This is a genomic window from Corynebacterium amycolatum, assembly GCF_016889425.1.
Taxonomy (GTDB): Bacteria; Actinomycetota; Actinomycetes; order Mycobacteriales; family Mycobacteriaceae; genus Corynebacterium; species Corynebacterium amycolatum.
Window position 1 is genome coordinate 748552 of the sequence record NZ_CP069513.1, and the last position, 922746, is coordinate 1671297.

Annotated in this window: 771 protein-coding genes, 15 tRNA genes, 6 rRNA genes, 2 other RNA genes, 19 pseudogenes and 6 riboswitches (2 of these 819 cut by a window edge); of the genes and pseudogenes, 459 read left to right on the forward strand and 354 right to left on the reverse strand. The window is 58.9% G+C overall.

Annotated elements, in window-relative coordinates:
- Both I6J19_RS03315 and I6J19_RS03320 read left to right on the forward strand, forming a co-directional pair.
- Window positions 1-597, forward strand: partial view of a hypothetical protein gene (locus tag I6J19_RS03315; protein WP_038627017.1) — the 3' portion only. It extends 282 nt beyond the left edge of the window; the window shows 597 of its 879 coding nt (coding positions 283-879); its start codon lies beyond the left edge, outside the window; its stop codon occupies window positions 595-597.
- Between the two features lie 48 nt (window positions 598-645).
- Window positions 646-1563, forward strand: a complete 918-nt coding sequence (locus tag I6J19_RS03320) for a DUF5926 family protein (RefSeq protein WP_038627014.1) — start codon at window positions 646-648, stop codon at window positions 1561-1563.
- A gap of 103 nt (window positions 1564-1666) precedes the next feature.
- Here I6J19_RS03320 and I6J19_RS03325 read toward each other — a convergent pair whose 3' ends face one another.
- On the reverse strand, window positions 1667-3070 hold the full coding sequence (locus tag I6J19_RS03325; protein WP_224792260.1) for an LCP family protein: 1404 nt from the start codon (window positions 3068-3070) through the stop codon (window positions 1667-1669).
- Window positions 3071-3201: 131 nt separating this feature from the next.
- Here I6J19_RS03325 and I6J19_RS03330 point away from each other — a divergent pair, with 131 nt between their 5' ends.
- Complete coding sequence (locus I6J19_RS03330) at window positions 3202-4011, forward strand: fructosamine kinase family protein (protein WP_038627012.1); 810 nt, start codon at window positions 3202-3204, stop codon at window positions 4009-4011.
- On the opposite strand, the gene I6J19_RS03335 is transcribed toward I6J19_RS03330, so the two are convergent.
- Window positions 4008-5396, reverse strand: coding sequence for an amidase (locus I6J19_RS03335; RefSeq protein WP_038627010.1), 1389 nt, complete (start codon window positions 5394-5396; stop codon window positions 4008-4010). The genes I6J19_RS03330 and I6J19_RS03335 overlap by 4 nt on opposite strands.
- Before the next feature lie 33 nt (window positions 5397-5429).
- Between I6J19_RS03335 and pheA the strand changes: the two genes are divergently transcribed.
- Together pheA and I6J19_RS03345 are read left to right on the forward strand one after the other, a co-directional pair.
- Complete coding sequence (pheA, locus tag I6J19_RS03340) at window positions 5430-6365, forward strand: prephenate dehydratase (protein ID WP_038627007.1); 936 nt, start codon at window positions 5430-5432, stop codon at window positions 6363-6365.
- A gap of 3 nt (window positions 6366-6368) precedes the next feature.
- Complete coding sequence (locus I6J19_RS03345; RefSeq protein ID WP_038627004.1) at window positions 6369-7160, forward strand: histidine phosphatase family protein; 792 nt, start codon at window positions 6369-6371, stop codon at window positions 7158-7160.
- Window positions 7161-7194: 34 nt separating this feature from the next.
- On the opposite strand, the gene I6J19_RS03350 is transcribed toward I6J19_RS03345, so the two are convergent.
- The 3 genes from I6J19_RS03350 to I6J19_RS03360 all read right to left on the reverse strand — a co-directional run bounded on the left by I6J19_RS03350 (window position 7195) and on the right by I6J19_RS03360 (window position 9461).
- A complete protein-coding gene (locus I6J19_RS03350) occupies window positions 7195-7740 on the reverse strand; it encodes a DUF1707 SHOCT-like domain-containing protein (RefSeq protein ID WP_038627001.1) in 546 nt (181 codons plus the stop codon).
- A 78-nt stretch (window positions 7741-7818) separates the two neighbouring features.
- Window positions 7819-8163, reverse strand: coding sequence for a metallopeptidase family protein (locus I6J19_RS03355; protein WP_038626990.1), 345 nt, complete (start codon window positions 8161-8163; stop codon window positions 7819-7821).
- 47 nt (window positions 8164-8210) lie between these two features.
- Window positions 8211-9461 carry a septum formation family protein gene (locus I6J19_RS03360; protein WP_222867040.1) on the reverse strand — a complete coding sequence of 417 codons (1251 nt, stop codon included), beginning with the start codon at window positions 9459-9461 and terminating at the stop codon, window positions 8211-8213.
- A 194-nt stretch (window positions 9462-9655) separates the two neighbouring features.
- Here I6J19_RS03360 and I6J19_RS03365 point away from each other — a divergent pair, with 194 nt between their 5' ends.
- Together I6J19_RS03365 and serS are read left to right on the forward strand one after the other, a co-directional pair.
- Window positions 9656-10306: a LysE family translocator gene (locus I6J19_RS03365; RefSeq protein WP_038626986.1), complete on the forward strand. Its 651-nt coding sequence runs from the start codon at window positions 9656-9658 to the stop codon at window positions 10304-10306.
- A 47-nt stretch (window positions 10307-10353) separates the two neighbouring features.
- Window positions 10354-11616: a serine--tRNA ligase gene (gene serS, locus I6J19_RS03370; RefSeq protein ID WP_038626983.1), complete on the forward strand. Its 1263-nt coding sequence runs from the start codon at window positions 10354-10356 to the stop codon at window positions 11614-11616.
- Window positions 11617-11824: 208 nt separating this feature from the next.
- On the opposite strand, the pseudogene I6J19_RS03375 reads toward serS, so the two are convergent.
- A pseudogene (locus I6J19_RS03375) lies at window positions 11825-11970 on the reverse strand (transposase); the annotation flags it as partial.
- 176 nt (window positions 11971-12146) lie between these two features.
- Between I6J19_RS03375 and I6J19_RS03380 the strand changes: the two are divergent.
- Entirely contained in the window at window positions 12147-12770 is a 624-nt protein-coding gene (locus I6J19_RS03380; RefSeq protein WP_038626981.1) for an ABC transporter ATP-binding protein, read from the forward strand.
- Complete coding sequence (locus I6J19_RS03385) at window positions 12767-13660, forward strand: hypothetical protein (RefSeq protein WP_038626978.1); 894 nt, start codon at window positions 12767-12769, stop codon at window positions 13658-13660. Before I6J19_RS03380 ends, I6J19_RS03385 begins: the two co-directional genes overlap by 4 nt.
- Window positions 13661-13865: 205 nt before the next feature.
- Here I6J19_RS03385 and I6J19_RS03390 read toward each other — a convergent pair whose 3' ends face one another.
- The 6 genes from I6J19_RS03390 to I6J19_RS03415 all read right to left on the reverse strand — a co-directional run bounded on the left by I6J19_RS03390 (window position 13866) and on the right by I6J19_RS03415 (window position 20988).
- On the reverse strand, window positions 13866-14708 hold the full coding sequence (locus I6J19_RS03390) for a DUF5808 domain-containing protein (RefSeq protein WP_038626975.1): 843 nt from the start codon (window positions 14706-14708) through the stop codon (window positions 13866-13868).
- Window positions 14705-15040 (reverse strand): PadR family transcriptional regulator, encoded by a 336-nt coding sequence (locus I6J19_RS03395; protein ID WP_038626974.1) that lies wholly within the window; start codon window positions 15038-15040, stop codon window positions 14705-14707. Before I6J19_RS03395 ends, I6J19_RS03390 begins: the two co-directional genes overlap by 4 nt.
- 257 nt (window positions 15041-15297) lie before the next feature.
- Complete coding sequence (locus tag I6J19_RS03400) at window positions 15298-16470, reverse strand: alpha/beta hydrolase (RefSeq protein WP_038626972.1); 1173 nt, start codon at window positions 16468-16470, stop codon at window positions 15298-15300.
- Between the two features lie 142 nt (window positions 16471-16612).
- The gene (gene glpK / locus I6J19_RS03405; protein ID WP_038626970.1) at window positions 16613-18169 is read right to left on the reverse strand and encodes a glycerol kinase GlpK; all 1557 of its coding nucleotides are present in this window, start codon (window positions 18167-18169) and stop codon (window positions 16613-16615) included.
- Window positions 18170-18253: 84 nt separating this feature from the next.
- Window positions 18254-19003, reverse strand: coding sequence for an MIP/aquaporin family protein (locus tag I6J19_RS03410; RefSeq protein ID WP_187401111.1), 750 nt, complete (start codon window positions 19001-19003; stop codon window positions 18254-18256).
- A 248-nt stretch (window positions 19004-19251) separates the two neighbouring features.
- Window positions 19252-20988 (reverse strand): glycerol-3-phosphate dehydrogenase/oxidase, encoded by a 1737-nt coding sequence (locus tag I6J19_RS03415; RefSeq protein WP_049181848.1) that lies wholly within the window; start codon window positions 20986-20988, stop codon window positions 19252-19254.
- A gap of 442 nt (window positions 20989-21430) precedes the next feature.
- Between I6J19_RS03415 and I6J19_RS03420 the strand changes: the two genes are divergently transcribed.
- A complete protein-coding gene (locus I6J19_RS03420) occupies window positions 21431-23080 on the forward strand; it encodes a 1-acyl-sn-glycerol-3-phosphate acyltransferase (protein ID WP_038626967.1) in 1650 nt (549 codons plus the stop codon).
- Window positions 23081-23086: 6 nt separating this feature from the next.
- Window positions 23087-23920, forward strand: coding sequence for a Cof-type HAD-IIB family hydrolase (locus tag I6J19_RS03425; protein WP_038626965.1), 834 nt, complete (start codon window positions 23087-23089; stop codon window positions 23918-23920).
- A 74-nt stretch (window positions 23921-23994) separates the two neighbouring features.
- On the opposite strand, the gene I6J19_RS03430 is transcribed toward I6J19_RS03425, so the two are convergent.
- Window positions 23995-26430, reverse strand: a complete 2436-nt coding sequence (locus I6J19_RS03430) for an N-acetylmuramoyl-L-alanine amidase (protein WP_038626963.1) — start codon at window positions 26428-26430, stop codon at window positions 23995-23997.
- Window positions 26431-26515: 85 nt separating this feature from the next.
- On the reverse strand, window positions 26516-28021 hold the full coding sequence (locus I6J19_RS03435; protein WP_038626961.1) for an N-acetylmuramoyl-L-alanine amidase: 1506 nt from the start codon (window positions 28019-28021) through the stop codon (window positions 26516-26518).
- Window positions 28022-28351: 330 nt separating this feature from the next.
- Between I6J19_RS03435 and glf the strand changes: the two genes are divergently transcribed.
- The 11 genes from glf (at window position 28352) to I6J19_RS03490 (ending at window position 41902) form a co-directional block, all read left to right on the forward strand.
- A complete protein-coding gene (gene glf, locus I6J19_RS03440) occupies window positions 28352-29548 on the forward strand; it encodes a UDP-galactopyranose mutase (protein WP_038629234.1) in 1197 nt (398 codons plus the stop codon).
- Window positions 29549-29584: 36 nt separating this feature from the next.
- Window positions 29585-30505: an EamA family transporter gene (locus tag I6J19_RS03445; RefSeq protein WP_235191278.1), complete on the forward strand. Its 921-nt coding sequence runs from the start codon at window positions 29585-29587 to the stop codon at window positions 30503-30505.
- 183 nt (window positions 30506-30688) lie between these two features.
- Complete coding sequence (locus I6J19_RS03450) at window positions 30689-31702, forward strand: alpha/beta hydrolase (protein WP_038626958.1); 1014 nt, start codon at window positions 30689-30691, stop codon at window positions 31700-31702.
- Between the two features lie 202 nt (window positions 31703-31904).
- Window positions 31905-33965 (forward strand): glycosyltransferase, encoded by a 2061-nt coding sequence (locus I6J19_RS03455; RefSeq protein WP_038626955.1) that lies wholly within the window; start codon window positions 31905-31907, stop codon window positions 33963-33965.
- On the forward strand, window positions 33949-34539 hold the full coding sequence (locus I6J19_RS03460; protein WP_038626952.1) for a phosphatase PAP2 family protein: 591 nt from the start codon (window positions 33949-33951) through the stop codon (window positions 34537-34539). The genes I6J19_RS03455 and I6J19_RS03460 overlap by 17 nt, the downstream gene beginning before the upstream one ends.
- 29 nt (window positions 34540-34568) lie before the next feature.
- Window positions 34569-35588, forward strand: coding sequence for a decaprenyl-phosphate phosphoribosyltransferase (locus I6J19_RS03465; protein ID WP_038629229.1), 1020 nt, complete (start codon window positions 34569-34571; stop codon window positions 35586-35588).
- 472 nt (window positions 35589-36060) lie between these two features.
- Window positions 36061-37104 carry an alpha/beta hydrolase gene (locus tag I6J19_RS03470; RefSeq protein ID WP_038626950.1) on the forward strand — a complete coding sequence of 348 codons (1044 nt, stop codon included), beginning with the start codon at window positions 36061-36063 and terminating at the stop codon, window positions 37102-37104.
- A gap of 451 nt (window positions 37105-37555) precedes the next feature.
- On the forward strand, window positions 37556-39667 hold the full coding sequence (locus I6J19_RS03475; RefSeq protein WP_038626948.1) for an alpha/beta hydrolase-fold protein: 2112 nt from the start codon (window positions 37556-37558) through the stop codon (window positions 39665-39667).
- Window positions 39668-39710: 43 nt separating this feature from the next.
- The gene (locus I6J19_RS03480; protein WP_239122802.1) at window positions 39711-40193 is read left to right on the forward strand and encodes a DUF732 domain-containing protein; all 483 of its coding nucleotides are present in this window, start codon (window positions 39711-39713) and stop codon (window positions 40191-40193) included.
- A 5-nt stretch (window positions 40194-40198) separates the two neighbouring features.
- Window positions 40199-41125: a cutinase family protein gene (locus tag I6J19_RS03485; protein WP_038626944.1), complete on the forward strand. Its 927-nt coding sequence runs from the start codon at window positions 40199-40201 to the stop codon at window positions 41123-41125.
- A gap of 219 nt (window positions 41126-41344) precedes the next feature.
- Window positions 41345-41902 (forward strand): TM2 domain-containing protein, encoded by a 558-nt coding sequence (locus I6J19_RS03490; RefSeq protein WP_038626941.1) that lies wholly within the window; start codon window positions 41345-41347, stop codon window positions 41900-41902.
- Window positions 41903-41920: 18 nt separating this feature from the next.
- On the opposite strand, the gene I6J19_RS03495 is transcribed toward I6J19_RS03490, so the two are convergent.
- From I6J19_RS03495 to trmB, 7 genes are all read right to left on the reverse strand, one after another.
- The gene (locus I6J19_RS03495) at window positions 41921-43285 is read right to left on the reverse strand and encodes a PFL family protein (RefSeq protein WP_038626938.1); all 1365 of its coding nucleotides are present in this window, start codon (window positions 43283-43285) and stop codon (window positions 41921-41923) included.
- 14 nt (window positions 43286-43299) lie between these two features.
- Window positions 43300-43569: an ACT domain-containing protein gene (locus tag I6J19_RS03500; protein ID WP_016421638.1), complete on the reverse strand. Its 270-nt coding sequence runs from the start codon at window positions 43567-43569 to the stop codon at window positions 43300-43302.
- A gap of 234 nt (window positions 43570-43803) precedes the next feature.
- On the reverse strand, window positions 43804-45330 hold the full coding sequence (locus I6J19_RS03505) for a peptide MFS transporter (protein ID WP_038626935.1): 1527 nt from the start codon (window positions 45328-45330) through the stop codon (window positions 43804-43806).
- Between the two features lie 87 nt (window positions 45331-45417).
- A complete protein-coding gene (locus tag I6J19_RS03510; protein WP_038626933.1) occupies window positions 45418-45789 on the reverse strand; it encodes a DUF3054 domain-containing protein in 372 nt (123 codons plus the stop codon).
- 62 nt (window positions 45790-45851) lie between these two features.
- Window positions 45852-46895, reverse strand: coding sequence for a lysylphosphatidylglycerol synthase transmembrane domain-containing protein (locus I6J19_RS03515; protein ID WP_222867039.1), 1044 nt, complete (start codon window positions 46893-46895; stop codon window positions 45852-45854).
- A gap of 47 nt (window positions 46896-46942) precedes the next feature.
- A complete protein-coding gene (locus I6J19_RS03520; RefSeq protein WP_038626928.1) occupies window positions 46943-47626 on the reverse strand; it encodes an NYN domain-containing protein in 684 nt (227 codons plus the stop codon).
- 5 nt (window positions 47627-47631) lie between these two features.
- Entirely contained in the window at window positions 47632-48480 is an 849-nt protein-coding gene (trmB, locus tag I6J19_RS03525; protein ID WP_235191277.1) for a tRNA (guanosine(46)-N7)-methyltransferase TrmB, read from the reverse strand.
- Window positions 48481-48806: 326 nt separating this feature from the next.
- Here trmB and I6J19_RS03530 point away from each other — a divergent pair, with 326 nt between their 5' ends.
- From I6J19_RS03530 to I6J19_RS03555, 6 genes are all read left to right on the forward strand, one after another.
- The gene (locus tag I6J19_RS03530; RefSeq protein ID WP_038626924.1) at window positions 48807-49349 is read left to right on the forward strand and encodes a hypothetical protein; all 543 of its coding nucleotides are present in this window, start codon (window positions 48807-48809) and stop codon (window positions 49347-49349) included.
- Window positions 49331-50359, forward strand: a complete 1029-nt coding sequence (locus tag I6J19_RS03535) for a hypothetical protein (RefSeq protein ID WP_038626922.1) — start codon at window positions 49331-49333, stop codon at window positions 50357-50359. The genes I6J19_RS03530 and I6J19_RS03535 overlap by 19 nt, the downstream gene beginning before the upstream one ends.
- Before the next feature lie 34 nt (window positions 50360-50393).
- The gene (locus I6J19_RS03540) at window positions 50394-50819 is read left to right on the forward strand and encodes a DUF6802 family protein (RefSeq protein ID WP_038626919.1); all 426 of its coding nucleotides are present in this window, start codon (window positions 50394-50396) and stop codon (window positions 50817-50819) included.
- A gap of 298 nt (window positions 50820-51117) precedes the next feature.
- Window positions 51118-52953 carry a phosphoenolpyruvate carboxykinase (GTP) gene (locus I6J19_RS03545; RefSeq protein WP_187402517.1) on the forward strand — a complete coding sequence of 612 codons (1836 nt, stop codon included), beginning with the start codon at window positions 51118-51120 and terminating at the stop codon, window positions 52951-52953.
- A gap of 112 nt (window positions 52954-53065) precedes the next feature.
- Window positions 53066-53539, forward strand: coding sequence for an RrF2 family transcriptional regulator (locus tag I6J19_RS03550; RefSeq protein WP_038626915.1), 474 nt, complete (start codon window positions 53066-53068; stop codon window positions 53537-53539).
- Between the two features lie 191 nt (window positions 53540-53730).
- Complete coding sequence (locus I6J19_RS03555) at window positions 53731-54927, forward strand: globin domain-containing protein (protein WP_038626913.1); 1197 nt, start codon at window positions 53731-53733, stop codon at window positions 54925-54927.
- Window positions 54928-55042: 115 nt separating this feature from the next.
- Here the strand turns inward: I6J19_RS03555 and I6J19_RS03560 are convergent, their stop codons facing one another.
- A complete protein-coding gene (locus I6J19_RS03560; RefSeq protein WP_052155552.1) occupies window positions 55043-56149 on the reverse strand; it encodes an NAD(P)H-dependent flavin oxidoreductase in 1107 nt (368 codons plus the stop codon).
- 109 nt (window positions 56150-56258) lie between these two features.
- Window positions 56259-57998 (reverse strand): choline dehydrogenase, encoded by a 1740-nt coding sequence (betA, locus tag I6J19_RS03565; RefSeq protein WP_038626911.1) that lies wholly within the window; start codon window positions 57996-57998, stop codon window positions 56259-56261.
- Window positions 57999-58396: 398 nt separating this feature from the next.
- Here betA and betT point away from each other — a divergent pair, with 398 nt between their 5' ends.
- From betT to I6J19_RS03580, 3 genes are all read left to right on the forward strand, one after another.
- Complete coding sequence (gene betT / locus I6J19_RS03570; protein WP_371199686.1) at window positions 58397-60517, forward strand: choline BCCT transporter BetT; 2121 nt, start codon at window positions 58397-58399, stop codon at window positions 60515-60517.
- A complete protein-coding gene (locus tag I6J19_RS03575; RefSeq protein WP_038626905.1) occupies window positions 60518-62086 on the forward strand; it encodes an aldehyde dehydrogenase family protein in 1569 nt (522 codons plus the stop codon).
- 142 nt (window positions 62087-62228) lie between these two features.
- Window positions 62229-63056, forward strand: a complete 828-nt coding sequence (locus tag I6J19_RS03580) for a CDP-alcohol phosphatidyltransferase family protein (RefSeq protein ID WP_081913972.1) — start codon at window positions 62229-62231, stop codon at window positions 63054-63056.
- On the opposite strand, the gene I6J19_RS03585 is transcribed toward I6J19_RS03580, so the two are convergent.
- Window positions 63053-64063, reverse strand: a complete 1011-nt coding sequence (locus I6J19_RS03585) for a hypothetical protein (protein WP_038626902.1) — start codon at window positions 64061-64063, stop codon at window positions 63053-63055. The two genes, I6J19_RS03580 and I6J19_RS03585, sit on opposite strands and share 4 nt — an antisense overlap.
- 204 nt (window positions 64064-64267) lie before the next feature.
- Between I6J19_RS03585 and I6J19_RS03590 the strand changes: the two genes are divergently transcribed.
- The 8 genes from I6J19_RS03590 to I6J19_RS03625 all read left to right on the forward strand — a co-directional run bounded on the left by I6J19_RS03590 (window position 64268) and on the right by I6J19_RS03625 (window position 75095).
- Window positions 64268-65752 (forward strand): YeeE/YedE thiosulfate transporter family protein, encoded by a 1485-nt coding sequence (locus tag I6J19_RS03590; protein ID WP_038626900.1) that lies wholly within the window; start codon window positions 64268-64270, stop codon window positions 65750-65752.
- 76 nt (window positions 65753-65828) lie between these two features.
- The gene (locus I6J19_RS03595; protein ID WP_080972903.1) at window positions 65829-66500 is read left to right on the forward strand and encodes a YdhK family protein; all 672 of its coding nucleotides are present in this window, start codon (window positions 65829-65831) and stop codon (window positions 66498-66500) included.
- 676 nt (window positions 66501-67176) lie between these two features.
- On the forward strand, window positions 67177-67269 hold the full coding sequence (locus I6J19_RS03600; protein WP_016421618.1) for a potassium-transporting ATPase subunit F: 93 nt from the start codon (window positions 67177-67179) through the stop codon (window positions 67267-67269).
- Complete coding sequence (gene kdpA / locus I6J19_RS03605; protein WP_038626898.1) at window positions 67266-68918, forward strand: potassium-transporting ATPase subunit KdpA; 1653 nt, start codon at window positions 67266-67268, stop codon at window positions 68916-68918. The genes I6J19_RS03600 and kdpA overlap by 4 nt, the downstream gene beginning before the upstream one ends.
- Window positions 68915-71023, forward strand: a complete 2109-nt coding sequence (gene kdpB, locus I6J19_RS03610) for a potassium-transporting ATPase subunit KdpB (protein ID WP_038626896.1) — start codon at window positions 68915-68917, stop codon at window positions 71021-71023. Before kdpA ends, kdpB begins: the two co-directional genes overlap by 4 nt.
- 81 nt (window positions 71024-71104) lie before the next feature.
- Window positions 71105-71695: a K(+)-transporting ATPase subunit C gene (kdpC, locus tag I6J19_RS03615; RefSeq protein WP_038626894.1), complete on the forward strand. Its 591-nt coding sequence runs from the start codon at window positions 71105-71107 to the stop codon at window positions 71693-71695.
- Between the two features lie 46 nt (window positions 71696-71741).
- Entirely contained in the window at window positions 71742-74345 is a 2604-nt protein-coding gene (locus I6J19_RS03620) for a sensor histidine kinase (protein WP_038626891.1), read from the forward strand.
- Between the two features lie 6 nt (window positions 74346-74351).
- Window positions 74352-75095: a response regulator transcription factor gene (locus tag I6J19_RS03625; protein ID WP_052155551.1), complete on the forward strand. Its 744-nt coding sequence runs from the start codon at window positions 74352-74354 to the stop codon at window positions 75093-75095.
- A 209-nt stretch (window positions 75096-75304) separates the two neighbouring features.
- Here I6J19_RS03625 and I6J19_RS03630 read toward each other — a convergent pair whose 3' ends face one another.
- The 9 genes from I6J19_RS03630 to I6J19_RS03670 form a co-directional block, all read right to left on the reverse strand.
- A complete protein-coding gene (locus I6J19_RS03630; RefSeq protein WP_038626866.1) occupies window positions 75305-76987 on the reverse strand; it encodes a dipeptide ABC transporter ATP-binding protein in 1683 nt (560 codons plus the stop codon).
- On the reverse strand, window positions 76984-77964 hold the full coding sequence (locus I6J19_RS03635; protein ID WP_038626864.1) for an ABC transporter permease: 981 nt from the start codon (window positions 77962-77964) through the stop codon (window positions 76984-76986). The genes I6J19_RS03630 and I6J19_RS03635 overlap by 4 nt, the downstream gene beginning before the upstream one ends.
- The gene (locus tag I6J19_RS03640; protein WP_038626862.1) at window positions 77957-78883 is read right to left on the reverse strand and encodes an ABC transporter permease; all 927 of its coding nucleotides are present in this window, start codon (window positions 78881-78883) and stop codon (window positions 77957-77959) included. The genes I6J19_RS03635 and I6J19_RS03640 overlap by 8 nt, the downstream gene beginning before the upstream one ends.
- A gap of 4 nt (window positions 78884-78887) precedes the next feature.
- Window positions 78888-80633 carry a peptide ABC transporter substrate-binding protein gene (locus I6J19_RS03645; protein WP_038626860.1) on the reverse strand — a complete coding sequence of 582 codons (1746 nt, stop codon included), beginning with the start codon at window positions 80631-80633 and terminating at the stop codon, window positions 78888-78890.
- 527 nt (window positions 80634-81160) lie between these two features.
- A complete protein-coding gene (locus tag I6J19_RS03650; protein WP_187402516.1) occupies window positions 81161-82777 on the reverse strand; it encodes a protein adenylyltransferase SelO family protein in 1617 nt (538 codons plus the stop codon).
- Between the two features lie 48 nt (window positions 82778-82825).
- Window positions 82826-83584, reverse strand: a complete 759-nt coding sequence (locus I6J19_RS03655; protein ID WP_235191276.1) for an MOSC domain-containing protein — start codon at window positions 83582-83584, stop codon at window positions 82826-82828.
- Window positions 83585-83615: 31 nt separating this feature from the next.
- A complete protein-coding gene (locus I6J19_RS03660; RefSeq protein ID WP_187402515.1) occupies window positions 83616-84902 on the reverse strand; it encodes a PDDEXK family nuclease in 1287 nt (428 codons plus the stop codon).
- A 434-nt stretch (window positions 84903-85336) separates the two neighbouring features.
- Window positions 85337-87568 (reverse strand): 3-hydroxyacyl-CoA dehydrogenase NAD-binding domain-containing protein, encoded by a 2232-nt coding sequence (locus I6J19_RS03665; protein ID WP_038626854.1) that lies wholly within the window; start codon window positions 87566-87568, stop codon window positions 85337-85339.
- 74 nt (window positions 87569-87642) lie between these two features.
- Window positions 87643-88878, reverse strand: coding sequence for an acetyl-CoA C-acetyltransferase (locus tag I6J19_RS03670; RefSeq protein WP_038626853.1), 1236 nt, complete (start codon window positions 88876-88878; stop codon window positions 87643-87645).
- A 333-nt stretch (window positions 88879-89211) separates the two neighbouring features.
- On the opposite strand from I6J19_RS03670, the gene I6J19_RS03675 reads away from it, so the two are divergent.
- Window positions 89212-89631 (forward strand): organic hydroperoxide resistance protein, encoded by a 420-nt coding sequence (locus I6J19_RS03675; RefSeq protein WP_038626851.1) that lies wholly within the window; start codon window positions 89212-89214, stop codon window positions 89629-89631.
- 274 nt (window positions 89632-89905) lie between these two features.
- Here the strand turns inward: I6J19_RS03675 and I6J19_RS03680 are convergent, their stop codons facing one another.
- The 6 genes from I6J19_RS03680 to I6J19_RS03705 all read right to left on the reverse strand — a co-directional run bounded on the left by I6J19_RS03680 (window position 89906) and on the right by I6J19_RS03705 (window position 96016).
- A complete protein-coding gene (locus I6J19_RS03680; protein ID WP_038626849.1) occupies window positions 89906-90895 on the reverse strand; it encodes a siderophore-interacting protein in 990 nt (329 codons plus the stop codon).
- Window positions 90896-90935: 40 nt separating this feature from the next.
- Window positions 90936-91742, reverse strand: a complete 807-nt coding sequence (locus I6J19_RS03685; protein WP_038626847.1) for an ABC transporter ATP-binding protein — start codon at window positions 91740-91742, stop codon at window positions 90936-90938.
- 36 nt (window positions 91743-91778) lie between these two features.
- Window positions 91779-92834, reverse strand: coding sequence for a FecCD family ABC transporter permease (locus tag I6J19_RS03690; protein ID WP_038626846.1), 1056 nt, complete (start codon window positions 92832-92834; stop codon window positions 91779-91781).
- Entirely contained in the window at window positions 92831-93751 is a 921-nt protein-coding gene (locus I6J19_RS03695; protein ID WP_038626844.1) for a FecCD family ABC transporter permease, read from the reverse strand. The genes I6J19_RS03690 and I6J19_RS03695 overlap by 4 nt, the downstream gene beginning before the upstream one ends.
- A gap of 122 nt (window positions 93752-93873) precedes the next feature.
- On the reverse strand, window positions 93874-94944 hold the full coding sequence (locus I6J19_RS03700) for an iron-siderophore ABC transporter substrate-binding protein (RefSeq protein WP_038626842.1): 1071 nt from the start codon (window positions 94942-94944) through the stop codon (window positions 93874-93876).
- Between the two features lie 181 nt (window positions 94945-95125).
- Complete coding sequence (locus tag I6J19_RS03705) at window positions 95126-96016, reverse strand: class I SAM-dependent methyltransferase (protein WP_224792278.1); 891 nt, start codon at window positions 96014-96016, stop codon at window positions 95126-95128.
- Window positions 96017-96109: 93 nt separating this feature from the next.
- Here I6J19_RS03705 and I6J19_RS03710 point away from each other — a divergent pair, with 93 nt between their 5' ends.
- Window positions 96110-97288 (forward strand): glycosyltransferase family 4 protein, encoded by a 1179-nt coding sequence (locus tag I6J19_RS03710; RefSeq protein WP_187402514.1) that lies wholly within the window; start codon window positions 96110-96112, stop codon window positions 97286-97288.
- On the opposite strand, the gene I6J19_RS03715 is transcribed toward I6J19_RS03710, so the two are convergent.
- Both I6J19_RS03715 and pgfA read right to left on the reverse strand, forming a co-directional pair.
- Entirely contained in the window at window positions 97268-99100 is a 1833-nt protein-coding gene (locus I6J19_RS03715; RefSeq protein ID WP_038626838.1) for an MmpA family trehalose lipid delivery protein, read from the reverse strand. The genes I6J19_RS03710 and I6J19_RS03715 overlap by 21 nt on opposite strands.
- Window positions 99101-99192: 92 nt before the next feature.
- Complete coding sequence (gene pgfA / locus I6J19_RS03720) at window positions 99193-100353, reverse strand: cell envelope lipid trafficking protein PgfA (RefSeq protein WP_187402513.1); 1161 nt, start codon at window positions 100351-100353, stop codon at window positions 99193-99195.
- A gap of 256 nt (window positions 100354-100609) precedes the next feature.
- Here pgfA and I6J19_RS03725 point away from each other — a divergent pair, with 256 nt between their 5' ends.
- On the forward strand, window positions 100610-101806 hold the full coding sequence (locus I6J19_RS03725; RefSeq protein ID WP_224792279.1) for an acyltransferase family protein: 1197 nt from the start codon (window positions 100610-100612) through the stop codon (window positions 101804-101806).
- A 6-nt stretch (window positions 101807-101812) separates the two neighbouring features.
- Here the strand turns inward: I6J19_RS03725 and I6J19_RS03730 are convergent, their stop codons facing one another.
- The 3 genes from I6J19_RS03730 to I6J19_RS03740 form a co-directional block, all read right to left on the reverse strand.
- Window positions 101813-105424 carry a DUF3367 domain-containing protein gene (locus tag I6J19_RS03730; protein ID WP_038626834.1) on the reverse strand — a complete coding sequence of 1204 codons (3612 nt, stop codon included), beginning with the start codon at window positions 105422-105424 and terminating at the stop codon, window positions 101813-101815.
- Window positions 105425-105453: 29 nt separating this feature from the next.
- Window positions 105454-105648: a DUF2613 domain-containing protein gene (locus I6J19_RS03735; RefSeq protein WP_005510537.1), complete on the reverse strand. Its 195-nt coding sequence runs from the start codon at window positions 105646-105648 to the stop codon at window positions 105454-105456.
- Window positions 105649-105844: 196 nt separating this feature from the next.
- The gene (locus tag I6J19_RS03740; protein ID WP_005510532.1) at window positions 105845-106324 is read right to left on the reverse strand and encodes a universal stress protein; all 480 of its coding nucleotides are present in this window, start codon (window positions 106322-106324) and stop codon (window positions 105845-105847) included.
- Between the two features lie 185 nt (window positions 106325-106509).
- Here I6J19_RS03740 and I6J19_RS03745 point away from each other — a divergent pair, with 185 nt between their 5' ends.
- From I6J19_RS03745 to I6J19_RS03755, 3 genes are read left to right on the forward strand one after another with little or no spacing between them, the layout of a single operon-like run.
- Entirely contained in the window at window positions 106510-107841 is a 1332-nt protein-coding gene (locus I6J19_RS03745) for an MFS transporter (protein ID WP_049181775.1), read from the forward strand.
- 56 nt (window positions 107842-107897) lie between these two features.
- Complete coding sequence (locus tag I6J19_RS03750) at window positions 107898-109067, forward strand: sensor histidine kinase (protein ID WP_038626830.1); 1170 nt, start codon at window positions 107898-107900, stop codon at window positions 109065-109067.
- Window positions 109064-109705, forward strand: a complete 642-nt coding sequence (locus tag I6J19_RS03755; protein WP_038626828.1) for a response regulator transcription factor — start codon at window positions 109064-109066, stop codon at window positions 109703-109705. Before I6J19_RS03750 ends, I6J19_RS03755 begins: the two co-directional genes overlap by 4 nt.
- Before the next feature lie 209 nt (window positions 109706-109914).
- Here I6J19_RS03755 and I6J19_RS03760 read toward each other — a convergent pair.
- Window positions 109915-109985 (reverse strand) — tRNA-Gly (locus I6J19_RS03760).
- A gap of 207 nt (window positions 109986-110192) precedes the next feature.
- On the opposite strand from I6J19_RS03760, the gene dcd reads away from it, so the two are divergent.
- Together dcd and I6J19_RS03770 are read left to right on the forward strand one after the other, a co-directional pair.
- On the forward strand, window positions 110193-110774 hold the full coding sequence (gene dcd / locus I6J19_RS03765) for a dCTP deaminase (RefSeq protein ID WP_038626826.1): 582 nt from the start codon (window positions 110193-110195) through the stop codon (window positions 110772-110774).
- A gap of 201 nt (window positions 110775-110975) precedes the next feature.
- Complete coding sequence (locus I6J19_RS03770) at window positions 110976-112358, forward strand: UDP-glucose dehydrogenase family protein (RefSeq protein ID WP_038626824.1); 1383 nt, start codon at window positions 110976-110978, stop codon at window positions 112356-112358.
- On the opposite strand, the gene I6J19_RS03775 is transcribed toward I6J19_RS03770, so the two are convergent.
- From I6J19_RS03775 to I6J19_RS03785, 3 genes are all read right to left on the reverse strand, one after another.
- Window positions 112355-113803, reverse strand: a complete 1449-nt coding sequence (locus I6J19_RS03775; protein WP_038626822.1) for a YibE/F family protein — start codon at window positions 113801-113803, stop codon at window positions 112355-112357. The two genes, I6J19_RS03770 and I6J19_RS03775, sit on opposite strands and share 4 nt — an antisense overlap.
- A 600-nt stretch (window positions 113804-114403) precedes the next feature.
- A complete protein-coding gene (locus I6J19_RS03780) occupies window positions 114404-115774 on the reverse strand; it encodes a pyridoxal phosphate-dependent aminotransferase (protein ID WP_275452450.1) in 1371 nt (456 codons plus the stop codon).
- 147 nt (window positions 115775-115921) lie between these two features.
- On the reverse strand, window positions 115922-116458 hold the full coding sequence (locus I6J19_RS03785; protein ID WP_038626820.1) for a YceI family protein: 537 nt from the start codon (window positions 116456-116458) through the stop codon (window positions 115922-115924).
- Between the two features lie 138 nt (window positions 116459-116596).
- On the opposite strand from I6J19_RS03785, the gene I6J19_RS03790 reads away from it, so the two are divergent.
- Together I6J19_RS03790 and I6J19_RS03795 are read left to right on the forward strand one after the other, a co-directional pair.
- Entirely contained in the window at window positions 116597-117721 is a 1125-nt protein-coding gene (locus I6J19_RS03790) for a CE1758 family FMN-dependent luciferase-like monooxygenase (RefSeq protein WP_038626818.1), read from the forward strand.
- A pseudogene (locus tag I6J19_RS03795) lies at window positions 117718-118472 on the forward strand (CE1759 family FMN reductase). The gene I6J19_RS03790 and the pseudogene I6J19_RS03795 overlap by 4 nt, the downstream one beginning before the upstream one ends.
- Before the next feature lie 47 nt (window positions 118473-118519).
- On the opposite strand, the gene I6J19_RS03800 reads toward I6J19_RS03795, so the two are convergent.
- Window positions 118520-118711, reverse strand: coding sequence for a hypothetical protein (locus I6J19_RS03800; RefSeq protein ID WP_038626815.1), 192 nt, complete (start codon window positions 118709-118711; stop codon window positions 118520-118522).
- 518 nt (window positions 118712-119229) lie between these two features.
- Between I6J19_RS03800 and I6J19_RS03805 the strand changes: the two genes are divergently transcribed.
- The 3 genes from I6J19_RS03805 to I6J19_RS03815 are packed head-to-tail and all read left to right on the forward strand — an operon-like array spanning window position 119230 to window position 121153.
- Window positions 119230-119823 (forward strand): hypothetical protein, encoded by a 594-nt coding sequence (locus I6J19_RS03805; RefSeq protein ID WP_016421574.1) that lies wholly within the window; start codon window positions 119230-119232, stop codon window positions 119821-119823.
- 47 nt (window positions 119824-119870) lie between these two features.
- Window positions 119871-120545, forward strand: a complete 675-nt coding sequence (locus I6J19_RS03810; protein ID WP_016421573.1) for a hypothetical protein — start codon at window positions 119871-119873, stop codon at window positions 120543-120545.
- An 8-nt stretch (window positions 120546-120553) separates the two neighbouring features.
- A complete protein-coding gene (locus I6J19_RS03815; protein ID WP_038626812.1) occupies window positions 120554-121153 on the forward strand; it encodes a hypothetical protein in 600 nt (199 codons plus the stop codon).
- Window positions 121154-121308: 155 nt separating this feature from the next.
- Here the strand turns inward: I6J19_RS03815 and I6J19_RS03820 are convergent, their stop codons facing one another.
- The 3 genes from I6J19_RS03820 to I6J19_RS03830 all read right to left on the reverse strand — a co-directional run bounded on the left by I6J19_RS03820 (window position 121309) and on the right by I6J19_RS03830 (window position 126844).
- The gene (locus I6J19_RS03820; protein ID WP_038626810.1) at window positions 121309-121962 is read right to left on the reverse strand and encodes a response regulator transcription factor; all 654 of its coding nucleotides are present in this window, start codon (window positions 121960-121962) and stop codon (window positions 121309-121311) included.
- Window positions 121963-122098: 136 nt separating this feature from the next.
- Window positions 122099-123202, reverse strand: a complete 1104-nt coding sequence (locus I6J19_RS03825) for a histidine kinase (RefSeq protein WP_222867072.1) — start codon at window positions 123200-123202, stop codon at window positions 122099-122101.
- Window positions 123203-123451: 249 nt separating this feature from the next.
- On the reverse strand, window positions 123452-126844 hold the full coding sequence (locus I6J19_RS03830) for a (Fe-S)-binding protein (RefSeq protein ID WP_187402512.1): 3393 nt from the start codon (window positions 126842-126844) through the stop codon (window positions 123452-123454).
- Between the two features lie 373 nt (window positions 126845-127217).
- Here I6J19_RS03830 and adhP point away from each other — a divergent pair, with 373 nt between their 5' ends.
- Window positions 127218-128279 carry an alcohol dehydrogenase AdhP gene (gene adhP / locus I6J19_RS03835; protein WP_038626805.1) on the forward strand — a complete coding sequence of 354 codons (1062 nt, stop codon included), beginning with the start codon at window positions 127218-127220 and terminating at the stop codon, window positions 128277-128279.
- A 22-nt stretch (window positions 128280-128301) separates the two neighbouring features.
- On the opposite strand, the gene I6J19_RS03840 is transcribed toward adhP, so the two are convergent.
- Complete coding sequence (locus I6J19_RS03840) at window positions 128302-129171, reverse strand: NADPH-dependent F420 reductase (protein WP_187402521.1); 870 nt, start codon at window positions 129169-129171, stop codon at window positions 128302-128304.
- A 156-nt stretch (window positions 129172-129327) separates the two neighbouring features.
- Between I6J19_RS03840 and I6J19_RS03845 the strand changes: the two are divergent.
- Window positions 129328-131060 (forward strand): annotated as a pseudogene (locus I6J19_RS03845) (AMP-binding protein).
- Window positions 131061-131319: 259 nt separating this feature from the next.
- Here the strand turns inward: I6J19_RS03845 and I6J19_RS03850 are convergent.
- The gene (locus I6J19_RS03850) at window positions 131320-132096 is read right to left on the reverse strand and encodes an enoyl-CoA hydratase (protein ID WP_038626800.1); all 777 of its coding nucleotides are present in this window, start codon (window positions 132094-132096) and stop codon (window positions 131320-131322) included.
- A 247-nt stretch (window positions 132097-132343) separates the two neighbouring features.
- On the opposite strand from I6J19_RS03850, the gene I6J19_RS10865 reads away from it, so the two are divergent.
- Window positions 132344-132550 (forward strand): cyclase family protein, encoded by a 207-nt coding sequence (locus I6J19_RS10865; protein WP_235191275.1) that lies wholly within the window; start codon window positions 132344-132346, stop codon window positions 132548-132550.
- Between the two features lie 21 nt (window positions 132551-132571).
- Window positions 132572-133108 carry a cyclase family protein gene (locus I6J19_RS03855; RefSeq protein ID WP_235191274.1) on the forward strand — a complete coding sequence of 179 codons (537 nt, stop codon included), beginning with the start codon at window positions 132572-132574 and terminating at the stop codon, window positions 133106-133108.
- 387 nt (window positions 133109-133495) lie between these two features.
- On the opposite strand, the gene I6J19_RS03860 is transcribed toward I6J19_RS03855, so the two are convergent.
- Entirely contained in the window at window positions 133496-134227 is a 732-nt protein-coding gene (locus I6J19_RS03860; protein ID WP_038626799.1) for a YcnI family protein, read from the reverse strand.
- Between the two features lie 516 nt (window positions 134228-134743).
- Here I6J19_RS03860 and dnaK point away from each other — a divergent pair.
- The 4 genes from dnaK to I6J19_RS03880 are packed head-to-tail and all read left to right on the forward strand — an operon-like array spanning window position 134744 to window position 138853.
- Window positions 134744-136585 carry a molecular chaperone DnaK gene (gene dnaK / locus I6J19_RS03865; protein WP_038626797.1) on the forward strand — a complete coding sequence of 614 codons (1842 nt, stop codon included), beginning with the start codon at window positions 134744-134746 and terminating at the stop codon, window positions 136583-136585.
- A 2-nt stretch (window positions 136586-136587) separates the two neighbouring features.
- Window positions 136588-137175, forward strand: coding sequence for a nucleotide exchange factor GrpE (grpE, locus tag I6J19_RS03870; RefSeq protein ID WP_187402511.1), 588 nt, complete (start codon window positions 136588-136590; stop codon window positions 137173-137175).
- Window positions 137176-137234: 59 nt separating this feature from the next.
- Window positions 137235-138431, forward strand: a complete 1197-nt coding sequence (dnaJ, locus tag I6J19_RS03875) for a molecular chaperone DnaJ (protein ID WP_038626794.1) — start codon at window positions 137235-137237, stop codon at window positions 138429-138431.
- Window positions 138431-138853 (forward strand): heat shock protein transcriptional repressor HspR, encoded by a 423-nt coding sequence (locus I6J19_RS03880; protein WP_038626791.1) that lies wholly within the window; start codon window positions 138431-138433, stop codon window positions 138851-138853. The genes dnaJ (I6J19_RS03875) and I6J19_RS03880 overlap by 1 nt, the downstream gene beginning before the upstream one ends.
- Before the next feature lie 94 nt (window positions 138854-138947).
- On the opposite strand, the gene I6J19_RS03885 is transcribed toward I6J19_RS03880, so the two are convergent.
- Complete coding sequence (locus tag I6J19_RS03885) at window positions 138948-140510, reverse strand: alpha/beta hydrolase (RefSeq protein WP_187402510.1); 1563 nt, start codon at window positions 140508-140510, stop codon at window positions 138948-138950.
- Entirely contained in the window at window positions 140498-140815 is a 318-nt protein-coding gene (locus I6J19_RS03890) for a hypothetical protein (protein WP_038626786.1), read from the reverse strand. Before I6J19_RS03890 ends, I6J19_RS03885 begins: the two co-directional genes overlap by 13 nt.
- Window positions 140816-140958: 143 nt before the next feature.
- On the opposite strand from I6J19_RS03890, the gene I6J19_RS03895 reads away from it, so the two are divergent.
- Both I6J19_RS03895 and I6J19_RS03900 read left to right on the forward strand, forming a co-directional pair.
- Window positions 140959-141807 carry a nitrilase-related carbon-nitrogen hydrolase gene (locus tag I6J19_RS03895; protein WP_038626785.1) on the forward strand — a complete coding sequence of 283 codons (849 nt, stop codon included), beginning with the start codon at window positions 140959-140961 and terminating at the stop codon, window positions 141805-141807.
- A gap of 115 nt (window positions 141808-141922) precedes the next feature.
- Complete coding sequence (locus I6J19_RS03900; RefSeq protein WP_038626783.1) at window positions 141923-142540, forward strand: trimeric intracellular cation channel family protein; 618 nt, start codon at window positions 141923-141925, stop codon at window positions 142538-142540.
- A gap of 114 nt (window positions 142541-142654) precedes the next feature.
- On the opposite strand, the gene I6J19_RS03905 is transcribed toward I6J19_RS03900, so the two are convergent.
- On the reverse strand, window positions 142655-143542 hold the full coding sequence (locus tag I6J19_RS03905) for a fructose bisphosphate aldolase (RefSeq protein ID WP_038626781.1): 888 nt from the start codon (window positions 143540-143542) through the stop codon (window positions 142655-142657).
- Between the two features lie 359 nt (window positions 143543-143901).
- Between I6J19_RS03905 and clpB the strand changes: the two genes are divergently transcribed.
- The 3 genes from clpB to I6J19_RS03920 all read left to right on the forward strand — a co-directional run bounded on the left by clpB (window position 143902) and on the right by I6J19_RS03920 (window position 149090).
- Entirely contained in the window at window positions 143902-146481 is a 2580-nt protein-coding gene (clpB, locus tag I6J19_RS03910) for an ATP-dependent chaperone ClpB (protein WP_038626778.1), read from the forward strand.
- Window positions 146482-146667: 186 nt separating this feature from the next.
- Window positions 146668-147315 (forward strand): GNAT family N-acetyltransferase, encoded by a 648-nt coding sequence (locus I6J19_RS03915; protein ID WP_038626776.1) that lies wholly within the window; start codon window positions 146668-146670, stop codon window positions 147313-147315.
- A gap of 227 nt (window positions 147316-147542) precedes the next feature.
- Complete coding sequence (locus I6J19_RS03920) at window positions 147543-149090, forward strand: HNH endonuclease signature motif containing protein (protein ID WP_235191273.1); 1548 nt, start codon at window positions 147543-147545, stop codon at window positions 149088-149090.
- Between the two features lie 16 nt (window positions 149091-149106).
- On the opposite strand, the gene I6J19_RS03925 is transcribed toward I6J19_RS03920, so the two are convergent.
- Window positions 149107-149400, reverse strand: a complete 294-nt coding sequence (locus I6J19_RS03925) for an SDR family oxidoreductase (protein WP_187402509.1) — start codon at window positions 149398-149400, stop codon at window positions 149107-149109.
- Between the two features lie 131 nt (window positions 149401-149531).
- On the opposite strand from I6J19_RS03925, the gene I6J19_RS03930 reads away from it, so the two are divergent.
- From I6J19_RS03930 to I6J19_RS03965, 8 genes are all read left to right on the forward strand, one after another.
- Window positions 149532-150362, forward strand: coding sequence for a sulfurtransferase (locus I6J19_RS03930; RefSeq protein ID WP_070432065.1), 831 nt, complete (start codon window positions 149532-149534; stop codon window positions 150360-150362).
- Between the two features lie 205 nt (window positions 150363-150567).
- Window positions 150568-152607: a type III secretion system chaperone family protein gene (locus tag I6J19_RS03935; RefSeq protein WP_038626771.1), complete on the forward strand. Its 2040-nt coding sequence runs from the start codon at window positions 150568-150570 to the stop codon at window positions 152605-152607.
- Between the two features lie 51 nt (window positions 152608-152658).
- Window positions 152659-153219 (forward strand): orotate phosphoribosyltransferase, encoded by a 561-nt coding sequence (gene pyrE / locus I6J19_RS03940; RefSeq protein WP_038626769.1) that lies wholly within the window; start codon window positions 152659-152661, stop codon window positions 153217-153219.
- Window positions 153220-153318: 99 nt separating this feature from the next.
- Window positions 153319-154164, forward strand: a complete 846-nt coding sequence (locus I6J19_RS03945; protein WP_038626767.1) for a lysoplasmalogenase family protein — start codon at window positions 153319-153321, stop codon at window positions 154162-154164.
- On the forward strand, window positions 154151-154822 hold the full coding sequence (locus tag I6J19_RS03950) for a TrmH family RNA methyltransferase (RefSeq protein ID WP_038626765.1): 672 nt from the start codon (window positions 154151-154153) through the stop codon (window positions 154820-154822). The genes I6J19_RS03945 and I6J19_RS03950 overlap by 14 nt, the downstream gene beginning before the upstream one ends.
- Before the next feature lie 70 nt (window positions 154823-154892).
- Window positions 154893-156110, forward strand: a complete 1218-nt coding sequence (locus I6J19_RS03955; RefSeq protein WP_005510131.1) for a glycoside hydrolase family 76 protein — start codon at window positions 154893-154895, stop codon at window positions 156108-156110.
- A gap of 134 nt (window positions 156111-156244) precedes the next feature.
- Window positions 156245-156655: a DUF3151 domain-containing protein gene (locus I6J19_RS03960; RefSeq protein WP_038626757.1), complete on the forward strand. Its 411-nt coding sequence runs from the start codon at window positions 156245-156247 to the stop codon at window positions 156653-156655.
- Between the two features lie 97 nt (window positions 156656-156752).
- The gene (locus I6J19_RS03965) at window positions 156753-158156 is read left to right on the forward strand and encodes an FUSC family protein (RefSeq protein WP_038629203.1); all 1404 of its coding nucleotides are present in this window, start codon (window positions 156753-156755) and stop codon (window positions 158154-158156) included.
- 87 nt (window positions 158157-158243) lie between these two features.
- Here the strand turns inward: I6J19_RS03965 and I6J19_RS03970 are convergent, their stop codons facing one another.
- On the reverse strand, window positions 158244-158936 hold the full coding sequence (locus tag I6J19_RS03970; protein ID WP_038626755.1) for a DUF1707 SHOCT-like domain-containing protein: 693 nt from the start codon (window positions 158934-158936) through the stop codon (window positions 158244-158246).
- Between the two features lie 128 nt (window positions 158937-159064).
- On the reverse strand, window positions 159065-160009 hold the full coding sequence (locus tag I6J19_RS03975; RefSeq protein ID WP_235191272.1) for a hypothetical protein: 945 nt from the start codon (window positions 160007-160009) through the stop codon (window positions 159065-159067).
- Window positions 160010-160060: 51 nt separating this feature from the next.
- Here I6J19_RS03975 and I6J19_RS03980 point away from each other — a divergent pair, with 51 nt between their 5' ends.
- The 6 genes from I6J19_RS03980 (at window position 160061) to purT (ending at window position 166927) form a co-directional block, all read left to right on the forward strand.
- Window positions 160061-161350, forward strand: coding sequence for an adenylosuccinate synthase (locus tag I6J19_RS03980; protein WP_038626752.1), 1290 nt, complete (start codon window positions 160061-160063; stop codon window positions 161348-161350).
- A 257-nt stretch (window positions 161351-161607) separates the two neighbouring features.
- Window positions 161608-162198, forward strand: coding sequence for an LppP/LprE family lipoprotein (locus I6J19_RS03985; RefSeq protein ID WP_038626750.1), 591 nt, complete (start codon window positions 161608-161610; stop codon window positions 162196-162198).
- 163 nt (window positions 162199-162361) lie between these two features.
- On the forward strand, window positions 162362-163000 hold the full coding sequence (locus I6J19_RS03990; RefSeq protein ID WP_038626748.1) for an LppP/LprE family lipoprotein: 639 nt from the start codon (window positions 162362-162364) through the stop codon (window positions 162998-163000).
- 205 nt (window positions 163001-163205) lie between these two features.
- The gene (locus tag I6J19_RS03995) at window positions 163206-164462 is read left to right on the forward strand and encodes a glycerophosphodiester phosphodiesterase family protein (RefSeq protein WP_038626746.1); all 1257 of its coding nucleotides are present in this window, start codon (window positions 163206-163208) and stop codon (window positions 164460-164462) included.
- 96 nt (window positions 164463-164558) lie between these two features.
- Entirely contained in the window at window positions 164559-165590 is a 1032-nt protein-coding gene (locus I6J19_RS04000; RefSeq protein WP_038626744.1) for a nucleoside hydrolase, read from the forward strand.
- A 116-nt stretch (window positions 165591-165706) separates the two neighbouring features.
- Complete coding sequence (gene purT / locus I6J19_RS04005; protein ID WP_049181106.1) at window positions 165707-166927, forward strand: formate-dependent phosphoribosylglycinamide formyltransferase; 1221 nt, start codon at window positions 165707-165709, stop codon at window positions 166925-166927.
- A gap of 90 nt (window positions 166928-167017) precedes the next feature.
- On the opposite strand, the gene I6J19_RS04010 is transcribed toward purT, so the two are convergent.
- On the reverse strand, window positions 167018-167521 hold the full coding sequence (locus I6J19_RS04010) for a phosphoribosyltransferase (protein WP_038626740.1): 504 nt from the start codon (window positions 167519-167521) through the stop codon (window positions 167018-167020).
- Between the two features lie 64 nt (window positions 167522-167585).
- On the reverse strand, window positions 167586-169091 hold the full coding sequence (locus I6J19_RS04015; protein WP_038626737.1) for an FAD-dependent oxidoreductase: 1506 nt from the start codon (window positions 169089-169091) through the stop codon (window positions 167586-167588).
- A 252-nt stretch (window positions 169092-169343) separates the two neighbouring features.
- Here I6J19_RS04015 and I6J19_RS04020 point away from each other — a divergent pair, with 252 nt between their 5' ends.
- From I6J19_RS04020 to I6J19_RS04045, 6 genes are all read left to right on the forward strand, one after another.
- Window positions 169344-170369, forward strand: coding sequence for a sulfite exporter TauE/SafE family protein (locus I6J19_RS04020; RefSeq protein WP_038626735.1), 1026 nt, complete (start codon window positions 169344-169346; stop codon window positions 170367-170369).
- A gap of 173 nt (window positions 170370-170542) precedes the next feature.
- Window positions 170543-172249, forward strand: coding sequence for a nitrite/sulfite reductase (locus tag I6J19_RS04025; protein ID WP_038626734.1), 1707 nt, complete (start codon window positions 170543-170545; stop codon window positions 172247-172249).
- A 250-nt stretch (window positions 172250-172499) separates the two neighbouring features.
- A complete protein-coding gene (locus tag I6J19_RS04030; protein ID WP_038626732.1) occupies window positions 172500-173264 on the forward strand; it encodes a phosphoadenylyl-sulfate reductase in 765 nt (254 codons plus the stop codon).
- A 152-nt stretch (window positions 173265-173416) separates the two neighbouring features.
- Entirely contained in the window at window positions 173417-174343 is a 927-nt protein-coding gene (gene cysD, locus I6J19_RS04035; protein ID WP_038626730.1) for a sulfate adenylyltransferase subunit CysD, read from the forward strand.
- A complete protein-coding gene (locus tag I6J19_RS04040; protein WP_038626728.1) occupies window positions 174343-175644 on the forward strand; it encodes a sulfate adenylyltransferase subunit 1 in 1302 nt (433 codons plus the stop codon). The genes cysD and I6J19_RS04040 overlap by 1 nt, the downstream gene beginning before the upstream one ends.
- Window positions 175645-175699: 55 nt before the next feature.
- Window positions 175700-176470 carry a sirohydrochlorin chelatase gene (locus I6J19_RS04045; RefSeq protein WP_038626726.1) on the forward strand — a complete coding sequence of 257 codons (771 nt, stop codon included), beginning with the start codon at window positions 175700-175702 and terminating at the stop codon, window positions 176468-176470.
- A 33-nt stretch (window positions 176471-176503) separates the two neighbouring features.
- Here the strand turns inward: I6J19_RS04045 and I6J19_RS04050 are convergent, their stop codons facing one another.
- On the reverse strand, window positions 176504-177892 hold the full coding sequence (locus tag I6J19_RS04050) for an FAD-dependent oxidoreductase (protein WP_038626724.1): 1389 nt from the start codon (window positions 177890-177892) through the stop codon (window positions 176504-176506).
- 715 nt (window positions 177893-178607) lie between these two features.
- Here I6J19_RS04050 and pta point away from each other — a divergent pair.
- Window positions 178608-179933, forward strand: coding sequence for a phosphate acetyltransferase (pta, locus tag I6J19_RS04055; RefSeq protein WP_235191282.1), 1326 nt, complete (start codon window positions 178608-178610; stop codon window positions 179931-179933).
- A gap of 5 nt (window positions 179934-179938) precedes the next feature.
- Window positions 179939-181135: an acetate kinase gene (locus I6J19_RS04060; protein WP_038626720.1), complete on the forward strand. Its 1197-nt coding sequence runs from the start codon at window positions 179939-179941 to the stop codon at window positions 181133-181135.
- A 240-nt stretch (window positions 181136-181375) separates the two neighbouring features.
- Here I6J19_RS04060 and I6J19_RS04065 read toward each other — a convergent pair whose 3' ends face one another.
- The 4 genes from I6J19_RS04065 to I6J19_RS04080 all read right to left on the reverse strand — a co-directional run bounded on the left by I6J19_RS04065 (window position 181376) and on the right by I6J19_RS04080 (window position 187536).
- Window positions 181376-182227, reverse strand: a complete 852-nt coding sequence (locus tag I6J19_RS04065; RefSeq protein ID WP_038626718.1) for a L,D-transpeptidase — start codon at window positions 182225-182227, stop codon at window positions 181376-181378.
- A 112-nt stretch (window positions 182228-182339) separates the two neighbouring features.
- Window positions 182340-184805 carry a serine/threonine protein kinase gene (locus I6J19_RS04070; protein WP_038626716.1) on the reverse strand — a complete coding sequence of 822 codons (2466 nt, stop codon included), beginning with the start codon at window positions 184803-184805 and terminating at the stop codon, window positions 182340-182342.
- A complete protein-coding gene (locus I6J19_RS04075) occupies window positions 184802-185881 on the reverse strand; it encodes a glutamate ABC transporter substrate-binding protein (RefSeq protein ID WP_038626714.1) in 1080 nt (359 codons plus the stop codon). The genes I6J19_RS04070 and I6J19_RS04075 overlap by 4 nt, the downstream gene beginning before the upstream one ends.
- Window positions 185878-187536, reverse strand: coding sequence for a hypothetical protein (locus I6J19_RS04080; protein WP_187402508.1), 1659 nt, complete (start codon window positions 187534-187536; stop codon window positions 185878-185880). The genes I6J19_RS04075 and I6J19_RS04080 overlap by 4 nt, the downstream gene beginning before the upstream one ends.
- Window positions 187537-187671: 135 nt before the next feature.
- On the opposite strand from I6J19_RS04080, the gene I6J19_RS04085 reads away from it, so the two are divergent.
- A complete protein-coding gene (locus I6J19_RS04085) occupies window positions 187672-188175 on the forward strand; it encodes an NUDIX domain-containing protein (protein ID WP_038626710.1) in 504 nt (167 codons plus the stop codon).
- A 37-nt stretch (window positions 188176-188212) separates the two neighbouring features.
- Here I6J19_RS04085 and I6J19_RS04090 read toward each other — a convergent pair whose 3' ends face one another.
- The 3 genes from I6J19_RS04090 to I6J19_RS04100 form a co-directional block, all read right to left on the reverse strand.
- On the reverse strand, window positions 188213-188530 hold the full coding sequence (locus tag I6J19_RS04090; RefSeq protein WP_172954624.1) for a hypothetical protein: 318 nt from the start codon (window positions 188528-188530) through the stop codon (window positions 188213-188215).
- Between the two features lie 42 nt (window positions 188531-188572).
- Window positions 188573-189136, reverse strand: a complete 564-nt coding sequence (locus I6J19_RS04095) for a MarR family winged helix-turn-helix transcriptional regulator (protein WP_016421518.1) — start codon at window positions 189134-189136, stop codon at window positions 188573-188575.
- Between the two features lie 242 nt (window positions 189137-189378).
- A complete protein-coding gene (locus I6J19_RS04100) occupies window positions 189379-190176 on the reverse strand; it encodes an exodeoxyribonuclease III (protein ID WP_187402507.1) in 798 nt (265 codons plus the stop codon).
- Window positions 190177-190297: 121 nt separating this feature from the next.
- On the opposite strand from I6J19_RS04100, the gene I6J19_RS04105 reads away from it, so the two are divergent.
- A complete protein-coding gene (locus I6J19_RS04105; RefSeq protein WP_222867038.1) occupies window positions 190298-191125 on the forward strand; it encodes an RDD family protein in 828 nt (275 codons plus the stop codon).
- Between the two features lie 46 nt (window positions 191126-191171).
- Here the strand turns inward: I6J19_RS04105 and I6J19_RS04110 are convergent, their stop codons facing one another.
- Together I6J19_RS04110 and I6J19_RS04115 are read right to left on the reverse strand one after the other, a co-directional pair.
- Complete coding sequence (locus I6J19_RS04110) at window positions 191172-192344, reverse strand: N-acetylglutamate synthase, CG3035 family (RefSeq protein ID WP_052155547.1); 1173 nt, start codon at window positions 192342-192344, stop codon at window positions 191172-191174.
- 3 nt (window positions 192345-192347) lie between these two features.
- On the reverse strand, window positions 192348-192929 hold the full coding sequence (locus I6J19_RS04115) for a peptide deformylase (RefSeq protein ID WP_038626702.1): 582 nt from the start codon (window positions 192927-192929) through the stop codon (window positions 192348-192350).
- Between the two features lie 195 nt (window positions 192930-193124).
- Here I6J19_RS04115 and I6J19_RS04120 point away from each other — a divergent pair, with 195 nt between their 5' ends.
- From I6J19_RS04120 to I6J19_RS04135, 4 genes are all read left to right on the forward strand, one after another.
- Window positions 193125-193472: a DUF3263 domain-containing protein gene (locus I6J19_RS04120; protein ID WP_038626695.1), complete on the forward strand. Its 348-nt coding sequence runs from the start codon at window positions 193125-193127 to the stop codon at window positions 193470-193472.
- Window positions 193473-193514: 42 nt separating this feature from the next.
- Window positions 193515-194459, forward strand: a complete 945-nt coding sequence (locus I6J19_RS04125; RefSeq protein WP_222867037.1) for a LytR C-terminal domain-containing protein — start codon at window positions 193515-193517, stop codon at window positions 194457-194459.
- A 224-nt stretch (window positions 194460-194683) separates the two neighbouring features.
- A complete protein-coding gene (locus I6J19_RS04130; RefSeq protein WP_038626693.1) occupies window positions 194684-195241 on the forward strand; it encodes a hypothetical protein in 558 nt (185 codons plus the stop codon).
- Between the two features lie 17 nt (window positions 195242-195258).
- Complete coding sequence (locus tag I6J19_RS04135) at window positions 195259-196482, forward strand: glutamate--cysteine ligase (RefSeq protein ID WP_038626690.1); 1224 nt, start codon at window positions 195259-195261, stop codon at window positions 196480-196482.
- A gap of 173 nt (window positions 196483-196655) precedes the next feature.
- Here I6J19_RS04135 and I6J19_RS04140 read toward each other — a convergent pair whose 3' ends face one another.
- The 8 genes from I6J19_RS04140 to I6J19_RS04175 form a co-directional block, all read right to left on the reverse strand.
- On the reverse strand, window positions 196656-197006 hold the full coding sequence (locus I6J19_RS04140) for a monovalent cation/H(+) antiporter subunit G (RefSeq protein ID WP_038626688.1): 351 nt from the start codon (window positions 197004-197006) through the stop codon (window positions 196656-196658).
- Complete coding sequence (locus I6J19_RS04145) at window positions 197003-197413, reverse strand: monovalent cation/H+ antiporter complex subunit F (RefSeq protein WP_038626686.1); 411 nt, start codon at window positions 197411-197413, stop codon at window positions 197003-197005. The genes I6J19_RS04140 and I6J19_RS04145 overlap by 4 nt, the downstream gene beginning before the upstream one ends.
- A complete protein-coding gene (locus I6J19_RS04150) occupies window positions 197394-198047 on the reverse strand; it encodes a Na+/H+ antiporter subunit E (protein WP_052155546.1) in 654 nt (217 codons plus the stop codon). Before I6J19_RS04150 ends, I6J19_RS04145 begins: the two co-directional genes overlap by 20 nt.
- A complete protein-coding gene (locus tag I6J19_RS04155) occupies window positions 198047-199750 on the reverse strand; it encodes a Na+/H+ antiporter subunit D (RefSeq protein ID WP_038626684.1) in 1704 nt (567 codons plus the stop codon). The genes I6J19_RS04150 and I6J19_RS04155 overlap by 1 nt, the downstream gene beginning before the upstream one ends.
- Window positions 199740-200255 carry a Na(+)/H(+) antiporter subunit C gene (locus I6J19_RS04160; protein WP_038626682.1) on the reverse strand — a complete coding sequence of 172 codons (516 nt, stop codon included), beginning with the start codon at window positions 200253-200255 and terminating at the stop codon, window positions 199740-199742. Before I6J19_RS04160 ends, I6J19_RS04155 begins: the two co-directional genes overlap by 11 nt.
- Window positions 200252-203389 carry a Na+/H+ antiporter subunit A gene (locus I6J19_RS04165; RefSeq protein WP_038629192.1) on the reverse strand — a complete coding sequence of 1046 codons (3138 nt, stop codon included), beginning with the start codon at window positions 203387-203389 and terminating at the stop codon, window positions 200252-200254. The genes I6J19_RS04160 and I6J19_RS04165 overlap by 4 nt, the downstream gene beginning before the upstream one ends.
- Before the next feature lie 219 nt (window positions 203390-203608).
- Window positions 203609-204163, reverse strand: a complete 555-nt coding sequence (locus I6J19_RS04170; protein ID WP_038626681.1) for a 2-isopropylmalate synthase — start codon at window positions 204161-204163, stop codon at window positions 203609-203611.
- 225 nt (window positions 204164-204388) lie between these two features.
- Entirely contained in the window at window positions 204389-205774 is a 1386-nt protein-coding gene (locus tag I6J19_RS04175) for a dipeptidase (protein ID WP_038626679.1), read from the reverse strand.
- 366 nt (window positions 205775-206140) lie between these two features.
- On the opposite strand from I6J19_RS04175, the gene groL reads away from it, so the two are divergent.
- Entirely contained in the window at window positions 206141-207766 is a 1626-nt protein-coding gene (gene groL, locus I6J19_RS04180; protein ID WP_038626677.1) for a chaperonin GroEL, read from the forward strand.
- A 456-nt stretch (window positions 207767-208222) separates the two neighbouring features.
- On the opposite strand, the gene I6J19_RS04185 is transcribed toward groL, so the two are convergent.
- Entirely contained in the window at window positions 208223-208699 is a 477-nt protein-coding gene (locus I6J19_RS04185) for a DIP1984 family protein (protein ID WP_038626675.1), read from the reverse strand.
- 153 nt (window positions 208700-208852) lie between these two features.
- On the opposite strand from I6J19_RS04185, the gene ppk2 (I6J19_RS04190) reads away from it, so the two are divergent.
- Entirely contained in the window at window positions 208853-209752 is a 900-nt protein-coding gene (gene ppk2, locus I6J19_RS04190; RefSeq protein WP_005510168.1) for a polyphosphate kinase 2, read from the forward strand.
- Between the two features lie 239 nt (window positions 209753-209991).
- Here ppk2 (I6J19_RS04190) and I6J19_RS04195 read toward each other — a convergent pair whose 3' ends face one another.
- Complete coding sequence (locus I6J19_RS04195) at window positions 209992-211113, reverse strand: Dyp-type peroxidase (protein WP_038626673.1); 1122 nt, start codon at window positions 211111-211113, stop codon at window positions 209992-209994.
- 214 nt (window positions 211114-211327) lie between these two features.
- A riboswitch (cobalamin riboswitch) is annotated at window positions 211328-211499 on the forward strand.
- Window positions 211500-211538: 39 nt separating this feature from the next.
- Here I6J19_RS04195 and metE point away from each other — a divergent pair.
- Window positions 211539-213848 carry a 5-methyltetrahydropteroyltriglutamate--homocysteine S-methyltransferase gene (gene metE / locus I6J19_RS04200; protein ID WP_038626671.1) on the forward strand — a complete coding sequence of 770 codons (2310 nt, stop codon included), beginning with the start codon at window positions 211539-211541 and terminating at the stop codon, window positions 213846-213848.
- A 306-nt stretch (window positions 213849-214154) separates the two neighbouring features.
- Here metE and I6J19_RS04205 read toward each other — a convergent pair whose 3' ends face one another.
- From I6J19_RS04205 to I6J19_RS04220, 4 genes are all read right to left on the reverse strand, one after another.
- Window positions 214155-218204, reverse strand: coding sequence for a Pls/PosA family non-ribosomal peptide synthetase (locus I6J19_RS04205; protein ID WP_038626669.1), 4050 nt, complete (start codon window positions 218202-218204; stop codon window positions 214155-214157).
- Window positions 218201-219055, reverse strand: a complete 855-nt coding sequence (locus tag I6J19_RS04210; RefSeq protein WP_038626667.1) for a MarR family winged helix-turn-helix transcriptional regulator — start codon at window positions 219053-219055, stop codon at window positions 218201-218203. The genes I6J19_RS04205 and I6J19_RS04210 overlap by 4 nt, the downstream gene beginning before the upstream one ends.
- A gap of 157 nt (window positions 219056-219212) precedes the next feature.
- Window positions 219213-219509 (reverse strand): rhodanese-like domain-containing protein, encoded by a 297-nt coding sequence (locus I6J19_RS04215; protein ID WP_038626665.1) that lies wholly within the window; start codon window positions 219507-219509, stop codon window positions 219213-219215.
- Window positions 219510-219669: 160 nt separating this feature from the next.
- Window positions 219670-220143 carry an inorganic diphosphatase gene (locus I6J19_RS04220; protein ID WP_005510088.1) on the reverse strand — a complete coding sequence of 158 codons (474 nt, stop codon included), beginning with the start codon at window positions 220141-220143 and terminating at the stop codon, window positions 219670-219672.
- A 124-nt stretch (window positions 220144-220267) separates the two neighbouring features.
- Here I6J19_RS04220 and dacB point away from each other — a divergent pair, with 124 nt between their 5' ends.
- The 26 genes and pseudogenes from dacB (at window position 220268) to I6J19_RS04350 (ending at window position 249821) form a co-directional block, all read left to right on the forward strand.
- Complete coding sequence (gene dacB / locus I6J19_RS04225; RefSeq protein WP_235191271.1) at window positions 220268-221746, forward strand: D-alanyl-D-alanine carboxypeptidase/D-alanyl-D-alanine endopeptidase; 1479 nt, start codon at window positions 220268-220270, stop codon at window positions 221744-221746.
- A 48-nt stretch (window positions 221747-221794) separates the two neighbouring features.
- Window positions 221795-223075, forward strand: a complete 1281-nt coding sequence (locus I6J19_RS04230) for an amidase family protein (RefSeq protein ID WP_052155545.1) — start codon at window positions 221795-221797, stop codon at window positions 223073-223075.
- A complete protein-coding gene (tilS, locus tag I6J19_RS04235; protein WP_224786628.1) occupies window positions 223068-224141 on the forward strand; it encodes a tRNA lysidine(34) synthetase TilS in 1074 nt (357 codons plus the stop codon). The genes I6J19_RS04230 and tilS overlap by 8 nt, the downstream gene beginning before the upstream one ends.
- A 122-nt stretch (window positions 224142-224263) precedes the next feature.
- Complete coding sequence (hpt, locus tag I6J19_RS04240) at window positions 224264-224848, forward strand: hypoxanthine phosphoribosyltransferase (protein WP_038626661.1); 585 nt, start codon at window positions 224264-224266, stop codon at window positions 224846-224848.
- A 269-nt stretch (window positions 224849-225117) separates the two neighbouring features.
- Entirely contained in the window at window positions 225118-227790 is a 2673-nt protein-coding gene (gene ftsH, locus I6J19_RS04245; RefSeq protein ID WP_038626660.1) for an ATP-dependent zinc metalloprotease FtsH, read from the forward strand.
- A gap of 9 nt (window positions 227791-227799) precedes the next feature.
- Window positions 227800-228375, forward strand: coding sequence for a GTP cyclohydrolase I FolE (gene folE, locus I6J19_RS04250; RefSeq protein ID WP_038626658.1), 576 nt, complete (start codon window positions 227800-227802; stop codon window positions 228373-228375).
- A gap of 86 nt (window positions 228376-228461) precedes the next feature.
- Complete coding sequence (gene folP, locus I6J19_RS04255; protein WP_038629186.1) at window positions 228462-229403, forward strand: dihydropteroate synthase; 942 nt, start codon at window positions 228462-228464, stop codon at window positions 229401-229403.
- A 5-nt stretch (window positions 229404-229408) separates the two neighbouring features.
- A complete protein-coding gene (gene folB, locus I6J19_RS04260; RefSeq protein WP_005510214.1) occupies window positions 229409-229813 on the forward strand; it encodes a dihydroneopterin aldolase in 405 nt (134 codons plus the stop codon).
- Window positions 229810-230322, forward strand: coding sequence for a 2-amino-4-hydroxy-6-hydroxymethyldihydropteridine diphosphokinase (folK, locus tag I6J19_RS04265; protein ID WP_038626655.1), 513 nt, complete (start codon window positions 229810-229812; stop codon window positions 230320-230322). Before folB ends, folK begins: the two co-directional genes overlap by 4 nt.
- Before the next feature lie 2 nt (window positions 230323-230324).
- Window positions 230325-230831: a DUF3180 domain-containing protein gene (locus I6J19_RS04270; RefSeq protein ID WP_038626653.1), complete on the forward strand. Its 507-nt coding sequence runs from the start codon at window positions 230325-230327 to the stop codon at window positions 230829-230831.
- Window positions 230828-232078, forward strand: a complete 1251-nt coding sequence (locus tag I6J19_RS04275) for a DUF6779 domain-containing protein (RefSeq protein WP_038626651.1) — start codon at window positions 230828-230830, stop codon at window positions 232076-232078. Before I6J19_RS04270 ends, I6J19_RS04275 begins: the two co-directional genes overlap by 4 nt.
- 64 nt (window positions 232079-232142) lie before the next feature.
- Window positions 232143-233063, forward strand: a complete 921-nt coding sequence (locus I6J19_RS04280) for a Rossmann-like and DUF2520 domain-containing protein (RefSeq protein WP_038626649.1) — start codon at window positions 232143-232145, stop codon at window positions 233061-233063.
- Window positions 233064-233160: 97 nt separating this feature from the next.
- Window positions 233161-234102: pseudogene (gene panC, locus I6J19_RS04285) on the forward strand (pantoate--beta-alanine ligase); the annotation flags it as partial.
- 314 nt (window positions 234103-234416) lie between these two features.
- Window positions 234417-234839, forward strand: a complete 423-nt coding sequence (gene panD / locus I6J19_RS04290) for an aspartate 1-decarboxylase (protein WP_038626645.1) — start codon at window positions 234417-234419, stop codon at window positions 234837-234839.
- Between the two features lie 246 nt (window positions 234840-235085).
- Entirely contained in the window at window positions 235086-237281 is a 2196-nt protein-coding gene (locus tag I6J19_RS04295) for a PhoX family protein (RefSeq protein WP_038626643.1), read from the forward strand.
- A 170-nt stretch (window positions 237282-237451) separates the two neighbouring features.
- A complete protein-coding gene (locus I6J19_RS04300; protein ID WP_049181134.1) occupies window positions 237452-238066 on the forward strand; it encodes a DUF4178 domain-containing protein in 615 nt (204 codons plus the stop codon).
- A gap of 11 nt (window positions 238067-238077) precedes the next feature.
- Window positions 238078-238617 (forward strand): DUF2617 family protein, encoded by a 540-nt coding sequence (locus tag I6J19_RS04305; protein ID WP_144242502.1) that lies wholly within the window; start codon window positions 238078-238080, stop codon window positions 238615-238617.
- A 4-nt stretch (window positions 238618-238621) separates the two neighbouring features.
- Window positions 238622-239086, forward strand: a complete 465-nt coding sequence (locus I6J19_RS04310) for a DUF4247 domain-containing protein (protein ID WP_049181136.1) — start codon at window positions 238622-238624, stop codon at window positions 239084-239086.
- 2 nt (window positions 239087-239088) lie between these two features.
- Window positions 239089-239598 carry a DUF350 domain-containing protein gene (locus I6J19_RS04315; RefSeq protein WP_080972847.1) on the forward strand — a complete coding sequence of 170 codons (510 nt, stop codon included), beginning with the start codon at window positions 239089-239091 and terminating at the stop codon, window positions 239596-239598.
- Entirely contained in the window at window positions 239599-241161 is a 1563-nt protein-coding gene (locus tag I6J19_RS04320; RefSeq protein ID WP_038626639.1) for a polyamine aminopropyltransferase, read from the forward strand. It abuts the gene before it with no gap.
- A gap of 70 nt (window positions 241162-241231) precedes the next feature.
- Window positions 241232-242764: a lysine--tRNA ligase gene (gene lysS / locus I6J19_RS04325; RefSeq protein ID WP_038626637.1), complete on the forward strand. Its 1533-nt coding sequence runs from the start codon at window positions 241232-241234 to the stop codon at window positions 242762-242764.
- 131 nt (window positions 242765-242895) lie between these two features.
- On the forward strand, window positions 242896-244383 hold the full coding sequence (locus tag I6J19_RS04330; RefSeq protein ID WP_187402505.1) for a metallophosphoesterase family protein: 1488 nt from the start codon (window positions 242896-242898) through the stop codon (window positions 244381-244383).
- A gap of 122 nt (window positions 244384-244505) precedes the next feature.
- Window positions 244506-245912, forward strand: coding sequence for an acyl-CoA dehydrogenase family protein (locus I6J19_RS04335; protein ID WP_038626632.1), 1407 nt, complete (start codon window positions 244506-244508; stop codon window positions 245910-245912).
- A gap of 42 nt (window positions 245913-245954) precedes the next feature.
- On the forward strand, window positions 245955-247166 hold the full coding sequence (locus tag I6J19_RS04340) for an acyl-CoA dehydrogenase family protein (RefSeq protein ID WP_038626631.1): 1212 nt from the start codon (window positions 245955-245957) through the stop codon (window positions 247164-247166).
- Between the two features lie 220 nt (window positions 247167-247386).
- On the forward strand, window positions 247387-248844 hold the full coding sequence (locus tag I6J19_RS04345) for a purple acid phosphatase family protein (RefSeq protein WP_038626628.1): 1458 nt from the start codon (window positions 247387-247389) through the stop codon (window positions 248842-248844).
- Window positions 248845-248993: 149 nt separating this feature from the next.
- A complete protein-coding gene (locus I6J19_RS04350; RefSeq protein WP_038626626.1) occupies window positions 248994-249821 on the forward strand; it encodes a hypothetical protein in 828 nt (275 codons plus the stop codon).
- Between the two features lie 112 nt (window positions 249822-249933).
- Here I6J19_RS04350 and I6J19_RS04355 read toward each other — a convergent pair whose 3' ends face one another.
- Window positions 249934-251652 (reverse strand): AMP-binding protein, encoded by a 1719-nt coding sequence (locus I6J19_RS04355; RefSeq protein WP_038626623.1) that lies wholly within the window; start codon window positions 251650-251652, stop codon window positions 249934-249936.
- A 194-nt stretch (window positions 251653-251846) separates the two neighbouring features.
- On the opposite strand from I6J19_RS04355, the gene I6J19_RS04360 reads away from it, so the two are divergent.
- Window positions 251847-252113, forward strand: coding sequence for a hypothetical protein (locus I6J19_RS04360; RefSeq protein ID WP_016421471.1), 267 nt, complete (start codon window positions 251847-251849; stop codon window positions 252111-252113).
- Between the two features lie 108 nt (window positions 252114-252221).
- On the opposite strand, the gene I6J19_RS04365 is transcribed toward I6J19_RS04360, so the two are convergent.
- Both I6J19_RS04365 and I6J19_RS04370 read right to left on the reverse strand, forming a co-directional pair.
- Window positions 252222-252929: a hypothetical protein gene (locus tag I6J19_RS04365; protein WP_187402504.1), complete on the reverse strand. Its 708-nt coding sequence runs from the start codon at window positions 252927-252929 to the stop codon at window positions 252222-252224.
- A gap of 2 nt (window positions 252930-252931) precedes the next feature.
- Window positions 252932-253729, reverse strand: coding sequence for a hypothetical protein (locus tag I6J19_RS04370; RefSeq protein ID WP_235191270.1), 798 nt, complete (start codon window positions 253727-253729; stop codon window positions 252932-252934).
- A gap of 336 nt (window positions 253730-254065) precedes the next feature.
- On the opposite strand from I6J19_RS04370, the gene I6J19_RS04375 reads away from it, so the two are divergent.
- The 7 genes from I6J19_RS04375 (at window position 254066) to I6J19_RS04405 (ending at window position 261583) form a co-directional block, all read left to right on the forward strand.
- Window positions 254066-254632: a hypothetical protein gene (locus I6J19_RS04375; RefSeq protein WP_224433512.1), complete on the forward strand. Its 567-nt coding sequence runs from the start codon at window positions 254066-254068 to the stop codon at window positions 254630-254632.
- Window positions 254629-255930, forward strand: a complete 1302-nt coding sequence (locus I6J19_RS04380; protein ID WP_016421467.1) for a hypothetical protein — start codon at window positions 254629-254631, stop codon at window positions 255928-255930. The genes I6J19_RS04375 and I6J19_RS04380 overlap by 4 nt, the downstream gene beginning before the upstream one ends.
- The gene (locus I6J19_RS04385; RefSeq protein ID WP_016421466.1) at window positions 255917-256816 is read left to right on the forward strand and encodes a hypothetical protein; all 900 of its coding nucleotides are present in this window, start codon (window positions 255917-255919) and stop codon (window positions 256814-256816) included. Before I6J19_RS04380 ends, I6J19_RS04385 begins: the two co-directional genes overlap by 14 nt.
- 115 nt (window positions 256817-256931) lie before the next feature.
- Window positions 256932-258551 (forward strand): Hsp70 family protein, encoded by a 1620-nt coding sequence (locus tag I6J19_RS04390; protein ID WP_016421465.1) that lies wholly within the window; start codon window positions 256932-256934, stop codon window positions 258549-258551.
- Window positions 258551-259144, forward strand: coding sequence for a hypothetical protein (locus tag I6J19_RS04395; protein WP_016421464.1), 594 nt, complete (start codon window positions 258551-258553; stop codon window positions 259142-259144). Before I6J19_RS04390 ends, I6J19_RS04395 begins: the two co-directional genes overlap by 1 nt.
- Window positions 259141-260736 carry a serine/threonine-protein kinase gene (locus tag I6J19_RS04400; RefSeq protein ID WP_016421463.1) on the forward strand — a complete coding sequence of 532 codons (1596 nt, stop codon included), beginning with the start codon at window positions 259141-259143 and terminating at the stop codon, window positions 260734-260736. Before I6J19_RS04395 ends, I6J19_RS04400 begins: the two co-directional genes overlap by 4 nt.
- A 46-nt stretch (window positions 260737-260782) precedes the next feature.
- Window positions 260783-261583, forward strand: coding sequence for a hypothetical protein (locus I6J19_RS04405; RefSeq protein ID WP_235191269.1), 801 nt, complete (start codon window positions 260783-260785; stop codon window positions 261581-261583).
- Here I6J19_RS04405 and I6J19_RS04410 read toward each other — a convergent pair.
- Window positions 261580-261774 carry a DUF4236 domain-containing protein gene (locus tag I6J19_RS04410; protein ID WP_016421461.1) on the reverse strand — a complete coding sequence of 65 codons (195 nt, stop codon included), beginning with the start codon at window positions 261772-261774 and terminating at the stop codon, window positions 261580-261582. The genes I6J19_RS04405 and I6J19_RS04410 overlap by 4 nt on opposite strands.
- A 231-nt stretch (window positions 261775-262005) precedes the next feature.
- Between I6J19_RS04410 and I6J19_RS04415 the strand changes: the two genes are divergently transcribed.
- Both I6J19_RS04415 and I6J19_RS04420 read left to right on the forward strand, forming a co-directional pair.
- On the forward strand, window positions 262006-262464 hold the full coding sequence (locus I6J19_RS04415) for a hypothetical protein (protein WP_038626607.1): 459 nt from the start codon (window positions 262006-262008) through the stop codon (window positions 262462-262464).
- 254 nt (window positions 262465-262718) lie between these two features.
- Window positions 262719-265451: an ATP-dependent Clp protease ATP-binding subunit gene (locus I6J19_RS04420; RefSeq protein WP_038626605.1), complete on the forward strand. Its 2733-nt coding sequence runs from the start codon at window positions 262719-262721 to the stop codon at window positions 265449-265451.
- A 126-nt stretch (window positions 265452-265577) separates the two neighbouring features.
- Here the strand turns inward: I6J19_RS04420 and I6J19_RS04425 are convergent, their stop codons facing one another.
- Together I6J19_RS04425 and I6J19_RS04430 are read right to left on the reverse strand one after the other, a co-directional pair.
- Window positions 265578-266423 (reverse strand): hypothetical protein, encoded by an 846-nt coding sequence (locus I6J19_RS04425; RefSeq protein ID WP_038626603.1) that lies wholly within the window; start codon window positions 266421-266423, stop codon window positions 265578-265580.
- Complete coding sequence (locus I6J19_RS04430; protein ID WP_038626601.1) at window positions 266423-266983, reverse strand: hypothetical protein; 561 nt, start codon at window positions 266981-266983, stop codon at window positions 266423-266425. Before I6J19_RS04430 ends, I6J19_RS04425 begins: the two co-directional genes overlap by 1 nt.
- Window positions 266984-267113: 130 nt before the next feature.
- Here I6J19_RS04430 and I6J19_RS04435 point away from each other — a divergent pair, with 130 nt between their 5' ends.
- On the forward strand, window positions 267114-267947 hold the full coding sequence (locus tag I6J19_RS04435; protein ID WP_038626599.1) for a DUF1266 domain-containing protein: 834 nt from the start codon (window positions 267114-267116) through the stop codon (window positions 267945-267947).
- A gap of 334 nt (window positions 267948-268281) precedes the next feature.
- Window positions 268282-268458 (forward strand): hypothetical protein, encoded by a 177-nt coding sequence (locus I6J19_RS04440; protein WP_005510144.1) that lies wholly within the window; start codon window positions 268282-268284, stop codon window positions 268456-268458.
- A 39-nt stretch (window positions 268459-268497) separates the two neighbouring features.
- Here I6J19_RS04440 and I6J19_RS04445 read toward each other — a convergent pair whose 3' ends face one another.
- Together I6J19_RS04445 and I6J19_RS04450 are read right to left on the reverse strand one after the other, a co-directional pair.
- The gene (locus tag I6J19_RS04445; protein WP_224786627.1) at window positions 268498-269760 is read right to left on the reverse strand and encodes a lipase family protein; all 1263 of its coding nucleotides are present in this window, start codon (window positions 269758-269760) and stop codon (window positions 268498-268500) included.
- A gap of 62 nt (window positions 269761-269822) precedes the next feature.
- Window positions 269823-270755, reverse strand: coding sequence for an HhH-GPD family protein (locus I6J19_RS04450; RefSeq protein WP_052155543.1), 933 nt, complete (start codon window positions 270753-270755; stop codon window positions 269823-269825).
- Between the two features lie 29 nt (window positions 270756-270784).
- On the opposite strand from I6J19_RS04450, the gene I6J19_RS04455 reads away from it, so the two are divergent.
- Window positions 270785-271417 carry a carbonic anhydrase gene (locus I6J19_RS04455; protein ID WP_038626595.1) on the forward strand — a complete coding sequence of 211 codons (633 nt, stop codon included), beginning with the start codon at window positions 270785-270787 and terminating at the stop codon, window positions 271415-271417.
- Between the two features lie 4 nt (window positions 271418-271421).
- Window positions 271422-272132: a hypothetical protein gene (locus I6J19_RS04460; protein WP_038626593.1), complete on the forward strand. Its 711-nt coding sequence runs from the start codon at window positions 271422-271424 to the stop codon at window positions 272130-272132.
- Here I6J19_RS04460 and radA read toward each other — a convergent pair.
- Together radA and I6J19_RS04470 are read right to left on the reverse strand one after the other, a co-directional pair.
- Window positions 272129-273688 (reverse strand): DNA repair protein RadA, encoded by a 1560-nt coding sequence (gene radA / locus I6J19_RS04465; protein WP_049180934.1) that lies wholly within the window; start codon window positions 273686-273688, stop codon window positions 272129-272131. The genes I6J19_RS04460 and radA overlap by 4 nt on opposite strands.
- 289 nt (window positions 273689-273977) lie before the next feature.
- Entirely contained in the window at window positions 273978-274664 is a 687-nt protein-coding gene (locus I6J19_RS04470; protein ID WP_038626588.1) for a hypothetical protein, read from the reverse strand.
- Between the two features lie 154 nt (window positions 274665-274818).
- On the opposite strand from I6J19_RS04470, the gene I6J19_RS04475 reads away from it, so the two are divergent.
- The 3 genes from I6J19_RS04475 (at window position 274819) to rlmB (ending at window position 277939) form a co-directional block, all read left to right on the forward strand.
- Window positions 274819-275394, forward strand: a complete 576-nt coding sequence (locus I6J19_RS04475) for a CarD family transcriptional regulator (RefSeq protein WP_038626586.1) — start codon at window positions 274819-274821, stop codon at window positions 275392-275394.
- Between the two features lie 139 nt (window positions 275395-275533).
- Entirely contained in the window at window positions 275534-276937 is a 1404-nt protein-coding gene (cysS, locus tag I6J19_RS04480; protein ID WP_038629169.1) for a cysteine--tRNA ligase, read from the forward strand.
- 57 nt (window positions 276938-276994) lie between these two features.
- Complete coding sequence (rlmB, locus tag I6J19_RS04485) at window positions 276995-277939, forward strand: 23S rRNA (guanosine(2251)-2'-O)-methyltransferase RlmB (protein ID WP_038626584.1); 945 nt, start codon at window positions 276995-276997, stop codon at window positions 277937-277939.
- 556 nt (window positions 277940-278495) lie between these two features.
- Here rlmB and I6J19_RS04490 read toward each other — a convergent pair.
- From I6J19_RS04490 to I6J19_RS04500, 3 genes are read right to left on the reverse strand one after another with little or no spacing between them, the layout of a single operon-like run.
- Complete coding sequence (locus I6J19_RS04490) at window positions 278496-279368, reverse strand: metal ABC transporter permease (protein ID WP_038626582.1); 873 nt, start codon at window positions 279366-279368, stop codon at window positions 278496-278498.
- Window positions 279368-280048 (reverse strand): metal ABC transporter ATP-binding protein, encoded by a 681-nt coding sequence (locus I6J19_RS04495; RefSeq protein ID WP_049180933.1) that lies wholly within the window; start codon window positions 280046-280048, stop codon window positions 279368-279370. The genes I6J19_RS04490 and I6J19_RS04495 overlap by 1 nt, the downstream gene beginning before the upstream one ends.
- Window positions 280049-280050: 2 nt before the next feature.
- Window positions 280051-281067 (reverse strand): metal ABC transporter solute-binding protein, Zn/Mn family, encoded by a 1017-nt coding sequence (locus tag I6J19_RS04500; RefSeq protein ID WP_038626580.1) that lies wholly within the window; start codon window positions 281065-281067, stop codon window positions 280051-280053.
- Window positions 281068-281384: 317 nt separating this feature from the next.
- On the opposite strand from I6J19_RS04500, the gene I6J19_RS04505 reads away from it, so the two are divergent.
- Together I6J19_RS04505 and I6J19_RS04510 are read left to right on the forward strand one after the other, a co-directional pair.
- The gene (locus I6J19_RS04505; RefSeq protein WP_038626578.1) at window positions 281385-282491 is read left to right on the forward strand and encodes a LacI family DNA-binding transcriptional regulator; all 1107 of its coding nucleotides are present in this window, start codon (window positions 281385-281387) and stop codon (window positions 282489-282491) included.
- Between the two features lie 101 nt (window positions 282492-282592).
- Entirely contained in the window at window positions 282593-283216 is a 624-nt protein-coding gene (locus tag I6J19_RS04510) for a flavin reductase family protein (protein WP_038626576.1), read from the forward strand.
- Here I6J19_RS04510 and I6J19_RS04515 read toward each other — a convergent pair.
- The 3 genes from I6J19_RS04515 to thrE all read right to left on the reverse strand — a co-directional run bounded on the left by I6J19_RS04515 (window position 283198) and on the right by thrE (window position 285940).
- Window positions 283198-283674, reverse strand: coding sequence for an META domain-containing protein (locus I6J19_RS04515; RefSeq protein ID WP_038626574.1), 477 nt, complete (start codon window positions 283672-283674; stop codon window positions 283198-283200). The two genes, I6J19_RS04510 and I6J19_RS04515, sit on opposite strands and share 19 nt — an antisense overlap.
- 14 nt (window positions 283675-283688) lie before the next feature.
- Window positions 283689-284066 carry a hypothetical protein gene (locus I6J19_RS04520; RefSeq protein ID WP_038626573.1) on the reverse strand — a complete coding sequence of 126 codons (378 nt, stop codon included), beginning with the start codon at window positions 284064-284066 and terminating at the stop codon, window positions 283689-283691.
- 221 nt (window positions 284067-284287) lie between these two features.
- Window positions 284288-285940, reverse strand: coding sequence for a threonine/serine exporter ThrE (gene thrE / locus I6J19_RS04525; RefSeq protein ID WP_038626570.1), 1653 nt, complete (start codon window positions 285938-285940; stop codon window positions 284288-284290).
- A 360-nt stretch (window positions 285941-286300) separates the two neighbouring features.
- Here thrE and I6J19_RS04530 point away from each other — a divergent pair.
- Window positions 286301-286376: transfer RNA gene (locus I6J19_RS04530), tRNA-Thr, on the forward strand.
- Between the two features lie 129 nt (window positions 286377-286505).
- Here the strand turns inward: I6J19_RS04530 and I6J19_RS04535 are convergent.
- Complete coding sequence (locus tag I6J19_RS04535; RefSeq protein ID WP_038626562.1) at window positions 286506-288008, reverse strand: hypothetical protein; 1503 nt, start codon at window positions 288006-288008, stop codon at window positions 286506-286508.
- A gap of 546 nt (window positions 288009-288554) precedes the next feature.
- On the opposite strand from I6J19_RS04535, the gene I6J19_RS04540 reads away from it, so the two are divergent.
- Together I6J19_RS04540 and I6J19_RS04545 are read left to right on the forward strand one after the other, a co-directional pair.
- Window positions 288555-288929: a hypothetical protein gene (locus I6J19_RS04540; protein WP_141737486.1), complete on the forward strand. Its 375-nt coding sequence runs from the start codon at window positions 288555-288557 to the stop codon at window positions 288927-288929.
- Between the two features lie 126 nt (window positions 288930-289055).
- Window positions 289056-289898 (forward strand): PaaI family thioesterase, encoded by an 843-nt coding sequence (locus tag I6J19_RS04545; protein WP_038626554.1) that lies wholly within the window; start codon window positions 289056-289058, stop codon window positions 289896-289898.
- Window positions 289899-289907: 9 nt separating this feature from the next.
- Here I6J19_RS04545 and I6J19_RS04550 read toward each other — a convergent pair whose 3' ends face one another.
- From I6J19_RS04550 to I6J19_RS04560, 3 genes are all read right to left on the reverse strand, one after another.
- Entirely contained in the window at window positions 289908-290681 is a 774-nt protein-coding gene (locus tag I6J19_RS04550) for an esterase/lipase family protein (RefSeq protein WP_049180884.1), read from the reverse strand.
- Window positions 290671-291390, reverse strand: coding sequence for an esterase/lipase family protein (locus I6J19_RS04555; RefSeq protein WP_038626550.1), 720 nt, complete (start codon window positions 291388-291390; stop codon window positions 290671-290673). The genes I6J19_RS04550 and I6J19_RS04555 overlap by 11 nt, the downstream gene beginning before the upstream one ends.
- 167 nt (window positions 291391-291557) lie before the next feature.
- The gene (locus I6J19_RS04560) at window positions 291558-291980 is read right to left on the reverse strand and encodes an HIT family protein (RefSeq protein ID WP_038626548.1); all 423 of its coding nucleotides are present in this window, start codon (window positions 291978-291980) and stop codon (window positions 291558-291560) included.
- 80 nt (window positions 291981-292060) lie between these two features.
- On the opposite strand from I6J19_RS04560, the gene purD reads away from it, so the two are divergent.
- From purD to I6J19_RS04575, 3 genes are all read left to right on the forward strand, one after another.
- On the forward strand, window positions 292061-293335 hold the full coding sequence (gene purD, locus I6J19_RS04565; RefSeq protein WP_038629163.1) for a phosphoribosylamine--glycine ligase: 1275 nt from the start codon (window positions 292061-292063) through the stop codon (window positions 293333-293335).
- A gap of 247 nt (window positions 293336-293582) precedes the next feature.
- The gene (locus I6J19_RS04570) at window positions 293583-294710 is read left to right on the forward strand and encodes a pyridoxal phosphate-dependent aminotransferase (RefSeq protein WP_038626546.1); all 1128 of its coding nucleotides are present in this window, start codon (window positions 293583-293585) and stop codon (window positions 294708-294710) included.
- Window positions 294711-295526: 816 nt separating this feature from the next.
- Window positions 295527-295682: a hypothetical protein gene (locus I6J19_RS04575; protein WP_162837147.1), complete on the forward strand. Its 156-nt coding sequence runs from the start codon at window positions 295527-295529 to the stop codon at window positions 295680-295682.
- 66 nt (window positions 295683-295748) lie between these two features.
- On the opposite strand, the gene trpB (I6J19_RS04580) is transcribed toward I6J19_RS04575, so the two are convergent.
- The gene (gene trpB / locus I6J19_RS04580) at window positions 295749-297074 is read right to left on the reverse strand and encodes a tryptophan synthase subunit beta (RefSeq protein ID WP_052155542.1); all 1326 of its coding nucleotides are present in this window, start codon (window positions 297072-297074) and stop codon (window positions 295749-295751) included.
- Window positions 297075-297496: 422 nt separating this feature from the next.
- On the opposite strand from trpB (I6J19_RS04580), the gene I6J19_RS04585 reads away from it, so the two are divergent.
- Together I6J19_RS04585 and I6J19_RS04590 are read left to right on the forward strand one after the other, a co-directional pair.
- On the forward strand, window positions 297497-298927 hold the full coding sequence (locus I6J19_RS04585; protein ID WP_038626542.1) for a TrkH family potassium uptake protein: 1431 nt from the start codon (window positions 297497-297499) through the stop codon (window positions 298925-298927).
- A complete protein-coding gene (locus I6J19_RS04590; RefSeq protein WP_038626539.1) occupies window positions 298920-299621 on the forward strand; it encodes a potassium channel family protein in 702 nt (233 codons plus the stop codon). The genes I6J19_RS04585 and I6J19_RS04590 overlap by 8 nt, the downstream gene beginning before the upstream one ends.
- Before the next feature lie 288 nt (window positions 299622-299909).
- On the opposite strand, the gene I6J19_RS04595 is transcribed toward I6J19_RS04590, so the two are convergent.
- Entirely contained in the window at window positions 299910-300668 is a 759-nt protein-coding gene (locus I6J19_RS04595) for a thiamine phosphate synthase (RefSeq protein WP_038626537.1), read from the reverse strand.
- A gap of 70 nt (window positions 300669-300738) precedes the next feature.
- Window positions 300739-300861, forward strand: a riboswitch (TPP riboswitch).
- Between I6J19_RS04595 and thiO the strand changes: the two genes are divergently transcribed.
- The 4 genes from thiO (at window position 300848) to I6J19_RS04615 (ending at window position 304356) form a co-directional block, all read left to right on the forward strand.
- On the forward strand, window positions 300848-302032 hold the full coding sequence (gene thiO / locus I6J19_RS04600) for a glycine oxidase ThiO (protein WP_455709006.1): 1185 nt from the start codon (window positions 300848-300850) through the stop codon (window positions 302030-302032). Its footprint overlaps the riboswitch before it by 14 nt.
- 13 nt (window positions 302033-302045) lie before the next feature.
- Entirely contained in the window at window positions 302046-302279 is a 234-nt protein-coding gene (thiS, locus tag I6J19_RS04605) for a sulfur carrier protein ThiS (protein WP_038626535.1), read from the forward strand.
- A 29-nt stretch (window positions 302280-302308) separates the two neighbouring features.
- Entirely contained in the window at window positions 302309-303154 is an 846-nt protein-coding gene (locus tag I6J19_RS04610) for a thiazole synthase (protein ID WP_049180896.1), read from the forward strand.
- The gene (locus I6J19_RS04615; protein ID WP_038626531.1) at window positions 303154-304356 is read left to right on the forward strand and encodes a ThiF family adenylyltransferase; all 1203 of its coding nucleotides are present in this window, start codon (window positions 303154-303156) and stop codon (window positions 304354-304356) included. The genes I6J19_RS04610 and I6J19_RS04615 overlap by 1 nt, the downstream gene beginning before the upstream one ends.
- A gap of 36 nt (window positions 304357-304392) precedes the next feature.
- Here I6J19_RS04615 and I6J19_RS04620 read toward each other — a convergent pair whose 3' ends face one another.
- Window positions 304393-305979 carry an alkaline phosphatase D family protein gene (locus I6J19_RS04620; RefSeq protein WP_038626528.1) on the reverse strand — a complete coding sequence of 529 codons (1587 nt, stop codon included), beginning with the start codon at window positions 305977-305979 and terminating at the stop codon, window positions 304393-304395.
- 208 nt (window positions 305980-306187) lie between these two features.
- Between I6J19_RS04620 and I6J19_RS04625 the strand changes: the two genes are divergently transcribed.
- A complete protein-coding gene (locus I6J19_RS04625) occupies window positions 306188-307999 on the forward strand; it encodes a BCCT family transporter (protein WP_049180880.1) in 1812 nt (603 codons plus the stop codon).
- A 215-nt stretch (window positions 308000-308214) separates the two neighbouring features.
- Here I6J19_RS04625 and I6J19_RS04630 read toward each other — a convergent pair whose 3' ends face one another.
- From I6J19_RS04630 to I6J19_RS04650, 5 genes are all read right to left on the reverse strand, one after another.
- Window positions 308215-309153, reverse strand: a complete 939-nt coding sequence (locus I6J19_RS04630) for an amino acid ABC transporter permease (RefSeq protein WP_038629155.1) — start codon at window positions 309151-309153, stop codon at window positions 308215-308217.
- Window positions 309153-309839: an amino acid ABC transporter permease gene (locus I6J19_RS04635; RefSeq protein ID WP_038626526.1), complete on the reverse strand. Its 687-nt coding sequence runs from the start codon at window positions 309837-309839 to the stop codon at window positions 309153-309155. Before I6J19_RS04635 ends, I6J19_RS04630 begins: the two co-directional genes overlap by 1 nt.
- 19 nt (window positions 309840-309858) lie before the next feature.
- Window positions 309859-310800, reverse strand: coding sequence for a glutamate ABC transporter substrate-binding protein (locus I6J19_RS04640; protein ID WP_038626524.1), 942 nt, complete (start codon window positions 310798-310800; stop codon window positions 309859-309861).
- Between the two features lie 15 nt (window positions 310801-310815).
- Entirely contained in the window at window positions 310816-311544 is a 729-nt protein-coding gene (locus I6J19_RS04645) for an amino acid ABC transporter ATP-binding protein (protein ID WP_038626522.1), read from the reverse strand.
- Window positions 311545-311679: 135 nt separating this feature from the next.
- On the reverse strand, window positions 311680-312966 hold the full coding sequence (locus I6J19_RS04650; RefSeq protein WP_038626521.1) for an MFS transporter: 1287 nt from the start codon (window positions 312964-312966) through the stop codon (window positions 311680-311682).
- A 259-nt stretch (window positions 312967-313225) separates the two neighbouring features.
- On the opposite strand from I6J19_RS04650, the gene I6J19_RS04655 reads away from it, so the two are divergent.
- From I6J19_RS04655 to I6J19_RS04670, 4 genes are all read left to right on the forward strand, one after another.
- Complete coding sequence (locus I6J19_RS04655; protein WP_038626519.1) at window positions 313226-313675, forward strand: MarR family winged helix-turn-helix transcriptional regulator; 450 nt, start codon at window positions 313226-313228, stop codon at window positions 313673-313675.
- Between the two features lie 34 nt (window positions 313676-313709).
- Entirely contained in the window at window positions 313710-315140 is a 1431-nt protein-coding gene (purB, locus tag I6J19_RS04660) for an adenylosuccinate lyase (protein ID WP_038626517.1), read from the forward strand.
- 197 nt (window positions 315141-315337) lie between these two features.
- Entirely contained in the window at window positions 315338-316267 is a 930-nt protein-coding gene (locus I6J19_RS04665) for an alpha/beta fold hydrolase (protein WP_038626515.1), read from the forward strand.
- A gap of 462 nt (window positions 316268-316729) precedes the next feature.
- On the forward strand, window positions 316730-318709 hold the full coding sequence (locus I6J19_RS04670) for a vWA domain-containing protein (protein WP_187402503.1): 1980 nt from the start codon (window positions 316730-316732) through the stop codon (window positions 318707-318709).
- 2 nt (window positions 318710-318711) lie between these two features.
- Here I6J19_RS04670 and I6J19_RS04675 read toward each other — a convergent pair whose 3' ends face one another.
- From I6J19_RS04675 to I6J19_RS04705, 7 genes are all read right to left on the reverse strand, one after another.
- The gene (locus I6J19_RS04675; protein ID WP_038626511.1) at window positions 318712-319407 is read right to left on the reverse strand and encodes a VOC family protein; all 696 of its coding nucleotides are present in this window, start codon (window positions 319405-319407) and stop codon (window positions 318712-318714) included.
- Window positions 319408-319527: 120 nt separating this feature from the next.
- Complete coding sequence (locus tag I6J19_RS04680) at window positions 319528-320103, reverse strand: NADPH-dependent FMN reductase (RefSeq protein ID WP_016421405.1); 576 nt, start codon at window positions 320101-320103, stop codon at window positions 319528-319530.
- Between the two features lie 42 nt (window positions 320104-320145).
- Window positions 320146-321150 carry a class 1b ribonucleoside-diphosphate reductase subunit beta gene (gene nrdF, locus I6J19_RS04685; protein ID WP_080971523.1) on the reverse strand — a complete coding sequence of 335 codons (1005 nt, stop codon included), beginning with the start codon at window positions 321148-321150 and terminating at the stop codon, window positions 320146-320148.
- A complete protein-coding gene (gene nrdI, locus I6J19_RS04690) occupies window positions 321147-321611 on the reverse strand; it encodes a class Ib ribonucleoside-diphosphate reductase assembly flavoprotein NrdI (protein WP_080971522.1) in 465 nt (154 codons plus the stop codon). The genes nrdF and nrdI overlap by 4 nt, the downstream gene beginning before the upstream one ends.
- Window positions 321612-321966: 355 nt before the next feature.
- On the reverse strand, window positions 321967-322929 hold the full coding sequence (locus I6J19_RS04695; RefSeq protein WP_038626508.1) for a MaoC/PaaZ C-terminal domain-containing protein: 963 nt from the start codon (window positions 322927-322929) through the stop codon (window positions 321967-321969).
- 53 nt (window positions 322930-322982) lie between these two features.
- Window positions 322983-324341, reverse strand: a complete 1359-nt coding sequence (locus tag I6J19_RS04700; RefSeq protein WP_038626500.1) for a 3-oxoacyl-ACP reductase — start codon at window positions 324339-324341, stop codon at window positions 322983-322985.
- 47 nt (window positions 324342-324388) lie between these two features.
- Window positions 324389-325711, reverse strand: coding sequence for an acetyl-CoA C-acetyltransferase (locus I6J19_RS04705; protein WP_038626498.1), 1323 nt, complete (start codon window positions 325709-325711; stop codon window positions 324389-324391).
- A 296-nt stretch (window positions 325712-326007) separates the two neighbouring features.
- Between I6J19_RS04705 and I6J19_RS04710 the strand changes: the two genes are divergently transcribed.
- From I6J19_RS04710 to I6J19_RS04730, 5 genes are all read left to right on the forward strand, one after another.
- A complete protein-coding gene (locus I6J19_RS04710) occupies window positions 326008-326901 on the forward strand; it encodes a phosphoribosylaminoimidazolesuccinocarboxamide synthase (RefSeq protein WP_038626496.1) in 894 nt (297 codons plus the stop codon).
- A gap of 5 nt (window positions 326902-326906) precedes the next feature.
- Entirely contained in the window at window positions 326907-329126 is a 2220-nt protein-coding gene (locus I6J19_RS04715) for a S9 family peptidase (protein WP_371199685.1), read from the forward strand.
- A 4-nt stretch (window positions 329127-329130) separates the two neighbouring features.
- Complete coding sequence (bluB, locus tag I6J19_RS04720; protein WP_038626494.1) at window positions 329131-329802, forward strand: 5,6-dimethylbenzimidazole synthase; 672 nt, start codon at window positions 329131-329133, stop codon at window positions 329800-329802.
- A gap of 92 nt (window positions 329803-329894) precedes the next feature.
- Complete coding sequence (locus tag I6J19_RS04725) at window positions 329895-330704, forward strand: polysaccharide deacetylase family protein (RefSeq protein WP_222866949.1); 810 nt, start codon at window positions 329895-329897, stop codon at window positions 330702-330704.
- Between the two features lie 46 nt (window positions 330705-330750).
- Window positions 330751-331242 (forward strand): glutathione peroxidase, encoded by a 492-nt coding sequence (locus I6J19_RS04730; RefSeq protein ID WP_038626492.1) that lies wholly within the window; start codon window positions 330751-330753, stop codon window positions 331240-331242.
- 6 nt (window positions 331243-331248) lie between these two features.
- On the opposite strand, the gene I6J19_RS04735 is transcribed toward I6J19_RS04730, so the two are convergent.
- Window positions 331249-332262: a hypothetical protein gene (locus I6J19_RS04735; protein WP_038626490.1), complete on the reverse strand. Its 1014-nt coding sequence runs from the start codon at window positions 332260-332262 to the stop codon at window positions 331249-331251.
- Window positions 332263-332381: 119 nt separating this feature from the next.
- On the opposite strand from I6J19_RS04735, the gene I6J19_RS04740 reads away from it, so the two are divergent.
- Window positions 332382-333089, forward strand: coding sequence for a hypothetical protein (locus I6J19_RS04740; RefSeq protein WP_016421393.1), 708 nt, complete (start codon window positions 332382-332384; stop codon window positions 333087-333089).
- Here the strand turns inward: I6J19_RS04740 and I6J19_RS04745 are convergent.
- The gene (locus I6J19_RS04745) at window positions 333086-334093 is read right to left on the reverse strand and encodes an acyl-CoA thioesterase (RefSeq protein ID WP_038626488.1); all 1008 of its coding nucleotides are present in this window, start codon (window positions 334091-334093) and stop codon (window positions 333086-333088) included. The two genes, I6J19_RS04740 and I6J19_RS04745, sit on opposite strands and share 4 nt — an antisense overlap.
- 29 nt (window positions 334094-334122) lie before the next feature.
- On the opposite strand from I6J19_RS04745, the gene I6J19_RS04750 reads away from it, so the two are divergent.
- The 3 genes from I6J19_RS04750 (at window position 334123) to purM (ending at window position 337408) form a co-directional block, all read left to right on the forward strand.
- Entirely contained in the window at window positions 334123-334563 is a 441-nt protein-coding gene (locus tag I6J19_RS04750) for a sterol carrier family protein (protein ID WP_038626486.1), read from the forward strand.
- Between the two features lie 53 nt (window positions 334564-334616).
- Entirely contained in the window at window positions 334617-336185 is a 1569-nt protein-coding gene (purF, locus tag I6J19_RS04755) for an amidophosphoribosyltransferase (RefSeq protein ID WP_038626484.1), read from the forward strand.
- Between the two features lie 158 nt (window positions 336186-336343).
- Window positions 336344-337408: a phosphoribosylformylglycinamidine cyclo-ligase gene (gene purM / locus I6J19_RS04760; protein ID WP_038626481.1), complete on the forward strand. Its 1065-nt coding sequence runs from the start codon at window positions 336344-336346 to the stop codon at window positions 337406-337408.
- A 343-nt stretch (window positions 337409-337751) separates the two neighbouring features.
- Here purM and I6J19_RS04765 read toward each other — a convergent pair whose 3' ends face one another.
- Together I6J19_RS04765 and ygfZ are read right to left on the reverse strand one after the other, a co-directional pair.
- Window positions 337752-337934, reverse strand: coding sequence for a DUF3073 domain-containing protein (locus I6J19_RS04765; RefSeq protein WP_005511943.1), 183 nt, complete (start codon window positions 337932-337934; stop codon window positions 337752-337754).
- Between the two features lie 259 nt (window positions 337935-338193).
- Window positions 338194-339348 (reverse strand): CAF17-like 4Fe-4S cluster assembly/insertion protein YgfZ, encoded by a 1155-nt coding sequence (gene ygfZ / locus I6J19_RS04770; RefSeq protein ID WP_081913965.1) that lies wholly within the window; start codon window positions 339346-339348, stop codon window positions 338194-338196.
- Window positions 339349-339428: 80 nt separating this feature from the next.
- Between ygfZ and I6J19_RS04775 the strand changes: the two genes are divergently transcribed.
- On the forward strand, window positions 339429-340316 hold the full coding sequence (locus I6J19_RS04775) for an aminodeoxychorismate lyase (RefSeq protein WP_038626480.1): 888 nt from the start codon (window positions 339429-339431) through the stop codon (window positions 340314-340316).
- A gap of 94 nt (window positions 340317-340410) precedes the next feature.
- On the opposite strand, the gene I6J19_RS04780 is transcribed toward I6J19_RS04775, so the two are convergent.
- Both I6J19_RS04780 and I6J19_RS04785 read right to left on the reverse strand, forming a co-directional pair.
- Window positions 340411-341091, reverse strand: a complete 681-nt coding sequence (locus I6J19_RS04780) for a heme-binding beta-barrel domain-containing protein (protein ID WP_038626478.1) — start codon at window positions 341089-341091, stop codon at window positions 340411-340413.
- A 101-nt stretch (window positions 341092-341192) separates the two neighbouring features.
- The gene (locus I6J19_RS04785; protein ID WP_038626476.1) at window positions 341193-342050 is read right to left on the reverse strand and encodes an LmeA family phospholipid-binding protein; all 858 of its coding nucleotides are present in this window, start codon (window positions 342048-342050) and stop codon (window positions 341193-341195) included.
- Window positions 342051-342131: 81 nt separating this feature from the next.
- Here I6J19_RS04785 and mshD point away from each other — a divergent pair, with 81 nt between their 5' ends.
- The 5 genes from mshD to pstB all read left to right on the forward strand — a co-directional run bounded on the left by mshD (window position 342132) and on the right by pstB (window position 347562).
- Complete coding sequence (gene mshD / locus I6J19_RS04790) at window positions 342132-343040, forward strand: mycothiol synthase (RefSeq protein WP_038626474.1); 909 nt, start codon at window positions 342132-342134, stop codon at window positions 343038-343040.
- A 348-nt stretch (window positions 343041-343388) separates the two neighbouring features.
- The gene (pstS, locus tag I6J19_RS04795; protein ID WP_038626472.1) at window positions 343389-344486 is read left to right on the forward strand and encodes a phosphate ABC transporter substrate-binding protein PstS; all 1098 of its coding nucleotides are present in this window, start codon (window positions 343389-343391) and stop codon (window positions 344484-344486) included.
- Window positions 344487-344722: 236 nt separating this feature from the next.
- The gene (pstC, locus tag I6J19_RS04800; protein WP_016421382.1) at window positions 344723-345766 is read left to right on the forward strand and encodes a phosphate ABC transporter permease subunit PstC; all 1044 of its coding nucleotides are present in this window, start codon (window positions 344723-344725) and stop codon (window positions 345764-345766) included.
- Between the two features lie 77 nt (window positions 345767-345843).
- Window positions 345844-346737, forward strand: coding sequence for a phosphate ABC transporter permease PstA (gene pstA / locus I6J19_RS04805; protein WP_049181148.1), 894 nt, complete (start codon window positions 345844-345846; stop codon window positions 346735-346737).
- 48 nt (window positions 346738-346785) lie between these two features.
- Window positions 346786-347562 (forward strand): phosphate ABC transporter ATP-binding protein PstB, encoded by a 777-nt coding sequence (pstB, locus tag I6J19_RS04810; protein WP_016421380.1) that lies wholly within the window; start codon window positions 346786-346788, stop codon window positions 347560-347562.
- 442 nt (window positions 347563-348004) lie between these two features.
- Here the strand turns inward: pstB and phoU are convergent, their stop codons facing one another.
- Together phoU and dusB are read right to left on the reverse strand one after the other, a co-directional pair.
- A complete protein-coding gene (gene phoU, locus I6J19_RS04815) occupies window positions 348005-348742 on the reverse strand; it encodes a phosphate signaling complex protein PhoU (RefSeq protein WP_081913963.1) in 738 nt (245 codons plus the stop codon).
- Between the two features lie 90 nt (window positions 348743-348832).
- The gene (gene dusB, locus I6J19_RS04820; RefSeq protein WP_038629139.1) at window positions 348833-349990 is read right to left on the reverse strand and encodes a tRNA dihydrouridine synthase DusB; all 1158 of its coding nucleotides are present in this window, start codon (window positions 349988-349990) and stop codon (window positions 348833-348835) included.
- Window positions 349991-350227: 237 nt separating this feature from the next.
- Between dusB and I6J19_RS04825 the strand changes: the two genes are divergently transcribed.
- Window positions 350228-350300 (forward strand) — tRNA-Lys (locus tag I6J19_RS04825).
- A 75-nt stretch (window positions 350301-350375) separates the two neighbouring features.
- On the opposite strand, the gene I6J19_RS04830 is transcribed toward I6J19_RS04825, so the two are convergent.
- A complete protein-coding gene (locus I6J19_RS04830) occupies window positions 350376-350906 on the reverse strand; it encodes an NUDIX hydrolase (RefSeq protein WP_038626468.1) in 531 nt (176 codons plus the stop codon).
- Between the two features lie 200 nt (window positions 350907-351106).
- On the opposite strand from I6J19_RS04830, the gene I6J19_RS04835 reads away from it, so the two are divergent.
- From I6J19_RS04835 to I6J19_RS04860, 6 genes are all read left to right on the forward strand, one after another.
- Window positions 351107-351182 (forward strand) — tRNA-Glu (locus I6J19_RS04835).
- A gap of 14 nt (window positions 351183-351196) precedes the next feature.
- Window positions 351197-351270 (forward strand) — tRNA-Asp (locus I6J19_RS04840).
- 537 nt (window positions 351271-351807) lie between these two features.
- Window positions 351808-351884: transfer RNA gene (locus tag I6J19_RS04845), tRNA-Asp, on the forward strand.
- Between the two features lie 19 nt (window positions 351885-351903).
- A tRNA-Phe gene (locus tag I6J19_RS04850) sits at window positions 351904-351976 on the forward strand.
- A gap of 158 nt (window positions 351977-352134) precedes the next feature.
- Window positions 352135-352590 (forward strand): hypothetical protein, encoded by a 456-nt coding sequence (locus I6J19_RS04855; protein ID WP_038626465.1) that lies wholly within the window; start codon window positions 352135-352137, stop codon window positions 352588-352590.
- A 107-nt stretch (window positions 352591-352697) separates the two neighbouring features.
- Window positions 352698-352979 (forward strand): GNAT family N-acetyltransferase, encoded by a 282-nt coding sequence (locus tag I6J19_RS04860; RefSeq protein ID WP_038626463.1) that lies wholly within the window; start codon window positions 352698-352700, stop codon window positions 352977-352979.
- A 102-nt stretch (window positions 352980-353081) separates the two neighbouring features.
- On the opposite strand, the gene epsC is transcribed toward I6J19_RS04860, so the two are convergent.
- Together epsC and cysK are read right to left on the reverse strand one after the other, a co-directional pair.
- Window positions 353082-353675 (reverse strand): serine O-acetyltransferase EpsC, encoded by a 594-nt coding sequence (gene epsC, locus I6J19_RS04865; protein WP_016421365.1) that lies wholly within the window; start codon window positions 353673-353675, stop codon window positions 353082-353084.
- A 114-nt stretch (window positions 353676-353789) separates the two neighbouring features.
- Complete coding sequence (gene cysK / locus I6J19_RS04870) at window positions 353790-354722, reverse strand: cysteine synthase A (protein WP_038626459.1); 933 nt, start codon at window positions 354720-354722, stop codon at window positions 353790-353792.
- Between the two features lie 301 nt (window positions 354723-355023).
- A riboswitch (cobalamin riboswitch) is annotated at window positions 355024-355291 on the forward strand.
- A gap of 67 nt (window positions 355292-355358) precedes the next feature.
- Between cysK and I6J19_RS04875 the strand changes: the two genes are divergently transcribed.
- The 5 genes from I6J19_RS04875 (at window position 355359) to ramA (ending at window position 359881) form a co-directional block, all read left to right on the forward strand.
- Entirely contained in the window at window positions 355359-356141 is a 783-nt protein-coding gene (locus tag I6J19_RS04875; RefSeq protein ID WP_038626457.1) for an energy-coupling factor ABC transporter permease, read from the forward strand.
- A 38-nt stretch (window positions 356142-356179) separates the two neighbouring features.
- Window positions 356180-356557 (forward strand): energy-coupling factor ABC transporter substrate-binding protein, encoded by a 378-nt coding sequence (locus I6J19_RS04880; RefSeq protein WP_038626455.1) that lies wholly within the window; start codon window positions 356180-356182, stop codon window positions 356555-356557.
- Entirely contained in the window at window positions 356554-357291 is a 738-nt protein-coding gene (cbiQ, locus tag I6J19_RS04885; protein WP_038626453.1) for a cobalt ECF transporter T component CbiQ, read from the forward strand. The genes I6J19_RS04880 and cbiQ overlap by 4 nt, the downstream gene beginning before the upstream one ends.
- A gap of 2 nt (window positions 357292-357293) precedes the next feature.
- The gene (locus I6J19_RS04890) at window positions 357294-358118 is read left to right on the forward strand and encodes an energy-coupling factor ABC transporter ATP-binding protein (protein WP_038626451.1); all 825 of its coding nucleotides are present in this window, start codon (window positions 357294-357296) and stop codon (window positions 358116-358118) included.
- A gap of 195 nt (window positions 358119-358313) precedes the next feature.
- Window positions 358314-358584: riboswitch (cobalamin riboswitch) on the reverse strand.
- A 460-nt stretch (window positions 358585-359044) separates the two neighbouring features.
- Window positions 359045-359881 (forward strand): acetate metabolism transcriptional regulator RamA, encoded by an 837-nt coding sequence (ramA, locus tag I6J19_RS04895; RefSeq protein ID WP_005511953.1) that lies wholly within the window; start codon window positions 359045-359047, stop codon window positions 359879-359881.
- A gap of 40 nt (window positions 359882-359921) precedes the next feature.
- Here ramA and I6J19_RS04900 read toward each other — a convergent pair whose 3' ends face one another.
- Window positions 359922-360542, reverse strand: coding sequence for a cob(I)yrinic acid a,c-diamide adenosyltransferase (locus tag I6J19_RS04900; protein WP_038626450.1), 621 nt, complete (start codon window positions 360540-360542; stop codon window positions 359922-359924).
- Window positions 360543-360589: 47 nt separating this feature from the next.
- On the opposite strand from I6J19_RS04900, the gene murA reads away from it, so the two are divergent.
- From murA to rrf (I6J19_RS04920), 4 genes are all read left to right on the forward strand, one after another.
- Window positions 360590-361852, forward strand: coding sequence for a UDP-N-acetylglucosamine 1-carboxyvinyltransferase (gene murA / locus I6J19_RS04905; RefSeq protein WP_235191268.1), 1263 nt, complete (start codon window positions 360590-360592; stop codon window positions 361850-361852).
- 751 nt (window positions 361853-362603) lie between these two features.
- Window positions 362604-364123, forward strand: a 16S ribosomal RNA gene (locus tag I6J19_RS04910).
- A gap of 386 nt (window positions 364124-364509) precedes the next feature.
- Window positions 364510-367601 (forward strand): 23S ribosomal RNA (locus I6J19_RS04915).
- Between the two features lie 107 nt (window positions 367602-367708).
- Window positions 367709-367825 (forward strand): 5S ribosomal RNA (rrf, locus tag I6J19_RS04920).
- A gap of 251 nt (window positions 367826-368076) precedes the next feature.
- Here rrf (I6J19_RS04920) and I6J19_RS11035 read toward each other — a convergent pair.
- Window positions 368077-368277: pseudogene (locus I6J19_RS11035) on the reverse strand (ClbS/DfsB family four-helix bundle protein); the annotation flags it as partial.
- Window positions 368278-369501: 1224 nt separating this feature from the next.
- Here I6J19_RS11035 and I6J19_RS04930 point away from each other — a divergent pair.
- The 4 genes from I6J19_RS04930 (at window position 369502) to I6J19_RS04945 (ending at window position 376099) form a co-directional block, all read left to right on the forward strand.
- Window positions 369502-371021 (forward strand): 16S ribosomal RNA (locus I6J19_RS04930).
- A gap of 386 nt (window positions 371022-371407) precedes the next feature.
- Window positions 371408-374497: ribosomal RNA gene (locus I6J19_RS04935) — 23S ribosomal RNA — on the forward strand.
- Window positions 374498-374604: 107 nt separating this feature from the next.
- Window positions 374605-374721: ribosomal RNA gene (gene rrf, locus I6J19_RS04940) — 5S ribosomal RNA — on the forward strand.
- The 16S, 23S and 5S rRNA genes sit together here, the layout of an rRNA operon.
- A gap of 235 nt (window positions 374722-374956) precedes the next feature.
- Window positions 374957-376099, forward strand: coding sequence for an alpha/beta hydrolase (locus I6J19_RS04945; RefSeq protein WP_070585953.1), 1143 nt, complete (start codon window positions 374957-374959; stop codon window positions 376097-376099).
- A gap of 131 nt (window positions 376100-376230) precedes the next feature.
- Here I6J19_RS04945 and I6J19_RS04950 read toward each other — a convergent pair whose 3' ends face one another.
- The 3 genes from I6J19_RS04950 to I6J19_RS04960 all read right to left on the reverse strand — a co-directional run bounded on the left by I6J19_RS04950 (window position 376231) and on the right by I6J19_RS04960 (window position 381266).
- Complete coding sequence (locus tag I6J19_RS04950) at window positions 376231-376872, reverse strand: DUF3239 domain-containing protein (protein ID WP_038626431.1); 642 nt, start codon at window positions 376870-376872, stop codon at window positions 376231-376233.
- 25 nt (window positions 376873-376897) lie between these two features.
- Window positions 376898-378601, reverse strand: a complete 1704-nt coding sequence (locus I6J19_RS04955; RefSeq protein WP_038626430.1) for a DNA repair helicase XPB — start codon at window positions 378599-378601, stop codon at window positions 376898-376900.
- 148 nt (window positions 378602-378749) lie between these two features.
- Window positions 378750-381266, reverse strand: coding sequence for a helicase-associated domain-containing protein (locus tag I6J19_RS04960; RefSeq protein ID WP_187402491.1), 2517 nt, complete (start codon window positions 381264-381266; stop codon window positions 378750-378752).
- Between the two features lie 74 nt (window positions 381267-381340).
- Here I6J19_RS04960 and I6J19_RS04965 point away from each other — a divergent pair, with 74 nt between their 5' ends.
- The gene (locus I6J19_RS04965; RefSeq protein WP_187402490.1) at window positions 381341-381529 is read left to right on the forward strand and encodes a hypothetical protein; all 189 of its coding nucleotides are present in this window, start codon (window positions 381341-381343) and stop codon (window positions 381527-381529) included.
- Window positions 381530-381845: 316 nt separating this feature from the next.
- On the opposite strand, the gene I6J19_RS04970 is transcribed toward I6J19_RS04965, so the two are convergent.
- Complete coding sequence (locus tag I6J19_RS04970) at window positions 381846-382466, reverse strand: transglycosylase family protein (RefSeq protein WP_187402489.1); 621 nt, start codon at window positions 382464-382466, stop codon at window positions 381846-381848.
- A gap of 870 nt (window positions 382467-383336) precedes the next feature.
- Here I6J19_RS04970 and I6J19_RS04975 point away from each other — a divergent pair.
- Entirely contained in the window at window positions 383337-383768 is a 432-nt protein-coding gene (locus I6J19_RS04975; protein WP_038626424.1) for a cold-shock protein, read from the forward strand.
- A 71-nt stretch (window positions 383769-383839) separates the two neighbouring features.
- On the opposite strand, the gene I6J19_RS04980 is transcribed toward I6J19_RS04975, so the two are convergent.
- Both I6J19_RS04980 and I6J19_RS04985 read right to left on the reverse strand, forming a co-directional pair.
- On the reverse strand, window positions 383840-384379 hold the full coding sequence (locus tag I6J19_RS04980) for a DUF2771 family protein (RefSeq protein WP_222866997.1): 540 nt from the start codon (window positions 384377-384379) through the stop codon (window positions 383840-383842).
- Window positions 384380-384456: 77 nt separating this feature from the next.
- On the reverse strand, window positions 384457-385617 hold the full coding sequence (locus tag I6J19_RS04985; RefSeq protein ID WP_038626421.1) for a glutaminyl-peptide cyclotransferase: 1161 nt from the start codon (window positions 385615-385617) through the stop codon (window positions 384457-384459).
- Window positions 385618-385640: 23 nt separating this feature from the next.
- On the opposite strand from I6J19_RS04985, the gene I6J19_RS04990 reads away from it, so the two are divergent.
- The 3 genes from I6J19_RS04990 to I6J19_RS05000 all read left to right on the forward strand — a co-directional run bounded on the left by I6J19_RS04990 (window position 385641) and on the right by I6J19_RS05000 (window position 388886).
- A complete protein-coding gene (locus tag I6J19_RS04990; protein WP_224792227.1) occupies window positions 385641-386333 on the forward strand; it encodes a DUF3027 domain-containing protein in 693 nt (230 codons plus the stop codon).
- Window positions 386334-386489: 156 nt separating this feature from the next.
- Entirely contained in the window at window positions 386490-388004 is a 1515-nt protein-coding gene (locus I6J19_RS04995) for an NCS2 family permease (RefSeq protein ID WP_038626417.1), read from the forward strand.
- A gap of 9 nt (window positions 388005-388013) precedes the next feature.
- Complete coding sequence (locus I6J19_RS05000; RefSeq protein ID WP_038626414.1) at window positions 388014-388886, forward strand: TrmH family RNA methyltransferase; 873 nt, start codon at window positions 388014-388016, stop codon at window positions 388884-388886.
- Window positions 388887-388889: 3 nt separating this feature from the next.
- Here I6J19_RS05000 and I6J19_RS05005 read toward each other — a convergent pair whose 3' ends face one another.
- The 3 genes from I6J19_RS05005 to serC all read right to left on the reverse strand — a co-directional run bounded on the left by I6J19_RS05005 (window position 388890) and on the right by serC (window position 392295).
- Window positions 388890-389795: a DUF6928 family protein gene (locus I6J19_RS05005; protein ID WP_038626412.1), complete on the reverse strand. Its 906-nt coding sequence runs from the start codon at window positions 389793-389795 to the stop codon at window positions 388890-388892.
- Window positions 389796-389810: 15 nt separating this feature from the next.
- Window positions 389811-390935, reverse strand: coding sequence for a septation protein SepH (sepH, locus tag I6J19_RS05010; RefSeq protein ID WP_038626410.1), 1125 nt, complete (start codon window positions 390933-390935; stop codon window positions 389811-389813).
- Between the two features lie 223 nt (window positions 390936-391158).
- Window positions 391159-392295, reverse strand: coding sequence for a phosphoserine transaminase (serC, locus tag I6J19_RS05015; RefSeq protein ID WP_070431880.1), 1137 nt, complete (start codon window positions 392293-392295; stop codon window positions 391159-391161).
- Between the two features lie 724 nt (window positions 392296-393019).
- Here serC and I6J19_RS05020 point away from each other — a divergent pair.
- On the forward strand, window positions 393020-394315 hold the full coding sequence (locus tag I6J19_RS05020; RefSeq protein ID WP_187402488.1) for a citrate synthase: 1296 nt from the start codon (window positions 393020-393022) through the stop codon (window positions 394313-394315).
- Window positions 394316-394530: 215 nt separating this feature from the next.
- Window positions 394531-394890 (forward strand): FKBP-type peptidyl-prolyl cis-trans isomerase, encoded by a 360-nt coding sequence (locus I6J19_RS05025; RefSeq protein ID WP_005511805.1) that lies wholly within the window; start codon window positions 394531-394533, stop codon window positions 394888-394890.
- Window positions 394891-395063: 173 nt separating this feature from the next.
- Here I6J19_RS05025 and I6J19_RS05030 read toward each other — a convergent pair whose 3' ends face one another.
- Window positions 395064-396545: a carboxyl transferase domain-containing protein gene (locus I6J19_RS05030; RefSeq protein WP_038626403.1), complete on the reverse strand. Its 1482-nt coding sequence runs from the start codon at window positions 396543-396545 to the stop codon at window positions 395064-395066.
- A 108-nt stretch (window positions 396546-396653) separates the two neighbouring features.
- Here I6J19_RS05030 and I6J19_RS05035 point away from each other — a divergent pair, with 108 nt between their 5' ends.
- The gene (locus tag I6J19_RS05035; protein WP_038626400.1) at window positions 396654-397640 is read left to right on the forward strand and encodes a ribokinase; all 987 of its coding nucleotides are present in this window, start codon (window positions 396654-396656) and stop codon (window positions 397638-397640) included.
- A 92-nt stretch (window positions 397641-397732) separates the two neighbouring features.
- On the opposite strand, the gene I6J19_RS05040 is transcribed toward I6J19_RS05035, so the two are convergent.
- The 4 genes from I6J19_RS05040 to I6J19_RS05055 all read right to left on the reverse strand — a co-directional run bounded on the left by I6J19_RS05040 (window position 397733) and on the right by I6J19_RS05055 (window position 400801).
- Entirely contained in the window at window positions 397733-398998 is a 1266-nt protein-coding gene (locus tag I6J19_RS05040) for an ABC transporter permease (protein WP_038626399.1), read from the reverse strand.
- On the reverse strand, window positions 398995-399900 hold the full coding sequence (locus I6J19_RS05045) for an ABC transporter ATP-binding protein (RefSeq protein WP_038626397.1): 906 nt from the start codon (window positions 399898-399900) through the stop codon (window positions 398995-398997). Before I6J19_RS05045 ends, I6J19_RS05040 begins: the two co-directional genes overlap by 4 nt.
- Window positions 399901-399965: 65 nt before the next feature.
- Window positions 399966-400535: a hypothetical protein gene (locus I6J19_RS05050; protein WP_038626395.1), complete on the reverse strand. Its 570-nt coding sequence runs from the start codon at window positions 400533-400535 to the stop codon at window positions 399966-399968.
- A gap of 2 nt (window positions 400536-400537) precedes the next feature.
- Complete coding sequence (locus I6J19_RS05055) at window positions 400538-400801, reverse strand: helix-turn-helix transcriptional regulator (RefSeq protein ID WP_038626393.1); 264 nt, start codon at window positions 400799-400801, stop codon at window positions 400538-400540.
- A gap of 143 nt (window positions 400802-400944) precedes the next feature.
- Between I6J19_RS05055 and I6J19_RS05060 the strand changes: the two genes are divergently transcribed.
- The 6 genes from I6J19_RS05060 (at window position 400945) to gcvT (ending at window position 408834) form a co-directional block, all read left to right on the forward strand.
- On the forward strand, window positions 400945-401811 hold the full coding sequence (locus I6J19_RS05060; protein ID WP_038626391.1) for an aldo/keto reductase: 867 nt from the start codon (window positions 400945-400947) through the stop codon (window positions 401809-401811).
- A gap of 61 nt (window positions 401812-401872) precedes the next feature.
- On the forward strand, window positions 401873-402625 hold the full coding sequence (locus tag I6J19_RS05065; RefSeq protein ID WP_038626390.1) for an enoyl-CoA hydratase: 753 nt from the start codon (window positions 401873-401875) through the stop codon (window positions 402623-402625).
- A gap of 41 nt (window positions 402626-402666) precedes the next feature.
- Window positions 402667-405120, forward strand: a complete 2454-nt coding sequence (locus I6J19_RS05070; RefSeq protein WP_038626388.1) for an HAD-IC family P-type ATPase — start codon at window positions 402667-402669, stop codon at window positions 405118-405120.
- 229 nt (window positions 405121-405349) lie between these two features.
- Window positions 405350-405727, forward strand: coding sequence for a DUF485 domain-containing protein (locus tag I6J19_RS05075; RefSeq protein ID WP_038626386.1), 378 nt, complete (start codon window positions 405350-405352; stop codon window positions 405725-405727).
- A 2-nt stretch (window positions 405728-405729) separates the two neighbouring features.
- Window positions 405730-407382: a solute symporter family protein gene (locus I6J19_RS05080; protein ID WP_038626384.1), complete on the forward strand. Its 1653-nt coding sequence runs from the start codon at window positions 405730-405732 to the stop codon at window positions 407380-407382.
- A 279-nt stretch (window positions 407383-407661) separates the two neighbouring features.
- The gene (gene gcvT, locus I6J19_RS05085) at window positions 407662-408834 is read left to right on the forward strand and encodes a glycine cleavage system aminomethyltransferase GcvT (protein ID WP_070431881.1); all 1173 of its coding nucleotides are present in this window, start codon (window positions 407662-407664) and stop codon (window positions 408832-408834) included.
- Between the two features lie 188 nt (window positions 408835-409022).
- Here the strand turns inward: gcvT and I6J19_RS05090 are convergent, their stop codons facing one another.
- Window positions 409023-409652, reverse strand: coding sequence for a hypothetical protein (locus I6J19_RS05090; protein ID WP_235191267.1), 630 nt, complete (start codon window positions 409650-409652; stop codon window positions 409023-409025).
- A gap of 288 nt (window positions 409653-409940) precedes the next feature.
- Between I6J19_RS05090 and I6J19_RS05095 the strand changes: the two genes are divergently transcribed.
- Entirely contained in the window at window positions 409941-410519 is a 579-nt protein-coding gene (locus tag I6J19_RS05095; RefSeq protein ID WP_038626380.1) for an RDD family protein, read from the forward strand.
- A 14-nt stretch (window positions 410520-410533) separates the two neighbouring features.
- Here I6J19_RS05095 and I6J19_RS05100 read toward each other — a convergent pair whose 3' ends face one another.
- Window positions 410534-411391, reverse strand: coding sequence for a siderophore-interacting protein (locus I6J19_RS05100; RefSeq protein WP_038626378.1), 858 nt, complete (start codon window positions 411389-411391; stop codon window positions 410534-410536).
- A gap of 394 nt (window positions 411392-411785) precedes the next feature.
- On the opposite strand from I6J19_RS05100, the gene I6J19_RS05105 reads away from it, so the two are divergent.
- Window positions 411786-413003 (forward strand): IS481 family transposase, encoded by a 1218-nt coding sequence (locus I6J19_RS05105; protein ID WP_187402487.1) that lies wholly within the window; start codon window positions 411786-411788, stop codon window positions 413001-413003.
- A gap of 29 nt (window positions 413004-413032) precedes the next feature.
- Here the strand turns inward: I6J19_RS05105 and I6J19_RS05110 are convergent.
- Window positions 413033-413105: transfer RNA gene (locus I6J19_RS05110), tRNA-Arg, on the reverse strand.
- A gap of 275 nt (window positions 413106-413380) precedes the next feature.
- Between I6J19_RS05110 and I6J19_RS05115 the strand changes: the two genes are divergently transcribed.
- Together I6J19_RS05115 and cobF are read left to right on the forward strand one after the other, a co-directional pair.
- The gene (locus I6J19_RS05115) at window positions 413381-413662 is read left to right on the forward strand and encodes a cg0963 family protein (protein ID WP_016423292.1); all 282 of its coding nucleotides are present in this window, start codon (window positions 413381-413383) and stop codon (window positions 413660-413662) included.
- The gene (cobF, locus tag I6J19_RS05120) at window positions 413613-414461 is read left to right on the forward strand and encodes a precorrin-6A synthase (deacetylating) (RefSeq protein ID WP_038626374.1); all 849 of its coding nucleotides are present in this window, start codon (window positions 413613-413615) and stop codon (window positions 414459-414461) included. The genes I6J19_RS05115 and cobF overlap by 50 nt, the downstream gene beginning before the upstream one ends.
- Before the next feature lie 30 nt (window positions 414462-414491).
- Here cobF and I6J19_RS05125 read toward each other — a convergent pair whose 3' ends face one another.
- The 3 genes from I6J19_RS05125 to I6J19_RS05135 all read right to left on the reverse strand — a co-directional run bounded on the left by I6J19_RS05125 (window position 414492) and on the right by I6J19_RS05135 (window position 418101).
- Window positions 414492-414893, reverse strand: a complete 402-nt coding sequence (locus tag I6J19_RS05125) for a hypothetical protein (protein WP_038626372.1) — start codon at window positions 414891-414893, stop codon at window positions 414492-414494.
- A gap of 115 nt (window positions 414894-415008) precedes the next feature.
- Entirely contained in the window at window positions 415009-416796 is a 1788-nt protein-coding gene (locus I6J19_RS05130; protein WP_038626370.1) for an acetyl/propionyl/methylcrotonyl-CoA carboxylase subunit alpha, read from the reverse strand.
- Between the two features lie 420 nt (window positions 416797-417216).
- Window positions 417217-418101 carry a sulfurtransferase gene (locus tag I6J19_RS05135; protein WP_038626368.1) on the reverse strand — a complete coding sequence of 295 codons (885 nt, stop codon included), beginning with the start codon at window positions 418099-418101 and terminating at the stop codon, window positions 417217-417219.
- A 364-nt stretch (window positions 418102-418465) separates the two neighbouring features.
- Between I6J19_RS05135 and I6J19_RS05140 the strand changes: the two genes are divergently transcribed.
- The gene (locus tag I6J19_RS05140) at window positions 418466-419524 is read left to right on the forward strand and encodes a Cj0069 family protein (protein ID WP_038626366.1); all 1059 of its coding nucleotides are present in this window, start codon (window positions 418466-418468) and stop codon (window positions 419522-419524) included.
- Between the two features lie 66 nt (window positions 419525-419590).
- Here I6J19_RS05140 and I6J19_RS05145 read toward each other — a convergent pair whose 3' ends face one another.
- Window positions 419591-420193, reverse strand: coding sequence for a Maf family protein (locus I6J19_RS05145; RefSeq protein ID WP_187402486.1), 603 nt, complete (start codon window positions 420191-420193; stop codon window positions 419591-419593).
- A gap of 157 nt (window positions 420194-420350) precedes the next feature.
- On the opposite strand from I6J19_RS05145, the gene I6J19_RS05150 reads away from it, so the two are divergent.
- Together I6J19_RS05150 and I6J19_RS05155 are read left to right on the forward strand one after the other, a co-directional pair.
- Window positions 420351-420563: a helix-turn-helix transcriptional regulator gene (locus tag I6J19_RS05150; protein ID WP_038626363.1), complete on the forward strand. Its 213-nt coding sequence runs from the start codon at window positions 420351-420353 to the stop codon at window positions 420561-420563.
- 2 nt (window positions 420564-420565) lie between these two features.
- On the forward strand, window positions 420566-421102 hold the full coding sequence (locus I6J19_RS05155) for a hypothetical protein (RefSeq protein WP_038626361.1): 537 nt from the start codon (window positions 420566-420568) through the stop codon (window positions 421100-421102).
- Between the two features lie 142 nt (window positions 421103-421244).
- On the opposite strand, the gene I6J19_RS05160 is transcribed toward I6J19_RS05155, so the two are convergent.
- The 3 genes from I6J19_RS05160 to I6J19_RS05170 all read right to left on the reverse strand — a co-directional run bounded on the left by I6J19_RS05160 (window position 421245) and on the right by I6J19_RS05170 (window position 424876).
- Window positions 421245-421505: an acyl-CoA carboxylase epsilon subunit gene (locus tag I6J19_RS05160; RefSeq protein WP_038626359.1), complete on the reverse strand. Its 261-nt coding sequence runs from the start codon at window positions 421503-421505 to the stop codon at window positions 421245-421247.
- The gene (locus I6J19_RS05165; protein WP_038626357.1) at window positions 421502-423130 is read right to left on the reverse strand and encodes an acyl-CoA carboxylase subunit beta; all 1629 of its coding nucleotides are present in this window, start codon (window positions 423128-423130) and stop codon (window positions 421502-421504) included. Before I6J19_RS05165 ends, I6J19_RS05160 begins: the two co-directional genes overlap by 4 nt.
- A gap of 105 nt (window positions 423131-423235) precedes the next feature.
- Window positions 423236-424876 (reverse strand): acyl-CoA carboxylase subunit beta, encoded by a 1641-nt coding sequence (locus I6J19_RS05170; RefSeq protein WP_038626355.1) that lies wholly within the window; start codon window positions 424874-424876, stop codon window positions 423236-423238.
- A gap of 126 nt (window positions 424877-425002) precedes the next feature.
- Between I6J19_RS05170 and I6J19_RS05175 the strand changes: the two genes are divergently transcribed.
- The 4 genes from I6J19_RS05175 to purE all read left to right on the forward strand — a co-directional run bounded on the left by I6J19_RS05175 (window position 425003) and on the right by purE (window position 428255).
- A complete protein-coding gene (locus tag I6J19_RS05175) occupies window positions 425003-425860 on the forward strand; it encodes a biotin--[acetyl-CoA-carboxylase] ligase (protein ID WP_080972820.1) in 858 nt (285 codons plus the stop codon).
- A gap of 6 nt (window positions 425861-425866) precedes the next feature.
- Entirely contained in the window at window positions 425867-426328 is a 462-nt protein-coding gene (locus tag I6J19_RS05180) for a YdbT family protein (RefSeq protein WP_038626353.1), read from the forward strand.
- Between the two features lie 126 nt (window positions 426329-426454).
- Window positions 426455-427648 carry a 5-(carboxyamino)imidazole ribonucleotide synthase gene (locus I6J19_RS05185; protein WP_052155619.1) on the forward strand — a complete coding sequence of 398 codons (1194 nt, stop codon included), beginning with the start codon at window positions 426455-426457 and terminating at the stop codon, window positions 427646-427648.
- A 130-nt stretch (window positions 427649-427778) separates the two neighbouring features.
- A complete protein-coding gene (gene purE / locus I6J19_RS05190) occupies window positions 427779-428255 on the forward strand; it encodes a 5-(carboxyamino)imidazole ribonucleotide mutase (RefSeq protein WP_038629135.1) in 477 nt (158 codons plus the stop codon).
- A gap of 27 nt (window positions 428256-428282) precedes the next feature.
- On the opposite strand, the gene I6J19_RS05195 is transcribed toward purE, so the two are convergent.
- From I6J19_RS05195 to rpmB, 7 genes are all read right to left on the reverse strand, one after another.
- Window positions 428283-429893, reverse strand: coding sequence for an FMN-binding glutamate synthase family protein (locus I6J19_RS05195; protein ID WP_038626348.1), 1611 nt, complete (start codon window positions 429891-429893; stop codon window positions 428283-428285).
- A gap of 53 nt (window positions 429894-429946) precedes the next feature.
- Window positions 429947-430672: a TIGR03089 family protein gene (locus I6J19_RS05200; RefSeq protein WP_038626346.1), complete on the reverse strand. Its 726-nt coding sequence runs from the start codon at window positions 430670-430672 to the stop codon at window positions 429947-429949.
- Window positions 430673-430726: 54 nt separating this feature from the next.
- On the reverse strand, window positions 430727-431662 hold the full coding sequence (locus I6J19_RS05205) for an AEC family transporter (protein ID WP_038626344.1): 936 nt from the start codon (window positions 431660-431662) through the stop codon (window positions 430727-430729).
- A 165-nt stretch (window positions 431663-431827) separates the two neighbouring features.
- Window positions 431828-432079 (reverse strand): 30S ribosomal protein S18, encoded by a 252-nt coding sequence (gene rpsR, locus I6J19_RS05210; RefSeq protein WP_005511410.1) that lies wholly within the window; start codon window positions 432077-432079, stop codon window positions 431828-431830.
- A gap of 14 nt (window positions 432080-432093) precedes the next feature.
- Entirely contained in the window at window positions 432094-432399 is a 306-nt protein-coding gene (gene rpsN, locus I6J19_RS05215; RefSeq protein WP_005511414.1) for a 30S ribosomal protein S14, read from the reverse strand.
- A gap of 3 nt (window positions 432400-432402) precedes the next feature.
- The gene (gene rpmG, locus I6J19_RS05220; RefSeq protein ID WP_005511413.1) at window positions 432403-432567 is read right to left on the reverse strand and encodes a 50S ribosomal protein L33; all 165 of its coding nucleotides are present in this window, start codon (window positions 432565-432567) and stop codon (window positions 432403-432405) included.
- Window positions 432568-432569: 2 nt separating this feature from the next.
- On the reverse strand, window positions 432570-432806 hold the full coding sequence (gene rpmB, locus I6J19_RS05225) for a 50S ribosomal protein L28 (protein WP_016423274.1): 237 nt from the start codon (window positions 432804-432806) through the stop codon (window positions 432570-432572).
- A 475-nt stretch (window positions 432807-433281) separates the two neighbouring features.
- Here rpmB and I6J19_RS05230 point away from each other — a divergent pair, with 475 nt between their 5' ends.
- The 7 genes from I6J19_RS05230 to I6J19_RS05260 all read left to right on the forward strand — a co-directional run bounded on the left by I6J19_RS05230 (window position 433282) and on the right by I6J19_RS05260 (window position 438570).
- On the forward strand, window positions 433282-433548 hold the full coding sequence (locus I6J19_RS05230; protein WP_005511390.1) for a type B 50S ribosomal protein L31: 267 nt from the start codon (window positions 433282-433284) through the stop codon (window positions 433546-433548).
- A gap of 21 nt (window positions 433549-433569) precedes the next feature.
- Window positions 433570-433743, forward strand: coding sequence for a 50S ribosomal protein L32 (gene rpmF, locus I6J19_RS05235; protein ID WP_005511439.1), 174 nt, complete (start codon window positions 433570-433572; stop codon window positions 433741-433743).
- A 239-nt stretch (window positions 433744-433982) separates the two neighbouring features.
- Entirely contained in the window at window positions 433983-434675 is a 693-nt protein-coding gene (locus tag I6J19_RS05240; RefSeq protein ID WP_005511429.1) for a response regulator transcription factor, read from the forward strand.
- Window positions 434675-436231 (forward strand): HAMP domain-containing sensor histidine kinase, encoded by a 1557-nt coding sequence (locus I6J19_RS05245; protein WP_038626342.1) that lies wholly within the window; start codon window positions 434675-434677, stop codon window positions 436229-436231. Before I6J19_RS05240 ends, I6J19_RS05245 begins: the two co-directional genes overlap by 1 nt.
- Window positions 436232-436389: 158 nt before the next feature.
- A complete protein-coding gene (locus I6J19_RS05250) occupies window positions 436390-437709 on the forward strand; it encodes a S1C family serine protease (RefSeq protein WP_038626339.1) in 1320 nt (439 codons plus the stop codon).
- A gap of 142 nt (window positions 437710-437851) precedes the next feature.
- Window positions 437852-438349, forward strand: a complete 498-nt coding sequence (locus I6J19_RS05255; RefSeq protein ID WP_224786613.1) for a MogA/MoaB family molybdenum cofactor biosynthesis protein — start codon at window positions 437852-437854, stop codon at window positions 438347-438349.
- A gap of 2 nt (window positions 438350-438351) precedes the next feature.
- On the forward strand, window positions 438352-438570 hold the full coding sequence (locus tag I6J19_RS05260) for a hypothetical protein (protein WP_080972822.1): 219 nt from the start codon (window positions 438352-438354) through the stop codon (window positions 438568-438570).
- Window positions 438571-438629: 59 nt separating this feature from the next.
- Here the strand turns inward: I6J19_RS05260 and mscL are convergent, their stop codons facing one another.
- The 3 genes from mscL to I6J19_RS05275 all read right to left on the reverse strand — a co-directional run bounded on the left by mscL (window position 438630) and on the right by I6J19_RS05275 (window position 440623).
- Window positions 438630-439046, reverse strand: coding sequence for a large-conductance mechanosensitive channel protein MscL (mscL, locus tag I6J19_RS05265; RefSeq protein WP_038626335.1), 417 nt, complete (start codon window positions 439044-439046; stop codon window positions 438630-438632).
- A gap of 251 nt (window positions 439047-439297) precedes the next feature.
- Window positions 439298-439759 (reverse strand): SAF domain-containing protein, encoded by a 462-nt coding sequence (locus I6J19_RS05270; RefSeq protein WP_224786612.1) that lies wholly within the window; start codon window positions 439757-439759, stop codon window positions 439298-439300.
- Window positions 439760-439948: 189 nt separating this feature from the next.
- On the reverse strand, window positions 439949-440623 hold the full coding sequence (locus tag I6J19_RS05275) for a 5-formyltetrahydrofolate cyclo-ligase (protein WP_038626331.1): 675 nt from the start codon (window positions 440621-440623) through the stop codon (window positions 439949-439951).
- Between the two features lie 133 nt (window positions 440624-440756).
- Here I6J19_RS05275 and I6J19_RS05280 point away from each other — a divergent pair, with 133 nt between their 5' ends.
- The 6 genes from I6J19_RS05280 (at window position 440757) to I6J19_RS05305 (ending at window position 446682) form a co-directional block, all read left to right on the forward strand.
- Window positions 440757-441731, forward strand: a complete 975-nt coding sequence (locus I6J19_RS05280; protein WP_038626329.1) for a UTP--glucose-1-phosphate uridylyltransferase — start codon at window positions 440757-440759, stop codon at window positions 441729-441731.
- A 96-nt stretch (window positions 441732-441827) separates the two neighbouring features.
- Window positions 441828-443099, forward strand: coding sequence for a molybdotransferase-like divisome protein Glp (gene glp / locus I6J19_RS05285; RefSeq protein ID WP_005511382.1), 1272 nt, complete (start codon window positions 441828-441830; stop codon window positions 443097-443099).
- 30 nt (window positions 443100-443129) lie between these two features.
- Window positions 443130-443762, forward strand: coding sequence for a GNAT family N-acetyltransferase (locus I6J19_RS05290; RefSeq protein ID WP_038626327.1), 633 nt, complete (start codon window positions 443130-443132; stop codon window positions 443760-443762).
- A gap of 173 nt (window positions 443763-443935) precedes the next feature.
- Window positions 443936-445207, forward strand: coding sequence for a divisome protein SepX/GlpR (sepX, locus tag I6J19_RS05295; protein WP_038626325.1), 1272 nt, complete (start codon window positions 443936-443938; stop codon window positions 445205-445207).
- A 236-nt stretch (window positions 445208-445443) separates the two neighbouring features.
- Entirely contained in the window at window positions 445444-445848 is a 405-nt protein-coding gene (locus tag I6J19_RS05300) for a DoxX family protein (RefSeq protein WP_038629133.1), read from the forward strand.
- 51 nt (window positions 445849-445899) lie between these two features.
- Window positions 445900-446682 (forward strand): zf-HC2 domain-containing protein, encoded by a 783-nt coding sequence (locus I6J19_RS05305; protein ID WP_038626324.1) that lies wholly within the window; start codon window positions 445900-445902, stop codon window positions 446680-446682.
- On the opposite strand, the gene I6J19_RS05310 is transcribed toward I6J19_RS05305, so the two are convergent.
- Complete coding sequence (locus I6J19_RS05310; RefSeq protein WP_038626322.1) at window positions 446679-448235, reverse strand: dolichyl-phosphate-mannose--protein mannosyltransferase; 1557 nt, start codon at window positions 448233-448235, stop codon at window positions 446679-446681. The genes I6J19_RS05305 and I6J19_RS05310 overlap by 4 nt on opposite strands.
- A gap of 82 nt (window positions 448236-448317) precedes the next feature.
- On the opposite strand from I6J19_RS05310, the gene rsmI reads away from it, so the two are divergent.
- Window positions 448318-449172, forward strand: coding sequence for a 16S rRNA (cytidine(1402)-2'-O)-methyltransferase (rsmI, locus tag I6J19_RS05315; protein WP_187401012.1), 855 nt, complete (start codon window positions 448318-448320; stop codon window positions 449170-449172).
- 160 nt (window positions 449173-449332) lie between these two features.
- Complete coding sequence (locus I6J19_RS05320; protein ID WP_038626318.1) at window positions 449333-451009, forward strand: BCCT family transporter; 1677 nt, start codon at window positions 449333-449335, stop codon at window positions 451007-451009.
- Here the strand turns inward: I6J19_RS05320 and I6J19_RS05325 are convergent.
- Entirely contained in the window at window positions 451006-452247 is a 1242-nt protein-coding gene (locus I6J19_RS05325) for an aminodeoxychorismate synthase component I (RefSeq protein ID WP_038626316.1), read from the reverse strand. The two genes, I6J19_RS05320 and I6J19_RS05325, sit on opposite strands and share 4 nt — an antisense overlap.
- 126 nt (window positions 452248-452373) lie before the next feature.
- Between I6J19_RS05325 and metG the strand changes: the two genes are divergently transcribed.
- From metG to I6J19_RS05355, 6 genes are all read left to right on the forward strand, one after another.
- On the forward strand, window positions 452374-454200 hold the full coding sequence (gene metG, locus I6J19_RS05330; RefSeq protein WP_187402485.1) for a methionine--tRNA ligase: 1827 nt from the start codon (window positions 452374-452376) through the stop codon (window positions 454198-454200).
- 15 nt (window positions 454201-454215) lie between these two features.
- Window positions 454216-455040, forward strand: a complete 825-nt coding sequence (locus I6J19_RS05335; RefSeq protein WP_038626313.1) for a TatD family hydrolase — start codon at window positions 454216-454218, stop codon at window positions 455038-455040.
- Between the two features lie 177 nt (window positions 455041-455217).
- Window positions 455218-456357 (forward strand): resuscitation-promoting factor, encoded by a 1140-nt coding sequence (locus I6J19_RS10950; RefSeq protein ID WP_038626312.1) that lies wholly within the window; start codon window positions 455218-455220, stop codon window positions 456355-456357.
- A 64-nt stretch (window positions 456358-456421) separates the two neighbouring features.
- Complete coding sequence (rsmA, locus tag I6J19_RS05345; protein WP_038626310.1) at window positions 456422-457327, forward strand: 16S rRNA (adenine(1518)-N(6)/adenine(1519)-N(6))-dimethyltransferase RsmA; 906 nt, start codon at window positions 456422-456424, stop codon at window positions 457325-457327.
- Window positions 457328-457359: 32 nt separating this feature from the next.
- Complete coding sequence (locus I6J19_RS05350) at window positions 457360-457875, forward strand: NUDIX hydrolase (protein WP_038626308.1); 516 nt, start codon at window positions 457360-457362, stop codon at window positions 457873-457875.
- A complete protein-coding gene (locus I6J19_RS05355; protein WP_038626306.1) occupies window positions 457859-459688 on the forward strand; it encodes an ABC-F family ATP-binding cassette domain-containing protein in 1830 nt (609 codons plus the stop codon). The genes I6J19_RS05350 and I6J19_RS05355 overlap by 17 nt, the downstream gene beginning before the upstream one ends.
- A gap of 29 nt (window positions 459689-459717) precedes the next feature.
- On the opposite strand, the gene I6J19_RS05360 is transcribed toward I6J19_RS05355, so the two are convergent.
- The 3 genes from I6J19_RS05360 to I6J19_RS05370 form a co-directional block, all read right to left on the reverse strand.
- Window positions 459718-460680 (reverse strand): cation diffusion facilitator family transporter, encoded by a 963-nt coding sequence (locus I6J19_RS05360; RefSeq protein WP_038626304.1) that lies wholly within the window; start codon window positions 460678-460680, stop codon window positions 459718-459720.
- Between the two features lie 20 nt (window positions 460681-460700).
- Complete coding sequence (locus tag I6J19_RS05365; RefSeq protein WP_038626302.1) at window positions 460701-461468, reverse strand: alpha/beta hydrolase family protein; 768 nt, start codon at window positions 461466-461468, stop codon at window positions 460701-460703.
- A gap of 163 nt (window positions 461469-461631) precedes the next feature.
- Entirely contained in the window at window positions 461632-463275 is a 1644-nt protein-coding gene (locus I6J19_RS05370; protein ID WP_080972824.1) for an AbgT family transporter, read from the reverse strand.
- 180 nt (window positions 463276-463455) lie between these two features.
- Between I6J19_RS05370 and smpB the strand changes: the two genes are divergently transcribed.
- Together smpB and ssrA are read left to right on the forward strand one after the other, a co-directional pair.
- Window positions 463456-463959, forward strand: coding sequence for an SsrA-binding protein SmpB (gene smpB / locus I6J19_RS05375; protein WP_038626299.1), 504 nt, complete (start codon window positions 463456-463458; stop codon window positions 463957-463959).
- Window positions 463960-464060: 101 nt separating this feature from the next.
- Window positions 464061-464445, forward strand: a transfer-messenger RNA (tmRNA) gene (ssrA, locus tag I6J19_RS05380).
- Window positions 464446-464818: 373 nt separating this feature from the next.
- On the opposite strand, the gene I6J19_RS05385 is transcribed toward ssrA, so the two are convergent.
- Together I6J19_RS05385 and I6J19_RS05390 are read right to left on the reverse strand one after the other, a co-directional pair.
- Window positions 464819-465658 carry a GDSL-type esterase/lipase family protein gene (locus I6J19_RS05385; RefSeq protein WP_038626297.1) on the reverse strand — a complete coding sequence of 280 codons (840 nt, stop codon included), beginning with the start codon at window positions 465656-465658 and terminating at the stop codon, window positions 464819-464821.
- Window positions 465659-465925: 267 nt separating this feature from the next.
- Window positions 465926-466507: a PPA1309 family protein gene (locus I6J19_RS05390; protein WP_038626295.1), complete on the reverse strand. Its 582-nt coding sequence runs from the start codon at window positions 466505-466507 to the stop codon at window positions 465926-465928.
- A 151-nt stretch (window positions 466508-466658) separates the two neighbouring features.
- On the opposite strand from I6J19_RS05390, the gene I6J19_RS05395 reads away from it, so the two are divergent.
- Together I6J19_RS05395 and I6J19_RS05400 are read left to right on the forward strand one after the other, a co-directional pair.
- Window positions 466659-469646: a UPF0182 family protein gene (locus I6J19_RS05395; protein WP_038626293.1), complete on the forward strand. Its 2988-nt coding sequence runs from the start codon at window positions 466659-466661 to the stop codon at window positions 469644-469646.
- A 200-nt stretch (window positions 469647-469846) separates the two neighbouring features.
- A tRNA-Met gene (locus tag I6J19_RS05400) sits at window positions 469847-469923 on the forward strand.
- Window positions 469924-470256: 333 nt separating this feature from the next.
- Here the strand turns inward: I6J19_RS05400 and I6J19_RS05405 are convergent.
- Window positions 470257-470661 carry a MerR family transcriptional regulator gene (locus tag I6J19_RS05405; protein ID WP_005293770.1) on the reverse strand — a complete coding sequence of 135 codons (405 nt, stop codon included), beginning with the start codon at window positions 470659-470661 and terminating at the stop codon, window positions 470257-470259.
- A gap of 169 nt (window positions 470662-470830) precedes the next feature.
- On the opposite strand from I6J19_RS05405, the gene I6J19_RS05410 reads away from it, so the two are divergent.
- Window positions 470831-472390 (forward strand): SulP family inorganic anion transporter, encoded by a 1560-nt coding sequence (locus I6J19_RS05410; protein WP_187402484.1) that lies wholly within the window; start codon window positions 470831-470833, stop codon window positions 472388-472390.
- Window positions 472391-472559: 169 nt separating this feature from the next.
- Here I6J19_RS05410 and I6J19_RS05415 read toward each other — a convergent pair whose 3' ends face one another.
- The 7 genes from I6J19_RS05415 to I6J19_RS05450 all read right to left on the reverse strand — a co-directional run bounded on the left by I6J19_RS05415 (window position 472560) and on the right by I6J19_RS05450 (window position 480294).
- Window positions 472560-473096: a hypothetical protein gene (locus I6J19_RS05415; RefSeq protein WP_224783739.1), complete on the reverse strand. Its 537-nt coding sequence runs from the start codon at window positions 473094-473096 to the stop codon at window positions 472560-472562.
- The gene (locus I6J19_RS05420) at window positions 473074-474684 is read right to left on the reverse strand and encodes a relaxase/mobilization nuclease domain-containing protein (RefSeq protein WP_005322338.1); all 1611 of its coding nucleotides are present in this window, start codon (window positions 474682-474684) and stop codon (window positions 473074-473076) included. The genes I6J19_RS05415 and I6J19_RS05420 overlap by 23 nt, the downstream gene beginning before the upstream one ends.
- Window positions 474665-475027, reverse strand: a complete 363-nt coding sequence (locus tag I6J19_RS05425; protein ID WP_005293765.1) for a MobC family plasmid mobilization relaxosome protein — start codon at window positions 475025-475027, stop codon at window positions 474665-474667. The genes I6J19_RS05420 and I6J19_RS05425 overlap by 20 nt, the downstream gene beginning before the upstream one ends.
- A 275-nt stretch (window positions 475028-475302) precedes the next feature.
- The gene (locus tag I6J19_RS05430) at window positions 475303-475680 is read right to left on the reverse strand and encodes a hypothetical protein (protein WP_038626288.1); all 378 of its coding nucleotides are present in this window, start codon (window positions 475678-475680) and stop codon (window positions 475303-475305) included.
- Window positions 475677-476069: a hypothetical protein gene (locus tag I6J19_RS05435; RefSeq protein WP_005322336.1), complete on the reverse strand. Its 393-nt coding sequence runs from the start codon at window positions 476067-476069 to the stop codon at window positions 475677-475679. The genes I6J19_RS05430 and I6J19_RS05435 overlap by 4 nt, the downstream gene beginning before the upstream one ends.
- Before the next feature lie 263 nt (window positions 476070-476332).
- On the reverse strand, window positions 476333-479443 hold the full coding sequence (locus I6J19_RS10880; RefSeq protein WP_235191266.1) for a hypothetical protein: 3111 nt from the start codon (window positions 479441-479443) through the stop codon (window positions 476333-476335).
- Window positions 479444-479808: 365 nt separating this feature from the next.
- Entirely contained in the window at window positions 479809-480294 is a 486-nt protein-coding gene (locus tag I6J19_RS05450) for a hypothetical protein (protein WP_141759381.1), read from the reverse strand.
- A gap of 56 nt (window positions 480295-480350) precedes the next feature.
- On the opposite strand from I6J19_RS05450, the gene I6J19_RS10885 reads away from it, so the two are divergent.
- Window positions 480351-481583: a tyrosine-type recombinase/integrase gene (locus I6J19_RS10885; RefSeq protein ID WP_239122803.1), complete on the forward strand. Its 1233-nt coding sequence runs from the start codon at window positions 480351-480353 to the stop codon at window positions 481581-481583.
- An 874-nt stretch (window positions 481584-482457) separates the two neighbouring features.
- On the opposite strand, the gene I6J19_RS05460 is transcribed toward I6J19_RS10885, so the two are convergent.
- Window positions 482458-483531 (reverse strand): trypsin-like serine protease, encoded by a 1074-nt coding sequence (locus I6J19_RS05460; RefSeq protein ID WP_038626283.1) that lies wholly within the window; start codon window positions 483529-483531, stop codon window positions 482458-482460.
- A 2-nt stretch (window positions 483532-483533) separates the two neighbouring features.
- Window positions 483534-484490: a DUF418 domain-containing protein gene (locus tag I6J19_RS05465; protein ID WP_038626281.1), complete on the reverse strand. Its 957-nt coding sequence runs from the start codon at window positions 484488-484490 to the stop codon at window positions 483534-483536.
- 210 nt (window positions 484491-484700) lie between these two features.
- Here I6J19_RS05465 and I6J19_RS05470 point away from each other — a divergent pair, with 210 nt between their 5' ends.
- Window positions 484701-485207: a hypothetical protein gene (locus I6J19_RS05470; RefSeq protein ID WP_038626279.1), complete on the forward strand. Its 507-nt coding sequence runs from the start codon at window positions 484701-484703 to the stop codon at window positions 485205-485207.
- Here I6J19_RS05470 and I6J19_RS05475 read toward each other — a convergent pair.
- Window positions 485204-485632, reverse strand: coding sequence for an arsenate-mycothiol transferase ArsC (locus I6J19_RS05475; RefSeq protein WP_187402483.1), 429 nt, complete (start codon window positions 485630-485632; stop codon window positions 485204-485206). The genes I6J19_RS05470 and I6J19_RS05475 overlap by 4 nt on opposite strands.
- A 15-nt stretch (window positions 485633-485647) precedes the next feature.
- Complete coding sequence (arsB, locus tag I6J19_RS05480) at window positions 485648-486715, reverse strand: ACR3 family arsenite efflux transporter (RefSeq protein WP_038626275.1); 1068 nt, start codon at window positions 486713-486715, stop codon at window positions 485648-485650.
- 72 nt (window positions 486716-486787) lie between these two features.
- Here arsB and I6J19_RS05485 point away from each other — a divergent pair, with 72 nt between their 5' ends.
- Window positions 486788-487126, forward strand: a complete 339-nt coding sequence (locus tag I6J19_RS05485; protein ID WP_016423238.1) for an ArsR/SmtB family transcription factor — start codon at window positions 486788-486790, stop codon at window positions 487124-487126.
- A 42-nt stretch (window positions 487127-487168) separates the two neighbouring features.
- Here the strand turns inward: I6J19_RS05485 and hisN are convergent, their stop codons facing one another.
- Together hisN and I6J19_RS05495 are read right to left on the reverse strand one after the other, a co-directional pair.
- Window positions 487169-487969, reverse strand: a complete 801-nt coding sequence (hisN, locus tag I6J19_RS05490; protein WP_038626273.1) for a histidinol-phosphatase — start codon at window positions 487967-487969, stop codon at window positions 487169-487171.
- 10 nt (window positions 487970-487979) lie between these two features.
- The gene (locus tag I6J19_RS05495) at window positions 487980-488840 is read right to left on the reverse strand and encodes an inositol monophosphatase family protein (protein WP_038626271.1); all 861 of its coding nucleotides are present in this window, start codon (window positions 488838-488840) and stop codon (window positions 487980-487982) included.
- A 47-nt stretch (window positions 488841-488887) separates the two neighbouring features.
- Between I6J19_RS05495 and prfB the strand changes: the two genes are divergently transcribed.
- The gene (gene prfB / locus I6J19_RS05500) at window positions 488888-490000 is read left to right on the forward strand and encodes a peptide chain release factor 2 (protein ID WP_038626269.1); all 1113 of its coding nucleotides are present in this window, start codon (window positions 488888-488890) and stop codon (window positions 489998-490000) included.
- A 2-nt stretch (window positions 490001-490002) separates the two neighbouring features.
- Here the strand turns inward: prfB and I6J19_RS05505 are convergent, their stop codons facing one another.
- Window positions 490003-491376, reverse strand: a complete 1374-nt coding sequence (locus I6J19_RS05505) for an HNH endonuclease signature motif containing protein (protein ID WP_038626267.1) — start codon at window positions 491374-491376, stop codon at window positions 490003-490005.
- Between the two features lie 420 nt (window positions 491377-491796).
- Between I6J19_RS05505 and ftsE the strand changes: the two genes are divergently transcribed.
- The 4 genes from ftsE to I6J19_RS05525 all read left to right on the forward strand — a co-directional run bounded on the left by ftsE (window position 491797) and on the right by I6J19_RS05525 (window position 495644).
- On the forward strand, window positions 491797-492486 hold the full coding sequence (ftsE, locus tag I6J19_RS05510) for a cell division ATP-binding protein FtsE (protein ID WP_038626265.1): 690 nt from the start codon (window positions 491797-491799) through the stop codon (window positions 492484-492486).
- A 48-nt stretch (window positions 492487-492534) separates the two neighbouring features.
- The gene (ftsX, locus tag I6J19_RS05515; RefSeq protein WP_038626263.1) at window positions 492535-493437 is read left to right on the forward strand and encodes a permease-like cell division protein FtsX; all 903 of its coding nucleotides are present in this window, start codon (window positions 492535-492537) and stop codon (window positions 493435-493437) included.
- An 83-nt stretch (window positions 493438-493520) separates the two neighbouring features.
- The gene (ppk2, locus tag I6J19_RS05520; protein WP_038626261.1) at window positions 493521-494426 is read left to right on the forward strand and encodes a polyphosphate kinase 2; all 906 of its coding nucleotides are present in this window, start codon (window positions 493521-493523) and stop codon (window positions 494424-494426) included.
- Window positions 494427-494516: 90 nt separating this feature from the next.
- Window positions 494517-495644: an enoyl-CoA hydratase/isomerase family protein gene (locus I6J19_RS05525; RefSeq protein WP_038626259.1), complete on the forward strand. Its 1128-nt coding sequence runs from the start codon at window positions 494517-494519 to the stop codon at window positions 495642-495644.
- Window positions 495645-495680: 36 nt separating this feature from the next.
- On the opposite strand, the gene I6J19_RS05530 is transcribed toward I6J19_RS05525, so the two are convergent.
- Window positions 495681-496637, reverse strand: coding sequence for a MinD/ParA family ATP-binding protein (locus tag I6J19_RS05530; protein WP_187402482.1), 957 nt, complete (start codon window positions 496635-496637; stop codon window positions 495681-495683).
- A gap of 51 nt (window positions 496638-496688) precedes the next feature.
- On the reverse strand, window positions 496689-497483 hold the full coding sequence (locus I6J19_RS05535) for a YwiC-like family protein (protein WP_070431890.1): 795 nt from the start codon (window positions 497481-497483) through the stop codon (window positions 496689-496691).
- 96 nt (window positions 497484-497579) lie between these two features.
- Window positions 497580-497749, forward strand: a riboswitch (FMN riboswitch).
- A 10-nt stretch (window positions 497750-497759) separates the two neighbouring features.
- Between I6J19_RS05535 and pnuC the strand changes: the two genes are divergently transcribed.
- Window positions 497760-498479, forward strand: a complete 720-nt coding sequence (gene pnuC, locus I6J19_RS05540) for a nicotinamide riboside transporter PnuC (RefSeq protein ID WP_038626253.1) — start codon at window positions 497760-497762, stop codon at window positions 498477-498479.
- 10 nt (window positions 498480-498489) lie between these two features.
- Window positions 498490-499149, forward strand: a complete 660-nt coding sequence (locus tag I6J19_RS05545) for a hypothetical protein (protein WP_016423226.1) — start codon at window positions 498490-498492, stop codon at window positions 499147-499149.
- On the opposite strand, the gene I6J19_RS05550 is transcribed toward I6J19_RS05545, so the two are convergent.
- From I6J19_RS05550 to I6J19_RS05560, 3 genes are all read right to left on the reverse strand, one after another.
- The gene (locus tag I6J19_RS05550) at window positions 499146-500846 is read right to left on the reverse strand and encodes an FUSC family protein (RefSeq protein WP_038626251.1); all 1701 of its coding nucleotides are present in this window, start codon (window positions 500844-500846) and stop codon (window positions 499146-499148) included. The two genes, I6J19_RS05545 and I6J19_RS05550, sit on opposite strands and share 4 nt — an antisense overlap.
- A 67-nt stretch (window positions 500847-500913) precedes the next feature.
- Window positions 500914-502560 (reverse strand): peptide chain release factor 3, encoded by a 1647-nt coding sequence (locus tag I6J19_RS05555; protein ID WP_038626248.1) that lies wholly within the window; start codon window positions 502558-502560, stop codon window positions 500914-500916.
- 108 nt (window positions 502561-502668) lie between these two features.
- Window positions 502669-503562: a Cof-type HAD-IIB family hydrolase gene (locus I6J19_RS05560; RefSeq protein WP_038626246.1), complete on the reverse strand. Its 894-nt coding sequence runs from the start codon at window positions 503560-503562 to the stop codon at window positions 502669-502671.
- A gap of 183 nt (window positions 503563-503745) precedes the next feature.
- On the opposite strand from I6J19_RS05560, the gene I6J19_RS05565 reads away from it, so the two are divergent.
- Window positions 503746-505197: a glyceraldehyde-3-phosphate dehydrogenase gene (locus I6J19_RS05565; RefSeq protein WP_038626244.1), complete on the forward strand. Its 1452-nt coding sequence runs from the start codon at window positions 503746-503748 to the stop codon at window positions 505195-505197.
- 183 nt (window positions 505198-505380) lie between these two features.
- On the opposite strand, the pseudogene I6J19_RS05570 reads toward I6J19_RS05565, so the two are convergent.
- Window positions 505381-506485: pseudogene (locus I6J19_RS05570) on the reverse strand (IS110 family RNA-guided transposase); the annotation flags it as partial.
- Between the two features lie 462 nt (window positions 506486-506947).
- Here I6J19_RS05570 and I6J19_RS05575 point away from each other — a divergent pair.
- The 11 genes from I6J19_RS05575 (at window position 506948) to I6J19_RS05625 (ending at window position 526094) form a co-directional block, all read left to right on the forward strand.
- On the forward strand, window positions 506948-507529 hold the full coding sequence (locus tag I6J19_RS05575) for an ECF transporter S component (RefSeq protein ID WP_235191264.1): 582 nt from the start codon (window positions 506948-506950) through the stop codon (window positions 507527-507529).
- A gap of 74 nt (window positions 507530-507603) precedes the next feature.
- Window positions 507604-509838, forward strand: coding sequence for an ATP-binding cassette domain-containing protein (locus I6J19_RS05580; RefSeq protein WP_235191263.1), 2235 nt, complete (start codon window positions 507604-507606; stop codon window positions 509836-509838).
- 174 nt (window positions 509839-510012) lie between these two features.
- Entirely contained in the window at window positions 510013-511785 is a 1773-nt protein-coding gene (locus I6J19_RS05585; RefSeq protein WP_038626238.1) for an AMP-binding protein, read from the forward strand.
- 10 nt (window positions 511786-511795) lie between these two features.
- Window positions 511796-518128 (forward strand): non-ribosomal peptide synthetase, encoded by a 6333-nt coding sequence (locus I6J19_RS05590; RefSeq protein WP_038629124.1) that lies wholly within the window; start codon window positions 511796-511798, stop codon window positions 518126-518128.
- Window positions 518121-519299, forward strand: a complete 1179-nt coding sequence (locus tag I6J19_RS05595) for a saccharopine dehydrogenase family protein (protein WP_038626236.1) — start codon at window positions 518121-518123, stop codon at window positions 519297-519299. Before I6J19_RS05590 ends, I6J19_RS05595 begins: the two co-directional genes overlap by 8 nt.
- Window positions 519296-520315, forward strand: a complete 1020-nt coding sequence (locus tag I6J19_RS05600; protein WP_038626234.1) for an ABC transporter ATP-binding protein — start codon at window positions 519296-519298, stop codon at window positions 520313-520315. The genes I6J19_RS05595 and I6J19_RS05600 overlap by 4 nt, the downstream gene beginning before the upstream one ends.
- Entirely contained in the window at window positions 520312-521064 is a 753-nt protein-coding gene (locus I6J19_RS05605) for an ABC transporter permease (protein ID WP_038626232.1), read from the forward strand. Before I6J19_RS05600 ends, I6J19_RS05605 begins: the two co-directional genes overlap by 4 nt.
- Window positions 521061-521798, forward strand: coding sequence for an ABC transporter permease (locus I6J19_RS05610; RefSeq protein ID WP_038626230.1), 738 nt, complete (start codon window positions 521061-521063; stop codon window positions 521796-521798). Before I6J19_RS05605 ends, I6J19_RS05610 begins: the two co-directional genes overlap by 4 nt.
- Window positions 521799-521905: 107 nt before the next feature.
- A complete protein-coding gene (locus tag I6J19_RS05615; RefSeq protein ID WP_038629122.1) occupies window positions 521906-522589 on the forward strand; it encodes an SAM-dependent methyltransferase in 684 nt (227 codons plus the stop codon).
- On the forward strand, window positions 522586-524364 hold the full coding sequence (locus I6J19_RS05620) for an ABC transporter ATP-binding protein (protein ID WP_038626228.1): 1779 nt from the start codon (window positions 522586-522588) through the stop codon (window positions 524362-524364). The genes I6J19_RS05615 and I6J19_RS05620 overlap by 4 nt, the downstream gene beginning before the upstream one ends.
- On the forward strand, window positions 524361-526094 hold the full coding sequence (locus I6J19_RS05625; protein WP_038626225.1) for an ABC transporter ATP-binding protein: 1734 nt from the start codon (window positions 524361-524363) through the stop codon (window positions 526092-526094). The genes I6J19_RS05620 and I6J19_RS05625 overlap by 4 nt, the downstream gene beginning before the upstream one ends.
- A gap of 230 nt (window positions 526095-526324) precedes the next feature.
- Here I6J19_RS05625 and pth read toward each other — a convergent pair whose 3' ends face one another.
- The 5 genes from pth to I6J19_RS05650 all read right to left on the reverse strand — a co-directional run bounded on the left by pth (window position 526325) and on the right by I6J19_RS05650 (window position 530604).
- Window positions 526325-526933 (reverse strand): aminoacyl-tRNA hydrolase, encoded by a 609-nt coding sequence (gene pth, locus I6J19_RS05630; RefSeq protein WP_038626223.1) that lies wholly within the window; start codon window positions 526931-526933, stop codon window positions 526325-526327.
- 144 nt (window positions 526934-527077) lie between these two features.
- Window positions 527078-527719, reverse strand: a complete 642-nt coding sequence (locus I6J19_RS05635) for a 50S ribosomal protein L25/general stress protein Ctc (protein WP_038626221.1) — start codon at window positions 527717-527719, stop codon at window positions 527078-527080.
- A 251-nt stretch (window positions 527720-527970) separates the two neighbouring features.
- Entirely contained in the window at window positions 527971-528948 is a 978-nt protein-coding gene (locus I6J19_RS05640; RefSeq protein WP_016423206.1) for a ribose-phosphate diphosphokinase, read from the reverse strand.
- 7 nt (window positions 528949-528955) lie between these two features.
- A complete protein-coding gene (gene glmU, locus I6J19_RS05645) occupies window positions 528956-530446 on the reverse strand; it encodes a bifunctional UDP-N-acetylglucosamine diphosphorylase/glucosamine-1-phosphate N-acetyltransferase GlmU (RefSeq protein ID WP_038626219.1) in 1491 nt (496 codons plus the stop codon).
- 87 nt (window positions 530447-530533) lie between these two features.
- Window positions 530534-530604 (reverse strand) — tRNA-Gln (locus I6J19_RS05650).
- 100 nt (window positions 530605-530704) lie between these two features.
- On the opposite strand from I6J19_RS05650, the gene I6J19_RS05655 reads away from it, so the two are divergent.
- The 9 genes from I6J19_RS05655 to I6J19_RS05695 all read left to right on the forward strand — a co-directional run bounded on the left by I6J19_RS05655 (window position 530705) and on the right by I6J19_RS05695 (window position 540782).
- The gene (locus I6J19_RS05655; protein ID WP_141737464.1) at window positions 530705-531397 is read left to right on the forward strand and encodes a TetR/AcrR family transcriptional regulator; all 693 of its coding nucleotides are present in this window, start codon (window positions 530705-530707) and stop codon (window positions 531395-531397) included.
- Window positions 531398-531441: 44 nt separating this feature from the next.
- Window positions 531442-535068, forward strand: coding sequence for a transcription-repair coupling factor (gene mfd / locus I6J19_RS05660; RefSeq protein ID WP_038626215.1), 3627 nt, complete (start codon window positions 531442-531444; stop codon window positions 535066-535068).
- Between the two features lie 7 nt (window positions 535069-535075).
- Entirely contained in the window at window positions 535076-536101 is a 1026-nt protein-coding gene (locus I6J19_RS05665) for a MazG nucleotide pyrophosphohydrolase domain-containing protein (RefSeq protein ID WP_187402481.1), read from the forward strand.
- 71 nt (window positions 536102-536172) lie between these two features.
- Window positions 536173-537033 carry a lytic transglycosylase domain-containing protein gene (locus I6J19_RS05670; protein ID WP_038626204.1) on the forward strand — a complete coding sequence of 287 codons (861 nt, stop codon included), beginning with the start codon at window positions 536173-536175 and terminating at the stop codon, window positions 537031-537033.
- An 85-nt stretch (window positions 537034-537118) separates the two neighbouring features.
- A complete protein-coding gene (eno, locus tag I6J19_RS05675) occupies window positions 537119-538393 on the forward strand; it encodes a phosphopyruvate hydratase (protein WP_038626202.1) in 1275 nt (424 codons plus the stop codon).
- A gap of 112 nt (window positions 538394-538505) precedes the next feature.
- Complete coding sequence (locus I6J19_RS05680; protein ID WP_038626200.1) at window positions 538506-539042, forward strand: septum formation initiator family protein; 537 nt, start codon at window positions 538506-538508, stop codon at window positions 539040-539042.
- A 127-nt stretch (window positions 539043-539169) separates the two neighbouring features.
- Complete coding sequence (locus I6J19_RS05685) at window positions 539170-539706, forward strand: DUF501 domain-containing protein (RefSeq protein ID WP_016423198.1); 537 nt, start codon at window positions 539170-539172, stop codon at window positions 539704-539706.
- Complete coding sequence (locus I6J19_RS05690) at window positions 539707-540696, forward strand: Ppx/GppA phosphatase family protein (RefSeq protein WP_038626198.1); 990 nt, start codon at window positions 539707-539709, stop codon at window positions 540694-540696.
- 12 nt (window positions 540697-540708) lie between these two features.
- Window positions 540709-540782, forward strand: a tRNA-Leu gene (locus tag I6J19_RS05695).
- Between the two features lie 65 nt (window positions 540783-540847).
- On the opposite strand, the gene I6J19_RS05700 is transcribed toward I6J19_RS05695, so the two are convergent.
- Complete coding sequence (locus I6J19_RS05700; protein WP_038626196.1) at window positions 540848-542431, reverse strand: succinic semialdehyde dehydrogenase; 1584 nt, start codon at window positions 542429-542431, stop codon at window positions 540848-540850.
- Window positions 542432-542502: 71 nt separating this feature from the next.
- A complete protein-coding gene (locus I6J19_RS05705; protein ID WP_038626194.1) occupies window positions 542503-542835 on the reverse strand; it encodes a hypothetical protein in 333 nt (110 codons plus the stop codon).
- A gap of 237 nt (window positions 542836-543072) precedes the next feature.
- Between I6J19_RS05705 and I6J19_RS05710 the strand changes: the two genes are divergently transcribed.
- Complete coding sequence (locus I6J19_RS05710) at window positions 543073-543900, forward strand: Bax inhibitor-1/YccA family protein (protein ID WP_038626192.1); 828 nt, start codon at window positions 543073-543075, stop codon at window positions 543898-543900.
- Window positions 543901-544227: 327 nt separating this feature from the next.
- Here I6J19_RS05710 and greA read toward each other — a convergent pair whose 3' ends face one another.
- Both greA and I6J19_RS05720 read right to left on the reverse strand, forming a co-directional pair.
- Window positions 544228-544740 (reverse strand): transcription elongation factor GreA, encoded by a 513-nt coding sequence (gene greA, locus I6J19_RS05715; protein ID WP_038626190.1) that lies wholly within the window; start codon window positions 544738-544740, stop codon window positions 544228-544230.
- Between the two features lie 173 nt (window positions 544741-544913).
- Window positions 544914-545381, reverse strand: coding sequence for a DUF4307 domain-containing protein (locus tag I6J19_RS05720; RefSeq protein WP_038626188.1), 468 nt, complete (start codon window positions 545379-545381; stop codon window positions 544914-544916).
- 261 nt (window positions 545382-545642) lie between these two features.
- On the opposite strand from I6J19_RS05720, the gene mca reads away from it, so the two are divergent.
- From mca to I6J19_RS05740, 4 genes are all read left to right on the forward strand, one after another.
- Window positions 545643-546497 (forward strand): mycothiol conjugate amidase Mca, encoded by an 855-nt coding sequence (gene mca / locus I6J19_RS05725; RefSeq protein WP_038626186.1) that lies wholly within the window; start codon window positions 545643-545645, stop codon window positions 546495-546497.
- Between the two features lie 27 nt (window positions 546498-546524).
- Window positions 546525-546809: a hypothetical protein gene (locus tag I6J19_RS05730; protein ID WP_038626184.1), complete on the forward strand. Its 285-nt coding sequence runs from the start codon at window positions 546525-546527 to the stop codon at window positions 546807-546809.
- A gap of 320 nt (window positions 546810-547129) precedes the next feature.
- Window positions 547130-548221, forward strand: coding sequence for a 3-deoxy-7-phosphoheptulonate synthase (locus I6J19_RS05735; RefSeq protein WP_038626182.1), 1092 nt, complete (start codon window positions 547130-547132; stop codon window positions 548219-548221).
- A gap of 38 nt (window positions 548222-548259) precedes the next feature.
- The gene (locus tag I6J19_RS05740; RefSeq protein ID WP_038626180.1) at window positions 548260-549045 is read left to right on the forward strand and encodes an isoprenyl transferase; all 786 of its coding nucleotides are present in this window, start codon (window positions 548260-548262) and stop codon (window positions 549043-549045) included.
- A gap of 30 nt (window positions 549046-549075) precedes the next feature.
- Here the strand turns inward: I6J19_RS05740 and coaA are convergent, their stop codons facing one another.
- The gene (gene coaA, locus I6J19_RS05745; protein WP_187402480.1) at window positions 549076-550011 is read right to left on the reverse strand and encodes a type I pantothenate kinase; all 936 of its coding nucleotides are present in this window, start codon (window positions 550009-550011) and stop codon (window positions 549076-549078) included.
- A 149-nt stretch (window positions 550012-550160) separates the two neighbouring features.
- Between coaA and glyA the strand changes: the two genes are divergently transcribed.
- Window positions 550161-551462: a serine hydroxymethyltransferase gene (gene glyA / locus I6J19_RS05750; protein ID WP_038626166.1), complete on the forward strand. Its 1302-nt coding sequence runs from the start codon at window positions 550161-550163 to the stop codon at window positions 551460-551462.
- 71 nt (window positions 551463-551533) lie between these two features.
- Here the strand turns inward: glyA and I6J19_RS05755 are convergent, their stop codons facing one another.
- Both I6J19_RS05755 and I6J19_RS05760 read right to left on the reverse strand, forming a co-directional pair.
- Entirely contained in the window at window positions 551534-552751 is a 1218-nt protein-coding gene (locus I6J19_RS05755) for an HNH endonuclease signature motif containing protein (protein WP_235191262.1), read from the reverse strand.
- 171 nt (window positions 552752-552922) lie between these two features.
- A complete protein-coding gene (locus tag I6J19_RS05760; RefSeq protein WP_038626164.1) occupies window positions 552923-553480 on the reverse strand; it encodes a GNAT family N-acetyltransferase in 558 nt (185 codons plus the stop codon).
- Between the two features lie 80 nt (window positions 553481-553560).
- Here I6J19_RS05760 and I6J19_RS05765 point away from each other — a divergent pair, with 80 nt between their 5' ends.
- The gene (locus tag I6J19_RS05765) at window positions 553561-554319 is read left to right on the forward strand and encodes an enoyl-CoA hydratase-related protein (RefSeq protein WP_038626162.1); all 759 of its coding nucleotides are present in this window, start codon (window positions 553561-553563) and stop codon (window positions 554317-554319) included.
- Window positions 554320-554361: 42 nt separating this feature from the next.
- Here I6J19_RS05765 and metS read toward each other — a convergent pair whose 3' ends face one another.
- The 5 genes from metS to I6J19_RS05790 form a co-directional block, all read right to left on the reverse strand.
- Window positions 554362-554529: a methionine/alanine import NSS transporter subunit MetS gene (gene metS, locus I6J19_RS05770; RefSeq protein ID WP_038626160.1), complete on the reverse strand. Its 168-nt coding sequence runs from the start codon at window positions 554527-554529 to the stop codon at window positions 554362-554364.
- Window positions 554530-554534: 5 nt separating this feature from the next.
- The gene (locus I6J19_RS05775) at window positions 554535-556145 is read right to left on the reverse strand and encodes a sodium-dependent transporter (RefSeq protein WP_038626158.1); all 1611 of its coding nucleotides are present in this window, start codon (window positions 556143-556145) and stop codon (window positions 554535-554537) included.
- Between the two features lie 296 nt (window positions 556146-556441).
- Entirely contained in the window at window positions 556442-557614 is a 1173-nt protein-coding gene (locus I6J19_RS05780) for an acyl-CoA dehydrogenase family protein (RefSeq protein ID WP_038626156.1), read from the reverse strand.
- 636 nt (window positions 557615-558250) lie between these two features.
- Complete coding sequence (locus I6J19_RS05785) at window positions 558251-559024, reverse strand: alpha/beta fold hydrolase (protein WP_038626154.1); 774 nt, start codon at window positions 559022-559024, stop codon at window positions 558251-558253.
- 42 nt (window positions 559025-559066) lie between these two features.
- A complete protein-coding gene (locus tag I6J19_RS05790; protein ID WP_052155618.1) occupies window positions 559067-559459 on the reverse strand; it encodes a DUF5997 family protein in 393 nt (130 codons plus the stop codon).
- A 40-nt stretch (window positions 559460-559499) separates the two neighbouring features.
- Here I6J19_RS05790 and I6J19_RS05795 point away from each other — a divergent pair, with 40 nt between their 5' ends.
- Together I6J19_RS05795 and I6J19_RS05800 are read left to right on the forward strand one after the other, a co-directional pair.
- Entirely contained in the window at window positions 559500-560252 is a 753-nt protein-coding gene (locus tag I6J19_RS05795) for a type 2 periplasmic-binding domain-containing protein (RefSeq protein ID WP_038626152.1), read from the forward strand.
- A gap of 64 nt (window positions 560253-560316) precedes the next feature.
- Window positions 560317-560949: a GNAT family N-acetyltransferase gene (locus I6J19_RS05800; RefSeq protein WP_038626150.1), complete on the forward strand. Its 633-nt coding sequence runs from the start codon at window positions 560317-560319 to the stop codon at window positions 560947-560949.
- Window positions 560950-560979: 30 nt separating this feature from the next.
- Here the strand turns inward: I6J19_RS05800 and I6J19_RS05805 are convergent, their stop codons facing one another.
- From I6J19_RS05805 to glpX, 4 genes are all read right to left on the reverse strand, one after another.
- Window positions 560980-562578, reverse strand: a complete 1599-nt coding sequence (locus tag I6J19_RS05805) for an MDR family MFS transporter (RefSeq protein WP_070431894.1) — start codon at window positions 562576-562578, stop codon at window positions 560980-560982.
- Complete coding sequence (locus I6J19_RS05810; protein WP_239122772.1) at window positions 562568-563167, reverse strand: TetR/AcrR family transcriptional regulator; 600 nt, start codon at window positions 563165-563167, stop codon at window positions 562568-562570. Before I6J19_RS05810 ends, I6J19_RS05805 begins: the two co-directional genes overlap by 11 nt.
- A 330-nt stretch (window positions 563168-563497) precedes the next feature.
- Window positions 563498-564898, reverse strand: coding sequence for a class II fumarate hydratase (locus tag I6J19_RS05815; protein WP_038626144.1), 1401 nt, complete (start codon window positions 564896-564898; stop codon window positions 563498-563500).
- Between the two features lie 160 nt (window positions 564899-565058).
- The gene (gene glpX / locus I6J19_RS05820) at window positions 565059-566084 is read right to left on the reverse strand and encodes a class II fructose-bisphosphatase (RefSeq protein ID WP_038626141.1); all 1026 of its coding nucleotides are present in this window, start codon (window positions 566082-566084) and stop codon (window positions 565059-565061) included.
- Between the two features lie 370 nt (window positions 566085-566454).
- Between glpX and I6J19_RS05825 the strand changes: the two genes are divergently transcribed.
- On the forward strand, window positions 566455-567084 hold the full coding sequence (locus I6J19_RS05825; protein ID WP_081913958.1) for a DUF4245 domain-containing protein: 630 nt from the start codon (window positions 566455-566457) through the stop codon (window positions 567082-567084).
- 118 nt (window positions 567085-567202) lie between these two features.
- Here I6J19_RS05825 and I6J19_RS05830 read toward each other — a convergent pair whose 3' ends face one another.
- The 4 genes from I6J19_RS05830 to I6J19_RS05845 form a co-directional block, all read right to left on the reverse strand.
- Window positions 567203-567493 carry an exodeoxyribonuclease VII small subunit gene (locus I6J19_RS05830; protein WP_038626137.1) on the reverse strand — a complete coding sequence of 97 codons (291 nt, stop codon included), beginning with the start codon at window positions 567491-567493 and terminating at the stop codon, window positions 567203-567205.
- Window positions 567494-567554: 61 nt separating this feature from the next.
- On the reverse strand, window positions 567555-568790 hold the full coding sequence (xseA, locus tag I6J19_RS05835; RefSeq protein WP_038626135.1) for an exodeoxyribonuclease VII large subunit: 1236 nt from the start codon (window positions 568788-568790) through the stop codon (window positions 567555-567557).
- Window positions 568791-568897: 107 nt separating this feature from the next.
- Window positions 568898-570052 (reverse strand): DUF6542 domain-containing protein, encoded by a 1155-nt coding sequence (locus tag I6J19_RS05840; RefSeq protein ID WP_070431896.1) that lies wholly within the window; start codon window positions 570050-570052, stop codon window positions 568898-568900.
- 79 nt (window positions 570053-570131) lie between these two features.
- The gene (locus I6J19_RS05845) at window positions 570132-571682 is read right to left on the reverse strand and encodes an AI-2E family transporter (protein WP_038626131.1); all 1551 of its coding nucleotides are present in this window, start codon (window positions 571680-571682) and stop codon (window positions 570132-570134) included.
- Window positions 571683-571776: 94 nt separating this feature from the next.
- Here I6J19_RS05845 and ychF point away from each other — a divergent pair, with 94 nt between their 5' ends.
- Entirely contained in the window at window positions 571777-572856 is a 1080-nt protein-coding gene (gene ychF, locus I6J19_RS05850) for a redox-regulated ATPase YchF (protein ID WP_038629114.1), read from the forward strand.
- A 3-nt stretch (window positions 572857-572859) separates the two neighbouring features.
- On the opposite strand, the gene I6J19_RS05855 is transcribed toward ychF, so the two are convergent.
- The 3 genes from I6J19_RS05855 to merA all read right to left on the reverse strand — a co-directional run bounded on the left by I6J19_RS05855 (window position 572860) and on the right by merA (window position 575213).
- Window positions 572860-573249, reverse strand: a complete 390-nt coding sequence (locus I6J19_RS05855; protein WP_038626129.1) for a peptide chain release factor I — start codon at window positions 573247-573249, stop codon at window positions 572860-572862.
- Window positions 573250-573441: 192 nt separating this feature from the next.
- Entirely contained in the window at window positions 573442-573792 is a 351-nt protein-coding gene (locus I6J19_RS05860; RefSeq protein WP_038629112.1) for a hypothetical protein, read from the reverse strand.
- Window positions 573789-575213, reverse strand: coding sequence for a mercury(II) reductase (gene merA / locus I6J19_RS05865; protein WP_038626127.1), 1425 nt, complete (start codon window positions 575211-575213; stop codon window positions 573789-573791). Before merA ends, I6J19_RS05860 begins: the two co-directional genes overlap by 4 nt.
- Before the next feature lie 98 nt (window positions 575214-575311).
- Between merA and I6J19_RS05870 the strand changes: the two genes are divergently transcribed.
- Window positions 575312-575701: a heavy metal-responsive transcriptional regulator gene (locus I6J19_RS05870; protein WP_005290994.1), complete on the forward strand. Its 390-nt coding sequence runs from the start codon at window positions 575312-575314 to the stop codon at window positions 575699-575701.
- Between the two features lie 46 nt (window positions 575702-575747).
- Here the strand turns inward: I6J19_RS05870 and I6J19_RS10890 are convergent.
- Window positions 575748-575993: pseudogene (locus tag I6J19_RS10890) on the reverse strand (LLM class flavin-dependent oxidoreductase); the annotation flags it as partial.
- A gap of 120 nt (window positions 575994-576113) precedes the next feature.
- On the opposite strand from I6J19_RS10890, the gene I6J19_RS05880 reads away from it, so the two are divergent.
- Window positions 576114-576395 (forward strand): putative quinol monooxygenase, encoded by a 282-nt coding sequence (locus tag I6J19_RS05880; RefSeq protein WP_224786632.1) that lies wholly within the window; start codon window positions 576114-576116, stop codon window positions 576393-576395.
- Window positions 576396-576828: 433 nt separating this feature from the next.
- On the opposite strand, the pseudogene I6J19_RS05885 reads toward I6J19_RS05880, so the two are convergent.
- The 4 genes and pseudogenes from I6J19_RS05885 to I6J19_RS05900 form a co-directional block, all read right to left on the reverse strand.
- Window positions 576829-577130: pseudogene (locus tag I6J19_RS05885) on the reverse strand (cytochrome c biogenesis protein CcdA); the annotation flags it as partial.
- Window positions 577127-577742, reverse strand: a pseudogene (locus tag I6J19_RS05890) (TlpA family protein disulfide reductase). The pseudogenes I6J19_RS05885 and I6J19_RS05890, both read right to left, overlap by 4 nt.
- Window positions 577743-577892: 150 nt before the next feature.
- Window positions 577893-579374, reverse strand: coding sequence for a multicopper oxidase family protein (locus tag I6J19_RS05895; RefSeq protein ID WP_038626120.1), 1482 nt, complete (start codon window positions 579372-579374; stop codon window positions 577893-577895).
- Between the two features lie 70 nt (window positions 579375-579444).
- Entirely contained in the window at window positions 579445-580020 is a 576-nt protein-coding gene (locus I6J19_RS05900; protein WP_038626118.1) for a CueP family metal-binding protein, read from the reverse strand.
- A gap of 404 nt (window positions 580021-580424) precedes the next feature.
- On the opposite strand from I6J19_RS05900, the gene I6J19_RS05905 reads away from it, so the two are divergent.
- The 6 genes and pseudogenes from I6J19_RS05905 to I6J19_RS10990 form a co-directional block, all read left to right on the forward strand.
- The gene (locus I6J19_RS05905) at window positions 580425-581147 is read left to right on the forward strand and encodes a response regulator transcription factor (protein WP_038626116.1); all 723 of its coding nucleotides are present in this window, start codon (window positions 580425-580427) and stop codon (window positions 581145-581147) included.
- A pseudogene (locus I6J19_RS05910) lies at window positions 581144-582272 on the forward strand (sensor histidine kinase). The gene I6J19_RS05905 and the pseudogene I6J19_RS05910 overlap by 4 nt, the downstream one beginning before the upstream one ends.
- A gap of 114 nt (window positions 582273-582386) precedes the next feature.
- Window positions 582387-582713: a heavy-metal-associated domain-containing protein gene (locus I6J19_RS05915; RefSeq protein WP_038626111.1), complete on the forward strand. Its 327-nt coding sequence runs from the start codon at window positions 582387-582389 to the stop codon at window positions 582711-582713.
- Window positions 582714-582765: 52 nt separating this feature from the next.
- Window positions 582766-584962: pseudogene (locus I6J19_RS05920) on the forward strand (copper-translocating P-type ATPase).
- 78 nt (window positions 584963-585040) lie between these two features.
- Window positions 585041-585729: pseudogene (locus I6J19_RS10985) on the forward strand (DUF305 domain-containing protein).
- 493 nt (window positions 585730-586222) lie between these two features.
- Window positions 586223-586561: pseudogene (locus tag I6J19_RS10990) on the forward strand (pyridine nucleotide-disulfide oxidoreductase); the annotation flags it as partial.
- Window positions 586562-586639: 78 nt separating this feature from the next.
- Here I6J19_RS10990 and I6J19_RS05935 read toward each other — a convergent pair.
- The 8 genes and pseudogenes from I6J19_RS05935 to I6J19_RS05965 all read right to left on the reverse strand — a co-directional run bounded on the left by I6J19_RS05935 (window position 586640) and on the right by I6J19_RS05965 (window position 593403).
- Window positions 586640-588532, reverse strand: coding sequence for a heavy metal translocating P-type ATPase (locus I6J19_RS05935; protein WP_038626109.1), 1893 nt, complete (start codon window positions 588530-588532; stop codon window positions 586640-586642).
- Window positions 588529-588888, reverse strand: a complete 360-nt coding sequence (cmtR, locus tag I6J19_RS05940) for a Cd(II)/Pb(II)-sensing metalloregulatory transcriptional regulator CmtR (RefSeq protein ID WP_005510636.1) — start codon at window positions 588886-588888, stop codon at window positions 588529-588531. The genes I6J19_RS05935 and cmtR overlap by 4 nt, the downstream gene beginning before the upstream one ends.
- A gap of 82 nt (window positions 588889-588970) precedes the next feature.
- Window positions 588971-589117 carry a hypothetical protein gene (locus tag I6J19_RS05945; RefSeq protein WP_038626104.1) on the reverse strand — a complete coding sequence of 49 codons (147 nt, stop codon included), beginning with the start codon at window positions 589115-589117 and terminating at the stop codon, window positions 588971-588973.
- Window positions 589118-589494: 377 nt separating this feature from the next.
- Window positions 589495-590025: a DUF488 domain-containing protein gene (locus tag I6J19_RS05950; protein ID WP_038626102.1), complete on the reverse strand. Its 531-nt coding sequence runs from the start codon at window positions 590023-590025 to the stop codon at window positions 589495-589497.
- A gap of 494 nt (window positions 590026-590519) precedes the next feature.
- Window positions 590520-591143: an STAS domain-containing protein gene (locus I6J19_RS10995; RefSeq protein ID WP_338078363.1), complete on the reverse strand. Its 624-nt coding sequence runs from the start codon at window positions 591141-591143 to the stop codon at window positions 590520-590522.
- Window positions 591132-592241, reverse strand: a pseudogene (locus I6J19_RS11000) (SulP family inorganic anion transporter); the annotation flags it as partial. The pseudogene I6J19_RS11000 and the gene I6J19_RS10995, both read right to left, overlap by 12 nt.
- Window positions 592242-592527: 286 nt before the next feature.
- Window positions 592528-592836: a hypothetical protein gene (locus I6J19_RS05960; RefSeq protein WP_038626100.1), complete on the reverse strand. Its 309-nt coding sequence runs from the start codon at window positions 592834-592836 to the stop codon at window positions 592528-592530.
- Window positions 592837-593127: 291 nt separating this feature from the next.
- Window positions 593128-593403 (reverse strand): amphi-Trp domain-containing protein, encoded by a 276-nt coding sequence (locus I6J19_RS05965; protein ID WP_038626098.1) that lies wholly within the window; start codon window positions 593401-593403, stop codon window positions 593128-593130.
- A 371-nt stretch (window positions 593404-593774) separates the two neighbouring features.
- On the opposite strand from I6J19_RS05965, the gene I6J19_RS05970 reads away from it, so the two are divergent.
- A complete protein-coding gene (locus I6J19_RS05970) occupies window positions 593775-594269 on the forward strand; it encodes a 2'-5' RNA ligase (protein WP_038626096.1) in 495 nt (164 codons plus the stop codon).
- 98 nt (window positions 594270-594367) lie between these two features.
- On the opposite strand, the gene I6J19_RS05975 is transcribed toward I6J19_RS05970, so the two are convergent.
- The 5 genes from I6J19_RS05975 to I6J19_RS05995 form a co-directional block, all read right to left on the reverse strand.
- Complete coding sequence (locus I6J19_RS05975) at window positions 594368-595252, reverse strand: hypothetical protein (RefSeq protein WP_038626094.1); 885 nt, start codon at window positions 595250-595252, stop codon at window positions 594368-594370.
- A 146-nt stretch (window positions 595253-595398) separates the two neighbouring features.
- Window positions 595399-596571 (reverse strand): MFS transporter, encoded by a 1173-nt coding sequence (locus I6J19_RS05980; protein WP_052155537.1) that lies wholly within the window; start codon window positions 596569-596571, stop codon window positions 595399-595401.
- Between the two features lie 125 nt (window positions 596572-596696).
- A complete protein-coding gene (locus tag I6J19_RS05985; protein ID WP_049181300.1) occupies window positions 596697-597221 on the reverse strand; it encodes a CBS domain-containing protein in 525 nt (174 codons plus the stop codon).
- A gap of 296 nt (window positions 597222-597517) precedes the next feature.
- Window positions 597518-598390 (reverse strand): patatin-like phospholipase family protein, encoded by an 873-nt coding sequence (locus tag I6J19_RS05990; protein WP_187402478.1) that lies wholly within the window; start codon window positions 598388-598390, stop codon window positions 597518-597520.
- A gap of 96 nt (window positions 598391-598486) precedes the next feature.
- The gene (locus tag I6J19_RS05995) at window positions 598487-599737 is read right to left on the reverse strand and encodes a glutaminase (RefSeq protein ID WP_038626081.1); all 1251 of its coding nucleotides are present in this window, start codon (window positions 599735-599737) and stop codon (window positions 598487-598489) included.
- A 152-nt stretch (window positions 599738-599889) separates the two neighbouring features.
- On the opposite strand from I6J19_RS05995, the gene I6J19_RS06000 reads away from it, so the two are divergent.
- Entirely contained in the window at window positions 599890-601323 is a 1434-nt protein-coding gene (locus tag I6J19_RS06000) for a GuaB1 family IMP dehydrogenase-related protein (RefSeq protein WP_038629110.1), read from the forward strand.
- Between the two features lie 80 nt (window positions 601324-601403).
- Complete coding sequence (locus I6J19_RS06005) at window positions 601404-601940, forward strand: YchJ family protein (protein WP_311199638.1); 537 nt, start codon at window positions 601404-601406, stop codon at window positions 601938-601940.
- 3 nt (window positions 601941-601943) lie between these two features.
- Here I6J19_RS06005 and I6J19_RS06010 read toward each other — a convergent pair whose 3' ends face one another.
- The gene (locus I6J19_RS06010; RefSeq protein WP_038626080.1) at window positions 601944-602930 is read right to left on the reverse strand and encodes a DUF808 domain-containing protein; all 987 of its coding nucleotides are present in this window, start codon (window positions 602928-602930) and stop codon (window positions 601944-601946) included.
- A gap of 171 nt (window positions 602931-603101) precedes the next feature.
- Here I6J19_RS06010 and I6J19_RS06015 point away from each other — a divergent pair, with 171 nt between their 5' ends.
- Complete coding sequence (locus I6J19_RS06015) at window positions 603102-603809, forward strand: isochorismatase family protein (RefSeq protein ID WP_081913956.1); 708 nt, start codon at window positions 603102-603104, stop codon at window positions 603807-603809.
- 62 nt (window positions 603810-603871) lie between these two features.
- Here I6J19_RS06015 and I6J19_RS06020 read toward each other — a convergent pair whose 3' ends face one another.
- Window positions 603872-604426, reverse strand: a complete 555-nt coding sequence (locus tag I6J19_RS06020; RefSeq protein ID WP_038626077.1) for a gamma carbonic anhydrase family protein — start codon at window positions 604424-604426, stop codon at window positions 603872-603874.
- Window positions 604427-604532: 106 nt separating this feature from the next.
- On the opposite strand from I6J19_RS06020, the gene I6J19_RS06025 reads away from it, so the two are divergent.
- The 4 genes from I6J19_RS06025 (at window position 604533) to I6J19_RS06040 (ending at window position 608165) form a co-directional block, all read left to right on the forward strand.
- Window positions 604533-604856, forward strand: a complete 324-nt coding sequence (locus tag I6J19_RS06025) for a putative quinol monooxygenase (RefSeq protein ID WP_038629105.1) — start codon at window positions 604533-604535, stop codon at window positions 604854-604856.
- The gene (locus tag I6J19_RS06030) at window positions 604856-605473 is read left to right on the forward strand and encodes a hypothetical protein (RefSeq protein ID WP_038626076.1); all 618 of its coding nucleotides are present in this window, start codon (window positions 604856-604858) and stop codon (window positions 605471-605473) included. The genes I6J19_RS06025 and I6J19_RS06030 overlap by 1 nt, the downstream gene beginning before the upstream one ends.
- A 186-nt stretch (window positions 605474-605659) precedes the next feature.
- Entirely contained in the window at window positions 605660-606526 is an 867-nt protein-coding gene (locus tag I6J19_RS06035; RefSeq protein ID WP_005510660.1) for a 3-hydroxybutyryl-CoA dehydrogenase, read from the forward strand.
- 280 nt (window positions 606527-606806) lie between these two features.
- Window positions 606807-608165, forward strand: a complete 1359-nt coding sequence (locus I6J19_RS06040; RefSeq protein WP_038626072.1) for an acid phosphatase — start codon at window positions 606807-606809, stop codon at window positions 608163-608165.
- Between the two features lie 8 nt (window positions 608166-608173).
- On the opposite strand, the gene I6J19_RS06045 is transcribed toward I6J19_RS06040, so the two are convergent.
- The 3 genes from I6J19_RS06045 to I6J19_RS06055 form a co-directional block, all read right to left on the reverse strand.
- A complete protein-coding gene (locus I6J19_RS06045; RefSeq protein ID WP_038626070.1) occupies window positions 608174-609325 on the reverse strand; it encodes a MalY/PatB family protein in 1152 nt (383 codons plus the stop codon).
- 97 nt (window positions 609326-609422) lie between these two features.
- A complete protein-coding gene (locus tag I6J19_RS06050; RefSeq protein WP_038626068.1) occupies window positions 609423-611006 on the reverse strand; it encodes a glycerol-3-phosphate dehydrogenase/oxidase in 1584 nt (527 codons plus the stop codon).
- Between the two features lie 685 nt (window positions 611007-611691).
- Window positions 611692-613386 carry an FAD-binding oxidoreductase gene (locus tag I6J19_RS06055; RefSeq protein WP_049181307.1) on the reverse strand — a complete coding sequence of 565 codons (1695 nt, stop codon included), beginning with the start codon at window positions 613384-613386 and terminating at the stop codon, window positions 611692-611694.
- A gap of 225 nt (window positions 613387-613611) precedes the next feature.
- Here I6J19_RS06055 and I6J19_RS06060 point away from each other — a divergent pair, with 225 nt between their 5' ends.
- A complete protein-coding gene (locus I6J19_RS06060; RefSeq protein ID WP_187402477.1) occupies window positions 613612-614571 on the forward strand; it encodes a diacylglycerol kinase in 960 nt (319 codons plus the stop codon).
- A 57-nt stretch (window positions 614572-614628) separates the two neighbouring features.
- Here the strand turns inward: I6J19_RS06060 and I6J19_RS06065 are convergent, their stop codons facing one another.
- The 6 genes from I6J19_RS06065 to I6J19_RS06090 all read right to left on the reverse strand — a co-directional run bounded on the left by I6J19_RS06065 (window position 614629) and on the right by I6J19_RS06090 (window position 623277).
- Window positions 614629-616545 (reverse strand): ABC transporter ATP-binding protein, encoded by a 1917-nt coding sequence (locus tag I6J19_RS06065; RefSeq protein ID WP_038626064.1) that lies wholly within the window; start codon window positions 616543-616545, stop codon window positions 614629-614631.
- 60 nt (window positions 616546-616605) lie between these two features.
- Entirely contained in the window at window positions 616606-617958 is a 1353-nt protein-coding gene (locus tag I6J19_RS06070; RefSeq protein ID WP_038626062.1) for a maltokinase N-terminal cap-like domain-containing protein, read from the reverse strand.
- A gap of 32 nt (window positions 617959-617990) precedes the next feature.
- Window positions 617991-619802, reverse strand: coding sequence for a maltose alpha-D-glucosyltransferase (treS, locus tag I6J19_RS06075; RefSeq protein ID WP_038626060.1), 1812 nt, complete (start codon window positions 619800-619802; stop codon window positions 617991-617993).
- A gap of 107 nt (window positions 619803-619909) precedes the next feature.
- Window positions 619910-621289, reverse strand: a complete 1380-nt coding sequence (locus I6J19_RS06080) for a PH domain-containing protein (protein ID WP_070431914.1) — start codon at window positions 621287-621289, stop codon at window positions 619910-619912.
- On the reverse strand, window positions 621290-621778 hold the full coding sequence (locus I6J19_RS06085) for a PH domain-containing protein (RefSeq protein ID WP_038626055.1): 489 nt from the start codon (window positions 621776-621778) through the stop codon (window positions 621290-621292).
- Window positions 621779-622002: 224 nt separating this feature from the next.
- Window positions 622003-623277: a carboxylesterase family protein gene (locus tag I6J19_RS06090; RefSeq protein ID WP_038626053.1), complete on the reverse strand. Its 1275-nt coding sequence runs from the start codon at window positions 623275-623277 to the stop codon at window positions 622003-622005.
- A gap of 100 nt (window positions 623278-623377) precedes the next feature.
- On the opposite strand from I6J19_RS06090, the gene I6J19_RS06095 reads away from it, so the two are divergent.
- Both I6J19_RS06095 and I6J19_RS06100 read left to right on the forward strand, forming a co-directional pair.
- Window positions 623378-625432, forward strand: coding sequence for a M3 family metallopeptidase (locus I6J19_RS06095; RefSeq protein WP_038629101.1), 2055 nt, complete (start codon window positions 623378-623380; stop codon window positions 625430-625432).
- A 75-nt stretch (window positions 625433-625507) separates the two neighbouring features.
- Window positions 625508-625723 (forward strand): hypothetical protein, encoded by a 216-nt coding sequence (locus I6J19_RS06100; protein ID WP_038626051.1) that lies wholly within the window; start codon window positions 625508-625510, stop codon window positions 625721-625723.
- Window positions 625724-626081: 358 nt separating this feature from the next.
- Here I6J19_RS06100 and malQ read toward each other — a convergent pair whose 3' ends face one another.
- A complete protein-coding gene (malQ, locus tag I6J19_RS06105; protein WP_038626049.1) occupies window positions 626082-628301 on the reverse strand; it encodes a 4-alpha-glucanotransferase in 2220 nt (739 codons plus the stop codon).
- A gap of 154 nt (window positions 628302-628455) precedes the next feature.
- Here malQ and I6J19_RS06110 point away from each other — a divergent pair, with 154 nt between their 5' ends.
- The 12 genes from I6J19_RS06110 to I6J19_RS06165 all read left to right on the forward strand — a co-directional run bounded on the left by I6J19_RS06110 (window position 628456) and on the right by I6J19_RS06165 (window position 640730).
- A complete protein-coding gene (locus I6J19_RS06110) occupies window positions 628456-630288 on the forward strand; it encodes an AMP-dependent synthetase/ligase (protein WP_038626047.1) in 1833 nt (610 codons plus the stop codon).
- Between the two features lie 224 nt (window positions 630289-630512).
- A complete protein-coding gene (locus I6J19_RS06115) occupies window positions 630513-631199 on the forward strand; it encodes a hypothetical protein (RefSeq protein ID WP_016423121.1) in 687 nt (228 codons plus the stop codon).
- Window positions 631196-632359: a radical SAM family heme chaperone HemW gene (hemW, locus tag I6J19_RS06120; RefSeq protein WP_038626044.1), complete on the forward strand. Its 1164-nt coding sequence runs from the start codon at window positions 631196-631198 to the stop codon at window positions 632357-632359. Before I6J19_RS06115 ends, hemW begins: the two co-directional genes overlap by 4 nt.
- Window positions 632360-632368: 9 nt before the next feature.
- Window positions 632369-633406, forward strand: a complete 1038-nt coding sequence (gene hrcA, locus I6J19_RS06125; RefSeq protein WP_038626042.1) for a heat-inducible transcriptional repressor HrcA — start codon at window positions 632369-632371, stop codon at window positions 633404-633406.
- Between the two features lie 2 nt (window positions 633407-633408).
- Entirely contained in the window at window positions 633409-634539 is a 1131-nt protein-coding gene (dnaJ, locus tag I6J19_RS06130) for a molecular chaperone DnaJ (RefSeq protein ID WP_038626040.1), read from the forward strand.
- Window positions 634540-634583: 44 nt separating this feature from the next.
- Window positions 634584-635363, forward strand: coding sequence for a 16S rRNA (uracil(1498)-N(3))-methyltransferase (locus tag I6J19_RS06135; RefSeq protein WP_038626038.1), 780 nt, complete (start codon window positions 634584-634586; stop codon window positions 635361-635363).
- Window positions 635364-635375: 12 nt separating this feature from the next.
- Window positions 635376-636404: a PhoH family protein gene (locus tag I6J19_RS06140; protein ID WP_038626036.1), complete on the forward strand. Its 1029-nt coding sequence runs from the start codon at window positions 635376-635378 to the stop codon at window positions 636402-636404.
- A 16-nt stretch (window positions 636405-636420) separates the two neighbouring features.
- The gene (ybeY, locus tag I6J19_RS06145) at window positions 636421-636954 is read left to right on the forward strand and encodes an rRNA maturation RNase YbeY (RefSeq protein WP_005511056.1); all 534 of its coding nucleotides are present in this window, start codon (window positions 636421-636423) and stop codon (window positions 636952-636954) included.
- Window positions 636951-638279 carry a hemolysin family protein gene (locus tag I6J19_RS06150; protein ID WP_038626034.1) on the forward strand — a complete coding sequence of 443 codons (1329 nt, stop codon included), beginning with the start codon at window positions 636951-636953 and terminating at the stop codon, window positions 638277-638279. Before ybeY ends, I6J19_RS06150 begins: the two co-directional genes overlap by 4 nt.
- 4 nt (window positions 638280-638283) lie before the next feature.
- Window positions 638284-639225, forward strand: coding sequence for a GTPase Era (era, locus tag I6J19_RS06155; RefSeq protein ID WP_052155617.1), 942 nt, complete (start codon window positions 638284-638286; stop codon window positions 639223-639225).
- A gap of 4 nt (window positions 639226-639229) precedes the next feature.
- Complete coding sequence (gene recO / locus I6J19_RS06160) at window positions 639230-639979, forward strand: DNA repair protein RecO (RefSeq protein WP_038626030.1); 750 nt, start codon at window positions 639230-639232, stop codon at window positions 639977-639979.
- A gap of 82 nt (window positions 639980-640061) precedes the next feature.
- On the forward strand, window positions 640062-640730 hold the full coding sequence (locus I6J19_RS06165; RefSeq protein WP_235191281.1) for an isoprenyl transferase: 669 nt from the start codon (window positions 640062-640064) through the stop codon (window positions 640728-640730).
- Window positions 640731-640760: 30 nt separating this feature from the next.
- Here the strand turns inward: I6J19_RS06165 and I6J19_RS06170 are convergent, their stop codons facing one another.
- Complete coding sequence (locus I6J19_RS06170; protein WP_038626026.1) at window positions 640761-641255, reverse strand: Fur family transcriptional regulator; 495 nt, start codon at window positions 641253-641255, stop codon at window positions 640761-640763.
- Between the two features lie 190 nt (window positions 641256-641445).
- On the opposite strand from I6J19_RS06170, the gene I6J19_RS06175 reads away from it, so the two are divergent.
- Genes I6J19_RS06175 through I6J19_RS06185 form a run of 3 tightly spaced genes read left to right on the forward strand, consistent with a single transcriptional unit; the run spans window position 641446 to window position 643804 of the window.
- Complete coding sequence (locus I6J19_RS06175) at window positions 641446-642831, forward strand: glycine--tRNA ligase (RefSeq protein WP_038626024.1); 1386 nt, start codon at window positions 641446-641448, stop codon at window positions 642829-642831.
- Window positions 642831-643400 carry a hypothetical protein gene (locus I6J19_RS06180; protein ID WP_038626022.1) on the forward strand — a complete coding sequence of 190 codons (570 nt, stop codon included), beginning with the start codon at window positions 642831-642833 and terminating at the stop codon, window positions 643398-643400. The genes I6J19_RS06175 and I6J19_RS06180 overlap by 1 nt, the downstream gene beginning before the upstream one ends.
- Window positions 643388-643804, forward strand: a complete 417-nt coding sequence (locus I6J19_RS06185; RefSeq protein ID WP_141737466.1) for a hypothetical protein — start codon at window positions 643388-643390, stop codon at window positions 643802-643804. Before I6J19_RS06180 ends, I6J19_RS06185 begins: the two co-directional genes overlap by 13 nt.
- Window positions 643805-643812: 8 nt before the next feature.
- Here I6J19_RS06185 and I6J19_RS06190 read toward each other — a convergent pair whose 3' ends face one another.
- Window positions 643813-645846, reverse strand: coding sequence for a TPM domain-containing protein (locus I6J19_RS06190; protein WP_222866992.1), 2034 nt, complete (start codon window positions 645844-645846; stop codon window positions 643813-643815).
- Window positions 645847-645874: 28 nt separating this feature from the next.
- Between I6J19_RS06190 and I6J19_RS06195 the strand changes: the two genes are divergently transcribed.
- Complete coding sequence (locus I6J19_RS06195) at window positions 645875-647167, forward strand: deoxyguanosinetriphosphate triphosphohydrolase (protein WP_038626016.1); 1293 nt, start codon at window positions 645875-645877, stop codon at window positions 647165-647167.
- Between the two features lie 4 nt (window positions 647168-647171).
- On the opposite strand, the gene I6J19_RS06200 is transcribed toward I6J19_RS06195, so the two are convergent.
- Window positions 647172-647690 (reverse strand): guanyl-specific ribonuclease, encoded by a 519-nt coding sequence (locus tag I6J19_RS06200; RefSeq protein WP_038626014.1) that lies wholly within the window; start codon window positions 647688-647690, stop codon window positions 647172-647174.
- 120 nt (window positions 647691-647810) lie between these two features.
- Here I6J19_RS06200 and dnaG point away from each other — a divergent pair, with 120 nt between their 5' ends.
- Window positions 647811-649742 carry a DNA primase gene (gene dnaG, locus I6J19_RS06205; protein ID WP_081913953.1) on the forward strand — a complete coding sequence of 644 codons (1932 nt, stop codon included), beginning with the start codon at window positions 647811-647813 and terminating at the stop codon, window positions 649740-649742.
- Window positions 649743-649791: 49 nt separating this feature from the next.
- On the opposite strand, the gene I6J19_RS06210 is transcribed toward dnaG, so the two are convergent.
- Window positions 649792-650424 carry an MBL fold metallo-hydrolase gene (locus I6J19_RS06210; protein WP_016423101.1) on the reverse strand — a complete coding sequence of 211 codons (633 nt, stop codon included), beginning with the start codon at window positions 650422-650424 and terminating at the stop codon, window positions 649792-649794.
- Window positions 650421-651578: an S-(hydroxymethyl)mycothiol dehydrogenase gene (locus I6J19_RS06215; protein WP_052155616.1), complete on the reverse strand. Its 1158-nt coding sequence runs from the start codon at window positions 651576-651578 to the stop codon at window positions 650421-650423. The genes I6J19_RS06210 and I6J19_RS06215 overlap by 4 nt, the downstream gene beginning before the upstream one ends.
- 284 nt (window positions 651579-651862) lie before the next feature.
- Between I6J19_RS06215 and I6J19_RS06220 the strand changes: the two genes are divergently transcribed.
- Window positions 651863-651934, forward strand: a tRNA-Asn gene (locus I6J19_RS06220).
- 747 nt (window positions 651935-652681) lie between these two features.
- Here the strand turns inward: I6J19_RS06220 and I6J19_RS06225 are convergent.
- Complete coding sequence (locus tag I6J19_RS06225; RefSeq protein ID WP_049181661.1) at window positions 652682-653155, reverse strand: hypothetical protein; 474 nt, start codon at window positions 653153-653155, stop codon at window positions 652682-652684.
- A 295-nt stretch (window positions 653156-653450) separates the two neighbouring features.
- On the opposite strand from I6J19_RS06225, the gene I6J19_RS06230 reads away from it, so the two are divergent.
- Window positions 653451-653888 carry a hypothetical protein gene (locus I6J19_RS06230; protein ID WP_038626008.1) on the forward strand — a complete coding sequence of 146 codons (438 nt, stop codon included), beginning with the start codon at window positions 653451-653453 and terminating at the stop codon, window positions 653886-653888.
- A gap of 185 nt (window positions 653889-654073) precedes the next feature.
- Here I6J19_RS06230 and exaC read toward each other — a convergent pair whose 3' ends face one another.
- From exaC to I6J19_RS06245, 3 genes are all read right to left on the reverse strand, one after another.
- Window positions 654074-655594, reverse strand: coding sequence for an acetaldehyde dehydrogenase ExaC (gene exaC, locus I6J19_RS06235; RefSeq protein WP_038626005.1), 1521 nt, complete (start codon window positions 655592-655594; stop codon window positions 654074-654076).
- Window positions 655595-655715: 121 nt separating this feature from the next.
- Window positions 655716-656441: a LuxR C-terminal-related transcriptional regulator gene (locus tag I6J19_RS06240; RefSeq protein WP_038626003.1), complete on the reverse strand. Its 726-nt coding sequence runs from the start codon at window positions 656439-656441 to the stop codon at window positions 655716-655718.
- Complete coding sequence (locus I6J19_RS06245; RefSeq protein WP_038626001.1) at window positions 656438-657232, reverse strand: sensor histidine kinase; 795 nt, start codon at window positions 657230-657232, stop codon at window positions 656438-656440. Before I6J19_RS06245 ends, I6J19_RS06240 begins: the two co-directional genes overlap by 4 nt.
- A 126-nt stretch (window positions 657233-657358) precedes the next feature.
- Here I6J19_RS06245 and I6J19_RS06250 point away from each other — a divergent pair, with 126 nt between their 5' ends.
- The 9 genes from I6J19_RS06250 (at window position 657359) to I6J19_RS06290 (ending at window position 667981) form a co-directional block, all read left to right on the forward strand.
- Window positions 657359-658075: an ABC transporter ATP-binding protein gene (locus I6J19_RS06250; RefSeq protein ID WP_038625999.1), complete on the forward strand. Its 717-nt coding sequence runs from the start codon at window positions 657359-657361 to the stop codon at window positions 658073-658075.
- Complete coding sequence (locus I6J19_RS06255) at window positions 658072-659508, forward strand: FtsX-like permease family protein (protein ID WP_038625997.1); 1437 nt, start codon at window positions 658072-658074, stop codon at window positions 659506-659508. Before I6J19_RS06250 ends, I6J19_RS06255 begins: the two co-directional genes overlap by 4 nt.
- 181 nt (window positions 659509-659689) lie before the next feature.
- A complete protein-coding gene (locus I6J19_RS06260; protein WP_038625995.1) occupies window positions 659690-660964 on the forward strand; it encodes a PhoH family protein in 1275 nt (424 codons plus the stop codon).
- A 97-nt stretch (window positions 660965-661061) separates the two neighbouring features.
- On the forward strand, window positions 661062-662198 hold the full coding sequence (locus I6J19_RS06265; protein WP_038625994.1) for an ABC transporter ATP-binding protein: 1137 nt from the start codon (window positions 661062-661064) through the stop codon (window positions 662196-662198).
- A 61-nt stretch (window positions 662199-662259) separates the two neighbouring features.
- Window positions 662260-663483, forward strand: coding sequence for a DUF4032 domain-containing protein (locus I6J19_RS06270; protein WP_038625992.1), 1224 nt, complete (start codon window positions 662260-662262; stop codon window positions 663481-663483).
- A 526-nt stretch (window positions 663484-664009) separates the two neighbouring features.
- On the forward strand, window positions 664010-665293 hold the full coding sequence (locus I6J19_RS06275) for an ABC transporter substrate-binding protein (protein ID WP_222867013.1): 1284 nt from the start codon (window positions 664010-664012) through the stop codon (window positions 665291-665293).
- Between the two features lie 179 nt (window positions 665294-665472).
- Complete coding sequence (locus I6J19_RS06280) at window positions 665473-666318, forward strand: carbohydrate ABC transporter permease (protein ID WP_038625990.1); 846 nt, start codon at window positions 665473-665475, stop codon at window positions 666316-666318.
- An 18-nt stretch (window positions 666319-666336) separates the two neighbouring features.
- A complete protein-coding gene (locus tag I6J19_RS06285) occupies window positions 666337-667233 on the forward strand; it encodes a carbohydrate ABC transporter permease (protein ID WP_038629092.1) in 897 nt (298 codons plus the stop codon).
- Between the two features lie 115 nt (window positions 667234-667348).
- Window positions 667349-667981: a MusI family membrane protein gene (locus tag I6J19_RS06290; RefSeq protein ID WP_038625988.1), complete on the forward strand. Its 633-nt coding sequence runs from the start codon at window positions 667349-667351 to the stop codon at window positions 667979-667981.
- A 69-nt stretch (window positions 667982-668050) separates the two neighbouring features.
- Here I6J19_RS06290 and I6J19_RS06295 read toward each other — a convergent pair whose 3' ends face one another.
- The gene (locus I6J19_RS06295; protein WP_038625986.1) at window positions 668051-669055 is read right to left on the reverse strand and encodes a PfkB family carbohydrate kinase; all 1005 of its coding nucleotides are present in this window, start codon (window positions 669053-669055) and stop codon (window positions 668051-668053) included.
- 94 nt (window positions 669056-669149) lie between these two features.
- Between I6J19_RS06295 and I6J19_RS06300 the strand changes: the two genes are divergently transcribed.
- Window positions 669150-669716, forward strand: coding sequence for a thymidine kinase (locus I6J19_RS06300; RefSeq protein WP_038625984.1), 567 nt, complete (start codon window positions 669150-669152; stop codon window positions 669714-669716).
- Window positions 669717-669965: 249 nt separating this feature from the next.
- On the opposite strand, the gene I6J19_RS06305 is transcribed toward I6J19_RS06300, so the two are convergent.
- Complete coding sequence (locus tag I6J19_RS06305; RefSeq protein ID WP_141764740.1) at window positions 669966-670223, reverse strand: hypothetical protein; 258 nt, start codon at window positions 670221-670223, stop codon at window positions 669966-669968.
- Window positions 670224-670367: 144 nt separating this feature from the next.
- Here I6J19_RS06305 and I6J19_RS06310 point away from each other — a divergent pair, with 144 nt between their 5' ends.
- Entirely contained in the window at window positions 670368-671717 is a 1350-nt protein-coding gene (locus I6J19_RS06310; RefSeq protein WP_187402476.1) for a rolling circle replication-associated protein, read from the forward strand.
- Here the strand turns inward: I6J19_RS06310 and I6J19_RS06315 are convergent.
- Complete coding sequence (locus I6J19_RS06315; protein WP_070841104.1) at window positions 671688-672107, reverse strand: hypothetical protein; 420 nt, start codon at window positions 672105-672107, stop codon at window positions 671688-671690. The genes I6J19_RS06310 and I6J19_RS06315 overlap by 30 nt on opposite strands.
- Before the next feature lie 180 nt (window positions 672108-672287).
- Here I6J19_RS06315 and I6J19_RS06320 point away from each other — a divergent pair, with 180 nt between their 5' ends.
- From I6J19_RS06320 to I6J19_RS11045, 7 genes are all read left to right on the forward strand, one after another.
- The gene (locus tag I6J19_RS06320; RefSeq protein WP_070841103.1) at window positions 672288-672662 is read left to right on the forward strand and encodes a hypothetical protein; all 375 of its coding nucleotides are present in this window, start codon (window positions 672288-672290) and stop codon (window positions 672660-672662) included.
- Window positions 672663-672768: 106 nt separating this feature from the next.
- Window positions 672769-673038, forward strand: coding sequence for a hypothetical protein (locus I6J19_RS06325; RefSeq protein ID WP_141764738.1), 270 nt, complete (start codon window positions 672769-672771; stop codon window positions 673036-673038).
- Window positions 673031-673555, forward strand: coding sequence for a hypothetical protein (locus I6J19_RS06330; RefSeq protein ID WP_070841101.1), 525 nt, complete (start codon window positions 673031-673033; stop codon window positions 673553-673555). The genes I6J19_RS06325 and I6J19_RS06330 overlap by 8 nt, the downstream gene beginning before the upstream one ends.
- On the forward strand, window positions 673548-674357 hold the full coding sequence (locus I6J19_RS06335) for an FtsK/SpoIIIE domain-containing protein (RefSeq protein ID WP_168168146.1): 810 nt from the start codon (window positions 673548-673550) through the stop codon (window positions 674355-674357). The genes I6J19_RS06330 and I6J19_RS06335 overlap by 8 nt, the downstream gene beginning before the upstream one ends.
- Window positions 674350-674796: a hypothetical protein gene (locus I6J19_RS06340; protein WP_187402475.1), complete on the forward strand. Its 447-nt coding sequence runs from the start codon at window positions 674350-674352 to the stop codon at window positions 674794-674796. Before I6J19_RS06335 ends, I6J19_RS06340 begins: the two co-directional genes overlap by 8 nt.
- A 266-nt stretch (window positions 674797-675062) precedes the next feature.
- Window positions 675063-675176 (forward strand): hypothetical protein, encoded by a 114-nt coding sequence (locus tag I6J19_RS11040; RefSeq protein WP_420839099.1) that lies wholly within the window; start codon window positions 675063-675065, stop codon window positions 675174-675176.
- 50 nt (window positions 675177-675226) lie between these two features.
- Complete coding sequence (locus tag I6J19_RS11045; RefSeq protein ID WP_420839100.1) at window positions 675227-676108, forward strand: tyrosine-type recombinase/integrase; 882 nt, start codon at window positions 675227-675229, stop codon at window positions 676106-676108.
- Here I6J19_RS11045 and I6J19_RS06360 read toward each other — a convergent pair.
- Window positions 676068-676141 (reverse strand) — tRNA-Ile (locus I6J19_RS06360). The two genes, I6J19_RS11045 and I6J19_RS06360, sit on opposite strands and share 41 nt — an antisense overlap.
- 278 nt (window positions 676142-676419) lie before the next feature.
- Here I6J19_RS06360 and I6J19_RS06365 point away from each other — a divergent pair.
- The 4 genes from I6J19_RS06365 (at window position 676420) to I6J19_RS06380 (ending at window position 681517) form a co-directional block, all read left to right on the forward strand.
- Window positions 676420-678063: a DHA2 family efflux MFS transporter permease subunit gene (locus I6J19_RS06365; protein ID WP_141737467.1), complete on the forward strand. Its 1644-nt coding sequence runs from the start codon at window positions 676420-676422 to the stop codon at window positions 678061-678063.
- 320 nt (window positions 678064-678383) lie between these two features.
- Window positions 678384-679760 (forward strand): dicarboxylate/amino acid:cation symporter, encoded by a 1377-nt coding sequence (locus tag I6J19_RS06370; protein WP_187402474.1) that lies wholly within the window; start codon window positions 678384-678386, stop codon window positions 679758-679760.
- Window positions 679761-679770: 10 nt separating this feature from the next.
- The gene (locus I6J19_RS06375; RefSeq protein ID WP_038625980.1) at window positions 679771-680625 is read left to right on the forward strand and encodes a serine hydrolase domain-containing protein; all 855 of its coding nucleotides are present in this window, start codon (window positions 679771-679773) and stop codon (window positions 680623-680625) included.
- Window positions 680626-680893: 268 nt separating this feature from the next.
- Window positions 680894-681517, forward strand: coding sequence for a DUF3145 family protein (locus I6J19_RS06380; protein WP_038625978.1), 624 nt, complete (start codon window positions 680894-680896; stop codon window positions 681515-681517).
- On the opposite strand, the gene I6J19_RS06385 is transcribed toward I6J19_RS06380, so the two are convergent.
- Window positions 681493-681852: an acyl carrier protein gene (locus tag I6J19_RS06385; protein WP_049181616.1), complete on the reverse strand. Its 360-nt coding sequence runs from the start codon at window positions 681850-681852 to the stop codon at window positions 681493-681495. The two genes, I6J19_RS06380 and I6J19_RS06385, sit on opposite strands and share 25 nt — an antisense overlap.
- Entirely contained in the window at window positions 681852-684608 is a 2757-nt protein-coding gene (gene aceE / locus I6J19_RS06390) for a pyruvate dehydrogenase (acetyl-transferring), homodimeric type (RefSeq protein WP_038625976.1), read from the reverse strand. The genes I6J19_RS06385 and aceE overlap by 1 nt, the downstream gene beginning before the upstream one ends.
- 276 nt (window positions 684609-684884) lie before the next feature.
- Between aceE and I6J19_RS06395 the strand changes: the two genes are divergently transcribed.
- The 4 genes from I6J19_RS06395 to I6J19_RS06410 all read left to right on the forward strand — a co-directional run bounded on the left by I6J19_RS06395 (window position 684885) and on the right by I6J19_RS06410 (window position 687128).
- Window positions 684885-685295 (forward strand): DUF3052 domain-containing protein, encoded by a 411-nt coding sequence (locus tag I6J19_RS06395; protein WP_005511050.1) that lies wholly within the window; start codon window positions 684885-684887, stop codon window positions 685293-685295.
- Between the two features lie 123 nt (window positions 685296-685418).
- Window positions 685419-685490 (forward strand) — tRNA-Val (locus tag I6J19_RS06400).
- Window positions 685491-685561: 71 nt separating this feature from the next.
- Window positions 685562-686167 carry a zinc metalloprotease gene (locus I6J19_RS06405; RefSeq protein WP_038625973.1) on the forward strand — a complete coding sequence of 202 codons (606 nt, stop codon included), beginning with the start codon at window positions 685562-685564 and terminating at the stop codon, window positions 686165-686167.
- 55 nt (window positions 686168-686222) lie between these two features.
- Window positions 686223-687128, forward strand: coding sequence for a cobalamin biosynthesis protein (locus I6J19_RS06410; protein ID WP_038625971.1), 906 nt, complete (start codon window positions 686223-686225; stop codon window positions 687126-687128).
- Here the strand turns inward: I6J19_RS06410 and I6J19_RS06415 are convergent.
- Window positions 687125-688111 carry an SURF1 family cytochrome oxidase biogenesis protein gene (locus I6J19_RS06415; RefSeq protein ID WP_038625969.1) on the reverse strand — a complete coding sequence of 329 codons (987 nt, stop codon included), beginning with the start codon at window positions 688109-688111 and terminating at the stop codon, window positions 687125-687127. The genes I6J19_RS06410 and I6J19_RS06415 overlap by 4 nt on opposite strands.
- 275 nt (window positions 688112-688386) lie before the next feature.
- Between I6J19_RS06415 and I6J19_RS06420 the strand changes: the two genes are divergently transcribed.
- Window positions 688387-688968 carry a GtrA family protein gene (locus I6J19_RS06420; RefSeq protein WP_038625967.1) on the forward strand — a complete coding sequence of 194 codons (582 nt, stop codon included), beginning with the start codon at window positions 688387-688389 and terminating at the stop codon, window positions 688966-688968.
- On the opposite strand, the gene I6J19_RS06425 is transcribed toward I6J19_RS06420, so the two are convergent.
- Entirely contained in the window at window positions 688965-689468 is a 504-nt protein-coding gene (locus I6J19_RS06425; protein WP_370547223.1) for a low molecular weight protein-tyrosine-phosphatase, read from the reverse strand. The two genes, I6J19_RS06420 and I6J19_RS06425, sit on opposite strands and share 4 nt — an antisense overlap.
- 68 nt (window positions 689469-689536) lie before the next feature.
- Window positions 689537-690217, reverse strand: coding sequence for an HAD hydrolase-like protein (locus I6J19_RS06430; protein ID WP_038625963.1), 681 nt, complete (start codon window positions 690215-690217; stop codon window positions 689537-689539).
- A 35-nt stretch (window positions 690218-690252) separates the two neighbouring features.
- On the opposite strand from I6J19_RS06430, the gene cobC reads away from it, so the two are divergent.
- The 5 genes and pseudogenes from cobC to rnpB all read left to right on the forward strand — a co-directional run bounded on the left by cobC (window position 690253) and on the right by rnpB (window position 694606).
- On the forward strand, window positions 690253-691386 hold the full coding sequence (gene cobC, locus I6J19_RS06435) for an aminotransferase class I/II-fold pyridoxal phosphate-dependent enzyme (protein ID WP_038625961.1): 1134 nt from the start codon (window positions 690253-690255) through the stop codon (window positions 691384-691386).
- A 69-nt stretch (window positions 691387-691455) separates the two neighbouring features.
- Window positions 691456-692643: a Nif3-like dinuclear metal center hexameric protein gene (locus I6J19_RS06440; RefSeq protein ID WP_038625959.1), complete on the forward strand. Its 1188-nt coding sequence runs from the start codon at window positions 691456-691458 to the stop codon at window positions 692641-692643.
- 5 nt (window positions 692644-692648) lie between these two features.
- The gene (locus I6J19_RS06445; RefSeq protein WP_038625957.1) at window positions 692649-693392 is read left to right on the forward strand and encodes a zinc ribbon domain-containing protein; all 744 of its coding nucleotides are present in this window, start codon (window positions 692649-692651) and stop codon (window positions 693390-693392) included.
- A 24-nt stretch (window positions 693393-693416) separates the two neighbouring features.
- Window positions 693417-694082 (forward strand): annotated as a pseudogene (locus tag I6J19_RS06450) (histidine phosphatase family protein); the annotation flags it as partial.
- A 59-nt stretch (window positions 694083-694141) separates the two neighbouring features.
- Window positions 694142-694606, forward strand: an RNA gene (gene rnpB, locus I6J19_RS06455) — RNase P RNA component class A.
- 11 nt (window positions 694607-694617) lie between these two features.
- On the opposite strand, the gene I6J19_RS06460 is transcribed toward rnpB, so the two are convergent.
- Window positions 694618-695781: a galactokinase family protein gene (locus tag I6J19_RS06460; RefSeq protein ID WP_038625952.1), complete on the reverse strand. Its 1164-nt coding sequence runs from the start codon at window positions 695779-695781 to the stop codon at window positions 694618-694620.
- A gap of 276 nt (window positions 695782-696057) precedes the next feature.
- Here I6J19_RS06460 and I6J19_RS06465 point away from each other — a divergent pair, with 276 nt between their 5' ends.
- A complete protein-coding gene (locus I6J19_RS06465) occupies window positions 696058-696261 on the forward strand; it encodes an SPOR domain-containing protein (protein ID WP_016423068.1) in 204 nt (67 codons plus the stop codon).
- Window positions 696262-696273: 12 nt separating this feature from the next.
- Here I6J19_RS06465 and I6J19_RS06470 read toward each other — a convergent pair whose 3' ends face one another.
- Both I6J19_RS06470 and panB read right to left on the reverse strand, forming a co-directional pair.
- Window positions 696274-698100 (reverse strand): CYTH and CHAD domain-containing protein, encoded by a 1827-nt coding sequence (locus I6J19_RS06470; protein ID WP_038625950.1) that lies wholly within the window; start codon window positions 698098-698100, stop codon window positions 696274-696276.
- Between the two features lie 162 nt (window positions 698101-698262).
- Complete coding sequence (gene panB, locus I6J19_RS06475; RefSeq protein WP_224786587.1) at window positions 698263-699072, reverse strand: 3-methyl-2-oxobutanoate hydroxymethyltransferase; 810 nt, start codon at window positions 699070-699072, stop codon at window positions 698263-698265.
- Window positions 699073-699212: 140 nt separating this feature from the next.
- On the opposite strand from panB, the gene I6J19_RS06480 reads away from it, so the two are divergent.
- From I6J19_RS06480 to I6J19_RS06490, 3 genes are all read left to right on the forward strand, one after another.
- Window positions 699213-700553 (forward strand): glutamine synthetase family protein, encoded by a 1341-nt coding sequence (locus I6J19_RS06480; protein WP_038625946.1) that lies wholly within the window; start codon window positions 699213-699215, stop codon window positions 700551-700553.
- Window positions 700554-700609: 56 nt separating this feature from the next.
- Complete coding sequence (locus tag I6J19_RS06485; RefSeq protein WP_049181605.1) at window positions 700610-703792, forward strand: bifunctional [glutamine synthetase] adenylyltransferase/[glutamine synthetase]-adenylyl-L-tyrosine phosphorylase; 3183 nt, start codon at window positions 700610-700612, stop codon at window positions 703790-703792.
- A gap of 98 nt (window positions 703793-703890) precedes the next feature.
- A complete protein-coding gene (locus I6J19_RS06490; protein WP_038625944.1) occupies window positions 703891-706113 on the forward strand; it encodes a hypothetical protein in 2223 nt (740 codons plus the stop codon).
- A gap of 29 nt (window positions 706114-706142) precedes the next feature.
- Here the strand turns inward: I6J19_RS06490 and I6J19_RS06495 are convergent, their stop codons facing one another.
- From I6J19_RS06495 to I6J19_RS06530, 9 genes and pseudogenes are all read right to left on the reverse strand, one after another.
- Window positions 706143-707570, reverse strand: coding sequence for an MFS transporter (locus I6J19_RS06495; RefSeq protein WP_052155536.1), 1428 nt, complete (start codon window positions 707568-707570; stop codon window positions 706143-706145).
- A gap of 77 nt (window positions 707571-707647) precedes the next feature.
- Window positions 707648-709432 (reverse strand): thiamine pyrophosphate-binding protein, encoded by a 1785-nt coding sequence (locus tag I6J19_RS06500; RefSeq protein WP_224786586.1) that lies wholly within the window; start codon window positions 709430-709432, stop codon window positions 707648-707650.
- 133 nt (window positions 709433-709565) lie between these two features.
- Window positions 709566-711014 (reverse strand): threonine synthase, encoded by a 1449-nt coding sequence (gene thrC, locus I6J19_RS06505; protein WP_038625932.1) that lies wholly within the window; start codon window positions 711012-711014, stop codon window positions 709566-709568.
- A 123-nt stretch (window positions 711015-711137) separates the two neighbouring features.
- Window positions 711138-712382, reverse strand: a complete 1245-nt coding sequence (locus I6J19_RS06510; protein WP_038625930.1) for a dicarboxylate/amino acid:cation symporter — start codon at window positions 712380-712382, stop codon at window positions 711138-711140.
- Between the two features lie 80 nt (window positions 712383-712462).
- Complete coding sequence (gene brnQ / locus I6J19_RS06515; RefSeq protein WP_038625928.1) at window positions 712463-713866, reverse strand: branched-chain amino acid transport system II carrier protein; 1404 nt, start codon at window positions 713864-713866, stop codon at window positions 712463-712465.
- A 465-nt stretch (window positions 713867-714331) separates the two neighbouring features.
- The gene (ptsP, locus tag I6J19_RS06520) at window positions 714332-716023 is read right to left on the reverse strand and encodes a phosphoenolpyruvate--protein phosphotransferase (RefSeq protein ID WP_038625926.1); all 1692 of its coding nucleotides are present in this window, start codon (window positions 716021-716023) and stop codon (window positions 714332-714334) included.
- 88 nt (window positions 716024-716111) lie between these two features.
- Window positions 716112-716378, reverse strand: a complete 267-nt coding sequence (locus tag I6J19_RS10905; RefSeq protein WP_224433282.1) for an HPr family phosphocarrier protein — start codon at window positions 716376-716378, stop codon at window positions 716112-716114.
- A 225-nt stretch (window positions 716379-716603) separates the two neighbouring features.
- Window positions 716604-717395, reverse strand: a pseudogene (locus tag I6J19_RS10910) (PRD domain-containing protein); the annotation flags it as partial.
- Window positions 717396-717436: 41 nt separating this feature from the next.
- On the reverse strand, window positions 717437-719557 hold the full coding sequence (locus tag I6J19_RS06530) for a glucose PTS transporter subunit IIA (RefSeq protein ID WP_038625924.1): 2121 nt from the start codon (window positions 719555-719557) through the stop codon (window positions 717437-717439).
- A gap of 292 nt (window positions 719558-719849) precedes the next feature.
- On the opposite strand from I6J19_RS06530, the gene I6J19_RS06535 reads away from it, so the two are divergent.
- Entirely contained in the window at window positions 719850-720737 is an 888-nt protein-coding gene (locus I6J19_RS06535) for a 2-dehydropantoate 2-reductase (protein WP_371199677.1), read from the forward strand.
- A gap of 52 nt (window positions 720738-720789) precedes the next feature.
- Window positions 720790-721407 carry a DNA-3-methyladenine glycosylase I gene (locus I6J19_RS06540; protein ID WP_038625920.1) on the forward strand — a complete coding sequence of 206 codons (618 nt, stop codon included), beginning with the start codon at window positions 720790-720792 and terminating at the stop codon, window positions 721405-721407.
- Between the two features lie 97 nt (window positions 721408-721504).
- On the opposite strand, the gene I6J19_RS06545 is transcribed toward I6J19_RS06540, so the two are convergent.
- From I6J19_RS06545 to glnA (I6J19_RS06570), 6 genes and pseudogenes are all read right to left on the reverse strand, one after another.
- Window positions 721505-722131 (reverse strand): hypothetical protein, encoded by a 627-nt coding sequence (locus I6J19_RS06545; RefSeq protein ID WP_038625917.1) that lies wholly within the window; start codon window positions 722129-722131, stop codon window positions 721505-721507.
- Window positions 722132-722440: 309 nt separating this feature from the next.
- Entirely contained in the window at window positions 722441-722731 is a 291-nt protein-coding gene (locus I6J19_RS06550; RefSeq protein ID WP_187402473.1) for a PspC domain-containing protein, read from the reverse strand.
- A 51-nt stretch (window positions 722732-722782) separates the two neighbouring features.
- Window positions 722783-722977, reverse strand: a complete 195-nt coding sequence (locus tag I6J19_RS06555; protein ID WP_038625912.1) for a PspC domain-containing protein — start codon at window positions 722975-722977, stop codon at window positions 722783-722785.
- Between the two features lie 172 nt (window positions 722978-723149).
- Complete coding sequence (glnA, locus tag I6J19_RS06560; RefSeq protein WP_038625910.1) at window positions 723150-724607, reverse strand: type I glutamate--ammonia ligase; 1458 nt, start codon at window positions 724605-724607, stop codon at window positions 723150-723152.
- 161 nt (window positions 724608-724768) lie between these two features.
- Window positions 724769-725662 (reverse strand): annotated as a pseudogene (locus I6J19_RS06565) (tyramine oxidase subunit B); the annotation flags it as partial.
- Between the two features lie 521 nt (window positions 725663-726183).
- Window positions 726184-727620 carry a type I glutamate--ammonia ligase gene (glnA, locus tag I6J19_RS06570; RefSeq protein ID WP_038625898.1) on the reverse strand — a complete coding sequence of 479 codons (1437 nt, stop codon included), beginning with the start codon at window positions 727618-727620 and terminating at the stop codon, window positions 726184-726186.
- Window positions 727621-728024: 404 nt separating this feature from the next.
- Here glnA (I6J19_RS06570) and I6J19_RS06575 point away from each other — a divergent pair, with 404 nt between their 5' ends.
- Window positions 728025-728543, forward strand: a complete 519-nt coding sequence (locus I6J19_RS06575) for an RDD family protein (protein ID WP_187402472.1) — start codon at window positions 728025-728027, stop codon at window positions 728541-728543.
- Window positions 728544-728560: 17 nt separating this feature from the next.
- Here the strand turns inward: I6J19_RS06575 and I6J19_RS06580 are convergent, their stop codons facing one another.
- From I6J19_RS06580 to I6J19_RS06610, 7 genes are all read right to left on the reverse strand, one after another.
- Window positions 728561-730180 carry an aspartate:alanine exchanger family transporter gene (locus tag I6J19_RS06580; RefSeq protein ID WP_187402496.1) on the reverse strand — a complete coding sequence of 540 codons (1620 nt, stop codon included), beginning with the start codon at window positions 730178-730180 and terminating at the stop codon, window positions 728561-728563.
- A gap of 264 nt (window positions 730181-730444) precedes the next feature.
- On the reverse strand, window positions 730445-731224 hold the full coding sequence (locus I6J19_RS06585; protein ID WP_005511046.1) for a DUF4191 domain-containing protein: 780 nt from the start codon (window positions 731222-731224) through the stop codon (window positions 730445-730447).
- 94 nt (window positions 731225-731318) lie between these two features.
- Window positions 731319-732377, reverse strand: a complete 1059-nt coding sequence (gene lipA, locus I6J19_RS06590; protein ID WP_038625894.1) for a lipoyl synthase — start codon at window positions 732375-732377, stop codon at window positions 731319-731321.
- A gap of 9 nt (window positions 732378-732386) precedes the next feature.
- Window positions 732387-733190, reverse strand: a complete 804-nt coding sequence (lipB, locus tag I6J19_RS06595) for a lipoyl(octanoyl) transferase LipB (protein ID WP_038625892.1) — start codon at window positions 733188-733190, stop codon at window positions 732387-732389.
- Window positions 733191-733323: 133 nt separating this feature from the next.
- Window positions 733324-734949 (reverse strand): inorganic phosphate transporter, encoded by a 1626-nt coding sequence (locus I6J19_RS06600; RefSeq protein WP_049181585.1) that lies wholly within the window; start codon window positions 734947-734949, stop codon window positions 733324-733326.
- Window positions 734950-735514: 565 nt separating this feature from the next.
- Window positions 735515-737557, reverse strand: a complete 2043-nt coding sequence (gene sucB, locus I6J19_RS06605; protein WP_187402471.1) for a 2-oxoglutarate dehydrogenase, E2 component, dihydrolipoamide succinyltransferase — start codon at window positions 737555-737557, stop codon at window positions 735515-735517.
- 173 nt (window positions 737558-737730) lie between these two features.
- Window positions 737731-739269 carry a leucyl aminopeptidase gene (locus I6J19_RS06610; protein WP_081913949.1) on the reverse strand — a complete coding sequence of 513 codons (1539 nt, stop codon included), beginning with the start codon at window positions 739267-739269 and terminating at the stop codon, window positions 737731-737733.
- A gap of 221 nt (window positions 739270-739490) precedes the next feature.
- Here I6J19_RS06610 and I6J19_RS06615 point away from each other — a divergent pair, with 221 nt between their 5' ends.
- Window positions 739491-740606: a branched-chain amino acid aminotransferase gene (locus tag I6J19_RS06615; RefSeq protein WP_038625886.1), complete on the forward strand. Its 1116-nt coding sequence runs from the start codon at window positions 739491-739493 to the stop codon at window positions 740604-740606.
- 489 nt (window positions 740607-741095) lie between these two features.
- A complete protein-coding gene (locus I6J19_RS06620) occupies window positions 741096-742970 on the forward strand; it encodes a vWA domain-containing protein (protein WP_052155534.1) in 1875 nt (624 codons plus the stop codon).
- A gap of 578 nt (window positions 742971-743548) precedes the next feature.
- On the opposite strand, the gene I6J19_RS06625 is transcribed toward I6J19_RS06620, so the two are convergent.
- From I6J19_RS06625 to I6J19_RS06640, 4 genes are all read right to left on the reverse strand, one after another.
- Window positions 743549-744421 (reverse strand): adenosylcobinamide-GDP ribazoletransferase, encoded by an 873-nt coding sequence (locus tag I6J19_RS06625; protein ID WP_038625884.1) that lies wholly within the window; start codon window positions 744419-744421, stop codon window positions 743549-743551.
- Window positions 744422-744426: 5 nt separating this feature from the next.
- Entirely contained in the window at window positions 744427-745464 is a 1038-nt protein-coding gene (gene cobT, locus I6J19_RS06630) for a nicotinate-nucleotide--dimethylbenzimidazole phosphoribosyltransferase (RefSeq protein ID WP_038625882.1), read from the reverse strand.
- Between the two features lie 102 nt (window positions 745465-745566).
- Window positions 745567-746160: a bifunctional adenosylcobinamide kinase/adenosylcobinamide-phosphate guanylyltransferase gene (locus I6J19_RS06635; protein WP_038625880.1), complete on the reverse strand. Its 594-nt coding sequence runs from the start codon at window positions 746158-746160 to the stop codon at window positions 745567-745569.
- A gap of 12 nt (window positions 746161-746172) precedes the next feature.
- Window positions 746173-746937: a DUF3043 domain-containing protein gene (locus tag I6J19_RS06640; protein WP_038625877.1), complete on the reverse strand. Its 765-nt coding sequence runs from the start codon at window positions 746935-746937 to the stop codon at window positions 746173-746175.
- Window positions 746938-747251: 314 nt separating this feature from the next.
- Between I6J19_RS06640 and I6J19_RS06645 the strand changes: the two genes are divergently transcribed.
- Window positions 747252-747593 carry a HesB/IscA family protein gene (locus tag I6J19_RS06645; RefSeq protein WP_005512007.1) on the forward strand — a complete coding sequence of 114 codons (342 nt, stop codon included), beginning with the start codon at window positions 747252-747254 and terminating at the stop codon, window positions 747591-747593.
- Window positions 747594-747774: 181 nt separating this feature from the next.
- On the opposite strand, the gene asnB is transcribed toward I6J19_RS06645, so the two are convergent.
- Window positions 747775-749700 carry an asparagine synthase (glutamine-hydrolyzing) gene (gene asnB / locus I6J19_RS06650; protein ID WP_038625875.1) on the reverse strand — a complete coding sequence of 642 codons (1926 nt, stop codon included), beginning with the start codon at window positions 749698-749700 and terminating at the stop codon, window positions 747775-747777.
- Between the two features lie 500 nt (window positions 749701-750200).
- Between asnB and ctaC the strand changes: the two genes are divergently transcribed.
- Window positions 750201-751376 carry an aa3-type cytochrome oxidase subunit II gene (ctaC, locus tag I6J19_RS06655; RefSeq protein ID WP_038625873.1) on the forward strand — a complete coding sequence of 392 codons (1176 nt, stop codon included), beginning with the start codon at window positions 750201-750203 and terminating at the stop codon, window positions 751374-751376.
- A 35-nt stretch (window positions 751377-751411) separates the two neighbouring features.
- Complete coding sequence (gene ctaF, locus I6J19_RS06660; RefSeq protein WP_038625871.1) at window positions 751412-751858, forward strand: aa3-type cytochrome oxidase subunit IV; 447 nt, start codon at window positions 751412-751414, stop codon at window positions 751856-751858.
- A gap of 102 nt (window positions 751859-751960) precedes the next feature.
- Here ctaF and I6J19_RS06665 read toward each other — a convergent pair whose 3' ends face one another.
- From I6J19_RS06665 to ctaE, 5 genes are all read right to left on the reverse strand, one after another.
- Window positions 751961-753688: an ABC-F family ATP-binding cassette domain-containing protein gene (locus I6J19_RS06665; RefSeq protein ID WP_038625869.1), complete on the reverse strand. Its 1728-nt coding sequence runs from the start codon at window positions 753686-753688 to the stop codon at window positions 751961-751963.
- 168 nt (window positions 753689-753856) lie between these two features.
- Window positions 753857-755485, reverse strand: a complete 1629-nt coding sequence (gene qcrB / locus I6J19_RS06670) for a cytochrome bc1 complex cytochrome b subunit (RefSeq protein ID WP_038625867.1) — start codon at window positions 755483-755485, stop codon at window positions 753857-753859.
- Window positions 755482-756693, reverse strand: coding sequence for a cytochrome bc1 complex Rieske iron-sulfur subunit (qcrA, locus tag I6J19_RS06675; RefSeq protein ID WP_038625865.1), 1212 nt, complete (start codon window positions 756691-756693; stop codon window positions 755482-755484). Before qcrA ends, qcrB begins: the two co-directional genes overlap by 4 nt.
- On the reverse strand, window positions 756690-757580 hold the full coding sequence (qcrC, locus tag I6J19_RS06680) for a cytochrome bc1 complex diheme cytochrome c subunit (protein ID WP_038625863.1): 891 nt from the start codon (window positions 757578-757580) through the stop codon (window positions 756690-756692). Before qcrC ends, qcrA begins: the two co-directional genes overlap by 4 nt.
- Before the next feature lie 75 nt (window positions 757581-757655).
- Window positions 757656-758270: an aa3-type cytochrome oxidase subunit III gene (gene ctaE, locus I6J19_RS06685; protein WP_141737489.1), complete on the reverse strand. Its 615-nt coding sequence runs from the start codon at window positions 758268-758270 to the stop codon at window positions 757656-757658.
- A 537-nt stretch (window positions 758271-758807) separates the two neighbouring features.
- On the opposite strand from ctaE, the gene trpD reads away from it, so the two are divergent.
- A complete protein-coding gene (gene trpD, locus I6J19_RS06690; protein ID WP_052155533.1) occupies window positions 758808-759875 on the forward strand; it encodes an anthranilate phosphoribosyltransferase in 1068 nt (355 codons plus the stop codon).
- On the opposite strand, the gene I6J19_RS06695 is transcribed toward trpD, so the two are convergent.
- Entirely contained in the window at window positions 759872-761461 is a 1590-nt protein-coding gene (locus tag I6J19_RS06695) for a DEDD exonuclease domain-containing protein (protein ID WP_187402470.1), read from the reverse strand. The genes trpD and I6J19_RS06695 overlap by 4 nt on opposite strands.
- A gap of 413 nt (window positions 761462-761874) precedes the next feature.
- Window positions 761875-762017: riboswitch (cyclic di-AMP (ydaO/yuaA leader) on the forward strand.
- 14 nt (window positions 762018-762031) lie between these two features.
- Between I6J19_RS06695 and I6J19_RS06700 the strand changes: the two genes are divergently transcribed.
- The 7 genes from I6J19_RS06700 to I6J19_RS06730 all read left to right on the forward strand — a co-directional run bounded on the left by I6J19_RS06700 (window position 762032) and on the right by I6J19_RS06730 (window position 769248).
- The gene (locus tag I6J19_RS06700; protein WP_016423023.1) at window positions 762032-762610 is read left to right on the forward strand and encodes a C40 family peptidase; all 579 of its coding nucleotides are present in this window, start codon (window positions 762032-762034) and stop codon (window positions 762608-762610) included.
- Window positions 762611-762956: 346 nt separating this feature from the next.
- On the forward strand, window positions 762957-764027 hold the full coding sequence (locus I6J19_RS06705; RefSeq protein WP_236658588.1) for an NlpC/P60 family protein: 1071 nt from the start codon (window positions 762957-762959) through the stop codon (window positions 764025-764027).
- 53 nt (window positions 764028-764080) lie between these two features.
- Window positions 764081-765235: a glycosyltransferase family 4 protein gene (locus tag I6J19_RS06710; RefSeq protein WP_038625853.1), complete on the forward strand. Its 1155-nt coding sequence runs from the start codon at window positions 764081-764083 to the stop codon at window positions 765233-765235.
- Window positions 765236-765244: 9 nt separating this feature from the next.
- Complete coding sequence (locus I6J19_RS06715) at window positions 765245-766258, forward strand: ROK family glucokinase (RefSeq protein ID WP_038625851.1); 1014 nt, start codon at window positions 765245-765247, stop codon at window positions 766256-766258.
- Window positions 766259-766359: 101 nt separating this feature from the next.
- Window positions 766360-767151, forward strand: a complete 792-nt coding sequence (locus tag I6J19_RS06720; protein WP_038625849.1) for a lysophospholipid acyltransferase family protein — start codon at window positions 766360-766362, stop codon at window positions 767149-767151.
- 151 nt (window positions 767152-767302) lie between these two features.
- Entirely contained in the window at window positions 767303-767794 is a 492-nt protein-coding gene (locus I6J19_RS06725; protein ID WP_016423018.1) for a polyadenylate-specific 3'-exoribonuclease AS, read from the forward strand.
- 68 nt (window positions 767795-767862) lie between these two features.
- Window positions 767863-769248 carry a class II 3-deoxy-7-phosphoheptulonate synthase gene (locus tag I6J19_RS06730; RefSeq protein ID WP_038625846.1) on the forward strand — a complete coding sequence of 462 codons (1386 nt, stop codon included), beginning with the start codon at window positions 767863-767865 and terminating at the stop codon, window positions 769246-769248.
- A gap of 72 nt (window positions 769249-769320) precedes the next feature.
- Here the strand turns inward: I6J19_RS06730 and I6J19_RS06735 are convergent, their stop codons facing one another.
- Window positions 769321-771693 (reverse strand): Stk1 family PASTA domain-containing Ser/Thr kinase, encoded by a 2373-nt coding sequence (locus tag I6J19_RS06735; RefSeq protein ID WP_038625844.1) that lies wholly within the window; start codon window positions 771691-771693, stop codon window positions 769321-769323.
- Window positions 771694-771772: 79 nt separating this feature from the next.
- Between I6J19_RS06735 and I6J19_RS06740 the strand changes: the two genes are divergently transcribed.
- Window positions 771773-772147, forward strand: coding sequence for an Rv2175c family DNA-binding protein (locus tag I6J19_RS06740; protein WP_038625842.1), 375 nt, complete (start codon window positions 771773-771775; stop codon window positions 772145-772147).
- Window positions 772148-772175: 28 nt separating this feature from the next.
- Here I6J19_RS06740 and I6J19_RS06745 read toward each other — a convergent pair whose 3' ends face one another.
- The 4 genes from I6J19_RS06745 to I6J19_RS06760 all read right to left on the reverse strand — a co-directional run bounded on the left by I6J19_RS06745 (window position 772176) and on the right by I6J19_RS06760 (window position 777697).
- Window positions 772176-773156, reverse strand: a complete 981-nt coding sequence (locus tag I6J19_RS06745) for a phytoene/squalene synthase family protein (protein WP_038625840.1) — start codon at window positions 773154-773156, stop codon at window positions 772176-772178.
- Window positions 773157-773162: 6 nt separating this feature from the next.
- Window positions 773163-774779 (reverse strand): alpha-(1->6)-mannopyranosyltransferase A, encoded by a 1617-nt coding sequence (locus I6J19_RS06750; protein ID WP_038625838.1) that lies wholly within the window; start codon window positions 774777-774779, stop codon window positions 773163-773165.
- Between the two features lie 86 nt (window positions 774780-774865).
- Window positions 774866-776566, reverse strand: coding sequence for a phytoene desaturase family protein (crtI, locus tag I6J19_RS06755; protein ID WP_052155532.1), 1701 nt, complete (start codon window positions 776564-776566; stop codon window positions 774866-774868).
- A gap of 18 nt (window positions 776567-776584) precedes the next feature.
- Window positions 776585-777697, reverse strand: a complete 1113-nt coding sequence (locus I6J19_RS06760) for a polyprenyl synthetase family protein (protein ID WP_038625836.1) — start codon at window positions 777695-777697, stop codon at window positions 776585-776587.
- Window positions 777698-777763: 66 nt separating this feature from the next.
- Between I6J19_RS06760 and metF the strand changes: the two genes are divergently transcribed.
- The gene (gene metF / locus I6J19_RS06765) at window positions 777764-778750 is read left to right on the forward strand and encodes a methylenetetrahydrofolate reductase [NAD(P)H] (protein WP_038625834.1); all 987 of its coding nucleotides are present in this window, start codon (window positions 777764-777766) and stop codon (window positions 778748-778750) included.
- 3 nt (window positions 778751-778753) lie between these two features.
- Here the strand turns inward: metF and I6J19_RS06770 are convergent, their stop codons facing one another.
- On the reverse strand, window positions 778754-779428 hold the full coding sequence (locus tag I6J19_RS06770; RefSeq protein ID WP_038625832.1) for an LppM family (lipo)protein: 675 nt from the start codon (window positions 779426-779428) through the stop codon (window positions 778754-778756).
- Window positions 779409-780020, reverse strand: a complete 612-nt coding sequence (locus I6J19_RS06775) for a GNAT family N-acetyltransferase (RefSeq protein ID WP_038625830.1) — start codon at window positions 780018-780020, stop codon at window positions 779409-779411. Before I6J19_RS06775 ends, I6J19_RS06770 begins: the two co-directional genes overlap by 20 nt.
- Window positions 780021-780205: 185 nt before the next feature.
- Here I6J19_RS06775 and I6J19_RS06780 point away from each other — a divergent pair, with 185 nt between their 5' ends.
- The 22 genes from I6J19_RS06780 (at window position 780206) to I6J19_RS06885 (ending at window position 808783) form a co-directional block, all read left to right on the forward strand.
- A complete protein-coding gene (locus I6J19_RS06780; RefSeq protein WP_235191258.1) occupies window positions 780206-780694 on the forward strand; it encodes an SAV_6107 family HEPN domain-containing protein in 489 nt (162 codons plus the stop codon).
- Window positions 780695-780924: 230 nt separating this feature from the next.
- Entirely contained in the window at window positions 780925-781368 is a 444-nt protein-coding gene (locus tag I6J19_RS06785) for a DUF3040 domain-containing protein (RefSeq protein WP_038625827.1), read from the forward strand.
- Window positions 781369-782077: 709 nt separating this feature from the next.
- The gene (gene mraZ / locus I6J19_RS06790) at window positions 782078-782509 is read left to right on the forward strand and encodes a division/cell wall cluster transcriptional repressor MraZ (protein WP_005510286.1); all 432 of its coding nucleotides are present in this window, start codon (window positions 782078-782080) and stop codon (window positions 782507-782509) included.
- 259 nt (window positions 782510-782768) lie between these two features.
- Window positions 782769-783809, forward strand: a complete 1041-nt coding sequence (rsmH, locus tag I6J19_RS06795; protein ID WP_038625825.1) for a 16S rRNA (cytosine(1402)-N(4))-methyltransferase RsmH — start codon at window positions 782769-782771, stop codon at window positions 783807-783809.
- A gap of 65 nt (window positions 783810-783874) precedes the next feature.
- A complete protein-coding gene (ftsL, locus tag I6J19_RS06800) occupies window positions 783875-784669 on the forward strand; it encodes a cell division protein FtsL (protein WP_038625823.1) in 795 nt (264 codons plus the stop codon).
- A gap of 170 nt (window positions 784670-784839) precedes the next feature.
- Window positions 784840-786921 (forward strand): peptidoglycan D,D-transpeptidase FtsI family protein, encoded by a 2082-nt coding sequence (locus I6J19_RS06805; RefSeq protein ID WP_081913945.1) that lies wholly within the window; start codon window positions 784840-784842, stop codon window positions 786919-786921.
- A 138-nt stretch (window positions 786922-787059) separates the two neighbouring features.
- Entirely contained in the window at window positions 787060-788634 is a 1575-nt protein-coding gene (locus I6J19_RS06810) for a UDP-N-acetylmuramoyl-L-alanyl-D-glutamate--2,6-diaminopimelate ligase (protein ID WP_038625819.1), read from the forward strand.
- A 132-nt stretch (window positions 788635-788766) separates the two neighbouring features.
- The gene (locus I6J19_RS06815) at window positions 788767-790293 is read left to right on the forward strand and encodes a UDP-N-acetylmuramoyl-tripeptide--D-alanyl-D-alanine ligase (protein ID WP_038625817.1); all 1527 of its coding nucleotides are present in this window, start codon (window positions 788767-788769) and stop codon (window positions 790291-790293) included.
- Entirely contained in the window at window positions 790294-791400 is a 1107-nt protein-coding gene (mraY, locus tag I6J19_RS06820) for a phospho-N-acetylmuramoyl-pentapeptide-transferase (protein ID WP_070600864.1), read from the forward strand.
- Window positions 791397-792875 (forward strand): UDP-N-acetylmuramoyl-L-alanine--D-glutamate ligase, encoded by a 1479-nt coding sequence (murD, locus tag I6J19_RS06825; RefSeq protein WP_038625807.1) that lies wholly within the window; start codon window positions 791397-791399, stop codon window positions 792873-792875. The genes mraY and murD overlap by 4 nt, the downstream gene beginning before the upstream one ends.
- Window positions 792868-794676, forward strand: coding sequence for a putative lipid II flippase FtsW (ftsW, locus tag I6J19_RS06830; RefSeq protein WP_038625805.1), 1809 nt, complete (start codon window positions 792868-792870; stop codon window positions 794674-794676). The genes murD and ftsW overlap by 8 nt, the downstream gene beginning before the upstream one ends.
- A gap of 4 nt (window positions 794677-794680) precedes the next feature.
- Entirely contained in the window at window positions 794681-795853 is a 1173-nt protein-coding gene (gene murG / locus I6J19_RS06835; protein WP_038625802.1) for an undecaprenyldiphospho-muramoylpentapeptide beta-N-acetylglucosaminyltransferase, read from the forward strand.
- Window positions 795854-795866: 13 nt separating this feature from the next.
- Window positions 795867-797360: a UDP-N-acetylmuramate--L-alanine ligase gene (gene murC / locus I6J19_RS06840; RefSeq protein WP_038625800.1), complete on the forward strand. Its 1494-nt coding sequence runs from the start codon at window positions 795867-795869 to the stop codon at window positions 797358-797360.
- 4 nt (window positions 797361-797364) lie between these two features.
- Entirely contained in the window at window positions 797365-798141 is a 777-nt protein-coding gene (locus I6J19_RS06845; RefSeq protein ID WP_038625798.1) for a cell division protein FtsQ/DivIB, read from the forward strand.
- 269 nt (window positions 798142-798410) lie between these two features.
- Window positions 798411-799730, forward strand: coding sequence for a cell division protein FtsZ (ftsZ, locus tag I6J19_RS06850; protein WP_038625796.1), 1320 nt, complete (start codon window positions 798411-798413; stop codon window positions 799728-799730).
- A 6-nt stretch (window positions 799731-799736) separates the two neighbouring features.
- A complete protein-coding gene (pgeF, locus tag I6J19_RS06855; protein WP_038625794.1) occupies window positions 799737-800459 on the forward strand; it encodes a peptidoglycan editing factor PgeF in 723 nt (240 codons plus the stop codon).
- A 122-nt stretch (window positions 800460-800581) separates the two neighbouring features.
- The gene (gene sepF, locus I6J19_RS06860; RefSeq protein ID WP_038625792.1) at window positions 800582-801103 is read left to right on the forward strand and encodes a cell division protein SepF; all 522 of its coding nucleotides are present in this window, start codon (window positions 800582-800584) and stop codon (window positions 801101-801103) included.
- A 63-nt stretch (window positions 801104-801166) separates the two neighbouring features.
- On the forward strand, window positions 801167-801466 hold the full coding sequence (locus I6J19_RS06865) for a YggT family protein (RefSeq protein WP_038625790.1): 300 nt from the start codon (window positions 801167-801169) through the stop codon (window positions 801464-801466).
- A 398-nt stretch (window positions 801467-801864) separates the two neighbouring features.
- Window positions 801865-802878, forward strand: a complete 1014-nt coding sequence (locus I6J19_RS06870) for a DivIVA domain-containing protein (RefSeq protein ID WP_038625788.1) — start codon at window positions 801865-801867, stop codon at window positions 802876-802878.
- 420 nt (window positions 802879-803298) lie between these two features.
- Window positions 803299-806559: an isoleucine--tRNA ligase gene (gene ileS, locus I6J19_RS06875; RefSeq protein ID WP_038625786.1), complete on the forward strand. Its 3261-nt coding sequence runs from the start codon at window positions 803299-803301 to the stop codon at window positions 806557-806559.
- A gap of 15 nt (window positions 806560-806574) precedes the next feature.
- A complete protein-coding gene (locus tag I6J19_RS06880) occupies window positions 806575-808041 on the forward strand; it encodes a DNA polymerase IV (RefSeq protein ID WP_038625783.1) in 1467 nt (488 codons plus the stop codon).
- Between the two features lie 79 nt (window positions 808042-808120).
- Complete coding sequence (locus I6J19_RS06885) at window positions 808121-808783, forward strand: sugar O-acetyltransferase (protein ID WP_081913943.1); 663 nt, start codon at window positions 808121-808123, stop codon at window positions 808781-808783.
- Window position 808784: 1 nt separating this feature from the next.
- Here the strand turns inward: I6J19_RS06885 and I6J19_RS06890 are convergent, their stop codons facing one another.
- Window positions 808785-809786 (reverse strand): asparaginase, encoded by a 1002-nt coding sequence (locus tag I6J19_RS06890; protein ID WP_038625781.1) that lies wholly within the window; start codon window positions 809784-809786, stop codon window positions 808785-808787.
- Between the two features lie 91 nt (window positions 809787-809877).
- Here I6J19_RS06890 and I6J19_RS06895 point away from each other — a divergent pair, with 91 nt between their 5' ends.
- Window positions 809878-810657 carry a WKL family lipoprotein gene (locus I6J19_RS06895; protein WP_038625779.1) on the forward strand — a complete coding sequence of 260 codons (780 nt, stop codon included), beginning with the start codon at window positions 809878-809880 and terminating at the stop codon, window positions 810655-810657.
- Between the two features lie 168 nt (window positions 810658-810825).
- Here I6J19_RS06895 and I6J19_RS06900 read toward each other — a convergent pair whose 3' ends face one another.
- Window positions 810826-811854, reverse strand: a complete 1029-nt coding sequence (locus tag I6J19_RS06900; protein WP_224786584.1) for a hypothetical protein — start codon at window positions 811852-811854, stop codon at window positions 810826-810828.
- Between the two features lie 90 nt (window positions 811855-811944).
- Here I6J19_RS06900 and lspA point away from each other — a divergent pair, with 90 nt between their 5' ends.
- From lspA to rarD, 4 genes are all read left to right on the forward strand, one after another.
- Window positions 811945-812514, forward strand: a complete 570-nt coding sequence (gene lspA / locus I6J19_RS06905) for a signal peptidase II (protein ID WP_038625775.1) — start codon at window positions 811945-811947, stop codon at window positions 812512-812514.
- A gap of 68 nt (window positions 812515-812582) precedes the next feature.
- Window positions 812583-813494, forward strand: a complete 912-nt coding sequence (locus I6J19_RS06910) for an RluA family pseudouridine synthase (protein ID WP_038629067.1) — start codon at window positions 812583-812585, stop codon at window positions 813492-813494.
- Window positions 813491-814216: a hypothetical protein gene (locus I6J19_RS06915; protein ID WP_038625766.1), complete on the forward strand. Its 726-nt coding sequence runs from the start codon at window positions 813491-813493 to the stop codon at window positions 814214-814216. Before I6J19_RS06910 ends, I6J19_RS06915 begins: the two co-directional genes overlap by 4 nt.
- Window positions 814217-814336: 120 nt before the next feature.
- Window positions 814337-815305 (forward strand): EamA family transporter RarD, encoded by a 969-nt coding sequence (rarD, locus tag I6J19_RS06920; protein WP_038625764.1) that lies wholly within the window; start codon window positions 814337-814339, stop codon window positions 815303-815305.
- Here rarD and I6J19_RS06925 read toward each other — a convergent pair.
- The 3 genes from I6J19_RS06925 to I6J19_RS06935 form a co-directional block, all read right to left on the reverse strand.
- Window positions 815302-816729 (reverse strand): D-arabinono-1,4-lactone oxidase, encoded by a 1428-nt coding sequence (locus I6J19_RS06925; protein ID WP_038625763.1) that lies wholly within the window; start codon window positions 816727-816729, stop codon window positions 815302-815304. The two genes, rarD and I6J19_RS06925, sit on opposite strands and share 4 nt — an antisense overlap.
- Window positions 816726-818015: an alanine racemase gene (locus I6J19_RS06930; RefSeq protein WP_038625762.1), complete on the reverse strand. Its 1290-nt coding sequence runs from the start codon at window positions 818013-818015 to the stop codon at window positions 816726-816728. Before I6J19_RS06930 ends, I6J19_RS06925 begins: the two co-directional genes overlap by 4 nt.
- Before the next feature lie 79 nt (window positions 818016-818094).
- Entirely contained in the window at window positions 818095-818259 is a 165-nt protein-coding gene (locus tag I6J19_RS06935) for a hypothetical protein (RefSeq protein ID WP_016422979.1), read from the reverse strand.
- Window positions 818260-818504: 245 nt separating this feature from the next.
- Between I6J19_RS06935 and dnaE the strand changes: the two genes are divergently transcribed.
- From dnaE to I6J19_RS06950, 3 genes are all read left to right on the forward strand, one after another.
- Complete coding sequence (dnaE, locus tag I6J19_RS06940) at window positions 818505-822062, forward strand: DNA polymerase III subunit alpha (protein WP_038625760.1); 3558 nt, start codon at window positions 818505-818507, stop codon at window positions 822060-822062.
- A gap of 56 nt (window positions 822063-822118) precedes the next feature.
- Window positions 822119-823414 (forward strand): threonine ammonia-lyase IlvA, encoded by a 1296-nt coding sequence (gene ilvA, locus I6J19_RS06945; RefSeq protein ID WP_038625758.1) that lies wholly within the window; start codon window positions 822119-822121, stop codon window positions 823412-823414.
- A gap of 106 nt (window positions 823415-823520) precedes the next feature.
- On the forward strand, window positions 823521-827234 hold the full coding sequence (locus I6J19_RS06950) for a hypothetical protein (RefSeq protein WP_049182117.1): 3714 nt from the start codon (window positions 823521-823523) through the stop codon (window positions 827232-827234).
- 9 nt (window positions 827235-827243) lie between these two features.
- Here I6J19_RS06950 and treZ read toward each other — a convergent pair whose 3' ends face one another.
- On the reverse strand, window positions 827244-829160 hold the full coding sequence (gene treZ / locus I6J19_RS06955) for a malto-oligosyltrehalose trehalohydrolase (protein WP_038625756.1): 1917 nt from the start codon (window positions 829158-829160) through the stop codon (window positions 827244-827246).
- Window positions 829161-829288: 128 nt separating this feature from the next.
- On the opposite strand from treZ, the gene I6J19_RS06960 reads away from it, so the two are divergent.
- The gene (locus I6J19_RS06960) at window positions 829289-829990 is read left to right on the forward strand and encodes a YigZ family protein (RefSeq protein WP_187402469.1); all 702 of its coding nucleotides are present in this window, start codon (window positions 829289-829291) and stop codon (window positions 829988-829990) included.
- Between the two features lie 6 nt (window positions 829991-829996).
- Here the strand turns inward: I6J19_RS06960 and I6J19_RS06965 are convergent, their stop codons facing one another.
- Window positions 829997-830743 (reverse strand): helix-turn-helix domain-containing protein, encoded by a 747-nt coding sequence (locus I6J19_RS06965; protein ID WP_038625754.1) that lies wholly within the window; start codon window positions 830741-830743, stop codon window positions 829997-829999.
- A gap of 152 nt (window positions 830744-830895) precedes the next feature.
- Between I6J19_RS06965 and I6J19_RS06970 the strand changes: the two genes are divergently transcribed.
- A complete protein-coding gene (locus I6J19_RS06970) occupies window positions 830896-831141 on the forward strand; it encodes a hypothetical protein (protein ID WP_038625752.1) in 246 nt (81 codons plus the stop codon).
- Entirely contained in the window at window positions 831142-831534 is a 393-nt protein-coding gene (locus I6J19_RS06975) for an RNA-binding S4 domain-containing protein (protein ID WP_081913941.1), read from the forward strand.
- Here I6J19_RS06975 and I6J19_RS06980 read toward each other — a convergent pair.
- From I6J19_RS06980 to I6J19_RS06990, 3 genes are all read right to left on the reverse strand, one after another.
- Window positions 831482-832648, reverse strand: a complete 1167-nt coding sequence (locus I6J19_RS06980; protein WP_065422999.1) for a GTP pyrophosphokinase — start codon at window positions 832646-832648, stop codon at window positions 831482-831484. The two genes, I6J19_RS06975 and I6J19_RS06980, sit on opposite strands and share 53 nt — an antisense overlap.
- On the reverse strand, window positions 832638-835100 hold the full coding sequence (gene treY, locus I6J19_RS06985; RefSeq protein ID WP_038625750.1) for a malto-oligosyltrehalose synthase: 2463 nt from the start codon (window positions 835098-835100) through the stop codon (window positions 832638-832640). The genes I6J19_RS06980 and treY overlap by 11 nt, the downstream gene beginning before the upstream one ends.
- Window positions 835101-835213: 113 nt before the next feature.
- Window positions 835214-836857, reverse strand: a complete 1644-nt coding sequence (locus I6J19_RS06990) for an exonuclease domain-containing protein (RefSeq protein ID WP_038625748.1) — start codon at window positions 836855-836857, stop codon at window positions 835214-835216.
- A gap of 323 nt (window positions 836858-837180) precedes the next feature.
- Between I6J19_RS06990 and I6J19_RS06995 the strand changes: the two genes are divergently transcribed.
- On the forward strand, window positions 837181-837423 hold the full coding sequence (locus I6J19_RS06995; RefSeq protein ID WP_005510305.1) for a HigA family addiction module antitoxin: 243 nt from the start codon (window positions 837181-837183) through the stop codon (window positions 837421-837423).
- Between the two features lie 296 nt (window positions 837424-837719).
- Here the strand turns inward: I6J19_RS06995 and glgX are convergent, their stop codons facing one another.
- Window positions 837720-839861, reverse strand: a complete 2142-nt coding sequence (glgX, locus tag I6J19_RS07000) for a glycogen debranching protein GlgX (protein WP_038625746.1) — start codon at window positions 839859-839861, stop codon at window positions 837720-837722.
- Window positions 839862-840135: 274 nt separating this feature from the next.
- Between glgX and I6J19_RS07005 the strand changes: the two genes are divergently transcribed.
- The 5 genes from I6J19_RS07005 (at window position 840136) to I6J19_RS07025 (ending at window position 845459) form a co-directional block, all read left to right on the forward strand.
- Window positions 840136-841632 (forward strand): methylmalonyl-CoA carboxytransferase subunit 5S, encoded by a 1497-nt coding sequence (locus I6J19_RS07005; RefSeq protein ID WP_038625744.1) that lies wholly within the window; start codon window positions 840136-840138, stop codon window positions 841630-841632.
- Between the two features lie 23 nt (window positions 841633-841655).
- Entirely contained in the window at window positions 841656-843269 is a 1614-nt protein-coding gene (locus I6J19_RS07010) for an acyl-CoA carboxylase subunit beta (protein WP_049182114.1), read from the forward strand.
- Window positions 843269-843574, forward strand: coding sequence for a hypothetical protein (locus tag I6J19_RS07015; protein WP_049182113.1), 306 nt, complete (start codon window positions 843269-843271; stop codon window positions 843572-843574). Before I6J19_RS07010 ends, I6J19_RS07015 begins: the two co-directional genes overlap by 1 nt.
- 71 nt (window positions 843575-843645) lie before the next feature.
- Window positions 843646-844005: a biotin/lipoyl-containing protein gene (locus tag I6J19_RS07020; RefSeq protein ID WP_038625742.1), complete on the forward strand. Its 360-nt coding sequence runs from the start codon at window positions 843646-843648 to the stop codon at window positions 844003-844005.
- Between the two features lie 89 nt (window positions 844006-844094).
- A complete protein-coding gene (locus I6J19_RS07025; protein ID WP_038625739.1) occupies window positions 844095-845459 on the forward strand; it encodes a Na+/H+ antiporter family protein in 1365 nt (454 codons plus the stop codon).
- Window positions 845460-845499: 40 nt separating this feature from the next.
- Here I6J19_RS07025 and I6J19_RS07030 read toward each other — a convergent pair whose 3' ends face one another.
- Window positions 845500-846168, reverse strand: coding sequence for a TetR family transcriptional regulator (locus tag I6J19_RS07030; protein WP_038629043.1), 669 nt, complete (start codon window positions 846166-846168; stop codon window positions 845500-845502).
- A gap of 191 nt (window positions 846169-846359) precedes the next feature.
- On the opposite strand from I6J19_RS07030, the gene bioB reads away from it, so the two are divergent.
- From bioB to nadC, 6 genes are all read left to right on the forward strand, one after another.
- Window positions 846360-847367: a biotin synthase BioB gene (bioB, locus tag I6J19_RS07035; RefSeq protein WP_038625737.1), complete on the forward strand. Its 1008-nt coding sequence runs from the start codon at window positions 846360-846362 to the stop codon at window positions 847365-847367.
- Window positions 847354-847656, forward strand: a complete 303-nt coding sequence (gene bsaP, locus I6J19_RS07040) for a biotin synthase auxiliary protein BsaP (RefSeq protein WP_038625735.1) — start codon at window positions 847354-847356, stop codon at window positions 847654-847656. The genes bioB and bsaP overlap by 14 nt, the downstream gene beginning before the upstream one ends.
- 75 nt (window positions 847657-847731) lie before the next feature.
- Entirely contained in the window at window positions 847732-848310 is a 579-nt protein-coding gene (locus tag I6J19_RS07045; RefSeq protein WP_038625733.1) for a hypothetical protein, read from the forward strand.
- 292 nt (window positions 848311-848602) lie between these two features.
- Window positions 848603-849679 (forward strand): quinolinate synthase NadA, encoded by a 1077-nt coding sequence (gene nadA, locus I6J19_RS07050; protein WP_187402468.1) that lies wholly within the window; start codon window positions 848603-848605, stop codon window positions 849677-849679.
- Window positions 849680-849737: 58 nt separating this feature from the next.
- Window positions 849738-851249, forward strand: coding sequence for an L-aspartate oxidase (locus tag I6J19_RS07055; RefSeq protein ID WP_239122805.1), 1512 nt, complete (start codon window positions 849738-849740; stop codon window positions 851247-851249).
- Between the two features lie 6 nt (window positions 851250-851255).
- Window positions 851256-852137: a carboxylating nicotinate-nucleotide diphosphorylase gene (nadC, locus tag I6J19_RS07060; protein WP_038625728.1), complete on the forward strand. Its 882-nt coding sequence runs from the start codon at window positions 851256-851258 to the stop codon at window positions 852135-852137.
- Between the two features lie 34 nt (window positions 852138-852171).
- Here the strand turns inward: nadC and I6J19_RS07065 are convergent, their stop codons facing one another.
- The 3 genes from I6J19_RS07065 to I6J19_RS07075 are packed head-to-tail and all read right to left on the reverse strand — an operon-like array spanning window position 852172 to window position 856371.
- Complete coding sequence (locus tag I6J19_RS07065; protein ID WP_038625726.1) at window positions 852172-852747, reverse strand: hypothetical protein; 576 nt, start codon at window positions 852745-852747, stop codon at window positions 852172-852174.
- 50 nt (window positions 852748-852797) lie between these two features.
- The gene (locus I6J19_RS07070; protein ID WP_224786580.1) at window positions 852798-854624 is read right to left on the reverse strand and encodes a hypothetical protein; all 1827 of its coding nucleotides are present in this window, start codon (window positions 854622-854624) and stop codon (window positions 852798-852800) included.
- 40 nt (window positions 854625-854664) lie between these two features.
- The gene (locus tag I6J19_RS07075; protein WP_187402467.1) at window positions 854665-856371 is read right to left on the reverse strand and encodes a hypothetical protein; all 1707 of its coding nucleotides are present in this window, start codon (window positions 856369-856371) and stop codon (window positions 854665-854667) included.
- Between the two features lie 296 nt (window positions 856372-856667).
- On the opposite strand from I6J19_RS07075, the gene hisD reads away from it, so the two are divergent.
- From hisD to hisB, 3 genes are read left to right on the forward strand one after another with little or no spacing between them, the layout of a single operon-like run.
- Entirely contained in the window at window positions 856668-858020 is a 1353-nt protein-coding gene (gene hisD / locus I6J19_RS07080; protein ID WP_038625723.1) for a histidinol dehydrogenase, read from the forward strand.
- Window positions 858020-859162, forward strand: coding sequence for a histidinol-phosphate transaminase (locus I6J19_RS07085; RefSeq protein ID WP_038625721.1), 1143 nt, complete (start codon window positions 858020-858022; stop codon window positions 859160-859162). The genes hisD and I6J19_RS07085 overlap by 1 nt, the downstream gene beginning before the upstream one ends.
- 45 nt (window positions 859163-859207) lie before the next feature.
- Complete coding sequence (hisB, locus tag I6J19_RS07090) at window positions 859208-859846, forward strand: imidazoleglycerol-phosphate dehydratase HisB (RefSeq protein WP_052155531.1); 639 nt, start codon at window positions 859208-859210, stop codon at window positions 859844-859846.
- 10 nt (window positions 859847-859856) lie between these two features.
- Here the strand turns inward: hisB and I6J19_RS07095 are convergent, their stop codons facing one another.
- Entirely contained in the window at window positions 859857-860522 is a 666-nt protein-coding gene (locus I6J19_RS07095; RefSeq protein WP_224786579.1) for a pyridoxamine 5'-phosphate oxidase family protein, read from the reverse strand.
- A 201-nt stretch (window positions 860523-860723) separates the two neighbouring features.
- Window positions 860724-861937: pseudogene (locus tag I6J19_RS07100) on the reverse strand (IS110 family RNA-guided transposase).
- Between the two features lie 584 nt (window positions 861938-862521).
- Between I6J19_RS07100 and I6J19_RS07105 the strand changes: the two are divergent.
- On the forward strand, window positions 862522-863943 hold the full coding sequence (locus tag I6J19_RS07105) for an MFS transporter (protein WP_070432103.1): 1422 nt from the start codon (window positions 862522-862524) through the stop codon (window positions 863941-863943).
- 107 nt (window positions 863944-864050) lie between these two features.
- Here the strand turns inward: I6J19_RS07105 and I6J19_RS07110 are convergent, their stop codons facing one another.
- Entirely contained in the window at window positions 864051-864674 is a 624-nt protein-coding gene (locus tag I6J19_RS07110; protein ID WP_038625718.1) for an arsenate-mycothiol transferase ArsC, read from the reverse strand.
- 188 nt (window positions 864675-864862) lie between these two features.
- Between I6J19_RS07110 and hisH the strand changes: the two genes are divergently transcribed.
- The 12 genes from hisH to pyk all read left to right on the forward strand — a co-directional run bounded on the left by hisH (window position 864863) and on the right by pyk (window position 876335).
- A complete protein-coding gene (hisH, locus tag I6J19_RS07115) occupies window positions 864863-865561 on the forward strand; it encodes an imidazole glycerol phosphate synthase subunit HisH (RefSeq protein ID WP_038625717.1) in 699 nt (232 codons plus the stop codon).
- A 148-nt stretch (window positions 865562-865709) separates the two neighbouring features.
- Window positions 865710-866444 carry a bifunctional 1-(5-phosphoribosyl)-5-((5-phosphoribosylamino)methylideneamino)imidazole-4-carboxamide isomerase/phosphoribosylanthranilate isomerase PriA gene (priA, locus tag I6J19_RS07120; protein ID WP_016422946.1) on the forward strand — a complete coding sequence of 245 codons (735 nt, stop codon included), beginning with the start codon at window positions 865710-865712 and terminating at the stop codon, window positions 866442-866444.
- A 102-nt stretch (window positions 866445-866546) separates the two neighbouring features.
- On the forward strand, window positions 866547-867359 hold the full coding sequence (locus I6J19_RS07125; protein ID WP_038625716.1) for an inositol monophosphatase family protein: 813 nt from the start codon (window positions 866547-866549) through the stop codon (window positions 867357-867359).
- A gap of 83 nt (window positions 867360-867442) precedes the next feature.
- Window positions 867443-868219 (forward strand): imidazole glycerol phosphate synthase subunit HisF, encoded by a 777-nt coding sequence (gene hisF / locus I6J19_RS07130; protein WP_038625715.1) that lies wholly within the window; start codon window positions 867443-867445, stop codon window positions 868217-868219.
- Window positions 868216-868614, forward strand: a complete 399-nt coding sequence (gene hisI, locus I6J19_RS07135; RefSeq protein ID WP_038625714.1) for a phosphoribosyl-AMP cyclohydrolase — start codon at window positions 868216-868218, stop codon at window positions 868612-868614. The genes hisF and hisI overlap by 4 nt, the downstream gene beginning before the upstream one ends.
- Window positions 868615-868724: 110 nt before the next feature.
- Window positions 868725-870269 carry an anthranilate synthase component I gene (locus tag I6J19_RS07140; protein ID WP_038625713.1) on the forward strand — a complete coding sequence of 515 codons (1545 nt, stop codon included), beginning with the start codon at window positions 868725-868727 and terminating at the stop codon, window positions 870267-870269.
- A gap of 7 nt (window positions 870270-870276) precedes the next feature.
- Window positions 870277-870927 carry a TIGR02234 family membrane protein gene (locus I6J19_RS07145; RefSeq protein ID WP_038625711.1) on the forward strand — a complete coding sequence of 217 codons (651 nt, stop codon included), beginning with the start codon at window positions 870277-870279 and terminating at the stop codon, window positions 870925-870927.
- Between the two features lie 4 nt (window positions 870928-870931).
- On the forward strand, window positions 870932-871738 hold the full coding sequence (gene trpC, locus I6J19_RS07150; RefSeq protein ID WP_038625709.1) for an indole-3-glycerol phosphate synthase TrpC: 807 nt from the start codon (window positions 870932-870934) through the stop codon (window positions 871736-871738).
- 147 nt (window positions 871739-871885) lie between these two features.
- Window positions 871886-873175: a tryptophan synthase subunit beta gene (gene trpB, locus I6J19_RS07155; RefSeq protein ID WP_005510336.1), complete on the forward strand. Its 1290-nt coding sequence runs from the start codon at window positions 871886-871888 to the stop codon at window positions 873173-873175.
- The gene (trpA, locus tag I6J19_RS07160; RefSeq protein WP_038625708.1) at window positions 873176-873955 is read left to right on the forward strand and encodes a tryptophan synthase subunit alpha; all 780 of its coding nucleotides are present in this window, start codon (window positions 873176-873178) and stop codon (window positions 873953-873955) included.
- Window positions 873956-873962: 7 nt separating this feature from the next.
- Window positions 873963-874886, forward strand: a complete 924-nt coding sequence (gene lgt / locus I6J19_RS07165; protein ID WP_187402466.1) for a prolipoprotein diacylglyceryl transferase — start codon at window positions 873963-873965, stop codon at window positions 874884-874886.
- A gap of 33 nt (window positions 874887-874919) precedes the next feature.
- Window positions 874920-876335, forward strand: coding sequence for a pyruvate kinase (gene pyk, locus I6J19_RS07170; protein ID WP_038625706.1), 1416 nt, complete (start codon window positions 874920-874922; stop codon window positions 876333-876335).
- A gap of 123 nt (window positions 876336-876458) precedes the next feature.
- Here the strand turns inward: pyk and I6J19_RS07175 are convergent, their stop codons facing one another.
- Window positions 876459-877736 carry an amidohydrolase gene (locus I6J19_RS07175; protein WP_038625705.1) on the reverse strand — a complete coding sequence of 426 codons (1278 nt, stop codon included), beginning with the start codon at window positions 877734-877736 and terminating at the stop codon, window positions 876459-876461.
- A 46-nt stretch (window positions 877737-877782) separates the two neighbouring features.
- On the reverse strand, window positions 877783-879132 hold the full coding sequence (locus tag I6J19_RS07180) for a DUF4921 family protein (RefSeq protein WP_187402465.1): 1350 nt from the start codon (window positions 879130-879132) through the stop codon (window positions 877783-877785).
- Between the two features lie 111 nt (window positions 879133-879243).
- Here I6J19_RS07180 and I6J19_RS07185 point away from each other — a divergent pair, with 111 nt between their 5' ends.
- The 3 genes from I6J19_RS07185 to I6J19_RS07195 all read left to right on the forward strand — a co-directional run bounded on the left by I6J19_RS07185 (window position 879244) and on the right by I6J19_RS07195 (window position 882084).
- A complete protein-coding gene (locus I6J19_RS07185) occupies window positions 879244-879627 on the forward strand; it encodes a hypothetical protein (RefSeq protein ID WP_038625702.1) in 384 nt (127 codons plus the stop codon).
- A gap of 255 nt (window positions 879628-879882) precedes the next feature.
- Window positions 879883-881226 carry an NADP-specific glutamate dehydrogenase gene (gene gdhA / locus I6J19_RS07190; RefSeq protein WP_038625701.1) on the forward strand — a complete coding sequence of 448 codons (1344 nt, stop codon included), beginning with the start codon at window positions 879883-879885 and terminating at the stop codon, window positions 881224-881226.
- A 96-nt stretch (window positions 881227-881322) separates the two neighbouring features.
- Window positions 881323-882084 carry a sulfite exporter TauE/SafE family protein gene (locus tag I6J19_RS07195; RefSeq protein WP_038625700.1) on the forward strand — a complete coding sequence of 254 codons (762 nt, stop codon included), beginning with the start codon at window positions 881323-881325 and terminating at the stop codon, window positions 882082-882084.
- 49 nt (window positions 882085-882133) lie between these two features.
- On the opposite strand, the gene I6J19_RS07200 is transcribed toward I6J19_RS07195, so the two are convergent.
- The 4 genes from I6J19_RS07200 to I6J19_RS07215 form a co-directional block, all read right to left on the reverse strand.
- Entirely contained in the window at window positions 882134-882907 is a 774-nt protein-coding gene (locus I6J19_RS07200; protein ID WP_038625699.1) for an amino acid ABC transporter ATP-binding protein, read from the reverse strand.
- Window positions 882908-883825, reverse strand: coding sequence for an amino acid ABC transporter permease (locus tag I6J19_RS07205; RefSeq protein ID WP_370547264.1), 918 nt, complete (start codon window positions 883823-883825; stop codon window positions 882908-882910).
- A 63-nt stretch (window positions 883826-883888) separates the two neighbouring features.
- Window positions 883889-884782, reverse strand: a complete 894-nt coding sequence (locus tag I6J19_RS07210; protein ID WP_038625697.1) for an ABC transporter substrate-binding protein — start codon at window positions 884780-884782, stop codon at window positions 883889-883891.
- 219 nt (window positions 884783-885001) lie between these two features.
- Window positions 885002-886321 (reverse strand): NAD(P)-dependent malic enzyme, encoded by a 1320-nt coding sequence (locus tag I6J19_RS07215; protein ID WP_038625696.1) that lies wholly within the window; start codon window positions 886319-886321, stop codon window positions 885002-885004.
- Between the two features lie 308 nt (window positions 886322-886629).
- On the opposite strand from I6J19_RS07215, the gene I6J19_RS07220 reads away from it, so the two are divergent.
- From I6J19_RS07220 to I6J19_RS07255, 8 genes and pseudogenes are all read left to right on the forward strand, one after another.
- A complete protein-coding gene (locus I6J19_RS07220; RefSeq protein WP_038625695.1) occupies window positions 886630-887901 on the forward strand; it encodes an O-acetylhomoserine aminocarboxypropyltransferase/cysteine synthase family protein in 1272 nt (423 codons plus the stop codon).
- A gap of 202 nt (window positions 887902-888103) precedes the next feature.
- Complete coding sequence (locus I6J19_RS07225; RefSeq protein WP_187402464.1) at window positions 888104-888256, forward strand: hypothetical protein; 153 nt, start codon at window positions 888104-888106, stop codon at window positions 888254-888256.
- A gap of 15 nt (window positions 888257-888271) precedes the next feature.
- The gene (locus I6J19_RS07230; protein ID WP_052155529.1) at window positions 888272-888862 is read left to right on the forward strand and encodes an Ltp family lipoprotein; all 591 of its coding nucleotides are present in this window, start codon (window positions 888272-888274) and stop codon (window positions 888860-888862) included.
- A 471-nt stretch (window positions 888863-889333) separates the two neighbouring features.
- Complete coding sequence (locus I6J19_RS07235; RefSeq protein ID WP_141737469.1) at window positions 889334-889519, forward strand: hypothetical protein; 186 nt, start codon at window positions 889334-889336, stop codon at window positions 889517-889519.
- A 112-nt stretch (window positions 889520-889631) separates the two neighbouring features.
- Window positions 889632-890282, forward strand: a complete 651-nt coding sequence (locus I6J19_RS07240) for a hypothetical protein (protein ID WP_141737468.1) — start codon at window positions 889632-889634, stop codon at window positions 890280-890282.
- 1 nt (window position 890283) lies between these two features.
- A complete protein-coding gene (locus I6J19_RS07245; RefSeq protein ID WP_038625690.1) occupies window positions 890284-890613 on the forward strand; it encodes a hypothetical protein in 330 nt (109 codons plus the stop codon).
- 329 nt (window positions 890614-890942) lie between these two features.
- Window positions 890943-891242: a hypothetical protein gene (locus I6J19_RS07250; protein ID WP_052155528.1), complete on the forward strand. Its 300-nt coding sequence runs from the start codon at window positions 890943-890945 to the stop codon at window positions 891240-891242.
- Window positions 891243-891736: 494 nt separating this feature from the next.
- Window positions 891737-892356: pseudogene (locus I6J19_RS07255) on the forward strand (IS3 family transposase); the annotation flags it as partial.
- Window positions 892357-892799: 443 nt separating this feature from the next.
- Here I6J19_RS07255 and I6J19_RS07260 read toward each other — a convergent pair.
- The 3 genes from I6J19_RS07260 to I6J19_RS07270 all read right to left on the reverse strand — a co-directional run bounded on the left by I6J19_RS07260 (window position 892800) and on the right by I6J19_RS07270 (window position 894689).
- Window positions 892800-892873: transfer RNA gene (locus I6J19_RS07260), tRNA-Leu, on the reverse strand.
- A gap of 50 nt (window positions 892874-892923) precedes the next feature.
- Window positions 892924-893901, reverse strand: coding sequence for a DUF368 domain-containing protein (locus I6J19_RS07265; RefSeq protein WP_038625686.1), 978 nt, complete (start codon window positions 893899-893901; stop codon window positions 892924-892926).
- Window positions 893902-894098: 197 nt separating this feature from the next.
- A complete protein-coding gene (locus tag I6J19_RS07270; RefSeq protein ID WP_038625684.1) occupies window positions 894099-894689 on the reverse strand; it encodes a TetR/AcrR family transcriptional regulator in 591 nt (196 codons plus the stop codon).
- A 459-nt stretch (window positions 894690-895148) separates the two neighbouring features.
- On the opposite strand from I6J19_RS07270, the gene polA reads away from it, so the two are divergent.
- The 4 genes from polA to coaE all read left to right on the forward strand — a co-directional run bounded on the left by polA (window position 895149) and on the right by coaE (window position 901649).
- Window positions 895149-897779: a DNA polymerase I gene (gene polA / locus I6J19_RS07275; protein WP_038625682.1), complete on the forward strand. Its 2631-nt coding sequence runs from the start codon at window positions 895149-895151 to the stop codon at window positions 897777-897779.
- A gap of 283 nt (window positions 897780-898062) precedes the next feature.
- Window positions 898063-899526, forward strand: coding sequence for a 30S ribosomal protein S1 (rpsA, locus tag I6J19_RS07280; protein ID WP_005510285.1), 1464 nt, complete (start codon window positions 898063-898065; stop codon window positions 899524-899526).
- Window positions 899527-899903: 377 nt separating this feature from the next.
- Complete coding sequence (locus tag I6J19_RS07285; RefSeq protein WP_224786630.1) at window positions 899904-900995, forward strand: glutathione S-transferase family protein; 1092 nt, start codon at window positions 899904-899906, stop codon at window positions 900993-900995.
- A 33-nt stretch (window positions 900996-901028) separates the two neighbouring features.
- Complete coding sequence (gene coaE / locus I6J19_RS07290) at window positions 901029-901649, forward strand: dephospho-CoA kinase (RefSeq protein ID WP_038625675.1); 621 nt, start codon at window positions 901029-901031, stop codon at window positions 901647-901649.
- A gap of 51 nt (window positions 901650-901700) precedes the next feature.
- Here coaE and I6J19_RS07295 read toward each other — a convergent pair whose 3' ends face one another.
- Entirely contained in the window at window positions 901701-902891 is a 1191-nt protein-coding gene (locus I6J19_RS07295; RefSeq protein ID WP_038625674.1) for an aminotransferase class I/II-fold pyridoxal phosphate-dependent enzyme, read from the reverse strand.
- A gap of 193 nt (window positions 902892-903084) precedes the next feature.
- On the opposite strand from I6J19_RS07295, the gene I6J19_RS07300 reads away from it, so the two are divergent.
- Window positions 903085-904470 (forward strand): alpha/beta hydrolase, encoded by a 1386-nt coding sequence (locus I6J19_RS07300; protein ID WP_038625672.1) that lies wholly within the window; start codon window positions 903085-903087, stop codon window positions 904468-904470.
- 94 nt (window positions 904471-904564) lie between these two features.
- Entirely contained in the window at window positions 904565-907150 is a 2586-nt protein-coding gene (mprF, locus tag I6J19_RS07305; RefSeq protein WP_187402463.1) for a bifunctional lysylphosphatidylglycerol flippase/synthetase MprF, read from the forward strand.
- Here mprF and I6J19_RS07310 read toward each other — a convergent pair.
- The 6 genes from I6J19_RS07310 to I6J19_RS07335 form a co-directional block, all read right to left on the reverse strand.
- A complete protein-coding gene (locus tag I6J19_RS07310; RefSeq protein WP_038625670.1) occupies window positions 907143-907850 on the reverse strand; it encodes a hypothetical protein in 708 nt (235 codons plus the stop codon). The genes mprF and I6J19_RS07310 overlap by 8 nt on opposite strands.
- 80 nt (window positions 907851-907930) lie before the next feature.
- Window positions 907931-908527, reverse strand: a complete 597-nt coding sequence (locus I6J19_RS07315; protein WP_016422917.1) for a response regulator transcription factor — start codon at window positions 908525-908527, stop codon at window positions 907931-907933.
- The gene (locus I6J19_RS07320) at window positions 908524-909768 is read right to left on the reverse strand and encodes a sensor histidine kinase (RefSeq protein ID WP_016422916.1); all 1245 of its coding nucleotides are present in this window, start codon (window positions 909766-909768) and stop codon (window positions 908524-908526) included. The genes I6J19_RS07315 and I6J19_RS07320 overlap by 4 nt, the downstream gene beginning before the upstream one ends.
- Window positions 909769-909885: 117 nt before the next feature.
- The gene (locus I6J19_RS07325) at window positions 909886-910734 is read right to left on the reverse strand and encodes an ABC transporter permease (RefSeq protein WP_005511993.1); all 849 of its coding nucleotides are present in this window, start codon (window positions 910732-910734) and stop codon (window positions 909886-909888) included.
- 24 nt (window positions 910735-910758) lie between these two features.
- Complete coding sequence (locus I6J19_RS07330) at window positions 910759-911727, reverse strand: ABC transporter ATP-binding protein (protein ID WP_038625667.1); 969 nt, start codon at window positions 911725-911727, stop codon at window positions 910759-910761.
- Window positions 911728-911796: 69 nt separating this feature from the next.
- Window positions 911797-912678 (reverse strand): type IV toxin-antitoxin system AbiEi family antitoxin domain-containing protein, encoded by an 882-nt coding sequence (locus tag I6J19_RS07335; RefSeq protein WP_038625665.1) that lies wholly within the window; start codon window positions 912676-912678, stop codon window positions 911797-911799.
- A 336-nt stretch (window positions 912679-913014) separates the two neighbouring features.
- Here I6J19_RS07335 and uvrB point away from each other — a divergent pair, with 336 nt between their 5' ends.
- Together uvrB and I6J19_RS07345 are read left to right on the forward strand one after the other, a co-directional pair.
- Window positions 913015-915147, forward strand: coding sequence for an excinuclease ABC subunit UvrB (gene uvrB, locus I6J19_RS07340; RefSeq protein ID WP_038625661.1), 2133 nt, complete (start codon window positions 913015-913017; stop codon window positions 915145-915147).
- A 132-nt stretch (window positions 915148-915279) separates the two neighbouring features.
- Entirely contained in the window at window positions 915280-915720 is a 441-nt protein-coding gene (locus I6J19_RS07345; protein ID WP_005511992.1) for a universal stress protein, read from the forward strand.
- 84 nt (window positions 915721-915804) lie between these two features.
- Here I6J19_RS07345 and I6J19_RS07350 read toward each other — a convergent pair whose 3' ends face one another.
- The 4 genes from I6J19_RS07350 to I6J19_RS07365 all read right to left on the reverse strand — a co-directional run bounded on the left by I6J19_RS07350 (window position 915805) and on the right by I6J19_RS07365 (window position 921328).
- Window positions 915805-916899: a DNA glycosylase AlkZ-like family protein gene (locus I6J19_RS07350; RefSeq protein WP_038625658.1), complete on the reverse strand. Its 1095-nt coding sequence runs from the start codon at window positions 916897-916899 to the stop codon at window positions 915805-915807.
- Between the two features lie 34 nt (window positions 916900-916933).
- Window positions 916934-919450: a HelD family protein gene (locus I6J19_RS07355; protein ID WP_038625656.1), complete on the reverse strand. Its 2517-nt coding sequence runs from the start codon at window positions 919448-919450 to the stop codon at window positions 916934-916936.
- A 134-nt stretch (window positions 919451-919584) separates the two neighbouring features.
- Window positions 919585-920454 carry a DoxX family protein gene (locus tag I6J19_RS07360; RefSeq protein ID WP_038625654.1) on the reverse strand — a complete coding sequence of 290 codons (870 nt, stop codon included), beginning with the start codon at window positions 920452-920454 and terminating at the stop codon, window positions 919585-919587.
- A gap of 166 nt (window positions 920455-920620) precedes the next feature.
- Window positions 920621-921328, reverse strand: coding sequence for an MBL fold metallo-hydrolase (locus tag I6J19_RS07365; protein ID WP_187402462.1), 708 nt, complete (start codon window positions 921326-921328; stop codon window positions 920621-920623).
- Between the two features lie 139 nt (window positions 921329-921467).
- On the opposite strand from I6J19_RS07365, the gene uvrA reads away from it, so the two are divergent.
- A protein-coding gene (gene uvrA / locus I6J19_RS07370) for an excinuclease ABC subunit UvrA (protein ID WP_038625652.1) crosses the window boundary here: on the forward strand, window positions 921468-922746 show its beginning. Its footprint extends 1574 nt past the window's final position; the window shows 1279 of its 2853 coding nt (coding positions 1-1279); its start codon is at window positions 921468-921470; the stop codon falls past the right edge of the window.

A 922746-nucleotide genomic window follows, 5' to 3' on the forward strand; every position in this document is an offset into this window, starting at 1 on the left:
TTGGTGGTTTCCCTCCTCGGCGAATTGGGAGCATGGGCTTTCGGTCTCTGCGGAATGGTTTCCCTCATTGGTCTGGGTTTTTCGGTCTACAAGACTCTCCAGGTGCTGCGTGACCGCGCAACGTATGCCCGCCCACTGCTGTCGCGCACGGCAACGGATGTGCGCACGATGCACATGTGGCCAGTGCGCAACATCACGGGGCCCGTGGTCGCGTTGGCTGAAACAGGAGTCACTGCCGTAATGAGGCCAGGTCGCTTTATCTGGTATCTGGCCTGCGTTTTGTGGCCCCTTGCAACGGGTTGGTTTATCGCTGCCGACGTGTCCAGGACATACTTCCAGGCCGGAATCATCACTGTTTTAGCTTGTGTGACAACTGCCCTTACGGCGCGGCTACTCCGCTACGTGTTGGCTCCCGAGGAAGTGCATCGCAACATTCCCGTTGGGGCAGGTCGCGAGTGCACCCAGCCCGGTTTTTGGTCCAAGGGCTTCATCCCCAGCGAAGCTACCGATGAACAAGGGGAGGCGGGCGCGTTGGCCGTCGACAAGCAGCTTTTCGAAGGAACGGCGAGCGAATTCGTCGACGATTTTTATAAGTAGCCCAGGCAGTCGCGAATTACGGACTGCGAATAGGTATTCTGTGGCCTTGTGGGAAAGAAATCTCGTAAGAAGAATAATCAGGCCCCGGAGGGCATGAGCCGCCGTCAGGCGAAGCTGGCAGCCCGCGCTGCTGAGCGTGCAGCGTTGCTGGGCAATCCGCGTCCGTTCAAAGACTTCGACGAAGAGGCTGACATCGTGGCTGTCCGCGAGTTCGCTCCGGCTGTGGTCATTCCGGTCACGGTCGCTGACGCTGAGCGTGACATCAAGCTCTGCACCGTGCTGCCGGGTGGCGTAGCCGCACTGACGCGTGCCGCTGACCAGGGCAATGAGGCTTTCGTCGCGCTGCAGACGCAGGCTCGCACCAATGACGGCGCTGCGGATCTCTCCCGTGCGCTGGCATGGGCTCGCGATGCAGAGCCGGGTCAGCAGCTCTCGGCCGCTACTGACGGCGAGGCTGCACCGCTTACCGACGTCCTGACCGCCGTGGATCTCGACAACATGGAGGTCCACCAGGACTTCGAGTGGTGGATTCCCAAGGGCATTGAACGCACCCCGATGATCGAGCAGAACCTGGCCGTGGCTAACGACGCGATTCTCCCGTCATACCGCCTGGATGCGAAGGCCGCTGGTGCTGTGTGGTGGATTGATCCGGGCGAGCGCGCCCACATCCGCTGGGTGCGTCGTGAAGATGAGAAGCCGCTGCTGGATGCCTTGGCACGCGTGCACGCTGCGGACAACCTCTCGCTGGGCGAGGGCACGAAGTTCGCCGGTGTCTTCCGTACCGATGGCGTGCTGGTGCCGGTCTGGGACCTGGATAACACCAAGCCGCACGACCACTGGATTGCTGCCGTGGAAGAGGCCGACAAGCGTATCGCTGAGGCGCTGGCCAGCGAAGAGCCGCTGACCGCCGAGGAGCGTAAGTCCCGTGAGACCATCGTGTCCCGTCAGGTGACCATTCGGAACTAGGCGGAACTGGTTTAAGAACTAACGCGTGTGGCTCAGCGAAAAGCTGAGCCACACGCGTTAGTTGTCTCTAAGTTATCTGAAGCAGTTTTAGCTACTCTCTTGGCTATCTCAGCTCCGCAAAAAGTGTTGGCGCTTCGATTTCGTCCCAGAGCAGCACATTGCCCGCATAACCGGTATCCATGGCGCCTGAGGTGGGCACGGTAAGAGAATCGGAACCGAACAGCATGCGCAACATCAGCCAGGTCAGATTCCAGACATGGTCACCATCGCCGACGAGCACGGCCTTAGTGCCAGCATTGGCCAGGCGAATCCAGCGGTAGGGGTTGAGCCATACCGCAGGTGACTTCAGCCGTCCCATCAGCGCACTCATGAATTCACGCTGCCGCTCTACGCGGTCCAAGTCTCCCTGGGCGGTAGCACGCGTGCGCACGTAACCCAGGGCACTCGCGCCATCGAATTTCTGGCAACCGGCCTGAATATTCAGGCCTGCCAGCGGGTCGTCGATGGCTTCTTCAGGGCACATTTCGATGCCACCGACAGCGTCGACGACACCGGCGAAACCGCCAAAGCCAATTTCGGCGTAGTGGTCGATGTGAATCCCAGTGTTTTTCTCTACGGTGTCGATGAGCAACTGGGGGCCACCAAATGCGAATGCCGCATTGATCTTGTTTTTGTCATTGCCCGGGATATCCACGAAGGAGTCACGCGGGATACTGACCAACTTCGGCTTACCGAACACCGGAATGTGGGCAATCATGATGGTGTCTGTGCGCTGGCCGAAATCACCACTGCCCGTCGACAGCTTGGCGGCATCTTCCTCTGACAAGCCCGTACGAGAGTCCGAACCGACGAGCAACCAGTTGGAGGACATCGTATTGGCAGGGCGATTTGTCAGACCTGAGAACGCGTCGACCCTGGTCAGGCGGATGTCGACAAGTGCCATCGTGGCGACAAGGAAGATGACGACAACCAGGATGATGGATTTAAAGCGCAAGCGTGGCAGCCGCATGCGTCGCGTGTGGAAGCTCGACCTGGCACCGGCTCCGCCACGACTGCTGCGGCGTCCACCACGGCCAGAACTCGCTGCTTGTGGGGCACTGTAGTAGTCCTGCGACGAACCCTGCGAGGAAGATTGGAAATCCGCATCCGGGTTATAGCCGGGTGGAGGAAACCGCGGATCGCTGCCAGCGCGTCCGCTACCGGTCCGGTTCATCGGTGGACGGGACTCAATGCGCGTTTCGTTCAGTGGCGCCTGCCGACGTTCTGGTTGCGGCCTAGACCTGCGTGGAGGCATAGGCGCTGGGCGGGCTGCCCCTGCCCGAGAACGGCGGTCAGGGCGGGGAGGGATGGGGCGTCGTGAAGCGCCACGCGAATCGGCCTCACGGGGGCGAGCATGCTTCGGCGACGCCTCGTCCACACGGCGGTAGATGGGGCGACCATAGCGATCTTTGAGCGGTCTGCCGTATCGGTCGCGGGCAATGCGCGAGTCGTCGAAGTTGCCTTCCATACCAATTAAGAATAGGCAACGACAGTGCACTAAGAGAACCGACACAGCAATACAAGTAGTGGTAGCGCTGGCGTTACCCTGCATGCGACGTGCTGAAAGGGTTTGGGACCGAAGAAGAATATGCTGGAAATATGTCCGCAATGAACCAGAACTACGAATGCGCAGTCAACGAGTCGGATGTTTATGTCAAGAGCCGACATGGTGTCCCTCGAGGGTTCTTCGCCTGTGAGGCGGCGGGGCTGGACTGGCTGCGCGAGGGCGAATCTGACGGTGGTGCGCGCGTCGTGGATGTGCTGGGCGTGAGCGGGCATGCGCTGAAATTGCGTCGAATTGAGTCGATGGCGCCGAATCCACAGGCAGCGTACGAGTTTGGAAAATCGTTGGCTATTACCCACAATCTGGGCGCCGCTGGCTGGGGTGCCGGCCCCGATGAGTGGGAGGGGCACGGCTACTTCGGTCCGCTGGATCAGCCACTACAGATGGACCTGACTCCACGGGAGAGCTTCGGTGAATACTGGGCGAAAGGACGTCTTCTGCCTGCGCTGGGAAAGTTGGAAAACTCCTACAATAACCGTCAGCTAGATATCTTTGACCAGCTCATTGATCGGCTCTTGGCTGGAGATTTCGACAACGAGCCAGACGCCGCGCGTGTCCACGGTGACCTGTGGTGGGGAAACCTCATGTGGGATGCAGACGGCGCGATCTTGATTGACCCCGCGGCACACGGCGGAGCCCGCGAGGAAGATCTGGCACTGCTGGCGCTATTCGGGGCAACGCACTTCGATGAGATCTTGCGTGGCTACGAATCTGTACATCCCCTGCCGGATTTCGCCGAGAGCTGCGAACTCCACCAGCTCTACGCGGTGCTCATGCACGCGGTGCTATTTGGTGGCGGATACGCCGGACAGGCAGCGGCAATGGCAGCGAAGTACGTGCGTTAGCTGGCGTTAGCAGCCTCCAGCACGCTAGCGATCTCCAGTAGCTCTGCCTCACCGCAGTGCACCGCACCGATGTTGACGCTGGTGGCGGGGAGCTTCGCATTGGGTGTGCTGCCGCTTGTGCCCGGCACAGCAATTGGCATGGACACGCTTGCCCACCCAGTCAGATTCCACAGCGACAACCACGGTGTCCACCGGGTTTGCTCGTCAAAGTCCTCCCACGGCGCCAACGCAGAGAAATGCCCAATACGTGGCGGATCAAACGCCAGCGTTGGCGTAATCACCGCATCGACTTCCCAACGCGATCGAATCGCGCCGGGCAGAGCCATCCGCTGCTGATGTGTCGCCGCCGCCTCAGTTGCGGAAATCTCCTGGCCACAGGCGCGAATCCACTGCACGATCTCGGAGTAGTCCGCGCGCGGTAATTTCGTGGACATTCGCGTGATGGTCCGTCGAAAGATCTCGAACACGTCCGGACCTGCCGGGTCATAGGGGCTGGGCACTTCCACCACCTCATACCCGGCGTCGGCAAGACGGTCAGCCGCCGCCCACGCACCGTTTGCCCAGCGCTTATCGACGTCCACCTCAGCATGAAAAGGGCTGATAGTGACACCGATGCGAAGGGGGCGCTGGGACCGTCGGAAAACATGCGAGGTTGCGGGAAAGGGCACCCCGGCCAGTAGCGCTGCGTCATCGACTGTGCGAGTGAGAAAGGCAGGCGTGGAGAGATTTCCACCCGCAATATCGTGTGCTGGCTTCAACCCAACGAGGCCACAGCAGGCGGCAGGCACGCGGATGGAACCGCCACCGTCAGAGCCCAGAGCTGCGGGAACGACACCAGTTGCGACAGCCACCGCGCTGCCACCCGAGGAACCACCGGGAGTGCGTGGCGTGGTATCCGGTTGATTGGACAGCTGATCGGGCACGGCGAAATAGGGGTTTTCCGGAGCCGGGTAGCCAATCGGCTCGGTGTAGGCCGTCATCCCAACCTCGGAGGTGTGTGTAGTCGACGTGAGGATGGCGCCGCGAGCCAGAAGTTTCGCCACGGGTTCCGAGGTTTCGGTGGCGGTGAAAGCCAAGTTGGCGGAGCCCATCGTGCATTTGACACCGGCGATGGTGAATAGGTCTTTGATCGCCACTGGCAGTCCCAGGAGGTCACGCGGGAGGCCGTGGCTAGCGCGCCGGGCGGCCTCTGATTGGGCAGTGAGGCTGCGTGCGCGGTCGACAGCGTGCTCGGCCAAGGACGTGGCAATACCGAAACGGGCGGGATTGGCCGCGGCGTCGTCGGCAAGCGTGGCGAATTCCGAAACGATCTCCGATACCGAGATTGCGCCACTGCGCACGGCTTCAGTGAGGGCGCGGGCGGGCATCTCGGAAGAAAAGGTCATGCAATAAGTGTAGAAGCCCTCTAATCTGAGCTTATGACGACGGTTACTTATTTGGGTCCAGCGGGCACATTCACCGAGCAGGCGCTGTGGGACATGGCGCGTGCTGGCGAGATTGATCCTGCAGGGGAATCCGCGGTCAATGCCGTGCCGGTGGATAGTCCCGCGGCCGCGCTTGGAGCCGTGCGCCGAGGGGAAGCGGACTTCGCCTGCGTGGCTATCGAAAGCAGCGTGGACGGTCCCGTCACACCAACTTTTGATGCCCTCGCTGCTGGGCCGGAGCTGCAGGTTTTCCGTGAAACCGAGGTCGGGGTGGTCTTCTCTATCCTGGTCCGTCCCGGTACGACGGCGGAACAGGTGCGTACTTTTACGACACATCCTGTGGCGTATCCGCAGGTCAAACAGTGGGTGGATGCCAACCTTCCGGGCGTGGAAGTTCATCAGGCCAGCTCCAATGCGGCGGCGGCTCACCAGGTCGCCGAGGGTACCCACGACGCTTGCGCTGCCCCGGCCCGCGCGGGTGAGCTGCTCGGACTTGAGGCGCTGGCCACTGAGGTCGCCGACGTGCGCGGTGCCCGAACCCGTTTCCTGCTGGTGGGGCGCCCTGGTGTGCCGACGCCGCGCACCGGCGCCGACCGCACCTCGGTCTCCTTCACGCTGCCGAACCAGCCCGGCACACTGATGCGCGCCATGAATGAGTTCGCAGTGCGACAGGTCAACCTCACCCGCATCGAGTCGCGGCCGACACGCGAGCTCTTCGGCCTCTACCGCTTCTACATCGACTGCAACGGCCACGTTTATGATGCACAGGTTGCGGCGGCTCTCGCGGCACTGCACGAATACGCCGAAGACCTGCGGTATCTGGGATCTTGGCCGGTTGCTGAGGGCGGTCGCCGCAGCATTATGACCCCGCCGCCGGATATCTCCCAGTCAATTGAATGGGTCGACGCGCTCAAGGAAGGACGAAGGTAAAACATGACACCCACCGCGCCCGAAAATCCAGTTGGACAGCTGCCTTTCCTCGATGACCGCCCAGACCGCCCTGAATCTGTCATGCCGGTTGATTCCCAGCGCATCATTTTCATCCGCCACGGGCAGACCACCGGCAACATCAACCGCCGCCTGGATACCGCATTGCCGGGCGCACCGCTCACCGACCTCGGTGTGAGGCAGGCGCGCAGTCTGGGACGTCTTTTGCTTCCCGACGTCCACAGAATCGGTGACATTGTCACATCCCATGCCCTGCGTGCACGCCAAACTGGTGCAGGCGCGGTCGCGAGTCTGCACCACCTGGGAGAGACTTCCGTTCGCATCCGCCATGAGGGTGGTCTCCACGAGATTCAGGCCGGCGATCTTGAGGGGCGCAATGATCGCGATGCGCACATGGAGTACATGCGCGCCTTCTATCAGTGGCTCAATGGAGAGCTGGAGTACCGCCTTCCCGGCGGTGAATCCGGTGCTGACGTGCTGAATCGGTACCTGCCGACGCTACAGCAGCTGCTGGAGCAGGCAGGAGCGACAGGTGGTGAATCCAAGGAGTCCAGGGAGGCCAGCAGCAAGGATGTCGTCATTGTCAGCCACGGCGCGGCTATTCGTCTGATTGGGCAGTATCTGACCGGGGTGGATCCGGAATACGCACTGCGACACCGCATTGCCAATACCGAGCGAATTGAGCTGGTTCCGAACGCAGTGGCCGTCGGCAAGCGTGCTGGCATTGAACCGGGCGCGTGGGATGTGCGTCGCTGGGGCGACAGCGAGTTGCCCTAGAAGGGAGCGAAACGGCGACCGTTACTGCTGACCGTTACTGCTGGCCCTCCTGAATCTCGCGGCGCTTCTGAGCTGCCAGGCGTAGGCGTTCTGTGCGACGCTTGGATTCCTCTTCGTTGATTTCGTTGAGGAGCTCTTCTTCGTCATCATTGATGTTCAAGGCGGCGCGCCCGATAAGGGCAACGGCCGCAGCGACGATGAAGCCGAGCCACGCGTTATCGATATTGGTGAAAAACATCAGAACGATAGTGACACATACGATAACGCCTGCAGCAGAATCAACAATGTTGAGCTGGCGGCCCTTTTTCATCAGGTTTTGCAGCTCTTGATCGACACTTTGATGCTGCGGATTAGCCGGGGTGCCCTGTGAACTCTCGGGGGAGACCTCAGCGGGCAGGTCCGCGAAGAGAGTTTGCAGTTCTGCCCGAGTTTTAGCGGAAGCAGCACTTTCGGCGCGTTTGGAGAACTCATCGACATCCAAGTAGCCATCAGCGAAATGATTGCCGAGACGCTCCATGGCAGCGTTGCGCTCCCTGTCGCCGACCCTGATTTCTGGCTTCTCGCTCGAGTTGTCGCTCATGGTTATTAAGGTTACAGGGAAGAAGAGGGGAGGGGACAGCATCGCGAGAGGAACGAGACCGTGCACGGCGGGACAAAATTACCCGTAGCCGAGTCGGTCCAAATCCTCCTCCTCGAGGCCGAAATAATGCCCGATTTCATGCAGGAGAGTGACCCGAATCTGCTCCACCAGCTCCTCTTCGGTGCGGCTGATGCGGCAGAGCATGTCGCGATACAGGCTGATTTGGTCAGGTGGACCCCAGTGGTTGTTAGAACGCTCGGTCAGAGGTATCCCCTCGTAGAGGCCCAGCAGTGTGGGCTCGTCGAGGTTATACGGGTGGACCTGGATGATGACCTGATCGAGCTGGTCGAGAAACTGCGTGGGGATGCGGTCGATGGCCTCATCGACAAGTGCATCGAACCGCTCCGGGCTAACGTCAACCATTTATGGTGCTGCCTCGCAATGTCCTCTTGTTTTACTGGCCGATTGTTCTACTGTCCGGCGGGAGCGACTGCGTTATCCGCAGCGCCTGCTCCTGCGCCAGTACCGTCGGCACCGACCTCACCGACGTCACCTGTGCCAGCGCCAGCGCCAGCGTCACCCTGCTCCTCCCGCAGCGGATTGCGCGGTGGCGGAGCCACGGGCGGCTGGCCGTCGATAGTGAAGGACTCGTTAGCGTGGCCATTGAGAGTGGCGAACCCGCCCTGGCCATTGTCCTTAATCAACCAGCAGTTCACACTGCGCGAGCCAGCATTGAGCGACTCCTGCGACAGTGACGTCCAAAATGGCAGCAGCGTTGAGTTGTACAGCGGGTCGTCGCCACCGAGGTAATTCTGCGCCAGAGTCACACACTGCTCTGCGAGCACATCATTTTGCTCCTGGTCAGTGGGGACATTGTCACCGAAGTGGTCGCGGAGATTGACAATTCCCGTCGACTCCATCAGGTGATCTTCCACGCACGGCACCTGGCGGATGGCGCCGTTTTCGTCCAATGTCACGCAGCGGCCGCCCTCGAACACGCGGGACTGGTCCTGCCCGGCCGCAGGACCGGACATGTGCGCCGTGTTGCCGTCTTCATCGACGACCTGGATACCGCACAGGAAGGTTCGGTCACCCTTTTCCCACTGGCTAGGCGAAGGAATGATCGGTGCCGTGATAAATCGACCGTCTGGATCGTACTGGCCGCCCAGGTATTCAGTCACAGTGTTGCGACACACGCCATTTTGCAGAGCCACCAAATTGTCTGCTGTCGGGTAGTTGGCAGTTTTGGCGTATTGCCCCGGATGTTCCTCGTAATCGGCGAGATTCAGTTTCTTGGCCACCTCATAAGCGTGCGGCTGCTCACAGGGCACGACGCGGAAGTCAGAAACATTCAAATCTTCTGCCAGGTTCCAGTCCAGACAGTTGCCCGCGGTTGCACTGGTGAACGCCGTCGTCTCCTTGTCGACGATGGTCGTTGTCGACGATGACGCGCTTGCCGACGAACCCTTGCCCCCAAGTGGCCCACTCGGTGGCTCGATGACTCCCGCTTGCAGCGCGAATGCCATCCCCGCGGCGCCGACCAGCATTGCCGTCGACAAAGCGCGCATTCCCCAGCTTCCACGCGAGTTATTCGAAGCGTTGGCATCGTTGCTGGCTACGGAGGATGCACCAGCGCTGGCATCTGCGCCAGTACCTGCACCGGAGTCAGTGTCTGTGGCGGCAGCGTGCTCGCGATCCTGGTTCATATTGTCATCAGCCATAGTGACCCCATTGTGCACCGCCAATGAGCCTGTGGACAAGGTAACGCTAAAAGCGACAACGTCCCCATGAGCGTCGATGTCGTGGCAAGGAGCTCTGCCATTGACGCTCTGTCCGAGTTTGCGGTCCGAGTTTGCTCAAGAGTTTTAAGCACTACAATAGTCCGGTATTTGTTCGCTACCCGAGGACACGAGTCTTGACCTGGACTGCACTACTTAGCCTGCTGGGCGTCCACATTATTGGTATGGCCTCACCAGGGCCTGACGTCTTCTTAGTCCTGCGCCTTGCCACCAAATCCCGAAGGCACGCCATCGCGGCAGTCGCGGGTATCAGTACTGGCGCCACAATCTGGATGACCCTCACAGTTTTTGGGTTCGCAGCCGTCATTACCGCCAATCCTTTGCTGATGGGCGTAATTCAACTTGTCGGTGGCTGTTATCTCATTTACATGGGCATCAGTATGGCCAAGGCAGGCATCAATACCCTCCGCGAACTGCGCGCCGGTGCCGCACCAGCCCTGGGAAGCGAGGCGCTCCGGTCGCCGAAGGCGACGTTCCGCCAGGGCTTTTTCACCAACATGTCGAACCCGAAGATTGTTCTCTTCCTCACCGCAGTGCTTTCACAGTTCATTCCCGCGGGCGCATCTGTGGGGACGCTCGTGCTTTGTACACTGGTGCTAATCGTCTCCCAAATCGCTTTCTTCCTATTTATCGCAATCGTGGTGTCGACGGATGCCGTCGTCAAGCGAATGGTGCTGGCAGGGCCGTGGATTGACACTGTCGCCGGTGTAATCTTCCTCGTCCTCGGCGCGCTGCTGGTCGCCTCAGGAGCGGAAGCGGCGCTCTAACATGCCTTGTGCCTGCTTGCCGACGTAAACCAGGTACTCTAGGGGACGTGATTGATCTCAAATTTCTCCGCGAAAACCCTGAAGTAGCCCGCGAGTCCCAGCGCACCCGTGGTGAGGACCCGGCATTGGTCGATCAGCTGCTGGAAGCTGACGCTAAGCGCCGTGAGGTTATTGCCTCCACCGACGCGCTGCGTTCGGAGCAGAAGGGCTTCGGTAAGAAGATTGGTCAGGCGTCGAAGGAAGAGCGTCCGACCATGTTGGAGAAGGCCAAGGAGCTTTCCGACGCCGTGAAGGCAGCCGAAGCGAAGCAGAAGGAAGCCGAGGCTGAGGTCGAGCGTCTGCAGTATCTGATTGGCAACATCGTTACGGGTGCGCCCGCCGGTGGCGAAGATGACTTTGTCGTGCTGGAGGAAATCGGCGAGATTCCACAGTTCGATTTTGAGCCCAAGGACCACCTGGACCTCGGTGAGTCGCTGGGACTTATTGATATGGAGCGTGGCGTCAAGGTCTCCGGTTCCCGCTTCTACTTCCTGACCGGCTACGGTGCCATGTTGCAGCTGGCCATGATGAACCTGGCTGCTCAGAAGGCAACTCAGAATGGTTTCCAGCTGATGGTGCCGCCGGTGCTGGTTCGTCCGGAGACCATGTCGGGTACCGGTTTCCTCGGTGCGCACTCCGATGAGATTTACTACCTGCAGGAAGATGACCTCTACCTGGTCGGTACCTCGGAAGTCGCGCTGGCCGGCTACCACTCCAACGAGATTATTGACCTGTCGGAGGGGCCGCGTCGCTACGCTGGTTGGTCTTCTTGTTTCCGTCGTGAAGCGGGCTCTTACGGCAAGGACACCCGCGGAATCCTGCGCGTGCACCAGTTCGACAAGCTGGAGATGTTCTCCTACTGTCCGCCGGAGCAGGCGGAGGCAGAACACCAGAAGCTGCTAAACATGGAGCGCGAGATGCTGGCCGCGGTCGATGTTCCGTACCGCATCATCGATGTTGCTGGTGGTGACCTGGGTGCATCGGCTGCCCGCAAGTTCGATACCGAGGCGTGGGTGCCGACGCAGAACACTTACCGCGAGTTGACCTCGACTTCGAACTGCACGACTTTCCAGGCTCGTCGTTTGAAGACCCGCTACCGCGATGCCGATGGCAAGTCCCAGTACTGCGCCACCCTAAATGGCACGCTGGCTACGACGCGTTGGCTGGTCGCCATTTTGGAAAACCACCAGCAGGCCGATGGTTCTGTGGTGATTCCGGAGGCCCTGCGTCCGTTCATGATGGGCAAGGAAGTTCTCGAGCCGGTTAAGTAGGTGTGGCCCCGACACAGCCACACACTCACTTCACGACACCTATGGCACCTCATGCCACCTCCACAGCTGGCATGAGGTGCCATAGGTGTCGTGAAGTGCCCTAGGGGGCGTCCCTATGTTTTTGTCAAGCCTAAATCGGAGTTTTTAAGTGAAACTCTTGGGGGTAGGTTTAGGCATGGTTATTGTGCCCATCAACTGGTGTTGGTGGGCCTGATTTTCGTGTCACAGGAGCAATTCCTGCATAGGCGGCCAGGTGGCCAGAGGATGCGAAGTCGGATCCATCACCGATGGAAAGCAAGATTTGTGCTGCGGTCTTGATACCGATTTCCGGCATACTCGATCCAAGGCCTCGGAGGCAGGGAAGTCCTCCAGCATGCCGTCGACCTGGCCGGCGATAGGTTCGCGTCGGCTCGCTGGGTTCGCGTGGGCTGGGCCAATTTTCAATTCCCAAGACGTGGGTGGGGTGACTGCGCTAAGAAGTAGGTGGGGGATTGAGTCAATAATTTGGCAAGAGGATCGATAGCAGCGGCATGATTGAACCAGGAAAAACTTCGCTCGAAGTTGACTGCGTATATGGACACAGCAGCATTCTTGGTGAGATTAGCGCGGAGATCCGTAAGGGGGAATTTGTCAGTATCACCGGCCCGAATGGGGTGGGAAAATCCACGTTGATTAGCACCATTGCTGGTGAGATAGAGCCAATCGAAGGTACTGTGCGGGTTGCTTGCGAGGGCGAAGAAACTTTCGTTGATCCGTCAAGCCCGCAAGGCGCTGGCTGCGTGACCAGCATTTCTGATCCAGCATTTCTACCGGACTTAACTCTCGGCGAGCATATTAACCTGGTTTCCCTGCGCACAGGTGTGGGAATGGACACGCTGCTGAGTCGGTTGGAGCCATGGCGCGTTGCTGAGTTGCCCAACACTTTGCCCAGTCGGCTTTCGAGCGGTCAGAAGCAGCGGGCAAACTTGGGAATCCAATTGGCGGTTGCGGCTCCGGTTGTTGTGTTGGATGAACCCGAGCGCCATCTCGATGCGGATTGGACTCGGCTGCTGTGCGCGCAACTTCGCCAAATGGCACAGTCTGGATTCACAGTGATTGTGGCATCGCATTCGCCAAGTCTCATCGATGAGGCAGACTGGGAGATTCGACTGTGAACCTTGAAGGCTTGAGTTTTCCTCTCAACGTATTTCAAGTAGTTGGCTTAGTAGGGATTATCTTCCTGCTGGTCATCATTGCGGAACGAATGGCTCCGCTGAGGTCCGTTGACCGCGACCGATGGGAATGGGAGTATCGCCCCGCACGTCGATTTCCCGGCATTGACCGCGACGGCTGGCTCCAAGTGCTGGTGTTCACCGTATTTGGGTTCGGCATTGGCGGGGTTTTTCGATATGTCCTTGGGGTTGCACGACCACGTCGTTTAGCGACGGTGCTTTCTAATGGCGTGACACAATCGATGACTCGTGTGACCGTGATGTTCTTTAATGCGGAGCTGGCATCGAATATTTACGCTGCTTCCTGGCTGCGGAGTGCCAAGGTCAAGGAGCGGCCGTTCGCGCAAACTTCCTTGCCGGTGTTGATGCTGCGCAGGCTGGTGCGGCGTGGGTATATCCCGTTGCTATTTGTTGCGGTGGCGCTGGCGGAGTTTTCTGTTGCACCGCTGATTGGAAAAGGCGGGCGCACGCTGGTTTTGCTCTGCTGGGCGGTGCTTGCCTCTGCAGTATGGCGGGCGACTAGGCTCGAAGCGCCAGGTCAGCTGCCGTGGCGAGTGGCGATACTGAGCGTTGTGACCGTCCTGGGAATGGCCGTCCAATTCCTTCCGGGGATGCCGCTAAATCCCATGTATTCCATGCTATGGGCTGCCGTGGCAATTGTCTATTGTGCACTTGTTCGAGGAAAACCACGGGAAACTAATGATTTTTCCTCGATTGAGATTGGTTTGGGCGCACCATTAGAAATGGGCAAGCTGCAGTATTGGTTTTCCGGCGGTCTTGCGATTATTCCGGCTATTGCATCGGAATTGATGGCGATTGCGCCGATTATGTAGGAGCTGCGGCCACAATGCTCCGACTAAGCGGTCGGGCTGCGCCGGCGGGAAAAGGGGAATCCTAGGCGGAGAGGCAACGTCTTCTACTAGGAGCTGTTGGCCTACAGCTCCTAGCTGTGAAGTACTTCGATTGCAATAGCGAGCAGGCCGGTGCTGACGGGCTGCGGAGTAACGCTTTGACCTGCCCAAATTACATCGGCATGATCTAGGCCACCCCAGCTTTCTTCCAGGTAGCCTTCAGTCCGGCTCGGAGGGGAAAGACAAGGCATGCGGCCGAAGCTGCGACCGATGCCGTGGCAACACCGGCTTGGACTAATGCTGGATTGATCTTGGAGTTTTCTTCCGTGAGAACGCCGATCAGCTGAGCTGGAGCAATGGCGCAAGTGAGAGTACCTAGGGACGCGACGCGCAGAGTATCTTCGCGGTCATCTGCCTTGAGCAGCGAAGCAGCTGAGAATCCAGCTCCGACCGTAGAAACCACGAAGGGAAGAAGCAGAGTTTCCTTCGGTGCTGTCTTTTGAACTGCCTCGCCGTTTAGCTTCCATTTTGTGTGGACTTCTGAAGGCAACTGCTTCCAGCACCTGGCCAGTGCGACTCCGTGCGCAACCGTCACAGCCGCGGGGAGAAAAGCGGTCGCCTGCAGTGCGCGAGCCGGAATTTCAGAGATAACCTCACCGTCAATATCGTCCGGGCGGACAATCCCGAGCTTGGTGGCTACTGCAGCCCAATTGATAGACCAGCCAAAACCCAACAGGTGAGGTTGGAGAATCCGCGGGTCGTTCATATTCCACAGGGAAGCGCGACCGCGCTTGGAAAATGCTCGAAGTGGGTTGCTGAGGTAGCGTCGCAAAGCGCTCGGTTCACCAACTTGCTCGGCGACTCGCTCGGCGTATTCGGTCGCCGTTCCCAGCTCTTCGGCCAGGTCCGCGTGGACGTCGTTAAGCTCTTGCAGAAGACTCTCCTGCTCGGCAATGATCGCCTTGCGTTGTGCGGGCGATGTTCCGATTTCGCGCAGTTTGTGGTCGATGGCGGTGAGGTAGGTGTTCATTGGGGATCCTCGGAAAATAGTGCGGTCATGTCGGCGGATAGATCGATGAAGTCCTGATGTAGCTGCGTGAGTGTTTGCTGTCCTTTGTCTGTTAGTGAGTAGTACTTGCGGGGCGGCCCCTTGGGGGATTCCTCCCAGCGATTGCTAATCAAGCCGTTGGTGGTCAGCCGCGAGAGTAGGGGGTAGACGGTTCCTGCGGGCGCGCTGAGGTGGGGGTAGGCGTTGAGCTTTGCGACGAGTGCCGCGCCATAGAGTTCTTCGCGAGAAATCAGCTTGAGAATGGCGAGCTCGAGTACTCCCTTCTTCAGTTGTGTTTGTGGGCGTTTGGGCATGGCGTTGTGCTTTCTTTCCGGCGGTAGAAGGAAGTTGTTTGAGCAGAATCCTTTTCATACCTAGTACCTTGTAATGCCAACTATACCCCCAGTAGTTTGTATTGCCAAGTACTGCACGCCTATACCGCACAGAGAGAACAGAACAAAGAAAAATGAGGGGCAATTGTCAAAAGACAATCGCCCCTCATCCCACCGGGTTGGCTCTATGAAGAACTTGTAACAGCTAGGAACCGGTTCGGTTCCTATTTAGCGTTCAATTAAATGCGCTCATCGAGCCAGGCAATAGCCGTCGCAATGGCCTGGTGCTGTGCCGGTTCATTGAATACCTCGTGGAACTGGCCTTCGAACTCGATCAGCTGCTTGTCGGTGGACGAGATGCCGTTGTACCAGTCACGCGAGAAGAACGGTGGCACAATCTCATCCTGGCCACCCATCATGACCAGGGTCGGCTCAACGAAGTCGACGGAGTTGGTGCCGTTGTAGGTGGCGGCAAACGCCATTTGTTGAGCCATGCCGAGCGAAAGCTTGGAGTTGTTGTACGGATCAGTGCCGTATTCATCACGCACTGCCTGGGAAGAAGAAGTTTTCGCACCCAGCGGGTTGCCAACCTGAATCAGGTCAGTGCCCGGCAGCGATGGGACGCGCATCTCGGTACGGTTCGGTACTTCCTTGAGCATGCGCGTGTTGAAAGTAGTCATGTCCTGGAACGGCAGACGCTGGTAAATCGTCGGCTGGGCTTCGCGCTCGACATCGGTCATGGCTTCTGGAGTGATGGTTTCGCCCTTGTCCGTGCCGCCGTAGGGGTTGAACAGAGCGCCACCGCCGTTGGCGACGATGCCATCGACACTGCCCGGGTACTTGATGCCGTGGAAGTCCACAGCAAGACCGCCCATGGAGTGGCCGAGCAGGAAGGTCTTCGTGCTCGGGTTCTCCGCCTTGGCCTTCTCTACAAGCATGTGTAGGTCATCGACAAGCGAGTGGAAATCATCGATGTGACCACGAGCAACTGGAGTGCCTTCAACCTGGCCCGTGTGGCCGTGACCGCGGTGGTCGAGGCGGTAGACGTTGTAGCCGGCGTTCAGAAGCTTGCCAGTTACCCACTCGTAGCGACCCAGGTGCTCTGCAGCACCATGCACGACGACGACAGTGGCCTTGGCGTTCGGAATGGTGTTGGACTTCCAGTAGATTTGAGTGCCCTTGCCATCCTCCGACGTCATATAGCCGTCGGTCACCGTAACGTGGCGACCGTCAACTGTAGTGGTCGGCGCCGGGGTAGTTGGCAGTTCGACCATCGCAGTGGACTGCGGGTCAGGGGTTGGCTCCAGCGGGTTTTTAATGAAATCCGTTGGGGTTGCTGATGCTGCCGGAGTGGCCAGTGCCAGCGTCAGGGCGGTGGTCACACTCGCAGTGAAAATCGATGCACGACGCATGATTGCTCTTTTCTATTTTCAATCGAGGAGCGGATGGTAGTGATAATAATTTTATTATAACAAACAAGCCCTGAATTTATAATAAAAATGGCTCGGAAAACCGAATCGGTTTTCCGAGCCATTCTTAGGCTCTTACGAGGGCTTATTCAGGCTTCGGTGCCTCCTCAGCATCGGTATCCTCGACCCAGCCGTAGGTGCGTTCAACGGCACGGTTCCACTGGTGGAACAGGCGATCGCGCTCTTCGGCCTCCATCTTCGGACGCCACTTCTTGTCAATCGTGATGTGAGCCTTGACCTCATCCAAGCTCGACCAGAAGCCAACGCCCAGACCTGCACCATATGCAGCGCCGAGAGCAGTGGTTTCAATGTTGTTCGGGCGCGTGACAGTGACATCTAGGATGTCGGACTGGAACTGCATGAGGAACTCGTTCATGGTCATGCCGCCATCAACGCTCAGCGTCGTGATGTCCGTGCCGGATTCTGCCACCATGGCATCGAGAACCTCACGAGTCTGGTACGCAGCAGCCTCCAGCACAGCGCGGGAGATGTGGTTGCGGTTAACGAAGCGAGTCAGGCCGACGATGACGCCACGGGCGTCCGGCTGCCAACGAGGAGCGAAGAGACCGGAGAATGCCGGCACGATGTACACGCCACCGTTGTCCTTGACACTCTTTGCTTTGTTCTCGATGGAAGCGGCATTTGGAATCATTTGCAGCTCGTCACGCAGCCACTGAACAAGTGCGCCGCCCATGGAGACAGAACCCTCGAGAGCGTAGACCGGCTTCTCACCCTCGACCTGGTAGCAGACGGTGGAGATGAGGCCGTGCTCGGACCACTTCGGGTTCTCGCCGGTATTCATCAGCATGAACAGGCCAGTGCCGTAGGTGTTCTTGGTGTCGCCCTCGCCGAAGCAACCCTGGCCGAACATGGCGGCCTGCTGGTCGCCGAGAATACCTGTAATGGGAAGGCCGGACAGAGCATCGCGGGCGCGAACGCGACCGAAGTTGCCTACTGACGGGCGGATGTCCGGCAGCATCGACATTGGAATGCCAATTTCACGGCAAATGTCCTCGTCCCACTCGAGGGTCTTGAGGTCCATCAGGAGAGTACGGGATGCGTTGGTGACGTCCGTTGCGTGGACTGCAGATTCGCCGTTGTCACCCTCTGCGCCGCCGGTGAGGTTCCACAGCAGCCAGGTGTCGATGGTGCCGAAGAGCAGGTCGCCAGCCTCGGCCTTTTCGCGAGCGCCCTCGACGTTGTCGAGGATCCAGCGCACCTTCGGGCCTGCCGGGTAGGAGTTGATACGCAGGCCCGTGGTCTCACGCCAACGGTCCGCGCCTTCATCCCCCATGAGCTCCTTACAGATGGTGTTCGTGCGGGTGTCCTGCCAGACGATGGCGTTGTAGACCGGTTCACCAGTGTTCTTGTCCCAGACGACAGTGGTTTCGCGCTGGTTGGTGATACCGATTGCCTCAATGTCCTGGGAGGAGATGTCGCCATCAGCGAGAGCTTCACTGACTACGCGACGAGTGTTGGTCCAAATCTCCTGGGCATCGTGCTCGACCCAGCCCTCTTCCGGGAAGATCTGCTTGTGCTCCATCTGGGCGACAGTGACGATCTCTGCGTCATGGTTGAAGATGATGCAGCGGGTGGAAGTAGTTCCCTGGTCAATGGCGAGGACATATTTGCTGTGCATCATGGGGGATACTCCTAGCGAAATTGTGTGTAAATGTGAGTTTTCGGACTTGCGCTATTTTATTGTGCGTTCACTCTCATATTCCCGTTATCCGATGGCAAAGGCAAGAGCGCCTGCAGCCACAGCTGCCAGCATCGGTGCGACAATCGGGACCCATGCATATGCCCAGTTCGCATCGCCCTTGCCCTTAATCGGGAGCACGAAAGCGTAGGCCAAACGGGGGCCGAGGTCACGAACAGGGTTGATAGCGTATCCAGTCGGGGAACCAAGGGAAAGACCAATCGACACAATGATGAACGAGACACCGAAGTAGGTCAGCGGGCCAAGCTCGCCGCCGGCTGGGCCGAACAGGATGAATGCGAGCAGAACGAAGGTCGCAATGAACTCGGTGACGGCATTCCAGAAGTTATTTGGATGAATCGGTACGGTGAAGAAGTTGCCGCCGGTCTCGGCATTTGCATTGGTCGGATTGCCGTTGTCGTCAACGCCATTGGCATCGAACAGCTGCTTAAACGCGGCCCATGCCAGGATTGCACCTACGAATGCGCCCAACAGCTGACCTGCGGCATAGTAGGGGACAAGGCTCCAAGCCAGGCTGCCTTTGACTGCCAGGGCAACGGTTACCGCTGGGTTCAAGTGCCCGCCGGATACGTCGGCAATAGATGCGCCAGCGAAAACGGCCATACCCCAACCGAAGGCAATGCCCATCCAACCAGCATTTGCTGCGCGGGTAGTCCGGAGGTTGATAGAGGCGCAGACTCCGTTACCGAGCAGAATCAGAATGGCGGTTCCGAAAAACTCCCAGAGGAATGCCTGGGATCCTGTGATTGTCTCCATGAGATGTAGAAACTCTCTGTGAGTCGTGACCGGGCAAGGTCACGATGAATCTTGCAACGTAGAATTCTTTAGGTATAAGAAATGCCGGCGAGAAACTATTTTTCGCCGGCACTTTTATTTCGACCCCATCAGCCCTTTGAAGTGCGAAGCCGTTTTCCCGAGAAGGAAGCTATTTCGTTGTGGCTACAGCGCTGGTGGCCATTCAAGAGCTAACTCGTATGGCTACCTAGGGGAGGGTGGGAAATGAACTAGCGGTCGAGGCTGACGTCGACGTCCGCGCGAGTTTCCACTGCATGAGCAGCAATCTCGTTAGCGGCCTTGTCAGTCAGCTCACGTTCAGCTGCCAGGGTTGCTTCGACACGCTCGATGAAGACCTTGATCTCCTTCTCCATCGTATCCTTGTCCCAACCCAGAGCTGGGGCAACCAGTTCAGCGGTGGCCCGAGCGCTGTCGACACCGCGGTGTGCGTACTCCATGGAGACGCGCAGGCGGCGCTCCAGGATGTCGTCGAGGTGCTTTGCGCCTTCGTGGGTCACTGCATAGAGAACCTCAGCGCGCATGTACTGCTCAGCGGCCTCCAGCGGCTCGAGCAGGGACTTGTCCTCGGCTGCCGGAGCCAGAACCTCGTAGATGAGGGAGCCGTAGCGGTTGAGCAGGTGCTCGACCTGCTTTTCGGTGATACCGAACTGCTTGGCCAGCTCTGCCTTCTGGTTGTTCAGTGCGTGGTAACCATCAGCACCGAGTAGCGGGACATCAGCGGTGACGGACTCCGGTACCTTACGTGGGACATCCTGGACTGCAGCGTCAATGGTATCGGCACCGATGACGCGGTAGGTGGTGTACTTACCGCCTGCGACGGAGACCATGCCCGGAGCAACGTGGGCAACAGCGTGGTTGCGGGAGAGGTTGGTGGTGGAGTCAGAGTCGCCTTCCACCAGTGGGCGCAGACCCGAGTAGACACCGACGATGTCGTCGTAAGTAATCGGGCGGCGAACCTTGGCGTTGACGTGATCGAGGATGTAGTCGATGTCAGCGCGGGTAGCTGCCGGGTTTGCCAGGTTCATGGTCCAGTCGGTGTCGGTGGTACCGATAATCCAGTACTCACCCCACGGAATCACGAACAGGACGGACTTCTCAGTCACGAAGGTCATTGCCACCGAGCCCTCAAGAGCGGACTTCGGAATAACAATGTGGACACCCTTGGAGGTGTGGACGCGGAACTTGCCGGTGACGCCAGCCAGCTTCTCAATCTCATCGGACCAAATGCCGGTGGCGTTGACGAAAACGCTGCCGCGGATAGTGGTGGTCGCGCCAGTGTCGGTGTCAAGGAGCTTCGCGCCGACGATGCGCTCGCCTTCCTTCACGAAGTCGACAACCTGGGTGGAGGTGCGGACGTCAGCGCCGAAGTGAGCAGCGGTGCGCAGGACAGTCATGGTGTGACGGGCATCGTCAACCAGAGTGTCGTAGTAGCGAACGCCGCCGACCACGGCATCTTCCTTCAGACCCGGAGCCTGCTTCAAGGTTCCCTTGCGGGAGTAGTGCTTCTGCATCGGAACCTGCTTGGCACCACCCATGACGTCGTAAAGGAAGAAGCCCGATGCCATGAACGGACGCTCCCATACGCGGTGAGTCAGAGGGAAGACGAAGCGCAGTGGCTTAACCAGGTGCGGTGCCAGATGCGACATGGACAGTTCGCGCTCGCGCAGGGATTCAGCTACCAGGCGGAAGTCCAACATCTGCAGGTAGCGCAGACCGCCGTGGAACATCTTTGAGGAGCGGCTAGAGGTACCGCCTGCGAAGTCACGAGTTTCAATGACCGCAGTCTTCAAACCACGGGTTGCGGCATCGAGCGCAGCGCCAGCGCCTACAGAACCGCCGCCGATAATGACGACGTCGTATTGCTCGGTACCGAATTTCTCCCAAGTCTTTTCATGCTGTTCCTTGTTCAGAACTGCAGATGGGGCGAGAGATGAAGAGGACGACATTTTCCAATCCTTCCCGGTGGGGGGCGTTGATTTTTCGTCGAAGAGAATTTCTCGGCTCACGGCTCAGGTTACCAAAACTCGGCTTACTTGTAAGCGCCAACCTACGGTTACGTAGATATAAATAATGGGGCAAAAAGTCACGAAAATCGCGCCAGTAATGTTGTTCGATTTTCCGCAGGTAGATGGCTATGTTAATAGAGATTTACTACTTTTAGACTGAAAGTCAGTTGGCAATAGAATCCCCCATAATGGGGGCGCCAAAGAGGGCTGATGGGTGGGCAATGGGTGCACGGCGGGCGTGTGGCGTATTTGAGGGGCGATGACTGGAGCTGCGCTCGGATTTACACATGAATATGAGCCTGTAACGACATTTATCCGCGAGTCTCAGATACCAGTGCATATTGCCCCGCTAAGGGGTGCGAAAGATTGTAGAGTAAAAGCCATGTTCAAGGATCCTGTGTACTTAACGATTATCGGATTGGCGCGCACCGTCTTCTTTGCCCAAGGTTTGAAGTTCACCGTTAAGGGCTGGGAAAACGTGCCAAAAGACTCTGGCGCCGTTCTCGTTACTAACCACACCGGATACATGGACTTCACCTATGTCGGTATTCCATTCCGCAAGCACCGCCGTTTTGTCCGTTTTATGGCGAAGAAAGAAGTTTTCGACCACTCGGTCGCAGGACCAATCATGCGTGCTTGTAGGCACATTCCGGTCGACCGCACTGACGGCTCCAAGTCCTTCGAAGAGGCCTGCCAGAAGCTGGAAAACGACGAGTTGGTAGGCATCTTTCCGGAGTCGACGATCTCGCGCAGTTTTGAAGTCAAGAATCTGAAGTCCGGTGCGGTGCGTATGGCGCAGCGCACCGGCAAGCCCATCATCCCAGTGCTGATTGTGGGATCCCAGCGCGTGTGGACGAAGGGGCACCCTAAGCATCTCGGTCGCAGCAATACTCCGATTCATATTACGGTTTTGCCACCGTGGACCCCAGAGGGCGATCCGGCGGAAGCCACTGAAAAGCTACACGAAATCATGGATCAGGGCGTCCGTCAGCTCTGGGACGAGTACGCCGCTGAAGAGGGGCCCCTGCCGAAGGGCGCCTACTGGGTACCGGCTCGCCTTGGCGGTGGTGCACCGACTTTCGAAGAGGCCCAGGCAGAGGACCTGAAAGTCGAAGAAGAGCGTCAGCGTATCCGTCATTTGCGCGGTGACCTGGCCGCATTCAAGGAAAAGCTAGCCGAGTCGGCACGTGAATTCGGCGATAGCGCTCGTGAGTTCGGCGATCAGACCAGGCAACAGTTCCTCGATGCGTCGCAAACGATGAGCGCGGAGTCTGCTCGCCGAAGGGAACAGACGACCGCCTTGTTGGCGCAGTTCCGTCAGTCTGTGGAACAGATGGCTGATGATGTCGTCGCCGGTGCCAAGGAGAGCAAGGAGTCCGTGCGTACTGCCACGGATTCGATGCGCGTGACGTTCCGCGAAGCGTACGTGCAGCTAGAGAAGGCCTCCGCCTCCGGTGTCGAGCAGACGCAGCAGACCGTTTACCGTCTTATCGGCCAGTCGATGATGATCCGCGACAAGCTTCCGCAGCGCTTGAACAGGCTCATCACCGCTCAGCCGGAAACGTTTATCTTCGATTACCCCGCATCGCTTGCCGACGATGCGGGCAACATCAGCGAAGAAACTATCAAGGCCTTGCAGCAGCTCGGTAATGACGGAGCCACAATCGTTGTCCTGCACGAATCGGGAGAAAAGCCGAATCTATCGGCCTTGGAGTCGGTTGACCTGCAGGTTGTGGAGCTTCCGGAGGGCGCGAGCAAGCTGGAAGTCACAAATACGGTGGTAAGCACACTGCGCAAGCAGGCTCGCAAGGAAGAAACCGCGATTCTTTTTGCCGGTCGCTCGAACTTTGAGGAAGCCACACAGCGTGTCGGCATGCCGGTAGTTATGGCCGATGCGGACTGGCCCTTGCTGAAGAACGCGGACTGGGTAATCGACACTGTCGAGCATGGGGGAGTAGCCGCAACGTTGCAGTTGTTGCACGACCGGTTCTGCGATGACGGTGAAGATGACAGCAGTGAGGACGGCAAGTAGTTCGAAGTGACCGAGAGACTACATCCACTACTCGTAGCTTCGGATATTGACGGGACGTTCATTGACTCGCGGGAGCGGGTAACTCCCCGCCTGCGGCAGGCCGTCACGCGAATGCTACGCCGCGGAACACCGTTGGTGCTGGCCACGGGAAGGCCGGCTCGGTGGTTGCAACCAGTGCTTGAGCAGCTGCCGGTGCAGCCGTTGTGCGTGTGCGCCAATGGCGCCGTCATTTACGACTCCGGCCGTGACGAAGTGGTTGCCGCCAACACATTGAAGCCGGAGACGCTGCGATACGTCGTCAAGCATGCGCGCGAAGCGACGCGATCCATCGGTGGAATCGGCATTGCGGCAGAGCGCGCTGGGACATCGGCGAATGACGCCATCGATGAGCTTTTTGTGGTGGCGCCGTCCTATGACCATGCGTGGGAATCGGATGAGCATGGTGAGCTTGCTGAAGAGGCCGTGTTGTCAGAACCCGCGACGAAACTCTTGCTGCGAAACTCAGATGTGAACAGTGCCCAGCTATATGAGCTGGTAGCCCCTGCAATTGACGCGAGCTTGGCGCACGTGACCTACTCCATGCCAGACGGGCTATTGGAGGTGTCCGCGCCGGGCGTGACTAAGCGCGCCGGGCTGGAATACGTGTCTGAACTGGTTGGAGCGACCGCGAAAGATGTGGTCTGCTTCGGTGACATGCCGAACGATATCGAGATGCTGTCGTGGGCGGGCACGGGTGTGGCCATGGGCAATGCGGCTGACACTGTCAAGGAGATTGCAGACGAAATCACCGCCACCAATGATGATGACGGTGTTGCTCGTGTGCTGGAGCGCTGGTTCTAGCTAACCTCGCGGTTTTCCCGCGCCAGGTAGCCCACCAGCGCTCGACAGCGGCTGCTTCGGGTTTACTGCAGCGTTTACTTCAGCTCGGTCTTGACTTCGCCGGTGGTGCGGTCGAAGGTGATTGAACCGTTCTGGAACTCAGCGCGCTCGATGTTTCCATCGACCACCTGGGTCTTCGTCGGAGCGCCCAGCTTGCCGACCTCGAAGCCCTGGCGGGCCCACTCATCAGCAATCTTGCCCCAGATAGCGTGAGCGCCGGTGGTGTCGGAGTCGGTGATTACGCCGTTGGAAAACTTCACGTAGCGCAGGGCATCGGCCTGGCCAGCATTGTTCGCCACGGTAGAACCGCTCTGGATACCGGACATCGCGTAGCCGAGAACCGAGCCCATTTCCTCGGAAACTTGGCGCCATTCGGCAGCCAGGTCGTTCTGCTCATTGATAGTGATGATCTGGTCAATCAGAACCGGCAGGTCAGCAATCGACGGTCCGTTTTCAATCGAGCGTCCAACCGCACCCAGAATGGCATCGGCGGTCTGCCCCAGACCCGGTGCGCCGAGCATGCCCAGCGCCGAGGCCAGCATCGAACGTGCACCCGAGACTGTCTCCAGAGCCTGTGCCTTCTGCTGCTCGTCGGATGCGCTCGGCGAGGAGGAGTTGCTCTGCTCGCTTGCCGACGGTGCGGAGGAGTCAGCCGTAGCAGTGTCACTGGTGTTCGTGGCGTCGGTTGGCTCCGAGGTATTCGAAGTGCCCGAGGTGGTCGAGTCGGAGCTCGACGTTGTCGACGAAGTGGTGCTCGATGCGCTCGAGGACTTCTCGGAGGACGAGGTCGTGGACGTGCCCGTGGATGCCGAGGTGGTCGAAGTGGTCGAGCTCGACTCGGTTGACTCGGTCGATTCGGTCGACTGCGAATCTGCGTCTTCGGCGGTCTTATCGCCCTTTTCATCCTGCGGAACGAGGAGGTCAATCAAGCCGTCGGGGCCCTCATTGTCAATCTTTCCGCTGGTCAGACTGTTGTACTTCTTTTCGGCAATCGAGCGGATCTTGCCCATCTGGGCGTAGCCAGCATCACCTGGGCAGGTGGTGTTACCAACATCGCGGTGCGCGAAGATGGTCGGCAGAGTGACCTGCTTGCCGTATCCATACTTGGAGTAGCTGGTGCCACCCGAAGTCATCTGGATCTGGCCGGTCGGCTTGACGCCGGCGACCTTCAGACGCCAACCAATCATGTTGCCCACCGAGTTCAGTGCAGCCTCACTGGGAGCAACCGAAGTGTAGTTACCCATCATGGAGATGCCGAAAGTACCGGTGTTGAAGCCACCTGCGTGAGCGCCCTGGACATTCTTATCCAGGCCACCGTAGCGGCCCTCGAAGATGTTGCCGTACTTGTCGACCAGGGCGTTGTATCCGATGTCGCACCAGCCCAGAGTCTGTGCGTGGTACTGGTAAATGCCGCGGACGATACCAGCGGACTGGCTCTCGGTGTAGTTGTTTGAACCAGCGGTGTGGTGCACGGTGGCACCGACCAGCTTGTTGTCGTAGTCCGCGCCCTTACAGCGGTTATTTTCGTTGGCGCCCCAGCCGGCACGGGTAATGACCTTCGGCATGCCCGTGACATTCTTGGCATCCACAATTGGGTCGATACCGGATGCAGCAGCCTGGCCGTCAATAAGCACTGCGTCGACCTGGTCGATTGGCAGTTCATCGGCGACCGGCTCGATGTCCGTCCACTTCACTGGGAGATTCGGCGAGTCCAGATCTGCAGCGTCGTTAGCGCTCGGAGCAGTCGGGTCATCGAGTGCGTCCCCAGGAGCTGCATCCGGAGTCTGCTGGTAGTCGGAAGCGGCATCGTCAACGGCCTTGGCGACATCCTTGGCTGCATCCGTAGCGGATTCCTTTGCATCCTCCACGGCCTTCTTGGCGCCCTCAGCATTAATCTCGTCGAGGTTGAGCTTGGACAAATCCAACTTCTCAGCGCCCTTGATGTCCTTCAGGTCCACGCCGGACCCCGGACCGAAGATGTTAAGTCCGTGGGTGGAAACCTGAACACGCTTGGTTGGCTCGATGTAGATGAGCTCCGTTCCGTTCAGGCCGTTGCCATTGCCTTCAGCGGGGTAGTCCGGGTCAACGCTGTACCAGTCGGACCAGGAGCCGTCGGCGCGCTCGGCGCGGACGAAGCTGGCGATATCAGGGTCACCGGCCCACGTCAGCGCAAACTGGGAAAACTCAGTATCGGAGGTAATTTCCTTGACGACACCACGGTTGGGATGAGCCTCGTCGGCAAGCGACTGCGTTGCGATTGCTGCGTCTTCGACGAGAACGGAGACGCTGTCTGCAAGCGACTTGCTCTGGACAATCGGGTCGATGGGGCTGGCACCGTTTTCCTCGATGAGGTCATAAGCGGCACCTGCGCCGACAACGGCAACGGGTGTCAGGGCAAGGGTCGCCACGGCAGCGAGTACCAAGGATTGCTTGGCACCTGCGCGGCGATTGATGCGGCGGCGACTAAACACGGTAATAACTCCTGGGTGATTACGAAGATCTGGTGCTACACCACAAATGTGATGTGGTTATGCCTGGATTGGATAAGCGGGGGACTTAGTTCTGAGGTGCGAACCAGGCCTGCGTAGCTTCGGCAGGGTTGGTTGGCAGGGATTCAGTTAGAAACTCACCAACAACCTCGCCTGGCGTGGGCGTTTCCACGTTTCCGAGGGAACCGCCGTTGTCGCCCGACTCGCCGGCGCCCGGAATCGGCGGAATGCTGGCGGCCTCTCCGTCCTGGTTGTTCGGACCCGTCGAGCGGCCGGCGATACCCGCTCCACCGGCACCATCAAACTTGGCTTTGGCTGCAGCGCGGATGGCATCCATCTGCTGATAGCCGAAGGTGCCCGGGCATGAGGTGTAGCCGGTGTCGCGGTGGCCGAAGATGGCTGGGAGGTTCACGGTCTGGCCGGAGCTGTAGCGTGCCTTCGAGTAGCCGGCGCTGGTCAGTGCGGCGGTGGACATCGGATCGACGCCACCGACCTTCATGCGCCAGCCGACCATCTCGCCGAGTGCAGTGACGGCCGCATCCGGAATCTCCAGCTGGTCGTGATTGCCCATCACCGAAATACCGAAGGTGCCGTTGTTGAAGCCACCTGCGTGCGCGCCCTCGATGTTCTTGTCCAGGCCACCGTAGCGGCCCTCGTAGATGTTGCCGTACTTATCGACCAACGCGTTGTAGCCAACATCGCCCCAGCCCAGCGTCTTTGCGTGGTAGGCGTAAATGCCGCGGACAATGGCTGGTCCCTGCGACTCTGAGTAGTTATTGGAACCCGCGGTGTGGTGGATGCACGTGCCCTTGAAGGTGCTGTAGGAGCTCGAACCGCTGCGGATGGACTCATCTGCACCCCACGCTGCACGGCTGATTACATTTGGCGCGCCAGCAATCGACGACTCGTACGCAACTGGCTGAATAACCTCGCCGACCTGCTCTACGCCGTCGATGAAAACTGCCTGGACAGCGTTGAGGGACAGCGCGGCCGTAGCACTGACGAGTTCCTGCAGGCCACCGCCGATAGTGGCTGGGTCAAGGTTGTCGATACCAATGATGTTGCGTGGATCTAGGCCCTCGAGGAGGTTCAGTCCGACGGTCGACACCTGCACGCGCCTGGTGGGCTCAACGAACAGCAGCTCGGTGCCGGACTGTCCGGAGTTATTCATCGGGCCGTGAGAATCAGCGTGGAACCACGGGCCAAAGCTGCCATCTTCGCGTTCGGCGCGAACGTAGAGCTGCAGGTTGTCATCGCCCGGCCAGGTCAGGGCGAACTGGGAGAACGGTTCGTCGCGGGTGATGTCCTTCACGAATCCGCGAAGCGGGTGCAGGGCATCGGTAATGGCATGCGTGCCGACGGCTGCGTCGTCAATCATCATCGTGACAGCGTCAACCAGCGGCGATGTCGAGATCTTGGCCGCGATGGGGCTTACGCCTGGGCTTTCAACCAGGGTAGGGGCCTGGCGAATACCCCATGTTGCTAGTGGAGCTGCGGCAGTAGTAGCTGCCAGTCCATAGAGGAAGGTGCGGCGGCCCATCGACGGGGCATTGATGCGACGGCGAGTTGGCACGGTAAAAGCTCCAAAAAAATGGGGTACAGGGTTGTCGACCCGAGGCCTACCCCGGGGTCGAAGGGAAGGAAAGTTGCAAAGCAACAGAAAATTCTGAGGAGGATGTTACCAGTGTGACTAAAAAAATCTAGTGAGGCATCTGTGTTCCCCCGTTAATTTTGGGAAAATTATCAAATAATGTGACCAAACGAACGTTGGGTTGGGCTCACGTGGACGTCGTAAAGCCCGCGTGTACACCCGCAAATCGGGCGGAAATGCAATAGGTTTTAAGGCGTGAGTAGCGAAAAGAACACCACCGCCAATGAATTTGCTCCGAAGTCCCTACAGGACATCAAGGACAACACCTACGACCTCATCGTGGTCGGCTCGGGTTTCTTCGGTTTGACCGTTGCTGAGCGGACCGCCAATGAGCTGGGTAAGCGCGTGCTCGTCGTCGAGCGCCGCAACCACATTGGCGGCAATGCCTACTCGGAAGCAGAGCCGGAAACCGGCATTGAGGTGCACAAGTACGGTGCGCACCTGTTCCATACCTCTAATAAGAGGGTGTGGGACTACGTCAACCAGTTCACCGACTTCACCGACTACCAGCACCGCGTGTTCGCTATGTACAAGGGCACCGCGTACCAGTTCCCGATGGGGCTGGGGCTGATCAACCAGTTCTTCGGCAAGTACTACAGCCCGGACGAGGCTCGCCAGCTGATTAAGGACCAGACCGATGGCCTGGATCCGCGCGACGCGAAGAACCTTGAGGAAAAGGCCATCTCCCTCATCGGCCGCCCGCTCTACGAAGCCTTTGTCAAGCACTACACCGCCAAGCAGTGGCAGACGGATCCGAAGAACCTGCCGGCCGGAAACATCACCCGCCTGCCTGTTCGCTACACCTTTAATAACCGCTACTTCAACGACACCTACGAAGGCCTGCCTGTCGACGGCTACACCGCCTGGCTGGAAAACATGGTGACCTCCGACAAGATTGACGTCGTTGTCGATGCCGACTGGTTCGAGGTGCGCGACGAACTGCGCGCTGCCTCCCCGGACGCCCCGGTTGTCTACACCGGCCCGCTGGACCGCTACTTCGATTACGCAGAAGGCAAGCTGGGTTGGCGCACGCTGGACTTCGAGATGGAGGTTGTCAACACCGGCGACTTCCAGGGCACCCCAGTGATGAACTACAACGACGCGGACGTGCCGTATACCCGTATCCACGAGTTCCGCCACTTCCACCCGGAGCGCGATTACGTCAAGGACAAGACGGTAATTGTTAAGGAATACTCCCGCTTCGCCGACGATGGCGACGAGGTGTATTACCCAATCAACACTCCGGAAGACCGCGAGATGCTCGAGGCCTACCGCAAGCTCGCTGCAGCAGAAGCGCAGGAGAACAAGGTCCTCTTCGGCGGCCGCCTGGGCACCTACCAGTACCTGGACATGCACATGGCCATCGGCTCTGCACTGTCGATGTTCGACAACAAGATTGCACCGTTCTTCAACGACGGCGAAGCAATCGAGCAGGAGCGCGGGCACTAGTTTGCCGCTTGCGGCTCCTGCGCTAGTATTGCGCGAGTGTCGCGTGAGAAAAGCCAAACCGAAGTTCCCCAGCAGGGGCCATTGCTGCAGCGTGTGAACAAGTTTCTCACCCTGCCAGTGGCTCCCGTAATTCTGGTTCTCATCGGCTCTCTTGGCACCCAGGCCGCAGCCGTGCTGGTCACTGGTATGCTTTCCACGGTCGGCGCGCCGGGCATATCGGGCTTGCGCATGACTGCCGCCGCCATCATCATGGTGGTTCTGTTCCGGCCAAAGTTATCCGAGATGACCCGCGCTCGCGCCATCAACATCGTGGTCTACGGCATCGCTATGGGCATGATGAGCATGATGATTTACGCCGCTATCGCCCGCCTCCCGCAGGGCGTTGCCGTCACCATCGACTTCCTCGGTCCCTGCGTCGTGTCTTTCCTGGGACTGAAAATGTGGCGATCCCGCCTGTGGGCCATCGTCGCTTTCATCGGCGTCGCCCTAATCGCCCAGCCCTCCAATGACCTGGACCTTATCGGCATTGGTTACGCCGCAATCGGCGCGATCTTCTTCGGCGCCTACACGCTCTTCTCCGCCCGAATGGGCAGCACCGAGGGCGGCGGCATGCCTGACCTGGCGCTGTCAGTGGTCGTCGCAGCAATCGTGCTCGCGCCGTTTTCCGTATCCGCCGCACCGCTTGTCGACGGTTCGATGTGGGCCACCATCGTTATTTCTGGGTTCATTGGCGCTGTTATTCCCTACGTGATGGACACCATCGCTGCGGGGATTGTCTCAGCGGCGGTCGTCGGCACGCTCTTTGCACTGGATCCGGTTATCGGTGCAATCCTGGGTTGGGCGTTTTCCGGTGACCGAGTGACCTGGTCTATGGCGCTGGGCATCGTGCTGATTGCGGCGGCTGGCGCGATTATTACCTGGCGCGGGGCGCGGGAGTCGCGTGAGCTTGCGCAGTAGAAACGCGAGTACCGGAACCCGCCCAAAAGGAGTAGTTTCGACGTGTTCTGCTGGAAAACAACAGTGAATGCGGGTAGATTTGTCGAAGATTTATTGTTTTTTAAGGTAATTCCCTGAAGAGGAAACACGCCTGATAGCTCCCACTGGTCGTGGGGAGTCGCACATTGTGAGGAGAATGCACACGTGAAAATCACCTCTACTTTCCGTGGTTGGCGCCGAAAGGTTGCAGCAGTTGCGTCCGCAGTAGCTGTGGCTGCGTCTGCATTGACCATGGCGCCGGCCGCGAGCGCGGCGGGCGACCGAGGTTCGCTGCGCCCGGGTTGTGAATGGGATTCGTACCAGTACTTCACCCAGAAGTGCCAGGTTTATTCGCCGGCCATGGATCGTGATATTCCGGTCCAGATTGTGGCCTCTGCCAATGGCGGTAACAAGGCTCTCTACCTGCTAGATGGCCTGCGTAGCCCGGCTGATGCCTCAGACTGGGTGGAGTACGGTAACGCTCCACGTACTTTTGAGGGATCCAACGTCAACCTTGTTATCCCCGGTGGCGGTGGCGGTAGCTTCTACACTGACTGGAAGCGTCCGTCAGTTAGCCTGCACGGTCCGTTCGTAAACATGTGGGAGACCTTCCTAACCCAGGAATTGCCTGTATACCTTGAGCGCGAGTTCGGCATTTCCCGTACTGGCAACTCCATTGCAGGTCTGTCCATGGGCGCATCTGCGGCGCTGTCGCTGGCATACAACCACCGAGACCAGTTCGGTCAGGCTCTTGCCTTCTCCGGTTACCTGCACACCACTGCGCCGGGTATGACCACTGCAATTGAGGCTGCTCAGTTGTCGGCTGGCTACAGCTCCTTCGACATGTGGGGTGCGCCTATGTCAGCGGAGCGTGTCCGCAACGATCCGTACCTGAACGTCGAGAAGATGAAGGGGCTGGATCTGGTTATTACCTCGGCAAATGGTGTTCCGGATGAGGTTCGTGACCCGAAGAACCTCTACCGTGTTGTTCCGAAGGCCGGTGGCGTTGCGCTGGAGTCGCTGTCCCGCTTGTCAACCCGCGAGTTTGAGTTGCGTGCTCGTACCTCCGGTTTGGATGCCACCTTTGAATACGAGCCGACCGGTATCCACGATTGGCCGACCTGGGATCGCAACCTCCAGAACTCCAAGGCCCGCATCGAAGGTTTCCTCGGAGCTTAAAACTAGAACCTGAACGAAAAGTCCCTATGCACAGCAGATAGTCCGCAGCGCGTAGGGGCTTTCACATTCTGGCCTGTCGCTAGCGTGGCAACAAGAGGCAATCCGCCACGGGCACTAGGATGCTATGAGATAGAAACGTCGGTAACTTATCGGCGGCTACACCCCCCCCGGTAGACCTTTCGGAAAGTGGTTGATACGTCTCATGGCATCACAGCCTGAACAAAAGCGGACACATACCCCGACAACGTCGTCAAGCCTTGCCGTTGAACGCCTGCAGCGGATTCTGCTGCCAAAATTGGGTGAGCCGCGTGATGTCCGCTCGCTCTACTTGGTTGAGCCGGAGACTAATGCCGGTCGTGTGCAAGCGCATTCGCGCACGTCAGCCACCATTCCGGCGGGTGATGAAGTTAGTTTTGAAACCTATTTCAATGCGTTTCCGGCCAGCTACTGGCGCCGGTGGACGAATCTGGACAATGTTGTCCTGCGCCTGGAGCTGTCCGGTACCGCGCGCGTGGACATCTACCGTTCGAAGATTGACGGTGCGCGTATCGCCGTGACCGGCGAAATTGTCGGTGACCTGGGCGCTGCTGCTGAAGGCGCAGAAGCCAAGGTGGACGGCAAGGATGTGCATGTTTGCGAAATCCCAGTACCGCTGACGCAATTTGAAGACGGCGGCTGGATTTGGTTCGACCTCACCTGTGAGACGGACGTGGTAATCCACTCCGCAGGTTGGTACTCCGATATCGAGGCGCCGAGCCAGACGTACCCGGACGGCACGGAGCACCCGGCGCCGGAGGGACGCGTCACTATCGGTATCCCGACGTTCAATCGCCCGACCGATGCAGTTGCTGCTCTCGAGGCGCTGTCCTCGGATCCGGAAGTCGATGCCATCATCGATGCTGTTTTGATGCCTGACCAGGGCACTAAGCACCCGGCGGACGAGCCGGGCTTCGATACTGTAGCCGAGCACTTCGGTGACCGCCTGCGTATCTTCCCGCAGGGAAATCTCGGTGGTTCTGGCGGGTACTCCCGCATTATGTACGAGGCCCTGGGTGGTCCGGATTCGGATTCGAAGCGTGCTACCGACAGCCCGTTCATTCTGTACATGGATGACGACATCGCCATCGAGCCGGATTCCATCCTGCGCGCGGTCGCTGTCGGCCGGTTCGCGAAATCCCCGATGCTCGTTGGTGGTCAGATGCTGAATCTGCAGGAGCGCAGCCACTTGCACTCGATGGGTGAAGTCATCGGTCGGCATGACTTCATGTGGACCTCGGCTCCGCACGTCCACTATGACCACGACTTTTATGCTCACCCACTGCGTGATCGCGGGGAGCACGGCACTAACGCCACCGGTGAAGTCGTCGATTCGAAGGATCTTCACCGCCGCATCGATGTTGAGTTCAACGGCTGGTGGATGTGCCTGATTCCGCGCGTCGCTGCTGAGACGATTGGTCAGCCGCTGCCACTGTTTATTAAGTGGGACGATGCCGAATACGGTTTGCGCGCAGGCAAGGCAGGCTTTCCGACGGCCACGTGGCCGGGCGTTGCAATTTGGCATATGGCCTGGTCGGACAAGGACGATGCGATTGATTGGCAGGCGTACTTCCACCTGCGCAACCGCTTGATTGTCGCGGCTCTTCAGCACGAGGGCGATGCTGCCGGCATCGTGCGTTCCATGCGCAAGGCCACGTTCAAGCACCTCCTGTGCCTGGAGTACTCCACTGTTGCCATCCAAAACGAAGCCATGAAGGACTTCCTGGCAGGCCCGGAGCATCTGTTCGACATTCTCGAATCTTCGCTGCCGCGCATCAATGCCCTGCGCAAGAGCTTCCCCGACGCGGTTGTGCTGCCGAGTGCAGGTGATCTGCCAAAGCCCTCCGGTATTCCGGGGGTTCCGACAAAGGATGTCGGTGGTCGTCTGGGCAAGCTGAAGAAGGTCGGTTGGCTGGCCAAGGGGCTGCTGCACAGCGTGCGCCCGGAAAACTCCGAGCACCACGATGTGCCGCAGGCGAACCTGGCGCCGCTGGAGGCTCGTTGGTTCTCCCTGTCTCGCTTGGACGGTGCCACCGTTACTACCGCTGACGGCCGTGGCGTGGTGTATCGCCAGCGTGACCGCGACAAGGCCAAGGCTCTGCTGGAAGAATCCTGGGAGCTGCAAAAGCAGGTTGAGGAGCGTTTTGAGCAAATGAAGGCACGCTACCGCGCAGCCTATGACCATCTGACCAGTAGGAAGGCCTGGGCGAATGTCTTCGAAAATTAAAGGCGATCCGTTCGGCGAGTCCGACGTTCTCGTTAATATTCAGCACACGCTTAACGACGTCCCGGGGGTGCTGCCCACCGCACGTGCCATGAGCTATTTCGGTGAGCACGCCCTTGGATGGATGGGGCTCGCTGCTCTCGGGGCGGCGGTGGATAAGGAGCGACGCATTGGCTGGGCAAAGGTCGGTGTGGCCGCCTTTACCTCGCATGCGGCATCGGTGGTGCTTAAGCGCATTGTCCGTCGCCCGCGTCCCCATGACCGTCGTATAGCAATCGGCGTTGGTACACCGAGCAAGCTGAGTTTCCCGTCCTCGCACGCGACGTCGACGACGGCGGCGCTGGTGGGGATTGCCAAGTTGGGTTACCCGGCAGCACCGGCCGTGGGGGTGCCGGCGATTATGCTCTCTCGCCTGGTGTTGGGAGTGCATTACCCGACGGATGTTGCTCTCGGAGCGGCGCTGGGTACAGCCACTGCTCTTGCGGTGGACAAGATAGGTGATAAGGTCATCGAGCCGAAAAACGCGCAGCATAACCAGGGTGGACAGCCCTCCATTGCGGAAAGGAATGCACAGTGACACAGGCGGAGAACGACAACTTGGCCAATGTGTCGGCCAACCAGCGGCAAGCTTCTCAATCAAGGATTGGGTCTGAGCCGCACACTTCCGGTATCGATGAGCCTGCGCACCCGCAGGGGCATCCGCCGAAGAATCTGCTGGACGGCATGATCAAGGCGCTTCGCCCGAAGCAGTGGGTGAAGAATGTCCTGGTCATTGCGGCTCCACTGGCAGCCGGCAACGAGATCATGGACTCGGGACGTTCGATCGGCACGCTGTCCGTCGACAGCCTGGTGGCGTTCGTGGCCTTCTGTTTGGCAGCATCGTCGATTTACCTGATTAATGATGCCCGCGATGTCGAGGCTGACCGTGCGCACCCAACCAAGCGCTTCCGCCCAATTGCCGCTGGCGTACTGCCGGTGAGCATGGCGTACATTATGGCGGTCGCACTGATTATTGGTTCGATTGCGGTGTCCTGGTTTGCCTCTGAGGGGCCGGGGCTAGCAATTGTTGTGGCTGTATACATTGCGCTGCAGCTCGGTTACTGCTTTGGTCTGAAGCATCAGCCGGTGATTGATATTGCGCTGGTGTCCTCGGGTTTCATGCTGCGTGCAATGGCCGGCGGTGTTGCTGCCAACATCAACCTGTCCCAGTGGTTCTTGCTGGTTGCCGCCTTTGGTTCGCTGTTCATGGCAGCCGGTAAGCGTTACGCTGAGCTGCTGTTGGCGGAGCGTACAGGTAAGAAGATTCGTAAGTCGTTGCAGGGTTACACCGCGACTTACCTGCGCTTTGTGTGGACCCTCGCTGCGACCGCCGTGGTACTGAGCTACGCGCTGTGGGGCTTCGAGATGGGCCGCGCACCGGGCACTTCGTCCACTTCGGCTATTTGGTACGAGATTTCGATGGTTCCATTCACTGTGGCCATCCTGCGCTTCGCAGCCGACGTTGACCGTGGTGATGCGGGAAGCCCGGATGAGATTGCGCTCAAGGACCGTCCGCTGCAGGCACTGGCCGTCCTGTGGCTGCTGTCCATTGCCATCGCTGTCTACGCTGTTCCAGCTCTGGGGTAGTTCCTTGTTCTTTTCCCATTAAGCGAACTGCGGTTTCTCGTCGGTTTCTCGTCGGTTTCTCGTCGGGTTCGGTTGGTAGCTGAAAGCCCATGCATCGAGGGGTGCATGGGCTTTTCTGTACCTCGTTAGTACTTAGGATGTGTTTGGGGTTCTTGTAGGCGTGTTTTAGATGTCTCAGTCAGTCCTACGGGGCGGTCGGGGGCAGAATTACAATTCTGTAATTCCTCGCTGGTAAACAGTGTTTCTCCTTGTGGTAGATAGTTTTGCCGGGAAATGTGAGAAATATTACGGAATGGTTACGATTTTAACTTGGTTGTAGGGAAACGATTGAGTATCGTTACATACTCGAGATTCTTTTGTGGAGTCTCCAGTTGTCGCGTCACAACTGGAAGCAGAAAAGCGAAAGCTCGCGCAAGCGACTGCCTCCGAGAAGTCTGGCGCGGAGGTAAATCCGAAAGTAAAGAGGAGAACGATGAGCTTTACTGCAGTGAGTCGTAACTTCACGGTGAAGGTCGTAGCTGCCCTCGTGGCGGTTGCAATGGTCTTTGGCGGCATCATGCTCGCATCCGCGAAGGATGCGAGTGCTGATCCAAACCGTGATCGACTGCGCCCAGGCTGTGAGTGGGATCCCTACAACTGGTGGGTTCAGTACTGCCAGGTTTTCTCGCCGGCTATGAACCGCAATATTCCGGTTCAGATTAAGGCGGCTACTGGTGGCGGCGATGCCTCCCTGTATATGCTCGACGGTCTGTGGGGCTTTAATAAGGGTGCGTCCGGTTGGATTTGGTCGGGTCATATTGCTCAGACTTTTGCCAATGACAACATCACTCTGGTTGCGCCGGCTGCTGGCGATGGCTCCTTCTATACTGACTGGAACGTTCCGGCAGTGACTTCCGAAGGGGTCAAGAACCAGAAGTGGGAAACCTTCCTGACTCAGGAACTGCCGGTTTATTTGCAGCGTGAGTTCGGCGTCAATCCAAACCGCAACGCGATTGCTGGTTTGTCTATGGGTGCAGCCGCAGCAGTGGCGCTGGCGGCTCGTCACCGTGACCAGTTCAAGCAGGTCACTTCGCTGTCCGGTTACTACCAGATGTCCAACCCGATAGTTGCTACGGGTACCACTGCAATGGTGGCCGGCACTGGTGTTGTGAATCCCACTGGTATGTGGGGTCTTCCGGTTCCGGCTTCGGCGGAACGCCAGGCCCATGACCCTTCGATGCTGCTCGATCAGCTCCAGGGGCTGCCGATGTATGTGTCCTCCGCCCAGGGTGTTCAGAGCCTGTGGAGTGACCCGGAGGTTTTGAGCCGTCCGGTGCCGCAGCTCCCTGACACTGTCTGGCGTGCCGTAATGGAGTCCGTCTCCCGTGCTTCGACGCAGCGATTCGAGCGGGACGCTCGCGCTGCCGGTCTCAATGCGCAGTTTGTCTACAGTCCGAACGGTATCCACTCGTGGGAGCTGTGGGGACGTGACGCGGCACTGGCTCGCCCATATATTCTCGGAGCACTTGGGGTTTAAGCTGTCTTGTGAGATTTCCTCACAGTGAGCCCCTCGGTAGGCGCCAGTTATGAGAAAAGACCAATCCCGTACTCGGGGTTGGTCTTTTTTTGTACGGCAGAAATTTCATGCTGCTATAACGTGAATTCAGTTCCTTTTGCGTGTGTCTCCACGGTTTTTACCCGTAAGAGGGTAAACATGAGAGTCGAACCTTAAAGTAAAGGGTGAAGCTATTCAGGTAGCTATACCGTTTGTTTCGCAGAACGTGTGTGAGATTCTTCTTGCAGCGGCACGCCGGAGGAGGGGAACCTTCGGATACGTTGCTGGTCACTATGTAATTCTGCGAAGCCGAACGGTAAACGCATAGCTCTAGCGCCGCGTGATGCTATCTGCAGGTGCCTAATCGGCGCCGGTGCAACACTCAATGTCTCAAATAATTTCAACCAGCGACTTTGTAAAGGGAAGCCCTCTTATGCGCGTAACCGCTAGATTCCTCCGTGGTGGCCTCGGCAACAGCCGGAAGTCATCGCGGGCGTTGACCGCACTTTTGGCACTACCGTTGACTCTCGCTCTCGGTGCCCCTGCTGCAGTGGCGGCTCCCGAGCCAGCTCAGCCAGGTCTGCCTAGCTACGAGGAACTTCAGGCCGTTCAGGGGCAGTTGGCTCAATCTGGAGACCTGGGAGACCTTGCTAAGGCCGCTGAAGCAGCGCAAGCTGCTGGTGCGCAGCTACCTGGCCTGGGTATGCCGAAGCCGATGCCAGGGCCGGAGCGTACGCCATTTAAAGTCGATACTCCCGCAGTGGCGAACCTGCCCAGCGGAGTCAGCGTAGACAAAGTCGAGTGGTACACAGATCACCACGTCATTGCGCACATTCGCTCGGCTGCCATGCCGGAGAAGCCAATTCAGGTTGAGATTTTGCTGCCGCGCGATTGGTACCGCGACAAGGAGCGCACATTCCCGAGCGTCTACCACCTTGACGGTATGGCATCGTTTGATGACTACTCCGGTTGGATCCGCGCTACTAATATCGAGCGCTTCTACGAGGACAAGAATGTCCTGGTGGTTATGCCCGCCGGCGGTACATCGTCCTTCTACTCTGACTGGGATCAGCCGGATAACGGTCAGAACTACAAGTGGGAGAGCTTCATTACTAAGGAGCTCGTGCCGGTTATCACCAACGGCTTCCGCGGCAACGATGAACGCGGCATTATCGGTATCTCCATGGGAGCTACCGGTGCTTACAACGTCGCAGCACACTCGCCGGAGCTGTGGAAGTTTGCCGGTAGCCTCTCAGGTTACCTAGACATGACTTCGCCGGGCATGCCGCAGGCAATCGCTCTGGCGATGAAGAACACCGGTGGCTATGACGCGACGAAGATGTGGGGCCCGCTCGGTTCGCAGCGTTGGAAGGACAATGATCCGAAGCTGAACATCGACAAGCTCAAGGGCATGTCGCTGTACATCTCGGCGGGTAACGGCAACACCGGTGAGTGGGACGTGCCGTCGCAGATTGATCCGACGAAGCCGGACAATCCGACCGGTTACGCATTGGAAGTGCTTTCCCGCATGACCAGTGAGACCTTCATCCGGAATGCTCGTGAAAAGGGCGTCGAGCCGGTTGTGAACTTCCGGAGCTCGGGTACTCACACCTGGCCGTACTGGCAATTCGAGGTCAGTCAGGCCTGGCCAACGCTGGCCGATGCACTCCAGTTGCCGGAGTCCGATCGTGGCGCGGTCTGCCGTGTAGGCGGCGAGATTGAAAAGGCCGTCGCATCGCTGCCGGGAATCGGCACCTGCCTGTCGGATGAGTATGGTGTCGCCAAGAATGGCGTGGCTCAGGACTTCACCGGCGGTACTGCCTACTGGCACCCGGATTCCGGGGCACATGTGGTCTGGGGGCGCATCGGTTCGCGTTACAACGAGCTCGGCGGTCCCTCCTCGCCGCTCGGCTACCCAGTGACCAACGAATTGGCTACGCCGGATGGCTCGGGACGGTTCGTCCACTTCGAAAAGGGCTCGATTTACTGGACTCCGGAAGGCGGAGCCCACGAAGTCACCGGCGACATTATGAACGCCTGGGGCAAGGCCGGCTTCGAGACCGGTCCGCTGGGCTACCCAGTCGCCAACCACCGCGATATTCCGGGCGGTGTCGCCCAGGACTTCCAGGGTGGCACCATCGTCAAGATCGGCGGCGAAGAACCTCGCATCGTGCGTGGTGAAATCGGCCGTGTCTACAAGGAGCTCGGTGGCGCCGAGTCCGATTTGGGTCTGCCTATCGACGGCGACGAGGTCAAGCTCGCTCGCGGCGCTTTCCAGCGCTTTGAGCACGGTGCCATTTACTGGACTCCGGAAACTGGTGCGCAGCCGGTGCGCTCCAACGACATCACTGACCACTGGGGCAGCACTGGCTACGAAAATGGCCCGTTCGGTTACCCGGTCGGCCCACTGCAGCCAGTCAAGGCCGGCGGTCTTGAACAGCAGTTCGAGGGTGGCTGGATTCGCCAGCTCAACGGCAAGATTGTTGAAGAGCGCAATAAGCCAGAAGCGCCAGCCCCAGCCGCCGACAACGGTGATGACAAGTAAGCTAACCAAAGCAGGGCACTGAATAAGGGATAGACAAATGTCCATGAACAAGTCCTTCCGGACACTGGCTACAACCACAGCTGTTGCGCTGCTGACCTTCGGAGTGGCCGCCTGTGGCAGTTCCACAGTGGAGTCTTCGGAGGTCACCTCGTCGACGACTACGAAGACCTCCACGACGTCGTCAAGCATGAAGACTTCTGCGCCGAAGTCGAGCGAAAAGTCTGCGCCGGAGATCACAGATCCCCAAGCTAAGCGCGTGGACGAAGCGCCCGATGGACAGATGAAGCTCAGCGAGGCGGACGATTCATACCTCGAAGCGCTGGAAAAAGCGGGAATCGATGTCGGTGGGGTGGAGGATCAGCTCATCGGCACAGGTCGCGCGGCATGCGCAGACGCACCGGAGGAGGAGCGTCAGGTCATCGCGCTGGCGATTGCCGGACAGCTGGTCGCACAGGGGCGCTCGCAGGAAAGCGCTGAAGAAGTGGCGAAGACTATTGCAAGCTCCGCTAAAAAGGCGTATTGCTAGCACTCATGCGTAAAGTGCTGACAATTCTGGCGGTCATTGTGCTGGTGGCCGCTATTAGCTTCGGCGTAGTGCAATGGCTTAACGACGACCAAGGCGGTCAAACCCCACCGACCCCCGGCGACGATGGTGGGATTCTGGCCGAACAGCCCGAGTGGTGCCCGGCGGTAGAAGTTATTGCGGTGCCCGGAACTGCGGAATCGCGTGCTGACGATGACCCAATGGCCCCGACCGCGAACCCACATTCGCTGCTGCTTGGCCTGACGAACTCGATTTCGCAGTCCTACTCGGAGGGTGATGTCAAGGTCTGGACTACGCCGTACCCGGCACAGATTAAGACGCATCAGCTGCCCGACCAACTCACTTACGATGATTCGCAGGCAGTCGGGCGCGATGTCACCGCTAAGGAAATGGCTGACTTACACGGGCAGTGCCCGCTGACAGACTTCGTCCTGATGGGCTTCTCCCAGGGTGCGGCTATTGCAGGTGATTTGGCCTCTGACATCGGCAATGGTCGCGGTGTCGTTCCGGCCGAGCGCATCGCGGGCGTGGCCCTGTTGGGCGACCCGCGGCGTGACCCCAATCAGGGCGTGAACCAAGGCGTTCCGCTGGCTGGTGTGGGTGTCGAGCTGTCATTGCAGCCGCTTGGCGGCATTGTGCAGGCTGTGGTTCCGGGCGCAACGATGCGCGGTCCACGAGACGGCTTTGGGCCTCTTAATGACAAGGTCCAGAATGTCTGCGTGCCATCGGATTCCTTCTGTGATGTTCCTCCGGCAGTGGCTGATGCGATTGCGCGAGCGCAGGAGATGATTGCCGGTGCGGGTGCGCATGCGACCTACGCCACGAATGATGTGGCAATTCCGGGGACGACTCCGCTGGCCTGGACTGAGGGCTGGACTCGCGAACTGATTGAACAATCGCTGGCGCGACGGTAGAGGTAGCTCAAAAATGTGCGAGACGCGCCCGACCTCGACGGGTACTTGCTGTTAGAATCTTGCTCAAGAACTGGTGTTTAACGTTTCAAAACAACAGGTTCGCTAAAGTGTCGAAAGAAATTGACAAAAATTGCAGGAAGCAGTCTGACAGAACCGGTTATTATCGCCCAAGGAACTGCTGTTCATGACCGGATAATCTAGTCGAAAAGGTAGGGTGCAATGACGAATCCGACAAACCCATATGGAGATTTCGACGAAGACGGTATGCCGAGGTCCCGGGGAAAGTTCGCTGACAGCTCGGGTGCTTACAGCTCCGGTATGCCGTACTCGGATCCGTACCCACAGCAGCAGCCGAACATGGGGCAGGGCTATGAGGACCCGAGCCAGCACAATTTCCACAACGGGTACTCGAACCCGTATCAGAGTGGTTACCCAAACCAGCAGGCGCCGGCGTATTCCGCTGGCTTCGGTGGCCCAAACCCGCACCAGGGCTACGGGGGCGCAGGTGCTCCTGTCTCGGATAAGTCCAAGATTGCAGCGGCTCTGCTTGCCTTCTTCCTGGGTACCCTCGGTGTTCACAACTTCTACCTGGGGCACAACTCGCGTGGCGCTATTCAACTAGCACTGACGGTATTCGGCTGGATTACGGCTATCCTTCTGGTCGGATTCTTCCTAATCATTGGCGTCAGCATTTGGGCATTTATCGAGTTCATTTTGATTCTCGTCGGTAGTGGCTCCTACGCCTATGACGCTAATGGGCGCCGCCTGCAATCGTAGGAGCCTCGTCCGAAGCCGCTAGTTCCTGAACCCGTGCACCGGGGCGGGGATGTAGCCGCCACGGGCAATGAACTCGGCATTGCCCTTGGCATTGACATCAATGACCGGCGCATATCCGAGCAGACCACCGAAGTTCACCTCATCGCCCGGCTTGGTACCCGGCACCGGAATGAGGCGGGCGGCGGTGGTTTTGTGGTTCATCACACCGATGGCGGCCTCGTCGGCAATCATGCCGGAAATCGTGGTCGCAGGCGTGTCACCAGGAATCGCGATCATGTCGAAGCCCACCGAACAAATAGAGGTCATCGCCTCCAGCTTGTCCATACTGATCGACCCCGCACGGACAGCATCAATCATGCCCTTGTCCTCAGAGACCGGGATGAACGACCCGGACAGTCCGCCGACGCGTGAACAAGCCATCAGGCCGCCTTTCTTGACGGCGTCGTTAAGCAGCGCCAGCGCGGCAGTGGTGCCGTGCGTGCCGACCTGCTCCAACCCCATGTGCTCGAGGATGTGAGCGACGGAGTCACCCATCTCAGCGGTCGGCGCGAGCGAGAGATCCACGATGCCAAAGGGCACGCCCAGGCGCTCCGATGCCATCGTGCCGACCAGCTGACCCGTGCGGGTAATCTTGAACGCCGCCTTCTTGATCTCCTCGGCGACTTCGTTGAAGCTGGCGCCCTCCAGATCGCCGAGGGCGCGATCGACCACACCCGGACCCGAAACGCCGACGGACACGACGCAATCCGGCTCCCCGACGCCGTGGAACGCGCCGGCCATGAACGGATTGTCGCCCACCGCATTGGCGAAAACCACCAGCTTGGCGCAGGCAATCGAGCTGCGGTCAGCGGTTTGCGCCGCGGCTTCCTTCACCACCTCGCCCATGCGACGCACTGCATCCATGTTGATGCCCGCGCGTGACGACGCTACGTTGACCGAGCTGCACACCAATTCGGTCTCGCTCAGAGCGTGGGGAATGGAGTCGATGAGCCGCTTCTCGCTGGTCGTCGCACCCTTTTCGACGAGCGCCGAGTAGCCGCCGAGGAAGTTCACGCCCGAATCGCGGGCGGCGCGGTCGAGCGCCTTGGCCACCACGGTGGGGTCGCCTTCGCAACCGGCCGTGATGAGGGAAACTGGTGTGACGGAGATGCGCTTATTGACAATCGGAATGCCCAGCTCCGCCTCGATCCCCTCGCAGACCTCCACGAGGCGAGCGGCCTGCCTGGTTACGCGGTCATACACCGCCTGTGCGGTGGCTTCCATTTCAGAGCGAGAGCACTTGAGCAGGGAAATTCCCATGGTGACCGTCCGGATATCCAGACGGTACTTCTCGATCATGTCAATGGTGTCGAGAAACTTAGATTGCGCGAAGTTGAAATCCATCCTGGTCGCGCCCTTTAAATCTCGTTGACGGCGTTGAACAGCGCCTCAGACTGGATTCGAATCACAAGCCCCTCCCGCTTGCCGACGGAATCCATATAACCCTGCAGCGTGCTGATGGGAGTGGCCTTCTCGTTGAACTCCACCCGCAGGATCATGGTGAACCATTTATCCATGAGGGTCTGGGAAACATCGACGATGTTGACGTCCTGCTCCGCCAGAGCAGTGGTGACGGCGGCGATGATGCCGGTGTGATCCTCGCCGGTGACGGTAATGATGGCAAACATGGCCTCAATTTTAGCCGGTGGGGAGGTGGCGAAAATCTGTGGATGGCGGTCGTGCTGGTGGCAAGTTTGTGGCGAAGCATGTTCGGGGACCGCTGAAGACACTTCACGACACCCGTGGCACCTTGTGCCAGCTGTGGAGGTGGCATGAGGTGACATAGGTGTCGTGAAGTGGGGGGGGAGAGAGGGGAGAGCGTGGGCGTGGGCTGTGTCAGAGCGAGGGCCAGCCTTACAGCCCTATCGGACGTCGACGAACTCCTTGACAATCCACTTGCGCAGTGCGAGCAGAATCAGGCCCAGGACAACAGAGGCGATGCCCAGGGTGATGAAGAAGGTGTTCTCAGCAGCGGCGTCTTCGTAGTTGTAGAAGCCGGCCAGGGTGCCTGCCAGCGAAGTACCCATAGCGATTGCCATCAGCCAGACGGCCATCATGCGCGACGGGAATGCTGCCGGAGCGACCTTGGTAGCAAGGGCGTTGCCGACCGGGCTCAGCATGAGCTCGCCCATGGTGAACAGGAAGAGAATCCAGATAATCGCATACAGCGGAGTGGAGTTTTCACCGCCACCAGAGAATGGAATGAAGAAGAACAGCGAGATACCGATGATGATGTTGGCGACGCCGAACTTGACTGGGGTGGACCACTGACGGTCACCAAGCTTGGACCAGGCGGCTGCAAAGACCATCGAGAAGGCGATGATGAAGATTGGGTTGATCGAGTTAATCCAGGCTGGAGACATTTCCCAACCGAAGATCTCGCGGTCGAGGCGGATATCTGAGTAGATGGCCAGCACCGTGAACTGCTGCTGGAAGATACCGAAGAACAGCACGCCTGAGACGAACATCGGGATGAAGCCGACCAGACGAGTCTTCTCCGATTTCGTCGTAAGTGGCGAGGAGTACATCTGCCACCACAGCACCACAGCGGCGATCAGTGCAATCACTGTGACCACAGTGGAAAGAGAAGTGACCGGAACAATTCCGGTGGAAACCAGCGTAACCGAGACAACAGTGATGATTACTGCAATGCCAATCCATACCGGGTACTGCTTCTTCGGCAGCGGGTTCGGAATCTCATGGCCAGCCTCGGCGATGGTGGACTTGCGCATCAGGATGTACTGAACCAGGCCGGCAGCCATACCGATAGCGGCAAGGCCGAAGCCCCAGTGGAAGCCCTTCATGCCCCAAATCCAGCCGGTGAGCAGTGGGCCGAACAGGGCGCCGATATTGACGCCCATGTAAAAGATGGAGAAGCCGGCATCACGACGCGGGTCGTCCTTGGCGTAGAGCTGACCCAGCACGACCTGTGCGTTGGTCTTCACGCCGCCAGAGCCGATTGCGATGGAGACAAGGCCAATAGCCAGGCCAATCACGCCGGGGATGAATGCCAAGGAGATGTGGCCAATCATGACCAGGATGGCGGAGTAGAACAGTGTCCGCTCCGAGCCAAGGATACGGTCGGCAACCAGAGAGGCAACGAGTGCGGCCATGTAGACAAGACCGCCGTAAGCACCGACGATGGAGGTAGCAGCACCCTTGTCCAGGCCGAGACCGCCCTGAGTGGTCTCGTGGTACATGTAGAAAGCCAGGATGGCCTGCATGCCGTAGAAGCTGAAGCGCTCCCACATTTCGATGCCGAAGAGGTTGGCGAGACCCCACGGTTGGCCCATGAACGTGCGTTCTTCGCTGGACCCTGCGGGCTTATGATTTCGTTGGGTCTCAGCAGTTGGTTGATTGCCGAGAGCCTCGTCAGAAGATTTGTCCATTCTTCAATTATCGAGGCGCAGCGCAAAAATTAAAAACCAGATTTAGTCAGTGAACTAAACCGAAGGGTTAGGAACGGGTCCGAAGGCTTAGTCCAGAGACTTACGAGCAACCGCATTCGACGCTGCTCGCCAACCCAGCAGCAGCAAGGCGCTCATGACTGAGGCGACCAGAATGAAGGACCAGTGCGGGACTGCCGAATTGCGGGTGGCCCACACAGCGAGGCCGACGACGACAGTACCGAGCCACACAATTGCGCCTGAACTCACTGCACGCGGGTTCGGCTCATTCTTAATCAGCGCGGTTCCCAGGAGGACACCGATTGCGAACGGCCACCAGGTATCGAGGATATTGATGAAGGTAAAAGGATCCTCGGGAGTGTTGTGAGCCAGGCGCGCTAACACGGCGAAAATAAAGATGGCGAGGATGTCAATCAAGAACGTCGATACGCGTGTGTTCATGCTTCTTAGTCTAGCGACCCCGCAGATCGGTGGGTGACCAGCGACCAGCGGCGAGGAAGCCATCAGCGGTCAGCGACAGGCTGATGCTCGGACTGATCCTTGTGGTCGAAGCCGAGGGCGTAGATAATCCAGCCCACAATTGCCACCAGGACGAAGGAAACGATGCGGTAGACCAGCACCGCTGCAAAAGCCTCGGCGCCGGTGGTGCCGCCTGCGATGAGAGCCGCAGTCAAAGCGGCCTCGACAGTGCCGATGCCGCCCGGTGTGGCCTGGATGAAACCCGCGAGCTTGCCGGTTACGAAGGCCAGCAGCACCTTCGTAGCGGAGATGTCATCGACACCAACGGCCCGGATGGCGGCGTAGAGACAGACAATTTCCGCGACCCAGTTGATAAAGGACCAGGTGAAGGAAAGAGCTAAAGTTTGCACGGGCAACTTCACGCTGGTCAGCTGTTTGATGGACTCTTCAAGTCGGTCGACATCGGTGTCTGCGGGCTTCTTTCGAATCTTGTTAAAGACACGTAGACACCATGCACCCGCCTTGTTGAGGAAAGCTGGGTTCTGCGAAATCCGCCACAGCAAAATGGTGGCTAGTAACACCACAATTGCCATAGCGATGAGCACTGCGGTCGTGCCGCCCTGCCCTACGAAGAAGAGGCTGCCAAGCCCCAGAAATGCCAGACCTAAAAACGACAACGCACCCGAAAAAAGCACAAACCAGCTGACAAGGACCGCGGATGCGCCCCACTGCATCATGCGCTTAATCTGCAGCGCCGTGGAAAATGCAGCACCACCGGGAACGGTGACCGCCCACGCGTTGGATGCGAGGGTTAACGCATTGGTGCTGCGGCGAGTGGCTGCTTTTACGCCTCCAGCTCGCAACAGCAGACGCATCACTTCCGCCATCGCGTAGAGCGAAAAAGCCACGGAAAAAATGGAGATGAACAGCCACTTAGCGTCAACATCTGCAAGAATGTGCAGCCCTTGGACGACACTGTCCCAGTTTCTTACCGTCAGGACGATACCGGCAATCACGAGGGGTACGAGGATTATCGATCGTAGCCAGCTCGAATTGCCGGTTTTGAGGACATTTTTAAGTCGTGACATAAAAAAGAAGCCTGTTCGTCTTCCTGTTCGTCGCGGCGGTGGTCTCCCTAGTCGTCGTTCTTACCGTCGCGCTCTTTGAGCAACGACGTGAGCGGACGGAACGGCTGCAGCCACGCACCGCCATCCGGTAGGCGGTCGAGGTCGATACGGGGTAGCGGCTCACGGAAGACGCCCTTGATTTCCTCCAGGTCAACGAAGCGAATCGCATCGGAGGCCAGCGCCCAGGAAGCATGCTCGTGAAAACCGATGACGGTTACCGGAATCCCCTCGGAGGCGAGCTTTTCCAGCAGCTCTTGGAAGTTCTGGCCATCGGCGGACGCAACGACGACACTGCGCAACACGCCTTCGTCGTAACGCCGTTGGATGTGCGCAATCATGTCCGGGTCAACGTCGGTGTCCTCTTCAATCTTCGGCTTTGCGAAGACCGCGAAACCGACATTGCGCAGCGCCTCGACCCAGGGGCGGACAATCTCCGCAGAGCCCGGGTTAACGTTGGTGAATACCGTGGCCTCGGGGAGGACATCGGAACCGATTTTCTTGGATACGCGTTCGGCTTCGTCGATAAGCCATTTACCCACGGCGTCGAAGCGCGGGCGGTGCGCGGCGGTCGGGCGGGAACCCAGGATGGCGCCGAGCCCCATGTCCAAGTTCGGGGCATCCCACACAAGCAGTGCGGTGGGATGCGTTTCAGCAGTGTTGTAGCTGGCAGAGGTGTTCTGTGTGGTGCTCATGGTTCCTATGCCTCTTTCTTGCGCCAGATGAACTCGTGGATGTCGTGGTCGAGGTTCAGGCCGCGGGCTTCGAACTTGGTCGTCGGTCGGTCGAGAAGCATGGGAGATTCCGGCCATGGCCAGGCGATGGGCTCCAGCGTCGGCTCGACATCGCGAAGTTCTTCGATCCACTCGGCGTAGTCCGCATGGTCAGTGGCGGCGTGGAATATGCCGCCAGGCTTCAGACGCGAAGAAATCAGGCGCAACGTGCCGGACTGCACAATGCGGCGCTTGTGATGGCGTGCCTTCGGCCACGGGTCCGGGAAGAACAGGCGCACGCCGGCCAGCGACTCCGGCTCGATCATGCGCTGCAAAACCTCGACGCCGTCGCCGCGGACCATGCGGATGTTCGACACCTCATTGCGCACGGTGGCAGAGAGCAGTTTCGCCAGGCCAGGGCGGTAAAGCTCAACTGCGATGATGTTGTGGTCCGGTTCTTGCGGAGCCATAGCCACGGTGGACGTGCCGGTGCCGCAGCCAATCTCGACGATGGTCGGGCCCTTGCGGCCAAACCATTCCTCCACGTCAATGACTTCGTCGGAGAGGACCTTGCCGTAAGTGTCCCAGTTGTCTTCCCAGATTCTTTCCTGGTTGGGGGTCAAAGTGCCGCGGCGGAAGGACAGATTGCCGATGCGCGGGTAGTCAAGACCGTCGTCGAATTGGGTCTTTTCCGGACGACCTGCAGGCAATTCGCCCTTCTTCGGCTGGCGCTCATGCGGCTGTTCCGCCTGCTCGTCTCCGTGAGTTGGCAATGGTTCAGATTCCTGCGAAACCGCAGGCTGTTCGATATTTTCAGAAAAATCAGAAGTAGTCACGTTCCCTATTGTCCACGACATCGGCCAACTATCCAATCATTGCCCCTAGGATTTTTGTTGTTGTCCTGGCGGTTTCACTTCGGTTGACGATGCCGCGTCGTCCCGAACTGGCGGCACGGCGAGGCAAGTTGTTTTGTCGACTTGCCGAATCCGCGGTCCGCTGTAGGCTGAACGCGAAGCCGCGCTTATTCGTTGGTTGAAGCGGTGCTTGGGGTCTGCCTAACGCAGTGTTTCAGGGCGCGGATTCTGGCCCACAGGCCGTATGGGGGTTACGCAGGTTTTTTAACTAAACCACGCAGGGGATTTATGGGAGGGGACTAGGCCGAATGGACCTTATTTCCGCAAGTGACGTCACGGAAACAACACAGCCGTCAACAGGATCTACATCGTCGTCGTTGCGCGCCGCTGTGGTGGACTGGCTGTCAGCACGGCAGGTCGCGCACTCGGACACCACACACACGAGCGGTGCGGAGGTGTGCGTCGCCAAGGCGCTTGAGCGCGAGAAACGGCCATCGATAATCTGCGCGCGATTGCGCAGGGGCGTGCGCGAAACCGCTGTGCGCGAGGCGTTTTCGCAATGTCACGAGGAGCTGGCCGACAAGCTGTCCGCCCCTGTCGCGCTGGTCATCGAGCAACAACCGATTCGCCATTCGCTTGCCGACGAGTATTGCGACATCGCCACAAACGAGACAGCTGAACACACCTTTTTGTTCAGCTCCGCGTTGCGGAAGATTGCTGAACGCCGCGGTGTGAAAGGCGGATCACGCAATGATGACGGGCTACTCGCAGTGCAGTTGACTGAGATTGCGGCGGCCTTTCCCGCTGCTAGAGACAGCCTGGAGGAGCTGTTATGGCAGCACCGGACGTAGTTGAGCCACGCCCGGTCTCAGCCGAGGGGCCGGAGCAGCCACCGCTACTTGTCACCAAAGCCGGGGACGCAGCGGACCGCGCGGACTTCTCGCAGATTGTTGATACTGCGACTCCGCCACGTCGCCTGGAGTTTGTGGATAAACGCAGCGCCGTGGTGCTCTATATTGCAGACAGCGAGGTGCAGCCCACGCGGGAGTGCGTCAGCACGGTTGCAGCCATTAGCCAAGCCACCGGCCGTGTTGCAGTTGGCCTGATTGGCAATGGTGAGTATGCCGAGGCCTGGCGTCAGGAAATCGACAGCACAATCCCGATGGGAGCGCTGGACGGGAGGATGGCCAGAACCCTGGTTCTGCTGGCAGAAGGCCCGCCCAGAAACCCGGGGGAAACACTGAGTGCGCGCCGGGCTCGAAATGTGCGAGCTCAGCTGGCACAGGAGCGATCGCGCGGAGCCGGGGCGGCGGCGCGATTGCAGCGGAAGATGCAGTTGGCAGCTGAGAGTGCAGTGCGGGATGCACTCCAGGAGGTGGCTGACGGCCCCGCAGGTGATCAGGCGGAACTTCAGGGTCGTGCCGAGGTCGCAGCGACGCGGCTGCAACAGCGGTGTGGCGACGAATTGGGCCTTCGTGTGGAAGTCTCAGTGCCCGCTCCAGCAAGCCCGGCTCGCCCCAGTTATGCCATGGACGCTCTGGTGGCGGTGGCATCGCTTGGCGTGGCGGTCGGTGCAGTGCGGATCGTCCACGGATTGCTGATGTGGATTGGGGTGCCGACGCTTGCGGCGCAGCTGGTCGCACTTGCAATAGGCCTCGGTGTTGCGGTGGTGGCGGTGGGCGCAACGATTCGTCGTAACGCACGCCAACGCACCGCGCAGTGGCGGGCAAATTACCTTGCCCATCTGCGACGAAGATGGACACAGTCCGTGGAGATGACGGTGCGTGAGGCCCTTGGTGCGCGGGGTCCGGGATGGCGAATAGAGCAGCTGGCGGAGTACACCGGAACGCCTGCACGATAGCTGTGACAGCGAAGAGAAATAGGGGGATATCACGATGGATGAGTTTTCTTTACTGCAGTACTTTTCCGATCAACCCGCGTCCGATGGCGGGGTGGAGGCGCGTTCGCTCGCTACTCCGTGTGGTTTGGAGGCGGCGACACCGATTGATGGGCAGTCGGCGGACGTTGGTGGCGCCGGGCTGGTTGTGGAGGTCGATGGGCAGCTCTACGACCTCGGCGACGACGAGGGGTCAATCACGCTTGCCGACGATTCCGGGTTGTCAATCTATTCAGATCTGGACGGTGACGGCACGGTGGATCACGTTACGACGGTCCGTTTTGACGGCACTTGGGAGTCTTGGAGCAGTGATGATGTGAGGGCTGCTGACGCGATGGGCGGAGCAGCGGTGGAACCGGCATCAGTCGCGGGGAAGTGGGATGCGTACTCATGGGAGCAATCCGCTCGGGGCAGCTGGGACTAACGACTTTGGAACCACTGCGCGCGGGGGTACCCGTGTCTCGGTTGCTTACAAATGGGGGTAACTGCCCCCAAGGGGTTAATGGTTGTCAATTTATGTGGTGAGGCTGGCCTTATTCACTGGTTATGGCCGTAAATGAACAGGTCGCAAGAATGGGGCGAGGAAAATTAATTGTTGTAAAGCTGTGATGTAACGGCTTGCAAATGCGGGAACGAGCAGATTGTCGATGTGGGGCCCGGCAACTTTCGGTATCCCCCGGTAGCCTTAAATTAAGACGCGAATCAATGAGTCAGGAGAACTGATGTCCGCACCTTCTATTCCTGGTCTCGAGGGCCAGGCCCCGACCGAGAACGCCGAACTGCTGCGCTGGATTGCTGAGGTCGTAGAACTGACCCAGCCAGACAAGGTTGTCTTTGCTGATGGCTCGGAAGAAGAGTGGAACCGCCTTACCCAGGATCTGGTTGATAAGGGAACTCTTATCAAGCTGAATGAGGAAAAGCGCCCGAACTCTTTCCTTGCCCGCTCTAACCCGAAGGACGTTGCTCGTGTGGAGTCCCGCACGTTCATCGCTTCTGAAAAGGAAGAGGACGCTGGCCCGACCAACAACTGGGCGGATCCGGTCGAGCTGAAGAAGGAAATGACCGAGCACTACCGCGGTTCCATGAAGGGCCGCACCATGTTCGTCGTTCCGTTCTGCATGGGTCCGATCACCGACCCGGAGCCGAAGCTGGGTGTTCAGCTGACCGACTCGGAGTACGTGGTTCTCTCTATGCGAATCATGACCCGCATGGGTCAGGATGCCCTGGACAAGATTGGCCCGGACGGAGACTTCGTCCACGCTCTGCACTCCGTTGGCGCTCCGCTGGAGGAGGGCCAGGAGGACGTTGCATGGCCGTGCAACGATGAGAAGTACATCACCCAGTTCCCGGAGACCAAGGAGATTTGGTCCTACGGTTCCGGCTACGGCGGAAACGCCATCCTGGCCAAGAAGTGCTACGCACTGCGTATCGCTTCGGTCATGGCCAAGGAAGAGGGCTGGATGGCTGAGCACATGCTCATCCTGAAGCTCACCAATCCGGAGGGCAAGGCCTACCACATCGCCGCTGCATTCCCGTCTGCATGTGGTAAGACCAACCTGGCTATGCTGACTCCGACCATCGAGGGCTGGAAGGCCGAGGTCGTCGGCGACGACATTGCATGGCTGAAGTTTGGTGAGGACGGTCGCCTGTACGCTGTTAACCCGGAGAACGGCTTCTTCGGTGTTGCGCCGGGCACCAACTACTCCTCCAACCCGAACGCCATGAAGACCATGGAGGCCGGTAACACCCTGTTCACCAACGTCGCACTGACCGACGATGGTGACGTCTGGTGGGAAGGCATGGAAGGCAAGCCGGATCACCTCATTGACTGGAAGGGCAATGACTGGACTCCGGATTCCGACGAGCTGTCCTCGCACCCGAACTCCCGTTACTGCACCCCGATTTCGCAGTGCCCGGTCGCCGCACCGGAGTACGACGACCCGCAGGGTGTCCCGATCGACGCCATCCTGTTCGGTGGCCTCCGCCCGGACACTGTGCCGCTGGTGACCCAGGCACTGTCCTGGAACCACGCAACCTTCATCGGTGCAACCCTGGCTTCCGGCCAGACCGCTGCTTCCGCTGAGGCTAAGGTCGGCTCCCTGCGCCACGACCCGATGGCAATGCTGCCGTTCATTGGCTACAACGTCGGTGACTACCTGCAGCACTGGATCGACATGGGCGCCAAGGGCGGCGACAAGATGCCAGAGGTCTTCCTGGTTAACTGGTTCCGCCGTGGCGAAGACGGCCGCTTCCTGTGGCCGGGCTTCGGTGACAACTCTCGCGTTCTCAAGTGGATCATCGACCGCATTGAGGGCCGTGTTGGCGCCAAGGAGACCGTTGTTGGTCACACCGCTAAGGCAGAGGACCTGGACCTGACTGGCCTGGACATCGACTTCGCCGATGTCAAGGAAGCCCTGAAGGCACCGGCTGCTAAGTGGCAGGGTGACCTGCCGGACAACGAGGAGTGGCTGAAGTTCCTCGGCGACCGCGTTCCGCAGGAAGTCTGGGACGAGTTCGAGGCTCTGAAGGCTCGTATCGAGAAGAGTCTGCAGGACTAAGATCTTGCTAGCTAGCCTTGCGAAAAGCTAGAACATAGAACCACCCCCTTGTTGCCCGAAGCGGCTGGCAAGGGGGTGGTTTGTGCAGTACAACGATGAAGGGTGACACGCAATGCAATTAACGCTTTTCTCTGATTTGAGCCTGCGTGTCATCACTTTGATGGCGATGGGGGAGCCGGGGCGCAAATACACCGCTGCCGAGGTGGCGGAGTCTCTCAATGCGTCTCGCGCGCATGTTTCCAAGGTTGTCTCGCGACTTGTGGAGCTCGGCTTCTTGGAGGCGGTCAAGGGGCGCAATGGTGGCATCTATCTGCGCGAGTCGGCTACGGAAAAATCCGTCGGCAAGCTGCTGCGCACTCTGGAAAACAATGAGGTCGTCGATTGTGTCGGCACTGACTGCCCATTACTGCCGACGTGCCTGTTGCGTGGCAAGTTAGCGGCTGCGCAGGAGGCGTTCTTCGCCGCACTGGATCCAGTGTTGATTGCTGATCTCATTCCGCACAAATCGGCTAATGGTGTGGATGCCAATCGCCCCGAGGGAGGCGGTTCGCAGGGGAGTACCCAGCTCAATATTCGTCCGGTTTAGGTGCAGAGCTGAAGGTCTAACCGCAGGTTGAAAAAGCTAAAAACGGTGCTGTCGAAGTTTTCTGGTGAAATTTTCGGCATCGCCATTTGTGCAGTTCAAGGCGGGTAAAACTCAACCGCAAAGAGTAGTTAGGGACATCATTGGGCAATAATACGCAAACGGAATACGCAATATAGTGTTATTGTGAAGTCATGCCAAACCTGAATGTCAACAAGAACGGCCTGACTCCAGAGCAGGCTGAAATCGTCACTCAAACCCTGCCCGTTGTCGGTGCCAACATCGAGAAAATCACGCCGAACTTCTATAACCGGATGTTCGCTGCTCACCCGGAGCTCATTGCCGATACCTTCAACCGCGGCAACCAGAAGCAGGGTGCTCAGCAGAAGGCGCTGGCGGCATCCGTCGCTACCTTCGCAGCTACCCTGGTCGACCCAGATGCTCCCGCCCCGGAAGAACTGCTTTCCCGCATCGGCCACAAGCACATCTCCGTTGGCATCAAGCCGGAGCAGTACCCAATCGTACACAAGCACCTCTTCGATGCCATCGAGGAAATCCTCACCCCAGAGGTCTTTCAGGGAGCTGTCCGCGACGCGTGGGATGCCGTCTACCTGGAGATGGAGCGTGTTCTCATCAACTTCGAGAAGGGGCTCTATGACGACCTCGGTGTCGAAGCAGGCGATGTCTTCCGCGCCGCTCATGTCGTCTCTCGTGAAGAGCGCGGTGATGACGTCGCAGTGTTCTCCGTCAAGCTTGACGACGAATCCCCCGTTTCCTACCTCCCGGGACAGTACATCTCTGTACGTCAGACCATGCCGGACGGCGCCGGCCAGCTACGGCAATACTCTCTGGTCGGCGGCGAGGAAGGTGTTCTGACCTTCGCGGTTCGTCGTGTCGATGCCTCCGAGGACCTACCGGCTGGCGAAGTTTCCACACAGCTGTGGGAAAAGGTGCAGCCGGGCGATGCGATCGAAATTTCTCTGCCTGCAGGTGACCTGGTGTTGGATACAAAGTCCGATGACCCGGTAGTGCTCATTTCCGCAGGTATTGGCGCCACCCCCATGATTGGCATGCTGGATGCCCTGGTGGCAGCCGACTCCAAGCGTGATGTCGTCGTCCTCCACGCGGACCGCGCAGAAGCCGCAGATGCCCTGCGCGCAGAACGCAATAACGCAGTCTCTGCACTGGCCAATGCCCACCAGCAGGTGTGGTACGAGCCGGATTTGATGAATCTGGCTGATACGGAGCTGCCGGAGGGCGCTCAGTTCTACCTCTGTGGTGGCAATGGTTTCCTGCAGGCCATTCGCCAGCAGCTCGCCGATCGCGGCGTTGCTCGCGAAAACGTTCACTTCGAGCTGTTCAGCCCGAACGATTGGCTGCTAGACGCTTAGCGTCACAACTGCGCCGTCGGCATAAAAGCCATCGTCACAAATAAAGCACAATGACCAGCCGCGATGTATGCCCGTGGCTGGTCATTGTGCTGTTTATAGCTTCGGTGGTTTCGTATTACTCGGCGGAGCCGGAAAGCTCCGCAACGACATCGCCCGCATATTGATCCTCGCACTGAGAAAAAGCAATACCCGCCCATAAGTTGAGATATTCAGGATCGCTGGTCTTATTCGCTGCGCCGCGAATCGGCGTGGTCAAGTAGTGCAATTGCGGGTAAAGCTCCGGCGCGACCCTAGAAAACTCCCGGGTAAACGTGTTCTCAATTGCCCGCGCGGGCTTGCCGGAAAAGGCGTGGGTCAAAACGGTGTCGCGCTCCGTGAGCTCACGCAATGCCCGTAGGTGCGTCTCCTTCGTACCCGCCTCTGCGGTGGTGAGGAACCGTGTGCCAACTTGTACAGCCGTCGCACCAGCATCCAAAAGCTTGACGACGTCCTCTCGGTGGCCCACCCCACCAGCGGCGATGATGGGTGCATCGGTAACTGCACTCGCCTCGGTGACCGCTTGGGCGAGCTCTTCTACAGAGGCCCCAATGTTGTCGGACGAGTCTTTACCCCTCACGAATGCACGATGGCCACCCGCGGCTAGTCCTTGCAGAACAATGCGATCAGCGCCAGCTACAGCCGCCGCCCGCACCCCCTCGATCGAGGTCGCATTCAGCACCACTTTGCGGCCAGATTCCTTTACCCGAGCAACGACTTCTTTATCTGGATAGCCAAAGGTGAAGGAGACGAACTCCAGCGCATCGGGGTTGGGCAGAAAATCATCAGCGAGAATTGCCTCGATTTTCGCCGAGAAGTAGTCATCTGACCAGGTCGGAGTGTCAGGCAAGTCGATGTCGAAGTGGTCTGCCGCCGACACTAAGCGGTCGCGAAACGTGGTCCACTGCGCAAGCTCCTCCTCGGAGGTTCCGCCACCGGCGTCAGCCGTGTTGAGGCAGAAGAGGTTGATGCCGAAACCTTTGCCCTCGTCAAGCAGCGCGCACGTCTGCCGTGCCTGCTCAGTGAGCTTTTCAACAGTGAGATATCCAGCGGCAAGCGTGCCGACCCCACCAGCATTGGAAACTGCAGCGACGAGTTCGGGCGTGGATGGACCACCGGCCATCGGTGCCAAGATGATTGATGAGCGTCGTAGGTTTTCGGGTGATTGCGAGGTTGTGCTGCTCATAGGGCGAGAGTAACACTAAGGCCGGATTCCCCCATGTGGGAGAACCCGACCAATGCCGACGAACGGCGTTGCGCAATAGACTCCGCGCTACCCGCTACCGCCTCAAGAACTACTTATTGTTCTCCGGCGGATCCAGCGGCATACCCTGGCCGGCGCGGTAGAACGGAATGTCCTGCGGTGCCAGCGGAGTCTTGCCGGCGATGAGGTCAGCGGCCTTTTCGGCAATCATCATGGTCGGTGCGTAGATATTGCCGTTGGTGATGCCCGGCATGACCGAAGCGTCAACCACGTAGAGGCCCTCGGTGCCGTGAACCTGCATGGTTTCCGGATCGACCACGGCCATCTCGTCGGAGGCCGGACCCATCTTGCAGGTGCAGGATGGGTGCAGTGCGGTCTCGGCATCCTTGCGGACCCACTCGAGAATTTCCTCGTCGGTCTGCACATCTGCACCCGGGGAAATCTCGCCGTCGGTGTACTCCTTCATTGCCGGGGTGTCCAGCAGCTTACGGGAGACCTTGACAGCCTCGACCCATTCACGGCGGTCCTGATCAGTGGACAGGTAGTTGAACAGAATCGACGGCTTGACCTTGATGTCAGAGGACGTGATGTGGACATGGCCACGGGCGTCCGAGTACATCGGACCAACGTGGAACTGGAAACCGTGCGGGCTATCGATCTTCGTGCCGTCGTAACGCATGGCCAGCGGCAGGAAGTGGAACATCAGGTTCGGGTAGGGCTCGTTGTCGTTGGAGCGTGCGAAACCGCCGCCTTCGAAGTGCGACGTTGCCACTGGACCCTTGTGGGTGAGCAGCCACCACAGGCCGATGAACGGCCAACGCCACTTCTCCAGGTACGGCTGTGAAGACACAGGCTGGGTGGCGTTGTACTGAATGTAGACCTCCAGGTGGTCCTGCAGGTTCTCGCCGACACCAGGCAGGTGCTTGACGACGTTCACTCCGGCGGCATTCAGAATCTTCTCATCGCCAACGCCGGAGACCTCGAGCAGCTGCGGAGAGTTGAAAGCGCCACCACAGAGGATGACCTTGTCTGCTCGCACCTGGTGAGTGCGACCCTTCCAGGTGTACTCAATGCCGACGGCCTTGGTGCCCTCGAAGAGGACGCGGGTGGCTTCTGCGCGGGTGCGGAGTTCCAGATTCGGACGCTGCAGGGCCGGGTGCAGGTATGCACGAGCTGCGGAGAGACGGCGGCCCTTGTCGATGTTTGCGTCGAAGGGACCGAAGCCCTCCTGGCGGTAGCCGTTGACGTCCGGAGTGTAGTTGTAACCAGCCTGCTGGACCGACTTAAAGAAGGCCTTGAACAGCGGAGAATCGGCCGGACCGCGCTTCATACGCAGCGGGCCGTCGTGGCCGCGGCGTGGGTCGTCCTTGTCGGAGCCCAGCGCATTTTCCATGCGCTTGAAGTACGGCAGAACATGGTTCCAACCCCAGTTCTCCAGCCCCTTGGTGTCGCCCCACTTGTCGTAGTCCATCGGGTTACCGCGCTGGTAGATCTGGCCGTTGATGGAGGAGGAGCCGCCGACGACCTTGCCGCGGGCATGGTAGATGCGGCGACCGTTCATCTCCGGTTCCGGCTCGGATTCGTACTTCCAGTCGTAGTACTTGTTGCCGATTGGGAAGGAGAATGCCGAAGGCATGTGAATGTAGAGGTCCCAGAGGGAGTCCATACGGCCGGCCTCGAGTACGAGCACGTGCTGAGTGTGGTCTGCGGACAGCCGGTTGGCCAGCACAGAGCCGGCAGAGCCCGCGCCAACGATGACGACGTCGCGGTGTTCGACTGTGGTGTTGCCATTCTTTTTACCGAAGTTGAAGACAGCCGGGAAAGCTCCCATGTTCTGGTGTACCTCCGTAGGTTGTTTGCCGATGTATATCGGAATGGGTTTCAAGGAGTGCGATAAGCCTCAAGTAATATTTAAAGGCGGGCCCTATATATTGATATTGGAATAAGTGGCCGGAGACGTATCTCAAATCCCCTTCACCTATATAGAATGGCACACAATTGGTATTCAATTCCAGTTCGGATGATTTTAGACGCCTTGAAAACTGGGTAAATATGCAGGTGAAGGTGTTGATGTTGGAATTGGAGAATTCTTCTGAATCGATTCTCAGACTTGAGGGATTATTCAAACTAGGTATGCTGGGTTAGTTCCCGAATCTGAAGGATTTTCCTATGTCTGATACTCCGCCAACTGAGAAGGTAACGGAGGAAAAATCTGAATCGTCGCAAGAAATGCAGCGATCGCAGTCGGTCCCTCCACAACAAGCGCAAGCGAGTGCGACCTCTGAGCCTGAGGTCAACTGGCCTGTATTTATTATTTCAGGCGTTGGTATTCTCGCCATTGCCCTGTGGGCTATTTTTGCTCCGGACAATGCAGCGGGCACCCTAGCGGGCATTGTCGCCTGGGTATCGAAGAACTTCGGCTGGTTCTATATTGTGACCGCGACGGTGGCAGTGCTCTTCATGCTCTACGTCGCTATCTCGCGAACAGGGCAGATTAAGCTCGGCCCCGATCACGCCAAGCCTCAGTTTGGTCTGTTTTCCTGGGCTTCCATGCTCTTTGCCGCGGGTATCGGCATTGACCTGCTCTTCTTCTCGGTAGCAGAGCCGGTGGCACAGTACTATGGCCCGCCGACTGGAGACGCAGAGACCATCGAAGCTGCACGTCAGGCAGTGGTGTTCACGCTTTTCCACTATGGCGTGACCGGTTGGGCACTCTACGCCCTGATGGGTATGGCATTCGGCTACTTCGCCTATCGCCTCAATATGCCGCTGACCATTCGTTCGGCGCTCTATCCGATTATCGGCAAGCGCATCCATGGCCCCGCTGGTGAAGCAGTCGAAATCGCGGCGATGCTGGGTACCATTTTCGGTGTCGCAACCTCGCTCGGTATCGGCGTCGTCCAGCTGAATTACGGCCTGCGCGTGCTGTTCGGGGTGGATGAGAGTACGTCCTGGCAGATCGCTCTGATCGTCGTGGCTGTATCGGTGGCTATCGCCTCCGCAGTTTCCGGTGTTGATAAGGGAATTCGTCGTCTCTCGGAGCTCAACGTTGGCCTGGCCATCTGCTTGATGCTCTACATCCTGATTACCGGCCGCACTGCGTTCCTGTTTGACGCACTGGTGATGAACGTCGGTGAGTACGTCTCGAAGTTCCCGTCCATGACTATGGATACTTACGCGTTCTCCGGTGCACAGGAATGGTTGAACTCCTGGACCCTGTTCTTCTGGGCTTGGTGGGTGGCCTGGGCACCGTTCGTCGGTTTGTTCCTGGCCCGTATTTCCCGTGGCCGTAGCCTGCGCCAGTTTGTCGTCGGCACGCTGACCATTCCATTCCTCTTCGTCCTGATGTGGGTGTCGGTATTCGGTAACTCGGCGCTGGACCTGGTCATCAATGGCGATTCGGAGTTTGGCCAGACTGCACTGGATTACCCGGAGCGTGCCTTCTACCTGCTGCTGGAGCAGTACCCGGCGCCGATGATGGTGGCTGCAGTCGCATCTCTGATTGGCCTGTTGCTCTACATCACCTCGGCGGACTCGGCGGCACTGGTGATGAGTAACTTCACTTCGAAGATCACCGACACACAGCAGGACGGTAAGAAGTGGACCCGTATTTTCTGGGCTGTCGTGGTCGGTGTGCTGACCATCTCCATGCTCTATGTCGGTGGTATTCCGACGCTGCAGTCGGCAACGATTGTGATGGGTCTGCCGTTTGCCTTTGTCATCTATCTGGTGATGTATGGCCTGTTTAAGTCGCTGCGACTGGAGCTGTTGCAACAGGATTCGACACGTCGAGCCCTCCACGGGGCGATGTCGGGCCGCGCCGTAGATGGCCGACAGGGCGACTGGCGCAATCGACTTGCCCGCTCCATGTCCTTCCCGGGCAAGAAGCCAGTCATGCGCTACCTCGACCGAGTGGTGCAGCCCGCACTTGAACAGGTGGCAGATGCTATCAGGGAACGTGGCGGTGAAGTGACGCTGCACCGTGAACCAGCAGAAGAAGTCGGCATCGACCAGATTGACCTGCAGGTCGGATTCGGCGAGGAGATGAGCTTCCGATACCAGGTCTATCCGGTTGAACACTTGACGCCGTCCTTTGCCGGCCTGGTACACCTGGACAGTGATGCCGACATTTACTACTACCGCCTCGAGGTATTCACACTGACCGGCTCTCTTGGCTACGACGTTTACGGCTACACCCAAGAGCAGCTGATTTCCGATGTCCTCGATCTCTACGAACGGCACCTGGAGTTCCTGCATATGCAGGCTGATCTCCCGGGCACCTCAGATCTGTCCGATAATGCCGAACCTGTCCGCGAATGGTCTGACGACTACGCCAAGGAGGATTCCTAAATGACCTTTGAGCCTTCCACTACTGATAAGGCCCTCGCACCCGAGACCGCCAAATCCCACGAAGGCGCGGCCACGCTGTTCATCAACGGCGCCTGGTCCGCTGCAGCCGCTGGCAACACTCGCACTATCGAGTGCCCGGCCGATGGCTCTTTCATCGCCGAAGTTGCGGAAGCAGACGCGACCGACACCGAGCGCGCCATCGCCGCCGCCGACGCTGCTTTCCGACGTACCGGAGAAGGTTCCTGGGCATCCTGGAGCACAGCTGAGCGCAGCAGGTTGGTACTCGACATCGGTGCTGCCATCAGGCAGCGTAAGGATGAATTTGCCTGGGCAGAGGCTATGGATACCGGCAAGCGCCTGCCTGAGGCGGCAGCCGATATGGATGACATCATCGCCTGCTTCGAGTACTTCGGTAAGCTCGCGGGCAATGATGCCGGTCGTCTCGTGGATGCGGATGACCCGTCCGTCGTCGCGCGTATTGTGCGTGAACCTGTCGGTGTCTGTGGCCTGATCACGCCGTGGAACTACCCACTGCTGCAGACCGCATGGAAGGTCGCACCGTGCCTGGCCACGGGCAATACCTTTGTGCTCAAGCCGGCGGAGCTGACTCCGCACACAGCAATTCTGCTCATGCACGTCATCGATGATCTGGGTGTTCCGGCAGGTGTTGCCAACCTCATTACCGGCGCTGGCGCCGAAGCGGGCGCACCGTTGTCCTCGCATCCGAAGGTGGACATGGTCTCCTTCACTGGCGGTCTTGTCACTGGCAAGATTATTGCTGGTGAAGCAGCCAAGTCCGTGAAGAAGGTTGCACTTGAGCTCGGCGGCAAGAACCCGAACATCATCTTCGCCGACGCTGACTACGAAGCTGCTTTGGACAATGCCCTCAATGCTGCGTTCCTGCACTCCGGTCAGGTCTGCTCGGCGGGCGCTCGCTTGATTGTGGAGGAGTCCATCGCCGAGAAGTTTGTCGACGATTTGGTCGAGCGCGCCGGACACATCCAGCTCGGTGGTCCGCTCGACGAGAAGGCCGAGACCGGTGCGCTGATTTCGAAGCAGCATCTGGATAAGGTCGCGGCATACGTTGATCGGGCGCGTGAGCAGGGCGCTCGCGTGCGCGTGGGCGGCGAGATTGCCACCGGCGCCACCGCTGACGGTTCCGCCTCGCTTGCCGACGGCTACTTCTACCTCCCAACCGTGATTGACCAGGTCACTCGCGAGATGGACTGCGTTCACGACGAAGCCTTTGGCCCGGTGGTGACGGTGGAGACCTTCACCACGGTTGATGAGGCCATCGAGATTGGCAACGACACCGAATACGGCCTGGCCGGTGCGGTGTGGACATCCAACCGTGAGGTGTCTGAGCGCGTCTCCCGCGGGCTGCGCCACGGCACCGTCTGGATTAACGACTTTGGTCCCTACCTGCCACAGGCCGAATGGGGTGGCTTCGGCCAGTCCGGTATTGGCCGCGAGCTGGGCCCGACCGGCCTGGAAGAGTACACCGAAGCCAAGCTGGTCTACGAGAACACAGCGCCGGCTGTTACCGGTTGGTTCGAGGATCGTCGTTAAATAACTCGGCACAAGCCCGAGCAAAAATACGGGAAAACGACCCATCGGCCGTTATACTCACCGATTGAAAAAATCGACTCTGCGCACAACTGCGATAAAGGTTTGCAGTTGTGCGCATTTTGTTCTCTAAAGGACATCTGCCGTGAACGCTACTATCCGCTCCGACAATGCCAGTTCCGCTGTTGCCGATAATTCCGCTGCTGTCTCGACTGCCAACACCGATGCTGCCATCACCGCTGCGACCTTCACCCGCTTCACCCGGCGTCAGCATGTCATCGCTTGGGCGGTGCATGCCTTCACACTGACAGGTTTGGTGTGGGCGACGCTGGCTGTGGTCGCACTGCTGGAGAGTCGCCCACATTGGATGTGGCTCTGGTTGGGCATTGCCCTTGTCGTCGATGGTGTCGACGGCAATATGGCGCGTAAACATCACATCAAGGAAGTCGTCCCGTGGTTTAACGGCGCAGTGGTGGACAACATCGTCGACTATCTCACCTGGACCGCCATTCCCGCAGCTTTCATGGTCATGTACCTGCCGCTGGGGCCACGTCCATTGGCAATTTCCCTGATAATCCTGGTGCTGGTGTCATCGATGTTCTGCTATGCCAACGAAGCCGCCAAGTCCGGCGACTACTACTTCGTTGGTTTCCCCGCCGCGTGGAACATCGTGGCGGTTTTGCTGTGGGTATGGAACGCGCCCATGGCGGTGTGCATCGCTGCAATCTTTATCTTCAGCGCAATGACGCTGGTGCCGCTGCACTACACGCATCCATTCCGCGTGGAACGCGGCAGGATTGCCAACATTGCCGCAACGTTCATCTGGATTATCTCGACCGGTACTCTCATCGCAGGTGAGACGACGGCAGCGTCGTTAAGCAGTACAGCAGTTCACGGGCTTGTGGCTGTGAACGTTGCCGCCGGTGCCTGGCTGATTATTGGGGGAGTGCGGCGCTCGCTCAGCGGTCGCTAGCCGCCGCTGGTGGGTGGTTTTCGCAGGATTTCATAGATGACTCGGTCGCGCAGCCAGCGAACGTATTCAACGGCGCACGCCGCGACAATCAGCGCGATGACAAAGATGGTGACCCACACCGGATAATCGCGCCCGTTGGCCCAGAAGTAGACGTAGGGCGAGACGAAAGTCACTAGAGTGATCAGGAGCCCCAGCATTCTTCGGCCGAATGAGCGGCCGGTGATCATCTCGACAATTCCCCAGGTGTAGGGGATAGCGGTAATGATGTCGATGCTCCACAGCACCCAGACATTGCCGTGGAATCCGGGGACAAAAACCACAGGTAGCGCGCGGAGCGAAGAGTAAACCATCACCACCAGATACGCGAGCACTTTCGGGTTATAGAGCAGGCGCCACACGGGGTTGCGCTCTATGAGTTTGGTTCCGACTTTGCGTAGTGCATGCAGGTTCTTGTGCTGCATGACCAGCGTATTCGTACCCTCCATCAGGTACGTCAGCAGTTTTTGCTGCTCGCGCGTACCGTGGGCCCAGGTCTGCACCAGCTCGGTCGGCGAAATGGCGATGGGCACCAGTGGTTCTCCGCGTTGCTTCATGGCATCGGGAAGCTCCAGGACATCGTCATCGAGCTTATCGACGGCCAGTGCCTCGCCCACCACATGAACGATGTCGCCGCCGAGGATGTTTCGTACCCTCTCCACGTCGCTGTGGGACAGTGAGCTTAACCAGAGTAGCTGTCGGGAGGAAATCGCCATTCGCAAGGCGGTACCTAGAGCTTCTGCCGCGTCATCGATGGCATAAAAGTCCTGCACGTTGGTGTGGGCGAGTGAACGCAAGCTGTCGACTATTGCGACATTTTTGGCGTTGAGCTCGCTGAGACGGGCGACGCCGGAGATGTCAATGACCAGTTGTGGGGCAAGGGTGAAAGCGTGTGCAAAGGGCAGGTCGAGTATCGAGCGCATCGCAAGGAGCCGCTGGTGCCCAGCCAGGGCTGAATTCTGTGCGCTCATAGTGTTTAGCTTGCCACAACTTGCGTTTATCACCAGCAACTATACGGTTCGGTCTGTCTATTGATAAGTGCTCTGCTCTGCGAAAACGCCGTTAAGTTGGACTTTCTTCGGTGATTGAAGTAGTTTCTAACCCACGAATAGACAGGTCTGTTCATAAAGGTTTAAATGGCGGGCTTGTCCACAAAACTTAGGAGAACTACTTTCATGCTCATCTCAGGACTAGCGCTGGGCGCCGTGCTCGGCTTTGTTATGCAGCGAGGACGCTTCTGCGTCACCGGCTTCCTGCGCGATATCTTTACTCAGCGCAGCTGGCGCGGCTTCGTCGCGCTACTGATTGTTATTTCCTTCCACGCCATCGGCCTGGCCGCACTGACCAGCGCCGGCGTGATTACTCCCGAATACAACGAACTGGCACCGGTGGCCGTTATCGTCGGTGGTGTTATCTTCGGGCTGGGTATCGTCCTGGCCGGTGGCTGTGCCTCGGGTACCTGGTACCGCTCGGGTGAGGGCCTGATCGGCTCTTGGATCGCACTGGTCTTTTACGCCCTATCCGCTGCTGCTATGAAGACTGGCTTCCTCAATGGCCTGCAGAATTCCCTGAAGGACCGCACCGTCGGCCTGACCAGCATTCATGCCTCTCTCGGCATTAGCATTTGGCCACTGGTCATCGCGCTGAGCGCCGTCACGGCATACTTCGCCGTCCGCTTCCTGCGCGAAGAATTCTCCGGCCCGCGCCCGGTAACTCTGGCACCGCGTAAGTCCGGTCTCGCGCACATCCTGGCTGAGAAGCCCTGGCACGTGTACGCCACCGCCGCCATCGTCGGTGTACTGGGCGTGATTGCATGGCCGCTGTCCGCCGCCACCGGCCGCAACGATGGCCTCGGCATCACCACTCCGTCCTCCAACCTCGCTAACTACGTTGTCACTGGTGACACCGAGCGTTTCGACTGGGGCGTCCTCCTCGTCCTCGGCATCCTCGTCGGTTCCTTCATCGCCGCCAAGGCATCCGGCGAATTCCGTCTCCGCGTCCCGGACGCTACGCAGGGCGCTCGCTCCGTCGTCGGCGGCATCTTCATGGGTGTTGGCGCTGCGTGGGCCGGCGGCTGCACCGTCGGCAACGGCATGGTTCAGACCTCGCTGTTCAGCTACCAGGGTTGGCTTGCGCTGGCGTCCATCGCCGCAGGTGTCGCTATCGCCGCCAAGCTTTGGCTGAAGCCGTCCGCACCTTCGCTTAACGACGTCCCGAGCACCTCTTCCACCACCAACGACACGGCGGTATCGGCAGCGGCTCCGGTCGCTTCGGCTGCTACTTCTCCTGTGTCCCTGCCGAGCAGCGACGGTGTCGGTGCCGCTGGCGCCGAGGCCTCCCCGCTGGCGGGTGCCTTTGCTGTCGCTCCGGTGGCGTTGCTCGACCGGAGCGTCGTCAAGCAGGAAGACGGCAAGCTAAAGCCGCTGGGCGATGGGCGATACGAGCTCGACACCGTCGGCGCGGTGTGCCCATTCCCGTTGATCGAGGCCAAGGATGCAATCAACAAGATTGAGGTCGGCGAGGAGCTGGTGATTCCATTCGACTGCACCCAGGCCACGGATGCGATTCCGCGCTGGGCTGCGAAGGATGGCCACGAGGTCACCAACTTCGAGCAGACCGGCGAGGCTGGTTGGACGATTTCCGTCCGCCGAGGGCGATAAGTCCTGGTGGCGTTAGAGAAGCGTCGGTAGGGTGAGGGCATAGATTGATTGACATCAACAACAAAGGAGCTTGACCATGGCAAAGAATATCCGACCACTTAATGCGCTTGTAGCCGCAGGTGCCGCCAGCGTGCTTGCGCTGGCCGGTTGCTCCTCCGACGATTCGACTAATACCGAAGCAAGCAGCACTGTTAGCGAGACCAGCTCGTCGGCAACGGCAACCAGCTCTGAGGACACGGGCGACATGGATGACATGGACGATGCCGATGGCCACGGTGAGCACGGCGACCATGATGACGATGCAATGGCTGGCCATGATCACCCGGCCGATGGCGGTCCGGCTCCCGAGGGAATGGCTCCGGCTGACAACGCGAAGTTTCCGGTCGGCAGTGAAGTGAAGGTTCTGGCTGATCATATGCCGGGCATGAAGGGTGCAGAAGGCAAGGTTGTTGGTGTTTTCAACACCACCACGTACTCCGTGTCCTACACTCCGACCGATGGCAGTGAACCGGTGAAGGATCACCGTTGGGTTGTTCATGAGGAGCTGGAGAACCCAGGTGAGGCTCCGCTTGCCGACGGCTCCGAGATCACCATCAATGCCGAGCACATGGCGGGCATGAAGGGCGCCAAGGGCACTGTTGATTACTCCACCCAGGAGCCGGTCTACATGGTTGATATCGACGAAGACGGCATGACCATGAAGAACCACAAGTGGGTTACCGAAAGCGAGCTCGCACCGGAGGACTAACTAGTCAGGCTTAGTCAGCCACTTCTAGGTTGGTTGCTTCGGGCCGGTTGCTTCGGCCTAACTCAATCCATTAAAACCGGGTATCACGCAGGAAGTGTGGTGCCCGGTTTTTTTTATGCTTCGCGCCTATGCTCCGTGTCCAAAAACCTTCGGGTAGCGCGTGGTCCGGCTGGGGCGGAGACGGCGGGGACGGGGCCGGCGAGGGCAGGGGCGGCGAGGGGCAGGGGCGGTCGGCCACTTGTCGATGAGCTATTCACCTGTCGATGCGCTATAGCGTGGCCATCAGTGAATAACGCATCGACAAGTGCTCAGGTAGACCCCACAACGTGCGCATAAGTGGCGGAAAACCATCGATAAGACAAGGGAAGTCATCGACAGGTCACGGAAAACCATCGATAAGTCGGCAACACCAGTGCGCCTGCTCAGTCCACTCAGCCCCGAAGCTGGTATTAATTCGCCGCGTACCTGCATTGGCACTTTCTTAATCAGAAGTGCATTCGCGCATCTCTAAGCGCATAACCCCAGTTCAGTCGGGTGTTAAAAAAGCGTTAATAGGTGCCCGCCGCAGTAGGTATGGGTGTTTTATAACTGTCATGTTCGTAGACATTTTGCTTCTTCTACTCACCATTGCGGCCTTCCTGCTACTGCAGGGCTGCGCAAAGGCGGTGAAGAAACTATGACGTGGGAATTGATCGTCGGCGCCATTTTAGGTTTGGCGGCATTGGGCTATGTCCTGGTCGCCCTGATTGATCCGGAGCGATTCTCGTGAGCAACGTCATTATGGGATTTGTCCCGGTAATCATCGTGATGGCCGCACTGGCCATCCTTTACATCCCGCTCGGCAATTACATGGGGCGGGTATTCACCACTGATAAACACTTGGGTGTTGAGCGCGGTTTCTACCGCGCCATCGGTGTGCGCCCAGAGGCCAACCAGCACTGGACAAAGTACACCGCCAGTGTGTTGAGCTTCTCCGCTGTCAGCGTCATCTTCGTCTACCTGCTGCAGCGAGTGCAGCAGTGGCTACCGCTCAACCACGGCAAGGGCCCAGTTTCTCCGGACCAGGCGTGGAACACCGCGGTGTCGTTTACCACCAACACCAACTGGCAGTCCTACTCCGGTGAAGAAGCCATGACAGTGCTAACCCAGATGGCTGGCCTGGCAGTTCAGAACTTCGTCTCCGCCGCAGTCGGTATTGCAGTGGCGGTGGCGCTGGTCCGAGGCCTGGCCAACCGTCACGGTGACGGCAACATCGGCAACTTCTGGGTAGATCTGACTCGTACCGTCCTGCGAGTGCTGCTGCCCATCGCCGCTATTGGTGCAATTCTGCTGATTTCGCAGGGTGCCATCCAGAATTTCTCGGCCCCACAGACTATCCAGACTGTCACCGGCGGCAGCCAGACTATCCCGAGCGGTGCCGTGGCATCGCAGGAGGTCATCAAGGAATTGGGCACCAACGGCGGTGGCTACTTCAACGCCAACTCCGCGCATCCATTTGAAAACCCGAATGCGTGGACCAACATGCTGGAAATCTTCCTTATCCTGTTGATTCCGGTCTCGTTGACCAGGGCATTCGGTGTCATCATCGGTGACAAGCGCCAGGGCTGGGCAATTCTGTCCACCATGGCGGTGCTCTACTTCATCTCTCTGGCTGTCGTTATGTCCAGCGAGACTGCGCTGCAGACCTTCCAAGGTGGCGGCATGGAGGGCAAGGAAATGCGCTTTGGCGTGCTGCCGAGTTCCTTCTTTGCGGTGACCACCACCATGACGTCGACAGGCGCGGTGGACAGCTTCCACTCCAGCTACTCACCACTGGCAGGCGGCATGCTCATGCTGAACATGCTGCTGGGCGAGATCAGCCCTGGTGGTGTGGGCTCCGGTCTCTACGGCATGCTCATCATCGCCATCCTGACCGTATTCATCGCCGGCCTGATGGTCGGCCGTACCCCGGAATACCTGGGCAAGCGCATTGGTGTTTCGGAAATCACCAAGGTTTGCCTTTACGTCCTGGTCATGCCAGTGCTGGTGCTGGCAGGTGTCGGTATCTCCACCATGCTGCCGTCGACGCTGGACTCCGTGTCCGCTGACGGACCGCACGGTTTCTCCGACCTGATCTACGCCTTCACCAGTGCGTCCAACAACAATGGTTCGGCATTCGCGGGCTTCGGTGCCGATACCCCGTGGTTCAACATGAGCCTCGGTTTCGCCATGCTGTTTGGTCGCTTTCTTCCAATTGCCATGGTGCTGGGTCTGGCTGGTGACTTCGCCAAGCAGCGACCAGCCGCCGAGACCGCTGGCACCCTGCCAACTCACCGACCGCAGTTTGTCGGCCTGACCGTTGCCATCGCAATCATCGTCAGCGCCCTGACCTTCCTACCAACCCTCGTCCTAGGTCCGCTGACGGAGGCCCTGTCATGAGCAAGAATTCCAACGCATCTTCCGCATTTTCTCCCAGCGCACTGAAAGCGGCTCTGCCGCTGGCGCTGAGCAAGATGAACCCGCGCCAGCTCATCGCCACCCCGGTGATGTTCCTGGTCGAAGTCGGTGCCGCATTTACGCTGGTCCTGGCCATTGCGCACCCGTCGCTGTTCAGTATTTCCATCACGGTGTGGCTGTGGTTGACGGTACTTTTTGCAACGCTGGCGGAAGCCGTCGCTGAGGGCCGCGGCAAGGCACAGGCGGAATCGCTGCGCGCTTCGCGCACCACCTCTGATGCCTTCAAGCTCAACAACAGCGCCAACGCCGCTGCAGCACTGGAGAACCCAGCCGCGCAGACCACCAAGGTCGCGGCCACGGACCTGGTTCCGGGTGACATCGTCATCGTCTCCGCCGGCGAGCCGATTCCCGCCGATGGCGACGTGATCGTCGGCGCTGCCAGTGTCGATGAGTCCGCCATTACCGGTGAGTCCGCGCCGGTCATCCGCGAGGCCGGCGGTGATCGCTGCGCGGTCACCGGTGGTACACGCGTGCTTTCCGACGCCATCGCCATCGAGGTCACCACCATGCCCGGTGAGAGCTTCATGGATCGCATGATTGGTCTGGTCGAAGGCGCACAGCGCAAGAAGACTCCGAACGAGCTGGCACTTGGTTCCCTGCTGCACGTGTTGACCCTGATCTTCCTCATGGTCGTCATCGCCTTGGCACCAATGGCTGTCTTCAACGGCGCTGAGCAGGACCCATTGGTACTGGTCGCACTGCTGATCTGCCTGATCCCGACCACTATCGGCGCGCTGCTGTCCGCTATTGGTATCGCCGGTATGGACCGCCTGGTTCAGCACAACGTGTTGGCCATGTCGGGCCGTGCGGTTGAGGCCGCTGGTGACGTCGCCACGCTGCTGCTAGACAAGACCGGCACCATCACCTTCGGTAACCGTCAGGCTGCGGAGTTCTCCGAGGTCGGCGACACCACGCACGCTGAATTGGTACACGCCTGCCAGCTTTCTTCGCTTGCCGACGAAACCCCCGAGGGCCGCTCCATTGTCGAGCTCGCGGAAACCGAATCGAATGAACGCATCGACGAATCCGTCTATGCCAATGCGACCTTCATTCCCTTTACCGCTCAGACTCGTATGAGTGGTATCGAGTTCCCCGCTACCGGCGGCGAGAAGAAACGCAAGGTAGTCAAGGGTGCCGCAATGGAGATTGTGAAGCTGATGAAGTGCATCGGTGCCACCGTGCCGCCCGAGGTCGATGGCATTGTCCAGCGCATTTCGGAAGCGGGCGGTACCGCGCTGGTGGTCGCCGAGGTATTTGGCGGCGACGAAGTAACCAGCGGTGAGTCCGGACGAGTGCTGGGTGTTATTTATCTCAAGGACGTCGTTAAGCCTGGCATGCGCGAGCGTTTCGATCAGCTGCGTGAAATGGGCATTCGTACCGTCATGATCACGGGCGACAATGCGGTGACGGCGCATGCGATTGCGAAGGAGGCCGGCGTCGACGATGTGCTCGCTGAGGCCACCCCGGAGCAGAAGCTAGAGTTGATCCGCAAGGAGCAGTCGAAGGGACGCCTGGTCGCCATGACCGGTGACGGCACCAACGATGCACCGGCATTGGCGCAGGCAGATGTGGGCGTGGCAATGAACACTGGTACGTCGGCGGCGAAGGAAGCGGCCAATATGGTGGACCTGGATTCGGACCCGACCAAGCTCATTGACGTGGTGGGAATCGGCAAGCAGTTGCTGATTACCCGCGGTGCGCTGACCACCTTCTCCATTGCCAATGACGTGGCGAAGTACTTCGCCATCATTCCAGCCATGTTCGTCACGGCGCTGCCTGGCCTGGACAAGCTCAACATCATGAACCTGCACTCACCGGAAAGCGCCATCCTGTCTGCGGTGATCTTCAACGCGCTCGTGATTGTCGCCTTGATTCCGCTGGCTCTCAAGGGCGTGAAGTACCGCGCCGGGTCGGCTGCCTCACTGCTGAGCCGCAACCTGCTCATCTTCGGTGTCGGTGGCATCATCGCACCGTTTGTCGGCATCAAAATTATTGACCTCCTGCTCTCCGGAGTGTTCGGGATGTAAGTGCCTTGGCCTCGCGCCAAACGGCGCAGCCAGCGCACAGCACTTGGCATCTCGCAACATGTGAAAAGAATCGAGAAGGACATGAACAAGAACTTTCGGTTGGTATCCACCACAATCAAGGCATATTTGCTGCTCACCGTGGTTATCGGCCTGCTGTACCCAGCCGCAATCTGGGTAGCGGGGCGAATCTGGTCCGATAACGCTGATGGCTCGATGATGTATGACTCCGCAGGCAAGGCCCAGGGCTCGGAGCTCATTGCCCAAGAAGTGACAAAGCCGGGATTTTTCTACCCGCGCCCGTCTGCTGCGGGGGATAATGGCTACGACGCGATGTCGTCTTCGGCATCGAACGTGTCGCCGTATAGCAAGGAGTTCCAGGCTGAAATCGAACAGCGCCGCACCGATGTCGCTGCCCGCGAGGGCATCGACCCGGCTCAGGTACCGGTGGAGGCAGTCACCGCCTCCGGTTCCGGTCTGGATCCGCATATCTCCGAGAAGTACGCACAGCTGCAAGCACCGCGCGTGGCCAAGGAGCGCAACCTGCCACAGGCAGAGGTTGAGCGGTTGATCTCGGAAAATAGTGAAAAAGCAATTACGGAACAGGGCTCGCAGGATGGTGGGCGACTGGTCAACGTCGTAAAGCTGAACGCCGCTCTGACAGGCGGACAGTAAGCATCCTGCGATTGGGCAAGGTATGGCAAGTAAAGGTCTGTAAGAAATGGCCAAGCGAGGAAAACTGAAGGTCTACCTGGGGTTCGCCCCGGGCGTGGGTAAGACGTGCGCCATGTTGAGCGAGGGGCACGATCTGTACTCCCGTGGGCACGAGGTAGTCATTGGTCTGGTGGAACACCACGGTCGCGAGCGGACGAAGAAGCTCATCGAAGGCCTGCCAGTGTTGGATTGTCGAAAGGTGTCCTACCGCGGCAACACCTATCGTGAGCTGGATGTTGATGCGATTATCGAGATGCGTCCCGAGGTCGCCCTCGTCGATGAGCTCGCGCACACCGTCGTTACCGATGAGCCGGACAACGAGTTCGTTCAGCAACGCAAGCGCTGGCACGATGTCTACCAGCTTCTCGACGCAGGCATCGACGTCATCTCGACGATGAACATCCAGCACTTGGAATCGCTTAACGACGTCGTTGCGGCCGTCACCGGCGTGCGCCAGATGGAGACGGTACCCGACCGTGTCCTCCGCGATGCGGACGAGATTGAGCTCATCGACTTGAGCCCGGACGCCCTGCGCATCCGCCTGTCTCGCGGCGAAATCTACCGCAAGGAGCAAGCGGAACTAGCGCTGCGCAAGTACTTCCGCCCGGGCAACCTCAGCGCCCTGCGTGAGCTGGCACTTTTGTGGCTGGCTGACAAGGTCGAGGAGGTGCTCGATGCCTACCGCGAAGACGAGGAGATCGACGACCACTGGACCACGCGTGAGCGCGTCGTGGTGGCCGTGCGCGATGATGAGAACGCGGAGTCCATGATTCGCCGCGGTGCTCGTATGACCGGTCGCGTGGCCGGCCGCGAGATGATTGTCGTGCACATTACCGGCGAGGACGACGGCCTTGACCGCGGGTATCTGCGTCGGCTGCGCAAGCTGCAGGATCTCACCGAGTCGCTGGGTGGGCAGTGGCGCACCATCGTGGGCGATGATGTGCCGGGAATTCTGCTGGAGTTCTCCCGCACGGTCAATGCATCGCAGCTGGTCATTGGCTCGGAGCGAGGACTGCGGCGCTACGTGGGCTTAAGTACCTCGCAGCGCATCATCGACCAGGCTGGGCCCATCGATGTGCACATCATCTCCTCAAGCTCAGAGAAGAAAGCCAAGCGGCGCAAGAAACTGCGCTCTCGCTTTTCCAAGGAGCGACGTATCACCGGTTGGCTGCTGGCACTGGTGGGGCCAGTGCTACTGACGTTGCTGCTCTACCAGCTGGACACCGGCCCGGAGTTCCTGGGCGTACTGCTGCTGACCTATCTGATGCCGATAGTCTTCGCCGCTATGGCGGCAGGGTTGGTGCCAGCGCTGGCGGCAGTGGTGGTCTCCTCAATTCTGGCAAACTGGTACTTCACCGCTCCGGTGAACACCCTGACTATCACCGAGCCGGCCAGCTTGGCTCAAATCCTGCTCTTCGGTGTGATTGCGGCGGCTGTGGCGACGGTGGTGGAGCGTTCCGAGCGCCGCCGCGAGATGGCGGACAGGAGTCTGCATCAGGCAGTCGTAATGTCCGAGTTGGCACACGGTGTCGTCCACGATGGCGACAACATGTCCAACCTGGTCCACAGCTTGGCGGATACGTTCTCGATGGAGCGCGTGGACGTGCAGCGTTACTCCTCAGAGCGCAAGAAGTGGTTGACCATTGTCACCACCGCCGAACACGGCTTGTCCGAACCGTGGCCGACAGAGCTGCCGATGACTAAGGTCAGCTCCGGCGATGACCTGCGCTTTGTGCTCAGTGGCCGTGAACTCACCGCCGCTGAGACTGCCATGATTGCGGCTCACGGTTCCCGCATCCGGGCGCTCATGGACATGGAGGAAATCGCCGCGATGCGCCGCGCCACCGCTGCCCTCGAGGCGGGCAACCGCGTGGGCAGCGCGGTGCTGACCGCCGTTTCACATGACCTGCGCACACCGCTGGCCAGCATCAAGGCTGCGATCTCCAGCATGAACATGGAGGACGTCGAGCTTGACGACGAAACGCGTCTCATCCTCATGGAGACAATCGAGAGTTCCGCTGACCGCCTAGAGGTGGTCATTGGCAACCTACTCGATGCCAGCCGCATCGACTCCAGCACCAAGCGGGTGGAAAGTGTGCCGGTTAGCGTCTCCGATGTTGTGGACGCGGTATGTGCGGAGCTGCCGGAAGCCGCAGGTCACATTGACCGCGATATTGACCATGACGCCTGCATGGTGGAAGGCGATCCTGGGCTGATCCAGCGCATTGTTTCCAACATCGTCATCAACGGCCGTCAGTACGCACCGGAGTCGAGCCTGACCATTCGTACGCGGCCCAGCGAGCGCGGTGTGCGCGGTCCCGCCGACATGCCGGTTATGGGCTCGCTGGGTGCTATCGCTGCGAGCGCATGCATAGACATTTTGATCATTGACCACGGTAAGGGCATCCCGGAGGATAAGTTGGAGGAGATTTTTCAACCGTTCCAACGCCTTGGCGACTACTCGGCACAATCTCAGGGCCTTGGTCTGGGACTTGCCGCCGCCTCGCGTTTTGCCGACGCCATGGGAGGCGCCATCCGCGCCGAACAGACACCCGGCGGCGGTGCTACCTTCGTGCTGACGTTGCCGCGTGCAATGGGCGAGAGAAAGTAGGATTCCATGAATCTCAGTTCAGGACAACCCGCTGGTCAGGCTGGCAACAAACCCGGGCGAAAGATACTCATCGTCGAGGATGATGTCGCCATGGCCCGCACTGTGCTTGTCAGTTTAAAAGCCCGCGGTTACGAGCCACGTGTCGCGCAAACGGCCACGCGGGCGTTAGCCGCGGACAGCGAGTGGAAGCCCGACGCCGTTCTCCTGGATCTGGGCTTGCCCGATGTCAGTGGCCTGGAAGTTCTGCGTTCTTTGCGCAGGTGGAGCGATATTCCAGTGCTGATTGTCTCCGCACGTCACGACGAGGCGGGGAAAGTCAACGCCCTCAATGAAGGGGCCGATGACTACGTCACCAAGCCTTTCTCGATGGGGGAGTTGTTGGCTCGGCTGCGTTCAACCATGCGGCGTGCTAGCAAAGTAGTGGTCGAAGAGGTGCCGAAGGTGACCTCCGCAGATGGTCATCTAATGGTTGACCTGGCCAAACGGCAAGTTCTCGTGGCGGACGAGCTCGTGCATCTGACCCCGCGCGAGTGGGACATCCTGGTCTACCTGGTGCAGCATCGTGGCGAACTGGTGACCAAACTGGAGCTTCTCAAGGCCGTCTGGGGTGACCAGTACGAAAAAGAGACCAACTACCTGCGCGTTTACATCTCCCAGCTGCGCCACAAGATTGAGCCTCAGCAGGCTCACAACAAGTACTTGCGCACTGAGGTGGGGGTCGGTTATCGCATGGTGCTGGACGAGGAGTAGCAGCCGGCTGCTTGCCCGTTCTTGCTTGCCCGCCTGCACGTTCCCGCCTTCCCGCTCGCCTGCCTGCCTCTCCTCGCGACTTCACGACACCTATGTCACCTCATGCCACCTCCACAGCTGGCACGAGGTGACATAGGTGTCGTGAAGTGCGATCTGCCCCAGCCCAGAGGGTGGAGTGAAGTGCTGTGGGGGGGGGCGGCACCGCCTAGCTACAGATCCAAATCCAGCGAAGCGCCCGGAATAGCGTCCAGCAGCCGCTGGGTGTATTCCTTCTCCGGGTGGTCGAAGAGATCGTCGGTAGGACGGTGTTCAACCATCTTGCCGTGCTCCATCACGATGACCTCATCAGCCACCTGCCGCACCACAGCGAGGTCATGCGTAATAAAGAGGTAGGCCAAATCCATCTCTTCCTGCAGCTCAGCAAGCAGTTCGAGCACCTGAGCCTGAACCACCACGTCGAGGGCTGACACCGCCTCGTCACAGACCACAACCTCAGGGTTCAGGGCCAGTGCACGCGCAATCGCAACACGTTGACGCTGGCCACCCGACAGCTCACCGGGGAAGCGGCGACCCATCTCCGCGGGCAGCGCGACGCGGTCGAGAAGCGCGAATACGCGCTGCTCACGCTCCTGCTTGGTGCCAATCTTGTGAATCCGCAGCGGCTCCTCGATGGAGGAATGCACCGTGCGCATCGGGTCCAGCGTCGCATACGGGTTCTGGAAAATCGGCTGAATGCGACGCCGCAGCTCGAGCTCCTCTTTACGATTCCGGCCCTGGACGCGGTTACCGTCGAAAAGCACTTCGCCCTCTGTCGGATCGAGCAGCCCCAGCGCCATATTTGCGACAGTGGACTTACCCGAACCGGACTCGCCCACGATTCCGATGGTGCGACCGCGGCGCAGCGTAAAGCTGATGTCATCGACGGCGCGAAAGGAATCCTTGCGCCACGGACGGTCGCCGGGGATGGCAAAGTCGCGCACCAAGTTCTTCGCGACCAGAATCTCCTTCTGATCCGCATCCGATGTCGTCGGCGCCGCCACCACGCGATCACCGCGGCGGGCAGCCAGCGACGGAGCCGCCGCGATCAGCTGCTTGGTGTATGGATGCTGCGGGCGAGTGAGGACTTCCAGGGCAGGGCCGGTCTCCACGACACGTCCTGCTTGCATAACGACGAGTCGGTCAGCGCGCTCGGCAGCCAAACCGAGGTCATGAGTAATAAGCACCACGGACGTGCCGAGTTCGCTAGTGAGCTTGTCGAGGTGGTCAAGGATCTTCTTCGCCACGGTCACGTCGAGCGCGGAAGTGGGCTCATCGGCAATCAGTAGCTTTGGGTGCGCGGCCAAGCCCATCGCGATAAGTGCGCGCTGGCGCATACCACCGGAGAACTCGTGCGGGTATTGGTCGATGCGCTTTTTAGCATTCGGCAGGCCGGCCTGTTCCAGCAGCTCAATCGCCTTTTTGTGGGCTTCAGAGCCAGTGGCGATGTTATTGGCGCGCAGCGCCTCCTTAATCTGGGAACCGATAGTCCACACCGGATTGAGGTTGGTCATCGGATCCTGGGGGACCAGGCCAATACCGTTGCCGCGGATGCTAACAAACTCGCGGTCCGTCAAGTGTGTGATGTCACGGCCATCGAAGGTGATGGTGCCACCGGTGACTTCACCATCACCGGGCAACAGCCCCAGTGCGGCGTGGACAGTGGTGGACTTACCCGAGCCGGACTCGCCGACAATGGCGACTGTCTCACCGGGGAAAACCTCCAGGTCGACGTTGTGCACCACATCGGTCAACGATTTACTGCGGCGGCCGGACGCTGTGGTCGTCGGAAAGCCAATGCAGACATTCTTCAAGGTGAGAATGGGCGCTGAGGAAGTATTGGTGTCGGTGCTCATCGACGACGCTCCTTCGGGTCGAGAGAATCCTTCAAAGCGTCACCCATGAGGATGAAGCCGAGAACGGTAATCGCCAGGGCGAGTGCTGGCCAGAACAGGTTGGACGGGGCCTGGCGGAGCACCTGCTGTGCGACAGAGATGTCGTTGCCCCAGGAAACGGTGGTCGTCGGCAAGCCAATGCCCAGGTAGGACAGCGTGGCTTCGGCGACGATGTAAATACCCAGTGAGGTCGTGGCCATAACGATGACAGGGGCGAGGCAGTTCGGCAGCACATGGCGGAAGAGAATGCCAGTGTTGGACAGACCGAGCGCCTTGGAAGCGGTGACGTATTCCTCGTTCTTCACCGAAATCACCGAGGAGCGCACTACGCGCGCCATCTGCGGCCAGCCGAAAGCAGCGAGCACGAAGACCACGGACCAGATGGTGCGTTCGGTAAACAGTTGCATCAGCACGATGCCGGCCAGAATCAGTGGAATGGCAAAGAACATGTCCGTGATGCGAGAGAGCACCGCATCGACCCATCCTCCCAGATAGCCAGCGATGGCGCCGAGGATGATGCCGACGATGGTCACGGCCAGGGTGACGCCGATACCGACGATGACCGAGGCGCGGGCACCGTAGATGACGCGGGCGTAGACGTCGTAGCCCTGCTGCGTGAAGCCCATGGGGTGGCCGTCGCGGGCCGGTGCCAGGGAGTCGCGCAGGTTAGCTGCCGACGGATCCACCGAGGTAAACAGCGACGGGAACGCGGCCACTGCGATGGAGAGCAAAATGATGAATGCGGAAACCCAGAACAGTGGGCGGTAACGCAGGTTCTGCCAGGCTGAACCCCACAGACCAAGTGGTGGGTTGTCGGGCAGCTGCTTGTGGTCGGGGTTCGTCGCCGGATTTGGTGCCTGCGCGGTGTTGGCCTGTGCGGTGTTGGCCTGCTTTTCTGGCTGAGTCGAATCTAACTGCGTCGAATCTGGCTTAGGCATAACGAATCCTCGGATCCAGGACTGCGTAGAGCAAGTCGATGAGCAAGTTGGCGAACATGTAAATAACCACCAGGATGGTCACGATGCTGACCACGGTGGGAGCTTCACCAATCTGGACGGCGTGGAAGATCAGGCCACCGATACCGGGCACGTTGAAGATGCCCTCGGTGACGATTGCGCCACCCATCAGAGCGGCGAGATCAGCGCCGATGAAGGTCACAACGGGAATCAGCGAGTTACGCAAGATGTGGCGGCGGGTGACTTCAGAGGTTGGCAAGCCCTTGGCGCGGGCGGTGCGCACGAAGTCAGCATGGCGTGCCGACGAAACCTCCGAGCGCGTCAGTCGCAGAACATAAGCAACCGAGACGAGACCCAGCACGAATGCCGGAAGTAGCAGGGAAGTAAAGGACGCATCGCTACCGACAGTGGGGGAGACAATGTGCCAGCGCACACCGAAGAGGTAGCGGGCAACGAAGCCGAGCACGAAGGTCGGAGTTGCAATGACTAGCAGGGACAGAACCAGGACGGTGGAGTCGAAGAAGCCGCCCTTGCGCATGCCTGCGATGACGCCAAGGCCGATGCCGAAGATTGCCTCAATGGCAACGGCCATCAGTGCCAGGCGAATAGTAATGGGGAAGGCCAGAGCAATTTCCTCGCCGACTGAGCGGCCGGAGAAAGTCTCGCCCATATCCAGTGTGAACAGGCCCTTTAAGTATTCCCAGTACTGGACGAAGAAGGGTTCATCCAGGTGGTAGTGCGCGCGCAGCGCAGCGACCTGCTCCGGCGGCAACTGCTTGTCGCCGGCCAATGCGGCGATGGGGTCACCGGGCATGGCGAAGACCATCGCATAAATCAGCAGCGTGGCACCGAAGAAGACCGGCACCATCTGCAGGAGTCTCTTTCCGATATACCAACCCATGGCGCTAGTCCTTTTCAATCATTGGGTAGTCCAAAATGCCATCCCACATCACCACGGCATTACGCAGCTTCGGGTTCCACGCCACCGAAGCATTCGGGTACCACAGAGGGATTGCAGGCAGGTCTTCCATCAGCACAGACTGAGCCTTGACGTAAATCGGCTTGGCCTCCTCTGCGCTCTTTGCCGAGGACGCTTCCTGAATGAGCTTGTCGAACTTCGGATTCGAGTAGTGGTTGTCATTCGCGGAACCACCGGTGGCGAATTGCGGAATCATGTAGTTGGCAACCGATGGGTAGTCCGCTGACCAGCCGGTACGGTAGCCGCTGGTCAGGGTCTCATTAGTGATCTCATCGCGCAGCTGCTTGAAGGTCGGGTAGGCCTTGCCGTGAGATTCAATTCCGAGGGTTTCACCAATCATGTTGGTCACCGCTTCAACCCACTGCTGGTGCCCGCCGTCGGCGTTGTAGGCAATATCGAACGAGCCCGTAAACGGCGCAATTTTGTTGGCCTCGGCCCACAGTTTGCGAGCCTTGTCCGGGTTGTACTTCAACACATCCTGCCCAGGCACATTCGGATCCAAGTCACCGAGCGTCAGTGAGCTGAATTCGCGCGCCGGGGTGCGCGTGCCGAAGAAAATCTTGTCAGTGATGAGCTGGCGGTCAAACGCCATGGAAATTGCTTGACGACGGAGCTTGCCCTCTTCACCCGAAAAGCCTGGCAGATTTCGCGGAATTGCGAAGTATTGCGCTGAGGAAGTTGGGACGTTTGCGCTGGAGTCAGGGAAGTCGGTTTCAAAGCTGGCCATCGCCGTCGGTGGAATGGTGCGCGGCAGCGTGTCCAGGCGGCCTGCCTGGAGATCCGCGTACGCGGTGTCCATGTCCGAGTAGAAGCGGTAGACCAGACCGTTGTTGCGAGCCTTGTGCTCACCGGCGAAGTTATCATTTTTGACCAAGGTCAGCTGGTTATTATGCAGCCACGCACGACCTTCGGCCATCTTGTAGGGACCATTGCCGATGGGGTGTTCACCGAAAGCCTTCTTGTCTTCGAACGCTGCCTTCGGCAGTGGCATAAACGCGACATAGCCGAGGCTGAGCGGGAAGGAGGAATCTGGGGTGGTCAGATCTACGGTGAACTTCAGATCGTCGACCTTTTTCAGACCGGAGAGTGTTTTCTCCGTGGCCTTTTCTCCCGAGACAGCATCAAAGCCCTGCACGTTGGCGAAGAAGGACTGCTGCTTCTGCAGGTTCGGGCCGTAGGCAGCGTAATTCCAGGCATCGATGTAGCTCTGCGCGGTGACGGGTTCGCCGTTGTGGAAGGTCCAGCCCGGTTTCAGCGTGATGTCGAAATGAGTCGAGTCCTCGTTGGGCTTAATTTCTGCCGCATGGTCCAGGATCATCGAGCCGTCGGTGTCGTAGCGCACCAGACCTGAGTAGAGCATGCGGAGGATATCGCCACCACCGGTTTCATTGGTGTCAGTGGTGTACAGCGGCGACTGCGGTTCGGAGTTCTGGACCACAATGAACCCGGCGCCGACCTGTTGCTGGTCAGTGCTGCAGGCAGCAAGTGCAGCGCCCGGTAGGACAATTGCCAGCAAAGCCACCAGGATTTGGCGGACATGCAGCGTGAACTTTCCTTTTTCGCTGAGCGCTGTTGCGTGCAGTTTTGTGGCACGGAACTTCTCTCGCTGTCGGAGCTTCCGCCGGAGTTCCTGCCGGGTGTGGAAGGGGCCGGAGGCAACGGGTCTATGCATCGCGAGCCTTTCTAGATTCTGCCAGCTAGGCGATATGAATTTGGTGATCGGCTCACTCCAAACGACTCAGCTACCCACCTCCCAGCTGCTTAGCAATGGTGGTGGTGAAACCTTTGGTTGTGACGGATTCTAAGGTTTGGATACGACCGTTCAATACAGTCTCTAACCTTACAAGTCCAAAAAACATATGAGTATTGATCAGGCGAACCATCCCTTATTTGACGGTGTCTTTTACCCTCGATTGGGGAGTTAATTCTGTGCAGCGGTGAAAGTCTGTGACACCCTGGCACCCCCGCAGGGGTTGTCCTCTGGTGCTCCGCGACGTTGGCGCTCAGCCAGGCTCCGTCCGCGTTGGGCTTATTCGCGTTGGTCCCATCCTCGGGCCCCGTCCGCGGGCCCCATCCGCGACTTCACGACAGCTATGTCACCTCATGCCACCTCCACAGCTGACACGAGGTGACACCCGTGTCGTGAAGTGGGCTTTGGGGCTTGGTAGAGGGGCGCCGGAGCGCCGCCAAGCCAGCGCATTAAGTCCCGCAGTACGAGTGGAAAGCCCCCAACTCCCGCGGTGCCGGCTCAGTGAACCCCGCTGGGACGTCTTGCAACTCAAAGGGGTTGGTTACCGCCTCCAGCAGGTGCCGGTAGGCGGCCAAATCTCCCGCCCCTGCTTCTCCCGTCGCCCCTGCCTTCGCTAACGCTTCCGTGACCAGGTAGTTTCGCGGAATATACAGTGGGTTTGTTTCCTCCATAAGTGCCAGGGCCGTCGTCTGGTCGATTCCCAGCTCCTCCCGCGTCCACTGCCACAACTGCCCCCACTCAGTCGCGGCAGCGGGGAGCGCAGAATCATCAGACAGCCTGGTCAGCGCGGTCAGCGCAGTGAAATCCTGCCCATCACCATCGGCCAGAGCCTCAATCAGCGCCCGATGAGCATTCGTATGGTCGAGCCCAAACTTCGCCAGCAACGCCTGCCACTGCTGTACCAAGGGGATGGCCAGCGGGTCGTCGTAAAGCGAGGGGAGAATCCCCAACTTGGGCAGCCACCTGCGGCTGAGCGCATCGGTGAACTCGTCGGCGAATTCTCCCAGGATGTCGCGGGCGCGTGCGAGGGCATCCTCCGGGGCGCCTGCGAAATGCGGTAGCAAAGTCTCCGCGAGCTTCGACATGTTCCACCCCGCGATTGTTGGCTGCGCGCCGTACGCGTATCGACCGCCGCGATCAATACTGCTAAACACTGCCCGCGGATCGTGCGCATCCAGAAACGCACACGGCCCAAAGTCGATGGTCTCGCCCGCGATGCTGGCATTGTCGGTGTTCATCACGCCGTGGACAAAACCGCAGGCCAGCCACGCCGCAACGAGATTGGCTTGCCGCTTAACGACGTTTCGGAGAACCGACTCCGCCGAACCCTCGTAGCCATGCCGCTGCGCGGCGAAGTCGATGAGCCGGTCCATGATTCCGGTGTCCGCTCCGGAGCGTGCGACCAGCTCGAACGTGCCAACTCGCAGGTGGCCGGATGCTACGCGCACGACAATGCCGCCCGGTTGAAGTTCGGTGGTGGGATCGGTGTTGTCGAATGGGGTTTGCGAGCCGCGGTAAATCTCTTCGCCAGTTTTGACGACCGCCAGCGCGCGGGTGGTGGGGATGCCGAGCGCATACATGGCTTCGCTGATGAGGTACTCCCGCAGGGCGGAGGTCAGCGTGACTTTGCCGTCACCGCCACGGGAAAAGGGCGTGGGGCCGGTGCCTTTCGCCTGAATCTCGTAGGCCTGGGTGTTGTCGCTGTGGGGTGTCTCTTTGGGGTAATCCGGCAGCCCAGTCAGCCCCGGTTCAGCCTCAACTGTGGCAAGCAAGAGCGCGCGACCATCACCGAGTAGGCCTGCGAAGTTACCGAACTGGTGGCCGGCGTAGGCCGTGGCCATCGGGGTTGTGTATGCGCCGGGTGGGGTATCGGTTTCCTTGCCGACTCCGCGGCCAGTGAGGAACTTCAGGCCAGCGTCTGACCGGAGCCACTGTGGGGAGAGACCGAGCTGGCTCGCGAGTTCGTCGTTAAGCATGACGAGCTGCGGTGATGGGGCGTCAAACCCCTCCTGGTCGATAGCGAGTTCAGGAAGTGCAGTGGGTAGATCAGCGACGTTTCTAGCCATGTGCGCAGTTTAACGGGTAGGCCGGATTGAGAATATGCGCTTTTATGTTCAGGGCTTGCTGAGGCGAGCGGTGTCGTCTTCAAACTCGCCGTTCAAGCGGCGATAGAGCGTTGCTCGCCACCGCTCCGGAAGCTCAGGGGCGGCGAGGAGACGGTGGATGCCCTCGATGTCCTGGCGGTCGATGTTCATGACGCGATTGGTCTCTGCAACAGAGACAGCGCTTGGAAGACGTTTGGCCAGCCGCATGGTGTCACCTTCAGCGATGGTGCCGGGATGAAGGACCCGCAGGTAGTAGCCGGAACGGGACTTCGACTGCATGAGCCTGGGCAGTCGGCGATCACTCCAACGTGCCGAGACCGTGGCACACGGACGACGCGGTTGCGTGACCTGGACTGTCAGATCGTTCAGTTCGAAGATGTCACCCAGACAAACCACCTGGTCAGGAAGGCCTTCTAGCGTGAGATTTTCGAAGAAAGCGCCCTCCGGCAAATCGAATCCATCAGCCGCCCACTGAGCCATGAACTCGAATGGGTAGCAGCACATCGCTTTGTTTGGTCCGCCATGGACCTTCAAGTTGCCCTGGGCGTCGCCGTCAAGGCCGTTTTCTGCGACTATTACGCGGCCCGTGCGTGGTGATTTGGCGGCGCCGGTGCTGATTTCACGGCCGCTCCACTTTTGCGTCACTACCGGCCCGGTGCGGACACGGCGCACTCGGCCGATGAGTTCTGGGAGTTGGTGGCTCGGCTGTGGGCGGCTTGGTTGTTCCTGGCTTGGTCGTTGGTGGCCTGGCTGGGTCTGCGGGCTCATGTCTTGAGTCTGCCATGTGACTGGAAGCGTTTTAGCCAGAAAAGGAGAATTTATATGCGCCTCTTGGAAGTGCGGTAATGGCATCAAACCAGCGTCCGCGCGGTGTCGTTGAGGCTGCCAATGCCTTACGAATCATGCCCGCCGCCGAGCCGTCAAAGATCGCATCCCACGTCAGGTGGATGATGGCGTAGCCGAGGTTGGTGAGTTGGTAGTCGCGACGCCGGTCATGCCAGATGTTGGCGGTGCCCGCGTGGTGTTGGCCGGCGCCAGCGCGCGTTTCTGATTGCACTGTTGATTGCATTCTCGATTGCGCGGGCTCGTACTTCATTCGCCCGTCGCACTCGATGATGATTCCGTGAGCCGGAAGCAGGAAATCCACACGCGCAACGAACACCCCGGCCTCATCTACTATTCGTGGTTGCTGCACAAATGACAGTTTTAGCTCCACGAGCAACGCTTTTGTCACCGACTCAAATGCACTTTCCGACCACGGCGATGCCACCATCAGCACCTCCAGCATGCGGGGTCCACGCACTCGACCCCGTTGGTCGTGCACGTGGGGTAAGAAATCAGTACTGGAAATGGCCACGTGCCGCGGCGCTGCGAGCTGCGGAAACTCCTGTTCAATGTCCCAATTTGGTGGCTCAAAGCGCAGTGGCGCCTCCGGCCACGGCAGGGCTTGCTGAGGCTGCATTCCCGTCGAGCCAAGTGTTCCGACCGAGCCACGCAGGGCGCCGTCGGCAAGCGCGATAGCTTCGACAAAGCGTCGAAAGACCTCGGGTTTGCGGCGCGTGGCATCGTCGACGCGCGGCTGAGCAGCAGCGATATCAACCACGGTTCGCGCCAGAGTAGTGACCCGCACGCCATCGATGGTGGTCGTGGCACTTGGGGGCAATGCTAAGTAATTCTGGTGAAATTGCAGGCCATGGTGTGTTTTAAGTGTCGACGACCCACTTTTTACACTGGAACTGAGCGTCAGCGTTTGCGGAATATCGAGCAGTGGCAGGCTATGTATCAGCGCTGCTGCGATTCCGGTTAATACGCGATCTGGGTGTGCCTGCGAAATGGCAATGCATTGAATCCGTGCCCGGATGAGTTCCGCCTTAATGGCAAGAATTCCTCGTGGAAAATCGCTGTTAGATGGCCATATTCGTGCATCCGCGTAAGTGCCCCGAAACAACTGAACAAGTTCACCGCGCTCGACCGCCCGGCTGAGAATCCCTCGTGCTGTATTTCGGCTGATATGAGTCTGTTCTCGCAGGTGCACAATTCCGGAGGAATTGAAAATGAGCTCGCTCGTTTTCCGCATGGCGGACATTCTCATCGATGGTGCGGAAGCCCGCTGGCCAAAGACCGTTGTAAATCAACTTTCTGTGGATAGTTTTCGGACTGTGGATAACACATCAATTGAGCCAGACTGCAGATCCAAAAGTAACTGTTAAAGGCGTTTACAAGGGTCAAAATTACCTAGACTCGCATGTTTGGTGCCTTTTTTGCCCAAATCCAGGGAGCTGACCTGGGAGTTTCTAATTTGAAGCCCACCAAACATGCGAGTCTGCGTCAAAACACCCCTGTTAAATGGCGATAACCGTTGTTTTCGCTTTACGACGGATCCAAGTCCACCAACCTTCCCGCGAAAAGCCGAAACCCCGACCCGCAGTTTGTTAAAAACTGCCGGTCGGGGCTGGTTGGTGTGCTGTATGGCCGAAGCCGTATGAACTAGTGAACTAGCTAGCCGAGGTGAAAAGAGCCCTACTTCTTCAGGGACTCCGGAGCGTTGAAGCGCTCGCCGTGCTTAGCGGCCAGCTCTTCGGCGCGCTCGACGAAGCCTGCGACACCGCGGCGCTCCGGGCGAGCTGCAGCCGGGTCGACGACAGTGGCGCCGTCGTAGTTCTTGATGAACTGGCGAGTACCACCGGTCCAGGCCGGGTAGCCGATACCGAAGATGGAGCCGATGTTGCCGTCGGCGTCGTGAAGCAGAACGCCCTCGTCGACGCACTTCTGAGTCTCGATGGCCTCGATGAAGAGCATGCGGTCGACCAGCTCCTGCAGGTCGGTGTCTTCCGGAGCGATCGGGGTGATGTTCAGCTCCTCGCGCAGCTCGTTGAACAGGCCCGGCCAGAGACCGGAGCGCTTGCCGTCGACGTACTCGTAGAAGCCCTTGCCCTCGAGCTTGCCCGGGCGTTCGAACTTGTGCAGCATGGCCTCGACCAGAGCCGGCACGCCGCCCTCGTCCAGGGACTGACCTGCAGCCTCGGCGGCAGCGCGGGTCTCGCCAGCGATCTTCTCCATGAGCTTGAGGTTCAGCTCGTCGGCAAGCTGGAGCTGCGGTGCCGGGTAACCAGCCTGGCGGCCAGCGGCCTCGATGATGGCCGGGTCATAGCCCTCGGCAACCATGCGCAGAGCCTCGTTGATGACGGTGCCGATGACGCGGGAGGTGTAGAAACCGCGGGAGTCGGTAACGACAATCGGAATCTTGCGAATTGCAACAGCGAAGTCCAGCGAAGCGGCGAGGATTGCCGGGTCGGTGTTGTCGCCGGAGATGATCTCAATCAGCTGCATCTTGTCCACCGGGGAGAAGAAGTGCAGACCGATGAAGTCCTTCTCACGCTTGACGTGGGAAGCCAGCTCGGTGATTGGCAGGGTGGAGGTGTTGGAACCCAGGATGCAGGTCTCCGGAACCGCGGCCTCGATTTCGGCGTGAACCTTGTGCTTGAGGTCGGTGTTCTCGAAGACGGCCTCGATGACCAGATCGACGTCGGACAGGTCGTCGTAGGACTCGGTCGGCTTGATGCGGTTCAGCAGTGCTGCGGACTTCTCCTCAGTGGTGCGACCGCGCTTGAGAGCCTTCGCCTCCAGCCCCTCAGAGTAGGCCTTGCCACGCTCGGCGTTCTCCAGGGAAATGTCCTTCAGGACAACTTCCATGCCAGCCTTTGCACACACGTATGCAATACCTGCGCCCATCATGCCGGCACCAACGACGGCAACCTTCTTGAACTCGCGCTTCGGGTACGGGGTGCCGTCAGCCTGCAGCGGACGGGAGCCGCCGCCCTGAGCGTGATTGAGGTCGAAGAAGAACGCCTGCATCATGTTCTTCGACTGAGTTCCGGTGACCAGCTCGGTGAAGTAGCGGGACTCGACACGCAGTGCGGTGTCGATGTCGACCTGAGAGCCCTCGATGGCAGCCTGCATCGCAAGGCGCGGAGCCTTCATCGGGGAGCCCTTGAGCTGCTTGGTCAGGTTTGCCGGGAAGGACGGCAGGTTCATTGCGAACTTAGGAGTCTTCGGGTCGCCGCCCGGAATCTTGAAGCCCTTCTCGTCCCACGGCTGTGCGGCCTTTGCATCTTCGCTGGTCAGCCATGCTCGGGCAGTGTCAATGAGCTGCTCCGGAGCAACAACCTCGTCAACGAGGCCAGCTGCGAGAGCCTTGCCTGGGTTCATCTGCGCGCCGGTCAGAATGACCTTCATCAGCGCGTCCTGAATACCCAGCATGCGAACGACGCGGGAGACACCGCCGCCACCCGGCAGGAGACCGAGGGTGACCTCTGGCAGGCCAATCTTGGAACCGCGGGCATCAGCCGCAACGCGGTGGTTAGCAGCCAGCGCGACCTCGAGGCCGCCGCCCAGTGCTGCGCCGTTGATGGCGGCAACAATCGGCACTGGGAGCTTCTCCAGGCGACGCAGGGAGGCCTTCATGTCCTCGACCATGTTGAACATGTCAGCTGCATCGTCCTCAGTGGCCTTGGACATCTGCTTGATGTCGCCACCTGCGAAGAAGGTCTTCTTCGCAGAGGTGATGACGATGCCCTTGATGGAGGTCTCAGAGCCGTCGCCAATTTCGTTTTCCAGGCGCTCCACGGTGGCGCGGATGTCGTCCTGGAAAGTCTTGTTCATGGTGTTGACCGGCGCATTCGGGTCATCCATGGTGAGGGTGACGATTCCGGCGTCGTCCTGATCCCACCGGAACATGTTATCTGTGCTCATAAATCAGTCAGTCCTTTGTGGTTATCGCGGTGTGGCCGCGGTAATTGTCGCTGTGAGTTTCGTTCCGGTTTGCTTTAGACGCGCTCGATGATGGTTGCAACACCCATGCCGCCAGCCACGCAGAGCGAAATGAGGGCGTAGCGGCCACCGGTGCGGTGCAGCTCATCGATTGCGGCGCCGGTGATCATGGCACCGGTTGCCCCCAGCGGGTGACCCATGGCCATCGCGCCGCCGTTGATGTTGAGCTTCTCGTAGTCGATGCCCAGGTTCTGCTGAGCATGCTTGACGACGGCGGCAAACGCCTCGTTGATTTCCCACACGTCGATATCGTCGACCGTCAGGTTGGCCTTGGCCAGAGCCTCGCGGACGGCTGGCTCGATACCGGTGAGCATGATGGTCGGTTCGACACCATTGACGGCGGTGGCGACAACGCGTGCGCGCGGGGTCAGCCCCATGTCTGCGCCAGCCTTCTCAGAACCAACCAGGGTCAGTGCAGCGCCATCGACGATGCCGGAGGAGTTACCTGCGTGGTGGACGTGGTTGATGCGCTCGAGCTGCGGGTACTTCTTCAGTGCAACTGCGTCGAAGCCACCCTGCTCACCCATCATGGTGAAGGCTGCGCGCAGGCCGGCCAGGGACTCTGCGGAGACGCCCTCGCGGATGGTCTCATCGCGGTCGAGGATGGTCAGGCCGTTAGCGTCCTTGACCGGGACGACGGAGCGGTCGAAGCGACCCTCAGACCAAGCCTTTGCGGCACGGGCGTGGGAGAGTGCTGCCATTTCGTCGAGGGACTCGCGGTCAAAGCCGTCAAGCGATGCAATTAGGTCAGCGGAGATACCCTGCGGGACGAAGTCAGTTGCGAACGAGACCTGTGCATCCATTGCCATTGCGCCGCCGTCGGACATCATTGGCACGCGGGACATGGACTCGACGCCACCGGCGAGGACGAGCTCGTCCATGCCGGAGCGGACCTTCTGAGCAGCCAAGTTGATGGCGGAGAGGCCTGAAGCGCAGAAGCGGTTGATCTGGACACCGCCGGTGCGGTACGGCAGACCTGCGGTGAGTGCTGCGGTGCGGGCAATGTCCGCACCCTGGTCGCCGACCGGGCTGACGCAGCCAACGATGAGGTCGCTGATGCGTTCTTCATCCAGCTCCGGGAAGCGGTTGCGAATTTCGTCGATGAGGCCGACGAGAAGTGATACCGGGCGTACCTCGTGGAGGGAGCCGTCCTTCTTGCCCTTGCCGCGCGGGGTGCGAATTGCCTCGTAGATGAAGGCTTCGCCGCCCGGCTGAATGGTGGCGGAAGTCATGTGTTTTTACCTCACAGATTCGTCGTAAAGTGTCGTGCGTCACTATATATGCTCGGGCGGATTCGTGGGTGGAAATCCTCCAAAAATCGGGGGTATTTACATAAGTAATTTCAGCGCGGTTGCAAGTGCTGCTGAGTAGGGGCTGGGGTGTGTGCCTTCACCGGTCGATATGGAGTTAATCACAATAAAGTAAGCGTCAATTCGGGCATGGTCGGGAATAAACCTCGAATGGCGCACTGTTGAACCAGCACGCGAGCATGATGAAAAGCAGTTCGCTGCGACTGATTACGCAACTGATTAGCCGTAACTCAATTCGTTAGGAGTTCTGTTTCAATGGACGCTTTGTACACCACCGAAGCACTGGCAACTGGCGCAGGCCGCGACGGCCGAGTTGTCGTTCCGAATGGCAATCTGGAATTCGATCTGGCAATCCCGAAGGAAATGGGCGGTTCCGGCGAGGGCAACAACCCTGAGCAGCTCTTCGCAGCTGGCTACGCTGCCTGCTACCACTCTGCACTGCAGATGGTTGCTCGTATGAAGAAGGCCGACCTGGGTGAGTCCAGCGTTGGCGCAAAGGTCTCCATTGGCAAGGAAGGCGAGGGCTTCGGCCTGGCAGTCGCTCTTGAGGTTGTTATCCCGAACCTGCAGCACGATGAGGCTCAGGCTCTGGCTGACGCAGCTCACCAGGTCTGCCCGTACTCCAACGCAACCCGCGGCGACATTGAGGTCACCGTCGAGGTCGTCGAGGACTAATTTCGACTTTTCATCTGCATAACCGCGCCTAGCCCGTCGATGGGCGGGCGCGGTTTTTAATCTTTTCCCGCGGATTGACGGGGGTGATTTGAGGGGTGCTGGGGAGAAAATTGACTCGTCGTAGTCTCCCACCTGCGGTTATGTGAAAAACCGGGGGTAATTACATAAGTAGTTTGAGGGCAATCAGCCGTCCAGTCAGCCGTCCAGTCAGCCGTCCAATCAGGCGCCAATCCGGCTGAGCCTCAGCCAGTTGGCAGCGCAAGAGATTTAAAAACTATCCCTTCGCGGCGTAACCCCGCTTCCAATACCCCATGAACGACACCTGCTTCCTCGGAACTTGGCATTCCTTCACCAGCAGCCTCCGCATCCGAATCACCGCTGAAGACTCACCTGCAATCCAAAAGTAAGTCCCGGTTAGCGTCGGATTCGGAGATTCGGTGTTGGCCTTGTCGTCGCCGCTGGAATTGGAAATATCTTCACCCAATTGGGAATAGCTTGGAGTCTCCCACACCAGAAAGTTGGGGTCATCCTCACTTGTCGCCGCCGTATTCCCCTCGAGAACGCTTGACAGTGATTCTCGCGCGACCGGGCTTAGCGCGTTGCTGACAAGCTTCACCAGATTGGAGTACAGCAGCTCGCCCGAAGTGTCGTGCTCATCTTCCGCTCGCGCCAGCCACTTCACCGAGACCCCAGACGGCACCTCTAGCTTCTGGGCATCGCTTGTACATGGAATCTCAATAAACACCTCTCCCTGCACTCTCGCTGGCCATTCCTCCAGAGTCTTCGCAATTGCAGGCAAGGCAGTTTCATCTCCAAGCATCACGATGCGACTACTAGCCCCAGGGGCGAATTCGATGCCGCTGCCGGATTCATCATCTCGTGTCGGTGCGATGATGAGCAGCTCATCGTCGACCTGTGCCTTTGAAGCCCATGCAGACGCTGGCCCAGCGGCATCGGGGTGCAACACGAAATCGATGTCGAGTTCATCGGGAGCTTCGTCGGGCAAGTTGCGTCGAAAAGCGCGGATGGAATACGTGCGGACATAGCCGCGAGTCTCGGGGTCAAGGGTTTTCCAGGTAGCGAACCAATCCCCCTCCGGCAGCTCTGGAAGTTGACCAGCGGCTGGGATAATGACCTTGATACGGAGGTCCCGAATCGTGTCCTTCGGGCCGACATTCTCCACGCCGTGAAGTGTTATGCGCTGAAAGTGTGGGGAAATCTGTCGCGTGCGGGCAACGCGGACGCGGTGTGGCTGGTATCCCATAGGAATCCTTAAATCTGATGAGTTGCTTACATCTACTGAGCTAGTACTGGGCTAGTTTTGAGTGGTGGCGCCCGATGGGCGTAACCGTGGGTAGCCCTGAGACCGGATCGGTGATAACCAGCGATTCGAGGTCGAACGCCTCACGGGTTAGCTCTTGTGTGAGCACGTCGACAGGCGCTCCTGCCGAATGCAGTCGGCCGTCGCGCATAGCGACGAGGACATCCGAATACCGAGCAGCCAGATTGAGGTCGTGCAGCACCATGATGATGGTGGTGCCTCGGCGATGATTGAGATCAGTTAGTAAATCCAGGACTTCTAGTTGATGTTTTAGATCAAGGTAGGTTGTAGGTTCGTCGAGAAGCAGCACATCGGTTTGTTGTGCGAGTGCCATTGCAATCCACACACGCTGACGCTGGCCACCGGAGAGCTCTTCGACGCACCGCCCCGCGAGGTCTGCGACTCGGGTAGCTTCCATAGCTTCGGCGACGATGTCGTAGTCGGCTGAACTCCAGCGACCCAGAATTCCCTGGTAAGGGGTTCGACCACGGCCGACTAAGTCTGCGACAGTGATGCCGTCAGGAGCGATGGGGGTCTGCGGAAGCAGCCCGAGCCGCTTTGCCAATTCGCGGGAAGAATAGGAACCTAGCTCCTTGCCGTCCAGCTCGACGGATCCAGCTGATGGTCGAATCAGACGAGCTAGTGTCCGGAGAAACGTTGATTTGCCACAACCATTAGGTCCGACAATCGAAGTAATCTTGCCTGCTTCGAATGACAAAGTCAGGTCTTTCACAATGGGTTTTTCCCCATATCCAGAAGCAAGGGACTGAGCATTCAGTTGTGCGGACACGGTGAGAGACTCCTTGGTTTGATGAACAAAGCGCAGCTATCGAGATGTTCTGACGAGCAGATAAATCAGAAAGGGCGCCCCGAGTGCGCCGGTAATTACGCCGACGGGGTAACGCGTGCCGAAGAGGTATTGGCCGGCTAAATCCGCGGCAAGCACCAAGAATGCTCCGACCAATCCTGATGGCACTATGAGGTTCGCGCCGGGCCTAAAGATTCGCGTCGCTATCGGGCCTGCCATGAATGCGACAAATGAGATTGGTCCGGTTGCGGATGTCGCCACTGCGATGAGCATGACGGCCCCGACAATAAGGGCCCCGCGAAGCAGGTTCACGCGCAGTCCGAGTGAGGTGGCGATATCGTCGCCAAGCTCCAAGATTGATAGCCTATGCGCGCCAATCAAGAGCAGCGGAGTCACGACAAGAACGGTAATAACCAACGGTAATCCGCGCTCCCACGACATGTTATTCAACGATCCAGTCAACCAACGTGTGGCCGTCGGCAGGTCCCACGCGGAAGCCTTCGATAGTACGTAGGTGGTCCATGACTGCAGCATCGCGGCAATGCCAATTCCTGTCAGAATCAGGCGGGTGCCAGTAAATCCCGATTTGAACGCCAGCAGGTAGGTCAGTGCGGCCACGCTTAACGACGCCATCAGCGCCACCGTTGACACCGCGGTCTGAGAAGCGTGAAACAGCACAATCATGGTCGAACCGGCAGCGGCCGCACCAGCGGAAATACCGATAATGTCCGGTGAGGCTAACTGGTTTCGCAGCATCGTCTGGAAGATTATTCCCGATACGCCAAACGCAAAGCCGGCGATAATTGCAATAGTGGCGCGTGGTAGGCGTAGTTCGCCCACTGTGAAAGATGCCCCGGGGACGGTGTCACCGCGAATGACGCTGAGGACATCGGCAAGGGAATAGAAGGAATCTCCAATCATGAGACTCAGCAGCCACAGTGTGGTCGTAATCGCTGCTAGAACCAATAATGTGAGCGTAAAACGAGTTCGGGCGTGACCGCGTTGTTCTTGGATAGCGTTCGCTAGGTCGCTGGCCCTATTCTGCGGGCGCGTTTCGGGGGCGAGTTTTGTCATAGTTCCCGCATCCTTGTCTGTCGCACAATCCAAATAAACAATGGGGCTCCGAGGAAGGGCATGATGATGCCGACTGCAATCTCGGATTGGTCACCGACGAGGCGTCCGACGGTGTCAGCAAGCGTGAGCAATACTGCTCCTGCCAGGGCGCTTGCTGGGATGAGAACGCGGTGGTCGGTCCCGAGAACCATCCGGAGAACGTGGGGAACGATGAGACCGACGAAGGCGATCGGACCGGTGACGGCAGTGGTGGTTCCGCAGAGCAGCACCGCGCCGAGTGTTGCCAGGACTCGCGTGCGGGTTAAGTTGATGCCGAGGCTGGTGGCGACATCATCGCCAAGAGAGAGTGCGTTGAGGCCGCTGCTGGTTAAAAAGACGATGACGAACCCGAGACCAAGTAACGGGAAAGCGACCGTCAGTGATTCCCACTGCGCGCCGCTGACGGAGCCGATTTGCCAGTTGCGGAACTCGTCCATGACATCGGCGCGCGGCAACAAAATGGCGCTGGTCAAGCTGGATAGAGCGGCGGCCGTGGCAGCTCCGGCAAGAGCCAGTTTGAGGGGAGTGGCGCCGCCGTGACCAATTGATCCCACGCAGTAGACAAACACTGCAGCTGCGAAGGCACCCATTGATGCAAGCAGCATCGTCGGCAGTGTGCGACTGATGTTGAAAAAGGTGATACCGATAACAACTGTTAGAGAAGCGCCAGCAAGAACCCCGAATATTCCGGGGTCTGCGAGCGGGTTTCGAGTAACAGCTTGAAAGGCTACGCCCGAGGTGGCGAGCGCTGCACCCGCGCACAGTGCCAGCACGGTACGCGGAATGCGTGTCCACGCTGCAGCTTCTCCCGCGGTGTCGGTGGCTCCGCCTAAGGCGGAAAGCGCCTCGGTGGGTGTAATGCTGCGTATGCCGAACATCACCGACAGGACTACCGATACCAATCCAAGTATCAGCAAGAGAACAAATACAGCTGACTTGGTGGTAGTCGAAGGCGGGGGAGTGGACTTTGTTGAAGCAGTATGGACTGAGGTCGGCACTATTACTTCTTCAATCCTTCGTTAAGCGCTGCGAAGTAACGGTCGATGCCCCATGGGATGGAGAGCGGAGAGGGGTTCGAGGCGGCTCCTAGCGGGCCATCTTCGAGGAAGGCGATGTTGCCGTTCTTCACCGCTGGAATCTTGGAAAGCAGTGGATCCGTCTGCATATCCTTGACGTTCTTTTCATCCTCGGCTTTATCGCCCGAGGAGTAGGAGATGATGACATCGACGTCATCGAATTGCTCCGGGTTCTCAGTGGAGACTTCAACCCAGAACTTATCGGCAGTCTTGGACTGTTCCTCGACAATCTTCGGTGCTGTAAGACCGTGGTTCACAAGGAATCCCATGCGTGGATCTTCCGTGGAGTAGAAACCAAGCTTGGATGGGTCGGAGCTGCCGCCGAAGGAGGTAAAGAGTGCCTTCTTACCCTTGAGGTTCGGGTATTTCTCAAGAGCGTCGGCAATAGTGACGTCTAAGTTCTCGGACAGCTTCTTGCCCTCATCGGCCTTGCCGATAGCCTTGGAGCTAATCAGGATCATGTCTTCCAATGAAGTACCCCATGCCATGTCTGGGTAGGCAATGACGGGCGCGATCTTGGAGAGTGTGTCGTAGTCCTCCTGCGAAATTCCGGAGTAAGTAGCAAGAATAATGTCAGGTTTTGTGTCTGCGACTTTTTCAAACGGGATGCCGTCGGTTTCATCGAAGAGCACCGGCTTCTTCTCGCCGGAGTCTGCGCCGAGTTCCTTCAGCTTCTCTTCAACCCACGGGAGGATGCCATCGCCGTCATCGTCACCGTAGGTGGCCTTGCTCATGCCAACAGGTACCTGGCCCAGAGCAAGCGGGACTTCATGGTTCGCCCAGCCGACAGTCGCGATTCGCTGTGGGGCCTCCTTGATAGTGGTCTCTCCGAACGCGTGCTTAATGGTCACAGGAAACTGAGTGTTGGTGTCCGAGGCGCTGACACTACTGGCGTTGTTTTCACTGTTCGTGTCGCCGCTGCCGCAGGCTGCCATGGTGAATGCGATGGCTCCGCTGGCCACCGCGATTGCCAGGGTCCTGAAGGTTTTGTTCATGTAGGTCCTTTGTTGTGTGCGAAGAATCTCGTTGAGTACTTCTGAACCCAGCAGTTTACCGAATGTCGACAACAGCAACAAAGGGCAGGCTACCCTAAAGGCAAGGGTGGTGTTGGGGTTGTGGCGTTGGGGTTAAAGTGTCGGTGTGCGTTGAGAGCCCTAAAGGCTTCCTCTATGCCCCCTACCGCTTCCGCAGCACCAGCACCAGGTTCGACACCGCGAACTCGCGCAGCCCTGGCACGTGCACCATCCACCAGGCCCACCACGGGTGGTAACGCGGAAACGCGGCTAGCAGTTCACAGTCGCCAGCCTCCGCCGCAGCGCGCGCCCACTTCAAACCTTCACCGCAACCGACCTTGAACAGGGACTCGCCAAAGTAGTTCTTCGGCCGCTTGCCGTGCTTCTTCTCATACATGCGCCGCGCGCGGTCGCCACCCAGGTAGTGCGTCATCCCCATCTCGTGGCCGCCGAACGGGCCGTACCAAATGGTGTACGAGTAAACGACCAGCCCGCCCGGCTTGGTTACACGCAGCATTTCCTCACCCATCGTCCATGGATCGGGCACGTGCTCGGCAACGTTCGATGAGTATGTCAGGTCAAAAGCATCATCGCGAAACGGCAGTTCCAGCCCCGATCCGCGTACCGATGACTCCAGCTTGATACCCGCCGCCGCCATCTCGCCCACATCTGGTTCACAGGTGTAATATTCCACCCCACGCTGGGCAAATGCTCGGCCAAAGTACCCAGGGCCGCCGCCGACATCAAGGATGCGTTTGCCGCGCAGTGCGGTATTCGTCGTAACGCTTGACGACGTGCCCCCTGCGCCCGGCGACTCCGCCGTACCAGCGGTGCCCGTCGCATCCACCGCGCCCACTGAACCATCCGCGCCAGCCGCGATGCCTTCTAGGAGGCCGATGGTGTCCTCGGCAAGGTGCCCGTAGAAAATATCGGGATCGGTTTGCTCGTATTTGAAGTCGTTGAGCAGCCCAAATGAGCGCGACAGTGTAGCAAAGCTGCGCAGCTCTTTCAGAGCGGGCGGGACGATAAAAGCGGGAAAGCGAAAGCTGGTCACGTCAAACAATCTAATGGACTGGTTGGGTTTGGGAGTATGGATTTGAGCTAAAGCGGCAACGAAAGCCGCGCCGAGCGTTAGGCTCATATTGTTATGAAAATCTTATTGTTGTGTTGGCGCGACACTGGGCACCCCGAAGGTGGAGGCAGTGAGCGCTATTTGGAACGCGTCGCGGGTTACCTTGCCGGTCAAGGTCACACCGTGGTGTTCCGCACGGCCAGCTACCCAGGCGCACCGACGCTGTCGCGTCGTGACGGCGTGACTTTCTCCCGCGCTGGTGGAAACTTCTCCGTCTACGTGCGCTCCTGGACCGCGATGCTGGGGGCTAGATTTGGCGTGGGGCCACTTGCCAAGGCGCTCGGCGGCAAGCCGGATGTCGTGGTCGATACCCAAAACGGTGTCCCCTTTTTCGCGCGGATTTTCTCCGGCGCACCGACGGTGCTGCTGACACATCACTGCCACCGCGAGCAGTGGCCAGTGGCAGGGCCGATTATTAGCCAGCTGGGGTGGTTCATCGAGTCGCGTCTATCGCCGATGATTCACCGCCGCAGCCGCTACATCACCGTTTCCGAACCAAGTGCCGCTGAACTGGTAGAACTCGGAGTGTCGCCCGGGCGTATTGCGGTGATTCGCAATGGTGTGGACCCGATTCCGGAGGAATTGCAGTCGACCGAAATCATGGCAGACCTATCCGAGTGTGACGGTCCGGCACCGCATCTGGTGACGCTGTCGCGGTTGGTCCCGCATAAGCAAATTGAGCACGCCATCGATGTGCTCGCAGATCTCGTGCAGGACCGTCCAGGTGCGATTCTCGATGTTATTGGCTCGGGGTGGTGGCATGACAATCTCGTAGAATATGCCCGTGACAAGGGGGTTTCGGATCACGTGGTCTTCCACGGGCAGGCCACAGAGGCAGATAAACACCGCATCCTCTCCAAGGCGTGTCTGCATCTGATGCCTTCCCGCAAGGAGGGCTGGGGGCTCGCCGTCATCGAATCGGCGCAGCACGGCGTGCCGACGGTCGGTTACCGTTCCTCGGCGGGATTGCGCGACTCGGTCAACGACGGTGAAACTGGCCTACTGGCCAGCGATGAAGCTGACCTAATTACCAAGACACGACAGATTCTCGATAACGGCGAACTGCATCGCGCCATGTCCAAGGCCTGCGTCGCCCGTGCCGCAGAATTTGGCTGGGACAAAACCGGCGAGGCAGTTCTGAATGTCTTGGAAAACCCAACTCTGGACAATCTGCTACCTGCGGCGGGGCAGTAGCGCTTCCTTTACTCCAGCCAATAGTCCCGCCAGTAGCCCAGCGAGCAGGCAAAGAGTCCAGATTCCAAAGGCTATCCACGCAGCTGCATAGGCTCCCTGGCTTGGTTCTGTGGTCGGATCGATAACGCCGGGAACATGGTATAGCTGCAGGTCAGGCGTTTCATAGACGGGATCTAGCGCTGCCACAATGTCAGCTGAATCGCCGAAGTTGCCGGGCGAATTCTCCACTAGGACCCAGCCAACGCCCTGGTCCCGAAGGCTCTGGAGCGCAGACGCAAGCTCCTCCTTCCTCTTTGCACCGCCGAGCAGCGTACGCTCAACGGTTGTGGCTCCCTCGCCAGACACCGACTGCCCAGACACGATCAATTCGCCGGAGCTCACCACCGGAGCGGGCAAAATCTTCGTAGCCGGGTCGAGGACAGGGCGCCCATTAATGATGCGGTAAGAACCGGCAGGTAGAACCGCAACGCGATCGTCGTCAAGCGCGACGACACCGGAAACCGCCGACCAGCCCTCCCATGACGGAATGGGGCGGAGTGGAGCGACATCGGCGGGCAGCGTGGGGACAGCGGCAATGATGATGAGCGCGCTGACGCCAGTAGCCAACCACTGGCCGATATTGACGGTGGCGCTGCGAGCGCGGCGTGCCAGGTACTCCGCACCGCTGGCGGCGAGGATGACATAGGCAGGGACAGCGAGCGCGATCCACTTCTGTGCATCGCGAAGCAGACCCGCCCCCGGGATGTGCTCGAGCGCCCAACCCATCATCAAAATGCCCGGCGTTGTTGCGGCGAGAGCGACGAGCACAATGCTCACGGCGCCGGTGATAATCAGCCCCCGCCAGCGCTCTTGCGAATGCCAGACACGACGGAATCCCAGGCCCATGAGTACCAAGAGCACCAGCACCATGATCGCCGAAAAACCAGCCTCGCGAGTTAGCGGCACAGCCTGCTTATTCCAGATACCGCCCAGCCCCAACAGGCTGCCGAGCGTGCCGACGTGTGCCTCTGCTCTGGCCGCAAATGCGGCAGCGCCAGCAACATCGGAGGACCTAGCTGCACTCGGGTTCAGCAAAGATGCCACCAGCCATGGTGAACTGACCGCCACTGTTGTGGCCGCAACCCAAGCGCGGTCGCGGTTATTGCGGGCGGCAACAATGCCGGTGATACCAGCTAAAAGGGCACCGGTCGGTGTGAGGCCCGCAGCGGCAATGGCGCTGGTGCGCCACAAAGCACTACCCATCTGTGTTGCCAGAACTACTGCCGGAAGTAACAATACGGCGATGACCAGTGACCACTGTCCCTGGAGTAAACGCTCGACCACGAACGGGTTCCAGAGCAGCATCGTCGGTGCGATCAGCTGACTGGCCAAGCTCGGAGTCATGGGGATAAGGCCGGCACTGGATGCGCTACTGGTGCCAGAGCCGTGACGAGTGAACCTGCGGGCGAGCTCAGCAGCTGCAAGACCACCAATCAAACAGGCGCCCACCATGGCGAAGCGCACCCAATGGCTGGCATCCACAAAGTATCCCAGTGCCCACAGTGCGGTGTCCTGAGGGACAGCTCGTGCCGCAGCGGGGCCGAGTCCCAGGGCCGCGTCGGTAAGCGGTGGGTGATTGGGGATGACCATGTCGCGCAGCAGGAATATCGGCGCCCTAAAGCGACCATCAGCCGGGGCCTTGAGGGGCGCAAAGAGAGGCCAGCACACGGCAGCGGTCAGTAAGAGAATCCACGACAACACAAAAACCCAGGCGACTCGCTCCGAATGAGAGCGAGCCGACTGGGTCAGAGTAGTGTGGAAACGTTGTGTCACGTGCCCTATATTAAATTATTTTTCGCTTTCCTCAGTGAAACTTAGGGTAAGCGAGAGCATGAGGCATCTTAAGGGCCTCGTGGCTTGGTCTCTTAGGCAGACTTGCTGCGAATGCGGAAGCCAATCACGATGAGAACCAGGCCGAGGATACCGAGGATCCACGGTGCGACAGTGCCACCGATAGTCAGCGACTTACGTGCTTCCTTAGCGCGGTCCATCTGACGGCCCTTGGAGCCTTCGTCCCACTGAGCGGTGTACTTCATCGCGGTACGGTTCTGCTCCTTGGCTTCCTTCTCACGGCCAGCCTTGGAAGCAATTTCTTCCGCTTCCTTGTCGTCCTTGGCGTAGAACATGAACATCTCTTCAGTACCGTTGACGATCACGCCAGAGGTTGGCTCGACGCGAACAGTACGGACGTTGGTGTAGTAACGATCCAACTCGACGTCGTCGTCACCCTCCAGGCCCCACTTGTGAGCCGGGAAGCTCAGGCGCATGGAAGCCAGCGAGGACTTGTCAGCCTCGGTGAGCTTGCGGCCGTCGCGAGTGAAGTGCTCGGTCAGGGACTCGTAGAGGTTCTGCGGCGGAATGGTCATGGAGTACTTGTAGACCTTGACGCCATCCTGAGTTTCCTCACCGACGAAGTCGATCTCGAAGTTACGCATCGCCTGGACGTCATAGTACGGGTAGGACTTCTTCTGAGCACCAAACGGGAACTGGTACTGGATGCCCGGGCGGGTGAACGTCGGCGGCTTGGTGTCCGAACCACCCTGGGGTGCGTTAATGGCAACGCTGGAGATCGGGTCATCTACCGGGTACGCAGTACTGCGATCAACAGTGATGCGGTCGAGGATCGCATTGATGAGGTTCTTCGGCTCTTTGCGGTCATCGCGCAGCAGGGTGGTACCGACCTGGAGAGTTGCGATCTTCTCGTCAGCCGGCTCCTCGATCTCAACGTGGCGCTTCGACTGCATCGGAGTCTTGTCGTTGATGAAGCAGTGGACCGGGAGGTCGCGCTTCTCTTCGTCCGTCTCTGCCTTGCAACGCGGGTCATTCTTGCGGTTTGGCGTTGGCTCATTCTTGCCCAGCTGGCTGGAGTCCAACAGGGTGCCGTCGCGCACCTCCGTGATGGTGTCGCTCACAGTGTCAAGTGGGATGACCCGGAGGCGAGGCACCAGGAAGGTTGGCAGAAGGACGGCAATGACAATCAATGCAGCACCGATGATAATCAGTGCATGTCCGAGAGTTCTCTTCATCAGCGGATAGTCCTTTAACTGTACGTAACTTTCTGCTGCAAAACCTAGCAGGAAGTTAGGAGTTATGTGGTGTGTTTTTAAAAAATAACTTGTCGGGAAAACAAAAGAGTTTTGGAAAAACAGGTCTGAACAGGATTTATTTCATAATAGAATACAAGTGATTTTACTCATTCCAGTATCCGTGTAAGAAAGTACTATGACGTCCAAGGCATTTGCGGCAGCTCCAAGCGTTAGGCAAGACACAGCGTCGAGCGCTATGCCGAACCCTACGCCGAGCGCTATGCCGAACTCTGCCACCACATTCCGCCCAGGCTTCCTGCCCTCGCTGGAGGGGCTGCGCGCTGTGGCTTCGATGGGCATCATCGGTACGCACGTCGCATTCCAGACCGGGCATGATGTGGGAGCCCTGTGGGAACGCGTCCTCGGCCGCTTCGACTTCTTCGTGGCTGTTTTCTTCGTGCTGTCCGGATTCCTGTTGTGGCGTTCTCACCGCTCGGGTTATGGCGGAATCCCCCGTCGTAAAGCATTGGCCGATGCCGACGGCGGACGGAAGAAGAGCTGGGCGAAGTATTACAAGAAGCGCGTCGCGCGCATTATGCCTGCGTACTGGGTGCTGGTGCTTATTGTGCTCATCGCACTGCCGGTGGGGCGTGGCGCGGATCTCAAGATTTGGCTGACAAACCTGACGCTGACACAGGTGTATTTCTCCGGCTCTCTGCACGGTGGGTTGACGCACCTGTGGTCATTGTCGGTGGAGGTCGCGTTCTACATCGCGCTGCCGCTGTTTGCCATCGGGCTTAGCCGGTTGGACCCACATCGCCAGCAGGGGCGCCGCATAGTGGCAATTTCCCTGCTCGCAATCTTGAGCTTCGGTTGGCCCTACCTACCGCTGCCGTACCCGGAAGGCGTTAACCCGCATATTCAGCCGATCGCATACTTTTCCTGGTTCGCAGCTGGCATGATTCTCGCCGAGCTGGAATCGCTCCAGGGTGTCGATACCGATGCTGCCCGCGCGAGGGTGGGAACCATGCAGCGCTGGGCGCGCCGCCGTTCGCTGTGGCTGGCTATCGCCGTGGGCGCGCTGGTGCTGGCTTCCTACCTGGGGCCCGAAGGACTAGTCGAGCTAACCAACTGGGAATTCACTCGCCGCCTGCTGTGTGGGCTGGTCTTCGGTGCCGCCATCATCGGCCCCTGGACGATGGCGCCGGAATCGCGCTTCCTCGAACACCCCATCATGCAGGCGCTGGGGCGCTGGTCTTACGGCATCTTCCTCTGGCACGTGGCGATGCTCTCCATCGCATTCCCGCTGCTTGGTGTGAAGCTATTTACCGGCCATCTGCTCAGTGTCACCATTGTTACGGTCGCACTGTCGATTCCCGTGGCCGCCGCCTCCTACGCGCTCGTCGAGGAACCTGCCCGCCGCTTCTTCGCACGCGTCTGGGTCAACCGCTAACGGCTCTTAATCAGCGGCGTTGTCGGTGTTGTCGACGTCGCTGTCGGTGTCGTCATCAGCACCGCCATCGGAAAGCATCGAGCAGCACGCCACGATCGTCAGCGCCGCCGTCACCAGTAACTGAAGCGGCCAGTCGGCACCGGCGTAGTCATCCTTCGGCCACGGGTTCGCCGCCAGCACCAAGCCCGCAATCGACATCGTCGCAGCAAGTGTCACAATAAGGGCGTTTCGCACGTTCAGCCATGGCTTGACGACGTCCCCACGCTTCCGTGCCCAGAAAACCGCACCAAGGGTAGCGGCAACCACCACGAGGGCAACGACCACGCCAGGCCAGCTGGATACCAGTGTCACTGTCGCGGCAGCCGCAATGCCAATAGCCGCCCGCGGCAAGTCATTGCTCAGCGAAGACGCGGGAATCGGGGTGGTGAGAGCGAAGCGTCGCCAAGCGAAAGCCAGCCCCACAGTGACCAGTGCGTACACGGTTGCGAGTGCGCCGCCTGCCAGGATGCCAGTACGCCAGGTCTGCTGCGGTGGGTAGGTCAGCTCGACCGCACCACCAATACCGGCCGGAATCGTCCAACCCTGCTGCCAACCAGAGACCGTTACCGGCTTCATGGCGGCGCCTCCGACACGGAGCTCATGGCCAGCATTGACAGAGATTGGCAACCACACGATGCGATCGTGGTCGGCAGAGTCAATGGGATTGTTCAGATCGATTGGCGTCACTTTCTGCTGCTCAGCTGACGGCGCGAAGTAGTCAGTCGAGGTGAGCGACACCCAATCGGACTTGGCATCGATGCGCCATGGCCCCGGTGAGAGCTCAATCTCTTCACCACAGGTCAGCTCGCGGTGATCAGAGCCGTCACCGCGCTGGAGGCTGGCCCACGGGGCTCCGATGCTGCTGCGGCAGGTATCAGCATCGACCTTTACCTTTACCGGCTTCGGAACGGTGAACAGGCGCACCAGCGTGCCCTCATGAATCTCCTGGCCGAAGACCCAACGCTGAGCCAGCGAAGAGGAATTCGGCACCACCGGGACACGAACCGGCGTGAGGTCCTCCGCTATATCCTCGGTGGAAAGTTCCGCCTCTTCATCGGAATCGGGACTGCTGGATTCGAATGCGTCGAAGCCAGTGTCTCGCTGTGGAATCACCAGGCCTAGCTCGGAGATAGCGAAGCCTACAGGAGCAATCTTTGCTGTGATGAGCACAGATGTGGTCTTGCCGCCGGGCAGCGGAATACGAGTCGTCTCACCCGGGACCAACTGTACGGAGCTCGAAGCCGTATCAGTCTGGATGCGCAGTTGCACCGGAACGCGAGCACCGGTCAGGCTGAGCACTGCGTTATCGGTCGGTTCCTTCCACGACAGTTTGACCCACTCAGCCTGGCTCTTGCCCGCCAAGGGTTCCCACCAGGTGGAGGTGTCGCCGTCGAGCATTGCGGTGACCGAGTGGTCAGCCGATGCACCACCGACGTTGTATGGCTCAGAGGCCGACGACGAAACCTCAATTGTGGCGCGACCCGTTGCTGTCTGCGTCAGTGGCAGTCCCACGACGGGGTAGTCCGGAACGAGGTTGCGGACATATGAGTCCTCGTCTTCGGCCAGGATTGCTGACTCCGCGCCGACGACTTCACCATAGTTGCGGCCGCGGCGGGCGGGCGTGTCGGTGACAGTGCCGGCATTCTTGCCAGACAGGATGCGCACCGGAGCATCGGAATCGACTTCGTCAAGCCGCGGGAGCACTTCGGGGCCGCCGGCGACCAGCGGTATCTGGGTAGTGTCTACCAACCGCGGTGAAAGTGCGTGATTGCGCAGCTCCTTCGGGCCCGCACCCCAAATCTGGATAGCGGTATGGCCGTCCTCGTCCGCGAACTCCGCCACCTTTTCCATGGTCGGGGAGTCCTGCAGCGTGGAAGTGATGGCGCGCAGCGAATCGCCCCTCGAGGTAACTCTCAAGTCGTGGCGGACCAGCACGTAGCCGATACCGTTGTTGCGCAGGGTGGCATCCAGTGCCGGTACCTCACGGCCCCGAGTCAGTGAATTGCGCAGACCATCGAGGCCGCGAATCGCCTCTGGAGGCACTAGTGGCACGGTATCGCGGACGGCCCAGGGCACGTCGGCGAGCGGCTGGAGCGGTTCGTCGCGAGTATTGCCCCATGTCTGATCAGCAAACGGCGATGACGGCACCACCAGCGTGCGGGTGTCCTCGCCCTGCTCATTCAGCCAGTCGGCCGCTTCGTGCCAGTAGCCCGGAACCTCGGAAAAACCACCTGTCGGAGCGAGGCGTGCGCTCCACGCAGGGGCGGTGGCGCTGGCGATAACCACCAGAACCAGCATCGATGCGATAGCGCGCGGGTGCTTCTCCGGGTGTAGCCACTGCTGCCAGCCAGTGGTCGCTGAATCGCTCGCCGTCTCGTTCGTGTGCTCGTTCGCCGGCTCTCGCCACGGCCATGGCAGCTGGGCTGTCGCATGAGCGAAGCCGATGACAAGTGGCAGACGCACAATAGTGTCGAATTTGTGCAGGTTGCGCACTGCTGCGAGCGTGGAATCGAGCACCTCTCGAGCCGATTCCCACGCCAGCCCGAACGGCTCCGTCCAGGCCGCCATGATGACAAGCCCGATGAGCAGCATCATCAGCCACATTCGACGCAGCGGAAGTGAGCGCATGACCAAGCCAAGTAGGCCAATCGCCGCTACAGCCAGGGTGGCGTAAATGAGAATGGGCTCCGCGACCAGCGCATTTCCGCCGACTCGCTCGAAAGAGACAAACGGTGTCCACGAGGTGGAACCGCGGAGCGTCTCGCCGAGACTCAACCAACGAGTGGTCACACCGGAGGACTCAATGTAGTCCGTAAACGGTGGTGAGTACTTGCCCAGCAGGAGCAGCGGCACAATCCACCACATGCTGACCGCTGCACACGCAGCCAGCCAACCGCCGAGCATCGCCCACGCACGCCCGCGACGAGGCCCCGTAAAAGCGAAGAAGAGCAGCATCAGACCTGCGGGGATGCAAGCTGCCGCTGTACTGACCGCATTGACCGCGCCAGTGCACAGTACCGCTAGGCCGGACAGCAATACGGCACGGGCAGTCGCACGCCAGGGCAGTTCCTCGCGCCGGGCTGCGACCCGCAGGAGCGGAAGCAGAATCCACGGTGCCAGTGCGACCGGCCAGGTCTCGGACGAAATCGCGCCCAACGTCGTAATCACGCGCGGCGACAACGCGTACAACAATGCCGCCAATACGCGAGAGGTATGCGTGCCGACGTTTATAGCTTCGGCCACGCGATATGCGCCGGTAAAAGCCACGCAGAGAGTAAGGCTCCACCACAGCGTCTGAATCAGCCAGCCGGGCGCTAGGACATCGGGCAGCAAACTAAACAGCGCGAAGAATGCGCCCTGTGGAAAGAGATAGCCATATGCCTGGTTTTGGAGCTGTCCCAGCGGCATGGTGTCTGACCACATGTTGAGCGAGGCGGACAAAAACCCGATGGGGTCTTCTGTCAGGTCGTGCTTTGTGTCAGCGACAGTCTTGCCGGGGGACTGGATGAATGCCAGCAGGCACAGCAAAGCCCACCAAGGTACAAGCACGCGCTTACGCGCTCGAACAAAGGTGGGCATAGCTTTAAAGGAGGGTTAGCGTTAAAAACTCAACGCTGACCGTACTCGACACCGCCAAGCAGAGCGTCATCGGTGGAAACAGCCTGTGCTTCCGGAATTCGGTCTTCGGTCAGAGCCTGGCCGATGCCGAAGATAGCGGCACCACCGAGAAGGGCGCCAATGAGCGCCGAGGCCAGGGCAGGGCCAACGCTACGACGCTGCTCGGAATCAGTTTCGTATGCCATGTTGAGGACTCCTCGTGTGCATTAAGTCAATACTGTTTATAAAACTACACTCTGTGACTTCTGTAAACCAGTGGAACAGCTGGGATTCTCTCCCCGCCTTGAATTTTGAGCGGTTTCAGCGGTCATTGAGTTTTCTTAGTTGAGAGATTAACCCATTTTCTATCAGCTAAGTAAGTTTTTAAAAATTTTCTGGAAATTATTCCTTTTCCCCCGGAACGACGAGGACCGGGCGGCCAGCATTCTTCAGCAACGCGTCAGAGGTCGAGGCGGTGAACAGACCACGCAAACCAGTAACACCGCGAGTGCCGGAGATAATCACGCCCGCATCGAGGTCGTGAGCTGCATCGACGATGGCCGACCAGATAGTAGTTTCAGTCTCTACCAAGTAGGGCTCCGCGACGAAGCCAGCCTCAGCGGCAATCTGTACACCCTCACGGCAAATACGGACGGCCTCGTCGTGAGCCGGATCGCCGTCTTCAGTCGTGGCATCCCAGTCGGGCTGCATCATGCCAGAGGCGCCAGCAGTGCGAGCTGCAGCGCGCTGCAGGGGTTCCCAGGCAGTCAGAATGTAGGCCTTCTTAACGCGCAGCAGTTTTCCGGCATAGGCCAGCGCCCGCTTGGCTTCGTCGGAGCCGTCGTAGGCAATGAGCATGGAATCAGAAATCGGTTCAACCATTTTTGAGTTCAATCCTTACGTCAGAGATAGCCGAAAGACTGTCAATAGATAAAGAAAAAGAGATGTCCTTGTAGTCCAGGATAGGACAACAGCGACATTCAGTACGCTAGTTTTTAAGCTTCCTCGAACGAGCCGGCTTGGGTCGGCGAGAGAGTCATTAGCAGGAAGCGGTAACGTCCATTGTTATGGCGATAGAAGAAAAACCAGGGCAACAACAGCCAAAGGCCGCTGGGTCCTCGAAGAATGCCATCGCGCTCAGCGTTCCCGTTCTCGTTATCGCCGTAATCGTCGCGGCGCTGAATTTGCGCCCGAGTATTGCGTCAATCGGTCCGGTGATTGATCAGCTCCTATCCGACCTTGGCGCTTCCTCCGCCTTTGGTGGTTTGATTACAGCGATTCCGGGGCTCGCATTTTTCGCGATTGGGTTGTCCGCGGTTTCCGTCGGCAAGCGAATGGGCTTAAGCGGTGCACTCACACTGTCTGCGACGTTGCTATTCGTCGGCCTTGCGGTGCGCCCGTGGGTGAGCAGCATCTGGCTATTCCTTCTGTTTACGGCGTTGTCGGTTGCGGGTATTGCGCTGGGAAATGTACTGCTACCTGCGTGGATCAAGGTGCATGGCGGCCGTCATGCCGTCGTGCTGATGATGTTGTACTCCAGCATGCTCGCCCTCGGGGGCGGACTGGGGCCGGCGACGGCGTTTTTGATTAGCGATTCACCCGAAGCGTCCACAGGCGGCGTCGATATGTGGCGCTGGGCGATTGCCGTATGGGCGATAACCGCCTTTGTTCAGCTCGTTGTGTGGTTGCCGCTGCGTGCGCGCATCGGATTCGACTATCCGAAGGCCTCGGTCAGCTCCTCGGTAAACACGCCAATCTGGAAGTCGCCGACGGCCATTGCGCTGGCAGTTTTCTTCGGCGTGCAGTCGATGAACGCCTACGTGCTCATGGGCTGGATGCCGAAAATGCTTATCGACGCAGGCATCAGCGTCAGCGTAGCTACCGCGGCATCCATGATTGTTCAAGGGCTGGGCATCATCGGCGGGCTGCTGATGCCACCGCTGATTGCACGGCTCCGCACCATGTCCTACGTAGCCTTTGGTCTCGGCTGCCTTTTCTTCCTCGGGTATGCGTTGATGATTCTGATCGACCAGTGGGGAGCGGCGGAAACTGGTGTTGGATACGCGATTGGGGCTGCGTTCCTGCTGGGCGTGGGTGGTTTTTGTTTCCCCATGGCTATCGCGCTGATTCCGGGCCGCACGCGCAGCCATGAGCTGACCGCGCGGCTGTCCGGCTTCGTGCAGCCAATCGGCTACATTTTCTCCGCAGTCGGGCCATTCCTGGTGGGTGTGGCCGCTGGAACGACGGAAACGTGGACACCTATTCTGGTCGTGCTGCTTGGTACTACGGTCGTGCTTGCAGTGCTTGGGCTGGCTGTCGGTCGGCCAACGTACATTGATGACGAACTGGCCGACCGAGGTATCGGTGAAAAGAAGCCGGGACGTATTCAGCTCGACTGAATTTAGGGGAGTTAGCTCCACTGTATTTGAACCCGGGCCAACTTAGCTTTGAACCTATGACAAAGAAAAAGAATTTAATCGCGCTGGCCTGGAGTTTTATTCTCGGCCTGCTGTTCATTCCGGGTTTGATTGCCTCTGTTGTGCTTCTGCCGTGGATTCCGCTCATCGGCCGAGGTGCCGACTGGCTCTCTCGCTGGGTGGCATCGTGGTCCGGCACCCCGATTGCCAACCGCGTGACCAATCGTTGGTTCGACATCCGCAACTTCGTCAACCTGCTCGTCCAACTGGTCATTGGGTTCGTCACCTTTACAGCGTGGGTCGGCGGTGGTTTTACTGTCGGAGTGCTCTTCGCTGCACCTTTCCTGGTTGATGAAGTGCAGTTTTTCAGCTGGACTCTGACGGACCCAACACAGAAAATCTCTGTTGCCTGGGTTTTCGCAATCCTCTTTTTGGTGCTGACCATCGCCATCAACCTCGGTGCCGGCCTGCTGTCCATTTGGCTCTCCCGCGTCATCCTCGCACCATCCAGCGAAGAAGTTACCCAATCCCGCGACGTGCTCATTGACTCCTTCTCAGGCGAGCGCCATCGCATTGAGCGCGAGCTTCACGACGGTCCGCAGCAACACCTGACCGCCTTGAAACTCAACATTGCCGCTGCTCGCATGGGTAAGACTGAAGAAGATGTAGCCGAGGCGCTCTCCGCCGCCGACCGTAATGCAACGCAGGCTCTTGCACAGCTGCGCTCCGTGGTGCTTGGCATTGCCCCGCCGGTACTGTTTGAAAACGGACTGGTCGCTGCCGTGAGGGAGCTGGCAGCGCACTCCGGAATGCAGGTATCCGTTGGTGAAAATGGTGTTTCCGACTTCGGCCCGATTGACGAAACCACAGCGTTACTCGCTTACCACAGCGCAGCGGAGGGGCTGACCAACGCCACCAAGCATGGCCATGCCAATCGAGCTGATATCACTCTCGCGGTTCAGACTCCGAAGAGGGCGCTCGTGTCTCATCCGGGTACGCTTACGGTCACTGTGCGCGACAACGGTGAAGGTCTGATGGAACCATCGGGGGCGGACGCTGTAGACGTCGTAAAACATGGCACGGGAACCGGCATTGCGGGCCTGCGCGAACGGGCGGCAGCGCTCGGCGGAACCGTGACGCTCACCAACGCCGACGGTGGTGCTGAATTGCGGCTGGAACTGCCTGTTCGCCAAGGAAGGACGCGATGAAAGTACTGCTGGCCGAGGACTCCGTACTCCTGCGCGAGGGGCTGACCGGCCTGCTGCGGGCGCTGGGATACGAGGTTGTCGCCGTCGGTGATGCGGATCAGCTGCTCGACACTGCCGAAGGGCAGACGTTCGATGTCATCGTCAGCGATGTCCGGATGCCACCGAACATGCGTGACGACGGATTGCTCGCTGTCACCAAACTTCGCCAGAGCAACCCTGACCAGCCGGTTGTCGTGCTCAGCCAATACGTGGCGGCCAGTTACTTAGATCGCCTGCTGCAGCATGGTGGCTTTGGGTACTTGTTGAAAGAACGCGTCTCTGATGTCGAGCACTTCGTTGCGGCGCTGGAAGAGGTACGCGGTGGCGGTACCGTGGTCGACCCTGAAGTGGTTGCGACGCTACTGGCCGCAAAGCAGGACGGCATCGCCGCGCTGACTCCACGTGAGCGCGAAGTGCTCGACCTAATGGCGCAGGGGCTCAGTAATAAGGAAATAGAAAAACGCCTGGTACTAACCGCAGGCGCTGTGAGTAAGCATGTGGCGAATGTGTTCTTGAAGCTCGGCTTTCAGCCGGAAGATAACAACCGTCGTGTCAAAGCAGTGCTGCGGTGGCTGAGATATACCGCGCCATCGAGTTAGGCTTTGCCGTTGTCTATGGTTTAAACCGCGCCCTACGCAAAAGCCTCGCGCCGACTCCTGCGAAACTGGAGTCGATGCGGGGCTTATGGCTAATTGGTGTTACTCGGATGTGCTACTCGGAGTAGTTTTGGCTGTTTTGGTGCCGCGGGGGTAGCTGAAAAGTAGCGGAAACAACAATGAGGCTCAGCTTGACGCTGAGCCTCTTAGAGAGCCGATGACGGGAATCGAACCCGCGCCGCCTGCTTGGGAAGCAGGAGTTCTACCATTGAACTACATCGGCACACAGTAGGCGGAATGATTAAAAGCACGCCACGGGATTGGCACAGTAGGTGTGGCATGCAGGAAATCAGTCGCCCTCTGTAACTTCAATGTAGCACTCTCGATTCGCGTCGAAAAAATTGGTTGGCAGCAGCTCCGCTGAATTTATCGCGGGCATATCCTGCAACCCGCACACGCTGTGCATTACAGAGCGGTTAAGCTGGTCTATGTGTTGCTCTCAGATCGTGATATTCGTGCCGCTATCGATGCCGAAGGCTCCGGCCATCTCGGCATTGATCCTTTTGACCCGAAGATGATTCAGCCTTCGTCCATCGACGTGCGTCTGGACAAGTTCTTCCGAGTTTTTAACAACTCGCAGTACACGCACATCGATCCGAAGTTGCCGCAGGAAGAACTGACGTCCCCGCACGAGGTTCCAGAAGGGCAGCCCTTCATTCTTCACCCGGGCGAGTTCGTCCTGGCATCGACCCTGGAGTACTTCACTATTCCTCCGAACTTGGCAGGCCGCCTGGAAGGTAAGTCTTCGTTGGGGCGTCTGGGCCTGGCAACGCACTCGACCGCCGGCTTTATTGACCCAGGGTTTTCAGGTCACATCACGCTGGAGCTATCCAATGTGGCGAACTTGCCTATCGCACTGTGGCCAAATATGAAGGTCGGCCAGCTGGCACTGTTCAAGATGTCCTCGCCGGCAGAGGTACCTTACGGTTCCGGCAAGCTCGGTTCGAAGTATCAGGGGCAGCGCGGCCCGACGCCGTCGCGTGCGTACCTGAACTTCCGTGATGAGGAATAAGGCACCTGAAACTCGGGATATGAACTCGGAATATAAATGAATTGCGAATAGCCCCGAGTGAATTCTCGGTGAAGAAATGGAAACAATTTTTCAATAAAGAGTTTCCGCAGGTGAAAAGCCTAAATATGGCCCTTTAGTTCACACCATTTAAGGGTTAAATCGGCTTGAGGGCCTTTTATCTTTCGATAAATAATAGCCCTTATGCGTATTACGGTTATTGGTACGGGTTACCTTGGCGCCACTCATGCCGCGGCGATGGCGGAGTTAGGCCACGAGGTTCTCGGCGTAGATGTTGATCCTGCCAAGATTGAGGCATTGTCCGCAGGCCAAGTTCCTTTCTTTGAGCCCGGCTTGCCCGAACTGCTAAAGAAGCACGTTGAGTCGGGGCGACTACGTTTCACCACTAACTACGACGAGGCTGTTGAATTTGCGAACGTCCACTTCGTAGGTGTCGGAACTCCGCAGGTCAAGGGCTCGTACGCAGCCGATGTTCGCTATGTGGACGCAGCTATTACCGAATTGGCCAAGCGCGTCGTCGGCAAGCATTTAGTGTTTGGTAAGTCCACTGTGCCCGTCGGTACCGCACCGCGCTTGCAGGAGCTGGCTGCGGAGATGATTAGTGAGCGCGCCGCATCCGGCGATGATGAGTTGAAGAACACCAGTCTCGAGATTGCCTGGAACCCGGAGTTCCTGCGCGAGGGCTTCGCGGTAAAGGACACTCTCGAGCCGGACCGTGTGGTGCTGGGCACCCAGAAGCCGGGGATGATCCTCAATGGTGCAGGTCAGGAAGTCGAATCGATCGCTGAGGGAAGCCTGCGCGAGTGCTTCGGCCCTATCTTTGAGCGTGAGACGCCGTTTATCGTCGCGGACACCGCCACCGCAGAGCTGGTAAAGGTGTCGGCGAACGCATTCCTCGCCACCAAGATTTCCTTCATCAACGCGGTCTCTGAAATCTGTGAGGTCACAGGTGCAGATATCACTACGCTTGCCGACGCCATCGGTATGGACGCCCGAATTGGCCGCCGCTTCCTCAATGCGGGGCTGGGCTTCGGCGGCGGTTGCCTGCCGAAGGATATCCGCGCATTCATGGCCCGCGCTGGTGAGCTGGGCGTTGACCAGGCGCTGACTTTCCTGCGCGAGGTCGATGCAATCAACATGCGTCGCCGTGAAAAGACCGTTGACCTGGTACGCGGCAGCTTCGGTGGCTCGTTGCTCGGTCACACCGTGACTGTGCTGGGTGCGGCGTTCAAACCGAACTCTGACGATGTGCGTGACTCCCCGGCGCTGTCGATTGCCGGTTCGCTGTCGTTGGCAGGCGCTTCGGTGAGCGTTTACGACCCACAGGCCATGGAGAACGCCAAGAAGAATTTCCCGACCTTGGAGTACGCACCGAGCATCGAAGCAGCTCTGGAAGGCTCGGAGATGGTTGTCGTCGCCACCGAGTGGCAGCAGTTCCGCGACATCGACCCGGTGGCTGCGAAGAAACTGGTCAAGCGTGCAGCGGTGCTTGACGGCCGCAACTGCCTGCCAACCGATCAGTGGCGTGCCGCAGGCTGGGATGTCACCTGCCTCGGCCGCGGCTAAATGCTAGCTGCTCTCGAGCGCTTCGGAAACTTCATACCCTCCGGAGCCACGGTATAGGCGGCGATGAGGGTGGTAATCGGCACCGCGAGTACCAAAGCGACCGCACCGATGGTGGAACGCAGCAGTTCTGTGGCCACTACATCGGAGGTCAACGACTGCATCAGCGGCCGGTCGGAGACGCTTAACAAAATCGATAGCGGCAGTGCGGTGCCGAGGTACGCCAGTACCAGTGTGTAGACCATCGACGCGATGTGGTCGCGACCGACGCGCATTGCCGAGCGGAAGACCTCCATAGGCCGCGACCGCGGAGCTGCTTCGTAGAGCTCCTGGACGGTAGAGGCCTGGGCGATGGTGACGTCGTTAAGCACCCCCAACGCGCCGATGATGAATCCCGCCAGAAGCAGACCTGTGACGGAGACGTCAGGCAGGTAAAGCTGAATAAGTAGGTTGTCCTCGTTGCCGAGACCACGTAGCTGCGACGTGGAGATTGCGAGGTTGGCCAGGCCCGCCGCCAGCACCATCGTGGTGAGTGTTCCCGCCAGTGCGGAAGCTGACTTCCAGTTGATGCCATGAACGAGGAAGAGCACTGGGAAGAGAATCGCCGCGCCCGCCGTGATGGCTAAGGCCACAGGATCGCCGCCGCGTAGCAGTGCCGGAACCAGAAATCCCATCACTGCGGCCAGCGTGATGCCAAGACCAATGAGGCTCAAGACCCCGCGAGTCATGCCGACGAGGATGATGAGAAGTACTGCCGCGCCGAGCCACAACCAGATCGTCGTGGTGCGATCCATGTCCAGGAAGGTGTAGGTGTTCCCGATGCTAGCGGTGTCGACAACCTGATGAGGTGCGACGTCGACGACGTTAGTGTCGGCGGCAGGAGCCGCGGGGACAGGCGGTGCGGGTGGAGCAGGAGTAGCAGGAGCTTCTGCCCCGGATTCAGGTGCTGGTTCCTGCTCCGGAGCCGGTGCCGGTGCCGGAGCCTCAGCATCAGGAGCAGACTCCCCCTCTGCGCCCTCAGGGGCAGGCGCGGGAACAACGCCAGGAGCTGGTGTCATCAACCCCGGATTCGGCACGGCACCATTGTCGACAGCTCCGGTACCGGCAGCGTTTGGACGGTGAATTGCCAGGACGACCTTGTCGCCCTCCGCCAGCTCCATCTCACCGGGCAGACCGGATGCCTCCAGAAGAGTCTTCTTGCCCTCGTCTGGGCCCGAGGTCAGTTCAATGACCGAGAGCTGGCACTTCGGCGCCGCGGGGTCGTTGAGCGAAGCTGTCAGCCCTGGCCGCGGCTGGTCGTCGAAGACACGTCCGTTGTCAGGCGAATTGCACGCGCCGACGCTGTGCTTTACGACGGTTCCCTTGACCGTCTCCGCAGCTGATGTCTGTGACTGCAGGAATCCCGGCCCCGGACTCGGAGCTTCACCCGATGGCCAGAGTCCAATCACAGCGAGGAAAGTGGCAATGCCAGCAACTGTAAGAACTGTGGCCAGTAAGCGACGTGCTCTTGTGGGGTTGTGCCGCGGTTTTGTCGGTTTTGGTTTGGCTTGTGCAGGTTCGGTTTGCCGCGCCGGTGCTGGTTTTGAATGTGCGGCAGGTTCTGCATGTCGTGCTGGGGCAGCCGAGGTTTCAGAGTTGGGTTGATTCGCGGCGTTGACAGCCCGGCACCGGCCGGTAGGGGAGCCGCTGTTCGAGTTCTTCAGTACGTCGAGATGCGCACCTATGTCGGAACCCGGAGCAACGCGAAAAGGTTGCTGATTACTAGAGTTCATTGAATCTTTTGAATGCCTGCCCACCCTTAATAACCTAATCGCTGTACCAGCTCCGGAAGGCGTACCGCCATTCCGGCGCGCCGAGCCCTGGTCATCAACACTGTGCCCACTTTTCGAAGCAATACTCACTTATCGATGCGCTCCAGCGTGTCTATAAGTGAATAGCGCATCGATATGTGAAAGGGGTAGAACCCGCAGCAACGCGAAAAGCCTGCTGATTCCCGGAATCCACTGAACCTTTTGAGCACCTGCCCACCGTTAACAGCCTAATCCCTGTTACTGCTTGTAGCTGACCAGGAAGTTGCCCAGGCGCTCGATGGCTTCCTTCAGGTCGCGCGCCCACGGCAGGGTGACAATTCGGAAGTGATCCGGCGTCGGGTAGTTGAAGCCAGAGCCGCCGACCATCAGAATCTTCTCTTCACGCAAAATGTCGAGCATCAGCTTTTCGTCATCGTGAATTTCGTAGACGTTCGGATCCAGCTTCGGGAATGCGTACATTGCTCCCATCGGCTTCACGCAGCTCACGCCCGGAATTGAGGTCAGCCCCTCGTAGGCGACATTGCGCTGCTCCAGGAGGCGACCGCCTGGCAAGATTAGGTCCTCGATGGACTGGTAACCGCCAAGTGCCACCTGAATGCCGTGTTGAGCAGGGACATTCGGGCACAGACGGGTGCTGGCCAGCAGGTTGATACCCTCGATAAAGCCCTCTGCGTGGCGCTTCGGGCCAGTCAGCACCATCCAGCCCGCGCGGTAGCCGGCCACGCGGTAGGTCTTGGACAGGCCGTTGAAGGTGATACAGAGCAAATCCGGGGCCAAGGAGGCAGTGGAAATGTGCTCTGCATCGTCGTAGAGGATGCGGTCGTAGATTTCGTCGGAAAGCAGCAGGAGTGAGTGCTCACGAGCGATATCGACGATGGCTTCGAGTGTCTGGCGTGTGTAGACCGCGCCGGTCGGATTGTTCGGGTTGATGATGACAATCGCCTTCGTGCGATCCGTCACCTTCGAGCGAATGTCTTCGACATCCGGAGCCCAGTTATTCTCCTCATCACATGTGTAGTGGACGGCCTTACCGCCGGCGAGGGTGGTTGCTGCCGTCCAGAGCGGGTAATCCGGAGCTGGAATGAGGACCTCATCGCCCTCGTTGAGCAGCGCCTGTGTGGTGATGGAAATCAGCTCGGAGACGCCGTTGCCCAGCCAGACGTCGTTGACGTCGAAACGGGGGAAATCCGGGTCCATCTCATAGCGCGTGACGACGGCACGGCGTGCGGAGTAAATACCCTTGGACTCGGAGTAGCCCTGTGCGTGGGGGAGGGCCCGGACCATGTCCTGCACGATGGTGTCAGGTGCATCAAAGCCGAACTTTGCCGGATTGCCGGTGTTGAGCATCATGATGCGGTGGCCGTCGGCTTCCATCTGCTCGGCGAGAGTAGTCACCGGACCGCGAATGTCATAGAGGACGTTCTGCAGCTTGGAGGATTGATCCAGTGTCTTCAGCGGAGTGCGGCGAGGTGCCCTGATGTTTCCACGACGGGCGGCAACGCGGGCGGCACGGGACTGCTCGGCCTGAGTGGCCTGTGCAGTCTGAGCGTCCTGCGTTGTCTCGTTGGTGGTTTCGGTGCCCTGGGAAGTGTCTTTGCTGGAACTCACCTGTCTAAGCATGCCACTTTTTTGCTCCCGCACCATGCTTTTCTCATAGTGGGGGCAGATTAATTGCACATTGATTGCGCAAAAGCGTCCTGCATGAGGATGCAGGACGCTTTTCTGGGGTTCTGGCTGCTGGGTTCCGGCTGCTAGTTACTGCTTGACTGCGGAGCCGTCGATCTGCAGGGAAATCTCATTGCCAAGGAGCAGGCCGCCAGTCTTAATAGGAGCGTTGTAATCGATGCCGAAATCGGTGCGGTCAATCTTGGTGGCTGCCTCGAAACCAACGCGAGTCTGCCCCCATGGGTCTTCAGCGGAGCCGAAAATGTCGACATCCAGGGTGACCGGCTTGGTAATGCCGTTGATGGTCAGGTCGCCGGTAACGGTGGCCTTTTCTTCGCTCTGGAGCTCGATAGCGGTGGAAACGAACTCGAAGGTCGGGTTTTCGTCGGTGCCGAAGAAGTCCTTCGAGCGCAGGTGGTTGTCGCGCTCTTCATTGTTGGTGTTGATGGAGTTCGCCTGAATGGTCGCCTTTGCCGTGGAATTCTCCGGCTTGTCGACATCAAAATTAATAACGGACTCAAACTCAGTGAACTGACCGTGGACCTTAGTGATCATAGCGTGACGAACGGTGAATCCAACGGTGGAGTGCTGTGCATCAAGAACGTAGTTACCAGACTGAAGAGCCATAGTGAATCTCCTAAAAGTTAAAAGTATCTCGAATGTTTCGAAGTATTTTTGTCCGCCGGAACCAACCCCCGGTGTTGACGTGTCAACTATAGGTCAGTGAGAGATGACGTGTCAACAAAAAGATCTTAATATGGAGCCATGCAATTCGGAATTTTTACAATTGGCGACGTCACAAAAGATCCCACGACCGGACAAATCCCTACTGAACATGAGCGAATTAAGGCAACTGTCGCGCTAGCGAAGAAGGCTGAAGAGGTTGGCCTCGATGTATTTGCTACCGGCCAGCACCACAATCCACCGTTTGTGGCCCCGGCGAACCCGCCGATTCTGCTAGCAAACCTCGCAGCGCAGACCGAAAATCTGATTCTGTCGACCTCGACAACGCTGATTACCACCACCGACCCCGTGCGCATCGCTGAGGATTACGCCTACCTCCAGCACCTTTCCGAAGGCCGCATGGATCTCATGATGGGCCGCGGCAACACCGGGCCGGTTTATCCGTGGTTTGGCAAGGATATCCGCAAGGGGATTCCGCTGGCCATTGAGAATTACCACCTATTGCGCACCCTTTGGCGTGAGGAAAATGTGGATTGGCAAGGTCAATTCCGCACGCCGCTGCAGTCCTTTACGTCCACTCCGCGTCCGCTCGACGGGGTAGCGCCTTTCGTGTGGCATGGCTCAATCCGGTCCACCGAGATTGCTGAGCAGGCCGCCTTCTATGGGGACGGTTTCTTCCATAACCACATTTTCTGGAATATCGAGCACACCACAGCCATGGTCAATCTCTACCGCCAGCGCTTTGAGCACTACGGTCATGGTGCTGCTGATCAGGCAATTGTCGGACTTGGTGGGCAGGTCTTCGCCGCTGAGACGGAAAAGAAAGCCAAGGAAATTTTCCGCCCCTACTTCGACAATGCCCCGGTCTATGGACATGGGCCATCGTTGGAAGAATTCGAGAACATCACTCCACTGACCGTCGGCACGCCTGAGCAAATCATCGAACGTTACCTGGGCTATGCAGATGCCGTTGGTGACTACCAGCGCCAGCTTTTCCTCATCGATCACGCCGGCCTGCCGCTGGAGATCGCGTTGGAGCAGGTTGAGATCCTGGGAACCGAAATCGTTCCGGTCCTGCGTGAAGAGTTCGAGCGCCGCCGTCCGGCACACGTGCCCTTCGACCCGCCGACGCACGCCTCGCTCGTCGCCGAAGGCGCAGATTCCCCGCACCTGCTGGTCCGCCCGGCGGAAAGGAATCAGCAGTGAAAAACCTCGTCGTCGTAAGCGCTGGCGTTTCCGACCCATCGACCACGCGCATCCTCGCCAATCGCATCGCGGAAGCTGTTGACGTGCAGGTCTCCAAGCGCGGCGAAGGCCTCGAGATCGAGTACGTCGAGCTGCGCGAACTCGCTGTCAGCCTCGGCACGGCGATGTCCACAGGGCTTTACGACGAAAAATTGCGCGCCGCCCTCGATACTGTCAGCGGTGCTGATGGATTGATTGCCGCGACCCCGGTGTTCGCAGCGTCCTACTCGGGGCTGTTCAAGATGTTTTTCGACGCCCTGGATAAGGATGCGCTGACCTCCATGCCGGTCATTATTGCTGCGCGGCTGGCACAGCGCGGCATTCATTGGTGCTGGAGTATGCGATGCGTCCGCTGTTTAGCTACCGTCGCGGCACCGTTATGCCGACTGCTGTATTTGCAGCCACTGAGGACTTTGGCGCTGGCGATGGTGCCGGCGGAGTATCCGGCGCGGAGATGAGCAATCGCGTCGTGCGTGCAGCTCGTGAGCTTGCCGAGTACCTTGTCGGTGTTCGCTCGGCCGTAGTCGGTTTTGGTCCAGATTTTGGGAACGAAGCTGAAGAAAAGGGTGCAGCACATTCAGCAGACGGGGTCAGTGAGGGCAATCAAGGTGTTGGTGCGCCGAACCATCGGCGCAGTACGAACACGCAGGTGGATGCTAACGTCACGGATTTTGCCACACTGCTAGAGGGGCTCGACGGCACCGCGAAGTAGCCGCGCTCTCGCGTGAAGGGGAGGGCAGGGGAGAGACCGGCGCTCTATTAGCGGCACCACGGAAGGTTGTAGTAGTCGCAAGAGAAGGTATCGGAAAGAGCGTATTCCTTAACCTGTAGGTCGTCGCTGCCGGTTGTAGCTGTCGGTGCTGCGGCAGCGGCCGGGGTGCCGGTCAGCGCGCCTAGGGAAAGTGCTGCGGATGCAATGGTGGTAGCAAGAACAGAAGTGCGTCGAAACATTAGGTAGTACTCCGAAAGATATCTGCCTCGGCAAAGTGTCAGGGCTTTGTGGACTGCCGGACTTCGCCAGTGATTAATAAAGAAATCATAACTATTTAATCAAGAGTGTGAAGCGTGAGGGACCCTTCGTCTGCCCGCGGCTGGGGGTGGCCACTCGGCTACTCTCTGGTGTCTTTATGTAGGTAGGTTAGTGGCCGAAATGTTGATTGCCTAATATCAAGTGGCTGACCAAGGCATTTTTGAATTGGTTCAAAAGGCGTAGTTCTAATGCGATTAAATTAATCGCTGAAATTTTATTGTGGCGCTCATAATCGCTGGTCACACGCTGTAATATACCGTATTTTCGCAAGGCAGAAATCTGTGAGATTCCATTTTTACTATGTGGATAATCGCTGTGGCCGTCGTAAAGAGAGTCGAAAATTTTCCATTACAAAAGGCTGAATTTCGACTTACCTTAGCAGGTGTTAGTTCAAGTATTTCCTTACGAGTTGTTCGTCACGCCCTGAAAGGATTTCGCCGTGAAGAAGACCCTGCTCTCCGGCTCCATTGCAGCCCTGGTTACCATGTCCTCGCTGGCTGTCGCCCCGATGGCCGAAGCTGCCCCAGCCCCCACCCCGGGCACCGTCGGTGGCACCTGCTCCGTTGAAGGCCAGTCCGGCCAGTCCCTGAAGATCACCGGCTCGAAGTTCGAGGTCGAAGGTACCGCCACCGTCGCTAACTACGGCGATACCGACCTGCCGCTGACCCAGACCCTCAAGGAGGGCAAGACCAAGTCCTGGAACGTCGGCGGTTCGGTCGACTTCGACCTGCTCAAGCTCTTCCATGTCACCTTCAGCGCCGGCTACCAGTCCACTCAGACCTGGGAAGTTGGCCAGACCCTCGGCCCGTACCCGGTCAAGCCTGGCTACACCGGTGTTCTGGAGTATGGCTTCCTGAACCAGTCCTTCGAAGGTACTCACCTGACCTGCAAGGGCGGAAAGTGGATTGACGCAGGTCGTCCGTACTGGGGCACCATCCCGAAGGAGCGCCACATTCGCGTTTCCATGCGCGCCAACGAAGCTGATCGCTCCGTGGACGGTGCTGCTCCGCAGGTCAAGGAGTACGCCGTCTAAGACGGGCTGAGCCTCTTTAAGACCTCGAAGTAGAAGGAAGTTTCTCCATGTTGAGCCTGAAAAAGAAGGCCCTGGCCTGCGCGGTGATGGGTGCAAGTCTTCTTGCACCAGGCATCGTCGGACAGGTCGCTGCGACCCCGCTGACCCAGACCCCCGACCAAGATGAGCACCACACCGGTTTCACCAATACGGATAAATGTGACCCGGTCAAGGATGCCAAGCGTCACCCCTGGGAACAGTGGATTACCGACGAATGGGATCGCTACAACGGCACTAACTCATTCACCAACCGCACTGACCGCCCGATTCAGTACACCCTCGAGGTGACAGAGGGGGTCAACGAGTCCGTGAAGGCCATGAGCTCCGGAAATATGTGGGACGTGTTCCTCCACGGGGTGAAGAACAAGTACGGCATCGTCGAGGTCAGTCAGTGGTCTGTTGGCGACAAGCTGGGCCCGGTGACCGTCAACCCTGGTGAGACCGTTCGCGCAGACTACGGCGTGCACATGAAGTCCTTTATTGGCCGTGTCCGCACCTGCGATCAGAAGACCGGCCTGTGGCGCGGTGAGCCCTACTTCGGTGAGTACAACGGCAAGGGGCCGTCGACTCGCTTCGTGGTCTGGCACAAGACCACCAAGGAGGGCGAGCACCGTCAGCAGTGGGCGCCTGTCAGCGGTAACTCCGGTGACGGCGGCCCGGCATCCGCCACGATTAACGACTAGGAGTAGTTATGAAAAAGCGTGTTGTCGCCATGTGCTTGACGACGGTCTTTGCGCTCGGACTCGGCGCTCCGACAGCAGTGGCCGCCCCGAATCCAGGAGCTGGTGAACCGTTCGCGCCGGAGGAGTGGGTACCAGTGCCCAAGCCAGCGGCAGTTGACCGCGGTCCGGCACCGGGAACCACTTGTGAAGCTCCGGGTTCGGTGGCCGAGTTCGTGGAAATCACCGGTTCTCGCTACGACGTTGAGGGCGTTGTTTCTACGAAGAATGACATTGGTGATGAGCCGATTCCGCTGACGCAGACCATTAAGGAGTCCAAGACCAAGAAGTGGTGGACCAATATCTCTGTCAGCGTGAAGGTCAGCAAGGAGCTCAACCGCAAGTACTCCTGGGAGTACTCCCGAGAGATGGTTTGGAGCCTCGGGCAGAAGATCGGACCATACGAAGTACGCAAGGGTGAAACTGGTCGTCTGAGCTGGGGATTCCTGGTTGACGAGTTCGCTGGACAGACAGTCCGCTGCAACGCCAACTCGAAGACGTGGCAGCCGATTGGGCGCAGCTACTTTGGCGTGGCTCCGCGTGAGCGACATGTCGAGGTGACCATTCAGTAGTTACACAGTTCTCTCTCCACACTCAGCACGGGTAAAAGGGGGCCTATTCACGAAAGTGAATAGGCCCCCTTTTTGCTACTCCGGTGTTTTGCTATCCCGCTGTTTTGCTACTCCGGTGTTTTGCTATCCCGCTGTTTTGCTACTCCGTCTTTTTGCTATTGCGCGGCAGCGGATGCCGGAGGCTGGAAGCCTGCGTCTATTGCTTTCAGAGCCAAGTCCAGGCGTGAGGTAGCCCCGAACTTATTGAACATGCTGGAGAGGTGCTTCTTGATGGTGCCCGGCGACTTGCCGAGTTCCTTGGCGATGTCGTGGTTCGACTTACCGCGACAAATCAGGCCGAGAACCTCTCGCTCGGCATGAGTGATCTTGTACGAGGAAATGTTGCGGGACGGCAGCGTTTTAATCAGCCGAGTCGCAGAAATCGGGGAGATGACGGTGCCGCCCTGGAAGACATCTTCAATGGTGCCAATGACGGATTCGGGGCGGGCGGTTTTGAGAATGTAGCCGTTTCCGCCGAGGCTCAAGATTTTCAGCATTGTTTCATCGGTATCGAATGAGGTGATAGCGATGAATTTCGGTGGATTCTCCACCTTCTTAATGCGCTCGAGCAGCTCAACGCCGTCCATGTTGGGCATATGAATATCGGTCAAAACTACGTCAATGCCACCGCGGGCAATGATATTGAGGGCCTCGTGGCCATCGCTGGCTTCATCGACCACGGTAATGTGCGGTGCCTTCTTGAAGTAAGTTCGCAGCGTCGAGAGTACGAGTGGGTCGTCATCGACAATGAGAACCTTGATGTCAGACATCCGCGAACCTTTCATAGAATTTATAAAAACCGAACAATATCTGTCATTGTGCGATATTACTACGCTAACCAGGACGTTTCGAGAGTCATATTCGCCACAATGAGCTTTTATATCTATCCTACGTTAGCGTAACCTACTAATTGGTAGGTGGCATGTGGAGTTTGGTATTCCACACATTTCCTTCTCGTTCCGACGTGATGGAACCGTCCCACGGTCGCACTCGCCGATGCAGTGAGGAAAGCCCCAAACCGCTCGATAGCATCGCCCGCGGCAGAAAATTCGGTAGCGCCTTCGATATCTGATTGCTGATGTCGAGCGTGAAGCCATCCTCCTCATTGCCCAGCGCCAGAATGTGGACGTTCGTTTGCGGCTCGCCGTACTTCTGAATGTTCGTGCAGAACTCCGACAGCGCCGGCGAGATAACTTCTGAAATCTGCGTCAAAGAGGGCTCGGTTTCAATCCTCGTGGCCAGCGAAACGTTAAACCCAGCTTCCTGCAGTTCATCCTTGGCCTGCTGGAGCACCCTGTTCATGCTAGGAACTCGCTCATCTTGGCCAATAGCCGAGGTCAAAGAGCTTTCTTCGTCAGCGGATTTCAGCAGTGAAAGCAACTGGCGAAGCTGTAGCAGACCTTCTCGGGAGGTTTCTGCGATGTCCTCTAGGGACTCTTCAAGCTTTTCATCTGTCCCTTCTCGCTCGATGGCGAGCGCCTGCGCCAGCATGGTTACGCGAGTAAAGGACTTGGCGGTGGAGTCGTGCAGTACGGTCGCCAACTCAAGGCGTTGTTCTTCCAGGGCGCGGTTAGATTCAATCGTTGCCTGCCGGCGTTGCTCTTTGTAGCGACTGCGCATCATGCCGATGGCGTAGGCAATTACAAAAAGTAGCGTTGTCACAAAGGTCGCGACGTGGTCGCGCGCGAAAGTACTTGTGTTTACGTCGTAGTTTGAAATCACCAACAAGAGCAACGCAGTGATTCTCGCCGGCATCTTGTTGTTGTTAGCACGCATCACTTCCACAATGAGAAGCGCGCAGAAAATCTGCATTGGAGCCTGCTCTGTAGGAAGGAAAGTCAATGCCAAGAAATTCGCTGGGACAACCACCATGGCAAAGAGCGGCAAATACGTCGCCACTGCAACAAGAATGACCTGAAGGCCACCGATAATGGTTGGCAACAAAAGATCAGAGTTGCTCTCGCGGAAAATTAGCGCATCGAGAGCAGTGAGGATCAGCGCAATGACCATCTCCACTGACCCCGGAGTCCTCAGAAAGTCTCTTATCTGTGACAGCGATTTCTTAATCACTACGCCAAGACCTCTTTCCACACCACAACGCGGTCATCTCTAACGGGATGCAGTAATCAATATATTGTCAGTGCGGTTGAGAGTGCCATTTGCATGATTAATGCCGTGGCGCAGGGGTCGTCGTAAAGCACAAAAAATCCGCCCGGGAAGAATAACCTCTCGGGCGGATTCTCGCTTATTTAGGGAGCGTTACTTACGTCGCGCCGATCCTGGCAGCGGAACTCCGTGCTGGTTGCGCGGAAGGTTCTTAGCGCTTGCCGACGGTGCCTGCGTCTCCTCGGCAGGAGCATCAGCAGCCTGCTCGGTGGAGGTGGCTTCTTCCGTCGCCTGCTCTTCGGTAACCTCTGGCTGTTCCGGAGCCTGCTCCGCCTCTGGCTGGGCAGATGCTTCCTGAGTCTCGGTTTCCTCGACTGCCGGGGCAGGGGCGCTAGCGACTGGCTTGGCCTTGCGTGCGCCACCCGGAATCGGAGCACCCTTACGTGCGCCGCCCGGAACCGGAACACCGGATGCGGTCTTCGGCTGCTCAGCTGCTGGCTGCTTGGACTCGGTGGCCGCTACCTCGGCAGCGGTGTCCTCGGCAGGAGTAGCTTCCTCGGCCTTCGGCTTGGCGGCTGGAGCTGCCTTCTTAGCGCCACCTGGGACAGGGGCGCCCTTGCGTGCGCCACCCGGAATCGGTGCGCCCTTGGTTGCCTTCGGGGTCTCAGCCGGAGCTTCGGTTTCCGCAGCTGCTGGCTCTGCCTGCGTGGCCGGCTTAGCAGCCTTGGCGCCGCCCGGAACCGGAGCACCCTTCTTCGCGCCACCTGGGGTCGGGGCACCGGACTTGGCGCCACCTGGGGTCGGGGCACCCTTCTTGGCGCCGCCCGGAGTTGGGGCACCGGACTTGGCGCCACCTGGGGTCGGGGCACCCTTCTTGGCGCCGCCCGGAGTTGGGGCACCGGACTTGGCGCCACCTGGGGGCGGGGCACCCTTCTTGGCGCTGCCCGGAGTTGGAGCACCGGCCTTAGCGCCGCCAGGCTTTGGAGCTCCACCTGGAGATGGAGCGCCCTTCTTGGCACCACCCGGGGTCGGTGCTCCGCCCTTTGCTCCGCCTGGCTTCGGTGCTCCACCTGGAGATGGAGCGCCCTTCTTGGCACCACCCGGAGTCGGAGCGCCGCCCTTGGTGGCAGCGCCTGCAGCAGCACCAGCAGCTGCGGCACCAGCGCCGGCAGCAGCCTTCTCTGCCTTCTTCTTCTCGGCAGCCTCAGCCTTCTTGCGCTTAGCGTCCTCTTCCTCGAGGCGCAGGCGCTCTTCCTCTTCAGCCTTCTTCGGATCGACCCAGCCACGCTCTGGCTGCTCAATCCACTCCGGTTCGCGTGCCTGCGGCAGCTCGCCGTCGACCTTCACGGAGTCACGGAGCATCTGGGCGATGTCCAGGACCTCCGGCTTCTTCTCGTCGTCCTCGATGACGTTGTTGACGCCATCGTTCATCATCGTCTTACAGAACGGGCAGCCGATGGCAATTGCCTCAGCACCGGTTCCGACAGCCTCTTCGGTGCGGTTCACGTTGATGCGCTGACCGATGGTCTCTTCCATCCACATACGCGCGCCACCAGCACCACAGCAGAAGCCGGTGTTCTTATTACGAGGCATTTCGACGAGGTTAGCGCCGGACGCGCCAATCAGCTCACGCGGAGCCTCGAATACCTTGTTGTGGCGGCCCAGGAAGCATGGGTCGTGGTAGGTGACCTGGCGGCCCTGGCCGGAAGCAACCGGCTGCAGACGGTTAGCGCGAACCAGCTTATTTAGCAGCTGGGTGTGGTGGACAACTTCGTACTGCCCGCCCAGCTCTGGGTACTCGTTCTTGAAGGTGTTGAAGCAGTGCGCACAGGTGACGACAATCTTGCGCTGCTTCGGTGGGACACCGTCGAAGACCTCATCGAGCTGTTCGATGTTCTGCTCAGCCAGCATCTGGAAGAGGAACTCGTTACCAGCGCGGCGAGCGGAATCACCAGTACAACCCTCAGCCTGGGAGAGCACAGCGTACTTCACACCGGCGGTGTAAAGCATCTCCGCAACAGCCTTGGTGGTCTTCTTCGCATTGTCGTCGTAAGCACCGGCACAACCGACCCAGAACAGGTACTCGGTGTCGTCGAAGCTCTCGACATCCTCGCCCCAAATCGGGACGACGACGCCTTCCTTGCGGACCTCGTTGATCCAGTCGGCACGAGTGGAAGCGTTCTGGCCCCACGGGTTGCCCTTGGTCTCGAGGTTCTTGAACAGGCCAGCCAGCTCGGTCGGGAAGTCCGACTCAACCAGAACCTGGTAGCGGCGCATATCAACGATGTGGTCGATGTGCTCAATGTCAACCGGGCACTGCTCGACACAGGCACCACAGTTGGTACAGGACCACAGGACATCCTGGTCGATGATGCCCTCGTCGCCGTCGCCAACCAGCGGCTTGGTCAGCAGTGCGGCGCCAGCGCCTTCGCCCTCGCGAGCGGTTTCGATGGTCTCGCCAGCCAGCAGGTACGGGGCGGAAGCGTAAGCGTGGTCACGCAGCTGGTTAACCAGCAGCTTCGGGGACAGTGGCTTGGAAGTGTTCCATGCCGGGCACTGCTCCTGGCAGCGACCACACTCAGTACAAGAGGTGAAGTCCAGCAGAGCCTTCCAGGAGTGGTCGGTGACCACACCGGTACCCATGGAGTCAACTTCTGGGTCAGCTTCTTCCAGGTTCAAAATCTCGCCGTTAGAGGTCATCGGCTTAGCGCCAGCGAGGGCGTTGTAGCCATCAGCGTTGCGCTTGAGCAGGATGTTGGCGAATGCCAGGAAGCGGTGCCATGCGACACCCCAAGTCAGGTTGCGGCCAACAACGAAGAGCCAGACCATACCGGACAGCAGCTTAATCAGCGCGAAGATGGACACCATGACTTCGGAGGCCGGCAGAATCTGTGCGATACCACCGGTGACGAAGTTCGCCCAGTTCCAGACCTCGGCGCCAGTGTGACCGTGGTCGCCGTAGGTAGCCAGCTTGGCAGCCTTGACGAACATCATGCCCAGGCCCTCGATGAGGACGACAGCCTCTACGAAGTAGGCAGCCTTGGCGTTGGAGCCGTAGAAGCGGCTCAGGCGCTCCTTGCCCAGGTTGGTCTGGCGGACGAGGATCAGTGTCAGGATGCCCAGGGTCGTACCGACACCCAGGATTTCATCGACGAAATGCCACAGCGTCAGATCCTTCAGGATTGGCCAGCCGCCGGCAGGCCAGAAGGTCTGGATGTATGCCTCGAACCAGACCAGTGATCCGAGGAGGAATCCGACCATGACGAACCAGTGGGCCACGGCTACGCCCGGCTTCTTGCTCATCTTGGTGTGGCCAACGATCTCGCGGATCGTGGTCCAGATTCGTGATCCCCAGTCACCGGTGTGACCGTAGGTCTTCTGGCCCACCATGATGGTCTTCACCATATGGGTGAAGCCCTTGATGAAGACGAACCAGCAGGGCAGGGACAAGAGGACGCCAATGACGCCGACCGCGATGGTGAAACCGGTAGATTCCGGAATCATTGCCGTCTCAGTCGCCGCCTCGGCGAGGTTGAGCACGCTCATGATGTTCCTTCTGGGCTGGCTCAGCCAGGGTGATGGCTGAGTGAAAATAGTTCTCTTGTGAGTTGTATCACGAGCCATGGACGTGTACATAACTAACGCCGTAATTAGTGCTGAAATCATGGCTATGCGGTGTAACCTGCGCGTTTTCGGCGATTTTCGCAACGAATGGGTTTCTTAATTCCGTCCGCTGATCATGCTCTAAATATGTTCCATTAGAAAAATAAGGGTGTACAGCGTGGCGTGCGTCACTGTATGCTGACTTTTGCGCCCCATAGTTTTACAAACGAAACGAAATATTCTAATGCAAACCGTTTTCAAAAAGCGTGGGGTTGCACGTCAGTTGTTTTCCGACCAGTCAAGGAGTTGATTGATTATGACCTCCGTGCAGCCAGACCGTGTCCGTTCTGGGCAGTCCTCCCAGTTCACTGCCGCAGTTGTTGATGAATTCGGGTCAAACCTCAATGTTCGCGACGTCGATCTGCCAAAGCCGGGGCTGAATCAGGCGCTCGTGAAATTGATTGCCTCCGGCGTCTGCCACACTGACTTGCATGCGACAGAGGGGGACTGGCCGGTGAAGCCGGAGCCGCCCTTCATTCCGGGGCATGAGGGAATCGGTGAGGTGATCGAGCTCGGTCCTGGAAAGCATTCGGTCAGCGTGGGTGACATTGTCGGCAATGCATGGCTGTGGTCCGCGTGTGGTGACTGTGAGTACTGCCGGACCGGTCGTGAGACTCAGTGCAACGACGCCGAGTATGGCGGCTATACCCAGGACGGTTCCTTTGGCGAGTACATGCTGGTCGACACGCGGTATGCCGCTCGCATACCGGAGGGCGTGGACTACCTGGAGGCTGCGCCGATTCTCTGCGCCGGCGTGACTGTATATAAGGGCCTCAAGGTTTCCGAGACGAAGCCGGGTCAGTTTATGGTGGTCTCCGGCGTCGGTGGATTGGGGCATTTGGCGATCCAGTACGCCAAGGCGATGGGTATGCGTGTAATCGCCGTGGATATCGCGGAAGACAAACTCGACCATGCAAAGGAGTGGGGTGCCGAGTTCGTGGTAAACGCCAAGGATGAGGATCCGGTCCAGGCGGTTCAGGCCTATACTGATGGTGGAGCTCACGGCATTCTGGTCACTGCTGTCCATAGGGATGCGTTCGGCCAGGCTCTTGGTATGGCGCGCCGCGATGGAACCATTGTCTTCAATGGCCTTCCGCCGGGGGAGTTCCCGGCGAGTGTGTTCGACATTGTCTTCCGCAATCTCACTATTCGTGGTTCACTTGTCGGCACGCGCCAGGATATGGCCGAGGCTCTCGACTTCTACGCCCGCGGGCTGGTCAAGCCGACCGTTAAGGAGTGCTCGCTGCATGAGATTAATGATGTCTTCGAGCTGATGCGCCAGGGCAAGATCGATGGTCGCATGGCCATTCGCTACTAGCCCCAGGAGTTAGTTGGCGCTTCTATTCCTCGACCGCCTGCCTCATCTGATCTGCAGATAGACACGCTCCGAAAAGGTTGCCGTCGGGCCTAAATCGCTTGCCGACGCTCACGTCAACGGGCACGGGTTCAAATCCGAAGGCTTCGACTGTTGCTCGTGCGGCCTCGAGGGCCGCCGGGTCAGTCGACATGACCGCGATTGCTCGGCGCGGTGCGCCCTCGGCGATCTCTTCCGGGGTTCGGTAGTCGCTAATCAGTTCTTCATAGGAGACGTGGTTTAGCGTCTTGGCGATGTGGGCCCCTGGGGATCGCTTGGCGAGGTCCGCCGTTGTTACGGACTCTGCGGAGTTGGTTCCGGTGGCCTCCCAGGGGTTGGTGGCGTCGATAATTGTTCCGCGCACTTTGGAGAGGTCGAAGTTTGCCACCTCTGTATTCGGGACCGCGAAGATGACGACATCGGCAAGCGAAGCTAGCTCTTCATAGTCGACGACGGTGGTGGTGGGCAGCACGGTGGAGATGATTGCCTCGCGCATGGGGCCTGGGCGGGAGGTGGCGAGAATTTTGAAGCCGGCCGCGGCGGCGACCTGGCCGAGCGCGGAGCCCAGCTTGCCGACGCCTACGATGCCGATGGTCTGAATGTCCGGTGGGGTGGTTTCGGCCTGGCTTCGGGGCGGTATTGCCTCCCCGGGGCACGTAGCGGCGACCTGTGTGTGCCTTTTTCTCCCCCCCCATTTGTTTACCCCCCCAAAAATGAAAATTCGAGGGCTCTTCGGGGTGTCGGCGGTGGCGACGTGCGTTGGTGGCCGAGTGTACGTTTTAGCACGTAATCGTACAGTTGCCCCTTTGGTCGCCTGGCGGCCGAGATGTTGGGGGCGTCGACAAGCGGGGGAAATTGCGGTCGATAGATGGTTTTGGCGAAGAAATGAACGGCTAGCATGAAAATGAGAGCTGGGTCATATTTGGCTAGTTCTTGGTGTCGCGATGAGGCGTGGCGCCGCCGGATACGGCCCTGGAAATCACCTGTCGCACCACAGTTAAGGAATCCCAGGATGACAACGGTAACCGAGCAATTCCGCGCCGCCCGAGACCTGCTAGTTAAGCACCGGGAGGACTACGAAAGCGCCCGAGCAAACTTCGAGTGGCCCCGCTTTAGCCACTTCAACTTCGCGCTTGACTGGTTCGACCATCTCGGCGCCGACCCCGCGACTGCGGACAAGGAAGCGTTGGTTATCACCGAAATCGACGGCGGTGCTACTCGGCGCACCTTCGCGGAACTGTCACGGCGCTCCGACCAGCTGGCGAACTGGCTGCTCGGGCTCGGCGCCCGCCGTGGCGACTGCGTCATGTTGATGCTGAACAACCAGGTCGAACTCTGGGAATCAATGCTCGCCTGCATCAAGGCGGGGCTGGTGCTCAACCCTGCGACCGCAATGCTCGGCACAGCGGACCTGCAAGATCGCGTGGAGCGCGCCGAGGTGCGCTGGGTGGTGGTCAACCCGGACGATGCCACGAAGTTCGACGGCGTCGACGCAGACATCACCGTCATTCAGGTCGGCTCGGAAGCGAAGCCGGCGCAAGGCGCGCACCCGACCGTCTTCTACCGTGAATCGCACACCGCACCGGAGGGCTTCACCTCGCAGCAGGAGACCGCGGCCGACGATACGCTGCTGCTGTACTTCACCTCCGGCACGACATCCAAGGCGAAGCTTGTCGAACACGCGCACACCTCCTACTCAGTGGGGCACCTGTCCACCATGTACTGGATTGGCCTGGAGCCCGGCGATGTGCACCTCAACGTAGCCGCGCCCGGCTGGGCGAAGCACGCCTGGTCGAACTTCTTCGCGCCGTGGATTGCGGGGGCGACAATCTTCCTGTACAACTACACGCGTTTCGACGCCGCCGCGCTCATGGACAAGATGGCCGAGGAGGGCGTCACCAGCTTCTGCGCCCCGCCGACCGTGTGGCGAATGCTGGTACAGGCGGACCTGACCCGGCTCAAGACCCCGCCGAAGAAGCTCGTTGCTGCAGGTGAGCCGCTGAATCCTGAGCTCATCAACATTGTGGAGCAGGCGTGGAAGACCTCCATTCGCGATGGTTTCGGGCAGACGGAATCCAGCGTTCAGATTGCCAACACGCCGGGCCAGAAGGTCAAGCCGGGGTCGATGGGTCGCCCGCTGCCAGGCATGGATGTGGTTCTGATTGACCCCGCGACCGGCGAAATCGGAGACACCGGCGAGATCTGCCTGAACCTCGCCCCCGGCCCGTGGGCCTCACGCCGGGTTACTACGGAGCGCCGGAGAAGAATGACGAAGTCTTCGCCGATGGCTACTACCACTCGGGCGATATCGCCGAGCGCGACGCCGACGGGTACATCTCCTACATTGGGCGTGCCGACGACGTCTTCAAGGCGTCGGACTATCGATTGTCGCCGTTTGAGCTCGAATCCGTGGTGATCGAGCATCCCTTGGTGGCGGAGGTGGCGGTAGTGCCGTCGCCGGACCCGATTCGTCTGGCAGTGCCTAAGGCATATGTTGCGTTGGTGGCGTCCGCCGAGCCGTCCGCTGAGGTGGCGGAGTCGATCCTCAAGTACTGCCACGACAATCTGGCGCCGTACAAGAGGATTCGCCGCCTTGAGTTCTACGAACTGCCGAAGACGGTGTCCGGCAAAATTCGCGGTGTTGACCTGCGTAAACGCGAAGGTGAGATCCGCGCCAGTGGTGGCGGCGAGTCCAAGGCCTCGACCGAGTACGCGGACACTGACTTCCCCGGTCTGAAGGGGTAGGGCGGTAGGCGGGAGGTCGGCGGTCAGCGTCGGCCCCTCCCTGGGCGGTCTTGGCCCCGGTGCGGCCTTGCCTCCCCCCCCCTTGAAATGTTTTGCCAGCTTTTTGCAGGAAGTAACCGCGAATTCGGCGCTACTTCCTACAAAAAGCTGGCAAAAACGTGCGTGTGGTGCGCTGGTGGGCGTTCGCGCCGACATTTACCGCGCACACGCCCCGCACCCCGCACCTCCTGCACGCACACGCCTGCGCCCCCGCGCACTCTTAGGAATTAGTGAAGTTTGCCTCACGCTTTTCGGTGAAAGCGGCCATGCCTTCCTTCTGGTCATTGGAGGAGAATAGGGAGTGGAAGGTGCGACGCTCAAAGAGCAGTCCCTGCGACAGCGTCATTTCGTAGGCCTGGTTAATCTGTTCCTTAATCTGGGTAGTGGCAACCAGCGACTTCGACGCAATGGTGTCGGCGACCTTCAGGGCCTCGTCGAGAAGCGCCTCCGGCTCGACGACGCGGGCGACCAGACCTGCGCACTCAGCTTCTTCGGCACCCATCATACGGCCGGTGAGACACATCTCCATTGCCTTAGCCTTGCCAATTGCGCGGGTGAGGCGCTGCGAGCCGCCCATACCCGGAGAGATGCCGAGGTTAACCTCAGGCTGACCGAACTTGGCTTTAGCGCCAGCGATGATGAAGTCCGCCATCATGGCGACCTCGCAGCCACCGCCCAGGGCGTAGCCGTTAACGGCGGCGATAACTGGAGTGCGGACGGAAGTCAGAACATCCCAACGTGCGAACCAATCGGAGATGTACATCTCGGTTCCGGACTTGTCCGCCATCTCCTTAATGTCCGCACCTGCGGCAAACGCCTTCTCGGAGCCGGTGATGATAATCGCGCCAATGCCTGCATCGCTGTCGAAAGCGGTGGCTGCTGCGCCGATCTCTTCCATGGTCTTGTGATTGAGGGCGTTCAGCGCCTTCGGGCGGTTCAGGGTAATAATGCCGACGCGACCGCGGGTTTCGGTAAGGATGTTTTCGTAGGTGGTCATCAAATGCTCCTTCGTGATGGCTTAATTTTTGGTGAAAGCCGGATGCGTAGCCCAGCACTTCATAATCTGAAGAATTTGGCTGCGGATTGAAAAGTCTTTCCTGTGTGCGAGGGTACCTGGGGTGGCGGGTGTCGTCAGGCTGTTTGGGCTGATGGATGCCGTGTGGGGCGAGTTGGTGTCTTTTGGTGCTCGATGTGTCGGTAGTTATGTTGGCCAACTAGACAGCTTTGTCTATATACTTTGCCTTATGTCAAACGAGAACATCGCAAATACGCACGAACTATGGAACATTGCTCGCAAGCTTCGGGAAAACCACACCTATGTTGATTTGACGCACGCGTTTCACGCCGGTCAGCCGAAATTCCCGGCGCTTCCCGACGAACAGCGAACACGGCTTTTCACCGTTGCTGAGCATGGATTTGAAATCGACCAATACCAATTTGTTGGCCAGTGAGGTACGCATGTGGATCCGCCTGTGCATTTCGTCCAAGAGACGAGAACTCTTGACAATATTGGCGTCGAGCAGATGATTCTGCCTTTGGTCGTCCTAGATTTCACTACTGAAGTCGCTCGGGATAATGATTTCTCTCCTTCGATTGCTGATGTGGAAGCGTGGGAGGAGCGCAATGGCTCTATCCCGGACGGTGCGTTCGTCGCATTTCGCAGTGATTGGTCAAAGCGATGGCCTGACGCTGAGGCAATGGCCAATGCGGATGAAGAGGGTGTGACCCATTATCCAGGATGGAACGTTGAGGTTGTCGAATGGTTGATAGACAACCGTGGCATTGTGGCGATTGGGCATGAGACCACTGATACGGACCCTGGCATCGTGGCTCACGGTGGAAGCTTGCCGACGGAGCTCTATCTATTAGGGCGTGACCGCTGGCAGATTGAGCTGCTGGCAGGACTCGACCAGGTGCCAGAAACAGGGGCTCTCGTCGTTGCATCCTGGCCGAAGCCAAAGGATGGGACAGGCTTCCCTGCTCGAGTTTTTGCAGTTTTGCCGGCATAATCTCCCACTGCCTTGAGGTATCACTTTTTTTGGGGGGGGGGCTGTTCCAGCCTTATCGGCATCCAGTTTTCTACGTTCATCTGAAGTGCTAGTTCGGCTTTTATATTTATGTGTGCGGGGGCGCTTTCGAGCGGTTATCGAAACGCCATAAAGCATCGCCTAACTCAATCCGAGCCTAGACGCGTGATTCAGCCGTCATTGCAGAGGGCTTTGCTTTGTCCGTTCACTACGTTGACCGAAATGACGAGCCGACAGTACGGATTATCCTCCGGCGTGCATGGTCAAGATCGGCTGGCTCTATGTGCTCGCATGGGGTAAGCTCTGTGAAGGCATGGACGGCAGCGCCGCGGTGAAGGCGGATTCCCGAGTGGCAATCCGCCTGTGGTCTTAACCTCGCTTGCGCAGTGAAATCACCAATGCGGCAATGCCGGTGAGCGCGCCCACAAGGCCGAGTCCCAGGCCCCAGCCGCCAAGCGTGTTGCTCGAATCTTCGCTGGTGGCAGCTGCGGAATGCTCTACGTCGTCCGAGTGGTTATCGCCGTGGTCTGTTTCGCTGGTGCCATGGTTGTGGCTGTGGTCGTGACCGTGGCTATGTTCATCGTCTGCAGACTTCTCAATCAGCTCCACGGTTGGAACTGGGTAATCGCTATCGTGATCCTTTTCGGCCCAGTTCATCGACCCCTTTTCACAGGTCTGCAGCGTTGGCACCTCAACCGTCGACGGCTTCGCGTCATCAGCCACCTTCACGCTGAGTGTCAGTGAATCCTTCAGGTCGGACGGCAGTGGCGTCTTTGCGGTGTAGATGACCTTCTGCACCTTTTCATTTTCATCGGAACCAGTCGACTCCTTCGTGACATCCCAGTTCGCGTTCATGTTCGGCGTGACCTTTTCGAACTCCTCCGGGATGGTGAACTCGACCTTCGTCGTCGGCGAACCGTCGCAGCCATGACCGACCCCGAAAGCTAGATCCGTGTAGCCGCCAATCGGGGCAGACGACGGGGTTGCATGCACGTGTGCGGATGCAATGGCGGGGAAGGTGAGGGTTAGTGCGGCGCTTGCCGACGCTACTGCGAGCCCACGGGAAAAGGGGAAATGGTGTCGCTGTGCATTCTGAGGCACGAAAAACTCCTGAATAAGTGGGATGAATTCTTGGCTCAATCGCCCCGTAGGTGGGGAGAAGTTGGACATGTATTAGTGGAGCCGCCAGAGCTGATTCGGTGTCAGGCCATGGGGTTAACAACGACATGGCCTGTTGATGAGCCGGTGGCCGCAAAACACGTCAGGGGATTAGTCGGTTCGCTTTGCAGGAAAGTTCCCAGGGCTAGTGCTAAGGAATTCCCCCCCCTGGAGGCCAGAGGTGGGATTTTGCATGGAAAATTTTTGCTGTCAGACACCGTGGATGATTTTCGGACATGGTTTGAAAAAATTTTTTATCGCGCTGACCTGCATTAATGCGAATTATTCTAGGAAAGTTGAGTCGGGTGGGAATAACTTTGCCCCATAGTCCGTTGCATAGCATGACAAACATTGAGTCGGACACACTCAAGTTTGCTTGACAGATTTTCTACGGCAATGCAGACTTGAGCGCGTAAGACTTAAGGGCAATTCTTTTACTCTTCTAGAAAGGTGTTCATCATGGGACGCGCTGTTGGTATTGACTTGGGTACGACGAACTCCTGTGTCTCCGTCCTCGAGGGCGGCGAGGCTCAGGTGATTGCGAACGCTGAGGGTTCGCGCACCACTCCGTCGGTGGTTGCATTTGCAAAGAATGGTGAGGTCCTGGTTGGCCAGTCCGCTAAGAACCAGGCTGTCACCAACGTTGATCGCACTATTCGTTCGGTCAAGCGCCATATGGGTACTGACTGGAACATCGAGATTGATGACAAGAAGTACACTCCGCAGGAGATTTCCGCTCGTACGCTGATGAAGCTGAAGCGCGACGCTGAGTCTTACCTGGGTGATGACGTCACTGATGCGGTTATTACCGTTCCGGCTTACTTCAACGACGCTGAGCGTCAGGCAACCAAGGAAGCAGGTCAGATTGCTGGCCTGAACGTCCTGCGCATTGTTAATGAGCCGACTGCTGCTGCACTCGCTTACGGTCTGGAGAAGTCCGACAAGGAGCAGACCATTCTGGTCTTCGACCTCGGTGGCGGTACCTTCGACGTCTCCCTGCTGGAGATTGGCGATGGTGTTGTTGAGGTTCGCGCAACTGCTGGTGACAACAAGCTCGGTGGCGATGACTGGGATCAGCGCATCGTTGACTGGTTGGTTGAGAAGTTCCAGTCCAGCAACGGCATTGACCTGACCAAGGACAAGATGGCTCTGCAGCGTCTGCGCGAGGCTGCTGAGAAGGCCAAGATTGAGCTGTCCTCCTCGCAGCAGGCATCTATCAACCTGCCGTACATCACCGTTGATGCTGACAAGAACCCGCTGTTCCTGGACGAGACCCTGTCCCGTACTGAGTTCCAGCGCATCACCTCCGATTTGCTTGACCGCACTCGTAAGCCGTTCCAGCAGGTCATTGCTGATGCTGATGTTGCGGTTTCCGACATTGACCACGTTGTGCTGGTCGGTGGCTCCACCCGTATGCCGGCAGTCTCTGAGCTGGTCAAGGAACTGACCGGTGGTCGTGAGCCGAACAAGGGCGTTAACCCGGACGAGGTTGTCGCAGTTGGTGCTGCTCTGCAGGCCGGCGTTCTGCGCGGTGAGGTCAAGGACGTGCTGCTGCTCGACGTTACCCCGCTGTCGCTGGGTATTGAGACCAAGGGCGGTGTCATGACCAAGCTGATCGAGCGCAACACCACTATCCCGACCAAGCGTTCGGAGACCTTCACCACTGCTGAAGACAACCAGCCGAGCGTTCAGATTCAGGTCTTCCAGGGTGAGCGTGAGATGGCTGCTGCCAACAAGCTGCTGGGCTCTTTCGAGCTGGGCGGAATCGCTCCGGCACCGCGTGGTGTCCCGCAGATTGAGGTCACCTTCGACATCGACGCCAACGGCATTGTCCACGTCACCGCTAAGGACAAGGGCACTGGTAAGGAAAACACGATTACCATCCAGGACGGCTCCGGCCTCTCCAAGGAGGAGATCGACCAGATGATCAAGGACGCTGAGAAGCACGCTGACGAGGACAAGAAGCGCCGCGAGGAGCAGGAAGTCCGCAACTCGGCTGAGTCCATGGCTTACCAGACCCGCAAGTTCGCATCGGAGAACGAGGACAAGGTCTCCCAGGACATCCGCGACCGCGTTGAAGAGGCTGCCAAGGAAGTCGACGAGGCTCTGAAGGGCTCCGACATCGAGGCCATCAAGTCCGCCGTCGAGAAGCTGTCCACTGAGAGCCAGGAGATGGGTAAGGCTATCTACGAGGCTCAGGCAGCTGAGGGTGCAACCGCAGCCGAGGGTGCTGAGGCCGCTGACGCTGACGACAACGTCGTTGACGCTGAGGTCGTCGACGAGGATGAGAAGGACAAGTAAGAATGACTGACCAGGATCAGGGAAACCAGCCCACCCCGGAGGAGCCGGCCAACCTGGCCGATCAGGTCAACGAGGTCTTCGAGCAGGCCAAGCTTGACGACGACGTGGAGCCGGCGACCGAAAATGCCGCCAGCGACACCGCCGCGGAGGAAGCTGCAGACCCAGTCGCAGCCATCCAGCGTGAGTTGGATGAGCGTACGGAGGACCTGCAGCGCCTGTCGGCGGAGTTCGCAAACTACCGTCGTCGAGTTGACCGAGACCGTGAGGCCGAGCGCGTACAGGCAAAGGCAAAGCTGGCTGGAGAACTGCTGGTTTTGGCTGATGACCTCGACCGGGCTGAAGAGCACGGCGACTTGGCAGACGGCACCCCGCTGAAGGCTTTCGCGGATAAGTTCCGCGGCGTGCTGACCGCACAGGGTGTTGAGGAGTTTGGTGCTGCAGGAGAGGAATTCGACCCGGACATCCACGAGGCTGTCCAGGATCTCTCCGAGGGGGATGACAAGGTTCTAGCCAATGTGCTGCGCAAGGGCTACCGCATTAATGACCGTGTCATCCGTACGGCGATGGTAATCATCGGCGATCCGCAGTAGCGGAGACACAAGTGACGCAGATTTCTTTGAATTAGTTTTTTGAAAGGAGGAGATGCACCATGACTCAACGGGAATGGGCAGATAAGGACTATTACGCTGACTTGGGCGTCTCTAAGTCTGCGTCACTCGACGAGATTAAAAAGGCCTACCGCAAGTTAGCCCGGGAGAACCACCCGGATAAGAACCCGGGCAACAAGGCTGCTGAAGATAAGTTCAAGCGAATCTCCGAGGCATACTCGGTGGTCGGTGACGAGGACAAGCGCCGCGAATACGATGAGCTGCGTGCAGCGCTCGCAGGTGGTTTCCGATTCCCCGGTGCCGCAGGTGCCGGCGGAGCCGGTGCTGCCGGTGGACGTGGATTCGACTTCGACGTGTCGGATCTCTTCGGCGGAGGTGCCGGATTCGGTGGCAATGCTGGTGGTGCAGGTGGCCTAGGTGATTTCCTGGGCGGCTTCGTAAACCGCAATGGTGGCGCTGGTGCTGCCGGGCGGCAGAAGGCCCGCCGTGGTGCGGATGTGGAGACAGAGATTACGCTCGATTTCCGCGAGGCCGCCCAAGGTGTCACCATCCCGCTGCAGCTCACCAACCCGTCGCCATGCACGAACTGCAATGGTTCGGGTGCAGCGCCGGGAACCTCGCCGGTGACGTGTACGACCTGTCACGGTTCGGGGTATGTCAAGGAGCAAAAGGGGGCCTTCGGCTTCTCCAGTCCGTGTGCGGACTGTGGTGGCCAGGGCACTCGCATTGAGAATCCCTGCTCGCAGTGTAACGGCACCGGTGTGACCACCCGCCGTCGTACCATCACCGTTCGCGTCCCCGCAGGGGTGGTGGACGGCCAGAAGGTTCGTCTTGCTGGCCAAGGTGAAGCGGGACTGCGAGGGCGTCCGGCCGGTGACCTCTTTGTCACCGTTCATGTTCGCCCGGATGAAGTCTTCACCCGCAGCGGCAATGACCTTGAGGTCACGGTGCCGGTGAGCTTCGGCGAACTCGCACTCGGCGGCACCATTACTGTGCCGACGTTGGGTGACAAGATTCGCGTGCGTGTGCCGGCTGGCACAGCCGATGGCCGAACACTGCGTGTGCGCGGTCGGGGTATCCCAAAGCGCAATGGCACTCCGGGTGATCTGCTAGTGACCGTGCGCGTGAAGGTACCGACCAATTTGGATGACAATGCCACTTCGACATTGCGCTCCTACGTCGAAGCGGAGCGTGCTAGCGGGTTCAATCCTCGTGAGGGTTGGGCAGGTGCGAAGTAATGTCCGACAACACTGAGGTCTATGTCATTTCCGTAGCTGCGAATCTCGCCGGCATGCATGCGCAAACGCTGCGTAATTATGACCGACTCGGGTTAGTAACTCCGCAGCGCACCTCCGGCGGAGGTCGGCGCTACACTAAACGCGATGTGGCGCTGCTGCGTGAGATTCAGCGTCTGAGTCAGGAAGACGGCGTCAACCTGGCCGGTATTAAGGCCATCATCGACCTGACTGAGAGGGTGGATTCGCTTGAGCAGGAAAATGCAGAACTGAGAGAGCAGCTCTACCAGGCAAAGGCACAGGCTCGCCGCTCGCGTGGCGAACTGGTTCACGTCCCACGCTCTACGGCCGTGGTGATGTGGGAGCCGCGCACGCGGCGCGGGCGCAGAGGTGATCGTGTTGGGGAGGATAACCCACACGGGTGATTGAACGGACTAAGCAGCGTCGGCTGCTTAGTCCGTTTTCTCTTGGCTTGTTAATTTGGGCCGCGGATAAGCAACTGTTGATCTGAGATGCCGGTCAGCTATCAGTTAGCCACCGGTTGGTCTCGCGGGTGAAAACTTCATCGTCAAAGTAGTGTTCGATGTGTGGGTTGCCCTGAACGTGCCGATACTTTTGAGGAATATCCTGCACGGGAGTGACCATGAATTCGGCCAAGTCTCGCATGGACAGGCCACGCTCACTCAGGTTGAGTGTGTATGCGCCGAAGTCTTTATCCGCCGGGTTTTTCCCATGAATCCCCAGTTCGGCAGGAATACGAATGGGGTCCATCGGGGACGTCGCCACCGCCACACGGTGGCTATTTTCATATTCGGGTCGGGCTGTACCGTCCGGCTTGAGCAGTTTCATGTCGTTTGCACGCTCCAGTCCAGGGCCAACACCTGGCGGAGCTATGAGCAGCACCCTATCCGCGTAGAGGCCACTACCAAGAGAGGCCTGCGAGACCACCGTCGCCCCATAGCTATAGCCGGCGACAACGTGCCGCTGAGTAGGAGACTGGGCATGGGCGGTAGTGCCACCGGCAATTGCAGTGTCACCGCTATCGACACCACCGGAACGCTCAATCAAACCGGCTTGCAAGTGCTGCAGCCGCTCTGCAGCAAAATTGTGATACTCGGTGCGTATGGCCTCACGGAGGTTGGGTGGCGCGTCATAGGAAAACAACACCACCGCCACATCCTCCGGATCTCCACCGGCGGCGTGGAAGGTCGCGGCTACACGCTCGAACTGCCTGCTAGCGTCCTCCGCGCTAGAGCTGGTACCGGGGACGAGAGTGATCACAGTCGATGCTCGCTCAACGTCACCGAACGCAATCGCAGAATGTCCAGGCGAGGACTCCAATAGTTGTCCAGGAGGCAGCCCCAAAGCCCGGGCGCGAGTGGACATGGCGGCATCTATCTCTGATAGCGGGCTACTCGAATACGCCCCAGCCAATCCGCTCCCAACTTCCAAGTCCCAACCACCGTCAATCCCTTTGTCGCTAGTGATGCCAGTACCACTACCAGCCTGCGATCGCTGCAATCTACCCGAGCCACTAGCTCCGCTTGCCACCAGTGGTGAAAGAGCTGAGATTGCGTCCGCCGCCTTCTCATCGAGTCGGTTGAGTTCAGCCAAGGCCGACTGAATCCGAAGCTGCGAGGTTGCACGCCATTCGGCCATGGTGAAAGGCCCGGAAGGAATTTTGGGATGAACGAGGCTGCGCGCAATCGTAGACAGCATGCCCTCCGGCGGAGTCACCGCACCAGAAACCAGATTCACCTGAAACCCCAGGTTGGTTGCCTGGTTTACCGCGTCGGTAAGTTCGCGGATGACGTCGTTAAGCATGGCGGCGGTATCGCTGCAGCAGGCGGCGAGACGTTCGAGCGCTACGCTGCTCCGGCGCAGACGCGTGGAGCTGCGGGTGACAGAAGCCTCGGCGGCGCTGCGGTTGTCGCCGGCGAAGTCATCCTCTGAAAGCGCGTTGAGTGCGCCCTGGGAACTGTCGGCGGAATCGGTGAGGGCGCGCGCCCCGGAACGCAGCGCCCGGGCGAGGACCTCCAGCGAATCCACACGCCACAGCAGCGCTTCGCCTACCGTGACCATGACGGTTTTTCCAAGGCGGCGGACTGGTCATGCTCGTGCGCGAGAGCGCTGACCGCGAGGGCATCGGCAGCCTGCGCAATAACGTCGATGTTTGTGCACGCGGCAAGCAATGATTCCGACCACTTCCCACAAGTAGTGGAGGCAGCGGGGACAATCCGTGAGCCGGGCAAGGCAGAGGTGAGGTCGGCACTTCCCGGGGCAGCTGCGACGATGGTGGAAAGACCATCAATACGAGTGGAAATCTGCTGGTAAGAGCGGCTTAAGGCGGATAGTTGAGCTGGATTGACTGTGATGTGTTCGGCCATGTTTTTGATTCTGCTGGGTGGCGAAAGGCAGCGGAAGAGCATCTTCAGCGAACTGTGGATAACTCTGAGCGATAGCAACGCACGGCGACGTCCTGTGGATAACTTCAGGACAGTCAATCCGGGGTAGTCGGTAGCATTTAGGCATGCGTATTGCACTGGCTCAGTTAGAATTGTCAGCATCGGTTGAAGAAAATCTAGACGCAGTGAAGGAGACCATCGCGCGGGCGGTACAGGAAAATGCCGATTTGGTAGTCTTCCCCGAGGCCACGATGAAGGCGTTCAATTCCGGTCGTCTTGACGTGGTGGCGGAGTCCAGCAGCGATAAGTTCGTAGCGGAGATCTCGCAGGCCGCTCACGTTGCTGGAATCAGCGTGGTGGTCGGCATGTTCCGCCCGGCAGATGAGGTGGAGCGCGACGGTAAGACGATGCACCGCGTCTTCAATTCGCTGCTCCTGGCTTGGCGTGATGAGGACGGCCCCGGTGTCGAGTTCTACGACAAGCTCCACCTCTTCGACGCTTTCGAGTTTCGCGAATCCGATACCGTCGCGCCGGGCAACGCGCACGTGGTGTGTGATGTCCCGCTTGCCGACGGATCGTCGGTCGCCCTCGGCCTTGCGACATGCTTTGACATCAGGTTTCCGGAGCAATTCATTCAACTGGCCAACCTGGGTGCGGAGGTCATCGCGCTGCCTGCATCGTGGAATGATGGTCCGGGCAAGGTGACGCAGTGGCAGACCCTGGTTTCGGCACGTGCCTTGGACAGCACTTGCGTGATCGCGGCCGTTGATGCGGCACGGCCTGGTGGAGCGAAGGCTGCAGGCAAGGATGAGGGGCCGACCGGCGCGGGGCACTCTATGCTGGTCAATGCGGACGGTGGGGTTATTGCTTCGGCGGGCTACAGCCCGCAGTTGCTTGTCGCCGATGTTGATATAGCGGAGGTGGAACGGATTCGCCGCTCGATTCCGGTGCTGGAAATTCGCGATCAGGGCTAGCTGGGAAGCAATGAAGAGGGGCGAGCCGAGCTGAAAGCAGGAGTGGGGAGCGAAGATTGCGGGATATTAGCCTATAGTTCTACCGATTCGGGCGAAGTCCTTTATATTTCTAATCATGCTGCTCCACATCCTCTGGGTCATTGGAATTACGGCCGAAGGCGTCACCGGCGCACTAGCGGCCGGTCGAATGCGCATGGATCTCTTTGGGGTTTCAACAATTGCGTGCATGACTGCTATCGGCGGTGGTACCCTGCGCGATGTCATTCTCGGCCACTATCCGTTGGTGTGGGTTGCAAGCCCACAATATTTGCTGGTTATCGTCGGTGCAGCACTGATCACGGTGCTGTTGGCTGACTTCCTGATGAAGCACTTCCGAGTCGTGTTCTTGGTCGCTGACGCGATCGGTTTGTCGGCGTTTTCCATCATTGGTGCCCGCGTGGCCATGGAGATGGGGCACGGTGTCATCATCGCTATTGTCGGCGCCGTTCTTACCGGTGCGTTTGGAGGTGTGCTCCGCGACCTGATGTGTGACCGCGTCCCGCTGGTGTTCCAAAAGGAGCTCTATGCCTCCATCGCAGTCGTCGCGGCGACGCTTTACTACGTGCTCGACATGGTTGGCCTGCACGAGAGCATCAACATTATCTGCGCTGTACTGTCGGCGCTGTTCATTCGACTAGCGGCGCTGTGGCGTGGCTGGTCGCTGCCGGTATTTGACTACCAGGGGCGCGATTAAAAAACTCCCGCACCAAGAAAACCTGGTGCGGGAGTTTTTTTAGTTGCGCTAGCGGCTACCTAGAGGCACCCACAGGCACAGATGCACAGCGAAGCGCAGATGCAAAGCAGACGATTAGGAAATCGAAGCCTCGTAGATGCCCTTGACGGACTCAGCCATGGTTGCGTTGAACTCTTCATCGGACTGCTGAGCGGACAGGCCCTCAGACAGTGCACGGGAGAAGGAAGCAATCATGCCGTGGTTGCGGGACAGGCGCTCGTTGGCGTCCTCGCGCTCGTAGCCACCGGACAGGGCAACGACGCGCATGACCTTAGGGTGCTCAATCAGCGGCTTGTAAAGGTCATCCTTGGTGGGGATGGAAACCTTGATCATGACCTTCTGGTCATCAGCCAGGTCATCCAGGCCGGCGAGCAACTCGCGCAGGACAATGTCCTCAGCCTCTGCCTTGTCAGCAGCGTTGATGTCGACCTCCGGCTCCAGAATCGGAACCAGACCGTGGGACAGAACCTGCTTGCCGAACTCGAACTGCTGAGCAATGTTGGCCTTGATGCCCTCTTCGTTTGCCTCAGCAATGAAGGAACGCATCTTGGTGCCGAAGATGCCCTTAGCGACAGCGCGCTCCAGCAGCTCATCCAGGCCCGGGCACGGCTTCATAAGCTGAACGCCGTTTTCCTTGTCTGCCAGGCCCTTGTCGGTCTTCAGGAACGGGACGATGCCCTTCTTTTCCCACAGGTACTGAGCGGTCGGGATTCCCTCAATGTCGCGATCCATGGTCTGCTCGAAGAGAATCGCGCCAATAATCTGCTCAGAGTTGAAGGACGGGGAAGTGATGATGCGGGTACGCATCTCGTGAACCAGGTCGAACATTTCATCTTCGTTCGAGTACTGATCCTCGTTGATGCCGTACAGGCGCAGAGCCTTCGGGGTAGATCCACCGGACTGGTCGAGAGCGGCGATGAAGCCCTTGCCCTCAGTCATCTGACGTGCCTGCTCGATGTTCATTCGAGTCCTTTCGTGAGAATGAAGGAATGTCATCTACCAGGGTAACCAAAACAGTATGAGTGCGCTGCCCGCCCATCACTCACATGGGGGAAGTCGAATCAGGCTGGAGTGCGCTGGTGAGGGCGTTGGGCGGTGTGTCGGAGTGTGTCCGCACGTGGTTTCTGGAGCTCTCCAATGTTTTCTAGTGCTTTCCGGTGCGCTACTGCGCTTAACGACGCTGCCGAGCGCAATCCTTTTCGCTGTGGATGTGGCGTGAATCACAGTATGAAATTGTAAAATTTGAAGTTGAGTGGAACAGACTCAAGGCTGAATGCGTTATGGGTAGTGAATGACAAAGTTGAGTCAAAGGGGCGCAAGTTATGAGTTTTACACCAACAACTAAGACTGGAGAAGTTCTCCAGGAAGCTATGAAGGCCGCTACCAGCGCAGGTAATCCGGATATCCGGCCTGGGCACATTCTGGTAGCGCTACTGGAGCAAAAGGAGGGTATTGCGGCTCCGCTGCTTGAGGCAGCGGGTGTTAATCCTTCCGGGGTTTTGACCCGCGCTAAGGAGCTGGTCGCTGGGTACCCGTCGGCAAGCGGGGCGAATATGGCGAACCCGCAGTTTAATAGGGATGCTGTTAATGCGTTGAACGCTGCGGAGGAGCTGGCGGGTGAGCTTGGAGACGAGTATGTCTCCACGGAAATTCTGCTTATCGGTGTAGCAACTGGCCAGTCGGAGGCGGCAACTGTGCTGCAGTCGGCGGGCGCTACTGCCGAGGCATTAAAGGGCGCGCTGACTAGCGTGCGTGGATCGAGGAAGGTTACAACGGAAAATCCAGAAGAGCAGTACCAGGCTCTGGAAAAGTATGCGACGGATTTAACCGCGCGGGCACGTGAGGGCAAGATTGACCCAGTTATTGGCCGCGATGCGGAGATTCGTCGCGTGGTTCAGGTCCTAAGTCGTCGCACCAAGAACAACCCTGTGCTCATTGGTGAGCCGGGCGTTGGTAAGACGGCCATTGTAGAAGGGCTCGCACGCCGCATTGTTGCAGGTGACGTGCCGGAATCCCTGAAGGGCAAGACGCTGATGAGCCTGGATCTAGGTTCCATGGTCGCCGGTGCGAAGTACCGCGGTGAGTTCGAGGAGCGCCTGAAGGCGGTTCTGGACGAGATTAAGGAATCCGACGGTCAGATTATTACCTTCATCGACGAGATTCACACCATCGTTGGCGCTGGTGCCACAGGTGATGGCTCGATGGATGCGGGCAATATGATTAAGCCGATGCTGGCTCGTGGTGAGTTGCGCCTGGTCGGTGCGACGACTCTGGATGAGTACCGCAAGTACATCGAGAAGGATGCTGCGCTGGAGCGTCGTTTCCAGCAGGTCTTTGTCGGTGAGCCGAGCGTTGAGGACGCCATTGGCATTCTGCGTGGCCTGAAGGAACGCTACGAGGTCCACCACGGTGTTCGTATCCAGGACTCCGCGCTAGTCGCGGCAGCAACGCTGTCGGATCGCTACATCACATCCCGCTTCCTGCCGGATAAGGCTATCGACCTGGTGGATGAGGCCGCATCGCGTTTGCGTATGGAGATTGACTCCTCGCCGGAGGAAATCGACTCCGCGGAACGTATTGTGCGCCGCCTCGAAATCGAGGAAATGGCCCTGGAGAAGGAAACTGACATCGCGTCGAAGGAGCGTCTGGACAAGCTCCGTGAGGAACTTGCAGATGAGCGTGAGAAGCTCAACGCTCTGAAGACTCGCTGGCAGAACGAGAAGTCCTCGATTGATGATGTTCGCTCCGTTCGCGAAGAGCTCGATGCCCTGCGCACTGAGTCCGAAAAGGCTGAGCGCGAAGGTGACTACGGGCGCGTCGCAGAGCTGCGTTACGGGCGCATTCCTGAGTTGGAGAAGAAGCTGGAGACCGCCGAGGAATCGGTCGCTGACGCAGAGGAAAACTCCATGCTCAAGGAGGAGGTCACGCCTCAGGAAGTCGCTGAGGTTGTCTCCGCCTGGACGGGTATCCCGGCTGGCAAGATGATGCAGGGCGAAACCGAGAAGCTACTGGAAATGGAGCGCAACCTCGGCCGTCGCGTCGTTGGTCAGAATGCCGCTGTGGAGGCTGTCTCCGATGCTGTCCGCCGTTCGCGTGCGGGTGTTGCCGATCCGAACCGTCCGACTGGTTCCTTCCTGTTCCTCGGTCCAACTGGCGTTGGTAAGACGGAGCTGGCCAAGGCGCTGGCGGAGTTCCTCTTCGACGATGAGCGTGCGATGGTTCGCATCGATATGTCCGAGTACGGCGAGAAGCACTCTGTCGCTCGTCTGATTGGTGCCCCTCCCGGATACGTCGGCTACGACGCTGGCGGTCAGCTCACCGAGGCTGTTCGTCGCCGTCCGTACACCGTCGTGCTTTTCGACGAGGTTGAGAAGGCTCACCCGGACGTGTTCGATGTGCTCCTGCAGGTGCTCGATGAGGGGCGCCTGACTGATGGTCAGGGGCGAACCGTGGACTTCCGAAACACGATTCTGATTCTCACCTCCAACCTCGGTGCTGGTGGTACGCATGAACAGATCATGGATGCGGTCAAGATGGCCTTCAAGCCGGAGTTCATCAACCGTCTCGACGATGTAGTGATCTTCGATCCGCTGACCTCCGAGCAGCTGCGCGGCATTGTGGACATTCAGGTTCGCAACCTGGCGGAGCGTTTGGCTGCACGTCGTCTGGTGCTGGATGTCTCGGATGGGGCACTGGATTGGCTGTCGGAGCGCGGCTACGACCCGGCCTATGGTGCCCGTCCGCTGCGTCGCCTGGTGCAGAAGGCAATCGGCGATGAGCTGGCACGTCGACTGCTCGCGGGCGATGTTCGCGATGGTGACCGAGTAGAGGTTACGGTTGCTGACGATGGTGAGTCGCTGAAGGTTGTCGGCTATGGTGAGGATGGCGTAGCCCGGGGCTAGGGCTCCCAATCCTCAGGGCGATGCCTGTTCAGCAGGCTGTCCGTTTGTTGGGGCGGTTTGGGAGAGTTTTCTCCTGAACCGCCCCTTTTTTGTGCTTTTGTTGTCCGGGTTTATGTCCCCTGCGGCCGATCGTGTGGGCTTGTTGCATTCCGGTCGGTCTGGAGTGTGCCGGTATAGTGCGCAAGTATGACTAACTTTCAGTGGCGACCAGCGACAGACTCCGACCGCCCCTTCATTGCCTGGATGGACGAACTAACGGAAACGTTCGGAGATGAAAGTCAGCCACTGCCGGAAGATTATGTAGTCACGAGGCGCCAATACGTCGACCAATGGGATGCGAGTCAGGGCGGGGTTATCCTTTTCGCCACTTCGCTTGACGACGCTGACCTCGAGTCGCTCAGTAGCGACATGACCCGCACTGACCCATTTGAGCCGAGAGTTTCTCGCGAGGTCGCCTACAGCGCGGCCGCCATTAAGGCGGAATGGTTGGAGCGCGGGGATTCGTCGTCAAGCGAAGAATGCGAGGGCTATGAAGTGCCGGTGGGGGCGGCCTGGCTGCGTACGTTTACGAAGGACGATCCGGGGTACGGTTTTGTGGAAAATGGGATTCCTGAAGTAGCGATTGCGCTGCGTCCGGGTGTGGTCGGACGCAGGCTGTCGCAGCCGATGATTGCGGGGCTTCTTGAGTATGCGCGTGAGCTGGGGTACCCGGGGGTTAGTCTGGCTGTCCATGATGCCAACCCGCGGGCGGCGAAAGCTTATGTGAAGGCGGGGTTTGAGCTAGTGGGGCGCTCGAGCTTCCCGGACCACGATGTGATGGTGGTGCGGTTTTAGGCTTTCGGGTGCAGTTCTTTTTTTGGGGGGCGGGTTGGTCGGGTTTTTAGGGCGGATGGTGGGGTATTCAAGCTCTGGAAGCGCGGCAGTGTTTCGGAAAAAGATTCGAAAAAGTTGGCTGAGGGGTTGTGGGGCGCCGAATGGGTGTGCGATAATGTGGGGGAGGGAAATTAGTTAGTCCATTTGGGGATTCGGATTGCTAGCGTTTTAAAAAGGGGGTGGGGGAAATGTCTACACCATCGGTGCCAAATGGCAGTGGACCGCTTTCGACATCTCAGGTTTTAGATGCGGTTGCGCAGTTTGAAGCTCTGTCGACAGTCATCGTAGAGAACTTCGAAGTACTTGCGCCGGATCATGCGCACGATGCATATAAGTCGATTGAGAAAGCGCGAAAACGACTCGCAGTAATTGATGCGACTTATGTGGAGACCATGAAGGGGCGGATGCCCAGCGCGGAGCATCGACAGATTGCGTGGCTAGCGCAGGAGATGCGAATCTCGCGAGCAGAAGCGAGGCAGCGTATCAACGTCGTAGGGCGCCTGAGTAGGAATGTTGATCCGTTTGCTCCGGCGAATGAGGATGTGCGAATGCCGAACCTTCGTCAGAAAGTTGAGGAAGGTGTTGTCGGTGCGGATGCTGTTTCGAAGATTGACAAAGCCGTTCGTGAGCTGCCGGCAACGGAGCATGCACAGCTGTCTAGGCTGCTGGACAAGCACATTGCAGATTTAGTGGACAAAATCCGTGTTGATGATCTCAATAAATTGCCGAACCGCCTGCGGGCGATGTTGGGGGTTGATGACCCGTATACGGATGAGGACCGCGCTCGGAAACGAAGCCTAAAAATCGGTGCTCAGGGGCCGGACGGCATGAGCCGGTTGAGCGGTGTGGTTACGCCTTCGTTTGCAGCGGTGCTCAAAAGGCTGCAGGCGGATCATGCGCGCCCTGGCGGGTTACTCGAAGAAGGTGCCGATGACCAGCGGAATCCGGAGCAGCGTTTTCATGATGCCGTGGAAGCGGCGGTGAATGGGGGCTTTCAACCAGGCGGTGACCTTCAGCCGGCGCGGGGGACGACATCGGTGGTCACCGTCGCGCATATCGCAGATGTGGCAGCGCTAGCTGGAGTCTCCTTGCCTGATGGGAAAGATTTTGTACTTCCTGGATCGGGCAAAGCGGTCTCTGATGCGGGAGTGCGAATTTCCATTAGTCAGGCCGTGCAACAGATGGTTGATAGAAATTCGTTCCTCCAAGTCTTGGGGAATGAGGGACAGACCTTGTACTTTGGTCGGTCCCGCAGGCTGGGGACTTTGCCACAGTATCTGGCCCTTCTTGGAGAGGAAGGAGGCTCCTCCGCGCCGGGCGTGGGCACTCCGGGAGCTATGTGTGATGTTCACCATGTGCAGTCGTGGTCTTCCGGTGGTGGCACTGATCTGGATAATCTCACGTTGGTTGATCCGGGTACGCATCGAAAGATCGATGATGCTCGATGTGATGAAAATGCTTGGTGGACGCTTCGGCCGGATGAGGTGCCGGCGATTCTAGGAACTGACGAAGGGGACGGGGGTAGTGGGGAGTGCGAGCCGGCCTCTACTAATCGTGTGGTCTGGGTGGCCCCGAAAGGCAAGGAAGGAAACCGAAAAGCGGAATCCAATGAGGACCCCGATACGTTCGATAGTCCGGGGCGCTGGTTGCGTCGTAAAGCGCGAGAGAAACGGGCGGGGGGACACAGCGGATGGCAATGGCGAGACGGGACAGGATCCCGGTGGGTAGTCGGGTAGGGAGCGGGGTCCTGGCTTAGAGGCTGATCTTCCGTTTCGTAGTCAGCTTTGCATTAATGAAGCGGTTGAGGAAAGGGGCACCGACGCTGGCGGCATAGTGCAGCAGTTTTGTCGGCAGGCTGACGGGGAAGTCAGCCTTAGTAATCGTGCCCTGTTTCTGGTTGATGCAGTCGACGATTGCGTTGGCGACATCAGCTGGTGTGATGCGAATACCCATGCGCTTGGTGCCGTCAGTGCTGACATTTTCGAGCAGAGACGTCAACAACTCCGACGGTTTAGCCGCAGGAAAGCAGTTTTTCTGCGGTGGCACGGCCGATTCCATGGCCTGCGTTTGAGATGAAAACGGCCAGGTGGGCAGCATCTTCAGACATCTTCCCGAGCTCCTAGTTTTAATAACGTACATATCGCGCTACCAAGTCAATCGATTTAGAATCCAGGATTATGACAACATCCATCTCGGTACAAGAGCTTCGTGACAAGATTGCCGGTGGCGGTCGCATCGTCGTCGTTGACGCACGCTGGTCGCGCGCTAAAAAACCATATGACTCCTACGCTACGGCTCACATCCCTCTGGCCGTGTTTTGTGATCCCGAGTTGGATCTAGCGGGTGTTCCCAGCCGAGAAGCTGGTCGCAACCCGCTGCCGGATATCGAGCGTGTGCGCGATGCCGTCCGTCGTTGGGGAGTCCGCTCGGAGCATCTGGTGATCGTCTACGACGCGGGCGATGGGCTGTTCGCGTCACGTGCTTGGTGGATTCTGCGCTGGGCGGGTCTGGAGAATGTGCGTGTCCTCACCGGCGGGTTAGCTGCTTGGGAAGCAGATGGAAACGAGACTGCCTTCGGTCCCGGCAATCTGCCGCAGCCTGGAACGATTGCGGTGAGCGAGGGCAATATGCCTGTTGCCAGCCTCGACGACGTACGCACCTGGTCTGAACGTGGAATTTTGGTGGATGCGCGTGAGCCCAGCCGCTTTGAAGGCCGCAGTGAGCGCGTCGATCTGCAGGCAGGTCACATCCCGGGTGCCGTGAACCTGGCGGCTCGCAGTCTGCAAAATGCCGACGGCTCCTTCCTGCCTGTTGAGCAGCTCCGTGAGCGCTTTGTCTCCGTCGGTATCGAAGCCGGTCGTAATGTAGCGGTCTACTCCGGTTCCGGTCTTCATTCCTCACTGTTCATTCAGGCCATGGAAGAAGCGGGCATTACTGACGCCTCGCTGTATGTCGGAGGCTGGTCCCAGTGGGCTGGCAATCCGAGCCTGCCTATCGTCCGTTTCTAAGCGGCGCCGGACTCGCATGTGTCCGGGGCAGGGCGACCCCCCCAGGGAACCCCTGATGTGTCGTCCATGTGGATATTTCCCCTCGCCCTTACGGTTCTAGAGAGTCCTGTACGCTCTCGCCTCGGGCATTGGCATTGCGCCAGACGGGGGACGGCATATTGTCGCTGACCAAATAGAACGGCTTCTGGCTTAAGCTAGGAGATTAATGATTCCCCTAGTATTCACCCTCGCAGCGATCCTCATCATCGCCGCAGTCGCGCTGTTCGTTGTCGACCGCCGCCGTCGCAGCACAAGTGAGACTGCTGTGGCGTCTCCTTCGTCGCCATCGCTTTACGACGAGCCCTCGGACTTCGCCGGCGAAGTAACCGGTGTGGCGGCAGAAGATGTTGTGCCCGAACAGCCGGATTCTTCAGAGCAGGGCAGCTCTGAGACAGCTTCTGTGGTGAGACCGAATGTCGCAGCTGGCGCTGACTCTGAGGTTGTCGCTGAGACTGATGGTGCCGCTGAAGTTGACCCTGAAACTGAGTTTTCGACGATAGAACTGGGTACTTCAGCTGGGCAAATGATGCCGGCGGAGCCTGAATCTGTCTCGGGAATCGAATCGGCGGCCCCTGCTGAAATGTCCGAAGCAACAGAAAACTCGGGGGCTTCCGAAACATCGGGAACAGCAGCTGACCTGAATGCGGGAACGGACGGGTCTCTCCGAAGTGACGCGGAGTCCGGCACGGAGTTTGGCACAGGGTCTGGCGCGGAATCAGCCGAGTCAGTGACTGCCGAAGATACTGATACCGTGGATGAGCCCGAGACAGGTTTAGTGGGCGACACCAGTGCCACAGAGGCCAACAGCACCACCGCTGCTGACGCTCGCACTGGAACTGTTGACGGTACAGAATTCCAGGCTGCGTCGGTCGAAAATACCGAGACCGGCGAAGTGCCGCAATCATCCGATTTTGCGGCGCACGCCCAGGCCACTCAGGTCACCCAACCCGCCCAGCCCACAGAGCCCACCCAGCGCGCGCAACCGCAGCGCGCCCAGCAGAAGTCAGTGGCTCCTGTCCGTCGACGTATCAGCGGTCGCCGGGTGCGTCACTTGCGGAAGGCCTGGGCGCAGGAACGTAATTCTGTCTACAACCGTGTGGACCATGAGCTGCCGTCGTACTGGCAGCGCACGCCAGACGGCGATGCCAAGGCCGTGGTCTCCGGTTTCGCCTTTGGCCGGGAAATGCACCTCGCCGATGTCGGTGGCATCACCACCATCGCCATCCGCCGCTCTGTATCCAGCGATGAGGTTTTCGAGCTGCGCCGCAGCGGCGGCACGACGCTGCCTCACGTAGCCACCGAAGCCGGCCTGGTAGTCGCAGCTACCGACCCAGAGCTCATTCATCGCATCTTCGACGACCGTGCAACCCGCATACTTGCCGACGTGCACCCGGCCATTACCCGCATGTGGTCCGAAAACTCCTGGTCCTTGGCTCAGCTGATTGATAATTCAGTGCCAGAGGACTGGGACGGTGCACTGGCATCGCTGTCGGACTTCTCCGACATTGCGCGCAGGTTGCCACCGGCGGAAGGCGAAACTGTCGCTCCGGACACAAATCAGTGGGATCCCACTCGTTTGCAGCTCACCGAGCAGTCCGTTGACTCTGGTTCCTTGATTTCGGATGGAACCGGGCGTGGGCACTTGCACGCGGTACCAGACCAGCGTCGCAACGGTTCTGCTAACCACGAATCGCAGGATCTCAGCTCACAGAACGGGCATGCCCAGAGTCACAGCGCGCAGAATAGCAAGGGCGAAGAGCCGCTGGACGTTGAGGAAATTGTTTACGCAGATTCTCCTTCGTCCTCGTCTGCTGCCACCGTGGATGCAACCACGGATGATTCGCAGTGGTCGTCGCAAAGCAATGCACAACCCACGGTGGTGCAGGCGATTGACGGCTCGTCGTGGCGCCCTACGCGGGATATACCGCTTGATCCGACGGCGCTGCCTTCGCGGTCAACGGCACGAAAGATGGGGGCAAACGTTGGTGAGTCGGAGGACATTGGGGATTCTGGCCAGCAGATTCCTGCGCTTGGTGAGGATCCCGAACATAGCCGAATGCGCTCGAGCCGGGGACGTGTAGTGCGATCAAATGTGAAGCCCGCCAGTATTTTTACCGACGCCGCCCCAGACCTCGACAGCAGCGACAACCCCACCGAATCTGTATCCGAGGACAAAGGCGCAACCCCTGATTCCGCGGACGAGTAGAACCAGACATATCCTTGAGCACACAGTCGTTTATTTAGGAGACAACCTCAGATGAGCACCCACACGAGCAATGTCAATCAGGAGAAGCTGCAGCGTTTGGCCGAGCTGGTCAAGGAGCTGGCGGTTGTCCATGGCAAGGTCACGCTGTCGTCTGGACGTGAGGCTGACTACTACGTTGACCTGCGCCGCGCCACCCTACATCATGAGGCCTCGCGCCTGATTGGTTCCCTGCTACGGGAGCTCACTGCCGACTGGGACTACGCGCACGTCGGTGGTCTGACGCTTGGCGCGGATCCGGTGGCCACCTCTGTCATGCACGCCGAAGGACGTCCGATTGATGCCTTCGTAGTACGCAAGGAAGCCAAGAAGCACGGCATGCAGCGCCGCATTGAGGGGCCGGACATTGTGGGCAAGAAGGTCCTGGTTGTTGAGGACACCACCACGACGGGCAACTCGCCGCTGACCGCCGTAGCTGCCCTACGCGAGGCCGGCGCCGAGGTTGTCGGTGTAGCCACTGTGGTTGACCGCGCGACGGGCGCCGACGAGGTCATCAAGGGTGAAGGCCTGGAGTACCGTTACCTGCTCGGTTTGGATGACTTGGGCCTGGCCTAAGAATCTGAGCGCTAGAGCTTTTACCGAGCCTCACTCAACTCACTGAGCCTCACCCAGCTCATCCGCCCCAACGCAGTCCCACGAAAGAGGAACATCCCCATGACTACCAAGCGTGCAGGACTCTTGTCCAAGCTCACTACGACCAAACTCCCCGGCACCAAGGAAACCGTCGCTGACATGTTTGTGCGTCGCACGGGCGAGGGCCTCGGCGCACTCGTCGGTATCGCCAGCGCAAGCTCCGACACCCGCCGTGCCCCGGAACGCGCCGGCTACATTGCCGCCAGTGCGGTCAACGTTGTCTCCAGCGCCTTCGGCTGGGAGACTCCACGTCGAGTTTCCAAGACTGTCCTCATGCCACTGTTAGCGGCCAATGTTTGGCGCCGTCGCCACGAGACGTCTCGCTTCACGACGACCACCCTGCTCATCGGCCTCGCCGGCGGTTGGTTGGGCGACTTGATTCTCATGCCGAACAAGCCGAACCTGAACCGCGGTTCTGTGCCGTTCGCAGTTAACCAGGTTGCCTACCACGTGCTGCTGTGGCGTGCCGGAGCTCGCATTAGCGCGCTGCGTGCTGCCATTCGCTTCCCACTGTGGGCTGGTTCGGTACCGCTGGTCGGTGCTGTAAAGCCAGAGGCGCTGCCCGCTGCAGTTGGATACGGTCCGCTGCTGGCCGTGACTTCTGCACTGGCCGATGACCCGGTACTGCTGGAGGGGGCCGGTGCTGTCGGAACTGATGAGCAGACCGGCCTGCCGATTGCCGATGCCACCTACGGCCTAGGTCACGGTGGCAACCTGTTCCTCATCTCCGACACGCTACTGATGGCTCGAAAGATGTTTGCGGAGGAGGGCGTCGTCGGCAAGCTTCTGAATGCTGCAGTGATGGACACCTACACCATGGCGCAGTTGTTCCTGGTCGAGGGGCTGTTGACTCTTGACCGCGCCTGAGCCCGGGAAGGGGCCGACGGAGTGGTTTGAGGCTCGTGTCGGGGTGGGGCCGTGGGAGCAGGAGCACCCGAACGAACCTCGGCCGACCGGCCCAGAATACGATGAGCAGCTTTTGGATGAGGGCGACCGACGCAATGTCGTCGATGCTTACCGCTACTGGACGATGGAGGCTATCGTCGCGGAGCTGGATAAGCGTCGTCATCCGTTGCACATCGCCATCGAGAATTTTGAGAATGACTCCAACATCGGCACCGTGGTACGCACCGCAAATGCCTTCCTGGTGGAGGCCGTGCACATCGTGGGGCGCAAGCGTTGGAATCGTCGCGGCGCGATGGTGACTGACCGCTACCAGCACTTGCTGCACCACGAGACGGTGTCGGAGGTCATTAGCTGGGCGCGCGAGCATGACCTGGCTGTGGTGGCCGTGGACAACGTGCCGGGCTCCGTACCCATCGAAACCGTTGAGTTGCCCGAGCGTTGTCTTTTGCTCTTCGGCCAGGAGGGGCCGGGAGTGACTGAAGAAGCACAGCAGGCGGCGGACCTGACGGTGTCGATTGCCCAATTTGGATCGACGCGTTCGATAAATGCGGGGGTAGCGGCGGGTATTGCCATGCACTCTTGGATTCGTACTCATGCAGACATCACCGCGGCCTGGTAATTGTCTGCTTAGGTGTTTTATTTCGAAAGGCTGTTTTAGAGCTGTTTCACAGCCGTTTTAAGGAGAGCCAGTGGTTCTAAAAATGTCGCGTCCGGAGGCCGAAACGTGGGCCTATCGCGCGGACGTGGCTGAGCAGGCGATTCGCAACCGTCATGCGGCGAAGCTGTGGGGTCTTCCGGGCACGAATCTGGCAATGGCTTCCTGGCCCGCGCCGCTGCGACATAAGGTCTTCATCAACTGGCATTACTGGTGGCAGGCGCAGTATCTCGACTGTCTGGTAGACGCAGCCAAGCGCGTGCCCTCTAAGGAGAAGTACCGCGCTATCCGCCAGACCACTCGGGGTATCCGCATTCGCAACCTCACGCTGCTGACCAAGAACAAGTACTATGACGATCGCGCGTGGATGGCGTTGGCGCTCGGGCGTGCCGACGCTGTCCTCGGCGCATCGGTGCCCAAGAAGACGACAGCGCGGCTGATTTCATGCTTGGGCGATGGTCGGCAGGAGTCCACGGGTGTGCTGCCGTGGCGTGAGCAGGACCTCTTTTTCAACGTCCCCTCGAACGGTCCTGCAGCCATCGCTCTGGCCCGGGCTGGTCGTATCAAGGAGGCAGAGGAACTTATCGACTGGGTTTACGCCAACCTTTTGGCGGACTCAGGTCTGCTCTACGACGGCATTCGCTTGTCCATGGCAGGTGCCGTGGTGCAGAAGGGCATGTTTACGTACAACCAGGGTGTCATGATTGGCGCTTGCCTTGAAGTGGGACTTGCGCTTCGGGCGCACGGCCAGCGGGAACAGGCGACGAAGTATTTCACGCGCGTGCAAAACCTCATCCACGCGGTGGCAAAGGATTTGGCGACCACCGACAATGTCATCGCCGGTGCCGGTGGCGGCGATGGTGGTCTGTTCAACGGCATCCTCGTGCGATACCTCGCCGATGCGGCGGTGCGTTTGCCTGGAGACAATCGCATGAATCGCGCGGCAGCCCGCATTGCTCGCCGACTGGTTCTGGCGTCGGGGGAAAAGTGCTGGTACCACCGCCTCGAGGTCGATGGCCTGCCGCTTTTCCCCGCAGATTGGAACGACAATGCTCAGTTCCCACAGGGCGGTTCGGTTGCGCAATCAGTCGGTGGCGCGGTTCGCGGTTCGGCGATTAAGGAGCGTGACCTCTCTGTCCAGCTGTCGGGTTGGATGCTGATGGAAGCATGTGCCCGAGTGGCCGATTTTGTTGCGACCAAGCTGGAAAATGGTGAGTCGTTGGATTCGACGAAGCCGAGCTGCCCGGAGTAGTCGGGGAACGCTAGTTCGTCGTCATCTGGCGCTTGCCGACGCCCGCGCCACCACGCTGTGCCCGCCCCTTACCAACAGAGAGTCGCATGCCTAGATCCTGCCATCGGCACGTCATGCCTGGCACAATAGGACGCATGAAACTCAATGACATGATGGCTCCTGCTCCCGTGAAGCTCCCCGTTCTTGACGAGGCCGTTGCTGCCCGCAACGGTGGCGCAAGCCCGGAGGCCGTGGTTCGCGCATGCCCGCGCGATTCCCAGGCGTGGGCAGACTTGGCTGAAAGTGCCTTGTCCGAAGGTCAGGAGATTCAGGCCTATGCCTTCGCCCGCACTGGTTACCACCGCGGTCTGGACCTGCTGCGCGGAAACGGCTGGAAGGGGTTCGGAGCGATTCCATGGGAGCACGAGCCCAATCGTGGTGTGCTCCGCGCCTTCGCGGCGTTGGCTAAGGCTGCTAAGGCTATCGGCGAGGATGATGAATTCGGTCGCATGATGGCGTTGCTGCGTGACAGTGATGAATCCGCGCTGCCAGAGTTGGGTCTTTAATCGTGCACAGAGATTCAGCGAGCGCATAAAAGTGCACAACAGCACATCGGGTACATAAAAAGTGCACAGTTTTTCATATGAGGATGGTGACTTCGGCATGGCTGGCATCGCTGGTGGGGAAGATAAGGATGCCGCAGCTGCCAGGGATCTTGAGGACATTGCTCCCGCGCATGTCGGCGATCTCGTCGAAGCTAAGGAAACGCAATTCGTCGAGGATAATCCGCGCCCGGATTTCCAAGATTTTCGCAATACGTACCTACATCCGGCCTCCCGCGCAGCAAACAAGCTGCGTCAGAAAGTGAGGCCCCGCACGCGTTTCCTCCATGCCGTTGCCCGTGTGCGCTCCCGCTGGATGCTTATTGTCCAGGCGACGCTAGCCGCCGGGTTGGCCTACTGGTTCGCGCTTGAGGTACTGGGGCACCCCAACCCGTTCTTCGCGCCGATGGCCGCTTTCATCAGCCTCAATGTGATGACCGCAGGTCCTCGCCTGAAGCACTCTGTTGAGTTGGTGCTCGGTGCCTCGCTGGGAGTCGGCATTGGTGATGTGATTATCTCCATCCTCGGCTCGGGTATTTGGCAGCTGACCGTCGGTGTGTTTGTCGCCATGATCATCGGCGTGTTTGTCGGTCGAGGCCCGCTTGTGGTGAACCAAGCGGCATCTTCAGCCGTGCTCATCGCCACCATTATTCCGCCGGGCACCGCTGGTTCTTATTACCGAATGATCGATGCTCTCGTCGGTGGTGTGGTGGGCATTATTGTGCTCATGGTATTGCCGCGAAGCCCGCTGGCGGGTGCTCGCCGCAAGGTGGCCAAGGTCCTCGACATGGGTGCAGACGTACTTTATGACATCGGCATCGGCATGAAAGAGGGCGACACCGATCGCATCCGCACCGCACTGAGCGTGGTTCGCTCCATGCAGGCGCAGGTCTCGCTGATGGACCGCACCGTTGCCGACGCGGGCGAGCAGGTCCGCATCTCCCCGTTGCTCTGGCGCTCCCGGGATCGAATCCACTCGCTGTCACGCATGGTTCATCCTGTCGACAACGCCATGCGCAACATCCGTGTGCTCGCGCGTCGCGCTATCACAGCCCGGGAGGACCACATCGACTTCTCGCCCGAACTGTGTGGGCTTGTTCTCGGCGTATCTGAAGGCACGCGCCTGGTCAGTCATGTGCTTGACGACGAAGCCGCCGTGCGCCGAATCCCAGAGTGGGGCGAGTTGCCTTTCGAATCCGGCGACATCGCTATCGTCCAGCTTTCCGAGGGATCCGGAGAGGTCAAGCTTGAAGATGTGGTTCGGTACTTGCGTCGTCTAGCAGCGAAAATGCACCCGCGCGTCATCGAGGACGCAACGCTATCGGAGCAGGTCGTGTTTGCGCAGTCCCGCTCATTGGTGGTGGACCTGTTGCAGGTGTGTGGCCTGTCCAGACGTTCAGCCGTGGCAACGCTGCCGCCGACGACGCCGTTCCCAGCAATGCCGCCGGAGGTATGGGACGAGTAGCCGGTGAGGAGTGGGCGAGTAGCGGCTCGCTAGGCGTCAGTCGGTTACTGCGGTACGCTCTACTGCCCCGTGCTACTGCAACCTGCTCTACTGCGGTACGCGCTTGACCTCGACGCCACCGAAAGCGACAAAGCCGCGCACAATAATTTTCGGAGCCTGTCCGGCGCCAGGAGCGGGTAGGTTGCGTCCCGGTTTTCCAGTAACATCCGTGCCGCCAAAGATGGGGAGCACGTCGACATCAACCTGGTAGTGGTCGGGGACAATGACGTCGACTCCACCGAAGGCGCAGCCAATGTTGACGACAGTGGTTTCCGCGGTCAGGATGGCCTCGCGGAAATCCAAGCCAGTCCCGCCGAAGGCCGCCACCGTGGTGTGCGTGGGAGCGCACGTCCAAGGGCCTCTCTTGTCGGTGCCGCCGAAGATGCCGATGGAGAGCTTCGAACCGGTTGCCGCGGCGGAGCTATCAATCCGAGCTGGCTGATGATCGTTGGCTGCATTCGGTGCCACTGAATGGTGCTCGTCCGGGACGCTGTGCAGGTTCGGGCGCAGGTTAGGGGTTGGGTGCGCATGTGGAGTCGGCTCGGCCAGGTTCGCGGGCAGCGACAAGTCCTGTGTCAATGCGGGCAACTCATCAATGTACGTTGCCTTTTGGGCTTTCTCGGTGCGCTCCTGCAGTTCCGCAAAGTCAATCTGGCCATCGCGGAATGCCCATTCCAAGCGTTCCAGCGCAGTGTGGCGGGCTTGGTCGCCAGCGCGTAACCGTGGGGTGTTGTCAGTCATGATGCTGTCCTATCGAGGCAGTGGCTTTAACATTCAAATGTTATCTGTACTCGAACTATCGCGCAGGCCACTTTCATGCAGGCCACTTTCTCGCAGACAGACCGTGGCTATTGCCCCCCCCGACGCAGTTAGTGCACAATCTGCAAGTCGCGGAGGTGTCGGTACAGAGTTGTTTTCTCGCGCGGCTTTCGCGACTCTACGCCATCGCGTACGTAACGGAAGCTCAGGCCACCAACCTGAACTGCCCGACCCGTCATCGGGCGGTGCAGCTCGCGGGACGGGGCTTCTTTCGCTTTACGACGGCCACCGCGACCCAATCCGAGTCGGCTCAGCAGGCCTTTGTTGCCTCCATCCTCGTTACCGACTTCCGCGTCCGGCGCCGGAACTTCGGCCGCAACGATGCCCGGGGCGTCGGGGGTAGGGCGAATCTGCAGGCCGGTGGATGTGCCGGAGAACATCTGATGCTCGTCGACATAGACCTCGCCAGTAAACCCGTTTTCCGAGGACACTCCGGTAATTCCTGGCTCTGTCAGTAGGACGTAACCAACAATTGCGTGCCCGGTGTCATCGCGGATCAGTGGCACTGGCATCGTCGGGCGTGTGAGCGCGGCCGTCGCATCGAGTCCTTCTCCTCCTTCGATGCCCCAGTTTTTGGCCGCGGTCGAGGGGGCGGTGGGGACATGTGCCAGTTCAATCCACAGGAGGTTCTTGCGCATCAGGTAGGTTGCCACGGCAGCCAGTGCCGCGTCGGTGCCAACGACCACAATTCGCAACGGCTCGCTCGGCTTTTGCGGAGCGGGTTGCGGAGCGCCTAAGTGGTCGACCTTTTTCTGCTTGGAGATTTCCTCCGGCGTCGGTGCTGTATCGATAGGCAGTACGTCCTTGGCCAGGTCGTCGATGAAAGCCAGCTCCTTGCGGGCGGGGATCATCGCGACGTCGTGAAGCGCATAGGCGGGTAGTGCCGGAGTAGCTGGTGCTGATGGTGCGGACGGTGCTGATATAGACCATGATTGGCGGAGCAATTGGGAAAACGCGGGTACATCGGGGCCACACTGCAGCACAACAATACGCATAGGACTACACTCTAATGCGTCGTCTGCAATCCCAGGAGTTGAAGTAGGACTATGGCCGCAATCATTATCGTCGGTGCCCAGTGGGGCGACGAGGGCAAGGGCAAGGCAACCGATATTCTCGGTGGCCGCGTTGACTACGTCGTCAAGCCCAACGGTGGCAATAACGCCGGCCACACCGTTGTCGTCGGCGGTGAGAAGTACGAGCTGAAGCTGCTTCCGGCGGGTGTGCTGTCGGAAAACGCTGTGCCGATTATCGGTAATGGCTGTGTGGTCAACCTCGAGGCGCTTTTCGACGAGATTGATGGCCTTGAAGCTCGCGGTGCAAAGGCCTCCCGCCTGCGCGTTTCCGGCAATGCCCACATGGTTGCTCCGTACCACCAGACGCTGGACCGGGTGACCGAGCGTTTCCTGGGTAAGCGCGCTATCGGCACCACTGGCCGCGGTATTGGCCCGACGTACGCCGACAAGGTCGGCCGTACGGGCTTGCGTGTCCAGGACATTCTGGATGAGTCGATTCTGCGCCAGAAGATTGAGTCTTCGCTGGCTCAGAAGAACCAGATTCTGGTCAAGCTGTACAACCGTCGCGCCATCGATCCGGATGAGGTCTTTGATTACTTCATGGGCTTCGCCGACCGCCTGCGTCCGATGATTATCGACTCGGAGTTTGAGCTCAATCAGGCTTTGGATGCCGGCAAGCACGTCCTCATGGAGGGCGGCCAGGCCACCATGCTCGACGTCGACCACGGCACCTACCCGTTCGTGACCTCCTCGAACCCAACCGCTGGTGGTGCCTGCGTGGGCACCGGTATCGGCCCGACGAAGATCACTTCGGTGCTGGGCATCATGAAGGCCTACACCACCCGCGTCGGTGCTGGCCCGTTCCCGACGGAGCTGTTCGACAAGTGGGGCGAGTACCTGCAGACCACCGGCGGTGAGGTCGGGGTCAACACCGGCCGTAAGCGCCGCTGTGGTTGGTACGACTCGGTGCTGGCTCGCTACGCCGCGCGCGTCAGCGGTTTCACGGATCTGTTCATCACCAAGCTGGACGTCCTGACCGGTATCGGCGAGATTCCGATTTGTGTCGCTTACGACGTTGATGGCGTGCGCCACGACGAAATGCCACTCACCCAGTCGGAGTTCCACCACGCTGTCCCGATTTACGAGACCATGCCTGCGTGGGACGAAGACATCACTGGCTGCCGCACCTTCGATGAGCTGCCGGACAAGGCCAAGGATTACCTGAACCGCCTGGAGGAGCTCTCCGGCGCTCGCATTTCTTACATCGGTGTTGGCCCGGGTCGTGACCAGACCATCGTTGTTCACGACGTGCTGGACAACTAGCGCTGGACACTTAATCTGGAGGCAGTGGCGAACTAACCGGAAAATAGTCCCGCTTTCGACCCGGCTTTATCGAACTGTTAGATAAAAAATCTTCGGTGCCGAAACTGCTGGCTGCTGTAAAAAAGAACATTTGCTAACCACGAGAAGGCTCTGGGAATTGTCAGTTGACCCTGGCATCTCAGAGTCATTTTTGTATCGTAGGCCTCACCGCGTGGTCCAACGACAGAAGTCCAAACGACAGAAGGCGTGTGGTTTTCATGCAAAACACAGGACACCGAGTACAACGACTGGCAAGTTCCGCCGTGCTTTCCGGCGCGATGGTTTTCTCCGCAGTAGGTGGAGCAGTTGCAGCTCCTGCGGCTCAGGCGAAACCGGCTCCGGCACCAGCACCGGCTCCAGCTCCGGCGCAGGCGGATAGCTGTACCCCGAACCCGGCTGCACCTGAAATCCAGGCGGCCCTGGATAAGGTCAACAGGGAGCGTCCGAACAACCATGATGGGTGGAAGTACACTGGCACCTCCAACTTCAGCCCGTGTAGCGATTTGAGCTTTGCTCTCGCAGATCAGGCCAAGCAGGGCAACGCTCAGTCCTCCACTGTGTTGTTGATGTTCCACAAGGGTGAGTTCATTGGTACGGACTCTGACCGGCCTCAGCACATCAACAAGGTGACGCCGACCCCTGATGGTAAGAACATTTCAGTCATCTACCACGACTGGGAGGCCCAGGAGGCCGCAGGTGCGCCGAACGCTGATGCGGCGGAGTTCACCTCTAATGTTCACTTCTTCTGGAACGGCGATCACGTCGTCCACGAGGGGAAGATTCCCGGCGGCGCGAAGCCCGCTTCCTAACGGCTCCCGAGAACTCTCGAGAGCTTTCGAGAATTCTTGGGCACTCTCGGGGACTCTTGAATTTTTCCAAGTAAACTCAATTCAGAGTCGGACATGAGAAAAGTAATGCTCCGCCGTAGCTAGGTGCTTGAGAAAACTTGAGAGAACAGAAGAGGTTCCAGCCATGAGTGGTCGTTCAGTTCGTCGCGGGTCGATGCTGGTTAGCGCGGCGGTCGCAGGTGTAGTGGCTTTGTCCGGTTGCTCCACTGATGAGACTGCAGCACCGACCTCTGCTCCTCAGGTAGATGAAGAAACGACCACCATCACTACGACCACCACTGTCGAGGATGACAGTGAAAGTGCAGATACCCCCAATCCGGATGTCGATGATAACGACACCGATGGGGGTTCTTCTGCGCCAATCCAGGAAGAGTCTTTCGAAGAAGCGGTTGCCGACCTGAACTCAATGGAAGGTGGCAATGGCAGCGGTTGGACAGTCACGGACAATACGAACTGGGATACCACCAGCGAGTTGACCTTTGCCTCAGCAGTACAGAATGAAATTACCCACTCAACTACCTCTGGTGCAGTGCTGCTGTTTCATAAGGGCGAGTACGTGGGTACCGCCGGTGGTCCGCGGACAATCAACTCGGTCGAAGGCGATGGCAAAACTGTGACCGTCAATTTCTTCGATGTCAATAAAATGATTGAAGACGGCGGTGCCTTCGCCTTTAAAGACCAGTACAACGCTCCCGTTACGTACTCCTGGGATGGGGTAGAAGTTGCTCAAGAAGGTGAGATTCCAAAGGCAGAGGGAAATTAATCTCTAACCCGTGCTCTCTCCAGATGCGAGTGCTGGCAAGCCGTTTTAAAGTAGTGGCGCAACACACAGATTTCACGTAGATTTCTGTGTTCCGTAAAATCTCCGACGGTAGTTTGTCGACACTTTGTTGTCGGTACTATGCCGTCGCTATGAAGTCGCTAACATAAGTCGCTAATACTAAGCCCAAAGAGGAAAATCACCGGCCATGTCTTCTCACAACTCATCTGACTCCATCCTTGACGAACGGACCGAGCAGAGAGAGCAGCCACAGAACTCACGTGCTCACGGCACACGCCGCGCAATTGCGGCCATTGCTATGGGTGCGTTTGCTATTTCTCCTATTGCAGCCTGCAGCAATGATGCGGACAACGACGCGGTGTCGTCGTCAAGCAGTACAAGCGCGGTTAGCACTACGGCGAGCGAAGAGAAGACCTTTGAAAAGCAGCAGGTCGCTGAGCTGAATGCGTCCGCGAATGTGCGGCCGGCTGCGATGGCTAAGTTGCCGGAGGGTTTTGATCTGCAGTCGCACCGTGGTGGTCGTGGTGAGTGGACGGAGGAGTCCAAGCAGGCGATGGCCAACTCGCTGGAGCTGGGCGTTACAACGTTGGAGCTGGACATCGTTCTGACGAAGGATGGCGTGCCTATGGTCTGGCACGATCCGGAGATCCAAGACGATAAGTGCTCGGACACCGAGCCAGTGACGGAGGGGGATCCGCAGTACCCGTACGTCGGCAAGCTCGTGCATGACCTCACCTATGAGCAGGTACAAACCCTGGTCTGCGACAAGAAGCTCGAGGACTTCCCGGATGCGGAGCCAATCAAGGGCAACAGGATGATGACCCTGCCGGAGCTGTTCGAGCTAACTAAGGACAACCAGGACATCCACTTCAACATTGAGACCAAGATTGAGGGCGAAAAGCGCGCTGACTCGGCAGAACCACAGGAGTTCGTCGATGTGATTCTCGACGAGATTGACCGCGCGGGTGTGGCTGATCGAGTGATGATTCAGTCCTTCGATTGGCGCTCGCTGCCGCTGGTCGCGGAACGGAACCCGGAGATTCCACTGGTCATGCTGTGGGACGAGACCACCTGGAAGAAGGATTCTCCTTGGATCGGCGATGTCAATTACGACGAGGTCGATGGCGACATTATCGAGGCCGCCAAGCAGCTCGGCGTGCAGGTGCTCTCACCGACGCACAGCATTCCTTACGGCAAGACACCGTCGGATTCTGACTACCACCCGGTCGCCACGCCGGAGCTGATTTCCCGCGCACACGAGGCTGGCATGAAGGTGGTGCCGTGGACGGTGAATGAAAAGGAGACCATGCGCGAGCAGATTGCCGCTGGTGTCGATGGCATCATTACCGACTACCCGACGCGTCTGCGCGAGGTCTTGACCGAGCTGGCTATGCCGCTGCCGGAGTCCGCTCCGGTGGGTGATGCAGGGATGGCGACGAACTAGTAAATCCGGCTAGCACCCGCGAAAACTTGTCTGTATTCCTGTTTTGCCCGGGTTTAGCTCTGCGAGCCGAGCGTGTTTCGTGTCACACTTGACCTTATGACGCGTTTGAAAGTGCTTGCCGACGTTGACACGGGTATCGATGACAGTCTTGCTCTCGTCTACCTCGCGGGGTTGCATACCGCAGGCGAGATTGAGCTGGTGGGTGTGACCTGCGCAGGTGGTAACACCACTGCGGCATGGTCCGCTCGCAACACAAAATACATGTTGAATCTCTGCGGTTGTCCGGAGGTCCCGGTTGTCAGCGGTTTCGAGGGGCCCGCTGACCGTGAGCTGACTACCACGCCTGAGACTCATGGCCCGTACGGGCTGGGCTACAACCTGGCGCCACCGGCCGTCATCTACGAGCCGGGGCGCGGAGGAGCGACGGATCCGCTGGCGCTGTGGCGCCAGGTCATCGAGCAGGCGCGGTCGACGGGGGAGAAGGTGCACCTGCTGGTCACTGGCCCTATGACTACCTACGTGGCCGCTTTGAAGAAGTACCCAGAACTCATGCGGGAGCTCGACGGCGTAACCATTATGGGCGGTGCTGTGGAGTACCACGGTAACGTTACCGAGTTTGCGGAATGGAACTTCTGGGTCGACCCCACCGCGGTCACCGAGGTCTTCGGCACCGCGGGCGCTGTGGCAGTCGAGCGCCCGGAGGATGCCGTGCGCAGTATCGCCACCGCCGCAGGTGCGCCGGTGCCGACGTTGATTCCACTCAATGTCACCGAGACCATCACTATCAGCGATGTTGAAATTGAGTTCTGGCGCGATGCCGGTATGAACCCGGAGCTGCTGCGTGTTCTGCGCCGTTCGCTGAAGTTCTACTTTGAGTTCCACCAGGGTGTGGGGGTCGGTTACAAGGCGCAGGTCCATGACCTCTTTGCTGCGATGGTGGCCGTCGGTGCGGTGACAGGGGAAGTGGAGAAGATGCGTCTCGTGGGCGTCGATAAGCGAACCTTTGCAGATGAGCCAGGACGCCGCGGTCAAGTGGTGGCAGACTCTGCCGGTGCTGAGGCGAACGTTGTCTTGGCTGCTGACCGGAGTGCGGCGCTGGTCGAGTTTGAGCGGGTGTTCCCGCGCTAGGTTCCCGCCCGTGCCCGCCGCGGTGAATACGCTCGCTGTCGTATGCTGGAGACAATCAATTTCACAGCTGCTGGTTGTGCAGCGTACGTGCCGTAGACGAAAGCGAGTTTATCTCGATGTTCACCCCTGAAGTCACCGGAACCCCGTACCAGCCGGGAGCGACGCGAGTTCTGCTGCTCGGCTCTGGCGAGCTCGGCAAGGAGGTGACCATTGCTTTCCAACGTCTTGGCGTTGAGGTGCACGCTGCCGATCGCTACGAGCATGCACCGGCACACCAGGTAGCTCACCACGCCTACGTCTTGAATATGTCGGACCCCAGTGCACTGCGGGACCTGATTCTCGAGGTCAAGCCCCACTTCATCGTCCCCGAGATCGAGGCCCTGGCAACCGAGGTGCTGGAAGAGGTTGAGGAAGACGAGACGCTGGACGTCACCGTTATTCCAACCGCACGGGCGACTCAGCTGACCATGAACCGAGAGGGTATTCGCCGTCTGGCTGCGGAAGAGGTTGGGCTGCCGACTTCCCGCTATCACTTCGCCTCCAGCTTTGATGAGTTCACCGCAGCTGTTGATGAGATTGGCTTCCCGTGTGTGGTCAAGCCGGTCATGAGTTCCTCGGGCAAGGGGCAGTCCACGCTGCGTTCGCCGGAGGATGTCCAGGCCGCGTGGGATTACGCCATGAGTGGCGGCCGCGTCGAGTCCGGCCGCGTCATCGTGGAGGGCTTCGTCGATTTCGACTACGAGATCACGCTGCTGACCGTGCGCTCCGTTGATCCGGAGACCGGCGAGGGGGCAACGTGGTTCTGTGAGCCCATTGGGCACCGTCAGCAGGACGGCGACTACGTTGAGTCATGGCAGCCGGCTGCCATGAGTGAAAACGCCCTGGACAATGCGCGCTCTGTCGCCGCGCGCATCACCAACGCGCTGGGCGGTCGCGGTATCTTCGGCGTCGAGCTGTTTGTTCGCGGCGATGAGGTGTGGTTCTCCGAGGTCAGCCCGCGTCCGCACGACACCGGCATGGTCACCATGGGCACCCAGCGTTTCTCTGAGTTCGAGCTGCACGCGCGTGCAGTGTTGGGTCTGCCTATCGACGTCACGCTGGTGTCCCCGGGAGCCTCCGCTGTGGTCTACGGCGGTGCTGACATCGAGCAGCCGGGCTACACCGGGCTGACGGAGGCCATGGCTATTCCGGAGACTGATATTCGTATCTTTGGTAAGCCGGTCGCTGGCCCGCGTCGCCGCATGGGCGTTGCTGTTTCAACCGCGGATTCTGTCGATGCTGCCCGTGAGCGTGCATCGGAGGCGGCATCAAAGATTAAGGTCGTCGAACTGGGCTAGTTCGACGACGTAGTGTGCGCTGCGGTACGGCCATAACCGGCCCCGCAGCGCACTTTTTGTTTGCCCGCTATGGTGCGTAAGCTACTTGATCTACTTGGACTTCTGTACCGGTGGCTCGGCCGACCAGGGGAAGACGATCCAGTCATCGGTGTGCTTCCAGACATAGTCCGGTGCAATCTCCGAGCGGGACTTGCCGTAGAGCACAGCGGAGCGTACTTCCGCACCGTGGGTCTTAAGCAAATCGAGCACCAGGTGCAGCGTGCGACCGGAGTCTGCGACATCGTCAACGACCAGCAGACGGCGCTCAGAAATCGATTCGATGTCCAGCAGCGGCTCCAGCAGAACCGGATCCGGCAGGGTCTCCGCCACGTCGGTGTAGAACTCGACGTTAATGGCGTCAGAGAGCTTGACGCCCATGGTGTAGCTGAGTGCACCTGCAGGTAGAAGACCACCGCGGGCCACGGCGATAATAATCTCCGGCTCGTAGCCCGAATCGACAATCTGCTGTGCCAGTTCACGGGAGGCGACGCCGAAGCCTTCCCAGGTCAGAACTTCCTTGACGTCCAGGTTGGATGAGTCTGCATGATAAGCCATGTATTAACTCTAATCCGAAGACCGACTGACGTGCACAATCAACTGCCCGGTTAGACCCGACACGCTAGCTGGCGACAGTCTCCACAACCGCTTCGTGTACAGCTTCGGCCACGTCATCGGCATCTGGCTGCTTTGCGACGACCGTGGAGGCCGCAACCATGTCGGCCCACTCGACCAGCTTCTTGCGCTCGCGGCCTTCGGCTTCGCCCGCTGCACGTTCGGCGGCGTCGAGTGCGTGCCAGCCCTCCCAGGTGGTGACCTGGAGGCCCTTGTTGGCCAGGAACTCGTCGATGTCGTTATGCGTGGGTTTTGCAGGTGCGACCAGGCGGCCTGCCTCCCAGTCGGCGATGAGGTTGCCGACGGTTTCGTTGGCGTCGCCCTTGGTGTTACCGATTAGGCCGACCGGGCCACGGCGAATCCAGCCGGTGGTGTACAGACCCTGGATGTGGTTGCCGTCGACGTCGTCAAGCACGCGTCCGCCGGCATCTGGGATGGTGTGGGTGCCGGTGTCGAACGGTACGCCGGTGACTGCGTCGGAGCGGTAGCCGACTGCACGGTAGACCGCACCGATCGGCCATTCGGTGAACGTGCCGGTGCCACGGACGCCACCCTCGCCGTCGAGTTCAGTGCGTTCGGTGCGGATAGCGCTGACGTGCTGTACTCCATCCTCGCCGGTCTCGCCGATGATTTCGACCGGGGACTCGAAGAAGTGGATGAAGAGCTTGTGCGGGGCGCCCTTTGGCTCGCGGATGGCGTAGTTTTCCAGAATCGTACAGACCTGATCGGTGATCTTGGACTCACGACGGGACGTTTCGGAGGCGGCATCGTACTGGATGTCCTCCGGATTCACGACAACCTCAATGGTGTCGGAGTGGTCCAATTCCTTCAGCTCCAGTGGAGTGAATTTTGCCTGGGCCGGGCCGCGGCGGCCGAAGACGTGAATTTCGTGGGCGGCATTCTTTGCCAGGCCAGCGTAGACGTTGTCGGCGATTTCGGTGACGTGCAGCTCATCGGCAGTCTTGGCGAGAATGCGGGCGACGTCGAGGCCCACGTTGCCGACACCGACCACGGCCACGGACTCAGCGGAGAGTTCCCAATCGCGGGCGAACTCCGGGTGGGAGTCGTAGAAACCTACGAACTCACCCGCGCCGTAGTGCTCCGGCAGGTCGGCGCCCGGGATATTCAGATCGCGGTCGCCGGTCGCGCCAGTGGCGAAGATGATGGCGTCGTAGAACTGGCGCAGTTCATCGACGCTGACCTGCTTACCGACGTCCACGTTGCCCAGAAGTCGGACCTGCGGCTTGTCCAGCACTCGGTGGAGGGACTTAATGATGCCCTTGATTCGCGGGTGGTCTGGCGCAACGCCGTAGCGGATGAGACCGAACGGCACTGGAAGGCGCTCGTAGAGGTCGATGGCGACGTCGCGGCCGGACTTCATCAGTGCGTCGGAGGCGTAGATACCGGCCGGGCCCGAGCCGACCACGGCTACACGCAGTGGCGTGGTGGAGTTGGCGAGATTGGGCAGTGAGGAAGCGGCCGCGTTCTGGGCTGCAGTCTGGTCGTTGGTCATTGAGTGGAATCCTTTTTCTACGTTTTCTTTGTCGCGATTGCTTATCGTAGACCAATCGGTCTATGCTTGCTGAAACAGAATATAGACAAACTGGTCTACAAAAAGCAAACACAAAACACCGCAAGAATCACTGCTTTGGCTTGAGAGGGTTTTGCTGCGTATTGCTTCTGCTGAACGAGGTCTAAAAGAGCTTGTCGTGCGGACGTCGTGGCAACGGCAGGCTCTGGTTGGGTAAGCGGGGAAGGGCTTGTCATGGAAAAACTCATAGTCTTCGTGCTAATCGGTCTTGGCGCGCAATTAGTCGATGGCACTCTGGGGATGGCATTCGGTGTCACTGCCACTTCACTTTTTATTGTTGCTGGTAGTAGTGCTGCCACTGCGTCGGCGGTAGTTCACGTAGCGGAGGTGGGCACGACGCTGGCCTCTGGTATTTCGCACTGGCGATTCGGCAATGTCGACTGGCGGCGCGCACTGAGCCTTGGTGTGCCGGGCGCTATCGGTGCCTTTGTTGGTGCGACCTTTTTGTCCAATCTGGATAGTGATGCCGCGACGCCTGTGACCTCGACAATTTTGCTTTTTCTCGGCCTGTGGGTGATTATCCGCTTCGCCTTCCTGGCTAATGTTAAGCGCAAGAAAAAGACCTGGGGAGCGAAGAAGCTCGCTCCGCTGGGGCTCTTTGGTGGTCTGCTCGATTCCACTGGTGGCGGCGGTTGGGGGCCTGTTACCACCTCTACTTTGTTGGGTGCTGAGGCTGATCAGCCGCGCAAGATTATCGGTACTGTCTCGGCGGCGGAATTTCTTGTCGCTCTAGCTTCTGTGCTGGGCTTTTTGCCAAAGCTGCGGGAGGAGTTTACTCAGCATGCCGCGCCGGTAATTGGTTTGCTGTGCGGTGGTGTGATTGCTGCACCTTTGGCTGCATACCTGGTGGGGCGTATTAATCCGCGCCTGCTTGGAATTGTGATCGGCGGCGTGTTGGTCGGGCTGAATATTCGAACACTGTTTTCGCCGCTGGTTTCTGGCGGCGTGTTGGCAACAGTGCTGCTTGTCTGGGCTTTTGGCGTTGTCGCACTGGTGCTGTGGGCGCGGTCGCATGACACTCTTCCGCGTCTGCGTCAGCGGGTCCAACTTGAGTCGACTTCTCAGTCTTCCTCGGCTGATGTGTCTAGTTCTGGATCTCCATCACCGGCTTCGGTTGATGGCGGGGCTGGGGATGCTTCTGGAGGTGTCAAAGTGGGCGCAGAAAACGGTGTCCACGTGGGCGAAGCGGGGGTTCGCTAGGTATCCGAGCATACCCCGGCTTGCACTAGCCAGACTGGTCGGTCTAATGTTGCCTGCAATACTGCATAGACCGTCCGGTCTATAAAAATTAGCAACTAATTCGTTCAGGGCTGATTCAAGCAACTCTGATTCGGTCAACGAGAACAAAAACGAAAGTGATTCGGTAGATTCCCATGAGCTCTCCTACGAAAACCGCCGAGCGTCCGGCTTCCGCAGCGGCTACCCGACGTAAGAAGCGTGCACCGAAGCCGCAGGGACAGTGGCTTATCGACGGCCGCGAGCCACTTAACGACGACGAACGCATCAAGAAAGAAGATGCTGGCTTTGCCGTTAAGCAGCGTGTTATCGACATCTACTCCAAGCAGGGGTTTGACTCTATCCCTGCGGAAGACCTAGCTCCGCGCTTTAAGTGGATTGGCCTCTACACCCAGCGCAAGCAGGGGCTTAGCGGTGAGCACACCGGTGTGAAGACTAACGCCGAGTTGCAGGACAAGTACTTTATGCTCCGCGTTCGTCTCGATGGTGGCCAGACCACCACCGAGGGTATTCGCACCATCGGGGAGATTTCCCGCGACTTCGCTCGTGACACCGCGGACTTCTCCGACCGTCAGAACGTCCAGCTGCACTGGATCCGCGTCGAGGACATGCCGGAGATTTGGGACCGCCTTGAGCGGGTTGGTCTCGACACCAACTTTGGCTGCGGCGACGTTCCCCGCGTTATCCTAGGTAGCCCGGTTGCCGGCGTTGCTGCCGATGAAATCGTCGACGGCACCAATGCTATTCGCCGCATCAAGGACGAGTACCTCTCCGGCGACGAGTTCTCCAACCTACCGCGCAAGTTTAAGTCCGCAGTTTCCGGTTCCCCGCGTCTCGATGTCACCCACGAGGTCCAGGACGTCGCCTTTGTCGGTGTCAATCACCCAGAGCACGGCCCCGGTTTCGACGTTTGGGTCGGCGGCGGTCTCTCCACCAACCCAATGCTCGCGCAGCGTCTCGGCGCCTGGATCCCAGAGGACGAGGTTCCCGAGGTATGGGCGGGCGTGTGCCGCATCTTCCGTGACTACGGCTACCGTCGCCTGCGCAATCGCGCGCGTCTGAAGTTCCTCGTTGCCGAGTGGGGTGCGGAGAAGTTCCGCCAGGTACTCGAAGACGACTACCTCAACCGCAAGCTTATCGACGGCCCCGCGCCCGAGCCTTTCGAGGGCGACCGTGACCACATCGGTGTGCACAAGCAGGCCGACGGTCTCAACTACGTCGGTGTGAAGCCCGCTGTTGGCCGTGTTCCGGGCTCTGACCTGGTCAAGCTCGCCGACATCGCCGAGCGCCACGGTGTTTCCCGCGTCCGTACCACTGTCATGAAGGAGCTCATTCTCCTCGACGTCGCCGACGACCAGGTCGACTCCCTGCTCGCTGAGCTCGACGAAATTGGCCTGTCTGCCAAGCCTTCCGCATTCCGGCGGGGCATCCTAGCCTGCACTGGCCTGGAGTTCTGCAAACTCGCACTTGTCACCACGCGCCAGCGCGCAATCGATCTGGTGGGCGACTTGGAGGAACGTCTCGGCGACCTCGATGTCCCAATCACCATTGCGCTCAACGGCTGCCCGAATGCCTGTGCCCGCACACAGATTGCCGATATTGGACTCAAGGGTCAGATTGTCACCGACGATGAGGGTAACCGTGTCGAGGGTTTCCAGGTTCACCTCGGTGGTTCGCTGGGGCTCGATGCCAACTTCGGCCGCAAGGTTCGCGGACACAAGGTCACCTCGGCAGAACTGGGTGACTACATCGAGCGCGTCGTCAATCATTTCAAGGAGCAGCGCCACGAGGGTGAACAGTTCCACGAGTGGATTGTCCGCGCTGATGAGGAGGACCTGAAGTGAGTGAATCTTCCAACGAGGTTCGGTCGCAGGGGCCGTCGGCAAGCGAAAAAGACGAGGCGCCAGCGCGACTGGGGATCGGTGGCCGAAGCGCACACCCCAATCCGAACCGGGGTGCGGTGATGCATTGCCCTTACTGCGGCGGTGATGATCTGTGGCCCGATGTGGAAACCGACTACGCCTGGCAATGCCGCGAATGTTGCCGGGTATTCACAGTGAAACTGCATGGTCATATTGATAGGAAGGTGGCGTCATGAGCACGGGACTGAAAACCGCTGAAGTCATTAAGACTCAGGAGGCGCTCGCGCGTGAGGATGTGCTGGACAATCCGGAAACTGCTCGCCGTCTGATTGAGCTTGCACTGGAGTGGGGCTCCAAGCTGGAGACTGCCACTGCCGGGGAAGTACTGGAATGGGGTGCGGAGCACCTGCACACGCCACTGGCTGTGACCCTGTCGATGCAGGACACGGTATTGGCGGAGCTGGCTGCTCGGCACGCGCCGGAAGCCGACCTGGTTTTCCTGGATACGGGTTACCACTTCCCGGAGACCCTCGACGTGGCAGAACAGGTCGCACAGCGCTACGACAACCGACTGCTGTCGATTGAGCCGAAGCGCACCCGCGCCGAGCAGGATGCTGAAGAGGGCGTAGATCTGTACAAGACCGACCCGACGCGATGCTGCGCACTGCGGAAGGTCGAGCCGCTGTCAGCTGTGAAGCGCCCCTACGAGGGTTGGGTCACAGGTCTGAAGCGCGTCGACGCGCCGACCCGCGCACACACGCCGGTACTGGAAATCGATAAGACCGGTCGCATCAAGCTCAACCCGCTGGCCACCTGGACGGATGAGGACATTGCCCAGTACATCGAGGATAACGACCTCATTGTGCATCCGCTGACACAACAGGGGTTCCCGTCGATTGGCTGCGCGACATGCACCGCGCGAGTGGCAGAGGGTGCGGATCCGCGCTCGGGCCGCTGGGCGGGCAGCGAGAAGACAGAGTGCGGATTGCACCTCTAGTTTGAGCGGCTGGCTGCTAGACGATACCGACAGCCACTAGCTACTAGCCAATTGCCGCTCATGGCTAGCTGCGACCCGCAGCTTATACAGACAGTTTTTTAAAACAGCCGACAAGCTAACACAGCTAACACAGCCACAACAGAAAGAACCCCATGACAAGCTCAACCACCGTTTCCGTACAAAACCGCCTCGACCCGCGGCTTGCCGAACTGGAAGCCGAGGCCATCGACATTATCCGCCAAACCGCCGGCCAGTTTGACCGTCCGGCACTGCTTTTCTCCGGCGGAAAGGACTCCGTCGTCGTGCTCGAGTTGGCCAAGCGCGCCTTCGCACCGGCGGGTATCCCGCTGGAGCTGCTCCACGTCGACACCGGCCACAACTTCCCCGAAGTTATTGAATTCCGCGACAAGATTGCCGCTCAGCCGGGCATTAAGCTGCACGTAGCCAAGGTCCAAGACTGGATTGATAGCGGTGTGCTCACCGAGCGTGCTGACGGCACCCGCAACCCCTTGCAGACCGTGCCACTGGTGGAGACCATTGCCAACCGTGGTTACGACGCCGTCCTCGGTGGCGCCCGCCGCGATGAGGAGAAGGCCCGCGCCAAGGAGCGCGTGTTCTCCGTCCGCGACTCCTTCGGCGGTTGGGATCCACGCCGTCAGCGGCCGGAGCTGTGGGGGCTCTACAACGGTCGCCACGCCGCTGGAGAGAACGTTCGCGTTTTCCCAATCTCGAACTGGACCGAGGCCGACGTCTGGGCCTACATCGAAGCCCGTGACATCGAGCTGCCACCCATCTACTTTGCCCATGAGCGTGAGGTGTTCAACCGCGGCGGCATGTGGTTGGCACCGGGCGAGTGGGGTGGACCCCGCGACGGTGAGACCCTAGAGGTTCGCACTGTCCGCTATCGCACTGTCGGTGACATGAGCTGTACCGGCGCTGTCGAATCGACTGCCACCACTATTGCGGAGGTCATGGAGGAACTTCGCACATCCAAGCTCACCGAGCGCGGCGCTACCCGCGCAGATGACAAGTTGTCCGAATCCTCCATGGAAGACCGCAAGAAGGAAGGTTACTTCTGATGAGCCAGCCAAATTCCCCAGCTACCCTGATTACCGCCGACCGCGCCACTCGCGCTCGTCGCACTCTTCGCCTGTGCACCGCTGGCTCCGTCGACGACGGTAAGTCGACCTTTGTCGGGCGTTTGCTGCACGACACGAAGAACATCCTCGCTGACCAGTACGAGGCCGTCGTCGCCTCCTCGCAGGCGCGCGGTCAGGAAAATCCTGACCTCTCGTTGCTGGTTGATGGTCTGCGGGCCGAGCGTGAGCAGGGCATCACGATCGACGTTGCCTACCGCTACTTCGCCACCGACGTCCGCTCGTTCATCTTGGCCGACTGCCCTGGTCACGAGCAGTACACCCGAAACACCATCACTGGTATGTCCACCGCTGAGGCCGTCGTTTTGCTTATCGACGCACGTAACGGCGTCGTGACGCAGACCAAGCGACACGCAACTGTGGCCGGTCTGCTGGGTGTTCGCCACGTAATCTTTGCCGTCAACAAGATCGACCTGCTGGACTACAGCGAAGAAGCCTTCCGCAAGATTGAGTCGGATGTAGCAGTGCTGGCAGAGCGCTTGGGTCTGCAGAACACCTTCGTTGTTCCAGTGTCGGCTTTGGTCGGCGACAACATTGTCGATCCTTCTGAGCATACCCCGTGGTACGAGGGGCCGACTGTGTTGGAGCTGCTGGAAAACCTCAACATCGGTGCCGACCTGGAAACCGATGCCGAGGCCGACCTACGCCTGCCCATCGACTACGTCATTCGTGATCACGCCACTGAATACCGTGGTTACGCCGGCCGTATCGCCGCAGGTAGCGTGCGCGTGGGCGATGTTGTCTCCGTAGACGCCAACCGTCAGGCTACTGTCACGAAGATCACCGTGGCAGCCGAGGATGTCACTGAGGCCGTGGCCGGTCAGTCGGTTGCCATCAGCTTGGATGCCGAGTTCGACCTCGCCCGTGGTGATCTCATCAGTGGCACCCGTCCGGAGGACGTCCGCCGTTTCTCCGCCGTGGCTGTCCACCTTGCGGACAAGCCGCTGGCAGTCGGTCGTGTCGTTGAGGTGCGCTACGGTGCCGCGCTGGTGCGTGGGCGTATCGCTTCCGTCGATGCCCTTATCGACATCGAGACCGGTGAGCCCACCGGCGTTGCCGACCAGCTCGCGGTCAATGATGTCGCTGAGGTGACCATCGAGGTCGCGCAGCCGCTCCCGGTCGATGCCTACCGCGTCGGTGGTCGTGTCGGTGCCTTCCTGCTTATTGAGCCGGGCACCGGTGACACTCTCACCGCTGGCCTCGTGCGTGGCGCTGCCCAGTAGAGCTGCCAGGTAGAAAAACCAGAAAGCACAGCTAGCGAGCCTGAGGAGACCATTGATGACCGCACTGATTCTGCTTGCGCACGGTTCCCGGCACCCAGAGACCAAACCGGTGCTCGAAGAGGTGGTCGCACTCGTGCGCGAGAAGATGCCGCTCACCCGTCTGGACGCTCCCTCTCAGATTCGCCTCGCCTGGCTGGACCTCGACGAGCCCTCGCTAGATGCCGTCTGTGCCGACCTCGCCGCTGCCGGCGAGACTCGCGCACTGGCCGTACCGCTGCTGTTCACTGATGCGTTCCACTCGCGAGTCGATGTTCCCGAGCAGGTTCGACTCTGCAATCGGCATGGTGTTGACATCACAGTGGCTGAAGGACTCGGGCTTGGCGACGGCACGAAGCGCGCCGTCGTGAAGCGAATCATTGAAGCGGCGGAGAATGCATCTTTTTCCTGGCCGGTCGATGCGCTGGTGATGGGGGTCGGCTCCTCTGATGAGGAGGCCAATGCGGCGGTGCACCAATTTGCGGCAAATCTTGGCGGGATGCTGCCGGGACATGTGAGTGCAGCATTCGTGGTCGGTCCTGAGAAGATTAAGGGATCCGATGCTGTGGCCGTGGCACAGGAGCGCGCGGCCAAGCGCGGTCGCGGACTCGTAGTGGTGCCGCTGTTTACCGCGCCGGGCCTACTGTGGGATCGAGTCCTCGATGCGGGCGCTGCCGCCGGTGCTGGCCAGGTGGCTTTCGGTGAGCCATTGGCCGAGCTGTTGGCGCCGATCGTGTGCTGCCGCTGGGACTCGCGCGCTGCGTACACGGATGTGCAGGTAGTGGCGTAGCCGGCGCTTTCTATCCGCCCTCGTTACTCGCCGTTACTCGCCCTTGGAGTGGGTGACCATCTCATCCCATTCGACATACTTCTTGCGTTCGCGGCCCTCGGCCTCGCCGGCGGTGCGTTCGGCAGCATCGAGCTTGTGCCAGCCCTCCCAGTCCAGGTAGTCGATGCCCTTTGACTCCAGCAGCTCGTTGACAGCGGACAACTCCGGCTTCGACGGGGTGAATTTCTTGCCCTCTGCGGCATCGGCCAGCAGATTGGCCACGGCCTCGTTGGCATCGCCTTTGGTATTACCAATCAGACCGACCGGCCCGCGGCGAACCCAACCGGTGGTGTAGAGGCCAGTGATGGCCTCGGCTGCTTCATCCTCGGTGTTGTCGGATTCGATGACTCGACCACCGACGTTGGAAATGACATTCTTCACGTTGTCGAACGGGATACCCGGCAGTGCATCAGAGCGGTAGCCCACGGCGGAGTAGACAGCGCCGACCTTCCAGTCGGTAGTCTCGCCGGTCGGCCGCAGTCCGCCAGCACCGTCGTATTCCATGCGCTGAGTGCGCAAGCCGACCACATGCTGCTGGCCGTCGGCACCCTCCTCGCTGAGGATTTCCACTGGCGACTCGAAGAAGTGAATGTAGAGCTTGTGCGGTGCGTTCTTCGGTTCACGGATGGCGTAGTTCTCCAAGATGGTGCAGACCTGGTCAGTAATCTTGGAGTTGCGACGCATAATCTCGGATGCGGAGTCGTAGTCAATGTCGCGCGGATCGACAACGACCTCGACGTTCGGTGAGTAGTCGAGTTCCTTGAGCTCCAGCGGAGTGAACTTTGCCTGTGCCGGGCCACGGCGGCCGAAGACGTGGACTTCCTTGGCCTTATTTGTCTTCAGAACTTCGTAAACATTGTCCGGGATCTCTGTGACGTGCAGTTCCTCACCGGTCTTCGCCAGGATTCGAGAGACATCCAGCGCGACGTTGCCTACGCCAACGACGGCCACGGACTCCGCCGAGAGATCCCAGGTGCGCTCAAAGAGCGGATTGCCGTCGTAGAAGCCCACGAATTCACCTGCGCCGAAGTGCTCCGGCAGGTCTGCTCCCGGAGTCGGCAGTGCGCGGTCGCCGACGGCACCGGTGGCGAAGATGACGGCGTCGTAATGCTCCTTTAATTCGTCGAGCGTGATGTCCTTGCCGAACTCAACGTTGGAAAACAGGCGCAGCTCCGGCTTTTCCATCACACGGTGTAAGGCCATAATGATGCCCTTGATACGTGGGTGGTCGGGGGCGACACCGTAGCGGATTAGACCAAATGGAGCCGGCATCTTTTCAAACAGATCGACTTCCACGTCAGTACTGGATTTCATCAGTGCATCGGAAGCATAAACACCGGCCGGGCCAGAGCCAATTACGGCAACGCGGAGCGGGCGATTCATGAAGCGTGTCCTTCTTTCTCTAATGCTTTACGACGGCCACGAGGCCGCGGCGTAAGTAGCTGCCAGCGGTGACCTCGTGGGGAAAGGAGTTATTGGTTTATTCGACATTCCCAATGGTAGCGCCCCCAATCGTAGCGATAACTTACGAAAAATCGAGAGGCGAGCATCACATCATCGGCGAGATGCTTTTGAAGGCAGACAAAACTAAATGTGACCTTAGTCACGCCCAATGTGGGAATTTGGGCTAGTTCACTAGAAAAACCGCATAAAAGCCGCGATTATGCGGGAAAACTGTTGGAATCTGTGGGGAAAAGTGTGGCTACCAGGGGTAACCAAAGAGGTTTGAGTCCGTCGTGAGATGTAAGGTGACTCACAATAAGATGAAAATAATGATTTGGGACTCAGCGGGATTGGAAGCTCAGCATGATCTTGAGCCTCCGGCAGTCCAATGGCTCGAGCCAAGTCAACGTTCAAATAAGTCAACGATTAAGCGCAGTGCGAGAAAGGAACGTCGGTGAGCGATAAGAACGCCCAAGCGTCCACCAACAACTCCGCAGTCCTGATTACTTCAGTGGACCGCGCGGACGATCTACAGGATGTCATTACGGCATTGTCTGAGGCACTGGGTGGGGCACGTTGCCTCCACACTGTCGGTGGGGCTCACGGCGCCACTGTGGATCAGGTTGTTGTGGATCCGGAATCCGCGCTTGACACCATCGTCAGTGCTGTTGAGGCTGACCGCGCTGCTAACGAGGGGGCGGCTGTTCTGACCGGCTCCGGCAACCTCGATTTTGACTTCCGCATTGCCACCGTCGCCGGTGCCGGTGTCATCGTTGTCGCTGGTGGCGAGGGCTGCCACACAGAGGCCGCGAAGGCTCGCGTTCGTTTGGCGCTCAGCAGTGCAGCTCAGCGTCACAGCGAGGTACTCGCTGTTGTTCTCACAGGGGAGGAAGCAGCCGAGGCTGCTAAGACTTTCGAGCTCGACGTTCCCGTTGTTGCCGTTGACGATGCTGAGGGGCTTCGCAAGGTCGTAAGCCGCGAGGTCACCGCAGTGATGACTCCACAGCGTTTCCAGTGGTGGCTGTTGCAGCGCGCCAAGGCTGATAAGCGCCACATTGTGCTGCCAGAGGGGGACGATGACCGCATTCTTGAGGCCGCTGATTACCTCCTGCGCGAGGACATCTGTGAGCTCACTATCCTCGGTGACCCGGATCCTATGAAGGCGCGCGCCGCCGAACTGGGTTTTGACATCGACGCCGCCCATCTCTGGAACCCACAGACCTCCGAATATGTTGAGCAGTTCGCGGAACAGTTCGCAGAGATGCGCAAAGCCAAGGGGGTCACGCTGGAGCAGGCCCGTGAGACGATGCAGGACATCTCCTACTTTGCGACGATGATGATTCACAACGGGCTTGTCGACGGCATGGTGTCCGGTGCAGCCCACACAACTGCGCACACCATTCGTCCGTCCTTGCAAATCATTAAGACCAAGCCGTCGGCTTCCACGGTGTCGTCGCTGTTTCTCATGGTTATGGACAACTCGCTGTGGGGTTTTGCGGACTGTGCGGTGCTGCCGAAGCCGGCTCCGGAACAGCTGGGTGAAATCGCGGTAGTATCCGCCGAGACTGCAGCTTCCTTCGGTATCGACGCCCGCGTTGCCATGCTGAGCTACTCCACTGGAGCATCCGGCACAGGTGAGGATGTTGACCGTGTGAAGGCGGGCCTGGCCAAGGCCAAGGAGCTGGCTCCGGACCTCGCCGTCGATGGTCCGCTGCAGTTCGATGCTGCTATTGACCCGTCTGTGGCTGCGAAGAAGATGCCGGATTCCTCCGTTGCGGGTAAGGCAACTGTTTTCGTGTTCCCGGATCTGGACGCCGGTAACATCGGGTACAAGATTGCCCAGCGCTGTGGTGGTGCATTGGCAATCGGCCCGATTCTGCAGGGCTTGAACAAGCCGGTCAACGACCTTTCCCGTGGTGCCACGGTGCCGGACATCATCAACACGGTTGCAATTACCGCTATTCAGGCTGGAGGAAACTAATTATTATGTCCCGTCACGTACTTGTTTTGAACTCCGGTTCCTCCTCTATCAAGTTTCAGCTGGTAGATCCGGAGAAGGACTCAACGCAGCCGCCGTATGTCTCCGGTCTGGTGGAGCGCATTGGTGAAGAAGACGGCATTATTAATCTGAAGTTCTCCGGACAGAAGATTGAAATCACTGAGCCTATCGCTGACCACGCCAGTGGCCTTGACCGCGCGTTCGAGCTGATGGATGAGCACGGTGTTGGTCCGGAGTCGGTGGATATTGCCGCCGTCGGTCACCGTGTCGTTCACGGTGGTCGCCTGTTCTCTGGACCGGAGCTGATTACCGACGAGATCGTCGGCATGATCCGCGATCTTATTCCGCTGGCGCCGCTGCACAACCCGGCCAATATCGTAGGCATCGAAGAGTCTCGCAAGCTGCTTCCCGACGTGCCGCACGTCGCCGTCTTCGACACTGGTTTCTTCCACACCATGCCACCAGCTGCTGCTCTGTACCCGCTAAATGCAGAGGTCGCATCGAAGTTTGATATCCGTCGTTACGGCTTCCACGGCACCTCGCATGAGTTTGTTTCCAAGCAGGTGCCGGACCTTCTGAATAAGCCGGCAGGGGAAATCAACCAGATTACGCTGCACCTGGGTAACGGTGCGTCGTGTGCGGCTATCCGAGGTGGCCAGGCGGTGGATACCTCGATGGGGCTGACCCCGCTGGCTGGTCTGATGATGGGCACTCGTACCGGTGACATTGACCCGGGCGTCATCTTCCACCTTTACCGCAACGGCATGAGCATCGATGAGATCGACAATCTGTGCAACCGCCAGTCCGGTTTGAAGGGTGTCTCTGGTGTCAATGACTTCCGAGTCCTGCAGGAGCGCATGGATGACCACGACCCGGATGCTTGGGCTGCATACCAGATGTACGTTCACCAGCTGCGCCGCTACATCGGCTCGTACATGCTGATTCTCGGTCGCCTCGACGCTATCACCTTCACTGCCGGTGTCGGCGAGAATCACGTCGGTATCCGCCGTGACTCGATGGCTGAGCTCGAGAACTTTGGCATCAAGATCGACGACGAGCGCAACTCCCAGCCGAATGATGGCCCGCGTCTGATCTCTGCGGATGACTCGAAGGTCAAGGTCTTCGTGGTACCGACCAATGAGGAACTGGCCATTGCCCGCTACGCAATGAGCTTCGTGGACTAGTTCCTTGGACTGGAACCCTGACGAGTAGGCAGGGTTTCGGTAACCCGTAATCGACGGCCGCCGTGTACCTCACCTGTTGAATCCGCGACTGTAACTCAACAAAAAATGAGCTCGCCCCACTGTCTTCCAAACTGGAAGAATCTAGTGGGGCGAGCTCATTCTTCACCGCCAGGGAAACTGCGCCTATGCCTCAATAGGCTCAGTCACCTGGTCATTATTTCAACGCATCAGCGCAGGTAACTACCAGATGTAGACGCCGTCGCCGACCTGCAGAGTGTTGAAGTACATCACGGCATCATCGTGATTCAGATGGATGCAGCCGTGGGACATCTGATTGACCGAACCCTCGTGGAAAGCCTCACCGTCGTTGGTGAAGTACACAGAGAACGGCATCGGACCGTTGTAAGGAACCGACCACTCATCGCGGACCTTGCGGGTAACGCTCAAGTGTCCACGGGTGGTTTCGTAACCTGGCATACCGGAGGACATGGGCACCGGGCCGTAGGTGATGTTGCCGTTTTCCTGCAGCCAGGTCTTCTGGTTAGCCAGGTCAACGCATGCGCGGGCGCTCGGCGGGCACGGGTTGTTTGGCTCTGGGCGTGGTTCAGGGCGTGGTTTCTGCTCTGGCTGTGGAGCGGGGGCAGGCGCCGGCTCAGGCTGCGAAGGCTTGTCTTGGCCCTCCAGCAAACCGAAAATCTCGTTGACGACGCGGGTGGCTTCGGCCTTCTGCGCAGCTGGCAGCGGCAGGCTGTCGATGGCGTTCAGCAGCTGAGTTTTGACCTTGTCCGCCACCTGCTTGTTGTTTTCAGCGAACTTGAAGTTTTCATTGATTAGGGTGACGACCGAATCCGGCAGCTTCACCGAAGAGGAATCCAGAACCTCAGAGAGCTCAGGAGCAAGGTCGCCCGGGTTCAGAGTCGAGATCTCCGGCAGCTTGAGGTCCCGAACACTCTGGCTGAGCGACTGCAGGTCTGGGGAAACTGGCAGGGCAACGGCAGTGCCGGCCCCAATACCAAAGGCGGTGGTGAGAGCTGCAGCGCTGATGATGACACGCTTGGCGCTGCGGAAAGAGGATTTCGAGGAGGCAAACATAGAGGACATCTTAAACCACGAACGGCAATTCTCTCTTTATTCACCAATTCTGGGGTGGCGTTCACCCCACGACCGCATGTTTGACCAGGTTCAGTAAAGAGTTGGTACAGAGCTAACGCCAAGTTCGTGGCCGAATGAGATTTGCGATATCCACCAAGTTGTAGCGGTGTCGCGGAAACTGTGAAGAGCGCGCCAGCATCCGTAAGTCTTTTTCCAGTCCTTCACGCAGGCCAGCCACGGTAAAGGGCGCATCGAAAAGACCATTGGAGCTAGCTGCATGGTCGAGGTTCGAGCTGCGCAACCAGTTCAGCGCGGACGCCATCACGGCGATGCGCAGCTGCGGCATGCGCGGTTCATTTGTTGGTAGCTCCACCAGGCGACGCGCAGCACGGCGAATTCTCGATTCGGTCAACTCGGAGGGCATCCCGGAGGTGAGCATCAGAATCGTCGTCAAACGTGCCATGCGATGGTGGCGGGAGTTACCGGGAACGCGGTCAAGCTGGGAGATAGCCATTTCGTGTTGGCGCTCAGAGGCCAGCTGACGAGCTAGCCCGAAGGCGGAGGATACCGTCGTCGGGTTGGCCGCCCACACGACGGCGTAGAGACGCAGGGTGTTGAAACGAATTGTCTGAGGCGACAGGGACTCGCTGGCCCAGGCGGGGGAGAAGATTTCGGGCGTATCGGCAGCGACATTATCCAGCGCGCTGCTCAAGTTCGCGGCGGCGCGGGCGACAGAGGGCTCGAGGAGAGATGCGTTGGCGATGCCCAAGCGCTGTTGAATCAACTCGAGAGTCGCTGCCAGCGCCAACTTCGGGGCGGGCTCACCGGGAAGCATTGTCAGCACGTGGTGGAACGAGGTGAGGGCATCGTTGAATTGGTCGAGAAGCAGATAAGTCACGCCCTCGTACCAGTGGTAACGCCAATCGCGCTGCAAGCGTTCAGAGACATCGCAGAGGCTGTCGCGGGCCTCATCAATTAATCCGAGGTCCAGTTTCGCACGCACGATGCCCAGCGGAATTTCCACCGAAGAACCATACTCGGGTTCGGACAGTGCGTTGGTCAGTGTTTCGATTAGTTCGTTGGGTTCCGTAAACGACGAGGCGCTCAGGATGCGCGCACCCGGATCTGTCGGGTTAATCAGTGGCACAGGCAGCGCGAAGGTCACTTCTTGCGGAGTGATTTCCACGCCGCGGGTGATGCCGTCGACAAGCTGGTCGGTGCGGAACACCAGGTGCTTGGTGCCGTACGTGGAACGCTGCGGCGAGAAATTCGACACCGCCTGTGGGAATTGCACGCCGTCGCGCACCGCCAGAATCTCGCGCAATACGCCGATGAGCTGCACACTCATCTCTTCGGCAGAACCGAAGCGAGCCTCCGGATCTTCGTGGCAAGCGCGCAGTAGAAAGCGGTAGAGCGAGTAAAAACGGCGGAACAGAGGCTCTTCGACAGGTGAGGGCAGTCCCGGATCGTAGACGCCGTTGGTCGCCGGCAACTTCAGAATCAGCGAGGCCAGCGTGCGGCCGACAGTGTAGATATCACTGGCAATCGTCGGTCCCGTCGTAGCAATCTCCGGCGCCTGGAATCCGGGCGTGCCGTAGATATGGCCGTAGGCGCCGATGCCGGTGACCGCGCCAACGTCGATAAGCGTGACATGGTCTTCGCTGAGCAGCACGTTGTCCGGCTTCAAATCGTTATAGACAACGCCGCGCGAGTGCAGGTAATCCAGCGCGGGTAGTAGCTCCAGGATGTAGCCAATCGCCAGGTCACAGGGCATGACGCCGTCAGGGTAGCTCCGTCGCTGTTTGCGTAACGACGGGCCGCCGACGTACTCCATCACAATGAAGCCGGTGGCGCTGTTGGCGTCCGTCTCATCGATGAAGTTGATGATCTTCACAATTCCCGGATGCGAGATTTCCGCGAGGAACTCGCGTTCTGCCTGGACTACGGCGAAATCCTTCTCGTTTTTCGCTGCCATCATGCCCTTGAGCACGACCCAGCGATCCGAGACATTGTGGTCAATCGCCAGATAAATCCAGCCGAGACCGCCGTGGGCAATCGGGCCCACAATTTCGTACTGATCCGCCACGATATCGCCGGGTTTCAGGCTCGGCGTCGGCTTATTCGTCGCGCGAATCTTCTCATCACTCATTACTGCATCGCGCGGATCCTGCGTTGTGATGTACGGCAGGTGCACCATGCCGTCGGCGACGGTGCGTCCACGGTGCGCAGTCGATCGCTTCCGGCGAAAGTCCTCCAACGCTTTCCGGTGCGAGGCCATCGACGGATCTGGTGTCTGGGTGCCGGGTTCGGTCGTCACGCTTGACGACGAGCCCCCGCGCCCCAACAATTCGGCGATATCGAACTCTTCGTCATCGTCATCATCGTCCGCAAAAGGGTCGAAGGCGACAGCGGCAGTGCCGGGCGCTTGTTCGTCGTCTTCATCGGCGAATGGGTCGAAGGCGACGGCCTGAGTGGCAGCTGCCTCTGCCTCTGCGTGAGCATCCTCCTGGGGCGCTGGCGTGTATTGCGGATGCTGGGCTTGCTGGGCTTGCTCGGAGTACTGGTTTTCATCGCTCATCGGTTATCCACCTCGCCTTCTGGAGCAGTTTCCGGTGTGGGGGAGATTCCAAGTATGTCTTCGTCGTCGCCGTACTGTGGCGATGGCTGTGTACCGCTTGGCAGGAAGGGGCCGAACCAGGTGTCGTAGAGGGACTGCCAGGTGCCATCGGTTGCCATACGCTCCAGGGTCGCGTTGATTTGGCGAACTAGGCCTGGGTTCCCCTGGGATACACCGGCCGCGTAGCTTTCCTCGTTCAAGCCCCGCTGGACAATCGCGGTGGCCGGATCTTGGTCGTTGATACCAGCGAGGATGGTGTCATCGGCAACGACAATCTCTGCCTGGCTGTTTTGAAGTGAAATGAGGCAATCCGACCAGTTGCCGACCAACAGCAGCGTATTGTTCGGCGAGAGCCGTCGAATCAAATCCTCGGTAGTAGATCCCCGGGAGACGCAGATGCGACCGTCCTTGACGTCCTCGGGGGAAGCATCGCCACCCGGTGAAGAGACGAGAACTCCAGCTCGTGCTGTCAAATACGGTGCGGAGAACAGCACCTTTTCGCGCCGGGCATCGGTGACCGTCATAGTGCGCAAAACGACATCGACGGTGCCGTCTTCGAGTGCGGCGGTGCGTTCGTTGCTGTCGACGAACCGAAACTCGACAGCATCGGGATTGTCAAAGATGTCCCGGGCAATCTCCTGTGCCAGGGATACCTCAAACCCCGAAAGCTCTCCGGTGCTGAAGTCGCGGAAGCTGAGCAGGTTCAATGATTGGTCAACACCAACGATGATGCGACCGCGCTGGTAAATCTCCGGGATTCGCTCTTCCGGCGTTTGGTCATCGGGGGCGAGTGTGGACAGATCTGGCGTGTTGGCTTCTGTCGCAGGCTTCCTCGAGGAGGCTTTGTCGTAGAACGCGCCCGGTGGCAGGGGAAAGTCACCGGTGGCCTCCAGGATTGTGCGCGAGTAGGGATCGTCGGCAAGCGAATCGGTCGCGCAGGCACAGACGGTGAGGCCCGCGACGGCGAGTGCGCCAAGGACGGCTCTGCGCCGCCAGCCGGCGAGACCGCGGAGTGATGGGGAGAACGGAACGATCATAGGTACTCCAGAAGCCGGTGTCGGAAGCCGAAAACAACCAGAACTGCCGCGATGACGGTCAGTGTAACCGTGGCGAGGGACAGTGCCGCGATAGCGCGACGGGATCGGTCGAGGTTCTCACGGGCGGTCAAGCGGGACTCGGCGATGGAATTCTGTAGCGACTCATCGACCTGGTTGAACGCAGCCGCCGACGAGCTGGCATTATCCACATCGGTCGCGATGCGAACCGCACCGGCGTAGTCGCCTGAACTCAAGTGCTCCATCATCAGGTTGTGACCGGACTCCCAGCTGTAGATACCGTGGATGGCGGCTCTGACATCGTCGTCCGGCGCATTGGCGTCCACTCTTTCCAGCTCGTCGACCAGGGTGCGCACCGACTGCGAGAAGGACTCCGCATCCGCGGGCTGACGGCGCACTAAGCCGAGGGTTTCGCTGGCGCGTAGCTGCTGGGCATCAATGCGCACTTCGGTTAGGGCATGAACATCCGGGCGCTGCTCTCCGAAGAGAGAGTTGGACTGCCACGGCTGAGTGGTGGCAATTCCCACACCGACAAGCGCGATGGCCATCAGCATGGTTGCACCAAACAGGCCGACGTTGAATAGTCGACCGGTGCGGCGAGTCAGCCACCACTGCGTGATTAGCAGCATCAAAATTGCCGCTGCCAGGCCTGACATCGGAAAAAGAGGCGGCTTTGATAGTTGGCGCTGCTCATCATTAGTGGTGGTACTGGTGCGTTCGTAGAGCGATTTTGCAGCTGGCAGAATCTGGACCTGCATCAAGTTTGAGGCAGAGGCGAGGTACGCGACACTGACGGGATTGCCCTGGCGCGCATTCGCGCGAGCTGTCTCGACCATGCCGGTGTAGACCGGCAACAGCCGCTGTACAGTCGCGATATTCTTCATCTCTGGGGCATCGACGTTTTCAATGCCCGTAGCTGCGCGGGTAGCGGACATGGACGCTTGTGCGATGACATCGTCGAAGTTGCTGACCAAGTCCTGGCTGCTGTTGAGTGTGCCGCGGGAAAAGGCGGTGTTGGCCGACGCATCGGCAATCGTCAGCGAGGCATAGAGATTCTGCGAGGCATTGGCCATCGGCTCGCTCAGCTGCGAAATTCGGGTGAGCTGCTGCTGGCGTTGCGAGGTTGTTTGCCACATGGATAGGCCGGCGGCCAGAATAGCGACGATGAGGATGAGGGCGACTGTGGTCAATCGGCCCGGCGACGTCATCAAAAATGACGCTGACCGGCGCACATACGTGGCCGACGGGCCGAGCTTGTCATAGAGACGCTCACCGAGAAAACGTGTCAATCTCCGGTTGCGCGGGCCAATTTCCAGGGCATCCACGCGCAGGTCGGTATCACGCGGAGAGTCTGCTAGGGCTGTTGGGGCTGCGGCCGTTGCTGGGGCATTAGCCGAGGACTCTGTAGTTTCCAGAGCAGTTGATGGTGCCGCACTCTCGGTAGCCGGGGTGGTGTCGGGAGTATCTTTCGATTCCTTTGCCGCCTGAGCTGCAGTGTGTGTGTCTAAGCTTTCGCCACCGGGAGTGGTGCGACCGCTGAAACGAGTTCGGCGTGGAGCACGATTCTTGCGGTGGAATGGGTTTCGGTTTTTGTCGTGGGCACGGGAATGAGGCGCACTTGAAGTGGTTTCACCCATGTGCACGTGTCCTTCCGACGTGACCGAAGTCGCCTGCGACAATCTCTCCGCTCAGAGCAACGTTAGTTCCTTGCAAATCTTAGTCGCTCGGGCTTGTGACGGAAAACACAAGGGTATCTGGCGTAGGGTGGAGACATGCTTCAGGATGGAAATGGTTGGGCAGCCGGCCCCAGCGGTACGCGCTGCTGGGGACGCTTCGGAGCTGCAGGGCTGCTGATTGTGAGCCCTCAGCGCACTGTGCTTATGCAGCATCGAGCTGACTGGACATCGTTCCCCCTAACGTGGGGTGTTCCTGGTGGGGCTTGTGATTCTCATGAGACTCCTGAGGCGACCGCGCTGCGTGAAACGGCTGAGGAAACTGGGCTGCTGGAGCATCAGCTTCGCATCCTCGACACGCAGGTCACCACCGGTCCCTTCCCGGCCGATCCGGATCGCCCCGAGCTCGCCGGCGGCTGGAAATACCACACGGTCTACGCACTAGCTGCCGAAGAGCTGGAGACGAATCCGAACGAGGAGTCCCTAGAGTTGCGCTGGGTTCCGCTTGACGACGTCGACAGCCTCGATCTGCTGCCGCCTTTTGTGGAATCGTGGCCCCGGGTGCGCGCGCACCTCGAGAAACTGCTGGAGGCCCTTGACTAGGTGTCGGCTTCGCACCTACCGGCGCTCCCTGCGTCGACTACTTGGAGTCGGCAACTGCTGCCGCGCCAGCGGCCAGCGCGGTGACGGTTAGGACGGACGGCCATGCGCCAATCTTCTTAGCCAGCGGGTGTGAGAGGCCGAAAGCGCCGAGGTAGGCGGCCACTAGGCCAGCGGCTCCCAGGGCGCCGGTCTTTGCGTTCCAGGTGCGTGCTGCGTATGCGCCGGCGGCACCCAAGATGACGCCACCGAGCGGACGAATGCCTGTTTCGCGAGCGGTGAGCCAGCCGCCGATGAGGCCAGTGGCCACGAGCGGAGCGGTCTTTACGTCTTTTGCCTTCTTCAAAGTAATAGCCATAAGCATCATCGTACCTAGTAAGAAGGGCTTGGCGGCGCGCTTTTAGAACGGCTCCTGGCGGCGCTGGTGCTCCTCAACATAGCTTTCCGAGTGCTCCGCCAGCTTCAGTAGCGAAGGCAGTGCCTTAATTAGCGCACGAACGTCCTTTTGCGACATTGTCCGCACAATTTCGTACACCAGCGCACCCCAGTGGTCGATAAGTTGCTCCAGCAGCGTCTCGCCATCGCTGGAGACATAGAGGTTCTGCGCACGGCGATCCTTTGCATTGTTCTCGCGTTCAATCAGTCCGTTGTCGAGTAGACGGCGAACTGTTGCCGAAACGTTGGATGGGCGTAGGAAACGCAGGCGTGCAATGTCGGATACGCCGCAGCCCGGGTGGGTTGAAATAAAGTGCAGTACTTCCATTTCCGACTGGGAAATGTCCATCCTGGCATTCGGGCGCTCACCGAGGCGGCGAGTCGACGCAAGGAAGTCATACAGGCCGATGGAAATCTTCTGCACGCTTTCGCGCAGGGATTCATCGGACTCAGTCGAGTCATCCGCGGTGGGGAAGCCGCTCGCTGGCTCCGGGGTAGTGGTGCGCTGAGGGGAGCGTGCAGAAGTCATGATCTTCCTTCCCGACGTAATGAATTGATGTTCTGATTAAACACCTTATATCGTCGAAATAACTTTCTGTGGTGAAAATTTGTAGATTGAACAAAAAGTTAGGCTCATAAGTGTTGTGCGGGTGCTTTATCGCCCATTTCTGCCCCTGATTTTAGGGGCTGGCAGCAAAGACTCCGCTTTACGACGGCCCCAGCGACACCCCCTAGCAGGAACTAGGCCTACGCGCTTTTCTGCCCGTTTATCTACACTTCGTAATCCACAATCACCGGAGCATGGTCGGATGCGCCTTTGCCCTGACGCTCTTCGATGTCGATGAATCCGGCGGACGCCTTTGCCGCGAGGTCGGGGGAGGCGAGCTGGAAGTCGATGCGCATGCCCTCATCCTTGAAAAAGCGGCCAGCCTTGTAATCCCAGTAGGTCCACTGGTTTGGGGTGAATTGGCGAGTCACTTCCTTCATGCCCGCCTGCTCCAGCGCATAGAAAGCTGCGCGTTCAGGCGGTGTGACATGTGTTTTCCCTGCGAAGGCTGCCATTGACCAGACATCGCCGTCGGTCGGGGCAATGTTGAAGTCGCCGCCCATCATGAAGGTGGCCTCCGGGGCGTCGTCAAGCGTGGCGATGATGTGCTGACGGAGCCGCTCCAGAAATTCGAGCTTGTACTCGAAGTGCGGGTCGGTGATGTCGCGGCCGTTCGGGATGTAGAGGCTATGGACGCGCACACCACCGCAGGTAGCGGCGATATGGCGGGCCTCCAATGCGGGAGTTGCGTCGGGGTCCTTGTTGAAACCGGGCTGACCGGGGAACTCTGCCTGGATGTCCTCAAGGCCGACGCGGGAGATGATGGCAACGCCATTCCACTGATTCAGGCCGTGGTGGGCGACTTGGTATCCCAGCTCTTCAAAAGCAGCGGTGGGGAATTGGTCGTCCTTGCACTTGGTTTCCTGGACGGCCAGGACATCAATGTCATTCCGGCGCAGCATTTCCACCATTCGGTCGAGGCGAGTTCGAGCCGAATTGACGTTCCAGACACAGATTCGCATATCAACGATTGTAAAAGGGGAACGAAACGGCGGCCTTATGCGTTGAACAAAGCAGTGACAAAATAAGCGGACAAAAGCGAACAAGGTGGGCGGAAGCCCGGTAGGAAAGGGAGTTTCGAGGTTGGCTAACTGGGACGATCGCCGTTACGGCGGCGAGTACAGTCCGACGGATTACCTGGGTAGTAGTGGCAGGAACGTTTATCGGGAACACGACGCATATGCGGCGTACGATGCGGCAATGCCGTATCAGGAAGTGCCATATCCGGTAGCAAACATTCCGGTCGGCTATGAAAGCGGGTACCCCGCTAGCTATGGGGCGTCTTCCTTCGGTGCGCTCAGTGCTAATCCCAAAGTCGCGCCGCTGACCGCTCAAATGGCGGTACACCTCGGCTTTGACCCCAATCTGGCCAATGGCTCAGTGGCACGTCGTGGTGGTGCGCTGTTGGTGGATTCTGTCATCTACACTGCATTGATCGCCTCCATTGCAGTTCTCACTAGCATCGTGGGGGCATCGGACAGCGGCGTAATGGTGATGCTGATCAGCCTCTTCCTCGGTCCCGGTGGTTTTTACCTCTACCGCGTGGCGGGGGACTCCATCTTCGACGGGTCGCCGGGTAAACACGCCATGGGCATGAAAATCGAAGGTGCACACGGGATGCCAGTCTCAGCCCGCGATGGTTTTGTGCGCAATGCCTGGATTCTGCCGTCGATGATTCCGGTCGCCGGTTGGTTTGTCTCTGCGGGCCTGGCCGGCTGGATTGCAATGGCTGCCTCACGTGATCCACTGGGGAGAGGTCGCCATGAGCTTTCGGTCCACACCCGTGTGGTGGAAAAGCCGGAGACGCGCGAGCTGCAGCGCGGGCAGCGCCGCATGGACTATCGCATGGGCAGCAAAGAGCAGCAGGGCAAGCAGCTGAAGCGGATTAAAGGGGTTAAGCGCGGGAAGTAGGGCGATTAGGGCGAGCAGGGCAGGGCCGAAACGTGAGCCCCGAAACCTAAGCCTCTGTCAGCTCCGCATAGCGGTGCCGGTGGTGTTCGGTAAAACCGAGTGTCCGGTATAGCGCAATGCCAGCCTCATTTGAGCCCAATACCTGTAGATATGCCGAATCTGCCCCGTGTTGTGCGCCCCAGTGCATCATGTGAATGCCAAGCAGCGTGCCTAGTCCTCGGCGGCGCATATCGGCTGCGACTTCCACAGCGGAGAACCCGAGCCATACACGGCCGTCGTCCGATTCGGTCAGCGTGCCGCGCGTAATGGCTACCGTGCGTATGCCTTCAGGCGCATTGTTGTCAGGCACTTGCAGGCGTCCGAAGCACATGCGGCCATCAATTTCATTGCGCAGGAACTGCAGCGCATGCTCAGGCAGCGTAGTACCACGGAAATGGTAGAGCCCCAGCCAGTCGTCGTCAGGTTGATCAGCGATATCCACCTGCACGTCTGCAAGCTCGACGCTGTGCTCATCAAGCACCTGTTCGGCGCTGTGCTCATCAAGCACCTGTGCTGCGCCGTCCGATTCAGCTGCCAATTCAGCAGGCGGCAAATCCCCATCGAGTGCGCGCGTCATAACCGTAATGTCCGGCCCGACCGTCCACTCCGGCCCCGCGACCAGTGCCTGTGCCGGTTTGGCGATTCTATCCGGAATCGCAATCCGCACCGGCAAATCGTGGGAATCGTAAAACGACTTAATCTTCTCCAACGGCACCGGCTGAGTGCTGGTTCCGGGTTCGAGCGGCAGCGCAGAGTTGGAACGCTCCGTAATGCCATCGCCGGCTCGCAGCAGCCAGCCCGACTCCACCACATGCGCGATACCCGGGAAGGCCTTCGCTGTCGCAGTTTCCACGGCGCGAATATCCGAATTGCGCACCGGATGATCCGGCAGGGCCTTCACAATCAAAATGTGCTTATCGCTAAAGTCCACCGCTGCCACGGATTCGTCGGCACGCACGCCAGCACGAACCTGCGGACGCACGACGAACGGATCCATGCTGAGCACATGCCCAATGACGTCCGTAGTCTTCTTGCCGCTGGTCAGCGCCTCTTCATCGGTCAGCGCGCGCCGCACAATGACACGACGTCCCACCGCCACTTCACCGACGCCCCAGCGGGAAATCGGTAGCTTCTGTGCTGCACTTTCGCTTGCCGACGACTCCAATTGCCTATCCGCCACGATCTAATCCTCGTGGCCGAACGGGTCTGGATCCACGCCCGGCATCCAGGTCAGGCTGCCCTCGGTCCAACCGGCGCGCTTGATTTCCTTCTTGGCCATGCGCTTCCAGCGGCCCGTGAGACAGTCGGTGTAAAGGAACCCATCCAGATGGCCGACCTCGTGCTGCATGCAGCGAGCGAGGAAACCGGTGGCCTCGATGCGGACCTCTTCGCCGTTTTCATCCAGGCCGGTGACGACAGCCTTCTCCGCGCGGTTGGTGGGGAAGGACAGGCCGGGTACAGAGAGGCAGCCTTCGTCATCGGAACCGTCGTCGTTAGGCATGGTCTTCGGGATTTCACTGGTGGTCAGCACCGGATTGATGACGCAGCCGCGGTGCCAGACGTCGTCATCATCGGGGCAGTTGTAGACGAATAGACGCTTGCCGACGCCCACCTGGTTGGCAGCCAGCCCCACACCGTGGGCGCGGTCCATGGTTTCGTACATGTCCTCGATGAGCTCACGCAGCTCGGAGATGTCCTCGGTTACCGGCTGGGTAGGAGTGTGGAGAACGGGGTCTCCGGCAATCACAATGGGACGGATAGTCATGTCGATGATTCTACTCGGCGTCCATCTTTTCTAAATCGCCTGGTGATGTCTGAGTTGTGCCAGGGAGTTGTAGGTGGGGCATAGGTGAGGCTGAGTGGCTGGGCCATACTATGTATCTTCACTAAGTATCTGCATAAGTAGTGTCGTGCGGAATAGAAAATCAGGGCGAGTGAGAAGGAAAGCGGGGTGCGGAAAATGGTGAGCAAGAAACCCATAGGCGGCAGCCACGAACCTGAGACCGAGCTGCGGCCTGACTCATCCGAGCATCTCGGACTCGCGGGCGATACCAGCGGCATTGAACCCGTTTTGGCGCAGAAAATGCTGGATTTTGAGAAAGAATGGCTGAAAGTTGCCCGCCGTGGGCCGCGTATGGCCGGTGCGCGGCAGGAGGCAATTCGGCGTCGCTTTGCCGAGGACTTTGGAAACAACACAATCCGCTACCACCAGGTACTTTCTCGACTTCTCGACTCTCCGGCAGCCGAAGCAGCCGAACCCGTGTTGGTTCATCGGCTGCGTGCCGTGCGGGATAACCAAGACGCATAAGGTTCAAGTTTCACTTCACGGTTCGGCGGCAGAACATATAGGATGTGGGATGTGTCTGACCAACTAAACCCTCAGAATTCGCCGCGTCCGGGCCGTCATCGACTCGATGACGACTTCGACGACTTTGATGAGTACAGCGATTACGCGGAGGCTCCCGCTGCTGGCGGCGCTCATGCGTACTCCGAGCCGTCGGATGCTCAACACACAGCGCCAAAATCTGCGGCTCCCGCCGCTGGCGCAGCCGCTGCTGGTGCCACCGCTGCTGGTGCCACCGCTGCCGCCACTACCGGTGCTGGCTCTCGGGCTGCTGCTAGCAATTCCGCAGCTGCTGATGGTGTTGATGACGGCGACATCGGCGACGGTGCCGGTGATGGCCGCTACATGCGCGTTCTCGCTATCGTGCTGCTCGCTATCGGCGTGTGCCTGGTCGCCTACGGTGCCTACGCACTCAGCACACGTGGCGACGATGCCGAGAACACCGGCCAGAATGACACCTCGGCATCCGCTCCGGCTGACTCTGGTGCGCCTGCTGACTCGGCCAACGGCAGTGATCCGGCAAAGGATGGTGCTGCTGGAGACGGTGACGGCGAGGTTCCGCCGCCGCCACCGGCAAATGAGCCAGGCAAGCCGGTTCCTCCCTCAGAGAATCCACCGGCACAGGACGAGGCCAACGAAGCGCCACAGATTGACCGCAAGACTGTCAAGGTCAGTGTCCTGAATAACTCTGAGGTCGTGGGCCTCGCCGATGACCTGTCCAAGCAGATGGGCGAGCAGGGCTGGGGCGCCGGTGAGACCGGTAACGCTCCTGAAGAGGAGATGGGTGTGTGGGAGAAGACTACCGTCTACTTCGACCCGAGGAACGAAGAGGAAAAGGCCGCCGCTGAGCAGATTGCGCACGACAACGGTTGGGAAGCCGCACCTCGCGATGACCGCCTCCGGGACGCTCCGGCGGGAATCGTCGTGGTCGCAACTGATCCGGCTCACTAGACTCCCGGCCCACCGGACTTCGGTTTCTCACTAAGGTTTGCGGCCTAAGCGTCAAGACCTGCCGCCGTGGTACGAAGCCTCCCCATAGCTTTCCAAGCCCCGCGTAAGCCATACATTTCATGGCTTACGCGGGGCTTTTGCATATTTTGCAGTCTCAAACAGATCACGGTTGAAAAAGGGGTACTAGTATTCTGCTAGTAGCCAGTGAGATCTGTGAGGTTTTTATGTTCGCCGTAAAGCGTCGTCGCGTTGCTGTCGCCACCGCGTTGGGTTGTGCTGCAACACTGTTGGTTTCCTGCTCGGGGGTTGAATCCAGCAGTGACAAGGACGGGAACGCGGACGCGTCGACAAGCACTGCGCCAGTGAGCGTAGATCCGGCTGCACCGAAGCTGACCGAGCGCGTCAGCGCCTATAACTTCATCCGCACAAACGACGACGGATCAATGAAAATGCTGGCAACTGTACAGGTCATGAGCGCCAAGGGATGGATGGGCCTTTCCGACGAAAAAGGTCAGTTCACTACCTTGGATAAGGGCAAGTACACAGTGCAGGCACGCGGTGCATCTGGCTGCAGTGGCATCGGCAGCCCCGCAACCGAAGGGTTGGGTGTCATCGGCGAAGTGCACGTCGATGACAAACGGAATGCAGATGTCTGGAACGTTCCGTCCAAGGTGGATGAAGACAGTTTCACCACAGTTGCGCTTGTCGATTCCAACGGTGACCTTGCCTCCTGCGCAAAAACCGTCACCTGGACGGAGCCAACTGAGGAAAACGACTCCTAGTGTGAAAAAATAGCGGTATGACTGAGCAATTTTCCGGATCGGCGCAGCCATCTCTGGGAGTGGAATGGGAAGTGGCGTTCGTTGACCGACGAACGCGCGACACCGCCCCCGCTGCTGCCGAGGTGCTCGACATCATCGATGCGGAGCATCCCGGACATGGGCTCCAGCGCGAGTTCCTCGCCAACACAGTGGAGCTCGTCACCGGTGTGCACATGAACGTGCCCGATGCCGTAGCGGAGCTCCAAAGCCAGCTGGACAAGGTTCTCGATGCCGCTGACCGCGTTGGGGTGGATGTGTGGTCATCGGGCTCGCATCCGTTCGCCCGCGGTACTGCTCAGCAGGTCAGCGCTAAGGGGCACTACTCCGAAATCATCAACCGCACTCAGTGGTGGGGCAATCAGATGATCATCTGGGGAGTCCACGTCCACGTTGGCATTAAGGACTCCGAACGCGTTTGGCCGATCATTCAGGCCCTGGCAACGAAGCTGCCGCACATGTTGGCGCTGTCTGCCTCCTCACCGGCCTGGAACGGCGAGGACATGGGTTACGCTTCCAACCGAAGCCTGCTCTACCAGCAGCTTCCCACTGCTGGTCAGCCGCCGGCGATTTACTCGTGGCCCGAGTGGGAGTCCTACATGCACGACCAGTCCCGCTCCGGCGTCATCAACCACACCGGCTCGATGCACTTGGACATTCGCCCAGCATCAAAGTACGGCACCATTGAGATTCGTGTCGCTGACGCTACCTCTAACCTGCAGGAACTCGCCGCTATCGTGGCATTGACGCACTGTTTGACGGTTTACTACGACCGCATGTGGGAGGCTGGCGAGGAACTACCGTCGCTACAGTCCTGGCACATCGCCGAAAACAAGTGGCGCGCCGCCCGCTACGGCATGGACGCGTTGGTCATCGTCAATCGTGATACCGACGAGCGGTGGGTTCGCGATGAACTCCGTGAGCTTGTGGTTCAACTCGCCCCGCTTGCCGACGAACTGGGCTGCCGAGCCGAACTGGAATTCGTCAACAACATCGTGGAAATGGGCGCGGCATACGAGCGTCAGCGCACTGTGGCGGATGCGGCCGGGGCGCTGCCTTCCATGGCTACCGAGGACGACGTACGGGCGAACGAAGAGCGCATTGGCCACACCCCGTGGCGAGCCGCCGTGGATCTTGCGGTGCAGGAACTGCGCGCCGGGCATCCGATAGCGCCTGCAGATTTCCACGAGCAGATAGACGACTAGCCGTCGTTAAGCGGTGTGTGCCCAGACAAAAATTAGTGACTAGGCCTATAGCACTTTTGGGGTGCATAAACCTAGCCACTAACTGAAGAAAGGCGCCCCCCCCCTGGGCGGCCCCGGTCGAACCCGGTTCCGCTCCAGGTCGGGGTCCAATCTTGACGGGGAGTGTCCTCTCGTTATTCCCGGCTGTCATCGCGGGCGAGGCTGTCCTCGTCGACGAGCCTCTCCTTGAACGCCTCGTGGCCAACGCGGTTACTAACAATTGGCGATGTACCCAGAGCAAACAGGATAATCAGGGTCAACAGAGCCAAGTCACTACTAGTAGTTGTGTGAGCTGACGCGTGCGTGGCGACGTGTAAAAGCGAACCCGACAGCGTCAGAATTAGCCCCAGCGTTTGTGGCTTGGAGGATGCGTGCATGCGACTGATGGTGTCGCGGAAGCGTATTAATCCCACGGACGCTGCAACGCACAGTAGCATTCCGGTGATAATGAGTGCGATGGCGATAATGTCTGCCACGAGAATCATTTGGGCTCTCCCTTCACTGTTTTCGGAGCTGCTGTCGGTGTTGCCTTAGGCGCTGCTTTCTGTGCGGTTTTCTTTGTGGCGGCCTTTCCGGCTGCTTTCGCCACACCCTTTCGGGAGCCCTTCGCGGGCTGCTTTCCGTCATCCGGAACACGGAACTTGGCGACCGCCAGCGAAGACAGGAAACCGAGCAGCGCAATGATGAGCATTGGGTAGACCACCGAAGTGTCCAAGCTCCAGGCCATGAACGCAGCGAGCATGCCCTGCAACATTGCAGTCATGGACTCCAGGGCCACCAGGCGGTCCAGCGAGTTTGGTCCTGCGATCATGTGCCCGAGGGTAATCATCACCGCAATGAAATAGCCTGCAGCAGCTACGCCGAGCAGAATGTTAAAAACTTCCGGGTTCATCGACTGCTCCTTTCTCCCCTTTTTCGCTGCTCGTTTCGCCTTGCTCGCGGCTTTTCGCACTGCTCGGCTGCTCTTCGCCAGAGCCTGGCTTAGTCGGTTGCTCATGTACATCGCGGTTCTCAAACGCGCGAATCACCCGTCGCTCGATTCGGGTCAGCTGGTTGATTTGTTCAGCTACCTTGCCTGTCGACGAAGCGTCGAGAAGATGCATGGTCAGCGTTTTTTTTCGCTTATCGATGTCCACGATGATGCCGCCCGGCTGCAGATTAATTAGTGCCATTGCAGTCGTGAGCGAAATATCGTCATTGGTCCGCATGGGGACCTTGATAATGGCAGTCGGTGGCGGATCATCTCGTCGGATGGCCAGCCAGGCGACACTGATAGAGGCCTTCACGAAGTCGATTGTCCAAGAACCGAACAGTCGCACCATGCCACCGAAGTTGATGTCCAGTGCGCTGCTTGGCGGGATAGGCATGGCGAGGTTCAGCAACGTGGCTACAAGGATTCCCGAGAGCACATTGGCAAATGTCACCTCGCCCCACAGCATGACCCAAATAATCACTGTGAATAAGAAGAGCAGGATTGAAATACGTGGTGGTCGCTTTGCAGCCACCTTGGCGCGCGCTTTACTCATCAGCTTTCACCTGCTCCTTCCAGCGTGCTGGTGGCACGTTCGGTCGCTGAATCCGACTTCCATGGGCTCTTGGTGCGGCCTGGGTTTTCCAGCTGCTCCAGGCCCTTGTCATCGGCCGAGTCGATACCGAGGACCGCTGCGCGGTACTCATCAACATTCGCGACGTTGCTTGCCGCTTCGGTAGCCACATTGGACAGTGGCCCGGCCAGAACGGTAACCCCCACAGAGGCAATCACCAGCAGGGCCGTCGGCATCACCATGCCGAGTGGCATCTTGCCGACGTCGTCACGCTCTGCGATAGCAACCATCTGAGTCCTTTCCCGGAGCGCGGCTGGCTGCGCAAGCACGGTGTCGCCCTCGGGGGCGTCGGAACGGTCGCGCCAGAAGGCCTTCGACCAGACAAGAATCATGGTGTAGAGGGTCAGCAGGCTGGTGATGATAGATCCCGCAACCAGAATCCATGCGGTGGCGGATCCGTTCTGTGCGCCGGCCTCAATGAGCATGACCTTGCCCAGGAAGCCTGAGAACGGCGGGATACCACCGAGGTTGAGCGCGGGCACGAGGTATAGCAACGCCAGCAGCGGCGACGTCTTGGCCAGACTACCGAGGCTGCGCAGGGAGGACGAGCCCGCCTGGCGCTCGATAAGCCCGACCACCAGGAACAATGCCGTCTGCACCAGAATGTGGTGGACGATGTAGAAAATCGCGCCGCCGAGTCCCAGCGTATTGCCGACGGCAATACCGAAGATCATGTATCCGATGTGGGATACCAGCGTAAAAGACAAGAGACGTTTGATGTCATTTTGGGCCATGGCACCGAGAATGCCCATGAGCATTGTCGCTAGGCCGGCCCACATCAGGACGTCGTCAAGCCTGCCGTCTGGGAAAACGACACTGCGCGTGCGGATGATCGCGTAGACACCCACCTTCGTCAGCAGCCCTGCGAAGACCGCGGTAACCATCGACGGTGCGGTGGGGTAGGAGTCTGGCAACCACGCCGACAGCGGGAACACTGCTGCCTTCACTGCGAAGGCAACGAGCAGCACTGCGAAAATCGCGGTGCGGGTGCCATCGGGGATGTCCTCCATACGCAGAGAAATATGCGCGAAGTTCACCGTGCCCACCGCTTGATAAACCAGGCCAATCGCCAGCAGGAACACCATCGAGGACAGCATGTTGACCATCACATACGACACGCCTGCGCGCGTGCGTGACGACGATGCCCCCAGCGTGAGCAGCACGTAGGAGGCTACGAGCAGAACTTCGAAACCGACATACATATTGAACAGGTCGCCAGCCAAGAAGGCCATTGAGACGCCCATGTTGAGCAGCATGTACGTCGGAACGAAGACGGAGATCGGCTCATCTTCGTCACCATCGCTAATACCCTGGCCGATGCCGAACCACATCACGGCAAAGAGGACCAGCTGAGAGACGGTAATCATCAACACTGCGAGGTTGTCGGCTACGAGCGTGATGCCGATTGGTGCGTCCCAGCCACCCACCTGGACAGTGTGGACGCCGTGCGCGTAGATGAGATACACCAAGGCGCTGGCGACTCCCAGCAGACTGCCGAGCGAAAACAGCGCGATCGCCTGCTGTGCTTTGGGGAAACGCGCCAGCAGCAGAGCAATTGCGGCGGTGGCGGCGGGGACGATGATAGGCAGCGGAATTAGTGCGAGAATTAGTTGCTCAGTCGTCATCGTCGTCACCTCCTGGGGAGTTTGATGGCGGGGTCACGGGCTTTTCGAAACTGGCCGGACCGAAGCTATCGCCGGCCTCTGTGGGTCGACCGGTGGTGGGGTCGTCGGATTTGTCGTGATCCGGAGCAGCTGATGGGTCGCTGGCCCGACGCATTGCCAGGCTGCGGTCCTCGTGGTCATCTTGCACGTGATCGCCGATGCGGTAGCGGTGCTGGCGATAGAGCAGAGCCAACAGGAATGCGGTCATGCCCATGGAAATAACAATCGCGGTGAGGATGAAGGCCTGAGGCAGCGAGTCGGCCTGGGCATCGCTGACTAGCGATTCTCTATCCCAAATCGGTGGCTGCCCCGGGGAACCGGAACCAAGCAGGATGAGCAGGTTGATACCGTTGCCCATCAGCAACAGTCCCATGAGCATCCTTGTCAACGAACGATCGAGGAACAGGTACACCCCTGTAGCGATCAGTGTGCCGACAGTAGCTAGCAGAACAAAATTGAGAATCACTGGTGAGTGTCCTTTCCTTCGGTCCTAGCTGGGGCTGTCGTTTCTGAGGCCTCTGAGGTGGCTGTGTTGGCAGAGCCTGCGGGTTTAGTGCCGGCAGGTTTAACGCTTGCGGGGTTAGCGCCTGCGGACTTAACACCTGCGGGCTTAGCCGCCGCCAACTTGCTGCGCAGCTGGCGGGACTGGCCGAGTGCGGCTCGATTCACACGACGTGAACGATCGCGCTCAGCGCGAAGGTTTATCTGAGCATCGATGCCACCGCCCAAACTGCGCAGGATGTAGACAATCGTGCTAACCACAATCATGTACACACCCAGATCAAAGAGCATGGGGGAGACAACAGTGACATCGCCGAGCAGCGGAATTTCCCGCGAGCCATACGTAGAAGTTAGCGGTGCCCACCCCACAAACAGTGGCCACAACGCGCTGAGTGCCGACACCAGCAGACCGCCGCCGAGAAGTATCTCGTTAGGAATCGGCAGAGTTGCCGCCAACTCACGACGACCACCGATGAGATAACGCATGGTCAGTGCCAGCGCAGCCACGAGACCACCGGCGAAGCCACCGCCGACATCGTTATGGCCGGCAAAAAAGAGATAGAAGGAAACCACCATCATGGCGGGGAAGAGCACGCGCGATGCCACCAGCACCATGATCGGGTAGCGCAACCGCTCGGCTTCACCGGACTCATCGAGAGTGTTCAACCAACGGTTGGTGCGGCGAGCTCGATTCCGCTGCGGCTTAATCTTTGAACGCATATGCATGGTATGCGTGCGGAAGACCAGTGAGGTAATCCCCAGAGCCACCATCACCAGCACGGTGATTTCACCGAAGGTGTCCCAGGCGCGGATGTCGACAAGCAGTACGTTGACTGCATTCTGGCCGTGTCCAATATCGTGCGCCAGCGGCGGAATGTCACCCGAGATTGGCTCAGTACGACGGGAGCCCATGGCGTAGGCGGCCAACACGGGAACCGTGACACCGACTGCAATGGCCAACCAAGCACGGTGTCGTGTCCACCTCGGGTTCGATGCCGGTGCCCGCGGGGAGAGCGTACGCAACACCAACACGAAAATAATCATTGAGACCGTCTCAACCAGCAGCTGCGTCAGAGCTAAGTCAGGTGCGCCGAACATGGCGAAGATAATGGCCAAGCCGTAGCCGGTCACGCCTACCAGGATGACTCCGGAAAGCCTGTTCTTCTGCCGGGTAGCGGCCAGCGCCGCGATAATCATGATGAGCGCAACTGCACCCTGCGGAGCTGAGTCCCACAGTTCCATTCGCAGCTCATCGCGCTCGCCGAGCAACAACGCACCGATGGACAGCACGATGAGGGTCAGCAAAATGACCGCTTCATTTAACGGGAGGGAACCACGCTGGGTCGCAGCAGTGACACGGAGAGAAAGACGGCGGGCCAAGTCCAGGATTCCGTCGTAAAGCGCATCGGCACTACCGAGAGCCGGTTGATCAAACTGCAGCTGACGCACCAGATTACGCTGCCAATGCATGATGGCACCCGCGAGCAGAATTGTGGCCGTCAGCGCCAGCGGAAGGGTGAATCCGTGCCAGAGAGCCAGGTGCGATTCTGCTTCCGTATTCGGGAATGCGCTGGTGAGGTAAGGCGAGATAATCGAGTCGAGGACGCGCGGAACCAGGCCGAAAACCAAACCTGCCAGCGCGAGCAGCCATGCCGGGCCAATCTGATCCCAGGTCGGGGAATCCATCTCGGCGACGGCAGGAGAAGTGCCACCACCGCTGGCGTGCGTGCTGGACTTGGTCGCAAAAGCGGCACGCAGTAGGTACAGAGAGTACGCCACGGTCAGAATCGATCCCACGACCAGGCCAATGGTGGTGAACACCGACGGCATTCCGTGCAGCGGCTCGGCATTGAGCGTGGCCTCCAGCGCCGCTTCCTTCGCGACAAAGCCGAAGAACGGCGGCACACCCATCATCGAGGCGGCAGCGAGAATCGAAATCACCAGCAGCTGTGGCGACTTTTTGCCCAGCCCGGAGAGCTTACGGATATCGCGCGTACCAGTCAGCCTGTCAATCGTTCCCGCGATCATAAACAGCGTGGCCTTGAACATGGCGTGGCCGAGAGTCAGCGCCAGGGCGGCCAGTAGCGTCGCGCGGGTGCCTATCGACGCTACCGTGATGATGAATCCCAACTGGCTGACAGTGCCATACGCCATGATCAGCTTGAGATCCTTCTGGCGCAGAGCCATCCAGCCGCCCATGATCATGGTCAAAAGGCCGAGCGGGATGATGATTGGTTGCCACGCGCTGGTGGCGTTGAAAGTTGGCGCGAGGCGGGCGACCAGGAACACACCGGCTTTGACCATCGCTGCCGAGTGCAGGAAGGAAGAAACCGGGGTAGGGGCAGCCATTGCGCCGGGCAGCCAGAAGTGGAAGGGCGCGATAGCGGACTTAGAAAGTGCGCCGATGACCAGCAGGATTGCTGCTGTGGAGACCGCCGTGGAGTTTAGCTGCGACGTGGTCAGCGCGCCAGGTGCTGTGAGGTCGGAGAAGTTCCAGAACCCGGTGGTCACTCCCATCAGGACGATACCGACCAGCATGATTAGCCCGCCAAGTGTCGTGACCAGGAGCGCCTGCCCTGCTGCGCGACGGGAGGAAGCTCGCTCGGCATAGTAGCCCACCAGGAGGAAGGAAAGAACCGAGGTAATTTCCCAGAAGACAAACATCAGCATGATGCTGTCGCTGATGACCAGGCCGTACATAGCCGCGGCGAAGGCAACCATCTGGGCTGCGAAGGAGCCTATGCGACGGCGTTTTCCGGGCGGCGGATTGACGAAGTATCCGGAGCAATACACCAGTACGAGAAAGCCGATGGTCAAAACCAGTGTGCCGAAGAGCGATTCAATAGGGCCTAATCGCAGGTTTACATCCAAGTGGATAATGGGCATCCACGAAAAATGCGTGACGGCGGGTTGCGTGATTGCGGAAGTTTCCCCGTTTGCATTCGCTAGAGCTAAGCGAACCAGATGGGCACCGGTGTAGATAGCGCCACCTGCCAGAGGGAGGCTGAGAACGAGGAACCCGCGGGTTCCGAGCCACTTAATCGTCCATGGTGCAATCGCTGCCGTAAGGAACAGGATGCACAGGAGGGAAGTCACCATTCCATAATGAATGGAACCCACCGGTTCATGCAACCCCGTTTTAGGGATTTAAGTATCCAAAACGGGGTTAACCGAGTGTGAGAAAATGGGAAATTTTTTCCGGTGTGGTGAAAATTCGGGGGTGAGGATTTGGGTATTTTTTGGGGCTTGGCAATCGACTGCCAAGCCCCAAAATCGGTGCACTTCTTACTCGTGCGCTACTCGAATGTCACCTGCGCATTAGCCATGCAGGCGGTTAGCAGCACAGACCAAAGCGGAGAGCACAGAAGCCTCCGGAGTCTGGCCAAAGCCCATGGTCCACACATGGTCATTGTTGTGGCCTGCGTAGACAAAGGTAGCCGTAGCTTCGAAAATCTCGAACTGGTGGAATTCCACGATTTCAACGCGGTAACCTGCATCAGCCAGCAAGTTGGTGCAAGCCGACACCGGCCCCATAGCGGTGATTTCCTGGGTGAAAGTGCGAGTGTGGCCGTCCTTGTCGGTCAGCGACAAATCAGCGTTGAAGTTCCAGCGGCCCAGGGTGCCACGGGTTGCCTCGAAATTCTTGATTTGGACTGGGCCGTTAGTGGGGGAGTAAGTGTCCTTGAACTTCTGCCAGTTCATGCCACGGGCTTCCTGCCTCAAGCCACGAGGCAGGCGATGTCCGAAGCGAGCCCTAAACGGATCGTCGGAATAAGTTCGCACATTGCCATTGTCCTGGTGCTCCAACGAAGGGCGCTTGCCCGTGAAGGTCGTCGAAGTGGACATATTCTTCTGGGTGCGAGTGGAAAACATTCTTTTCTGGTCCTTTGCTTAATTGCTTTGCTGTGAGTGGCGGACCAACCAAGTGCTTCGAGAAGTTGCGGCCAGAGACCCCGCGTGGAGGGGTCAGTCCTGTCGGCCTCCACCGGGGTTCGTAGCCTTCGCTACTCGAATAAGAATGTTCTGCTGCATGGGTCGAACCTTACTACAGAAAAAAGATGTGACACAAGTCATTCAGCCAATATTTTTGGCTTTGACTTAAATTCCGTTGACGGAAGCCAAGAAAACTGCCTCGCCAATAGCGATGTCGCGAATCTCGTTCGGGTCCACCGACTCGTCGGCCGAGTGAATGCGGGCCTGTGGCTCTTCCACGCCGTAGAGCGCGATGTCAGCACCTGGTACGGCCTCCAACAAAGTGGCGCACAGAGGGATCGAGGCGCCCTCGCCCATGCTTGCGGTTTCCTTGCCGTAGGCGGCCGACAGGCTGTCGGCAACCAGTTGCACAACTTTGCCCTCAACATTGGCCCGGAATGGGTTCGCCAACTCGTCGCGCTCAACCGTCACCTTCACGCCCCACGGAGCATGTGCGCGCAGGTGATTCTCCAGTGCGTCCTGTGCTTCGGCCGGGTCGACGCCGCCTGGGATGCGGAAGTTGATGTGCGCCATAGCGGTCGATGAGATTGCATTGACAGCATTGGTCGCTGGTGGACAATCGATTCCGGTCACAATCACAGACGGACGAGCCCAGGTCAGGTCGGAGACGGAAGTGTCCTCGTTGCTAATCAGGTCTACGCCGTCAAGCACACCCGCATCGGCACGGAAAGTTTCTGGCGCGTAATCCAGGCCCTCCCAGTGCTGCGAGCAGTCCAAGCCGTCAATAGAGGTAAAGCCATTTTCATCGCGCAGGCTGTCGAGCATACGAATCAGCGCCGCGAGTGCATCCGGAGCCGCGCCGCCGAACATGCCCGAGTGAACAGGCTGTTCAAGCGCATCGACGCGAACTTCCACATCGGCGGTGCCGCGCAGAGTGGTTACGAGTGTCGGTTGGCCAACCTCGGCATTGCCGACATCCGCAATGAGGATAACGTCGGCGTCGAAAAGCTCCGGCTGCGTGGCGATGAGGTTGTTCAGGCCCGCCGATCCGCGCTCCTCGGAACCTTCCACGATGAGCTTGATGTTTGGCATGTCGACGCGGCCTGCAAGCGCGTCGTCACGCAGCGCGCGCAGCGCAGCTAGATGCATGACCACGTTGCCCTTGCAGTCGGCAGTACCGCGGCCGTACCAGCGACCGTCGCGCTCGTCGAGCGTCCACGGATCTGCGGTCCAAGCGGACTCGTCGCCCGCCGGCTGGACGTCGTAATGGGAGTAGAGCAGTACGGTCTTCGCGCTTTCCGACGACCCGGGGACGAAACCCGACAGTGCAATCGAGCCGTCGACGGTGTGGTGCGCCTTCAGTTCGATGCCCAGCTCTGCGTACATCTCGGTAACCGTCTGAGCTGCGTCAATGCAAGCCTGTTTGGTTTCTTCGGTGCCGTGTACGGAGGGGAAAGCCACCAGCTCGGTCAGCTGGGTGCGGATGGTCTCGCGTTGGCTGGAGATGTGGTCTCGCAGGGCGTCCGTGAGTTCCTTATTAATAATGCTCATGTGCGACAGTGTAGGCGCACAACCATGATGACGTTGGCAGTGGCATCGACGTTGAGAGTTACGGCGCTTAACCTTGCACTCTAGGGGGTTGAGTGCTAAAAAAGTGAATTAGCACTTGCTCCAATTGAGTGCTAATAAAAACAACTTCACACCTTGTGTATGTGTGTGTTGTATGCGAGTTGCAGCAAACTGCAGCACATACTGCAGCGCACGCTGAAACAAGTGTTGGAAAGTCGTTAAAAAGTACAGTGTTGACTCCGGTGATGGAGAGGGCGGCGCTTCCCTCGAATCACATGCCGTCGCGGGCGCCTGGGTCAACTTCCAATGTAAGTGCCACATAAATAGACGGAGGATTCTTCAAACCTCATGGCTAAGATGATTGCATTTGACGAGGAGGCCCGCCGCGGTCTCGAAACGGGTCTGAACACCCTGGCAGACGCTGTCAAGGTTACGCTGGGCCCGAAGGGTCGCAACGTAGTCCTCGAGCGCAAGTGGGGCGCACCGCTGATCACCAACGACGGTGTCTCCATTGCACGTGAAATCGAACTTGAGGATCCTTACGAGAAGATCGGCGCTGAGCTGGTCAAGGAAGTTGCCAAGAAGACCGACGATGTCGCTGGTGACGGTACCACTACCGCTACCGTTCTGGCTCAGGCTTTGGTTTCCGAGGGTCTGCGCAATGTTGCTGCTGGCTCCAACCCGATGGGCATCAAGCGCGGCATCGAGAAGGCTGTCACGGCTGTTACCGAGAAGCTCCTGGAGTCCGCTAAGGACATCGAGACCAAGGAGCAGATTGCTGCTACCGCTGGTATCTCCGCTGCTGACCCGGCTATCGGTGAGCTGATTGCCACCGCCATGGACAAGGTCGGCAAGGAAGGTGTCATTACCGTGGAAGAGGCCAACACCTTTGGTCTCGACCTGGAGCTGACCGAGGGTATGCGCTTCGACAAGGGCTACATCTCCGGTTACTTCGCCACCGACATGGAGCGCCAGGAGGCCGTTCTGGAGGATCCGTACATCCTCCTGGTTTCCGGCAAGATTTCCAACATCAAGGATCTGCTGCCGCTGCTGGAGAAGGTCATGCAGTCCGGCAAGCCGCTGCTGATCATTGCTGAGGATGTCGAGGGCGAGGCTCTGTCCACCCTGGTCGTCAACAAGATCCGCGGCACCTTCAAGTCTGTCGCTGTCAAGGCTCCGGGCTTCGGTGACCGTCGTAAGGCAATGCTGCAGGACATGGCTATCCTGACTGATGGCCAGGTCATCTCTGAGGAGGTCGGCCTGTCGCTCGAGACCGCTGACCTGCCGCTGCTGGGTCGCGCTCGCAAGGTTGTCGTCACCAAGGACGAGACCACTATCGTCGAGGGCGCTGGCGAGCAGTCCGCTATCGAGGGCCGCGTCAATCAGATCCGCGCTGAGATCGAGAACTCCGACTCCGACTACGACAAGGAGAAGCTGCAGGAGCGCCTGGCTAAGCTCGCCGGCGGTGTTGCAGTCATCAAGGCTGGTGCCGCAACTGAGGTCGAGCTCAAGGAGCGCAAGCACCGCATTGAGGATGCCGTCCGCAACGCAAAGGCTGCTGTGGAAGAGGGCATCGTCGCTGGTGGCGGTTCCGCACTGCTGCAGGTCTCGCACGTGCTTGACGACGAGCTGGGTCTGACCGGCGACGAGGCAACCGGTGTCCGCATCGTGCGTGCGGCCCTCGCAGCACCGCTGCGCCAGATTGCTTTGAACGCTGGTTTCGAGGCGGGCGTCGTTACCGAGAAGGTTGCTTCCCTGCCGCAGGGTGAGGGCCTGAACGCTGCTACCGGCGAGTACATCGACCTGATGGAAGCTGGTATCAACGACCCGGTGAAGGTTACCCGCTCCGCACTGCAGAATGCCGCTTCCATTGCGGCTCTGTTCCTGACCACCGAGGCTGTTGTTGCTGACAAGCCGGAACCGGCTATGCCGGCAATGCCGGGTGGCGACGAGATGGGTGGCATGGGCTTCTAAACGAAGGCCATGGGCTTAAGGCATGGCTGTAGCTGGTAGCTGCAGCCGAGCCTGAACTTTTCAGCTGGCACCCAGGTTCTAACTGCTTGAGTTAGCCTAAAAAGCGCCGCTGAGGGTTGTCCCTCAGCGGCGCTTTTTCTGTGTAATTTGACGAAAGTTTTAAGTCCCCGAACCCACCCTCGTTGCATCAGACGCCTCAGCGCTTGGTAGTGAAAAATAACCGATGATCTGTACCCATGTACGCAATGCCGAGGACTGTCTGTTATTCATCCTGTTGCCTCAGTACAGAGGTGAGATCCTTGGTGCCTCTTTAAGGCCAGAGACGGGCCGTCGCGCTCGCCGACAATCTGGATGCAACTACCGACTTTTTAGATTCTACAAATCCCGCTAACGAGTCTTACTGGTTATTCCGCAATTTCCGCTCTGCCAGTTTCACTAACGGCCCTTGCTGCTTAGCTACTCGGCCGGCTTATTCTCGGCCTCTATAAGCTCCGTCGACCAGTTCGCCTGCTGAATACGGGTATCCAAGTCCCGGTATTCCTTCGCTGCCTTGTCGGCTTTCTGGCGCAGCGACCGGATATCCACGGTGGCGACATAGCGAATCTCCGAAGCTGAGTATCGATCCCGCCGCCCAGAGCCCTGATCGGCTGCGGAGGTGTAGAACCGCCGCCGTGTTAGCAGGTGGTCGCGCTTCGCAAGTGCGTCGCTAAGCGTTCCGTCCTCGAAGGCAGTAGCGGAATTCGTTGCGTTAATCGAGCGCACCAGCCATTCGAAGCGTGTCATCAGACGCTCGGCTTCGGCGATAAGTGCTTGCGGATCTTCATCAGGCGTATCGCCTTCCTGCACCTGAGCAACCAGCGAGAGACGGCGATTAATTTCAGCGAGACGGTCAGAGACCTCGGATCGTGCGGCAAGAGCCTCGGATAACAACATGGCATTTATTGTACGCGCAGTGCTTATCGACGGTCGCTGCGTGCAGTCCCACCCCTCAGTTTCGGTAAGACGGAACGTTAACTGCTGGGAAATTGCAGGTAAGGGCACCCGCATGGGGGACGTGTGGCAGAGAAATTCAGTAGGATAAAGGGTATGGCTGACAAGAATGAAGAGGAATTCCACATCGTCGATTTGGCGAAGACCGAAGGTTACGTCGTCGATGATTCTGATGAGGACGATCCGGTACTGGTCACTCCAGACGGTGAGCGGGTTGATACCTGGCGCGATGGCTACCCGTACGAGGAGCGCATGACGCGCAAGGAATACGAGTCTATTAAGAGGAAGCTGCAGATTGAGCTTCTGAAGTGGCAGAACTGGACCAAGGAAACTGGTCAGAAGCACATCATCCTCTTCGAAGGCCGTGACGCCGCTGGTAAGGGCGGTACCATTAAGCGCTTTAACGAGCACCTGAATCCGCGTGGTGCTCGTACCGTGGCTCTGGAAAAGCCGTCGCCGCGTGAGTCCACCTCGTGGTACTTCCAGCGCTACATTGAGCACTTTCCGTGCGCTGGCGAGATCGTCTTCTTCGACCGTTCTTGGTACAACCGTTCGGGCGTTGAGCGCGTGATGGGTTTCTGTACTGAGTCGCAGCACGCAGAGTTCCTGCGTGAGGTTCCGATGCTGGAGAACATGATTTTGGGCTCCGGTATTTCGCTGACCAAGCTGTGGTTCTCGGTGACCCAGAAAGAGCAGCGCACTCGCTTCGCTATTCGCCAGGTCGACCCGGTACGTCAGTGGAAGCTCTCTCCGATGGACCTCGCATCGCTGGATCGTTGGGGTGACTACACCCGCGCGAAGGAAGAGCAGTTCCGTTACACGGATACCGATGAGTCCCCGTGGATCACCATTAAGTCCAACGACAAGAAGCGTGCCCGCATCAACGCAATGCGTTACGTGCTGAGCAAGTTTGAGTACACGGAGAAGGACCACGAGCTGGTCGGTACTCCGGATCCGAAGATTGTTAAGCGTGGCCGCGACCAGATTGGTGACTAGTTCGGTGGCTCGTGACTGACAGAGTTCTTGTCTAGTAGTAACGCCCGCAGGAGTGCTCAGGCACTCGGCGGGCGTTTTCTTATGGCTGGCAGCGCCGGGGCGATGCGAGTTAGTGCCTGAGTTTATGACAAAAACGGCCAGAAATTTTGCCCGAAAGTGTCATAAACTCGCACAGTTTCACATTTGCAGCCCGTAAGCTTTTTAGTCCGCCAGACTGTAGCCCGCCAGACCGCAGCCCTCTACCCCTCAATCAGCTCCTGGCCCCAGTAGGAATCTGGGGTGGTGCCAGGGGCGATCCAGTACACAGCGGAGCCGATGTGGCGGTTCCACTCATTGAGCAGATCGCCGCGATCCAAGCGGGCCTGGATTGCGCTGAACTGGTTGTCCGGGTTCTTCTGGAATGCAACCCAGACCAGGCCGACGTTCGGTCCTTGGAACGGGAAGGCCGGCTCACCGGGCTGGTCTTCGTATGCATAGGCGCGGCGACGCAGGGCGTCGTCAGGCTGGCCGTCCTGCTCACGGGACAGTGCCAAGTGAGACTGGCGGTGGATGAGGTACTCTCCCTTGTCATCGATGGCGTCCATGTCCTCTTCATCGAACTCGCTTTCGCCGCCGGAAAGAGGAGCGCCGGTGTGGAAGTCACGGCCGATAACGATGGAGCGTTCGTCGGTGCTGAGTTCATCCCAGTTGTTCAGGTCGAGTGCGATGCGGCGAACAACCATGACACAGGAATTGTTGATTGCCTTGTCCTTTGAGTCAATCCACACCTGCTCGGACCATTCTTCTGGAGTCGAAGGGTTGACGGTGCCGTCGAGCTGGCCCAGCGGGTTGCGTGGGGTGGCGCCGTAAGGTTGCGAACCCCAGGCGTAGGAGAAGCCCTTCTGGAACCACTTCACGGTAGCCCATGTAGCCGCTTTCTTTTCCAGCAATCTGGCCGCCGCGGTAACGGTGACGAGGTCATCGCCGCACAGCTGCAACACAAAGTCCGACTGGCTCCATTCCGGGCGAAGCATGTCGTGTTGGAAAGCAGGGATATCGTGCAGGCCAGCGGGCTTGCGCTCTGGTTTGCCCAGGATGTCGAAGATACGCTCACCGAAACCCGCGGTAATGGTCAGGTTTGCGGTGGCTGCGACCATTTCCGGTTCCAGATACCCCTCGATGTCCTGGCCTTGGGTGAGGCGGCGGGCAACGTCGGTAAGCGAGGAGAACAGTTCCTTCAGATCTGCTGCGTCGATGCCGTCCTTCAAATCGAATGCGACAAGGCGAAGATGCGCTTGGCCGGGCTGTTCAATGCCTGACTGGACCGAACCATCGAACGGAATCTTGGCGCCCCTCAGGGAAGTTTCGGAAGCCTGTGTCACTCGAGGTCACTCCTTGAAAAGGTGGGATAAATAGCCTTTATGACTACGAGCTTAATCACTTTGGCCCCAGCAGGAGAGCTCAAAGCAAAGGCTTGGGGAGGGGCTAAGTGAATGAGATATTTGTATATTGCGATATACTTCACATCCACAGCCGCCTCGAAGGAGTTCATAAAGGAAAGTGCTGCATATCGCACGTTTTCCGCGCAAGGTGTGTTTTTAGCCTAGCGCAATAGGCCCTCGAGTTATGCAGGGGAATCCCGGTGCAAGTCCGGAACTGTCCCGCAACGGTAAGCATCACCGCCAGAACTTTGGTTTATCCGACGCGTTGATAACCAATCTTTTCAGTGATGACAAGTCCGAATGCCTGCCGGTTGTGCAATTTCATATCCGATGCTGATCACGACTGACGAGGAAATCACGAGATCATGGCAATTCACGCAACCCTCGCGGGCATTCCGCGGATAGGGCGTAATCGTGAGCTCAAAAGAGCTCTGGAAAACTACTGGCGCGACCCGGCGACCGGCGGCTTGCTGGCCGCGACGGCGCGCAATACTGTCAATAGCTACATCGGCGCGGCGCTGAAGGCGGGAATCGACTCGGTTCCGACAATTGGGCGCTCGTTCTACGACTCCATGCTGGATACATCGGCGCTGCTTGGAGTGCTTCCAGCCCGCTTCCAGGATGCCCCGAAAACGGACGGTTCCAATCTGCCAGAATGGATTAACCACTACTTCGCCACCGCTCGCGGTACAAAGACGCAGCCGGCATCCGCAATGACCAAGTGGTTCGACACTAATTACCACTACATCGTTCCGGAACTGTCGGCCAATACGGAATTCACCATCGACCTCACTGACTGGTTGGACGATTCCTGCAGCTTGAACAATGGCGCCACAACCATGTTGCGTCCACATTTGATTGGTCCAGTGACCTACTTGAGCCTGTCGCGTACCGACGATGGTTCTAACCCACTTGGCCTTTTGGAAAAGTTGACCGATGCGTACGCTGACGTCATTGCTCAACTGGGAGAGAAAGGCTTTGAGTGGATTCAGCTCGATGAGCCGGTATTGGTCACTGACCTCGACGAAGTGACACTTGCTAGGACTCGCCAGGTCTACGAGAAATTGGCTGGCGTGTCGGAGTCTGCAAATGCCAAATTGTGGGTGCAGACCTACTTTGGTGATGGTGGTCAGGCACTGAAAACCCTTTCTGGCACAGGCGTGCAGGCCATTGGTTGCGACCTGGTAGCTGGTAGCTCCGAGCTGCCGCATTGGACTGGCAAGGAACTGCTGGTCGCGGGAATCGTCGATGGTCGTAATGTGTGGCGCACCGACTTGGATGCAGCCCTGGCGACGCTGGAGAAGCTGGCAGCTCGAGGCCCCATCGCGGTGTCGACTAGCTGTTCGCTGCTACATGTCCCGTACTCCCTGGCCTCGGAAAACCCGAGCGAAGAAGAAGCCGAGGTGCTGCAGTGGCTGGCCTTCGGCGATGAGAAAATCGCCGAGGTGACACTCTTGGCGAGGGCGCTTGATGCTAAGTTGAATGACCGCCAACTCGATGCCGCGGATTTGAAGGTGTTGAGGGAGTCCCGGGCAGCACTGGCATCGAGGGCAGAATCGAAGCGGATTGTTAAGCCTGAAGTTCGTGAAGCTTTGGCGGCAATCGAGGATAGCGACCGTAACCGTTCCCCGTTTGCAGCTCGCCAGGCGGCTCAGGCTGAGACCCTTAACCTGCCTCCGCTGCCGACCACCACAATCGGTTCCTTCCCGCAGACCAATAGCATTCGACGTGCACGTGCACAGCTGCGCTCGGGAGAGCTCACCCCAGCTGACTACGAGTCGTCAATGCTCGCTGAAATTCGATCTGCCATTGAACAGCAGGAAGAACTGGGGCTCGATGTGCTGGTTCACGGTGAACCTGAGCGCAACGACATGGTCCAGTACTTCTCGGAGCAGCTGGACGGCTACCTCGCGACCGCCAATGGCTGGGTCCAAAGCTATGGTTCCCGCTGCGTGCGGCCGCCGATCCTCTACGGTGATATCACCAGGCCAGAGCCAATGACGGTGCAGTGGTACAAGGCAGCGGCAAACATGACTGACCTTCCCGTCAAGGGAATGCTCACTGGGCCAGTGACCATGTTGGCATGGTCGTTTGTCCGTGATGACCAGCCAATCGGTGACACTGCGGATAATGTTGCGCTGGTTTTGCGCGATGAGATTGCAGATCTCGTGGCCGCTGGAGCGCAGATTGTGCAGGTCGATGAGCCAGCCATTCGCGAGTTGTTGCCCCTGAATGAAGCGGACCAGTCCGCCTACCTGAAGTGGGCTGTGGGGTCCTTCCGCCTGGCTACCTCTGGCGTGGCTGACGAGATTCAGATTCACACGCATATGTGCTACTCGGACTTCAATGAGCTCATTGACACCGTCGATGAACTCAACGCCGATGTCACGTCCATCGAAGCAGCTCGCAACGGCATGCAGGTGCTCGCAGCGCTGAAGGATGAGGGATACGTTCGTGGGATTGGTCCAGGCGTCTGGGACATCCACTCGCCTCGCGTGCCGACGGACGGAGAAGTCAGCCAGCTCGTGGAAGATGCGCTCGAAAGTGTTGACCCCAGCTTGCTGTGGATCAATCCGGACTGCGGTCTGAAGACCCGAGGTTGGGAAGAGGTTACGGCTTCACTGAAAGTATTGGTAGCCGCAGCGAAGCAGGCTCGTTTGCAGCTAGCAGAGTAAGCCGGAACCAAAAAGCCGAAAAATAAATAGCGGGTTAAGTAGCAAAAGTGTGTCCGCTCGGCGTGTCGCCGGGTGGGCACCTTTTGCTACTTAGCCCTACTTAGCCCCAATGCGAGTAACTGACTGCGTTTATGGCTGGCGGCAGCGGGCCAATGTGAGTTACTGACTGCGTTTATAGCAAAAATTGCCCGAAAAATGGCTTGAAAGTGCTATAAGCTTGCACAGTTTCACATTTGCAGCCCGTTGTGCCAACAAGGCCCCAACAAGGCCCCAACAAAGCTCCTACAAAGCCCTACACAAGCCGGGCTACTTCTTCTTTGCCACTACCGGCTCAATCGGGTTACCTCGCCAGGAGGTATGCGCAGGAACGTGGTCACCGCGCATAACGAGAGAACCGGGTTCGACGCGGCAGCCGTCGTCAAGCACAGATGCCGGCAGTGCGACTGAGTGCGGTCCCAGGACGGAGCCGTGTCCGATGTGGACGGTGTCGAGCGTCATCACGCGGTCGGTGAACAGGTGCGTCTGAACGACACAACCGCGGCCGACAGAAGCACCTCGCTCGATCGTGATCAGGTCGGTCTCGGGCAGCCAGTACGTCTCCAGCCACACGCCGTGGCCAACGTTCGCGCCGAGCAGCCGCATCGCGCGTGCGATACCGCCGGTGGCCATCGCCGGGTTCAGATACCACGGCGCGGCGACCATTTCGACGAACGTATCCTGCAGCTCATTGAGCCAGACGAACTTACTCCACAGCGGGTGGTCACCGGGCTTGTGCTTGCCGACGCACACCCACTTGGCCACGACCGTGATGAGCAGCCCCAGCGCACCAATAATCAGTAGCACGGCAGGGGAGAGCAGCCACGCGACCACCAGGCCGAGCAGGGCAGCGCCAACGCCACCTGCAGTGACCAGCTCCGCGGTGAACATACCAATTCCCTGCAGGCTAAACAGCGTGATCGTCGCCAGCATGAGAGAGACCATCGGCGCCAGGACACGCAGCGTCTCCACAATGCTGCGGGCGACCTTCAACCCCGTAGTCGGACGGTAGGTCTGCGCCGACTCATCACTGGAGACGGTTCCCACACGGCGCATGCGCTCTGGTGGCGAACCCCACCAGTTGGAACCGGACTTGGTCTTCTTCGGAGTAGAGGACAGCACGGCCACCAGCGAGTTCTTCGCCAGCTTGCGTTCCGGAAGCGTGATGCCGGAGTTGCCCAGGAAGGCGCGCTTGCCGATGCGGGAGTCGCCTACCAGCAGCCAACCGCCGCCGAGCTCGTAGCTGCCGACCATGGTGTCGTCAGCCAAGAAGGACTCGTCCTTGACGTGCAAGAACTTCGGAATACCAATCGCGGTGGAGACCTCGCTGTCGTGACCAATCTGGGCGCCCAGTGCACGCAGCCACAGTGGAGTCAGCATGGAGGCGTAGATGAAGAACAGGTCGTGACGAGCAGCATCCATCAGGCGAATTGTCGCCCAGGACTGCCAACCCACGCGCGAACGCACCGGGAACACTCCCGGCTTCAGGCCGATGCTGAACAGGCGCACGAGAATCAGCGTCAGCAGGGCATACACCGCAACACCGACGAAGGTGGCGGGAATAGCCCACAGCACGGCGCTGCCCAGCGTTGGCCAGAGATTCGAGGTGGTTAGCTCGGTGGTGCCGTCGATAAGTCCCGTGCCCCAACCGATGACAGCAGCCATCGCGACCGCAGCGGACAGCGGCACCAGCGTCAGCAAGACAGCGGTAAGACCGTAGATAGCCACCCAGTGGCGACGCGCCGGCGGGACTTCCTCCGGGAAGCGGTGCTTGGACCGGCCGACCTTGCGAGCCGGGGAACCCGACCAGCGCGCACCAGCCTTGACCTTTTTTTCACCGGTGACGGTGGAACCCGCCTCGATGTGAGCGTCATTGCCGATACGCGCGCCGGGCAGCAGCGTTGAACGGGCACCGATGCGGGCGTGCTTGCCAATAGTGACCTCGCCGACGTGGACGACATCACCATCGACCCAGTATCCGGACAGGTCTACCTCCGGCTCGATCGAGCAGTAATCATCCAGTTTGACCAGACCCGTCACCGGCGGCAGCGCGTGCAGATTCACGCCCTTACCAATGCGGGCACCCAGCATGCGGGCATACCACAGCACGAACGGAGCGCCCGCCACTGAGTGGGCGCCGGAGCTCTCTGCCAGGCGTTCAGCCGCCCATAGGCACAGATGCACCGAGCCGCCACGCGGGTAATCACCCGGGGCGATGTTGCGCGTGAGCAGGCGTGTCGTCGCCGCGTTGATGGGCATAACCCCCAGCGGGGTCAGGAACAACACGGCCAGTACAGCCACCAACCAGCCTGGTAGTGCCAGCGGCCCGCCGATAACCCAGTTGATAATCGCAAGCCACGTTACCCAGCGCATACCACGTGCCCACTGCAGCGGCACCATGAGGCCGACCTGCGCCCAACGGGTCTTGCGGGAGACAGGCGTCGGCTCGGGCACCTTTTCCAGGTGGGCGGTGGGGTCGCTGGCGTCGTCGGCAAGCATGTCGTCGCTGATGAAACCGCGAGCGACCAGTTCCTCGGCGAGGTTTCCCAGGCGTGGGTGGTCGTAGAGATCGCGCACGGCGACCTGTGGGGCGCGCTGACGAATACGCGCGATGACGCTCGCCGCCGCCAGCGACGTGCCGCCCAGGGCGAAGAAGTCCGAGGCCGCGCCGGGCGCAGGTACGGACAGCACGTCCGCCCAGATATCGGACAGCCATTTCTCCACAGGGTTCAGCTTGTCGACGTCGCCCTCCCCCGCACGCGCAGGCAGTGGCCACGGCAACGCCGCCTTGTCGACCTTGCCGGAGGTGCGTACCGGCAGCTCATCCATGATGTGCAGGCGTGGCACCATCGCGGCTGGCATGGCATCGCGGAGAGTGTCCATGCACTTGTCGTAGTCCATGGCTGCGGCGTCGCCACCGGCGCCGACGTAGCCGACCAGGATGGAGTCGCCAGCACCGGTCTTCTGCACCACGACAGTCGCCTGAGTAGCGCCGGGGAGGGCAGCCAGGTGCGCCTCGACCTCGCCGAGCTCAATACGGCGCCCGCCGATTTTCACCTGATCGTCGACGCGGCCGGTGAAGTACAGTCCGTCCTCATCCATGATGACGTGGTCGCCGGTGCGGTACGCGCGCTCCCAGCCCAGGGCTGGCAGCGGCGCGTACTTCTCGGCGTCCTTCTCCGGATCCAGGTATCGTGCGAGTCCCACACCGCCAATGACCAGCTCGCCCTTGGTGCCCGGTAGGACGGGGTTGCCCTCCTCGTCGATAACGGTGAGGTCCCAGCCGTCCAGAGGAAAACCAATGGTCACGGGCTTGCCAGGCTTCAGCTCGATGCCGGAGGCCACGACGGTGGCCTCAGTGGGGCCGTAGGTGTTCCACATTTCGCGTTCTGGGGTGGACAGTCGCTCGACCAGCTCTTGCGGGCAGGCCTCGCCGCCGACGATGAGCAGGCGCACGCTGTCGAGTGCCTCGGCGGGCCACAGGCCGGCCAGTGTCGGCACCGTGGAAACAGCGGTGATGTGGCGGGAAATCAGCCATGGGCCCAGGTCCACACCGGAGCGCACCAGCGAACGCGGGGCCGGCACCAGGCAGGCACCATTTCGCCAGGCCAGCCACATTTCCTCACAGGAGGCGTCGAAGGCGACGGACAGGCCGGCGAGAACGCGGTCGTCCGGGCCGAGCGGCCCTTCCGGGTGGTTGGCCAAGAACCATCGGGCCTCCGCATCGACAAAAGCGGCGGCGCTGCGGTGGGTGACCGCCACGCCCTTGGGCTTACCGGTGGAGCCAGAGGTGAAAATAATCCAGCAGTCATCGTCAGGAGTGGGCTCCTGCGAGATAATCTCGCGTGCGCTTGGCGGCGTCGGTTCCGTCTCTTCCTCGTCGGAGTCGGCGTCGGAGTCCAGCGGGCGGGGGCGATTACGTGCCGTGGAGCCAGCCAAATGTAGGCCTTCAGCATCGAAGTAACCGGCGATACCGGCCTCGCCGAAGACCATTTCGGCACGCTCGTCGGGGTCGTCCGCATCCACCGGAACGTAGGCGGCACCGGCAGCCATAATGGACAAAATTGCCAGGTAGAGCTCGCGGCTTCCCGACGGCATCCGCACACCAATGCGGTCGCCGCGACGGATGCCCTGTTCGTAGAGCCACGTAGCTGTGGAATCAATCTCGTTGATCAATTCCGCATACGTGACGACAACCTCGCCGTCATCGATGGCCTCAGCCTCAGGGAACCTTCGCGCGGTCGCCCGGACAATGTCAATGAGTGTGCGCTCAAGCGGCTGTTCCGTAGTGCGTAGGAACTTCGCTTCAGTGGTTGTCACTTGAGAGCCCCCTTCTTATTCTTCTTGCGCTTTTTCTTCTTCTTCGACTTCTTCCGTTTAGGACGCTGGGCATCGCTTGACGACGTCGCCTGCGTCTTATTCTCCGCCATGCCCTTGGTGTCTGTCTCAGTGGCCGTGGCCTCTGGGGTAGCGGTCTCAGGATTCTTCGCGCCGGCATTGTCAGAAAGCGGAGTACCGGTGTCATTTTCGTGGCTTGCAGCGGAGTCGTCGGCAAGCGATGCAAGCAGTGCGCGTACCTCGGGTGCACATTCGGAGACGGCGGCGCGCTCGGCTCTGCGGAGTGAGCGTCGCAGAGATGCGCGGGTGGTGTTGCCCGTTTCTGTCAGCGCGATGAGCTGGCGGCGACGATCTTTGGAGTCCCGGGTGCGCTCGACTAGATTTGCCGACTCCAGAGAGTCGATTAGGCGAACCATGTCAGAGCGATCCATGCCGAGCAGTGCGCTCAGCTCGGTTTGAGCCATGTCGCCGCCATCGGCGATGGCCTCCAGAACCCAATACCCGCGGATGGAAATCGACTCAATCTGAGTGCGGCCAAGAGCCGCGTTGACACTGGTACGGACAGCCGCGTCGAGCTTTGCCAGACACCAGGACGCGGATTTGCGCAGGGCCGCCGGTGCGACGGCGGGTTCGCTTGCGGAGCCGGGCTTGCACTTGGACTTAGTTCTGGCCTTAGCACTGGCCTTGTTTTTGGCTTTCGCCCCCTTGCGAGCCTTCTTCGCCTTGGTGCCGCTCTGTGCGTCGACAGCAGGCACCTTCGCGCCTACGTCGGCTGCCACACCACCGCTGGCGTCGGCGGAGTCTGCCGAGGAAAGTACGGATGAATCAGACATACTTCCCATACTAGACAATCTGGGGAACCATCAATAATGGGACATGGCCAACTAATAATGCCCCTGTTTGCCTGCGGATTGTTAGAAGGTCGGTGCTTTGGGGTGGGTAAATAAATGAAAAACTGCCCTGCAGGTAGGCAGGGCAGTTGTAGTTGATTTAGTTGGCCTTCTCCATCGGGCGGCCGAAGTGCTCCCAGTCGATCATGCCACCGGTGATGACGATGGTGTCGATACCGTTCTTCTCCAACCAGGAAGAAACCTGAGCGGCACGTCCACCGGAGCGGCACATCAGGTAAATGTCGGAATCCAGATCCAGCTCGCCGTAGCGGGACGGAATCTCTTCCATGGGGATGTGAATGGCGCCGGTGGCATGGCCGTCATTCCACTCCATCTGTGAGCGGACATCAATGATCTGTGCGTCTTCGGGTACTTCAGATACGTTTACGGTTTCCATAGTGCGCACTATACGCAATCTGGCCTTATCGCCGGAAGCGCAAAGGCCGCCGGAGGAAAACTCCGACGGCCGTAGCGCTGAATCACAGGAACTGCGTCAAAGGGGTGAACCCCAGGAAGGGGGGGGGGGGGGTGGTCAGCGCAATTCTTAACTGTGGCTCTTACTTGTGGCGTTCGATAGCCTCAGCCAGGATGCGCTCAGCCTCGGCCTTGTCGCCCCAGCCCGAACCGGAAACTTCCTTGCCCGGCTCCAGGTCCTTGTAGTGGACGAAGAAGTGCTCAATCTCGTCCTTGGTGAACTGGGAGACATCGTCGATGTCCTGGTAGTGGTCAAAGCGGACGTCATCCAGGACGCACAGCAGCTTGTCGTCGCCGCCGGCCTCGTCGGTCATCTTGAAAACGCCGAGCGGACGAGCCTTGACAATAACGCCCGGGAAAACCGGCTCCGGCAGGATTACGAGAGCGTCCAACGGGTCGCCATCCTCGCCGAGGGTTTCATCGATGAAGCCGTAGTCGGCCGGGTAGGCCATTGGGGTGAACAGGTAACGGTCGAGGTAGACCTTGCCGGTCTCATGGTCGACTTCGTACTTGTTGCGCTGACCCTTCGGGATCTCAATAGTGACCTCAACGCTCACGGCGATGACTCCTTATAATCGGTGTACACTTCTCTGACGGCTATCTTATGCGAAACCCGCTCAAAACCGTTTATTTGTGCACCTTAAGTGAGGTTTTGTTTCCAGGAAGAAGGTGTTTGTGACCGTGGGGAGTACCGACTCTGACAGCTCCAAAACCGCCGCTAAGGGCACGCCAAAATCGCCCAGTTCCGTAAAATCCGGCAAATCCAAGAAGTCGCGCGGACTGAAAATCGGCGGTGCCATCGCCGGTGTTCTCGTTATTGCAGCGGGCAGCGGCGTAGCGGTTGTCGTCAATAACAATCGTCAGACTGTGGTCGATGCGCCGCCCGCCGTCAGTCATGTTTCCGCTCCTGTGACGGCTGCGCAGTCTTCGCTTGACGACGGCACTCTGGCCCAAAAAGTCAGCGCCATCATGGACGCTGCTGCGGCTGATCCAGCTTTCGGTGAGCTGCATGGAATTGTCAGCGATGCTTCGACCGGCCAGAAACTGTGGGGGATCAATGACACCGCGGTGGCCTTGCCGGCGTCCAGCATGAAGATTCTCACCGCGTCTGCCGCACTGTTGGACTTAGGTGAAGATCATCGGGTTTCCACTCGCGTCTACCGGGTTACGGGGACTAATGACATCGTTTTGCACGGCGGGGGCGACCCCACCTTAAGCAAGGACGGGGAAGGGTTCTTCCAGGATTCGGCTTCAATCGCTGAGTTGGCGAAAAAGATTTCCGTGGTCATTCCGGAGGGGGTCGGCAAGGTCTATCTCGACAACTCTCTATTCACCGAGAGTTTCCACGAGACCTGGGAGCGTGCGGGGCTGGAGGACGGCTACATCGCACCGGTGGAGTCGGTGATGATGGACGCCGGTCGTATCGATCCGACGAATGAAGAATCGCAGCGCAGCGCCACGCCGGCTGTGGATGCCGCTGATGCACTGGCCGAGGCGCTTGGTGCGGAAAACGGAGGCAGTCTGAGGGATGCGGCCAAGGATGGTCAGTCACTGCCTCTGGATCCAAACCTCATCGCGCTCGTGCAGTCAGCCCCGCTGGTTACCCGTGTGCACGAGATGATGAACTACAGCGACAACGTGCTCGCCGAGTCCATTGCCCGTGAGGTGGCTATCTCTCGCGGTCTGCCGCCGACCTTTGATGGGGCCGCACGTGCCGTGCGTGACACTCTCGCGGAGCACGGTTTTCCTCTCGATGGTGCGGTGCTGTCGGACTCCAGCGGCCTGAGCACGGATAACCGTATTTCTCCGCAGCATCTCTCCGAGGTGCTCAATTCCGCCGCGGGTCCGGTGGAATCGGCCGAGCAGGGGGGACTGGGGGAGTCACAGGAGTCGTCGGAAAGCACGTCGTTGCGCCCACTGTTGGATAGCCTGCCGGTGGCGGCGGTGTCCGGCACTCTGGCGACGCGCTTTGCCGGCCAGTCCGGGGCGGGCATCGTCCGTGCGAAGACAGGCACGCTGAATAAAGCCTCGGCGTTGGCGGGGTATGTGGTGACGAAGTCGGGACAGGTGCTGACGTTCGCACTGATTTCCAACGAGGCGAGCCTGTTGCCGGCAAGAGCTGCGTCCGATAAGGCAGCGAGCGCCCTGGCAGATATCTAAACTGAGATTCATTTACCACTGAAAATAATTTGAGGAGATGAATCCGCAATGGCCTCTCACACTTCCGCGATTAGGAACTTGCCCACCGTCCACGAGATTGCCGCGCAGGTTCGCGAGGGAAAGCTAAGCCCGGTCGACAGCGTGCAGCGCAGTCTCGACGCTATCGCCAGACTGGATGGAGGGATTCATGCCTTCCGTGAAGTGTGGGCGGATAGGGCTCTGCAGGTTGCGCGGGAACTCGAGCACAGCGAGAACCTCTCGGAGTTGCCGCTCGCAGGTGTGCCATTCGCGCTGAAGGAAAACACTGCTCTAGAGAACCCGTTTGTCCAGCAGTTGACTAGCGCCGGTGCAATCGCGGTGGGAACTACGGTGAATCCGCAGTTCTGTACGTGGGGGACGACGACGCTGCCGGGGCTGGCCGTCGATAATCCGATTCTGCCGGGGCACACTCCGGGTGGGTCCTCCGGCGGATCCGCAGCGGCTGTCGCCGCTGGGATGGTTCCGTTTGCGCAGGGCAACGACGGCATGGGGTCGCTGCGTATCCCTGCAGCGTGCTGCGGGCTTTCGACCCTGAAGGCGACCCCGGGAACAATGCCGGGGCGCGTGGGCGGCAATGACTGGTACGGAATGTCTGTCCAAGGGGTGCTCACAGTCAACAACGAGGACTTGCGCCTGATTACCAAGATCCTCACAAATGGCATGGTGGATGCGGAGGATCCGGCGAAGACCCTGCCTGAAAACTTCGCCGTCAGCGTGGACACCACTGCGCCCGTATTCGGGTTAAAGGCTGCACCGGAGTACGTCGATGCGGCGCAACAGGCGGCGAGAGTATTCGCGGACAAGGGCTTTGCCGTCACGGAAAAGAACATGCCGTACTCGCTGAACCCGCTGCCGATGCTCGCGCGCTGGACTGCGGGGGTGGCAGATCAGCTTCGTGACGAGCCGTGCCCGGATCACCTGGAGTGGCGCAACCGAGTCCACGCTGGCATTGGGCGCTTGCTGCGTTTCACAATCAATGGCCGCCAAGTGGCACGCGATGGCGCCCGCATCGAGCGTGAGCTGCCGGGTGACACCATCTTGATTACTCCGGCTCTGGCCAAGAATCCACCGCGGATCCGCGCATGGCATCGCATGCCCTGGATTGTGAACCTGTTGTCCAATCTGCGCTTCACCCCTTACGTTTCGACGTGGAATTACCTGGGATTCCCGGCCGGCATCGTTGTGGAGCCGACTTCTGGATTGCCGGTGCAGCTAATCGCGCGCCCGACTCAGGAGCGAATTCTGCTTACAGCGATGGAAACCATCGCAAGTGGTGGGCGCGTTGGCTAGACCTTTTTGGCCGGACCGCAGCCCTCATTTCCTCATCATTCGGCAAGCTGTTCGCGCGATAGTGCCGCAGGTGGGGCAGGAGTTGGGCAGCGGTATCGTCATTGGGCTTTCCGGCGGTGCGGATTCGCTCGCCCTGACCGCCGGGGCCTGTGCGGAAGCTTTCGGGTCCAAGGGGGCACTGGCCGGCCGCAACGTTCACGCCGTCGTCGTTGATCATCAGCTTCAGCAGGGCTCTGCAGAAGTCGCCGAGCGTGCCGCCACCATGGCTCGGGGGATGGGGGCTACGGCCGAGGTTATCGCGGTCGATATCAATAACGATTCCGACCGCGGTCCCGAATACGAGGCGCGTTTGGCTCGACACCGAGTCCTACGGCAGATTGCCCAATCTCGAGGTGCGGCACTGATGCTCGCCCACACGTTGGACGACCAGGCGGAAACAGTTTTGCTGCGGCTGGCCAGAGGGGGCGGCCCGCAGGCGCTGTCCGCTATCAGAGACAATCTCACGTGGTCGGACGGGACTCGGATTCTGCGTCCGCTGCTCGGTGTGCGACGCACCGACACTCAGCGCTGCTGTGAAGAGCTGGGCCTAAAAGTCTGGCACGACCCACACAATCAGGACGACCATTACGCCCGTGTCCGGGTTCGAAAGACGATTTTGCCGCTGCTGGAGCAGGAGCTGGGTCCGGGAGTTGCGGAAAATCTCGCTAAGACTGCGGGGATTGCAGCAGTCGACAATGACTTTTTGGACGCTCACGCCGAGTCGGCTCTGGATGCGCTGCTGGGGGAGGAAGTGACGTCGGCAAGCGGGAGCCTGTCTGTGCGAGGGGTCGCTGAGCTTGACGACGCCATCGCGGTGCGCGTCCTCGCTCGTTGGTTGAGGCAAGCGGGTGCCGAGCCCAGCAGTAAACAGATCGACATGGTTATGGCGCTCGTGCACCGCTATCACGGCCAGGGGGAAGTGCCGGTGACCCGCGGGCGCGATGGTGCTGACAGAAATGCCAGGTTGGTCGTTGAGCGAAAAGATGGCACTCTACAATTGGTAATGAATCGTCCTGCGGTGTCTTAAGAAAAGGTGCCGCAATCCAACTTCCGGCGGCTGAGAACTATCGGTTGCCTTAACCCTGAACTTGCACTGGGGCAGTTACGCTCCATCGACACGCCGCCATAGAAGTGCGGAAAGGAAATGCGATGCATGATGTGAAGGATTTCAACGTCCCCGCAAACCCCTACGGCGATGAGGTAGAGGCAGTTCTCATTGGCGAAGAGGAGCTGCATGCTCGCATTGCCGAGATGGCGCATCGTGTGAATGAGAAGTACAAAGATGCCGACAGCGATCTGATTCTGGTCGCAGTGCTCAAGGGCGCGGTGTTCTTCCTGACTGACTTCGCCCGTCAGCTCAGCATTCCCAGCCAGATGGAGTTTATGGCGGTTTCCAGTTACGGAAACTCCAGCTCGTCGTCAGGCGTGGTGCGTATTTTGAAGGATCTGGATCGCGATATTGAGGGACGCGATGTCGTGATCGTTGAGGACATCATTGACTCTGGTCTGACCCTGTCCTGGTTGATGAAGAACCTGCGCAACCGTAATCCGCGCTCCCTGGAGGTCATTACGCTGCTGCGTAAGCCGGAGGCTGTGCGCACCAAACTGGACGTTGCGGATGTTGGCTTCGATATTCCGAACGAGTTCGTCATCGGTTACGGCCTGGATTACGCCGAGCGCTACCGCGACCTGCCGTACGTCGGCACGCTGCACCCGCGCGTTTATCAGAACTAGGTCAATCTTCGGCACTTACTGCACAGTGCCGATGCTTTACGACGGGCATTGCGCGCGCACCCTCACGCTGTTCTAGCTGTGTTCTAGCTATGAATAGTAGGAGTTGGAAACTTTTTTCGGTTGCGATGCGTTATGCCTACTGTGGGGTCAGGTGCCATGAGCCCTGGCCCCATGTTGTGTCATTGATGTGTCTTCGAGAAGAACTCGTTGATGCGTACAATTAATAAAAGCAACTAATAGATGTAGAGAGCGAAAAGCGAACCCACTGTATGGACAAGAAAAAGGTGTTCCGGTTTGCCACCGTTGCCGGCATCATCCTGATTATCCTCTTTGTTATTACTCAGCTGGCGGATGATTCCCGGGAATACCGCGAGGTGGATACGTCCGTTGCCCTGACCCAATTGGATAAGAGCAATGTCACGGAAGCTCAGATTGACGATCGCGAACAGCGAATTCGCCTCACCCTGAAGAAGGGCGTGGAGGTCGACGGTACTGAGGACGTCACGAAGGTGATGACCAAGTATCCAGCGCGTGCGACCGACCAGGTCTTTGACAAGGTCGCTGCCGCCAAGGGCATGGAGAAGTTCAATACCAAGGTCACGCAGGATTCCTTCCTGATGTCCACCTTGGGCTTCCTGCTGCCGATGGTGATCTTCTTCTTCGTCATCATGTACTTCTTCAGCCGCATGCAAGGCGGCAAGAACGGCATGTTCGGCTTTGGTGGCAACCGCGCCAAGCTGCTGAACAAGGAGACCCCGACCAATACGTTCGAGGATGTTGCTGGTGCCGATGAGGCCGTCCAGGAGCTCGACGAGATTAGGGATTTCCTGCAGCACCCAGCTCGCTATGAGGAGCTCGGCGCCAAGATTCCGCGTGGTGTCCTGCTCTACGGGCCTCCCGGTACCGGTAAGACCTTGCTCGCTCGCGCCGTCGCTGGTGAGGCAGGAGTGCCTTTCTACACCATCTCGGGTTCGGACTTCGTCGAAATGTTCGTCGGTGTCGGTGCCTCTCGTGTCCGTGACTTGTTTAATCAGGCCAAGGAAAACAGCCCGTGCATTATCTTCATCGACGAGATTGACGCCGTCGGTCGCCAGCGTGGTGCCGGTATGGGCGGCGGCCATGATGAGCGTGAGCAAACCCTGAACCAGCTGCTGGTGGAAATGGATGGTTTTGGTGATCGTCAAGGTGTGATCATCATGGCTGCGACCAACCGTCCGGATATTCTCGACCCGGCGCTGCTGCGCCCGGGCCGTTTTGACCGACAGATTCCGGTGGGTGCACCAGACCTGAAGGGCCGCGAGGCAATTCTGAAGGTCCACGCTCGGAACAAGCCGCTGGGGCCGGACGCGGATCTGACGTCGCTGGCCAAGCGCACCGCCGGTATGAGCGGTGCTGATCTGCAGAACGTGCTGAATGAAGCTGCGCTGCTGACCGCTCGCGTCAACGGCAATATCATTACTGCGGATGCGCTGGAAGAAGCAGTCGACCGAGTTATCGGTGGTCCGCGCCGTACCTCCAAGGTAATCTCCGAGCAGGAGAAGAAGGTCACCGCCTACCACGAGGGTGGTCACACCCTGGCTGCGTGGGCGCTGAAGGACATCGAGCGTGTTTACAAGGTCACCATCTTGGCTCGCGGTCGCACTGGTGGCCATGCGTTGACCGTCCCCGAGGACGACAAGGGCATGTATAACCTGCCAGAGCTTTTTGCTCGTCTGGTCTTCGCCATGGGTGGTCGCGCTGCCGAGGAGCTGGTCTTCGGGCTGCCGACTACCGGTGCTTCTGCCGATATTGAGCAGGCCACCAAGATTGCTCGCGCGATGGTGACCGAGTACGGAATGTCGCCGGAGCTCGGCCCGGTGAAATACGGGGAGGAGCAGGGCGACCCGTTCGTCGGCCGCGGTGGCAGCGGCTCTCTGGACTACTCCCCGGAGGTGGCAGCAACCATTGATCAGCAGGTTCGTTTGCTGATCAATAAGGCTCATGACGAGGCCTACGCCATCTTGAAGGAAAACCGCGACACTCTCGATGTTCTGGCTGAGAAACTGCTGGAGAAGGAGACCCTACGTCGTCCGGATCTGGAAGTCATCTTCACCGATGTCGTTCCGCGTGAGCGTCTGAACTTCTTCGATAGGGACACCAAACACCCGGCCGATGGCCGCGAACCGGTGAAGACACCGGTGGAGTTGGCAATCGAGCGCGGTGAGGAACCGCCGAAGCGTGTCAACATCTTCGCGCCGGTGCGTCGCCGCGAACCGGAGAACCAGGACGCGGGCAACAACGGCAATGGTCAGGGGGCGGCAGGCTCCGCTGGTGCCGGTAATGCTAGTGCTCCGGGTCTGCCAGGCACTCAGCAGGACCGACCAAATGTTCCGGTTTACGGTGGCACCCCACCGCCGGCTGGTTGGACCGCACCAGGTTGGCCGCCGAAGGATACCGGCAGCACGCACGGTTCGGCTGCCGCACCGGCACCGGCACCGGCTCCTCGCCCGGAGGGGCAGAGCCAGCCGGGTTCGCAGGATGGCCAGGGCAACGCGCGTGGCCAGCACCCGGGCACTGCTAACTACCCGGCAGGCTCCCCGGACTTCGGCTCGAAGGCAACCGGTATTGGTAGCGACGGTGGCAACGGCCCCGCGAATATCCCTGCCCCTCCGAAGATGCCGTGGGACAGGCAGGGTGGACGTCACCACCAGGAAAACTCTGGTAGCGATGCCACCCCGACTACGGTGATGCCGTCGGCGGGACAGCAGCAGGAACTGCGCGGATTCCGCCTGCCGGATAACGAGCAGCCGGAACACACAGAACGTTCGGAAAACGCGAAGAACGCCGACAACTCCGATGACAAGGGTGCACAGATGCACGATTCGGATAAAGACAGCGTCGTCAAGCGAAACGAAGACAACAGCGCCTGGCAGGACAAGCCGGACACCAACGAGGAGCGATAAGTACACATCATGGAGCGCGAATTCGATCAGGAGCGAGCCGAGGCTGCGGTTCGTGAACTGTTGATTGCCGTCGGTGAGGATCCCGACAGGGAAGGCCTGAAGGAGACACCGGCGCGAGTGGCGCGAGCCTACCGCGAGGTTTTCGCGGGCCTGTTTGAAGATCCGTCTGGGGTGCTGGCGAAGACCTTCAACGAGGATCACCAGGAACTCGTTTTGGTCAAGGACATCCCGATTTACTCCACCTGTGAGCATCACTTGGTGCCGTTCTTTGGCGTTGCCCACATTGGTTACATTCCGGGCAAGGACGGTCGTGTGACGGGTCTGTCCAAGCTCGCTCGTCTGGTCGATGGCTATGCGAAGCGCCCGCAGGTGCAGGAGCGGCTGACCAGTCAGGTTGCGGATGCCTTGGTGGAGCGGCTGGATCCGGCCTCGGCGATTGTCGTTATTGAAGCGGAGCATCTCTGCATGGCCATGCGCGGTATCCGCAAGCCGGGTGCGCGCACGGTGACATCAGCCGTCCGCGGTGGCTTCAAGACGGATGCCCGTTCGCGCGCAGAGGCAATGGCGCTGATCCGCAAGAGCTAACGCAACAGTTAAATGGTCGATTGGAAAGGCTGGACAACAAGGTGACTGAATCCCCCTTGCAAGCGCAGGCAGGACAGCAGGCGGAGATGGGTGTCGAGAATCAGCTCTGCAAGGTGATGGGCATTGTCAACGTCACCGAGGACAGCTTTTCCGATGGCGGCCTGTACAAGACCTTCGACGCGGCGATTGCCCATGCGCACGAGCTCCTCGCTGAAGGCGCACATATTCTCGACATCGGTGGCGAGTCCACTCGCCCTGGCGCACACCGCGTTTCCGAGGATGAGGAAATTGCCCGGGTCGTGCCGGTGGTCCGCGAGCTCGCGGCAGACGGGCACCTGATCAGCGTCGATACAATGCGCGCAAGTGTCGCAGAGGCAGCAATCGCCGAGGGTGCGGTATTCATCAACGATGTCTCCGGCGGTCTCGCAGACCCCAACATGTACGCAGTCTGCGCCGATGCCGATGTGCCCATCTGTCTGATGCACTGGAAGACCGATCGCTTCGGCTCCGCTTCTGGGCGCGCCGAAACTCACCCGGACGGCATTGTCGCCGATGTCCGTGAGCACCTGCTTCAGCTTGTCGACGGTGCCATGGGCGCCGGAATCGTCGAGGAAAATATTGTCCTCGACCCAGGCCTGGGCTTTGCCAAAAATGCCGATGACAATTGGGCGCTCCTCCACGACCTGCCGGAGCTTATTGACCTCGGTTTCCCCGTGTTGGTCGGTGCTTCCCGCAAGCGTTTCGTCGCCGCCGTTGGCAGTGAGGTACGCGCACCAAAGCAGGCTGATGCCGCGACTACCGCAATTTCCGCGCTGTCCGCAGCGGCGGGCGCATGGGCGGTTCGAGTTCACAATGTGGCCGACAACCTCGACGCAGTGCGTGTGGCGCAGGCATGGAACCTTGGACGTTCACTGACCGGTTACACAGCGGCCGGCGACTATCCGGAAGGTGGGTCTAACCGCGCTGCGCAGCACGACGAGTCGGCTGCGGAATCACCAGCCGAGTCGACTCTGGAAGGAGACGCGTAAACACAGTGGCTGATCGTATTGAACTCAAAGGTCTGAAAGCCCACGGCTACCACGGTTGTCTCGACTTCGAGCGCCGGGATGGCCAGGACTTCATCTGTGATGTCACCCTGTGGCTGGATTTCTCCGGTGCTGCTGCGAGCGATGAGCTGGACGACACCGTCAACTACGCCGACATTGCAGCCACAGCGCACGGGATTTTGACCGGCACTCCTCGCAACCTCATTGAAACAGTCGCGACCGAGATCGCCGAAGCAGTGCTTGCCGACGACGACGCCCGCGCCGAACGCGGATTGTCCCCACTGTTGCATGCGGTGGAAGTGACCATTCACAAACCACATGCGCCCATTCCGCTCGACTTCGATGACGCTGCGGTGACAGCCCGCCGTTCGCGGAAGAAGCGGTTGGCATGATTCGCGCAGTTCTTTCTATCGGCGCGAACATGGATCGCGCGCGAGAAAACCTAACAGGTGTGCAGGACTTCTTCGCCGATGAATTGGTCGCAGCCTCAAAAATTTATGCCACCCCGCCTTGGGGTGGGGTAGAGCAGGGTGACTTCCTCAACGCCGTACTCATTGTTGACACGCGCCGGACACCAATGGAGCTACTGAAAGCTGGTTGGAAACTGGAAAATGACGCTGGTCGAGTGCGTGAAATTCACTGGGGGCCGCGGGCGCTCGACGTGGACATTGTGCAGGTCATCGACAAGGAATCCGGCGAGGAGATTATTTCTGACGATTCGACTCTGACCCTGCCGCACCCGTGGGCAACCGAGCGTGCCTTTGTGCTGGTGCCATGGCTCGATGCCGACCCGGATGCCGAATTGGAGGGAGTTCGGGTCGCGGAACTCGTCGATAAGCTGGCACTTGAAGACGTAAACGCGGTGCGCCTAGCAGACAGCGCGGATGGAGAAGGGGCCTAGAGATGAAACCGACCTCACCAATTACGTTGGCAGCATCTGCGCTGGTTCTCGCGCTGGCGTCATGGATGATTCTGGCACAGTTTTTCGGTGCGCTCGGGCCGCGAAGTTGGTGGGACCTGGGGTTTCCCTGGTTGCTCACAGCAGTCTGTGTGGCGGCAGCGCGGTGGATTAAGTCGGTACTGAAAGAGGCGAAGGTCGGGCAGGATCGCAGTCAGGTGCAGCCGTTAACGTTGTCGCGATGGCTGGTGGTCGGTACGGCATCCGCGTGGTTGGGTGCGATTCTCGGAGGACTGTACGCCGGTGGCGTGCTGTGGGCCTTGCCGAAGTGGACGGAACTTGCGGCCGCACAGGCCGATGGACCGATCATGATTGTCGGCACAGTATCTGGCATTTTGCTCGCTGCGGCGGGGTTGTGGCTGGAAAAAGTTTGCCAATTGCCAACTGATGGCGAAAATTCTTCGCCTCCTAGCGGGGAAATGGGAACTAACTCGGTAGGGTGGGAGTTATGACTGACCTCTCCAACGCCGGTAATGACCCGAAGCGCTCGGGTGATGCCGCATATTTTCAGAGCGACGCGGCAGCTACTTCGTCGGATATGGCTGAGTCTCCGTCCCCGTCGCCTTCTTCAGCCTTCGAAAGCTACTCCGCTGGAGCTAATTCCGGGGCTGATGCGGCATATGCAGATGAGCAGAGCAATGATGTGACGAAATTTAGTTCTACCGATGGTATGACGGAGAAAACCGCCGTCATTCTCATGGTTGTGCTGCTGGTGCTCGCGGTGATTGCCAGTATCGTCATGCTCTTTGCCAGCTCTGCCGGCTGGATGAAGGTTGCCGTGCTGCTGGCGTTGTGGTCGGCAGTTATCGGGGCTGTGCTGGTGACTCGATACCGCAAGACTATTGCGCTGGAGCGCAAGCGGTTGGAGACAATCGAGGAGCTGCACAAGGTGGAGCTTGACCGCGAGCTGGCCACTCACCGTGAGCAGGAACTGATTCTCGAGCAGAACTACTTGGATTCGCTTGAGGGCAACAACGATGACAACATTGCGGCGCTGCGCGCTGAGGTCTTTGCACTGCGCGCCCAGCTTGCTGAGTTCATGGGTGAGGATTTCGACGACGAGCAGGTTGCTCTTCGCGCTCAGGCCGAGCGTCTGCGTGAGCTTGACTCGCCGCAGCAGGCTTCGCCAATGAAGAACCCGACAGGCCACGACCGGCCGACACCACGCGCGACTTCCCACCGTGCTGAAATGACCGCCAACGGCACTGTCGGTGCTCATACCCAGCACGGTGGCACTGGCTCCGCTTCGCCGGTTGAAGATGCCGAGGCCACCGACATGCGCCGTACATTCTCGCCGTCTGGTCAGCCGGTTGACGTCCCCGAAGTCGCCGACTCCAAGGATGACGAAACCGTTTCCAAGGAGAAGTTCTCCACTAACTCTTTCCGCGCCATCAACTGGCAGGAAACCCCGGCCGAGGACGCCGCAGAGGAAGATTCTCAGGGCGGTGCGCACGAGGCACACGGTGCACGGCACCCATTCGCTGCGCCGGAATCGGACGCCGCCTCGGACTCTCCGACTCGCCAGCTGCAGACCATTCGCGATGAGGACCTCGCAAAAGAGCCAGCTCAGGCTCCTGAACAGGAGCCTGCAAGCCACGGTCGGCGCCGTGCTGAGGACAACAAGGGCAGCCTGACGGTTGCCGAGCTGATGGCGCAGATGCGCAAGAAGAGGGAGCAGCGCGAGGACGAAGAAGCCTAGTCGCTTACCGAGTGTGCGCGACCTACTCACCGCACATAGCTGGTTTGGTCTAACCTAGTCAGTCATGACGCAAAGCCAGCATGATTCCCATCCCCATCGGACAACCGCTCCGCGGTTGACGGTGGGGATTATTTCTGCCGGAAAAGTCGGGGTTGCGCTCGGCCAGGCGTTAGAGCGCTGTGGACATCGTGTCACTCACGTGGTCGCGCGCTCACCAGAATCTGTCACACGAGCGCATCTACGTCTCCCGAACGCACAGGTCAGCAGCATTGCCGACACAGCTTCCACCTGCGAGCTCATCGTCATCGCTGTGCCGGATCGCGCCATCGCAGAGGTCGCCGAGGAAGTCGCCCGCCACGTTGGTCCCGGGCGCATCGTCATGCATACTTCTGGTTCCCTCGGGCGTGCCGTGCTCGATCCGGTCGCGCTCACCGGCGCGCTGACCATCGCCGCCCATCCCGCAATGACATTCGCAGGGCTTGACGACGACTCCGAGCTCCTGACCGGTTGCCCATGGGGTATCACGGTCGGGGATGAGCTCGCGAAAACAGTCAGTGAACTGCTCATTGGTGAACTCGGCGGTCGTCCGGTGTTCATCAACGAACGGCACCGCGGCCTCTATCACGCGGCCATGGCACACGGCTCAAACGGTCTGGGCGCAGTTGTGGTCGATGCAGTAGAAATGCTGGCAACCACTATCGGCGGAGATGCAGCAGCCGAAGACACCGACATAGCTGAGCTGCGTCGAGGCCAAGCCGCCGAGCTGCTCCGCCCACTGCTGGAAGCTTCATTGGACAATGCCTTGAGGTGGGGTTCCCGGGGGCTGACTGGCCCGGTGACGCGGGACGACTTGGGGACCGTCGTCAAGCACGAACGTGAAATTGAAGCGGTGGCGCCGGAAATGGGAACCGCCTACCTGGCCCTCGCCGAGCGCATCGCCGAGCTGCGCGGCGCCAACGAGGTTTTGCGGTACCTACGCCGATGACCTGAGCGGACTGGCTGTTCTGGTCATCCGGGATGTGGCGTAAGGTATTGCCGTCGGACGAAAAGCTTGGTCCGGTAGATCTGAACGCGGAGGAAACATGACGGGTTATACCGCCGGAGAGACAACTGTTCACAAGACTATTGCGGGAATCGCGCAGGTCACCCGTGCGTTGCGGAAGACCGGGCGGCCGGTGGTGCTTGTACCTACGATGGGTGCGCTGCACCAGGGGCACCTTGAACTAGTACAGGCCGCGAAGACGCTGCCGCGCGCGGTTGTGGTGGTGTCGATTTTTGTCAATCCGCTGCAGTTCGGTGAGGGGGAGGACTTTGACGCCTACCCGCGCACTCTGGAGGAAGACGTGGAGAAGCTCCGCGCTGTAGGTGCTGAGCTGGTCTTTGCTCCGAACGCGAAGGAGATGTACCCCAACGGTTTCCGTACGACCGTGCAGCCGGGTCCGCTGGCGTCGGAGCTTGAAGGCGCTACTCGCCCGGGGCATTTCGCCGGCGCGTTGACAGTGGTTAACAAGCTTTTCAACATCACCAACTGCACTGATGCTGTTTTTGGTGAGAAGGACTACCAGCAGCTGTGCCTGATGCAGCAGATGGTCACTGACCTGAATATGCCGGTGCAGCTGCACGGTGTGCCAGTGATCCGCGAGGCCGATGGGCTGGCTATGAGCTCCCGCAACCGCTACCTCTCCGAGGAGCAGCGCAATCTCGCAGTAACCCTGTCCGCTGCGCTGACTGCCGGTGCTTTTGTCGCGGACCGTGGTGCGGATGCTGTGCTGGAAACCGCGCGTGGTGTGCTCGCCAGCCAGCCTGAGGTCGAGTTGGATTACTTGGAGCTGCGTGACGCTGCGCTCGCCCCGCTTTCCGACGAGGCGTTGCGCGGCGACGGCCAGGAGACTGAAGCTCGCCTACTGGTTGCTGCGAAGGTCGGCACTACTCGTCTCATTGATAATGTTGGCTTGATTCTGGGTGCGCCGCGCCCGGATTCGGCAAACGGTTTCGGTCAGCTCGGGCAGAAGGACGCCGAAATTGCGTCAGCGGCCCTGTCGGCTGCGGGTCTGGACGGCGAGCTGACTGAGCAAGAGGCCGCTGAGTTGGCTGAGCTGCAGGAAAAGGTCCGCGCTGCTCGAGATGCCCGCCTGAAAGATGAGTCCAGCAAAGAAAACCTGAAGAACGCCGGCTTTGGCGTTGAGCAGGACAGCGAGTAGGACGGCTTTTCGAAGTAGTTTTTCGTGGCTGGGAAGTTGTCGTATTATAGTGTGCCGACTAACAACCTGCCACGCTAAGGGGTGCCGCGGTAGGCAAGCATCCAGGGGACGAATCCAGGAAGGGACCTACCTTTTTCATGTTTCGCACTATGTTGAAGTCCAAGATTCACCGTGCCACGGTGACTCAGGCTGATCTTCACTACGTTGGATCGTGCACGATTGACGCTGATTTGATGGAAGCGGCCGACCTGCTTGAAGGCGAGGCCGTCGACATTGTCGATATCAATAATGGCAACCGGCTTACCACTTACTGCATTACCGGAGAGCGCGGCTCGGGCATCATTTCCATCAATGGTGCCGCCGCTCGTCTGATTTCGCCGGGTGACCTGGTTATTATCATCGGCTACGGCATGATGGATGACGCTGAGGCGCGTACGTACAAGCCGAATGTCATTTTCGTCGATGAGAATAACAGGATTCTAGAAAGCGGCACTGACCCGGCGGATGTGCCGGAAGGCTCTGATTTGAAGAATCCGCGTAGTCCTGAGAACCAGGGCTAGTCCACGCAGCCCGCAGAGCTGGGTCTCGACTGCGTAGTTGGAGGGAAAGCCGAGCGGGAAAACCACACACCAGGGTGTTTACTTTGCGTTAAATTGTAAGCCATTAGACCGTCAGCTAAAGCTCATTGGCGAGTTGATCTTTAGAAACCGAAAGGTAACGCAACGTCCTTAGCTTCTTAGAGGATCTAAAAGTTTTAGTTTTCCATTTCCTCATCTAGTCGAAGCTATACAAAGGCGGTGTCCCCCGTGGTTCGTATTGGCAAGAATCTGCTGACAAATCCGTTTGCTACCTCTCGCAGCTCCCTGACCTGCACTTACAAGTGTGGTAATGCTTGTGCTGACGATGCTCCGAATGAGTTCTCTGACAACCAGTACTTCGGTGATGTTGCGAAGCAGGCATTCTCCCAGCGCGCATTCTCCCGTCGTGCTGCACTGAAGGTCACTGGTGCTAGTGCTCTTGCGGTCGGCGGTGGCGCCGTGCTGGCCGCTTGCTCCTCTGATGATTCGGGCAGTGCCGCAGGTGGCTCCGATGCCTCCGGTACCACTGCTGCCGGTGACGGTAGCAAGGGCGAATCGCCGGAGGGTATGCGTTTCGACGCCGTTAAGCCGAACACGGAAGACGCAGTCGTTATCCCGGACGGCTACGAGCAGAATGTTCTGATTCGCTGGGGCGACCCAATCCACGAAGGTGGCCCGGAGTTCGACTTTGACAAGCAGACTCCGGAAAACCAGCTGAAGCAGTTCGGCTTCAACAATGACTTCGCTGGCCTGATTAAGGCTGAAGACGGCACACTGCTGTACGTCTGCTCGCACGAGTACACCACTGAGCCGATGATGTTCCGTGCCTACAAGAAGGAAGATGCCACTAAGGAGCAGGTCGACATCGGACTGGCTGCCCACGGGCAGACCATCCTTGCTGTGGAAGAGGATGACAAGGGATTCCTGAAGCCGATCCTGAGCGACAAGCGTAACCGTCGTATCACTGGCTTCACCGAGTTCACAGTTGACGGTCCGGCTGCTGGTCACGATCTGCTGAAGACCAAGGCTGACCCGAGCGGTATGAAGGTCGAGGGAACTTTGAACAACTGCTCCGGTGGTGTTACTCCGTGGGGTACCTACCTGTCCGGCGAGGAGAACGTCGACCAGTACTTCGGCAACGTTGGCAAGCTCAAGGACGAGGACACAGTTAAGAAGCTCAAGCGCTACTCGGTCAAGAATGAAGAGCTGTCCGATCGCGCGTGGGAGAAGTACTACGACCGCTTCGATGTCTCCAAGGAGCCGAATGAGCCGAACCGCTTCTTCTGGCTGGTGGAGATTGACCCATCTGACCCGAACTCCACCCCGGTCAAGCACACCGCACTGGGTCGTTTCAAGCATGAAGCCGGTCAGATTTACGTCACCGACGACGGCACGGTTGTGTGCTACTCCGGCGACGACGAGCGTTTCGAGTACATCTACAAGTTCGTCTCTTCCCGCAAGGTTAAGGAAGGCGACCTCAAGCACAACATGGGCATTCTGTCCGAGGGCACGCTCTACGTCGGTAAGTTCAACGGTAATTCCGAGTCCGAGATTGACGGCTCCGGTGAGCTGCCGAAGGACGGCCGTTTCGACGGTGACATTGAGTGGCTTCCGCTGATGACCGCCAAGGCAGACGGCAAGCACGAGTCCCACGTTGATGGCATGACCGCCGAAGAGGTCTGCATCTACACCCGCATCGCCGGTGACAAGGTCGGTGCGACTCGCATGGATCGCCCGGAGGATATCGAGCCGTCCCCGAAGACCGGTAAGGTCTACGTGGCGCTGACCAACAACAAGTACCGCGGTAAGGCGAGCCCGGATAGCTCTGGCAAGACCCAGGACAACAAGGCCGCCAAGAAGACTGATGGCGCAGGGCGCCCCTATGAGGGTGCGACTGAGGTTGCACCAATCACCGAGAACAAGAATGGCCTTGTTCTGGAGATGGAAGATGACCACGCTGGTACCAAGGGCAAGTGGAACCTTCTGCTGGTCTGCGGTGACCCGAACGAGGCTTACACCTACTTCGGTGGCTTCGACAAGGAATCGGTCTCGCCAATTTCCTGCCCGGACAACGTCACCTTCGACGAGTACGGTAACCTGTGGGTTTCCACCGACGGTAACGCCCTGGACTCCAACGACGGCCTGTTCGCCGTTGCTGTCGAAGGCGAGCGTCGTGGTGAGACCAAGTGCTTCCTGACTGTTCCGGTTGCTGCTGAGACCTGTGGTCCGCAAATCTTCTCCAACCGCGTGATGGTCAACGTCCAGCACCCGGGCGAGATTGAAACGGATCAGGGCCACCCGGTCGGCGACAACCCGGACCCGACCACCAACCCGACCTCGCACTGGCCGGACGGTGGCAAGGAGCAGCCACGCCCGGCAGTCGTTCAGGTTGTACGCACTGATGGCAAGAAGATTGGTGTGTAGGTTGCCCTTGGCAAGGAGCTAAGCAAAAACGCGCGGATTAGCGCGTAGACCTATCGCGGCGCGTCTCGAACGAAAATAATGTTCGACGACGCGCCGCGACTGTATTCGGTAGAAAGTTAGTAATCGGGCGTTTTCTCAGCGCCACCACACTATCGATGGGATTAATCCTAGTGAACAGCATTGTCATAATCGGCATCATCCTCGTTGTCATCGGGGTCATCGTCGTTGTTGTAGCGCGTCGGAATACTCAGGTTCCGGGGTCTGATCGGGAGCGCTTCGTCGATCCACTGATGACTGATGAGTACCGCAAGTACGGCCCAACCTCTGTCGCACCGGGCGCAATCCTGAACTACGGTGGTGCCTCTCATGTTGTGCGCGGATCACTTGAGCTCTCTCAGGGACCGTTCCGCTGGTGGGAACATCTCGTCGACGGTGGGGCAGATGGTTCTTGGTTCGGCGTTGAGGAAGATGAGGGTGAAGTCATCCTCACCTGGTGGCGCAAGCTTCCAGGTAGCTTCAAACCAGCTAATCCCATCGTTGTCGACGGTGTGGAGTACTGGGAGGAAGAGCGGGGGACCGCCCGCTACACCGCGATTGGCACCACTGGGCTGCCGCCCGAGGGGGCTACGGACTTCGTCGACTACAAGTCCGGTGACGGTCGCTTGCTCGGACTGGAACGCTACGGTGACTCGATGTGGGAGGCATCCACCGGTATTAGGATTCTTCCCGGTGAGATTGATGTTATGGCAGCGCCGGACCATAATCCGGACACGGACAATCGCTAGTGACGGTCACTATGTCGCTGGCAATTCTAGATGTGCCGTTCAAAGACACCGCTGCGGAGCAACTCCGCGTTGCTTTTGACGGCCAAGTCCCGGACACCCTCTGCGAGGCGGTTATCTCACACCCCGACGGCAAAACACCGTCGCTGACGCTCGGTGTCCTCGGAGCGTCGCATGTGGTTTTCGTCGGTAAGCGGGAGAACCCGTGCTTTACCGAGGAGATTTCCTGTACTGCGACACACGGTGTGCCTCTGAGCGGGGCGGGCGTGATGGTGAAAGCTCGTGTGGAGAACCTCTCGCCAGAAGCCTTCGCTCAGCGCGCAAATGCTTTACGGCGTGAGTTCGGAGCGGGACATCCCCATTCGGTCGTCGCAGAGTTTCCCGGTTCTCCCGGCGCGCTGACTGTGTTGTCTGCGGAGCCGATTGAGCAGGGGTATCGCTGGGATACGTGGCACGGCTACCCGCCGGGGCAGCTCGTGTGGACGTCGAATACTTGGACTGCCGTTGCTGGTAACCATGGGGCTGAGGCAGACCGCGTAAAGGGAGGTGCCTGAGTCTATGGGACGCGGAAGTATTGGTTACGCACTGATCGTTGTCGGCATTATGGTCACGCTGGCTGGTTTCTTCGTCGGCGGGAAATCTGCGGAAGAGAGGATTAGCGAGCGCTATCAGTCCGCGCCCGGCGCAGCATCTGCGACGCAGGTCAGCAGCGGAATTGATCGACGTTGGACCTGTGGCGATCGCGACCCCATTGAGGTGGGGCGTGAGCTGAAAGAAGAGATCAAGCCACAGGCCTACAACGAAGATGGCGGGGCGGCGTACCTGAGGACGAAGAAGCACCTGTTCATCGTTTCGCGTCAGACCCCTGAGGCAGGGTCGAAGGACACGTGCCTGATAACCAGAGAATCACTTAGTGGCCGCTATTCGGGTGGGCACTTCATCTATCTCGGCCCCGGTTTCGGTCCCTCCGCCCCCTCCGGCGGTTCGGGTGGATCGGCCGGATCATTCGGAGGAGCGAAATAAACATGGGACCAGTAACGTACATGGCCACCACCGGGACGGCTATCCTCACGGCGCAGTCGGAGACATCAGAGACAGCGCAGTCAACAGTGGGCGAGCATCTGGCCGTCGGAGTACCGGCCACCATCGGTTACTTCCTTGCGGGTGCCCTAGTGCTTGTAGTCGGATTCATTGTCCTTGATCTGATTACCCCTGGGAAACTGCGCGACCTGGTGTTTCTCGAAAACCGTGCGGGCGCCGCGATGATAGCGGGCTCACAGCAGATTGCGCTGGCCTGCATTGTCGTTTCGGTAATCCGCGCATCCGACGACGCCCTGATGATTGGCCTGGGGGAGACCCTCGTCTACGGTGCCCTCGGCATTGTGCTGCAGGCAGCATCGCTGCTGGTGCTGGAAGCCCTGATTCCGGGGCGCTTCCGTGATGTCGTGATGGACGCGAAAGTACGCCCCCGAGCGGCGTTGGCTGCGACCGCCTTCATCGTTATCGGTGTGATTAACGCGGTGGCGCTGTCATAGATGGAGACCACCACGACTTCCCGGCGTTGGCGGGCTCTCCTGCTGGGCTCTGTGGCGGCCTGCGCTGCCTGCGGCCTGGTCTATGAGCTGGCGCTACTGGCGCTGTCGGCTTCTCTTGGCCGCGGTGACGTCGTTGCGAATTCCCTGATTGTGGCCGGTTATGTCGCAGCGCTGGGTTTTGGCGCCGTCGTGGCGAAACCGTTTGTGCGCCGTGCCGCGGTGTCTTTCCTCGGTATCGAGTGTGCTTTGGGTTTGCTCGGCGGTGTGTCCGCAACCGCCCTGTACTGGGTATTTTCGGTTACAGGTGAGAGCCTAGGAGCATTGGTCGCTGCCACTTTCATAATCGGAACGCTGGTTGGCGCCGAGGTGCCGTTACTCATGACACTTCTGCAGACCGGTCGGACGTCCTCCGCAGAGGACACCGGTCGCGTGCTGGCGAATCTCAACGCCGCGGACTACTTCGGAGCCTTGGTCGGCGGTTTAATCTGGCCGTTTGTGCTCCTGCCTACAGTGGGAATGCTGAAGGCCACTGCCATCGCCGGACTGATCAACGTCACCGCGGCATTGGTAATTGCCGCGCTGCTACTGAAGCAGATGTTGTCCCGCCGGGCACTTGTCACAGCTGTCGCCGCCCTCGTCGCGGCGCTGGTTGGGTTGGTTGCGTTGCTGGCCGGAATCCGGGACATCGAGGCGACCGCCCGGCAGTCGCTCTACGCCCAACCCATTGTTTTTGCCAAGCACTCGAAGTACCAGGACATCGTCGTCACCCGATTTGGCGGGGACCGGCGGCTTTATCTCGACGGGGGACTGCAGTACTCCAGTCGTGACGAGTACCGCTACACCGAGTCGCTGGTCTACCCGGCGGTGGATAAAGACACGAAGTCGGCATTGATTCTCGGCGGGGGAGATGGGCTGGCTGCCCGGGAGCTGCTGCGGATGCCCAACATCGAGCGCATTGTTCAGGTCGATCTGGATCCGGACGTCATCGAGGTCGCCCGCACTGTGCTGCGGGAAGATAACGGCGGCAGCCTGGACAATCCCCGAGTGGAGAAGGTTACTGCGGATGCTTTCGCATGGCTCCACGATCAGGCACGTGGCAAGACCCAGACGCAAAAATTCGACGCCATCTACGCAGATCTTCCCGATCCCGACAACGCAGTGTTAGCCAAGCTTTACTCTCAGGAGTTTTACGGGTTAATCCGTACGGTGGCCGCGCCGGGCGCGAAGCTGGTGGTGCAGTCGGGTTCGCCATTTTCGACGCCGCAGGCCTTCTGGCGCACCGACAGCTCGATTCGTGCCGCAGGCTGGTCGACCACTCCGTACCATGTGCATGTTCCCACCTTCGGGGACTGGGGGTTTGTACTCGCGCAGGCCGAGCCTGAGCCTCCTACGCTCGAGCTTTACGACGGCGCCCCGCCGCTGAAATTCCTCACTCCTGACGTGGCTCGGGCTGCGGCTGTGTTCGGTGCTGATAACGGTCCGCAACAATTGGAACCGTCGACACTGGCTCATCCTCGAATTGTGGAGGATATTCGTCGAGGTTGGCGGCAGGCGGGGGAGTAGTGCGCTGAGTATTTCGCAAAGAGCCGGGCGAGTAGCAGGTCGGCGGTGTAGTCGGCTAACCTTTATAGCCGTGACTGACGCGAAGAAGACCCCTGAAAACACCGCCACCGTTCCTGAGCAGCTGCGCATTCGACGCGAGAAGCGTGACCGCCTGCTCGAGGCTGGAATTCAGCCGTACCCGGTCGAGGTTCCCCGTACGCACTCTCTCAAGGATGTCCGCGAAGAGTGGGGCCACCTCGAGGCCGGCGAGGAGACTCAGGATGTCGTGACCGTCATTGGTCGTGTCATGTTTATCCGTAATACCGGCAAGCTCTGCTTTGCCGCTCTGCAGGAGGGCGACGGCACGACCCTGCAGGCCATGCTTTCCAAGGCTGAGGTCGGCGAGGACGCCCTGGCTGCTTGGAAGTCGGACGTAGATATGGGCGACTTCGTCCTCATTACTGGCCGCGTAATTTCTTCGCGCCGCGGCGAGTTGTCCGTAATGGCTACCAAGTGGCAGATGGCCTCGAAGGCTCTGCGTCCATTGCCGGTGTCGTTCGCTGATCTGTCCGAGGACAGCCGTGTGCGTCACCGTTACACGGACCTGATTATGCGTGAGCAGGCTCGTACTAACGCACTGACTCGCATCAAGGTCATCCGCGAGCTGCGCCACGCCCTTGAACGTCGCGGTTTCCTCGAGGTCGAAACCCCGATGTTGCAGACTCTGCACGGCGGTGCAGCTGCACGTCCATTCGTGACTCATTCCAACGCTTTGGACATTGATCTCTACCTGCGTATCGCGCCGGAGCTTTTCCTCAAGCGCTGCGTCGTCGGCGGTATGGAGCGAGTCTTTGAGATTAACCGTAACTTCCGTAACGAGGGCATCGACTCCTCGCACAGCCCGGAGTTCGCGATGCTGGAGTACTACGAGGCCTTCGGCACCTACGATGACTCCGCCCGCACCGTCCGCGAGGTCATTCAGGAAATCTGCGTCGCGGTCTTCGGTTCGACGACCGTTACGCTTGCCGACGGCACGGAGTTCGACTTCGGCGGCGAGTGGAAGCAGATTGAGATGTACCCGTCGCTGAACGAGGCACTTGCTCGCAAGTTCCCTGGTCAGCCGGAAGTCACCATCGACTCGACCGTCGAGGAGCTAAAAGCAATCGCCGACGTGATTGGACTTGAGGTTCCGGAGAAGGGCGGCTGGGGCCACGGCAAGCTGGTCGAGGAAATCTGGGAGCTGCTCTGTGAAGATCAGCTCGACGGTCCTATTTTCGTCCGCGACTTCCCGGTCGAGACCTCTCCGCTGACTCGTCAGCACCGCTCCAAGCCGGGCGTGACCGAGAAGTGGGATCTTTACGTCCGTGGCTTCGAGCTGGCTACCGGCTACTCCGAGCTGGTTGACCCGGTTGTCCAGCGTGAGCGCTTCGAGGACCAGGCGCGACTGGCCGCCGGTGGCGACGACGAGGCCATGGTTCTAGACGAGGACTTCCTGCACGCAATGGAACAGGGCATGCCGCCGACGACCGGTGTGGGTATGGGCATTGACCGCCTGCTGATGGCCTTGACCGGTCTCGGTATTCGCGAAACCGTGCTGTTCCCGATTGTGAAGCCGGAAGCGTAAGCGACGCTTCTTTTTAGCATGAAGTTATTCAAGTAGTGGTCAGCCGGAAAATTACGGCTGGTCGGCGAATTCATGTGTAGTTATCCCGGTGTTATCACCGGGATTATCTTTATCCCGTAATTTCTTCACCCATGACTTCGGTAAATGGGAATAAGAAAATTAATCGGCGATCCGTATTGCGCTTGGGAGCAGCAGCGGGAGCGGTAGCGGTGGCCGTCAATAGCGTCGGGACGCGAGCAGTTGCATCGGCGGCTCCGAACCAGGCGCCGTTTCCATTAACAGGTTTGACCAGTGGCCTCGTGGTGACGGATCTGGAAGTCGTGACCGTGACCGATACGTCAGTGACATTTTCGTGGGCGACGTATGCAGGCCCACATCCAGCGTGGGGGAAGCTGGCTCCACTGGCACCGGCCGATACTGAAGTTGCGCTAGTGCCAGTCGACGCTGATGAGGGCGGCGAGCTGCCCGTGGTGTATAAGGACGAGGCGCAGGTTGGCTACCACTTTGTGACCGTCGATAAGCTGCGGCCTGGAACCACGTACCGTTTCGAATGTCGATCGAATGGGCTGGTCGCCGAGCCGGGATTAATTACCCGAAACCTCCCCGATACGCCTGAACAAACTGGACGGTTCACGACGTTGGTCGCTCCGGAGGGGGAGTATCTGACCACGATTGCCATCCTCAACGACACGCATATCGGCGAAAACGGGCACGGTATTGTTGTCGGCAATTTGCCTGCACCTATTTTCCCTGAAGCCGGTGCCGCACCGTACCCCGAGGTCATGTTGACGGCTGCCCTCGCTGAGCTTCGGGGGATGGGTATTGAAAGGGTTTTCATCAACGGTGATGCCACGTCGGAGGCACGTCCGGTGGAGGTACGTCGATTTGCCGAGATTATGAATACTTTTGGCGCTCAGGGGCAGCAGTGGTTTGTCACCCGCGGAAATCACGATCGTCCGCATAAGCCAGATGCCGATCCGTCTGCTGGCTACGACGAATTCCCGGTTTTGGAGGGCACCGAAGATCATCGCGATCCCTTCGGAGTCCTACTGGGGCGTCCGCGACAAGAACTGTGGGTCACTCAGCAGGGGCCGGTCCGCGTCATCGGTCTGGATTCGTCGAAATTGGATCAGTCCGGTGGCGAGATTAGCCCGGGACAGTTCGATGCACTAGAGCAAGAACTACAGCGCGACCCCAACAAGCCGACGGTTGTGCTGGCTCATCACCCAATTACTTCTGAGGCTGGCTGGACAAATGCTGCCGGCCCCATATTCATTCTCAATAGCGCTGATGCACGACGTTTGCAGCAGCTGCTTAACGACGCTTCGGGTGTATTCTTCGCGGGAGCAGGTCACACCCACCGTGCAAAGCGTACTCGCGGTGATTTTGGTGCCGGCGTTGATTATTTGGAGACCGGCGCGTGCAAGGCATACCCCGGTGGCTACACGCTGCTGCATGTCTATTCCGGTGGTTACCAGGTTAATTTCCATCGTTTGAGCAGTGAAGATGCGCTTGCGTGGACTGCGCGTGCCCGTTGGGCGATGTACGGCTTCGAGCCCGAGGCGCTGCTTGGTGAGCTCGCTGATCGCAACTACGTTGTTAACCTTGTTATCGCCTGACAAGTTAGAAACCTGAAAGTTTTCTGTTACTTGGCAATGTTTTTTCAATTCCTGTGACAACGGTCACGTGATTCATTTATTGTTATGCCAGTAATAGTTCTGACTCGAAAGGCCATGATCACATGAGCGAGAAGAAGAACCGCGAAGATTCGACTGTCGGCCGCAATAACCCTGGTCGCGACGCTATCGGAGCGGCAATGCGGTTCATCACGTCGATTACTGGTTCGGACTTCGCCCAGAAGTACGACCTTCAGCCAAAGATCGACCGCGTGGTGTACCAGTCCACCAAGTCCGGTTTTAAGACCCTTGGTGCCGCGAATCGTCAGTTTAAGAAGATTTCCGGTTCCGGTAAGCCGGAGCGTCCGGCTGAGGAAGCCCAGGCTGCACAGGAGGCCGCAGCCGAGGAGAAGGCAAAGAAGCTCTTCGACCTCACCCCGACCGAGGATCAGCAGATGATCGTCGAGACGGTGAAGGAGTTCGCTGAGTCTCGTCTGCGCGAGGCTGCTTACAAGTCCGACCACGAGGCAACTCCGCCGGAGAACCTCGTCTCTGAGGCTTCTGAGCTGGGCGTCACCATGATCAACGTTCCGGAGGCTTTCGAGGGCATCGCTACAGGTGAGGACGTCACCACCAACGCGCTGGTCGCAGAGGCTCTGTCTTACGGAGACATGGGTCTGGCTCTGGCTGTGCTGGCTCCGGCCGGTGTCGCTGCCACCCTGACCGCTCACGGCTCCGACTCGCAGCAGAAGACCTACCTGCCGGCATTCGCTGGCGAGAACGTCCCGGCTGCCGCTGTTGTTCTCGCAGAGCCGCGTCCGCTTTTCGACGCGCGCAAGCCTGAAACCACCGCGAAGCGCGAGGGCGATTCGCTGGTACTCAACGGTGTTAAGTCCTTCGTTCCGAACGCCGGCGCAGCTGAGCTGTTCATCATCGGTGTTGAGCTCGAGGGTAAGCCAGCTCTGGTTATCGTTGAGTCCGACACTGAGGGCCTCCACGTTGAGGCTGACCCGTCCATGGGTCTGCGCGGTGCCGCAATGGGCCGTGTCATCCTGAAGGATGTCAAGGTTCCGGCTGAGAACATTCTCGGCGGTGCTAGCACCTCTGCTGAGGATCGTGAAGAGGCATACCTCGACATTCTGCGTCGTTCCCGCCTCGGCTGGGCTGCGCTTGCAATGGGTACTTCTCAGGCAGTTCTCGACTACGTCATTCCTTACGTCAACGAGCGTCAGGCATTCGGCGAGCCGATTTCCCACCGCCAGGCAGTGGCCTTCATGGTCGCCGATATCAAGATTGAGCTCGATGGTCTCCGTATGATCACCCTCCGCGGTGCTTCCCGCGCTGACCAGGGCCGCGGCTTCGCTCGCGAGGCAGCTCTGGCTAAGACCTTCGCCACGGAAAAGGGTATGAAGATTGGTTCCGACGGTGTGCAGCTGCTCGGTGGACACGGCTTCACCAAGGAGCACCCGGTTGAGCGTTGGTACCGTGACCTCCGCGCAATTGGTGTCGCCGAAGGCATCGTCGTTCTGTAAACCGCTAGATACTTCAGCCGAAAAGAATTAAGAGGAAAGAAAATGATTAACCTCGAACTGCCGAAGTTCCTCAAGGCGGGCGCGTCCCAGTCGCATCAGGCCGCCGCTGAGATCTTCCGACCGATTTCCCGTAAGTACGATCTCGCTGAGCACGAGTACCCGAAGGAACTCGACACCCTTGCCTCCATGATGGACGGCATGGCAGATGGTGGCCGTGGCTTCTCCGGTGCTTCCGGTGGACGTGGCGATGACAAGAAAAAGAAGCGTACCGGTGTGAAAAACGGTGGCAACATGGCTTCGCTGCTCAACGTTATTGAGACTTGCTGGGGTGACGTGGGTCTGACCCTGTCCCTGCCGTACCAGGGTCTGGGTAACGCAGCTATCGCAGCTGTTGCTACTGATGAGCAGCTGGAGGCTTTCGGTAAGACCTGGGCTTCCATGGCAATTACCGAGCCGTCCTTCGGTTCTGACTCCTCCGCTGTTTCCACCACTGCCAAGCTCGATGGTGACGAGTACGTCATCAACGGTGAGAAGATCTTCGTTACTGCTGGTGAGCGTTCCGATTCCGTCGTTGTGTGGGCGACCCTGGACAAGTCCAAGGGCCGCGCTGCCATCAAGTCCTTCCTGGTGAAGAAGGGCACCCCGGGCTTCACCGTGGAGCGCCTGGAAGAGAAGCTGGGTATTCGTTCCTCGGATACTGCAGTGCTCCGCCTGGACAACGTCCGCGTCCCGAAGGAGAATCTGCTGGGTTCCCCGGACATTGACGTTAAGAAGTCCTTCGCCGGCGCAATGGCGACCTTCGACAACACTCGTCCGCTGGTTGCCGGTATGGCCATCGGTGTCTCCCGTGCTTCGCTGGAAGAGCTGCGTCGCATTCTGGAAGAGGCTGGCATCGAGATTGACTACGATGCACCGGCACACACCCAGAGCGCTGCTGCAGCTGAGTACCTGAAGCTGGAGTCCGATTGGGAGGCTGCGTACCTCCTGGCTCTGCGCGCTGCGTGGATGGCTGACAACAAGCAGCCGAACACCCTGGAGGCTTCTGAGTGTAAGGCCAAGGCCGGCCGCGCAGGCACTGAGATCTGCTTGCGTGCCGTTCAGCTGGCAGGCACCTTCGGTTACTCCGAGCGTAACCTGCTGGAGAAGTGGTCCCGCGACGTCAAGATCCTGGATATCTTCGAGGGAACCCAGCAGATTCAGCAGCTGGTTGTTGCTCGCCGCACCCTGGGGCTGTCCTCCAAGGAACTGAAGTAATTACAGCTTCAGAGCAATCTACATACTGGTGAGCCGGTAAAAGTTCACTTGAGATGCTCAAGCCCCATTTCTTAAAACACCGTCCTTCCATGACCTGGTAGGGCGGTGTTTTATTTTGCGCTGTTGTAGTCGTGTGTCTTTTGTTGTTGTGCTCCTATTTTTCTGAGATTAGAGGAAGAGTTCATCTATTTTTCATCTTTAGGTTCTAGGCTTATTGGCCATGAGCATTTCCCGCCGGGCCTACCTCTCTGTTGCAACTCTTGCTGCAAGTTCAATGGCCGTCGCGAAAACCTCGGGAGCGTACGGCCTGGAGTACGTCACGTCGGGGCTGGGGCTTACCCAGTCGGATTCCAAGTCGTGGCAGGTACTGGCTAGCGACTTGGAGGTCATTACTGTTACAGATACGTCAGTGGCATTTACATGGGCAACATATGCTCCGGGAGTGCAGACAGCGTATGGCTTTATTAAACCGACCGTTCCTTCGGATGAGCGGGTGCTGCTTGCTCCAGCGGATTCAACGCAGCTAGAGCTCGTGCACGAGGGGTACTCAGAGTCGGGCTACCACCATGTGGTCATTGACGGGTTGGAGCCGGGACGGGAGTACCGCTTTGAGTGCTGGTCCCACAACTGCCGCGCGGTCCCATCGCTGAATATCACCATAAGCAAGACGGCGCCGGAGAAGACAGGCGTCGTAAGTACTCTGCCAGCGTTGGCGGGTGCACATTTGGCGACGTTCGCGCTGACGAATGACACACACATTGGTAAGCCCAATCACGACGGCATTCGCATTGGCAACCTCGGTCTTTCCTCTGATCCAGGAGAGCAGCCTTTCGCCTCTATGCAATTGCAGGGACTGGTGGACACGGTAAAGGCTGCCGGGTTAGACACTCTCGTCGTCAATGGCGATTGCACGGATAGCAACCGCCCTGAGGAGTATGACGAGCTCATCAGGGTTTTGGATACTTTCGGTGAGTTTGGGAAAAACTGGTTTGTCACCCGTGGTAATCACGATGTGCACCCGCCCGGACTGCCCAATATCAATGGTTTCCGGGGACGCGGAATCCGCAAGGGCAAGACCGCGGTTCCGGATTACTTCAGCCAGCGTCTTGTGCCGACGCAGCAGCACTGGTCGACTCGCGTCGGCGAAGTGCGTCTCATCGGTGTTGATACCGCCGAGTTTGGTTATGCAGGTGGGCGTATTAATGAGCGCCAGATGCGTGCATTGCGTGCTGAACTTGCAGAGGATCCAGAGCGTCCGACAATTTTGTTTGCGCACCACCCGTTTACTCAGGATGCGGTGCGTTCGCATTTCGGTGGTGAGGCATTCATGGTCGAGGCTCAACAGGCCAAGATTTTCCAGGAGATCCTGGCTGCCACGCCGGGCGCCAAAGGTGTGTTCGCTGGTCATACGCACCGTAGCCGTCGTGGTATTGCTGACTATGGGGATACGGACTTCTGTGAGCGGGGTGCTGCACTTGGCTATCCGGGTGGATACACGCAGATTCGAGTGCACACTGACGGTTACCAGATCAGCTACCACCGCACCACAACACCGCAGTCGCTGGCCTGGTCAACGAAGACTCGTTGGTCGATGTTCGGGTTGGAGCCAGAGTTTATGCTGGGAAAGATCTCCGATCGGAACTACGTCAATTTCTTCAAGAACAAAGTGCCACTCTGAGCTAGTGCTAGCTTCTAGCAGGGTACGCTGGGCAACGCATAGTGTTAATGGAAAATACGTAGTGGCAAGTTCCGCTGTGGGCGAAGTCGCAAGCCACCACGTTATTGGCCGAGCACAAGTGTGGCTCTGAAGTAATAAGGAATTTAGCGATGACCGACCAGTACAACCCGCGTTCGTCCTCCCCGCAGGATTGGGAGCAGGACGGTTATGCAACATCTGCCTGGGAGCAGCCGCAGGGTGGGGCTCAAGACGAGTACCAGCCTCAGTACCAGTACCAGTCGCAGGGGCCGAACCAGGGAGGTTCACCCCAGCAGTATCCGGCTTATCAGCAGGCTCCGGTACCTGAGCAGAAGAGCAACAACGGTCTGTACGTGGTTTTGGGCATCGTCGGTGTCGCACTTGCAGCGGTCGCCGGTATCGGTGGCGCGTACTACCTGAATAATTCCTCCGATAATTCCCCGCAGTCTCCCGATACGGTTGCGGCAGGGGACTCGTCGTCAAGCACTGCGTCCCCGGCGCCGGTGGAGACGTACACGGAAACCTATACCCAGACCGTCGAGCCGGAAACGACGAAGCAGCCGGAGAGCAGCGCTCCTACCACTACGCAGCGGGGAAATTTTGGTCTTCGCGCGTTCGGTATGAATCGCGATGATATCGATGCCAAAGGTTGGGTTGGCAGTACCGCTCGCTGCTCGGGTGGGTATTACGCGCGTGTGTTGGCGGAGACTTCTTCGGGTAAGGCCGTGATTTGTGAGAACTCCAATAACCGCCAGCAGCGCCATTACATTGGTGACTTCGGTGAGATTTCGGATACCCCGGATGCGTACACAGTAGATAGTTTCTCCGGGAACCGTGCTGTCGCGAAAAATGGTGGCTACACGTATACCGTCACTCCGAATGCGGTAACCGTGACCCAGGACGGCGAAGAGATTTTCCGTGAGCCCGTCACGGACTACGGTGTTTTGAACGCTGGCTAATCAGCTCTAGTTCTTCCTAGGACACGCAAAAAGGACGCGGTAAATTCCATAACGGAAGTTTTTACCGCGTCCTTTTCGTGTCTGCCGTTCGCTTTACGACGGTCCCTGCGCCCTAAGCCACCTTCTCCTCGGTGACATTCTCCCACGGCTTCGGCAGGTGGCGAGGAACCACCTTGCCGACTGCGTTGCGTGGCAGTTCATCGAGGAACACGGTCTCGCGCGGAACGGCGAATCGGCTGAGGCGCTGCTTGACGTATGTGCGAATCTGCTCATTGGTCAGGGCGCGGCCCTCAGGGGAGTCGTCGCGGACAACCCAGGCGACCAGGGCCTGACCGAAGCGCTCATCCGGGACACCTGCGACTGCGCACTCGCGGATACCCTCGAGCTGGCTGAGTGCATCTTCGGTCTGGCGTGGGAAGACGTTCTCGCCACCGGAGACAATCATGTCGTCCTCGCGACCGGAGATGTAGAGCAAGCCGTTTTCCATGCGACCCAGGTCACCGGTACAGACCATGCCGTCAATGACCTGCTTGTCCGCGCCCGGGCGGGTGTAGCCCTCGTACAACATGTTGTTGCCGACGAAGATTCGACCGGTCTCGCCGTCGGCGACGCGGTTGCCGTCTTCGTCGAGAATCTGGACACGAGTGCCCAGCGGTGCGCGACCAGCTGTGGTTGGGTTTGCCTTGAGCTCATCCGGGTTAGCAATGGTTGCCCAGCTGACCTCCGTGGAACCGTACTGGTTGTAGAGAACCGGCCCGAAGCGCTCGAGGGTCTTGGTGACAATTCCCTCTGGAATAGCCGAACCGCAGGATGCGATGACCTTTAGCGATGTCGCGCCGATGTCGTAGTTGTCCGGGAGAATCTCAATCATGCGCTGCAGCATGGTCGGCACCAGGAAGATGGTGTGCGGAGAGTGCTGCTCGATAATGCGCAGGCTGTCGGCTGGATCGAACTTGCGGCGCATAATCATGGTGGAACGCAGTGCGATGCACAGCTGCGCAGTCGCGAATCCCCAGGTGTGGAACAGCGGAGCCGCAAGGTAAGCCGGGCGACGCTGACGCAGAGGAATTCGGCTCATGATGGAAGATGCCGGCATCCAGCTGCGCGGCTCCGGACGCTTGGCACCCTTTGGAGTGCCGGTGGTTCCGGAAGTCAGAATAATAACGCGGCCACGGCGCGGGCGGGTTGGCAGCTCGGCGGTCGGCCACTTTGCCGGCGGTGCTGTCTTCAGCATCTCCTGCATGGAGGTCCAGCCCTCGCGAACGCAGGAGGTGTCACCGTAGTTTTCAAACCACGACACGGCGACCGGGCACTCATCGAAGTCCTCCGGCAGCATGTGAGTGAATTCCTCATCAATGAACAGGAAGTCAATCTTCTGTTCACGAATTACGGCCAGAGTCTGCTCGGCGGAGGCGCCGGTATTGAGCAGCACCAGGTCGGTGCCGAGACGACCGTGGGCACACAGAGCCATAATGAAACCGCGGTGGTTGCGAGCCAGCACACCGATGCGGTCGCGCTGCTGAATATCGCCGTGACGGAGTGCTCGCGCCAGGGCAGTGGAGCGCTCGTGCAGCTCCTCGTAGGTCAGCGAGCCGCCATCATCAATAATCGCAGTGTGGTGCGGATCGCGGCCGGCTGCAATGCCGAGGAGACCAGCTGGCAGGAAGTCCCAGCGGTAGATGGAACTTAATGCCTTACCAGCCGCGCCGGGCCCCATCGAGCCGAGGACGCCAGCCTGAGTCACCGGTGCGAGTCCGAGAACGAGGTCCGAGGTAGCTCGCGAAGCTTTGCGCACCTTATTGAGAATCGAGGTCTGTGGATTAGATGTCATAGTCACTCATCTTCCGTGGTTCATGTCCTGTGGTCTTCGGAGAGGCCTAATCAGGCGAAACCTCATCGGTAGGACTGCCGATTTAGTTTCTTTTACAGTAAGAATAAGTGTCCTAGGTCACTTTTGTGCGCCTTTTTGCAAAATTTTTTATCAGAAACGAATAGTTGTGAAGATATGAGGCGTGACCAGTGAAGATGGTCAAGTATCAGTTCTCTTTCGCAGCTCAATGGGTGCTGACCTTAGCCGGGGAGGGTTCTGGTTTGGAGCTGATTCTTTTGGGGAAAGCTCCTGAAACGTGTTCTAATCCAGCTGCGCCCTCGACTCGGTGGCGAAGGGCGAACCTATCCGATACGACTCCAGTCCAGACCACTACGGTGACGTCGACTGAGGAGCTGGACGATGATCGCGATGACGTTGATGACACGGATGATGATCGTGACGATGACCGTGTGAACAATTAGTCTTCTAATCGGCGCCGTAGATTTTGTGAATTATCGGCCCCACGTAACCCATGAACCCCAGCTCACTAGTGAGCTGGGGTTCATGGGCGTTTATGGCAGGGACGCTATTTATTGTTCTTCAGTGTCCGGTTTCTTATTGAGCTCAGCGGCATTACTGACCTTTTCGGCAATATCTGTGGCCTTTTCCTCTGCGTCGGCCCATGGCCCAGAGTCAGAGACCCACACATTGAGCCGAAGATAATCATCATTGTGGATGATTGATTTTAAGTAGCCGTCGGTTAATTTCCCTGTCTTGTCGTCACTACTTTCTCCGCTAACTAGAATGATGATCTCCCCGTCGGGATTTTCGAACTCGTACGAGCAGCCAACGCCTAGGGAGCCCCAACTAGTCTGTTGCGCCCCTGTTTCTGCGGGCATGTAGTCGCGAGCATCGCAGACGTTCAGCCAGTCGAGCGCCTTTTTGTAGTTATAAGCGGCTGCGGCAGCTTGGTCGGACTTGAGGCTCTCGCGATGAGTTTTCGAGTTCTTGTCCTCCAGCTCATCAATCTTTGTTTGCAGCTCGCTTTCCCGCTCCTCTGCCTGCTGTTGCAACGAGTAAATCTCTTCATTCGCGCTTGCAAGTTCGGACTCAGCATTCTTACCGCCCATGGCAAAACCTGCCGCGCCGGCAACAATCACTCCGACTGCGCCAAGGATGAGCGGCAACGTCAATGGCTTACTCTTTCCGGACTTAGTGCCGAAAGCTCTCTCCGACACTTTCTCGGAAGTGCCCGACTGGTTGCTATTCCACGGATCGATGGGTTCGTGAGTGCTCATTTTTATCCGACTACCTTTACTTTCTGTGCAATTGTGATGGGTTCGAATCCCGGTTGCTGGGCTGTCACAGCAACGATGTATTCACCGGGTCCTGTAAACGTTGCGTAGGCCTTCTCCCCAAACCGGCGAACGATTTGGCAAGGAGTATGTTGTCCAGTCACACCTGCGCTGGCACTTGCAGTCGGCTTGCCTTCGGCATCGTAGACCTCCACCTTGTTTTCGCAGGTTTCAGTTCCTCCGGTCTGGCTGAAATTCCACAGCAACCTGACGTTTGCTTCGCCATCAACCAGGGGATAGGTCAACAGGCTATTGGCCCCCTCGAAAGGAAACGTGATCCGAGCAGTGTCGAAGCCGCCCAATTCTTTTTGGTGAGCAGTTGCGTCAATCTTGACGTTTTGGCGCTTGGCGCTGCCAGGCTCCATGCCGCCAATTTTGGTCAGCTCCATCGAGCTGTTCAGCGTTACTACACCAGAGTCATCGTCCGAATCCGAAAGTTCGCTGTTGGGAGAATTCTTATCCTGCGAACTGTTGGCATATTCCTGTTCTGGATCTTCCGACTCGGTCGAACTCTCAGTCGAGCTAGGGGTCTCGGATTGTGCATCAGAAGCAGGGGACGTTTCTGTAACTGTCACCACTGCGGGGGACTCCGGGGCAGCGTTGTTAGTGGGCATACCTGAGCAGCCAATCAGGGTCAGGGCAGTCGCGGCGGCTGCCGCAGCCAAAACGTGCTTTGAATGAAACTGGGATGACATGGGCGTTAAAAACCTCCGAGTTAAGCGCCGAATAAGCGTTTTCTTCATCTGCTTGACGACGCTATAGCGGAGGCCTCAGAAGCGGTACGGGAGTTCTCCCGGTGACTTTCACTACCCGTGCAGGTTTAACTAAATCCTGTCGGGTTCAGCGAATTAATCGTTGGACAAAGGATTGAGGGAAAGAACCGTTTAATGAACCTCCAACAGCTGAAAGATGTGGCCAAAAGCTACTTCTCAAAAACCACAGATATTGTGAAGGGTGTTCCAGATCGTACTAAAGGTTGGCGCGGTGATTTGGAGGATCAAGGAATTATTCCAAACCGTGTTGGTGTAGATCAAGAAGGTCGTATCATTCCGCCATTTTTTGTTTGGTGGGCACCCTGGATGTTTCGAGTCGTACTCATTATCGCCGGATTCATAATTGGCGGAATTTTGGAATCCATCAATAGTGGACCATATCCAGATACGGCGATGTTGATTCCATTCGCCATGGGGTTTGCGATGTGGTTCTTGCGAAATCAGACTAGTTGGATTCCCGGCCTCATTATCACGGTGCTGGCAGTCACCGCAGCATCGCTTATGTCTAAAAGCGTCCTTATTTCGCTCGAAGCATTAATCCTTTTCGCTCTCGTAGTCCTAGTGGAATACATCTACGCTCGCGCCGCATTCGACTACAACACTGCCGCGGCGTTTGAAGAGATGAAGCAGGCGCTTTCCACGTACGGCACTGCCTATGAGCTTGAAGAACGAGAGGACACCAACGTCAACGGAGAGACTCTGACAACTGTCTCCGCGCTTGATTCGGGACGCCCTGCTCGGGCAATGATTCGACTGTTGCCGGAGCATGTAGACCCCGGATGGCTTATCGCAGTAGATCCCGCCAGGCGGTTTATGACAGGCCTATCTCCAGAACAGCGTGTTCGCATCAGTGAGATTCAGGAGCAGATGTGAGTCTGAATCCCGCAGTTCGAGACAACCTAGCTGAAAACTTATTTTCACCAGGCGCAGTGCCAACGGGCGCCAAGTTAGCTCAGCTGATTGCTGACATTCCCATGGGCGGAGATGCCTCTTCCTCGGATTTTTGGGAAGCGCGTGTCCGTTTAATTCGAGACCTGTTGTTCTTCGGTAAGCAGTCCCAGCGCGCACTGGACATTATCGATGAGCTGCACACCGAAGATTTTGTCGACGCAGTGCGAAAGAAGTTCGGTGTTTCTTTTCGACTTGTTCTCAAACGAGTACAGCGTCCTCAGTACTTCTTCACTGATGTGCAGATGAAGGCAGTTAAAGAGGGGTTCTTGAAGCCGTATGCAAAGGGCAGCGGAAAAGCGATTACCGAGCACGGGCTTGAAGAGTTCTTCGATCGGATATTGGTTCCAACGTCTAACCGCATGGAGCTCCGTGAATACGTCGACGTTGAAGATAGCCAGGAAATTGAGACTGATCCGACGAACAACGCGGAGAAACGAGTCTGGGCGGCCTTTGATGAGGCCAGTAGTGCAAATACCGACATTCGGTCGATTGCAGACGTCATTGCGAGCGGTTTTCGTGAACAGTCCGAAGGCTTTATTGACGGCAAGCCAATCGATAGCGACATGCTGAAGAGTGCAACTAAATCCATCGGTGCGAACTTTCGTACCGGTTCGCCAGAGGCTGAAACCCGCACCGGTTTTATTCGAAGGTTGCAAGCAGTCGATGATCCAGCGGATTTAGTGACTCGACATACTTTCGGTCTGCTTAACGACGGAACGTCGCTGGACCCAATGAGACTTCGTAAAGAATTGCAAATTGCTGAGGGAGCCTACTGTTCTAGTTCCGATTCAACAATTGAGAATCGCGTTCTTCAAAACGTCAATCCTGACGATGTCCTGAAGGCTGATACCGGAAGGGGAAAATCGGATTTTAAGACGCCCCATGCCGGTGAAGGGGATGCGATTGCCAAGGAGTTATTACGATTTCTTTCTCCATTTGTTGTGCTCGGTTTAATAGTGCAGTTCATGCAGGAGGGTAATGGATTTATTGCTGTACCGGTGCTGGCTATTTTTGTCGGTATCTTGTGGGCGTTGGTAAAGAAGCGAGTGGCAAAACGATGGATTGCTGTTTTTGGAATCGTATATTTCATTGCCATGGGGGTTATAAATGATAATTTCTATGAATTAGGATGGGTTCTATTTTCTATATTTATCATTACATTTGTGTCGATTGCCTATCTATTCGCTAAGGGGAAGGAATATAAAAATGGGGTTCTTTAATAACAAAAAGGATGAAAACAAAAGGTCGGTTAAACATTCAGACGGTCGTGCTGATGAGTATCAGGAACGAGATCCTAAGTATCCGGAGGTTGACTTCGGTGGAGCGCATAATTTCGCCCCGCTGCCGAATTTTGATGAGTCCTTCGGCCCCCGGGGCACGGTCGACAATGGTGATACCACAGGTCAGGAGCCGGTCGAGTATTCCGGAGATCCAAAACTAGACACCGACGAAGCTGCATGGTCCAAGGTTGAGAACGTCGAATTTGACGGTGTTGAATTTGGTGGTGCCGAGTTTGGCCATGATGAAGACACCGCGGAAGGAGTTCCAGCCCAGCAGGATTTTCCTCCCGCGACAGTGGAAGAGCTCCCAGAAACGGATGCTGAAAGTACCGCAGGTGTTGCGGCCGGGAACGTCGTAAAGCAGTTGGATTTGATTCAAACACGGCTGGACACAATGAACGCAGTATTGCGCTCTCAAAGTGAAGAGTTGGAAGCGCTGACTGATCGTCGTTGGTACGCCCAGTTGATGCCGCTGGCGGAAAAGTTGGCGGCCATCCATGACGGGATTTGCGCTGACCTTTCGCGGCTCGAAGAAACTACCGAAACTGATGGCAGTGACCTGTATTCGACCCTGGATTTCCTGCAGGACTCGATCGCAGATGCGCTTCAGTCCATGGGAGTGGCAATTACAGAGGCGAAGGTGGGCGATGCCTTTGATTCTTCAATTCACCGTCGTACCAAATTCGCGGATTCGGATAACCCCGCGCTGCACCGCACGCTGGCGCCATCACGACGAATCTCGCACTACTACACCTTCACCAGTTCTACCAGTCCAATTGTGGTGGCCAAGGCGCCGGTCACGGTGTACCGGCACAGCGGCAACTAGGCCAAAACTCGAGTCTGAACAGAGCACAGCTCGAGTCCGGCCAGCACACAACTAGAGCGCTGACACGGCAAAAGAAGTCAAGAATCCAACAGATTTCAGAATAAGGAGAAAAATCATGGCTGAACGTATTTACGGCATCGATCTGGGCACATCCAATAGCGCAATTTCCTACGTGGACTCACTGGGTGTTCCTGTCATTCAAGAAAACCTCGACGGAGATCTGTCGACACCAAGTGTGGTGTGGTTTGAATCGAAGGCCAATACCGTTGTCGGAAAGCTGGCACGTGAAGAGAAGCTCTTCAGCCCCAATGACGTCATCGAGCTGGTGAAGCGGAGCATCGGCACCGATAAGAAATGGAATTTCAGCGGGAAGGCGTATACCCCGGAGGAGATTTCTTCATTGATTTTGCGCTCGTTGGTTCCAGACGAAGCAGCTGACGACGAGATTTCGGCAGTTATTACTGTGCCGGCATATTTTGGTGCGAAGGAGCGCGAGGCAACTCGCAACGCAGGGCAGATTGCTAATTTCAATGTGTTGGAGCTGGTAGCAGAACCGGTTGCTGCGGCCCTCTACTACGACTCCAAGCAGCCTCTAAAGGACAAGACCTTGCTGGTGTATGACCTCGGAGGCGGTACATTCGATGCCACGATTGTGCAGGGGATTGACAACACCTTCCGGGTTATTGCCACCGACGGTGATGCTCGACTGGGCGGTGCTGACTGGGATAAGGCGCTTGGTGAATTTATCCTGGATAAATTCATTGAGCAGACTGGTGACGAGGAGGCGGAAAACGATGAGACCTTCGTCGCTAAGTTGCATGAGCAGACGGTGAACTGTAAAGAGGCGCTGAGTAATGCGGAAAGCGCCACTGTGCGACTTGCCAGTGACTCTGGTTCCCGCGCCAAGATTGCCGTTACCCGCGAAGACTTGGAGCGTGTCACGGCGCCATTGCTCGAGCAGACGGAGATTCCTTTGACCCGTGTATTGGAGACGGCAAAGGAAAAGGAGCCGGGACTGACAATTGATGAGGTCATCCTGGTGGGTGGATCTTCGCGAATGACCGCCGTAACCAAACTGGTGGAGCGTCTGACGGGTAAGAAGCCACTGTTGGTTGAGCCTGATCTAGCCGTTGCTAAGGGTGCTGCCCTTGCTGCGATGATCAGCAAGCTCGGGGGAGTGGTTAATGCTGAGTCCAGCCCTGCTGTCCAACAGCAGTCAATTGCGCAGATCGCGGCTGAGACAGGGATTGACGCCGGGCAGCTAGCCGCGCTGTCGGAGAAGAAGGTGGCAAATGTATTGCCAAAGTCGATTGGCATTCGAGTTGTCGATCATCTGAACAACCCGTACATCGACTATCTGGTCAACCAGAATGACATGATTCCCCTGTCTGAGCCGGTGGTCCGGGAGTATTCGACCGTAGCTGATGGCCAAGAGGAAGTAGATTTGACGCTGTATCAGCAGGCCAGTGACGTTCCATCCGAAGATGTCGCTCTCAATGACATCATTAGTGGATCGGAATCTATGCTGACAGGTATCCCGCCGTTGCCCAAGGGTCAGCCAATTCAGGTTAAGTTCTTTGTAGCAGCAGACGGCATGATTACCGTGGAAGGCACTCACGTTCCATCGGGTCGCTCAATCGAATCCCACGTGCGCATTGGTGTGATGAATGAGGAAGAGATTTCGGCTGCTCGCACGACGATGATGAAGGTTTCTGTCAGCCAAGGAGATAACTGATGACCGACGATCGCACTCTAATCCCGGGCGTCGATGACATTGACAGCGGTGCAAATTCCGATACTGATGGTCGAAATCGGAAGATTCTGCTGTTCGTGCTCGCCATTCTGGTTGTCGTCATCCTGGCAATGGTGGTCTGGATCCTAAATTTCCGCTCTAACCAGCAGGATAACGCCGACGGGTTGTTTGAAACCACTGAAAGCACCGAAGTGGAAGTCTCGCCGTCCTACTATGTGGGCGATGATCAGGAACCAACCTCGACTACAATCGCACCGCCTGCCGACGATCGGTTCGTAGACCCAGAGGTCTTAGCGTCGACCGTTGATCCGACGTGCCCGATGCTGCAGAGTGCCTGGTCAAACCAGGGCTCCGATATGGACTGTGAAGCATATTACGAGGTAGTGCGGGCGCTCAGTAAACAGCGGCAAGAGCAAGGAACACTGCCAAAGCAGACGACAATCGAGATTGAGTATGACGGTCAGCCACTGACGATGGAATGCCAAGAAGTTTCGCCTAATTATGATTGCCGCTCTGAGTCTGGGATTCAGATTATGGTGGGTAATCTCGATGGGTCTGGGCAACGGAACCGATGACTAATCTTCCCCAGGTAGGCGATATTTTTGAGGGCTACGAGGTTGAAGCTCTCATCGGTGCCGGCAATATGGGGACTGTTTTTCGAGTACGAAATCCCAAGCTGGGCCGAAACGAAGCACTGAAAATCGTCCCACTGCCGGAAGAGGCCAGTGCTTCTAAGCGAATGGAGGCACTGTTCCAGAACGAGGTTTCTATCGCAGCCACTGTTCACGTTCCCAACGTTGTGACCGTGTTCGATGGCGGGCGAGCCGGGAACCTGCTTTGGTTCACCATGACTCTTATTAGCGGTAATTCGTTGGGCGCTGAACTGGCCGAATATCCGCCGCGCACTTTCGATAAGAGCGAGGTCATGTCGATTGGTGTGGAGATTGCTACCGCGCTAGATCGGCTAGCAAAGCACGAACCAGCGGTGATTCATGGTGATGTAAAACCATCAAATATCGTCGTAGAGCGAGATTCGTCGGGGCTTGTGTTAAGCGCGACGCTTGTGGATTTCGGTGTATCAACCGCCACTGAAATCGACAGTGTTGGCGTGACCAATCGTGTTGCCGGCTCATTGCCCTACATGGCGCCAGAGATCTTCACTAAGGGTTGCATTAGTGCAGCTAGTGACGAGTATGCGTTTGCGTGCACGATATTCGAGCTGTTGCAGGGATATAAGGCATTTCCAGCTACTGACGCGGCCAGTGCGCGGCAATTGCACTGCGGTAAGCGACCGGTTACCAACCTCGGTGCGGTAGTTGATTCGGTCTTCGCCAAGGCGTTGGCGGTTGACGCCGATGAACGCTACGAATCCTGCAATGCGTTTATTAGCGATCTCATTGCTGCGCTAAATGGTGGTGCCGTCGAGGTTCGCAATCCGAAGAACCGGAAGAAAGCCCTTGCAGCGTTCTCCGTAGTGGCATGTCTAGGCCTTATTGGTGGTGGCATTGTTGTTGCCGAACGTAGCGGCATTGGAGATGGCGGTCTCTTTAGTGCCAAGCACTTGGCACAGCCAGTAGCTATCGGAGGTTCTGCGGAACCGATGCGACTTCGCGCTCCCGATTTGGCGAAGGGGCCTCGGATTCCGGTGGGTGACCGATGGACCCTTACGTCGTTAAGCGACGTCCCCATCGGTGAGAAGAGCTGGCAGGGGATTCAGCGGATGGGAACATTCAACGGTGCTGCATATCACGCGACGCAGTTTGCTTCGGCAGATGAATTCTTGCTGCCATTTCGCCACGGTATTGATGAGAAGAAGCCGATTGCAGAGGCTGAAAATGACAAATGGCGGGGTGAAATTCTGGATGCCGTGAGCAAGAACCGGTCAGTGGCTGAACCAGCTGGCTCTGAAGTGGTGAAACTGCGAATGGAGCCCGATGGTCGCCGGCTGGATGTCCTACAAACGTCAGGCTCATTTCAAGCTGTGAACAGCGAAGGTTCCGAGGCAACACGGCCGATTAATTACTGCTTGGTTCAGCCGGCGGAAAGTTCTGCGCCATCCAGTCCCGAAGTGCTTCGTCCGGTATTTGTCGTTTTGAGTGAAGGCGATCCTTGTCCTGCTGCCTATGACACGGTGGCGGCGTGGGCAATGCAAACCACGACGAATTAAGCGATAACGCCGAGAATATTTGTTATATTTCGGATAACTATCATGAATGCCAGTCACTTCAGCCGTCGTTGGGCGATTCCCCCAGGAGCGTTGGGTAGGGTTCCTGATTCGCGGTTGGTGGCTGGTGGTGCGAGAGAAAGGCCTGGTCAACGTGACATCGCTCCCAACACTTGTGGTTGATAATTTGTGTGGGGATGCGATTGTTGCCAATCCGAGTGAGGGATTGACCATCGGGCGTGACGCCGACCTCAAAGTGGGCGAAGATAACCGCTACATGCACCGCATAGCAATGTATGTGTATGCGGAATCCGGAATGTGGTTTCTGCTCAATAACTGCGAGCACGTGACTGCAATGGTGCACATTCCGGAGGTGTCGCGGTCATTCCGGCTGGCTCCGCAACAGCGTTTTGATTTGAGCTACCCGGAGTATTTCATCCGCTTTTCCGTCAAGGATGACCAGTACGAAATTCAGATTAAACAGGATATTGAGCACGCCGATGCGAAGGTCGTGCTGCCAACTGACGGGACTGAAACCATCTCGGTTGGGGAGCTGCCGGAGCGCCAGCGTGCTCTGATCGCTGCATATGCGGAGGATTATCTGCGCGGCCGAATCGACACCATTATGGTTTCATGCACCGATGCCGAGGCCGGCCGAAAGCTGGGAGGCAAGACCGCAAAGGCAGTCGAGCATTACCGCACCGCACTTTTTGAATCCGCTTTGAGCAAGGGGCTGGTCTCAAGCAAGGAGCGGCAACGGGTTAATCAAAAGAGCCGTCTGCAGCTGGTAGTTGTCGCTGCAATCGAAGCACGATTGGTCACTGCAGACGACTTGAAACTGCTCGCTTAACGACGGTACTTGCGATAAGTCAATCCTTTAATTGGCGTGTTCACAGTAGTGGTTCGGCCGCCACGGGCATTCTTCGTCCACCGAACGGGCCCCATGCGATAGGAATATCCGAGGCCAGAACGCGATAGCGTAACCCGGGAGTTGCGGGTGGGGCGGAAGGTCTTTCGGAAGCTGAATAGTTTGAAAGCCATTGATATAAATCCATTCTCGGTGCGTCACAGACTGCCATGCGCTCTGACCGTGCTGCTTTGGACAGCATCGCTCTCTGACTGCATTGTGCCGGTGACATAAGCGGATAAATCGTGGTGCGTTTGATGGCACCACTGTCCAGATTTGGGCAGTCCAGCATGGTTTAGCTAGGGGAGAACTCCCCGGGGAGAACTCCCGTTTCTTTTGTGTCCGAGAGTTTTTAATCTGAGATCATGTTCACCAAGAAGATTTCCGCTGTAGCCGCCGCAATCACTGCCGCCACTGCGCTTGCTGTTGTCAATCCGTCCGTCGCCGATGCAGCTACGAACTACCCCAAGATCAACCGTGACTATGTCAGCTATTCCACAGACGGAGAAACCGTAGTCTGTGGTGGGTCGGTAAATCAGGACATGTTCCGCTGCCAGACCACAGCTAAGTGGGGTAACAAGAAGAACGCCCACAATCTGGTCACCTTTGATCTCGAGGATGCATCTGGAAGTTGGGAAGCCGGAATGAGCGGTGGAAATTGGGATGCCTCGCGCCCGCCATTCCGACTGAAGGAAGGGAAGAAGTACAGCTTCCACGGGATCGTGGTCCTGAATAAGAATGGCACCCTGTACTTCAGTTCTCCGTACCACGAGGTGCGCGGTGAAGTGACTCCGTATGAGTGGGAGATTATGGAGACTGACTGATATCCCGTGCAAATACTCCTTCTTGTCTGGCGTTTGGCTTAACGCGCAGGAGTAATTCATTCCAACATTCGTTTCCTCCCGGTGGCATTGCCGCCGGGAGCTTTTGCTGCCGTACGAGCAGTGATACCTCTCTCGACCAGGCTGTTCGCTACTGGCGTACGGCTATAGGGATTAATCTGTGTCGCGTCGCGTTTAAGCTAGGTGAAACAACCTTTATTGAATTACGGCAAAAATAGACACTTGAAAGGGCAGTGATGTTCGAGAGGTTTACGGACCGAGCACGTCGCGTTGTCGTCCTGGCACAGGATGAGGCACGCGAGCTCAATCACAATTACATCGGCACGGAGCACATCCTGCTCGGCCTGATTAGTGAAGGCGACGGTGTAGCTGCCAAGGCGCTGGAGTCCATGGGTATTTCCCTGGATGCTGTGCGCTCTGAGGTAGTCGACATTATTGGTCGTGGCTCCCAGCCGCCGAGCGGTCACGTGCCGTTTACCCCGCGTGCAAAGAAGGTGCTGGAGTACTCTCTGCGCGAGGCTCTGCAGCTGGGTCACAAGTACATCGGTACTGAGCACCTGCTGCTCGGCCTGATTCGTGAGGGCGAAGGTGTTGCTGCTCAGGTCCTGGTTAAGCTCGGCGCTGACCTGCCGCGCGTACGTCAGCAGGTTATTCAGCTGCTCAGCGGTTTCCAGGGCGATGAGTCCGATGGTTCTCCGGAGCAGCGTCCGGTCGGTGCTACTTCCGGCGCTCGTGTGCAGGAGGGTAACCACCAGTCGGGTTCGCTGGTGCTTGATCAGTTCGGTCGTAACCTGACCGTTGCTGCACGTGAGGGCAAGCTGGATCCGGTTATTGGCCGCGAGAAAGAAATCGAGCGCATTATGCAGGTTCTTTCTCGTCGCACCAAGAACAACCCTGTGCTGATTGGTGAGCCTGGTGTTGGTAAGACCGCCGTCGTGGAGGGGCTTGCACTGGACATTGTCAACGGTCGTGTGCCGGAGACGCTGAAGGATAAGCAGCTTTACTCTCTCGACCTGGGCTCGCTGGTTGCGGGTTCCCGTTACCGCGGTGACTTCGAGGAGCGTCTGAAGAAGGTGCTCAAGGAGATTAACCAGCGCGGTGACATCATCCTGTTTATTGACGAGATTCACACGCTGGTTGGTGCCGGTGCCGCCGAGGGCGCAATTGATGCAGCCTCGATTCTGAAGCCGAAGCTGGCTCGCGGTGAGCTGCAGACCATCGGTGCTACCACTTTGGATGAGTACCGTAAGCACATTGAGAAGGACGCCGCTCTTGAGCGTCGTTTCCAGCCGGTGAACGTGCCGGAGCCGAGTGTGGATCTCACTATCGAGATTCTGCGCGGTGTCCGCGATAAGTACGAGGCTCACCACCGCGTATCCATCTCGGACAAGGCTCTGGTTGCCGCAGCTACGCTCTCCGACCGCTACATCAACGACCGCTTCCTGCCGGATAAGGCCGTTGACCTGATCGATGAGGCCGGTGCTCGCATGCGCATCAAGCGCATGACTGCCCCGGCTGACCTGCAGGAGATTGACTCCAAGATCGCCGATGTGCGCCGCCAGAAGGAAGCCGCCATCGACGAGCAGGACTTTGAGAAGGCAGCTGGTCTGCGCGACAAGGAGCGCAAGCTGGGCGAAGAGCGCCGCGAGCGCGAGAAGAAGTGGCGTGCGGGCGAGTCCGACACCATCGCTGAGATTGGTGAGGAGCAGATTGCGGAGGTCCTGGCTTCCTGGACTGGCATTCCGGTGTTCAAGCTCACCGAGGAAGAGTCCTCGCGTCTGCTGCGCATGGAGGATGAGCTGCACAAGCGCATTATCGGTCAGGAAGAGGCCGTCAGTGCTGTCTCCCGCGCTATTCGTCGTACCCGCGCTGGTCTGAAGGACCCGAAGCGTCCGTCCGGTTCGTTTATCTTCGCCGGCCCGTCCGGTGTTGGTAAGACCGAGCTGTCGAAGGCCCTGGCGGAGTTCCTCTTCGGTGAGGAAGACGCCCTCATTCAGATTGATATGGGTGAGTTCCACGACCGCTTCACCGCTTCGCGCCTCTTCGGTGCTCCTCCCGGATACGTCGGCTACGAAGAGGGCGGCCAGCTCACTGAGAAGGTGCGCCGTAAGCCGTTCTCCGTCGTGCTTTTCGACGAGATTGAGAAGGCCCACAAGGAGATTTACAACACCTTGCTGCAGGTCCTGGAAGACGGTCGTCTGACTGACTCTCAGGGGCGAGTGGTGGACTTCAAGAACACGGTTCTGATCTTCACCTCGAACCTGGGTACCAGCGACATTTCCAAGGCTGTTGGTATGGGCTTCTCGGGCGTCGGCGAGGCCGATGAAGACGGCAAGTACGAGCGGATGAAGGACAAGGTCCACGACGAGCTGAAGAAGCACTTCCGTCCGGAGTTCCTGAACCGTATCGACGAGATTGTGGTCTTCAAGCAGCTGAGCCAGGCCGAGATTGTTCAGATGGTCGACCTCATGCTGGCCCGCGTCAGCGACCAGCTCGGTGAGAAGCGCATCACCATGGAGATTTCCGACCGCGCCAAGAACCTGCTGGCCAAGCGTGGCTTTGATCCGGTGCTCGGTGCCCGTCCGCTGCGTCGCACCATCCAGCGCGAGATTGAGGATCAGCTCTCCGAGAAGATTCTCTACGGTGAGGTTGGTCTCGGCGAGACCGTCTTCATCGATGTCGAAGGCTGGGATGGCGAGTCCAAGGACGTCGACAAGGCGAAGTTCACCTTCACCAACAAGGGCAAGGCCGGGAACGTTGATGCCGACGGCGGTGCTCTGGGGGAGTCTGAGGAAGACAAGGACGTTCTCGGCAGCGCTGGTACCAGCGAGTCCGATATCATCACCCCGGATGTACCGGGTGACGGCGGTTCCACCGCCGCTGGAACCGACCTAGAGTCCGGTTCGGACTCCGATGACGACGGCCACAACCCGCCACCGGCTGGTGCGGGTGCTGGCCAGCCGCTCTAAGAGGTTTAGCCGCTAGCAGTACCAACGAACACTGCCGCCCCAGTTCCGACTCCATTATGGGAGGAGGAACTGGGGCGGCAGTGTGTCTATATGCGGTCTTTCCTAAAAGCGCGGAGAGTTGTAGTTCTACTTGGCCACGCCGAGGTCGACCAATGCTTTCTTTGCTACTTCAGGGTCATCATTTTTGATCATGTACTCAACGATTCCCTGGTCCTCTGGGAGGATTTCCGCAACTGTGATGAGGGACTCCACTCGCTGCGCCTTGAATGTGGAACCGCGCGTTGATTCTGCCGGAATCTCAACGGCATCCAAGACGGGCTTGCCGTCACGAACGGCGGCGGTGGCGGCAGGGTCATCGGTGAAGACTACGTAACCAACGTCGGGTGCCTTCGTAGTATCCACGGAACAGTTGGTACCCATTGCCTGTGGGGCGGGGGCACTATCCGCACCATAGTAGCTAAACACCACTTCATAGTCTGTGCAGGCCCGCACGAAACTAGCAATCGGTTCGGGTGCGTGGTCGGCAGGGGTGAGGCCGCCAGCGGTATCCCCACCAGTGGCACCGGTAGCTCCACCGTTGGAAGCGCCGGGATTGGCAGGTGCTTCAGCGGCGGACTGTGCGGGAGCAGCGGACTCGTCTGACTTGTCACTAAAGAGCGCGTCTTTAGCTGCAACGTAGGCAATCGCTAGCACCACGATGCCCGCTATCACTAAGGGGAGGAGTAATAGCTGCTTCTTTACACTGAGACCTTTCGATGCGCCGCTGGTCTGAGCACCTGTCGTGCCCGCGCTGGAGTTTGACCTGGAGGTAGCAGTCGTATTTGCCGGAGATGCTCCAGTTTCTAGTAATGAGCCATGCTTGATGTAATGGCGATAGCCATTTTCCGCAATAGCCAGGTTTTGCTCGATGTGTGATGTGTCTTCTGCCCCATTAAAGCGGTCGGGCGAACCCGGGTATGCAAGTCGAATCATTATTCAGTCCACCACCGTGAATCAATGTCGGAATACAGGGAGCGCATCGCCCCTGCAAGCTCTTCCAAACTATTGCGATTGAGACGGTGCTTGTTTTCTTTCCATCGCTCAAAAAGCTCCGTCGACGACACTGCACGCGAGGCCTCCGTTCGTGCCTCTCGGCCTGCGGTCAGGGCCCACTGGGCAGCAAATTGCACACGTTTCGCAGCTTTTTCTGTGAAACCGCTCCACACTTTATATGTGTTGTAGAGCTGGGCCACGACGGCCCAGCCACCCTTGTAAGGCAGAACGATTACATTGGCGAGGTTGTCGAGTTCAAGGAACTCGAATTGAGACGGATCTTTCTTGTTGGCGGTCACGAGAATTCTTCGGTTGGTGACGAACGCTGCGCCATCGACTCCACTGGTTTTTGTAGCGGCGGCCTCGAGCACAATCTCGTCGACACCAAGACCTTCTACAACAGCGACGGCGGCAGTGCGCACAATCCCGGAATTACCGGCACGTTCAAGTGCGGCACCGAGATCTGGCCGGTCGGTCAATGCAATCTGGGATCCTGTCATGCACACGAGACTAGCAACACAATAAAAACCGCGCCTGACGTTCAGTACTATGACATAACTCACCCCAGGTGTGGGGTGGTGCGTGAAGTAACACTGACTCAACCCCGAAACCTCGGTACTTTGTGAGGATATGAGCCCTACATTCACCCCAGCAAAGTTTGATGATTCTTCGCTTTACAGGTTTGCCAAGTTCCCGTGGCCGGAACCGGCGCCGAGCAAAGATGAAGTGCGCCGCCACTCGTGGGGAATGACGTACAAGCACAATAAGGCGTTTGCGACCCCGCTAGGGGTTGAGAACATCAACGCAAGGGCGGTCAAGTACTACAAAGCATCTCTCGAGCAAAACTGGGGGGTCACCGGTGCCCAGGAAGCGCATCAGGTTATTGATGCCCTGCTTGAGGGCAACCAGCATGTGGAAAATGACCTGCTTTTACCGCTCGCATATGCAGTGAAGGACATCTCTGAGAACGAGCTCGAGGCAGAGATGGAGGAGCGGATCGAGTTTCTGAAAGACTTCTTTGTTGTCCAAGGCGTGGATCCGCGTGGTGCAGAACATAAGTTCCGCTACCTCGTACGGATGTTGCGCTCCGAAAACTTTGCCAAAGCAGCAGCCCCGGCATTGCCCGCCACTACTCGCGCATGGGACATAATCCGAATTCACAGCGTTGGTGGTGCGGCAACGGAGCTGGGATGGATCTCTCCAGAAGAGTTCCTTCAGATTTCCGATAAGGCCGTGGCGGCGTTGCAGCGCTACTTCGTGTCGTGGGCTGACGTAGCCGCAAGCTTCTGGTGGGGACGAATGATCTGGGCGAGTGATGGTGAGCCCGACGTTGCCGCTGCGATGAAAGACCAATCGCAACGGCTCACCGAGTTGCTCGCACACAGTGATTCACCTTGGGTTCGCGTGCCCTTGCATGACATCGTGGCCGAGGAACCATTCTCATCCTTAGACGGTCTGCACTAACTAGCTGTCGTCATTGTTCGGGATGCCGTGGCAGCGGCCGGTTTCATGAGCTCATTAGAATCGGTCACAAATAACGGATTGAGGCATCTATGGCGCAGGAACGGCGAGTTCAAGGGGCATCTGCAAGGCGAAGTTACCTTCACCAATATGGGGCAAGGTCGGTAACGTTGATGCCGATGGGCGGTGCCTTGGCCGATTCTGAGGAAGATGACGGGCGTTCTCGGCAGTGCTGACGGTATCCTGAGCGTTTGGATCTGGCGACATCAAAGCTACTGTCGATCAGGCCACTGCCGAGGCAGAGACCGAATCTGATAACTCCGAGGGAGAGAACTAAATGGGGATCCAATTTCGCAAGAAGCAGAACCTGGACAAGGACACGTGGCTGAACTACTCGGGTTCGGGAGTCTCTGGTTCGAAGCGTATCGGTCCGGTGACCATTAACAGCCGTGGCGGTTACACCGTCCGACTGGGCAAGGGCTTGACCTTCCGTGGTCGCTGGAAGAAAAAGTAGCTGTACTTGCTAGATGGAGGAAAGCGGCGGTTGTCGCCGCTAGTACCCCATTTTCTGATTCACCCACGCAAGCATCTCTTCGTGGGTGAGCACGTAGGCAAGGCCGTGCGTCCCATCACCGAGGTCAGTATCGACCTCCACGTAGGTGATGTCGGAGCCGGCCTTTTGCCATTTCTGCACAAGTTCGCGTGCCGACGTCACGGGTAGCACATCATCCAATGCGTTATGGGTAACGAATACGGGCATACTGGGAGTCTTTGTCCCCAGAGCTTGTTCTTCCACGTGGCGCCGAACGACGGGGGAGAGCTCCGGCGAGCGCAGATTTTCCGCTATTCCTAAGTCGTTGGCCGTGAATGCCTTGGTGTCATTGCGGGGCCAACGTTCGACAGTGGCGCCAATGCATTCATCGGCCGTGAGCTTCAGGAAATCCTGCCCCAGCGGGCTCAGCATGCGCTCGATCGGTTCTTTTGTCTCTGGGTACTCTGCAATCAAGCCGTTCATGAAGTAACCGACGAGCCCCGCCAGCGCCGAGCCGCGAATATGCAGTGCAGTGTCGGTGAGATCGGCCGGAATAGCCCCGGCGTAAACAGCGCGGATGTTCAGCTCCGAGGCGTACGCATCGGCTAGCTCGGCGGCTGCAGCGGTGGCGCCTCCGCCCTGTGAGTAGCCGAACAGCGCAATGGGAGTATCTGCAGGTAGTTGTAAAGTCTCAATAGCCGCTCGCGCCATATCGAGCGTGTTATTCCCGGCAATCTCACGGTTGAGATACGGATGTACCCCAGGCGTGCCGAGCCCCTGGTAGTCCACAATGGCAACATTCCATCCCTGTGCCAGCAGCTGAGGTGCCGGAGGCGTCGGAGGCGCTTCGTAACGCAGGGCGACCGAACTGGCACAGTTATCAGCCATGCCGAGAGTTCCAGGTGCAATTACTGCCAGTGGGCGCGGGGATTTCTCTGACCATCGGGCGTAGGGCTGCAAAATCGTGCCGGACACGGCTGTCTGGCGGTGGTCGCGTGCACCTGTGGAGGAAAACACGACCCGCTGTGCGCGTGCGGGCGTATTGACCGGAAATGGCGTCTTCGTAATTACCTGCCCCGGAGGCAATCGCTTCACCGTAGAAGAGTCAGAATCCGAAGAACCGAAGCCAGTCGCTCCTAGACCATCCACCGCCGAGCAACCACCGAGCGTTCCCACGCTAGAGCCCAGAAGAGCAACTCCAAGCACTGTGCTCAGCGCAATTCTGCGCTTACTAGCCCCAAAGAGACAGCGCTGGCGCTGAGGTCGATGGGGCGTGGCATTCATGTGTCTAATTCTAGGCAACGCACTTGTTCGAATCTGGTCTTTACCGGAGCATTGCCTCGGCTTTAACGGGGCAACTGGAAGCGGCCATCGGAGGTTTGCTCCGCAAGTCCGTCGTCAAGCAGGGAAAACAGTGCGCGGGAACGCTGATGCGCATCATCCCAGACCGCATCCAGAGTGGCCTGTTCGACGGGGGAGTCGGCGGCGCGGAGCACGTCGAGAAGCAAGCCCCGGACTTGACGGTCGGTGCCTTCGAACTTCTGCACACGCCGTTTAGCAGCGGCGATTTCGTGGTCTTCGGGTTCGGGGCGACCGGCGGCAATCCATGCGCAACTGGTGGCGATGGGGCAGACCTCGCACTCGGGTGTCGTTCGACAGACGGTAGCGCCGAGTTCCATGAGTGCGACGGAAGTCTCGGCCGCAGTCGTGGGGTCGAGTGGTAGGAACTCTTCGACGAGCGTCATGTCGGCGCGTTTGGCGATGCCGGGTAGGTACGTGCCCTGACGGTGTCGCCGGAGTACGCGGCGCACGTTGATGTCCACCACCGGCGTACGCACGCCAAAGGCAAACGCCGCTACTGCCCGAGCGGTGTAGTCTCCTACCCCCGGAAGGGCTAACAGTGTGTTCACGTCGCTTGGTACTTCGCCGTCGTGCTTTTCGACGATCTTTTCTGCGCATTCACGCAGCCGGAGTGCACGTCGGGGGTAGCCGAGTTTTCCCCACATACGTAGGACTTCATCCTTGGGCGCGACTGCCAAATCGGCTGGGGTGGGCCATTTTTCCAGCCAGGCGCGCCAGGAGGGGATGACGCGGGCGACGGGAGTCTGTTGACTCATCACTTCGCTGACGAGCACAGCCCATGGTGAAGTGCCTTCTTCGCGCCAGGGAAGTGGCCGCATGTTGGTGCGATACCAATCACGTAAGGCGGCATCGACGTGTTCGTCGAAGTCGTCGGATTGGTTAATTGCAGAGGTCAATCTACATTCTCGCTTTCCCATAAACAGCAGAGTCGTTGCACAATATAGCTATGAGCAATTCTGAGAGGACTCCTGAGAGTGTATGGCAATCGATGGTGCGCGGAAACCTCCGCTTCTGCGAGAGCAAGACTGCGCATCCTCGCCAGGACTTGGTTCGTCGTAAGCAGCTGACGCAGGGGCAGAAGCCGAAGGCCGTTGTGCTGGCTTGCTCGGATTCCCGCGCTCCGGTGGAGATTATTTTCGATCAGGGCTTGGGCGATGTATTTGTAATCCGTACTGCCGGTGAGATTACTGACCTGTCGGTGCTGGCTTCGCTGGAATTCGCAGTTGATGGTCTTGGAGTTCCGCTGGTGATTGTTCTCGGTCACGAGTCCTGCGGCGCTGTGGCTGCGGCGAAGAATGCACTGGATGGTGGCGAACTGCCGGGTGGTTTCCAGCGTGTGCTGATTGAAAAGGTCACCCCGTCGCTGCTGGCGGCTCGCAAGGATGGCGAGACTGAAATCGACGAATTTGAGCGTCGCCACGTGCGCGAGATTGTTAATCACATTATTGATCGCTCTCCGGAGATTTCGTCGCGACTGGAGACCGGCGAGGTAGGCGTTGTCGGTATGCGGTACCGCTTGGAGGACGGACGCGCTGAGACCGTCGTTACCCATGGAGTCAGCGAGAACCCGCTAACCTAAATGTGTGACCAATAAGCTGCCTCCAGAAATCTACCGGCGTCGGCGTATCGCCGCGGCGGTGTTGCTCGTTATCATCCTCGTTCTCCTGGGCTGGGGTATTTCCGCACTGGTAAACCGGGACAGCGAGGATTCTGAACCGGTGAATGTCACCAGGGATGACGGGAAAGAGGTGACTCCTCCGGAACAGCCCAAGGAACCTTACGCGCCTAAGTCTGACAAGGACTCGGAGAACGACAAGTCTGACAAGGACGCCAAGAAGGGCGACAAGGAAGGCGAAGACTCCGCGAAGGATGACGCTCAGGCGGCGCTTGCGAGCAAAAAGGACTGTACCCTTGCAGATCTGCAGGTGACGGCCACCTCGGATCAGCCGAACTACGGCGATGAGCAGCCGACTCTGGCGATTACCGTCCACAATCCCACCGGCGGTGAATGCCGCGTGAACCTTGATGAGCAGCAGTTGCGCTTCGAGGTGTACGACCTGGCAACGTATGAGCGAGTCTGGTCGGATGTGGATTGCAATGACTCCGAAGGCCACGGTGAACTGGTATTGGCACCGGGCGAGGAAGTCAACTATGCCGCCACCTGGTCGCGTCTGACCTCGGCGCCGAACAAGTGCTCCGAAGAAGACCGGGTCCCAGTTCCCTCCGGGTCGTACATCTTCTACGGCGTGATTGGTGACAACAACTCTGACGCCTACACGTTCAACATGCGCTAGCGCTTAGCTCCTAACCCAAGCTCAATGGCCTCGGCAACGGTGGCTGCTTCCAGCAGCTGCATCCCTGCCGGGCCTTTTGCGCCTCTGGGCACAATTGCCGTGTCGAAGCCCATTCGATGAGCTTCCTTAAGGCGCCACTCCAAATCGGTCACTCGCCGCACTTCGCCGGCCAACCCCAGTTCGCCGAGTGCAATGGTTTTGTCCTGGAAGGTCCGCTTAGTCATGGATGAGGCCAGTGCCAGCGCAATCGCCAGGTCCGCGGCAGGCTCCGACAGCGTCATTCCGCCGACGGTGGACACGTACATCTCCATGCGGGCCAACTGCTTGAAGTTACCGTGTTCAGTCAGCACGGCCGCGACCATCGGCACGCGCCTCGGGTCGAGACCAGAGACATTGCGTCGTGGATTATGTGCCTCGGTGTTGATTACCAGGCCCTGCACCTCCGCCAGCAGCGGTCTGCGGCCATCCATGGCCACGGTAATTGCAGTTCCCGAGGTCGGTGTTCGGTGATGCAAAAACAGCCCCGAGGGATCCTCAACTTCCGCAATACCGCCCGCGGTCTGCTCGAAGCAGCCCACCTCATCGGTGCTGCCGAAGCGGTTTTTCAGACCCCGCAAGAAGCGTAGCCCCGAGTGTCTATCGCCTTCGAAGTTGAGTACCACATCAACGAGGTGTTCCATCGTGCGCGGGCCGGCCACATTGCCGTCCTTGGTCACGTGCCCTACCAAGAAAATCGCAGTCCCGGTCTCCTTTGCCAACGCCGCCAGGGCAGAGGTTACGGCGCGGGCCTGAGCAACGCCACCGCGAGCACCTTCGACGTCGGCACGCATCGTCTGCACGGAGTCCACAATGAGCAGACCGGGGGAGAGCTCTAGCGTCAGATCGATGACGTCCTCGATATTCGACACCGCCGACAGGTACAGCGAGTCCGACAGCGCGCCAGTGCGCTCGGCACGCAGTCGCACCTGACCGACCGACTCCTCACCTGTGACGTAAAGTGTCGGCCCCAAATCGCCGTCCGCGCAGCGATAGGCCACTTCAAGCAGCAACGTCGACTTACCAACCCCCGGCTCGCCGGCCAAGAGCACCAACGAACCCGGCACAATACCCGAACCGAGCACCCGATCCAGCTCACCGATGCCCGTGCGCACCGCGTGCGCAGCTTTGGCGGAAATCCCGGTAATGGCCGTCAGCTCAGAAGAAGAAGTGGGGATTCGATCTGTTGCGGATGTCTCGGCGAGGAAACGTTCCTCCGCATCGTCGTCAAGCGCGCGCTGTGCTAAACGCTGGCTCTCAGCCGCGACGGAAGTGGAAGATGCTTTACGACGGTCACCTCGCGTGCCGGGCTCCGTTGTGGCAGCACTCCGGCGACGTTGCTTGGCTGCCCGGGTGGCGATTTTGTCCTCAAGGGTGGAGCCGGACTTCCCTCTGCTGGAGCGGATAGTGACCTTCTCCAGTGTGCCCCACTCTTTGCAGTTGGGACATTGACCAACCCATTTCGACACCTGCCAACCGCATGCCGAGCATTCGTAGGCTTCGTCTTTGGTCTTGGCCACGGTGCAACCGCCTTTGCTTCAAACGAGGGGGCGACAGACCCGACAACGTTTGGTGCGGGATGTGCGGGAAATGTCGCTAAAAAATTGCCCCAGATACGCGAGAACGGGCCAGGGCAGAGTCAATGACATGTGTCAAGGACTGACTGTACCGCCGTGGCCCGTATCAAGCGACCAATCGCCCATGCCCGCTCGATGAAGCTCCTCGCGTTATTTGCGGGACAGGACTGCGCTGTACCAGCGCTAATAGTGCGCTGCGCGTGAACAGCGCAGGAACCGCGCCGTGCTGCGCTTACTTGGATTCAATCATGCCGTCAGCACCGCGGTTCGGTGCGCCAGCTTCCAGAATGTCAGCGGAGATGGTGATGTCCAGGTCGTAGGTGTTGGTCTGGCCCTGTGGGTCAGTGAACTCGAAGGTGGCCTCGCGGTTCTGGCCGGCAGCGCTGCTCTTGTCGCCAACCAGGGTGCTCGGGTCCAGCTCATTGGTGTAGTACGCGATGCAGCCGGTGTTGTCCTTAGCGGTCTTAGCCAGCGGATCGATGACGGACTTCGGGCCGGCAACGATCTGGCACTCACGCGGTAGGGAGTTCTCGCCCTTGGCAGCCTTAGCGAAGGAAGGAGTCTCAGCGACCTTCTTCAGCTCAACCTCGCCGATACCTTCAACGGTGACGGACTTCAGCGTGTAGACTGACTCGGCAGCGCGCTGCTGGTTGCTGGCGGAGAACTTCAGACCAGCGGTACCAGCCTCCGGGTCAACCAGGATGTGAGCGTCGCGGATGTTGACGAAGCCAAGAGCCGAGTTGGTGTTCTCAGCACCCTTGCCGGCAGCATCTTCGCCGCCGTTCATCGCACCGTCGACAGCCGGGTGCTGATTTGCGGTCTGCGAAATCTGACCGGCGCCACAAGCAGCAAGTGCAACTGCAGATGCTGCGGAGACGGTGACGAGGGCGCTGCGGCGAAGTACGGACTTGAAGGCCATGACTAGATTTCCTCCAGTAGCTTGAGGATGGGCGATAGGATTTTCAGTATTTAAAGAACACCTTAGTGTCTTCCTAAGATGTTCTCATACTACCCGTAAAATCATGGGGGGACATGATAGGGTGGAAGGCCGTTGGAAAGGGCGTGTGCATTACATGGAATTCAGCATTGGCGATACCGTAGTTTATCCGCACCACGGAGCTGCGAAAATCGAAAACATCATTGAACGAGAGCTTAACGGTGAGACCGTTCAGTACCTCGTACTGCAAATTCTGCAGAGTGATCTGAATATCCAGGTTCCCGCCAAGAATGCCGAGTTGGTTGGCGTCCGCGACGTTGTCGGTGAAGAGGGGCTGCTAAAGGTCTTCTCCGTTCTGCGTGAGACCGATGTGGAAGAGGCCGGCAACTGGTCCCGCCGCTACAAGGCCAACCAGGAACGACTGGGTTCGGGCGATATTAACAAGGTCGCTGAGGTAGTCCGTGACCTGTGGCGCCGCGATCAGGACCGCGGTCTGTCCGCCGGTGAAAAGCGTATGTTGAGCAAGGCTCGCCAGGTTCTCGTCGGTGAGCTCGCGCTTGCCGACGGCGTTGATGAGGCCAAGGTCGAGGAAGTCTTTGCCCGCGTCGATGCCACTATCGAACGTCACCGCACACTGGCACAGGAAGGTGCCGCTGGTGAGAAGAAGGATGAAGCCGACGATAAGCCGGTGGACCTGGACGCAGACGCATAAGTCGTTTCCCTTCCCCGGTTCCTTCCAGTAGGGATTTTCTGCACTTTTCCGGTTAACGGCTAGCGCACACACATTGCCCGTGTGCGCTAGCCGTTTTCTCTTTTTCACCCGTATCTATTTCCCCGCTATGCTCGGGGCTGTGACTTTTCAAATCTTCGATACCGCAACCCGCCAACTGAAGGATTTTGAGCCTCTCCGCGAGGGGCATGCCTCCATTTACCTGTGCGGTGCGACCCCGCAGGCTCAGCCGCACATTGGCCATGTTCGTTCCGGCGTGGCCTTTGATATCTTGCGCCGTTGGTTGATTGCCAAGGGGTATGACGTCGCGTTTGTGCGTAACGTCACCGATATCGATGACAAGATCTTGAATAAGGCCGCCGAGCACGGCCGCCCTTGGTGGGAGTGGGTCTCCCGCTTTGAGCGCGAATTTACCTGGGCCTACAACCAGCTCGGCGTTCTTCCGCCGAGCGTTGAGCCGCGCGCTACCGGACATGTCACTCAGATGGTGGAGTACATGCAGCGTCTGATGGATAACGGCTTCGCCTACGCTGTCGATGGCAGCGTCTATTTCGACGTGGACGCCTGGTCCAAGGCTGAAGGCAGCGACTACGGTAGCCTGTCCGGCAACCGCGTTGAGGAGATGGAGCAGGGCGAGACCAATACTCCGGGCAAGCGTGGCGCGCACGATTTTGCGCTGTGGAAGGCCGCCAAGCCGGGCGAGCCCTCCTGGCCGACGCCGTGGGGCAATGGGCGTCCGGGCTGGCACCTGGAGTGCTCGGCCATGGCCACCTACTACTTGGGTTCGGAGTTCGACATCCACTGTGGCGGTCTCGACCTGCAGTTCCCGCATCATGAAAACGAGATTGCGCAGTCGCACGCAGCTGGCGACGGCTTTGCCCGCTACTGGATGCACAATCACTGGGTCACCATGTCCGGTGAAAAGATGTCGAAGTCGCTCGGCAACGTTTTGTCTGTGCCGCACATTTTGACCATGGTTCGTCCGGTTGAGCTGCGTTACTACCTCGGCAGTGCGCACTACCGCTCCGTGCTGGAGTACTCCGAGGAGGCTCTGCAGGAAGCGGCAGCGGGCTACCGTCGTATCGAGGCGTTTATGCACCGTGCCGTCGATAAGCTCGGCGATATCGAAATCGGTGAGTGGACGCCGGCGTTCGAAGCAGCGCTCGACGACGACCTCGCTGTCCCGCGCGCGCTCGCAGAAATCCACAACGCTGTTCGTGGAGGCAATCAGGCGCTTGCCGACGGCGACGAGACCAAGGCCAAGGAGATTGCCGGTGCTGTCCGCGCTATGGCCGCAGTCCTTGGATTCGATCCGCTGAATGAGCAGTGGGCAACCTCCGATTCCGGTTCTGATGCAGCAATGCATGCGCTCGGTGTGCTGGTTGAGCACCAGTTGGAGGAACGCACCCGGGCTCGTGCAGAGAAGGACTGGGCTACGGCTGATGCTGTGCGCGACCGCCTGAAGGAAGCGGGTATCGAGGTAACTGATACCGCGGATGGTCCAGCATGGTCTGTCGCTGACTAGGGCTGAAAAGCTGGCTTTAGGCTAAAGAAAACTATTAACAACAGGAAGCAGGTAGCTATGGCAGGCAACGGTCGTCGTGGTGCAGTGCGCAAGGCAAGCAAGAAGAACGTTGGCGGCTCCGGTGGCCAAAAGCGTGGCTTGCGTGGCAAGGGGCCGACCCCGAAAGCAGAGGACCGCGTTTATCACGCAGCTCATAAGCGGGCGAAAGAGAAGCGCCGCCGTGACTCGGGGCGTCATGAGCGCAAGGGGGATGGCACCGAGCTGGTAGTTGGCCGTAACCCGGTCGTGGAGTGCCTGCATGCAAAGGTGCCAGCGGCCGCGCTGATTGTGGCGCTGGGTACCGACAATGACGAGCGCCTGCAGGAGTCAGTGCGTATTGCTAACTCCCGTGGTATCCCGATTCGCGAGGTACCCCGCCACGAGTTGGACACCATGACCGGCAACACCATGCACCAGGGTATCGGCCTGCAGATTCCGCCGTACAAGTACGCATCTGTCGAAGATCTGATTGATTCTGTGGCCAAGACCGGTGAGCCGGGCCTTATCGTCTGCCTGGATAACATCACTGATCCGCGTAACCTGGGTGCGGTCATTCGCTCGGTGGCGGCCTTTGGTGGTCACGGTGTGGTGATTCCGGAGCGTCGCTCGGCTGCCATTACGGGCGTCGCCTGGCGTACCTCTGCTGGTACTGCTGCGCGTCTGCCGGTTGCGCGGGCGACCAACATGGTGCGCTCGCTCAAGCAGTTCCAGAAGGCTGGTTACCAGGTCGTTGGACTGGATGCCGGTGGCGATCACACTCTGGACACTTACGACGGCACCACCCCGGTGGTTGTGGTCGTCGGCTCCGAGGGCAAGGGACTTTCGCGCCTGGTGCGCGATACCTGTGACACCATCATGTCCATTCCGATGACCGGTTGGGTTGAGTCGCTCAACGCTTCCGTTGCTGCCGGCGTGACTCTGAGTGAGTTTGCCCGCCAGCGCCGGGCAAAGAGTAGCCAGTAGCGCATTTGATACCCCCGTAGGCACCATTACCAATTCGTCATAGTAATGGCGTTTACGTGGGGTATTTTGCGTTCTAAATGGCGGCCGGTACTTATGGCTACCCCCAGTAGTTCAGCGCTTTAAAGATAATTCTATTTCCGGCGTGCGCTGCAGAAATGACGGCGTTATTATCACTTCCAACAGAAAATTATCCGTAGTTTCCTGAAGGGGAGGGCGGGCAAATCATGCTCCTAGAAATGGGGGCGTAATTGGCCGTAATTTAGGGATGCTCACGGACCTAGCGGTGGCTTGTACAGCTAGCTTTTGGGTCACTGAGATGTCAGACCACGACATCCTCAGCGTTAGTTTTTCTGTCTGCCGGGTCACCCCATTTCGGCAGCCTCGCAGTCTTAAAAAGAGCGGGGGTATTGGAGTCTGCTTTTAGAGAATCCAGTAAAAATACGGGCAGCCCCTCGGTGGCGAGAGGGGAGGTGGACGCACCTTCTCCGCAATCGTCACTCGAGGAGCTGCCCGATGTTTTTGTTGTTTTAAAAGCCACTCCGAAAAGCGTATGTGTCTATTTGCTCCACTTGGCAGCCTGAACGTCGTCACGCGTTGCCTTACGCGACTGCACCGTTCCGATGGCGTAGCAGGTCAGGTAGATGACGAACGCGATTGTTGTCACTAGAACGCTGACCGGGATGCCCGGTGCGAGCGAGAGGACGATGCCGCCGACAGCCGCGACCTCGGCGAAGATGGTCGACAGGATGATGGCCTTCACCGGCGAGGCAGTGACGAATGCGGCCGCGGCACCCGGGGTGATAATCAGGGCGATGACGAGCAGGGAGCCGACAATTTGCACGCCCTGGGCGGCGACGAGACCGGTGAGAATCGCGAAGTAGATCGATAGCGCCTTGACGTTGACACCACAGGCGGCGGCCATGATGGGGTCAGCGGAGGCGAATAGCAGCGGCCGCCATTTCCAGGCAACGCCGCCGACGACGATGACCGCGACGATGGCCATCGTCCATAGAGAAGTGTCAGTCAGACCAATGATCTGGCCGGTGAGAAGTGAAAACGCGGTACTTGTCCGGCCAGGGTAGAGGTGGATAAACAGCACCGATAAGCCCATGCCGAAGCTCAAAACCACGCCCACAACCGCATCTTGGCGCCCTCGAAGCGACAGTGCTGCCAGGACTATTGCGATGAGCACCGAGCCGATAATGGCGCCGCTGCTGACACTGACACCCAGTAATAGAGCCGCGGATGCGCCCATGAGTGCCAGCTCACTGGTGCCGTGGACCGTGAAGCTCATCTGCCGCATGACAATCAGGGGCGAGATGATGCCGGAAATTAGCCCAAGCAGTGCTGCTGCAATGAGGGCATTGTGGACGAATCCGACCTGGAGTAGGGCGGCGGTGTCGGAGAAATACTGAGCCAGTAGGGTCATTAGGCGATAACCAACTTTCCCTCGACACGGGCAACCACAATTTTGGTTTGGTAGAGCTCCGAGAGCGTCTCTGAGGTGATAATTTCCTCGACCGATCCGACCGCATGTCCATGCGGCGTCAGGTAGAGCACCCGGTCACAGACGCCCAGGATGGGGTTGATGTCGTGGGTGACAAAGACGACTGCCGTGTCATTTTCCCGGCGATGCCGGTCCAGGCGCTTGACCGTGGTTCGTTGTGCCGCAGGGTCGAGGGAGAGCAGAGGCTCGTCGCAAAGCAAAAAATCCGGCGCCGAAACGAGCGCCTGTGCCTGACGGACAAGCTGCTGCTGACCGCCAGAGAGCGTGCCGACACGACGGTCCGCAATACCCGTTGCGCCGACAAACTCCAGCATCTGGTCGGTGGCGGAGCGGTTCTTGCCGGCCGCCAGCTCGACGAGGTCGCGAACCCGAATGGGCAGCGAGGGCTCGAACATCCGCTGCTGCGGAATGTAGCCCAGGTTTCCGTCGACTTTTACTGAACCGTGAGTCAGCCGTCGCATGCCAAGGGCGGTGGTCAGCAGCGTGGATTTGCCGACGCCGTTCGGACCCAGGATGGCCAAGAACTCGCCGGGCTCGATATCCAAATTCAGACCGGACCACAGCGGTTCGACGGCTGCGTCAGTAAAAGTCAGTGAGGGCAAAGTTATGCGGACTCCATATCGGAAAGGGTTTGCTTGTAGAGGTCAAAGAACGACTGGTCAGTGCTGGGTGACTCAAAAACATCGACGATTTTAACGCCCTTTGCTTTGGCTGCCTCGACGAGTCGCTGCGAGACCTGGTCGTGGGTCTGTGGCGAGTCGATGAGGTAGTCCAGCTCGCCGGACTCGATCAGCTTGAGCATTTCATTGACATCGCTTGCCGACGGCTCGGACTCATTCAGCGTGGACTGACGGTAGCCCTTCGGGGTGATGTCCTTGATCTTCGTGTCCTTCAGGATGTCATCGGCCAGCGGGTGAACCTGAGCAACCTTAGCGGCCTTGAGCTTGCTCTTGGCCTCTTCGATGTCCTTGATTTCCTTGTCGACAGCCTTGGTGTCGGCCTTGGCGCCCATCTTGGTCAGAGCTTCGGCGAGCTGCTCTGCAGTTTCTTCAACCGCATCGGTGTCGTACCAGACGTGCTCGTTGGCCTCGCCATCGTGGTGGTGCTCGTGGCCTTCGTGGTCGCCATGGTCGTGGTCGTGGCCGTCGTGGTCATGGCCTTCGTGGTCGTGATCGTGGCCCTCGTGATCATGGTCATGTTCATGGTCATGGCCCTCGTGATCGTGATCGTGATTGTGGCCCTCTTCCTGCGGCAGCGCAGAGATGATGACCTTATCCTTTGCGTCACGCAGAGAGGAGGTCAGCCATGCGTCGTAATGCCCGCCACCTGCGACGAGAATATCGGCGTCCTCTACCTTTGCCATGTCGGTTGCGGCCGGTTCGTAGGAGTGAGGATCGATGTCGTTGGACGCGATAATCGGGTCGATGGCGACCTTCTCGTCGTCGGTGACTGCGTCGGCGACGTCCGCCCAGACCTTGGTGGAGGTGACCACCTTAATGGTGTCTTCGGACTTGTCCGCGGACGTAGCGCTGTCATCATTGCTGGAGCATGCGCCGAGACCTGCGACGAGGCCGGCGCTGGCGACTAGCGCCGCGATGCGCGTGGAAAAGCGTGCCTTCATATATGTATCCAATCCTGTTGCGGGCTGAATTATTTCCTCTATTCAGCTCCTGAGTATTAACCGCTATTGAAAACAGTTGTCTTTTAGTTCAAAGAATATAGTAGGGGCTGCGGAGACCCAGTCACAAGGCGGATCGCTGCCGGAGTGGCAGAAATGACAGTCGCGCACATTCGTTGGGTAAAGTTGTCCGCGATTAGATGCGTGTAATGCTCGTTGCAGTTCTTTTCCATAAAACTGAGGTTTTCTACCTGAGGTAGATGAGTGAAGATAGCTGAGCGCGCAGTCACTGTTGGTTTTTCAAGAAGGGTCGGTATTCCGTGCAAAGTCGGCGTCGTCGTGGCACCTTGGCTTCCATCGCAGCAGAACTTGGGGTCTCGCGCACGACTGTGTCCAATGCTTACAACCGCCCTGACCAGCTCTCAGAGAAGTTGCGCGAGCACATCCTGGAAACGGCGGAGAGGCTTGGTTATCCGGGGCCGGACCCAATGGCTCGGGGTCTGCGCATGCGCCGGGTTGGCGCCATCGGCGTGCTGTTCACCGAGCACCTCCCATTCGCTTTTGAAGACCCTGCGTCGGTGGATTTTCTCGCCGGCCTTGCAGAAGAGCTCGGCGAAATGGGCGACTCCATGTTGGTCATCCCAGCTTCCTCCGAGGAGGGCGGGGACGTAGATCTCAATCTGATTCGGCAGGCGGTGGTCGACGGCTTCGTGGTCTACTCCGTCGCGGACAACGATCCGTTCCTCGCTGCGGTGCGCGCTCGCGGCTTGCCGACGGTCGTGTGCGACCAGCCTGCAGATGCGGCGGCTCTACCGTTTGTGGGCATCGACGACCGTGAGGCCATCAAGCCCGCGGTGCGGCACCTGACTGAGTTGGGGCATAGGAAGGTGGGAATCCTTTCGGTGCGCTTGTCGCGTACCCCGAACTCGGGATATGTTACGGAGAAGCGACTGGCAGAAGCTCATCACCAGGTGCAGAAGAATCGTGTCGAAGGTGCGCTGGAAGCGCTTGCCGAGGCCGGTATTCAGCAGGCAGATGTGCCCATCATCGAGCGTCACCTCAATGACCGCGAGAACAACCGCGATGCGGCTCGCCAGCTGCTGACCGACAACCCAGATCTCACGGCGGTGGTCTGCACTACCGATACTCAGGCAATTGCGGTCTTGGAATATGCCAAGGAGAACGGAATTCGTGTTCCGGAGGATCTGTCCATCACCGGCTTTGACGGAATTGAGCGCGCCCTCTTCCACAACCTGACCACCGTGATTCAGCCGAATAGGCAGAAGGGCATTGCCGTCGGCCGCGCGCTGGCCGAGGAGCTTGAGGCCGCACACGAGGACAGCGGTCGCGCTCCGCGCGTCTTGCTAGAGACTGAGTTTGTCGTTGGAGCGACAACTGCAGCGCCGTCGGTACCGTCAGCCGGGTAGCGGGCACGAGGGTAACAACATCGTGGCGCTATCGGAGGTTCCTGGGGTGGTAAACCCCACCTCGTCTTTACTGTGTTCGGATTCAGATTAAGGTCTATTACATGACAGATTCAACAAATTCGAGCACCGACCGATCAGCTGCGGCTCTCAATAGTCCGGAAGCTACCCGCGACGACCATGTCGAACTTGGTGGCCCCGTCGAATTGGATGAAATGTCTATCCGTGGCGCGATGAGTGAGTTCACCACTGGCGTGACCATTATCGCCACCGAGGATGAAGGCGAGGCGTACGGTTTTGCCTGCCAGTCTTTTTCCTCTCTCAGCCTCACTCCACCGATGGTTCTGTTTACTGTCATGAAGACCTCGCGGTCGTGGCCGCACATACGGAACGCTGGACGTTTCTCCGTCAACGTGTTGGCTGAGGATCAGGAGGATATCTCGGCAGCCTTCGGTCGCAGTAATGGAGAAAAGTTCAAGACGGGGAAGTGGACCCGCTCTGAGCTGGGCAACCCTTTACTGCACGGCTGCTCCGTGTGGATTGATTGCACCGTCGTCGATGTTTACGAAGGCGGCGATCACTGGATTGTGACGGCGGATATTGTGGCTATCGGCAAGCGTGAAGAAATCAATCCGCTCATTTACCACCGCGGTTCTTACGCACGGGTTTCTCACCCCGGCATCGATGCGCCTGTTGATCAAAAGTGGCGTCAGCGCCCCTCGGTGTAACCCGAGGTTGTCGCAGTCCAGCCACGGCGATCCTCGCCTGGCTTGGTGTCTTTCATCTCTCGCATGCGCAGACCGTTGTTGTCCTGCTTGTAGGTGAATTCGCCCGCAACAATTTTGTGGAAGCGCTCCGAATAGGTCTGCGCCTGGTCTGAGCAGTCCAAACTGCGAGTCTGCTCCGGGGCGCCGAATTCGACCGCCTCGCCCTTCCACTGCAGCGAACCAGAGCCGTTGCCACAGGAATCAGCGAAAGTATATGTTGTCTGCCCCAGCGTAATAGTCGGTGCCTGCGTTCCGTCCGGCACACCGTGGGGCAGGTTTGGGTCATCAAAAATCGCGGTTATCTGCCACTGCTTGCCGACGATCTCCGCTGCCGGCTTTGCCTGGCATGCGGTAGCCGTCATGGACACCGCCGCAACGACAGCTACTGTGGCAACCGCCTTTTTCCCGCTCCGCCCCATGCTGCGTGACCCCGTTAGTTAGCTGCCTTCTTGGTGCTCTTCTTAGCAGCCTTCTTCGTCGTCTTCTTGGCGGCCTTCTTTGTAGCCTTCTTCGCCGTCTTACGAGTGGTCTTCTTTGCTGCCTTCTTGGCCGACTTCTTTGCAGTCTTCTTAGTGGACTTGCGTGTGCGCTTTGCGGTCTTCGGAGCGTTTTCCTTCTCGTACTCCTCGTGAACCTTCTTGAAGCTCAGGCCTTCCTTCTCCACTCCGAGCATGCACATCAGAGTGACGGCATCGTAAAAGTCCTCGGCGAAGGTAGCCACAATTCGCCGTGCGCCAGCAGCGGTCTTTTCTTCGACCTTGTGAAGAGCCTCGTTCTGAGCAGTGCGAGTGTCTGTGACCTTCGGTGGCACGAATCCTCCTGGCAAGCATGGCCTTAATTGCGCCCAATACACCTACTTCTGCCAGCCATCTCGCCATATGCTCCCGTCACTGAGCTCAACCGAGTTCAGCGGAGAAGGAATGGGATTGTGATGACGCAGTTTCGGCTTTAAGCGCTACTTACAATTCAAAAACCTAATTCTACCACGTTGTTGATAGGTCGCGCGGTGTGGACAATGCTCCCACGGTACGGCTAGTCCACGCGCGGGTTCATACCGCCCTTGAAGCGGTAGTTGCGTGGACGGCGAGGCTTGTTCCGCGGATTCACAGGACGGATGCGACGCATACCGGCCCGGATTGGACGGGTCAGGCCACTGTCTTCGCGCAGTGCGCGAGGGCGACGGAGCCTGCGCGCCATCCATTCACCGAGGACAATGCCCGCAGCTAGTGCCGTCGCAATGCCCAGCGCTGAGGCCAGCGCCGTAAACCCCTTGGTCGGGTGGTCGTGCAGCAGTGCGTGCATACCGCGGTAGATTGTCATACCCGGAAGCAGTGGGGTTACGCCTGCCACTGCCGTAATTAGCGGCGGGATGGACCAACGTCGTGCCAGCAGGCCACCGATGAGACCAATCAGTGTTGCTGCCGCGCCTGCGCTGGTCACCGGATGAACTCCCAGCGGAGTCAACACGTAGTAGTAGGTCATTGACCCCAACAGGGCGACCGTTCCGGACACTGCCAACGCAGTGAACCCAGCATTCGAGGCCAACGCAAATGCGATTGAGGCGGTAGTTCCCGCTATCACCCGCACTGTCGCCTGGGCCAGGTTGAGGTCGGAGCCCGCGATGACGTCGGGAAGCGGAATGCCCAGCATTCCAGAAAACTCGATGCCCATCGCGATGCCAGCGACGATGCCGCCGGTCAACAGCATGGTGTCGAAGAAGCGCGCTGAGCCAGTCACTGGCGCGCCGGTGATGCCGTCTTGCAGTGCTTGCACGAGGGTTAGGCCGGCGAGCATCACGATGATTCCCGAGGCAATTAGCCTGGATGGCTGCATTTCAAAGGGAAGGTATGCCTGTGCTGCATTGAGTACAGCAGCGGAGAGTGTGGCGATGAGACCGCCGACTGCGTTTTGGAAGAATGTGGGCAACTCGCGGGCGGCAAGCTCGCCAATCACAATGACAATGGCCAGTGTGACGGCAGCCGCGATGAGAGCGACCTCGAAACCAGAGCCGAGTAGCACTGTCACAGATGAGGCCAGCAACGCCCAGCCAGCGTAGATGACGCGGAGGCGGTATTTTGCGGGCTCACGCTCGACCTTGTCGATAGCCTCAATAGCCTCCTCCAGGCTCAGATGGCCCGCGCGAATTCGGCGGATGACACGGTCCGTGTGGCGCAAGCGCTCGAAGTCGGGCACTGGTGCGGTGACTACGCGCATAGCCGTAATTGGTGTGCGGCGGGCACCGATGAGGTGGTAGACCGTCACCGAGGTCAACGTGATGTCAACCTGGATCTGGGTGAGGCCATAGGCTGAGGTCACGGTCTTAATCTGCAGCTCGGTGTCGCGGTTGCCCGAGCCACATGCCAGCAGCAGTCCTCCGATGCGAGCAGCGAGATCGAGTACGGCCGTAACCTGGCTGGGGTCGGAATAATCAATCGGTGCCAGCGGCAGTGGGGTAGTGGTCGAGTGCACTAGGTCGACAGTTGCCGTTGGGCCGGAAACGAAATCAATCACGCGCTGCTTGAAGGCGGACTGATTGTCGATTGCAGGAAACTGGGTCTGCGGAGTGTCGTCGTAAGAGACAGTGGGGTCAGCGGGGTAAGCGACAGCGGCTTCGGCATCGTAGGCATCGTCCTTCGCAGCGGAGTTTTCTTCGGCGTTGGATTTGTTGCCACCATCGAATGGCATGTCGGCACTTCCTTTCCCCGATACTGCCTGGGGTGCGTTGCAGCGCTATTGCAAAGACGAGTTCTAGAGGCGTTGCAGCAACATAGCCCCAGTGATTTAGCGATAGTCACACTACCCCGTCGGTGACGGAGAATCTCAATTCGTTTTCGGTGGGGTGAATTTACCTATCTGAGCGGGGCTTTTAGTGTGCAGAAAAGTGTTCAAGAAGTGCGGTTGCAGTATTCCTGTGGTGTCGTTTTTAACTTCTGCTTGCCAACCTGTACAATCGCCTGTCAGCGGCACAGCTGAGTTCGATTCTCAGGTTGACTCTGATTCTTTCGAGCCAGCGACGGCTAACGCCAAAAGGGTCGCTTTAAAGTTGCCGGGATGGCGCAATTGGTAGCGCAACTGATTTGTAATCAGTAGGTTACGGGTTCGAGTCCCGTTTCCGGCTCCAAAACCCCAGGCCAGGAAGTTTTCCGGCCTGGGGTTCTTTGGTTTAAAGGAGAAAAGTAGGGGGTTAAGTAGCGTGAGGGGTGAAATCGTCTAACAGAACGTCCGCATCCCTTCTGCCCCGTAAGCCGGCTTAGAAGCTGGAAGAACCACCTGAACCGGAAAACCCCGAGCTAAACCCGCTGTTGACGCCGCCGCTACTAGAAGAGCTGTCGCGGGCAGTGGTGGCATCGCTATCCCAGGTGCTCACGACATAGAAGGGCACGTAGCCGTGGTAGCCGGAGCCAGCGAAGAAATTAGAGTCGTAGATGCGCGTGCGCTCGGGGCGCTCGTCGGCCTCATTGCGCTTCTGCAGTTGGGACTGCACGTGCTCCGACAAGAGCGCGGAGCGATCCAAGAGTTCTAGGTAGCGCTCCATGAACTGCGGATGGTGTGGTTCCTTGGATAATTCAGTGGCGGCATCTTCCAACTCCTTCGCGTGGCGCTCAAGCGTCGAGTCGATGCTTGCGGCCAAGTAGCCTGCCTGTGCCAGATCCTTCCCCAGCTCGTAGAGTTCATAGCGGCGAGCATCCGCATCAGCGTTCTCAATGCGGTGCAGCTTTTCAATATTGACCTCAGCGGTTTCCACGCGCTCGCACAGTTGGCGCGCATTGGCGATGAGCTCAGAGCGTGAGCGGAATTGCTCATCTGGCGCATCCGCCGGAATCGACATGAGGGAACCAACCTGGCTATCGATCGCTAGGAAGTCATCGCGCAAACCCTCCCAGTCCTGGCGCAGGCGCTCATCCACCAGTCCTGATTGGAGCGAGTGCGCTCGAATATCAATCTCCCTTAGCCGTTGCGCCACATCGGTGTAGGTCTGCGACACGTAGTCCCAGTCCTCGCGTGCCTGCTGTGCCTGCTTCTGTCGGCTGCGGCGTATACCGCCGGCGAGGCCGACACCAGCGCCGCCAACGCTCAGGCCCGCCACCCCGAGGCCAACGGCCGCCCCCATCCGATCCTCTTTTGCGCCCTCGTACTGAGTATCCGCAGCACGGTCTACGTCGATTGCAGCCGCTGCGCCAGCAAAGAGGCCAGCAGGAATGTTGCCATCCCGCACGCCCGGCTTAATTGCTTCGATGGACTGTTTCAGATGGCTGTCATTCTTGCGTAGCTTCATTTGAGCAGCCACGTCCTCACCCGCGAAGACGAAGGCTTGGCGCGGATCAAGGCCCACGCCGACGAAGACCTGGCCATCAGCAAACTTATCCTTGCCGATGAGCTCCTGGTGGTTATCGCGCAGGTACTCCTCTACGGAGTCATTAACGTTTTCCTTGTTCTCGGCAAAGACCATGTAGTGCAGCTCTTGGACCACGTCAGGGGCGGCGATCAGGGAGACATCGCGAAGCATGCGCTCTTCTTCCTCTGGGGTGAGCACATCGTCCGGGTCCATGATGTCAGCCTGTACCTCACGCTGCGCAGTCTTCATGACGTAGTCGGAGCGCTCGGGCACATCGAGAATTGCCAAGCAGGTGCCCGCACCGACACCTCCGAGAAGTAGGCCGCTCACTGCTGCTGCGCCGATGATGGAGCCGATGGAGGTCACTTTGGAGCTGCGGTTGGCTGCAAAAGGTTTAATATCGCGAGAGTCGGTCACGGTGATTCTCCTATTCGCGAGCGATTGGCCCCGCCAATTTTATCCGGTCTAAGGGGGCCGGGGCGGGGAGCAAAGGATTCTTTTGAAGGCAGATTAAAGGGCAAATGCCTGTCGGGGGCTGGGGCGGGGGAATTTTCTGTCACTTATGCGCACGTTGTCGGAAGTCCCGGTCGACATATGGATGAGCTTTCCACTTATGGCCACGCTGCTGCGTATCGATAGGTGAATATTGCATCGATAGGACAGCGCAACACCGACAGCCGGACAGCGCAACACCGACAGCCGGAAAATCACAGGCCACGGAGCGTTCACATCTGCAACTCTAGCCCCATGCTTCACAGGGGTTGCATGCGCATGTAAAGTGGACTTTGTTTTTAAGTCATAAGCGCCGATAGGGCTGGTCTCGGGGAAGGGCCTGCGCTATGGGCGCTTTTGGCATTTTTCTGCAAAACCTTCCAGAAAACCCCACAAGCTGGGGTGATTTCTCTGAGAAAAATATTCTACGATAGAGCCATGTCAGAGGTGCTCTTTGTCAGTAGTTCAAACATGGGACTCTCACGCGTACTCGAAGGGCTGCTGCGGCAAGCTGCCCCAGGCTTGACAGTTTTGTCAGCAGGTATCAGCATCGATGATGATGACCGCGGTCTGGATGAAGACGCGCGGCGTGCGCTCTGTGAGGTGGGGGCACGGTGCGATGGCGATCCTCATCAACTCACGCCGTCTCTCGCAGACAGTGCGGATGTGGTCATTGTTGTGGGGAAAATCGACGTTTCGGACTACATCGCGCCAGATGTAGAGACTGAGCGCTGGGAATATGATGACCCAGCTGACCGCGGGATTTATGGTTATTCCCGCTACGCGGAATTGCGGGATTTCTTCACTCTGCGCGTCAATACGCTGGCGAAACGGTTTGCTGCCTAAATAGTCGCTGTCTTAATAAAAGGTGGGGCGCGGGAACCGTCGTAAAGCATGCGCTGAAGCTGACACACTTTTGTTTTCTGACAATAATGCCCGCGTTCGCCCGGTCAACACCTAATGTAAGTAGTTATGTCTATTGGTCCATCGCTGCGACGCACCCTGTACAAACTTGCTGAGAAAGAGATGTCCCCGGCTAAGGCAAAGTTCTTGCTGAACATTTGGCCGCCGCTGTTTGGCACCGGCATCCGTATCACCGAGATTGCGGATGACTGGTCTGAGGGACGATTGGAGCTGCGCCTAAACGCTCTGACTGCGAATATGCATGGCGCGGCATTTGGCGGTGCACTGTTTTCGATGACGGATGTGCTGTTTGGCACGCTGGTTATGCAGCGCCTGGATGTCAAGAAGTACGAGGCGTGGACGCGAACTGGGTCGTTTGAATTTATCCGGCCGGGTAAGAATGGTGCGTACCTCGAGGTAGAGGTGCCGGATGAGATGGTCGAAAAGCTTAAGGCCGAAACCGAAGGTGGCTATTCGACGGTCGTTCCATACACCTCTGTAATCCGAAACCGCGATGGTTCCCTGGTCGGTATTGGTCAGCAGGAGCTCTACGTGCGCCGTCGTGGTCGTAAGAAGCCGCCGGCCAATCCGAATCAGCAGGATCGTGTTGCCGGTGAGAACCTCATCTCTGCTGCTCGCACTCTTGCGCGGCTGGGGATGCGCGGGGTGGAAAACCGTGATGTGCTCGTCCAGCAGGAACGCACCGCACGACGCTGCATTTCGCCAGAGTCGCGTGCAGTCGCATGGCTCCACGGGGTCCTCGAGTACGGCGATGTCACTGTCGACGACTACCGCGCCGCAGGGCTTCCCGACGTCGTCATCGAGGCCCTCACCTCCGATAACCCCTCGCCAGCCGCGCAGCAGCTGCTTGCGGATGTCGTCACCGCGCGCGAGTCGCTGACCAAGTTCTAGGTCGAAGCCCTACGCCAATAGCCGAGTGATTAGGTCGATCACCTCGGAGTCTGTTTGCTGCTTCCAATGCGCAACAGACCTGCCCTCCAGCTCGGTTTCGAGCAAAACAGTTTGGCTGTCTGGCAGGAAGCTCTGCGCGGTATCGGACCACGGAATGACCAGGTTGTCATGGTGGCTGATGACATTAATCCAGTCAGGTGCGGCTGCCTTGCGCCCTCGGAGGTGCGGGGCAGTGTTGGCTGCAGGAAGTTCATATTTTCCTGCAGCTACCGCAATCTGATCGGCTAAAGCCTGTCCCATTAGCCAGCGGGCAGGAGCCCCATTCCACCAGCCCAAAATGCGGGAGATCTCAGTCAGATTTACACCGCCGACAGATCCCGACACACTGATGACACGTCGAAACGAAAAACGCTCGCATTCATGGTTTGCAAGACGCGTAAACAGCAGGAAAGCCAGTAGCCCACCCTGCGAGTGAGCCACAATATCGACCGTGTCCGAGTTCGTTTCAGTGCAGACTCCGTTGATATAGGACTCGACCTCGGCGACAGAATCTACAAGGGCAGCAGTGCCACGGTCTCCGTAGGCCGGTACATAGACTCGGCGGCCGAGGGTACGGAGACCGTCGGCAAGCGGTGCCCACGCGCCGGGACTATCGAGCGTGCCATGAAGTGCGATAACCGGAACGGGGTCTCTGAGGTCCCCCGACGCTGGACTCGGATTTGGTGAGGACGGATGTGCGGCTGTCGGTGGGAAAATCCGCGTTAGGAGCGGTCTATTCCGCATGCTCGATTGGGTCAAAATCCTCGCCTACCAGCTTGAATAGTGCCTCGCGAGTAAGTGCGCGGGGACGCCAATCGTGCGCCATCTGCTCATGCAAAATTATTGCTTGAGGGAACGTGTCCTGCACATAGAGATTGGTGACCATGCCTGTGTCACCATCATCCAAGAAACAGGACTGTGGCGGGGAAATGAGCTGGTCATACTTGGTGGCAATGCAGGTGTAAGTAACACCGGGACCGAGGATATCGTGGGAATTGGAGTTCAAAACCATCTTTGAACCCGTGAGCTGTTCCAAACCGGAAACGCCCCAGTAACTCTGAACGAAGTTGCTCATCAGCGACTTTGTGCCGGGGATCTTAGTGATACTGGAAGCGATGCCGCCCAGATTGGTGCCGTGATTGGGCGCGGCAAGGCAGACAACATGCTTGATGTACTTGGAAATGCGCAGAGAAAGCAGAGTGGCAATTAAGCCGCCTTGCGAGTGCCCCACGATAACGGCGTGCTTTGCGTCAGTGGCGTGCAGGACAGCCTTGATGTAAGGCACGAGCATGTCGATGGACTGATTGATGGGGTCTGTTGCACGGTGTCCAAAATCTGGCGCGAAGACAGCCCAGCCATCCTCCCGTAACTGACCGCCGAGGGTCTCCCAAATACCCTTGACCTGGCCTGTTCCATGCAGGAGGATGACCGGCCACGGCCGGGATTTGGACACTTTGGCTCCCCAGTTATCTTCGAAAACACCGCGCAGCGGACGGAAGATGGCATAGGGGAGCGATGCTGATCCTTCAGCTGCAGCCGGTTTTTGCGCCTCCGGTTCCTGCGCTTCAGGGGCAGGAACCGGAAGTTGTTCTTCCCGAAAATCCTCGTTTGAAGCGGCGATTAGCGCACCAACTTTCCGTCTTCATCAGTCCCGAGGACCTTCCGTAGCTTAGCGGCGGCCTCATCCATGGACTCTGCGGAAGGATTGCGATCGACCGACTGGAGGTTGTAGCCGGACATGTCGTGGGCAGGGAAGATATGGATGTGGGTGTGCGGAACCTCGAAGCCGGCGATGAGGTAGCCAGCACGTGGAGCGTCAAAAGCGGAGACAACAGCCTGACCAACCTTGTGGGCAACCTCATTGAGGTGAGCCCACAGCTCAGGCGAGGCATCCGTCCACTTGTCCACCTCTTCAATAGGGACAACCAGAGTGTGACCAGGTGCGATTGGCTCGATGGTCAAAAATGCGACGACCTTGTCATCGCGGTAGACAAAACGACCGGGGAGTTCACCGTTGATGATCTTGGTAAATACTGTGCTCATGTGCCAAGGGTAACCCGAATAGCGGATTGAGGGGTTGGGCGCGATGAGAGTTATCCGGGCTGATTAGTAAGATGATTGCTATGCGCATCCTCGTAATTGGCTCCGGTGCCCGTGAGCACGCCCTGTTGTACGCAATGAGTAAGGACCCGCAGGCTACTGATCTTCACGTAGCCCCTGGTAATGCGGGTATGAGTGAAATTGCCACCATGCATCCACTGGTCGTGGATGACCCCGCTGGCGCTGTTGCGCTGGCCAAGGAAATTGGGGCCGATTTGGTTGTTATTGGCCCGGAGGTTCCGCTGGTCGCGGGTGTGGCAGACGCGCTGCGCGACGCTGGCTTTGCAGTTTTTGGCCCGAACGCGGACGCGGCTCGGATTGAGGGGTCTAAGGCTTTCGCTAAGGACGTCATGAAGGCGGCTGGAGTAAAGACCGCCTCGGCAGAGGCCATTCAGCCGGAGGCTTCCGATGAAGACATCGAGGCCGCCATTGACCGCTTTGGTCCGAACTGGGTCGTGAAGGATGACGGTCTGGCTGCTGGCAAGGGCGTTGTGGTCACTAAGGACCGCGCTGAAGCTCTTGAACACGCAAAGGCGGTGCTGGCAGCCGGTAACCCGGTGCTGCTGGAGTCCTTCCTGGATGGCCCGGAGGTTTCCCTGTTCTGCCTGGTCGACGGCGAAACCGTCGTCCCGCTGTTGCCGGCTCAGGACCACAAGCGCGTCGGTAATAACGACGAGGGGCCGAACACCGGTGGCATGGGCGCTTACAGCCCGCTGTCCTGGCTGCCGGAAGGCGCAACTGAGCGCATCGTCACCGAGGTCTGCGAGCCGGTCGCTCGTGAAATGGCCGCTCGCGGCTGCCCGTTCCAGGGTCTGCTGTACGCGGGTCTGGCCTGGGGCGAGGACGGCCCGGCTGTCATTGAGTTCAACTGCCGTTTCGGTGACCCGGAGACCCAGGCCGTGCTGGCGCTGCTGGAGTCCCCGGTGGCGCAGCTGCTCAACGCCGCTGCTACCGGCACATTGGCGGACTTCAGTCCGCTGTCTTGGCGTGATGGGTACGCTCTGACTGTTGTGCTGGCAGCTGAAGGCTACCCGGTGTCGACGCGCACGGGCGATGTCATTGAAGGTGCAGAGCCTGGTCGTGAGGCAGATGGCATTCTCCACGCAGGTACTGCCCGCAATGCTGCAGGTGAGCTGGTCTCCGCTGGTGGCCGTGTGCTCAACGTCATCGGCGTTGGTGACACGCTGGAAGAGGCTCGCGACAAGGCGTACGAGACCATCAAGACCATTAAGCTCGAGGGCTCGCACTACCGCACCGACATTGCACTACCTGCAGTTGAGGGCCGCATTTCCATTTAAATAATGCTCGAGGCGGTCAGGCTGCACTCGAATACCTCACTGGTGCACCCACCCGGGCTGAATTGGATTTCCCGGGGGCCTCGGTGGCTGCAAAGATGAAGGTATGCACGCCGAATCTCCGCAGTCGCCAAAGTCGTTGCAGTCACCGCAATCACCGCAGCCGTTAAACTTCTCGGGGCCTCCGCAGGCATCCCAGCCCGAGCGCGATCTAGCATCCCGCCGCAGTGAGGTCGCACCTTTCCATGTGATGGATGTTCTCGCGCTCGCACAGGAGCGTCAGCGTACTCACGGTGACGCTCTGTTCCTCTGTGTGGGGCAGCCCGCGACTGCGGCCCCGGCTGCCGCGATTGCCCGTGCTCGTGCCGATTTGGAAAATCAGGTTCTGGGCTACACTGCGGCCGTCGGCACGCCTGAGCTGCGCGAAACCATCGCCGCCTGGCATCGTGAAAACTACGGCACGGCCACGGAAGCTGCCGATGTTGTCATCACCACCGGTTCTTCCGGCGGTTTCGTGGCACTTTTCCTCGCAGCGCTCGACGTCGGCGACGATATTGTGCTCGCGCGCCCGGGCTATCCCGCATACCGCAATACTCTGCAGGCGCTCGGCGCCAACATTGTCGAGATTGACTGTGGTCCCGAGACCCGCTTTCAGCTCACTGTCCAACACCTGCAGGAACTTCCGCGCGTGCCCAAGGCCGTGATCGTCACCAGTCCGGACAATCCCACTGGCACCATTATCGATGCCGACGAGCTGCGTGCCATTGCGAAGTGGTGCGAGCAGCACGATTGCCTGCTCATCTCCGATGAGATTTATCACGGCATTACCTATGGTCGAAAGTGCGCGTCAGCACGCGAGTTTTCTGATGCGGCGGTCGTAGTCGGCAGTGTCAGTAAGTACTTCTCGATGACCGGCTGGCGCGTCGGCTGGCTCATCGTTCCAGAGTGGCTGCGTGCGCCCCTGGATCGACTCGAAGCCAACCTCACTGTCTGCCCACCGGCAATTTCGCAGGAAGCGGCGGTAGAGGCGTTCAGCGCCGAGTCCATTGCCGAGCTCAATTCGCACGTGAGGCGTTACGCGCGCAACCGCGACGTTTTGCTCGAGGGGCTGCCCCGCGTCGGTCTCGGTAATATCGCCCCGCCCGACGGCGGTTTCTATATCTATGCCAATATCGCAGGGCTTTACGACGACCCGAACTCCGTCGACTCCATGACATGGGCTCGGGAACTGTTGGCTGCAACGGGCGTGGCCGTTGCCCCTGGAATCGACTTCGACACAGAGAACGGCCATGAGTGGGTTCGCCTCTGCTTCGCCGGTGAGACTTCCGAGATGGAAGAGGCTATTCGGCGTATTGGGGCGTTCACTGGTCGTGGTTAAGCGGCCGTTAGCGACGTTTGCGATGTGATTTACCTCACCCTTTCAGGGGTGTTTTTGAGGTCGGTTGAGATAGGGGCTCGGTGGACGAATCGCTGCTTTAAATCCTGTGCCGGTAACCGCTTGCTGGGCTGATGTTGGGGCAGTTTTGGGAGGGAGGCGTTGGGGCTCTGTTTTCCTGACTGCTCGTTCGCCGTAAAGGCGGAAAAACTGCCTCAGATTGAAGGCTTCGTGGCTGCGGCCACATCCAGCGAGGCTAGGGTTGAGTTGATAGAGGGGTGGGATGGCCTTCACGGTAGTGGTTTCGGCGGTCGGCAGCTCTGTTGGTGGGCTATTTATGCTGGCAGTGGGTTCTTTTTCTTTAACTGGCGCTGGGGTGGACCCCTGGGAAGCTGGTGGCTATTCGTGCGCGGGGTGACGATTGAGTGTGGTGTGTAATCCACATTCAACGATGGTTACAAGCGCTTTCAGTGGGGATAGTTTATGTTCGGCCAAAAGAGACTTTCGCGCCTGGCTTTCGGCTGTGTAAAAGAGCGTGATTTTGAAGCGGTTATCAAGGGCAGTAAAGCGAGGTATGGGGCGGCGTTGAGGGGCACTGTTTGTGGCTCAGTGTCTGAGCTAAAAAGTGTCCAAAAGTTAACAAACGGTTAACTAAAAATAAAGTTTAGTGCTTGCCAGGTCTTGTGTTGTCGTCTACGGTTGCAAGTCATAAGTTCCAAACGGTTCGATGAAACATTGTTTCAACTGCTGAATCGCAAAGAATCGGTTGGAGAAGTCCAACAATAAAGATCAAAGAGATCTTAAGAGAGGTGACCTCTGATGAACGCATTCAACGAGATTATGGATACTGTGTCCCCGATTTTCCAGGACGGCAAGGAATCCAAGCAGGATGCGCTGGCATCGCTGCTTGCCGAAGCCATCGTGGAGGCGAACCCGAAGCAGGGCATCGCCGCTGACGATCGCCGTGCTGCCTAACAAGAATTAGCTTTGGTCCGATTCCTGCTAGGCAGCTAGTGGGGAAGCAATCCCTACTGGTTATTCCTACTGGTTCAGGAACTCCCGGACCTGCTCCATATCCTTATCACCGCGACCCGACAGGTTCACGAGCAACAGCAAAGGCTCATCGCCTTCGTGAACCGGCAGCCCGAACTCGCTACCAGCGGCAGGGTAGGTTTCACGGAGTCGCGTAATTTTAATGGCCTGCGCCAGCGCATGCGAGGATTCCATCGCCGGAATAATGCCCTCCATGCGGCTGAGCAGCTGGAACGCTTCCAGCGCCTCCTCGTCGGTAATTCCGACATAGCTGGCGCGGCCATTCTCCTTCAGCATGCCGTGCTCCGGGCCAACGGACGGGTAATCCAAGCCCGCCGAGATGGAGTGCGATGGCAACACCTCGCCGTCGTCGGAAAGCATGACAAATGAGCGCATGCCGTGAAGGACACCAGTCTTGCCCCCATTGATGGGCGCCCCGTGACGATCGGTGTCGAGTCCCTCACCTGCAGGCTCGACGCCAATGAGGGCGACATCGGAGTCGTCGATGTAGTTAGCAAATGCGCCAATGGCGTTGGAGCCGCCACCGACGGCTGCGATGACAGCGTCGGGAAGCTTGCCGTAACGCTCGACCATCTGACTGCGTGACTCCTCCGAGATGACCTGCTGGAATTCACGCACGATAGTGGGGAATGGGTGCGGCCCGGCGGCTGTGCCCAGCAGGTAGAAAGTGGAGTCGAGAGTCTTGCTCCACTCGACCAGTGCCTCGTCAATAGCATCCTTCAAACCGGCCTCGCCGGTGGTGACGGGAACGACCTTCGCGCCCATGAGCTCCATGCGCTCGACATTGGGGTGCTGGCGGGCGACATCGTGCGCGCCCATGTAAATCTCGCACTCAAGTCCCAGCAGCGCTGCGGCCATCGCGGTGGCCGTGCCGTGCTGGCCTGCACCCGTCTCAGCAATGAGACGGGTTTTTCCCATGCGCTTTGCCAGCAGCGCCTGGCCGACCACGTTGTTGCCCTTGTGCGCGCCGCCGTGGTTCAAGTCCTCGCGCTTGAGCACAATCGTCGTGTTCGGCGTGGATAGACGTCGGCATTCGAACAGCGGGGTTGCGCGGCCGAGGAAATCGCGACGCAGTTCTTCCAGCTCGCGCTGGAACTCCGGATCGCTCATCGCCTCGATGTAAGCCGCTTCCAGCTCATCGAGTGCTGGCAGCAGGAACTCCGGCACTTCCTGTCCACCGAAGCGACCGAAAAATGCAGGCAAGAGGGTTTCGCGCACCTCGCCCGCGCCGTTAACGCTTGCCGACGGCACCCTGGTTGCAGTCGGTGCTGAAGCCTTGGCGATGGCATCCGCGCTGGGGTTGTAATCAGTCATTGAAGAGAGCCTTTCGTTGCTGTTGTTTATTTCAGCGGGCCCTGGTTCTCTTCGCCGAACCGATAAAAGAAAAGAGCCCGCCAGATTTATCTTCTTGCGAGCTCGTACTTGACGGGTTTGCCGTCGACATTAATGAGATGACGTGACGTTGCTCGCGGACTTAGGCGAGCCACCACCACTGTGCGCCGCACGGCGCGAGTGTGTTCATCAGGGGTGTCATCATGAATCTGACCATAACTCAAGGTTTCCGTAGTAGCCAAAGCGGGGTGGGGTGTGGGGGCGGGGATGGGGCGCGAAATGTGTACGGGATATCGCAACGGTGTCTGGGGGCGTAAAGCAGCTCCCCGCTAAGTCCCGGCATATGCAGAGACGGAATATCAGCATTCCCCTCGACATCGCTGGCCACGAGGACTAACGTTCCGATGGTGATTACGCTGTCGCGGCAGGCCACTAAAACACGTCGGGGAGTTCGTCCCACGACGTTGGTGGTGTGGTGTTATGTCGCCTTGATAACCGCTGGCACGGTTTTGTTAATGCTGCCGATTTCGGCGGTCAATAGCCATCCTACGGGGCAGTGCGCCCCGAGCCCTGGGGATATGTGTTTGCCCACGGCGCTGTCTGATGCGCTGTTCACAGCCACCTCGGCAACAAGCCTGACCGGCCTGATCACCGTAGATACGGCCACCCATTGGTCAACCTTCGGCAAGGTCGTCATCATGTTGTTGATTCAGCTGGGTGGTCTCGGGTTCATGACCTTGGCTTCACTTTTCGGCCTCTTCGTAGCAGGAAGGCTCGGCCTGAACCGCCGTGCCGGTGCCCGCGTTGAAGGCCGCGGTATGGATATGGGCGAGATTTCGTGGGTTGTCCGTGCTGCCGTTAGCTTCACTCTGTTGGTGGAGTTTGTGGTGGCAGTGGCACTTACGCTGCGGTTCCACTCCGGATACGGGTATGGCTGGGGAAAGGCTGCATGGGAAGGCTTGTTCCATGCCATCTCAAGCTTCAACAACGCCGGTTTCGCTCTGTATACCGACAATGTCATCGGGTTCTATAGCGATGCCTGGGTGCTTTTGCCACTGGCCTTCGCCCTCATCGTGGGTGGTCTGGGTTTTCCTGTTTTGCTCGAGGCCTGGCGGCACGGCAAAGCGTGGCTTAGTGTCTGCACTCGAGGACAGCTGCCTAAACGCTGGTCGCTGACTACTCGCTTCACCATTAAAGGCACGATTCTGCTGATTGCTTTGGGTACGCTCATGGTGGCTTTTGGGGAGTGGTCCAATGCCATGTCTGGATTCACCGCGGGGGAGAAGATACTCAACTCATTCTTCGCTGGTGTGAGCCCGCGTACCGCGGGGTTCAACGCGCTCGATTACGCGGAGTTCCACCCATCGACACTGCTGGGCACTGACTTCCTCATGTTCATTGGTGGTGGCACCGGCGGTACTGCAGGTGGCGTGAAAATCACGACGTCGGCAGTCATTCTCGCCGCTGTTCTCGCGGAGATTCGCGGTGACACCTCCGTGTCCGTGGCTAGGCGGCGCCTCAACCCAAAGGTGCTGCGCCAGGCTCTCGTTGTCCTTGCCTTCGGTATCGGCCAGGTATTCCTGGCAGTAATCGCCGTCAGTTTCCTAGCACCACAGTTTTCTACTGACCAAATTCTTTTTGAAGTAATCAGTGCTTTCGCCACGGTAGGCCTTTCCACAGGTATTACCGCCGACCTGCCGGTGGCAGCACAGGCAATCTTCATCGTGCTGATGTTCACCGGACGTGTTGGCCCAATCGCCTTGGCGACGGCCTTGGCCGCCCGCCCACGCCAGCGCGTCTACGAATATCCAGAAGAAAGGCCCTTCATTGGCTAACTCGAAATTCAACCCGTTTGCTGGTTTTGCAGATCATTTCTCCAACCAAGCCAGCTCTTCGCCTGTTGTCATCCTCGGTATGGGGCGTTTCGGACAGGCACTCGGCGAGGAGCTGGTCGCTGGCGGTATCGAGGTTCTCTGCGTAGACCATCGCGAAAAGGTGGTTCAGGAGCTGTCCTCGACCTTCGACCACGTGGTCACCGCCGACACCACCATGCCGGAGGTACTGAAGCAGCTCGGTGTCGATGAAGCCGAACGTGTTGTTATCGCCATCGGCAGTGACATTGAGGCTTCATTGCTGACCGCGTCTGCGCTGGTGGATATGGGGGCGCCCATGATTTGGGCAAAGGCCGATAACCAGGCCCACGCCAAAATCCTGGGCCAGATTGGTGTGCACCACGTCATTCGCCCGGAGGCCGACACCGGTCGTCGTATTGCGCACCTCATCGGCGGCAAGGTCCAGGACTTCCTGGAGTTCGACCGCGATTACGCAGTAGGCAAGGTCGCGCCGCCAATCCACTGCCTGGATAAGACGGTGGCGGAGATTAACCAGAGCGCACCGATTACGGTTGTCGCCGTACAAAAGCGCGGTCAGCGATTCCGCCCTGCGCTTGCCGACGACCGCATTTCCGCAGGTGATCTCCTGATTGTCTCCGGCGCTATTCGGCAGTTGGAGACATTCGCCGGAGAGTAACAGGAAGCGACGGAGTCCGTGCACGCGGGGCTCCGTCGCGATGGAAATCAACGACCAACAGTGTGGAAAGGCGGGGTCCACGCCCAGCTCAACGGGCTGCAAATGTGAAACTGTGCGAGTTTATGACGCTTTCAGGCCATTTTTGGGCCAATTTTGTCATAAACGCAGTCACTAACTCGCATTGGGGCAAAGTAGGGCTAGATAGCACATGGTGCCCACCCAGCGACACGCCGAGCGGACACACTTTTTGCCTATTAACCCACACTTTTGCTACTTAACCCACGAAACTCAGCGACCGTTCGTAACCGCAGCGCGCAGGGCACGAGCTGCCTCTTCCGGATTTTCTGCCTCGGTCAGTGCGCGAACCACCACAATGCGCTCCGCACCAGCGGCGATAACCGCATTGGCGGTCTCGGCGTTGATACCGCCAATTGCCCACCATGGCTTGACGGGGTCACTTGCGCCGCGGTCGTGTGGGCGCACAATATCGGCCACGGAATCCTGGTGGGACTCCGCTGATCCCTGTGCCCGCACTCTCCGCACCAGTGCCGCAGCTTCATGAACCATCTCGACTCCGACGGGCTGACGGTCGGGCTTCGTCGGGGTGGCATACACCGGGCCGATTACCGCGTAATCGATGCCATCGTCGGCAAGTGAGGCGGCGAACATGTCCAGATTTCGGTTGGATCGGCCGATGAGAACCTCGGGGCCAACGATCTGGCGGGCCTGCTCGGTCGTGAGGTCTTCCTGGCCCACATGCAGAATGTCTGCGCCGGTCAGCGCGGCAATGTCGGCGCGGTCATTGACGGCGAAGAGCTTGCCGTGTTCAGCGGCGACCTCGGCGAGGATCTCCACGGCGGCAATCTCGTCGCGAGTGTCGACTTTCTTGTCGCGCAGCTGGATGATGTCGGTGCCGCCTTCGTAACAGGCGTGCAGAAATTCGCGCAGATCACCGCGGGATGCACGCGAGTCGGTGCAGAGGTACAGACGGGCATCGGCAAGCAGGGCGCGTCGTGTTGTGCGAGTGGCAGCTGATGAGGCGTTCATGTCCCCATGTTAGGCGAGGTCGAGGATGCGGTGTAGTGGCGGCCATCGGGAAGTCATATGATGGGGGAGTACTACGTTCCGCGGGAGCCGTACTCGGCATCGATGAGATGCCGCTGGCTGAGAGGGCGAATAACGCCGACCGCTTTTACCTGATGCGGGTTATGCCGCCGGAGGGAGGAATGGCAGTGAATGCTGCCGCTATGGGTGCTGCCTCGATAGGTGAGGGTGGCACAGGGGATACGTCGTCAAGCGTTGTTATCGCAGGTGCGGGCATTATTGGCTTGGCGACGGCATGGAGACTACTTCGCCGGGGATTCGATGTGACCGTCCTCGATGCCGAGCCCGTTTCCGGCGCAACTTTCGCCGCAGCTGGCATGCTGGCGCCGGTGGCCGAAGTCGTGTGGGATCAGCCGACGCTGTATCCGCTGATGGTTGAGTCGGGCAAGCTCTACCGCGACTTTGCCCAGGCCATCGCTGAGGAATCAGGCCACGATGTCGGCTACATCGAGAATTCCACGTTTGTTTGTGCGGGTGATGCCGCCGACCGGCAGACCCTTAGCGAGCTCGTTGAGTTGCAGCATGACATGGGTATGGAGATCAACCGCATTACCGCCACCGAAGCGCGCCGGGCCGAGCCGGCACTGGGGCCGGGTTGTGTTGGTGCGGTGGATATTCCAGGAGATCACCAGGTCAATCCGCGTCTGCTCGCCGACGCACTGCTGACCATCCTGGGAGACCGTGTCATCCGCACCCGCGCGCAAGAGGTTATCTACGCTTCCGACCGCGCCATCGGTCTGGGCGGTGCGGACGGAAATGATTACCTCGCCGATGAGGTCGTTCTGGCTGCGGGGTTGAACACTGCCGATATCACCGGGCTGCCGGAGAATCTGAATCTGCCACTGCGCCCGGTCTATGGGGATGTGCTGCGTCTGCGTGTACCGGAGCGCCTGCGGCCGCTGGTCACCCGCACTATTCGCGGTGTGGTTCAGGGGCGTCCGGTTTATATCGTCCCGCGTGCTGACGGCACCGTCGTGCTCGGCGCTACCTCGCGTGAAGATGACCTGACCGGTGTCTCCGCCGAAGGAGTCCACCAGCTACTCCGCGACGCATACCGCCTGGTGCCCGGCATTCTCGACTGCGAAATCTACGAGATGACCGCCCGCGCCCGGCCGGGTTCCCCGGACGATGTCCCCATGATTGGCCGCGTGGCTCCAGGACTGACCGTGTCCACCGGCTACTTCCGCCACGGCATTCTGCTTACGGCTATCGGTTCCAAGCTCACCGCCGATGTCGTCGCCGGTCGAGAAAATGATAACGACCCGGCGCTTCTTTCCGCCGTCGATCCATTCCGCTTCAGCGACTAGAGGAGGCTCGCTTATGTCCACCACAACACTCAATGGCGAAGGCTACACACCGGCTGCGGGGGAGATGGTCGCAGATCTCGTCGCAAAGCACACAGGGCACGCGCTTAACGACGACGGCACCGCCGCGGACGGTACCCGCCTGGGGATTGCAGTAGCCGTGGATGGTGCGGTGATTCCGCGTGCCAAGTGGGCGACCACGCCCGTGGCAGGTGCAATCGACATCGTGACAGCAGTTCAGGGAGGCTAGAGATGACTGAGAAGTCCGCACAGGCAAATATGTCCGCACAGGAAAACGAAGCCGGGTCGACGAGCGAACTTACACGGGAACCGCTGCGCATTGGCGGGCTGGAATTGAACTCCCGTCTGATTATGGGAACTGGCGGTGCGACCAGTATGGATACGCTGGAGCGCGCGCTGGTGGCTTCGGGCACCGAGCTGACTACGGTGGCGATGCGCCGCTTTACGCCCGGCACGAAGCAGAACGTTTTTGAGATTTTGCAGCGCAACAATATCGCGGCGCTGCCGAATACCGCGGGGTGCTATACCGCTCGTGACGCGGTGTTGACTGCGCAGTTGGCCCGCGAGGCGCTGGAGACCAACCTGCTGAAGCTCGAGGTCATCGCCGACGAGGACACTCTGCTGCCGGATCCAGTTGAACTAGTTGCGGCAGCGGAGCAGCTGGTGGCTGACGACTTCGTGGTTTTCGCTTACACCAATGACGATCCGGCGCTGGCCAAGCGCCTGGAGGATCTGGGCTGTGCGGCGGTCATGCCGGCGGGCTCTCCGATTGGCACTGGCCTGGGAATTCTCAACCCACACAACATCGAGCTGATTGTTGACCGCGCGAATGTGCCCATCATCCTGGACGCGGGCATCGGCACCGCCTCCGAGGCAGCGCAGGCAATGGAGCTGGGCTGCGATGCGGTGCTGCTGGCATCCGCCGTGACACGTGCGCATGATCCGGTGGGAATGGCCACGGCGATGCGCTTCGGCGTTGAGGCGGGTCTGACTGCTCGCGAGTCCGGTCGCATTCCACGCCGCCGACTGGCTCAGGCGAGCTCGTCGTTTGAGGGAATCATCACCGAGCGCGTCAGCGGCGCACGCGAGCAGGATTCGCTGTAATGGCTGAGCAGGGGGTCAATCTATCGGATCGTGACCTGCGTCGGTACGCGCGGCATCTAACACTGCCGGGCTTTGGCGCCGAGGGGCAGCGAACTTTGCGAGCTTCCCGCGTCCTCGTTATCGGCGCTGGTGGCCTGGGATCGCCCGCGTTGTTGTACCTGGCCGGTGCAGGGGTCGGACACATCACCATTATTGACGATGACGTAGTCGACGAGTCCAACTTGCAGCGCCAGGTCATTCACCGCGAGTCTGACATTGGTCGCCCGAAGGCCGAATCCGCCGCCGATGCCGTGCGGCGCCTCGACTCCGAGGCATCGGTGACCGCAATTGTCGGCAGGTTGAGCGTCGACAATGCCGAGGAGCTCTTTGCCACTCACGATGTAGTGCTCGACGGCGCGGACAATTTCGCCACGCGCTACCTGTCCTCCGATGCTGCGGAGCTGACCGGAACACCGCTGGTCTGGGCCACGATTCTGCAGTTCGCCGGGCAGCTGTCCGTCTTCTGGCCAGGCCACGGTCCCATGCTTCGCGATCTCTACCCCGACATTCCCGACCCCGGCTCCGTACCGTCGTGCGCCGCAGGTGGTGTCCTCGGCGCAATGGTCGGACAGATTGGCTCGATGATGGTCGTCGAAGCAATCAAGGTGCTCACTGGTGTTGGCAAGGTCGGCGTTGGCAAGCTCGTGCTTATCGACGCCCTGGAGGCAACCACCCGCACACTGTCCTTTGCAGCCGACCCGGAGCGCGAACCCGTTTCCGACCTGACCGAAATTGCGCAGGTGTGCGCAGCATCGTGGTCCGAGGATGAAGAGGACCCGGCGCAGAGCGTGCGCAGCATCGGTCCCAACATGGCGCACGAGCTTCTTGCCAGGGGAGTGCCTCTCATCGATGTACGCGAACCCGATGAGCACGCGGAGGTCGCCATTGCCGGATCTGTGCTTGTGCCACTCGGTGACATTCGCAGCCGTGGGTGGGCTGCTGTGAATGAGGCACTTGCGCAGGCTGACGGTGTCGCAACTGGGGCAGAGGGAGTTCTCATTCACTGCCACTCGGGGGCCCGCTCGCAACAGGCGATTGAGCTGCTGGCCAGCGATACCGAGGCTGATGGTGTCACGCCGGAGCTCATTAACCTGGACGGGGGCATTGTGGCCTGGCAGGCGGCGGGGCAGGAGACCGTCGTGAAGCGTGGCGGAACGCACTAATTAGTAGCTGCCACCACGCTCTGTTGAACAGCTTGCCTACGCCTGCGGCTGCAGCGTTGTCGACCACAATTCGGTGCCCCGGGTGGTGAGCAGACGGACAGTCATCTCGCGTGAGTCGCCGTCGATATCGACTTCGCCGAAGTGTTGGAAATCCTGTGTGGGGTCGGCGTTGGCATTGTCCTTACCCGGTGCGTGGACGTACTCCACCTTCGGCCCGAAGGTCGGATCCATTTCGTTGGGGCCGAAAGCGCCCGCGTGGAGAGGACCGGAGACGAATTCCCAGAAGGGTGCGAAGTCAGTGAACTGTGCGCGCTCCGGGCTGTAGTGGTGAGCCGCGGTGTAGTGCACATCGGCGGTGAGCCAAACGATATTTGAAACATCCTTAATGGCGCTGAGCAGACGGGCGATTTCACGTTCACGTCCTGCAGGCGCACCGGTGGCACCATTGGATACGCTTTCTTGGTCACCATCGTCGCCGTCGGGGACGATGATTCCAAGCGGTAGGTCATTGGCAACAATCTTCCACGTTGCGCGGGAGTCCTTGAGGGAGTCGATTAACCAGTTTGTCTGCTTTTCGCCAAGGATTGGTTCTTCGGTTGTCGAGCGCGGATTATTGGAAGTGTTTTCTCCCTTGTAGCTGCGCATATCCAGGATGAAGATGTCTAGCAAAGGGCCGTAGGAAACCTTGCGGTATACGCGCCCATCAACAGCCATTTGCTGATCAAGTGGCTGCCACTCATGGAAAGCCTGGTAGGCGCGCTTGGCCAGGGTGTTGACATCGCGCTCGGTATAGCGATCATCGTCTAGGACTTCGTTGGGGTACCAGTTGTTGACTGTTTCGTGGTCATCCCACTGGACCAGCTGCGGAACCTGCGCATTGAAGGCCAAGTAGTTCTTGTCCATGAGGTTGTAGGAGTACTGGCCGCGATAATCCTCGAGGGTTTCAGCAACTTTGGATTTGGCCGGAGTGACATGGTTGTGCCACACAGTGCCGTCGGAAAGCGTGACGGATTCCTCCAGCGGACCGTCGGCGTAGCAGGTGTCGCCTGAGTGAATGAATAGGTCTGGATTGCGCTCCAGCATGGTGGAAAAGCCGGTGTAGCCACCGATCTCGTCGTTAATTCCCCAACCCTGTCCTGCGACATCGCCGGACCAGTGCAGGCGGATGTTGGATGCGCGGTTGGGGGCAGTACGGAAGGTGCCGATAACGGGATCAGAGCAGATTCCAGTATCTGCCTCTTCGAGCGTGACGCGGTAAAAGATTTCCTGTCCCGGCTCGAGACCGACGACACGTAGACGTCCGGTGCCGTCCGTGTCCGGAGTTAACAGAGAGTTGCTGCGGAATACCTTGGCATTCTGGAAGCTCTCTGTCGCGGCAGTTTCAACAACCATGTGGGCGGGGCGGTCTGAGCGAGCCCAAATTAATGCGCCGTCGCCGCGGATATCGCCACTTGCAACGCCGTGAGTGAGCTGTGGCCGAGAACGCAATAGCCCTGGGGAGGCCAGTGACGGCGAACCCGGTGTAACTGAAGCGGCAGCTCCAGAGGCATGAGCGAGCGTGACTGAAGTAGCAAGTGCGGTGGATGCGCCTAAACGTAGAGCGCTACGACGGGAAAGCTGCATGGAGTCGAACTTTAGGTTTTCCACTTTGATGTTCGGTTAAACCGGCGTGAACTCGAAGGGAAAAGTCGCAATTGCAGTACAAAGACCCGGTTATTGAGAATGGCTCCGCTTCTTTTTGTAACGTAGATAACTGACTTGGGAGGAATGTGTCTTCCGAGCTGTCTTTTAAAGACAGACAATCTAGAAGTGAAAGGCGCCGACCCCGACAATGGGATCTACAACAACGCCACAAGTAAACAAGCAAGAAAAGAAGTCGGGCGGTTTTCTTAAGAACCTGCCGACCGACCCGTTGATCTTCACGACAGCGATAGGTTTCATTGTCCTCTTTGTGGCAGTGACCGTTGTGCTGGGGGACACAGCTCGGGGTGCCTACTCGGCCGCTTCCGAATGGGTTACATCTAACCTGGGCTGGCTGTTCATCGGTGGTGTTTCTGCGAGCTTTATCTTCCTCATCGGCTTGTTCGTGTCCCGCTACGGACGCATTCAGCTTGGCGATGACGACGAAGAGCCCGAATACAGCATCGCTGAGTGGTTCGGCATGCTCTTCGCCGGTGGTACTGGCTCCATGCTGATGTTCTGGGGTGTGGCTGAACCACTCAACCACGCCTACAACCCGCCGTTCGGTCAAGAGCCGATGACCCGCGAAGCTCAGAACACTGCGATGGCATTTACCATCTACCACCTGGGTATTCACATGTGGGTCATCATGGCGCTTCCGGGGCTCGCACTGGGATACTTCATTTACAAGCGCCATCTGCCGCCACGCGTCTCCTCGATTTTCGCGCCGCTGCTCGGTGCCCGCATCTACTCATGGCCGGGCAAGCTTATCGACGCCGTTGCCATCATCGGTACGGTCGTCGGTATCGCGGTATCGGTTGGCATGGGTGCGCTGCAGATTAACTCCGGTGCTGCTCGTGTAATCGGTACCCCGGAAAACTCGATGGTGCAGCTCATTCTGATTGCCATCATTATTGTGATTGCCTCGATCTCTGTGGCACGTGGTTTGGACAAGGGCATCAAGTTGCTGTCCAATGCCAATATTTGGGCCGCCATGGGGTTGATGGTCTTCGTGCTGCTGATGGGCCCGACTTTGACGTTGCTGCGCCAGACTGTCGACACGACAGGTGTCTACTTGGATGCGTTGCCACGCGTCATGTTCTGGACTGACTCCTACGACGTCAACCCGAATTGGAAGCAGGGTGCCTGGACGGTCTTCTACTGGGCCTGGACAATCTGCTGGTCGCCATTTGTGGGCATGTTCGTCGCCCGTATTTCTCGTGGCCGTACAGTACGTCAGTTCATCGCCGGTGTGATTGCACTGCCGACAATCGTGTCAATTATGTGGTTCTCCATCTTCGGGCGTGCAGGCTTTGAATTGGAAAATGAGAATCCGGGTATTCTGACCAAACCAGTTGTCGAAGGCGGAGATCCCTCGCCGGCACTCTTTATCCTCCTGGAGCAGTACCCGCTGGCAACGCTTGTCAGCGTATTTGCGCTCTTTGTGATCATGATCTTCTTCGTCACCTCCATCGACTCCGCTGCGATGGTAATGGACATGATGTCCACCGGTGAAGAAAACAAGGCCCCGACCTTTTACCGCGTGCTGTGGGGCATCATGATCGGTGCTGTGGCAGCTTCTCTGCTGCTGATTTCTGGTGAAACTGCACTGGAAGCGCTGCAATCCGCGGTGATTGTCATTGGTGTGCCGTTCTTCTTCCTCCACTTCATCATGATGTACTCCCTGGTCAAGGGCATGAGTGATGACCACATGGCCGTGCGCAAGCCAGTCACGCGACAGTGGAGCAAGACCGACACTCCAGAGAAGTTGGAGAAGCACGAAGCCGCACCCGCACCGGGCTACGACGAAGAGGGCAATGAGCTACCACGCTTTGAGTACACCCACGATGACGAGGGACGCCTGGTTATTCAGTCCGATGTGGTCGTTGAAGGTGAGTTTGAGTCTGGCGAAAAGTCGGAATCGGAGGAGCCAGAGGAGTCGGGGACCAAGTCTGAGTCGTAGTAGAGCACGGTCGCAGTAGTGCCCGGCACTTGTGGCCACGCTATTCACCTATAGATGCACCGGAGCCTGTCCATCAGTGAGTAGCTCATCGATAGGAGCGAAGGCGAGGCCAACTACGAAAACGCCGCCCGACGGAAACCAAAAGTAGTTTCCATGGGCGGCGTCGCTGTGTTCGTCGTAAAGCGAATGTGGGTGCGTGGGTAATGCGGCGAGCTTTACTCGTGAGTGCCACGCAGATCTCGGTGGCCTTCGGCGTGCCAGTCGACATTGGTTTCATCCTTAGTGGTGACACCCACGTCGCGTTGATGCGGGACCTTCGCAATGATGTTGCGTCGAGCGCGGCCGGCGCGGAGCTGGCTTTCGATGCGCTCGGCAAGGTTGGCCAGGCCGAAGTTGATGGCGATGAGAATGATTGCCACGACGACCAGCGATGGAATCATGGCGCCGTAGTACTCGCCAAGCTGGCGACCAGAGCGGACAACCTCGACGTAGCCAATCATGTAACCCAGCGCGGAGTCCTTCAGCGCAATGACCATCTGCGAGATAATCGCCGGCAGCATTGCGGCGACTGCCTGCGGCAGCAAAATGGTGACCATCGTCTGGCGGTGGGAGAGACCCAGCGCAATCGCGGCTTCTCGCTGGCCCTTCGGCAGCGACTCGATGCCGGAGCGCAGGGTCTCGCCAATCACAGATCCGTTGTACATGGTCAGACCAAACACAACAGCGGCAAAGCCGAGGTAATTCGACGGGAACAGCTGCCAGATGGCGAACACCGAGTAGGCAAACAGCATGAGCACCAGCACCGGGATGGCGCGGAAAAACTCGACAATCACCGAGCACAGCCAGCGCACGGGTGCGATTGGGCTCAGCCTGCCGACGCCCAGGAGAGCGCCAATCACCAGCGACAGAATAATAGAGACGACAGCCGCGACAATGGTGCTGACCAGGCCGGGCAGTATGTATGTGGTCCAGGTTGTGGATTCGAGGAAGAACGACCACTTATTGGCCTCGAACTGGCCCTTGTCGGCCAGTTTCATTCCCACCCAGGCGAGGATCGCAACGGTGATTGCGGCCACGATCCAGGTGAGAATTCGGTTGAAGCGCTGAGCCTTGGGGCCTGGCGCGTCGTAAAGAACTGTTGCGCGAGTAGCCATTAGCGCTTCACCGCCCATCGCTTGCCAGCCCAGCCGAAGAACAGACCGGTCGGCAGAGTCAGAATAATAAAGCCGACAGCGATGATGCCGAAGATAATCAGGATATCGCTGGCGTAGTTTTCGGTCATGGTCTTCATCAGCAGCGACGCTTCAGCCACACCGATGACCGAAGCAATCGTGGTGTTCTTCGTCAGTGCAATCAGGGTATTGCCGAGCGGCACGATAGCGCCGCGGAATGCCTGCGGGAAGATGATGTGGCGGAAGCTCTGGCCGAAGCTTAGCCCCAGGGAGCGGGCGGCTTCGGCCTGCCCGAATGGCACAGTATTAATACCGGCACGCAGGGACTCCGCGACAAAGCACGAGGTGTAGGCAACAAAAGCCAGCACCGCCAGGCGGAAGTTCTGCTTGACAATAAAGGAGTCATTCTCCGCAGCCAGCAGCAGGCCCAAGTTGTAGTAGAGGCCCATCGAGGCCAGCAGGACAATCAACGTCAGCGGCGTATTGCGGACGATGTTGATGTACCAGGTCGACAGGGTACGCAGGATTCCCACGGGGCTCACACGCATGGCGGTGAGAAGCGTGCCAAAGATCAGGGAACCAATTGCCGAGGCAATCGTCAGTTTGATGGTCACCCAGAAAGCCGGCAGCAGTTCCGGCCCCATTTCACTCCATAGTTCTGGATTCATTGTTTGCTCGCACCCCTTCCTACTTCTTCTCTACGAACGACAAATCGCCGATTGCTGGCTTTTCGTCGAGCTCGAACTTGTCGCCCAAGTGCTTCTTTACAATCTTCTGAAGTTCACCGGTGTCGTACAGCGACTCCAGCGCCTCGTTGATGGCCTCACGGCTGGCATCATCGCCCTTGGGTAGGCCGATGCCGTAGTACTCGTTGGTCCAGTAGGAGCCATCGGGGTTACGCAGCTCAACCACGCGGAAGTCATCGCCGAAGCGTTTCTTGTAGCGCTGGGCGAAGCCCGCGAGAATGGTCGCATCGGTGGTCAGGGCATCGACGACACCCTGCTTCACACCTTCGGCGCATGCGGCGTAGGTATCGAACTCCTGCAGCTGCACCTCCGGCAGAGCGTCCTTGACCTTCTGTGCTGGGGTGGAACCGGAAACAGAACACAGGCGAGTGCCCGGGGCGACGTCGTCAAGCCCCTGGATGCCCTCGGAACCGCGCACCAACAGTGCCTGGTGCGTGACCAGGTACGGGCCGGCGAAGTCGACGGCAGCCAGGCGGCCAGCGTTGATGGAGTAGGTGGCGGCAATCATGTTGACCTCGCCGTTGTTAATTAGCGTCTCGCGCTGAGCGGACGGGGTCTCGCGCCACTCCATCTCGGGCACATTCCAACCGTTCTTGTTGGCGATGTACTCGATGACGTAGCGGGAGACATCTGTGTCGACGCCCGCGAAATCGCGATCCGGGGTGCGCTCACCGAGACCCGGCTGGTCAAACTTCGTGCCCAACGTCACGTGCCCGGCCTCGATATCGGCCAGCAGGTTTCGGGGCCCGCCGCTACCGCAAGCCACGAGGCTCATTGTCGTGGCAACAGCTACGACAGCCGCTGCAACTCGCTTGCCGACGACGCCTCGGCGGCTCTGGTTGCGACTGAGTCCCCGGCCTCCTCGTAATAGTGAAAGCTTCATGGTGACCAGCCCCGCCTAGTGCCCGACGATCTTGGCCAAGAAGTCCTTGGCGCGATCGCTCTGCGGGTTGGTGAAGAAGGTCTCCGGGTCGGTGTCTTCGACAATGGACCCCTCGGCCATGAACAGGATGCGGTCGGCCACGCGGCGGGCGAAGCTCATCTCGTGGGTGACGCAGACCATGGTCATGCCGCCCTTGGCCAGGTCGGTCATGACATCGAGGACCTCGTTAATCATTTCTGGGTCGAGCGCGGAGGTGGGCTCGTCGAAAAGCATGACCTTCGGGTCCATGGCCAGGGCGCGGGCGATGGCGACGCGCTGCTGCTGGCCGCCGGAGAGCTGTGCCGGGTACTTGTCGGCCTGTTCCGCAATGCCGACACGGGCGAGCAGCTTGTCCGCACGCTCGCGGGCCTCGGCTTTGGAGATCTTGCGGACCTTCAGCGGGGCCAGCGTGACGTTGTCCCGAATGGTCATGTGGCTGAAGAGGTTGAACTGCTGGAAGACCATGCCAACCTCAGCGCGCAGGCGGGTGAGTTCCTTGCCCTCTTCGGGAAGAAGCTTGCCGTTGATGCGAATTTCGCCACTGTCGATGGTTTCCAGGCGGTTGATGGTTCGACACAGGGTGGACTTACCGGAGCCGGAGGGGCCGAGGATGACTACGACCTGACCAGCTGGGATTTCTAGGTTGATATCACGCAAAGCGTGGTAGTCGCCGTAGTACTTGTTCACCCCGGCAATCGAAATCATGCTCTGTGGTGTGGATGATTCAGTCATGGGGGAAAGTATAGGTGATGCACCACACATAACAGTTACCGGTGTTCCTTGTCCGATATTCACCTGTGAAAAGTGACTGCACGCCAATTAATAGTGACTGCACACCAGTTAGTTCTGAATATTTACGTGATGGCGCTGCGCAACAGGCTTGCGGCCATGTACGAACCAGTAGAAAACGGCCGCGAGAACCACCACAGCCGCCAGGCCTGCGTACATCTTGTCGAAGCCAATCGTGGCAGCTACCGAGCCCAACACGATTGGGCCGAGGCCGATGCCTGCGTCGACAAGTAAGAGCAGCGTCGAGATACCCGTGCCCAACTTGTGCGCCGGCGCCAGGTGCACGGAGATGGTCTGGCACGCCGGCATCAGCGTGCCGTAGCCCAGGCCGCAGAGCGCGCCAGCGGCGATGACGTGCCAGTCAGCGGTTGCGAAAGCCAGAACAAGCAGTGAGATGGTGAAGCACACCAGGCCGATGGCAATTACCGGGTTGTCGCCGCGGCGATCCTGTAGGCGTCCCAGCGAGAAGCGTGCTGCCATCATCGCCACCGCATAGGCGATGAAGAAGAAGCTGGCGCCCCTAGTCAGGCCGCCCAGCTGCGAGTATCGGTTCAAAAACGTAATCACGCCCGCATACGCCAGGCCGATGAGCAGCATGAACAGGCCAATCGGCACCACTCTCGGCGTCATGATGTCATCGAAGGAAAATGTGCGCTTCGTCTCGCTTGCCGACGAATCCTCGGTGGCCTCGGCCTTGGTTTCCGCAGTGGCGGGCCCGTTGTGTTGTGGCAGAACGAGTGCCAGCACCAGTCCGACAATGGACAGGCCGAGGGCTGTGGCAAAGAGGACGCTGTAGCCGACCGAGCCAATAAGGGCTAGGCCGAGAGCTGGGCCAATCGCGGTGGCCAGGGTGGTGCCGAGCGAGATGTAGCCAGTTCCCTCTGCGCGGCGCGAAGCCGGAATAGCGGTCTGGGCGGCGGCCATCACGGCGGTGGAAGCTAATGCGTAGGTCAGGCCGTGGATGATGCGGATTGCAATCAGGACCGGCAGGGATGCGGCCCAAATGTAGGCGGCACAGGCTGCCACGATGACAGCGAGCGAGCCAAGCATGATTCTGCGACCACCGAAGGTGTCCACCAAGTAGCCGGAAAAGAGACGCGCGATGGTGGCGCCGACCACGAAAGAACTGGCAGCGAAGCCACCGGCGGCATCTGAGGCGGAGAAGCGCTGGACGGCGTAGAGCGCCATGACTGTGATTGAAAGGTAGAACACCAGGTACATGCTGAAGTTAATCAGCCAGCTGATGATGAACGCGGGGGAGAAGAGCTTGTCTTGCCCGTGCTGCTCGTCCTGCTCGTTCTGTCTGCGCCTGTTCTGCGTGGTCGTATGCGTTGTCATGCTGAAAATACGGTCTCTTTTCCCGTTTGAAAACGATCGTGGAATTAGTGCTGTGGCAAAACTGCTTCCCGGCATTTGTATCGTGCAAAAATGCAGTTAGGGGTCGAATTATAACAATTGGTTTGTATGATGCAAACGCGCTTTTTCGGTCTTAACCCCATCCGCGGCGCGCTAGAATAGGAGCTGTTCAGCAAACAGATACATCTCACAGGCCCATTAAAGGACCGACATATAGGCGACAAGAGGATTGACTGCCATCGTGCGAAACGACGACCTAGCCGCGCTCGTTTACGAGAACATGCTGCTATCCCGGGTTAGCTCCAGTGGCTACCGACCACATCGCAAGGACATCCTGTTGGATCGCTCCGCCGCAGCACTACTGGCACGACTGGAAGCGCAGCCGGATATGACAGTCGCCGAGCTTTCCGATGCGCTGGGGCTGGACATTTCTACGGTGCACCGCCAGCTGGCCGCCGCCATGCGGCAGGGGTATATCGCGAAGAGACCCGCGCCGTCGTCAAGCGCGAAGGTGCATAGCGCGACCGACAAGGGGCTAGAGCTGCTGCACCGGGAAATCGAGGCGCGTAAGAAAACCGTCGATGACATTACGCACGATTGGGAGGACTCGGAGCTCGTGGAGTTCGTGCGATTGATGCGCAAATTCAACGAAGGCGTGGAAGAAATGCGTGGTCATCCATGGCCTAGATAACCGCGGATGCCGGGGTCATGGAATACTTGAGGGCGTGGCTGAGAAAAAGAAGATTGCAAACGTCCTTGCTAACCGATACGCCTCTGCGACTCTGGCGGAGTTGTGGAGCCCTGAGTACAAGATCATCCTCGAGCGCAAGCTCTGGATTGCAGTTTTGAAGGCCCAGGTCGCCCGCGGAATTGAGGTTCCGGAGGGCACTATCGAGGCGTATGAGAAGGTTATCGACCAGGTTGACCTCGACTCCATTGCCGCCCGTGAGCGTATTACTCGCCACGATGTGAAGGCCCGCATTGAAGAGTTCTGTGAACTGGCTGGCACCGAGCACATTCACAAGGGAATGACCTCGCGTGACCTGACTGAAAACGTCGAGCAGCTGCAGGTACTGGAGTCGTTGAAGGTTGTGCGTGACAAGGCTGTCGCTGTTGCTGCTCGCACCGCCGAGAAGGCCGCGGAGTACCAGTCGCTGGTCATGGCGGGTCGTTCCCACAACGTCGCCGCGCAGGCAACTACTCTGGGCAAGCGCTTCGCCTCCGCTGCGGACGAGATGCTGCTGGGTATCGAGCGCGTAGAAGACCTGATCTCCCGCTACCCGCTGCGCGGCATCAAGGGCCCGATGGGCACCGCCCAGGACATGCTGGATCTGCTTGACGGTGACGAGTCCGCACTGGCCTCCCTGGAAAACGAAATCGCTGCAGGCCTCGGCTTCGACCGCGTCTTTGACTCCGTCGGACAGGTTTACCCGCGCACCCTCGACTTCGACGCTCTGTCCGCGCTGGTCGAGCTCGGTGCAGGGCCGGCATCGCTGGCCACCACCATCCGCCTGATGGCCGGCAATGAGACCGTCACCGAGGGCTTCAAGGAAGGCCAGGTCGGCTCATCCGCCATGCCGCATAAGATGAATGCCCGCTCCTGTGAGCGCGTCCACGGTTTCCAGGTCATTCTGCGTGGCTACATGACCATGCTCTCCGAATACGCCGGTACTCAGTGGAACGAAGGCGACGTTTCCTGCTCCGTGGTCCGCCGCGTTGCGCTGCCGGATGCCTTCTTCGCCATGGACGGCATGTTTGAAACCTTCCTCACCGTCCTGTCCGAGTTCGGTGCATTCCCGGCCATGATTGACCGTGAGCTGGAGCGCTACCTACCGTTCCTCGCCTCCACCAAGATCCTCATGGCAGCTGTCCGCGCTGGTATGGGCCGCGAGGAAGCTCACGAGATTATCAAGGAGCACGCCGTCGCCACCGCATTGGATATGCGCGAAAAGGGCGCCGAGCAGAATCTCACCGAACGTCTCGCTGCAGATGAGCGCTTCCCGCTGGATGCCGCAGGGCTTGCCGACGCTCTGGCAGACCGCCACGCGTTCATCGGTGCCGCAGAATCTCAGGTTGACCGCGTAGTTGCGCGTGTGCAGACCGTCGTGGACAAGTACCCAGAGGCCGCGGCTTACAAGCCGGGCGAGATTCTGTAGCTTCACGTGCGTCACGCGCGAATCGCGAAACGTGAAACGTGAAACGCGAAACGCGCAAACGTAAGTACCTTTGAAAAACTCTGTCACGTTGATGGCAGAGTTTTTCTTCGTTTGTTGGCGAAACCACCAGTGAGCAGCCAAGTTCCTCGGTACGATGAGCGATAAGTATCGAAACCTCTACGCGAAAGGTGCCCGACGTGACATCGGCTGTTAGGACTTCGCTTTCTCGCCCGGGTGCCACATTGAATGTGCTGCGCTGGGTCCCAGAAAATGACAAGGGCGCGCCCATTACTCCTAAGGGAGTGGTGCAGATTGTCCACGGCATGGTCGAGTACGCCAACCGCTACGCTAAATTCGCCGAATACCTCGTATCCCAGGGCTATGCCGTCGTCGCGCACGACCATCGCGGCCACGGTATGACCAAGACGGATGCTGGCATCCCGGGCTACTTCGCTGACTATGGTGGCTGGAATCTAATTCTCGAAGACCTCCACGCAGTGCGCCAGTACGTTGATGCAGAATTCCCAGGCAGCAAGCACTATATTCTCGGCCACTCTATGGGGTCACTTCTGACTCGTAACTACATCGCCAAGTACGGCGAGGGGCTTACCGGCGTCATTATCATGGGCACCGTGTCGTGGCCAGGAGCTAAGGGCGATGCGGGAATGAAGGTTGCAAACCTGCTGGCTAAGATTCGTCCTACCGCGCCGGGCAAGCTGCTCAACACCCTCACCTTTGCTGATTACAACAAGGGCTTTGAGCGCCGCACTAAGTTTGATTGGCTCACCCGCGACCACAAGATTGTCGATGCTTATATTGCGGACGACAAGTGTGGTTTCGTTCCCACCAATGCCTTTTTCCGTGACCTTCTCGTCGGCACGCACTACGCGAATTCGTCTGAAGCCTATGAGAAAGCGCCTGATGATCTGCCACTTTTCGTGGTTTCCGGTGCCGTTGATCCGGCGGGTGGCGCTGCCTGTGTGACTGAGGTCGTGGGCAAATACCTGAACGCGGGGAAGAAGGACGTGCGCTTTAAGGTCTACCCGGATGGTCGCCATGAGATTCTCAACGAGTTGAATAAGGAAGAGGTCTACGCCGACATTTTGGCGTGGTTGAAGTCCCGCTAAGGGGAGCTGGTTAATAGGCGAAAAGTGTGCCCGCTCGGCGTGTCGACCGGCGCGTCGGCGGGTGGGGGGCCTTCGATACTTACCTCAATGCGAGTTACTGACTGCGTTTATGTCAGCGACGGCGGGGGATCTGAGTTACTGACTGCGTTTATGTCAGAAATGGCCCGAAAAATGGTCTGAAAGTGTCATAAACTCGCACAGTTTTACATTTGCAGCCCGTATTCACGTGTGGAGTCCGTAATTTTTGGTGTCTGCCCAGTCATTATCTTGAGAATCAGACACACCTTTTGTCTATTAACCCAGAGGTGCTGGAAGAACGTGTGCGCTAGCTCGGGGTTCGCGCCACTAGTGGAGCGCCTGTGTGAGCCCTAGAAAGCCACCGCACTTCTAATAAGTTTCCATTGCGCGGATGCTTTTGTCGGGTAACGTTCTTTTCACGCTGGAAGAAAAGGAACCGACCACATGATCAGAACAAGACAACTCTCGGCGGTCGTGCTCACCATTTCCATGTTGCTGGTGCTCGTAGGCTCTTTTGCGGGAATCACAGCAGGGCGTGCACAGGCGCAAGAGACTGCGAGTACTATCTCGCCAACCATGGTGATCCTGGATGCTTCAGGGTCAATGCTTGCCGACGATGCGGGTGGCCAAACCCGAATGGAGGCAGCGAAGGACGCGACGAGTAAGTTCGCGGGATCTGTGTCAGAGGACTCCGAAATTGGGTTCATGGTCTACGGCACGGAAGTCGGCAATTCGCCGGAGGAGCGGGAAGCTGGCTGTCAGGACATCACCACGCTGCTGCCCGTGCAGGCTGGCAACTCGGCGAAGATTCCTGCTGAAGTAGGAAAGATCCAAGCCTCCGGCCACACCCCGATGGGGCCTGCGCTGCGTCAGGCTGCCGATGAGTTGCCGAAAGAAGGGCAACGTTCGATTGTGTTGGTCTCCGATGGTGAGGACACCTGTGCTCCGCCACCGGTGTGCGAGGTAGCCAAAGAACTCAAGCAGCAGGGCATTGATCTGGTCATCAACACAGTTGGTTTCCTCGTTGATGCGGGCGCACGTGCTGAACTTGAGTGCATTGCTGAGGCCACAGGCGGCGAGTACCTAGACGCCCAGGACTCCGATTCGCTGGCTGAGTCCATGAAGACGCTGGCGACCCGCACCGCACGCACCGCGCAGTCCAGCGCGCAAGAGATACAGGGCGGCGACGCTCCTACGAGCGCTACCCAGGTGCCTGCCGACGTGGAAACGTTCTCGACCAAGCTGCGGGAAAAGACTCCTGAGTCCGAGCGCAGCATCAGTAATCAGGAAGGCGACGGTGCTGAGTACTTCTCCGTCCCGGTCGCTGAGGGAGAGCGGCTTGCAATTAGTGCGGCCACGTTGCCGGGAGCGTCGTCAGGCGCGACTTTGATGGACCTAGATATCCGCAACTTCGCGCTCACTATGCATTTGGACGACAGCAGTTGCTTCCTTGCCAATGATTTCGGCAATGGCATCATCGACTCCAATGGCCCCTTTTTCGCATCGATAACAACCAAGCAGCCCGGAGGAGCGGAGGGGGACTGTAAGTCGGGCAATATGGTGTTCTCCGTGGCCCGAAAAGGAGGCCCCTTCGAAGGTCAGGACATTCCTGCAGAAGTGATCATCAAGCGTTTCGCCAACGAAAACCTGACTGATGTGCCGGAGGCGTTCCCGTCCGACAAGGAGAGCTTGAACCCTCCGCCCGCGACGCCGGAAGCAGATCAGGCTAAGAAGGTCACCCCAGGTTCGTGGTTCGATGACGCCACGGAACTTACTGCCGACAACATCAGCAGCGTCACGGCCGACATTGTTCCTGGTGAGACGCACGTGTACAAGATCAAGTCCGAGTATGGGCAGCAGCTCCGCGGCGCCGTCAAACTCATTGACGCCCCAGAAGCGGACAAGCTTGCACAAATCTCCGGCCTGGATATCAAGACGCTGAATTCGGCACGCCAGCTCGCCGGTAGCGAGGAAAGCCGTCCGGTAAATGAACACCAGATTGGCGAAGAGACAACATTTGGTAACTCGGCCCGGATTAACTACCGCAATCGGATCGGCGAAGATGGCGAAAAGTCGGGCGATTACGAGGCTGAAAGAGCGTGGCTGGATGGTGACCAGTACATCGTTGTCTTCTTCAACAACAGTTGGGGCGCCGGTAAATCCCACGATGTCGCGGATGTTCAAAACGTCCCGGTGACTTACCAGCTGACCACGGAGTTGGTCGGCGAGAAGATCCCGGGCCCAGCTTTTGAACAGGTCGCGCACAAGTCGCCAAGTAGCGAAACCCCGACTAGTAGCCAGCAGAATCCGAAGACCACCGAAGAAAACGAGGATGACGGCTCCTCGAAGATGATGTGGTTCTCTATGGGGACAGTGCTTCTAGTCTTGGTCATCGGCGCGACAATCGCGTTGACCCGTAAGTAACGCTAGAGCGTCCAGTACACGCCGAATCGGTCAGGCTTGACGACGGCTTCCGTGCCCTCGGCAACCTCAGCGCCTGTAAGGCCAAGCGCTTGGCAGGCGCTTTCGACCTCTTCGGCAGAATCGCTGGAGAGACGCATCGCCACACCGTCGCCGAAGGTGAAATTGTGCATGCCCGGCGAGTCGAGCGTCATGAAATTCTCTGACCCGAAAAGTTGGTTGTATACCTCGGTGGCGGCGGCAGCCTGTGGTTCGTCGCCTGTCCACATGAAGTAGGGAATAACGGCGGGATTCGCTGTCTTTGCGGCAGAGTCCGTGCTTGCAGCCCCGCTGGTTAAGGAATTAATCATCAGTTGCCAGTTGACCCCATTGCCGTCGACCAACCAGCCAAAGAGCGGCGAGAAATCGTAGCTGGTCAGGGGCATGAGTGCAGCACCACCGCTGATGGTTTCATCACCCGCCATCAGATGCTCCCACAGGCTGCGTAGCTGGTTTTCCTGACCAGGGGCAAATCGCACCATAAAAGACACAGCGGGGGTTAATCGGCGGTTCCCGTTCTCAATGAGTTCGAAGTCCATCCCGCCGATGGTGAGCGTGGTGGAGTTGGGCTTGATGTTGGAGTGAAAACCTTCGGCGTAAAACCGCGCAGCGGCGCGGGGGTCGTCGTTAAGCGCGATCACGGCCGAGATAGAAACAGTCATGAAAATGAGCCTAACGACGAGCGCTTAGCCGTGCAGAGAACGCAGCGTTTGATCCTAGTCAGTGAAGAATCTTCATACGGCGATATCCCCAGTAACGCTGCGCTGATTAGGGGATTTCAGTTAGTGGCGTGGGCTCTGCTCTCGAACTAGGTCTGCAAATCTGTTGATGTAGTCGCGAACAAAGTCCTCAGTGCTTGACGACGTGAATTCTCCTTGTTCGTCAATGAGTGTTGGCGATTGTCCCAGGAAGACCTCTGGCTGACCGAGCATCGGCATGTCGAAGTACGACAGCGCGAGTCGCAAGTTCTTCTGAGAGCTATAACCTCCCATACGGCCGACGGAGTGGCTGATAATTCCCGCGGGCAGGTTCTTCCATGCCACATCACCGTTGGGCTTAGATCCGATGTCAACGGCATTCTTCAGAGCTGCAGGAATTGTGCGGTTGTTTTCTGGGGTGACAAATAGGATGCCATCGCTGGCTTTAATGGTTTCCCGGAAACTGGTGTATTCCGCGGGAGTCGCAATATCGGACACTGCGGGGTCGTCGTAGTCGAAGTTGTAGAGAGGGAGGTCACGAATCTCGACGATGTCGACTTTGAAGTCATCGGGGAAGTACGTGGCTGCCTTGAGTGCAATCTTTCGTGCATAGGAGGCTCGACGCAAGCTTCCTACCAGGATAGAAATCTGTGCAGTCATGCGAATGTTCCTTTCTTAGGATGTATGGGGAAAGACGTGGATTTAGAAATCCCAGTCTTCATCTGCGGTGTCTTCGGCTTTTCCGATGACATATGCGGAGCCGGAACCGGAGAAAAAGTCGTGGTTTTCATCTGACCCCGGGGTGAGGGCGGCGAGAATTTCGGGCTTGAAGGCGGTCTCTTCATGGTTAAACCGCTGCGGGTATCCCAAGTTCATGAGCGCTTTGTTGGCGTTGTATCGAATGAAGTTGGCAACGTCGTCGTAGAGCCCGAGTGGTTGGTATAGGGCTTCGGAGTACCTCAGTTCGAGCTGGTATAGATCATCGAGAAGTTCGAAGACGAAAGCCTTCATCTGCGTTTGCGTGGCGGTGTCGTAGGTTTCTACGCCTCGCTGGAATTTGTAGCCGGAGTAATAGCCGTGAACAGCTTTGTCACGCAGAATCAGGCGCACCATGTCGGCGGTATTGGTCAGGATGCCACGTGATGCGAAGTGCAGCGGGAGGTAGAAGCCGGCGTAGAGCGAGAAGGACGAAAGAAGCGTTGCTGCCGCCTTTCGCTTGAGTGGAACGTCGCCGTAATAGTGTTTGAGCACAGCTTTTGACCGAGCCTGCAGGATGTCATTGGCGACTGCCCATTGGTAGGCAGCGTCGATGTCAGGGGTATTGGATAGCGTAGAAAATACTGAAGAATAAGACTTTGCATGCACTGCTTGCATGAAAGCGATATTCGTGTAGACGGCCTCTTCATGTTCGGTGCGGGCATCTTGAATTTGGGAAATCTCCCCGACAGACGCCTGGACTGTGTCGAGCATGGTCAGTCCGGTGAAGACCTTCATGGTCAGCTCGCGTTCTAGATCGGTGAGACGTCGCCAGTCTGCAAGGTCATTGGACAGCGGAACTTTTTCGGGCAGCCAAAAATTTGCTGTTAGGCGATTCCACACTTCGAGATCTTTGTCATCTTGCACTCGGTTCCAGTTGATCGGCCGAAGGCGGGCAGCTGGGTCCTTTCGAAAAGACGGTGGCGTAGTTGAATAGCTGTAGATGTTCAAGAAGTAGCGCTCCTCCAGAATTTTTCCAGGCCCTCTTTGACGTTTTCCACATCGTGGTCTGTCCCCAGTAGCTCGTAGTGGTATAGCTCCGGAACCTGGCATTTTGCAGAAATGATGGCTCCGGCTATGCAAAAGTCGGTGCCGAAATTTGTGTTGCCCGAGGTGATGACACCGCGGATGAAACTCCTGTTGGTTTCGTCGTTGAGAAAAGCGATGACTTGCTTAGGTACCGCGCGGCGCCGACATCCGCCACCATAAGTCGGTGTGATCAGGACAAATGGGCTGCAAACGCGAATCATTCCGTCTTTTCGCGGATGTAACGGGATGCGTGCTGCTGGTTGAGCCAGCTTTTGGACGAACCGGTGAGTGTTTTCAGAAGCACTGGAGAAGTACACGATTCGGGGTGACTCCTCCGGTGGGAGTTCCGTGAAAGTCAGCGGCGTCTTCGATGATGAAGACACTCGATTACCTCCTATGTTCAATGGATTGAACATAAAATAGAGGAGTGAATGGGGTGTCAACAAGGCGTTGCCTACATGCGGTTGAAAAGTGCTTAGTCACGCAATTGCGAAGTAAAGCCGCGACTCTGCATTAACGGCGGAAAAACCCAGCAGCTGATCTTCAAGGCGGGAAAGTGGCGGGGTTGCCGGCCGGGGGGGGGAGAGAGGGAGGAGGCGGTGTCTCTCGGAGGGGGCTCCAGTCGTGCCCTGGGCAAAAGCACAACAGGGAAACAAAACCGCCGCGCTTTGGAAAGGCCCAGTCGATGAGGAGACTGGTTTTCCAAAGCGCGGCGGTTTTTCAGCGCTTTCGCATCAACTACTTCAGCGGACGAACACTTCCGGTGAAGTGCGGACGCTTCTTCTTGCGATCCCACGCGACAATGTTGACTGCACGGCCGATGTTGGAGCTGCCCTCAGTCAGGTTGTGAGCAGCACCTGCACCGTCACCGGTGTGGGTGAGTGCGACATTGATGGTGGTCGGCAGAACGACCGGCGCACCGAAGGAAATCTGGAACTCGTACGACTGACCCGGCAGAACCTGTGCCTCAGCCAGCGCGCGGGAGGCGGTGTACATGCCGTGTGCAATCGCTGCTGGCATGCCCAGAGCCTTCGCGGAGACAGAGGTGATGTGAATCGGGTTCCAGTCACCGGAAACCTTGGCCCACTTGCGGCCGGTGTTGCCAGCCAGCTTCCACTGAGCGGTGGGGAAGGGGACCTTAAACTGCTCACGCTTGATGGTCTCGGCGCCGGACTTGATGGCCTCACGCTGTGCCTGGACCTCTTCGAAGCCCTCGGCGTCCTTCAGGCGAACGCCCTTGGCCAGGTACACCGATTGCTCCTCGACCAAGGTGGCGCCGGATGTGGACGATGCAACAGTCGACTCCAGAACAACCTCAGTGCCCGAGCGGTGAGCGCGGAATGCGGCAACCTTCACCGCGATATCAACCTTGCCGCCGAGTGTGACAGGCGAGATTTCGCGGTAGGTGTTCTCGGTGTGGACCAGGCCCATCATCGGCAGCGGGAAATCGTCCCCAGCCATCAGCTCCATCTGAATGGGCATGATTAGGGCGTGGATGTGGCCGAAGAACGCTTGCTCAGACTTCGGGGCGCCAACGACGTCGCGGAAGTCCTGGTCGCGGTCGGCATCGACAGTGACACCCTTGACCACTAGTTCATCGACCTTGATTTCGGTGGAGTTCGGGCGCTTCTTTGCCGAACCAGCAGCTGCCTTGGCGTAGAGCGGAACCAGATTGGGAATGGCGTCCAGGGTCTTAGCCATAAGTTTTCCTCTTTCCTCCTTATCGGGAGCCTATGCGGAAGTCACGACTTCGCTTAGGCGCCGACGATGTTCTGACCACAGACGCGCAGGACGTGGCCATTGACACCGAGCGCGCGGTCGGAGACCAGGAAGGCGATTGCCTGGGCGACATCGCCCGGCTGGCCGCCCTGCTGCAGCGAGTTCACGCGTCGAGCAACCTGGCGGTTGACGAACGGAATAGCAGCGGTCATGTCGGTCTCGATGAAGCCCGGAGCAACAGCGTTGATGTTGCCGCCGCGCTTAGCGAACTCCTCAGCGTAAGCCTCGACCATTGCGATAACACCGGCCTTGGAGGTGGCGTAGTTGGTCTGACCGCGGTTACCTGCGATACCGGAGGTGGAAGCCATGGTGGCAATACGCGGAGCCTTCTCGAAGGCCTTGTGGTTCAGCAGCTGCTCGTTCATCTTCAGCTGAGCCTCGATGTTGACGGCGATGACCGAGCCCCACTTGGCGTCGTCCATGTTGGCGAACATCTTGTCGCGGGTGATACCTGCGTTGTGGATGACGATGTCCAGGCGGCCGTAGCGGGCCACAGCAGCATCGGCAATGGCGTTGCCGGCGTCGTCGGCAGTGATGTCCTGCTGCAGAGCCAGGCCACCGAGCTCGTTGGCAACCTTGGACAGCGCCTCGCCAGCCTGCGGAACGTCGATGACGATGACCTCTGCGCCGTCAGCCTTGAGCTGACGAGCGATAGCGGCACCGATACCACGGGCGGAACCGGTGACAGCGGCAACCTTGCCAGCCAGCGGCTTATCCCAGTCAGCTGGGATCTCACCAGCGTCGGAGGAGACGCGGAGGAACTGGCCGTCGATGAAGGCCGAGCGGCCGGAGAGGAAGAAGTGCAGGGAGGAAATCACGGACGGGGCGGTGACCGAGACACCCGGAGCAACGAGGATGCCGTTAGCGGTGGAGCCGCCACGAACCTCGTGGCCGAGGGAGCGAATCAGGCCCTCGATACCACCGGCGACAGCGTTCTCAGCAATCTCGGCCGGAGTTGCGTTGTGGTGAGCATCCTTGGCGCGGGAGACGGTGACGATGCGGCCACCCTTGTCCAGCTTGCGCATGTGCTTTGCAGCAGCGAGCACTGGGCCCTGCAGCTCTGACGGGCGCTTAGCCTCGGTGGCGACGAGGACAATGGCACCAATCTTGTCGTCAGCGGCGTTGCCACGACGAACTTGCAGGCCCCACTCTGTCAGCTGAGCTGCAACTGCGTCTGCATCTGCACCCTCGCCGGTGACGAGCACCTTGTCGTTGTTCAGCAGCGGACCGCCCGGCTTGTGGCGGCGCAGGAACGGTGGCTGTGGCAGGCCAGCTGCTTTAGCCAGTCCAGTGAGCGGACCACCGTTGACGAGTTCCTGGTACTTATCGGTCATGGAAAATTCTCCTTGAAAGTAAAAGTGTCTTTATCGGTGGTGCGCTTTTAGACGCGAGCCTCGAGAACTGCGACAACACCCTGGCCGCCCGCGGCACAGACGGAGATCAGGCCGCGAGTGGTCTTGCCGGTCTCGTCTGCCTTCTGGCGCAGCATCTTGGCGAGGGCTGCCACAATGCGGCCGCCGGTAGCGGCGAATGGGTGGCCGGCTGCCAGGGAAGAGCCCTTGACGTTGAGCTTCTCGCGCGGGATGGAGCCCAGCGGGCCTTCCAGTCCAAGCTTGGTGCGGCAGAACTCCTCGTCCTCCCATGCCTTCATGGTGGACAGGACGGTGCCGGCGAAAGCCTCGTGGATCTCGAAGAAGTCGAAGTCGTCGAAGGTCCAGCCGTTGCGGGCCAGCAGGCGCGGGGTGGCGTAAGCCGGAGCCATCAGCAGACCCTCGTCGCCGTGGACAAAGTCAACTGCGGCTGCCTCGGAATCGACGACGTCGGCAAGCACCGGCAGACCGCGCTCAGCGGCCCACTCCGGGGTGGAGACGAGGACGGCAGAGGCGCCGTCGGTAAGCGGAGTGGAGTTACCGGCGGTCATGGTCGGCTCTGCTTCCAGGCCGCGGCCGAAGACCGGCTTGAGCTTGGCCAGCTTCTCCGGGGTGGAGTCCGGGCGCATGTTGGTGTCACGGGAAACGCCCTTGTACGGGGTGACGAGGTCAGTGAAGAAGCCCTCGTCGTAAGCGTTTGCCATGTTTTGGTGGGAAGCGGCGGCGAGCTCATCCTGCTCAGCTCGGGTAACGCCCCACTTGGCGGTGGTGATGGCCTGGTGTTCACCCATGGACAGGCCAGTGCGGGGCTCGCCGGTCGACGGAGTATCCGGAGCCAGGTCGGACGGACGGGTCTTCAGGAAGACCTTTGCCATGTCCAGAGTGGACTTCTGGCGGCTGGCCTCCAGCAGGATCTTGCGCAGACGGTCGTTGACAGCAATCGGAGCGTCGGAGGTGGTGTCCACACCGCCGGCGATAGCGGAGTCAATCTGGCCCAGCTTAATCATGTTGGAGACAGAGTTGAGGGCCTCCATGCCGGTGGCACATGCCATCTGAATGTCGAAAGCCGGGGTGTCCGGCGCCAGTGCGGAGCCGAGGACACACTCACGGGTGAGGTTAAAGTCACGGGAGTGCTTCAGCACAGCGCCGGCGGAGACTGCACCGAGGCGTTCGCCGCCGATACCGAAGCGGGCGACGAGACCGTCGATTGCAGCGGTCAGCATGTCCTGGTTCGACTCGTTAGCGTATTCCTTATTAGAACGAGCGAACGGAATGCGGTTACCGCCGACGACGACCGCGCGGCGCAGAGAGTTATTGTTGGCCTGAGCTGCCATGTGATTGTTCCCTTCAAAATCCTTGAAGTGTGACGTGAATTACTAAATTTAGACAATACTGGTATCGGTGTTTTCTGTCACGTTTTTAGAAATATTTTTGCCCGGTCATCTACCGAGCGGGGGAGGTGAGGGGTAAACACCGTCGTCCACCTGTGAAAAATTCGATGGGCAGCAGTCCGGAATCTCAAAATTTTTCCCGCTTGACGACGGTAATTGCGTCAATCCCCACTAGTTGGGGTGGCGGCCGGAGGTATCAATAGAGTGCAAAGGCGTATAGGGGTTTAGACTTTATCGCCATGCGACCTGAACTTTCCTCGTATAACCATCTTTCCGCGGGCAAGGTCCGGGAAATCTACGAGATTGACCCTGAGACTCTGCTGCTTGTGGTCAGTGACCGTATTTCTGCCTTCGACCACATTCTGGAGACCCCGATTCCTGACAAGGGTCGAGTGCTCACCGCGATGAGCGTGTTCTTCTTCGACGAGATCGACTTTCCGAACCATATGGCTGGCCCGGCTGACGATGAGCGCATTCCGGAAGAGTGCCTCGGCCGTGCGCTGGTGTGCAAGAAGCTGGACATGCTGCCATTCGAGTGTGTCGCACGTGGCTACCTGACCGGCTCGGGTCTCGTCGAGTACAAGGAAAACGGCACTGTCTGTGGCATTGAGCTGCCAGAGGGCCTCGTCGAGGGCTCCAAGCTGCCAGAACCGATTTTCACCCCGGCCACCAAGGCCGAACTGGGCGAGCACGACGAGAATGTCTCCTTCGACGCCGTTGTGGAGTCCCTGGGGCAGAAGCGTGCCGAAGAACTGCGCGATGCCACCCTGCGTATCTACACCCAGGCTGCTGAGCTGGCTGCTAAGCGCGGCATCATCCTGGCCGACACCAAGTTCGAGTTCGGTCTCGACTCCGACGGCAACCTGGTGCTGGCCGACGAGGTTCTCACCCCGGACTCCTCCCGCTACTGGCCAGCCGACTCCTACCAGGAGGGTTCGGTTAACCCGAGCTTCGACAAGCAGTACGTCCGAAACTGGCTGACCTGCTCCAAGTCCGGCTGGAAGAAGGACGAGGGCACTCCGCCGCCGGCGCTGCCAGGTAGTGTTGTGGAAGCAACTCGCGAGCGGTACGTCGAGGCCTACGAACGACTGTCAGGCCGCCGCTTCTCGGACTGGATTGGAGAACCTGCGTGAGCGAAGTGACCTTGGACTCGGCATCCGTCGGCAGGCCTGCAAAAAAGGATTTGCCCGCACCCCGTGCACAACGGAAGCCGGTGACTCGGTCCTTCCACGGAAGGGACTTCACCGATAACTTCGAGTGGCTCCGCGATAAGGAAAACCCCGAGGTTATCGAATACCTAGAGGCTGAAAATGCCTATACGGAGGCTTTTACCTCCGATCTTGATGGCACCGCGGACGCGATTTTTAAGGAAATCAAGTCGCGCGTGCAGGAGACCGACATGTCGGTCCCAACTCGCCTTAATGGCTGGTGGTACTACTCACGCACGCAGGAGGGCAAGTCTTACGGGATGAGCTGTCGCGTGCGTGCGGAGGCCGGTGACGGTCTTGCCGCGTGGACTCCGCCGACCATTGCGGACGACTCTCCGGCGCCAGGAGAACAGGTCATCCTGGATGCCAACGAGCTGGCCGAAGGCCACGACTTCTTCGCCCTCGGCGCAGCGAGCGTCTCCGCGGACGGCAATCTGCTGGCCTACTCCACCGACGTCACAGGCGACGAGCGCTACACGCTGCGCGTAAAGGATTTGCGCACGGGCGAACTGCTTGACGACGAAATTGCGGGCATCGCCGCAGGTGCTACCTGGGTTGGCTCGGAATGGATCTTCTATCAGAAGGTCGACGAAGCCTGGCGGCCGGATTCCGTGTGGCGTCACCGCGTAGGCACCTCTACCGAGGACGACGTCTGTGTCTTCCATGAGCCCGATGAGGCCTACTGGGTCGGAGTCGGTACGGTACGCAGCGAAAAGTACCTGATTATTGAGAGCTCCTCGAAGATTACCTCTGAGGTCTGGTACCTGGACGCCAGTGACCCGGCCAGTGAGTTCACCTGCGTGCGCCCGCGCGAGTCCGGTGTTGAATACGACATCGATCACGCCGTCATTAGCGGCCAGGATATGTGGCTGATTACACACAATATAACTGGCTCGAACTTCGCACTGGCCATGGTGCCGGTGGGGTCTTTCGACAGTATTTTGGATCTCACTGAGCTGGTTGCTCACCGCGATGACGTCCGTGTTGAGGGCGTTGACTGCTTCGCTGGGCACATCGCGTTTGGGTACCGTCGCGGCGGTATTGGTCGTGTGGCGCTGGCGGTATTGGCGCAGGACGAGGATGGTGCTGGCTCCGCTGAGACGGGCGATGCTGCCGACCCAGTGCCAGCGTCCGCTGTGAACTTCGTCGAGCTCGAATTCGACGAAGAGCTCTACTCCGCAGGCACTACCGGCAACGCTGAATGGGACACCCCGGTGTTGCGCTACGCCTACGGCTCCTTCACCACGCCGTCGCAGCTCTGGCAGATTGATATTGCCTCGGGCAAGCGGGTGCTGCTCAAGGAGCAGAAGATTCGCGGGGAGTTTAATCGCGGTGATTACGTCGCCAAGCGTGAATGGGTGAGTGCAAGCGATGGTGCCCAGATTCCGGTGTCGATTATTCACCGCGCGGATTTGGATTTGGATGCGCCGAATCCGATGCTGCTCTACGGCTACGGTTCCTACGAATCCTCGATGGATCCGGGCTTTTCCATCGCCCGGCTGTCGCTGCTGGATCGTGGGATGATCTTTGTCATTGCACACGTCCGCGGTGGCGGCGAGATGGGTCGTGGCTGGTGGGAGAACGGTCGCGCAACCACGAAGAAGAACACATTCACTGACTTCGTCGCCGTCGCTGACTACCTGCTGGATTCTGGTTGGACCACGCGCCAGCAGTTGGCAGCGCTCGGCGGTTCAGCGGGCGGCATGCTGATGGGTGTGGTCGCAAACATTGCTGGCGATAGGTTCGCGGGCATTCAGGCCGTGGTCCCGTTTGTCGACTGCCTGACGTCCATGCTGATGCCAGAGCTGCCGCTGACCGTGGTGGAGTGGGATGAGTGGGGCGATCCGTACCACGACCCGGAGGTCTACGACTACATGGCCTCCTACGCGCCGTACGAGAACATCTCGGCCGATGTGAAGTACCCGAAGATTCTCGCGATTACTAGTTTGAACGACACTCGCGTGCTCTACGTGGAGCCGGCAAAGTGGATCGCCAAGCTGCGCGAAGTTGTCGGCGGCGAGCCGGGCCAGTTCCTGCTCAAGACCGAGATGTCCGCTGGTCACGGTGGTGTTTCCGGCCGTTACGAACGCTGGCGTCAGACTGCCTTCGAGTATGCCTGGATTGTCCACACTGCTGGTGCGGTGGAGTAACGGCATGGATATGCGCACGCTGCTGTCCGCGCAGGGTTTTGACACCGATTCGCTTTCCGACGATCAGTTGGCCGTCTACCACACGCTTTTTCGGCGGCGGGATGTCCGCCGCGAATTCGCCGGAGAAAAGTTGGACAGGGAGCGATTGATGCGCGTGTTGGCGGCCGCTCACGCCGCTCCTTCGGTGGGGCTGTCCCAACCATGGGACTTTCACATCATTCAGGATTCGGCTCGCCTGCAGCAGTTTGCCGACCATGTAGCCGGACGCCGCGCTGAATTCGCAGCCAAACTCGAAGGCGAGCGGCGCGAGACTTTCAATCCGATTCAGATTGAAGGAATTGTGGACTCGAGAACGGGCATCGTCGTCACTTATGACCCGACCCGTGGCGGCAAGAACATTCTCGGCCGCGACACCGTCGATGACACCGGGTTAATGTCAGTCGCGCTGGCTATTCAGAATCTGTGGCTGGCTGCTACGGCAGAGGGGCTCGGCGTCGGTTGGGTCAGTTTCTACCATGAGGATTTCCTGGCCAACTTTGTCGGTGTCGAGGCGCCCGTGCGGCCGGTGGCCTGGCTGTGCATTGGTCCGGTAACGCACCTGGCCGCGGAGCGTGACTTGGAGAAGTTTGGTTGGCGCAAGGGTTTGGCGCTCGATGAGGTTGTGCACTGGGGATAATCTGAACTCTTACTTGAAAGGCCTCTGAGTATTCTCCAAGCTTTGTCCTCTCCGTTACCAAAAATTTACATACGCCTGTTTTTGTTGAATCCATGGCAGGCAGTGGGGTGCAAGAACAGATTCGGACGACAGACCAGGTCGTTCGTCCAGCGGGCAAAGAGCTCGTAACTGTTGACGGTGGTGTGGTCGGTTCGCCGCTTTTGGTGTCGGTGTCGGGTTTGCGCGACGGCACATTGCTCGATGTCGCTCGTTTCGTGGCAGCGATGGAACAGCGCGGCATTACGCCGTCTCTGCTGGTAGCGCCGCATGCGGGTAAGAACTGGTCGTTGCGGGAAGCTCCGGCGGTGCTGGATTGGCTCCGCCGTCGTAGCGATGACGGCATCGAGATTGTTCTCGCGGGGTTCGATCAGTCGGTTCGAGGCCGAGGCGCGGAATTTGCGTCGTTGAGCGAACATGAAGCGCGCTTGCGCCTGATTGCCGCAACGCGCCAGATGCGTGCGATGGGTTTTGAGACGGATGTCTTTGCACCGCCGAAGTGGACCATGTCGCCAGAGACCATGAACGTGTTGCCGGAGCTGGGCTTCCGTGTTGCAGCGGACCGAAATGGGGTCCGCGACCTGATCACTGGTGCTGTTGATCCAACTCGCGTGCTGGCTATCGGCGAGGGCTTCGGCGGCGCCGGTTGGTGGCGCCGCGCGGTGCGCTCCTCAGTGCAGCGCTCGCTGGAGAAGGGCCGCGCGGTGCGTATCTCCGTTAACGCTTCGAAACTGCGGGAGCACAAGCTGCGCCAGGATGTTGTCGGCATCATTGACCAGGCGGTCGATGGGGGTGCGCAGCCGGTCAACCACTCTTCGGTGCCGCTGGGCCGCGAGTTCTTTGAAGGCATGGAGCAGGTCGGCTAGTCGTCACCTCTGACGGCTATCGTGGGACTGCCCTAGTGTGGGGTTTATGAGCAATCTCTTCGACATCCCAGTGACCACCATCGACGGCAACGAAGTAACGATGAGCGACTGGGCAGGCCACGTTCTGCTTATCGTCAACACTGCCTCGGAGTGCGGTTTCACGGATCAGTACGACGATCTGCAAGGACTTTTCGACGAACTCGCACCCCGAGGCTTCTTCGTCCTCGGCTTCCCCTGCAACCAGTTCGGCGGGCAAGAGCCCGGCAGTGCCGAGGAAATCAAGCAGTTCTGCCAGCGCGAATTCGGCGTTACCTTCCCGCTCTTCCAAAAGACGGAGGTCAACGGCGACAGCGCTCACCCACTCTACAAGCTGCTGAAGGAAACCCCGGACGCCGACGGCGAGGCTGGGGACGTGAAGTGGAACTTCGAAAAGTTTGTTATCTCGCCCGAGGGGGAGGTCATCGGCCGTTTCCGGTCCAAGGTTTCGCCTGACGACGACGCTCTGCGCGACCTCATCGAGGAAAATCTTCCTATTTAAACTTGGCTATTTGCTGGCGTCCAGCGGTGCTTGCTCGAAGTAGCCCGTGGCGCCGTAGCCCACGATGCCACCTCGGTTTCGCAAGGTCATGCTAGCTAGACCGACCTTGCCAAGCTCATCGCCACCGATGGTGACCCAGTCACCCTGAACCGCGACAACCATGTTGGCGTGCACCCCAAGGCCTGCGGGGTAGCGGTAGAAAATGATGTCACCCACCTGAGGAGAGAAGTCCTTGTCGGTGACGAAAGCATCATGTGCCTTGTAGGCATCCATGAGCTGTTCGACATCCGCAACCAGCCATGGGTTCTCGGTTGTGGCAGTGCTGTTCTGCGCTGTTCTGTTCTGCGCAGTGTTGTACTGCTCTGTGCTGTTGTTGTCGGTGGCACTATTGGCAGCCGAATTCTCGGGCGTATCAAAGACCGGAACACCCGCGGATGCGAGCAGGAATGACAAGAATGGCGCAGTCCAGGAACCGGAGCAGTCGACCGTGTCTCCGAATGCGTCAAGGTTTGGATTCAGCTTCGATGTCTGGTTCGTAGCCGCAGGTGCAGAACCCGGCCTGGTGGCAGCAGCGGCGGCGACGGCATCTTCATCAGCGGTTGGGTCTGCGTCTGAATTCGGGTGCTCGCCGACCTTGGGGATAACGCTGCGGATGTCGGCATCAGTAGCGCCACACGCCAGGCCGAAGTAAACCTCAGGGGATGGCTGCTCCTCGTACTGATAGCGCGCAACATCCTTCAGAGCCTGCTGATAGTAGGGGCGGTCTGCCTCGGTGCGGGGGAACGTGCCACCACGCCAAGCCAGAACATTGATAGGCCCGAAGAGCGTGAACCACCCGGCGAAGAGGAATACCGCCGTCAGTACCAGGATGGACACAGGCGGGATAGCGGCGCGAACACGTTGCAGCATGCTCGGTGAGGATGCGTTCTCCTGGCCGTCGTCAAGCGATGGTGAGGAAGACTCAGACCGTGGTGCGTGAGGCTGCTGTGCGGGCACAGGCGCGGGTGAATCGGTGGTCATATCTTCCCAGGATAGTAGGCGGCACTGCGGTCGTCCTTGGCGAGTGCGTCTGAGCCGTACGTAATGGCATAGTCTGCGGCTCCTGCTGCGGAAGGAGTCGTGCAGTTAGACTGTGGTTCATGACTTCACCCGACATGCGTAACGAGGCCGAGCACGACCCTCGTGAGGATCTGCCGAGCTTCCTGCGTGAGCCGGACAAAATAGACAAGCTTCTCTATGCATCGCTGATGCTGGTTGCCGTGTACGGCTTTGCAATTATCCCGTTCCGCGCGGTTTTGCTGCTCAAGTATACCTTTTTACATACGTGGCTGACGGGCTCGAATCTCTCGGTGCTGATTCTCGCGTCGGAAAACGAGGATAGGCCGCTCTTCCTCTTCGCTGTTGTGGTGATTGCGGCGCTGTCGACAATTAAGTTCATGCCGTTCTTCTACTGGATGGGCAAGAAGTGGGGCACGGAATTCATCACGATGAGTTTCGGCGGCCATCCACCGCGATGGTTTAAGAAGATGGAGAACTTCATCTATGAACGCATCGGGCTGAGTGTGCTGGCATCGTTTGTGCCATTCTCGCCGATTCCGGCCACGATCGTCGTGGCCATCGGTGGTATTGCGAAGGTGCGCGGCTGGGTAGTAGGTGTGTACCTCTTCCTCTGTGCCGCAATGCTCAAGTGCTTCTACCTGTACTTGGGCCTGAAGTTTGGCCCAAGTATCCAGGGCTCCCTGCAGACGATTGACCGGTACGTCACCTACATCACCTTCGCGCTGATTGGCTGGATGTTCCTATCCATCTGGTGGAAAAACAGGAAGCCGGGCGGCCAGGCGGCTTAATCCTGTTCGCGCTCAATCAGCGGTAGCGGGCTGTACTTGTCACGCAGCGCCTTCAGCGACAGATCGTGAGCGTGCAGGCGCTTGTCCTCATCCGTCGTCGGCTGGAAGTGCGGTACCGGCTGTGGGTTGAAATCGTCGTCAATTGCGACATAAGTCATGGTCGAGTGCAGAGCCTTGCGCAGCCCGCCGACACCCTTGCGGGGCTCACAGCAGTAGACCTGCACCGACAGGTGCATCGAGGTCGTGCCGGTGCGCAGGATGCGTGCGCGCACCTCAACTAGGTCGCCAATGTGGATTGGGTTGTAGAAGCGAATACCACCTGCGTACACGGAAATAGTCTGGCGTCCCGCCCAGTTGGTGGTAACTGCCGTCGCAGCCTCATCAATCCACTCCATGGCGGTACCGCCGTGGACGTTTCCGCCCCAGTTAACATCGGTCGGCTTTGCCAGGAAACGTGTGGTCAGCTCGGGTGCAGAGGAATCCGCGGAGTACGTTTGCGCGCGCATGCTGGCTTCGATGTCGCGGCGGAGCTCAAAACGGGAAAGAGCGGCCTTTTCAACACGCTCTTCTTCCTCCGTTTGCGGCACCCACTTCGGAACCGGTGTCGACTTACCATTTTCATCCATGGCCACGAAGATCACTAGGCAGTCAGCTGCGCGGGTGAACTTGCCCTCGCGCGGATCAGCTGAGAGCACCTCGTTGACGATGTGCATAGAACTGCGACCGGTATGCGCAATCTTGGAGCGCACCTCAACAATGTGGCCGCTGGGAATCGGGCGAGTGAAGTGAATGTGACCGAAGTACGCAGTCACGCAGTAGCGTCCCGACCAGCCGGTCGCACAGGCGTAAGCGGCCTTGTCAATCCACTGCAACACACGGCCGCCGTGGACGGAATTGGTTCCGGCCATAATGACATCGGTCGGCGACGCCATAAAACGGAGTACAAGAGATGGTGACGCTGGAGCGTGCACCTGTTCAGCTTTTTCAGTTGACTGCGTATCCATATATGAAAGCATAACTCTAGGATGAGGTTATGGTATCCAAAATCTCGCCTTTCGACGTTCGCAGCGCTCTTTCCACCGCCGCACCCTGGGCGGCGCAACGTCTTCTCGGCCGCGAATTGCTATCTGACCAAAAGGCTGCCTCCTTCGCCGGGGCAGATGGGGCGCAGGGGCCGTCGTTAAGCCGTGCGAGCCTCGCCAAAGCGGTGCGTCTGTCCGTGCGGATGCTCGCCCAAGAGGCGCCGGGGCATAGCGTCGAGGTGCGCGTGCCGCCCTTCGTCGCGGTCCAGTGCATTGAGGGGCCCAGGCACACACGCGGTACGCCGCCCAATGTCGTGGAGATGTCGCCGGAGATTTGGCTGGGACTCGCGTGCGGAATGATCACGTTAGAGCAGGTGCAGGCGCACATCGATATGTCGGGCACGCGTGCGGCGGAAATCGGGAATCATCTGCCGGTGGCGCGCATTTCTTAAAACCCGTTGGGGGGGGATGCTGAATTGGTGCCCGGGCGGGTGGGGCTATTAGTGTGAATGTCGTGGCCGATACCAACATTTCAGGTGCACCAAAGACCAAACTTTTGCCAATTTCGCCTTACGACGATCTGGGGGAGACATCCCCGCGTGAAGAATGTGGCGTCTTTGGCGTTTGGGCACCTGGCGAAGACGTGTCCAAACTCACCTACTATGGCTTGTTTGCCCTGCAACATCGCGGCCAGGAAGCCGCCGGTATCGCAGTCGGCGACGGCGACCAAATTCTCGTATTCAAGGATCTCGGGCTTGTTTCCCAGGTTTTTGATGAGCAGACGCTCGACGCTCTGAAGGGGCACGTAGCCGTAGGGCACACGCGCTACACCACCGCTGGAGCTCCTGCGTGGGAGAATGCACAGCCGATGTTCCAGATGGCTTCCGACGGCACGGACATCGCGCTGGGGCACAACGGCAACCTGACCAACCACCTCACGCTGTTCCGTGAGGCAGTGGATAAGGGGCTGATGCGCGATCAGGGAGAGCTGCCTAGCGACTCCGCAATTATGACCGCACTGCTTGCCGACGAAACCGGCAAGGTTGATCACCCAGAAGACCACGGCTGTAGCACCAACGTGGAAGCGGCTGCGCTGACGCTTCTGCCGCGCCTGAAGGGGGCCTTCTGCCTTACTTTCACCGATGGCGAAACGCTGTACGCTGCGCGTGACCCACACGGTGTGCGTCCGTTGTGCTTGGGCCGCCTGTCCGGTGGCTGGGTAGTTGCGTCTGAGACCTGTGCGCTGGATATCGTCGGTGCATCATTCGTCCGCGAGATCGAGCCGGGCGAGATGGTGGCCATTGATGCCTCCGGTGTCCGTTCGCAGCGTTTCGCCGAAACTACCCACGCAGGATGCATTTTCGAGTACGTCTACCTGGCGCGCCCGGACTCCAACATCCGTGGTCGCTCTGTCAATGCCGTGCGCCTTGAGCTAGGTCGCCAGTTGGCGCGTGAGTTCCCGGCTGACGGTGACCTAGTAATGCCGGTGCCGGAATCCGGAACCCCGGCGGCGGTTGGCTATGCCCAGGAATCGGGCATTCCGTTTGGTCAGGGGCTGACCAAAAACGGTTACGTGGGCCGTACCTTCATTCAGCCTTCGCAGACGATTCGTCAGCTGGGCATCCGACTGAAGCTGAACCCGCTGAAGGAAGTTATCGCCGGTAAGCGCTTGGTCGTGGTCGATGACTCCATCGTCCGCGGCAACACTCAGCGTGCCCTGATTCGCATGCTGCGTGAGGCCGGTGCGAAGGAAGTGCACGTGCGCATCGCCGCGCCGCCGGTGAAATGGCCGTGCTTCTACGGCATTGACTTCGCCTCTCCGGGCGAGCTGTTGGCCAACGGCGTGGATGAAAATGACATTGTCGCCGGTATCGCAACCGCGATTGGTGCCGACAGCCTGGGATTTGTCTCCATCGATGGCATGGTCGCCGCTTCCGAGCAGGCAAAGACCGAAGTCTGTTGTGCCTGCTTCGATGGCAAGTACCCGCTGGGTCTGCCGGAGGGCAATCCGAATGCGGCAGCTGTGGAGAGGATGCAGGCAGCCCAGGCTGCCAAAGCCGCAACGAGCAATTAGCCTCGAAACCTCCTTAGAATGAACTACGAGAACTGAACCGAGAACAAGGCGTAAGCGGTGCTGTGGATTGCAGCCGTTGCTTTGTTCCCGGTCCGCCAATACTCCCGGATACGGCAGTAACGCCGCCCGGGGGAGAAAGTTTAAAGCGAGAGCCTCTAATGACCGAGAACGTTTCTGGTGCTTCCTACGCTGCAGCCGGCGTCGACATCGAAGCCGGCGACCGCGCCGTTGAACTATTCGCCCCGATTGCCAAGAAGGCCACTCGCCCAGAGGTCCGTGGCGGGCTCGGCGGTTTTGCCGGCCTGTTTGCACTGGGCAACTACGAAAAGCCGCTGCTGGCCGCATCCTCCGATGGTGTGGGGACCAAGTTGGCCGTGGCGCAGGCCGTCGGCAAGCACGACACCATCGGCCTGGACCTGGTCGCCATGGTCGTCGATGACCTGGTCGTGTGCGGCGCCGAGCCGCTGTTCCTGCAGGACTACATCGCAATTGGCAAGGTCGTGCCGGAGCACGTCGCCGAGATCGTTTCCGGCATCGCCGAGGGATGCGTCCAGGCGGGTTGCGCCCTCCTGGGCGGCGAGACTGCAGAGCACCCGGGTGTGATGGAACCAGGCGAGTACGATGTCTCCGCTACCGGCGTCGGTGTCGTGGAAGGGGACAAGCTTCTCGGCCCGGACCGCGTGCGTGAGGGCGATGTCATTATCGCCATGGAGTCCTCTGGACTTCACTCCAATGGCTACTCGCTGGCTCGCTACGTTCTCCTGGAGAAGGCCGGTCTGGAGCTCGACGGTTACGTCGAAGACTTCGGACGTACCCTCGGTGAGGAGCTGCTGGAGCCAACCAAGATCTATGCGAAGGACTGCCTGGCTCTCATGAACGAGGCAGAGGTCCGCACTTTCTGCCACGTCACCGGTGGCGGATTGGCTGGCAACATGGTTCGCATCATGCCGGAAGGCCTGACCGCTGACATGAGCCGCGCAACATGGACCCCGGGCCCGATCTTCAAGACCATTGCTGAGCTCGGCAACGTCTCCCGCGAGGAGATGGAGAAGACCTTCAACATGGGTGTTGGTATGGTTGCGATTGTTTCTGCAGAGGATCGCGATCGTGCACTGGCTCTGCTGACTGCCCGCCACATCAACGCTTGGGAGCTGGGTACTGTCCGCAAGAGCGAGGCCGGCGAGGATAGGGCTGTTTTACGCGGCAGCCACCCGCGCTTCTAAGCTTTGGCCTTCGGCTGGTCGGGACTGGGGCGGCTGGTCTACTGTGGAGGGTGGCCGACTGCTGAGCCGCCTACATCCGGGTTGAGTAGCTGAGATCCCCAAAACCACGGGCTGCATATGTGAAACTGTGCGAGTTTATGGCACTTCCGAGCCGTTTTTCGGGCTATTTTTGTCATAAACGCAGTCAGTAACTCGGATCGATCCGCCACGGCCGAGCATAATCGGCCGAGCATAAACGCGGTCACTAAGCAAAAACAAGCACCCACCAACGGAATCGTTGGCGGGTGCTTGTTTTATTGAAATAGAAACGCTTTGCGGAAAATACGACAGCGGTTAGCTTACGCTAGCTGTCGCGACCAGCGCCTGAGGCCCATTCCTCCCAGTCAGAGTAATAGTCGTCTCGATCGGACTCGTTCGACTTGCCGACGAGTTCCCGCTGCAGACGCTCCAAGTCCATTTCTGGTGAATCGTACTTGAGCTGACGGGCAACCTTCGCCTGCTTTGCTTTCGCACGGCCGCGACCCATGGCCTGACCCCCTTGTGTAATCCGTGGGACGGCACGGGGATACGGCCGACCCACTTATGTCTTATTGCGTTAATTCCTGTAAGACACCATAGCTGATTTTTAGACGAAGGGGTTACGCGGGGAGGCCCATAGTGGGTTGTGTCCTCGCGCTCAGGCAACTCAATATGTACTGTGAACTGGGGGAATAACCTTTCTGAAAAAAATGGAAAAAGTTATTTTTTCACCACTCTGTCTGGTGGCTTTACCTATTTCCCGTTACTTATTTCCCACGCAGGCGGTTGATGGCCACACGACCCGGTGGCAGCTGCTCGACGCGGTCGATGGAGGAAGGGTCGACGGCCACGGCGCAGTCACCCACCACAAGGCCCTCGCGTTCCTGCGCCGAGCGCTTAAGCAGAGCCAATGCAATCGGGCCGTAATCGGCATGTTGCACGACGGTGCCTACGCGGCCCACGGCGCGCTTGCCCATCATCACTGGATCGCCGGTTTCCGGCAGAGTAGCTGAGCCGTCGAGCTGCAGCATCACCAAAACTCGTGGGGAGCGACCAACATTGTGGACTCGAGACACAGTCTCTTGGCCGCGATAGCAGCCCTTGTCCAAGTGCACGGCAGCCGTGTCGAATTCAGAGGCAATCCAGCGCGGAGCCTCATGCGGAATCATCTTCTCATCTACATCGATTCCCAGCTCCGGCCGCAAGGAGACTACGCGTTCGGCCTCCCATCCCATCAGTCCAACTGGGGAGGCGCCAGCGGCCATCAGCGCGTCCCAAGCACCGACTAAATCCTGTCGGCGCACGAGCACATCCACACGTCCGCCGCGTGGCCAAGGCAGGTGTCGGACATAGGAATGCCCCACCGTCGTAGCCTTGCCCACCTGCGGGAATGCGAGGCCGGCGGACACCAGTACCTCAGGGGCATCCGGCCCCATGACGGAAATAACCGCCCGTTCTATCTCAGCAATTTCCACCTTGGACCAGAACACCATCATGTTCAGGTACTTCAGCAGGGAGTCGAAGCCAACAGGGGGCACGTCGATAAGCACAGAATCGTCCAAAACAGTCAGCGTCATGTGGTGGAGAACGTGACCGTTGGCATCCAGGTTCAGGGCTTCAGTGACAGTGCCGGGGGTGGCATCGTCGACCTTCTGTGAAAAAAGTGTGTTGAGGTAGGTCAGGCGATCCTCGCCAGTAACCTCAATAACGCGGTAGTACGAGCGATCTACTACTCCGCAGTCCTCTTGTAGATGACGTTGCTCTACCAGTGGACGGCCGTAGTGCCATGCCACGCTAGCTTGCCCTGTGGTTTGCTCGACGTTTTTCGCTGAGGTTCCGTCTGGGGCGTTCTCTGAGGCCTTCTCTAAACCTACCGTCTGTCCGCCCAATTCGAGGGCAGCGGCACCAGCCACGTGAGACATCAAAGGACTTACATACTCAACACTCACTCCCTCATGTTAACCAGAAATCCCCAAATTAAGCATGGATTAAGCTTGTGTGTATGACGGATTCGCTTTCTTCTCTAGTGCTTATCGACGTCTTCGCAGACGGTGGCCCGATTGCTGTCGAGGCAGGACAGCCGTTCCTCTACGCGGACGATCTCGGAGCTATTCGCGGCGACGGAGTTTTTGAAACACTACTGGTCAGGGGTGGTCATACCTGCAATACTGACCGGCACGAGAAGCGGTTCGCATCGTCAGCGCTAATGCTGGATTTGCCAACCCCGGACCTGGAGCAATGGCGGGCGGCTACCGAGGTTGCACTACGGGAGTTGCGCGATAGGTCAATTGAGGGGGATGCGACGTTGCGGTGGGTTTACTCGCGTGGTCGCGAGTCCACTGGAAGGCCGACTGGCTACGTTTTGGCAAGCTCCGCGAAAAAGGTGGCGGAAAATCGCCTGAAGCCGGTATCAGTCATGCTTGCAGAGCGTGGTTTCTCGCTCGACCTTGGCTCCCGTGCACCGTGGGCGCTCATCGGCGCGAAAACGTTGTCATACGCGGCTAATATGGCCGCATTACGCTATGCCAAGTCCAAGGGTTTTGACGATGTCATCTTCACCTCCGCAGAGGGAAAGCTCCTGGAAGGCCCGACATCGACCATCATCGTCCAGCGCGGCAATGAGCTGCTGACCCCCAACCCCGGTGAAGGAGTGCTGCCGGGCACGACTCAGGCAGCGCTGTTTGAAACAGCTGCCAACTGCGGCTGGAAAGTCACTCCGACGGTTCTGGTACCAAGGGACCTATTCACCGCTGATGCGGTGTGGCTAGTGTCCTCGGTGCGCATCGCGGTCGTGGTTAAGTCCATCGATGGTGAGCCCATTCCGCAGCCGGATGTAGCTGCGGAAAAGGAATTCCGTGACCTGTGTGACGAGGCGCTGGCGACGCAGTAGGGCTTGTCGCAGTAGGGTGCCAAAGCCGTAGTGCGCAAAGTAATAGGGCCCCGCAGCCAGGCCACACAGCGCCCGTCGTAAAGCGGGGGAGAACCTAGCCTGCGTAACGCTTGAGCTGCGCGGACATACGGGGAGTGAATTCCTCATCCCGCAGGCGTTCGTCCACCCAGCCGAGATCGTTGTTCGGCATCAGGCCGTAGAGGCGCTTGCCCGGGCCAAGTGATGCTGGACCGGTAGCAGTGACCATTGTGGAGGCTGCCTGCAGCTCCCATGCGCGCTCGGAGACCGGCTTGCCGTAGTAAATCTCAGTGACGCCGGTGGAGTGGACGCAGATGAACTCAATCTCGTCATCGTTGTTGATGCGCCAAAATCCCGTTTCGCGCTGGTCAGGGCCGGTTGGTTTGCCTTCTTCATCCAGCTTCCAGATGCGCGACTCATACTTCAGGTAGTTCTCGCCATCGTGGCTGAAGATAACCTGCTGGCCGAAGTTGTACTCACCGTCGACGACGGTGTTTGCCTGCCCCTCACCGCGCCACACGCCGACCAGCGGCAGTAGTGCCAGCAGGCCGTCGTGAATATTCGGGCCGAAGCGCAGGTTAGCGGTCTCGTCAGGGATCGGGAGCCCCTCAAGCTCAGTGATGTTGCGCGTAGCGGTGCTCTTGGCCTGCTCGGCCGCGCGGTTAATGGCCTCGTTGCCGTCGAGGCGAGGGGCTGCCGCAGCTGCAGGCTCCTGTGCAGCGGCGTCTGTCTGGTTGCTGCCATTGTTCTCGGTCATGCTTCACACTCTACCGCTGAAGCTCTTGTGGCCATGTATGGGCTGTTGGCGCATGGTGCCAACGCTGCAACGACGTTTAACGGCGATGCTTGACGACGGCCTTAGCGACGCACCCGACAGTTCTTCTCCGGCAGCTTCTCCGTGGATTGTGCTGACGCCTCGGCATCCTGTTGTGATGTCGGCGGCATGAAGTTCGTTGGCGACACGGTGCACAGAATCTGTTCGCCTTCGATGGTGATAGAACCGCCCGACACGTATACGCGAGTCGCCGGCATGCCCATCGGTATATCCGAATCTCGCAGTGTCAGAGCGAAGGTGTTCATGATGTGCTGCGTATCAGCCTCAGACAGCTCAGGTTTGACGTGGCTCTTAGAATCCGTTGGGGACGAGGGCGCAGAAATAATCTCCATCGGCGTAATGACCACGTCGCGGCTGACAATGCGCAACTTCGCCGTGACCTGAGTTTTTCCCTGCCATCCGGCTGGTGTGGCCTCGAAAATTGCCTCGGTCTCCCAGCCGCCGGTGGGGGAGGAGTCCTTCAGACTCTGGATGCTCAAGTCCGTCAGCCCCAGCTTGTTGCCCAGAGAGACGCCGTCGAGCGAGAGCTTGGTGAAGTACTGCTTCGTCGGCGACTCTGGGAAATCTCCGCTGAGCACTGCCGATGCTGGGACCTTAACGTTGGACGCTCCGTACTCCAGAGATACCAAGCCGAAGTCGGGTACCTCCACATCGCGGATGCGCGAAGTTACGGAGCTCCACTTACCCGTAACAAAAGAGGACAAGTAGGCCTTGCCACCGATGGCGACGTATGGGGTCATCTCCAGTTGTGCAGTCTCTTGAATATGCTCGGAGAGCTTGTACTCCGCATGGCTGGCGAAGCCCATGTCGGTGGCGATCACCAGCGCGGCAACGGCGAGGATGGAGCCACCGATTTTCTTCTGTCGTCGGGAAATGGACACACTCTATTAGTACCCCATCGCTTTTGGCCCAGCGGACATCGGGGAAGTGTTGAATCCGCGGCTGTGTATAGGGTGGGGCGTATGAACGTAACCGAACTGCTTGACGTAGACACCACCGCCGCCAGTACGCTACTGCAGCGCGCCCACTCCACCGACGGCGTGGAGGCGTTCGGCGAGGCTTTCGTCCGAGGGCTTGACGACGACTCTTTCGGGCATCGACACTTTGCGATTATCGAGAACGACCGTTATTTGGGCCTGGCAGCCGTTGCGCCAGATGCTATGGAGATGGTTGTTGATCCGGAGTTTCGCAGGCAAGGCGTGGGAGCGAAGCTGCTTGCGCACATCGATGCTGAAGTCGGTGAGCGTCTGCCTATCTGGGCTCACGGTGATGTCGCCGGTGCCAGCCGCTTGGCAGAGTTGACGGGACGCAAGGTTGTCCGCGAGCTGTTGCAGATGTCCGTTTCGGGCTCAGCGTTGGAGAAGGCGGCGGGGGACGTCGATAAGCGTGATGATGTTGAAGCCTTGACCCTGACTGCGGCACGTGCGAAGTGGGGCGCGGCAGCGGTAGATCGAGCGTGGTTGGCAGTGAATAACGAGGCGTTTGATTGGCATCCGGAGCAGGGGGGTTGGTCACAGCCACAACTCGATCGCGCTCGGGATGTGCAGTGGTTCGACCCGGAGGGCGTGTTCTTTGCTGCGGATGTGGCCGGGGCGCGCGACAGTGCGGAGGAGATTTGTGGTTTCCACTGGACGAAGTGGCACGCTGAGGAGTCTGTGCCAACTGGTGAGGTCTATGTGATTGGACTGAGCTCGAAGGCGCGCGGACGCGGTCTGGGGCGATGGTTGACCAATGTTGGGCTTTCCCATCTCCGGAGCCGGGGAGCGGAAAAGGTAATTCTCTATGTCGAAGGCGACAATGCTCCGGCAGTGCGCACTTACCGTGCGGTCGGCTTTGAAGTGGCTCGCCGTGATGTGATGTACGGCGCGTAAATGTGACGGTTCGGTTTATTGGAGGCGAGTTGTTGGGGAAGGGCTGAGTTATTGGAGAGGGCGAGCTTAGGTTTGTCTCAGTTTTAGGTGGTTTTCCTCTGTGGCGGGGGCAATGATACTTGTGATTTTGGGGAGATGTTGTCCAATCCTCAGTGTTTCAGGGGCGCATTTTAGGGCTTCTTACAGGGAAAATGAGGATAAATAAAGAATTACTTGCGCCGTTCACCGATTGTTAATGTTTTGAACAGGTTCCGGTTACTATCGGTAGATAGGTTCAGCGCAGTGGACCGGAGTGTGGCGGTTCCACGAGAACTGTTTCACTCATTGTGTAAACCCGGAGGATTTACTGTGCTGAAGAAGAATCGTGCGGCATCCGTCATTGGTCTGGCCGCTATTGCAAGTCTCACCCTGGCCGCTTGCTCTGAAGAGGGCGGCGAAGGCGCTTCTAACGTTGAGGGTTTGGCTGACGTCACTGGTGAGCTGCAGGGTGAGGGCGCTACCTCGCAGCAGCGCGCTATGGACCTATTTGCCACCAAGTTTGAAGAGACCGGCTCGACTCTGTCGTACAACGCATCTGGCTCTGGTTCCGGTCAGACTCAGTTCATTGCTGGCACCGTTGCTTTCGCTGGCTCCGACTCTCCGCTGAAGGAGAAGGACGGCAAGGACCAGGTTGCAGAGGCTAAGAAGCGCTGCGATGGTAACGATGCATGGCACCTGCCGATGGTTATCGGTCCGGTTGCCGTTGCCTACAACCTCGAGGGCGTTGATGTCACTCTGACCCCGGCACTGGTTGCTGAAATCTTCGACGGCAAGATCACCAAGTGGAACGACCCGAAGATTGCTGAGGTCAACAAGGACGCGAAGCTGCCGGAGAAGGACATCAAGGTTGTCTACCGCTCTGAGGAGTCCGGTACTACTGATAACTTCATGAAGTTCCTGAGCGCTGCTGCTCCGGAGCAGTGGAAGCACGAGGCTTCCAAGTCCTTCCCTACTGCTACTGGTCAGGGCGCTAACGGCTCGGCTGGTGTTGTCAACGAGGTTTCCAATATCGACGGTGCTATCACCTACGTTGAGTCTGGCTTCGCGGAGGACAAGGGTCTGGGCATCGCCAAGATGGACTTCGGCCATGGCCCGGTTGAGCTGAACAACGACACCGTCGGTAAGGCTCTGGATTCCGTCACGTTCAAGACTGAGGGTCACGACATGGTTGTTGACACCGACGCTCTGTTCGCAATGGATGAGGAAGGCGCTTACCCGCTGGTTCTGACCACCTACGAAATCGTCTGCTCCGCTGGTTACGACGAGGAGACTCGTGACTTGGTTAAGAACTTCCTGAAGGTTGTTCTGGAAGAGGGCCAGGGCCCAGAGCTCGAAGAGCTGGGTTACATCCCGGTTCAGGGTGAGTTCAAGGACAAGTTGTCCGCAGCGGTTGACGCTATCAAGTAATTCGTTGCGCGCAACGCGGGTGAAAGCAGAGTTGGCTCTGTTGTTACCCGGTTGGCGCGAGGATTACTTCAGCCGGCCACGCAGATTTGAGCTGTAGGCCGAAAACCTGACGTAGACCGGTTGGCTTTATACATCGACACCTCAGTTGATTGGGTACCGCTCGTAGAGGGGTATTGAGGCCAATCGGTCTTCATGTGCGTTGAAGCACAAATCACTTCTACTTAGGAAATGAGATCATGAGTTCCTCGACTCCCATTGAAGGGAAGCAGGAGGCTGTAGACAGCAGTCTGTTGCAGTCCTCAGCACCGCAGGTGGATTCCTCCGGCGACGAGAGCTCGGAAGAGCAAGCCATTCAGTCCGGCGTTGTTCGTCCTGGTGACCGAATCTTCAAGATTCTGGCGGTAGGATCTTCCGCATTGGTGACTGCTGCCATCATCGCAATTGCAGTGTTCCTACTCCTGCGCGCAGTTCCGGCAATGTCCCGTAACGAAGCGAACTTTTTCACCTACACCGAACGATGGAACCTGGCGGATACCTCCGCCATGTACTTCGGTATTCCGAACATGTTTCTGGTGACCGTCGCGGTTTCCATCCTGGCGCTGATTCTGGCGATGCCGGTTGCGCTGGGTATTGCCATCTTCCTGACTGCCTATGCTCCAAAGAAGATGGTTAAGCCGCTGGGATACCTCGTGGATTTGCTGGCCGCAGTGCCGTCGATTGTTTACGGTCTGTGGGGCTTTATGGCTCTCGGTCCGGCATTGGCTGGTCTGTACGGGTGGTTGGCTAAGACACTGGGCTTTATCCCGATGTTTGCCCTGTACCCAAACTCACCGGCCTTCGAGACCGGTCGAAACCTCTTCACCGGTGGCATTGTGCTAGCAATTATGATTCTGCCGGTTATCGCGGCTACCACCCGTGAGGTCTTTGTTCAGACCCCGCGTGGTCACATTGAGGCATCGCTGGCTCTCGGTGCGACCCGTTGGGAGATGGTCAAGCTGGCCATTCTGCCATTCGGTCGTTCTGGCTTTATCTCCGGCTCGATGCTGGGTCTGGGACGCGCCCTCGGTGAGACGATGGCTCTGTACCTCGTAATCTCCCCGTCCTCGGCATTCCGTGGCTCGCTTTTCGACGGTGGTACCACCTTCGCAACCGCAATTGCTAATGCGGCACCGGAGTTCAATGACAACCTCAAGGCCGGCGCTTACATGTCCGCAGGTTTGGTGCTGTTCTTGCTGACCTTCGTGGTCAACTCCGCAGCCCGAATGATTGCGAAGAAGTAGCAAGGTCGTAGGAAAAGAAACGAGAAGTAACAATGACTAGTTCAACTACTGATTCTTCGCCTCACGGCCCCGCAGACATGGTCCCCACCACGGAGTCGGCATTCACCCAGATTAAGGGTTCCCGCAAGGTAGCGGACAACGTCTCCACGGTCCTCATTTACTGCTGCATGGCTCTTGCCCTAATCCCGCTGGTGTGGGTTCTCTTTGAGCTTGTCGTCCGAGGTACCCCGTCACTGCTGAGTGGTGAGTGGTGGACTGCTTCCCAGCGCGGTGTCACCGTTGGTGCGTCTGCCGGCGGTGTTGCTCACGCAATCGTCGGTACCTTGGTTCAGGCTCTGGTCACAACTCTCATGACCGTGCCGTTCGGTATCTTCGTCGCCATCTACTTGGTCGAGTACGCAGGTAACTCCCGCTTGGGCAAGGTCACCACCTTCATGGTCGACATCCTCTCCGGTGTGCCGTCGATCGTTGCGTCGCTGTTCATCTACTCGATGTGGGTGGTCATGTTCGGCATGAGCCGCTCCGGCTTCGCCGTGTCGCTGGCACTGGTTCTGCTGATGCTGCCGATCGTGGTCCGCAACACCGAGGAAATGTTGCGCATCGTTCCGCACGAGTTGCGTGAAGCCTCTTACGCTCTGGGTGTTCCGAAGTGGAAGACCATTTTGAAGATTGTGCTCCCGACCGCACTGTCGGGCATCGTCACCGGCATCATGCTGGCCGTCGCCCGCGTTATGGGTGAGTCCGCACCGATGCTGATTCTGGTTGCAACCTCGCGAATCATTACCTACAACCCGTTCGGCCAGTCGCAGTCCTCGCTGCCACTGTTCATGCTGGACATGTACAAGGCCGGTAATACCGGTGCGGCATTCGACAAGATGTGGGGCGCAGCGCTCACGCTGGTTCTCATCATTGCCCTCATCAATATCCTGGCGCGCGTCGTATCCGCCAAGTTCTCCGTCAAGAGCAGTTAATGCTGGGCGCCTAACGTCCGCTATTTCAAGGAAGGTTTTTGAAAGACCATGGCTAAGCGCCTAGACCTTAACGATGTCAACATCTACTACGGCGATTTCCACGCTGTGCAGAACGTCGACCTGCACGTCCCGCCGCGTTCCGTTACCGCATTCATTGGCCCGTCCGGCTGTGGTAAGTCCACCGTGCTCCGTTCGCTGAACCGTATGCACGAGGTCATCCCGGGTGCCTACGTCACTGGCGAGGTGCTTCTCGACGGCGAAAACATCTATGGCCCGAAGATCGACCCGGTCTCCGTTCGTAACACCATCGGTATGGTGTTCCAGCGTCCGAACCCGTTCCCGACCATGTCCATCGAGGACAATGTCGTGGCTGGTCTGAAGTTGGCCGGTGTTAAGAACAAGGCTCATCTCCAGGAGGTTGCCGAGAAGTCCCTGCGCGGCGCCAACCTCTGGGATGAGGTCAAGGACCGCCTGGACAAGCCGGGCGGCGGCCTCTCCGGTGGTCAGCAGCAGCGTCTGTGCATCGCACGCGCAATTGCAGTTGAGCCGGAAGTTCTGCTGATGGACGAGCCGTGTTCCGCACTGGACCCGATTTCCACCCTGGCAATCGAGGACCTGATTCACGAGCTGAAGGAAGAATTCACCATCGTCATCGTGACCCACAACATGCAGCAGGCAGCTCGTGTGTCCGATCAGACCGCATTCTTCTCCCTCGAGGCAACCGGTAAGCCGGGTCGCCTGGTCGAGGTTGGCCCGACCAAGAAGATCTTCGAGAATCCGGACAAGAAGGAAACCGAGGACTACATCTCCGGTCGCTTCGGCTAAACGCTTTGCGTATGCCTTAATAGCCAAAATAATCAAAAAGCAAGAGCCCCGTACCTCGCGTGCACACGCGTGAGGTACGGGGCTCTTTTTGTTGTTGCGGTTTATGAGATTGCTATGTCGAGCACATGTTTTGCCACCCGATTGTCTAACCGCGGAGGTGTTTTGTGCCGGGGCACACAGTTTTTGTGGCGGGATCAAACAGTTACTGACTAGGTTTATGTCAGATGAATAACGTTTACTCGCAGTAAAGTGTCATAAACCTAGTCACTTTCTCGGGGTGGGGCGGTGTTTGGCTGGGGCGGTGTTTAGCCTGGTGTGACTTAAAAACGGCTCCACTCCGGCCTGAAACCCGCCGAGCAGTCCAACACCCAGCTCAGCAGCACAACACCCAGCCCTCCTGAGCAACCCAACACTCACCCCAGCAGCCTGCAACTTCACGAACCTACATCCGCAGGTGACGCTCCAAGGCCTGCAGGCGTTGGTTAAAGCTGCGCTGGTCGCGCTCGTCCTCAAGCTTGTCCAGGTAGACATCGCGCTTGTAACCGGTGGCCAGGTAAACAATCCGGGCCGCAACCTCGACGGCGTGATCCGCGTAGCGCTCGTAGAAGCGACTCAGCAGGGTGACATCCACCGTCTGCGCGGGGGTGTGTGGCCAATTATCGTCGTTGGTCAGCGTAAACAGGTGCTGATGGATGTCGTCGATGCTGTCATCGGTCTTATCTAAGGCCAATGCCTGGTCAACGTTGTAGTCGATGAGTACCTGACGGGTTTCGTGCGTCATCTGCTCAGATACCGCGGCCATCTCGCGGAAGAATCCCTCCACGGGCTCCGGCAGTGCCTTGTTCGGGTGGCGACGCCGGGCAACGTTGGCAATATGCACACTCAACGCGCCCATGCGGGAGATGTCTTCGACAATGTAGAGACCACTGACAATCTGCCGGAGGTCACCAGCTACAGGAGCTTCGCGTGCCAACAGTTCAAAGGCTCGCTGCTCCGCATCCTGGCGCAGGTCCTCGAGAGAATCAATCTGGGAAAGAACGGTTTCAGCCGAGACTAAATCAGCCTCAAAGAGGGCCTTGTTCGCAAGCTTGTGCATGGATCCAACTCGGTCACACATCACAATCAGACTGTGGGCCAAGTTGTCCATTTGTTCTCGGTAGACAGTGCGCATGCGTTCCATAGTAGGCAATCCTCAACAAGGTCGCGCGTTAGTGGGGAGCCCCCAATTACCCCTCGTAAAGTTATGTAAACACTCGCTCAGAACCGAAGCTTAGCCACCGGAGTGCATAATCTCCGCGCCTTCAGGCACGGTGTCGTCCTCCGGGTCGTCCAGCCAGCCCTCCGGCAAGACCACCTTTGCAGGGGATCCCTGTCGGCCGCGGGCGCCGTCGGCGTCCTCCGGGCGGGCGTGGGCGCTGGGGCCGTCGTAAAGCGGCGTGAGAATCTCGTCGAGCGTTGCCAGCGAATCGACGCGTGCGAGAGACTTGCGCACCTCGCCGCCTGCCGGGTATCCCCGCAGGTACCAGGCGATGTGCTTGCGCAGGTCGCGGCAACCCTTACGCTCGCCCTCGTGCTCCACGAGTAGTTCCGCGTGACGACGGATAATCCCCGCGACCTCACCAAATGTTGGTGCCGGCGGCACTTCTTTGCCACGCAGCTCGGCGGACAACTGCGCGAATAGCCACGGGCGACCAAGGCAGCCACGACCGACGACGACACCGTCGCAGCCGGTCTCGTCGAGCATTTTGCGGGCATCGGTAGAGGCGAAGATGTCGCCGTTGCCAAGCACCGGGATATTGCTGAAGCCGGAGTCGACCATGTGCTCCTTCAATCGCTCGATTTGCGACCAGTCGGCGTGACCGGAGTAGCGCTGCGCCGCGGTGCGGGCGTGCAGAGCCACAGCCTGGGCACCCATCTCGGCGGCGATGCGGCCGGCATCGAGATGCGTGTGGTGCTCGTCGTCGATACCGACGCGGAATTTCACGGTCACCGGAATGTCGGTGCCCTCCGTGGCCCTGACAGCAGCGGCGACGATGTTGCCGAAGAGGCGGCGCTTATACGGCAGTGCTGAACCGCCGCCCTTGCGGGTAACCTTAGGTACCGGGCAGCCGAAGTTCATATCGATGTGGTCGGCGAGGTTTTCGTCGACGATCATCTTCGCGGCCTCGTAGGTCCACTTTGGGTCAGTGGTGTAGAGCTGCAGGCTGCGCGGGTTTTCGTTGGGCGCGAAGGTGGTCATGTGCATGGTCTTCTCGTTGCGCTCGACCAGTGCTCGCGCGGTGACCATCTCGCAGACATAGAGGCCGGAGACCGTGCCTGTACGCTGCAGCTCCTGCTCGCGGCACAGCGTGCGGAATGCCACGTTGGTGACACCGGCCATCGGAGCGAGTACCACGGGGGAGGCGAGCTCAAAGGGGCCGATGTGCATGTGCGCGGACGTGGCATCGGCGGGCTTGGCGGCGCTGAGTGGACTCGTGGAGGTATCTAACACGTACAGTATTGTGTCACGCTGAACTGCCGTTTTCGAATCTGTTTTGGTCGGCCGGTTGGATTGGTCGTGCGTTTGACTGCGCTCATTTATCCCACGAGTGTTTCAGTAGTTCCATCGCAAGTGTGGGGTGATTATTAAAAGTTGGCGCGCAATTGCTAGGCTATTTTCTTGCGCGGGCCTTTAGCTCAGTTGGTAGAGCTACGGACTTTTAATCCGCAGGTCGCGGGTTCGAGCCCCGCAGGGCCCACAAGCACGCAAAACCCCAGGTCATTAGTAACCTGGGGTTTTGTCGTATCTTGCCTGTTTTGCCCTTTCGCGGCAGCTACTTCTCCCGCTTGTGGTAACCCATTCGCGGCTTGAAGCCCGCGGGGTGCTTGAGCTGCGCGACAGCATCGGCGACTATTAGACGGAAGCGTGGCTTCATAGGTGGCATCTGTGAGATCTGAAACCATCCGACTTCGGTCGATTCGTCGTCAGCGACATGGGGGACGTCGTCGCCAACAACACTGCAGCGCATGGCGATATCCACGTAAGAGGTGACATCGCCATTGGGGTATTCGACAGGGCCGACGGCGCCGGTGCCGAGCAGGGCCTCGACTGTGACATCGAGTCCAGTTTCTTCCTTTACCTCCCGCACGGCGGCGTCGTGAGGCTGCTCGTTTGGGTCGATGATTCCGGTAACTGGAGTCCATTCCCCATTATCGGAGCGGCGAACCAGCAATACCTCAGGCAGGGCGTACATCGGTGCATTCGGCGGAACATCGCGAATGACGACAGCTGTGACACCGGGGAGCCATAGCGGAGCGTGGCCTATTTTTTCGCGGAGCTGAACAATGAAATCCGGAGTTGCCATAGTGACGAGCTTATCGGAGCGCTAATAGTGCTTTCGTAAATAGTAAGAAATTCCAGTTCAGCTGTGGATTTTGGGAAAAGGGTACTTATCCTCTATAGTTCTTTACGTTGCCAAGAGCGCGCGCAAATACAGTGTTCATGCACTGCAGAAGTACGCGGAATGTGTCATTGAGTGGCCAGCTCTTTGCAGCGTCAAGTCGGGCTCCCATCGTCTAGAGGCCTAGGACTCCGCCCTTTCACGGCGGCAACACGGGTTCGAATCCCGTTGGGAGTACCACTAAAAATCATGATGGCCCTGTGGCGCAGTTGGTTAGCGCGCCGCCCTGTCACGGCGGAGGTCGCGGGTTCAAGTCCCGTCAGGGTCGCAATTCTAAACACCAGTTCCGGTTGGAGCTGGTGTTTTTTGCTTTTGGTTAGTGGTGCGCTGGGCGTCGGTATGTGTGGGGGGGCAAAAAGTGTGTTTGATTCTCAAGATAGTGACTGCCCCCCCAACTGCGGCAGCTCCACAACCCGGGGTCAAGTAGCAAAACTGACAGTCCGAAAGATTGCGGGCTGCACAAGCGAATGTGGGCTGCAAATGTGAAACTGTGCGAGTTTATGACACTTCCAGGCCATTTTTCGGGCCATTTTTGACATAAACGCAGTCAGTAACTCGCATTAAGAGCTAAGTGGCAAAAAGCGTCCACCCGGCGACATACTGAGCGGACATACTTTTGTCTGTTAACCCGTCGCTGCCACCGGGGTGCCACAGTCTAGGTTGCCCCGAGCCCCGGGGCCAGATGTCAGTTTTCAACTTAAAATATCTGCTATGAACTGGCGATTTGCTTATGTTTAGCGCTGTTCTGTAGAGTAACAACTCGTGCGCAGCGCTGGTAATCCAGAAAGATGAGCACAGCATTTAAGGCCCTGTGGCGCAGTTGGTTAGCGCGCCGCCCTGTCACGGCGGAGGTCGCGGGTTCAAGTCCCGTCAGGGTCGCCACTTGATTAATTTCAAGTCTGGCCAGATAGCTCAGTCGGTAGAGCGTCCGCCTGAAAAGTGGAAGGTCAGCGGTTCGATCCCGCTTCTGGCCACAATTAATCCCCAGTCCGGAAACGGACCGGGGATTCTTTGTTTTTACCAGGTGTTTGTCGCGGGAATCGTCGTAAAGCAAAGTGCATTGCGCCGTGCGAAAACCTTAAAGTGGGGGAAATTAAACCGCGTGCACACCCTAGCGGATAGGATGTTGTGCATGAGTAAGGAATTCGCCTCAGCAGGAACGCTGTCCCACGATAAGACGCTGCCGTGGGTCGTGCGCATCTTCGTCTACACGGATGCTGAGGGCAGCCAATCGGCTGCTGAGAAGGTTCGTGGGGTGCTCGCGGAACTGATTCCGGATCAGGAAGTCAACGTCTACGAGGATGTCATGCCCGATGTGGGGCGCACCTCTTCGCTCGCTGATTTGTGGGCGGAGGCCAACCCAGGCATGGATCCGGGGGATCGGAAGCGTTATCGCATCAGTGTGGTGGCTCCGGGGCTTTCTCACTGCGAAATGGCGGATTTGGCAGGCCCGCTCGCTGAGGCCGTCAGCCCGGGGTGGGCAGAAGGTGAGGCTGCGGCTAAGGTCGCGAAGGGCGATGTCCCGTGCCGTGTCGCTGTCGGGCGTGCCGACGAGCACCCGGGCGAACCCCCGCTAGTGCAGAATTAGCCAGGATTCGGAATTAATCCGAAGCGAGAGCTGTTATCTGGGTTACATCCTAAGAGTCGTTTGCAATGACGACGCTTCACAACCACGAGAGGGAAGTGATTCCGAAAATGGCACACACTATTTCGCATGATGAGGCCGGTCAGCGCTACGTTCTCACCGTAGAGGGAGAAGAGGCCGGTTTTGCCGCTTACACCCCGGTGGAAGGTGCCCTGGATTTTGACCACACGGTAGTAGATGGCAAATTCCGTGGACAAGGCCTGTCCAAGCCGCTTATCGCAGGTGCGCTGGATGATGTTCGGAAGAACAACCGCAAGATTCGCACCAGCTGCTCCGCTGTTGCCAACTTCGTCGAGAAAAACCCGGAATACCAGGATCTACTGGTTGACTAGTCGCTGAAGGGCAAAGAACGCATAAAGAAACCGACCGGCTGCTCACGATAGCAAGAGCAGCCGGTCGGCTTATTTATGCGTAGAGATAGCTTTAGGGCAGGGCTAGATGAAGTCCCCGTCACCCTGGACGTACACCGCCGGATCGCACAACGGCTTGTGTTCGCCGGGCTTGGCAGGGCGTACGCGGCCCGGAATCCCTATCACGATGGAATCGGGTGGGCAGCTGTGGGTGACCACGGAGTTGGCGCCAATCGATGAACCCGCACCAATTGTGATCGGGCCAAGGACTTTCGCACCTGCCCCGACGGTGACGTTGTCCTCCAGAGTTGGGTGGCGTTTTACCTTCTCCAGTGAGCGGCCGCCGAGTGTCACACCGTGGTAGAGCATGCAGCCGTCACCGATCTCTGCGGTTTCACCAATGACGATGCCCATGCCGTGGTCGATGAAGAACCTTCGGCCAATTTGAGCGCCCGGGTGAATCTCAATACCAGTCAGCCAACGGGAAAACTGTGCGAGTACTCGTGCAATGCCCTTGAAAATCCCGCCTCGTTTCCAGAGGCGGTGCGAGAATCGGTGAATCCAGATTGCGTGTAGGCCGGAGTAGACAATGGCATTTTCTACATCACTGCGCGCAGCTGGGTCATGCGCACGGGCATTGTCCAGATCCTCTTTGAGGATTCGGAAAAAGTCACTCATGGGCGTCAATTCTATCTGGTCGGAAGTGTGGGCAATGCAAAACCCGCTTGCCGACGGAAAGTGCCAGCTAGCGGGCTCTGCAGAGAAGGTTACGGGCGCTTATAGCGCTTGGTTTTAGTCGCGCAGGTCCTCGTACAGGATGGAGGAGACGTAGCGCTCGCCGAAGTCAGGGACAATCACGACGATGTTCTTGCCCTCAGCCTCCGGGCGGGCTGCAATCTCGAGAGCAGCCTTGATGTTTGCACCGGCGGAAATGCCGCCGAGGATGCCCTCGGCTGCAGCAACCTTGCGGGAGACCTCAATAGCGTCCTCGTTGGTAACCGCAATAATCTCGTCGAGAAGCTCCTGGTCGAGAACCTCTGGGATAAAGTTTGCGCCCAGGCCCTGAATCTTGTGCGGGCCGGCGGTGCCCTCGGTCAGCAGTGGGGAGGCCTTCGGCTCAACGGCCACCAGCTTGATGTCCGAGTTGTGCTTCTTCAGCGTGCGACCAGCACCGGTAATGGTGCCGCCGGTGCCGACTCCAGCCACGAAGTAATCAACCTTGCCGTCGGTAGCTTCCCAGATTTCTTCACCAGTGGTTGCCTCGTGGATAGCCGGGTTGGCCGGGTTGGCGAACTGGGAAGCCAGGATTGCATTGTCGGTGTTAGCCACGATTTCGTTGGCCTTATCGACAGCACCGCGCATGCCATCTGCGCCCGGGGTGAGTACAAGCTCAGCGCCGAATGCGCGCAGAACGACGCGGCGCTCCTGGCTCATGGTGTCCGGCATAGTGAGAATGACCTTGTAACCGCGGGCTGCGCCGACCATTGCCAGCGCGATACCGGTGTTGCCCGAGGTACCCTCGACGATGGTTCCGCCCGGATTGAGCTCGCCAGAGCGCTCGGCGGCATCGATAATTGCGTTGCCGATGCGGTCCTTGACCGAGTTGGCAGGGTTGTAAAACTCCAGCTTGGCAATCACGTTGCCCGGCAGGCCCTCGGTAACACGGTTGAGCTTAACCAGCGGGGTGTTGCCGATCAGTTCAGTGACATCGTTATAAATAGTCATTAATCTTATCCATTCCGGAAATCACAGAGGACTTCCTAATGAGTTTTCGCGTGTAGCCGTAGTGTACGCCTGATGCTGCAATTAGTACAGACCAGTTCGTCTATTTTGGGAATTGCGTGGGGAAGGGGGCTGTTAATTCCGGTGTTACCACCGTCACAGCCGCCGCGGCCGGCACCGTCGCAGTCACACCGCTGATTTCGCAATGCTCCTGCTCTTACCACGTTAACGCTATGTGATTGCCCTGCTCGTCTTTACCTCCATTGTGAGGGTAAAGAGCCGTAAAGTTCCTTAGAATCCACTATTCTGAGACGTGATTTACGGTGCACGGGAATGCCTTGTAAATAGGCAGCGGCCCTCGCCACTGTGATTGGGCGCGATTGCGGCCGTTATCTGCACAGCGGTTATATGCGATAACCGAAAACGCAGGCAATGGATCCGATGATTGCGGTGCTTCGTCGAAGCCACTCAGGGGGACTCAAACCTTTGGGGAAGGAGGCGAGGCATTAATAGAAGTGTGAAGCTTTCCTCAGCCCATTAGCCAGGAGACCGACTGTAAATCATCCAATTCGCGTCCGCGGATTGGCGGTCGAGCGGTGCTGTCGAGGTGAATAGCGCCGCAGAAAGAAGATTTACATCATGCATATTGCTGAGGGATTTCTCCCAGTTACTCATTGCATTGGGTGGGGTGTAGCTGCCGCTCCCTTTGTCATTCACGGCGCAGTTCAAGCCAAGCGCACTATGAAACAGCATCCCGGTAGCGGCATGCTGCTCGGTGCTGCCGGTGCGTTTACTTTCGTGCTCTCCGCAATCAAGATTCCATCCGTGACGGGTTCCACTTCGCACCCGACAGGTACGGGTTTTGGTGCTGTAATCTTCAAACCTCCGGTGATGGCGCTGCTTGGCTCCATCGTGTTGCTCTTCCAAGCAATCTTGCTCGCTCACGGCGGCATTACGACGCTCGGTGCGAACATCTTCTCCATGGCAATCGTCGGCCCGTGGGTCGGCTACGCCTTCTACGTATTGACTCGAAAGCTCGGTGGAGGCCTGCTGCCAGGTGTGTTTATGGCAGCGTTCTTCGCTGACCTCTCCACCTACGTCGTGACCTCCATGCAGCTCGCTCTTGCGCACCCGGCAAACCCGGGCGGTGTTGGCGGCGCGCTGGCTACATTCCTCGGCCTGTTCGCTATCACGCAGATTCCGCTGGCAATCATCGAGGCTCTCGTCACCGTCATTCTCATGCGCACCCTGCTGGCAGTGGCACACACTGAGCTCCTCGATCTCGGCTTCCTGTCCCGCTTCGGCGATGCGCCAGCACCGGCGCTGGAGGCGAAAGCTGCAGACACCACAACCAACGCTGTTGCAGGGTCTGCCACTTCGCAGAATGCTTCAGCTGCATCCGTATCCGGCCAGAAGCAGTAGCCGTCGTCAAGCGAAAAGAAGCGAAAGAGAGCACGATTATGAATGCAAAAAACAACGCGCAGATTGTCGACGCACAGGCAGCTAGCCGGCCGAAGAAGAACTCCGTGTGGGGCAGCGTCGGTCTTATTGTCCTGGTAGTCGTAATTGCCATGTTCCCGCTGTTCTTCAACTACGGCGACGACGACGCAGAGGAGCCGTTCGCCGGCACTGATGCCACCGCTACGGAGACAATTCAGGAAATGGACCCGAACTACGAGCCGTGGTTCGAGCCACTCGTCGGCGAACTGCCGGGTGAGGTCGAGTCGGGTCTGTTCGCGCTCCAGGCCGTTATCGGTGCTGGCGTCCTGTTCTACGTTATTGGCTTCTACCGAGGGAAGGCTGCTGCGCGTTCAGACAAGCGCGAGAAAGAGCAGTGAATGCGCTAGAAGCCGCAGCGGCGCGCAGCGCTTGGGCGCGCCGTAACGTGGGCGAAAAGATCCTGCTGCTCGGTGGGCTGTTGATTCTGGCGGTTGCGCTTCCGCCAATTCCCTTTGCGCCGGTCATTGCGGTCATTGCTTGGTTTATTGCGTACATAGCCCGGGTGCCCCGCAAGCTGTATGTGGCAATGGTGCTGGCACCGGCGGTTTTTGTGCTCGTCGGCGCGTTTCCGATTTTGGTAGCGCTTACTCCCGACGGTCTCGCGTGGTCGCCGGATGGCCCGCAGCGAATGGCGCAGGTTGTGATGCGTTCGTTTGCGGGTATCAGCTGCACGATGGTCTTTGCGCTGACCACTCCGATTTCGGAGCTCATTGCGTGGCTCGACAAACGTGGCATGCCTCGGTACCTGACGTACCTTGCTGAAGTGATTTATCGGATGACTGGCGTGCTGATTCACTCCGCGCACTCAATGACAGAAGCCCAAGCGCGACGTCTTGGGCACTCCACGCGCCGGGCGATGATTCGTGATGTCGCGGCGCAGTCCGCCAGCCTCTTTGTCATCGCTTTTGCTCGAGCCCGCAAGATGCAAGAAGGAATTGAGCTGCGTGCCGATCCGAGCGCAATGAAAGTACTGGTTATTTCGCGGCCGAGCCAGCCGAAGTTCCTCGCGATATCCAGTGCATTACTTTTGTCGTTGATTGCGGCCTGGGCGCTGCTGAAATGGGGTGTATAGGGATGTCGATCAGTAGGAAAAATAGCGCTGATCGCGTGGATGGTGCCAGCGGCGCCATTGTGGAAGCGGCCGCAGTTACATTCGCTTATGACGAAACCCACGTCCTGAAAGGCGTGGAGCTGGCAATTTCGGGTGGCGAGCGCCTAGCACTATTGGGCGCAAACGGTTCTGGCAAATCCACGCTGTTGCGTATGCTCGCGGGAGCGTCTAAGCCCGATGGCGGTGAGGTTCGCCTTGATGGCACCGCCTATAAGTACTCCCGGCACGGCCGCAATACGGTTCGCCGCTCAGTACAGATGGTCACGCAGGATCCGGATGAGCAAATCTTCGCGGCTAGCGTGTTTGCAGATGTCTCTTTCGGTCCCGTCAACCTGGGGCTGGAGAACGAGGAAGTCGAGCGGCGCGTCCGAGAGGCTCTAGGCACCGCCGAAATCACCGATCTCGCCGAACGCGTCCCGCACCAGCTCTCCTATGGTCAGCGCAAGCGCGTCGCTCTCGCAGGCGCACTGGCGATGCACCCACGCGTCCTGCTTCTCGACGAGCCCTCCGCCGGCCTCGATCCGCAGGCGACCCGAAAGCTTGCACACACGCTCGATCAATTGCGCGATCAGGGCACAGCCGTCGTCGTCGCCACGCACGATATCGACTTCGCGTGGAATTTCGCCGATCGGGCAGCAGTGCTTGCCGACGGCAAACTGCGAGTTGGCTCCAAAGAGGAAATTTTGGCGGATCGACGGTTGGTCGAACATGCTCGATTGGCTTTGCCTTGGGCGCCCGTAGTCTCCAAGGCGATTGGGCGAGATGTGCTCCATCCAGAAGATGTTTAGGCGAGCGGTTTGGTTGGTGAATAGCTCATCGATATGTGCAGCTAAACCACGCTAAAAATGAGAGAAACGCCCGCGGGTAGGGCGCAATGCCTATAAAGATAGGCCTAGAAATATAGGCGAAGCTGTCGCATTTCTTCGCTTCCATTTCACGTCACACCTGTCCGCGGGCGATCTCCGTGGCCGTGGCACTTTGCAGTGTCTTCGGCGCATCAGGCAGGTATTCGGACTTCCTGGCGTGACCGACAATAAGGGGATGACGACTGCCGCTTGCTTCGATGCTTACGTGCAGAACCTTATTATCAATTTTCCTACTTTTCGCCGCTTCCCAAGGTTGAAATAACCTCAGTGCCGTTGGCGAATTTTGTTCCAGATTACCGCTGCGGGACAGTTCCGGAATTGCACCGGATTCCCTCTTGCGTTTGCTGTGCACCACCTTCGGACAACCACGTGGAGGACGTAGCATTGAAAGTGGAACTCAACAAAACCTGTTGCATGAATGACAATAGCGCACCAAAGTAAATCAGCGACAGTGTTTTTCGAAAATGTCCGCATTGGGGGTAAAACGCCGTTCATTACCCTCTGTTATCAACATTCACGCAGTTTATTAGCGGAAAAATAGCTACCCCTGCCTTGTATCCATTCGGCCGAGGCGGGGCTAATGACAGGATTTATCCTGGTATTTTCTTTACGTACTTGTAGAGAAACCTAGTTGTTTCCTAAGATTGTGTGACGGATGCCTTAATGCAGGTGTACCCGTTCGGAGGGTACTATCTACTTTGTACGGTTTACAGCCCCCGAAAGGGTCCGTAGCCGCTGAGCGGTAGTTGGCCATTTCGTAGGAGTGTAAGTCGGCGCGAAGTCACAGGCTGATGGTGCCTCTGTGGGTGCCAGTGAAGTAATTTGCCCGTTACGCAGGAGGACGCGAGATGGATCCCCACCGCATTCTGGACGACAATGAGGTTATTAAGTCGTCCTTGGTCGCCCTAAAGAATGCGACTGGTATTCCGGTCACAATGTATGCGGAAGTCACCGATAACTCTAAGATGCAGATCAACAACTGGGTTGGCCTGCGTACCCCGGCTCTGCAGAATCTGACTGTGGAATCGGGTGCGGGTGTCGGTGGTCGCGTGTTGGCCACGCGCCGCCCGGTGGGTGTCAGTGACTACCTGCGCGCCAAGGTTATTACCCACGAGTATGACGACAAGATTCGTGACGAAGGCCTGCACTCGCTGGTCGCCGTGCCGGTGATTGTTTCGCGTCTTGTTCGTGGCGTGCTCTACGGTGGCGTGCACTCCTCGGTGCGCCTGGGGGACAAGGTTCTTGAAGAGGTCACAATGACCGCCCGTTGCCTGGAGCAGGACCTCGCTGTCGTCGACGCCTGTCGCAATATGGATCGCTCCGGTAACGGTAAGGGCGGTCGCATCATGAATGGCGCTGAATGGGAGCAGGTTCGCTCCACGCACTCCAAGCTGCGCATGCTCGCTAACCGCGTGGATGATGAGAAGCTGCGCCAGGAGCTCGAGGTGCTCTGCGACCAGATGGTCACCCCAGTTCGCGTTAAGCAGACCACCAAGTTGTCTGCTCGTGAGCTCGATGTTCTCGCCTGCGTCGCCCTCGGTCACACCAACGTCGAGGCCGCAGAGGAAATGGGCATCGGTGCCGAGACCGTTAAGTCCTACCTCCGCTCCGTAATGCGCAAGCTGGGTGCCCACACTCGCTACGAGGCTGTCAACGCAGCCCGTCGTATCGGCGCACTGCCGTAAACCGCTTGACGACGGGGCGCCGCGTTCTTAGCAAACTTGGCTAGTGAACGCGGCGCTCTTTCGCATCTACGGCCGTTTGGCGCTCATCTTCGCGCTCTCCACCGGGAATCCATTTAACGTCGTTGCCGTCGTTGGCCACTCTCGAAAGAATAAACAACAGGTCAGACAGGCGATTGAGATACTTCGCCGGTAGGACTGAAGTAGTTTCGGGAAACTCGCGGCAGGCAGCCCATGCCGCACGCTCGGCCCGACGAGTAATCACCCGAGCTGTGTGCAGCAGTGCCGCGGCTGGTGTGCCTCCAGGGAGGATGAAGGAATCCAGTTTTGGTAGTTGCTCATTGAACTGGTCACACCAGTGCTCGAGTCGCTCGATGTAATCCGGCTCGATACGCAATGGCGGGTACTTCGGGTTTTCTTCAATAGGTGTTGCCAGGTCGGCTCCGGCATCAAAGAGATCATTCTGCACGTAGCGGATGACAGCCGACACCTCGTCGTCAAGCGCGCCGAAACTGCGCGCCTGACCGAGTGCGGCGTTGGCCTCCTCGCACGTGGCGTAGGCGATAAGGCGAGAATCATCCTTGGGAACGCGGCTGAAATCGGATAATCCAGTGGTGCCGTCGTCGCCGGTGCGAGTGTAAATGCGAGTTAGATGAACGCTCATAGTTTCAAGCCTAAGCGCGATATTGCGAAATGTGGTTGGCTGGGGGAGTGGGAAATGAGCGATTTCTGGTTAAAGGCGGAGCGACGCTAAACGGTCAGGTTCAGATTTCCGGGGCGAAGAACTCGGTTCTGAAACTGATGGGTGCGGCGCTTCTGGCCGAGGGCACGACAGTACTGACGAACTGCCCTGAAATTGACGACGTGCCATTGATGCAGAAGGTCCTCGAAGGGCTCGGCTGCTCCGTGATGCGCGAGGGTGACCGGATTGAAATCACGGTGCCCGAAGAACTCTCGCATCACGCTGACTTCGACGCCGTGCGCCAGTTCCGTGCTTCGGTCTGTGTGCTCGGGCCGCTGACGGCGCGTACCCGTAATGCGATTGTCGCACTGCCCGGTGGTGACGCAATTGGTTCCCGCCCACTGGACATGCATCAGGCTGGTCTGGAGAAATTGGGCGCACGCACCTATATTCACCACGGTTGCGTGGTGGCTGAGGCGGGGCGGCTCGAAGGTGCGAACATCAAGCTGGACTTCCCGTCCGTCGGCGCGACCGAGAATATTCTGACCGCGGCCGTACTCGCTGAAGGTACGACTGTGCTGGATAACGCCGCTCGTGAGCCCGAAATTGTCGACCTGTGCGAGATGCTCGTGGAGATGGGAGCCAGGATCTCGGGTGCGGGGTCGAACACCATCATGGTTGAGGGCGTCGAGAAGCTGCACCCGACTGAGCACAAGGTCGTCGGCGACCGAATTATCGCAGGGACCTGGGCCTATGCTGCGGCAATGACCGGCGGCGATATTACGGTCGTTGGTATCAACCCTAAGTACCTGCATCTTCCTCTGGAAAAACTGAAGAATGCAGGCGCTCAGGTCGAGACCTATCCGCAGGGCTTCCGCGTGCGTATGGACGGGCGTCCGCAGGGTGTGAACTATCAAACGCTTCCATACCCAGGCTTTCCGACGGACATGCAGCCCATGGCCATTGCTCTGTCTGCGGTGTCTGAAGGAACGTCAGTGCTTACCGAGAACGTTTTTGAATCGCGCTTCCGGTTTGTCGACGAGATGATTCGCCTCGGTACTGACGCGACTATCGATGGCCACCACGTGATGATTCGCGGAAAGGAAACGCTGAGTTCGGCACCTGTGTGGTCTTCGGACATTCGCGCTGGTGCGGGTCTGGTGCTGGCTGGTCTGTGTACTGAAGAGGGGGATGTCACCGAGGTGCACGATGTCTATCACATTGATCGCGGTTACCCGGGTTTCGTAGAGACGCTAAATGCTCTCGGCGCTTCTGTTGAACGGGTTAGCTAGTGGTCGTTGGCTTCCGGCTGATGGCTAATAGCTAAGCGCACGGTGCTTGTTAAACGCATGGCGCGGAAAACCATCGCAAGTCTTCGGTTCTGGATGCTTTAGAACCGTTAGGAGAGATTCTCCAGTGGGGCTTGTGGTGGTTTTCGCTCTCTTACCTGGGGTTTTGTGTCTTTAGGTGGGGTGTGTGTAATGTATTCGGAGGTCAGCGCGGCCAGGCAGTTTATGTGTTTGGTTGGCTGATGTGGGGGAAATGTTTTCGTGCGGTTAGCCGCTGGGAGTCGTTGGTTTGACTTTCTGGTTAATTGTTTGTTAATGTTTTCTCTCGCTGCTCGCGGGGTGGCTGCTGCTTGGTTGTGGTGGTTGTTTTGTGGGTGTGTGTTGTGTGAGAACTCAATAGTGTGCCGATGTACTAACTAATACTTTTTTGGGAAAGTGCTTGTTTGGTTGTCGTTTGCGTGTGTGTTGCTGGTGGGTGCCGGGGGCCTTTGTTTGTTTTGGGTCCTTTTGTGCTTGCGGGTGATGGATTGCGTGGCGGCGCCTTGTTTGGGTGCTTTTCGCGTGGTTTTTTCATTTGTGGGAAAGATCATGGTTTTGTTCCTTTTTCTTTTGGCCTCGTCGGTTCGGGAGAGGGAACGTTTTTTGGATAACGGCCAGGCCGCGCACTGTTGTGGTGTGTGGTGGTTGTTTGTTTTGTTTTTGTCAGGTTTTTGGGCCTTTCATTGTTTTGTGATTCTTCTGATTTGAAGGGTTTTTGATGGAGGGTTTGATCCTGGCTCAGGACGAACGCTGGCGGCGTGCTTAACACATGCAAGTCGAACGGTAAGGCTCCAGCTTGCTGGGGTACACGAGTGGCGAACGGGTGAGTAACACGTGGGTGACCTGCCCTGCACTTCGGGATAAGCCTGGGAAACTGGGTCTAATACCGGATAGGACCATGGTGTGGATGCTGTGGTGGAAAGTTTTTTCGGTGTGGGATGGGCCCGCGGCCTATCAGCTTGTTGGTGGGGTAATGGCCTACCAAGGCGGCGACGGGTAGCCGGCCTGAGAGGGTGGACGGCCACATTGGGACTGAGACACGGCCCAGACTCCTACGGGAGGCAGCAGTGGGGAATATTGCACAATGGGCGGAAGCCTGATGCAGCGACGCCGCGTGGGGGATGACGGCCTTCGGGTTGTAAACTCCTTTCACCATCGACGAAGGGTTTCTGACGGTAGATGGAGAAGAAGCACCGGCTAACTACGTGCCAGCAGCCGCGGTAATACGTAGGGTGCGAGCGTTGTCCGGAATTACTGGGCGTAAAGAGCTCGTAGGTGGTTTGTCGCGTCGTCTGTGAAATTCCGGGGCTTAACTCCGGGCGTGCAGGCGATACGGGCATAACTTGAGTACTGTAGGGGAGACTGGAATTCCTGGTGTAGCGGTGAAATGCGCAGATATCAGGAGGAACACCGGTGGCGAAGGCGGGTCTCTGGGCAGTAACTGACGCTGAGGAGCGAAAGCATGGGGAGCGAACAGGATTAGATACCCTGGTAGTCCATGCCGTAAACGGTGGGCGCTAGGTGTGGGTTTCCTTCCACGGGATCCGTGCCGTAGCTAACGCATTAAGCGCCCCGCCTGGGGAGTACGGCCGCAAGGCTAAAACTCAAAGGAATTGACGGGGGCCCGCACAAGCGGCGGAGCATGTGGATTAATTCGATGCAACGCGAAGAACCTTACCTGGGCTTGACATATACAGGATCGCGCCAGAGATGGTGTTTCCCTTGTGGCTTGTATACAGGTGGTGCATGGTTGTCGTCAGCTCGTGTCGTGAGATGTTGGGTTAAGTCCCGCAACGAGCGCAACCCTTGTCTTATGTTGCCAGCACGTTGTGGTGGGGACTCGTAAGAAACTGCCGGGGTTAACTCGGAGGAAGGTGGGGATGACGTCAAATCATCATGCCCCTTATGTCCAGGGCTTCACACATGCTACAATGGTCGGTACAGTGGGTTGCCAGTCCGTGAGGGCGAGCTAATCCCGTAAAGCCGGTCTCAGTTCGGATCGGGGTCTGCAACTCGACCCCGTGAAGTCGGAGTCGCTAGTAATCGCAGATCAGCAACGCTGCGGTGAATACGTTCCCGGGCCTTGTACACACCGCCCGTCACGTCATGAAAGTCGGTAACACCCGAAGCCAGTGGCCTAAACTCGTTAGGGAGCTGTCGAAGGTGGGATTGGCGATTGGGACGAAGTCGTAACAAGGTAGCCGTACCGGAAGGTGCGGCTGGATCACCTCCTTTCTAAGGAGATTATTTTTTCTTTGTGTCATGTGTCATCGTGTTGGTGGCGTGTGGCTTTTTTGTTTTTTGGGTGGAACACCTGCTGGTCAGGCTGCTGAAGTGATGGTGGTCTGCGCGTGTGTAAGTGATGATTAAACGTTTAAGGTGCTTTCCTTTTTTGTGTTGGTTGGTTGTTGGTGCGCTGTTGGGTGTCTGGGATGACACACGTGTTGTTGTTCCTGTTGTACAGGTTGCTGCGTGCTGCAGGCGGGCTGCTGTGTGGTGGTTTGTTCTGTGGTGTGTGGGTGTTGTGTGAGAACTGGATAGTGGACGCGAGCATCTTGTTTTTCTGTAAGTTCGATTTTGTCAAGCAGTTTTTCTGTTTGTGATTGTTCTTGAGTATTTGTGTGTTGTGTTGTAAGGGCGCATGGTGGATGCCTTGGCATAGTAGGCCGATGAAGGACGTGAGAGGCTGCGATAGGCCTCGGGGAGCTGCCAACTAAGCGTTGATCCGAGGGTGTCCGAATGGGGAAACCTGGCCGTCGTTGTGGGCGGTCGCCGTTAGATGAATTCATAGTCTAATTGGTGGTTACGCGGGGAAGTGAAACATCTCAGTACCCGTAGGAGTAGAAAACAATTGTGATTCCGTTAGTAGTGGCGAACGAACGTGGATGAGGCTAAACCGCGTGCGTGTGATACCTGGCAGGGTTTGCGTGCGTGGGGTTGTGGGGATGCATTGTTGCAGGGTCTGCTAGTCCTGCGTTGCGTGTGTGTGGGTGTAGCGGAAGTGGATTGGAATGTCCTGCCGTAGACGGTGAGAGTCCGGTACGTGAAACACTCGCATCTGCAATTGGTGTGTTGCCCGAGTAGCAGCGGGCTCGTGGAATCTGCTGTGAATCTGCCGGGACCACCCGGTAAGCCTAAATACCTGCTTATGACCGATAGCGGATTAGTACCGTGAGGGAATGGTGAAAAGTACCCCGGGAGGGGAGTGAAATAGTACCTGAAACCATGTGCTTACAATCCGTCAGAGCCTCCGTGTGGGGTGATGGCGTGCCTTTTGAAGAATGAGCCTGCGAGTCAGCGGCATGTCGCGAGGTTAACCCGTTTGGTGGGGTAGTCGTAGCGAAAGCGAATACTAACTAGTGTGTTTTTAGTGGCATGTCCTGGACCCGAAGCGGGGTGATCTACCCATGGCCAGTGTGAAGCAGAGGTAAGACTCTGTGGAGGCGCGAACCCACTTAGGTTGAAAACTGAGGGGATGAGTTGTGGGTAGGGGTGAAAGGCCAATCAAACTCCGTGATAGCTGGTTCTCCCCGAAATGCATTTAGGTGCAGCGTCGTGTGTTTCCTCCTGGAGGTAGAGCTACTGGTTGGTTTAGCGGGACTATCATCTTAGCGACATCAGCCAAACTCCGAATGCCAGGTCAGGTGAGAGCACGGCAGTGAGACTGCGGGGGATAAGCTTCGTAGTCGAGAGGGAAACAGCCCAGATCGCCGGCTAAGGCCCCTAAGGGTGTGCTAAGTGGAAAAGGATGTGGGATCGCGAAGACAACCAGGAGGTTGGCTTAGAAGCAGCCATCCTTGAAAGAGTGCGTAATAGCTCACTGGTCGAGTGGTTCTGCGCCGACAATGTAGTGGGGCTCAAGTACACCGCCGAAGCCGCGGCAATCATCTTTTGTGGTGGTTGGGTAGGGGAGCGTCGCGTGACTGCTGTAAAGCGCTGGGGTAACCCTAGTGTGGAGTGTGCGCGAGTGAGAATGCAGGCATGAGTAGCGAATGAGGAGTGGAAAACTCCTCCGCCGAATGACTAAGGGTTCCTGGGCCAGGTTAATCCTCCCAGGGTGAGTCGGGGCCTAAGGCGAGGCCGACAGGCGTAGTCGATGGATAACGGGTTGATATTCCCGTACCCGTGTGTCCGCGCCCATGGTGAATCAGGGATACTAACCCACCTGAACATGCGCCGTTTACTAGCCTTTTGGGTTGGTTGGTGTGTGTGATGCTGGGGACCTGAACTGGTAGTAGCCAAGTGATGGGGTGACGCAGGAAGGTAGCCGTGCCACGTGATGGATATCGTGGTGTAAGCGTGTGGCCCGTGTTCTAGGTAAATCCGGAGCACAGTGGGTGAGGCGTGATGCGTACCCGTATTTGGGGAAGTTGGTGATCCTATGCTGCCGAGAAAAGCCTCTAGCGATGTGGATATACGGCCCGTACCCGAAACCGACACAGGTAGTCAGGTAGAGAATACTAAGGCGATCGGGAGAACTGTGGTTAAGGAACTCGGCAAAATGCCCCCGTAACTTCGGGAGAAGGGGGGCCATGACTGGTGACCGACGTGGTTGAGCTGGTTGTGGCCGCAGAGAATAGAGGGAAGCGACTGTTTACTAAAAACACAGGTCCGTGCGAAGACGTTTAAGTCGATGTATACGGACTGACGCCTGCCCGGTGCTGGAAGGTTAAGAGGACCTGTTAGATTCCTTGTGGGGTCGAAGCGGAGAATTTAAGCCCCAGTAAACGGCGGTGGTAACTATAACCATCCTAAGGTAGCGAAATTCCTTGTCGGGTAAGTTCCGACCTGCACGAATGGCGTAACGACTTCCCTGCTGTCTCAACCACAGACCCGGCGAAATTGCAGTACGAGTAAAGATGCTCGTTACGCGCGGCAGGACGAAAAGACCCCGGGACCTTCACTATAGCTTGGTATTGGTGTTCGGTTCGGTTTGTGTAGGATAGGTGGGAGACTGTGATGCCTCAACGCCAGTTGGGGTGGAGTCGTTGTTGAAATACCACTCTGATCGTATTGGACATCTCAACCTCGGCCCGTGATCCGGGTTAGGGACAGTGCCTGGTGGGTAGTTTAACTGGGGCGGTTGCCTCCCAAAGAGTAACGGAGGCGCCCAAAGGTTCCCTCAGCCTGGTTGGCAATCAGGTGTTGAGTGTAAGTGCACAAGGGAGCTTGACTGTGAGACTGACAGGTCGAGCAGGTAGGAAACTAGGGACTAGTGATCCGGCACCGGCTTGTGGAAGCGGTGTCGCTCAACGGATAAAAGGTACCCCGGGGATAACAGGCTGATCTTCCCCAAGAGTCCATATCGACGGGATGGTTTGGCACCTCGATGTCGGCTCGTCGCATCCTGGGGCTGGAGTAGGTCCCAAGGGTTGGGCTGTTCGCCCATTAAAGCGGCACGCGAGCTGGGTTTAGAACGTCGTGAGACAGTTCGGTCTCTATCCGCCGCGCGCGTAGAAACTTGAGGAAGGCTGTCCCTAGTACGAGAGGACCGGGATGGACGTACCTCTGGTGTGCCAGTTGTCCCGCCTGGGGCATGGCTGGTTGGCTACGTACGGAAGGGATAACCGCTGAAAGCATCTAAGCGGGAAGCCTGTTCCAAGATTAGGTTTCTTTTGAGGTCCCCTATAGATGATGGGGTTGATAGGCCGGATCTGGAAGCATCGTAAGGTGTGGAGGTGACCGGTACTAATAGACCAAACATTCAACACACAAGAGAGTGTGAAAAATTAGGGTTTTTGCTCGCGTCTACTGTTCAGTGTCTGGCATGACACCACCCACCCGAAGTTTTGTGGTGGGGTTGGTTGTTGCCTGGTTTTTGTCGGTGGTGTTAGCGGTGGGGTCACGCCCGGTCCCATTCCGAACCCGGAAGCTAAGTCCACCAGCGCCGATGGTACTGCACTCGGGAGGGTGTGGGAGAGTAGGTCGCCGCCGGCATGAATATTTTTTGTTTGTGGGTCGTGGTTGCTCCCCTTTGTTGTTGTGGGGTGGTGGCTGCGGCCCGCTTTTGTTTTACCCACAAGTAAACAACATTAAACAAAATAAACAGCATAAGCTAACCTTCTAGTGCTGATGCTCTCTTTCGGCTTAGGGGGCTATCAGGTCGGTCTTGTCGTGGTTGATATGAGGGCCCCTAGTCGACCGGCAGTAGACCCACGGGCAAATCAAAACCAAATACGTCCGTCGTGTCACAATCGCTGCCTTGACTCAAACAGCTGCGACCCGGTCAGGCAAGCTACCAGTTGGGTTGCCTCGTCGAGCAGAATGTCGTACCTATTGATCAGATTTTGTGGCGGCGTCAGCTCGCAATGTTGGTAGAACGGCTCGGACAAACCACCTAGCTGACTCCATTTGAAATCAGGGTCTGGAGCCACCACCTCCTTGCCAGTTTGCTCTTCTCGTTCCTAGCTAAGCAGTAGTTTGATCCAGCCCAGCTATTACGCGATAATCTGCCGGGGCGTGCGGTTAATCCTCTCAACCAGCATTTTCCAACCATTATCGGGAATATCCTCGAGCTCGCAGCTGAGTAGGCTTCCGCGCTTAGCGATGTCTGCTCCAAGTTCGCTTCCGCATTCATGAGACTTCACCAGACATCTTCTGTCAAGGACTCTTTATCCGATGTATTCATGCGTATGTTTAAGCGTCCTGGGCTTAGTTCCGCTTTTACGAGCCTGAGTTGACGGGATGGACGAGATGGTTCTACGTTGTGCTTCCCGTGGTGTGGTCAGTCCAGCACTTTGTGAATGTGCATATTGCTTTAGCAATGTATCCTCCGTAAAGTCGCAAACCCACCTTCTCCGAACTATGCCCACGCGTCTTGAGCATTAATCAGTTTTGCCTTGTAGGGACTGTCGGCTCCCTTAGTTAGAGCGCTGTAATAGCAACCGTCGAATGTGATCACGCTCGGTCGAGTTTCAGGGCTGTAGTAGGAACTAAATCCAGTACGCTTCACCTGCTGCCTCGCACATGTTGTAGTTAGATCGCTTATAGCTGTTCATATGCTGATGCGCGTTATAAAAATGCTCCGTGGCCTGCGGGTTCGCTTTATGTGTGAAGTGTGTGTAATGTATCCGGGGTCAGCGCGACAGGGCGATGTGATCGCTTGTTGTGGTGATGCGGGGGAGAGTTTACTTTGTATTCACGGTCGGTTTGACTTGTGTTTGTAGTGAAGGTAAAGTCTTCTTTTGCTGCTCGCGGGGTGGCTGCTGCTTGGTTGTGGTGGTTGTTTTGTGGGTGTGTGTTGTGTGAGAACTCAATAGTGTGCCGATGTACTAACTAATACTTTTTTGGGAAAGTGCTTGTTTGGTTGTCGTTTGCGTGTGTGTTGCTGGTGGGTGCCGGGGGCCTTTGTTTGTTTTGGGTCCTTTTGTGCTTGCGGGTGATGGATTGCGTGGCGGCGCCTTGTTTGGGTGCTTTTCGCGTGGTTTTTTCATTTGTGGGAAAGATCATGGTTTTGTTCCTTTTTCTTTTGGCCTCGTCGGTTCGGGAGAGGGAACGTTTTTTGGATAACGGCCAGGCCGCGCACTGTTGTGGTGTGTGGTGGTTGTTTGTTTTGTTTTTGTCAGGTTTTTGGGCCTTTCATTGTTTTGTGATTCTTCTGATTTGAAGGGTTTTTGATGGAGGGTTTGATCCTGGCTCAGGACGAACGCTGGCGGCGTGCTTAACACATGCAAGTCGAACGGTAAGGCTCCAGCTTGCTGGGGTACACGAGTGGCGAACGGGTGAGTAACACGTGGGTGACCTGCCCTGCACTTCGGGATAAGCCTGGGAAACTGGGTCTAATACCGGATAGGACCATGGTGTGGATGCTGTGGTGGAAAGTTTTTTCGGTGTGGGATGGGCCCGCGGCCTATCAGCTTGTTGGTGGGGTAATGGCCTACCAAGGCGGCGACGGGTAGCCGGCCTGAGAGGGTGGACGGCCACATTGGGACTGAGACACGGCCCAGACTCCTACGGGAGGCAGCAGTGGGGAATATTGCACAATGGGCGGAAGCCTGATGCAGCGACGCCGCGTGGGGGATGACGGCCTTCGGGTTGTAAACTCCTTTCACCATCGACGAAGGGTTTCTGACGGTAGATGGAGAAGAAGCACCGGCTAACTACGTGCCAGCAGCCGCGGTAATACGTAGGGTGCGAGCGTTGTCCGGAATTACTGGGCGTAAAGAGCTCGTAGGTGGTTTGTCGCGTCGTCTGTGAAATTCCGGGGCTTAACTCCGGGCGTGCAGGCGATACGGGCATAACTTGAGTACTGTAGGGGAGACTGGAATTCCTGGTGTAGCGGTGAAATGCGCAGATATCAGGAGGAACACCGGTGGCGAAGGCGGGTCTCTGGGCAGTAACTGACGCTGAGGAGCGAAAGCATGGGGAGCGAACAGGATTAGATACCCTGGTAGTCCATGCCGTAAACGGTGGGCGCTAGGTGTGGGTTTCCTTCCACGGGATCCGTGCCGTAGCTAACGCATTAAGCGCCCCGCCTGGGGAGTACGGCCGCAAGGCTAAAACTCAAAGGAATTGACGGGGGCCCGCACAAGCGGCGGAGCATGTGGATTAATTCGATGCAACGCGAAGAACCTTACCTGGGCTTGACATATACAGGATCGCGCCAGAGATGGTGTTTCCCTTGTGGCTTGTATACAGGTGGTGCATGGTTGTCGTCAGCTCGTGTCGTGAGATGTTGGGTTAAGTCCCGCAACGAGCGCAACCCTTGTCTTATGTTGCCAGCACGTTGTGGTGGGGACTCGTAAGAAACTGCCGGGGTTAACTCGGAGGAAGGTGGGGATGACGTCAAATCATCATGCCCCTTATGTCCAGGGCTTCACACATGCTACAATGGTCGGTACAGTGGGTTGCCAGTCCGTGAGGGCGAGCTAATCCCGTAAAGCCGGTCTCAGTTCGGATCGGGGTCTGCAACTCGACCCCGTGAAGTCGGAGTCGCTAGTAATCGCAGATCAGCAACGCTGCGGTGAATACGTTCCCGGGCCTTGTACACACCGCCCGTCACGTCATGAAAGTCGGTAACACCCGAAGCCAGTGGCCTAAACTCGTTAGGGAGCTGTCGAAGGTGGGATTGGCGATTGGGACGAAGTCGTAACAAGGTAGCCGTACCGGAAGGTGCGGCTGGATCACCTCCTTTCTAAGGAGATTATTTTTTCTTTGTGTCATGTGTCATCGTGTTGGTGGCGTGTGGCTTTTTTGTTTTTTGGGTGGAACACCTGCTGGTCAGGCTGCTGAAGTGATGGTGGTCTGCGCGTGTGTAAGTGATGATTAAACGTTTAAGGTGCTTTCCTTTTTTGTGTTGGTTGGTTGTTGGTGCGCTGTTGGGTGTCTGGGATGACACACGTGTTGTTGTTCCTGTTGTACAGGTTGCTGCGTGCTGCAGGCGGGCTGCTGTGTGGTGGTTTGTTCTGTGGTGTGTGGGTGTTGTGTGAGAACTGGATAGTGGACGCGAGCATCTTGTTTTTCTGTAAGTTCGATTTTGTCAAGCAGTTTTTCTGTTTGTGATTGTTCTTGAGTATTTGTGTGTTGTGTTGTAAGGGCGCATGGTGGATGCCTTGGCATAGTAGGCCGATGAAGGACGTGAGAGGCTGCGATAGGCCTCGGGGAGCTGCCAACTAAGCGTTGATCCGAGGGTGTCCGAATGGGGAAACCTGGCCGTCGTTGTGGGCGGTCGCCGTTAGATGAATTCATAGTCTAATTGGTGGTTACGCGGGGAAGTGAAACATCTCAGTACCCGTAGGAGTAGAAAACAATTGTGATTCCGTTAGTAGTGGCGAACGAACGTGGATGAGGCTAAACCGCGTGCGTGTGATACCTGGCAGGGTTTGCGTGCGTGGGGTTGTGGGGATGCATTGTTGCAGGGTCTGCTAGTCCTGCGTTGCGTGTGTGTGGGTGTAGCGGAAGTGGATTGGAATGTCCTGCCGTAGACGGTGAGAGTCCGGTACGTGAAACACTCGCATCTGCAATTGGTGTGTTGCCCGAGTAGCAGCGGGCTCGTGGAATCTGCTGTGAATCTGCCGGGACCACCCGGTAAGCCTAAATACCTGCTTATGACCGATAGCGGATTAGTACCGTGAGGGAATGGTGAAAAGTACCCCGGGAGGGGAGTGAAATAGTACCTGAAACCATGTGCTTACAATCCGTCAGAGCCTCCGTGTGGGGTGATGGCGTGCCTTTTGAAGAATGAGCCTGCGAGTCAGCGGCATGTCGCGAGGTTAACCCGTTTGGTGGGGTAGTCGTAGCGAAAGCGAATACTAACTAGTGTGTTTTTAGTGGCATGTCCTGGACCCGAAGCGGGGTGATCTACCCATGGCCAGTGTGAAGCAGAGGTAAGACTCTGTGGAGGCGCGAACCCACTTAGGTTGAAAACTGAGGGGATGAGTTGTGGGTAGGGGTGAAAGGCCAATCAAACTCCGTGATAGCTGGTTCTCCCCGAAATGCATTTAGGTGCAGCGTCGTGTGTTTCCTCCTGGAGGTAGAGCTACTGGTTGGTTTAGCGGGACTATCATCTTAGCGACATCAGCCAAACTCCGAATGCCAGGTCAGGTGAGAGCACGGCAGTGAGACTGCGGGGGATAAGCTTCGTAGTCGAGAGGGAAACAGCCCAGATCGCCGGCTAAGGCCCCTAAGGGTGTGCTAAGTGGAAAAGGATGTGGGATCGCGAAGACAACCAGGAGGTTGGCTTAGAAGCAGCCATCCTTGAAAGAGTGCGTAATAGCTCACTGGTCGAGTGGTTCTGCGCCGACAATGTAGTGGGGCTCAAGTACACCGCCGAAGCCGCGGCAATCATCTTTTGTGGTGGTTGGGTAGGGGAGCGTCGCGTGACTGCTGTAAAGCGCTGGGGTAACCCTAGTGTGGAGTGTGCGCGAGTGAGAATGCAGGCATGAGTAGCGAATGAGGAGTGGAAAACTCCTCCGCCGAATGACTAAGGGTTCCTGGGCCAGGTTAATCCTCCCAGGGTGAGTCGGGGCCTAAGGCGAGGCCGACAGGCGTAGTCGATGGATAACGGGTTGATATTCCCGTACCCGTGTGTCCGCGCCCATGGTGAATCAGGGATACTAACCCACCTGAACATGCGCCGTTTACTAGCCTTTTGGGTTGGTTGGTGTGTGTGATGCTGGGGACCTGAACTGGTAGTAGCCAAGTGATGGGGTGACGCAGGAAGGTAGCCGTGCCACGTGATGGATATCGTGGTGTAAGCGTGTGGCCCGTGTTCTAGGTAAATCCGGAGCACAGTGGGTGAGGCGTGATGCGTACCCGTATTTGGGGAAGTTGGTGATCCTATGCTGCCGAGAAAAGCCTCTAGCGATGTGGATATACGGCCCGTACCCGAAACCGACACAGGTAGTCAGGTAGAGAATACTAAGGCGATCGGGAGAACTGTGGTTAAGGAACTCGGCAAAATGCCCCCGTAACTTCGGGAGAAGGGGGGCCATGACTGGTGACCGACGTGGTTGAGCTGGTTGTGGCCGCAGAGAATAGAGGGAAGCGACTGTTTACTAAAAACACAGGTCCGTGCGAAGACGTTTAAGTCGATGTATACGGACTGACGCCTGCCCGGTGCTGGAAGGTTAAGAGGACCTGTTAGATCATTTGTGGTCGAAGCGGAGAATTTAAGCCCCAGTAAACGGCGGTGGTAACTATAACCATCCTAAGGTAGCGAAATTCCTTGTCGGGTAAGTTCCGACCTGCACGAATGGCGTAACGACTTCCCTGCTGTCTCAACCACAGACCCGGCGAAATTGCAGTACGAGTAAAGATGCTCGTTACGCGCGGCAGGACGAAAAGACCCCGGGACCTTCACTATAGCTTGGTATTGGTGTTCGGTTCGGTTTGTGTAGGATAGGTGGGAGACTGTGATGCCTCAACGCCAGTTGGGGTGGAGTCGTTGTTGAAATACCACTCTGATCGTATTGGACATCTCAACCTCGGCCCGTGATCCGGGTTAGGGACAGTGCCTGGTGGGTAGTTTAACTGGGGCGGTTGCCTCCCAAAGAGTAACGGAGGCGCCCAAAGGTTCCCTCAGCCTGGTTGGCAATCAGGTGTTGAGTGTAAGTGCACAAGGGAGCTTGACTGTGAGACTGACAGGTCGAGCAGGTAGGAAACTAGGGACTAGTGATCCGGCACCGGCTTGTGGAAGCGGTGTCGCTCAACGGATAAAAGGTACCCCGGGGATAACAGGCTGATCTTCCCCAAGAGTCCATATCGACGGGATGGTTTGGCACCTCGATGTCGGCTCGTCGCATCCTGGGGCTGGAGTAGGTCCCAAGGGTTGGGCTGTTCGCCCATTAAAGCGGCACGCGAGCTGGGTTTAGAACGTCGTGAGACAGTTCGGTCTCTATCCGCCGCGCGCGTAGAAACTTGAGGAAGGCTGTCCCTAGTACGAGAGGACCGGGATGGACGTACCTCTGGTGTGCCAGTTGTCCCGCCTGGGGCATGGCTGGTTGGCTACGTACGGAAGGGATAACCGCTGAAAGCATCTAAGCGGGAAGCCTGTTCCAAGATTAGGTTTCTTTTGAGGTCCCCTATAGATGATGGGGTTGATAGGCCGGATCTGGAAGCATCGTAAGGTGTGGAGGTGACCGGTACTAATAGACCAAACATTCAACACACAAGAGAGTGTGAAAAATTAGGGTTTTTGCTCGCGTCTACTGTTCAGTGTCTGGCATGACACCACCCACCCGAAGTTTTGTGGTGGGGTTGGTTGTTGCCTGGTTTTTGTCGGTGGTGTTAGCGGTGGGGTCACGCCCGGTCCCATTCCGAACCCGGAAGCTAAGTCCACCAGCGCCGATGGTACTGCACTCGGGAGGGTGTGGGAGAGTAGGTCGCCGCCGGCATGAATATTTTTTGTTTGTGGGTCGTGGTTGCTCCCCTTTGTTGTTGTGGGGTGGTGGCTGCGGCCCGCTTTTGTTTTACCCACAAGTAAACAACATTAAACAAAATAAACAGCGCAAAATACTATTCTTTTTCCCATCCAATATTCTGTTGATTTTCAGTTAGCAAACGATCGATTAAATTCCCGGTTTCCTATTTCGATGAATTCTCGTGGGTTCTCTGTGGCAGACTGTCTCTATGACTAATCAGACACCTAACTCCGATGTGGTTAACCTGGCTTCTTCTGAGGGCGAGGCTCAAGACAACTTCACTCCCGTAACGACCGAAGAGGGTAAGCTGCAACAGCTTATTGAATGGCTCGAAGAACACGTCTCGGCCTATTCCTACTTGAGCGAGGTTGTCCCGTTGGGTGCCTCTGAAGAAGACATCAGGAAGGCTCGTGCGTCAGTCAATGACCGCGGTGCTCGTATGCCCGACGCTATTATTCACGGTTCGATGATGGTCTTGGGGGCGGCCGTCAACCATTCTTCGCCATACCTTGCGTATGCCGATGGCAAGGTTGAAGTAACGGATACGACGGTGGGGGATAGTCCTAGCGTTCCGGTTCGAGTTTTTGTTCCGCAGGATCCAACCGGATCTGTGGTAGTTGCCGCACACGGTGGCGCTTTCTGGATGGGTGACGGCAGTCTGCGTGAGAATTCCTTCGGCCCAAATATGGCGGCCCTGGCAGCCCGATCCGGCGCAATTGTTGTGGATGTGGACTACCGGCTCGCACCAGAGCACAAGGTGTCTGAGGCCGTCAATGACATCGCGCGGGTAGTCACATCTGTCGCAGATGATTCGTTGCAGCTTCAGAAACTGGGTGCAATGCCCATCAGAGATCAGAACCCGATAGTTCTCTACGGTGTCTCTTCAGGCGGGCACAACGTTGTTTCCGCGGTAAACCAGATTAGTCAGGACACGCCGGTTGCTTTGTTGCTCGTTGCTCCGGCCCTAGACTTGCGTGGTGCGCCTGCGGTGTGGTTGCAGGCATTCTTCGGCACCTCTGACGATTCGGCAAAGGAAGTGTCACCGGGATTGCATGAGCCGTCGCGAAGCATGCGTGTCCACGTTCAAGCGGCCTCCCGCGATACTGTCGTTCGTCCAGCTACCGAGTACCTGAAGAAGGTCGAGGAGTCGGGCGGAGAGGCCTCTCAGGCGGAATTCTTGGCAACTCACCAGATTGCGGTTCCAAAGGTTCAGCGAGAGCAGATTACGGACGCGGCGCGGTTCATTTTAGAGGCCACTCACACGGAACGTGAGCTGCCAGAGGACCCGGCAGGTGAATACGATAAGGAAGCGATTGACCGGCAGAATGAAGAGTCCTGGGGCAAGAGCTAGCCAACCCGTTTCAGTTCCCAATGGCGCTCTCGCTGTGCATGTGAGCGCTGCGGAGGGGGCGCCGGTAGGGAAACCGGGGGCGGAGCTAGAACAGCTCAGTGCCAGAAGGCCGGGGGGCGAACAGGCCCCGACTAGTTCAGCGGCAGGAGGTTGCGCTTCGTTGCGTGGACCTCTTCCACCCGGTCGATGTTGCGTTCGAGGACATTCCAATCGTTGACCGGAATATTGCGCTGGGCTTGGGCAATGACTGACTTGTCAGGAGTGGACCACGCGAGGGGCACTGGGGTGATTTCATCGTAGAACTCGGTGCGGCTCTTATGCGTGCCGGCCACAGCAACAGCTGGCACCTTCGCGCCCACGCGGCGGGGAACCCCGGAAATCGTGGTGACAGTACGTGTAGCCAGGGCCGGGACGGGCTCTCCATCGGAGGGGTTTTTACGCATGTCCACCAAGGTCATCAGCACCATGGTTCGCTCATCCACACGCGCAATCATGGCCGGAACCAGCGGGGATTCGTCGTAAAGCTCTTGCGGATCCTTGATTGCGCGTCGCACCTGGAAGGTAACGCCGACGTAGAGAGTCGCGAGGGCGAAAAGCACAACCGCGCTGCCGATAACAAACGGCGTGCGGTCGAAAACTACTAGAACCAGCACAGCGCCGACGAGCAGCAGAGCAGAGAAAATGCCGGAGGAGATGAGCAGTCGGCGGGCATCGCGGTAGTACTCGTTGTTGGCGTTGGTGTGCTCGCGGTTGACGGGGAAGTGAAAGTTCATGGCAGTCCTTTAGTTATCCATTTTTCTAGGATTCCGAGCTAGCGGTGGAATCGCCGGGCAGGGTTGGGCCGAGGTACTCATCTGCGTCGACGATTCGGTAGGCGTAGCCCTGTTCCGCCAGGAAACGCTGGCGATGAGCTGCATATTCAGTATCGAGCGTATCGCGAGTTACCACCGAGTAAAAGACGGCGCCACCACCATCGGACTTCGGGCGCAGGAGACGCCCCAGACGCTGCGCCTCCTCCTGTCGGGAACCGAAGGTGCCGGAGACTTGCACGGCGACAGAGGCCTCGGGAAGGTCAATGGAGAAGTTCGCAACCTTGGAGACCACCAGCGTGTTGATCTCGCCGCGCCGGAACTTCCCAAAGAGCTCCTCGCGTTTGGCGTTGGACGTCTTTCCTTCGATGACATCGACGTCCAGTTCCTCGCCAATCTCTTCGAGCTGATCCAAGTAGGCACCAATCACCAGAGCGGGTTCGCCCTCGTGTCGGGCAAGGATTTGCTTGACGACGGGAATCTTCGTCGGCGTCGTTGCGGCCAGGCGATACCTGTCGGAGGCTTCAGCTGTGGCGTAGAGCATGCGCTCGGACTCGGTCGGGGTCACGCGGACCTCAACGCAGTCAGCCGGCGCGATCCAGCCCTGAGCTTCGATGTCCTTCCATGGGGCGTCGTAGCGCTTCGGGCCAATCAGGCTGAAGACATCGCCCTCGCGGCCATCTTCGCGCACCAGGGTGGCGGTGAGCCCCAGTCGACGGCGCGACTGCAGATCCGCACTCATTCGGAACACAGGAGCGGGCAGGAGGTGGACCTCGTCGTAGATGATGAGACCCCAGTCGCGGGAATCGAATAGCTCGAGTGCGCGGTATTCTCCCTTGGTCTTGCGCGTGACCACTTGGTAGGTCGCAATAGTGACGGGGCGAATTTCCTTCTTTTCGCCGGAGTATTCGCCGATTTCGTCCTCGGTCAGCGAGGTGCGTCGCAGCAGCTCGTCGCGCCACTGCCTGCCGGCGACGGTGTTGGTGACCAGGATCAAAGTAGTGCGCTGCGCGTCTACCATGGCCGCCGCTCCGACGATTGTTTTGCCTGCGCCGCAGGGCAGCACCACGACGCCGGAGCCACCTTCGCGGAAGGAATCGGCCGCCATGCGTTGGTAGTCGCGCAGTTCCCAGGTGTCGTGGCCTCCGGTGCCCTGATCCTGCCAGGCGATGGCGTGTGCCTCTCCGTCGATGTATCCGGCGGTGTCATTGGCAGGCCAGCCGACCTTCAGCAGCTCCTGTTTGATTCGGCCTCGCTCGGAGGGGTGCACGGTCCAGGTGTCGGCATCGATTTGCTCGCCGAGCATCGGACGAATCTTTTTGTGCTTGGTCACCTCGGCCAGTACCGCGGGGTCGTGTGAGAGCAGAATAAGGCCGTGAGCTGGATGCTTGGTCAGGCTCAGGCGACCGTAGCGGTCCATGGTCTCCGCGACGTCGATAAGCAGTGGCTGGGGGACGGGGAACTTGGAATAGCGCTCGAGGACATCGACCACCTGCTCCGCGTCGTGACCGGCAGCGCGGGCATTCCACAGCGCCAGCGGGGTGATGCGGTAGGTGTGCACGTGTTCAGGAGCACGTTCGAGCTCCGCGAATGGTGCCAGCGCCGCGCGTGCCGCATCCGCCTCCGGATTATCGACCTCCAGCAGCACCGTCTTATCCGATTGGACGATCAGCGGACCCGTACCGAAACCCATTACTTCCTCGCCTCGCAGACATTCGACCAAAAATAAGCTAAAGGTCAATTCTGCCACGATTACGCAGAAGATGCGCCACGGGCTCGAATCATCCCGAACCGTCACATTCGCTTTTGCATCGCTTTACGACGATCCCCGCGCCCGTCGCCTAGTCGACAGGATGTACTTCGGTAATGCGATGCAGCAGAAAGCGCAGCACTTGGCTGGTGGCCGGGTCGATAGCATCGACCTGCCCACCGGAGACAGTGACTGGGCGCACGCGCTTGCGGCCGGGTTTGCCGTTGCGGTCGACGTAGCTTAAATACAGGTCGTCGCCGTGGCGAGCCGCGCGCTGCAGTAGCTTGAATGCTTCGGTGCCGGAGGCGTAGCCGCTCGTGCCACCGGTGCTAGCGCTAGCACCGGCAGCCGTCCCCGTACCTGTCGCCGAATCCGCAACCGAGCCAGAGACCCCAGCAGTGCTGCCACTGGCTGTAGCGCCACTGGAACTACCGGCGTGCTCAGCAGCACGGTTGCCATCGGCAATGGCCGTCAACGCCTGGCTGATGCGTTCCGGTTCGGGCATCGTTGTACGCGCAGTAGGCACCGGAGCTGGCGCCTCAATGCGGCAGGGAGCGCGACCGAGATCCAGCACCAAACCCTCTGCATCTTCGGCGATGATGGAAAAGCCCGCATTTCTAGCGGTCTCAATCACCTGGGCAAGCGGGGCCTGGCTAATTAGCACCGTTTCGGCAATCTTCCGCAACGCCAGGCTTTGTCCAGCCTGGTGACTCTGGAATGAGGCCAGCAGAGCCGGATCGTCACAGCGGATAAACGAAGCTGCGGGGCCACCGCGGAGACGACCGTGGCGGCGGGCGACGTCGTCAAGCAAATAGGTAATGGACTGCGGCACTTCGCCGACGGCGTAGCGCGAGAGAAACTCCGAGATATCGGCGGCGTTGATGCCGGTGTCGAGGGCATCGCGGAGGCTGTCTTCGGTCACGCGGTAGACGCTGGCGAGGCCGGGAGATTCCAACTGCGCAATCGAACTGAGCATGCGTTCCATCTCCGGGGATGCGGGGCCCGGTACGACGATGGTGTTGTCCGCCTGGAGCATCAGGTACGAGGCGTTCGGCGGCAAGAGGTTGTTACAGGCAGCACGCAGATCGTCGAAGGCCTCGGCAGTGCCGGATTCGATGAGCGCGACTATGGCTTTGCCGACCTCGCTAAGGCCGACGGAAATCGTTTCCACGCCCGGGTCCCGCACGACGATGCCGAGGGCGACCAGCTCGTCGACCACGCCACTGAGAGTCTCGTCCGTGCACCTCGCGTTGGTGATGGGGTAGTAGTAGGCGGCGCATTCACGCAGGTCAGTCAGAGCAACGACGTCGTTGCCGCTTGCCGACGACGCCACCTGCGCACAGCAGGCCAGCACCATTTCCCGGATTGACGGTACCCCGGAGAGCCGAGTTTGAGGTGAGAGCAGAGCAATGCGCTTGCCTTCCTCATTGAGCTGGTCGACCCGCCAGGGCGCTGCGTCGCTAGTGCGAGTGCCGACTGTCAAGCTCACCCACCGGTCAACCAGATCGGCGTCGAGGAAGCCGTCGGCTGCCAGCGTGGGTGCGAAATAGTCACCACCGGTGTCGTGCAGTGGCAGCGGATGCGGAGTGCCGACATGAACCAGGCCCGCTGCACCGAGGTTAGCCACGCCGCGAGCCAGCTCCGAGATGTCGACACCGAGCTCCTCGATGAGATTGCGGGTTTCCCGCACTCCGATGACACCGTTTTTCAAGGTCGGTGCGGGGTTGGTTCCCAGTAGGTCCAGGAGGTCAGTCGCCTGTCGCAAAGTTTCCCAGGCGGTGGCGGCAGCACGGTCGTTACCGCTGGCAATTACATGGGTAGCGGGGGTTTCGGGGCGCAGGGGGACATCGTCGTCGGCAAGCCCGACTCCACGCATAAGCGCGCGAACGGTGGCGGGTAGACGGACGGTGCCCTCGTCGATGCGTTCGAGCAGGCCGGCGTTGATGAGCGCTGGGACCGGCAGCGAGGGGTCGGCATCCGGATGAGCGTCCTTTGTGACGCCGAGACCTCCGGAGTTGGCGAGGGTGTCCAGGAGACGCTGCTGCCTGTCTGTGACCTTGGTGAGTGCCGTGCGTAGCTGGCTGCGGCTGGGGCCATCGGGATTGGGCAGAAGATACCAGCCGGGTGGCAACGAGGTGGCGACCTCATCGCTGAGACAGAAGTAGTCCTGCCAGGGCAGAGGCTTCTTGCGGGTGGACTTGCCGGTGAAAGCGCCGCGTGGGCCGGCGCCGTTTCCCCAGATGAGTCCGTATGCGCGCAGGGTATCGAGGCCTGTCCGAATATGTGCGGCCGTGGGCCGTTGATTGGCGGGAACCTCTGCTCGAGAGAGTAAGTCGAGAATGTAGTCGATGAGGGCGTCCGCAGTGACGGGTTCGGCGTCGGCACCGAGGTCAGCGGCAGCCTCAATGCAGGCGAGCTCCAGTGCGGGCAGTTTGGTCAGCGCGCGGGAGACAGAAGCGCGGAGCTGGAGCCTTGCCGCTAGCACCTGGGAAGACTTCGGCGGCGGCGACAGCGCATCGGGGCGATTGCTGAGGATAGTGCCCACAAATTGGTCTGGTTGACCTGCCAGCCAGTCGGAAAAGAGTGCAAAGGGGGTGGTGCTAGTCATGACAATCCCCACTTTAGTGAGGTTTAAGGAGGGGAGAAGGTGACTGGGGAGAAAATTTTTGGGATAATCTCAGCATGGCTAACGTTGCAAAGAAATCCTATGTCGATCCCGGCTGGCCGAAGGACCTCGAGCCTGGTCAGCACGCTGTTACTGAATTGATTGCTCACCACGCTGGTGCAGATTCGCCTTTCGGCGACATTGAGTTTCCGGTTGATCCGGAGACTTTGGGTTACGTGCACCAGACCACGGTGATTAACAAGTAATCTTTTATATTTTTAGCAGAGCTAGATCTGCAGGAGGCCCGCAGCCGTGACTGCTAGTTCAGTCGTGGCTGCGGGCTTCAAATATGAAACTGTGCGAGTTTATGACACTTTCAAGCCATTTTTCGGGCCATTTTTTGTCATAAACGCAGTCACTAACTCGCGTTGGCACGCGGTCGCCAGCCATAAACGCAGGCAGTAACTCACGCAGGCAGTAACTTACATTGGGCCGGTACCGCCAACCTGTTGAAGACAAATAGTAGCCCCGAAGGTGAATCACCCTCGGGGCTACTGTGATGAGCTGGCTAGCTCGAAAGCCTTAAATCAGACCCTGCAGCTTCGACAGGTCGAACGGAATGGCTGCGACCAGTTCCTGCGGAAGCTCAATCTGACCGGTCAGTGCACGGAACTCAGCGATGAGTGCCTGGGCGTCGGACAGGCTGTCGACGTTGGAGAGGCGGTCAGCGAACTGCTGGATCAGGTCGGTCTTGGAGTCGGAAGCAGCAGCTGCCGGAGCGGCCTGTGCGCGAACAGGAGCGACGCCCTGGCTCGGGTGCGGACGATCGGTCGGGTCGGAAGAGAGACCCAGGCTTGCGGAGCAAGCCGGCCATGCGCCCCAACCCTGCTGAGCCAGAACCTTCTCAGCAACGTAAATCTGCTGCTCGCGGGAAGCCTGATCAGCGGTCGAAGCGAACTCGTTACCACCGAAAGCGTTCCAGGTGCTTGCGGAGAACTGCAGGCCACCGTAGTAGCCGTTTCCGGTGTTGATGTGCCAGTTGCCACCGGACTCACACTGTGCCAGGCGGTCCCAGTCGGAGTCTGGAGCTGCAGAAGCGGTCGGTGCGAAGATAGCGGCACCGGCGCCGAGGATTGCGCCGGTCAGTGCAACCTTTGCCGAAGTGGAAGCGAAGGTGTTGGTCTTAGCTGCGTGGCGAGCCATATGAAAATTTCCTTTTCGTCGATTTTCTTTGTGGCGCCAGTGGGGCTAATGCAACCCCATCTCACTCTTATGGAAAGTTCTTCACGTTGTTGGTAGCGGGCCGATGTCATCGCACTGGAGTGAGATGAAGGCGATCTATGCGACTTCGTCCGTTAAACGTGTCGATTGCACACCGTAGCGGTTGGTAACGAAATAGTCACGCGAACCGCCGGATTCTTAATTTTGAGCGCAGGTTGGAAATATGGATAAAAGTAGGTGAAACTGCAGGTAGGAGATGTGACTGTTAGTGGTGATGTGTAAGTTAAAACATCATAATGTGATAAAGCTCACGTTATCGTCTTGTTATTTTTCCTGTTTTGGCGCGTCTCCGGCACTTGAAAAAGAGGCCATAAGAGATAGCCAAGAAGAACCAACGCTGGCAGTTCGTTGCAGTCTCTGTGCGTCAATCCGCGAGGGTGCTCGCTTCCCACAAATCCATCTTCCCTTTATGTCCCCATCTATGGGTATAATTGAGTTCTTTAGGTAATCGGAGGTGACGTGCACATGCACGCCGCTACCGCTGCCGCCACTTCGCACTAGTAAGCAGTAATAAATAATGTGTTCCCGGTTGGAGTGCGTCCCGTTTTGGTCGCACCTTAATTAAAGGAACACCATTAAGACAGCGCCCGGCCCGGCATATCCTCGCGGTCCTGTCTGGCCAAGCTCGCCTCAATCGAGCCTCTAACTCTGGCCGTTTGTGCGTGCGAGGACGGTGGCGAGTGCGGAAGAATTGCATCTCCGATCCGAAGACCCCGAAGGGCAGTCACCGCTGCCCAAGGGGAACGAGGTTGAGTGCCCCCAGTCGTAGGGCACGGGAAGGTTAGGTGGAAAGTGCCCATCGGTAAGGTCAGGTGGTACGACAAGGATCGCGGTTTTGGCTTCGTGTCGAATCCGGACGGTGAAGATGTCTACATCGGCAAGAACGTGCTGCCGAAAGGCGTGGAAGAGCTTGTAACTGGTCAGCGCCTGGAGTACGACTACGCTGACGGCCGCCCAGGCCCACAGGCCCTCCGGATCAAGGTGCTCGACGAGGGACCGCGCAGTGCCCGTCACCGCCGTGGCGGGGCAGGTGGGGGCGCAGGTGCCCGTCGTCAAGCGAAGAAGTACAGCCCCAGCGATCTCAACGGCATGATTTCGGACATGATTTCCATGCTGGAGTCGACGGTGCAGCGTGACCTGCGCGCCGGGCGTTACCCGGAGCGTAAGGACGGCCACCAGATGGCTGAAGTCCTGCGTGCGGTCGCGCGCGAGCTGGACTCGTAAATCGTTAGAAGACGTGAAAACGCCCGCTCATGAAAGTGGAAAACCTCAGTGAGCGGGCGTTTTGCTGTGCTTTACGACGGTTCGTTGACAATCGACCAAGTAATACCGTAGGTGGTCTCTTCGCCCTCGGAGTTCTTTCCGATGAGCGCGGTGGAAACCTCCACGACCCCGAGTGGGGTGCGTTTGCCGGCAACAGCTGCGGAGCCAGCGATGGTCTCGGTAGTGGCTTCGCCCGGATCCTTGCGAGAGGTGGAGTTGACCGCATCGTCGGAGAAGAAGCGCTGCAGAGTCCAGGAGTTAGAGCCAACAGTAGAGCCGACGTTAACCTCAGCCGTCTCCTGCTCGCCCAGGGAGATCTTGGCGGCGTTGGCCTCAGTCGTGGTGCAGGCATTCTTCTCAAAGAGGTCGCAGACGCGGTAGGGAAGAACTTCTGTGGTTTCGCCGTCCTGAATGACCTCGATGGACAGCGCGTGTGGGTCGTCGATTGCCTGGTTGGTCCACTTATTGACAGCAAGGACGATGCCGGTGACGACAAGACCCACCACGACAATAGCGCCGACAACCACGAACGCCTTACTATTCTGTTGCCAGCGGCGCCTACTCGATCCCATCAACTCTCACTTCCCGACATTCGTAACGGAATTGAAGCTACGTTCAGTCACACTAGCCGTTCTCGGGCCAGATACTGCTATTCACTCACGGTAACACGGTAGGCTGTGGGCCATTTCTTCCCTGTAAGCAGGAACTGACGGGTTCCATTGGGCGAGGTAGACGAAGAATCCGGCATCAGCGCAATGCCGTTGAGCACATCAATACTGTTTCGCGCTGCCGGGGAGAGTTGCGCGTGCAGGTCGCGGAAGAGCTCGGTGGCATCGACGATGCCTGTGACCTTTCCGTCTTCTGGGTTGATGCGGTAGATGAATGGACTCTGCCAGACGTTGGCCCAAATCTCGCGGTGCGATTGCGGGGAGGTTGGTCCGTCTGTGTTGCTCTGGCTGTTTGAATCGCTCGTGTCCGCCGGTGCTTCGTCCGGAGCTGCTTCCGGATTTACGTCGGTGTCGACAGTGACGCACTCGAGTTCGTTGAGCCACGTTGTCTCCGTGCCTGCCGCAGTGACGGGCAGTTGACGCAGGGATGAGAGGTCATCAGGGGAGCGGAAAGTGAGGGTGCCACTGCCATCGGAGGTCACGATGGTGTCATCGAAGGAGCACGCGCCCCACCCCTCGGCGTCAAAGGGAACCTCGCGACGCTGCTTGAGAGTAGCCGCATCGCGTTCTAGGGCGCGTCCCTCCTTCCACGTCAGCTGCCACACGGTATCTCCATGACGGGTAAGTCCCTCGCCGAAGAGTTCAGGCTGTAAATCTTCCACGTTGGTCGGCTCGACTGCGGGATTGTCGAGCCACTGTGGTAATCGGTAAATCTGGGACTCACCGTAGAGGCCGGTGCCCATCAACAAAGAGCCATCCGGTTCGAACTCAAGGCCCTGGACAAAAGGTGCAGTGACATTCTTCGAAGCGGGAAGTGGTGGAGCGGAGATGGGATAGTACTGCTCGATCGTCAGTTTCAGTGTCGGAACGTCACCGAGCCCCGGCACCGTATCGGCACCGACCAGCTCGGAGGGGTTAACCGAAGCTGAAGTCGACCTTCCGGCGGTGCCGGAGTTCGAACCCGCACTCGCTCCACTAGCTGGGGCCTCGCCTGAGGAATTGCTACCTGAACCTGTTTCAGTCGCACAACCGGCCAATAGGACGGCAGTTGCCACGGAGAGGATGGCAGCTCGGGCCGTCGTAAAGCGTGATGAGTGGAAGGGGCGGGCGGGTTTTGCGTCGCCCGACGGGAATCTGTCCATAGCTTCACTCTAGGATAGGAAACGTGACTGAAAATCGACGACGTTCCCGAAACAGCCGCCGACGGGGGAAGGTGATGAATCACCAGGCGGTCGACACTGCCCGTACCGCGATTGAAGAGCTGGGGGAGGGGCCTGCCGGCGCGCACACTGGTGTAAGTGTCGTAGGCGAGGGCGTTGCGGTGCATCGTTTTGCAGCTGACCTGCCCGGATACAGGGGCTGGGAGTGGCATGTGGTAGTTGCGTGCGCGCCGGGCACTCAACAGGCGACGGTCAGTGAAGTGGCTCTTGTCCCTGGCGAAACCGCGCTGCAGGCGCCTGAATGGGTGCCCTACGAGGAGCGGTTGCGCCCCGGTGACCTCGGTCCGCGTGATCTGTTGCCGGCTGCGGTAGGAGATGAGCGACTCGACGGCGATGATTTGCAGACCCGCACGTTGTCGGCGCGTGGTGTGGAAGATACCGAGCAGCGCTGGGAAGAGGGCGATACCGGCTCTGAGAGTGACTTTGCTCGGGAAGCACTGCACCGTTGCCGAACCTGTGCCTTTATGGTCCCGTTGACCGGGCCGCTCGGTAAGGACTGGGGCGTGTGTGTCAACGAATGGACATTCGATGCCACGGCCGTAAGCTTTGACCACGGCTGTGGTGCTCACTCAGCTATCCCGGAAGTAACGGGGCAGGGCGCTCCCGTGGCGGAACCCTACCAGGATTCGCACCTGTAGCTTCCCGCCTAGGCAAACGCGATGACGAAGACGGTGCAGTTTCAACACCGCTGTGGTCCCAGAGACTGCACTGTGGCGGCTTTCGGCACAAAAATTCCGCTCTGACACGGACAAACACGTGACACGGATAAAAAGAGACTCTAGAGAGGCATAAAAATGGACAAAGGTACGTCCACCTCTGCAATATCCTCAGATGAGGCGAAGGACTCCAAGCCTGCACGGTCGGGGAGCCATCTTTCAGCAGTGGACCGCTATTTTCACATCACGGAGCGCGGTTCGACGACCGTAACCGAGATTCGCGGTGGCGTAGTGACCTTCTTCGCGATGGCCTACATCATTCTGCTCAACCCGCTGATCCTCGGCAATATCGAGGATGTCAACGGCAATAGCCTGGGGATACCGCAGGTCGCCGCTGTCACCGCGCTCGCCGCGGGCGTCATGACCATTACTTTTGGTCTCTTTGCCAAGTACCCCTTCGGCATTGCGACGGGCCTGGGCATCAACACCCTGGTTGCCGTGACATTCGTTGCTAACGAGGGGCTGGCCTGGGAAGAAGCGATGGGCCTGGTCGTGCTGGACGGCGTGATTATCGTGCTGCTGGCGCTGACCGGATTCCGAACAGCTGTCTTCCACGCGATTCCGTCCGATATGAAGGCCGCGATGAGCGTGGGCATCGGCCTATTCATCGCCATGATTGGTCTGGTCGACGGTGGCCTGGTTCGCCGTATTCCCGATGCCGCGGGCACGACTGTTCCGGTGCAGCTCGGCATCAATGGCCAGATTGCCTCGTGGCCAACCGCCGTGTTCGTCCTCGGGCTGATTATCTGCGGCATCATGGTTGTCCGCAATATTCCCGGCGGCCTGTTTATCGGCATCGTGCTGAATACCATCATTGCGCTCGCAGTCGAGGCTTTGACGGATGCGGGCCCCTCCTTCGCTGATGGCAAGCCAGTGCCGACCGGTTGGAATCTCGCGGTGCCGACTCTGCCGGACCGTGTAGGTGGTATGCCGGACTTGTCCCTCGTTGGAGCTGTGGATCTTTTCGGCTCCTTTGCCCGCGTCGGTGCCCTCAGCGCCACCATGCTGCTGTTCACTTTGGTCCTGGCTAACTTCTTCGATGCCATGGGCACGATGACTGGTCTGGGCAAGCAGGCCGCACTTGTCGATGAAGACGGTGTGTTGCCGGACATGAAGCGCGCACTGGTTGTCGAAGGCACCGGTGCCATCGTCGGCGGTGCAGTCAGCTCCTCGTCGAACACTGTCTTTGTGGACTCCGCAGCGGGCATCGCCGATGGTGCACGCACTGGCCTTGCCAACATTGTCACCGGCATCCTCTTTCTGGCGGCGATGTTCTTCACCCCGCTCTATGAAATCGTGCCCATCGAGGCTGCCGCGCCTGTGCTGGTCATCGTCGGTGCCATGATGATTGGGCAGATCACCGAGATTGATTTCACTCGTTTTGACATCGCACTGCCGGCATTTTTGACTATTGTCACCATGCCGTTTACCTACTCGATTGCAAATGGTATCGGCATCGGTTTCATCACCTTTGCTGCGATGGCTATCTTCTCGGGTCGTGCCAAGTCCGTGCACCCGCTTATGTGGATTGTCTCCGGCCTGTTCGTCATCTACTTCGCTGCCGATCCGTTCACCGCTCTGCTGGGCGGCTAAAGAGTTTCCATGAGTACCACCACATCCCTCGAACGCTTTGCGCCCATCGTCGTCGACGATCCCGCCGACAGCCGTCTCGATGACATCCGCAACCTCAACAAGTCCGATTCCCGCCCCGATTTGCCCGGTGGGAAGGGCCTGGTTATCGCCGAAGGCACGCTCATTGTGCCGCGGTTAGTGCGTTCACGCTTTCCGCTCCGCGCAGTCTTTGGTACTCGCCAGAAGCTCGCATTGCTTGCCGACGGACTGACCGCGAGCGAGGCCGATATTGCGGAAACTGTGCCCTGGTTTGAACTCGACCGCGAGGTTCTGGCCGCAGCGGCCGGATTTGATCTTCACCGTGGCCTGCTGGCCACCGCTGACCGCGCGCCGGAGCTTTCGGTGGACCAAGTTCTGAGTGGAGCAACCACCTTGGCTGTGATGGAGGGTGTTGGGGACCACGAGAACATCGGGGCTCTGTTCCGTAACGCGGCGGGCATGGGCGTGGATGGGGTTGTCTTCGGCGCGGCCTGCGCCGATCCGCTGTATCGCCGCAGCGTGCGTGTTTCCATGGGGCATGTGCTGACAGTCCCATTTGCGACTCTGCCCGGTACTACGACCACCTGGCAGCGAAGCCTGGACCAGCTCAAAGAGCAGGGCTTCCGCGTGGTGTCGATGACCCCTGCGGGCACGGTGGACCTGTGGGATGCCATGGACACGGACAAGGTCGCGATTCTCGTTGGTGCTGAGGGGCAGGGACTTACCGAGCACGCGATGGCAGCCACCGATGTGCGTGCCCGCATTCCCATGTCACCGGGAACTGACAGCCTGAATGTGGCTACCTCCGCAGCGATTGCGTTCTACGAGCGACTACGCGTTCAGTCGCAGCGCGCAGGGCAGTAGAAACTATTTCCCGAACTTGCCTCGCGCCCGCTGCCAGGTGCGGCCAGCGAAGTTCTTGGCCTTAGCACCAAAGCGACTGAGCTCCTCCAGAAAGTCTCGGTTCGGCTCTGCGTTGTGAACTTCGTAGTCGTCGTAGGCGCGGTCAAGCTCTGCGCCAGACTCGGAGGAACCCGGCTCACTCATTAGCCCGCGCGGACTACGAGATGTCGAATACGAAGTTCCGGGAGCCGCACGACGGCCATCGACCGCAAAACCACTAACAGGGATATCTGTAGCGGGCGAATGCGGGTCGAATCCAAGCCAGTCGGTGATGACGGCGTCGGCAAGCTCTGTCGGAATGAACGGCAAACCGACCCCTTCGCGTGGACGTGAAGCCGTACCTTCGGAAGCGTCGGGCATTGGGCGGTGCTTGCCCGCCCAGAAGCTGCCCTCTGCGGGGCAGGGAAGACCGATGTCTTCCAGTGTGCGGTAGCGAGTAGCGGAGAAAGCGCGCTTGAGCTCACCATCGTGCCAATGCGCAAAGGCACCGAAGCCCGTGGATTTATTCGACACACTCGCGTAGACGTCCGTGGCGGCAATCTCCTGGCGCAGACGAGGCGACAGCTGGGACAGCTGCGAGACATCGTCGAGAACCGTCTGCAGTACGGCAACGCCTTCAAAGCCGCCGATGTAGTATTCGCCGTCACCGGTTTCCGCCGAGCGGTTGAGCGGGAAATCACCAATCGGTGTTACCGGCAGCGTCGAATCATAGAGAGCTAGGAAACGACGCCCGAAACCGCGGTCATGCTGAACACCTGTCTCCAGGGTTGCAGCAGGGTCATTGGTGCTGATAAACCAAATCGTGACTACACCGCGGCGAATCGCGGAGAATTCGAAATCAGAAGCGTTGCCACTGGTCATGGAGCTCATTGTCGAGGAAAACTCCTACTTCTTCGGGCCGTTCGGACGTACGCCGAGAAGCACATCCTCCCACGACGGCATGACAGTCTTCTTCTTGCGCTTCGGCTGCTCCGCGTCCGGGTGCTGCAAGAACTCCGCCTCGTCAACATCGTCGTCGGCGTCGCTTTGCGACGGAACGTCCTGCTCCCCGTGGCCTCGCTGCGGCTCCGCCGAAGACTGCCATGCGGCTGGCATCTCAGAGGTATCCGCGGTATCAGCAGCTCGATTGGCCTGCGGAGCCAAGTCTCGGTTGCGGCGGGCAAAGTCGGGGTCAATCAGCTCTGCTGCCAGCTCATTGCGAGCAATGGTGAGCGCGGAAAGTCCCTCCGCCTGGTAACTCCACTCGGCCACGTTGGTGGTGTGGCCGACATTCCAAGTAACCGTCACAATCCACTGTCCGCTCGGGTCGCGGTAGGCATCCCACGAGGCATCGGCGAGTTCCTGACCACGGGCGGCGAAAGCGGTGGCGAGAATCTCCCACAAGGACAACTTGGCCGGGCCATCAATGCGACGTGGCTTTGACTGCTTGCCGAGCTCCGCAATACGTGCGCGCTCCGCAAGCACCGGGTAGGCGAAGGACTCAATCTTGCGCGGCTGCATGCCGCTGTACTCAATGAGCTCCTCGACCGTCTGGCCGCTGCGAATGCGATCCTGAATCTCGCGCGGCGACAAAACGACACGAGGCTCTTCCAGAACTGGCTTCGGCGCCGTTGGAGTCTTTTTCGGTGCCCCGCCTGACGCACCGGAGTTGTCAGCCACCTCGCTGCCTTCGGCCGAGCCGCCGCTTGCAGTGGTGGCGTCCGCTGTGCTGCCACCAGTGGAACTTTCGTCGGTGGAACCGCTCTCTGCGGTAGCACTCTCCCCAGAGCTACCGCTGGCAGTGGCGGTGGTGGTGCTTGATCCGTCGGCAAGCGATGCGGAATCAGCTGCAGCAGGGGAACCGGTGGCATCGGCGAGCTCGAAGTGCTCGACCAGGAAAGTGCGTAGGTTCTCGTCGAGAGGCAGCGTGAAGCGAAGTCCCTCCTGCCGTTCCTGCTCGGTGATATCAGCGGGAACGAGAATCAGTGAATCGGTCACATCGCCGTCCAGAACTGGCTTCAGCTCCCTCATGCGAGAACCTCCTTGTTGGTCGACGTTATAAGTAATGCTCACTAATCATGGTAAACGACAAAACTCCCGCGTCACGGACAATTGGGGCAATGCCCTTGCGCGTGGCGCGGGAGTTAAGCGGCTGAGGCCGGTAAAAGGCGGCTGCTTTGCGACTAATTTGGCGTTACTTTTGCAGTGGCCATGCCGCTACTTGGCAGCTGCCATGCTGCTAGCTGCTCTGCTATTACTTGGCAGCGTAGCCGTTGTCCAGAACCCAGTCGATAGCGCCAGTCAGACGACGGATGTCCTCCGGGTCGATGGCCGGGAACATACCGATGCGTAGCTGGTTGCGGCCCAGCTTGCGGTACGGCTCGATATCGAGGATGCCGTTGGTGCGCAGAACCTTGGCGATCTGTGCGGCGTCGATGTTGTCCTCGAAGTCGATGGTGCCGACGACCAGCGAGCGCTTCGCAGCATCGGTGACGAACGGAGTTGCCTCCGCGCGGTTCTCAGCCCAGTTGTAGAGGTGGGAGGAGGACTCGGTGGTGCGAGCGACCATGCCGTCGAGGCCGCCGTTGGCGTTCATCCACTTGACCTGATCAGCCAGCATCAGCAAAGTACCGACGGCCGGGGTGTTGTAGGTCTGGTTCTTGCGGGAGTTATCAACGGCAGTTTGCACGTTCAGGAAAGCCGGGATGAAACGGTCGGAAGAATTGATCTTCTCAATACGCTCGATGGCAGCCGGAGACATTGCAGCCAACCAGATACCGCCGTCAGAAGCGAAGCACTTCTGCGGGGAGAAGTAGTAGACGTCAGCCTGGGACATGTCGACAGGGAGGCCGCCGGCGCCGGAGGTGGCGTCGATAGCCACGAGCTGGCCCTCGGAGCCTGCCGGGCGGGTGACCGGAACCATAGTGCCGGTGGAGGTCTCGTTGTGAGCCCAACCAATAAGGTCAACGCCCTCTTCACCAGCGACAACCTCAGGTGCGGAACCCGGCTCTGCTTCGATAATCTGCGGAGCGTCGAGCCACGGAGCCATCTTGGAGACCTTGGCGAACTTGGAGGAGAACTCACCGTAAGTCAGGTGAGCGGACTTCTTCTCGATGAGCCCAAAGGTGGCAGCATCCCAGAAAGCGGTTGCGCCGCCGAGGGACAGGACAATCTCGTAGCCTTCCGGAAGCTGGAAGAGCTCAGCCAGACCCTCGCGAACGTCACCAACAACGTTCTTCACTGCCGGCTGACGGTGGGAAGTACCCATGATAGAGGTACCGCCGTCAACGATTGCCTGAATCTGCGCCGGGCGAACCTTCGACGGACCGCAGCCAAAGCGGCCGTCGCCGGGCTGGAACTCTTCAGGGAGGACTGGGAATTGATCGCTCATATGAGGCGCAACCTTTCAAAGTGCATTCAAAGTGAAGCTTGATATACAGCCGTTGTCTTCAAACTCTAGCGGTAATCGGGGGTACTTATCGCAAAAGGGTGGGGTTCAATTGCCCCCGCTTCCGTACTTTGCATAACAAAACAGGGTGGATTGACGTATTTGCAAAGTTTGCGAAGAATTTTTTTCCAGTTTTGTTGGCGTTGAAAACTTAGCGATGTGGGGCCTCTGGTGGGCAGGGAGGGGTGGATTATTGTGGATTTAGTCGATGTGTTTTCGGGCGTTGGTTCGATGACTTTTGAACTTTTAAAGACATCGGCTGTCGAATGTGCTCCTGGCCTCCTGGTTAGTAAATGAGCAGTGACAACGTAATAAACCCGTTTTTTCATTTGCATTTCAGGGTGAAGAGGGGTCAAGATTGGGTAAGCCCAGGCTGCCCGAATGGGGTAGAGGGTGTTGCGCTGCTCACACTCTTTGATATTGTGTGTTCTAATCCACTGCAGGTGTCGGTTCTTTATGGTTACGACACGGTCGATGTGAACTAAGCAAACTTTTTCACTGGACAAGATGCAATGGAACGCAAATGTCGCGCATAATTGAATCATTGGAAACAATGCGACCCCGAAGGGGTGGCGTGGAGTTGGGAGGCAGCATGCTGTTTTCCGCTGTGCCTGCTTCCCCCGCACTCTGGAGTCGTTAAGAAGAATTTTTCTGTGAAAGGGAAGTTGTGGCTACTAAAGACGGCAAGGCTGTACTCCACTACCCGGGCGGCGAGTTCGAGATGGACATCGTCAAGGCAACCGAGGGTAACGACGGTATTGCTCTGGGCAAGATGCTCCAGGAAACTGGACTGACCACCTTCGACCCGGGCTACACCGCCACCGGTTCTACCGAGTCCAAGATCACTTACATCGACCGCGGTAACGGCATCCTGCGCTACCGCGGTTACCCGATTGAGCAGCTGGCTGAGAAGGCCACCTTCAACGAGGTTTCCTACCTGTTGATTCACGGTCACCTCCCATCTGAGGAAGAGATCGCACAGTTCAACCACGACATTCGTCACCACACCCTGCTGGACGAGGACTTCCGTCGCGCATTCAGCATCTTCCCGCGTGGCGCACACCCGATGCAGACCCTGGCTTCTTCGGTCAACATTCTGGCTTCCTACTACCAGGACGAGCTGGATCCGCTGAACGAAGAGCAGCGTAACCTGGCTGCAGTTCGCCTGATGGCTAAGGTTCCGATGCTGGCTGCATACGCTTACCGCGCATCCAAGGGTGAGCCGTACATGTACCCGGACAACAACCTGAACGCTCGCGAGAACTTCCTGCGCATGATGTTCGGTTACCCGACCGCTGACTACGAGGTTGACCCGGTTGTGGTTGACGCTCTGGACAAGCTGCTCATCCTGCACGCTGACCACGAGCAGAACTGCTCCACCTCCACCGTCCGCATGGTCGCTTCCTCCGGCGCTTCCATGTTCGTCTCCATCGCTGCTGGTATCAACGCTCTGTCTGGCCCGCTGCACGGTGGTGCTAACCAGGCTGTTCTGGAGATGCTCGAGGACATCCAGCAGAACCACGGTGGCGACGCTACCGAGTTCATGAACCGCGTAAAGAACAAGGAGCCGGGCGTCCGCCTGATGGGCTTCGGTCACCGCGTCTACAAGTCCTACGACCCGCGTGCAGCTATCGCTAAGAAGACCGCTCACGACGTGCTCGAGCACCTCGGTGGCGACGAGCTGCTGGATCTGGCCATGAAGCTGGAAGAGATTGCACTGGCTGATGACTACTTCGTCTCCCGCAAGCTCTACCCGAACGTTGACTTCTACACCGGCCTGATTTACCGCGCCATGGGCTTCCCGACGGACTTCTTCACCGTCCTGTTTGCCATCGGCCGCCTCCCGGGCTGGATTGCTCAGTTCAACGAGCAGGTCACTGACCCGGCATCGAAGATCAACCGTCCTCGCCAGATTTACACCGGCGAGACCGAGCGTGACTTCGTTCCGCGCGACCAGCGCTAAGGTTTTTGGCGATTACCGCGTAGGGGTTCCTCGCAGGTAGCTCAGCATAGAAAAGTCCAGCGTTGAAAACGCGAAAAGGCGCGTACTAGTCTTCGAAAGGTTGGTACGCGCCTTTTATTTTTCCTAGAATTTTAAGAAACCCCATTTGAGTTGGGTCCATTTAAGTTGGAATAATTGCCAGCTTTGATAAATGCCAACTGTGATAGGAGATTGTCTTGTCCAAGCCAGAACTCACTGCTAAGTCCGGTCCGGCTCCGACGGAACTCGTCATCAACGACCTCACTGTCGGTGACGGCAAGGAGGCCACCCCGGGTGCTCGCGTCGAGGTCCACTACGTGGGTGTTGACTACGAGACTGGTGAAGAGTTCGACTCTTCCTGGAACCGCGGCCAGTCCATCGAGTTCCCGCTGAACGGTCTGATTGCCGGTTGGCAGGAAGGCATTCCGGGCATGAAGGTCGGCGGTCGCCGCGAGCTGATTTGCCCGCCGGAGAAGGCTTACGGCCCGGCTGGTGCAGGACACTTCCTGTCTGGTAAGACCCTGGTCTTTGTCATCGACTTGTTGGACGTTAAGTAAAACTTCTCCCCGATAGTAAGGCCCCGGATCTCCAGCGGAGAAAGTGACTGCGTTTATGACGCTTCAGGCGTGAAAATTTGCCCAAAAGTGCCATAAACCCAGTCACTTTCTTGCTTTCTGAGATTGGGGTGGGGCTGAAGGCCTGAACCAGGCCCAAACCAGCCCCCGGCCCCCTACTCACCCAGTGCGAAGCGACGGTAGTGGTCGAAACGTTGCTCACGGCCAACGCGAGCCGGGTTCTTCTCCAGTTCCCAGAGGGCGTGCTCGATAGCGCTCAGGGCACGGCGGGGCAGTTCGGCCGGATCCGCAGGTTCGGCCACGATCTCGTCGATGACCCCGGTCTTCAGCATGGCCTCGGCGCCAACGCCCTGTTCCTCCATCATTTCTGGAGCATGCTCGGTGTCTCGGTAGATAATCGCCGAAGCACCCTCCGGCGGCAACGGAGACATCCAGGCATCGTGCATTGCCAGCACGCGGTCAGAGGGCAGCATGGCCAGCGCGCCACCACCGCAGCCCTGGCCGAGAATGAGAGACACGGTCGGGACCTTCAAGTTCACCAGCGTGGTCAAGGTGCGGGCAATCTCGCCGGCCATGGCATTTTCCTCGGCATCTTTGGTCAACTCAGCGCCGGGGGTATCAATGACCGTGACCAGCGGAATGTTCAGGCTCTCCGCAATGCGCATCGCGCGGCGGGCAAAACGCAGCGAACCCGGCCCCATTGGGTGTGTGCCCAGCGGCGGCTGGTTATGCCGGTCCTGGGCGACCAAAATCACCGGCCGCTCACCAATCCGCGCTAGGCGAGCCCGGACCGACAGCGATTTGTGGCCATCGCCAGTGCCGGAGATTGGCACGGAGCAGTCGACAAGGGCATCGATAATATCGCCGCCACCTGGACGAGAAGTATCGCGGGTGCGCAGGATAGCTTCCCAGGTATCGCGACCATCAATGGCTGCTGCTGGCGGTGGGGTGGGTTCGCTGGGGTCTCCGTCGGCAAGCACGTCGATGGTGCGGCGGACAGCGCCGCGCAGACCTTCGAGCGGAATGATGCCGTCGATAATGCCCTGCTTGAACAGGTTCTCGGAGGTCTGAACGCCTTCGGGCATGGGTTCGCCGGTAGCGAGCTCGACGACGCGCGGGCCGAGGAAGCCGAGAAGCGCGCCGGGCTCTGCGAAAGTGAAGTGACCTGCCGACCCCCACGACGCCATGACACCGCCGGTGGTGGGATTGCGCAGGTACACCAGGAAGGGCAAGTGAGAATCCTTGTGGCGCGCCACTGCGGTGGTAATAGAGATCATGAGCGCGAACGCCGCGGTGCCCTCCTGCATGCGAGTGCCGCCCGAGGTTGGTGAGAGCAACAGCGGCAGCTGCTCCGCGGTCGCGCGCTCGATGCTGCGGATAATCCGGCGAGCGGTAGCGGTGCCGATAGAACCGCCGAGGAAGCCGAACTCAGAACAGATGACGGCGACGCGCTTGCCGCCGACGGTGCCTTCGCCGGTGATAACGGCCTCATCGAGACCTGTTTTATCAGAGGCGCGGGACAGTGTGCCGCGGTAGGCCTCGTCGATGTCACCGTGCTCGGGCGCGCCGTCCCAGGATGTGAAACTTCCGTGGTCGAGGACGGTATCTATTACTTGTTGGGCGCTGATTCTAGCCATACCTCCACGGTAGTAAACAAGGGGTAAACCGGCTTAGTTGATGGTGGGCGGAAAGGGGTAGCGCTATTGTCGGAAAAAACATGTCCGCACTACCGAGGAGTCGAACCAATGCCGATTACTGAGCGCCTCACCGAGCTGGCTAATCAGCGGCCAAACGTATGTGTCGTCGGTTCCATCAACGCAGACCTGACTGTCACTGTGAAGCGCCTGCCGCATGGTGGTGAGACTATCGAGGGGAGTCCCTTGCGTATTCTGCCGGGCGGTAAGTCGGCGAATCAGGCGGCGACGGCTGGCAGGCTGGGCGCGGCCGTGGAACTGGTCGGCGCGGTCGGTTCGGATCCCAACGCACAGTTGCTGCGCGACGCGCTTACCGACGCTCACGTGGACATCTCCGCAGTTGAGACCGTCGACTCTGCCACTGGCACAGCCATGATTGTTGTTGATGATGCGGCGGAGAATTTCATTGTCATCTCCGCTGGCGCCAATGGTGAAGTCGATGCTGAGACGGTTCGCAGTCATGCGGACAAGATTCAGCGGGCGGGGTGCCTCGGTCTGTGTCTGGAGATTTGTGATGAGGCGGTCCTGGCCGCCGCGCAGATTGCCCACGATGCGGGCGTGCCGGTGGTGTTCAACCTGTCGCCGATTCGGGCGGTCAGTGAGGATCTGCTCGCGCTGGTCGATGTCCTCATTGTCAATGAGCACGAACTCGCAGCCATAATCGGCTGCGAGCGCGCGGTCGCCGGCTGCGAGCACGGTCAGTGGGACGCGGTTGGTCGCGCGCTTGCCGACGAACACGGGATTTCCACGGCCATTGTCACACTTGGTGGGGAGGGGTCTGCGGTCCTGAGGACGTCGGAAAGCGAGGTGTCAGTCACACGCATTCCGGCGCTGCCCATCGAGGTCGTGGATACCACGGGCTGCGGTGATGCGTACATGGGCACGGTCCTCACCGCGTTGGCCGCGGGCGATGATGTGGTGACGGCAGCTCGTCTTGCGGCGGTGGTCTCGGCTCATGCGGCGACAGGCGTGGGGGCGCAGACCTCTTATGGCGAGACAGGAAAAATCGCGCAGTTTGCGGCGGACCACGGTCTATAAGGTGCGCTGAGCAAACTACGCGATTGATGAGTATTCGGTTTTAGGTGACTGTGGCCGAAGGGGGCCACGCTCCTTTTTTGGCAGGGCTGGGACTAGCTCTTGGCCGTTAGGGCCTTCTTCCAGCTGACCGCGGCACCGGTGCGCAGGACATTGCGCGGGTAGATCCAGGCTGCGAGTGCGATGACTGCGGCTACTCCCACAACCATGATTAGCAGTGAGGCAACCAACTGGAGTGCGGAGAAGTTGCCAACGGCATACTGCAACGGAGCGGTGGTGATGGAAACCGGCGGAATCCACGAGGCAATCTGCATGACGGTAGAGTCCAGCTTGCTCCAGCCAAACAGCGGAACATACATCGTAATCAGCGAGAACACCAGTACCGGCATCTGTGCGCCCTGGAAATCTTCCATGCGGCTGACCAGTGATGCGGAGGCTGCATACAGCGCTGCGAAGAAGAAGTAACCGAGGATGAAGCACGGGACCAGCAGCCAGACTGCGGACCACGGGACGTCGAAGCTCTCCGCCAATCCGGTAATCATGAGGGCAATTGCGGCGCTGGCGGTCAGCACACTCATCATGATGATGCCGGCCAGACCGGCGCCGAGGATCTTGCCGGCCAACAGGTGCGCCGGGCGGACTGTCGAGAGAATGATCTCGATGACGCGGGAGGACTTCTCCTCGATGACGCTGGTGGCAACTGCGCCACCGAAGACGAGGATGGCGGTCATCATGACCATCACACCGATTAGCGTGATGAGCATCGCAGGCATCTTCTCGTCTTTTGCTTCATCCAGGGATTCCACCGACACGACTGCGCTTTGAGTCTTGGAGAAAAACTCGCCGGGGTTGATTCCGTTTTCGCTGAGCAGCATGGCTTCGTTCTGTTTCTGCAGCGACTCCTGCAGCATTGGGGCTAGCCAGGATGGGGCGTCGTCGGCAAGCAGTTTCCACGACCCTTCCCTGCCTTCTGCCGTGTCGGGGACGAGAGCGGCGTCGGCATCGCCGTCGGTGACGGCAGCGCGAGCGGCCTTGTCGTCTGCAGCGGACGTAGTCTCCAACGGTGACAGTGATGCCGTGGAAAATGCGCCGGCTGCGGCGTCCGCGTCTTCAGCGTCCTTCATTTCGGCGGTGGCGTCGGCGAGAGAGTCCGCGAACGGCGCTTCTCCGACAACCGCGATCTTGACAGCGTCATTATCGGACTTGGAAGTCATGTAGTCGGCAACGAAGATACCGCCGACGACCGCCACTGCCATGATGATGAGCGTGATCAGCGAGCTCTTCTTCAGTAGATGCTCGCGGAGTTCGCGGACGAAAACGGTCTTGACGGCCGTTGAGGCGTTGTAAGTGTTGGTGCTCATTGCTGTACGGCCTCCTGGTAGAGCTCGGTAAGTGGAATTTGCAGAGGTCCGAACGAACGGACCGTTCCCGCTGCCATTGCGCTGTGCAGCAGCTTCTGGTCGGTGTCGGCTGGGGCGTCGGAATCGAGGTGAACGACGGTGGAGCCGTGGGCCTCGCGCTCCACGCTTGTTACGCCTTCGACAGAGGCCGCCCAATCCTGGGACGCACCATCGAGCTTGACGACGAAAGCCCGTGGGCCACGTGCGCGCAGCTCATCAACGGTGCCTTCCACGAGCATGCGGCCGTCGCGGATGATGCCGACGCGGTCACACATGCGCTCGACGAGGTCGAGCTGGTGAGAGGAAAACACGATTGGGGTGCCGCGGTCGGCGTACTCTTTGAGGACCGAGCTCATCACCTTGACCGCAACTGGGTCGAGGCCAGAGAAAGGCTCGTCGAGGACGAGTACCTCCGGGTCGTGGACGAGGGAGGCTGCCAGCTGCACGCGCTGCTGATTGCCGAGCGAGAGCGTGTCGACCTTGTCGTTGGCGCGCTCGGTGAGACCGAGGCGTGCCAACAAGTTATCGGCGTTGGACTCCGCGCGCTTGGTGGGCACACCGTGCAAGCGAGCAAAGTAGATCAGCTGCTTGCGGACTTCAGCCTTCGGGTAGAGACCGCGTTCTTCTGGCATGTAGCCAATCGTGCGGCGTAGCGAGTCATTCATCGGGGTATTGCCGATGCGCACTTCGCCTTTATCGGTGGCCAGCACGCCGAGGGCAATGCGCATGGTGGTGGTCTTGCCGGCACCGTTGGAGCCGACGAAACCGTAGATTTCTCCAGGGTTGACTTGGAAGCTCATGCCACGGAGAACCTGCAGGTCTCCGTAGGACTTCTCAAGCCCGTCAACAATGAGGCTGTTCATGGTGATCCTTAGATTGAGGAGTGAAGGGCAGAGGGGAGGGGGGGAGCGTGAGATTTGGGCCCGGGCTAGTCGTCCCGCAGATTCCAGGCGTAGACGACGGTGGGCAGTGTGGAAATGAAAAGAAAGATGACGATGCCGAAGATTCCGAAGCTGTACGGAATGTAGTGTCCCCAGTCAGGCTGTGCGTTCAGAACATAGGTGCCCACCAGAACTAGAGCGAGGAAGGACACTAGGCCGAAGTAGAGGAAGCAGCGGTAAGTGAGTCCGCGCAGGTTCAAAATTTGTTCTTGCTGGTACTCGTCCAGTAGTGAGATGGGTGCGCTGTCAACCATGTCGACTGTGATGTTGAGGCTGGTCCAGACAAAGATCATTATGAGGGAAGTCGCGGGCCAGAACATAGAAAGCCAGTCCGGGAAAATGTTGGTCAGAGTGCCGAGAAGTGCGATGCCGCTCAGCAGCATCAGCACAAGGCACACCTCGAATGCGATGACCAGCTTCCGCCGCGCCGCCTGGTTGCGCCAATTAGTCAGCCAGCCTGACATCTGCTCGACGCGCTTTGTGTATTTTGCTTCTCGCCGGACTTCTAGCTTCTCAAAAAAGCTCGGTGTTGCGTTTTCAGTCCGAATAGTTGGCATCGTCAGCTTTCCTTTCGGTAGAGGGCAGAGGACATGGGCTTGAATTCCTCGCGAGAAAACACTGCTTCCACGGGGAGATCGAACACTGCGCAAATGCGGAATGCCAGATCCAAGCTGGGGTAGTGGTCACCTCGCTCCAACGCGCCAATCGTTTGAGGATTGACCTCTACTTGTTTGGCTAGTTCGGCTCGGCTGAGTCCGTGTTCTGCCCGCAGCACTGAGATTCTGTTGAATATCGGTTCTTTGGGTCTAATCTTTGGGGACACATTCCAAAGTATTGTATAAACACAACGCTCCGTCAACTGTTTGCAACAAAATGAATGGCAATCACTTTTTTAAATCGCAGGTCAGCGGGGCAGAAAAAATCTAAAAAATTTTCAGCCCGTACACTTCCGTACACTCGGTTGGCATGACCACACTCGATCTGAAGTACGATGCAGCGACAACCGGAATTGCCAATGTGGAAATGGTTGATGGCAACGCCATCCCGATCCTGGGGTTTGGTACTTACAAGCTCGACGATGAGCAAGCGCGCAAATCCGTGCGCTATGCCCTGGAGCTCGGATACCGTCACATCGACACCGCATCGCTCTATGGCAATGAGCGTGGGGTGGGGCAGGGTATTGCTGATGCGGTCGCTGTGAACGTCGTAAAGCGTGAAGATATCTTCGTGACCACGAAGGTCTGGAACGATGCGCAGGAGACGGCGGCGACGCGCGAATCCGTGCAGGCATCTTTGGAGCGGCTCGGCCTTGACTATGTTGACCTGATGCTTGTGCACTGGCCGGTGGCGAAACAGGGGACGTTTGGGCAGTGCTTCGACACGCTGCTAGAGCTCAAGCGCGACGGGCTGATTTGCTCGGTTGGTGTGGCGAACTTCTACCCAGAGGTCCTCGACCAGCTCTCCGAGGTTCCGGTGGTCAACCAAATTGAGCTGCATCCGCAGTTCCCGCAGGATGAGCAGATCGCAGACGATCGCCGTCGTGGCATCGTTACGCAGGCGTGGTCGCCACTGGGGCGCGCGAAGTACTTTGAAGGTTCGCCGATTGCTGAAATCGCAGACCGCCTGGGTAAAACTCCCGCCCAAGTTGCTATCCGCTGGCACCTCCAGCGTGGCATCGTGGCCATCCCGAAGTCGGGTACGCCGTCGCGCATCAAGGAGAACTTTCAGGTCTCCGACTTTGAGCTGACCGACGAGGACATGGAGACGATTGCGTCGATGGCGCGTGCCGACGGGCGCCTGAGCGGCGACCCGCGGGTATTCGGCAATGAATAAGCGAATTTAGAGTTGCTTATAGCCCCATCACTATTGGTGTTTCGCGGGTAGCCTAAATGCTATGACGAACCCAGCATCTGAAATCCGCGTCGAAGCCGACGGCGCGATTGTCACTATCACCATTGATCGAGATCATAAGCGCAACTCCCTGACTGCCGACGTGTGTCGTGAGATTGCCGACGCGGTGGAAGCTGCCGCTGAGGTTCCCGAGCAGCGCGTTATCCTGCTGCGCGGCGAAGGTCGTGCGTTCTGTGCGGGTGCTGACCTGAGCGGCCAGCATCACGACGATTCCTTCCATGAGCAGCTGCGTCGAATGCTGCGCACAATCGAGGCCAGCCGTCTGGTGGTTATTGCGGATGTGCAGGGACCGGCCGTCGGCGCTGGCATGCAGCTGGCGATGGCAGCTGATTTACGCGTCGTTGGCGATCGCGGTTGGTTTATGATTCCGCCGGTCAAGCTCGGTATCGCTGTCGATGCCTGGACTATTCGCCGCGTACGTGTACTCGTCGGCGGTGCCCGTGCCCGCACTATTTTGTTGGCGGCCGAGCGCATGGATCAGGAAGCCGCCCGCGGTTGTGGTCTGGCTTCCTACCTCGGTGGTCCGGACAAGGCTGAGGAGGTAGCGCTCCGTATCGCCACCTATGCGCCACTGTCGCTGGCCTACCACAAGGCGGTGCTCAACGACGATGAGACGCACAGCCCGTTGAAGGACTACCAGCAGGAACTCTACGACACAGTCTGGGCTTCCGAGGATGCTGCGGAGGCATCGAAGGCGCGAGCTGAAAGGCGCGAACCAAATTTCATTGGCAAATAGTTCGAATAGGTTCAGCAATTAGGCGAATAGGGTAGGCAGTCATGGGCTCGTGGAAAACTCCCGACAGCGGTCTTACTCAACAGCAGGTCCAGCAACGCATCGAGTTGGGGCACGTCAACGAGCTGCCGCCAACATCCGGGCGCAGTGTGTGGGACATCATCCGTGCCAATGTGTTTACCCGGATTAACGGTATTCTCGCTGTGTTATTCGCAGTCGTGCTCTATACCGGCTCAATCGTCAACGGTGCCTTTGGTCTGCTGATTATCGCCAACTCTATCGTCGGCATCATCCAAGAACTGCGTGCCAAGCGCACACTGGACAAGCTCTCCATTGTCGGCCGCGCAAAGCCCATGGTCATTCGCGACGGAGAGCCGGCTCGCGAGATCGACCGCGAGTCCGTCGTTCTCGACGATCTCATCGAGGTCGGTCCCGGCGACCAAATCGTCGTTGACGGTATTCTCCGCTACGCCTCTGACGTGGCCGTCGATGAATCCTCTCTCACCGGTGAATCCGATGCCGTCGATAAGAGCGTTGGGGACATGGTCTACTCGGGTTCCTCGGTCGTGGTGGGGTCGGCGCGATATCAGGCCACCAAAGTGGGCAAGGAGGCTTACGCCGCCAAGCTCGCAGCTGAGGCCAACAAGTTCACGCTGACTGATTCCCAGCTCTTCCGCGGCATCAACAAGATCCTGACCTACATTTCTTGGATTCTCATTCCCGTCGGCGCTCTGGCAATCTATACGCAGCTCTTTGTTGCCGGCGATGATCTCAATGATGCGCTACTGGGGATGGTCGCCACGCTGGTGCCCATGGTTCCTGAGGGGCTTGTTCTCATGACCACCATCGCATTTGCCCTCGGCGTGGTGCGCTTGGGGCGGCATCGAGTGCTGGTCAATGAGTTGCCCGCCATCGAAGGTCTCGCGCGCGTTGACACCGTGTGCGTCGACAAAACTGGCACACTCACCGAAAACGCGATGCAGCTGGTAGAAGTCGATATCGTATCGGGTGACGGTACTTCCCGCGATGAGCTCGACGCTGTGCTCATCAATCTTTGCAAGCTCGACGATCGCCCCAACGCAACGGCTCGCGCACTACTCGATGGGCTTGCGGACGCAGGGGACGTCGTAAAGCATGAGCAGACCGAAACCCGCCCCTTCACTTCAGCGAATAAGTGGTCGGCGCTGACGTATCACGGCGGTGCGACGTGGGTTTTCGGCGCGCCCGATGTGCTTGTCGACGACTCCGCGGTCGGCATGCAGAAAGCTCGGCAGCTTATGGAGGAAGGACTTCGTGTGCTCCTGCTTGCGCGGACCTCAGTTGGGGCAGATGGCCTGCCCGGCGGTGCGCTGCGGAAGAGTGGCGAGGTGGAGTTGGAGCCGGTCGCACTTGTCGTGCTAGGGCAGAAGGTGCGTTCAGATGCGGCGGACACGGTGGCCTACTTCTATGAAGAAGGTGTCGAGGTCAAGGTCATTTCTGGTGACAATGACCGCTCCGTGGGGGCTGTTGCACGTGAGCTGGAAATGCAGGGGGCTAACAACCCTGTCGATGCTTCTGAGCTTCCGGCGAGCCGCGATGATGGTAGCGAAGCTAAGAGCGCCGAGATTCGCGATGAATTTGCAGACATTGTGGAGTCGCGGCAGATCTTTGGCCGTGTCACGGCGGAGAATAAGCGCGATATGGTCCATGCGCTGCAGTCGCGCGGACATCATGTGGCGATGACCGGTGACGGTGTCAATGATGTGCTGGCGCTGAAAGCGGCGAATCTGGGCGTGGCTATGGGCGATGGGGCGCCGGCGACACGTTCGGTTGCGCAGTTGGTGCTGTTGGATAATCGCTTCGCCGTGATGCCGATGATTGTGGCGGAGGGGCGTCGCGTCATTGGCAATATCGAGCGTGTGGCCAACCTCTTTTTGACGAAGACCATCTACTCGGTGGTATTGGCGCTGGCTGTGGGGCTGTGGGGGATGGATTATCCATTCGAGCCGATTCATGTGACCATTACGGGCTGGTTCACGATTGGAATCCCGGCCTTCGTGCTGTCGTTGGCTCCTAACTTGGAGCGTGCGCGCGATGGTTTCGTGCGGCGCGTGTTGCGCTTAGCGATACCGGCGGGCATCACGGTGGGGTTGTTGACCTTCATATTTTGGTTGTGGGCAAACCCGGGAGTCGACGCCGGCGATGCGGCACGAGGGGAGGCGTCCACCGCGACCCTCATTGTGCTGATTGTTTCGGCATTTTGGGTCTTGGTGGTCGTGGCTAGGCCATACACCTGGTGGAAGGTTCTGTTGCTGGCGGTGTCGGCAGGAGCGTACCTGTTTATTTTCTCGGTTCGATCAGTGGCTTCAGTGCTTAATCTGTACTGGGTGGGGCGGGAGCTGTTGATTCCTGCGCTGATTGTGGGCGCCATCGGTGCGGTCATTATCGAGGCGCTGTGGTGGTGGCGTCAGAGTAAGCCATTGCCGGAAGAAGTGGAGAATACGAGCATAACAGCGTAAATGGGGGGGGTAGTAAAAGGTCTCCTCAAGTATGCAGGTAATGGCGTTTTTGGGGGTGCCTTAAGGCTCGCTGAGAAGTGGTTAGTCGCATTTAACTTCTTTGCTAACTGTGTTCCAGGTAACTTTGTTTCAACACCTAATGAAAAGTGTGGTGCATGGCACACCAGTAGGGTGGCTGTGCTGAACCCCATTACGAACACCTGCATAACTTCCTGGAAAGGATTAGCCCGTGTCCGCAACTCCTATGCCGACAGGCCGGCATAAGCCACAGGCGGCTGAGTACCGCTACGTGCAAGACTCAGCGCAGTTCCAAGAGCTCCGCTCTACATTCCGTTCATTCGCTATCCCGATGACCGTTGCAGGTCTGGTGTGGTACATCGCATTCGTTCTGTTTGCGACGTTTGCGCCGGACCTCATGGCAACTCCCGTACTGGGCAACATCAACCTGGGCATTGTCCTTGGTCTGCTCCAGTTCGTGACCACCTTCGCCATCACTTGGGTGTACATCAACTTCGCCAACAAGAAGCTTGAGCCGATGCAGGCAGAGCTGCGCGAGGCACTGGAAAGCGGAGAAATCGCTGAAATCGTCGCAAAGAAGGAGGCATAGACATGCTGACCAGTTTCTTTGCTGCAGATGACACTGCAGCAGCAGGTAACCCGATTCTCAACATCGCGGTCTTCGTCGCCTTCATTGTTGCGACCATGTTCATCGTTACTCGCGTGGGCAAGGGCGGAAACAAGGGAGCATCGGACTTCTACACCGGTGGTGCACAGTTCTCCGGTACCCAAAACGGTCTCGCCATTGCAGGTGACTACCTCTCGGCGGCTTCCTTCCTCGGTATCGTCGGCGCCATTGCGCTGACTGGTTACGATGGATTCCTGTACTCCATCGGCTTCTTCGTCGCTTGGCTCGTCGCGCTGCTGCTGGTTGCAGAGCCGCTGCGAAACGTCGGTAAGTTCACCATGGCCGACGTGCTGTCATTCCGTCTTAAGCAGCGTCCGGTCCGTACCGCAGCTGCTATCTCCACTCTCGCAGTGACCCTGTTCTACCTCATCGCGCAGATGGCCGGTGCAGGTTCCCTGGTCGCCGTGCTGCTCAACATTCATGACTCCACTCAGCAGTCCATCGTTGTCGCAGTCGTTGGCATCATCATGGTTGCCTACGTTCTCATCGGTGGCATGAAGGGCACCACTTACGTGCAGATGATTAAGGCCGTCCTGCTGGTCGGTGCTGTCATCATCATGACCCTGATCATTCTGGTGGGTGTTAAGGGCAACTTCTCTCAGCTACTGCAGGACGCAGTGGACATGCACGCGAGCTCGGACTACATCGCCGAGAAGGGCTACGAAGCCTCCGCCATTCTTGAGCCGGGTCTGAAGTACGGCGGCTCCTTCGTCCAGCAGCTGGACTTCATCTCGCTAGGCCTGGCACTGGTTCTCGGTGTTGCTGGTCTGCCTCACGTGCTCATGCGCTTCTACACGGTGCCGACCGCAAAGGAAGCTCGTAAGTCCGTGACTTGGGCAATCATCCTCATCGGTGGCTTCTACCTGTTGACCCTGGTGCTCGGCTACGGTGCTGCTGCGCTCGTCGGCCCGGACCGCATCACGGCCGCGCCGGGCGGAGCCAACGCTGCCGCTCCGCTGCTGGCCTTCGAAATCGGTGGCTCCATCTTCATGGCAGTGGTCTCCGCAGTGGCGTTCGCTACCGTGCTGGCAGTGGTCGCTGGTCTGGCAATTACCGCTTCCGCTTCTGTCGGCCAGGACCTCTACCAGGCCGTGATCCGCAAGGGACAGGCAACGGAAGCCGAGCAGGTTCGCGTCTCCCGCATCACCGTTATCGTGCTGGGTGTTGTCTCCATTATCCTCGGCATCCTGGCCATGGGGCAGAACGTCGCCTTCCTGGTGTCACTGGCCTTCGCAGTGGCCGCATCCGCAAACGTTCCAACCATCCTGATGTCCCTGTTCTGGAAGCGCTTCAACACCGCAGGCGCAGTTGCCTCCATGTACACCGGTGTCATCGCCTCGCTGGTTCTGATTATCTTCTCCCCGGCAGTTTCTGGCAGCGAGTCCTCGATGATTCCGTCCGTTGACTTCTCCTGGTTCCCGCTGACCTCGCCGGGTCTGCTCGCAATCCCGCTGGCGTTCTTGGCTGGCATCATCGCCACCTACATGGGCAAGCCGGATAACTTCGATGACCTGGCAGCTGAGATGGAAGTTCGCTCCCTGACCGGTGTCGGTACCGAGGCTGCGGTTGATCACTAATAACCACTGAGTCCTTGGCTGGCAGCGCTGCCCGAACAGCTCAGCCAATCTCAATTAACTGAATAGACAAATGCAAAGGCCCCGTTATCGTCACTGGTAGCGGGGCCTTTGTGGTGGGCGCGGGGTCGTCGTCAAGCATGTGCGAATCAGTGCATGATAGTTAATGGACGGGGCTGTTGCCCTAGCTCTGCAGGGGCTCGCGGAAGCGAGCTCGGAGTCTTAGATATAAGGTGGGAAGGTAACAATCTGGTTTGCCCCACCGCAATAATTGGAGTGTGTATGACTGACAATTCTGGCGCTTCTGAGAACAACAATTCTTTCCGTAGCGCCCTGCATGATGAGCACGTAAGCCTTGGCGCAGAAATGCGCAATGTTGGTGGCTACGAAGTGCCGTTCCGCTACTCTTCGGAAATTGCAGAGCACAACGCAGTGCGTGAGGCCGTTGGTGTTTTCGACCTGTCGCTAATGGGTATCATCCGCGTCACTGGTGAGGATGCGGCGGCGTTCCTTGCACACTCCCTGATTTCGGCAATCAAGCCGCTGGCGTTGGGTCGTGCCAAGTACACCATGATTGTGCAGGAAGACGGCGGCATTATTGATGACCTCATCATTTACCGTCTCGGTAGTCACGAATTCATGCTGGTGCAGAATGCCGCAGCCGCTGAAGATGTGTACTCGACGCTGCGCGAGCGCGTTGGTGGCTACAACGTCCAGGTTGAGCGCATGAATGACAAGAATGTGCTCCTGGCCATTCAGGGGCCGAAGGCTGCGAAGCTTCTGCGCCGTCTGCTGCCGCAGGATCTGCACGCGACCCTCGATGGCATGAATTACTACTCTTGCACCCTGCTCGAGGTCGCAGGTGTGGAAATGATTGTCGCCCGAACCGGCTACACCGGTGAGGACGGCTTCGAGATCTTCCCGCCGGCTGACCGCGCCGTCGAAGTCTGGCGTGCAATCATTGCAGCAGGTGGCAAGGTGGAAAATCCGGAGGATCCGGCTGACAACGGCGCTGACCTCGGCCTGCTGCCGTGTGGTCTGGCCTGCCGCGACACCCTACGTCTTGAGGCCGGTATGCCGCTCTATGGCTACGAGCTGACTCGAGACCGCACTCCGCTGGAGGCCGGCCTGAAGTCCATCATGGGGCCGACCAAGGGGCAGTTTATTGGGCGAAATGCCCTGATTAACCGTCCGCAGTCGAAGGAGCTGCTGGTTGGTCTGCGTTTCTCCGGCGATGAAGCTCCGAAGCGTGGCACCAAGCTCATTGATGCGGAAGGTAACGAGGTTGGTGTGCTGACTTCCGCCAAGGTGTCGCCGACTTTGGGCTACCCCATCGGTTTTGCATACGTTCAGCGTTGGCAGTCCTCCACTGGCACTGAGCTAACCGTCGAAGGCGCCGACATTACCGCTACCGTCGTGCCGACGCCGTTCTACAACCGTCGTCACCGCAAGTAGGGGAGCCCGCTTGTTCGGCCGCGTTGTGGCGAGCCGAAGTTTCGTTCAGGCTTGCCACAGCCTGAGCGATTCTGCAATCACAAGAATCCGCTGCAGTATTGTTGCAGCGGATTTTGGTGTTTTAGGGCGAGCTAGCGCACCTTACCTAATGAGTACCAAGCCGACGAACCTCGCCGCCCGAGACGAACCTAGCGGAACAGACCGGTGAGCCCTTGATTATCTTCGCTTGGCTGCTCTTCTTGCTCTGATTCCGATTCCGTCGGCTCGCCGGAGGTTGTCGGAGTCGTTGAAGTAGTGGGCGGCGTGGATGCATCAGAGGTCGTCGAGCTCTCCGTCTCACTCGTCTCCGTTGTGCTCTCGCTCGGAGCCGTCGGCTCAGGTTCCTGAGGCTGTGGCTCAGAGGTCGTTGGAGTAGTGGAGATCCACATTTGCTGCGATGTCGGGTCCGCGGAGGTCTGCTGCAGCACCGTCCACACTTCCTGCCCGCCGACCTGTGCGCATTCAAGATCCTGGCCGTTGGCGCTCATTCGTATCTCGCCGATCTGGTTCGGGCACAGCTGCCCAATGCGCGGCGTGCCGCCTTCTCGAACCTTTGGCCCGGTCGTCGTCGGCGAGCTTGTTGTCGACACCGTAGTAAGCAAGCTTGACGACGAGGTTTGCGTCGCCGCAACCTCCTCGCTTTCGCCGTTGGCGCAGCTGGTGGCAGTGGCTGCGAAAGTGAGGAAGCTGCAGGCCAGCGCCAGGTGCCGGCGGTTCTTGCACCGGCGGACAGTGAGTTGAGGGTGTTGTACGGTTGACAGCTGAGTTCGCGTATTCACATCCAGCTCACTTTCTGGGCTTCTCGGGCCTGTTTCGCGTGGTTTATTCTCGGCTTTCTGGGTCGGCGTCTCCTGAAAAACCACTGGGGGGAGCCAGCTGTAGGTTTACTTGCCGAGTTACTGGCATGGAAGGAGCTAGCATCCAATAGATAGGTTGATTCAACCGGCAACTATACAGTCGACTTTTCGATTTGCATACTAGATGCTTCTAACCGTGGCAGAGCGGGTGCGGCCAGAATCGAGAATTCGTCTGCGAAGCTATAAGTGATTTTTGATAGCATGTGCCCGATGAAACAGCGCATCTCGAATCGATTCTCCGTAAAGAGTAATGCGGATCTGTTCGCTCGACGCAGTGGTGCGTGGATGCTGGATTCGTTCCTTGTAGGAATCTTTGTTGCCATCATTGTGGCACTTGGCAAACTTGCGTGGGAAGCAGCCACGGCGAGCTGGGCGCTGCCGAGCCCGCCAGAGTTCAGAATTTTGTATGGTGCCATTTTCCCAGTTGTCTTTTTCATTGTGCGCGTGGTTGCAGAGGCACGCGGTGAACAGACGTTTGGGAAAAGCTCATTTTTGCTACACGTTGAGCCAGCGTGGAAAGTAGACTCTGGGGCGACTCCGTTCGAAGCCGCTCAGCCAGAGGGAACATCGGAGCTCGAGTCAGGAGACGATTCTTGGCGCGGAGGTTGGCAGGCGGCGGTACGTAATTGCTACCTATTGTTGATGATTTTCTTGCTTACGGATTTGGAGCCAATCGTTAGACTGTTTTTTGGTGTCCTGATGATTTGGGTTGCTGTTTGCCGCTGGCACCCATTCGACTGGTTGGCAGGAAAACGCGTCGTTGTTGAAAAAGGGCGTAGCGAGCGCTAGCGTTCGAGCAAGCGTCAGGCCCTGGCCTTTTCCTCCTCGGCCTCAACCTCAGCGTTGAATTCTCGTTTAGAGGACTGCCACTGGTCTTCAGTCATGCCGATACGCCAATAGCCAGAGATTGAAACGTCCTTCTTCGGGACCTCAGATTCAACGAAGAGGAAGCGACGCAGTTCCTTAATCATCTCGGCGACACCGTGGATGAACCAGCTAGTTTCCTTATCCTCTGGAATACCCGCCTCGCGCACCGTGCGGGATAGCTCTGTGCCGTGGGTTGCGCCGTTGCGGAGAACCCAATGGATTTCCACGCCCTCTCGGGTTGGGAGCTCAAACTTGCGATCTTCGGCTTCGACTTCGATGTATGCGGTTGCAGTCGTGCCTTCTGGGAGGTGCTTCAGTCCGGCGCTGATCGCTGGTGCTGCGGACTCATCGCCGGCGAGTACAAAGTGTTCATATTCTGCCGCAGGCCCCCACGCGCCACCTGGCCCTAAGAAGCCAAGCTTGTCTCCGACTTCAGCTACCCGTGCCCAAGGCCCAGCCAGGCCGGAATCGCCGTGGGTGACGAAGTCGACATCGAAGTCGCCCGTTTCGGAGTCCAGATTAATCAGAGTGTAGGTGCGGGTGATTGGCAGTTTATCTCTCGGCTGTTCGGCGCGAATTTGCGCAATATCGAACGGCCAGGAGTAATCAGCTTCCTCTGGCACAAACAGTAACTTGATGTAATGGTCGGTAAATTCCAGCTCCTTGCCCACAAATGCAGGCGAGTTCATGCTCAAACGAACAAGGTCTGGAGAGATCTGGCGACGTCCAATAACTGTTGCCTCATGTGCCTTACGGGGCTTACGCTTCGGTGCTGCTTTAGCTAGGTCAGCCATAGTTGTCACTGTCCTTCAACAAGTTTTTGGGCTGTTATGTACTGCCGGAAGTCTACACGCCATACGATTAGGTAAGCCTAACACAAGTGTTGCTGGAAATTGTTGGGTGATGCGTTCTCAGGAGAGGGGGGGGACGGGCGTAGTGGCCGGGCGTCAGAAAGACAAAGAACCCTCGCGTCCTATATGTAAAAGGTCACGAGGGGTATTTGTGCCCCAGAGAGCGTCTGGTTCGGTGACATCGTTCCGCATGTCTCATGAGATCGTTCCGGTGCCGAGAACCATCATGTCTCGTCACATCGTTCCGGCGAGAAACGATGTGCCCGGCAACACGCCACAGTTGCCCCAAACACGCCGAAACTGATGTCTCGCGACATCGTTCCTCCATGCTGAAACCATGGAGAAACCAGCTCCGAAAACCATCATCGAAACCATGCTCGCCACCGGCATGACCCAAACCGAAGCAGCCCAACACTTCGGCGTGACAACGCGTTGGATCCGCACATTACAAAAGCGCTACACCGAAGGCGGCATCAAGGCACTGACCCCTAAATCAAAACGCCCTCATACAAATCCACGCGCTACCGCCCCTGACGTAGTCGACCGCATCCTCCAATTACGCTACGAACTAACCAACCGCGGCACCGACGCGGGAGCCCACACCATCCGCTGGCACCTCGAGCAAGAAGACACAACCCCACTGCCAGCAACAGCAACGATCCATTGCATCCTCAAAAACAACGGACACATCACACCCCAACCACAAAAACGTCCCCGCAGCTCATGGATACGATTCCAAGCAGACCAACCCAACGAAACATGGCAAATGGACTACAGCGACTGGACCATCGCCGGCCACCAACGCGTCGTCATCCTTACAATCCTCGACGACCACTCACGCTATGTACTTCACTGCCAAGCCTTTAACAGCGCAACCGTCACCCACGTCATCGAAGCCTTCACCTACACAGCCACCATCCACGGTTACCCACAATCAACCCTGACCGACAATGGACGAGCATTCACAACCAGCAACGACCGCACCAACCCAGCACGCAATGGCTTCGAACAACTCCTCCTAGACCTAGGAATTGAACAGAAAAACGGCAAACCCTACCACCCGCAAACCCAAGGGAAAGTTGAACGATTCCACTACACACTCAAACTGGCACTACGTAACAGACCCCAAGCTAGAGACATCGACAACCTCAACGAACAACTCGATGGCATCATCGACTACTACAACAACAAACGCCCCCACCGAGCACTCAACCGATGTACCCCTGCGGAGGCCTACAACGCTTTACCCAAAGCGCATCCCCGCCCAGGAAACAAGACTTATGACTACCGCCTGCGCACCGACAAAGTCGCCAAAAACGGCAAAACGACACTGCGGTGGGGCGGACAACTCAGACGCCTCTATATCGGACGCCGATGGGCCGGAGAACCCATCACCATCATGTGCGTAGACAACACAGCAGACATCAAAATCACCGCCACGGGGCAACACATAGCCCACTACACACTGACCTCAGACAAGATCTACTACAACCAAAAAGACAACGAACTAAACCCCACCCCGGGCAACAAAAATAAAGGAAGCCTCGAGACATAACCGGAACGATGTCTCGAGACTTCACAATGTGCCCCAGAGAGGAATCGAACCTCCGACACCGGCTTTAGGAGAGCCGTGCTCTATCCACTGAGCTACTAGGGCAGTCATCTTCCGGGCAAAGCAGCCGCAAAACCTATCTACCAATCCCGGAAAAATTACCTCATAACCTTAACGCATCTGCGAGCTCTAGTGGCAATTGGGTCCTCGGCCTGACATGCAAACATGCAGGAAGCCCGCTATTACCCCCAAGTGTTTTTGCGCCCGGCGGTGTCGTTGAAAATCCGGCTAACATGGTTTATAACGAGCGACTTTCTTGCGCTTGCGGTCGCAACAGCGCTACTTATTTTCCGGTCGCTGTTTTGGAGGAGGATGACAAGATGATTAAGCCAACTTTCACGGATGTCAACGGTGTCAAGATTAAGTGCTCCATGACCACGGACTCAGACAAGCCGCACCTTCTGGTTTCGCGCATGGAAGATGATGGCTCTTTGACTCCGATTCTGGAGATGAACGTGTACGACTCCAAGTACATGGCCAACGCTTGCGAGATCTACCTGAAGCAGGCCGCTTCGGCTAACCTCCAGGGTTCGATGGCTGGCCTGTCTCCGGATGAGATGGCTGAACAGTTCGGTTACGAGGGAGATCCGACCAATCACTAGTCGAAACGACGCCGCCCGCACTCAGGCTGAGAGCCCTGTATACAGCGGGTATGTCGATGTAGACGTCATCGGAATCGGCGCCGGTAGTCCGAGCCACATTACGCTCGAGGCTATCGGCGCTCTTGCTGATGTCGACGTAGTTTTTGCTCTCGACAAGGGCGATGCCAAAGCGGACTTGTTGGCTGCGCGACAGGCGATCGTCGATAAGCATGCGCCGCATGTCGAACTCGTTGCCGTTCCCGACCCGCCACGTGACCGCACGCCCGATAACTACGGCGCAGTCGTCCGTGACTGGCATCAGCGCCGTGCAGAGCTGCTTGCCGACGCCTTCGTCGCTCACCTCGGACGAGAGGGCAAGCGCCGCGGTGCGTTCTTGGTCTGGGGGGACCCCGCCTTGTACGACTCAACGTTGCGGATTTTGCAGCGCGTCCGCGACCTTGGAGTGGACGTGCGCTCGCGAGTTATCCCCAGTGTGACAGCGATTTCCGCGCTGACCGCAGCGCATGGAGAGTGCCTGAACCAGATTGGTAAGCCGGTGTTGATTACCACTGGTCGGCGCCTGGGGGAGCGCGCGCCTGGTACGGATGCGGTGGTAATGCTCGATGGTGGGGCAGCCTGGCTCGAGCACGCGGACCCGGAGGAAGAGATTCTCTGGGGTGCATTCCTGGGAACGGAGCTGGAGACGCTCCGCCGTGGTCGTGTTGGCGATGTCGGCGAAGAGATTGCGGAGCTGAAAAAGGAGCTACGTGCGGAGCACGGTTGGATTATGGATATCTACCTGCTGCGCTCCGGCGCCTAGGACTGAGCAGTCGCAGCCGCGCTAGTTCGGCTAGCTGACTTTCTTACCCAAGAAGCCCTCTGCCCATCGGTGGAGGGCTTTTTCGGCGGCTTCGACGCCGTCGGCGACGGTTACCTTGGTGAGGACCTGATCGTCGTTAGGTAACACGCGTGTGGGGTCGCCTGCGGGGCGGACGGTGATGCTGACATGGTCGGCATCGATGACCTCGACCGTCGCTAATGCGAGCATCTCGACGTTCGTCTGCTCGGCAACTGCAAAGCGGTAGGCGGTGTCGTTTTCCCACTCGGTGGTGGAGTTGCGAAGGAACTCGGCGACGGAGTCAGGGGCCAATTCTGTGAGTAATTGGGTTGCGACCGGGGCATCATCGACGCGGGAATCGTGGCGCAGGGGGCGGCAGTAGAAGCGGCCGGCATTTACTTCCATGGGTTCCATACCGTCCACTCTAGACGTCCTGAACAGTGTTTGAGGGGTCGGGGAGGGGACGAAAAGAATCGAGCGGGGCTGGCTGCGAATCCCATCGCAACCAGCCCCGCTTAGAGCTTTAGAACTACTTCAGTTCCATCAGGACATCGCCCTTGCCGACACCCGAGCCAGCCTCGGTAGCCAGACCAGTGACAACGCCGTCCTTGTGAGCCTTGACTGGGTTTTCCATCTTCATGGCCTCAAGGACAACCACGGTGTCGCCCTCGGAGACTTCCTGGCCCTCTTCGACGTTGACCTTAATGACGGTGCCCTGCATCGGAGCAACCACAGCGTCACCGGAAGCAGCCTTCTTGGAACCGCCAGCGCGCTTCTTCTTGCTCTTCTTCTTGGCACCAGCGTTGCCACCCCCCAGGGCCAGGTCGCCTGGCAGGGCTACCTCGACGCGGCGACCGTCAATCTCGACGACGACCTTCTGAGCCGGGACGGTGTCGGTGTCAGCGTCAGAGTCACCGTCGTACGGAGCGATTGGGTTGTCCCATTCCTCCTCAATCCACTTGGTGTAGACGTCAAACTTCTCGCCATCGCCGACAAACGCCGGGTTCTCCACAATGTGGCGGTGGAACGGAATGACCGTTGCCAGGCCCTCAACCTGGTACTCGGACAGGGCGCGAGCGGAGCGGCGCAGAGCCTCTTCGCGGGTCTCGCCCCAAACAATCAGTTTGGCCAGCATGGAGTCGAACTGGCCGCCGATGACATCGCCCTCCTTGATGCCGGTGTCCATGCGGACACCTGGGCCGGACGGTTCGACGTACTTGGTGATGGTGCCCGGAGCCGGCATGAAGTTGCTGCCGGCGTCCTCGCCATTGATGCGGAACTCGAAAGCGTGACCGTGCATCTCCGGGTCTTCCTTGATGGACAGTTCCTTGCCTTCGGCAATGCGGAACTGCTCACGGACCAGATCGAGGCCGGTAATTTCCTCGGTGACCGGGTGCTCCACCTGCAGGCGGGTGTTGACCTCGAGGAAGTTGATCAGGCCGTCAGCGCCGACCAGGTACTCAACGGTGCCAGCACCGTAGTAGCCAGCCTCGCGGCAGATGTCCTTAGCGGACTGGCGCAGGCGCTCATCCTGCTCCGGGGTCAGGAACGGAGCAGGTGCTTCCTCGACGAGCTTCTGGAAACGACGCTGTAGAGAGCAGTCACGGGTGGAGGCGACAACGACGTTGCCGTGCTTATCAGCGAGAACCTGGCACTCGACGTGGCGTGCCTTGTCCAGGTAGCGCTCTACGAAGCACTCACCGCGACCGAAGGCGGCAACGGCCTCGCGAGTAGCGGACTCGTAGAGGTCAGCGACCTCTTCCATCTCGTGTGCGACCTTCATGCCGCGACCGCCGCCACCGAAAGCAGCCTTAATGGCGATTGGCAGACCGTGCTCCTTAGCGAACGCGACGACCTCGTCTGCATCCTTAACCGGTTCCTTGGTGCCTGGAGCCATCGGAGCGTCAGCCTTCAGCGCGATGTGACGAGCGGTGACCTTGTCGCCCAGGGCGCGGATGGACTCCGGCGACGGGCCAATCCAAATCAGGCCAGCGTTCTCAACGGCCTCTGCGAAGTCGCCGTTCTCCGACAGGAAGCCGTAGCCCGGGTGGATGGCATTAGCGCCAGACTTCTTTGCAGCGTCCAGAATCTTGTCGAAGACCAGGTAGGACTCAGCGGAAGTGGTGCCACCGAGAGCAAAAGCCTCATCCGCCATGGTCACAAAAGGAGCGTCCGCATCCGGCTCAGCGTAAACGGCGACGGAAGGAATGCCTGCGTCCTTCGCAGCGCGAATAACGCGAACGGCAATCTCGCCACGGTTGGCGACGAGAACCTTCGTGATTTTTTCAGTGGTCTGCTCGGACACGAAATCCTCCATTTTTCGTGGGCACCCCGAGAATTGGCCCTCGGGGCAAGGTTGCGACAGTCATTTGTAGGAATCACAAGCAGCACTGCAGTTAACTGAGCGGTGAACCGCAATGCGGTTAACCACGCGGTAGCTAACAGCGTGTGACCCAATGCCTCCATTGTGTCACAGGTGCGGTAAGCAACCTCTTTTTGCTCGCTACATAAGGGGGTAGAGATTGTGGTCTTGAGCAGCGTTCAAGTGGGTGTGGGGGCAGCTGAAGTGGCTATTTTCCGCCCAAAAATCTAAGTTTGCGGCTAAAATTACCATCTAAGAGTGCAACTGCCGCCCCCTTGATTGGGGGCGGCAGGGGGAATTAATTCTCCGCTGTAGTGCCAGTCGCTGACGCCGGGAAAACGGTGGGGAGAAGTGCCCACCGGTTGCGTCAATCGTCTACAGGCTTCCCGGCTCCGAACCGTGGGCGATGGGCATGCCAATCATGTTGCCCCACTCAACCCACGAGCCGTCGTAATTGCGAACATTCTCGTGGCCGAGCAGGTGGTGCAGTACAAACCAGGTGTGCGCGGAGCGCTCGCCTATGCGGCAGTAGACAATCGCCTCATCTTCGAATTGGACGTGCGCGTAAATCTGCTCAAGCTCTTCGCGGTCGCGGAAACGCGAGTTCGGGTGAACGGACTGATTCCATGGAATGTTTACCGCGGTTGGAATGTGGCCACCTCGCAGGACGCCTTCCTGTGGGTAATCGACCATATGGGTTCGCGCACCGGCATATTCCTCCGGAGTGCGTACGTCGATAATCGGAGCCTTTTCAATGAGCTCACGCGTATCGCTGAAGTAGGCGCGCAATGTCCTGTCGTCGCGCTCGACGACAGGGTAGTCAGTGCGTGGGTAGTTAGGGACCTCGAAGCTGGTGTCTCGTTCTTCAGTCATCCAGGCGTCGCGGCCACCGTTGAGAAGGCGCACGTCGGGATGTCCAAAAAGCTCGAAGACCCAGAGTGTGTAGGCGGCCCACCAGTTGGACTTGTCGCCGTAGATTACGACGGTGTCGTCGCGCGAGATACCCTTCTCGCGCATGAGCTCGGCAAAGCCTTCGGCGTCGATATAGTCGCGGCGCACGGGGTCGTTGAGGTCGTGATGCCAGTCGATGCGAACCGCGCCCGGAATGTGTCCAATGTCGTAGAGCAGTGAGTCCTCGTCGGATTCAACAACGCGCAGACCGGGAGAGCCCAGTCGGGCAGCAAGCCAGGAGCTAGAGACGAGGCGCTCAGGGTGGGCGTACTGCTGGAACTGGGGGTGCGGGTCGTGCGGAACAGCCATCGGATACTCCCTTGGCGCAAGTTGGGTGGGTGGGACTTTCTGACGTTTATCGTCAATTGCATATCTAGTTTACGGGTCGCGTGGCGAACGGCGGAATAGTCCCCGGTGTGAGCGCTTTCCAACGGCAACAATTGCGTCCGCGGCCACCCCTGGGATACGCCTCACAGTTGGGGGTAAAAGGAGTGTTTTCAGCGCGCTTGGAATCCCGGTAGTGCCCTAAAATTTAGCTGAGAGTTAGCGCAAAAACTGTGTTGATTCGTATCACTGGAAAATGGGCTGAAATGGGCTATCTGCCTGGGTATTCGCTGCGTTACGGAGACAATTGAGTGCCGGAAGTCCATGTATTTTCTTAAAAGGAGTGCCTGTGCATAAGAACATTGTTGTATTCGAGATCGAGGGCGGCTCGGACAAGTACTTCGACGGACACCGCAAGGACACCATGCCAATCGTCAACGCTATCCGCGAAGCCGGTTGGTCCGCTGAGGTCGTCTACTACCGACCAGAGTGGAAGGACGACCTGTACGACTACGTCTCTCAGAACTTCGACGGCTACATCTCCCGCGTTAACCCGGGCAACATCCCGGGTGGTGAGAGGGGCTACTTCGAGCTTCTGACTAGCCTCTCGGTCGCTGGTTTGGTCGGTATGTCCACCCCGGGCGAGATGATGGCCTACGGCGCAAAGGACGCACTGGTCAAGCTCAAGGATACTGACCTGGTTCCGTCTGACACCGCTGCTTACTACGACGTCGAGGCATTCCACAAGACTTTCCCGACTTCCCTGTCCTACGGCGAGCGCGTCCTCAAGCAGAACCGTGGCTCCACCGGGTCCGGCATCTGGCGTGTGCGCATCGCTGACGAAGAGGTTGCTAAGAACGTTGAGCCGGGCACCCCGCTGCCGCTGGACACCAAGCTGAAGTGCACCGAGGCCGTGGACAATCACACCGAGACTCGCGAGCTCGGAGAGTTCATGGATTTCTGTGACCAGTACATCATCGGCGATAACGGCATGCTCGTGGACATGCGCTTCATGCCGCGCATCACCGAAGGCGAAATTCGCATTCTGCTGGTCGGTCCGCACCCGGTCTTCGTGGTTCACAAGAAGCCGGCCGAGGGCGGCGATGCTTTCTCGGCAACCCTGTTCTCCGGTGCGAAGTACACCTACAACAAGCCGGAAGAATGGCAGGACCTCATCGACATGTTTGCTGAGGCTCGCCCGGTCATTGCCGAGAACCTCGGTGGCGACAATATCCCGCTGATCTGGACAGCTGATTTCATGCTGGCAGACGGCGAGGACGGCGAGGACACTTACGTTCTCGGCGAGATCAACTGCTCCTGTGTTGGCTTCACCTCCGAGCTGGATATGGGTATCCAGGAGCTCGTTGCTCAGGAAGCCATCAAGCGCGTTGAGGCTGCTAACAAGTAGTCCCGACAGCTAAGAAAACCGCACCAAATTGGTGCGGTTTTTGCTTTCCGACGGTCGTTGCGATGCCTACCTATTCCAGAACTGGGAGACCGAATAGCCGTAGCGATACAGAGCTCGGCGCACGACAGGTAGCGACAGTCCGATCACACTGGATGAGTCGCCATTGATGCCATCGACAAACCAGCCGCCTAGAGCCTCCAAGGTAAACGCGCCAGCGCACTTCAGTGGCTCGCCCGTCGCAGCATAGGCGCGGATGTCCTCTTCTGGGACTTCAGCGAAATCGAGGGAAGTAATGGCCACCTCAAGGTGCTCGCCCTTTGGTGTCACGATACAGTGACCGGTAATCAGCTCAGCCGTCCGGCCGCTCTGTTGGTGCCAGCGCTCAATGGTCTTTTCTTCCGTGTGAGGCTTGCCCTGCAACTTGCCGTCGAGAAGCAGCATTGAATCCCCGCCAATGACAATGTCATTGGGATAGGCCGGAGAGGCAGCGTGTGCCTTGGCCTGTGCGAGTTCCTCGACGATGCGTACCGGCGATGCGTCCGGAAGGGCAGCGACCACGGCATCCTCGTCGACGTTGGGCGCTACTGTGATGGGCTCGATGCCTGCAGAGCGCAGAATGTGCAGTCGCGAAGGGGAAGTGGAGGCCAAGACGATTCGGGGGCTGCTCATAATTAGTGATTTTAGTGAGGGTGGAATCGTAAAGCCTAATTTTTGTGGCAAACATGCGTGGGGTCGGCCCGATTGTAAAAATGCGCAGATTCTTAAATGGCAGCTCTCCTCTGATGGTGTAAAGTAAAGTTGACATTAAGGTAAAGAAAGTACGCAAATGAGTGGGGAAGAACGTTCGAACCAGGTCAGGAGATACCGACGCTGGTTGGAGCTAAGCCAAGCGGATTTAGCTGCGCAGGTGGAAGTCTCGCGGCAAACCATTGCAAATATCGAGCGGGGAAATTACTCGCCTTCGGTGTATTTGGCGTTGCGTATCTGCAAGGTCCTGGGAAAAACAGTCGAAGAAATTTTTGGTGAGGAAGGATGCTGACAATGTCCTATGCGGATGTCGTGATTGAACGCAACAGTGCCACGGTGGACGATGAATATCAGCAGATGTTGCTGCATAAGTCCTACACGTACGGGTTCACAATGATGATGTGGGCTAACTACGTGCTTGCAACGGTACTGATTTGGCTTATTCCAGAGCCGAAGATGGTGGGCGTGACAGTGGCAATCATCTTGATGCCACTGGTTGGACTCCTGTTCTCGCAGCGGTGGTTGCGACGTCAGGTGCCAATGCCGAAGATTAATGGTCTTACAAAAGGGGAGATTGCAGCAGTCGTGGTCGTCATTGGGCTGTGGCTGATTGGTTTTATCAGAGTGCAAATGCTCTCTGAGGCAAGCGCTGGTGGGGCGCTATCAGAATCGTGGGGATCCATTGCTGGAGCTGTGGTGGGGGCTGCCATCGGTCTGGCGTTTGTGTATTTCCTGTTCAAGGTGGTGTGGCCAGCAGCTCGTAACCGCGATCAGCGTCGTCTGGACCGGGAGCTCGATGATGAGTTTGATGGCGAGTCGCTGGGTGAGTAGCGCCAGTAACAGGCAGTAGCCAAGACCAAGGCAGTAACAAAAACCAAAGCGCCACCGTCGGAAAACCCGATGATGGCGCTTCGTGCTAGCGAATCGACGCAGTTAGCGTGCGGTAACGACTACGCGGTAAACGGTAGCTGTACTAGTAGAAATGGACGTTGCGGAACGTACCCGGTACGTGCTGGTGCGGCTGGTGGAACCCCTCTTCCAGCCGGCCCCAGTCGTTACGCGGGCCGCGGTCCTCTGGGGCACCGCCAGCTGCTGCCATACCCGCGAACAAAAGCGCGAGCGTGGCAGTTTCAGCGTCAGACGGGTTGCCCTTGAGGACGGACATGAACGGTGCAGCCGGGACCGCAGCGGTGTCCTTGTCTTCGGTTGCTGGGGTGTTTTTGGAATCGGTCACAGCGGAATGTTCCCATGCTTCTTGGCGGGTACGTTAACAACCTTGCGATTCAACAGACGCAGACCCTCAATGATCTGGCCGCGGGTCTCGCTCGGCGGGATAACGGCGTCGATGAAGCCACGCTCAGCAGCCATGTACGGGTTGACCAGGGTGGCCTCGTACTCTGCCTCGTACTCCTTCTGCAGTGCGACGACGTCCTTGCCTTCGGCCGCAGCAGCCTTGAGCTCCTTGCGGTAGATGAAGCCGACAGCGCCGGAAGCACCCATGACCGCAATCTGAGCGGTCGGCCATGCCAGGTTGATGTCAGCGCCCATGTCCTTGGAGCCCATCACACAGTAAGCTCCGCCGTAAGCCTTACGGGTGATGACGGTAATCTTCGGAACGGTGGCCTCAGCGTACGCGTACAGTAGCTTGGCGCCACGGCGGATGATGCCGTCGAACTCTTGGTTGGTGCCCGGCAGGAAGCCTGGAACGTCAACCAGCATGATGATCGGAATGTTGAAGGCATCACAGGTGCGGACGAAGCGAGCCGCCTTCTCGGATGCCTTGATGTCGAGGCAGCCAGCGAACTGAATCGGCTGGTTGGCAACGAAACCTACCGAGCGGCCCTCCACGCGACCGAAGCCGATGACCACGTTCTGTGCGTAGTCCTCCTGAATCTCCAGGAAGTCCTCGTCGTCGACCAGGCGGGTGATGACGTCCTTGATGTCGTACGGCTGGTTCGGGGAGTCCGGAATCAGCGTGTCGAGCTCGAGGTCAGTCTCAGTGATGTTGTCAGCGATGGAGCCCTCGAATGGCTCAGCCTCCATGCGAGGAGCCTCAGCGCGGTTGTTGGACGGCAGGTAGCTGACCAATTCCTGAACGAATGTCAGAGCGTCTTCGTCATCAGCAGCGGTGTAGTGCGAAGTACCGGAGGTGCTCATGTGAGTGCCAGCGCCACCCAGCTCGTCCTGTGTGACCTCTTCGCCAGTGACGGTCTTAATAACGTCCGGGCCGGTGATGAACATCTTGGAAGTGCCATCGACCATGACAATGAAGTCGGTCAGAGCCGGGGAGTAGACGTGGCCACCAGCGCAGGCACCCATGATCAGGGAAATCTGTGGGATAACGCCAGAAGCCTGGGTGTTCCGGAAGAAGATCTGGGAGTAGAGGCCGAGGGAAACAACGCCCTCCTGGATGCGGGCGCCAGCGCCTTCGTTGATGCCGATAATTGGGACACCGGTCTTGATGGCCAGATCCATGATTTTGACAATCTTTTCACCGTAGACCTCACCGAGTGCGCCACCGAAGATGGCGCCGTCCTGCGAGAAGACACAGACCTGGCGGCCATCGATGGTGCCGTAACCAGTTACAACACCGTCGGTGACAGGGCGCTTGGCGTCGAGGCCGAAGTTCTTGGAGCGGTGACGCGCGAGTGCGTCCACCTCCACGAATGAGCCCTCGTCCAAGAGAAACTCGATGCGCTCACGAGCGGTCATCTTGCCCTTGTCGTGGACGCGGTCAATACCGGCCTGGCCCATTGGGGCCTGGGTCTCTGCGAGACGGGCTCGCAGATCGGCCAGTTTTCCAGCAGTAGTGGTCAAATCCGGGGTTTCACCGGTTGATGTATTTGCGGCAGTCGTCATGCCAACTAGTTTACGTTTCGAAAACGGGGGGAGGTAGTTGGGGGCAATCGCTGTTAACAAAAGTAGGGGTAATGACTAGCTCGTTGTTCAGCAAAAAGCCTGCTCTTACAGTGGAATATTGCCGTGCTTGCGCGCAGGCCACGGTACTTTCTTTGAAGTTAGAAGGCGCAGATTTTTTATCACCCGAGTTCGTGTCTCGGAGGGGAGGATGACTTCATCAATTAACCCCCGTTCGGCGGCGCGATAAGGCGTGAGCATGTGTTGCTCGTATCCCATTTCCAGTTCAGCAATGAGTTCTTTCACACTCTCGGGAGTGCCAAATCTATCGGCCGCTGGGTCTTTTGCGAGAGCTGCTTCGGTGGCGGTTCGAATCTCGGCACGATGGAGGAAGCGTACTGCGCCAGAGGCGCCCATCACGGCGATCTGTGCCGTCGGCCAAGCCAGATTTACATCCGCGCCGAGCCCCTTTGATCCCATCACGCAATACGCGCCGCCGTAGGCTTTGCGCATGGTGACGGTGATTTTAGGAACGGTTGCTTCTGCATACGCATAGAGCAATTTAGCGCCACGGCGCAGAATTCCCTGGTGTTCTTGATTCGAGCCGGGGAGAAAGCCTGGTACATCCACGAGAAAGACGAGTGGAATGTTGAAACAATCGCAGGTTCGAACGAATCGCGCGGCTTTCTCCGCTGCATCGATATCTAGGCAGCCCGCAAATTCCATGGGCTGATTAGCGACAAACCCAACAGATTGACCGTTGAGACGGCCAAGGCCAATTACGACATTGGCTGCCCGGTTTTCCTGGATTTCCAGGAACTCCGCATCGTCGCAAAGCGCGTAGATGACTTCATGCACGTCGTACGGCGTGGAAGGGCTGTCGGGAATGAGACTGTCGAGGGTGCGATCGGTGTCGGTGATCTCGTCACTGGCATTGGAATCCCAACTGGGCGCGGGGGAGGTTGTGTTGTTGGGGAGGTAGTCGAGCAAATCGCAGACCCAGTCGAGTCCATCCTGCTCGCTAGTGGCGGTGTAATGGGAGTTTCCGGCGAGCTCCATATGGGTGTCGGCGCCGCCAAGCTCGTGCTGGCCGATCTTTTCGCCAGTGACCGTTTCAATTACGTCAGGGCCGGTGACAAACATGCGGGAGTTTTCCTCCACCATGACAACGAAGTCCGTCAGCGCTGGGGAGTAGGCATTTCCACCTGCGCAGGCACCAAAAATGACTGAAATCTGCGGAATGACGCCGCTGGCACGAACGTTGTGGTGGAACGTCTGGGCAATAAAGTCCAGTGAGACTGCGCCATCTTGGATGCGGGCGCCGGCACCTTCGTACATGCCAATAACGGGACGGCCGGTAGTGATGGCAAGGTCCTGAATCTTGACCATCTTTTCGCCGTAGACCTCTCCGAGTGCACCACCGAAGATTGTGCCGTCCTGAGAGAAGATGCAGACCTCACGGCCGTCTATGGTTCCCCAGCCGGTGATAATTCCGTCAGTCACGGGGCGTTTGGCTTCCATTCCAAATGCGGTAGTGCGGTGGCGGGCTAGCGCATCGAATTCGACAAAAGACCCTTCGTCCAGCAGGTAGTCAATGCGCTCGCGGGCATTCATACGCTCAGTCAGTTTGAGCTTGTCGTAGCCTCGCGACCCCATCGGAGTCAGTGCAGCAGTGCGTCGGCGTAGAAGGTCTTCATTGAGAAAAGCGGTGGTGTGTTGCTCCGCCGTCAAACGTGAGGAAATAGTCATGTTATGGAATGTAGTGTTTGAGAAGGAAAATAGTAAAGCGGGTGAGCTGTGATGATTCTCACGCTGTCGTCCCCTTGAGAAAGGCCTCGACGCGCTGAATCCGGCCATAGCGCTAGACTGCTGTGCATGACCGACCCCCGAATTGTTGCTTCCCGCAAGCCTCTTGATGCCGCGCGTGTGCGCGCAGCCGCGCCGGGCTGGAGTTCCATTGAGGTTGTCGAAACCACTGGTTCGACCAATGCCGATCTTCGGAAACAGGCGGCACTGGGGCAGGTGGCAGATCTCAGTGCGCTCATCGCCTCGGAGCAGACCGCAGGTCGCGGTCGGCTGAGCCGTAGTTGGACAGCTCCGGAAGGTGCATCCATTGCGCTCAGCACACTGCTGCGCCCGCAAGGGCTCGCACCGGAGCAGCTGGGGCTCTTGCCCTTAGTCGCAGGTCTCGCAGTCGTCGATGCTGTTGTAGAGGTCGTGGGTCTGGTGCCTGAGCGCGTATCCCTGAAGTGGCCGAACGATGTCCTCGTTGACGGTCGTAAGCTCTGCGGAATTCTGGTAGAGGCTGCTTCGCTGACACCACCAGCTCTCATTCCAGGAATCGGCATCAATGTTTCTCTGCAGGAAGACGAGTTGCCTGTGCCACACGCCACTTCGCTATACCTGGCGGGCGCAGACAATCTCGACCGCGACGACATCTCCGCTGGTGTGCTGCGTGCGCTGGGACGTCGTCAAGCACAGTGGCGAAAGGGCGATGCTGAGTTGCTGCGGGACTACGAGGCGGTGTGCGCGACCATCGGCTCGAACGTGCGCGTGGAGTTGCCGGGGGATCGCGTGCTGGTCGGCAAGGCGGTTGGTGTGCGTGCCGACGGCGAATTGATTGTCACCGACGAAGCTGGCACAAGCCACTTTGTTGCGGCCGGTGACGTGTTCCATGTTCGTGCCACTGACGGCGGCTATGCATCCCCGCAGACTGACTCGGACCGGAGGTAGTGCTGTATGGCCTTTCCCGATGATGAGTTGGACACGCGCGAGGCAATTCTGCTGGACACCAATCCAACTTTTGGTCGGCTGGTGTGGCCGCTCTTGGAGCTCATGGTTATCACCGGCGTCTGCTGGTTGCTGATTGGCTTTATCGACGGCCCTGCGATTGCTCCGGGAGACTTACAGGGTGTGCGTCAGCTGCTGCTGTTTGCGTGGCTGGGGCTTATTCTCTGGCGTGTTGTTCGTCCGGTACTAAGTTGGCTGGGGGAGCGGTTTGTACTGACTGATAGGCGAATTGTTCTGCGACGTGGAATTCTGCGCCCGCAGGTGGTCTCGATTGATCTACGTTCGGTGCGTGCGGTCAATCGCAAGGGCGGCGTGCTGTATCTGCAGACCCGCAGTTTCGGCCCGCCGCTGGCTGTGGAAGATATTCCCAGCTCCCGCAAGGTGGCTAAGTTGGTCTCCCGGTTGACTTAGAATTTCGGGTCATAACCTACAATCAGGGGTGTGATTGCTTCGGATACCCCTGAAAACTCCACTAATTCCACTTCTGATTCCGCTGCAGCGCTAACTGCTGCGCAGCACCCCGCGCATGCTGATGGCGTGCCGGTTGTGGCGGTGATTGGTGACGGTCAGCTGGCTCGCATGATGCAGACTGAGGCCATTGAACTGGGACAGTCCATCCGTTTGCTCGCCGGTTCGCCGGATTCTTCCGCAGCGCAGGTGTGTGCGGACGTTATCATCGGCGACTACCACGTCTGGAAGGACGTTGAACGCACTGTCGCTGGTGCGCAGGCCGTGACTTTCGACCATGAGCACGTTCCCACCGAATTTCTCAACAAGCTGACCGAGATGGGCTACTCGGTTCAGCCTCAGCCGTCGGCGTTGCTGTACGCGCAGGATAAGCTGCTGATGCGCCAGCGCTTGGAGGAACTGGGCGCTCCGGTACCTGCCTACGCTGCTATTGAGTCCGTCCAGGATGCCGAGGCCTTCTTCGACCGCGTTGACGGTGCCGTCTGCCTGAAGGCCCGCCGTGGCGGTTACGACGGTCACGGCGTGTGGTTCCCGAAGGATCGCGAGGACCTGCGCACGCTTGTCGACGAACTGTTGGGCAAGGACGTGCCGCTGATGGCCGAACGGAAAGTCGCGCTGGTTCGCGAGCTGTCGGCCATGTGTGCCCGCACACCGTCGGGTGAGGTCAAGGCCTGGCCAGTCCTCGAGTCTATGCAGCGTGACGGCATCTGTGTTGAGGCAATCTGCCCGGCGCCGGGGCTTTCCGACGAGCTTGCGAGCGCGGCCGAAAAACTCAGTGTGACCATCGCTTCCGAGTTGGGAGTAACCGGTGCGCTGGCAGTTGAGCTGTTCGAGACCGTCGATGCAGATGGCAATCCGGAGATCTACGTCAACGAGTTGGCGATGCGCCCGCACAACACTGGCCACTGGTCGCAGGACGGCTGTGAGACCAGCCAGTTTGAGCAGCACCTGCGTGCAGTTGCTGACATGCCACTGGGTTCCACTCGCCCGACTGCACCGGTGACGGTGATGGTCAATACGCTGGGTGGCGAAGAGGCCTCGGACGTGCCGATTGCGCAGCGCTTTGCTAAGGTATGGCGCCGCTTCCCATCGGTGAAGATTCACTGGTACGGCAAGGATTGGCGCCCAGGACGTAAGCTGGGTCACGTCAATCTGTGTGGTTATGACGCAAGCGCGGAGGGCATTGCCGAGACCCGTCGAATTGCCAACCTAGCTGCTGGTTACGTAGTCGATGGAGTATGGGCAGACGGCTACACGGCATGAAGCTAGCGCCGATTAAAGCTAGCGCCTTTAAAAATTAGATTGCTATCCCAAGGAGACAACATTGGCTGAAGCAAACCAGGTGGCAAGCCCGAAGCTGACCAACGCAACCGGTCCGTTGGTTGGTCTGATTATGGGGTCGGACTCAGATTGGCCGACCATGGAGCCGGCAGCTGAGGTACTGGCTGAGTTCGGAATTCCGTTTGAGGTAGGCGTGGTCTCTGCGCACCGTACTCCGGAACGCATGATTGATTACGCAAAGTCAGCCGCTGACAAGGGCTTGCGCTGCATTATCGCAGGTGCCGGTGGTGCTGCGCACCTACCGGGCATGGTGGCGTCTGCCACTCCGCTGCCGGTTATCGGCGTGCCCCGTGCACTCGAGAACCTGGAGGGCGTCGACTCGCTGCTGTCGATTGTTCAGATGCCGGGCGGCGTTCCGGTGGCAACCGTCGGCGTGGGCGGCGCTAAGAATGCTGGCCTGCTGGCTGTGCGTATCCTCTCGGCTGGTTACCCGGAGCTCATTGTGGCGATGGAGAACTACCAGGCCAATATGCGCGATGAAGTCCTGGAAAAGGACGAGCGCCTGCGCAAGAAGCTGATGGGTGAGTAGGGCGTCCAGCCAGCCCCCCCCCCCGAACTACCCGCGCATATGAACTGCAGGGTAGTGGAACGTGTCCGGGTCGGCGGTCTCCCAGGCCTCGGCCCAGTTGTGAAAACGGGTGCCGCTGAGCAACTCGCCCGGCTGCAGCCAGTTGTAGAGCTCCGCGTAGGTCTCACCAACCTGCTCATTTGTGCGCCGCAGCAGGTGGGATGGCCCTAGCTCAGAGAAGCTATTGAGACCCATCGATGCCAACAGGCTAGCCGCTTCTGCGACCGTGGCATTGTGATAGTTGGCCACACGCTGACCCTTGTCGTCGACATCCAAAGCCTTCCACAGACTCGGATCCTGGGTAGCCACACCCACCGGGCAGGTGTTGGTGTGACATAGCTGAGATTGAATACAGCCGGTGGCCATCATCATGCCACGAGCTGAGTTCACAAAGTCAGCGCCAATACACATGCGCTTAACAATGTCGAAGCCAGTAATGACCTTGCCGGATGCACCGAGCTTGATGCGATCTCGCAGACCGGCACCTACGAGCGCGTTATGGACGAGAATCAGACCGTCGGTAAGCGGCAGGCCAACGCGGTCGGAGTATTCCAGCGGCGCAGCGCCGGTGCCGCCTTCAGCGCCGTCGACGATGATGAAGTCTGGCGTGATGTTCTCTTCCAGCATGGCCTTGCACACGGCGAGGAACTCGAGCTGCGAGCCGACGCATAGCTTGAAACCGACCGGCTTGCCACCGTTGAGCTCGCGCATTGTGCCCATAAAACGAACAAGTTCACGCGGGGTGGAGTAGACACGGTGGTACGGCGGACTCATTACGCCCTTGCCAACTGGCACGTGGCGAGTAGCGGCGATCTCCTCATTGACCTTGTGGCCTGGCAGCATGCCACCGAGTCCCGGCTTTGCCCCCTGGCTAACTTTCAGATAGGTAGCCTTGACCTGCGAAATCTTAGCCTTTTCGCGGAACAGCTCCGGATCGAAGTCGCCATCCTCCGTACGCGCCCCGAAGTAGCCGGAACCCAGCTGCCAGTAGATGTCCGCACCGTACTTCAAGTGGTAAGGGCTGATAGCGCCCTCGCCAGTGTCCTGCACGAAATTGCCCAGTTTCGCGCCCTTATTCATTGCCATGACAGCGTTCGGGGACAGGGAGCCAAAACTCATGGCTGAAATATTGAAGATCGACGCGGAGTACGGCTGGGTGCAGTCCGGACCGCCAATATCTACGCGGGGATCTTCGATGACGTGCTGGCTCGGTGCCATGGAGTGGCGGACGTATTCGTAGCCAGGGGCGTTAATTTTGCGTTCAGTACCGAAGGACTTCTTTGAGGACAGCCCCTTCGCACGCTCGTAGACCACGGTACGAGTATCGCGGTCGAACGGAGCGCCGTCGAAGTTGCGCTCGATAAAGTACTGCTGCATCTCGGGGCGAATGGTCTCGCCCATGTAGCGCAGATGGCCAATGACCGGGAAGTTCCGCAAGATGGAGTGCTTCTTTTGAAGCATGTCATAGATAGCCACAACATCCAGGAAGAGGATGAAAGCCATCAGAATCCACCACCACGGGCTCAGATCCCATACAGCCAGTGCGCCCAAAACATTGATGAGGGCAAGAATCGCGAGAATATATGGTCGGGTAATCACAATTTCCAGATTATCGCGCCTGCCGAGAGCGCCTCTCGTCGGAGGGGATGTGATTAAATCACACGGGCTTTTTCGGCCGTAGAAATAGCAGCGACACGCTCGGTATCGCCGCCGCGCACGACGACGGCAGCACCGCCCTGAACCCAAGCCGACAGCACATTACGCGCCCATCTATCTCCGCTGACCTGTGAAGAATCAGGCACCAGCCAGCCGTCGGAAACGACGCGGGAACCGGGCGTGAGCTGCATCTCGTCCGCGTAATCGCCAGCTGATGAAAGCAGTTCTGCAGCCGACTTCTCCCCAATAACGGGGGTTTGGTCGGAGTCCGGGCCTGCGCCTAGATATGCGTCTGGGTGGAAACGAACTTCCGGACCGAAGTCAATGACTCCCGGTGGAATATCATCACCACATTCCACGACACCGCGGCCAAAGGGATCGTCGGTAAGCACTGCGATATAGGCGTCTGGGAACTTCTCTTCCCACGTGCTGACGTTAGTGACGGTGGTGAAAACAACCAGCGGCTCCTCATCACTAACGGTGACGCCAGCGCGCTCGCAGCCAAGAATGATACAGGCGGACTGCCAGATTAGTGGTAGATCAATCCATGCCTGGTCCCCGGCGACGAGGTCGAACTCATCGTGCAACATGTTGGCAATCTTGCAGGCCCAATTGTCCAGGGTCTGCGCCGACAAATCGGTACGACCGCCAGTAGTTTCGTCATAACAGGTCAAACGAGGCACCGATGGGTCGGCCTCGAGAAGTGTCTTCAGAATCTCCACGTCCCCAAGGGTAACGAGAATTGCGCGATGCCGTCGGCGTGAAGACCTAGCCTCCTAACTCAGCAGCAGGGTGAACAGCAGAACCGTCGGCAAGCAGGCGATTGTCGTAATCACGCCACAATCGCGTGCCTGCTCAAGGTTCCGGCCGAAGCGGGACGCGAATGTGTAGACATTTTGAGCAGTCGGCAAACCGGCGATAATCACGGCTGCCAGCAGCGCATGCCCGCTGAGTCCAAAGACGAAATGGCCGAACAGCAGAGCGAACGCTGGGTGGAGGAAAAGCTTCAGAGTCGACGCCACTACGACGGCGCGACGAGGGGAGTGGCCTGCTTCCATAAACGGCATACCATGCAGGCTGATACCGAAGGCCAGAAGTGCCATAGGCACCGCCGCCTGCCCCAATAGCCCCACCGGATGTGCCACGAACTGAGGTACTTCGATAGCAAACGCATTAATCGCAAGCCCCACCATCGCAGCCAGAAAAATAGGATTTTTCAGCGGAGCCATGATGACATTGCGGGGTCGAAAGCGGCCGCGGTTAGTGAGGATCTCCAGCACCGTCATGGAAGCGGGCGCATAAAAAGCAATCTGAAAAATAAGGGCCGGGACGACGGCGGTAGCGTCGTGAAGCACCGCGACCGCGATGGGCACACCGAGATTAGCGACGTTGTTGTAACTCGACGACATCGCGCCGACCACAGCATCAGCGCTGCGCTGTTTGAACATGGGTGCCACAAAGATTCGGTAGCACGCCGCCGTGGTCAAGGCAGACAGTGCCGCGACACCAAACGCCGAACCGAAGATGTTCGCCGAATCCGCCGTCGCGAGCGTGTGCGCGAGCATGCACGGCATCGCGATCCAGAACACGATCATGTTCAGGGTAAAAGATGCCCGCTTATCGACGATCTCACTGCGCCCAAACAGCCAGCCAACAATGATCAGTACTGCGACGGAACCAAAGCCGGTGAATATTTCGGTGAGAGCGGGCATAAGTGCATATTTTAGACAATAAAAAACGGACCCAATCCAATCCCCTCGGTGGGGAAGGACTGAGTCCGTTTTACGCTGTTATCGCATGTATCGTCATGCGGCCAGCGCGTAAATAAGGCCTTTCGGCGGGTATTCGAATGATCGGCTCCCGCCGACCAGCCATCTTTAGCGGCTGGTGAACGGCAGGAGTGCCATCTCGCGGGCGTTCTTCACAGCGGTAGCGACCTGGCGCTGCTGCTGCGGAGTCAGACCGGTGACGCGGCGAGAACGAATCTTGCCACGGTCAGAGATGAACTGGCGGAGCAGGTTAATGTCCTTGTAATCAACCTTCTCAACGCCTGCGGCCTTGAGTGGGTTCTTCTTCGGGCGGCGGGACTGCTCCATCCGCGCCTTCTTGTTAGAGTGATTGCGCTTCATTGGTGCTCCTCGACTTACCAGCTGGACTTACGGACGCCCGGGAGTTCGCCACGGTGGGCCATCTCACGAACGCGGACACGGGACAGGCCGAACTTGCGGAGGTAGCCACGCGGGCGACCATCTGCAGCGTCACGGTTGCGAACGCGAATCGGGGACGCGTCACGCGGCTGACGGTTCAGCTCGTACTGTGCGTCCATGCGCTCTTCGTCAGTGGAGTGCGGGGACTTGATGATGCGCTTCAGTTCAGCGCGACGTTCTGCATAACGAGCGACGATTTCCTTGCGCTGCTCGTTCTTGGCAATCTTGGACTTCTTAGCCATGAGTTAGCGCTCCTCGCGGAATTCGACGTGCTTGCGGACAACCGGATCGTACTTCTTAATGGTGATACGGTCCGGGGTATTGCGCTTGTTCTTACGGGTCACGTAGGTGTAACCGGTGCCCGCAGTGGACTTCAGCTTGATGATTGGACGAATGTCATTACGTGCCATTTTTAGATCTTCTCCCCACGTGCACGAATCTGAGCAACAACAGCTTCGATACCGTACTTGTCGATGGTCTTCAGACCCTTCGGGGACACATTCAGAGTGATGTGACGCCCCTCAGAGGCGAGGTAGAACTTCTTACGCTGCACGTTGGGGTTCCAACGGCGCGACGTGCGCCGGTGGGAGTGGGACACGGTCTTGCCGAAAGACGGCTTGCGTCCCGTAACCTGGCAAATCGCCGACATAGGGATTCCTTTGCTTCCTTGCCGCCCAATGCCGACATCACTGGTGCGCCACGCCGGATTATTGAGTAACCGAGGATTCCACCTGGCCTTTTCCGGGGCGCTGCCCATTGACACTCGACGCTGAGCGCGTAAACGAATAACTAGACAACAGCGAGAGAACAGTTTACACACGAGTTGCGGGATAACCTAATCGCTGTTCCACTGTGGTTTTCTTGGTGCAAATCTCTAATGTCGTCATAGAGTTCGTGCTTGTTGACGGGCGCCCGCCTGTCGACGGGCGTTAGCGCAGAGTCCTTTTTTTAATTTTTGGGCTCGAGCCTGTAATATTCCATCGAGTGTCACATGCCGGTTTGTAGAAATATTGACCTGGTGCGTGTCATTGTAAGTCGTGTTCGTACCCAACTCAGGCACGATTCTCCCGCTGTTAGCTGGGTGAAAGCGACCTGAAGTTCAATCCTGAGGGAAACGAGAATTAATGAAGAAGGACATCCATCCTGATTACCACCCGGTGGTTTTCAAGGACGCAGGCACGGGTCACTCTTTCCTTACCCGTTCCACCGCCACCTCCGACCGCACTGTCGAGTGGGAAGACGGTAACGAGTACCCGCTGATCGTCGTTGACGTCACCAGCGAGTCGCACCCGTTCTGGACCGGTGCTCAGCGTGTCATGGACACCGCTGGTCGCGTCGAGAAGTTCCAGCGTCGTTACGGTAACCGCATTCGCCGCGCGAAGAAGAACTAAGAATAGGAGGGGAATAAGAAAATGGCAGTACCAAAGCGTCGCATGTCGCGAGCTAACACCCGCGCCCGCCGTTCCCAGTGGAAGAGCAACAACGTCGCTCTCCAGGAAGTCAAGGTAAACGGCCGCGTCTACAACGTTCCTCGTCGCATCGCCAAGGCTGTTCAGCTCGGCCTGGTTGACGTCGAGAAGTTCTAACGCGCATCTTTAAGGATGCTGACATCGTTCCTCGCTGAATCCCAGAGCGCTTTGAGCGTGCAGAGTGCGTTCAGTGCGTAAGGAACGGTTGATAAAGAGCTTTTAACCTCACCCCATCGCTTGTACTTGGCGATGGGGTGAGGTTTTTCAGTTGTATGGCCCAGTTTTTGCGAGCTCTCTCACGAAGAATCTGTGTCACATTTACACTCACCTTATATTTTCAAGGCACAATGGGCAGTATGAAGATTTTGGTAGTTGATGACGATCAAGCGGTACGCGAAGCGTTGCGGCGATCGTTGACTTTTAATGGCTACACGGTCGAGCTCGCTGAGGATGGCGCAGAGGCCTTGGAAAAGATCGCCAAGGATCGTCCGGATTTAGCCATTCTGGATGTCATGATGCCGAAGCTCGACGGCCTCGATGTTTGCCGTCGGCTTCGCAGCGAAGGCGATGATTTGCCGGTCATGATGTTGACTGCACGTGATTCGGTCTCCGAGCGCGTAGCTGGTCTTGATGCCGGCGCAGACGACTACCTGCCTAAGCCTTTCGCATTGGAAGAGCTACTCGCTCGTGTGCGTTCACTCCTTCGTCGTTCTGCTTTGGAAGTGCCTGCGATGGAAGATGCCGCAACTCTGCAGTTTGAGGATCTCTCCTTGGACCCGGAAACTCGTGAGGTCTTCCGCGGTGAACGCCGCATTAGTCTCACTCGTACAGAATTTGCGCTGCTGGAATTGCTGATGAGCAACCCTCGGCGTGTACTCTCCCGTACCGCCATTTTGGAGGACGTCTGGGGGTATGACTTCCCGACGTCCGGAAATGCGCTTGAGGTCTACATTGGCTACCTGCGTCGCAAGACTGAGGCAGAGGGAGAGCCGCGTCTGATTCACACTGTGCGTGGTGTCGGTTATGTGATGCGGGAGACCGCACCGTGATGTTGCGCCGTCGTCGTTTGACCGGCGGTGGCGTGCAATCAGATCAGCGTTCCGCCACCGAGGTCACCCCGGGACAAGGTGCCGGTGAAAAGCAAGAGAAGTCCGCGGATGCTGAGAGGACGGTAGGGGAGTCCCTCGTTGATCTGCCCCGGAGTTCGCGTATCCCTTCACTGCGTTGGCGGCTGACCATTTTGACGGCGCTCATTGTGGCGATGTCTGTGGGGCTGATGACGTTGGCTGCGTTTTTTACTGTGCAGGCAACGCTGTACCGCGAAGTGGATAGTAACCTCCGTAGCCAGGCGGAAAAACTGCTTATGTCCCCGTATGCGTCGGAGTTTGCCATTGGTCCCTCTTTTGAGGCGGACTCAAACAGGATTCTGAACCCCGATTTGGATGCGGTGTACTTTGCCCACGGCAGTGTGGCGGGTAAGGGCGGTGGCTCAATCTCTATTGGTGGTCCGGAACTCGCAGTGTTGCGAGGGAATCGCCAGGAATCGATTCGTACCGATGAGTACAACGGCCGTCGTGTATATGCCGTCCGCGCCGAAGATGGTGCGACGCTGATTCTCTCGCAGGACTTGAACTCGACGCAGTCGGTCTTGAAATCGCTCGGTGCAGTGCTGCTGAGTATTTCTGCAATCGGAATTCTCTTCGCCATCGGATCAGGTATTACGGTGGCAACAACGGGTCTGCGTCCGGTCACTCGGTTGCGCATTGCCGCGGAGCGAGTAACGGAGACCGATGAGCTGCGCCCAATCCCTGTGGAGGGCGACGATGAGCTTGCGCGCTTTACCCGCAGCTTCAATGAGATGTTGGCTGCACTTCAAGCGTCGCGCATTAAGCAGGCGGAGCTGGTTGCAGATGCTGGTCATGAGTTGAAGACCCCGCTGACGTCGTTACGCACAAATATTGAACTGCTGATGATGGCCTCCCGCTCGGGAGCGGCAATCTCGGATGCGGATCGCGCGGATCTGGAAGCTGACGTCATCGCACAGCTGGAAGAGTTGTCGACATTGGTTGGTGACCTCGTCGATTTGGCACGCGAAGATGGGCCGCAACAGGTTATTGAACATGTCGATGTCGATGAAATCATTTCCACGTCGTTAGCGCGTGTTGAACGTCGTCGGCCGGATATCACTTTCGACGTGCAGACCACTCCGTGGTATGTCTACGGGGATCCGGCGGGGCTTGGCCGGGCAGTTTTGAACTTGATGGACAACGCTGCAAAGTGGTCGCCAGAAAATGGCACCGTGCGGGTTCGTCTGACGCCACTCAGCGAGGTTGTCGCTGAATTCACGGTGGCGGACTCGGGGCCGGGTATCCCGAAGGAAGATCGTCACAAGGTCTTCGAGCGGTTCTACCGTTCCATTCAGTCACGGTCTATGCCTGGATCCGGCCTGGGGTTGGCCATTGTGAAGTCAGTCATCGTCCGCCACGGGGGCACGATTACTGCCGATGAATCCGACGATGGCGGTGCTTTGATGCGGGTGACGCTGCCGGGCAGCCCGTACAGCGGGAGAGATGAAGACTCCGATTCAGCTCAAGAGCCTAGCTAGAAACGCATATCCTCACGTCAAAGTCGATGTAATCCCCGCTGCGTGCGGCCTTTTAAGGAAGTGCGTGGCGGGGATTCGGTGTTTCATTCGGGGAATTTTCGGCGAGACTGCAGACTGCTCTCAGCCAATTGTTAGACAGACAGTGCAAGGTATTACGTATGAGCAACTCTTTCAACGATTCCTCGCGAGGAGATGAGCGGGGACACTACTCCTCGCAGTCTCACAACTTCAGCGAGAACCGTGCCATGGGGGATGCTGGTGAGACAAGCCAGTTTTCTGTCAATGAGCGCGGCTGGGAGAATTCCCACTACAACACCATCCCGTCTCAGCCGAACGGCGCTTACGGAGGCGGTTCAGAGTGGGACGTTCCGGCCAATCAGCAGAAGACCAAGGGTGCCCAGGGGGCTAAGGGCATGGGGGCGCTGGCAGTCGCTGCCCTGATGCTGTGCTCGGCCGGTATTGGTGGCGGTGTCGGCGCATGGGTAGTTCACAACTCGCAGTCGTCGGTCCCCGCGGACAACGCGCTGGATAAGCCTGCGGAAACCCGCCAGGTAGCAGCAGCTGAGGGGTCCGTGGAGAAGGTCGCGCAGAAGGTCCTTCCCAGTGTCGTCTCCATCACCACTGCCTCGGAGCGGGGCACGGCGTCGGGGTCAGGCTCCATTCTGTCGTCCGACGGTCTGGTCCTGACGAATAATCACGTCGTCGCAGGCGCGGGCCCGGACGCACAAATGGAAGTCTTGCTGGCCGACGGCACGACGCACCCGGCAACTCTGGTTGCAGGGGATGCAGCTACTGATATCGCCGTTATTCGAATTGAAGGTGTCAACGGGCTGCGCCCAATTTCACTGGGCAATTCCTCGCAGGTCCAGGTTGGCCAGGAAGTGGTGGCCGTTGGCTCGCCACTGGGACTGACCTCCACCGTTACGCAGGGCATTGTCTCCGCTAAGAATCGTCCGGTCACCGCCGCGGGTGAAGACGGTCAGTCCTCGGTCATTGATGCAATCCAGACCGACGCGGCGATTAATCCGGGTAACTCCGGTGGAGCGCTAGTGGATATGGAAGGCAACCTTATCGGTGTGCCCAGCGTGATTGCCTCTAACAGTGCGGGATCGGAGCAAGCGGGCAGCATTGGCCTTGGTTTCGCTATTCCGGTTAATCAGGCTCGTCGCATAGCGGAAGACCTGATTGATTCCGGTAAGGCCCGGATGCCTGTCATTGGTGCCCAGATTGATTCGCGTCCGATTGCACGTGGTGCACTGGTGCGGGAGGTAACGCCAGGCGGCCCAGCTGACAAAGCGGGACTGAAAGACGGTGACCTGATTACCAAGGTTGATGACCGCACACTTGACAACGGCGTTGCACTAATTGCGGCTATCCGCTCGCATCGGATCGGGGATTCTGTCACACTTACAGTTACAGATGAGCGAGGCGGCAACGAGCGAACAGTCGATGTCACCTTGGCAGAAGCCCAGGATTGATAAGCAGCGTGGTGGAGTAGTAGCTCACCATCTGTAAAAGATTTTCGAGTGAAACTTCGAGTGTAGAGCTGTGGGAGAAAGCGAGTTAGAGCAGATGAGTGAAACTGTGAGTACTGAGCCAAGTGACGTTAACCTCGCTGAGATGGAGCGTCTTATCAACGACGACGGCCAGGTCCGAAATGCGTTTGTAGTCCTCGTGGGCGATCATTTCGAGAACCCGGATGCTGCGGCTTCGCTCATGGTTGAGCTGTTGGAAGAAGACGGCTACTCGGTCGATGCTGTGGTCAGTACGGGTGCAGTGAAGCGTGAGATCCGGAAGGCGCTCGATACCGCTGTTGTTGGTGGCGCGGATTTGGTCGTCACGGTGGGAGGCGTTGGCGTTGGGCCTCGTGCGAAGACCCCGGATGCCACTCGCAAAGTTCTCGATGTACGACTGCAGGGCATTGAGCAGGCTATTCGTAACTCCGGTATGGGAGCCGGCGCCTTGGATGCGGGGCTGTCACGCGGGTTGGCTGGTGTGTCCGGTCAGACGGTGATTATCAATCTCGCGGAGTCGCGCGCTGCAGTGCGCGATGGCATGGCGACAATCCTCCCGCTGGTCTCTCATGTGCTTGATGATCTCTGCCGCTGGAGCGTCTAGGAATGGGCGACGCCAATCAGCCCAATCAGCCCGAGCAAGCTGCGCCGCGCAGTGGCAGTCGTAGGCAACGTCGTCGCGCAGGTGCACCGGCGAAAAACTTTGCCCAGTCGCGCAGTGCGAAAACCGCGCGCACAGTGCGCTATCACGATGAATCTCCGGAGGATGCTCGTGGTTTTGATGCGGACTACTGGACAAAACAGCGCCCACCCCATTGGGGATGAGCGCTGTGCAAAGGCGTTAGTTGGCTTCTTGTCGGAAGGTCTCAACTAACAGCTAGAGGCTAGTTCAGTTCCGACTTCGGCTTGCCGTTCTGTTCTGCCAGCAGGTCACGAATCTCGGTCAGCAGGTCAGCCTCGGTGACCTCCGGCTCAGCGGAGGTCTCCAGGCGAGCCTCACGCATCGAGTTGAACTTGTTCATCGGAGCAACGATGACGAAGTAGACAACCGCTGCGACCAGCAGGAAGTTGATTACTGCGGTGATGACAGCTGCAAAGTCAAGGTAGGTCGACGGGTTGCCGCTGATGATTTCGAAGCCAAGGCCAGTAACCTCAGCGCCACCGATGGTGTTCAGCAGCGGCTCGAGCAGGCTTTCGGTGAAAGCAGTGACGATTGCGGTGAACGCAGCACCGATGACAACACCGACCGCCAGGTCGATGACGTTGCCGCGCATGATGAACTCTTTAAAGCCCTTAAGCATAGGAAATTTCCTTCTGTAGAAACGGAACAAACCAAACGAGACCTGTGAGTCATCGCGTAGCTCAATGCAGGCCCATACGATTTCAGAAACAGGGAAGTGCGCTGTCCGGCAGTGTCACTCTTCTTAGTTCTAATCGTAATTTTGAATTGCCGAGCCATTGTATCCCGACACCAAGTTATGGGACAAGTCAACTTTCTACGGAAAACGCTGTTCAGGGCCATGAAATCTTGTAATCAGTGAGACTTTGGTCACTAACCCGAGAGTAACAGTGTGAGCGGGGACGTTAGCGATGTCGCTGCCACCACCTCCGCGGCACCAGTGGGCAGTGCAACCAAAACCACCTCTTCGTCGACGATGTTGACCACCTTTGCCCCGTGTGCAAGCGGCGCTGCCATCCCGCGCTCATCCGCGGTCGACACAATATCCACGCTGTCACCAGTGCGAAGAGCGGACACGATGCCCACATCAGTCAACGTGATGGCAATAATTTTGCTTTCCGACATCCCAGTCAACGACTTGGCTAGTGATGGGCCGACCATTCGCTGCTCTGTAAGTATCTCTCCTGGTGACATGCCGGTGGCCAGGGTGCGTCCCCGCACAGCAGCGATGTCCGTTACGGCCCCGCCAGGAACGAGATCCCGGGGAATGTCCTTGAAAGCCACATCTTGTTCTGCCACCGATGCGCCACCGGCAATGGATTTGGCGCTAATCATGACCCGGATATGGCCGCTGCGAGGTGTCAATGACTCCACCGCCGCCAGTCCGACGGCACATAGGAAAACTGTGACTGCAACTATTCGCCGAATAGTTGCGGGGCGGGGCTTTCGGAATGGACGCGGAAACCGGGACGAGTGTTTTGGGTTCATATTAAGTTAGGCGCGAAAAACCCGGAATCGGTTCCATTAAACCTGTGAAATCCCCGCTGGCGTGATCACATAATCGGCGGGAACGTCGTGCTCATCGTAGGCAAGCTCCGTGCGCAACTCGGTGTCGAAAACCGCAACAGCGATGACAGCAGCTCTCGCCCCATCCGTATCGCCGTCGCGTCGAGCGAAAACCAAGCTGCGATCGTAATAACCAGCGCCACGCCCTAACCGCATCCCAGTTTGGGGGTCGGCCGCAACTGCCGGCAGAATAATGGCGTCGGCAACACCTAGCTCCTTCGGGCCGGCGGCGCTTTCCATCGAAACAGGTTCCAAGAGTCCAAATCGCCCTTTGCTGAAGCCGTCGGTGTAGTAACCCCAGTGCAGCGGCTGTGGCGGACCGGGCGGGCAGACGGGAAGCAGAATTCGTGCTCCGGGAACCGCGTTGGCCAAAGCCTCCACAAAGCCCTGGCCGGGCTCACCATCAGTCGAACTAGAAACGCTTGCACCGGGCTCGTCGCCAGCGGGGACATAAGCGGCGATGACGGGTTTTGTGAGGTCACCGACGGTATTGGATAACCATTCTTGCAACCGCTGTACCAGTGCTTCGTCGTCAAGCATGCGCTCACGCTGCCCCTTGGCGGCGCGTGCGGCGAGTACCTCGTGCCGTGTGCGGGTTTTGAAATCGGACGTGGTTTCGGGAAGCGGAGCCATACCTGCAAACCTACTCTGTCAGGTAGGGGAGCGGCCTCGGTCGTCAGCGCAGGAGAAAATTTCTGATTGACGCGTTGAAAAAAGCGGGGTCAGCCTCCGAGCAAATGGAAGTTATATAGGTATCGTTGCCATTATGGTCTCATCGTCTAAAGAGTCTGGTTCGGACATGACTACTCCGGTTCGAACTGTCATCGTTCCTGCCGCGGGCATGGGTACGCGATTCTTGCCTGCCACCAAGACAGTGCCGAAAGAATTGCTGCCCGTGGTTGATACGCCGGGCATCGAGATGATTGCTGAAGAGGCCGCCGCCACTGGTGCGCAACGCCTGGCTATTGTCACGGCGCCGAGTAAGGATGGCGTGCTGGGGCACTTCGACCCACGCCCGGATCTTGAGCAGACTCTCGCCGAGCGTGGCAAGGACAAAATTGCAGCGAAGGTACGCCGCGCCACCGAGGTCATTCGCGTGGAATCCGTTGTCCAAGATCGACCGCTGGGCCTGGGGCATGCGGTGTTGGTCGCAGAGCCGCTGCTCGAAGACGATGAGGACAGCGTTGCTGTCATGCTTCCCGACGATCTCGTGCTCCCAGTGGGCGTGATGGATCGCATGACGGAAGTGCGCGAGCGCTTTGGCGGCTCGGTGCTATGTGCGCTGGAAATTCCTCACGAAGAGGTCTACAACTACGGTGTCTTCGATATTGAGGACGCCACCCCGGCGGAGTCGGGTGAGCTCGGTGAGAACGCGGCTGATGCTGATGCTTGGGACGATGTGAAGCGAGTCAAGGGCATGGTGGAAAAGCCGGACCCTGCGGATGCTCCATCCAACTTCGTGGCAGTCGGACGTTACTTGCTCGATCGTGCCATCTTCGATGCGCTGCGCCGCATCCCGCGCGGTAAGGGCGGCGAATACCAGCTCACCGATGCAATTGAGCTGCTGATTCAAGAGGGGCATCCGGTTCATGTGGTCGTCCACAAGGGGTTCCGCCATGACCTGGGAAATCCTGGTGGCTTCATTCGCGCTTGCGTAGACTTTGGACTCAGGCATCCGGACTACGGCGAGGGGCTGCGCGAGTATATGCAGCAGCGTCTGGCGCAGGATGAACAGGCTTAAAGCCTTTTTATAGAGGCTGTACTTATCTAGAGGCTTGTACTGAGAAGCTGAATAGCCATAAAGCGCACCGCGGGTTGGTGCCGAGGAAGGTAAAACATGCGTTCTGTGGAAGAACAGTTGGCGGCAATCACCGCGCACGCTGTGATGCCTGATCCTGTGCGCGTTGCTATTTCGGAATCCCTCGGCATGCTGTGCGCTGAAGATGTCATCGCAGAGCAGCCGTTGCCGGGATTCGTGCAGTCAGCAATCGATGGTTATGCAGTGCGCGCTGTCGATATCGTCGGCGAATCTGGTTCTTTACCTCCGGATGCGCGTCAGAGTGATGTTGATTTTCGCGAGGTCGAGCTGCCTGTTGTCGGTGAGGTGACAGCCGGCTCTCACCACCCGATGCGTCTCCAGCCGAAGCAGGCCGTGCGCGTACAAACTGGTGCGCCGCTGCCATCGCTTGCCGACGCTGTCGTGCCCCTAAACTGGACCGACCGCGGTGGCCGTCGAGTTAATGTTCTCCATCCGGTCTACTCCGGTGACTTTGTGCGGAAGGTCGGCGACGACGTGCAGCCGGGTGACGTGGCGGTGTCTTTGGACTCGGTAATTTCGCCGTCGCAGGTTGGATTGTTGGCAGCAGTGGGGCGTTCGAAGGTTTTGGTGCACCCCAAGCCGCGTATGTCCGTGATTTCCATTGGTAATGAGTTGGTCGATGTTGACCGCACGCCAGGCCTCGGTCAGGTCTACGACGTCAACTCCTACGCGTTGGCAGCAGCCGGCCGCGATGCTGGGGCCGAGGTGCACCGAGTGGGTATTGCCACCGGTGAGCCCCGTCGCATCCGGGAAATCATCGAGGGCCAGCTCATTCGCAGTGAGCTCTTGGTCATCACGGGGGCTGTCGGCGGTGCCGCGGGTGAGCAGATTCGCCGTGTGCTGGCTGAATTGGGCGAGGTTGATGTTTCCCGCATCGCTATGCATCCTGGTTCGGTCCAGGGCTTTGGTCTGCTGGGAGATGACAAGATTCCAACGTTCCTGCTGCCGTCGAACCCGGTCGGCGCATTGGTCGTTTTTGAGGTTATGGTTCGTCCCCTCATTCGACTGGCCCTGGGTAAGCGCAATCCTCGCCGCCGCGCTGTCACAGCTCGTGCTGTCGGCCCGATCGAGTCGGCGGAGAAGCGTCGCGGGTATATCCGTGGTCAGCTCATGCGTGACCGTGAGACCGGCGAATACATGGTGCAGCCGCTGGGAGGTTCCGGCGGTGCGCAAGCCCACCTTCTGGCCGGCATGTCGGAAGCCAACAGTCTCATCGTGATTCCGGAAGACGTGCTACACGTGCGTCCTGGAGATGTCGTTGACGTGCTGTTCATGGCGCGCCAAGCCTAACCACACCCCACTACCGCGAGTATCGTTGCTGTGCGTACTTCCCGTCTAATAACCAGTGGCGGCCGAGTCCGCCTGCGTGTGCCAGAGCGAACTGATGCCTCTACATGGCGGGCACTGCGGCTGCGTGATGAGCCCATTTTGCGGCCTGTGGAGCCAACCCTCGACGACGACTGGGATAACGCCCACAAGGTTTCCGTTTTCCGCCGTAACCTTCGCAGTTGGCGTCGTTCAGAGGCGGCGGGGGAAATGTTTGTTTCCACCATTGAGGTAGACGGCCAGTTCGCCGGCATGCTCACGCTCGGAGGCATTACGCCTTTCCCCGTCGCTCACGCCTGGATTGGCTATTGGGTCGGCAGCAGCTTTACATGTGGAGGAGTCGCCACTGCTGCAGTGGCGTTGGCGTCGGATTATGCCAAGAAAGTTGGCGTCCACCGAATTGAAGCGACTGTGTTGGACAGCAATGTCCCGTCGATACGCGTGCTGGAAAACTGTGGGTTCGAGTATGAGGGCGTGGCGCGGGAAGCCTTCCATATGGATGGTGCGTGGCGCGATCATCTGACCTATGCGCGGGTGGGGGAGGACAGTGCAGTGGACCTCATCGTGGCGAGTGGTCGTGCGCAATATGAAGAGGCGGAGAAATACCCACCGCAACGGCGCGCCTGAGTAGTCTGAGCAGCGCACGCCGATAGGGTGATGACAACTCTACTATTGGGCGAGTTCGCTCTAGATACGCTGGCTGCCTTCGTAAATGCCTCTGTGGAAGGGCATGTGGGCGGTGTATTTGGGCCGGGGAGAGACGGCGAAACCCCGGGCGAAGTCGCAAGGAGACGCAGAATATGTCAACTTCTCTGTTGCTGATACTCATCGTTGTACTGTGGCTGTTTGTGCTGGCCCCGCTGGTGGTCAATACGCGCAAGCCGATTCGTCGTACATCCGATGCGCTAGGTAAGACCCGCGTGCTGCATCGTGGTGGCGAGGAGCTGGCCACGACGCGCCGCCGTCCGTCTTTTAAGGAGTCGGACGTGCGCGTGGCCGAAGAAGTCGACGATTCTCTCGAAACCGTTGACGCGCAGGTCGACGATGACTTCGATGTCAGCGACGTGCTTATCGACGACACCGTGGACGAGGCGGCCGACCCGGCCGTCGTCGACGGCGATATCGTCTACGAGCTGGAAGCAGCAGATGCAGAGGAGGAGGCCCCGCAGGCGGATGATTCCGCTACCGAGGAAGCCACTGCTGAGTCTTCTGACCGCTCTGACATGGACGTATCCGATGATGAATCTGCAGACCAGTCGCTACAGGCTGTCGTTGATGACGAGGATGCTGAATCTGACTCCGCCGTCGCCTCCGCCGAAGGTGACGTGGTTCGTGCAGATGAGTCTTCTTCCGATGTGAGCGTTGACGTTCGCCGTCAATTCGTCGACGCCGATGACTTGATGTTCGAAGATGCTGTTGAATCTGACGCTGATTCCGGTGCCGCGGCTGACGCTGAGCACGTTGACGCTGAGGCTCTCTCTGAGACTGAAGAGGAAGTAGACACCGTAGACGAGCAGGCAGAACTCGATGCGACCGTCGAGAACGACAGTGACCACGCTGTCGAGTCCAACGATGACGCAGTCGCTGTCGATGACACCTTGACCGAAGATGATTACGCGTTCGCTGAGAAGCGCCGTGGTCGCGGTGGGTTCGATCCGATTTCGGATGCCCAGTACGCTGAGACTCGCTTTGCTCGCCGCCGCCGTTCTGTTGCTGGGCTGGCAGCGTTTATCGCAGTCACGGTCATCATCGCTGCTTTCGCCGGTGGTTGGACCTGGTGGATTCCACTGGTCGGCGTCGGCTTGATGACCCTGTACCTGGTCAACCTGCGCCGCACCGTGCGTGCAGAGCAGGAACTGCGGGCTCGCCGAATTCGCCGTATGAAGATGGCCCGCCTCGGTGTGCGTAACCGCGAGGATGATGAGCTGGGAATTCCACAGCGACTGCGCCGTCCCGGCGCGGTAGTAGTCGAGCTTGATGATGAGGACCCGGATTTCGCAGATCTGGCCTACACTGACTACCGCTTTGATGACGACGATTACGACGAAATGCCGCAGGCTCGCGTGAGCTAGTCCTGTGAGCTGAGCCGTAGAACAACCTTAAAGTTGTCTGAGCACGTCAGCGCGATTTTTTGTTAGAAACTCGGCCTGTTACGATGTCACTACCTAAGACATGACACACCGGGTGTGTTTGGCGGAAGGCTTCTCCCGAGGGGTTGGGAGAAGCCTTTTTGCATGTTAAAGTCGCTGGCCTTTCGCTGCCGCAGTGCTACCGTGCTTTGACCGTGCCGTCGGGTAGCATGTCCCTCATGGATCGACCGGTAATGCGCGATATCGCGCTCGTGATTCTCCGCCTAATACTCGGAATTATCTTCATCTGCCATGGCTGGGACAAGATTTTTATCACCGGTATTGACAAGACGACCGGTTACTTTGTCGCTGCGAATATCCCGCAGGCGCACTTGACGGTCTGGGTTGTCGCTCTAGTCGAACTGGTCGGAGGCGCGTTGCTGATTCTGGGACTCTTGGCCCCGACGGTGGCGATGGTCTTCATCATTGAAATGATTGGTGCCTGGTGGTCGATGCACCTGGGCAATGGTCTGTTTATCCGTGACAACGGTGCGGAGCTCGTGATGTCACTCATCGGTGGGCTGGTGATGATTTTCGTTTTCGGAGCCGGCCGTTTCAGCTTGGACAGGCAATTCATCAGATAAGACCTCATTAGGTACAACCCCCTTAAGAGTTAAAAGCGGAGGAGATTCCCCGTGGAGTGCGAGGAAATTCGCGCAGCATTGTCAGCTCGCCTCGATGGCGAGCAGGCAAGTATTGCCGATGAAGTCATCGATGCCCATCTTGGGGCCTGCGAGGAGTGCCGAGCTTGGTACGAGCGAGCGGTGCGGCTGAACCGCGCCCTTACGGTTGGGCCTGCCGATGGTATGCCGGAGGTTTCCACGGATGATCTCTCGGAGCGCATTTTGGTCTCCATCGAACCGGAGCGCCGCCGGCGTGAGCGCGCATGGCTGCTCATAGCCGGCACCGCCCGCGGGGTGCTCATTGCGTTGGGACTTTGCTGGGCGGTCTGGGGGATTGCGACGCTGGTAGACGCCTCCGACATGATGACGCTTGGACTTTCCTCGACACAGCCGCAGGACGGTGCAGGAATCGCAACAAGCACGGGAGCGCCTATCGACGGTTCCACTGCCACCGTTGACCCAATGGAGCTCGGAGCACGCCTTGCCATTCAACTCGCGGCAATTCGGCTTGCATTGGCAGTGGGATTGTTCTGGGCTGCTTGGCGGCCGCGCGCTGCCATGGGCATGGCGCCGGTCTACGGTGCCGTCGCCACGTTCAGCATCGGTTTTGGTATTCGTGACATTCTCATCGGTGCCCAGGGAGCATCAGAGATCGCTGGCCTGGCATTGATGTTTGTCTCCGCTTTGACGCTGGCCGTTGTGTGGCTGGGCGGCTATACGCCGACGGCAATCGCACAGGCATGGCGGGCCGCCTCGGGGTTGCCGGTCACAGGCGTGCCACCACAGCGGGACTAGCTCCAAGATGGCAACCAGAACCGCCATTCAAAGTGGTTGAGAGGCAGCGGGTAGCCGGTCAAAATTGGCAGCCAGAACACAAACGCGGTCACCACTAGTGCGGCGTGCGTGCCAACGATTACCAACCCCACCGGCTTACCGCCGGGCCGCCAGTGTGAGAGATCGTCGGCAAGCAGAGCAAAGGCGATGAGTACGAATGGAATCAGCGCGGTGGCGTAGAAAAAGTACATCTGCCGGTCGTAGCCGATGACCCACGGCAGCCACGAGGCGAGGAAACCGATGACGGGCAGCGCGTAGCGGCCGTCGCGGCGGCCGAGCCAACGCCATGTGGCCCACAGGACCACGGGGACCAGCAACCACCAGATGGGCGGGGTGCCAAAGAGCATCATCCAGCCCTTGCACTCCTGGCCGCCACTGCAGGTGGTTTCGGTGGAGTAGTAGAGCATTGGCCGCCAACTGACCAGCCACTCCCAAGGCTTGGACTCCCAAGGGTGTTTGTGGCCATTAGAGGTGGTCAGCTCGGCGTGGAACTTCAGCACGCTGTTTTGGTAGTGCAGGTAGTTCTGCAGGGCCTCGGGAAGCCAGTCGGTGCCGGGGAGTCCCGTATCGCGGTCTTCGGGTGAGACATGGCGATAGACCGACGTTTCTTCGGCGAACCAGGAACGCCAACTTAAGAAGTAAACGCCCAGCGGGACTACCACCAGATCACGCAACGCCGGGGCGGTATCACGGGAGAGTGCGCCGAGCACGGGTTTGTGCGCACCGGCATTCTTGCGGGAGACCAGATCCGTGAAGACGGACCACAGACCGAATGCGGCCATGTAATACAGGCCAGACCACTTCACCCCGGTGGCAAGCCCCAGCATGATGCCGGCGAGCAGTCGCCACCAGCGATAACTGAGATAGGGGCCGAAACTACCTAGCTCCGTGGCGGATTCCAGGCGCTTGCGGGCATCGGCCTGGTCGATGAGAAGTGCCCACGCGGCCGCAGTGATGAAGAAGGTCTGAATCATGTCCAGCATGCCGACCCGGGAGGAGACAAACAGCACTCCGTCGGCAAGCGCATAGAGACCAGCGATACCCACTGCCAACCGCGAGCCGCGAGAGATGCGTCGGACGATGTCCATGAGCAGCAGTATGACCAGCGTGCCACACACCGCCGACATAAACCGCCAGCCCATTGGTGAGTAACCGAAGATCCATTCGCCCAAGGCGATGACCTGCTTGGCCACTGGCGGATGCACAATCAGACCGTAGCCGGGATTGTCCTCAATGCCAGACGAGATGGGGTCGCGGGTGGACTCCAGAATCTGCCATGCTTGCGGCACATAGTGCTTTTCATCGAAGAGCGGGGTGCCATTGTCGGTCTTGGCAGCAAGCCCGATGAAACGGGTTAGCGCTGCGACGATTCCGAGAACCACAAAAGTGGCGGTATCCCATTTGTCCCACCGCCGCAGTGGCGGCAGCGAGGGCACCGGGGGAATCGGGCGCAGGAAACGCTTTTTCGCGCGGCGCTCGGTTTCCGGTGGTGGGGTTAAAGCGGCATCGGTCACGAATGTCAGTTTAAGCTATGGAATCATGACGCATTCGGCATCGAACTTCCAACCGCACGAGAACGCGCCTCTTAGCGAGGCAATGACGCTGGCTCCTGGCATCACTCTGGTGGCAACGCCGCTGGGCAATATCGCCGATGCCTCCGACCGCTTGCGCGGTGCGCTTATCGACGCCGATATCATCGCCGCGGAAGACACCAGGCGGGCACGCAACCTGGCCACAGCGCTGGGCATTTCCCCCAAGGGGAAGTTTGTTTCGAACTTCGATCACAACGAAGAGAGCCGCACTGAGTCGCTGATTCAGGCGGCGAAGGCGGGACAGAAAGTCATTGTGGTGACCGATGCGGGGATGCCGGTGGTGTCGGATCCTGGCCTGGCTGTGGTGGCGGCTGCACATGATGCGGGCGTGCCGGTGTCCTGTGTACCAGGACCGAGCGCGGTGACTACCGCATTGGCTCTCAGTGGTTTGGGTGTCGGCCACTTTTGCTTCGATGGTTTTGCACCTCGTAAACAGGGGGCGCGCCGGGCATGGTTGGAATCACTGAAGACAGAGAAGCGGGCCTGTTGTTTCTTTGAGTCGCCGCATCGGTTGGCTGTTACGTTGGCCGATGCTGCGGAGATTTTGGGTGAGGAGCGGCGCGCGTCGGTAAGCCGTGAGTTGACCAAGCGTTTTGAAGAGACTCGCCGTGCGACGCTGGGGGAGTTGGCGGCGTGGGCGGAGGAAGGTGTCCGCGGCGAAATTACGGTGGTGATTGAAGGCGCGGGGCAGCAGGCAACGGAGGTATCCACGGAGGGCTTGGTTGACCGCGTGGAGGAGCTCGTGGCTGATGGCATGCGACTGAAGGATGCCGCGAAGCAGGTTGCAGCAGAGGCGGGAATGACGAAGCATCGAGATCTCTACCAGGCCGTTTTAGCAGCTCGGGACGAAAATCGTTAACTGATTGTTACTTTGTGGCGGAAAATGTTCAAGCGCACGCCAGTGAACAGGGTAAACTCCGTTATTGGAAGTTTTTTGCAACCCATAAAAAATGAGGAAAACCTGAGAGAATCCACATCCTGAGTTGAAATCCCAGGTCAATGGTGGACATGGTGGAGGAATGACGAATCCACCAGAGCATGAAATACAACAAGAAGTAGGGGAGTCAGTCGTCGGCGAAGTCAGGGCCGACGATTCTCACGCTCCCGTGAACCTCGGGGTTACCATCCCCGCCGTTGTCGCAATTCTGGCAATCATCGTCTGGGGCCTGGCGTGGCCGGATAGTTTCTCTACGTTCGCATCTAGCTCTCTGAACTGGGTCGTGGAGAACATCGGCTGGCTGTTTATCTTGGCCAGTACCGTCTTTGTCTTCTTCATTGTGTCCATCGCGATTTCCAAGTTCGGTCACATCCGCTTGGGCAAGGACAACGAGAAACCCGAGTTTTCCACGCCTAGCTGGATTGCCATGATGTTCGCCGCCGGTATGGGCATCGGTCTGATGTTCTACGGTGTCGCTGAGCCGCTGACCTTCTATCGCGATGGCGTGCCGGGCCACGAGCCGAAGGAAGTCGGTACCGCCATGGCTTCGACGATGTTCCACTGGACTCTGCACCCGTGGTCGCTCTACGCCATCGTCGGTCTCGCAATTGCTTACTCGACCTACCGCCTCGGCCGAAAGCAGCTGATTTCGGCGGCGTTCATCCCGCTCATCGGCGCACGTCGCGCTGAGGGATGGTTGGGCAAGCTTATCGACGCGCTTGCGATTTTTGCCACCGTCTTCGGTACGGCAGCTTCTCTCGGTGTTGGCGTACTTCAGATTTCCGCCGGTTTGGAAATCAACGGGTTCAACGCCATCAAGGGCGCACCTTTGTGGATTGGTCTTATTCTCGTTCTGGGCTGTGCCTTCTTGGCCTCTGCACTGTCGGGCGTGGGCAAGGGCATCCAGTACATCTCGAACTTCAACATGGTTGCCGCAGGTCTGCTGGCTCTGCTGGTGTTGGTCCTCGGCCCTACCGTGGTGATTCTGAACCTGATTCCGACCTCCATTGGCAGCTACCTGGATTCCTTCTTTGAGATGGCCTCCCGCTCCAGTGCTTCCGCTGACGGCACCGCCGGTGAATGGCTCTCTTCCTGGACAATCTTCTACTGGGCCTGGTGGATTTCCTGGTCGCCGTTTGTCGGTATGTTCATCGCACGTATTTCTCGCGGCCGTACTATCCGTGAGTTCGTCTTCACCGTCGTCGCAGTTCCGTCGATTGTCTCTGCAGTGTGGTTCTCCATCTTTGGTGGCACCGCCATTACCCACGAGCAGCAGGGTGCGTCCATCTACGGTGACGGTTCGGCCGAGAGTCAGCTGTTCAATCTGCTGGAATCCTTGCCGGGTGGCGCGATTACCTCGGCTATTGCAATGATTCTGCTGGCTACCTTCTTCATTACCTCGGCGGACTCCGCCTCCACCGTGATGGGCACCATGAGCCAGTTCGGTCGACTCACAGCGTCGCGCACGGTCACTGCTATGTGGGGTATCTTCACCGCTCTGATTGCCATCGTCCTATTGGTCACCGGTGGCAGCGATGCCCTGTCGAACCTGCAGAACATCACTATTTTGGCGGCAAGCCCGTTCGTCATTGTTATCTTGGCGCTGATGGTTGCGCTGGTTAAGGGGCTTTCCGACGATCCGATGTACCTCGATGACAAGGAACAGCGTCAGTTTGCCCTGCGCATGGCTCGTGAGCGCCGCTTGGCGGAAGCGGCCGAACAGCGCGAGCGCCGCCGTGCTCGTAAATTGCGCAATTAGCTTTCCAACAGCAGCGGTGCGGCCTTGGCCTCAATCTCGGCCCATTCGCCCTCGGGTGTAGACCCGATGGTGATGCCACCGCCGATGCCAGCTTCGACCCGAACTCTCCCCGAGTTCGGGTCTTTTGTGTACTCAGCGGTACGAATACCGACATTGAGCTCAAGTGCATCCCCATGGGCCGCACCAATCGCGCCGCAGTGAGCGCCACGGGGTTCGGGTTCCCATTCGCGCAGAAGCTCAATCGCTCGCAGCTTCGGTGTACCGGTGACTGAGGCCGGTGGGAAGCAGGCTTCGATGAGCTCAGCGTGGCTGAGCTGATCGGGAAGTTCCGCGGAAACTGTGGAAAAGAGGTGCCACACGCCCGGTGCCGGACGCACACTGAGCAGGTCTGTGACCTTCACGGTGCCGGTCTTGGCAACTTGACCGAGGTCATGGCGCACCAGGTCGACAATCATGATGTTCTCGGCGACATCCTTGTCGCTGCGCAATAACTCGTTCGGGGACCGGTCAGCGGGAATCGTGCCTTTGATGGGAGTTTCAGTCACGCTTGTGCCTGCGCGGATGAGGAACTCCTCAGGGCTCAGCGAGGCCAGGATTGGAATTCCAACGTCGAGATTGCCGGGCAAGAATGCTGCTCGAGCCGGTTGATACCGCGCCACGCGGGAGGAAAACCACGCGCCGGCGTGGGCTAGTGCAGAGTCGCTCGCTGCCAGCTCCGCGTGAAAGCGTGTGGAAATGCAGGTTTGATACACCTCGCCTGCGGCAATTGCCTCCTTACAGTTTGTCACCGCAAGCTGGTGGTGTTCTCGGTCGCCTTGATCCCACTCCAGTGGTGTGGCCGCGGGGAGCGCGTCGGCACGCGTGTCTTCGTGCGAGTAGTTGATGGCCTCCTGAAGGGCTTGGAAATCCGGATTGAAGGGGTCACCGGTGCCGGGGCCGTCGAAATGCCACGTGCCGTCGTCGGCAAGCAACGCGACGCAGGTAGCGACCCCGTGCGCGCTGGTGCCGGAGTAGGGGCGGAACCCAAAGATCCACGCATCGGGGTCGGGGCTGGTGAAAAGCGCTGCCGACTCGCAGGCAGTGAGCTCGACGTTGGCGGCGAGAACCGCGCGATAACCGAACCAGGAGCCGATGAGTGCGGCGGGACGATGACCGGCAGCGATAAGACGCGCCAGCGCAGTGGTCGCACGCGAAGTGAAGTCAGCAGCCGAGCCGGAGGAGGTAGACCGAGTGGACATAGAACATAAGCGTAGTGACTGCGCATGCGTGCGATGATGGTAGGGGACAGTTCATGTGGACTTCATGAGGACTCCGTAAGGGACACAGTTCATCGCGATGGCAGGTCATCTATTACCCTGTTAGATATGTCTCGCATTTTCACAGCAGTTGCGTGGCCGTACGCTAACGGTCCGCGACATATCGGCCATGTTGCAGGTTTCGGAGTCCCCTCGGACGTTTTCGCTCGCTACCAGCGAATGATTGGCAATGACGTGCTGATGGTCTCCGGTACTGATGAGCATGGCACGCCGCTGCTTGTGCAAGCAGAGAAGGAAGGCGTTTCTGTCCAGGAATTGGCCGACCGTTACAACCGCCAGATTGTGCAGGACCTCGCGGGTCTGGGGCTTTCCTACGACCTGTTTACGCGCACTACCACGCGCAACCACTACGCGATTGTCCAGGAGCTCTTCCGCGGGCTCTACGAAAACGGCTACATGGTCAAGCAGACCACGATGGGGGCGATTTCCCCGTCGACCGGGCGCACGCTGCCGGACCGTTACATCGAAGGTACCTGCCCAATTTGTGGCGCTTCCGGTGCCCGTGGCGACCAGTGTGACAACTGCGGTAACCAGCTTGACCCGGCCGATCTGATTGATCCGGTGTCGAAAATCAACGGCGAGACCCCGAAGTTCGTTGAAACTGAGCACTTCTTGCTCGACCTGCCAGCGCTGGCAGAGGCCTTGACCGAATGGCTTCAAGAGCGCAAGGACTGGCGCCCAAATGTGCTGAAATTCTCCCTGAACATCCTGAAGGACATCCGTCCGCGCGCAATGAGCCGCGACATTGACTGGGGTGTTCCGATTCCGCTGGAGGGCTGGTCGGAAAACGGAACCAAGAAACTCTACGTTTGGTTCGACGCTGTCGTCGGTTACCTATCCGCTTCCATCGAGTGGGCCTGGCGCATCGGTGACCCGGAAGCGTGGCGCAAGTGGTGGAATGACCCGGAGGCGCTGTCCTACTACTTCATGGGCAAGGACAACATCACCTTCCACTCCCAGATTTGGCCGGCTGAGCTGCTGGGCTACCGTGGCGAAGGTTCCCGCGGAGGCAAAGTCGGGGAGCTCGGTGAGTTGAACCTGCCGACGGAGGTCGTCTCCTCGGAGTACCTGACCATGTCGGGCTCGAAGTTCTCCTCTTCCAAGGGCGTTGTCATCTATGTGAAGGATTTCCTGGCGGAGTTCGGTCCGGATCCGCTGCGCTACTTCATCGCCATGGCTGGTCCGGAAAACCAGGACACCGACTTCACCTGGGATGAGTTTGTCCGCCGCGTGAATAACGAGCTGGCCAACTCCTGGGGAAACCTGGTCAACCGCACCGTGTCCATGGCTTTCAAGAACTTCGGTGAGGTGCCAACTCCGGGCGAGCTCACCGACGCTGACCGTGAACTGCTCGACCTGGCTGAGCGCTCCTTCGCCGAGGTGGGTGACGCACTTGCGCTATCCCGTTTCCGCGCTGGTATCACTGCCGCAATGCACCTGGTCGGGGAGGCGAACGCCTACATTGCTGCGCAGGAGCCGTGGAAGCTGGCGAAGGACGAGTCCCAGCGTGAGCGTCTCGCCACTGTGTTGTGGACAGCGCTGCAGGTAGTCAGCGACGCCAATGTCCTGCTGACCCCGTACCTGCCGGAAAGCGCGCAGAAGGTCTTCGAGACCCTGGGTGGCGAGGGCATCTGGGCCGCAATGCCAGAAGTCCAGGAAGTCCAGGACGACATGCCGGTCGAACCGGTCGGCGCAGACTTGCCGGCAGAGGGCAGGAGCTACCCAATCATCACTGGTGATTACGTCAATCAGAAGGCCGCCTGGCATCGCTTCGACATTGAGCCGGGTACGCAGCTTGCAAAGCCGAAGCCGGTTTTCTCCAAGCTCGACTCGGAGTTGGCTGAGCACGGCCCTGAGTGGGCACAGGTGAAGTAGGGGCGCAGTAGAGGAATGGGAAAGCGCAAACGCAAAATTGCAGAACCCGCGGAGTATCTCACTCCGCTGTTTGACGCCCACACGCATCTCGCGTCCTGCGGGGCGCAAACTCCGGAGGAGATTGCGGCTCTCATGGACCGTGCCGCCGCAGCGGGCGTCGTCGGAGTTTGCACGGTCGGCGATGGCATGCCGGAAACCGAACTGGCCTTTACCGCCGCACACGCGCACCCCAACGTCTGGGCCGCCGCTGCCATCCATCCGACGCGCGCACACGAGCTTGACGACGACGCCAAGGCCCGTCTGACCGAAATGGCTGCCGACCCCAGGGTTGTGGCCGTGGGCGAGACGGGATTGGATTGGTACTGGTTGGATTCTCTCGACGGCTGCGCGTCGAAGAGCGAACAGCTGGCTGCGTTGCAGTGGCATATGGAGCTCGCAGCAACCGTCGGCAAGCCGTTGATGATTCATAACCGCGACGCCGATGAAGATCTGATGGCGGCGTTGGACGGCTATGAGAACACGGTCATCTTGCACTGCTTCTCCTCGCCCATTGAGGTTGCCCGCGAGGCCATTGCGCGCGGTTACCTGCTGAGTTTTACCGGAAACGTGACCTTCAAACGCAATGATTACCTGCGGCAGGCTGTGGCTGAGGCGCCGGCGGAGCAGCTGCTGGTGGAAACCGATGCCCCCTACATGACCGCGGAGCCGTTCCGAGGTGCGCGCAATGAGTCAACTTTTATCGGTCATCAGGCGCGTGCGATGGCTGCGGCCCGAGAAATCGGGGCGGAGGAGATGGCGCAGATTTTGACGGATAACGCACGTCGGGTGTACGGCATTTAAGCACGTGTCGGCGTATTGTCGCCCTGAGCTGTGGAAATGCAGCCGGGGCGGTTTGTTGTATTTCCCGTCACTTTTATCGATATATTTTAGACAACACTGAATCTTTACCGTACTGTTACAAACTGTATTTCTTTCATCTGATAGCTGCCCATCCTCCGAAAGGCTGTGACGAACCCCGTGAGTGCTGCGAAGAAGCGTCATCTCAATCGTGCTAACGACGGAGTCTCCACTTCGTCCAAGATCGCTGCTGGCGGTCTGGTCGCTGCTGTTGCTCTGGGTGGCACTGTCGCAGCATCCAACTACGACACCATCACCGTCGAAATTGACGGCAAGGTCGAGCAAATTGCAACCTGGTCCAAGGATGACAAGGCCATTTTGGAGAAGGCTGGTGTCGAAACCACCGGCGGAGACCTGGTTCAGCGTCAGGGCGACCTCACGGACGGCGGCAAGCTGGTCTACCGCTCTGCCAAGCCGGTCACGATGATTGTCGATGGCAAGCCGCAGGAGCACAAGACCAATGCCATCACTACCGATGAGCTGATTGAAGGTCTGAAGAAGCAGGGGCTCATCTCCGATAAGGACAAGGTCGAGGTCGAAAAGGGCGAGATTTCCGCTAAGGGGGTCGAACTCGACGTCGTTCGTGCCAAGAATATTGTGCTTCACGACGATGCCAAGGACATCGACCTGACCGTCCCGGCTATGACCGTCGGTGATGTACTGGCACAGCGTGGCATTGAGCTGCGTGAAGACGACACCGTTGAGCCGGGTCTGGATGCGCCGGTCACTGAAGGCATGCGCATCGCGCTGTCTCGTCTGATTGATAAGACCATCACCGAGACTGAGGAAATTCCAGCTCACGAGAACATCATTGAAGATGATTCGATGTTCGAAGACGAGCGCATCGTTGAGCAGGAGGGTGAGCCGGGCCAGGTAGAACGTCAGGTCAAGGTCACCTCTCGCGACGGCGAAGAGCTCGGACGCGAGGTCCTGGAAGAAAAGGAGCTAAAGGCTCCGGGTATCTCCACTATCCGCCAGGGCACTAAGTCTCGCATCGCAGCTCCGGCCGCTGGCTACGGTGTGTGGGATCAGCTGGCCCAGTGTGAGTCCGGCGGTGACTGGGCTATCGATACCGGTAACGGTTTCTCCGGTGGTCTACAGTTCACCGATTCCACCTGGGCAGCTTACGGCGGTACTGAGTACGCACCGCGCGCATCGCAGGCTTCCCGCGAGCAGCAGATTGCTGTCGCTGAGCGCGTCCAGGCTGGTCAGGGTTGGGGTGCATGGCCCGCTTGTACCGCTTCCATGGGGCTTCGTTAAAGCTAGTTCAGACTAGCCAAACGAGCTAAACCTATTTTTTCTTTTGACCCCGTAGTATCTAACTGTGACTAAAGCAGAAGTTTCTTTCCTGGGGCCGGTCGAAGTACGTGACCTGGCGGCGCAGTTGGATATTGTCCCGACGAAGAAATTGGGGCAGAACTTCGTCCACGACGCCAACACCGTGCGTCGAATTGTCGCTGCGGCGGACTTGCCGGAGGATTCCTACCCTGTTGAGGTCGGTCCCGGCTTGGGCTCGCTGACCCTGGGATTGCTCGAACACTGCGGCCGTGCCGCGGCTGTCGAAATCGATCCGCGGTTGGCGGAGCGTTTGCCCCAGACAGTCGCCGAGCGCGCCGAGGGCTGTGAACTCGAGCTCATTGAGAAAGATGCGCTGAAGGTCAGCCGCGAGGACTTTCAGACCTCGCCGGATGCACTGGTGGCTAACTTTCCGTACAACGTTTCGGTACCGGTACTGCTGCACATGCTTGCCGAGCTCCCCACCATCCGCCGCGTGCTCGTGATGGTGCAGTCTGAGGTCGCTGACCGGCTGGCGGCTCAGCCGGGCTCCAAGATTTACGGCGTCCCCAGCGTCAAGGCCGCCTACTACGGCACAGTGCGTCGCGCCGGTGCCATTGGTCCGCACGTCTTTTGGCCGGTCCCGAAGGTTGATTCCGGGCTCGTTCGCATTGACTGCTACGCCCGCTCCGACGCTCCTGAGAACTCCAATGCCGCCGATGCCCCCGAGGCTCCGTGGGAGATTTCGCCGCAATTTCGCGCGCGCCTTTTCCCGCTTATCGACGCTGCTTTTGCGCAACGCCGCAAGACCCTCCGTGCGGCCCTATCGGGGATTTACGGATCTGGTGCCGCAGCCGAAGAAGCGCTTATGGCAGCGGGGATTGACCCCAAGCAGCGAGGAGAGAAGCTCGAAATTGCCGATTTCGTTCGCCTCGCTGAGGTCTCACGAGACTAGCGCTTTTAATAAAGGACAGGCGATCTTTCCCCATGCACCGTGATGACACCCCCAGTAGGGCCGAGATCGGCCGGCGCGAACCGCGCAGCCTGGCTTGGACTAAGTTCTGGCCTGACGACGACGGCTGGGTGTGCAACTGCATAGTTTTCCGAGGTGACCGCTTGCTGCTTCTGCTGCGTGAATACGAGGGCTTCCTCGGGGGCCAGTGGGATTTGCCCGGTGGCAAGCTAGACGCGGGGGAGGAGCCCGTGGAGGCCGCTGTGCGCGAACTGCGTGAAGAGGCCGGCTTGCGCGCAGCGGAGGTCAGCGAATTTGCCCATTATTCCAATCCGGACTTGGGCGGGGAGAATTTCCGCTTCCACACGGTGACCTTTCTAGTACGCGAGGCCGACGACACGCAGAATGTCCAGCTCAGCGGCGAGCATCCGGAATTTAAATGGGTAACCCGAGAGCAGTTCGAGGAGCTGCCGGTGGCTTGGTATGTTCGGCGTGTGCTTGGCAACGTCGAATGGGGCACAATAAATACTCATCATGGCAAATCTGATTAATTGCGAGAATATTTCTAAGTCCTTCGGGCTCAAGACTCTGCTCGACGGCGTCAGCCTCGGCGTTCAAGAGGGCGACCGCATCGGCGTTGTCGGTTTGAACGGTGGCGGCAAGTCCACACTGCTGAAGATTCTGGCAGGCGTGGAGCCGGCGGACTCCGGACGTATCTCGCGAGCCAACGACATGGCCATGGCGCATGTCACCCAGGGCGCCGAGCTCGACCCGAATTCCACCGTGTTTGAGTGCGTCATTGCACCGCTGGGACTCGCTGAACACGAGTGGGCGGGTAACGCTTCCATCCGCGAGGTCCTCGATGGCATCGGTATCAATGACCTCGGTATGGATACCAAGGTCGCTAACCTCTCCGGTGGTGAGCGCCGTCGCGTTAACCTGGCGGCCGCACTGGTCCGAGATCTGGATCTGCTCATTCTCGATGAGCCAACGAACCACCTCGATATTGAGGGTGTGCAGTGGTTGGCCGATCATGTCCTTTCGCGCCGGGCAGCCCTGGTCGTCGTCACGCACGATCGTTGGTTCCTGGATACCGTTGCCACGAAGACGTGGGAAGTCCACGACGGCACCGTCGATTTTTACGATGGCGGTTACAACGACTGGACGTTCGCGCGTGCCGAGCGTGCGCGCCAAGCCGATGCCGCCGAGCAGCGTCGCCAGAACCTTGCGCGTAAGGAACTCGCGTGGTTGCGCCGGGGTGCGCCGGCCCGCACCTCGAAGCCTCGCTACCGCATCGAAGCAGCTGAGGCTCTCATCGCCGATGTCCCGGCGCCGCGTGATTCCGTGGAGTTGATGGCGTTTTCGCAGCGTCGACAGGGCAAGGTGGTCGTGGAGCTGGAGCATGCGTCCCTGGAAACGCCCGATGGTAGGGAATTGCTTAACGACGTCACGTGGCGTCTGGCCCCCGGCGAGCGCATTGGCCTGGTCGGTGTCAACGGCTCGGGTAAGACGACTTTGTTGCGCGCATTGGCGGGAGACTACCCCTTAAGCGATGGCAAGCGGATTGAGGGCAAGACGGTGCGCCTGGGTTGGCTGCGACAAGAGCTCGATGATTTGCCGCTGGATATGCGTGTGCTCGACGCTGTGGAGGACGTGGCGACCTACATTGACCTGGGCAAGAAGCAGATTAGCGCCTCGCAACTGGCGGAGCGACTGGGTTTTTCCCCGAAGCGGCAGCGCACCCCAATCGCAGACCTCTCCGGCGGTGAGCGCCGTCGCTTGCAACTCACACGCGTGTTGATGAGTGAGCCGAACTTCCTGCTGCTCGACGAGCCGACGAATGACCTGGATATTGACACGCTGCAGGAATTGGAAGACCTGCTGGACAATTGGCCGGGCACGTTGGTGGTCATCTCGCACGACCGCTACCTGATTGAGCGTATTGCCGACTCGACCTGGGCCCTCTTCGGCGATGGCGAGCTGACGAACTTGCCAGGCGGGATTAGTCAGTACCTCCAGCGTCGCGCACAGCTGGCTGACTCGGCCGCTAGTGGTGGTGCCTCTCAAGCAAATGCCGGTAGTCCGCAGACCCGTGGCGCAGCTTCAGAGGAGGATACCTCGAAGCTCTCGGCTGCGGAAGCTCATGCTGTCCAGAAGAAGATGAGTGCCCTGGAGCGGAAGATGGCGAAGCTCAGCCAGCAAGAAAGTGAACTGCATGCGCAGATGGCGGAAGCGAGTGCTGATGTAGCCAACTTGGACACACAAAAGCTGGCGGACCTCGATCGCCGTGCTGCGGAGGTGGCTGAGCAGAAGGCAGAGCTGGAGATGGAGTGGCTGGAGCTAGGCGAGCAGCTCGAGGGCTAGCACCTTACTTCAGCTACTAGCCGAACAAACTAGGTATGAGCCGGGTACTCGTGGTCAGCGTGCCCGGTTCTTTCAATCTGCACCGTGGCGTGTTCAATCCCGTGGACGTCGTGAAGCAGTGCCTGCGCGCGGTCGAGCAATGCGTGCTCGTCGCCGTTGGGGAGCGTGTCGCAGCGCACGAGATGGACAGAAGCCAACAGGTCATTGCCGTTGAGGGACCAGACGTGGAGATCGTGGACATCGACCACTCCGTCCAAGTCAGACAGGTCAGCAGTAATTTTCTCGGTGTCGACGCCCTTCGGGGTGTACTCCAGCAACACGTGGAGACAGTCGCGCACCAGAACGGCGGCTCGGGGGACGATGAAGAGCGCAATCACGATGGAGACCACCGAGTCGATGGCAGTCCAACCGGTGTATGCAATAGCGATAGCGGAGATAATGACGGCGACCGAACCAGCGGCGTCGACAAGCACATGGAGATATGCGCCGCGGACGTTGACGCTTTCCTTGGCAGCACCCGCGAGCAGAAACGCCGCAATAACGTTGGTCAGCAGGCCTATGACCGCGATGATGAGCATCGACATGGTCTGAATTTCAGATTGTTCCACTGACCCGAATCGCCGGATTGCGCCCCAGAGAATCACGGCGGCAATGATGAAAACTGTCAGACCGTTGACGAGAGCAGTCAGAACCTCAACACGACGGTACCCGTACGTCGCGCGGTGATTGGCTCCGCGCTGGGCGATAGCCAAACCGGCAACTGCCATAAGCAGGCCTGCGGAGTCCGTCACCATATGGCCGGCATCTGCCAGCAGCGCCAGTGAACCCGAGACCAAGCCGCCGATGAGCTCGGCGAGAAATACGACAAGAGTTAGACCCGCAGCTGCGAGCAGGCGACGGGCAGGAGTATTCGCGGGGTCAATATGAGCGTGGTCATGGCCGTGTGAATGACCGTGGCCGTGTGAGTGGCCAGAGTGTTCAGTTGTGTCCATAACCCCTAATGATAACAGGGCTATTCAGCCTCCGGAAGATAGCTATCCGCCCACGCATAAATCAGGTCAGCAGCGCGCGCGGCGGACTTAGCGCGAGTGAGCAAGTGGTCCGCGCGATCCAAACTCATCAGGGATTTTGGATAGCGAGAGACCTGGAAAATCTTCTGGGCGCTATCGATACCAACAGTCTGGTCGGTCGGGGAATGCAGAATAAGCAGCGGCTTGCGCAGCTGGCTGAGATAGACCTCCGGGTTGTAGTCCGCCAACACTTCCAGGAACTCACGGGAAATCGGAATGCCACGACCTTCAATCTGCAGAACCTGCGTGCCGTGCTCATCGACCGTCGAAATGTCACCGGCGATGCGCACAATCGAGTGTGCCGGATCGAAGGGTGCACCGATTGTCGCAACCGCCTTGACCTTCGGCATATCGTGGCCGGCGTTCAGCGCCGCTGCGCCACCGAGCGAGTGCCCAATCAGTAGCGAGGGGGCCTCGAATTCTGCCTCCATGAACTCGTAGGCGGCCTTAAGGTCATCAATGTTGGTCTGGAACGTCGTCTCGCCGAAATCGCCAGTGGACTGCCCAAGGCCAGTGAAGTCGAACCGGAACGCTGCAATGCCCTTCTTCGCCAGCGCCTTACAGGTGCGTGACGCGCCGGGCACCATCCGATTACACGTGAAGCAATGACCAAATAGCGCCCACGCGCGTGGCTTACCGTCCGGCAGATCAATCGATGCAGCTAGAGTCTCGCCTGTCGATCCCGTGAATTTTAGGTGCTTTGTTGGCATAGGTTATATCCGCGTCTCAGTGTGTGCTCAATGTGTGTACGTTTTCGCTTTACGACGCCCGTTGTGGTGGCGACCGTACGCAATATTAAGCCCGGGTGCCACAAATAAGTGAGGGATTGGGCGAAAAATTCGACCAATCCCTCAATCTCCTAGTGGCTGTGAGTTAACGCACCGGAACCCCTGGCCCCAGCGGAATGCCCGCGAGGTACCACACGACAAAGAATAGGAACCAGCCCACCATCATGCACAGCGAGTACGGGATAGCCAGCGACATCAGCGTGCCGACCCCCGCAGGCTTGTAGTACTTCTGCAGGAAGGTCAGTGCCAGCGCAAAGTACGGCGACATCGGTGTAATGATGTTGGTCGGGGAGTCACCAATACGGAATAGCTGCTGGGAGACCTCCGGGGAGACGTTGACGTACATCAGCATCGGCACTACGACCGGCGCCATCAACGCCCACTGTGCGGAGCCCGAGGTAATCAGCAGGTTGAGAACAGCCACCATCAGGACGAAGGCAGCAAAGAGCAACAGCGGCGGCAGATCCGCCTTGGTCAGGAATTCGGAGCCCTTGATAGCGGTCCACTGGCCGATATTGGACCACTTGAAGTAGGCCGTGAACTGCGAAACAGCGAAGAAGAGCACCATCATTGTGGTCAGTGTGCCCAGGCCACGTTCCATGAAGGCGGGCACATCTGCAGAGGAGGTGATGGTCTTGGCGCCGATGCCGTACGCAATACCGACCACGGCGAAGAAGAGGGCAATGGACACCACGACGTCGGTAAGCAGCACGGAATTCAAGATGCCGTCGCCTTCGCCGCGCAGAGGCGAACCCGGGATGAACAGAGCGGCGAACCACAGCGCAAGGAAGATAACAGCGGCGATGTTGCCGTAGCGCAGGCCATGGCGTTCGGAGTCGTTTAGAACGAGCTTATCGCGGCCGCTGTTGGAGCTGCTAGACGCGGTGTCCTGCTCCTTTTTCTTAGCGTTTTCCTCAGCAGCCTCCTCCGAAGCGCCCGGCTTAGTGAACTCGGCAGCTTCGTGGTCAATATGATCGTCGTGGATGGTCTTTGCCACGTGCTTGGTGATGAACAGCTCAGTAACAGCCGTAATAATCAGAGCCAGCACAATGGACGAAGCCATGGTGAAGAAGTAGTTGGCCAGAGGTGAAACCACGTATTCCGGATCCACGAAGTGCGCCGCATGCGTGGAGATACCCGCCAGCAGCACATCGGTGATGTTGAGCACCAGCGACGAATTGAACCCGGCTGACGAGGCGGCAAAGGCGACCATCGCACCGACAATGGGGTTACGACCAACTGCGGCGAATGAGGCGGCACCCAGCGGAATGAGAATCACGTAGACGGCATCAGAAGCGATCGAACCAGTCACGCCGGCCAGTGCGACAATGAATGTCAGCAGGACAGGGGAGTGCACCTTGGAAATTGCCGCGCGGATTGCCGAGCCGATGTAACCGGAGTACTCCGCAATTGCGACACCGAGCATGCACACCAGAATCAGGCCAACTGGTGCGAAGTCCGTGAAGTTCGTTACCGCCTCAGAAACCATCTTTTGCAGGTACTCTGCGGTAGCAAGGCTTTCCACCTCGATGATGTCACCCGACGCGGGATCCTTGGCCTGCATACCCGCAGCCTCACCGAGCCACGAAGAAACGATGACTACACCGGCAAGAATCACGAATAGCCAAAATGGATTTGGCAGTGCGTTGCCGATACGTTCCAGTGTTGCTAGGAACCCCTTTGGCTTCGGTGGCGCTTTGTCCGGTTCCAACGTTTTTGACTGTCCCATATATATAAAGATCCCTCTGTGTTAGACGTTGGTAAAAGGTTAGGGGAAAGTAAGTTGCGTCACAACGTAAAAGGCCAGAGGCATATGTATGTCGGGTGCGAGCAGGCGCATAAGGGAAAGTTAAGGGAATAGCTAGGGAATAGCTGTCGTGCACCTTCTTCGACTAGAGTTAAGCAGGTTATGGGCAAGAAGAAGTCGAAGAAAGAAAAGGTCAGCGCCAACAACGCGGTGGTGGCCACCAATCGTCGTGCCCGCCATGACTACAACATTCTGGACACCTACGAATGCGGTGTCGTTCTCGTGGGCACTGAGGTCAAGGCGCTGCGCGAGGGCAAAGCATCGCTTAACGACGCCTTCGCGACCATCGACGACGGCGAAGTGTGGCTCCGCGGGCTGCATATCCCGGAGTACTCCTACGGTTCGTGGACTAATCACTCACCGCGTCGCTCGCGCAAGCTGTTGTTGCACCGCAAGGAGATTGACACCCTGTGGGGCAAGGTCCGCGATGGCAACAACACGCTTGTGCCCCTGAAGCTGTATTTCACCGACGGCCGCTTGAAGGTCGAGCTCGCACTCGCCCGCGGTAAGCAGGACTATGACAAGCGCCAGGACATCAAGCGCCGCACGGAGGAGCGCGAAGCTACTCGTGCGCTGGGCCGCCGTGTAAAGGGCATCAAGGGGTAGCGTGCTTTGCGACGAGGTTTGTTGACTTTTCTCGTCGTAAAGCGTTATTCTTGAACATCCTTTGAGTGCTACGCACATTCCCGCGCTTGAAGGCATTGTATGGGGCTGACATGGTTTCGACACCGTACAGTGAGCCAGGGGAAGCGTGCCGGTGCAGGCTAGAGACCACCGTTTAAGCGTCGTAGCAACTGATTAAGCGCCGAGAACACTCAGCGCGACTACGCTCTCGCTGCCTAATTAAGCGACTAGCGTGTCTGTCAGGCCGGGCTTGCCCTTTGGCCCGGACCCTGGCATCGACTTAAAAGGGCTCGCCCGATGGGTGTGCCGTAAGGCTCATCGGGGATCTTCTTACTTGCGGCTGGACCCGTCATTCGGACATGTTTGCCTGAGCCGAAGGGTCGAGTAGAGGCGATCGTGCGAACTGCGCACGGAGAAGCCCTGGCGAGTTGGCGGTGGACCCGAGTTCAATTCTCGGCAGCTCCACAGATTAAAATCCCCGGTCATTACGGCCGGGGATTTTGCTTTTATATTTTTTATATCGTGTAGTCGCTTTTCCCATCATCCGTCAATGGAACGCAGACAATTCGGATCCAAGCCTCCAAGTCGGCGGCAGATTCGCAGTACCAGAAGATTATTGCACTACTGCAGGAGGTTATCGACTTAGCAACAATTCTCTACGCCCTCCGCGCGCTGAAGGGAAGAGAACGCATTAAGGTCACTGCAGAGGCGGACGTGGTGGAAGCGAAAGTGTAAAGACTGGGCCCGCGGCGGCAACAGACAGCAAAACCCTCGACCACACTTTTCAAAGCGGGACCGAGGGTTTTTACATTCCAAAACGCCTGAGCGGCGTCGGGCAACCTTAGAAGGTGCTCTTGTAGACGTTGGCGATGGTGGTGCCAGTAACTGCCGAACCGTGGAAGGTCGGGTGGTTGGTCATGTTGTAGGAAGCAACGTCAGTATCCAGAATTGCCGAGACTTGACGCTCACCGTCCGGGCCGCACATTGCGACATCGATGTTGGCAATGTTCTTCATGTTGACGAAACCGATGCCGGACTCATTTGCAGCGCGCTCCTGACGGTTCTGCAGAGCCATCTCAAACTGGTGCATGCCGGCAGCCGGAATGTGCGGTGCAAAACCTGCGGCGTTGACCGGGCAAGCGTAGTGAGTCGGATCATTCGAGGTGAAAGCTGGGTAGCCAATCAGCATGACGCGAGCAGTTGGGTTAGCGGCCTTGATTTTCTGCACCGCGGCAACAACGTTGGTGGTGTACAGGTCATCCTGAACCGGCATTGGCAGCACAGCGCCCTGCATTGCGTCATTGGCGCCAACGTAGATGGTCACCAGCTGGGTAGCCGGGCCGAGGGAGCCCTGGGCGATAGCGTTGTCAACCTGGCCCATCAGGGACTTCTGCGGCTGAGTCGGCATGAAAGCGGTAGTGCCGTTGCAGGAGTAGTCGTGCAATTCAAGGCCAGTCTCGCGAGCAACGTGAGAGCCGATGTTCGAAACCGAAATTGGGCAGCCACCACGGCCCGGCACGGCCGGATCGGACTGGCCCGGGTTAGCAGCGAAGGAATCGCCGAAGGCAACGTAGTTACCAGTAGGAAGAGCGTTGGCAACACCACCAGTCAGGAGGGAGGCTGCCAGCGCAGAAGCTGCAGCTGCCGAGGCTGCTGCACGGCGAACAACGTTGTTCTTCATAATTAAAAACCTCTTAGTTGAAAACCAATAGAAGGAAAAACTCGCGCTACACTCGCGATTTCTTCGCCACATTCGCCCGTCCCTGGAAGAATCCGAGTCCAACAGAACCAAGTCCAACAGAACCCTGAGCGGAAACTTAGAGACGCGCCTTTATCACTTTGTTATACAACTAGGTTCTAGTCCTGATGTCAACCGGAATCAGCTAGTTATAAGGATATTCGGCGCTTTCAACGCCTCTTGTCTGTCTCTTATCGCTGGTAGGTGGAGTTATGAGTTACTTCCGAACGTGGAGTACAGCGCAGCGATGACACCATCGGCTACCCCAGAACCATCCTTTAGTTCAATCTCATCTTCAGCGAAGGGACCACGCTCATCCAGCTCCGCTTCCGTGGGGCGTGGCTGAATCAGCGTTAGGTGTGGCCCCTCGCTGATAACGCCACTGAAAAGACGTGCCTGACGAGCCGCCTCGCCATCCGCCTGCGCCCGCACCTCGTCTACGGATGCTCCCTCAAAACTGTTCGCCCGCTCCGGGGCGATGACCATAATTTCCTGTGCTAACACGGCACCGACGACACCTGCCGGCCACGATGTTCGAGCGATAAAGTCCGCCAACTCAGGGCTACCACCTTCAATTCCCTCGGGGAGGGGCTCCTGCGCAACGACAGTCAGCGGGGCGCTGTCGATCAGCTCGTCGGCAAGCACGTCGGCAAGCGCGGCGGTGGGGACGAGGGCGAAGAGACTCGGAGCACGGTCCCAACCTTCGGCGTGGACGTATTCGACAGCCTCGCGCACGGCGCGATTGAGTGCCTGCTGGCTGAGATGAGTCTGTGTGCCGTTGTTTTCGCTCATGACGCTTGACGACGCCCCTTTCCTGGCAACGCTGTTTAAACAGCATCCTTAGTCAATTGTTAGGAACTTTATTTAGAGTAGATGACAGATAAGCGTACGTTCGGCTTGCCAGCTCGCTGGTAAGTCAAGCTCAACTTGAACAGGAGAGACGTTGTCTCTAAACCAGACTCGACCGAGACGATCGGCGGGTGGCCGCCCGGGGTGGCTGGCAATTACCGTGTGGGTGATTGCCGCGCTGACCTTTGTTATTCCCATCGCCGTCAATTTTTATACGGACTTTCAGTGGTTCGGTGAAGTGGGCTATCGAGGGGTATTCGCCACCACGTGGCTCACTCGTATTGTCCTGTTTATCACCGTAGGCCTAATAACGGGTGCACTGACATTTCTATCTATGTGGCTGGCGTGGCGCTCGCGTCCCGTCGACCTCGGGCTGACGGATCCACGCAGCCCGCAGGCAGTGTACCGACGGATGGCTGAATCTGGTTCGAAGTCGATGTTCACCACGCTGCCCGTTGTATTCGGCGTACTCGGTGGCCTTGTGGGGCAGGGCAATTGGCAGACGGTGCAGCTGTTCTTAAACCGGCAGTCCTTCGGTGAGACTGACCCGCAGTACGGCAAGGACTTGGGCTTCTATGCATTCCAGTTGCCGCTGTGGTCGTACATCGTTTCGACGCTGGTTGTCCTGGTAGTTATTGCGTTCCTGCTGTCGCTGGTGACACATTACTTCCTTGGTGGCATCCGCCCAGGTAACCCGACTACAGGGGAGAAGACCCGCGTTTCCAATGCGGCTCGTGCGCAGTTGGCGTGCTGGGCCGGTGTTTTCATGCTGCTCAAGGCTGTGTCTTACTGGCTGGACCGCTATGAGCTGCTGAATAACAAGCAGAAAACCTTCACCGGTGGTTCCTACACCGATATCAATGCGCTGCTGCCGGCAAAGATTACGCTGCTGGTCATCGCAATTGTCGTGGCCGCTGCATTCTTCGCTTCTATCTTCCTGCGCAACCTCTCCATTCCGGCGTTTGCCACAGTGCTGATGCTGGTCTCCGCGGGGCTGATCGGCGTGGCCTGGCCGATGGCAGTTGAGCAGTTCTCGGTTAACCCGAACCGCGCTTCCAAGGAACGTGAATACATTGCGCGCAACATTGAATCGACGCGCTACCACTACGGGCTTACCGACGACAAGGTGAAGGTCGAGCGCGACTGGGGCGTTCCGGCTGAAAAGGAAGGCGATAAGGAGGCAGCAAAGGAAGGTGCGGATTCGATTTCGCGCGATGCCGCGACATTGGCCAATATCCGAATCCTGGATCCGGAGGTCCTGCCGCGTACTTTCACTCAGCAACGTCAGCTGAAGAACTTCTACGGTTTCTCCGATCCGCTTGCCATTGACCGCTACCAGATTGATGGGGAGTCCCGTGACTTCATTGTCGCTGCTCGTGAGCTGAACCCGCAGACTCTGCAGGGCAACCAGACTGACTGGATTAACCGTCACACGGTCTACACTCACGGCAATGGTTTCGTTGCTGCGCCGGCTAATAAGGTTGACGAGGTTGCCTCCGAGTCCGGTTCCGCCCGCGGTGGTTACCCGCTGTACACCGTGGCTGACCTGTTCGAGTCCGAGGACCCGAACGGCATGAACCTGAACCTGAAGCAGCCGCGTATCTACTACGGTCCGGTTATCGCCAACAGCGATGCCGACTACGCGATTGTCGGTGGCAATGGTGACGGCAAGGACTACGAGTACGATGCTGACGGCCGAAACTTCACCTACGACGGTGAGGGCGGTGTTGGCGTTGGCGGACTTGCCAGCCGCATGATTTTCGCCACCCGTTACCAGGAACTCAACATCCTGCTGTCCGACCGCATTGGGTCGGACTCCAAGATTATCTACAACCGCGATCCGCGTGACCGTGTTCAGAAGGTCGCCCCATGGCTGACTACCGACACCAAGACGTACCCGGCTGTAGTCGATGGCCGTATGAAGTGGATCGTCGACGGCTACACCACGCTGGCCAAGATGCCGTACTCCCAGCGCATGAGCCTCCAGGAAACCACGCAGGACTCCATTAACCCGGATGGCACTCCACGCCCGCTGCCGAACAGCGAGGTCAGCTACATCCGCAACTCGGTCAAGGCAACCGTTGACGCCTACGATGGCACCGTTGAGCTCTACGAGTTCGATGAGAAGGATCCGGTGCTCAAGGCCTGGGAAGGCGTCTTCCCAGGTGTGGTGAAGCCGAAGTCGGAGATTTCCGAGGAACTGCAGGAGCACCTGCGTTACCCGGAGGACTTGTTTAAGGTTCAGCGCGAGCTGATGGCCAAGTACCACGTCAGCGATCCGGGCGTGTTCTTCGCCAATGACTCCTTCTGGTCTGTCCCGTCCGACCCGACCGCACCGGAAGACAAGAACCTCTCTCAGCCGCCGTACTATGTTGTCGCTTCCGATCCGGAGAGCGGCAAGCCGAGCTTCCAGCTGATCTCTGCATTCCGTGGACTGGAGCGTGAGTTCCTCTCCGCTCAGATGAGTGCTTCCTCCGAGCCGGAGACCTACGGCCAAATCACTATTCGTGCTCTGCCGACCAACACCCAGACCATGGGTCCGCGTCAGGCGCAGGACACGATGATGTCCGCAGATGAGGTCGCCCAGGACCGTACCCTGCTCGAGGGTACGAACGTGGTCACCAACGGTAACCTGCTGACGCTGCCGGTCGGCGATGGCGAGATTCTCTATGTCGAACCGGTCTACACCCAACGCAAGGGGCAGGAGACCGCATTCCCGAAGCTGTTGCGTATTCTCGTCGCTTACCGCGGTCAGGTGGGCTACGGCGCTACGGTCACTGAGGCTCTGAGCCAGGTTGGTATCGATGCTTCCGCCGTGACCAAGGTCCGCGGTGAGGAAGAGGCTGAGGAGCAGCCGTCGGATAAGGACAAGGACGCCGCCGACGCTGAGTCCGACGACGAGGCACCGAAGGAAGAGCGCAAGGTTGATGTCGCCGCGCGTGACGACGCCGCTCGCCGTATCTCCGACGCGCTAAAGAAGCTTAACGACGCCCAGAAGAACGGTGACTACGCAGCCCAGGGCCAGGCACTTGCCGAGCTCGACCGCGCTGCCGCTGACTACCAGAAGGCCAACGGCCAGTAAGGTTTACAGAGAGTAAGGCTTGCAACGGGAGATTAGCCGAGAATCATAGGTTCTTATGGTTCGCAGAGTCCCCAGGTTGTAGCGAAACTGGCTATGACCTGGGGATTGGTCTTTGTTGGGGGTGCCGTGCTACAGTTACATCTCGTTGGCCGGAGAGGTCAGCACCCGCTGTGAGTGCTTGTAAAAGCCAGGACAGTTGACGCGGGGTGGAGCAGCTCGGTAGCTCGCTGGGCTCATAACCCAGAGGTCGTAGGTTCGAATCCTGCCCCCGCTACCAACTTCCAAGCCCCTACCAGGAGAAACACTGGTAGGGGCTTTAGTTATTTCTCTTAAGGCGCACGTCCTGGGACTCAAATCGGGACTTTAGCGATGGCATTTTGTCACTTAAGCCGGTTTGGAAGTGATGGGGTTAAGTGACAATTTTCGATTTTGTGACCTTGGATGACTGTGTCGTTTTGAGGAGTCGTCTGCACGGATTTCAGAAGTCCTCTGTACTATCGCCATCCACTCCGGAGAGGCCGCGGGCGTTCGTCCACTTCATCTGGAACGCGATTCGACAGAGCGCATTCAATACGATGGTCTTTTTCTCCCTGCGAAGGATGGGGGCAGTTTAGGGTGCCAGGGTGTTGACCAGATCGAGGAATTCCTCAGCGTAGGCAATTTGCTTGCGTAGCTTTTCGTAGCGGGTGCGCGTCTCCTCACGAATGTCGGCAAGGGTGGCCTTGGCATTACTCCGTGCCTGCTGTGCGGTATCACTGTCCTGCCCGCCATCTGAACTATGAAGAATCTCCGCAGCTTCCAGGAATTCCCGCATCTGATCCAGAGTAAACCCCAGCGGTTTCATCCGTCGCACCAGCAAAACACGACGTACATCAGCCTCACTATAAAGCCTGAACCCACCAGGGCTACGCCCCGATGGGGTAATCAGGCCGACGTTGTCATAATAACGCAAGGTGGGAATCGACAACCCCGTCTGGTCAACGACCTCGCCGATCTTGAAATTACTGTTTTGCATTGCCTGTTCTCCTTCACGGTGATGTTGCCCACGGGTTCCTGTGCCTGGGTTGGCGGTTGAGTAAAACTCCCGCTACCATGACCACCATCACCAAACCTAAAGTTACTAGAGGGTTGGATTCCTTTCGGGCGTTCGCCCAGTTACCTATCCCCTCAAAGATTGGACATCTATGACTGAAACTAGCACGGCGGCCCCCCGCCCCCTCCTGAGTCCAGACGGCGCTGATGCCCCTACCGGGATCATCGCATCCTTCCGTTACGCATTTTCTTCCCCCGCCCGTATCCGTATAGAGATTCTGGCCGGACTGGCGGTATCCCTGGCGCTGATCCCTGAGGCCATTGCCTTTTCCATCCTTGCCGGTGTTGACCCAGCCATGGGTCTGTTTTCCTCGGTAGTCATGGCCATTGCGATCGCCTTTACCGGTGGCCGCTCGGCAATGATCACCGGCGCCACCGGGGCTATTGCCCTAGTCATTGCTCCTGTGGCGCGTGGTTACGGGATGGATTATTTCATCGCCACCGTCCTGTTGGGCGGTGTCCTACAAATCGTGCTCGGCGCCCTCGGTGTGGCGAAACTTCAGCGTTTTATCCCCCGATCGGTGATGCTGGGTTTCGTCAATGCACTGGGCATTATGATTTTCACCGCCCAACTCGAACACCTCATTGATGTGCCTTGGATAGTCTACCCACTCGTCGGCTTGGGTGTGGTGATCATGATTTTCTTCCCCAAGCTCACCAGTGTGATCCCCGCCCCGCTGGTCACGATTATCGTGCTCACCGGTTTGGTCATTGCCGCCGGTTTGACTGTCCCGACGGTCTCGGACATGGGCAAGATGCCGGAGACCTTACCGTCCCTGTTTATTCCGAACGTGCCGTGGACGTTGGAGACCCTGCAGATCATCGCGCCTTATGCCCTGGCCATGGCCGTGGTCGGTCTCATGGAATCGTTGATGACCGCCAAGCTCGTCGATGACATCACCGACACTCATTCCGATAAAACTCGTGAATCCTGGGGACAGGGGGTGGCTAATATTGCCTCCGGTTTCTTCGGCGGCATGGGTGGCTGCGCGATGATCGGTCAAACCATGATCAACGTCCGCGAATCCGGGGCACGTACCCGCCTATCCACCCTGTTAGCCGGTGTGTTCCTGCTGGTCCTGGTCCTGGCACTGGGCGACATCGTTGGCATGATCCCGATGGCTGCGCTGGTGGCAATCATGATCATGGTCTCGGTCGGCACCATCGACTGGCACTCGGTGCATCCACGCACCCTTAAACTCATGCCGGTCTCTGAGACCATTGTTATGGCCGTGACGATTATTGCCACCCTAGCCACCAGCAACCTGGCCATTGGTGTGGTGTTGGGTGTGGTCACCGCGATGATCATGTTCGCCCGTCGGATGGCACATATCGCTTCCATTGAAAAGGTCTCCGAGATCGACGGCGACGGCGATGGCGAGATTGATACTCGTACCTACCGGGTGCATGGCCAGTTGTTTTGGGCATCAAGCAATGACCTGGTTTATCGCTTTGATTACACCGATTCTGCCCGTCATATCACTATTGATCTCACTGAGGCGGAGATCTGGGATGCCTCCACGGTCGCGACCTTTGACGCGATTACGCAGAAGTTCCAGGACAGAGGCAAAACCGTGTCCATTATCGGGCTCGACGGTCCCAGTCAGGACCGGCTGAACCGCCTGTCTGGCCGGCTTGGCACCGGCCACTAACATCCCCCGACTCGAGCACATCGACTTGGCGCCCCAACTTATAACCGGGGCGCCAGTTTATTGGTGCTGTTGCAAAGTTGGGGCATAGGAAGAGCATAAAAGAAGCGTAGCGGTTAACCGCTACGCTGTGTTGTGGGGATTTTTACTTTTTACGGTGCACGTGTTCTAGTTAGTGGTTCGTTTCTTTCCTCGGGTGATTGCGACGGTATTCCTCGACTAAGTGAGCAATACCCGGCGCAGCCTGGGACAACATCCAGGTCATAAGCGCTATAAGAACCCCTATGACGATAAGTGTTAACGCCAACCAGCCCAGTGTTGGGCCGATGCCGTTGGCCTCCTGGACGTGACCCCACAAGGCAGACACGCCGTCGGGTATGCCGAGCATACTTAGCAGCCCGTTCCCCAAGGCTCCGACAGCAACGAGTGCGATAGCAACGAAGAGAACACTGGCTGCAATCCACGAGGCAGACATGCAGGCCTTAATAAAGTTCGTGTTCGACTTTTCCATGTCGTCGTTGTACTTTTTGCGCTCTGCACGTATCTTCTCCAGCAGCTTTTCGTTGGACTCCTTCTCCTGGAGCAGGGCGCTGCGAGCCTTCTTAGATGCTTCTGCTGCCTTGTGCAGGCTTTCGGACTCTTTCGACATTGCCTCAGATACAGCTACTTCTACCAGCGGTTCCAGGCTAGAAGTCAGGCTCGAAGTCATCTGAGCGTTCAGGCTCTGGGCTACTGCTTGGCTGGAATCCTTGTCGAGATGGATGGGGCTTTCGGCTGCTTTGAGTACCAGCTGTTGCATCCTTGTCAGACGCGACATCTGCTCGCTTATCTCGATTAGGTACCCTTTTACCCCCTCCAGGCCGTTGGGCAGATCCTCGATGTTCCTTATCAGCCCGGTGATCATCTGCTGCACTTCCATCATCGTTACTTGGAAGTGACTGCTGCTCACGTAGTTCTTGTTTGCGGCGAGATTGCTTTTTACGTTCCTTAATTCGCTTTCCGCTTGCGTCAACCTCGTCGAGAAGTCGCTGGGCAGAGAACTGAGAATGTCCCCTGTATTCTCCGGCAGACTCTTCAGTTTCTCCTGCAGCGTCTTGATAGCCTTCTCCGCCTTGTCCAGGCGTGGGCTGAGAACCTTCAAGACGCTGTCCATCTTGCCTTTCGCCGCTGCTTGGGCTAGCTTCGTCATCTCGGTCACTGACACCATGATTGAATACCTCCTGGTTGTTATAGTTTTCTTCCTCCTCGTCATCGAGAAGGCTGGAGCCGTATTTCGCCTCCAGGTCGTCATCGGTTGAATTGGCTTGAAGTGCTGCAAGCTGCCGCGCAAGAAGGGCTGATTGGGCCTCGTTAACGCGTTCGGTCACACCCTCTAGCGAGTAGCTGCGGCCCAATTTTGAGCCAGCTTTAGCTGCTTTACGCTTTCGAGTACGTCCGGCCTTCGTGGTGTTCGTGAAGTAGGCATCCTCGCCGTCGTCGTCGACCAGGGCCACGGTTAGCGACTCACCCTCGGTTTTTGAGTTGGGCTGCACTTTTAGAGACAGGTTGTATTTGCCAGCAATCTCTACTGCCTTCGCCAGTGGGTCGTCAGCATCTGCCACCTGTTTATCCGCGCACAGCTCATCCATGCGCTTGCGGGCAAAATCAGCCCACGTGGCTGCGGTCAGCTCATCCACGCCCAGGCCCGTCGAGTCTGTGGACTTGCCCTCCTTGCGTGCCCTGCGCTCAGCAGGAAGCAGCGATATTTCCGGCTCTCGCTCCAGGACACGCATCCCCAAATCGCGCATCAGCTCGTCGTTGATATTGCGCAGCTTGTACCAGTTGCGCATATCCCGAGGTGCAGCCTTCTTTGTCTGCGTATCGTGGTTGGCAAAGACGATATGGTTGTGGACACAGCCGCTTTTACTGTCGGTGTGCGTAGCCACGGTAAACGGAACTCCCGTGCCCTGCGTCAGCCGCATCGCCAGCTCTGAGCCAGCCGCATTAGCCCGAGCTACATCGGCCGGGTTATCCTTATCCAGCTCGTCTTTAGCCCACGATTGGATATAAATAATTGCTTCGTCAGTGCGCTGAGCCGGAGCATATCGCTCCATTTCTTCCACACTGGCTTCCATGAAGTCCACACCCGACCAACGGCCAGCCGTAGCCTCCGGAGAAAACGATTCAGCGTTAGGTTGAACCGTGCATAAAGCATCGGCTCGCACCTCACCCTTGCGGGCATTGTCTGCCGTTCCATAGACGGCGTAGACCGTTGCCGCGCGGATATTCTGGCTGTAGTTAATCTTGATTGTGGACAAAGTCCTTCACCTCTTTGCGAAGAGAAGAAACCTCGGAGCCAATGCTTTCTACAGCCTCAGACACGGGGGCCACGCCGTCGATATTCGCGCGGCGAGCCAACTGGTTTAGATTGACGCCAATCCGCCGCAGTTGGTCGTTCATCTCGTCCAGGCGGCGCAGCGTGTCCGGGGCCAAACGCTTTTGCGTCAGCACGCTCTCCTCCTCCGCGAGGACATAGAGAGCTTCCCGGAACACGACGGCCTTTTGCACCCCTACGACCCGTGCGACCTCCTCGACAAATCGGTCTAAATCCTTATCGAGGCGCACGGTTGTACGCGAATATGTCGAGAACTTGTCTCGCATATCCACCTCCTACTTATCGTGCTTACTGTGGCAGGGTGGCCCCGACTGCTGATGCAGCCAGGGCCACAGTCTGTTTGTAAGGGTCACGCTTCTCCGGTGTCGGCCCCCTGAATCTGCGGGGCAGATTCAGGCGTACTCGCCACCGTCAAAGACGGCCCTCACAAACAGGCGGCAAACAGGCGGCAGGCGGCAAACAGGCGGCCAGCAAGCCACTCGGGCACCTCCGGTGCCTCGTGGCGCTGGCGAGGGAGATTCTCTCCCTCGACCCTCTGGCCCTACGCTTGCAGACCATAAGGGTCTGCGTGCTCCGGGCCTGCGGGGGATTCCTCTGACTCTGTAGAGTCCTCGGAATCGACTTCGAAGCCTTTATCGGCTCCTTCGTCCGCCCCGCGATGTGCGCTCTCGTGTTCCTCGGACGCTTCACAGGAGGTTTCCTCCCGTATACCGATTTCTGCGAACAGTTCCCTTACGGAACCGCCGCGAAATTTGGACCACTTGCTTGAAGGCTCATAAGCGCAGGCGTAGAGAACTTCGCCTAATTGACGCTTAAACTCCTCAACCTTCTTGGCTTCTTCGGCTTCTTTTTGCTCCCGCTCCTGGCGGAGAGCTTCAATCTTTTTTACCGACGAAGCGGTCTGAGACTTCGTAATCATAGTTCTGGTTCCCATCCTTTACTGGTGTCTTTTTCTTCTGGTTCATTCTGGAAAAGTGGGGTGAATCGCGGGTTTTTGACCCGAGGGACACGAGGCTTCTTTTCCCGCGGCGGCTGCGGTGGGTAGCCACCTTGATTCTGCTTTTTCCGCCGCGACTGAGCGCGCTCATCGAGGGTTTGCTCTAGCTGATCAAGCTCAGCGTCAACCTTTTCTCCCTCCGCTTTAAGCTGCTCCAAAGACACTTCTTCTTTTGGGGCGTGCTGGGCAAAATCGTCCAGAATCTCCTGGACTCGGTTGGAACGACGGATAATATCGGCGCGGTCTAGACCAACCAAACCGGCGATAAGCCCCTTCGCAGACTCCTCCGCGGCGTACCTGCTCTCCTCCATTTCCGCGCCTGTTTTAGCTCCACTGCGCGGCGCTCGTGGGGCGCTCGGCATCCGTGGTGCTCGGGGCGATTGTGGCTCCATATGTTCCTCCTTATCTTGGGTTGCGGTGTATTGGTGCCATCGGGAACTCGGTCTAAGCACCCGATGGTTCAAGACTTAGCTGGGGTGCTGTTGCTTGCATGGTTAGCGTCTCTGTGACGATAAAAGTGCCTATAGGAGGGCCGCGAGAAAGCTTCATACCAAACCGACCAGGGGGAGGGGTGCTAGACATAGCCATCACCGCGATTCAGCTCATCGGCAAAGGCACGAACAGCATCCATATCGGCATCGCGTAGCACCGTCGAACGCCGAACCTTCTTGCTCATGTGATCCCACTGCGCCCGGGTGAATTCACCCATCCCCAAAGAGGACAACCAACCCACCTTCTGAGCCACGGAAACGCGAACAGCCAAACGGTCAACGACGACAAGACCAGCCTTATGCGCGGCAACGAGTTCGGTGAGTAGGGCACTGTCAGCCGTACGGATACGACGACCCCGAGCAGACTCAAAACGCTTAAACCAGGTCTCCCAATCATGACCCGTGCGCAGACACCCAGTAGGACGGTCAACACCTGTGGTCCCATACCGAACCAACTGCATGTGACCAGCGATCCCACGTGCATGCTTATAGTCGTCGACTGAGTCCCACGCGCAAGTGTCGAACCCCGCCATTTCGTTGCCGTCAATCACATCAACCCGGAGCGTGCCACGTAGAGGCTGCCGTTTTAGGTCAAAGTCCACCGTTGAGACCTCAGGCGTGCGATCCACCGGGTGGAAGTCCAACCGGTTTACGGACCGCGACAACTCCCGAAATGTTGGGAAAGACGTGTAGGGGTTAGGTATCTTTCCCCGGCGTGAAAGAGCGGTATCGCGAAACCAGCGACGCTCCGCGACGGTCCCACGTTCAACCTCCTCAGGAACTTTCAACCCAGCCTTAGCGAGCACACCGTGTTCCAGCAAGGACACATTGCCACGCGTCGAGAAATTCACTAGATCGTCCTGGTAGTGCTTGATCTCCCAGACCGTCGGATCACCTACCAACGCACGACGAGCGGCACGGAACACATTCGCGATGCCAAAGCAATCAAAGTGCTCAATCTCTTCAACAGGCGTGATGAAGCCGTCAGTCGTGACAGACAGAATCGGAATCGTATTGGCCATCGCCAGAAGAAGAGCGCGAACAAGCGACGTTGTCATCGACGCGTGATAGGGAGAGGTTACGGACGACCCACCAATAGACTCCATCTCCTCAGCCCATGCACCCCACCCGTTACGCTCGGAGACGTCCTGGGCCAGCTTCCCGTAGACCGAGTTTGTCGCAACCTTGACGGTCTGCTCTTCCAGCGACCCCTTGCCGAAGATCTTCTTCGCAGTCGCACGGTCTTCAACCATCTGTCGGAGGGCGAAGCGCAGTGATCGGGACGGAGTACTATCAGACTGCATGCGCAACCTCATGCGGTAGCCAATCTGAACACGCACCGTCGCCCCCAGCTTCAACGCAAGGTACAACTCAGGTCCAGCGCACCAAGCACCATGAAACCCGTCATACCCCCCAACATCGTCACCTTGCGCGGCTCCAGCACCGTCAGACGTTCGTGGATATAACACGCAGTCACCGACGACCACCGGCAAGCAAGGCGCAACAACATCATCCGGGAAATTCCAACTCACATAGGCAACTAACGGGGTGATGGGACCTAACGGAAAGTCGTCCAGTGTAAGTACCCGGTCCTTCACAACCTCCTCGATACAACCGCCCACATAATCCACATCAATCACCGATGCCATCGCAGATGGGTACGCAGATTGGATATCGTGATCGAAGGTCGGGTAAGGGTGGTGACCAGGAGACAGACAACTGTTCCAGCCTCCGTGAAACGCCATTTTCCACGCAGTGTGGGATTGATTGGCATCGCCGTCCACGGGTACCAACTCTCGTGTGGTGTAATACGAAAGTTGGTCATGGTCTAAAAACGGTTCAGGGTCCGTCAACCGCACGAGACCGCGAAAGTTGATGAGGAAGTCCTTCACCACCTTGTCGCCCATGTAGCGCATGATTCCGTCGCGGACAGCACTGGCACCCGCACCCGAAAGGGTGACAGGCGGAACGATGTTGAGACCCCACAGCATCGCCAGATACTCAACAACGATGACCGCGTCATTCACCCCATATTCGAGGAACGACGTCAGATCGTCACGACGCATTGAGGTCATATTCTCGATTGAGGAACCAACATCAAGCTTAGGAACACCGCAAACATCGCCAAGAGCAGCGAGACTCTTATGACCGGGTGCAGCCTGACACATCGTGTCACGAACGGTCACAGAGAACGGCAACCAGCGATAGCTGTTGGAGCCTTTGCCAGACTTGCGCATGAAGCGGGCAGGTTGCAGCGAAACTAAGCCCCCCGAAGCAGAGGTCACGCGGCGGAGGATGTCATAATGTTTTTCCCCACCATTGCGCTGCTCGGGAGGGCGCCGAAAAGCGGTCAGATCGGCGTTGCCGAAATGACACGCCAGGACGACGGCAATGCGAGCCTTGAACGCCGCATCTCGCGTGGCGGAGTAGTCAAATTTTCCCCGAGGGTTGAGTTTCCTTACATCGCGGACGAGCACGCCACGAGGATCGATAGGCTCCCGAGAGGGTGACAGGACATGCAGACCGCCTGCAAGACTGACGATGTAGAGAGCATCCTCAAGGTAGATGCGATCACCCGCCAGAGGCAACACAACCACCTGTACGAGAACACCATCATCGAGAGCATCAGTACAGGCGAACTGATAGCTATCGATGACGCGCTTAGCGGGGTCATCTTCGCGGTAGGTGAACTCAGTATCAAACCCGATCACTTGAGCCCGGCGACCGCCACTACCCATCGACCTCACAGTTGGTAGCTGGCCGAAACTCTTAACATCGACACCGGCATCAACCCCTGCAACCGCAGCGGCTTCCACCGCTGCTGCTGCTGCGGAGTCACGGTGGCCGGAGTCACGATGGCCGGACTCTCCGGTCCGGCCATTCTGCCTCTCCCCTAGGGGATTTTGGCCTGAAACGACTTTAGGGTCTTGACCAGCAGGAACGTCCGTAGAACTGCCTGAAATCGTGGCCAAGGTCTCCGAGACCTTAGCCACAGATCGAGGTTTACGACGTACCAAAACGGTGAAGTACGACGGGTCAGAACGCCCAGGAACGTCGACGGCAGTGTCGACGAGGCGTGATTGCCACTCGGTGCCATTCACGTCAAGCTCGATGAGTTCATGCTCATGACGCACCGTGTCGGGCGCGTCCTTGGGGGAGATCTCTATGCTCCACGCCTCGTTCGCTGTCGTCATGGCTTCTCACCACCGACAACATGCTCATCTAGCCACGCCTCAATATCAGCGATTCTGTAGACGACGAGGTTGGTACCCACGCTGGCGTATCTGGGCCCTTTGCCCTGAACACGCCAGTTGTTGAGAGTTTGAGGGGCAATTCCGATCAGGGATGCCGCTACCGAACTTTTAACCGCAATAGGCTCGGCATGATCGACCAGTTTTAAATTAGAAACACCTTTCAAGGTTTGCTCCAGACATGCTGAAAGGGCCCCGGCCTAGCGGTTATCCGCTTTGGGGGCCTGCATATCCGAGTTGCAAACCTTGGGTTCTTATTGTACCCGGTGCCTCGGTGGCCAACCGTCGCAGGTACGGCTGGTTATATTTTAGCCTACTTGTGAGGGAAAATCAAAGACCGGCGGAAACATCGTAGCCACGACACTGTCCGGTACAGGGTCGATAAGATCCATCGTCAGTCCTTCACCTGCGGCGAAGCGTCGTCCTGCGTTAGGCCGATAAAAGGTGAACGGCAACGTTCGATCAGCTTCGTTCTCCAGAAACTCGAGTCGTGCCTGGAGGTGTTTGCGGACAGCGTGCAGACGCGGGTGTCGCTTCTGACGACCTTTCGTATCATTTTTCACAATGGGGTCCAGATACCTTAGTTCACGAGCTACCGCGCGGATTTCACAGTAGGTTTCAAGGGCGGTAAGCAAGAGCTGTGTGACCTCCTCGCGGGAAAGTGGGGGAGTGAACAATTCGCGAGCGTCAACATAAAGCGGGTGATTATCGTCAACCAACGTGCACAACACTTCCTGGCGTCTGCGCGCGACGTCATCGGTAGACCAAATTGGAAGACGTTCTGAAGGATCCATACCAGCAATGATAACAAATTCGAACCTATTGCAAAAGTGGGTCTATAGTGGTGTGTATGTCCAAGCAAATACGTGCCGCCAGAACGAAACTAAGCCTTGGGGAAGATTCCATCGACCGCGTCGTTGATGCTTTACCGCCGCGAGGTCCATACGAAGCGAAAATCACGGTCCGACTATGGGACGGAACGACTTACCGCCCGACAATCCGGGCAAGGACAAAGGGGGAATTCCGGCGAATTGCCGTCGAGAAGCGGGATAGCAAGCTCAACTCGACGTCGACCAATTGGGATAAGAGCAAGAACTTCTCGGCGTTCATTACCGACGTCTCTAAGCCGGCCATCCGGGCGGCACGTCTGCGACCGAACACGCGCGCCCGGTATGAGCTCGCATTAAAGCAGGCCGAAGCACAGCTAGGAAAACACGCCATTGGCGAAGCTGTGAAATTCCGAACTCTCGAACACGCATTGCAGGCCATCGCCACCGCAAACGGGTCGGAATCTGCACGGCAGGCCCGCACCGTCGTGAGCAAGTACATTCTGGATCAGCTCATCCGCGAGGGTGTTATCGACCACAACCCGTTACGCGGAATCAGCATCGACCTCGGCGAGGTCAAGAAGGGCAATAAACCACAAGGTGGTCACGCCCTGACGAACGCCCAATACGACGCCGTTGTAGACCATCTCATTGCACGCGATACCGCCAGACCGTTACCACCGGGCACGGACAGACGAGCAAGCTCCATCGCAAAACATGACAACGTGGTCGCGCTGGCACTACTGCAAGCGGGGACGGGACTTCGCATCTCCGAGGCACTGGCAGTGACGAGGTATTCTGTAAAAGTCGCTAATGGGCAGATCGCTATCAGCATTACATCTGAGCAATCTAAAACGCACAGAGACCGTTCTATCCCGTTCCTGGACAAGCGTGTCGAAAAGTTCTGGTTAAACCGGCTCGACGGACTAGAAACGACCGATCCACTGATCCCTTCGCCAGGAGACAAGAAGGCGCACTGGCGCACCGACAACGCCGTGAAAGCGTCAGCGGCTCTGTTTAAAGATGTTGGCGCGCAGCTCCAGGACAACCACATCGCTTTAATGAGATCCCATGACTGGCGCACGGTGCTCAATAACCGGGCCATCGCGCGAGGGGTACCCGCCCAGGTGCGTGCAGCCTATTTCGGGCATGACGTCGACGTGAACGCGCGCAACTACACGGATTGGACTGATGTAGACGCTATGCGGGGCGCCTTGAATCTCGGTGAAGAAAGTGGGACTCAAAACGGGACTTAAGAGTCGGTAATCTGCGGTAAAGACCAGTAGGCGCCAGTATACTGATACCTCTCTAAACAGCAGGTAAAAGGGCAATAACTGCAGGTGGCTCGAACATGAGGGTGAGAACCCAGAGGTCGTTGGTTCGAATCCAGCCCCCGCCACTAAGAAGAGACCCCTACCGGTGTAAACGCTGGTAGGGGTCTTCGTTATTCGGGGGTCAAATCACCGCTTGGGGCTTAAGCCGTTGGGCAGTCGTTGGGTCTGACGAACTCGCGCACTTCACAACCGGGCATTGAAGGACGGTCGTCAAAATGCAGCGTGAGGCGCTGCTCGATTAGTCGGCCTGAAGGTACTTAGCTTGAGGAGTTGCTGGGTTGATTCTGGCCGATTTGCCTCAGCTCATGTACGCGCTGCTAGCTTTCGGTTTCACATATCGATGAGTTATTCACTTATGGATACGCTGGAGCGCATCGATGGGTGAATCATGCATCGATAAGTGAGCGCAATACTGGCAAAACGGTGGGCAGACAGCTGACAGACAGCTGCCAGACAGGCTTGGACTCCCACGGTGGGCTCGAAATGTGGGCGGATGTGGAGTGACTCGTTCCTTTTTTTCGCCCCTTCATAAAGAATTCTACGAAGTCTTGGCTTTCGATTTCTTCAGCCAGATCATTGGCGGAATCAACAGAGCCAGGCCACCGATAAGTGTGACCTCACCGAATCGTCGATTCTTAGAAAAATTGGAATAAAACCATAGGATTATCTCACGATTGTACGTCAGTTACCGAGAGATTTTGTGGCTTCGGTCACTATTAAGTTCCTCGCATGCACGATAAAAGCCGCCTACCCAGTACTTTCCGGGGAGGCGGCTTGTGGTTGTGGTTAGACGGTTCTACTGTCGGCCATTCCTAATGCGCGACCAGGCTGCTGCGACAACCAGGCCAACGCACGCGATGGCGAGGTAACCCCACATGTGATCGGCGCTGGTCTGAATGGTCTTTGGCGGAGCAGGAGTGTTCTCCGCGGTCAGCACGCTTTCTGTGTCTCGGCCAGAGGTGATGTCATCGATCCAGTCAGCCGTGCCAGCGAGGGTGGTGATAGCTGCGCTGGGGGAGGGTAGGTCAGGATCGCCATTGGAGGTTCCGGCAGTAGCCAGGCCCGCGAGCTTGCCGTCGACGAAGAACGGGCCGCCGGAGTCACCGCCCTGCATACCCGCGCCAGAGACGGAATGTGCGTCCAGGATGGCGCTTTGAATCATTGGCATCATGGCAGCGTCGGCTGGGATGCTTTCCGTTCCTGCGGGGATCGACTCGGTTTTGGAGTCATCTGGCTTTACTGCATCCGGCTTAACTGCACCCGGCATTGCTCCGCCTGGCTGCATCTCCATTGATTCCATGGCATCGCCCGGAACAGCTTCGCCCGGAACAGCCTCACCTGGAGTGGCCCCATCTGGAGCAGCCTCACCTGGAGTTCCATCAGCCGGTGCTCCGCCCAGCAGTTCCTTGACGACCATCTTGGTCATCGGGAGCTGCCCTGATCGCGCCATGGACGAGCTGCTGCTCCATCCGTAGAGGGTTCCCGTCTGCCCAGGTGTTGGGATATCGCGGGAAACCTTCGCGGGTGTTGCGTCAGTGACCTTTTGAGTCAGGTGAAGCAACCCCGCATCAGACATTGGAGACAGCGCCCAAGAATCGGCATCGTAGACCTTCCCGCCGATGCGGGCCTGGGTCCCTTCGTTGTTCACAGACTCCAGGCAGTGGCGTGCAGTGAGTACCCACTGGTCGGCAACCAGCGTTCCGGTGCAGTCGCCGAAATTGCCGATTTTGCCAATCTTCAGCGCGGCCACAGAACTGCTTTCAGCATTTGCGGGTGCGGGTTCGCCGTTTTCCAATGCAAGAGCTGGGGTTGCAGATAGAAGCAGGGTGCTGCTAACAATTGCTGCGATGGAAAAAGATGTTTTCTTCACGGTTATTTCCCTTTCCCAGAAGGAACAATGGCCTTGATTGCGGTGGCAACGAGTTTTTCGGCAGGGCCCTGTCCGACAAATTTCTTCCAGAGGCTAGCAATGACGAGGAAGAATACGATGAAACCTGCTGCGGACAACGTGGAATGCAATAGCACATTCTGTTGCCAATAAAACGCGGTGAGAACGTGCAGGATGTAGATAGTCAGTGACATTGTTCCCATAGCCGCGAATGGGTAAACCACAGCTGGGAAACGATCGCCTACGAACAGGCACAAGTGCAACACAACAGCGGCAACAGCGACGGAGAGAATGATTTCGCCGAAGACGCCAGTGTGTCCGGTAAAGCGGAGCCAGCCAGCAATCTCGGGATTAAATCGGAAGTACATGCCGACGGCAGTGATGACAACGCTGACAGCGGTAACAATCCAGCTCAACCGAGTATTGGCGCTGGTCTCAGAGGTGGAAGTGCTTTGCAGACGACCGCGTAAGTAGACGTCGTAAAGCAGCATGCCGCCGATGAAATATGCAATCCACGCGAGTAGCGGATAAATTTGTGGCAGCGTCATAGGCGCGTACTTGATTGTGGCGGCGATGGTTGCGGCGATGAAGAAGCCGACTCGCCACCAGGTTCCGAGCGCTGGCATCCAGGAAACCAGCATCATTACCAGGCCCATGATGACGAGGACCACCTGAATTTCTCCACCGACCGGCAATAGTGCCAGGCCGATGAGAATGATAAGGGCACCGCGGGTGATTAGACGCAAGAAGGTAGTGCTGCTGTAATTACGGCCGATGATCATCATTGTGGCGCCGGCGATGATGGCGAACAGTGATGAGGGTAGGCCAGAGAGCACAACCTTTGTGCTCCAAAGTAGTGAGGCCATATGGACAATAATCATGCCGATGATGGCGAGTGAGCGCGCTATATCAAGCCCCACGATTCGGGTAGGTTTATTCACCCCAGATTTCTCCTTTACTACAACTTATAGGGAGGTGCTCTTTGGTAAAAAGCACTCTCTACAAACGGCGTATTGAAAACGACTTTCTAATTGTAGTAGCTGAATCTGGCAATACATTAAGTGAGCATGTGTAAAACGCAGTGTTTTGTCTGTGTTTTTACTGGGAAACTAGCGCGCTCAAAAGCTAAGAGGCAGGCGTAGCCTGGTGGCATGACATCGATGCTGACGAGTTTCACCTGGGCTGAGGTGCCAGGAGTCTTCCTCGCGTACCTGTTGATTATTGCCATCCCCACCGCTCTCGCGTGGGTGGGTACCGCGTGGCTGGCCAAAAAGTCCGGCGAGCGCATCGCATATGGGCACACGGTTTTCGTCTTTGTCGCCGCATTCTTAATCTGCTTTTGTACGCTCGCGTGGATGCCCGAGGGTGAATACAACTACTCGCCATGGCAGGTTTTCTGCAGTGGCTTCGCGATGGTCATCCTCACTGCCTCTGCCATGATGCGCGTGCCCGCCCCAACTCTGAACCTGCTGCCCACCTGGTGGGCAGCGGTCGCCGGCTATACCCTGTGCTGGAGCATCATCGCCGGCACTGACGACATCACCGGGCTTTGGGGAGTCGGTCTGATATTCCTGCTCCTCGGTCTCATCGCAGGCGTCGGCGCAGTCGTGTGGCTTACGCTGGCGATAAGGAGGCTTTTGTTGGATTCTGCCGCTTAGGGATTCTTAGTGGAACGGAGTTCGACAGCTAACTTGTCGATACGGCGCTCGAGGTCATCGCGAATCAGGTCCATGCGTTCTTCTCCGTCGATGCCTCGTTTTGAAGGCTCGTCAGTAAGCCAATGCTCGAGTGAGCCTTGAGCGTCCGAGGGGAGCTCTACATGAGCGGCATCGCCGATGATGACAACACGATCTGCAGTCCGGAGAATCGTGGAGTCAATGGGCTTTGGTGATGCACCGTCCATAGAGGCGCCGATTTCTGCAACTGATTTGGCTGCAAGCGCATTGGTAGTAGTTTTGGGGTTCGTTCCTGCTGAAAGGGCGGTGAACTGCGTGGCATATTTTGCACGCGCAATGGCCTCGGCCATCTGGGATTTACCGGCATTTGCCACGCAGATGAAAAGTACCTTCGGGATTTCCTTCATTTCAGAACCCTTTTTCTATAGTTTGTCCGGTACGGAAAGGTCATTGGGGAAAAGGCGCGGCCCGAGCCAGCGGGTGACGTAGACAAGTGCAACGAGTACGGGTACTTCAATAAGTGGTCCAATCGTTCCCGCAAGTGCTTGCTGGGACAATGGGCCGAAGGTGCCAATCGCAACCGCAATTGCCAACTCGAAGTTATTCCCGGCAGCCGTAAAGGCAATCGATGCGGAGGTTGCGTAGTTCATGCCCGCGGCCTTGGCCGAAGTGAGAGCGATTGCGAACATGGCGAGGAAGTAGATCACTAGTGGTAGCGCCACTTTCGCAACGGTCCAGGGATTCTCAAGAATCTGCTGTGACTGAAGCGCAAAGAGCAACACGATTGTGTATAGAAGGCCGGCAAGCGCCAATGGCGAGATTTTGGGCAAGTACTCATTTTCATACCAGTCGCGACCACGGGTGCGTTCACCAATTATGCGTGATGCTGCGCCAGCTAGAAGCGGAATACCGAGGAATACCACTACGGATAGTGCGATTGCCCAAAAAGAAAAGGTGGCGGAAGTGGTTTCCAGTCCCAACCAGGAGGGCAGAATCTGCAGGTAGAACCACCCTAGAGCGCCGAACATGAGAATTTGAAATAGCGAGTTTACGGCCACCAGTACGGCAGCGACTTCAGTATCGCCGCAAGATAGGTCGTTCCAGACCAAAACCATTGCAATGCAGCGGGCGAGACCGACGATGATCACGCCAGTGCGCAGTTCTGGACTATCACTGAGGAATATCCAGGCAAGGGCGAACATCAGTGCGGGGCCGAGAATCCAATTGAGGAAGACTGTGATGCCCATCAGCTTCCTGGATGTCAAAATTTTGCCCGTTTTGTCGTATCGAACCTTTGCGAGCGGTGGGTACATCATGACCAGCAAGCCGATGGCGATTGGTACGGAAATTGTCGCAATTTTTGCCTCTGCCAGCCAGTTCACAAGTGACGGTGCAATTTTGCCCAGAATGAGGCCAATTGCCATTGCAGCTGCAATCCATAGCGGCAAGAAGCGATCTAGGAAGCTGAGTGACTTTGTAGTCTGTGTCATAGTTTCCTGTGTAACCAATATATCGATGATTGTCAATATATTTAGAGGGGAGGCCGTGTAGCCTCAACAGGTATGGACGAAATCTCAGAATGCTGTGCACTTGGCGGTCGGCCTCTCGACGCGGCGGAAGCGCAGGCTGCGGCAACGCTCTTCAAAGCGCTGGCGCAACCGGCGCGCCTGCAAATTTTGTCTCAGCTCGCTGCCGCTGGCTGTAGCCCGATGACCGTGGGGGAGCTGGCCGCTGTTTCTGGGCTTAGTCAGCCTACGGTGTCGCATCATTTAAAGACCATGGCGGATGCCGGGCTGCTAACTAGATCTAAGAGTGGACGGGTAGTAACCCATGAGGTACGCCCTGAGGTATTTGCTGAGCTGCGACGTATCCTGGATATCGGTCACGCGGACGGGAGGTAGTGAGCCGCTCGTCGCAAATTGCGATAGGTTGGAAAACTCTGGTTACCTATTCAGGCGCTTGACGACGGCGTCGTGAAGCAACCCATTCGTCGCAACCGCGTCCCCGCCGTGCGGCCCGTTGACACCCGCTAGAGAAGTGAAGCGGCCGCCAGCTTCCTCCACCAGAATCGCAAGAGCTGCCAGGTCCCACAGGGAAACCTCCGGCTCCGCGGCGACATCGACCGCACCCTCCGCTACCAGGCAGTAGGAGAAGAAGTCGCCATAGCCGCGCAGGCGCCAGGCGTCATCGGTGAGACCGATGAAGTTGTCGCGCAAATCGCGCTCGGCCCAACCTGTGAGCGAAGAGTTGGAGATTGAGCAGTCCGCGACATCTGCTACCTTCGAGACTTCAATGCGGCTCTCAGCGGCTTCCCGGCCGCCGACCTGCACGCGCTTGAATGCGCCGTCGCCCTTGGACGCCCACCAGCGACGTCCCAGCGCAGGGGCGGAAACCACGCCGACAACCGGCTTGCCGTCTTCCAACAGGGCAATCAAGGTGGCCCAGACCGGGACATTGCGCACGAAGTTCTTCGTGCCGTCGATGGGGTCGATGACCCACTGACGGCCCTCAAACACAGCTTCGCCACCGAATTCTTCGCCGAGGACCTCATCGCTCGGGCGCTTGTCCGACAGAATCTCGCGGAGCAGCTTTTCGCACGCGATATCGGCATCGGAGACCGGTGTGAGGTCGGGCTTGGACTCGACGACTAGGTTGGCCGCCTCGAAGCGGGACATTGTGAGGTCGTCGGCTGCGTCGGCAAGCGAGAGTGCGAGGGCGAGATCTTCGGAGTAAGAGGTGGTCATGGCCGAAATTCTAGCGCAGAACCTCACGTAACTCTGCGACCTGGCCGCTTGAGCCCGCGAGCTTCCAGCGCCCCACCGACGTGCATTCGCCGCCTGCGCCCTTAATAAGTGCGTATCCCGGCAGCCAGTCCCAGGCCGCGACGTCGCGCTGGAACCATACGCCGATGCGGCCATCGGCTACGCCGGCCATATCCACCGACGCTGAGCCCAGCATGCGCCAGGTAGCGCTGCGAGACACCGCATCCAGCCAGGACTTTGTGGCCGTGACCTCGGATTCCTCGCTCGAGTTCACCACCGCGGTGTGGAGGTAGGTCGCTGCGCAGACTTCCGAGAGCGGATGGTCAGTGACTCGAAGGTCGTCAATAGTGCCGTCAATGTTGATACGACTGGTCGGCAGATTGGGGCCGCCAATCCAGCTTTCGCCCGTTGCCGGGCGATGCACCGCACCGAGGATGACCTCATCCGGATTGCTCGCATCGCCCATAACCAGCGCCAACGCACTGCACCAGTAGTCCGAACCAGTGGTGAAATTGTAGGTGCCATCGACAGGGTCAATCACCCACGTGCGACCCGATTGGGATTCCTTCGCCGACCCTTCCTCGCCAAGAATGCCGTCCTCCGGGCGGAGCGCGGCCAAGGCCTCGACGACGAACTTCTCCGCTGCGCGGTCGGCCGCGGTGACGACGTCGGAAATCGATGTCTTGTACTCCGTGACCAGGCCTTCGTCGCGCATGCGAGCAGCAATGGCAGCGGCACGCTTCACGATGGCAACCGCAACACTGGTATCCGATGCCACAATTGACTCGGAAACTTGGGAGAGAAAGAGTTCTAGGTCTTGGCTGGAATCTTGGCTGGCGGTGGATTCAGACATACGTCCTATTGTGCACCGAAACAGGAGGTATAGCTAAGGTAGTACCCGTGAACCCGGATCTGAATGCTGACCTCAAAGAACTCGACGCGACGCTGACCACCATTGAGAAGGTGGTCGATGTCGACGAGCTTTCCGACCGGATCAGGGAGTTGGAAGCCCAGGCCGCCGACCCGTCGCTGTGGGATGACCCCGACCACGCGCAGCAGGTCACCAGTGCACTGTCGCAGGCGCAGGCGAAGAAGAAAAAGATTGACTCGCTGCGCGGGCGCCTCGACGATCTCTCCGTGATGTACGAACTCGCGGAAGAGGAGGGCGACCCCGACGCCGTCGAGATGGCCGATGCCGAACGCGCTGAGCTGCGTGCCGACATCGAATCCCTCGAGGTCACGACGATGCTTTCGGGGCCTTACGACGAGCGCGAGGCGGTCATCAACATCCGCTCCGGTGCCGGTGGCGTGGATGCCGCTGACTGGGCCGAGATGCTCATGCGCATGTACCTGCGCTGGGCCGACAAACACGGGCATAAGGTCGAGGTTTACGACACGTCCTACGCTGAAGAGGCCGGTATTAAGTCCGCTACTTTCGTCGTCCATGGCGAGTACATGTACGGCACCCTCTCGGTCGAGCAGGGCGCACACCGTCTGGTTCGCATCAGTCCTTTTGATAACCAGGGGCGCCGCCAGACTTCCTTCGCCGAGGTAGAGGTGCTGCCGGTCGTCGAGGAAACAGATCACATCGACATCCCCGAGTCAGATTTGCGTATCGACGTCTACCGCTCCTCCGGCCCAGGCGGACAGTCGGTGAACACCACGGACTCCGCGGTCCGGCTTACACACGTCCCAACCGGCATAGTGGTGACCTGTCAGAACGAGAAGTCGCAGCACCAAAACAAGGCATCTGCCATGCGCGTTCTGCAAGCGAAGTTGCTGGAGAAGAAGCGCCAGGAAGAGCGCGCGGAGCTGGACGCCCTTGGCGCCGGTGGTAATGCCTCGTGGGGTAACCAGATGCGCTCTTATGTGCTGCACCCGTACCAGATGGTGAAGGATCTGCGTACCGAATACGAAGTCAACAACCCACAGTCGGTCCTCGACGGGGACCTCGACGGGTTCATCGAGGCCGGTATTCGCTGGCGCATGGCCCAGCAGTCCGAAGGGGAGTAGTGCTAGAAGGGCGGTTCGTCTTCGGGCGCTTCCGGTGCCTTGGGTGTTTCCGGTGTGGTGGGCTCGTCGGCTTCTCCGTTTCTCTCGTTTTTGTTCATTCCCAGTTCTTCGCGAGCCTGATTTGTCAGCTCCTGTGATTCGCGGAGGTGTTCCAACCTCTGCTCGTTGTATTCCTTGAGTGTCTGTGCTTTCTTTGTCTTGCGCAGGTCGAAAGAGTAGCGACCGTGGCCGGAGAGCGGTCCTGTTTCTGTACTGATAAGCGCAGCTTTTTCGGTGCTTTGATCAGTGGCGGAGGTCCAGTACTCCACGCCGTCGATATCGCGCACGACATTCCAAAGACCGGCCGTTTTTAGATTGTGGTGCCGGCGGCATAGGCAATGGAGGTTGGGCGTTTCGGTTTGGCCACCTTCTTCGGGATTCTCGTGGTTATACGGCTGAATGTGGTCGATGTCGCACTTCGTTGCATCGACATCGCATCCGGGAAAGCGGCAGGTGCCGTCTCTACCTTGGACGTAAGTACGCTGTCGCTCTGTTGGCGAGTACTTTTCCGTTTTCTCGTCCGCTAGTAGCCGGATGCTAGTGACTCGATCGAGCCAGGATTCAGTGGCGATTTTGTTGATCCACCCCAGACCGCCGATCCATGCCTCCTGTGGCTTGTCTTGAGTAAGTGGGCAGTACAGATTCAACGTGGCGGTGACCTGAGCAGTCCCGTGCAGAAGGTGTGAAAAAGCCTCGACGAAGTCGCAGTCCTGATCAGCGGTAATTTCTTCCAAGACCTTCTGAAACTCAATTGCCCGCTCAGGCATCAGTTCCATGGTGACTTCAGTGAGGTTGTCCTTTAACTCGAACTTTATAGATTCGCCAGCTTTTTGCTCGATGCCTTTTTGAAACGAAGTAATCGGCGGGTCGTACTCATTTTTAGGGCGCAATAGCGGGCTGACTTCATTAATAAATCGCTGAATATTCTGTTGAAGACTCCGAACCCCGCGAAGAACTTCACCATCGACTCGCGGCGTGATCAGTTCGAGGAGATGGTCTTCGAAATATTTCACAGTAGAGGCGTCATCCAAGGGGAGGAGGGCTGTGGCAATGACCCGCATGTGGGGAAGCGGTAGCTGTGCGCGTTTGAGCAGAAGCTCTTTCAACCGCGGGAGCCGCTCTAGCTGCATCCCGATATCGATGTACTGGAGTGTTCTCCCGCGCGACATGCCAAGAGCTGGAGCGATTTTGGCGATGTAATCTTCGACATCTTTTGTTGAAGAAGACGGAACACAAGCAAGGGCAAGCTGCAGATCAGCTCGATTACGGCCAATTCCAAGACGTGCTGGTGCTGTTTGAGAAATCTCATGGTGAAAGCGTGGCGCTGTTGCTTCCATCGCCGCAGCGTAAGTGCGTTTCCGTGGTATATGTTCCCCGCTGGCCATTGTTGAATCCCCCTGAAAGATAAGGCCTGGATGTTGAAATGTTGAAATAAGGAAGAGGTAGGGAAAATATTTTCGACTAACTCTGAGTGTCAGTTTTCCGAGCTTTAAGCAGCTCGGCGACGTTATTTGGTGTTTTTAATCCTCGCGTTTAATCTTTCATCGCTCATTTTAATCGAACATGTAGGCGAAGTAAAGGGGGGTAGAGATTCTTGAGAAAATTCTTTCGAATACTGTCGTAGCGTGCACTTCTGTGTGGTCGCGCGCTCTGGGGGGGGGGCAATGTCACCTAGCTCCGCAGCCTCGCTATTCCGGCGCCCAATTCCACGCATTCCAGAGTGACTTGAGTGGCTTAAGTGATTAGAGTGTCTATCTATGATCACTTTCGACGGGGTTACCAAGTCCTACTCGACTTCTAGCCGACCAGCTCTCGACGATGTTTCAGTCCACATAGATAAAGGTGAGTTTGTCTTTCTTATTGGACCGTCGGGCTCTGGTAAGTCGACATTCCTGCGCCTTATGGTGCGTGAAGAGAAAGTGGATTCAGGAAAACTGACGGTTGCAGACCAGGATTTGACTAAGATCTCTCGCCGCAACATCCCGAAATTGCGTCAAAAGGTGGGGTACGTCTTCCAGGACTTCCGCCTGCTGCAAAAGAAGACCGTGTACGAAAATGTCGCGTTCGCATTGCAGGTTATTGGCAAGCCGAAGGCGAAAATCGACAAAGCTGTTCCGGAAACGCTTGAAATGGTCGGGCTCTCGGGCAAGGAAAATCGCTACCCGCACGAGTTGTCGGGTGGTGAGCAGCAGCGCGTTGCCATTGCTCGCGCCTTCGTCAACCGCCCGCTCATCTTGCTTGCCGACGAGCCCACCGGCAACCTCGACCCAAGCACTTCCGGTGACATCATGCTCTTGCTTGACCGCATCAATCGCATGGGGACGACCGTTATCGTGTCGACTCACGACAACGATGCCGTCGACTCCATGCGTCGCCGCGTGTTGGAGCTGGAGCTGGGGCGTCTCGTGCGTGACGACGCCACGGGTGTTTACGGCCTGAACAATTAACAGACAGTCCATCGGTAGAAGAACTCATTCGAAAGGTATTACTGACCTATGAAGACTCGCTTTGTCCTCGGTGAGGCTTTCTCCTCCTTGGGCCGAAACATCACGATGACCATCGCGATGATTATTACGACCGCGGTGTCGTTGGCGCTGCTTGCGACCGGCATCCTGGTTACTGAGCAGACCAGCCGCACGAAGGATCTCTATCTCGATCGCGTAGAAGTGCAGATCGAACTGAATGAACAAATCTCCGCCGAGGACCAAACTTGCTCCTCGCCGGAGTGTGCTGAGGTCGTCGGCAAGCTTGAAGAGACTGACGGCGTTGATTCGGTGACCTTCCGAAATCGTCAGCAAAACTTTGACCACTTCGTGGAGATGTTTAAGGATAGCGACCCCGTGCTCGTAGAAAATGCGACGCCGGAGTCGCTGCCTGCTGTCGTGATGGTGCGTCTGAGCGACCCGACCGATGTCAGCCCGCTGGATCCGATTCGGGAGCTGCCACAGGTCGACCACGTTACTGACCAGCATGAAGAGATCGGTACTGCAGCTCAGAACCTGGACTCGGTGCGAAATGCGACCTTCCTGCTGGCGGCGGTGCAGGCCGTTGCCGCTGTGTTCCTGATTGCGAACATGGTCCAGATTGCGGCGTTCTCGCGTCGTAAGGAAGTTGAGATTATGCGCATGGTCGGTGCCAGCCGCTGGTTCACACAGGCGCCGTTCGTCCTCGAGGCGGTGATTGCGTCGCTGATTGGTGGTCTGCTGGCCATCGGTGCGCTGTTCCTGGGTAAGGCGACGGTCATCGATCCGGCGCTGAGTAACCTGTACAAGGCACAGCTTCTGGCGCCGCTGACCAACGGCGATATTGGTGTGGTGGCGCCAATCGTGGTCATTATCGGCATGGTCTTTGCTGGGCTTGTTGCGCAGGTCACGCTGCGTTTTTACTCGCGTGACTAGGGCTCCAATTAGGTTTGCGATTAGACCCCTCGGTTAAACCCGGTGAATAGGGTCAGGGCAGGGTGCCAGGTAAGCTGAGGACTATGAATAATGACGACGTCCAGCGCCCACCGAAGCTCGACAAGAAGGCTTATGAGGCCGAGCTCAAAAAGCTCCAGGCAGAGCTCGTCGAAATGCAGCAGTGGGTGGTAGAAACCGGTGCCCGAATTGTCATCGTGATGGAGGGGCGTGACGCTGCCGGCAAGGGGTCGGCTATTAAGCGCATCACGCAGTACCTGAACCCCCGTACCTGTCGCATTGAGGCTCTGCCGGCTCCGACGAGCCGTGAGCAGGGGCAGTGGTACTTCCAGCGTTATGTCGAAAAGTTGCCGACTGCTGGTGAGATCGTGATTTTCGACCGCTCCTGGTACAACCGCGCCGGCGTTGAGCGCGTCATGGGCTTCTGTACCTCGCAGGAGTACCGTCGCTTCCTGCACCAGGCTCCAATCTTCGAGCGTCTGCTGGTTGAAGACGGCATTATCCTGCGCAAATACTGGTTCTCCGTGTCGGACGAGGAGCAGGTTGCTCGCTTCAAGTCCCGTCGTGAAGATCCGCTGCGCCGCTGGAAGCTCTCGCCGATGGACCTGGAGTCCATCACTCGCTGGGAGGACTACTCCCGCGCTAAGGATGAGATGTTCATCCACACCGATATCCCGTCCGCACCGTGGTTCACGGTTGAGTCCGAGGACAAGAAGCGCTCGCGTATCAATGTCATCAACCACCTGCTGACCACCATTCCGTACGAGCACATTCAGCGGGATGTTCCGGAAATTCCGGAGCGTCCGGAGTCTGAGGGGAGCTACGAGCGTCCGCCGCGTACTGAATTCCGCTATGTGCCGGACGTTGCCGCGAAGCTCGAAGCTGACCGTGTGAAGGGTGCAGGCAAGTCCGATAAGAAGGGCAAGAAGCATAAGAAGCATAAGAAGGACAAGAAGAGCAAGAAGAAGTAGCTTCTTTGTTTAGGCATTTCTCGCCGCCGTCAGTCGTTCCATCAAGCCAGAGCCTTTCCATAGATAGTTATCTGTGTCACACTGGGTGGCATGACTGCTACTGATAACGGTTCTGGCACTGCACGCACCGAGGTCAATGAGCCAAAGGTGCTGCGAGAAGTCCACGGGCAATCAGGCCACCTTCGGCTGAACAGGCCGAAGGCGCTTAATTCGCTCGATTTGGATATGGTCACCGAGGTCGTCGAGGGGCTCCGCGCATGGCGTGACGACGACTCGGTGGATCACATTGTTGTTTCATCCGGTCACCCCAAGGCGTTTTGTGCCGGTGGTGACGTGCGCGCAGTTCGGCAGGCTGTGCTCGATGGTGTTCCGGAGCAGGGGGAGAAGTTCTTCCGGGACGAGTACCAGATGAACGCGATGATTGCGGAATTTGCGCAGTCCAAACCATATATCGCGATTATTGATGGCATCGCTATGGGCGGTGGCCTGGGAGTTTCCATGCACGGCTCCCACCGAATCGTGACTGAGCGAGCCAGCGCCTCCATGCCAGAAATGGCAATCGGCTTTGTGCCTGACGTGGGTATTACCTATTTTTCGCAGCATGTGAACACTCAGTTGGGAGGGCCTTCGCCGGCGATTGCTCGGTTTGCAGGACTGACCGGTTACCGCCTAACTGCGGCGGACATGCTGTGGGCTGGATGGGCAACGCATGCGGTGCCATCCGCGCAACTGGACGAGTTCGTCGCGGCACTGGACCGAGATGGAATTGATTCGGCGCTTGCGGAGTATGCGCTCGATGTGGACTCGGCTGAGGCTCGTGAACTGCTCGGTGAGGCGCAGCTGGCCGAGTGGAGCGATTGCATCGAGGCCTGCTTCGGCGCTGATAGCTGGTTGGAGATTGAGCGTGCTCTCAACGAAGTCGCAGAGGCTGGCTCCTGTGCGTCGTCAACAGTGGAGACCTTCCGCGATCTGCTGGCACCCGCCAACCCGGAGAGTCTCGTGGCGGCAGTGGAGCTCTATGCAGCGAACGCGGGTCCGGAGGTTACGCTGCAGGAGGCTCTGAACCGGGAGATGAAGCTCGGCGCTTACATGCGTCAGCACCCCAATTTTGCCGAAGGCGTGCGGGCGGTTTTGGTGGACAAGGACCGCGACGCCACCTTCAAGCCCGCCTCCGTTCAGGAGGTCGATGTCGAGGGGATTCGTCAGCACCTGAGCTAAATAAGATTGCGCTCAATAGGGCTAAATAGGCCAGTGCTAGACAAAGCTGTGGCGGCCAGTCGTCGGCGCGAAATCATCGGCAATCATGGCCGCCAATTCGAGATAGCTCTGGGTAGTGGCGGGCTGGAGATTGTCCAGCTCGATATTTGCACCATTCGCAATGTGCGGGTCATAGGGGATGACCTGCACTGCGCGGCAGCGCTGGGCAAATAGTTCGTGCACGGTCTCTGTGGACAGCCCCTGTTTATTTAGCTCGTTGACCACCACGACAGTGGTAGAAACCAGCCGTTCGAAGCCGTGCGCTGAAAGCCAATCCAACGTCGTCCAGGCGCTTTTCACGCCGTCCAGTGCGGGCGTGGTGACCAGCACCAGGCAATTGGCCGCAGAAAGAATCGAAGCGGCGATGGGCTGCGTCAGGCCAGTACCGCAATCAGTCAGGCTCACATTGTAATGACGCCGAAGGATGTCGAGGGCTGCGCAGTATTCACCGTCGGAAAGCGAGATCGTCGATGTTGGGTTTTGGTCGCTGCCGACAACCTCCAGACGCGATGGAGTGTGAGATGTGTACGCGCGGACCTGCGCATATTTGTCCGTATCCGGGGCTCGGAGCAGATCGCGAATTGATGCGGGATTGGCCGCGGTGACGCGTGCACCGAGGGTGCCAAAGTCCGGATTCGCGTCGATTGCGACGATTCGGTCACTGCGCAGGCTTGCAAGCGTGGCGCCCAGGCACATGGTTGTTGACGTTTTGCCGACGCCACCTTTCACGCTGACAACAGCGATGTTGTAGTCACCGTAGATAGGCTGTCGCGCCCGCTCTATCAGCTCGCGTTGCTTGCGTGCCGACGATGATTCCCGCGGCGAAATTGCGCCCCAGGTAGCCTTATGAACCCAGCTGCGCCAGCCCGACTGTGGTGCCTGCCGCGAGTTCAGGCTAGCCGCCAAGTCTGAGACGGAAACTGCGTGAGTGACTGCGTGTTTGGTGGAAGTCATAGACTTCGTCCCCTCCCCAAAATTCCCCAAAGTTTATCCCCGCCGTTGTTTTTACCATGCGGCCAGGACCACGGCGAGCCCAAAGACAGCATCGAGAATTCCGACCTGTTTGGGTGTCCACGGCTTAGCGCGGCGAGCACCGGAGATTGGCATGGCAAAAGACCTGATGAGAAGCCCAATGGCGACAATGGGCACACCGATGCTGATGAGATTCCGGTCGCGGAGCAGGATCCACCCGATGATGGCCGCAGCGGTAATGAGGGCGTGGTAGGTGACCGAGCCAATGAGCCACTGTCGGCTGCCGCGTTTGCGAATCATTGTTTTCACATAGGGCACGGTGCCGACGAAATATCCAGCGTAGATAGCCGCAATTGCCCAGGCTTTCGGGGTTGGCCCGGCGATAATGGGCACCATGAGGCTGGCGGCTAGAACAGTGGAGATACCAGAGAGAAGTGAGCGCGGTCGGCGGCGGTAGGTTTCCCAAATAGCGATAGCGGCAAGAGGGGCGATGAGGGCGACCCAGGTGAGAAGGGAAACGTCGGCAAGCAGAGTGATGCAGCCAGCGACGGCGGTGAGCGCGGTGTATGTGGCGGCGGGTGCCAGATGGCGGCGTTGGCGACGAGAGCGGAGCCAGACGCTGACGGCGAAGAACGCGAAGTAGCCGAGCAGCCAGGTCGCGGTGACCGAGAGTCCTGTCCATGTGGGGTTGAGCGCGAGTGCAGTCAGCGGGGGAATGGTGACCATGAACCAAGCGCCGTGCTGGTCCGGAACCCAGCCAGCGGAGCGCTTGTGGTGGGAGCGGCGGGCGGGGCGGGAAGGACGTGGCTGGCGGGGCTTTTGGCTCATACTGCGCATTATAGATTCGTAATTATGTCGGGACTGTATTAGATCCTCATTGAATAAAATGCACATGCGCACAAGGCGACAGTGCTAACGTTGAAATCGCATTCTCAGGGCGAGGTGAAATTCCTCACCGGTGGTGAAGCTGCGGCTGACGCAGACAAGTCCACGAGCGCCCTACCTGTGGCCAGAAGGGTCATCAGGTAGGGGACAAGCAGATTTCGGTTGGAATCCGAAACCGACGGTCATAGTCCGGATGAAAGAGAAGGAGTTGAATAATTCGTGGAATACGCGTCGGATTTTTTGGTGGGTTTCCTCACTGCACAGCTCAGTGTGGCGGGAGCACCAATCTTAATTCGAGAAATTGTTGGTAACCTCTTTGGCCTCGCGTGTGCCTTCCTAGGTATGAAACGCAAGGTATGGGCTTGGCCGGTCGGCATTATCGGAAATGCCTTGCTGTTTACCGTCTTCCTCGGCGGAGTTTTCCACACGCCGCAAAATCTTGATCTCTATGGCCAGGCTGGGCGTCAGGTCATGTTTATCGTCGTCAGTCTCTACGGGTGGTTCAGCTGGGTCAAGAGCCGCAATCAGAGCGGTGATGAGGTCGCAATTGAGCCGCGGTGGGCGACGGTAACGGAACGCATTGGGATGATTGCCGTGGCTATCTTCGCAACAGTGATCTGTGCCAATGTCTTTGAGATGCTGGGCTCGTGGGGGCCATGGGCCGATGCCTGGATTTTCGTCGGTTCGATGCTAGCGACCTGGGGCATGGCCCGCGGCTGGAACGAATTCTGGCTGATCTGGATTGCCGTTGACGCCGTGGGAGTGCCGTTGCTGCTCAAGGGTGGCTACTACCCGTCAGCAGCGCTGTACCTCTTCTACGGATGCTTCGTTATTTGGGGCTTTGTCTCCTGGGTTCGACTCGAGCACCAGCACGACAATAACCAGCAGAAGAGCTCCGAGACCGACCAAGTACCGGCTTTGGCAGCAGCCGAGCGGTAGGATAGTCCAGGTGAGCTTCCGACCAGATAACTCCCGTACCAACCGCGCCCATCAAGCCGAAGAGCGTGCTCGCAGTCTCGTGCAGGACGTCCTCGACCGCGAGGAGCGGGTACGCAACAATCTGGCCAGCGCTGATGTCGACCCGTGGACGATGCGTTTCGTCGTCGATGAGTCGATTTCTGAGGGCGCAATCATCACCTGGCGCAATGAGGCCACTCGTGCCCGCCGCATCATGCGCCGCTACGACATTCAACGGGGCTACCGCGAGAAGTTGCGCGAAGTTGAAAAGCGCATCGATGCCATGTTGCACCTCGCGGAGTCGCTGGAGGAATCGTGGGACGCCGCGGCACACGCTTCAAAGAGGCTTTCCGACGCGGAGGCCCGCGATGTCGCCGCCTTTGAGCGTGAGCGCGAGCGGCAAAATGACGCGGCAGAGACTAAGCGTCAGCGTGAGGAGAAGGTCCGCAAGTTCCGTCGGAAAGCGGAAAACATTGCTACCGACGCGTGGGACGCGGGCCGTGACGCGCTGGAGAAGCTGCCGCCACTGTCGTCTTCGTTGAAGGACATTGCGGCCAAGTTCCGTTCGCGGGGCTCGGAGGAGGAACCGCGCGAGGTACGCCGGGCAACCGCCCGCGACCTACGCAAGGAGCCTCCGCTGCCGGAGGACTAGTATTCCTCGGACTTAGCTGCCTGAACCACTTCGGCGAGCTTGGAAATCTCTTCGTGAGAAGGCCTAATATCTGGATGCGTACGGCAGTAGTCCAACAGCAAGTAACCGGCCGTGCGAATGCGACGATGCCCATCCCAGTGCGGAGCGGCGATTTTGGGGTCGTTGGTGGCCAGAGACGAGATGGCCTGGCGCTCGCTGAGCAGCTCGTACTGGAGATCGCGACGAATATCGAGTGCCTGATTCGGAGTGCCGGTTAGCAGCGCGCCGAGAAGAGCACCCATCTGTCGATAGCAGCGCGGAATATGACGCAGGTAGTGCTTCTCAATGCTCTCGGTCGGCCAGAAGTGCAGGACAGCGAGAGCCAGCGCGCAGGCGATACCGACTTCCAAAACACGATCGGTCACAATCGGTGCGAGCTCGCCAGCGACATTTCCGCCCAGCAGCAGCGCCAGCGGAGTGGTGACGATCGTCGTCAGCGCATAGTTCTTCACCACGAGAATCTCCGCGCCGAATTGGCAGGCTGCAAGCGCGATAAGTAGCGTCCAGCTGTCCAGGCCAAAGGAAAAGAGCAGCGCATAGAGGAAAATGCCGATAATCGAGCCCACCATGCGGTGAATTCCTCGAATCGAACCGGCGGTGCGGTCGGGGCCCCACTGTAGAGTCATCAATGCGCTGACCACCGCCCAGTCAGGCCGGTCAAGACCGACTAGCACGCTGATGAGACCAGCTAAGCCGCCAGTAATAGCCACCTTTGTCGCAGTCATCGACGCGTGAGAATAGCGCTCGAAAGAGCGGAAGACTCGGTAGCTTACGCTTGGCCGAGCGAGTGGAATGGTTGTCTGTGTCTCGTCGATAAGGTTAGGTGTGTCCACGATGTCCACAGCGCTGCCGTGCACGCCCAAGCGGCCGCGGATAGCAATCAGTCGCTGATGAGCAGCGATGACACGGTTGACCAGTTCCGTATGGGAGGGCTTGACGATTTTGCTGCCACGGATGATGCCTGCGTCGGCAAGCGATTCCCATGCGTCGGTGAGTGCAGTTTGCGCCTGGTGATGAACGGCGAACGATGTCGAGTCTGATTTTTCCATCGCCTCGATGGCTGATTCAAGGGATTGGACGGCCGCCATCTCGGGGCCGTGCGGATTCCATAACCGCGGTGCCATGCCGATGACTATCGCCGAAAGCACACCAACGGTAGCCCACATGGCGGTTTCAACCGGGTTGAAGCCAAGGCGGGCGACCATTGTGGTACCGCCTGAGACCATCACAATGAAGAATGAACCTGGTGGTGGCAGGCGCAGTGCGTTTTGGATAAAGGCGCCGGCGGTAGCCAGCGTCGTGGTAAAAAGTGCGATGAGCAGCAGCCATAGATTACTGTCGCCGGAAGCGATCTCACTGTGGACCACTGATCCAACAAAACTGCCGGACATAACGCCGGCGACCAGGCACAGTCCGGCGATGGCCATCACGCGCAGGCGACTGCGGTAGGGGTGGCCTTCGCCATAGATGACCACGCAACCACCAGCGGCGATAAGGAGCATCTCCGAGCCATGGCCGGTGAGAAGTGCCACGGCACCCGGCAGGAATAGCGCGAGTGCTGCGCGGAGGGCACCGGGCCATCTCTGCGCACGGGAGTGGAAGGCAGTAAAAAGCTGCCATGCACTTGGTTGCGGAGGAAGCTCAACCGTTTGGCTCAATGTTGGTGAAATCTCCTTATCTCTATTGGGTTGTTATTGGCGCTGCCGCTGTGTGCAACCGAGAACTTTAGTCAGCGACCAGCGTCTCGAGCGTGAACTCCGGGTGCTCCTTCTCAATGAATGACAGCTTCCACTTGTCGCCGAAGAGGGCGATGAGGGCGCCGTCGGAACGCGTGAAGATCTCCACGCCGCGTTGCTTTGCAAGCTCCGGCGCGGTCTCTTCGTCCGTGCGGCGGGCGACGGAGTAGGGGATGGGATCTGCGATGGTCTCGACGTTGTACTCGTTTTCCATGCGCGCCATCATCACCTCGAACTGCATCGGTCCGACCGCGGCCATGACCGGGGCGGCATCGCCGCGGGCATCGTTGCGCAGAATCTGCACCACGCCCTCGGCATCGAGCTGGTCGACAGCCTTGCGGAACTGCTTGTACTTGCCCAGGCTCTTGGCGCGCAGGGTGCGGAAGTGCTCCGGCGCGAATTGAGGCATTGGCTTGAATTGAACCTTGCGGCCCTCGTAAATGGTGTCACCCGGCGCCAGCGAACCCGCATTGACCAGGCCGACAATGTCGCCCGGGTAGGCCGTCTCCACGGTCGAACGCGTCCGACCGAACACTGTCAGGGCGTACTTTGTAGAAAAACTGCGTCCCGACTGCGCATGCGTGACCTGCATGCCGCGGTCAAACTCACCAGAGACAACGCGCATGAACGCCAGCTTGTCGCGGTGGTGCGTATCCATACCCGCCTGCACCTTGAACACGACGCCCGAAAAATCATCCGTCGGTTCGCGCTTTTCGACGATAGCTCCCTGGCCGCCAGCCGCAGCAGCGGCAACGGCAGCCGGGTCGGACTCGCGGGCGCCAGGTGCCGGAGCCAGTTCGCAGAGAGTGTCCAGGATCTGGTGGACACCCCAATTCAGCATGGCCGAGGCGAAAATCACCGGAGAGGTGTCACCAGCGAGGTACATCTCCTGGTCGTGGTCAGCGCTATCGGCGGAGAGCAGTTCGGACTCCTCGGCTGCCGTCTCCCAGGCATCGCCCTGTTCTGCGGCGGCCTCATCTGGGGTGAGGTGCCGCTCGGCGGCAATGGTGGCACCACCGGCAGTGCGCTCGAAGCCGATGAACTGTTTGGCCTCACCGTCCTCGCCACGCTCCAGTAGACCGCGGAAGTCACCCGCCTCGCCGACTGGCCAGTACAGCGGTGTCGGCTGCAGGCCAATCTCCGCAACAATCTCATCCATCAATTCCAGGGGAGCCTTACCCGGGCGGTCCCACTTGTTGATGACCGTGACGATGGGAATTCCGTTGGACTTACAAACCCGGAACAGCTTCAACGTCTGAGGCTCGAGACCCTTGGCGCCGTCGACAAGCATGACAGCGGCGTCGACAGCCGTGAGCACACGGTAGGTGTCTTCGGAGAAGTCGGCGTGACCAGGTGTATCGACGAGATTGATCATGTATGGTTCGCCGTCGTGCCCCTCTGGTTGGTACTCGAACTGCAGCGCGGAAGAGGCAATCGAGATGCCGCGATCTTTCTCCATGTCCATCCAGTCGGACACAGTCGACTTGCGGCCGGCCTTGCCGTGGACAGCACCGGCTTCGTTAATGACATGAGCATGCAGTGCCAGCGCCTCGGTGAGCGTGGACTTACCGGCATCCGGGTGTGCGATGACGGCAAATGTGCGGCGGCGTGCTGCTTCTTCGGCGAGAGTTGTCACAGGGAGACTACGCTTTCCTTAAAAAGAAAATCGGAATAAGGGAATCGGGTTCAACCTTTCTAACTTACCGCTCCAGTGGGGTAAGGGGTCAATTACGTTGGGGCGACGTTAGAGGTTGAACAGTTCGCGCAGCGTCGTGATGACGCCTTCCTCCGCGTTCGACGGTGCGATGTCGGTGGCGCGGCGTTTGATTTCCGGGTGACCGTTGGACATGGCAAACGAACGGCTTGCGTGGTCGATGAGCTCGAGGTCATTCAGGTAGTCAACAAAGCAGACAGTTTCGGCAGGAGAGACACCGAGGGCCTCCTGCAGGGCGGCGAGTGCCGTGCCCTTGTTGGTGTTGGCGTCGATGAGGTCGACCCAATGTGCACCGGAGACTACCGCGCGCAGGTGCGGGCTCTGGGAACGCAAGTAATCGGCGGATTCGTCTTCGACGGAGTAAGGATCAAAGGCGGCAATTTTGACGATGCCGTCCTCGGCGGCGGCGACGATGACATCATCGACCTTCTGCAGCTTCAAGTAGTACTTGGCGGCCTCGTTGAATTGCAGCTGCTGAACTTCCTCCGAAATATTGAAATGCGGCGGGAAAAACTCCACGTATGCGCTGGCAGCGCCGCAGATGATAACCGATAGAGGAGTGCGCCCCGCTGCCACTCGGTTGTCGTTGAACTGGCGGATCGCGTGTACCAACTGGGTGACGATGTCGTGGTCGATACTGGTAACCGAGACCACCTCGCCCGCATCCGCGACATAGTTGCCGTTTTCCGCAATGATTGGGATGCGGTGTGCAATGGGGGCGAACTGGTCGGCCAGAGTGGCGTACTGGCGGCCCGATGCGGGAGCGAAGTGGACACCGCAGTCGAGCAGTTCGGTGACTACCGGCCAAAAGGAATCCGGGATTTCCTTGTCTTCATTTAATAGAGTCCCGTCCATATCCGTGACTACAAGGCGGTATGGCGGCTGGGCAGGAGATTGCTGCTGGATATCCAGGGGTTCCGTCATGGCTTTAATTCTAACGGGTAAGTAGGGTTCACTTTTCTTCCTCAGGTCGCCTCCCAATGCCTCCCCCGATTGGGTGAAAGCTGGGCCACAATACGGGGTACCCAGTTGAGGGCGATAGCCGGTGAACGGCGTGTGCGGGGTATTTTGAGGGGGAACTCATATTCATTTAAGCCAGGAGGATTTATGTCGGATTCGGCCCCCATCAAGCGCAATGACTGGAATGAGCGCATCAGCCTTGCAGAGCAGATGATCCCCCTCCTGGGACAGCTGCGGCGCAACAACGATGTCGTGACTTCAATCTTCGGCCGCCGACTGGAAAACGTCACCGAGACCGGCATCATTAAGTCGCACCGCTACGCCCGTCGCATTACCTCGCAGGAGCTGCCTCTGAGCCAGACTCTGCCGATTCTGCAGGAACTGGTGAAGATGGATCTCGGCACCGCCTCCATCGACCTGGGTGCCCTGGCTACCAGCTTCGAAGAGGAAGGCGGCGACCTGCGCGCATTCCTCGAGCGGGAGCTTGCCGAGGTTATCGGTGCCGGGACTCACACCCCGAAGACCGACATTGTCCTCTACGGTTTCGGACGCATCGGTCGTCTGCTGGCCCGCATTCTGCTTGCTCGTGAGGCACTGTTCAACGGTCCGCGCCTGCGCGCGATTGTGGTTCGCCAGAATGGTGAGGACGACATCGTCAAGCGTGCTTCGCTGCTGCGCCGTGACTCCGTCCACGGTGCATTCGACGGCACCATCTCGGTTGACCGCGAAAACAACATTATTTGGGCAAACGGCACCCCGATCCAGGTCATTTACTCCAACGACCCGGCAACTGTTGACTACACCGCCTACGACATTAACGATGCGATTGTCATTGACAACACCGGTCGTTGGCGTGACCGTGAGGGACTGTCGCAGCACCTTCAGTCCAAGGGGGTTTCCAAGGTTCTGCTCACCGCGCCGGGCAAGGGCGATGTAAAGAACATCGTCTACGGAATTAACCACAGCATCATCGAGGACTCTGACAACATTTTGTCGGCAGCCTCCTGTACTACCAACGGCATCACCCCGGTGCTGAAGGTCGTCAATGACAAGTGGGGCGTCGAGTTCGGTCACGTCGAGACCGTCCACTCCTTCACCAATGACCAGAACCTGATTGACAACTTCCACAAGGGTTCCCGCCGTGGTCGCGCAGCCACCCTGAACATGGTTCTCACTGAGACTGGTGCCGCAAAGGCCGTCGCCAAGGCTCTGCCGGAGTTTGAGGGCAAGCTGACCGGTAACGCGATCCGCGTTCCCACCCCGGACGTTTCCATGGCGGTGCTGAACCTGACTCTGGACACTGAGGTCGACCGCGACGAGGTTAACAACTACCTGCGCGAAGTTTCCCTGAAGTCCGTCCTGCGCCAGCAGATTGACTACATCCACTCACCAGAAGTGGTCTCCACCGACTTCGTTGGTTCCACCCACGCTGGCATCGTCGATGGTCTGGCTACCATCGCCAACGGTAAGCACCTAGTGCTCTACGTCTGGTACGACAACGAGTTCGGTTACTCCAACCAGGTCGTTCGCATCGCTGAGGAGATTGCCGGTGCTCGCCCGCGCGTCTACCCGAAGCGCAAGCACATCGACGAGCTGTAAGTCGGCGGTCCTGGGCTTGAGCTGTTGAGCCCTCGAACGCCCTCTTCCCCCTCCTAAACCATGGGGTTTGAGGCGATGGGGAGGGCAGGGGAGGGGACGGAGCTTTCGGTGCGGGAGGCCGCTATCGCCTACCGCTGGTGGACGTGGTTCTGCGCGGCTTCGGCGCGGATGCATGGGCCGAGTCAACAGGGCATAGATGACGTTGCAGCGGCTCCGGACAAGCCACATCACCGCGGCATTGTGCTTCTGTCCTTCAGCCCGTTTACGCAGGTAGTAGTCGCACGATGCGGGATGGCAGTTCGACGCGATCCACGCCGATCGAAACATCGCGTTTTTTCAACTGCTTATTGCCGACCCTGGTAGGAAACTAGCCGCGAACCGACGTACCCGACTGCCGGGTGGTCGGCGCAATGCCGACGTAAGCGGCCAAGTGCGCGGCGCCGGCGAAGTCCTGGCAATCGCCGATGGACCACAAGATGTTAGAAGCGGTCTTGATACCTACGCCGGGCATCGACATCAAGACCTGGGCAAGAGGAAAACGATTCGCACATCTCCTCGACTTGCCCGGCGATCGTGTCGCGCTGTGCTTGAAGCGCTTTGATGTTCGCCGCCAGCTGGGAATGACCAATTCTGCTGCTGCAGTGCCGGATACCGTGACAGTTTGCTCGGCAAGGGCGGCGAAAATTGCGTCAACCAGGGCAGCAGGGTCCTTCTTGGCGCGGTTGCGCATCCACTTCAGGACCCGGCCTCGACCTGCGGCGGTCAGTTTTGTCGGACCTTCGTAGTGGATGAGCGAGTCCAGCACCAGCGTGCGCGAGAGAATCTCGCCTGCAAAGACGCGCTCGAGTGCGGGGTGAATCTGTGTGAGCACGCTGCGAAGGCGGTTTTTCGTTCGGGTGGCGTCTTTGGCGATGTCGTCGTGGAATCCGGCGAGCATCTTCAGCGCTGCTAGTGTCTCGTCGTCGCGGTCGACTGCCCGCAGTGTGTGCGGCATGGTGCGGGCGGTGTCGGCGATGATGAATGCATCCCGGCGGACGGTTTTTGATCGTCCAGGGTAGAGATCGGCTGCTTTTCGTATGGCTAGGTCGGGGAGGTCTCCGACCGTGCAACCGCAGTCGCGGGCCACGGCGATGGGCAGGGTGCCGATCGTGTTGGGTTGATCGACAACCATGACAACGCTGCCGTGGGCCTGCATGGACGCGAAGATTTCGCGCCGTGCGGCGTCGTCTTGGGGCAGTGGTTTGTCGTAAATTCTCTCGCCGGTGTTGGTCAGCGCGCAGGCATGGTGGCCGGTTTAGCCGACGTCGAGGCCGATGATGATGTCGGGTGTTGTGGACGGTTCCATGGTGGTGTCCTTCTGTTGCGGCTGGTCGCCGGTGTCTTGGACATCCGTTGCAGGCACCCACGTTACGACGAGACCTCTGTTTGGTCCGTGTCCCTATTAGCTGTCAGCGGTTGTCCCCGGTGCCCGGTGGCAACACCCCCGGATTATGGAAATATCCACGCAGATAAGCCATGCCGGGCCTGGTGGCCGCGCCCCGTGAGGGGGGCACCATCACGGTAACGGGGGGGGAGCGGGGGTAAGGTAAGTAAATTGAGCCTGGCGTAATGCGATAAGCATTGCCTAACCTAAGACTGTTTCAGGTGGTGTTCCCGATCGGGAACCGGCAACGGAAGCGAGGCGGCGACGATGAACGGAAAACGTGGATCGACCGGAGAGCCCCTCTCCGGAGGGGGAGCCGGGGACGCGGTGGCGTCGCAGACGGATGACGGGCGGTTGGTGCACGTCGCACCGGTCGCAGCGGGTGGCCGACCATCCACCCGCGACATGCTCGTCGCCGCCGCAATCGGCGTCGCGGGGTCTCTCATCATCGTGCCCCTGACCTACCTGCAGGTGTTCGCCGGCATCGCCCACGTTTATCTCGTCGCGGCGACGCTCGGGTTGTGGTTCCTGCAGTGCGTTGTTCCCCTCATCGTCGTCCGCAAGCTTGGCGCGAGCCTCATCGCGTGCCTTGCCATGGGCGTCGTGTCCGCGGCGACCACCCCGTTCGGCATCGCCGCAATCGGGGCGCTGATTATGGAAGGATTGCTCATCGAGCTTCCGTTCATGGTCACCCTGTACCGGCGGTGGACGCGTCCCCAGTTCGTGGCGTCGGCGATGTTGTTCTCCGCGCTGATGGGACCGATGGCCCCGCGCGCAGTCGGCGTCGACTCGCCGACCACTCCCATGACCCTGATCAGCTTCGCCGTAGCCTTGGCATCGAGCTTGGTGTTTTTGGTCCTGGGCTTTGCCGTCGCAAAGGGGCTTCGCAGCCGCGGGGTCACCCGGTGACCGGCGGAGCACCCGCGTGCGCCGGTGCGACACGCGGGACGGCCCCGGCCCGGTTACGGGTTAGGGGCGCGGGCGTGCGGCACGCCGATGGGCGATGGGCACCCGACATGGTGGATCTCTCCTTCGATTTCGGCACGATCAACGCCATCACGGGACCCGTGGGATGCGGAAAGACGAGCCTGGCCCACCTCATCGCTGGACTGATTCCCTCGCACATCCCCATCGACCATGCCGGATTCGTGCACATCGTCGATGCCGACGGCACCGAACGCCCCGTGGACGGGGACCTGGTCACCTTCGTCGGGCAAGACCCGGCGACGCAGGTGCTCACGCTCCGAGTCGTCGATGACGTGGCCATGGCCCTCGAGTTTTCCCTCGTGGAAGCCGGTATCGTCGCCAAGCGATCAGCCGAGGCTCTATCGGAGCTCGGCCTGTCAGAGCTCGCGGAGAAGGATCCGTGGGCTTTGTCGGGCGGGCAACGCCAGCGGATGGCCATCGCCGGTGCGGTGGCCAGGGCGCCGGAGGTCATGATCTTCGACGAGCCCGCGGCCCACGTCGACGAGGACGGTCGCCGGTCGCTGTTCGCCGCCATCCGTGATTTGCGGGCCCCGGGGCGCGTCATCCTGCTCATCGAGCACGACCTCCGCCCGTTCGACGGGTGGGTCGACACGGTGACGATCCTCGATGCGGACGGGAGCGTCGCCGCCCACGGAGCGCCGGATGGCATCGCGGTGAAGGGCATTGCGACGACGGCCGCGACCGCCGGAACGCCGGACGCCAGTACGCCGGGCACGGGGGTGCCGGACCGTCCCAATCCGGAATCGGAGGCGGATGCCGTTCCACTGCTGGCCTTGACCGGAACCCACGTGACCCGAGGCGGGGAGAGGATCCTGAACGGGGCCGATCTGACACTGGAACGGGGCGAGATTCATGCCCTAGTCGGTGCCAACGGAGCCGGTAAGTCCACCTTGCTGGCGGTGCTGTCGGGCCAGATGAAGGCGGGAGTGGACCTCCGGATTGACGGCGCGTCTGCCCGGCGCGTCCCCGACGCCTTCGCGTCGTTGGCGTTCCAGAACCCCGAGCACCAGTTCACCCGCGCGACCGTCGCCGCGGAAATCGACTCCGCGCTGGCCGGCACGGACCCGCACGGGCCACTCGGCGCCGATGAGCTGCGGAAACTGCGGGAAGCCCTGTGCCCCCGGGCACTTGACCCCGTCTCGCCGTTCGTCCTGTCGGGCGGACAGAAAAGACGGTTGGGCATCTTCCTGGCGGTGGCGGCCAATCGCCGTTTGCTGCTTCTCGACGAACCGTTGGCGCACCTGGATTCGCCGAGCTCGCGCATCGTACTGGATGCCCTAGCGGAATACGCCGGGGCCGGCGGAACCGTTGTGTTCACGTGCCACGACCGCCGTGCCGCGCGAACGTGGGCGGATCGGGCGAGCATCGTCACCGAAGGGAAGGTCGCCTGGTCCGGTCCCGCGGCCGACGTGCCGGCTGCCCCGGAGTCGTCCCGGCGGGATCGCGCACTGCCCGCGGCCGGCGTACGGACGTCCGGGGACGAAAGCCCCTGGACCGGTGAATCCGCCGCTCGGAGGCGCGCGGGGTTGAACACCATCACGATTGTCGCGGCGGTGATGCTCGTCCTCGTCGCCGGGCTGCTCTCCGGCGAAGATGCCGTTCTCGCGCTGACGGGGGTCGCGTTCCTCGCACTCGCTGCGATCGCGGAACGCGACGTTCGGGCGACGGCGGGGAAGGTCCTCCTCGTCCTGTTGATCGGGGTGTTCTTCGGCCTGCTTGGGTGGCGCTCCGAGTTCTACGGCGGTGGGGATCCGGCGGAGGCCGTCCGCCACGGCATCCATCACGGACTGCTGCTGACGGCCGTGTTCGCGGGGACGGTCCTGGTCTCCGCGTGCATGCGCGTCGAGGAGCTTTTCGACGCCATGGTGCAACGCCTCCGGGTGCCCTACACATGGTGCACCATAGCGATTTCCGGGGTGAGCATCGCGGCGTTCCTGCGCAGCGAAATCCCCCATCTGACATGGGCGATTAGATTGCGCTCGATGCGACCGGGGCAGTCTTTCCGCTCCGGCTTCATTCGCGCGACGACGCCCGCGTGCATCGCCTTTCCCTTGTTCGTCAGCGCCGTGCGCTGCGCCGAAAAGCTGTCCCTGACCCTGGCGATGCGCAACTTCGGCCGCCATCCGCGGCGCACCTTCCGCACCGATCACCCCTGGCGAGTGCGTGACGGGTTCGTGGCCGCAGCGTCCGCCGCGGCCTTCGTCGTCGCCCTGGTGTCCGCAGTGACTTGACGGGCACCCGGAACCGGCGGGTCCCGGGCCCGCGAGCGTTTCCGAGCTTGTGCGGAGACGCGCCCCACCCAGTTGCTTCACCCTTTCAACCCTTCAGACACATCCTCCGGGTCACGCCATGCGGGCCCGGTCCGCCCGGCACCAGCATGGCGCCGACAACCGAAAGAGGTACCAATGAACACGATCCGGACCATCAGCGACGTGCTTCGGGACAAGGCCGATGAGACGAAAAAGGGGATCACCTTCGTCGAGAATCGGCGGGACGTCTTCGTCCCGTATGGCCGGGTCCATGCGGAGGCGGTGGCGGCTGCGACTCGGTTGGCCGAAGCCGGCATCGGCCCCGGCGATCGCGTGATCTTCCAGGTTTCGGAGAACCGCGGGCTCATCCGGGCGTTCTGGGGCTGCGTCTACGCCGGCGCGGTTCCGGCGCTTGCGCCGCCGGTGTCGGGCCCGGTTGACGTCGACAGGGTGCGGACGCTCTCGGACATGATGCCCGGGGCCCCGATCCTGGTCGACGAACGCAGTCACACGCTGCTCACCGGCGCAAACGGCGCCGTGGTCGTGGGCGAGGACCGGCTGCTCGACGTGTCCATCGTCAATGACGCTGCCGCGGAACCGGGTGCGGCGATGCCGGGTGATGCTGAATCGGACTTCTCTCAGGCGGGGGACGTGGATTCCGGGGATGGCGCCGGGGCGGTCCCCGCGTTCCCGGTGCGAGGTGGGACGGCCGGCGAAGCCCTCATCCAGTTTTCGTCCGGCTCCACGGGATCGCCAAAAGGCGTCATCGTAACCAACGAGTCCGTGCTGAACGGTCTGCGCGCGACGATCCCACGCCACGCGCACCGGTACGAGAACAAGATGCTCACGTGGCTACCTTTGACCCACAACCTTTCGCTGATCGGCTTCCACGTCTACGCCCTTTTTCGTGGGTACGACCAGGTGTTGCTGCCGGTTTCCGAGGTGGTCGCCGATCCCCCGAGGTGGTTCGAGGCCGTGACCAGGCACCGGCCGACGGTGACAGTGTGCCCGAACTTCGCGTTCAAGCATTTCCTGCGCTATCTCGAGCGCCGGCCCCTCGGGGATGACCACGGTTACGACTTCTCCAACGTCCAGAAGCTGATGAGCGGTTCTGAACCCATCGACGCTCCATTGGCCCGGAAGTTCCTCGCGGCGATGTCCGCCATGGGCCTCCGGGAGGATGCCCTGACCTCCGCCTACGGAATGTCCGAAGCTTGCCTCCTGGTTACGACCCGGGACATCTACTCGGGTCTGTCCACGGTGCGACTTGACCGGACGGGCATCGCCACGGGGCAGCGTTTCGAGGACATCGAGAGCGAGTCCGGAGCTGAGTTCGTCGCCTTGGGCAAGGCCGTCCCGGGGATCTCGTTGACCATCCGCGATGACGGGGGCGGGGTCCTCGGCGACGGCACCGTCGGTGAAATCCACATCGCCGGCGCTCCGATGACCCGCGCCGCGATCACAGCAGAGGGGATCGTGGAGCACGAGCTCACCGATGACGGGGCGTTCGCAACGGGGGACATGGGCATTCTCCGCGACGGCGAGTTGTTCGTCCTCGGCCGGAAGAAGGACATCATCTTCGTCAACGGCCGGAATTACTATTCGGCTGATTTGGAAGCCGTGCTGGAGAATGTGCTTGACCGCGATGTTGCCGTTCTCGGCCGGAGCAACCCAGCCACGGGCGAAGAGGAGATCGCCGTGTTCTTGGCCAGGCGGACCCCGACCGATCGTAAGGCCGACGATGCGACCGGTGCCGGGCAATCGGACGGGGATGAACCTCCGATTGATGAACAGGCGGTGACCCGGTCCGCGACGACCGAGCTGATGCGCGTCGCCGGGGTGCCCGTCTCCCGGGTTCTGTGGGTCGACGAGCTGCCCGTCGCGTCGAACGGCAAGAAGCTCCGCCGCAAGCTCGAGGCTCTGCTCTGAGGCGATGACGATGACCAATGAAACGATCGCGCCGGCCGTCGCATCTACCGCCGTGGGAGAAGCCCGCACCGGGGCCCGAGTCGCCCCCGAAAGGCTGTCGGAGTCCATCGCCGACGCCATCGGCGTGCACCTGGATTCGGCGGACGTGAAACTCCGCGACCACATCCCGAACTCCCTGACTTTCCTCCAGATGCTGCTGGCGCTGGAGGACGAGTACGGGGTCACCATCGATTACGGGGCGATGGACCCCGGGGTCACGGTCGCTGATTTGGCGGCCGTCATCGACGCCGCCCGGGGTGGCGCTGATGCCGGATCTGCCGCAGGCGCCGCTGCCGGGGCCGACCCCGCTGTAGCGACGGGTGAGTCGGATGACGGCTGTGCCGGCAAAAATGGGGCCGGTCCCGCGGATGCGGTCCCGCTCAATCCAATCCAGACCGCCTACCTGCTCGGCGCGGACGAGGACATCGAGCTTGGCGGCCAAGCGACGTACATTTACGCGGAATCCCGGCACGACTATTCGTTGCCGCAGGTGGAGGAGGCCGTGCGGACGGTCTTCGGGCGTCACGACGTGCTGTTCCATCGGCTCGATGTCGATGCCGGGGTCTTGAGCCCGACCGGCGCGTGCCTCGCCACCGTCGAGGTAGTCGGGTCCGGCGACGATGTCGACGCGGCGGTGGGGGAGATCCGTCGGGACATGCGAACCGCGGCGCGATCGTCGAACGAGGACGGTCCCATGGTCGCCGCGAGGCTGCTCGCAGATGCGGGCGGGTGCAGGATGTTCATCTACTTCAACATGATCGTCATGGATGCGGGTTCGGTGTACCTGTTCTTCGACGAGCTCGAATCCCTGCTGGCCGGGGAGCCGCCGGCTCCGGCTTCCAGATATGGGGATGCCCTGGCGGCAATCTCTGCGCGCCGGCGCGACGGGAAACGAGCCGAGGACCTCGCCTATTGGGAGAAGAAGGCCGCAGATCTGCCGCGGCGCCCGGAGTTCCCGGCGGCCGTGAGGGGTGACGACGATTGGTCGACCCGGCGCTTGGGCACGGTGCTCGACGCGGAGATCACCGCCAAGCTCGGCGAACGGGCCCGCCGCATTGGAGTTACCCTGTCGTCGCTGGTAATGGCCGTCAACGCCGCCGTCGTCTGCAGGTGGCTGCCCGAATCGGCGTTGACGGTCAACGTGACTGTCAGCGAACGCAGCGGCCTCGCCGCGGGCACGAGGGTGATGGGAGATTTCACTTCATCGATGCTCGTCGGCGTCGACGCCGGGAGAGCCGCGACCATCGACGGGTTGGCGGAGGCGATCGACCTGGACATTCGCGAAGGGCTGTCCCACCGCGGCGTTTCCGGTGTGGAGGTGCTACAGCGATTCCTCCGGGACGCGGCCAATCAGACCCAGGCCACTGCTCCGGTGGTGTTCACCAGCTACCTCGGCGGCGAGCGGGGCAGCGGGCGCAGCCCAGTCATCGAACGCATCTACACGCAAACCGCGCAGGTGTGCCTCGACATCCAAGTGATGCCGGCATCGGGCGGGATGACGTTGTCGTGGGACGTGGTCGACGATTACTTCCCCGCGGTAGATGCGATGTTCGGGGCCGTTGCGGAGGCCCTGGACGTGGTGGCGGAGGGGGGAGAGGCTCTGCCCATCCGTCATGCGGAGACGGAGGGGGCCGTCGCCCGCTACAACGACGCTGCGGGCCCGATCCACGATGACACCCTGGTTTCGCTTGTCGAAGCCGCATACGCGGCGACTCCGGACGCGCCGGCCGTGCGCCTCGCCGCCCGGGGCATCTCGTACACCTACGCCGAGGTCTGGGCCCGGGCCGGACGCATCGCCCGCCATCTCTCAGATTCCGGCGTCGGGGCGGGGGACGCGGTGATCGTGCGCTACACCAAGCATCCCGACGACATCGTCAACATGGTCGGCGCATTGCGTGCGGGAGCCGCATTCGTGCCCGTCGACGCGGGCATGCCGGCCCAGCGACAGGAATACGTCGTGGAAGCCTCAGGTGCGTCGGGCCCGATTCTGGACACCGGCGTGATCGATGAACTGGACCAAAGCGGAGTGGCGGGCGTCGGCAAGCCCGCAGCCGCGGAAGTCTGCGACCGCGCGGGCAGCGCGGGTGCGCACCCTTCGCTTGGCACTGCCCCTGACGACCTTGCCTACGTCATCTTCACCTCGGGGACGACGGGCCGGCCAAAGGGTGTGCGGATCAGTCACCGCAACTGCATCAACACCATCCTCGACGTGAACCGGCGGTATGGGGTCACCTCCGCCGATTGCATCATCGGATTGTCGTCGCTGGGATTCGACCTGTCGGTCTACGACGTGTTCGGGGCGTTTGCGGCAGGCGCGACGGTGACGATGGTCGGAGACGAGCGCGACGCCGATGAAATCCTCGACGTCTTGCGGGAAGAGCGGGTCACGCTGTGGAACTCCGCGCCCGCCCTTTTGGAGCTCGCCCTGGTCCGGGCGTCGGACGACGACGTGTTCCCGGATGTGCGCACCGTATTGCTTAGCGGCGATCGCATCGCAGCGGGGCTTCCGGCGCGCGCCATGGACATGTTCCCGAACGCGTCGATCAATAGCCTCGGCGGTGCGACCGAAGGAAGCATTTGGTCCATCTACTGCCCGCTGCAACGCGACAGCCTGGAAAACCGCATTCCCTACGGGTACCCGCTGGCGAACCAGGGCATTCACGTGCTCGCGCCCGACGGGGTGCATTGCCCCGTCGGCGTGCCGGGGGAAATCCACATCAGCGGTCTCGGCGTCGCGCAGGGGTATGCGGCCGATCCAGAGCGGACCGCTGCCGCCTTCGTGGATGTCCCAGGCATCGGGCGCTGCTACCGGACCGGAGACGTGGGCATCTTCAACGCGGAGGGTTTCGTGGAATTTCTCGGCCGCCGCGATCGTCAGGTGAAAATCGCGGGCTTCCGCGTCGAACTCGGAGAAATCGAATCGGTCCTCGAGCGGTCCGGCCTGGTGACCGCGTCGATGGCGGCGGTCGTCGAATCGGGCGGTCGGGGACTCCTGGCGTGCCTTTACGTTCCGGCGGACGACATGACCGGCTCGCGGGATGTCGTCCGGGCCGAGCTCGCCCGCTGCTTGCCAGCGTACATGGTACCGACGGTCCTGCTGCCCGTGGCGCACCTGCCCGTCACCGTCAACGGGAAACTGGATCAGGAGGAAATTCGTAGGCACGTCGGCGCCGCGGGCGGCGGGGCAACGGCCGATGGCGAGGTCGCCGGGGCGGAGGCCGGAGCCGCGGGCGCGGATGGTTCCGTCGCCGTCCCCGGGGCGATCGAGTTGGTGTCCGGAGTCTTCGACGAGATCCTCGGGGAAGCCCCGTCGACGAGTGCGGCGGATCCGGCGTGCGGCGCGGGAGAGTCCTTCTTCCGCCGCGGCGGCGATTCCCTGCAATTCCAGGTTATGATGCGCGCGATCCGGCAGAAGACGGGCGTCCGGCTCCGTTTCCGCGACGTCATCGCCGACCCGACCATCGCGCACATCGCCGGCCTTGTCTCGGAGGCCATGCGGGAGTCCGGTGCCGAGTCTGAAGCCGTCGCCGAGGCAGTGTCTTCCCTCGATTGTGCCGGCGGTGCCGGTTCAGTCGCAGGAGGCGTCCGAGAATCCTCCGCGAGTGCCCACGGGAAGGATCCGGTGGAACAATTCGGGGACGACCCCCACGCGCCGTTCCCCCTGACCGACATGCAGAAGGCCTACTACGTCGGCCGGAACTCCGGGTTCGAGCTGGGCGGCGTCACCGAGCACTACTACATCGAATCCGTCACCGAACCCGGTACCGACATCGACCGCCTGGAGGACGCCCTCGACAACCTCATCCGCAGGCATCCGATGCTGCGCGTCGTGTTCACCGCACAAGCCACGCAGCGGATCCTGCCGGAGGTTCCGCGCTACCGCATTGCCGTCGCCGACTACCGGGCCGCCGATGAGGCGACCGTGGTCGAGGCGGTGCGGCGCAAGCGCGATGAGTTGAGCCACCAGGTATTCGATTTGGGCAGCTGGCCCTTGTTCCATCTGTCGGCGTTCGCGCTCCCGGACGGGCGGCACCGCCTGTTCTTCAGCGTGGACATGATCATCGGAGACGGGGCGAGCCAACGGATTTTCATCGACGACCTGGACAAGCTGTACCGGGGAACGGAGCTTCCGCCCGTCACCGGCGACTACCGCACGTACGTCTTGGAGATGAAGCGCCGGGAGGCTTCGGCGGTCGGGCGTGGCGATGAGACGTTGACTCGGACAGTGGTCGAGGACTTCCCGCCCGGCAACACCCTTCCATCAATCGGTGCGGCCGTGGACGTGGATGTGCCGCGGATGCGTCGCCTGTCGCACACGTTCACCGCTGAGGAAACCGCACTGTTGCGGGAACGGGCCAGCGCCGCCGACGGCAGCGTGTCCGCACTGCTTCTCGCCTGCTATGCGACGAGCCTGTCGCTGTGGTCGAGGGGGGATTCGGTCGGCATCAACATCACCACGTACAACCGTGATCCCGAAATCGCCGACTTCGCCGGCGTCTTCGGTGATTTCACCGGCGTCATTCTGATGCCGGTGAAAGCGGCCGCCGACTATGACCTCCGTTGGTGGACGGCGGAACTGCGCGACCGGCTGCTCGGGCACATGGCGGCCGGGTACTCCGGGGTGTCGTTGCTCGGCGCCATCGCGCGCCACCGGGGTCTGCCCGTCGGACAGGCCATCGCGCCGTTCGTGTACACCTCGTTGCTGTTCGGCGAGGGTTCCGCGGCAGGCGATGGCTCGGGCAGGGGCGCCCACGTCCTGGGTGACGTCGATTACGCCATCTCCCAGACCCCGCAGGTGCTGTTGGACAACCAAGTGATGGAAGTTGGCGGGCGTATCAACGTCGCCTGGGATTTCGTCGAGCAGATCCTGGAACCGGAACTGGTGGAGGACATCTTCGACCACTACATCAGGTCGGTGTCGGGCTTCGCCGGGGGCTGCCCCGAAGCGGCGCCGCTGAGCGTCGGCCAGGTTCGGCGCCTGCGTCTGGCGGTCGGGGGCACTTCTTCCAGCGGTGGGGCGATCGGCGACGGCGTCGCGGGCGCGTCATCGGCGGAGCGCGACAGGTCGGGCGCGATCTCGAGGATCGCATCCGGGGACCTGATGGGCCGAGTTCGCGAATACCTGACGGTCATCACCGGGATGGTCCGGGCCGACCTAGGCGGCGCCGAAGCCGGCGCGGACGACGACCTGTTCCTCCTCGGCTACGACTCCCTGGGATTCGTGAATCTGATGCAGCGGATCCAGGACATCACCGGGGCATCGGTGCCGCTCGCGGAAGCGCTGGCCAAGCCGACGCCACGTGGCGTGGCCGAGCTCGTCGGCCAGTCGACGGCCACGCCGACCGACCGGCGGGACGCGGATGATCCCGGCGCGTCGGCCGCGGACCGTTCGCTGGTCCTATTGCGCAGCGGCGATGAGGCGCACCCGATCTTCCTCGTCCACGGCGGATTCGGCACCGTCGACATCTACCGAGACCTGGCCCTCGCGATCCCCGGTGGCGGGCAGGTGTGGGGCGTCGGCTTCGCGGAGTTCGAGAGACCATTCCCCCACGCCATCGGCATCGGCGACATCGCGGCCCACTACTCGGGCCGGGTCCGCGAGGTGCTCGTCGACGGTGCCGCCCCGGCGATCGTCGGATGGAGCCTCGGCGGCACCATCGCGGCCGAGATGGTGCTCCGTTTGGCCGATCTTGATCCCGCGCTGGTGTTTCTCGACAGCCTGGCTCCGGGGATCGCGGTCGACGTCGGGGATTTCGGCGCGGAATCCGAAAAGGGGCTGCTGTCCCGGGTGGTGCCCTCGATCGCCGATCTCCCGCACGGAACGCCGGTTGCCCGCCTCTGGGCGGAGTTCGGCGGGGTCGATGAGACCGACGAGGAACGGGGGGCCCGTCTGCGTGCCCTGGCCGCAGCAGTCGCACCGACGCTCCTGGAGGACCTTGGGCTTTCCGGCGACCGGGTGACGGCGACGGAGTTCAACTCGCTGCGCTCGCTCATCGATGCCCGCACCCGGTACCGGCCCGAGGGTCGGGTGAGGGAGGCGCTGTTCGTTCTCCCCGATGACGGCGAGGCTCACAACCACGACCAGTGGCGGGACCACCTCGTCGATGACCTCTGCGTCGCCAGCGTCGCGGGAAACCACTATTCGTTCGTCCTCGGAGAGGATGCCGCGCTGACCGGGGCCCTCATCGGGGAGTACATCGAACGCCGGCGCCGAGCGCCGGAAACGGACGACAGGGCAGCGGACCCGTCGTCCGAAGGAATCGACCGGTCGCGGGACCGGGGAAACGAGATGGAAAATGACTGACCGACGAAACGGCGGGGAAGCACGGGACCGCGACGCGGGCGAACCCGTGAAAGTGCTGGTGGCCGGAGGTACCGGCGTCACCGGACGGCTCGTCCGGGGGATGCTCGGCGTCGTCGACGGGATTGAGCTGGCCTACACTTCCCGGCAGAAGCCAGACGATGGCCCGGGGCGGCACTTCCCGCTGAGGATCGCCGCCGGCCACAACGAGATCTGCAGGGTCTTCCGCAAACACGATTGGGTGGTCAACTGCACCGGCCCGTTCGAGGTGCACGCAGACTCACTCGCCCGTGCTTGCATCGACTCAGGCACCGGGTACATCGACGTCAACGATTCGATCGACGCCCGCCGCGCGATCATGGCCCTCGACGGGGATGCCCGGCGGGAGGGGGTTCCCGTGCTCACCGGGTTCGGTCTGTGCCCGGGCTTGTCGACGGCCCTGTTGGTGCTCGGGGCCCGCGCCGCGGGCGCCGAAGAGGTCCGCGATGTGCGGGTCGATCTGCGAATCGGCGCCGACCAGGAATCCGGGGCCGCGGCGGTCGAGTCAATGTTCCGGACTATCCGCGGCGGATACCGCACGATGCTCGGCGGCACCATCGTCGAGGTGCGGCGCAACCCGGTGTCGTCGCAAAGCGGAATCAGCTACGAATGCCCGGACATCGACGTCGTACGCGAGGTGTGCCCCTCGATCCGTGGATATTCCTACCACGTCGCCTTCGATGCCCTCCCCGATGAGTCGGTGGAGAAAATCCGCACGTCGAGACTGTACTCGATGCCCGTTGTCTCCGGTCTGCTCGCCCGTCTCGGGGCGGCCGTGACATCGCGGAAGGCGCGGGCGAAGGGCACTCCGCAACCCGCCGAGCTGGTCGTCGCACTGTCGTCCGCCGGCGCGGGCGATGCGGGCCCGGCGGCCGAGACGACCGTCGTCCGGGCGACCGGCCCGGGTTCCTACAAAATGACCGCGGCGATTGCTGCCGCCACCGTTGTGGCGGTCGCGGGGAAGCCGGTCGCGCCGGGGTGCCGGGATCTCGTCGGCCACCCCCGGCTCCTCGAACCGGTCCTCGCCTTCGCCCGCGATGCGGGCATCCATATCGAGGTGCCGCATGACAACCCGACCACGGGGCCGCTGCCGACAGCGGCCCACTGCGATACCAAAGAAAAGGGGAAACGATGACGGATCAAGCTGAACGAGGTGCGGCGATCGTCGTACGCGACCTCACGAAGAGCTACCCGATTGCGGGCAAAGCGGGCACCCCGCCCGAAGGCGGGCGCAAGGGAAAGCGCGGTGCCCGGATGCGCAAGCATGTGCTCGACGGCGTGAGTTTCACCGTGCCCGCCGGGGCGATCGTGTCGTTCCTCGGTCACAACGGCGCAGGCAAGACCACCCTCATCCGAATCCTGTCGACGCTCATCACCGCCGACTCCGGCGAGGTGAGCATCTTCTCGCGCGATGTGAAAGAGAACCCGGCGGGCGTGCGCGCTGACATTGCCACCACCGGCCAATTCGCGGCGATCGACGAGAACCTCACCGGCCGGGAGAACCTGGAGTTCTTCGGGCGGCTGCGCGGACTCGACCGCGCCGCCGCGGCCGCCCGCGCGACGGAACTGCTCGCGCAATTCTCGCTCGCAGACAGTGCCTCGACGCTGGCGTCGGCCTATTCGGGTGGCATGCGGCGCCGCCTCGACATCGCCGCGTCGCTGTGCGTCGTGCCCAGGCTGCTGTTCCTCGACGAACCCACGACGGGGCTGGATCCGGTCAGCCGCGAAGAGCTGTGGGGCTTCATCCGGCAGCTGCGAGACGACGGAATGACCCTGGTGCTGACCACCCAGTACCTGGAAGAGGCGGAGGCGCTGGCCGACCACGTCCATCTGCTCAAGGATCGCCGCATCGTCGCCAGCGGAACGCCGGAGGAATTGCGCCGCGACTTCGGGTCGCACGTGCTCCGCGTGTCCTTTGCCACCACCGCCGAGGCGGAGGCGTTCGCCCGCTGCCTCGGAGGAACGTGCCTGGACGGCGCCCGCGTCGCGGGGAAGTCGGTGTCCCTCGACGTCGACCCCGGACCGCGGGTCCTCGAGGCGGTGGCGCAGGCGATGGAGGCCTCGGAAGCGTTGCCGGATTCGCTGAGCGTGTCGCCGCCCACCCTCAACGAGGTATTCATATCGATGAACGCAGGGGGTGCGGCGCGATGAGTGCGACGTCGGTCGCGGCGTTTCTCCGTCGGGATCTGCTACTGTTGCGACGCAACACCGCGTCGCTGATTTCCATGTTCGTAGTTCCGCCCCTCTTTCTGCTGTGCCTGTACGCGGTGTTTGGGTACTCGGCGGGGCAATCCGGCTTCGGGTACCTGCGTTTCGTGCTCGGCGGCTGCCTGTTCCAGGCGGCGATGTTCACCGCCGCGGCGTCGGCGATGGCGGTGGGACAGGACGTCGAATCCGGGCTCGTTGACCGCGTGCGCGTGTTGCCCGGGGCCACAGGCGGCTATGTCGCCGGCAGGCTCGTCACCGATGTGCTGCGGATGTCCGCGTCGATCGCGGCGCTGCTGGTCGTCGCGTGGGCCTGCGGCCTCGACATGGCTGTCGGTGACGTCGCGTGGACTGTCCTGTGGTCGCTGTTCGCCGCGGCGGTCCTGTCCCTGGTCACGGACGGGGTGATCCTGATGGTGCCCGCCCCGGTGTCGACGGCCTCATCGATCCAGGCGCTGGAAATGCTGCTGCTCATGTTCTCCACTGCGTTCATTCCGGCGACCGCTTTGGACGGCTCCCTGCGCGACGTCGTACGTCACATGCCGTTTTCGCCGATCATCGAGGTGATCAGGGCGGCGTCCCCGGATGCCTTCCCGGATAGTGCCGGGGAAGAGGCAGCCCTGTGGCTCGGTGTCGCGGCGGTCGCCGGAATCGTCCTGTTCATCCGCCGGTTCACCTCGAGGAGCGAATCATGATCGGCCCCATCTTCGTGCATCTGCGGCGCATTGCCCACATTTGGCTGCGGCGCCCCGACTTCTGGTTCATGACGTTCATTGCTCCGCTCGTGTACCTGTTCATCGTCAACCGCATGTTCGGTGGCCTGGTCAGGCAGCTCACCGGAGAGTTCGAACTCCCGAACGCGGTCATCCTGGTCGTGACGACGTGGGCGTTCATCTTGGCCATCACGGGATCGTCCACTGTGTTCGTTGAACGCAGCAATGGCCTCCACGAGCGGTTGATCACCATGCCGGCGCCGTACGCGGCCGTGCCGGCCGCACGGATCATCGCCGAGTTCATCCGGATCATGGCGATGTCGGTCGTCGTCGTGGCGGTGGCCGCCTTGCTTTCCGACAGCCCCCCTGAGGCGTCCTGGTGGTGGAGGATCGCGGTGACCGGCGCGATGGTTGCCGCGGCGGCCGCATGCACCGGCACGTACATCGCGTTCTCCATCACCAGCCCCCAGGGCTCCGTGGCCCTCATCCCGTTAATCATCGTTGCGATGTTCGTCAACACGGTGCTCATGCCCGCCGACCACTTCCGTCCTCTCCTGCGCGGAATCGCCGGGCACACCCCCGTATCCGCGGCCGGCGAGGCCGTCAACGGCAACGGGGCTGCGGGTCTGGTGGTCTGCGCGGCCTGGTTCTTAGGCATCGCCGTGCTTGCGGCGTGGGGCATCGCCGTGAAAACGAGGCCGGGGGAGTCTGCATGACGGGCACGTCCACGGGGGCATCGCCGCCGACGATGGCCCGCGAACCCGAGCACCTAACCCGAAACCGCCGCGTGGACGCGGCCCACACACCCCGGAGACAGAACCAGATGAAGTCGATTGCCCAGATCGTCCAGAACAACCGCAGACTCCTCGCGGCCTACGAGGACAAGGTCCAGCCGAGGTTCCTCAGCCGCTATGCGCGTGAACCGATGGACGCCGCCGCCGTGTATCGGAAGCTCCGTGCGCTGGATCCCGGGCCGGATGCACCGGCCCGGGTTCTCGACCTCGGTTGCGGAACCGGGTGGCTCGCCCGCATGCTCGCCGCCGAGCCTCGCTATCGCAGGGCGAACATCGTCGGCTACGACCTGTCGCCCAATGCGATTCGCATCGCCCGCGAACGCGCCGCCGTCGAAGGGCTCGGGGCCCGGACGGAATTCCACGTCGCCGACGTCCTTGCGCCGCTCGCGGGAGAGCCCGGCAGGACCGATGAAATCTGGGTGTGCGGCGCGCTCCACCAAATGAAGGATGCGGGTGCCGCGCTCGGCAGGGTCGCCGGGCTGCTCGCCGACGGCGGCATCGCTTACGTGCAGACGTTCGCCGAGGATCCCGACGTGAACGAGCGGGTCGACATGGCCGTCATGGCGAAGATGGGCCACCGGGTGTTCCGGGGCAGCGAGCTCGAGGACCTCGCCGAAGCCAACGGGCTGAAGCTGGGCGGAGCCTCACACGCCGGCATGGTGTACTTCTGCACTCTCACGAAGAAAAGCGCGATCGGGGAGGCGGGCAAGTGAGCGCCGTGGACGGGACCGTAGGCCCGTGGTCGCTGCTCGCCCCGATCCGGACTCGGATGCGTGCGGTGGTCGCGTTATCCGTCCTGTCGTCGGTGGCTACCGTTGCTTCGCTGGTCGGCATCATCGACATCGCGATGACGTACCCGGAGGCCCCGGAGCATCGGACGTGGTTGGCCGTGGCTGTCATCGTCGTCGCCGCAACGGTGCGCATGGCCGCGGACGGCGCCGCCGGCATGCTCTCGCACCGGGCGGATAACGACCTGCAGCTCCACCTCCGGCGCCGGCTGGTCGCCCAAATCCGGAAGTTGCCGCTGGGCTGGCTGGACGCCCGGCGCTCGTCGGGAATCATCGGGTCGGTTGAGAAGGACGTCGCGGCTGTCCACCAGCTCATGGGCCACACCGTCGGTGAGACCGTGGTGGCGGTGCTGGTTCCCCTGCTTTCCCTCATCGCGCTCGTCGCGGTGGATTGGCGGATTGCGGCGGTGGCGGTCGTCCCGGTGCTGGTCACCTTCGCCCTGATGGGCGTAATGATGTCGCGTGGCGCCGGCCTTCAGCGCGACTACGAGCGAGCCTCCGAAGGAGTGACGGCCGCGGTCATCGAGTTGGTGCGCGGCATCCCGGTGATGAAGTCCTTCGGACGCGCCAACCAGGGCTCGGGCCGCTACGATGCCGCGGCGTCGTCGTTCGTCCGCGCGTGGTCCGCCTGGTCTCGGCAGTCGAACGTCTATCTTGGGCTCATCGACGTGGTGACGTCTCCGATCACGGTCCTCGCAGTGGTGTGCGGCGCCGGCCTCGCTCTGAGGGACGCCGCGGGCGGCACACCGGAGGGCCTCGTCGCCGGGCTGGTTCTCGGCCTTGGATTCTCCGCGGCGATCGTGCGGGTGGCCATGAACTCCGAACCCATCATCGCGGGGATCGCGGCCCTGAAATCCATCGCGGAGGTGCTGGGCACGCCGCCGATCGCCGAGCCCGCCGATCCGGTGCCCGTGCGCGGGGGCGCGCTCGAGGTCCGGAACCTGGTCTTCTCCTACGGGGATGGGCCGCGGGTCCTCGATGGGATGTCCGCGACGTTCGAACCGGGGACCCTCACGGCGTTGGTGGGGTCCTCCGGTTCCGGAAAGTCCACCGTCGCCCGGTTGTTGGCGCGTTTCCACGACCCCGTCGAAGGCTCGGTGCTGCTGGGCGGCGTCGATCTCCGCGACATCGCCGTGCGCGACGTGCACCGCTCGGTGTCGGTGGTGTTCCAAGATCCGCAGTTGCTCACGCTGCCGTTGCGGGAGAACATCCGGCTGGCCAAGAGAGACGCCACCGACGGCGACATCATGGCGGCCGCGAAGCTCGCGAACCTCGATGCGATCATCGAGGCGCTGCCGAAGCGCCTGGATTCGGTGGTCAACGTCGACGTGACCTTTTCCGGTGGCGAGGCGCAGCGCGTGGCCATCGCGAGGTCGATCGTCACGGACGCGCCGGTGCTCATCTTCGACGAGGCAACCGCTTACGCGGATCCGGCTTCCGAGGCCCTCATCCAGTCCGCAATCGAGCGTTTGGCCCGTTCGCGGACGGTGATTGTGATCGCGCACAGGTTGAGCACGATCCGCAACGCCGACCGCATCCTCGTTCTCGATGGGGGAGCGGTCGCGGAGGCGGGTACCCACGACGAGTTGCTTGCGCGCGGTGGCCGCTACCGGGATTTGTGGCGCGCGTTCGCGCTCGACGACGAACCATCCGCCCCGCGGGGCATTGAATCAGACGATGAAAAGGCGGGGAACCGATGATTCGGGACTTGTGGTCGATGACGGATCGGCGCTCGAGAATGACGCTGGCGTGGCTCATTGCGTTGGCCGCGCTTGCCGCGCTGGCCCAGGGAGCGGCGTTCGTCGCGCTGCTGCCGCTGCTGTCGGCTCTGGCCGAGGGAGATGATGCGACGGCGTGGCGTTTCACCGGCGTCATCGCCGGCCTCGCGGCCGCCCATGCGGTGCTGTCTCTCGCCGCGGGGACGGTCGGCAGGGCGAATTCCGCAGCGGTGCTGTCGTCCCTGCTGCGTTCCCTGGGCGAACGCGTGCTGACGTTGCCACTCGGGTACGTCACCAAGTCCACGGCCGGCCGCTTTTCGGAGATGGCGTCGTCGGGTATCGCGTTTGCGGCGTCCGTGCCGCACGTGATCCTGCGGCCCGTCATCGCCGCGGTGGTTGCGCCGACCGTCATCGCCTTCGGAATTCTGGCGGTGGATTGGCGCGTCGGTTTGGTTCTCGTCGCGTCGGCGCCGGTGATCTTCTTCGCCTACCGGGCCATTGGCCGGGTCGGCGGGGAGTCGGACGAAGCGCATGCTGACGCCGTCGCTGCCGTCTCCGGCAGGCTGATCGAGTTCACCCGCTGCCAGCAGGCGATTCGCGCCGCGAGCGACGGTTCGGCGGCGGACGCGATGGTGGATGAGGCGATCCGGGCCCAACACGATGCGTTCGCGAAGGCGACGTCGACGCAGGGGGCGGCCATCGGACGGTTGAGTTCGGTCGTCCATGCGGTGTTCACGGCGGCGGTAATCGTCGCCGTGGCAGTCGCCGCGACGGGCGGGATGGCGCCGGCGCATTTGGCGCCAATGCTCATCGTGGTCGTCCAGTTCACCGGACCGATCACCACGGCGGGAGCGTTGTCCGGCGGTTTCGGTGCGGGCCGCAACACGTTGGCTGCGTTGCGTGATCTGCGGGCAATCCCCGCCCTTCCCGAACCTGCCGCACCGGAGCCGCCCGACGGGCATGACGTGGAGTTCCGCGGCGTGAGCTTCGGGTACGGGGATAAGAAGGTTCTCGACGGCGTCAGCTTCCGTGCACCTCAGGGAGCGCTGGTTGCCGTAGTGGGACCGTCGGGGGCGGGCAAGACGACGGTCATGCGGCTGCTGTCGCGTTTTCATGATCCGGACTCGGGGGAGATCCTCATCGGCGGGGTGCCCTTGCCTCGAATCGGCACCGACGGCGTGAACTCGCTGGTGACCCCGGTGTTCCAGGAGACGTTCCTTTTCGACGCGTCCGTGCGGGACAACGTGGTCTTCGCCGACCCCGAATTCGGTTCCGGGCCCGGTGACGGGGACCGCTTGCGCGAGGCCGCCCGGCGTTCCGGGGTGGACCGCATCGTGGAGCTGCTGCCTTCCGGGTGGGATACCCCGGTGGGGGAGGAGGGGACGCTGCTGTCGGGAGGCGAGCGGCAGCGCCTCGCCATCGCCCGGGCGCTTCTGAAGGATTCCCCGGTGGTGCTTCTCGACGAGCCGACGTCCTCGCTGGATGCGGCCACTGAGCGGGCGATCGTCGGCACGATGGAGGCGTTGCGCGGCGATCACACCGTGATCGTCGTCGCCCATCGCCTGCACACCGTCCGCGATGCCGACCTCATCGTCGTGCTTTCAGAGGACGGGACGGTCGCAGAACGGGGTACGCACGATGAATTGCTGGCGAAGGGCGGTCGCTACGCCGAGTCGTGGGCGTGCCGGACGGGGAGCTCCCCGGGCGCCTGATCCTCATCACCTGGTCGATGCCCTCACGGGCGCCCTGCCGCAGCTTCCCGAATCCCACCGCCAGACGCTCGGTGGACAGAGCGAAACCGCCGACGAAAACGCCGAGCAGCACGAACACCGACGAGCTGTAAAGACTGAAGCTCCCGGGAACGCGAAAATAGCCCCCTTTTCTCATCCCAGTGAAAGTTGGGAGGGAAGGGGGGCTCGTTGCTGCCATTTGCCTCTATCTGCTACCGCCCGTGCACCTGGTTCTGAGCAATTTCCAGCCCGTGGCTGGCGATTAGCTCCACTGCCTCCGCCGCGGTGGGCAGGGTGAAAGCGAGTTCCTCGCGCTCCTTGGCATTGAAGTTGTGCAGCACATAATCAGCTGGATCCTGGCGGCCCGGAGGACGACCAATGCCAATGCGCACGCGCATGTAGTCCTTCGTGCCCAATGACTTCGAGGTCGAACGCAGCCCATTGTGGCCATTCTCGCCACCGCCACGTTTGAGGCGGACCACGCCCGGGTCCAGATCTAGCTCATCGTGGACCACCACGACGTCGGTAGGTGCGATGCTGAAGAACTTCGCCAGCGCCGCGACCGGCCCGCCCGACAGATTCATGTACGTCCGGGGTTTAGCCAGAATCACCTGTCGCTCGCCACCATCGGAGGTTTTAAACCGAGTCTGCACAATCTCAGCGTTGGACTTCTTGTGCACGCTAAACGACGACGGCATCGGAGAAGTGCGGCTAGCTAGTTCATCTAGCACCAGATGTCCGACGTTATGGCGGGTGAGTTCATATTTGGGCCCAGGGTTGCCGAGGCCCACGACAAGTAGAGGCGTGGTGGAGGCGTTCATGAGTTCAATCTTGGCACACGGTAAGCAATCTTTTGGTTTTGGGGAGTGCAAAAAAGGGACGGACAAGAGCGTCCGTCCCTTTTTTGTTAGCTAAGCGTGAAAGCCTGTATTGGCTCAGTCAGCTAGAGCTATTCAGCGCTTAAATTACTCAGCGGATTCCTCAGCTGGCTCATCCGGGGTCTCAGCCTCGCCCATGCCCTCGATGTCGGCATCGACGTCACCAGCCGGCTCCTCCTCCGGCTCGACGATGTTGAAGATGAGCAGGTCAGCGTCGTCGGTGAGGACCAGGCCCTCTGGCAGGGTAACGTCGCCGGCGTGAACCATGGTGCCGACCTCTGCACCCTCGACGGAGACCTCAATCTCTTCCGGAATAGCCAGAACCGGTGCGTTGACCAGAATGGTCTCGGCATCCTGCATGAGCAGGGCACCCGGAGCGAGCTCGCCAGTCGGAACGACCGGAACCTCAACCTCAACCTTCTCGTCACGGTGAATGGCGAGCAGGTCAGCGTGGTCGATGTCGAGAGTCAGCGGGTTCTGGTCAACAGCCTTAACCATGGACAGCTGGGACTCGCCCTCGATGTTGACGTCCAGAACAGCGTTGACACCGTGGTTACGGATGACAGCGTGGAAATCCAGAGTGTCAACGAGGATGTGCTTCGGAGCATCCAGGTCAGCGCCGTAGATGACAACCGGGATGTCGCCAGCAACGCGGGCACGGCGAGCGGCACCCTTGCCGAACTCGGTGCGGTTACGAGCATCAATCTTGATGATGTTGGGCTTTGCCATGAAAATGGACTCCTAAACGATTCGATACTGAGTCGTCGAGTCGAGCACGTGCCGCATCCATGCCTCTGTGGGGCGCAAAAGTTGGGCTGCGAGCGTCGCGTCGATAACGGCAACCAGCTACTGTGGTCGCCCTCGCCGAGACTTACCGGAAAAATTGTAGTGGACTAACAGGTCAAACAGCAAACCCCGCCACCACCAGCAAAACTAGGTTGCTGGTCGCAGCGGGGTGCCCGTCGGCAAGCGGAAAGAGCTTATGCCTGGCCCTCGAAGAGAGTGGTGACGGAACCGTTTTCGAAGATCTCGTGGATCGTCTTAGCCAGCAGCGGCGCAATTGGCAGGACGGTCAGGTTGTCCCAGCCCTCGGTGGACTGCGGCAGAGTATCGGTGGTGATGACCTCGCGGGCACCGCACTTCGACAGGCGCTCGCGAGCTGGGTCAGAGAAGACACCGTGCGTGGTAGCGATGATGACATCCTCAGCGCCAGCCTCACGCAACACCTTGACAGCGCCGGCGATGGTGCCGCCGGTGTCAATCATGTCGTCGATGAGTAGACAGGTCTTACCGGAGACCTCGCCGACCACACGGTTGGCGACAACCTGGTTCGCGACATCGACGGAACGGGTCTTGTGAATGAAAGCCAGCGGGGCATCGCCCAGGGTGTTGGCCCACTTCTCGGAAACCTTCACACGACCGGCGTCAGGGGAGACCACGACGAGGTTGTCCAGGGAGTAGTTCTTCTTGATGTACTCCGACAGAATCGGCATGGCGTGCATGTGATCGACCGGGCCGTCGAAGAAGCCCTGAATCTGGTCGGTGTGGAGGTCCACGGAGACGATGCGGTCAGCGCCGGCGGTCTTGAGCAGGTCAGCGACCAGGCGAGCGGAAATCGGCTCACGGCCACGGTGCTTCTTGTCCTGGCGGGCGTATGGGAAGAACGGCAGGATAGCGGTGATGCGCTTGGCCGAACCGCGCTTGAGCGCGTCAATCATAATCAGCTGCTCGATGAGCCACTTATTCAGCGGTGCCGGGTGTGCCTGTAGCACGAAGGCATCGGAACCGCGGACGGATTCCTCGTAGCGCACGAAGATTTCGCCGTTGGCAAAATCACGAGCGGTCATCGGGGTCAGCTCTGTGCCGAGCTCCTTGGCAACTGCCTCGCCCAATTCCGGGTGTGCCCTTCCGGAGAAGAGCATGAGGTTCTTTTGGTTATCGATCCACTGGCCGGTCATCTGCCGTCTAGCCTTCCTGGTCTTCCTTGTTGTTGTCAGCGTTGTCAGCTACCTGCGCCGCCTGCGCTGCCTCAGCAGCAGCGGTACCTGGACGCTTCCGCTCGACCCATCCCTCGATGTTGCGCTGACGGCCACCACTGACCGCCAATGCTCCCGGAGGAACGTCGTCCTTAATAACAGTACCTGCACCTGAGTACGCACCATCACCCACGGTCACCGGAGCGATGAACATGGTGTCGGAGCCGGTGCGAACATGCGAGCCGATAACGGTGCGGTGCTTGTTGACACCGTCGTAGTTCACGAACACGCTGGAGGCGCCAATGTTGGAGTGCTCGCCAATCTCCGCATCGCCGACGTAGGTCAGGTGCGGAACCTTCGAACCGTTTCCGATCTGCGCGTTCTTCGCCTCTACGAAGCCACCGAGCTTCGCGCCGACACCGAGTTTGGTGTTCGGGCGAATGTAGGTGAACGGTCCGACCGTCGCATCCTCGCCGATCTCCGAATCGGAACCGTGCGTACGCACGACGCTGGCGCGCTTGCCGACGACCATGTTGGTCAGTGTCGTGTCCGGTCCCACGGTGGCCCCGTCGCCAATCACAGTCTTGCCGTGCAGCTGGGTGCCCGGCAGAATCGTGACATCGCGTCCGATCTCCACCTCAACATCAATCCACGTGGTGTCCGGATCGACGAGAGTGGCACCTGCGCGCATAGCTTCCTCGCAGGTGCGGCGGTTGAGCTCGCGGCCAAGGGTAGCCAGCTGTACGCGGTCATTGACACCGGCGACGACGGTGGCGTCGGCGAGGCGGTGGCCGCGCACTGAGCGGTCGGCCTCCCGGGCGATGCCAATGACATCGGTGAGGTAGAGCTCGCCCTGGGCATTGTTGGTGTCCAATTGCTTGAGGGCGTTTGCCAGGGTCTCGGCATCGAATGCGTAGACACCGGAGTTGACCTCGGTGATCTCACGTTCCTCGTCGGAGGCGTCCTTTTCCTCCACGATGCGCAGAACTTCGCCGTCGGCGTTACGAACGATGCGGCCGTAACCGTGCGGGTTTTCAGCAGTGGAGGTCAGCACGGTCACGGCAGCGCGTGGCTTGCGGTTGTGTTCTTCGAGCAGCGCCTGGAGCGCTTCGGAATCCAGCAGCGGAACATCGGAAGTGGTTACCAAGATGGTGCCATCGAAATTCTGCAGCTCAGGGTGTTCCAGTGCGCACTGAACAGCGTGGCCGGTACCGTTTTGCTCTTCCTGCGGGGCAATGACGACGTCGTTGGAGTGCTCGGCCTTCTCTGTCCAGGTGCCGATGGCGTCGATTACCTTTTCGCGCTGGTGGCCAACGACAACAGCAATCTCATCCGGACTAATGCCCTTGGCGGCATAGAGCGCGTGCTCCAACATGGTGCGACCGCCGATAGCGTGCAGCATTTTCGGCGTATCGGATTTCATTCGGGTGCCTTGACCCGCGGCGAGAATGACCACAGCGGTGGCCGAACCGTTTGACATGAAACTTGCTACTCCTCGGTCAGGGTGCATCACGGTCACGGCGGGGCGAAAAGTCACTTCTTAATTAAGGGGCCGGCCCCCCGCTTGCTCTCCCACCAGGACTCGAACCTAGAATGCCGGTACCAAAAACCGGAGTGTTGCCATTACACCATGGGAGAATGGGGCGAACGCGAAAAAATTGCATGGCTGAGTCGACTCAGCCGGCTCGCTTGCGCCTGCGATATACGATAGCAAGACTTTAGCCACTAATCTAAAAGCATGGCCTCTAATTCTCCGAGACGACGTATGACCGGTCCACAGCGCAAAGCTCAGCTGACAGAAGTCAGCCGTGGAATCTTTGCCGCCAAGGGGCTTGATGCCGCCTCAATGGAGGAGATCGCTGCCGCAGCCGGGGTGTCAAAGCCGGTTGTCTACGAGCATTTTGGTACCAAAGAGCGGCTCTACCAGGCAGTCGTCGACCAGGAGATGAAGACCCTGGAGGCCACGATTAGGGAAGCGTTGTCCCTGGGGCGCTCGCGTTACCGCATCGAACAGGCGGTGTTGGCATTGCTGACTTATGTCGAGGAAAACCCGGAGGGATTCTCCATTATTTCTCGCGACCCCGGTGTGGCGGGTGGCTATGAGACGCTGCTGAATAATGCCACTGAGTCGGTTACGCCTATCCTCTCCGAGGCTTTCAAACGCGCTGGTTTCGACCCGGCCATGTCGGTGCTCTACGGAAACTGCATGGTCGGTATGGTTTCGCAGACTGCTCGCTGGTGGATGGAGAAGCGCAGTCCGGATAAAGAGACGGTGGCGGCGCACATCGTGAACCTGTGCTGGAACGGGCTGGCCGGCATGGAGGGGGCCCCGACTCTGCATGGCTCCGCTGATGTACCAGCGGCCGCTGAGGGCGCGAAGTTCGGAGCAGGTGCTGCGGCAGACCCGATGCAGGTGGCGGAGAACGGCTAACCAGCGCGCAGGGTGAATCCGGGGTGCATGGTTATATTGGGGCTATGCCAACTTCTGCGTCTTCCTCGGCGAAAGCCACACCCAGCATTCTGCCGAACCCGCTGTCGGGGCTGGAAAGCCTCGTTGTCACGGATCCTCAATTTGTCGGCGTGCTCGGGCGCGTCGGCGAAGACGGGCTGGCGCTCACGGGTGCGGACGCGGTGCGTTCGCACCTTATTTACGCCATGTCCACGAAGGTGCCGGTGCTGGTCGTCACGGCTACTGGCCGTGAGGCGGAGGACCTGACTGCCGAGGTCAAGTCGATGATCGGCGACCGTGTAGCTATGTTCCCCTCGTGGGAGACGCTCCCGCATGAGAAGCTTTCGCCGGCTGTGGATACTGTGGCGCAGCGTCGTAAGGCGCTTTACGACGTTCGCCGGGGCAAAGTCGACGTTCTGATTGCAGCGGTGCGCTCGTTGGTGCAGCCGATTGTGGACGACCTCGAGGCTGAAGCCAGCGCGCCCATCCACATCCAGCTGGACCAGGACTGCGAGAACCTGGTTGAGTGGCTGGTGCATCACGGCTATTCGCATGTGGACATGGTCGGCAGGCGTGGTCAGTTTGCCGTGCGTGGCGGCATCGTCGATGTCTTCCCGGCGACCGAAGAGCTGCCGGTTCGTATCGAGCTCTGGGGTGACGAGGTTACCGACCTGCGCGCCTTTTCCGTCGCTGACCAGCGCACGATCTCTGAGATAGAGGTCGACCAGCTGGATATCTTCCCGTGTCGTGCACTGCTTATCGACGACGACGTGAAGGGCGCCGCGGAGAAACTCGCCACTACGCGTTCTGGACAGGTCCAAGAAATGCTCACCCGCATCGGTGATGGCCAGTGGGTGGAGGGCATGGAGTCGCTGATTCCACTGATTAGTCAGCATCCGATGAAGATGCTCACCGAGGTCATGCCGGAGAAAACGCATGTGCTCATGTGCGGGCCGGAGCGCATTCGCTCTCGCGCGCAGGACCTGATTAGTGCGGGCGAGGAGTTTATGGCCGCAGCGTGGGAAACGGCCGCGATGGGTGGCTCGGCGCCAATCGCCACCGATGGTCTGGAGCCCAGCGCTTACCGTAGCTTGGCCTCTATCCCGATGCCCACCTCGTGGCATATTTCCCCGCCCGGCATGTTGGAGGCGGGGGTCACCGAAGATGATGTGCTGCCGCTAACCTTTGAGCCTGGGCCCGCGCCACGCGGTGACTTAAAGGAAATTGGTCACCTGATGAGGCAGCTGCGCGATGCCACGGTCGCGGGGGAACGAGTGGCGTACGTGGCGGCGACGCCCGCGGGCGCGCGTCGGCAAGCGGAAAGGTTTAGGGAAGCCGGAATTGCGACGCGCATGGCGGCGGGCCCGGAGTATCCCGAGTCCGGGAGAATTACCGTCTACCAGGGTGTTTTGCACGGCGGCCTGGTGTTCCCGCGTATTCCCGGTGGCGCGCTGACTCTGATTACTGAGCAGGACATCACGGGTAACCGCATCGCGGAAGGTGCCCTTGGTGGTCGCCGTAAACCGGCGAAGCGCCGTGGTCGCGTGGATCCGCTGGCACTGAAGGCCGGCGACTATGTCGTACACGACACTCATGGCATCGGTCGATTTGTGAAGCTCACTGAGCGCACCATCGGCACGGGCGAGGATCAGGCTCGCCGCGAGTACGTGGTGCTCGAGTACGCACCGAGCAAGCGCGGAGGCCCCTCGGACCAGCTCTACGTGCCGATGGAGAGCCTGGATCTGCTGTCGCGCTATGTCGGCGGCGAAAAGCCCGCGCTGTCGAAGATGGGCGGCTCGGACTGGAAGTCCACCAAGCGCAAGGCCCGTGGCGCTGTCCGCGAGATTGCGGAAGAGCTGGTCAAGCTCTACGCCGAGCGTCAAGCCGCGCCGGGCCACGCGTTCGCGCCGGATACGCCGTGGCAGCAGGAGATGGAGGATAACTTCCCCTTCACCGAGACTGAGGACCAGCTGCAGGCCATCGACGAAATCAAGTCCGACATGGAAAAGCCGGTACCGATGGACCGCGTGCTCATCGGCGATGTCGGCTACGGCAAGACCGAGGTGGCACTGCGTGCTGCTTTCAAAGCGGTTCAAGATGGCCGTCAGGTAGCAGTGTTGGTGCCGACCACGCTGTTGGCACAGCAGCATTTGACTACTTTCACTCAGCGTATGGAGGGCTTCCCAGTCACCATCCGCGGGCTGTCCCGCTTCACCTCACCGAAGGACTCCAAAGAGGTTCTCGAAGGGTTGAAGAATGGGACGGTCGATATTGTTATCGGCACGCATCGTCTCTTGCAGACCGGCGTGCAGTGGAAAGAACTCGGTCTGGTCATCGTTGACGAGGAGCAGCGTTTCGGCGTCGAGCACAAGGAGCACATCAAGGCGCTGCGTCACCACGTCGACGTGCTCACCATGTCCGCAACGCCAATTCCGCGCACGCTCGAAATGTCGATTGCCGGCATCCGCGAGATGAGCCAGATTCTTACCCCGCCGCAGGACCGCCACCCGGTGCTGACATACGTCGGCGCGCAGTCTGACAAGCAGGTCGCCGCTGCTATCAGGCGCGAGCTGCTTCGCGACGGTCAGGTGTTCTACCTGCATAATAAGGTGGAAACCATTGACAAGGTCGCACAGAATATCCGCAATTTGGTGCCCGAGGCCCGTGTGGTAGTGGCCCACGGTCAGATGGGGGAGGAGCAGCTGGAGCGCACGGTCGAGGGCTTCTGGCAGCGCGAGTACGACGTGCTGGTGTGTACCACCATCGTGGAGACCGGCCTGGATATTGCCAACGCGAATACGTTGATTGTGGAAAACGCTCACCATATGGGTCTTTCCCAGCTGCACCAGCTGCGTGGTCGCGTGGGCCGTTCCCGTGAGCGCGCCTATGCCTACTTCCTCTACCCGGAGAATCAGACGCTGACGGAGACTTCCTACGACCGTCTGTCCACGATCGCGCAGAACAATGACTTGGGTGCCGGTATGGCCGTGGCCATGAAGGACCTGGAAATGCGCGGAGCCGGAAATATCCTCGGTGCGGAGCAGTCCGGTCACATTGCCGGCGTCGGCTTCGACATGTACGTCCGACTGGTTGGCGAGGCCGTGGCTGCACTGAAGGCAGTGGCCGATGGTGAAACTCCGGATGCTTCCGATAACGAACCGAAGGAAGTTCGGATTGATTTGCCGGTGGATGCGAATATTCCGGCCGAATATGTGTCGTCGGAACGCCTACGTCTAGAGGCGTACCGCAAATTTGCTGCCGCCAGTGCGCTGGACGATATCGACGTAGTGCTCGAAGAGCTCGTCGACCGTTACGGAACCCCACCCATTGAGGTGGAGAGACTGGCGGTTATTTCACGGCTTCGAATTATTTGCCGGGAATTCGGCGTGCATGAAGTTCAAGCCATGGGGGCGCACATTAGAATAACCCCTATGGAGCTTGCTGACTCCAAGCAGGTGCGTCTCAAGCGCCTGTATCCACAGGCGACCTATCGTGCGGCAACGCGCACGGTTTCCGTCGGAATGCCGAAGGAAGGGCGAGGGTTGCGGGCAAAACCTGTCCGCGATATTGCATTGGTGCAGTGGGTAGCAGACTTCTTGACATCGATGGCGGGAATTCCACGTATGGATATCTCGCACATGGGAAAGGACTAGAAAACGTATGACTATCATCAAGCTCGATAGCCGCTTTCCAACTGCGATTCCGCTGGAAGCCGCTAGCCTGCTGACCGGTGAAGTCAGCTACACCGAAGAAGTCCCGATCCGTGTGCGCTGGGCAATCGCCGACGCCGGTGGGCACTCGGTGTCTCGGGCGGAGATTCTGGTCACCACCGATATGGAAAATGATGAGGTACTCGATCGCCTCGATGCGGGCGAGAAAGTCTACTCGGTCGAGCTGGATGATGCGCCGGACCCAGCAGCTCCAGCGGACCCGGCCGCTCCGGTTGCCGCGGCTCCCGTGCAGGAGTCGGCGCCGGAACCAGAATCGGAACCAGTGGCAGAACCGCTGACTCTGCAGGAACAGCTTGCCGCAGCTCGTCTGCCCCACGTCGTCGAGGCTGTGGACATCATGGCGGCCGCACGGCGCACGGGGCAGTGGGAAGCTCGCCAGACGCACAAGAGCCTGCTGCCGTATCTCATTGAAGAGACCTACGAGTTTGTCGATGCAGTCAACGAAGGCGGTGACATTCGTAGCGAGCTGTCAGATCTGCTGCTGCAAGTCCTCTTCCACGCTGAAATCGCTGAGGACTTCGACTTCGACGACGTGGCGACCGACTTTGTTTTGAAGATGCGAGCTCGTCAGCCGTACCTCTTCGACGGCACTGTGGCCGAGGGAGAAATGGTCTCGGAGGAAGAGCAGGAGCGACTGTGGACTTACGGCCGCGGACGTCCGCGCTCGAACCCGGCTACGCAGTTGCCAGCTCTGACTTTGGCTGAGGAAGCCATCCGCCGCGCACGTGCGCTGGGACTGTCCGATGCCGACATTCCAGTGGAGATTCTGGTCCCGACCCCGGGACTGGAGACTGAGTCCGGTGCTGAAGAGCGGACCCGACAGGCTTCACGCGCATTCCTGGCTGAGCTGGCCCAGATGGAGAATCAGCAGGCCGGTAGTGCTGAGCAGTGGGCAGCGGGCAGCGAAGATAACGAAGGGGCTGAGGACCTCGGCCCGTCGGAAAGCGACAGCTAGTTTCCAACAAAAGTGATTTCTGTCCTCGAGTTTGAGTGATTTTTACGGTTCACCCCGTAGAGTAATTCCCCATGCCTTCTAATTCTCCCTTTGATGAATACGCGCACCCCGCACCCCGCGGGGCGAAGTCGCGTGGCCGCAGTAGGGGGAAAAAGAAGTCCTCGCGAGGCTGTGGCTGCCTCGGTCTAACCTCCCTGGCGGTGCTGATTATCATTGGCACGGTTGGGGCGTTGGCGATGTTCACTGGACCCGTTATCCCGTCGTTGACCAAGAAGCCGATTCCGGACAATGTGCCGCCTGCCGCGGCTGAGCCACCGCCGATGATTGATGTCAACGCGCCCGGGCGCACCTCTGAACAGCTCCGACAGTGGGCGCAGCAGATTTCCCCGAAGACGGGGATTTCTGAGGACGCCCTCCGCGCCTACGGCAACGCATATGTGATTGCGGCCGAACAGTTCCCGAACTGCCACCTGGAGTGGAACACGCTTGCAGGACTGGGCAAGGTGGAGACTAATCATGGCACGTACTCGGGCAATTGGCTCAAGCCGGCGCATATCGGTGCCGATGGGGTAGTGCGTCCGACGATTATCGGCCCGCCGCTGGACGGCACGAATGGCTTCGCCGAGGTTCTCGATACTGACAATGGCGAACTCGACGGTGACACAGAGTATGACCGCGCTGTGGGGCCGATGCAGTTTATTCCCGAGACATGGCATCGCTTTGCGATGGATGCTTCGGGTGATGGTGTCGCCGACCCCAACAACATCGACGACGCGACTGCGACAACCGCACGGATGCTCTGCAGTGGGGAACGCGACCTCGCCACCCCGGAAGGGTGGGCATCTGCAATTCGCTCATATAACCAATCTGAGCAGTATCTTCGCGATGTTCGGGACGCTGCGGCGAACTATGCGCTGAATCAGCCCGCATAGGGTGAAAAGGATTTAAGGCGAAGGTTGGCAAACCGTGCCACAATTGGAGTCATGTGCCGGAACGGTTCCGGCGGAAAGGTGACCTATGGCTGCAATCATCGAGTTGAACGCACGCGAAATTCTGGACTCCCGTGGTAACCCGACCGTTGAGGTTGAGGTGCTGTTGGAAGACGGCGCTGTGGGCCGCGCTGCGGTTCCGTCCGGTGCCTCTACCGGTGTACACGAGGCTCACGAGCTCCGCGATGGTGAGGATCGTTACCTGGGCAAGGGTGTCCAGAAGGCTGTCCGCGCGGTGCTCGAGGAGATTGAGGACGCAATTATTGGCCTCGAGGCTGAGGATCAGCGTCTGGTTGACAAGACCATGATTGAGCTGGACGGCACCGACAACAAGTCTCGCCTGGGTGCCAACGCCATTCTCGGTGTGTCCATGGCCGTTGCCAAGGCCGCTGCTGAGTCCGCTGGCCTGGACCTGTTCCGCTATGTCGGTGGCCCGAACGGCCACGTTCTACCGGTCCCGATGATGAATATCCTCAACGGTGGTGCACATGCGGACTCCGGCGTTGACGTCCAGGAGTTCATGATTGCTCCGATTGGCGCCCCGACCTTCAAGGAGGCACTGCGTGTCGGCGCTGAGGTCTACCACGCACTGAAGAAGGTCATCAAGGACAAGGGTCTGTCCACTGGTCTCGGCGATGAGGGCGGCTTCGCTCCGTCGGTTGACTCCACCAAGGCTGCTCTTGACCTGATTGTTGAGGCAATTGAGGCCGCTGGCTACAAGCTGGGCGACGACGTCGCTCTGGCTCTCGACGTGGCTTCTTCCGAGTTCTTCAAGGACGGCAAGTACCACTTCGAGGGCGGCGAGCACACCGCTGAGGAGATGGCCGATGTCTACGCTGACCTGGTTGAGAACTACGCCATCGTCTCCATCGAGGATCCACTGCAGGAAGATGACTGGGAGGGCTACACCAAGCTGACCGCTCAGCTTGGTGACAAGGTCCAGATTGTCGGCGATGACTTCTTCGTTACCAACCCGAAGCGTCTGGCTGAGGGCATTGAGAAGAAGGCCGCTAACGCTCTGCTGGTCAAGGTCAACCAGATCGGTTCCCTGTCTGAGACCTTCGAGGCCGTCGCAATGGCCCACAACGCCGGTTACAAGACCATGATGTCGCACCGCTCCGGTGAGACTGAGGACACCACCATCGCTGACCTGGCCGTCGGTCTCAACTGTGGCCAGATCAAGACCGGTGCTCCGGCTCGCTCCGAGCGCGTTGCTAAGTACAACCAGCTGCTGCGCATCGAAGAGTACCTCGGCGACGCTGCAGTCTACGCTGGCCGCAGCGCTTTCCCGCGTCTTAAGTAAGCAGTTGATACGCTGCGAAAGCTGCGTATAGCATTGCCCGCCCGCACCACGCACGTGGTTGTGGGCGGGTTTTTGTTATTTCATCGGCTGGCGGTCGGGTAGAGTGTGGGGCATGAGTGCATCGGACCGATCTCGCCGCGGAACACAGTCGCGCCCTGCAGGGGCGGGGCAGCGTTCGGCAGCGGCAATCGCATCGGGAATGCGCTCGCTGAGCACGGCACAGAAGATCGGGATTGGTCTGCTGGTACTTTTCTTAGTATCTGTTCTCGCAATCCCGCTGCGGACTTTTGCACAACAGCAGGCGGATGTAGCCGCAACGCAGGACAATATTGTTCGCATGGAACAGCGAATTGAGCAGCTAGAGGATGAAAAGGAGCTTTACTCCAACCCTGCCTATATCAAGGAGCAGGCACGTCTGCGCCTGGGGCTGGTAGAGCCGGGGGAGACCCCATTCCGTATCCTCGATCCGGCAGTGGGCGAACAGCCCGTGACGCAACCGGAGGAAATGCCGCAGCACCAGGCCAAGAAGTGGTACGAGACTCTGTGGGATTCCATTTCCATCCCGCCCGAGCCTGAAGAGACTCGCCCTAATCCGGGGCGCGATCAGGCAACGAGGCCTGAGAGCTTGCCGACGGTACCGGAGTCCTAAATCTCCGTAGTGCTCTCGGTGGGGTTGAATGCGCGGCGGAGTGTGCCGTCGTAAAGCGAAACAACGCGCTTGTAAGGCGACTGTGAGATTATGTGTCAGTAAAACGGAAGCAAAAGGAGTGTGACCGATGTCTGTGGATACCGCAGATTTGGAAGTGATAGCGGAGCAGCTCGGACGTGAACCACGGGGTGTAGTGGACATCTCTTACCGCAGCCCCGACGGCACTCCTGGTGTGGTCAAGACGAAGCCTCGTTTGGACGATGGCACTCCGTTTCCCACGCTCTTTTACCTGACTGATCCGCGACTCACCGCGGAGGCCTCCCGGTTGGAGACGACCGGCGTGATGAAGGAAATGACCGCGCGTCTGGAAAGTGACGAAGAGCTTGCCGCCGATTACCAGCGTGCACACGAGGCGTTTCTGGCGGAGCGCAATGAGATGGAAGACCTGGGCACGGACTTCTCCGGTGGTGGCATGCCGACGCGCGTGAAGTGCCTACACGTTCTTATTGCCTACGCGTTGGCAAAGGGGCCGGATCACTTCCGACTGGGTACGGAGTCAGTGGCGCTGGCGGCGGAGAATGAGAAGCTGCGCGGCACCGCGATTCCCGCGGACTGGCCGACGATTTCCGAGCTCGGTATTGCGTATCCGGGGGTGGAGGGATAAATGACGACTCTCGCTGCCGTCGACTGCGGCACTAACTCGCTTCGACTGCTTATCAGCCGGGTCGAGGTCGTCGATGGAGTTCTCGAAATCACAGAACTGCACCGACTGATGGAAATCGTCCGCCTTGGCCAGGGCGTGGATGCCACTGGCATGCTGGCCCCGGAGGCACTGGAGCGCGTGCGGGAGGCTCTGACGAAGTATGCAGAGCTTATGCAAGTCGAAAAAGTCCAAGCAGTCCGAATGGTGGCGACATCGGCGACGCGCGACGCAAGCAACCGCGACGATTTCTTCGCCATGACCCGCGAGATTCTCGCTCCGTGGGGTGCAGAGGCCGAGGTTATTTCCGGCGACGAGGAAGCCGCGCTGTCCTTCCGCGGGGCAGTCGATGACTTGGAGCCCGAGCTGGGGCCGTATTGCGTCATCGACGTCGGCGGCGGCTCCACCGAGGTTATTGTCGGTGACCACGATGGTACGGTAGCCGGCTCTGATTCCGTGGCTATGGGCAGTGTGCGCTTGACCGAACGGTTCCTGCAGGCCTCGCCGCCGACGGCGGAGCAGGTCCAGGAGGCGCGTTCGTATGTTGCGGAACTGGCCGACGAGATTGTTGCGAAGGTGCCTGTCGACAAGGCTCGCACCATCGTCGGCTGCGCCGGGACCTTCACCACTCTGTCGGCGCTGGCACAGGGCCTAGAAACCTACGACCCGGAGGCAATCCACCTGTCGCAGCTGCGCTTTGCGGCGTTGCGTGCGTTGACAGCATCCGTCGTCGAGACCGATGCGGAATCCCTTGCTGCGAATCCGGTCATGCACCCGAAGCGCGCGGATGTCTTCGCCGGTGGTTCCATCATTGTTGACGGTCTGATAGACATGTTTGAGGCGTTGCCGCTTTCCGAGGCAGCCAAGGAAGAGCAGCGCTTTTTCTACATCAGCGAGAAGGATATCCTCGACGGAATTGTGGCGAGTTTGGTAGACACCCATATCGCCCATTAATCTTTCTTAGGGGCCCCTATAGCCCAATTGGCAGAGGCAGAGGACTTAAAATCCTTTCAGTGTGGGTTCGAGTCCCACTGGGGGCACTAAAAGGCCAGGTAGAAGCGTTTTTCTACCTGGCCTTTTGCTATTTGTGTGCGCTACACACGTATTACGGCAGGACGTTGAACTTCTTGCCGAGAACAAGTGCCGTGTTGAACACCTTCGAGTACAGCTCACGCGGCATCTGTGGCATCGACACCGGGGAAAGACGCTGCACGGTCACCGTCTGCGCATCGGTGTACTTCAGCAAGCCGCCCGCTGCTTGACGACGGCCCACACCCGAATCCTTGAAACCACCCATCGGGGCATCGACAGACGCGAAGGCCGCAGCAAAACCATCGTTGACATTGACGGTGCCGGCCTCAAGCTGTGGAGCCAGCTCCTTTGCGCGACGCGGGGAGGTCCACAGCGAAGCGTTGAGGCCATAACGGGAATCGTTGGACTTGGCGATGGCCTCATGAACATCCGAGACGCGCTGGAGGACTACTACTGGGCCGAATACCTCTTCGGTCAGCAGGGCGACGCCCTCCGGGACGTCGGTAAGCACGGTTGGCTCGTAGAACAGCGGTCCCAGATCGGGACGAGGACGACCACCGGCCAGTACAGTGGCGCCGGCCTCGATGGCCTCGTCGACCATGGACTTGACGATGTCGAACTGCCCCTGCGACTGTAGGCAGCCCATTTCGGTTTCCCACTCGTAGCCAGCGCCGATGGACATTGCCTTCACGCGGTCGGTGAATGCCGGGACGAATTCGTCCCAGACGGAGTCCACGACATAGATTCGCTCAATGGACACGCACAGGTGACCGGAGTTGGTGAAGCAGCCGATGCGCGCGCCCTCGACCGCGCGGTTGATGTTGGCATCCTCAGCGACAATCAGCGGGTTCTTGCCGCCGAGCTCCGCGGAGAAACTAATCAGGCGCTCGCCGCACTGCTGTGCCAGTGAGCGGCCGGTCTCGGAGGAGCCGGTGAACATCAGGAAGTCGCACTGGCCGACAATGCCCTGGCCGACCACGCGACCCGGACCTGGAATGACCTGGAAGAGATCTTCCGGAAGACCAGCGCGGTAGAGCAAATCGACAGCGAAGAGAGCGGTAAACGGAGTGGTGCTGTCCGGCTTGAGCACGATGGCGTTACCGGCCATCAGCGCAGCTAGCGCGTCGGAAACCGCGAGAGTCAGCGGGTAATTCCACGGCGCAATAACACCGACGACACCCTTGGGGTGGTGATAAACGGTGGTTTTGGACAGCACCGGTACTGCGCCGTGTGCTCGCTTCGGCTCCAGCAGCTTCGGCCCCTGGTTGCCGTAGTAACGAGCTGTGATGGCGGTGTGTACGAGCTCCTCGTGGGCACTGGCTCGGTTCTTGCCGGTCTCGGCCTGCAGTAAATCCAGCACCTGGTCGCAGTGGGTAAACAACAGGTCGTGGAAGTGGTGCAGCACTTCGCCGCGCTTTTCCGGTGCCATGCGGGCCCACTTCTTCTGCGCCGCACGGGCACGCTTGAAGGCCTCGTCGACATCGGCCTGGGTACCGACAGGAATCTGCGCCAGCTCCTGGCCGGTAAATGGCGCCGAGATAGTGGCGGTCTTCGACTTATCAGCTACCGTGACGCGCTGAAGAAGGCGGGCAACGAGCTCGTCGTTAAGCGGATTGCGGATGGTAGTTCGGTTTGTCGTGGCAGTAGATGCTGTCATGGCACAGATACTACTGTCGTACGGCACCCCGAGATAGAAAATTTGGCAAAACTACTAAAACTTAGAAAAGTTTAGTAGGTAGTCCAGCCCATCCGTCGGTTGCGGTCTGGGTCGCGCGGACCATCGTTGCCGAATTCGAACGGTTCGTGGCCGTCGACATCGCCGTAGCGCATCTCCGGGTCATCATTCAGATCATCGTCGACATCGATGTCCGGCTTTTCCTCTGCCAACCGCTTGCCGAGGGTGTCATGCGGAGACGCGCCCCGCCAGCGGTCAGGCGGATCCATCACATAATTCTCGCCATCGCCGGTGAGGAAATCACCATCGAGCCCTTCCGAGCCATCGAGCGTGGTCTCGTCGAAGTCACCAGTGGTATCCGGATCGTAGCCAACGTCATCAGACATCTTGACCAGCCTCCTGTTCGTAATCACTCAGGGGTTGCCCACGCCTGGCGACTGTGAGTGTTTCCGCGATTACAAAATCACCGCCAGCAGGCGAGGAATTACCTTGATACTAACTGTTTTTCAGGGTTGGGAACAATACCTTTACGTCGCCCGTTGTAGACAGTGTAGGCAAACGTACGCGCGTGTGCCTGAGTTCAAAACTTGTAAGAAAAACTGAGAAAAAGAAAGAAGGACGACGTGCGCGAAAGCAGCAATCCTGCATTCAGTTCACTTACTAAGACCGTCGCCCGCGGACAGGCGGGCGCACATCACTACGGCCAAGGTCAGATGGGCGCTGACTACGGGGATAACCCTTACCAGTCGCAGGTTGCCGCCGACTACCGTCCGATGACGGTCGACGATGTCGTTTCCAAGACCGGCATCACACTGGCAACCATCATCGTTTTGGCTGCAGTCAACTTCTTCATTGCTGTCAGTGTCTCCACCAGCCTGGCCATGATTCTGACTATTGTCGGCGCCATCGGTGGTCTGATTACTGTTTTGGTTTCCACCTTCGGTAAGAAGTACGGCTCCGCGCCGGTTACCCTCACCTACGCGGCCTTCGAGGGCCTCTTCGTCGGCGGCATCAGCTTCATGTTCACCGCCCCTATTCAGGGCGTTGCCGCCGGTGCGCTGATTATGCAGGCCGTGCTGGCCACCCTGGGTGTCTTCATCGGTATGCTCTTCGTGTACAAGTCGGGCGCTATCCGTGTGACCCCGAAGTTCACTCGTTTTATGAGTGCGGCTCTGATTGGTGTCCTGGTCCTCATGCTGGGCAACCTGCTGCTGTCCCTGTTCGGTCTGGGCTTCCCGCTGCGTGACGGTGGCATGCTTTCGATCATCTTCTCGCTGGTCTGCATCGGCCTGGCAGCCTTTAGCTTCCTGATTGACTTCGATCAGGCTGACCGCCTGGTTCGCGCAGGCGCTCCGGCTCAGTACGCCTGGGGCGTCGCCCTCGGCCTGGCCGTGACCTTGGTCTGGCTCTACACCGAGATTCTGCGTCTGCTGTCCTACTTCAGGGACTAAGCGCTAGAAAACTGAATAACGCATAAGCGCCGGTTGGCCCGTGATTACGGGTTGGCCGGCGCTTTCTCTTATCTGAAGTGCTACTTTTTCGATTCGCATTAAACACGGACGCGCGGTGGGCCAATCGACCGGCAGTCGACATATTGATCGATCGGGCTGTGCAGTGTGACGTCGTAAAGCGCGATATTGAAGCGGGAGAGGGTACAAAAAATGGACCGATAGGCCATATGGGCTTCTATCGGTCCAAGAATCGGGCGCTGTGGCCCGAGATCGCCGCCTGGGTTGAGGCGGTCTAGCGCCGGGGGGGGGGGGGAGTAACCTCGGCGTTTAGGCGTCCATATCCGGGTCGTACGGCTCAGCCTTAACTACGGTGACAGACACTTCGTCGCCGCTCGGGGAAGCGTAAGTGCGGGTCTCGCCCTCCTTAGCGCCGACCAGAGCCTTACCCAGCGGGGAATCGGTGGAGTAGGTCTCCAGATTCGGGTTGGAGGAGTCAGCGCCACGGGTACCGATGAGGAAGGTCTCGGTGTCGTCCTCGTCGCCGTCGTAGTAGACGTGGACCACGGTGCCGACCAGAGCCACACCGGACTCCTGCGGAATCTCGCCGACAGTGGCGCGCTGGAGCAGGTCTTCGAGGTAGCGGATGCGTGCCTCTTCCTGTCCCTGCTGCTCGCGGGCGGCATCGTAGCCGGCGTTTTCCTTCAAGTCGCCCTCTTCGCGGCGCTCGTTAATCTCGGCGGCGATGACCGGGCGGTTTTCATATAGCGCCTCAAGCTCGGCCTTGAGCTTGTCGTAGGACTCCTGGGTGAGCCATGGGCTATTGTTCTTTGCCTCAGTCATGGTTCCTCCTGTGTTTTGGCTATTTAATACAAAAGCGGCCCCGCGTGGGGCCGTCGGCTGCGTCACAGGATAGCACTGTCACGCCACATGGCAATAACAGGCGCGTCGGAGTGTTGTCGCGCACGCTTTACGACGTGCCCCCGCAGCGCATGATCCTCAGTCGCGAAGGGAGATTATTTCGCAGGTGCGAGGAACTCCGGAATGTCGGTGGAGCAGCCATAGACATCGCCTGCGACGGCCAGCTCGCGGGTGGCAATGGGGACGTCCATCCGCACGGTAGCGGGGCCGCCGCCCGGGATGAATACGTCGCGACGGCCGACCTCTGCCACGTCATAGTTCAGCGCATAGATAATGCAGTAGCTATCCAGCTCCGGCTTTTCGCGGGTGACATCCAGTGTGAAGATGAACTGCTCATCTTCCTTACCTGGAGTGCGGCTCCAGCCCGCTTGCGTTGCAGAGACATCCGGGGCGGAGACGCGGTTCATCTGAACGAAGATGTATGCGCCGGCGATGACGAGCATGCCAACAATAGCGATGACAACCAATTTTGCGGGGAGAGTGCGACTGTTGTCCCCATAGCGCTCGCGCTGCTCGTTAGGCGCTGCGGTATTTCGGGTGTTTCGCTCCGAACTTTCAGCCATGCTTTTTAGCCTATCGGAGTTCTCGGTCGACGTGGTAAAATGTTGACAGTTAAACAATCTTTCTGGTGTGGCGCGGTGTCCTGCTGCTATGTCGTTCCGCCGAGTAGCGATGCTGCGTGGTCATATGATGGTGCAGCGCTATAGTGGGGCGGTATTGAAACGGTGCTGTAGTAGCATCGTTGCGGTCGAAGGGCTCCGGCCTTGGCCAGAAAACATGGACTGAGATAGTAGCGGGAGTGACTTCAATTGACACTTCGTCTGATGGCAATTCACGCTCATCCTGATGACGAATCGAGCAAGGGCGCCGCAACAATGGCCCGATATGCGGCGGAAGGGCATCGCGTCAAAGTGGTGACCTGCACCGGCGGTGAGGCCGGTAGCATTCTCAACCCTGCGATGGATCGACCGGAGGTGCGCGAGAATATCGCCGCGGTGCGCGTTCACGAAATGGCTGCAGCCGCTGAGACTCTCGGCGTTGAACATGAGTGGCTCGGCTTTACCGACTCCGGTCTGCCTGCGGGTAACCCGGTGCCGGTGCTGTCGCACGGTGTGTTTGCTCGCCAATCGGTCGAGGATGCGACCAAGCCTCTCATCCGAGCTATCCGTGAGTTCCGTCCGCACGTCATCATTACGTACGACGAAAACGGTGGCTACCCGCACCCGGACCACATCATGACCCATATCGTGTCCATGCGCGCTTGGCTGGAGTCTGGAACGGATAAGTACCCCGAGCTCGGTGAACCATGGGAAATTTCCAAACTCTACTACACCCACGGTTTCATCAAGGCGCGTCTCATCGCGCTAGACAACTACTACCGCGACAACGGCTTGGAAAGCCCGCTGGCCGAGTCCTTCCGCCGTTGGACTAAGACCCCCGGCGACATCATGACCCGCGTGACCACGCAGGTTGAGTGCGGCGATTACTTCCAGCAGCGGGATCAGGCGCTGCTGGCGCACGCTACGCAGATCGATCCGAACGGGCCATTCTTCGCCGTGCCGGTAGACATTCAGCAGCGCGTTTGGCCGACCGAAGAGTTTGAGCTTGCCCGCACTCGAGTGCAGACCGAGCTGCCAGAGACCGATCTCTTCGCCGGTATCGACCCCGACGCGGAATAGTCCGGAATTAACGCTAAGCTGGAACTCATGATTGAAAGCTTCGATGCCTTGGCGGCTCGCACGACAATTTTCCTGGCGCAGAACCCCACTGGTCCGCGGGGTGCTGACTTCGGAAAGGCCTCTCCTGTTGGCCTGCTCATCATTGTCGTTTTGCTCATCGTCATCCTGGCTCTCGGCTGGGATCTCTCGCGACGCGCGAAGCGCATGGCCGCTCGCCGGAAGTTCGCCGAGGCGCACGGCATGGATCCCTTCGATTCCGAGGCTGTGGATAAGGCGATGGCTGCAGCGGAGCAGCGTCGTGAAGCGGAGTAGTTAACGCCAAGGCGTGTGCGCGCCGCTTGGCGACGGGCGATGCGTGCGTGCCCCTTATTGCGTCCCACAGGATGGGATTCGGAGTTCGAATTGCGGGATTCTAGGCGGTGCGCTACAGTCGAGCACATGCGTATGTGGCGATTTTATTTTTCGAAGGCTCCGGAGGCAGTGACGACCTAGTCACAGCCGGCGGCTAATCGTCACGTCGCCACCAACCGGAGCCAAAGGCAGCAGCCCCAAACTAATTAGGGGCGCTGCCTTTTGTCGTATCTACAGCCAATTACATGCGTAACTAATCCCCCAGAGAAAAGAGACCCCCGATGACCCCTCCCACATCCCTCGAAGCCCCCGCCTCTACCGCAAACCGCCGTGTCGTAGCCTTCCACGACCTGCCCTCCCCAGAAGAGGTCATGGCCAAACAGCCATTGACCCCGAACCTGGTTAACGAAGTGGAGCAGTCGCGACTCGACATCGCCCGCGTCATCGCCCGCGAGGACGATCGCCTGCTGGTCGTTGTCGGCCCGTGCTCCATTCACGACCCCGAGGCCGCCATCGACTACGCCCGCCGCCTGAAAGCCACCGCCGATGAGCTCGACGAGGACCTGCTGGTCGTCATGCGCGTCTACTTCGAAAAGCCGCGCACCACCGTCGGCTGGAAGGGACTCATCAACGACCCCGACCTGGATAGCTCCTTCAAAATCAACAAGGGCCTGCACATGGCCCGCGAAGTGCTCATCGAGGTCCTGCGCACCGGCCTGCCCGTCGGCGCTGAATTCCTCGAGCCCAACAGCCCGCAGTACATCGCCGACGCCGTCTCCTGGGGTGCGATTGGTGCGCGCACCACGGAGTCGCAGGTCCACCGCCAGCTCGCTTCCGGACTTTCCATGCCCATCGGCTTCAAAAACGGTACCGACGGCAACGTCCAGGTCGCCGTGGACTCGCTGGTCTCTGCAGCAAACCCGCACTTCTTCTTCGGCATGAACGACCAGGGCCGCGCCGCCGTCGTCGAAACCGCCGGCAACCACAATTGCCACCTCATTCTCCGCGGCGGCACCTCCGGCCCGAACTGGGACGAGGCATCGCTTAACGACGCCGAAGCCCGCCTGAACAAGGCCGAGCAAACCATCAGCATCATGGTGGACGCCTCTCACGCCAATTCCGGAAAATCCGAGGTGCGCCAGGCCGAGGTCGTTGAGGAGCTCGGCAAGCTCATCGGTGCCGGCGACGAGCGCATCACCGGCATCATGATGGAGTCCTTCCTCGAAGCCGGTGCGCAAAAAATTACCGATGGGCGTAATGGCCTCGTATACGGCAAGTCCGTCACCGATGCCTGCATGGATTGGGAAACCACCGACCGGCTGCTGCGTACGCTTGCGGCAGAAGTCCGGAAGCGTCGGCAGGCACGTGACTAAGCACAAAGTGGCCGTGCCCATTGGGTAGAGTTACATATGTGAAAGAAAACCAGCCGTCCTCACTCCGGCGGATTGCGTATCCGCTCTACGAGCGCAAACTAGCCCAAGAGCTAGAAGGAAAACCTCGCCCCAAGCACGTTGCCATCATGGCCGATGGCAACCGCCGCTGGGCGAGGGAGGCTGGCTTCACCGACGTAAGCCACGGCCACCGCGTCGGCTCCCGCAAAATCGCAGAATTCGTCGGCTGGTGCGCCGAGCAGGAAATCGAGCTGGTCACCATCTACCTGCTCTCCACCGAAAACCTCGGGCGCGACCCCGAAGAGCTGGAGTTACTGTTCGACATCATCGCCGACGTCGTCGACGAATTGGCGCAATCGCCTAACGACGTGCGCCTGCGCATGGTCGGCCACCTCGAGCTCCTTCCGGAAAGAATGACCGCCCGGCTGCGCCACGACGAAGAAGTCACCGCGAACAACACCGGCATCCAGGTCAACATCGCCGTTGGCTACGGTGGTCGGCAGGAAATCGTCGACGCGGTGCGCAGAATCATCCGGGAATCAGTCGCCGAAGGAATTGATGCTTCCGAGCTCGAGGAGAGCATCACCACCGACGCCATTTCTCGCCGCCTCTATACATCCGGACAACCGGACCCCGATCTAGTCATCCGCACTTCCGGAGAACAGCGGCTCAGCGGCTTCCTTCTCTGGCAAACCGCCTACTCCGAGATTTGGTTCACCGATACCTACTGGCCCGAGTTCCGCCGCATCGACTTCCTCCGCGCACTTCGAGACTTTTCGCAGCGCTCACGCCGCTTCGGCAAATAACCTCCCTACATCCGGAAAAATTTCCGGATGTTAGAGTTTGCGCATCCGGACCCTCGAAACCTTGTGGTCCCGAGACTTCGTAAGAACTAATGACGCCCGCACTCGAGTGGGCAAAATATTTTCCGTCAGGTTCGGCAAGTTCACCTGCTGCCAAATGCGTCGGGCCACCTCGGCCGCAGCTTCGTCGTCAAGTGTTGCATAGTCCGCGAAGTGCGCGCCCGGAGCGCGAAACGCCGTCTGGCGGAGACTGAGGAAACGATTAATGTACCAACGCTCGATGTCCGCGCGCGGGGCATCGACGTAGACACTGAAATCGAAAAGATCGGAAACCATCAGCGTCGGGCCCGTCTGCAAAACGTTGAGCCCCTCGAGAATGAGAATGTCCGGACGATCGACATCGACGAACTCATCCGGCACCCGGTCATAGAGCGTGTGCGAATACACCGGCGCCTTCACATGCCGCGCCCCCGACTTCACCGCCGTGACAAACCGCATCAACGCACGCTGATCATACGACTCCGGATACCCCTTGCGCTGCATAATCCCACGGCGATTCAATTCCTCAGAAGGGTAGAGGAAGCCATCAGTAGTAACCAAGTCCACCCGCGGATTAGTCTCCCAGCGCTCGAGCAGTACCTGCAGCAAACGCGCCGTCGTTGACTTGCCGACCGCCACCGAACCCGCGACGCCGATAATAAACGGCACCGACGCCCCCTTCGAAGGATTTTCCCCAAGGAAGTTCGACGTTACAGCGTTCAGCTCCCGATGCGCCGCCACACGCATGTGAATCAGGCGAGAAAGCGGAAGATAGACCTCGGCGACTTCGTCCAGGTCGATGTTTTCACCGATACCGGAAAGTCGTTCAGCTTCCTCTTCCGTCAGCACCAGAGGCATATTCTTGCGCATTTCGCGCCACTGCTCGCGTTTGAACTCGACGTACGGGCTGGGGGATGTTGCGCGCGTCATATCTCCAATTGTGCCAAGGGGGGCCTAAAACCGGAAAACGGATCAACAAAGGGGGCATGCTGGAATGGTGCTGCTTTCGTGGTTTGCCCCATAAAGGGCTAGCATGGCCTGTGGCATTGAAGTTTTATTGAAAGGTCGAAAACCTACTCATGACCGGGTCTAACAATAACGATGTCCGCTACCAATCGCTGCGTGAACTCGATCCCGACCTCGCAGAGGCGATGGCAGGGGAGCTCTCTCGTCAGCGTGACATGCTCGAAATGATTGCTAGTGAGAACTTTGTTCCACGTGCAGTGCTGCAGGCTCAGGGCTCGGTTCTGACCAACAAGTACGCCGAAGGATACCCGGGTCGTCGTTACTACGGCGGCTGCGAATACGTCGACATCGTCGAGGACATGGCACGCAACCGCGCCAAGGAGCTCTTCGGCGCTGAGTTCGCCAACGTTCAGCCGCACGCAGGCGCGCAGGCCAACGCTGCCGTTCTGCATGCGCTAATCAACGCCGGTGACAAGATTATGGGCCTCGACCTGGCACACGGCGGTCACCTGACCCACGGCATGAAGCTGAACTTCTCCGGCAAGCTCTACCACGTCGCCGCATACGGTGTGGATAAGGACACCATGCGGATCGATATGGACAAGGTGCGTGAGCAGGCGCTCGCAGAAAAGCCGGATGTCCTCATCGCAGGTTGGTCGGCGTACCCGCGCCACCTCGACTTCGAAGCTTTCCGCTCCATCGCCGATGAGGTCGGCGCGAAGCTGTGGACGGACATGGCGCACTTCGCAGGTTTGGTTGCCGCCGGTCTGCACCCGTCGCCGGTTCCGCATTCTGACGTTGTGTCGACCACCGTTCACAAGACTCTCGGTGGCCCTCGTTCGGGCATGATTTTGGCCAAGCAGGAGTACGCCAAGAAGCTGAACTCCGCTGTTTTCCCGGGGCAGCAGGGTGGCCCGCTGATGCACGCTATCGCCGGCAAGGCCGTGGCGCTGAAGATTGCTGGTACCGAGGAGTTCAAGGAGCGCCAGCAGCGCACTCTCGCCGGTGCCCGCATCCTGGCTGAGCGTCTCACCGCTGCCGACTGCGCCGAGGCTGGCGTCGATGTTCTCACTGGCGGCACCGATGTCCACCTGGTTCTGGCGGATTTGCGCAATTCGGAGATGAACGGCCAGGAGGCCGAGGATCTACTCCATGCTGTTGGTATCACTGTCAACCGGAATGCTGTTCCGTTTGACCCGCGTCCTCCGATGGTTACATCTGGACTTCGTATCGGTACTCCGGCGCTGGCCACCCGCGGTCTCGACGAGAAGGCCTTCACCGAGGTCGCCGATGTCATCGGTACTGCTCTCGCCGCCGGCAAGAATGCGGATGTCGACTCCCTGCGTGCTCGTGTTTCGAAGATCGCTCAGGAATTCCCGCTTTACGACGGCATCGAGGACTGGAACCTCATCTAATTCTGCGTTTTTGCAGCGCAAGTACCCGTTCTAGCAGTGCGCTAGGACGGGTTTTCCCGTACATCCGGGTTTTATTCCGGAGGTGGTGGCTCCGGCCCGAGCTGTCTCGTCGTACCCGCTCGATACCCCGCGTAGGACCTCCCGGACATTGATGTCACAAATGAGTTGCTAAACAGAGGCGGTCGAGTTTTGTCCGGCGGGCGCCATCGAATATGTCCGGATGTGGGGATGCGTTCGAGGTAGCCGTTGCGTCCTTCCCGGTCGTCGTCGTTAAGCCCGTTGTGTTCTCGGCAGACCATGGTGAGGTTGTCCAGCGTGGTTGTGCCGCCGTTTTTGTGGGCGACTAGGTGGTGCGCTTGTCCGCTATAGGCGGGGCGTTCACAGCCGGGCCAGGCGCAGATGGGGTTGTCGATGAGCATCGCGATGCGCTGCTCTTCAGTCGCCAGACGTGGGTTGCCGATGGGAAATAAGTCCGTAATGGCGCTGTGTTCGTCGTAAAGCACGGCCCACCCGGTGTCGGCGAGTAGGGCGTTGAGGAAGACGTCGGGCGCGAGCGCGGAGCCGTTGGTGGTGGCGGCGAAGCGCGGGCTGTAGTCGACGATGTCTTGCGCGGTGATGATGATGGCGGGTTGGTAGCGCATTTCATCGAGCTTGTCGACGGGCATTGCGGCATCGGCATGCTCGAGGCGTTCGGCAAGCGCCTGACCGACGCATCGGTCGTGGGAAAACTCCGGATGGGACTTCCGGATTTCTGCGGCGCGGATGGTAAGCGGCGACAGGAGATTGTCGAGCATATCCGAGGGGCCGGAGATGTGGAAGTGCTTCATTCCCCGGATGTCTACCTTCCGGGAAAACCGGGCGCGCAGGTGCTGGGGTGGTTCGTCTTCGGTGTTGAGCTCGGTGAGAGTTTCCCGCATGTAGAGGTCCAGTTCTTCGAAGCCGAGACGCTCGGCCGCCGCGACGAATGTGAGCCGCAGGTTGTCGTGGAGTTCTGCGTTGTTGGCTTGGCGGCTGCGCTTGTCGATAAGCACGCAGGTGTCCAGGCTGAGCCCGAGTCGGCGGGCCAGAGCTGCTGCGTCTTCGCGGGCTTTGGTGTTTTCCTCGGTGTCAGCGGGTTGGAGATAGTGGGCGGCGACGCGTAGCAACAGCCGAAGGCGCGCCGGGTCAAGGCCGAGGGTTGCCGCCAGGTGGGAGGTGGCGGCGTGGCCGTCGGGACGCGCGGCGTGGAGTTCCGCCAGCGTGTCCATTCCGCGCGAGGCCAGTGCGGCGAGCGTCCCAAGAACTGTCATGCCTTTGAAGGTAAAAGTCCGGATGTAGGGGGACAACGCCCATGAGGGCAGGCTGTGGATAAGTCAGCCGGTTTAGCAGTTATCCACATCCGGACTTTTCTGTTGCCGCATTACCCTGCAAACGCAGCGCAGCTGAACCTTCACACCGCCGCACAGCAGCATCTCCGCTTTCTACGCCCCGAAGTCGCTTAGGGCATCGCCGGTGAGGCGGAAGGTCTCCCATTCGTCCATGGGGAAGGCACCGAGGGAGCGGTAGAAGTCGATGGAGGGCTGGTTCCATTTCAGGACGCACCATTCGACCCGCGAGTATCCGCGTTCCACGGCAATCCGCGCGAGGTTTTGCAGCAGCGCCTTGCCCTTGCCGGTGCCGCGCGCCTCGGGACGGACGTAAAGGTCTTCGAGGTAGATGCCGTGGGTGCCTTCCCAGGTGGAGTAGTTCAGGAACCACAGTGCAATGCCGTCGAGGCGAGGGCCGCCACCAACACCGCCACTACTAACAACACCGCCACTACTAACACCGGCGCCGTTATCGTCGCAATCGTCCAAATTTCCGGATGTGGAGTCGACGACGTGGCAGAAAATCGCGGGGTTGTCCCCGAAGAGCTGTTCGCGCAGGCGCTCGGGGGTCAGTCGGACGGCGTCGGGTTCTTTTTCGTAGGCTGCCAGGTCTTTGATGAGGTCGACGATCTCGTGGACGTCGTCAGGCGTGGCGGGGCGTGGAAGTGTCATGTGTCCCTTGTTACTCGCGGCGGGTGATTTGGTGCAAAAGTGCGTCCGAGGCGGGGGAGATTGCGATAACCTGCGAGGTTATGAGCAACGTTACTCAAGACTTTTCCGACGGCATTCTAGCCATCACCATCGACCGCCCGGATGCATACAACTCCCTGGATAAGAATCTCCGGTTGGAGCTAAAAGCCGCTTTTGAGCGTGCGCAAGAGCCGGACGTGCGCGCTGTTATCCTGCTCGGCGGGCCGAAGGCGTTTTGCACGGGCCAGGATTTGAAGGAGCACATCTCTGACCTGCAGTCGGGCGCTGGCATGGGCAAGGTTGTCGAGGAGTACAACCCGATGGTTGCGGAGCTGACCGCGATTAACGTTCCGGTTATTGCCGCTATCGAAGGTGCTGCGGCGGGTGCCGGTTGGTCGCTGGCGCTGCACTGTGATTTCCGTATCGCTGGCCCGAAGGCGTCGTTCAAAGCGGCGTTCCCGTCGATTGGCCTGGCCACGGACTGTGGCATGTCGGCGCTGCTGCCGCGCATGGTCAGCGACGCGAAGGCGCGTGAGCTGTTGTTCTTCGATAAAAAGGTGCTTGCCGACGAGGCCCTGAGCCTCGGCCTGGTTACTGAAGTGGTAGACGATCCAGCGGCTCGGGCACGTGAGTTGGCAGCTCAGTTTGCCGCGGGCCCGACGGCCGCGCTGAAGGAGATTAAGGCTCTGCTGCGCCGGGACACTCTGGCCGCTGCGGCGGCGGAGGCGGATGCGCAGGCACGCCTGGCGGTCTCGGCCGACCATAAGGAAGCGGTGGCCGCTTTCTTGGAGAAGCGACCACCGCGTTTCGTAGGTGAGTAAGTCAGATACCTGGAGTGGCTGGGGAGAGGTAGTAGTGAAGAACTACTGCTCTTCCTGCGCTCCTAGTACTTCGCTGGTGAGTTCTGGGTGATCTCCCAGCTCACCGGAAACCTCGTCAGGGTGCTTGGATAGGCTGACCAGCGCGACCGCCAGGCCGCCCCAGATGACGATGATGAACAGTGCCATCATGACAATTGCGATACCGGACATTTGGCTTAAACCTCCTGATTTTCCGGAGTGTGCTTGCGTGGCAGGTGTGAGGTCCGCTTGAAATCTGGCGTCACGCCGAAGTCCGAGCCCGGAGGGCCGTCGAGACGGTGTTGGCCGCGCCAAGGCAGGATGGCCATAATCAGAGCGCCGATGAGAATCACGCCGATGACGCCCCAACCAAAGATGTCGATTTGGGTGTCGGAGTAGCCTTCGTAGTTTTCCTGGAAAAGTCCGATGAGCTCCTGGAACAGGATGACGGCGAGAATGACCGGCGTGATGTTTCCGACGAAGATCTGCCACATGGTGCCGACCTTGAACGAGGACACGGCGTTGAGGTGCATGGCGAATTCGTTGGTGCGGCGCAGGATCCAGTCGATTGCGATGATGGTCAGCAGCGCAACCAGGACGATACCGACGTTGTTGGTGAACTTATCGACGATGTCGAGGGTTACCAGACCTGAGGTGGTCGGGAAGGCCAGCAGCGAGATGACGGCCATGGAGCCACCGACGGTGAGAGTGGCCTGGACGCGGCCGAGGTTCAGCTTGTCCTTAACGGCGGAGACGACGACCTCAAGCAGCGACATCAGGGAGGTCACACCGGCGATTGCCAGGGAGAGGAAGAACAGCAGGCCGAAGACCGAACCGATGAAGTTTGGCATCTCAGAGATGACCGTCGGGAAGGCGATAAAGGCAAGGCCGATACCGGAGGTTGCGACCTCGTCGACAGCCTGGCCCGACTGCGTTGCCATGAAGCCCAGGGTGGCGAAGACACCGATACCGGCGAGAACTTCGAAGGAAGAGTTCGCGAACGCGGTGACCAGGCCGGAACCGGTGAGGTTGGTGCGTGGCTTCAGGTAGGAAGCGTAGGTCAGCATGATGCCGAACGCCACGGACAGGGAGAAGAAGATCTGGCCGTATGCGGCGATCCACACGCTGGAGTCGGTGAGTGCGGACCAGTCCGGGGTGAAGAATGCGTCCAGGCCCTTGGCAGCGCCTTCCAAGGTCAGGGAGTAGATGACCACTGCGACGAAGAGAACGGTCAGCAGTGGGATGAAGATAATCGAGACCTTACCGATGCCCCTGTCCACACCAGCGGCCAGAATGCCGATGACGAGAACCCAGACAATCAGCAGGACGATGGAGATTGATGGGACGAAGTCCAGCGAGAAGACACTTTCGGTGTCGGCTTGGAGGAAGTCCTTCATGAAGTGGGTCTCGGCATTTGGACCCCAGCTCTTGCGGATGGACTTCCAGGCGTAGATGAAGGACCACGCGATAATAACGGCGTAGTAGACGGTAATGAAGAAGGCGATACCGACCTGAATCCAGCCAATTGGTTCAGCCCAGGGCTTGATGCGACGCATCGACTTCGGTGCTGACCCGCGGAAGCGGTGGCCGATGGCGAAGTCGAGGAAGAGCAGTGGGATACCGGCGGTCAAAAGCGCGACCAGGTAGGGGATAAGGAAGGCGCCACCGCCGGAGTCGTATGCGACATAGGGGAAACGCCAGATGTTTCCGAGCCCGACTGCCGAGCCGATGGCGGCGAAAATGAAGGCTGCTCGGGTGGAAAACACCTCCCTTCGCTGAGGGGTAGCGGTCGAGTTGGTTGTGCTCATACCTCTGGAACTCCAATCCTTCATCTTCGGTCACGCGCCCCGCGTGGCCGAGGGGAAAATTGGTGAAGTGCATCACCATTACCTAATGGAATCTTAGTATATGAGATAGGTATCTCATTGTATAGTTTCAGTTTTGTAGGGGGTAATGGTTTTGGTGAGGACTGTGGCACAGGGGGGGGGGCAGCTCCAATCAAGCCTCGTAAATAATCACCAGCCATCCACTTTGAGGTATGCAAAACCCCGCCAGGAAAACCTGACGGGGTTTGTGTCGAATCAGCTAGGCCGACGTGCGCTATTTACTCTGCGCCGCCCTTGGCGATGCGACGGAAGATGATTTCCTTCATGATCTCGTTGGTGCCACCGTAAATGGTCTGGACCTTGGAGTCGAGGTAGTGAGTGGAAATCGGGTACTCGAGCATGAAGCCGTAGCCACCGAACATCTGCAGGCAGCGGGTAACGATGTCCTGCTGCTCCTCGGTAGTCCAGTACTTGGCCATGGAAGCGCCGGTCTCGTCCAGCTTGCCTGCGTTGTGAGCCATAACAGCCTGGTCAACGAAAGCCTGCAGGGCGGTGACGCGGGTAGCGATGTCGGCCAGGTAGTGGCCGTGGACCTGGTGCTGGATGATCGGGCGGCCGAATGCCTCGCGCTCCTGGGCGTACTTGTAAGCCAGAGTCCAAGCGCGGCGGGAAGTTGCGACAGAGCCGCAAGCCAGGGTCAGGCGCTCGTGTGCGAGGTTGGTGCGCAGGTAGCCGAAGGCAGCGCCCTCTTCGCCGAGTAGGTTCTCGGCCGGAACGCGGACGTTGTCGAAGTTGAGCTCAGCGGTGTCCTGGGCCTTCAGGCCGACCTTCTGCAGCGGGCCAGCCTTGGTGAAGCCCTCGAGGTCGGCGTCGACGATGAACATGGAGACACCAGCGCGGCCCTTGGATGGGTCGGTGATAGCTGCGACGAGAGCGAAGTCGGCCATCATGCCGTTGGAGATGAAGATCTTGGTGCCGTTGAGGACGTAGTGGTCGCCGTCCTTCTTGGCGAAGGTGCGCATACCTGCCAGGTCGGAACCTGCGCCCGGTTCGGTCATGGCGAGGCAGCCGATGGTGTCGCCGGCGTTCATGGAAGCCAGGTACTTCTGCTTCTGCTCTTCGTTGCCGAACTTAGCCAGGTACGGAGCGACCAGGTCGTTGAGAACGCCGAAGGAAACGACGATGGAGCCACAGTCAGCGTTGGAGAGCTCCTCGTTCAGGACCTGGTTGTAGCGGAAGTCCATCTCTCCGCCGCCGCCGTATGCCTCCGGAGTGGACATACCAATCAGGCCGAGCTCACCGGCCTTCTTGAAGACCTCGCGGTCCGGCTGACCTTCCTTGTGCCAGCGCTCTACGTTCGGGGTGATTTCCTTCTCGACGAAGCCGCGAACCATGTCGCGGAACATGTTGTGCTCTTCTTCGAAGTGAGTACGGGGCAGAAAGTCCTTCATGACATGCTCCTAGAAATATTGTCGTGGAATTTTTGTCTTAAGGCCTTTTCGTACGTCGCAGATAAACGCTGCAGATAAACGCGATGGCCTCGGTTCATCGTCATAGTGACTATGACTGTTGTACCCCATTATGCATGAGTGTGATGAGAGACACTTGTTTTTTTAAAAGTTTTTTCCCGATTGGTGATGTGGAATCGCTTGACGACGGATATTGCGCTCAGCCCTCCCGGAAAACTACCCCCGTTGCGGTTGGGGGTTGCTATTGAATTTTGGGCTATCAGCGACGGTCGGCAATGTTAGGTAATGCTAACCTACAAAGCCAGGTGAATGGCTATTTTTGTCATGTTTGCTAGTTGGGCCGCTGGGGCTTTGGGGTGCGGGGGTTGTGTGTGTGAGGTAGTCGCCATGGGGGTGATTAACGAAACATTTTCGTTTTCTTATTCCCATTAGTGCTGGTGGTCGTTAGTATGAGCATCAGGTGGAGACCGGTTCCCTTGATTATCCGAGTTTCTTCCACTGCAGTCATAGCAACCTCCAATTGCACTCGAAAAAATGACGCGACCCGTGCGCCGTCCCTGTGGAATGGACAGCGAGCAGGTCGCGTCATTTTTATTTTTTTATTGCTTCGATTAGGCGCTAGTCGGCAATCCCATCAATGTGCGCCAGCAGAGCAGAGTTGTAGTACTCCGGGGTTTCCTGGTTAAGCAGGTGCTTGGCCGGCGAAACGACGACCATGGTCGAGCCCGCGATGCCGTCGTGAAGCGAAGTGACGACGTCGAGTGACGTAGAGGTGTCTTGCTTGCCAGCGATGACCAGCGTCGGAGCGGTGATCTCGGCGAGGCGCTCGCGGGTGTCGAAGCGGGACAGTGCTCCGCAGGCGCCGATGTAGCCGTCATCGGGGCAATCTGCGATCATGTCGCGGAAGCGGGCGGGGAGCTCAGGGGTGGTGTCGAAGCACTCGTCGGTAAACCAGTTGCGGACGACAGTGTCTGCGAGCGCGACCGTGCCCTTGTCGCGCACGAGCTCGGCCTTTTCCTGCCAGGCCTCGGGTGTGCCGAATTTCGGTGCCGTCGACGACAGCGTCAGGCTGACCACACGATCGGCGTGTTCTAGTGCGACGGTCTGGGCGATAGCGCCGCCGAGAGATAGTCCCACAAAATGTGCGCGGTCAACATCCTCTTCGTCGAGGACCTCGATGATGTCGGCGGCCAAGTGGCTCATGTCCCACTCACCCTCGGGGATAGGGGATTCGCCATGGCCACGGACATCTGGCGTGATGACCTGGTACTTTTCGCTCAAAGCGGCTACCTGTGGCTCCCACATCCCCTGTGTGGTGCCCAGCGAGCCAATCAGGACAACCGTACCGTTGCCCTTGTGGTTGATTGCATGTGCGGTGTAGTCGATGGCCACGAGGATCCTCCTTGAAGACGTCGGCTGTGTCGGCTGTGTCTGCTATTTCTCGGCGTTGCGAGCAGCTTCGGCGGCAGCCCGACCAGGGCCGTCGTCCTTCTTGGACTCTGCCTCAGCGGCTTCCACGCGCTGCTTCGCCATGGACTCACGAGCGACCTCCAGCCACTCCGGCATCTGCTCGAGCAAATCCTTAATCTCCGCCGTTGTCAGCGGCTTGTCCATGTCATTCTTCTTCAACGCCGTGATAGTAATGCCCAGCTTGCGGGCAACTTCCGGGCGCGGGTGCGGTCCGTTGCGACGTAGCTCAGCGAGCCACTCCGGCGGATTGGACTGCAGTTCCGCAAACTGCGCGTGCGAAATCTCACCAGTGCGAAATTCCTCGGGTGTGGCCGGGAGGAAAATGCCAAGTTTCTTGGCTGCGGTTAGGGGTTTCATGGGTTCAACGCTAGCACCCATTCGAGTAACCTTGCGGAGTATGTCGACTCCTGAACCCGCCGTCCTGCGCATCGTGTTCGCCACCGGCACCAGTCCCGAGAAGTGGTTTCGCCGCTTTAGAGAGCGGATTCCGGCAACACTGCACACCCACGCCGCCGACGATCCGATGTCCGACCTGGTCGGCGGTGCCGCTGACATGGCGCTGGTTCGGTTAGAGTCTGAAAGCTCGCTGCCCGAGTCGCTCCATCGCATCCGGCTTTACGACGAAGCCTGGGGCGTGGCCTACGAAAAAGAACACGTATTCTCGCTCACAGAGTCCGTGCCGGAGGAGCTGTTGGCAGACGAAACTGTGCTGCTGACCTCCGTGGATGCGGACGAGCTGCGACAGATGCTGCCTGTCGCAGCCACTGGTGCAGGTGTCGTAGTGGGGCCTCGCACGATTTTGAAGGCGCTATCGAAGAAGGCGGTGGCCTCATCGAACTTGGTGGCCGAGGAAGGTGCCACAGATCCGCTGTCCCGCACAGCTATTTGGTTGGTGTGGCCGAAAGCAGAGGACGACGAGCTCCGGCAGGAGTTCGTCGGCATTGTCCAGGGGCGTCGGGAGGGATCGACACGCACGCAGCTGGGGCGCAGGAACCCTGATGAGCACCCGAAGAAGTTGTCGGCCCGAGAAAAGACGCTTGCTAAGCAAGCCCGCCGGCAGCGCGCTGGGGCCGTCGTAAAGCATGCGCGCAGTGGCCGTGGCGGACGTCGAAGCGGTGGCGGAAGCGGGCGACCACGCAGGAGAAAGTAATCTTTTTACAATATTTTTGCCGTTTCGTTCGACGTGCGCGAAAAAATTAGCCACACTTGTAGTTATGGCTGAAAAGAAGCGCGATTTCACGATTCGAATGATGCGTGAAGAGGACTATCCACAGATCCAAGAGATCTACGAGATTGGCCTGGATACGGGGCATGCGTCGTGGGAGCACTCCGCTCCGGAGTGGGACGAATTCATCGCACTCAAACGAGTGGATTTGTGTTACGTCGCCGTCGACGCAGAGAACCCGGATAAGATTCTGGCTTGGGCATCAGCAGCGCCGGTATCCAAGCGCCCGATTTTCAATGGCGTCATCGAAGACTCCATCTACGTCCACCCTGACGGGCAGGGCATGGGGCTGGCGGCGACGCTGCTGCAGAAGCTTATCGACGATGCCACGGAGCGCGGCTGCTGGTCGATTCACTCGTGGGTCTTCCCGGAGAATGTGGGATCGCTAAAGCTGCATCGAAAGCTTGGCTTCCGAGAAGTGGGGATTTACCACCACATGGCAAAGATGACCTACGGCCCAATGGCGGGGCAGTGGCGCGATGTCATTATTTTGGAAAAGCTCCTGGAAAAGCCAGAGGAGCGTGCGCTGAAGCGCGTCCAGGAAGAAGCAGAAGCCGCCGGTGAGCCGAACCGTCCGATTCTGGACAAGCTCGACCGCGCCGACGGCCAGGTGGGGGCATAGCTGCCGGGAGCTGTGGCTCCCGCGAATTAATTACTCGACGGTTTCCTTCAAAGGATCCTCGCGAACGAAGAACACAATGATTGCTGCCAGAATAATCACTGGCGTTAGTACCAAGAAAATCGGCGTCAAACCATCGTTGTAGCTGGAGATCAGCGCTTCATGGATTGGCGCCGGCATGCTATCCAGTACATGCGGTGTCAGTGAGCCAATCGACTTAGAGGAAAAGCCCTCCGGGCCCATCTGTTTTGCGAACTCCGCTGCAGCCTCCGGTGATGCGGCCTTGATTTGTTCGACAGCCGCCGGAACGCGTTCGCCTGCCAGGTCCTTCATCCGGTGGATGAAAATCGAACCCACAATGGAGGAACCGACCGCACCGCCAATCTGGCGGAAGAAGTTATTCGCAGCGGTAGCGGTACCGACCATGGCGACCGGGAAGGAGTTCTGCACGATGAGAACCAGAACCTGCATGCCGGTTCCCAGGCCGAAGCCCATGATGAACAGGTAAACACCAACCTGCCACAGTGGGGTGGTGGTCTCCAGCGTGGACAGCAAGTAGAGGGAGACAGCCATAATCATCAGGCCGACGAAGGGGTAGAAGCGGTATTTACCAGTCCGGGAAACAATCTGGCCCACGCCAATCGAGGTCAGAAGCATGCCGACCATCATCGGCGTCATCATCAAACCTGCAGCGGTCGGTGACATTGAGTGCACCATCTGCAGGTAGGTCGGAATATAGGCCATAGTGCCGAACATCGCGATACCCAGAATGAGGCCCGACACAGTCGTGAGCACGAAGTTCCGGTTATTAAACAAGTGCGTCGGAATCAGTGGGTTGGAAACGCGAGTCTCGGTGAGGAAGAACAGCACCCAGGAAACGACAGAGGCAACGATAAGCGAGATGATGATCCGGGAGTTCCAGTCGTACTGTGTACCGCCCCACGTGGTGGTGAGAATTAGCGTCGAGGCAGCAGCGGTCAAGAACGTCGTACCGATGTAGTCGAAGTTTCCTTCGCGCTGGCGTCGGGGCAGCTTCAGGAAGGCCGCAGCTGCCGATAGTGCAATCACGCCCATCGGGACGTTGATCCACAGACCCCAGCGCCAGCCCGGGCCGTCGGTGAACCAGCCTCCCAGTACTGGTCCCAGCACAGAACTCAGGCCGAACACAGCACCCATGATGCCCATGTACTTACCGCGCTGGCGTGCGGGAATAACCTCGGCCAGGATGGCCTGTGAGGAAACCATCAATGTACCGCCAGCAAATCCCTGAAAAGCGCGGGCGGCGATGAGCAGGCTCATGGAGCTGGTGACTGCACCCATGACGGAACCAATCATGAACAGAGCGATGCCCATCATGAACAGGCCCTTGCGCCCAATCATGTCACCGAGCTTGCCGACAATCGGCATTGCCACAGTCTGTGCCAACAGGAATGCAGAAATAACCCACGACATGTGGTCAACTCCGCCGAGCTCGCCGACAATGGTCGGCAGGGCGGTGGCGAAAATCATCTGCCCCAGCGAGCTCATCAGCATAGTGAGAATGAGCGCGAAGAAGATGATTCCCAAGTGGGACTTGTTGTCAGAAACCGTGGTGTCGGTTTGGCCTTGAGCAGTGGTGTTGCTAGCTGTCACTATTCCTCCTCCAGAAATTTTTAACGACGTCGGCGGCGTCGTGAAGCGGTGTGTCTGTTGTGAATTCGTCCCGATGAGCCGATGAGTAGAGCACGCATTCGCGGACGAAACCGACCGACAGTGCTACCTCGTGCCCGACGGGCAGCTCGGGGTGCGTGCGCGACTGTGGATTCATCTCGAAATAGCGCTCAAATGCGGACCGGACGCGGCGCATTGAGCTGCCAAAATTGGAAATGACAACCGTCGAGAGCTTTGGCTCATTGCGCAAAATCTCGCGGATACGCTCCTTGAGCATGCGGTGAAATTCCTCGGTTGCCCCCAGCTCTTTATATCGGAGTAGCTGGGCCCGCTGCTTTTTCTCGATGAAATTGAGCATGTCCGCAATGGGGTCTTGGTGGGTTTGGGCGAGGAATGTCTCTTCATCGTCAGCATCGAATGACATGATGCCGTTGCCGAAGATGGATTGATCCTTGGAGTCGAAGTAATTGAAGAATGTGCGTCGACTGATATTGACCCGCTGGCAGATGTCTTCGATGTTGACGTGGTCGTATCCGCGATCCAGCACAAGAGTGGTCGCGGCATCGGCCAAAGCGCAGTGTGTTTGAAACCTTTTGAGCTCCCGGAGACTGCATTCGGGACGTTCGCCCGGGTCCAATCTGGGAGAAGCTTTTTCATCAATTTGCACAAGGTGCAAAGTTACACCGAGTGCAATGTGGTGGCAAGTTGATTAATCAACATAAAGTTTGCCGCAGGGCGCATCCCCGGCAGTATGGCAGGGGTCGAATGGGGGACACGAAGTCACTCTCCGATCATTGCGAATGGGGAGTACCAAAACAAAGGACCCCGGAGTCTCTCAACGAAGTGAGACTCCGGGGTCTTATACGGAAGGTGCATTCACACCTTTGAGCTCAGAAAAGAACTAGTCACGATCAGTGTTGGCCATTGCCAGCACGTCGAGGCGCTTGTCCAGCTCTTCCTCGGTCAGCTTCTCGCCGTCGACGAAGCCCATGTCAATAACAGTCTGACGGATGGTCTTACCTTCCTTCAGAGCGGTCTTAGCGACCTTAGCTGCGTTCTCGTAGCCGATGGCGGAGTTCAGCGGGGTCACAATCGACGGGGAGGACTCAGCCAAAGTCTTCATACGCTCAACGTTCGGCTCGATGCCGTCGACCAGCTTCTCAGCGAAGACACGTGCGGTGTTCGCCAGCAGCTTAGCGGACTCCAGCACGTTACGTGCCATGACCGGGATGAAGACGTTCAGCTCGAATGCGCCGTTAGCACCCGCGAACTCAACAGCGGTGTCGTTGCCCAGAACCTGCGCTGCGACCTGGGTGGCGGTCTCGCACAGAACTGGGTTGACCTTACCCGGCATGATGGAGGAACCCGGCTGCAGGTCCGGCAGGTGAATCTCAGCAAGACCGGTCAGTGGGCCGGAGCCCATCCAGCGGATGTCGTTTGCGATCTTGTTCAGGGAGACTGCGGCGGTGCGCATAGCGCCGGAGAATTCCACCAGGCCGTCGCGGTTAGCCTGAGCCTCGAAGTGGTTCTGAGCCTCGCGCAGCTCCTTGATGCCGGTCAGCTCGACGAGCTCAGCGGTGACCTTGGCGCCGAAGTCCGCCGGGGTGTTCAGGCCAGTGCCAACAGCGGTACCACCAATTGGCAGCTCGCCCAGACGCGGCAGGGTCGCCTCGATGCGCTCAATGCCAGCCTCAATCTGGCGAGCGTAACCGGAGAACTCTTGACCCAGGGTCACCGGAACAGCGTCCATCAGGTGAGTGCGGCCGGACTTAACAACGGTCTCCCATTCCTTGGCCTTCTTAGCCAGGGACTCCTGCAGAACCTTCAGTCCCGGGATGAGGTCCTTGACAGCTGCCTCGGTTGCTGCGACGTGAGTAGCAGTTGGGAAGGTGTCGTTGGAAGACTGGCCCATGTTGACGTGGTCATTCGGGTGAACCTCAACGCCGTTGGCCTTTGCGATGGATGCAATGACTTCGTTGGTATTCATGTTGGAGGAAGTGCCCGAACCGGTCTGGAAGACATCAATCGGGAACTCAGCATCGTGCTTGCCTTCAGCAATTTCCTTGGCAGCGGCGACGATGGCATCTGCCTGCTCAGCAGACAGCAGGCCGCGGTCCTTGTTGACGATGGCGCAAGCTGCCTTCAGCAGACCCATAGCGCGAATCTGTGCAGACTCCAGCGGACGGCCGGAAATCGGGAAGTTCTCAACTGCACGCTGAGTCTGTGCGCGCCACAGTGCGTTAACCGGAACCTTGACCTCGCCCATAGTGTCGTGCTCGATGCGGAACTGCTGCTCTGTCATTCGTTGCCTCTTTCAGTTAGGGGAACTTGAGTGCGTGCACAACGGCCGATTTCGCATGTCATTTTCATGCGATGCAGAGCCGCTAGCGCATTCGCCTTCAAGTATGAATCAGATTGATAAAAAAGTGGTGCCCTGAGGGCACCACTAAAGGGGTAGTTACTTACAGATCGATGTCAGGCATCTCGCCCTTGCCGTAGTCGATGGTGGCGTACTTACGCAGCTTCTCCAGGGAGTGGAAAGCCTCGATGCGGCGAATGGTGCCGGACTTGGAGCGCATAACCAGCGAGCGGGTCCATGCACCGTTACCGCGGTAAGCGACGCCGCGCAGCATGTCGCCGTTGGTGACACCGGTGGCAACGAAGTAGCAGTTGTCGGATGCGACCAGGTCATCGGTGGTCAGAACACGAGAAAGATCGTGTCCAGCGTCGAGAGCCTTCTTAATTTCAGCCTCATCGCGCGGGTGCAGTTTGCCCTGGATCTCGCCGCCCATACACTTCATGGCGCATGCGGTGATGACACCTTCTGGGGTGCCGCCGACGCCCATCATGATATCGACGGAGTTCGTGTCCTGCGCTGCGGCAACAGCGCCGGCAACGTCACCGTCGCCGATTAGGCGAACCTTGGCGCCAGCCTCGCGGATGTCACGAATCATGTCAGCGTGGCGCGGGCGATCCAGCACGACAACGGTGACATCTTCCGGACGCAGACCCTTGGCCTTAGCGACGGCTTTAATGTTGTGCTCAACCGGAGCCTCGATGTCAATCTTGCCGGCAGCTTCCGGGCCAACAGCAATCTTGTCCATGTAGAACACAGCCGATGGGTCGTACATGGAACCGCGGTCTGCAGCGGCAAGAACAGCGATGGAGTTCGGGCGGCCCTCAGCCATCAGAGTCGTGCCGTCAATCGGGTCAACCGCGATGTCAACGGCCGGGCCTTGGCCGTTGCCGACCTTTTCGCCGTTGAACAGCATCGGGGCTTCGTCCTTTTCGCCCTCGCCAATTACAACGACACCGTTCATAGCCACGGTGTTGATGAGCTGACGCATGGCATCGACGGCAGCGCCGTCGCCCTTTTCCTTCTGACCACGGCCGACCCACTGACCGGCTGCCAGTGCAGCGGACTCAGTAACTCGGACGAGCTCCATCGCAAGGTTGCGATCTGGTGCTTCAGGATTCGAGGCGTTCATTGAATTCTGGCCCTTCCGTCTTTTTTAGGAACTCTTTTGAGGTTTGAGAATGTGCTGGGAGACGCCACGCCAGGAAACTGGGGTTTGGCGCTGCAACAATTTCTATTTATCGATGTTTGGCGCGTCCTTTTGAGCGCCATTGCATCTGTTACTAGTGTTCCACCTTTTTCATGTTCGGGGGTGGACGCAGCGCCAAAGTGGGGGGAGCTTCAGGGCTAAACCCCCACATCATGCGGGTATCAAAAGTTTGTTCCGGCGTCAGTTCGCTTGACGACGTCGACAGCGTCCGTCATCAAGTATTGCTAGCCGCAGCTGTGCGGATGCGACTGATGACTAGGTTCGTTGCGAGGCCTTTGGCATACTTGAGCGCGTGGCGAATGAGAAACCTAGGATTTTGCAGGACAGTCGAGACATGGTTCTCACCCTCGTGGTGATGTTTCTTGCGGTGGCTGTCACCATCGGCTTTACCGGCCTGTGCAGTTTTAACCCCGGGAAGCCGGAAAACGGTCCGGTGCGCGAGGTCGATGCCGCCCCATTCGTGAACATGGAGGCTCGGCGCGTGGACTATCCAGTTCGCCTGCCGAAGGTGCCTGAGGGCTGGACTTCAAACTCGACCCGCGCGGGTATGGCGGCGGGGAAGCAGACGACCATTATTGGCTATGTCACCGCTAGCGGAGCATTCATTCAGGTCACGCAAACAGATGCGGAAGCAGGTCAGCTGCCGGATGACGGTAAGAATCGTCTCCGCGACGGTACCACTGACGTGGAAGGTACAACCTGGACTAAGTATGTGCCGGCTGAGGACAACGTGCGTCGCGTATGGGTTGGGGACCTCGGTGACTCCCGCGCAATTATCGAGGGCACTGCCAACGACGAGGAGTTCACACAGTTGGCGGCGGCTTTGCAGAAGGCCGAGCCAATCGATCCGGACGCGACAATGCCGGATCCGTCACAGCCGCAGCAGACTGCGTCCGGGACGCCATCGGCACCAGCAAAGTAGGCCGAGTCGAGCACTCACCTGGATTGGTAATCCCATCTAGGGCCATAAAATAGCTGAACTCAGCTATCGGCGACGAGACGAGAAACGACGTGCACTGACGGTCGTTCCTCGTCTCTTTTTATTCCTTACCGCCCCCATTCTCGGCCGAAGTCGCGGCATCCTGATTTTTGCTGGCCAAGGCGGCTTCAACCTTTGCCCGGGCGCCAGCCAAATGCGCCTCGCAGCGGCGGGCCAGCGCCTCGCCTCGCTCCCACAGCGCCAGGGATTCATCCAGGCTCATCTGCCCGAGTTCTAGGAGCTTGACGGTCTCGACGAGTGCATCTCGCGCCTGCTCGTAGCTCAGGTTCTCAACCGGTACCTGTTCCTCCGAAGAGGGAGCCTGACCCGCGCCGAAAACATTGTCATTCATTAGCGAATACGTCCTTCACATCTAGTAATTAAAGCTTCAAGGTTGGAAAAGTCAGTGCTTATTAATTCGCCGGCTTCGTAGCTAGCGTCGCTGCAGAGATGGAGCCGTCACTGACGCGAATTCGTAGTTGGGAACCCATCGGAGCATCTGCAATAGAGGTCACAATCTGTGGTTCTGGCTGAGTAGCCGATTGTGCCTGCACGATGGCATAGCCGCGAGCGAGTGTGGCAGAGGGGCCAAGTGCTGAAACCTTGCCGCGCAATCCCGATACCACTGCTTCCTCGCGTTCCAGACTGCGGTGAATGAGAAAACGCAGCCGATCCACCTGCGCCGTGACAAACTCGTCACGCACGCGGATGGGAGTGAGTGGATCGCGCAGTACCGGCCGCGACGTCAAATCCCGCAGGGTCGCTACTTCACGGTCAACCCATCGCCGCAGAGATGCTGAGGAGCGCTCACGCAGCTGTGCAATTAGGCGGCGTTCCTCAGCAGCATCGGGCACTGTTTTCTTCGCTGCATCCGTAGGTGTGGCAGCACGTAAATCAGCGACGTAATCCAACAGCGGAGTATCCGGCTCGTGTCCGATCGCAGAAACCACCGGTGTTGTCGCCTTACTCACCGCACGAATCAGCGCCTCATCTGAAAAAGGCAGCAAATCTTCGACACTGCCACCGCCACGGGCGACGATGATGACATCGACCTCCGGGTCGGCGTCGAGCTGTGCCAGCGCCTCAATAATCTCCGGAACAGCCTTGGCTCCCTGCACAATTGTGTTGATTACCCGGAAGTCCACCTCAGGCCAGCGGGCACCCGCAACCGAAAGCACATCGCGTTCAGCTGCCGAACCGCGACCGGTAATCAACCCGATCTTGTTGGGGAGGTAGGGCAGAGGGCGTTTCAGCCGTGGATCAAAAAGGCCTTCCGCCGCTAGCGCCTGGCGCAGCTGTTCCAGCCGTGCCAATAGTTGCCCCAAACCTACGGGCCTCCACTCCGTAGCCCACAGGGAAAACTGCCCCCGCCCGGCATAAAACGCAGGCTTACCCAAAACCACTACGCGGTCGCCGTTGCGCAACGGATTATTGCGCAGAGCCGCGGTAGAACAAGTCACCGACACCGAAAACTCCGCGGAGGTGTCACGCAGAGTGATGTAGGAGAGCTTCCAGCTCGGCTTGGAGTTGACCTGGGCGATTTCCCCCTCGACCCAAATCTGTCCAAGGCGCTCAATATAGTCCTTGACTAACTGGTTCAGGCGCCGAACCTGAACCGGTTTCTCGGCCGACGTTTCCATTTTCGACATACATCAACACTTACACGATGGGGCGGATCGCCCTGCTAATAAACGCAGGTTGCCCACAGGCTAAATTTGCCTGTGGGCAACTGTGACGGTAAAAGTGCAAGCCCGAGCTACTTGCGGTAACGAGACCTGCTATCGCGGCCGGTTATCCGCTCCTGGCGAGGGCGCTGCTGTCGCGGTGGCCACTCCTCGGTGCGGCGGTGGTTGCCCACTTGGCGTGCGGGGCTCTGTTGAGACTTTTCGGACGGAGACTCCGGTGAAGACTGTTCTCCCCACATCCGTGCCGTTCCTTCAGCTTGACGACGGGGAAACTCTGGCGTTGGCCGCTGCGGTGCGTTTGGCCTTTCAATCGGACGACGAGGCTGCTGTCTAGTCGATTTCGGCGAAGTGGAATCCTGAGTGAACTGCGCCTGCCCCGGATGCGGGCGAGACTGCCAACGGGAGGTTGGCTGCTGAGCCCGCTGTGCGAAATTCGAGCGCTGCTGGGCACGCTCCCCAGAACGGTCAACTGGTCGCTTACGCAGTTGCTCGGCGTTGCGCGATGCCGAGTTGGCGTTCGCTGCAGGTCGGGCACCAGAACGAGAAGTCTCCTGCCGAGAGCGTGCAGCTTGCTGGCGCGCCTGGCGGCGAGCTTCGGCATCTCGGATAATGTCCGCAGCGGGACGTCGTGAAGCAGGACGTTCCTGGGTACGAGAGGCGACCCGGCGATCAGATTCGGCGAGACGACGGCGAACCTGAGAGCTGGATTCGACAGCGGCTTCGTCACGGTGCTGGCGTTGTTTAGCGACCTTGCGCTGGGTGTTGAGGGATTTCTCCTGGGTGCGGGTGATTTCGAGGTAACGCCACACTGCGATGATGACACAGATAATCATCAAGACCAGCAGCCACGGGAACTGCTGGATGATGGGATATGCCGAGGTCACCAGGCGAGCGCGTTTAGAGGTCGTCGCGGTCGCGCCACCATTTTCAGGATCGGCGAGAGAACCGGTAAACCACGCTGTGAAAAAGGTGACAAGCGCGAACAAAATGGGGATTTGAGCGACGGTAACTACCAGACCGCGAGGAACCACCAACAGTGTTCCGGCCACAGCAGCCACGGCAAAAGCAATGAAGTAGGGCTTGCCAATCGAACCGTTGGGAACAGAAAAGAGCAAACCAATAACGCCAGCTAGAAGCATCAGCAACGGCGGCACAAACATTGGCACGCGTGGAAGCAGGGGTTTGTTTCCACTGCCTTTACGGGTTATTGCTGATCTGTTCGACACGAATGCGTATCCTACCGGTTATTAGTGATAATACGGGCAAGCCCGGTATGTGGGCTCGCCCGTGTCTTAAAATTTCGCCTTACTTCTTTTTCTTAGAGAAAGACCCGGAGACCACTTCAGAGACTTTATGGAAGGCCTTGGTCATCGTTCCCTCTTCCTGCTTGGTCGGACCAGCATCGGGGGAAACCTTACCGGCGGTGCGAGCATCTGCCTTCACGGCGCTCTCTGCAGAGCTGTCGGAGTCGTCACTGCCCAGGCGGAACGAAGCCAGTCGGTCGCGCATCGCACGGCCGGCAGCTTCAATCTGAATGCCGGAGATCGATCCGGCATCCGTGGCGAACTCGATATCCTTTGCGGTCTTGTCACCCGTACGCAAATCTGTGAGGTCGCCGAGGTAGCGGAACCAGACCGCGACGACTGCAGTGACTGGCACCGCGAGGAAGGCGCCGATGATGCCGAAGATACCGCCACCGAGCAGAACCACCAGCAGGACGATTGCGGCGTGCAGGTCCATAGCCTTGGACTGCAGAATCGGGGAGAGGATATTGCCCTCAATCTGCTGGACGGCAATGATGATGAGCAAGACAAAGATTGCTGTGGTCAGGCCGTTGGCAACAAGTGCGACTACCACTGCAATGAAGCCGGCGGTGAAAGCACCGACAATAGGAATGAATCCAGCGAAGAAAGTCACCACGGCCAGAACCATTGCCAGCGGCACATTCAAAATCGCAAGACCAGCACCGATGAAGACCGCGTCGATAAGCGAAACGATAGCCTGCGTGCGGATGTAGCCCGACAGCGTGTTCCAGGAGCGGGTGAGTACCTCCGTGAGATGCCAGCCGAGGCGACGTCCGGTCAGGCGGCGGAGCCATGGCAGGAAGTCCTGGCCGTCCTTGATGAAGAAGAACGTCAGAACCAGCATTGCCATCAAGGTTACGGCGACCGAGGAGACCACCGAGATGCCTTGGAAGACTGTGTTGGCGATATCGCCGGAGCGCTCCTGAAGCCATGTGGACCCCTGGTCCAGAGCATCGAGAATCTGCTCATCCTTGACGTTAAATGGTGGGGCCTGAATGATGTTCTGGACTTCTTGGATGCCGTCGGTGAACTGGCGACGCAATTCTGGGAACTGCGACTGCACAGTCGGTGCGAGGACCGCGACAACGCCGCCAAGCACCGCCAGCGCGCCTAGGATGACCGTCAGTGCGGAGAGCGCGCGGGGCCAGCGGTGCTTCATCAGGAACACTGCGGGCGGAGCCAGCACCGTGGAGACAATCAGGGCCAACAGAATCGGCAGAACGCCAGCCCAAATCTTTCCCAGAATCATAGCGCTGACGTACAGCGCCGCTGCGGTGATGAGGAAACGCAGGCACCAACCTGCGAACCATCGGGCGCCCTCGCCAATGACGTCGGCGCGGTCGATGGACTCGGAGTCATTTTCGCTCATAAGCTCATCGAGATTCTCAGCATCTTCCGGCAAATCCGGTTGCGTTACCGCTGACTTATGGGCGTCGGAGGGGATAGACAGAGACTGTTCTACACGCAGAGGCTCCGATCCCATTACGTGATCGATAGCGTCTTTTTCGGACTGCGCAGTCCACTCTTCGCCTTCATTGGGTTTATTGCTCACATATTCATTATGGGGGTTCGCAGGGGATAGGGGGCAACTTCACGAAGTTAGGGCGAGTTCAAATCTGTCTTCCCAAGCCCGTAAGATGGGCAATGTGAGTCTTACACTTGGAATCGTCGGTCTGCCCAATGTCGGAAAGTCAACCCTGTTTAACGCCTTGACGCGCAACGATGTGCTGGCTGCGAACTACCCATTCGCCACCATCGAGCCGAACGTCGGCGTTGTGGAGCTTCCCGATCCCCGTTTGAATAAGCTCGCCGAGATTTACGGCTCCGAGCGTATTCTTCCGGCTACGGTGTCGTTTGTGGACATCGCCGGCATCGTCAAGGGTGCATCGGAGGGCGAAGGCCTGGGTAACAAGTTCCTCGCCAACATCCGCGAGGCTGACGCTATCTGTCAGGTCGTCCGTGTCTTCAACGATGATGATGTCGTGCATGTCGACGGCAAGGTTGACCCGGCCTCAGACATCGGTGTGATTGAAACCGAGCTCATCCTGGCTGATATCCAGACCATTGAGAAGGCGCTGCCGCGGCTGGAAAAGGAAGCCAAGAAGGATAAGGAAAAGGTCGGCGAGGTTGAAGCCGTTAAACAGGCCCTTGCCGTGTTGGAAGAGGGGCGCACTCTCTTCGCTGCTTCCGATGATGTGAAGCTCTCCGCTCTGCGCGAGCTGCACTTGCTCACCGCAAAGCCGTTCCTCTACGTCTTCAATGCTGACGAGGAAGTGCTTGCCGACGAGGACCGCCGCGCGGATCTGGCCGCTGCTGTGGAACCGGCGGACTGTGTATTCCTCGATGCGAAGGCTGAGTCGGACCTGCTGGAGCTGGATGAGGAATCCCGCAATGAGCTGCTGGCCGAAATTGGTCAGACTGAGCCGGGCCTGCATTCGCTTGCTCGCGCTGGTTTCCGCACCCTGGGGCTACAGACCTACCTGACCGCTGGCCCGAAGGAGTCTCGCGCCTGGACCATTCCGAAGGGTGCTACGGCTCCGCAGGCTGCCGGCGTGATTCACACTGATTTTGAGCGCGGTTTCATTAAGGCTGAAATTGTGTCCTTCAACGACTTGGTCGAGGCCGGTTCGATTGCCGAGGCGAAGGCCAAGGGCAAGGTTCGCCAGGAGGGCAAGGACTACATCATGCACGACGGTGATGTGGTCGAGTTCAAGTTCAACGTGTAGTGCTTAACCTCTGCGATGAACTCTTTGATCCCGGGACGTGATGAGGACTGGGGCTATTGTGCTCCCCCGAACGCTACGGCCCGGGGGCACGAGGCTGTGTCGCAGGTGCAAGCGAGAGGACCAGGAGCGAAACACAGACCGCTGAGTCGACGCAGTCACGGTAAAGACGGAGCCGTCTAGGCGGTGCTCGAGGTTGCGCGAGATACGGTGACGCTGGGCGTCGGTAAGCGATGCGCATTCGGCGACATCGATGGAAAGCTGGACTTTGCCGTCCGTCGTGTTGACGCCCTGGCCGCCCGGAGTCGACGATTTCGCGAAACGCTCCGCGAGATCGGCGGCGATGACCGCACCGTCGGGGATCCCCGGGCCGGGCGCTATGGTCATGTCGTTCATGCCGCCCAGCCTAGGTGCCCACAACCCTTTCTCGTCTCGGCGGAAGCGGAGACCGCGTCGCGACGGCCGGGATCCAGCCTCAGTATTATCCTCGTCACCGGTTGATTCGAACGCTTTTTGCTCCTCCTTCTCCCGTCGGGCTTCGATTTCAGCGGCCTCCGCAGGTGGCAGTGATCGCTGGATCCGCTCGAACTACCGGTTCCGATCAGCGGTCGAAGGATTTTCGCAGCAGCCGGACCTGCAGCGCCGGTGCCGCCGCCGTAGCCTGACGAGCATCCCCGCCATGACGGCCATCACGACGGCGGTCCCGGCACCGATGATCCAGGGATTACCGAGGAGCCCACCGACGCCTGCGAGTGCTCCGCCCGCCGCGATGAACGGCAGGCCGCAGCAGAGCAGCGACGGAAGCGCGCAGCATGCCAGTAGGAGCAGCCCGGTCACTGCAGCGACGACGGGACCGGCGCGCCATTCGTCGCGGTCCTGATCGGCGCTCATCGTCTGCTTCTGGATGAGATCTCCCCGATTGCCTGCGTTGCCGTTCATGCGCAGCACGACAGCAGCGACGGGTCGGTGGTGAAGGCCTTCGCGGCGATCCGGATGCCCTCGGCCATGGTCAGGTAGGGGGCCCAGGCGTTGGCGACCTCGGCGACGGTCCTGCCGAGTACGTGGACGCCTGCGGCGGCGAGCTCCCCGGCGTCCTTGGCGACGGCGGTGAGGCCGAGGATCTCGCTCGTATCGGCGTTCACGACGATCTTGATGAACCCGCGGGTGTCGCGGTTGATCACCGCCCGGGGCACATACTCCAGGGGCAGCACGCGGCAGTCGCAGCGGATCCCCGCGGCGACGACCTCCTTCTCGGTCATCCCGACCGCGCCGATCGCCGGTCCGGTGAACGTCACCCGCGGCAGATGGGAGTAGTCGACGGACCGGTCGGCGTCGGCGAACGCGTTCTCGGCGACGAGGGTGCCGTGGTGGGCCGCGACGTAGACGAACTCCGGGTGCCCGGTCACGTCGCCCGCGGCCCAGATCCGCGGGTTCGACGACTGCAGATGGTCGGAGACGACCACCTCGCCGGAGTCCCCGGTCTTCACCCCGACCGCATCGAGGTTCAAGCCGTCGGTGACGGGACGGCGTCCGAGAGCGACGAGCACCTGGTCGGCGCGGAACTCCTGCGAGCCGCCGGACACGTCCGCGGTAACCACGACCTGCCCGGTCGCCGCGTCCCGGGACACCCGGGTCGGCACCGCGCGGCGGACCACCCGGATGCCCTCGTCGGCGAACACCTCCTGCAGTGTCCGGGACACCTCCGGCTCCTCCTTCGACGCGAGCCGGGACCGCACCAGCACGGTGACCTGGGAGCCGAGGCGGACGAACAGCTGCGTCTGCTCCAGGGCGACGTAGCCGCCGCCGAGCACCAGCAGCGACTCGGGGACCTCCGTCAGCTCCATCGCCGTGGTCGAGGTCAGGTACCCGGTCTCCTCCAGGCCGTCGATCGGCGGTGCCCACGGGCGAGAACCAGTCGCGACCAGGTAGTGGTGGGCCTCGATGGTCTCGACGCTTCCGTCGGATCCGGCAACATCGAGAACCGGCGCATCAGGGGTGCCCACGAACGAGGCGTCGCCGCGGAGGACCTGCCAGCCGTAGGAGTCGGCGACGTCGGCGTACTTCTCGCCGCGCAGCGACTCCACCAACGCTTGCTTCCCAGCGATCAGCGCGGGCATGTCGACGGGATCCGCCGTCGTAGCGATTCCGGGGAACCGGGTTGCGGCGTCGACCGCGACGTGCCGCGCGCCGGCCGCGGCAATGAGCGCCTTCGACGGGACGCAGCCCGTGTTCACGCAGGTGCCGCCGAGCGTCCCGCGCTCGATCATCACCACCGACTTCCCGAGCGTGCTGGCGCGGATCGCAGCGGCGAACGCGCCGCCTCCCGATCCGATGATGGCGAGATCGTACTTCGTAGGCATCGCTGCTCCTGTCAACTCTTGGCTTTCTGCTCTGTCTCAGCCATACTGGACCTTCCAGTGCAGGGGAAGGTCAAGCGCGGCCACGGAGGGAGACAGTAATGTGGATCGGAGAACTCGCCGAGAGGGCGGGCACTACCGCGAAGACCCTTCGCTTCTACGAGGAACAGGGCCTTCTGCCCCCGACCGAGCGCACGCCGTCCGGATACCGCGACTACGCGCCCGAGACGGTCGCTCGGATCGACTTCATCCACCGCGGCCAGGCCGCGGGCCTCACCCTCGCCCAGATCCGCCAGATCCTCGACATCCGCGACGGCGGCCATGCGCCCTGCGAGCACGTGCGCGACCTGCTTGACGTGCGCCTCGCTGAGATCGAGCAGCAGATCGCGCAGCTCTCCGTGCTGCGCGACACTATCGCGGACCTTAGCCAGGACGCCGCGCACCCGGATCCTGAAACGTGCAGCACCGATCAAGTGTGTAGGTACTTGTAGACGGCGGGACTCAATGACTCAAACGCTACAACCCCGATATGCGCTAGCGCAGGTCGATGCCGCCGGTGCCCACCTCGATGATTTTGGTGGTGGCCGCGATAGCACACAGCAGCGGCATCGGGGCGGAGGCCTGCAGCGCGAAGTGGTGGACTCGGAAGGACGCGTTGTTCACGCCGATTTCGTCCGCAGCCTGGGTGATCTCCAGACGAGTCTTGGCGATCTTTTCCGCAGATGGCCCGCACTAGCTGCCGAAGGCGTAATGCCCGAAGCTTAAGAAGCCGAACGCTTTCATTGGATAACACTCCTTTTGATGGTGTTAACGAGAGGGAGTAACTTTGCAACGACATACCGTCGAGTTCAAGTTCAACGTTTAAGCGCCGCGTCTGACTTATAGCGAAGGTGTTCTATGAGCATGATCGAGCTGAACGGCACCTTGATCTGCAAAGACCACAGTGATGTTTCAATCGTTGAACGGTTCCTTCCAAAACACGTTGAGCTCTCTCGTGATGAACCCGGGTGTCTGCGCTTCGAGGTCACTCAATCCGACGACCCGCTCGTATGGAATGTATCAGAACAATTCACTGATCAAGCATCGTTCGATTCGCACCAAGCGCGGGTTAAAGCGAGCGAGTGGGGTCAGGCAACAGCGCATATTCAACGTGACTACACCATCACGGGGCCCAGGGGAGGGTGAAATCGTTGACTACCGCTAGCAAGCTTCCGCCAGTGTACCCGAGCGTAAAGGCGCTAGGCAGTCACGCGCCCAACAGCAGCGTGCTGAGCAAGGGCGCTGGTGTTCCGACGGTGTACGTCCTATTGGCTACAGCTCAACAGGCGAGATCATCCCTGCTGAGGCGGAGGCTGTACTTGGTATCTATCGTGCTATCGAACGCGGTAATTCCATGCGCGATATCGCCAGCGTGCAGTGCATTGCTGCTTCAATTGGCCCTTCTTGCGTGCTCTCTTCTGTCCCAGCCACTTTATTGACACGTAGATTGCACTATGTACTAGGCAGCCATTTCATTGACACGTTAATTAAACAGTGAAGTGGCCAGCCATTCGATTGGCACGTTTACTGCGCAATAGATTGACACCAACGCCGTGTCCTTTACTCGGGAGACACCCCCGGTGACGGTGGCCAGCACAAAGACGACGGTGAAGCCGAGAATGAACAACCCGGCCGCACCCGCTACCGCCCACTGGCGTTTGGTGACCACCGCGCCCCCTCGGCGTCGTAGTCGACCTCCCCGCCGACCACACTGGCCAGATACGACATATATCCGGGTACCAGGGGTACGACGCACGGGGAGGCGAACGAGATCAGACCTGCAGCTGCTGCAGCCAGGATGCCGATCATCAGTGGCCCGGTGGCCGCGGCGTCGGCGAACTGCTGGCCGATCGCCAACTGCGCAATCACATCAACGGTCATGATGCTGGTGCCTCCTCGGCCAGCGGCAGAGCGACATCAAGGATGTCATCGGCGGTGACCTCCCTCAGGAACACCGCGGCCGGGCGGTGGCTTCGGTCCAGGACAATGGTGGTCGGGATGACCGAGGTCGGCACCTCCCAGGGCCGCAGCGATACGAAACGGCGGGTCGTAGATCGAGGGATAGGTCACCGCGTTGTCGAGTTTGAAGTCCTGGGCGATGGTCTGGTTGTAGTCACGGACGTTGATGCCCAGCACCGTGCCACCGAGGGGGTCGAGAGTCTCTTGGACAAGCTGCAGGTCATCGACTTCCGTCCGGCACGGTGCACACCACTAGCCCCAAGCGTTGAGGACGACGACCTCGCCTTCAAAATCAGACAGGCTGATCTCCTCACCTTCCTCCATCAACGACGGGCAGGAGAAGCCCGGCAGCGGCGCACATTCCTCCTCTGCGTAGATAATCTCGGTTTGGCCTCCTGGTGAGTGGAACTGGAAGGTGCCCCCCCCGACGGCGACGGCGTTTCGGATGCCGTCGCCTGAGGAACAGGCCACCAGGGTCACGGCGGTGAGCACCGCGGCAACCGCGATGGCGGCTCTGCGGGGTGTGCTCGGCATGGATTAGATCTCCATATTCCGGGGCGGTGGGGAAGAAGACGGTGTTCTGGTTGTCCCGGAAGACCACAACACCGAGGAAGGTCATCGTGCTGCCCGGTGGGTGGCCTGCAGCGACTCTGCCCACCTCGGCACTCAACCCTGCTGTGGGGGTTACTCGTAGCGAAGCGAGCTGAGCATCCCGGTTTCCATGTGATAGGCGTTATGGCAGTGAAATGCCCACTCACCGGGGTTGTCAGCGATCAGGTCGGCGATCATGGTTTCACCGTGGCGGAGAAGGACGGTGTCCTTGCGTAGCCCGCCGCTGCCGGGCAGCGCCCACGTGTGGCCGTGGATGTGCATGGGATGGGGCATCATGGTCCTGTTGCGCATGACCATCCGCAGGCGCTGGCCCTCCTGCACGGTCGCGGAGGACGATTGGCCGTCGGTGAGAATGCTCCATTCATACGGCATCATCTGCCCGCCCAGGTCGATGCTGACTTCTCGGTCTGGTGTGCCCTCGGGCAGGAGTGCACGGTCTGCTGGCTTCAGGGAGGACAGAAGCAGTCCGGTGGATGACAACTCGGGGAAGTCGACATCGGGGCGGGGGGCCTGGCCGCCGGCGGTGCGGATGACGGCGAAGGCGCGGTCGTCCTTACCCACCGCCAAAGCCGTGAGCGGGAAGATGCCGTCGCCGAGGATGACCTCGACGTCGACACGCTCGCCCATCGACAGGTAGATCGATTCGGTCTCCCGGGGTTGGACAGGGAAGCCGTCGGTGTGGGTGACGGTCATGCGGTGACCACCGAGGGCCACCTTGAAGATGGTGTCACCGCCGGAGTTGATAAACCGCAGGCGGGCCTTGTCGCCCGGGCGAGCCTCGAAGGTCCGGTGAGCACGGGGGATACGTCCGTTGATGAGGTAGTGCGGATACATCACATCGCCGGCATCCCCGTCCAGTACCCGGTCCGGGGTGCCGTGCATCATATGGCCGTGACCTCCCATCCCCTTCTTCCCGTTATGGTCGTCCGAACCCATTCCGGTGAGCTTGTCGAGCTCATCGTCGGGAGTGCCCTGAATGCCATCGACCCAGTCGTCGAGCACGATGGTCCACTCGACGTCCTGGTCCTCAGCGTCTTGCGGGTCACGGACGATCAGTGGGGCGTGGAGGCCGCGATCAAGCTGCAGGCCGGAGTGGGAATGGTAGAAGTAGCTGCCACCGTGGGGGACTTCAAAAACATAGGAGAAAGACTCGCCAGGTTCAATGGGGTCCTGGGTCATGCCGGGCACACCGTCGGCTGCGTTGTGGAGTGCGATGCCATGCCAGTGGATGGAGGTGCTCTCAGGCAGTTCATTGGTGATATCGACCTGGAGGACGTCGCCGGCGGTGGCCTCAATGGCCGCATCCCCGGTGTCAGAGACGTATCCCCACGTCTTGGCTTCGATACCGCCGATATCCAGAGAGAGGGGCCGGGCGGTCAGTGTCCGGCGCACCGTCGGCTCACCGAGCGCAGTGGGGGTGGGAGTGGGGTGAAGGGAGGAACCTGGTGCCGAGGCAGCGGGTCCAGGATCGCTGGTGCAGGCGGCCACGGCCCCGGTGCCGGCGAGGACGAGCCCGCCGAGCAGAAACTGTCGTCGGGAAAACGCGTTCGTCATGATTTAACCTTCCTGGTGTAAGAATTCAGTGACACGGGAGACAGGCGCAGGTGAGGACCCTGCTGAGCTATCACGTCAGGCGCAGGTCTGTGACACAGGTGGCACCGTCGTCGGTGGTGGAAAACTCCGTGGTGCCGGTACGCCCCTGGTAGCTGACCTCAATCAGACCGGTGACATCATCGGGAAGCCAGAAGCCAATAAACCCGTTGTCGAAGGTGGTTGTCGCCTCGTCCACCAGCACCTCACCGGTCGCCTCATCGGTGATCGTGACCTGGATATCCTCATTGTTGAGTTCCCCCAGGCAGGTCGTGAGGCTGTGGTAGAAGCAGTCGTGGGTGGAGGTGAGATAGGGTGCGATCGAGACATACGTCTGATTGTCGGGAAGATCGACCACGACTTCCTGGTCACCGCTCGAGAGCAGCAGTTCATCGGCGCGCACTGAGGCGATCAAATCCGTGGGACGCTCAGTGACCTTCTGCCGGTCGAGGTGATCAATGATCTCCACCGCGCCCATGTCGGCCAGGCCATGGGTAGTCAGGAATGTATCCTGGGACACCGTCCCGTCGGCCGTGGGTTCCGGGTCGGCGGCCGAACACCCCGTGAGGGCGAGGGCAAGGGCGGCGACTGCGATCGCTGCTCGTTTCACGTCAATCTCCTTGGATCGTGGGTAGGACCGTGAGAAGACACCGCCTCAAGGTCGATGCCATACCTTTATCTAGCACGGGTGCCTGACGGACTAGAAATCAAAAACCCTGCTCACAGCTTTATAGCAGGGCGAAAAGAGGGTGAATTCGGTGAGCTGGGTCACCACCGGGACACCACCCCACAGCCGTGGGCGATGTCCTTCTACCCGCCCCGGGTATGCGGTGCTTGCAGTAAAATCCCTGGTGGCGCCTGCTGAACCGACCAGGGGAGGCGATGCCGCCGGCCCGGGGTGGGGCACAGGGGTGACGGCGGTCGAAGGGTTATATTTGAAGATTTGATGAAGATTCCCCGCCGGGCACTGAGCGAGGATGGTATTCCCCCCTGGCCGGAGCGATACTGGGGTCTATGGCTGACCACACACCGACCACCGCCACGCCCCCGGGGCGGGTGCTGGTCGTCGATGATGAACAACCCCTGGCTCAGATGGTGGCCTCCTACCTCATCCGGGCAGGCTTCGATACCCGTCAGGCGCACACCGGCACCCAGGCCGTGGACGAGACCCGTCGCTTTTCCCCCGATGTTGTGGTGCTGGATCTGGGGCTGCCCGAACTCGACGGCCTGGAGGTGTGCCGACGGATCCGCACCTTCTCGGACTGCTACATCCTCATGCTCACCGCGCGTGGCAGCGAGGACGACAAGATCAGCGGTTTGACCCTGGGGGCGGATGACTACATCACCAAACCTTTTAGCATCCGGGAACTGGTGACCCGGGTGCATGCAGTGCTGCGCCGTCCGCGCACCAGCACCACCCCACCGCAGGTGACCACCCCCTTGATCGTTGGTGACCTCATCCTTGACCCCGTCGCCCATCAGGTGCGGGTGGGGGAGACGACTGTGGAGCTCACCCGCACGGAGTTCGAGCTGCTGGTTGCCCTGGCCCTGCGCCCCGGCCAGGCGCTGACCCGCCACGACCTGGTCACCGAGGTCTGGGACACTACCTGGGTCGGTGATGAACGCATCGTCGATGTCCACATAGGCAACTTGCGTCGCAAGCTCGGCACCGACACCCGAGGCCGGGGGTTTATCGACACCGTGCGTGGCGTGGGCTACCGGGTGGGGCAGCCATGAATCACGGACCCGGCTTGACCTTCCGCTTCCTGGCCGCCCAGGTGTTGGTCGTGGTGATTAGCCTGATGGTGGCCGCGGCCGTGGCCACGACGGTGGGGCCGACCCTGTTCCATGATCATATGTTGATGGCCGGCCGGGAGGACCCCTCGCTGGAGCTGTTCCATGCCGAGCAGGCCTACCGGGACGCCAACCTGATCACCCTGGCCGTCGCCCTGCCCACTGCCTTGATCAGCGCCCTACTGGCCAGTCTGTGGTTATCGCGTCGCCTGCGCACCCCCCCTGCAGGATCTCACCCGCGCCGCTACCAGCCTGGCGGCCGGTAACTCCCGTATCCGCGTGCCCGCCGGAGAAGCAGGCCCCGAGGTCACCACCCTGGCGCATGCCTTCAACACCATGGCCGACCGACTGGAACACACCGAACAGGTCCGCCGCCAGATGCTCTCTGACCTGGCCCACGAAATGGGCACCCCCTTATCGGTGCTCACGGCCTACCTCGATGGTCTCCAGGACGGGGTCGTGGACTGGAATAATGCCGCCCACACAATCATGGCTGACCAACTCACCCGCCTGACCCGGTTGATGGAGGACATTGACGATGTCTCCCGGGCCCAGGAACACCGGATCGATTTGGACCTGGCGGAGGAAGGGCTCGGGGATCTGCTCCATACCGCCGCTGCTGCCGCGGGGGAAGCTTATGCTGACAAAGGCGTCGATTTACAGGTCGAGACCATTACGGACACCGCCCGGGTGCTCGTGGACCGGCAACGCTTCGGCCAGGTGATGAGCAACCTCCTGTCGAACGCGCTACGGCACACCCCGGCCGGCGGGCAGGTCCGGATCAGCGTCCACCGCCAGGGGGCGTCCACCGCGCTCATCCACGTCGCCGATGATGGCGAGGGCATCCCACCTGGCCAGCTCGGACACATCTTCGAACGCTTCTACCGGGGGGATGCCGCCCGCAGCCGGGACAACGGCGGGTCCGGTATCGGTCTGACCATCTCCAAGGCATTGATCGAGGCCCACGGCGGCACTCTCACCGCCACCTCCCCCGGACCCGGTCGCGGAGCGGTGTTTGCCCTCCGCCTCCCGATGTCCCCTCCCGACAGTGAGGGGGCTGCTCGGTGACCACACCCTGCCCCGCGTGAGGGCCGTGCCCTCCACTCCTTGAAAATATACCCCCCGGGGGTATACGCTAGAGAGCGGAATTGCCACACCCCACCGAACCGAAGGAGCCTTCCCATGATCACCTTCCCGCCCCGCCTCTTGCCGATGGCCTCCCACGGCTGCAACTGTTGCGGACCTGCCTCACGTGCCGACACCGCCTCCGTCCCTGCCGCCAGCGACTCGTCAGCAGGAGGGTCCTCCCTTAGCTACCAGATCACCGGCCTGACCTGCGGGCATTGCGCGAAAAGCGTGACCCAGGCCCTTCAGGGCCTCCCCCAGGTCGACGACGTCCAGATTGATCTCGCTGCTGGTGGTGTTTCCACCGTCACGGTCACCGGTGTCGTACCTCCGGAGATGGTTCGCCGGGCCATCGAAGAGGCCGGCTACACCGTCTTATCCTGATCGGTTTTACCCATCATCTCGACCCCGACCGGGTTGAGCGGAAAGGAACGTCATGAGCACTCTCCACCATTCCGGCGATCACCATGGTGATCACCCCGCTCCGGAAACAGACCACACCCACCACCCGGATCATGCCAGCCACGAACACCACGCAGACGCCGACACCCACGGCCAGGCGATGCCCCACGATCACCCGCACTCCGCCATGGACGAAGACCACCACGTTCATGGTCACGGCGAACACGCCGGACACAGCACCGCAATGTTTCGGGACCGCTTCTGGTGGTCGCTGATTCTGTCCATTCCCGTCGTTATTTTCAGCCCCATGGTCGCCCAGCTGCTCGGCTACCACCTCCCGGCATTCCCCGGATCCACCTGGATCCCCCCGGTGCTGGGCACGATCATCTTCGTCTACGGCGGAACGCCTTTCCTCAAGGGCGGATGGAACGAACTGAAATCCCGCCAACCCGGGATGATGCTCCTGATCGCCATGGCCATCACCGTGGCGTTTGTCGCCTCCTGGGTCACCACTCTGGGGCTGGGCGGTTTTGACCTGGACTTCTGGTGGGAGCTGGCCCTGCTGGTGACCATCATGCTGCTGGGCCACTGGCTGGAGATGCGTGCTCTCGGGGCTGCGTCCTCCGCGCTTGACGCGCTGGCTGCCCTGCTGCCGGATGAGGCCGAGAAAGTCATCGACGGGACCACCCGCACCGTGGCCATCTCCGAGCTGGTCGTCGACGACGTCGTGCTGGTGAGGGCCGGTGCCCGGGTGCCGGCCGACGGAACCATCATCGACGGAGCCGCCGAATTCGATGAGGCGATGATCACCGGCGAATCCCGTCCCGTCTTCCGCGACACCGGTGACAAGGTGGTCGCCGGTACCGTGGCTACCGACAACACCGTCCGCATCCGGGTGGAGGCTACCGGCGGGGACACCGCCCTGGCCGGGATCCAACGCATGGTTGCCGACGCCCAAGAGTCCTCCTCCCGGGCCCAGGCCCTGGCGGATAGGGCGGCAGCGTTGTTGTTCTGGTTCGCGCTGATCTCCGCTCTGATCACCGCGGTGGTGTGGACCATCATCGGCAGCCCGGACGATGCCGTGGTGCGCACGGTCACGGTGCTGGTCATCGCCTGCCCGCACGCCCTGGGCCTGGCGATTCCGCTGGTCATTGCGATCTCCAGCGAGCGGGCCGCGAAATCCGGGGTGCTCATCAAGGACCGGATGGCGCTCGAGCGGATGCGCACCATCGACGTGGTGCTCTTCGACAAAACCGGCACCCTGACCGAGGGTGCGCACGCGGTCACCGGTGTCGCAGCAGCTGTCGGCGTCACCGAGGGCGAGCTGCTGGCCCTGGCTTCCGCCGCGGAGGCCGACAGCGAGCACCCCGTGGCCCGCGCCATCGTGGCGGCCGCGGCCGCCCATCCCGAGGCCTCCCGTCGGCAAATGCGTGCAACTGGTTTCAGCGCCGCCTCCGGCCGGGGGGGTCCGGGCCACTGTCGATGGCGCTGAGATCCTCGTGGGCGGGCCGAACATGCTGCGCGAGTTCAACCTCACCACCCCGGCCGAGCTCACCGACACCACCAGCGCCTGGACCGGGCGTGGGGCCGGTGTGCTCCATATTGTCCGTGACGGTCAGATTATCGGTGCGGTGGCCGTCGAGGACAAGATCCGCCCCGAATCCCGAGCTGCCGTGAAAGCCCTGCAGGACCGCGGGGTGAAGGTCGCGATGATCACCGGTGACGCGCAGCAGGTGGCTCAGGCGGTTGGCCAGGACCTGGGGATCGATGAGGTCTTCGCCGAGGTCCTGCCCCAGGACAAAGACACCAAGGTCATGCAGCTGCAGGACCGGGGTTTGAGCGTGGCCATGGTCGGTGACGGTGTCAATGACGCCCCCGCTCTGACCCGCGCGGAGGTCGGTATCGCCATCGGTGCCGGCACGGATGTGGCCATGGAATCTGCCGGGGTGGTCCTAGCCAGTGATGACCCGCGGGCAGTGCTGTCGATGATTGAGCTGTCCCAGGCCAGCTACCGCAAGATGATCCAGAACCTGGTCTGGGCCTCTGGCTACAACATCCTCGCCGTGCCGCTGGCCGCCGGAGTGCTCGCCTCGATCGGGTTCGTGCTGTCCCCGGCCGTGGGCGCGATCTTGATGTCTGCCTCGACCATAGTGGTGGCCCTGAACGCCCAGCTGTTGCGCCGGATTGATCTGGACCCGGCCCACCTGGCTCCCACCAGTCCGAAGGAGTAACACACCACGCCTACTCCGAAATCCACCGCCGTCCACTGATCCATCACTTCTCTCCACTGACCCTGAACGGGCTTCACCATAAAGCGCACCCTTGTTCTTTCCGCTCTCGCCGTAGCCTCCACCCTGGCGCTGGCCGCCTGCGGTGAGGCCACCGACTCAGGCAACACCGACGCCACCACCTCGGCCACCAGCACTGCGACGACTACCGCTGAGACGACCGAGACCACCAGGGCGGCGACTGAGGAGGACGGGGAGATTTCCGCCGATCACAACGACGCGGACATCATGTTTGCCCAGATGATGATCCCCCGTCACAAGCAGGCCGTGGAAATGGGTGAGATGCTCCTGGCCAAGGAGGGCATCCCCGCCCAGGTCGTGGAGTTTGCCCAGGGGGTTATTGACGCCCAGGGACCGGAGATTGACCGGATGAACGCCATGCTCGAGGCCTGGGGACAGCAGCCGGTCACCGACTCTGGGGGGGCATGGGGACCATGGATGAGATAGGTGGAATGGATCACGGCTAGATGGGTGGCATGAGCGGGATGATGAGCCAGGAGGACATGACAGCCCTTGAGGAAGCCCAGGGCACCGGCGCCGCCCGCCTTTACCTGGAGCAGATGACCGCCCACCACGAAGGTGCGGTCGACATGGCCCGTGACGAGGTTGCTGACGGCCAGAATTCCCATGCAATCACCCTGGCCGAACAAATTATCAACGACCAGGAGGCCGAGATCGCCCAGATGCAGCAAATGCTCACTGACCTATGACAGGTCCCCGTCTTTTTCTGATCCCGAGGACAGGAATCTGAAAAAGAGGGATAACCGTGACGATTGCCACCTGCTGCGGGCGATGGGTCGTTGTCACCGCAGCAGGTGCACCGGGGTGGATGTTTCTACTCCTTCTGGTCGCACCACTGAGGAAAGGGGAAAGCCCCTGTGTCCAGACCCTTGGAGGACTACGCATTATTGTCCGATACTCACACGGCCGCCCTGGTCTGCCGGCAGGGCAGCATTAATGTTGGGGTGTCCCCCGAGTAGTGGACACGGCGTTGGTGTCAGTTAGGCAACGAGGCCTACGGTAGCAGCCGTCGTCGCGGTCTCGAAGGTTGTACTGCGATCCTAGCTATCGCTTTTTACTTCTTGTATCTACTCAATCTCTAGCAGCTTCTACTGTATGTCCATAGGGTAAAGGGTATTTAGCAACGACACGTCGTGGAGTTCAAGTTCAACGTTTAACGCGGGCAGCCGCCGCCGGATTCTCGGTGGCGATTCCGGCCCGAACCTCGGGGACATTCTCGCGCTTCCTCATCTACGTGAGCTCCGCGATTCCGGCCAGCTCACCGCTGCCCCCATCTTCGATAGTTTGAGCGAGCTCGACCACGACCATCTGATCTGGTGCACTGGTTTCCGTCCGGCCCTCGGCCCATTCCGCCATCTCATGCGCGGCCGCGAAACCGCGGTGAAGAATCTCCATCTAGTTGGTTACGGCAACTGGACCGGCGACGGCTCGGCAACCCTGATGGGTGTCGGGCCCTTTGCCAAATACACTGCCCAGGTAGTCGCGGGTCGTGTCGATGAAGCTCGGCATCAAAAGTTTTGAGGCGACGCTTGGTCCCTGAGCAGCTCGATCCTTCCAAGATCCGCACTGGAGAGTCAGCGCGCTGGGCGAAGGTATGTCTCAGCGTTTCGCTCGTGCAGCCCGCAGGCCGTTCAAGATCACGATGACTTCGGCGACTTCGTGTACCAACACGACGGCGGCCAGGCCCAGCACACCGCTGATCGCCAGTGGCATCAACACGATGATGATGGCCAGAGACAGCACGATGTTTTGGTTGATGATCCTGCTGCCTCGGCGGGCGTGCTGCAGCGCCTGCGGGATCAGTCGGAGGTCGTGGCCAGTGAAGGCGACATCAGCGGACTCGATCGCGGCGTCAGAGCCGGTTGCTCCCATCGCAATGCCCACCGTTGCGCCCGCCAGTGCCGGCGCGTCGTTGATGCCGTCGCCGATCATCGCCGTCGGCGTCTTGGAGGAGAGTTCGGCGACGATGCTTGCCTTGTCCTCCGGTCGCAGCTCGGCGCGCACGTCGTCGATTCCGGCGATTTCAGCCAGCGCCCGGGCGGTGCGAGTGTTATCGCCGGTGAGCATGCTCACTTCCACGGCGTTGTCGTGCAGGGACTGCACGGCATCGGGCACCTCGGGCCGCAACTCGTCGCGCACCCCGATTGCCCCGGCGATAGCGTCATCGACGGTGACTAGTACGCAGGTCTGGCCTTCGGACTCCATGCGCTCAACGTCCGCCTTCAGTGGCCCGGCGTCGATCCATCGGGGGCTGCCCACCAGCACCCGTCGGCCTTCGACGGTGCCGCCGATGCCATGACCGGCTTCCTCGCTGATATCCAAGGCGGTGGGCGCTTCGGGCTCCGCTGCCACAATCGCCGCGGCGAGGGGGTGCGTCGATTGCTGCTCAACCGCCGCCGCGAAGGAAAGCACCTGCGCCCGATCGAATCCTTCTGCCGGGACCACTCCGGTAACCTCGGGCTGGTTGCGGGTAAGGGTTCCGGTCTTGTCCACCGCTAGGTGACGGATGCTGCCGAGTCGCTCGAACGCTGCGCCGGACTTGATGACTACTCCGAACTGGCTGGCCGCGCCGATCGCGGCCACGACCGTCAGCGGCACGGAGATTGCCAGCGCGCACGGCGACGCTGCGACCAGGACCACCAGCGCACGGGTGATCCACGTCTCGGGGTCGCCCAGCAGCGAGCCGATCACGCCGACCAGCACCGCCAGGATCATCACCCCGGGCACTAGGGGTTGGGCAATTCGGTCGGCGATCCGGGCGCGGTCACCCTTCTCCGCCTGCGCCTGCTCGACGAGGTCGACGAGTGTGGTCAGCGAGTTGTCCGTTCCAGCTGCGGTCGTCTCGACCTCCAGCACACCGGTGGAGTTGATCGCTCCCGCGGGTACCTCGTCGCCGGGCGCAACCTCCTCCGGAATGGATTCTCCGGTGATCGCTGAGGTGTCAAGGCTGGAGCGTCCGGACCGAATGATGCCGTCCGTGGCGATCCGCTCCCCGGGGCGTACGACCATTAGCTCGCCAACCTCAAGGTCCTTCGCAGCGACCTCGGCCGTCGTACCGTCGCGCAGCACGGTCGCGGTTTGCGGTACCAGCTTCAACAGTGCCCGCAGTCCGCCCTGGGCCCGGTCCATCGCCTTGTCTTCCAGTGCCTCGGCGATCGAGTACAGGAACGCTAGCGCCGCGGCCTCTCCGACGTAACCGAGGATTACCGCGCCGACCGCGCTAATCGTCATCAGCAAACCAATGCCGAGCTTGCGCTTCGTGGCAAGGTTCCGGATAGCGCCGGGCGCGAACGTATACGCCCCTAGCAGCAGGCCGACCCAGAACAGTACTGTCGCGGGTGTCTCTAGCCCGGACCAGCCCAGCGCCAGACCTATGCAGAGGGCTACGCCGGAGAAGATTGGCAGTAGCAACTCGGGGTCCTTCCACCATGGCCGATCGAGATCTTCGATCTCCGTGGCTGGTTCGTGTTCACATCCACATGCTGAACTCATGCGTCCGCTCCTTTTCCGTCGCAGCCAGGCACCGAGCACTCCGGGTCGATGCACGGGGCGTTTTCGTCGACAGCCAACGTCGCGTTCACTAGCGCGTTGAGCGCTGTCGCGAGGTGCGGATCGGCGATTTCGTAGCGTGTCTTGCGGCCCTCCGGCTCGGCGACGACGATGCCGCAGTCACGCAAGCAGGTCAGGTGGTTCGAGACGTTCGAGCGGGTCAGGTCCAGGTCGCGCGAAAGCACGGCTGGGTAGCTCGGGCCGTCGAGTAGGGTCAGCAGGATTCTGGAGCGCGTCGGATCCGCCATGGCCCGGCCGAGCCGGTTCATGACGTCGAGGCGTGAAGCAATAGTCAGCATGGGGTGAACTATACAGCAATTACTGAACTATTCAACACGCGCTGAACTGACATTGAAGCGAAGAGCTTGCGGCCTGCAGGAATTATTCGATGGGATAGCCGGTAACTGGGCCTTCGTGATTCGGCTGCCAACCCAACGCGGGAGCGACGTGGGCGGCGAGGTTCTCCAGAATCTTCACGTTGACGTCCACGCCATCCCGCAAAACCTTTACGTGTTTCCACGCGCCCATATGTTCTCTGTGTACTGACGTAATTACTGTTTTCTGATTGTTGCAGGCTAACGAGAAAGTAACTTTGCAACTACATACCGTCGAGTTTAAGTTCAACATCTAGGTCCGTGACAAGTCGGTAGCACGTTTTTCGATTCGACGCTTTGGGGCACTACCGGGGTTCCCGGTGGTCTTCTTGGGTTGTGCGGTTCAGATTTCCTAACCTAAAACTCGTTTGAGCGTGCTATCCGCTGGTGTGCCGCCGATGCTGCTGCTCATAAGGGGCGGGCGCTCCATGAATACAAGGCGTAGGTCGCGCCTGAGGTCAGGCCGAGGCGGATGCCGTGGCTGACTGGGGCGTAGTCCGAGCATCCGCACCCCGGCCTTTGGTGTATGCGCTAGCCCCGCTCGGGGTAGCGCACGAGGAGATCGTTGCCGATGACTGCGCCGTCGTTGAGCGTTGCCTCGCTCACCTTCGCCCCGGCTGCACCCAGGCCCATAATGTGGCCAACCTCGTCACCGTGGGCGATGAGGTGGTCGGCGATGATACGCCGGTGGCACCGCCACCACACTGCCTCGGAGCACATGATTACGGTGGGGGTTTCGGCGGCGTTTGCCCGTAGCTGCGAGAGCGCGTCCGAGAACTCCTCGCCCAGCGCATGGTCGGCGTAATTGTGGAAACTGCGGTTACGCCAGTTGCCGTTAACCTCAAACGGCACCGAGTGTGACACGTTGCGCCGCCCGGTGAGGCCCTCGCTTCTGCTGTAGGTGATGCCACATGTGGGAAGGTGTTCGCCGTTGAACCACGGGTACTTCCTGGACCCGGGCAGCTTGCGCACATCCACGATGGATGCCACACCGGCAGCCTTAATCATTTTAGCGAAGTCCTCAAACTCGAGGTTGGAGTGGCCCACGGTGAAAATGCGCATGTCGCCAATGCTACGCGCCCAGCGGGTACCCCCACATCGGCGTCCAGATATCGTGCATCGGTAGGTGGTCGGACCGGTAGAACGGGGGGGGGTAGGCAGGACGTTTAATGCATTCGCGCCCGCCTTTGCGCGGCATCAATCCTATTCACGGCCGAGCGTTCCGCACGGACCGTTCGTTTAAGTTTCAACGGGTCGCTTGGGGCGACAGCGGAAGCCTGAATTAACCGTATATGGGGCGAATCCCATGTATGTCTTGTTAAAGGACGCTGCTGCACGAGGAACGGGGGCTGAGGTTACCTGGTGTGCACTCTAGCTTTGCCACACATAGCCGGGTGTGGTGGTTTTTAGCTGCTATTCACGAATGAGAAGGTGACTTTGCAACGACACGTCGTGGAGTTCAAGTTTAACGTTGAGCGTTATTGATGCTTCGCGTTATGGCGGTCGCGTGAGTCGTCACCTTAGAAGGCGGCCTCACGACTACAGGCTCGACAGCGCTACTCGTCATGCTGATTTCTTTGCGATGCCGCGGGTGCGCCATCAGACTCTTCATGCTGAATGCGTGCGGCATGCAGTCGGGCGTGGGCGATGGCGTCGAGAGTGTTGTCGAAGACGTGATTCTCGTGCGCAAGTTGGTCGAATACGCCGAGTTCGCGCAACGCCGGAATATGTTCGGGCTTCGTGGCTGCGAGCAAGACCCTGGTACCGTGGCGTTCGAGGCGCCCAATCGTGTCGGCGAGCATCTGGGCGCCGGTGGCGTCGATCGTCGTAACGTAGCGCATGCGGAGCACGACAACCTTGACCGACGAGACATCAGCGAGCTCGAGGAGGAAATCGTGCGCTGCACCAAAGAAGAGGGGGCCTTCCATACGGAAGGCGGCGATGTGCTCGTCGAGAAGCTCACGCTCCTTGTCGCGGTGGTCTCCCTCGTCTAGCGGGGCGGCTTCCAGCACCGCCGTGCGGGCGGTATCGCGCAGTGCGAAGAAGCCCGCCATAACAAGGCCGATGAGTACGGCGACGACAAGGTCGAACACGACGGTGGCGGCAGCCGTGATGAGCAGGGTGGCCCCGTCGCCCTTGGTGGCGCGCATCACCGAGCGGAGGTTCCGCAGGTGGATCATCTGAATCGCTGTGGCGATGAGCACGCCGGCGAGCGCGGCGAGAGGAATCTCGCCCACCCACCGGGCCGCGACGAGTACGGCGACGAGCAGGAGCAGCGAATGGAACACCGCTGCCAGGCGTGTGCCTGCGCCTGCCCGCACATTGACGGCAGTTCGGGCGATCGCGGCGGTCGCGGGAATCCCGCCGAACAGGGGCGCGACGACGTTGGCCACGCCCTGTCCGAAGAGCTCGCGGTCGGGATCGTGCCGGTCGCCAACAGTCATTGCGTCGGCAACCGTCGCAGATAGTAACGATTCCAACGCGCCGAGAGCTGCGACGGCGACTGCTGCCAACAGAAGCGAATCCAGGTGCTCCCACGGGATCTGTGGCCAGCGCGGAGCAGGCAACGTCGACGGGATGTAGCCGATTGTCTTCAGGCTGCTGTCTGCCAGCATGTTGATGGCCGTCGCGGCAGCTACCAACACCAGCGCCGCGGGGAAGCCGCTACGAACGCGCGCAGCAAGCACGATTCCAGCCGCCACTGCAATGGTCAGCACGGGCGCCTGCCATGCCGGAGCGTCCAACTAAGCTTTGATCGAGCCCCACGCCAACCCGAGGACTTTCTCGCCGTCCACGTCAACACCAAGTGCTGCGGGCAGCTGTTGGAGGCCGATGATTAACGCAATACCGGCGGTGAAACCTTCGACGACAGGTAGTGGCATGTACTTCATCGCGCGGCCAGCGCCGGTGAACGCCAACAAGAGCAGCATGAGCCCTGCCAGCACGCCGACGACGAGTACCCCATCGGCACCATGGTTGGCCACGATGGGGATTAACACGACGGTCATTGCGCCGGTCGGGCCGCTTACCTGGACATTGCTACCGCCGAAGATCGCGGCCAGGATGCCCGCGACGATGGCCGTCGTAATTCCGGCCGCCGCACCGACACCGGACGCTACGCCGAAGCCGAGCCCGAGGGGGAGTGCGACGAGGGCCACCATGAGGCCTGCCGATAGGTCGCGCCCGATTGTCGCGCGGGACCAGTCCGAGCGGCGCGGTGCGAAACGCAGGGCACGCGGCCGGATGTCCATCCTAGAGACGGCGCGTGGGTGGGGCATGCTCTTTTCTTGCTCCTTCAAGGCTCAATGACACTCAAAGGATACACACGGTGCAATCCTCCGACGGTCACATTCCCGGTTCTGGCCGAGGCCTTATGTCGACGGAATAAAACTTCCTGACCTGGCGGGTGTTCCCTGGAGCGTTGTCGCGGTGCTTGGAATGACGCGTATGAGCCGGTGTCCGAAGAGCAGATAGCCCAGGAGAATCGGTACCAGTGCCATACAGAGCGCGACACCACTGCTCATGGGACGGCCCGACGGCGGGCTGGGGGGGGGCGAGGGCCGGCTACCGGATCCGGGCTTTCGCGGCGACGAGCAGCAGGGTGGCATGGTCGACTTCGCCGTTTTTGATCTCGCGATTGAGCTTGTGTAGCACCACAGGGCAGCGCAGGCAGCGGATGCCGGATTTACAGCACTTCTTCTTCGGCGTCATCGCAGCCAGTTTAAAGGGGTCCTTGCCGGCGAGCTTTTTCGCGGCTTTGGCCTCGGCCTTCGAGTATTCGGGCAGACGTAGCGAGGTCGTTGCCGCAGCCTTTTTCTTGGCTTTGGCGGAGTCCTTCTTCTTGCCCTTGTGGCCTTTCTTGCCGTTGGCCATGCGCGTTCCCTTCGTCGCGAATTTTCCCGAATTAGGTTAGCGTCACCTCATGCAATGTGGGGAGGCGTGGGTGCCTGGCGGGTGTAATTGGGTGTTGCTTGACGACGGCTTGCTTGTCGGCCAGTGTCGCAGCGGTAATTGACGGCCAAAGGACGCAAAATCGACCAAAACGACTCAGATCTGTTCGCTGTGACCTGCGGAAATGGCGAGCGGTAGTGAGTTGTGTCGGCGACGGGCGCTCCTCGGCGTGCAGGAGTTCATTGTGCGACAGATTGGACAGCAACAAGCCCGCTAGGAGATTGCGAAGCCAGATGCTGGTTCTGGCTTTTCGACGGGCTCGCCAGCCTCGTCGACCATCCAGTCAATTTCCAGCTCTAGCCCGCGCTCGATGCCGGTACGCTTTCGGGAATCGACGACTTCTATCGTGGTATTAAACGATGTCGGCATAGTCATCGTCACCGCGGACTCGCCAGTGCCGAGAGTCATTTCCCCGGCGCGGATGCGAGCTGCCAGCGTCTCCAGCAAACCAGCGAGCTCGTCGCGACTGAAGCTTGTCTTGCTCTTCACCAGCTTTTGATTCTTCGGGGGCGTAGTCTTTTTAGGTTTCGGTGCCGTGTCTTTACTTACCTTTCCAGCCGTGTCGGTATTTGTGCAGCGTGGAGAATTGGCCGTCACTCCACACTGTCTTTGAAGATGGTCTAGAGAGCTTTCAGGAATCCTGCCCATCCCCATTATCCCAATAAAAAGGTGTTTTTAACAGGAGAAATAATAAGAGGCTAGAAATTCCTATAGGTAGGTTATAAATTGTGGAAAATCCTTACGCTATGCTCTGGAGTGCAAGGTCCTGAGTGCCTTAGGTGAAGAGCTCTAGTAATGGCGCTCTTCGTCAGTGCTTCAAGTGGGTCGACCGACAGCAATAGGGGAGGAGTAAACGTCACATGGTGTCACCCGACAACATCCTGATGTACCTTCTGCCTGAGCAAGAGGCGCAAGTAAGAGAAATCTTTGCGCAACTCGCAGAGAGTGGCTTTCCGCAGCAGAATCAGAAGCCGCACATCACAGGCACCTTCGCGCCGACCATGCGCCCAGCGGTAATTCAACGAGCAGCCGAAATTCTCCCACCGCTTATGCCAGCGGAGTTTCGCAGAGTGGGAACGGTCATCTTCGGCACCAAGAGTAAGCAGACTGTTGCCTGGTTGCTGGAAACCAGCGATGAGCTGGAAGAGGCCGTCCGCGAAATCAGCCGTCTCAATCCTGATGGGCGTGGCTCCCGTTGGATTCCGCACCTGACCATGGGCCTGAGAATTCCGCGGGATATTGTGCCGGACTACGTGCGCGCACTTGACGAAATAACGAACCCGCACCTTAAAACTCTCAACGCGCCACGAGCTGCGTTCTGGAGTCCCAAAGTGCAGGAATTAACGGAGTTCTAGGGAGACTCCAGTACTTGTGTGCTGCTGTTCCTCAGCGATTGCGTCCCGCTATTTCGCAAAAACTGTGGTTTCAGAAAACAGTAGGCTAAGAAGAAAAACTAAGCAGCATCCATAATCTTCTTTGCCTGGGCATCGAAGACCTCCAAGGCGCGCTTCTTTGCTGCTTCCTTAGACTCCGGAGCTGCCTCTGGAATCTGCATGGGATCCGTCGTGTTTTCCATGTTGCCAGTTGGTACATCCGGAGTCGGGGCGGCGGACACCATTACCATTACGCCATTGACGATCCCGACAATGTCGTAGCTGGTGGCCGTAGTATCCGTGCCACCGGCGTTGATGTTCGCACTGGTCTCGTGTGCAGTGAACTCAGCTGGCTTGACGGAAAGATTTGGCTCCCACTTTTCTCGGTGCAGTTTCATTGTGGTCGTCATGTCCATGTCATTGAACATGTCCTGCATCTCAGGAGAAATCTCCTGACCTTCCATGGAGTCTTTCAGAATGTCGGAAGCATCCATCGTAGCCGTCACGTCGGAGCACTTTTCGAGGCTGTCCTCGTACTTTTGGTACGCCTCAGGATTCTTCAATATCGAGACGCTGACAGTGACGTTCTCTTCCTTAATGTCCGTGTAAGCGCCGGCAGCATTCTCCAATTCCTCAGTTGAGTTGGTGAAAGTGGCGCATTCGGCCGGTTCAAACTTCATGGAATCTTCCGAAAACATCTCCATGGCATCTTTGAACCCGGTGATCTTGTTTCCGGAGAAGTCCGCCCCTTGAACTTCATTTGTGAGCAGGAGCTGATCCTCGGCTGCAGCAGGAGCTGACCCATCTGCTTTCGTCATCTTGCTGGTCGACTCTTTGCCTGCCTCACCACCGGCATTGCTGCTTTCTTCCCCCGAGCCACATGCGGTGAGCAGGGCGGCGCTTGTACAACCTGCGACAACGGTTGCCGCAATTTTCTTCCACATTCCAGAGCTGCGCTGCTTCATGATTCCTCATTCCATCGAGCTGAATTTCAACAACCTATGCAACCCGCCCAGGAGCCCTGGGCCGGAGCCAAGCTTTTGTGAAAGAAAGAATACAAGAGCTCGTCTCAGCACGCTTCCCAAAAACAAGAATTTCAGTCGCGTCTGCTTTACGATGCTCCGTCGGACCTCACCGCAGACTGCGCAACCTTTGCCACGGGATACATGGATACCAATGCAATAATCGCACCGAAGATGAAAACGGGCACAAACCCGAATTTCGGCGCTGCGAAAGAAATAACAAAAGGAGCGAAGAAACCAACATAGGTCAGCGAATAGTAGATAGCGGTGGCAGCGCCCAACTCGGCTGGCGGTGCGATAATTTGCACTTCGCGGAGGCCGGAGACCATCATTACGCCGTACGCGGCACCGAGGGTCAGAGCGGCGGGGAAAACGCTCCACACGTTCTGGGTGAGTGCGACGATGAGGCTGAGCAGCATTCCGACCGTCGTTAAGCCAAGACCGAAAATAGCTGGCGGGATAAAGCTGCTGGAACTGATTCGAGTGACCAGTGGTTGCACCAGAACGCCGGTGCCCATCGTGATGCAGGCGATGAGTCCGGCAAAGGCAATGGGGTAGCTGGATTCGGCGATTGTCGGAAGGACGACGAACGATGTGCACGCGGCACCGAAGACCCACGGTGCCCAAGCGGCGACTGCCCACAGGAATCTCGGGCTTAGGGTGGCAGAGGAGAAGAACCGTTGCGGGGTGTCGCTGGGCGCTGAGGTTGGCAGTCCGCCGGAGGCGTTCCATGTCAATGGTGCGATGCTAAGCAGCAGCGCGAGATGAACAAGATAGGGGATGACGTCGGGACGGGGAGCAAACTCCGCGACCAACCCGGAAGCCAGGGGACCGAGGGAGAACCCGGCGGAGAGCGCAACGGTTGCGCGCCGGGCGGAAATTTGAGGTGCGACGGGCGCAATCTCTTTGATCCACGAGGCGCCGGCGGCCATTACCATACCCATCGAAATGCCGACGACAAGGCGTCCTATCAGCAGTGATGGGAAGTGGAACCAGACGCCGGTGGGTAGGACGACGGAGCCGGCGGCAGAGGTTATGAGTGCGGGCCGGATGATGGCGCGACGGCCGAGCCGGTCGGAAAGTGGGCCGCAGACGAGTAGCGCCGGGATGAGCCCTGCGACGTAGATGGCGAAGAGAAAGGTGACCTGGGACTGGTTGAGAGCATCGGTTATTCGATACGCGGGCAGGAGTGGGGCAAAGAGGTTGGCGCCAAATGCAACAGCGAACATGCCCAGGGCTACCCGAATCCAGTCTCGTGCCACGATCTGCCTCCTGTCGACTTCTCTCCTGTGGGGGGGATAAAACAGTGTGTCAACAAGAATAGGCCAGCTAGCAAACGCTAGCTGGCCTTTCGAGTTACTCGGGTTACCATCCCAAGCCAGTCGCTCTAGTTATTGGCGGCACCGAAAAACGCGGTAATCGGTGAGAAGAATCCCTTAGACTTCTTTGCCTTCTTAGCTGCCTTAGTCCTGCCAAGAATACGCTCAGAGATGCGGTCGGTAAGAACCCCTACCAGCTTGCCGCTGCTGACGACGGGCAACTCGCTGCGACGCCCGTCGATAAGCTGGCGAGCCCTGATGGCAGCTGGATCCTCGGGCTTGACGAAGACCTTCACAGGAGCGCCGACGGTGTTCATATAGGCATCGCGGTCGGCGTATTCGCGGAGTTCCTTCAGCGTAATGTCGCTGGTCAGGTAGCCTTCATCGTCGACGAGGAAGACACAGGTATCGTCATCGAGACGAGCAAATTCAGCTGCGTAGGTGCTCAGTGCCTCACCGACAGTGATGTCCTCCGGCAGCGCAATGTAAGAATCCGTCATGTGCATGCTTACGGTGTCAGGCAGGAGGCTGTACGGGCTGATTGAAGATTTCGGCTTGAAGAAGTTGGCGATGGTGTTCTGTGTCTGTGTCATTGTGGATCCTTTTCCAGGTATCCCAGCTCCTTTGCTAGGAGGGAATTTCTGTTGATTGAAAAATTATGGCTCCTTCGCCTAAGAGTGTTGGCAATGTAATACCGTAACTAAAGGTGGCCACTTCAGATGGACCCTTGCCTCGGGAGTCTTTCGAAACTCTCGATAAAGTGCAGGGCAGCGGCCTATGTAGATATAGGAGCCTTACCTAACGAGGTTGTTCGCTACGCAAAGGTTAACACAAGGTTACGTACGCAGTAAAGAGGAATGAACGAAAAGCTTCCTAAAGGTGGCGGAAGCTACAAGCCCATGAACTCTAGAATTGCTGGCCATTCGGCATCGGCTTGCGCCCGGCCGAGCTCGTAGTTGTGTATCAGCTTCGACCGCTTCCGCTCCGCCTTTGTGATGCTCATATTATTTGCGTAGAAAACATATGCTTGGCCTTTTCGTTCAAGCTCAGCAGCCCAATCGAGGGAGGTGTTGTAGCGCTCGTGCCTGGTGATAAGTAGCTCAGCCACCACCGGGTTACTGCGGAAAATCTGCCGCAGCAGCTGTGGGCGCTTAGGGGCGGTGCGGCGGAATCCCTTCGGACGGGTCAGAACGATGAGGAACTTCTTAAAGCCGTCGGCTTCTGCGGCATCGATTGGGATACCGCCTGATGATCCCAGTGCACCGTCGACGAAGGGAACGCCATCAATATAGGGCATACGCATGACGCCCGGAATCGTCGAACTGGCGCGAGTGTACTTCATCAGCGTGGGTAGATCTGGGATATTGTCCGGCCCCCAGTTGATGGTCTCGCCCGTATCCGCTCGGACAGCAGAAATCCGATAGGGAGTTGGATTGTTCTTAAAAGTCTCGTAATCCAGGGGCATGGCGCCGTCGGGAAGCCCCGCGTCTTCATAGATGTACTCGGCATCGAAATAGCCGCGTCCGCGCAACATTGGGCGCCAGCCGCTGCTGGCCGGCTGTGCAATGAAGTCAGTGAAGCTATTTATGGAGCGCTGGATATCCCGGGAAAGGTAATTGACTACGTGAGAGGCACCGGCGCTTACCCCGCCGACCCAACCGACATCGATGTCCTCGCGAAGTAGCCGTTCGACGAAAGGTGCCGTGTAACTATTGCGAGTCCCTCCGCCCTCGAAGACTAATGCTACATCGCTGACCTGCATTTATATCCCTCCGGTTGTTATCGCGCTGCTGTCTTTCGGGGGTTACGATTGTTCAAGACTACCCGAACCACCATATTGGATTTCGGTTAGCGTAGTTTACGGCGCATCCTGGATGATGACCGGCAGCAGCCCCTCGCCCATATCTGGGTTCGGCAGTACGCCCTCCGGGTCGTAGAACAAGATCTCCTTGCCCTCGTGGCTCAGACGTCGCATCGCTTCCAGAATCAAGGTGCGCCCCACCGGGTTGACAACGCCAACGCGGCTGACGTCGAAGACAACTTCGCTTTCCGACGGTGTGGAAGTCGCCAACCTGTTGAGAACAATCTCGGCCGCAGTGAAGTTGACTGGCCCCTGAATCTCGATGATCGAGCGGCCATTGCTGACGCGCGTACCGCGCAGCGCACGCGAACCAATCGCATCGGCATCCATGAGATGAAGGCCCAAATCTTCGGAGAGCTTCCGGAAGATGGCAATGCTGCGGACGCTGTTGCCGTGGTCGTTCAATCGCGGTGAAAAGGCTGCGAGACCCGCCTGTCCAGGCAGCGCGCCCAGCAAGCCGCCGGCGACACCGCTCTTGGCGGGAATTCCGACTTCGGTAAACCATTCACCGGCCTCGTCGTACATGCCGGCAATAGCCATCACGGACAAGACTCGGCGAACAACCGAGCGGCCGAGCACAGTCTGGTTGGTAACCGGGTTAACGCCGCCGTTGGCCAACACTGCGGTCATCATGGCGACATCGCGGGTGTTGACCAGCACGGAGCACTGTGCGGTGTAGCCGCGGACAGCATCGTGGGGCGTGGTTTCGATAAAACCGTAAGCTGCCAGCATATGCGCGATGGACATGTTTCGATGCGCGGAGTCCATTTCGCTTTCATAGGCGTCGTAGTCAACGCGGAGCTTGCGGCCAGCCAAAGTTGAGAGAAGCTCCACCATGTGCTTGGTGCGAGTCTTCCAGTTGGCACCTGGCTGGCATACGAACTGGTTGATCGCCAGTGCGCCGACGTTAATCATCGGATTCTTTGGTCGGTGCGTGCCTTGCTCCAACGACAATTCGTTGAAGGCCTCACCGGAAGGCTCGGTGCCCACAATACTGTCGATTTTGTCTTTGCCGTGCTCAGTGATGGCTGCGGCATAAGCGAAGGGCTTGGACATCGACTGAATCGTGAATTCAGTATCGGTGTCGCCCGCGGTGTTGGTGCGGCCTGACACCGTGGTCATAGCTAGTGCCAGGCGGTCGGGATCAGCTTCAGCAAGGGTGGGAATATAGTCCGCCACCTCGCCAGACTCATCGGGGCGGACGGATTCGACGATTTCGGAAAGGTAATCTTTGATCGGCGTTTTCATCAGATTTTGCTAAGCATCTTTCCTGGGAAAGGTAATCCCGGTTGAGTCAGTGGAGTCCCGTTCGAACCTACACCAGGCAAGGCCGGCCACTGATGCTCACCTCTGTGCACTCTCACCGTGCGCGCCGGAAAAATCAGCATATCCTGGGGTATGTGAAATTCCTCAACAATCAGTCCGTGCCCTACGAGCTGACCTACAGCGATGTGTTCATGGTGCCGTCGAAGTCATCCGTCGGCTCTCGCATGGGTGTCGATTTGTCCACTAATGATGGCACCGGCACAACCATTCCGATTGTGGTGTCCAATATGACGGCTATCTCCGGGCGCCGGATGGCCGAAACCACCGCCCGCCGAGGCGGAATTGCCATCCTGCCGCAGGACGTTCCAGCTGATATTGCCGCTGAGACTATTCGCAAGGTCCAGTCCGCTGGGCTGGTTTTCGACACCCCGATCGTCGTCAAGCCTCACCACACCGCGGGGTATGCGCGCCATCTTCTGCCGAAGCGCGCGCACGGTGCGGCAGTGGTGGTGGAAGACAACAAACCGGTTGGTCTGATCACCGGCCGTGATCTGGCGGGCGTTGACAACTTTGCGCAGGTGGGGACGCTCATGTCCACTTCGCTATTTACGCTTCCGGTTGACATTGAGCCCCGTGACGCCTTCGACCAGCTCACTGCATCCGGGCGCAAGCTCGCTCCGGTGGTGGACGCCGATGGTGCGCTGGTGGGTATTCTCACGCGTAAGGGCGCGCTGCGTGCGACGCTTTACAAGCCCGCTGTTGACGCTGAGGGAAAGCTGCGCGTCGGTGCGGCGCTCGGCATCAACGGTGATGTTGAAGGGCGCGCGAAGACACTGCTCGATGCAGGCGTCGACGTGCTCGTTGTCGATACCGCGCACGGTCATCAGGAATCGATGCTCCGTGCTTTACGACGAGTCCGCGCGCTCAACCCGCCTGTGCCAATTGCCGCTGGCAATGTCGTGACCGCCGATGGTGTTCGCGACCTAGCGGAGGCGGGAGCCGACATTATTAAGGTCGGCGTCGGTCCGGGTGCGATGTGCACAACCCGAATGCAGACCGGTGTTGGGCGTCCACAGTTCTCCGCCGTGCTCGAATGCGCTGCAGCTGCTCGTGAATGCGGCGTGCATATCTGGGCTGACGGTGGAGTGAAGGATCCCCGCGATGTTGCGCTTGCGTTGGCTGCGGGTGCGTCCAACGTGATGATTGGCTCGTGGTTTGCCGGCACTTTCGAGTCCCCAGGAGATGTCCAGAAGGACGTCGACGGGCGCATGTTCAAGGAGTCCTTTGGCATGGCTTCACACCGTGCGGTGGAGAGCCGAAATGCGCAGGTAGAGGCCTTTGAGAAGGCCCGGCGTGAGATGTTTGAAGAGGGCATCTCGACTGCGAAAATCTACCTGGAGCCCGGCCGCGAAGGTGTGGAAGACCAGATCGATCGCATTATCTCGGGTGTACGTTCGTCGTTTACATACGCGGGTTCGGCCACCATCGAGCAGTTCGCTGAGCGGGCAGTGGTGGGAATTCAATCCGCTGCGGGCTTTGCGGAAGGAATGCCGAGGGCGACGCGTTAGCCGTCGTCAAGCCTCTCGGGGCTAAACCGACTAGCGGCGCTGCCGGCCAATTGGTAGGTATGTAAAGACGTTGTTAGGACGTGTTTAGTACCACGTGTGAGATTGGGGAGGGGCTGGCGACTATGGGTCGGCAGTTAAGAGAAAACAGTGCTGTAACGGAGGCCGGATTGGGAACAGGAAACGGTGCTAGAGCAGGAAGCGGGAACGCATTTTTCGCTCGCGCCCGCGTTACTGATTCCGATTTGTGCCCGTGCGGTGGGGGACTCTACGGGCAGTGCTGTGGCCCGCTGCACCGCGGTGAGCGGGAGGCTTTGACCGCAGCTGAGCTGATGGCAGCGAGGTACAGCGCTTACGCTGCCCACGAGGTGGATTACATCTGGCGGACGTGGCATCCGCGGTACCGCCCGGAAGTTATCAATGTCGATGACGGTGTCGAATGGGAAGGACTCACCATCATCAACACTGTCGATGGTGGCGAGGACGACCGCGAAGGCATCGTGGAATTTGAAGCGGCCTTTCATGACCATGACGGTGTCGGCACGATGCACGAGCGTTCCCGTTTTGTTCGTCGTGCGCGACGTTGGGTCTACGTCGACGGCGAGGTCACCTACTCCTAAGCGTCAGCTTTCCTTGGCAGAGGCCTTCGCTGCATTTTCCTGGTCAGACTTGTCGTGCTTGCCGTGGTCGAATGGCAGCACGGCGACAATCGCCACAATGATTGCACCCCAGATGGTGCCGAAAATCAGTGAGCCGGTGGTGTTGGCCAACCAGCCGAGGAAGCCGCCGGTAAACAGCTGCTCAAGGTTGTGGACTAGCTGGTAGGGGAGGTGCCAGCCCAGCTCGTCGAGACCGACCACCATGATGTGGCCACCGACCCACAACATGGCAAACGTGCCGATAATGCCGATCGTGTTCAGAACGATTGGCATGGCTTTGACCAGCGCCGCACCAAACTTGCTGATACCGGCTGACTCCTTGGACTGCAGGTGCAGGCCAATGTCATCAATCTTGACCAAGAAGCCCACCACGCCGTAGACCGCAAGCGTGATGATGAGTGCCACCACGATAAGAATCAGCGCGCGGTTGAGCAGCGGCTGATCAGCGACCTCATTGAGAGAAATCACCATGATTTCCGCAGAGAGAATTAAGTCGGTGAAAATTGCAGACTTCACCAGCGAATCTTCATTCTGCGGTGTGCGGTTGGTCGCCGCCTCCATCCGTTCCTGCTCAGTCTGATCGGGAGAGATCCGGTGCTTAATCTTCTCCCAGACCTTTTCCATGCCCTCAAAGCACAGGTATGAGCCACCGAGCATCAAAATCGGCGTCAGCGCCCAAGGCAGAAACTGACTGAGCAGCAGCGCAATCGGCAGAATAATGACAATTTTATTTACCAAGGAGCCCTTGGTGATACGCCAAATAATCGGCAGCTCGCGTTTCGGCGAGACACCATCGACGAATTTAGGCGTCACCGCAGCGTCGTCAACCACAACACCGGCGGCTTTAGCGCTAGCTTTGCCGGCCGCAGCCGCAATATCGTCTGTTGTTGCCGCTGCAGCCCGTGCAATCGTGGCAACGTCGTCAAGCAGCGCGACAAGTCCGCCTGCCATAAAAACCTCCCGCATTGGAGGACGCGACTAAGAGCCGACGTCGTATCAAAGGATTATCGAAACGATTCTAACCGCTACACCGGATTGACTCTTTGTTGTCGGTAGCTTGTTGAAGTCTTGTCGATAGTTAGCGTGCTCCTCTGAATGTGAGCACGTGGCAAGATATAGGCCATGAACGCTTCCTTCTCCGAAATCTACCGACAGGTCAACGCGGGCAACGCCGATAACGCGGACAACGAGTCAGATACCAGCAACGATGCCGGCTCCGAGGAACAACAACGCCCGGCGCGTCCCCGCATGGCACTGATAGTCGTCGACGCTCAGAATGATCTTTCCGCCGGCGGCGCACTTGCCGTCGACGGTGCTGAGGCAGCGTACACCGCTACCTATCTGCATGTCGCGGGCACAGCGAACAAGTACTCGGTTCTTGCGACCACCCGTGACAATCACATCGCCCCAGGCACTCACTTCTCTGAAACCCCGGATTACGTCGATACCTGGCCGAAACACTGTGTCGCAGGTACCCCGGGTGCGGAAATTCACCCCGGCATGCAGCGCGCTATTGCGTTTTTTGAGCAGCTCAACCCCGCTGCTGTGCGCATCGATGTTACGAAAGGGGAGTACGCCGCCGCCTACTCCGGTTTCGAGGGAACAACGGAGGCTGACGTTTCGCTTGCCGACGCTCTCCGCGCCTCTGACATCGAAGAAATCGATGTGGTGGGTGTTGCGACTGACCACTGCGTCCGCGCCACTGTGCTGGATGGTCTCAAGGAGGGTTTTTCCGTCCGCGTTTTGAGCAATCAGGTCGCGGCGGTGGACCCGGAGCGCGGCAAGGCTGCACTAGCGGAATTGGCCGCGGCGGGCGCGACTGTGGTGTAGTGCTGCTACGTTAACCGTCAAACTATCCGCCTAGCCGCTCAGCTAGGTGCCTCGGCAGCCACCTAGTTAAAAGTCACCATATCCAGGTCGACCTCGCGGAGGTGGCGGTGGTTGGACGCTGTTTCCACATAACGCCCTGCATGGGCGATGAAGCCCTCTGCTTCCTCAGCCGAGAGTTGACGACGCACCTTGGCGGGAACGCCTGCAGCCAGTGATCTGGGGTCGATGACCTGATCTTCTAATACCACGGCACCTGCGGCAATGAGGCTGCCAGCGCCGATATGGGAACGTGAAAGCAGGGTGGACTTCATGCCGATGAGGCAACCATCTTCAACCGTGGTGCCGTGGACCAAAGCCATGTGTCCGACGGTGACATCATCGCCGAGAATTGTGGGCACGCCTCGGTCGACATGGACCGTGGAGTTGTCTTGAATATTGGTGCGCTGGCCAATGCGAATCGGTGCGACGTCACCTCGGAGAACAGAACCGTAGAACACGGAGCTATCCGCACCGATTTCGACATCACCGATAATGACCGCGCCGGGCGCAATCCAGGCGCTGGAATGAATACGTGGGGTCTTATCTTGGTAGGTGAGAATGAGCGGAGTGTTCATCATACAAACCAATATAACTGTCACCTGAGGTCAGCGTAAGAAAAATTCTTAGCGAAACTCTATTCTTCGAAGGGTGCAATTCTGCTTGGACGCGCCTACAGTGGGCGACATGATTTTTATCGTTGTGAATTACCAAGTTAAGCCGGAGTTTGCCGACGAATGGATGGACCACGTCGCCGAGTTCACCGCTGCCACCCGCGCAGAGGCTGGCAACAAGTGGTTTGAATGGTCCCGCAGCGTAGAAGACCCCAACCAGTACATTCTCGTCGAGGCATTCGATGATGACGCTGGTGAAGCCCACGTCAATTCCGAGCACTTCGCCAAGGGGCTGGAGGCGATGAAGCCGCTGCTCGCTGAGACCCCGAAGATTGTCTCGCAGGTACTGCCAGATAAGCAGGACTGGGATCGCATGGGCGAGCTGCAGGTCGACTAATGTCCTCAGACACCATTCGCGATGGCGCAGCCGCTTCCAGCAGCGACACCTATTCTCTGATTGGACGCGGCCTGCGTATTGGCTCTGCTGTGCTGGCCTCTGCTCTCGTCGTTGGTCTCAGTGCCTGTGGGGACAGCGATGAGGCAGCTTTGGAAGGCAGCCAACATCAGTCAAGCCAGGCGCCGAGTGCTGTTGCCTCCACCGCCGCTATTCGGGATAACTTGGCTCAGCTGGCGGCGGATACTGCGGCGCTGAAGAAAGCATCGCAGGCGCTAATTGCGAAGGAAACGGTCTCGGAAGAGACCCGAAAGATTGCGCAGCAGGCGGAGCCAATCTTTGCTGAAGAGGAATCGCAGCTAGTCAAGACTCTCGGCGTCGATGTCGATCCGTCTGAGACCAAGCTCGACACCGCCACCATGACTCGCCTCGAAAACGAGGAGGGGCCACACGCAGATATGGCTTATCTGACGTTGATGGAAGGCAGCCTGGATAAGATGCTCGGCCAGTGGGAAGAACTGGAAAAGCATGGCGGAAACGACCTGCAAGAATTGGCACGCTCTTCTCAGCAGCAGCTGGAAGATATTCAGCAGGCGCTGGAAAAACGTATGCAGTACTAGCCGCTGCCCAAACCTCGTGGGGGGAAATTCAAGTAAAAAAGTCCTGCAAAGCGTGCCCGGGGAACCGGGGAAGTGAGTAGCGTGTAAATAAAGCCAGTGCGCTGTGATCGTCGTCAAGCGAATGCGCACTCGGATGAAGCACAATGCTGACTAATAGCCCAGAGTAGAAGGTAGGAAAATACGCCAATGGCAAATAGCATCTCGCGAGTAGGTATCGTCGGCGCCGGTCAGATGGGCTCCGGAATTATTGAGGTCTGTGCGAAGGCCGGTAGCGATGTCAAGGTCTGGGAGGCCAAGGAAGAGTTCCTTGAGTCCGGTCGCGCCCGTATTGAAAAGTCGCTGGATAAGGCCGTTTCCCGTGGCAAGCTAGAGCAGTCTGCACGTGACGAGATTCTGGGGCGTATTAGCTTCACCACCAAGCTGGAAGACTTCGCTGACCGTGAACTGGTCATCGAGGCCATCGTGGAGAACCCGGAAGTAAAGGCCAGCGTCTTCTCGCAGCTCGATGAGATTGTTGAGTCGGACGATGCCATCCTGGCTTCCAACACCTCCTCGCTACCAATTCAGTCCATTGCTGCAGCCACCAAGCGCCCGGAGCGTGTCATGGGCCTGCACTTCTTCAACCCGGTTCCGGTTCTGCCTCTGGTAGAGCATGTCGTTACTCTGACGACCGGTGATGTTCAGTCGGAGCGTGCGTACGAGTACGCTTCCGAGGCGCTGGGCAAGACCGTCATTCGCGCTAAGGACCGCTCGGGCTTCATTGTTAACGCTCTGCTGGTTCCGTACATCCTCGGCGCTATCCGCATGCTGCAGGACGGCATCGCTACCGCAGAGGACATCGATGCCGGCATGGTCAATGGCTGTGCGCACCCGATGGGTCCGCTGACTCTGGCCGACATGGTTGGTCTGGACACCATCAAGTTCATTGCCGATGCCATGTTCGATGAGTACAAGGAGCCGACTTACGCGGCACCTCCGCTGCTCAAGCGCATGGTTGAGGCGGGTCACTTCGGCCGCAAGTCCGGACGTGGCTTCTACGACTACTCCAAGTAGTCCACGCTTTTAGCCCCGTTTGGGGCGAGTATTGAATTCTTACCGGTTGACGGGCGTTTATCCCGCCAACCGGTTTCTTTTATGCATTTATCAGTGAAAACCCGGCGTCTGAGGGGGAAAGTTCCCACGATTGGCGCTAGCATCTTGAAAACTTGTTTCTTTTCAACGAGCCGAAACCTCACAGTGCGCTTAACATAAGTGAAGATTTTGTCAGACCTTGGCTTATAGAGCACTTCACAACTGGTGCCTCCCACGCAGCAATCTGGAAAGGAATGTTTCAGTGTCTTCTTTGAAGCCGCACAAGCGCATTGCAACTCGTACTCGCGTCGGCGCTGCTACCGCAGCAGTGGCAGTTGTAATGGGGCTTACGCCGGCAACGGCCGTGGCAGCTCCGGTCAACCCGTTGGCCGAGCTGGGCAACCGCCTGGACTCTGTTTCTGATCTCCCAGCTAATGTGGCCGCTCCAGAGGGAATTAAGCTGCCCGGCGGTGGCTTGGAGGTCCCGGATTCCATTTCGCTGCCATCATCTTCCGGGGAAAACACCGACCCGAATGCGCCGAAGCCAACCTCGTACCGCCCGGACCAGATTGCGCGCGCTTACCCATCGGATGCCGCCACCGATAACTGGTTCTACTTCTACGTTGTGCATCCTTTCGTGGAGCTGGAGAAGAGCCACCCAGAGGTCATGGACCAGAACCTCGAAACGGTCGTCCGCATTAACAACGCTGCCAAGAATGACCCGCAGGCACAGGAACTCGCTCTTGATGACGACTACCTAGACCCACTGGCCAATATTTCCACTGCTTTCGGTGCAAGCCTGGGTCAGCACTTCCGTGATGCCTACGATGAGGATCGGCTGCCGAAGGTGAAGGCCCTGCTGTCCGGCAACCTTGCTCGCGGCGGCGGTCTGGTCAGCTCGACCTTCTTCGAGAAGTACGTCTACGGCTACGATCGCCCGTTTGTGGTGGCGCCGGAGCGCATCGAGCGCTACTACCGCGAAGGCCAGGATGACCCGTACTCGACCACGCCGTCCTACCCGTCGGGTCACACCAACAAGGCTGCATGGACTTCAACCCTGCTGGCCCTAATGTTGCCGGAGGTTGCGCCACAGATTCAGGCGCGTGCGTCCGAGGCCGGTCATTCTCGCCTTGTCATGGGCGTCCACTACCCTCTGGACGTCATGGGCGGCCGCATGATGGGCAACCAGGCCGCAGCTGACCGTTGGGCAGACCCAGAGTTCCGCCCACTCATCGAAGAAGCAATGGATGAGCTGCGTACGGAGCTCGAGTACCGCTGTGGCGACACCATCGCCAACTGCGTTGCCAAGGACACCCCGTACATGAGCACCGCAGCTGCCGTTCAGCAGTACACCGAGCGCATGACCTACGACTTCAAGCAGGTTGGCCCGGCTAATGAGCCAGTTGTTGTTCCGAAGCGTTACGCAGGGTTGCTGGAGACTCGCTTCCCGCAGTTGACTGAGGAACAGCGCAACTCCATCCTTGCTCAGACTGCAATCCCATCCGGTTACCCGCTCGACCGCACCGACGGTGAGGGGCAGCACGTTCGCATGAACCTGGCTCGCGCTCTGGCCGCCAACGTTGTTGTCAACGCCGATGGCAGCGTCACTGTCACCAACTAAAACGTCAACTACAAGCGCAGGGCCGCGTCGAGACGGTCCAGGGCCTCACTGAGGATTTCCGGGGAGGTCGCAAAGTTAAGCCGCACATGCCCAGCCCCGCCTTCGCCGAATGCGAAGCCGGGGTTTAGTGCTATTTTGGCGTTTTCAACCAACCACGCAGCTGGGTCATCACTGTCAACACCAGGCACGTCACCCAAGTCCAACCACGCCAAGAATGATGCCTGCGGCGGGGTAAAGCGAGCCTGCGGCGCAATAGTGGACAAACGTGTTCGCAGAGTCTCACGGTTGGTGCGCAGGACATTGATAAAGTTGTCCAACCAGGGCACACCATCGCGGTAGGCGGCGGTGGCAGCGGCGACACCAAGAATAGAGGCGCCTTCGCGCACAATGAAGGGCAGCTCAAGCCAGGTTTTGGCATCTTCGTCGTTAAAGATAATCTGCGCACACTTGAGGCCAGCGGTATTCCAGCCCTTCGAGGTAGCAGTCACTGTGATAGTCACGGCCGCCGCGGTATCCGACACCGACGCGGTTGGAGTGTGAGTGCCATTTAGAACTACTGGGCCGTGAATCTCGTCTGAGATAACTCGTGCACCAAAGCGAGCGGCTAAATCGGTAATCTCACGCAGTTTTTCGGGGGAGTAGGTAAAGCCGAGAGGGTTATTCGGGTTACACAAGATTAGGCAACCGGCACCGTCGGCGAAGGCGCGTTCGAGGGCGCTGAGATCTGGGCCGTCGGCAAGCGTGGGAATGCACACTGTCTCGCGTCCCAGCGCGGGACCTACCTGGAAGAACGGCATATAGGCAGGAGTGGGGACGACAATTGCAGAATCGGGGCGGGTGAAGCGTTCAACCGCGAGCGTGACACCGCGGACGACGTCGGCGACTGCAAAGATATTGTCGGGGTTCGGGCGCCATCCGTAGCGTGCTGCGGAAAAGTCCGCGGTTGCGGTCGTAAGCGCGGTGATGTCTTGCGAGAGGTATCCGAACTGTTCGCGCTGACACGCCTCGTCGATTGCGGCGCTGACCGCAGGGCAGGTTGTGGCATCGGATTCGGCGACCCACAGTGGCAGCACGTCCGGGGAATATGCGGTCCATTTGACTGTCCCGCGGGAGCGGAGTTTATCGAGGGAGGGGAATGTGACAGCGTTATTTACACTCATAGTTTCCGTGTATACAGAAAAAACGGGAAGTCCGAAGACTCCCCGTTTTATCCAGTAGCTACGGCCACATCAGAAGCAGCCACAGCAATGACCAGCGCTAGGTCAGCCTCAGTGCCTCCTCAGCAGCTGGCAGGGCAGCTTCGCGATCAGCCTTGACCAGCCCCAGACGTGTGCGGCGATCGAGAATATCGTCGACACTGAGAGCTCCCTCGTGCGTCACATGCCAGGCGAACTCGGCGCGGGTGACATCGAGACCCTCCGCTACCGGGGCGAGCGGTCGGTCGAGCGGACAGGATTCGATGACCTCGAAGGATTCGGCACCGTAGCGATTAAACAGCGGCATCGGGATACGGCCTGCAGCGGCAGCGGTGCGAGCGCGGTCGAGCTCCTCCGGCTCGGAGCCCAGCACAGGGATCGTGCGGGTAGAGCACGGGGCAAGCGAAACACCGAGCTTCTCTTCGACCTTATCCACGGTTTGCTCAGCCATAAGACGGTACTCGGTGAGTTTGCCACCAGTAATGGAAATCAGGCCGTTCGGGGCCTCCAACAAGGCGTGTTCGCGAGAGAGGTCAGCGGTGTGTGCCTCGCCGGCGTCGATAAGTGGACGCAGGCCGGCGAAAGCGCCGATGACATCGCCGCGAGTGAGCGGAACCTCGAGTGCCTGGTTGATGACATCGAGCAGAAAAACGATGTCATCCTCCGGTACTTCCGGAATATCCGGGATCGAGCCCGGTGCATCCTCATCTGTCAGGCCGATGTAGACGCGGTTGTGCTCTGCGGGCAGGACAAAACAGAAACGGTTGGTGTGACCGGGCACCGGTACCGTGAGAGAGCCGGTAGGGTTGCCTAGCTTCGCGGCGTCGAGAACCAGGTGTGTGCCGCGAGATGGGCGAATCTTGATGTTCGTCGCCAGTTCGGCTGCCCACACACCAGTGGCATTGACCACAGCGTGAGCAGGCAGCTCGAAGGAATCGCCAGTGAGCTCGTCGATTAGTGTGGCGCTCGTGCCAGAGGCAGTCTCGCAGCGCACCCGGGTCAGAATAGTTGCACCGTAGCTAGCGGCAGTTCGAGCGATAGCGGTGACCAAGCGTGCGTCGTCACGCAGCTGACCGTCGTAGTTGACGTAGCCGAATCTCACCTCGCGCTTACGTACGGTCGGCGAAAGCTGGCTGACTCGGCGGGAACCGACAGTGCGGGACAGCGGCAGGGTAGTGGCGGAGGTACCAGCGATAATGCGCAGGAAGTCACCGGCCAAAAAGCCTAACCGTGGCAAAATTCGGGTCAGCGGTGCAAACTTATCCATCACCGGTACGACCTGCGGCAGGTTATGCACCAGGTGCGGAGCGGTGACGTCGAGCAGCGCACCACGTTCAATAGCTGAGCGGCGAGCGATACCGACATTGCCGCTGGCAAGGTAGCGCAGGCCGCCGTGGGCGAGCTTCGACGACCAACGAGAGGTACCGAAAGCTAAATCCTTCGATTCGACGAGAACGGTATTCAAACCCCTCGATGCTGCATCTAAAGCGATGCCGACACCAGTGATACCGGCGCCGATGACCAGCAGATCAGGGATCGCGCCCTTAGCGGTATCTTCGCGCAGACGATTCAAGTCCGCTTGCCGACGAGCCTTGTTCAAAACCGCAGCTGAGCGATCGCGCTGAGGAGCGTGCGTGGCAGTCATAGTCTTTCTTCCTCGACTTTCCCGAAGACGGTAATAGTGATGAAACGATCTGGCGTACGTGATGAAGTTGTGGAGTGCGTAGTGAGCGTGAACTATTTCGGGGCGTAACCCATTGCAAGGCAATTAGAAATAGACTAAGTTGTTCATTATCAACGACCGGCACGGATATTGATTCAAGAAATCTTTCTTAGTTGCGAATCATTTCCCGGGGATTACAAGGAAGGAGACACCTCGATGGCTATGCACCCAGCGTCCAACCGCTCTGAGTCCATGAACCGAGCTTTCGCCGCTACTGCACCATCGCTGCAGATGTGTTGCTGCTGTCTCCAGTCCGTGCCGCCCCAGACAGGTCGTAACTAAAAAGACGCGCTTAGGCATGTAAAACGCCACGCTGTTTGCGGTCGCACGGACGAAATCGCACCGATTGAGCCGACCCATCCCACCATCCGAGCATTCTCGCTTGGAATTCTAGGAAGAAGCGACAGCGACAATGACCGCAGCACTCGAATCTTTTACCCTTGACGATTACGTTTCACTGTTTATTTATGACGGCCCAACGTCGCCAGAAATCTACGCCAGTGAACTGGTCAGTCTAGCTCGCTAACCGAGGCTGGCGGCTAGACAGGCCGGGTTTTGCCGTGGTCAGCAGCAAATAGCGGTTGGGCCGAAGCTGGCGGCGACAGGGTTAGATCATGTTGCCGTCGTAACGCTCTTCCAAGGAGCGCGGGCCGGTAGCCAACTTGCCCGGGTTGAGGATGCCAGCGGGGTCGAGTTCGTCCTTAATTGCGCGCATGACCTTGGCGAACAATTCGGTGTTCTCCTCGTAGTACTGCGGGCTGTGATCCTGGCCAATGCCGTGGTGGTGCGTGATGGTGCCGCCGAATTTCATTATGGCCTCTGATGCCGCGGACTTGATGTCCATCCACTGCTGGAGAATCTCGCCCTCGGTCTCGCGGAAGAAGTACGTGAAGTACAGCGAGCAGCCGGATTCGTACATGTGCGAGATGTGGCAGAAGACGTACACCGGGGTGCCGTGCTTCTCGCCAGCGGTTTCCATTGCGGAGGCGATTTCGCGGCGCAGTGTAGCGGCGTTATCCCAGGTGGTGGCGGTCTCCAGGGTGTCGACACCGACGCGGCGGGTCATCATGACATCGCGCAGGTACGGCGAGGAGAAGCGGTGGTTAACCCAAGCCATGCCCGGAATGGAGCCCATGCGGACGCACTTCTTGGTCAGCAGGCGACCGGCCAGGCGCTCACGGGTGACGCGGGCGCCGACCGGATCAGTCTGGGCGAAGCCAAAAATCACCATGCACGGGGTATCGATGCCACGCAGCTTCAGGTACTTTGTGACCTTCTCGGACATGCTGGCGGAGCCCAGCTGAGTGAGGCCAAACAGCGTTTCCTTCTCGTCGGAGATGCGCGCTAGGTGCGGGATATTTCCGCTCTGCTCCAACTTGCGCAGCTCTTCGGCGGCTTCCTCAAAGGAGTTGAAGAAGTAGGTGTCGAAGAGCATCTCCTTTTGCGGACGCTGATTTAGGGCAATCGTCACATGCGTGATGATGCCCAGGGTGCCCTCCGACCCCAGGAAAAGCTCACGCGGGTTTGGGCCGGATGCCGACGACGGCATGTCGCGGAACTCCATGGTGCCGGCTGGCGTGACGACGCGCATGCCAATCACATTGCGGTCGATGCGACCGTAACCAGAGGATTCCTGGCCTGCGGAGCGGCAGGAAACCCAACCGCCGACAGTGGAGTACTCGAAGGACTGCGGGAAGTGACCAGCGGTGAAGCCGGCCTTGGACAGCTCCTTTTCCAGGTCGGGGCCGAAAACGCCGGTCTGGGCGGTGACGGTGCCAGCGACCTTGTCAATGTCGATGATCTTGTTAAAGGCGGTCATGGACACTGCGATGGCCTTACCCATGCCTCCGTCAATAGCCTCCACGCCGCCGACGACCGAGGTGCCGCCGCCGAAGGGGACGACTGCAATCTTGCGCTCAGCGCAGACCTTGAACAGGTCCTCGATATGCTTTTCAGTTTTCGGTAGTACAACAGCATCTGGGGCGACATCGAGCTTGGCTGCGCGAAGGCGAACCAGGTCGGGGTAGGAGCGGCCGACCGCGTGCTTGACACGGGTGTCATGGTCGGTGGCGACGGCATCCGCGCCGATAATAGCCCCCAGGGCCTCGACATCCTCGTTGCTGAGGCGACTATCGGAGATGGTGACATCGGCGATATTGCGCGGCGGGTTGTTTGCGTCCAATGACATGCCGATTTCGCGCTGCAGGAGCTTCTCGCTGGCCGCGGTGATTGGCTTGTCGTTGCCGTCAACACCCCAGCCCCACCAGCGCATGCGGTACGGAATCGTGAGCTTGTTAGACATCCTGAGCTTCTCCTTGGGCATCGGTGCTGAGAGCCTGAACTGCGGAATTATGTGTAACTTGTGCAGAAGCACATCTTTACATCTTTGTATTATAGCGGTATTGCGTTACGTTTTCTCGAAAAATGTCAATCATTCTTGGTAGGCTTTAGTTAGGTGCGGTAGCAAAACCGCATAAAGGCCAGTTTCGGCCGGTCAAAAGCCCACGTAAAAGTAGGTAATTCTTCGATGAACGCTAACGACAAAGATCTCAGTTACCCGCTGGGAACAACTAAGATTCGTACCCTCGCTCTGGTCACTAACCCCCACGCCGGTCATGGCGCCTCGCAGATTGCCTCAGCTCGGGCAAGTCGAGTGTTCGCGGATCGCGGTATCGACGTCATCGCTCTACAAGGTGCTAACCCCGACGATGCCCGCAAGCTCATTCGTGAGGTCATCGCCGACGGCCGAATCGATGCCTTGGCAGTTTGCGGTGGCGACGGCATGATTAACCTCGCGATGCAGGAACAGGCACAGACCGGCATCCCCCTCGGTATTATCCCCGCTGGCACCGGAAACGACCACGGCCGTGAATACAATCTGCCGCGTGGCAATGCTCGCGATGCTGCTCATGTTATCGCCGACGGTTTCTGGACAACCACTGACCTCGGCCGCATTACGAGCGCAACAGGGGACCGGCGCTGGTTCGGCACTATCATGTGTGCCAGCTTCGACTCCATTGTCTCCGACCGCGTCAATCAGATGACCTGGCCACACGGCCGCAACCGCTACAACCTGGCCATCGTCCGCGAATTCTTGGCTTTCCACTCCCTGCCATTTCGCATCACGCTTGACGACCATCGGGTTCTCGAAGATCCCATCACGCTGGCCGCTTTCGGCAACACCCGTTCTTACGGCGGTGGTATGAAGATTTGCCCGTCTGCAGACCACTCCGATGGCCTGATGGACATCACCGTCATTGGCAAGGCCGGACGGATCAAGGCCGCCCTTGCTTTCAAGTCCGTATTTGACGGCACCGTTGAAAAAATCGGTGAGGTCAGTACCTATCGCGCTAAGAAGGCTTACGTGGAATATATTGGCCCGCCACGCCAGATGAATGCCTACGCTGACGGTGACCTCATGTTCCCGATGCCAGTTACGGTGGAAGTCGTTCCAGGCGCTGGCCGCTACATCGTTCCCCGTCCGTAAAAGAGCGCAAGGGGGTTCTCGTCGTCAAGCTTTTTCCGCATGCTTGACGACGTCGCGTTACCCCTTGATTCCGTAGCTCTTCAGGCGCAGACGATCCGCCGCAGAAGCCGAGGCCGTCAGGCGCAGCAGCTCGGCGTAGATGCCGTCAGTCTGTGCCAATTCGGCGGGTGCGCCCACCTCGTCGACGTGACCGTCACGCAGCGTAACGATGGTGTCCACATCGGAAATCGTGGACAGGCGGTGGGCGATGATAACCGTGGTGCGCCCCTCCATCAGCTTGTCCAAGCCACGCTGAACTTCGCGTTCTGCCTTGGTGTCCAGCGCTGAAGTGGCCTCGTCCAGGATGAGCAGGGGAGCATCCTTCAAAATTGCGCGCGCAATAGCGATGCGCTGCTTCTGGCCACCCGAGAGCTTCAACCCTCGCTCACCAATAGTGGTGTCGTAGCCGTCGGCGAAGCTGCGAATGAAGTCGTCGGCATTGGCCTTTTTGGCCGCAGCGATGACTTCCTCATCGGTAGCGTTGGGTTTGCCGTAGGCGATGTTCTCCCGAATCGTGCCGGAGAACAGCGAGGAGTCCTGGAACACGACGGCAGAGTCGGCGCGCAGAGTGGAACCGGAAACCTCGGAGACATCCGACCCCAGAACGCGCAAGTGGCCTGCGGTCGGGGCATAAAAGCCGAGCAGCAGGTTGACGATGGTGGACTTGCCGCCACCCGATTCGCCGACCAAGGCGATTTTTTGACCTGAGTACGCCTGGAAGCTGACGTTGGAGAGCACCGGCTTGTCCTCTTCGTAGGCGAAGTCCACTGCATCGAAGTCGACGACGGGAGCGTCTATAGCCTCCTGCTCGGCTGCGCGTTCCAGGGAGGAGCGGTAGACACTGTCGCTGGCGACGTTGGCTGAGGTGGAACCTTCAGCGGTGGGATCGACGTTGCCGTTATTCGCGGTCGCTGCACTGAGCAGCTCCGGCTGCGTGCGGGCCTCTGGGGTGAGTTCCATAACCTTGAAGTAGTCTCGGGAACCGGCGACTGCGCGCTGGGCAGCGTCGACCAAGAAACTCATCATGGTCACCGGTTGGCGCGCCATATTAATCAGCTGAATGAGCATGACCATGGTGCCGATGGAGAACTCACCCGACAAGGTGCGAAGGAAAAGCAGCAGGTAGATACCTGCGAAGATGACGTTCAAAATGCCGCCGCGCAGGGCATCCATGCGGTGCCACCACGTTGACTGCTCGTGGGTCAGGGAGATGGTGCGGCGGAAACGGGAACCAAAGAAAGCAATCTCGCGCAGCTCCGCGGTGAAGGATCGAACAACCTTGACCTGGCCGATGACCTCGGCAAAACGGCCACCGGCGATATCGATTTGTTCGTTTTTCTTGGCTTCAACCTTTTGCCAGCGTCTCGACGTCAATGCGGTGAGCAGGGTGTAGACCGGGAAAACGATAATCAGCAGCACCGCCAGCGGCCAGTAGTACCAAGCAGTGATGGCCAGCACTGCACCGACGGTCAACAACATCGGGAAGAAGTTGTTGGAAAACGCCTGGAGAAATTGCGTGATATTGGTAATCGAGCGTTCCAAGCGGGCGATAATTGTGCCCGTGACCTGGCTGTCGAAATAGCGCTGCGGCAGAGACAGCAGTTTTGCATAGTAACGGGTCGACAGAATCTCGCGCATGCGCGCGGTCATCACATCACCCAGGTAACCACCGATGTTATGCACGATGGTTTGCGTCAGATCGGCAATCAGCAGTCCGATGACCAGCCAAATCACGGTGCGAGTGGTGTTGGACATCGCCGCTTGGCTCAAGCCTTCATCGCTGGACACCGCGCCGACGATGGCATCGGTGGCATCGCGGATGAGGAAAGGGCTAATCAACGACGCGGCGGCGGTGGCCAGCGAACAGATGATGACCCCGATATAGAAAGGCCAGAGCACTCGCGTAGTGGATAGAATTCTGCTGAGCAGACGCACGAAAGACCTCTATCTTGCGGGATGATGACTCCCCGCTATGAAATTACTGCGACAAAAGCCCTATCCTAACAGCGAGCGCACAGCACCAAGCGGCAGTGGCAGCCAGTTGGGGCGGTTCTGGGCTTCGTACAGGCACTCATAGATGGCCTTATCCAGCACAAACGCTTCCAACAGCACCGGGTCGCTGCTGTCGCCATAGCCTTCCAGGAAGGCATCGATATTGCGGCGAGCCCACTGCTCAACACGCTCGGTCGCTGCCTCGGTGTCCTCACGTCCTGTCAGCAGCGGATAGTGAGCGGCATAATCGAAGGATCGAATCATGCCGGCGATATCGCGCAGGCGGTGGTCCGGCAGACGGCGCTCCTCCCACGGGCGCGACGGCTCGCCTTCGAAGTCAATCAAGCGCCATGAGCTTGGAGTGCGCAATACCTGCCCCAAGTGCAGATCACCGTGGATTCGCTGGACGACGGCACCACCTTCCGGTACCGCAGCCTCTGCGCGATTGAAGATAGCCTGCGCTTTATCCTTGACCTCCGCAATTTGTGGCACCACACCAGCGACGAAGTCCAGGCGAGCACGCAGGGGAGCCACCAACTCCGCACCGGTCAGGCGTTCCTTTACCGCGACAGCGGCGGCGAGGCTGCTGTGCACCGAGGCCACTGCTTCGCCGAGCGCACGGGCTTCGGAGGTAAAGTCGGTGCCCAAATCTTCCAGCGGGGTCTGACTGTCGCGGATGGCGTCGCGGACTGCGCCAAGAGCCAGCTCCCAGCCATCGACCGAGTTCGGTGCGAATTCCTGCAGCATGGCGGTGGTGTAGGTGTCCTCGCCAATAGTGGTCTCTACCCAGGAGTAGAGCTCAGGGACGAACTTGCAATCCGCCTGGGCCAGTGCGGCCAGCAGCTCCACATCGGCATTAGTGCCGGGGTAGAGGCGACGGAAGAACTTGCACATCACGCGGTCGTCGAAAATGACCGAGGTATTCGACTGTTCGACTCCCATAGGGCGGCCGGATTCCGGTCGGGGCTGCTCAGAGCCCGGCACACGCCGCAGTTCCATGCGGCCGAGCTTGCCTTCGTCGGAAAGCTTCTGGCCGAGTGCCGTGATGGCATCCGAATCGATCAGAGCGTCGTAGCCGACGATGCCCTCGGCGCGAACCAGTAGGGACTGCTCGTGGCCCTCGGGGACGTCCTGCGCCCAAGCGATGGGCAGCTGATAGGTCGGTGCGGAATGGGCGGTGTGCACTCTCACCAATGCGATATCGACATCGGGACTGTTGGGATTGTCGCGCAGTACGGGGTCAAGCGCGAGGATCTCGACGTGGTCGATGTCTGAGACCTTGTCAGCGAAAAAGCGCATCCTGACCAGTGTGTCTGCCAGCTCTTCGGCAATGAAATCGGCGGTGGGAATAGTCATTTCAGTTCATTCGCCTTTCGGGACTTAAAAGATCACTCTCTATTATCGGCGTTTGTGACGGCATCGGCATTGGCATCGGTGGCGGTGCCAGAGTGCTCGCGTGATGACGTCACCGGCGCGTCCGATATCGCCTGTGCAACCGGGATTGTCAGCGCGGACATTGAGACGCTCGATTCGGCGTTTGTCTCCGGCGGAAGCTGGATTTCGAACCAGTAGAAACCGTGGCCAGGAAGCGTGATTTGGTAGGAATCGGAGCCAATTGTGGGGAAGGGTACCGAACCCGTGAGCTCTACCGGTGTGGCACCGGCGAACTCGGACAGATCTAGTGAGACGGCCGCGGGATAGGAGGACAGGTTGTTGACGCACAGCAGTACTTCGTCGCCGAATGTGCGCAAATAAGTCAGAACAGAGGCCGTGTCGCTGTTTAACTCGCGGAAATCACCGAGTCCAAAAGCCTCATAGCGTTTGCGGACCTGAATTAGTCGACGCACCCAATTCAACAGGGAGTTGGAGTAGCTCGCCTGGTTTTCGACATTGACCGCCTGGTAGCCGTAGGTCGCATCCTGAATAGTGGGCAGGTAGAGCCGACCCGGGTCAGCCTTGGAGAACCCGGCATTGCGGTCGGGCGACCACTGCATGGGGGTGCGCACGCCATCGCGGTCGCCGAGCCATATGTTGTCGCCCATACCAATTTCGTCCCCGTAGTAGAGCACCGGCGAACCCGGTAGGGACAACAACAGGGCGTTGAAAAGCTCGAGTTGGGTGCGGTCATTTTGCAGCAATGGCGCTAGCCGACGGCGAATGCCGATGTTGGCCTTCATCCGTGGATCGTGCGCATACTCGGCGTACATGTAGTCGCGCTCGGCATCGGTGACCATTTCCAACGTCAGCTCATCGTGGTTGCGCAGGAAAATACCCCACTGAGCCGAAGAGGGAATCTCTGGCGTGGACTCCAGGATCTCCGAGATGGGAAAGCGGGACTGCTTGCGCACCGCCATGAAAATGCGTGGCATGAGCGGGAAGTGGAAAGCCATGTGGCATTCGTCGCCACCGACCTCCGGGTCGCCGAAGTATTCCACCACATCGGAGGGCCACTGGTTGGCCTCCGCCAGCAGGACGCGACCCGGGTATTCCTCATCCATGACCTTGCGGCAGCGCTTCAGAAAAGCGTGGGTCTCGGGCAGATTCTCGCAGTTAGTACCTTCGCGCTCGAAGAGATAAGGAACAGCGTCGAGGCGGAAGCCGTCAATGCCGAGATCCGACCAGAAGCGCAGCACATCGAGCATTGCTTCCTGCACCGCCGGATTGTCGTAATTCAGATCTGGCTGGTGGGAGAAGAACCGGTGCCAGTAGTACTGGCCACGCACCGGGTCGTAGGTCCAGTTGGAATCCTCGGTATCCACGAAAATAATGCGTGCGCCCGAGTAGGTGTCCGGGTCATCGGTCCAGACATAAAAGTCGCCGTAGGGGCCGTCTGGGTCGGTGCGTGACTGCTGGAACCACTCATGGCTATCGGAAGTGTGGTTCATCACCAGGTCAGTAATAACGCGGATACCGCGCGCATGGGCCTCGTCGAGAAGCACCTTGAAATCCTCGACCGTGCCAAACTCGTCGAGAACGGCGCGGAAGTCGCGGATATCGTAACCGCCGTCGCGCAGCGGGGAGTCGTAGAAAGGCGGCAACCAGAGGCAGTCAACGCCCAGCCACTGCAGATAATCGAGCTTTTCCGTCAGCCCTTTGAGGTCGCCGGAGCCGTTGTTGTCGGAGTCAAAGAAGGCTCGGACGAGCACCTCATAGAACACCGCGCTGCGGTACCACTCGTAATCTTTCTTGGCGATAGTCATGCATCCCAGCGTAATGACTATGCCGCTAGCCTGCAGAGGGAGTTTTCCTGCGAGATCCCACAAAACCGCGCGAGTCGGCTGTCCTAGGAGACCTCATGAAACACCTTTTAAACAGCCTTGTGTTCCTGAATCAGCGCGGCGAGTTGATACGCATCAGCCAGCGCCAACTCCGTTGCCACCGGTGTGACAGTTCCTGGCACCATGTCGATTCGCACGTTCGCCACGCCCGCTGCTTTCTTCAGCGGAGAAATGGTTAGCGTATGCCCCTGAATACGCTGCCAGGGGACTATGAACCGCGTGTGCCAGAACCGACCCTTGGTCACCAACAGCCCCCGCCGCGTGGCCTGCACCTTTTGAAATTTCCAGTCAATTGGGCTGAGCCACCATGCCGTGCGTGGAGTCTGCCAGGAGCACAACAGGTCATCGCCAGAGGCCGGTCCCGCAATCTCAGTCATCAAATCATCGACAATCGTATCGGTCTCCGCCGCCGGCGCCACGGGCACCAGTGCGTTGTTCGACTGTGTGCTGTCCAGGCCATAGCCCGCCACCGAGACATCCGCACGGGACCATTTCCACGGGCGCCACCAGAGCGGTTGCGCCACTTTAAAGCCATGAATGCGATCAATGGGAATGGTTTGAGCGCGTGTCGACAACAGTCCGGCGGTAATTGCCAGACGTCTGCTTTCCGACGACACCTTCAGCGTGAAATCCCACGACTGATTTAGTACTCCGAAAAGGCCGAGCGCGAAACTGCCAATCACAATCAGAGTAGTGATGGTTACTCCGCTGAGGATTTCCACGATGAAGTCGGTGAACAGCGCAGAGACAACGGCGAGGAGGACAAGGGCTATGCCTACGAAAAGACCGGGGCCAATGGCCACGGATGCGACCAACCGTCCGACATCGACAGGGCCAAAGATGGTCTTCGTGTCGGACATGCGGGAGGACATGTGGGCGTTGGAGGCTTGAGCAGCGGCGGGGCTGTCGCCGTCGTAAAGCGAATGCGCCAGTTCGGTGTCCAGCTTTTCTACCTCACCCAACACGTCGGCGCGGAACCGTTCGCACTGCGGGGGAGTGAGGTATTTGATTGCGAAGTGTGAATCGGAGCCGCCAGCTGTTTCAATGACAATTTCCGCGAGCCCGAAAATGCGCGCCAACAATGGTTGGTTGATATCGACCGCCTGCACGCGGTCGAGCCTTGCCGCGCGTCGAGAACGCAGTAGCCATCCGGAGCCGTAGCGAACCTCATCGTCGGTAAGTTCGTAGAACGTATACCTCCAGGACAACCACGAGAACAGAGCAATCAGGCCGATAATTATGGCGACCGCACCGGTACCGATAAGCAGGCCGAGCCATGCCCAGTCGTAGAGCTGAGTCACGACAGCAACGGCCAATTGCCACTGATTCGCAACTGCGAATGCAATCACCGCAGCGATTGTGGCGAAGCTTTTGAGCAGCGGGGATAGTGGATGAACTCTATGCTTCATTTAGAGACCCGCCATCCGGTCATGAGCACGCTGAGATAGACGGGTGCGCAGGGCGAGAGCTTCTTCGCGTGGCAAACCGTGGACGGCAGCATCCGAGCTCGCCGATGCTGTGTTGAGCTTCAGTGTTGCCAGCCCGAATAGTCGAAGGAGGGGTCCTTCATCGATGTCGATGAACTGAATCCGTCCGTAGGGAATGACAGTGATCGAGCGCCACCAGCGTCCGGAAGCAACGATGAAGTCGTTGTCCCCTTCGAGGTACCGGTGGGCACGAACTCGGCGGCCGATGAGCCAGTAGATATATGCGAAGTAGAGCACGCAGGCGAGGACACCTAACCACATCCACGGAGACCACATCACAGCGGCGACGACAGCTGCGATCGTGATAACTAGCAGGGGAGCGGCGTGCGCGATTCGCTTCACATTAGCCAGCGCGGGGTCGACCGGCTGCAGCGCAGAATTCTCGGGGATTAATAGATTAAGCGGCTCCATAGTTGACAGTTAAACACAGAGGGAAAGCTTGCCTCTCGCCTGGTGTATCGGTAAGAACGGTGGTTATGGATCGCAGGAAACTCATAGCAGTACTCATCACGCTGATTACCATTTTGGTCTGCGTAGAGATTTATCAGTACATGCAGACTTTGCCGAGCTAAATAGCAGCGCTAATCGGTGCGGCCAATGGCAAGCCTCAGCCGCCTCATGCGCCTAATCCCGTTTTATGCGCCAAAGAGCTGGCGCGGAGCCGCCCACGCATCGATGGCGATGCCCTCAACTGCCTGTGCGTCAGCGCCAGCAAAGGTGGTTATCTTGCGGTCGTCGTTGTAGCGGGGCATGTGCGAAGTGCCCTCGCGGATGAATTCGACCGCCACTTGGTGGAATGGATGGTTAGGCTCTTTCATACCGAAGAAGCGTGCAATATCGATGCAGTGCGGAGCACCACTGGTGCGGCCAGCAGGTGCGTAGCCCAACCCTTCTCCCGGTTCGAACTGTGCCGCCCACACATCCAGCTCAGCGGCCACGGACCGTTCGGCGACTTTAACAGCGTAAGAACGAATCGCGGAGTCAGAAATGACATTTCCCATCGGACGCTCGGCATAGGCGCCGGTCGGAAATTCGCCGTGGCCGCGATGCCCCTTGGCATAGCGCCGAGCCATCCACTCCCGCATGGGCAACTTGTCCATCGCCACAACCGGAGGTTCTGAGAAGAACTCTTCGCTGGTGGCGGTCACCATCGTGGGCAGTGTGGGAGCAAAGCTGTCAAAGCGAGGCCCAATTGCCGGATCCGAAGGCGAGGATGCCGAAACCAATTTCTGGGCCCGAGCGACCCTGCGTTCGTCGGCTCGCGAAAAGACCTCGGTGGACGGCGCACGTCCCACACCGATGCCCGCCAACGTGCGGCGGAGGCGCGAACCGGACAGCAGCGAGAAGGCCGGCGACATGGCGATGGTGCGCTGAATCTGACCGCGCGTGCGTTCGTCGGCCGCGAGGGTGAGCGCCAGCGCCGCACCCGCCGATTGCCCCGAGATAGTGATGTTGTCGATATCGCCGCCGAAGGCAGGCGCGTTCCGACGGGCCCACTGCAGCCCCAGATACAGATCATCAATGGCCCGGTAGGTCTCTGTTTGACTGTCGCGCCAGAATCCCTCCAGTCCCTTGCGGTATCCGAGCGAAACGGTGATGATGCCGGCCTGTGCAAAAGCCGTCGCGTCCGTCCAGGGCTCGGAGGGGTGCCCAAACTCGTAGCTACCACCGTGAATCCACAGCAATACGGGGTAGGAAGCGTCCGCGGGCCCAGTCGGTGCGGTGACGGTGAGAACTAACTCGCGCTCGGGCTCACAGCGCCGAGTGCCTGACTGTGGGCCGTCGGCCACTGGTGCCGACGCGGCAAACGGAGCAGCATCTGCGTAATCGATATTGAAAACTTGTATTGTGCCATCGTGAATCCGGCCAGTCAGTTGCCCGCAGGGAGCGGAAATAGTCGTCTCTGTCATGGCGGAAAACGCCTCCTCGTCACTGTTGGTCCTGCCAGAAGGGCGGGGAGCCTGTGGTAGTCGCGCTCGCGTTTTCGAGCACGCTACAGTTGAATTCACTATGACTAATGATGCACGAAATCCACTGTTGACACCGTCGGAATTGTTCTGCGAATTGCCAGATTTTGCGGCAATCGATGACAGCCACGTCCGCGAGGCGTTTAGCGAAGCAATGCGTAGCCATACACGCGAGATTGACGCCATCGCCACGTCGTCGGAGGCACCGACCTTTGTTAACACCATCGAGGCAATGGAGAAGGCGGGCCAAGATCTGGACCGCGTCGCTGCTTATTTCTTCAACGTTGCCGGCACGGACGCCACCGATGTCCGCATGGAAATTGAAGCCGAGATTGCCCCGCAGCTCACAGCACACCTGGATCAGATTCGCATGCGCAGTGACCTGTGGCAGCGCATCAATGCCATTGACAGCGTTGACGATGCCGCCAACCCGGAAGAAGCGAAGCTGCTGCTGAAGAAGGTCCGCGAGGACTTCCAGCGCGCCGGTGCGGACCTCAGCGACGAGGACAAAACCGAGCTTAGCCGCATCAATTCCCGCCTCTCTGAGCTTTCCACCGCCTTCGGCGAAAACCTGCTGAAGGACACCGTTGCGCGCGCCGTGGAAATCTACGACCGCGAAGAACTCGCCGGGCTTTCCGACGATGCCATTGCGTCCTTCGCCGCCTACGCGAAAAAGGCAGACACCGATGCGCCGTGGCTGATTCCACTGGACCTACCATCAACTCCTGCACAGCTGGCTGACCTCGATAATCCGGCTACTCGCGCCAAGCTCTACGAAGCCTCGCTGGGGCGCTCGGGTGCTGCCTCCGGCAAGTTCGACAACTCCGACATTGTGCTGGAAATGGCGCGCTTGCGTGCCCGCCGTGCCAAGCTGCTCGGCTACGACACGCATGCGGATTACGTCATTGCCAAGGAGACGGCAACCACCGCAGAGGCTGCTCGGAAGCTCATTGCAGACCTGGCGCCAGCTGCCATTGCCAATGCTGAAGGTGAGTACAAGCGGGTCGCTGATCTGGCTGGCGATGAGACGGTAACTGGCGCTGACTGGCCGTACTGGGAGCGCCGTCGTAAAGCGGAAGAATTCGCAGTCGACACGGATGAACTCAAGAACTACTTCGAGCTGCACCGTGTCATCGAAGACGGCGTGTTCTACGCTGCCCGCAAGCTCTACGGCATCGAGGTAGTCAAGCGCGAGGAACTGCAGGGATACGCGCCGGGCACGACCGTGTGGGAGGTACGCCAGGGCGGAGGCGAGACCATCGGCCTGATTATCACAGACTACTTCTCGCGTCCGACCAAGCGCGGTGGTGCGTGGATGAGCTCGTTTAGGGATCAGTCCCGTCTGTTGGGGCGCCTGCCAGTCGTGGTCAACGTGATGAACATCGCCGAAACCGAGCCGGGAACCCCGGTGCTGCTGACACTCGACGAGGTCACCACTGCTTTCCACGAGTTCGGGCATGCCCTCCACGGTCTGCTTTCCGACGTCACGTACCCGACCTTCTCGGGCACTAACGTCCCGCGCGACTTCGTGGAATTCCCCTCTCAGATCAACGAGAACTGGGCGCTTGAGCCGTCCATTCTGGCCAATTACGCCGTCCACGTTCGTACCGGTGAGCCGATTCCGGCCGAGCTAGTCGAGTCGGTGAAGAAGGCCCGCACCGCTGGTGAGGGATTCGCCACGGTTGAATACCTCGCGGCGTGCGCCATCGATCTCGCCTGGCACAGCCTCACTGAGGAGGAGGCAGCTCATGTCACTGATGTTGACGCTTTCGAAGCGGAAGCACTCGCCGAACTCGGCCTCGACGTTCCCCACCTGGCTCCGCGTTACCGCTCCCGCTACTTCAACCACATCTTCGCCGGCGGTTACTCGGCAGGCTATTACTCCTACCTGTGGGCGGAGGTTCTCGACGCGGACGGTTTCGGTTGGTTCACCGACAACGGCGGCGCCACAATCGGCGGCGGCAGCCACTTCCGCGAGGAGATTCTCTCCCGTGGTGGTGCCATCGATTTTATGGCCGCCTACCGTGCCTTCCGAGGTCGCGACAAGGACATCCAGCCGCTCCTCGAACGCCGCGGGCTGTCGGGCACTGATGCCTAGCTTCACGCTTTACGACGAGCGCCGCGACGGCCGCCCACTAGTTATTCCGGTCACCGGCAGGGTAGGTTGACACTCATGGCTGAAGCATTCGACAGGGTAGGGCAGTGGCTTATTCAATTGCCACTGCTTGCGCAGGTCAGCGTGCTATGCGCAGTTCTGCTGGTAGTCGGAGGGTTTGTTGCTTTCGTTCTCGTTGGTGCAATCGATGTCGTCAGCGGTCGTCTGTGGCAGTGGTCGGTGCGCCGGCGGGAGCGTTCGCAGGAGTGTCGAGGAGCGGGCAGCGACAGCTAGCCGATGCGGTAGTGGCCCGCGGATAGCTCACTGGGAGGCCCGAAGAATTGAGCTGGGACAAGCCCCCTTTAAGTATTGGGTCGCTATCGCTGCCCTAAGGTATGTCTTAAAGTATTAGGAAATTTGCCCAACAGGCTAGAGTTGGGTAGTTCGCAAATATTTCGCAGTAGGGAGCTGAGTTAGCATGCATCGGTCGAGGCACTCGAAGGTCCTACTTGCCCTAATCGTTTTGCTTCTTCTTATCCTCATCGCTGGTGCAGTCACCGATTTCCAGTTTTAGCCTCGGTTTTAGTGCCGGGCACATAACCTGAAAGATCGGTGAACAGCAAAAATGAGGGATTAGTCGCTCACGAACCAATTAACGCTTGAATCCGGGGAAGCGAGGCAGGTCCTCGACAAGCACGGCCTTGCCCTCGGCATCAGTTAGCGGAATACACCAGTTCGGGTACTGGTCGTGGGACGTGCCCGGCTGGTTCTGAGTGCGGCGGTCGCCAACCATGTCCACCAGCGCCTCGCACTTCAGCGCGGATGGCGTCTGGTCGAGGAAGCGGTGCAAACCCGTGACCAGCGCGTCAATTGGTGGCAGATTATCGCGGGTGAGGGACTGAACATCCATGTCTGCCGCAGCCGTGTCACCGAAACATCCGGCTTCCTTGGCCGCGCCCAAAACCTTTCGAATCCACTCGAAGTCCCGGCGGTCTTCCTCCGCGACGTCGGAAAGCAATAGCCCCAGGCGTTCCCGCAGTTTGATGTGTTCGCCTGCGAGATAGCCTGCTGTCGGCGGCAAATCGTGCGTGGTGACGGAGGACAAGCACAGGCTGCGGTAAGCGCTCGGTGGTTTCGGCTGGTCGCCTTCGGATTCAAACCACACGATTGAGGTGCCCATGATGCCCCGCGAAGCTAGGTAGTCCTGCACCCACGGCTCGAAAGTGCCCAGGTCTTCGCCTACCACGACGGCCCCAGCAAGCTCGGCCTCAAGTGCGAGAATGCCGACCATGGCCTCGTGGTCGAAGTACAGGTAGGTGCCATTGACGGGGGACTCCATCCGCGGCATGACCCAGAGGCGGAACATACCCAGCACGTGGTCAACACGAATGCCACCTGCGTGGCGAAGGATTGTGCGCAGCATGTCGCGCCACGGGCGATAGCCGGCCTCGGCTAGCTTGTGCGGGTTCCACGGCGGCTGCGACCAGTCTTGGCCGCGCTGGTTAAATCCGTCTGGCGGTGCGCCAACAGAGATAGCAGGAGCGAGCCAAGCCGCAAGGTTCTTGGCATCCGCACCGCCGGGGTGCACGCCGACGGCAAGGTCGGCCATGATGCCGATGCGCATACCCGCATCCAGGGCTGCCTCTTGTGCCTGACCGAGCTGCTGATCGAGAATCCACTGCACCCAGAGGTGGAACTGGAGGATTTCCTCCCGCAGAGATTCGACACTGGCGTGGTTGCCCAACGGTGGAACCAACTCGATATCGTTCTCGGCTACGGCACCAGAATCGGAAGTGGCAGCGCGGGCAGCATCGCGGGCAGCAGCGCGATCCGCGAGCTCGCGCTCGGTGCACCACGACGCGTAGTCGTATATGCCACGGCCCTCGGCCTCCAGCCAACGGTCAAATTCCGCCTGGCGTGCGCTGGACAGGGGAATCTTGTGAATTGCCCGCAATACCTTGAGCTTTGCAGCGTAGATGGGGTTGCGGTCAATCTCATCAGGGCTGTGATTGAGCTGGTGGAAAGAGTTCGCTAGCGCACGGGCTTCATCGGCCTCGTCCTTGTCCAGGTACCCGAACTCGTCGATAAGCTCTGGCCGTGCGTACAGCGGATTGACATAGCGGCGCGTGGTGGGCAGGTACGGTGAGTCTTCTACCGGAGGCAGCGGTTCTGCGGCGTGCAACGGATTGATGAGGACGAAATCAGAGCCCGCGTGCTGAGCGCTGACCTGTGCCAAGTCGCCGAGGGTAGCGAAATCGCCGATACCCCAGCTGCGGCTGGAGCGTACCGAGTACAGCTGTGCCATGACGCCATGCGCAGGATTCTGCACGTACTTGTCGGCAGTAGCGAGACGGTTGGGGGTTACGGCCACATCGCACTCAGCGACGTTGTCGTCGTTGACTGCACGCAAGCGGTGCCAACCAAGTGGCAGATCCTCTGGAATTGCGAAGGCGGCTTCTCCCATCAACACATCGCCGACCTGGCGTGGTGGAACCAAGTGGTGCACCTGTGCGCAGGGCCATTCTGCGCCATCCTCCAGTTTCACAGTCACGCTGACATTGCTGCCGTGTGGTACGTGAACCAGAACTCGGTGGAAGATGCCCTGGCGGGTAACTACCACGGGTGGGAGAAGGCGAGACCACTGCGTGTCCGCCCACTCACGACGGGCGTCGTTGATTTCGGCATCACTCGGATTTGGGCCCAAATCGATGTCGAGAGCAGCGAGAGTTTTTAGCACTGTCTCACGAGAGACGTGCACAAGTTGGCCCTCGGTGGAGTAGTAGGAAACCCCAACTCCGACATCTTTAGCGAGGTCGGCGAGCGGAGAGGAAAGGGGAGGATTGGAAGCTGCCTGTGTCACTCTTTCCATCATGCCAGTTTAGAAAAACTTTGCCAGTAGTAAGACAAATCACTTCGTTATCGAAATATTTAGTGAAATCACAACGGCGCAGGGTTTGATGTTCTAAGTTGATTCCTAACGAAACCAACGACGGACAGAACTACCGAAAGTAGGGGTTTGTAACTCGATGCGTGAATATACTACCGAGGCGAAATACGTCATCGGCGAGGACGAAACGATTATTACCTCGCTGCAGGAGCTGGTGCAGAAGCGCCCGAAGCTGGTGCTTTTCACCCGCCCCAAGAACTTTGAGTGGGTAAATGTCACCGCTCAGGAGTTTTATGACGAGGCAAAGGGGGTCGCTAAGGGGCTAATCGCCAATGGTGTTCAGCCGGGCGACCGCGTAGCGCTGCTCAGTGAGACTCGCTACGAGTGGAACCTGATCAATACCGCTATCTGGATGGCGGGCGCCGCTGTTGTCCCGATTTACGGCTCTTCTTCGTCTGGCCAGATTCGTTGGATTATTGAAAACTCCGGTGCTGTTTTCGCATTTACTGAGTCGCGTGAGCATACCGACCGCATGAAGCCGCTGCTGGTCGAAAAAGGCGCCGAGAACCCGGAGGGCGAGTCTCAGCTGCGTCGTGTGCTGGAGATTAACGCTTCCGCTACTGACACCATTAGCTACGAAGGCCGTGACATTGACGGCGACGAGGTCGAGCGTCGCATCAAGGACACCAAGGCCGACGACCTGGCAACCGTGATTTACACCTCCGGTACCACTGGCCGTCCGAAGGGCTGCGTGCTCCTGCACAGCAACTGGCTGGCGGAGGCCCGCGCCATCCTCACCAACGAGATTGGCCTGATTGCCCGTCCGGGTAACCGCATTCTGACCTTCCTGCCGTTGGCGCACGTGTTGGCTCACGCAGTGTCCCTGGCTTCGATTATCGCTGGTGCTACCCAGTCTCACTGGGCTGATACCAAGACCGTCACCCTGGAGTTCCAGCGTTCTCGTCCGCACCTGATTCTCGGTGTGCCGCGCGTGTTCGAGAAGGTTCGTGACTCCGCCTACGCCTCCGCTAAGGAGAAGGGCGCATTCGGTCTGGCCATGTTCGAGCGTGCTGAGGCCACCGCCATCGAGTACTCCAAGGCGCTGGATACTCCGGCAGGTCCGTCGCGTGTCTTGAAGCTGCGTCGCCAGCTCTACGATCGCCTGCTGTTCTCGAAGATTCGCGCAGCTATGGGTGACGCCGTTCAGTACACCATCTCCGGTGGTTCGGCTCTGTCCTCTGACCTCGGGCACTTCTTCCGCGGTCTCGGTGTACCTGTCTACGAAGGCTACGGTCTGACCGAGTCCACGGCTGCCATCACCGTGAACAACCCGGGCGAGCAAATCATTGGCACCGTTGGTCGTCCAGTTGGTGGCTGTTCCGCCGCTATCGCTGATGATGGCGAAGTTCTGCTGCGCGGTCCGGTTGTGTTTGACCGCTACTGGAAGAACGAAGAGGCAACCAAGGATGCCTTCATCGACGGCGAATGGTTTAAGACTGGCGACCTCGGTGAGCTGACCGAAGAAGGTCACCTGAAGATCACCGGCCGCAAGAAGGACCTCATTGTCACCGCCGGTGGTAAGAATGTCGCGCCGGGCCCGATGGAAGACCGCATGCGTGCGCACCCGCTGGTGTCCCAGGCAGTCGTCATCGGCGATGGTCGTCCGTTCGTCTCCGTGTTGGTCACCCTCGATGAGGAGGCACTGGAGAAGTGGAAGATTGAGCACTCCGTCCCCGAGCACACCTCGATCCGTGAACTCGCTGCCTCCAGCGCAGTTTTGCGCGCCGAGATTCAGGATGCCGTCAACTCCGCTAATGAGCTGGTTTCTCACGCAGAGGCTATTAAGAAGTTCCACATCCTGGACAAGGACTTCACCGAGGAAAGCGGCGAGCTGACCCCGACGATGAAGGTCAAGCGCAACATTGTCATGGACAACTACTCGCGCGACATTGAGGCTCTCTACCAGCGTTAATTCACTGTCAAGCCGCTGTCGATAGAAAACGGCAGCGTGTTGTTACCGCGCTAGCGCCCCTCACCCCATTAAGGTGAGGGGCGCTAGAAATTTTTAAGGAGTTTTCAGTTTTCGAACGCCGAAGTTCGCCGATATTTTCCGGCATTCGCCGAAATTCGTCGAAGTTCGAAAGACGAAACGAAAATGATGTCACCGAGGCCGAAGATGTCGTGGGAGGGCGGGCAATGATTAACCACTTCGATGCTCGGCTACGCCTGCGCGAAGTGACCCAAGAGCTCTACGACATTGGTGACGAAGTTGCCGAACACATCGAGCACCTCGCTCAGGCGGTTGCTGATGTAGATCGTGAGCTGGTGGACGAATGTGTCCTTGAGCTCGCTGACATCGTTGACGAGGCCGTTGAGGACTGCCGCCCTCTGATTGGTGAACTTGATGGGCTACGCCAAGCGTTTACCTCCGGCATTCGCTCGGGGCGCATCGGTACTCTTTCCTCTGCTTCGACACCGCGACGACACCCGCATCCGGCACCGAAGTCACCGGATGTGCAGTCGCTGTCACTCATCCCGGCGCCATTGAAGCATCCGGTTGCAGTCCCTACGGTCACGCAGGCAATGATTGCTCGCTCCGATGCCGTGGCCTCCTACCTGGAGGAACTCGCCGACTGGGTTTCCGCCGAAAACATCCGAGGCGTGGAAAAGCTCGGTAGTGTGGTGCTTCCGCAGCTTTACGCGCAGTCTGGTCGCCGTGCGCTGTCTGCTGCCGCTGCCTGGTGCGTTGCTGTTCCCGAGACTCATCCGGCAGTTGCAAATGCGCTGCGCGGCCGCAGGCCTCCGGAGTTCCTGATGGAACGCGCCCGCATTGATGAAATTGTTCGCCGCGTCAAGCAACGTCGAGCCAAGGAGCATGCGTGAGCGAAGCCTCCGCACACACCGATTCCTTCGGTGTCTACTTACACGTCCCATTCTGCGCCACCCGTTGTGGCTACTGTGATTTCAACACGTACACGCCAGGTCAGCTGGGCAGTGGCGAGACGCAGGGAGACTACCTCGATGCCATCGTGGCTGAGCTCGAGATGGCCGTCGTAAAGCACCCTGAACTCGCGCGTGGCGCCGACACCGTATTCGTCGGCGGTGGTACGCCGTCGATGTTGGGAGCGAGCGGTCTTCGTCGTCTGCTCGACGGTGTGCGCAACAGTTTTGGGCTTGCCGACGACGCCGAGGTCACCACTGAGTCGAATCCCGAGTCGACCTCTCCGGAGTTCTTCGAAGGCCTGGCCGAGGCAGGGTTTACCCGTGTGAGCTTGGGCATGCAGTCGGCTGTGCCGCATGTGCTGGCCACTTTGGATCGTACGCACACGCCGGGGCGTCCTGCGGCAGCGGTGGCGGAGGCCCGCGCGGCCGGTTTTGAACACATCAACCTCGACGTTATCTATGGCACGCCAGGGGAGTCGATGGCTGACCTCGATACGACGTTGGAGGCAGTCCTGGCCACGGAGGTTGATCATGTTTCGGCGTACTCGCTGATTGTCGAGCCAGGTACCGCGATGGCGCGTAAGGTTCGTCGCGGTGAGCTGCCGATGCCTGACGACGATGATCTCGCCGACCGCTACGAGCGCATCGATGCTGCACTGAGTCAAGTCGGTTTCTCCTGGTATGAGGTGTCCAACTGGGCGAAGCCGGGTGGCCAGTGTCGCCACAACATGCTCTACTGGCGCGATGGAAATTGGTGGGGTGCGGGGCCTGGTGCACATTCGCACCTGGATGGCACGAGGTTTTACAACGTCAAGCATCCGGCTCGCTACGCGGCGACCATTTCCGGCGGCGAGTTGCCAATCAAGGATTCAGAAGGGCTAACGGCCGAGGATCGACACACCGAGAAGATTATGCTGGGCCTCCGCCTGGCGGAGGGCATTGATGCCAATCTGCTCGGTGAGGATGAATTGGACAAGGCACGTCGGCAAGCGGAAGCGGGCATGGTGGAGTTTGTTTCCGTCGATGGTGGTCAGCGGATTCAGCTCACCAATCGCGGCCGTTTGCTGGCCGACGCAATAATCGTTGACATCCTTAGTTAAACTATCCGCATGTCATCTCAGACGGATAAGCGCAGGCAGGAAGTTCTTCGGGCAATTGTCTCGGATTACGTAGCTTCCCAGGAGCCGGTCGGCTCGAAGGCTCTGGTGGAGCGCCACAATCTGGGTGTGTCCTCGGCGACCATTAGAAATGACATGGCTGTGCTGGAGGCCGAGGGCTATATCCAGCAGGAACATGCATCGTCCGGGCGTATCCCGACTGAGAAGGGCTACCGCCTATTTGTGGACAACCTTTCGCAGATTAAGCCGCTGTCCCGGGCTGAGCGCCGAGCTATCCTCGAGTTCCTCGAAGGCGGCGTCGATTTGGAGGACGTTCTGCGCCGCAGTGTGCAGCTGCTGGCTCAGCTAACCCGTCAGGTTGCGGTGGTGCAGGTGCCGACGCTGGAGGTCTCCCGCGTCCGACACTGCGAGGTCGTCCAGCTCGCCGACGCGCGATTGTTGCTGGTAGTCATCACCGACACCGGGCGCGTGGAGCAGCGCAATGTTGAGCTGCCAGCACCGGTGGATCCCGATCTCGTGCCGCTGTTGCGTGAGCATTTCAACCGTGCGATGTCGGGGCACACACTTGCCGACGCGTCGATCGCGATTTCCGATCTTGCAGCTAACGCCCCGCGCGATTTGCGGGATGTAATCATCCGCTGCTCGACGGTGCTGGTGGAGTCGTTGATTGAGAAGCCGAATGACAGACTCATCCTGGCCGGAGCGTCGAATTTGACCCGTGGTAATATGGCCGGTCGCTTACCTTCTACGTTGCCCATGGTTCTTGAGGCTCTCGAAGAACAGGTGGTCGTGCTGAAACTGCTGTCGGCCGCGCAGGATTTGCACCATGTTCGCGTTTCTATCGGTGAGGAAAACGAGGACGAGGAGCTGCGCGCTACTTCAGTTGTTTCAACTGGCTATGGCACCGGCACTGAGATTTTGGGTGGCATGGGAGTAGTTGGCCCCACATTTATGGATTATCCGGGAACAATTTCCTCGGTTGCTGCTGTTGCACAGTACGTTGGCCGGGTATTGAAAGGAAGTAGCTAAAGTTGGCACGCGACTATTACGGCATCCTCGGAGTGGAGAAGGACGCTACGGACGCTGAGATTAAGAAGGCGTACCGAAAGCTGGCGCTCAAGTACCACCCAGACCGTAATCCGGGTGATGAAGAAGCTGCGGAGAAGTTCCGTGAGGCCTCTGAAGCGAACGAGGTCCTGCTGGATCCTGAAAAGCGCCGGATTGTGGATATGGGAGGAGATCCTCTCAATCCGCAGGGCGGTATGCCAGGCGGTGGCTTCGGCGGTTTCGGCGGCGGCGGAGTCGGCGATATCTTCGAGGCATTCTTCGGCGGTGCCGGCGGTACCCGCCAGCGCCGCTCGCGTGTGCAGCCAGGTGCAGATGCGCTGCTGCGTATTTCTCTGGGCCTCGATGAGGCATTCACCGGTGTCCGCAAGCCCATCACGGTGGACACCGCGGTGCTGTGTGACCAGTGCGAGGGAACCGGCTCGAAGTCCAAGTCCAAGCCGAAGATGTGTACCAGCTGTGATGGCACTGGCGAGATTCAACAGGTCCAGCGTTCCTTCCTGGGCAATGTGATGACCTCGCGGCCGTGCCCGACTTGTCAGGGCACCGGCGAGATCATCCCCGATCCGTGTAACAACTGCGGTGGCGACGGTCGCGTGCGTGCTCGCCGTGATCTGACGGTAAACGTTCCAGCAGGTATCTCTGATGGCATGCGTATTCGCATGGCAGGTCAGGGCGAGGTCGGCCCGGGCGGTGGCCCAGCGGGTGACCTCTACGTGGAAGTTGCCATGGACCCGCACCCTGTATTCGAGCGTGACGGCGATGATTTGCACTTTAACGTGCAGGTGCCCATGGCTGATGCCGCACTTGGTACCGAGTTTGAGGTCGACGACCTGCTCGGTGAGCCAATGACCATCAAGGTTGATTCGGGAACCCAGCCGGCAGAGCAGATTCGCCTGTCGGGCAAGGGAATGCCACATCTGCGCGGCGAGGGCAATGGCGACGTGGTCGCACACGTCGATGTCACAGTGCCGACGAAGCTGGACCGCAAGTCCCGCGAGCTGCTGGAGAAGCTACGCGAGCACCGCGATGATGATGCCAAGGTGGCAGACTCGAATGAGCGCCACGGTTTCTTCTCCCGTTTCCGCCGCCGTTAAAAGACGCCATCCCCAAAGCCCCCTCCAGTGAGTGTGAAACACGCATGAGTTTGCCCGTATTTCTCGGTGAGTTCACCGAGCTGCCGCGCCCGGAAGAAATCATTCGAATCCTCGGGTCGGAGGCCAAACACATCAGCGTTCGCAGGCTGAAAGAGGGCTCGGAGATTCTTCTTGCCAATGGTGCGGACAAGGTGGTGCGGGCACAGCTCATGCACGTAGATCCGCGTGAGGTCCACGTTCGTGTGGTCGCCGCCGAGGAACGTCCACGTCCGCGCCCGCACGTCACCGTGGTGCAGGCGCTGCCGAAGTCGGATCGTGCTGAGCTTGCGGTCGATTTGATGACCGAGGCCGGGGTCGATGAGATTATCCCCTGGGCGGCCGTGAATTGTGTGGCCCGATGGCAGGGTACCGCGAAGGTCACTAAGTCCCGTGCTAAGTGGCAGTCGGCTGCGCGCGAGGCAGCCAAGCAGGCTCGTCGTGCATGGATTCCGCCGGTCGCTGACCTACATAGCTCCGCCGATATTGAGCAACTCATCCGGGAAACCACGTCAGCAGGTGGTGCAGCAGCCGTTTTGCACGAGGAGGAAACAGCTCCGTTCGTGGACTTCGCCGCACGGGCAGCAAACGCTGACAAGGTTCTTTTTATCGTCGGCCCAGAAGGGGGAGTCAGCCCCGGGGAACTCGAGGCCTTCTGCGGCGCAGGTGCGAGCTCGGTTGTACTCGGCCCGACAGTTCTCCGCAGTGCCCTTGCTGGAGCTGCTGCTCTTTGTGCACTGGGGCCGTTGACAAAGCGCTGGGGCGGCGCACCCACGCGTGGTCAGTAGGATAGACGCATAATGACAAAGTATTCAGTAACTGCTCGTACCACTGCCGTCGTCGAGCTCGATGACAATCTCGCGCCGATCGTGGTCGGCTATGCGGACCAGAATCTGCGGCTGTTGGAATCTCTGCTGGCAGCGGATATTCATGTCCGCGGCGGGGTTGTGACAATCAAGGGTGCTCCGGCGGATGTTTCGTTGGCTGTCCGCGCTTTCAAGGAGCTGGAGGCGATGGCCCGTCGTGGGCACGAGCTCTCCCCGGAGTCGGTGCGGCACGCGGTGGGCATTGTGGATCGCGGGGAGAAGTCCGCCAGCGAGGTGCTCGGTGGCGGCATCGTGACTCATCGTGGCAAGACCGTGCGTCCCAAGACAGAGGGACAAAAAAACTATGTCGATGCCATCGACCGCTATAACGTTGTTTTCGGTATCGGCCCCGCCGGTACGGGCAAGACGTTCCTGGCCATGGCCAAGGCCGTTGCTGCGCTGAAGAATAAGCAGGTAGAACGCATTATTCTGACTCGCCCCGCAGTGGAGGCGGGTGAGAACCTGGGCTTCCTGCCGGGTACGCTGCACGAGAAGATCGACCCCTACCTGCGCCCATTGCATGATGCGATGCGCGAAATGCTTGAGCCAGAGTTGATTCCAAAGCTGATGGAAACTGGGGTAGTGGAGGTCGCACCGCTGGCGTACATGCGCGGTCGTACCTTGAACAATGCGTTCATCATTCTCGACGAGGCACAGAACACTACTCCGGCGCAGATGAAAATGTTCCTCACCCGCCTGGGCTTTGGTTCGAAGATGGTCATCACCGGCGATGCCAGCCAGGTCGACCTACCCCGTGGGCAGAAGTCTGGTCTGGCCGTCGCCCGTGAGGTGCTGCGCGGCGTGCCGGGAATTGCTTTTCCGGCGTTGGCCGCCGCAGATGTGGTGCGCAACCCGCTGGTGACCGCAATTGTCGAGGCCTACGATGACTACGATGCCTATAACGAAGGTATTGAGCAGGGCGCCGAGTCCCCACAAAAGCGACAGTCCGCCACAAAGCGATAAAGGACGCTGAAATTACATGAGCATTGAAGTTTTCAACGAGTCCGGTCAGGGCGTCAATGAAGAGTCGCTTATCGACGTTGCCCGGTATGCGCTGGGGCGCCTGGACGTGCATCCGGCAGCTGAGCTGAGCATTCACATTGTCGACTTGAAGACAATCGAAGACCTCCATGTGCGCTGGCTGGATCTGCCGGGGCCGACGGATGTGATGAGCTTCCCGATGGATGAGCTCACTCCTGGCTCTGGCCGACCGGATGCAGCTAGCCCAGGGCCTGCGATGCTGGGCGACATTGTGTTGTGCCCGGAGTTTGCCGCGGGGCAGGCGGAGCGTGCAGGCCATCCGCTGAGCCACGAGTTGGTTTTGCTCACCGTGCACGGCGTACTACACCTGTTGGGCTATGACCATGTCACGGCGGAGGAAGAGCGCCAGATGTTCTCTCTGCAGAATGGTCTGTTGGCGGACTGGTACGACGACATCGATCGTCGTGGCGTGAGCTTTTCCGAAAAACCAATCAACCCCAATGCGTTCCCGGAGCGTTCTAACGAGCGATGATCACTTTGGTAATTGTCGCCGTTGTGGCGATGATCTGCGCTGGCGGACTCAACACAGTCGAAACTGCGGTCGCAGGGATTTCCCGTGCACGCGTGGCAGAGCTGCAGCGTGACGAGGTCGCGGGTGCTAATGCGCTTCTCAAGGTCGTAGAAAATCGGGCTCGGCACGTCAATGTGCTGGTGATTTTGCGGACGCTGTGCGAGTCAATCGGTGCAGTGACGCTTGCGGCGGTCTGTCTTAAGCTTTTCGAGCCGGAGCGCTGGGCCATTGTGGCTGCAGTGGTGTTGCTGGCTCTGTTCACCTTCCTGGTCCTCGGGGTGTTTTCCCGCACGATGGGTCGGAAGAATCCATACTCGATTTCCCTTGCCACCGCGGTCGTCTTAAGTTTTATGGCCAAGGTGTTGGGACCACTGGAAAAGTTGCTGATTTGGTTCGGCAACATCATCACCCCTGGTGGTGGCTTCCGCGATGGCCCGTTCGCCACCGAAGTCGAGTTGCGCGAGATGGTCGATATCGCCCAGGAGCGCGGCATTGTGGAGCACGATGAGCGCCGCATGATTCAGTCTGTGTTTGATCTCGCGGAAACGTCGGCACGCGTTGTTATGGTTCCGCGCCCAGAGATGGTGTGGATCGAGGCAGATAAGCACTGTGGTCAGGCAGTGGCCCTTTGTGTGAAGTCAGGGCACTCGCGACTGCCGGTGATTGGCGAGAGCGTTGAGGACATCGTCGGCGTCATTTACTTGAAGGACATTGTCCAGCAGACGTACTCGCGTACTGATGGCGGCCGCGGCGTTCGCGTCTCCGAGGTCATGCGCAACTGCGTTTTTGTACCCGACTCCAAGCCACTGGATGATCTGCTCGATGAAATGCAGCGCACCCGCAATCACATCGCCATTCTCATCGACGAATATGGATCGGTCGCCGGCCTTATCTCTATTGAGGACATCCTCGAGGAAATTGTCGGTGAGATTGCCGATGAATACGACGAGGCCGAGCAGGCCCCCATCGAACCGCTGGGGGATGCCTCCTACCGCGTGCAGGCGCGCCTCAGCTTGGGCGAGCTCATTGAGCTTTACGACGAAGCCCACGGGCGCCAACTCGTTTTCGATGATGAGGTCACCGATGAGGTGGATACGGTCTCCGGTCTGTTGGCCTATGCGCTTGGACGTGTGCCACTACCCGGTTCGTACGTAGAATATGCAGGACTGAAGTTTACCGCCGAGGGCTCGCGTGACCGTCGTGGTCGTATGCGGGTACGCACTGTGGTGGTGGAGCCGACTGCGGAGTTCTACTCCGAGGAAGAAGATACTGATGGGCAATCTTGATGACATGCTGGCCAATGCCGGACTTGGCGGCGATGCTGATGATTACAGCGCGCCGGAGGGCTTTCGCTCCGGGTTCGTTTCCATTGTGGGACGTCCGAACACGGGTAAGTCCACGCTGACCAATTCCCTGGTGGGCGAGAAGATCGCTATTACCGCTAACCAGCCGGAAACCACGCGTCACCCGGTGCGTGGTGTGGTTCACCGCGAGAACTGCCAGATTGTTGTCGTGGATACGCCCGGTCTGCACAAGCCACGCACGCTGCTCGGTGAGCGCCTGAATGACATGGTTCAGGAGACCTATTCCGATGTGGATCTGGTCGCGATGGTCGTGCCTGCCGACGAGAAAATTGGCCCCGGTGACCGTTGGATCTACGAGAACGTCTCCAAAGGTTGCAAGAACATCATGGGCATTGTGTCCAAGGTGGATAAGGTCTCTCGCGACACCATTATCGAGCGCCTGATTGAGCTGCAGGAGTTGCTCGGTCCGGATGCTGAGCTGGTGCCACTGTCGTCGAAGTCCGGCGAAAACATCAACACGCTGATTGATGTAATGGCTTCCCAGTTGCCGGAGGGACCGCGACTGTACCCAAAGGGTCACATCACCGATGAGGATCTGCACACTCGGATGGCAGAGCTCATCCGCGAGGCGGCTCTCGGCGGTCTGCGCGATGAGTTGCCGCACTCTGTGGCAGTCCAGATTGATGAGGTGCTACCAAGCCAGGACCGCGAAGGCGTCCTGGACGTCCACGCCGTTATCTATGTCGAGCGTTCGGGGCAGAAGTCCATTCTCATGGGGCGCGACGGTCGACGCATGGGCACCACCATTCACAAGGCTCGTAAGGAACTCATCGCGTTGCTTGGTCAAAATGTTTACCTTGACCTGCGCGTGAAAGTGTTGAAGGACTGGCAGTCGGACCCGAAGCAGCTGGGCAAGTTGGGATTCTAAAAAATTGGTCGAGCCGTATCGCGACCGTGCGCTGGTCGTACGCCGCTACGACCTCGGCGAAGCCGACCGCATCATCGTCCTTTTCACCCGCGACCACGGCCTAGTCCGCGGTGTCGCCAAAGGCGTGCGCCGAGCGACGAGCCGCTTCGGCTCCCGCCTGTCACCATTCGTCGACGTGGATGTCAATATCTACCCACGCCGGGGGCTGTCCACTATCGTAGGCGCAGATACCGTGCGCACGTGGGCGACACCGCTTGTCGACGACTATGCGCGCTACACCTGTGCGTGTGCAGTCCTGGACGTCGCCGAACGTATTGTCGGCGAGGAACAAGTGCCGGCTCCCGAATTGTGGGATCTCACCACCCAATCGCTCGACGACGTTGCGGCCGGTCGCCATCGCCCCGATTTGGTATTGACCTCCTACATCCTGCGGGCAATGGCACAGGCCGGTTGGCAGCCAAGCCTCTTTGAATGCGCGGGCTGTGGCAAAGCCGGGCCTCATCATGCGTTTTCTCCCGCGCTGGGTGGAGCAGTGTGCACCAACTGCAGGCCACCGGGCGCAGATACTCCGCCGACCGAGGTTCTGCATCTGATGTGGCAGCTTGCTCATGAGCAATGGGCGGGCATCGATACGTCGTCAAGCGAATTTGAGGGGCGGATGGCGACGGCGCGTACCCTAACGGCGAAGTACCTGCAGTACTACCTGGGCCGCCGGGTGCCGGCGCTGGAACATGTGGATGCTTTTTGGCAGTAAATAGTAGCGGTGGGGCACAATAGGAAGCGTGTTGAATCCTCCTGTACCGCAGCAATTCGTGCCCAATCACATCGCGCTTGTGATGGACGGCAATGGTAGATGGGCCGAGCAGCGTGGGCTCAAGCGCACCGAGGGGCACAAGCGCGGTGAAGCCGTGCTGATGGAATGCGTCGATTCTTGTTTGGAGATGGGCGTTAAGCACCTGTCGGCCTACGCATTTTCCACTGAGAATTGGCGCCGTTCTGTCGATGAGGTCCGATTCCTGATGGGCTTTAATCGTGATGTGCTGCGCCGACGTCGTGATGAGTTGGATTCGAAGAACGTTCGCGTGCGTTGGGCAGGTCGTCGTCCGCGCCTGTGGCGCTCGGTGATTAAAGAGCTTGAGATCGCCGAGGAACAGACGAAGGACAATGACGCGCTAACTCTGTATATGTGCGTCAACTACGGTGGTCGCGCTGAGATTGTTGACGCTGCTAGAGAGATTGCTCGTCAGGCAGCAGCGGGGGAGCTCAGCGAATATGACTTGACTGAGAAGTCTTTCGCACAGTTCCTGGATGAGCCGACTATGCCGGATGTTGATTTGTTCCTGCGTCCGTCGGGCGAGCAGCGCACGTCCAACTTCTTGATCTGGCAGTCCGCCTATGCGGAGATGGTCTATCAGGACAAGCTTTTCCCGGATTTCGGTCGGGATGACATGCGCTCCGCAGTGGTGGAGTACGCCAAGCGCGACCGTAGGTTCGGCAAGGCCTAGAGCCGGTATTTTTTGGGGAGATGAGCCGGGCTACTTCTTCTGGCAGTCCCTGCACAGGCCGAAGACCTCGGCAGTGTGTCCGGTCAGATTAAAACCGTGCTCCTCCGCCAGGCTGTGAGCCCACTGCTCGACGGGTCCGCCAGCGACTTCAACGGTGCTGCCGCAATCGGTGCAGACTAGGTGATGATGGTGGTGGTCACCGCACAGCCGGTAGAGAGCCTCTCCGGAGGCATTGTGCAGAACATCGACAATGTCCATTTCTGCAAGGGACTGGAGCGTCCGATAGACCGTCGTCAAGCCGACCTTGTCCCCACGTTCCGTCAGCGACTTATGAATGTCAGCTGCGGAGCGAAAATTCGGCGCTTCACTCATAATCGACACGACGGCGCGGCGTTGGCGAGTACTGCGCTGGCCGATGCGCGTTGCGGTCGGCCGCGCGGAGGCGTGCGCCCCGGGGCTAGCGGAGGAGCCCGTACCACGTGGGTTTTCGCCAGAACTAACTTCGTGCATATCTTCGCCAGCCATGTAAACGACACTACCCGGTATCGGTTGGACAAGATGCGCTAGAGTATAGGGGAACTTTTAACTGGCCTGTTGGGGTCAGTACATTTTGCTTTTCATTACGTCGTTCGCCGCACGGAACGGGCTGAATCGAGTGTCCGGAAAAGGCGTGTGGTGTGCGATGCGAAGCCATTTATAAGGAGTGGTCTAGACCGTGGCACCTAAGTCAGTTGTCGATACCGTCGCCAACCTGTGTAAGCGCAGGGGATTCGTTTACCCGTGTGGTGAAATTTACGGCGGTACCCGCTCGGCATGGGATTACGGTCCCCTGGGTGTGGAGCTGAAGGAAAACATCAAGCGCCAGTGGTGGAAGACCTTCGTCACCGGTCGTAAGGATGTCGTCGGCCTGGATTCCTCCATTATCCTGCCGCGCCAGGTCTGGGAAGCTTCCGGCCACGTCGCTACCTTCACTGACCCGCTGGTGGAGTCCCTGCATACCCACAAGCGCTACCGCGCTGACCACCTGCTGGAGGCCTACGAGGCCAAGCATGGTCACCCGCCGGCCAATGGTCTGGCAGACGTTCCGGACCCGGAGACCGGTCAGCCGGGCAATTGGACCGAGCCGCAGATGTTCTCCGGTCTGATGAAGACCTTCCTCGGCCCGGTCGACAATGAGCAGGGCCTGCACTACATGCGTCCGGAGACCGCTCAGGGTATCTTCGTCAACTTCAAGAACGTTATGACCACGGCTCGTATGAAGCCACCGTTCGGTATCGGCCAGACCGGTAAGGCATTCCGCAACGAGATTACCCCGGGTAACTTCATCTTCCGTACTCGCGAGTTCGAGCAGATGGAGATCGAGTACTTCGTCGCACCGGACCAGGCGGAAGAGAAGTTCGACGAGTGGGTCGACGCCTGCTGGAACTGGTTCATCGACCTGGGCGTTAACCCGGAGAACATGCGTCAGTTCGACGTTCCGAAGGACGAGCGCGCGCACTACTCTGCACGCACGATTGACTTCGAGTACCGCTTCCACTTCCAGGGCAACGAGTGGGGCGAGCTGATGGGTGTCGCCAATCGTACGGACTACGACCTCGGCTGCCACATCGAGCACTCCAAGGAAGATCTGCGCTACCACGACCAGGTCACCGGCGAAAAGTACGTCCCGTACGTCATCGAGCCGTCCTTCGGCCTGACCCGCGCCCTGATGGCCTTCCTGTGCGATGCCTACACCGAGGAAGAGGTGCCGAACGCAAAGGGCGGCACCGACACCCGTACCGTGCTGAAGCTCGACCCGCGTCTGTCGCCGGTTAAGGTTGCTGTTCTGCCGCTGTCGAAGAAGGACACCCTGACTCCGACTGCTGAGGCGGTCGCGGACAAGCTGCGCCAGCACTGGGCCGTCGATTACGACACCTCCGGTGCTATCGGCCGTCGTTACCGTCGCCAGGATGAGATTGGTACTCCGTTCTGTGTCACCGTTGACTTCGATACTCTCGAAGACAACGCTGTGACCGTCCGTGACCGCGACACCATGGAGCAGGAGCGCGTCAAGATTGACGAGCTGGAGAGCTACTTCGCCGGTCGCCTGGTGGGCTGCTAATGGCCGAAGAAGTTTTTTGGGAATCCTATAGTCTCGGCGACGGCTCCCGGGAAAAATCCGAGCAGACCTGGCCGATTCTGAAGGAAAGCACCGAAATCGGCACGTACAGCCGTGATGAGCAGGGCGATCGCCTCAACACCCCGGAAGGGGAGTGGGTTATTGACGCCTCTGCTAATCACCGTGTTTCCGCCACGCTTCCCGACGGTCGCGTGTTCTCGACCATTGCTGCCGACCGTGACAAGATTTCGCGAGCCAAGCAGCTTTCAGTGACCTTTGCGCCGGATCGCCCCGAAGGCAAGCTGGTGTGTGAGGGATCGACGAACTACGTCATCGAGAATGCAAAGACCGGCGAGAAGTGGGGCCAGTTCACCGGTGCGTCCCGTGGCGTGCGCCACGCAGAGGTGCAGTTCGACACCGACGAAGGCCGTGCGCTGCCGGAAGAGGAGAAAATCTTCCTGGTCTACAGTGCTCGTCGAGTGCTGGAGTCCCGCATGGTTTCCTCAACCTGGATTCTCACTGTCTGCTTGCTCTTGCTGATTGCCTATATGATTTGGGTGTGGATCGTGTAGCAACTATTGCAGACGGCGTCGTTTACGACGAGAACAAGAAGACCCTGTCCGACGGTTGGAGCTGTCAGGACGGGGTCTTTAGTGCTTTTTGGATCACCTCGCCACAAGGGCGTGGTTGGCAGGTGAAAGCCCGCTTTTTTAGCACGAACGCGCTAGTAATGACGAATTCGGACGAGGGGGAGTCTTTCGTCCTCAACAGAGAAGGACGGGGAATTCGTACGGTCTTCGACATCGAGCGCCCAGGCTATGAGCTCGCCCGAATCGTCAGAGAGGATAGCCTAGGCCGCGGGGTATTTGGTGTCTATGCCCAGGAGGGAGACTTCCGGGGGAGTTTCGAAGACTGGCTGATTGCCGCCGCACTGGCGACGTGGTCTGTGGATGGACCACGCCAGATGCGAATCTAGGCGGGAATCTAGAAGCCCATTGTGCTGCCGGAGCCGCCTGGTCGGCTCGAACCTCCGCCGAAACCGCCGAAACCGCCGATACTGCCACCAAAGCCGCTGTTGTTGCTGAGCATGCTGCCCAGCACCATGCCGGCGATCATCGAACCGTTGCTGCCGCCACCGCGGCGCTGATCCTGGTAGCGGCGGATGTCACGGCGAGCTAAGTCAGCGGCCTCAGCGGCGAGCTTGCGCGCACGACGTGCGTAGGCCAACGCCTTTCGCGGATCGTCATTGGCCAAGCCCTGAGCAGAGCCGTAAGCACGCTGCGCCTCTGCGAGGCGAGTGCGAGCCTCAGCGCCAACCACACGGCGGCGGGTAGCAATCAAGTCAGCTGCGGCGCGAATGTGATTGTCGGCATCCTGCATGCTGTGCTGCAAAGTGGCGGTAGCGCGGGCGAACGACGCGGCCTTGTCTCGAGCGGAGTCCAGGGCTTCGTCGAGCAGCTCATCGGCATCGGTCAGTGCGGTCCAGGAACTCAGTGGATCCGATTCGGACTTATTGGCTGCCACGCCGAGTGCTTCACGGCCTGCTTCGATGGCCGCATTGAGACGCTCGCGGTTGATGTTAGCGCCTTGCGGTGCCGACATCAGGTGCGAGGCCTCATCGATTTCACCGCGGACCTCGGCGATAAGGGAAGCCAGTCCAGCGACTGCAGCGTGAATATCGCTATCGGCGTGTTCAATGGCCTCCAGAAGACTCTCTGCCTGTGTGAGCGCAAAGTCGGTGGCCGACAGTGCATCAATCAGACCACCTTGCTCACCGGCGGGCAGGTCAGCCATGCGGCGGGCCTCAGTCATTGACTGGTCAGCCTGATTAAGGTGCTCCGTGGCCATGTCGATATTGTCGGTCACAGAGCTGAGCATCTGCTCTTCGTAACGTGCGCGCAGACCGTCGAGAATTTCGCCGGCACGCGGCATACGAGAGCGCAGCTCGACACTTCGCTGAGTGAGCTTCGAAATGGTCGCTTCAGCATTCATCAACTCCTGGCGGAGTTTCTGGAAGTTTGCGGCCTCGCCGTCGAGCTGGTCATCCGCTACACCACAGGTGGAGATAATCTCCAGCAGGACACTGCGGCGCTCGATTTCGTCGGATACGGAGCCGTCGTCAAGCTGTTGGCGAAGGGTGAATGCGCGCTCGAGCGTCGACTGGGAGTGCTTCAGTGCGTTGTCGAAGCTGCGGATGCGCTCGGTACCGAATTCGGCGCGAGCGAGGTCGAGCTCAGTGCTGGCCTTGCGGATGGACTCATCGGTACTGACAATCTCATCGCGCGCAAGAACATCGAGCGAGCTGGTACTCAGCGAGTCCAGCGAAGAGACATCCCTGGGGTCGATGTTGCGGCCACGAGCAATCTCTTCCTCGTCGCGCTTCTTCTTATTGCGACGGCCCACGGCCCAGGTGGTGCCACCGACAACGGCGGCACCACCGAGGCCGGCGCCGAGTGCCCACCCACCGGCGGAGCCGCTGCCACCGCCTGCCTCGGCGATGGCAGCTTCGCCCGCAGCCGCCCAGTTGTCGTCCTCTAACAACTGCCCTTGAGCTGCGCTGTTGACGGCTTCTGCGTTGCTGGGGAAGGAGTTGCCGACGAAAGCGCCTAGGTTGCGGTCTTCCACGGCGACGACCAGGACACCGCGGTTGTCAGCAGCGCCGAGGTGCTCCCAGGCCTGCTGCGCCCATTGCTCGCCCTGAATGCCGTCGAAGCTCTTGATGTAAAACACCGAGAACAGGAGCCGCTTGTCGGTCTTGAGCTGCTGAATCTGCTCCTTTAAGCGAGCCTTTTCGACACCGCTCAGCACACCTGCGAGATCGTCCACGTCACCTGACGCATCCGCCGGTGCCTCGGCGTGCGCCAGGGATGTTGACGGTGCGAGTGCCAGCAGCGATGCGGGCGCATGAACCGGCGACTGTGTCGGCAGTGCAGTTGTGATGAGCGGCATGCTCAGGCCGAGGAAAACACCCGATGCGGCAAGGTAAAGGGGGCGAAACACGCGATTCCTGTCAGACATATCTACAAGGATACGTAACAATAATTACGTGGCCGGTAAATTTTCGTATTCATCTTTTGAACTCGCTCGTATCGTCGAGGAGTCTCCGAAGCAGTCATTGCTGCCCGGAGTGCAGACCTTGGAAACCCACCGGGCGGCGTTTGCACGAGATCGCGCTCGCGTCCTGCACTCCGCAGCGCTGCGCAGGCTGGCTGACAAAACCCAGGTTGTGGGGCCAGGGGAGGGCGATACTCCGCGCACACGCCTGACTCACTCGCTGGAGGTCGCGCAGATTTCCCGTGGAATCGCCAGCGAGTTGGGTGCAGATGAGGATCTCGCGGAGCTGGCGGGCCTGACGCATGACATCGGGCACCCGCCGTATGGCCACAATGGCGAGCGCGCCCTCAACGAGATTGCTGCTGGTTGCGGAGGGTTTGAGGGCAACGCTCAGACGCTGCGTATTCTCACTCGCCTAGAGCCGAAAGTGCTCGATGGTACAGGTGAGCCCTGTGGACTCAATCTCACGCGGGCGGCGCTCGATGCGGCTTGTAAGTACCCGTGGACACCAATCGGTCCCGATGGTCAGCTCCGCCACAAGTACGGGGCCTACCAGGAAGATGCCGCGATTTTGCAGTGGATTCGACAGGGCGTTCCGCACGGCAAGCAGTGTCTTGAGGCGCAGATTATGGACTGGTCTGACGATGTCGCCTATTCTGTCCACGATGTCGAGGATGGCATCGTATCTGGCCGCGTTGATCTGGGCGTTCTGTGGGACACAGTGGAGCTGGCCGCGCTCGCTGACAAGGGCGCTGCCGCATTTGGTGGCGATCCAGCGGAGCTCGTCGAAGCTGCCGGGCGTCTTGCCAGCTTGCCGGTGGTATCAGCTGCGGCGTCCTATGATGGTTCGCTGCGCTCGCTGGTTGCGCTGAAACGTATGACCTCGGAGTTGGTCGGCCGTTTTGTCACAGCTTCCGTCGCGGGTACGCGTGCTGCCTCCGGATCGACGCTTCCGCTCGGGCGTTACGACGCGGACCTCGCCGTGCCCAGCTCGATTCTGGCGGAGGTCACCATGCTGAAGACCATCGCCGTGCTGTATGTGATGGATCTTCCGCGTCATATTCGCCGTCAGGAGCGTGAGCGCGATCGCCTTTTCCGGGTGGCTGAGTATCTGCAGGAGGGGGCTCCGGGAACGCTTGATCCGATGTTCCAGTGGCTCTACTCCCGGGCGGAGAGTGACCAAGCGCGGCTGCGGGTTATCGTTGATCAGCTAGCGTCGATGACGGAGTCGCGTGTAGAGCGGCTTGATCGCCAGATTGCTGGTGTGGCCGTGGCGTGGGGATAGTTGTCTAGTCCTCCGCGTCTGGAATTTCGCAGAAGCTCTCGTAGTGGTCGTCGGTGTAGTACCAGACATCCGGGTCATTTTCGGAACCGCCGCCGACAACGATGCGACGTGCGCCGCGGCTGGAATTACCCGGTGTGGTCACGGTGTATTCGCGGTAGTAGTCACCGCGCTGCCTCGGCAGGCGTCCCTCGTAGTTGCCGAAGTGCTTGCCGTCGTGCTGCGAATAGATGTGGTCCTGGTCGGTCAGGATGCGGTCGATAACATCGTCGGCCTCCTGCGGCAGGGTATCTACTGCGCAGGTGGCGCCCTTGGCGCCAGTCTTGTTGCTGCCCGAATTAGTGCCAGGCTTCGGACTCGATTTCGAGCTGGGCGCAGCGGAAGTCTGCGATTCGGAATTCTGCGACCCCTGTGAGTTCTCGGATGCCGTAGAGTTCTGATCTCCGCCATCGAGCCCCAGATAGCTACCAGCTAGCACCAGGGCGGCAGCGCCTACGCCGCTCGCAATCTTCTTCCACTCAGCCATGGCTAGTATCTTTCCATATCTGTTGCCACCGGAACGTTTTTGGGTTGGGCGCGGGCGGCTCGTCGTTAAGCGAAACCTCTACGGCGGAGTCGATTGGACGGGTTGGGTAAGGTTATTTTCATGGCTAGGGGAAGAATTCCGGACTCCGATATCGCGGCGATCCGCGAGCGGACTCCGATTGAGGAGATCGTTGCGGAATACGTGAACCTCAAACCGGCTGGCGCGGATTCTCTGAAAGGGCTTTCGCCTTTTAAGGACGAGCGCACGCCGTCGTTCCACGTACGCCCCAATCATGGCTATTACCACTGCTTTTCCACTGGCAAGGGCGGTGATGTATTTAGCTTCCTCATGGAGATGGAACACCTGTCTTTCCCGGAGGCTGTCGAAGCCTGTGCGGAGAAAATTGGCTTCCACATTAACTATGAGGGCGGCGGCACAGGTCGTCGCGAGGAACCGGGAACCCGACAGCGTCTCATCGCCGCAAACCGCGAGGCACAGAAGTTCTACCGCGAACAGTTCTCCACGCCAGCGGCAGCACCCGCGCGAGAGTTTCTGGAAAACCGTGGATTCACCGCCGAGCACGCGGCACAGTTCGGCTGTGGCTACTCGCCGGCCGGCTGGGACACTCTAACCAAGCACCTGCAGCGTCTGGGCTTCAGCTTCGAAGAGCTGGATAAGGCGGGTCTTTCCAAGATGGGGCGGATGGGGCCGATCGATCGTTTCCACCGTCGTCTCATGTGGCCGATTCGCAATATGTCCGGCGATGTCATCGGCTTCGGTGCCCGCAAGCTTTTCGACGATGACAACCTGGGCAAGTACATGAACACTCCCGAGACCATGCTGTACAAGAAGTCCAAGGTGCTCTTCGGCCTGGATTTGGCCAAGAAGGACATTGCCGCTGGCCACCAGGCCGTGATCGTTGAGGGCTACACCGACGTCATGTCCATGCACGCCTCGGGTGTGACCACGGCCGTCGCGTCCTGTGGTACCGCTTTTGGCGAGGAACACCTCCAGCTGCTGCGCCGTCTCATGCTCGACGACAACTTCTTCCGCGGCGAACTCATCTACACCTTCGACGGCGACGAGGCAGGGCAGAAGGCCGCCATGCGCGCCTTCGAGGGGGAGCAGAACTTCACCGGCCAGTCATACGTCGCGGTCGCGCCGGACGGCATGGATCCGTGCGATTTGCGCCAGAAGAAGGGCGAGGCCGCAGTGCGCGATCTCGTCGCTTCACGACGGCCATTGATCGAATTTGTCCTCCGCACGCTTCTGGCCGACTACGACCTGACCACCGCTAATGGCAGGGTCTCCGGGCTGCGCCGCGTGGTGCCTGTCCTGGCCCAGCTCAAGGACGCGGCGCTGCGCGATGAGTATGCCCGCGAAGTTGCCGGCTGGATCGGCTGGAATGATGAGGCCGAGCTGGTACAGCGTGTCCGCGAGGAGGCCAGTCGGCCACAGAGCGAAAAACGCACTCCCTACCAGCGTCGCCAAGAAGAGGCCCGTGCCCGCGAAGAGGTGGAGGAAGCGCGGCGCCGGCGCAACTCGGCACTGCCGTATCCAAATCCGCGGGACCCTGTGCTCTATGCGCAGCGTGAGGCCCTCAAGCTGGCAATTCAGGAGCCCGCCACCACCGGCCCGGTATTCGATGCGCTCGCACCCGAGACCTTTGGGCATCCGACCTACCGAGCGGTATTCGACGCCATCATGGCTGCAGGTGGTGCCTGCGGGGAAGCGGCCACACAGCCACATAGTTGGGCGACCGCAATTATGGATCAGGCGCGGGAGGACGTCGTCAAGCATCTCGTGACTGAGCTGGGGGTGGAGCAAATCGCTGTCGATGCGGAGACGCTGCGCCCGTATGCGCAGGCGATTCTGGCGCGACTGCAGGAAGTGTGGGTCGGTGACCAGATTGCACAGCTGAAAGCGATGCTCTCGCGGATGCGCCCCTCAGACGACGAAACCGCCTACAACACGCTGTTCGCGGATTTGCTCGCGATGGAGCAGTACCGCCGCGAACTGCAAGCAGAGGCGGTCAAGGTTGTATTTGAGTAGCTAGTGGCTAGCAGTTTCTAGGCGCCAGCCACCCGTCAGCAGCTAGCGACTAGTAGCCGCGGCGAATCCACTCTTCCAAGTGTGGAGCCTCGCGACCAATCGTCGTGTGATCGCCATGACCCGTGCGGACAGTCGTTTCCGCAGGCAGGGTCAGCAGGTTGTCGCGGATGGAGTTAATAATCGTGTCGAAATCCGAGTAGGACCGGCCGGTCGCTCCAGGACCGCCGGAAAACAGCGTGTCACCCGAGAACAGCTCCGCGGCCTCCGGCACGTACAGACAGCACGAGCCAGGGGAGTGGCCCGGAGTGTTAATAATGACAACTTCCGTGCCCGCAATCTCCAGGCGCTGACCGTGTGCGAGGTCCTCGTGCGCCAGGTTCGGCCAGGACTGCTCCCACAGCATCTGGTCGCCCGGGTGGACCAGCAGGGGAGCGTCGAGCTTTTCCTGCAGCTCAGGTGCCACAGTGATGTGATCGTTGTGTGCATGGGTGCACACGATGGCCTTTACCTTGCGGCCATCCACCGCATCAATAATTGGCTGCGCCTCATGCGCCGCATCGATGACAATGACCTCACGGTCGTCGCCGAGCACCCATACGTTGTTGTCTACGTCCCACGTGCCACCGTCGAGCGAGAACGTGCCCGACGTGAGAACGTGGTCGACTCTCAAATCCTTGTTCACAGCGTCACCACCGATCGCAGTACCTTACCGGCCTTCATAGTTTCGAAAGCCTCATCAACATCTTCAATGCCAATGCGCTCCGTTACGAAGCCCTCCAACGGCAGGCGGTTTTGCAACGACAGATCTACCAGCATCGGGAAGTCCCGCTCCGGCAGGCAGTCGCCGTACCAGGACGACTTCAGTGCACCACCGCGGCTAAACACATCCGCCAGCGGGATGTCCAGCTCCATCGTCGGCGCCGGAACGCCGACCAGAACAACACGTCCAGCCAGGTCACGGGCGTAGAACGCCTGCTTGTAAGTTTCCGGACGGCCGACCGCATCAATCACGACGTCAGCACCGAAACCGTCGGTAAGCTCACGCACTCGCTTAACGACGGGATCCTCTTCCCCGGTGCCCTTATCGCTCTTAGTCAGCTCCGCAGAGTTAATGGTCTCGGTCGCGCCGAATTCGCGGGCGGTGTCGAGCTTCTCATCCGAGATATCGATGGCAATAATCGTGCTAGCGCCAGCCAGCTTGGCACCGGCGATAGCGGCGGTACCAACGCCACCGCAGCCGATGACGGCTACTGATTCACCGCGCTTGACCTCGCCGGTGTTGATGGCCGCACCGATGCCGGCCATGACGCCGCAGCCAAGCAGACCCGCAACGGCCGGATCGGCTGCCGAATCGACCTTGGTGCACTGGCCCTCGTGGACGAGGGTGGCATCCGCAAAAGCGCCGATTCCAAGTGCTGGGGTGAGGACGGTGCCGTCGTCAAGCGTCATGGGCTTGGAGGCGTTGAAAGTGCTAAAGCAGTACTGTGGCTCACCACGCTTACAGGCGCGGCACTCGCCACAGACGGCGCGCCAATTGAGGACAACGAAATCGCCGACGGCAACATGCGTGACCTCTTCGCCAACCTCGGAGACTACGCCTGCGGCCTCGTGGCCGAGGAAGAACGGGTACTCGTCGGCGATATCGCCGTCGCGGTAAGCCAGATCGGTATGGCACACGCCGCAGGCCTGGATGTCAACAATGACATCGTTCGGGCCCGGGGATGGGATGTGGATATCTGTAAGTTCTACCGGTGCACCCTTCTCGCGTGCGATAACACCGCGAACAACGCGTGCGGTTTGCTCGGTGTTTTCGGTTCCGTTGGTTTGTTCAGACATAAGTCCCATCGTATGAACGCGGTACGAAAAGTGCATGATGGAAAGCGTTTTCAGTACTGCTGGGGGCTTCGTTGGGCTGTGTGAGATTGCGTGGATTGTGTGGATTGCACGGATTGTGTGGTTTCAAGAACTCACAACAATGTCATGGCCGATGGGAATAAGATGCCTAAATGAACCTCTGACCTGGCGATTTGTGAGTTTCAAGGGGTCTGGGTAAAGTATCTATCCGTCGCAAGGAACGGTGTGGCCGAAGTATGGTTTAGCTAGTTCTTGGCGGTGAGTATTCCTCCATAGCTCAATGGCAGAGCATTCGACTGTTAATCGAAGGGTTGCTGGTTCGAGTCCAGCTGGAGGAGCAATTAGGCCAGGTCAGAGAGTTTTTCTCTGGCCTGGTTTTTTATTCGCAGTGTTAATCCACTAAAACAATCATTAAATATTCGGGCCAAAGGACAAAATTCGTGTCTTTCCCCGACGCGCCCCGGCTGGTTATTGAGGGGTTGGGCCGTGGGAGTGAGCGGTCTATTTTCTATTCCGCCACTTATGGCCAAGTTTCGGGGTCTTGTCGATGGTTTTTCGGCACTTATGCGCACGGTATTGGCCGGGTCTCTCACATGTCGATGAGGTATTCACTTATGGCCACGCTCCAGCGCATCGATAGGTGAATACCTTGGCCACAAGTCGCTGGAGTCTTGGGCCAGAGCGCTGGAGCCGAAAGGTTGCCACTTACTCGCCATTTATGCGGGGGTTCTAGAATCCCAATAGCGCAATGACAAGTGAAGAGGAGCCATCACGGCATCGCGGCAGCACGCCACGTATGGCTCGAAGATGACGTATGGCTCGACAGTAACGTTTGGCTCTGTGTACGCGACCATATGTACACATTTGCGCCACAGGTCACTTTTGGGCCATAGGCGGACAGTTAAGCCATAAGTGGACAGGCGCATAGGAGGCGATGGAGCACTATTTTTTTTGGGGGGGGGCACCAAGCTGCCCGAGCTAGCCAGTACCTGAGTACTTAGAGACGTGGGCGCTATGAGTTCCCCAGCCGAAGCCGCAGGTGGCGCGGTTGGGCTGGGGCGCGGGGACCGTCGTAAAGCTAAAGGTTAGACCTGATCCAGGAGGTCCCAGAGTGTCGAACTGTGGATAATCTGCAGGTCGTGGGCTTCGGGCGCGACGTTGACGTGGCCGGGCATGAGCGTCACGGACGAATGCGTGTGACCGTGAACGATGCCGGTCCAACGATTAGCGTGCGGAGCCCAGCGGACGGCATTCTTGGACGCGGTCCGATCCATCAGCGTGGGGTAGTGGTTGAAGAGATAGGCCTTCTTGCCCTGTTTAATCTGGAGATTCAGGCTGATGAGGTCAAAGACATTCTGGAAGGCGCCCATCCATTCCATCTGCACCGCAGGCTGGAACTTGGGGTGAATCTGATCGTGGTTACCAGGAGTCAGAATCATGGTGAGGTTGCGCGCTGACTTGACCTCGGCCAGCTTCTCCAGCGCGTAGGTATCTTCGTGGACCGAAATATGGGTTAAGTAGCAAAAAGTGTGTCTGGTCGGCGTTTCGCCGGTGGGCACCTTTTTCCGTTTAGTCCCAATGCGAGTTACTGGCCACGTTTATGACCGGTGGCGTTGGGCCGATCCGAGTTACTGACTGTGGTTATGTCAAAAATGGCCCGGAAAATTGCCTGAAAGTGTCATAAGCTCGCACAGTTTCACATTTGCAGCCCGCAAGTTTCCGGGTTGTCGGTTTTTCTACTTAGCCCACTCTATGCTCGGAGGGTTTTGCGCCTGTGAGCGTAACTCGATTCTCCGTTGGAGGGGGGAGAGAGACTCAGTCACGCTGCAGGTCTCCTCACGTAACCTGGGACGCATGAGGCTCGACAATATAACCCGCCCCTTGCTGGCGTCCTTTTTCGCCGCGGTCGCGTGGAGTGTTTTGAGTGGGCTAATCTTGCCGGAGCCCAATCTCGCCTACGACGAAGGAATTGCGTCGTGGATCGTGTCCATGCTGGTCTCAGTAGTGCTGGTCGGAGCAATAGCTGTTTTTGCCGGTGATGGTTCGTCGGCCCGGGGGATGACCAGCGCGCGGAGCATTGTCCCAGCAGCTACCGGCGCAGGAATTGCCGCGCTTGGCGATCTGGTATTCCTATTTCTCACCACGTCGCCCGATGGTCAGGACGGCCTGGTCGTCGCCTATGTCGTGTTCTTCTACATCCCGCTACTTTTTCTCGGCGGATGGGCCGCCAGCGCCGCGATTAATCGGATGCGTAGGTGGTACCGGCAAGTGAAGAAAGAAAGAGAGGCCTAGCTGGCGGCCGTGAGCTAGGCCTCTAAATTTGGAGTCGCCAGCGCCTGGTGCGTCAGGTTAAGGCCGACTATCGAAACCGGCTAGGCGCGGAGGGCGTTTTTTGGGGGCGGGCAAGGCAATTGTCGACACCTTTATCGGACGTGAATCGGAATCGAAAGATTGCCCAGCCCAGAGGGAGCGGATTTTTAGAACAGGCCAGTCGGGTTCTCGTCGTAAGAGACGAGCATGCACTTGGTCTCCTGGTAGTGCTCGAGCATCATCAAGTGATTCTCGCGGCCGATACCGGACTGCTTGTAACCGCCGAAGGCTGCGTGAGCAGGGTAGCTGTGGTAATTATTCACCCATACGCGACCGGCCTGGATACCGCGGGCAGCGCGGTAGGCGTTGTTCTGGTTGCGGCTCCACACGCCAGCGCCAAGGCCATAGATGGTGTCGTTGGCAATTTCGAGAGCCTCTTCCAGGGTCTTGAAGGTTGTTACGGCCAGGACCGGGCCGAAGATCTCCTCGCGGAAGAAGCGCATCGAGTTGTCGCCCTTAAAGATTGTCGGCTCGACGTAGAATCCTCCCTCCAGTCCTTCGGGCTTGGCGACGTTGCCACCGGTGAGGACCTCGGCGCCCTCCTTCGGTCCGGATTCCAAGTAGCCGGAGATCTTGTCCAGCTGCTCCTGGGAGGCCTGGGCGCCCATCTGCACCGACGTATCTAGCGGGTTGCCGGTCTTAATCTGCTTGACGCGCTCGACCGCGAGCTTCAGGAACTCATCAGCGATGTCTTCGTGAACCAGGGCTCGCGACGGGCAGGTGCAGACCTCGCCCTGGTTCAACGCGAACATGGCCAGGCCCTCGACGCACTTTTCGCGGAACGCGTCGTCGGCGTCCATGACATCGGGGAAGAATATGGACGGGGACTTGCCGCCGAGCTCCAGCGTGATCGGAATAATCTTGTCGGACACTGCCTTGTTAATCAGCTGGCCCACGGCAGTCGATCCGGTGAACGCAATCTTGGAAATCCGGTCGCTTGCAGTCAGCGCAGCACCAGCCTCGGTGCCGAGGCCATTGACAATGTTGAGGACGCCGTCAGGAATCAGATCGGCGATGATCTCAGTGAGCATGAGAATCGACGCGGGGGTCTGCTCTGCGGGCTTGAGTACGATGCAGTTGCCGGCGGCCAGGGCCGGGGCGATTTTCCACGCGGCCATCAGGAGGGGGAAGTTCCACGGGATGATCTGGCCGACGACGCCGAGTGGCTCGTGGAAGTGGTAGGCGACCGTGTTGTCGTCGATTTGCGAGATGCGCCCTTCCTGCGTGCGGGTGGCGCCGGCGAAGTAGCGGAAGTGGTCGATGGCGAGGGGGATGTCAGCGGCGAGAGTCTCGCGGATGGCCTTACCGTTCTCCCAGGTCTCGGCGACTGCAATCTTCTCAAGGTTTTCCTCCAGGCGGTCTGCGATGCGGTGGAGGATCAGCGCCCGCTCGGCCGCAGGGACCGCGGCCCAGGAGTCCTTCGCTTTGTGTGCGGCGTCGAGGGCGAGCTCAATGTCTTTCTCGTTAGACCGCGGTACCCGGCAGAAAACCTCGCCCGTAATCGGGGTGGAGTTGTCCATGTACTGCCCGTCTACTGGGGGTGTCCACTTACCGCCGATGAAATTCTCGTACTGCTCCTTGTACGTGAAGATTGCATCGGGGGTGTCGGGGTTGGCATAAACAGTCATGTAGACACGTCCTTTCGGTGGGAAAACAACAAACGTACGAGCCAACTTTAAAGTGTGACTTGTGCTACTAGCAACACTTATTTTTTCATCGCCTTTGCGAGCGATGCGATTGCTGCCGACCCTAAATCTGCCCCGACGTCGCCGTGAGAAATTCCAAGATTGCTCGCACACGGCGGTTTTCCTCGCCGGGCTCCAGATGCAGCTTCATAAAGATGTTGGACACGTGTTTCGCCACTGCCGCCCCGGAAAGCACGAGGTCATCGGCAATCTGCTTATTGGACTTGCCTCGTGCCATCAGCTCGAGCACTTCGCGTTCGCGCGCCGTTAAACTGGCTAGCCCCGATTTGCCGGACTGCATCAATGCCGTCGCCACATCAGGGTCAATCACCACGCCACCACCTGCGACGACCTCGAGCGAACCCAAGAAGTCCAGCACCTGGCCAACGCGGTCTTTGAGCAGATACCCGGTCCCGCCACTCGAGCTGCTGCCACTCGAGCCGACCCCAGTACCAACCCCAGCACTACCTCCAGCACCGCCCGGCGAGAACAACTCACGCGCATACGCCGGCGCCACATACTGCGACAACACCATCACATTCAGCTGCGGATAACGCTCGCGCAACTCGACCGCCGCCCGCAGGCCGTCGTCACTCATCTTCGGTGGCATGCGCACATCGGTAATCACCAGATCTGGCAACTCGCCCGTGTCATCAAAACGGTCATCGATGTCCGCCACCAGGCCGTGGGCAGTATCGACCATCGCAATGACTTCATGTCCACGCTTTTCGACGAGCCCCGCGACCCCCTCCCGCAGGAGTGCCGAGTCATCCGCAATGACAATTTTCATTTTTTCTCCGCACCTTTCTTCTCTACGCTTTCCATATCCACGCCTTCCATTTCTCCAATGCCCGATTCCCAGCGATTTAGCATCAAGGGAATTCTGGCTATTACCTGCGTTGGCCCGCCTTCGGGAGAGTGCATGGTCATCGCACCGTCGAAAGTAGCTAGACGCTCTTTCATGCCCCGCAATCCGCGCCCCAACTTCGCACCACCGGGGCCTTGGTCGGTAATTGAAATATTCAGTGTTTGATCTGAGGTGAGCAACACAGAAACAGGGGCATTCGGTGCATATTTCGCCGCATTAGTCAGTACTTCTGCACAGAAAAAATATGCCGCGGCGAGCACGCTTTCCTCCAATTCCGGCAGGGGATAGGGAGTGTGCACAACAACGTGAGGGCCATACCCTTCAGCAATTTCCTCAACAGCCGCTTGCAGACCGCGATCGCGCAACACCTGCGGGTGAATTCCGTGGACTGTTCGTCGCAAAGCACGTAATCCATCCTCCAAATGGCCGCGCGTTTCCGACAGGAGCTGCATTAGTTCCTCATTGCCAGTCTTGGATGCCTCTAATTCCGCAAGTCCTAATTTCATTGAAGCCGCAACAATGTATTGCTGAGCTCCGTCGTGGAGGTCATTTTCGATGCGGCGACGTTCAATCTCAAAGGCTTCGGCAATTGTTCGTCGTGAAGCGGTAAGTTCGGCGATGCGGGCGGCGGCGGATTCCTCGTAGCTGCGTTTATGCGCTTTTTCGCGGCGGTTCGCGCCGATATATTTGCGGAAATAATCCTTCAGCTCCATAGTTTCCTATGGTACGAAAGCTCTGTGTGCGGAGGAATTAATTTCCGGCATGGTAGACCTAGCACTACCGCAAAAGGAAAGTGGGCACGGTGTTGAAATCGCCTCCGTGCGAGTGAAATGAGTGTCATGACAGAGAACAACAGCCCAAGAAACGCACGACTTTGTATTCGTGACATCACTAAGTCCTACAATTCCGCTCCCGTTCTCACCGGCATTTCGCTGACCATTGAGCCCGGCGAAACCGTTGCAGTCATGGGACCGTCCGGTTCTGGTAAGTCCACGTTGCTGCACTGCATGTCCGGCGTGTTGCTGCCGGACGACGGCGACGTCATCTTCGGTGACACCAAGATCAATTCGCTTTCCGACGCCGACCGCTCCGCCCTCCGCCTGCACGACTTCGGCTTCGTCTTCCAAGACGGCCAGCTCCTGCCCGAGCTGACTGCCAGGGAAAACGTCGCTTTGCCAATGATTCTGCAGGGCAGGAAGCGCTCAACGTCACTCGCGCTTGCCGACGATGTACTCAGCCGCCTGGGCCTAAAAGACCTCACGCGCCGTCGCCCAGGACAAATGTCCGGCGGTCAAGCGCAACGTGTGGCCATTGCCCGCGCGATGGCCGGTGAGCCAGGTGTCATCTTTGCTGATGAGCCGACTGGCGCGTTGGACCAGTCCACAGGTCATGAGGTCATGCAGCAACTGATTGCGTTGGTGGAGCAGACCGGCACGACCTTGGTGATGGTTACTCACGATGTGAGGGTGGCCGACTGGTGTCGTCGACGTGTGGAGATCCGCGATGGCCTGATTCACGACGACCGCCTGCTGGCAGGAGCGGAGGTTACAAAGTGAGCACCGTAACTGAAGCACCAAAACCTCAAAGAATCCCTACCGGCGCACTAGCGGACCTGAGCACGCGGCTGCAGCGCGCCGGGCGTGAATCCCATTCGGGAAACGGCTGGTTATCCGCATTGTCCGTGGTGGCCATGACCGTGAGTACCTGGTTGGCGTTGGTCGTCGTCGGTGGCACGGCCATGTTTTACCGCCGTTGGCAGGCTGAGCCAAAGCTGCCGCCGAACCCAACGCCTGAGGATTACATGAATCAAGGTCAGGGCGAGATGTACCTGCAGCTGGCACTCGTGGCCTGTGTTTTTGTGATTCCGGCAATGGTTTCGCTGGTGGCACAGTCGGCGGTGCTTGGCGCTGCAGGGCGGGAGCAGCGACTGGCAACTCTGCGCTTGATTGGTCTGTCTAACAGGGCAGTTACACGCATGGTTATTATCGAAACCCTCGTGTTGGCGGCTGTTGGGCTTGTGGTGGGCACGCTCTTGTCGGTTGCCACCGCGCCATTCTGGGCGATGATCAAGTTCGATAATGACTACCTGGATACCTGGGACATGCTGCTGTCTTGGTGGGGCTACCCACTCGTCTGGGGTGCCGTGGTGCTTCTCGCGCTCTTTGCGGCTGTGGTTGGTTTGCGTAGGGTGATGATTTCACCGCTTGGCGTTAGCCGTAAAGAAGTGCCCAAGTCGATGAAGGCATGGCGCATGATTGTGGCCGCTGTTATCGGTGCGGGTGTGCTGTACGTGGTTGGCAACTCCAATATCGCGGGTGGAACCCTCTCGACCATAATTGGTGTCGCAGCGATGATGTACCTGATGGTCTGGGCAATTGGCCTAGTGGCGCCTTTCTTTATCCAGCTTGTTGCCCGCATTTCCAGCTTCTTCGGTACTTCAAGTGATTTTGTGGCGACGCGACGAGTAGCGACTAACGCTAAGGAATCGTGGCGTCGAGTAAGTTCCATGGCCTTCCTGTCCCTGCTGCTTGGCTACACAATGATGGTGCCTGGCGAAGACAAGATTGAAGAGGTTGCAGACGCCACATTCGCGCACGATATTGCAACCGGTGTGACTATCACTTTCGTAATCGGTTTCATTCTGCTGCTGGTATCGACCGTGCTGACTCAGGCCTCAGCTGTCTATGAAGAGGCATCGCTGACAAAGGCGCTGGACTTCATCGGTACTCCAATCACCTTCCACCGCACGGTCACTTTTAAGCAGACATTCTTCCCCATGCTTGTGACCAGCATCTTCGGCTTTGTCATGGGTGCGCTGTTGGGGGCGTTCATGTTCGGTCCGGTCGCGAACGAAATCACTTTTGGGCAACGCTCACTTGTTGTTGCGCTGGCGTACGTCTTGGGAGTTTTGGCAGTTGGCGCTGCGACCTTGGCTGTCGATCCACTTCGCCGCAAGCTGCTGGGACGTCAGATTCGCCACAACGACTAGTCGCCATTGCAACGACTAGTTGCCATTAAAAGGGCAGTGGAGTGGCCGTGCAGTGGTGCTCGGCCAGTTCCTTAGGGTTCAACTTGAGGATTAGAGCTCGTAACCAACTGTGGTTCATCTGATAACCAAGCATTCATCTCACAACCACGTAATTTCTACCTCTGACTTTTAGCCTGAGGGCATGCGTACCTACGTGCTTGATACCTCGGTCCTGCTGTCCGATCCCCACGCCACCAAGAAGTTCGACGAGCACCAAGTTGTGCTTCCGCTGGTCGTGGTGAGTGAGTTGGAGGCCAAGCGCCACCACCCAGAGCTGGGGTGGTTCGCCCGAGAAGCGCTCCGTTTCCTCGAAGAGCTGCGCTACCGCTACGGCCACCTGGACCGGCCTGTGCCCGCCAATGACCTTGGCGGGTTTATGCATATTGAGCTCAACCACTCCGATCCTTCCATCCTCCCCGCAGGCTTCCGCACCGCCGAAAATGATCACCGCATTCTCGCTTGCGCCCTTAACCTTCAGCACGATGGCCATGATGTCGTGCTGGTCACCAAGGACATTCCGCTTCGCGTTAAGGCTGGGGCGGTGGGATTGCCTGCCGACGATTACCGCGCCCAGGACGTCGTACTGACTGGGTACTCGGGAATGGTGGAAGTGGACGTCGACCCGGAGGAAATTGATCGTCTCTTCGCCAATGGCTTTTTGGAGCTCGAGCAGGTTCAGGAGCAGCCGCTGCACTGCGGCGTGCAGCTCAGCGCCGGTAGCCAGTCTGCGCTGGCAAGGGTGAGCGCCCCGGGCGTCGTCAAGCTTGTGCGGGGCGATACGGAGGCGTTTGGGCTGAAGGGGCGGTCGGCGGAGCAGCGTGTGGCGCTCGACCTGCTGTTGGATGACTCGGTGGGGATTGTTTCCCTCGGCGGCCGAGCCGGCACGGGTAAGTCGGCGCTTGCGCTGTGCGCGGGTCTGGAGTCGGTGCTGGAGCGCGGTCTGCATCGCCGAATCGTGGTGTTTCGTCCGCTCTACGCGGTCGGTGGCCAGAACCTTGGTTACCTGCCCGGTAGTGAGGACGAAAAGATGAACCCGTGGGCGCAGGCTGTTTACGACACGCTGGAGGGGCTGGTCTCGGAGAACGTCATGGATGAGATTGCCTCGCGCGACATGCTAGAGGTACTGCCGTTGACTCACATTCGCGGTCGTAGCCTGCATGACAGCTTCGTGATTGTCGATGAGGCACAGTCGCTGGAGCGCAACGTACTGCTGACGGTACTGTCGCGTCTTGGTAGCAATTCCCGGGTCATCCTTACGCACGATGTGGCGCAGCGTGACAACCTGCGCGTCGGCCGCCATGACGGTGTACAGGCGGTGATTGAAAAACTCAAGGGTAATGAGCTTTTTGCACACATCACGCTGAAGCGCTCGGAGCGCTCGAAGATTGCGGAGCTCGTGACGGGGCTGCTCGATTAAGAGTAAGCTTATGAGGCAGATACGTAGGAGCTGTTCCTGCGGTTACTTTCACTCGGATCGTTCGGCACGTACCTGCCGATGAAAGGTTTGCATTCACATGGCTACTGTGACTTTTTCTGATGCCACTCGCATTTACCCTGGTGCGACGAAGCCTTCTGTGGACAAGTTCAACTTGGAAATTGCCGATGGTGAGTTCCTGGTTCTGGTGGGCCCCTCCGGTTGTGGTAAGTCCACAACACTGCGCATGCTTGCCGGTCTGGAAGAAGTCAATGAGGGCAAGATTTTCATTGGAGATCGTGATGTGACCAATGTCTCGCCCAAGGATCGCGATATTGCGATGGTCTTCCAGAACTACGCACTGTACCCGCATATGACGGTGCGCGAGAACATGGGCTTCGCGCTCAAGATTGCTGGTGTGGACAAGGACGAGATTGACCGTCGTGTCGAAGAGGCTGCAAAGACTCTGGATCTAACTCAGTTCCTGGACCGCAAGCCTAAGGCTCTGTCCGGTGGTCAGCGTCAGCGTGTGGCAATGGGGCGTGCGATTGTGCGCAAGCCGCAGGTGTTCCTGATGGACGAGCCGTTGTCGAACCTGGACGCGAAGCTGCGTGTTCAAACCCGCACACAGATTGCGGCCATGCAGCGTCGGATGGGCGTGACCACGATGTATGTCACCCACGATCAGACTGAGGCGCTGACCATGGGCGACCGCATCGCCGTTATTAACTTCGGTGTTCTGCAGCAGGTCGGTACTCCGCGTGAACTCTACGAAACCCCGGCAAACGAATTCGTCGCAGGCTTCATTGGCTCACCTGCGATGAACCTGGGCACGTTCAACGTCTCGAATGGTTACGCCACGTTGGGTGAGGCCAAGATTAAGCTGCCGGAAGCAACACTTGCTGCAATCGTGCCGGAGGATCAGAACCAGATTATTGTGGGCTTCCGTCCGGAGGCATTTGACCTGGTCGAGGGGCCGGGCGATGACGTCATTCCGGTGCAGGTCAATTTGGTCGAGGAATTGGGCTCCGATGCATTCATGTATGGCGACCTCGTCGGTGGTGGAGCACTGAGTTCCGGATCCTCCTCTAATCCGGACGAAGAGGAGCACGGTCAGGTGGTTATTCGTACCGCCCCGCGCACCGCGCCGAAGTTGGGCTCGGTAGTTTACGGCAAGATTCGCCCGGGCATGCTGCACCTGTTCTCTAAGTCGACTGGTATGCGCCTTCCAGCTTAAACTCCTACGTTTAGATGAAATGAGTAGCTGGTAGGGCAGCAGGACAGTTTTAGGAGCCACCGTGTCGGAAACTATGAAAATAGCCGCGACAACGGTGGCTTCGAAGCTTTTGCGCCTTCCTTGGCATATACCTCTGGAACAGTGGCCAGATGATTTGTTAGCCGCCCTACCTCAGGGAATTTCCCGGCACATTGTCCGATTCGTCAACTTAGACGACCGCGTCATTGCAGTGAAAGAAATTGGTGAGTTCACTGCTCATCATGAATACCGAATGTTGCGTGACCTGATCAGGCTCGGTGCTCCATCGGTTCGCCCGCTCGCGGTAATTACCGGCCGTAAGGATGCAGATGGCGAACCGTTAACTGCCGCACTCGTCACAGAACATCTCGAGTATTCGCTGCCGTATCGTGCAGTTTTTTCTCAACAGGTCACCCGCGAAACTGTGGTTCGCCTGATTGACTCTTTAGCAGTTCTGCTAGTTCGTCTGCATCTGCTTGGTTTTTACTGGGGTGACGTGTCGCTGTCGAACACTCTGTTTCGTCGTGACGCAGATGCCTTTTCCGCCTACCTTGTCGACGCGGAGACGGGAGATTTGCAAGGTACGCTCTCAGATTCCCGCAGGCTCTACGATGTCGACGTTGCCCATACCAATATCATCGGGGAGCTCATGGATCTGCAGGCCGGCGGATTCCTGGATCCTGAAATGGATGTAATTGCGGTGGGTAGACGCATTATTGAGCGTTATGAAGATCTGTGGCAAGAGCTGACGGGGGAAGAATCCATCGGTGTTGAGGAGCCTTGGCTTGTCGATGAGCGGATGCGCAGGCTCAATGACCTCGGTTTCGATGTCGGTGAGCTGAAAGTCACGAGTGATGGTGGCCGCGTTGTGTTCCGACCACGGGTGGTTGACGCAGGCCATCATCATCGGCAGCTGATGCGGCTGACAGGATTGGACGTGCAAGAGGGGCAAGCGAGGAGGATGCTCAATAGTATGCAGACCTTTCGGTTGTCGGAAGGTCTGGAAGGGATCCCGCTAGAGCAAGTTGCGCACCGATGGCTGCGTGAAGTTTTCGAGGCCACAATCCTGGCTGTGCCCGAGGGGCTGCGTGGAAGGCTGCAGGATGCGCAGATTTTCCACGAGGTCTTGGAACATCGCTGGTACATAGCGGAAAAACGCCGTGCGGATGTGCCGCTTCAAGAAGCGGTGCAGAGCTACGTGGCCCGAGTGTTGCCCGGGCATCGCGACGAGTCCGTATATCTTCCGGCGAGCGATGAGGTCGAGTAGCTCTCTAAAAGCAGACTGTTGAGCGTACGATTATTTCAAAAGTGACAACCAAACGACCTACCAGAATGTATATAAAAATATACATACAGGCCAAACAGGGGTACTTTTGGCGGTCGGGTGGTTGTCGGGTCTGTGTGTGATTGTCGCGGCCAGGTGCTTGCTTTGGTGTCGGTAGATGGCTCTGTTCAGTGAAAACAGCTCGAGAACAGCTCTAATTCTAGGTGTGTTTTCGAGAGCTTTTACTATTTTTCTCCTTTGCATTTGTTCACAGCTGACTGAAGGCCAACCTAAATTGGTTTTGGTCAAGTAAGATTTTGGTGAGACCGAATGCCCGCGTGGGTGGCATCGAAGTTCGCATGAAAGGCTACTTCTAGCCGCAGGGCGGGATAATCCAATTAGGCCACGGCTGTTGGCAAATATCCGTCCGAATTACTCGGAGGGTGCCATTGAAGTGGCCTTTCTTCTCAAGGGAGAAAATATAGTGAAGAACTTCAAGCGCCTTTCAGCTCTGTGTGCAGCAGGCCTGATGGCAACCGCTGGTTTGGTTGCGTGCTCGAGTGATGATGCGGTTGCAGATGGTGGTGTCTACTTCCTTAACTTCAAGCCGGAGCAGGATGCCGCATATCAGAAGATTGCGAAGGCATACACTGACAAGACTGGTGTTCAGGTCAAGGTCGTTACCGCTGCTTCGAATTCCTATGAGCAGACTCTGAAGGCCGAGATTGGTAAAAAGGACGCGCCAACACTGTTCCAAGTCAATGGTCCGGCGGGCCTGCGTACTTGGCAGGAATACATGGCAGACATGTCTGACACTGAAATTGCACAAAACCTCAACGAGGGCATTGAGCCGCTGAAGGGGGAGGACGGCAAGGTATACGGCGTCCCGTTTGCAGTCGAGGGATTTGGCCTGATCTATAACGAAGAGATCATGGACAAGTACTTCGCGATGCCTGATGCCAAGGCCAAGAGCATCGACGAAATCAAGGCCTTCGGAAAGCTGAAGGAAGTCGCTGAGGACATGCAGGCCAAGAAGGACAAGCTGGGAATCTCCGGCACCTTCGCTTCCACCTCGCTCGCATCCGGTGAGGATTGGCGCTGGCAGACGCACTTGGCCAACGGGCCGGTTCATTATGAATTCGAGGACCTTGGCACCAAGGAAACCGCTGATGTGAAGTTCAAGTACAACAAGGAGTTCAAGAACCTCTTTGATTTGTACCTGAATAACTCCACTGTCGAAAAGACTCTGGCCCCGTCGAAGGCTGTGTCCGACTCGATGGCTGAGTTCGCTCAGGGCAAGGCCGCTATGGTTCAGAATGGCAACTGGGCATGGTCCCAGATCAACGATGTCTCTGGCAACGTGGTCAAGCAGGACAAGATTAAGTTCATGCCTATGTACATGGGTCTGAAGGACGAGGATAAGACCGGCATCTCGGTTGGTACTGAAAACTACCTGACGGTCAACTCCAAGGCTTCGGAGGCTTCCCAAAAGGCAACGAAGGACTTCGTCAATTGGCTGTTCAACACCGATGAGGGCAAGAAGTACGTCGTCGAGGATCTTGGATTCATCGCTCCGTTCCAGAACTTCACTGAAGCCGACACCCCGAATGACCCGCTGGCCAAGGAAGTTGCCGCAGCAATTGAGAACGAGGATCTGACCACCATCCCGTGGGACTTCCAGTACTTCCCGTCTCAGCAGTTCAAGGATGATTTTGGCGCAGCGCTGGCGCAGTACGCTTCCGGAAAGATGCCGTGGGACAAGGTTGTCGAGACTTTCGCCGACAGCTGGAATGCGGAATCTCCAAACAATTAAATACCAGCAAATCAAAGGTGAGCCATTCCATCGGTGAGTGTGAAGCGAAAGTTTCTCGTGCATGAACAACCGACGGAATGAGTTCAACCAATGGCAAGGCGGAGCTCGGGGCTCGGTGACCTGTTAAACCGGTCTCGAGGCACCGGGCTCCGCCTTTAGCTTTAGGAGCGGTGTTGTAAATGCAAGCAACATTGAAAAAGTATTTCCCAATTTTCGTGCTACCCACGCTGATTGCCTTTGCAATCGCGTTCTTGGTGCCGTTCGTAATCGGTTTCTTCCTATCATTTACTGACTTCACAACCATCACTAATGCGCAGTGGGTTGGTATCGAGAACTACCAGAAGGCCTTTAGTGAGCGCGAGGGCTTCGTCGCTTCCTTCGGATTTACTCTCATGGTGGTTGTTGTTTCCATCATTACTGTGAACTTGTTCGCGTTCTGGATCGCATGGATTCTGACGCGCAAGCTGAAGGGTACGAACTTCTTCCGAACAGTCTTCTTCATGCCGAACCTTATCGGTGGCATTGTGCTCGGTTACACCTGGCAGTCGATGATCAACGCCGTGCTGGCATCGTACGGTACGACGATTGTGTCCGACTGGAAGTTCGGTTACGCCGGTCTGATCATCCTCATCAACTGGCAGCTGGTCGGCTACATGATGATTATCTATATTGCCGGTCTGCAGAATGTCCCGCCGGAGCTCATTGAAGCTGCGGAGATTGATGGCGCTGGACGCTGGGAGATTCTGCGGCACGTTACTATCCCGATGGTCATGCCATCGATTACCATTTGCCTCTTCTTGACCCTGTCGAACACTTTCAAACTCTTCGATCAAAACTTGGCCCTGACCAATGGTGCGCCGGGTTCAGAGACAGAAATGGTTGCTCTGAACATCGTCAACACCATGTTCAACCGAGTTGGTGTGGAGGGCGTTGGTCAAGCCAAGGCAGTAATTTTCGTCGTCGTGGTCGTAGCGATCGCGATGCTGCAGCTGCGTGCTACTCGCAGCAAGGAAGTGGAGGCATAAATGTCTGTCGACGCTGCAATGACCACTGAAACGACCACCAAGCTCCCAAAGTCCAAGCCCGCTAAGCAGGACGAGGCCAAGGTGGGAGGCGTATCTAAGGTCATCATCTACGCGATTCTGGTGTTTTTGACCGTCGTGTTCTTGGGGCCAATCGCGTTCATTATCTTCAACTCGTTCAAGTCCAAGTTCGCAATTTCAGATAACCCCTTCCAGCTGCCACTAGGTGACATGTGGGTCGGGTTCGAAAACTACGCCGTCGGCCTGATGAAGGAGGGCTTCGGCTGGGCGATCGTGTGGTCCTTTGTCATCACGATCCTCTCGGTTATTGCGATTGTGTTCTTCTCTGCGATGACGGCTTACTACATCACGCGGGTGAAGACGTGGTGGACCTCGCTGCTGTATTACCTGTTTGTGTTCTCGATGGTCATCCCGTTCCAGATGGTGATGTTCCCGACCGTCAAGATCGCCGACATGCTGCATTTGAACAACCCAATCGGCATTGTGGTTCTCTACTTGGGCTTTGGTTCTGGTCTGTCGGTATTCATGTTTGCCGGCTTCATCAAGTCGATCCCGATCGATATCGAGGAAGCCGCGATGATTGACGGCGCATCTCCGATGCAGAACTACTTCCGCATCGTTTTGCCCATGCTCAAGCCGACTGCAGTGACAGTCGCAATTCTTAACGCGATGTGGGTATGGAACGACTACCTGCTGCCGTACCTGGTCATTGGCCTGTCCACTAAGTACAAGACCATCCCGGTTGTCGTGCAGAGCTTCGTTGGCTCCAACGGTAACCGTGACCTTGGCGCGATGATGGCAATGCTGGTGCTCGCAATCATTCCGATTGTGATCTTCTACGTCGCTACCCAGAAGCACATTATCGAGGGTGTTGCTGCGGGCGCCGTTAAGGGGTAGTCGCCTAAGCGTTAGCGCATAGGGCGCCAAGCACCGCGTTTTACGAAAGCGAAAGCCTCAACCGCGTAGGTTGAGGCTTTCGTCTGTTAATCAGCCTTTATTAGGATATGAACTCGTGGATAGATTTTTCAGCACCGATACAAAGTTCTACGCAGCCTGGTCGCTGTTAGCAGACCTTGTAATCATCAACCTGCTGATGATCGTCGCATCCATCCCGATAGTCACTGCAGGCGCAGCAACTCGCGCTGGAGTAGTGGTCGCTCGCGATATGGTCCGTGACGAGGGCTCGAGGCCCGTACGGCGTTACTTACGCGCCCTGTTGGACAATTGGCGCACACCAACCTTGTGGTGGCTGTTCACCTTGGTTCTCGCCGGTGCCATCGGCTATGAGTTCTACGTTATCTCGCGCGCGGACCTCGGCACTGTCGGCCTAATCTTCGCCGCAGGAGTTACCTCCGGGGCGCTAATACTGCTGGGAATTACCGCGTGGGTCTACTCGCTGTGCTCGCTTTCCGACGGTCAATCGTCGCTACGCCGAACCCTGGCAACGGCCACCAGCATGACCGTCAAAAACCTGCCGCGGACTGCGCTCGCAGTTTTGGCGCTTCTCATCGTGCCCGCGGCCATTTTCTTTTTTCCGGCGAAGATCTACGCGATCGCTACCTATGTCTTCCTCATCGGGTACTCGCTGAGTTGGTATTTAGTGATGCTGGCGCTTGAGCCCGTTCTGCCAGACAATGCTGGGTAGGTTTTCCCACTGGCTCCACTGGCACTGACTTAATCGGTGCCAGCTCGCACACCAGGCTGCTGACGGCCCTTAGCCCTCGTACTCCTTAATCTGGGGAAAGTCCTCCGCCTCGACCATCTCTAGCAGCTTCTCGCGGCGGACAAACGCGGAGCATGCGCCGACCGCCTGTACGGCTGCTGCACCCGCGGCGGTGGCCAGAGGGATGGCGTCGTAAAGCGAGGTACCCTTAGCCAGTTCCGCGGTGAGCGTGCCGACGAACGCATCGCCGGAGCCAGTGCCGTCGACAATCTTCTCCTCTGGCAGCTTGAGCGCGGGGTGCTCGTAGATTGTCGGCTCGTCATCGATACCGTCGGAGTGCTGTGCGAAGAGACAGCCGTGGTCGCCGCGGAGCATGATGACGCTGGGGCAGTACTGCAGTAGTGCCTCGAGCTGTGCGCGGTAGTCGGTAGCGCGGATACCCTCGGCGATGTCCAGGCGACGGATTGTTTCCCAGGCGCCCTTCATATTGACAATCAGCGGATCTGCATGGTCAATCAGCGCAGGTGTAACGGTTACGACCGGATTGAGGTTCAGTACCAGTCGCGCGCTGTACATGGATGCGACGGACGCGATGGCCTCAGTTGCTTCCGGGAGGAGCTCGCCCTGTGCGAGCACGACATCCGCTGATGCGAACTCATCGACGAAATCGGTGGGGTCCGTCAGTGCGTCGGCACCGCGCTGGACAAAAATGACCGGGCGGCCCTTGCGGTTCGTTGCAACGAAAGCGCTGCCGGTCGGCAAATCCCAGGAAGTCTTAATGGAGTGGACATCTACGCCGTGTGCGTTGAGTTCCTCGACCACGACGTCCGCAGCGCGATCCTCACCAACCGTACCGGCCATGACAGCACGGACACCGTCGTAAGCAATGGCAACGGCCTGGTTAGCGCCCTTACCGCCTAGCGAATTAGTGCCGTCATCAACGATGAGCGTGCCACCTTCGGCGGGGACGCTATCGACCTGGACCAGGGTATCTAGGTGGATCGATCCGCATACAACGACGGTTGGATTCTCATTCAGGTCAGGATTCGGCTGCATAAAAATATAGGATAGTCGCGAATTGAAATCCGCGTTGGCCGCCCGGTTTCACGCCTGTCAGAGCCCGCGAATCGATGCCCTACAATCGATGGCTATGGCAAAACTGTACTTCCGCTACGGGACCATGAACAGCGGAAAATCCATCGAGGTCCTTCGCGTCGCCCACAACTACCGCGAGCGCGATATGCGACCGTTGATCGCCAAACCGGCCGTGGATACTTTGGCTGACGGCGACGTGCACTCCCGCATCGGAATTGCGGAACGCGCGCACCTCATCCACGACGGCGATGACCTTTCCTCGCTTGCCGACGGCCACGATTGCCTAATCATCGATGAAGCACAGTTTCTCACCCCTGACCAGGTTGACCAGTTGCTGGGCATTACCCTTCGCGGTACTCCGGTGCTCTGCTATGGCCTGCGTACCGACTTTCGCACGCATGCCTTCCCGGGCTCCCAGCGATTGCTTGAAGTCGCCCACACCATTGAGGAAATTAAGACAATTTGCACCTGTGGGCAGAAGGCCATCTTTACGGCGCGGTTAAACCCGGACGGCAGCATTATTCTCGACGGCGAGACCGTGGAAATTGAGGCACTCGAAGCGCCGAAGTACATCTCCCTGTGTGCCAGCTGTTACAACCGGATGTCGGGTAAGTGGGCGTGAGCGGGCGGGGACAGTTCCGAGACTAGAGTGCGACAAGAAAACAGGCGACGAGAAATAGGGAACAAAAAGGGAACAGCCCCGGTAGTCGAACCGCGGAAGTTCTCTCACCAGGGCATTTAGTGCCCCCAGCAGGGCTCGAACCTGCGACAAAAGGATTATGAGGTAGTGAGTCGCTACTCAAAAATGAGGAGCGGGGCTGACCTGCGGTTTTAGGTAACCGCCGTTTTGTAAAAATTTCCTCCTATTACACTAGGTGTTTTCATTATGCAGTTGTCGAAAATGTTTTCTACCCCCACTGCCCAGCCAGGCGGAGCCGTAGTGGACGTGTGCAGCGACGAGCCGGGAGCAGAGCGCAGGGGCAAGGGCGCGCGAACGACCGAAGGTCGCATGCGCAAGCGCCCGCGGCAGCGGAGTGGCGCGGTAGGTGTGGGAGCGACCGCGCGCGGTAGCGTAGGTGTAGCCGACGGCGGGGCGTGGCGAGGAGCCGCAGGCGACGAGCTGGCACATGGTTTATCCATATGTGCCAAAACACGACAAATTCGCACCCGGGAGGAAAACTCCGAGGTAGATAGGGGATTTCCCACGGTAGAAGAATGCCGGGACGCGGCGGAAACGTTGACCTCACGGACGTGGGAAGGGGAAGAGGGGAAAGTGGCGACGATTCAAATTTCCCCGGCGCTACTGAGGCTGGGTGCCTACGATTTTAATCTTCGGGAGAAGAGGGATGAGCGGGCACGGGAACGTGACCGCAAGATGCAAGATCAGCAAAAGGCATTGTTGAAGATTGAGAGGGAACGTGCGCGGCATAAAGAGCGCGTTGTGGCGGTAGAGCGTCGGCTAACCGAGCTAGAGGGCGTACTGGATACCTCGACGGACGTAGATGTCCGTGCGGATGCGATTCGTGAGCACACGGTACTGATGCGCGAGTGGCGGGGGCTTGGGGTTATCCCTGCTGCGGAAAAGCTGGATGCGGCGCTGGAGTCGCTGAGGCATGCCCGAGAGCTGGCAGAGGGCACTCTGCCGACTCTAAAAAGGATGGCAACCGAGAACCTGAAAAACGCCCATAACCAGCACGAACATGAAAAATGGGCGGTCTACCTAGAGCAGCTGGATGCTTGTGAGCGACGCGAGGAAGACCGTCGAATTACTGAGTGGTCGCAAAAATCGCGCACTCGAATGATTGCAACGTTTTCCGAATTGGACTGGAACGCGTTTTTGGAGCAACCTGGCGAAATCGCCATGGTGACGTTGACGTATCCGGGGGATTGGCAGGCGGTCGCTCCCGATGCAAAAACCGTGTATGCGCACCTGAATCGGTTGAGGTTGCAGTTTCAGCGTGACTGGGGACGCGAGCTGCTGGGAGTGTGGAAGCGTGAGTTCCAGCGTAGGGGTGCCCCTCACTATCATCTTTTGATGGTGGTGCCAGAGGGGGCGTGTACCGTGAAAAGCCCTGTGACCAGCGAAAAGGTGCAGGTGGATTTTACTGGCTGGCTTGCTGCGACATGGGCAAAAATTGTTGCTGCCGATCAAAGCTCGGGGGAGCGTGCGCGGCATCTGATGGCGGGCACTGGTGTGCACCACACGCGGCAGAGTTTTGAGTCCTCGCGTCATGCAAGTTTTTATTTTTCAAAGTATGCGGCGAAAAGCGCGGATGGTGGATCAAAGGGGTATCAGAATGTTGCGCCTGCGCAGTGGATTGAGTCGGGTGCGGGCATCGGGCGTTTTTGGGGCGTTTTTGGACTGAAAAAAGTTATGGCTGTGGCACTAATCACTGCTGATGAAATGATTTTTTTCGGACGAGTTCTCGCCCGCTGGGCGCATGCGCAGTTTGGTACAAAACGCCGCATGCTGGGTAAATGGCGTGCGGGGTGGTTACTGATGGATGATGCACCAGGTATGGCAAAAGACCTGTTCAGGGCGCTAAATGCGTATCGTTCAGGCGATAAAAAACTGCCGGTGGGTATGCGCGGATCAGTTACTCTCCGCCAGGCGACGCAGTAGTGCGTCACGGTTGTATCTGGCTTCGATTTTTGCTTGTTCCGTCTCGGTTATCTCCTCGGTGTGACCGGATTGCCGGGCGTCGAAAATTTTAGGTACAAAATCAGTGTTGGCGGTGGTAGATACGTCGGACTGTTTATCGTCACTGTGACGATTTGCCAGGGATTCCTGGACTTCCTTGTTCCACCGGTGGATTTGCGTCGGCGATACTCCAGCCCACTGTGCGACTCGGCGTTGTGGTACGCCGAAGTCGGCAAAAGCCAAGCTAGTGAGCGTCTTTAAGGCTTCGCGGTTGGCTTCGATGATGTCGCGAGTGTGCTCGATTTGGGCTTGCAGTTCGCGGATTGCATCTTCTTTTTCTTGCGCCAGTCGGCGGTAGTCGCTAGTGCTCATGTGGCTGAGTCTATGTGATGCGGGCGGTACAAATCTAGCAGGTTGATTCTTTGTGTTGCGCTCACATGTGCCGGGTGGTACATTTTGGAGCGAGCGAAACAAGAAGTGTGATATACTACAAATAGTTCCAAACGGGAACGGCGGATGTGGTCCGTTTTGTTTAGTAGAGAGGAAGCCAAAATGGCGCTCAATTCGTTTACTGTTCCGGCTGCAGGCGTGAAGTTGGTGGTTCTTGCTGATGCGGAGTCTCGCCAGATGATGCAGTGGGAAAATCGGCGTCCGACTGACAAGCCCGCGCTTGATGATGACGGTGGTGAGATTCACCGCATCGCGGACGTTCCTGCTTTGTGGCAGGGGCAGCAGATGACGGTCACTGTGCAGAGCACCGAGCCGTTTGCACTGCCTGCAGGCAAGTTGCTTGCGGCTGGAAAAAACTGCGACTTGGTGGTGCGCGCCTCGTCTGACCGTGACAGCACGTTCGCGGAAATGCGCCCTACGCTTCGCATCGGTGAGCTGCAGCAGGTCGTGGATTTCTCCGAGCAGCTAGCTCGCTAAGCCGCTTTTGTCTGGTGGTTTGTACCGCATCCCCCGGCGAGTGGTTGGGGGAGCGACTAGGAATCACCAAAAAGGTATTCCACCCAAAATAAGATTGGAGGACGCTGTGAGCGTTATATCGATTGAGCGGCAAATTGTAGGACTGCTAGAAGAGTGGCTGTCCAAGGGTTTTCCGATGACCTATGGCGAGCTACTTATTTGCATGTCTGACGTGTCGGATATGGAGATAGGAGAGGTCGTAGTGGAGCTTATCCGCCGAGGTTGGGTTCATGGAGAGCGCGACTATTTCCATCCCGAAATCGAGCGCCTCACTCTGACCGCTCGCGGACGTGACGAGGCTGCGGCTGGTCTGTGGGGAGGCGCTGAAAATGAGTAATGGCATCGATTTTGGAAGCCTGTTTCTCCTTGTGCTGATTGTCGGCGGCATCCTTGCGGTAATCAGCCTGGCTGAGTCGTGGGGTGAAAACCGCCAGCAGCTACATGGACTGAGCAAGGATGATAAGGACGATCTTCGCGCGGGCGAGCGCGAATTTTTCCGCAGGTTCGGCACGGATAAAAAGCTGCATACAGCACTGGAGGCGGTCGGCTGCTACGTCGAAACGGTCCGCACAGTGCGCACTGAAGATGGCGAGGAAAAGCAAGAGGTGTCACGGCTGACCCCGACCGTAGTCCGTCGCCTGAAAGATTCCCGTGGGGTTGCCCTGGTGTGCAGGCTCCCACAGGGTATGAGCGAAAAGGGTTTTCGTGAGGGTGTCGAAAAGCTCGGCGCGTACGCAGATATTGAGGGGGTTCGCGACTACCAGGTAGAGCGTGAGCGTCCTGGTCAAATGCGCCTGTATGCCATCACCCGTGATGCTTTTGAGAAGAAGCTGGGGGTCGATTTCCTTGACTGATACAGGGGCACCCCTCTGGTGGGCGCAGGACGAGGACGGACATCTCGTATGTTTCGACCCATATGCGTCTTACCACACGTTTATTGCGGGCATCACCCGCTCAGGTAAAAGTAAGGGCAGCCAATCGATTTTAATTCAGCTGGCAAAACACTCCGATATTCAGGTAGTTGGCATCGACCCCGCCTTTGGGTTATTGCGCCCCTGGTGGGAGTATTCCGGCAGACCGCAGGACTTTGTTCTTGGTACCTCAGAAGCGTCGTTAAAAGCGGCAATTGCGCTGGTTAACGCGGTGGTAGCCGAAATGGAAAGCCGCATGGCGAACCTCGGTCGCCGAGAGAAAATCGACGACTTCTCGGTAAGCCAGCCAATCATTTTCTGCGTGCTTGAGGAATATTCCGGTTTGATTGAGTCGATGACCGCCTGGGATAAAAAGCAGGCAGCATCTTTTACTGGCGCTGTCGGTCGACTACTCCGCGAGGGCGCAAAGGTCGGCATTCGCGTTTTTACGATTCTGCAGCGTGCGGAAGCGAAAACGTTGCATGACCGGTCGCAGTATGGTCGTCGAATCTCCTACGCGCAGGACAACACGGACAGCATCAAAATGATGTTTGACCAGGTAGAACCCGAGGTCGTTGCTCGAATGATTGCATTACAGCCAGGTCGCGGTGTGCTTCGCGAAATCGGCAAGCCGGATTTCACCTGGTTTCAGTCTCCGGATATGGACTATGACGAGTACTACGACCGCATCGGGCGGTACGTCTTCGATCAGCACACTCCACTAGTAGGTGAGTCTGATGAGTAGGGGGCGGAAAATCGCTGGCGGTGTGCTCGCGCTGTTCGCTGGTATCGGTCTGGTGGTTGCTCAGGGTGGTGGTGACCAGGCACCAGAGAACGTGACTCCGGGGGAGCCGGAAAAATGCGGCGGTCTGTTTCAGGATTTTGGGCAGTGTCGTATTGACCGCGCTCGTGCCCGTGTAGAGCGAGACTGTAACTATCAGCCGTCCGGCAGTGTGTACATCGACGAGGCTCGGGAGCGGAGTTGTGTGCAGGCGCGAGAGGTTTTGGAAAGTGAGGAGCGCCTGTACGGTATGCCGAAAAACCCGGTTGACCTGCAGGTTTCTCCGGTTACGGCTAGGTATGCCGCCCCTACGGAGCGCATCTGCCTGGCCTATGAGGATGTGAATCGCACCACAGGTGCGGTGACCTCTGGTCGGTGCGTTGTGCGTCTGGTGTCTGCCTAGTCCACAGAGGGGTGTACAGAGGGGCGAAAGCCCCTTTGTCCCTGCCCCGATAGGGCGGGTGACCAGGTGGTTTTGTTCTCCGTCGTCTAGGTCGGGTATCCCTGCAGTTTCTTGTGTCTCCTCATTGACCGCGCCCGCTACGGCGGGCGCACCTTTACCTTGTTTTAGTTCTGATTTTGTTTCTTTTGAAAGTTGGTTTACAAATGACTTCCCTTTTGACCCCCGGCGAGGTGTCTCGCCGTTTGGGTGTGTCCCGTCAGACTCTCATGCGGTGGCGTGACCGTGGTGTTGGTCCGCGGTATATGCAGGTTGGCGAGCTCGTTCGTTATGTCCCTGAGAGTGTGGACGCGTATGCGTCTGGTAGGGTGCGTGAAAAATAGTGGCTGGTCAGGCACCGTATTTTAGCGATTATGCGGCTGAGTGGCTGTCGATGCATCCTGTTGCAGAGAAAACCGCTGAGGATTACCGCTGGTTGCTGGAGCAGTATTTACAGCCTGTGTTTGGAAGTTTCCGTCTCGATCAAATCACTTACCGAGATGTGCAGGGTTGGGTGATAGAGGCTGCGCCCCACGCCTACCACCAGGTGCGACAGTCGCTTTCTATTGTTCGCCAGGTGTACCGGCTGGCGGAGATTGAGGGCTATGTGAAGTCCTCGCCGGCGAAGCTAGTGAAAATGCCGCCTGCCACTAGGGCGCTGCCTGACCCGCTTTCCCCGGATGAGGTACAGCGAGTGTCCGCACAGCTGTCTGGTCGTGACCTGCTGATTTTTGAGGTCTTGGTCTACGGGGGCTTGCGATTTTCCGAGGTTACAGCTCTAAAACCCGCGTCGGTGCACGATGAGTACATCATGGTCTCGGGCGGTCTTATCCCTGCTCGTGGTGGCGGGTGGCTGCGCTCTGACGGCAAAACGCATCAGCGTCGTCGGGTGTACCTCCCGCGTTTTGTGATGGAGCGACTGCGAGTGTGCGCCGCCAGCTGTAAAACCGAGCTGCTGTTTACCTCGGCTGTTGGTACTCCGGTGCACAGGACGAACTGGACGGCAAGGGCATTACAGCCTGCGTGTGCCCGTGCGGGTGTGAGGAAAATCACTCCTCATGCGCTCCGTGATACTTGCGCGACCCTCGCACTGCGGTCGGGTGTTGCTCCGCAGGTTGTTGCAGCGCACCTTGGACACGCTGATGCGACCACTACGCTCCGGCATTACGCGGGGGTAGTGGCAGGTGACCTCGAACACCTGTCCGTGTCGCTGCAGGACGCGGTAGGTGCGGTAGTGCCCCCACCAGGGCTCGAACCTGGGACAAAAGGATTATGAGTCCTCTGCTCTAACCGACTGAGCTATAGGGGCAAGGCTCGGGCACTGCGAAGCGGCAATTAAGCGCTATTAATTAGCGCCCGAGACCTCATAGCATCATAGCAATCTGCCACTGCGTGGTGATAAAAGCCCTATAGCCAGCAGGTTCTGCTGCCATTGCGCGGATTCAAAGAAGTTGTCCCGCGTTCTCGATGCCCTCATCTCTGAGCTCGATGAAGCAAAGCGTCTCCCGTGCTCAACGAACCAAAGCTCCGGAAAATTACGACTTTCGGTTGATGAATCAGTGCTTGGACACTTCTAGCATTAATCCTATGAGTACGAAACCTTCCTTGAGCAGCGCCGACGTCTCAGCCGACGCACAACCCGGTGCTACAGAGAAAGCGGAGGGCACCGCCGTCACGGCAATCGCCAACGAGGATCAGATTGCTGAGTTCTCGGCCTCGCCACAGCGCTGGTGGGGCCTGCTCGTGCTTGCGGTTGGCCTAGGCATGATTGTCCTCGACGGCACCATTGTTGGTGTCTCACTGCCGACTATCATTTCGGAGCTGGGCCTCGACATCGTCGGTGCGCAGTGGATTACCACTATCTACTCCGCCGTCTTCGCCGCGCTGCTGCTAACCTCTGGCCGTGCTGGTGACCGCTTTGGCCGTCGAACCCTTTTTCTCGTCGGTCTGGTCATCTTCACGGGCGGCTCCGTTGTGGCCGCGCTTTCCACATCCTTGGCCCCGTTGGTCATAGCCCGCGTTATCCAGGGCATTGGTGGCGCGTGCATTCTGCCGTCGACACTGTCCAGCGTTAACGCACTGTTCCGTGACAAAGATCGCGCCACCGCATTCGGCATCTGGGGTGCGGTCATGTCCGGTGCCGCAGCAGTCGGCCCGCTCTTGGGTGGCGTCCTTACTCAATTCGCTGGTTGGGAAGCCATCTTCTGGGTCAATGTGCCCATCGCCGTGGTGCTTTTCCTCCTTGCGCTGCGCTGGGTGCCGAACACCGCGGGCGAGACCAATGGCGCTGGTGGTTTCGACGTTCTCGGCCTGCTGCTATCTGGAATCGGCTTTGGTGCCGTCGTCTTCGGCATCATTCAGGGTGCCAAGATTGGGTTTGCTTTTCCCTCCGCGCCCGTCGTCACGCTCTTGGTTGGTGCGGTGGTGCTCGTCGCCTTCGTGCTGTGGGAGAATCGTCGTCGGAAGAACGCGGATCCTGCGCTGTTGGACGTGTCGATGTTCTCCTACGCCACGTTTAGCTGGGGGAATACGACGGCGATGCTCGTCGCGGTGGGTGAGTTCGCGCTGGTCTTCGTGCTGCCGCTCTACTTGGTGTCGGCGATTGGCTTGTCGACGATTGCAACTGGCCTGGTCCTGGCAGCGATGGCTCTCGGCGCGTTTTTCGCAGGTGCCATGGCGCGTCATCTAGCAGCCCGGATCACCCCGGCCGGTGTCGTGATTGTGGGGCTGGGGCTCGAGGTCTTTGGTTCGCTGCAGTTGGCGGCGGAAGAGCGTGTTGGCCTGCCGTTGTGGCTAGTTGTGTTTGCGCTGATTATCTACGGTCTGGGCCTTGGCCTGGCGTCGGCGCAACTGACCTCGCTGGTGCTCGGCGATATTCCGGTGCGTCTGTCGGGACAGGCGTCGGCGACGCAGTCGACAATCCGGCAGATTGGTTCTGCTCTCGGTGCGGCACTCGGTGGTATGGCGTTGACGATTGGGCTGGATCGCGAGATTGCGAAGTTGTCGCCGGGACTGGAGCAGATGGGGCAGGGGCTGAAGGATTCCGCCGGCTCTATCCTGATTGGTCTGCGGGCGCAGGGCGCTTCCGACGCTGTATTGATCCCGCTGACAAATGCGTTTGCACATGCCACACAGTTTGCGCTGTATTCCGCCGTCGGTGCGCTAACTATCGGTTTCCTCTGCTCGCTAAAGGTGCTGCAGCTGCGCAAGCAGGCTGAGAAAACGAATTAAAGATTCGGAATATTTGGCTGTGAGCCTGCGTTGGGAATTGGTGTCACAACATCAATCGTGGCAGTCTTATCGTTTGTCTCTTAACCGGACTTGCAAGATAGAAATGACCAACATGAAAATGCTCACAAAGCGGCGTTGGCTCGATTACGGCCGAATTTCCACTTCCTCCTGTCGCTAAACACTTCAGGTTTCCGCCCCCGTTGCGCCTACCTCTTCGAAGCTGAGCCCAGCGGCCCTCGGATACCCCATCACGCGCATATGTCAGATGACCTAAAGCGCGCCATAAGTGTTTTCAGACAGATAAACTTCCAGGAGGAAAAGTGAATAAATTCACATGGGCGACCGGCTTCGGTGCCCAAGTTGTCTATGGCCTGATTATTGGTCTCATTTTGGGCTTCATGGCCCGCAGTACTGGCGATGACTCCTCGCTGCGCACAGCGCTGGACGAGGTCGGCAGTACCTACGTCACGCTGTTGAAGCTGCTCATTCCGCCGCTGGTGGTCACCGCAGTCGTGGTGTCGATTGCCAACCTGCGCCAGGTCGCAGGCGCAGCCAAGCTGGCTGTTTCGACGCTTATTTGGTTCGCCATCACATCCTTTGTATCGGTGGTTATTGCCATTGGCCTGGGCTTGCTTATCAAGCCGGGCGTTAACTCCGGCGTCGATGCCTCGGCTGCACAGGAACCGGATTCTGTGGGCTCGTGGTGGGGATTCCTGCAGAGCATTGTCCCGCAGAACTTCCTCGGCCTTGGTGTGAAGATCAGCGAATCTGACGGTGCTGTATCCGGCTCGCTGAACTTCAACGTCCTGCAGCTGCTGGTCATCGCGATTGTCTTCGGTATTGCCGCAGTAAAGGTCGGCCCGAAGGCTGAACCGTTCATCGAGTTCTCCGGCTCTCTTTTGACCATCGTGCAGAAGGTGCTGTGGTGGGTTATCCGTCTGGCACCAATCGGTACTGCGGCTCTGATCGGTCATGCTGTCGCTGAGTACGGTTGGGAAGCACTTGGCAGCCTGGGCAAGTTCGCCATTGCCATCTACATTGGCCTGTTCCTGGTTATCGCAGTTGTGTACCCAGCTGTGCTGAAGATTCATGGCATTAGCCCAATCGACTTCTTCCGTCGCGTCTGGCCAGTGACCTCGCTCGGCTTCTTTACTCGTTCGTCGATGGGCGTCATGCCGGTCACTGAGCGCGTTGTCTCGCGTCGTCTGGCAGTGCCGGATGAGTACGCCTCTTTCGCAGTGCCGCTGGGTGCTACCACGAAGATGGATGGTTGCGCTGCCATTTACCCGGCTATCGCAGCTATCTTCGTGTCGCAGTTCTACGGGGTACCGCTGGACTTCACGGACTACCTGCTCATCATCTTCGTCTCCGTTATCGGTTCGGCTGCAACTGCTGGCACCACCGGCGCTACCGTCATGCTGACCCTGACCCTGTCGACCCTCGGCCTGCCACTCGCCGGTGTCGGCCTCCTGTTGGCTGTCGAGCCGATTGTGGATATGGGACGCACCGCGGTAAACGTCACCGGTCAGGCCGTGGTCCCGTTGGTCGTCGCAAAGCGTGCAGGAATTTGGGACCAGGGCGAGTGGGACGCAAGCGCCAACGCCGACCTGTCGCCAGCCGACGAAACAGCTGACGAGTCGGACGACGAGTCTGCGGACGCGCCTGCTGAGAAGTCCACGTCTGCCGCGCTTGCGTAGTCTTGAGGACATGACTTCTTGGAAGCCCTCTGTTCTAGCGCAAGTTGACCAGTGGCCAGTCGACGCGGTCGCGGCTGCCGCGCGTGCCGACGATGGCAGTTGGCACACCCACGGTGATAGCGGCCGAGTTTTTGAACTGGCCAGTGTGACCAAGCTGTTGGCGGCCGTGGGAATGCTTGTGGCCGTCGAAGAGGGTGCGCTGGAGCTCAATCAAGAGCTCACGCCACCCGGTCGTGGTGCGACTGTGCGTCACCTACTGGCGCACGCCGGCGGGGTGGGGTTTGCCAGCCGTGAGCTGGAAAAAGAGCCAGGGGAGCGGCGTATTTACTCCTCCGCGGGTTTTGACATCATCGCCGATGTAATCGCCGCGGAGGCAGACATGCCGTTTAGTGAATACCTGCGCCAGGCTGTGTTTGAGCCGCTAGGGATGGCGGATTCCGTGCTGGATGGCTCGGCAGGGCATGGCGCGCGCAGCAGCGTCGCTAATCTCATGGCCTTCGTCGATGAGATTCTCGCCCCGACTCTTCTGCATCCCGATACCGTGACTGAGGCGTTGACGGTGCAGTTCCCGGGGCTGAATGGTGTTGTGCCTGGCTATGGTATGCAACGTCCGGCCGATTGGGGCCTGGGCTTTGAGATCTTCGGGCACCCCGATTCCAAGCAGGGGCTGTGGTTTGGTGCCTCGATGCCCAAGGATGTCGCAGGCCATTTTGGGCAAGCGGGCACACTCCTGTGGCTGCATCGTCCAACCGGACGGGCGGCAATCGCGCTGACCGACCGAGATTTCGGCGAGTGGGCAAAGCCTCTATGGGCCGACTTCAACGACGAACTCTGGAGTGAGCTGGAAGAACACGCTGAGGATTAAGGGGGATGTGGAGTAAGCCGGCGTCGCTTGCGGCGCCGATTTTTCGTCTCAGCGTTAAATCACATCTGGGGGATTAAGGACAACTTGAGGGTTGCCAGCAGCCGTCTTGGAAATAACAATCATAAACACGTGCAACGCAAACCTCAGAAGTGTTGTTTTACCGCAGTGCTTTTTCTGCAGTGTGGCAAGTGTCGTTGGATGAGTTCGTAGGGGAAGACGAATCTCGTCTTACACCAATTGACCGCAACCTTTCCGAGGACCTTCGTCTATGCGCACCCAACTTTCAGGCGTCCTGTGGATTCACAGCATGCCAGGGCCGCTGCAACCACACATCACGTGGGCGCTGGCCCGACTCAGCATGCCCGATGGCACTAAGCCAGGCCGGGATATTTGGCGTGCGACCGACCAGGATTCCACTTTGTGCGCTGAGGTGCCTTTCACTGCAAGTGCTGACACCATCGCCACACTGGTGGACAACCTGGCTAGGTGGCCGCGCCTCTATTTCGAGCTGGCGCAAGACCCAGCCGTGGATGATGACGGCTACGCCATTGACGGTATGCGCTACTGCCATACCCCGCAGCTGGGGACTTTCGCCGGACAGACCGATGCCGCCGGAAACATCGTGATCAACGAAGACGCGCTGCGTTCCATCATGGCGCGCGGCGGCGACATCAAAGGTGCCCTCGACGCGGCCATCGGTGGGCCGTGGGACCGCGTGTTAGAGCCGATGCGCATGATGACGGCAGGCTACGCCCCCGAAGACTGCTTTACGACGTCCACCCCTGCCGGGACCGACAGTGCCAGCGGCAACTCGACCGCTGGCAACGCAGACCTTGGTGGGGTAGAGGCAGCTAACGTGCTGCAGCTCTACCCGCGCCGGGCGGCGATGTAGTCAACTACATCGCCGAGGGTCTTAAACGAGGAAATGTCCTCGTCCTCAACGCGGGCTCCCAGCTCTTCTTCGCAACGGACGGCCAACTCTACGACGCTTAGGCGGTCAAAACCGTAGTCGGTCAGCGGGGTGGAGAGCTCTAAGGACTCCACCTCGTCGTTAGCCATCTTTTTGACGATTGCCGCGACCTCGCCGTGAAGACCTGCGGGCAGGTCAGCGTCGGCGGAACTCTTCTTCGAGCCCCCGTTCGCTGCATTAGGTGAGGCATCGTCAGCGTCACCGGTGACCTGTGTGCCCAGTAGGGCGCTGAGCTGATCTCCAAGGCTTGAGGTCATTATTCAGCGTCCTGAGTGGTTGCGGTTGGATCGGTAATCTGCAGCTCTTCAGCTGCTTCCTGGGCGACATTCATGTCGAGCTTGCCAGCGCGTGCCAGTGCGGACAGGGCCGCAACAGCGACTGACTCGCCGTCGGAGTTGAAGTAGCGGCGAGCGGCCGGACGGGTATCCGAGAAGCCGTAGCCGTCGGTGCCGAGGACGGTGTAGTCACCCGGAACCCACTTGCGAATCTGCTCCGGGACCGCACGTTGGAAGTCGGTCACTGCGATGAACGGCCCATCGGTGTCGGACAGCTGGCGGGTAACGAAGGCGTCGTCGACCTCTTCAGCCGGGTTGTGTAGACGCTCAGTGTCACGCTCGTGCCCATCGCGGGCCAGCTCATTCCACGATGTCACCGAGTAAATCGAGGAAGCCACGCCGTAGTCTTCCAGGATGTCCGCGGCGCGCAGCGCCTCCTGCATGCCAATGCCGGAAGCCAGCAGGTTGACATGCTTGTCGCCCTCAGCCTTGCGGAAGCGGTAGATACCGCCAAGTAGCCCCTCGACATCGAGGTCTTCCGGGACAGCCGGCTGCGAAGTCGGCTCATTGTAGATAGTCAGGTAGTAGATGACATCTTCGCCGCGCTCTGGCCCGTACATGCGGTCGATACCGTCGCAGACGATGTAGGCAATCTCGTAGGCGAACGCCGGGTCGTAGGAGACCACAGACGGGTTCGTAGCCGCCAGCAGTTGGGAGTGACCGTCCATGTGCTGCAGGCCTTCACCGGTCAGCGTCGTGCGACCAGCTGTAGCACCGAGCAGGAAGCCACGGGTCATTTGGTCACCAGCGGCCCAAATGGAGTCAGCCGTACGCTGGAAACCGAACATCGAATAGAAGATGTAGAGCGGAATCATGGCAACGCCATGGGTGGCGTACGCCGAGCCGACAGCGGTAAACGACCCCACAGAGCCCGCCTCGGAAATGCCCTCGTGCAGAATCTGGCCGTCCTTCGCTTCCTTGTAGGACAGCATCAGCTCATGGTCGACCGGAGTGTAATTCTGGCCGTGCGGGTTGTAGATCTTCAGCGTCGGGAACCAGGAGTCCATGCCGAAAGTACGGGCCTCATCAGGGATGATGGGCACAAAACGATCCTTGAGGTCCTTATCGCGCATCAGGTCCCTGAAAACACGCACCGTCGCCATAGTGGTGGCAACCTTCTGCTTACCTGATCCCTTGAGCAGGTTCTTCAGGCTCTCAGGCTTTGGCACTGTCAGAGGCTCGTAGCTAGTGCGGCGCTCTGGCACGAAACCGCCGAGCTCCTTGCGTCGCTCCAGCATGTACTGCACTTCCTCGGACTCCGGGCCCGGGTTGTAGTACGGCGGCAGGTAGGGATCCTTCTCCAGCTCCTCGTCGGAGATTGGAATGCGCTGGTTATCGCGGAAAAGCTTCAGGTCGTCGAGTGCTAGCTTCTTCATCTGGTGGGTCGCGTTGCGGCCCTCGAAGTTGTGGCCAAGGCCATAGCCCTTAACCGTGTGCGCCAGGATGACAGTCGGCTGATCCTTGGTCTCCAAGGCCTTCTTGTAGGCAGCGTAAATCTTGCGGTAGTCGTGGCCACCTCGACGGAGGTTCCAAATCTCCTCGTCGGTCATGTCCTCGACCAGCTTGGCAGTGCGCGGGTCACGGCCGAAGAAGTGCTCTCGCACCCAAGCGCCGTCGTTAGCCTTCAGGGTCTGGTAATCGCCATCGCAGAACTTATTCATCAGGTCGACTAGTGCGCCGTCCTTGTCCTTGGCGAAGAGCTCGTCCCATTCACGGCCCCAAACGACCTTGATGACATTCCAACCAGCGCCGCGGAAGAACGACTCCAACTCTTGGATGATGCTGGTGTTACCGCGCACCGGACCGTCGAGACGTTGCAGGTTGCAGTTAATGACGAATGTCAGGTTATCCAGGTTGTTCAGCGCCGCATGCTGAATGGCACCACGGGATTCCGGCTCGTCCATTTCGCCGTCACCGAGGAAGGCCCAAACGTGCTGCTGTGAGGTGTCCTTGATGCCGCGGTCATGGAGATAGCGGTTAAAACGGGCCTGGTAGATAGCGTTAATTGGTCCCAGCCCCATAGACACCGTCGGGAACTCCCAGAACTCCGGCATGCCATGCGGGTGCGGGTAGGAGGGAAGGCCATTGCCCTCACCGAGGGAGACCTCCTGTCGGAAACCGTCGAGGTCCTCTTCGGTCAGGCGCCCCTCTAGGAATGCACGGGCGTACATGCCCGGCGAAGCGTGGCCCTGGAAGAAGACGTGGTCACCGCCGCCTGGGTGGTCCTTGCCGCGGAAGAAGTGGTTAAAGCCGACCTCGTAAAGCGGTGCGGCACCCGCATAGGTGGAGATATGTCCGCCCACGCCGATACCTGGACGCTGTGCGCGATGGACCATAATTGCCGCATTCCAGCGGATCCACTTGCGGTAGCGGCGCTCAATGTCCTCATCGCCTGGGAATTCTGGCTCCATCTCAGTCGGGATGGTGTTGACGAGGTCTGTCGAGGTCAGCGGCGGTAGGGCCACGCGCTTTGCCGTGGCACGTTCCAGCAGTCGCAGCATGAGGAAGCGTGCGCGTTCCGGACCTGCCTCTTCCAACAGGCCGTCGAGAGACTCAAGCCACTCCTTGGTCTCTTCAGGATCTGCATCCGTGAGATAGGAGGCGACCCCATCACGGATAAGGGCAAAATTTGACTCATCAGAGTGGGCTTGTGGCGTACCTGACGATGTATCGGACATTGTGAGCTCCTTTCAGTCCCTGAAGGAAAGGCAAAGGTTATTGTTCTCCACTCTACTTCTGAATCGTTTGTTGTGCCCCTAGCCGTTTCTTACACACGCTTTCACCGAATAATCCGCTTGGCTTTACGACGAACATTGCGAAGAACACCGCGAAAACTGCACCTTTTTGGGGAAATTCTTATTTTGCAGCTGTGAAAAATGTATTTGAGCGGTAAAATTTCTCCACATAGTTCGAAAAATCGAGCTGAATATTTTTTCTAGAGGAGGAAAAGGGAAGTGGTCAACGCCACAGGCGCTGCTCATGAATATGCGAGCAGGCTCGGCATCAAGGAAGGTCAGCTAGTCCAGGAGGTTGGCTGGGATACAGACTGTGACTCAGCAATCAGTGAGTCGGTCGAGAATTTCCTGGATGCAGACCTGCTCGACGAAGACACGGATGAAGTTGTCGACGTCGTATTGCTGTGGTGGCGTGAAGAAGACGGCGACTTGGTCGATGGTCTTGTGGATGCTTCCCGCCCTTTGGAGGATGAAGGTCGCGTTTGGCTACTCACGCCGGGCGCTGGTCAGCCGGGTGCCATTGATCCTGGCGTGATTGACGAGTCCGCACAGCTGGCAGGTTTCTCCAACACCTCGGCGCTTCGGCTGGGGGATTGGCAGGGCAATTGCCTGGTGCAGCGCTCTAGCTAACCGGCTCTAGCTGTCCCGTTTGAATCGGCTACTAGCTGAGCTGTTGAAACAATCGACATAAACGCTGTTTGTAGTGCGCAATTGGCAATCTATGTTTTCCGTGTGTTAGAGTTTCGCAGCAGCGCGGCGATAGCTCAGCGGTAGAGCTCTGGTTTTACACACCAGCGGTCGGGGGTTCGAAACCCTCTCGCCGCACAGATATAATCCGCCCGGATTCTTGTAACGGAGAATCCGGGCGGATTTTGTTTGTGCTAAACTTCCGGTCTGTGCGTTTTACAAAATCGCTTGCCACCATTGTTTTTGTCGGATCTCTGCTCGCGGGCGCTCCCGCCTACGCAATCGGCGGGGATGGTAAACCGATAATCGATTCGGCCACCTGTAAAGCAATGGTCAAGGCTGCAAATGCGGGCGAGCCGGTGGATAATCCGTCGATTCTCCATCTCTCGGATCAGATGCCTTCCTATATTGCCGACGGCACTTTGGATTACGTTGTTGCCCCAGATTTTCCGTACCGCGCACAGCTAGATGCTGCTACTCAAGAGTGGAATGAAAAGCTCGGTGGCAAGGTTGTGCTTCGGGAAGTGACCAAGGACAAGGCTGATTCGGATACTGTGAACGTTCGCTATGTGCCAAGGCCGGACTCGCGCGTCTTGGCTTCTGCATCGGAAATTAGTAAGGAGATGACGGTTTTCGTTACTTCCACTCTCTATCCCGATGCAATTCGCAGCACTCTTGCCCACGAGTTTGGGCACTTGCTCGGTATCCGGCACACTTGTGATTACACCTTGATGGCCGCATCGCAGCACCGCCATCCGGCAGCGCATGTCACTCCGCTCGATGTCGCAGCCGTTCTGCAGGGGCAATTTGATTAGATTGTGTACACATGCCAGAAGTCGACACCTCTGGCGGCGTGGAGCGGCCATCGCAGTGGGGTATGCACTTGACCGCATTTTCGCAGATCCCACCAATCACCATCCGGTGGCCCTCTACGGGCAGGCCGTCAGCAAACTTGAGTGCCGAATCTACGCCGACTCCAAAGCGCGCGGTGTGGCGTTCACCGCAATCGCAGTGGCCACGCCGGTAGCGCTTGCCGCCGCAGCCAGCACAGTCGCACCGAGTCTCACGCTGGCTGCCGCCACGTGGGCTTCGCTCGGCGGCACCACTCTCCGCCGTACTGGCGAGCGCATGACTGACCGACTCACTTCCGGCGACATCGATGCCGCCCGCGAACTTGTGCCGTGGTTGTGTTCGCGTGATCCGGAAGCTCTCGACGCTGATGGCATCGCCCGAGCGACCGTCGAATCGCTCGCTGAAAATACCTCCGACGCAGTCACCGGCACTCTCATGTGGGGTGCCATTGCAGGCGCTCCTGGTGTGGTCGCTCATCGAGCGGCTAATACCCTCGACGCGATGGTGGGGTACCGCAACGCTCGCTATCGGCAGTTCGGGTGGGCCAGTGCACGGCTTGACGACGTCGTCGGGTTCTTCCCCGCGAGACTTACAGCTGTCGCAACTGTGGTTGCAGGTCCGGACCGTCGTCAAGCATTGGCAGCGTGGCGACGAGACGCCGACAACCACCCAAGTCCAAACGCGGGCGTCGTGGAGGCAAGCGCTGCAGGCGCGCTGGGGCTGCAGCTGGGCGGCGCGACGGTGTATCCCAGCGGAGTGGAGATGCGCCCGGTGCTTGGCAGTGGTCGGAGGCCTGCGGTGGCCGATGTGCGGCGTGCCGCAGGGCTGAGCAAGCGAGTACAAAACATTGTTGCGCTCAGCTGCGCCGGAGCAGCAGTAATTGCCGGATGTATCCGACGAGTGAAAGCGCGAGCTGAGAGTTAGAAACGCTCGTCGTATCGGTTATCGCGATAACCTGCGGCGCGGTGGCCAGTGTTGCCGTAGCGCTGCGCCATGCGCTGACGGTGCAGCTCAGCGGCGCGATCCTCTTCGGGCTTAGCCGGCGGAGAGGTGGGAGTGGCGTCGTCGTCCGATTCGGGTGCCGCGTCCTCGGTGTCATCAGCGTAATCGACTGGTTCTGCGGCTTCGGCATCGCGGAGATTCTTGGCCATCTCCTCCTGCTCCGCGCGGTCGCGTTTGCGTTCGACAATCTCGGCGCGAATGAACCAGACGACAGCCAGCGGCACGAGAGCGCCGAAGAAGATCCACTGGATGCCGTAGGAGAGGTAGGGGCCGGACTCCAGGGTGGGCAGCGGAATGGCCTCGATGACGGCATCGGATTTGTCCGAGAGCTGAAGCCAATCGGGGTTGAGTTCGGTGCCGACGAGCTCGGACACTTCCTTGGTATTGATTCCGTAGACCTGCGGCGGGGTGCCGGGGATTGGGGCGGTCTCGGCGGGAACCTCGTTTCGGCGGATAAAGGCCGAGATAGTCAAGGTGCCCTTCGGGGCTGGCTCAACATTGGGGGTGCTGGAGTCTGTAGGACGCACAAAGCCACGGTTGACCAGGTAGTTTTCGCCATTGTTAGCGACGAAGACATCGAGTACCTGGACAGCGGGTGCGCCATTTACTGGGCGGTTACGCAATAGTACGCGGGTATCCGGCAGGAAGGACCCGGTGGCGGTAACGCGACGCCATTCGTTGCCCTCGACGAAGCCTTTGCCCTTGGGCATTAGCTCGTTGACATCTACGGGGTTGAGCTCGAATGAGTGCTCAAGCTGCTGATTGCGATGCTGCGTCGCGGTGTTCTTACCCAACTGCCACGGAGCCAGAACAGTAAATGCGAGATAGGAAAACGCAATGGCGACAATCGCAGTGAGAACCCATCCAGGGGTCAGAAACTGGCGCACATTCTTAAACACATTCATTGAGCTTACCCGGTGCTGTGGCTGGCACCAGAGCGGCTGGCACTAGAGCGGATGGCACTGTTGTGGCGGGTGGGCAGTGGCACCTGTTTTAAAAGTGCATACCAAATGAGCACAGTGCTGATGAGGTGATGAGGGGGAGGAAAAGGCTGATTGCCGTGAGGGAAATCTCGCTTTCACAAGGATTCACCTGCGCGGAGATTGAGTGAACTTCGGGTAAAGTTGTTTGAGCGTATTTGACGGGGAATCTACCCGGGATAGATGGAAAGAGAGGTGTCGTGGTGGGCACGCAAACAGCGAAATCTTCGCCTTCACGTCGCTTCAGCACAGTCTCGCGCCAGTTCATCAAGTTCGGTCTGGTCGGCGGCACAGGTGTGGTTGTCAACCTGATTGTCGTGATCATTGCCCGCAAGTTGGGTCTCAGTCTGGGCACCAATGAACACGACGTGTTTTTGAACCTGTTCGGAACACGGTGGAATATCCGTTACTCCCACGTCTATGCAACTCTGGCGTTTGTCGTGGCTAATATTTGGAACTTCCAGCTCAACCGGTCCTGGACTTTCCGAACTGACAATCGCCCGAACTGGTTTAGACAGTTCTTCCCGTTTTTATTTGCAGGTATCTCAGCACTGATTGTGAACCTGGTTGTCATTACGCTGCTGACTAACCCCACCTCGCCGCTGGCACTGCCAACGGACATTTTCGACGACTCCACCGGTTTTAGGAACCGCCTCTACTGGGCAAACCTCATCGGTGTCATCTTGGGCACGCCCGCTAACTTCATCTTGAATAAGATTTGGGCGTTCCGAAACCGAGGCAATGCCAATAAAACAAAAGAAAAGGTTGTTTTGAAACCTTAACGTTCAGAGGCCAGCGCCAGAGTCTCACGCAACCATGCGATGATGCCCGGCGTCGCGGCCTCAATTTCGTTTCGAGTGCGGACGAACCCCTCCGGGCCACCGTAGTAGGGATCGGCCACGACGGCACCCTTCGGGGACGCCGGGTCGAAGGAACGCAGCAGGCGAATCTTTTCTTTTGGCACGCCAGCGCGGAGTAGACCATTGATGTGCGATTCATCCATGGCGATGAAAAGCGTTGCATCCATGTGCTCATCGCCTAGCTGTGCGGCGGTGTGATTTGGGTCGTAGCCGGCATTTTCCAGCTCGGCTTGCGCCCGCTCGTCGGCGGGTTCGCCGACATGCCAGCCGCCGATTCCGCAGGAGGCGAGCAGGACATCGTCGGCAAGCGCATTGGCTTCAACTGCGTCACGGACGATGATTTCAGCCATGGGGGAGCGGCAGATATTTCCGGAGCAGACAAACACGACGTACACGGACTCAGTACGATGCGACGAGTTCATAAGCATAATAGGCAAAACCAAACTTCTCGGAAAATAAAAATAGGATTGTCACTAATCGTTGACGAGTCTTAAAGATACAGCATTTCCCGCACAACACGATTCAGGTCCCCAGGCGACGACGCCACCGCCGCTGCCGATGCCCACTCAGATTCTGAGCCGTAGCCCCATTTAACAGCGATGGCGGGGATGCCGAACTGTGCTGCGCCCTCAAAATCATGGATGCGATCGCCGACCATTACGACCGAACCACGCGGGCGCACTGCTTCATCGGGTTCAATGCCCAACTCCTTGAGCGTGTACTCAATGACCTCAGTCTTTGTCTGCCGTGAGCCGTCGTCGCTGGCGGCGCCGATGAAGTCAAAGGCGTCGAGAAGTCCGAAATTGTCCAGGGTCTTGCAGGCGAAGTACTCGCCCTTGGAAGTCGCAGTGGCTAGCTGTACGCCTGCTGCCCGCCAATCGCGCAGGAGCTCCGGCCAGCCGGGGAACATCTCGGCACGCTGCCAAGCACCGGCGTGTTGATGCTCCATATACACAGCGAAGGCTCGGTCGACCTGTTCGTCGGAAAGCCCGAGAGATGCGAGTGTTTCCACCATTGGCGGCCCGGGAATCGTGTTGATAAAGCTCTCAGGCGGAAGTGGGCGGTCAATTTCCTCCAATGCAAGGCGAAATCCATGTGCGATTGCGGGGAGAGAATCGGCGATGGTGCCGTCGACATCAATAAGGACAGTGGGGCGATGGCCAGTGGACATATTGTTCATCCTAAAAGGTCATTAGGCTGGATGGCATGTTAGACGACCCGCTGCGCTATCATGGCGACCAGGCCGCCCATGGCGCTGACCTGGACTTTGCCGTCAATGTCCACGGCACCACACCGCAGTGGCTACAGCACTCGCTGGCCACGTCCCTCGGAGAACTTGCCGCGTATCCGTCGGCGCAGCTCGATGCCGACGTCCGCGCCGCCATCGCCGCCAACCACAATCGCAGCGCCGACGAGGTACTGCTTCTCCACGGCGTCGCCGAGGGCTTCTCGCTCTTGCCTCACTTGGGCTTGCCCGCCACAATCGTCCAGCCGCAGTTCACCGAACCCGAAGCCGCCTTCCTCGCCGCAGGAGTCGAGGTGGATTCGCTGGTACTGCCGTCGCCGTACACGCTCATGCCTACGCTTGCCGACGTCCACGAGAACGCATCCTTCCCGCATTCCCAGCAGCTTGAAGGCCGGATGGTCATCATCGGCAATCCGACCAACCCCACCGGCGTTGCTCATTCAGCGAATGACCTGCGGGGGCTCGCCAGCCGTTGTGGAATCCTGGTCGTGGATGAGGCGTTTATGGACGTCGCCGATGGCGAGATTATTCGGCGGTGCTCGCTAGCCGATTGCAGGCCGGGGGAAGCGAACAGAATCCCCGATAATGTCATCGTTTTCCGCAGTATGACTAAGACCTGGGCAATCGCAGGTCTGCGCTGCGGTTACGCACTCGGTCACCCGGAGCTCCTGGCACAGCTGGCGCGACGGCGTCCGCACTGGCCGCTGGGCACGTTGCAACTTACCGCTATGGCGGAAATCGCGCGTCGTGAGGAAGAGCTGCTATCAGAAATTCGTGCCGAGATTCGTCAGCAGCGCGAGTCTATGACCCAGCTGCTAGTGGCCGCCGGCTGGCAAGTGTTGGATTCCGAGGCTCCCTTTGTCCTGGCGCGTCCGGGAGGTGACCGGAGTTCTCACGATGGGCAGGGTGCTGCGGAGGTTGACGTCGTCAAGCATGAGCGTCTGAGACAGCGGCTCGCTGCGCGCGGAGTAGCCGTGCGGCGTTGCGACACCTTTGCCGGCCTGGACGGTTCGTGGTGGCGGCTGGCCGTGCGGGATGACGCGAGTGTGCGGCGGCTTGTTGCGGAAGTAGCGGATTTGCTGTCGCAGAACTGATGCGGTGGGGCGGAGTTCACTACGCTGGAAGAGAAGCTGGAGAGAAATGCATGTTGAAGGGATGGATGTATGACGGACTCTGCGCAGACCCGTGCCGAGGGCAATAACTCGGTGGTGACCGTTGCCGACGTGCGTACGGCGATGGACGCGGCCTACCCGCCGGCACTGGCGGAGAGCTGGGATAAAGTTGGCCTGATTTGCGGTGACCCGCAGGATGAGGTGCGTCGCATCGCGTTGGCGCTGGACTGCACTGACGAGGTCGCAGATCGCGCGATTGCCTCCGGTGCTCAGATGCTCGTTGTGCACCATCCGCTGCTTCTGCGCGGTGTGAATTCCGTGGCGGCGGATACACCGAAGGGTCGGATTATTCATAAGCTGATTCGGGCAGGTGTAGCTCTCTTTGCAGCGCACACTAACGCTGACAGCGCACGACCGGGTGTCAATGACCAGTTGGCCACGATGCTCGGAGTCGAACCGGGTGCGCCGCTAGCTCCGCAGCCGGCTCCCGGCTTGGATACCTGGACGGTGAAGGTTCCGGCAGATCACGTCGATAAGGTCGCGCAAGCCATGTTTGAGGCGGGCGCGGGCACTATCGGCGACTACGACAGCTGTGCGTTTCGCATTAACGGCCGCGGCCAGTTCCGCCCGCTGAGCGGGGCAAATCCCTTCATCGGCGCCGAGGGGCAGGTCGAGTATGTCGAGGAAGTGCGCCTGGAGATGGTCGCACCACGGTCCATGCGCGCGGCGATTGTTAAGGCTCTCGTTGCAGTGCATCCGTATGAGGAACCGGCATTCGACATCGTGGACAATCAGGCCACCGGTCTGGACCCGCAGCAGGCTGTGGGCATTGGGCGAGTGGGCACGCTAGATACGCCGATGCCATTTAAGGACTTCGTTGCGCGTGTGGCTGAGCGTCTGCCTGCAACGGCATGGGGCGTGCGCGGCGCAGGCGATCCGGAGCGGATGATTCGTACGGTTGCCGTTGCATCTGGTTCGGGCGACTCTTTCCTGGACACTGTGGCGAAGATGGGCGTCGATGCTTTTGTTACCTCGGACCTGCGGCATCATCCTGTAGATGAGACGCTGCGGACCGCGGACTTCTGCGTCGTGGATACGGCCCACTGGGCCAGCGAGTTCCCCTGGTGCTACCAGGCCGCAGACATGCTGGCCGAGAGGCTCGGGGTCGCGACCGAGGTCCTTGAGGTGCGCACCGATCCCTGGACAGTGGCAGAATCGTCGACACAGGCAAGGAAGTGAAGACCATGAGGCTTAGTCCACAAATCCAAGTGGCGATGTTGGAAAAGGCGGAAAACCAAACTCTGTTGGATGGGCTCACCGCCCGCCAGAACGTTCTGCCCGAGCGTGCCGAGTTGCAGGAGCTGCGCAAAAAGCACAGCCGTCAGGCCAGTGAGGCAGCGCGCTCCAAGCTCAGCGCCTCCGATATTGGCCGCGATATTGCCAAGCTGGAATCGGACATCAACAAGCTGAAGGCTCGCGAAAAGGCAGACCGTCTGTCGCTCGGTGCCACAGAAGACGCATCCACGCGCCGTGACCTCGAACACGACCTGCGCTCCACCGAGCGCCGCCGCGAGCGCGCTGAACAGGAACTCCAGCAGTACGAGCGCATGCAGGAGGCCTATCAGGTCGACGCTGAGCACGAATACGACGCCGACGAGGCGCACGATGACATCGTCGCCGCCAAGCAAAGGCTTAACGACGCCGAGGTTGACCTCATTGCGCGCATTTCCATCGCTGAGACCCGAATCGAAGAGGCTGACAAACTCATTGATGGTTCGGCAGCCAAGCTTTACCGTCGTCTAGCGCTTGCTAACGGCATCCCTGTTGCACGCCTGAACGGGCGCACCTGCGGTTCCTGCTTCATGGAGCTCGATGTCGGAACCGTGCATGAATTCACCACGCTCGCGCCGGAAGAAGTGACGTTCTGTCCTGAATGTGGCGCGATGATCGTGCGTGCGGAAACGCTGGGAGCAGTGAAAGGCAAGTAAATGAGCCAGGCTGCAGACAAGCGCGATAGCGCGCCGGGCTGGACGGGTGCGACCACGGACCCCACGCGGCTGGTGCTGCTGCGCCATGGGCAGTCGCCGATGTCGATTCGCCGGGAGTACTCGGGAAGTCGTTCGAACCCCGACCTGACGGAGGTCGGCAGGCAGCAAGCGGCAGCGGCGGCACGGCACCTCGTAGAGCTGGTCGATAGCGGCAACATGAATTTCTCTGCCATTGTGGCCTCTCCACAGCGTCGTGCACAGCAGACCGCAGAGGCGGCAGCAAATGCGCTCGGCCTGGATATCCACGTTGACGAGGACCTGCGGGAGACCGACTTCGGGCAGTGGGAGGGCATGACTTTCTCCGAGGCGCACAACTCCACCCCTGAGCTGCACAGTTCTTGGCTCGCGGACCCGACCGTGGCGCCGCCGGAGGGGGAGGATTTCCGCTCGGTCGATAGCCGAGTGGGCGCCGCGCGTGAGCGCATCGCTCAACAATTCGGTGCCTCTGATGTGCTGGTAGTCAGCCATGTCACGCCAATCAAGTCGTTGCTGCGCCAGGGGCTCGGCTGTGGCTTTGAAATCTTCACCCGCCTGCACCTGGACCTGGCCAGCCTCTCCATCGCGGAGTTCTACGCAGATGGGCCGACATCAGTGCGGCTGATTAACGACACCAGCTACCTGCGTGGTTAGCAGCCCGGTACGGCGGGTTATTTGAATTGCGGTTGTGGCGGGTACACTAACCATTCGAGCGAGCTGGCCGGGTGATCGCGGCAGTTAACGGAACCGGACGCCTCTTTTACAGAGTGTGTCCAGGCCGCTGTCGAGGAAAGTCCGGACTCCACTGGGCATGGTGGTTGCTAACAGCAACCCAGGGTGACCTGCGGGAATAGTGCCACAGAAAATAGACCGCCGGGCGCACAGCCGATGTCTTTGACGTAAAGCTGTGGAGATCCGGTGAGGGTGAAAAGGTGCGGTAAGAGCGCACCAGCGGGGCAAGTGATTGCACCGGCTAGGTAAACCCCACCAGGAGCAAGGCAAAATCGCGCATGCTTCGTCGTGCGTGTGCGCGAGTGTTTGAGGGCTGCCCGTCCGATACTCGCGGGTGTGCTGCTTCAGGCTGTCAGCAATGGCAGACCGAGATGGATGATCGCCACCCGGCGCTTTCCGAAAGGAGCGCCGAGGGACAGAATCCGGCTCATAGGCCGACTCGTTCACACAAGCTTTTTTACTCGACCACCGCGCCGGCCGAAGTGTTCTCCACGCGGATGGTCTCGGAACCGCCGTCGTTAAGCGCGGAGGCAATCCGATCGGCGTCGTCGACGTGGGACCACATCACCAGCGACGCGCCCGGGCACGGCGCGCAACGGGCAATCTTCTCACAGTCGATGGTGTCGGTCAGCTCGGCAATCTGCCCCAGTACAGAGCTTGCCGACGGCGCGGAGCCACGCTCACTGACATCGCGCGAAACCCCTGCGATGGCTGCTTGAATATCGCTGTGCCGGATGTGACCGATGACTGCGCGGGCGCGGTCGGAGGATGCGTCGGCATCGTCAAGCCACTGGATGGCGCGGCCGATGGTGGGGATGTTTTCGTCGTCCGGGTGCACCTCGTGACGAGCGCGTACCCAGTCCGCGACCCGCTCCTGTGCGTCGGGGAGGCTAGCGAGAGTCGGCACGCCGAAAGCAGCGCAGGCTTGCTGGAAGAACTCGTAGCGCTCTTCGTCTGGCGAACCGCCGGTGACATCCGGGGAGTAAGCGATAGTCAGCGCCAACGACTGTGGCAACGCCGTCTGCGTGACTGCCTCGTCGGAGTGGTTGATGCACAGTAGACTGTCCGGGCGGCTGCGCAGTGCCGTGGTGTAGGGGTACAGCGGCCACGACTGGCCCTTTACCTGCACCATGGTCTCGTGGATAGCGGTGGCAATACGCGTGCGGGTAGGTACATCATCACGGTCGCCAAAACGCGCATTGAGAGCCAGCGCGAGTGCACACTGAATTGCCGGAATCTCTCCAAAACCGCGACCTGGCGCGATAGTGGAGGCAATGGTGACCTTCAGGCCATTGCTGTTGCGCGGAACGAGGTGCAGCGAGTGCTGCAATGCGACGATGGTAGCCGCGACAGCGGTCGGCACCTGCGAAAAAGCGGCGGGGACGCTGTCCGGGAAATCCATCTTGGTAGTTTCGCGCTTGTACACGACAATGAGCTGCTGCTCGTCGATCTCTTCAATACCGACCGCGGCATAAGCTGGAATGGCGGTGGTTAGGAGCATGCCGCCGGAGGACGCGCAGTCCTCACCCAACAGGTTGATGGAACCCGGGGCGTATGCAACTGAAGCATTAGAACCGACGGCATCGAAGACGTCGTTTACGACAGCGGGTGCGGCGGGCATGGGTGAAACCTCTCCAGAGATCGGACTCATAGTGCTTGTGTGCAGTGTTTGTATTCAGCGCTCGGATTCAGCGCTTGTGTTCTAAGGTGAACAATTCCGTCGATAATACCCGGCTCGGGGGACAGTGACAAACCTATATACTGGGATTTTATGTCGCCGCAGCGCACATGGCAGGCAAAGGATTGCCTTTCTGCAAGCTTGCTTATGGGCGGAGTTAGCGGTGGCACAACCGCTTGATAACTCGACATGTTTTCGATGTGGAAGAGGAGAAGAATCGTGAGCGACAACAGCAGTAAGTGGTACTACCAGCCATCGACAGGCACGGTGTTTCAGGGGAAGAAAACCGGTTGGGACGACCGAATGGGCCCTTATGATTCCGAAGAGGAAGCCCGCGCTGCCATGGAAAAAGTCGCCGAGCGCAACAAGGCGGCCGACGACTGGGATGAAGAAGATGATGACTGGGGCGTAGCTGAGAAATAAGGCTCTACGCGTTTAGGCCTTCTTGCCCTTCTTAATCTTCTTTTCCATCTTACGGAAGGCCTTGAAAACCTTTGCCACGGCATCGTCGTACTCAGCCAGGGCCTTCAGGCCGTCGTAGTACTCCATCTGGTAAAGCACGCCGTAGCCGAAGGCGTCCCTGCCCGCACGGGAGGCACGCTTAGCGCGAGCCAACACGAAGTCACGCGCAGTACAGGTGTCCTGGAAGTCACCGAGAACCGACTGCAGGTTCTTGCAGGCAGCGTAGAGCTTCTCGGTCGACAGGTCCGCGTTCTGAGCAGCTTCCGCGCTGTAGCGGAGCTTCTTCGCAGCTTTGCGGACATCGTGGTAGCGCTCGTCCAAATCTGCCTCTGGAAGGTCAGCATCCTCTCGGCCATCGAGTACCAGGTTGTGGCGACGACGGAACTTCGAAAACGCGCTGCGCAAGTGATCGAGCAGCACCGCAGTGGTGTCGAGTTCCTTCGGTGCCTTTACCTTCTCCGGCTCGGCCTTGTCTGAGGTCGTGGAAGCAGCTGCATCGGCGGCAGCAGCAGTATCAGTCTCAGCCGCGACCTCGGAGTCAGCTGCCGAAGCATCCTCGGAGGCTGCGGCCTCCGCGTCGTCGACAAGCGAATCATCCTTCTTCTTGGACTTCTTTTCCCCAGCCTCGGCCTCTTCCGAGTTTGCGGCGATTGGCGGGTTGGCGAGGAACTCATCGAGATCGTCGAGAAGTTGCAGGTACTCGCTGGAATTGAGTGCGAAAATGACTCGCTGATGAGCGCGGTCGTAGTCCTTCTGGACATCCTCGACGAGATTCGCACGCAGCTCCTCGCCTAAAGCGGCGCTTTCGCGATTGGCCAGCAGCTCCTCCCAGCGCATAGCAACGACCTCTGCGTCACGGGCCACACCGAGAACACCCGCCAGCTGCTTGAGGTTGCTCTCCAGCTCAGCGACCTTATCGCCCACGACAATGCCGTGGAAGGTCTGCATGTGACTGCGCAGCTCACGAGTGGCGACGCGCATCTGATGCACCGAGTCAAATTCATCGCGGCGTACCTTCGGGTCGTACTCGACCATCTTGGCCACGTTAGCGGCCAGCGCATCGACCACGGTGCGCCCCGGCGTGCCCTTCGGCAGCTTCGCTGGAGTCGGCGGCAGGGGAGCAGAATCGATGGAGTCACCCAACGCCGTCGCCAACTTCGACGGGCTTTCCGACGGCACGGCACCAGCCACCTCAGCGACCTTGGACATCGCTGCCATTACAGCCTTGCCGTCCGGGTGATCTGCCCAATCCCCCAGAAGCTCAATCTCCCACTCGCGCCAGGTGGTGGTTTCTCCGCCGTCGAGGAAGGAAGTCGCCGTGACGTGGTCATCCGCGAACTCCGCCATGGGAGTGCCATCGAGGGCAAACACCGTGGTGACGTGGCGCTCATTGTCTACCTGCGCGATTGGTTGCAGCGGGTGATTGCGCACAATTGCGCGGACAGGGGCAAGCAACTCGGTGGGCACGACGTAGTCGGCGTCGCGGCCTTCACCGTTAACAGAGCCCTCTTCCAGGTCAACGCCATATTCGAGGCGACCGCCGTTGCCCGGCGCCTTCAGATGCCAACCCTCATCGGGGCCGCCGGTGCGGCGACGCAGGGTGTGCTTGGAACGGGTCAGACGCAGGTCCGCCGTGTCCAGATAAATCGCGGAGAGATTTCGCACCTCAGTGGTGGTGGAGCCAACCTGTGGAACGAAATCGAACGATGGGGCTACCACCTCTGGGGTAGCTGAGAACTTAGATTCCACCTCCAACGCCGCAGTTGGAGTTTTGGACTTAGAACCAGACTTAGATGCCATAAGCACCAATTCTACCCCCGAATCGAAGAACCCTTAAGTTACGGATGTCTGGTTTTCGTATTTGATTGCCTGGACTGGGCGGTGCCCTTAGACGTAGACGGGGGCTGGGCGGGGCCTTTAGACGAAAGCCCAGTCCAAAAAAATCGGCTCACCCCAGGGCGGTTAACCCGAGAAGTTCTGTGCCTCAGTTGGGAACTCGCGGGAGTGCACCTGGTCGACATACTGCTTAGCTCCCTTGGTCAGCATCTCGCCGACCTCTTCGAACACCGAACTAAACGACGGCCTGCGGCCATCGGCCGGAACTGCAAAGGCATCTTGCCAGACGAGAACCTGGCCATCGCACTGGTTACCAGCGCCAATGCCACAGGTTGGGATGGATAGATCACGGGTAATCTCAGTGGCCAAATCTGCAGGCACCATTTCCAGGACCACGGCCGAGGCACCAGCATCGGCTACCGCGTGGGCGTCGGCACGCAGCTGTTCCGCCCCCGCACCGCGTCCCTGTACCTTGAAGCCGGACAGCGCGTTGACGGACTGCGGAGTGAAACCGATGTGTGCCATAACCGGAATGCCGGCGTTGACCAGCGCACGGATGCGCGGAGCGATGCGCACGCCACCTTCGATCTTGATCATGTGTGCGCCGGTTTCGCGCATCATCTTCGCGGCGGACAGCACGGCCTGCTCATCGGAGGCCTCGTAAGTGCCGAAGGGTAAATCGGCAACCACAAGTGCGTTGCCAGCGCCTCGGACGACACCGCGAGCAAGCGGAATCATTTCTTCCAGCGTGATCTCGGTGGTGGTGTCGTAGCCGTAGACGACGTTTGCTGCAGAGTCGCCGACCAGTAGCAGCTCGACACCGGCGGCGGAAAAAGCGCGCGCGGTGGAGTAGTCGTAGCAAGTCAGCATTGCCCAGGGGCGAGACTCAGCCTTCCATTCGGCCAGATTATTCAGACGAATCTTTTTTCCGCTCATGCCAATAGAGCATGCCATAGTCACACGCAATCCGAGACCACGAGGGCAGCAGTTATGACGCGGGTGGGGCAGTTGGCTAGCCACGCCGAATGGTCAAAATGCGTACCGCGAATCCGGGCACCTGGGTAACGTTGGAAAGTATGAACAGTCAGCAGGAATTCGTCCTCCGCGCAATCGAAGAGCAAGATATCCGCTATATCCGCCTCTGGTTTACTGATATTTTGGGGTATCTGAAGTCCGTTGCCGTCGCTCCGGCTGAGCTTGAGGGGTCCTTCGAAGAGGGCATCGGTTTCGATGGCTCCGCGGTAGAGGGCTTTTCCCGCGTCTCCGAGGCTGACACCATTGCGCAACCGGATCCTTCGACGTTCCAGGTCATGCCACGCCTGCACAAAGAAGACACAATCACGTCCGCGCGCATGTTCTGCGACATTGTCATGCCCGATGGTCAGCCGTCGTGGGCAGATCCACGCCAGGTGCTGCGCCGCCAAATTAAGGCGCTTGCCGACGAGGGCTTCCACGCGTTCATCCACCCGGAGATTGAGTTTTTCCTAGTAGAGAGCCTGGCTACTGACGGAAAGCCGCCGGTGCCAACGGACAATGGCGGTTACTTTGACCAGGCGGTCTACGACCGCGCTCCCCGCTTTCGCCAAGAAGCGATCACGGTGTTGGAAGACATGGGAATCCCCGTGGAGTTCTCCCATCACGAAAACGCGCCGGGCCAGCAGGAAATCGATCTGCGCTACGCCGATCCGCTGACTATGGCGGATAACGTGATGTCTTTCCGCTACATCATTAAGCAGATTGCAATGAAAAATGGTGTGCAGGCGACATTCATGCCGAAACCTTTTCAGGACTTGCCGGGCAATGGCATGCACACGCATATTTCCCTCTTCGAAGGGGACACAAATGCATTCCACGATCCGGATGATGAAAATCAGCTCTCCGACACCGCAAAGGGCTTCATTGCTGGCATTCTGACTCATGCCAGCGAAATCTCCGCTGTGACCAATCAGTGGGTCAACTCCTACAAGCGCACGGTCTTTGGTGATGAAGCTCCGACGTCTGCGACCTGGGGCATGGCCAACCGCTCGGCTCTTGTGCGTGTTCCCATGTACTCGCCGGGCAAGGCGCACTCGCGCCGGGTGGAAATTCGTTCCCTGGACTCCGCATGTAACCCATATCTTGCGTACTCGGTAATTTTGGCCGCCGGTTTGAAGGGAATTAAGGAGGGCTACCAGCTGCCGGAGCAGGCAGAGGACAACATCTCGGAGCTGACCAAGCGGGAACGCCGTGCGATGGGCTACCGCGATTTGCCGACGTCCCTGGAGGTGGCGCTGCAGGAGATGGAACGCTCCGATTTGGTGGCCGATGCTCTCGGTGACCATGTCTACGAGTTCTTCCTACTCAATAAGTGGCGCGAGTGGCGCGAGTTCCAGCGTCAGGTGACGCAGTGGGAGCTGCGCACAACCCTGGATTACTAATTTTCCCGAACCGCTACCTACCTTTTTCGTCTTTAGTTTTTGGGTGACCAGTTTCAATGGTGATGAATCGACCTCGCACATCCCGCCAGTCAGTGCCGCGGCCCGCAGCGCTGGGCTTGCGTAACGACGATCGGACGCGCGCTGACCTGGAAGATTTGGGGTGGTACAACGAGGAGTCCCTACAGCTGTTGTGGGGGCTTGCCGGAGCCAGCGACCCCAAGCTGGCGCTCGTGGCACTAGTGCGGCTCAAAGGCGCTCTCGACGAGCTGGAGCAGGATGGAAAGCTGGAGAACTGGGCCACCTGGTCTGGCCTCGATGAGGCCATGCGTGAGCAGGTTCCGCTGCGTACGCGTATGTTTGCGCTGCTCGGGGGATCGAGTGCACTGGGCGATCACCTGGTTGCGCACCCAGAAAAGTGGATTCTGCTCCAAGCTGAGCTTCCCACTGAGGCAGACATGTTCCGCGAGATGCTCTCCAGCGTTGGGGCTGTGCCCGAGGTCATCGAACTCACTGATGAGGCCAGTCTGGAAAAGCAGGAGGAACCGGAGTACCGCAAGCCGGTCGTTGCGCCCGCCACGCTTGAAGGCCCCGGTTTGTACCGTGCGAAGCTCACCGGCCGTGAGGCCGAAGTTGCGATGCAGTGCGCCTACCGCGACTTGATTATGCGTATTGCGTGCCACGACTTGGCTGGTACGTACCCACGGGGTCCCCGCCGCCCTGGACAGCCACAAGTCCCATTCCGTCAGGTCTCGGAGGCACTCAGTGACTTGGCGGATGCAGCGTTGACGGCTGCACTGTCTGTGGCTGTTCAACAGGTCTTTCCTTCCGCACCGGTCTCAACACGCCTGGCCGTAATCGCCATGGGTAAGTGTGGTGCGGAAGAGCTGAACTACATCTCCGATGTGGATGTCATTTTCGTCGCAGAGCCGGCGGATGCCCGAGCTACTCGTCTAGCCAGCGAATTTATCCGGATTTCTTGCCACTGCTTCTTTGAGGTCGACGCGAATCTCCGCCCGGAGGGCAAGTCGGGTGCACTCGTACGCACCGTGGATTCCCACGTCGCTTACTACAAGCGCTGGGCTGAAACCTGGGAGTTCCAAGCGTTATTGAAGGCGCGGCCGATGACAGGCGATGTCGAGCTGGGCCGCGAATACATCGATGCTCTAGCCCCGATGGTGTGGACCGCCTCTCAGCGAGACTCTTTCGTCGACGACGTTCAACGCATGCGCGCCCGCGTGGTACAAAACGTCCCCGAAGAGCTTCGCTACCGAGAGCTCAAGCTTGGACGCGGTGGTCTGCGTGATGTCGAGTTCGCGGTGCAGCTGCTGCAGTTGGTCCACGGTCGCTATGACGGTAGCCTCCGCGTGCTGCCAACTGTGATGGCACTCGATGCACTTGTCGAGGCTGGCTACATCGGTCGCGAAGACGGTGCCGCGCTGATTAACGCCTACGAATTCATCCGTCTGCTGGAGCACCGCCTGCAGCTGCAGAAGATGCGACGGACGCATTTGTTGCCCGCCGAGGACGACACCGAAGCTCTTCAGTGGCTCGGTCGAGCCTCTGGCCTCGTCGGTGAGGGCGGCACCGATGCCAGCAAACCGCTGGCCAAGCAGGTTCGACTGGCCAGCTCGCAGATCCGCTCCCTGCACAACAAGCTTTTCTACCGTCCACTGCTGAACTCCGTGGTGGAGCAGGACATTGGAACCCTGCAGCTATCGGCCGATGCGGCAAAGCGCCAGCTGGCCGCGCTGGGCTATCAGTACCCGGATCGCGCCTACGAGCATCTTTCTGCGCTGGCGGCAGGCACCTCGCGCAAATCGCGTATTCAGGCGATGCTCCTACCTACGCTGATGGAGTGGCTATCTTCGACGCCAGATCCCGACGCGGGTCTGCTCAATTATCGCAAGCTCTCTGAGAAGCTCCACGACGAAACCTGGTTTCTGCGAACGCTGCGCGATGAGGGCATCGTCGGTCAGCGGCTGATGCGCGTGCTCGGTTCTTCGCCCTACGCGTCTGATTTGATTATGAGTGCGCCGGACGTAATTAAACGGTTCGGCGACGGTGCGTCCGGGCCGAAGCTACTGAATACCGACTCCGATGCAGTCGGGCGTGCGCTGGTCGCAGCGGCTGCCCGTCACAACAGTCCAGCTAAGGCCATTGGTGTGGCACGTGCGTTGCGCCGTGCAGAGCTCGCGCGCATTGCCTCCGCGGATCTCTTCGGGCTGATGGATGTGCAAGAGGTCTGTCACTCTCTGTCGATGGTGTGGGACAACGTGCTCGAAGCTGCCCTCGCCGCCGAAATCCGTGCGTGGTCGCTGGAGCATCCTGACTCGGAGGTTCCGGGCGTTATCTCCGTGATTGGTATGGGGCGACTTGGCGGTGCTGAACTGGGCTACGGCTCCGATGCCGACGTGATGTTTATCTGTGAACCTCGCAAGGACACCGAAGGAACGCCGCTTGTCGACGATTCCGAGGTAGTCAAGTGGGCAACCAGGATTTGTGACTCGTTGCGTCGTCGACTGGCAAAGCCAAGCCAGGACCCGCCACTGGAGGTCGATGTGGACCTGCGTCCAGAAGGACGCTCGGGCCCGATTGTCAGGACCCTGGATTCCTATGTGACCTACTACGAGCGCTGGGGTGAAACCTGGGAGATTCAGGCACTGCTACGTGCTACCTGGATTGCCGGCGATAAAGACCTCGGCACCCGCTTCCTCAAGGCCATCGATTCGCTGAGGTACCCACAGGGCGGAGCTGATGCCAAGATGGTCCGCGATGTCCGTCGTATGAAGGCGCGTGTTGATTCGGAGCGACTGCCGCGCGGCGCTGATCGGCGTACCCACACCAAACTCGGTTCCGGCGCACTGACCGATATTGAATGGACTGTGCAGCTGCTAATCATGCTGCATGCCCATGAAGTGCCGGAGTTGCACAACACTTCGACGCTGGAGTGTCTGGAAGTGCTGAAAAATCGCGAGATTCTAGATGCGGAGGATACCGACGCACTTCGGGATGCCTGGCTGATGGCGACGAATGCTCGTAATGCGCTGGTGCTCACGCGTGGTAAGCGCACGGACCAGCTGCCACAGCCGGGGCGTCAGCTGACTCAGGTCGCAGGTGCTGCAGGATGGGATGCATCGGATTCCAACGGTTTTATTGAGCACTATTTGCGTCTGACTCGCCACTCCAGCCGTGTCGTCAATCGCGTGTTTTGGGGTGAGGAGAACCCCGACCACGAGTAGCCCGGGCAGAGGTCTGCCGAACCTTGCTGCGAGGCTCATTATGCGGCAGCGGGGTGCAGCCTTTGTCTTAGCACGGCGACCGGGCATAATGGTGGGCTATGGAACGCAACGTCGATTACTCGGTACGCCCTAGGTATGAGGATTTCATTCTCAACCTCGATGGCACTGACCTGCGTTTTTTATTGAGCCGCACGTGTCCAGCAGCTGACACCTCAGCTGCTGGACAAGAGGCGGTGGAATTGCTGATGTCACAGGATTCAGCGCATACGGCGCTGTCTTTTTGTGATCCCGATGTTCTCGATGTGGCTCACTTAGTTCATATTCTGGAGGATTCCGCATCGCTGGATACCCTCGCAGAAGTGGCCTATTGGGCATCGGATGCGGACGTGATGGCACACGATACGCCGAAGGGTGTTGACCGCAAACGTCGTCGCGTCGGCAAGCAACAGCTTGAGCATGTGCTACGCCGTGGCCAGCGCCAGGGGCTCGTGTGGGAGGAACCGGCGGGCGTGTGGCATGTGCCGCCACATATTTCGGAGGTGTTCCCGGCGGAACCGAGCCTCAACTTCCGCGTCGCCGACTTGGTGGCGAATATGCCAGCGGATGTGCTGAGTCGTCGTATGGAGCGCATGGGGCTGGAGCCGGATAGCGCGCGCGGAGAGGGCGCACCGCGAGCTCTGAACGCCAGCGATTTGACGGTGCGCAATTTGCAGGCTCGCCAGGTGGAGCAAGTTGCAGGCTTCCTCTGCGATCCGGTGAAGGTGCGGGCGCTGGTGATGACAGCGCCGGTGGATATTCGCAATGAGCTGCGTTGGATGGCAACCGACGAGAAATACTTGCCCTCCTACATGTGGTCCGAACTGCGTGCCGACGCGGTGCGATGGGCCGAAGAGCGTCTGCTGCTGACTGTGGTTGAAGAACCGGCGATGCCGGTATTCGAGCAAGAGGCGGAAGCACACAACGGGCCGACAGAGGTTGCCCGTCTGGTGGGCGCAGTAGCGTTGGCGCTCAAGGGCGACATGTGGTCGATTCGTAAGCCGCATCCGACGGAGTCTTTCCCGGCAACGCTGGAGTCAAAGGAGTTGACCGAAGCTTCTGTGGCTGCGGTGGCGTTTGCTTCGGCGTTTATGGATGCTGCGGGCAGCGGCGACGGGCGCCTGAAGGACCCGTTGCACATGTATGAGGAATCGAGCCTGCTGTGGATTCAGGACTTTGCAGCATCAATAGGCGCGAGCGGTTTCGCGGCGCCCTGGATTGTGGAGATGCTGGTCAACGCGGGACTAATTCACGCTGACAGCGGGCATCCGACTCCGCGTGCACTGCAGTACTGGTACAACGCCGATGCCTCGACCCGTTGGGCGTATCTCGTGGCGGGCTTCCTCGTTGGTCGCGGTCCGTGGCACGGTGAGTTTCCGTGGGTGACGGTGGGTGTCGATGATTTGTCGCATGCCACCCTTGCTTACGGCTACCCGTTTGCCGCACGTGAAGTAGTGTCGCTGGCCGCGCAGCTGGAGGAAGACCAGAAGTTCTATGGCTGCTGCGTCGAAGGGCATATGGCTTGGAATGTCGACAACCTCTGCGCTCGCAACGGCGCTGATGGGGACGCGATGGTCGGTTGGCTGCTGGAGCAGGCCGGCATCTTGGGCATTCTCTACCATGGGCACGCCTCGTGGCAGGCCATGGCCATCATGTATGCCTTGCACGACATTTGGCTGACTGATCAGCATGTCGGAGCTCAGCGTATCGCTGAACTTATCGCTGAGTATGCCGCTGGCCAGGTGCCGACGGCGGAGGCAGTCCAGATTGCCCGCCTGTTCAAGGATGCAGCGCCTAACGAGCGTCTGGCTGCCACACTGGATGGCGTCGCCAGTAATCAGGTTGCCCTCGCGCTGGACTTCATCGGTGACCGCGAAACCTGCGCGGAAACCTCCCGCTGGATTATTTCCGAGGAGAGCCTGCGTCGCGCATGCCTCGCGGTTGACGGTGACGTTGATGTCCTGTTTTCCCAGCTGGGGCCACTGGTCAATAGTTCTATGAAGCTGGTCATCTACGCCGAGCTAGTCCGCATTACTAAGACCGAGAAGTTGCAGGAAATGTATGAGCGTGAGGCCGTAGAACCAACGCCTTCGCTTGACGACGCCCCGGAGAACGCAGCCCCCGAAACTGACACCGGTGAGCGCGTTTCCCATGGTGCTCAGACCGATGGCAGCGAACGCACGGCGGATAGCGGCCACGCAGACACCTCTGAGCAAGCGGACGACTCGGAGGACTCGGACGACTCGGAGGGGCTGGAAGGGCCAGAGCAGCTTTCGCTGTTCTAACCAATCTGTCTCTCGGCTTCCTGTAGTTCCTACTCCGTAGGTTCCAGCTCAAAACGGCTCTGCTGGGCGACAAAGCGTGCCGCCGCACGCTTTGCGACCAGCAGGCCAACGAAACCAATCGCCCACACACCGACGACAGCCAACCAGCCAATGCGGAAGGTTTCCCAGGTGTAGTTTCCATCGGGAGCTGCAATATCCAGCAGGAAGCCGACACCTTGTGCGGCGAGCATGGTGGCCACAAAACCGCCCATATTCGCCAGCCCAGTGCCGGTGGCGAGTACCTTGCGATCGACCTCTTCGCGCACTGAGTCGAAGCCGAAGTTGGACATCGCACCAAGACCGGCCATGAGGATGTTGACCACGATAATTGCCCAGTACGCTGGTGGGGTGCTCGGTGCCAGGAACACAATCCAGACGGCCATGTTGATAAACGCGATTGCGACAACAACCTTGATGCGGTCGCGGCCGGTGCGTGCCGATACCATGCCCATCAACGGCCCGGCGATAATTACTGACAGCGTGTTAATGACCAGCACGACACTGGCCTCGGAGGGCTTAAGCCCCATACCCAGCATCATCAGAGGCATGCCCCACAGCAATGTGAAGATGCACTGATGCATCAAACCAGTCCAGTGCGTGAAGAAACCCTGCCAGCACACCGGGTGAGTGGTCACAGTCTTCAGCGTCTGTCCGATTGTCAGCTTCTCATCGGCTGTGGCAGAGGCTCCGCCATCAGCAGCCGTCTTCGCGGACTTTTTGGCGGCGCGGCGTTCACGAAGTGACATCCTCGCTGTGGAGGAGTTCTCCGGGACGTCGGCAAGCGCGATCATGCCTACGATGGCGATGAGAAGACCTGCGGTGCTCAGCGACAGGAACGCGGGTACCCACCCTGCGGCGTGCAGAATCGCGAGGAATGGGACAGCAGAGATGAACTGACCGAGCTGGCCAAGACCAGCCGTGAGCTGTGTGAACAGCGGAGTGACGCGCAGCGGGAACCATGCGGGAAGCAGGCGCATAGCACCGAGGAATGCGGTGGCATCGCCGGCGCCGATGAATACACGAGCGATGACAGCCAGCGGATACGATGTCGTAAACGCGATGATGACCTGGCCCAGCGCCATGATCAGTGCGCCCACGACCATGGTTTTCTTGGCGCCGACGCGGTCAATGATGATGCCCGTCGGAATCTGCGCCAGGGCGTAGACACCAACCTGCACGGCGGTGAACAGCGCGAGTTGGGAGGCGTTGATATGGAAGCGATCGAGCGCCTCGACGCCAGCGACACCCATGGAGGTGCGGCCGACGATGGCAACGATGTAGGTAATCAGCGCCGCCAGCCAGACGGCAATCGCGCGGCCAGTGACGTGCTCGCGCGGGTCCTTTGCCACCGCGGTGGAGGGCTGATCTGTTGATGAAATCTGATCTTTACCGTTACGCTGCTTTACCACTCGCCACATTGTAGACCCCATCAACTAACCGGCCTGAAGTGGGGTCGCACCGGGGGGCTAGGTGACCCGATCATGCTCGCGGCAAACTACCTTTGTGCCTTAGCCAGAACTTCCTTCACGAAGTCCGCAACCACCAGCCGTGAGACCTTGAAATCAATTACGGCAACGGAAGCCTCATCGGAGTTGGAAACGTCATGGAAATAAGCGTCGAGCTGGGCAAAGTCTTCAGGTTTGCCGACACTGAAACCGTGAGCGCCATAGGCGCACCCGACTGCGGCGAAGTTGTAGTCGGCAATCTCCATGGACGAGGTGTCCAACCCGACATCGCCAAACTGGTGCAGCTCCGCGCCGTAGGCAGCATCGTTAATGAACACCACACAACCGCCACGACCACACCGCAGCTGCTCGATCGCCGCAGGTAAATCCGCAATACCCATCGTGCCGCCACCGTCACCGGCGACTAGCACGCAATAGTCCTCGGGCCGTGCCGCCGCGAGGCCGACAAGCGAGCCCATGCCCAAACCAATTGACTGAATCGCCGTGCCCACAATCACTTGCTGCTGCGGACCAGGTACATCGAGATACTTCGGAACCCATCCCAGGAAATGGCCACCGTCACTACACACAGCGCGCTCATTGGGCAGGATACGATTTAGATACTGCAGGCACGCCCGCGGATCCAACCGGCCATCCGCGCACGTCAGCGACTCGACCTGCGCTGTCGTCGGCAGTGCCTTCAACTCCGCACGCCATGTGCTTGACGACGATCCCAGCGTCTCACCCATTGCGCTATCTTTGGCTGTCTGCGCCCGAGATTCCAGGGGCTTCTCCAGCTGCTCTGCCAGGACGGGCAGAAGTTCCTCCAACTTAGCCAATAGCGGTGTCACCGATGGCTGAGCGGCGGGATGGGGCTCGTCTACAACCTGGATAATTTTCGCGTCCGGTGCAAACATGTTGCCGCCACGGTTTTGGAAAGCGTTGAAGCTTGCTCCCAGGAACAGCACCATATCGGCCTGTCGAGCTAGTTCTACCTGCCACGTATGCGCAAAACCGCCCACGGTGCCGATCTGCCACGGGCTGGAAAGCACATGACGAGCCATCGCTGAGTGCATAAACAGTGCCCCTACACTGTCCCCGATGCGGCGGACTAGCTCGGCGGTATCGGAGAGTAGCACACCTCTACCAGCAATAATGAGAGGGCGACGGGCAGCCTGCAGTTCCTCTGCCAGCGACGTGACAGTTGACTCTAACCATTCTGGTCTGCTGGTGTGTAGATGCTCCTGGTTAGCTGACTGTGTTTCAGACGCAGATGTCGTTATCTGTGCTTCTTGGAGGTCATAGGGGAGCAGCAGCACGACAGGCTGCCGAGAGCTCAGTGCGTGCTGGACTGCAAAGTTTGCGTCGTCAAGCGCGGACTCGGGAGTAACAGTGCGATGGCAGACGTCGAGGGCGTCGAGGAGCGCCGCCTGATTGAGGTCAAAGGGGCGGGGGCGTTCCGGGTGCGTGCCGACGACAAAAATAAGCGGGATACGGGCTACGCGAGCCTCCGCCAGAGTGGTTAGCGCATTGGTGAATCCTGCGCCACAAGTGGCGGTCGCGATAGCAAGCCCTCCGCCTGCGCGGTGGAAGGCATCGGCGGCCCCGACAGCAGCCGATTCGTGTCGGACGGAGGAGTAGCCGAATCCCGATTCAGTAAGGGCTGACGTGAAGTGGGAGTTCGCATTGCCGATGAGACCGAAGCAGTGGTCGCAGTGCTGGGCCAGTGTGTCGGCCAGCGCCCGCGAGACCGTTGTGGTCTTTTGGGAACCTTCCCGCGGGGAAGACGCGGGCGCGTGGGGCATAGGACGGCTATTAACTCGAGTGAAACTCATGTGAACAATTGTGAGGTAACCACGGGGGTAATAACAGCCCTATAGCCCAAGATAATGCCGTTTGCCCTTAAAAAAGAGGGCACTATTCCACATCGCTGCTGCGCGGATGGGGGGGCGTTGAGCTAGATCGGCTTTAAGCCACGTTGTCGTCGATGAATTTCTTCACCACATCGACATCGTTCGGAAGCTCGGTAACGCGGCGTGGGGCATTTATGATGTCCGCGAAACGCTCCGGACAGTCCGGCTCGCGGCCGGTGGCTTCCAGGATGGTCTCGGAGAATTTCACCGGCAGGGCGGTCTCCAGGCAGACAATTGGGGTGGATACCTGGTCTACCAGGCCGCGGGCGACGTGGATGCCGTCAGCGGTGTGCGGATCGACCATGACCTCCAGGCGCTCCCAGCAGTCCTTGATGGTCTCGACGCGGTCAGCGTGGGTGGAACGACCGGAGAGGAACCCGTACTTGGCAGAAGCCTCCGGGAAGATTGGATCAGCAGTAAGAGAGAAGCCGCCCTCCTTGACCTTGACACCAAAGAGGTCTGCAGTCCGCTCAGCATCGCGCCCCAGCAGATCGAAGATGAAACGCTCGAAGTTAGACGCGCGGGAGATATCCATCGATGGGGAAGAGGTCGCCTGTGTCTCCGCAGCGCTGCGCACGCGGTAGCCGCCCGTGTGGAAGAACTCATCCAAGACATCGTTTTCATTGGTAGCCACAATCAGGCGGTCAATTGGCACACCCATCTGACGTGCAATATGACCAGCGCAGATATCACCGAAGTTGCCGGTCGGCACACTGAAGCTGACCTTCTGCGAGTTATCGGCCTCAGCACCGTTGCCGCCAGTGACACGAATCCACGAGGAGACGTAGTACACAATCTGAGCCATCAGGCGAGCCCAGTTGATGGAGTTGACTGCGCCAATGTGGCGGCTGGCCTTGTAATCCAAGTCGCCGGAGACAGCCTTAACGATGTCCTGGCAATCATCGAAGACACCGTCGAGGGCGACGTTGTGAATGTTGGCATCCTGCAGACCAAACATCTGAGCCTGCTGGAAAGCGGTCATTCGACCAGCCGGCGTTAGCATGAACACGTTGATTCCCTCACGGCCACGCATTGCGTACTCGGCCGAGGAACCCGTGTCACCAGAGGTGGCGCCGAGGATATTCAGGGTCTCGCCACGACGAGCCAGCTCATACTCGAAGAACTCACCGAGCAGCTGCATCGCCATATCCTTGAATGCCGCTGTGGGGCCCATGGACAAGTGACCGATGTAGAGCTGATCTTCCAGCTTCGTCACCGGCACAATATCCGGATCGGAGAACTTCGGGTAGGTGTACGCCCGTGCACAGATACCGCGCAAATCCTCCAGCGGAATGTCGTCCACAAAAAGGCTGACGACCTCTGCAGCCAAGGCTGCGTAACCGTCGTCGACAAGCACGGAGCGCCAACGCGTCAAAGTGGCATCGTCAACCTGTGGGTACTCGACCGGCAGGTAGAGGCCGCCGTCGTTAGCGAGACCTCCCAGGAGAATGTCTGAGAACTTGTGCGGCGTGCGCTCTGGGTCGCGAGTCGAAATGAAGTCCAAGGCGGGCCCCTTACATGTATGCCAACACCCGCCGCATCGGCCTATAAGAAGGCCTTGTGAAAGATTGCGGCGGGGTTGACCGGTGGATGTTTTCTTTAATTTTTACATATGCACTGAAGCCAGTCAGGCCTCGGCTGCGGAAGATGCGGAATTGGCCACTTCCGCGTCGAAGCTGAGCTCTTCGGAACGGTCGACGACATCATCCTTGGCGAAGCGGTTAACGATCATGGCAATTGCGCCGTCACCAGTGACATTGCATGCGGTACCGAAGGAGTCGATGGCGATGTAGGCGGCAATCATCAAAGCGACCTGCTCCTGATCGAAGCCGAGCATGGACTGCAGCACACCGACCGCGGCCATAATTGCGCCACCCGGAACGCCCGGAGCCGCAATCATGGTGATACCCAAAGTGAGAATGAAGCCGATGGCCATACCCGGCGAAACCGGCTTGTCCGCCATGAACATCACCGCAAACGCGAACAGGATGATCTTCATCATCGAACCGGCCAGGTGAATGGTCGCGCACAGCGGCACGGTAAAGCCAGCGACCTTCTCCGAGACACCATTCTTCAGCGCGGCCTTGTAAGTCACCGGAATGGTAGCGGCCGAGGACGAGGTGCCGAGCGCGGTGGCGTAGGCCGGCAGCATGTTCTTCAGGGATTGCCACGGGCTGCGGCCAGCGATGGCACCCGCGATGGAGAACTGGATTGCCAACAGAAGCACGGTGCCGATGACTGCCAGAACGAGCACCTTGAAGAACATCGACAGCGTCGTGGTCAGGTTGCCGTTCATGCCCATAGACAGGAACATGCCGAAGATGTAAACCGGCAGCAGCGGGATGATAAACGCCGAGATGATCTTCATAATCACATCGCGCAGCTGTGTCGCACCGCGGTAGAGCGAGTCCGACTTCACGGTGGTCATCGCCACACCGACCGTGAAAGCCAGCAGCAGGGCGGTCATGACGTCAAACGGCGGTGGCATCTCTACATTGAAGAAGCTCTCCAGCGCGCCCTCATCAATATCCACCGATGCACCGGCCTGATCAGCGCCGAGCAGCCAAGGGTAGAGCCCCTGGGTAGCGGCGTAGGCCAATAGGCCCGAAAACACCGTCGAGCCGTAGGCAATAGCAGTGGTAATACCCAACCACTTTCCGGCACCACGGCCCAGGCTGGCAATCGCCGGCGTGATGAGGGCAAAAATCAGCACCGGGATAAAGAAGCCCAGAAAGTTACCAAAGAGGCCATTGAAAGTGACAAAAATTCGAGCCAGCCATTCCGGGAAGAAAAAGCTGCAGACAATGCCCAGAATAATCGCGACAATAACGCGGAATAGGAGCGTTTGCGTAAAACGCATTCGGGTACTCATAGTCAATCCTTGTTCGGATGGAATTTACTTCTCTAGCGTGCGGTATTTACGTTAAGCAACGCAAATGACCGGGTGTGGTTTTACGCCTTTTCGGCTACCTCTTCTGTAACGGCCTCGTCGGCAAGCACACTCGCCGGGCGATTTGCGCGCTGCTTTCGCGTGACGACGTCAATTGCGTAACCAATCACCACCGCTGCCAGAGTCGGCAGGAACCATCCGAACTCGATGGTCTGACCAGGCACGAGACTAAGGAAGTCCGCCAAAGCAGAACCACCGACACCCAAACCGGAGAGTACTGAGATACCCGACCAGATGGTGGCAACCCAGACGCCCAGGCGGTAGGTGTAATACAGCTTGAAGGAGTAGGAAATGACTGGGTCGAGAAGTGTCAGTGCAATCAGCGTGATTGCCGGCGGGTAAATAAAGGTGATAATCGGCGCGGCAATCGCCAGTACCTGAGACAGCCCCTGTGTTGCCATTACGAAGGACATAACCGTGAAGACAATCGCCCAGGCCTTGTAACTGATACCCGGAAGCAGCAGATTGAAGAACTCACTGGTTGCGGCAATCAGACCGACGGCCGTGGTCATGCATGCCAGCAGAACGATGAGACCGAAGACAATCTGACCGCCCTGACCCATGGCCTGTTTGGAAGCCTCTGCGAGGATGCCCGAGCCGTTATCGAAGGAGGCAGCATTCGGCAGCACCTGGCCGACATAGCCCAATCCCAAGTAGATGATGGCCAGCAAAATGCCGGCGAACAGGCCTGAGATCATTGTGCCGCGAACCATACGCTTGCCCTCTGGGACACCGCTGACGCGGAGGGCAGAAATGACAATGATGCCGAATGCAAGGCCGGCGATGGAGTCCATGGTGAGGTAGCCCTCGACTAGGCCGGAGGCAAATGGGGTAGAGGAGTACTTTTCAATTGGCGCAGCCGGAGCGGCATCGAATTTGAATGCCGACATTCCAACCAATACAACCAAGAGAATCAGCAGAGCCGGGGTGAGAATCTTGCCCAGTTTGGACACAATTTCATTCGGATTCCACGCCAATGCCAACGCGATACCGAAGAAAACAAAGTAGAAGGACGCAGCGGCGGCCAGCGAATCACTGCCGAAAATCGGCTGGACACCGGTTTCGTACGACACGGCACCGGTACGCGGCAGAGCGTAGAAAGCACCGATGGAAAGGTATGCGATTACCGGGAAGCCCAGGGAAAAGATGCGGCCCGCGCGGAACGCTAGGTCACGTAAATTGCTGCCTGAAATGGCGATCGCAATGATGGCCAGAACTGGCAACGCCACACCGGTGAGCAGGAAGCCGGTGATTGAGGGGCCAAAGTTGGTACCGGAATCCACTCCGAGCTTCGGCGGGAAGATGAGGTTGCCCGCGCCGAAGAACATCGAAAACAGCATGAGCGCTGTAACAACGATTATGGAAGCGAAAGACTTCGGGGACTCCACTCCGCTCGACTTGGTCATGAGAATTGGGTTCTTTCTAAATTAGTGTCGCCCATAAGGTCAAGGGCGATGCTGCATGCTGCTGTGGCGACGCCGTTGTTGCTGGTGCTGCGGTAGCGCAAACGCCCGTTACAGCAGCGCAATTGCAGTTCGTGTGCCCATGTAGATGACAGGCCACGATGCCGAAAACTGACACTTTAATGTGAAATTGTGAATTGTCACGGGCTGGGTGGAGCCTGTTGCGTGAATTAAGTTGTGGCTTGTATGAGCCGTCTTTATTTGAACTATTAAGGGGCTTCGACGGCGTTGGTGGTGCCGACGAAGGCACTCTATTTATCTTAATGGGGCGTTCGAGAGAGGGAAAATCAAGAAAACTCCCAGAAAGTTCGCTGCTCGTGATCGTTCGATGCGCCAATAAAGAAAGAGCCTGGCACACACTTTTACGCTGACCGTGTGTGCGCCAGGCTCAATAATAATTCCGTCGCTCTACAGCAGATCCTTCACCTTCGGATCCACCAGCGCGGTCACTGCGGCCTTCGCATCGGCCGCAGTCTCGGCATCGACAGCGTACGCTGCCATCTGCTGGCAGGTAGCGCGGTCGTGGAGGCGGAGAGCGGCGCGGACGGCCGGTACCTTCTTGGAAGCCATGGACAGCGAGCTCACGCCGAGACCCACCAGGACCAGTGCCAGCAGCGGGTCACCGCCGGCTTCACCGCAGACACTAATGGGCTTGCCGGTAGCATTGCCGCCCTTGCATGCGGACTTAATCATTTGCAGTACCGCTGGTTGCCACGGGGAAAGCAGATCCGCCAGAGCCCCCTGCATGCGGTCGGCCGCCATAGTGTACTGCGACAAGTCGTTAGTACCAATGGAGGCAAAGTCCACAATGGACAGCAGCTGCTTCGCGCGAATTGCTGCTGCGGGGACCTCAATCATGATGCCGACCTTCGGCAGGCCACGCTCACGCGCCCTGTCCGCAAACCACTTTGTTTCTTCGACCGTTGCTATCATCGGAGCCATAACCCGCAGGTCAGCCTTACGGCCGGTGGCATCAAACGCAGCGGCGAGTGCATCCAGCTGCGTATCCAGCAAATCTTCCCGAGCCTGCGACAGGCGCAGTCCGCGGCGACCCAGCGCCGGGTTTTCTTCCTCGCCTAGGTCGGCAAAGCTCAGCGGCTTATCCGCACCCGCATCCAGTGTGCGCACAACCACGCGTCGCTCACCGAATGCCTTCAGCACACGAGTGTAGGTTTCCGTTTGTTCTTCCAAACTCGGAGCCTTGTCGCGGTCGAGGAAAAGGAACTCAGTACGGAACAGGCCGGTGCCCTCATTATCCTGCGCTGCTGCAGACTCACCATCTTCCGCCGTACCAATGTTGGCCAGCAGATTCACAGGGTAACCATCAGCGGTTTTGCCTGCGCCCACAGACTGCGCCAGGGCGGCTTCCCGGCGACGAGCGCGCTCTTCCAACTCGGCGACCTCATCGGCGGTCGGATTCGCAATCACCTCACCGGCACCACCGTCAATGGCGACAAAGGTACCGGCCTCAAGTTCCATGACGCCCTTCGCCTTAACGACGGCCGGAATGCCCAGCTGAGCTGCGAGGATAGCCGTGTGGCTGGTCGGCCCGCCACCAGCGGTGGCGATGCCTACGACCAACTCGGGATCAAGCCCCACGGTTTCGGCGGGCGCGAGATCGTCGGCAAGCAGAATAGTGGGGGTGGAGACATCCGGGACGCCCGGCTTTGGCAGGCCACGCAGCTCGCAAATTGTGCGGTCGCGAACATCGTAGAGGTCGGTGACACGTTCAGCCATGTAGCCGCCGAGGCTTGAGAGGAGCTGCGCGTAGTCTTCAACGGCATCGTGAACTGCCTGGGTGACGCCGGAGCCCGCCTTGAGTTTCTTTACCACAGCCTTGGCGAGTGCCCTATCGGAAGCCAGTTGCGCAGTGGCCTCCAGAATCGGACGCGCCTGCGGGCTGGAATGCTCAGCCTGCTTCTTCAGCGACTCTGCGACGTTGGCCATCGCTGCGCGGACGCGCTCACCATCGGCGACAGGGTCGGTCGACGACGGCTCTTGGGTATCAACTCCCGGAGCGGGGAGTACCTTTACTACTTCAGCGCTGGCCGTACCGGTCGAGACACCGATGCCATAGATGACAGTGTGCTGCTCGTTCATTGCTTCCGATCTCCTTTTCGGGACCTCTGCGGGGAGACCCGTCGGTCGTGGTGTGCCGTGGTGTTATCCAGGAGTGTTGTAGCTGGGCTTACTCGGCATCCAGGTCGCGCTCGAGCATGGCAGCGAGCTCGTCCAGAGCTGCAGCTGCGGAGTCGTCCTCACAGCTCAGCGTGACTTCATCACCGTGCTTAGCGCCGAGGGTCATGACCTCCAGGATCGAAGCGGCATCGGCCTCTTCGTCATCGAGGGAAATGACAATGTCGTAGTCGTACTCAGCAGCAGCCTGAGTGAACAGGGAAGCCGGGCGAGCGTGCAGGCCTACGGAGGAACCGATGGTAGCGGTACGAGTAATCATGGTTGAATCCTTTCGGGTCGAGTGTGTGGAATTCTCTGACTCAGGCACAGGGCCTGTACACCCCACCGCGGGTGCGCCGCCCGCTGGTGCTTGCTTAGCATCAACGTCGCGCATGCTCCGGGAAACCCCGGAGGCGGTGGGAGATACAGCCGCTGCCTGCACAATGCGTGCAATGTGCAGGGTGAGGTAGGAAATTTCGTCTTCCGTTAGCCCCGACCCCAGACGCAGTTCAATGACTGCGGATATGCGCTGTGCGCAACGATATGCCTCTGGGGAAGAGTCACGGATGGCCTGGCCAATAGCGGAGGAGTGGTCTTTCAACTGCTCATGCTTGGCAATCCGGACGAACAGGTAGCGCAGGTGCGTGATGAAGCGTCCCACATTGACAGTCTCTGGCTCCAGCGTGATGTCAAAATCACTTTCAATGATTGTGAGCAGCTGCTGCAGCACGCCCGTCATGGTGTAGGTGAAGCTCAAATCGCCTGTAGAAAAACCAGCATTGACCAGGTGTAACGTAATTGCCACCGATTCTGAGCGGGGCAATGGCGCTATACGACGGTCATTGAGAGCGCGATTGATATGCGACAAAATGGCCTGCGCCTGCGCGTACTCTTCACTATAAAGTTGGCTGACTTCCGCGAGCAGCGGGTAATCAGCTCGCTGCCCGTTAGCTGCCCTCATGATGGCGAAACCAATGTGATCGGCCAACGCCACAAGAAGGGAAGCGTTCTTTGTCATTGATTCCGGCAGACCGGCCGCGGTTACCGCATCGGTCACAAGAGTGATGTGGGCCAACGGAATCTCTGTGAGCATCGTGGCAATATGGTCCGGATCGCGGCCTTCCGCTGGGACAAAGATTCGAACAACTTTGCTCGAATCAACCGACTGCCCCGGGCGGGCCTTGAAGCCAATGCCGCGGCCGGTGATGATTTTCTCGCCGGCCGCGTCCTTGGCCAGGACCACGTTGTTATTGAATACTCTTAAGATTTCCATGTCGGTAACCGTGAACTCCTCCATAAGTTGAGGGATTTCAGGCCGGTATGCCTTCTAGAAATCAATTATGGCTGAACTTCGATGACCGTGTCGCCGGCGTGGACGGAGATGCCGGCGACCGGGGAAACCTTGGTCAGCTTCTTGGTATTGGTGATGGTCATCAGTGTCGTGGTTGGGTAACCAGCTTCCTTGACCTTGTCGAAATCGACTTCGGCAAGAACATCGCCGGCCTGGACGTGCTGCTTCTTGGAAACCTGGACATCGAAGCCCTCACCGGCCATCTTGACCGTGTCAATACCGACGTGGACGAGTACCTCCACACCGTCATCGGTCTTAATGCCGAAGGCGTGACCGGTCTTGGCCACGGTCATCAACGTGCCCGATACGGGGGCGACCACGGTGGAACTGGTCGGCTTGATTCCGACACCGTCACCGAGAGCACCGGAGGCAAAGACCGCGTCGCCGGCATCGGCAAGGTTGACAACCTCACCGGCAACTGGGGCCTGTACTTGTACAGGCTTGGTAGCAACGGCCGTTGCGGCACCACCGACGCCAGCTGCTGCGGCAGCCGGTGCGACAGCCTCGGTGTTGGTACCAGGGTCACCGGAAGCCTCCGCCGGAGTGGAATCGGAGCCACTGGAGGCAGCGTGTGGGGTGTCGTCGCGGGGCTCGTCGTCAAGCTCTGCAGCGCGTGCGGCCTCGGCCTCTGCCTTCTGCTCTGGTGTGCGGTAGTCGGTGAGGATGATTGCGAACATGGCGACGAAGAATGCCACGGCGATGGAGATGGCGTAGACCCACATCGGCTTGAACACGACGGTGGTCAGCAGCGAGGTGAAGACGAACGCGTTGGTCTGGACGCCCTCGTACGGAGCGGAAAGAATGGCGATGGTCAGACCACCGGCGAAACAGCCGAGCAGCATGCGCGGGTAGATCCGCTTGAAGCGTAGGTGAATACCGTAGAGGGACGGCTCGGAGATACCACCGAAGAGACCAGCGGCGAGTGCACCGGTTGCCGTCTGGCGCATCTGAGTGTCGCGGTCGCGCATGGAAAGAACCAGCACACCGGCGGTTGCGCCGAAGCAGGCGAAGTTCCAGGTGCCCATTGGGCCTTGGATGAAGTCGTAGCCGAGCGTCTGGATATTGACCAGCATCAGCGCATTCAGCGGCCAGTGCAGGCCCAGCGGCACCAGGAACGGGTAGAGCATCGGGATCAGAATTGCGAACACGAACGGTGCGTGCGAGTTCATCCATGCCAGTCCTGCGCCGATACCGTTACCCAGCCAGATGCCCAATGGGCCAATGAGGAAGGCGGTCAGCGGAATCATGATCAGCATGGAGATAAACGGTACGAAGACCATCTGGACGTTTTCCGGGAAGACCTTCTTCAAGTTGTGGTAAACCACAGCCAGGATCGCGACCATAATCAGCGGTACGAAGACCTGTCCACCATAGTCGTTGAGCTGCATCGGCAGACCAAAAATGTTGGCGGTGAAAGCCTCAGTGCCCAGCGATTCGTTGACTTCCCGGACAGTGTCGGGGAAGCGCTCAGTATCGCTCAGGCTCATAAACTCCGGCGTCATCAGTGCAGCCATAATGGCTGCACCTAGCCATGGATCCACCCGTAGTTTCTTCGCCGCATTGTAGGCGACCATGATTGGCAGGAAGTAGAAGACACTGCGCCACATGGCATCAACAAAGATCCAAGTAGCGGACTTATCATCGGCGCGGAAATCAACGACTCCGAATGCGTCGAGTACAGCCGCAATCGCGATGATTAGCGAGGCTCCCAGAAGCACGCCCAGAATCGGGCGGAAGGAATCGGAGAGATACTCGAAGAAGTTGTCCAGCCACGCGTACTTGCCGCGTGCCTTTGAACGGGCCTCTGCCTTTACATCTGCGTCGGATTTAGTGGCGACCGCGCCGGCGCCCTTCATTTCCGGTAGGTGCTTAATTGCCGTGTACATCGATTCGACGCCACCGCCACAGATGACCTGGTAGCGATTGTCGCCCTGGTGAACGACGCCGAGTACGCCCGGCACGTTGTCAATCTTGTCCTCGTTGATCTTGGAGACATCACCGAGTTCAAAACGCAGACGCGTCGCACAGTGCGTCATGCTTGTGATGTTTCCGGGTCCACCGAGGTTTTCAACTATTGCCCTCGCGCTGGAATCTTTTGACGACCCCATCGTGACCTTCCTTCGCGGTAAACAGGGCCGTTAAACGCAAAAAAGACCCGAGACACCACAAACTGTGGGCCTCAGGTCTTGCCTCAAAAGAGTAACAACCCTGGGTTGATATCTATTGATTTCGACCCTACTCCGTTTTACATAGTTTTGGCAAGGTAGTAATTCAAGCCCAAATTTTACATTTGGAGACAGCCCGGATTTCCTGTGGACAACCGCATGCAACTTCCTTCGCGGTCAACACGGAAGTCGTAAGGTGGCAGCTATGAGGATTGGAGTTTTAGGTGTAGGAGCAGTGGGCGGCTGGTTTGGCGGTCGCCTCGTGCAAGCGGGCTATGATGTTGTCTTTCTCGCCCGCGGTAAGACCCTGACACGTATTCGTGAGGCGGGGCTCACGCTTATCGACGAGCACGGGGAACGCAGCACTATCCCCGTTAAGGCAGCCGACAACTGGGACGAACTCACTGCCGATGGCATCGGCGTCGATGTTGTGATTGCGGCAACCAAGGCGCTGCCGGGCAATGATCCTTTCCCACAAGTTCCGGCTGGAGCTGCGGTAGTGACCACCCATAACTCGGTGGAAATCCCTTATTTGGCAGCGGGGCGGTTCGGTGAGGACAAGGTGTTCCCGGGTGTTATCCGCGGTTTCTTTATTCACACTGGCCCTGCGGAAGTCACCTTCCGCCCAGGACCGATGAGCCTGAGCATCGGCACATTCGATGGCTCCACTAATGACCTGGTCGGGGAAGTTATCGAGGCATTGCACACGGCTGGGCTCGGTGGCGAACAGCTCCCGGATATCTGGGGCGATATCTGGGCAAAGGCGATGTTCGTGGCTAACCTCGGTGCACTAGGTGCCCTGGCTGATAGTCCGATTGGTTACTTGCGTTCGGAAATGCGCGACAGCTTGACGCGGATGTTTGAAGAAACTGAAGCAGTTGGTAGAGCCTGCGGTGTCGCGCTGCCAGAGGACATCGTGTCGCGGACCTTGGCCTTTACTGATGCTCAGGGGTACGACAACACCTCGTCGATGCAGCGTGACTACACCGCGGGGCTTGCCAATGAGCTCGATGCCCAGATTGGCGCAATCCGCAGGATGGGGCAGAAGGTGTCAGTGGAAACACCGACACTCGATCTGGTGTTTGGCGCTCTGGTTGGGCGTCAACAGAACCACGAGGATTAACAGCTGCGACGCGCAGTTAAATCAAACCGGAATTGGGGGATTGGAAAGACTGATGAAAATTGGATCGGACTACACGGAAAACAATGGGCTCATCATCGGTGAGGATGAATTGGCTCGACCGGCGTGGGCGGCTCACAGCGAGCTGCTGAGAGAGTATTACGATACCGAGTGGGGGATGCCGGTGCGTGATGAGCAAGGACTATTCGAACGGCTCAGCCTGGAAGTATTTCAGGCAGGACTGTCGTGGGAGACAGTTCTGAAGAAGCGGCCCGCGTTTCAGCAAGCCTTTGCGAACTTTGACCCCGATGCGGTTGCTGATTTCGATGACGAAGATGTCGAAAGATTGATGAATGATGAACGGATCATTCGGAATCGCAGGAAGATAACCGCAGTAATCAATAACGCCGAGGCGACTATTGCTCTGCGTGAGCACGGCGGCTTAGCCGAGCTGATGTGGTCGTTTAAACCGGAGAAGTCTCCGGAGCCACGTTCAATCGAAGAGGTTCCCAGCTTCTCCGAGGAGTCCAAGGCGCTTGCCAAGGCATTGAAGAATGCCGGTTTTAAGTTCGTAGGCCCCACCACGGTCTTTGCATCAATGGCTGCCGTGGGGATTGTCGATATCAACATTGTTGGCGCACATCGGCGCGGTGCATCTGGCGTTTTTGACTAGGCGAGGGGGAAACTAGGTGAGTGGGGAATGTGACTAGCTAGGGAAAGAAAATGAGCGTGCCACCCGGCACGCTCAAAATCTTTCGGTTCGTGTAGAACTACTTGTTCTCGTAAGAGTCGGAGTAGTTCTGGCCGTCCTCAGAGGTCCACTTCATGGTGTCCTTAGTGAACGGCTGCTCCCAGCCGTTTTCAATCTCGGACTCCGGAGCGGTCGGCAGACCAATCTCGTTTTCCAGTGCACCGTTGGAGACCCAAGTCTCGCGAATCTTACCAATCAGTGGCTGTGCACCGTTGGTCTCCGGGGACTCAACGAAGGTGACATTCTCGTATTCAGCGGCAACTGCGTCGCCGGCCTTCTTAGCGGACTTGAACTCGCCAGCTTCAGTACCGTACGGGGAGGTGAAGGAAGAAGCTGCCTCGGTGATGGACTCAGGCAGGTCAGATTCTGCCACATCCTCGCCAGCAGCGTCGCCCAGACCCAGACCGTTCATAGCCTCGTTAGCCTTGTCCTTAGCGCCGTCAGCAGCGTCGCCGGCCTTGTCCTTAGCGCCGTCCATAGCGTCGCCAGCCTTATCAGTGGCGTCGGTTGCTACCTGGCCAGCCTGATCCTTGGCGTTGTTAGCAGCATCCTGTGCATCATCGGAAGAACATGCAGCCAGGCCGCCGAGAAGAGCGGCGGAGCCGACGATTGCGGTAGCGATACGGGTCATCTTCTTGTTCTGCATTTCAAACCACTTTCTTGAGAGCTAACTAAGTTACCTATTCAATTATTGGCATGTTCCACTATTTGCCCGATATTAAATTCAAAGAGAAAACGACAATTCTTTCGAATATCAGGCATTGGAAGATGGTGTGGCTTCAAAGCCCTACAGAAAGAACACTAGGTAATTCTGAGGCTTGTGCAAGTCAAACTGCGTGAATCTGTGTACTTTATGCACTATTTGTTACCGAATTTACGTGATTGCGAAATTGGAATAGTGCTGGTGAGGGCGTTGCGAGTAACGGAAAGGTATCAATCTTATTAAGCTTGATGTTTATTGCTTATTTTCTTTCCCCGTGGGGTTGGAGCCGCGGGCATCGTCGTCAAGCGTGTACTTGCCATCTGGCAGGACGAACCATGCCAAAAGGTAAAGAGCTAGGAATCCAGCGCCAATCTTCCAGCCAAGCATCGATCCAACGCAGGGGAGGATGATATAGACCATTCGCGTGAAAGTGATATCCCAACCTTGGCTTTCCGCAATTCCTGCGAGGACGCCACCGAGGAGGCGGTCATTACGCGAGCGGTAAATTATCTTGGTGGATCTTTCGGGAGCGGCGTCGCTCATTAGATAAATACTCCGAGGTATGGATATTTAGGTATTTCCGGTTGATTGCGCTTATACGTAAGTTTCCTTCGGCATGATAATCCATGCTGCAATGTAGAGAAGAAACTGCGGGCCCGGCATCAGGAAAGACGCGACAAATATAACGCGCAGCAAAGTCGCATCCCAGTTGAAATACTCAGCGAACCCACCGAGCACACCGGCAACCATTTTGTTATTGGTGGAACGGGTCAGTGACTTGTTGTTCATACTTATCAAGGGTAGCCCTAATCCGTTTAGTTCGCAGTGGTGCTAGCTCTACTAAATGTTCACTAAATGTTCCGACTAAAACAGCATGCCCCAGCTAAAAACACCGCTACCCCAAGACGGTTAGGTGGGGTAGCGGTGTGGGCGTCGTCAAGCGAGTTTTACTGGGCGAGTGCTAGCAGTCGTAGTAGAGCTCGAACTCCTGCGTTGTCGGGCGCAGACGTGCCGGCATAATCTCGTGCTCGAACTTGTAGCGGATGTGCGCGTCGATGAGGTCCTTTGTGAAGACGTCACCGGCGAGCAGGAACTCGTGGTCCTCCTCCAGTGCGTTGAGGGCACCCTCCAGCGAATGCGGGACGGTGGGAACATCCTTGAGTGTCTCTGGCGGCAGCTCGTAGAGGTCCTTGTCAATCGGCTTGCCCGGCTCGATGCGGTTCTTGATGCCGTCGAGACCAGCCATCATTACGGCGGTGAAAGCCAAGTACGGGTTGCCCGACGGGTCCGGAGCGCGGAACTCGATGCGCTTGGCCTTCGGGTTTGCGCCGGTAATCGGGATGCGGATGGCAGCCGAGCGGTTCTCCTGGCTGTAGACCAAGTTGACGGGGGCCTCGAATCCCGGAACCAGACGGTGGTAGCTGTTCATCGTCGGGTTGGTGAAAGCCAGGACTGCGCCGGCGTGCTTCAGGATGCCGCCAATGTAGTAGCGCGCCATGTCCGACAGGCCACCGTAACCGTTTTCATCGTGGAACAGCGGCTTACCATCCTTCCACAGCGACTGGTGGATGTGCATACCAGAGCCGCCATCGCCAGCCAACGGCTTCGGCATGAAGGTAGCGGACTTCTGGTTGAACTTGGCGGTGTTCTTCACCACGTACTTGAAAGTCTGCATGTCATCGGCGGCGTGCAGCAGAGTATTGAAACGGTAGTTAATCTCCTGCTGGCCACCCGAGCCCATCTCGTGGTGAGAGCGCTCAACATGGAAGCCAACATCCTGCAGGTGCTCACCGATTTCGTCACGAAGATCCTGCATATGGTCATACGGAGCAGTAGGGAAGTAGCCACCCTTGGTGCGTACCTTGTGGCCGAGGTTGCGCGATCCGTCCGGGTTTACCTTCACACCGGAGTTCCACCAGCCCTCAACCGAGTCCACCTCGTGGAATGACTTGTTCGAAGTGGCGTCGTATCGGACGGAGTCGAAGATGTAGAACTCTGCCTCAGCGCCGAAATTACAGGTATCGGCGAAGCCCAGTTCGTTCAGGTAGTTCTCGGCCTTACGGGCAATATTGCGCGGGTCGCGGCTAAACGGCTCGCGGGTGTGCGGGTCGTGGACGAAGAACTTCATGTTCAGCGTCTTCGACTTGCGGAACGGGTCGATGAAAGCCGTGTCCAGGTCGGGCAGCAGCATCATGTCGGAGTTATCCACCGAGGTGTAACCCGCAATGGACGATCCGTCGAAGGCGAGGCCCTCATAGGCTGAGTCCTCATCAAACTCGGATACCGGAACGGTCAGGTGCTGTTCGATGCCGGGAACGTCGGTGAACTGGACGTCTACCCAGCGAATGTCATTGTCCCGGATGAATCGTTGGATCCCTTCCGGAGTTGTCTGGTCACTGCTGGGTCTGAACTTACCCATTGGTAAAACTCGCCTACTTCGCGTCTAGCTTGTTGAGCTTGTTGGTCGTCTTGTCGAACTTGCTGGTCACTATGAAATTGTGCGGCTTGTTTGTGCGTGGGGTGGAGCGTTGAGGTGGCGCTCGACCTCATGGTTAATCGAGCCCACACAGTCCGCGTCAGCTACTTCAGCAGTGGAACATCCCACAGGTTCAGCTTGGTGCCGATGCCCTTTGTCAGGGCGTTGTCGTAGACATCGGTGGCCCAGGCGACGTCCTCGACTGGCATGCCTCCGATGGAGTAGCAGAAGATTTCCTCGTCGTTCTGGCGTCCCGGAGCCTTACCGGAGGCGATATCGCCAATGTTGACAAGCTTCTCGGCGGGAAGAGTGCCCTCTTCCTTCATGTCCCACCAGCGGTTACCCGGAATACCGAGCAAGCGCTCATAGGTCACGTCTGGGCCGTTTTCGTTGAACCACTCTTCGTACAGGCCGGTGTAGTCAACGACGAGGTTGCAGTCGTCGGAACGCACGAAGTCGTCGTCGAGGCGTGCAGCGGCCGGCATGAGCAGCAGCGCGCCGGGCTTCAAGCACTCCTTCTTGAAGTACGGGAAACCGGACGGACCATCGGAGGAAGTCGAGGTGCCGGCGATAAGGATGTCGGAGTCGCGGATGGCCTCTTCTTCGGTCTCGACGATACGGACCTCTTCAAGCTGCGGGAACTCGTTCTTGATCCAATCGACAGCCTTCTGAGTCGAAGCCTGGGAACGGCCCTTGACCTTGACCTCCTTAATGCTCGGACGCTGCGACATAGCAGAGCTGAGAATGGTGCGGCTCATAACACCCGGGCCAATGATGCCAACGACCTCGGCATCTTCGACGGCCAGGTGCTTGACTCCGACACCCGGGACAGCGCCAGTGCGGTATGCCGAAAGGAGGTTTGCCGACATGACAGCCTTTGGTGCACCCGTAACTGCATCGTTGAGAATGAACAGGTGGATCGAACGTGGCAGGTCCTTCTGGCGGTTATCGGCATTGGAGCCGTACTACTTCACGCCTGCGCCATTGAAGCGACCACCGAATCCACCCTTGGTAGCCGCCCCCGCATTCGTCCCTCGCGTTCTCCCTAGCGCCACCCTCGCACTTATGGCCAATTTTCTGGCACCTATCGATGATTTTCCTTCACTTGTCGACGATTTTTCGTCACTTCTCGACAACTGTCCGGCTCTTATGCGCACGGTGTTCTCCCCACCCTGTCACTTGTCGATACGCTGTTCACATATGGCCACGCTATAGCGCATCGACAAGTGAATATTGCATCGATAAGACCGGGGAGGAGAGTGCGCGACTCTACTCGTGCAGGAGGTGCGGCCCTTTTGTGGTGGTATATGGTCCTGTTCAGGGAAGTGGCCCGGAATCGCGCACAAATTCGTGCTCACATATGCGCGCGTATGCGGGCCCAGGCACCCGCAGCCAGCATGGCCGCAACGAAAAACCGCCTGGCCACATTAACTGTGGTCAGGCGGCATCTAACAAGCTCATTGGGCGGCCATGAGGAGCAATGGGTGCTGCTCGCTGTGGTCGTCGTGAAGCGAAAACTCTAGCAGTCGTAGTACATTTCGTATTCCTGCGGAGTCGGGCGAAGGCGAACCGGCTCGATCTCGTTTTCGTACTTGTAGTCGATGTAGGTCTGGATGAGGTCCTCGGTGAAGACATCGCCCTCGAGCAGGAACTCGTGGTCGTTGCGCAGAGCCTCGAGCGCGGCCTCGAGAGAGGTTGGAGCCTGCGGGATGTCGGCGGCTTCCTCCGGCGGGAGCTCGTAAAGGTCCTTGTCGACCGGAGCGTGCGGCTCGATGCGGTTCTTCACGCCGTCCAGTCCGGCCATCATCATGGCGGCGAAACCAAGATACGGGTTGCCCGACGGATCCGGGGCGCGGAACTCGATGCGCTTTGCCTTCGGGTTGGAGCCGGTGATCGGAATGCGAACAGCGGCAGAGCGATTGCGCTGCGAGTAGACCAGGTTAATCGGAGCCTCGAAGCCCTTGACCAGGCGGTGGTAGGAGTTCAGGGTCGGGTTGGTGAAGGCCAGTACCGCACCTGCGTGGTGCAGGATGCCGCCGATGTACCAGCGAGCAATGTCCGACAGGCCTGCGTAACCGGCCTCATCGTGGAACAGCGGCTTGCCGTCCTTCCACAGCGACTGGTGAGCGTGCATGCCCGAGCCGTTGTCGCCAGCCAGCGGCTTCGGCATAAAGGTGACGGACTTGCCCTCTTCCCAGGCGGTGTTCTTGATGATGTACTTGAAGGTCTGCAGGTCGTCTGCAGCGTGCAACATCGTGTTGAACTTGTAGTTGATCTCCTGCTGGCCACCAGTGCCGACCTCGTGGTGGGCGCGCTCCAGGTCGAAGCCGGCATCAGCGAGCTTCAGGCACATCTTGTCGCGCAGGTCCTGGTAGTGGTCGTACGGAGCGGTAGGGAAGTAGCCGCCCTTCAGGCGAGTCTTGTAACCCAGGTTTGCAGAGCCGTCCAGGTTCTGGTCCTTGCCGCGGTTCCACCAGCCTTCGATGGAATCAACTTCGTAGAAGCCGCGGTTGGTGTCGGTCTCGAACTTGACGTTGTCGAAGATGTAAAACTCCGCCTCGGCGCCGAAGAAGCAGGTGTCGGCGATGCCGGTGGAGATGAGGTATTCCTCCGCCTTCTTGGCGACGTTACGCGGGTCGCGGGAGAACGGCTCGAGGGTAAACGGATCGTGGACGAAGAATTTGACGTTCAGGGTCTTCGCCTTGCGGAACGGGTCAATGCGCGCCGTGCTCAGGTCGGGCAGCAGAGCCATGTCGGACTCGTCGATGGAAGTGAAACCACGAATCGAGGAACCGTCGAATGCCAGGCCTTCGGCCATCGCGTCCTCGTCAAATGCGGATGCCGGGATGGTGAAGTGCTGCTCGATGCCGGGAACATCCGTGAAACGGACGTCTACGAACTCGACGCCCTCTTCCTTGATATATGCGACTACTTCCTCGGGAGTTTTGAAGGACATGTGCGGTCTCCTTAGTTGGCCTTGTTTAGTACACAGCAGGGAATTCTTGCACGATGTTTCGTGCACCTGCCGCGCTGTCAAGGACTGGCCGGTTGACGCCTTTAAGCTTAACGAACCACGCATTCATTCTGGAATTAGAACCACGAATTTCTGACATGGCGCGTGAGGAATTCACCAATACGGAATGGGTTACGCAAATAGGGAGCGGGTTATCTGTTTGTGGAAACTCGGCAATACCCTGCGCATTCGCGTCACACATGCTTTACGACGAGCCTTTAGCTCCCATGCTGATAAGAAAATGGAAAAGGCGACGCAACATCGCCCCCGGATTACCCCCGCGTAGGCTGAGTGGCTGTCCCAGCCCGTGATTTGATAGCCGGATTACTGCATTAGACTATGAATCCATGGAAGAAAAGCACAGTTGGCTAGATGGCCCTCAGATTCCGGGAGAGTTCGATAATCCGGACAAACTCTCGGACTATCCCGGCCAGGCGTTGGGTCTTGCCCCCGATGGCCCAGGCTCGCAAGCGACGCTGATGCGTCGCGTCGGCGGCATTCTCATTGACTGGATCATTTCCCTGATGATTGCCGGCGCTTTTTCGATGTTCTTCGGCCCGAGCGAGGAGCAAATTGACCAGTTCGGAGATTCGTTTATCGCCTGGCAGTCATTCCTTGCGACCTATACGCCAGTTGTCTTCCTCATTATTGGCACGGTGTCGGTTTGGCTGTTCGCCCGCACTCCGGGGCAGTGGATAATGAAGATGGGCGTCGCTCGCGTGGACAAGCCCGGCGAGCGAGTCGGCTTTGTTCGTGCCTTCTTCCGCAGCTTGCTTACTCTTTTCCTACTGCCGCCAGCAATCACCGACTCGGATATGCGCGGCATGCACGACCGCGCCACTGGCACGGCAGTTATTTTGGGGTAGCGCTGTTTGGGTTAGCGCTATAGCACCAACACGACCAGGACTTGGGCGAGAATGATCTTCATGATCATGGCCATCGGATACACCGTTGTGTATCCCATTGCCGGCAACTCGTTCTTGGCCTGGTCGTTGACGTATGAGAGCACTGCCGGGTGAGTCTGCAAGCCCGAGAGGATACCCGCAGTTTGACCGAACGGAATCTTCAGCACGCGGTGACCGACAATGAGGGTCAACAGTGCGGAGCTAAAGGCGATGATGGCGGCAAGGCCCAGAACTGTCAGTGATGCCGGGTCAGACAACGCAGCCTGGAATCCCTTACCAGCAGTAGTGCCGATACCAGCCAGGAACAGTGCCAGACCCATGGTGCGGAACGCCAGGTTGGCCGAGTAGGGGATAGGCCAAACCAACGGGCCAGTGCGACCAACAGCACCTAGAATCAGCGCCACAACCAGTGGACCACCAGCGGATCCCAAGGCTAGCGAGCTGCCGCCCGGAAGCGGAATCTTGATGAGACCGACCAATACACCCAGCGTAAGCCCAAGGGTGAGAGGCAAGAGGTTGACGTCGGAAAGCTTCTTGTAAGAGTCGCCGAAGAACTTTGTTGCGTCCTTGATTTTCTCTGGTGGTGCAACCACGCGGACGCGGTCGCCAAGCTCGAGGCGCATGTTTGGTTCCGCGACGATGTCGTGGTCGCCGCGGCGAATACGCGTAATGATCATGCCGTCCATGCGAGTCTGAAGCTCCGCAATGGGTACGCCCACCACGTCAGATGCGGAGACGAAGATGCGACGGAAGTCCAGGCGACCGTCGTGTGTCGGATCACCTGGCATAAGCTCGCCAATGTACTCGGCGGCACGAGCAATTTCTTCCTCTGTACCGACGACGGAAATAATATCGCCGACGGAGACAGTGTCACCCGGAGATGGAATGTAGAGGTGGCCCTTATACTCGATGCGTGAAACCGTGATGTCCAAACCGAACTTCGACGGAAGGTCAGTGATGGACGGCAGGTCGTTCTTGAGGACCTTGATGTCCCGAGTATGCAGCGGAAGCGCGGCGACACCTGCGTCAATAGCTTCCTGGTCGTGATCGACGCGGAAGACCTTCGACATAATACCGATTGAGGCAATCACTGCCAGCACGCCGATTGGGTAGGCCAGGGAGTAACCAATCACCGGCATATCGTGGGCAGCGGCCAGCTCGCCCTTATCCGAAATGAGGCTAGGAAGAGCATCGACGATTGCTGCCATAGCCGGGGTGTTGGTCAGGGCGCCTGTGAAGGCACCTGCGCCCTCCACCGGGTCGATAGGCAAAAACTTGATTAGCAAGAAAGACTCGATAGTGACAACTGCGAGCACACCAATGCCGAATAAGTTGTGCTTGATACCGCGTGAGCGTAACGAGCTGAAGAATTCGGGGCCCGCCTCCAACCCGATGGTGTAGACGAATAATGCCAGGCCCACGATGTAAATCAGCGGGGAGATTTGAATTTCCGGCTCAATGGTCGCGAGGATAAGGCCGACGAAGAGGACGGCAGCCACGCCAAGCTTGAAGCCGAAGATCTTGATCTGGCCAATTGCCAGGCCAAGAAACAAAATCACTAGAAGCGCTAAGAGTTCATTTTCAGCCAAGAGTTGCACATATCCCATGGTGGCACAACTAGCAGTAATCTTCATTAAGCATTGTTTTCAGCAAGGATATAACCTTTGCTGACGGCGTGATAAGTGAGAGTAATCACTTCAACAAGACATCAATAACTGTGTTTGAAGTCGTGGTTTTGGACTTCGTTTTAAAGCTTTAGAGCACAAAAAAGGGGCCCGAAAGCCCCTTTTTTCTGCTTCAACCTAGGTTGTCCCTCGTCGGGTTGCCCGAGCAACTGGCTCTGGTGAAACCTAGCTAAGCCTCTAGTGCTTCTTGCCGCGATTTGCGGCACGGCGCGCACGACGGTTCATGCCGGCCTGTGGGTTAGCTCCCTTCGGCATCGGCCCCTTGGGCATGTTCGCGCGCGCATCGCGAATGCGGTCCATCGACTGGATGCGCTCATTCAAAGCATTGGCCTGATCCTTATTCAGGTTGCGCGGCAGACGCATGAGTTCGCGCTGCAGCTTCTTTGGCGGGACCTGCCCCTCGTCGCTGCCAGCAATCATGTCGTAAATCGGAGCTTCGCCCGCAATGCGTGCCAGCGACTTCTTCTCACGAGCAATCATCTGCTTGACGCGGTTCGGGTCACCTTCACCGACCAGCACAACACCGGCGTTACCAATAACACGGTGAACAGCATCCATGTGCTGATTAGCGACAACACCGGTCTTGACGTGCCAGACATAGCCAACGCCCTGACGCATATTGTCCAGCGTCCACGCCGCAGCACCGGCCTGGCCTTCTGCCTCTGTGTAGAAGGAAGCCTCAAGACGCTTGGAGAAGATGTACATCGCGACCATAAAGCCGATCGAAATACCAATAATCGTCAGAACCCAGGGCCAGACTCCACCAATGAGCAGGCCAAGCAATAACAGAAGGATAATTGGACCGAAGAAGCCCAGTGCCATGTACGGCACGAGCTTGTTGTCCCGCGAGCGCTGCAGCTTAAACGCCTGCCACATCTGGCTACGGGTCTGCTTACGCTGAGCGCGCTTGGCGGCGCGGTTCGCCTTCTTCATTTCTTTCGCATCATTGGTCGCCATAATCACCAACTTTAGGGCATGCGATGTAGTTTTAGGCAATAGACCGCGCCGTAGCGCCGTTTCGCTTTACGACGGCGCTGAGGCCGTCAGGCCTCTAGGAAGCCGGAATAGCCGAAGTGACTGGCGTATCTTCCGATGCGCCATAGCGGTCGAGTAGGGTTGAGGCCTCCTGCAGGGCGAGGTCGCTGCCGCCGTCGTCGGCAAGCGCGGAGAGATGCTCAGGCAGCTCCTGACCGCGGTGCGCCAGCGCGCGGGCGTAGAGCCGTCCAGCGCGGTAAGAGGAACGGACTAGCGGTCCTGACATGACGCCAGCGAAGCCCATCTCTTCGGCAGCCTTGGAGAGTTTGACGAACTCTTCCGGCTTGACCCAACGGTCAATTGGGTGGTGCAGCGGGGTGGGCCGGAGGTACTGCGTAATTGTCAGGATGTCGCAGCCGGCTCCGTGCAAATCTTCCATAGCGGAGATGATTTCGTCGTAGGTTTCGCCCATGCCCAGGATGAGGTTGGACTTGGTAACCAGCCCAGCTTCGCGAGCACGAGTGATGAGTTCCAAGGAGCGCTCGTAGCGGAATGCTGGACGGATGCGCTTGAAGATGCGCGGCACCGTCTCCAAGTTGTGGGCGAAAACCTCGGGCTTGGCATCGAAGACCTGCTGTGCGGCGGATTCGTCGCCACGGAAATCGTCGACCAGGAGCTCGACCCCCGTATTCGGGTTGAGCTCGTGAATCTGTCGGCATGTCTCTGCGTAGAGCCAGGATGCGCCGTCGGGCAGGTCGTCGCGGGCGACACCGGTGATGGTCGCGTAGCGAAGATCCATCTCGCGGACGGACTCGGCGACACGGCGCGGCTCGTCCTTGTCCAAGGGATCCGGCTTGGCAGAGTTAATCTGGCAGAAGTCGCAGCGGCGGGTGCACTTGTCGCCGCCGATAAGGAAGGTGGCCTCGCGGTCTTCCCAGCATTCGTGAATGTTTGGGCAGCCAGCCTCCTGACAAACTGTGTGCAGGGAGGCGCCCGAGACACGGCTCTTCATGTCTTTATAGCTGGGGCCCGGGCGAACCTGGTTGCGGATCCACCGTGGCTTGTTTTCGATAGGGGTCTCGGCATTTCGTGCCTCGACGCGCAGTAACTTACGTCCTTCTGGCTTAACAGTCACAGTTTCACCCTACTTGTTTGTTGATGAGTACTCGAATATGCCGGTAGTGGAGTTGTGCTTCACCCGGTGTGGCAGGCCCTTCGTGGGGTCGGGCGCGGAGCCAAAGGAATGGTCGGCAACGGTCAGACGGCCTTCCAAAGCATCTTGTAAATCCGCCAGAAGCGACTCTGTCATCTCTGACACGCTAACATCTCGGTCAAGCTCCCGGGATAGGGTGGTCACTCCAGCATCGGAGATGCCACACGGGATGATGTAGTTGTAGAACTCCATAGAGTTGTCGCAGTTCAGACTCAGTCCGTGCATGGTCACATCATGAGTCACGCGGATTCCCAGTGCCGCAATCTTTCGGTCGCTAATTCCGTTTGATGCGGGAATCCATACCCCCGAGCGGCCATCGATGCGGCCAGCAGCTGCGATGCCAGCCCGGCGAACGGTTTGAATGAGGGCTTCTTCCAGTCTGCGGACGTAGTCCACCACATCGACCGGCTGAGCGAGCTTGATGATGGGATACATCACAAGCTGGCCCGGGCCGTGCCAGGTGATGCGGCCCCCGCGGTCGACATCGACGACCGACAACCCATTGGTAGGGCGGTCCTCGGGCTGGGTGCGCTTTCCTGCTGTGTAAAGACTCGGGTGCTCGAGCACGAGAATCTGATCTGGAATCAGGTCTTTCGCACGCTTGGCAGCAAGGTCTGCCTGTAGGTGCCAGGTCTCTTCGTAGTCGACAAGACCCAGGTGCTGAATCTCGATGTCGGAGCTAGAGTCTCGAATGGATTTATCTGCGCGAGTAAAAGGTTTTCTTGGGGCAGTCATGGTGGCCTATAGGATACGCCGAATTTCTGTGGGCCTTAGTTTTCTTGTTACTTGGATAGCACCAGCCACAAAAATACCCCGGTGGTCACTAGAAAGTGACCGCCGGGGCGAAAGTGGCGTGCTCTTGTTGGGTTTAGCCGAAGACGACGCGCAGGATGGAAACGGTAATTGCCGAGATAGCTGCAGCAGCCGGCAGAGTGATAACCCAGGCCAGACCAATCGGCTTCATCAGGTTCCAGTTAGCGGCGCGGTTAACGATACCGACACCGAGAACAGCACCAATCAGAATGTGGGTGGAAGAAACCGGCAGACCCAACAGGGAAGCGATCATAACGACCACAGCAGCAGAGAGCTCTGCGGCGAAGCCCGACGCCGGGTGCATCTTAGTCAAGCCGGAACCGACAGTCTGAATAACGTAGCGACCGATGAACCACAGACCGGAAATCAAAGCGACACCCATTGTGGCCATGACTGCCAGCGGAACACCAGACTCAGAAGAAATTTCGTTGGTACGGAGAACATCCAGAATTGCCACGAACGGGCCAAGTGCGTTAGCGATGTCGTTCGAACCGTGGGAGAAAGCGAACGCAGAAGCGGTGAAGACCTGCATCCAGCTGAACAGCAGGAAGGTCGAGCGGTCGAGGTCCTGGCGCTTCAAAGTGCGGGCGAAGATGTAAACGGCGAGCCACACGGCGGTGGCAATCATGCCCATAATCAGGAAATTGTCCAGGCCGGACAGGCCCAGGTGCAGGTTCTTGAGCCCCTTGAACAGCATCATCGCGGAGATGACGACGGAGCCCAATGCGGCCAGGCCTGGAACCCAGGCTTCTAGCGCGCGGTGAGCGCGGACGTCATCAACCTTGGACTCGATGTCAACGAGCTTGCGGAAGTAGTCAGACTCCAGGTCATTCCGCTCCCAGTCGGCGTCGCGCATCGTCGTCGCGTCGCGAAGCATCGCGTTGGTGTAAGAGATCTGCTCGTGCTCAGGCAGCTTTTCGAACTCTTCACGGTGCTGAGCCTTAAGATCGGCCTTTTCCTGGTGGATGGCCTGCAGCTGCTGAGAAGCCTTGTCGTTATAGACGAGAATCGACTTCTTAATGCCGCCGAACAGGAGAAACGCGACCATACCACCAAGGAGCGGGGAGAGAACCCAGGAAATTGCAATCTGGCCGATCTGATCCCACTGGACCATGCTCCAGCCACCCTTGCCGGTGATGAAACCGACCGTCAGTGCGGCACCAACGATACCGCCGACGATGGAGTGGGTAGTGGAAACTGGCCAACCCATGCGGGTGGCAACGAGGAGCCACACTGCCGCGCCAAGAAGCGCGGACATCATGATGAAGGCGAACTCCATCGGGTCCAAACCGTGGATCGCATTCAGGTCCACAATGCCGGAACGGACGGTGTCAGTAACCTCGCCACCTGCGAGGACGGCGCCCGAAACCTCAAAGACTGAAGCGACAACTAGCGCCTGCTTCATGCTCAGGGTGCCGGCACCGACTGAAGTACCGAAGGAGTTAGCAACGTCGTTACCGCCGATATTGAATGCCATGAAGACGGCGAACGCGATGGTAATCAGAAGAATTGCCGTATTTGCCTGCGGGCCGACGAAGTCATAAGCCCAGAAGGCAAAAATTACGATGTTGATTGCGAGAAGCCCGCCGAAGAAGAGATGCCACCACTTATCTGAGGAGCTCGATTGCTCAGACGATGTGGTCCCGGTCGACGAACTAGTATTCGCTGGAGCCGAGGACATGCTCCACCTTTCTAAGTTACGTACAGAGAGCAAAAATAGGCACGCCAAAGAAGCCTGCTGTCTAATGATTTCTTAGATTGGTAAAGGCTAATTGCTAACTAGATGACGACTAGGTTAACAAATAATGAATTTAATTATCGCTATCTATGGCTCTCGTTGGCGTAGCTGGAAGCGATAGCCGAAACTGAGTGCGTGGGTGTGTGGCGTTTTCGCATTTCGGCAGTACAAGAAGTATGCACATTTGCTACTTGCGGCTTTGCTTTCGGCTAGACCCTCCCGTTGTTCGCTAATGGCTTAATGGCGCAATAACAGCGCGTAAATTCTTTGTGCCGATGGAGTTAGCTATGTGTGGCTACGCGAAATCTGAGTACTAGCCAAGAAGAGGGTGGCTGCGCATTTGAAGGAATCGCTGATTAGGTTCAACTGCGGAACGAATGCGGAAAAAGAAATACCCGCGTCAGTCGCAAAGTGCGACTAACGCGGGCAGGGAAGAGGTGGAACCTCCTGCTAGCAAGCCAGCTAGATATTTCCGCGGCGCTACCACCCCAGGAGGGGAGTAGGCTGCTTAGAGCTGCAGATCCGATTCGAAGTTAGCAACCTCGAGGCGGTCAACAACGGTCGTCATGAAGCGACCTGCATCAGCGCCGTCGATGAGGCGGTGATCGTAGGTAATTGGCAGGAAGACCATGGCACGAATGCCAATGGCATCTGCCTCATTCTCGGTGACGACTACTGCGCGCTTCTTAATCGCGCCGGTGCCGACCATTGCAGCCTGTGGCGGAACCAGAATCGGGGTGTCGGTCAAGGCGCCCTCGGAGCCAATGTTGGTAATGGTGAAGGTGCCGCCGGACAGGTCCTTCGGGGTCAGCTTGTTATTGCGAGCGCGGTCTGCGATGTCCGCGATAGCAGCAGCCAGCTCCGGCAGGGACATATCCTGAGCGTCGTGGATGACCGGGGAGAGCAAACCACGTTCGGTATCGACAGCGATACCCAGGTTGACCTGCTCGTGGTAGGTAATCTCCTTGGTCTCTTCGTTCCAGGAAGCGTTGACGTTCGGGTGGCTGACCAGAGCCTCAACGATTGCCTTTGCAAAGAATGGCAGGAAGGTCAGCTTCGCGCCGTGCTTCTTCTCGAACTCAGCCTTCTTAGTAGCGCGCAGATCCCAGATGGCAGTCATATCTGCCTCGTGGACCTGGGTCAGCTGTGCGGAAGTCTGCAGAGACTCGAGGGTCTTGGCAGCGGTAATCTCGCGGATGCGGTTGACACGCTGGGTGGTGCCGCGCAGCTCAGCGAGCTCAGGGCGAACGCCCTTGGTGGACCAGTTGGAGCCGGACTCAGCAGCAGTCTCCTGGCCTCCCTCGGCAGCGCGCAGAACATCCTGCTTACGAATGCGGCCGCCAATCCCAGAGCCCTGGACCTTAGTCAGGTCAACGCCGTGCTTGTCAGCCAGCTTGCGAACAAGCGGGGTGACGTAAGGAACGTCCTTGTTGGCGGAAGGCTTGGATTCAGCCTTCGGAGCCTCAGCCTTTGGAGCCTCCTTCTTCGGCTCTTCCTTCTTTGGCTCCGGCTTGGACTCTGCCTTTGGAGCTTCCTTCTTTGGCTCCGGCTTGGACTCTGCCTTTGGAGCTTCCTTCTTTGGTGCGGCCTTCTTTGGCTGGCCACTGCCAACGCGAGCGATGACCTCGCCGACGTCAACGGTGTCGTCTTCGTCGTAGAGGACCTCGAGCAGGGTGCCTGCGACCGGGGACGGAATTTCGGTGTCGACCTTGTCGGTGGAAACCTCGAGCAACGGCTCGTCGACCTCGACGGTGTCGCCGACCTTCTTCAGCCAGGTGGTGATGGTGCCTTCGGTGACGGATTCGCCGAGCTCCGGCATCTCAACGTCGGTGGCGTCGCCAGCGTCAACGTCAGTGGAGTTCTCCTCAGTCTCCTCGTTGGCCTTTACTGGCTCCTCGTCCTTCTCGACTGCAGCAGATGTCTCTTCGGCCTCTTCCTCAGCCGATTCGTTGGCGGCCGGAGCGGCGTCTGCATCGCCAACGCGAGCGATGACCTCGCCGACGTCAACGGTGTCGTCTTCGTCGTAGAGGACCTCGAGCAGGGTGCCTGCGACCGGGGACGGAATTTCGGTGTCGACCTTGTCGGTGGAAACCTCGAGCAACGGCTCGTCGACATCGACGGTGTCGCCGACCTTCTTCAGCCAGGTGGTGATGGTGCCTTCGGTGACGGATTCGCCGAGCTCCGGCATCTCAACGTCAGTAGCGGGACCGGAAGCGGCCTTCGGTGCTTCCTTATTTGGCTCTTCAGCTTCTTCCTTCGGAGCCTCTTCCTCAGTCTCCTCTGCGGAATCGTCAGCGCCTTCCGGCTCTTCGCCCGGCTCGCCGACCTTTGCGATGACCTCGCCAACATCGACGGTGTCGTCTTCTTCAAAGAGAATCTCGGTGAGAACACCGGCGACCGGAGATGGAATTTCGGTGTCGACCTTGTCGGTGGAAACCTCGAGCAACGGCTCGTCGACCTCGACGGTGTCGCCGACCTTCTTCAGCCAGGTGGTAATGGTGCCTTCGGTAACTGATTCACCGAGCTCCGGCATCTCAATAGAGGTCGCCATGTTTGTGCACTCCTCGAAAAGTTAAGAAATCTCGTTTTAAGACGGTTATTACAAATTAGCTTACAGGTTGAAAACTCTGCTTGCCCCGTGGGCTGCGCCCGCTTTCGACTGGTGCGTGGAATAGCTCATTTCAGCCAGGATTCCAGCCGGGTGGGGCGCAGTCGGATGACCGGCTACTTCGTTGCCAAATCCTCAATCACAGAGAACATCGTCCGAACCGGAACGCCAGTGCCCCGCTTCGGGGTATAACCATACTCCCCGGTGGTGTTGAAGGCCGGACCGGCAACGTCGATGTGAACCCATTCAACATCCTCACCAACGAATTCGCGCAGGTATGCAGCTGCAACGCTCATACCGCCAAAGCGAGAGTTCGTGACATTCCGCAGGTCAGCGACCGGAGAATTCAAGGCCTCTGCTAGCTCAACTGGAATCGGCATTGCCCAACCATTTTCACCAATGCTCTGAGACAGCTCTGCAACACGGTCACGGAACTCGTCATTACCCAGGACACCCGGGGTGCGCTCGCCAAGAGCGACCAGCTGCGCACCGGTCAGGGTGGCGGTGTCAATCAGGTGAGTCGGCTTGTCTTCGCAGGCGCGGACAATGGCGTCCGCGAGTACGAGACGGCCCTCTGCGTCGGTGTTCAGAATCTCAATGGTCTTACCGCCGTACTGCGTAATGACATCGCCCGGACGGTACGCCTTACCGCCCGGCATGTTCTCTGCCATCGGAACGGTTGCGGTCACCGGGGTGGAAACACCCAAACGGGCAGCCAGGACGACTGTGGCAATAACTGCCGCAGCGCCGCCCATATCGGAAATCATGTTCTCCATGCTGGCGCCCGGCTTCAGCGAAATACCGCCGGTATCAAAGGTGATGCCCTTACCGACCAGCCCCAGCGATTTCTCTGCCGACTCATCGCCCTTCCAGACCAGACGCACCAGGCGCGGCCCGCGCGAGGATCCGCCACCCACGGCATTGAGGCCTCCGAAACCGCCGGCGCGCAGAGCGTCGTCGTCAAGCACCTCGACCTCGAGCCCTGCGTCACGGCCCAGCGCTGCAGCAGCGTCAGCAAACGTCTCGGGGTAGAGGTGCGACGATGCTGTATTGACGAAGTCACGCGCGGTGGCAACGGCATCCACAATCGCCGCAACGCGCTTTACGACGTCGTCATCAGCGCCCAACACGACCACCTTCTGGGTGTCCTCGTTGCTTTCTTCGGCGCTTTTCTGGCCGGAGTAAGCGTAAGCGCCCAGTGCAAAGCCCTCGGCTGCAGCCTGCGGATCGATGGCGCCGAGAGTGTTAAAGACCACCTTGGCCTTGGACATACGGCGGGCAGCGGCACCGCAGGCACGGCGGATATCCTCTGCATCCAGGTCCTCAGAACCCACGCCAACGCCCGTGACACTGTCGACATCCAGGCCAGCGGGGGCCGGAATGGTGGTCACGGACTCGGCCTTAGCACTGGCGGAGACTGCCTCAAAGGAGGCGAGCAGCTGCTCTGCAACCGAACCGATGGCCTCGGGTGCGACCAGCTCGACGCCATCCTCGCCGTCGATAAGCGCGACGAGAACCGCGTCGGCGTCCGCGGGCAGAGACTTGTCGGCAGCGATGACCACGCGAGTGCCGATAGCCGGCAGGTAATTGGACAAAATTGCGGCGTTGCGAGAGGCGCCGAACTGCGTCGAATCATTGTTAGCGGGGACTGGCATGTAGTTGCATCTCCTTGTAGTCGTACTATGTGGTACACCACCGTATCCCTATTTGCCGGTTCGTGTCCTTCACCCCTGGACAGCGGACCGACGAGACAGCGCCACGACTATTGGAATGTACCCGCGCCTAGTGCCCGCGACGCTGACATTAGCCTGACTAACACGGTCTTTCGGGGCGAGTATTGATACGACTCGATCCTCGACGGTTTAGGATGAAAGACATGTCTGCTTTGGAATTTGCAATCGAACGTAACCCGAATCCACTCTCTGATGTCGAGCGCGAGGAGATTCTGGCCAACCCCGGTTTTGGTAAGCACTTCACCGACCACATGGTCCGAATTGACTGGACTGCAGACAAGGGCTGGCACGACGCCAAGCTGCAGGCATATGGTTCGATTGAAATGCAGCCGTCTTCTTCGGTCCTGCATTACGGGCAGTCGATTTTTGAGGGGCTGAAGGCGTATCGCATGCCGGATGGTTCCATTGTTACTTTCCGCCCGGAGCAGAACGCTCGTCGTTTCCAGCGCTCCGCTGACCGCATTGCGATGCCGCAGCTGCCGGAGGAGACCTTTCTCGAGGCAATCCGTCTGCTGGTTGAGGCCGATGCGGCATGGGTGCCGCCAGCTGGTGGCGAAGAATCCCTGTACCTGCGTCCAATCATGTTCTCCACTGAGAGCACCCTGGGTGTGCACCCGTCGAACTCTTACACCTTCCTGCTCATCGCTTCACCTGCTGGCGCGTACTTCTCCGGTGGTATTAACCCGGTGACCGTGTGGATCTCCCACGAGTACGTGCGTGCCGCGCCGGGAGGCACCGGTGCTGCGAAGTTCGCAGGTAACTACGCAGCTTCGCTGGCGGCTCAGCAGCAGGCAGAGGAAAAGGGCTGCGACCAGGTTGTGTGGCTGGATGCTGTCGAGCGTAGGTACATCGAGGAGATGGGCGGCATGAACCTGGCGTTCATCTACCCGGATAAGACCGCTGACGCTGGTGTTCGCCTGGTGACTCCAGAGCTGTCCGGTTCGCTACTGCCGGGCATTACCCGGGCATCGTTGCTGCAGGCTGCTCAGGATCTGGGCATGAATGTCGAGGAGCGTCGCATTTCCACCGAGGAGTGGAAGAATGATGCCACTTCCGGTGTCATGAGCGAGGCATTCGCCTGTGGTACCGCTGCCGTCATCACCCCGGTCGGTTTTGTGAAGTCCGCTGAGGGTGAGTTTGAGATTAATAACGGCAACACTGGTGAGTGGACTATGAAGCTGCGCGAGCGTCTGACTGGTATTCAGCACGGTGAGGTTGAGGACACCCACGGTTGGATTCACAAGCTCGTTGAGGCTTAAGTTTCGGCGTAAGTCGGAAAAGATAATTTAATAGTTGTTACGAGAATTAGTACTTTCGCAGCCCCTGATTAGTATTTGCTGGTCAGGGGCTGCGTTTTTGCTTCGCTGGTTCCCCAACAGCTGTGCGGTTTTCTCATGGTTCATGAATTGTTCAGAGGGCATTTGTTTAGCCATTAAAAATACCTCTAGCGTGACCGGGGTCACTGTGAAAAACTACCAACACGATTGGTTTTTGTAGTTGGGAAAACAGTTTGAGGTGCTGTGATGGTGGTAGTTCAAGACTTTTTTAAAGATAGTTTTTCGTCAAGTAGTTCAAAGCGCCTAAGGGTAGCCATCGTCGTCACGCTGTTGTTGGCGGCGTGGACGATCGGGTTTAGCGCAATCCCGGCTCCTGTGGCGGCAGCTCAAGATACGCCGCCACCGTCCGGGGTGGAACAGCCCGCTCCTACGGGCGAAGGGGGCACGGGCGAAGCAAAAGCAGAGCTAATCATGGATCTGTCAGGCTCGATGCTTGCCGACGATGCCGGAGGCACCCGCCTCGATGCGGCAAAGCGCGCATCCACGGAGCTGATTGACTCCCTCCCGGATGATGCGCTACTTGGCATGCTGGTTTATGGCCAGCGCGAATCCAGCGATGAATCCAACCGCGAGCGAGGTTGCCAGGACATCGAGGTGCTGTCGCCGGTTCAAAAGGTCGACAAAGAAGGCCTGAAGAGCAGGATTGCCGGGTTGAAAGCTCAGGGCTACACGCCGATTGGCAATGCACTGCGTAAGGCGGCTGATGAGCTTGGTTCAGACGGTGAGCGATCAATCATCTTGGTTTCCGATGGAATTGACACCTGCGCACCGCCACCGGTGTGTGAGGTTGCGAAAGAACTGGCGGGGCAGGGCGTTGGCCTGACCATTCACACCGTGGGCTTCAAGGTTGATGAAGAAGCTCGCGCTGAGCTTGAGTGTGTTGCGCAGGCAACTGGCGGTCAAAGCATGACTGCTGATGATGCCACCCAGCTGGCAGACCACATGAAGTTCTTGGCTCAGCGGTCAGTGCAGGGCTACGAAACCACGGGCACTCCGTTCGAGTTCTCCGAGACTAAAGAAGGCGCGAAGTGGCTCGGCGAGGGCAAGTACCAAACGACGCTGGTGCCAGAGGTCGCCCAGCACGATCGCACCCCGCTCTACTACCGAATCGCAGTGCCGAAGGGGCACAACGCGATTGTTACCTCAAAGGTGTTGGCGAATATCGATGCTGAGGGTAAGGGGCAGCAGGATGTCCGAACTGAAGTTGACGAAATCATCAATGAAACCGGCGGAAAATGCCAGGACGACGGTCGCATGAGGTCGCTGACAGGCGCCGAAGCTAGTGCCGATTCGTGGACTCCAACTTCGGCTGATGCAAGCATTCTTGAATGGGATAGCGACCGCATAGAATCCAGTTGTGATCAAACCAAGTGGCTCGTCGCAAACAACGTGTGGGTCTATGACAGTGAATCAGTAGCAGATTATCGTGATGAACCCGTGAAGGTCGAGGTTAGCGTTCAGTTTGAGCCAGTGCTGAAGAAGCAGGATGCTGACAAGCTAAATGAAGGGCGGTCTTCCTCCGGCGACAAAGCCTACAAGAAGGCCACTTTTGGGGAAGCCAAGCCTGTAAGCGGTGGCAATAACGCAGCTCAAGCCCCGGAAGTCAAGTCTGGGGACACTATCTCCGACACAATCGTTCCCGGTGAGCAGAAGTTCTACAAGATCCCCGTCGAGTGGGGTCAGCGACCAGTGATTGCTGCCCGTACTGGAAATTCGGAGCGCGATAATGCCGATTCCATGGGAGTTGCTCTGTTGAATCCATTCGAGGTTTCCGTGGCGGATGGAACAATGCACTTTTATCAGGATTCCGAGGATCTGAATTTGTCAACAGATCGTCCGGTCGAATACAACAACCGAAGTACCAATGTTGGCGGACAATCTATAGCCAACGCCGGCTATTACTACGCGACTGTCCGAATGGCTAACTATCGCCCGGATGAAGAGGTCAGTGGTATCGATCAGCCGTTCCAGCTCGCATTCCTCCTGGACAACAAGCCAACTAAGGGGCCTGACTGGCGACCGACCGACAAGAACGGCCCGACTTCATCCGATAAGCCGATTCTGGCCAAGGGAGAGTCGGAAAAGGATTCGTCGAAGGAATCTTCGGAAGATGCGTCGAAGGAATCTGACTCCCCGGATACGGATTCTCAGGCATCCGCATCCTCGTCGGACATGGAGGACGAGGGTATGAGCCCGCTGGTCATTGGCACCATTGTGGCAGTGGTCGCCGTGTTTATCGGCATCGCAGGCGCAATCGTCTACCAGAACAAGAAGCGCAAGGAGTAAGACAAACCGTAAGCTCAGGAAGCTCCTGAGCAGGAGGGGCTAACCCGCAAGAATGTGTCCGCTCGGCATATCGCCGGGTGGGCACACTTTTTCTGCTTAACCCCAAAACTGACAGGCCAAGCATGATACTTACAGGCCAAGAACGATGGGCTGCAGATGTGAAGCTGTGCGAGTTTATGACACTTTCAGGCCATTTTTCGGACCATTTTCGCCATAAACGCAGTCAGTAACTCGCATCGGTCCGCCGTCGCTAACATAACCGCAGTCACTAGCCCCCCGCAGAACCCAAACCCCACAGAACCCAAACCTGGGAGTATTACCCCAACATAGAAAAGCACATCCCGTGCATTGCTGCGACGGGACGCGCTTTTTTTAATTAGCTGGGAGGCTAGAAGGTGTGCTCGTTCTTGGCGCCCCGGCAAACGGTCGGCGCAAAATAATTTGGGCGAGCCCCGAAACGAGCCTCCTGTACTCCGCCTTCCCGGCGGTGTGCCCTCAGAATACGTCCGCGTCAAAGTGACCGTCAATAGTTCTTTTTAAAGAAAACCCCAACGGGGGCAATGCGTGCATTTTCCCTGCTAGAACCCTATGGCAAGTACCACGGCACAGACAGCGCATGTTACCTCAATGACCGCACCAAACACGTCGCCGTTGACTCCTCCAAACCTCTTCACGCAGTGCTGTGTCAGCAGCAGTGTAACGCCGAAGCTCAGCACACAAGCGGCTACGCCCACGAGCCCAATCAACCCGCCCGACACAGCTAGCAGCAGTGTCCACCAGCAGGCCACCGTCACGGTGGACTGTGTACCAGCCGTCAGGGAGCCGAAGCCGCTGTTCGAAAAAGGCGGAAAGCCACGCCAGCAGGCAGTCGTTGCCGCCGCGCGAGAGGCCACAAAAGGCAAGCACAGCACAACCACGCTCGGCCACATCTGACCAGCAGACCAATGTGACAGCACACTAGCCACAATCACGGCAAAAGCAGTCGTCGTCGTCAACATCGTCAGCACGATGGAGCCCACGCCCATTGGGCCGGTGCTCGGATCGCGCAGCACCTCGCGCGCCCCCTCCGGCGGTTTATACGAGCCGAGGGCATCTGCCACATCCGCCAGCCCATCCAGGTGCATGGCGCGGGTCAACATCTGTGCCGCCACCATAATCAGGGCGCCGCCGAGGATCGGGGTGACGTCGTAAAGCGTGGGCGTGCGTGACGACGACGTTGCGAACAGCCCCGCCGTGATGAGAACTGCACCCGCGGCAGGAACGAGCCCAGCTACTGGCAGTGCAGCGATGGCGCGGCGGCCGGTAATGCGGTCGAACACGCTCGCGCCTTTGAAAGGCAGGACAGTGAGCCAGGACAGGGCAGTGGTGATGGCCTCAGCGACGGCATTGCCGTGAGCGGAGGGATCACCGTCGAGGTTGTCCTGGTGAGACGGGCCGGCTTTGTCGGACAAGTCGATTAGTCCTTGGTGCTTACGCCTGCGTCGGCGAAGGTAGCCATGTTGCGCAGGACGGATACGCCGGACTTGACCAGCGGTAGGGCAGCGACGGCGCCGGAGCCTTCGCCAAGACGCATCCCGTATTCGAGAAGTGGTTCCTTATCCAGGTGTCGAAGGGCAAGCGCGTGCGCGGGCTCTGCCGACTTGTGGCCGGCGACCCACCAATCGCGCGCGCCCGGCGCGAGCTGGTCAGCTAGCAGAGCTGCGGATGTGACAACCACTCCGTCCAAAATCACAGGAGTGCGACGCACCGCTGCCTGAGCCAAGAATGCGGCCATCACAGTCATATCCGGCGAGGAAATACGACGGAGCACCTCAACCGGGTCATTGCGCAGGCGACGCACGCGGAACATGGCATCGCGCACGGCAGCGACCTTGAGCTTCCAGCCCTCGTCATCAATGCCAGTGCCTCGGCCGACGACGACAACTGGTTCGGAGTTGGTCACGGCACCGATCAGCGCTGCGGCTGGAGTGGTGTTTCCGATGCCCAGGTCGCCGGCAATGAGCAGGTCAGCGCCTTCATCAACGGCGGCGTCGGCAATCGCGATACCCGTGCGGATGGCCTTATCGACCTCCTCCTCGCTCATCGCATCCTCGCGGTCGATAGAACCGCAGCTGCGACGGATACGGTATGGCCCTTCGGCATCGTGGTCGAGGGAAATGTCCACACCGGTAACTGTGGCTCCCGCGATGTCAGCGATAGCGTTCACGCCGGCGCCCTTTGCCTCGATGTTGGCAAGCATCTGGATAGACACCTCGGACGGGTACGCGGACACCCCGCCCTGGGCAACACCGTGGTCACCAGCGAAGACATAAACACGACAATCGTCTAGGTCACGCGGAGGGCATTCTCCCTGGCACGCCGAAATCCAAATGCCGAGTTCTTCCAACCGGCCGAGTGAGCCTGCGGGTTTAGTCAACTGCTCATGGCGCACGCGGGCGGCTTGTTCAGTCTCTTCGTCAGGGCGTGCTACCGGTCCAAAATAATCCGCGTTCATACTCTCAAACGCTACCCGAAAACGATTTGTGTACCGACCATTGGTACACAGTTATTCGCATTGCTAGGAAGACCGTCATAGGAGGAGAGGCGTGGAGTGAATCTAGCTCGCCGCCTTGACTTCCATAGGGCAGCCCGCCACAACTAAGACAACACGATCACAGACAGCTGCGAGCTGCTGGTTGAGAAGGCCAATTTCATCACGGAAAAGCCGCCCTGAGCGGTGCTCGGGAATGACACCGAAGCCCACTTCGGGCGACACAATGAACAGGTCGGAATCTGCGGGGAAGTTGCGCACGGCGTCGACAAGCGAGTGTGTCCACGGCGCGACGCTGCCCCTCGGCGCCTCCCACAGCCCCTGCGCGTCGAGGATGTGCGTCAGCCAGGTGCCGACATCGTCGAGCAACATGCGCCGCTTCGGCGACGCGAGAGCATCCACCGCATCGACGTCATCAACCGTGTACCAGACCACTCCGTGCTCTTGTGCCTGGGCTTGACGACGAATGCGGTGCTCCTTGACCCTGGAGTGAAAGTCACTATCACCGGGCCAGGGCCGTGCAGTTGCGATGTAGTGCAACACCGCTGAGGCTGCGGCATCTGAGGCACAGTCGGTTGAGGCTGCGGCGGTGGCCAGCAGCTCGTGCTCAGCCCATGAGGACTTGCCTGAGCGGGCGCCACCGAGAACCAGAGTGCGCATGGCAGATGGAGGCTACTTGATCTCGTCGCCGATGTTGACCTGCGGACGCGGAGTACGCAGACGACGCGGCTGAGAAGCGCGGGAGTAAGCGTAGAAGCCCAGCCCCCAGGCTCCCTCGGTGGTCTTCGGGAAGCGTTCGCGCGTCAGCTTGATGGCACGGCGGCCGATGTAGATACCTTCGATAATCAGGGCGATGATGAGAACCATCGCGATGAGAGATGCGATGTTGGCCAGCTTTGGCAGGGAAGTGCCAATCATCATAATCAGCAGCAGAATCAGCGCGAACGGGAGGAACACGTTAGCGAGGAAGCGACGGGAATCAACCCAGTCGCGGACAAACTTGCGCTCAGCGCCCTGGTCACGCGGCAGCATGTAGCGCGGATCGCCGGCGGCCATGCGCTCGTCGGCAATGCGGCGCTGCTCACGTCGCTCTGCTCGCTCGCGTGCCTTGGCGGCCTTGAGCTCTTCCTTGGACATGGAGGCCTTGAGCTCCTTGCGGCGCTGGCGAGCTTCCTTAGCGGTTAGCGGTGCCTCGACCGGGCCACGGCGGATGCCGCGTGCGCGCTCAACCTCGTTGCGCTTCGGGGTGGGGCGCCCCTTCTTGGGAGTAAAGGCACCGCTGTGCTTCTTCTCGGGCTGCTGAGACTCCGAAGCGGTGTCCTTGGCTCCGCTGGATGCGGTCGCGTCGGTGGTTACGTCTCCGGCGTTGGTTGCGTCAGCTTTAGTTGCGTCAGCTGCCTTGGACTTTTTGTCATTCTTTTTCCACGGTAGATTCACGACCCCAGATTATAAGGTCTTCAAGGTGCTTCCCTAATTTGGTTGCAGGTTGAGGGCCAGGGGCTGGGCAAGGGGCGTGGTTTTTGGCGTGGCCGCCGCGTGGGGTCGGAGGCGGAGAGAGCGCCGTTGGGGCGTCGGAGGCCGTGGTGCGGTTGCGAGGTGGCGGCAAGAAGAGACTTCAGAAAAAGAGAAAGAAAAAGAGAGCCCAGAATTGGGAATTAAAGACTGGTCGGTATGGTTGTGATAAATAATGACGTAGCCGACCTTGGGGTCGACTCGCATACTTAAACACTTCAACAAGGAGGACACGCGCTATGACTACTGCTCAGAGCACTGGCGTTACCCTGACCGAAGCTGCGGCTGCCAAGGCAAAGGCACTTCTGGATCAAGAAGGTGCCACCGACCTGGCACTGCGTATTTCCGTGGCTCCGGGCGGCTGCGCCGGCCTGCGCTACCAGCTCTACTTCGATGATCGCAGCCTCGACGGCGATGTCGCCGAGGTTTTCGGTGGTGTCAAGCTGGTTGTTGATCGCCAGTCGGTTCCGTACCTGTCCGGCGCCACTATCGACTTCGCGGACACTATTGAGCAGCAGGGCTTCACCATCGATAACCCGAATGCCACCGGCTCCTGTGCTTGCGGTGACTCCTTCAACTAAGTCATTAGCTGAGCAGAGCTGTCAGCAGACGCTGTGAAAAGCGTCGGATAGTACAAGGCTCGGACCTCACTCTTGTTAATTGAGTGAGGTCCGAGCCTTTTCTTTTGGTTGCGCCGGCTATGGTGGCAGCCTGCCGGGGCAGGATGGCAGCGCGGGGACCGTCGTAAAGCGAACTAGCGAACTAGAGCTCGACGGGGTAGTCGCGCTGCTCGATGTCCGGAGTGATGCGGTCTTCGATGAAGATGCCGTGCCAGACCATGAAGGCCAGGATGGTCCAGAGGCGGCGAGAGTGGTCGCGCTCGGTTGGGTGGTGCTCGGCGAGCATCTTGAGCACGGCGTCCTTATTAATGAACTCATCAGTCTGGGACTCGCGGATGATGTCCTCGGCCCAGCCGTGCAGTTCGTCGCCCGCCAGCCAGTGGCGAATCGGCACCGGGAAGCCCAGTTTGCGGCGGTTGAGAACGTGCTCCGGAACAATCTGCTCCATGGCGCGACGCAGTGCGTACTTAGTGGTGCCGTGAGAAACCCGCATGTCCACCGGCAGCGTCTGTGCAACGTCGAAGACCACACGGTCGAGGAACGGCACGCGCAGCTCCAGGGAGTTGGCCATGGTGATTTTGTCGGCCTTGACCAGAATGTCGCCACGCAACCAGGTGAACAGATCCAAGTGCTGCATCCGAGTCACCGGGTCCCAGCCTTCAGACTGCGCGTAAATCGGTGCCGTGACATCGCTGTGGTCCCATTCCTTCTTTGCCCATGGCAGGACTTCCTGCAGCTGCTCGAAGTTAAAGGAACGAGCATTGCCGTAGTAGCGCTGCTCCAGCGGAGTAGTGCCTCGCTGCAGCAGTGACTTGCCGCGCATGCCTTCTGGCAGAGCTTCGCCGACCTTAGCCAGGCCGCGCAGCAGGGGAGAGGGAACCTTGTCGAACGGTTTCAGCGACAGCGGCTCCTTATAAATGGTGTAACCACCAAAGAGCTCGTCTGCGCCCTCACCGGACAGTACGACCTTAACGTGCTTACGAGCCTCTGCGGCCACGAAGTACAGCGGTACCAGTGCAGGGTCAGCTACCGGGTCATCGAGGTACCACATAATCTTCGGAATCGCACCGGCGAACTCCTCCGGCGAGACGACCTTCACGATGTGCTCGACACCGATGGCAGCGGCGGACTCCGCAGCCACATCGACCTCGGAGAAGCCCTCGCGCTCGAAGCCGGTGGTAAACGTCAGCAGGTTCGGGTTGTGGCGCTTAGCCAAAGTTGCAATCGCCGTGGAGTCGATACCGCCCGACAGGAACGAGCCCACCGTGACGTCGGCACGCATATGCTTCTCGACGCTGTCCTCCAGTGCGCGGGCAATGCGGTCAAAAACATCCTGCTCAGCGCCCTTAGCTACTGGCTGAATCGGGAAACTCGGCTTGAAGTAGCGGGTCTGCTTAACTTCGCCGCCAGGCGTAACGACGGCTGTGCAGCCCGACTCCAAGCGGACAATTTCGGTGTGCAGCGACTCCGGTTCCGGCACATACTGCAGATCGACGTAGTGCTCCAGTGCGCGCTTATTCAGCTTCTTCGCATCGATGCCCATCTCCGGCGCAGCTTCGAGCAGGGACTTCTTCTCAGAACCGAAAATCGTGCCGCGCTCTGTGGTGGCGTAGTAGAGCGGCTTAATGCCGAACGGATCGCGCGCCAGGAAAAGCTTGCGTTCGACGCTGTCCCAGATAGCAATGCCGAACATGCCGCGCAGGTGCTTTACGACGTCCGCTCCCCAGTGGTGGAACCCAACGACGATGGGTTCACCATCGCCGGAGGTATTAAAGGCATAGCCTTCCTTCTGCAGCTGCTCGCGGAGTTCGACGAAATTGTAGATTTCGCCGTTGAAGGTCATGGAGTAACGATTCGGCTGATTCTCCGGTCCCCACTGCAGCGGTTGGTGGCTGTGGGCAATATCAATAATGGATAGGCGGTTGAAGCCGAAAACTGCGTCCTCATCGTGCCACGTGCCTGCATCGTCAGGGCCGCGGTGCCGCATGCAGGGCAGGGCCCTTTCGACAACGGGAACGAGCTCCGCTGCGTCAGAATTTGCAGTCAGGATTCCGAGAAGACCACACATGCTTCGTGCGCGCACCTTTCGCTTAGTGTCACTTAGTGGATTTTCGACGGCTTCGTAGCTAGGGGCTCAGTGCGACTGGCTGTCGCCTGAACCGGTGGCCGTGAAGGACCGCCGCGTGGCTGAGTAGCTGGGTTGAACCCCAGATTGGCACCACATAGAAATGCTGCACCTACTTTAATGCCTTTTGGGGAAAAGCGAGAATGTCTGAGTTTGCCGTGTCTAGGGCTCGGGGCAAGGTTGTGCGGGACGGTGTGTGCGTCAGCGCGTGGCGCAAACACTAAAAAATTCATAGACTTGGGAGCGTCAACAGGGTGTAACTGGTGAGAATGCCACCCCCGATAGGCGGGTCTTTCTCAGTATTTTATTAGGGCAGATATACTCAAAGGCACCCCACAGCCATATTTATTGTGGAGAAAGCTTAAGAATCGACTACTCTGCTTGGGTAGGACGAAACCTTAATCGGTTATCGAAAATTGTGTGGATCAGGAAGGCAGACACACGTGAATCAGCGTAGAAAGTTCGGAGTCGCCCGTAAGCTCGGCGTCCTCGGCGTTGCCACCGGTAGCGCAGCCTTGCTTGCCGGCTGCGATGTTAATCCTCCGGAGAACGGCTTCTTCAAGCTGCTCCGCTTTGGTTGGCCGGAAGGTGTGACCCCGGAAGCACAGTCCATGGGTAACTTCTGGGTTTGGACCTGGGTTGCAGCTTGGATTATCGGCATCATCGTTTGGGGCGTTACCCTTTACTCGATGACAAACTTCACAGCTAAGAAGGCTGAGAAGAAGGGCAAGGGCGAGTTCCCGCGCCAGACTGCATACAACGTTCCGGTTGAGTTGTCTCTGACCATTCTCCCGATTCTGATTGTGATGACTCTGTTCTTCTTCACGGTTCAGACTCAGGACGAGGTCACTGCTCTGGATAAGGATCCAGAGGTCACCGTCGACGTCACCGGTTTCCAGTGGAACTGGAAGTTCGGTTACGCCAACATCTCCGCTGACCTGATGGGCGGCCAGGAGTACAACGGTCGTATTGAGAAGCCGGCTGATGAGCAGTTCTTCACCGAGGGTGGCCACGAGGTTCCGTCCGACGAAGATCGCGCAAAGCAGAAGGAGTACCCGGTTCACGGTCGCTCCAAGGAGAGCCTCGACTACCTGCACTACGACGAGATTGAGACCCTCGGTACCACCGAAGAGGTTCCGGTCCTCGTTGTTCCGGAAGACACTGCAATTCAGTTCGACCTCGCGTCCGCTGACGTGATTCACTCCTTCTGGGTTCCGGAGTTCCTCTTCAAGCGCGACGTGTTCCCGCACCCGGAGGCTAACAAGTCCAACCGTGTCTTCCAGATCGAAAAGATTGACTCGGACAAGATTGCCAACCGACCAGAGGACAACCCGAGCGACAAGGTCAAGAACGCATTCGTTGGCCGTTGTGCCGAGATGTGTGGTACCTACCACGCAATGATGAACTTCGAGATTCGTGCTGTCCCCCGTGAGGCATTCACCGAGTACATCAAGTTCCGCCAGGAGAACCCAGAAGCTACTAACGCTGATGCTCTGAAGCACATCGGTGAGCCGGCATTCGCAGTCTCCACTTCGCCGTTCAACTCCGGTCGTGTCGACACCCGCGACATGGGTGATCGTGGTGCTAACACCATTGACCTGAACGCGACCGCCAAGTAAACCCAGCAAGATTCTTACCTAAAGGAAGTTCTCAAATGAAGTCTGCAGCAAAGCTCTTCTACGGACTTACCGTGTTCCTGGGGTTCATGGCTGTCGTCTACATCTTCGGCACTCAGTACCTCCAGGACACCGGTAACGTCATCAACGAAAGCCAGGGTCGCCTCGAGTGGGCCGGCGCAACCGGCCTGGTCCTCGCAGCTCTGATGACCCTGATGCTCGGTGGATACTTCCACTTCACTGAGCGCCGTTCCGACATCACCCCGGCCGACTTCGAAGAGGCAGAGGTTGCCGACGGTGCTGGAACCCTCGGTTTCTTCTCCGCTAGCTCGATTTGGCCGTTCGTGATGACCATGGGCATCCTGCTCATGGGCTACGGCATCGCATTCATGGCCTACTGGCTGATTGTTCTTGGCGCGGTAATCCTGATCGTCGCCGGCACCAAGCTCAACACTCAGTACATCACTCCGCCGGAGAAGCACTAGTCCGAGTGCAAGCCGACTGAACCACAGTCGTAGATAACCGAAAAGTCTCTCCCACTAACAAGGGCGTTAGTGGGAGAGACTTTTTTGTTTTGCGATTCGGCATTAAGCGAACTCGACAGGTTTTTGCCCCTTAGGTAACTCGACGACTTCGCCGTCGGTCACCTGCAAATGACGCGCCTCGAGCGAGTTGATCATGCGATGATCGTGGGTAATTACAATAATTGTGCCTTCAGCAGATGCAATAGCGTCCTGGACCTGCTCGATTAGATCCACACTCAGATGGTTAGTAGGTTCGTCGAGAAGCAAAATCTCTGGTGGATTGGCCACAACGAGCGCCAATGCCACTCGACGCTGCTGTCCGATGGACAGGTCACCTACAGGTCGATTGGCGTCCTCGAGGCTAAGCAACCCAAAGTCGTCGAGAGGCACGCGGGCATTGGGAGCAAGGTCGTACAACTCACGGGCGGACTTCTTTGGGGTTTCCCAGTCTTGTTCCTGAGCCAGCATGGCTACTCGACAGTTCTCGCCGATACGCACCTCGCCAGCCTGCGTCTCAACTTGCCCCATGATGGCCTTGAACAAAGTAGATTTTCCGGCCCCATTAGGGCCTGTGATAACGACCTTGTCTCCGGGACGAATAGTCAGTGAACCAACCCGAATTCGATCTGGGACGACCACACCGCGCATCTTGATGTGAAAATCCTCATCGCTTCCCGATGCAGCGCGCTTGGTCGGTAGGGGTGCGGTCAGCGGGGCATCAAAGCCCAGCAGAGCCGGCGGACGCTCCACACCTTCCTCAATGAGCTCATCCAGTCGCTGCTTAGCCGAACGCACGCGGCGCGCGATTTGCCGCTCTACACGACCGCCACGGCGGTCATAAGCCATCTTGTTGTTGTCCGTCATTGCTCGGCCCGGTGAGACCTCACGGGCGCCATTGTCGATGGTGTCTTCCAACCGATTGCGTTCATGCTCCTCGGAGCGCCACTGGTGCTCCCATAGCTCACGCTGGTGGCGACGGTGCTTCGCGTAGTCGGAGTAATTGCCACGGAACAGCCCAATACCAGGGCGCCCCGGCACCAAGTCTCCAATTACAGTACAAACGGCATCCAGGAAGTCGCGGTCATGCGTTGCCACCACAACCACTCCAGGGTGGTTCTGAATGGTGTCAATCACGAGCTGGCGACCGCGTTCATCGAGATGGTTGGTGGGCTCGTCGAGAAGCAAAATCTCTGGCTTTCGAATGAGCGTAATCGCGAGCCCCAGCCGCGCCCGCTGCCCGCCGGAAATCTCCGTGGTTAGTTGCTCTACCAGGGGAGCGCCGTCGGGAGCAGTGCCGGTCAGGCCGAGATGGTCGAGTACAATTTCCGCGTTATGTTCGGCGTTCCAGTCATCGTGAGCCATGACATCCGAGAAGACCTTCGAATACGCTTTCTCTGCCGCCTCAGACTCATCTGGGGTCTCTGCTAAGGACATCGCCTCAGCTGCCTCTTCCAACTCCGCTAGACGACGTTTCGAGGGGCCGAGAGCCTCATCGATAAGCATTTGCACCGTGGAGTCGAAAGGCGCTTCTAACTCCTGAGAGCCGAGCACACGCGTGCCAATATGAGTCACCGTACCGCTCGTGGGTCGACGACGACCCGACAGCAGCCAAAGAAGAGTGGATTTGCCGGCTCCGTTGTCTCCGACCAATCCGAGGACATCGCCGTCGGAAAGCGTGAGCGAGACATCGCGCAGAACAGGCGTGGCCTCGTAGTCGAAGTTGACACCGTTGGCGACAAGCTGTGTGGCGTTGTTCGAAAGGTCGGTGGTGGGGGAGTGACTGGTAGACATATGTCCATTTTAGTACTGGTAAACAGCAGATTTGGTATCTGACATATGTGGGAGTCAAGGCGAGCTCGAAAGAATCTGGGGAACAAAAAACCACCCCGGTCGACATCCGAAGTGGATGCGGACCGGGATGGTCTTATTTGAGCGCAGTAGAAAATCTACCGCGGAGTTTTAGTGCTCGAGCTGGCGACGCTCTTCAGCGTTCTGAGCTTCGAGGTCACGGAACATCTGAGCCTGCTGCTCGTGGTTCTCGTGCTCGATGCGAGCTGCCTCTTCGGCGATCTCCGGGGAGTCCGGGCTGAAGAAGCTACCGCGACCCGGGTTACCAGCGGCGCCCAGTTCGTTCATGGTCTTCGGGACGTAAGCTCCCTGGTACTCGAGCGGAACGGCGTGGCCGTGCTCGTCGACCGGGCCTAGCGGCTGGTGGACCTCGATGAAGGAACCATCAGGCAGCTGGTTGATGATGCCCGTCTCAATGCCGTGCTCCAGGACAGCGCGGTCAGAGCGCTGCAGGCCGATGCAGATTCGGTAAGTGACGAAGTAAGCGATCGGCGGCAGGATAATCAGACCGATACGACCAACCCAGGTCATCACGTTCAGCGAGATCTGGAAGTGGTATGCAATCAGGTCGTTACCACCGGACAGAGTCAGCAGGGTGTAGAAGACCAGAGCCATGGCACCAAGGCCGGAGCGAACCGGCACGTCGCGCGGACGCTGCAGCAGGTTGTGGTGGGCGTTGTCGCCGGTGATCTTCGCCTCGATGAACGGGTAGGCGAAGAGCAGGACGACCAAAATACCACAGAGCAGGGCGACCCAGAAGACTGCCGGGATCGTGTAGGAGCCCAGGTAGAGCTCCCACGGCGGCATGACACGGGCAGCACCGTCAGTCCACAGCATGTAGATATCCGGCTGGGAACCGGCGGAAACCTGCGCTGGGTTGTACGGTCCAAGGTTCCAAATTGCGTTGATCTGGAAGATACCAGCGAACAGCGCCAGGAAGCCGAAGGTAATCAGACCGAAGGAAACGGACTTGACCGCGAAGATCGGGAGGATACGAACGCCGACGACGTTGTTCTCGGTACGACCTGCGCCGGGGAACTGGGTGTGCTTCTGGTACCAGACCAGAGCCAGGTGAGCGGCGATCAGGCCCAGCAGCAGAGCAGGGAGAATCAGCACGTGTGCAATGTACAGGCGTGGGATGATCATGTCACCCGGGAAGTCGCCGTTGAACATCATCCAGTGCAGCCAGGTGCCGATAATCGGCAGACCGATGATGATTGCGGACATAATACGCAGACCAACGCCGGAAAGCAGGTCGTCCGGCAGGGAGTAACCCATGAAGCCCTCTGCCACGGACAGCAGCAGGAGGATGGAACCGATGACCCAGTTAGCTTCACGCGGCTTGCGGAATGCGCCGGTGAAGAAGATGCGGAACATGTGCGCCATGATGGACACGGCGAACAGAAGAGCACCCCAGTGGTGGATCTGGCGAATGAACAGACCACCGCGAACCTCGAAGGAGATCTGCAGGGCGGTCTCGTAGGCGCGAGACATCTCGACACCGTTGAGTGGCGCGTAGGCACCGTCGTAAATGACCTTCGACATCGACGGGTCGAAGAACAGAGTCAGGTAAACACCCGAGAAGAGCAGGACTACGAAGGAGTAGAGTGCAATCTCACCCAGCAGGAAGGACCAGTGGGTAGGGAATACCTTATTGAGCTGCTTACGCATGCCGCCAGACAGGGTGTAGCGGTCATCCATATTCTTAGCAGCGGTTGCTAGTTTCGTTGGATTACTCATGATTGACGCTCCCAGAATGCCGGACCGACGGGCTCAACGAAGTTGCCCTCTGCGTACATGTAGCCTTCTTCATCAACGCTGATCGGCAGCTGCGGAAGAGCGCGAGCAGCTGGACCGAAGACCGGCTTGCCGTAGTGCAGTGCATCGAACTGCGACTGGTGGCATGGGCAGAGAATACGGTTCGTCTGCTGTTCGTACAGAGAAGTCGGGCAACCAATGTGTGTACAAATCTTCGAGTAGGCGAAGTAGTCGCCGTAGTGGAAGTCTTCCTGATCCTTGCGCAGGATTGCCTTTTCAGCGTCCTGGGAACGCAGACGAATCAGCATGACCGAGTTGCGGGAGCCGTGAATCGAGTGCATGTGTGCCTCGTAGACATCGGCATCCTTGGAGTACTTGTCGCCGTCGTTGACGTCCTCTTCCGGAAGCGGGAAGACAGTCTCCATAGAACCTGCGGACAGATCCTCTGGGCGGAGGCGAACCAGGCGGGAAACGCCCTTGGTGGTGTAGCCGTGTGCACCCTCTTCAGCGATAGCACCGGTGTCGCGGCCGAGGTAAACCTTGTGGCCCTGCTCGACAAGAGTCCAACCGGTGGTCCACAGAGTTCCGTCACCAGTGACGTCAACGTCGTGGCGTGGCTTCCACGGGTTCTTAATCATGCCGCCAAGCGGAAGAATCATGCCGATACCAGCCAGGACGGCACCGGTACCAAGGAGACCCTTGATGGCGGAGCGACGGCCCAGGGTGGAAGTCTGCCAAGAATCGTTCAGCAGGGCAACGATGGTCTTCTGGTCGACCTCTTCGGACGGACCATCGTGGCGGCGCTGAACCGAAATCTCTTCCGGGATGAAGCGCTTGGTGAACTTAACTGCACCAATACCCAGGGTGACGATACAGCCACCGATGGTGATACCCAGCAGCGGGGTGTACATGGTGTACAGCCACAGCCCCTCTTCGCCGTGACCCTTGTAGTGCCACGGGTAGAACAGGTAGATGGCGATGAATGCCAGGCCAAGAATGACCGACAGAGCCAGCCAGATGGCGACGCCACGGGCCGCGCGCTTTTCAGCCGGGTCGTTGGCAATCGGGAAGCGTTCCTTGCGGTAGGCAATGGTCACGTCGTCGAGTTCAGCGCCCAGACGAGCGAGATCCGCATTGCTCATCTTTGACAGCTCTTCGGAGCTGTACTTCTTGTTTTCGTTATTACTCATCGGCGGGATCCAATCCAAAGAGCGGCCGCTACGAGAGCGACGATGCCTACAATCCACATGACAAGGCCTTCAGCAACCGGGCCGATGCCACCAATACCCCAACCACCCTGGGTCGGAGTTTCCTTGGAGTTCTTGATGTAGGCGATGATGTCCTTCTTCTCGTCAGCAGATAGCTGGCGGTCAGAGAACTTCGGCATGTTCTGCGGGCCGGTCAGCATGGCCTGGTAAATTTCCTGCTCATTTGCAGGATCCAGGACTGGTGCGTACTTACCGCTGGACAGTGCACCGCCACGACCGGTGAAGTTGTGGCAGGATGCACAGTTCAGGCGGAACAGTTCGGAACCGCGAGCAACGTCAGCCTGGTCAAGCTCACCGTTCGGGCCGGCGTTCTTACCGCGCAGCGACTCCATAGCAATGGAGCCGTCTTCGTCGCGGACAATGCCTGCGCCGCCACCATTAGCCCGGACGTAGGCTGCGATAGCCAGCGTCTGCTCTTCGGAGTAACGCGGGGTCTTACGTGCTGCCTGAGCCTCATTGCGAAGCATCGGCATACGACCGGAGTGAACCTGGAAGTAAACCGAACCCTCGCCGACGCCAATCAGTGACTTACCGCGGTCCTTAACGCCCTGGAGGTTGGCGCCGTGGCAAGTAATACAAGCAACGTCATAAAGCTCCTTACCCTGCTGAATGATTGCGGCTTCATCCTGCTGAGCAGTAGCCGTCTGTGCATCAGGGGTCAGAGCATTAGCGAGGAAGCCCGCGCCGGTGAGGGCGAGAGCCATAGCCATAATACCGGAGGCAGTACGGCGCATCTTGCGGCGGCCCTTTGACTTCGGGGCCGCAGCCAAGGACGTGGTGTCCTTGGTTTCGGAGGTAGTGTTTTCCATCTTTTTCCCTTTAAGACTGTTCGTGGAAAGTGGATGGGCTGTAGGCCGTACTAAACAAAGAACGGCCAATACGGCCTACTGGATGAAGTAGATGGTGATGAACAGGCCAATCCACACGACGTCGACGAAGTGCCAGTAGTACGAGACCACAATGGCAGCAGTGGCCTGTGCCGGGGTGAACTTCGCCTTGGAGGTACGGATAAGCACCACAACGAAAGCCAGCACACCCGCGAGAACGTGGGCTGCGTGGAATCCGGTGGTGATGAAGAAGACCGAACCGTAAATGGAGTTCTGAATGGTCAGACCGTGGCTAACCAGGGTGAAGTACTCGTAAGCCTGGCCAACGAGGAAGATTGCACCCAGGGCGGTAGACAGTGCGTACCACTTACGGAGTGCGAAAACGTCGCCACGCTCGGCCGCGAACACGCCCCACTGGGCAGTGAACGAAGACGACACTAGGATCACGGTGATCACTAGTGCGTACGGGACGTTGAGGTGGCCGGTACCCCAATCCCACGAATCGCCCTGGCCGTTCGCGCGTGACACGAAGTACATCGCGAACAGACCGGCGAAGAACATTAATTCCTGAGACAGGAACACAATCGTGCCGACACTGACCATATTCGGTCGGTTCAGTGTCGCAGCACGACGTGGTGCTGTCATACCTTGATTTTCAACTGCGCTCGTCACATCTAACAGTATGTACTGTTCTTAAGGAGTAGTCACGTTGCAACCCCCATTTTTGTATATAAATTCCTAAAATCCCAGGTCGCAAGGAAAGGTTTCTGAGAATTTCACTAATTTTTCCCCCTGTTGGGAACTTTCCAGTGTCTTTATCCGACGCGGGTGAATTCGAGGGTTTTGTTGTGCCGCGGTGCGCGGAGTCCATCCCCCTGGACTGCCAGGTTCACCTTCGGCGAACCTGGGTTAGCGATACTGCGGCATCGGCTGTCGGTTAGTTTATCGCAGGTTCGGCTCTATTTAATATCGTATTTTTCCAGTTGCCCCAATGGGGGTGAGATTTTCGGCGAACGCAAAAGGCGGACCTGGTGATGCGCTGGATATATGGGGGAGGTATCTTGTCTTATTACGTACATCACGGTGGGATTTTCCAGAAAGCCCCGTGATGTGGTGCATCTGGTGGGCGGAATAACCAGCAGCACCTAGGTGCATTTGTATTAATAAAGTACGAGTACAGACTTGACTATCTAGTGGAAGGGAGTGGCGATGAGCGAGATCGGCGATAAGAGGGCGGTCGAAAACTGGCGCCATGTTCTTTCCACGATTGGCGCTGGCCGCGAAGTTTCCGGTGAGGGCATTCGATTCGCCATGGATCAGATCATGTCAGGTGCTTCCGGAGACATCCAGACCGCAACGTTTGCTTTCGGTCTCCTCGCCAAGGGGATTACGGCTGCCGAGCTCGATGCTGCGGCTGAGGGCATGCTTTCGTTTGCCCGCCCAGTTCATGATCCACAGCTCGCCGGTGTTATTGAGCGCGGTGCAGTCGATATCGTCGGCACCGGTGGTGATGGCGCAAATACCGTCAACATCTCCACGATGTCCATGATTGTTATCGCGGCCAGTGGTGTGCCGGTGCTCAAGCACGGTAACCGCGCGGCTTCCTCGAAGTCGGGCGGAGCTGACATGCTAGAGGCCTTTGGCATCGACATTGAGAACGGTCTCGTTACTTCTCCGGAACATCCGGACTTCTACGTGCGCTTCCTCTTTGCCGCTCGCTTTCATCCGGCCATGCGCTTCGCTGGACCGGTGCGTAAGGAGCTAGCGGTTCCGACAGTCTTCAACCTGTTGGGGCCGCTGACGAATCCAGCACGCCCGCAGGCAAGCTTGATTGGCTGTGCCTTCGAAGATCAGATGGAGACGATGGCGGACACCTTCGCCCGCCGTGGTCAGCGCGCGTTGGTGGTACGCGGAAGCGATGGTCTCGACGAGATTACTGTTACTGGCCCCACCAAGGTCTTTATTGTGGAAAACGGTGAAGTTGCCGAAGATGTCATCGATCCACATGACTATGGCATGGAGTACTCCGAAATTGACGCGCTGCGTGGCGGTGACCCCGCGTACAACGCTGATGTTGCACGTCGCATTTGGGCTGGCGAACTCGAAGGTTCGATTCGCGATGCAGTCATCCTTAACTCCGCCGCCGCAATCGCCATTTCGCGTGGTCTGGGTGGCCGTCCGCTAAAGGAAGCTATGGCCGACTCCATTGAAGAGGTCAAGGAAACGCTCCAGTCGGGGCTGTGCCTGGACATCGTTACCGCGGCGATGAAGGGTTAAGGTTCGCGTCGCGCTTCACGACGTGCTTGCTGCGCGTCAATTGCCCACTGAAGGTATTTTCCTGCGCCCAACCTGGGGTAGGAAAACTCGCCTCCGGTGGGCTTTATTCGTACCTCCGGGCGCTGCAGCCATTTCCAGACAATACTGAGTTCATCAATTGATGCTCCTTTATATAAGGAGTCATCTGGAGTGACTGTTTGGGCTGAACTCTCCATGAGGTCGATGATGTAGCTCATATCCGCGCCACGCGGTGCGGTGCTGGCGCCGGCCAGCCTGCCATAGCGAATTTCCGCTAGGTGCCAGCCACCATTGCCATCGGGGAAAGCGGCTTGCAGAGATGGGATGGCGGCAAGCATGCTCAGGCGCTGCTGCTTATCCAAGCTGATAATGAACTCCGCAGTGCGGTCACGCTGCACTGCCGTGCGTTGGAAGCGGTGTGCTTTGGCAAGTGCTGATATCTCAGCAATCATGTCTGCGATCTCGTCTGCGCCGGTGGTGGAGATCTGGGCGGTTGTTATCGCAAAGTCGTCGTTAAGTGCGGAGAACCTGTCGCGGATGGCAGTAGCGGTGTCGCGCGTGCGGAAAGGACCTAGGCTGCGGGCGTCGGTGACTGTTCGGCTAATCTTGGCAGGCCGACCGGGGCTAGCGGGGATGATGTACCAGCCGCGGGTCGGTTCGGTACGTTGTCGGTTGTAGGGCGGACGGAGTGCAGAGATCAGACGAGCCTCGCGGATTTCTGCTGCGAAGCCGTGCAGGCATTCGATGATCTCGACGCGTTCGGCTAGAGAGACCATTTCCGTAATCTTGCGACGAGAATCAGTGCCGTTGAAATACTGCAGAAGTCTACGTCGCAAATCGAGAGCTGTACCTATATATAAGGGGTCGTCATTTCTTGACCGAAAAACATAGACACCAGGGGTGTGCGGAGCTCGATCGGCAAGATGCCGTTTAGCACGAACCTCCGGAGCGACGGTCGGCGAGTAATGCACTAGCTCGGACGCTGTTTGTACTTCATCGCCGACTAGTCTCTCCATGAGGTAGTGAAGGACGTCGACGGTTGCGATTGCGTCGTCAAGCGCCCGGTGGGTGGGGCGATTCGGAGAACCGACGTACCGTGCGAGCTGTGAGAGCTTGAAACTGCCAACTTGTGAGCGGTCAAGGACGCGACGCGCCAACGTGAGAGTGTCTACGACGCTGGGGCTTGGCCAATCTAGGCCCAAATCTGTGCAAGCCTGGCGGAGGAATCCAATATCGAACTTGGCATTATGCGCAACCCAGACGCTTCCCCGAGCAAATTCGAGGAACTGAGTAATAACTGTGCCGAGCTGTGGGGCAGTTTCAACATCGGCGGTAGTGATGCCGGTGAGAGATGTGATGTGGTCGGGAATCTCCATGCCGGGGTCGATGAAGCTGGAAAAGGTGCCAATTGTCTTGCCGCCACGGGTTTTGATGGCCCCAATTTCAATGATGTGGTCGTTCTTGGCCTTTAGTCCAGTCGTTTCTAGGTCTACGACGACAAAGGTGGTGTTGAAAAGAGAATCATCGACGGAGCCTTCGAGAGGGAAGTGCTGTTGTCCTGAATTCACGTCAATAATCCTATTCTGAGCGCTCCTAGTAGTGTTAAAACTGTGAAACTTGAGCAAATTGAGCTGCTACAAGCTGGAGTGTGACATAAAACACGTTTTGAGTTCGCGATAAAAATGTTCCGACCTTAAGGCGTTAAGTGTAAAGTTCTCGGCGGACTTCAAAATGCCAGGTAGTGACACGTTTATCAAACTGTTATTATTCCGCAATAGGGGGAGTGTCTAGTTGTAACAGCTTGGTAACGGTTTAGTTCTATCGATGGTAACAACCGGGCCTTGAGCGGTTTTCTTGGCAAGTGGCTAGACAAAACTTGATGCCATTTCGTAACCTTATCGAGACATTGAAACGGGGCCACTGAGTTGGTGCCGGTCATTGATAAGAAAACACAGAGCCTTATCGAAGGTCCTGAGGGGCTAGGTAGTGAGAACCTCAGGGGATTCGAGCCGGGGACCCACCTCGAACCATGGGGTGAATCCCAAAGGGAAATCCCGGAGGGTAGGAAGTCTTCCATTCTTCCGAACCCGTCAGCTAACCCGGTCGGCTAAACAGGAAGATTTTGGAGTTTCAAAACAATGGGCAAGCACCACCGCCGTTCTAACTTTGCACGCAACGCAGTCGCATTTGGCGCAACCGTCGCCGGCGTTACCGCTCTCGCAGTTCCGACCGCTAACGCTAACCCGCTGAACGACATCCAGGGCGCACTGAACGGCTTCGATACCCCGCAGGTTGCAGGTCTGCAGGATGTTGTTGGCAAGTTCAATGATGTCGCAGGTGAGGTTACCTCCGGCAGCGTTGCAAACGTTGCAGCACCGTCCACTGGTTCGGCTATCGTCTCCGCCGCACGTTCCAAGATCGGTTCCCCGTACGTGTGGGGTGCCACCGGTCCGAACTCTTTCGACTGCTCCGGTCTGACCTCCTGGGCATACCAGCAGGTCGGTAAGTCGATCCCGCGCACCTCCCAGGCGCAGGCTTCCCAGGGCACCGCGGTCTCCAGCCCGGCACTGGGTGACATCGTTTCCTTCTACTCTGGCGCTACCCACGTCGGCATCTTCTCCGGTAACGGCAATGTGATTCACGCTCCGCAGTCCGGCGATGTCGTCAAGGAAGCTCCGATGAACTACATGCCGGTTCACAACTTCGTCCGCTTCTAATCTGTTTGAACGGATGACAAACTGCGGGGCTTAGATGCCCAGCAGAGCCTTGGCTCTTTTTTAATGAGGGGGGCACTGAGGCGAGCGCCCGGGTGCTGACGCTATGTGCGTCGTAAAGCACTATGGGGGGCGCTCGCCTCATTTTTGTTTTTGCCCTGTGGTTACGCAATGCGTGGAGTCGAAGGGCTATCCTGATTACTCCCTTTGGATACCCCTTTGTGCTGGCGGTTTGTCGGTGTGTTGTTCCGCGGCAAGACTGCTACAATTTGCTCGAATGCGTCAAGTGGTTTGATGTTTTGTTTTTCGGGGAAGAAATTTGAATACACAATTTGAAAAGGGTTTGGATTTGTCGCGTCACCGTGCCTCTCGCCGTCGCCACAACTCTCGTCGCGGTGTAGTCGGGCTGACGGTCGTGGCTGGGCTAACCTTTGGCTCCGTAGGTTTGGCGCCGATTGCGTCTGCGCAGGATGAACAGCCAGCCCCGGATCTGGCTACTGCAGACGGCATTATTGCAGAGCTGGAGAAGATTTCTCGGGATACCGAAGCGATTTCGGAGGAAGTTACCGAGCTGGATTCTCAGGTTCAGGCCAAGGAAGAGGAACTCCGGCACGCCGAGGGGGAGCTGAAGCGCTCTGAGGATCAGGTTCTCCGAGCACAGGATGACCTCAAGGCGCTCTCTGGCGAGATTTCCTACTTCGCGAAGAAGCGGATGCGTGGTGAAATCGTCGACCCGTTGTCGGCCGCACTGGGATCTGCCAGTGCTCAGGACGCTATCGACCGTACCGGTTACATCAATAAGATGTTCCGCGACAACGATGAAGTCGTCAGCCGTGCGGTGCAAGCCCGTAAGGATGCCGAGGAGGGTAAGGTCAATGCGCTGCGTCTGCAGGGAGATATCCGCAAGCAGCTCGATGGTCTGGCTAAGCGTCGCGATGATTTGGACAAGCGCAGCGCTGAATTTGATGAGCGCGCCGAGCATGTCAAGTCCATGGTTGATGCGCTGAGCCCCGAACAGCGGGAAATCTGGATTTCCAAGAACAACCCAATTACCGAAGGGCTGGATAAACTGCTCGGATCTTCCGCCGCAGTTGATGCCGCGATGTCGAAGCTGGGTTCCCCGTACTCGTGGGGAGCTGCTGGTCCCTCCGCATTCGACTGTTCCGGTCTGATGTACTGGGCGTACCAGCAGATTGGTAAGTCCATTCCGCGTACTTCGCAGGCACAGCTCGCCGGTGGCACCCCGGTAAGCCGTGACCAGCTGCAGCCAGGTGACATCATCGGTTACTACCCGGGCATTACCCACGTAGGCATGTACATCGGCAATGGTCAGATTGTCCATGCTTCCGACTACGGCATTCCGGTCCAGGTCGTTTCCATCGACCAGGGCGGCCCGTACCAAGGCGCTGTCCGCTTCTAACTAGCGGCAGGTGACTTCGCGTCTTTTTAGTCAAGGTAGATAAACTCGACTCCATGTCTGCGCGCGTACTGCTCATTACGAATGACTTCCCGCCTCGCGATGGTGGAATCGAGTCCTACCTGCGCGATTTCTGTGCTCGTTTGGATCCAGAGAACCTCGTAGTCCTCGCATCCTCGCGAGCTTCCAAAGAAAAGCTCCGCGCCTACGACGAGTCGCTACCGTACCGTGTTTACCGCATGCGTGATTCCGTGCTGCTGCCACTGCCGCACGTAGCTCGTCGCGCCGCTCAGATCATTCGCGCCGAACGCATTGACACCGTCTGGTTTGGTGCCGCCGCGCCACTTGGTTTGCTTGCCGACGCATGTCGTCGCGCAGGTGCTACCCGCATCGTTGCTACCACTCACGGACATGAAGTGGGCTGGTCGATGCTGCCATTGGCTCGCCAGATGCTGGGGCGAATTGGTAAGAACTCCGATGTTGTGACCTATATTTCCCGCTACACCCGTGGTCGTTTTGCGACAGCCTTTGGCCCGCAAACAGCGTTTGAACACCTGCCTTCTGGTGTCGATATCGAGAGGTTTTCCCCGGACCCCGAGGCGGGACAGAAGATCCGGCAGCACCACGGAATTGGTGAGTCCCAGCCGCTTATCGTCTGTATTTCTCGGCTAGTGCGCCGCAAAGGGCAAGATATGCTGATTCGCAGCATGCCTAAGGTTCTTGAGCAGCACCCAGGTGCCAGATTGCTGATTGTGGGCGTCGGTCCGTTGAATCGAGAGTTGGAAAAGCTGGCAGCAAAGCTTGGGGTCTCCGAGCAGGTCATTTTTGTCGGCAAGGTCTCCTATGATGATCTCCCCGCCTATTACAATGCAGCCAGCGTTTTCGCCATGCCCGCCCGAACCCGAGGCCGTGGCCTCGATGTAGAAGGCCTCGGCATTGTCTACTTGGAAGCACAGGCCTGCGGTGTCCCTGTCATAGCTGGCAAGTCTGGTGGCGCCCCGGAGACAGTTATCGATGGTGAAACTGGCATCGTTGTCGACGGGGTCTCGCAGCGCAGCGTCGCCACCGGACTGGTTGAAATTTTGGATGATCCGGAGCGCGCGGCGGCGATGGGAGCCTGTGGTCGGGAGCATGTTGTGCAGTCGTGGACCTGGGAGGTCATGGCTGCTCGGGCTCGCCGAATTCTCCGAACCTGCGCAATCCCTTTATAATCAACTGTTATGTCCACCGATATTCCGATTCATCCGAGCTCAGACGAGTCCGCCGCCGCTGATTGCCCGGCTATCGGTTTTGATATTGGTGGAACAAACCTGCGCGCTGCAGTTATCAGCGCTGATGGGCAGGTGTTGTATCGAGTTCAGACTAGTTCTGACGGCAGTGTGGATGCCATTGAACGTGGCATTGTTCAGACATCCGAGCGCTTGGTTGAACGTTTTCCAGATGTCAGCGCCATCGGTTTAGCTGTAGCTGGTTTTTTGGATTCTGACCGCCAGACGGTTCGGTTCGCCCCGCATCTGCCGTGGCGCGATGCGAATGTCGTCAAGCGTTTATCCTTGCTTCTCCCGTGCCCTCTGCAGCTTGAGCACGATGCCAACTCGGCCGCCTGGGGCGAGTATCGCTTTGGTGCGGCTCGCGGTGCGGATAATTGGGTGCTGTTTGCGCTGGGTACGGGAATCGGTGGCGCGATGATGCGGGGTGGTGAGATTTACCGGGGCGCGTACGGCACGGCGCCGGAATTCGGCCACCTCACCGTTGTGCCGGAGGGTCGTCCCTGCTCCTGCGGAAAGCGTGGTTGCTTGGAGCGTTACTGCTCGGGTACGGCGCTGGTTACCACAGCTCAGGAGCTCTCTGAATCCGGCCGCTACTTCTCGCGGCTTACCGACGGGCTCGTGGCCGGCTCGGTAACTGGTACCGATGTCGTCTCGGCTGCTAGGCAGGGGGATGAATTGGCTCTGGCTGCGATTGATGACTTTGCTACCTGGCTCGGGCGTGGTTTGTCGATGGTGGGCGATGTCTTTGATCCGGAATTGATTGTCATCGGTGGCGGTGTTGCCTCGGCGTCTGATTTATACCTGGACAAGGCCAAGGCCGAGTTTGCCCGCAATCTCACCGGTGCTGGCTATCGTCCGGTAGCGGATGTGCGGGTCGCTGAACTGGGTGCCGATGCCGGGTTGATTGGTGCAGCGGATATTGCGCGCAGCGTCGTGGCTGCCGAGGGTGCGGCATCGTCGTAAAGCGTCAATTGGGGGATTGTAGGGGAATTCGCCCGCGAAAAGGTGGGGAATGGCTGCGGAGATGGATCGCCGGGCCACGTGAACCTGTATAGTTTTAAACTGTGAATAATCGCTGGTACAAGTTCTTTAAGTACATCCTCATTGGCCCTTGGCTGCGGATCTATAATCGCCCGTATTACATCGGTGGTGAGAAGATTCCTCAGGAAGGTCCAGCGCTGATGGCGTCGAACCACCTTGCTGTGATGGATCACTTTTTCTTCCCACTGGTCTGCCGCCGTCAGCTGACGTTCCTGGCGAAGGCAGAGTACTTCACCACGCCGGGCTTTGTCGGCGGTATTCAGAAGTTCTTCTTCTCCTCGGTGGGGCAGGTGCCGATTGACCGTACCTCTGGTGATGCAGCCCGCGATGCGCTGAATGCAGGCTTGAAGGTGCTGTCACGCGGTGATCTGCTGGGCATTTCTTTGGAGGGCACTCGTAGTCCGGATGGTCGACTGTACCGCGGGAAAACCGGTGCGGCACGTGTAGCACTGGAGGCCGGTGTGCCGGTGTTCCCAATGGCGATGATTGATACGGAGAAGGCCAACCCGATTGGCTCGTGGATTCCTCGTCCGGTGAAGGTGGGCACGATTATCGGCGATCCGATTGATCCGTCGGAGTACAAAGCCAAGTACAGCGATGAGTATGAAGCGGCCAGGGCACTGACGGATGACCTGATTAAGGAAATTCAGAAGCTTTCGGGTCAGGAATATGTCGATGCCTATGCGACTGATGTGAAGAAGTCCTTGGAGGCCGGCAACGGCTATCCAGCGGGAACCGAGCCGGGGGGAGAGCTGACTTTTCCGGCTCCGGGGCCGAAGCCGACCCCTCGTCGCTGGTTCCGACGCGCTCGCTAGAATAATAAGGCGCAGATAGTTTTCGCGACAGTGGGGCTGCACACTTCCTAAGGCGATTCGGTGCATGGGGAAGATTTGCTCGGTAGGGCTCCGCGGTCTTTTGGTCGCGAGGTAGCCGACGCGAGGCCGAGGCTGGAGAGGATTCCACACCGTGCGTTATTTTTATGACACCGAGTTTATTGAAGACGGCAAGACTATTGATCTTGTCTCCATCGGTGTCGTAGCTGAGGACGGCCGCGAGTACTACGCGGTGTCTACCGAGTTCAACGAGAGCAAGGCTGGGCCGTGGGTGCGGGCCAATGTGCTCAATCAGCTGCCCAATCCCTCATCTCCGCTGTGGAAGAACCGGGACACGATCCGCGAGGAACTGCTGGCATTTTTCACCGAACCCGGTACGGGCAGTCCAGAGCTGTGGGCCTGGGTAGGCGCCTACGACCATATTGCGTTGGTGCAGCTTTGGGGCGATATGACCAAGCTGCCGCAGTTCATGCCGCGCTATACCCGTGAACTCAAGCAGTACTGGGAGATGGCGGGCAAGCCACGGTTACCAAAACAGACTGCAGGTAAGCACGATGCGCTGGCAGATGCCCAGCACAATCTGCTGAAGTTTCAAAAGATTGCCCAGAAGTTGCCGCTTGATTAAGCAGCGGAATGCGAATATTTGGTGACCTGACTAACACCCTTCTGGCAGGGGCACTACAATGAACTTCTGTGAGTTGGACTATTGATCTCCCTGTAGATGACCTGCCCGATCTGCCACCGCTTCCCGGCGACATGGCTGAGCGCTTTGCTGATGTCGTATCCCGCCAAGCCCTACAGCAGCCAAGCTGGGATGCCCGCGCCGCTGCTAACGTGCGTCGCATTCTCGAATCGGTGCCGCCAATTGTGGTCGCGCCTGAGGTTCGTAAGCTTCGTCAGGAGCTTGCCGACGTCGCTAATGGTAAGGCCTTCCTGCTGCAGGGCGGTGATTGTGCGGAGACCTTTGAGTCCAATACTGAGCCGCACATTCGCGCCAATGTGAAGACCTTGCTGCAGATGGCCGTTGTGCTGACCTACGGCGCATCCACCCCGGTTGTAAAGATGGCTCGTATCGCTGGTCAGTACGCTAAGCCGCGCTCGAAGGACATCGACGGCGACGGCTTGCTTAGCTACCGCGGCGACATGGTCAACGGCGTTGAGCCGACTGAAGAAGCTCGAGTTCACGACCCAGCTCGAATGGTGCGTGCTTACGCCAATGCCTCTGCGGCGATGAACCTGGTACGTGCACTGACAGGTTCGGGCACCGCTGACCTGCATCGTCTGCACGAGTGGAACCGTGAGTTCGTCAGCAACTCGCCGGCTGGTGCCCGCTACGAGGACCTGGCACGCGAGATTGATCACGCACTGCGGTTCATGGCTGCCTGTGGTGTTGCGGACTCGAACCTGCAGACCGCGCAAATTTACTGCTCGCATGAGGCACTGGTTGTTGACTACGAGCGCGCTATGCTGCGCCTGTCTGAAAACGATGGCAATCAGGAGCTGTTCAACCTCTCCGCGCATCAGCTGTGGATTGGTGAGCGCACCCGTGGTATTGAGGACTTCCACATCAACCTGGCTGCCATGATTGGCAACCCCGTCGGTGTGAAGATTGGCCCGACCACCACGCCGGAGGAGGCTGTCGCTTACGCCGACAAGCTCGACCCGTTCTTCCAGCCTGGTCGCCTGACCCTGACTTCGCGTCTGGGCAATGACAAGGTTCGCTCCGTGCTGCCTCCCATCGTTGAGGCTGTGGAAGCTTCTGGTCACAAGGTCATTTGGCAGTGCGATCCGATGCACGGCAACACTTACTCGGCCTCCAATGGTTACAAGACCCGCCACTTCGACCGCATTGTCGACGAGGTTCAGGGCTTCTTCGAGGTGCACCGCTCGATCGGCTCGCACCCGGGTGGTATCCACGTGGAGCTGACCGGCGAAGATGTCACTGAGTGCCTCGGTGGCGCGCAGGACATTTCCGATGTCGATCTGTCAGGCCGTTACGCATCCGCCTGTGACCCGCGTTTGAACACTCAGCAGTCGCTGGAGCTGGCCTTCCTGGTTGCCGAGATGCTGCGCAACTAGTTGCAACCAGCTCAGCTAGGTACAACTAGCCCAGCTAGTGCAGCACCGCACTCAGTAGAGCGCCGCACTTTTTTACAGAGTGCTGACCGAAATGCTGTCACCCGCCGTGGCCTTAGCGCCCGGTCGGGGTGACTGCAATACGATGCGATCGTCATCGTTCGCAGAGCCGTCGATGTCGAGCTGAAGATGCTGTTTCTCCGCTTCACGACGTGCCTGCGCAACAGTTTTACCCAGCAGCTGCGGAACCTTCACTGCTCTGGACACGGTCAGCGTGACAGTCGCATCATTGGGGTTAACCAGACGACCTGCACTTGGTGAGACTGCGTCAACACGGCCGTAGTCGCGCGAGGAGGAGGACGCGTCCTTTACTTCGCTTACCTCAATGCCCTCGCGCTGCAGAATTTGACGAGCAGTATCCTCCGACTTGCCCACTACATTGGGCACTTCGATGCCGTTGTTAATGGTCAACGTCACAGAACTACCGCGTTCGAGGCCAGTGCCTTCCTCAGGAGACACGGAAAGAACCTCTTCCGGCTCAGCAGAGGAGGAAAACTCCGCCGATACCTCCCGGACTTCCAGCCCGGCCTTGCTCAACAGCTCACGAGCTTCATCCTCTTGAAGCCCCACGATCTTTGGCACCTTCACCGGTGCTGGACCCTGGGAGTAATGCACAGTCACAACTGAGCCAACTTCGACGGTCTGTCCTGGAGCAGGAACCGCAAAGACCAAGCCGCCCGTGGAGACATCATCGGAAAAGACGGGGTCTCCGACCTCTTCTTTCAACGTCCGCTTAGCTAGGGCAGCGCTGAACACTTCCTTTGAGTGGTTCGCGGGATATGCGGGCACAGTCGGGCGGCCAAGGCTGACCAGTACGCGAACATCATCACCGCGGACAACCCGCGCTCCAGCCAGAGGGTCCGAGCCAATAATCTGGGACACTGCGACATCGTTGTCGTAGCGCTCATCAACCACCGGTTCAAAGCCCGCCTCACTGATTGCGGTCATCGCCTGTGGTTGTGACAGCCCAGCGATAGAAGGCACTTCGCCGTAACGGCCAGAGCCCAGCCACCATGCGCCAAGCCCCATGCCCAACGTGGCAACCAGGGCGATAATCAGCCACAATGCACATCCACGGCGCGTCCGCTGTCGGGTAGCTCGACGGCTCTTCGGCGTCTGAGTCTGAGCAGATCGCGGCTGCGGATGCTGCGGGTGCTGTGCGCCCTGAGTGTCCGGCGGCAGCGGATATTCCGGAGCACCCGGGACGTCGGCTGGTACGAGAGCTCCACCAGACGGCTCCGGGGATTCCCAGCCAGTGGGGTTGTACCCGTCATGGCGATTGAAAGTGCGTGTCCGCCCCGCATTCGGGTCGTCGAAATCATCGAAAATATTCGGTGGTCCCGGTGGTCGGGAAGAAACGGGGTTACCGGGTACGTCCGTCGAGAAGCCATAGCCGTCGTGACCGAAGCGCTCGGGTGCCGTCTCTGCGGTGCCGTGTCGGTCATCGAAATGGTCGTTGCGCGGTCGGTGGAAGTCCTCTGTGAGCCCCTCCATGGCGGCAGCGTTGGCGGCTGCTGAATTTACGGGCGACGGCACGCGGAATGGGGGCAGCGCGAGCTTGTCCGCAATGTCTTCGAGGGCGTCACCGAATTCCTCGGCCGTCTCAAACCGATCCTCCGGCCTGCGGGAACAAGCGTGGGCGACCAACTCGTCGAACTCCTCGGGAACGCCGTCGATGAGCTCCGAAGGTGGCGGGACATCTTCGTTCAATCGCTTCATGGCAACGCCCAGTGAGGAATCGGCGATGAATGGAGTGGTGCCGGTAAGTAGCTCAAAGAGCAAAATACCCGCCGCATACACATCGGAGGCAGGGGAGATGGATTCACCCGTGACCTGCTCCGGAGCCAGATAAGCGACGGTGCCGACGATGACCGAGTTAGAGGTCACCTTGGCATCAGCGGCCGCGCGCACTAGACCGAAATCCGCCAGCTTCACCCGCCCGTCCGAAGCAATCAGCACATTTTCCGGCTTGATATCTCGGTGCACCATGCCGCGAGAATGCGCCACCGATAGAGCGCGCAGAACCGAGCGCATCACGACGGCAGCTGCATGCGGAGGCATCGGACCGCGCTGACGGAGCAGCTCGCGGAGGGTCCCCCCGTCGACGAATTCCATAATGAGGAACACATGTCCCGCCGGATCCGTGCCCTGGTCGTAGACGTTGACGAGCGACTCGTCATTGAGGTGCGCGACCGCGCGGGCCTCACGTTCGAAGCGGATGCGGAAAGATTCGTCGTCGACAAAACGCGGATCCATGACCTTTGCGGCCACCCTGCGATCGAGCCGCAAATCGGTGGCGCAGTACACGGTGCTCATCCCACCGTGTGCGATGGTGGCTCCAATACGGTAGCGACCATCGAGAATCTGCCCCTCGACAAGCTGCGACATAAACCAGCCTTCCCTATTCCAATCAGTTGCTTCCAACAAGTATATGGGGACGTACCTACCGCGAAGCCAACGCGCTAAAGTGACCAGTGTGAGAAAGATTCCAACTTGCCACGATGTCCTCAGCACCGACGAACCCACTCTTGCGCTGCCCGATGCCGCCGACCTCATTGGTGTCGCTGTCACCCGTATTCACGCATTGCTGCAGGAGGGGCGCCTTATTGCAGTCAACCGCGATGGCATCCCACAAATTCCCGCTCGCTTCTTCGAGGGCGACGAAGTCGCTCGTTTTGTTCCCGGCGCACTCGCTTTGCTTGCCGACGGAGGCTACTCGCGAGAGGAAGCGCTGGAGTGGCTGTTTTCCGAAGATGATTCTCTGCCTGGGCGTCCGGTGGATGCCCTGCACGGTCACCTCGCTCGCGAAGTGATGCGCCGCGCACAGGCTATGGCGTTGTAAAACCCGGACGGCGTCCCACGCCCGCGTCCTACGTCCCCGATAGCTCCTGTCGTAATCGCCCGGCCACTGCTGTGAAAAGCAGTGGGAGGGCGATTTTTGCTTTTCGAGCGCGTCCTACGTGAGCGCGTTGCGCAAAGACGTTGTAGTTCATGCGCTCAATTTCGCCGAGAATATCAGAGTAGAGAATCTCCGCGGCACGGATAGCCTGACGCCCTGGCACCCCCAACATGTCCACGCCGCTGCTGGCTTCGGCATAGAGCGCGCGGTTGCGAGCGATGAAGTAGGCCAATGCCTGACGTACCGCCGGGGTCGTCTGTCCCGTGGCGGCGCAGTAGCCGATTTCCTCGGTACCCACTCCGAAGGCCTCCCACTCATTCAGCGGTAGGTAAATACGGTCACGGCGAAAATCCTCGGCGATGTCGCGGAGGAAATTTGTCACCTGAAAGGCTTTTCCCAGGCACTCTGCGTAGGGGGTGGCTTCCTCACAGGAGACCCCTGTGCGGGTGCCTAGGATGGGCATCATCTCAAGGCCGATGACTGCTGCGGAGCCCCACATATACGAGTCGAGCTGCTCCCATGTTTCAAAATGTGCAATATGGCAGGATGTGTCGGGCACGTCCATCAGCATGGAGTGAACAAAGTCCGCAGAGAGCTGTGGATCGATGTCGTAGTCGCGAAAAGTCTGTGCGGCCGCCGAGATGACGGCACGGTCGCGGTCGCGGTGGACGTCGTCAAGCGAACCGATGACGACAGCTGAGTGGAAAAGCTCGCTCAAGCGTGTGACCGTGGCTTCGATGTGCGTGGGCGAGCGGTCGGCATCGGCGGGGCAGTCGACGTAGTCATCGACAATGCGCGCCCAGGCGTAGAGAGACCACACCGCACGCTGTTGGCGGGGTGTCAAAAGCCTCGTGGCCAGGGAATACGTGCGGCCGTGGGAGGCCATAATATCGCGGCAGAGCTCGTAGGACTGTGGCAGCGCGATGGTTGAGAGAGGCTGTGGGGTGGGCATGGACAACTATGTGACCTCGGTCGACCGCGGCAGGGGCGCCGCCGTGGAATCCGTGTCTGCGGCGGTTTTATCGTCGCGCCACGGGTACTTCCAGCTGAATTTTCCAGTGGTCAGCCAGCTGACGGCCAACCAGCCGAGAACGGTGATGATAACCATCCAGGGCACGTCGTAGAAGCGGTGATTGCCGCCGCCGGCGAACGACAGTGACAGGATGAATGTGAACAACACGGTGCCTTGAATCACCCATCGTGGCGGGCGAATTGTTCCCATGGGAGTCAACAAGCTGGCGTAGTACCAGGGCAGTGCCACGGCATTAAAGACGCAGGCCACCACATAGGCGGCAATCATGCCAGCGACATTGTTACGAGGGGTGGATCGGAAGTAGAACCAGGAAATCACGAGCCCCACCAGCATGATGACAGAGGAGACCACGCGTGTGTGGCTGACGATGATGTTGAAACCGATGTCGTCGTTGAACCACGCCATGACGCCGGAGGTCACACCAGCGACCGCTGACGGTGCTGCCAGTGGGTTAATCACCTTGGTATTGCCACTGATTTCGGAGATCCAGCCCCAGCTTGAACCGGTCAGCCAGGTCACCACCGCAAGCGTGCCGACGCAGACTGCGACCAACACGATGCCAACACCGGCAATCGCCGGAATCTTCCGCAGCATCTTATGAAGCGTGGTGATGGGCTCGCTCCTAGTCAGCACGATCCACACGACGAAGGGCAGCGCCAAGACAGCGGTGGCTTTCAGAGCGACGCCGATTCCGATGAGGACAGCAGCGATCAGACCACCCGGCAACCGCTCCATGCACAGTGCGGCGACGAGCGCCAAGCTGACCAAGCCGACCATCAGTGCTTCGTTGTGCATACCCGCAATCAGATGCAGTAGCACCAGTGGATTGAGCACTCCGAGCCACTGTGCGAAAGCCGGATTTGCTCCAAGCTCCCGGGCGATTCGCGGGATCGACCAGACAATGGCGGCGAAGCCCAGCAGGCACACCATGCGGTATAGAATCACACCGACGGTGATGTTGTCGCCGACAATCCGCGTGATGACCTCGCCAATTCCCAGATGCAGCGGGCCATATGGGGTGGTGGTGTTCCGCCAGTCTGCGGATACCTCCAGCAGCATTGGCCCTGGATTGGCTGCAGCTCCCTCGGTGTAGGGATCAAACCCATCGCGGACCATCGCGCCCTGCATGAGATACGAATAGACATCGCGAGAGAACAGCGGTGCGGCCAGCGCGAGGGGGATTGCCCAGGCCAACAGGATTGAATTAAACCGGCGCAACGTGGACTCATCGCCGCCAGTGCTCGCTATCGCCATAGCATCTGCTGTGGCTCCAGAAGGGGCAGAACCAGCCACAATGTCCCGGATAGTCCCCTTCGAGAACAGCAGTTCCCGCCCGATGCGCAGCCACGAGATAAGCAGCAGGGCGATACCTACCCAAATCACAATCTCACAGAAAATCTGACCGTGACCGTAGGTAATCCAGTCAAGTCCCAGAGCGTGGACAAGGCCGCCACGGTAGCGGTTCGCACCGGAACCGTAGGAGCCCAGAGCAATGAGGATGCCACCGTAGACACCCAGCTGAGCACTCCGCGATAAATTCATGTCAACCTAAACAATCGATACATTGCTGATGCATTAATCCTAGTTGGTCAGTGACCACCGGCAGACATCCGGGAGACATTCAGGAGCTAAGGCGTTTCAAACCGCTGTGCCGCAAGTCGTCCAGAAATCATGACCGTCGGCACGCCAACTCCCGGTACCGTCGTCGATCCTGCCAGCGTCAGATTCTTTGGCATCTTCGGAGAGAAGTTGCGGGGGCGGAATGGCCCCGTCTGTCGGAACAGATGCGCCAGCCCAAACGGCGAGCCAACGCCCATGTCACGTTCTTGCCACTGTTGAGGGGTATCGATCCGACCGACTCGCCACTTCGTAGAGATCCCGGTCAGTCCGCGCCGCTCCAGCTCAGCGGTTATGTTCGCGACGTAGTTCCCACCGATTCGCGACCAAATCAGATTGGCCGACTGCAAGTTGGGGCACGGCGCGAGCACGCTGACGGGCTCCCACTGCACGCCGTTCGCATCTGTGACGATACGCTCCGGCGCGCTCACCGCAGGCCGGGTGACCAGCAATGACGGGTCCGACATTAGCTTTCCATGACGCGGTGACGAGATTTCTTCAAAGGTCTCGTTCCACTTTTCGCCAAAGGAAATCAGGTGATGCCGTTTCGGCCACGTCGTCGTCTCCGAAACCGGAATCAGTCCGTGCGCCACCACCGCCGATGGGGAAAATCGAACCGGGAACAGCCGCCGCGCTCCTGTCCGCTTTACGACGCTCCGAAGGCCTCGCCGCTTCGATGAGCTACTGGCGGCAGAGGTAGTCGCGTCGTGAAGCCAGCTCTGCACCACAGGTAAATCGGTAGTAGCGATGACGGCATCGGCGGGACGCTCGCCAGTTGATGTGGTGATGGCGGAGACAAAGCCTGCCTCGTCGACTTTCAGTCCAGTGACTTCAACGCCGAAGTCGATGGTTCCGCCAGCTCGGCGGACGGCCTCGGCGAGCAGTTCGCTGACGGCGCCTATACCCGACCCGAATGCGGGGGAGTGTGGATAGTAAACCCCCATCGAGGTATCCATGTGGGAAATGCAGCCGTAGACCGCACGGGCCTTAGCAGGAGGTACACCTGCGTAAAGCGCCTGGAAGCTGAAAACGCGAGCGAGATCATTATCTCCGAGGAAGGCACGAATCTTAGGTTCGAGGGCGCCGAAGGCACCGAGTCGGAGGAGCGTAGTGAGGTCGCGAAGCGCGCCGGGCCCGGTGAATAGGTCCGTAACGCGGTCAAAGCTGCGGGACATGAAGTTGTCGAAGCAGGCATTGAAGAGACTTTGCAGCCACGTGCGGAGTTTGCGGTAGCCGGTGACGGTGGAGTCAGAGGCGCCGAAGCGGGCGAGCTCATCGGCCATCATGTCTTCGTTGGAAAACACGTCGAGCCCGCCGCGGGTGGCAAATTCCGCACGGTAGGTGGGCGTGATTGGGGAGGCCGAAAAACCCGGGTCGATATCGCGCGCGTAGAGGCCGACGGCGGCGAGGGCATCGTCGACAAGCGAGGGCATGGTCCATACAGTTGCGCCAGTGTCGAAGACTGCGGTGAGCGATTGCTCGTCGATGTCGACGGTGACGGGTTCACTGGCGCAGCGTCCGCCGACGAAACTTTCCCGCTCGACAACGGTGACATCGTAGCCATCGGCGATGGCGTAGAGCGCGGCGGTAAGTCCAGACAGACCTGCGCCGATAATCGTCAGTCGTGGTTTGGTGCCCTTATGAGGACGAGTGACCGCACGTCGCAGGCGCGGGGAATTACTGGGGGCACGAGTGGGGGAAGCAGCGGGCATGACTACGCAACACCTGGCCTAATGCTGACGAGCGGTGGCGCGAAGGCCCATAGCAATGAGGTTTTCGCGCGAGGTTGCAGGCAGGTCGGCATTCTCGATAGTGGTGAAAGCGCGGCTGGTCAGGCGGTCAATTTCACGTTCGACGGCATCGGCAGCGCCGGATTCAGCGATGAGATTGCGTAGCTCATCGATTTCTGCAGCAGACGAGACTGTTCCCAGGCGTTCATCGATAAAGCGGGCCTTTTCAGGTGCGGAATCTCGGTAGAGGCTTAAGGCCTGGCCGACTAGGACAGTTCGCTTGCCCTCGCGGAGGTCATCGCCGGCGGGCTTGCCCGTGACTTCGGGATCGCCGAAAACGCCCAGCTGATCGTCGCGGAGCTGGAATGCCACACCGATGTCGCGGCCGAAGCTGCGGTAGGCCTCAACCAATTCCGCTGGCGCGCCGGCAATCGCGGCACCAATGTGGAGAGGCCGCTCGATCGTGTAGGCGGCGGTCTTGAACAGATTGATTTTCTCAGCGGTCTCGACGCGACTGTCCCGGCTGGCTTCGGCCGTGATATCGAGCAGTTGGCCGCCAAGTACTTCAGTGCGCATCGCCCGCCAGGGGACAAGTGCGCGGGTTAGTGCCTCCGAGCTGAGGCCTGACGAGTGCATCATGTCATCAGCCCAGGTCAAAGCGACATCGCCAATGAGAATCGCGGCGGAAATACCGAAGCGGTCGGCGGCTCCATTCCAGCTATTGGCCTCGTGCTTGGCCTCGAATACCTTGTGGATAGTCGGTGCGCCACGGCGCGTATCAGCGTCATCGATGATGTCGTCATGAATGAGTGCGCAGGCTTGAATGAGTTCCAGGGCACTCACCGCCTTCATCACAGCCTGGGAATCCTCGGCTGGGGAGAAACGGCCTTCGAGGCCGCCTGCTCCCAACCATCCCTGCCAGGCGAAGGCTGGACGCACGCGCTTGCCCCCATTGAGGACGAAGGAGTGGAGCGAATCTATGGCCTCGGTGTACCCCGCATCGACCGACGCGACATCGTCACCACGGCTTTTAAGGTAATTCTCCAGCGTTTTGGTAACAGCAGTTGGTACTTCGTGGGGCTGCAGCGCGGCCAAATCCAGTTCTTCGCTCATGTGAGCCTCTCGTCGATGACGGGTAATGCTGACTCAAGAATAGGACACCGCTTAGTATGAGTGACTATGTCCTCAACAATGCCACTGTCGCCAGGCCGCCAAGTGACGATCCGCCAGGCGCTTTCAATGCCGAGCGCGGGCAGTATTCCCTTCTCGGTCGAGTTCATGCCCCCGCGTGACGACGCCGCCGAGGAACGTCTTCTCCGAGCAGCTGAGGCTTTCCACGATCTTGGCGCCTCCTTTGCATCGGTGACCTACGGCGCCGGTGGTTCTAGCCGCGACCGCACCCTGCGAATCGCCCAGCGCGTTTCGAAGCAGCCGCTTACAACGCTTGTGCACCTGACATTGGTAGAGCACACCGTCGACGAGCTGCGAGAAATCCTCCGTTCTTACCTCAGCGCGGGGCTGACGAATCTGCTCGTTCTGCGTGGTGATCCGCCGGGAGACCCCCTTGGTCCTTGGGTGGAGACCGAGGGCGGTCTGCACTACGCCAGCGAGCTGATTGAGCTGATTAAGGCCGAGCCGGAGTTCGAAAAATTTGAAATCGGCATTGCGTCGTTCCCGGAAGGACACTACCGCTCGCCAGATTTGGACCATGACACGCAGTACACGCTTGCCAAGCTGCGCGCGGGAGCCGAATACTCGATTACTCAGATGTTCTTCGATATTGAGCACTACTTGCGCCTTCGAGACCGCCTGGTGGAAGCCGACCCAGTGCACGGTGCCAAGCCCATCATTCCGGGGCTGATGCCGATTACGTCGCTGCGCTCAGTGCGCAGGCAGGTTGAGCTCTCAGGGGCTCAGTTGCCATCCGATTTGGAGGAACGCCTGATTAAGGCAGCAGATGGTGACGAGCAGGCCAATAAGGATGAGATTCGCAAGATTGGTATCGAGTTTTCGACCAACATGGCAGAGCGTCTCATCGCCGAAGGCGTGCCGGGGCTGCACTTTATGACTATGAACTTCGCCCGCGCCTCCCAGGAGGTTTTGCACAACCTCGGCATGGCACCCGCATGGGGCACCGGCCAGGATATGCTGCGCGGCGGTTTTTAATTGCTAAAAGTCCTGCATGTCGCGGATTCTTCGCGCCCACAGGACACCTAGTACTGAGGCCAGGACACCGGCGGCTGTGGTCACACCGGCAAACAATAGGAATTGATTCCGCTTGGTGGATCCAGCCGGCGACGAAGCCCATACATTATGGTTCTCGCCACTGGCGAGCTGCCACTCCACCTTGTTCGGTTCGGTCTGGCGGCCATTGGAGTCAGTAACCTGCTCCGGGAACGCGACGACGAAATCAACCTTCGCACCGGGCAGGTGAGTCAAATCCATGTGACCGTTCATCGAAATCTTGCCGCCACCGGTACGGTCTAGGTCGATGTCTATGCGATCGTCGGAAAGCTGTCGGAGCGTATCGGTGAGTTCAATGAAGTGCAGCTCGTTGAACGAGACTTCCATCTTTCCTGTGGAGGAGTCGATTTCTCCCTGTGAGATGCGGTCGGAGAGATCTTCCGGCACTTGCCACTGCTCAAATTGGGAACGGACTTCCTCCGTGGGCGTTACGTGAATTGTGCCCGAGACCCTGTCGTCGCCGGAAATGGTAATGCCAGCCTGCGCGTCAAAGCAGCCGCTGAGCGGCAAGATGGCGGCAATCCCTGCCATTGCTGTGGTAATGCGCAGAGGCGAAAGCCGTCGACGTGGTGTGGAAGGTTCACTCGGTGATGATGTCACGGGGAAGATCTACTCCTAGAACTGCAAAGGGACGGGAGTCCCCTGTGAAATAAAAGTTCCTTAAAACATCCTTGAAACCAAATTGGCGGTAGAGCTGCCATGCCCTATTGGCCTCATTCGGGTATTCCGGCGTTGACAACAGAACTCGCGTCTCTGGGCGGGAATCGACCAACTCGCGGAGCAGCCGTTTACCGAGTCCCCGTCCCTGAAAGCTGGGGTGTATGTGAATCTCAGACAGTTCGGCGTAGTTTCCCAAGAGCTTGACGACGTCCGGTAGCGAGCGCCCGTCCATGAGCAGTCCATCTCTTACCTGGCGATACCACCAGTGCGTGTCCAATCCTGTGCGGCAGTAGCCGATGCCAACCAACCTGCAGCGCGGGTCGCGGAGAGCCTGGGCAGGGGAGAGCTCTTCGGGGTGAGCTATGGCTGCAGCAGCCATGAAGCCGGGTTGAGTGGTTTGCTTCTGCCATTCATGGAGACGACCGGGCAAGATTGCGGGGTTGTACTGCATCGCGGTGATGTAGAGAGCCACTGCTTCTTGCAGGCGGAGATTGAAGTCCCCTGCTGTCATCGGAACCACGCTGTATTTCACAGTGACCAGATTAGCGACTTAGACGAACTTAGTTGTGAGATTACTGCAATAACATCGGGTCGAACAGGTGTGCGAAACTATGCCTGGCGTAGTCCGGGGTTGGGGATAAATTGCAGTCAATCCCGCTAAGGGGAAGCGGAAAATCTGTGCTCATGTGAATGCTGTGTGAAAGGAGAAGCAGGGTGGTGGCAAGGTCGAACGTGGTGGAGTTTAGGGCGATTTCGCAGTCGGGTTCGGTCGCCCCGGTCGGTGTCTCAAAGCAATCGCTGGAGTTGCTGGGGCGGGCAGAGGCTCTGCTAGCGAATGCTCGGAATGCCGGCTCTGATGAGATGCTGGAGCTTTCCTACTGTGCGGCACTGCGCTGCGCAGGCGCGCTGTTGAATCGCGACGATGCATCGGCGGCTGGGGGTTCTGGCTCGGGCTCTCGTTCGGGCTCAGCAGTTAAGCGTCGTCGTTCGGCAACACAGAGTGCCTGGTTGCGTTTAAGGAAAGAGCAGCCCGAATTTGATAGCTGGGTCACCAAATTCGAGCAGTTCACCGCACTGCGTGAGGAAGTCCGGTTGGGTATTTCGCGTCGCATTGACTCGCAGCGGGCACAGGAGTTGTGGGATTTAAGTTGTGCATTCTTGGGGGCTGTCCGGGCCGAGCTGGGTGTTCTGCCCGCGGCTGCGTAAGCCGGTGGGAGCGTGTTAGAGCGTTGCTTTCCTAAATAAATGGGGGATTGTTGGGATTCATGGAACAATAGAGGTGAGTCGCCCGTTGAAGGGGTAAGAATGAAGCTAACGGACGCCGCGTTAGCAGCAGGTGGCCTGTGATTAACTTTGTTGTATCGGCACTGTTAGTTGAGGGGTCGAGGCTCGCCAGTATCGCGGTGGGTAATGCTCAAGTAGGCGATGGAGGAATTGTGGGACTATCTGAGCACGAACAGCGGATGCTCGACGAAATCGAGTCTGCACTCTACGCTGAGGATCCTAAATTTAGTTCGACGATGGCCGGAAATGCGTTCAGCTTTCCGGAGGAAAATAGCGCACGCCGTGGGTTTTCGATCCAGGTTTTTGCGCTCATGCTCCTTGGTCTGCTGATGCTGATTGGCGGCGTCGCTCTTTTCTCTGTGAGCAATTGGTTCATTGTGTTGTCGGTAGCCGGCTTTGGTCTTATGTTCGGTTCCGGCGTTTGGGCTCTGACCGGCGCCGGTAAGCAGGAGAAGTCTAGTTCTGCTTCGGGGCTGAACTTTGGAAAGTCTAAGTCTGGAGCGGCAAAGAGTCGTCGAGGAGCCTCGGGTGGTCGTGGTTCCTCTGGTGATTCCACGTTGGAATCACGTTTCCGTGGCCGCTTCGAGGGGCGTTAGGGGGACAGGCCTCAAAGATAAAAAGTGAGGGCAAGCCTGTGGTGGCTTGCCCTCACTTTTTTGTTTTTCTAGACGCGAATCGTCTCCACAAGATCTCACCCACTTTGCCCCACCGCGATCCCCCACTTTCCCCCACTTAGCCATTGGGGTGGAGGAATTCTTGTCTGCAGTCGTTGCTGGCATTCCTGAAAGTTTGGCTCCGGCGATACAAAGTTGCAGTTCAGCGGGCTAACTCCGGCGACCAGGTTGAATCTGGATAGTTTTTAGTAGGTAAGTGGTGTGTATTGAGGTGCAGGCCTCCTGTTGTTAACTATGTGGTTGGTGTGGCGTCGTTATCTGTGGGGTTGCGGGTGGGTGCCCCACTTTTTGTTCGCACTTTAATTGTCGAGGAGTTTCTTTAAAAGCCCATGTCAAGTGGGTTAAATCAGATGTCGCGGCGGTGGGGTTGCGCTGATATTGCGGCTATTTTTCTCCTTCTTGTGTTGATAGTGGCAGATAGTGGGGTAAAGTGGGGCGTGATGTTGATTGAGGTTGGTCAACATTGCAGAAGTGAATATCCGATTTGCGCTTAAAGTTTGGCGAGATTTTGGCACGGCGGGAAAAGCACGGCCCTCCGGCTCTGCTTGAAGGCAATGCCTAAATCCCTTAATTCGGTAAGCGTTTGTGCGTTGACATTGAGGTTGACACGGGGATAGGAGGCCAGTGACGCATGTTTCTGGGCACCTATACTCCGAAGCTTGATGACAAAGGGCGCCTGACGTTGCCGGCGAAGTTCCGCGAGGATCTCGCAGGTGGCCTGATGGTCACTAAAGGGCAGGATCATTCTCTGGCGGTGTATCCGAAAGAGGAGTTCGTCAAACTAGCTCAGCGGGCCACTAAGGCCTCTCGTACGAATGCCAAGGCGCGAGCTTTCATCCGAAATCTTGCGGCGAGCACCGATGAGCAGCGCCCCGATGGTTCCGGGCGAATCACGTTATCGATGGATCACCGTCGGTACGCGAATCTCTCCAAAGAGTGTGTGGTTATCGGTTCTATTGACTTTCTGGAGATCTGGGACAAAGAGTCCTGGGAGGCCTACCAAGCGGAGCATGAAGCTGATTTCTCCGAAGGTGAGGATGACTCGCTGTTCGGCGTTTTATAAACCGCTTGGAATAACCGAAAAGAGGGAATGTCCGCATGGACTCTGCCTGATAGCCCCTGGTGTACTTCCCCGATACCAGGTTCTGTCAGGCGGGGCCCTGTGAACATCCCCGCTTTTTGTTTAAGCACCGATAGCAGCATTCCCAGTAGTGCACATGAGGTGCGGTCTGGTTGCTGGCGCGGCACTCGTCGTCAAGCAAACCGGGAATACACTCGATAGATTCTCTGACCAGTGCAAACATACCCGGTGAGGAGGGGAAATGAACGGATCGGCGCCTGCGGATGATCGCAAGTCCGGCGAGTTTGGTCATGTCCCCGTTTTGCTTCATCGAGTAACTGATTTGTTGCGCCCGGGCATCGAGGCGCTGGGTGATGACGCAGTAGTTGTCGACGGCACTCTTGGTGCCGGTGGGCACACGGAATATCTGTTGGAGCAGTTCCCGAAGCTCTGCGTTGTTGGGCTCGATCGCGATGACAATGCATTGCGCGGGGCAGAAGAGCGTCTCGCGCGTTTCGGTGATCGCTTTGTAGGGTTCAGTGTGCGTTTCGATTCGCTCGCCGAGGTCCTCAGTGGTGAGATTCCTGCAGCCGCTGGTGGAAGCGGCGCGGAGAACATTCTTGCCCGCGCCGCTGAGAAGGGTATCGCCGGTGCGCTTTTCGATCTCGGTGTTTCCTCGATGCAGCTTGATCAGGTCAATCGTGGGTTCGCCTACCGAGTCGACGCCCCGTTGGACATGCGCATGGATGCAAGCCAGGGGATTACCGCAGCGGATGTGCTCAATACCTATTCGCACGGTGATATCGCGCGCATCCTTTCGACTTACGGCGACGAGCGCTTCGCCGGCAAGATTGCCTCGGCAATCCTGCGTGAGCGGGAAAAGGAACCGTTTACCACCTCCGGCCGTCTGGTTGAGCTGCTCTACGAAACCATTCCGGCGGCATCTCGCCGTAAGGGCGGACACCCGGCCAAACGTACGTTCCAGGCTCTTCGTATCGAGGTAAATCGTGAGCTTGAAGCTCTAGAAAATGTGCTGCCGCAGGTCTGCGATGCACTCGCAGTCGATGGGCGTGCAGTGTTCATGAGCTACCAGAGTCTGGAAGACCGCATCGTTAAGAAGGACTTTGCGGAGCGTGTGAAGTCGACAACCCCACCGGGGCTCCCGATGGAGCTTCCGGGGCATGAACCGCACTTTGCTCTCATCACGAGAGGTGCGGAGAAGGCGTCGGCAAGCGAGATCGAAGACAACCCCCGAGCCGCACCGGTGCGAGTTCGCTGTATCGAGCGAATTCGAGCCGATTGACCCAACCCTTTTCAACCGCACCAAACGAACCCTTCACAATCTAAGTACTGGGAGAACTTTCGAGCATGGCAACGACAATCACGGAGCACGCCCCCACCCGGCGCACCTCCCGCGGCGCGTCTGCAACCGTCGCCGGTGCCAAGACGAAGACTCGTCAGCGCGGTCGCAGCGCCCGCACGGAAAAGGATCTTTATCAGCGTCGGCGGTTTGGGCGCACAGGTTCTCAGCAGGTTATCTCGGTGCGGGGGCGTCGCGTTACGACGTCCTCGAGGGATAGCCACAAGTTTGCCGGTGCGGCTCTAATGATTTTTCTCGTTGTCGCGGGCATCGTGATGGCGATGTTCCTGTCTGGTATTTCGACCTCGACATCCTTGCAGCTGGATGCTGCGCAGACCAAGGAAAAGGAGCTGCGTAACCAGCTGGAGGTGCTCGAGCGGGATGTTGCTTACATGAAGTCAACCGGCGCTATCGCGCAGCGTGCTGTGGAAGAGGGCATGGTCAATCCGGAGCAACCTGCCGTTTTAACTACTGATCCGGAAGGCAAGGTCGTGGAAGTGCGACCGGGCGATGAGAAGCAGCAGGAGATTATCGACCTCAACAGTGAGTCGCCGAATAATCCGCATGCGCCGTCGTCGAACCCGAAGGACACCGAGAATGTTCCGGGGATGCAGGCACCGGCTATTGAGGAAGCGCACCCACGTCCGAACGGGTTGCCGGCAACTGCTCCGTATGCGCCGCAGAACCACGCACCAGCACCTGCGCCGGCTCCGGCACCGGCACCCGCGCCTGAGGCTGAAGCGCCAGCGCCAGCTCCGGAAGCGCCGGAAGTGCCGGCGCCCGAGCCAGCGCCAGCACCGTAGGAACTGAGAAACTAAACACGGCCAAACTGGCCAACTGTCCGATATTCTGGCGGTTCCACTGTTTCTGGTCAGGCGACTGTAGACTAATTAATTCAGTACTCGCGATGGCAGGGAATACCGCCTAACGTTATCGCGCGCGGGAGAATCGACTTAGTAGAAAGCACTAGCGCATGATTCGATCTGAAGACGACTACCCCAACCGTGGAGGGGGGTATGACTTCGGCGAACGTGCTTACCGAATTACATCCCGTGAGCGCAGAGACCAAAGTCGAGTTCGGGATGGTCAGCGCAGCCGGAGGCTCGATGCTAATACCAACCGAAGCGTGCCCCCGCGCGAAAAAATGCGCATTAGTAATAAGGACTTCATCCGGCGTCGCAACTGGCTGCAGTTTATAGGCGCTATCGCAGTCGTAGTGCTGGTCTCCCGTTTGGCTTGGGTGCAGCTCGTCGCAGGTCCTGACCTTTCTGCGGCGGCACAGAATCAGCGCACGGTGGAAGTTGTTGATGCAGCTCGGCGCGGTGCGATTCTCGACCGTAATGGAGCTCAGCTTGCCTTCACGATGGAGGCACGCAGTATTACCGTGCACCCGAACACTTTGCGCAAGTGGATTGGGGACGCACATAAGCAGCGCCCGGATGATGTCGCTGCCTACGACGAACGCCTCGAGCAGATCGCCAAGGATTTGCCGAAGCTACTCGAGGTGGCCGACATCGACGCGGAGAAGTCGGGAAGCAGTCGCCGTCGTCAAGCGGAACCCGAAACCGAGGAGAACTCGGTGATGAGCGCGCCGTCCCGGGTGAGCTCGAAGGACATTCTGGAGAAGCTGCGCAATGAGGACAGCACCTACGAGGTGCTCGTGCGTAATGTCGATCCGGACAAGGCCGCTGCCATCGTGGAAAAGTATCCGGAACTGGTGGCGGAGCGTCAGGATATTCGCCAGTACCCGAATGGGGCGACGGCGGCTAACGTCATCGGCAAGATTGGCATGGATGGCGTCGGCCAGTTCGGCTTTGAAGCCTCTCGTGATGCCACTTTGCAGGGTATTAACGGTGGCAAGACCATTGATATCGCCTCCAACGGTGTGGCAATCCCGGGATCCACGCGCGATGTTCACGCGGCTGTGGACGGTACGACATACGAGCTGACCCTGGACCTAGACATGCAGTACTTTGTCCAACAGCAGGTCAACCAGGCGAAGGCCAACTCGGGAGCGAAAGATGCGTCGGCAGTTGTACTCGACGCGAAGACCGGCGAAGTGCTAGCAATGGCGCAGGCGGACACGGCTAACCCGAATAAGGATATGGGGGCCGAGCTCGAAGAGGGGCGCACTATCGGAAACTCCGCTGTATCGAACCCATTTGAGCCGGGCTCTGTAGCAAAGATCATTACCGCCGCGGCCGCCATCGAAGACGGCAAGACCACACCGGATGAGGTTCTGCAGGTCCCGGGCACTATTGATATGGCGGGTGTCACTGTGCGCGATGCATGGGACCACGGCACGGAAGCTTTCACGACGACCGGTGTATTCGGCAAGTCCTCCAATGTCGGCACCCTAATGCTGGCAGAGCGTTTGGGGCAGGACCGCTTCGCGGAGATGCTGCACCTCTTCGGGCTGGGGCAGTCCACGGGTATCGAGTTGCCCAGTGAATCGTCCGGCCTGGTGCCGCAGCGTCCGCAGTGGTCTGGCGGTACGTTTGCGAACCTGCCCATTGGTCAGGGTATGGCCATGACACTGCTGCAGATGACAGGAGTTTTCCAGGCAATTGCCAACGATGGCGAGCGCATCCCGCCGCGTATGATTCGCTCGACAATTTCCCCGGACGGCACGAAGACGGCAACGGAGCGCCCGGAAACAGTGCGTGTGGTTAGTCCGGAGACCGCCCAAACTGTGCGCGCCATGTTTGAAGGCGTTATGCAGTCTGATCCCACGGGGCAGCAGTCGGGTACCGCTGCCGGCAATAGTATTGAGGGATACTCGCTCACAGGCAAGACAGGTACGGCGCAGAAGGTCGACCCCGACACCGGCGCGTACTCGAATTCCAAGTACTACATCACGTTTGCAGGCATCGCGCCTGCCGACGATCCCCGTTTCGTCATTGGCATCATGCTTGACGAACCCCAGCGTGGTGTCCATGGTGACGGCGGCCAGTCAGCGGCCCCACTGTTTAAGGACATCGCCGCTTGGGCGCTTAACCGCTACAACGTACCGCCGTCGCCACCCCGCGAGGGCAAGTTGTTGCTGCAGCCGTAACGAGGTCACCACCACAATGAAGTTACCGCGGCAGCACTAATACACAGACTTTTATTACTTTGGTTTCTGCAAAGTGAATCTCTTGAATTTTTCCAACCTGTTGTACACCAACGACTGACTTGAAAGAGGGAACAGCCAATGACCGCCACCCTTGCGAAATTGTGTAACCTCGCCCATGGCCGACTTGACGGCATTACCGAATCCGCGGCGGCAGGAGCGGATATCGCCGCAATCGAACTCAACGCTGCCGACGTACCTGAAGGCGGAATGTTTGCTGCCGTCCCAGGTACTCGCACGCACGGTGCGCGCTACGCGCAGCAGTCGGCTGCTACAGCGATCCTGACTGATGAGGAAGGTCTGAAAATCCTGCGGGAAGCAGGGGAGGCTCGCCCAGTCCTGGTTGTCGACGATGTCCGGGCTGTCATGGGGCACGTTGCTGCAGAAATCTACGATCACCCCTCGGATTCACTGACCATCATTGGGGTGACAGGCACCTCTGGCAAGACCACCACGACCTACATGCTGGAGGGCGCGCTGCTGGCAGCTGGATGCTCGACAGGCATCATTGGTACTACCGGCACGCGCATCAATGGCCGTGCCGTTCCGTCGAGCCTGACTACCCCAGAGGCTCCGGCCCTCCAGCGCCTGTTCCACCAGATGCTCTCCGAAGGCGTGACGCATGTTGTCATGGAGGTTTCTTCTCACGCACTGTCGCTGGGGCGTGTAGACGGAGTCAGTTTCAACGTCGGATGTTTCCTCAATCTCTCGCAGGATCACCTGGACTTCCACAAGACCTTGGAAGAGTATTTCCAAGCCAAGGCCAAGCTCTTTGATCCCGCAGGTTCGACGCATGCACCGAAAGCTGTCGTGTGCATTGACGACGACTGGGGTGTCCGCATGGCGGATATCGCTGCCGGCGACCCGGATGTCCAAGTCACCACTGTCCACACTCAGCATCGCGTAACCGACAAGACACCAGCTGCCGAGGTTTTTGCAGAATGGCACGCTGCTGCAGCGACCGTCACCACTAATGGTGTCCAGCATGTGGAGCTAACGCGAAATAACACTCACACAGTTGAGGTGGAAGTTCCTCTGCCGGGTGCTTTCAACGTTGCCAATGCCACAGTTGCCTGGGCTGTGCTCGATGCGGTTAGGCATGCCAATGACGCGGCCAAGAGCGGTCTGGCACAGGTACGTGTGCCGGGTCGGATGGAGCGCATCGATCGCGGACAGGACTTCCTGGCTGTGGTGGACTATGCCCACAAGCCAGCCGCAGTAGCTGAGGTGTTGGCCACATTGCGTGCACAGACCGAAGGTCGCGTGTTGGTTGTCGTCGGCGCCGGTGGCGACCGCGATAGTGCCAAGCGTCCAATTATGGGAGCTGAGGCTGCTTGCGGTGCCGATGTCGTCATCATCACTGATGACAATCCACGCTCTGAGGTGCCCTCTGAAATCCGTGCGGCCGTGGTCGCTGGTGCGAAGGAAGCCGTTGCCAGCGGCAAGGCCAGTTCTGACACGGTTGTTGAGGAAATCGGCGATCGTGGCCAGGCAATTCGCCGTGTCGTCGAGCTTGCCCGCAGCGGCGACAGCATCGTGGTGGCAGGCAAAGGGCACGAAACCGGCCAGGATATCGGTGGCGTGATTCACCCGTTCGATGACCGTGAACAGCTGGCTGAAGCACTCACACAGCGACTGGAAGGATTCGCTGATTGAGATTGCCGAAATCGCTGAGGAAGCACACCACCTGACATGCCTACCGCGAACCACTCGCGGTAAGCGAATAAAATCAAGAAATCATCCTTTACTAGGCGCCTGGAACTCTAACCAACAAGGACTATAGACATCATGATTGCCCTGACCGCCGCGGAAATCGCTCACATCGTGGGAGGTGAACTCGTCCACGTCGATGATGACGCCACAGTGACTCAACCCGCAGAATTCGACTCCCGAAAGATCCGCGAAGGCTCGCTCTTCCTAGCCCTGCCGGGCGCGCGGGTCGACGGTCACGACTTCATCGATCAGGCTATGGCAGCTGGAGCGACGATGGCACTGGCGGCACGAGATGTTGGGCAACCTGCGGTCGTCGTCAAGCCCCTTGGTAAGCAGGACTCCAATGCTGACGCATTTGCACACGATCCGGATGGGTCCGGGGCGGCGGTGCTGGAAGCGCTTGGTAAGTTGGCGCGTTACGTCGTCGACGAGCTGAAGAAGGATCAGCTGCATGTCGTCGGTGTGACGGGTTCGGCGGGAAAGACGTCGACGAAGGACATGATGGCGACGCTGCTTCGTACCGACGGTCCGACGGTGGCTCCGAAGGGGTCGTTTAACAACGAAATTGGGCATCCGTACACGGTGCTGCAGTGCACTCCGGAGACGAAGTACCTAGTTGCGGAGATGAGTGCGCGCGGAATTGGGCATGTGGCCCACCTTGCGCGCATCGCACCACCGACGATCGGTGCGGTGCTCAATGTTGGTACGGCGCACCTTGGTGAGTTTGGCTCGCGCGAGGCAATCGCGCAGGCTAAGGGCGAGCTCGTGGAAGCGCTGCCGGCTGCGGAGCAGGGCGGTGTGGCCGTACTCAATGCCGACGATGACTATGTCACTGGCATGGCTCCACGTACCCAGGCGAAGGTGGTGTTCTTCTCTGCCGATGAGAACTCCGAACGCCACGCAACTGCGGATTACCGCGCCACGAATGTGCAGCTCGACGATTTTGCTCGTGCGTCCTTTGACCTGCATATACCGGATGGGCGTACATTCCCGATCCAACTGCAGGTCTATGGTGCGCACCAAGTGGCCAATGCCCTGGCGGCGATTGCGGTGGCAGTGGAGTCCGGTATTGATGCTGAGCAAGTCGCAAAGGCGATGGCCGCGCATGTGGCAGCGTCGGAGCGGCGCATGGATGTCCAGCAGCTCACTGGCAATATCGTCGTTATTAACGACTCCTACAATGCCAACCCTGATTCGATGCGTGCGGGGATTGATGCTCTGGCTTGTACAGCAGCTGGCCCAACGCACCAGGACGCCTCATCGTGGGCGGTGCTGGGACAGATGGGGGAGCTTGGCGATTCCGCTGAGAATGAGCACTCGTCACTGGGCGAGTACCTTGTGGGCCGCGGCATCAATCGACTAATTGCAGTCGGAGAGAGTTCTAATGTGCATGCCTTGGCCGACAAAGCGGAAGAGTTGGGGTTAAATACTTCTAGGGTGCCGGATACATCCGCTGCCGCGGATTTGGTGGCGGCTGAGGTGCGTCCGAACGATGTTGTGTTAGTCAAGGCCTCCTACGCGGACGGTATGTGGCGGGTCGCGGACTCGCTAGCTGCCAAGGTTGGAACTGCGCCCGAAGGTGAAAGCGGAGAGGAAAAGTAAGTGATTCAACTTATTCTCAGTGGTGCGATTGCATTCCTGGTGAGTGTCTTTTTAACACCAGTGCTTATTCGCAAATTCTCTGCTGAAGGTCTTGGCCAGGAGATTCGTGAAGAAGGGCCAAAGAGCCACCTGCGCAAGCGGGGAACTCCGACCATGGGCGGCATCGCCATCATCGCCGCAATCGTCGCTGGTTATTTCCTCTCTCACCTCGTTACGTATATCCAGACTGGCGTGGGGCCGTCCGCCTCCGGACTGTTGGTCATGTTCCTGGTTCTGGCGATGGGCGCATTGGGTTTTGCCGATGACTTCATCAAACTCTACAAAGGACGCAACCTGGGGCTGAACAAGACAGCGAAGCTGGTTGGGCAGCTGGCGGCAGCGCTGATTTTCGGCGTGTTGTTGCTGCAGTTCCCGGATGCGTCAGGCTTGACGCCGGGTACGACGAACTTGTCGCTGATTCGAGATATTCCGTTCCTGAATCTGGCTCCGGGGCCGGTGTGGTTCGGTATGATTGTCTTCCTGGTTTTTGTCTTCATCGTCATTGCCGCGTGGACGAATGCCGTCAATCTCACTGATGGCCTTGACGGCCTGGCTGCCGGTGCCACCGCGCTGTTGTTGGCCACCTACACACTGATTTCCTTCTGGCAGTTCCGTAACTCCTGCGAGGCTTCGCTGGGTAGCGGCTGCTATGACGTCCGCGATCCACTGGATATCGCCGTTATTTCCGTCGCGGGTCTGGGCGCATGCTTGGGCTTCCTGTGGTGGAATGCAGCGCCGGCAAAGATTTTCATGGGAGATACCGGTTCGTTGGCTCTTGGCGGTTTGGTAGCGGGTCTGTCATTTGTCACCAAGACTGAGCTGTTGATGGTTATCATTGGCTTCATCTTCGTGATGGAAGTTGCTTCCGTGGCAATCCAAATCGCGGTTTTCCAGACGACTGGCAAGCGCGTATTCCGCATGGCTCCTCTCCATCACCACTTCGAAAACGGAGGTTGGGCGGAGACAACTGTTGTCGTTCGCTTCTGGCTACTCGCAGGCATTTTCAACATGATTGGCGCAGCCATCTTCTACAGTGACTGGCTTTCTCAGGTAGGCGTATTTCAATGATTAACTCACCAGACCCGACCAACCTCACCGAAATCCGAAATCTCGACTTAGTCGCTACGGTGCGCTCTGGTCGAGTTCTGGTGGCAGGAGCCGGGGTTTCCGGTCGCGGTGCCATCGTGATGCTCACGGACATCGGCTGTCCGGAAGTTGTCGTCGTGGACGACTCCGCCCTCGGCGCACTGGTTGCCGCTGACTTTTCGGTTCGGCATGTCACCACCGCAGACGCTCGCGACGAGCTTGCCGACGCGGTTGCGATTGTGACCTCCCCGGGATGGCGTCCGACCAGTCCGCTGTTCGACGCAGCCGCTGAGGCCGGTGTCCCGGTATTCGGCGATGTGGCGCTGGCTTTCGCTGGGGACTGTGCCCAGCTGTGGGGGCCGAAACGTACCTGGTTGGTAGTCACCGGCACTAACGGCAAGACCACAACTACCTCCATGCTGGCCGCCATGCTCGGGGAGCAGGGCGCAGCTGTGGGCAACATTGGCGTGGCTCTGTACGATGCACTGACTGCTGAGCCTCGTATCGAAGTGTTGGCCGCAGAGCTGTCCAGCTTCCAATTGCACTGGGCGCCGAATATTCGCCCAGATGCGGGAGTACTGCTGAACCTGGCGGAAGACCACATCGACTGGCACGGTTCTTACGAAAACTACGGTCTGGACAAGACCCGTGCGCTGCGTGGTGCTGTCGCAATCTACGGCGCGGATGACGCCGATGTCGTCGAGCACGTGGAAAAGATGCTGAAAAACGATGAGCTCGGCAACTCCGTCGTGGGCTTCACCGATGGTCCTCCGGAGGCACACCAGGTCGGAGTTCGCGATAGCATGATTGTCGACCGCGCTTTTGGCGGTGGCGAGGCCGCAGATGACGACTCTGAGCCGGGCATTGTCATCGCACCGGTAGCGGGAATTTCTCCTCCCGGCCGGGCAGGTGTTCTCGATGCGGTGGCCGCCACTGCGATGGCGCGCAGCATCGGTACTTCACCGGAGCAAATTGCAGCGGCGCTGGAGACTTTCGAAGTTCGCGCACACCGCGGTCAGATCGTCCATAAGACAAATGATGTCGTGTGGATTGATGACTCCAAGGCCACTAATCCCCACGCTGCCGACGCGGCACTGTCCGGCCATGAGCGTGTTGTTTGGATTGTCGGTGGCCAGCTCAAGGGCGCGGAAATCTCGCCGCTAGTGGCGAAGCATGCTCATCGCCTGCAGGCCGCCGTGGTTCTGGGCGTCGATAGGCAACTAGTCAGCGATGCGCTCTCCCGCATCGCACCTGCTGTGCCGGTCGTTGTCATCGATGACACCGACAAGGTCGATGCCATGGCGAAGGTCTGTATGGCAGCTAGTGAATATGCCAATCCGGGGGACGTGGTGCTGTTGGCACCAGCTGCCGCCAGCTTGGACATGTACTCCGGTATGGCTGAACGCGGCGACTTGTTCGCGCAATGGGCGCAGAAGGTGACGTCAACTGATGGATAACTCCCGCAAGGCTCGTAATTTAAGCGCTAGCGCCGAGACAGCACAAAAGGGGACGAAGGCTACCAAGTCACAACAGCCCTCGTCGTCAAGCACTAGTGCTCGAGAGCGGCCTGCGTGGGTGGAGCGTTTTAACGACTGGAAGTCGCGCCCGCTGTTCGACTACCACCTGCTGATGATTATCGTCGCACTGCTGACGTCTATCGGCCTGGTGATGGTGCTGTCGGCATCCATGGCCAGTGCGGGTAACGACTCGGGCAGCGTGTGGTCGGTGTTTATCCGCCAGCTGGTCATGGTGGTGGCGGGTCTGATCTCCATGTGGATCGTGCTGCGAATGCGGGTGGAGCTGATTCGCTCGCTATCGACGGCAGCGCTGATTCTGTCCTTTGTGCTTCTGGTTTTGGTGATTATTCCTGGCATCGGCATTGGTCTGGAGGAAACCGGTGCGCGTTCGTGGCTGAGTATTGGTGGGATCACCATGCAGCCATCAGAAATCGCGAAGATTGCGCTGGCATTGTGGGGCTCGAAGCTACTGGCTGAGAAGGTCCGCACTGCTGTGTCCTACACCGATTTGTTTGGGCTGTTTGGCGCGGTCAGCTTCGTGATATTGGCACTGGTGATGCTACAGCGTGACCTTGGCATGGTTGCTTCCATGGCGTTCGTCGTGGTGGCGTTGGCGTGGTTTGCTGGCCTGCCGCGAGTCTTTATCACCGGGCTTCTTGCTGCAGCGGCTTTTGCCATGGTGATTTTCACCGTCACCGCGGGTTTCCGTTCGGCGCGAATCAGGGTCTACTTGGACTCGCTGCTCGGTAACTTCAACGACGTGCAGGGCGATGCCTACCAGTCCTACCAGGGCTTTCTTTCGCTTGCCGACGGATCTCTCACCGGTGTCGGTCTCGGTCAGTCGAGCGCGAAGTGGGGATACCTACCGGAGGCGAAGAATGACTTCATTTTTGCCATTATCGGTGAGGAAACTGGTTTCCTCGGCGCGCTGATGGTTATTTTGCTCTACGCAGCGCTTGGCTGGGTGGGACTTCGTATCGCCGGTCGCCAGAACGATCCGTTTCTCCGTCTGCTCGCGGGCACGATTACTGCTGCAACCGTGGTCCAGGCTTTCATCAACATCGGCTACGTCGTCGGTGCGTTGCCGGTGACTGGTCTGCAGCTGCCGCTGATTTCCGCCGGTGGTACATCGGCGATGGTGACGTTGTTCTCGATGGGCCTGCTGGCCACGTGTGCTCGCCACGAATCGGAAGCAGTCTCTGCAATGCAGACTTCGGGACGTCCGGCGCTCGATAGGTTCCTGGGTATTCCGGAGCCGATCCCGTATGACGAATCGCGTCGCCACGCGCCGAAGGTGCGTGCCCATCGCGATCCGCAGCGTTTCGGTCCTCCCGTGGTGACCAGTGGAGCGCGTACTCCACGCGGCGAGGGGGCGCAGGTGCGGGAAACCTACAGTGGACGAGCTGACCGATTCAATCGGGCTGGCCGTAGTGGAGGCAGCCGCAGCGGTCGAGGTGCCGCCCCGCAGCGTGGCTCCCGAACCTCCGGCAGCTCCGGAAACTTGGGCAGCGTTCGTGGCCGCGAAGTGGATTATTCCCCTCGTAGTGACAACGGACGGACGCGGGGTTTTTCAGCGAAGTCGCCGCGGACTGGACGGTCACAGGGCTCCTGGTCGTCGTCAAGCTCAGGTCGGGGCAGTAGGATTCGGGGCGAAGGCCGTGGCGGACAGTCGCGTTCGCGCCAGCGCCCGGGCCGAAACAATAGGAATGGCGGTTCAGCACCGCGGAGGAGGAATCGATAACACCATGGCAGACAAGAATCTGGGCGCAGCCGCTGGGGCGAAAGGCGCTTCGGAGTCTGAGCAGTTTCTCAAGGACGATGGCTCTGCTCCGACCATTGTGGTGGCCGGCGGTGGTACGGCTGGCCATATCGAACCCGCACTGGCAGTGGCGGATGCGATTTTGAACCTGCAGCCGGAGGCCCGCGTCATTGCACTCGGTACGAATCGGGGGTTGGAGTCGACCCTTGTACCGGCGCGAGGCTATGACCTGGAGCTGATTCCGCCAGTGCCGGTGCCGCGCAAGCCGACTGCGGATTTGTTCAAGCTGCCTCTCAACGTCGCTCGTGCGGTGCGTGAGACCCGCAAGGTTTTCAAGCGTATTGACGCTGATGCGGTCATCGGTTTTGGCGGCTACGTATCGGCACCTGCCTACATGGCGTGTCGTGCGGGGAAGAAGATTCCGTTCCTGGTTCACGAGGCCAACGCCCGTGCGGGTCTGGCCAATAAGCTCGGTGTCGCACTCGGTGGCGTCGGCCTGGCCGCTGTGACAGGTTCAGGTCTGAAGGCCGAGGTCGTCGGCAATCCCGTGCGTGCCAGCCTCGCGGCGCTGGACCGCGACACCAAGCGTGCCGAAGCCCGCGAGTTCTTCGGTTTACCGCAGGAGGGACCGGTACTCTTTGTCACCGGTGGTTCGCAGGGGGCGCGTTCCATCAACGAAGCTGTCAGCGGTGCAGCCGCAGAGCTCGCCCAGGCCGGTGTATCCGTACTGCATGCCTACGGAAAGAAGAATCACGTCGAGGTCGAGTCCATCCGCGAGGACGCCCCCTATGTCGCTGTGCCGTACATCGACCGGATGGATCTGGCGTACTCCGCCGCTGACCTGATTTTGTGCCGTTCCGGTGCGATGACGGTAGCTGAAGTCTCAGCTGTCGGCCTGCCTGCGGTGTATGTACCGCTGCCACACGGAAATGGGGAACAGGCACTCAACGCCACCGATGTCATCGATGCTGGCGGCGGCATTCTCATCGCCGACGAGTCGCTGACTGCGGCATCAGTTTCGGATATCGTAATTCCGCTGGTCACGTCCCCTGAAAAGCTTGCCGACGGACGCCGCGCCCTGGCCAACATCGGACATGGTAACGCTGCGGAGAACATCGCCCGTCGGGTGCTGTCTGCGGCTGTGAACTCTAAGAAGTAAAGCGAGCATAAACATGAACGTTAATTTCGATGGCTTTCAGCCGGTAACGGGAGAGCTGCCCGCAAGTGTCCACATGATTGGCATTGGCGGTGCTGGCATGTCCGGTATCGCTCGCATCCTGTTGGCGCGTGGCATTCGTGTTACCGGTTCCGATGTCAAGGAGTCCCGCGCGGTGGTGGGACTGCGTGCGATGGGAGCCACCATCGCCATTGGCCATGACCGTGCGAATCTCGAGCTGGCCGGCGAGGGAGAGCTGCCGGAGGCAGTGGTCATTTCCTTCGCAGCTATTCCGAAGACGAATCCGGAGCTGGCCGGTGCACATGAGCTGGACATTCCGGTGCTCAAGCGCTCCGATGTGCTAGCGCTGTTGATGCAGGACTCCAGGGCCCTTCTGATTGCCGGTACTCACGGCAAAACCTCGACTACGTCGATGACCGTCGCCGCTTTGCAGGCTGCTGGTTTGGATCCGTCTTTTGCTGTTGGCGGTCTAATGAGCAAGGCCGGCGTCAATGCTCACCAGGGCAGCGGTGACGTCTTTGTTGCTGAGGCCGATGAGTCGGATGCCTCGTTGTTGACTTACCAGCCGGAAGTGGCCGTAATTACCAACATCGAGCCCGATCACCTGGACTTTTTCGGGGACGAGGAGACCTACTACGCCGTCTTTGACGCTTTTGCAGAGCGCATTAAAGATGGCGGTCATCTGGTCGTCTGTGCTGAGGATCCGCATGCGGCCGCATTGGGCGAGCGCGCGGTGGAACGGGGCATTAACGTGCTGGCTTATGGTGGGGAAGAAGCCTTGGCTGAACACCCGACGCTGCCAGTCGGTGCCGTTTTGCACGGCTGGACTCCCGTCGGTGGTAGCGCCCGCGTGGAGGCCACCGTTGGCTCGACATCGATGAGGTTTGAACTGCATCAGCCCGGCCGTCACATGGCGCTCAACGCGCTGGCCGCAATGGTTGGTGGCGACTGCGTCGGGGCAGATTTGGGGCGTATGGCGCGCGGTCTTGGTGAATTCACCGGTGTCCGTCGTCGCTTCGACTACCACGGCACTATCGGCGAGGGGCCATTTGTTGGCGCTCGTATCTACGACGACTACGCGCATCACCCGACCGAGGTCTCCGCAGTTCTCGGCGCAGCTCGGGAATTGGTCACCGAGGCCGGTCGTGGCAATGTCATCGCTGTTTTCCAACCTCACTTGTACTCGCGTACTCGCAACTTTGCCGACGAGTTCGCGGCCGCCCTGTCGCTGGCGGACAAGGCCGTTTTGCTCGATGTCTTCGGTGCCCGCGAGGAGCCACTGCCGGGTGTCGACGGTGCGCTCATCGCCAACAAAATGACCATCCCTGTGACGTACGAGCCGCATTTCACCAGCGTTCCGGCTCGCGTCCGCGAAATCGCCGAACCGCACGATGTCATCTTGACCATCGGCGCTGGCTCTGTGACGATGCTTGCCGACGAAATCGTGCGCGAGCTCAGCGGAGACAACGACGAACAGGTGGAGTCGTAGCACTGTGAAAACCAGCCGAAAGCAATCTCAGCAGACCGACGGTGCAGACCAGGGCACAGCCGTGTCGCGGCGACAGCGTTCAGCGCGCGCCCCGCGACGCGGCTGGCTCGTCGGCGGTGGTCTGGTCGCGATTATCGCCATCGTTGCAGCGGTGGTGTGGTTTTCGCCGTGGCTGGTTGTGAAGAACATCGATGTTGAAGGCGTCGTCCACGGGGATAAAGACGCGATTGTCGAGGCCAGTGGTATCTCCGAGAATCAAAAGCTCATTCGCTTGGACACGGATGCCTCAGCGCGCTCCGTGGCGGGGCAGCCGTGGGTCGATAGCGTGACCGTCAGTCGTTCGTGGCCGCAGGGCGTGACTATTTCGGTACGGGAATTCACCCCGGTGGTGTTTGTCCGTGCCACTGACGGAGAGCACCTGTTTTCTGCAAATGGTCAGGAGTTCGTCACGGCAGCCCCGCCTCCGGGTGTCATCGAGGTTGTCGATGCACCACGCGTGGATGAGCCAACAGACGGCAAAGTTGACCCCGAACCGCGCGTTATCAAGGCGGTTTTGAACGTCGTCAAGGCGTTGCCGGAGCCCGTCGCACACCGTGTGGAGCGGATTAGCGCGCCTTCCGAGGCAGAAATCAAGCTATTTCTGACCGATGGATACGAGGTGTACTTCGGGTCCTCGGATAATGCGGCAGAAAAGGCCCGTGCGACGGAAATTGTGCTGAACCGTGGCGAGAAGATCTGGAATGTCTCCAACCCCCGACTACCCGCCGCTAAGGGAGAGTAGAGAATGGTGGTGTCTGGAGTGATTTCTGTGGCTAAACACTATCCCTCAAGTGCAGGTTTAAGGTAGCGACACGCGCTAAAAGGTCGCTGAATTATTTGCAGTTTTCGACCACAATGGGGTCAACAGCTTTTCGGCCATGATGCACTTCTTCCGTGCGGTGTCATGGAGAGCTGTACTGCCCGGCGGTGCCAATGCTGTCGTGCGGCCCATATGCAACGTGGCTAGATGAAATTAATTTAGGACCTATAGGAAAGGGCGAGAAACGCGCAATGACCTCCCCGAATAACTACCTCGCCGTTATCAAAGTCGTCGGTGTCGGCGGCGGTGGCGTCAATGCTGTCAACCGCATGATCGAGGAGGGGCTGAAGGGTGTCGAATTTATCGCAGTAAACACCGACTCGCAGGCCCTGATGTTCTCCGACGCTGATGTCAAGCTCGACATCGGACGTGAGGCAACTCGTGGTCTGGGAGCTGGCGCTAACCCCGAGGTTGGCCGCACTTCTGCGGAAGATCACAAGGATGAGATTGAAGAGACCCTCAAGGGCGCCGATATGGTCTTCGTTACCGCAGGTGAGGGCGGTGGAACCGGTACCGGTGCAGCTCCGGTTGTCGCGAGCATTGCCAAGAAGTCCGGTGCGCTGACCGTCGGCGTAGTAACCAAGCCGTTCGACTTCGAGGGCAAGCGCCGTGCGCGCCAGGCCGCTGAGGGTATTGAAACCCTCAAGGAGGTCTGTGACACCCTTATCACCATTCCGAACCAGCGTCTGCTGCAGATTGGTGAGCAGGATCTGTCCATGATGGACGCGTTCCGCTTTGCCGACGAGATTCTTTACAACGGTGTCCAGGGTATTACTGACCTGATTACCATTCCGGGCATGATTAACGTCGACTTCGCCGACGTCCGCTCGGTAATGGCGGAGGCTGGCTCGGCTCTGATGGGCGTTGGTTCCGCACGCGGCGACGACCGTGTGATGAACGCCGCTACTCAGGCCATTAACTCCCCGCTGCTGGAGTCCACCATGGATGGTGCACAGGGTGTGCTTATTTCCGTCGCCGGTGGCTCCGACCTCGGTCTGATGGAGGTCAACGCCGCCGCGTCCATCGTGGAGGAAAAGGCTGACCCGGATGCCAACATCATCTTCGGTACCATCATCGACGACAACCTCGGTGACGAAGTTCGTGTCACTGTGATTGCTACCGGTTTTGAGCAGGGTAACGGCAACCCGCTGGACAAGCCAGCCGCAGGTGCCGCTGCACGACCGGCTGCACAGGATGTCGAGGCGCGTCCGGCCGCTGAGCAGGCGCCGCGCCAGGGCAGCGCACTGCCGGGCGGTGACAACCTCGGCACTCCGGCTCCGCGTGCGGAGGAAGAGCGTCCGGTCGCACAGCCGCGCGAGCGTGAGGACCGCGACCGCTTTGTCCCGCGCACCAATCCGAACAGCGGTGGTCTGTTCACCGACAACCCGACACCGCGTACGCAGGAAAACCGCAACTACCGTGGTGCTCACCGTTACAAGGATCGCGATGACCGCGATGATCGTCGTGGTGGCTACCAGGCCTCCAGTGACCTGCCGGAGTGGGGCTTCTAAGAAATCATGACTGAATCCCGCCGCAGCCGAAAAATTCTGACGAATCGGCGCGGCGGGTTTTCGCTGCCACCATATGATTCTTTCAATCTTGGAGATCATGTCGGCGATGACCCGTCCGCAGTCGAACGCAACCGCCAGCGCTTGGCCGATTCTCTGGGAATCGACCGCGCCCGCTTCGTCTATATGGAGCAGCTTCACACCAACACGGTCACCGTCGTCAACGAACCACAAACTGAGCCTGTCCCGGCTACTGACGCCATCGTCACGACCACGCCGGGTCTCGCGCTGGTAGTGCTCGTTGCCGATTGCGTTCCCGTCTTGCTTTCCGACGATCATGCGGGTGTCGCCGCTGCGGTACACGCGGGGCGGACCGGTGCCCGCAACGGAATCGTTCATAAATCTGTCGAAAAGATGATTGAGCTCGGTGCCACGCCCGAGAATATCCATGCGCTTCTCGGTGCGGCGGCTTCTGGGCACAATTACGAGGTGCCTGAGTCGATGGCCGATGACGTCGATAAGCACTTGCCCGGAGCGAAGACGCGAACGAAGCAGGGGACTGCCGGTGTCGACGTGCGCGCCGGCCTGTTGCGTCAGCTCTATGACCTCGGCGTGCGGCATCTCAACGTCGAGCCCAGCTGCACTATTGACAATGAGCAGTACTTTTCCTACCGGCGGGAGGGAAAAACTGGCCGTCAGGCGGGCATCGTGATCCTGCCTGAGCAGGACTAAGTTTCAAAGTTGTAATTTTGGCTCGCCAAATTTGCGCGTGTCTATGCGATATTGCTGACCCAGCCGGTAGGTTGTGGGTAGCACAGACTTAAATTCGCACACTAAGAAGGACGTAGCAGAAGATGGCTGATTTCTTCCGTGGGGTTTCAAATTTCTTCGGTCTTACCCCGACTGATGACGCGGCTTACGACGAGCACTACGACGAGTTTGACCGCCGTGACGAGGAGCGTTTTGATGACTCCTATGCCGACTCGCGTCGTGCGGAGCGCCACCGCTACGAGCTGCGCGAAGAGGCTCCAGGTGAGGCTGCAAGTGTGAACTCCCGTGAGGAGGACTACCGCTACGGCAACCTGCACTCCCTTGCTGAGACCAAGGAACCAGAGCAGGTCTTTATCAAGCCGGAAAGTGGTTTCCAGGACAAGTACTCCAAGGCTCCGGACATCGGTTCACACTTCCGCGACGGTGACATCGTCACCTTCGATCTGAGTGAGCTCGACCCATCTGAGGCTAAGCGCTACGTCGACTTCGTTGCTGGACTGGTTTTCGGTCTGCGCGGCCGGATCAAGGCTGACGGCTCCGTGTTTACCCTGTACCCGCACGGCTGCGATGTCAACGAGGGGCAGTTCGACCGGATGTCCGGCTAGTCAGCCGGCTCGCATGACTTGTTAGTATTTCGTATTTCGATTAATTAGCTAGACTGTTTATTCGTGTCTTCACTACTGCTAGTTCTGCTAATCCTGCTGAAGCTTTTCACCTATCTGCTGTTGGCTCGCATCGTGATTGAAATGATTCAGTCATTTTCTCGATCCTGGCGACCGGGCAGGGTGTTTTCGTCGATTGGCGAAATTGTTTTTGTCATCACCGACCCGCCGGTGAAGCTGTTGCGCCGACTCATCCCGCCTATGCCGATGGGCAACGTGATGGTGGACATGTCTGTGCTTGTTTTGTTCTTCATCCTTATGATTCTGCGAATGGTGCTGCAGGTAGCTCTCGGTGCGGTGGCGTAAATATCGCTAACTGTTTGCTTGGGGTCCACAATGTGGATTTCGGTGGAGCTGTGTTGTTTTGACTGTCCCGAATGTGATGTTCTCGGGCATTGAATTGCTGCCGGGGGTGTTAATCGGGGGCAATAATAGGAACCCGTTGGGGAATGTAATCCCCAACGGGTTTTTGTTGTGTCGGGGGTAAAGCTCTGTGGCTAAAGGTGCAGGGTAAGGGCGAGGTTTAACGTTTTACTAGAACTTTGCCACTGGTTAGAACGTGGGAGATAGAGTCCTGCCCAAAATAAATGGGGTGAGGACTGTGACTAGAGCAGGTAGGATTGGCCGGGTAAACAGTACTACTGGAAATAATTCTCTTAAGATTTCTTAAGAACTGTCCGCTCAAAGTGTTAGGGGAACTCACCATGCCGTTGACTCCGGCTGATGTGCATAATGTGGCTTTCAGCAAGCCTCCGATTGGCAAGCGTGGTTACAACGAGGATGAGGTCGACCAGTTCCTCGACCTCGTGGAGGACGCACTGGGTGAGCTCCAGGATGAAAACGCTGAGCTGCGCCAGCGCGTTGAGGACCTTGAAGGTCAGCTAGAGCAGGGTGGTGACGCAGACTACGCCGCTTCTGGTGCTGTCGCTGCGACGCCGGCTGTCGATGAAGACAAGCTGCGCAAGGAAATTGAGCAGGAGCTGCGCGCTGAGTACAACGAGCGCCTGAACGCTCAGCAGCAGGAGATTGAGGCTCGCTACCAGGATCGTCTGGATGCTCTTGAGAAGCGTGCTTCTGAGGCAGAGGCTTCTGCACAGCAGGCTTCCTCCGCATCTGCGGCGCAGTCGCAGACAGTTGCAGCAAGCACCGGCACTGAGTCGCAGGAAGTTAGCCTCCGTGCTGCTCGTATCCTGCAGGCTGCTCAGGACACCGCCGATCGCGTCACCACTGACGCCGACGCTGAGGCGAACAAGCTTGTCACCGAGGCTCGTGAGAACGCTGACCGCACCGTGGCAGAGGCCAATGAAGAGGCCGAGCGCACTGTCACCAACGCTCGCAACGAGGCAGACGCAACTTTGGCTGATGCCAAGGAGCGCAGTGAGCAGTTGCTGGCTGATGCCCGCAACGAGTCTGAGTCGACCCTCACCGACGCTCGCCAGCGCAGCGAGCAAATGATTAGCGACGCAGACGCTCGTTCCAACGCCACCATCACCGCAGCGCAGCAGAAGGCAACCGCGCTGCAGGAGGATGCAGAGCGCAAGCACCACGAGATTATGACCACTGTCAAGGAGCAGCAGACCGCTCTGGAGGGTCGCATCGAGGAACTGCACATCTTCGAGCGCGAGTATCGCACCCGCCTGAAGACCTTCCTGGAGTCTCAGCTGGACGACCTGAACTCTCGCGAGTCGGCTGCCCCGGCCGACGGCTACAACAACTAATTACGTAGCCAATACGTAGAAAACCACCACGCTCGGCTCCCCAGGAAGGGGAGGCAGAGCGCGGTGGTTTTTGTTATCTTTCCCTGCGACCCAAGCGCATTCTTTGTTTCGGTCAGGGTTGTAGTAGTTGCCTGAGACACTGCTATACTGACACCCATACACGCAATGAGCCGGCCATCACCGGGGAGCGTTTCGGAAGAACAGTCCAGCAATAAATGGGCCCAGTAGAACCGAACGGTTTGGCACCGTTACAAAGCCGTATTAAATAAGCGGGCTATCGCGTGAAACCGCATGGTTCTTGTTCGCAAGAACCGTCGTAAAGCGTGATGCCAAGCGGGGTGGTACCGCGCGAGACTCCTTTTCAGTGTCACCAGTAACAACGCTGAAGGGGCTAGGCACGCGTCCCCGTGGTGAGTATTAATGATGTTCGACCACGGAAGTGACGTAAAAACGGTGTCTAATTCGAACGATGTAAATGCCTCTGCTGAGGCCACTCCGGCAGGCGGCGCGTATCCGCGCACTGCTGACTTTGGTAAGTACACGTCGAGCCCGAAGTTCCCGGAGCTGGAGGAAAAGGTTCTGGAGTACTGGGGTAAGGACAGCACTTTCCAGGCCTCTATTGATCAGCGCGATGGGGCGGACGAATACGTCTTTTATGATGGCCCGCCGTTTGCCAACGGTCTACCGCACTACGGTCACCTGCTGACCGGTTACGTCAAGGACATCGTTCCGCGTTACAAGACCATGCGTGGTTACCAGGTTGGCCGTGTCTTTGGCTGGGACTGCCATGGTCTGCCGGCTGAGCTGGAGGCAGAGAAGCAGCTCGGTATTAAGGACAAGGGCCAGATTGAGGAAATGGGTCTGGCTAACTTCAACAAGTACTGCGCCGAGTCGGTGCTGCGGTATGCGGGCGAGTGGAAGGAATATGTCACTCGTCAAGCTCGTTGGGTTGACTTTGACGGCGGATACAAGACCATGGACATGAGTTACATGGAGTCCGTGATTTGGGCCTTCAAGGAGCTCTATAACAAGGGCCTGGTCTACCAGGGGTTCCGCGTGCTGCCGTACTCCTGGGCAGAGCACACCCCGCTATCCAACCAGGAGACCCGCCTGGATGACTCCTACAAGATGCGGCAGGACCCGACCCTGACCGTGACCTTCCCGTTCACCGGCGCCAAGGCCGGCTCTGCAGCGGAGAAGACGCTGGCGGACAACCCGGTGCTCGCTGACACTGCGGCTATCGCTTGGACCACCACGCCGTGGACGCTGCCGTCCAACCTTGGCCTGGCCGTGAACCCGAAGGTCACCTATGCCGTAGTTAAGGTCGGAGGGGATTCCTCCGTGCCGGAGTTTGCAGGTAAGACCTTCCTGCTGGCAGAGGCGCTGATTGGTGCCTATGCCAAGGAATTGGGCAAGGAACACGAGGTCGTGGCTACGTTCGCTGGTGCTGACCTGGAAGGTCTGACCTACCAGCCGATCTTCGAGTACTTCGCAGATCACCCGAACGCCTTCCAGATTATGGTGGCCGACTATGTCACCACCGAGGACGGTACTGGTGTGGTCCATCAGGCACCGGCATTCGGTGAAGACGATATGAACACCTGTAATGAATACGGCATCGATGTCATCATTCCGGTGGACATGGACGGTAAGTTCACTTCCCAGGTGCCGGAGTACCAGGGCAAGTTGGTCTTCGACGCTAACAAGGACATCATCCGTGACCTGAAGGCCGCTGGCCGCGTCGTCCAGCACCGCACCATCGAGCACTCCTACCCGCACTCCTGGCGTTCGGGCGAGCCGCTAATCTACATGGCACTGCCAAGCTGGTTCGTGTCCGTTACCAAGATCCGCGAGCGCATGGTGGAGCTCAACCACAACGAGATTGAGTGGATGCCGGAGCACGTGCGCGACGGTCAGTTCGGCAAGTGGCTCGAGGGGGCACGTGACTGGAATATCTCCCGTACCCGCTACTGGGGTTCGCCTATTCCGGTGTGGGTTTCCGACAACGACGAGTACCCGCGTGTCGACGTCTACGGTTCCCTCGATGAGCTGGAGGCGGACTTCGGCGTTCGCCCGACCACACTGCACCGCCCGGAGATTGACGAACTGGTGCGCCCGAACCCGGACGACCCGACCGGCAAGTCCATGATGCGCCGCGTCCCGGACGTCCTGGATGTCTGGTTCGACTCCGGTTCCATGCCGTTTGCGCAGTTCCACTACCCGTTCGAGAACAAGGAGTGGTTCGAGTCCCACGCACCGGCCGACTTCATTGTGGAGTACATCGGCCAGTCCCGCGGCTGGTTCTACCTGCTTCACGTCCTGTCGGTTGCACTGTTTGACCGCCCGGCGTTCAAGAAGGTCGTCGCCCACGGCATCGTGCTGGGTGATGACGGCAACAAGATGAGTAAGTCCAAGCGCAACTACCCGGATGTCAACGAGGTCTTCGACCGCGACGGCTCCGACGCCATGCGCTGGTTCCTCATGTCCAGCCCGATTCTGCGCGGTGGCAATCTGATCGTCACCGAGCAGGGTATTCGCGAGGGCGTGCGCCAGGCGCTTCTGCCAATGTGGAACGCATACTCGTTCCTGCAGCTCTACGCCTCCAAGCCGGCCGAGTGGTCGGTGGACTCCGACAACATCCTGGACAAGTACATCCTGGCCAAGCTTGCAGCAACTGTCCGTGCTGTCACTGAGTGCCTGGACAACACCGACATTGCTGCTGCCACCGATGAGGTCCGTCAGTTCTGTGACGCACTGACCAACTGGTACGTGCGCCGCTCCCGCGACCGCTTCTGGGCCGGCGATGTCAAGCACCCAGAGGCATTCAACACCCTATACACGGTGCTGGAGGTTCTCACCCGCGTGGCTGCTCCGCTGCTGCCGATGGCCACCGAGGTCATCTGGCGCTCGCTCACTGGCGGCCGCTCGGTGCACCTGGAGGATTGGCCGGACGTCGACAAGCTGCCGACCGATGACGAACTCGTTGAGTCCATGGACATTGTCCGCAATGTCTGCTCGGCAACATCGCGCATCCGCAAGGCCAACCAGCTGCGAAACCGCCTGCCGCTGAAGAAGCTAACCCTGGCATTCCCGGATGCCGAACGTCTGCGTGATTACGCCGACATCGTTTCCTCCGAGGTCAACGTCGACAAGGTGGAGTTCACCTCCGACGTGGACTCGGTGGGACGTTTCGAGGTCTCCGTCAACGCTCGCGTGGCCGGTCCACGCCTGGGCAAGGACGTTCAGAAGGTCATTAAGGCTGTGAAGTCCGGCAACTACGAGGTTGTCGACGGCGCCGTTGTCGCCGATGGTATTCCGCTGCAGGAGGGCGAGTACACCCGCAATCTGGTCGCGATCTCGCCGGATTCCACCGCTGAGGTCGACGGCGTCAATGGCCTGGTCGTGCTTGACACCGAGCTCGACGAGGACCTGGAGTCCCGTGGCTGGGCTGCTGACCGTATCCGCGGTCTCCAGGACGCCCGCAAGAACGCTGGCCTCGAGGTCACCGACCGTATCTCGGTGAAGCTGCAGGTCCCGTCCGAGCGTGAAGAGTGGGCAAACCGCCACGCTGACCTCATCGCCCGGGAAGTTCTTGCCACCGCTTTCGAGGTCGTCGCTGGCGGAGAGTCACTGAGCTACGACGTGGCGGACGGCTGCTCGGCGGATATTGCCAAGCAGTAGGGGAGAGTAATCTCAATGCCGACTTCCGGGCGGTGGGTTCTGCACATCGACATGGACGCGTTCTTCGCGTCCGTCGAGCAGCTCACCCGCCCGACTCTGCGCGGGCGACCGGTTCTCGTCGGCGGATTGGGCGGTCGAGGTGTGGTCGCCGGTGCCTCCTATGAGGCTCGCGCGTACGGTGCGCACTCGGCTATGCCGATGGCTCGCGCGCGTCGGCTCATGCCACCGAACGCAGTGACGGTCAGCGGACGCAAGGGTATCTACGGGCCTGTGTCGCGCCGAGTGTTTTCTGTAATTCGCGAGCGCGTGCCCGTGGTGGAGCAGCTCAGCGTCGATGAGGCCTTTATGGAGCCCGAGGAGCTGCAAGGTGCCTCGATAGAGAAGGTAATTGCCTGGGCGGAGCAACTGCGGGCAGATATTCGGCGGGAGACCGGCTTGGCCTCGTCGATAGGCGCGGGCGCGGGCAAGCAGTTCGCGAAAATTGCTTCCGGCCTGGCGAAACCCGATGGCGTGTACGTGCTGGACCCCGCACGCAATCACGAGCTACTACACCCATTGCCGGTAGAGAAGCTCTGGGGCATTGGCCCTGTCACCGCTGCAAAACTGCACACTCTGGGCGTGGACACGATTGGTGATTTTGCCGCGATGTCTCAGCGCGATGTCGAGGTTTCGCTGACATCCAAAACTGGTGTGATGCTGTGGCAGCTGGCGCAGGGGACAGATGACCGGCCGGTTAAGGAACGCGATGTCGCCAAGTCTGTATCGGCCGAGTACACCTATCCCGAGGATTTGGGGTCGCAGGCCCAGCTCCACGCCGCCATCGATCGCGCAGGCGAGTCCGCTTTTCGACGGCTCAAAAAAGATGGCCGTGGTGCCCGCACCATCACTTGCAAGGTGCGTCTGTCCGACTTGAGCATCCATACCCGATCTGAGACGCTCGCCTACGCCACACAGGACTTCGACACCCTCATGGCTGTCGCTCACCGAATCGCGTTCACACCCGCGGAGGTTGGCCCAGTGCGACTGGTGGGCGTCGGTTTCTCCGGGCTGGATTCGCACATACAAGAAGTCCTGTTTCCTGAGCTCGACCGCGCTATCACCGTCGAAGATCGAGTACCAGCACCTGCGCTTTCCGACGCTCCCGCCGGCCTGGTAGAGCTATCTGGAACCGGTGCGTTGCCGACCGTTCGGCTTTCCGACTCCAAGTGGGCACCTACCTCGGATGTGCACCACAGCGAGCATGGCCATGGTTGGGTACAGGGTTCGGGGCATGGGATTGTGACTGTCCGCTTTGAAAGCCGCACCAGTGGCCCCGGCCGCATGATCACGCTGAAGGAGGACGACCCGGAGCTGCGTCCGTGCTCAGCGGTGTGCAGTTTGGACTGGCCAGAGTGGCTGGCTTCCGACGAAGCAGCAGCTCTTGACTTGCCGCAGCCTGAGCGTGAAAGTGAAGACGATCTCGGTCCCGATGCGGATGCTTGATGCGGCTGCCTGACATGGCCGTTATCCTCGGTGCCGTTCGCGGCGCTCTGTTTATGCGCTGACCGTAAACTGGGCCACTATGACTACCGAATCCCGTATTGCAGAGCTCGAGGCAGCTCGCCGCGCCTCGTTGCGCAACACCGATCGAGACCCGAATCCGACGACCACACTTCCCGACGACGGTCTGGATAACCGCCAGCGCATGCTGAACGGTCAGTGGTATATCGCCAATCATCCGGAATCGCAGGCTCTGAACGCGCGAATTGGCCAGGTGGCCGCGGAATTTGAAGTCGCATTCCGCGAAGACCAGCAGGCAGCACAGCAAGTGCTAGCACCGGCACTGGGGTCTTTCGGAGAGAGCAGCACCGTTCGCCCGCCGGTCTACCTGGACTACGGCGATAACATCCATATCGGTGACAACGTTTTCATTAACTTTGGGCTCACCGCACTCGACGTGGTGAAGGTGACAATCTGCGACTACGCGCAGCTCGGGCCCAATGTGCAGCTGCTTCCACCAGTACACCCACTGGGAGCTGAGGCCCGCGCCGCTTATCTAGAGTCTGGAGATGAAATCATCATAGGGCGCAATGCCTGGATCGGTGGTGGAGCCATCATCCTGGGCGGTGTACACGTCGGCGACAACTCCGTGGTCGCCGCGGGCGCCGTGGTGACAAAGGACGTTCCCGCGGGCGTAGTCGTGGCTGGAAATCCGGCGAAAATCATCCGCATCATCGAGGCGTGAACTAGAACAGCGTCTGCGGATGCACATTCGCAGCCAGCGCGGCAGCGAGAATGATGCGCGCCTGCGGTGCATGCACGCAACCAGCGCTAATCACACCGTGCCGAGCCAGCGTCGCACCGCCACCGGCACCACCGTAGGCGGCGTGGACATCGCCACGCGGGACGCGCGTCGCCATCACGACGGTCACATCAGCGGCAATGGTCCGGTCAATGGCGGCGGCAAACGCATCGGAGACATTGCCCGACCCCAGGCCTTCTACGACAATGCCGCGGGCACCGGCGGCGACGGCCGAATCCAGCTGTGATCCATCTGCACCTAAGTAGGCGGGGATAATCTCTACCTTCGAGCCCGCCAAGGCGGTCAGCGGTAGCGGATCTGGACGAACCGGCTCCTCCGGGGCATTAGTGGCAAAAGCCAAAGGATCGGTCGTGTGCCACTTTGTCGCACCTCGCACCGGCAAGACCGCGTGGCCAAAGACAATGAGAACGCCAATTCCCTGTGCAGAGGCATCGGAGGCAATGGTCACGGCCTCAAAGAGGTTCCCCGGTCCGTCGGTTTCCGGGTGATCATAGGGAAGCTGTGCCCCAGTAAAGACAACTGGACGCGAGTCAGCATGGAAAACATCGGCAGCCATCGCCGTTTCTTCCATCGTGTCCGTGCCATGAGTTACGACGACACCGTCCACGGAGTCGTCGTCAAGCACTTCGTGAATAGTGGCGAGAATACGATCGACATCGTTGAGTGTGAGACTCGACGAGTCCAACATGCCGAGCTCACGAACTTCCAGCTCTAACATGCCCTCGGGGTAACGCTGCGCGACCGCTGCGACGAGCTCCGCACCCGAGATGGTCGGGGTTAGTGCACCGCTGCGATCCGTGGTGCAGGCGATGGTGCCGCCGGTGGTGATGACAACGATTCGGCGAGGGGAGGCTGTGCTAGACGAGGCCGAGCTAGCAGAGGCCGAGCTAGATGGCGAGTGATCCTGAGTCGACATGTCCACCATCTTACCCAGGCGATGTTTTGGCCTTGTGTAGGATTATGGATGGTGTGAAGCCAGCGAATCTTCATGCAGATTTTATTGGAGTAGTGCACATATGAAAGTCCCCTGCAACCAGCGCGTTAGCGGAATGCGTTGGCGCACAGCGCGTGGTGTGACAGTAGCGGCGATGGTCTCGGTCAGCGCACTTGGGCTCGTTGCCTGCGGTGGTGGCAATACTGCAGCGCCGACGACTGAATCGAAGACATCCAGCTCGGCGGAACCCGTCATCATGCTGCCGACGCGCGCAGAGCTTAACGACGTCCTCGCACGCCTCATCAACCCCGATCTACCTATTGAGGAAAAGGCGCTGACCATCGAGGACGGCGATACTGCCGGCGATTTCTTCGACATTGTCACCCACAGTGCCAATGAGCAGGAAATCAGCTTTGATGTCATTGACCCGGTCACGCCTGGATTTACTACTAAGCAGGCCGTAGCCGGTGTCAATATCCTCCGTCCGGAGGAAGATCCGATGCTCGTGGAGCAGGTGGACTTTATCCACCGGGATGGCCGTTGGATGCTGAGCAAGGAATGGGCCTGCAACCTGGCATCGACACTTAATCCGGAGCACAAGCCTGGGTTCTGCCTCGCGCCCGGCGAGACTCCTCCGCCGCCGCCTGAGCCAGAAGAGGAAGAGACCCCGGTTGAAGAGGCTCCAGCACCGGTCGAGGAGCCAGCTCCGGCTGCAGAGCCCGAAGCACCGGAGCCCGAAGCGCCGGTCGAGGAAGTGCCGCCACCGCCGCCTCCCGCGCCTGAACCACCGGCTGAAGAGGCTCCGCCACCGCCACCGCCAGCTCCGGCTGAGGATGCACCGCCTCCGCCACCACCGGCTTAGGTGGCGTCGGGCCAGGCATCACAGCCTAGTCCGGTCGGGTGCACTGGCCACACAAAAGAAAGTGTCTAGGTTTATGACAGTTCCGCCCATTTTTGGGCAGAAAAGTGACATAAACCTAGACACTTTCTCGTCTTCTAACCTTGCGGTGGTACGAGCTAATCTTCTGGGCTACTTCCTCGAGCCGTCGCCGTCCTTAAACTCCAGCCCGCGATGCGTCTGCTGAGTGATGCGCACATCGGAGTTGCCGTCGCCGTAGGTCACGGAGGTAACAAAATCGATGTTGCCCTTCACCGGAAGGGGCTTGGTCAGGTCGATGGTGACGCGGTCGGCAAGCATGTCAGTCGTGGCCTCGACAACCTTCAGTGCACCCTCGCCGCCAGTGTCCAACTCCGTAACGGTCGGCACCTGCTTGACATCGACCTTCAAATTAACAATGTCTCCCGCACGGCTGAGCAGGGTATAGGTCACCTTCTGCGTCATCTTGGTCTGGCCTTCGACCTCGCTTTCGACCGTCCAGGTCGCATCCTTTCCGATGTCCTCGGAGGGGAAGACGATAGGTACGGAATGCAGCTGCTGCAGCGCCATCTCCACACCAGCGCGAGCGGTGTCGGTGGCCTTCTCCGGCGCTCCCAGCTTGAGTTCCTTGACCTCACCTGTGGCCGTTGTTGACGAATCAGAGATAAATCCCTGCGCGGTAGCGATATCCTCATTCAGCTCATCGTTGGAGCCGTGGGGTTTACCCACCTCTGACGTCACCGCACGAGTATCGTTATCACTGGTAACAGTGCTGGTCAGGGGGATTTCCAGGCGGGTGTCTGGGAAAGTCTGGTCGCTATCGGCGTTTCCGCCACGCTGTGCGAAGCCCTGTGTCACCGCCGCGGTCGACTCCTGCTCTGCACCGTCGTCCTTCCAGCGCACACTCGCCAGCTCACCGCTGCCAGCACTGGTCAATTCGATCTTGGGTTGTGCAACGTCCACGGGTTGTGTTTCCACCGAGCTTTCCGACGAGCACGCGGCCAGTGACACCACAGTAGTAGCGGCAACAACTGCGGTGCCGACCCTTGCCAGCAGGCCACGCTTGGTGTGACCAGCTCGGTCGCTGTGGCTAGGTCGACGGAACCACGAGGGGGTTGTGTCTCCTGTGCGTCGTAAAGCGGAGGAGGCCGGAACAAACTGAGATTGGAAACGTCGAGTCACACCGGTTAGCGTACCGGTTTCTTGGCGGATAGGAACCACCCGGGCGGTGTCAGTTGGCTGAATATGGGTTTGTTAGGCCATTATGGGACAGTGACTAAGAAGGAAACGAGGACATATTTCCCGCGGCGGGGGATTCTCGCCGCGGTTATTGTGTCAGTTGCGATTATTGATCAGCTGACCAAGATTATCGCTTTGAAGACTCTCGATGGCCGTCCTGCGGTGCAGGTGCTTGGCGATCTCTTCGAGTTGCGGCTCGTTTTTAACCCCGGTGCAGCCTTCTCCTTTGGCACGAACGCCACCTGGGTTTTTACCACGTTGCAGCTGGTTTACATCCTGGCTGTGATGTGCTGTTCCCATTGGCTGCGCAGTCCTATATCGGCGACTGCGGCGGGGCTTATTGCTGGTGGCGCGCTGGGCAACCTCATCGATAGGCTATTTCGGGAGCCCGGTTTCTATGTCGGCCACGTTGTCGATTTCCTGTCGGTGAAGGGTTTTGCCGTATTTAATATCGCGGACTCCGCGATTACTGTGGGCGTTATTATCCTCGTTATCTGGATGGTTTTTTCCAAGGAGCCGGATCTCTTCGCTGATCAGATTGCAGCGGAGAAGAAATCTGCTCAGAAGAATCAGAAGCAGTTGGCGGAGGGAGGACAGCAGTGAACGACAATGCACTAAATAGCGGTGCAGCACTCGGGGGAGCGCACCAGCCCGACCGAGAAACCCGGCAGATGCCCGTTCCACCGGGCTTAGCCGGAATGCGGGTAGATGCCGGTGTGGCTAAGTTGCTGGGGCTCTCGCGCACAGCGGTGGCTGATTTGGCAGCGGCTGGGGACATCACGGTTGATGGTGTGAGCGTTGGCAAGTCTGACCGCTTGGAAGAAAACGCTTTCCTCTCCGTGTTGTTACCGCCGGTGGAAAAGCCATTGGTTCCCAAAGAGGAACTCGTCGAGGGCATGGACGTGCTCTACCACGACTCCGATTTGGTAGCTGTTCACAAGCCTGTTGGCGTGGCTGCGCATCCGTCGGTCGGTTGGGAAGGTCCAACGGTTATCGGCGGGCTGGCGGCTGCTGGTTTCCGCATTTCTACCTCCGGTCCGCCCGAGCGAAAAGGTATCGTGCATCGCTTGGATGTTGGCACCTCTGGCGTGATGGTTGTCGCCTGCTCAGAGCGGGGCTACTCCGTGCTCAAGCGGGCGTTCAAAAACCGTGAGGTGTCGAAGACCTATCACGCTCTGGTTCAGGGGCATCCGGATCCGCTGTCGGGGACAATTGATGCTCCGATTGGCCGTCATCCTTCGGCGGGGTGGCGCTTTGCCGTCCGTCAGGATGGCAAAAATGCTGTGACGCACTACGAAACGCTTGAGGCCTTCGCCCCAGCAACGCTGTTGAAGGTGAATCTAGAAACTGGGCGCACGCACCAGATTCGTGTGCACTTCTCTGCGCTGAATCACCCATGTTGTGGCGATCCCATGTACGGTTCCGATCCGGCATTGGCCCAGCGGCTTGGGCTCAACCGCCAGTGGCTTCATGCTGTTTCGCTTGGTTTCCACCATCCGGCAGATGGTCGCTGGATGGAAATCGAATGTCCATACCCAGATGATTTGAACCACGCATTGGAAGTTTTGAGGCAGGGCGCATGACGCAGACTCCATTGGGATCCAAGAATCGAGCGCGCCCCGAAACTCGTGCGAAAAGCACCGGTGACGGCAGTATTTCGCCAGTGATGGCACTAATCTCAGGTTTCTGTGTTGTCGTATTGGTGATTGTTTTAGCAGTCGCTTCGACATCCGATCGCGTGAGCAAGCCGCAGAATATCAACGGCGATGCGCTCGGTCCAGACCCGTGGGAAGCAACCGAGCAGTACGTAGAGCGTGCCGACGAGTCCCTCGAGAATATGAAGAAGGAAGACTACCAGCTAAAGAACGGCCAGCCAGTCGTGGAGGACCCGAAGTTCTGGGCGATGGTGACTTTTGACCGGCTGCTCGATGCGCAAGAAGCGGCACAGGTCTATGAAAAAGAGCCCTCTCTGCGAGTATCGACTGCAATCATCGGTGGCGTGAGTACCCGGTATTTGCCGCAGCCGAGCAAAACGGCGAGTGAAGAAAAGCTGCTGCAAGATCAACTGGAGTTAGCGGCTGCCTACGCAGACGTCGCGATTGACGACGAACGGCTCGGCTTCAACGGTTTACTGGTCTATGGAGACGCTGAGGCGTTGATGAATGTCAAGAAACTGCCTGCTGTTAAAGCAGTCGAGGCGCTGCCATCAGATGCGGCACGCGGCCGTTTTGGTATCCGACCGGTGCTGAGTTCCGGTTTCACGGATAAAGATCCGCTTTTTGCGCCGGGGCTGAGCCAGAACTAATAGAAGCCAGAACTAAGTGCCCAAATCCAAAAGACTAGGGTGAAGCGGCTAGAACTCTGCCGTCAGTACGCCGCCAGTACGCAGTCAGTTTCAACGAGAACGAAAAGGAGTCAGTCAACAGTGATTCAGGCATTCGGTGCGTACCTTTTGTGGGCGCTGTTTCCGCTCTACTTTCCGCTGCTGGAGCCGGCGGGGGCCGTGGAGATTTTGGCGCATCGATTCGTCTGGACGCTTGTCTTTATGGCCATTGCCCTCAGCTTCATGCGCGCATGGCCAGAGCTGAAGGCCGCGAGCGCCAAGACGTGGGGCACTATTTTTATTGCCGCACTGTTGATCTCCGTCAACTGGGGCGTGTACGTCTACCTGGTCAACAATGGGCAGGTGGCGGAGGCCGCACTCGGCTACTTCATTAACCCGCTGGTCAGCGTTTTGTTGGCGATGATTTTCTTCCGTGAAAGCATCTCGCGGTTGCAGCTCGGCAGTGTCATCTTGGCAACCATTGCGGTCATTGTTCTCACTATCGGTGTGGGACATCCGCCGTTGGGTGCGCTGGCGCTGGCGTTCAGTTTCGGTTTTTACGGACTAATGAAGAAGCGGGTATCGCTTTCCTCGGCAGCGTCGCTGACGGCCGAGTCCGCTGTAATCACACCGATCGCGCTGGCCTACATCTTCTGGTTGAGCTCCAACGGGCAGAGCACCTTTACCTCCGAAGGAACCGGCCACACGCTGCTCATGATGAGCGCCGGTGTTGCTACCGCCATTCCGTTGCTGCTCTTCGGCGAAGGTGCCAAGCGCCTGCCACTAGCCACCTTGGGCCTGATGCAGTACATCACGCCGGTTCTCCAGATCACTTTGGCAGTCACCGTGCTCGGCGAGGAGCTCGAGCCGGAGCGCTGGATTGGCTTCTTCATCATCTGGGGTGCCGTCGCGCTGTTCATCTGCGACCTCATCCTGAAGATGCGCCGTCAGCGTCGGGTACGCCGGGAACTCCGCAAGGCTGGCATTGAACCGGCCACGGTTCCCGACGATGCCGCCGACCAGACGGATGGGGCGGTTACCCGGGACGTCGTAAAGCCTGGAGATAACTAGCAGAAAAGGTCGCGTAGGTGCTCGTTGAGGAAGATTCCCTGCGGGTCGACCTTTTCGCGTAACGCCTGGACCTCGCCGAACAGCGGGTAGCGCTGCGAAAAATCCTCCGCGCGGAGCGTGTGCAATTTGCCCCAGTGCGGGCGACCTTCGTGGGCCTTGAAAATCGGCTCAATGAGGTTGAAGTACTCTCGGTAGTTTTCCTTCCAGTAGCGGTGGATGGCGATGTAGGCACTGTCGCGGCCGTACGCAGTTGACAGGGCCACATCATCGGCTTTTGCGGAGCGCACCTCGATGGGGAAGGAGATTTTCATCCTCTTGCGGGCAATCGCGTCGCGGATTTCTCCGAGGACATCGGAAGCGGCCTCGAGCGGGACGGAGTACTCCATCTCGGAGAAACGAACGCGGCGCGGCGAGACAAAGACCTTGTGCGCCTCGTTGGAGTAGCGGCGCTCGGGCACTGTGTTGGTGGCAATCCGGTTGATGGTATCGGTCGTAGCGGGAATGGCTTTGGCAATCTCGCAGCACGCCAAGAGTCCCATGTTGTTGACGACTTCGTCGTTAAGATACGTGCGCGCGCTGCCCAGGCGCTGCTTCAGGCTATTGCGGCTCGGGCGGCGGTGGCGCTGCGGTTCGATGCGAGTATTGTGCTTGACCAGCGTCTCGCGCTGTCCCGGGAACCAGAAAAACTCCAGGTGGTCAGCTTCTTTGCAACGCTCGGCGAAGCTCTTGCGCAGGGAATCAAACTCTTCGCGGTGTTCGTCGGCGTGCAGATCAAACGCCGGTACGACGGACATCGTGACCTCCGTAAGCACGCCGAAGACACCCAGCCCCAGCCGTCCGAGGCGGTAGAGCTCGCCGTCGATTCCCTCAGCGTCCGGATGGCAGTGCCTGACGACGCCATCCGCGGTGACAATCTTGAATCCCTTAACGGTGCCTGCGAAGCCGGTGAACCCAAGCCCGGTGCCGTGCGTGCCAGTAGAGATAGCGCCGGCCAGCGACTGCGGATCGACATCGCCCTGGTTGGGAAGGGCCCAACCGAGTGGGCGCAGAATACCTGGAGTATCGCGCAGACGAGTGCCGGCACGCAGGGTGGCGGTCTGGTTGGCGGCGTCGAGTTCGACCAGACCAGAGCAGCGGTCGAGTTGAACGCGGTGCCCATCGGTGGTGGCCACGGAAGTAAAAGAATGACCGGCCCCCAGCGGGCGCACCGTAGTTCCTTCGGTCTTCGCTGCCTTAATTACCGAGATGACGCCCTCGTCATCGTGCGGCTGATGCATATAGGACGGGGTGCACGATTGCGTGTGAGCCCAATTGTTCCAATGAGACTTGGCAGCAGCTTTCGCCTGCGCACGCCGACGTACGCGTGGTACGCGGGACTCAACTGTAGAGACTGTGAAGCGGGCGTTGTTGCGTGAATTGCTCATGTGAAGATCAATCCCTTTCCTCGGTACGTGGGCCAGTGGGCGATGATGGCGCCATCTCGAACTGCAATGGCTTCTTGTGTGTGTTCGGCTATTTCGCCGGCCTTGGCGTGGCGGAACCACACGGGATCTCCCAGCGAAATTGCATCGGCGGTCTTGCCGAGCAACGGAGTCTGCACCTCACCGGGGCCTTCCTCTGCCGCGTAGCGCAGGCCAGTGGGGTACCAGGGGGTTGGCAACCGATCATCTCCCGCCGGCCCAGAGGCAATTCGGCCACCGCCGGACACCGTGATCACGCCTTTCTTAGGGCGTCGCGTCGCCGGCAACACAAACCAGGACGCCGGGCGCAGATTGAATGCGCGATAGTTATCGAACAGTGTTGGTGCCAGGAATCCCGACCCCGCCGCTGCCTCGGTTACTGCGGCTTCGGCGCACGTCGACTCCAACGACCCCGTACCACCGCCGTTGACAAACTCCAGGGGTCCCGCCACTTTCTCGACTGCAGCGACAACCTTCGCGCGGCGCTTTGCCAACTCCTTCTTTGAGACGGCCTGCATCATTCGAATTGCTCGTGCACGCAGGGAGTTTCCGGCATCGCCCACTCCGGCAATGTGCCCCTCATACATCATGATTCCCGCCAGCTGTAGCTCCGGACGGGCAATGATCTGCTTGGCAAACGCCGCTGCCTGCTTCGGCGAGAACAAGCTGGAGCGCAGTGTACCGATATGCACGCCGGGCAGAGGGCGAAAGGACGCATCGACGTCCATGCACACGCGGATTGGCGCATTTTCGCTTGCCGACGGCGCCAGCACCTCCAGATGTTCGGGACGGTCAACCATTACGCAGATGGCGGCGCGCGCTGCATCATCGTCGGCAAGCTCTGAGATAGCGCGGGCGTCAAGTGTTGGGTAGGCGACGACGATGTCGTCGCTAATTCCTTCTCGGAATAGGTACAGCGCCTCTGCCAGCGAATATGCCAGCACGCCCTGGAAACCGGGGAAGGCCAGGACGTGCGAAATAAGCTGTGGAATGCGAATCGATTTCGAGGCCACGCGGATAGGCATACCGTTTGCGCGGCGGAGCATATCGCGGGCATTGGCTTCGACCGCCGCGAGGTCGACGACGACTGCAGGAAAGGAAGTGCAGTTAAGCAGCGTGTCGGTAGCTAGCGGCGGGCGGGCTGTCTGGGGCATCTGCGGCGGCAGCGCCTCAGGCAGGTGAGACATCGATGTCGGAGCCGGGCGGGATGTGCCCGAGGACTCCGGGGCAGAAGCTCGAGAAAGTTTCATGCCCTAAAACGTAATCATTGGAAACCTGTACTGTCTTTGATTTTGAAAAGAAAGTCAGAATTTCCCAGGCCTGTGCTTTTTAGACCAGCCAGCTGTAGCGGGCTGCATCCATGTTGGAGGTGATGACATCGCCATCGATGAGGTAGCCGGCGGCGACGGGGCGGCGGTCGATGGTGGCAAGAACCTCGTCAAGCTCGGGCTTGGGGAAGTAGGTGAAGTGGCCATCGGAAAGTGGTGCGAACACTGTGTTGCTCCTTCGATTCTTGGCTTTGGATTAACGGGAAAGGCTAACGGACGAGAGGAAATATGAGGACGTCCTCAAAAACCGTGATGTCGAGTATTGTCGACTGGTTTTGGAAATTAAAGGATAGGAAGGGGTGATGTTGCACACGTCTGTAGCTATAACTGTGCAGACATAAGGGGGCTGCTTCATTTTGAGTGTTCGAAGGAATCGTGTTCAATCCGGGGGATTGTCTACAATCTGGACTCATGGCTAACTCCTCCTTCGTGCACCTCCACAATCACACCGAGTATTCCATGCTCGACGGTATGGCGAAGATTGATTTGCTTGCCGACGAGGTTGCGCGACAGGGAATGCCTGCGGTCGGTGTCACCGACCACGGCAATATGTTTGGCTCAAATGCTTTCTATCGGCAGATGAAGTCCAAGGGCGTCAAGCCGATCATCGGCATTGAGGCCTATATGGCGCCGGAGAGTCGCTTCAACAAAAAGCGCATTCAGTGGGGTGAGCCGCATCAGCGTCGAGATGACGTCTCGGGTCGCGGTTCCTACTTGCACCAGACCATGTTGGCAGCGAATGCGCAGGGTCTGCGGAACCTGTTCTACCTGTCGTCGATGGCGTCGTATGAGGGACAAATTAGTAAGTACCCGCGAATGGATGCGGAGTTGGTGGCGGAACGCGCCGAGGGCATTATCGCAACCACTGGGTGTCCGTCGGGTGATGTGCAGACGCGTCTGCGCCTGGGGCAGTTCGACGAGGCTCTGCAGGCTGCCGGTATGTGGCAGGACATCTACGGCAAGGAAAACTACTTCCTTGAACTGATGGATCACGGGCTGGATATTGAGACCCGTGTGCGCAGTGAGCTACTGGAGATTGGCCGGAAGCTGAACTTGCCGCCACTGGTTACGAATGACTGCCACTACGTTACCCGTGACCAGGCCAAGGCTCACGAGGCCATGCTCTGTGTGCAGACGGGCAAGACGCTCAATGACCCGGACCGGTTTAAGTTCGACGGTGATGGCTACTTTATTAAGTCCGCCGAAGAAATGCGCGCGACCTGGGATCATCTAGTTCCGGGTGCCTGCGATAACACGCTGCTCATCGCGGAACGCGTCGAGGACTACGACGAGCTGTGGGAAGAGCACCCGCACGACCGCATGCCGAAGGCGGACGTTCCGGAAGGGGAAACGCCGACGACATGGCTGCACCACAACGTGATGGAGGGGCTGCGCAAGCGCTTTGAGGGCCGCGAGGTACCGGAGGAGTACATCCGGCGCGCGGAGTACGAAATTGAGGTTATTGACGGTAAGGGCTACCCGTCGTACTTCCTTATCGTCGCGGAGCTGATTCGGCATGCCCGTGAGGTAGGAATCAAGGTTGGTCCGGGGCGTGGTTCCGCTGCCGGTTCTCTGGTTGCATACGCGACGTGGATCACCAATATCGACCCGATTGAGCACGGCCTTCTCTTCGAGCGATTCCTGAACCCAGAGCGTCCGTCCGCGCCGGATATCGATATCGACTTCGATGACCGCCGCCGCGATGAAATGATTCGCTACGCGGCCGATCGCTGGGGCGAAGACAAGGTAGCGCAGGTGGTCACCTTCGGTACGGTGAAGACCAAGCAGGCTCTGAAGGACTCGGCGCGTGTGCAGTTCGGTCAGCCGGGTTACCAGATTGCAGACCGCATTACTAAGGCGCTGCCACCTGCGATTATGGCTAAGGACATTCCGCTGAGCGGTATTGTCGACCCGGAGCACCCACGCTACGGCGAGGCCGCCGAGGTCCGACAGCTTATTGAAACCGATCCGGATGTGGCTCGAATTTACGAGACGGCTCGTGGTCTCGAAGGCGTCGTTAGGCAGACCGGCGTGCACGCCTGTGCCGTGGTGATGGCGTCGGTGCCACTTTTGGATCACATCCCCATGTGGAAGCGACAGGCTGACGGCGCGATCATCACTGGCTGGGACTATCCGGCGTGTGAGGCTATCGGTCTGTTGAAGATGGACTTCCTAGGTCTTCGAAACCTGACGGTTATCGGTGACTGTATTGAGCACATCAAGTCCAACCGAGGCGAGACAGTTCTGCTCGATGACCTTCAGACCGATGATCCGAAGGTCTATGAGCTGCTGTCGCGCGGCGACACCCTCGGTGTGTTCCAGCTCGATGGTGGCGGCATGCGTGAGCTGCTCAAGCGCATGCAGCCAACGGGCTTTGACGACATCGTGGCTTCGCTGGCGCTGTACCGTCCGGGACCGATGGGTGTGAACGCGCACTTTGACTACGCGGATATTAAGAATGGTCGCAAGCCTTATAACGCCATCCACGCGGAACTGGATGAGCAGCTGAAGGAAATCCTGGAAGAAACACACGGCCTGATCGTGTACCAGGAGCAGATCATGAAAATCTCGCAAAAGCTGGCGAATTACACCGCGGGCCAAGCAGATGGTTTCCGTAAGGCCATGGGTAAGAAGAAGCCCGAGGTGCTGGCCAAGGAGTTCGTGAACTTCGAAGGCGGCATGTTGGAAAATGGTTTTTCCAAGGATGCTGTCCAGAAGCTGTGGGATATTATTCTGCCCTTCGCCTCGTACGCGTTTAACAAGTCTCACGCGGCGGGCTACGGCCTGGTGTCCTATTGGACCGCGTACTTGAAGGCCAACTACACCGCTGAGTACATGGCGGCGCTGTTGACCTCGGTGGCGGATGATAAGAACAAGCTGGCTATTTATCTGTCGGACTGTCGCCACCTTGGCATTAAGGTGCTGCCGCCGGATGTCAATGAGTCGGGTATGGATTTCGAGCCGGTCGGTGAAGATATTCGCTTCGGCCTCGGCGCTATCCGCAACGTTGGCCATGATGTGGTCGCGTCGATTGTGAAGACGCGCGAGGAGAAGGGCAAGTTCACGTCCTTCTCGGACTACCTGGACAAGATTGAAACGCTGCCATGTAACAAGCGCATCACCGAGTCGCTGATTAAGGCTGGCGCTTTCGACTCGCTTGGGCACCCACGAAAGGGCCTTGCGCTCATTCACGAAGAAGCCATTGACTCGGTGCTGTCGACCAAGAAGGCTGCAGACAAGGGACAGTTCGACCTGTTTGCTGGCTTTGGTGGCGAAGAGGACACCGGTTCGGAGAGCATCTTTGAAATCCGTGTGCCGGATGAAAAGTGGGATCGCAAGCACGAGCTGACCCTGGAACGAGAAATGCTGGGCCTCTATGTCTCCGGTCATCCACTCGATGGGTTCGAAGAATCGCTGGCCGCACAGACCGATACCGCTTTGACCACGGTCGTCGGTGGGGAGGTCGCTAACAACACCGAAATCACTATTGGTGGCATTGTCTCCAGCGTTGACCGCCGCGTGAATAAGAACGGTCAGCCCTGGGCGATTATCGGTATTGAGGACCACAACGGCGCGCGCGTGGAAGTCATGGCTTTTGCTCGTACATACGCGATGATTGCCACCAGCATTGCTGAAGACGCCATCGTGCTTATTCGTGCTCGTGTTCAGTACCGCGATGACCGCATGAGTGTGGTCTGTGATGACCTGAAGCTGCCGGATCTCGGCCGCAATGGCTCCACGTCGGCGCCGCTGCGTCTGACCATGCGCACTGATCAGTGCACACCGGAGATGATTGCCAAGCTGAAGTCAGTCCTGTTGGACAATCCCGGCGACTCGGACGTCTACCTCAAGCTTGTCGACGGTGATTCCCACACCACTTTGGTTCTCGGCGAGCACTTGCGGGTCGACCGGGACGCCAGCTTGATTGGTGATCTGAAGGCGACGATTGGGGCCAGCATTTTGGGGTAGCTCATCGCGGCCCTGATTGTCGCAACCGATTGTATGACCGAGTAGAGTCATAGCTCATGAGTGAGAATTCTGTGCCTGCTTCCCAGACCGAACGCCGACTTGTCCACGCGGCCGATATTCAGATTGCGCAGGCACGAATTTCTTCGGTTATTGCGGCCACTCCGCTGCAGTTCAGCCCACGTCTTTCCGAAATCACCGGCGCTAAGGTATTCCTCAAGCGGGAAGACCTCCAGGACGTGCGCTCGTACAAGATTCGCGGTGCCTACAACGCCATGGTTCAGGTCACCGACGAAGAGCGGGCAGCAGGCGTCGTTGCGGCATCTGCAGGAAACCACGCTCAAGGCGTGGCATATGCCTGCCGTCAGCTGGGTATTAAGGGGCGCATCTATGTGCCCAATGCCACGCCGAAGCAGAAGCGCGACCGTATCGCTTACCACGGCCGCGATGCCGTTGAAATTGTCGTTGTCGGAGACTCCTTCGATGAGGCCGCCGCTGCTGCTCGTGCCGACGCACAGCGCACTGGTGCCACCATGGTGGAGCCATTCGACTCTTTCAACACCATCGTCGGACAAGGCACTGTCGCAGCTGAAATCATTGCGCAGCTCTCCGGTCAGGGGTTGACTCTGGATACCATCTGCGTACCGGTCGGCGGCGGTGGCCTGCTCAGCGGTGTCACCTCTTACCTGTCGGATATGTCGCCGAACACCCAGGTCATGGGCGTGGAACCTGCGGGCGCGGCCTGCATGCGCGCAGCCCTGGAGAACAACGGCCCGATTACGTTGGGGCACACCGATCCGTTCGTCGACGGCGCCGCGGTGGCCCGCTTTGGTGACCTACCCTGGCACATCCTGGAGGCCAACCGCAACCGCGTTCATCCGATGATTGCGCCGGAAGGTGCCGTCTGTGAGGCCCAGTTGGATCTCTACCAGAACGAAGGGATTATCGCGGAGCCCGCCGGTGCGCTGTCTGTGGCAGCTCTGGAGCAGATGCAGTTTGAGCCGGACGAGGTTGTTGTCTGCATCATCTCGGGTGGCAACAACGACGTGCTGCGCTATGCCGAGATCATGGAGCGCTCGCTGGTCTACCGCGGCCTCAAGCACTACTTCCTGGTGAACTTCCCGCAGAAGCCCGGCCAGCTGCGTATGTTCCTCAGCGATGTTCTCGGACCGGATGACGACATCTCGCAGTTCGAGTATCTCAAGCGCAACAACCGCGAAACTGGTGCGGCCCTCGTCGGTATTGAGCTACGTCATGCCTCTGACCTCGATGAATTGCTCGCACGCATGGATGCCTCGCCGCTGAAGTGTCGCCGACTAGTGCCCGGCACACCAGAGTATGACTTTTTGACCTAGACTTGCTGGGTCCAGCTGGGAAACTTCCGAGGGAGTCCTCCCAGGTCCATTAATTAAATGAATCTTTTCGAGCAAGCTTTGTAGCGAAAGGGAGCGTCCACCCACAATGACTGGGGCAAGCAGTGTCGACCAGGGTGTCCGAGTGGAAAATACCGTGATTGTCGAAATGTGGCTGGCTGCCGCAGAGCAGGATCTGGCCACCCGGATTCCAGGGCTGCTGGAATCTGCCACACAGGCCAAAGTTGAGCCATTGTTTGTCTGGTCAGGGCTGTCGATGGACGAGGTTGAGCGTATCGACCGCTTCTTGGGAACGCTCCTGGCCCATCATCTGGCTGGTGGTACCGCTGCCGATATTGATGCTGCGAAGAGCGTCGTTGACAATCACCCGCTGGTCACCCTTGCCTCGCTGGTAGGGCGCGCCGCGCGTGTTGCGTCGGCAAGCGAAATGTGGCTGGACTGGCCGGCGGCTCTGCAGCTGGATCCAGACGCTGACACTACCGGCGCGCTCATCTCGCACCTCGCCGCCGCTGTGCCGACGATGCTGACAAATGCCGGTTTGCCTAACGACGTCGACAGCGACCAGGCCGATTCGGATGAGCTGCAGCAAGCGGCACAGGTGCTTCTGCTGCACGCGGGTGTGCAGCTATCGGTGATGCCACTGATTATCGAGCGCTGCGAGGAACTTGCCGGGGTAGCGGAGCTGACCAATCCTTCGGCCAATGACCTGGTACAGGCGTTGTCGAAGGTACATCCGCTGCTCGAAGGGCTGCTGACCGAAATAGCAGAGGCCGAAGATGGTGTCTATCCGCTGGCGCTGCGTCAGTTGGCCAGGACGGCACCTCGTCAGGCGCACAAGTTGTTTAAGGCAACCCTCGGCTACGCCATTGCCACCGCCGCTGATCCGGCCAACTGGGAGGCTCGGGAAGAACTCGGTCAGCTCGATGCGGGCCTTCCGCCCATGCTGGTGGCCGCTGCACGTGAAGAGCTGCGTATGCGCCCGGCGGGTACTGCGAATCGTCGTGAAGCCGTGGGCGTGGTGGCAACGACCGGACGCCCGCAGCTGTACTTCGATGAGCTGACGCAGACCGTTGGCGTACAGCTACCGACGCCGCTGGATCCGGCGGGGCGGACCTGGCGTGTCACCTTCGGCGGCACGGTAGCAACGACCCCGGTGGTGGGCCTGCAGGATTCGCTGCCGCGTCCAGTGGTGACCATCGATGAGCCGGTGCGCGATGTGCTGGTGGAAATCGGCGATGAGAAGCACTGGCGAGTTCCGGCGATTAGCACTGAGGACCCGATTCTCATTTTCGGTGCCGACGGTCAGTCGGTCACAGACAAGGTCTCGCTACACTCGACGTCCGCTACGGTGGTCTACCCGGTTGATGCCACACTCGTTGACCCCGTCACGGGTGCTGAGGTGCCATTGCTATCGGACCCGCGCCCATTTAACTGGAAGCTGTGGCAAGTCGCTGAGATCGATCTTCGCGATGTTCATGCAGTTCAGGTTCGTCGGTCCGGGGCGGCGGGCGAGGTTCGGTCAGCGTCACCGCAGCGTCAACCGCGAATGACCATGCCCCACGCGCGTCTCGACGGCACCGTGTCTGCCTACGGCACCCCGGTTTACGCCGGTGGTCCGGTCGCTGTGTTCCCGCCGACGCTGTCCGGTAAGGACGAGTCCTGGCGCGCCATCGTCACCGATTTTGGCGGCTATGGTGCGTTTACCACGGATTCCGTCATGGTCTATGACCTTGACGTACCCGCCGCGGGTGGCGAGGTTGAGATCCTTACCGATGACGATTATCCGTGGGTCGGCGAGTTCGTGGTTCGCCTGGTCAATCCGCGTGGCCGCAGCTTCCAGAAGCACTTCGCCATTGCGGAGCAGGCAGACCTTACGATCACTTACAGCGGTGGTGGTGACGGCTTCCGCATCCCAACCGTCGACGGTCTGAGCCCCGCTGACATCCGCGTTGTCTCCGGCGAAAAGCCGCTTAATGCCGAGCCCGCTATCGTGCGCCTCGGGGCGGACGAAGTCACCGGTGCCGTCGAGCTTTCCACCGACGAGGGCGCATGGCTGCAGTTGCAGGTCACGCCAGGCACGCTGCAGTTTGAGGTTCCGCTTGCCGACGAATCCGTCGCCCGCCGCACCACTACATTGGTCACTCGTCCCAAGCGTGTCGATGCCTTCGGCAAGATTGTCGTCAATGCTCCGGGTGAGTTGCGCCATGCGCATGTTGCAGTTTCCAGCGGTGAGCGCGACATCTGCCGCGTCCCCATCAAGCGATTCGGCGATACTGGCTACGCGGAGTTCGGCAAGTTCGCTGACCGTATCTCCCTGCTGAAGGCTCTGCGCATCAGTTTGGACTGGACACGTGTGACGGGACGTAAGCGCCTGTCTGTACCGCTGGTGGAGGCTTCCTCCCGCAATGCCATCCGCCAGATTGCCTTCAATGATGAAGCCACTGACATCATCGAGGTTGATGTCGCGGACGATGTTTCGCACTTGCCGATGACTCTGTGGCTCTGGGCTGCCGGTCAGCCGTGGCGTGAACCCGTCGCTCTGGAAGTCGTGGAGGCTGAATGCGAGCTTCCCGACGAGCTCCGCGGCCTTGGCCCATTTGTCGCGCAGGTGACTCTCGGTGTGGAGAAGGAACGCCACCCGCAGTGGCCGGCGGCCGGGTCGACCATTCTGCATCACGTCGATGATGCCGAGGCTGTTGACCTCGATGGCGAGGACACCGATCCCGTTGCTCGCGCGCAGGAACTGTGGGGCGAGCTAAATCAGGATCAGCTCGCACGTTTGTGGACGCTGCTGGCGACCTTGCGCGCTGGTCGTGCAACCGACATGGCGCAGGCGAATCCGCTGCTGGCCGCACCTAGGTTGGGTGCAATCCTGTGTGCTGAACCCCGCGCAGGTCTGGCTGCGTTGAACCGTTCAGTCATTGCGCTCGACGATCAGCCGGGTATGTTTATCGCCTCCGGACTCGTGCTGGGAGACTTCAGTGCCACCAAGCCGGTGCCGGGGCGTCGCCGTGTGCCGTGGCTCGGTGCATTGGCAGCATTGGCGGATCTCACTGATGAGAGCGTGGACCGTTCTCGTCAGCTGGATTACCTGCGCACAACTGGTGGCCAGGGACTGCTGGACATTGCTGCCAGCGGCCAGGACACCACTCTGGAGTCCGCCACTATCGACCAGAGCTCGGTGCAGATTACCTCGCTGCCGGAAGCACAGGCCAGTGCTATTTTGTCGCAGGTCTTTGATCCGTACCGCATGGTCCCGGGTCCGCTGACCGACGATGACGCTCGCTTCACAGCAATCTACGAAGTGGTACGCAATCGTGCTGAGATTGTGGAATCCGGTGTGATGACCCAGCTTGCCGCCGCCTCTCGGGTGTTGTTCAAGACGGTGTCGAAGGCATCACCGCGACTGCGCAAGGCGGTCAATGTGCGCTTCCACAAGCTCGACGGCATCGATGCGGATGACCCTTCGCTGCACTGGACTCTGGTGCCAGGCACTTCGCTACTTATTGCAGTGGCTGCTCGCGTATTGGCTCGTACTCAGGCTGAGAACTCTGATGCCAGTGTCGCCGCTGTCCGTGAGCTGATTCCGATGTGGGCTCAGCTGGCGGACCTGGTTCCGACTTTGGTGATGAGCGATATTCTCATCGCCGATGCGTTGGTGGCTCACGTCCTCCACGGTGATGTCACCGAGCTGCCGTGGCCAGCACCCGAGACGGGTGCTGATGTCGAAGCTGATGCTGACGCTGCGGCCGACGCTGCGGCCGACGCGGATCCTGAAGGCACGGCTGACGCGGAGGACTAGCCTGTCTGACTAGCTGAGCGAGACGACAGCGTAGCCCCACGCTGGAAGCGAGATTTCGGGACCAGCAGCTTCGTCATTGACGATGCTGGCTGCTGCGTCTTCAAAAGTGTGCAGCAGGTGGGCGGAGCCGAACTCGGAATCCAGGCTGACGCTGGTTTCGGCGTCGGAGAAATTCGCAACCAAAGCGACAGTTTCAAAGGCATCCGAGTTTCGGGCCCCCATTTCGCGCTCATCCTGGCTGCGCACAACGACAAGGCAACGATTGTCCTCGTCATACTCGGTCACCACAGATGCCGACCACGGCGTGCGAAGCGACGGGTGGGACTTCCGCAGCGCGAAGAGATCGCGGTAGGCCGCCAGAATAGTGGCGTGCGAGTCCTCCGAAACCTCCTGCCAATTGAGCTTCGAGCGGTGGAAGGTCTCTGGATCCGATGGATCGGATACCTCCTTCGGATCCCACCCGGCACGGGCAAACTCACGTAGTCGTCCTTCGCGCGTGAGCCGCTGCAGCTCCGGATCTTCATGGGAACAGAAGAAAGCAAACGGGGTAGAGGCGCCCCATTCCTCACCTTGGAAGAGCATCGGGGTGAAAGGACTGCAGGCGATAACTGCTGCCTTTAAAACCTGCTGCGCCGGGGTGAGGTTCATCGACGGACGGTCGCCGACAGCGCGGTTACCCGTTTGATCATGCGTGGTCGTGTACGTTACAAAAGCATGCATGGGCTGGACAGACAGGTCAAAGGGGCGGCCGTGAGTACGACCGCGGAATGTCGACATTGTGCCCGTATGCCAGAAGCCGGTTTCCAAAGCGCTAGCCAGCGCTTCCACCGAACCAAAGTCCGAGTAGTAGGCGTGGTCTTCACCAGAGATCAACGTGTGCAGCGCATGGTGGACGTCATCATCCCACTGAGCGTTGAGGCCAAAGCCACCGGCAGCCCGCGGGCGGACCAAGCGCGGATCATTTTGATCGGACTCTGCAATCAAGGAACGCGGAATACCAGTCTCAGCTGCGACAGTGTCTGCGACAACCTGCATCTGCTCCAGAATGTGGAATGCGCCCTCGTCATGCAGGGCATGGACCGCATCCAGGCGCAGACCGTCGACGTGGTAGTCCACCAACCATTGGCGTACCGCATCCAAAATGTACGCACGCACCTCATCAGAGTTGTCGCCGGTGAGATTGACAACCTCACCCCAACCCGTCGAACCACCAGCGGTGTAGGGCCCGAAAAATCCCACATAGTTGCCGTCCGGACCGAAGTGGTTATAGACCACATCAAGAATGACGGCCAAACCCTTGCGGTGGCAGGCATCAATCAGCTTCTGTAGTCCCTGCGGGCCACCGTAGCCCTCGTGCACACTGTGCCAGGACACACCGTCATAGCCCCAATTACGGTCACCGCCGAAAGGCTGCACTGGCATCAGCTCAATGTGTGTTACCCCCAGCTCAATCAGGTGGTCTAGATGTTCCAGCAAACCTTCGAAATCACCAGAATCGCTGAAGGTGCCCACATGCAGCTCATAAATCAGACCTCCTGGCAGAATCCGTCCTGACCAGGTCGAGTCCTTCCACTTATAGGCACCTAGGTCGACAACCTGGGAGAAACCATGCGGGCCATCTGGCTGGGACTGGGAACGCGGATCGGGCAGCGGTATTGTCCAGTCGCCGACAGCGGGGGAGGAGCCGTCCCCCGACTCGCCGTCAGGCGCGCCGTATCCCGCATGTGCCCGCAGCGAAAATGCGTAGCGATCCCCCGGTGTGCGAGCCACATCAGCTTCGAACCAACCAGAGTTGGCGCCGTAGCCATGGGTGGCATCAGCGATTGGATGCATATCAAAAATCGCAGGAGCGTCAGGATTACCCAACAACAGACGGACTTCGGAAGCGTACGGGGCCCAGACTCGGTAGTTGCTCATGAGCACCATGGTAGGTCAGTCAGCGGATTGGCACAGTGAAACTTTTTCGAACACTGCGGATTTGAGGTGAGCCCAAGGTGAGGTCGAGATAGTAGCGACCGACGGTGATTGGGCGTGCCCGAAGCCCATACGCAACAATGGACACTATGACCACCGAGCCATCCACTTCGACCGAAGCGACGCAGAATCAGCGTGACATCGAGCTGATTGTCCCCGCCGACGGTGACATCGTCACGCATGAAATCGAGATTAAGAAATCGCGCTTCATTACGTGGATCGCGCGTGGCGACGACGAAGGCAGCGCCCGAGAGGTCATCAATTTGGCCAAGGCGGAGTACCCGGATGCTCGCCACCACTGCAGCGCATACATTCATGAGGTCGTCGGGGGAAATCGCGTGGAGCGATCCTCAGATGACGGTGAACCCGGTGGTACGGCAGGTCGCCCGATGCTCGATGTGCTGCAGGGCTCTGGAATGACGAATGTCACCGCAGTAGTGATTCGCTATTTTGGCGGCATCAAGTTGGGCACGGGTGGGCTTGTGAGGGCCTATTCGGATTCGGTCTCAGAGTGTCTAGAGAAAGTCACCCGCATGCGGCGTGTGCAAAGAGCCTTGAGAGTAGTGAGTGTTTCCGCTGCAGATGCGGGACGCATCGAGGCAGAATTGCGTGCTCGTGGCTACGAGATTGTGGAAACCCGGTGGGGCCAGAACGTGGAGTTTTCCATCGCGGTGACTGCCGAGGGGATTGCCCAGCTTGACGGAGAAATGCAGGCGCTAACTAAGGGAGCTAGCGAGCCCTCTACGGACGGTGGCGAAATCTGGTGGGAGCTGCGCGCCTAACAGCCACTACCCCTGGTTCGGGGATTCCTCGCCGTTGTGTGCACCGCGATGGCGCTTGAGAATTTCCACCAGTTCGTCCTTGTTTTCCGCAATCTTTTCCGGCCGACCGAAGACGCAGACCGCCGCGACAGTAGCACCGTCTTCCTCCACTGCGATAGAGACACCGTCAACGCCACCGCCCTCAGCAATACCCGGGGCAGCACAAACTCCGGTCTCTGCGATTTCCCCGGCCTGGCGGAGGAAATCATCCACATAAACCTGGTCTTCGGGCCGCGCGGAGTTCAGGTAGGACCACAGTTCGCGCTTTTCAAACCGACTCATCAAAACCCAACCTGCAGAGGTGCGCAGCAGTGAGCGCGGCAGGAAGTTCTCCGTCAGGTACTGGTAGCGCATGGATTCGCCGACGGTTTTAAGGTAGAAAAGTTTGCCACCAACTGGCAGCGCCAGCACGGTAATCAGTCCAGTTTCGTTGTGAATCGCTTCTAGCTCGGCCGTTGGAACGTTGACCATGCGACGACCGGCCATGACATTGAGCAGAAACGGTGCCATGCCGAGCGTGTATCGCTTGTTGGACTCGTCAAGGTAACCAGTAACGGTCAGACCGTTGACAAGGCCCTGCGTGGTACTGAGCGGATAGTTCAGCGTGTGGGCGATGTCAGTGAGAGTTAGGCCTTCGTTAGAGCGTGCAACGAGTTCGAGGATCGCCGCAACGCGGTCGACCATGCGGTGGCGGGGGCGGACAGTTTCTGACATAGGGCTAACTTTAGCAACCTAGCTACGCCATTGTGTTATTTACCTACCCAAATAGGAATATTTAGCAAGTTTGCCTTCTCTGGTGGGATTTATCCCGAATTGTATGGCCCATCGACTTAGGCGATGCGTCAGTGCGACCAGAACACTCTAATATGTACCCCATGAGCTATCTTCAGCCCCAATCTCAGAATCCCATTGAGCTCCGCAAGAACGCGGTGCGAAAGTACTCCCGCAATGCCGTTGTGTGGGCAGGCAGCGGTGTCGTCGGCGGTGCAGTGCTCGGACTTCTTGCCGGAAGCATGTCTCTATTCCTCATCCTGGCAGTGGTCGGCCTGGTCGGTGGTTTTCTCAATTGGCAAAAGGTTCAGCGGATTGTGAACTACAAGGATCCGCAGTAAATGCCTGCTCAGCAGCAATTGTCTACCGAACCAGTGCGTATCGATGCCTGGATTTGGGCGGTCAGGTTGCTGAAAACGCGCTCATTGGCCGCAGATGCGTGCCGTGGCGGCCACGTCAAAGTCAACGGCGAAGCCGTGAAACCCTCAGTTCTAGTCGTCCCAGGGGACAGAGTGCGATTGTGGGCAAACCACCGCGAACACATTGTTGAGGTCACCAAGACGGTGAAGAAGCGGGTCGGAGCTCCGGCGGCCAGGCAGTGCTATATTGACCACTCTCCAACGCCGCCTCCGAGGGAGATTCTCGCCTCGATGCCGATGCGCGACCGCGGTGCCGGGCGGCCTACGAAGCGCGATCGCCGTCAGCTCGATCGTCTTCGGGGACGTCGCTCATAGGCATCCCGGCCTCCGCTAGTTGCTGTAATCGTGCGCGCAAACGAGCTGGTCGACGCTTCGGGTTATGGCTGGTATCCGCAGTGGCCTTAATGTGCTTGTCGCCGCGAGCCGCTAGTAGTAGGTCATCGATAACACGAACATGACCTGGGTTAAAGCGGTACTTCATGGCCTTGCTTACCGCGCTGAGGCGCTGCGGATTAAGTAGCTCTCGCAGCTGCCCGACAGTGCGAATGCCATTGCGTTCGAGCAGCTCTTCTGCCCAGCCGTAGTGCTCTGATTTTGAGCGGGGTGCATCTGGAAGCAGTATCGTCAGCACACCGGGTAGGGTTTCCTCAGTTACCACAATGTCATCGGCGGTCGTCTTTGCCGGAACTGAGGGCTGTTCGCCCTCTCCATTCGCGGAATTGTCGGGTGCAGATTCCTCCAGCACGGCAACGACTTGGTCGAACTGCTGGTCCGCGAGCTCAATAAGACCAGCGGCCAGCGCAAAGGCCCTATCAATCCGCGGGTCTGTCGCTCCTTCAGGGGCCTTGTAGCGAATATCGTGTTCAAACTCTGCCCATGCATGCTGCAGAACCGTGCGCAGTTGCACCTCAAACTGCATGTCCGCATATGGAGTTAGCTCTGCTGGTGCCGCCGTCGACACCTTGCAGATCAAGTGCTGGGAGCCGTATCCCAACCGGCCGCTGATTCGTGTCTCCGCGGTCTTGTCAATCGTGCGCAGCACAGTCAGCGAATCTCCCAGCGCATCCATAATCGCGGGAATCTCCGTCGAATGGTACGTGGTTACACGCACGCCGATGATGTCGTGGATATCGTGCCACGGGTCAGGGTAGACGTAGCTGCCGTCCGCTTCACGACGCAGGGCCTTCTGCCGCAATGAGCGGAAAGACTTCACCCGCGCTGTGACATTGTCAAAGGCCAAACCGGCATCGGAGAGAATCTCTTTAATCGCATCGACAAAGTCCTGCGCGGCAGTGGGGTTCCGAGTTGCCCACGAGTCGTACTTCGACTGCAGCGCACGTGTAACCTCTCGATCCTCCGCCAACTGAGCCTTGCGGTTCTGCTCGCGGGAATCGTCGGCAAGCGAATCCTTCATCCGATTAGTCGTCATCGTCCTCGCGTACCAGCAGTGCTACTGGGAAGGAGCTGAACAGAGAAGCCACGGCGATGGTACCCGACCAGGTATGGCCGGTGAAACGGTCGGTCCAGAATCCCTTGGGAAGTGTCACTGTAGTGTCGCCCCAACCGCCTTCGCGCTGCAGCCCCAGCGGACGGCGCGTCACCAGCGCGATAACATCTTCCGGCTCGCCCTTCGGTCCACGCGCTGCACCGACCAGATGGCGCTCACCCACACCGACGGAAAATACTGGCTGGTAGGCACCGCCGACGAAGGACTCCGGGCGCTCCGCACGCAGCTTCACGCCGTGGTGAGTCACCATCAGCTTTGCGACGTCCGCATCGGCATCCGTAAAGTCCTCCGGCAGCTCAGCTGGGTGCTCTGGACTCTTAGTCACCGACGTGACCTCATCGCGGGCAACCTTATCCAGCGCCGCGACGCGCGCATCGTAGTCGACGAAGCGGCGGTTGTCGGGATCAACCAGGGAGTCCTCTGTGAACTCCGTCCCCTGGTAGGTATCGGGGATGCCGGGGCCGACAAGCTGGAGGAGCTTGCGCGACAGAGACGTGGTCAGGGCAGCTGGCGCAATGGAGCGGACGAACTCTGTGATGGAGTCGGTCAGGGGGCCGTCGAGAAGCGCGTCGATCCAGCTGCGGATGCCGAGTTCGAACTCCTCGACCGGCTCCGTCCAGGAGGTGTGCACATCTGCCTCGCGGATGGCCTTGATGGTGTAGTCGTGGAGGCGTTCACGCAGTTCATCGGTAATTACGCCGTCGGTCGGCCAGACTCCGATGATGTTCTGCAGCAGGAAGTAGCCGGTGGCATCGTCCGGGGCGGGGGTGATGGCCATCCAGTTGCGGACATTTTCAGCCCAGTCGCCGGAGACATCGGAGAGCTGGAGAATGCGGGCGCGGACATCTTCGCCGCGCTTGGTGTCGTGAGTAGACAGCGTGGTCATCGTTCGTGGCCAGAGGCGAGCACGTTCCGACTGCAACAGGTGGAATTCCGCTGCCGACATGCCGTAGCGACCGAGATCACCGCCGACTTCGTTTAGGCTGATCAGGCGGCAGGCGCGGTAGAAGGTGGTGTCTTCGACACCCTTTGCCATGACCGCACCACAGACCTGCGCGAACCGCGTGGCGGCCTCACCACCGGCTACCAAACCTGCCGAAATGAGGTCGAGAGCAAAGACGCGCGAGGGGAAACGCGCTGCCATTTCACCAATGACCGTGGAAGCCACTCGCGACAGGGAGACATAGTCCGAACGGTAGACAGGCATTGCAGCGACCAGCTTGCAGATGGTGTCGATAAGCACTTCATCGCTGACGCTGGTGCCGCTGATAGACCAGTTGTCCCGGCGCAGAGCCCGCGCTAGACGACGGACCTCCGCAGCCAGCTCGTGAGCAGCGACATCGTGCTTGAGAGCCTGCGCAGTTGCCTGCACGGCAGTCTTGTCCCAGGTTGAGCCGGACTGCTGCAGAGCCAACATGCTCATGGCGTCTCGGGAGTCGCGGTTGACGAAGACATTGTCGAACTCACGCAGGGCGTCGTAACCCGTGGTGCCGTCAACCTGGAGCCTTGGATCCAGTGGCTCTTCGGCACCCAGAATCTTCTCGATAACCAGCCACTTGTCATCGCCGAGTAGACGGCGCAGCTCACTGAGGTATCCGAATGGGTTGCTGAGACCATCCGGGTGGTCAATGCGGACACCGTCAATGATGTCCGCAGCCAGCAGCTCGCGGATGATGCGGTGTGTGTGCTCGAATACCACCGGATTTTCCTGGCGGATGCCGGCCAGACCGTTGACGCTGAAGAATCGACGGTAGCCAATGACCCCGTCCTTCCAGTACATCAGGCGATAGGCCTGGCGATCATGTACTTCCTGCGGGGTGCCGTCCTCGGTTCCAGGGCGCACCGGGAATTCATTGTCGTAGTAGCGCAGAAGTGGGTCATCGCCAGAGGTGTCGAGCTCCAGCTTGTCGATATCTTCCAGGGAGCCCAGAATCGGCAACCCCATCTTGCCGTTGGCACCGTTGTCCTCGTGCCAGTCGATGTCGAAGTATGGCTCGAACTGAGAATCCTTGCCATAGGTCAGAACGTCCCACCACCAGGCATTGAGCTTGGGTTCCTCAACACCGAGGTGGTTCGGTACCAGGTCGATAATGATGCCCAGACCGGCCTTGTGCGCCACCTGCGCGAGCTTCTGCAGCTCTTCCATGCCGCCGAGCTCCGGGTTCACAGTCGTCGGATCGATGACATCGTAGCCATGGTTCGACTCCGGTACGGAAGTGAGGATAGGCGACAGATACAGGTGTGAAATTCCGAGGTCTGCCAAGTAGCCGACCTGTTCAGCCGCGTCAGCGAACGTGAAAGCGCGCCCGTTTGGATCGGCCTTGGGGCCACGGAGTTGGAGACGGTAGGTGGACGTAATTGGTCGGCGACTCATGTTCCCCTTTATACCGCCCACCAGGAAAAGCTGCTGCCTGACCGCTGTGGCAGCAGCTAGCCCCAGAGCCTGCGCCCGCCTTCCGAATGCGAATTTCTTCCCGTGAACGTGGCCTAGAAGGGCGGCATTCCGTCATCGCCGGGCAGGGAAGTGGAACCAAACAGCGGAACCGACTCACTGGAGTTGTTTCCGTCGCTGGCGCTAGGCGTCCCTTCCACAGTGCCTCCTGCTTCGGACGCGCCATCCTCTTCCGGATTCAGCCCGAGTGCAGTGAAGAGCTCCTTCTCGCTCCAAATCTGGATTTCCTGGCCTTCGGCCTGCAGCTGTCGAGCCCTCTTCTCCTTCGACGTCACCGAATCCCACGGACCGGCGACCAATATGGTCGTTTTCTTCGTAACACCCTTATTGATATTCGCACCTGCAAAGGCAATCTTGTCCCACAGAAAACCCTTGTCATACGGTGCAAAATCGCCCGTCAGTGTCACACGCTGCTGGTACAGAAGGCCGCTTGGATCCGCGTCCGGATTCGGGTCTGGAATGGTGTCCGGTGTCTTGGCTGCATCCCATTTCGCATTGCGACGCGGCCGACGTGACGGCGTGGAACTGCCGGACTGCGCACCAGCACTAGCACCAGTGCCCGCGTTGGTTCCGGCTCCAGTGCTGGCGACACCAGACGGGTCATAGCGCACCATCCGCACTCGTCCACTGCCAATCTGGCCCAAGCTCAGCGAGACCTTCTTGCTCAAATCAGCCACCGATGTCGCGCGCTGGTGCTCCATCAACCACAGCGCTACCTCAGCACATGCGACCGCATCCGCCGTCGCATCATGATGATTCTCCAGTGACGCTCCCGCGGCCTCCGCCAACGTCGGCAGCTTCAAGTTGGGCAGCCCCAACTGCATCTGCCGAGCCCACATATAAGTACACGCAAAATTCAACTTCGGTGCTGGAATGCTTTCCGCCCGGCACGCCCGCGACAGGGCTGTGAAATCAAACCGCGCATTGTGAGCAACTACGTCCAAATCCCCGACGACGTCAACAAACTTCGCCAGCTGCTCCGGAAATGACGGCTCACCGGCCACATCTGCTGCCGTGATGCCATGAATCGCGACATTGGCTTCATCAAAATACTCCAACCCCTTTGGCGGACGGCACATCCAGGAATAACGCTCCGTCACCTTCCCGCCACGCACGACCGCAACGCCAAGCTGAATAATCGAGCCGGTGTCTTCGTTCGCTGTCTCTACATCGAACGCCGCAAACGGTGCGATGTCCGACACCGCAACCTCATCCCCCGAAGGAAGCGGCGCAAAAGGCACAGAGTGCTTTACGACGTCGCCCGCGCCCTCAACCACACTCACGCCTTCGGTGACCGCCGCGCGCTGTGCCATCCACGGCATCAACGTGGAAGTAAAAGCATCAGCTGAACTGTAGAACTCCGGATTCTTGGCCATCTCCGCCATGAGGTCTGCCAGCAACTGCGCTGCTGCCTGGCGATGAGACATCACACGAGCCTTTGGCAAAGCTACTCCGAGGTCTACCGTGCCGGGGAAGAAGCGGTTGGCCGGAGTGTAGACACCGTTTTTACTTGCCGATGCGACCTCGGCAACGTCGGCAAGCGGGAGGGGCTTCGCGGGGGCGGTGCTAGCCGTGTTGATGGTGTGGGTAAGACGGAGCCCATCTGCGGTAATAGTCACCGTGTCGCCGGTGAGCTCGAAGACGACGGCGGGCTCGGAGGATGGCGTGGTCGTAGTCATGCACTAGATGGTAGCGCCGATGGCGGATTGAGCCCTATAGAGGCTGCGGTACCTGCGGTTCTAGCCGAGTACATGTGGCTTCCGACAATGTGGAAATGTCCACAGAAATAGGAATATTTATGGAGCGTTCGGACAGTGGGGGTGTCTGTACCCCTGAAAACCACATGTTTTGGGAGGTTAAATGTCCGGATGCATTTTGAGCGGGCGCTCCTTATACTTTTCGACGAACGGCGGTAACTGGTCGTTCGAGCTTTCGAGCTCAAGCGAAGGGCAAAGCGGAAACAACGTATGCCAGTGAAGCGATGAAATAAGGAGTAAATATTTTGAGCACGCATCCTGTGCACCCTGGTTCTATCTTGAACGATAATTTCCTCGAGCCGCGACACCTCTCTATCTACCGACTGGCTCTTGCCATCGGCGTGCCAAGCTCAACTCTGGAGCGCTTTCGCACCGGCCGCACTGCGGTCACCACTGACCTCGCAAATCGACTGTCCGACTACTTTGACACCGAGCCTGAGTACTGGTTGAACTCTCAGGCGGAGTTTAATATGCGCGCATCTGCGTAAGAAGACTTCACGCCAGCTCGGCTCCCGCGGTGCTGTGTTGACCCAATGCGAGTTACTGACTGCGTTTATGGCTGGCGGCGGTGGGGCGATGCGAGTTACTGACTGCGTTTATGTCAAAAATGGCCCGAAAAATGGCCTGAAAGCGTCATAAACTCACACAGTTTCAAATTTGCAGCCCTCAATTTTTGCTACGTACCCCTGTTTTGAGTTGAACTCAGAGCCGAAAATCTCCTGTCAGTGGAAGAAAAGTCTTCCGCCGACAGGGGATTTTTGTGTAGGACCCAACGCGGACGCGGCTAGTGTCGCTCGATCAGCACAATGGTCGAACGGGCCGGCACGCGGAGCTCGCCTTCCGGCTCAACGATGCGCTCGCGAGTCGGTCGACCCGTGATCTCTGCGGTGTCGATGATGACTTCCCAGCTGTGTGCGTATTCGGTGCCCGGAATTTGGAACATGATGTCCTCGTGGTGGGCGTTGAAGCACAGCAGGAAGGAGTCATCTTCAATCCGGTGACCTCGGCGATCAGGTTCAGTGATGGCATCGCCGTTGAGCCAGACCATCAACGACTTGCCGAAGTCGAAGTTCCAGTCATCGGTAGTCATGACACGACCCTCATAGGTCAGCCAGGCAATGTCACGATCATCGGTTTCCGCACCGAGCGGGCCACCGCGCAGGAAGCGGCGGCGCCGGAAGACTGGGTGTTCCGCACGCAGTTCAGTCAGGAACTGGGTGTATTCGACCAGTTCAGAGTTGGTACGAGTCTGATTCCAGTCCACCCATGACAAACGGTTGTCCTGACAGTAGACGTTGTTGTTGCCCTTCTGGCCGCGTCCCATTTCGTCGCCATGGCTAATCATCGGAGTGCCCTGGGACAGTAGGAGAGTGGTCAGGAAGTTACGATGCTGACGGGAGCGCAGAGAAAGAACGCGCTCGTCGTCGGTCGGGCCTTCCACACCGCAGTTCCACGAACGGTTGTGGGACTCGCCATCGCGGTTGTCCTCGCCGTTGGCCATATTGTGCTTCTCGTTGTAGCTGACCAAGTCGTTGAGAGTGAAACCGTCGTGCGCGGTAACGAAATTAATCGACGCAGTGGGGCGGCGGTCATTGTTTGCATACAGGTCCGAGGAACCGGTGATACGCGAAGCGAACTCGCCGAGCGTGGATGGCTCGCCGCGCCAGAAGTCGCGGATAGTGTCGCGGTACTTACCGTTCCATTCAGTCCACTGTGGCGGGAAGTTACCGACCTGGTAACCGCCCTCACCGACATCCCACGGCTCTGCGATGAGCTTGACCTGGCTGACAATCGGGTCCTGCTGCACCAAGTCAAAAAAGGCAGACAGGCGATCCACATCGTGGAATTCTCGAGCCAGGGTGGAGGCCAAATCGAAGCGGAAGCCGTCGACATGCATCTCGGAGACCCAGTAGCGCAGCGAATCCATAATCAGCTGCAGGGAGTGTGGGTGGCGCACGTTCAGGGAGTTACCGGTGCCGGTGTAGTCCATGTAGTGCTGTCGGTCACCCTCGACCAAACGGTAGTAGGCCTCGTTGTCGATGCCTCGGAAGCAGATGGTTGGGCCCATGTGGTTGCCCTCAGCGGTGTGGTTGTAGACCACGTCGAGGATAACCTCAATCCCCGCATCGTGAAATGCGCGCACCATGCCCTTGAACTCGCTGACTGCGCCGCCTGGCTTTTGGGAAGCCGAGTAGTCCTGGTGTGGCGCCAGGAAGCCGAAGGTGTTGTAGCCCCAGTAGTTGCGCAGCCCCTTTTCGCGCAGGTGGTCGTCCTGGAGGAACTGGTGGACAGGCATCAGTTCGATAGCCGTGGCACCAAGGTCCTTGAGGTAGTCAATAATCGCCGGATGAGCGAGACCGGCATAGGTACCGCGTAGCTCCTCCGGAATATCCGGGTGAGTCATGGTCATGCCCTTGACGTGGGCCTCGTAAATCACGGTCTCGTTGTACGGCGTGCGAGGTGCGCGGTCAGCGCCCCAGTCGAAGAATGGGTTGATGACCACGGAGGTCATGGTGTGTCCCAGGCTGTCCTCGGTGTTGCGCTTCGAGTGGTCATGAATGTCATAGTTGAACAGTGATGGGTGACCGTCGAATTCGCCGTCGAAAGCCTTGGCGTATGGGTCGACCAGCAGCTTGTTGGGGTCACAACGCTTACCGTTTTCCGGATCGAATGGGCCGTGTACACGGTAGGCGTAGCGCTGGCCCGGCATGATGGACGGGATGTAGCAGTGCCAGATATGCGCATCGACTTCTTCCAGCGCAATGCGTGTTTCTTCGCCTTCGGCGCTGATCAGACAAAGCTCCACCTTTTCCGCGACATCGGAAAAGAGCGCAAAGTTGGTGCCAGCGCCGTCGTAGGTAGATCCGAGCGGGTAAGGCTCACCCGGCCATACTTGATAATCGCCGACTGTATTTGCTTGGTTCATGTGACTACCTTAACCGTTTTGTAAAAAACATGAGCCATTTTCAGTCCAGTGTGAGCGCGCAAACCGACCCATTCGTCGAGCGCACTTCGCAAAAACGACCCCCAGACAAAAAGTCGAGTTGAACGGTTAAGTGCGTAAACTTCGCGCGAAAATAAGTATTTAACCCTGCAAGTGGGCAATTTGACACTCTAAACGCACCTTGGTGGGCACCGAATCCCCAATATTCGCGGTCACCAACGCGCGAAGATTCCCAAAGGCCTTTACTTTTGGAATTATGAGTCCACGAACCATTGGTGTAACGGAAGTAGCGTTCCGAGACGCTCATCAGAGCCTCATGGCAACGCGAATGGCTATGGAAGACATGGTCGATGTCTGTGAAGAAATGGACAAGGCCGGTTTTTGGAGTGTGGAGTGCTGGGGTGGCGCAACCTTTGATGCCTGCATCCGCTTCCTTAATGAAGACCCCTGGGAGCGACTGCGGACATTCCGCAAACTGATGCCGAACAGCCGCCTGCAGATGCTGCTGCGCGGTCAGAATCTCCTCGGCTACCGCCACTACGAGGACATGGTGGTTGACAAGTTTGTCGAAAAGTCCGCTGAAAACGGCATGGACGTATTCCGTGTTTTCGACGCCCTCAACGATCCACGCAATCTCGAGCACGCCATGCGCGCGGTCAAGAACGTCGGCAAGCACGCGCAGGGCACGATCTGCTACACGACGTCTCCGCTTCACGACGTCGACGGGTACGTCAAACTCGCTGGTCGTCTACTGGATATGGGGGCGGACTCCATTGCGTTGAAGGACATGGCAGCGCTGCTGAAACCCCAGCCGGCTTACGACATCATCCGCGGCATCAAGGAAACTTACGGCGAGGACACCCAGATTAACGTCCACTGCCACTCGACCACCGGTGTCACCATGGTGACTTTGATGAAGGCCATCGAAGCTGGTGCGGATGTCGTGGACACGGCAATTTCGTCGATGTCGCTGGGGCCGGGGCACAATCCGACCGAGTCGCTGGTGGAAATGTTGGAGGGAACCGACTACACCACCGACCTGAACATGGATAACCTGATCACCATTCGTGACCACTTCCGCAAGGTGCGTCCGAAGTACGCAGAGTTCGAGTCGAAAACCCTGGTCAATACCGACATTTTCATGTCGCAGATTCCTGGCGGCATGTTGTCGAACATGGAAAACCAGCTCAAGGCCCAGGGCGCGGGCGACCGCGTCGAAGAGGTCATGCGTGAAGTGCCGATTGTCCGAAAGGACGCCGGCTACCCGCCGCTGGTGACTCCGAGCTCGCAGATCGTCGGCACGCAAGCTGTGTTTAACGTGCTGATGGGACGCTACAAGGTCATGACGGCTGAGTTCGCCGACCTCATGCTCGGCTATTACGGGCAGTGCCCGGGTGAGCGCAACCCAGAGCTGATTAAGCAGGCAGCGGAGCAGACCAAGAAGGAAGAAATCACGGTTCGTCCGGCTGATCTCCTCGAGCCAGAGTGGGACGACCTGGTCGAGCAGGCCAAGGAGCTCGACGGTTACAACGGCACCGCCGAGGATGTCCTGACCAACGCGCTGTTCCCATCTGTCGCACCGGGATTCTTCACCGCGCGCGGCGAAGGGCCGAAGAACGTCGGCAAGACCGCCGAGCAGCTCAAGCGCGAGGCAGAGCAGGCCTCTGGTGCTGCCAATGCCATTCGCGAGCCAATTCGCTACAAGGTCACCGTCGGCGGTCGCTCGCAGACCGTCCAGGTGGAACCCGCCTAGGAACATCGGGAGAAGAGATAGCAATGTCGCAAAGTTCAGCAAACCAGCCGACTTCGGCGGATGCCGTCGCGCCGGGCGTCGATGCCTCGATGGCGGAGCGCCTGGATTATTTGGATGCTCAGCGTCGCCGTGTTGAGGCCGGTGGCGGTGAAGCTCGGCAGGCCAAGCAGCACGAACGTGGGAAGATGACGGCCCGCGAGCGTATCGACAACTTCGTCGACGAGGGCACTTTCCGTGAAACCGGCATGTTCATGACTCACCGCACCACCGACTTCGGCATGGATACCGCCGATGCGCCTGCCGACGGTGTGGTCACCGGCACTGCCGCGGTTCTCGGCCGGGCAGTGCACGTGGCCTCCCAGGACTTCACAGTCATGGGCGGCTCCGCTGGTGAAACGCAGTCCCGCAAGGTTGCAGCCACTATGCGTGCCGCTGCCGACAACGGCACTCCGTTCGTGTTTATCAACGACTCCGGTGGTGCTCGCATTCAAGAGGGGATCGACTCTCTGTCGGGCTATGGCCAGGTCTTTTACAACAATGTCTGGCTGTCCGGTCTGGTGCCGCAGATTTCCATCATTGCAGGTCCATGTGCTGGTGGCGCTGCCTACTCGCCAGCGCTGACCGACTTCATCATTCAGACTCGCAAGGCACAGATGTTCATCACCGGTCCGGGCGTTATTAAGTCTGTGACCGGCGAGGAAGTCACCTCCGAGCAGCTCGGTGGCGCTGATGCGCACATGGCTAAGGCCGGTAATATCGACTTCGTTGCCGACGATGACGAGCAGGCCATCCTGATTGCGCAGAAGCTCTTAAGCTTCCTGCCACAGAACAACACCGAAGAGCCGCCGGTTGTTGATCCGGTATTCGATGCCGAGCCGGATCCAGAGCTCCGCGACATCGTCCCCGTGGACGGCAAAAAGGGCTACGACGTCCGCGAGGTCATCATCCGTATCGCCGACAATGGCGACTTCCTCGAGTGCCAGGCGGGTTTTGCCACCAACCTGGTTGTCGGCTTTGGTCGAGTTCTGGGCCGTACCGTGGGCTTTGTCGCAAACCAGCCGAATGTGATGTCCGGTGTGCTGGACATCAATTCCTCGGACAAGGGCGCAAAGTTCATCCGCTTCTGCAACGCCTTTAATATCCCGCTGGTCACCCTGGTTGACGTTCCTGGCTTTATGCCGGGCGTCACCCAGGAACACGGCGGCATCATCCGCCACGGCGCAAAGATGCTCTACGCATACTCCGCAGCGTCTGTGCCCAAGGTGACCGTCGTCATGCGTAAGGCCTACGGCGGTGCGTACCTGGCGATGTGCTCGAAGGACCTCGGCGCGGACTACGTATTCGCATGGCCGACCGCAGAAATTGCGGTGATGGGCGCAGAAGGCGCGGTCAACGTGGTCTTCCGAAAGGAAATTGCGGCCGCGGGCGACGAGGAAGAGCAGGCACGCGTGCGCGACGAGCGTATCGCCGATTACAAGACACGCTTCTCGACGCCGTATGTCGCTGCCTCGCGAGGACTGGTCGACGACGTGATTGACCCGGCGGAAACTCGCCTGCGTGTGGCTGACGCACTGTCGGTTCTGCGTAACAAGCGTGAGGTTCGCCCGGCCAAGAAGCACGGATTGGGGCCACAGTAATGTCGGACAGCATCGGTGAGATTAAGGAGCTGCGAGCGCTCGTCGCTGAACTGACCGACCGGTTGGATGCGACCTCGACAAGCTTGCAGAAGGCCACGGCACGCCTGAATCAGGCAGAAAGCGAGTTGGCTGAACTGCGCAAACGCGTGGACGCAGATATCCCCGAGGACACTGTCATCGCCATTTCGGCAGCGGTGTCTGCGTACCTAGGCAATCGCGGCAAGGTGAAGGCAATTCGTTACAACCGCCACAAGACGTGGGCTGCGCAGGGCCGCCAGATCCAGCAGCAGCGCAACCTGCGTTAGTTGGAAATTTTCGATAACCGACTTATTTGAGCCTGATTCATTGACTTTTGCTACGTGAGGATTGTTGAGCCATGAAATTGAAAGTGACTGTCGGCGGCATTGCCTACGATGTCGACGTTGAAGTAGTTGAGGAGCCCAAGCGTCTTTCGCCCATCGTTTTGGGTGGGTCGTCTAGCGCTTCCGTTGAGCCAGCCACCGCTAGTGTCTCGGGTGTCTCCGCCAATTCGGTGGTGGCGCCACTGGCAGGTTCGGTCAGCAAGATTTTGGTCGAGGAAGGCCAGACGATTGAGGCCGGGGAGGTGCTGCTCATTCTCGAGGCAATGAAGATGGAAACCGAGATTACGGCCCCAGCTGCAGGCACCGTCGGCTCTATTCACGTCGAAGTCGGTGACGCAGTGCAGGGCGGCCAGGGACTCGTCTCGATTGATTAGTCGCATTAGCCGGGGTGTAAAGATTTTGGGGTGAAATCTTTCTAGCCCCGGTTGCTGGAAATACTTAAGGTTGCCTTAATATTTTCCTTATGAATGCCGTTCTTCTCGCCGTTTTGGTGATGCTAATCCTGGCGGTCTGCCGGGTACACGTTGTGCTAGCGCTGTTTATTGGCGCCTTGGTCGGTGGTCTTTCCGCCGGTATGGGGCTCGATGCCACAATGGTTGCCTTCCAGGAAGGCCTCTCTGGTGGTGCGAAGATTGCCCTGAGTTACGCCATGCTGGGTGCCTTTGCCATGGCAGTGGCATCCTCTGGGCTGCCCAAATTGCTGGCCGATTGGCTGATTGCCAAGATTGGCGCCGAGGATGAAGGCGCTAAATCTAAGGCAGAAGCATGGACCAAGTGGGGTATGGTGGCCGGTATTTTGGCCATGGCGATTATGTCGCAGAACCTCATCCCAGTTCACATCGCGTTTATCCCGCTGATCATTCCGCCGCTATTGCCGGTATTTAACCGTCTCAACATCGACCGCCGAATGATAACCAGTGTGATGACCTTCGGTTTGATCACCACGTACATGTGGGTTCCGGTCGGATTCGGTTCTATCTTCTTGAACGACATTCTGCTGGGCAACATCGAAAACGCCGGCCTTGATGTTTCCAATATCAACATCATGATGACGATGGGCATCCCGGCTCTCGGTATGCTGACTGGTCTGGCCATTGCGGTGTTCTTCTCCTACCGCAAGCCACGGCATTACGAAGACCTGCCGATTGCCGAGTCCTCGCATATGGAATCGCAGTCTGATGAACCTGTGTCGAAGTACCGAGTCATCGTTGCTCTCGTCGCCATTGTGGTGACCTTCGTCGTCCAGATTGTGATGAACTCCATGGACACCGATGCCGATCCACTGCTGATTGGTGCCCTCACTGGTTTGGCAATCTTCATGCTTACCGGTGCGGTGCGCTGGCGTGAGGCGGACGACGTATTCACTGCCGGTATGAAGATGATGGCCCTGATTGGTTTCATCATGATTTCCGCACAGGGCTTCGCCTCGGTGATGTCGGAGTCCGGCCAGGTCGAGCCGCTGGTGACCGCCACTGCAGACCTGTTTGCGGGCAACAAGCCTGCCGCTGCATTCGCCATGCTGGTCGTCGGTCTGGTGGTCACGATGGGTATTGGTTCATCCTTCTCGACGCTGCCGATTATCTCCATCATCTACGTGCCGTTGTGTTTGTCGCTGGGCTTCTCGCCGATGGCTACCGTCGCCATCATTGGTACTGCAGGTGCTCTGGGTGACGCTGGTTCGCCGGCATCGGACTCGACGCTCGGCCCGACGATGGGTCTCAATGCCGATGGGCAGCACGACCACATTCGCGATTCGGTTATCCCGACCTTCCTGCACTTCAACCTGCCGCTGTTGGCAGCTGGTTGGGTAGCAGCTCTGGTGCTTTAATGCCAGGGTTTGGCTATGACCGCGAATGCTTCAGTGGGGCTTACTGACCTGCGGTTCCCTTAATCCCGGCAACCCCCGCAATTCCGGCGATAAAGAGCTCGGTTCCCAGTGCAATGCGCTGGCGACCGAGCTCTTTTGCCTGTTCAGCGGCATCTTCAGAGGAAGCCTCGGCCGCAGCGCCCGTACTAGCGTTGTTCTCGCCATTAGTGTCACCCTTGTCAGATACAGACTTGGCGCCGTTCAGATTAAGCGCGATGGCTGTCTGCTGGTCGACTGTCGCGCCGAGAATGAAATACACGAGGACGGACGCGGTATCAGTCGCTGATGGGGTGCTGATGGAGGTTTCGGGTGCGTTCTCCAGGACGTCGGCAAGCAATTGCTCGGGGCGAATCGTGGCGGTGCCCGTAGCCAGCGCGGCCGAGACGACCTCGGCGCCATCCCGATGAGCGGTGAGGCAGGAGTAGAGCAGCTCGGCGATGACTTCGGTGTCGGCGCGCCAATCGCCTGTGGCGGAAAACTCTGTGCAGGGAGTCAAGATGCGGTCAGCGACGGCGCCGAGCAGTGCCTGCTTGGAAGGGTAGTGCCAGTACATTGCGCCAGCGGCGGTACCCAAGTGGCGAGTCAGACGGCGGATTGTGAGATCGCCGAGTCCGTACTCGTTGAGAATGGTAAGAGCTGCGTCGACAATGATGTCCTTGGTCAATTGCACACTGCCTACCGTAGACGAAAGAAGAATCATCTGGAAGATGTCTCAAGACTGAAATGCGGAGCGTAAAACCGCGACACGACGGGAATTGAACCCTGTTCGACATTCTGTAGATGCGGTATTAAGTTTGATAACTGAACAACTTCTCAAACAGTGTTCAAGTTTTATCCCCAGCCTCAAGGAGTGTCGCCCCCATGACTCAACAGCAGCAGGACATTTTGGAACTCGCCCGCGAAAAGGTGCTCGCCCGCGGAGAGGGGCTGAACTACGAGGAGACCCTGGCGGTTCTCAACCTCGACGACGACAGCATCGAGAATCTGCTGGCGCTGGCTCATGAGGTGCGCTTGAAGTGGTGCGGCGAAGAGGTCGAGGTTGAAGGCATTATCTCGTTGAAGACTGGCGGCTGCCCAGAGGATTGCCACTTCTGTTCGCAGTCGGGTCTGTTCGAGTCTCCGGTACGTTCGGCATGGCTGGATATCCCGGCTCTGGTGGACGCCGCCAAGCAGACTGCAAAGTCTGGTGCGACTGAGTTCTGCATCGTTGCTGCAGTAAAGGGGCCGGATGAGCGACTGCTCAGCCAGATGGAACAGGCCGTCGCCGCCATTCAGGCAGAGGTTGACATTAATGTGGCCGCATCGATGGGCATTCTGACGCAGGAACAGGTGGATCGCCTGGCCAAGGCTGGTATTCACCGCTACAACCACAACCTTGAGACCGCCAAGAGCTACTTCCCGCAGGTCGTGACCACCCACACTTGGGAAGAGCGCCATGACACCCTGCGTATGGTCGGCGAAGCTGGCATGGAAGTCTGCTGTGGCGGCATCCTGGGTATGGGCGAGACCCTTGAGCAGCGCGCTGAGTTTGCTCAGGACCTGGCGGCGCTCAACCCGACCGAGGTGCCGATGAACTTCCTCGACCCGCGCCCGGGCACTCCGTTCGCCGGTCGCGAGCCGATGCCAGCCAAGGATGCACTGCGTGCCATCGGTGCCTTCCGTTTGGCATTGCCGAAGACTATCTTGCGTTTTGCTGGTGGTCGTGAGCTCACCCTGGGAGACCTGGGTGCAGAAAAGGGGCTGCTCGGCGGTATCAACGCTGTCATTGTCGGTAATTACCTGACCACGCTGGGCCGTCCGGCGGAGCAGGACCTGGACATGCTTGGCAAGGTACGACTTCCAATTAAGGCCCTCAATGCAACTGTCTAAGCCTCGGACATCTAGCCCGCGCGCGACGTGGAGTAGGAAAGTCGACTCCACAGAGCTGCTCCAGGCCATGGTGCTGGGAGACGAGCCCAAATTCGATCCTTTTACCGGCGCCGACCTCCAAGCTGGTGAAGTGCGCGAACGCTCTTATGGTGCAAAAGCTGGATTGGAGGCACCTCGGTTCTGCCAGCTCTGTGGACGTCGGATGGTGGTGCAGGTGCGTCCGGACGGCTGGACTGCAAAGTGCTCGCGCCACGGCGAAGTAGACTCCGTTATGTTGGAGCAGCGATAAAAGGTGCTGGTTGTGCAAATGCGCCTTTCAGGCGCGCTAGTACTGGATGCGCGCCGTGAGGTAAGTTTGTCAACTATGACTATGAAAAATACCCGAGTCCCACACGTTGAAAAGCAGAGCGTGGCAATGACCTCGGGTATTGTTCTCTTCTCCGTTGTAACGGGATCGGTAACGGGAGTGGCCTGGGCATTCCTGCGGCCCAAGCAGCAAGTGCAAATGCTCCCCAATAACCAACTAGCGATTATTCAGGAAACCGTTGACGCTGGTTTTATTGGGCTGCTCTGGTTTGTTGCTGTCACTGCCATCAGCGGCCTGGTGCTGGGAATTACTACCTTCCGAAACCGTGCCATCACGACCCCTGTACAGATGCTCACGGCAATTGGATGGGCAGGTTTCTCCGCGTTGATGAGTGCAGCAGTGACGTACCTCGTCGGTCAGTCGATTGCGGCATTGCTCCAGCCGAATCTGGCGGGAATGCAGCCGGGCGATAAGTTCTCGGTGATTCCGGACTTCAAAACCTATGTAGCACTGCTGGTCGCGCCACTGGTTGCTATGCTCGCACTGTGGTCCCGGGTGTTGTTCCAAACGGACTTCACGGGAGGCAACGAGAGCGCTGCGGACAATGCTACGGACGCAGATTCGGTCACTAAGTGAGACAGTGAGGTTCTGCGCGGGGGCCGTCGTAAAGCACTACTTCCTACTGAACAGGGGTAGTTATTGGGAAATAGGCTTATACAAGCCTTACAATTTTGGGAAATAGGTTCGTCCTCGATGCCGGTATTCGCCCCGATTTAGGGGCATTTTCGATATTGTGTGGCGAGCTTAGGTCTCTTGCACTTGCCCGTTTGAGTCCGCTGCGAATGCGTCCGGGGATCGTTGCCGGTAACGGTGACGGCGTTTTCTCCGGTCGTAGCCACAGCCCATTGAAGTAAGGACGTAGTTTTCCGTGAATACCAGCCTTGCGGCCAATGCTTCCAGCCTGCCGCGCCTTGAATCGGATCTGTACGAATCGGTAGTCGATAAAGATGGCCGCTACGGTGGCGTAATTGCAGATGAGCGCTGGGCTCAGGAGATTAAGCGCCTCGCCCGCGAACGCAATGCCGTAATTCTTGCGCACAACTACCAGCTGCCGGAGATTCAGGATATTGCCGATTACACCGGCGATTCCCTCGGGCTTTCCCGCATCGCTGCGGAAACCGATGCCGATGTCATCGTTTTCTGTGGTGTCCACTTCATGGCGGAAACCGCCAAAATTCTGAGCCCTGAGAAGACTGTCCTTATTCCGGACGAGCGCGCCGGCTGCTCCCTGGCGGACTCCATCACTGCAGACGAACTGGCCGAGTGGAAGGCTGAGAATCCCGGCGCACTGGTGGTCAGCTACGTCAACACCACGGCAGACGTAAAGGCTCTGACCGACATCTGCTGTACTTCCTCCAACGCCGTCGACGTGGTCAAGTCCATCCCGGAAGACCAGGAGATCCTGTTCAACCCGGATCAGTTCCTCGGCGCACACGTCCGCCGTGAGACCGGCCGCGACAATATCAAGGTATGGGCTGGTGAGTGCCACGTCCACGCCAACATCAACGGTGAGGAACTCGCGCACCGCGCGGAAGAGAACGCCGATTCGCAGCTGTTCATCCACCCGGAGTGCGGTTGCGCGAACTCTGCGATTTACCTCGCGGGTGAAGGCACCATTGAGCCGGAGCGCGTGCAGATGCTCTCCACCGGCGAGATGCTGACCGAGGCGCAGAAGCTGAAGGAGAACAAGCCCAACGGCAAGGTGCTCGTGGCCACTGAGGTGGGCATGCTGCACCAGCTGCGCAAGGCCGCACCGGATGTCGGCTTTGAGCCGGTCAACGACCGCGCTTCCTGCTCGTACATGAAGCTCATCACTCCGGCGGCTCTGCTGCGCTGCCTCGTTGAGGGCACCGATGAGGTCGACGTCGCTCCTGAGGTCGCCGACAAGGCGCGCGCCTCGGTCGAGCGCATGATCGCCATCGGTAATCCAGGCGGGGGCGAGTAACACGTTTGGTCTGCGCTCATCATTCGACAGTTGGACACTGACGTGTGACTTCCTCGTCATCGGCGGGGGAGTCGCAGGGCTCAGTGCTGCGCGTAGGGCCCTTGAGCTCGGCCTCGACGTGCTGGTTATCGACAGCGTCGAGTGGCGCGTCGGTGCCCGCAAACAGCTGCGTTTCGCCGATGCCGCCACGAATCTCGCACAGGGCGGGCTCGCGGTCGTCGGGCTTGACGACGACCCCAGCGGCCATGTGGCCAATGGGTTCGAGGACACCACTGATTCCCATATCGCGGACACCCTCGATGCCGGTGCCGGCCACTGCGATGAAGCGGCCGTGGCTTCTATCATCCGTGCCGGCGCTGCGGCGACCGAGTGGCTGATTGGGCTAGGCGCCACATTTGACCCGGCGCCGGATAACCCGGCCGTATATTCCCGCACCAAAGAGGGCGGACACCACGCGCGGCGCATCATTCATGCCGGTGGTGACGCCACTGGTGCTGAAATTGAGCGCGCCCTAGAAGCCTCAGTTACCGGCGTGCGAGTACTGCAGAACGCTACAGCGCGCCAGCTCATCGTTGGCAAAGACGGCCGCGTGCTGGGGGCGCTGGTAGCGGATCCCCGTGGTGGCGGCGCTATTCGCGCAGGTGCAACTCTGCTGGCTACCGGTGGCGTGGGGCATATTTACCGCGCGACTACGGCGCCTTCGGGCGCCCGCGGTGAGGCTATCGGCATGGCCTCCGATGCTGGCGCGGAGATTCGGGACATGGAGTTTATCCAGTTCCACCCGACAGTGCTCTATGACGAGCGCTCGGCATCAGACGGCACCGGCCGACGCCATCTCATCAGCGAGGCTGTCCGTGGTGAAGGAGCCATCCTCGTCGATTCCCGGGGAAACAGTGTGACCGCCGGCGTTGACCCACGCGGAGACCTGGCTCCGCGCGATATCGTCTCGCGTGCCATCGCGACTCGCATGCGTCAGCTCGGCGAGGACCATGTCTTCCTCGACGCACGTCACATCGACAACTTCGCCGTCCGCTTTCCGACGATCACAGCGGGCCTGACCGCAGCGGAGATTGATCCGACCAAGGACCTCATTCCCGTGGCCCCGGCGGTCCACTACACCTGTGGTGGCATTGCCGTCGACCCATTCGGTGCAACTAGAGCGCCGGGTCTCTTTGCGGCCGGTGAATGCTCCGCGACGGGGCTGCACGGTGCCAACAGGTTGGCTTCCAATTCGTTGCTGGAGGGACTGGTCGTCGGCAAGCGAGTGGCCGAAAAAGTCGCTGAAACACACGCTGTGCCGGTCGGGGACGAGGAATTCGCAGCGGCGGTTGAAGGCCTGCCGCAGCCACGGCCGGAACTGGAACCGCGCCAGCTTTTCCGGTTGCAGACTGCGATGCAGGAAGGCGCTGGTGTAACGCGCAATGAGCAGAGTTTGCGGCAGGCATTGGCGGTTATCGATCGGCTCCCGCAATCGGTTCAGGTCGTGGCCGCAAGGAAAGTCGTCGAAGCGGCATTGGCACGACCATATACTTTGGGGTGCCACACTTGGTTTGAAAAGGACGGGGATTAGCTAGCCATGACTCTTGAGAAGGACACTCTGCGCGGGGTGCTGAACGAAAACATCACCCGCGGACTCATTCGGACGGCACTGCAGGAAGATATGAGCTTCGGGCCGGATGTGACTTCGCTGTCGACAGTCTCGGCAGCTGCGCAGGCACGCGCCCGCCTGGTGGCCCGGCAAGAGGGCGTTATCGCGGCTATCGATGCGGTGGAGTGGACGCTGCAGGAGGTCATCTCGGGTGAGTTCACCGTCGAAAAGCACGTTGAAGATGGCACCCTGGTGCGTCCTGGCACAGTGCTGGCAACGATTTCTGCGCCGACTCGGGGGTTGCTGACTGCTGAGCGGACAATGCTGAATATCCTCACGCACGCCAGTGGTGTAGCTACTGCGACGCGCCAGTGGGCTGACGCAATCGTTGGCACCGGTGCGCGGGTGCGCGATTCCCGAAAGACACTGCCGGGTCTGCGCAACCTGGAAAAGTATGCGGTGACCTGCGGTGGTGGAATTAAACACCGCTATGCATTGGGCGATGAGGCACTGATTAAGGACAACCACGTGGTGGCCGTCGGTTCCGTGTCCGGTGCGTTGAAGAGGGTGCGGGCTCAGTATCCGGAGCTGCCGTGCGAGGTGGAAGTCGATACCCTCGCACAGCTCGATGAAATCCTGCCGATGAAACCGGACATCGTCATGCTGGACAACTTCGAAGTTTGGGAGACCCAGATTGCGGTACAGCGCCGCTCGCAGATTTCTCCGGCAACCCAGCTGGAGTCCTCTGGCGGACTGACCATCGATGTGGCTCGTGAGTACGCGTCCTGTGGTGTCGATTACCTGGCTGTGGGCGCGCTAACCCACTCGGCCAAGGTGTTCGATGTCGGACTCGACTTCGACGAGCAGTAGCTGAATCAGCCCCGGTTTCGCCTCGTAGCTTCGCCTACAGGCGACGGGCGATCTCTGCCCCAATCTCGCTTAGTGCTGACCCCCAGCGCTCCCGCGATTGCTCATCACAGGTTTTCTGTGCGCGGTAAAGCGCCTTCTCCGCAGCACCGGCATCGCCCAAATGCAGGTGGCACTGTGCAATTTGTGCAAGCAGAGGCACGGCCTGGATATTGAGCTTGTCGGACTGGAAAAGTCCCGCCGCCAACTCCAGGTGATCAATGGCGCGCCCCTGATGTCCTCGACGAATCTCTGCCTGGCCGTTCAAGGTGTGCCACATCGCCCAGCGCAAGTGGCGCGGTGGGGTGTCCGCGGTCGGCTCGAAGCCGTCTTTCTCCAGGTTATCCAGCAGATCCAACCAATCCGCGGCCTTGTCCATCAGCTTTGGTGCAGAGCCACGGATGGGGCGCCCCAGACTGTCGGTTTGCGGGGCATCAGCCTTGTCGCCGAGCTCCTCGAACCCCTGCATCAGAGTTAGGGCTGCTTCCCAGAGGTTGTTTTCCTCAGCCAATGCCGTGGCGGCGTCGAAAAGCTGCTGCGGGCTAGAAGTCGCGGAATCACCAGAAGTAGTCATGACCTAACACTCTACTTTGTGCCACCGCCAGCACCGAAGTGGGCGGGGCGCTAGTATTCGTCGTCAAGCGACTGAATAATGATGACGTCAAGGGCATCGAGAACAGGATGGCCTTCCCACACGTCGCGGGGCAGAAGCTCTTCGACGCGCCGAGCATAGGCGGCGGCACCGTCGGAATCACCCGCGTCGAGACGGTAGCGAACCCCCGCCAGCAGCGCGCGGGCGGCTTCCTCGCCATCGCCGGACTGCAGGTAGCCCTTCGCGGCGGCTTCCACATGGTTGATGGCCAAAGTGTCGCGGCCAGCGGAGTAGAAGACGTAGGCGGCATCGTCGTGCCAGTCGGCGAGTGACCAGTCGTCGGAGATGAGCTTCTGAGAACGCAGCAGAAGGTCCTCAGCCTCGCTGAGCGTGTGGTCAATGGCGGCGGAAGCGTCCTCAGAGACGATCTCGGCGGTGAATTCGGAGCCCTCTTCGGAAATGACCAGGTCAATGACATGAATGATAGAACGCGCAGCCTGACGGTAGGCCTTGGCAGCGCCCTTGGTATCGCCGTTGCGTTCAAGGTGCTCGCCGTGCTCGATGAGCAGCTTTGCCGCCCGGCGGGGATTATTGCCGAGCCCCGCGGCTGTGGAGGCAATAGAAAACGCCGCGTCGGTGCGTTCTTCATCGGCGGTAAATGCTGACCAGTGCGCAACTGGTTCGGCAAAGCGCAGCGCCTCGTCAACCTCGTCGGCATCGAGGAGACTGCGGGCCAAAACGAGCTGGATATCCATGGTGATGGGGTTGACCGGCATGCCCTCGGCGCTGGCGAGCGCGCGGCGGGCAAATTCGGCGGATTCCGCGAAATCGCCGTGGGCGTTGAGAAGCGCACAGAGCAGACGCACGCTGCGAAGCACCGCGACCGTGAGTCCTGCATCGAGACCAGCCTGCACGATTGGGCGTAGCTGGCGGATTGCCTCCGCTTCCTCACCAGCTTCCAGAGAGAGAAAAGCCAGAAATTGGCGCGCTTCAATCGTCGTGGTGACGGGTTCCGACTGAGGAGCCGCTGCGACGCTGGCAGCGATGCGGGCGGCCCTGCGCAGTTCACCACGGCTGTGCGCGAGCTGCGCCTCCAACAGCTTCCGATCGTCGAAACTGCTTCGCTTTGGTGCCCAGCGTGCGGACCATTCAGAGAGCTGACCGGCGATTTCCGCCCGGCGCGCCAGCGATGCTGCGGCGCCGGCAACAGCCGCGCTGACCAGGTAGTAATAGGCCTCGCCGGGCTGTGGAGTGGTGGCGACGATGTCCTTAGTAAGACTGATCAGCTCAGGGATTTCGGAGTCCTCGGGGCGACGGCCGGTGATGGCATCACCGGGGTTGGCGTCGATGAAGGCCTCAGCCTCGGCGAATGCTCCGTAGGAGCGTGCGTGCAAGATCGCGGGGCGAATGTTGGCCTCAGTTGCCCAACGCAGCCACTCGGCGCGTGCAGCAGTGGCTTCTTCTACTAATTCGAGTTGGTCGGCAACTGCATGCCTGAGTGCGTGGAATTCGCCAATGACATCGGGGGAGTTTGTAGGTGCGTCGGCCAACCAGTGCGTGTGGGCGAACTTGGTGACCGCGCGCCAACTGGTGACGTGGTCGAGCGTGGCGCCGGCCTTGCGGGAAATAACCAGCAGCTCCGGGAGGGAGTCCGGCAATGCCTTTAGCGGATTGGGCAGGGGAGGAAAGTCCAAGGGGTCGGACGAGTTCTCCGTCGCTGATGCGTTTTCCGAATTCACTGACACGTGGTCGGCAGCGATGCCGGCTTCCCAATCGCCAACTTGAATTTCAGACTCAGAGTTTTCTTCTTCCCACCAGACCATTGGACTATCTTCGCCCGTGGCATCGGGAAGATGCAAAACTGCTTTGCTTTTCAGACCTGTACAGCCGGATGCGCTGTTAATCCGGGGTTGAAAAGCTACGCATTAGTCCACGAACTTCATCGCGCACCGGGTGATCCGGGCCGACTAGGTCGCCGATGCGAGTCGCGAACCGGCGGGCGCGTTCCTCATTGTTGTCACTAGCAGCAGCACGCACTGCGATAGTCAGCGTGCGGGCGGCATCGGCAGGGGCGTGGGCTTCTAAGAAAAGCTCGGCAGCTTCGTCGGCGTACTTGTACACGCCGTCGTTGTCCCATACCGACCAGCACAGCAGCGCCTGCGACTCGTGCCACTTGGCCGATTCCCAGGACCCAACCACGTAGCCACGCGAGCGTTCCATCAGGTGGTCGGTCAGCTCGCTTGTGGCGCCCACGTTACTGAGCGATAGTGCGGCATCCATCAGAGTTTCCGCAGGTGAAATCGGTGACGAGTATACGGCACGAATATCGGCCAGCGCGTCGAAGAGCACTGCCGCATGTTCAGTATTTCCCTCTTGGACTGCCGATTCCGCCGCAATAGCACAGGAAAAATCAGTACGCGCGGAATCCTGGGTAGGCTCAGACCACTTTGCAACCGACTCCGCTTCCTGGCCGGCGTGGCGGAAATCTCCGAGCTCGTACAGTGCCGTTGCCTTCAGCAGCGCGATTTCCATGGTGATTTCACAGTCGGGGTAGTCTGCCGACACGTCCTGGGCGCGCTGAGTCAGCTTCAGCATCTCCTCGGCATCGGGCTTGTTGTGTGCCACCTCGAAGTTGATGTCTGCCATCTCACGAACCGCGAGAATATAGTCAGTGTCCAGTCTGTGCTGGTCCGCGACTGCCACGTTGTTCGACAGCATTCGGAACGCGGTATCGCTATTACCGGTCTCTATCGAGTACCGTGCCAAATTCTGCCTCAGCTCAAGGCCCGCGATTACGGAGCGGTTACCGATTGCATTGAGCTGTGAGGCGCAAAGTCGCGCTGCGTCGACGACCTTCCCGGCTCGGTGCAGCAGTGATGCCTCCGTCAGAGTCTTCGCCAGCGCAATCGACTCAAACTTATCCTCATTCGGCAGTGCCCGAATCATCTCGTGCAGCTCCCGTGCCAAGTCCTCGCGGTTGACCTTTCGCAAGGCGCTCGCAATCCGAATCAGCGCGTCAGTCAGTGCCGCCCGCTTCTTCCACTGGCGGGGGCTAAACGGCTCATCCGCTTCTTCGCTTGCCGACGATTCCTGCGGCCGCAGCCCATCCGCATCCGTGGTCACCGCGCTGTGGCTGCCGGTTGGGGCATCCAAATCGTCGGCAAGCACGAGTGCCCGGTACGAGGTGATTTCCCTGCTCATGCGTGCGATGAGGGGGATTTCGGTCTCTGCGGCAGCAGAGGTTTGACCATCGGCGATAAAGGTGGTGTAGCGGCGGGCTTCGTCTGCCGCCAGCCGTGCCCGGGCGCGCCAGTACTCCGGCACGTTGTCGTTATCGGATGCCCATACCATCCAGTTCAGGGCGGCATCGTGCGCAGCTGTCATCATGCCGAGCGATTCGGTGACCTCGCGGACAATGCGGTAAAACGCGCCGACGTGTTCGATAACGCCGTGGGCTTCCGGGGCAGAAAAGAGTTGTGGGTTGTAGAAATGATGCGCGAAAACTGATTCCAGTTGGCGCGTGGCCAGGGAATTGTCGGCTGCGGTCGCGTCTGCGTAGGCTGCGACGAGCTCCGGCAAATCCGGGCTGTTTCCTACCTGGTTCAACAGCTGACCTTTCTACGACTGGTTACTACTTTCCTTAACACTGTAATGGGTCACTGTGGCGGAGCTAACTTGCGCCACAGTATGAGGGGTTAAATGGGGCAATCGGTATGAACCTAACGTGAGAAATATATGCTTAGTTCATACTCAAGGGTGCCTTTAAGGGCGAATAGTAGCGAAAACCGTGGATAAAGTCTTTGGCTTTGACCCAGATTTTTAATACTTTGTTGTCATTTCTTTGTCACTCTGAAGTGCTCACGTATGAATCCATCGTGCGAATAGGCGGTTACTAATTAATTATGTTGTCCACTATTGATCTTCGCGGTCAGACTCCCACCACCGCCACTCTGCGTCGAGTGTTGCCGCGCGGTGCGGCAGACGTTGATTCCATGATTCCCACGGTCAAGCCCGTTGTCGATGACGTGGCAGCCCGTGGTGTGGAAGCGGCCATGGAGTACTCCGAGAAGTTCGACCGGATTCGTCCGGCATCCATGCGCGTTCCAGCGGAGGTTATCGATGCCGCGGAAGCCGCGCTGGAAGACGACGTCCGCTCTGCTCTGCAGGAGTCCATCGGGCGCGTGCGCGCGTTCCACGCTGCTCAGAAGCCGAATGACAAGACTGTTGAAATTCTTCCCGGCGGCATTGTCCGCGAGAAGTGGATTCCGGTTTCGCGCGTCGGTCTTTACGTCCCCGGGGGCAACGCCGTCTACCCGTCGTCTGTATTGATGAACGTCATCCCAGCTCAGGAAGCTGGTGTGAAGTCCCTCGTCGTCGCCTCTCCGCCACAGGCCGACAACGACGGCTGGCCGCACCCGACCATCCTGGCTGCCTGCAAGCTGCTTGGTGTGACCGAGGTGTGGGCCGTCGGTGGTGCACAGGCCGTCGCACTGCTCGCATACGGCGATGAAAATGAGAGCCTCGAGCCGGTCGACATGGTCACCGGTCCGGGCAACATCTTCGTTACCGCCGCTAAACGTCTGTGCCGCTCGGTCGTCGGTATCGACGCCGAAGCTGGCCCGACCGAAATCGCCATTCTTGCAGATAACGCCGCTGATCCTGTCTCCGTCGCCTACGACCTGATTTCCCAGGCAGAGCACGATATCATGGCCGCCAGCGTACTTATTACCGACGACGCCGATTTCGCCGCCGCTGTCGACCGCGAGGTCGAAAACCGCTACGAGGTCACCATGAACGCCGACCGCGTTCGTGAGGCGCTCACCGGCAAGCAGTCTGGCATCGTGCTTGTCGACGACATGAATATCGGCATCCAGGTTGCAGACGCCTACGCCGCTGAGCACCTGGAGATCCACACCGAAAACGCGCAGGCCGTTGCCGAACGCATTACCAACGCTGGCGCAATCTTCATCGGTCGCTTCTCGCCGGTGCCGCTGGGCGATTACTCGGCCGGCTCCAACCACGTGTTGCCGACCTCCGGTACCGCCCGCCACGCCTCTGGTCTGTCAACGCACACCTTCCTCAAGTCGGTCCACATGATTGACTACAACGAGGCCGCGTTGAAGGAAGTTGCCGACAGCGTAGTAGTCCTGGCGAACGAAGAACGACTGCCAGCGCACGGCGAGGCCATCCGCGCCCGCTTTGAGACGCTTCTCGGCTCTGAGAGCAATGGCGCAGAAAAGGGGAACGACAACTAATGAGCAACCAGCCTGAGAACCAGTCACAGCCGTCGGTAGCCAAGTTGGCGCTGGCAGATCTGCCACTGCGCGACGAACTGCGCGGCGAGGAAGCCTACGGTGCTCCGCAGCTCGACGTCGATGTTCGCCTGAACACCAACGAAAACCCGTACCCGCCATCCGATGACCTCATCGCCGACCTAGTGGCGCAAGTGGAGAAGGTCGCCTCTGACCTCAACCGCTACCCGGACCGTGACGCAGTAGCACTGCGCAGCGCACTCGCCGACTATGTCACCCGCCAGACCGGCGTGGACATCACCGTTGACCAGGTATGGGCTGCCAACGGCTCCAACGAGATTCTCCAGCAGCTGCTGCAGGCATTCGGCGGGCCAGGGCGCAGCGCAATGGGGTTTGTGCCCAGTTACTCGATGCACCCAATCCTCTCGTCCGGCACGCAGACGGAGTTTATCGGCATCGACCGCGACCCGGAGACCTTCGACATCGACATGGATAGTGCGCTCGCGGCAATTGCCGAGCACCGTCCTGACGTCATCTTCATCACGACGCCGAACAACCCGACTGGCAACCTGACTACGCTCGCTGACTTGCGCCGCATTATTGAAGCCGCGCCGGGCATCGTCATTGTCGATGAGGCCTACGCCGAGTTCACTGAGGAGCCGTCGGCGACAACGCTGCTGGCTGAGTTCCCGTCGAAGCTGGTTGTCTCCCGCACGATGAGCAAGGCTTTCGACTTCGCAGGAGGCCGCCTCGGCTACTTCGTTGCTAACCCGGCATTTATTGATGCTGTGATGCTCGTACGTCTGCCATACCACCTGTCGACGTTGACGCAGGCCGCAGCCACAGTTGCACTTCGCCACTCGGATGCGACGCTGTCGACCGTCGCAAAGCTTGCCGACGAGCGTGACCGCGTCGTAGCCGCCCTGAACAGCTATGGCTACGACGTGATTGACTCGTACTCGAACTTCGTCTTCTTCGGGCGTTTCGCCGACGCCTCGTCGGCATGGCAGAGCTTCTTGAACGAGGGCGTACTCATTCGCGACGTTGGCGTGCCCGGTCGTCTCCGTGCCACTATTGGTCTGCCCAGCGAAAATGATGCGCTGCTGGCGGCGGCCAAGAAATTGGCAGCGACCGCGCTGGCTTAAGCGAAATGCTGCCGGTACATCCCACTACAAGGAGAGATTTGACTTATGCACTTCAGTGATAAGGACCATCTGGAGGCAGAGCGCACTGAGCGCGTTGGCCGGATCGAGCGCGCCACCCGTGAATCGAGCATCGTCTGCTCGGTGAATCTCGATGGCACCGGCAAGACCGATATTTCGACAGGTCTGCCGTTCTTTGACCACATGTTGACCGCTTTCGGCTCCCACGGCAGCTTCGACCTGACTGTGCATGCCAACGGTGACACCGAGGTCGATGCGCACCACACGGTGGAGGACACCGGCATCGTTATGGGGCAGGCGTTTGCCCAGGCACTGGGGGATAAGTCCGGTATTCGCCGCTTTGGTGACAGCTTCATTCCAATGGATGAAACTCTGACGCACGCAGTGGTTGACGTGTCGGGTCGTCCGTATTTTGTTGGTACTGGCGAGCCAGAGCAGATGTTGACTGCCGTTATTGGTGGCCACTACGCAACGGTTATCAATGAGCACTTCTTTGAGTCCTTCGCCCTAAATGCTCGCATTGCGCTGCATGTTCGCTGTCTCTACGGGCGCGATCCGCACCACATCACCGAGGCTGAGTACAAGGCTGTGGCCCGTGCCCTGCGTGCTGCCGTCGAGGACGACCCGCGCGTCCACGGTGTGCCGTCGACTAAGGGCACCCTATAGCTTTCGCAGGCTACGCGCGCCCGAGTTGCGCCTGTAGCTGTTCCACCTGCGCATTTAATTCCTCTACCTGCTGCTTCAAATCCTTGATGTCCTGGCGGTAGAGGTCAATGCGCTCATCAACCTGCTCCTTTGTGTAGCGAGGTTTGATGTATTTGGAACAGTTACTATCAGCCGAAATGACATCGACTACCATCGCGCGCTCATATGGGCTGCGGATTTCTCGGCCGTTGACCTGCCGTAGCGTATCCATCAGCTTTGGGTCGTCGGCTTTTTCAATCACTTGTGCTGTGCCGAAGAGCTTGAGCCGCTTGCGCGTAGCGTAGTCGATGAAAAACATACAGACTCGACTATCGCGGTCAACATTTCCGGTATTGACGAACTGATTATTGCCATGAAATTCGAGCCAACCCAGCTTCATGGGGTTCAGTACATGGACAAATCCCTCGGGTCCACCGCGGTGTTGGACATAGGGCCAGCCAGCGCCGGTAACAGTGGACAAGAAAAAGTGCGATGACGTTTTAATGAGCTTTTGGTGGGCCGGCTCGATTTCAAAGTGGTCTTGAGATCGGGGAATCTCAGTTTGAAGTGATTCCTGGCGGCGCCGGACGTAGCTGTCAAAGGCAATGTCCTGGTACTGGAGATCCTGGTACTCGGGCTTATTGTCCATCGGGCTCATATCCGCAGACTTTAGCCCCGAGGGGAAGCGCTAGTGCTGACTTTTCAAATAGTTCCCAATTTTGGAGGTGCAGTTTTGTGTGTGGGGGGAGCCTATGTTTTTGTCAAGCCTAAATCGGAATTCTTAGGTGAAACTCTTTTGGGGGTATGCACGATTATTGGGCCCATCAACTGGTGTTGGTGGATCTGATTGCTGCTCGGCTTAAACTGCTACTGATTGTTTGGTAAGTGTCTCTCGGTAGAATTCCTTGTTTTTGAGCATGGCGTAGATGACGTTGCATCTGCGTCTGGTTGGGCACATGAGTGGGGCGCATTGTGGCGTTTGCCTTCTGCTCTTTTGCGCCCGTAGTAGGTTCGGGATGTTTCGTGGCTTCGAATGGCAGTAAACGCTTCAGTAGAACAGCGCATTTTTCAGTCGCTTGTTTCCTGTTCTGGATGGGAACTCGCCTCGTATTGATGAGCCTGATCTTCGTGTCACAGGAGCAATTCCTGCAAAGGCGGCCAGGTGGCCAGAGGATGCGAAGTCGGATCCATCACCGATGGAAAGCAGGATTCTCGTGCTGCGGTCTTGATGCCGATTCCCGGCGTATTCGATCCAAGACCTCGGAGGCAGGGATATCCTCCAGCACGCCGTCGACCTGGCCGACGATAGTTTCGCGTTGGGTCTTTAGTGCTTTAATGTTGGCTGCCAGCTGCGGGATAACAAGTTCGGCTGCCTCGGTTCCGGGAACAGTAACAGTTCGTGCCGCTAGTGCCACGAAAATGCTGTCCACCAGCACGTCCGGGTTGTGCCGGCTTCTCTTGGATAACCACGCCAGAACCCGGGTACAACCAGTCTTTTTCAGTCCTGTCGGACCTGTGTAATGGATGAGTAAGTCCAGTGTCGGGGTGTGGGTACGCGTGCTGCCAGCGAAAACACGCTTCAGACTGGGGTAGATTTGGGTGAGTAGACTGCGTAAGCGGTTGACGGTTCTGGTGCAGTCACGAGAAATGTCATCGTCAAAGCCGGACAGCATCCTAAGGGCTGCGAGTACTTCACTGTTTCGGTCAACCGCCCGTAGGGTGTGCGGCATTGTTCATGCAGTGTCGGCTGATGATGAAGGCGTCGCGACTGTCGGTTGTCGCCTGTCCAGGGTAGAGATTTGCAGCTTTTCTCATGGCCAAGCCTGGTAAGTAGCCGACCTGGCAACCGTGTTGATGGGCAACTGCAATGGGGAGCGCTCCGATGGTGTTGGGTTAGTCAACAACAACTAAGACTGTGCCGTGAGTCTGAAAGTCTTCGAAGAGTGCTGCTAACTCTGATTCGAGTTGGGGAAGAGTCTTGTCGAAAACCTTTATGCCGTCCTTGTCTAAGGCGCAGGCGTGGTGTTGAGACTTGCCTACGTCTAGGCCCCAGGAGAATGTCGATGGGAATATCCTGCGACATGGATGGCTCCTAGGAAAACGTGGTGGATTTGCCAGTCGCTGGTGTCATGACATTCGTGGCGCACACCCACGTCTACATTGAAGCCTGGAGATTCCGGCCGCGTCCCTATTAGCTGTCATCGAATGTTCTGGTGCCGGGCGGTATCCCGGTTTATTGAAACTACAGGGCGATTAAGCCGTACCCGGCCCAGCGACTGTTCCCATTATCGGGGATGACTTCAAGGTAACGGGCAATAGTGGGGCGGTTTAATGCGTGTTCATTGCGAGTCGAAATAGCACCGACAACGAGCTCATAATGGCAGCCGTGGTAGTTATTAAGGGCAGGCCAATTCTTTTCCTTAGCTGGAGTTTTGGAGGGACTAATGGTAACAACGTCTGTAGACGTGCTTCTAGCGCAGGTGTCTACCGCATCGACGCTAAGCACTTATTTTTTGTTCATTGTCGCTGGTCTGCTGGTGGGCGGAACATGGTCACTCTATAAGTCCGGATCAAGGGTTGGAACGATTGTTCTCGGGCTTTTATCTGTGATCGCTCTCGCCGGCGCGATTTTGTGGTTGTTAGGAGTGATGGAGTAAATGGCGTCCCGGGTGATGGACCGCAGGCAGTTAGACGAACTGGACAGCATGTGGAAAGCGCCCGGACTAGTACCTACGCTAGTCGCCGTGATGGCCGCCTTCGGTGGCTGGTCTCTCCTCATGCCTGTTATTCCGCAGGCAATTCTTGACGATGGCGGTGGAACCTCGCTCGCCGGTGCCTACACCGGTGTCTTCATGGCTGCCACAGTTCTGACGCAGACTCAGACGCCACGAGTGTGTCGCCGTCTTGGCTACGGCATGACCATGCTGATTTCAGGTCTGTTCTTGGGCTTGCCGACGATTCTGCACATCTTCGGCACTGACGCTGCATTGGTTCTCATGATTGCGGTTTTGCGTGGTATGGGCTTCGGCGCGTTGACTGTCGCCGAGTCCGCATTGATCGCAGAGCTTGTGCCCCTGAAATTCCTGGGTAAGGCCTCTGGTGTACTTGGTGTGGCCGTTGGTCTGTCCGAGCTTATTTTCCTGCCACTTGGTCTCATCATTGCGGATAAGACTGGCTCCTACACTCCGGTTTATATTCTGGGTGCCGTCATTTCGCTCGTTGGCTCGGTGATGGCCCTATTCATTCCGAAGATTAAGCCAGCGCCGAAGGAGGGCAAGGGCGGCAACGAGGATGTCGGTGACCCCGTTCCTGGCTCTGCAGCAACGCAGCCGAGCCCAGTTGAGCACGTTGCCACTTGGAAGCTGGTGGCCATTCCCGCGCTTGCAATCTGCACGATTGCTATGGGCTTCGGTGGTATTTCCGCTTTCCTTGCACCGGCAGCTCGTGAGGTTGATGCTGTTTCTGGTGCAATTGTCGCTGGTCTGGCTCTATCGGTTCTCGGTGGCGCGCAGATGGTGTTCCGTTACTTCGCAGGAATCTACGCCGACCGTAAGTCTGAGGCTGGAATTCTGCTGATTCCGGCATTGATCAGTGGTTTTATTGGCCTGCTGATGATGTCCGGCGTGGTTCTCTTTGATCTGTCGGCCTGGCTGCTGTTGGTCGCTGCCATTTTCTACGGCGCGGGCTTCGGCATTGTGCAAAATGAGGCTCTGCTGCTGATGTTTGCCCGCCTGCCGCGTGACCGTACTGCTGAGGCCAGTGCCTTCTGGAACATGTCCTTTGACTCGGGCACAGGTATCGGCTCGTTCGTTCTGGGAGCCGTAGCTGCGGCTGCGCTCCGTCCGTACCCGGCTGTCTTTGCCTTTGCAGCAGCTCTGCTGGCAGTTGGCCTCATTGGTGCGGTGCTCGACCGAATCATCGGAAAGCACCGCGTGGCGGAGTACCAGAACACCCGCGCTACGCTGCGTCGTCTGGGAGATGCCGTGAAGCGTCATACGCCGGAGGCAGCCGTGCGTGTTGCCCGCCCGGCAAAGAACGCAGTGACGCGCTTGACGGTTCGGGACCGCAAGAAGAAGTAACTACATAAAAAGAGACGTTAGAAAAAGAGTGGCTGCGCTAGTCCTAGCGCAGCCACTCTTTTTTGGTTAATAAATGCAACCCCCGGTGTGTGATCAGCCGTGCCTGTTTACGCGACGGCGACGTCCATCTCGGTGAAGAGAGACCGCAGGCGGGTTTCGATATCGTCGATAAGCGACTGGAGCTCGTCGTCTGCGAGATTGTCCGGATCCGCGACATCCCATTCCACGTAGCGGTCGCCTGGGACTGCCGGCGTCTCCTCGATGCCCATGAGCACTACGACATCGGCGCGGTGGGAAACACGGGGAGTAATCGTCTTTTGAGTGAGGCGCGAGGTGTCCACCCCGCGATCATGAAGAGCTTCGACGACGCGCGGATTCAGGCCATCCTCTGGAGTCAGGCCGATGGTGCGGATAAAGACTTCGTCACCGGCCAGGTGGTAAGCCAGAGCAGTGGCAATCTGGCTGCGGCCGGAGCCGCGGCTGTCGGCAAAGAGAATTTCCTGGCGCGGGGCGAAGTCCTTGCATCCGCTCGCGGCCTTGATGCGCTCGGTGGCCTCGCGTTCGGCGAGGACGGGGAGGAAGTTAGTCACCTTCGCAGAGCTGGACAGCTCTGCAATGACATCGTCGAGGATGGAATCGATAGTCGCAGCATCGCAGGCTGCATCGTAGAGCCGGTGAAGGTCCTCGCGGACAATGGCAAATGATTTACTAAGAACGGATGCGGTAGTCATAGCGTCTGAGTCTCTCTGTGAAAAATAATCAGGAGTATTAGGGATAAATCAATAACTTAGTTAACCTGTTGTTAATCTTGAGTTTACCAAAGTATTCGGTGGGCGTATACCAGCGCTTTTGCCTGTCCAGGCAGTTTTCTTGGGGTAAATGGGAAACATCGATTCCCAGCGCCTTAAAATGTCCAACTATGGAACAAGTCTCACCTTCGACGAAGACCCCAACTGTTGCCATCCTTGATTACGGCTCCGGTAATTTGCGTTCAGCTGAGCGCGCTGTGGCCACCACGGGTGCCGAGGTTATTGTGACCGCCGATCCGAAGACCGTGATGGAGGCCGATGGTCTCCTCGTTCCCGGCGTCGGTGCCTATGCCGCATGCATGGAGGGTTTGCATCGAGTGCAAGGGCCGCGCCTGATTGGCTCTCGACTCGCAGGTGGTCGGCCGGTGATGGGAATCTGCGTTGGTATGCAGGTGCTCTTTGACCGCGGCGTCGAGTACGCCGACGGCATCCATGCAGCGGAGACCGACGCATCCGCAGCTGTCACCGGCACCCCGGGTTGTGGTGAATGGCCCGGTACTGTCGAGCGCCTCGAGGCGTCGATTCTGCCGCACATGGGCTGGAACACGGTTGAGGTGCCGGAAGGCTCAAAGATGTTTAAGGGGCTGGAAGATCAGCGTTTTTACTTCGTCCACTCCTACGGTGTGCGCACGTGGGACCTTGATACGGATTCTCGCATCGCTCCGCCGCTGGTGACGTGGTCTGCCCACGAATCCGATCGGTTTATCGCAGCCGTAGAAAACGGTCCGCTGTGGGCTACACAGTTCCACCCTGAGAAGTCTGGCGAAGCAGGGTTGAAGCTGCTGCAGAATTGGGTGGACACGCTGTAGTTGCCCAATCGGTAGTATCTTCCCTAACCGCACTACCTGGCAGGTGACGGAATTTCGCCACTTAGACCACCTATACTGAGATAACTAGCAACAAGCGTCGTGGCGACTATGGCCACAACGCCCAAAAGTCGAAGAGAGTAGAGCCCCCATGAGTTTGACCCTGCTGCCCGCTGTAGACGTAGCCGATGGCCAGGCTGTGCGCCTTGTTCAGGGTGCTGCTGGAACCGAGACTTCCTACGGTGCACCGCTGGAAGCTGCCATGAATTGGCAGAACGCAGGCGCTGAGTGGATCCACTTGGTCGACCTCGACGCCGCGTTCGGTCGCGGTTCGAACTACGACCTGCTTGCCGACGTTGTGGGCAAGCTCGACGTGAAGGTGGAGCTCTCCGGCGGTATCCGTGACAACGCTTCGCTCGAAGCTGCGCTGGCAACTGGCTGCGCCCGCGTCAATATTGGCACCGCCGCACTGGAGAACCCGGAGTGGTGCCGCGAGGTTATCGCCAACTACGGCGACCGTGTGGCCATTGGTCTGGACGTCCTCAACGAAGAGGGTCAGTGGCGCCTGCGCGGCCGCGGCTGGGTCTCCGACGGTGGTGACCTCTGGGAGGTGCTGGAGCGCCTGGATGCTCAGGGTGCATCCCGTTTCGTGGTGACTGACGTCTCCAAGGACGGCACCCTGCAGGGGCCGAATGTGGAACTGCTGCGCGAGGTCGCTGCTGCTACCGATGCTCCAATCGTCGCTTCCGGCGGTGTCAGCAGCCTGGACGACATTGCAGCTATTGCCACGCTGGTCGATGAGGGTGTTGACTCCGCAATTGTGGGTAAGGCGCTCTACGCAGGGCGTTTCACTCTGGAAGAGGCCCTGGCAGTAGCTCGCGGCTAAAGAGAACACTTTCGTGGCCGGGCCGGGGAGACGTCGTCAAGCGAAAGCGTTAACGAGCAAACGGCACCCCGGCTGAGACGGCGGATGAAGGACTTAGAAAGTATGGATGCCCTGGAACCGCGGGCGATGCTCGCTATTGCTGAAGCGGCGCTCGATGAGGTTGAAGGCCTGTTCACGCAGCAGGTGGGCGCGGACCCGGTTGTCATGAAGCCGCGCGGGGATTTCGCGACGGAGACCGACCTGGAAATTGAGCGTCGTCTGCGCCAGCTCCTCACGCAGTATTCTGGCCTGCCCGTCTACGGCGAGGAATTCGGTGGCAAAGTCCCCGAGGAACATACCGCCTGGGTCATCGATCCGATTGACGGCACCACGAACTATTCCAACGGCTTTCCGCTGTGTGCCATGCTGCTCACACTCATGCATGAGGGGGAGCCGGTGGTCGGCATTACCTCCATGCCTCTGCTGCGCCGTCGTATCACCTCAGCTAAAGGTAGCGGCACATTTGTCAACGGCCGTCGCGTCAACATCGATGCCGAGGCCGGTCGCCCGGTTTCGATTGCCTTCGGCTCCGTCATTGCGAGTACCGACGGCACACTCCCACGTAAGTGGCGCCAACTGTTGCTGTCAAAGGTGGGCGAGCGCTATCCGACGATCCGAATTACTGGCTCTGTCGGAGTGGACTTGGGCTCCACCGCGATGGGGGCATTCGGCGGCACGGTGACTTTCTCACCGCATGTATGGGATAACGCAGCCGGCGTACTGCAGATTTCCGAAGCTGGTGGCGTGGTCACAGACTTGGCAGGCAATCCCTGGCGGCATGATTCCGTAGGCGTGCTAGCGGGAACTCGAGATGTCCATGCCACGCTGCGGTCGATTATTGACCAACTGGGTCGTCCGGAGACTTTCCGGAGCTAAAACTTGGGCGACGCCCCGAGCTGGGTGGTTGCGCAAACCGTCGAGCCACAACTTTGAGCTAACACGAGGAGAACTTAAAAACTATGTCTCTGGCAGTACGCGTGATTCCTTGCCTGGATGTCAACAATGGGCGGGTCGTCAAGGGGGTTAACTTTGAGAATCTCCGCGATGCCGGCGATCCGGTCGAGCTGGCCCGCCGCTATGGCGAGGAGGGCGCTGATGAGTTGACATTCCTGGACGTCACGGCTTCCAAGGATGGCCGTGGCACCATGCTCGACGTGGTGCGCCGCACCGCGAGTGAGGTCTTCATTCCGCTGACGGTCGGCGGCGGCGTGCGCAGCGTCGAGGATGTCGATCAGCTGCTTCGCGCCGGAGCCGACAAAGTCAGTGTCAACACCGCTGCGATTGCACGTCCGGAACTGCTCAGCGAGCTGTCGCGTCGTTTCGGCGCACAGTGCGTCGTCCTGTCGGTGGATGCCCGCCGTGTTCCCGAGGGAGGCACGCCTCAACCGTCGGGCTTCGAGGTCACTACGCATGGTGGTTCACGCTCGGCCGGGATCGACGCCGTCGAGTGGGCGCGCCGCGGCGAGGAGCTTGGCGTCGGCGAGATTTTGCTGAACTCCATGGATGGCGACGGCACCAAGGATGGTTTCGACCTGGAGTTGCTGGAGAAGGTCCGCGCTGCCGTCGACGTTCCGGTGATTGCCTCTGGTGGTGCGGGTAAGGCGGAGCATTTCCCGCCAGCCGTGCGCGCCGGTGCCAACGCGGTTTTGGCTGCTTCCATTTTCCACTTCGGCGAGGTTAGCATTGTTGAGGTCAAGGAAGAGATGGCCCGTGAAGGAATCGAGGTACGTCAGTGACGGACCTAGCCCCAGGAGCTGCAGCTCACGGTGCAGGAGATGATCCGCGGGAGTACACGCTCCCAGCAGATATCGCGAACATCGCCAAGTTCAATGCTGACGGCTTGATTCCCGCTATTGTGCAGGAAGAGTCTACAGGCCGTGTACTCATGATGGCGTGGATGGATTCCCACGCCCTGGCGTACACCATCGCCACCAAGCGCGGCACCTACTGGTCGCGTTCGCGGTCGGAGTACTGGATCAAGGGACTGACTAGCGGCCACTTCCAGACGGTGACATCGCTGGCGTTGGACTGTGATGGCGATACCGTGCTGATGCAGGTAGTGCAGGACGGCGCCGCATGTCACACTGGCTCGCACAGCTGCTTTGACGTGCATCCCGTGTTCGAGGACTAGGCGGTCAACCTTGGCTGCCGAGGTGGGGTTTCGTCGTCAAGCGCGCCCAACTCCGGTGAAGTCCGGGGTTAAGTGATGTGCAATCCGGGGTGCGTGGCACAATAGCGGCTATGACTCGTATCACCATGACCACGCGTGAGCGTTTCCGCGAACTGGCTGCACATCATCGGGTCGTACCCGTGGTTCGCAAGGTTTTGGCGGACGGCGAAACGGCGCTGTCGGCCTACCGCAAGCTCGCAGCCGATCGTCCCGGCACCTTCTTGCTGGAGTCCTCCGATGTGGGGCAGTCGTGGTCGCGCTGGTCGTTTATCGGTTGCGGCAGTCGCGCCGCGCTGACGGTGGATGATGCGGGGGAGGCAACTTGGATTGGCAACGCGCCGTCGGGCGCGCCAGAGGGCGGAAATCCGCTGGATGCGCTGCGTCGCACGCTGGAGCTGCTGCACACGGAACTCCCGCTTGCCGACGATGCTTCGGTACCCAAGCTCACCTCTGGTCTCGTCGGCTACTTCGGGCATGACATTGTCCGCTACATTGAGCCGCAGCTGCCGGATACCACTGACAATGATTTGCAGATTCCGGAGCTCATGCAGCTGCTGGTGGAAGATTTGGCTGCTTTTGACCACCACGAGGGTGTGCTGTGGCTGATTTCCAATGCCGTCAACTGGGACGGCTCGGATGAGCGGATTGATCAGGCGTATGACACCGCCTGTGATCGTGTCAATGCGATGGTGGAGCGGCTTTCGGAGCCCTCTGATCTGCGTCCGGCGGAAGTTAGCTTCCCAGAGCCGGTGATTCGTCGCCAGCGCGCCGCCGAGGACCACATGGATCGTATTGAGCGTTGCAAGGACCACATCCGCGCCGGTGATGCGTTCCAGATTGTGCTCTCGCAGCGGTTCGAGATGGACACGCAGGCCTCCGCCTTTGATATCTACCGCATCCTGCGGGTTTCCAATCCGTCGCCCTACATGTTCCTGGTCAACGTTCCAACCAAGGACTTCTCCGGTACTGCTTTCCAAATTGTCGGTTCCTCCCCAGAGTCGCTCGTGGCAGTCCAGGGCAGTGAGGTCATCACCAACCCCATCGCGGGCACGCGTCCGCGTGGTGCTACGGTGGAGCAGGACAATGCGCTGGAAGCTGATTTGCTGGCAGACGAGAAAGAAAATAGTGAGCATTTGATGCTCGTCGACCTTGGCCGCAATGACCTCGGACGTGTCTGCCGCCCGGGCAGTGTTGTTGTGCACGACTTCCGTCATATTGAGCGCTACAGTCACGTTATGCATCTGGTCTCTACGGTCACCGGCGAGCTTTCCAGCGACGCCACGGCTGTCGACGCATTCGCGGCCACTTTCCCAGCGGGAACGCTCTCAGGTGCGCCGAAGCCTTCCGCGCTGAGCATTATCGACAAGTTCGAGGACACGCGCCGGGGTGTTTACGGCGGCACCGTTGGATACTTTGACTTCCGGGGAAATACCGATCAGGCAATTGCCATCCGCACAGGCGTGAAGAAGGGCGATACCGTCTACGTCCAGGCCGGTGGCGGAATTGTCAGTGATTCTGACCCGGTGGCAGAGGATGAAGAGACCCGCAACAAGGCCGCGGCTGTGCTGCGAGCTGTCGCGGCAGCTGAGACACTAGTCCCAGCGGAAAGGAGCTAGGTTTTCGATGAAGTCGACAACGATGCTCTCCGGTGGCCTCATTGGTGTGGCCGCGGCGGGAATGTGGTTGTGCAGCCGAAGTGCGTGGCTGACAGTCGATACTGTCGACGACAAGTCCGGTCCTGCGACCACAGATTTGGTGGGCGCAGTATGGGCTCCGGAGTTGACCTCGATTGCGCTGGCAATGGTGGCCGCGCTTTTTGCCACCACCATTTTGGGCGCACTCGGCCGCCGTATTGTCGGTGGGCTTGCGGCGCTGCTCGCAATTGCGGCGTCGTGGACCCCGATGACTTTGCTTGCCAGCGGAGAAGACGGTGTGGACTCCCAGCGGGCACTGGATTTGTTGACATCGGGAAGCGCCTCACAGCGCGCCAGTGATGCGGTGACTGTGGCAGACTGGGCGCAGGTCGATAACATTCAGGTACACGCGATGGGGCCAGCTCTGGCCTTGCTGTGCTGCGCACTGGCGCTGGTAGGGGCGGTATTGCTGGTACGTCGACCGGGTGCTGTGAAGAAACAGAAGTCCAGCGCGTATGAGACCCCGGAGGTACGCCGTCAGCGTATCGCCGAGGATCTGGAGGAAGACCCGCAGTCGGGTCGAGTTCTGTGGGATGCTTTGGATGCCGGTGTAGATCCTACGGATCTGGATAAGGAGTAAGGCCGTGGCTAACGTTCTGGACAAGATTATTGAGGGCGTGCGGGAAGATCTCGCTGCTCGGGAAGCCAAGATTTCCTACCGTGAAATCAAGGAGCTCTCGCTGAAGGCACCGTCGCCGATTGATACCGTGACGGCACTGGCAAAGCCTGGGGTGCAGGTGATTGCAGAGGTCAAGCGTGCCTCTCCGTCAAAAGGAGAGCTGGCTGACATCCCCTCGCCGGAAGTTTTGGCGGCAGAGTACGAGCAGGGTGGCGCGGCTGTCATTTCCTGTCTGACTGAGGAGCGCCGCTTCCGCGGTTCGCTCGCTGACCTCGATGCCGTGCGCCGCGCGGTGAACATTCCGGTGCTCCGCAAGGACTTCATCGTCACTCCGTACCAGGTCCATGAGGCTCGCGCGCATGGTGCCGATTTGGTGCTGTTGATGTGCTCCGCTTTGGATCAGCCGACACTGGAGTCGCTGCTGGATCGCACCGAGTCGCTCGGTATGAACGCTCTAGTTGAGGCGCACACCGCTGAAGAGGTTGAGCGCGCCGAGGCTGCTGGTGCCAAGATCCTCGGCATCAACGCCCGCAATCTGAAGACTCTCGACGTGGACCTCTCCGTGTACGAACGCCTTGCACCGATGCTGCCGGATCATGTTGTGAAGGTGGCAGAGTCCGGTGTCAAGGGGCCGGAGGAACTGCGCTACTACGCCTCCCACGGCGCCGACGCGGTGCTGGTGGGAGAGGGGCTGGTCACCGCGGGCAAGCCGGGTGAGGCTTGCCGACGTCTCGTTGCCGCCGGTGTTCACCCGACACTCCGCAGCGAGTAGCGATAGTCCGCGGTTGCGATAATCAGCTGCATCGCACCGCGAATTCCGCCTCATTTGGTTGCGTGTCACACCTGTTGTGCTGGCGCACCACAGTTTCTTAGGCCTTATCTCCCCGCAACGGGTGGGGATAGTCCACAATAGATAACTGTGAGTGACCAAGATTTCAAGAATCATGATGCCCGAGGTGACCGCTTGCCTACGATGGGTGAGGTTATCGCGGAGACAACGAACCACGAGTCAGATGCCATTGGGCACTGGGGTAAGTGGGGCGGCCAGTTTGTGCCAGAGGCGCTGATGGCCGTCATCGGTGAGGTCACCGATGGCTACGCGAAGGCCCGCGTTGATCAGGATTTTCTCGATGAGCTCGACCGGCTACAGCGTACGTATGTCGGCCGTCCCTCGCCGCTGTACTACGCGGAGAAGTTCTCCGCTGACATCGGCGCTGACGTCTGGCTCAAGCGCGAGGATCTGAACCATACTGGCAGCCACAAGATTAATAACGTCTTGGGCCAAGTCCTGCTTGCCAAGCGCATGGGTAAGAAGAACATCATTGCCGAGACCGGTGCCGGACAGCACGGTGTTGCAACCGCCACCGCTTGTGCGCTGCTCGGCCTTAACTGCCGTATTTACATGGGTAAGGTCGACGCGATTCGCCAGCGTCTCAATATCGCCCGCATGCGCCTGCTTGGCGCTGAGGTTATCGAGGTCGAGATTGGTTCGAAGACTCTCAAGGACGCAATCAATGAGGCCATGCGTTTTTGGGTTTCACACGCCGATGACACCTACTACTGCTTCGGCACTGCAGCCGGTCCGCACCCGTTCCCAACAATGGTGCGCGACTTCCAGCGCATCATCAGCGCCGAGGCACGCCAGCAGATTCTCGCGGAGACCGGCTCGCTTCCCGACGCTGTCGTGGCCTGCGTTGGCGGCGGTTCTAATGCAATCGGCGCGTTCCACCACTTCATCGATGATGAATCGGTTCGCCTGATTGGCGCTGAAGCTGGCGGCGATGGTGTTGAGACCGGTCGCCACGCAGCCCCTATTTCGGCCGCCGGTAATCCGGGTGTGTTCCAGGGCTCCTTCGCCGCCCTGATGCAGAACGAGGACGGCCAGATTACAGAGTCGCATTCGATCTCTGCGGGTCTGGATTACCCGGGTGTGGGCCCGGAGCACTCTTATCTGGCTGATATTGATCGCGCGTCCTACCTGCCGGTGACCGATACCCAGGCGATGCAGGCATTCCAGGACCTGACTCGGATGGAGGGCATCCTGCCCGCTATCGAGTCCGCACACGCGGTGGCTGCCGCCCGACTCATCAGCGGTGACCTGAATGAAGAGCTGGGCCGTAAGCCGCTGATTATTGTCAATGTTTCCGGTCGCGGTGACAAGGATGTCGACACCGCTGCTAAGTGGTTTGATCTGATGGAGGAGTCCTAAATGAGTCTGAGTGACGTCTTTGACAAAGTCCGTGAGGAAAACCGCGCAGCATTTATCGGCTACTACCCAGCGGGTTTCCCGACTACCGATAAGTCGATTGAGAACATCAAGGCGATTGTCGACGCTGGCGCCGACATCATCGAGGTTGGTCTGCCTTTCTCCGACCCGATGATGGATGGCCCAACCATTCAGGATGCCGCCAACGTGGCTCTGGATGCGGGCTTCCGCACCCGTGAGATTATGCGTGTGGTCCGCGAAGTCACCGAGCACGGCGGTACCTGTGTGGTCATGAGCTACTGGAATCCGATTCTCCAGTATGGTCCGGAGCGTTTCGCTGAGGACTTGGCCGCCGCTGGTGGTCGTGGCACCATCATCCCGGATCTCATCCCCGAGGAGGCCGGCCAATGGCAGCGTGCAGCTGAGACCAATGGTCTGTCCAACATCATGTTGGTTGCTCCGTCATCGACCAACGAGCGTCTGCAGCTAACTGCCACCGCGTCGACCGGCTTCGTCTACGCCACTAGCCACATGGGAGTCACAGGTGCCCAGGCCAGTGTCGACTCGGCCGCCGGCAAGTTGGTTGCCCGCACGCGTGAGGTTACCGATACACCGGTGTGCGTCGGTTTGGGCGTCTCCAATGGGGAACAGGCCGCGGAGATTGCCGAGTTTGCAGATGGCGTAATCGTTGGCTCGGCACTGATCAAGGCCGCGATGAAGAGCACCGATGACCTGGTAACGCTCGCCCGTGAACTTGCCGCGGGCGTACGAGGAGAGAGCTAGCGCATCTATGAGTTCCACCCTTGTTCTCGCTGAGACTGCAACGACGTATCTGGCCAACATTCCCTCTCCGCCGCAGGGGGTGTGGCAGTTAGGGCTGCTACCACTGCGCGGTTACGCGATTTCCATCTTGGTTGGCGTACTTGTCGGCATTTACTGGATGCAGCGCCGCTACGTGGCCAGGGGTGGAGACCCGGAGTTGGTCCTCGACATTGCCATTGCGGTTATTCCTGCGGGCATTATCGGCGGCCGTCTCTACCACGTCGCCACCGACTGGGAGAAGTACTTTGGCCCCGGCGCCAATCCCGCCGATGCACTGAAGATCACCAATGGTGGTCTCGGTATCTGGGGAGCGGTGGCGCTGGGGGTGCTGGCCGCGTGGGCGGTCGCTAAGTGGCGGAAGGCGCCGTTTGCGCCAGTTCTTGACGCGGCCGCACCCGCAATCATCCTTGGTCAGGCCATTGGGCGTCTGGGCAATTGGTTCAACCAGGAACTCTACGGCGGCCCAACGTCGCTTCCGTGGGGTCTGGAAATTTACCAACGAGTTGATGAGTTTGGCCGAGTTGCCCCTGTCACCGGAACGTCGACAGGCGAAGTGCTGGCCGTGGTGCATCCGACGTTCCTCTACGAGATGGTGTGGAACGTCCTCGCCTGTCTGGTCATTGTCTGGGCGGACCGAAAGTTCAAGATGGGCGGCGGCCGCGTCTTTGCACTCTATGTCGCAGCCTACACTTTGGGACGTTTCTTCATTGAACTCATGCGCGTCGATGACGCAACGCTGATATTCGGTGTGCGTATTAATAACATCACGTCGCTCGTGGTCTTCTTCTGCGCTGTGATTGCTTTGTGGATTCTGCGAGCGAAGAGCCGCGAAACCGCAGCTGAAGTCAGGGGAGAGTGCGAGGCTGCTGAAGCTCACAGTGTTTCCAACTGACGCATAGCCCGTTAAGGGACTAGGCTGGAGGCCGTGCTTAGACGAACGAAGATTGTATGTACCCTCGGTCCAGCAGTTGCTTCGCTGGAGGGGATTACCGGGCTGGTCAACGCCGGCATGGATGTTGCCCGTCTGAATTTCTCTCACGGTGAGCATGAGGACCACGCTCAGAACTACCACTGGGTGCGTGAAGCATCCGATGCTACGGGACGTGCGGTTGGTATTCTCGCCGATTTGCAGGGGCCAAAGATTCGCCTCGGTCGCTTTAAGGAAGGCTCGACGTATTGGGCTGACGGCGAGATTGTGCGCATCACCGTCGACGATGTCGAAGGCACGCACGACCGCGTCTCCACCACGTACAAGAACCTCGCTGATGATGCCCGTCCGGGCGATCGCCTGCTTGTCGACGACGGTAAGGTGGGCCTGGAGTGCATCGAGGTAGATGGCAATGATGTGGTGTGTCGTGTCATCGAGGGCGGTCCGGTCTCTAACAACAAGGGTGTTTCCCTGCCGGGGATGAACATCTCGGTGCCGGCTCTGTCGGAGAAGGATATCGCTGACCTGCGCTTCGCTCTGAAGCTGGGGGTGGACTTCATTGCGCTGTCCTTCGTCCGTTCGCCTTCCGACGTCGAACTGGTCCATGCGGTCATGGATGAGGTTGGCCGTCGTGTCCCGATTATCGCCAAGCTGGAGAAGCCAGAGGCAGTCGAGTCTCTTGAGGCGATTATCCTGGCCTTCGATGCCGTGATGGTTGCTCGTGGCGACCTCGGTGTTGAGGTGCCGCTGGAAGATGTTCCGCTGGTTCAGAAGCGCGCTATTCAGATTGCCCGCGAGAACGCCAAGCCGGTCATCGTGGCCACCCAGATGCTCGACTCCATGATTTCGAATTCGCGCCCGACTCGTGCGGAGGCCTCCGACGTGGCCAACGCTGTGCTCGATGGTGCAGATGCCGTGATGCTTTCGGGTGAGACCTCAATTGGTAAGTACCCGCAGGCCACGGTGAAGACCATGGCTCGCATCGTTACCGCCGCTGAGCGCGAGGGGGAAGTTCCTGCGCTGACTCACATGCCGCGCACTAAGCGTGGTGTTATTTCCTACGCAGCTCGCGATATTGGTGAGCGCTTGAATGCCCGCGCTATGGTTGCTTTCACCACCTCGGGTGATACCGCTCGCCGTGTGGCACGCTTGCACTCTCGCCTGCCGCTGCTGGTATTCACTCCGAATCAGCAGGTTCGTTCGCAGCTTGCGCTGACGTGGGGCGCGGAGACCTTCTTGGTGCGCGAGGTTAACAGCACGGATGAGATCATGCAGGTCATCGATGAGCAGCTCTTGACCATGGAAAACTACAACGCTGGTGACACGCTGGTCGTTGTTGCTGGTACCCCTCCAGGAAATGAGGGCAATACCAACATGATTCACGTCCACGTTATTGGCGAGGACGCACGCTAGCTCTTTGGCACATTTGAAAAGCCGGTAAGCCCTTGTGGGGCTTACCGGCTTTTTGCTAGAGCCTTTCAACCTGGGCTGTCTTTTTGTCCCTGTGCGCGGTGGCAAGTGGCCGACAAACAACCTTTACTTTGCCAGGTAGGACAGCACGGCGGCAGCGGCGGCAGAAGTCGCGGAGGTAGCCGTTGGCTTGAAGTCCGGCAGGAAGGTCGGCATGTGGTTCGATGGTACGTCTTCGACCACGCGGTCGGCAGCAACGGCGGCTTCCCACGTATCCCGAGGTGTGGCGCCAACTGTCCAGTAGACATACGGGCAGTTCAGGCCACGGGGAAGGTCTGAGAAGTCCTCCGACGCCGTCCACGGCACGGCATCGGTGGAGTCTTCGCCGAGAACAGCGTCCAAGACCGGGCGAATCGTGGCAAACGCCTCCGAATCATTGTCAGTGACTTCGCCGTGATCCGAGTAGTCAATCACAGGTTCAACCTCAGTACCGGAAGCCAGGCACTCGCCACGAACAACGCGCTCAATGCCCGCAATGAGCTTGGCGCGTACCTCGTTGGAGTAGTAGCGAATGTTCAGCACAATCTTGGCCTGACCTGGGATTGTGTTATTCGAATTGCCAGACTGCAGCGTGCCGACGGACAAAACACCAAACTCGTGGGGAGGAATCTCGCGCCCCACAATTCCTTGCAAGCGCAGAACGATCGCGGCGGCCAAGTACGTCGGGTCAATGGCGTTGTGTGGCATAGATCCATGCGCGGAGCGACCGGTCAGCGTGATGCTGATGGTGTCACAGCCAGCAAGTGCCGGGCCGGGCATGGTCATTACCTGACCTGCGGGGCCGGGAACAATGTGCTGGCCGAAGCACACATCTGGGGTGGGGATGAGGTCTGCCAGGTCGTCGTCAATCATGGCCTGTGCACCGCAGGCCAGTTCCTCGGCGGGCTGGAACAAGGCAATGAAAGTACCCGACCACTCAGACTTAGTCGCTGCCATCAGGCTAGCCAGGCCAAGACCAGCCGTCATGTGCATATCATGGCCGCAGGCGTGCATGACGGCGGTGGCGGAACCATCGCGGGCGGTACCGGTGGCTGAGGAAGCGAAGTCCACACCTGTTTCCTCGAAAACTGGAAGCGCATCGATATCAGCGCGGAACAGCACAGTGGGGCCGGGGCCATTTTCCATGACACCAACGAGGCCGTGGCCGCCGATTCCCTCATGCACTGTGTAAGTGCCCATGTCGCGAAGAGCACCGGCCAGATAAGCGGCAGTTTTCTCCTCTGCTTGAGACAGCTCCGGGTGCTGGTGCAGGTAGCGGTAGATTTCCCACTGTTTGTCCAACGGCACTCGATGGGTGGCGATGAGGTCGCGAATGCGGCTCAGTCGTGCTTCATTGTTGCTCACCTGGATTAAGACTCCTTACTTCTTTCTCTATTTTCTGCCCAGAGGCCTACAGTCGCGTTCCGTCCTCGACAAGCGGGTTGTACTTCAGGGAATTCGGCAGGCACTGGCACTCGGTCGCAATGTGAATGCTGTCCGAGATCTTCCCGGTCTCCCGTAGACGGTACATCTCTGGTACGACGCGGTCGCGCAGATCCCATGGGGAGATGGTGTTCAGATAAATCTTGGTGCCACCTTCAAAGCCGGCCAAGTTCGAGGTGCGCCACTTAATCATCACCCGCCATGGCATGCGGGCATCCAAATCGACAGGACGGTGATGCCATTCCTCATTGCATGGAATGGTGGGGCCGGCAGCGGCATGACAGGCGTGAATCAGATCCGACATGGCGTCGATTTCAGCGCGGGTTTGCAGCCACGGTTCGCAGATGTCCGACTTCGAGAAAATCTCCAGCGTGGGGTAGCGGTGTCCGAATCCGGCAAAAGCCACTGCATGCTCATTTTCCGCGATGATCAGATTGTGGCGGGCAGCATAGTCCACTGCGAATTCGTTGTAGATATTCGGGTTCTTGCGCACCGCTCGCACTTCGCGCTTGAGCTGCTCGCCGTGCTCATCGATGGCCACAAGCTGCTTGTGCAAGTGATCGAAGCTCGCGCCTGCCGGCTTCAGCCAGTTTTGGAAAGCGGCCACATAACGCACGTAGCGGTTACGTCGGTACAGGTCAGCAATCGACTCGACGGTAAACGCAATGAGTGCGCGGTGCTCGGCAACGCTCAACGTGCCAGAAGAAGCCAGCTGGTTATCGTGAGTAGCGCCGTCCACAAAGTGACGACGGGCAACGATTACATCGTGGCCGCCGGCGAAATAGCTCGGGGCTCGGCGCAGCAACTCCTCGTCGGAAAGCGAGCTGATTTCCTCTTCGCTGCGTCCAGCGGCGCGGTAGCGCGTGCGAATGATGTTGAGCACATGCTCGCGGCCCATCGGGTCGTCGAGGTAGGCTTCCATACGCTGCTGAGTCTCGCGGTCGGGCTCGAATCCGTAGTTGTCCGCCCAGTAGTCATACGAGACGATTTCGAACAGGTTGGGCACGCGGCGGAATTCCGCAGTGGTGTCGAAGAGCTGGTCAGGCAGTACTCCGGTCACTGTGGTGTAACCGCCGAATACTGAGTCATCGAGGACAACGCGGGCCTTCTCTGGTGGGGTTTGCAGCAGATTGTTCCAGCCGAAGGAATCGCGGGAACCAAAATCCTCCTCGCTCAGTGGCTGCGGATCCGTGTGCTTAATTCCCAGCGGCCGATTGCCACGACCGGGGACTGTCCACACCTGGGTACCGGAAAAAGGATTGACTTGCTTCACCGTGCCGTCGGCAAGCGTGATGAGAGGATTGCTGAAAGCCTGCATAGGTTCAACACTACGTCTTTGCTGGCGGTCGGCGCGTCAACGTAGGGGGATAGGAGCTTGACGACGGTTAGTTATTGTCTGGCCGTCTCGCGTGGCTTAGCCTGTGAAGTTATGTCGAAGATTGTTTTTCACTGCCTGGTGAAGCCGACCGAATCGGAGGCGCTGGCCGAGGCATTTCGTACTAAGTTGAGTGAGTTTGACCGCGCCGGGCGGGTTAGTGATGTGGCTGTGTCGGTGGCGTCGGCGGACACTGACGCGCAGTTGGTGGAGCAGTGGGAGCGCGAGAACCCGAAGGAGCCGCTTGGAGAGAGGAAGGTATTCCGTTATCTCTTGAGCTTCGATCAGCACGGTGGTTCTCTCAATGAACTCGCTATGGACCTCTCGGAGCTACTGACTCCGCGTGCAGAATTGCCCCCGGATCCGGTGCTGCGTGAGTTCGACGAATTACTCGAATCTGTTGCGACGTATCCCTGGAATGTTGCCGTATTTAGGTAATTTCCTACCTAATCGGTGAAAAGTGTAACTGGTCACAGTGGCGGTGCTTGGCTCAGAGAGCGGGTGTAGTGCGAAACACTACGAGTTTTCCCAGCAATATGCCGTTGTATAATTATGTCCGCTTCAATATCAACAGTTGCCCAGTCCTTGTGCACACAACCTGTGCCACCGAGATACGGCAACCGAGAAGCGGTTTACAACCGCGGACTGGTTGTTCTTCGTGGGCGCCATAATGGTTACGCAGAGAGGTTTATTTTGAATATCGAGCAGAAGGTTTCGGGACTCTATGACCAGATTCTTACCCGAAACGCCGGTGAGCCGGAGTTCCACCAGGCAGTGGCAGAAGTTCTGGAGTCCCTGAAGGTCGTCCTGGAAAAGGATCCACACTACGGTGACTACGGCTTGGTTCAGCGTCTGTGTGAGCCGGAGCGCCAGATCATTTTCCGCGTGCCGTGGGTCGATGACCAGGGCCAGGTTCAGGTCAACCGTGGCTTCCGCGTTCAGTTCAACTCTGTGCTGGGCCCGTACAAGGGCGGTCTGCGCTTCCACCCGAGTGTGAACCTCGGCATCATCAAGTTCCTGGGCTTCGAGCAGATTTTCAAGAACTCCCTGACCGGCCTGCCAATCGGCGGCGGTAAGGGCGGCTCCGACTTTGATCCGAAGGGCAAGTCTGAGCTGGAGATCATGCGCTTTTGCCAGTCGTTCATGACTGAGCTGCACCGCCACATCGGCGAGTACCGTGATGTCCCGGCCGGTGACATCGGCGTCGGCGGCCGCGAGATCGGCTACCTGTTCGGTCAGTACCGCCGTATGGCCAACCAGCACGAGTCCGGTGTCCTCACCGGTAAGGGCCTGACCTGGGGCGGCTCCCTGGTCCGCACCGAGGCCACCGGCTACGGCTGCGTCTACTTCACTGAAGAGATGATGAAGGCCAACGGTGCTGACATCAACGGTGCCAAGGTCATCGTTTCCGGTTCCGGTAACGTCGCTATCTACGCCATTAAGAAGGCTCAGGAGCTCGGCGCTACCGTCATCGGTTTCTCTGACTCCTCCGGTTACGTCTCCACTCCGAACGGTGTCGACGTCGAGCTGCTGAAGGAAATCAAGGAAGTCCGTCGTGCTCGTGTCTCCGAGTACGTGGCCGAGGCTGAGGGCGCTGAGTTCCACGAGGGTGGCAACATCTGGGAGCTCAAGGCCGATGTTGCACTGCCGTGTGCAACTCAGAACGAGCTGAGTGGCGAGTCCGCCAAGCTGCTGGTCGAAAACGGCTGCCGCTTCGTTGCCGAGGGCGCAAACATGCCGTCCACCCCGGAGGCCATCGAGGTCTTTAAGTCCAACGGTGTCCACTTCGCACCGGGCAAGGCTGCCAACGCTGGCGGTGTTGCTACCTCCGCTCTGGAGATGCAGCAGAACGCGACCCGCGATTCCTGGTCCTTCTCCTACACCGATGAGCGCCTGAAGCGCATCATGACCAACATCTTTAAAAACTGCGAGACCACCGCAGCTGAGTACGATCACGAGGGTAACTACGTGCTCGGTGCCAATATCGCAGGTTTTAAGAAGGTCGCTAACGCAATGCTGGCTCAGGGCGTCATCTAGTTCGCATCGAGTCCGCTAACGTCTCCGCTTTACGACGGGTTCCCGGAGACCCCGCCCGTGGAGTAGCCAAAAAGCCCACGCTGTAAACTCCCTCCCATGGAGTTATCAGTGTGGGCTTTTGTCTTTATCGTGGCAACGATTTTCATCGGGGCACTGATGCAGCGAGTAGCTGGCATGGGACTCGGTCTGCTGGGAGGGCCAGTCCTCTCACTGATTGCAGGCCCAGTAGCAGGTATTTTGATTATCAACGTGCTCGCCACCGTCAATGCGGTCATGCAGACTATCTCGGTGCGAGAAAACGTCGACTGGAAGAAGTTCTGGCTAATTGGTCCGGTGATGGCTTTTGGGGCGCTGCCAGGCGCCTGGGTGGTTCACAACACGCCCAGCGGGCCACTCCAGGTTCTGGTCGGTGGGCTAGTGCTGCTTGCGCTGCTGGTGACATCCTTTATGCCTCAGCGCATGCGTGTTGACGGCCCACAGTACGCCGTTGCCTCTGGCGTTGCCGGCGGCTTTATGAATACCTTGGCCGGCATCGCGGGCCCGGCCATTACCGTTTACGCGCAGGCCTCTCGTTGGCCAGCGCAGACGTTTGCGGCCACCTTGCAGCCGCTTTTCTTTGTCTCCGGCGCATTGTCCTTGCTGTTCAAGGAAATCAGCGCTGACGTCTCCGTCTTCTCCACCACGCCGGTTATACTCTGGCCGCTGTGTCTGGCTGCCATGGTGGTGGGTATATTTTTGGGCACTCGCGTTTCTCGGCGAGTGCCCATTGTGCAAGCCCGAAAGCTCGCGGTCATTCTGGCGACTACCGGCGCGGCAGTCACTATGCTTCGCGGAATCTCCGCAACTTTTGGCGCTTAGGCTTGCTGTTCCGCCTGCCAGCCTCCCCTGGCTGTTACTTCAACGGCTGTTACTTCAACAGCGAAGACAGGAAGTTGCGGGTGCGTTCGTGCTGTGGATTCCCCAGCACCTCATCCGGGGTGCCCTTTTCCACAACCACGCCGTCAGCCATGAACACAACCTGGTCGGCGACTTCGCGGGCAAAGCCCATCTCGTGCGTCACGACGACCATGGTCATACCCTTATCGGCCAGACCATGCATGACGTTGAGAACCTCACCGACGAGCTCCGGGTCAAGAGCGGAAGTCGGCTCATCGAAGAGCATTAGCTTCGGTTCCATGGCCAGTGCACGAGCAATGGCAACTCGCTGCTGCTGGCCGCCCGAGAGCTGAACAGGGTAGGCGTCGGCCTTGTGAGCCAGACCAACAGTCTCCAGCAGCTCCATGGCACGCTTTTCAGCCTGCTCCTGGGAGACACCCTTTACCAGCACTGGTGCCTCGGTGATATTTCCCAGCACCGTGCGGTGCGGGAACAGGTTGAAGTTCTGGAACACCATGCCAATATCGCGACGCTGACGGGCAGCTTCTGCGGCGGAGATTTCGTAGAGGCTACCGTTCTTTTCGCGGTAGCCAATCAGGGAACCATCGACGTAGAGACGGCCTGCATTGACCTTCTCCAGGTGGTTGATACAGCGCAGCAGTGTGGACTTGCCGGAGCCCGAAGGGCCAATGAGGCAGGTAACCGTACCGCGTGGAACCTCCAGGTCGATGCCCTTGAGGACCTCGAGACGGCCGAAGTTCTTCCGAACCCTTTGCGCCTCAACCATCAAATCTTTGGTAGTCATTTACTGCGGATCCTCTCGGTAGAAGTGCTCTTCGTCCTTATCGACAACGCGAGCATTTGCAAGCGGCACACCTTCGGCGTCGGCAAGCGCGGCCAGCTGGCGGGCGGTGAGCTGACGGGTAGCGCCGCGGGCGAAGTAGCGCTCAAGGTAGAACTGGCCGACCATCAGAATCGATGTGATGACCAAGTACCAGGTGGCGGCGACCAGCAGCATCGGCACCGGCAGGAATAGAGCATTGGCGATATCCGTGGAGCGGCCGTAGAGTTCCAGCGAGAACGGCACTGCGATGACCAGCGAAGTGGTCTTCAGCAGGGAAATGAACTCGTTGCCCGTCGGCGGGATGATGATGCGCATGGCCTGCGGCAGGATGGTGCGGCGGACGGTCTGCCACCAGCTCATACCCAATGCTTTCGATGCCTCGGTCTGCCCCTCTGGGACAGCCTGGATGCCGGCACGGACAATTTCAGCCATGTATGCGGACTCGTTCAAGCCGAGACCGACGAATGCCAGCACGAAGGTATTGGAGAGAATGGTGCTTAAATCAACCTCGGTAACGCCCAGGTCAATCGTCGAGTAGATAGTGCCGAGGAGACCCCAAAAGACCAGCTGCACGTAGACCGGCGTTCCTCGGAAAACCCACAGGTAGAACCAAGCAACTGTGGACAGAACGGGGTTTTCCGACATGCGGAGCACTGCGACGATGGCACCGCCGACGACACCGATGAGCATGGCCAAGACTGTCAGTGCAATGGTCCAGCCAGCGGCAGCGGCGATTCGTGTGTCGAACAGGTACTGGAAGTAAACATCCCAGTGGTAGGCCTCATTGCGGGCGGCACCGATGATGAACCACAGGAAGAGCACCAGCAGCACTGCTGCGGTAATCCAGCGCCCCGGGTGTGGCAGCGGTTTGGCCTTAATTTCTTCGTTGAGTTCCGCCTGTGTGGCCTCGTAGCGGGCGCCAGACGCAGATGAGTCGCTCACTTAAAGTTCCTCTCCGTTAATAGTGGCGCGTTCCAAAGCACCGTCTTCCAAACCCCATGTGGTCAGGATTTGCTTGTACTGGCCGTTGTCGATGAGGTACTGCAGTGCCTGCTGCAGCACTGGGCCGAGTTCTGAATCCTTCGGAATAGCGAAGCCGAACGGGGCACCATCGTAGATATCTCCGGCAAGTTCGAGTTTGCCCTCGGAGCGATTGACCGCGTAGGCACTGACTGGTGAGTCAGCGGCCAATGCATCAGCACGCCCCAGCACCACGGTGGTAGCGGCGGTACCAGCATCCTGGTAGGCCAACTTGTTAATTGGTGGCAACCCACGATCCAGACAATCCTGATTCTTTACCGGCAGGTCCTCCATGTCAGCGACGGTATTGCGCTGAACGGCGACAGTTTTGCCACAGTAGTTGTCGGAGCTGGCGTCGCTGCCCGGGCGACGTGCCCACTGCAGGCCGGTATCCAGATAGTCGACGAAGTCGTAAGTCTTGCGGCGCTCCTCGTTTGAGGTGAATCCGGATGCGCCAACATCGACTGCGCCGGCCGACAGGGCCGGCAGAATCAGTGCGAAATCCTGTTCTTGGATTTCAATCTTCAGGTCCAAGACACTGGCCATGGCTCGGATGAGATCGATGTCGAAGCCGATGATGGAACCGGCGGAATCCTTAAACTCTGCCGGGGCGAATGTTGGGTTGGTGCCGATGCGCAATACTTCGCGCTTACGAAGATCTGCTGGGACCTGTTTCGCCAGTTCGGGGACCGCTGCCGGTTTGATTTCTGACCAGCCCTCGGGGTTACCGCTTTCGTCATTGGTGACGCAGCCTGTAAGCCCTAAGAACAAGGTCGCAGTCAGCGTGGCAGCCGCCAATGCGATGGGTCTTTTCATATCTGAATATGTTACCTAGGCGCAGTAATACCTTAAATTCGGTACCCCTATTCAGCTGCGCTTCAGGCTGGTGTAGGAAAACCGCACACTTTTCAGGCTTCTGGGAGTGGGGAACTGCAGGTACTGGCTGCGAAACACTGAACAAGACTCGGGCCTGGACAAGGAACAAAACCTTATCCAGGCCCGATTTACAAGGGGACGCTGAGCATCGCCGGATTTCTAGTTTGCGTCAGCAGAAGCTAGCCCTGAGCCGGTGACATCGAGCGGCTCGACCGCGCCGGATGCCGGGTCACTCAGTGCGGCATCGCGGACCGCCTTCGCCACGGCTGGCATCACGCGCGGATCCAGGGCCGACGGAATAATGCGGTCGGCACTTAGGTCTTCGACGCCAACACCTGCAATCGCTTGGGTAGCAGCCAATTTCATAGCTTCGGTGATGCGCTTGGCACCTGCCTCCAGTGCGCCACGGAACAGACCCGGGAAGGCCAGCACATTATTAATCTGGTTCGGGTGATCCGAGCGGCCGGTGGCCACCACTGCGCCGTACTTGCGAGCGATTTCCATCGGGATTTCCGGAATCGGGTTGGCCAGCGAGAACAGAATCGGGTCAGCGGCCATCTGGCTAATCGCATCCTCGCCGATACGGCCGGCAGAGACGCCGATGAACACGTTAGCGTCGACAAGCGCATCGTTGATCGAACCGGTGATACCGCGCGGGTTAGTCATGCCGGCGACCCACTGCTTGATGTCACTCAGTGGCTCGCGGTCCGGATGGATGATGCCGCGCGAATCGACGACAACGATGTCGGACACGCCAGCGGACAGCAGCATCTTCGTCGCAGCGACACCAGCGGCACCAGCGCCGGAGATGACCACGCGGAGATCCTGGAAGCTGCGGCCGGTCAGCTTGCAGGCGTTGATTAGGCCGGCGGCGATGACAATGGCGGTACCGTGCTGGTCGTCGTGGAAGATTGGGATGTCGAGCTCTTGGTCGAGACGCTGCTCAATCTCGAAGCAGCGAGGCGCGGAGATGTCTTCGAGGTTCACCCCGCCAAACGACGGTGCCAGCGCCTTGACCGTCTGGATGATTTCCTCCGTGTCGAGGGTATCCAGGACGATTGGCACCGCAGAGATACCGGCGAACTGCTCGAAGAGCTGGGCCTTTCCTTCCATAACTGGCAGTGCAGCCTTGGGTCCGATGTCGCCGAGGCCAAGGACTGCGGTGCCGTCGGAGATCACCGCGACGTTCTGGCCGGTCCAGGTGTAGGTGCGGGCCAGGGCCGGATCTTCGTGGATGGCCTCACAGACACGGGCGACACCTGGGGTATAGCCGATGGAGAGGTCGCGAATCGTCTCGAGCTTCATGGTCGAGTGCGAGCGGAGCTTACCGCCACGGTGCGCCTCGAAGATTTCCGCATCGGTGATGGTCGACGGATCTGTGGGGGCGGTGTCTTCTGGCACGGCGTGAAGCGGCGTCTTAGGGGAGTTCGCGTTCGCAGTGTGGTCGGAGGAGCTAGAGGAAGAATTCGCAGCAGGCATGATGACAGTCCAAAACGTGTTGAGTACTGAGTACTTTGTACTTTGAGAAAACTCGACCGCGGCGAGAGCTGCTGGTGGGCAGCACGCAAAGCCGGGAGCAAAAGCTGGCGAGTGATACGTAGTGGTGTGTGTAAAACTGAACCAGTCTTGCTATACGGGATTGGTATCTCATTATATGGACGGTGGGGTGGAAAATAAAATCTTTGCGGTTGGGGGAGCGGGGGCGGAACCTTGCTGCTGAAGCTCAGTTTGCGTCACCTCGCGCCCTATAATCAGAATTCAATCGATTGAAAGGCCCATTTCGTCCCATGCAAGATCAGACCAAGCTCATCCACGCCGGCTACGTCCCAGGTAATAAAGACCCACGTCAGGTGCCGATCATTCAGTCAACGACCTACACGTTCGACTCTTCCGACGACATCGCTGCGGTCTTCGACGAGCCAACTCACGCACTGATTTACTCCCGCTTCGCCAATCCAACGGTTATGGCCGTCGAAGAGAAAATCGCCGACCTTGAGGGTGGCGCCGCAGCAATGGCTACTACCTCCGGCCAGGCGGCAACTGCACTCGCAATCATGAACCTTTGCTCCGCGGGCGACTCGTTTGTCACCTCATCTGAGATTTACGGCGGTACCTCCAACCTCTTCGCTACCACGCTGAAACGCTTCGGTATCGAGGCAATCTTCGTCGATCAGAATGCCTCCGAAGAGGAAATCGCCGCGGCATTCAAGCCGAACACCAAGGCGCTATTTGGTGAAATCATTGCCAACCCGGCGATGAGTGTGCTCGATGTCGAGAAGTTCGCCCGCATCGCCCACGGCCAGGGGGTACCGCTGATTGTCGACAGTACCTTCGCCACCCCGATCCTGTGTAAGCCCATCGAACACGGCGCAGACATCGTCGTCCACTCCACTTCTAAGTACATGGACGGCCACGCAATCCAGGTCGGCGGCGTCATAGTCGACTCTGGCAAGTTTGACTTCACCAACGGCAAGTTCCCCGGCTTTACTGAGCCCGATGAGTCCTACCACGGCGTCGTCTACACCAAGGACTACGCCGTCGCGCCGTTTGTCATTAAGGCGCGCATGCAGCTACAGCGCGACTTTGGCGCGTACCCATCTGCTCACTCCGCCTTCATGCTGAACCAGTCGCTCGAGAGTCTCGATGTCCGCATGCGTCGTCACTGTGAGAATGCGCTGAAGGTCGCCGAATATCTCGAATCACGCACGGATTTGCTTAACGACGTTCGTTACCCCGGCCTGAAATCTTCCCCATACTACGAGCTTGCTCAGAAGTACCTCGACGGAGCTTCCGGTGTGGTCACGATTGACCTCAAGGGCGGCCGTGAAGCTGGCACGACCTTCATGGATGCGCTGCAGCTGGTGACCCGTCAGGTGCACGTGGCCGACTCCCGTTCCTGCGTGCTGCACCCGGCTTCCACCACGCACCGCCAGGTTCCGGATGAGCAGCTGCCGGCGGTGGGAATTACCCCTGGTCTTGTTCGACTGTCCATTGGTTTGGAAAACGTTGACGATATTATTGCCGATATTGAGCAAGCGCTGGCCAAGGTTGAAAGCTAGTTTGTCGAGAGTTTAGCCAGGTCCATGCCCTGTTTTTGTGGGCAAAGCCTGGTTTTTTCTTACCTTAATCGGCGTCTTATGGTTCGTGAATCGAAAATTTTTGTGTAGTGCGGAAGATTGAATCCAGGGTTCCTGAGATAGTTCCAACTGACGACAGAGAGCTGTTCGTTTATTGCAACTTCTACACAGGAGGCTTCTTACGATGTCCGATTCCACTTTCCCTCAGAACCCGCAGTGCCCACAGGGGCCGTATGGCCCCGAGGGGTCGTATGGCTCCCAGGATTCGCTGGGGCAGCAGTCCTACCAGCACAACCCGCAGGATCCGCTCGGCCAACAGTCCTACCCGCAGGGGTAGTCGGCAGCTGGGCAGATGGCTCAGGCTCCGAAAGAAAAGAAGAAGGGTGGCTGCTTCAAGTGGGGTGGTATCGCCGCGGGTGCTGTTGTGGTCCTAGCCGTGGCGGCCAGCTTGACCGGTGGCGGCGATGCTGATTCGGGCTCCGATTCTGAAGCTGCGTCTCTCTTTGATTCGGACACTGCAGTTGCGGCTGATTCTGGCTCTGTTGAGAATGCCGATTTCGCTGAGAACCCTGGGGCTGCTCTAGAGGAGCAGCAGGGCCAGGCGGAGGAGCAGGAAAAACAGGAAAAGCAGGAAGAGAAGGCTCCGACCGAGTACAAGAATGCTCTCCGCAAGGCCAAGAGTTACTCGGATTTGATGCACATGTCCAAGGCCGGCATCTATGACCAGCTGACCTCGGAGTATGGCGAGAAGTTCTCGCCGGAGGCTGCCCAGTATGCAATGGACAACCTTGAAGTGGACTGGAATAAGAATGCACTGGAAAAGGCGCGCTCTTACCAGGATTCGATGGCAATGTCCCCGGATGCGATTTACGAGCAGCTGACGTCGGAATATGGCGAGCAGTTTACCCCGGAGGAAGCTCAGTACGCGGCGGATAACCTGTAGCAGCGGGTTTCGTTTGTTGATGACGCCAATTGGCCAGAGCCCCGTTTGGATGCATGCTGCAAAAGGACGGTTTCCGCTTCACCAGAATGCATTTGCTGCACACTGAACGGTTGCTGGTGAAGCGGAAACCGTCTTGACTGTTTTAATGCGTGACCTGGCAGTTGAGCGACTGTCGGCAGCAAAACTTCGGCGCGGTGCAGATTGTGCCGAGAAAAATGTGGATTAGATGGCTGATTATGCATATTTCTCTAATGGTTCGTGGATGATTGGTGCTGCTGAAGGCGAGCCTTAGGGGAGTCCTACGTACTTTGTGGCAATAGACGAAAGGATTATCGAAAAGTCACATCGCGAATTAAAAGTGATAATTCGGTTTGCATACAATGCTGTAGAGATTGCTTTGTAGGTTAGTTCCTGCATATTGATCCAAAGAATCAATACCATCGGCAAATGGGTATCACGATAATTGTCAGCGTGTCGGCACCGATCTTTGTGGAGAACGAAATCGTCTTGTCCGTACCATCAGCACATCCTGAAGAATTTAAGCAGGCGGTGATGACCACGTTCCGCGTGGTGAAGGTTACGTGCACAAATGATATCAACGTGCCGACCATATCAGATTCGGCTGGACCTGCTGAAGACTGGGCAGGCTGCAAATAATAGGGCAGCCATCCGGCTACCCCGGCAGTCGAATGGCTGGAGACATAGTGTTTTAATGCGTTAACTTATTTGTGTACCTGGATTGTCTATAGGTCGTCCGAAGGGGTTCTTTATGCAAAAGAAGATTCGAAGTCTTTTCAACAGGTTGTTGGCCGGGATTGGGATAGCATCTCTATGTCTGGTGCAGTTACCCTCACCTGCACATGCTGAAAGTATTGAAGAACTCGCTAAGCAAGGAGTTCTCGAATGGCGAATTAAGCCAGATATTCCCAACGAGAATCCGTTGAACTCTGTACCCATGTCGTGGAACCCCGATTCGGGGCTTCCGCCATTTGCAGCGTGCGGTCCAGCAACTGACACATTAAAAACGGTAGCAAGCTGGAAGTATGTTGATTTAGGAACGCCGCAAGACTTCATGCACGCAAATGAAATTACATTGCGCTGTGGAGATGCTCATCACGGATTAAAGCACATCCGACAGAATCATCCTGAATGGTCAACGCTCGCAGACATTGAAGGAAAGGACGGGGATTCACTAATCCGGATTGCGATTGATGCTGCACTGGAGAACACTACGTGGTCAAAGAGAGTTGAACCTTCAAGTCAGAATCGTGATGGTAAGTTTTGCGCGTCCGCTCAGATTTACTTAGTTGATAAAGTCCGAGGGATAATTGTAAAGACACTTGAACCATCAATCTTTGTCGCTGAACATAGCCACCACGTTATTACTGCCTACCCCACCAATACGTCGAGGTGTAAATAGTATGGGGTTTGCACAAAAATTTATCGGTGCTCTTGAGGCAGACACCCATGTCGATGCTGACCATGCTGCTTTTATCGGATCTGACGGCGATGCTGTTTTGATTCGATACCGGGGCCGGGATTTGCAGTGGCAGATTCCTGTGCGAATCAATGAACCCGGTTGGCAGAAAATGGACTATATTACAAGCAGCTTTGATGGTGTAGATTTTGGTCTCTTCTTAGATGAGGAGCTTTATAAACTGAACGAAAAGGAGTGGATTAAACCGGAGTTGCACCTTAGTGATGACACAGGGAAGTGGCATTTGGTAGAAACAGCTAAGACCTTTACCTAGTCTGGGCAGTCTTCACCGTAGTAATCACTAACTCCAATCATCAATCCCGTCACATTGGTGAATTGCTCCCCATTAGTTGGACTGAGAAATCAGTTACCGACTCGTGGGGAGTAGCTTTCATTGAGAGCACGAAGTTCGCTAAGTAAGCAGCAGCGTGAGCAGTTGGTTGAGCTTTTCGAGCAGGGCAACGAACTCGATTTAGTTGTCCAGCTGGCTCCGGCCAAGTCGACGAGTGGATATGACCTGAAAATTACGAGTGTCTTTTTCCGCACGAGGAGAACGCGTACGCGGAATTGACGAAGATGGAAACATACGGGAGGTGACTTTCAATGATGGGTATCGTTTCGTTGTGCCAGAGGATCGAGAAGGAGTCTAGCCCGCGGGTGCAGTTCGACCGGCTGCATGGAGCAGGTGGTGACTTGACCCTCGAAATCTTCCTCAATGATCTCGTCGAAGCCCGAGCTTATGTGCCTGAATCTCTCAAGCGTGAGTTCCTTATGACCTGGGCCGATGAGCCAATCATTTTCGATGCAATCCCGGGGGAAGAGGAAGAGGGCATTACTCACGATCTCGTTGTCGAGTTCGCTGCGATGGATCCGGTAATCGACCTCGGTCCGAACTGGGGCTAATCAGAATCACGCCCTAATCAGCCCGGCCGCCCCACTACGGGGCGCGCCGGGCTCCGTCATGGAAGGCCCCGCCCGTGGTGGGCAACCGGTTTCGAAAACCGGCATGGGGCGTCACGGCGTCGGGGTTCGATTCCTCGGGCATTGACCCCATTTCCCCCTGGCGGGCTCTGTGGGGTTTTGCGTACCCGAAGTGTTTTTCTCCCAGGAGGGGCAAAAAGATCTATGTCTACGAATGAAGCGGCCGCTGATGTACCGGCCTCCGATTCCACGTCAGATGCTCCGGTGCAGGCTGAACCTGCTCGCGAGAATCACGGCGCGGAAGAGAAGCAGGTAATGACCATCGAGGATTACAAGTCCGCGTTGGAAAAGGTTCGTCGTGAGGCAGCGAAGTATCGCACGGAAAACAAGGAGCTTCATCCACAGGTAAAGAAGGCCAGGGAAGCCGAACAGGTCAGTTGGGGCGAGCTGCTCAAGGTGCAAGAGCGCATGGCGGCATTGGAGGCGGAAAAGGCCGCAGACGTGGACGAACCCCGGTCACCACGATCAGCCCGAAGGCACCGGATCATCGCCCGGACCTGGTGCAGCGAAACTTTCGTGCACACGGACCGGGCAGGCTTTGGGCTGCCGATATTACTTACGTTCGCGCCCTGTCCGGATTCGTCTACACCGCGTTTGTCGTTGATGTCTTCAGCCGGAAAATTGTTGGTGTTGCTACTCGCTCGACGATTCGTACCGATGGAGGCCTTGGAGCATGCGTTAACGACTGCTGGGGCGGATTAATGGCAACCAGTTGATTCACCATAGTGATCGGAGCAGTCAGTACGTGTCATTGAAATATTCCACGGCTTTATCTGAGCCTGGAATCCGCCCGAGTGGGGGAACAGTCGGCGCTTCTTATGACAATGCTCTGGCCGAAACAGTCAATGGTTTCTACAAAGTGGAACTCATTCATGCCCAAGGCCGATGGACGGCGGTCGGAGAAGTCGAACTGGTCATCTTGCGGTGGGTGCATTGGTGGAATACCAAGCGCCTTCACGAAGCATTGGACTACGCTGCCCCACAAGAGATAGAAACTGAGTACTATCTCACCCAGCCGGTCAGTACAGGGCAGTAAAAGAAGCGGAACTAAACCCAGGACGCTTCGCACCGCAGCCGGACTTGGCGAGACTGACCGGGATTGTTGGGGATTCGCAGGCGCTACCGACGGCCCGGAACCCACCGAGCGAGGAATGAGTCAAGAATCTTTGCCCCGCTAGTTTGAGTTGTTCGGTTTTCCCGAACGGCTTGGCTGGCGGGGCGTTTTTCATGCCTACAAGGCGGGGCTAGGCAACGATACTGTTTTCGAAAAGTACGATTTCACAGCCGAACTCTTGAGTTCGGAAATCGTACTGCTTTACGGCGCAATTGCGTGGTGCGTTTGTGGCTCACTTTTGGCTCAAAATACCCGTGAAAGTGCGTGAAAGTGCGTGAAAAGGAGTGAAAGATAGTGAATACAAACCCAAGCAAAAACCCGCCCCCACCAGGCTAAACGCCAGATGAAAGCGGGTTTTAAAATCGTGCCCCCGGTGAGACTCGAACTCACACTGGACGGGTTTTGAATCCGTTGCCTCTGCCAATTGGGCTACAGGGGCGCAAAGCCGTCGATAAGCGAAAATGCTCTGTCGAAGCGACCTTGACTAGTTTAGTCCATCGACCCCGAATTAGAAAAACGGCGCTGCGCATAAGCGACGACACTGACGATTGCGGCGCCGAGAATGAACAGTCCGAGGGCGAGTCCCCAGTCGGAGCCGATGCCCTGGAGCTCGTTGTTCTCGGTCTGCCACGGCCAGAGCGCGCGCAGGGAACCGAGCATGAGTCCGGACATGGCGACCAGCGTGAGCGCCTGGTGTGTACTCAACAGCCATTCGAGGAGGCGGATGAACAGGACGATGCCGATCAGCGCGCCGACGAAGAAAGTGCCGATGTAGGCGATGTCACGGTCATGAATTGCGCCCATGGTCGGCGCGTAGAGTCCGATGACCAACAGGAAGAAAGAGCCAGAAACGCCCGGCAGCACTAGTGCACACACGGCAATCGAAGCGGCGATGAGCACGAGCCATAGAGGTGGCTGTGTCGGCGCAGCTTGGGGTAGCGAAGTCAGCGCGAACAGGGCGACGCTGAAAAACAGGAAGACTGCGATGGCCTTGCCGCGCATGCCCGGCTGACGCAGGGCACCCGGCTGCAGCTCGTTCAGCGGCATGGTGATTGAGGCGGCGATCATGCCCATGAACAGTGCTCGGGAAGCGACCGGCTGATTGGTGACGAAGTTCTCCATGACTCCTGCCATGGAGAAGACCACGGCAACCATGCCGATAGCCACCGGGATGAGCAGCCACCAGTCAACCCTGCGCAGGTCCTCCTTGAAGGTGCCCTTGGAGATCGCTCGCGGCAGGTCGGTGATGCGCTTTGCCGATTCAATCAGGCGTCCGTAGATGCCCGTAATCAGCGCAAGCGTACCTCCGGAGACACCCGGAATCGTCTCGGCGAGACCAATGAGGCCACCACGAACTGCGTTGGCGATGACACCCAGCGGGGTCGGCTTCGGGATTTCAGAGTAGGGGCTCGTGGTCGGCAGCGTAGTCGACTCTGCACCAGGAGCGCTCATATTTTCAGTAGACATCGCAGGCCATTGTATGTCTTCCACCTGAGAAGAACCGTATTTCCGTGTGTGTATTAGCAGCTTCGGAGTGCGATTAAGAACACAAAACAAAAAGCAGCGCCTGGGGCGGCGCTGCTGATTCAGTGAGTTACGCAGGAGTAGGCGGTGGGTGGTGGATGGTGGAGCTGCTTCCTGAGCTGTTGAGCTGTGCTCGGACCTTAGCCGTGCTCGATAATCTGCTGCAGGCAGCTCCCCAGGGCCTCCACTGAGATCTTCGGCGCGTTGGTCTCGTCGATCAAACCGGTATCGGAAAGAACTAGGTATCCGACGCAGAGGGAAATAACCATCTGGCTGCGGTACACAGCAGTTTCGTGGCTGATGTTCTCTGGGCCGTCTTCTTCGACGCGGTGAATCAGGTCGTCGGCGATAGCTTCATTGAACCGTTCGGCGATGACTTTTGCAGTTTCCTCGGAGTCAAGGGATCCGACGATCAGCGGAATCATGGACTGTCCGGCCATTCCTTGACCAGTCAAAATAGCGCTGGCCATCCGCTGGCCAAGTTCATTGAAAGGAGCTCGGCTGAGCGTGCCTTTGAACTGGCTGAAGTCAATCAGTTCGGCCATGAGGCCTTCTTTGGAGCCGAAGTACTTGATGATGAGCGGCGCGCTAACGCCCGCATCGCTGGCAATCTCCTTCAGTGGCACGCTTCGCAAAGGCTTGCGCGCGAAGTGCCGAGCTGCAGCCGCGATAATGCGCTCGCGGGTGGACTGGGCACTCCGTTGGAAATTGGTCGAATCGAACTCACTCATGCTGACGAGTCTAAAGCCATGAAAGCGTAACTACGCCAATTGCTTTCAGGTGCACGCGCAGGACGTGGCGATATGTTTTCGCGGCCACCTCAAAGAGGGGGTAATTTCTAGACGCCTCATTGGGGGCAGGTTCTATGCATGTTGTTGAACAATCGTTGGAAAATATGGAAAAACTCCAGGAAAATAAGGCGAATATTAAAGTTGGATTACAGTATTTCGGAAACTGAAACCAAGTACCAAGCGACGCTAGGGAGGCTCCCTCTTGCGAATCACTGTTCAGGTGGACTAATGGGCTGCTGAGCCCGTTTCAAAATACAGCCTGATTACCGTAATTATTATTCACCGAAGCTGGTCGGCTAACAGCTCATCCTGCGCAGCCCGCGAGTCCCCAGCGCGAATCTCAGTTTTCCTACGCTGTTCGATATTTTCCTACACTGGGATGTCATGAAGAAGACCCTCATGCTTATCGACGGTCATTCCATGGCCTTCCGCGCGTTCTTTGCCCTTCCGGTGGATAATTTCTCAACCACCGGCGGTCAGACAACGAACGCGGTGTACGGCTTCCTTTCTATGCTGTCCAATATCCTCAGCGAGGAAAAACCCACGCACGTGGCGGTCGCCTTCGATGTCGCCCGCGAGACCTTCCGCAACGAGATTTTCCCGGAGTATAAGGCCCAGCGTGAGAAGACTCCTGAGGAATTCCGTGGTCAGGTGCCGCTTATTCAACAGGTGCTGAAAGAGATGGGCATCGTCACGCTGGAAAAGGACAACTACGAGGCCGACGACATTATCGCGACGTTGGCTACCCAGGCCAAGCCTGAGGGCTTCGAAACGCTCATCGTCACCGGCGACCGCGACTCATTCCAGTTGGTCAATGACACCACCACGGTGCTCTATCCAATGCGCGGCGTCACCACGCTGCATCGCTTCACGCCTGCGGCTATTGAGAAAAAGTACGGTCTAACGCCGACTCAGTACCCGGACTTCGCGGCCCTCCGTGGCGACCCTTCCGACAATCTCCCGGGCATTCCAGGGGTCGGCGAGAAAACCGCGACGAAGTGGATCGTTCAGTACGGCACACTGGAAAACCTCATCGATCACGCCGACGAAATCCGCGGCAAAGTCGGCGACAACTTCCGCGAGCGCGTCGCAAATGTCCAGCTGAACCGTGACATCACCGAAATGGTCAAGGACCTGCCCTTGCCGTACGGTCCGAACGAGCTCGAGCTCCGGCCCGCTGATGCCCAGGGAATCATCGACTTCTTCGACCGCCTCGAATTCGGCGATAACCTCCGCGAGCGCGTCTTCCGCACCCTTTCTATCGAAGGCGCGGGCGTCACCGCCTCCACCAGTGACAGCGCGACAAAGCTCGAGGCTGTCTCGCTTGACGACGGCGCCCTGGCTGTCTGGCTCGATGAACTGCACGAGCCGGCCGCGTTGCAGGTCGGGGAGCATACTTTGATGATTGGCTCCGCTGATGAGAAGGGCAAGACCTCCAGTCAGGCCGTTTCTCTCGACCTCGGCGAGCTATCCGCAGAAGATGCCGACACACTGCGCGAGTGGCTCGCAGGCGACCACCCGAAGCTGGTGCATGACTGTAAATCGGCCATGCATGCGCTCTGGAACTATGGCTTCGAGCTGGCGGGGGTTATCCACGACACTTTCTTGGCCGCGTACCTGCTGCGCCCAAGTCAGCGCAGTTACAGCTTGGACAACGTCGTCCAGCGGCACCTGGGGCAGACTCTTTCGCAGGCCGACGGTCAGATGACCCTGCTCGATGGCCCGGCCGAAGACGCTTCCCATGTCGCCGCCGTTATCGACCTGGCTGAACGACTGGCGGTCGAACTCGACGAGGCCGGGCTCTACAGTGTGTACGCCGACCTGGAAGTTCCGCTTGCTCCAGTGCTTGGCCGGATGGAACGCGTCGGTATCGCTGTGGATGTCGATGCGCTCGAGGAGCTTCACAAGCAGGCGCAGGCGGCTACCGATGAGGCGGAGAGTGAGGCTCGCAACCTCGTCGATAAGCCTGAGCTGAATCTCGGATCGCCGAAGCAGTTGCAAGAAGTCCTGTTTGACCAGCTGGGAATGCCCAAGACGAAGAAGACGAAGACTGGCTATTCCACGGCGGCGAAGGAAATTGAGGGGCTGGCGAAGGTCAACCCGCATCCGTTCCTGGATTACCTGCTGAAGTTCCGCGAGTCGCAGAAGATGAAGTCGACCGTGGAAGGATTGATTAAGGCCGTCGCTGATGATGGCCGTATTCATACGACCTTTAATCAAACGGTCGCGGCGACGGGGCGCCTGTCGTCGACGGAGCCGAATCTGCAGAATATTCCGGTGCGCACGGAGTTCGGGCGACGGATTCGTGAGGCGTTCGTGGTGGGCGATGGCTATGCGCAGCTGATTACCGCGGACTACTCGCAGATTGAGATGCGTGTGATGGCGCACCTGTCGCAGGATCCGGGGCTGATTGAGGCCTACCGACAGGGCGAGGATCTGCATAACTACGTCGGCTCGAAGGTCTTCGGTGTCGGCATTGATGAGGTCACGCCCGAGCTGCGTCGTCGTGTGAAGGCGATGAGCTACGGTCTGGCTTACGGTCTGAGCGCTTTTGGTCTGGCTCAGCAGCTGGATATCCCGCAGCGCGAGGCGAAGAAGCTCATGGAGGACTACTTCGAGCGCTTCGGCGGCGTGCGCGATTACCTGCACAAGGTTGTTGAGCAGGCGCGCAAGGACGGCTTTACGGCCACGATGTTCGATCGGCGCCGCTACCTGCCGGAGCTCAACGCCGACAACCGCATCGCTCGCGATAACGCGGAACGCGCGGCATTGAACTCGCCGATTCAGGGGTCCGCTGCAGACATTATTAAGATTGCGATGCTCCGGGTCGACGATGCTTTACGACGCGGCGGGTTGCGCTCGCGTGTCCTCCTGCAGGTTCATGACGAACTGGTTGTGGAAGTTGCAGATGGGGAAGAGGCGGCAATCAAGGAGCTGTTGCATCGGGAGATGGACTCGGCGGCTGAATTGCTGGTACCGCTGGATGTTTCCATCGGTGCTGGTGTGAACTGGGATGCTGCTGCGCATTAGTGGTGCGAAGGCGGGGCGGAGGTCGCGGCCGGCGGACCTTTTGCGGACTCACCGAGGGCGTGTTGCGGACTTGAATGTCGCAGCTCAAATCGGTATTGTTCGCTAGGTATGCATTAGCATGCCGACTTTGCAGCCTCGAGTTCCGGGGGACATCGGGTTAACTAATTGCCAATGGCGAGATTCGCCGAAAGCGGATTTGGCCCGGTTGTCCAGGAGTTTCTTTGAGGGGCAAGGCCGAAATTGTCCGTTTTTCGATTTCTATCCGCTTCGGAGCACATCTTATATGTCCACTTCTAACGTCCCTCAGGTTGCCATCAACGACATTGGCACCGCTGAGGATTTCCTGGCCGCTGTCGACTCGACGATGAAGTACTTCAACGATGGTGACATCGTTGAGGGCACCGTCGTTAAGGTTGACCGCGACGAGGTTCTTCTCGACATCGGCTACAAGACTGAAGGTGTCATTCCTTCCCGCGAACTGTCCATCAAGCACGATGTCGACCCTGACGAAGTGGTCGAAGTTGGCGATGAGATCGACGCGCTGGTCCTGACCAAGGAAGACAAGGAAGGCCGCCTCATCCTGTCCAAGAAGCGCGCTCAGTACGAGCGTGCTTGGGGCACCATCGAGCAGCTCAAGGAGAACGACGAGCCGGTTACCGGTACCGTCATTGAGGTCGTCAAGGGCGGCCTGATCCTCGACATCGGCCTGCGCGGCTTCTTGCCGGCTTCCCTCGTCGAGATGCGTCGTGTCCGCGACCTCCAGCCGTACATCGGCCAGGAGATTGAGGCCAAGATCATCGAGCTCGACAAGAACCGCAACAACGTCGTTCTGTCCCGCCGTGCATGGCTCGAGCAGACCCAGTCTGAGGTCCGCTCCGAGTTCCTGCACCAGCTGCAGAAGGGCCAGGTCCGCAAGGGTGTCGTTTCCTCCATCGTCAACTTCGGCGCATTCGTCGATCTCGGCGGTGTTGACGGCCTGGTTCACGTTTCCGAGCTGTCTTGGAAGCACATCGACCACCCGTCCGAGGTTGTCCAGGTTGGCGACGAGGTCACCGTCGAGGTTCTCGAGGTCGACCTGAACCGCGAGCGCGTTTCCCTGTCCCTGAAGGCTACTCAGGAAGATCCGTGGCGCGTCTTTGCCCGCACTCACGCAATCGGCCAGATTGTACCGGGCAAGGTCACCAAGCTGGTTCCGTTCGGTGCGTTCGTCCGCGTCGAGGAAGGCATCGAGGGTCTGGTTCACATCTCCGAGCTGGCTTCCCGCCACATCGATGTTCCGGACCAGATCGTCTCCGTCGACGAGCAGGTCATGGTCAAGGTCATCGATATCGACCTCGAGCGTCGTCGTATCTCCCTGTCCCTCAAGCAGGCTGACGAGGACTTCACCGAAGAGTTCGACCCGACCAAGTACGGCATGGGCGACTCCTACGACGAGCAGGGCAACTACATCTTCCCGGAGGGCTTCGACCCGGAGACCAACGAGTGGATGGAGGGCTTCGAGACCCAGCGCGCAGAGTGGGAGGCTCGCTACGCAGAGGCGGAGCGTCACCACCAGCTGCACGCTGCCCAGATCGAGCGTCACCGCGCTGCAGCTGCCGAGGCTGCAGAGACTGCTTCGAACTACTCCTCCGAGTCCGGCGAGGCAGCTCCGGCTGCTCCGGCCGCACCGGCTGCAGACAACGCAGGCGGCACCCTGGCTTCCGACGAGCAGCTCGCTGCTCTGCGTGAGAAGCTGGCTGGCAACTAAGCTAGACCGCTAAGGGCTTATACGTCCCTTTGAGAAATCGCCCCGGCGAGGTTTTCCTCGCTGGGGCTTTTTCGTGCCTTCTTTGCTTTACGACGGGCACCCGCTCGGCCTTTTTTCTAGTGGCGGCTTGGGTGCTTGCTGCATTTTTGGTCCTGGTGTTGGGACTTTGGGCCATGAAGGTGGCACCGCTGTTGCCTAAGGCGGGCTTGCGCTTCACCAGAAGTGGCTTGCTGCACAGTAACCGGCTGCTGGCGAAGCTCAAGCCGTCCTAATGGCCTTGGTGGCCCTTATGGCCGTGGTTGCCCTGTCGATTTTGGTGGCTCTGTCTGTTCTGGCCGCCGTTGACAGCCTGTCTGCCTACCCATATGGTTGATGATATGACAACAAAGTATGAAGCTAACCAGATAGAGGACTCCTCCCATTCCACCGGCGGTGTGTACTCCCAGGAGGGCAAAGACTTTAACCGCGATACTCGCTATATCAATGACCGCATTGTTAAGAACGGTCGCGAGGTAGGCGAGGGGATTAAGACGTGGCCCGTTGAAGCCGGGCGCTACCGTCTTGTTGCGGCTCGTGCGTGCCCGTGGGCACACCGCACGCTTATCGTTCGCAGGCTGCTCGGCTTGGAAGATGCAATTTCGGTCGGAATTCCAGGGCCGGTTCACGATGCCCGCTCCTGGACATTCGACAAGGGGTCAGGTGGCCGCGACGAAATACTCGGCTACGAGCGCCTGCAGGAGGCATTCCTAAAGCGCTTCCCGGACTACCAGCGGGGCATTACCGTCCCGGCCATCGTCGAGATTGAATCGGGCGAGGTTGTGACCAACGACTTCCCCTGGATCACCTTGGATTTCATTACCGAGTGGACCGAGTTTCATCGCCACGGCGCCCCGGATCTCTACCCGGTGGAGATGCGCGAGGAAATGGATGAGCTCATGCAGTTCATCTACACCGAAATCAATAACGGTGTCTACCGCTGCGGCTTCGCGGGTTCGCAAGACTCCTACGACAAAGCTTACGACCGACTGTTCAGTGCCCTAGACAAGGTATCTGAGCGCTTAGAGACCCGCCGCTACCTCATGGGCGACCACATCACTGAGGCCGACATTCGCCTTTACACGACCCTCATCCGCTTCGATGCGGTCTACCACGGCCACTTCAAGTGCAACCGGAACAAGATCTCCGAGATGCCGGTTCTATACAACTACCTGCGTGATCTCTTCCAGACTCCGGGCTTCGGCGACACCACTGACTTTGTCGATATCAAGCGCCACTACTACGAGGTCCACCGCGACCTCAATCCTTTAGGTATTGTCCCGAAGGGCCCGGAGCTCTTCGACCTGCTCCAGCCGCACGGTCGTGAAGACCTTGGTGGCAGCCCATTTGGTAACGGTACCGCTCCGGATTCAGTCAACCCGGATCCCGTTGAAGAGGGCTACCGCATCGAGGATCTCGTCGTAAAGCACTAACGTGCCGGGGCGTGTCGACGTACCCTTAGAGACATGCTCAAAGTAGGACTAACCGGTGGCATGGGCAGTGGAAAATCTACGGTCGCCCGTAGGTTTGCCGAGCTCGGTGCCGCCATCATCGACGCTGATCAGATTGCTCGTGACGTCGTCGAACCCGGCGAACCGGCGCTGGCCGAACTCGCCGAAGCTTTCGGCGAGGGCATTTTGCTTGACGACGGCTCCCTCAACCGCGGCGAGCTTGCGAAGCGGGCCTTCGTATCCGCGGAGAAGACGGAGCTGCTGAACTCCATCACTCACCCGCGTATTGAGCAGCGCACCGAAGAGCAGTTCAACGCGGCAGGTGACGCCATCATCGTGTTCGACTCGCCGCTGCTAATTGAAATGGGGCAGTCGGAAGTGCAGGACCTCGTCGTGGTTGTGCATACCCCGGTGGAGGTCCGTCTCGACCGTCTGGTGGAAAGCCGCGGTGTAGACCGAGAGGATGCGAAGCAGCGCATCGCTAAGCAAATCAGCGACGATAAGCGTTTGCAGTTCGCCGATGTGGTGCTGGAAAACTCAGGTACCGAGGAGGATCTCGTGCGCCAGGTCGACCGGATTTGGGAGCGGATTATTCAGCCGCTGAACCAGATTCGTCAGCTACAGGCCGGGCAATAGCAGTCCGACCAGTAAACAGTTCCGCAAGCAGACTGACCAGCGGAAGCCCATCTAGGAGGAAGACCGACCGGCAAGATAATCCCGCAGCCGCGCGATCGCCTCCTCAATCACCTCGGCGCGCTTGCAGAAAGCGAATCGCACCAGGTAGCGGTATTTTTCTGACTCCGGGTCATCCACAAAGGCGGTGACGGGGATAGCTGCGACTCGGCATTCCTTGACTAGGCGGGTGCAGGTCTCCAGTGCGTCTCCATGCCCCCAGCTCGAGACATCGGCGACGACAAAATACCCTGCCTGCGGCGTGAAGACGTCGGCGCCAAGGCCCTCCAGCCCATCGGCGAGGAGCCGCATGTTGCCTTCGAGTTGGCTCGCTAGCTCATCCACCCATGGAGCACATTCTTTCAGGCCACGGGCGACCGCCGGCTGGAGGGGAGTAGCACCGACGTAGCTCAAGAACTGCTTGGCCTTGACCACGCCATCGAGCAACTCGGCCGGAGCGAGCGTCCAGCCAATCTTCCAGCCGGTGACGTTGAAGGTCTTTGCGGCGCTGGACACGACAATGGTGCGCTCACGCATGCCCGGCAGAGTGCTGATGGAAGAGTGTGACAATCCGTTGAAGTACAGGCGTTCGTAGACTTCGTCGGCAAGCACAAGCAGATTGTTTGCGATGGCGACATCGGCGATAGCCTGCAAGTCCTCGTTTGTGAGGATGGTGCCGGTGGGATTGTGCGGCGAATTGATGATGATCATGGCCGTTTCGGCGGTGACGGCATCGGCAAGTGCACTGCGGTCGAGCGACCAGAAGCGTTCGGTGTCCGAGGCCGTGGGAATGAGCGGCACCGCGGTATATGTGCAGTTAGCCAGTGCGATGGCGGCTTTGTACGAGTCGTAGTACGGCTCGATGACGATGACGTGGCTGCCGGGTTCGAGATGCCCCAAGGCGGTGGCGGCAATCGCTTCCGTGGCGCCGACGGTGACCAGGCATTCAGTGTCGGCATCGTAGACCTGTCCCGTGCGGCGGGCGCGATCGGCGACGATGGCCTCGCGGAGCACCTTCATACCGCGGCCGGGTCCGTACTGGTTATTTCCGCCAGCTATCTGATGCTGCGCCTCAGCGAGTACCTCCGCCGGCCCGTCCCAATCGGGGAAGCCCTGCCCAAGATTGATTGCATCGTACTCAGTGGCGAGGCGGGACATGGTGGCGAAAATGGTCTCGCCGAAAGGGCGCAAGCGGGAAACGGTCATGGTATTTACTGTAGGTGGAATCTCATGAGTTCGAAGCATGAAGCTGCAGGATGTGATGGTCGTCAGTCCGCGAAGCTGTGTACACCAGCTTTGGCGTGCCATCTCTGAGCGCTACAAATCGAAGCGACAATTCTAGACAAGAGCTTCAGATATTCTGTGCATTCTCTTCCTTTTAAAAAATAGTCTTTACCGCATGCAAGATTGGTCGTGGTACGCCCTTGAGGCTGCCAAATTGGTACAGCTGCGTGGCAGAGTTCCAGAAATTATCGCAGTTATACTAATGCTGCTGACTCTCGGGTTTCTCCTTTGGCTGGTTGCAAAGGGGAACAGCTCTAGAAAATCGGGACTAATTCAAGTTTGCGCGATTGTAGTGGCTGTCTCTGTGGTGAGCACCATCGGCTGGTATGTGCTTAATAAGGTGTGGCGACCGATCCCGGACTACATCGGTATTGAAGTTTTCGGACCATTCGCATCTGGCTTGTCCGGCATCGTTGCTCTAGTTGTAATTGCGTCTTCCAAGAAGCCTAGGCGCATCATTGCGGGTCTTCTCGTCTGCTCACTATCAGTACTCGGCGCCTATGCCGTTCCCAATATTCACTATGGCACGTATGCAAACTTGGCCCAGGTGCTACGCGGACCAGGCAAAGTGCAGGCTTTTGGCGAGGTAGATGGGCTCGCGCCGGTCGCGGATGTTTATCGTCCCGGTGACAGTGAGTCGGCAAAACAAACATCCTTGGAACAACGGTGGCGGCCACGCCAAGCCGAAAATATAGGTACTGATAGTAGCGTTCTCGTTCAAGCCGATATCCCTGCTACTAACTTCTCTCCGCGCCCCTCCATCGTCTACCTTCCTCCGGCATATTTTACTCGACCGCGTCCGCTGCTGCCTGTGCTTGTGCTAATGCCAGGACAGCCGGGTACGCCTAAGGATTGGTTGGTAAACGGTGACCTAAAAAACACTATGGACCGCTTTGCTGAGCAACACAATGGATTGGCGCCGATTGTGGCGATTGCTGATCAGCTTTCTTCGAGCTTCAAGAACCCGCTCTGCTCCGATACTGAAAATGGGGCGGTCGCAACCTATCTGGAACATGACGTACCGGCGTGGCTAGAGGAACACTTCCAAGTAGACACTCGACCGCAATCGTGGGCTGTTGGCGGATTGTCCAATGGAGGTACCTGCGCAATGCAGGTTCTCAGCCGTAAAGGTGGGCCGTACCGCACCGTTTTGGACATGTCGGGTGAGGAGTTTCCAAATCTGCACAACCTTGAGACGACTATCGACAAGGGATTTGGCGGTGACAAGGCCGCATTTGAGGAAAACAATCCACTTTCGATTTTTTCCTCGGGGGAGGATTTCACCGGGTATTCCGCATTTTGTTCCATTGGCGATAAGGAACCTAGAGACGTCATCGAAGGGCTCTGGAAGGTCTGCCGAGCCGGGCATAGCCAGGGAATGGACGTACAGGAGCGCACCTATTCTGGAACGCACGAATGGAAGGTGTGGGAGAAGTCGCTTGACGACGAGCTTCCCTGGCTCGCGGCGAAAATGAATCTTATTCGGACGCCGAGCCACTAAGTCGCAAGACTACTAAATATGTTTCCCAATACGCCATTAAAAGTGGGCTGTCTGTTTAGATCAACTTCGAGATAAAAGATTGGATTTCAAGGATATGGCGCTACAATCGTTATTTCAGTGGCTTAAGGCGCACGGAAAAATCTTAAAGATTGTTTTCTATATTGTGATAATCTCCATTATCGTGCTTGTCGCTCGTGACCAGTTTGCCGCTATTTCAGGAAGCCAACTTCGAGAAATATTTGTTGATACGTCGATGCACCTAAATGCAATCATCATGGCATTGGGACTGATTGCGTTCAGCGCGACGGGGCTCTACGATTTGGTCGCTTCCAAATACGCCGGTGTGGAGGTGTCACCGCGCGAAGCGTTGAAAATCGGTTGGATTGCGCAGGCCTTTAATAATTTTGCCGGATTTGGCGGTCTCACCGGAGGCACAATTCGCGCAAAATACTATACCTGGGCGGGTGCGGACCGAGATAAGTCCATTGGAGTTTCGGCCAGTGTGTGGGCTGCCAACCTACTTGGATTATTCGTACTGTTGGCAATAACTTTGCCGTACGCAGTGCATTTCGATGGCTGGTTAATTATCGTCGCGATAATCTCATGTATGTATCTACCGCTGTTTTTCTTGGCGGACAGATTGAAACTTGGGGTGATCGATTTAAGAAAAACGAGGTTTGCGCAGATAGGAATGCGCGAAAAGTGGAATCTTCTCGGCGCCTCTGTTATCGATTGGGCCGCAGCTGGGCTATTTTTCTGGGCATGTGTTCGTGTCTTCACACTGGATTTCTCATTCCCAATTGCTATCTTTATTTTTGCAACCGCGACTTTGGCCGGATTGCTATCTTTCCTGCCCGCGGGTGCCGGTAGCTTCGACCTCACGGTGATTGCACTGTGCGCCAAACTTGGCCTCGACACTAATCAAGTTTTGCTTGGGCTGGTACTGTATCGCGTTTTCTATTACATCGTTCCGTGGCTGTTGGCCACGGTCGTGTGGGTCGCCGACAGCGTGAAAGAACTCGAGTCCGATTTTCCGCACCGTGTCATGGCGCGGGTGCTGGCTTTAGTAACCGTTTTTTCTAGCCTCCTGCTCTTTATCTCAGCGCTAACACCTGAAATCGCCTCTCGTATTCAAATCATCCAAGAGGTTTTGCCAAGTACTGTGCGGAAGGCATCGCACTTGACAGTGTTATTTACCGCAGTCATGTTGCTTATCTTGGCGCGCGGGATTAACCAGCGAGTTAGGCGTTGTTACCAGCTGGTCTTGGTCTTGCTCGGTGTGGCAGCTGTTGCTTGTTTAGCCCGCGGAATCGACTATGAAGAGGCTATTTATCTCGGGGTCTTTGCACTAGCACTATTTGCATCGCGCAGTGCCTTTGACCGAGATCCACTCCCATTAAAGTGGAGTAGTTTCGTGCCGACGGCAGCTCTGGCGATTGCTATTCCAATCGTGCTTTCGAGTTGGCATGCGCTTCGGGTAAACAAGGTGGTCAATGTACCCGCACCATCCCATCATGCCAATACCCACTGGCCAATGATTCTTTTCTACGTAATGCTCGCCTGCGCAGTGGCAATTGCGGTATTGTTTTCTCGTTGCCGCGCTCCAGAGTTTGAGGAGCCATGCGAAGAGCAGACACGTCGTTTCGAGAAGCTGATTGCAAAATGGGGTGGAAATGCTTTCTCGCACCTATATTACCTAGGCGACAAGCAGGTCTTCTTTACCGTCGATAAGCGAAATGGTGCGGATAGAGCAGCACTGTTGTATCGCCCGCAGGGTACGACATTGATTGCACTCGGTGACCCATTTGGCGACCCGGATTCTTTCAATCAATTATTCGCGGACTTTATTGATTATGCAGACACCTTTCAGTGTTCCGTCGCATTCTATGAAGTGGGCGAAGAGCATTTGGCGCGGTGCGTCAATGAGGGGATGAGCCTGGTCAAATTAGGTGAAGATGCGACGGTTGATATTTCTGGCTTCACGAGAGTCGGTAGTAAGGGCAAGACCTTCCGGCGCATGCACAACAAGTTGGAAAGCTCCGCTTGTACTTTTGAAATTGTCGAAGCACCGTACAGTCCAGACCTCATTACGGAATTGCGAGATGCATCGCAGGCGTGGCTCGGAAAGCGCACAGAAATGAGTTTTTCTCTCGGCTTCTTCGACGAGAATTATCTATCTCGTGCACCGATTGCCATAGTCCGATCGGCAGACTCAGATCGTATTGAAGGGTTCGCATCGCTAATGCCGCAGGGGTTAAGCGTTGCGTCGGTGGATTTGATGCGCATTCGCCCCGATGCGCCAGATGGCGTGATGGATGGCATTTTCGTGAATCTGATGGAGTGGGCAAAGAACCATGGATATACCGAGTTCAATTTTGGCATGGCACCAATGTCAAACACAGGTGCCCGACCGCATTCTAGGCTCAGCGAAAAAACGATCTATTTGGTGTACAACTACGGCGGACGGATTTATAACTTCCGCGGGCTGCGCAATTACAAGGAGAAGTTCAAGCCTGTATGGAAGTCTCGGTACTTGACCTACACCGATGTGAAATCGTTGCCTGCCATTACCGCAAGTCTGTCGAAACTGATCAATCGGCCAGGGCAGTATTCAGCAATTGCGCTGTCAACGAGTGAAGACGAAATGCCTGCTCCCGAAATGGCAATCAACGCTAATTGATATAAATCCGTGCGTCGTTTCCGCCGCTGCACGCCACGACACCATCGCCCTGCGTGCCGCAGCTGACATCGTAGGTCTGGCCGGTCGCAGGGCTCGTTGCCTGAATATTCGGCTTCAAATTATCGCGAATGTTATCAGCGGTGGCGTTGAGACCGTCGGTCTGCTGATGGAAGACCTCGGTGGCAAACTCACAGCTGGTATTCGGCCCGGCAACGACCAGATTCGTGCGGTAACCATCGCCATACACGCAAACAGTCATCTCCTCGCCCCCGGTAAACGTGGTCCCCGGCGACGAGTTGCTGTAGATGATGTCCCTCATCGCCTGGCCGATGTCTGCATTTTCGCTTGACGACGAAGACGTGGTTTCCGTATCCCCATTGGTTTGTCCACCATTTTGTGATGGGGCCGTCTCGGAAGAATTTGCATCGTCGGAGGTGTCGTCGGAGTTTCCGGCAGCGCCACCGTTATTGCTGCCGCCAGCATCAGAGTTTGAGCCGGTTGGGTTCGGCCTATTCTCTGAGTTTGCGTTTGATGCGTTGCCGTCAGTCTGAGTCATGGTGGCGGTGTCAGCTGCCGATTGGCTAGTTACTGCGCCGTCGTTTTGAGAGCAGGCGGTGAAGGTCAATGCGGTTGTGGCGAGGATACCGGCGATGAGTGCACGTCGTGAAGCAAAGGTGTGGTGGGTGTTCGTAGGCGTCACGCAGTGGGCAGTAGGGAGTTTTCGCACTATGAAAGTAATAACGATTCGATGAAAATCAGGGCGGTATTTCGACCTGTTTTCTAGAGCCAACCATTGTCGCGAGCAGTTTTCGCGGCCTCGACGCGGTTTGAGGTATTCGTCTTCGTGATAATTGACGACACCTGATTGCGCACCGTGCCCTTGGCAATGAAGAGCTGGCCGGCGATTGTGCCCGTATCAGCGCCTTGGAGAATCAGTCGAGCGATCTCGACTTCGCGGTCGGTCAGGGGAGAGTCGGCCGTGAAAAGTGAGGCCTCGGCCAAGGCCGGATCGATGACTCGGAGGTCGGAGTGGATGCGTCGAATAGCTTCTGCGAGCTGCTCAGGAGGCGTGTCCTTTGCCAGGAATCCGCTGGCACCGGCCTGAAGTGCGCGTTTGAGGTAGCCGGGGCGAGCAAAAGTAGTGACGACGAGGCAGCGGCAGTGGTCAGAAATTTTCGCGATGGTGTCAATGCCGTTGAGGCGCGGCATTTCGATGTCAATAAGCGCGACATCGACGTCCTGCTCGATGACTTTTTGCGTTGTTTCAATGCCGTCGGCGGCTTCAGCCACGATGTCCAAGTCCGGTTCGGTTTCCAGTAGAGCCTTTAAAGCCCCTCGAACTAGGTGCTGATCATCAGCTATGAGAACGCGAATCATCTATTCTCCCGCGCATATTCGGTGACGGTTGTGTCAGTGAGGTGGTTTTTGGAGCTTGTGGTGGATGAACGGCCCGCGTGGTGGGAGCGGTGCGAGCGCTGCAAGCGTGACTGCGTCATCGTGGCCACAAGGCGAGTGCCGCGACCTGGTGCGGACTCGATAATGAGGTCACCGCCAGCATCCTGGACACGCTGCTTCAGCCCAGCCAATCCACCAGCGGCGACAGTTTGGCCTTCGCCCGTGGTAGCCGCGGAGGAATCGCAGCCTAGGTCGGAAATGTCGAAGCCGATGCCATCGTCGATGATTTCCACGCTGGATGGTGTGAGTTCGATTGAGACATTCTCCGCCTCAGAATGCCGAATGATATTGGTGGTGGCCTCGCGAATCACCCAGGAGAAGAGTTTCGCATTGGTGGTTACACCGCTGGAATCGTCGGGAAGCGAAGCCTCAATGTGTGCGGTGTGGAATGCCCGCGCGGCGGCGGCGAGCTCGCCTGCGAGATCCGGCTGGCGCATGCGTGTGACTGTTGAGCGGACTTCGGCAAGCGATGTGCGCGACAGAGCGGTGATGGCCTCGAGTTCGGCAGCGGCGGCATCGGGGTTGGTGTGGACCAAACGCCGCGCGACTTCAGATTTGAGCGAGATGACCGTCAGCGAATGGCCCAGCACGTCGTGGACATCGCGGGCGATGGAGTCGCGCTGCTGGCTGAGCTCAATTTCCTGGTTGAGCTGGGCTCGTTCCTGGGAGAACCTGCTGAGTTGAACAACGCAGCAGACAACGACGGCCCAAAACAGGGCATCGATGGGTAAGATGAGACCGCTTTCCGGAGCCAAGAAATGACTAATGGTAACGATTGTTGCGCCGAGCACGCCAATGCTGAGGATGGCGGGGATGATGGGCAGCATCCAACTGAGCAATGCTGCGACAAATGGCAGGAATGCGCTGGCGCCGTTTCCCACAAGCGGGATGGAGAGCAGGCCGAACGCTGCGACTATGCACAGGGCAAGTATGTTGCGAGCTCGTTGCAACCAGCCGCGAGGATAGTAGTGAAGTGAGCCCCAGATGAAGATGTACACCAGCGCAAAGCTGACAATCAGCGCAGTTATCTGAGCGACCTTTTCGGCGCCGAAACCGAAGAAGACGAAGGGTAAAACCACAATCCAGATGCCAGCCGACAGTGCGGAGTAGACATGGAATCCCTGGAAGGGATGGCTGAAGCTGCGTCGCAAAGTGGTTGTCATAGATGCCTAGGCGGTCTCGGTCGGTGGCAGAGGGAAGTTGGTCTAGTTAGTCACAGGTTAGATGGAGGCGATGGCTATCGCTTGGGTTTGCTATCTAGCCGTGTTTCGCCGCGCTATTTACAGCCGCGACTTCTCGCGCTTGTTCAGATATATGCAGAAGCCGATTAGCAGGATGCTCCACACTGCAACATTGACAATGGGCACCCACAGTGGCTCGGTGTAGAGTCCTGCACCAGTATCCGTGCTGGGAGTAAGACCTGCGGTCAGCGGATACCTCGACAGAGTCACAGAACCGAACAGTGGCGTGAAGCGGCTGATTGCCAGCAACGTGCCCTGCATCGGGATAAAGAGGTTACCGAGGTAAGACAGCACGACAATCGAGCCCGACGCGATACTGAGCGCTGACGGCTTCGGCAGCAGCAGTGCCCAGGCATAGCCGTAGAAACCAAACGGCAGACAGGTTACAACACAGAGAATGAAGCTGACAATCCAGGCCCGTGGCTCCATCTCGGCGCCGATGACGAGGCCGAGAAGATACATTGCCGCAATCGGCAACACTGCGGCGAAGAGCACCAGAATTGCCTGGCTTAGTACAATACGCGACGTCGACATTGGTGTCAGCGCAAGCTGGCGACCCCATCCCGTGGTTTGCTCCATAATCGTTTGTCCGGCGCTGGCCACCGCTGCTGTGACGCCGCCGTAAATAGCCATGCCAATCATCACGTAGGCGGTGACATTGCCGTGAGGGAAGGCATCGCCGCCGCGGTCGAGCGAGGCACCGAACACCAGAAAGAACAAGATGGGCAGGCCGATGGAGAAGAACAGGTTCGACCAGTCGGACAGATAGCGTTTGATCTGAATGGCGATGTATGTCGACAGGCCGTGGGATTCGGTTAGCTTTGTTGCGCTGGTACCAGCAGTCGCGCCGGGTATGTCGGACGAAGTTTCAGTCGCGGTGTACGTCATGGTAATCCTTTCCAGTTATTTCCTTTAGTTCCCAGCAGCCACGGCGACATCGGGCGTGGCATCAGCTGCAACATCTGCGTCACGCTGCATAGAAATGAAAATGTCATCAAGCTTCGCGCGCTGGACCGTGAAGTCGGTCGCATCCGTCTCCGTTACCAAGTGACGAAGCAGTGAGTCCGAATCCCGTGTCCGCAGCCGCACGCGCCTACTGGTCCCGGCCGGTTCCCCAGCAGCGCTACTCAACCAGGTGACCTCATCGACCTCAGTGCGCTCTGAAAGCTCCGGTGCCGCACCCGGAAAATTAGCCTCAACCAGCACTGATTTACTCAGCGCAAGCATGCTCGGCGTATCCAAGTCCGCCATGATACGCCCCTTGTGCAGCATGATGATTCGCTTCGAAAAATCCTCCGCCTCATCCATGTAATGCGTGGTGAACAACACCGTCGTGCCACGCTCCGCCCGGGCATGAATATCCGCCCAAAAATTGCGCCGCGCACTCGGATCCATCCCCGCTGTCGGCTCATCCAACATAATCAACTCCGGATCACCGAGCAGGGCCAACGCAAACTTCAATCGCTGCTGCTCACCGCCCGAGCACTTACCGACTTTCCGCTTCAGCAAGGGTTCCAGCCGCGCTTGCTTTACGACGTCCGCCAACGCCACATGCTCCGAATAGCCACTGGCAATCATCTTGAGTGTGTCCTCGACCGTTACGTCGGGAAGCAAACCGCCCGTCTGCAAGATAGCGCCGACCTGCTGAGCATTGACCGCGTTCCTGGATGATTGGCCGTTGACTTCGATGCGGCCGGCGGTGGGTGTGGTCAGGCCGAGGATGAGATCGATAAGTGTGGTTTTGCCTGCGCCGTTTTCACCGAGGATGGCGACGACCTCACCGCGGCGGACGGTGGCGCTGACATCATCGAGTGCGGTTACCTGGCCTTTGCTGAATTGCTTGGTGATATTGGAGAACTCGAGAATTACGTCCGGATTCATAGTTCCAAGTTCAGCGCGGATTAGAGGTATGGACGTATAGGTAATGTCACGAATTGCCCATGACAGGTGTCATTGCTTGTTGGCGTAGCCAACCGTTGGATTCCACTCCCAGACTTTCTGGCAGGCAGGCCATCCTGGTTTATAGTCCACGCGGGGACGGCGCTTTTGTACCCATCGGATTGCCTGCTCGATTTCGTCGAGGACGCTGTCGAGATTCCAATTGATGCATGAGTCTGTGAACCGCAGGACTATCCAGCCGTGCAGCGTGCCGGAGTTGGTCTTCCAACGATCTGAGATGAATGAGTCCTCGTTCGCGTGGTACTTCTCGGAGTCGACTTCGATGGCTATTTTCCACTGGTCAAGTAGGATATCGAAGCAGTAGGGGCCGATGAAGTGGTTCATTCGGATCCGGTACCCGCGCTTAATCAATGGGCGAGCCAGCTTGCGCTCGAGTTCGCTGCATGCGCCGATCGGCGTGGTGGCGATGGTTTCACGCAGCCATGCGGGGACTTTCCGCATCCGGCTGAGGTCGTGGTTGAGTCGCTTCTCGCCGTCCCGGCCGGCGTAGTGTGTTTCCAGGATTCTGCGTGCATAGTCTTTTGAAGCTCGTGCTGCCCAGAGTGCTTCGACAACTGGAAGGCCATTGATGCTGGTGCAGGCCGGCAGGCGGCTATGCCTAATAGAGAAGGTTTCGGCCTGAACTGATCCCGCGCCTTCCGTCTGGATAGGAAATGTCAGGGGAAGTCTCAAGTGGATTTGAGCTGCGCTTTTACCGCTTAGAGCAATCTTTTTGTAATGCCCTGTGATTGCTCGGGCGACTGAGGCGGGAGAGTGGTCGTCAATGTAGAGGCCACGTACTAATTTAGTTAGTCTGCCTTGTTGTAGGAGGGCTCTGGTCTTTTTCTCTCCGATGCCGAGTGCACGTAACTCGGCCGTGGTGAAACTTCCCATGGTCGGGACTCTAAGCCTTTTTGATTCAGGGGCTTTTCTTTGAGAGAGGCTCCGCGTCCAATCTGTGGACAACTTTCAAGGTGTGGATAATCCAGGCCGCCCGCAGCCGCGCAGCCGCAGCCTCAACCTCAACCTCGTACCCGCGGACCATCGATAAGACGGCTTGCGCTTCACCAGGAGCCAGTCGCTGCGTACCAAGGGCCAGCTGGTGAAGCGGAACCCCGCCTGCGGTGCCTGCGGTGCCTGTGCTGGCCCCAAATCCCCACAGCCACCCCAAAGCCCAGGGAAGCGAGCATAACCAGCCCATGTAAAGCAGCCTTCGCTACGCTGGGAACTATGGCATTTGCAGCAGAGCAACCCGTCCTCGCGCACTCGGAGTTCCGTCCCGTCGGTGAAGTCGAGCGCGCGGAGGGAACCTTCGAGGTCATCAGCGAGTTCGAGCCCTCGGGCGACCAGCCGCAGGCAATCGCGGAACTGTCGGAACGCCTGGACAGAGGCGAGCGCGAGGTCGTCCTGATGGGTGCCACGGGTACCGGTAAATCAGCCACTGCGGCGTGGCTGATCGAAAAGGTGCAACGGCCAACCCTCGTCATGGCGCCGAACAAGACTCTGGCGGCTCAGCTGGCCAATGAGCTCCGCAGCCTGCTGCCAAACAACGCGGTCGAGTACTTCGTTTCCTACTACGACTACTACCAACCAGAGGCCTACATCGCGCAGACCGATACCTATATTGAAAAGGATTCCTCCATCAACGAGGATGTGGAGCGCCTGCGCCACTCGGCTACTTCAGCGCTGTTGTCGCGTCGCGACGTAGTCGTCGTCAGCTCTGTTTCTTGCATCTATGGCCTGGGTACCCCGCAGTCTTACCTCGACCGTTCGGTGTGGCTGAAGGAGGGCGAGGAAGTCGATCGCGACCAGTTCCTGCGCCTTTTGGTGGACATTCAGTATGCCCGCAATGATATCGCCTTTACCCGCGGCACCTTCCGAGTAAAAGGCGACGTGGTCGACATCATCCCGGCCTACGAAGAAAAGGCCGTGCGAGTGGAGTTCTTCGGCGACGAGATTGATTCGCTGTACTACCTCAATCCAGTCACAGGCGACGTCATCGACCAAGCCCCTGAGCTGCGCATTTTCCCTGCTACGCACTACGTCGCCGGCCCGGAGCGCATGGAACGTGCCGTCGCGGACATCAAGGCCGAGCTCGCCGAACGCCTGGCAGACCTAGAAAACCGCGGTAAGCTGCTGGAAGCACAGCGTCTGCGCATGCGCACGGAGTACGACCTCGAAATGATCGAGCAAGTCGGCTTCTGCTCCGGTATTGAGAACTACTCGCGCCACATCGATGGTCGCGCGCCGGGCTCGGCCCCCGCGACGCTCATCGACTATTTCCCGGAGGACTTCCTCACTATCATCGATGAGTCGCACGTCACTGTGCCGCAGATTGGCGGCATGTTCGAGGGCGATGCCTCCCGTAAGCGCAACCTCGTCGACTTTGGTTTCCGCCTCCCGTCGGCGCTGGATAACCGGCCGCTGACGTTCGATGAATTCGATGCCCGAGTGGGCCAGGTCGTGTTCATGTCCGCAACGCCGGGTGACTATGAGCTCGAGAAGGCCGGTGGTGAGTATGTGGAGCAGGTCATTCGTCCGACTGGGCTGGTGGATCCCAAGATCGTCGTTAAGCCGACTGAGGGACAGATTGATGATCTGATTGGCGAGATCCGAAAGCGCACCGAGCGTGACGAACGCGTCCTCGTGACCACCCTGACGAAGAAGATGGCGGAGGACCTGACCGACTACCTGCTCGAAAATGGCGTGCAAGTGCGGTATATGCACTCGGATGTGGATACGCTCAAGCGCGTTGAGCTGCTGCGACAGTTGCGTCTCGGTGAGTACGACGTGCTGGTCGGTATTAACCTGCTGCGCGAGGGCCTCGACTTGCCCGAGGTTTCTCTGGTGGCAATCCTCGACGCTGACAAGGAGGGGTTCTTGCGTTCGGAGCGTTCGTTGATTCAGACGATTGGTCGTGCCGCGCGAAACGTTTCCGGCGAGGTGCACATGTACGCCGACAAGATCACCGATTCCATGCAGTTCGCCATCGATGAGACGGAGCGGCGCCGCGAAAAGCAGATCGCGTACAACACCGAGCATGGTATCGATCCGCAGCCGCTGCGCAAGAAGATTGCGGACATTCTGGATCAGGTTTACGACAACGCTGACACTGATTACGAAGGCAAGACCGGTGCGCCCGCCGATGCGCTGCTCTCGCGTGCCGACGGCTCGGGCGCGGCCGATGGTGCCAGCGGTAAGCAGATGCCGCGGGCTGAGCTCGAGGCTCTTATTGCAGATTTGTCGGAGCAGATGGCCGCGGCTGCGCGTGAGTTGAAGTTCGAGCTCGCGGGGCGCTTGCGCGATGAGATTTTCGACCTCAAGAAGGAACTTAAGGGGATGATTGAGGCCGGTGTCGAGTAGTTTTTTGCTACTGTTGTGGGAAGTAAAACAGTGTATTCGCGAAAGTGCCTCTGGCCAGTGGGTTCGGGGCAACGACGGCGTTACGCACGATGAACTGTTTTAATGCAACTTCCACAGTGAGGGATAGTTTTCATGAGTGATTACAAGACCATTGTTGTCGGCACGGATGGTTCTAAGTCGTCGCTGCTCGCAGTAGAGCGCGCTGCCTCGATTGCTGCCGCTTTCGATGCCACCCTAGTTATCGGCTGCGCTTACTACGAGACTGCAGAGGATGCGTCCAAGACCCTGCGCCAGGATTCGGTCCAGGTCCTCGGTGATGACCCGGCTCAGAAGAACCTGGCTGCTGCTAAGGAGGCCGCAGAGGCCGTCGGCGCGACCAAGGTTGAGACTGAAGTTCGCTCGGGCTCCCCGGTTGAAGCTCTGATGTCGCTGGTCACTGACCGTCGCGCGGACCTGCTGGTGGTTGGTAACCGTGGTATTAACTCGCTGACTGGTCGTCTGCTGGGCTCCGTGCCGGCGGATGTTGCTCGTCAGTCGGACTGTGATGTCATGATTGTTCACACTGTGAGCTAATAAAACCGTGAGCTTACAAAACGGTGAGCTAACAATTTAGCTTTCGTTTTAAACCGGCGCCTCTGAGTTGAGGTGCCGGTTTTTCTATTGCCGTCCGGTGATAACTCCTTCTTCAACTACAAAAGGCCAGCTAATTCCATTTCTAGTTAAGACCTGGTTGCGAAGGGATTCAGGAAGAACTTCGGTACGGCTGCCATAGCCCATGAGGTACTCGTCAAAAGCGGGCAGTCGAAGCGTCAGTGAAAGCGCGGCTTCAAGCTCGGCCTCAGTTACGTTCTGCTGCCATGCCGGCATGAAGTACTCATTTTGCGTGAGGGGTTCGCCGGTGAATTCTGTGTCAGTTGGCGCGTGCGAAGAGGCGGAGGAATCGAGGGAGAAAGGAACTATTAAGTGGTCGATAAGCTTAAGGGCCTTTTTCGCTTGAGTTTTCGTCAGTCCCAGCCACCACGCGAAGTCAGCTACACAGATAGGTCCGCGGGAATCAACATAGCGCCAGGCAATGTCGGCCAGCGTGGATTCAGCTGAGTGTCCTGTGCTGGAGCCCTCTGTGGTTTTTTCTGAGAGGCCGCCTTTGAAAGTTACGTCGGTAAGCAGGACGAAGGTATCTTGGGCTCCTTTTCGTGGCCCTTGGATGACAGCGCCTTCGCCGCCGAATGTGCGCAGTAGGTGAGGGCCTCTTTGTTCCGTGGGGTCTATTCCATGATCTGCGAAAACCTCATAGGCTTCGGTCCGAGTCAGCGGGTCGGACAGACCACGTGAGCGCAATTCGGAATGAAATGCTGCCCGTGCGGTCTGCACATCATCTTGAGAAAGTCCGAGTGTCGTACGGCGTCTTGCTGCCGCCTTTTCGATGCGCGGATTCGTCAACCTCATAATTGCTTCCGCGTCTTGTGCTGAAACAAAGTGCAGGGTGCCTCGTTGAGACCAACAGCGAACGATGTCGAAAGAAGAAATGGCTGCTAAAACATCGTCGGAGGTGCTGCCACTGCGTAGGGCGATGGCATTAACACCGTTCGAATAATTCTGCCCTTGTAGAGCAACCATGCCATGCGTTGCTGATAATGCAGGCGACTTGAGATTTGTATTCCAATCGCTGCGTGCTTGACTTGCAGCTAACCTCTGGGCAATGAGACGGCGTGCGCGAAGTTCAGCTAACTGAGGTAGATAGTTTTGGGACATTATGTCTCACTCATTCTGTACGGCACTATCCTCGTCATTCTAACCATTGCAGCTCCGGCAAAACGCTCGACTGCTGAGGCGCCACAACAATTAGTCCCTGGGTCGCACGAGTCAGTGCAACATACAGGTCCTGTAGCCCCTGCGGAGATTGCGCCACAATCTGGTCGGGCGCGACGACGATGACCTCGTCGAATTCCAGGCCCTTTGAGGTCGTGATGTCGTAGACCGCGCAGTTGGTGAGTTTGTTGGGGCGAGTAGCAGGTGCGTCATTGGCGCTAGTCGCGTCGGCAGCATTAGAGCCACCAGCCCCGCCATCTTCACCATCTCCACCAGTTCGGCCAGCGAGAAAATCCCGCACCTCCGCGCGCGTGGCGTCGAGCAACTCTGCCGGGGCGATGACCGCGACCAGGCGATCCGGTTGTGCAACCCGCTCCACATGTGCCAACGCCTCCGTCACGGTGCGAGCCTGAACAGGCTTGCGGCCGGTCGCGCGAATCGACTGCGGCGCCTCCAGCTCCGAATCAATCTCAGCCAGGACGCTGGCGGCAACCTCCATCACCTCAGCAGGGGTGCGGTAGTTGACGGTCAGCTCGTGGAGATGCCACCTCGAGCCGATGATCGGTTCCAGCACATCGTCCCAGGTCGCGGCACCTGCGGGTGAGCCCGTCTGGGCCACGTCGCCGACGAGGGTCATCCAACCATTGGGGCTGCGGCGGCGCAGCATGCGCCAGGCCATCGCGGAGAGTTCCTGAGCCTCGTCGACGATGACATGGCCGTAGGCCCACAGGCGATCCGCCGCCGCCCGCTCGGCGGTGGATCGCAGGTCGCGCTCACGGTGGCGTTCGGCCAGTGCCTCGGCATCGATGACGTCGTACGCAGATAGAATCTCGGCCTCGAAGCCGTCGTCAAGGTCCTGGGACGCAGAGCTGGACAGGGTATCCAACGCGCCCTGCGCCTCCTCGACGCGGGCCTGCCAATTCTCGTCATCGGTCTCCGCTTCACCAACCGGGCCGAGGAGCTCCGCCAGCTCGTCGAGAAGCGGGGCGTCGGAAGGCATCCAGTCGGTGCCTTCCGGCCGGTAGAGAGCCTCGCGCGTCAGCTCGTCGTAATCGCTGGCGGCGTAGTCGATGGCCTCGCGGGAACTCAGCAGTTCCGACAGCACCTGCTCGGGTGTGAGTGCGGGCCACAGCTCGTCGAGGATGTCAGCGACTGCTCCGGATTCGTCAATTTCGTCGCGCAGGTCGGCAACGTCGGTCACGGACAGCAGGTTTTCGCCGCCCAGCGGGTCGGCGCCAATGACCTCGGCCATCTGTGCGGCCAGGAGTTCCACCACGTGATCCCGGAAAATCGGACGTGCCAGATTATGTGGTTTACGAGTCCGCCGCGCACGCGTTCGCGCGGCTTTCACCATCTCTGGCGTGATGGTCAGGATGATGTTGTCGTTACGGACTTCAAACGACTCCGCGGGGAGCTCCTGGTAGGCCCGCACGGCTTCGCGCAGGATAGTGAGCATCTCCATCGAGCCCTTAACTTCCTGCGCAACCAGGGGTTCGGGGTTGTGCCCGTCGATAAGCGCGTTGGACGCGCGTACGCCGGGGTAGAGATCGGCGATGGTGGTCAGCACCACGCCTGTTTCGCCGAGGCTCGGCAGCACGCGGGAAATGTAGTCGAGGAAGGTCGTGTTCGGGCCGATGATGAGGACACCGGTTTTCGCCAGCTGATCGCGGTAGGTGTAGAGAAGCCACGCGACGCGATGCAGCGCCACCGCCGTCTTGCCCGTGCCGGGCCCGCCCTGGACGACCAGGGTGCCGCGGGTGGAATCGCGGATGATGAGGTCCTGCTCGCGCTGAATGGTCTCCACAATGCCGCGCATATGGCCGGTGCGCGCTTGATTCATGACCTCGCGCAGCACCGATTCGCCACCGACACCAGCCTCGACTTCGGTTTCGTGTGCGCTGTCGGCTTCCTCGCCGGAGAGCCATTCGTCGTCAATGCTGCGGACCTTCCGGCCGTGCGTGCGCAGGTGGCGACGCAGGCTGACTCCCTCGGAATGCGCGGTCGTGGCCAGGTAAAACGGGCGCGCACCATCGGCACGCCAATCCATGATGACCGTGCGGTAGTCGTCGTTTTCATCGGACAGGCCGATTCGCCCGATGTATCGCTTATCGACGGTCGCCCCCGGCCCTTCCTCTGCCAAAGGATTGTCGGGGTCTGGGTCATCGATATCGATTCGACCAAAGACCAGGCCAATCTCGGCTGAGCGGTAGCGGTCCAGGTTAGCCTGTAGTCGGTGGTATTCCACCTCGCGTTCAACGCGGGCTTGCGGGTCTGGGTCGTCGATGAGCATGACCTGTCGCAGGTACTCCTGGTCGCGCTCGCGTGCCCGGTCGAGGAAGCTGAACGCACGATCGACATAGGCCTGTTCTGCAGCGAGGGTGCTCTCTTCTTCTCGCTGTGGTGCTGAACTTGCCTGGTCCGGCAGACCTGCCTGGCCAGTGCGGCCAATGCGGCCTGTCTGGTCCTGCCCGGGCTCGGATGCGAGCGACGCCAACCTGGTCTCCTCAACAGTTCGTTAAAACTAGTGCTAATTGATGTGCTGAATGAATATAAAAATATGAAAACGCCCCCGCACGCGTAGTGGCGTGGGGAGCGTTTAAGTATACCGCTTTAACTGCGGCAGCAAACTTACTGCAGGCGCTTCTGCGCCTTCTTTGCAGACTTCTTGGCCTCCTTGGAAGCCTTGGCTGCGCGCTTGCGCAGTTCCTTGCGCTGCTTGCGAGTGTCCTTCTTGAGATCCTTGCCCAGGTCCTCGGCGTAGTCGCGAGCGTCCTCAGCGAGCTCGCTAGCCTTGGCAATCCAGTCGTCCTTGTTGTCCTCGACGTAGCTCTTAGCGGTGTCGAAGGCGCCGGTGAGCTGCTCGCGCCAGCCGTCCTTGTTCTCCTCGACGTATTCACGAGCCCCATCGGTGGCCTCAGAAGCGCAGTCGCGGAGCAGGCCGGCCTTTTCTCGGACGTTCTCGCCGGCGGAAGCGAAAGCTGCGCTGACTTCCTCAGTGCGCTGCTCGGTTTCAGACTTGGTCGGCAGGGCAGCCTGAACCTTCTTGTTCAGCTGCTTGCCAGCCTTCTCAGCGCGCCAAGCGACACCCGGCTTGCCGTCGGTGTCAGCGGTAGCCAGGAAGAGGCCACCCAGCAGACCGATGTCGGTCAGGAATCCAGTGCGGCGAGCCGCCTTCTCCTTCGAGTCCTGGGCCTCCCAGAATGCGTGGCGAGCCAGCATCGTCGGAATTTGTGCAGCGACCAGAGCCGTGGCGGACAGGCGTGGGGCCTTACCCAGAGCGTAGAGGGAACCGGCGGCAACCTTGGTACCAGCGACGGCCTGAACAACCAGCTTCTCGCTATTTGGCACGTACTTGTTGTACTGGTTCGGGGTTACGGAGCGGACGCGGGCAATCAAGTCGCGTGCGCCCTCTTCATGATCCTTCTGGTTCATCAGCGTGTCGACACCGTCGGCAACGAAAACCGAGGCCAGCATTGGTCGGGCAAACTTGCGAATCATCTAAATTCCATCTCCTTTGTCGTCCAGGTGAAACCGTGTTTTTGGCCACCTGGTCGCTGTAATTCACTATTAATCCTACGCAGCCTGGCCTATTTATGTCGTGGGAATGACGAGTTTTTCAGACGCTGCGACTGCATCTAGCGCTACCAACCACGCTCATCCAGCACTACCAGCCGCGCTGGCGCCAGTTCTCCACCTCGGGGCTCTCGACGCCAACTGTGGTGTCCTTGCCGTGGCCGGGGTGAATCACCGAGTCGGCGGGGTAGACGTGGAAGACACGGCTCTCGACATCGTCGATAAGCTGCGAAAAATCCTCGGGCGAGTACGTTTTACCGACACCGCCTGGGAAGATGCTGTCACCGACGAAGAGGTGGTGTGACGGGGTGTCGTCGGAAAGCGCGCCGGTTACCTTGACGGACAGGTCGAGACAGAGGCCGCCTTTGGTGTGCCCGCGCAAGATGAACGTGGGAAGCGTGATGCCCTCGCCGAAAGTAATGGTCTCGCCGCCGTCGAGTTGCTGGTCGGCGGGTTCGGGAATGTCTGCAGCGTCGAGGCATGACGTGATGTGGCGGGCCGGGAATGCCTGCAGGAGCTCGCCGAGCGCCTGGACGTGATCGCCGTGGGAGTGCGTGGTGACAATCGTGCGGACCTGCGCGCCGACGTGCTCAACCAGGCGGACTAAGTGGTCGGCGTCGGTGGCGGCATCGATAAGTAGGGAATTGTCGGGCTCGCGGGAGTCGACCAAAAGGTAGACGTTGTTTTCCATCGGTCCGACGGAGGTTTTATAAATAGTGACATTGCCGTAGTCAATGCGCTCAACGCCGCGCGTGCTCGGCGCGTTGGAGTAGGGGCTAATTGTAATGACGTCGTTCATGTGCCCCAGGGTAATGAGGTGTCTGTCGGTGCGCTAGGAACGCGACTTAACTGCGAGTCTCTGAACACATGTGCGAAAAATTGGTTATGGACTGTAGACTGGTCGGCAGTGAATCGTCGACGAATTGAGGTTTCCCACTGTGGCTGAACGTCTAGTGGTCAGAGGCGCCCGCGAGCATAACCTGCAGGGTGTTGACATCGATTTGCCCAGAGACAAGATGGTGGTTTTCACCGGTCTGTCGGGGTCGGGTAAATCGTCACTGGCATTTGACACAATTTTCGCCGAGGGCCAGCGCCGTTACGTGGAGTCGCTGAGCTCCTATGCGCGCATGTTCCTGGGGCAGATGGAAAAACCCGATGTAGAGATGATTGAGGGGCTCTCGCCGGCGGTGTCGATAGACCAGAAGTCGACGAACCGCAACCCGCGCTCGACCGTCGGAACCATCACAGAAGTGTATGACTACCTGCGTCTGCTCTACGCACGCACCGGTACTCCGCACTGTCCGACCTGTGGGGAAGTAATCTCCTCACAGACTCCACAGCAGATTGTCGATCAGGTCATGGAGATGCCGGAGGGCACCAAATTCCAGGTCCTCGCACCCGTCGTGCGTACGCGCAAGGGTGAGTTCGTCGACCTGTTTGAACGCCTCGCATCCGAGGGCTACGCGCGTGTCATCGTCGACGGCGAAATGCATCGCCTGACGGATCCGCCGAAGCTGAAGAAGCAGGTCAAGCATGACATTGACGTGGTTATTGACCGCCTTCAGGTGAAGGAGTCACAGCAGCGCAGGCTCACCGATTCCGTCGAAACGGCGCTTCTGCTTGCCGACGGCGTCGTGGTCATCGACGCAGTCGGGCTAGAGGCAGATGACCCGCGTCGAACCCAGCGTTTCTCGGAGAAAATGGCCTGCCCGAATGGGCACCGCATCGCTATCGATGAGCTGGAACCACGGTCGTTTTCGTTTAACTCGCCGTATGGTGCCTGCCCGGAGTGCGACGGCATCGGCACCAAGCTGGAGGTGGACACGGACCTGGTCATTCCAGACCCGTCGCTGCCGACGATTGAGGCGATTGCGCCGTGGCGGCAGACGCTGAACAAGAAGTACTTTGAAAAGCTGGTCGAGGGGCTCGCCACCGAGATGAGCTTCGACCCGACCACGCCTTTCGAGGATCTCACAGCGCCGCAGCGTAAGGCCCTGCTGCATGGTTCCAGTCACAAGGTCACGGTGCGTTACCGCAATAGGTACGGCCGTACTCGCCAGTACACCGCGCCGTTTGAAGGCGTGATGCCGTACCTGCACCGCAAGCTGTCGCAGGCAGAGAGTGACTCTCAGAAGGATCGCTTCCAGGGGTACATGCGTGAAGTGCCGTGTCCTGCGTGTAATGGCACGCGTCTGCGGCCAGAAATTCTTTCGGTGA

Excerpts from the sequence above, each read along its gene's own strand:
- I6J19_RS03325 (WP_224792260.1), bottom strand. The coding sequence starts at position 3,070 with ATGGAAGGCAACTTCGACGACTCGCGCATTGCCCGCGACCGATACGGC.
- I6J19_RS03330 (WP_038627012.1), top strand. The coding sequence starts at position 3,202 with ATGTCCGCAATGAACCAGAACTACGAATGCGCAGTCAACGAGTCGGAT.
- I6J19_RS03335 (WP_038627010.1), bottom strand. The coding sequence starts at position 5,396 with ATGACCTTTTCTTCCGAGATGCCCGCCCGCGCCCTCACTGAAGCCGTG.
- pheA (WP_038627007.1), top strand. The coding sequence starts at position 5,430 with ATGACGACGGTTACTTATTTGGGTCCAGCGGGCACATTCACCGAGCAG.
- I6J19_RS03345 (WP_038627004.1), top strand. The coding sequence starts at position 6,369 with ATGACACCCACCGCGCCCGAAAATCCAGTTGGACAGCTGCCTTTCCTC.
- I6J19_RS03350 (WP_038627001.1), bottom strand. The coding sequence starts at position 7,740 with ATGAGCGACAACTCGAGCGAGAAGCCAGAAATCAGGGTCGGCGACAGG.
- I6J19_RS03355 (WP_038626990.1), bottom strand. The coding sequence starts at position 8,163 with ATGGTTGACGTTAGCCCGGAGCGGTTCGATGCACTTGTCGATGAGGCC.
- I6J19_RS03360 (WP_222867040.1), bottom strand. The coding sequence starts at position 9,461 with ATGGCTGATGACAATATGAACCAGGATCGCGAGCACGCTGCCGCCACA.
- I6J19_RS03380 (WP_038626981.1), top strand. The coding sequence starts at position 12,147 with ATGATTGAACCAGGAAAAACTTCGCTCGAAGTTGACTGCGTATATGGA.
- I6J19_RS03390 (WP_038626975.1), bottom strand. The coding sequence starts at position 14,708 with ATGAACACCTACCTCACCGCCATCGACCACAAACTGCGCGAAATCGGA.
- I6J19_RS03395 (WP_038626974.1), bottom strand. The coding sequence starts at position 15,040 with ATGCCCAAACGCCCACAAACACAACTGAAGAAGGGAGTACTCGAGCTC.
- I6J19_RS03400 (WP_038626972.1), bottom strand. The coding sequence starts at position 16,470 with ATGCGTCGTGCATCGATTTTCACTGCGAGTGTGACCACCGCCCTGACG.
- glpK (WP_038626970.1), bottom strand. The coding sequence starts at position 18,169 with ATGATGCACAGCAAATATGTCCTCGCCATTGACCAGGGAACTACTTCC.
- I6J19_RS03410 (WP_187401111.1), bottom strand. The coding sequence starts at position 19,003 with ATGGAGACAATCACAGGATCCCAGGCATTCCTCTGGGAGTTTTTCGGA.
- I6J19_RS03415 (WP_049181848.1), bottom strand. The coding sequence starts at position 20,988 with ATGTCGTCCTCTTCATCTCTCGCCCCATCTGCAGTTCTGAACAAGGAA.
- I6J19_RS03420 (WP_038626967.1), top strand. The coding sequence starts at position 21,431 with ATGTTCAAGGATCCTGTGTACTTAACGATTATCGGATTGGCGCGCACC.
- I6J19_RS03455 (WP_038626955.1), top strand. The coding sequence starts at position 31,905 with ATGGCATCACAGCCTGAACAAAAGCGGACACATACCCCGACAACGTCG.
- I6J19_RS03460 (WP_038626952.1), top strand. The coding sequence starts at position 33,949 with ATGTCTTCGAAAATTAAAGGCGATCCGTTCGGCGAGTCCGACGTTCTC.
- I6J19_RS03470 (WP_038626950.1), top strand. The coding sequence starts at position 36,061 with ATGAGCTTTACTGCAGTGAGTCGTAACTTCACGGTGAAGGTCGTAGCT.
- I6J19_RS03475 (WP_038626948.1), top strand. The coding sequence starts at position 37,556 with ATGCGCGTAACCGCTAGATTCCTCCGTGGTGGCCTCGGCAACAGCCGG.
- I6J19_RS03480 (WP_239122802.1), top strand. The coding sequence starts at position 39,711 with ATGAACAAGTCCTTCCGGACACTGGCTACAACCACAGCTGTTGCGCTG.
- I6J19_RS03485 (WP_038626944.1), top strand. The coding sequence starts at position 40,199 with ATGCGTAAAGTGCTGACAATTCTGGCGGTCATTGTGCTGGTGGCCGCT.
- I6J19_RS03490 (WP_038626941.1), top strand. The coding sequence starts at position 41,345 with ATGACGAATCCGACAAACCCATATGGAGATTTCGACGAAGACGGTATG.
- I6J19_RS03495 (WP_038626938.1), bottom strand. The coding sequence starts at position 43,285 with ATGGATTTCAACTTCGCGCAATCTAAGTTTCTCGACACCATTGACATG.
- I6J19_RS03500 (WP_016421638.1), bottom strand. The coding sequence starts at position 43,569 with ATGTTTGCCATCATTACCGTCACCGGCGAGGATCACACCGGCATCATC.
- I6J19_RS03505 (WP_038626935.1), bottom strand. The coding sequence starts at position 45,330 with ATGGACAAATCTTCTGACGAGGCTCTCGGCAATCAACCAACTGCTGAG.
- I6J19_RS03510 (WP_038626933.1), bottom strand. The coding sequence starts at position 45,789 with ATGAACACACGCGTATCGACGTTCTTGATTGACATCCTCGCCATCTTT.
- I6J19_RS03515 (WP_222867039.1), bottom strand. The coding sequence starts at position 46,895 with ATGTCACGACTTAAAAATGTCCTCAAAACCGGCAATTCGAGCTGGCTA.
- I6J19_RS03520 (WP_038626928.1), bottom strand. The coding sequence starts at position 47,626 with ATGAGCACCACACAGAACACCTCTGCCAGCTACAACACTGCTGAAACG.
- I6J19_RS03530 (WP_038626924.1), top strand. The coding sequence starts at position 48,807 with ATGGACCTTATTTCCGCAAGTGACGTCACGGAAACAACACAGCCGTCA.
- I6J19_RS03535 (WP_038626922.1), top strand. The coding sequence starts at position 49,331 with ATGGCAGCACCGGACGTAGTTGAGCCACGCCCGGTCTCAGCCGAGGGG.
- I6J19_RS03540 (WP_038626919.1), top strand. The coding sequence starts at position 50,394 with ATGGATGAGTTTTCTTTACTGCAGTACTTTTCCGATCAACCCGCGTCC.
- I6J19_RS03545 (WP_187402517.1), top strand. The coding sequence starts at position 51,118 with ATGTCCGCACCTTCTATTCCTGGTCTCGAGGGCCAGGCCCCGACCGAG.
- I6J19_RS03550 (WP_038626915.1), top strand. The coding sequence starts at position 53,066 with ATGCAATTAACGCTTTTCTCTGATTTGAGCCTGCGTGTCATCACTTTG.
- I6J19_RS03555 (WP_038626913.1), top strand. The coding sequence starts at position 53,731 with ATGCCAAACCTGAATGTCAACAAGAACGGCCTGACTCCAGAGCAGGCT.
- I6J19_RS03560 (WP_052155552.1), bottom strand. The coding sequence starts at position 56,149 with ATGAGCAGCACAACCTCGCAATCACCCGAAAACCTACGACGCTCATCA.
- betA (WP_038626911.1), bottom strand. The coding sequence starts at position 57,998 with ATGGGAGCTTTCCCGGCTGTCTTCAACTTCGGTAAAAAGAATGGCAAC.
- betT (WP_371199686.1), top strand. The coding sequence starts at position 58,397 with ATGCAGCGATCGCAGTCGGTCCCTCCACAACAAGCGCAAGCGAGTGCG.
- I6J19_RS03575 (WP_038626905.1), top strand. The coding sequence starts at position 60,518 with ATGACCTTTGAGCCTTCCACTACTGATAAGGCCCTCGCACCCGAGACC.
- I6J19_RS03585 (WP_038626902.1), bottom strand. The coding sequence starts at position 64,063 with ATGAGCGCACAGAATTCAGCCCTGGCTGGGCACCAGCGGCTCCTTGCG.
- I6J19_RS03590 (WP_038626900.1), top strand. The coding sequence starts at position 64,268 with ATGCTCATCTCAGGACTAGCGCTGGGCGCCGTGCTCGGCTTTGTTATG.
- I6J19_RS03595 (WP_080972903.1), top strand. The coding sequence starts at position 65,829 with ATGGCAAAGAATATCCGACCACTTAATGCGCTTGTAGCCGCAGGTGCC.
- I6J19_RS03600 (WP_016421618.1), top strand. The coding sequence starts at position 67,177 with ATGACGTGGGAATTGATCGTCGGCGCCATTTTAGGTTTGGCGGCATTG.
- kdpB (WP_038626896.1), top strand. The coding sequence starts at position 68,915 with ATGAGCAAGAATTCCAACGCATCTTCCGCATTTTCTCCCAGCGCACTG.
- kdpC (WP_038626894.1), top strand. The coding sequence starts at position 71,105 with ATGAACAAGAACTTTCGGTTGGTATCCACCACAATCAAGGCATATTTG.
- I6J19_RS03620 (WP_038626891.1), top strand. The coding sequence starts at position 71,742 with ATGGCCAAGCGAGGAAAACTGAAGGTCTACCTGGGGTTCGCCCCGGGC.
- I6J19_RS03625 (WP_052155551.1), top strand. The coding sequence starts at position 74,352 with ATGAATCTCAGTTCAGGACAACCCGCTGGTCAGGCTGGCAACAAACCC.
- I6J19_RS03630 (WP_038626866.1), bottom strand. The coding sequence starts at position 76,987 with ATGAGCACCGACACCAATACTTCCTCAGCGCCCATTCTCACCTTGAAG.
- I6J19_RS03635 (WP_038626864.1), bottom strand. The coding sequence starts at position 77,964 with ATGCCTAAGCCAGATTCGACGCAGTTAGATTCGACTCAGCCAGAAAAG.
- I6J19_RS03640 (WP_038626862.1), bottom strand. The coding sequence starts at position 78,883 with ATGGGTTGGTATATCGGAAAGAGACTCCTGCAGATGGTGCCGGTCTTC.
- I6J19_RS03645 (WP_038626860.1), bottom strand. The coding sequence starts at position 80,633 with ATGCATAGACCCGTTGCCTCCGGCCCCTTCCACACCCGGCAGGAACTC.
- I6J19_RS03650 (WP_187402516.1), bottom strand. The coding sequence starts at position 82,777 with ATGGCTAGAAACGTCGCTGATCTACCCACTGCACTTCCTGAACTCGCT.
- I6J19_RS03655 (WP_235191276.1), bottom strand. The coding sequence starts at position 83,584 with ATGAGCCCGCAGACCCAGCCAGGCCACCAACGACCAAGCCAGGAACAA.
- I6J19_RS03660 (WP_187402515.1), bottom strand. The coding sequence starts at position 84,902 with ATGTCCGCCATGCGGAAAACGAGCGAGCTCATTTTCAATTCCTCCGGA.
- I6J19_RS03665 (WP_038626854.1), bottom strand. The coding sequence starts at position 87,568 with ATGAGCACAGATAACATGTTCCGGTGGGATCAGGACGACGCCGGAATC.
- I6J19_RS03670 (WP_038626853.1), bottom strand. The coding sequence starts at position 88,878 with ATGACTTCCGCCACCATTCAGCCGGGCGGCGAAGCCTTCATCTACGAG.
- I6J19_RS03675 (WP_038626851.1), top strand. The coding sequence starts at position 89,212 with ATGGACGCTTTGTACACCACCGAAGCACTGGCAACTGGCGCAGGCCGC.
- I6J19_RS03680 (WP_038626849.1), bottom strand. The coding sequence starts at position 90,895 with ATGGGATACCAGCCACACCGCGTCCGCGTTGCCCGCACGCGACAGATT.
- I6J19_RS03690 (WP_038626846.1), bottom strand. The coding sequence starts at position 92,834 with ATGACAAAACTCGCCCCCGAAACGCGCCCGCAGAATAGGGCCAGCGAC.
- I6J19_RS03695 (WP_038626844.1), bottom strand. The coding sequence starts at position 93,751 with ATGTTCGGCATACGCAGCATTACACCCACCGAGGCGCTTTCCGCCTTA.
- I6J19_RS03700 (WP_038626842.1), bottom strand. The coding sequence starts at position 94,944 with ATGAACAAAACCTTCAGGACCCTGGCAATCGCGGTGGCCAGCGGAGCC.
- I6J19_RS03710 (WP_187402514.1), top strand. The coding sequence starts at position 96,110 with ATGAAAATCTTATTGTTGTGTTGGCGCGACACTGGGCACCCCGAAGGT.
- pgfA (WP_187402513.1), bottom strand. The coding sequence starts at position 100,353 with ATGAAGAGAACTCTCGGACATGCACTGATTATCATCGGTGCTGCATTG.
- I6J19_RS03725 (WP_224792279.1), top strand. The coding sequence starts at position 100,610 with ATGCCGAACCCTACGCCGAGCGCTATGCCGAACTCTGCCACCACATTC.
- I6J19_RS03730 (WP_038626834.1), bottom strand. The coding sequence starts at position 105,424 with ATGCCCACCTTTGTTCGAGCGCGTAAGCGCGTGCTTGTACCTTGGTGG.
- I6J19_RS03735 (WP_005510537.1), bottom strand. The coding sequence starts at position 105,648 with ATGGCATACGAAACTGATTCCGAGCAGCGTCGTAGCGTTGGCCCTGCC.
- I6J19_RS03740 (WP_005510532.1), bottom strand. The coding sequence starts at position 106,324 with ATGGTTGAACCGATTTCTGATTCCATGCTCATTGCCTACGACGGCTCC.
- I6J19_RS03745 (WP_049181775.1), top strand. The coding sequence starts at position 106,510 with ATGGCGATAGAAGAAAAACCAGGGCAACAACAGCCAAAGGCCGCTGGG.
- I6J19_RS03750 (WP_038626830.1), top strand. The coding sequence starts at position 107,898 with ATGACAAAGAAAAAGAATTTAATCGCGCTGGCCTGGAGTTTTATTCTC.
- I6J19_RS03755 (WP_038626828.1), top strand. The coding sequence starts at position 109,064 with ATGAAAGTACTGCTGGCCGAGGACTCCGTACTCCTGCGCGAGGGGCTG.
- I6J19_RS03770 (WP_038626824.1), top strand. The coding sequence starts at position 110,976 with ATGCGTATTACGGTTATTGGTACGGGTTACCTTGGCGCCACTCATGCC.
- I6J19_RS03785 (WP_038626820.1), bottom strand. The coding sequence starts at position 116,458 with ATGGCTCTTCAGTCTGGTAACTACGTTCTTGATGCACAGCACTCCACC.
- I6J19_RS03790 (WP_038626818.1), top strand. The coding sequence starts at position 116,597 with ATGCAATTCGGAATTTTTACAATTGGCGACGTCACAAAAGATCCCACG.
- I6J19_RS03800 (WP_038626815.1), bottom strand. The coding sequence starts at position 118,711 with ATGTTTCGACGCACTTCTGTTCTTGCTACCACCATTGCATCCGCAGCA.
- I6J19_RS03810 (WP_016421573.1), top strand. The coding sequence starts at position 119,871 with ATGTTGAGCCTGAAAAAGAAGGCCCTGGCCTGCGCGGTGATGGGTGCA.
- I6J19_RS03815 (WP_038626812.1), top strand. The coding sequence starts at position 120,554 with ATGAAAAAGCGTGTTGTCGCCATGTGCTTGACGACGGTCTTTGCGCTC.
- I6J19_RS03820 (WP_038626810.1), bottom strand. The coding sequence starts at position 121,962 with ATGTCTGACATCAAGGTTCTCATTGTCGATGACGACCCACTCGTACTC.
- I6J19_RS03825 (WP_222867072.1), bottom strand. The coding sequence starts at position 123,202 with ATGGTCATTGCGCTGATCCTCACTGCTCTCGATGCGCTAATTTTCCGC.
- I6J19_RS03830 (WP_187402512.1), bottom strand. The coding sequence starts at position 126,844 with ATGAGCGTGCTCAACCTCGCCGAGGCGGCGACTGAGACGGCAATGATT.
- adhP (WP_038626805.1), top strand. The coding sequence starts at position 127,218 with ATGACCTCCGTGCAGCCAGACCGTGTCCGTTCTGGGCAGTCCTCCCAG.
- I6J19_RS03850 (WP_038626800.1), bottom strand. The coding sequence starts at position 132,096 with ATGACCACCTACGAAAACATCCTTACCGAAACCCGCGGTCGCGTCGGC.
- I6J19_RS10865 (WP_235191275.1), top strand. The coding sequence starts at position 132,344 with ATGTCAAACGAGAACATCGCAAATACGCACGAACTATGGAACATTGCT.
- dnaK (WP_038626797.1), top strand. The coding sequence starts at position 134,744 with ATGGGACGCGCTGTTGGTATTGACTTGGGTACGACGAACTCCTGTGTC.
- grpE (WP_187402511.1), top strand. The coding sequence starts at position 136,588 with ATGACTGACCAGGATCAGGGAAACCAGCCCACCCCGGAGGAGCCGGCC.
- dnaJ (WP_038626794.1), top strand. The coding sequence starts at position 137,235 with ATGACTCAACGGGAATGGGCAGATAAGGACTATTACGCTGACTTGGGC.
- I6J19_RS03880 (WP_038626791.1), top strand. The coding sequence starts at position 138,431 with ATGTCCGACAACACTGAGGTCTATGTCATTTCCGTAGCTGCGAATCTC.
- I6J19_RS03885 (WP_187402510.1), bottom strand. The coding sequence starts at position 140,510 with ATGGTCACGGTAGGCGAAGCGCTGCTGTGGCGTGTGGATTCGCTGGAG.
- I6J19_RS03890 (WP_038626786.1), bottom strand. The coding sequence starts at position 140,815 with ATGGCCGAACACATCACAGTCAATCCAGCTCAACTATCCGCCTTAAGC.
- I6J19_RS03895 (WP_038626785.1), top strand. The coding sequence starts at position 140,959 with ATGCGTATTGCACTGGCTCAGTTAGAATTGTCAGCATCGGTTGAAGAA.
- I6J19_RS03900 (WP_038626783.1), top strand. The coding sequence starts at position 141,923 with ATGCTGCTCCACATCCTCTGGGTCATTGGAATTACGGCCGAAGGCGTC.
- I6J19_RS03905 (WP_038626781.1), bottom strand. The coding sequence starts at position 143,542 with ATGAACATCGAGCAGGCACGTCAGATGACTGAGGGCAAGGGCTTCATC.
- clpB (WP_038626778.1), top strand. The coding sequence starts at position 143,902 with ATGAGTTTTACACCAACAACTAAGACTGGAGAAGTTCTCCAGGAAGCT.
- I6J19_RS03915 (WP_038626776.1), top strand. The coding sequence starts at position 146,668 with ATGACTAACTTTCAGTGGCGACCAGCGACAGACTCCGACCGCCCCTTC.
- I6J19_RS03920 (WP_235191273.1), top strand. The coding sequence starts at position 147,543 with ATGTCTACACCATCGGTGCCAAATGGCAGTGGACCGCTTTCGACATCT.
- I6J19_RS03930 (WP_070432065.1), top strand. The coding sequence starts at position 149,532 with ATGACAACATCCATCTCGGTACAAGAGCTTCGTGACAAGATTGCCGGT.
- I6J19_RS03935 (WP_038626771.1), top strand. The coding sequence starts at position 150,568 with ATGATTCCCCTAGTATTCACCCTCGCAGCGATCCTCATCATCGCCGCA.
- pyrE (WP_038626769.1), top strand. The coding sequence starts at position 152,659 with ATGAGCACCCACACGAGCAATGTCAATCAGGAGAAGCTGCAGCGTTTG.
- I6J19_RS03945 (WP_038626767.1), top strand. The coding sequence starts at position 153,319 with ATGACTACCAAGCGTGCAGGACTCTTGTCCAAGCTCACTACGACCAAA.
- I6J19_RS03960 (WP_038626757.1), top strand. The coding sequence starts at position 156,245 with ATGAAACTCAATGACATGATGGCTCCTGCTCCCGTGAAGCTCCCCGTT.
- I6J19_RS03965 (WP_038629203.1), top strand. The coding sequence starts at position 156,753 with ATGGCTGGCATCGCTGGTGGGGAAGATAAGGATGCCGCAGCTGCCAGG.
- I6J19_RS03970 (WP_038626755.1), bottom strand. The coding sequence starts at position 158,936 with ATGACTGACAACACCCCACGGTTACGCGCTGGCGACCAAGCCCGCCAC.
- I6J19_RS03975 (WP_235191272.1), bottom strand. The coding sequence starts at position 160,009 with ATGCGTATTGTTGTGCTGCAGTGTGGCCCCGATGTACCCGCGTTTTCC.
- I6J19_RS03980 (WP_038626752.1), top strand. The coding sequence starts at position 160,061 with ATGGCCGCAATCATTATCGTCGGTGCCCAGTGGGGCGACGAGGGCAAG.
- I6J19_RS03985 (WP_038626750.1), top strand. The coding sequence starts at position 161,608 with ATGCAAAACACAGGACACCGAGTACAACGACTGGCAAGTTCCGCCGTG.
- I6J19_RS03990 (WP_038626748.1), top strand. The coding sequence starts at position 162,362 with ATGAGTGGTCGTTCAGTTCGTCGCGGGTCGATGCTGGTTAGCGCGGCG.
- I6J19_RS03995 (WP_038626746.1), top strand. The coding sequence starts at position 163,206 with ATGTCTTCTCACAACTCATCTGACTCCATCCTTGACGAACGGACCGAG.
- I6J19_RS04000 (WP_038626744.1), top strand. The coding sequence starts at position 164,559 with ATGACGCGTTTGAAAGTGCTTGCCGACGTTGACACGGGTATCGATGAC.
- purT (WP_049181106.1), top strand. The coding sequence starts at position 165,707 with ATGTTCACCCCTGAAGTCACCGGAACCCCGTACCAGCCGGGAGCGACG.
- I6J19_RS04010 (WP_038626740.1), bottom strand. The coding sequence starts at position 167,521 with ATGGCTTATCATGCAGACTCATCCAACCTGGACGTCAAGGAAGTTCTG.
- I6J19_RS04015 (WP_038626737.1), bottom strand. The coding sequence starts at position 169,091 with ATGACCAACGACCAGACTGCAGCCCAGAACGCGGCCGCTTCCTCACTG.
- I6J19_RS04020 (WP_038626735.1), top strand. The coding sequence starts at position 169,344 with ATGGAAAAACTCATAGTCTTCGTGCTAATCGGTCTTGGCGCGCAATTA.
- I6J19_RS04025 (WP_038626734.1), top strand. The coding sequence starts at position 170,543 with ATGAGCTCTCCTACGAAAACCGCCGAGCGTCCGGCTTCCGCAGCGGCT.
- I6J19_RS04030 (WP_038626732.1), top strand. The coding sequence starts at position 172,500 with ATGAGCACGGGACTGAAAACCGCTGAAGTCATTAAGACTCAGGAGGCG.
- cysD (WP_038626730.1), top strand. The coding sequence starts at position 173,417 with ATGACAAGCTCAACCACCGTTTCCGTACAAAACCGCCTCGACCCGCGG.
- I6J19_RS04040 (WP_038626728.1), top strand. The coding sequence starts at position 174,343 with ATGAGCCAGCCAAATTCCCCAGCTACCCTGATTACCGCCGACCGCGCC.
- I6J19_RS04045 (WP_038626726.1), top strand. The coding sequence starts at position 175,700 with ATGACCGCACTGATTCTGCTTGCGCACGGTTCCCGGCACCCAGAGACC.
- I6J19_RS04050 (WP_038626724.1), bottom strand. The coding sequence starts at position 177,892 with ATGAATCGCCCGCTCCGCGTTGCCGTAATTGGCTCTGGCCCGGCCGGT.
- I6J19_RS04060 (WP_038626720.1), top strand. The coding sequence starts at position 179,939 with ATGTCCCGTCACGTACTTGTTTTGAACTCCGGTTCCTCCTCTATCAAG.
- I6J19_RS04065 (WP_038626718.1), bottom strand. The coding sequence starts at position 182,227 with ATGTTTGCCTCCTCGAAATCCTCTTTCCGCAGCGCCAAGCGTGTCATC.
- I6J19_RS04070 (WP_038626716.1), bottom strand. The coding sequence starts at position 184,805 with ATGAGCGATGAAAACCAGTACTCCGAGCAAGCCCAGCAAGCCCAGCAT.
- I6J19_RS04075 (WP_038626714.1), bottom strand. The coding sequence starts at position 185,881 with ATGATCGTTCCGTTCTCCCCATCACTCCGCGGTCTCGCCGGCTGGCGG.
- I6J19_RS04080 (WP_187402508.1), bottom strand. The coding sequence starts at position 187,536 with ATGGGTGAAACCACTTCAAGTGCGCCTCATTCCCGTGCCCACGACAAA.
- I6J19_RS04085 (WP_038626710.1), top strand. The coding sequence starts at position 187,672 with ATGCTTCAGGATGGAAATGGTTGGGCAGCCGGCCCCAGCGGTACGCGC.
- I6J19_RS04090 (WP_172954624.1), bottom strand. The coding sequence starts at position 188,530 with ATGGCTATTACTTTGAAGAAGGCAAAAGACGTAAAGACCGCTCCGCTC.
- I6J19_RS04095 (WP_016421518.1), bottom strand. The coding sequence starts at position 189,136 with ATGACTTCTGCACGCTCCCCTCAGCGCACCACTACCCCGGAGCCAGCG.
- I6J19_RS04100 (WP_187402507.1), bottom strand. The coding sequence starts at position 190,176 with ATGCGAATCTGTGTCTGGAACGTCAATTCGGCTCGAACTCGCCTCGAC.
- I6J19_RS04115 (WP_038626702.1), bottom strand. The coding sequence starts at position 192,929 with ATGACTATCCGTCCCATTGTGATTGCCGGAGACCCCGTTCTCCACACT.
- I6J19_RS04120 (WP_038626695.1), top strand. The coding sequence starts at position 193,125 with ATGGTGAGCAAGAAACCCATAGGCGGCAGCCACGAACCTGAGACCGAG.
- I6J19_RS04125 (WP_222867037.1), top strand. The coding sequence starts at position 193,515 with ATGTGGGATGTGTCTGACCAACTAAACCCTCAGAATTCGCCGCGTCCG.
- I6J19_RS04130 (WP_038626693.1), top strand. The coding sequence starts at position 194,684 with ATGTTCGCCGTAAAGCGTCGTCGCGTTGCTGTCGCCACCGCGTTGGGT.
- I6J19_RS04135 (WP_038626690.1), top strand. The coding sequence starts at position 195,259 with ATGACTGAGCAATTTTCCGGATCGGCGCAGCCATCTCTGGGAGTGGAA.
- I6J19_RS04140 (WP_038626688.1), bottom strand. The coding sequence starts at position 197,006 with ATGATTCTCGTGGCAGACATTATCGCCATCGCACTCATTATCACCGGA.
- I6J19_RS04145 (WP_038626686.1), bottom strand. The coding sequence starts at position 197,413 with ATGAACCCGGAAGTTTTTAACATTCTGCTCGGCGTAGCTGCTGCAGGC.
- I6J19_RS04150 (WP_052155546.1), bottom strand. The coding sequence starts at position 198,047 with ATGAGTAAAGCGCGCGCCAAGGTGGCTGCAAAGCGACCACCACGTATT.
- I6J19_RS04155 (WP_038626684.1), bottom strand. The coding sequence starts at position 199,750 with ATGACGACTGAGCAACTAATTCTCGCACTAATTCCGCTGCCTATCATC.
- I6J19_RS04165 (WP_038629192.1), bottom strand. The coding sequence starts at position 203,389 with ATGGTGACTTCCCTCCTGTGCATCCTGTTCCTTACGGCAGCGATTGCA.
- I6J19_RS04170 (WP_038626681.1), bottom strand. The coding sequence starts at position 204,163 with ATGTTTTCCACTCGCACCCAGAAGAATATGTCCACTTCGACGACCTTC.
- I6J19_RS04175 (WP_038626679.1), bottom strand. The coding sequence starts at position 205,774 with ATGAGCATTATTAATAAGGAACTCACGGACGCCCTGCGAGACCACATC.
- groL (WP_038626677.1), top strand. The coding sequence starts at position 206,141 with ATGGCTAAGATGATTGCATTTGACGAGGAGGCCCGCCGCGGTCTCGAA.
- I6J19_RS04185 (WP_038626675.1), bottom strand. The coding sequence starts at position 208,699 with ATGTTGTTATCCGAGGCTCTTGCCGCACGATCCGAGGTCTCTGACCGT.
- ppk2 (WP_005510168.1), top strand. The coding sequence starts at position 208,853 with ATGGCTGACAAGAATGAAGAGGAATTCCACATCGTCGATTTGGCGAAG.
- metE (WP_038626671.1), top strand. The coding sequence starts at position 211,539 with ATGGCAATTCACGCAACCCTCGCGGGCATTCCGCGGATAGGGCGTAAT.
- I6J19_RS04210 (WP_038626667.1), bottom strand. The coding sequence starts at position 219,055 with ATGTCTGATTCATCCGTACTTTCCTCGGCAGACTCCGCCGACGCCAGC.
- I6J19_RS04215 (WP_038626665.1), bottom strand. The coding sequence starts at position 219,509 with ATGGAAACCGTAAACGTATCTGAAGTACCCGAAGACGCACAGATCATT.
- I6J19_RS04230 (WP_052155545.1), top strand. The coding sequence starts at position 221,795 with ATGGCCTCTCACACTTCCGCGATTAGGAACTTGCCCACCGTCCACGAG.
- hpt (WP_038626661.1), top strand. The coding sequence starts at position 224,264 with ATGCATGATGTGAAGGATTTCAACGTCCCCGCAAACCCCTACGGCGAT.
- ftsH (WP_038626660.1), top strand. The coding sequence starts at position 225,118 with ATGGACAAGAAAAAGGTGTTCCGGTTTGCCACCGTTGCCGGCATCATC.
- folE (WP_038626658.1), top strand. The coding sequence starts at position 227,800 with ATGGAGCGCGAATTCGATCAGGAGCGAGCCGAGGCTGCGGTTCGTGAA.
- folP (WP_038629186.1), top strand. The coding sequence starts at position 228,462 with ATGGGTGTCGAGAATCAGCTCTGCAAGGTGATGGGCATTGTCAACGTC.
- folK (WP_038626655.1), top strand. The coding sequence starts at position 229,810 with ATGATTCGCGCAGTTCTTTCTATCGGCGCGAACATGGATCGCGCGCGA.
- I6J19_RS04270 (WP_038626653.1), top strand. The coding sequence starts at position 230,325 with ATGAAACCGACCTCACCAATTACGTTGGCAGCATCTGCGCTGGTTCTC.
- I6J19_RS04275 (WP_038626651.1), top strand. The coding sequence starts at position 230,828 with ATGACTGACCTCTCCAACGCCGGTAATGACCCGAAGCGCTCGGGTGAT.
- I6J19_RS04280 (WP_038626649.1), top strand. The coding sequence starts at position 232,143 with ATGACGCAAAGCCAGCATGATTCCCATCCCCATCGGACAACCGCTCCG.
- panD (WP_038626645.1), top strand. The coding sequence starts at position 234,417 with ATGTTTCGCACTATGTTGAAGTCCAAGATTCACCGTGCCACGGTGACT.
- I6J19_RS04305 (WP_144242502.1), top strand. The coding sequence starts at position 238,078 with ATGTCGCTGGCAATTCTAGATGTGCCGTTCAAAGACACCGCTGCGGAG.
- I6J19_RS04310 (WP_049181136.1), top strand. The coding sequence starts at position 238,622 with ATGGGACGCGGAAGTATTGGTTACGCACTGATCGTTGTCGGCATTATG.
- I6J19_RS04315 (WP_080972847.1), top strand. The coding sequence starts at position 239,089 with ATGGGACCAGTAACGTACATGGCCACCACCGGGACGGCTATCCTCACG.
- I6J19_RS04320 (WP_038626639.1), top strand. The coding sequence starts at position 239,599 with ATGGAGACCACCACGACTTCCCGGCGTTGGCGGGCTCTCCTGCTGGGC.
- I6J19_RS04330 (WP_187402505.1), top strand. The coding sequence starts at position 242,896 with ATGACTTCGGTAAATGGGAATAAGAAAATTAATCGGCGATCCGTATTG.
- I6J19_RS04335 (WP_038626632.1), top strand. The coding sequence starts at position 244,506 with ATGAGCGAGAAGAAGAACCGCGAAGATTCGACTGTCGGCCGCAATAAC.
- I6J19_RS04340 (WP_038626631.1), top strand. The coding sequence starts at position 245,955 with ATGATTAACCTCGAACTGCCGAAGTTCCTCAAGGCGGGCGCGTCCCAG.
- I6J19_RS04345 (WP_038626628.1), top strand. The coding sequence starts at position 247,387 with ATGAGCATTTCCCGCCGGGCCTACCTCTCTGTTGCAACTCTTGCTGCA.
- I6J19_RS04350 (WP_038626626.1), top strand. The coding sequence starts at position 248,994 with ATGACCGACCAGTACAACCCGCGTTCGTCCTCCCCGCAGGATTGGGAG.
- I6J19_RS04355 (WP_038626623.1), bottom strand. The coding sequence starts at position 251,652 with ATGACATCTAATCCACAGACCTCGATTCTCAATAAGGTGCGCAAAGCT.
- I6J19_RS04360 (WP_016421471.1), top strand. The coding sequence starts at position 251,847 with ATGGTCAAGTATCAGTTCTCTTTCGCAGCTCAATGGGTGCTGACCTTA.
- I6J19_RS04365 (WP_187402504.1), bottom strand. The coding sequence starts at position 252,929 with ATGAGCACTCACGAACCCATCGATCCGTGGAATAGCAACCAGTCGGGC.
- I6J19_RS04370 (WP_235191270.1), bottom strand. The coding sequence starts at position 253,729 with ATGAAGAAAACGCTTATTCGGCGCTTAACTCGGAGGTTTTTAACGCCC.
- I6J19_RS04375 (WP_224433512.1), top strand. The coding sequence starts at position 254,066 with ATGTTTCGAGTCGTACTCATTATCGCCGGATTCATAATTGGCGGAATT.
- I6J19_RS04385 (WP_016421466.1), top strand. The coding sequence starts at position 255,917 with ATGGGGTTCTTTAATAACAAAAAGGATGAAAACAAAAGGTCGGTTAAA.
- I6J19_RS04390 (WP_016421465.1), top strand. The coding sequence starts at position 256,932 with ATGGCTGAACGTATTTACGGCATCGATCTGGGCACATCCAATAGCGCA.
- I6J19_RS04395 (WP_016421464.1), top strand. The coding sequence starts at position 258,551 with ATGACCGACGATCGCACTCTAATCCCGGGCGTCGATGACATTGACAGC.
- I6J19_RS04400 (WP_016421463.1), top strand. The coding sequence starts at position 259,141 with ATGACTAATCTTCCCCAGGTAGGCGATATTTTTGAGGGCTACGAGGTT.
- I6J19_RS04405 (WP_235191269.1), top strand. The coding sequence starts at position 260,783 with ATGCCAGTCACTTCAGCCGTCGTTGGGCGATTCCCCCAGGAGCGTTGG.
- I6J19_RS04410 (WP_016421461.1), bottom strand. The coding sequence starts at position 261,774 with ATGGCTTTCAAACTATTCAGCTTCCGAAAGACCTTCCGCCCCACCCGC.
- I6J19_RS04415 (WP_038626607.1), top strand. The coding sequence starts at position 262,006 with ATGTTCACCAAGAAGATTTCCGCTGTAGCCGCCGCAATCACTGCCGCC.
- I6J19_RS04420 (WP_038626605.1), top strand. The coding sequence starts at position 262,719 with ATGTTCGAGAGGTTTACGGACCGAGCACGTCGCGTTGTCGTCCTGGCA.
- I6J19_RS04425 (WP_038626603.1), bottom strand. The coding sequence starts at position 266,423 with ATGATTCGACTTGCATACCCGGGTTCGCCCGACCGCTTTAATGGGGCA.
- I6J19_RS04430 (WP_038626601.1), bottom strand. The coding sequence starts at position 266,983 with ATGACAGGATCCCAGATTGCATTGACCGACCGGCCAGATCTCGGTGCC.
- I6J19_RS04435 (WP_038626599.1), top strand. The coding sequence starts at position 267,114 with ATGAGCCCTACATTCACCCCAGCAAAGTTTGATGATTCTTCGCTTTAC.
- I6J19_RS04440 (WP_005510144.1), top strand. The coding sequence starts at position 268,282 with ATGGGGATCCAATTTCGCAAGAAGCAGAACCTGGACAAGGACACGTGG.
- I6J19_RS04445 (WP_224786627.1), bottom strand. The coding sequence starts at position 269,760 with ATGAATGCCACGCCCCATCGACCTCAGCGCCAGCGCTGTCTCTTTGGG.
- I6J19_RS04450 (WP_052155543.1), bottom strand. The coding sequence starts at position 270,755 with ATGGGAAAGCGAGAATGTAGATTGACCTCTGCAATTAACCAATCCGAC.
- I6J19_RS04455 (WP_038626595.1), top strand. The coding sequence starts at position 270,785 with ATGAGCAATTCTGAGAGGACTCCTGAGAGTGTATGGCAATCGATGGTG.
- I6J19_RS04470 (WP_038626588.1), bottom strand. The coding sequence starts at position 274,664 with ATGGCCTTCAAGTCCGTACTTCGCCGCAGCGCCCTCGTCACCGTCTCC.
- I6J19_RS04475 (WP_038626586.1), top strand. The coding sequence starts at position 274,819 with ATGGAATTCAGCATTGGCGATACCGTAGTTTATCCGCACCACGGAGCT.
- rlmB (WP_038626584.1), top strand. The coding sequence starts at position 276,995 with ATGGCAGGCAACGGTCGTCGTGGTGCAGTGCGCAAGGCAAGCAAGAAG.
- I6J19_RS04490 (WP_038626582.1), bottom strand. The coding sequence starts at position 279,368 with ATGACCCTACTGGCTCAGTATTTCTCCGACACCGCCGCCCTACTCCAG.
- I6J19_RS04500 (WP_038626580.1), bottom strand. The coding sequence starts at position 281,067 with ATGAAGGCACGCTTTTCCACGCGCATCGCGGCGCTAGTCGCCAGCGCC.
- I6J19_RS04510 (WP_038626576.1), top strand. The coding sequence starts at position 282,593 with ATGACAGATTCAACAAATTCGAGCACCGACCGATCAGCTGCGGCTCTC.
- I6J19_RS04515 (WP_038626574.1), bottom strand. The coding sequence starts at position 283,674 with ATGGGGCGGAGCGGGAAAAAGGCGGTTGCCACAGTAGCTGTCGTTGCG.
- thrE (WP_038626570.1), bottom strand. The coding sequence starts at position 285,940 with ATGCCATTCGATGGTGGCAACAAATCCAACGCCGAAGAAAACTCCGCT.
- I6J19_RS04540 (WP_141737486.1), top strand. The coding sequence starts at position 288,555 with ATGGGACTCTCACGCGTACTCGAAGGGCTGCTGCGGCAAGCTGCCCCA.
- I6J19_RS04545 (WP_038626554.1), top strand. The coding sequence starts at position 289,056 with ATGTCTATTGGTCCATCGCTGCGACGCACCCTGTACAAACTTGCTGAG.
- I6J19_RS04550 (WP_049180884.1), bottom strand. The coding sequence starts at position 290,681 with ATGCGGAATAGACCGCTCCTAACGCGGATTTTCCCACCGACAGCCGCA.
- I6J19_RS04560 (WP_038626548.1), bottom strand. The coding sequence starts at position 291,980 with ATGAGCACAGTATTTACCAAGATCATCAACGGTGAACTCCCCGGTCGT.
- purD (WP_038629163.1), top strand. The coding sequence starts at position 292,061 with ATGCGCATCCTCGTAATTGGCTCCGGTGCCCGTGAGCACGCCCTGTTG.
- I6J19_RS04570 (WP_038626546.1), top strand. The coding sequence starts at position 293,583 with ATGGATGTTCTCGCGCTCGCACAGGAGCGTCAGCGTACTCACGGTGAC.
- I6J19_RS04575 (WP_162837147.1), top strand. The coding sequence starts at position 295,527 with ATGAACGCATTCAACGAGATTATGGATACTGTGTCCCCGATTTTCCAG.
- trpB (WP_052155542.1), bottom strand. The coding sequence starts at position 297,074 with ATGACTGATTACAACCCCAGCGCGGATGCCATCGCCAAGGCTTCAGCA.
- I6J19_RS04585 (WP_038626542.1), top strand. The coding sequence starts at position 297,497 with ATGGTGATTACGCTGTCGCGGCAGGCCACTAAAACACGTCGGGGAGTT.
- I6J19_RS04595 (WP_038626537.1), bottom strand. The coding sequence starts at position 300,668 with ATGAACGCCTCATCAGCTGCCACTCGCACAACACGACGCGCCCTGCTT.
- thiO (WP_455709006.1), top strand. The coding sequence starts at position 300,848 with ATGGCAGTGAATGCTGCCGCTATGGGTGCTGCCTCGATAGGTGAGGGT.
- thiS (WP_038626535.1), top strand. The coding sequence starts at position 302,046 with ATGTCCACCACAACACTCAATGGCGAAGGCTACACACCGGCTGCGGGG.
- I6J19_RS04610 (WP_049180896.1), top strand. The coding sequence starts at position 302,309 with ATGTCCGCACAGGAAAACGAAGCCGGGTCGACGAGCGAACTTACACGG.
- I6J19_RS04615 (WP_038626531.1), top strand. The coding sequence starts at position 303,154 with ATGGCTGAGCAGGGGGTCAATCTATCGGATCGTGACCTGCGTCGGTAC.
- I6J19_RS04620 (WP_038626528.1), bottom strand. The coding sequence starts at position 305,979 with ATGCAGCTTTCCCGTCGTAGCGCTCTACGTTTAGGCGCATCCACCGCA.
- I6J19_RS04625 (WP_049180880.1), top strand. The coding sequence starts at position 306,188 with ATGGGATCTACAACAACGCCACAAGTAAACAAGCAAGAAAAGAAGTCG.
- I6J19_RS04630 (WP_038629155.1), bottom strand. The coding sequence starts at position 309,153 with ATGGCTACTCGCGCAACAGTTCTTTACGACGCGCCAGGCCCCAAGGCT.
- I6J19_RS04635 (WP_038626526.1), bottom strand. The coding sequence starts at position 309,839 with ATGAATCCAGAACTATGGAGTGAAATGGGGCCGGAACTGCTGCCGGCT.
- I6J19_RS04640 (WP_038626524.1), bottom strand. The coding sequence starts at position 310,800 with ATGAAGCTTTCACTATTACGAGGAGGCCGGGGACTCAGTCGCAACCAG.
- I6J19_RS04645 (WP_038626522.1), bottom strand. The coding sequence starts at position 311,544 with ATGATTTCGATTGCCGGGGTGAACAAGTACTACGGCGACTACCACGCT.
- I6J19_RS04650 (WP_038626521.1), bottom strand. The coding sequence starts at position 312,966 with ATGACAACGCATACGACCACGCAGAACAGGCGCAGACAGAACGAGCAG.
- I6J19_RS04670 (WP_187402503.1), top strand. The coding sequence starts at position 316,730 with ATGATCAGAACAAGACAACTCTCGGCGGTCGTGCTCACCATTTCCATG.
- I6J19_RS04675 (WP_038626511.1), bottom strand. The coding sequence starts at position 319,407 with ATGACTGTTTCTATCTCGGCCGTGATCGCGCTTAACGACGACCCCCGC.
- I6J19_RS04680 (WP_016421405.1), bottom strand. The coding sequence starts at position 320,103 with ATGACTGCACAGATTTCTATCCTGGTAGGAAGCTTGCGTCGAGCCTCC.
- I6J19_RS04695 (WP_038626508.1), bottom strand. The coding sequence starts at position 322,929 with ATGGCTAAGACCCTGGACGCCATTCCCAATCTGGTTCCGCTCTACGCC.
- I6J19_RS04700 (WP_038626500.1), bottom strand. The coding sequence starts at position 324,341 with ATGACCGATAAGTACCAGGAACTCGTCAACGGTGGTCCGCTCACTGGA.
- I6J19_RS04705 (WP_038626498.1), bottom strand. The coding sequence starts at position 325,711 with ATGGCAGCTCAGGCCAACAATAACTCTCTGCGCCGCGCGGTCGTCGTC.
- I6J19_RS04710 (WP_038626496.1), top strand. The coding sequence starts at position 326,008 with ATGCGACCTGAACTTTCCTCGTATAACCATCTTTCCGCGGGCAAGGTC.
- bluB (WP_038626494.1), top strand. The coding sequence starts at position 329,131 with ATGGATATGCGCACGCTGCTGTCCGCGCAGGGTTTTGACACCGATTCG.
- I6J19_RS04725 (WP_222866949.1), top strand. The coding sequence starts at position 329,895 with ATGGCAGGCAGTGGGGTGCAAGAACAGATTCGGACGACAGACCAGGTC.
- I6J19_RS04730 (WP_038626492.1), top strand. The coding sequence starts at position 330,751 with ATGAGCAATCTCTTCGACATCCCAGTGACCACCATCGACGGCAACGAA.
- I6J19_RS04735 (WP_038626490.1), bottom strand. The coding sequence starts at position 332,262 with ATGACCACCGATTCACCCGCGCCTGTGCCCGCACAGCAGCCTCACGCA.
- I6J19_RS04740 (WP_016421393.1), top strand. The coding sequence starts at position 332,382 with ATGACTTCACCCGACATGCGTAACGAGGCCGAGCACGACCCTCGTGAG.
- I6J19_RS04745 (WP_038626488.1), bottom strand. The coding sequence starts at position 334,093 with ATGGATACGCAGTCAACTGAAAAAGCTGAACAGGTGCACGCTCCAGCG.
- I6J19_RS04750 (WP_038626486.1), top strand. The coding sequence starts at position 334,123 with ATGGTATCCAAAATCTCGCCTTTCGACGTTCGCAGCGCTCTTTCCACC.
- purM (WP_038626481.1), top strand. The coding sequence starts at position 336,344 with ATGACCGAGAACGTTTCTGGTGCTTCCTACGCTGCAGCCGGCGTCGAC.
- I6J19_RS04765 (WP_005511943.1), bottom strand. The coding sequence starts at position 337,934 with ATGGGTCGCGGCCGTGCGAAAGCAAAGCAGGCGAAGGTTGCCCGTCAG.
- ygfZ (WP_081913965.1), bottom strand. The coding sequence starts at position 339,348 with ATGTCTCACGTGGCTGGTGCCGCTGCCCTCGAATTGGGCGGACAGACG.
- I6J19_RS04775 (WP_038626480.1), top strand. The coding sequence starts at position 339,429 with ATGACGGATTCGCTTTCTTCTCTAGTGCTTATCGACGTCTTCGCAGAC.
- I6J19_RS04780 (WP_038626478.1), bottom strand. The coding sequence starts at position 341,091 with ATGACCGAGAACAATGGCAGCAACCAGACAGACGCCGCTGCACAGGAG.
- mshD (WP_038626474.1), top strand. The coding sequence starts at position 342,132 with ATGAACGTAACCGAACTGCTTGACGTAGACACCACCGCCGCCAGTACG.
- pstC (WP_016421382.1), top strand. The coding sequence starts at position 344,723 with ATGAGTTCCTCGACTCCCATTGAAGGGAAGCAGGAGGCTGTAGACAGC.
- pstA (WP_049181148.1), top strand. The coding sequence starts at position 345,844 with ATGGTCCCCACCACGGAGTCGGCATTCACCCAGATTAAGGGTTCCCGC.
- pstB (WP_016421380.1), top strand. The coding sequence starts at position 346,786 with ATGGCTAAGCGCCTAGACCTTAACGATGTCAACATCTACTACGGCGAT.
- phoU (WP_081913963.1), bottom strand. The coding sequence starts at position 348,742 with ATGGAACGCATGCGCACTGTCTACCGAGAACAAATGGACAACTTGGCC.
- dusB (WP_038629139.1), bottom strand. The coding sequence starts at position 349,990 with ATGCACATCGGCCCCTTTGAGCTCGCCTCCCCCGTGGTACTCGCTCCG.
- I6J19_RS04830 (WP_038626468.1), bottom strand. The coding sequence starts at position 350,906 with ATGGCAACTCCGGATTTCATTGTTCAGCTCCGCGAAAAAATAGGCCAC.
- I6J19_RS04855 (WP_038626465.1), top strand. The coding sequence starts at position 352,135 with ATGAGTAAGGAATTCGCCTCAGCAGGAACGCTGTCCCACGATAAGACG.
- I6J19_RS04860 (WP_038626463.1), top strand. The coding sequence starts at position 352,698 with ATGGCACACACTATTTCGCATGATGAGGCCGGTCAGCGCTACGTTCTC.
- epsC (WP_016421365.1), bottom strand. The coding sequence starts at position 353,675 with ATGAGTGACTTTTTCCGAATCCTCAAAGAGGATCTGGACAATGCCCGT.
- cysK (WP_038626459.1), bottom strand. The coding sequence starts at position 354,722 with ATGACTATTTATAACGATGTCACTGAACTGATCGGCAACACCCCGCTG.
- I6J19_RS04875 (WP_038626457.1), top strand. The coding sequence starts at position 355,359 with ATGCATATTGCTGAGGGATTTCTCCCAGTTACTCATTGCATTGGGTGG.
- I6J19_RS04880 (WP_038626455.1), top strand. The coding sequence starts at position 356,180 with ATGAATGCAAAAAACAACGCGCAGATTGTCGACGCACAGGCAGCTAGC.
- I6J19_RS04890 (WP_038626451.1), top strand. The coding sequence starts at position 357,294 with ATGTCGATCAGTAGGAAAAATAGCGCTGATCGCGTGGATGGTGCCAGC.
- ramA (WP_005511953.1), top strand. The coding sequence starts at position 359,045 with ATGGATCCCCACCGCATTCTGGACGACAATGAGGTTATTAAGTCGTCC.
- I6J19_RS04900 (WP_038626450.1), bottom strand. The coding sequence starts at position 360,542 with ATGAGCGTTCATCTAACTCGCATTTACACTCGCACCGGCGACGACGGC.
- I6J19_RS04945 (WP_070585953.1), top strand. The coding sequence starts at position 374,957 with ATGACTAATCAGACACCTAACTCCGATGTGGTTAACCTGGCTTCTTCT.
- I6J19_RS04950 (WP_038626431.1), bottom strand. The coding sequence starts at position 376,872 with ATGAACTTTCACTTCCCCGTCAACCGCGAGCACACCAACGCCAACAAC.
- I6J19_RS04955 (WP_038626430.1), bottom strand. The coding sequence starts at position 378,601 with ATGGGTTTCGGTACGGGTCCGCTGATCGTCCAATCGGATAAGACGGTG.
- I6J19_RS04960 (WP_187402491.1), bottom strand. The coding sequence starts at position 381,266 with ATGACTAGCACCACCCCCTTTGCACTCTTTTCCGACTGGCTGGCAGGT.
- I6J19_RS04965 (WP_187402490.1), top strand. The coding sequence starts at position 381,341 with ATGGCTAACGTTGCAAAGAAATCCTATGTCGATCCCGGCTGGCCGAAG.
- I6J19_RS04970 (WP_187402489.1), bottom strand. The coding sequence starts at position 382,466 with ATGGCTCGCCACGCAGCTAAGACCAACACCTTCGCTTCCACTTCGGCA.
- I6J19_RS04980 (WP_222866997.1), bottom strand. The coding sequence starts at position 384,379 with ATGGGATCGAGTAGGCGCCGCTGGCAACAGAATAGTAAGGCGTTCGTG.
- I6J19_RS04985 (WP_038626421.1), bottom strand. The coding sequence starts at position 385,617 with ATGGACAGATTCCCGTCGGGCGACGCAAAACCCGCCCGCCCCTTCCAC.
- I6J19_RS04995 (WP_038626417.1), top strand. The coding sequence starts at position 386,490 with ATGGACAAAGGTACGTCCACCTCTGCAATATCCTCAGATGAGGCGAAG.
- I6J19_RS05000 (WP_038626414.1), top strand. The coding sequence starts at position 388,014 with ATGAGTACCACCACATCCCTCGAACGCTTTGCGCCCATCGTCGTCGAC.
- I6J19_RS05005 (WP_038626412.1), bottom strand. The coding sequence starts at position 389,795 with ATGAGCTCCATGACCAGTGGCAACGCTTCTGATTTCGAATTCTCCGCG.
- sepH (WP_038626410.1), bottom strand. The coding sequence starts at position 390,935 with ATGAGGGAGCTGAAGCCAGTTCTGGACGGCGATGTGACCGATTCACTG.
- serC (WP_070431880.1), bottom strand. The coding sequence starts at position 392,295 with ATGAGCGATCAATTCCCAGTCCTCCCTGAAGAGTTCCAGCCCGGCGAC.
- I6J19_RS05030 (WP_038626403.1), bottom strand. The coding sequence starts at position 396,545 with ATGGCTAGAATCAGCGCCCAACAAGTAATAGATACCGTCCTCGACCAC.
- I6J19_RS05035 (WP_038626400.1), top strand. The coding sequence starts at position 396,654 with ATGCCGATTACTGAGCGCCTCACCGAGCTGGCTAATCAGCGGCCAAAC.
- I6J19_RS05040 (WP_038626399.1), bottom strand. The coding sequence starts at position 398,998 with ATGAGCACCAACACTTACAACGCCTCAACGGCCGTCAAGACCGTTTTC.
- I6J19_RS05045 (WP_038626397.1), bottom strand. The coding sequence starts at position 399,900 with ATGAACAGCCTCATTGTTGACGGGCTTGAGAAGTCCTACGGAGACCTG.
- I6J19_RS05050 (WP_038626395.1), bottom strand. The coding sequence starts at position 400,535 with ATGCCAACTATTCGGACTGAAAACGCAACACCGAGCTTTTTTGAGAAG.
- I6J19_RS05060 (WP_038626391.1), top strand. The coding sequence starts at position 400,945 with ATGACCACACTCGATCTGAAGTACGATGCAGCGACAACCGGAATTGCC.
- I6J19_RS05065 (WP_038626390.1), top strand. The coding sequence starts at position 401,873 with ATGACGAACCCAGCATCTGAAATCCGCGTCGAAGCCGACGGCGCGATT.
- I6J19_RS05070 (WP_038626388.1), top strand. The coding sequence starts at position 402,667 with ATGGGCTCGTGGAAAACTCCCGACAGCGGTCTTACTCAACAGCAGGTC.
- I6J19_RS05080 (WP_038626384.1), top strand. The coding sequence starts at position 405,730 with ATGCTGACCAGTTTCTTTGCTGCAGATGACACTGCAGCAGCAGGTAAC.
- gcvT (WP_070431881.1), top strand. The coding sequence starts at position 407,662 with ATGACTGACAATTCTGGCGCTTCTGAGAACAACAATTCTTTCCGTAGC.
- I6J19_RS05095 (WP_038626380.1), top strand. The coding sequence starts at position 409,941 with ATGAAACAGCGCATCTCGAATCGATTCTCCGTAAAGAGTAATGCGGAT.
- I6J19_RS05100 (WP_038626378.1), bottom strand. The coding sequence starts at position 411,391 with ATGGCTGACCTAGCTAAAGCAGCACCGAAGCGTAAGCCCCGTAAGGCA.
- I6J19_RS05105 (WP_187402487.1), top strand. The coding sequence starts at position 411,786 with ATGGAGAAACCAGCTCCGAAAACCATCATCGAAACCATGCTCGCCACC.
- I6J19_RS05115 (WP_016423292.1), top strand. The coding sequence starts at position 413,381 with ATGATTAAGCCAACTTTCACGGATGTCAACGGTGTCAAGATTAAGTGC.
- cobF (WP_038626374.1), top strand. The coding sequence starts at position 413,613 with ATGAGATGGCTGAACAGTTCGGTTACGAGGGAGATCCGACCAATCACT.
- I6J19_RS05125 (WP_038626372.1), bottom strand. The coding sequence starts at position 414,893 with ATGGAACCCATGGAAGTAAATGCCGGCCGCTTCTACTGCCGCCCCCTG.
- I6J19_RS05130 (WP_038626370.1), bottom strand. The coding sequence starts at position 416,796 with ATGGAGGATTTCGTGTCCGAGCAGACCACTGAAAAAATCACGAAGGTT.
- I6J19_RS05135 (WP_038626368.1), bottom strand. The coding sequence starts at position 418,101 with ATGGCTGTTCCGCACGACCCGCACCCCCAGTTCCAGCAGTACGCCCAC.
- I6J19_RS05145 (WP_187402486.1), bottom strand. The coding sequence starts at position 420,193 with ATGAGCAGCCCCCGAATCGTCTTGGCCTCCACTTCCCCTTCGCGACTG.
- I6J19_RS05150 (WP_038626363.1), top strand. The coding sequence starts at position 420,351 with ATGAGTGGGGAAGAACGTTCGAACCAGGTCAGGAGATACCGACGCTGG.
- I6J19_RS05155 (WP_038626361.1), top strand. The coding sequence starts at position 420,566 with ATGTCCTATGCGGATGTCGTGATTGAACGCAACAGTGCCACGGTGGAC.
- I6J19_RS05165 (WP_038626357.1), bottom strand. The coding sequence starts at position 423,130 with ATGACGACTGCCGCAAATACATCAACCGGTGAAACCCCGGATTTGACC.
- I6J19_RS05170 (WP_038626355.1), bottom strand. The coding sequence starts at position 424,876 with ATGACTATTTCCTCACGTTTGACGGCGGAGCAACACACCACCGCTTTT.
- I6J19_RS05175 (WP_080972820.1), top strand. The coding sequence starts at position 425,003 with ATGACCGACCCCCGAATTGTTGCTTCCCGCAAGCCTCTTGATGCCGCG.
- I6J19_RS05180 (WP_038626353.1), top strand. The coding sequence starts at position 425,867 with ATGGCCTTTCCCGATGATGAGTTGGACACGCGCGAGGCAATTCTGCTG.
- purE (WP_038629135.1), top strand. The coding sequence starts at position 427,779 with ATGGGGTCGGACTCAGATTGGCCGACCATGGAGCCGGCAGCTGAGGTA.
- I6J19_RS05205 (WP_038626344.1), bottom strand. The coding sequence starts at position 431,662 with ATGCCCGCTCTCACCGAAATATTCACCGGCTTTGGTTCCGTCGCAGTA.
- rpsR (WP_005511410.1), bottom strand. The coding sequence starts at position 432,079 with ATGAAGCGCAATCACTCTAACAAGAAGGCGCGGATGGAGCAGTCCCGC.
- rpsN (WP_005511414.1), bottom strand. The coding sequence starts at position 432,399 with ATGGCTAAGAAGTCCAAGATTGCCAAGAACGAGCAGCGCAAGGAAATC.
- rpmG (WP_005511413.1), bottom strand. The coding sequence starts at position 432,567 with ATGGCACGTAATGACATTCGTCCAATCATCAAGCTGAAGTCCACTGCG.
- rpmB (WP_016423274.1), bottom strand. The coding sequence starts at position 432,806 with ATGTCGGCGATTTGCCAGGTTACGGGACGCAAGCCGTCTTTCGGCAAG.
- I6J19_RS05230 (WP_005511390.1), top strand. The coding sequence starts at position 433,282 with ATGAAGAAGGACATCCATCCTGATTACCACCCGGTGGTTTTCAAGGAC.
- rpmF (WP_005511439.1), top strand. The coding sequence starts at position 433,570 with ATGGCAGTACCAAAGCGTCGCATGTCGCGAGCTAACACCCGCGCCCGC.
- I6J19_RS05240 (WP_005511429.1), top strand. The coding sequence starts at position 433,983 with ATGAAGATTTTGGTAGTTGATGACGATCAAGCGGTACGCGAAGCGTTG.
- I6J19_RS05245 (WP_038626342.1), top strand. The coding sequence starts at position 434,675 with ATGTTGCGCCGTCGTCGTTTGACCGGCGGTGGCGTGCAATCAGATCAG.
- I6J19_RS05250 (WP_038626339.1), top strand. The coding sequence starts at position 436,390 with ATGAGCAACTCTTTCAACGATTCCTCGCGAGGAGATGAGCGGGGACAC.
- I6J19_RS05255 (WP_224786613.1), top strand. The coding sequence starts at position 437,852 with ATGGAGCGTCTTATCAACGACGACGGCCAGGTCCGAAATGCGTTTGTA.
- I6J19_RS05260 (WP_080972822.1), top strand. The coding sequence starts at position 438,352 with ATGGGCGACGCCAATCAGCCCAATCAGCCCGAGCAAGCTGCGCCGCGC.
- mscL (WP_038626335.1), bottom strand. The coding sequence starts at position 439,046 with ATGCTTAAGGGCTTTAAAGAGTTCATCATGCGCGGCAACGTCATCGAC.
- I6J19_RS05270 (WP_224786612.1), bottom strand. The coding sequence starts at position 439,759 with ATGATTAGCGCCAAATCCATTGCCGGTGGCGCATCGGTGGCAGAACAA.
- I6J19_RS05275 (WP_038626331.1), bottom strand. The coding sequence starts at position 440,623 with ATGGCTCCGCTTCCCGAAACCACGTCCGATTTCAAAACCCGCACACGG.
- I6J19_RS05280 (WP_038626329.1), top strand. The coding sequence starts at position 440,757 with ATGGTCTCATCGTCTAAAGAGTCTGGTTCGGACATGACTACTCCGGTT.
- glp (WP_005511382.1), top strand. The coding sequence starts at position 441,828 with ATGCGTTCTGTGGAAGAACAGTTGGCGGCAATCACCGCGCACGCTGTG.
- sepX (WP_038626325.1), top strand. The coding sequence starts at position 443,936 with ATGTCAACTTCTCTGTTGCTGATACTCATCGTTGTACTGTGGCTGTTT.
- I6J19_RS05300 (WP_038629133.1), top strand. The coding sequence starts at position 445,444 with ATGGATCGACCGGTAATGCGCGATATCGCGCTCGTGATTCTCCGCCTA.
- rsmI (WP_187401012.1), top strand. The coding sequence starts at position 448,318 with ATGACGCTGGCTCCTGGCATCACTCTGGTGGCAACGCCGCTGGGCAAT.
- I6J19_RS05320 (WP_038626318.1), top strand. The coding sequence starts at position 449,333 with ATGACGAATCCACCAGAGCATGAAATACAACAAGAAGTAGGGGAGTCA.
- I6J19_RS05325 (WP_038626316.1), bottom strand. The coding sequence starts at position 452,247 with ATGTCCACTCGGTCTACCTCCTCCGGCTCGGCTGCTGACTTCACTTCG.
- metG (WP_187402485.1), top strand. The coding sequence starts at position 452,374 with ATGTCTCGCATTTTCACAGCAGTTGCGTGGCCGTACGCTAACGGTCCG.
- I6J19_RS05335 (WP_038626313.1), top strand. The coding sequence starts at position 454,216 with ATGGGAAAGCGCAAACGCAAAATTGCAGAACCCGCGGAGTATCTCACT.
- I6J19_RS05350 (WP_038626308.1), top strand. The coding sequence starts at position 457,360 with ATGCACCGTGATGACACCCCCAGTAGGGCCGAGATCGGCCGGCGCGAA.
- I6J19_RS05355 (WP_038626306.1), top strand. The coding sequence starts at position 457,859 with ATGGCAAATCTGATTAATTGCGAGAATATTTCTAAGTCCTTCGGGCTC.
- I6J19_RS05360 (WP_038626304.1), bottom strand. The coding sequence starts at position 460,680 with ATGGACACAACTGAACACTCTGGCCACTCACACGGCCACGGTCATTCA.
- I6J19_RS05365 (WP_038626302.1), bottom strand. The coding sequence starts at position 461,468 with ATGCCAACAAAGCACCTAAAATTCACGGGATCGACAGGCGAGACTCTA.
- I6J19_RS05370 (WP_080972824.1), bottom strand. The coding sequence starts at position 463,275 with ATGGGACAGTCAAAAACGTTGGAACCGGACAAAGCGCCACCGAAGCCA.
- smpB (WP_038626299.1), top strand. The coding sequence starts at position 463,456 with ATGGGCAAGAAGAAGTCGAAGAAAGAAAAGGTCAGCGCCAACAACGCG.
- I6J19_RS05385 (WP_038626297.1), bottom strand. The coding sequence starts at position 465,658 with ATGAAGAACAACGTTGTTCGCCGTGCAGCAGCCTCGGCAGCTGCAGCT.
- I6J19_RS05390 (WP_038626295.1), bottom strand. The coding sequence starts at position 466,507 with ATGAGCGAAAACAACGGCACACAGACTCATCTCAGCCAGCAGGCACTC.
- I6J19_RS05405 (WP_005293770.1), bottom strand. The coding sequence starts at position 470,661 with ATGCAAAACAGTAATTTCAAGATCGGCGAGGTCGTTGACCAGACGGGG.
- I6J19_RS05410 (WP_187402484.1), top strand. The coding sequence starts at position 470,831 with ATGACTGAAACTAGCACGGCGGCCCCCCGCCCCCTCCTGAGTCCAGAC.
- I6J19_RS05415 (WP_224783739.1), bottom strand. The coding sequence starts at position 473,096 with ATGACTTCGAGCCTGACTTCTAGCCTGGAACCGCTGGTAGAAGTAGCT.
- I6J19_RS05425 (WP_005293765.1), bottom strand. The coding sequence starts at position 475,027 with ATGCGAGACAAGTTCTCGACATATTCGCGTACAACCGTGCGCCTCGAT.
- I6J19_RS05430 (WP_038626288.1), bottom strand. The coding sequence starts at position 475,680 with ATGATTACGAAGTCTCAGACCGCTTCGTCGGTAAAAAAGATTGAAGCT.
- I6J19_RS05435 (WP_005322336.1), bottom strand. The coding sequence starts at position 476,069 with ATGGAGGAGAGCAGGTACGCCGCGGAGGAGTCTGCGAAGGGGCTTATC.
- I6J19_RS10880 (WP_235191266.1), bottom strand. The coding sequence starts at position 479,443 with ATGACGACAGCGAACGAGGCGTGGAGCATAGAGATCTCCCCCAAGGAC.
- I6J19_RS05450 (WP_141759381.1), bottom strand. The coding sequence starts at position 480,294 with ATGGATCCTTCAGAACGTCTTCCAATTTGGTCTACCGATGACGTCGCG.
- I6J19_RS10885 (WP_239122803.1), top strand. The coding sequence starts at position 480,351 with ATGTCCAAGCAAATACGTGCCGCCAGAACGAAACTAAGCCTTGGGGAA.
- I6J19_RS05470 (WP_038626279.1), top strand. The coding sequence starts at position 484,701 with ATGACATCGATGCTGACGAGTTTCACCTGGGCTGAGGTGCCAGGAGTC.
- I6J19_RS05475 (WP_187402483.1), bottom strand. The coding sequence starts at position 485,632 with ATGAAGGAAATCCCGAAGGTACTTTTCATCTGCGTGGCAAATGCCGGT.
- arsB (WP_038626275.1), bottom strand. The coding sequence starts at position 486,715 with ATGACACAGACTACAAAGTCACTCAGCTTCCTAGATCGCTTCTTGCCG.
- I6J19_RS05485 (WP_016423238.1), top strand. The coding sequence starts at position 486,788 with ATGGACGAAATCTCAGAATGCTGTGCACTTGGCGGTCGGCCTCTCGAC.
- hisN (WP_038626273.1), bottom strand. The coding sequence starts at position 487,969 with ATGACCACCTCTTACTCCGAAGATCTCGCCCTCGCACTCTCGCTTGCC.
- I6J19_RS05495 (WP_038626271.1), bottom strand. The coding sequence starts at position 488,840 with ATGTCTGAATCCACCGCCAGCCAAGATTCCAGCCAAGACCTAGAACTC.
- I6J19_RS05505 (WP_038626267.1), bottom strand. The coding sequence starts at position 491,376 with ATGGAAGCAACAGCGCCACGCTTTCACCATGAGATTTCTCAAACAGCA.
- ftsE (WP_038626265.1), top strand. The coding sequence starts at position 491,797 with ATGATCACTTTCGACGGGGTTACCAAGTCCTACTCGACTTCTAGCCGA.
- ftsX (WP_038626263.1), top strand. The coding sequence starts at position 492,535 with ATGAAGACTCGCTTTGTCCTCGGTGAGGCTTTCTCCTCCTTGGGCCGA.
- ppk2 (WP_038626261.1), top strand. The coding sequence starts at position 493,521 with ATGAATAATGACGACGTCCAGCGCCCACCGAAGCTCGACAAGAAGGCT.
- I6J19_RS05525 (WP_038626259.1), top strand. The coding sequence starts at position 494,517 with ATGACTGCTACTGATAACGGTTCTGGCACTGCACGCACCGAGGTCAAT.
- I6J19_RS05530 (WP_187402482.1), bottom strand. The coding sequence starts at position 496,637 with ATGACTTCCACCAAACACGCAGTCACTCACGCAGTTTCCGTCTCAGAC.
- I6J19_RS05535 (WP_070431890.1), bottom strand. The coding sequence starts at position 497,483 with ATGAGCCAAAAGCCCCGCCAGCCACGTCCTTCCCGCCCCGCCCGCCGC.
- I6J19_RS05560 (WP_038626246.1), bottom strand. The coding sequence starts at position 503,562 with ATGACGGAACCCCTGGATATCCAGCAGCAATCTCCTGCCCAGCCGCCA.
- I6J19_RS05565 (WP_038626244.1), top strand. The coding sequence starts at position 503,746 with ATGTCGGATTCGGCCCCCATCAAGCGCAATGACTGGAATGAGCGCATC.
- I6J19_RS05585 (WP_038626238.1), top strand. The coding sequence starts at position 510,013 with ATGAACACGATCCGGACCATCAGCGACGTGCTTCGGGACAAGGCCGAT.
- I6J19_RS05590 (WP_038629124.1), top strand. The coding sequence starts at position 511,796 with ATGACCAATGAAACGATCGCGCCGGCCGTCGCATCTACCGCCGTGGGA.
- I6J19_RS05595 (WP_038626236.1), top strand. The coding sequence starts at position 518,121 with ATGACTGACCGACGAAACGGCGGGGAAGCACGGGACCGCGACGCGGGC.
- I6J19_RS05600 (WP_038626234.1), top strand. The coding sequence starts at position 519,296 with ATGACGGATCAAGCTGAACGAGGTGCGGCGATCGTCGTACGCGACCTC.
- I6J19_RS05605 (WP_038626232.1), top strand. The coding sequence starts at position 520,312 with ATGAGTGCGACGTCGGTCGCGGCGTTTCTCCGTCGGGATCTGCTACTG.
- I6J19_RS05610 (WP_038626230.1), top strand. The coding sequence starts at position 521,061 with ATGATCGGCCCCATCTTCGTGCATCTGCGGCGCATTGCCCACATTTGG.
- I6J19_RS05615 (WP_038629122.1), top strand. The coding sequence starts at position 521,906 with ATGAAGTCGATTGCCCAGATCGTCCAGAACAACCGCAGACTCCTCGCG.
- I6J19_RS05625 (WP_038626225.1), top strand. The coding sequence starts at position 524,361 with ATGATTCGGGACTTGTGGTCGATGACGGATCGGCGCTCGAGAATGACG.
- pth (WP_038626223.1), bottom strand. The coding sequence starts at position 526,933 with ATGAACGCCTCCACCACGCCTCTACTTGTCGTGGGCCTCGGCAACCCT.
- I6J19_RS05635 (WP_038626221.1), bottom strand. The coding sequence starts at position 527,719 with ATGGCAAAGCCCAACATCATCAAGATTGATGCTCGTAACCGCACCGAG.
- I6J19_RS05640 (WP_016423206.1), bottom strand. The coding sequence starts at position 528,948 with ATGACCGGCCAGTGGATCGATAACCAAAAGAACCTCATGCTCTTCTCC.
- glmU (WP_038626219.1), bottom strand. The coding sequence starts at position 530,446 with ATGTCAAACGGTTCGGCCACCGCTGTGGTCATTCTCGCCGCGGGTCAA.
- I6J19_RS05655 (WP_141737464.1), top strand. The coding sequence starts at position 530,705 with ATGGCCTCTAATTCTCCGAGACGACGTATGACCGGTCCACAGCGCAAA.
- mfd (WP_038626215.1), top strand. The coding sequence starts at position 531,442 with ATGCCAACTTCTGCGTCTTCCTCGGCGAAAGCCACACCCAGCATTCTG.
- I6J19_RS05665 (WP_187402481.1), top strand. The coding sequence starts at position 535,076 with ATGACTATCATCAAGCTCGATAGCCGCTTTCCAACTGCGATTCCGCTG.
- I6J19_RS05670 (WP_038626204.1), top strand. The coding sequence starts at position 536,173 with ATGCCTTCTAATTCTCCCTTTGATGAATACGCGCACCCCGCACCCCGC.
- eno (WP_038626202.1), top strand. The coding sequence starts at position 537,119 with ATGGCTGCAATCATCGAGTTGAACGCACGCGAAATTCTGGACTCCCGT.
- I6J19_RS05680 (WP_038626200.1), top strand. The coding sequence starts at position 538,506 with ATGAGTGCATCGGACCGATCTCGCCGCGGAACACAGTCGCGCCCTGCA.
- I6J19_RS05685 (WP_016423198.1), top strand. The coding sequence starts at position 539,170 with ATGTCTGTGGATACCGCAGATTTGGAAGTGATAGCGGAGCAGCTCGGA.
- I6J19_RS05690 (WP_038626198.1), top strand. The coding sequence starts at position 539,707 with ATGACGACTCTCGCTGCCGTCGACTGCGGCACTAACTCGCTTCGACTG.
- I6J19_RS05700 (WP_038626196.1), bottom strand. The coding sequence starts at position 542,431 with ATGACAGCATCTACTGCCACGACAAACCGAACTACCATCCGCAATCCG.
- I6J19_RS05705 (WP_038626194.1), bottom strand. The coding sequence starts at position 542,835 with ATGTCTGATGACGTTGGCTACGATCCGGATACCACTGGTGACTTCGAC.
- greA (WP_038626190.1), bottom strand. The coding sequence starts at position 544,740 with ATGACTGAGGCAAAGAACAATAGCCCATGGCTCACCCAGGAGTCCTAC.
- I6J19_RS05720 (WP_038626188.1), bottom strand. The coding sequence starts at position 545,381 with ATGGCTGAAAGTTCGGAGCGAAACACCCGAAATACCGCAGCGCCTAAC.
- mca (WP_038626186.1), top strand. The coding sequence starts at position 545,643 with ATGGCAATTCACGCTCATCCTGATGACGAATCGAGCAAGGGCGCCGCA.
- I6J19_RS05730 (WP_038626184.1), top strand. The coding sequence starts at position 546,525 with ATGATTGAAAGCTTCGATGCCTTGGCGGCTCGCACGACAATTTTCCTG.
- I6J19_RS05735 (WP_038626182.1), top strand. The coding sequence starts at position 547,130 with ATGACCCCTCCCACATCCCTCGAAGCCCCCGCCTCTACCGCAAACCGC.
- coaA (WP_187402480.1), bottom strand. The coding sequence starts at position 550,011 with ATGACGCGCGCAACATCCCCCAGCCCGTACGTCGAGTTCAAACGCGAG.
- glyA (WP_038626166.1), top strand. The coding sequence starts at position 550,161 with ATGACCGGGTCTAACAATAACGATGTCCGCTACCAATCGCTGCGTGAA.
- I6J19_RS05755 (WP_235191262.1), bottom strand. The coding sequence starts at position 552,751 with ATGACAGTTCTTGGGACGCTCGCCGCACTGGCCTCGCGCGGAATGGAC.
- I6J19_RS05760 (WP_038626164.1), bottom strand. The coding sequence starts at position 553,480 with ATGACACTTCCACGCCCCGCCACGCCTGACGACGTCCACGAGATCGTC.
- I6J19_RS05765 (WP_038626162.1), top strand. The coding sequence starts at position 553,561 with ATGAGCAACGTTACTCAAGACTTTTCCGACGGCATTCTAGCCATCACC.
- metS (WP_038626160.1), bottom strand. The coding sequence starts at position 554,529 with ATGTCCGGTATCGCAATTGTCATGATGGCACTGTTCATCATCGTCATC.
- I6J19_RS05775 (WP_038626158.1), bottom strand. The coding sequence starts at position 556,145 with ATGAGCACAACCAACTCGACCGCTACCCCTCAGCGAAGGGAGGTGTTT.
- I6J19_RS05780 (WP_038626156.1), bottom strand. The coding sequence starts at position 557,614 with ATGAAGGACTTTCTGCCCCGTACTCACTTCGAAGAAGAGCACAACATG.
- I6J19_RS05790 (WP_052155618.1), bottom strand. The coding sequence starts at position 559,459 with ATGAAACCCCTAACCGCAGCCAAGAAACTTGGCATTTTCCTCCCGGCC.
- I6J19_RS05795 (WP_038626152.1), top strand. The coding sequence starts at position 559,500 with ATGTCGACTCCTGAACCCGCCGTCCTGCGCATCGTGTTCGCCACCGGC.
- I6J19_RS05800 (WP_038626150.1), top strand. The coding sequence starts at position 560,317 with ATGGCTGAAAAGAAGCGCGATTTCACGATTCGAATGATGCGTGAAGAG.
- I6J19_RS05815 (WP_038626144.1), bottom strand. The coding sequence starts at position 564,898 with ATGACAGAGCAGCAGTTCCGCATCGAGCACGACACTATGGGCGAGGTC.
- glpX (WP_038626141.1), bottom strand. The coding sequence starts at position 566,084 with ATGAACGCCTCGAATCCTGAAGCACCAGATCGCAACCTTGCGATGGAG.
- I6J19_RS05830 (WP_038626137.1), bottom strand. The coding sequence starts at position 567,493 with ATGAATGACAATGTTTTCGGCGCGGGTCAGGCTCCCTCTTCGGAGGAA.
- xseA (WP_038626135.1), bottom strand. The coding sequence starts at position 568,790 with ATGTCGAAAATGGAAACGTCGGCCGAGAAACCGGTTCAGGTTCGGCGC.
- I6J19_RS05855 (WP_038626129.1), bottom strand. The coding sequence starts at position 573,249 with ATGAACGACATGACCATAGCGCCCGGCCCGGGGATCCCCGACGGTGCG.
- I6J19_RS05860 (WP_038629112.1), bottom strand. The coding sequence starts at position 573,792 with ATGAACGGCAACGCAGGCAATCGGGGAGATCTCATCCAGAAGCAGACG.
- merA (WP_038626127.1), bottom strand. The coding sequence starts at position 575,213 with ATGCCTACGAAGTACGATCTCGCCATCATCGGATCGGGAGGCGGCGCG.
- I6J19_RS05870 (WP_005290994.1), top strand. The coding sequence starts at position 575,312 with ATGTGGATCGGAGAACTCGCCGAGAGGGCGGGCACTACCGCGAAGACC.
- I6J19_RS05880 (WP_224786632.1), top strand. The coding sequence starts at position 576,114 with ATGATCGAGCTGAACGGCACCTTGATCTGCAAAGACCACAGTGATGTT.
- I6J19_RS05895 (WP_038626120.1), bottom strand. The coding sequence starts at position 579,374 with ATGACGAACGCGTTTTCCCGACGACAGTTTCTGCTCGGCGGGCTCGTC.
- I6J19_RS05905 (WP_038626116.1), top strand. The coding sequence starts at position 580,425 with ATGGCTGACCACACACCGACCACCGCCACGCCCCCGGGGCGGGTGCTG.
- I6J19_RS05915 (WP_038626111.1), top strand. The coding sequence starts at position 582,387 with ATGATCACCTTCCCGCCCCGCCTCTTGCCGATGGCCTCCCACGGCTGC.
- I6J19_RS05935 (WP_038626109.1), bottom strand. The coding sequence starts at position 588,532 with ATGAGTTCAGCATGTGGATGTGAACACGAACCAGCCACGGAGATCGAA.
- cmtR (WP_005510636.1), bottom strand. The coding sequence starts at position 588,888 with ATGCTGACTATTGCTTCACGCCTCGACGTCATGAACCGGCTCGGCCGG.
- I6J19_RS05945 (WP_038626104.1), bottom strand. The coding sequence starts at position 589,117 with ATGGGCGCGTGGAAACACGTAAAGGTTTTGCGGGATGGCGTGGACGTC.
- I6J19_RS05950 (WP_038626102.1), bottom strand. The coding sequence starts at position 590,025 with ATGCGCATTTTCACCGTGGGCCACTCCAACCTCGAGTTTGAGGACTTC.
- I6J19_RS10995 (WP_338078363.1), bottom strand. The coding sequence starts at position 591,143 with ATGATCCACCTGCGGAACCTCCGCTCGGTGATGCGCGCCACCAAGGGC.
- I6J19_RS05960 (WP_038626100.1), bottom strand. The coding sequence starts at position 592,836 with ATGGCCAACGGCAAGAAAGGCCACAAGGGCAAGAAGAAGGACTCCGCC.
- I6J19_RS05970 (WP_038626096.1), top strand. The coding sequence starts at position 593,775 with ATGGTGTCACCCGACAACATCCTGATGTACCTTCTGCCTGAGCAAGAG.
- I6J19_RS05975 (WP_038626094.1), bottom strand. The coding sequence starts at position 595,252 with ATGAAGCAGCGCAGCTCTGGAATGTGGAAGAAAATTGCGGCAACCGTT.
- I6J19_RS05985 (WP_049181300.1), bottom strand. The coding sequence starts at position 597,221 with ATGACACAGACACAGAACACCATCGCCAACTTCTTCAAGCCGAAATCT.
- I6J19_RS05990 (WP_187402478.1), bottom strand. The coding sequence starts at position 598,390 with ATGCAGGTCAGCGATGTAGCATTAGTCTTCGAGGGCGGAGGGACTCGC.
- I6J19_RS05995 (WP_038626081.1), bottom strand. The coding sequence starts at position 599,737 with ATGAAAACGCCGATCAAAGATTACCTTTCCGAAATCGTCGAATCCGTC.
- I6J19_RS06010 (WP_038626080.1), bottom strand. The coding sequence starts at position 602,930 with ATGGCAGGCGGACTTGTCGCGCTGCTTGACGACGTTGCCACGATTGCA.
- I6J19_RS06015 (WP_081913956.1), top strand. The coding sequence starts at position 603,102 with ATGAACGCTTCCTTCTCCGAAATCTACCGACAGGTCAACGCGGGCAAC.
- I6J19_RS06020 (WP_038626077.1), bottom strand. The coding sequence starts at position 604,426 with ATGATGAACACTCCGCTCATTCTCACCTACCAAGATAAGACCCCACGT.
- I6J19_RS06025 (WP_038629105.1), top strand. The coding sequence starts at position 604,533 with ATGATTTTTATCGTTGTGAATTACCAAGTTAAGCCGGAGTTTGCCGAC.
- I6J19_RS06030 (WP_038626076.1), top strand. The coding sequence starts at position 604,856 with ATGTCCTCAGACACCATTCGCGATGGCGCAGCCGCTTCCAGCAGCGAC.
- I6J19_RS06035 (WP_005510660.1), top strand. The coding sequence starts at position 605,660 with ATGGCAAATAGCATCTCGCGAGTAGGTATCGTCGGCGCCGGTCAGATG.
- I6J19_RS06045 (WP_038626070.1), bottom strand. The coding sequence starts at position 609,325 with ATGAGTGTAAATAACGCTGTCACATTCCCCTCCCTCGATAAACTCCGC.
- I6J19_RS06050 (WP_038626068.1), bottom strand. The coding sequence starts at position 611,006 with ATGACTGCCACGCACGCTCCTCAGCGCGATCGCTCAGCTGCGGTTTTG.
- I6J19_RS06055 (WP_049181307.1), bottom strand. The coding sequence starts at position 613,386 with ATGTCTAACAAGCTCACGATTCCGTACCGCATGCGCTGGTGGGGCTGG.
- I6J19_RS06060 (WP_187402477.1), top strand. The coding sequence starts at position 613,612 with ATGAACGCTAACGACAAAGATCTCAGTTACCCGCTGGGAACAACTAAG.
- I6J19_RS06070 (WP_038626062.1), bottom strand. The coding sequence starts at position 617,958 with ATGACTATTCCCACCGCCGATTTCATTGCCGAAGAGCTGGCAGACACA.
- treS (WP_038626060.1), bottom strand. The coding sequence starts at position 619,802 with ATGACTATCGCCAAGAAAGATTACGAGTGGTACCGCAGCGCGGTGTTC.
- I6J19_RS06080 (WP_070431914.1), bottom strand. The coding sequence starts at position 621,289 with ATGAAGCATAGAGTTCATCCACTATCCCCGCTGCTCAAAAGCTTCGCC.
- I6J19_RS06085 (WP_038626055.1), bottom strand. The coding sequence starts at position 621,778 with ATGGAGCCGCTTAATCTATTAATCCCCGAGAATTCTGCGCTGCAGCCG.
- I6J19_RS06090 (WP_038626053.1), bottom strand. The coding sequence starts at position 623,277 with ATGACAGAGACGACTATTTCCGCTCCCTGCGGGCAACTGACTGGCCGG.
- I6J19_RS06095 (WP_038629101.1), top strand. The coding sequence starts at position 623,378 with ATGACTAATGATGCACGAAATCCACTGTTGACACCGTCGGAATTGTTC.
- I6J19_RS06100 (WP_038626051.1), top strand. The coding sequence starts at position 625,508 with ATGGCTGAAGCATTCGACAGGGTAGGGCAGTGGCTTATTCAATTGCCA.
- malQ (WP_038626049.1), bottom strand. The coding sequence starts at position 628,301 with ATGATGGAAAGAGTGACACAGGCAGCTTCCAATCCTCCCCTTTCCTCT.
- I6J19_RS06110 (WP_038626047.1), top strand. The coding sequence starts at position 628,456 with ATGCGTGAATATACTACCGAGGCGAAATACGTCATCGGCGAGGACGAA.
- I6J19_RS06115 (WP_016423121.1), top strand. The coding sequence starts at position 630,513 with ATGATTAACCACTTCGATGCTCGGCTACGCCTGCGCGAAGTGACCCAA.
- hrcA (WP_038626042.1), top strand. The coding sequence starts at position 632,369 with ATGTCATCTCAGACGGATAAGCGCAGGCAGGAAGTTCTTCGGGCAATT.
- I6J19_RS06135 (WP_038626038.1), top strand. The coding sequence starts at position 634,584 with ATGAGTTTGCCCGTATTTCTCGGTGAGTTCACCGAGCTGCCGCGCCCG.
- I6J19_RS06140 (WP_038626036.1), top strand. The coding sequence starts at position 635,376 with ATGACAAAGTATTCAGTAACTGCTCGTACCACTGCCGTCGTCGAGCTC.
- ybeY (WP_005511056.1), top strand. The coding sequence starts at position 636,421 with ATGAGCATTGAAGTTTTCAACGAGTCCGGTCAGGGCGTCAATGAAGAG.
- I6J19_RS06150 (WP_038626034.1), top strand. The coding sequence starts at position 636,951 with ATGATCACTTTGGTAATTGTCGCCGTTGTGGCGATGATCTGCGCTGGC.
- era (WP_052155617.1), top strand. The coding sequence starts at position 638,284 with ATGCTGGCCAATGCCGGACTTGGCGGCGATGCTGATGATTACAGCGCG.
- I6J19_RS06165 (WP_235191281.1), top strand. The coding sequence starts at position 640,062 with ATGGACGGCAATGGTAGATGGGCCGAGCAGCGTGGGCTCAAGCGCACC.
- I6J19_RS06170 (WP_038626026.1), bottom strand. The coding sequence starts at position 641,255 with ATGGCTGGCGAAGATATGCACGAAGTTAGTTCTGGCGAAAACCCACGT.
- I6J19_RS06180 (WP_038626022.1), top strand. The coding sequence starts at position 642,831 with ATGGCCGAAGAAGTTTTTTGGGAATCCTATAGTCTCGGCGACGGCTCC.
- I6J19_RS06190 (WP_222866992.1), bottom strand. The coding sequence starts at position 645,846 with ATGTCTGACAGGAATCGCGTGTTTCGCCCCCTTTACCTTGCCGCATCG.
- I6J19_RS06200 (WP_038626014.1), bottom strand. The coding sequence starts at position 647,690 with ATGGCTGAGTGGAAGAAGATTGCGAGCGGCGTAGGCGCTGCCGCCCTG.
- dnaG (WP_081913953.1), top strand. The coding sequence starts at position 647,811 with ATGGCTAGGGGAAGAATTCCGGACTCCGATATCGCGGCGATCCGCGAG.
- I6J19_RS06215 (WP_052155616.1), bottom strand. The coding sequence starts at position 651,578 with ATGTCTGAACAAACCAACGGAACCGAAAACACCGAGCAAACCGCACGC.
- I6J19_RS06230 (WP_038626008.1), top strand. The coding sequence starts at position 653,451 with ATGAGGCTCGACAATATAACCCGCCCCTTGCTGGCGTCCTTTTTCGCC.
- exaC (WP_038626005.1), bottom strand. The coding sequence starts at position 655,594 with ATGACTGTTTATGCCAACCCCGACACCCCCGATGCAATCTTCACGTAC.
- I6J19_RS06240 (WP_038626003.1), bottom strand. The coding sequence starts at position 656,441 with ATGAAAATTGTCATTGCGGATGACTCGGCACTCCTGCGGGAGGGGGTC.
- I6J19_RS06245 (WP_038626001.1), bottom strand. The coding sequence starts at position 657,232 with ATGGAGCTGAAGGATTATTTCCGCAAATATATCGGCGCGAACCGCCGC.
- I6J19_RS06250 (WP_038625999.1), top strand. The coding sequence starts at position 657,359 with ATGACAGAGAACAACAGCCCAAGAAACGCACGACTTTGTATTCGTGAC.
- I6J19_RS06260 (WP_038625995.1), top strand. The coding sequence starts at position 659,690 with ATGCGTACCTACGTGCTTGATACCTCGGTCCTGCTGTCCGATCCCCAC.
- I6J19_RS06265 (WP_038625994.1), top strand. The coding sequence starts at position 661,062 with ATGGCTACTGTGACTTTTTCTGATGCCACTCGCATTTACCCTGGTGCG.
- I6J19_RS06275 (WP_222867013.1), top strand. The coding sequence starts at position 664,010 with ATGGCAACCGCTGGTTTGGTTGCGTGCTCGAGTGATGATGCGGTTGCA.
- I6J19_RS06280 (WP_038625990.1), top strand. The coding sequence starts at position 665,473 with ATGCAAGCAACATTGAAAAAGTATTTCCCAATTTTCGTGCTACCCACG.
- I6J19_RS06285 (WP_038629092.1), top strand. The coding sequence starts at position 666,337 with ATGACCACTGAAACGACCACCAAGCTCCCAAAGTCCAAGCCCGCTAAG.
- I6J19_RS06295 (WP_038625986.1), bottom strand. The coding sequence starts at position 669,055 with ATGCAGCCGAATCCTGACCTGAATGAGAATCCAACCGTCGTTGTATGC.
- I6J19_RS06300 (WP_038625984.1), top strand. The coding sequence starts at position 669,150 with ATGGCAAAACTGTACTTCCGCTACGGGACCATGAACAGCGGAAAATCC.
- I6J19_RS06305 (WP_141764740.1), bottom strand. The coding sequence starts at position 670,223 with ATGTGCCAGCTCGTCGCCTGCGGCTCCTCGCCACGCCCCGCCGTCGGC.
- I6J19_RS06315 (WP_070841104.1), bottom strand. The coding sequence starts at position 672,107 with ATGAGCACTAGCGACTACCGCCGACTGGCGCAAGAAAAAGAAGATGCA.
- I6J19_RS06320 (WP_070841103.1), top strand. The coding sequence starts at position 672,288 with ATGGCGCTCAATTCGTTTACTGTTCCGGCTGCAGGCGTGAAGTTGGTG.
- I6J19_RS06330 (WP_070841101.1), top strand. The coding sequence starts at position 673,031 with ATGAGTAATGGCATCGATTTTGGAAGCCTGTTTCTCCTTGTGCTGATT.
- I6J19_RS06340 (WP_187402475.1), top strand. The coding sequence starts at position 674,350 with ATGAGTAGGGGGCGGAAAATCGCTGGCGGTGTGCTCGCGCTGTTCGCT.
- I6J19_RS11040 (WP_420839099.1), top strand. The coding sequence starts at position 675,063 with ATGCGGTGGCGTGACCGTGGTGTTGGTCCGCGGTATATGCAGGTTGGC.
- I6J19_RS11045 (WP_420839100.1), top strand. The coding sequence starts at position 675,227 with ATGCATCCTGTTGCAGAGAAAACCGCTGAGGATTACCGCTGGTTGCTG.
- I6J19_RS06365 (WP_141737467.1), top strand. The coding sequence starts at position 676,420 with ATGAGTACGAAACCTTCCTTGAGCAGCGCCGACGTCTCAGCCGACGCA.
- I6J19_RS06375 (WP_038625980.1), top strand. The coding sequence starts at position 679,771 with ATGACTTCTTGGAAGCCCTCTGTTCTAGCGCAAGTTGACCAGTGGCCA.
- I6J19_RS06380 (WP_038625978.1), top strand. The coding sequence starts at position 680,894 with ATGCGCACCCAACTTTCAGGCGTCCTGTGGATTCACAGCATGCCAGGG.
- I6J19_RS06385 (WP_049181616.1), bottom strand. The coding sequence starts at position 681,852 with ATGACCTCAAGCCTTGGAGATCAGCTCAGCGCCCTACTGGGCACACAG.
- aceE (WP_038625976.1), bottom strand. The coding sequence starts at position 684,608 with ATGTCCGATACATCGTCAGGTACGCCACAAGCCCACTCTGATGAGTCA.
- I6J19_RS06415 (WP_038625969.1), bottom strand. The coding sequence starts at position 688,111 with ATGAATGTGTTTAAGAATGTGCGCCAGTTTCTGACCCCTGGATGGGTT.
- I6J19_RS06425 (WP_370547223.1), bottom strand. The coding sequence starts at position 689,468 with ATGAACTCGTCGCATCGTACTGAGTCCGTGTACGTCGTGTTTGTCTGC.
- I6J19_RS06430 (WP_038625963.1), bottom strand. The coding sequence starts at position 690,217 with ATGTCCACTGGCCATCGCCCCACTGTCCTTATTGATGTCGACGGCACC.
- cobC (WP_038625961.1), top strand. The coding sequence starts at position 690,253 with ATGTTAGACGACCCGCTGCGCTATCATGGCGACCAGGCCGCCCATGGC.
- I6J19_RS06440 (WP_038625959.1), top strand. The coding sequence starts at position 691,456 with ATGACGGACTCTGCGCAGACCCGTGCCGAGGGCAATAACTCGGTGGTG.
- I6J19_RS06445 (WP_038625957.1), top strand. The coding sequence starts at position 692,649 with ATGAGGCTTAGTCCACAAATCCAAGTGGCGATGTTGGAAAAGGCGGAA.
- I6J19_RS06460 (WP_038625952.1), bottom strand. The coding sequence starts at position 695,781 with ATGCCCGCCGCACCCGCTGTCGTAAACGACGTCTTCGATGCCGTCGGT.
- I6J19_RS06470 (WP_038625950.1), bottom strand. The coding sequence starts at position 698,100 with ATGGCATCTAAGTCTGGTTCTAAGTCCAAAACTCCAACTGCGGCGTTG.
- panB (WP_224786587.1), bottom strand. The coding sequence starts at position 699,072 with ATGAGCGGAAAAAAGATTCGTCTGAATAATCTGGCCGAATGGAAGGCT.
- I6J19_RS06480 (WP_038625946.1), top strand. The coding sequence starts at position 699,213 with ATGAACAGTCAGCAGGAATTCGTCCTCCGCGCAATCGAAGAGCAAGAT.
- I6J19_RS06485 (WP_049181605.1), top strand. The coding sequence starts at position 700,610 with ATGGTGATGAATCGACCTCGCACATCCCGCCAGTCAGTGCCGCGGCCC.
- I6J19_RS06490 (WP_038625944.1), top strand. The coding sequence starts at position 703,891 with ATGGAACGCAACGTCGATTACTCGGTACGCCCTAGGTATGAGGATTTC.
- I6J19_RS06495 (WP_052155536.1), bottom strand. The coding sequence starts at position 707,570 with ATGTGGCGAGTGGTAAAGCAGCGTAACGGTAAAGATCAGATTTCATCA.
- I6J19_RS06500 (WP_224786586.1), bottom strand. The coding sequence starts at position 709,432 with ATGAGTTTCACTCGAGTTAATAGCCGTCCTATGCCCCACGCGCCCGCG.
- I6J19_RS06510 (WP_038625930.1), bottom strand. The coding sequence starts at position 712,382 with ATGAGTACCCGAATGCGTTTTACGCAAACGCTCCTATTCCGCGTTATT.
- brnQ (WP_038625928.1), bottom strand. The coding sequence starts at position 713,866 with ATGACCAAGTCGAGCGGAGTGGAGTCCCCGAAGTCTTTCGCTTCCATA.
- ptsP (WP_038625926.1), bottom strand. The coding sequence starts at position 716,023 with ATGAACGAGCAGCACACTGTCATCTATGGCATCGGTGTCTCGACCGGT.
- I6J19_RS10905 (WP_224433282.1), bottom strand. The coding sequence starts at position 716,378 with ATGATTACTCGTACCGCTACCATCGGTTCCTCCGTAGGCCTGCACGCT.
- I6J19_RS06530 (WP_038625924.1), bottom strand. The coding sequence starts at position 719,557 with ATGGGGTCGTCAAAAGATTCCAGCGCGAGGGCAATAGTTGAAAACCTC.
- I6J19_RS06540 (WP_038625920.1), top strand. The coding sequence starts at position 720,790 with ATGAAAATTGGATCGGACTACACGGAAAACAATGGGCTCATCATCGGT.
- I6J19_RS06545 (WP_038625917.1), bottom strand. The coding sequence starts at position 722,131 with ATGCAGAACAAGAAGATGACCCGTATCGCTACCGCAATCGTCGGCTCC.
- I6J19_RS06550 (WP_187402473.1), bottom strand. The coding sequence starts at position 722,731 with ATGAGCGACGCCGCTCCCGAAAGATCCACCAAGATAATTTACCGCTCG.
- I6J19_RS06555 (WP_038625912.1), bottom strand. The coding sequence starts at position 722,977 with ATGAACAACAAGTCACTGACCCGTTCCACCAATAACAAAATGGTTGCC.
- glnA (WP_038625910.1), bottom strand. The coding sequence starts at position 724,607 with ATGGGTAAGTTCAGACCCAGCAGTGACCAGACAACTCCGGAAGGGATC.
- glnA (WP_038625898.1), bottom strand. The coding sequence starts at position 727,620 with ATGTCCTTCAAAACTCCCGAGGAAGTAGTCGCATATATCAAGGAAGAG.
- I6J19_RS06575 (WP_187402472.1), top strand. The coding sequence starts at position 728,025 with ATGGAAGAAAAGCACAGTTGGCTAGATGGCCCTCAGATTCCGGGAGAG.
- I6J19_RS06585 (WP_005511046.1), bottom strand. The coding sequence starts at position 731,224 with ATGGCGACCAATGATGCGAAAGAAATGAAGAAGGCGAACCGCGCCGCC.
- lipB (WP_038625892.1), bottom strand. The coding sequence starts at position 733,190 with ATGACTGCCCCAAGAAAACCTTTTACTCGCGCAGATAAATCCATTCGA.
- I6J19_RS06600 (WP_049181585.1), bottom strand. The coding sequence starts at position 734,949 with ATGTCCTCGGCTCCAGCGAATACTAGTTCGTCGACCGGGACCACATCG.
- sucB (WP_187402471.1), bottom strand. The coding sequence starts at position 737,557 with ATGGCGACCTCTATTGAGATGCCGGAGCTCGGTGAATCAGTTACCGAA.
- I6J19_RS06610 (WP_081913949.1), bottom strand. The coding sequence starts at position 739,269 with ATGCCAGTCCCCGCTAACAATGATTCGACGCAGTTCGGCGCCTCTCGC.
- I6J19_RS06615 (WP_038625886.1), top strand. The coding sequence starts at position 739,491 with ATGTCTGCTTTGGAATTTGCAATCGAACGTAACCCGAATCCACTCTCT.
- I6J19_RS06620 (WP_052155534.1), top strand. The coding sequence starts at position 741,096 with ATGGATCTGTCAGGCTCGATGCTTGCCGACGATGCCGGAGGCACCCGC.
- cobT (WP_038625882.1), bottom strand. The coding sequence starts at position 745,464 with ATGAACGCGGATTATTTTGGACCGGTAGCACGCCCTGACGAAGAGACT.
- I6J19_RS06635 (WP_038625880.1), bottom strand. The coding sequence starts at position 746,160 with ATGCGCACTCTGGTTCTCGGTGGCGCCCGCTCAGGCAAGTCCTCATGG.
- I6J19_RS06645 (WP_005512007.1), top strand. The coding sequence starts at position 747,252 with ATGACTACTGCTCAGAGCACTGGCGTTACCCTGACCGAAGCTGCGGCT.
- asnB (WP_038625875.1), bottom strand. The coding sequence starts at position 749,700 with ATGTGTGGTCTTCTCGGAATCCTGACTGCAAATTCTGACGCAGCGGAG.
- ctaF (WP_038625871.1), top strand. The coding sequence starts at position 751,412 with ATGAAGTCTGCAGCAAAGCTCTTCTACGGACTTACCGTGTTCCTGGGG.
- I6J19_RS06665 (WP_038625869.1), bottom strand. The coding sequence starts at position 753,688 with ATGTCTACCAGTCACTCCCCCACCACCGACCTTTCGAACAACGCCACA.
- qcrB (WP_038625867.1), bottom strand. The coding sequence starts at position 755,485 with ATGAGTAATCCAACGAAACTAGCAACCGCTGCTAAGAATATGGATGAC.
- qcrA (WP_038625865.1), bottom strand. The coding sequence starts at position 756,693 with ATGAGTAATAACGAAAACAAGAAGTACAGCTCCGAAGAGCTGTCAAAG.
- qcrC (WP_038625863.1), bottom strand. The coding sequence starts at position 757,580 with ATGGAAAACACTACCTCCGAAACCAAGGACACCACGTCCTTGGCTGCG.
- trpD (WP_052155533.1), top strand. The coding sequence starts at position 758,808 with ATGAGCGAGATCGGCGATAAGAGGGCGGTCGAAAACTGGCGCCATGTT.
- I6J19_RS06700 (WP_016423023.1), top strand. The coding sequence starts at position 762,032 with ATGGGCAAGCACCACCGCCGTTCTAACTTTGCACGCAACGCAGTCGCA.
- I6J19_RS06710 (WP_038625853.1), top strand. The coding sequence starts at position 764,081 with ATGTCTGCGCGCGTACTGCTCATTACGAATGACTTCCCGCCTCGCGAT.
- I6J19_RS06715 (WP_038625851.1), top strand. The coding sequence starts at position 765,245 with ATGTCCACCGATATTCCGATTCATCCGAGCTCAGACGAGTCCGCCGCC.
- I6J19_RS06735 (WP_038625844.1), bottom strand. The coding sequence starts at position 771,693 with ATGTCGCAGCTTGTCGAGGGGCAGATTCTCGATGGTCGCTACCGTATT.
- I6J19_RS06745 (WP_038625840.1), bottom strand. The coding sequence starts at position 773,156 with ATGCCCACCCCACAGCCTCTCTCAACCATCGCGCTGCCACAGTCCTAC.
- I6J19_RS06750 (WP_038625838.1), bottom strand. The coding sequence starts at position 774,779 with ATGAATTTATCGCGGAGTGCTCAGCTGGGTGTCTACGGTGGCATCCTC.
- crtI (WP_052155532.1), bottom strand. The coding sequence starts at position 776,566 with ATGCCCGCTGCTTCCCCCACTCGTGCCCCCAGTAATTCCCCGCGCCTG.
- I6J19_RS06760 (WP_038625836.1), bottom strand. The coding sequence starts at position 777,697 with ATGAGCGAAGAACTGGATTTGGCCGCGCTGCAGCCCCACGAAGTACCA.
- metF (WP_038625834.1), top strand. The coding sequence starts at position 777,764 with ATGTCCTCAACAATGCCACTGTCGCCAGGCCGCCAAGTGACGATCCGC.
- mraZ (WP_005510286.1), top strand. The coding sequence starts at position 782,078 with ATGTTTCTGGGCACCTATACTCCGAAGCTTGATGACAAAGGGCGCCTG.
- rsmH (WP_038625825.1), top strand. The coding sequence starts at position 782,769 with ATGAACGGATCGGCGCCTGCGGATGATCGCAAGTCCGGCGAGTTTGGT.
- ftsL (WP_038625823.1), top strand. The coding sequence starts at position 783,875 with ATGGCAACGACAATCACGGAGCACGCCCCCACCCGGCGCACCTCCCGC.
- I6J19_RS06805 (WP_081913945.1), top strand. The coding sequence starts at position 784,840 with ATGATTCGATCTGAAGACGACTACCCCAACCGTGGAGGGGGGTATGAC.
- I6J19_RS06810 (WP_038625819.1), top strand. The coding sequence starts at position 787,060 with ATGACCGCCACCCTTGCGAAATTGTGTAACCTCGCCCATGGCCGACTT.
- I6J19_RS06815 (WP_038625817.1), top strand. The coding sequence starts at position 788,767 with ATGATTGCCCTGACCGCCGCGGAAATCGCTCACATCGTGGGAGGTGAA.
- murD (WP_038625807.1), top strand. The coding sequence starts at position 791,397 with ATGATTAACTCACCAGACCCGACCAACCTCACCGAAATCCGAAATCTC.
- ftsW (WP_038625805.1), top strand. The coding sequence starts at position 792,868 with ATGGATAACTCCCGCAAGGCTCGTAATTTAAGCGCTAGCGCCGAGACA.
- murG (WP_038625802.1), top strand. The coding sequence starts at position 794,681 with ATGGCAGACAAGAATCTGGGCGCAGCCGCTGGGGCGAAAGGCGCTTCG.
- murC (WP_038625800.1), top strand. The coding sequence starts at position 795,867 with ATGAACGTTAATTTCGATGGCTTTCAGCCGGTAACGGGAGAGCTGCCC.
- ftsZ (WP_038625796.1), top strand. The coding sequence starts at position 798,411 with ATGACCTCCCCGAATAACTACCTCGCCGTTATCAAAGTCGTCGGTGTC.
- pgeF (WP_038625794.1), top strand. The coding sequence starts at position 799,737 with ATGACTGAATCCCGCCGCAGCCGAAAAATTCTGACGAATCGGCGCGGC.
- sepF (WP_038625792.1), top strand. The coding sequence starts at position 800,582 with ATGGCTGATTTCTTCCGTGGGGTTTCAAATTTCTTCGGTCTTACCCCG.
- I6J19_RS06870 (WP_038625788.1), top strand. The coding sequence starts at position 801,865 with ATGCCGTTGACTCCGGCTGATGTGCATAATGTGGCTTTCAGCAAGCCT.
- ileS (WP_038625786.1), top strand. The coding sequence starts at position 803,299 with ATGATGTTCGACCACGGAAGTGACGTAAAAACGGTGTCTAATTCGAAC.
- I6J19_RS06880 (WP_038625783.1), top strand. The coding sequence starts at position 806,575 with ATGCCGACTTCCGGGCGGTGGGTTCTGCACATCGACATGGACGCGTTC.
- I6J19_RS06885 (WP_081913943.1), top strand. The coding sequence starts at position 808,121 with ATGACTACCGAATCCCGTATTGCAGAGCTCGAGGCAGCTCGCCGCGCC.
- I6J19_RS06890 (WP_038625781.1), bottom strand. The coding sequence starts at position 809,786 with ATGGTGGACATGTCGACTCAGGATCACTCGCCATCTAGCTCGGCCTCT.
- I6J19_RS06895 (WP_038625779.1), top strand. The coding sequence starts at position 809,878 with ATGAAAGTCCCCTGCAACCAGCGCGTTAGCGGAATGCGTTGGCGCACA.
- I6J19_RS06910 (WP_038629067.1), top strand. The coding sequence starts at position 812,583 with ATGCCCGTTCCACCGGGCTTAGCCGGAATGCGGGTAGATGCCGGTGTG.
- I6J19_RS06915 (WP_038625766.1), top strand. The coding sequence starts at position 813,491 with ATGACGCAGACTCCATTGGGATCCAAGAATCGAGCGCGCCCCGAAACT.
- I6J19_RS06925 (WP_038625763.1), bottom strand. The coding sequence starts at position 816,729 with ATGAGCAATTCACGCAACAACGCCCGCTTCACAGTCTCTACAGTTGAG.
- I6J19_RS06930 (WP_038625762.1), bottom strand. The coding sequence starts at position 818,015 with ATGAAACTTTCTCGAGCTTCTGCCCCGGAGTCCTCGGGCACATCCCGC.
- dnaE (WP_038625760.1), top strand. The coding sequence starts at position 818,505 with ATGGCTAACTCCTCCTTCGTGCACCTCCACAATCACACCGAGTATTCC.
- ilvA (WP_038625758.1), top strand. The coding sequence starts at position 822,119 with ATGAGTGAGAATTCTGTGCCTGCTTCCCAGACCGAACGCCGACTTGTC.
- I6J19_RS06950 (WP_049182117.1), top strand. The coding sequence starts at position 823,521 with ATGACTGGGGCAAGCAGTGTCGACCAGGGTGTCCGAGTGGAAAATACC.
- treZ (WP_038625756.1), bottom strand. The coding sequence starts at position 829,160 with ATGGTGCTCATGAGCAACTACCGAGTCTGGGCCCCGTACGCTTCCGAA.
- I6J19_RS06960 (WP_187402469.1), top strand. The coding sequence starts at position 829,289 with ATGGACACTATGACCACCGAGCCATCCACTTCGACCGAAGCGACGCAG.
- I6J19_RS06965 (WP_038625754.1), bottom strand. The coding sequence starts at position 830,743 with ATGTCAGAAACTGTCCGCCCCCGCCACCGCATGGTCGACCGCGTTGCG.
- I6J19_RS06970 (WP_038625752.1), top strand. The coding sequence starts at position 830,896 with ATGTACCCCATGAGCTATCTTCAGCCCCAATCTCAGAATCCCATTGAG.
- I6J19_RS06975 (WP_081913941.1), top strand. The coding sequence starts at position 831,142 with ATGCCTGCTCAGCAGCAATTGTCTACCGAACCAGTGCGTATCGATGCC.
- I6J19_RS06980 (WP_065422999.1), bottom strand. The coding sequence starts at position 832,648 with ATGACGACTAATCGGATGAAGGATTCGCTTGCCGACGATTCCCGCGAG.
- treY (WP_038625750.1), bottom strand. The coding sequence starts at position 835,100 with ATGAGTCGCCGACCAATTACGTCCACCTACCGTCTCCAACTCCGTGGC.
- I6J19_RS06990 (WP_038625748.1), bottom strand. The coding sequence starts at position 836,857 with ATGACTACGACCACGCCATCCTCCGAGCCCGCCGTCGTCTTCGAGCTC.
- glgX (WP_038625746.1), bottom strand. The coding sequence starts at position 839,861 with ATGAACCAAGCAAATACAGTCGGCGATTATCAAGTATGGCCGGGTGAG.
- I6J19_RS07005 (WP_038625744.1), top strand. The coding sequence starts at position 840,136 with ATGAGTCCACGAACCATTGGTGTAACGGAAGTAGCGTTCCGAGACGCT.
- I6J19_RS07010 (WP_049182114.1), top strand. The coding sequence starts at position 841,656 with ATGTCGCAAAGTTCAGCAAACCAGCCGACTTCGGCGGATGCCGTCGCG.
- I6J19_RS07015 (WP_049182113.1), top strand. The coding sequence starts at position 843,269 with ATGTCGGACAGCATCGGTGAGATTAAGGAGCTGCGAGCGCTCGTCGCT.
- I6J19_RS07020 (WP_038625742.1), top strand. The coding sequence starts at position 843,646 with ATGAAATTGAAAGTGACTGTCGGCGGCATTGCCTACGATGTCGACGTT.
- I6J19_RS07025 (WP_038625739.1), top strand. The coding sequence starts at position 844,095 with ATGAATGCCGTTCTTCTCGCCGTTTTGGTGATGCTAATCCTGGCGGTC.
- bioB (WP_038625737.1), top strand. The coding sequence starts at position 846,360 with ATGACTCAACAGCAGCAGGACATTTTGGAACTCGCCCGCGAAAAGGTG.
- bsaP (WP_038625735.1), top strand. The coding sequence starts at position 847,354 with ATGCAACTGTCTAAGCCTCGGACATCTAGCCCGCGCGCGACGTGGAGT.
- I6J19_RS07045 (WP_038625733.1), top strand. The coding sequence starts at position 847,732 with ATGACTATGAAAAATACCCGAGTCCCACACGTTGAAAAGCAGAGCGTG.
- nadC (WP_038625728.1), top strand. The coding sequence starts at position 851,256 with ATGACTCTTGAGAAGGACACTCTGCGCGGGGTGCTGAACGAAAACATC.
- I6J19_RS07065 (WP_038625726.1), bottom strand. The coding sequence starts at position 852,747 with ATGACTACTTCTGGTGATTCCGCGACTTCTAGCCCGCAGCAGCTTTTC.
- hisD (WP_038625723.1), top strand. The coding sequence starts at position 856,668 with ATGTTGTCCACTATTGATCTTCGCGGTCAGACTCCCACCACCGCCACT.
- I6J19_RS07085 (WP_038625721.1), top strand. The coding sequence starts at position 858,020 with ATGAGCAACCAGCCTGAGAACCAGTCACAGCCGTCGGTAGCCAAGTTG.
- hisB (WP_052155531.1), top strand. The coding sequence starts at position 859,208 with ATGCACTTCAGTGATAAGGACCATCTGGAGGCAGAGCGCACTGAGCGC.
- I6J19_RS07095 (WP_224786579.1), bottom strand. The coding sequence starts at position 860,522 with ATGAGCCCGATGGACAATAAGCCCGAGTACCAGGATCTCCAGTACCAG.
- I6J19_RS07105 (WP_070432103.1), top strand. The coding sequence starts at position 862,522 with ATGGCGTCCCGGGTGATGGACCGCAGGCAGTTAGACGAACTGGACAGC.
- I6J19_RS07110 (WP_038625718.1), bottom strand. The coding sequence starts at position 864,674 with ATGACTACCGCATCCGTTCTTAGTAAATCATTTGCCATTGTCCGCGAG.
- hisH (WP_038625717.1), top strand. The coding sequence starts at position 864,863 with ATGGAACAAGTCTCACCTTCGACGAAGACCCCAACTGTTGCCATCCTT.
- priA (WP_016422946.1), top strand. The coding sequence starts at position 865,710 with ATGAGTTTGACCCTGCTGCCCGCTGTAGACGTAGCCGATGGCCAGGCT.
- I6J19_RS07125 (WP_038625716.1), top strand. The coding sequence starts at position 866,547 with ATGGATGCCCTGGAACCGCGGGCGATGCTCGCTATTGCTGAAGCGGCG.
- hisF (WP_038625715.1), top strand. The coding sequence starts at position 867,443 with ATGTCTCTGGCAGTACGCGTGATTCCTTGCCTGGATGTCAACAATGGG.
- I6J19_RS07140 (WP_038625713.1), top strand. The coding sequence starts at position 868,725 with ATGACTCGTATCACCATGACCACGCGTGAGCGTTTCCGCGAACTGGCT.
- I6J19_RS07145 (WP_038625711.1), top strand. The coding sequence starts at position 870,277 with ATGAAGTCGACAACGATGCTCTCCGGTGGCCTCATTGGTGTGGCCGCG.
- trpA (WP_038625708.1), top strand. The coding sequence starts at position 873,176 with ATGAGTCTGAGTGACGTCTTTGACAAAGTCCGTGAGGAAAACCGCGCA.
- lgt (WP_187402466.1), top strand. The coding sequence starts at position 873,963 with ATGAGTTCCACCCTTGTTCTCGCTGAGACTGCAACGACGTATCTGGCC.
- I6J19_RS07180 (WP_187402465.1), bottom strand. The coding sequence starts at position 879,132 with ATGCAGGCTTTCAGCAATCCTCTCATCACGCTTGCCGACGGCACGGTG.
- I6J19_RS07185 (WP_038625702.1), top strand. The coding sequence starts at position 879,244 with ATGTCGAAGATTGTTTTTCACTGCCTGGTGAAGCCGACCGAATCGGAG.
- I6J19_RS07195 (WP_038625700.1), top strand. The coding sequence starts at position 881,323 with ATGGAGTTATCAGTGTGGGCTTTTGTCTTTATCGTGGCAACGATTTTC.
- I6J19_RS07200 (WP_038625699.1), bottom strand. The coding sequence starts at position 882,907 with ATGACTACCAAAGATTTGATGGTTGAGGCGCAAAGGGTTCGGAAGAAC.
- I6J19_RS07210 (WP_038625697.1), bottom strand. The coding sequence starts at position 884,782 with ATGAAAAGACCCATCGCATTGGCGGCTGCCACGCTGACTGCGACCTTG.
- I6J19_RS07215 (WP_038625696.1), bottom strand. The coding sequence starts at position 886,321 with ATGCCTGCTGCGAATTCTTCCTCTAGCTCCTCCGACCACACTGCGAAC.
- I6J19_RS07220 (WP_038625695.1), top strand. The coding sequence starts at position 886,630 with ATGCAAGATCAGACCAAGCTCATCCACGCCGGCTACGTCCCAGGTAAT.
- I6J19_RS07225 (WP_187402464.1), top strand. The coding sequence starts at position 888,104 with ATGTCCGATTCCACTTTCCCTCAGAACCCGCAGTGCCCACAGGGGCCG.
- I6J19_RS07230 (WP_052155529.1), top strand. The coding sequence starts at position 888,272 with ATGGCTCAGGCTCCGAAAGAAAAGAAGAAGGGTGGCTGCTTCAAGTGG.
- I6J19_RS07240 (WP_141737468.1), top strand. The coding sequence starts at position 889,632 with ATGCAAAAGAAGATTCGAAGTCTTTTCAACAGGTTGTTGGCCGGGATT.
- I6J19_RS07245 (WP_038625690.1), top strand. The coding sequence starts at position 890,284 with ATGGGGTTTGCACAAAAATTTATCGGTGCTCTTGAGGCAGACACCCAT.
- I6J19_RS07250 (WP_052155528.1), top strand. The coding sequence starts at position 890,943 with ATGATGGGTATCGTTTCGTTGTGCCAGAGGATCGAGAAGGAGTCTAGC.
- I6J19_RS07265 (WP_038625686.1), bottom strand. The coding sequence starts at position 893,901 with ATGTCTACTGAAAATATGAGCGCTCCTGGTGCAGAGTCGACTACGCTG.
- I6J19_RS07270 (WP_038625684.1), bottom strand. The coding sequence starts at position 894,689 with ATGAGTGAGTTCGATTCGACCAATTTCCAACGGAGTGCCCAGTCCACC.
- polA (WP_038625682.1), top strand. The coding sequence starts at position 895,149 with ATGCTTATCGACGGTCATTCCATGGCCTTCCGCGCGTTCTTTGCCCTT.
- rpsA (WP_005510285.1), top strand. The coding sequence starts at position 898,063 with ATGTCCACTTCTAACGTCCCTCAGGTTGCCATCAACGACATTGGCACC.
- I6J19_RS07285 (WP_224786630.1), top strand. The coding sequence starts at position 899,904 with ATGACAACAAAGTATGAAGCTAACCAGATAGAGGACTCCTCCCATTCC.
- coaE (WP_038625675.1), top strand. The coding sequence starts at position 901,029 with ATGCTCAAAGTAGGACTAACCGGTGGCATGGGCAGTGGAAAATCTACG.
- I6J19_RS07295 (WP_038625674.1), bottom strand. The coding sequence starts at position 902,891 with ATGACCGTTTCCCGCTTGCGCCCTTTCGGCGAGACCATTTTCGCCACC.
- I6J19_RS07300 (WP_038625672.1), top strand. The coding sequence starts at position 903,085 with ATGCAAGATTGGTCGTGGTACGCCCTTGAGGCTGCCAAATTGGTACAG.
- mprF (WP_187402463.1), top strand. The coding sequence starts at position 904,565 with ATGGCGCTACAATCGTTATTTCAGTGGCTTAAGGCGCACGGAAAAATC.
- I6J19_RS07315 (WP_016422917.1), bottom strand. The coding sequence starts at position 908,527 with ATGATTCGCGTTCTCATAGCTGATGATCAGCACCTAGTTCGAGGGGCT.
- I6J19_RS07320 (WP_016422916.1), bottom strand. The coding sequence starts at position 909,768 with ATGACAACCACTTTGCGACGCAGCTTCAGCCATCCCTTCCAGGGATTC.
- I6J19_RS07325 (WP_005511993.1), bottom strand. The coding sequence starts at position 910,734 with ATGACGTACACCGCGACTGAAACTTCGTCCGACATACCCGGCGCGACT.
- I6J19_RS07330 (WP_038625667.1), bottom strand. The coding sequence starts at position 911,727 with ATGAATCCGGACGTAATTCTCGAGTTCTCCAATATCACCAAGCAATTC.
- I6J19_RS07335 (WP_038625665.1), bottom strand. The coding sequence starts at position 912,678 with ATGGGAAGTTTCACCACGGCCGAGTTACGTGCACTCGGCATCGGAGAG.
- uvrB (WP_038625661.1), top strand. The coding sequence starts at position 913,015 with ATGGCATTTGCAGCAGAGCAACCCGTCCTCGCGCACTCGGAGTTCCGT.
- I6J19_RS07345 (WP_005511992.1), top strand. The coding sequence starts at position 915,280 with ATGAGTGATTACAAGACCATTGTTGTCGGCACGGATGGTTCTAAGTCG.
- I6J19_RS07350 (WP_038625658.1), bottom strand. The coding sequence starts at position 916,899 with ATGTCCCAAAACTATCTACCTCAGTTAGCTGAACTTCGCGCACGCCGT.
- I6J19_RS07360 (WP_038625654.1), bottom strand. The coding sequence starts at position 920,454 with ATGATTCGCAAGTTTGCCCGACCAATGCTGGCCTCGGTTTTCGTTGCC.
- I6J19_RS07365 (WP_187402462.1), bottom strand. The coding sequence starts at position 921,328 with ATGAACGACGTCATTACAATTAGCCCCTACTCCAACGCGCCGAGCACG.